Origin of the sequence: Pantoea eucalypti, from assembly GCF_009646115.1 — a bacterium.
GTDB classification, from domain to species: domain Bacteria; phylum Pseudomonadota; class Gammaproteobacteria; order Enterobacterales; family Enterobacteriaceae; genus Pantoea; species Pantoea eucalypti.
The window spans coordinates 3,279,030-4,035,995 of record NZ_CP045720.1 but is presented as its reverse complement, the minus strand read 5'-3'; the positions used below and the strand labels follow the sequence as shown (position 1 = coordinate 4,035,995).

The 756,966-nt window shown below is 55.3% G+C and carries 636 protein-coding genes, 20 tRNA genes, 8 rRNA genes, 1 other RNA gene, 11 pseudogenes, 3 riboswitches and 1 other annotated feature (1 of these 680 cut by a window edge); of the genes and pseudogenes, 414 read left to right on the top strand and 262 right to left on the bottom strand.

The window, feature by feature from the left end:
* Positions 1–597 precede the first annotated feature (597 nt).
* The 6 genes from rpmH to EE896_RS18750 all read left to right on the top strand — a co-directional run bounded on the left by rpmH (position 598) and on the right by EE896_RS18750 (position 5,295).
* A complete protein-coding gene (gene rpmH / locus EE896_RS18775; protein ID WP_003849659.1) occupies positions 598–738 on the top strand; it encodes a 50S ribosomal protein L34 in 141 nt (46 codons plus the stop codon).
* 14 nt (positions 739–752) lie between these two features.
* Complete coding sequence (gene rnpA / locus EE896_RS18770) at positions 753–1,112, top strand: ribonuclease P protein component (protein ID WP_008926396.1); 360 nt, start codon at positions 753–755, stop codon at positions 1,110–1,112.
* On the top strand, positions 1,076–1,333 hold the full coding sequence (yidD, locus tag EE896_RS18765; protein ID WP_008926397.1) for a membrane protein insertion efficiency factor YidD: 258 nt from the start codon (positions 1,076–1,078) through the stop codon (positions 1,331–1,333). The genes rnpA and yidD overlap by 37 nt, the downstream gene beginning before the upstream one ends.
* A 2-nt stretch (positions 1,334–1,335) precedes the next feature.
* Positions 1,336–2,982, top strand: coding sequence for a membrane protein insertase YidC (yidC, locus tag EE896_RS18760; RefSeq protein WP_003849663.1), 1,647 nt, complete (start codon positions 1,336–1,338; stop codon positions 2,980–2,982).
* 92 nt (positions 2,983–3,074) lie between these two features.
* Positions 3,075–4,439 (top strand): tRNA uridine-5-carboxymethylaminomethyl(34) synthesis GTPase MnmE, encoded by a 1,365-nt coding sequence (gene mnmE / locus EE896_RS18755; RefSeq protein WP_039658654.1) that lies wholly within the window; start codon positions 3,075–3,077, stop codon positions 4,437–4,439.
* A 265-nt stretch (positions 4,440–4,704) separates the two neighbouring features.
* The gene (locus tag EE896_RS18750) at positions 4,705–5,295 is read left to right on the top strand and encodes a malonic semialdehyde reductase (RefSeq protein WP_003849667.1); all 591 of its coding nucleotides are present in this window, start codon (positions 4,705–4,707) and stop codon (positions 5,293–5,295) included.
* A 43-nt stretch (positions 5,296–5,338) separates the two neighbouring features.
* Here EE896_RS18750 and EE896_RS18745 read toward each other — a convergent pair whose 3' ends face one another.
* Complete coding sequence (locus EE896_RS18745) at positions 5,339–5,806, bottom strand: helix-turn-helix domain-containing protein (protein WP_003849668.1); 468 nt, start codon at positions 5,804–5,806, stop codon at positions 5,339–5,341.
* A gap of 332 nt (positions 5,807–6,138) precedes the next feature.
* On the opposite strand from EE896_RS18745, the gene EE896_RS18740 reads away from it, so the two are divergent.
* Positions 6,139–6,888, top strand: coding sequence for a 4'-phosphopantetheinyl transferase family protein (locus EE896_RS18740; RefSeq protein WP_078805068.1), 750 nt, complete (start codon positions 6,139–6,141; stop codon positions 6,886–6,888).
* Between the two features lie 37 nt (positions 6,889–6,925).
* On the opposite strand, the gene EE896_RS18735 is transcribed toward EE896_RS18740, so the two are convergent.
* Positions 6,926–8,239 carry an NCS2 family permease gene (locus EE896_RS18735; RefSeq protein ID WP_008926398.1) on the bottom strand — a complete coding sequence of 438 codons (1,314 nt, stop codon included), beginning with the start codon at positions 8,237–8,239 and terminating at the stop codon, positions 6,926–6,928.
* 151 nt (positions 8,240–8,390) lie between these two features.
* Between EE896_RS18735 and yieH the strand changes: the two genes are divergently transcribed.
* A complete protein-coding gene (yieH, locus tag EE896_RS18730; RefSeq protein WP_039658648.1) occupies positions 8,391–9,050 on the top strand; it encodes a 6-phosphogluconate phosphatase in 660 nt (219 codons plus the stop codon).
* A gap of 13 nt (positions 9,051–9,063) precedes the next feature.
* Positions 9,064–9,996, top strand: coding sequence for a GlxA family transcriptional regulator (locus EE896_RS18725; RefSeq protein ID WP_140916057.1), 933 nt, complete (start codon positions 9,064–9,066; stop codon positions 9,994–9,996).
* Here the strand turns inward: EE896_RS18725 and EE896_RS18720 are convergent.
* Positions 9,981–10,976: an acyltransferase gene (locus EE896_RS18720; protein WP_003849679.1), complete on the bottom strand. Its 996-nt coding sequence runs from the start codon at positions 10,974–10,976 to the stop codon at positions 9,981–9,983. The genes EE896_RS18725 and EE896_RS18720 overlap by 16 nt on opposite strands.
* Before the next feature lie 220 nt (positions 10,977–11,196).
* Here EE896_RS18720 and glyQ point away from each other — a divergent pair, with 220 nt between their 5' ends.
* The 4 genes and pseudogenes from glyQ (at position 11,197) to EE896_RS18700 (ending at position 15,444) form a co-directional block, all read left to right on the top strand.
* Positions 11,197–12,108, top strand: a complete 912-nt coding sequence (glyQ, locus tag EE896_RS18715) for a glycine--tRNA ligase subunit alpha (RefSeq protein ID WP_003849680.1) — start codon at positions 11,197–11,199, stop codon at positions 12,106–12,108.
* A 9-nt stretch (positions 12,109–12,117) separates the two neighbouring features.
* The gene (gene glyS / locus EE896_RS18710; RefSeq protein WP_140034181.1) at positions 12,118–14,187 is read left to right on the top strand and encodes a glycine--tRNA ligase subunit beta; all 2,070 of its coding nucleotides are present in this window, start codon (positions 12,118–12,120) and stop codon (positions 14,185–14,187) included.
* A gap of 100 nt (positions 14,188–14,287) precedes the next feature.
* A pseudogene (locus EE896_RS18705) lies at positions 14,288–14,996 on the top strand (polymorphic toxin type 25 domain-containing protein); the annotation flags it as partial.
* Positions 14,983–15,444, top strand: a complete 462-nt coding sequence (locus EE896_RS18700; protein ID WP_105099999.1) for a hypothetical protein — start codon at positions 14,983–14,985, stop codon at positions 15,442–15,444. The pseudogene EE896_RS18705 and the gene EE896_RS18700, both read left to right, overlap by 14 nt.
* Positions 15,445–16,188: 744 nt before the next feature.
* Here EE896_RS18700 and EE896_RS18695 read toward each other — a convergent pair.
* Positions 16,189–16,418, bottom strand: a pseudogene (locus EE896_RS18695) (SymE family type I addiction module toxin).
* 384 nt (positions 16,419–16,802) lie between these two features.
* Between EE896_RS18695 and EE896_RS18690 the strand changes: the two are divergent.
* A complete protein-coding gene (locus tag EE896_RS18690; protein ID WP_033743358.1) occupies positions 16,803–17,087 on the top strand; it encodes a damage-inducible protein J in 285 nt (94 codons plus the stop codon).
* A complete protein-coding gene (locus tag EE896_RS18685; protein ID WP_008926405.1) occupies positions 17,084–17,383 on the top strand; it encodes a type II toxin-antitoxin system RelE/ParE family toxin in 300 nt (99 codons plus the stop codon). The genes EE896_RS18690 and EE896_RS18685 overlap by 4 nt, the downstream gene beginning before the upstream one ends.
* Before the next feature lie 136 nt (positions 17,384–17,519).
* On the opposite strand, the gene EE896_RS18680 is transcribed toward EE896_RS18685, so the two are convergent.
* The 3 genes and pseudogenes from EE896_RS18680 to EE896_RS18670 all read right to left on the bottom strand — a co-directional run.
* A complete protein-coding gene (locus EE896_RS18680; protein WP_003849694.1) occupies positions 17,520–18,131 on the bottom strand; it encodes a glutathione S-transferase in 612 nt (203 codons plus the stop codon).
* Positions 18,132–18,152: 21 nt separating this feature from the next.
* Positions 18,153–19,076, bottom strand: a complete 924-nt coding sequence (gene fdhE / locus EE896_RS18675; protein ID WP_003849696.1) for a formate dehydrogenase accessory protein FdhE — start codon at positions 19,074–19,076, stop codon at positions 18,153–18,155.
* Positions 19,076–19,453 (bottom strand): annotated as a pseudogene (locus EE896_RS18670) (cytochrome b family protein); the annotation flags it as partial. The gene fdhE and the pseudogene EE896_RS18670, both read right to left, overlap by 1 nt.
* A gap of 286 nt (positions 19,454–19,739) precedes the next feature.
* On the opposite strand from EE896_RS18670, the gene fdhD reads away from it, so the two are divergent.
* On the top strand, positions 19,740–20,564 hold the full coding sequence (gene fdhD / locus EE896_RS18665; protein ID WP_003849700.1) for a formate dehydrogenase accessory sulfurtransferase FdhD: 825 nt from the start codon (positions 19,740–19,742) through the stop codon (positions 20,562–20,564).
* Here fdhD and EE896_RS18660 read toward each other — a convergent pair.
* On the bottom strand, positions 20,561–21,337 hold the full coding sequence (locus EE896_RS18660) for a DeoR/GlpR family DNA-binding transcription regulator (protein ID WP_003849703.1): 777 nt from the start codon (positions 21,335–21,337) through the stop codon (positions 20,561–20,563). The two genes, fdhD and EE896_RS18660, sit on opposite strands and share 4 nt — an antisense overlap.
* Before the next feature lie 207 nt (positions 21,338–21,544).
* On the opposite strand from EE896_RS18660, the gene EE896_RS18655 reads away from it, so the two are divergent.
* The 3 genes from EE896_RS18655 (at position 21,545) to EE896_RS18645 (ending at position 24,955) form a co-directional block, all read left to right on the top strand.
* Positions 21,545–22,885, top strand: coding sequence for an aspartate aminotransferase family protein (locus EE896_RS18655; protein ID WP_003849706.1), 1,341 nt, complete (start codon positions 21,545–21,547; stop codon positions 22,883–22,885).
* Between the two features lie 282 nt (positions 22,886–23,167).
* Complete coding sequence (sodA, locus tag EE896_RS18650) at positions 23,168–23,785, top strand: superoxide dismutase [Mn] (protein WP_008926407.1); 618 nt, start codon at positions 23,168–23,170, stop codon at positions 23,783–23,785.
* 201 nt (positions 23,786–23,986) lie between these two features.
* A complete protein-coding gene (locus tag EE896_RS18645; protein WP_003848028.1) occupies positions 23,987–24,955 on the top strand; it encodes a VirK/YbjX family protein in 969 nt (322 codons plus the stop codon).
* A 9-nt stretch (positions 24,956–24,964) separates the two neighbouring features.
* Here EE896_RS18645 and EE896_RS18640 read toward each other — a convergent pair whose 3' ends face one another.
* The 6 genes from EE896_RS18640 to EE896_RS18615 all read right to left on the bottom strand — a co-directional run bounded on the left by EE896_RS18640 (position 24,965) and on the right by EE896_RS18615 (position 32,193).
* Entirely contained in the window at positions 24,965–25,327 is a 363-nt protein-coding gene (locus EE896_RS18640; RefSeq protein WP_003848030.1) for a YibL family ribosome-associated protein, read from the bottom strand.
* A 103-nt stretch (positions 25,328–25,430) separates the two neighbouring features.
* Positions 25,431–25,976 carry a mannitol operon repressor MtlR gene (mtlR, locus tag EE896_RS18635; protein ID WP_181162247.1) on the bottom strand — a complete coding sequence of 182 codons (546 nt, stop codon included), beginning with the start codon at positions 25,974–25,976 and terminating at the stop codon, positions 25,431–25,433.
* Between the two features lie 64 nt (positions 25,977–26,040).
* Positions 26,041–27,189: a mannitol-1-phosphate 5-dehydrogenase gene (gene mtlD, locus EE896_RS18630; protein WP_140916058.1), complete on the bottom strand. Its 1,149-nt coding sequence runs from the start codon at positions 27,187–27,189 to the stop codon at positions 26,041–26,043.
* Between the two features lie 95 nt (positions 27,190–27,284).
* Positions 27,285–29,219, bottom strand: a complete 1,935-nt coding sequence (locus EE896_RS18625) for a PTS mannitol transporter subunit IICBA (protein WP_003848039.1) — start codon at positions 29,217–29,219, stop codon at positions 27,285–27,287.
* 432 nt (positions 29,220–29,651) lie between these two features.
* Positions 29,652–30,368 (bottom strand): DUF3053 domain-containing protein, encoded by a 717-nt coding sequence (locus tag EE896_RS18620; RefSeq protein WP_008926411.1) that lies wholly within the window; start codon positions 30,366–30,368, stop codon positions 29,652–29,654.
* 226 nt (positions 30,369–30,594) lie between these two features.
* Positions 30,595–32,193 carry a gamma-glutamyltransferase family protein gene (locus tag EE896_RS18615; protein WP_003848043.1) on the bottom strand — a complete coding sequence of 533 codons (1,599 nt, stop codon included), beginning with the start codon at positions 32,191–32,193 and terminating at the stop codon, positions 30,595–30,597.
* A 736-nt stretch (positions 32,194–32,929) separates the two neighbouring features.
* On the opposite strand from EE896_RS18615, the gene EE896_RS18610 reads away from it, so the two are divergent.
* Entirely contained in the window at positions 32,930–33,226 is a 297-nt protein-coding gene (locus EE896_RS18610) for an HTH-type transcriptional regulator (protein ID WP_003848045.1), read from the top strand.
* A gap of 38 nt (positions 33,227–33,264) precedes the next feature.
* Here EE896_RS18610 and EE896_RS18605 read toward each other — a convergent pair whose 3' ends face one another.
* Entirely contained in the window at positions 33,265–33,861 is a 597-nt protein-coding gene (locus EE896_RS18605) for an HD domain-containing protein (RefSeq protein WP_008926412.1), read from the bottom strand.
* A 62-nt stretch (positions 33,862–33,923) separates the two neighbouring features.
* Between EE896_RS18605 and EE896_RS18600 the strand changes: the two genes are divergently transcribed.
* The 18 genes from EE896_RS18600 to EE896_RS18515 all read left to right on the top strand — a co-directional run bounded on the left by EE896_RS18600 (position 33,924) and on the right by EE896_RS18515 (position 56,743).
* Positions 33,924–34,388, top strand: coding sequence for a MarR family winged helix-turn-helix transcriptional regulator (locus EE896_RS18600; protein WP_003848049.1), 465 nt, complete (start codon positions 33,924–33,926; stop codon positions 34,386–34,388).
* A 95-nt stretch (positions 34,389–34,483) separates the two neighbouring features.
* A complete protein-coding gene (locus EE896_RS18595) occupies positions 34,484–34,912 on the top strand; it encodes an organic hydroperoxide resistance protein (protein ID WP_003848051.1) in 429 nt (142 codons plus the stop codon).
* Between the two features lie 318 nt (positions 34,913–35,230).
* Complete coding sequence (gene eptB / locus EE896_RS18590) at positions 35,231–36,922, top strand: kdo(2)-lipid A phosphoethanolamine 7''-transferase (protein WP_008926413.1); 1,692 nt, start codon at positions 35,231–35,233, stop codon at positions 36,920–36,922.
* A 125-nt stretch (positions 36,923–37,047) separates the two neighbouring features.
* Positions 37,048–37,124 (top strand) — tRNA-Pro (locus EE896_RS18585).
* Positions 37,125–37,159: 35 nt separating this feature from the next.
* Positions 37,160–37,289, top strand: a non-coding RNA gene (locus EE896_RS18580) — RtT sRNA.
* A gap of 1,483 nt (positions 37,290–38,772) precedes the next feature.
* Positions 38,773–40,383: a dipeptide ABC transporter periplasmic-binding protein DppA gene (gene dppA / locus EE896_RS18575; RefSeq protein WP_003852001.1), complete on the top strand. Its 1,611-nt coding sequence runs from the start codon at positions 38,773–38,775 to the stop codon at positions 40,381–40,383.
* 171 nt (positions 40,384–40,554) lie between these two features.
* Positions 40,555–41,574 carry a dipeptide ABC transporter permease DppB gene (gene dppB / locus EE896_RS18570; RefSeq protein WP_003852000.1) on the top strand — a complete coding sequence of 340 codons (1,020 nt, stop codon included), beginning with the start codon at positions 40,555–40,557 and terminating at the stop codon, positions 41,572–41,574.
* A 9-nt stretch (positions 41,575–41,583) separates the two neighbouring features.
* Entirely contained in the window at positions 41,584–42,486 is a 903-nt protein-coding gene (dppC, locus tag EE896_RS18565) for a dipeptide ABC transporter permease DppC (RefSeq protein WP_003851999.1), read from the top strand.
* Positions 42,487–42,498: 12 nt separating this feature from the next.
* Positions 42,499–43,485, top strand: a complete 987-nt coding sequence (dppD, locus tag EE896_RS18560) for a dipeptide ABC transporter ATP-binding protein (protein ID WP_003851998.1) — start codon at positions 42,499–42,501, stop codon at positions 43,483–43,485.
* On the top strand, positions 43,475–44,497 hold the full coding sequence (gene dppF, locus EE896_RS18555) for a dipeptide ABC transporter ATP-binding subunit DppF (RefSeq protein ID WP_140916060.1): 1,023 nt from the start codon (positions 43,475–43,477) through the stop codon (positions 44,495–44,497). Before dppD ends, dppF begins: the two co-directional genes overlap by 11 nt.
* Positions 44,457–44,834: a hypothetical protein gene (locus EE896_RS18550; protein WP_140916061.1), complete on the top strand. Its 378-nt coding sequence runs from the start codon at positions 44,457–44,459 to the stop codon at positions 44,832–44,834. Before dppF ends, EE896_RS18550 begins: the two co-directional genes overlap by 41 nt.
* Before the next feature lie 181 nt (positions 44,835–45,015).
* Positions 45,016–45,603, top strand: a complete 588-nt coding sequence (gene bcsO / locus EE896_RS18545) for a cellulose biosynthesis protein BcsO (RefSeq protein WP_039658637.1) — start codon at positions 45,016–45,018, stop codon at positions 45,601–45,603.
* On the top strand, positions 45,594–46,397 hold the full coding sequence (gene bcsQ, locus EE896_RS18540) for a cellulose biosynthesis protein BcsQ (protein ID WP_039658636.1): 804 nt from the start codon (positions 45,594–45,596) through the stop codon (positions 46,395–46,397). Before bcsO ends, bcsQ (EE896_RS18540) begins: the two co-directional genes overlap by 10 nt.
* A gap of 48 nt (positions 46,398–46,445) precedes the next feature.
* Positions 46,446–48,557, top strand: a complete 2,112-nt coding sequence (gene bcsA, locus EE896_RS18535; protein ID WP_052250627.1) for a UDP-forming cellulose synthase catalytic subunit — start codon at positions 46,446–46,448, stop codon at positions 48,555–48,557.
* Positions 48,554–51,460 (top strand): cellulose biosynthesis cyclic di-GMP-binding regulatory protein BcsB, encoded by a 2,907-nt coding sequence (gene bcsB, locus EE896_RS18530; protein ID WP_140916062.1) that lies wholly within the window; start codon positions 48,554–48,556, stop codon positions 51,458–51,460. The genes bcsA (EE896_RS18535) and bcsB (EE896_RS18530) overlap by 4 nt, the downstream gene beginning before the upstream one ends.
* An 8-nt stretch (positions 51,461–51,468) precedes the next feature.
* On the top strand, positions 51,469–55,284 hold the full coding sequence (locus EE896_RS18525; RefSeq protein ID WP_140916064.1) for a cellulose biosynthesis protein BcsC: 3,816 nt from the start codon (positions 51,469–51,471) through the stop codon (positions 55,282–55,284).
* Positions 55,284–55,727 carry a cellulose biosynthesis protein BcsD gene (gene bcsD / locus EE896_RS18520; RefSeq protein ID WP_039658633.1) on the top strand — a complete coding sequence of 148 codons (444 nt, stop codon included), beginning with the start codon at positions 55,284–55,286 and terminating at the stop codon, positions 55,725–55,727. Before EE896_RS18525 ends, bcsD begins: the two co-directional genes overlap by 1 nt.
* An 8-nt stretch (positions 55,728–55,735) precedes the next feature.
* Positions 55,736–56,743 (top strand): family 8 glycosyl hydrolase, encoded by a 1,008-nt coding sequence (locus tag EE896_RS18515; protein ID WP_078805053.1) that lies wholly within the window; start codon positions 55,736–55,738, stop codon positions 56,741–56,743.
* A gap of 115 nt (positions 56,744–56,858) precedes the next feature.
* Here the strand turns inward: EE896_RS18515 and bcsG are convergent, their stop codons facing one another.
* Genes bcsG through bcsE form a run of 3 tightly spaced genes read right to left on the bottom strand, consistent with a single transcriptional unit; the run spans position 56,859 to position 60,242 of the window.
* Entirely contained in the window at positions 56,859–58,520 is a 1,662-nt protein-coding gene (bcsG, locus tag EE896_RS18510; RefSeq protein ID WP_039658631.1) for a cellulose biosynthesis protein BcsG, read from the bottom strand.
* The gene (gene bcsF, locus EE896_RS18505; RefSeq protein ID WP_039658630.1) at positions 58,510–58,707 is read right to left on the bottom strand and encodes a cellulose biosynthesis protein BcsF; all 198 of its coding nucleotides are present in this window, start codon (positions 58,705–58,707) and stop codon (positions 58,510–58,512) included. Before bcsF ends, bcsG begins: the two co-directional genes overlap by 11 nt.
* The gene (gene bcsE, locus EE896_RS18500) at positions 58,704–60,242 is read right to left on the bottom strand and encodes a cellulose biosynthesis protein BcsE (RefSeq protein WP_039658629.1); all 1,539 of its coding nucleotides are present in this window, start codon (positions 60,240–60,242) and stop codon (positions 58,704–58,706) included. Before bcsE ends, bcsF begins: the two co-directional genes overlap by 4 nt.
* A gap of 201 nt (positions 60,243–60,443) precedes the next feature.
* On the opposite strand from bcsE, the gene bcsR reads away from it, so the two are divergent.
* The 8 genes from bcsR (at position 60,444) to EE896_RS18460 (ending at position 75,094) form a co-directional block, all read left to right on the top strand.
* The gene (bcsR, locus tag EE896_RS18495; protein ID WP_039658691.1) at positions 60,444–60,641 is read left to right on the top strand and encodes a cellulose biosynthesis protein BcsR; all 198 of its coding nucleotides are present in this window, start codon (positions 60,444–60,446) and stop codon (positions 60,639–60,641) included.
* Positions 60,641–61,372 carry a cellulose biosynthesis protein BcsQ gene (gene bcsQ, locus EE896_RS18490; protein WP_110411753.1) on the top strand — a complete coding sequence of 244 codons (732 nt, stop codon included), beginning with the start codon at positions 60,641–60,643 and terminating at the stop codon, positions 61,370–61,372. Before bcsR ends, bcsQ (EE896_RS18490) begins: the two co-directional genes overlap by 1 nt.
* Positions 61,369–63,969, top strand: a complete 2,601-nt coding sequence (bcsA, locus tag EE896_RS18485) for a UDP-forming cellulose synthase catalytic subunit (RefSeq protein WP_140916065.1) — start codon at positions 61,369–61,371, stop codon at positions 63,967–63,969. Before bcsQ (EE896_RS18490) ends, bcsA (EE896_RS18485) begins: the two co-directional genes overlap by 4 nt.
* A gap of 4 nt (positions 63,970–63,973) precedes the next feature.
* The gene (bcsB, locus tag EE896_RS18480) at positions 63,974–66,259 is read left to right on the top strand and encodes a cellulose biosynthesis cyclic di-GMP-binding regulatory protein BcsB (protein ID WP_039658626.1); all 2,286 of its coding nucleotides are present in this window, start codon (positions 63,974–63,976) and stop codon (positions 66,257–66,259) included.
* Positions 66,252–69,719 (top strand): cellulose synthase complex outer membrane protein BcsC, encoded by a 3,468-nt coding sequence (bcsC, locus tag EE896_RS18475; RefSeq protein WP_140916067.1) that lies wholly within the window; start codon positions 66,252–66,254, stop codon positions 69,717–69,719. The genes bcsB (EE896_RS18480) and bcsC overlap by 8 nt, the downstream gene beginning before the upstream one ends.
* A 116-nt stretch (positions 69,720–69,835) precedes the next feature.
* Positions 69,836–71,842 (top strand): biofilm formation regulator HmsP, encoded by a 2,007-nt coding sequence (hmsP, locus tag EE896_RS18470; protein ID WP_003851984.1) that lies wholly within the window; start codon positions 69,836–69,838, stop codon positions 71,840–71,842.
* A gap of 225 nt (positions 71,843–72,067) precedes the next feature.
* Positions 72,068–73,357 carry a dicarboxylate/amino acid:cation symporter gene (locus tag EE896_RS18465; protein WP_003851983.1) on the top strand — a complete coding sequence of 430 codons (1,290 nt, stop codon included), beginning with the start codon at positions 72,068–72,070 and terminating at the stop codon, positions 73,355–73,357.
* Between the two features lie 246 nt (positions 73,358–73,603).
* The gene (locus EE896_RS18460) at positions 73,604–75,094 is read left to right on the top strand and encodes a M16 family metallopeptidase (protein ID WP_008926420.1); all 1,491 of its coding nucleotides are present in this window, start codon (positions 73,604–73,606) and stop codon (positions 75,092–75,094) included.
* A 2-nt stretch (positions 75,095–75,096) separates the two neighbouring features.
* Here the strand turns inward: EE896_RS18460 and EE896_RS18455 are convergent, their stop codons facing one another.
* On the bottom strand, positions 75,097–75,969 hold the full coding sequence (locus EE896_RS18455; protein WP_003851978.1) for an alpha/beta hydrolase: 873 nt from the start codon (positions 75,967–75,969) through the stop codon (positions 75,097–75,099).
* A gap of 482 nt (positions 75,970–76,451) precedes the next feature.
* On the opposite strand from EE896_RS18455, the gene msbA reads away from it, so the two are divergent.
* Positions 76,452–78,209, top strand: coding sequence for a lipid A ABC transporter ATP-binding protein/permease MsbA (gene msbA, locus EE896_RS18450; RefSeq protein ID WP_008926421.1), 1,758 nt, complete (start codon positions 76,452–76,454; stop codon positions 78,207–78,209).
* Between the two features lie 96 nt (positions 78,210–78,305).
* On the opposite strand, the gene kdgK is transcribed toward msbA, so the two are convergent.
* The gene (kdgK, locus tag EE896_RS18445; protein ID WP_003851975.1) at positions 78,306–79,238 is read right to left on the bottom strand and encodes a 2-dehydro-3-deoxygluconokinase; all 933 of its coding nucleotides are present in this window, start codon (positions 79,236–79,238) and stop codon (positions 78,306–78,308) included.
* 279 nt (positions 79,239–79,517) lie between these two features.
* Between kdgK and pdeH the strand changes: the two genes are divergently transcribed.
* Positions 79,518–80,291, top strand: a complete 774-nt coding sequence (gene pdeH, locus EE896_RS18440; RefSeq protein ID WP_008926422.1) for a cyclic-guanylate-specific phosphodiesterase — start codon at positions 79,518–79,520, stop codon at positions 80,289–80,291.
* Between the two features lie 63 nt (positions 80,292–80,354).
* Complete coding sequence (locus tag EE896_RS18435) at positions 80,355–82,415, top strand: AsmA family protein (protein ID WP_003851971.1); 2,061 nt, start codon at positions 80,355–80,357, stop codon at positions 82,413–82,415.
* Here the strand turns inward: EE896_RS18435 and ppiC are convergent, their stop codons facing one another.
* Entirely contained in the window at positions 82,416–82,697 is a 282-nt protein-coding gene (ppiC, locus tag EE896_RS18430) for a peptidylprolyl isomerase PpiC (protein WP_008926423.1), read from the bottom strand.
* A 75-nt stretch (positions 82,698–82,772) separates the two neighbouring features.
* Here ppiC and rep point away from each other — a divergent pair, with 75 nt between their 5' ends.
* Positions 82,773–84,794, top strand: a complete 2,022-nt coding sequence (gene rep / locus EE896_RS18425; RefSeq protein WP_003851968.1) for a DNA helicase Rep — start codon at positions 82,773–82,775, stop codon at positions 84,792–84,794.
* Positions 84,795–84,837: 43 nt separating this feature from the next.
* On the opposite strand, the gene gppA is transcribed toward rep, so the two are convergent.
* Positions 84,838–86,322, bottom strand: coding sequence for a guanosine-5'-triphosphate,3'-diphosphate diphosphatase (gene gppA / locus EE896_RS18420; RefSeq protein WP_140916068.1), 1,485 nt, complete (start codon positions 86,320–86,322; stop codon positions 84,838–84,840).
* Positions 86,323–86,328: 6 nt separating this feature from the next.
* A complete protein-coding gene (rhlB, locus tag EE896_RS18415) occupies positions 86,329–87,621 on the bottom strand; it encodes an ATP-dependent RNA helicase RhlB (RefSeq protein WP_140916070.1) in 1,293 nt (430 codons plus the stop codon).
* A gap of 117 nt (positions 87,622–87,738) precedes the next feature.
* Here rhlB and trxA point away from each other — a divergent pair, with 117 nt between their 5' ends.
* The 18 genes from trxA (at position 87,739) to EE896_RS18325 (ending at position 103,318) form a co-directional block, all read left to right on the top strand.
* Positions 87,739–88,071, top strand: coding sequence for a thioredoxin TrxA (trxA, locus tag EE896_RS18410; protein WP_003851963.1), 333 nt, complete (start codon positions 87,739–87,741; stop codon positions 88,069–88,071).
* A 351-nt stretch (positions 88,072–88,422) separates the two neighbouring features.
* Entirely contained in the window at positions 88,423–89,682 is a 1,260-nt protein-coding gene (gene rho, locus EE896_RS18405) for a transcription termination factor Rho (RefSeq protein WP_003851960.1), read from the top strand.
* A gap of 280 nt (positions 89,683–89,962) precedes the next feature.
* On the top strand, positions 89,963–91,042 hold the full coding sequence (gene wecA / locus EE896_RS18400) for a UDP-N-acetylglucosamine--undecaprenyl-phosphate N-acetylglucosaminephosphotransferase (RefSeq protein ID WP_003851958.1): 1,080 nt from the start codon (positions 89,963–89,965) through the stop codon (positions 91,040–91,042).
* A 30-nt stretch (positions 91,043–91,072) separates the two neighbouring features.
* A complete protein-coding gene (gene wzzE, locus EE896_RS18395) occupies positions 91,073–92,122 on the top strand; it encodes an ECA polysaccharide chain length modulation protein (protein ID WP_003851956.1) in 1,050 nt (349 codons plus the stop codon).
* 10 nt (positions 92,123–92,132) lie between these two features.
* A complete protein-coding gene (gene wecB, locus EE896_RS18390; RefSeq protein ID WP_008926425.1) occupies positions 92,133–93,263 on the top strand; it encodes a non-hydrolyzing UDP-N-acetylglucosamine 2-epimerase in 1,131 nt (376 codons plus the stop codon).
* A complete protein-coding gene (gene wecC / locus EE896_RS18385; protein WP_105100006.1) occupies positions 93,260–94,519 on the top strand; it encodes a UDP-N-acetyl-D-mannosamine dehydrogenase in 1,260 nt (419 codons plus the stop codon). The genes wecB and wecC overlap by 4 nt, the downstream gene beginning before the upstream one ends.
* On the top strand, positions 94,516–95,586 hold the full coding sequence (gene rffG, locus EE896_RS18380) for a dTDP-glucose 4,6-dehydratase (protein ID WP_140916071.1): 1,071 nt from the start codon (positions 94,516–94,518) through the stop codon (positions 95,584–95,586). Before wecC ends, rffG begins: the two co-directional genes overlap by 4 nt.
* Before the next feature lie 19 nt (positions 95,587–95,605).
* On the top strand, positions 95,606–96,487 hold the full coding sequence (rfbA, locus tag EE896_RS18375) for a glucose-1-phosphate thymidylyltransferase RfbA (RefSeq protein WP_061061265.1): 882 nt from the start codon (positions 95,606–95,608) through the stop codon (positions 96,485–96,487).
* Entirely contained in the window at positions 96,465–97,172 is a 708-nt protein-coding gene (gene rffC, locus EE896_RS18370) for a dTDP-4-amino-4,6-dideoxy-D-galactose acyltransferase (RefSeq protein WP_110411746.1), read from the top strand. The genes rfbA and rffC overlap by 23 nt, the downstream gene beginning before the upstream one ends.
* Positions 97,159–98,289 (top strand): dTDP-4-amino-4,6-dideoxygalactose transaminase, encoded by a 1,131-nt coding sequence (gene rffA, locus EE896_RS18365; protein WP_039658617.1) that lies wholly within the window; start codon positions 97,159–97,161, stop codon positions 98,287–98,289. The genes rffC and rffA overlap by 14 nt, the downstream gene beginning before the upstream one ends.
* A complete protein-coding gene (wzxE, locus tag EE896_RS18360; RefSeq protein ID WP_140916073.1) occupies positions 98,289–99,539 on the top strand; it encodes a lipid III flippase WzxE in 1,251 nt (416 codons plus the stop codon). Before rffA ends, wzxE begins: the two co-directional genes overlap by 1 nt.
* On the top strand, positions 99,536–100,603 hold the full coding sequence (gene wecF / locus EE896_RS18355) for a TDP-N-acetylfucosamine:lipid II N-acetylfucosaminyltransferase (RefSeq protein WP_140916075.1): 1,068 nt from the start codon (positions 99,536–99,538) through the stop codon (positions 100,601–100,603). Before wzxE ends, wecF begins: the two co-directional genes overlap by 4 nt.
* Complete coding sequence (gene wzyE, locus EE896_RS18350) at positions 100,600–101,943, top strand: ECA oligosaccharide polymerase (RefSeq protein ID WP_078805041.1); 1,344 nt, start codon at positions 100,600–100,602, stop codon at positions 101,941–101,943. Before wecF ends, wzyE begins: the two co-directional genes overlap by 4 nt.
* Before the next feature lie 25 nt (positions 101,944–101,968).
* Positions 101,969–102,709, top strand: coding sequence for a lipopolysaccharide N-acetylmannosaminouronosyltransferase (wecG, locus tag EE896_RS18345; RefSeq protein WP_008926433.1), 741 nt, complete (start codon positions 101,969–101,971; stop codon positions 102,707–102,709).
* Positions 102,710–102,867: 158 nt separating this feature from the next.
* Positions 102,868–102,944: transfer RNA gene (locus EE896_RS18340), tRNA-Arg, on the top strand.
* A gap of 98 nt (positions 102,945–103,042) precedes the next feature.
* Positions 103,043–103,118 (top strand) — tRNA-His (locus tag EE896_RS18335).
* A 16-nt stretch (positions 103,119–103,134) separates the two neighbouring features.
* Positions 103,135–103,221 (top strand) — tRNA-Leu (locus tag EE896_RS18330).
* A 20-nt stretch (positions 103,222–103,241) separates the two neighbouring features.
* A tRNA-Pro gene (locus EE896_RS18325) sits at positions 103,242–103,318 on the top strand.
* A 928-nt stretch (positions 103,319–104,246) separates the two neighbouring features.
* Here the strand turns inward: EE896_RS18325 and hemY are convergent.
* Genes hemY through hemC form a run of 4 tightly spaced genes read right to left on the bottom strand, consistent with a single transcriptional unit; the run spans position 104,247 to position 108,271 of the window.
* A complete protein-coding gene (hemY, locus tag EE896_RS18320) occupies positions 104,247–105,443 on the bottom strand; it encodes a protoheme IX biogenesis protein HemY (RefSeq protein ID WP_008926434.1) in 1,197 nt (398 codons plus the stop codon).
* A 2-nt stretch (positions 105,444–105,445) separates the two neighbouring features.
* On the bottom strand, positions 105,446–106,579 hold the full coding sequence (gene hemX, locus EE896_RS18315; RefSeq protein ID WP_003854351.1) for a uroporphyrinogen-III C-methyltransferase: 1,134 nt from the start codon (positions 106,577–106,579) through the stop codon (positions 105,446–105,448).
* 25 nt (positions 106,580–106,604) lie between these two features.
* On the bottom strand, positions 106,605–107,333 hold the full coding sequence (gene hemD, locus EE896_RS18310) for a uroporphyrinogen-III synthase (protein ID WP_140916077.1): 729 nt from the start codon (positions 107,331–107,333) through the stop codon (positions 106,605–106,607).
* Positions 107,330–108,271 (bottom strand): hydroxymethylbilane synthase, encoded by a 942-nt coding sequence (hemC, locus tag EE896_RS18305; protein ID WP_033743361.1) that lies wholly within the window; start codon positions 108,269–108,271, stop codon positions 107,330–107,332. Before hemC ends, hemD begins: the two co-directional genes overlap by 4 nt.
* 316 nt (positions 108,272–108,587) lie before the next feature.
* Between hemC and EE896_RS18300 the strand changes: the two genes are divergently transcribed.
* The 10 genes from EE896_RS18300 (at position 108,588) to EE896_RS18260 (ending at position 119,392) form a co-directional block, all read left to right on the top strand.
* Positions 108,588–111,146 (top strand): class I adenylate cyclase, encoded by a 2,559-nt coding sequence (locus EE896_RS18300; protein ID WP_140916079.1) that lies wholly within the window; start codon positions 108,588–108,590, stop codon positions 111,144–111,146.
* A gap of 147 nt (positions 111,147–111,293) precedes the next feature.
* Entirely contained in the window at positions 111,294–111,494 is a 201-nt protein-coding gene (lptM, locus tag EE896_RS18295; RefSeq protein ID WP_008926437.1) for an LPS translocon maturation chaperone LptM, read from the top strand.
* Positions 111,495–111,522: 28 nt separating this feature from the next.
* Positions 111,523–112,347, top strand: coding sequence for a diaminopimelate epimerase (gene dapF / locus EE896_RS18290; RefSeq protein ID WP_008926438.1), 825 nt, complete (start codon positions 111,523–111,525; stop codon positions 112,345–112,347).
* Positions 112,344–113,048 carry a DUF484 domain-containing protein gene (locus EE896_RS18285; protein WP_003854361.1) on the top strand — a complete coding sequence of 235 codons (705 nt, stop codon included), beginning with the start codon at positions 112,344–112,346 and terminating at the stop codon, positions 113,046–113,048. Before dapF ends, EE896_RS18285 begins: the two co-directional genes overlap by 4 nt.
* Positions 113,045–113,950, top strand: a complete 906-nt coding sequence (xerC, locus tag EE896_RS18280; protein WP_008926439.1) for a tyrosine recombinase XerC — start codon at positions 113,045–113,047, stop codon at positions 113,948–113,950. Before EE896_RS18285 ends, xerC begins: the two co-directional genes overlap by 4 nt.
* Positions 113,947–114,663 carry a 5-amino-6-(5-phospho-D-ribitylamino)uracil phosphatase YigB gene (yigB, locus tag EE896_RS18275; RefSeq protein ID WP_039658612.1) on the top strand — a complete coding sequence of 239 codons (717 nt, stop codon included), beginning with the start codon at positions 113,947–113,949 and terminating at the stop codon, positions 114,661–114,663. Before xerC ends, yigB begins: the two co-directional genes overlap by 4 nt.
* 154 nt (positions 114,664–114,817) lie before the next feature.
* Positions 114,818–116,980: a DNA helicase II gene (uvrD, locus tag EE896_RS18270; protein ID WP_003854368.1), complete on the top strand. Its 2,163-nt coding sequence runs from the start codon at positions 114,818–114,820 to the stop codon at positions 116,978–116,980.
* A 67-nt stretch (positions 116,981–117,047) separates the two neighbouring features.
* Positions 117,048–117,104, top strand: coding sequence for a YsgD/CorL family protein (ysgD, locus tag EE896_RS22910; RefSeq protein ID WP_370581311.1), 57 nt, complete (start codon positions 117,048–117,050; stop codon positions 117,102–117,104).
* A gap of 178 nt (positions 117,105–117,282) precedes the next feature.
* Complete coding sequence (corA, locus tag EE896_RS18265; protein ID WP_003854370.1) at positions 117,283–118,236, top strand: magnesium/cobalt transporter CorA; 954 nt, start codon at positions 117,283–117,285, stop codon at positions 118,234–118,236.
* 97 nt (positions 118,237–118,333) lie between these two features.
* Complete coding sequence (locus tag EE896_RS18260) at positions 118,334–119,392, top strand: AbrB family transcriptional regulator (RefSeq protein ID WP_003854372.1); 1,059 nt, start codon at positions 118,334–118,336, stop codon at positions 119,390–119,392.
* Here EE896_RS18260 and rarD read toward each other — a convergent pair.
* Positions 119,357–120,262 carry an EamA family transporter RarD gene (rarD, locus tag EE896_RS18255; RefSeq protein WP_003854374.1) on the bottom strand — a complete coding sequence of 302 codons (906 nt, stop codon included), beginning with the start codon at positions 120,260–120,262 and terminating at the stop codon, positions 119,357–119,359. The two genes, EE896_RS18260 and rarD, sit on opposite strands and share 36 nt — an antisense overlap.
* 23 nt (positions 120,263–120,285) lie before the next feature.
* Positions 120,286–120,756, bottom strand: a complete 471-nt coding sequence (locus EE896_RS18250) for a thioesterase family protein (protein ID WP_008926441.1) — start codon at positions 120,754–120,756, stop codon at positions 120,286–120,288.
* A gap of 194 nt (positions 120,757–120,950) precedes the next feature.
* Here EE896_RS18250 and pldA point away from each other — a divergent pair, with 194 nt between their 5' ends.
* The 4 genes from pldA (at position 120,951) to EE896_RS18230 (ending at position 125,350) form a co-directional block, all read left to right on the top strand.
* Complete coding sequence (pldA, locus tag EE896_RS18245) at positions 120,951–121,829, top strand: phospholipase A (protein WP_105100011.1); 879 nt, start codon at positions 120,951–120,953, stop codon at positions 121,827–121,829.
* A gap of 24 nt (positions 121,830–121,853) precedes the next feature.
* A complete protein-coding gene (gene recQ, locus EE896_RS18240; RefSeq protein ID WP_003854379.1) occupies positions 121,854–123,683 on the top strand; it encodes an ATP-dependent DNA helicase RecQ in 1,830 nt (609 codons plus the stop codon).
* A 12-nt stretch (positions 123,684–123,695) separates the two neighbouring features.
* Entirely contained in the window at positions 123,696–124,319 is a 624-nt protein-coding gene (rhtC, locus tag EE896_RS18235) for a threonine export protein RhtC (protein ID WP_078805039.1), read from the top strand.
* 221 nt (positions 124,320–124,540) lie between these two features.
* Positions 124,541–125,350, top strand: coding sequence for a DUF1460 domain-containing protein (locus EE896_RS18230; protein ID WP_140916080.1), 810 nt, complete (start codon positions 124,541–124,543; stop codon positions 125,348–125,350).
* 70 nt (positions 125,351–125,420) lie between these two features.
* Here the strand turns inward: EE896_RS18230 and rhtB are convergent, their stop codons facing one another.
* On the bottom strand, positions 125,421–126,044 hold the full coding sequence (rhtB, locus tag EE896_RS18225; RefSeq protein WP_003854387.1) for a homoserine/homoserine lactone efflux protein: 624 nt from the start codon (positions 126,042–126,044) through the stop codon (positions 125,421–125,423).
* 112 nt (positions 126,045–126,156) lie between these two features.
* Here rhtB and pldB point away from each other — a divergent pair, with 112 nt between their 5' ends.
* Together pldB and yigL are read left to right on the top strand one after the other, a co-directional pair.
* Positions 126,157–127,149, top strand: a complete 993-nt coding sequence (pldB, locus tag EE896_RS18220) for a lysophospholipase L2 (RefSeq protein ID WP_140916081.1) — start codon at positions 126,157–126,159, stop codon at positions 127,147–127,149.
* 51 nt (positions 127,150–127,200) lie between these two features.
* Positions 127,201–128,001, top strand: coding sequence for a sugar/pyridoxal phosphate phosphatase YigL (gene yigL / locus EE896_RS18215; protein WP_003854392.1), 801 nt, complete (start codon positions 127,201–127,203; stop codon positions 127,999–128,001).
* A 49-nt stretch (positions 128,002–128,050) separates the two neighbouring features.
* Here yigL and glpT read toward each other — a convergent pair whose 3' ends face one another.
* The gene (gene glpT, locus EE896_RS18210; protein WP_003854394.1) at positions 128,051–129,391 is read right to left on the bottom strand and encodes a glycerol-3-phosphate transporter; all 1,341 of its coding nucleotides are present in this window, start codon (positions 129,389–129,391) and stop codon (positions 128,051–128,053) included.
* 375 nt (positions 129,392–129,766) lie between these two features.
* On the opposite strand from glpT, the gene EE896_RS18205 reads away from it, so the two are divergent.
* The gene (locus tag EE896_RS18205; protein WP_140916083.1) at positions 129,767–130,627 is read left to right on the top strand and encodes a carboxylate/amino acid/amine transporter; all 861 of its coding nucleotides are present in this window, start codon (positions 129,767–129,769) and stop codon (positions 130,625–130,627) included.
* A 399-nt stretch (positions 130,628–131,026) separates the two neighbouring features.
* Here the strand turns inward: EE896_RS18205 and EE896_RS18200 are convergent, their stop codons facing one another.
* Complete coding sequence (locus EE896_RS18200; protein WP_003854397.1) at positions 131,027–131,506, bottom strand: YehS family protein; 480 nt, start codon at positions 131,504–131,506, stop codon at positions 131,027–131,029.
* Positions 131,507–131,589: 83 nt separating this feature from the next.
* Entirely contained in the window at positions 131,590–132,516 is a 927-nt protein-coding gene (metR, locus tag EE896_RS18195) for an HTH-type transcriptional regulator MetR (RefSeq protein ID WP_003854400.1), read from the bottom strand.
* Between the two features lie 144 nt (positions 132,517–132,660).
* On the opposite strand from metR, the gene metE reads away from it, so the two are divergent.
* Positions 132,661–134,931: a 5-methyltetrahydropteroyltriglutamate--homocysteine S-methyltransferase gene (gene metE, locus EE896_RS18190; protein WP_140916084.1), complete on the top strand. Its 2,271-nt coding sequence runs from the start codon at positions 132,661–132,663 to the stop codon at positions 134,929–134,931.
* 50 nt (positions 134,932–134,981) lie between these two features.
* Here metE and EE896_RS18185 read toward each other — a convergent pair whose 3' ends face one another.
* Positions 134,982–135,815: a dienelactone hydrolase family protein gene (locus EE896_RS18185; protein ID WP_140916086.1), complete on the bottom strand. Its 834-nt coding sequence runs from the start codon at positions 135,813–135,815 to the stop codon at positions 134,982–134,984.
* A gap of 304 nt (positions 135,816–136,119) precedes the next feature.
* Here EE896_RS18185 and udp point away from each other — a divergent pair, with 304 nt between their 5' ends.
* The 10 genes from udp (at position 136,120) to tatD (ending at position 145,613) form a co-directional block, all read left to right on the top strand.
* A complete protein-coding gene (gene udp, locus EE896_RS18180) occupies positions 136,120–136,881 on the top strand; it encodes a uridine phosphorylase (protein WP_008926449.1) in 762 nt (253 codons plus the stop codon).
* Between the two features lie 89 nt (positions 136,882–136,970).
* Positions 136,971–138,239 (top strand): tetratricopeptide repeat protein, encoded by a 1,269-nt coding sequence (locus EE896_RS18175; RefSeq protein ID WP_140916087.1) that lies wholly within the window; start codon positions 136,971–136,973, stop codon positions 138,237–138,239.
* Positions 138,240–138,324: 85 nt separating this feature from the next.
* Positions 138,325–139,824, top strand: coding sequence for a DNA recombination protein RmuC (gene rmuC, locus EE896_RS18170; protein WP_140916089.1), 1,500 nt, complete (start codon positions 138,325–138,327; stop codon positions 139,822–139,824).
* A gap of 75 nt (positions 139,825–139,899) precedes the next feature.
* Positions 139,900–140,658, top strand: a complete 759-nt coding sequence (gene ubiE, locus EE896_RS18165; RefSeq protein ID WP_008926452.1) for a bifunctional demethylmenaquinone methyltransferase/2-methoxy-6-polyprenyl-1,4-benzoquinol methylase UbiE — start codon at positions 139,900–139,902, stop codon at positions 140,656–140,658.
* Between the two features lie 11 nt (positions 140,659–140,669).
* On the top strand, positions 140,670–141,275 hold the full coding sequence (gene ubiJ, locus EE896_RS18160; protein WP_008926453.1) for a ubiquinone biosynthesis protein UbiJ: 606 nt from the start codon (positions 140,670–140,672) through the stop codon (positions 141,273–141,275).
* On the top strand, positions 141,272–142,909 hold the full coding sequence (gene ubiB, locus EE896_RS18155; protein WP_008926454.1) for a ubiquinone biosynthesis regulatory protein kinase UbiB: 1,638 nt from the start codon (positions 141,272–141,274) through the stop codon (positions 142,907–142,909). The genes ubiJ and ubiB overlap by 4 nt, the downstream gene beginning before the upstream one ends.
* Positions 142,910–143,018: 109 nt before the next feature.
* Positions 143,019–143,273, top strand: coding sequence for a twin-arginine translocase TatA/TatE family subunit (gene tatA, locus EE896_RS18150; RefSeq protein WP_008926455.1), 255 nt, complete (start codon positions 143,019–143,021; stop codon positions 143,271–143,273).
* A 3-nt stretch (positions 143,274–143,276) separates the two neighbouring features.
* A complete protein-coding gene (gene tatB, locus EE896_RS18145) occupies positions 143,277–143,978 on the top strand; it encodes a Sec-independent protein translocase protein TatB (RefSeq protein ID WP_078805033.1) in 702 nt (233 codons plus the stop codon).
* Positions 143,978–144,736 (top strand): Sec-independent protein translocase subunit TatC, encoded by a 759-nt coding sequence (gene tatC / locus EE896_RS18140; RefSeq protein WP_008926457.1) that lies wholly within the window; start codon positions 143,978–143,980, stop codon positions 144,734–144,736. Before tatB ends, tatC begins: the two co-directional genes overlap by 1 nt.
* A gap of 94 nt (positions 144,737–144,830) precedes the next feature.
* Positions 144,831–145,613, top strand: a complete 783-nt coding sequence (gene tatD / locus EE896_RS18135; protein WP_140916091.1) for a 3'-5' ssDNA/RNA exonuclease TatD — start codon at positions 144,831–144,833, stop codon at positions 145,611–145,613.
* Here the strand turns inward: tatD and rfaH are convergent.
* A complete protein-coding gene (rfaH, locus tag EE896_RS18130; protein WP_008926459.1) occupies positions 145,610–146,098 on the bottom strand; it encodes a transcription/translation regulatory transformer protein RfaH in 489 nt (162 codons plus the stop codon). The genes tatD and rfaH overlap by 4 nt on opposite strands.
* A 240-nt stretch (positions 146,099–146,338) precedes the next feature.
* Between rfaH and ubiD the strand changes: the two genes are divergently transcribed.
* Both ubiD and fre read left to right on the top strand, forming a co-directional pair.
* Complete coding sequence (ubiD, locus tag EE896_RS18125; RefSeq protein WP_008926460.1) at positions 146,339–147,823, top strand: 4-hydroxy-3-polyprenylbenzoate decarboxylase; 1,485 nt, start codon at positions 146,339–146,341, stop codon at positions 147,821–147,823.
* 41 nt (positions 147,824–147,864) lie between these two features.
* Entirely contained in the window at positions 147,865–148,566 is a 702-nt protein-coding gene (gene fre / locus EE896_RS18120; protein WP_008926461.1) for an NAD(P)H-flavin reductase, read from the top strand.
* Between the two features lie 80 nt (positions 148,567–148,646).
* Here the strand turns inward: fre and fadA are convergent, their stop codons facing one another.
* Positions 148,647–149,810, bottom strand: coding sequence for an acetyl-CoA C-acyltransferase FadA (gene fadA / locus EE896_RS18115; RefSeq protein WP_110411740.1), 1,164 nt, complete (start codon positions 149,808–149,810; stop codon positions 148,647–148,649).
* Positions 149,811–149,820: 10 nt separating this feature from the next.
* A complete protein-coding gene (fadB, locus tag EE896_RS18110) occupies positions 149,821–152,004 on the bottom strand; it encodes a fatty acid oxidation complex subunit alpha FadB (RefSeq protein WP_140916092.1) in 2,184 nt (727 codons plus the stop codon).
* A gap of 187 nt (positions 152,005–152,191) precedes the next feature.
* Between fadB and pepQ the strand changes: the two genes are divergently transcribed.
* From pepQ to birA, 11 genes are all read left to right on the top strand, one after another.
* Positions 152,192–153,523 carry a Xaa-Pro dipeptidase gene (gene pepQ / locus EE896_RS18105; protein WP_004571217.1) on the top strand — a complete coding sequence of 444 codons (1,332 nt, stop codon included), beginning with the start codon at positions 152,192–152,194 and terminating at the stop codon, positions 153,521–153,523.
* On the top strand, positions 153,523–154,140 hold the full coding sequence (locus tag EE896_RS18100) for an IMPACT family protein (protein WP_008926464.1): 618 nt from the start codon (positions 153,523–153,525) through the stop codon (positions 154,138–154,140). Before pepQ ends, EE896_RS18100 begins: the two co-directional genes overlap by 1 nt.
* Before the next feature lie 32 nt (positions 154,141–154,172).
* Positions 154,173–155,624 (top strand): Trk system potassium transporter TrkH, encoded by a 1,452-nt coding sequence (gene trkH, locus EE896_RS18095; protein ID WP_039658600.1) that lies wholly within the window; start codon positions 154,173–154,175, stop codon positions 155,622–155,624.
* 17 nt (positions 155,625–155,641) lie between these two features.
* Entirely contained in the window at positions 155,642–156,175 is a 534-nt protein-coding gene (hemG, locus tag EE896_RS18090) for a menaquinone-dependent protoporphyrinogen IX dehydrogenase (RefSeq protein ID WP_039658599.1), read from the top strand.
* A gap of 409 nt (positions 156,176–156,584) precedes the next feature.
* Positions 156,585–158,124: ribosomal RNA gene (locus EE896_RS18085) — 16S ribosomal RNA — on the top strand.
* 74 nt (positions 158,125–158,198) lie between these two features.
* Positions 158,199–158,275, top strand: a tRNA-Ile gene (locus EE896_RS18080).
* A 142-nt stretch (positions 158,276–158,417) separates the two neighbouring features.
* Positions 158,418–158,493: transfer RNA gene (locus EE896_RS18075), tRNA-Ala, on the top strand.
* A 208-nt stretch (positions 158,494–158,701) separates the two neighbouring features.
* Positions 158,702–161,610, top strand: a 23S ribosomal RNA gene (locus tag EE896_RS18070).
* A 93-nt stretch (positions 161,611–161,703) separates the two neighbouring features.
* A 5S ribosomal RNA gene (gene rrf / locus EE896_RS18065) occupies positions 161,704–161,819 on the top strand.
* Together the 16S, 23S and 5S rRNA genes with 2 tRNA genes alongside form the textbook arrangement of a ribosomal RNA operon.
* A 150-nt stretch (positions 161,820–161,969) precedes the next feature.
* Positions 161,970–163,007 carry a UDP-N-acetylmuramate dehydrogenase gene (murB, locus tag EE896_RS18060; protein ID WP_008927171.1) on the top strand — a complete coding sequence of 346 codons (1,038 nt, stop codon included), beginning with the start codon at positions 161,970–161,972 and terminating at the stop codon, positions 163,005–163,007.
* Positions 163,004–163,963 carry a bifunctional biotin--[acetyl-CoA-carboxylase] ligase/biotin operon repressor BirA gene (birA, locus tag EE896_RS18055; protein WP_008927172.1) on the top strand — a complete coding sequence of 320 codons (960 nt, stop codon included), beginning with the start codon at positions 163,004–163,006 and terminating at the stop codon, positions 163,961–163,963. The genes murB and birA overlap by 4 nt, the downstream gene beginning before the upstream one ends.
* A gap of 42 nt (positions 163,964–164,005) precedes the next feature.
* On the opposite strand, the gene coaA is transcribed toward birA, so the two are convergent.
* Entirely contained in the window at positions 164,006–164,953 is a 948-nt protein-coding gene (gene coaA, locus EE896_RS18050) for a type I pantothenate kinase (RefSeq protein WP_140916235.1), read from the bottom strand.
* 778 nt (positions 164,954–165,731) lie between these two features.
* Here coaA and EE896_RS18045 point away from each other — a divergent pair.
* From EE896_RS18045 to rpoC, 13 genes are all read left to right on the top strand, one after another.
* A tRNA-Thr gene (locus EE896_RS18045) sits at positions 165,732–165,807 on the top strand.
* A 7-nt stretch (positions 165,808–165,814) separates the two neighbouring features.
* Positions 165,815–165,899: transfer RNA gene (locus EE896_RS18040), tRNA-Tyr, on the top strand.
* A gap of 190 nt (positions 165,900–166,089) precedes the next feature.
* A tRNA-Gly gene (locus EE896_RS18035) sits at positions 166,090–166,164 on the top strand.
* Between the two features lie 5 nt (positions 166,165–166,169).
* Positions 166,170–166,245 (top strand) — tRNA-Thr (locus EE896_RS18030).
* A 108-nt stretch (positions 166,246–166,353) separates the two neighbouring features.
* The gene (gene tuf, locus EE896_RS18025) at positions 166,354–167,538 is read left to right on the top strand and encodes an elongation factor Tu (protein WP_013359730.1); all 1,185 of its coding nucleotides are present in this window, start codon (positions 166,354–166,356) and stop codon (positions 167,536–167,538) included.
* A 231-nt stretch (positions 167,539–167,769) separates the two neighbouring features.
* Positions 167,770–168,153, top strand: coding sequence for a preprotein translocase subunit SecE (secE, locus tag EE896_RS18020; RefSeq protein ID WP_008927141.1), 384 nt, complete (start codon positions 167,770–167,772; stop codon positions 168,151–168,153).
* Between the two features lies 1 nt (position 168,154).
* Complete coding sequence (gene nusG, locus EE896_RS18015) at positions 168,155–168,700, top strand: transcription termination/antitermination protein NusG (protein ID WP_003848088.1); 546 nt, start codon at positions 168,155–168,157, stop codon at positions 168,698–168,700.
* A 147-nt stretch (positions 168,701–168,847) separates the two neighbouring features.
* A complete protein-coding gene (gene rplK / locus EE896_RS18010) occupies positions 168,848–169,276 on the top strand; it encodes a 50S ribosomal protein L11 (protein ID WP_006121495.1) in 429 nt (142 codons plus the stop codon).
* Positions 169,277–169,279: 3 nt separating this feature from the next.
* The gene (gene rplA, locus EE896_RS18005; RefSeq protein ID WP_003848092.1) at positions 169,280–169,984 is read left to right on the top strand and encodes a 50S ribosomal protein L1; all 705 of its coding nucleotides are present in this window, start codon (positions 169,280–169,282) and stop codon (positions 169,982–169,984) included.
* 365 nt (positions 169,985–170,349) lie between these two features.
* Positions 170,350–170,847: a 50S ribosomal protein L10 gene (rplJ, locus tag EE896_RS18000; RefSeq protein ID WP_003848098.1), complete on the top strand. Its 498-nt coding sequence runs from the start codon at positions 170,350–170,352 to the stop codon at positions 170,845–170,847.
* Between the two features lie 65 nt (positions 170,848–170,912).
* A complete protein-coding gene (gene rplL, locus EE896_RS17995; protein ID WP_008927142.1) occupies positions 170,913–171,275 on the top strand; it encodes a 50S ribosomal protein L7/L12 in 363 nt (120 codons plus the stop codon).
* A gap of 329 nt (positions 171,276–171,604) precedes the next feature.
* Positions 171,605–175,633, top strand: coding sequence for a DNA-directed RNA polymerase subunit beta (gene rpoB / locus EE896_RS17990; protein WP_008927143.1), 4,029 nt, complete (start codon positions 171,605–171,607; stop codon positions 175,631–175,633).
* A 129-nt stretch (positions 175,634–175,762) separates the two neighbouring features.
* Positions 175,763–179,986 (top strand): DNA-directed RNA polymerase subunit beta', encoded by a 4,224-nt coding sequence (rpoC, locus tag EE896_RS17985; protein ID WP_003850116.1) that lies wholly within the window; start codon positions 175,763–175,765, stop codon positions 179,984–179,986.
* A 54-nt stretch (positions 179,987–180,040) separates the two neighbouring features.
* Here rpoC and EE896_RS17980 read toward each other — a convergent pair whose 3' ends face one another.
* Positions 180,041–180,223: a DUF1127 domain-containing protein gene (locus tag EE896_RS17980; RefSeq protein WP_039660706.1), complete on the bottom strand. Its 183-nt coding sequence runs from the start codon at positions 180,221–180,223 to the stop codon at positions 180,041–180,043.
* A 174-nt stretch (positions 180,224–180,397) separates the two neighbouring features.
* On the opposite strand from EE896_RS17980, the gene EE896_RS17975 reads away from it, so the two are divergent.
* A complete protein-coding gene (locus tag EE896_RS17975; protein WP_039660698.1) occupies positions 180,398–181,852 on the top strand; it encodes an aminotransferase-like domain-containing protein in 1,455 nt (484 codons plus the stop codon).
* 193 nt (positions 181,853–182,045) lie between these two features.
* Here EE896_RS17975 and thiE read toward each other — a convergent pair whose 3' ends face one another.
* From thiE to EE896_RS17960, 3 genes are all read right to left on the bottom strand, one after another.
* Positions 182,046–182,672 carry a thiamine phosphate synthase gene (thiE, locus tag EE896_RS17970; protein WP_003850122.1) on the bottom strand — a complete coding sequence of 209 codons (627 nt, stop codon included), beginning with the start codon at positions 182,670–182,672 and terminating at the stop codon, positions 182,046–182,048.
* A gap of 2 nt (positions 182,673–182,674) precedes the next feature.
* Positions 182,675–184,597, bottom strand: coding sequence for a phosphomethylpyrimidine synthase ThiC (gene thiC, locus EE896_RS17965; protein WP_003850124.1), 1,923 nt, complete (start codon positions 184,595–184,597; stop codon positions 182,675–182,677).
* 87 nt (positions 184,598–184,684) lie between these two features.
* A riboswitch (TPP riboswitch) is annotated at positions 184,685–184,785 on the bottom strand.
* A 153-nt stretch (positions 184,786–184,938) separates the two neighbouring features.
* Positions 184,939–185,445 carry an Rsd/AlgQ family anti-sigma factor gene (locus tag EE896_RS17960; RefSeq protein WP_003850126.1) on the bottom strand — a complete coding sequence of 169 codons (507 nt, stop codon included), beginning with the start codon at positions 185,443–185,445 and terminating at the stop codon, positions 184,939–184,941.
* 89 nt (positions 185,446–185,534) lie between these two features.
* On the opposite strand from EE896_RS17960, the gene nudC reads away from it, so the two are divergent.
* The 6 genes from nudC (at position 185,535) to EE896_RS17930 (ending at position 189,931) form a co-directional block, all read left to right on the top strand.
* Positions 185,535–186,305, top strand: a complete 771-nt coding sequence (gene nudC, locus EE896_RS17955) for an NAD(+) diphosphatase (RefSeq protein ID WP_039660701.1) — start codon at positions 185,535–185,537, stop codon at positions 186,303–186,305.
* A 40-nt stretch (positions 186,306–186,345) separates the two neighbouring features.
* Positions 186,346–187,413, top strand: coding sequence for a uroporphyrinogen decarboxylase (hemE, locus tag EE896_RS17950; RefSeq protein ID WP_140915617.1), 1,068 nt, complete (start codon positions 186,346–186,348; stop codon positions 187,411–187,413).
* A gap of 2 nt (positions 187,414–187,415) precedes the next feature.
* A complete protein-coding gene (nfi, locus tag EE896_RS17945; protein ID WP_003850133.1) occupies positions 187,416–188,084 on the top strand; it encodes a deoxyribonuclease V in 669 nt (222 codons plus the stop codon).
* A gap of 63 nt (positions 188,085–188,147) precedes the next feature.
* The gene (locus EE896_RS17940; RefSeq protein ID WP_003850135.1) at positions 188,148–188,738 is read left to right on the top strand and encodes a YjaG family protein; all 591 of its coding nucleotides are present in this window, start codon (positions 188,148–188,150) and stop codon (positions 188,736–188,738) included.
* Positions 188,739–188,926: 188 nt separating this feature from the next.
* Entirely contained in the window at positions 188,927–189,199 is a 273-nt protein-coding gene (gene hupA, locus EE896_RS17935; RefSeq protein ID WP_003850136.1) for a nucleoid-associated protein HU-alpha, read from the top strand.
* A gap of 69 nt (positions 189,200–189,268) precedes the next feature.
* Positions 189,269–189,931, top strand: a complete 663-nt coding sequence (locus EE896_RS17930) for a DUF1481 domain-containing protein (RefSeq protein WP_003850138.1) — start codon at positions 189,269–189,271, stop codon at positions 189,929–189,931.
* Positions 189,932–189,963: 32 nt separating this feature from the next.
* Here the strand turns inward: EE896_RS17930 and purD are convergent, their stop codons facing one another.
* Complete coding sequence (gene purD, locus EE896_RS17925) at positions 189,964–191,244, bottom strand: phosphoribosylamine--glycine ligase (protein WP_140915618.1); 1,281 nt, start codon at positions 191,242–191,244, stop codon at positions 189,964–189,966.
* A 19-nt stretch (positions 191,245–191,263) separates the two neighbouring features.
* On the bottom strand, positions 191,264–192,853 hold the full coding sequence (gene purH / locus EE896_RS17920; protein WP_008927150.1) for a bifunctional phosphoribosylaminoimidazolecarboxamide formyltransferase/IMP cyclohydrolase: 1,590 nt from the start codon (positions 192,851–192,853) through the stop codon (positions 191,264–191,266).
* A 632-nt stretch (positions 192,854–193,485) separates the two neighbouring features.
* Between purH and EE896_RS17915 the strand changes: the two genes are divergently transcribed.
* The 8 genes from EE896_RS17915 to aceK all read left to right on the top strand — a co-directional run bounded on the left by EE896_RS17915 (position 193,486) and on the right by aceK (position 204,653).
* Positions 193,486–195,027, top strand: a 16S ribosomal RNA gene (locus EE896_RS17915).
* 86 nt (positions 195,028–195,113) lie between these two features.
* Positions 195,114–195,189 (top strand) — tRNA-Glu (locus EE896_RS17910).
* Positions 195,190–195,401: 212 nt separating this feature from the next.
* A 23S ribosomal RNA gene (locus EE896_RS17905) occupies positions 195,402–198,311 on the top strand.
* A 94-nt stretch (positions 198,312–198,405) separates the two neighbouring features.
* Positions 198,406–198,521, top strand: a 5S ribosomal RNA gene (rrf, locus tag EE896_RS17900).
* Positions 198,522–198,732: 211 nt separating this feature from the next.
* Positions 198,733–199,662, top strand: a complete 930-nt coding sequence (metA, locus tag EE896_RS17895) for a homoserine O-acetyltransferase MetA (protein WP_003852776.1) — start codon at positions 198,733–198,735, stop codon at positions 199,660–199,662.
* A gap of 262 nt (positions 199,663–199,924) precedes the next feature.
* Positions 199,925–201,523, top strand: coding sequence for a malate synthase A (gene aceB, locus EE896_RS17890; RefSeq protein WP_105099477.1), 1,599 nt, complete (start codon positions 199,925–199,927; stop codon positions 201,521–201,523).
* Positions 201,524–201,540: 17 nt separating this feature from the next.
* Positions 201,541–202,842 (top strand): isocitrate lyase, encoded by a 1,302-nt coding sequence (gene aceA, locus EE896_RS17885; protein WP_003852771.1) that lies wholly within the window; start codon positions 201,541–201,543, stop codon positions 202,840–202,842.
* Between the two features lie 62 nt (positions 202,843–202,904).
* Entirely contained in the window at positions 202,905–204,653 is a 1,749-nt protein-coding gene (aceK, locus tag EE896_RS17880) for a bifunctional isocitrate dehydrogenase kinase/phosphatase (RefSeq protein WP_039660688.1), read from the top strand.
* On the opposite strand, the gene iclR is transcribed toward aceK, so the two are convergent.
* Complete coding sequence (iclR, locus tag EE896_RS17875) at positions 204,628–205,455, bottom strand: glyoxylate bypass operon transcriptional repressor IclR (RefSeq protein WP_003852768.1); 828 nt, start codon at positions 205,453–205,455, stop codon at positions 204,628–204,630. The genes aceK and iclR overlap by 26 nt on opposite strands.
* A 242-nt stretch (positions 205,456–205,697) precedes the next feature.
* Between iclR and metH the strand changes: the two genes are divergently transcribed.
* Entirely contained in the window at positions 205,698–209,333 is a 3,636-nt protein-coding gene (gene metH / locus EE896_RS17870; protein WP_420372168.1) for a methionine synthase, read from the top strand.
* Between the two features lie 281 nt (positions 209,334–209,614).
* Here metH and EE896_RS17865 read toward each other — a convergent pair whose 3' ends face one another.
* The 5 genes from EE896_RS17865 to pgi form a co-directional block, all read right to left on the bottom strand.
* Positions 209,615–211,705 carry a YjbH domain-containing protein gene (locus EE896_RS17865; RefSeq protein ID WP_039660686.1) on the bottom strand — a complete coding sequence of 697 codons (2,091 nt, stop codon included), beginning with the start codon at positions 211,703–211,705 and terminating at the stop codon, positions 209,615–209,617.
* Complete coding sequence (locus EE896_RS17860) at positions 211,705–212,448, bottom strand: capsule biosynthesis GfcC family protein (protein WP_008926596.1); 744 nt, start codon at positions 212,446–212,448, stop codon at positions 211,705–211,707. Before EE896_RS17860 ends, EE896_RS17865 begins: the two co-directional genes overlap by 1 nt.
* Positions 212,445–213,092, bottom strand: a complete 648-nt coding sequence (locus EE896_RS17855) for a YjbF family lipoprotein (protein ID WP_003852764.1) — start codon at positions 213,090–213,092, stop codon at positions 212,445–212,447. Before EE896_RS17855 ends, EE896_RS17860 begins: the two co-directional genes overlap by 4 nt.
* Positions 213,093–213,286: 194 nt before the next feature.
* Positions 213,287–213,544, bottom strand: a complete 258-nt coding sequence (gene yjbE, locus EE896_RS17850; protein WP_008926598.1) for an exopolysaccharide production protein YjbE — start codon at positions 213,542–213,544, stop codon at positions 213,287–213,289.
* 566 nt (positions 213,545–214,110) lie between these two features.
* Positions 214,111–215,757 (bottom strand): glucose-6-phosphate isomerase, encoded by a 1,647-nt coding sequence (pgi, locus tag EE896_RS17845; RefSeq protein WP_008926599.1) that lies wholly within the window; start codon positions 215,755–215,757, stop codon positions 214,111–214,113.
* Between the two features lie 391 nt (positions 215,758–216,148).
* A riboswitch (Lysine riboswitch) is annotated at positions 216,149–216,341 on the top strand.
* Positions 216,342–216,454: 113 nt separating this feature from the next.
* Between pgi and lysC the strand changes: the two genes are divergently transcribed.
* Both lysC and panS read left to right on the top strand, forming a co-directional pair.
* On the top strand, positions 216,455–217,807 hold the full coding sequence (lysC, locus tag EE896_RS17840; protein ID WP_140916095.1) for a lysine-sensitive aspartokinase 3: 1,353 nt from the start codon (positions 216,455–216,457) through the stop codon (positions 217,805–217,807).
* A gap of 260 nt (positions 217,808–218,067) precedes the next feature.
* Positions 218,068–218,985, top strand: coding sequence for a ketopantoate/pantoate/pantothenate transporter PanS (gene panS, locus EE896_RS17835; protein WP_003855809.1), 918 nt, complete (start codon positions 218,068–218,070; stop codon positions 218,983–218,985).
* A gap of 85 nt (positions 218,986–219,070) precedes the next feature.
* Here the strand turns inward: panS and EE896_RS17830 are convergent, their stop codons facing one another.
* The 6 genes from EE896_RS17830 to EE896_RS17805 form a co-directional block, all read right to left on the bottom strand.
* Complete coding sequence (locus EE896_RS17830; protein ID WP_003855807.1) at positions 219,071–220,696, bottom strand: Na/Pi cotransporter family protein; 1,626 nt, start codon at positions 220,694–220,696, stop codon at positions 219,071–219,073.
* Positions 220,697–220,805: 109 nt separating this feature from the next.
* Positions 220,806–221,798, bottom strand: a complete 993-nt coding sequence (locus EE896_RS17825; RefSeq protein ID WP_003855804.1) for an ABC transporter ATP-binding protein — start codon at positions 221,796–221,798, stop codon at positions 220,806–220,808.
* 2 nt (positions 221,799–221,800) lie between these two features.
* The gene (locus tag EE896_RS17820) at positions 221,801–222,586 is read right to left on the bottom strand and encodes an ABC transporter permease (protein WP_003855803.1); all 786 of its coding nucleotides are present in this window, start codon (positions 222,584–222,586) and stop codon (positions 221,801–221,803) included.
* An 11-nt stretch (positions 222,587–222,597) separates the two neighbouring features.
* Positions 222,598–223,443 carry an ABC transporter permease gene (locus EE896_RS17815; RefSeq protein ID WP_003855801.1) on the bottom strand — a complete coding sequence of 282 codons (846 nt, stop codon included), beginning with the start codon at positions 223,441–223,443 and terminating at the stop codon, positions 222,598–222,600.
* A complete protein-coding gene (locus EE896_RS17810) occupies positions 223,440–224,252 on the bottom strand; it encodes an alkaline phosphatase family protein (RefSeq protein WP_003855799.1) in 813 nt (270 codons plus the stop codon). Before EE896_RS17810 ends, EE896_RS17815 begins: the two co-directional genes overlap by 4 nt.
* A 20-nt stretch (positions 224,253–224,272) precedes the next feature.
* Entirely contained in the window at positions 224,273–225,334 is a 1,062-nt protein-coding gene (locus EE896_RS17805; RefSeq protein WP_008926600.1) for an ABC transporter substrate-binding protein, read from the bottom strand.
* Positions 225,335–225,540: 206 nt separating this feature from the next.
* Here EE896_RS17805 and EE896_RS17800 point away from each other — a divergent pair, with 206 nt between their 5' ends.
* The 4 genes from EE896_RS17800 to ubiA all read left to right on the top strand — a co-directional run bounded on the left by EE896_RS17800 (position 225,541) and on the right by ubiA (position 228,222).
* A complete protein-coding gene (locus EE896_RS17800; RefSeq protein ID WP_181405310.1) occupies positions 225,541–226,248 on the top strand; it encodes a UTRA domain-containing protein in 708 nt (235 codons plus the stop codon).
* 69 nt (positions 226,249–226,317) lie between these two features.
* On the top strand, positions 226,318–226,728 hold the full coding sequence (psiE, locus tag EE896_RS17795) for a phosphate-starvation-inducible protein PsiE (protein ID WP_003855792.1): 411 nt from the start codon (positions 226,318–226,320) through the stop codon (positions 226,726–226,728).
* A gap of 86 nt (positions 226,729–226,814) precedes the next feature.
* Positions 226,815–227,327: a chorismate lyase gene (gene ubiC, locus EE896_RS17790; protein WP_003855790.1), complete on the top strand. Its 513-nt coding sequence runs from the start codon at positions 226,815–226,817 to the stop codon at positions 227,325–227,327.
* A gap of 10 nt (positions 227,328–227,337) precedes the next feature.
* Positions 227,338–228,222 carry a 4-hydroxybenzoate octaprenyltransferase gene (gene ubiA, locus EE896_RS17785; RefSeq protein ID WP_003855787.1) on the top strand — a complete coding sequence of 295 codons (885 nt, stop codon included), beginning with the start codon at positions 227,338–227,340 and terminating at the stop codon, positions 228,220–228,222.
* Positions 228,223–228,282: 60 nt separating this feature from the next.
* Here ubiA and plsB read toward each other — a convergent pair whose 3' ends face one another.
* The gene (gene plsB / locus EE896_RS17780; protein WP_140916139.1) at positions 228,283–230,706 is read right to left on the bottom strand and encodes a glycerol-3-phosphate 1-O-acyltransferase PlsB; all 2,424 of its coding nucleotides are present in this window, start codon (positions 230,704–230,706) and stop codon (positions 228,283–228,285) included.
* A gap of 128 nt (positions 230,707–230,834) precedes the next feature.
* Between plsB and EE896_RS17775 the strand changes: the two genes are divergently transcribed.
* The 4 genes from EE896_RS17775 to EE896_RS17760 all read left to right on the top strand — a co-directional run bounded on the left by EE896_RS17775 (position 230,835) and on the right by EE896_RS17760 (position 233,721).
* Positions 230,835–231,203, top strand: coding sequence for a diacylglycerol kinase (locus EE896_RS17775; protein WP_003855779.1), 369 nt, complete (start codon positions 230,835–230,837; stop codon positions 231,201–231,203).
* A 105-nt stretch (positions 231,204–231,308) separates the two neighbouring features.
* Complete coding sequence (lexA, locus tag EE896_RS17770; RefSeq protein ID WP_003855777.1) at positions 231,309–231,923, top strand: transcriptional repressor LexA; 615 nt, start codon at positions 231,309–231,311, stop codon at positions 231,921–231,923.
* Between the two features lie 98 nt (positions 231,924–232,021).
* On the top strand, positions 232,022–233,344 hold the full coding sequence (dinF, locus tag EE896_RS17765) for an MATE family efflux transporter DinF (RefSeq protein WP_039660678.1): 1,323 nt from the start codon (positions 232,022–232,024) through the stop codon (positions 233,342–233,344).
* 164 nt (positions 233,345–233,508) lie between these two features.
* Positions 233,509–233,721 carry a CsbD family protein gene (locus EE896_RS17760; RefSeq protein ID WP_003855774.1) on the top strand — a complete coding sequence of 71 codons (213 nt, stop codon included), beginning with the start codon at positions 233,509–233,511 and terminating at the stop codon, positions 233,719–233,721.
* Between the two features lie 89 nt (positions 233,722–233,810).
* On the opposite strand, the gene zur is transcribed toward EE896_RS17760, so the two are convergent.
* On the bottom strand, positions 233,811–234,332 hold the full coding sequence (gene zur, locus EE896_RS17755; RefSeq protein ID WP_033763401.1) for a zinc uptake transcriptional repressor Zur: 522 nt from the start codon (positions 234,330–234,332) through the stop codon (positions 233,811–233,813).
* Between the two features lie 450 nt (positions 234,333–234,782).
* On the opposite strand from zur, the gene EE896_RS17750 reads away from it, so the two are divergent.
* The 3 genes from EE896_RS17750 (at position 234,783) to pspG (ending at position 237,578) form a co-directional block, all read left to right on the top strand.
* Entirely contained in the window at positions 234,783–236,033 is a 1,251-nt protein-coding gene (locus tag EE896_RS17750; RefSeq protein ID WP_003855763.1) for a conjugal transfer protein TraF, read from the top strand.
* 105 nt (positions 236,034–236,138) lie between these two features.
* The gene (dusA, locus tag EE896_RS17745) at positions 236,139–237,131 is read left to right on the top strand and encodes a tRNA dihydrouridine(20/20a) synthase DusA (protein WP_003855761.1); all 993 of its coding nucleotides are present in this window, start codon (positions 236,139–236,141) and stop codon (positions 237,129–237,131) included.
* Positions 237,132–237,311: 180 nt separating this feature from the next.
* Positions 237,312–237,578, top strand: a complete 267-nt coding sequence (pspG, locus tag EE896_RS17740) for an envelope stress response protein PspG (RefSeq protein WP_003855759.1) — start codon at positions 237,312–237,314, stop codon at positions 237,576–237,578.
* Positions 237,579–237,789: 211 nt separating this feature from the next.
* On the opposite strand, the gene EE896_RS17735 is transcribed toward pspG, so the two are convergent.
* A complete protein-coding gene (locus tag EE896_RS17735; protein ID WP_003855757.1) occupies positions 237,790–238,773 on the bottom strand; it encodes a quinone oxidoreductase in 984 nt (327 codons plus the stop codon).
* Between the two features lie 96 nt (positions 238,774–238,869).
* Here EE896_RS17735 and dnaB point away from each other — a divergent pair, with 96 nt between their 5' ends.
* From dnaB to EE896_RS17705, 6 genes are all read left to right on the top strand, one after another.
* Entirely contained in the window at positions 238,870–240,276 is a 1,407-nt protein-coding gene (gene dnaB, locus EE896_RS17730) for a replicative DNA helicase (protein ID WP_003855755.1), read from the top strand.
* A 129-nt stretch (positions 240,277–240,405) separates the two neighbouring features.
* Positions 240,406–240,885, top strand: coding sequence for an Lrp/AsnC family transcriptional regulator (locus EE896_RS17725; protein ID WP_003855753.1), 480 nt, complete (start codon positions 240,406–240,408; stop codon positions 240,883–240,885).
* A gap of 241 nt (positions 240,886–241,126) precedes the next feature.
* Entirely contained in the window at positions 241,127–241,741 is a 615-nt protein-coding gene (locus EE896_RS17720) for a YitT family protein (RefSeq protein ID WP_003855751.1), read from the top strand.
* Positions 241,742–241,781: 40 nt separating this feature from the next.
* Complete coding sequence (locus tag EE896_RS17715; protein WP_140916141.1) at positions 241,782–242,975, top strand: amino acid aminotransferase; 1,194 nt, start codon at positions 241,782–241,784, stop codon at positions 242,973–242,975.
* Positions 242,976–243,096: 121 nt separating this feature from the next.
* Positions 243,097–243,516 carry a secondary thiamine-phosphate synthase enzyme YjbQ gene (locus EE896_RS17710; protein ID WP_003855749.1) on the top strand — a complete coding sequence of 140 codons (420 nt, stop codon included), beginning with the start codon at positions 243,097–243,099 and terminating at the stop codon, positions 243,514–243,516.
* On the top strand, positions 243,516–243,839 hold the full coding sequence (locus EE896_RS17705) for an MmcQ/YjbR family DNA-binding protein (protein ID WP_003855748.1): 324 nt from the start codon (positions 243,516–243,518) through the stop codon (positions 243,837–243,839). Before EE896_RS17710 ends, EE896_RS17705 begins: the two co-directional genes overlap by 1 nt.
* 53 nt (positions 243,840–243,892) lie before the next feature.
* Here EE896_RS17705 and EE896_RS17700 read toward each other — a convergent pair whose 3' ends face one another.
* Together EE896_RS17700 and uvrA are read right to left on the bottom strand one after the other, a co-directional pair.
* Complete coding sequence (locus EE896_RS17700) at positions 243,893–244,957, bottom strand: NAD(P)-dependent alcohol dehydrogenase (protein ID WP_003855747.1); 1,065 nt, start codon at positions 244,955–244,957, stop codon at positions 243,893–243,895.
* A 233-nt stretch (positions 244,958–245,190) separates the two neighbouring features.
* On the bottom strand, positions 245,191–248,019 hold the full coding sequence (uvrA, locus tag EE896_RS17695) for an excinuclease ABC subunit UvrA (RefSeq protein ID WP_003855745.1): 2,829 nt from the start codon (positions 248,017–248,019) through the stop codon (positions 245,191–245,193).
* 224 nt (positions 248,020–248,243) lie between these two features.
* Here uvrA and ssb1 point away from each other — a divergent pair, with 224 nt between their 5' ends.
* The gene (ssb1, locus tag EE896_RS17690) at positions 248,244–248,795 is read left to right on the top strand and encodes a single-stranded DNA-binding protein SSB1 (protein WP_003855743.1); all 552 of its coding nucleotides are present in this window, start codon (positions 248,244–248,246) and stop codon (positions 248,793–248,795) included.
* A gap of 83 nt (positions 248,796–248,878) precedes the next feature.
* Here the strand turns inward: ssb1 and EE896_RS17685 are convergent, their stop codons facing one another.
* Positions 248,879–249,400 carry an isochorismatase family protein gene (locus EE896_RS17685; RefSeq protein ID WP_105099584.1) on the bottom strand — a complete coding sequence of 174 codons (522 nt, stop codon included), beginning with the start codon at positions 249,398–249,400 and terminating at the stop codon, positions 248,879–248,881.
* A 119-nt stretch (positions 249,401–249,519) separates the two neighbouring features.
* Between EE896_RS17685 and EE896_RS17680 the strand changes: the two genes are divergently transcribed.
* Both EE896_RS17680 and EE896_RS17675 read left to right on the top strand, forming a co-directional pair.
* Entirely contained in the window at positions 249,520–250,347 is an 828-nt protein-coding gene (locus EE896_RS17680) for an AraC family transcriptional regulator (protein WP_003855737.1), read from the top strand.
* A gap of 77 nt (positions 250,348–250,424) precedes the next feature.
* Positions 250,425–251,384 carry a DMT family transporter gene (locus EE896_RS17675; RefSeq protein WP_003855735.1) on the top strand — a complete coding sequence of 320 codons (960 nt, stop codon included), beginning with the start codon at positions 250,425–250,427 and terminating at the stop codon, positions 251,382–251,384.
* A gap of 923 nt (positions 251,385–252,307) precedes the next feature.
* Here EE896_RS17675 and EE896_RS17670 read toward each other — a convergent pair.
* Positions 252,308–252,703, bottom strand: a complete 396-nt coding sequence (locus EE896_RS17670) for a transposase (RefSeq protein WP_003855733.1) — start codon at positions 252,701–252,703, stop codon at positions 252,308–252,310.
* A 525-nt stretch (positions 252,704–253,228) separates the two neighbouring features.
* Here EE896_RS17670 and EE896_RS17665 point away from each other — a divergent pair.
* Both EE896_RS17665 and EE896_RS17660 read left to right on the top strand, forming a co-directional pair.
* Positions 253,229–254,485: an oligosaccharide flippase family protein gene (locus tag EE896_RS17665; RefSeq protein ID WP_003855732.1), complete on the top strand. Its 1,257-nt coding sequence runs from the start codon at positions 253,229–253,231 to the stop codon at positions 254,483–254,485.
* 8 nt (positions 254,486–254,493) lie between these two features.
* Positions 254,494–255,444: an ATP-grasp fold amidoligase family protein gene (locus tag EE896_RS17660; protein WP_008926611.1), complete on the top strand. Its 951-nt coding sequence runs from the start codon at positions 254,494–254,496 to the stop codon at positions 255,442–255,444.
* Between the two features lie 66 nt (positions 255,445–255,510).
* On the opposite strand, the gene EE896_RS17655 is transcribed toward EE896_RS17660, so the two are convergent.
* On the bottom strand, positions 255,511–255,792 hold the full coding sequence (locus tag EE896_RS17655; RefSeq protein WP_008926612.1) for a YjcB family protein: 282 nt from the start codon (positions 255,790–255,792) through the stop codon (positions 255,511–255,513).
* Positions 255,793–256,045: 253 nt separating this feature from the next.
* Entirely contained in the window at positions 256,046–256,471 is a 426-nt protein-coding gene (gene soxS, locus EE896_RS17650; protein ID WP_003855727.1) for a superoxide response transcriptional regulator SoxS, read from the bottom strand.
* Between the two features lie 100 nt (positions 256,472–256,571).
* Between soxS and soxR the strand changes: the two genes are divergently transcribed.
* The 4 genes from soxR (at position 256,572) to EE896_RS17630 (ending at position 261,265) form a co-directional block, all read left to right on the top strand.
* Positions 256,572–257,057, top strand: coding sequence for a redox-sensitive transcriptional activator SoxR (gene soxR / locus EE896_RS17645; RefSeq protein ID WP_003855725.1), 486 nt, complete (start codon positions 256,572–256,574; stop codon positions 257,055–257,057).
* A gap of 39 nt (positions 257,058–257,096) precedes the next feature.
* A complete protein-coding gene (locus EE896_RS17640) occupies positions 257,097–257,762 on the top strand; it encodes a glutathione S-transferase family protein (RefSeq protein ID WP_140916142.1) in 666 nt (221 codons plus the stop codon).
* 358 nt (positions 257,763–258,120) lie between these two features.
* Positions 258,121–259,470, top strand: a complete 1,350-nt coding sequence (locus tag EE896_RS17635; RefSeq protein WP_008926615.1) for an NCS2 family permease — start codon at positions 258,121–258,123, stop codon at positions 259,468–259,470.
* Positions 259,471–259,615: 145 nt separating this feature from the next.
* A complete protein-coding gene (locus EE896_RS17630; protein WP_003855721.1) occupies positions 259,616–261,265 on the top strand; it encodes a Na+/H+ antiporter in 1,650 nt (549 codons plus the stop codon).
* A 44-nt stretch (positions 261,266–261,309) separates the two neighbouring features.
* On the opposite strand, the gene EE896_RS17625 is transcribed toward EE896_RS17630, so the two are convergent.
* Entirely contained in the window at positions 261,310–262,212 is a 903-nt protein-coding gene (locus EE896_RS17625; protein WP_008926616.1) for a LysR family transcriptional regulator, read from the bottom strand.
* A 102-nt stretch (positions 262,213–262,314) separates the two neighbouring features.
* Between EE896_RS17625 and EE896_RS17620 the strand changes: the two genes are divergently transcribed.
* From EE896_RS17620 to EE896_RS17610, 3 genes are all read left to right on the top strand, one after another.
* The gene (locus tag EE896_RS17620; protein ID WP_033763398.1) at positions 262,315–262,740 is read left to right on the top strand and encodes a CidA/LrgA family protein; all 426 of its coding nucleotides are present in this window, start codon (positions 262,315–262,317) and stop codon (positions 262,738–262,740) included.
* Positions 262,733–263,428: an LrgB family protein gene (locus EE896_RS17615; RefSeq protein WP_039660666.1), complete on the top strand. Its 696-nt coding sequence runs from the start codon at positions 262,733–262,735 to the stop codon at positions 263,426–263,428. Before EE896_RS17620 ends, EE896_RS17615 begins: the two co-directional genes overlap by 8 nt.
* A gap of 140 nt (positions 263,429–263,568) precedes the next feature.
* A complete protein-coding gene (locus EE896_RS17610; RefSeq protein ID WP_003855717.1) occupies positions 263,569–264,114 on the top strand; it encodes a YfaZ family outer membrane protein in 546 nt (181 codons plus the stop codon).
* A gap of 82 nt (positions 264,115–264,196) precedes the next feature.
* Here EE896_RS17610 and EE896_RS17605 read toward each other — a convergent pair whose 3' ends face one another.
* The 3 genes from EE896_RS17605 to acs form a co-directional block, all read right to left on the bottom strand.
* Entirely contained in the window at positions 264,197–265,852 is a 1,656-nt protein-coding gene (locus tag EE896_RS17605; RefSeq protein ID WP_003855716.1) for a cation acetate symporter, read from the bottom strand.
* Positions 265,849–266,178, bottom strand: coding sequence for a DUF485 domain-containing protein (locus tag EE896_RS17600; RefSeq protein ID WP_003855715.1), 330 nt, complete (start codon positions 266,176–266,178; stop codon positions 265,849–265,851). The genes EE896_RS17605 and EE896_RS17600 overlap by 4 nt, the downstream gene beginning before the upstream one ends.
* Positions 266,179–266,318: 140 nt before the next feature.
* Positions 266,319–268,274: an acetate--CoA ligase gene (gene acs, locus EE896_RS17595; protein ID WP_008926618.1), complete on the bottom strand. Its 1,956-nt coding sequence runs from the start codon at positions 268,272–268,274 to the stop codon at positions 266,319–266,321.
* A gap of 586 nt (positions 268,275–268,860) precedes the next feature.
* Between acs and gltP the strand changes: the two genes are divergently transcribed.
* From gltP to EE896_RS17570, 6 genes are all read left to right on the top strand, one after another.
* Positions 268,861–270,162 carry a glutamate/aspartate:proton symporter GltP gene (gene gltP, locus EE896_RS17590; protein WP_140916097.1) on the top strand — a complete coding sequence of 434 codons (1,302 nt, stop codon included), beginning with the start codon at positions 268,861–268,863 and terminating at the stop codon, positions 270,160–270,162.
* A 217-nt stretch (positions 270,163–270,379) separates the two neighbouring features.
* Positions 270,380–270,502: a type II toxin-antitoxin system RelE family toxin gene (locus EE896_RS22790; protein WP_003855712.1), complete on the top strand. Its 123-nt coding sequence runs from the start codon at positions 270,380–270,382 to the stop codon at positions 270,500–270,502.
* Positions 270,503–270,770: 268 nt separating this feature from the next.
* The gene (locus EE896_RS17585) at positions 270,771–271,145 is read left to right on the top strand and encodes a helix-turn-helix domain-containing protein (protein ID WP_003855711.1); all 375 of its coding nucleotides are present in this window, start codon (positions 270,771–270,773) and stop codon (positions 271,143–271,145) included.
* 572 nt (positions 271,146–271,717) lie between these two features.
* Positions 271,718–272,629 carry an N-acetylmuramic acid 6-phosphate etherase gene (gene murQ / locus EE896_RS17580; RefSeq protein WP_140916098.1) on the top strand — a complete coding sequence of 304 codons (912 nt, stop codon included), beginning with the start codon at positions 271,718–271,720 and terminating at the stop codon, positions 272,627–272,629.
* Complete coding sequence (murP, locus tag EE896_RS17575; protein WP_140916100.1) at positions 272,629–274,083, top strand: PTS N-acetylmuramic acid transporter subunit IIBC; 1,455 nt, start codon at positions 272,629–272,631, stop codon at positions 274,081–274,083. The genes murQ and murP overlap by 1 nt, the downstream gene beginning before the upstream one ends.
* A gap of 227 nt (positions 274,084–274,310) precedes the next feature.
* Positions 274,311–275,855, top strand: a complete 1,545-nt coding sequence (locus EE896_RS17570) for a methyl-accepting chemotaxis protein (protein WP_003855708.1) — start codon at positions 274,311–274,313, stop codon at positions 275,853–275,855.
* Here the strand turns inward: EE896_RS17570 and EE896_RS17565 are convergent.
* Entirely contained in the window at positions 275,852–276,817 is a 966-nt protein-coding gene (locus EE896_RS17565) for an AraC family transcriptional regulator (RefSeq protein WP_039660656.1), read from the bottom strand. The two genes, EE896_RS17570 and EE896_RS17565, sit on opposite strands and share 4 nt — an antisense overlap.
* A 105-nt stretch (positions 276,818–276,922) precedes the next feature.
* Here EE896_RS17565 and EE896_RS17560 point away from each other — a divergent pair, with 105 nt between their 5' ends.
* Positions 276,923–278,110 carry an MFS transporter gene (locus tag EE896_RS17560; protein WP_003855706.1) on the top strand — a complete coding sequence of 396 codons (1,188 nt, stop codon included), beginning with the start codon at positions 276,923–276,925 and terminating at the stop codon, positions 278,108–278,110.
* Positions 278,111–278,322: 212 nt separating this feature from the next.
* Entirely contained in the window at positions 278,323–278,532 is a 210-nt protein-coding gene (locus EE896_RS17555) for a YdgH/BhsA/McbA family protein (RefSeq protein ID WP_039660655.1), read from the top strand.
* 152 nt (positions 278,533–278,684) lie between these two features.
* Here the strand turns inward: EE896_RS17555 and sbmA are convergent, their stop codons facing one another.
* A complete protein-coding gene (gene sbmA / locus EE896_RS17550; RefSeq protein WP_140916101.1) occupies positions 278,685–279,926 on the bottom strand; it encodes a peptide antibiotic transporter SbmA in 1,242 nt (413 codons plus the stop codon).
* 275 nt (positions 279,927–280,201) lie between these two features.
* Between sbmA and EE896_RS17545 the strand changes: the two genes are divergently transcribed.
* Genes EE896_RS17545 through EE896_RS17535 form a run of 3 tightly spaced genes read left to right on the top strand, consistent with a single transcriptional unit; the run spans position 280,202 to position 284,044 of the window.
* Positions 280,202–280,936 carry a gluconate 2-dehydrogenase subunit 3 family protein gene (locus EE896_RS17545; protein WP_008926626.1) on the top strand — a complete coding sequence of 245 codons (735 nt, stop codon included), beginning with the start codon at positions 280,202–280,204 and terminating at the stop codon, positions 280,934–280,936.
* A gap of 2 nt (positions 280,937–280,938) precedes the next feature.
* Positions 280,939–282,723, top strand: coding sequence for a GMC family oxidoreductase (locus EE896_RS17540; RefSeq protein ID WP_039660652.1), 1,785 nt, complete (start codon positions 280,939–280,941; stop codon positions 282,721–282,723).
* Between the two features lie 10 nt (positions 282,724–282,733).
* Positions 282,734–284,044 carry a c-type cytochrome gene (locus tag EE896_RS17535; protein WP_140916103.1) on the top strand — a complete coding sequence of 437 codons (1,311 nt, stop codon included), beginning with the start codon at positions 282,734–282,736 and terminating at the stop codon, positions 284,042–284,044.
* Between the two features lie 45 nt (positions 284,045–284,089).
* Here the strand turns inward: EE896_RS17535 and EE896_RS17530 are convergent, their stop codons facing one another.
* Positions 284,090–285,499 (bottom strand): MFS transporter, encoded by a 1,410-nt coding sequence (locus EE896_RS17530; RefSeq protein ID WP_008926629.1) that lies wholly within the window; start codon positions 285,497–285,499, stop codon positions 284,090–284,092.
* A gap of 381 nt (positions 285,500–285,880) precedes the next feature.
* On the opposite strand from EE896_RS17530, the pseudogene nadS reads away from it, so the two are divergent.
* Positions 285,881–286,000, top strand: a pseudogene (gene nadS / locus EE896_RS22785) (NadS family protein); the annotation flags it as partial.
* A gap of 80 nt (positions 286,001–286,080) precedes the next feature.
* Here the strand turns inward: nadS and abgT are convergent.
* The 3 genes from abgT to EE896_RS17510 all read right to left on the bottom strand — a co-directional run bounded on the left by abgT (position 286,081) and on the right by EE896_RS17510 (position 290,510).
* A complete protein-coding gene (gene abgT, locus EE896_RS17520) occupies positions 286,081–287,598 on the bottom strand; it encodes a p-aminobenzoyl-glutamate transporter (protein WP_008926630.1) in 1,518 nt (505 codons plus the stop codon).
* Positions 287,599–287,757: 159 nt separating this feature from the next.
* Complete coding sequence (locus tag EE896_RS17515; RefSeq protein WP_140916104.1) at positions 287,758–289,200, bottom strand: M20 family metallopeptidase; 1,443 nt, start codon at positions 289,198–289,200, stop codon at positions 287,758–287,760.
* Positions 289,197–290,510 (bottom strand): amidohydrolase, encoded by a 1,314-nt coding sequence (locus EE896_RS17510; RefSeq protein ID WP_140916105.1) that lies wholly within the window; start codon positions 290,508–290,510, stop codon positions 289,197–289,199. Before EE896_RS17510 ends, EE896_RS17515 begins: the two co-directional genes overlap by 4 nt.
* Positions 290,511–290,624: 114 nt before the next feature.
* Here EE896_RS17510 and EE896_RS17505 point away from each other — a divergent pair, with 114 nt between their 5' ends.
* Positions 290,625–291,521: a LysR family transcriptional regulator gene (locus EE896_RS17505; RefSeq protein WP_003855692.1), complete on the top strand. Its 897-nt coding sequence runs from the start codon at positions 290,625–290,627 to the stop codon at positions 291,519–291,521.
* A 72-nt stretch (positions 291,522–291,593) separates the two neighbouring features.
* Complete coding sequence (gene yjdN, locus EE896_RS17500) at positions 291,594–292,031, top strand: VOC family metalloprotein YjdN (protein WP_003855690.1); 438 nt, start codon at positions 291,594–291,596, stop codon at positions 292,029–292,031.
* A 119-nt stretch (positions 292,032–292,150) separates the two neighbouring features.
* On the opposite strand, the gene EE896_RS17495 is transcribed toward yjdN, so the two are convergent.
* The 3 genes from EE896_RS17495 to EE896_RS17485 all read right to left on the bottom strand — a co-directional run bounded on the left by EE896_RS17495 (position 292,151) and on the right by EE896_RS17485 (position 295,308).
* Positions 292,151–293,017 carry a nucleoside-specific channel-forming protein Tsx gene (locus EE896_RS17495; protein WP_078804876.1) on the bottom strand — a complete coding sequence of 289 codons (867 nt, stop codon included), beginning with the start codon at positions 293,015–293,017 and terminating at the stop codon, positions 292,151–292,153.
* 279 nt (positions 293,018–293,296) lie between these two features.
* Positions 293,297–294,652, bottom strand: coding sequence for a sensor histidine kinase (locus tag EE896_RS17490; protein ID WP_003855688.1), 1,356 nt, complete (start codon positions 294,650–294,652; stop codon positions 293,297–293,299).
* Positions 294,649–295,308: a response regulator gene (locus EE896_RS17485; protein WP_003855687.1), complete on the bottom strand. Its 660-nt coding sequence runs from the start codon at positions 295,306–295,308 to the stop codon at positions 294,649–294,651. The genes EE896_RS17490 and EE896_RS17485 overlap by 4 nt, the downstream gene beginning before the upstream one ends.
* Before the next feature lie 586 nt (positions 295,309–295,894).
* Between EE896_RS17485 and EE896_RS17480 the strand changes: the two genes are divergently transcribed.
* The 3 genes from EE896_RS17480 to EE896_RS17470 all read left to right on the top strand — a co-directional run bounded on the left by EE896_RS17480 (position 295,895) and on the right by EE896_RS17470 (position 298,643).
* The gene (locus EE896_RS17480; protein ID WP_003855685.1) at positions 295,895–296,263 is read left to right on the top strand and encodes a helix-turn-helix domain-containing protein; all 369 of its coding nucleotides are present in this window, start codon (positions 295,895–295,897) and stop codon (positions 296,261–296,263) included.
* Positions 296,264–296,430: 167 nt separating this feature from the next.
* Positions 296,431–297,327 carry a LysR family transcriptional regulator gene (locus tag EE896_RS17475; RefSeq protein ID WP_140916107.1) on the top strand — a complete coding sequence of 299 codons (897 nt, stop codon included), beginning with the start codon at positions 296,431–296,433 and terminating at the stop codon, positions 297,325–297,327.
* Between the two features lie 110 nt (positions 297,328–297,437).
* On the top strand, positions 297,438–298,643 hold the full coding sequence (locus EE896_RS17470; RefSeq protein WP_008926634.1) for an MFS transporter: 1,206 nt from the start codon (positions 297,438–297,440) through the stop codon (positions 298,641–298,643).
* A 55-nt stretch (positions 298,644–298,698) separates the two neighbouring features.
* On the opposite strand, the gene EE896_RS17465 is transcribed toward EE896_RS17470, so the two are convergent.
* Positions 298,699–301,089: a glucose/quinate/shikimate family membrane-bound PQQ-dependent dehydrogenase gene (locus EE896_RS17465; RefSeq protein ID WP_140916109.1), complete on the bottom strand. Its 2,391-nt coding sequence runs from the start codon at positions 301,087–301,089 to the stop codon at positions 298,699–298,701.
* A 276-nt stretch (positions 301,090–301,365) separates the two neighbouring features.
* Positions 301,366–301,965 (bottom strand): hypothetical protein, encoded by a 600-nt coding sequence (locus EE896_RS17460; protein WP_033763389.1) that lies wholly within the window; start codon positions 301,963–301,965, stop codon positions 301,366–301,368.
* A 401-nt stretch (positions 301,966–302,366) separates the two neighbouring features.
* On the opposite strand from EE896_RS17460, the gene EE896_RS17455 reads away from it, so the two are divergent.
* Positions 302,367–303,614 carry an MFS transporter gene (locus tag EE896_RS17455; protein WP_003855675.1) on the top strand — a complete coding sequence of 416 codons (1,248 nt, stop codon included), beginning with the start codon at positions 302,367–302,369 and terminating at the stop codon, positions 303,612–303,614.
* A gap of 459 nt (positions 303,615–304,073) precedes the next feature.
* Here EE896_RS17455 and EE896_RS17450 read toward each other — a convergent pair whose 3' ends face one another.
* Positions 304,074–305,231 carry a Gfo/Idh/MocA family protein gene (locus tag EE896_RS17450; protein WP_003855673.1) on the bottom strand — a complete coding sequence of 386 codons (1,158 nt, stop codon included), beginning with the start codon at positions 305,229–305,231 and terminating at the stop codon, positions 304,074–304,076.
* Positions 305,232–305,502: 271 nt separating this feature from the next.
* Between EE896_RS17450 and EE896_RS17445 the strand changes: the two genes are divergently transcribed.
* Entirely contained in the window at positions 305,503–306,387 is an 885-nt protein-coding gene (locus EE896_RS17445; protein ID WP_140916111.1) for a glucosamine kinase nucleotide-binding domain-containing protein, read from the top strand.
* A gap of 40 nt (positions 306,388–306,427) precedes the next feature.
* Positions 306,428–307,546 carry an ROK family transcriptional regulator gene (locus tag EE896_RS17440; protein WP_003855670.1) on the top strand — a complete coding sequence of 373 codons (1,119 nt, stop codon included), beginning with the start codon at positions 306,428–306,430 and terminating at the stop codon, positions 307,544–307,546.
* 58 nt (positions 307,547–307,604) lie between these two features.
* Here the strand turns inward: EE896_RS17440 and EE896_RS17435 are convergent, their stop codons facing one another.
* Together EE896_RS17435 and EE896_RS17430 are read right to left on the bottom strand one after the other, a co-directional pair.
* A complete protein-coding gene (locus tag EE896_RS17435) occupies positions 307,605–308,696 on the bottom strand; it encodes an ABC transporter ATP-binding protein (protein WP_003855669.1) in 1,092 nt (363 codons plus the stop codon).
* 12 nt (positions 308,697–308,708) lie between these two features.
* On the bottom strand, positions 308,709–309,308 hold the full coding sequence (locus EE896_RS17430; RefSeq protein ID WP_003855666.1) for a GNAT family N-acetyltransferase: 600 nt from the start codon (positions 309,306–309,308) through the stop codon (positions 308,709–308,711).
* 550 nt (positions 309,309–309,858) lie between these two features.
* On the opposite strand from EE896_RS17430, the gene EE896_RS17425 reads away from it, so the two are divergent.
* From EE896_RS17425 to EE896_RS17410, 4 genes are all read left to right on the top strand, one after another.
* Complete coding sequence (locus EE896_RS17425) at positions 309,859–311,190, top strand: extracellular solute-binding protein (RefSeq protein WP_003855662.1); 1,332 nt, start codon at positions 309,859–309,861, stop codon at positions 311,188–311,190.
* Between the two features lie 57 nt (positions 311,191–311,247).
* Complete coding sequence (locus EE896_RS17420; protein WP_003855659.1) at positions 311,248–312,120, top strand: carbohydrate ABC transporter permease; 873 nt, start codon at positions 311,248–311,250, stop codon at positions 312,118–312,120.
* On the top strand, positions 312,120–312,935 hold the full coding sequence (locus EE896_RS17415) for a carbohydrate ABC transporter permease (protein WP_003855657.1): 816 nt from the start codon (positions 312,120–312,122) through the stop codon (positions 312,933–312,935). Before EE896_RS17420 ends, EE896_RS17415 begins: the two co-directional genes overlap by 1 nt.
* A 103-nt stretch (positions 312,936–313,038) precedes the next feature.
* On the top strand, positions 313,039–314,370 hold the full coding sequence (locus tag EE896_RS17410; RefSeq protein ID WP_003855653.1) for a glycoside hydrolase family 28 protein: 1,332 nt from the start codon (positions 313,039–313,041) through the stop codon (positions 314,368–314,370).
* Position 314,371: 1 nt separating this feature from the next.
* Here the strand turns inward: EE896_RS17410 and EE896_RS17405 are convergent, their stop codons facing one another.
* A complete protein-coding gene (locus EE896_RS17405; protein WP_003855651.1) occupies positions 314,372–315,442 on the bottom strand; it encodes a tartrate dehydrogenase in 1,071 nt (356 codons plus the stop codon).
* A 64-nt stretch (positions 315,443–315,506) separates the two neighbouring features.
* On the opposite strand from EE896_RS17405, the gene EE896_RS17400 reads away from it, so the two are divergent.
* Together EE896_RS17400 and EE896_RS17395 are read left to right on the top strand one after the other, a co-directional pair.
* Positions 315,507–316,445, top strand: a complete 939-nt coding sequence (locus EE896_RS17400) for a LysR family transcriptional regulator (RefSeq protein WP_003855649.1) — start codon at positions 315,507–315,509, stop codon at positions 316,443–316,445.
* Between the two features lie 201 nt (positions 316,446–316,646).
* On the top strand, positions 316,647–317,741 hold the full coding sequence (locus tag EE896_RS17395; RefSeq protein WP_140916112.1) for a YncE family protein: 1,095 nt from the start codon (positions 316,647–316,649) through the stop codon (positions 317,739–317,741).
* Positions 317,742–317,770: 29 nt separating this feature from the next.
* Here EE896_RS17395 and EE896_RS17390 read toward each other — a convergent pair whose 3' ends face one another.
* From EE896_RS17390 to EE896_RS17375, 4 genes are all read right to left on the bottom strand, one after another.
* Complete coding sequence (locus EE896_RS17390) at positions 317,771–318,064, bottom strand: DUF1330 domain-containing protein (protein WP_003855645.1); 294 nt, start codon at positions 318,062–318,064, stop codon at positions 317,771–317,773.
* Positions 318,065–318,074: 10 nt separating this feature from the next.
* On the bottom strand, positions 318,075–318,938 hold the full coding sequence (yghU, locus tag EE896_RS17385) for a glutathione-dependent disulfide-bond oxidoreductase (RefSeq protein ID WP_039660633.1): 864 nt from the start codon (positions 318,936–318,938) through the stop codon (positions 318,075–318,077).
* Positions 318,939–319,155: 217 nt separating this feature from the next.
* Entirely contained in the window at positions 319,156–320,034 is an 879-nt protein-coding gene (locus EE896_RS17380) for a sugar phosphate isomerase/epimerase family protein (RefSeq protein ID WP_003855643.1), read from the bottom strand.
* A gap of 18 nt (positions 320,035–320,052) precedes the next feature.
* Positions 320,053–321,096, bottom strand: a complete 1,044-nt coding sequence (locus EE896_RS17375) for a Gfo/Idh/MocA family protein (RefSeq protein ID WP_039660631.1) — start codon at positions 321,094–321,096, stop codon at positions 320,053–320,055.
* A 327-nt stretch (positions 321,097–321,423) separates the two neighbouring features.
* Here EE896_RS17375 and EE896_RS17370 point away from each other — a divergent pair, with 327 nt between their 5' ends.
* The 7 genes and pseudogenes from EE896_RS17370 to EE896_RS17340 form a co-directional block, all read left to right on the top strand.
* Positions 321,424–322,449 (top strand): LacI family DNA-binding transcriptional regulator, encoded by a 1,026-nt coding sequence (locus EE896_RS17370; RefSeq protein WP_039660629.1) that lies wholly within the window; start codon positions 321,424–321,426, stop codon positions 322,447–322,449.
* Between the two features lie 150 nt (positions 322,450–322,599).
* Complete coding sequence (locus EE896_RS17365; RefSeq protein ID WP_140916114.1) at positions 322,600–323,517, top strand: TIM barrel protein; 918 nt, start codon at positions 322,600–322,602, stop codon at positions 323,515–323,517.
* 10 nt (positions 323,518–323,527) lie between these two features.
* A complete protein-coding gene (locus EE896_RS17360; RefSeq protein ID WP_140916115.1) occupies positions 323,528–324,697 on the top strand; it encodes a Gfo/Idh/MocA family protein in 1,170 nt (389 codons plus the stop codon).
* A 1,006-nt stretch (positions 324,698–325,703) separates the two neighbouring features.
* Positions 325,704–326,204: a type VI secretion system contractile sheath small subunit gene (tssB, locus tag EE896_RS17355; protein ID WP_039660626.1), complete on the top strand. Its 501-nt coding sequence runs from the start codon at positions 325,704–325,706 to the stop codon at positions 326,202–326,204.
* 24 nt (positions 326,205–326,228) lie between these two features.
* Positions 326,229–327,776: a type VI secretion system contractile sheath large subunit gene (tssC, locus tag EE896_RS17350; protein WP_140916117.1), complete on the top strand. Its 1,548-nt coding sequence runs from the start codon at positions 326,229–326,231 to the stop codon at positions 327,774–327,776.
* A gap of 17 nt (positions 327,777–327,793) precedes the next feature.
* A pseudogene (tssK, locus tag EE896_RS22905) lies at positions 327,794–328,642 on the top strand (type VI secretion system baseplate subunit TssK); the annotation flags it as partial.
* Positions 328,620–328,886, top strand: a pseudogene (locus EE896_RS17340) (VasL domain-containing protein); the annotation flags it as partial. The pseudogenes tssK and EE896_RS17340, both read left to right, overlap by 23 nt.
* Positions 328,887–329,260: 374 nt before the next feature.
* Here EE896_RS17340 and EE896_RS17335 read toward each other — a convergent pair.
* From EE896_RS17335 to aspA, 6 genes are all read right to left on the bottom strand, one after another.
* Positions 329,261–329,336, bottom strand: a tRNA-Phe gene (locus EE896_RS17335).
* Positions 329,337–329,443: 107 nt separating this feature from the next.
* Entirely contained in the window at positions 329,444–330,022 is a 579-nt protein-coding gene (gene dicD / locus EE896_RS17330) for a division control transcriptional repressor DicD (RefSeq protein ID WP_003848326.1), read from the bottom strand.
* Positions 330,023–330,084: 62 nt separating this feature from the next.
* Complete coding sequence (locus tag EE896_RS17325; protein ID WP_140916118.1) at positions 330,085–331,785, bottom strand: protein-disulfide reductase DsbD; 1,701 nt, start codon at positions 331,783–331,785, stop codon at positions 330,085–330,087.
* Positions 331,761–332,075: a divalent cation tolerance protein CutA gene (cutA, locus tag EE896_RS17320; protein WP_140916119.1), complete on the bottom strand. Its 315-nt coding sequence runs from the start codon at positions 332,073–332,075 to the stop codon at positions 331,761–331,763. Before cutA ends, EE896_RS17325 begins: the two co-directional genes overlap by 25 nt.
* Positions 332,076–332,139: 64 nt before the next feature.
* Entirely contained in the window at positions 332,140–333,441 is a 1,302-nt protein-coding gene (locus EE896_RS17315; protein ID WP_003848321.1) for an anaerobic C4-dicarboxylate transporter, read from the bottom strand.
* A 111-nt stretch (positions 333,442–333,552) separates the two neighbouring features.
* A complete protein-coding gene (aspA, locus tag EE896_RS17310) occupies positions 333,553–334,989 on the bottom strand; it encodes an aspartate ammonia-lyase (RefSeq protein WP_003848319.1) in 1,437 nt (478 codons plus the stop codon).
* Between the two features lie 328 nt (positions 334,990–335,317).
* Between aspA and EE896_RS17305 the strand changes: the two genes are divergently transcribed.
* From EE896_RS17305 to EE896_RS17290, 4 genes are all read left to right on the top strand, one after another.
* The gene (locus tag EE896_RS17305) at positions 335,318–335,779 is read left to right on the top strand and encodes an FxsA family protein (RefSeq protein ID WP_181405311.1); all 462 of its coding nucleotides are present in this window, start codon (positions 335,318–335,320) and stop codon (positions 335,777–335,779) included.
* Positions 335,780–336,008: 229 nt separating this feature from the next.
* Positions 336,009–336,302 (top strand): co-chaperone GroES, encoded by a 294-nt coding sequence (locus EE896_RS17300; protein WP_003848316.1) that lies wholly within the window; start codon positions 336,009–336,011, stop codon positions 336,300–336,302.
* Positions 336,303–336,351: 49 nt separating this feature from the next.
* Positions 336,352–338,001, top strand: coding sequence for a chaperonin GroEL (gene groL / locus EE896_RS17295; RefSeq protein ID WP_008925393.1), 1,650 nt, complete (start codon positions 336,352–336,354; stop codon positions 337,999–338,001).
* Positions 338,002–338,324: 323 nt separating this feature from the next.
* Positions 338,325–338,672, top strand: a complete 348-nt coding sequence (locus tag EE896_RS17290; RefSeq protein ID WP_008925394.1) for a DUF4156 domain-containing protein — start codon at positions 338,325–338,327, stop codon at positions 338,670–338,672.
* Positions 338,673–338,725: 53 nt separating this feature from the next.
* On the opposite strand, the gene epmB is transcribed toward EE896_RS17290, so the two are convergent.
* Positions 338,726–339,754 (bottom strand): EF-P beta-lysylation protein EpmB, encoded by a 1,029-nt coding sequence (gene epmB / locus EE896_RS17285; protein ID WP_078804852.1) that lies wholly within the window; start codon positions 339,752–339,754, stop codon positions 338,726–338,728.
* A gap of 43 nt (positions 339,755–339,797) precedes the next feature.
* Between epmB and efp the strand changes: the two genes are divergently transcribed.
* The 3 genes from efp (at position 339,798) to EE896_RS17270 (ending at position 340,783) form a co-directional block, all read left to right on the top strand.
* The gene (gene efp, locus EE896_RS17280) at positions 339,798–340,364 is read left to right on the top strand and encodes an elongation factor P (protein WP_008925396.1); all 567 of its coding nucleotides are present in this window, start codon (positions 339,798–339,800) and stop codon (positions 340,362–340,364) included.
* 51 nt (positions 340,365–340,415) lie between these two features.
* Positions 340,416–340,547: an entericidin A/B family lipoprotein gene (locus EE896_RS17275; RefSeq protein WP_003848306.1), complete on the top strand. Its 132-nt coding sequence runs from the start codon at positions 340,416–340,418 to the stop codon at positions 340,545–340,547.
* A 101-nt stretch (positions 340,548–340,648) separates the two neighbouring features.
* On the top strand, positions 340,649–340,783 hold the full coding sequence (locus EE896_RS17270; protein WP_003848302.1) for an entericidin A/B family lipoprotein: 135 nt from the start codon (positions 340,649–340,651) through the stop codon (positions 340,781–340,783).
* Between the two features lie 55 nt (positions 340,784–340,838).
* Here EE896_RS17270 and EE896_RS17265 read toward each other — a convergent pair whose 3' ends face one another.
* Positions 340,839–341,363: a lipocalin family protein gene (locus tag EE896_RS17265; protein WP_039658952.1), complete on the bottom strand. Its 525-nt coding sequence runs from the start codon at positions 341,361–341,363 to the stop codon at positions 340,839–340,841.
* 135 nt (positions 341,364–341,498) lie between these two features.
* On the opposite strand from EE896_RS17265, the gene epmA reads away from it, so the two are divergent.
* On the top strand, positions 341,499–342,476 hold the full coding sequence (gene epmA / locus EE896_RS17260; protein ID WP_008925398.1) for an elongation factor P--(R)-beta-lysine ligase: 978 nt from the start codon (positions 341,499–341,501) through the stop codon (positions 342,474–342,476).
* 151 nt (positions 342,477–342,627) lie between these two features.
* Here the strand turns inward: epmA and degS are convergent, their stop codons facing one another.
* From degS to zapG, 3 genes are all read right to left on the bottom strand, one after another.
* Positions 342,628–343,689, bottom strand: coding sequence for an outer membrane-stress sensor serine endopeptidase DegS (degS, locus tag EE896_RS17255; protein ID WP_003848295.1), 1,062 nt, complete (start codon positions 343,687–343,689; stop codon positions 342,628–342,630).
* A gap of 89 nt (positions 343,690–343,778) precedes the next feature.
* Positions 343,779–345,152: a serine endoprotease DegQ gene (gene degQ / locus EE896_RS17250; protein WP_008925399.1), complete on the bottom strand. Its 1,374-nt coding sequence runs from the start codon at positions 345,150–345,152 to the stop codon at positions 343,779–343,781.
* A gap of 110 nt (positions 345,153–345,262) precedes the next feature.
* The gene (gene zapG, locus EE896_RS17245) at positions 345,263–345,664 is read right to left on the bottom strand and encodes a Z-ring associated protein ZapG (RefSeq protein ID WP_003848291.1); all 402 of its coding nucleotides are present in this window, start codon (positions 345,662–345,664) and stop codon (positions 345,263–345,265) included.
* A 178-nt stretch (positions 345,665–345,842) separates the two neighbouring features.
* On the opposite strand from zapG, the gene zapE reads away from it, so the two are divergent.
* The 5 genes from zapE (at position 345,843) to sspB (ending at position 349,496) form a co-directional block, all read left to right on the top strand.
* On the top strand, positions 345,843–346,970 hold the full coding sequence (zapE, locus tag EE896_RS17240) for a cell division protein ZapE (protein ID WP_033743099.1): 1,128 nt from the start codon (positions 345,843–345,845) through the stop codon (positions 346,968–346,970).
* Positions 346,971–347,197: 227 nt separating this feature from the next.
* Positions 347,198–347,626, top strand: coding sequence for a 50S ribosomal protein L13 (rplM, locus tag EE896_RS17235; RefSeq protein ID WP_008925400.1), 429 nt, complete (start codon positions 347,198–347,200; stop codon positions 347,624–347,626).
* 15 nt (positions 347,627–347,641) lie between these two features.
* Positions 347,642–348,034 carry a 30S ribosomal protein S9 gene (gene rpsI, locus EE896_RS17230; protein ID WP_008925401.1) on the top strand — a complete coding sequence of 131 codons (393 nt, stop codon included), beginning with the start codon at positions 347,642–347,644 and terminating at the stop codon, positions 348,032–348,034.
* Between the two features lie 331 nt (positions 348,035–348,365).
* Complete coding sequence (gene sspA / locus EE896_RS17225; RefSeq protein WP_003851135.1) at positions 348,366–349,007, top strand: stringent starvation protein SspA; 642 nt, start codon at positions 348,366–348,368, stop codon at positions 349,005–349,007.
* Positions 349,008–349,010: 3 nt separating this feature from the next.
* Positions 349,011–349,496: a ClpXP protease specificity-enhancing factor gene (gene sspB / locus EE896_RS17220; RefSeq protein WP_003851133.1), complete on the top strand. Its 486-nt coding sequence runs from the start codon at positions 349,011–349,013 to the stop codon at positions 349,494–349,496.
* A 113-nt stretch (positions 349,497–349,609) separates the two neighbouring features.
* On the opposite strand, the gene EE896_RS17215 is transcribed toward sspB, so the two are convergent.
* On the bottom strand, positions 349,610–351,367 hold the full coding sequence (locus EE896_RS17215) for a sulfite reductase subunit alpha (protein ID WP_008925402.1): 1,758 nt from the start codon (positions 351,365–351,367) through the stop codon (positions 349,610–349,612).
* A gap of 185 nt (positions 351,368–351,552) precedes the next feature.
* On the bottom strand, positions 351,553–357,084 hold the full coding sequence (locus tag EE896_RS17210) for a glutamate synthase-related protein (RefSeq protein ID WP_140916121.1): 5,532 nt from the start codon (positions 357,082–357,084) through the stop codon (positions 351,553–351,555).
* Positions 357,085–357,973: 889 nt separating this feature from the next.
* Here EE896_RS17210 and arcB point away from each other — a divergent pair.
* Together arcB and mtgA are read left to right on the top strand one after the other, a co-directional pair.
* Positions 357,974–360,307 (top strand): aerobic respiration two-component sensor histidine kinase ArcB, encoded by a 2,334-nt coding sequence (gene arcB, locus EE896_RS17205; protein ID WP_140916122.1) that lies wholly within the window; start codon positions 357,974–357,976, stop codon positions 360,305–360,307.
* An 887-nt stretch (positions 360,308–361,194) separates the two neighbouring features.
* Entirely contained in the window at positions 361,195–361,914 is a 720-nt protein-coding gene (gene mtgA / locus EE896_RS17200) for a monofunctional biosynthetic peptidoglycan transglycosylase (RefSeq protein WP_008925404.1), read from the top strand.
* A gap of 3 nt (positions 361,915–361,917) precedes the next feature.
* Here mtgA and npr read toward each other — a convergent pair whose 3' ends face one another.
* The 11 genes from npr to EE896_RS17145 form a co-directional block, all read right to left on the bottom strand.
* Positions 361,918–362,190 (bottom strand): PTS phosphocarrier protein NPr, encoded by a 273-nt coding sequence (gene npr, locus EE896_RS17195; protein ID WP_003851116.1) that lies wholly within the window; start codon positions 362,188–362,190, stop codon positions 361,918–361,920.
* Positions 362,187–363,041: an RNase adapter RapZ gene (rapZ, locus tag EE896_RS17190; RefSeq protein ID WP_003851114.1), complete on the bottom strand. Its 855-nt coding sequence runs from the start codon at positions 363,039–363,041 to the stop codon at positions 362,187–362,189. Before rapZ ends, npr begins: the two co-directional genes overlap by 4 nt.
* 47 nt (positions 363,042–363,088) lie before the next feature.
* Complete coding sequence (gene ptsN / locus EE896_RS17185; RefSeq protein WP_008925405.1) at positions 363,089–363,568, bottom strand: PTS IIA-like nitrogen regulatory protein PtsN; 480 nt, start codon at positions 363,566–363,568, stop codon at positions 363,089–363,091.
* A 152-nt stretch (positions 363,569–363,720) separates the two neighbouring features.
* Positions 363,721–364,008 (bottom strand): ribosome hibernation promoting factor, encoded by a 288-nt coding sequence (gene hpf / locus EE896_RS17180; RefSeq protein ID WP_003851111.1) that lies wholly within the window; start codon positions 364,006–364,008, stop codon positions 363,721–363,723.
* 21 nt (positions 364,009–364,029) lie between these two features.
* Positions 364,030–365,463 carry an RNA polymerase factor sigma-54 gene (gene rpoN / locus EE896_RS17175; protein WP_008925406.1) on the bottom strand — a complete coding sequence of 478 codons (1,434 nt, stop codon included), beginning with the start codon at positions 365,461–365,463 and terminating at the stop codon, positions 364,030–364,032.
* 48 nt (positions 365,464–365,511) lie between these two features.
* Positions 365,512–366,237, bottom strand: a complete 726-nt coding sequence (lptB, locus tag EE896_RS17170) for an LPS export ABC transporter ATP-binding protein (protein WP_003851107.1) — start codon at positions 366,235–366,237, stop codon at positions 365,512–365,514.
* 5 nt (positions 366,238–366,242) lie between these two features.
* Positions 366,243–366,794: a lipopolysaccharide ABC transporter substrate-binding protein LptA gene (lptA, locus tag EE896_RS17165; protein WP_033762313.1), complete on the bottom strand. Its 552-nt coding sequence runs from the start codon at positions 366,792–366,794 to the stop codon at positions 366,243–366,245.
* Complete coding sequence (lptC, locus tag EE896_RS17160) at positions 366,769–367,341, bottom strand: LPS export ABC transporter periplasmic protein LptC (RefSeq protein WP_008925408.1); 573 nt, start codon at positions 367,339–367,341, stop codon at positions 366,769–366,771. Before lptC ends, lptA begins: the two co-directional genes overlap by 26 nt.
* The gene (kdsC, locus tag EE896_RS17155; RefSeq protein ID WP_003851104.1) at positions 367,338–367,904 is read right to left on the bottom strand and encodes a 3-deoxy-manno-octulosonate-8-phosphatase KdsC; all 567 of its coding nucleotides are present in this window, start codon (positions 367,902–367,904) and stop codon (positions 367,338–367,340) included. The genes lptC and kdsC overlap by 4 nt, the downstream gene beginning before the upstream one ends.
* Before the next feature lie 13 nt (positions 367,905–367,917).
* Positions 367,918–368,901, bottom strand: a complete 984-nt coding sequence (gene kdsD, locus EE896_RS17150; RefSeq protein WP_003851102.1) for an arabinose-5-phosphate isomerase KdsD — start codon at positions 368,899–368,901, stop codon at positions 367,918–367,920.
* A gap of 16 nt (positions 368,902–368,917) precedes the next feature.
* Positions 368,918–369,898, bottom strand: coding sequence for a calcium/sodium antiporter (locus tag EE896_RS17145; RefSeq protein WP_003851100.1), 981 nt, complete (start codon positions 369,896–369,898; stop codon positions 368,918–368,920).
* Between EE896_RS17145 and EE896_RS22435 the strand changes: the two genes are divergently transcribed.
* From EE896_RS22435 to murA, 8 genes are all read left to right on the top strand, one after another.
* Positions 369,897–370,154, top strand: coding sequence for a hypothetical protein (locus EE896_RS22435; RefSeq protein WP_128755139.1), 258 nt, complete (start codon positions 369,897–369,899; stop codon positions 370,152–370,154). The two genes, EE896_RS17145 and EE896_RS22435, sit on opposite strands and share 2 nt — an antisense overlap.
* Complete coding sequence (gene mlaF, locus EE896_RS17140; RefSeq protein WP_008925409.1) at positions 370,126–370,941, top strand: phospholipid ABC transporter ATP-binding protein MlaF; 816 nt, start codon at positions 370,126–370,128, stop codon at positions 370,939–370,941. The genes EE896_RS22435 and mlaF overlap by 29 nt, the downstream gene beginning before the upstream one ends.
* Positions 370,942–370,945: 4 nt before the next feature.
* Complete coding sequence (gene mlaE, locus EE896_RS17135) at positions 370,946–371,728, top strand: lipid asymmetry maintenance ABC transporter permease subunit MlaE (protein ID WP_078804847.1); 783 nt, start codon at positions 370,946–370,948, stop codon at positions 371,726–371,728.
* A 4-nt stretch (positions 371,729–371,732) separates the two neighbouring features.
* Positions 371,733–372,278 (top strand): outer membrane lipid asymmetry maintenance protein MlaD, encoded by a 546-nt coding sequence (gene mlaD / locus EE896_RS17130; RefSeq protein ID WP_008925411.1) that lies wholly within the window; start codon positions 371,733–371,735, stop codon positions 372,276–372,278.
* A gap of 15 nt (positions 372,279–372,293) precedes the next feature.
* Positions 372,294–372,929 carry a phospholipid-binding protein MlaC gene (gene mlaC, locus EE896_RS17125; protein ID WP_008925412.1) on the top strand — a complete coding sequence of 212 codons (636 nt, stop codon included), beginning with the start codon at positions 372,294–372,296 and terminating at the stop codon, positions 372,927–372,929.
* Positions 372,929–373,234: a lipid asymmetry maintenance protein MlaB gene (gene mlaB / locus EE896_RS17120; RefSeq protein ID WP_008925413.1), complete on the top strand. Its 306-nt coding sequence runs from the start codon at positions 372,929–372,931 to the stop codon at positions 373,232–373,234. The genes mlaC and mlaB overlap by 1 nt, the downstream gene beginning before the upstream one ends.
* Positions 373,235–373,347: 113 nt before the next feature.
* Positions 373,348–373,605: a BolA family iron metabolism protein IbaG gene (ibaG, locus tag EE896_RS17115; protein WP_003851098.1), complete on the top strand. Its 258-nt coding sequence runs from the start codon at positions 373,348–373,350 to the stop codon at positions 373,603–373,605.
* A 67-nt stretch (positions 373,606–373,672) separates the two neighbouring features.
* Positions 373,673–374,932 (top strand): UDP-N-acetylglucosamine 1-carboxyvinyltransferase, encoded by a 1,260-nt coding sequence (murA, locus tag EE896_RS17110; protein WP_008925414.1) that lies wholly within the window; start codon positions 373,673–373,675, stop codon positions 374,930–374,932.
* Positions 374,933–375,005: 73 nt separating this feature from the next.
* Here murA and EE896_RS17105 read toward each other — a convergent pair whose 3' ends face one another.
* Together EE896_RS17105 and ispB are read right to left on the bottom strand one after the other, a co-directional pair.
* Positions 375,006–375,290 carry a helix-turn-helix domain-containing protein gene (locus tag EE896_RS17105; RefSeq protein ID WP_003851095.1) on the bottom strand — a complete coding sequence of 95 codons (285 nt, stop codon included), beginning with the start codon at positions 375,288–375,290 and terminating at the stop codon, positions 375,006–375,008.
* A gap of 238 nt (positions 375,291–375,528) precedes the next feature.
* Positions 375,529–376,500 carry an octaprenyl diphosphate synthase gene (gene ispB / locus EE896_RS17100; RefSeq protein WP_008925415.1) on the bottom strand — a complete coding sequence of 324 codons (972 nt, stop codon included), beginning with the start codon at positions 376,498–376,500 and terminating at the stop codon, positions 375,529–375,531.
* 256 nt (positions 376,501–376,756) lie between these two features.
* Here ispB and rplU point away from each other — a divergent pair, with 256 nt between their 5' ends.
* From rplU to cgtA, 3 genes are all read left to right on the top strand, one after another.
* A complete protein-coding gene (gene rplU, locus EE896_RS17095) occupies positions 376,757–377,068 on the top strand; it encodes a 50S ribosomal protein L21 (protein WP_008925416.1) in 312 nt (103 codons plus the stop codon).
* Positions 377,069–377,083: 15 nt separating this feature from the next.
* The gene (rpmA, locus tag EE896_RS17090; protein WP_003851093.1) at positions 377,084–377,341 is read left to right on the top strand and encodes a 50S ribosomal protein L27; all 258 of its coding nucleotides are present in this window, start codon (positions 377,084–377,086) and stop codon (positions 377,339–377,341) included.
* Positions 377,342–377,583: 242 nt separating this feature from the next.
* The gene (gene cgtA / locus EE896_RS17085) at positions 377,584–378,756 is read left to right on the top strand and encodes an Obg family GTPase CgtA (protein WP_003851092.1); all 1,173 of its coding nucleotides are present in this window, start codon (positions 377,584–377,586) and stop codon (positions 378,754–378,756) included.
* A gap of 170 nt (positions 378,757–378,926) precedes the next feature.
* On the opposite strand, the gene dacB is transcribed toward cgtA, so the two are convergent.
* Positions 378,927–380,360, bottom strand: coding sequence for a serine-type D-Ala-D-Ala carboxypeptidase (gene dacB, locus EE896_RS17080; RefSeq protein WP_033743117.1), 1,434 nt, complete (start codon positions 380,358–380,360; stop codon positions 378,927–378,929).
* Between the two features lie 248 nt (positions 380,361–380,608).
* Between dacB and greA the strand changes: the two genes are divergently transcribed.
* Positions 380,609–381,085: a transcription elongation factor GreA gene (gene greA / locus EE896_RS17075; RefSeq protein WP_003851087.1), complete on the top strand. Its 477-nt coding sequence runs from the start codon at positions 380,609–380,611 to the stop codon at positions 381,083–381,085.
* A gap of 106 nt (positions 381,086–381,191) precedes the next feature.
* Here the strand turns inward: greA and yhbY are convergent, their stop codons facing one another.
* A complete protein-coding gene (gene yhbY / locus EE896_RS17070; RefSeq protein WP_008925418.1) occupies positions 381,192–381,485 on the bottom strand; it encodes a ribosome assembly RNA-binding protein YhbY in 294 nt (97 codons plus the stop codon).
* A gap of 127 nt (positions 381,486–381,612) precedes the next feature.
* Between yhbY and rlmE the strand changes: the two genes are divergently transcribed.
* The 17 genes from rlmE (at position 381,613) to EE896_RS16985 (ending at position 399,618) form a co-directional block, all read left to right on the top strand.
* The gene (rlmE, locus tag EE896_RS17065) at positions 381,613–382,242 is read left to right on the top strand and encodes a 23S rRNA (uridine(2552)-2'-O)-methyltransferase RlmE (RefSeq protein WP_008925419.1); all 630 of its coding nucleotides are present in this window, start codon (positions 381,613–381,615) and stop codon (positions 382,240–382,242) included.
* 113 nt (positions 382,243–382,355) lie between these two features.
* Entirely contained in the window at positions 382,356–384,281 is a 1,926-nt protein-coding gene (ftsH, locus tag EE896_RS17060; protein WP_033743100.1) for an ATP-dependent zinc metalloprotease FtsH, read from the top strand.
* A 79-nt stretch (positions 384,282–384,360) separates the two neighbouring features.
* Positions 384,361–385,200, top strand: coding sequence for a dihydropteroate synthase (gene folP / locus EE896_RS17055; RefSeq protein WP_039658941.1), 840 nt, complete (start codon positions 384,361–384,363; stop codon positions 385,198–385,200).
* Positions 385,197–386,531 (top strand): phosphoglucosamine mutase, encoded by a 1,335-nt coding sequence (gene glmM / locus EE896_RS17050; RefSeq protein WP_140916124.1) that lies wholly within the window; start codon positions 385,197–385,199, stop codon positions 386,529–386,531. The genes folP and glmM overlap by 4 nt, the downstream gene beginning before the upstream one ends.
* A 216-nt stretch (positions 386,532–386,747) precedes the next feature.
* The gene (gene secG / locus EE896_RS17045) at positions 386,748–387,086 is read left to right on the top strand and encodes a preprotein translocase subunit SecG (protein WP_003851074.1); all 339 of its coding nucleotides are present in this window, start codon (positions 386,748–386,750) and stop codon (positions 387,084–387,086) included.
* A gap of 37 nt (positions 387,087–387,123) precedes the next feature.
* Positions 387,124–387,210 (top strand) — tRNA-Leu (locus tag EE896_RS17040).
* A 59-nt stretch (positions 387,211–387,269) separates the two neighbouring features.
* Positions 387,270–387,346 (top strand) — tRNA-Met (locus tag EE896_RS17035).
* Positions 387,347–387,557: 211 nt separating this feature from the next.
* Positions 387,558–388,010 (top strand): ribosome maturation factor RimP, encoded by a 453-nt coding sequence (gene rimP / locus EE896_RS17030; RefSeq protein WP_010251795.1) that lies wholly within the window; start codon positions 387,558–387,560, stop codon positions 388,008–388,010.
* Between the two features lie 24 nt (positions 388,011–388,034).
* The gene (gene nusA, locus EE896_RS17025) at positions 388,035–389,522 is read left to right on the top strand and encodes a transcription termination factor NusA (RefSeq protein ID WP_003851070.1); all 1,488 of its coding nucleotides are present in this window, start codon (positions 388,035–388,037) and stop codon (positions 389,520–389,522) included.
* 17 nt (positions 389,523–389,539) lie between these two features.
* Positions 389,540–392,233, top strand: a complete 2,694-nt coding sequence (infB, locus tag EE896_RS17020; RefSeq protein WP_003851068.1) for a translation initiation factor IF-2 — start codon at positions 389,540–389,542, stop codon at positions 392,231–392,233.
* A 65-nt stretch (positions 392,234–392,298) separates the two neighbouring features.
* The gene (gene rbfA, locus EE896_RS17015; RefSeq protein WP_033731320.1) at positions 392,299–392,706 is read left to right on the top strand and encodes a 30S ribosome-binding factor RbfA; all 408 of its coding nucleotides are present in this window, start codon (positions 392,299–392,301) and stop codon (positions 392,704–392,706) included.
* Complete coding sequence (gene truB / locus EE896_RS17010; protein ID WP_140916125.1) at positions 392,706–393,650, top strand: tRNA pseudouridine(55) synthase TruB; 945 nt, start codon at positions 392,706–392,708, stop codon at positions 393,648–393,650. The genes rbfA and truB overlap by 1 nt, the downstream gene beginning before the upstream one ends.
* Before the next feature lie 131 nt (positions 393,651–393,781).
* Positions 393,782–394,051: a 30S ribosomal protein S15 gene (gene rpsO / locus EE896_RS17005; RefSeq protein ID WP_003851063.1), complete on the top strand. Its 270-nt coding sequence runs from the start codon at positions 393,782–393,784 to the stop codon at positions 394,049–394,051.
* Positions 394,052–394,361: 310 nt separating this feature from the next.
* A complete protein-coding gene (pnp, locus tag EE896_RS17000) occupies positions 394,362–396,497 on the top strand; it encodes a polyribonucleotide nucleotidyltransferase (protein ID WP_140916127.1) in 2,136 nt (711 codons plus the stop codon).
* A 129-nt stretch (positions 396,498–396,626) separates the two neighbouring features.
* A complete protein-coding gene (gene nlpI / locus EE896_RS16995; protein ID WP_140916129.1) occupies positions 396,627–397,511 on the top strand; it encodes a lipoprotein NlpI in 885 nt (294 codons plus the stop codon).
* Between the two features lie 105 nt (positions 397,512–397,616).
* Positions 397,617–397,673, top strand: coding sequence for a protein YrbN (yrbN, locus tag EE896_RS22900; protein WP_098053093.1), 57 nt, complete (start codon positions 397,617–397,619; stop codon positions 397,671–397,673).
* Positions 397,674–397,689: 16 nt separating this feature from the next.
* Positions 397,690–399,618 carry a DEAD/DEAH family ATP-dependent RNA helicase gene (locus EE896_RS16985; protein WP_003851058.1) on the top strand — a complete coding sequence of 643 codons (1,929 nt, stop codon included), beginning with the start codon at positions 397,690–397,692 and terminating at the stop codon, positions 399,616–399,618.
* Positions 399,619–399,673: 55 nt separating this feature from the next.
* Here the strand turns inward: EE896_RS16985 and EE896_RS16980 are convergent, their stop codons facing one another.
* Positions 399,674–400,420, bottom strand: coding sequence for an SDR family NAD(P)-dependent oxidoreductase (locus EE896_RS16980; protein WP_140916131.1), 747 nt, complete (start codon positions 400,418–400,420; stop codon positions 399,674–399,676).
* Between the two features lie 176 nt (positions 400,421–400,596).
* Here EE896_RS16980 and EE896_RS16975 point away from each other — a divergent pair, with 176 nt between their 5' ends.
* The gene (locus tag EE896_RS16975) at positions 400,597–401,517 is read left to right on the top strand and encodes an AraC family transcriptional regulator (RefSeq protein ID WP_140916133.1); all 921 of its coding nucleotides are present in this window, start codon (positions 400,597–400,599) and stop codon (positions 401,515–401,517) included.
* Here the strand turns inward: EE896_RS16975 and EE896_RS16970 are convergent, their stop codons facing one another.
* The 3 genes from EE896_RS16970 to ubiU all read right to left on the bottom strand — a co-directional run bounded on the left by EE896_RS16970 (position 401,518) and on the right by ubiU (position 404,532).
* The gene (locus EE896_RS16970) at positions 401,518–402,528 is read right to left on the bottom strand and encodes a luciferase-like monooxygenase (RefSeq protein WP_003851053.1); all 1,011 of its coding nucleotides are present in this window, start codon (positions 402,526–402,528) and stop codon (positions 401,518–401,520) included.
* A gap of 120 nt (positions 402,529–402,648) precedes the next feature.
* Positions 402,649–403,527, bottom strand: coding sequence for a U32 family peptidase (locus EE896_RS16965; protein ID WP_008925427.1), 879 nt, complete (start codon positions 403,525–403,527; stop codon positions 402,649–402,651).
* Between the two features lie 9 nt (positions 403,528–403,536).
* Positions 403,537–404,532: a ubiquinone anaerobic biosynthesis protein UbiU gene (gene ubiU / locus EE896_RS16960; RefSeq protein WP_008925428.1), complete on the bottom strand. Its 996-nt coding sequence runs from the start codon at positions 404,530–404,532 to the stop codon at positions 403,537–403,539.
* Positions 404,533–404,736: 204 nt separating this feature from the next.
* Between ubiU and ubiT the strand changes: the two genes are divergently transcribed.
* Both ubiT and EE896_RS16950 read left to right on the top strand, forming a co-directional pair.
* A complete protein-coding gene (ubiT, locus tag EE896_RS16955) occupies positions 404,737–405,261 on the top strand; it encodes a ubiquinone anaerobic biosynthesis accessory factor UbiT (RefSeq protein ID WP_003851052.1) in 525 nt (174 codons plus the stop codon).
* Positions 405,255–405,761: a GNAT family N-acetyltransferase gene (locus EE896_RS16950; protein ID WP_008925429.1), complete on the top strand. Its 507-nt coding sequence runs from the start codon at positions 405,255–405,257 to the stop codon at positions 405,759–405,761. The genes ubiT and EE896_RS16950 overlap by 7 nt, the downstream gene beginning before the upstream one ends.
* On the opposite strand, the gene EE896_RS16945 is transcribed toward EE896_RS16950, so the two are convergent.
* Positions 405,745–406,038 carry a GIY-YIG nuclease family protein gene (locus EE896_RS16945; protein ID WP_167518480.1) on the bottom strand — a complete coding sequence of 98 codons (294 nt, stop codon included), beginning with the start codon at positions 406,036–406,038 and terminating at the stop codon, positions 405,745–405,747. The two genes, EE896_RS16950 and EE896_RS16945, sit on opposite strands and share 17 nt — an antisense overlap.
* Before the next feature lie 75 nt (positions 406,039–406,113).
* Here EE896_RS16945 and EE896_RS16940 point away from each other — a divergent pair, with 75 nt between their 5' ends.
* Positions 406,114–406,542, top strand: a complete 429-nt coding sequence (locus EE896_RS16940; RefSeq protein WP_039658932.1) for a YhbP family protein — start codon at positions 406,114–406,116, stop codon at positions 406,540–406,542.
* Between the two features lie 35 nt (positions 406,543–406,577).
* On the opposite strand, the gene EE896_RS16935 is transcribed toward EE896_RS16940, so the two are convergent.
* Entirely contained in the window at positions 406,578–407,099 is a 522-nt protein-coding gene (locus EE896_RS16935) for a type 1 glutamine amidotransferase domain-containing protein (RefSeq protein WP_003851045.1), read from the bottom strand.
* Between the two features lie 145 nt (positions 407,100–407,244).
* Between EE896_RS16935 and EE896_RS16930 the strand changes: the two genes are divergently transcribed.
* Positions 407,245–407,880: an NAD-dependent epimerase/dehydratase family protein gene (locus EE896_RS16930; RefSeq protein WP_003851041.1), complete on the top strand. Its 636-nt coding sequence runs from the start codon at positions 407,245–407,247 to the stop codon at positions 407,878–407,880.
* On the opposite strand, the gene nrdG is transcribed toward EE896_RS16930, so the two are convergent.
* Together nrdG and nrdD are read right to left on the bottom strand one after the other, a co-directional pair.
* Positions 407,872–408,336, bottom strand: a complete 465-nt coding sequence (gene nrdG / locus EE896_RS16925; protein ID WP_238343242.1) for an anaerobic ribonucleoside-triphosphate reductase-activating protein — start codon at positions 408,334–408,336, stop codon at positions 407,872–407,874. The two genes, EE896_RS16930 and nrdG, sit on opposite strands and share 9 nt — an antisense overlap.
* Entirely contained in the window at positions 408,336–410,474 is a 2,139-nt protein-coding gene (gene nrdD / locus EE896_RS16920; RefSeq protein ID WP_003851037.1) for an anaerobic ribonucleoside-triphosphate reductase, read from the bottom strand. Before nrdD ends, nrdG begins: the two co-directional genes overlap by 1 nt.
* Positions 410,475–410,722: 248 nt before the next feature.
* Between nrdD and EE896_RS16915 the strand changes: the two genes are divergently transcribed.
* Positions 410,723–413,095 (top strand): beta-N-acetylhexosaminidase, encoded by a 2,373-nt coding sequence (locus EE896_RS16915; RefSeq protein WP_153574580.1) that lies wholly within the window; start codon positions 410,723–410,725, stop codon positions 413,093–413,095.
* A gap of 35 nt (positions 413,096–413,130) precedes the next feature.
* Here the strand turns inward: EE896_RS16915 and galR are convergent, their stop codons facing one another.
* A complete protein-coding gene (galR, locus tag EE896_RS16910; protein ID WP_003851033.1) occupies positions 413,131–414,132 on the bottom strand; it encodes an HTH-type transcriptional regulator GalR in 1,002 nt (333 codons plus the stop codon).
* A 190-nt stretch (positions 414,133–414,322) separates the two neighbouring features.
* Here galR and EE896_RS16905 point away from each other — a divergent pair, with 190 nt between their 5' ends.
* The 8 genes from EE896_RS16905 (at position 414,323) to lplT (ending at position 431,380) form a co-directional block, all read left to right on the top strand.
* The gene (locus EE896_RS16905; protein WP_140916144.1) at positions 414,323–416,596 is read left to right on the top strand and encodes a molybdopterin guanine dinucleotide-containing S/N-oxide reductase; all 2,274 of its coding nucleotides are present in this window, start codon (positions 414,323–414,325) and stop codon (positions 416,594–416,596) included.
* Between the two features lie 277 nt (positions 416,597–416,873).
* On the top strand, positions 416,874–418,613 hold the full coding sequence (locus EE896_RS16900; protein ID WP_003851029.1) for a penicillin-binding transpeptidase domain-containing protein: 1,740 nt from the start codon (positions 416,874–416,876) through the stop codon (positions 418,611–418,613).
* Between the two features lie 426 nt (positions 418,614–419,039).
* On the top strand, positions 419,040–420,248 hold the full coding sequence (locus EE896_RS16895) for an MdtA/MuxA family multidrug efflux RND transporter periplasmic adaptor subunit (protein WP_110411702.1): 1,209 nt from the start codon (positions 419,040–419,042) through the stop codon (positions 420,246–420,248).
* The gene (locus tag EE896_RS16890; protein WP_140916146.1) at positions 420,245–423,466 is read left to right on the top strand and encodes an efflux RND transporter permease subunit; all 3,222 of its coding nucleotides are present in this window, start codon (positions 420,245–420,247) and stop codon (positions 423,464–423,466) included. Before EE896_RS16895 ends, EE896_RS16890 begins: the two co-directional genes overlap by 4 nt.
* On the top strand, positions 423,463–426,564 hold the full coding sequence (locus tag EE896_RS16885; protein ID WP_008925438.1) for an efflux RND transporter permease subunit: 3,102 nt from the start codon (positions 423,463–423,465) through the stop codon (positions 426,562–426,564). Before EE896_RS16890 ends, EE896_RS16885 begins: the two co-directional genes overlap by 4 nt.
* 3 nt (positions 426,565–426,567) lie before the next feature.
* Positions 426,568–427,953 (top strand): efflux transporter outer membrane subunit, encoded by a 1,386-nt coding sequence (locus tag EE896_RS16880; protein ID WP_003851021.1) that lies wholly within the window; start codon positions 426,568–426,570, stop codon positions 427,951–427,953.
* 89 nt (positions 427,954–428,042) lie between these two features.
* On the top strand, positions 428,043–430,193 hold the full coding sequence (gene aas, locus EE896_RS16875; RefSeq protein WP_008925440.1) for a bifunctional acyl-ACP--phospholipid O-acyltransferase/long-chain-fatty-acid--ACP ligase: 2,151 nt from the start codon (positions 428,043–428,045) through the stop codon (positions 430,191–430,193).
* On the top strand, positions 430,190–431,380 hold the full coding sequence (gene lplT, locus EE896_RS16870; RefSeq protein WP_008925441.1) for a lysophospholipid transporter LplT: 1,191 nt from the start codon (positions 430,190–430,192) through the stop codon (positions 431,378–431,380). The genes aas and lplT overlap by 4 nt, the downstream gene beginning before the upstream one ends.
* A gap of 49 nt (positions 431,381–431,429) precedes the next feature.
* Here lplT and ridA read toward each other — a convergent pair whose 3' ends face one another.
* The 4 genes from ridA to argF all read right to left on the bottom strand — a co-directional run bounded on the left by ridA (position 431,430) and on the right by argF (position 434,574).
* Positions 431,430–431,816 (bottom strand): 2-iminobutanoate/2-iminopropanoate deaminase, encoded by a 387-nt coding sequence (ridA, locus tag EE896_RS16865; RefSeq protein WP_003851016.1) that lies wholly within the window; start codon positions 431,814–431,816, stop codon positions 431,430–431,432.
* Positions 431,817–431,888: 72 nt separating this feature from the next.
* On the bottom strand, positions 431,889–432,353 hold the full coding sequence (gene pyrI, locus EE896_RS16860) for an aspartate carbamoyltransferase regulatory subunit (RefSeq protein ID WP_008925442.1): 465 nt from the start codon (positions 432,351–432,353) through the stop codon (positions 431,889–431,891).
* Positions 432,354–432,364: 11 nt separating this feature from the next.
* On the bottom strand, positions 432,365–433,300 hold the full coding sequence (gene pyrB / locus EE896_RS16855) for an aspartate carbamoyltransferase (RefSeq protein WP_008925443.1): 936 nt from the start codon (positions 433,298–433,300) through the stop codon (positions 432,365–432,367).
* Positions 433,301–433,566: 266 nt separating this feature from the next.
* Complete coding sequence (gene argF, locus EE896_RS16850) at positions 433,567–434,574, bottom strand: ornithine carbamoyltransferase (RefSeq protein ID WP_039658913.1); 1,008 nt, start codon at positions 434,572–434,574, stop codon at positions 433,567–433,569.
* A gap of 160 nt (positions 434,575–434,734) precedes the next feature.
* Here argF and rraB point away from each other — a divergent pair, with 160 nt between their 5' ends.
* Both rraB and miaE read left to right on the top strand, forming a co-directional pair.
* Positions 434,735–435,157 carry a ribonuclease E inhibitor RraB gene (rraB, locus tag EE896_RS16845; RefSeq protein ID WP_003851004.1) on the top strand — a complete coding sequence of 141 codons (423 nt, stop codon included), beginning with the start codon at positions 434,735–434,737 and terminating at the stop codon, positions 435,155–435,157.
* A gap of 56 nt (positions 435,158–435,213) precedes the next feature.
* On the top strand, positions 435,214–435,975 hold the full coding sequence (miaE, locus tag EE896_RS16840) for a tRNA isopentenyl-2-thiomethyl-A-37 hydroxylase MiaE (RefSeq protein WP_140916147.1): 762 nt from the start codon (positions 435,214–435,216) through the stop codon (positions 435,973–435,975).
* Between the two features lie 35 nt (positions 435,976–436,010).
* Here miaE and EE896_RS16835 read toward each other — a convergent pair whose 3' ends face one another.
* The 4 genes from EE896_RS16835 to pepA form a co-directional block, all read right to left on the bottom strand.
* The gene (locus tag EE896_RS16835) at positions 436,011–436,520 is read right to left on the bottom strand and encodes a GNAT family N-acetyltransferase (RefSeq protein ID WP_033762293.1); all 510 of its coding nucleotides are present in this window, start codon (positions 436,518–436,520) and stop codon (positions 436,011–436,013) included.
* Positions 436,521–436,599: 79 nt separating this feature from the next.
* Entirely contained in the window at positions 436,600–439,455 is a 2,856-nt protein-coding gene (locus tag EE896_RS16830; RefSeq protein ID WP_003850996.1) for a valine--tRNA ligase, read from the bottom strand.
* A 5-nt stretch (positions 439,456–439,460) separates the two neighbouring features.
* Positions 439,461–439,919, bottom strand: coding sequence for a DNA polymerase III subunit chi (locus EE896_RS16825; RefSeq protein ID WP_008925453.1), 459 nt, complete (start codon positions 439,917–439,919; stop codon positions 439,461–439,463).
* Between the two features lie 65 nt (positions 439,920–439,984).
* Entirely contained in the window at positions 439,985–441,496 is a 1,512-nt protein-coding gene (gene pepA, locus EE896_RS16820; protein WP_010251654.1) for a leucyl aminopeptidase, read from the bottom strand.
* Positions 441,497–441,764: 268 nt separating this feature from the next.
* Here pepA and lptF point away from each other — a divergent pair, with 268 nt between their 5' ends.
* Positions 441,765–442,865 carry an LPS export ABC transporter permease LptF gene (lptF, locus tag EE896_RS16815; protein ID WP_033762289.1) on the top strand — a complete coding sequence of 367 codons (1,101 nt, stop codon included), beginning with the start codon at positions 441,765–441,767 and terminating at the stop codon, positions 442,863–442,865.
* Positions 442,865–443,941 carry an LPS export ABC transporter permease LptG gene (lptG, locus tag EE896_RS16810; protein WP_033762287.1) on the top strand — a complete coding sequence of 359 codons (1,077 nt, stop codon included), beginning with the start codon at positions 442,865–442,867 and terminating at the stop codon, positions 443,939–443,941. Before lptF ends, lptG begins: the two co-directional genes overlap by 1 nt.
* Before the next feature lie 104 nt (positions 443,942–444,045).
* Here the strand turns inward: lptG and EE896_RS16805 are convergent, their stop codons facing one another.
* From EE896_RS16805 to EE896_RS16780, 6 genes are all read right to left on the bottom strand, one after another.
* Positions 444,046–445,155, bottom strand: a complete 1,110-nt coding sequence (locus tag EE896_RS16805; protein WP_039658906.1) for a M20 family metallopeptidase — start codon at positions 445,153–445,155, stop codon at positions 444,046–444,048.
* Positions 445,152–445,910: a glutamine amidotransferase gene (locus tag EE896_RS16800; protein WP_008925457.1), complete on the bottom strand. Its 759-nt coding sequence runs from the start codon at positions 445,908–445,910 to the stop codon at positions 445,152–445,154. The genes EE896_RS16805 and EE896_RS16800 overlap by 4 nt, the downstream gene beginning before the upstream one ends.
* Before the next feature lie 12 nt (positions 445,911–445,922).
* The gene (locus EE896_RS16795) at positions 445,923–447,002 is read right to left on the bottom strand and encodes a phosphotriesterase family protein (protein ID WP_140916148.1); all 1,080 of its coding nucleotides are present in this window, start codon (positions 447,000–447,002) and stop codon (positions 445,923–445,925) included.
* A gap of 3 nt (positions 447,003–447,005) precedes the next feature.
* The gene (locus tag EE896_RS16790) at positions 447,006–448,007 is read right to left on the bottom strand and encodes an ABC transporter permease (RefSeq protein WP_164913091.1); all 1,002 of its coding nucleotides are present in this window, start codon (positions 448,005–448,007) and stop codon (positions 447,006–447,008) included.
* Positions 448,008–448,029: 22 nt separating this feature from the next.
* The gene (locus tag EE896_RS16785) at positions 448,030–448,776 is read right to left on the bottom strand and encodes an ATP-binding cassette domain-containing protein (RefSeq protein ID WP_003850984.1); all 747 of its coding nucleotides are present in this window, start codon (positions 448,774–448,776) and stop codon (positions 448,030–448,032) included.
* 375 nt (positions 448,777–449,151) lie between these two features.
* The gene (locus EE896_RS16780; protein WP_008925461.1) at positions 449,152–450,174 is read right to left on the bottom strand and encodes a LacI family DNA-binding transcriptional regulator; all 1,023 of its coding nucleotides are present in this window, start codon (positions 450,172–450,174) and stop codon (positions 449,152–449,154) included.
* A 324-nt stretch (positions 450,175–450,498) separates the two neighbouring features.
* On the opposite strand from EE896_RS16780, the gene EE896_RS16775 reads away from it, so the two are divergent.
* The gene (locus tag EE896_RS16775; protein ID WP_003850981.1) at positions 450,499–451,449 is read left to right on the top strand and encodes an ABC transporter substrate-binding protein; all 951 of its coding nucleotides are present in this window, start codon (positions 450,499–450,501) and stop codon (positions 451,447–451,449) included.
* On the opposite strand, the gene EE896_RS16770 is transcribed toward EE896_RS16775, so the two are convergent.
* Positions 451,442–452,323 carry a PfkB family carbohydrate kinase gene (locus EE896_RS16770; protein WP_078804815.1) on the bottom strand — a complete coding sequence of 294 codons (882 nt, stop codon included), beginning with the start codon at positions 452,321–452,323 and terminating at the stop codon, positions 451,442–451,444. The two genes, EE896_RS16775 and EE896_RS16770, sit on opposite strands and share 8 nt — an antisense overlap.
* A 29-nt stretch (positions 452,324–452,352) precedes the next feature.
* Here EE896_RS16770 and EE896_RS16765 point away from each other — a divergent pair, with 29 nt between their 5' ends.
* Positions 452,353–453,198, top strand: coding sequence for a BtpA family protein (locus EE896_RS16765; RefSeq protein WP_003850977.1), 846 nt, complete (start codon positions 452,353–452,355; stop codon positions 453,196–453,198).
* A 315-nt stretch (positions 453,199–453,513) separates the two neighbouring features.
* Here EE896_RS16765 and EE896_RS16760 read toward each other — a convergent pair whose 3' ends face one another.
* Positions 453,514–454,143 (bottom strand): NADPH-dependent F420 reductase, encoded by a 630-nt coding sequence (locus EE896_RS16760; protein ID WP_003850975.1) that lies wholly within the window; start codon positions 454,141–454,143, stop codon positions 453,514–453,516.
* A gap of 102 nt (positions 454,144–454,245) precedes the next feature.
* Here EE896_RS16760 and EE896_RS16755 point away from each other — a divergent pair, with 102 nt between their 5' ends.
* On the top strand, positions 454,246–455,154 hold the full coding sequence (locus EE896_RS16755) for a LysR family transcriptional regulator (RefSeq protein ID WP_003850972.1): 909 nt from the start codon (positions 454,246–454,248) through the stop codon (positions 455,152–455,154).
* Between the two features lie 9 nt (positions 455,155–455,163).
* On the opposite strand, the gene EE896_RS16750 is transcribed toward EE896_RS16755, so the two are convergent.
* The 3 genes from EE896_RS16750 to EE896_RS16740 form a co-directional block, all read right to left on the bottom strand.
* A complete protein-coding gene (locus EE896_RS16750; RefSeq protein WP_140916150.1) occupies positions 455,164–456,444 on the bottom strand; it encodes a DUF445 domain-containing protein in 1,281 nt (426 codons plus the stop codon).
* Positions 456,445–456,470: 26 nt separating this feature from the next.
* Positions 456,471–457,973: a helicase HerA-like C-terminal domain-containing protein gene (locus EE896_RS16745; protein ID WP_140916152.1), complete on the bottom strand. Its 1,503-nt coding sequence runs from the start codon at positions 457,971–457,973 to the stop codon at positions 456,471–456,473.
* A gap of 119 nt (positions 457,974–458,092) precedes the next feature.
* On the bottom strand, positions 458,093–459,664 hold the full coding sequence (locus EE896_RS16740; protein WP_140916153.1) for an ABC transporter substrate-binding protein: 1,572 nt from the start codon (positions 459,662–459,664) through the stop codon (positions 458,093–458,095).
* Between the two features lie 689 nt (positions 459,665–460,353).
* Here EE896_RS16740 and EE896_RS16735 point away from each other — a divergent pair.
* The 3 genes from EE896_RS16735 to EE896_RS16725 are packed head-to-tail and all read left to right on the top strand — an operon-like array spanning position 460,354 to position 464,155.
* Positions 460,354–461,082 (top strand): gluconate 2-dehydrogenase subunit 3 family protein, encoded by a 729-nt coding sequence (locus EE896_RS16735; protein WP_008925470.1) that lies wholly within the window; start codon positions 460,354–460,356, stop codon positions 461,080–461,082.
* Between the two features lie 36 nt (positions 461,083–461,118).
* On the top strand, positions 461,119–462,888 hold the full coding sequence (locus tag EE896_RS16730; RefSeq protein WP_033762281.1) for a GMC family oxidoreductase: 1,770 nt from the start codon (positions 461,119–461,121) through the stop codon (positions 462,886–462,888).
* A gap of 4 nt (positions 462,889–462,892) precedes the next feature.
* Positions 462,893–464,155 (top strand): c-type cytochrome, encoded by a 1,263-nt coding sequence (locus EE896_RS16725; RefSeq protein ID WP_140916154.1) that lies wholly within the window; start codon positions 462,893–462,895, stop codon positions 464,153–464,155.
* Between the two features lie 43 nt (positions 464,156–464,198).
* Here the strand turns inward: EE896_RS16725 and EE896_RS16720 are convergent, their stop codons facing one another.
* The 3 genes from EE896_RS16720 to EE896_RS16710 form a co-directional block, all read right to left on the bottom strand.
* The gene (locus tag EE896_RS16720) at positions 464,199–464,867 is read right to left on the bottom strand and encodes a MarC family NAAT transporter (RefSeq protein WP_003850965.1); all 669 of its coding nucleotides are present in this window, start codon (positions 464,865–464,867) and stop codon (positions 464,199–464,201) included.
* Between the two features lie 15 nt (positions 464,868–464,882).
* On the bottom strand, positions 464,883–465,518 hold the full coding sequence (locus EE896_RS16715; RefSeq protein WP_003850964.1) for a hypothetical protein: 636 nt from the start codon (positions 465,516–465,518) through the stop codon (positions 464,883–464,885).
* Between the two features lie 129 nt (positions 465,519–465,647).
* Positions 465,648–466,157 (bottom strand): YjjA family protein, encoded by a 510-nt coding sequence (locus EE896_RS16710; RefSeq protein ID WP_105099515.1) that lies wholly within the window; start codon positions 466,155–466,157, stop codon positions 465,648–465,650.
* A gap of 544 nt (positions 466,158–466,701) precedes the next feature.
* Between EE896_RS16710 and EE896_RS16705 the strand changes: the two genes are divergently transcribed.
* Both EE896_RS16705 and EE896_RS16700 read left to right on the top strand, forming a co-directional pair.
* Positions 466,702–467,103 (top strand): YsnF/AvaK domain-containing protein, encoded by a 402-nt coding sequence (locus tag EE896_RS16705; RefSeq protein ID WP_003850961.1) that lies wholly within the window; start codon positions 466,702–466,704, stop codon positions 467,101–467,103.
* A 16-nt stretch (positions 467,104–467,119) separates the two neighbouring features.
* Positions 467,120–468,112: a YsnF/AvaK domain-containing protein gene (locus tag EE896_RS16700; RefSeq protein WP_110411689.1), complete on the top strand. Its 993-nt coding sequence runs from the start codon at positions 467,120–467,122 to the stop codon at positions 468,110–468,112.
* 355 nt (positions 468,113–468,467) lie between these two features.
* Here EE896_RS16700 and EE896_RS22675 read toward each other — a convergent pair.
* The 4 genes and pseudogenes from EE896_RS22675 to EE896_RS16680 all read right to left on the bottom strand — a co-directional run.
* A pseudogene (locus EE896_RS22675) lies at positions 468,468–468,662 on the bottom strand (DUF2501 domain-containing protein); the annotation flags it as partial.
* Positions 468,663–469,221: 559 nt separating this feature from the next.
* Complete coding sequence (locus EE896_RS16690; RefSeq protein ID WP_140916155.1) at positions 469,222–469,431, bottom strand: hypothetical protein; 210 nt, start codon at positions 469,429–469,431, stop codon at positions 469,222–469,224.
* Positions 469,432–470,092: 661 nt separating this feature from the next.
* Entirely contained in the window at positions 470,093–470,767 is a 675-nt protein-coding gene (locus tag EE896_RS16685; protein ID WP_003850952.1) for a class I SAM-dependent methyltransferase, read from the bottom strand.
* Positions 470,764–471,777, bottom strand: a complete 1,014-nt coding sequence (locus tag EE896_RS16680) for an HNH endonuclease family protein (RefSeq protein ID WP_003850950.1) — start codon at positions 471,775–471,777, stop codon at positions 470,764–470,766. Before EE896_RS16680 ends, EE896_RS16685 begins: the two co-directional genes overlap by 4 nt.
* 367 nt (positions 471,778–472,144) lie before the next feature.
* Between EE896_RS16680 and EE896_RS16675 the strand changes: the two genes are divergently transcribed.
* The 7 genes and pseudogenes from EE896_RS16675 (at position 472,145) to EE896_RS16645 (ending at position 479,651) form a co-directional block, all read left to right on the top strand.
* Entirely contained in the window at positions 472,145–472,606 is a 462-nt protein-coding gene (locus tag EE896_RS16675; RefSeq protein ID WP_140916157.1) for a hypothetical protein, read from the top strand.
* A 29-nt stretch (positions 472,607–472,635) separates the two neighbouring features.
* Positions 472,636–473,022 carry a hypothetical protein gene (locus EE896_RS16670; RefSeq protein WP_140916159.1) on the top strand — a complete coding sequence of 129 codons (387 nt, stop codon included), beginning with the start codon at positions 472,636–472,638 and terminating at the stop codon, positions 473,020–473,022.
* Positions 473,023–473,172: 150 nt separating this feature from the next.
* The gene (locus tag EE896_RS16665; protein WP_078804902.1) at positions 473,173–474,204 is read left to right on the top strand and encodes a DUF1176 domain-containing protein; all 1,032 of its coding nucleotides are present in this window, start codon (positions 473,173–473,175) and stop codon (positions 474,202–474,204) included.
* A 122-nt stretch (positions 474,205–474,326) separates the two neighbouring features.
* Positions 474,327–474,411, top strand: a tRNA-Leu gene (locus EE896_RS16660).
* Between the two features lie 573 nt (positions 474,412–474,984).
* Positions 474,985–477,246: pseudogene (locus EE896_RS16655) on the top strand (type I restriction-modification system subunit M); the annotation flags it as partial.
* A gap of 680 nt (positions 477,247–477,926) precedes the next feature.
* A complete protein-coding gene (locus EE896_RS16650) occupies positions 477,927–478,523 on the top strand; it encodes a hypothetical protein (protein ID WP_140916160.1) in 597 nt (198 codons plus the stop codon).
* A gap of 114 nt (positions 478,524–478,637) precedes the next feature.
* Positions 478,638–479,651, top strand: a complete 1,014-nt coding sequence (locus EE896_RS16645; RefSeq protein ID WP_140916161.1) for a restriction endonuclease — start codon at positions 478,638–478,640, stop codon at positions 479,649–479,651.
* A gap of 365 nt (positions 479,652–480,016) precedes the next feature.
* On the opposite strand, the pseudogene EE896_RS16640 reads toward EE896_RS16645, so the two are convergent.
* Together EE896_RS16640 and EE896_RS16635 are read right to left on the bottom strand one after the other, a co-directional pair.
* A pseudogene (locus tag EE896_RS16640) lies at positions 480,017–480,205 on the bottom strand (nucleotidyl transferase AbiEii/AbiGii toxin family protein); the annotation flags it as partial.
* Positions 480,198–480,971 carry a type IV toxin-antitoxin system AbiEi family antitoxin gene (locus EE896_RS16635; RefSeq protein ID WP_110411682.1) on the bottom strand — a complete coding sequence of 258 codons (774 nt, stop codon included), beginning with the start codon at positions 480,969–480,971 and terminating at the stop codon, positions 480,198–480,200. The gene EE896_RS16635 and the pseudogene EE896_RS16640, both read right to left, overlap by 8 nt.
* A gap of 389 nt (positions 480,972–481,360) precedes the next feature.
* On the opposite strand from EE896_RS16635, the pseudogene EE896_RS16630 reads away from it, so the two are divergent.
* The 8 genes and pseudogenes from EE896_RS16630 to EE896_RS16595 form a co-directional block, all read left to right on the top strand.
* A pseudogene (locus EE896_RS16630) lies at positions 481,361–481,491 on the top strand (restriction endonuclease subunit S); the annotation flags it as partial.
* Positions 481,492–481,750: 259 nt separating this feature from the next.
* Positions 481,751–482,080 carry an endoribonuclease SymE gene (gene symE, locus EE896_RS16625; RefSeq protein WP_078804792.1) on the top strand — a complete coding sequence of 110 codons (330 nt, stop codon included), beginning with the start codon at positions 481,751–481,753 and terminating at the stop codon, positions 482,078–482,080.
* 566 nt (positions 482,081–482,646) lie between these two features.
* A complete protein-coding gene (locus tag EE896_RS16620; RefSeq protein ID WP_110411681.1) occupies positions 482,647–483,003 on the top strand; it encodes a putative T6SS immunity periplasmic lipoprotein in 357 nt (118 codons plus the stop codon).
* Positions 483,004–483,157: 154 nt separating this feature from the next.
* Entirely contained in the window at positions 483,158–483,859 is a 702-nt protein-coding gene (locus EE896_RS16615; protein ID WP_039658871.1) for a hypothetical protein, read from the top strand.
* A complete protein-coding gene (locus tag EE896_RS16610; protein ID WP_039658869.1) occupies positions 483,856–484,281 on the top strand; it encodes a hypothetical protein in 426 nt (141 codons plus the stop codon). Before EE896_RS16615 ends, EE896_RS16610 begins: the two co-directional genes overlap by 4 nt.
* Positions 484,282–484,299: 18 nt before the next feature.
* The gene (locus tag EE896_RS16605) at positions 484,300–484,608 is read left to right on the top strand and encodes a contact-dependent growth inhibition system immunity protein (protein ID WP_003850923.1); all 309 of its coding nucleotides are present in this window, start codon (positions 484,300–484,302) and stop codon (positions 484,606–484,608) included.
* 60 nt (positions 484,609–484,668) lie between these two features.
* The gene (locus tag EE896_RS16600; RefSeq protein ID WP_238343226.1) at positions 484,669–485,487 is read left to right on the top strand and encodes a CDP-diacylglycerol diphosphatase; all 819 of its coding nucleotides are present in this window, start codon (positions 484,669–484,671) and stop codon (positions 485,485–485,487) included.
* Positions 485,488–485,777: 290 nt separating this feature from the next.
* Positions 485,778–486,362, top strand: coding sequence for a DJ-1/PfpI family protein (locus EE896_RS16595; protein ID WP_140916162.1), 585 nt, complete (start codon positions 485,778–485,780; stop codon positions 486,360–486,362).
* 122 nt (positions 486,363–486,484) lie between these two features.
* Here EE896_RS16595 and EE896_RS16590 read toward each other — a convergent pair whose 3' ends face one another.
* From EE896_RS16590 to EE896_RS16550, 9 genes are all read right to left on the bottom strand, one after another.
* Positions 486,485–487,345, bottom strand: coding sequence for a ketose-bisphosphate aldolase (locus EE896_RS16590; protein ID WP_078804788.1), 861 nt, complete (start codon positions 487,343–487,345; stop codon positions 486,485–486,487).
* A 5-nt stretch (positions 487,346–487,350) separates the two neighbouring features.
* Positions 487,351–488,775 carry a PTS fructose transporter subunit IIC gene (locus tag EE896_RS16585; RefSeq protein ID WP_140916163.1) on the bottom strand — a complete coding sequence of 475 codons (1,425 nt, stop codon included), beginning with the start codon at positions 488,773–488,775 and terminating at the stop codon, positions 487,351–487,353.
* 108 nt (positions 488,776–488,883) lie between these two features.
* Entirely contained in the window at positions 488,884–489,357 is a 474-nt protein-coding gene (locus EE896_RS16580) for a PTS sugar transporter subunit IIA (RefSeq protein WP_140916164.1), read from the bottom strand.
* 15 nt (positions 489,358–489,372) lie between these two features.
* Positions 489,373–490,851, bottom strand: a complete 1,479-nt coding sequence (locus EE896_RS16575; RefSeq protein WP_238343241.1) for a BglG family transcription antiterminator — start codon at positions 490,849–490,851, stop codon at positions 489,373–489,375.
* Between the two features lie 314 nt (positions 490,852–491,165).
* Positions 491,166–492,557 carry a hexose-6-phosphate:phosphate antiporter gene (gene uhpT / locus EE896_RS16570; RefSeq protein ID WP_105099526.1) on the bottom strand — a complete coding sequence of 464 codons (1,392 nt, stop codon included), beginning with the start codon at positions 492,555–492,557 and terminating at the stop codon, positions 491,166–491,168.
* 152 nt (positions 492,558–492,709) lie between these two features.
* On the bottom strand, positions 492,710–494,038 hold the full coding sequence (gene uhpC / locus EE896_RS16565; protein ID WP_003850910.1) for an MFS transporter: 1,329 nt from the start codon (positions 494,036–494,038) through the stop codon (positions 492,710–492,712).
* A 9-nt stretch (positions 494,039–494,047) separates the two neighbouring features.
* The gene (uhpB, locus tag EE896_RS16560) at positions 494,048–495,547 is read right to left on the bottom strand and encodes a signal transduction histidine-protein kinase/phosphatase UhpB (RefSeq protein WP_140916165.1); all 1,500 of its coding nucleotides are present in this window, start codon (positions 495,545–495,547) and stop codon (positions 494,048–494,050) included.
* The gene (gene uhpA, locus EE896_RS16555) at positions 495,544–496,137 is read right to left on the bottom strand and encodes a response regulator transcription factor UhpA (protein WP_140916166.1); all 594 of its coding nucleotides are present in this window, start codon (positions 496,135–496,137) and stop codon (positions 495,544–495,546) included. The genes uhpB and uhpA overlap by 4 nt, the downstream gene beginning before the upstream one ends.
* Positions 496,138–496,318: 181 nt before the next feature.
* Positions 496,319–496,987 (bottom strand): YecA/YgfB family protein, encoded by a 669-nt coding sequence (locus EE896_RS16550; RefSeq protein ID WP_003850904.1) that lies wholly within the window; start codon positions 496,985–496,987, stop codon positions 496,319–496,321.
* 241 nt (positions 496,988–497,228) lie between these two features.
* On the opposite strand from EE896_RS16550, the gene EE896_RS16545 reads away from it, so the two are divergent.
* Positions 497,229–498,482, top strand: coding sequence for a serine hydrolase domain-containing protein (locus EE896_RS16545; RefSeq protein WP_140916167.1), 1,254 nt, complete (start codon positions 497,229–497,231; stop codon positions 498,480–498,482).
* A 126-nt stretch (positions 498,483–498,608) separates the two neighbouring features.
* Positions 498,609–499,124: an RcnB family protein gene (locus tag EE896_RS16540; RefSeq protein ID WP_008925514.1), complete on the top strand. Its 516-nt coding sequence runs from the start codon at positions 498,609–498,611 to the stop codon at positions 499,122–499,124.
* A 33-nt stretch (positions 499,125–499,157) separates the two neighbouring features.
* Here the strand turns inward: EE896_RS16540 and EE896_RS16535 are convergent, their stop codons facing one another.
* The 4 genes from EE896_RS16535 to EE896_RS16520 all read right to left on the bottom strand — a co-directional run bounded on the left by EE896_RS16535 (position 499,158) and on the right by EE896_RS16520 (position 502,724).
* On the bottom strand, positions 499,158–500,270 hold the full coding sequence (locus tag EE896_RS16535) for an NAD(P)/FAD-dependent oxidoreductase (protein WP_078804772.1): 1,113 nt from the start codon (positions 500,268–500,270) through the stop codon (positions 499,158–499,160).
* A 19-nt stretch (positions 500,271–500,289) separates the two neighbouring features.
* A complete protein-coding gene (locus EE896_RS16530; RefSeq protein WP_105099530.1) occupies positions 500,290–501,051 on the bottom strand; it encodes an amino acid ABC transporter ATP-binding protein in 762 nt (253 codons plus the stop codon).
* Positions 501,044–501,850 (bottom strand): amino acid ABC transporter permease, encoded by an 807-nt coding sequence (locus tag EE896_RS16525; protein ID WP_140916168.1) that lies wholly within the window; start codon positions 501,848–501,850, stop codon positions 501,044–501,046. The genes EE896_RS16530 and EE896_RS16525 overlap by 8 nt, the downstream gene beginning before the upstream one ends.
* 61 nt (positions 501,851–501,911) lie before the next feature.
* Positions 501,912–502,724 (bottom strand): ABC transporter substrate-binding protein, encoded by an 813-nt coding sequence (locus EE896_RS16520; protein WP_140916169.1) that lies wholly within the window; start codon positions 502,722–502,724, stop codon positions 501,912–501,914.
* Positions 502,725–502,917: 193 nt separating this feature from the next.
* Here EE896_RS16520 and EE896_RS16515 point away from each other — a divergent pair, with 193 nt between their 5' ends.
* Entirely contained in the window at positions 502,918–504,003 is a 1,086-nt protein-coding gene (locus tag EE896_RS16515) for a LacI family DNA-binding transcriptional regulator (RefSeq protein ID WP_039658844.1), read from the top strand.
* A gap of 5 nt (positions 504,004–504,008) precedes the next feature.
* On the opposite strand, the gene pdxR is transcribed toward EE896_RS16515, so the two are convergent.
* The gene (gene pdxR / locus EE896_RS16510; protein WP_140916170.1) at positions 504,009–505,457 is read right to left on the bottom strand and encodes a MocR-like pyridoxine biosynthesis transcription factor PdxR; all 1,449 of its coding nucleotides are present in this window, start codon (positions 505,455–505,457) and stop codon (positions 504,009–504,011) included.
* 100 nt (positions 505,458–505,557) lie between these two features.
* Here pdxR and EE896_RS16505 point away from each other — a divergent pair, with 100 nt between their 5' ends.
* Positions 505,558–506,271 carry a GNAT family N-acetyltransferase gene (locus EE896_RS16505; RefSeq protein WP_140033773.1) on the top strand — a complete coding sequence of 238 codons (714 nt, stop codon included), beginning with the start codon at positions 505,558–505,560 and terminating at the stop codon, positions 506,269–506,271.
* A gap of 88 nt (positions 506,272–506,359) precedes the next feature.
* On the opposite strand, the gene opgB is transcribed toward EE896_RS16505, so the two are convergent.
* Both opgB and EE896_RS16495 read right to left on the bottom strand, forming a co-directional pair.
* A complete protein-coding gene (gene opgB, locus EE896_RS16500) occupies positions 506,360–508,651 on the bottom strand; it encodes a phosphatidylglycerol--membrane-oligosaccharide glycerophosphotransferase (RefSeq protein ID WP_140916171.1) in 2,292 nt (763 codons plus the stop codon).
* Positions 508,652–508,872: 221 nt separating this feature from the next.
* Entirely contained in the window at positions 508,873–509,262 is a 390-nt protein-coding gene (locus EE896_RS16495) for a tautomerase family protein (protein WP_105099532.1), read from the bottom strand.
* A gap of 102 nt (positions 509,263–509,364) precedes the next feature.
* Between EE896_RS16495 and EE896_RS16490 the strand changes: the two genes are divergently transcribed.
* Entirely contained in the window at positions 509,365–510,282 is a 918-nt protein-coding gene (locus tag EE896_RS16490; protein WP_140916172.1) for a LysR family transcriptional regulator, read from the top strand.
* Here the strand turns inward: EE896_RS16490 and EE896_RS16485 are convergent.
* Positions 510,259–511,272: a glycosyltransferase family 32 protein gene (locus EE896_RS16485; RefSeq protein WP_003850889.1), complete on the bottom strand. Its 1,014-nt coding sequence runs from the start codon at positions 511,270–511,272 to the stop codon at positions 510,259–510,261. The two genes, EE896_RS16490 and EE896_RS16485, sit on opposite strands and share 24 nt — an antisense overlap.
* A gap of 503 nt (positions 511,273–511,775) precedes the next feature.
* Here EE896_RS16485 and EE896_RS16480 point away from each other — a divergent pair.
* Entirely contained in the window at positions 511,776–512,741 is a 966-nt protein-coding gene (locus tag EE896_RS16480) for a beta-propeller fold lactonase family protein (protein ID WP_105099534.1), read from the top strand.
* Here EE896_RS16480 and EE896_RS16475 read toward each other — a convergent pair.
* Positions 512,723–513,277 carry a histidine phosphatase family protein gene (locus tag EE896_RS16475; protein WP_008925521.1) on the bottom strand — a complete coding sequence of 185 codons (555 nt, stop codon included), beginning with the start codon at positions 513,275–513,277 and terminating at the stop codon, positions 512,723–512,725. The two genes, EE896_RS16480 and EE896_RS16475, sit on opposite strands and share 19 nt — an antisense overlap.
* A 582-nt stretch (positions 513,278–513,859) precedes the next feature.
* Between EE896_RS16475 and EE896_RS16470 the strand changes: the two genes are divergently transcribed.
* The 3 genes from EE896_RS16470 to EE896_RS16460 all read left to right on the top strand — a co-directional run bounded on the left by EE896_RS16470 (position 513,860) and on the right by EE896_RS16460 (position 517,363).
* The gene (locus tag EE896_RS16470) at positions 513,860–515,248 is read left to right on the top strand and encodes an MFS transporter (RefSeq protein WP_008925522.1); all 1,389 of its coding nucleotides are present in this window, start codon (positions 513,860–513,862) and stop codon (positions 515,246–515,248) included.
* A gap of 84 nt (positions 515,249–515,332) precedes the next feature.
* Positions 515,333–516,355, top strand: coding sequence for a LacI family DNA-binding transcriptional regulator (locus tag EE896_RS16465; protein ID WP_003850877.1), 1,023 nt, complete (start codon positions 515,333–515,335; stop codon positions 516,353–516,355).
* 12 nt (positions 516,356–516,367) lie between these two features.
* Positions 516,368–517,363 (top strand): nucleoside hydrolase, encoded by a 996-nt coding sequence (locus EE896_RS16460; RefSeq protein ID WP_008925524.1) that lies wholly within the window; start codon positions 516,368–516,370, stop codon positions 517,361–517,363.
* A gap of 117 nt (positions 517,364–517,480) precedes the next feature.
* Here the strand turns inward: EE896_RS16460 and EE896_RS16455 are convergent, their stop codons facing one another.
* From EE896_RS16455 to EE896_RS16445, 3 genes are all read right to left on the bottom strand, one after another.
* The gene (locus tag EE896_RS16455) at positions 517,481–517,945 is read right to left on the bottom strand and encodes a YbaK/EbsC family protein (protein ID WP_008925525.1); all 465 of its coding nucleotides are present in this window, start codon (positions 517,943–517,945) and stop codon (positions 517,481–517,483) included.
* A gap of 94 nt (positions 517,946–518,039) precedes the next feature.
* Positions 518,040–518,834, bottom strand: a complete 795-nt coding sequence (gene fhuF, locus EE896_RS16450; RefSeq protein ID WP_003850871.1) for a siderophore-iron reductase FhuF — start codon at positions 518,832–518,834, stop codon at positions 518,040–518,042.
* A 194-nt stretch (positions 518,835–519,028) separates the two neighbouring features.
* Positions 519,029–520,126 carry a GGDEF domain-containing protein gene (locus EE896_RS16445; RefSeq protein ID WP_003850868.1) on the bottom strand — a complete coding sequence of 366 codons (1,098 nt, stop codon included), beginning with the start codon at positions 520,124–520,126 and terminating at the stop codon, positions 519,029–519,031.
* A gap of 231 nt (positions 520,127–520,357) precedes the next feature.
* Here EE896_RS16445 and EE896_RS16440 point away from each other — a divergent pair, with 231 nt between their 5' ends.
* Positions 520,358–520,642: a DUF1435 domain-containing protein gene (locus EE896_RS16440; RefSeq protein ID WP_003850867.1), complete on the top strand. Its 285-nt coding sequence runs from the start codon at positions 520,358–520,360 to the stop codon at positions 520,640–520,642.
* 137 nt (positions 520,643–520,779) lie between these two features.
* On the opposite strand, the gene EE896_RS16435 is transcribed toward EE896_RS16440, so the two are convergent.
* The 4 genes from EE896_RS16435 to rsmC form a co-directional block, all read right to left on the bottom strand.
* Positions 520,780–520,866 (bottom strand) — tRNA-Leu (locus EE896_RS16435).
* 28 nt (positions 520,867–520,894) lie between these two features.
* A tRNA-Leu gene (locus EE896_RS16430) sits at positions 520,895–520,981 on the bottom strand.
* Positions 520,982–521,011: 30 nt separating this feature from the next.
* A tRNA-Leu gene (locus tag EE896_RS16425) sits at positions 521,012–521,098 on the bottom strand.
* A gap of 151 nt (positions 521,099–521,249) precedes the next feature.
* Positions 521,250–522,281, bottom strand: coding sequence for a 16S rRNA (guanine(1207)-N(2))-methyltransferase RsmC (gene rsmC, locus EE896_RS16420; protein ID WP_008925528.1), 1,032 nt, complete (start codon positions 522,279–522,281; stop codon positions 521,250–521,252).
* A gap of 106 nt (positions 522,282–522,387) precedes the next feature.
* Between rsmC and EE896_RS16415 the strand changes: the two genes are divergently transcribed.
* Genes EE896_RS16415 through yjjG form a run of 3 tightly spaced genes read left to right on the top strand, consistent with a single transcriptional unit; the run spans position 522,388 to position 523,909 of the window.
* Complete coding sequence (locus tag EE896_RS16415; protein ID WP_003850863.1) at positions 522,388–522,798, top strand: DNA polymerase III subunit psi; 411 nt, start codon at positions 522,388–522,390, stop codon at positions 522,796–522,798.
* On the top strand, positions 522,770–523,210 hold the full coding sequence (rimI, locus tag EE896_RS16410; protein ID WP_003850861.1) for a ribosomal protein S18-alanine N-acetyltransferase: 441 nt from the start codon (positions 522,770–522,772) through the stop codon (positions 523,208–523,210). The genes EE896_RS16415 and rimI overlap by 29 nt, the downstream gene beginning before the upstream one ends.
* A gap of 18 nt (positions 523,211–523,228) precedes the next feature.
* Positions 523,229–523,909 carry a pyrimidine 5'-nucleotidase gene (gene yjjG, locus EE896_RS16405; RefSeq protein ID WP_140033776.1) on the top strand — a complete coding sequence of 227 codons (681 nt, stop codon included), beginning with the start codon at positions 523,229–523,231 and terminating at the stop codon, positions 523,907–523,909.
* A gap of 321 nt (positions 523,910–524,230) precedes the next feature.
* On the opposite strand, the gene EE896_RS16400 is transcribed toward yjjG, so the two are convergent.
* Positions 524,231–524,881: a YtjB family periplasmic protein gene (locus EE896_RS16400; RefSeq protein ID WP_008925530.1), complete on the bottom strand. Its 651-nt coding sequence runs from the start codon at positions 524,879–524,881 to the stop codon at positions 524,231–524,233.
* Positions 524,882–524,988: 107 nt separating this feature from the next.
* On the opposite strand from EE896_RS16400, the gene serB reads away from it, so the two are divergent.
* The 3 genes from serB (at position 524,989) to nadR (ending at position 528,679) form a co-directional block, all read left to right on the top strand.
* On the top strand, positions 524,989–525,966 hold the full coding sequence (serB, locus tag EE896_RS16395) for a phosphoserine phosphatase (protein WP_078804764.1): 978 nt from the start codon (positions 524,989–524,991) through the stop codon (positions 525,964–525,966).
* Positions 525,967–525,979: 13 nt separating this feature from the next.
* Positions 525,980–527,362 carry a DNA repair protein RadA gene (gene radA / locus EE896_RS16390; protein WP_003854897.1) on the top strand — a complete coding sequence of 461 codons (1,383 nt, stop codon included), beginning with the start codon at positions 525,980–525,982 and terminating at the stop codon, positions 527,360–527,362.
* A gap of 75 nt (positions 527,363–527,437) precedes the next feature.
* Positions 527,438–528,679, top strand: a complete 1,242-nt coding sequence (nadR, locus tag EE896_RS16385) for a multifunctional transcriptional regulator/nicotinamide-nucleotide adenylyltransferase/ribosylnicotinamide kinase NadR (protein WP_008925532.1) — start codon at positions 527,438–527,440, stop codon at positions 528,677–528,679.
* Between the two features lie 45 nt (positions 528,680–528,724).
* Here the strand turns inward: nadR and EE896_RS16380 are convergent, their stop codons facing one another.
* Entirely contained in the window at positions 528,725–529,726 is a 1,002-nt protein-coding gene (locus tag EE896_RS16380) for a zinc-binding alcohol dehydrogenase family protein (protein ID WP_003854895.1), read from the bottom strand.
* 186 nt (positions 529,727–529,912) lie between these two features.
* On the opposite strand from EE896_RS16380, the gene EE896_RS16375 reads away from it, so the two are divergent.
* Positions 529,913–530,809 carry a LysR family transcriptional regulator gene (locus tag EE896_RS16375; protein WP_003854894.1) on the top strand — a complete coding sequence of 299 codons (897 nt, stop codon included), beginning with the start codon at positions 529,913–529,915 and terminating at the stop codon, positions 530,807–530,809.
* A 45-nt stretch (positions 530,810–530,854) separates the two neighbouring features.
* Here EE896_RS16375 and ettA read toward each other — a convergent pair whose 3' ends face one another.
* Both ettA and deoR read right to left on the bottom strand, forming a co-directional pair.
* Complete coding sequence (ettA, locus tag EE896_RS16370) at positions 530,855–532,522, bottom strand: energy-dependent translational throttle protein EttA (protein WP_008925533.1); 1,668 nt, start codon at positions 532,520–532,522, stop codon at positions 530,855–530,857.
* A gap of 179 nt (positions 532,523–532,701) precedes the next feature.
* Positions 532,702–533,466 (bottom strand): DNA-binding transcriptional repressor DeoR, encoded by a 765-nt coding sequence (deoR, locus tag EE896_RS16365; RefSeq protein WP_033743124.1) that lies wholly within the window; start codon positions 533,464–533,466, stop codon positions 532,702–532,704.
* Between the two features lie 379 nt (positions 533,467–533,845).
* On the opposite strand from deoR, the gene rbsK reads away from it, so the two are divergent.
* The 3 genes from rbsK to EE896_RS16350 are packed head-to-tail and all read left to right on the top strand — an operon-like array spanning position 533,846 to position 537,108.
* A complete protein-coding gene (gene rbsK, locus EE896_RS16360; RefSeq protein ID WP_003854889.1) occupies positions 533,846–534,763 on the top strand; it encodes a ribokinase in 918 nt (305 codons plus the stop codon).
* A 9-nt stretch (positions 534,764–534,772) separates the two neighbouring features.
* Entirely contained in the window at positions 534,773–536,098 is a 1,326-nt protein-coding gene (fucP, locus tag EE896_RS16355) for an L-fucose:H+ symporter permease (RefSeq protein ID WP_003854887.1), read from the top strand.
* A complete protein-coding gene (locus EE896_RS16350) occupies positions 536,095–537,108 on the top strand; it encodes an aldose 1-epimerase family protein (protein ID WP_110411665.1) in 1,014 nt (337 codons plus the stop codon). Before fucP ends, EE896_RS16350 begins: the two co-directional genes overlap by 4 nt.
* Before the next feature lie 7 nt (positions 537,109–537,115).
* Here EE896_RS16350 and urtE read toward each other — a convergent pair whose 3' ends face one another.
* The 8 genes from urtE to atzF all read right to left on the bottom strand — a co-directional run bounded on the left by urtE (position 537,116) and on the right by atzF (position 548,764).
* Positions 537,116–537,814, bottom strand: a complete 699-nt coding sequence (gene urtE, locus EE896_RS16345; RefSeq protein WP_003854882.1) for an urea ABC transporter ATP-binding subunit UrtE — start codon at positions 537,812–537,814, stop codon at positions 537,116–537,118.
* Between the two features lies 1 nt (position 537,815).
* Positions 537,816–538,607, bottom strand: coding sequence for an urea ABC transporter ATP-binding protein UrtD (gene urtD, locus EE896_RS16340; protein WP_008925538.1), 792 nt, complete (start codon positions 538,605–538,607; stop codon positions 537,816–537,818).
* Positions 538,604–539,677, bottom strand: a complete 1,074-nt coding sequence (urtC, locus tag EE896_RS16335; RefSeq protein WP_140916173.1) for an urea ABC transporter permease subunit UrtC — start codon at positions 539,675–539,677, stop codon at positions 538,604–538,606. The genes urtD and urtC overlap by 4 nt, the downstream gene beginning before the upstream one ends.
* Positions 539,677–541,242, bottom strand: coding sequence for an urea ABC transporter permease subunit UrtB (urtB, locus tag EE896_RS16330; RefSeq protein ID WP_140033778.1), 1,566 nt, complete (start codon positions 541,240–541,242; stop codon positions 539,677–539,679). The genes urtC and urtB overlap by 1 nt, the downstream gene beginning before the upstream one ends.
* 98 nt (positions 541,243–541,340) lie before the next feature.
* Positions 541,341–542,609, bottom strand: coding sequence for an urea ABC transporter substrate-binding protein (urtA, locus tag EE896_RS16325; protein ID WP_140916195.1), 1,269 nt, complete (start codon positions 542,607–542,609; stop codon positions 541,341–541,343).
* A gap of 27 nt (positions 542,610–542,636) precedes the next feature.
* Positions 542,637–543,338, bottom strand: a complete 702-nt coding sequence (locus EE896_RS16320; protein WP_140916174.1) for a GntR family transcriptional regulator — start codon at positions 543,336–543,338, stop codon at positions 542,637–542,639.
* Between the two features lie 9 nt (positions 543,339–543,347).
* Entirely contained in the window at positions 543,348–546,965 is a 3,618-nt protein-coding gene (gene uca / locus EE896_RS16315; RefSeq protein WP_140916175.1) for an urea carboxylase, read from the bottom strand.
* 2 nt (positions 546,966–546,967) lie between these two features.
* The gene (atzF, locus tag EE896_RS16310) at positions 546,968–548,764 is read right to left on the bottom strand and encodes an allophanate hydrolase (RefSeq protein ID WP_140916176.1); all 1,797 of its coding nucleotides are present in this window, start codon (positions 548,762–548,764) and stop codon (positions 546,968–546,970) included.
* 268 nt (positions 548,765–549,032) lie between these two features.
* Between atzF and sltY the strand changes: the two genes are divergently transcribed.
* On the top strand, positions 549,033–550,952 hold the full coding sequence (gene sltY / locus EE896_RS16305) for a murein transglycosylase (protein WP_140916177.1): 1,920 nt from the start codon (positions 549,033–549,035) through the stop codon (positions 550,950–550,952).
* Between the two features lie 45 nt (positions 550,953–550,997).
* Positions 550,998–551,318: a trp operon repressor gene (gene trpR, locus EE896_RS16300; protein WP_003854864.1), complete on the top strand. Its 321-nt coding sequence runs from the start codon at positions 550,998–551,000 to the stop codon at positions 551,316–551,318.
* Here trpR and yjjX read toward each other — a convergent pair whose 3' ends face one another.
* On the bottom strand, positions 551,319–551,837 hold the full coding sequence (gene yjjX, locus EE896_RS16295) for an inosine/xanthosine triphosphatase (protein ID WP_008925545.1): 519 nt from the start codon (positions 551,835–551,837) through the stop codon (positions 551,319–551,321).
* 205 nt (positions 551,838–552,042) lie between these two features.
* Between yjjX and gpmB the strand changes: the two genes are divergently transcribed.
* The gene (gene gpmB, locus EE896_RS16290; protein ID WP_090964157.1) at positions 552,043–552,690 is read left to right on the top strand and encodes a 2,3-diphosphoglycerate-dependent phosphoglycerate mutase GpmB; all 648 of its coding nucleotides are present in this window, start codon (positions 552,043–552,045) and stop codon (positions 552,688–552,690) included.
* Positions 552,691–552,729: 39 nt separating this feature from the next.
* On the opposite strand, the gene robA is transcribed toward gpmB, so the two are convergent.
* A complete protein-coding gene (gene robA, locus EE896_RS16285; protein WP_003854854.1) occupies positions 552,730–553,614 on the bottom strand; it encodes an MDR efflux pump AcrAB transcriptional activator RobA in 885 nt (294 codons plus the stop codon).
* A 193-nt stretch (positions 553,615–553,807) separates the two neighbouring features.
* On the opposite strand from robA, the gene creA reads away from it, so the two are divergent.
* Positions 553,808–554,281 carry a protein CreA gene (gene creA / locus EE896_RS16280; RefSeq protein ID WP_033743110.1) on the top strand — a complete coding sequence of 158 codons (474 nt, stop codon included), beginning with the start codon at positions 553,808–553,810 and terminating at the stop codon, positions 554,279–554,281.
* 88 nt (positions 554,282–554,369) lie between these two features.
* Here creA and arcA read toward each other — a convergent pair whose 3' ends face one another.
* Positions 554,370–555,086: a two-component system response regulator ArcA gene (gene arcA, locus EE896_RS16275; RefSeq protein WP_003854852.1), complete on the bottom strand. Its 717-nt coding sequence runs from the start codon at positions 555,084–555,086 to the stop codon at positions 554,370–554,372.
* Positions 555,087–555,695: 609 nt separating this feature from the next.
* Here arcA and EE896_RS16270 point away from each other — a divergent pair.
* The 5 genes from EE896_RS16270 to thrC all read left to right on the top strand — a co-directional run bounded on the left by EE896_RS16270 (position 555,696) and on the right by thrC (position 561,422).
* Entirely contained in the window at positions 555,696–556,400 is a 705-nt protein-coding gene (locus EE896_RS16270; RefSeq protein ID WP_003854850.1) for a tRNA/rRNA methyltransferase, read from the top strand.
* A 188-nt stretch (positions 556,401–556,588) separates the two neighbouring features.
* Positions 556,589–556,657 carry a thr operon leader peptide gene (thrL, locus tag EE896_RS16265; RefSeq protein WP_071591720.1) on the top strand — a complete coding sequence of 23 codons (69 nt, stop codon included), beginning with the start codon at positions 556,589–556,591 and terminating at the stop codon, positions 556,655–556,657.
* Positions 556,596–556,714 (top strand) — a sequence feature (Thr leader region). (Overlaps the previous gene by 62 nt.)
* Before the next feature lie 26 nt (positions 556,715–556,740).
* On the top strand, positions 556,741–559,203 hold the full coding sequence (gene thrA / locus EE896_RS16260; protein ID WP_008925548.1) for a bifunctional aspartate kinase/homoserine dehydrogenase I: 2,463 nt from the start codon (positions 556,741–556,743) through the stop codon (positions 559,201–559,203).
* Positions 559,204–559,205: 2 nt separating this feature from the next.
* A complete protein-coding gene (gene thrB / locus EE896_RS16255; protein WP_003854848.1) occupies positions 559,206–560,135 on the top strand; it encodes a homoserine kinase in 930 nt (309 codons plus the stop codon).
* 3 nt (positions 560,136–560,138) lie between these two features.
* Positions 560,139–561,422 (top strand): threonine synthase, encoded by a 1,284-nt coding sequence (gene thrC, locus EE896_RS16250; protein WP_039658812.1) that lies wholly within the window; start codon positions 560,139–560,141, stop codon positions 561,420–561,422.
* Positions 561,423–561,520: 98 nt separating this feature from the next.
* On the opposite strand, the gene yaaA is transcribed toward thrC, so the two are convergent.
* Positions 561,521–562,294 carry a peroxide stress protein YaaA gene (gene yaaA / locus EE896_RS16245; RefSeq protein WP_140916178.1) on the bottom strand — a complete coding sequence of 258 codons (774 nt, stop codon included), beginning with the start codon at positions 562,292–562,294 and terminating at the stop codon, positions 561,521–561,523.
* Positions 562,295–562,502: 208 nt separating this feature from the next.
* Here yaaA and tal point away from each other — a divergent pair, with 208 nt between their 5' ends.
* The 3 genes from tal (at position 562,503) to EE896_RS16230 (ending at position 565,582) form a co-directional block, all read left to right on the top strand.
* Positions 562,503–563,456 carry a transaldolase gene (gene tal / locus EE896_RS16240; protein WP_003854842.1) on the top strand — a complete coding sequence of 318 codons (954 nt, stop codon included), beginning with the start codon at positions 562,503–562,505 and terminating at the stop codon, positions 563,454–563,456.
* A 125-nt stretch (positions 563,457–563,581) separates the two neighbouring features.
* Positions 563,582–564,169 carry a molybdopterin adenylyltransferase gene (gene mog, locus EE896_RS16235; protein ID WP_078804758.1) on the top strand — a complete coding sequence of 196 codons (588 nt, stop codon included), beginning with the start codon at positions 563,582–563,584 and terminating at the stop codon, positions 564,167–564,169.
* A gap of 105 nt (positions 564,170–564,274) precedes the next feature.
* Entirely contained in the window at positions 564,275–565,582 is a 1,308-nt protein-coding gene (locus EE896_RS16230; RefSeq protein ID WP_140916179.1) for an MFS transporter, read from the top strand.
* 50 nt (positions 565,583–565,632) lie between these two features.
* Here the strand turns inward: EE896_RS16230 and satP are convergent, their stop codons facing one another.
* Complete coding sequence (gene satP, locus EE896_RS16225) at positions 565,633–566,202, bottom strand: acetate uptake transporter (RefSeq protein ID WP_140916180.1); 570 nt, start codon at positions 566,200–566,202, stop codon at positions 565,633–565,635.
* A gap of 302 nt (positions 566,203–566,504) precedes the next feature.
* Between satP and dnaK the strand changes: the two genes are divergently transcribed.
* From dnaK to nhaR, 4 genes are all read left to right on the top strand, one after another.
* On the top strand, positions 566,505–568,415 hold the full coding sequence (dnaK, locus tag EE896_RS16220; RefSeq protein WP_003854836.1) for a molecular chaperone DnaK: 1,911 nt from the start codon (positions 566,505–566,507) through the stop codon (positions 568,413–568,415).
* A 104-nt stretch (positions 568,416–568,519) separates the two neighbouring features.
* Positions 568,520–569,665, top strand: a complete 1,146-nt coding sequence (gene dnaJ, locus EE896_RS16215) for a molecular chaperone DnaJ (protein ID WP_003854835.1) — start codon at positions 568,520–568,522, stop codon at positions 569,663–569,665.
* 198 nt (positions 569,666–569,863) lie between these two features.
* A complete protein-coding gene (gene nhaA / locus EE896_RS16210; protein WP_003854833.1) occupies positions 569,864–571,042 on the top strand; it encodes a Na+/H+ antiporter NhaA in 1,179 nt (392 codons plus the stop codon).
* Between the two features lie 32 nt (positions 571,043–571,074).
* Positions 571,075–571,992, top strand: a complete 918-nt coding sequence (gene nhaR / locus EE896_RS16205; RefSeq protein ID WP_140916181.1) for a transcriptional activator NhaR — start codon at positions 571,075–571,077, stop codon at positions 571,990–571,992.
* Between the two features lie 36 nt (positions 571,993–572,028).
* Here the strand turns inward: nhaR and rpsT are convergent, their stop codons facing one another.
* Entirely contained in the window at positions 572,029–572,292 is a 264-nt protein-coding gene (rpsT, locus tag EE896_RS16200; RefSeq protein WP_008925553.1) for a 30S ribosomal protein S20, read from the bottom strand.
* 306 nt (positions 572,293–572,598) lie between these two features.
* Here rpsT and ribF point away from each other — a divergent pair, with 306 nt between their 5' ends.
* The 11 genes from ribF (at position 572,599) to EE896_RS16145 (ending at position 588,523) form a co-directional block, all read left to right on the top strand.
* Positions 572,599–573,528 (top strand): bifunctional riboflavin kinase/FAD synthetase, encoded by a 930-nt coding sequence (ribF, locus tag EE896_RS16195; RefSeq protein ID WP_033763252.1) that lies wholly within the window; start codon positions 572,599–572,601, stop codon positions 573,526–573,528.
* A gap of 29 nt (positions 573,529–573,557) precedes the next feature.
* Positions 573,558–576,374, top strand: coding sequence for an isoleucine--tRNA ligase (ileS, locus tag EE896_RS16190; RefSeq protein WP_039658805.1), 2,817 nt, complete (start codon positions 573,558–573,560; stop codon positions 576,372–576,374).
* Positions 576,374–576,880, top strand: a complete 507-nt coding sequence (lspA, locus tag EE896_RS16185; RefSeq protein WP_003854827.1) for a signal peptidase II — start codon at positions 576,374–576,376, stop codon at positions 576,878–576,880. The genes ileS and lspA overlap by 1 nt, the downstream gene beginning before the upstream one ends.
* A 3-nt stretch (positions 576,881–576,883) precedes the next feature.
* Positions 576,884–577,354, top strand: a complete 471-nt coding sequence (fkpB, locus tag EE896_RS16180; protein WP_003854824.1) for an FKBP-type peptidyl-prolyl cis-trans isomerase — start codon at positions 576,884–576,886, stop codon at positions 577,352–577,354.
* Complete coding sequence (gene ispH, locus EE896_RS16175) at positions 577,335–578,288, top strand: 4-hydroxy-3-methylbut-2-enyl diphosphate reductase (RefSeq protein ID WP_003854823.1); 954 nt, start codon at positions 577,335–577,337, stop codon at positions 578,286–578,288. The genes fkpB and ispH overlap by 20 nt, the downstream gene beginning before the upstream one ends.
* Before the next feature lie 222 nt (positions 578,289–578,510).
* Positions 578,511–579,326 carry a 4-hydroxy-tetrahydrodipicolinate reductase gene (dapB, locus tag EE896_RS16170; protein WP_078804755.1) on the top strand — a complete coding sequence of 272 codons (816 nt, stop codon included), beginning with the start codon at positions 578,511–578,513 and terminating at the stop codon, positions 579,324–579,326.
* A 469-nt stretch (positions 579,327–579,795) separates the two neighbouring features.
* Positions 579,796–580,944 carry a glutamine-hydrolyzing carbamoyl-phosphate synthase small subunit gene (carA, locus tag EE896_RS16165; RefSeq protein WP_033763250.1) on the top strand — a complete coding sequence of 383 codons (1,149 nt, stop codon included), beginning with the start codon at positions 579,796–579,798 and terminating at the stop codon, positions 580,942–580,944.
* Positions 580,945–580,958: 14 nt separating this feature from the next.
* The gene (carB, locus tag EE896_RS16160) at positions 580,959–584,186 is read left to right on the top strand and encodes a carbamoyl-phosphate synthase large subunit (RefSeq protein ID WP_140916182.1); all 3,228 of its coding nucleotides are present in this window, start codon (positions 580,959–580,961) and stop codon (positions 584,184–584,186) included.
* Positions 584,187–584,429: 243 nt separating this feature from the next.
* Positions 584,430–585,569, top strand: a complete 1,140-nt coding sequence (locus tag EE896_RS16155) for a porin (RefSeq protein WP_039658801.1) — start codon at positions 584,430–584,432, stop codon at positions 585,567–585,569.
* A 497-nt stretch (positions 585,570–586,066) separates the two neighbouring features.
* The gene (gene folA / locus EE896_RS16150) at positions 586,067–586,549 is read left to right on the top strand and encodes a type 3 dihydrofolate reductase (RefSeq protein WP_033763249.1); all 483 of its coding nucleotides are present in this window, start codon (positions 586,067–586,069) and stop codon (positions 586,547–586,549) included.
* A 90-nt stretch (positions 586,550–586,639) separates the two neighbouring features.
* Positions 586,640–588,523, top strand: coding sequence for a PhoX family protein (locus tag EE896_RS16145; RefSeq protein WP_140916183.1), 1,884 nt, complete (start codon positions 586,640–586,642; stop codon positions 588,521–588,523).
* Between the two features lie 34 nt (positions 588,524–588,557).
* Here EE896_RS16145 and apaH read toward each other — a convergent pair whose 3' ends face one another.
* From apaH to lptD, 6 genes are read right to left on the bottom strand one after another with little or no spacing between them, the layout of a single operon-like run.
* The gene (gene apaH / locus EE896_RS16140; RefSeq protein WP_140916184.1) at positions 588,558–589,415 is read right to left on the bottom strand and encodes a bis(5'-nucleosyl)-tetraphosphatase (symmetrical) ApaH; all 858 of its coding nucleotides are present in this window, start codon (positions 589,413–589,415) and stop codon (positions 588,558–588,560) included.
* 53 nt (positions 589,416–589,468) lie between these two features.
* Positions 589,469–589,846 (bottom strand): Co2+/Mg2+ efflux protein ApaG, encoded by a 378-nt coding sequence (apaG, locus tag EE896_RS16135; protein ID WP_003854807.1) that lies wholly within the window; start codon positions 589,844–589,846, stop codon positions 589,469–589,471.
* A 3-nt stretch (positions 589,847–589,849) separates the two neighbouring features.
* On the bottom strand, positions 589,850–590,671 hold the full coding sequence (gene rsmA, locus EE896_RS16130) for a 16S rRNA (adenine(1518)-N(6)/adenine(1519)-N(6))-dimethyltransferase RsmA (RefSeq protein ID WP_003854805.1): 822 nt from the start codon (positions 590,669–590,671) through the stop codon (positions 589,850–589,852).
* Entirely contained in the window at positions 590,664–591,656 is a 993-nt protein-coding gene (gene pdxA, locus EE896_RS16125; RefSeq protein ID WP_008925562.1) for a 4-hydroxythreonine-4-phosphate dehydrogenase PdxA, read from the bottom strand. Before pdxA ends, rsmA begins: the two co-directional genes overlap by 8 nt.
* Entirely contained in the window at positions 591,646–592,941 is a 1,296-nt protein-coding gene (gene surA / locus EE896_RS16120; RefSeq protein WP_003854801.1) for a peptidylprolyl isomerase SurA, read from the bottom strand. Before surA ends, pdxA begins: the two co-directional genes overlap by 11 nt.
* Before the next feature lie 54 nt (positions 592,942–592,995).
* Positions 592,996–595,371, bottom strand: a complete 2,376-nt coding sequence (lptD, locus tag EE896_RS16115; protein ID WP_050540837.1) for an LPS assembly protein LptD — start codon at positions 595,369–595,371, stop codon at positions 592,996–592,998.
* A 182-nt stretch (positions 595,372–595,553) separates the two neighbouring features.
* Here lptD and djlA point away from each other — a divergent pair, with 182 nt between their 5' ends.
* Positions 595,554–596,363: a co-chaperone DjlA gene (gene djlA / locus EE896_RS16110; protein ID WP_140916185.1), complete on the top strand. Its 810-nt coding sequence runs from the start codon at positions 595,554–595,556 to the stop codon at positions 596,361–596,363.
* A gap of 63 nt (positions 596,364–596,426) precedes the next feature.
* Here djlA and rluA read toward each other — a convergent pair whose 3' ends face one another.
* The 3 genes from rluA to polB all read right to left on the bottom strand — a co-directional run bounded on the left by rluA (position 596,427) and on the right by polB (position 602,540).
* A complete protein-coding gene (rluA, locus tag EE896_RS16105; protein WP_003854796.1) occupies positions 596,427–597,080 on the bottom strand; it encodes a bifunctional tRNA pseudouridine(32) synthase/23S rRNA pseudouridine(746) synthase RluA in 654 nt (217 codons plus the stop codon).
* Between the two features lie 39 nt (positions 597,081–597,119).
* On the bottom strand, positions 597,120–600,026 hold the full coding sequence (gene rapA, locus EE896_RS16100) for an RNA polymerase-associated protein RapA (protein WP_140033783.1): 2,907 nt from the start codon (positions 600,024–600,026) through the stop codon (positions 597,120–597,122).
* Between the two features lie 153 nt (positions 600,027–600,179).
* Positions 600,180–602,540 carry a DNA polymerase II gene (polB, locus tag EE896_RS16095; protein ID WP_085980562.1) on the bottom strand — a complete coding sequence of 787 codons (2,361 nt, stop codon included), beginning with the start codon at positions 602,538–602,540 and terminating at the stop codon, positions 600,180–600,182.
* 168 nt (positions 602,541–602,708) lie between these two features.
* Here polB and EE896_RS16090 point away from each other — a divergent pair, with 168 nt between their 5' ends.
* Positions 602,709–603,473, top strand: coding sequence for a DedA family protein (locus EE896_RS16090; RefSeq protein ID WP_008925565.1), 765 nt, complete (start codon positions 602,709–602,711; stop codon positions 603,471–603,473).
* A gap of 3 nt (positions 603,474–603,476) precedes the next feature.
* On the opposite strand, the gene thiQ is transcribed toward EE896_RS16090, so the two are convergent.
* From thiQ to sgrR, 4 genes are all read right to left on the bottom strand, one after another.
* Positions 603,477–604,178, bottom strand: coding sequence for a thiamine ABC transporter ATP-binding protein ThiQ (gene thiQ / locus EE896_RS16085; protein WP_140916186.1), 702 nt, complete (start codon positions 604,176–604,178; stop codon positions 603,477–603,479).
* Positions 604,165–605,772 carry a thiamine/thiamine pyrophosphate ABC transporter permease ThiP gene (gene thiP / locus EE896_RS16080; protein WP_003854785.1) on the bottom strand — a complete coding sequence of 536 codons (1,608 nt, stop codon included), beginning with the start codon at positions 605,770–605,772 and terminating at the stop codon, positions 604,165–604,167. The genes thiQ and thiP overlap by 14 nt, the downstream gene beginning before the upstream one ends.
* Positions 605,748–606,734, bottom strand: a complete 987-nt coding sequence (gene thiB / locus EE896_RS16075; protein ID WP_140916187.1) for a thiamine ABC transporter substrate binding subunit — start codon at positions 606,732–606,734, stop codon at positions 605,748–605,750. The genes thiP and thiB overlap by 25 nt, the downstream gene beginning before the upstream one ends.
* A gap of 46 nt (positions 606,735–606,780) precedes the next feature.
* A riboswitch (TPP riboswitch) is annotated at positions 606,781–606,883 on the bottom strand.
* Positions 606,884–606,918: 35 nt separating this feature from the next.
* Positions 606,919–608,580, bottom strand: a complete 1,662-nt coding sequence (gene sgrR, locus EE896_RS16070; RefSeq protein ID WP_008925569.1) for an HTH-type transcriptional regulator SgrR — start codon at positions 608,578–608,580, stop codon at positions 606,919–606,921.
* A gap of 253 nt (positions 608,581–608,833) precedes the next feature.
* Between sgrR and EE896_RS16065 the strand changes: the two genes are divergently transcribed.
* Positions 608,834–610,012 (top strand): MFS transporter, encoded by a 1,179-nt coding sequence (locus EE896_RS16065; RefSeq protein WP_039658787.1) that lies wholly within the window; start codon positions 608,834–608,836, stop codon positions 610,010–610,012.
* 39 nt (positions 610,013–610,051) lie between these two features.
* Here EE896_RS16065 and leuD read toward each other — a convergent pair whose 3' ends face one another.
* The 5 genes from leuD to leuL all read right to left on the bottom strand — a co-directional run bounded on the left by leuD (position 610,052) and on the right by leuL (position 614,901).
* Positions 610,052–610,657 carry a 3-isopropylmalate dehydratase small subunit gene (leuD, locus tag EE896_RS16060; protein ID WP_008925570.1) on the bottom strand — a complete coding sequence of 202 codons (606 nt, stop codon included), beginning with the start codon at positions 610,655–610,657 and terminating at the stop codon, positions 610,052–610,054.
* Between the two features lie 3 nt (positions 610,658–610,660).
* The gene (leuC, locus tag EE896_RS16055; protein WP_140916188.1) at positions 610,661–612,067 is read right to left on the bottom strand and encodes a 3-isopropylmalate dehydratase large subunit; all 1,407 of its coding nucleotides are present in this window, start codon (positions 612,065–612,067) and stop codon (positions 610,661–610,663) included.
* Positions 612,068–612,071: 4 nt separating this feature from the next.
* Complete coding sequence (gene leuB, locus EE896_RS16050; protein WP_003854775.1) at positions 612,072–613,163, bottom strand: 3-isopropylmalate dehydrogenase; 1,092 nt, start codon at positions 613,161–613,163, stop codon at positions 612,072–612,074.
* A 2-nt stretch (positions 613,164–613,165) separates the two neighbouring features.
* Complete coding sequence (gene leuA / locus EE896_RS16045; RefSeq protein WP_003854773.1) at positions 613,166–614,728, bottom strand: 2-isopropylmalate synthase; 1,563 nt, start codon at positions 614,726–614,728, stop codon at positions 613,166–613,168.
* A gap of 89 nt (positions 614,729–614,817) precedes the next feature.
* On the bottom strand, positions 614,818–614,901 hold the full coding sequence (gene leuL, locus EE896_RS22895; protein ID WP_099257765.1) for a leu operon leader peptide: 84 nt from the start codon (positions 614,899–614,901) through the stop codon (positions 614,818–614,820).
* 730 nt (positions 614,902–615,631) lie between these two features.
* Between leuL and ilvI the strand changes: the two genes are divergently transcribed.
* The 22 genes from ilvI to mutT all read left to right on the top strand — a co-directional run bounded on the left by ilvI (position 615,632) and on the right by mutT (position 641,477).
* Positions 615,632–617,356 (top strand): acetolactate synthase 3 large subunit, encoded by a 1,725-nt coding sequence (ilvI, locus tag EE896_RS16035; protein WP_140916189.1) that lies wholly within the window; start codon positions 615,632–615,634, stop codon positions 617,354–617,356.
* 2 nt (positions 617,357–617,358) lie between these two features.
* Positions 617,359–617,850, top strand: a complete 492-nt coding sequence (ilvN, locus tag EE896_RS16030) for an acetolactate synthase small subunit (protein ID WP_003854770.1) — start codon at positions 617,359–617,361, stop codon at positions 617,848–617,850.
* Positions 617,851–618,046: 196 nt separating this feature from the next.
* Positions 618,047–619,057: a catabolite repressor/activator gene (cra, locus tag EE896_RS16025; protein ID WP_003854769.1), complete on the top strand. Its 1,011-nt coding sequence runs from the start codon at positions 618,047–618,049 to the stop codon at positions 619,055–619,057.
* 489 nt (positions 619,058–619,546) lie between these two features.
* On the top strand, positions 619,547–620,005 hold the full coding sequence (mraZ, locus tag EE896_RS16020; protein ID WP_003854767.1) for a division/cell wall cluster transcriptional repressor MraZ: 459 nt from the start codon (positions 619,547–619,549) through the stop codon (positions 620,003–620,005).
* A gap of 2 nt (positions 620,006–620,007) precedes the next feature.
* Entirely contained in the window at positions 620,008–620,949 is a 942-nt protein-coding gene (gene rsmH, locus EE896_RS16015) for a 16S rRNA (cytosine(1402)-N(4))-methyltransferase RsmH (protein ID WP_140916190.1), read from the top strand.
* A complete protein-coding gene (gene ftsL, locus EE896_RS16010) occupies positions 620,946–621,266 on the top strand; it encodes a cell division protein FtsL (protein ID WP_003854764.1) in 321 nt (106 codons plus the stop codon). Before rsmH ends, ftsL begins: the two co-directional genes overlap by 4 nt.
* Before the next feature lie 16 nt (positions 621,267–621,282).
* Complete coding sequence (locus EE896_RS16005) at positions 621,283–623,049, top strand: peptidoglycan glycosyltransferase FtsI (protein WP_003854762.1); 1,767 nt, start codon at positions 621,283–621,285, stop codon at positions 623,047–623,049.
* Positions 623,036–624,523, top strand: a complete 1,488-nt coding sequence (murE, locus tag EE896_RS16000) for a UDP-N-acetylmuramoyl-L-alanyl-D-glutamate--2,6-diaminopimelate ligase (RefSeq protein WP_039658783.1) — start codon at positions 623,036–623,038, stop codon at positions 624,521–624,523. The genes EE896_RS16005 and murE overlap by 14 nt, the downstream gene beginning before the upstream one ends.
* Positions 624,520–625,878: a UDP-N-acetylmuramoyl-tripeptide--D-alanyl-D-alanine ligase gene (gene murF, locus EE896_RS15995; RefSeq protein ID WP_008925574.1), complete on the top strand. Its 1,359-nt coding sequence runs from the start codon at positions 624,520–624,522 to the stop codon at positions 625,876–625,878. Before murE ends, murF begins: the two co-directional genes overlap by 4 nt.
* On the top strand, positions 625,872–626,954 hold the full coding sequence (gene mraY / locus EE896_RS15990) for a phospho-N-acetylmuramoyl-pentapeptide-transferase (RefSeq protein WP_003854755.1): 1,083 nt from the start codon (positions 625,872–625,874) through the stop codon (positions 626,952–626,954). The genes murF and mraY overlap by 7 nt, the downstream gene beginning before the upstream one ends.
* 2 nt (positions 626,955–626,956) lie before the next feature.
* Positions 626,957–628,273 carry a UDP-N-acetylmuramoyl-L-alanine--D-glutamate ligase gene (gene murD, locus EE896_RS15985; RefSeq protein WP_003854752.1) on the top strand — a complete coding sequence of 439 codons (1,317 nt, stop codon included), beginning with the start codon at positions 626,957–626,959 and terminating at the stop codon, positions 628,271–628,273.
* Complete coding sequence (gene ftsW / locus EE896_RS15980) at positions 628,273–629,487, top strand: cell division protein FtsW (protein WP_003854750.1); 1,215 nt, start codon at positions 628,273–628,275, stop codon at positions 629,485–629,487. The genes murD and ftsW overlap by 1 nt, the downstream gene beginning before the upstream one ends.
* A complete protein-coding gene (gene murG / locus EE896_RS15975; protein ID WP_140916191.1) occupies positions 629,484–630,542 on the top strand; it encodes an undecaprenyldiphospho-muramoylpentapeptide beta-N-acetylglucosaminyltransferase in 1,059 nt (352 codons plus the stop codon). Before ftsW ends, murG begins: the two co-directional genes overlap by 4 nt.
* A 70-nt stretch (positions 630,543–630,612) precedes the next feature.
* Entirely contained in the window at positions 630,613–632,091 is a 1,479-nt protein-coding gene (gene murC / locus EE896_RS15970; protein ID WP_140916192.1) for a UDP-N-acetylmuramate--L-alanine ligase, read from the top strand.
* On the top strand, positions 632,081–633,001 hold the full coding sequence (locus EE896_RS15965) for a D-alanine--D-alanine ligase (RefSeq protein WP_003854742.1): 921 nt from the start codon (positions 632,081–632,083) through the stop codon (positions 632,999–633,001). Before murC ends, EE896_RS15965 begins: the two co-directional genes overlap by 11 nt.
* A gap of 1 nt (position 633,002) precedes the next feature.
* Complete coding sequence (ftsQ, locus tag EE896_RS15960; RefSeq protein ID WP_003854740.1) at positions 633,003–633,842, top strand: cell division protein FtsQ; 840 nt, start codon at positions 633,003–633,005, stop codon at positions 633,840–633,842.
* Positions 633,839–635,095: a cell division protein FtsA gene (gene ftsA, locus EE896_RS15955; protein ID WP_003854739.1), complete on the top strand. Its 1,257-nt coding sequence runs from the start codon at positions 633,839–633,841 to the stop codon at positions 635,093–635,095. Before ftsQ ends, ftsA begins: the two co-directional genes overlap by 4 nt.
* A gap of 71 nt (positions 635,096–635,166) precedes the next feature.
* Positions 635,167–636,321, top strand: a complete 1,155-nt coding sequence (gene ftsZ / locus EE896_RS15950) for a cell division protein FtsZ (RefSeq protein WP_003854738.1) — start codon at positions 635,167–635,169, stop codon at positions 636,319–636,321.
* Positions 636,322–636,422: 101 nt separating this feature from the next.
* Positions 636,423–637,340: a UDP-3-O-acyl-N-acetylglucosamine deacetylase gene (lpxC, locus tag EE896_RS15945; protein WP_008925578.1), complete on the top strand. Its 918-nt coding sequence runs from the start codon at positions 636,423–636,425 to the stop codon at positions 637,338–637,340.
* A 301-nt stretch (positions 637,341–637,641) separates the two neighbouring features.
* Complete coding sequence (gene secM / locus EE896_RS15940; protein ID WP_003854732.1) at positions 637,642–638,148, top strand: secA translation cis-regulator SecM; 507 nt, start codon at positions 637,642–637,644, stop codon at positions 638,146–638,148.
* 74 nt (positions 638,149–638,222) lie between these two features.
* Positions 638,223–640,928 (top strand): preprotein translocase subunit SecA, encoded by a 2,706-nt coding sequence (secA, locus tag EE896_RS15935; protein ID WP_003854731.1) that lies wholly within the window; start codon positions 638,223–638,225, stop codon positions 640,926–640,928.
* A gap of 153 nt (positions 640,929–641,081) precedes the next feature.
* The gene (gene mutT / locus EE896_RS15930; protein ID WP_003854730.1) at positions 641,082–641,477 is read left to right on the top strand and encodes an 8-oxo-dGTP diphosphatase MutT; all 396 of its coding nucleotides are present in this window, start codon (positions 641,082–641,084) and stop codon (positions 641,475–641,477) included.
* Between the two features lie 30 nt (positions 641,478–641,507).
* Here mutT and yacG read toward each other — a convergent pair whose 3' ends face one another.
* From yacG to coaE, 3 genes are read right to left on the bottom strand one after another with little or no spacing between them, the layout of a single operon-like run.
* A complete protein-coding gene (yacG, locus tag EE896_RS15925) occupies positions 641,508–641,705 on the bottom strand; it encodes a DNA gyrase inhibitor YacG (RefSeq protein WP_003854728.1) in 198 nt (65 codons plus the stop codon).
* A gap of 8 nt (positions 641,706–641,713) precedes the next feature.
* Entirely contained in the window at positions 641,714–642,457 is a 744-nt protein-coding gene (zapD, locus tag EE896_RS15920; RefSeq protein ID WP_078804747.1) for a cell division protein ZapD, read from the bottom strand.
* A gap of 4 nt (positions 642,458–642,461) precedes the next feature.
* Complete coding sequence (gene coaE / locus EE896_RS15915) at positions 642,462–643,070, bottom strand: dephospho-CoA kinase (RefSeq protein WP_110411653.1); 609 nt, start codon at positions 643,068–643,070, stop codon at positions 642,462–642,464.
* Between the two features lie 233 nt (positions 643,071–643,303).
* Here coaE and EE896_RS15910 point away from each other — a divergent pair, with 233 nt between their 5' ends.
* Positions 643,304–644,344: a GMP reductase gene (locus EE896_RS15910; RefSeq protein ID WP_008925582.1), complete on the top strand. Its 1,041-nt coding sequence runs from the start codon at positions 643,304–643,306 to the stop codon at positions 644,342–644,344.
* A 24-nt stretch (positions 644,345–644,368) separates the two neighbouring features.
* Here the strand turns inward: EE896_RS15910 and hofC are convergent, their stop codons facing one another.
* The 4 genes from hofC to nadC all read right to left on the bottom strand — a co-directional run bounded on the left by hofC (position 644,369) and on the right by nadC (position 648,459).
* Positions 644,369–645,568: a protein transport protein HofC gene (gene hofC / locus EE896_RS15905; RefSeq protein WP_140916377.1), complete on the bottom strand. Its 1,200-nt coding sequence runs from the start codon at positions 645,566–645,568 to the stop codon at positions 644,369–644,371.
* Positions 645,561–646,946 carry a type II secretion system protein GspE gene (gspE, locus tag EE896_RS15900; RefSeq protein WP_003854720.1) on the bottom strand — a complete coding sequence of 462 codons (1,386 nt, stop codon included), beginning with the start codon at positions 646,944–646,946 and terminating at the stop codon, positions 645,561–645,563. The genes hofC and gspE overlap by 8 nt, the downstream gene beginning before the upstream one ends.
* Positions 646,933–647,388 (bottom strand): prepilin peptidase-dependent pilin, encoded by a 456-nt coding sequence (gene ppdD / locus EE896_RS15895; protein WP_003854719.1) that lies wholly within the window; start codon positions 647,386–647,388, stop codon positions 646,933–646,935. Before ppdD ends, gspE begins: the two co-directional genes overlap by 14 nt.
* Positions 647,389–647,562: 174 nt before the next feature.
* Complete coding sequence (gene nadC / locus EE896_RS15890; protein WP_008925585.1) at positions 647,563–648,459, bottom strand: carboxylating nicotinate-nucleotide diphosphorylase; 897 nt, start codon at positions 648,457–648,459, stop codon at positions 647,563–647,565.
* 197 nt (positions 648,460–648,656) lie between these two features.
* On the opposite strand from nadC, the gene ampD reads away from it, so the two are divergent.
* A complete protein-coding gene (ampD, locus tag EE896_RS15885; protein WP_008925586.1) occupies positions 648,657–649,208 on the top strand; it encodes a 1,6-anhydro-N-acetylmuramyl-L-alanine amidase AmpD in 552 nt (183 codons plus the stop codon).
* Positions 649,209–649,224: 16 nt separating this feature from the next.
* Positions 649,225–650,079 carry a beta-lactamase regulator AmpE gene (ampE, locus tag EE896_RS15880; protein WP_003854716.1) on the top strand — a complete coding sequence of 285 codons (855 nt, stop codon included), beginning with the start codon at positions 649,225–649,227 and terminating at the stop codon, positions 650,077–650,079.
* Here ampE and EE896_RS15875 read toward each other — a convergent pair.
* The 3 genes from EE896_RS15875 to aroP form a co-directional block, all read right to left on the bottom strand.
* The gene (locus EE896_RS15875; protein WP_003854715.1) at positions 650,061–651,020 is read right to left on the bottom strand and encodes a glycoside hydrolase family 43 protein; all 960 of its coding nucleotides are present in this window, start codon (positions 651,018–651,020) and stop codon (positions 650,061–650,063) included. The genes ampE and EE896_RS15875 overlap by 19 nt on opposite strands.
* On the bottom strand, positions 651,017–652,429 hold the full coding sequence (locus EE896_RS15870) for a glycoside-pentoside-hexuronide (GPH):cation symporter (protein ID WP_003854714.1): 1,413 nt from the start codon (positions 652,427–652,429) through the stop codon (positions 651,017–651,019). Before EE896_RS15870 ends, EE896_RS15875 begins: the two co-directional genes overlap by 4 nt.
* A 179-nt stretch (positions 652,430–652,608) precedes the next feature.
* Positions 652,609–653,964 (bottom strand): aromatic amino acid transporter AroP, encoded by a 1,356-nt coding sequence (aroP, locus tag EE896_RS15865; protein ID WP_003854713.1) that lies wholly within the window; start codon positions 653,962–653,964, stop codon positions 652,609–652,611.
* A gap of 514 nt (positions 653,965–654,478) precedes the next feature.
* Here aroP and pdhR point away from each other — a divergent pair.
* The 5 genes and pseudogenes from pdhR to EE896_RS15840 form a co-directional block, all read left to right on the top strand.
* The gene (gene pdhR / locus EE896_RS15860) at positions 654,479–655,243 is read left to right on the top strand and encodes a pyruvate dehydrogenase complex transcriptional repressor PdhR (RefSeq protein WP_008925589.1); all 765 of its coding nucleotides are present in this window, start codon (positions 654,479–654,481) and stop codon (positions 655,241–655,243) included.
* Between the two features lie 101 nt (positions 655,244–655,344).
* Entirely contained in the window at positions 655,345–658,011 is a 2,667-nt protein-coding gene (gene aceE, locus EE896_RS15855) for a pyruvate dehydrogenase (acetyl-transferring), homodimeric type (RefSeq protein WP_003854711.1), read from the top strand.
* 14 nt (positions 658,012–658,025) lie between these two features.
* Entirely contained in the window at positions 658,026–659,930 is a 1,905-nt protein-coding gene (gene aceF / locus EE896_RS15850) for a pyruvate dehydrogenase complex dihydrolipoyllysine-residue acetyltransferase (RefSeq protein WP_140916380.1), read from the top strand.
* A gap of 160 nt (positions 659,931–660,090) precedes the next feature.
* Positions 660,091–661,515 carry a dihydrolipoyl dehydrogenase gene (gene lpdA / locus EE896_RS15845; RefSeq protein WP_033763238.1) on the top strand — a complete coding sequence of 475 codons (1,425 nt, stop codon included), beginning with the start codon at positions 660,091–660,093 and terminating at the stop codon, positions 661,513–661,515.
* 228 nt (positions 661,516–661,743) lie between these two features.
* Positions 661,744–662,190 (top strand): annotated as a pseudogene (locus EE896_RS15840) (transposase family protein); the annotation flags it as partial.
* A 266-nt stretch (positions 662,191–662,456) separates the two neighbouring features.
* Here the strand turns inward: EE896_RS15840 and EE896_RS15835 are convergent.
* The 3 genes from EE896_RS15835 to EE896_RS15825 form a co-directional block, all read right to left on the bottom strand.
* Positions 662,457–663,110 carry a hypothetical protein gene (locus tag EE896_RS15835; RefSeq protein WP_008925593.1) on the bottom strand — a complete coding sequence of 218 codons (654 nt, stop codon included), beginning with the start codon at positions 663,108–663,110 and terminating at the stop codon, positions 662,457–662,459.
* Complete coding sequence (locus EE896_RS15830) at positions 663,103–663,504, bottom strand: hypothetical protein (protein ID WP_008925594.1); 402 nt, start codon at positions 663,502–663,504, stop codon at positions 663,103–663,105. The genes EE896_RS15835 and EE896_RS15830 overlap by 8 nt, the downstream gene beginning before the upstream one ends.
* Before the next feature lie 388 nt (positions 663,505–663,892).
* Entirely contained in the window at positions 663,893–664,798 is a 906-nt protein-coding gene (locus EE896_RS15825) for a LysR family transcriptional regulator (protein ID WP_008925595.1), read from the bottom strand.
* 105 nt (positions 664,799–664,903) lie between these two features.
* Between EE896_RS15825 and EE896_RS15820 the strand changes: the two genes are divergently transcribed.
* From EE896_RS15820 to yacL, 3 genes are all read left to right on the top strand, one after another.
* Positions 664,904–665,413, top strand: a complete 510-nt coding sequence (locus tag EE896_RS15820; protein ID WP_039658766.1) for a phenolic acid decarboxylase — start codon at positions 664,904–664,906, stop codon at positions 665,411–665,413.
* A 591-nt stretch (positions 665,414–666,004) separates the two neighbouring features.
* Positions 666,005–668,602, top strand: a complete 2,598-nt coding sequence (acnB, locus tag EE896_RS15815) for a bifunctional aconitate hydratase 2/2-methylisocitrate dehydratase (RefSeq protein WP_008925596.1) — start codon at positions 666,005–666,007, stop codon at positions 668,600–668,602.
* A 189-nt stretch (positions 668,603–668,791) separates the two neighbouring features.
* Entirely contained in the window at positions 668,792–669,169 is a 378-nt protein-coding gene (yacL, locus tag EE896_RS15810) for a protein YacL (protein ID WP_003854704.1), read from the top strand.
* A 48-nt stretch (positions 669,170–669,217) separates the two neighbouring features.
* Here yacL and EE896_RS15805 read toward each other — a convergent pair whose 3' ends face one another.
* The 5 genes from EE896_RS15805 to EE896_RS15785 form a co-directional block, all read right to left on the bottom strand.
* Positions 669,218–669,889, bottom strand: coding sequence for an SDR family NAD(P)-dependent oxidoreductase (locus tag EE896_RS15805; protein ID WP_181405314.1), 672 nt, complete (start codon positions 669,887–669,889; stop codon positions 669,218–669,220).
* An 8-nt stretch (positions 669,890–669,897) separates the two neighbouring features.
* Complete coding sequence (locus EE896_RS15800; protein WP_140916384.1) at positions 669,898–671,094, bottom strand: sialidase family protein; 1,197 nt, start codon at positions 671,092–671,094, stop codon at positions 669,898–669,900.
* A gap of 1 nt (position 671,095) precedes the next feature.
* On the bottom strand, positions 671,096–672,511 hold the full coding sequence (locus EE896_RS15795; protein ID WP_140916414.1) for a sodium:solute symporter family protein: 1,416 nt from the start codon (positions 672,509–672,511) through the stop codon (positions 671,096–671,098).
* A gap of 79 nt (positions 672,512–672,590) precedes the next feature.
* Positions 672,591–673,475: a dihydrodipicolinate synthase family protein gene (locus EE896_RS15790; RefSeq protein WP_140916386.1), complete on the bottom strand. Its 885-nt coding sequence runs from the start codon at positions 673,473–673,475 to the stop codon at positions 672,591–672,593.
* An 11-nt stretch (positions 673,476–673,486) separates the two neighbouring features.
* A complete protein-coding gene (locus EE896_RS15785; RefSeq protein ID WP_140916387.1) occupies positions 673,487–674,635 on the bottom strand; it encodes an iron-containing alcohol dehydrogenase in 1,149 nt (382 codons plus the stop codon).
* A 187-nt stretch (positions 674,636–674,822) separates the two neighbouring features.
* Between EE896_RS15785 and dtnK the strand changes: the two genes are divergently transcribed.
* The 3 genes from dtnK to EE896_RS15770 are packed head-to-tail and all read left to right on the top strand — an operon-like array spanning position 674,823 to position 677,826.
* Positions 674,823–676,082, top strand: coding sequence for a D-threonate kinase (gene dtnK, locus EE896_RS15780; protein WP_140916389.1), 1,260 nt, complete (start codon positions 674,823–674,825; stop codon positions 676,080–676,082).
* Entirely contained in the window at positions 676,075–677,055 is a 981-nt protein-coding gene (locus EE896_RS15775; protein ID WP_003854687.1) for a D-threonate 4-phosphate dehydrogenase, read from the top strand. The genes dtnK and EE896_RS15775 overlap by 8 nt, the downstream gene beginning before the upstream one ends.
* Positions 677,056–677,061: 6 nt before the next feature.
* The gene (locus EE896_RS15770; RefSeq protein WP_140916390.1) at positions 677,062–677,826 is read left to right on the top strand and encodes a DeoR/GlpR family DNA-binding transcription regulator; all 765 of its coding nucleotides are present in this window, start codon (positions 677,062–677,064) and stop codon (positions 677,824–677,826) included.
* A 111-nt stretch (positions 677,827–677,937) separates the two neighbouring features.
* On the opposite strand, the gene speD is transcribed toward EE896_RS15770, so the two are convergent.
* From speD to EE896_RS15755, 3 genes are all read right to left on the bottom strand, one after another.
* Positions 677,938–678,747, bottom strand: a complete 810-nt coding sequence (gene speD / locus EE896_RS15765; RefSeq protein WP_140916392.1) for an adenosylmethionine decarboxylase — start codon at positions 678,745–678,747, stop codon at positions 677,938–677,940.
* Positions 678,748–678,774: 27 nt separating this feature from the next.
* The gene (speE, locus tag EE896_RS15760) at positions 678,775–679,638 is read right to left on the bottom strand and encodes a polyamine aminopropyltransferase (protein ID WP_039658753.1); all 864 of its coding nucleotides are present in this window, start codon (positions 679,636–679,638) and stop codon (positions 678,775–678,777) included.
* A 102-nt stretch (positions 679,639–679,740) separates the two neighbouring features.
* The gene (locus tag EE896_RS15755; RefSeq protein WP_003854673.1) at positions 679,741–680,088 is read right to left on the bottom strand and encodes a YacC family pilotin-like protein; all 348 of its coding nucleotides are present in this window, start codon (positions 680,086–680,088) and stop codon (positions 679,741–679,743) included.
* Between the two features lie 181 nt (positions 680,089–680,269).
* Here EE896_RS15755 and cueO point away from each other — a divergent pair, with 181 nt between their 5' ends.
* Positions 680,270–681,883: a multicopper oxidase CueO gene (cueO, locus tag EE896_RS15750; RefSeq protein ID WP_140916394.1), complete on the top strand. Its 1,614-nt coding sequence runs from the start codon at positions 680,270–680,272 to the stop codon at positions 681,881–681,883.
* Here cueO and EE896_RS15745 read toward each other — a convergent pair whose 3' ends face one another.
* Positions 681,884–683,167, bottom strand: coding sequence for a cystathionine gamma-synthase family protein (locus tag EE896_RS15745; protein WP_003854666.1), 1,284 nt, complete (start codon positions 683,165–683,167; stop codon positions 681,884–681,886). It lies immediately after the preceding gene.
* A 234-nt stretch (positions 683,168–683,401) separates the two neighbouring features.
* On the opposite strand from EE896_RS15745, the gene hpt reads away from it, so the two are divergent.
* Positions 683,402–683,938 (top strand): hypoxanthine phosphoribosyltransferase, encoded by a 537-nt coding sequence (hpt, locus tag EE896_RS15740; RefSeq protein ID WP_008925605.1) that lies wholly within the window; start codon positions 683,402–683,404, stop codon positions 683,936–683,938.
* Positions 683,939–684,019: 81 nt separating this feature from the next.
* On the opposite strand, the gene can is transcribed toward hpt, so the two are convergent.
* Positions 684,020–684,676 (bottom strand): carbonate dehydratase, encoded by a 657-nt coding sequence (can, locus tag EE896_RS15735; RefSeq protein WP_003854664.1) that lies wholly within the window; start codon positions 684,674–684,676, stop codon positions 684,020–684,022.
* A 108-nt stretch (positions 684,677–684,784) separates the two neighbouring features.
* Between can and EE896_RS15730 the strand changes: the two genes are divergently transcribed.
* The 3 genes from EE896_RS15730 (at position 684,785) to EE896_RS15720 (ending at position 687,918) form a co-directional block, all read left to right on the top strand.
* A complete protein-coding gene (locus EE896_RS15730; protein WP_003854662.1) occupies positions 684,785–685,714 on the top strand; it encodes an ABC transporter ATP-binding protein in 930 nt (309 codons plus the stop codon).
* Positions 685,711–686,481, top strand: coding sequence for an ABC transporter permease (locus EE896_RS15725; protein WP_003854661.1), 771 nt, complete (start codon positions 685,711–685,713; stop codon positions 686,479–686,481). The genes EE896_RS15730 and EE896_RS15725 overlap by 4 nt, the downstream gene beginning before the upstream one ends.
* A gap of 423 nt (positions 686,482–686,904) precedes the next feature.
* On the top strand, positions 686,905–687,918 hold the full coding sequence (locus tag EE896_RS15720; RefSeq protein ID WP_033763229.1) for an acyltransferase family protein: 1,014 nt from the start codon (positions 686,905–686,907) through the stop codon (positions 687,916–687,918).
* Positions 687,919–687,984: 66 nt separating this feature from the next.
* Here the strand turns inward: EE896_RS15720 and panD are convergent, their stop codons facing one another.
* The 9 genes from panD to thpR all read right to left on the bottom strand — a co-directional run bounded on the left by panD (position 687,985) and on the right by thpR (position 695,042).
* Complete coding sequence (panD, locus tag EE896_RS15715) at positions 687,985–688,365, bottom strand: aspartate 1-decarboxylase (RefSeq protein WP_008925609.1); 381 nt, start codon at positions 688,363–688,365, stop codon at positions 687,985–687,987.
* A gap of 47 nt (positions 688,366–688,412) precedes the next feature.
* Positions 688,413–689,267, bottom strand: coding sequence for a pantoate--beta-alanine ligase (gene panC, locus EE896_RS15710; protein ID WP_140916395.1), 855 nt, complete (start codon positions 689,265–689,267; stop codon positions 688,413–688,415).
* 15 nt (positions 689,268–689,282) lie between these two features.
* Positions 689,283–690,077, bottom strand: a complete 795-nt coding sequence (gene panB / locus EE896_RS15705) for a 3-methyl-2-oxobutanoate hydroxymethyltransferase (protein ID WP_008925611.1) — start codon at positions 690,075–690,077, stop codon at positions 689,283–689,285.
* Positions 690,078–690,160: 83 nt separating this feature from the next.
* The gene (gene folK, locus EE896_RS15700) at positions 690,161–690,646 is read right to left on the bottom strand and encodes a 2-amino-4-hydroxy-6-hydroxymethyldihydropteridine diphosphokinase (RefSeq protein WP_110411642.1); all 486 of its coding nucleotides are present in this window, start codon (positions 690,644–690,646) and stop codon (positions 690,161–690,163) included.
* Positions 690,643–692,061, bottom strand: coding sequence for a polynucleotide adenylyltransferase PcnB (gene pcnB, locus EE896_RS15695; RefSeq protein ID WP_219848844.1), 1,419 nt, complete (start codon positions 692,059–692,061; stop codon positions 690,643–690,645). Before pcnB ends, folK begins: the two co-directional genes overlap by 4 nt.
* 86 nt (positions 692,062–692,147) lie before the next feature.
* On the bottom strand, positions 692,148–693,026 hold the full coding sequence (gene gluQRS / locus EE896_RS15690) for a tRNA glutamyl-Q(34) synthetase GluQRS (protein WP_140916397.1): 879 nt from the start codon (positions 693,024–693,026) through the stop codon (positions 692,148–692,150).
* A 73-nt stretch (positions 693,027–693,099) separates the two neighbouring features.
* Positions 693,100–693,555 (bottom strand): RNA polymerase-binding protein DksA, encoded by a 456-nt coding sequence (gene dksA / locus EE896_RS15685; RefSeq protein WP_008925615.1) that lies wholly within the window; start codon positions 693,553–693,555, stop codon positions 693,100–693,102.
* A gap of 247 nt (positions 693,556–693,802) precedes the next feature.
* Positions 693,803–694,507, bottom strand: coding sequence for a DNA/RNA nuclease SfsA (sfsA, locus tag EE896_RS15680; RefSeq protein WP_140916399.1), 705 nt, complete (start codon positions 694,505–694,507; stop codon positions 693,803–693,805).
* The gene (gene thpR / locus EE896_RS15675) at positions 694,485–695,042 is read right to left on the bottom strand and encodes an RNA 2',3'-cyclic phosphodiesterase (protein ID WP_140916400.1); all 558 of its coding nucleotides are present in this window, start codon (positions 695,040–695,042) and stop codon (positions 694,485–694,487) included. The genes sfsA and thpR overlap by 23 nt, the downstream gene beginning before the upstream one ends.
* A gap of 30 nt (positions 695,043–695,072) precedes the next feature.
* Between thpR and hrpB the strand changes: the two genes are divergently transcribed.
* The 6 genes from hrpB (at position 695,073) to fhuB (ending at position 706,302) form a co-directional block, all read left to right on the top strand.
* The gene (gene hrpB / locus EE896_RS15670) at positions 695,073–697,556 is read left to right on the top strand and encodes an ATP-dependent helicase HrpB (protein WP_140916402.1); all 2,484 of its coding nucleotides are present in this window, start codon (positions 695,073–695,075) and stop codon (positions 697,554–697,556) included.
* Positions 697,557–697,654: 98 nt separating this feature from the next.
* Positions 697,655–700,189 (top strand): bifunctional glycosyl transferase/transpeptidase, encoded by a 2,535-nt coding sequence (gene mrcB, locus EE896_RS15665; RefSeq protein ID WP_078804730.1) that lies wholly within the window; start codon positions 697,655–697,657, stop codon positions 700,187–700,189.
* Between the two features lie 199 nt (positions 700,190–700,388).
* Positions 700,389–702,596 carry a ferrichrome porin FhuA gene (fhuA, locus tag EE896_RS15660; RefSeq protein ID WP_110411640.1) on the top strand — a complete coding sequence of 736 codons (2,208 nt, stop codon included), beginning with the start codon at positions 700,389–700,391 and terminating at the stop codon, positions 702,594–702,596.
* 43 nt (positions 702,597–702,639) lie between these two features.
* Entirely contained in the window at positions 702,640–703,434 is a 795-nt protein-coding gene (fhuC, locus tag EE896_RS15655; RefSeq protein ID WP_039658726.1) for a Fe3+-hydroxamate ABC transporter ATP-binding protein FhuC, read from the top strand.
* Between the two features lie 10 nt (positions 703,435–703,444).
* A complete protein-coding gene (gene fhuD / locus EE896_RS15650; RefSeq protein WP_140916416.1) occupies positions 703,445–704,323 on the top strand; it encodes a Fe(3+)-hydroxamate ABC transporter substrate-binding protein FhuD in 879 nt (292 codons plus the stop codon).
* A complete protein-coding gene (gene fhuB, locus EE896_RS15645) occupies positions 704,323–706,302 on the top strand; it encodes a Fe(3+)-hydroxamate ABC transporter permease FhuB (RefSeq protein WP_008925623.1) in 1,980 nt (659 codons plus the stop codon). The genes fhuD and fhuB overlap by 1 nt, the downstream gene beginning before the upstream one ends.
* Positions 706,303–706,348: 46 nt before the next feature.
* On the opposite strand, the gene hemL is transcribed toward fhuB, so the two are convergent.
* The gene (hemL, locus tag EE896_RS15640; RefSeq protein ID WP_008925624.1) at positions 706,349–707,629 is read right to left on the bottom strand and encodes a glutamate-1-semialdehyde 2,1-aminomutase; all 1,281 of its coding nucleotides are present in this window, start codon (positions 707,627–707,629) and stop codon (positions 706,349–706,351) included.
* A gap of 203 nt (positions 707,630–707,832) precedes the next feature.
* On the opposite strand from hemL, the gene erpA reads away from it, so the two are divergent.
* Positions 707,833–708,180 (top strand): iron-sulfur cluster insertion protein ErpA, encoded by a 348-nt coding sequence (gene erpA, locus EE896_RS15635; RefSeq protein WP_008925625.1) that lies wholly within the window; start codon positions 707,833–707,835, stop codon positions 708,178–708,180.
* Between the two features lie 30 nt (positions 708,181–708,210).
* Here erpA and EE896_RS15630 read toward each other — a convergent pair whose 3' ends face one another.
* The 3 genes from EE896_RS15630 to mtnN all read right to left on the bottom strand — a co-directional run bounded on the left by EE896_RS15630 (position 708,211) and on the right by mtnN (position 710,070).
* Positions 708,211–708,462, bottom strand: coding sequence for a hypothetical protein (locus tag EE896_RS15630; protein ID WP_008925626.1), 252 nt, complete (start codon positions 708,460–708,462; stop codon positions 708,211–708,213).
* A gap of 122 nt (positions 708,463–708,584) precedes the next feature.
* A complete protein-coding gene (gene btuF / locus EE896_RS15625; protein WP_140916404.1) occupies positions 708,585–709,379 on the bottom strand; it encodes a vitamin B12 ABC transporter substrate-binding protein BtuF in 795 nt (264 codons plus the stop codon).
* Positions 709,372–710,070 carry a 5'-methylthioadenosine/S-adenosylhomocysteine nucleosidase gene (mtnN, locus tag EE896_RS15620; protein ID WP_008925628.1) on the bottom strand — a complete coding sequence of 233 codons (699 nt, stop codon included), beginning with the start codon at positions 710,068–710,070 and terminating at the stop codon, positions 709,372–709,374. Before mtnN ends, btuF begins: the two co-directional genes overlap by 8 nt.
* A 92-nt stretch (positions 710,071–710,162) precedes the next feature.
* Here mtnN and dgt point away from each other — a divergent pair, with 92 nt between their 5' ends.
* From dgt to EE896_RS15605, 3 genes are all read left to right on the top strand, one after another.
* Positions 710,163–711,653 (top strand): dGTPase, encoded by a 1,491-nt coding sequence (gene dgt, locus EE896_RS15615; RefSeq protein WP_140916405.1) that lies wholly within the window; start codon positions 710,163–710,165, stop codon positions 711,651–711,653.
* A gap of 133 nt (positions 711,654–711,786) precedes the next feature.
* Positions 711,787–713,232: a serine endoprotease DegP gene (gene degP, locus EE896_RS15610; protein ID WP_008925630.1), complete on the top strand. Its 1,446-nt coding sequence runs from the start codon at positions 711,787–711,789 to the stop codon at positions 713,230–713,232.
* 184 nt (positions 713,233–713,416) lie between these two features.
* A complete protein-coding gene (locus EE896_RS15605) occupies positions 713,417–714,574 on the top strand; it encodes a CdaR family transcriptional regulator (RefSeq protein ID WP_078804726.1) in 1,158 nt (385 codons plus the stop codon).
* Between the two features lie 60 nt (positions 714,575–714,634).
* Here the strand turns inward: EE896_RS15605 and EE896_RS15600 are convergent, their stop codons facing one another.
* The 4 genes from EE896_RS15600 to map form a co-directional block, all read right to left on the bottom strand.
* The gene (locus EE896_RS15600; RefSeq protein WP_008925632.1) at positions 714,635–715,027 is read right to left on the bottom strand and encodes a DUF3461 family protein; all 393 of its coding nucleotides are present in this window, start codon (positions 715,025–715,027) and stop codon (positions 714,635–714,637) included.
* Positions 715,028–715,251: 224 nt separating this feature from the next.
* Positions 715,252–716,076 (bottom strand): 2,3,4,5-tetrahydropyridine-2,6-dicarboxylate N-succinyltransferase, encoded by an 825-nt coding sequence (gene dapD, locus EE896_RS15595; RefSeq protein WP_008925633.1) that lies wholly within the window; start codon positions 716,074–716,076, stop codon positions 715,252–715,254.
* 84 nt (positions 716,077–716,160) lie between these two features.
* Positions 716,161–718,815 (bottom strand): bifunctional uridylyltransferase/uridylyl-removing protein GlnD, encoded by a 2,655-nt coding sequence (gene glnD / locus EE896_RS15590; RefSeq protein WP_140916407.1) that lies wholly within the window; start codon positions 718,813–718,815, stop codon positions 716,161–716,163.
* 66 nt (positions 718,816–718,881) lie between these two features.
* The gene (gene map / locus EE896_RS15585; protein ID WP_105099578.1) at positions 718,882–719,676 is read right to left on the bottom strand and encodes a type I methionyl aminopeptidase; all 795 of its coding nucleotides are present in this window, start codon (positions 719,674–719,676) and stop codon (positions 718,882–718,884) included.
* Between the two features lie 318 nt (positions 719,677–719,994).
* Here map and rpsB point away from each other — a divergent pair, with 318 nt between their 5' ends.
* The 21 genes from rpsB to EE896_RS15480 all read left to right on the top strand — a co-directional run bounded on the left by rpsB (position 719,995) and on the right by EE896_RS15480 (position 744,025).
* A complete protein-coding gene (gene rpsB / locus EE896_RS15580) occupies positions 719,995–720,720 on the top strand; it encodes a 30S ribosomal protein S2 (protein WP_008925636.1) in 726 nt (241 codons plus the stop codon).
* A 182-nt stretch (positions 720,721–720,902) separates the two neighbouring features.
* The gene (gene tsf, locus EE896_RS15575) at positions 720,903–721,754 is read left to right on the top strand and encodes a translation elongation factor Ts (protein ID WP_008925637.1); all 852 of its coding nucleotides are present in this window, start codon (positions 720,903–720,905) and stop codon (positions 721,752–721,754) included.
* 157 nt (positions 721,755–721,911) lie between these two features.
* Entirely contained in the window at positions 721,912–722,637 is a 726-nt protein-coding gene (gene pyrH / locus EE896_RS15570) for a UMP kinase (protein WP_003852654.1), read from the top strand.
* 143 nt (positions 722,638–722,780) lie between these two features.
* Positions 722,781–723,338 (top strand): ribosome recycling factor, encoded by a 558-nt coding sequence (gene frr / locus EE896_RS15565; protein ID WP_003852653.1) that lies wholly within the window; start codon positions 722,781–722,783, stop codon positions 723,336–723,338.
* Between the two features lie 111 nt (positions 723,339–723,449).
* Entirely contained in the window at positions 723,450–724,646 is a 1,197-nt protein-coding gene (ispC, locus tag EE896_RS15560) for a 1-deoxy-D-xylulose-5-phosphate reductoisomerase (RefSeq protein ID WP_008925638.1), read from the top strand.
* Positions 724,647–724,827: 181 nt separating this feature from the next.
* A complete protein-coding gene (ispU, locus tag EE896_RS15555) occupies positions 724,828–725,580 on the top strand; it encodes a (2E,6E)-farnesyl-diphosphate-specific ditrans,polycis-undecaprenyl-diphosphate synthase (protein ID WP_003852651.1) in 753 nt (250 codons plus the stop codon).
* A gap of 18 nt (positions 725,581–725,598) precedes the next feature.
* On the top strand, positions 725,599–726,456 hold the full coding sequence (cdsA, locus tag EE896_RS15550) for a phosphatidate cytidylyltransferase (RefSeq protein ID WP_033743116.1): 858 nt from the start codon (positions 725,599–725,601) through the stop codon (positions 726,454–726,456).
* Positions 726,457–726,468: 12 nt separating this feature from the next.
* Complete coding sequence (gene rseP, locus EE896_RS15545) at positions 726,469–727,815, top strand: sigma E protease regulator RseP (RefSeq protein ID WP_003852647.1); 1,347 nt, start codon at positions 726,469–726,471, stop codon at positions 727,813–727,815.
* Between the two features lie 51 nt (positions 727,816–727,866).
* On the top strand, positions 727,867–730,278 hold the full coding sequence (bamA, locus tag EE896_RS15540; protein WP_003852645.1) for an outer membrane protein assembly factor BamA: 2,412 nt from the start codon (positions 727,867–727,869) through the stop codon (positions 730,276–730,278).
* Positions 730,279–730,388: 110 nt separating this feature from the next.
* The gene (gene skp, locus EE896_RS15535; protein WP_003852644.1) at positions 730,389–730,886 is read left to right on the top strand and encodes a molecular chaperone Skp; all 498 of its coding nucleotides are present in this window, start codon (positions 730,389–730,391) and stop codon (positions 730,884–730,886) included.
* 3 nt (positions 730,887–730,889) lie between these two features.
* Positions 730,890–731,915 (top strand): UDP-3-O-(3-hydroxymyristoyl)glucosamine N-acyltransferase, encoded by a 1,026-nt coding sequence (gene lpxD, locus EE896_RS15530; protein WP_008925640.1) that lies wholly within the window; start codon positions 730,890–730,892, stop codon positions 731,913–731,915.
* Between the two features lie 152 nt (positions 731,916–732,067).
* Positions 732,068–732,523: a 3-hydroxyacyl-ACP dehydratase FabZ gene (gene fabZ, locus EE896_RS15525; protein WP_003852639.1), complete on the top strand. Its 456-nt coding sequence runs from the start codon at positions 732,068–732,070 to the stop codon at positions 732,521–732,523.
* Positions 732,524–732,526: 3 nt separating this feature from the next.
* Complete coding sequence (gene lpxA / locus EE896_RS15520; RefSeq protein WP_003852636.1) at positions 732,527–733,315, top strand: acyl-ACP--UDP-N-acetylglucosamine O-acyltransferase; 789 nt, start codon at positions 732,527–732,529, stop codon at positions 733,313–733,315.
* Positions 733,316–733,318: 3 nt separating this feature from the next.
* On the top strand, positions 733,319–734,467 hold the full coding sequence (lpxB, locus tag EE896_RS15515) for a lipid-A-disaccharide synthase (RefSeq protein ID WP_003852634.1): 1,149 nt from the start codon (positions 733,319–733,321) through the stop codon (positions 734,465–734,467).
* A complete protein-coding gene (rnhB, locus tag EE896_RS15510) occupies positions 734,460–735,086 on the top strand; it encodes a ribonuclease HII (RefSeq protein WP_008925641.1) in 627 nt (208 codons plus the stop codon). Before lpxB ends, rnhB begins: the two co-directional genes overlap by 8 nt.
* A 31-nt stretch (positions 735,087–735,117) precedes the next feature.
* Positions 735,118–738,600 carry a DNA polymerase III subunit alpha gene (gene dnaE / locus EE896_RS15505; RefSeq protein ID WP_003852631.1) on the top strand — a complete coding sequence of 1,161 codons (3,483 nt, stop codon included), beginning with the start codon at positions 735,118–735,120 and terminating at the stop codon, positions 738,598–738,600.
* A gap of 12 nt (positions 738,601–738,612) precedes the next feature.
* Positions 738,613–739,569, top strand: a complete 957-nt coding sequence (gene accA, locus EE896_RS15500; protein WP_003852630.1) for an acetyl-CoA carboxylase carboxyl transferase subunit alpha — start codon at positions 738,613–738,615, stop codon at positions 739,567–739,569.
* A 171-nt stretch (positions 739,570–739,740) separates the two neighbouring features.
* Positions 739,741–741,891, top strand: a complete 2,151-nt coding sequence (locus EE896_RS15495; RefSeq protein ID WP_008925642.1) for a lysine decarboxylase LdcC — start codon at positions 739,741–739,743, stop codon at positions 741,889–741,891.
* 64 nt (positions 741,892–741,955) lie between these two features.
* Positions 741,956–742,345: a VOC family protein gene (locus EE896_RS15490; protein WP_140916409.1), complete on the top strand. Its 390-nt coding sequence runs from the start codon at positions 741,956–741,958 to the stop codon at positions 742,343–742,345.
* Positions 742,346–742,397: 52 nt separating this feature from the next.
* Positions 742,398–743,717: a tRNA lysidine(34) synthetase TilS gene (gene tilS, locus EE896_RS15485; protein ID WP_140916410.1), complete on the top strand. Its 1,320-nt coding sequence runs from the start codon at positions 742,398–742,400 to the stop codon at positions 743,715–743,717.
* Entirely contained in the window at positions 743,717–744,025 is a 309-nt protein-coding gene (locus EE896_RS15480) for a c-type cytochrome (RefSeq protein WP_105099580.1), read from the top strand. Before tilS ends, EE896_RS15480 begins: the two co-directional genes overlap by 1 nt.
* A 40-nt stretch (positions 744,026–744,065) precedes the next feature.
* Here the strand turns inward: EE896_RS15480 and rof are convergent, their stop codons facing one another.
* On the bottom strand, positions 744,066–744,326 hold the full coding sequence (rof, locus tag EE896_RS15475) for a Rho-binding antiterminator (RefSeq protein ID WP_008925644.1): 261 nt from the start codon (positions 744,324–744,326) through the stop codon (positions 744,066–744,068).
* On the bottom strand, positions 744,313–744,513 hold the full coding sequence (locus tag EE896_RS15470) for a YaeP family protein (RefSeq protein ID WP_003852623.1): 201 nt from the start codon (positions 744,511–744,513) through the stop codon (positions 744,313–744,315). The genes rof and EE896_RS15470 overlap by 14 nt, the downstream gene beginning before the upstream one ends.
* A 217-nt stretch (positions 744,514–744,730) precedes the next feature.
* On the opposite strand from EE896_RS15470, the gene arfB reads away from it, so the two are divergent.
* On the top strand, positions 744,731–745,141 hold the full coding sequence (gene arfB, locus EE896_RS15465; RefSeq protein ID WP_003852622.1) for an alternative ribosome rescue aminoacyl-tRNA hydrolase ArfB: 411 nt from the start codon (positions 744,731–744,733) through the stop codon (positions 745,139–745,141).
* 350 nt (positions 745,142–745,491) lie between these two features.
* Here the strand turns inward: arfB and proS are convergent, their stop codons facing one another.
* From proS to metN, 6 genes are all read right to left on the bottom strand, one after another.
* Entirely contained in the window at positions 745,492–747,210 is a 1,719-nt protein-coding gene (proS, locus tag EE896_RS15460) for a proline--tRNA ligase (protein WP_003852621.1), read from the bottom strand.
* Between the two features lie 89 nt (positions 747,211–747,299).
* The gene (gene tsaA / locus EE896_RS15455; protein ID WP_003852620.1) at positions 747,300–748,004 is read right to left on the bottom strand and encodes a tRNA (N6-threonylcarbamoyladenosine(37)-N6)-methyltransferase TrmO; all 705 of its coding nucleotides are present in this window, start codon (positions 748,002–748,004) and stop codon (positions 747,300–747,302) included.
* Positions 748,001–748,399, bottom strand: a complete 399-nt coding sequence (gene rcsF, locus EE896_RS15450; RefSeq protein WP_003852619.1) for an Rcs stress response system protein RcsF — start codon at positions 748,397–748,399, stop codon at positions 748,001–748,003. The genes tsaA and rcsF overlap by 4 nt, the downstream gene beginning before the upstream one ends.
* Positions 748,400–748,527: 128 nt before the next feature.
* Positions 748,528–749,343 carry a MetQ/NlpA family lipoprotein gene (locus tag EE896_RS15445; protein WP_003852616.1) on the bottom strand — a complete coding sequence of 272 codons (816 nt, stop codon included), beginning with the start codon at positions 749,341–749,343 and terminating at the stop codon, positions 748,528–748,530.
* A 30-nt stretch (positions 749,344–749,373) separates the two neighbouring features.
* On the bottom strand, positions 749,374–750,027 hold the full coding sequence (locus tag EE896_RS15440; protein WP_003852613.1) for a methionine ABC transporter permease MetI: 654 nt from the start codon (positions 750,025–750,027) through the stop codon (positions 749,374–749,376).
* Positions 750,020–751,051, bottom strand: coding sequence for a methionine ABC transporter ATP-binding protein MetN (gene metN / locus EE896_RS15435; protein ID WP_003852611.1), 1,032 nt, complete (start codon positions 751,049–751,051; stop codon positions 750,020–750,022). The genes EE896_RS15440 and metN overlap by 8 nt, the downstream gene beginning before the upstream one ends.
* 189 nt (positions 751,052–751,240) lie before the next feature.
* Between metN and gmhB the strand changes: the two genes are divergently transcribed.
* The 4 genes from gmhB to EE896_RS15415 form a co-directional block, all read left to right on the top strand.
* Positions 751,241–751,801: a D-glycero-beta-D-manno-heptose 1,7-bisphosphate 7-phosphatase gene (gene gmhB / locus EE896_RS15430; RefSeq protein ID WP_140916412.1), complete on the top strand. Its 561-nt coding sequence runs from the start codon at positions 751,241–751,243 to the stop codon at positions 751,799–751,801.
* Positions 751,802–752,206: 405 nt separating this feature from the next.
* Positions 752,207–753,744: ribosomal RNA gene (locus EE896_RS15425) — 16S ribosomal RNA — on the top strand.
* 90 nt (positions 753,745–753,834) lie between these two features.
* Positions 753,835–753,909, top strand: a tRNA-Glu gene (locus EE896_RS15420).
* Positions 753,910–754,141: 232 nt separating this feature from the next.
* Positions 754,142–756,966 (top strand): 23S ribosomal RNA (locus EE896_RS15415) (it continues 82 nt past the right edge of the window).

Here is a 756,966-nt window from a genome sequence, read left to right as displayed (position 1 = left end):
GGCGGACTCCACTCGTACAAATTCGAAAAGAATAGTAGGCGTTACTCTAAGAAACGTTCATTTTTGACACAGACACTAAGAAAGCGCCTGCGACCGCTATCAGCGGTTTTCCGTCCTGCAATCACCGGAGGATCGTCAGCGGAAGGGCGGATCATAGCGCAAAGCGAGGCAGAGATCTCCCCTTTCTACACAGTTTTGATCCTTTTTATCCACAGGCCAGAGGCGCGCAAAGAAGTTTACGCCAGTTGCGGGAAAAACCAGCAGAGATCTGACGCAATAGATGAAAATTTCGGACGTTATCTCATTTTATCCCCAGGATCCGGTGAGCCGATCGCAATAAGATCCCGCGCGATCCTTGCGCTTTAGTGCGGAGCCCGTATAATTCTCCACCCGACATTGAGCCATCAGGCGCAAAGTCGGGACTCTGCGGGCTGTATGCGGGTTTTCAGGCACTATGACACGCGAAGTAAATTGACTCGGGACTGTACAATTATTACAATCCCGCCTCTTTATTAAAGACACATTGAGGCGTAGGTCGATTTTCTGGCCCGAAACGCGTCACCCAGTGAAAATTTTCAAGTTTAGGTAGAAACCGCCATGAAACGCACTTTTCAACCGTCCGTACTGAAGCGCAACCGTTCACACGGTTTCCGTGCTCGTATGGCAACAAAAAATGGTCGTCAGGTTCTGGCACGTCGTCGTGCTAAAGGCCGTTCTCGTCTGACCGTTTCTAAGTAATAAAGCAAGCCCTGATGGGTAAGCTCGCATTTCCCAGGGAGTTACGTTTGTTAACTCCCACTCATTTCACTTTCGTCTTCCAGCAGCCACAACGGGCTGGCACGCCGCAAATTACTATTCTCGGCCGCCTTAACGCGCTGGGGCATCCCCGCATCGGTCTCACCGTCGCTAAAAAACATGTGAAACGCGCTCATGAACGCAACCGGATCAAGCGATTGACCCGCGAAAGCTTTCGTCTGCGTCAACATGAACTGCCGTCGATGGACTTCGTGGTGGTCGCGAAGAAGGGGGTTGCCGATCTGGATAACCGTATGCTGGCGGAAGCGTTGGAGAAATTATGGCGTCGTCACTGTCGCCTGGCGCGCGGCTCCTGATCGTCCTGATACGCGTCTATCAACGCGGTATCAGTCCATTACTGGGACCACACTGTCGGTTTCACCCGACCTGCTCTCATTACGGAATTGAGGCATTACGCAGGTTCGGCCTGATAAAAGGCAGTTGGTTGACATTAAAACGCGTATTAAAATGCCACCCCTTGAACCCGGGTGGTGACGATCCTGTGCCGCCAAAAACCTTTGATACCAGAGAACATTAACGATGGATTCGCAACGCAATCTCTTTCTCATCGCTTTTCTGTTCGTGACCTTTATGATCTGGCAAGCCTGGCAGACGGACCACGCTCCGCAGCCACAGCAGACGCAGACCACACAGGGCACCAACAGCGTAGCGGGTGATGCCGCCAGTCAGGGTGTACCGGCCAGCGGTCAGGGCCAGACGATCACCGTTAAGACTGATGTCCTGTCATTGAATATCAACACCCGAGGCGGTGATGTTGAACAAGCACAGCTGCTGACTTTCCCGGACAAACTGGGTTCAGACCAGCCGTTCCAGCTGCTTGAAACAACGCCAGCATTCCTTTATCAGGCTCAGAGCGGTTTAACCGGTCGTAATGGCCCGGATAACCCGAACAACGGTGCACGTCCGCTGTTCAACGCTGCACAGAATCACTTCGAGATGGCTGATGGCCAGTCCGAACTGCGTGTGCCGATGACCTATACCGCTGAAAATGGCGTGGTTTATACCAAAACCTTCATCTTCAAGCGTGGCGAATATGCCGTTAATGTCGATTATCATGTCAACAACACCACGCAGCAGCCGCTGGAAGTGTCGTTGTTTGGCCAGCTGAAGCAGACGATTGATCTGCCAAAGCATCGTGATACCGGCAGCAACAACTTTGCGCTGCACACCTTCCGTGGTGCGGCCTACTCCACCAGCGAGTCGAAATATGAGAAGTATAAATTCGACACTATCGCGGACAACGAGAACCTGAACGCGACCACCAGCAATGGCTGGGTGGCGATGCTGCAACAGTACTTTGCGACGGCATGGGTTCCGCGTACCGAAGGCACCAACACCCTTTACACCAGCAACCTGGGTAACGGCGTTGCGGCAATTGGCTATAAATCTGCACCGGTCACCATTGCCGCAGGCGCACAGCAGAATCTGGGTGCAACGCTGTGGGTCGGCCCGGAAATTCAGGACAAGATGGCCGCGATTGCGCCGCACCTTGATCTGACCGTGGATTACGGCTGGTTGTGGTTTATCTCTCAGCCGCTGTTCAAACTGCTGAAATTCATCCACAGCTTCATCGGTAACTGGGGCTTCTCCATTATCGTGATCACCTTCATCGTGCGCGGCATCATGTACCCGCTGACTAAAGCGCAGTACACCTCGATGGCCAAGATGCGCATGCTGCAGCCGAAAATTCAGGCGATGCGTGAGCGTCTGGGTGATGACAAGCAGAAGCAGAGCCAGGAAATGATGGCGCTGTATAAAGCAGAGAAAGTGAATCCGCTGGGTGGCTGTCTGCCGCTGGTGATTCAGATGCCAATCTTCCTGGCGCTCTACTATATGCTGTCAGGCTCGGTTGAACTGCGTCATGCCCCATTCGTTCTGTGGATCCATGACCTGTCAGCGCAGGACCCGTACTACATCCTGCCGATTCTGATGGGCATCACCATGTTCTTCATTCAGAAGATGTCACCGACCACCGTGACCGATCCGATGCAGCAGAAGATCATGACTTACATGCCGGTGATTTTCACCGTGTTCTTCCTGTGGTTCCCGTCAGGTCTGGTGCTGTACTACATCGTCAGCAACCTGGTCACCATTCTCCAGCAGCAGCTGATTTATCGCGGCCTGGAAAAACGTGGTCTGCATAGCCGCGACAAGAAGAAAGCGTAAGCGATTCAGCGCGGGAGTCATCCCGCCCTTAAATAGTCTATTCTCAGGCGGTCAAAGCGACCGCCTGTGTTTTTTGTAGCGAGAGAAAATTTATGAGCCACAGCGATACCATTGTTGCCCAGGCAACACCGCCTGGACGCGGCGGCGTAGGCATTCTGCGCGTCTCTGGCGCCCAGGCGGCAGAGGTTGCCCGCCAGCTGCTGGGTAAACTGCCTAAGCCGCGTTACGCCGATTATCTGCCGTTTACCGATAGTGACGGCAGCGTGCTGGATCAGGGCATTGCGCTGTGGTTTCCTGGCCCCAACTCCTTTACCGGCGAAGATGTGCTGGAGCTGCAGGGGCACGGCGGTCCGGTTATTCTTGACCTGCTGCTGAAGCGCATCGTGACGCTGCCTGGCGTGCGTATTGCCCAGCCGGGTGAGTTTTCTGAGCGGGCGTTTCTGAATGACAAGCTCGATCTGGCGCAGGCCGAAGCGATTGCCGACCTGATTGATGCCAGCTCTGAGCAGGCGGCACGGTCAGCGGTCAACTCGCTGCAGGGCGCGTTCTCCACCCGCATCAATCATCTTGTGGAAGCCCTTACTCATCTGCGGATTTATGTCGAAGCGGCTATCGACTTCCCGGATGAGGAGATCGATTTCCTTTCTGACGGCAGAATCGAAGCACAGCTGAATACGGTGATCGGCGACCTGGATGCGGTCCGCGCCGAAGCGCGTCAGGGCAGCCTGCTGCGTGAAGGGATGAAAGTGGTGATTGCGGGCCGGCCTAATGCGGGTAAATCGAGCCTGCTGAATGCGCTGGCGGGCCGTGATGCCGCCATCGTTACAGACATTGCGGGCACCACCCGCGACGTCTTACGTGAGCATATTCATATCGATGGCATGCCGCTGCATATCATCGACACCGCCGGTCTGCGTGAGGCCAGCGATGAAGTTGAACGTATCGGGATTGAGCGTGCCTGGCAGGAGATCGAGCAGGCTGACCGCGTGCTGTTTATGGTCGATGGCACCACCACCGATGCCACCGAAGCAGCGGCTATCTGGCCCGATTTTGTCTCCCGTCTGCCGCCGGAACTGCCGATTACCGTGGTCCGCAACAAAGCAGACGTCACCGGTGAGCCTCCCGGTCTGACAGAAATAAACGGTCATTCACTGATTCGTCTGTCGGCACGTACCAGTGAAGGCGTTGATGAACTGCGTGATCACCTGAAGCAGAGCATGGGATTTGCAGGCAACATGGAAGGCGGCTTCCTGGCACGCCGTCGTCATCTCCAGGCGCTGGAGCTGGCGGCAATGCACTTACAGCAGGGCCGAGCACAGCTGCTCGGTGCCCGGGCGGGTGAGTTACTGGCCGAAGAGCTGCGTGTTGCTCAGCAGGCGCTGAGTGAAATCACCGGCGAGTTCACCTCTGACGATCTGCTGGGTCGTATCTTCTCCAGCTTCTGTATTGGTAAATAGCCTCACTGGCCTGATGGCGATACGCTGTCAGGCCTGATTTCCCGCCTCGCGCTATCTTCTGCTATTCCCGCCTCTGCGTTCATTCTTGCTGATAAGTTATTTTGCGACGGCACCGCGTTGTCGTATAACGGTAGACGCGCCGATCTGACGGCGGCTACAGATTGCGGTGAATGATCCCCGCCTCATCCAGCCGCGTCGGGCCGGGCGCAAATCCACAACGTGAACACCCTTGGGCGAAGCTTTTCGCCTGTAACAGGAGAGTTACATGAGTACACCGCTCGACACTGCCGCACTGGACACGCTGTTTAATGACGCCCGCACTCACAGTTACTGGCAGGATAAGCCTGTCGATAACGCCCTGCTGGAACAGCTCTATGCCTTAACGGCACTGGGCCCGACCTCGGCGAACTGCTCGCCAGCGCGTTTTGTTTTCGTAACGTCTGCGGAAGGCAAAGAGAAGCTGAAACCGGCACTCTCTTCCGGCAATCTGGACAAAACCATGAGCGCGCCGGTCACGGTGATAGTGGCCTGGGATCGCGAGTTCTATGAACAACTGCCCGCGCTGTTCCCGCATGCGGATGCGCGTAGCTGGTTTACCGGCAGCCCGGAAGCGGCGAAAGAGACGGCTTTCCGTAACAGCAGCCTGCAGGCAGGTTATCTGATTCTGGCGGCTCGCTCGCTGGGTCTGGATGCCGGTCCGATGTCCGGTTTTGATCCGGCCAAAGTCAATGACGCGTTTTTCCCGGACGGTCAGTATCAGGTTAACCTGCTGATCAACCTCGGATATGGTGACGCATCAAAACTGCATCCGCGTCTGCCGCGACTGAGCTTTGATCAGGCGAGCCGCTTCGCCTGATGCTCTCCGCGTCGCGATTCAGTTCGTGACGCGGATCACCGCATTAACGGCGCAGCATTTTCTGCAGGCGCTTTTGCTGCCAGCGCTGCGTCAGACCATGAAACACAAAGGTCCGCATCGCCCGGACAATCAGCAGCGCTCCCCAGATTGCCGCAACCCAGAGCGACCAGTGATCATCCGGCGCCGTCACATGATTCAGGACGAACAGCAGTCCGCAAACCACCACCGCAGTAATCAGTGAACGGTAAAAGCGTGCTTCACCGGCGATCCTGCTGCGCGCATCAGTAATCCGCTGATCCAGCGCCTGATCCTCGCCGTTCTGCGGACCGGTCAGATCAGCAACGTTCACCTCAAAGACGGCAGCCAGCGCACTCAGGGTTTCCAGTCCCGGCCGCTCACCATTTTCAATACGCTGCACGGTGCGGGTGCTCAGTCCCGCCATTTCTGCCAGCTGTTCCTGTGACCACGCCCGTGCCAGGCGATGTTCTTTAAATCTGTTGATGCTGCTCATTCTTATTCTCCGAAGTAACAGACAGGAAGGAAAAGTGTGCGGCGGAACGTCCGGCAGTAACACGATCCTGACCCGACAGCAGCCTGACACCCGCATGACAGCAGTGTCGCAGCTACGCTGGCTGCCCGCGGGATGGCTAACCAGGCACGCGCATCAAACCCGGTTCTGCTGAGGGTGTCCCCTGATGAAACACCATTCGCCAGTTCTGACCCTCACGACGCCGCTCATCCTATTCTGAATTTAAACTAATGTTCGCGTTGACGGATGCAATGTGTTAAGAAAATTCCTACAATGCTTCTGATGATTATCTGACCATTTTCACGGAGCGACAGATGGCTGGTCATTTTGTACGCTGGACGGGCGACCCCGGCTTCCCGGCGAAAGATATGTGTATTCCCCAGGCGATTACCGACACGGCACAGCAGTTTGCTGACAAACGCCGTGGGCGATTTCTTGCCGCACGAACCCTGCTGGCACAGCTTATGCTGCGGGTTTATGGCATTCAGACACTGCCGCGCCTGATTATCCAGAGCAATGGACGTCCGGTGTTTGCTGACAGCGAACTGCCCGATTTCAGTATCGCCTATGCGGGAAATACGGTGGGCGTCCTGTTGGCCGAAGAAGGAGGACGTGCCGGTCTGGATATGGAGATCGTTCATGCGCGGAGCCGTCAGACGCAGGAGCAGCTGATTCAGGGATTAACCTCGGGCGAGATCGCCTGGATTAATGCCCAGCAGGATGCCATGGAAGCGGTGACGCAGATCTGGACGTTGCGGCAGAGCATTCTCAAGCTGACGGGAGAGGGTGATCGGGGACTGGATTCGCTGCGCCTGTTGCCGGGAGCGGGTCGGCTGCGATCGTCACTTTATCCTGATATCCAGGTGGTGTGCGATGCGGAGCCTGTGCTGGTCTGGTCGTGCGCGCTGTCGTCTGCGACCCAGCGTCTGCACCTGTGGGAGATGGATAGCGACTTTCAGTGGCGCGGATTACGCGAAATCGAGATGGGTAAGCCCAACATCGGGCCTCTTGCCCTGCGGCTGACCAGCCTGCCCAGCGAGCGCAGCCTGCATCCTGAAATGTAAAAAAGCCGCAACCCGAAGGTTGCGGCCCTGAATGTGCTTAGTGCCCGTCCACAAAAACAATCTTCAGAACAAACAGCAGCGCAACAATCACTACGCAGGGGCTGATTTCACGCCAGCGGCCGGTGCCGAGCTTCATTACGCAGTAAGCGATAAACCCCAGCGCAATGCCTTCGGTGATGGAAAAGCTGAAGGGCATCATGGCAGCGGTCACAAAGGCCGGAACGGCTTCGGTCAGATCATCCCAGCGCACGCGCGACAGGCTGGCGGTCATTAACACGCCTACATAAATCAGCGCGCCCGCCGCAGCGTAGGATGGCACCATTGCGGCCAGCGGTGACAGGAAGGTTACCAGCAGGAACAGCAGGCCGGTCACTACGGCCATCAGCCCGGTACGGCCCCCAATCGCCACGCCCGACGTGCTCTCGATATAGGCGGTCACGGATGAGGTGCCCGCCAGCGCGCCACTCACCGAACTAATGCTGTCGACATAAAGCGCCTGCTGCATGCGCGGGAAGGTGCCGGTTTCATCGGTCAGTCCCGCTTTATCGGTAACGCCGATCAGTGTGCCGGAGGAGTCGAACAGATTGACCAGCATAAAGGAGAAGATCACCCCCGCCATGCCAATGTTGAATGCGCCTTTAATATCGACCTGACCGACTACAGACGTTATCGATGGGGGTGCTGAAAACAGGCCGACAAACTTCACGTCGCCCAGCATCCAGCCGATGCCGGTGGTGATCACCATTGAGATCAACACCGCTGCGTGGATATTGCGTGATGCCAGAATGGCGATAATAAAGAAGCCGAGTGCGCCCAGCAGGACGCTGTGCGAGGTCAGATTCCCTACCGCCACCAGGGTATCGGGATTTGGTACGATAATGCCGGCATTTTTCAGCCCCATCATCGCGATAAACAGGCCGATACCGGCGGTGATGCCAACGCGCAGGCTCAGCGGGATATTGGCAATCATCCAGTAGCGCACCCGCAGCAGCGTCAGGATCAGCAGGCCAACCGCGCCCCAGAAAATCGCGCCCATACCGACCTGCCACGAATAGCCCATCGCCCCGACCACTACAAAGGCGAAGAAGGCATTCAGCCCCATTGCGGGTGCCAGCGCCACCGGCAGATTAGCAAACAGTCCCATCAGAATGCTGCCGAAGGCGGCGATCAGACAGGTGGTCACAAACACCGCCTGGGTATCCATGCCGGCGACGCCGAGGATCTGCGGATTGACGAAGACGATATAGACCATCGTCAGAAAAGTGGTGATACCCGCGATCACTTCGGTGCGCACCGTGGTGCCATGTTCCTGCAGCCTGAAGATGCGCTGCAAAACGCCTTGCTTGCTCATGCCATCCATCCAGAAGAAAAAATCATCGGCGCGTATCCTGGCGATTTTACCGGGGCAATACAATGATTTTTCGCAACCGATTGCCAGTCTCGCAATCTGCGCTGAGTGCGGTAGAGTGTGGAATACACCCCGAATCGAAGGATAGAGTCTGATGTCAGTAGAATGCGTCTTTTTTGATTGCGATGGCACGCTGGTCGACAGTGAGTTGCTCTGTACCCAGGCCTACGTTAACACCTTTGCCCGTTACGGCCTGGCGCTGTCGCTGCAGCAGATGTTTGAAAAGTATAAAGGCGTCAAACTCTACGACATCATTCGTGACGTGGGCGATGCGCATCAGGTAACGCTGCCGATGGAAGAGGTGGAAACAGCTTATCGCGCGGAAGTGGCAAGACTGTTTGATCTGCAACTGCAGCCCATCCCAGGCGCGAAAGCGCTGGTTGAGCAGATAAAAGTGCCGATGTGCGTAGTCTCAAACGGAACCGTAAAAAAGATGCAGCACTCGCTGGGCTTAACCGGCATGCTGCCGCTTTTCGAGGAGCACCTCTACAGCGGCTATGACATTCTGCACTGGAAGCCCGATCCGGAACTGATGTACCACGCCGCAGAACAGATGCAGGTGCCGATTGAGCGCTGCATTCTGGTGGATGACTCCGAAGCGGGCGCCCGCGCCGGTATCGCCGCTGGCATTCCTGTCTACTACTACTGCGCTGACCCACACAACCCTGAACTGGACCACCCGCTGGTGACCCGCTTCGACGATATGGCGCAACTGCCTGCGTTGTGGCGCGCCCGTGGCTGGGATCTGGCGTAGCGCTGGCCACAATATGACTCGTACCGTCTGGTTTTTAACCCTGCCTGGCGTGATGGCGCTGGATCTGACCGGCCCGGCTGAGACGCTGCAGCTGGCGGGCGATCGCTTTTCGCTGCGCTATATTGGTCCGCAGCCGGAGGTGGTCTGCTCCACCGGCATGACCATTGGCGGCATTGAACCCTTACCGGAACAGTTGCCAGAAGGGAGCCTTCTGGTGGTGCCGGGCGTCTATGATTCGCAGATCTGTTATGCCACACCTCAGGCCGCAGAAGCACGCGACTGGCTGAGGCGCCAGAACGCCGCGCTGTGCGCGCAGACCTTCATGCTGGTCTGCGTCTGTTCGGGTGCGCTGCTGGCGGCGCAGGCGGGCATGCTCGATGATGTACTCTGCACCACTCATCATGATGTGATTGCCCGGCTGAAAGCGGCGGCTCCACGTGCACGGGTGCAGGAGAATCGGGTGTTTGTCGGGCATGAGAATATCTGGACCAGCGCGGGCATCACGGCCGGGATCGACCTGGCACTGCATCTGATCACTCAGCTTTGTGATACGCCCACCGCGCTGGCGGTGGCGCGGGAAATGGTGGTCTGGTTTCGCCGCGCCGGTGACGACCCACAGCTTTCACCCTGGCTGCGTTATCGCAACCACATGCATCCGGCCATTCACCGCGCGCAGGATCTGATGATTGCCCATCCAGAGCATGGCTGGACGCTGACTGAACTGGCCGGACGCACCCACGTCAGCAGCCGCCATCTGGCGCGTCTGTTTCGTCAGCATCTGGGGATCAGCGTGCGGGAATACCATGAGCAGCTGCGGGTTGGCGTGGCGCGCCAGCGTCAGCAGCAGGGTGAGTCTGCCGAAAAAGCGGCGCTGGCGGCGGGGTTTTCATCGGCGCGCCAGCTACGACGCGCCCGCCAGCGTGAAGCCGATCAGCTGACGAAATGACGGGTATCGACGCGTTTCAGTGCCATTCCCAGCAGCAGGCTGCCGCCCAGCGTCAGCCCAAACACCCAGGGCAGGTCGAGCCAGGGACGCGACATATCATCGTAGTGATGCGTGCGCAGATAGTGAATGAAGAGCGCGTGAAAGCCGTAGATTGGCAGTGAATAACGGGCAATCAGCGTTAAACCGGGAAGAGTGCGCTGGTTCAGGCTGTTTTTAAACACGATCAGCAGGCTGATGGCGGCGATAAACACCAGCGGTCCGCAGTAAAGATACCAGGTATCGTTAAACGCGCCGTTGACGATCAGCGCCTTTTTCGTCCCCAGCGTAATACCAATCACACAGGCGATAAACAGTCCGGTAGCCAGCGGCGTCAGGCCGCGCCGGGTCGTATCCATGGTGCCAATCGCCCGTCCCAGCAGTGCATAGAGCAGGTAGTAAATGCTGTCACCGCTGACATAGAGGTTAACCGGCAGGAAATGAAACGGGCCCAGCGACTGACTGACCGTATTGGGGTTGGCGAGCACCGCCAGCACCAGCACCAGTAGCGCCACATAACGCGCCTGCACATTTTTTACCTGAATCAGCGGCGACATCAGATAGATGCCAATTAGCGCAAAGAAGAACCACAGGTGATAGAACACCGGCTTCTGCAGCATCTTCAGGATCGACCGTCCTTCGCTGATTGGCGTCAGCCAGGTGATATAGGCCAGCGAAACCGCGCTGTAGAACAGCAGACAGAGCACCAGCCTGACCATGTGGCGCGGCTGGGCGCTGCGTTCGCCGAAAAACAGATAGCCGGAGATCATAAAGAACAGCGGAACGCAGACGCGTGATGCCGAGTTCAGCAGATTTGCCACATCCCAGGTGGTGCCCGTCACCGCCATCGGCCCGGTGATATACCAGGTGGTGGTGTGAATCACGATCACCATCAGGCAGGCGACCGCGCGTAAATTGTCTATCCAGTAAATCTTCTGCGGCATGGCGTCCTCTTGCGCATCGCTCCGTGCGCCAAAGGGTAGTCAAATGCGACCAGAGCAACAACTGCTGCCAACAGGATTCAGAGGCATCTGTATGCCAGCGCCCTGAATCACTGCGAAAACGTGCCGGTTGCGCCTGGGATTTACGGCTGCACATCGCGCGGTCAAAGGGTATACTGTCGGCCTCTTTTTTTAATCTAACCGAAGCGCGTGCACACTCAACATGCAAAAGTTTGATACCAAAACCTTTCAGGGGCTGATCCTGACCTTGCAGGATTACTGGGCGCGTCAGGGCTGCACCATTGTCCAACCGCTGGACATGGAAGTGGGCGCTGGCACTTCACACCCGATGACCTGCCTGCGCGCACTCGGCCCGGAGCCGATCGCCGCCGCCTACGTGCAGCCATCACGCCGTCCAACCGATGGTCGCTACGGTGAAAACCCGAACCGTCTGCAGCACTATTACCAGTTCCAGGTGATCATCAAACCGTCACCGGACAACATTCAGGAGCTCTATCTCGGCTCGCTGAAAGAGCTGGGTATGGATCCGACGGTGCATGACATTCGCTTCGTGGAAGATAACTGGGAAAACCCGACGCTGGGTGCCTGGGGACTCGGCTGGGAAGTGTGGCTCAACGGCATGGAAGTGACGCAGTTCACCTACTTCCAGCAGGTTGGCGGCCTGGAGTGTAAGCCGGTGACCGGCGAGATTACCTACGGCCTGGAGCGTCTGGCGATGTATATCCAGGGCGTCGACAGCGTTTACGATCTGGTCTGGAGCGACGGCCCGCTGGGCAAAACCACCTACGGCGATGTGTTCCATCAGAACGAAGTGGAGCAATCCACCTATAACTTCGAATACGCCGACGTCGATTTCCTCTTTACCTGCTTCGAGCAGTACGAGAAAGAGGCGCAGCATCTGCTGGCGCTGGAAAAACCGCTGCCACTGCCCGCCTACGAACGCATTCTGAAAGCGGCACACAGCTTCAACCTGCTGGATGCCCGCAAAGCGATCTCGGTAACAGAGCGTCAGCGCTATATTCTGCGCATTCGTACCCTGACCAAAGCCGTGGCTGAAGCTTACTACGCCTCTCGCGAGGCAATGGGCTTCCCGATGTGCAATAACAAAAAGTAAGAGGCAGCCATGACTGAACAAACCTTCCTGGTGGAGATCGGCACCGAAGAGCTGCCACCAAAAGCCCTGCGCAGCCTGGCAGAAGCCTTTGCCGCGCAGGTCACCGCTGAACTGGATGCCGCCAACCTGAGCCACGGCGAGGTCAGCTGGTTTGCTGCACCGCGTCGTCTGGCACTGAAAGTGGCAAACCTGAGCGCCTCACAACCCGATCGGGAAGTGGAGAAGCGCGGTCCGGCTGTTTCCGCAGCGTTTGATGCTGATGGCAACGCCACCAAAGCCGCCGAAGGCTGGGCGCGTGGTAACGGCATTACTGTCGATCAGGCTGAACGCCTCGCCACAGATAAAGGCGAATGGCTGGTTTACCGCGCTCAGGTCAAAGGCGAAGCCGCTCAGGCGCTGCTCCCTGCGATGATTGCGACCGCACTCAGCAAGCTGCCAGTGCCCAAACTGATGCGCTGGGGCGACAGCGATGTGCAATTCGTTCGTCCGGTTCACACTGTGACGATGCTGCTGGGCGATGAACTGATCCCTGGCACCATTCTGGGCATTAAGTCAGACCGGGTTATTCGCGGTCACCGCTTTATGGGTGAAAGCGAAATCACGCTCGACAACGCCGATCAGTACCCTGATGTGCTGGAAAAACGCGGCCAGGTCATTGCAGACTATCAGGTTCGCAAAGCGATGATTAAAGCCGATGCAGAAGCAGCCGCACGTCGCTTAGGCGGCAACGCCGATATCAGCGACAGCCTGCTGGAAGAGGTGACCTCGCTGGTGGAGTGGCCGGTGGTACTGACCGCGACCTTTGAAGAGAAATTCCTCAAGGTGCCTGCGGAAGCGCTGGTCTACACCATGAAAGGCGATCAGAAATATTTCCCGGTGTATGACAATGACGGCAATCTGATGCCGAACTTCATTTTCGTCACCAACATCGAGTCCAGCGAACCACGCCAGATCATCTCCGGCAACGAAAAAGTGGTACGTCCACGCCTGGCCGATGCGGAGTTCTTCTTTAACACCGACCGCAAAAAGCGTCTGGAAGATCATCTGCCGCGTCTGGAAACCGTCCTGTTCCAGAAAGAGCTGGGCACGCTGCGCGATAAAACCGACCGCATTCAGGCTCTGGCGGGCTGGATTGCCGGTGAAATTGGCGCCGATGTGAATCACGCCACCCGCGCAGGCCTGCTGTCGAAGTGTGACCTGATGACCAACATGGTCTTTGAGTTCACCGACACGCAGGGCGTGATGGGCATGCACTATGCGCGTCACGACGGCGAAGCAGAAGATGTGGCGGTCGCGCTGAACGAGCAGTACCAGCCGCGCTTTGCCGGTGATGATCTGCCGTCAAGCCCGGTTGCCTGTGCGCTGGCGATTGCTGACAAAATGGATACGCTGGCCGGTATTTTTGGCATCGGTCAGCATCCAAAAGGCGACAAGGATCCGTTCGCACTGCGTCGTGCGGCGCTGGGCGTGCTGCGTATCATCGTTGAGAAAAACCTGCCGCTCGATCTGCAAACGCTGACTGACGAAGCGGTGCGTCTGTATGGCAGCAAGCTGAGCAACGCCCGCGTGGTCGATGATGTGATCGACTTTATGCTGGGTCGCTTCCGCACCTGGTATCAGGAAGAGGGTCACAGCATCGACACGCTGCAGGCCGTTCTGGCGCGTCGTCCGACTCGTCCGGCTGACTTTGATGCACGCATGAAAGCGGTGTCGCACTTCCGTACGCTGGAAGCAGCCTCAGCACTGGCGGCGGCGAACAAGCGCGTCTCTAACATTCTGGCGAAATCGACCGAAACGCTGAATGAGAGCGTGCAGGCGTCGCTGCTGAAAGAGAACGAAGAGATCCAGCTGGCGACCTTTGTCACCGCGCTGAGCAGCAAGCTGCAGCCTTACTTCGCGGAAGGCCGCTATCAGGATGCGCTGGTCGAACTGGCTCAACTGCGTACTGCGGTAGATAACTTCTTCGATAAAGTGATGGTTAACGCCGACGATCAGGCGGTGCGGGTCAATCGCCTGACGCTGCTGTCAAAACTGCGAGAGCTGTTCCTGCAGGTCGCGGATATCTCGCTGCTGCAGTAATGTGATTAGCGGTGCGGAAAAGGGACGAGCAATCGTCCCTTTTTTTTATGGAATTTTTTGGGCCGGGATAGCCTGAGTATACGTATGCTTTTTCGTAAATCCGGGGGTTAAGCGTGACGACCTGAGCGAAGAGCAGCGGCAGACGATCAGCGCTCTGGGGACGCTGGCGGCGAGACTTGCGGGTGGAGTCGTGGGTGACAGTACGGCGGATGTTGTGGCGGGTGCTCAGGCGGGGGAAAATGCGATTGAGAATAACTCGCTCAATGATGGCTGGAACAGCATGTTGTCATCAGGAACAAATGATTACGGACTGACCGTAGGCTCGTGGAATCAGTATGGCAAGGACAATAATCTGACACCAGAAAAAATTCAGGAAGGGATGAATCATGTTGCTATTGGTGAAGGGCCTTCCTGGGGGACTGAATATAAGGTTAAACCTAATGGAAAAGTTGAAGTTTCAGGTGGCGTGGGACTTGCTTTGAAAAGAGGATATGAGATTAATAATGATTACTTCTCTATTTCTACAGGATACACTAAAGAATTTGGTATTAAGGCTGGAGCTTCAATCGGTATTGACTTTGGTCCATATTTCCCGGGATTGTTTGGAGACTTAAATCGTGATTATTCAACTAGCGTCGGTTTTGGTCCCGGTTCTGTAGGAAATGTCTGGCGGGAAAGATGGCATTGGTATTTCGTTTTCTACTGGACTGGGAATTGGTTTTACAGGTTCTGCTATTGATTCCTATGATAAAAAAATAGATATGAACGGTGACTCCACTAAGGAAATATACCGCTATGATTTCGAATGATATTATTTTCAATGTTTCATCCTTTATGTTGTTATGTTTTTTATTGTTATGGGGTGGTTGTTTTTTTATTTTTGTTTATAAAAATCTTGGTGGCGCTAAGGTAGGTAAGGACTCCATGCTTTATTTCAATTATATGTTTTTTAAACGGGATGCTTTATCAAACTGTGCATTGGTTTTTCTTGTTCTTGGATATATGTCTGCAGCGATAGCGGAGTATCGAAGGGGGGCGGATGAATTATTGTTAATGTCTAATTTTTCCGGAGGACTTGCATTTTTTCTTTTTGCATTGTACGGGAAGTATTTCCACCAAGGATTTACTGATGATAAAAGCCCCTTTTATTTCATAAAGGTTTTTTTGACAAAAACAGATCTATCCTTTGGCTCGATTTTTCTCTGGCTATCAAGACTGGCTTATACAGCATGGTTAATTGTAGTTCTTTGCAATTAAAAAGTAATCTTGCATTAGTTGCACTACACTATATTCCTGCCGGAAAAAGGTCGCAGAGCAGTTGCTGGAAATCGGGGTAAAAGCAGGGCCTGCCGGACTGGCCATTAAAGATGTAGCTGATAAAATGCCCTCCAATGACTGGAGCGTCTTGTCACCCTGTAGATAATGGATAACGATGAGATTATTGGGAAGTATCTGAGTTCGTTGCAGGATTAGTATGCCCATTTAAATACTGGTGGTGCTCAACTTGCAGGCACAGAAAACATTGGCAAACTGGTAAATCCAGTTCAGGATGAAAATAAAGGGACGTCGTTAGTTACGCCAGCTAGATCTGGTGAGCAAGTAGCAAGCCATACGGAGAATATTGAAGGCGCGCTGAATACGGATGGAAGTATTACGGAAACACCGATTGCGGAGCAGAATACGGCTGATCTGGCTTATTTATTTGAAGACAGTAAATATGTTCCTGGCCCTAAAGATGCTATAGGCGGCTTGAGAACACCAATGGATTTAAGTGATTCTAAAGCTCAATATTTCTTTAATAAATCAATTCAATTAGGTGAGCAGCGTTAAGTTGGAATGATTTTTTTGCATCTTTCTTTAAATCTGGATAGGTCGGTGGCCTTATCCTGGGTATCAGAATCTGTATAAAAATGTGGTTAAAGAAAAGAAAAAAGCAGAAATTCCCACCTGAATAAACACTCAATCCCGGCCTTTAAATGCCGGGATTTTTTTACCTGCCGATCACTCCTTAGCCAGCCGGATAATCAGTTGGCCCTGTTCGGCGATAATGCTGACTGGCTGACTGGCTGACTGGCTGGCTGGCCTTTGACGAATCCCCACTGCTCCAGCCATCGTCCTTTGATGGTCAGTTGAGGTAATGGATTCGGTCTGCCGCCGTTGGGGCGGTAACCGACGACGCTTTTACGTGCTTGGGGTACAGCGGGTTCTGACGTAGAATCTCTTCCAGCCATAATTAACTCCGATTCAGTTAGTTGTGGTCAGCGGGCTGTTGGTGTTCCACCACCTTCAGTCCGCGCTAAAAGTCTCTCGTTACGTTCTTCCTTTACTGTTTTCTTCTGTTCACATATATATCGTCTGCTTCGTAAGTCTGCTGAACGCTAAGTAATAGATTGCGAGGCGTCTCTGGCAAACGAATTATTTTTCACTTTGCCATTTCGTTTACATCTTCTTCTCAATATTCTTTTCAGCAACTGCAATCAGCCGCTTATTCATAATAGCGTGGTGATTTTCGGCATCACTATTGTCGGCATCACTATAAGAGTGGAATGGGGATGACAGAGAAAGGGATGACAGGCATGATGACAACACAAATGACACCACACGAGAGTCCGGCCATGAGCACTATCCACTTCAGAATCGATGACGACGTTAAACGACTCGCCATGCGGGCAGCCGAGCGCCAGAAGAAGACGCTGACTGAGGTTATGCGTCAGCGAGCGGAAGAGCTGGCTGCTGAAGAGCGGCAATATCAGGAGGGTAAACATGATGCATGGCTGGAAGAGCAAATAACGGCGGCGTTCAGTCGTTATGATGCCGGTGAAAGTGAGTTCATCAGTAACGATGAAATGAATGCCCGCATGGAAGAGCTGAAAGCGCAGGCCGCGCGGGGAACATTGTGATATCAGCCGTTCAATGGGAAAAACAGGCGCAGGCGGACAGGGAGACGATATTTCGTTATCTGTATCGTGAGGCTGGCGTACGGGTAGCCAGTGCAACAGACGTTAAGTTTATCCGTATGGCCAGTCTGCTTAGCGAAAACCCCCTGGCGGGCACGAAAGTCAGCACAGAAAAACAGCGTAAGCTGGCAGTCCCACGCTTTCCCTTTATCATTCTCTATGTGGCTGAAACAGATGGGGTTCGTATTCTGCGTATACTGCATACATCCCAAAAAATAACAGGCCGCTATCAAAGATAGTCAGCCAGTTACTTGTGTCTCAGAAAGTCAGATATAAGGACGTCCTCAGAAAGAACGGCGCGCTTCAGAGCTGGATTAGACAATTAGCCCCAAAACCGCATCTTTGAATCCAGCCACCTGCCAGCTACAGCACCCATCACGCCGCAGGCGGCGTTGTCCGCGCAAAGCTCTCGCGCTGAAACAGCGTTTCCGCCAGCTTCACCAGCGCCGGTCGTTCGACACACCAGTTTGGCACCACGCGGCGGAAATTGAGATAGCCGATCATGCAGCCGGTGGCGATATCCGCCAGACTGAGCTGGCCGTTGTTCAGCCATTTTCCTTCAGCGGCCACGGCTTCCAGCATGTCGAGGCTGCGCTTAATCTTTTCACGGTTACGCAGCAGGACCTCTTCGGACTGCAAATTACCCGGACGCATCTGCTCGCGAACAATCACCAGCGCAGCATCGCTGACGCCATCTGCCAGCTTCTCCAGCTGACGGATGTTGAGCGACTTAAGCGGATCGGCAGGCAACAGGGCCGGCTCCTCACCGCGCAGTTCCAGAAATTCCGCGATGATGCTGGAGTCGAACCAGATTTGCTTATCGTCAGCGACCAGCGCCGGAACTTTGCCCAGCGGATTGTAGTGCGGCACGTGACTGTCATCGCTGTAAGGCGATGCATTAACGAATTCAAACGTGATGCCTTTTTCCAACAGGATAATCGAAATCTTACGCACAAACGGGCTGGTATAGCTGCCAATCAGTTTCATCAGGTTCTCCGGATTCAGTGACTATTCGCCAGGAAACATAAAAGGATTGAGACTGCTGCGCGCGAAGCCTTCCTGCTCCATTTTTGCATCCAGTATCAGCGACGCCAGGTCATCGGCCACCGGTTCAATGGCCGGATCGTTCTCCTGATAGAGCATCTTCAGATAGGTGCCGCAGTCGCCACAGCTTTCCGCCTTCACGGCTGCTTTCTCGCTGCTGAGCGACCAGTAGTGCAGGTCACGGGACTGTTCGCACTGGGTACATTTGCTGCCCACGACATGCCATTCACTTTCGCACAGATTGCAGTGCAGATAACGCGCGCTTTCATGACTGCCCATATGAACGATGCTGGCGACCGGCATACTGGCGCAGACCGGACAGAACTGACGCTGATTCCCCATTTCAGCGTGTGCCTTACCGGGTATCAGGGCTGCCATCTGCGCCCAGTAGAGCGAGAGTGCTGCCCAGATAAAGGGCGCTTTATCGTTGCTCACCTGTGCATACTCGCCGGTAAACAGCGCACCGGCCAGTGTCTCCAGCTCTGTGGCTGAGGCCTTCTCCAGATTCTCCAGCACCGCCAGCGCCTGACCGCTCATCTCCGGCTTCAGCTCAGCAATCAGCGAGTGCAGCAGCCGTTGCCAGTGTGGATCGCGCGGCAGAGTATGGATGTTCAGCGGTGGCTTGCCCTCGCTGGCGCTCTGCGTCAGTCGGGCATGCAGATCGAGATGCAGAGGATGGTCATACAGCACAATTTCCTGCGCTTCAGCGATCACCGCCGCAAAGCGCAGATAATCGCCGAGTGGATTTTTCGCCGCAAGATCGCGAAGTCGCGCGGCACGACGGCTGTATAAATTTTTCAACCGTGGAAAAAGTAACGGCGGAATCATCTCCTCCGTTGTTTTTTCGCCTTTCTCCAGCGGATCCTGCGGGATTATACGAATACTCATCAGGGGCGTTTTTCCTGTTTTATTGGCGAATTACGCCGCTCACGATATCCACAAGGATAATGCTGTCTGGCTCATTAAGAGCATATTCAGCTTTCTACCCTCGCGGCCAGTGTGCCTCTGACCCATAATGCGGCATAAGCGGGCACCATAATCACGATGATCAGCGTCACTGCCGAAACAGAATGCACAATCAGTGCCAGCCGACTCAGCGGAATGACAAAGGCATCTGAAAAGTACGGTCCCCGGATCACAATGCCGCTGGCAGGCGGCAGTACTAAGCTGATGATAGCAGTCCAGAACAGACTCTTCTGACCAAAGTTCTTTTTACGGGTGTCTCCTGCCTCTTTATTCACTGTAATCTGATGAATCTCTCTGGCCCGTTAAAGGGTAAGGCGACGGATTGGCATGTGTTTCGGGTTCCCCAAAACATCCGCATTAACACCCCAGTGATTTGCAGATTTTCCCGGCGTTAACACATGAAAAAGACCTTTTCTCATGGGGCCGCCAGCAGGCAGGGCGACAGTTATTTTCACTGAAGAAACCGCATCAATTGCCTCGCTGTTTATTTGCGCTCTCGGGGGCTAAAAGGCAGAATCAGAGCGCGTCTATGCTCTGCATTACCGGGCACCGAATGAGATCATCTCTTAACAACAGGTCATATTTTTGAAAGCTATCCAGCCTGATTCAGGCGAAGATTTAACAATTCAAACCGGCGTTAGCAGGACGCAGGTGTGGCAGCGCGCCAGTCTGACCGATGCACAGGATGACTGGCTGGCAGACGAAGTTCCGGTGGCGCTGGTCTATAACGATATATCACACGTGGTGATGATGACCACGCCCAAAGACCTGGAGGCTTTTGCGCTGGGCTTTTCGCTATCAGAGGGCATTATCGACGCACCTGGCGACATTTTCGGCATGGATATTGTGCCGGGCTGTCACGGTATTGAGGTGCAGATTGAGCTGTCCAGCCGCCGCTTTATGGCGCTGAAAGAACAGCGTCGCGCGCTGGCAGGCCGGACCGGCTGCGGCGTGTGCGGTGTTGAACAGCTGGACCAGATTGGCAAGCCGCTCTCTCCGCTGCCGTTTACCCAGACCTTCGCGCTGGACCACCTGGATCGGGCGCTGGGCCAGCTGAAAGATTATCAGCCGGTCGGACAGAAAACGGGCTGCACCCATGCTGCTGCGTGGATCCAGCCTGATGGTCAACTGGCGGGTGGCTGTGAAGATGTGGGGCGCCATGTGGCACTGGATAAGTTGCTGGGTTATCGCAGTCAGGCTGCGTGGGGACCGGGCGCGGTGCTGGTCTCCAGCCGCGCCAGCTATGAAATGGTGCAGAAGTCTGCCATGTGCGGCGTGGAGATCCTGTTTGCGGTCTCGGCGGCGACCCGCCTGGCGGTTGAGGTGGCTGAGCGCTGCAACCTGACGCTGGTTGGATTCAGTAAACCTGGCCGCGCCACAGTCTACAGCCATCCTCAGCGTCTGCGTTAAACCACCATTACCGCTGGCAATGTCTGCTGCAACGCCTCAAGTGCGGCACCGTTGTCGCCGCCACTGTCAGTAATCAGCAGGGAGATCGCCTGCGGCGGCGCGTAAACCGTGCGGCTGACCACGCCGAGTTTGGTGTGATCGGCCAGCAGATAGCAGGCAGCGGATTGCTGCACCATTGCTCTGGCGATAGCCGCTTCGTGCGGGTGAAAACTGCTGCCACCGCACTCTGCGTCAATCCCCACTGGCGACAGCAGCGCGACATCGGCTCGGTAGCGGATAATCTCGCCAACGGTGATTTCGCCGCGCGTCTGTTGCGCACCCGCCGACATCGTCCCACCCAGCAAAATAATCTGATTATTCAACGGCTGGTTTTCTTCTCCAGCGCTCAGTGCCAGCGCGGCCTGCAGGCTGTTGGTCACTATCGTCAGGCCGGAAAGGGCGTGTAACTCCTCTGCCAGCAGCGTGGTGGTGCTGCCCGCATCAAGAAACAGCGTCTGTCCGGGCTGCAGCAATTGCGCAGCGGCGCGGGCGATTGCGCGTTTCTCCCGGGTCTGGGTGCTGCGACGTTCCGTGAGCGGCGGTTCAGCCTGGGTTTCAATGGCCACCAGGCCACCGTGGACGCGGCGTGCCAGACCCAGCGCTTCCATCTCAATGATGTCGCGGCGCGCGGTTTCGCGTGACACCCCCAGCTCCCTGATAATGCGCTCGGTACTGACCTGGTTTAGCCGGGTCAGTAAGGCACGGATGCGATGAAGGCGCGTTTCCTGCAGCATAGAGAAATCCTTATAAAGCGCGAAGAGCATGGATGATACGCCAGTGACGCGAAAGATTCTGTCTGGATCAGAGAGCAAGCTTAGCGCGGCGGCTTGACGGCGTCATGTGTATTTTATTGCTTTTGTGTATTTTGTTGCATTTTAGATTCAGGCAGGCATGATACAGGAGTCCGCTCTTCTTCCTTCATCCTTGTAACGGGAGTCAATATGGCCACGCGTTCCACCATTATGGATACCAACAGTTTTCGTGCTGAACATGCCGATGCGCTCGACAGTGACACACGCAAACTGACCGATAAACGCAGCAAAGTGCTTGGCGAATCCTATCGGCTGTTCTATCGCAAACCGGTTCATCTGGTGCGGGGTGAAGGGCAATATCTGTGGGACGCAGCGGGCGATAAATATCTCGACGTTTACAACAACGTGGCGAGCATTGGTCATTGCCATCCGGCCGTGATTGAGGCGGTGACGCAGCAGATGAAAATGCTGAACACCCACACGCGTTACCTGCATGAAAAGATTCTGGATTACAGTGAAGCGCTGCTGGCAACGACACCTGCGGCGATCGATCGCGCGATGTACATGTGCACCGGATCGGAAGCCAACGATCTGGCGATTCGCGTGGCGCGCGCGTTCAGCGGCGGTACCGGTATTATCGTCAGTAAAGAGGCCTATCACGGCACCAGTGAGCTGACCTCCGGCGCGTCTCCGGCACTGGGCAGTGGACAGCCACTGGCACCGACCACGCGGCTGGTGATGCCGCCAGATGCCTACCGTGTGGATGCGCCCGACCTGGGTGACTGGTTCGCAGACCAGATTCAGCAGCAGATTGATGACATGGCGGCGCACGGCATTAAATTTGCCGGTTTCCTGGCGGACTCGATTTTCTCCTCGGACGGCGTTCTGCCCAATCCACGCGGCTTCCTGAAAAAAGCGATTGAGGTGGTGCATGCCAACGGCGGCATTTTTATTGCCGACGAAGTTCAGCCTGGCTTTGGCCGAACTGGCGACGCGTTCTGGGGCTTTGGTCGCCACGATGTGGTGCCTGATGTGATTACCACTGGCAAGCCGATGGGCAATGGCATTCCGGTTTCCGGACTGCTGGCAAAAAGTGATGTGCTGGCAGCCTTCAGCGATTCGATTCCCTACTTCAATACCTTTGGGGGGAATCCGGTCGCGATGGCGGCGGCGCAGGCGGTGCTGAACGTGATTACCGAAGAGGGATTACAGGAACACAGCCGCGTGGTCGGCGCGAAGCTTCTGGCTGAGCTGCGAACCCTGATGGATCGCTATGAGTGTGTGGGGGATGTGCGCGGTGCCGGACTGTTTATCGGCTTTGAACTGGTCACCGATCGTCACAGCAAAACGCCGGACAAAACGCTGGCGCTGGATTTGATTGAGAAGCTTCGTGAACATCGTGTGCTCACCTCGGTCGCCGGTCCGTATGGGAATGTGCTGAAACTGCGTCCACCACTGGCTTTCCAGGAGAGCGATATCGACTGGCTGGTTGGCGCACTCGACAGCGCCCTGCGCGAGCTGGGTCAGTAACGCGCAGAGCAGGGCCGACGCGGCGTTCAGGCGGGAGGCGTGCTGGCTGATAGCCTGGCATCAGCGTGCTGCTCTCCCTGCCTGGCACGTCTGAAAAGGCAGAGCCAGCATCAGCACACTGTAAAAACAACGGGTTGCTAATGCCGGCTTTCGCAAATCCTTATGGTTAATAGGGCATTGATTACCCTTTTACGCTACATGAATTTAACTATAATGATTCGACTGCTTACGCGGCACGTCCCGAATTCGTCGTGCTGCTCAAACTAAATGGAGAGGAAGAACATGAGTTATTCACTGCCATCCCTGCCTTACGCATACGACGCACTGGAACCGCATTTCGACAAGCAGACGATGGAGATCCATCACACCAAACACCACCAGACCTATGTGAACAACGCTAACGCCGCGCTGGAAGGTACTGAATTTGCTAATCTGCCGGTAGAAGAGCTGATCACCAAACTGGATCAGCTGCCAGCAGACAAAAAAGGCCCACTGCGTAACAACGCAGGCGGTCACGCTAACCACAGCCTGTTCTGGAAAGGCCTGAAAACCGGTACCACGCTGCAGGGTGACCTGAAAGCGGCTATCGAGAAAGATTTCGGTAGCGTGGAAAAATTCCAGGAAGAGTTCGAGAAAGCCGCTGCGACCCGTTTCGGTTCTGGCTGGGCATGGCTGGTTAAGAAAGGCGACAAACTGGCTGTGGTTTCTACCGCAAACCAGGATAACCCGCTGATGGGTGAAGCGGTTGCCGGCGTTTCTGGCTTCCCGATCATCGGTCTGGATGTGTGGGAACACGCTTACTATCTGAAGTATCAGAACAAGCGTCCTGACTACATCAAAGCGTTCTGGAACGTGGTTAACTGGGACGAAGCGGCAGCCCGCTTCGCTGCTGCTCAGTAAGTTAACAAAGCGTAAACGCAATGAAGATAAACCGGTGAAATTTATTTCGCCGGTTTTTTTTATCTCTATTTTGTGTATTCCAGATTCGGACCCGAAGTCATCAGATATGAGTTTTAATGTTATTCCGCATTAACCTGCCGTTGATATTGACTATGTTATTTTCAGTGACATTCTTGTTTAACTCATTGTGTGTCGCTGACTATGTCAATTATAACTACTCAGGAAAATACGACCGAATCCTCTGCTTCTCTTTTTTTTCAGTTAATTAGCGGGAAATATGTTCCGGATAAACTCTGGAAAAGTAAACGTTTCCGCCTGAAATTTGTGTTAAGAACCTTAATATCGCCACTGACGACGCTGCATTATCTGCACGCGTTGTCGCATTTACCGCAACTCCCGCTGCTGATGAGCACGCAGGGATTGTTGCCCGCTAAGCTGCACCGGCCCTATCTGCGTTCAGGACTGAGCATTGCAGCACGTGCGCAGGCGATACTTGATCATTACAGCCTGATGAATAATCTGGAAAATCCTATGCTGCGCCAGCTGTTGCAAAGCGCTACGGATAATCCACTGGCCACACTGACCGGTAAAAATGGCGAAAACTTTATCCTCTCGTGCAGCTCTGGTTATTTCGACCGGGAAGGGGAAGTGACACTGGTATTGCGTTATAACGACGAAATTATTGCGTCGCTCTCATTTTCTATTCTCAACGAAAATAGCCAGCGCACCCTGTTAATTGGTGGACTACAGGGGCCGCGGAAACATATCAATAATGAGATGATCCGCGAGGCGACCAAAGCGGCTCACGGTCTCTTTCCAAAGCGTCTGTTAATGGAAGCGGTATTTATTGTTGCGAAGCAGTGCGGTGTGGAAAATATTCTGGCGGTAGGTGATGAGACACATGTCTTCCGCAGTCTGCGTTATCGCCATAGCAAAGGGGATAAGTTCTTTGCCAGCTACAGTGAATTCTGGCTGTCGCTGAGCGGTGAAGCGCGCAAAGATGGGATGTTTACTCTGCCGCTGAGCCTGCCGCGCAAGACACTGGAGGAGATCGCCAGTAAGAAGCGGGCAGAGTATCGCCGTCGCTATGAACTGCTGGATGCGCTGGCGGAGCAGGTGTACGCCGCCGCTGGCGAACGCAAAGCCGATGTCGATCAGGCAGCTGCCTGATCGACTCCGTCAGAATGCGGTTTTAGCGAAGCCGGTCATCGCTGTCAGACCCATCTCACGTCCCAGCGCGGTCATTGGATGCACCACCACCAGGCCGCGCACGCTTTTTTTCAGCGCGCCCAGATTTGCCTGCTCTTTCTTGGTAATTTCGCGGCTGAAGCCCATTTTCTGCAGCTTCTGCGCTTCGGCACTGAGTTTTTCAACCCGCTGACCGCGCAGGCGCTCAATCTCAATGACCAGCGCTTCTTTCTCTTTCAGCAACGCGCCCAGTTTCTCGACATCACCCGATTCAAGTAGCTGCGGTTCTTTGCGGTTCAATGCGTCCAGCTTATCGCTGAGAAGTTTGATTTCGTTCTTTTCTTGCTCTTTCATGACAACAACTCGTTGAGGAAAACAGGGCAAGGATACACCAAATCTGGCGCATATTCCCGTTCAGGTTAAGACGAAAAAGGCGCCGTGATGGCGCCTGACAGGATCAGCTACCGGACTTTTTAAACGCCTGCTTCATACTGATGCGCGCGATCAGCTCGGTGAGTGACAGGACCATGGTGGAGCGCACCATCTGCAGATAGCGCTGCTGCTGCATACTGCGCAGCTCGGGATCTTCAGTATTAAACACCGGCGCGGGTGGCCAGGCCGTGACACAGTGCAGTTCCCCAAACGGGCCGAGAATCTCGTCGTCAGTAAAACGATAATCGCCGTGGTCGTGATTCAGCTCTTCGCGCAGCGCCAGCAGCAGTTCACCATCTTCATATTCGTGCCGGCTGATGACGCCAAGTCCGTAAATCAGCTTCAGGCGAACCGAGAGTTCGCCCAAAGGGCCATTACCCAGCAGCAGCGGTTCTACGGCATATTTAACCGCATAGTCATCTTTGCGGAACACCTGCAGCACCAGCAGATTGACGGCTTCAGCCAATAGCTCAACGGCGGCGATCAGAAAGCTTCTCACCGAACGACCGGCGTTCAGGCGCTCAAGCACCCGGTTCTCAAAAGCCTGCTTCTCTTCCATTATTGCCTGCATGGGTTCAATACCGCCGTTGGGCGCAGGCGAACTGCGCCCGGCTTGCGTCACTAACACGTGCGCATTATGCCATAGCGTGCCAGGCGCTCACCACAGAAGCCACCACTTCGCTGTCGGCATCCAGTCCTGAAATCTCAGCCAGCGTAGCCTGCGGGCCTTTTTCTGCCAGCAGCGCGGCCAGTTCCTGTGCCTGCGGGTCCTGATCGCTGTGATAGTGCATGGCAGCAGCAATACCCTGCACCAGGCTGGCGTGCGGTAAACCATACTCCATTGTGCCCAGCGTGGGCTTAATCAGGCGATCGCCCGCGCTGAGTTTACGCAGCGGCTGACGGCCTACGCGCTCAACATCATCTTTCAGATAAGGATTTTCAAAACGACCCAGTATTTTCTGGATATAGGCCGCATGTTTTTCCGCATCAAAACCGTAACGTTTAATCAGTACCGCGCCACTCTCTTCCATTGCGCCTTTCACTACGGCCCGGATTTTTTCATCAAGGATGGCGTCACGAATGGTCTGGTGACCCGCCAGCTGGCCGAGGTAGGCGGTAATGGCGTGACCGGTGTTCAGGGTGAAGAGTTTACGCTCAACAAAGGCCATCAGATTGTCGGTCAGTTCCATGCCAGGAATGGCTGGCAGGTCACCTTTAAACTGGGTTTGATCGACGATCCATTCGCTAAAGGTTTCAACGGTCACTTCCAGTGGATCGGTGCTGCCTGCTTCAGAAGGGGGCACGATGCGATCGACAGCGGAATCCACAAAGCCGACATGCTCTTCCAGCCAGGCGTGATACTGCGCCGGCAGCGCCTTCAGCACATGCTGTTTTAGCTGGCTGGTGCCGCGCACCATATTCTCACAGGCGATGATATTTAATGGACGGGTGTTACCGTTGTCGCTGCGTTTTGCCAGACCTTTTGCCACACTGGCGGCAATACGCTCCAGAATCTGCGGACCCACGGCGGTGGTAACAAGATCGACGTCAGAGACCAGGGTGATGATCTCATCGCTGGTGCTGTTTACGGCACTGACGCCTTTAACGGTTTCCACTTTGGCCTGTTCGCCAACCACATGAACGGGATACTCATGACGCGCGTTCAGTGCATCCAGCACCGTCTGATTCACATCAGCAAAAACCAGTTCGATACCTGCATCAGCCAGTAATTTGCCGATAAAGCCGCGACCAATGTTTCCTGCTCCGAAATGTAACGCTTTCATAATTTTTGACCCATATCAAATGACGATGGGGCGGGCAAACCCGCCCCAGGAAATCGGGACGGGCATGACCGCCCCAGGGAAAGAATTGCTCTGAATTACGCGACGGCAGGCTTGCCTGACAGCAGATCCAGCACTTCCTGCACGCGGGTGGTGTTCGCCAGCTTCTCAATCACGCTGTCATCATCCAGCGCATTGGTCAGGCTGGTAATCACCTGAATGTGCTCGTTATTACGGGCAGCAATACCAATCACCAGGCGCGCGACGTCGTCTGGCTCTTCGCCAAACAGGACGCCTGCCGGATACTGACAGAACACCACGCCAGTTTTCAGCACGCGATCTTTCGCTTCAACGGTCCCGTGCGGCACCGCAATCGACTCACCGAGGTAGGTCGGCGTCAGTTTTTCACGCGCCAGCATCGCGTCAACATATTCTGGCTCTACATAACCGCCTTTCACCAGCTGTTCACCAGCAAAACGAATCGCCTGTTCTTTGTTGCTGGCGGTCAGGCCGAGGAAGACGTTATCTGCACCCAGTTTAAACAGGTGTGCGTTGCCTTCATCGTAACTGTCAGAGAGCGCAGTGGTGACCGTTTGACGATGCACGTCGCTGCGATTAGCGGCAACCAGACGTTCGGTCAGCGTGCTGTAGAGCGCACTGTCGAGGAAGTTATTCAGCGAGATGTGCTGCGCATGCGGAGCCTGGCGAATAGCACGCTCTGTCAGATCACGATGGGTAATCACCAGATCGACATCGCCTGGCAGGGCATTGATCGCGGTATTCGTCACCGACACATTGCTCAGACCTGCATCCTGCACTTTCTTACGCAGAACACCTGCACCCATGGCGCTTGAGCCCATACCGGCATCACAGGCGACGATAATTTTGCGCACGTGATGCAGCTCGACGCTCATCGCATCGCTGGCGACGGGTGCACCCGCCACGCTCTGGCCTTTCGACTGCGCTTTCATCTCATGCATGCGCTGAGTCGCGGCTTCGATATCGTCATCTTCTTTAACCTTGCTGGTTTTCAGCAGGATAGCGGAAACTACGAAGGAGACGGCGAAAGCGGCAGCAATGGCAGCGATGTTCGCAAAGTAGGCACCCTTTGGTGTCATCGCCAGCACCGCCAGGATTGAACCCGGTGAAGCAGGCGAGACCAGGCCACCGTTCAGCACGGTCAGTGTGAAGACACCCGTCATGCCTCCCAGGATGACCGCCAGCAGCAGGCGAGGCGCCATCAGCACATACGGGAAGTAGATCTCATGGATGCCGCCAAGGAAGTGGATAATTGCCGCACCGCCTGCAGATTGTTTAGCACTACCACGACCAAAGAACATGTAGGCCATCAGCACGCCCATACCCGGACCCGGGTTGGCTTCGATCAGGAAGAAGATCGACTTGCCCGCCTCACTGGCTTGCTGGATACCCAGCGGTGAGAAGATCCCGTGGTTGATGGCGTTGTTCAGGAACAGGATTTTTGCCGGTTCCACGAAGATTGAGGTCAGCGGCAGCAGGTTGTTCTGCACCATCAGATTCACGCCTGCGGCGAGAATGTGTGACAGACCTTCTACCAGCGGACCAATCGCCAGGAACGCCAGCAGTGCCAGAATCATCCCGATAATACCGGCCGAGAAGTTGTTAACCAGCATCTCGAAGCCGCTTTTGATTTTGCCGTCAATCGCCCGGTCAAACGACTTAATTGCCCAGCCGCCCAGTGGACCGGCAATCATTGCACCGAGGAACATCGGCATATCCGCACCGACAATCACACCCATTGTCGTAATTGCACCGACCACACCGCCACGATCGCCGCCCACCAGACGCCCACCGGTAAAACCGATCAGCAGTGGCAGCAGGTAGGTGATCATTGGGCCAACCAGTTTGGCCAGCGTTTCGTTCGGGATCCAGCCAGTTGGAATAAACAGCGCGGTGATGATACCCCAGGCGATGAACGCCCCGATGTTTGGCATCACCATATTACTCAGAAAGCGACCAAAGCTCTGTACTTTGACCTTCACTGATGAGGACATAAACCCACCCCTTATTGAGACGCGCTGCAATAGGAGAGCGCGTTTGTTTTTGTTTAGCCACCCCGACTCGCAGCCGGTGGTATTACTGTATGCACGCGGACTCTATCACGCGAATTTGGCACTGCGTAGCACGCGGAAAAAGTGTGATCTATATCACTGATTAAGGGTGGTGGCAGGGGTGATTAGCGTGACATTGATCACATTTTTATAACGGTTACGTGTTGTTTTGCCTGGTTTTTACGCGTGATAGCTGATTATCTGTGAGTTTGATCACACTAAAAGGGCGGGGGTTTGTTATATAAATGTGACTCAGATCACAAATTATTTTTGGTCGAAAATGCGCCAGATCACACTTCATTCGACAGGCTATCGGATGCGATTAGAAAAGGCGTGGAGACGGGCAGGCGACCTACGCCTGCCCATAAAGCAGATTTACTGCAGGCCACCCTGAACGGCCGCTTGTGCCTGAGGAAGCGCCTGTGCATTCGCGGATAACGTGCTCATTATCGCGTTGTATTGTGAAGCCTGATCCTGCGTCGGGAACTGCACGCCGCCATCATTGAAGCTGACGCGGGTACCCTGAGTTTGCAGGAATTCGCCGGTCTGCACGGCAGCCTGGCTCAGCGCCTGAAGTTTAGGCAGCAGCGGAATCAGCTGATTGGCGGGTACCGTCACCACTTTGTTATAGGCGGTGTCGTAGACTTTTTTCAGATCATCCGTCTGCTTTAGGGCCGCTTTGCTGCTGTCCGCCTGCATTTTTGCGCTCTCAATCTGCTGGGTAACAATGACCAGTGCGCTCGTGGCCTGACGCAGGGAATCACGACGGCTGAGATAATCCTGCGGAACGCGAATGGCAGACAGTTCATCCACCACCGGACGCATCCCCTGTTCAACGGCTTTGTTCGCCTGCTGCGAAAAGCCGTACATGATGGCGTAATCGCTGGCGAAGTTGCCAAAGCTTTGCTTCTGGTTTTCGCTGAGACTAGGGAGATGCTCGCCACTGCGCATCACGGTATTCTGGAGGAAATCAATAAATGCTTTACGCTGCTCGCCTTCTTTGTCACCGCATGCGGTGAGTTGCAGCACGATGAGCGCGCCAGCGAGCATAATGCCGCCGCGTGCCATAAGGCGTGTAAGTCCTGAAGCCATTGGGTCAACTCCTGTCGGTAGTACTGTCTGATGTCCAGGTGGGAATGGCCTAAAGAATAGAACAAACCGCCGTCACGGCACAATGTGAAACCGCCTGTGAAGCAGAGGCTTTCTTAAACGCCGGTGATACAACGGGATCGCCCGCACGTCAGAGCGCGATACGTTTCCTGCCATCATGCGTTAACCTGAACGTCAGTTTAGCGGTATTGCGATCACGGCTGCAGCCTTAAAACACCACCGCCTGACCATCTTTGCGACTCTCGCTGGCTGCAATATAGAAACCCTGCGGATCGCGCACTATCGCCTGCGCGCCACCAAAGTTGTAATTGCTCAGGGGATCTTCCAGTACCACATTGTGCCCCATGCGGCGCAGCGTGCTCAGGGTATTGCGATCGAGTGTCGATTCAAACACCACCTCGCGTCCCTGTACCACCCGCCAGCGCGGCGCATCAATCGCAGCCTGCGGATTCTGGCGGTGCAGCATAATTCGCAGCGCCAGCTGGACATGACCCTGCGCCTGCATCGGGCCACCCATCACACCAAACGCCATCAGCGGCTGACCCTGCTCATCCAGCGCAAAGGCCGGGATGATGGTGTGAAAAGGGCGCTTACCGCCTGCCACCACGTTAGGATGGTCTGGATCGAGTGAAAAGCCCGCCCCACGGTTCTGCAGGCTGATGCCGGTGTCGGGCACCACCACGCCGGAGCCAAAGCCCATGTAGTTAGACTGAATGAATGAGACCATCATACCGCTGGCATCAGCCGTCGCAACATACACCGTGCCGCTCTGCTGCGGTGATCCAAAGCGGAAATCTCCCGCTTTGTCAGGATCAATCAACGCTGCCCGCTGGCGGATATACTCTTTACTCAGCAGTAACGCTGCCGGGAACTCGAGATGATCTTCATCGGTGACATAACGCTCCAGATCAACCAGTGCCAGTTTCATCGCCTCAATGGAGAGATGCAGCCACTGCGGCGAATCAGGCGCATAACGGTTGATCTCCCACGCTTCCAGAATGCCGAGCGCAATCAATGTCGCAATGCCCTGACCGTTAGGCGGCAACTCCTGCACCGATCCCCCGGCAAACGGATGTGACAGCAGGGTAACCCAGTCGGCGCGATGGTTTTTCAAATCGTCCAGCGTCAGCGCCGCGCCATGTTCACGGGCAAAGGCTGTCATCTTCTGCGCCAGTGCACCGCGATAAAAACTTTCACCCTGTGTCTCAGCGATCGTCTGCAGGGTCCGGGCCTGAGCCGGATTGCGGAATAACTCGCCCGCACGGGGTGGACGGCCCTGCGGCGCAAAGCAGTCGATGAAGCCAGGCTGATCCCGTAGCTTGTCATAGCCTCGCTGCCACAGCTGACCAATCAGCGGTGATACCGGAAAACCGTTGCGCGCATAGTCAATTGCGGGTTGCGCCAGTGTGGTCAGCGGTAGGGTCCCGAAGCGCTGCGCCAGCGTGACCCACGCCGAGACGGCACCCGGGACGGTAACGGACTCCCAGCCGGTTTCTGGCATTGCACTCAAACCGGCGAAGCGCTCAGGATGCCACGCGGCGGGCGAACGGCCTGAGGCGTTTAATCCATGCAGCTCGCTGCCGTCCCAGACAATGGCAAACGCATCGCTGCCGATGCCGTTTCCGGTTGGCTCCAGCACAGTTAAGGCGATGGCGGTAGCGACAGCGGCATCTACAGCATTTCCGCCCTGCTGCAGCATCCGTAAGCCCGCCTGCGCCGCCAGCGGTTGTGAGGTCGCCACGGCATTGCGTCCCATCATCGGTACGCGATGAGAAGGGTATCCGACGTCAAAATCTGTTTCTCGCATCGCTCTTCATCCTTTCAGGTGGCAGGTCTCTTTTTACCCGTCATGAGTGCGCAATCACAAGGCTGCACTTTTAGCGCGCATCAGCGCGATTAAGGACGGCTGACTGCACCGGCATGAGGCATCTGCCGTTTCGTTAGAGTGACTGTTGATTTCGCTGACGATATGGCGGCGTTCAGAATAAAATATTTCTCCGCACGTCGCTGTGAGCCGCCGCGCGCCAGGGCTCAGCGGCAAACCAGGACTATTCTTAAATTAATCAGAACTGTGAATATAAGTGTTCATGAAGTAAACCATTGGCGTATATTTTGCAATCACTACCTGAAGAGGTGTAATGCCTCACAGAAATGAGAATGTGCCCGCCAAAAGCTTGATGGCATCCACATAAATAGCAAACACCATTTGATTTTTTTGCCCGCTGTGCAGGCGCAAAAATCAACCGCCTCAGTAGGTTAGAAGCGCTGGAGCGTTTTCGGCACACGTTAGTTAAAAAAATAATTATAAATTGCGCGGCAAATAGTCAGGTCTCTATCCATACTTAGTCTCCCGGCATTTGTTGCATTGTTCTGACACCTTTATAAGCAGTGCACCGCAGGCTGTGTCCCGTAATGGTTTTTCTCATAACAAAAACAAACCCTTGCGGGATCCAGCCTGAACAGGCCCGGTTTCAGAGTCCTGACTTCAGGCTCGTACCTCTCTACTTTCACGTGCTTCATAGTGAGTTTTTAAGGAGTTCTCTATGGAATTAAAAGACCCGATGTTTGAATTGCTCAGCAGCCTTGAGCAGATTGTTTTGACACGTGATGATCGCGCCGCCGAGTTACTTATTCAGCGTCAGCAACCCGCCCAGCCAGAGCCACAGCGTCTGCGCGAAATGACCGGCATGCAGGTTGATGAGTTTGCTAAAGTGATGGGCGTGAGCGTATCTTCCGTGAAAAGCTGGGAAGCCCGGCGTACCCGTCCATCCGCGACGGCGCAGAAACTGATGAAGTTATTACAGGCCAATCCCTATCTGGGACGCCAGTTGCTTGAATAATCAGGCATCATGAAAACACCCGCCGCTGGCGGGTTTTTTTATGCGTGTTTTATGCTGTATTTAGCGGCCTGTTTGACAAACCAGCTCTCCGGCACGCTGTAGGGCGGCTCCCGCAACCGGGCAAGCCCGCTTTCTATGATCGTCGAAGCCTGCTGCCACAACTGTGCATCGCCCTGCTTCAGCAACGCAATCTGTATCTGCTTTTCCACCAGGTAGACCCGCGCAAAGTCAGGATCAAAACGTACAATCGCGCGGGTATTGTCGATGATGTCCGCCAGCTTGATAGTCTGGGCCTCAGGACTGGCGCTGGCCGTATGGCGAAAGTGCGCAAGCTTCCGGGCCGCCCGATTTTTCGCCGTAGCCGGTGCGCTATCGGTCAGCATCTCCACCAGGCTGGCCACGCGCGCGCCAAAGTGGGCTTCGATATCGCTCTGGGTCGTGGAGGTATCTTCTACGGTATCGTGCAGCCAGGCTGCCGCTAACAATGCCTCGTCATGGCTGACGCTGCGCACCAGTTCCACCACCGCGGCCGGATGAACAATATAAGGCTCATCCGTATATTTGCGGCGCTGACCGGCACTGGCATGTGCCTCGGTGGCGAATCGACGCGCCTGTTCTTCCAGTGAATCCAGCATGCTTTTACCCCTGACTAAAAGTTTGCTTGCAATTATCTAGCGCGCTATATATATTGAACACCATGAACTGTGATCAAGATGACAAAAAAGTGAAAACGATGCCACTGTTGGTCGATCAGCAACTCTGCTTTGCGCTTTATTCTGCCAATCTGGCAATGAATAAAGTGTATCGCCAGTTGCTGAGCCAGCTCGACATTACCTATCCACAATATCTGGTGATGCTGGTGTTGTGGCAGAAAGATGATGTTACGGTGTCAGAGATTGGCGAGCAGCTTTTTTTAGACTCGGCAACATTAACGCCACTGCTGAAGCGACTGGAAAGCGCGGGTCTGATTAACCGGCAGCGTACCCGTCAGGATGAACGGCAGGTTGCAGTAACACTGACCGAGGCTGGCCGTGCGCTGCGCGTTAAGGCTGAAGCCATTCCTGAAGCGGTTAAATGTGCCACTGCCTGTGACGATGATGCCCTGCTGGCGCTGAAATTACAGCTTGATGGATTGCGTGATAACCTGATTCAGTCACGATAAATATTGCCGACGGGTGCATTGCACCCGTTGAACCTCACCGCCTGATTACGGTTAAATAAGTAGCAGGCGATTAAATAGTGTAACGGAGAAATGTCATGTCTTTAGAACAAGTGGTTTACCGCGCCAAAGCCAAAGCTACCGGTGGTCGTGATGGTCGTGCAACCTCTTCTGACGGTGTACTGGACGTTAAACTGGGCGTGCCAAAAGAGATGGGCGGTGCAGGCGGCGAAGTGACCAACCCTGAGCAGCTGTTTGCGGCGGGCTATTCTGCCTGCTTCATCGGTGCGATGAAGTTTGTTGCGGGTCGCGACAAAATCGCGATGCCAAAAGATGCGTGGATTGAAGGTGAAGTAGGTATCGGCCCGATCCCCAACGGCTTTGGCATCGAAGCGACGCTGAATATTCACCTGCCGGGAATGGATGAAGCAGAAGCGCAGAAGCTGGTGGATGCGGCACACATCGTGTGTCCTTACTCAAACGCCACTCGCAACAACATCGACGTGACGCTGAACATCATTCGCTAAGCATGCTCCGGGCCTGAATTATCAGGCCCGCACTTTTGCCTGTTATTCAATCCCACACTTCCGTCTCACTGCGTCAGCATGTCCGGTTAATCCTCCGCGCTGTGTTCAAAAAATGTGCTAATCAGGTCGACAGCGATTATTATCTGGTCTATGAAACGCCCTCATGCTTTACTGAGCCACCTCGCGTTATAGCCTATAAATCCGTTCAGAATTTTCCTTCATCTTGTCCGGTCCGCTTATTCAGCGAACTCTGCCGCGTTTCGGCAGTCACATAAAAGATTTGGTTAAGCGCTTCACACCGGAGAAACACCTTTTTTCATGAATTATATTAAAACCCTGACTCAGCAGAAGTTATCGTTACTGCTGGCGCTCTACCTCGGTATCTTACTGAATTTACCAATTTTCTATCGTCGTTTTGATGGTTTTCTTTCGCACTCTACGATAACGAACTGGCTGACTGCCGTCACTGAAGTGGTGGCCATTGTGCTGCTGACTTTCTTCCTGATGCGGCTGCTGTCGCTGGGTGGAAAGTGGTTTTATCGCGTGCTGGCCACGCTGATAGTGCTGATTTCCGTTGCCGCTGCTTATTACATGGCATTTTTTAACGTCGTAATTGGCTACGGCATTGTGGCTTCGGTGATGACCACTGATACCGATCTTTCTAAAGAGGTGGTTGGCTACCATTTCATTCTGTGGATGGTGCTGGTCAGCGCGCTGCCGCTGCTGATGATCTGGCGTAATAAGCTGAGCATGACGTTGAATGAGCAGCTGCGCACGCCGGGACAGCGTCTTAAACCCTCCGTGATCATGCTGCTTTGCGTGGCGCTGGTCTGGTTGCCGATTCGCTTTCTGGACAAACTGCAGAAGCAAAACGAAGAGATTACCAACGTCGATCTACCGAGCTACGGCGGTGTCGTGGCACACTCTTATCTTCCTTCAAACTGGCTTGCAGCTGTAGGACTCTTTGCCTGGACCCGCGTGGATGAGACGCTGAATAGCGAGGAATTGCTGGATCCGGCGAAGAAGTTTACCTACGTCGCGCCTGCCGGCCTGGACGACACCTATGTGGTGTTTGTGATTGGTGAGACCACCCGCTGGGATCACATGGGGATGCTGGGCTACGAGCGTGACACCACGCCAAAGTTGTCGAAAGAGAAGAATCTTGTGGCGTTCCGGGGCGAATCCTGTGATACCGCGACCAAGCTGTCATTGCGCTGCATGTTCGTACGCGAAGGCGGCACCATGGATAACCCAGGTCGTACGCTGAAAGAGCAGAACGTGTTTGCGGTGATGAAAGAGCTGGGCTTCACGTCTGAGTTGTTTGCGATGCAGAGCGAAGTCTGGTTCTACGACAACATCAATGCCAACAACTTTGCTTTCCGTGAGCAGATTGGTTCAGAGAAGCGTAATCAGGGCAAAGCGGTGGATGACATGCTGCTGGTGCCGGAGATGAAAGCGTCACTGGATCGTTTCCCGAAAGGTAAGCATCTGATCGTGTTGCACACTAAAGGGTCGCACTACCTCTATTCACAGCGTTATCCGCGCAGTTTCGCGAAATATCAGCCGGAATGTATGGGCGTGGATGAGACCTGCAGCAAAGCGCAGTTGATTAACGCTTATGACAACTCGGTGCTGTATGTCGATAGTATGCTGGATAGCGTGCTGGATCAGCTGCGTGATAAGAAGGCGATCGTTTTCTATGCCTCTGATCACGGTGAGTCGATTAGCGAGAATATGCATTTGCACGGCACGCCGCGCGAGATGGCGCCACCTGAGCAGTTCCGCGTACCGATGATGGTCTGGGCCTCCGATAAGTATCTGGAAGACAGCCAGAACCGCAGCAATTTTGAGCGTTTGCAGGCGCAGCAGCGCGTAGGCCGCACTCATCGCCATGTTGAGTTGTTCGACACCATTCTGGGCTGTCTGGGTTATACCTCGCCAGATGGCGGTATTAACCCCGCCAACAACTGGTGTCAGGCACCGGCAAAAGGTCAGGCTAAAGCGCTGTAATAGTGAGCGAAAAGGGCAGGGCAGGTGGTTAATTACGGGTAACCGCGTGCTTTCCAGGCGATTGGCGGCAAAAGCATAAAAAGCGGTTGACGCTGATCGGGGGTAGCAGTAACATGCGCCCCCATCGGCGAGTAGCGCAGCTTGGTAGCGCAACTGGTTTGGGACCAGTGGGTCGGAGGTTCGAATCCTCTCTCGCCGACCATATTTAAGAAAACCTGTCTGAAAAGACAGGTTTTTTTTCGTCTGTAATAAATGAGGATGAGAACCTCCGAAGGAGGTTTGAGCCGAGCGTAGCGAGACAACGTTGCTTCAGCAACGGCCCGAAGGGCGCTGCTCGAAGAGCAGAGTAATCCTCTCTCGCCGACCATATTTAAGAAAACCTGTCTGAAAAGACAGGTTTTTTTTCGTCTGTAGAAAAGTGATTTGCAGGCAAAGAATTAGCGCTGTGCGGGGTTCAGACGGCTGAAAGATCTAAACCCGAGTGAATCTGACAGCAGCGCATAAATTCAAGGCGGAGGGAACACGGGCAGAGGAGGAAAGCGTCCCACGCCATGGACGGCGTGGGCCGAGCGTCCATGGATGGTTTAAGCGACTTTCCGATCTGCCCGTGTTCCTGAGGCAGATCTCAATCTGACCGCTAAGCATTCACACTCTTATCAGCTGAGCGGGCTTCAGGGAGCATACGCCTTCCGCAAAGACGCAAAAGACGCCATCCCTGGCATGCTCAGCGCGGCCGATTACGCACCTCATCCCTGAGGTGCGCCCGTGGCCGGGCCAACGCATTGCGTTGCTCAAAAACGCTCCCGGCGTTTTTGTCCCTGGCCCGCGATGCTTTGCTACAGGTGTATGCTCCCTTCGCTTCACGTCTGGCAAACGCATCGGGTACTTACATGGGCGCTTCAGACGACTGACAGGTCCAAAGCCAGATCTCAATCTGACCGCTAAGCATTCACACTCTTATCAGCTGAGCAGGCTTCAGGGAGCATACGCCTTCCGCAAAGACGCAAAAGACGCCATCCCTGGCATGCTCAGCGCGGCCGATTACGCACCTCATCCCTGAGGTGCGCCCGTGGCCGGGCCAACGCATTGCGTTGCTCAAAAACGCTCCCGGCGTTTTTGTCCCTGGCCCGCGATGCTTTGCTACAGGCGTATGCTCCCTTCGCTTCACGTCTGGCAAACGCATCAGGTACTTACATGGGCGCTTCAGAACGCCTGAGAAATCCAAATCATTTTTGTTACCTTCCAAAAAGTTCCAGTAAACCCCATCTTCCGCGCGTTCCACTTACTGACAATAATTATCCCTTCTTTCCCGCTGGCAGGCCTTACCCCATAAGCGATGCGATCATAATTCGCGACACATTCTTCTTATGACCGAAAGCGGCAACATGCTGATTTCTTATGCTTCTTTACCAGCATATTCCGCTGGATGAACGTCATAACGCACGGTGAATCGTTCAGTTATTCAACATTTGCCGGTAAAAGTTTTAAGTTTTTTAGCGGTGAGAATCACTAGCGATAGAGCAGGCTTCCAGCACAATACACGGAATTCAGGTCAGCTCTGCTGTGCATTGTATGGCATTTGGACAGAAACGGTTTTTATTACCGTTGCATGCGATTCCTCACACTCTGTGTAAATAAGTAACCGTTGTATTGACGTTCTTTGCAACTGTTGACAAATTGATGCGTCAATAAATGCGCAGTTACGGAATTTTCTGAATGCATAACCTGCATCTGAAAAAACAAAAAATCGTAGCGCGCGTTAACCACCTATTCGGTGGTACGCCTGAACCGCATAAAAAAATCAGAGGTCAGGCAATACACACAACATCACATCACAATGGAGCAAACGCATGATCAACTCCCTGGCTAAATCCGGGATGCTGAAGGTCGGTCTGAGCCTGATTGCTATGACTGTCGCCGCCGGTGTTCAGGCAAAAACCCTCGTTTACTGTTCTGAAGGTTCTCCGGAAGGCTTTAACCCGCAGTTGTTCACTTCGGGCACCACCTACGATGCCAGCTCACGTCAGATCTACAACCGACTGGTTGAGTTCACCATCGGCACCACCGAACTGCACGCTGCACTGGCAGAGAAGTGGGATGTCAGCGAAGACGGTAAAACTTACACCTTCCACCTGCGCAAAGGCGTGAAGTGGCAGACCACTAAAGATTTCAAACCGACGCGTGACTTCAACGCGGATGATGTGGTGTTCACCTTTGAGCGTCAGCTGGATAAAAACAACGCCTATCACGGCGTCTCCGGCGGCAGCTACGAATATTTCGAAGGCATGGATATGCCTAAGCTGATCAGCAAAATTGAGAAAGTGGACGACAACACCGTTCGCTTCGTGCTGACCCGTCCTGAATCGCCGTTCCTCGCCGACCTCGGCATGGATTTCGCCTCGATTCTGTCGAAAGAGTACGCAGACAACATGCTGAAAGCGGGTACCCCGCAAAACGTCGACCTGAACCCGGTCGGTACCGGTCCGTTCCAGCTGCTGCAGTACCAGAAAGATTCGCGCATCCTTTACAAAGCTAACCCGAATTACTGGGGCACCAAGCCAAAAATCGATCGCTTAGTCTTCTCCATTACCCCGGATGCTTCAGTGCGTTACGCCAAACTGCAGAAGGGCGAATGCCAGGTCATGCCTTATCCAAATCCGGCTGACATTGCGCGTATGAAGCAGGACAAGAACATCAACCTGTATGAGCAGGCGGGCCTGAACGTCGGCTATCTGTCATACAACGTTGAGAAAAAACCGCTGGATAACCTGAAAGTACGTCAGGCACTGACCATGGCGGTCAACAAAAAGGCGATTATCGACGCCGTTTATCAGGGTGCAGGTCAGCCTGCTAAAAACCTGATCCCACCAACAATGTGGGGCTATAACGACGCGGTGAAAGACTACGCATACGATCCTGAGAAAGCCAAAGCGCTGCTGAAAGAAGCGGGCATGGCAGACGGTTTCTCAATCGACCTGTGGGCAATGCCGGTTCAGCGTCCTTACAACCCGAACGCACGCCGCATGGCTGAAATGATTCAGAGTGACTGGGCGAAGATTGGCGTCAAAGCCAAAATCGTCACCTACGAGTGGGGCGAATATCTGAAGCGCGCCAAAGCGGGCGAGCACCAGACCGTCATGATGGGCTGGACCGGTGACAATGGGGATCCGGATAACTTCCTGGCTACCCTGTTCAGCTGTTCAGCGGCTAAAGATGGCTCTAACTACTCGCGCTGGTGTGATAAGTCCTTCGAGGACCAGATCCAGCCCGCTCGTGCGACTGCCGATCAGGCGAAGCGCATCGAGTACTACAAACAGGCTCAGGTTGTGATGCATGACCAGGTACCGGCGCTGATGATCGCGCACTCAACGGTATACGAACCGGTCAGCAAGAAAGTCTCCGGGTACAAAGTCGATCCGCTGGGCGGACACTACTTTGCTCAGGTAGACATTAAAGAATAATTGTCGCCTTTTCCGGGGCGGCTGCGCGTCGCCCCGGTTTTATCTCCCTGTTTTACTGGAAACGGTAGAGGCGCAGCCAGTCTGCGTCGCGGTCGGGCCTACCCGATCGTCAGATGTAAGCAATAACAACCCTCGCGGCGACGGTCGCGCGGACAAGAGAGAACCCGGATTATGCTGCAGTTCATACTCCGACGTCTGGGCCTTGTTATCCCAACGTTTATCGGCATTACATTACTCACCTTCGCGTTTGTTCACATGATCCCCGGCGATCCGGTGCTGATCATGGCGGGCGAGCGCGGTATTTCACCTGAACGTCATGCACAGTTAATGGCCCTGTTAGGGCTGGATCAGCCGCTGTGGAAACAGTACCTGCACTACATTAACGGCGTATTACATGGCGACCTGGGCATTTCACTTAAAAGCCGCATCCCGGTCTGGGATGAGTTTGTTCCGCGCTTCAAAGCGACGCTGGAACTCGGTATCTGCGCCATGATATTTGCCGTGGCCATTGGCATCCCGGTAGGGGTTCTGGCGGCGGTGAAGCGCGGTTCGATTTTCGATCACACCGCTGTGGGAATCTCACTGACCGGCTACTCCATGCCGATCTTCTGGTGGGGCATCATGTTGATCATGCTGGTTTCGGTTCAGTTCAACCTGACACCCGTTTCCGGTCGAGTCGGCGATACCGTCTTCCTGGATGACAGCATGCCATTAACCGGCTTTATGCTCATCGACACCTTCTTCTGGGGTGAGCCGGGCGACTTCCACGATGCGGTCATGCACATGATTCTGCCAGCCATCGTGCTCGGCACCATTCCGCTGGCGGTGATAGTGCGTATGACGCGGTCGGCGATGCTTGAAGTACTGGGTGAAGATTACATCCGTACGGCGCGCGCTAAAGGCCTGACGCGGATGCGTGTGATCGTGGTGCATGCGCTGCGAAACGCCATGCTGCCGGTGGTCACGGTAATTGGTCTGCAGGTCGGCACGCTGCTGGCCGGGGCGATTCTTACCGAAACCATCTTTTCATGGCCGGGTCTGGGTCGCTGGCTGATTGAAGCGTTGCAGCGCCGTGACTATCCGGTGGTGCAGGGCGGCGTGCTGCTGACCGCAGTACTGATCATCGTGGTCAACCTGCTGGTTGATCTGCTGTATGGCGTGGTTAACCCGCGCATACGTCACAAGAAATAAGGGGGCATCATGTCTGTTGTTGATCCCGGCAGCGTTACCGTTGCACCCACGCCGATGACCCCGTTCCAGGAATTCTGGCACTACTTTAAACGTAACAAAGGCGCCGTTGTGGGCCTGGTCTACATCATCATTGTATTGCTTTGCGCTATCTTTGCCGATGTACTGGCCCCGCATGCACCTGCTGAGCAGTTCCGCGATGCGCTGCTGCATCCGCCGGTCTGGCAGGAAGGCGGTAACTGGAGCTACATCCTGGGCACCGACGACGTGGGCCGCGATGTGCTGTCGCGTCTGATGTACGGTGCGCGCCTGTCACTGCTGGTGGGCTGTCTGGTCGTGGTGCTGTCACTGATTTTCGGCGTGATATTTGGCCTGCTGGCCGGTTATCTCGGCGGCGTGGTCGATGCCATCATCATGCGTGTAGTCGATATCATGCTGGCGCTGCCAAGTCTGCTGCTGGCGCTGGTGCTGGTCGCCATCTTTGGCCCCTCAATCGTCAACGCCTCCATCGCGCTGACCTTTGTGGCACTGCCGCACTATATCCGTCTGACCCGCGCGGCGGTGCTGGTCGAAGTGAACCGCGACTATGTCACCGCTTCCGGCGTGGCCGGTGCGGGTATGCTGCGCCAGATGTTCGTGAATATTCTGCCTAACTGCCTTGCACCGCTTATCGTGCAGGCGTCATTAGGTTTCTCCAACGCCATTCTCGATATGGCGGCGTTGGGCTTTCTCGGTATGGGTGCGCAACCGCCAACGCCGGAGTGGGGCACCATGCTCTCCGACGTTCTGCAGTATGCGCAAAGTGCCTGGTGGGTAGTGACCTTCCCTGGATTGGTCATTCTGCTTACCGTACTGGCATTTAACCTGATGGGCGATGGTTTGCGTGATGCCCTCGACCCGAAACTCAAGCAGTAAAGAGGCACCGAGATGGCGTTATTAAATGTAGACAAACTATCGGTGCATTTCGGCGACGATAAAGCACCGTTCCGTGCGGTTGACCGCATCAGTTATCAGGTAGAGCAGGGCCAGGTTGTGGGTATCGTGGGCGAGTCTGGCTCCGGTAAATCAGTCAGTTCGCTGGCGATCATGGGGCTGATCGATTTCCCCGGCAAAGTGATGGCTGAGAAGCTGGAGTTCAACCAGCGCGACCTGCAACACATCTCCGAACGCGAGCGCCGCCAGCTAGTGGGTGCAGAAGTGGCGATGATTTTTCAGGACCCGATGACCAGCCTGAATCCCTGCTACACCGTGGGTTTCCAGATTATGGAAGCGATCAAGGTGCATCAGGGCGGCAATAAACGCACGCGGCGTCAGCGGGCAATCGACCTGCTGAATCAGGTCGGTATTCCCGATCCTGCGTCACGTCTCGATGTCTATCCGCACCAGCTGTCGGGCGGCATGAGCCAGCGTGTGATGATTGCGATGGCGATCGCCTGCCGGCCAAAGCTGCTCATCGCCGATGAGCCGACCACAGCGCTCGACGTGACTATCCAGGCACAGATCATCGAACTGCTGCTGGAGTTACAGCGGCAGGAGAACATGGCGCTGATTCTGATTACGCACGATCTGGCGTTAGTGGCAGAAGCGGCTCACCACATTATCGTGATGTATGCCGGTCAGGTGGTGGAGAGCGGCAAAGCGACCGATATTTTCAAAGCGCCGCGCCATCCCTATACGCAGGCGCTGCTGCGTGCGTTGCCAGAGTTTGCGGCGGATAAAGCGCGTCTGGCCTCGCTGCCGGGCGTCGTGCCGGGTAAATATGATCGCCCGGTTGGCTGTCTGCTGAATCCACGCTGCCCTTATGCGACTGACCTTTGTCGTCAGGAAGAACCTGAACTGCGCACCATTCCAGGACGCCAGTCCAAGTGTCACTATCCGCTGGACGATGCCGGGAGACCCACTTATGAGTCATGAAATTAAGAAAGATCAGTTTCTGTTACAGGCGATTGATCTGAAGAAGCACTACCCGGTGAAGAAGGGACTGTTTGGTCAGGAGCGTCTGGTCAAGGCACTTGATGGCGTCTCTTTTAATCTGGAACGCGGTAAAACGCTGGCAGTGGTTGGCGAGTCAGGCTGTGGTAAATCCACGCTGGGCCGACTGCTGACCATGATTGAAACCCCGACCGAAGGGCAGCTCTACTGGCACGGTCAGGATCTGCTGAAACACGATCCTCAGGCGCAGAAGCTGCGTCGTCAGAAAATCCAGATCGTGTTCCAGAACCCGTATGGCTCACTCAATCCGCGTAAAAAAGTGAGCCAGATTCTGGAAGAGCCGTTGGTGATCAATACCATGCTTACCAAAGCGGAACGTCGCGAGAAGACGCTGGAAATGATGGCGAAAGTCGGCCTGAAAACTGAACATTATGACCGCTATCCACACATGTTCTCCGGTGGACAGCGCCAGCGTATCGCGATTGCGCGCGGGCTGATGCTCGATCCGGACGTGCTGATTGCTGATGAGCCAGTTTCGGCGCTCGACGTGTCGGTGCGTGCTCAGGTGCTGAACCTGATGATGGATCTGCAGCAGGATATGGGCCTCTCATACGTCTTTATCTCGCACGATTTATCCGTGGTAGAACACATAGCCGATGAGGTAATGGTGATGTACCTCGGCCGTTGCGTAGAAAAGGGCAGTAAAGAGGCGATTTTCGCAAATCCGCGCCATCCTTATACCCAGGCTTTACTGTCAGCGACACCGCGTCTTAATCCTGACGACCGTCGTGAGCGTATTAAGCTGACCGGCGAGCTGCCAAGCCCGCTGAATCCGCCACCAGGCTGCGCCTTTAATGCACGCTGCCATCGGCGTTTCAGCACCTGTGTACAGCTGCAGCCAAAGTTGAAAAACTATGGCGGGCAGGAAATTGCCTGCTTCGCGGTTGATCAGGATGAGAATCAGCCGGTTGGGGTGGCAGAAAACGTCAGCTGAGCAATCATCTGGCATCCAGCCGAAGGCTCCTTTCTGGAGCCTTTTTTTATCTCAATTCAGTGGCAAGCCGCACCGCTGGCGGTTCCGCACTCATATTCTGATTATTTCCCTCCTGTTTTCTTTACCACGTTTAACCTGTTTTTTTCTGGTGATATTTTCAGCGGAAAAAGATAAATGCCATCAATCCCTCATGGTGGCGAGCGGCTTTTTGCTGCACCTGAATGGCCTTATCGCTGTTAAATACGCTGTTTGGTATGAGTCCTTCTGGCTGGGCCATTCGTTGCCACAGCGGCTATTTCCGCAAAATTTTAAAAAATATCCAGACAATTTAACTTAAATTTAATTTATTAATTATCTGGGGTTATACGCTAAGAATGGCTTTTAGTCGGCAGGGTTTAATCTTTATGATTAAACTATTTTATTGAATTTGCTCTTTTTGTAATCAGGTTTTTCTGACTGACATTCAAGGGATGTGTTATATTCCAGGAAAATTCCCCCCTTGTTGCAGGCCACGGTCAATGAAGAATAATTACGATGATTTGCAGCGTTTTAAAGAGAAAACGCAAACGCTCGACATCGACTTTAAAGATATGTCTGGCCAGACGCAGGAAGCGGCGGAACACAGTAAATGGGCATTGATTCGTCAGCTGGCGAAAGAAGAACAGCAGACGCCATTGGGCAGCGGTCAGCGTATCGACCTGCCTCAACCTCAGCCGCTGCGCGGTGATGAGTTCACTGCTCCTCTGCCTGACGCTCCTGCACGACCTGCGACCCTGAATGTGCAACCGGCAATGGCTGCCCGCACGTCGATTCTCGATAGCCTGTCAGGCAGCAGCCTGACAGCAACCAGTGCCGCTGAACGCGGTCCTTCGTCGCTTTTTCCGCTACCGCCGCCACCACGACCACAAGTGGCTGAGCCTGTTGCTGCCCTTCGTGCAGAGCCCGTCCTGCGCGCCCCGGTGGCGGATCGACAGCCTGTCATCTCGCCCTCCGCCCCCCATTCTGAACCCGAACGGTTTGGCGCGCTGTTCCGCTCGCGCGATGTGACTCTGCCGAAAGAAACCTTACTCAAACCGTTACTGGAGAAGATTGCGTTATGCCGTTAGTTTGTGTGTGCTCGCCGAAGGGAGGCGTGGGAAAAACGACGCTGGCGGCGAATCTGGCCTGGAGTCTGGCACGTTCCGGTAGCAAAGTTCTGGCGATTGATTTTGATGTGCAGAATGCATTGCGTCTGCACTTTGGCGTGCCGCTTCATGATGGTCGTGGATTTGTAGCGCGCTCAGAAGAGCAGGCGGACTGGAGCCAGTCAATTCTCACCACCGGCGGCAATATTTTTGTCCTGCCTTATGGCGACGTCACCGAGCCCCAACGTGAACGGTTCGAAGAGAACCTGATGAAAGATCCCCACTTTATTAAACGCGGTCTGGATACGGTGCTCAATTATCCCGGCCTGGTAATTGTGGCTGATTTTCCGCCTGGTCCCGGTCCTGCCCTTAAAGCAATGACGGCGCTGGCCGATATGCATTTAGTGGTGATGTTAGCGGATACCGCGTCAGTGTCGTTATTACCGCAGATTGAAGAGAACCGGATGACCGGTAAACCGCTCAATAATAAGCAGGGTCACTATTTTATCCTGAACCAGTGCGACAACCGCCGGAATATTAATCGCGATGTCACCGCATTTATGCAGCAGCGTCTGGGCGATAACTTACTGGGCGTGGTTCACCGTGATGAAAGCGTGGGTGAAGCCAATGCTTCCCAGCAGTCTGTTTATGATTTCAGCCCGGCTTCGGCAGCGGCATTTGATATTGAACTGATCGCGAAGCGTGTCAGCAGCATTCTGAATATCACCGTGGGTAATGGCGAAGTTCAGGCTCCCATCCGCACAAACCACTATTAGCCGACTTCTGCAGGCGACTATCTAACACAGCTCTTCTCAGGGTGAATCATGAGTAAAATCGGGTTTTACCTGCTGCTGCTGGTGCTTGCACCCGTTGCCGCGGTGATCATCATTACGCCAATGGACAGCCAGAAACAGTATATTTTTGGTCTGATCAGCATTGGCATGATGTTTTTATTGGGTTTCAGCAAGAGCCGCAAAATAACTGTGGTGATGGTGATTCTCTCTGCCTTGATGTCCAGCCGCTATATCTGGTGGCGCACTACTGAGACGCTGCACTTTAATTCCGAAGTTGAGGCTATTTTAGGGATTGGCTTATATCTGGCGGAGCTTTACGTCTGGCTGATCTTAATTCTCGGCTTCCTGCAAACCACGTGGCCCTTAAAACGCACGATTGAACCTTTGCCAGACGATACCAGTCTGTGGCCGACGGTTGATATTTATGTGCCTTCCTATAATGAAAGTCTGGATGTGGTGCGCGACACTGTACTGGCCGCGCAATGTATCGACTACCCGCGTGACAAACTTAAAGTTTATCTGCTGGATGATGGTAAGCGCAGCGAATTTGCCCGTTTTGCGGCAGATGTCGGGGTAGGGTACATCACCCGAGACGACAACAAACATGCTAAAGCGGGTAACCTCAACCATGCGATGAAGATCACCAAAGGTGAGCTGATTTGCATCTTTGACTGCGACCACGTGGCGACCCGTACCTTTCTGCAGGCAACGGTGGGGCCGTTCCTGAAAGATTCGAAGCTGGCGCTGCTGCAGACACCACACTATTTCTATTCTCCCGATCCCTTTGAGCGTAACCTGCGCGCCGCGCGCAGCATTCCAAACGAAGGCTCACTCTTTTATGGCCCGGTTCAGCAGGGCAACGACAACTGGAATGCCACCTTCTTCTGTGGCTCCTGTGCGGTGATCCGTCGTTCAGCGCTGGAAGAGATTGGCGGCTTTGCTGTTGAAACTGTCACCGAAGATGCGCATACCGCCCTGAAAATGCAGCGGCTGGGCTGGGGCTCCGCCTTTCTGGCCATTCCGCTGGCTGCCGGTCTGGCAACCGAGCGTCTGGGCCTGCATATCATTCAGCGTACCCGCTGGGCGCGCGGCATGACGCAGATTTTCCGCGTTGATAACCCGCTGTTTGGTCGTGGCCTGAAATGGCAGCAGCGTCTTTGCTACCTTAATGCCATGCTGCACTTCCAGTTTGGTCTGCCACGCGTTGCCTTCCTGACTGCGCCGCTGGCCTACCTGCTGTTTAACCTGAATATTATTCATTCCTCGGCGTCGCTGATCTTCGCCTACGTGCTGCCGCACCTGGTCATGTCGCTCTATGTTAACTCCCGCATGAATGGCCGTTTCCGTTACACCTTCTGGGGTGAGATTTATGAAACGGTGATGTGCTTCCATCTGGTGATCCCGACCCTCCTGACCCTGCTGTCGCCAAAACATGGGAAGTTTAACGTCACCGATAAAGGCGGCGTGCTGGATCAGGGGTTCTTCGATTTCCATATCGTGCGTCCGCACGTGATTGTGGCGCTGCTGCTGGGCATCGGAATTGTGGCGGGTGTAGTGCGTGCCGTGATGCATGACTACTTTGGCGTCGATCCTTATGTCATCGCACTCAACGTCGGCTGGGCAATTTTCAGCCTGATCATTCTGATGGCGGCGATTGCCGTGGCGCGCGAAACCAAACAGGTGCGTAAAACTATCCGCGTAGATGTGCAAATCCCGGCGATTATTCACTACGCCAGCGGCATTTCCTCACGCACCCAGACCAGCAACCTTTCGATGGGCGGTGCGCAACTCGACGCGCCAGATGGACGCCATGAAACGGATGAGATTGAAGAGATTGATCTGATGCTGAAATCCGGCGCGATCACCATTCCGGTCAGTAAGATTTCCGGTGATGAGGAGAGCATTCGTCTGCGCTTTGAGGCGATGCCGCTGGCGCGTCGCCGCGAACTGGTCCGTGTGGTACTGGCGCGTGCGGATGCCTGGATTCAGCCGGAGTATAAGCAGGACAACCCACTGATTTCGCTGGGCACCATTATCCGTACCGTATTTGAGCTGTTCTGGCTGACCTGGAAGGGCCGCCACGATAAACGTAAAAATGTCGATCCGGTGGCTGCCGCGGCGAAAGAGGATGGCGTGGCATGAAGATCCTGACGCAAACTTTGCTGGCCAGTTCACTGACCGCAGCGTTATGGCTGACGCCCGCTGGCGCGGAAACGCCGGCAGTTGTTGATAACAGCAGCAGTGCCCCGTTAAACAGTCCTGCGCCGACGCCGTATGGTGCCGTTTCTGCTATGCAGCCAGCCGATGCAGCAGCCAGTGCGCCGGTAAACAGTTCAGCGCCGACACCGCCTGATGCCGTTTCTGCTTCGCAGCCAGCTAATGCAGCGGGCAGTGCGCCAGCGACAAATCAGGCGCCGGTCAGTGATGCCGCGCCTGCGGCACCGATGAATAATAGTGCCACGCCGACAGCCGGTTCAGCCCAGGTGACGGCCCCGGTCAGCGGTGGCGAGTCTGCCACGCAGTCAGTGCCATCAGCGGCCCCGGCTACCCAGGCTACAGAATCGGCTTCGGCTTCTGCGCCACAGAGTGCCGCACCGGATGCGACACCAGCAGCCACGACCCCATCCTATGCACCCGCTGGTGATACAACATCAGCATCTCAGGCGTCAGCGACCGCTGAGGCTTCTGCGCCGGTCGCCGCACCCGTGACGAGCACCGGTGCCGTGACCCAGGACAGCAGCGCGCTGTCCGCGGTGCCACTGCCACAGGGACTGAGCAACGCCGATCCGGCGCTGGAAGCGGCTGCCAGTGCGCTGCCCTACGCGCCAGGCCAGGCGACGATGCCGGTTGCAGAACCGCAGCTGCCGATTACCGCAGCCATCAATCAGCCCATCAGCAGCACGATCTCAGTGGCTCAGATGGGCCAGTCACGTGGCATTACGTTGACCGGCGGCCAGTTACAGTCGGGCATCACCTTTACCCTGCCCAGCGATGAAGTCATTACCAATGCACGACTGAATCTGACGCTGCGCGTCTCTGCCGCCCTGGCCGCACGCAATACGTCGCTGCAGTTGATGCTGAATGGTCAGCCACTCGGCACACTGCCGCTGGGAGCCACTGACAGCGACGTCAGTGACTATGAGCTGGATGTTCCCGCGGCGATGGTGGTGTCGAGCAACAACCTGAGTTTTAAAATTAACGATGCGGACAAATTGCTGTGTGAGAAAGAGAGCGCGCAGCAGTACCAGGTCACCATTCTGCCGAAGACCTCGCTGCACCTTGAGGGGCAGCAGCTTAATATCGGTACCAGTCTGCGCAATTTTCCGCGTCCCTTCCTGGATCCTCAGCGGATGACGGCGTCCACTATCACGATGGGCTTTGCCAGTAACCTCTCACCCGATGCGGTCAGCGCGGCGGCACTGGTCGCTTCCTGGCTCGGTATTCAGAGTGATTATCGTGGCATCCGCTTCCCGGTAGTACGCGGCGAACAGCCGGAAAACAACGGTATCCTGTTTGGTCATCCTGGCGATCGGATCGGTACCCTGACGTTCCCGGCCAGTAATGGCCCGATGTTGCAGGTGGTGGATAATCCCAACAACCCGGTTTACAAATTGCTGCTGGTGAGTGGCAACAATGAAGAGCAGTTGCGTCAGGCAGCGAACCGGCTGACGACGCAGCCATTCGCGACCGATGAGAGCCAGCTGCAGGTTCCTGTACAGACCATTGGCAACCGCAAACCTTACGATGCACCACGCTGGATTAACACCGACCGACCGGTACGTCTGAGCGAACTGCTGCGTAAGGATCAGAGTCTGACCAGCAGTGGCATCTGGCATGATGCGCTACGCGTTAACTTCCGCGCTGCACCTGACCTGTTCCTGTGGGATGGAAAAACGGTGCCGGTCAACCTGCACTATCGCTTCCCGTCGGAAAGCTGGATTGATGAGGACAACTCGTTTCTCAACGTCATGCTTAACGGTACGTTCCTGCGCAACCTGACGGTGAATAAAGTCGGGCTGCTGGAAAACGTCTGGCATCGTTTAGGCGGTGACGCGCGTCAGGAGCAGTATCAGCTGAATCTCGAACCCTATCTGATTTATGGCGACAACCAGCTTGCACTCTACTTCAATATTAAACCGCGAGCCGATGCGCCCTGCGGTGTACTCCTGAACAACAACATTAAGAGCCGGATTGAAGAGGACTCATGGATCGATCTGAGCCATACCCGTCACTTCAGCATGCTGCCAAACCTCTCTTACTTTGTGGGTGCCTCGTTCCCGTTCTCGCGTCTGGCCGATTTCGGCCAGAGCACGCTCCTGCTGCCGGAAACGCCCAGCAATGCCGAGCTATCGACGTTGCTGGATCTGGCGGCGCGTGCCGGTAACGCTACGGGGGTGGCACTGACGCAGAATCAGGTGCTGTTTGGTCTGCCCAACGGCGGCACCAACATGGCGCGCTTACAACAGAGCGATCTGCTGGCGGTCAGTACGACCGGCAACAGCGCCTTTAATCAGGCGATGCTGGCAGCATCACCGTATGACGCCACGAGCAGCACTTTTGGTGTGAAAGAGCCCGATACGCTGGAAAAATTACGCGGCTGGCTGACGGGCGACTGGAGTCTCCAGCAGCTGGATGCCGACCGTTATTTCTCCTCCAACGAGGCGTGGCGAGGCTTCCTCAGCTACCGATCGCCGTGGAATCGCGATCGGCTGGTGGTGATGACGGTGGCAACCAGCGACGATCAGCTGCTGCGACTGCATAACGATTTGAGTTCGGCGCAGATTAACGCCGGAATTCGGGGCGATACCGCGATTATTACCGATGAAAACGGTATTCGCAGTTTCCGCGTCGGGGCGCAATTCCCCAGCGGCGAAATGCCCTGGTACATGATGGTGGTGTGGTATGCCAACCAGCATTCGGTGCTGCTGGCGCTGACGGCGATGCTGCTCTCTGCGCTGGTGGGCAGTGCGGCCTGGGTGATGCTGAAGCGTCATGCGTGGCGGCGTCTGAACCCAAAGCAAGATCGTGATTCCGGCAGGAAGTAAGGATAATAATGAAAAATAATCTGTTGAGTGCCGGTATTCGTAAGGCGTTGCTGCTGGGCAGCGCGCTGGCTCTGTCACCTCCGCTTCTGGCGGCGGAAAGCACCAATCCGGCGCTGCAGGCGCTGTTCGATCAGGCCTCTTACTGGCATCAGAAAGCGCATGATGATCTGGCGAAAGCCTCGCTGCAAAAGGTGCTGATGGTTGAACCCGGCAATACCCAGGCACTTTATCTGCTGGCACTTTATTCACAGCAGGGCGGCGATAATGCCGCCGCGGCGCAGTATCGCGCCCGGCTTAGTCAGGTCTCTCCCAACGATCCGCACCTCGGCGAACTGGACAGTGCACGCCAGCTGCAGACCATTCCACAGGCGCAGCTTTCGTTGGCGCGTCAGCAAGCGCGCAGCGGCAATATTCCGGCGGCGTTACAGACCTGGCGCAATACCTTTACCGGCAATGAGCCACCACCCAGCGTCGCGGCAGAATATTATCTCACTATGGCGGGTGACCGGACGCTGCTGCCGCAGGCGGTTGAGGCGCTGCGCCAGTTTGCGGCTCAGCACCCGCAGGATACGGGGGCGAAGCTGGCGCTGGGTAAGGCGCTGACTTATCAGGAACAGACCCGTCGCGAAGGCATTGAGATGCTGAGCGCGCTGGCGAGTGGTAATCAGGATGCCGATCGCTCACTGCGTCAGGCACTGCTATGGCTTGGCCCTCAGCCGTCAGATGCGGCACTCTATCAGACCTGGCAGCAGCGTCACCCGCAGGACTCAGCGGTAATAGACTACTACCGTAAAAATGTCGGTGGCGCAGAAAAAGGGGCTGGATTCAGCGCGCTGAACAGCGGTGACGTTGGCGGAGCGCAGGCCAGTTTTGAAAAAGTGCTGGGCGCCAACCCGCAGGATGCTGATGCGTTAGCGGGTATGGGCTATGTGGCCCAGCGTGCCGGACATTATCAGGAAGCGGCAGATTATCTGCAGCGCGCTGCACAGCTCGGCGGCGATCAGGGTGCTTCACGTCAGCAGCAGGCGGACGATGCGCGTTTTTATGCACAACTGGCCAGCGCCCAGCAGGCGCTGAAAAGCGGGGACACTGCGCAGGCGCTGACCCTGAGTGAACCGCTGGTGCAGGCTGACGGTGAGAAAGGGCTGGCCGCCAGGTTGTTTCGCGCCGACGTGCTGCGCCGCACCAATCAACCGCAGCAGGCAGAGCAAATTTACCGCAGCATTCTGCAAAGCGATACGAATAACCGCAGCGCCAAAGAAGGGCTTTTCTACGTTCTGCGTCAGCAGAATCGGAATGCCGAAGCCAGTACGCTGCTGGGCGCGCTGCCGGACAGCGTGCGTCAGAGCGTTACGCCACGGGCCAATGAAGCCGATGCGTTGCGTCAGCAGGCGAAGCGTCAGCTTGCCGCTGGCAACAACGCCGCGGCCATCACGACGTTGCAGCAGGGCGTTCAGCGCTATCCCTCGGATGGCTGGCTGCGGCTCGATTTAGCGCGGCTTTATCGTCAGCAGGGCGATACGCTGCTGGCGGCCAACGTAATGCAACCGGTGATGCGCAACGGGGCCAGCACCAGCGAGCTGTATGCTGGTGCGCTCAATGCCAGCGAAAGCGGCGGCTGGCAGCAGGCCAGCGCCTTGCTGGCGCGCATTCCCGCTAATGCTAAAACGGCGGCGATGCGTGAACTGGCGCAGCGGGTGAATTTTAATCTGCAGATGAGCACGGCCGATCAATACCTGGCACAGGGCGCGACGGCAGCGGCTGCCAATACCCTTAAAGCGCTCGCGGTCACGCCACCGACCAATCCGGTTGATGCCGGAAACCTGGCGCAGAAGCTGGCGCAGGCGGGCGATTTCACCAGCGCCGTTTCAGTGGTGCAGGCTAACCTGCAGCGCGGCGTGCAGGGCAATGCTGGCGATTATGCTGCACAGATGGCAGTGCTGAATCAGGCGGGTCTCGGCAGTGAGGCGCAGCGCTTCCTCAGTAACCCGGAACTGCAGGCGCGCAGTACGCCGACGCAGCTGGCGGGTATTCGCAACGGCTATCTCATTAACGAAGTGGATCGCCTGCGGCAGCAGCGCCAGTACGCGGTGGCGTATGACAAGCTGATTGGCGCACTACAGCAGGATCCGCAGAACCGTGATCTGATGTTTGCGATGGCCCGTCTTTACCAGGACGGCAAGATGAACCGGGATGCGGGTGTGGTCTATGACTACCTGATGACCCAGGATACACCGACGCAGGATGCGCGCGTCGGGGCCATCAACGTCGCGCTGGCGCAGAACAATCTGCAACGCGCTAACGAGCTGAGTCGCGGCCTCAACACCACCACGCAGACGCCGGATCGACTGCTGCTGCTGGCGCGAGTCGCGGAAGCCAATGGCGACCATTCGCAGGCGATGGCATATCTGCGTTCAGCACGCGGGCAGCTGATTGGCCTGCAGGGTGCACAGCCTGGCAGCGTGCCGAGCGTGGGCGGCCTGGCGCTGGCGGATAATCCGTTTATCAACCGTAATACCTCACCAGTGGGACGTTCGCCGTCCAGCTACGGCACTGTGCTGCCCTGGCAGGCGGCACCTGTGGGCATTGCAACGGGCGTCACAGCGCAGGGCGATCTGGCCGCGGGCAGCGAAACCGTCTCTCATCAGTCACAGGTTCTGCACGACGTCGATACCATGATGGATTCGCTTCAGGAGAAAACCGGCACCTGGAGTCAGGGCATGGTGCAGGTGCGGGGGCGTGATGGCGAGTCAGGCCTCAGTAAGCTGACAGAAGCCAAAGCGCCGCTGACCTTCTCAACCGTGCCGTTTGAAACGGCGCGTCTCGACTTTACCGCCACGCCGGTCTCACTCACGGCGGGCAGTGGCGCAGCCGATGCCTGGCGTCGTTTCGGCACCAATGCACTGAGTCAGGGCCGGGTTGTCGCCGCAGGCGGTGCGACGGTGAATGATCTGCCGAACGGCGTTACCGATTCGCAAACCGCCTCTGGCGTGGAGCTGAATCTGGCACTGAAGGGCGACAGTTATAAAGTGGACATTGGCAGCACGCCACTGGGCCAGGATCTCAGTACACTGGTCGGTGGCGTGCAGTGGTCACCGAAACTCACTGACTTCCTGACGCTGATCCTCACCGGTGAGCGTCGTGCGATTACTGATAGCCTGCTCTCCTACGTCGGCGCAGAAGATAAAACCAGCGGCAAACGCTGGGGACGCGTCACGAAGAACGGCGCGAACGCCCTGTTAAGCTATGACAATGGCGATGCAGGCTTCTATGCTGGCGCGGGCGCGTACAGCTACCTTGGCGAGAATGTCGCCAGCAATAACAATCTGCAGGCAACCGCTGGCGCTTATGTCCGTCCGTTCCACAGTGACGATCGCGAGCTGAAAGTAGGCATGAGCCTGTCGTGGATGGATTTCTCGAAAAACCTCAGCTACTTCAGTTACGGTCAGGGCGGCTACTTCAGCCCGCAGAACTACGCGTCGGTCTCATTCCCGATAGAGTTCTCACGTAAATTTGACGATCTCAACGTGAATATTGGCGGTGCGGCTGGTTATCAGACCTACAGTCAGGATAAGAGCGCGTACTTCCCTGCAAATGCCAGCCTGCAATCTGAGCTGGAAGCCCTTGCCGCAAGAGGCAGTGTAAAAGACGCTTACTATTCTGGTGGCAGCAAAAACGGCATCGGCTACAACCTGCACGCCGGGGCGGACTACAAACTCAACAAAGATGTGACGATTGGCGGCCAGCTGGGCTATGACACCTTTGGTGACTACAACGAAAGCAGCGCGCAGCTCTATGTCCGTTATCTGTTTGGAGAGAAGTAATGAGTGAACATTCTGGGGTATCACATCCACATCAGCCGGGCTGGTTTGACCTGGTCAGCGTGATGATTGACGGGATGGTGGCCAACGCGGGTCAGCGGGAGGCGGAGGCCTTTCTCTATAAAATGGGTGAATCACTGGCGACCCGCTATCCTTTGCCAGCGTCACGCACCGTGCAGGATCTGGAGCGCGAGGCCAACTTACAGCTGGCGCGATTTAACTGGGGCTTTGTGCAGCTTCAGCCGGAAGAGACGGCGCTGCTGATGACGTATCACGCCTTACCGGCTGGCGACAATACCCATTCTCCGGCTGACTGGCAGGCAGTATTTGGCGCAGTCATAGCCGGACTGTTTTCAGGCTGGTTACAGGGCCAGGGCGGCAGCAGGATTGTGCCGGTTACACTTGAACTCAATGATGGCAGCACGCTGCACTATCGATATCAATAGGATCGGAAATGAAACGTAAGCCATTCTGGATGGGCTGGATCTGCTCTGTTTTACTGCTGGCCTGCAGTGCGCAGGCGAGTGCCAGCGGCTGGGACACGTTTAAAGGTCGTTTTCTGACGGCGGAAGGGCGGATCACGGACACCGCCAATAACAATGTCAGTCACACCGAAGGTCAGGGTTATGGCATGTTGCTGGCGGTAGCCAACAATGATCGCGCCACGTTTGACAGGTTGTGGCAGTGGACACGCACCCAGTTAGGTAATCCGCAGACCGATCTCTTCTACTGGCGCTATGTGCCAGGCAGTGACAATCCGGTTGCTGATAAGAACAACGCCTCGGATGGTGATGTGCTGCTGGCCTGGGCGCTGCAGCGTGCTGCTCAGAAATGGCAGGTGGAGAGCTACCAGCAGGCATCTGACCGTATTCAGCGCGCCATCATCAAGCTGGATGTCACGAACTTTGGCGGCTATACCGTCCTGCTGCCGGGCGCGCAGGGTTTCAATAAAACCAGTTACGTGGTGCTTAACCCTTCCTATTTCCTGTTTCAGGCGTGGCGTGAGTTTGGCGAGCGCAGTCATCTGCAGGTCTGGGATAAGCTGATTAATGATGGTTTTACGCTGCTGGGTAAGCTGAGTTTTGGCAAAACCGGTCTGCCGCTGGACTGGGTTGCGCTGAATGCCGACGGTTCGGTTGCCCCGGCTGTCGGTTACTCAAACCGCTTCAGTTATGACGCGATTCGCGTACCGCTGAACATCTGGTGGTATGACCCGCACAGTCTGGCGCTGGTGCCGTTTCAGCGCGTCTGGCAGGGTTACAGCCGTATGCTGACTCCCGCCTGGTTCGACGTGCTGGCAAATGCACCTGCACCTTATCATCTTGAGGGCGGTCTGCTGGCGGTGCGCGACCTCACGCTGAATGAGACCGGCTATCTGAGCGATAAGCTGGCTGCGGATCAGAACTACTTTTCCGCCAGTCTGCAGCTGCTGACCTGGCAGGCGTTTCAGGAGAAGCGCTGATAACAGGCAGAACGGCGGCGCTGGCCGCTATTCTGCTGCCGACAGTAACACGATAAAAATGGGTCAGGCGCTAAGCGGCGGCTGACCCGCACTTCTGCTTTCCGGCAGTGATGCGTTACTCCGGATAGGGCACCCAGTCTCCGCCATTTAGCCTGATCCAGGGCTTGCCCTGATACATCATCACCACTGCACCGTCGTTTTCCGACACCACTGGCGTCTGCGGCAGCTTGTCAGTCAGCACCGACATATTGACATTGGGCGCATTAAATACCTGCCCATCCACCACGCGAGACACAATCTCTGAGACTGCCAGCAGACTGGTTGGCGCATCAATATTGAGTGGCTGTCCCTGATGCGGGGCTTTCATGCCGACAAACTTAATCCCGACCGGCACATGCGTAATACCCGGGCTGGGAATGTCGCGCAGCCCTGACATCTGCATCTTATCGCCCTGCAGGGCGGCCCCATGCTCCGGCACCACCAGCACCATCACCCGACGGCCTGACTTCTCCAGCTGAGTAAGGAAGGCGTCGATCTGATCAAACAGCAACTGAGCGCGCGGCTTCCATGGGGCTGTCTGGGTGCTGCCCAGTTCGCGGGTGCCGTCGTGCAGCGGGATCAGGTTATAGAAGGTGGCGCTGCGGGCATCGCTGCTCTTGCTGCGATCGTCGAGCCAGCGCTGCATCAGTTGGGCATCATTGAACACCGGCGTGCTGTCGAATGAAGTCACCTCCGGCGCAATACCCGCCTGCGACATCAGCGGTGCCTGAATATCCCCGCCTTCGCGCAGTTCTTTGAGATAGTTACCAAACACGCCGGTGTGGTCCATCATCAGCTGCTCTTTAAAGCCCAGCTTCGCCAGATTATCGAACAGATAGCAGCGTGAATCAGTGGGTTTGTAGAGATCGCTGTGCGAGGTCTGACCGCAGCTGGCACGCAGCAGACGAATCCCTGCCGGTCCGCTGTAGCTCGTGGCGGAGTTGTAGTTGGTCAGCATGATGTCGAAGTGATGCCACAGCGGATGATTACGCAGTTGCGAGGCATCCATATCTGACCAGGCGAGCGAACAGATGTTGATCACCAGAATGTCGAATGGCTGTGAATCGGCAGGCAGGCTGTCGGGGAAGTGGGTAACGCGCTTGCGCTCACTCTCATAGAAACGGTTGAGCCAGGCGGTCAGATTCGTACTGGTCGCGGGTGCAGACTGATCGAGCCCATCCGGCGTAGCGGCTGGCTGGCTGGCGGCTGGCGTCTGATTCAGGACCACCTGCGGAGTGGCTGCGCGGGTCGGTAGCAGCGACATCGCCGGGCCAGCGATAGTGAGTACGTTGAGCCAGATCAGCATCAATGAAACCAGCACGGTGATACGAATCCACTGCGCAACAAAGAGATAGAGAACCAGCAGGACAAAGAGCGCACCTATCATTTGCCAGTTGATAAAGCGGTCTGCCAGATCGAGAAGATAGGCTGCGGAGAAGCCCGCCAGCTGATCGCCCTGGCTCATGATGCTGCTGAGTCCGGGCAGCCAGGTGTCATGCCAGAACAGCCCGACACCAATGGGGATCGAGACCCAGTGGCGCAGGCGATGCAGGCGTACCGTCGGCAGCGGGAAGAGCAGCCAGGCGAGAAACACCAGGTTGCTCAGCGCGTGAAAGTTGAGATAGCCATACCACAGCAGGGCGAACTTCACTAAAAAGTAGAAATTCCAGCCGCCCAGTCCGCGCCAGCAGGACCACAAACCGGAAGAGTGGGCCGCAGCGGGTTGATCATTTTTCATTAATTTTTGCATCCGTTTTTGGAGATTGACGCTGCCAGTCACCTTCAGACTTTAGCGCACGCGCAGGCAACAGCCGATTCAGCAGGCCGTTCCAGCGACGCGGCAGCCAGCGTTGCCAGACAGGCTTTAGAATCAGCAGGATAAAAATAGCCAGCAGCGCAATCTGTACCCAGTCCATCAGGTTCATCGGGATTCTTTCTCCGGCAGTAAAGTGATGGGCTGCGGTGCCGAACGTACAGGCGCATCCACTGGCTTGAGGGTGGATTCGAGCAGAGATTCTGAAACCGGCGTCAGTTCCTGAATCGCCATCGGCGTCAGTTTTTTAATATTGCTGACTTCCGCAAGAATATGATTATCCTCGAACCAGACCATCCGGTTTGCAAATAGCTCATCGTGAGGCAATGAAAATATATATTTCAAGGCCTTATCGAGATCGTTGTAGCGGCAGGAGGAGAGAAATAGTATGACGCGATCTTCCAGCACCGTGACCAGGTCGCCGAAGCGACGCGGTTTACAGAGCGTCAGAATCTGCTGGGGTTGAAGCTGCGGCACTGGCCGCAATGCCACCAACAGGCCCTTATCATTTTCCGGCAGTAAGGTATTACTGATCAACTGGCTGACTGATTGACAGAAGGCGTCAAGCCGCAGGTAGCCTTTCTCATGCAGCGGCTGCAATGAGGCGGTTAACGCCTCAAGACTGGCGGGAACGCGACGGTTAAACACCTGTCCCTGAAGACCTTCCAGCGTGGTCAGAAAGCGCGACATAGCTGCGTTAGCCGGCACGATGGTGTTGACTCCGCAGGCCAGCAGCAGCCGCTCGTCGCTATAACGCAGGCTGGCCCCCATCTCACGTACCACAATTTTCATTCCGTTGCCGCGAGCACGACGCAGGCTGTGAACCATCTTCGCCAGTTCGCCGATATAGTCGCTGCGGGTCAGACTAAAAATAACTGTCGCGGCATTAGCCTGCTGTGCCTGGAACCAGACCTGCTCATTATCATCAAAGAGCTGCCACTGGCGTGAAAGCGGCGGCGCGCCCTCAAGCACGATTTTGTCCGCGAGATAATGTTGTTCGTCATTAAGGCTCAACGGTTCCTGCTTTTCATTTAAGGCAAAGAAACGATCTTCTTCACAGCCCAGACGTATTGCACGATCGGCGAGCAGGCGTTCCGCGGCATACCACCAGTTAATTCGATACTGCCAGCTGTCCTGCTGAAAGCTCAAATGGGCAACGCCATCCAGCTGACGAAAATAACGCTGAAGATTATTACTCAGGTTTATTATGGTGGTGCCGGAGGTAATGATTAAAAGTGTGAGTTTGCTTTTATGTAGCGTGCGGCGCATACCCTTTATCCACCGGGTTAATTCGGCGTCATCGAGCTTATCCCATTGCGCTGCGCTGCTGTTAAATATCACCAGTCCGTTTTTACTGCCAAGCGTACGCAGAAAATCATTTTCCAGCAGCAAAAGACTCCGTTTGCTTTTGGAAAGAGAAAATAGCGGGATACGGTCGGGGCCGCCGATCGGGTCGGGCGTCAGGAGATCACGAGGCGGTTGATCAGCGCTGATGAGCGTGACGGCCTGCTGATGTGAAATCACCTGTCGAATCAACATGCGGGCGTCATCCTGCCGTGCACACGTCACCCAATAACAGCCAGGCGTTTGCAATGCCGTTAATTCAGGCTGAACATGCAACAGCCCTAGCGAAAAAGAATTTTTCATATTGAATTCGTTATTTTTCCAGTCCAGGCTAGCTTATTATAGACAGGCCAGGATGTAACCTGAGAAATTTAAACATTGCCAATGACAAACTGGCTCACAACGTCTGGCAAATGCAGCGTTGCTGAAAATCTTTTTGAACCTCCTTTTTATGCGCAGGCGACTATTCTGAGTCTGACAGTGTTTTATCTTTGGCGAACAGTAATGAAAAATCCAAATCTTCATACCCCTGAGGCCGCCGATGGCGATCGTCAGGATGATATTAGTGCTTTGCGTGACGCCTTTTCTTTGCACGCTTTTCGCTATGTCGATATTGCGCGCGAAGAGCGTCTGAAAGAGATTTTGTCACGCTGGACGCTGTTAGCCGAAACGGTCCCCAGCCAGCCTGAGCAACCTCACTGATGCCGCAGATAGCGCTTCAGGGCGTGCGGGGCGGTGTCGGCACAACGTCTCTTTGTGCCGGACTGGGCTGGGCGCTGGCGGCTCTCGGCGAGCGGGTGTTGCTGATCGACGGCTCGCCGGTTAGTCAGCTCGGCATGCATTTCAATCTGCCCGCTCAGCAGGAGAATGGCTGGATGAAAGCCCTGTGCGAAGGGGGAGACTGGCAGCACAGCGCGCTGTGCTATCCCCATGGGCCTGACTTGCTGCCACATGGTGTGCTTTCTCATCAGCATTCTTTGACTATCACCCGTCAGAATGAGTCTGTCGCCGCACCGCTGCTCCAGGTATTGCCGGACCTGCAGGCGCGCTATCAGTGGATTATTTTTGATCTGCCTGCCGACTCCCTGCCGTGGCATGAAACACTCTATCAACAGCTGGACGGCATACTCTGTGTCATCCAGCCTGACGCCAATTGTCATTTGCGCCTTAGCCAGCGCCGCTTTCCGGCGCGCACCCGCTTTGTTATCAATCAGTTTAATGCTAACAGCCGTCTGCAGCAGGATCTGCATCAGCTTTGGATGGCTTCACTGGCGCAGCTGATACCGCTGCTGATTCATCGCGATGAGGCGCTGGCAGAGGCGCTGATGATGAAGCAGCCGGTTGGTGAATATCGGCCACATGCGTTAGCCAGCGAGGAGATCATCACGCTGGCTAACTGGTTGTTACTCAATCTGAAGGGAGTAAATTCTTGAATCCGTTGCGCTGGCTGTTGACTGCGCCCGCCTGGCAATCGCTGCATCGGGGCTATACCACTGCGCGAGGCAATGGTGCCTCCCGCTTCGCCAGCGCACTTCATCTTTTCTGGTCTGTTCTGGGCCTGATGCTGCTCCGCTTCGAAAGCCCGGGCTGGCAGAGTGTGATTCAGCAGCGCCGCCGCCTCTATCCGCACATCTCACCGGAGCGTCCGCGTCCGCTGGATATCCTGCGCTATCTGATCCAGACACTGTGGCTGATTATGATCCGGCTCCCCCAGGCGAGCGCCCGCGATGGCGTTAAGGGCCTGAGCGCACTTTCTGGCTGGCGGCAGCACGGCTATCGCTGGCTGGACAACGTTATTGCCCGCTCGCAAACCCAGGGCATTGATACGCGCATCGAACAGCGACTGAAGCGCCTGTCGCCGCCGATGCGACGCAGCCTCTTTGTCGTGACGGCTCTCTTTGCCTCACTGCTGGCGCTGCTCTGTATCAGCCAGCCCTTTGGTCTGATGACGCAGTTTATTTTTGTCGTACTGCTCTGGGGTCTGGCGATGCTGGTCCGGCGCATTCCGGGTCGTTTTCCTACCATGATGCTGATCGTGCTGTCGTTGACCGTGTCGTGCCGCTACCTCTGGTGGCGCTATACCTCGACGCTGAACTGGGACGATCCGCTGAGCCTGATCTTTGGTTTGCTGCTTATTGCAGCAGAGACCTACGCCTGGGTGGTGCTGGTGCTGGGCTATTTCCAGACGCTGTGGCCGCTTAACCGGCAACCCGTCTCCATGCCGGCTGACCGTTCGCAGTGGCCATCGGTGGACCTGCTGGTGCCGACCTATAACGAAGCTCTTAGCGTTGTCAGACCGACGCTCTATGCTGCGCTGGGTATCGACTGGCCGAAAGATCGCCTGAATATCTATCTCCTTGACGACGGCAACCGGCCGGAATTCCGCGAGTTTGCCACCAGCATTGGCATTAACTATGTGGCGCGTCCCTCTAACGAACATGCCAAGGCGGGGAACATCAACCACGCGCTGAAAAACTACTGCCGCAGCGACTTCGTGTCGATCTTTGACTGCGACCATGTGCCGACACGCGCTTTTTTACAGATGGCCATGGGCTGGTTTATCAAAGATCCCCGGCTGGCGATGCTGCAGACGCCGCATCACTTCTTTTCGCCCGATCCGTTTGAGCGCAATCTCGGGCGGTTTCGCCGTACGCCGAATGAGGGTTCGCTCTTTTATGGGCTGGTGCAGGACGGTAACGATACCTGGGACGCCACCTTCTTCTGTGGCTCCTGCGCCATTCTGCGCCGCACTGCGCTGGAAGAGATTGGCGGTATTGCCGTAGAAACCGTCACTGAAGATGCCCATACGTCGCTGCGTCTGCACCGGCGTGGCTACACCTCGGCCTACATCCGCATTCCTCAGGCGGCCGGGCTGGCGACCGAAAGTCTGTCAGCGCATATCGGGCAGCGTATTCGCTGGGCACGCGGGATGGTGCAGATTTTCCGCCTTGATAACCCGTTGTTTGGTAAGGGGTTGAAGTGGGTACAGCGGCTCTGTTATGCCAACGCTATGCTGCACTTTTTGTCCGGTATTCCGCGGCTGATCTTCCTGCTGGCACCGCTGGCGTTTTTACTCTGCCATGCCTACATCATCTATGCGCCTGCCCTGGCGATCGCTATCTATGTTTTACCTCACATGCTGCACACCAGCCTGACCAACTCGCGTATTCAGGGGCGCTGGCGTCACTCTTTCTGGAGCGAAGTTTACGAGACGGTGCTGGCCTGGTATATCGCCCGGCCTACTACCGTGGCGCTGTTCAATCCTCACAAGGGTAAGTTTAACGTCACGGCGAAAGGCGGACTGGTCGAGGAGCAGCATCTGGACTGGGTGATAACCAAACCCTATATGTTGCTGGTGTTGCTTAATGTGGCGGGCGTGTTGATGGCGTTCTGGCGCATGCAGCACGGTCCGGCCAACGAGATACTGACCGTCTGCGTAAGTCTGATTTGGGTGCTCTATAACATGATTATTCTTGGCGGTGCGGTGGCGGTTTCCGTTGAAGCCCGGCAGATCCGCGAGGCGCACCGTGTAGAGATCGCCATGCCGGCCGCCATCGCACGCGAAGATGGTCATATGCTGCCCTGCACGCTGCGTGACTACTCGGATGGCGGCGTCGGGCTGGAGATGCGCGAGCCGGATGCGCTGCGGGAGAATGAAAAAGTGTGGCTGCTGCTGCGTCGTGGACAGCAGGAGTTCAGCTTCCCCTGCCAGGTGCAGCGTGTCTTTGGCCACCGGGCTGGCGTGCGTCTCCATCAGCTGACCACCCAGCAGCATATTGAATTTATCCAGTGTACCTTCGCTCGCGCCGATACCTGGGCACTGTGGCAGGACGGTTTTCCGGAAGATAAGCCGGTGCAAAGCCTCGCCGATATCATGATCCTCGGTTTCAAAGGTTACCTGCGCCTGGCGGAATATGGCCCGCCGCAGTTACGTCGGCTGTTTAACCTGCTTACCGTTGGGGTGAGCTGGCTGGCTTCGCTGTTGCCGCAAGGCATCCGTGCGCCAGCTTCAAAAAACGCATTGAGTTGATGATATGACGATAACGAGAGTAAACAGGTGGGTCGCTGCGCTGCTGTTGGGTTCCACAACACTAAGCTGCGCCCTGGCGCAGGAAAATATGGCGGTCACTCCCGGAGAAACCGCGGTGCAATCTTTGCCGCCACAGCCTGCTGCACCGCTGCGTAACAGTCAGCTGAGCTTTGTTAAGCTGGCACCAGCGCCGGGTAGCATGACGCTGAGCGGAACACGTACCAGCGGGCAGATCGAGTTCGGTGTGCGCAGTGATGAGGTGGTGACGCGTGCGCTGCTTAATCTTACCTATCGGCCCTCGCCTGCGCTGCTACCTGTGCTGTCGCAGCTGAAGGTTTATCTCAACGATGAGCTGATCGGCCTGATCACCATTACCCCGGACCAGCCGGGTAAAGAGATTCAGACGCAGCTGGCAATCGATCCTCACTATATTGCTGACTTTAACCGCGTGCGCTTTGAGCTGGTTGGTCACTACGCCAACATCTGTGAAAATCCGGCCAACAGCACCATCTGGCTTGATATCGGCAAAGAGAGCGGCATCGATCTGACGCTGCAAAAACTGCCGCTGAAAAATGACCTCTCCCATTTTCCTGAACCCTTTTTTGATACCCGCGACACGCGACCGCTGACCTTGCCGATGGTGTTTGCTGCCCAGCCGGACATAAAGCAGCAGCGGGCTGCCGCGATTCTCGCCTCCTGGTTCGGCAGCAAAGCTGCCTGGCGCGGACAGCGCTTTCAGGTGCTCTACAATCAGCTGCCGCAACAGCAGCATGCTGTGGTGTTTGCCACCAACGATGCGCGCCCGGATTTTCTGAAAGATTTGCCGCCGGTTGTAAAGCCGACCGTGGAGATAGTGAGTCAGCCTGACAGTCTCTATGAAAAAATGCTGCTCATCCTGGGACGCAACGACGACGATTTGCTGACGGCGGTGCAGGGGATTGCGCAGGGTGAGTTGCTGTTACGCGGGGACACCTCGACCATCGACCGCGTTACGCTGCTGGCACCGCGCCAGCCCTATGATGCGCCAAACTGGGTGCGCACCGATCGCCGCACCACCTTTGCTGAACTGACTCAGTATGAAAACCAGCTGCAGTCTGACGGCCTGCAGCCCAATCCCATCAGCCTGACGCTGAATCTGCCGCCCGATCTCTTCCTGGTTCGCGCGCGCGGCATCGACATGGATCTGAGCTATCGCTATACCGCGCCTTTCCAGTCGGATGGCTCACGGCTGGCGGTGAACCTGAATAATCAGTTCATCCAGGATTATCCGCTACCGCCTAAAAACACGGCCGGTCAGCAGTTGCTGCATATTCCCCTGATTCAGGGAATGCTGGACAAAAACCATGAACTGCTGATTCCGGCGTTACGCCTGGGTGTGGTTAACCAGCTGCGCTTCGATTTTGACTATGCCAACACCTTTATTGGTGGCAATGCTGACGGGCGTTGTGAAACCGTGACGCCGGTCGGTCATCATGTGGTGGTGGACGACAGTTCCAGCATCGATTTTTCTGGCTATCGCCACTACATCGAAATGCCATCACTGCGTGCCTGGGCAAATGCGGGCTTCCCGTTCAGCCGTTATGCCGATCTGGCGCAAACCCTGGTGCTGATGCCGCCAAAACCAGACGTCCAGCAGGTCAGCACACTGTTGAATGCGATGGGCAATAGTGGTGCACAGACTGGCTATCCGGCACTGCGCGTTCAGTTGACCGACGACTGGGCCACGGCGAAAAAGCAGGATGTGGATCTGCTGATGATCGGTGTCATCCCCAAAGATCTTCAGAATGACCTGCGGATCCCGGCGCTGGTCGACGCCACCGCCAGCTGGCTGAAAGAACCCGTGCGACGGGTCACGCCACAGATGAATCCGCAAAGCGGTCGCGATCAGACGGCAGAAAGCACCACTGCCATCAGCTCCCGCGGCCCGCTGGCAACGGTGATTGGCTTCCAGTCGCCGTTTTACGATCAGCGCAGCGTGGTTGCGCTGCTCGCCGATGGCACGCCGCGTGGCTGGCAACTGCTCAACGAGGCAATGAGTGACAGCGATAAGCGTGGCGCAATGTCTGGCTCCACCGCGATTATCCGCGAGTCAGGGGTTAACAGTCTGCGGGTTGGCGAGAGCTACTACGTTGGTCATCTGCCGTGGTGGGAGCGTCTCTGGTCGCTACTCTCGACCCATCCCTTCTGGCTGGCACTCTGCACACTCTTTGTGGTGGTGCTGTTCGCGCTAATGACGTGGCGTCTGATGCGAATTATTACCCGTCGTCGTTTACTGGATGAAGATGAATAACGCTCAGGTACTGCGGGCGGGCATGCTGCTTGGTGCGCTAAGTGCGCTGCCGGGGCTGGCCGCACCGACTGACGGACCGGAAGTCTCGCCAGTCGAGTGGCTGCTGGCACAGGTCCGCACCGGCGAGTCGACTAACAAATACGATCTGGTACAGCAATCGCTCTACCGGCTGGAGAAGATGGACCCGGATAATCCGCAGGTGCTTGCGGCGCGTCTGCGTCTGGCGCTGCATCAGGGCGATATCACCGCAGCGCAGGCGTTGCTGGATCAGCTCAACAGGCTGGCGCCCGGCTCGACGGCGGCGCGTGAGTCTGCCGCAGGCCTGCGCATGATGTCGCCAGAGGGGCGGCAGCAACTGCAGCAGGCGCGATTGCTTGCTACCTCAGGGCGGCTGGCGGAAGCAAAAAGCGCGTACGATGCGCTGTTCAACGGCGTGTTTCCCGATCCCAACATCGCCCTGGAGTACTGGCGGCTGATGGCGCGCCTTCCTGGCCAGGAAGAGGTCGTATGGCAGCAGCTGCAGGCGATGGAACAGCGCTATCCGGGCAACGTTGGCGTCGGATTGCAGATTGCCCGCATGGCATTTGCCCGGCAGCAGTCGGCGCAGGCGATAGTCCAGCTGAAGCGGCTGGCGGAAAGCAGCGGCGGGCGTGATGCCGCGGCTGATCTCTGGCTGAAACAGATTAACGATCAACCGGTCAGCGACAGTAGCGTCGCGCAGTTGAAAGAGTATCTCACCGTCTTCACCGAGGGCGATGCGCATCAGCAGGGCCTGGAGGCGCTCTCGAAGCAGCAGACGACGCTGGCCGATCCCGCTTATCGCGAACGGATGCGCGCGCTGGCGCTGGTCGATGCAGGCAATGTGAATAACGCGATGGCGATCCTGAACCGGGCACTGAAAGCGAATCCCGATAATGCCGAATTAATGGGGGCGATGGGGCAGACCCAGGCCCGCGCGGGCCATCGTGATGCCGCCATTCTCTGGCTGGAACGCGCCATCAAAGCGGGACAGCAGAGCACGCTGATCGGCAAATGGCAGTCGCTGCTGCAGAGCAATCGCTACTGGCTGGCGATTGAGCAGGGCGATAAAGCGCTGGCGCAGCATGATATTGAAGGGGCCGGACAGCACTATCGTGCGGCCCAGAAGTATGACAGCAGCGACAGCTATGCCCTGATTGGCCTGGGTGATGTGGCGATGGCGCGTAAAGATGCGGCGGGCGCAGAACAGTTCTGGCAGCGCGCGCGACGGCTGGATGGCACCAATATCACCGCAGTGCGTCGGCTGGCGGGGCTTTATCAGGCTGTGTCGCCTGCACGCGAGCTGGAATTTATTACTACCTTACCCGCCGGGCAGCAGCGCGCCCTGGCTGACACGCTGCGCCTGCTGCGCAGCGATAGCCTGCGCACGGAAGCAGATGCTCTGGCGCAGCAGGCTCGCTGGCCGCAGGCGGCAGAGAAATATCGCCAGGCACGGGAGCTGGCTCCGGATGACGTCTGGCTCAGTTACCGGCTGGCTGGCGCGCTGCGTAACAGTGGTGACGTGCAGCAGGCGCAGACGATAATGCGCGCGGTCGCGCAGCAACATCCGCAGGATGCGACTGCACTTTACGCGACCGCACTCTGGTTCTCGGGCAACGATAACGACAGCGAGGCACTGGCCACGCTGCATCGTCTGCCCGATGCGCAGTGGAGCAGCGATATGCGTCAGCTGGCTGACCGCCTGAAACAGAATCAGATCTATGCCCAGTCCGAGGCGCTGCGCGCCGCCGGGCGGGAGCCGGCAGCCGTAACGCTGCTTGAGCAGCAGCCAGTTTCCAGCCGACGTGACCTGACGCTGGCCGACTGGGCACTGGCACGCGGTGACGCGCTGCAGGCGCTGGCAGGCTATCAGCAGGTACTGTCTCGCGAGCCGGAAAACGGCGATGCGGCGCTGGGACGAATCGAAGCGCTGGTTGCCCTGCAGCGCAACAGCGAAGCCCTACAGGCGCTTGAGCAACAGCCGTCGATTCAGGCGAGTGTCAATGCGGACAGGCGTGCTGCGCTGGCGTGGCAGGCGGTGGGTGAAACCACGCGGGCTGCCGTGCTGTTTAGCGATCTGAAACAGCGCGCCGCCTCGCTGCCACCTTCTCAGGATAAGGCGCTGGTGTTTCGTGATGCGGCACGACTTGAACGTTCGCAGCAGCAGCCTGAACAGGCACTGGCCGATTATCGTCAGGCGATGACGGCCAGCGGTATTGATAGCAGTGGCAATATCAGCCGCGCCACCCGCAACGATCCGCAGGATGAGTGGCTGAAGCGCAGCCTGCGCAGCGACACGGCCGATCTCTATCGTCAGCAGCAAACCACGCTGACAGTGCAGCAGGACTATTCACGCAACAGCGGTACGGGCGGCATCTCTGACTTTACGGCGCACACCACCATGCTGCAGGCGGAACATCCGTTTGCCGATGGGCGCGGCTTTTTCCGGCTCGACCGGGTGGACGTTTCCGCAGGGACCTTTACCACCCGAAACGGTAGCTTTAATGATTTATTTGGCAGCTGTGACGATGTGAATTCCGGCGGCTGCACTTCTCAGACTCACCAGCGTGACAGTGGCACGGCGCTGGCCGCTGGCTGGCATAATGCGATCTGGTCGGCCGACCTCGGCACCACGCCGCTGGGTTTTGAAGTCACTAACTGGACCGGCGGCCTGAGCTGGAAAACCGATGTGAAGCAGCTCGGTGTGACGCTGACCGCTTCACGCAGGCCAATTGCCAGTTCGCTGCTCTCCTATGCCGGGACGCGCGATCCGGCAGTCAACGGCAGTGAAAGCTGGGGCGGTGTGGTGGCAACGGGCGGCAGCATCGGGCTGAGTTACGATCAGGGCGGTGCGCATGGTGTCTGGGGCGACATCAGTGCGCATCAGATCACCGGCAAGAATGTCGCTGATAACAGCCGCGAGCGCCTGATGGGCGGCTATTACTACAAGCTGATCACCACCGACAATCGCCGTGCGACCATCGGGCTGAACAGCATGCTCTGGCACTATCAGAAGGATCTCAGTGATTACACCTTCGGCCAGGGCGGCTACTACAGTCCACAGCAATATCTCTCCTTTGCTGTGCCGGTCACCTGGCGGCAGCGTACGGAGAACTGGTCATTTGATCTGGGCGGTTCAGTTTCGTGGTCACATTCGAAAACGGATGCGCAGCAGCGTTATCCGGTTAATCCTGGCTTCACCCTTGCCAGCAATCCCTCTTCCGCCAGCAGCGCCGGCGGGGGGATCGGCTACACGCTGCAGGCAGTAGTTGAGCGGCGGCTGACGTCGGCGTGGTTTGTAGGAGCAGGTGTCGATATTCAGCAGGCGAAAGATTACACCCCGAGCCACGGCCTGATCTATGTACGCTATGCTGCCGGGGGCTGGGAAGGGGATCTGGATATGCCGCCACAGCCGCTGGTTCCCTACGCAGATTTTAAATAATCCCGATCGGGAAAAAGCCGGACTTTTCAGACGGTAAAAAAGTCAGTTTATGGGATATACTGGCGGGCATTGTACTGTCTGCTATCTGGGCTTTTTTCATCGTCAGGAGAGAATTTTTGCGCGTAAGCCGGTCACTTACGATAAAGCAGATGGCGACAGTTTCGCTGGTTGCGATTATCACCATCAGTATCTTTATCGTCATCCAACTGTTTCATTTTGTGCAGCAGCGCAGGATTGACTACGCCCAGCAGATGGAGAATATCGCGCACACCGTCCGTCAGCCGCTGTCGGAAGCGGTGCTGCGCGCCGATATTCCTCAGGCCGAACGTATTCTTCACTCCCTGAAACCGGCCGGTATTTTATCGCGCGCCGATGTGGTGCTGCCGAATGCGTTCCAGGCTCTGCATGCAGATTTCGAGGTGGAAAAACCGGTGCCGCGTCTGGTCGCCCGCCTGTTTGAGCTGCCGGTGCAGATTACCCTGCCGCTCTATTCAGTCGAAAATACCGGGATGCCGAAGCCGCTGGCCTATCTGGTGTTGCAGGCTAACTCGACGCGCGTCTACCAGTTTATCCTCAGCACGCTCTCGACCATGATTATCACCTATCTGTTGCTGGCGCTGATTCTTTCCGTGGCGATCAGCTGGTGCATTAACCGGCTGGTGGTGCATCCGCTGCGCAATCTCTCTCGCGAACTGCAGGAGCTGCCGCCCCAGTCGATTCTGACGCACAAGCTGTCGCTACCGCAGAGCCACCGCGATGATGAAATCGGTATGCTGGTCCGTAGCTACAACCGCAATCAGCAGGTGCTGGAGTCAATCCATGATGAGATGAGCCGGCTGACGACCCATTTTCCCGTCACCGATCTGCCCAACCGCACTCTGTTTCTGGCGCTGGTCGATCAGTGCATGCGCATGCCTGAACAGTCACTGGGTCTGATGGTCATCCGCATTGAAACCCTCCAGGAAGCTAACGGCGTACTCAGCGATGAGCAGCGCGATACACTGATGCTGACGCTGGTGGAGAAGATCCGTAATACCCTGGACGACCATACTTTGCTGGCGCAGACCGGGACCAGCGATTTTGTCCTGCTAATGAAGCGTGCAAGCAATCCGTTCCGCGCGCTGCGTCTGGCGCGTAATCTGATGATTCGCCTGAATCAGCCGGTTAACCTCCATCAGCTCCAGCTGCGCCCTAATCTCAGCATCGGTCTGGCGCTGCATGAGGATCAGCCGCTGAGCGCGAATGAGCTGCTTGACCGCGCGACGTCGGCGATGATGTCGGCCCGTCATCAGGGCAAAAATCAGATCCTGTTCTTTGATGCCGCACTGACCGAGCGCGCGCAGAAGCGTCTGACTCAGGAGCATGACATCCTGCAGGGTCTGCATGATGATCAGTTCGCGCTTTACCTGCAACCGCAGGTCGATATGCGGACCGGCGCGTTAACCGGCGCCGAAGCCCTGTTGCGCATGCGCCAGCCAGACGGCAGTTATGGTCTTACCGAAGAATTTATTGCCAGCGCCGAAGAGATTGGCGTGATTAGCGCGATAGGTCGCTGGGTGTTTGAAGAGGCGTGCCGCATTCTGGCTGGCTGGCAGCGGCAGGGCATTATGCTGCCGCTGAGTGTGAATATTTCCGCTGTGCAACTGCGGGACACCGGCGTGGTCTCTCATCTGCAAGCCCTGCTGACGCGCCACCGCATCGCACCCGACACGCTGGTGCTGGAAGTGACAGAGACCGCTCAGCTTGATGATGCAGAACAGGCGATGTCGATGCTGCGCCTGTTGCAGCAGACCGGCGTCGCCGTGGCCCTGGATGATTTTGGCATGGGCTACTCCAACCTGAACTATCTGCATCAGCTGAAAGCGTTGCCGGTAAACAAGCTGAAGATGGATCGCAGCTTCGTGGCGGCGCTACCGCATGACGACACAATGGTCCGTATCGTCGCGGCTATCGCCGAGATTATCCACCTTGAAGTGATTGCCGAAGGCGTGGAAACAGCCGAGCAGCGCGACTGGCTTCTGGCGCGCGGTATCGCTATCGGGCAGGGCTATCTCTACGCTGAAGCCCTGCCTCTGACCCGATTTAATCAGGCGTGGATTGAAAACTCCTCACTGCCGCAATAATTGCCTGATTCATTGATTTTGCGAGAATTTTAGTTACAAAACCCCTTGCTGAAGCGTTTCAGTTCAGAATTACGATCCCAGGGTTTCCTGGGCGTTTGTCACCCTGTATTAATCACGTAAACAGAGTGTTATTTTCGGGTTACTGTCAGGCGCTACCTCTGTTGCCTGACAGTCACAATAACGAATCCGACAACATCACCTCACGGCGTTAGTGGACACCTGTTTATGAAAACCTCACTTTTTAAAAGCCTTTATTTCCAGGTGCTGATGGCGATTGGCATCGGCGTTTTGTTAGGCCATTTTTACCCGGAGTTAGGGACCCAGATGAAGCCGCTGGGAGATGCCTTTGTTAAGTTAATCAAGATGATTATCGCCCCGGTCATTTTCTGTACCGTGGTGACCGGCATCGCTGGCATGGAAAGCATGAAAGCGGTAGGACGGACCGGTGCGGTTGCGCTGCTCTATTTTGAAATTGTCAGCACCATCGCGCTGCTTATCGGCCTGATCGTGGTGAACGTGGTGCAGCCAGGTGCCGGGATGAACGTTGATCCTGCCACGCTGGATGCCAAAGCTGTGGCGATGTACGCGCAGCAGGCAGAGCAACAGGGTGTCGTCGCTTTCCTGCTGGATATTATCCCCAACAGCGTGATTGGCGCCTTTGCCAGCGGCAACATTCTGCAGGTACTGCTGTTTGCCATTCTGTTTGGTTTTGCCCTGCATCGTCTGGGTAACACCGGCACGCTGATTTTCAACGTGATTGAAAATTTCTCAAAAGTGATTTTCGGCATTATCAATATGATCATGCGCCTGGCACCGATAGGGGCATTTGGCGCAATGGCGTTCACCATCGGTAAATATGGCGTGGGTTCACTGGTGCAACTCGGCCAGCTGATTATCTGTTTCTATATCACCTGTATTCTGTTTGTGGTGATTGTGCTGGGGCTGATTGCGCGTCTGTTTGCCGGGTTCAGCATCTTCAAGTTTATCGCCTACATAAAAGAAGAGCTGCTGATTGTGCTGGGGACTTCCTCTTCCGAATCTGCGCTGCCGCGCATGCTGGATAAGATGGAGAAGCTGGGCTGCAAGAAATCGGTGGTCGGGCTGGTGATTCCCACCGGCTATTCCTTTAACCTGGACGGCACCTCGATTTACCTGACCATGGCGGCGGTATTTATTGCTCAGGCGACCAATGCGCACATGGATATCTTCCATCAGATTACGCTGCTGGTGGTGCTGCTGCTCTCTTCCAAAGGTGCGGCGGGGGTAACCGGTAGTGGATTCATCGTGCTGGCGGCGACGCTCTCTGCGGTGGGCCATCTGCCAGTGGCGGGTCTGGCGTTGATTCTCGGTATTGACCGCTTTATGTCCGAAGCCCGTGCGCTGACTAACCTGATTGGTAACGGTGTAGCGACCGTGGTGGTGGCGAAATGGGTCGACCAGCTGGATCATAAACAGCTGACCGATACGCTGGCAGGCCGAAATAAAGAGAATAAAGCGACTGAATCTTCAATTTAATCATTGAATTTAACTTAAATCCCCACAAATGCCCGCTGTCGCTTGCCCTGACAGCGGGCATTTGCATAATAAACCCCACTTGTTTTTTTTGACGTTTTTCACTTCGTTACGCGACATCCTGAGCTTCCTGTGGTCAAACACTTTGTTGTTGGATAACAGCGCGATTCGGCGCCAGCCGATTCGTTAATAACAGCGGCAATATGCGCCAGTGATAACAATATTTGAATTATTTGAGTAGGGGTTCACATGCAGGGCACCAGAATTCGGCTTTTGGTTGGTGGATTAGTGCTGGCAAGCAGCTTTGGTCTCCAGGCAGAAACGCTGCAACCGGATCCGGCCTGGCAGGAAGGCAAGCTGGATAATGGATTTAACTGGCAGTTACTGGCCACACCGCAACGCCCCAGCGACCGCATTGAACTGCGGCTGGTGGTGAATACCGGTTCGCTGGTAGAGAGTGCGCAACAGACGGGCTTCAGTCATCTGCTGTCGCGCCTGGCGATGGTGCATAACACCGCGCTTGATAACAACCAGCAACGCGCGCTATGGCAACAGGCGATGGATCCACAGCGTCCGCTGCCGCCTGTCATTACCTCCTATGACTCCACCCAATATAATCTGAGTCTGCCGAATAACCGTCCCGAACTGCTGAAAGAAGCACTGAACTGGCTGGCGGCCACGGCGGGCAATATGGCTATCACCGAACAGGTGGTCAACACTGCGCTGGCCGCCTCCGATCCGGTGGCGACCTGGCCGAAAGATTCGCAGGATGTCTGGTGGCGCTACCGCCTGAAGGGCTCTGCGCTGCTGGCGCACGATCCCGCCGCGCAGCCGCGCGCACCCGTCGATTTAACCCAGCTCAACGATTTTTATCATCAGTGGTACACCCCTGATGCGATGACGCTCTACGTTGTTGGCAATGTTGATAGCCGGAACCTTTCTGAGCAGATCAACAAAACCTTCTCGGCGCTAACCGGGAAACGTGAAACGCCTGCACCTCTGCCCACCCTGTCGCCGCTGCCGCACGAGCCGGTGAATCTGGTGAGCAGCAACATGACGCAGGATCGTCTCTCACTGGTGTGGGATACGCCGTGGCAACCGATTCGGGACTCCCAGAATCTGCAACGTTACTGGCAGGGCGACCTGGCCCGTGAAGCGCTGTTCTGGCATGTCCAGCGTGCACTCAGCGACAGCAAGGCGCAGGGCATCCAGGTAGGATTTGATTGCCGCGTGCTCTATCAGCGTGCGCAGTGCTCGATCAACATGGACGGGCGCAACGACAATCTGGCGCAGAATATGAATCTGGTGGCGCGCGAGCTGGCGAACGTGCGTGATAAAGGCATTCCGCAGGAGGAGTTTGATGCGCTGATGGCGCAGAAGCTGCTGGAGCTGAATAAGCTCTTTACTACCTATGCCCGCACCGATACCGATGTGCTGATGAGCCAGCGCCTGCGATCTCAGCAGAACGCCGTGGTCGATATTGCGCCTGAGCAGTATCAGAAGCTGCGTCAGACTTTCCTGGCCGGCCTGACCCGTGAACAGTTGAACCAGGAGCTGCGCCAGCAGCTGACGCAGGAACTGATGATGGTTCTGATTCAGCCGGAAGGCGAAGCGGAAACTAACGTGAAGAGCCTGCAGGAGAGCTGGGACAAAGTAATGTCACCGGCAACGGCACCGGCGACCAGCAATGAAGCCAGCCCGCCGGATAGCAACGTCAAAGACGTTCCGCCCGCCGCTTAACGTCAGGTTTTTGCCCTGAGCCACTCGGTCACTAACATCGGCCAGCTGGCGAGGGGCAAATCTGCTACGCCACGGATACCAAATCCGTGCCCGCCTTTCTGATAGAAATGCACCTCTGCCGGCACCTTATGCTCACGCAGCGCGCCAAAAAACGCCATGCTGTGATTCACCGAGACATCATCATCGTCGGCGGCGTGGATCAACAGTGTCGGTGGCACCAGCGGATGAACACGGGTTTCCATTGAATAGGCTTCAATGGTTTTCTGATCCGGCCACGCACCCAGCAGGCGGGTTCTGGCACCCTCATGGGCAATGCCATCACGCATGCTGATCAGCGGATAAACCAGCACCATCGCATCCGGACGCGGCGAGAAGTTTTCTGCGCCATCCTGCACCGGATAGAGTTTCTCTGCGAAACGCGTTCCCAGACTGGCTGCCACGTGGCCGCCCGCCGAAAAGCCCATCATCACAATGTATTTACCGTTCAGGCCACGCTGTGCCCGTTCACGCAGGACGCGAACCGCACGCTGCGCATCGGCCAATGGCGCGTCGGGACCTTCATGATGTCCATCATAGGGCAGGCGATAGGTCATGACCGCCAGGGTGTAACCCATCGATGTAAAGAAGGTGGCCAGGGCGCTGCCTTCACGATCGATCATCACGCGCTGATAGCCACCGCCCGGTGCAACCAGCAGGGTAATCCCGTTTGATTCGACCGGATGCCAGATCGCCATCTCCGGGCAACGTACGCCGGTCGCTGCGCGATCGTAAGGCTCATACTCTTTTGCCATATCGACGATCTGCGGCTCTGCGCGCGAATCGCTGGCGCCTGGCGCATCACCGTGTGGCCAGATATTAATAATTTCTGTGTGCATAAATAGATCCTGATGCGGGGAATATTTTAATTGTTTTGTTCGCGGCCGGAGAGAACAGCGTCCTGCTGTCTTTTGATTAAAAGATGGTCTTTTTTCAGGCAGTCGTCCATCCGAAAAGGGCAAATCTGACCAGATTCGGACTATGCCTGGTGGTGGATCTATTTATATAAATGATTAATTTTAATCAATAAATTATAAGGCGGATTGAAGAGGGATGCCGCTGGAAGTCCGCTATTAACCACGAATTTGCAGCTTAAGGTAAATGGCTGGCATGGCTCGCTTTGTTAGCCAAAATTTACCGGATATCACGCTGTGTGCTGTTCAGACAGCATAATGATTTTACCGCCAGAATCACGTTCACTTCGCTGCAGGGGCTTAAGTGCCAGTCTCATTTGGGAATGTTCAGCGTCGGGCAGTTTCCTGTTGGTTGATGAGGTTTAACATAACATCAGCCGTTCATTCACAACGGTAAGATGAATTCCATGTTTGATAACGATCTCTCTACCCGGCAAACCTTCTCTCGTTTGTGGCCGACGATTTCTCCCTTCAGACTGGGGCTGGTGGTTGCGGGTGTCGCCCTGATCGTCAACGCAGCAATCGATCCATTGATGCTGACGTTGCTGAAGACGCTGCTTGACGATGTGATTGGCAGGAATAACCACGGCATTCTGATCTGGATGCCGCTGGTGATTATCGGGCTGATCCTGGTCCGCGGTGTGAGCGGCTATATCTCCAGTTACTGTATCTCCTGGGTGTCAGGCAAAGTGGTCATGGCCCTGCGTTGTCGACTGTTCAGCCATATGATGGGCATGCCGGTGGCTTTTTTTGATCAGCAATCAACCGGCACGTTGCTCTCCCGTATCAGCTACGACTGCGAACAGGTCGCCTCCTCTTCGTCCGGTTCGCTGGTGACGGTGGTCCGTGAGGGAGCCTCTATTCTTGGCCTGTTTGTGATGATGTTCTACTACAGCTGGCAGCTTTCCCTGATCCTGCTGGTGCTGGCACCCATTGTGTCGCTGGCGATTCGCATCGTCTCCAGGCGCTTTCGCGGTATCAGCAAGAACATGCAGAACACAATGGGGCAGGTAACGTCTCATGCAGAGCAGATGCTGAAAGGTCATAAAGAGGTACTGATGTTCGGCGGCCAGCAGGTCGAGACGACCCGCTTCGAACAGGTCAGCAACAACATGCGTCGTCAGGGGATGAAAATGGTCTCAGCGACCTCGCTCTCCGATCCCATTATTCAGCTGCTCGCCTCCTCTGCGCTCGCCTTTGTGCTCTATGCGGCGAGTTTTCCCTCTGTGATGGCCACACTGACGGCGGGTTCTATCAGTGCGGTGTTTTCCGCCATGCTGATGCTGATGCGTCCGTTAAAGTCACTGACTAACGTTAACGCCCAGTTCCAGCGCGGTATGGCTGCCTGTCAGACACTGTTTGCCATCCTGGATACTGAACAGGAAAAAGATGAAGGAACATACGTGGTTGAACGCGCGACCGGCAATATAGAATTTCGCGATGTCACCTTTACCTATCCGGGATCGGAAACGCCCGCGCTGGAGCATATTAACCTGACCATTCCCGCCGGTAAAACTGTGGCGCTGGTGGGCCGTTCCGGTTCGGGTAAATCGACTCTCGCCAGCCTGCTGACACGCTTTTACGACATCGACAGCGGAGAGATTTTGCTGGATGGTCATGCGCTGCGTGACTACACCCTGGCCTCGCTGCGTGAGCAGGTGGCACTGGTCTCTCAGCACGTTCACCTCTTCAACGACACGGTCGCCAACAACATCGCTTATGCCCGTACCGACGTCTTCAGCCGTGAAGCAATCGAAAAGGCGGCACAGATGGCCCATGCTATGGAATTCATTAATAAAATGGATAACGGACTGGATACAGTGATTGGGGAGAACGGGGTGCTGTTGTCGGGTGGGCAGCGCCAGCGCATCGCGATTGCCCGCGCCCTGCTGCGCGACAGTCCAATTCTGATCCTCGACGAGGCGACCTCGGCGCTGGATACCGAATCTGAACGCGCCATTCAGTCTGCGCTGGAGACGCTGCAGCAGAACCGGACCACGCTGATCATCGCTCACCGGCTTTCGACCATTGAAAAGGCCGATGAAATTCTGCTGGTAGAGGAGGGGAGGATTGTGGAGCGCGGCTCGCATCAGCAGCTCCTGCAGAAGAACGGCGCGTATACACGGCTCTATAAGATGCAGTTCAGTCAGCCGCTGTGTGCGTAAGAGGTGTGAATGCCAGAAGCTAAAAAATGCGCCTCCGGGCGCATTTTTCGTCATCTGCATTCGCAGTCCATCTTCACGACGCTAACGGCTACAGCATCATTCAGGCATCGCCTCTGCCGGAATTATCGCGCCGCGATGCTGAATCACGATACTGGCTGTCAGATGCCCACGCTGCGCGGCTTCCTCCGCAGAAGCCCCGGTCAGACGGCGCGCCAGATACCCGGCACTGAATGAATCACCGGCAGCAGTCGTATCGATCACTTTCTCTTTCGCCAGACGCACCGCAGGCACATCAATCAGCGGCGCATCGCCGGTGACCACCAGACAGGAGTCGGCACCGCGCTTAATCACGATTTCGCTGGCGCCCGCCTGACGGGTTCGTGCGATAACCTCTTCCAGCGGCGCTTCGCCCCACAGCAGATGCTCATCATCCAGTGTCAGGAAGGCGATATCGGTACAGTTCAGCATGGCGCGATATGCAGCCTGCGCACTGGCGCGATCGGCCCATAAACGCGGGCGGTAGTTATTATCAAAAATCACCTTGCCGCCATTTGCCCGGCAACGGGCCAGTAGCGTCATTAGCTTCTCACGGCTGGACGGCGGCAGAATAGCCAGACTGATGCCGCTGAGATAGAGATAATCGTAGTGCGACAATTGCCCGGCTATCTCCTCAGATTGCGGGCTATCAAGCCAGTAACGCGCCGCAGCATCGCTGCGCCAGTACCAGAAAGTACGCTCGCCATCGGCATCCGTTTCAATCACATACAGGCCCGGCATCTTATTATCGAGGCGCTGGATCAGGTCCGTATTCACCTTCTCCTGCTGCCAGGCGGCGATCATCTGATCGCTGAACGAATCTGTTCCCAGCGCAGTGACATAATCGACCCGCAACTGCTGCTCATCGACCTGGCGGGCGAGATAAACTGCCGTGTTAAGCGTATCGCCGCCAAAGCCCCGTTTGATGTTCTCACCCTTTTCGGACAGCTCAATCATGCATTCGCCAATAATGGCGATTTTCTTGTGCGTCATGGTTTCAGACCTGTAGTGAAATATCGTCCTAGTCTCGCGTCTGGTATGGCAGACGTCAATGATTTTAAAACGCCGTTTTAATTTAACTTAAGGCATGAAACAGCCTCGATCTGGCAGATAAACGCGGCTAACGTCGGCTTGTTTAGCCGATTATGTTAGCGAGACGGCTGATAAACTCGCCGTTTTATATTGCCATGCCGTTCATCTTAATATCACAGGCACTTTTGATAATCGCTCAGTCATCCATTTTGGGGACTTGTTACCACTCAGGGAAATAGCATGGTGATGGAGAGTATTAGCCAATGGCTGCCGTCTTCAAACGACCTTAAACTCCACCCGGAAACCCCGCTCTTCTGGCAACAATGTCATCGACGCTATCGGTTTCAGCCCATCTACCGGGTTACCGGTCAATTACTTGCCATTGAACTCCTGACCGCCGTGTCGCATCCTTCTGAACCGGAACGGAATCTTTCGCCTGAAGCCTGGTTTGCCGGACTCGATATCGCCCGGCGCCTGGATGTCGTGCATGAGCAGCTTGAACTGCTGGCAGAATGGAGCGCATTTTTTAAGCGCAGTGATGTGGTCGCTTCGGTCAACATAGACGGTCCTTCACTGCTCGCCATTCAGCAACGACCCGCCATTCGCCGCCTGATTGCCCAGCTGCCCTGGATACGGTTTGAGCTCACCGAGCATCAGGCGCTGCCGCAGGAGGAGAAAGTGGCGAAAATACCGGAACTGGGGCCGCTGTGGCTGGATGATTTTGGTTCAGGTATGGCAAATTTCTCAGCGCTGACTGAACTGAAATATGATTACATCAAGCTGTCGCGCGACCTGTTTATTATGCTGGGCACGACGGATGAAGGGCGGAGTCTCTTTTCGATGCTGCTTGCACTGATTAATCGTTACTGTAACGGTGTCATTGTTGAAGGGGTGGAAACGGAAGCGCAGTGGCAGCAGGTCAAAGCGTCGCCTGCGATTGCTGCACAGGGCTATTACTTTTCGCGTCCCGTCCCCTTTTCTGAATTGAATCACCTCACTCTCCAGCTTCCCTGATGCCGTTGCTCGTGGTCTCGACTATCTTTAACGCAGACCGTGAATGTGCAAGGAGAAAGCGTAATGTCGCGTACCGGGAAAATCGTCAGCTGGGTAGCAGGTATTCTGGTGCTGTTGATTGTGGTGATTATCGTTGTGATCGCTACCTTTGACTGGAACCGCCTGAAGCCCACCATTAATCAGAAAGTCTCAACAGAATTAAACCGTCCCTTTGCGATACGCGGGGATCTGGGCATCGACTGGGCACGAAATCGCGACGAGGCCGGCTGGCGGCGCTGGGTGCCGTGGCCGCAGATCCATGCGGAAGATATTATGCTGGGCAACCCGCCTGACATTTCTGACGTCACCATGGTGCATCTGCAGCGTGTAGACGCCACGCTGTCACCCCTGTCGTTACTGCATAAAGAGCTGTTCATCCCGTGGATTAAGCTGCAGCGACCCGATGCGCGACTGATCCAGACCGCCGATAAAAAGAACAACTGGACCTTTACCCTTGCTGACAGCGACAAGGATGAGAAGAATGCTGCGCCATCGGCCTGGTCCTTCCGTCTGGATAATATTCTGTTTGATCAGGGCCAGATTCGTTATCGCGACGCCATTAACCGCGCCGATGTCACGGTACAGGTCAATCCACTGGGCAAACCGGTGCCGTATACGCAGATCGCCGGAGGCGATGACCAGCAGAAAGGCGCAGGCGACTTTGTCTTTGGCTGGCAGGCCAGCGGCACCTACAACAACGAGAAACTCACTGGCGACGGCAAGATTGGGGGCATGCTGTCATTGCGAAGCCAGAACACCCCCTTCCCGATTCAGGCCGATGTGCGCAACGGCACCACGCGGGTTCAGGTGACTGGCGGTTTGCAGGATCCAATGAACCTCGGCGGGCTTAACGTGCGACTACGCTTCTCGGGCGATACGCTGGCTAATCTTTATGGCCTGACCGGTGTTCTGTTGCCTGACACACCGCCTTATGAAACTGACGGCCATCTGATAGCGAAATTCAATGGTAAAAAGGGCGCGGTCTACCGCTATGAGAAATTCAATGGTCACATTGGTGACAGCGATATTCATGGCTCGCTGATCTACAGCCAGGTCAAACCTCGCCCGACGCTCAGCGGCGAAATGACCTCTGAGCAACTGCGTATGGCCGATCTGGGTCCACTCATTGGCGTGGACTCCGGTAAAGGCAGTGAAAAAACCGCGCAGGCTAAAGCGCGTCGCGGTGAGAAATCGAACCAGCCTGCTGACCGCGTGCTGCCGCATGATAAATTCGAAACCAAAAACTGGGATGTGATGGATGCCGACGTGAAGTTCAGCGGCAAACGGATCGAACACAGCAATTCACTGCCGTTAAGCGATCTCTATACCCACTTACAGATGAAAAACGGCGATCTGCTGCTGGACCCGCTGCGCTTTGGTGTGGCGGGCGGCAATCTCAACAGCACTATCCGACTGGAGGGTGACCACTCGCCAATGCGCGGTCGGGTTGACCTTCATGTTCGTAAGCTGCAACTGCGTCAGCTCTTCCCGACGGTGGAGGCGATGAAGAACAGCCGTGGTCAGCTCAATGGCGATGCCAGCTTTACCGGCACCGGTAACTCAGTGGCCGACCTGCTGGGAACCAGTAACGGGCAACTTAAGCTGCTGATGAATGACGGTCTGATCAGCCGCAGCCTGATGGAAATTGCCGGTCTCAATGTCGGTAACTATGTGGTGGGTAAACTGTTTGGCGATGACCAGGTGCGCATCAACTGCGCCGCCACCGATCTCAAACTGCAGAATGGTGTGGCAACGCCCAACCTGTTTGTGTTTGACACCGAGAACGCGATTATCAATGTCTCCGGCAACGCAAACTTCGCCAGCGAGCGGCTTGATTTGTCGGTGAATCCGGAGAGTAAAGGCATTCGCATCGTGACGCTGCGCTCGCCGCTCTATGTGCGCGGCACCTTTAAAAATCCTGATGCGGGCGTGAAAACGGGGCCACTGCTGGCGCGTGGTGCCGCTGCCGTGGCGCTGGGCGCGGTCGTAGGTCCTGCAGCGGCGCTGCTGGCACTGATCTCTCCAAGTGATAACGAAGATAACCAGTGCAGCACCGTCCTGCAGCAGATGAAGCAGAAGAAGTAACTAGTTGCGGTAGAGCACTTTGATAATGTGATAACCAAAGCCGGTCTTTACCGGCCCGTAAGGCGTCAGCAGCGGGCAGGTAAAGACCGCTTTATCAAAGGCCGGTACCATCTGTCCCTGCCGGAACTCGCCCAGATCGCCACCCTTCCGGCCGGAAGGACAGGTTGAGTGCTTCTTTGCCAGCTCCTGAAAATTGCCGCCTTTCGCCAGTTTCGCCAGAATCTCTTTTGCCAGCGCTTCCTCTTTAACGAGGATGTGTAAAGCCGCCGCGGTTTTCGCCATGTTGATATCTCGGTTGTGTATAATTGCCGCCCAGTATAAACCCCTTTCTTTTGATCTAATCAGGCGATTTCTCCTATGCGTTTAAACCCCAGCCAACAACGTGCCGTCGAATTTGTTACCGGTCCCTGTCTGGTGCTGGCGGGCGCGGGATCGGGCAAAACCCGCGTGATTACCAATAAAATCGCCCACCTGATTCGTGAATGCGGCTATCAGGCGCGCCATATCGCTGCGGTGACCTTTACCAATAAGGCCTCGCGCGAAATGAAAGAGCGTGTGGCGCAAACCCTGGGCCGCAAAGAGGCGCGCGGCCTGCTGATTTCGACCTTCCATACGCTGGGACTGGAGATCATCAAACGCGAAACCGCGGCGCTGGGCATGAAGTCCAACTTCTCCCTGTTCGACGATCAGGATCAGCTTGCGCTGCTGAAAGAGCTGACCAAAGAGTGGCTGGAAGAGGATAAGACGCTGTTACAGCAACTCATTTCCACCATCTCGAACTGGAAGAATGATCTGATCGATCCGCAGGGTGCCGCCGCGCTGGCGCGTTCGCAACAGGATAATATTTTTGCTCACTGCTATGCCCTTTACAGCCAGCATCTTAAGTCGTGCAACGTGCTCGATTTCGATGACCTGATTCTGCTGCCGACGCTGCTGCTGCAGCGTAATCAGGAGGTGCGTGAACGCTGGCAGCAGCGTATCCGCTATCTGCTGGTGGATGAGTATCAGGACACCAACACCAGTCAGTATGAGCTGGTTAAACTGCTGGTTGGCGCACGGGCGCGCTTCACGGTGGTCGGCGATGACGATCAGTCCATCTACTCCTGGCGTGGTGCGCGGCCGCAGAATCTGGTGCTGCTGAATCAGGACTTCCCTGCGCTGGAGGTCGTGAAGCTGGAGCAGAACTACCGCTCTTCGCAGCGCATCCTGAAGGCGGCGAATATCCTGATTGCTAACAACCCGCACGTCTTTGAAAAAAAATTGTTTTCGGAACTGGGGCAGGGCAGTGAGCTGAAAGTGCTGACCGCTAACAGCGAAGAGCATGAAGCGGAACGGGTGACCGGCGAACTGATCGCACATCACTTTATCAACCGGACGCAGTATAAAGATTACGCGATCCTCTATCGCGGCAATCATCAGTCACGGACCTTTGAAAAGTTTCTGATGCAGAACCGCATCCCTTATCGCATCTCTGGTGGCACTTCGTTCTTCTCGCGACCCGAGATCAAAGATCTGCTCGCCTATTTGCGCGTGCTGACCAATCCTGAAGATGACAGCGCGTTCCTGCGTATCGTCAATACGCCGCGCCGTGAGATTGGCCCGGCTACGCTGCAGAAGCTCGGTGAGTGGGCCAATCTGCGCAGCAAGAGCCTGTTTAATGCCAGTTTTGATGTCGGCCTGGGGCAGACGCTAAGTGGCCGTGGTCTGGAGCATCTGCAGCGCTTCACCCACTGGCTGAATGAGATTATCCAGCTCACTGAACGTGAACCCGTGAATGCGGTGCGCGATTTGATCCGCGGCATCGACTACGAAAGCTGGCTGTTCGAAACCTCCGGCAGTCCGAAAGCCGCCGAAATGCGGATGAAGAACGTCAACACGCTGTTTCAGTGGATGACAGAAATGCTGGAAGGCACTGATATTGATGAGCCGATGACGCTGGCGCAGGTGGTAACGCGCTTTACTCTGCGCGACATGATGGAACGCGGTGAAAGTGATGAAGAGCTGGATCAGGTACAGCTGATGACGTTGCACGCCTCTAAAGGACTGGAGTTCCCCTATGTGTTCCTGGTGGGCATGGAAGAGGGGCTGTTGCCGCATCAGAGCAGCATTGATGAGAACAATATCGAAGAGGAGCGACGGCTGGCTTACGTCGGGATCACCAGGGCGCAGAAAGAGCTGACCTTTACCCTGTGTCGTGAACGCCGGCAATATGGCGAGTTAATCCGGCCTGAACCCAGCCGTTTTCTGCTGGAGCTGCCGCAGGACGATTTGCAATGGGAGACCGAGCGCAAAGTGGTCAGCGCGGAAGAGCGGATGAAAACCGGACAGAGCCGTGTCGCCGGTCTGAGAGCGATGCTGGATAAGGCGAAAAAGAGTTAAATCGGTGCAGGAGGCGAAGACATTTCGCCTCACACGGGTACGATTACGACAGGGTTAACAACCAGTGGACGTAAGACTGATAGTGGCTTTCCTGCTCCAGCAGTTCGCTGCGCAACGGATGCGCTTCCAGCCAGCCTGCGGGCAGGGTCAGATGCAGGGCATCGTCGTCTGCCTGTAGCCGCACAGCAGGCAGGGTGTCGTCGCGACGGCGGGTGGAGAAAATAATCGCCAGTCGCAGCAGACGGCACATCCTTTCCGCCAGACGCGGCGGCAGGGCGTTTTGCTGGGTCAGCAACGCCAGGTCGATGCTGCCGCTCTGGTTTTGCAGCAAACAGGCCAGCAGCTTCTTCTGCGCCGGTGTGAAGCCGGGAAGGTCGAAGTGACGGACCAGATACGCCGCGTGCTGTGGCGCATGACGGAAGTCGACGCTCAGGCCGATTTCGTGGATCGCGCAGGCGCTGAGCAACAGCTCACGGCAGCGCTGATCCAGCTTCCACGGCGCAGAAACCTGACGGAAGAAACTTTCTGCCAGTTGACGCACGCGGTCTGCCTGTTCGACATCGATGCTGAAACGGCGCTGGACGTTGTGCAGCGTGCGGGTGCGGATATCGCGGTCAATAGGCAGATGCAGCATGCCGTAGACCAGTCCTTCCCGCAGTGCGCCGCCCGCCAGTGTCATGCTATCAATGCTGAGTTCCTGGAAGATGGCGATCAGGATCGACAGGCCACTGGGGAAGACCAGCGCCCGCTCCAGCGTCAGCCCTTCGATTTCCAGCTCTTCCAGTTTGCCGCACTGAATAGCGCGCTGCTTCAACTGCTGCAGTTTATTCAGCGTGATGCGCTCATCCATGCCCTGCGCCACCATGATCTCCTGCAGTGCCTGAACCGTGCCGGATGCCCCGACACAGGCCTGCCAGCCCTGTTCACGCAGTTGCGCTGCCACGGGCTGGATCATCTCTCGCGCCGCCAGTTCGGCCTGATCAAAGTTCTCTTTGGCCAGGTGACGATCGCTGAAGAAGCGCTCCAGCCACGTCACACAGCCCATCGACAGACTAAACAACACCGAAGCATGTGAGCCATCGCCGGTGGCCAGCTCGGTGCTGCCGCCGCCGATATCGACCACTAAACGCTGGTCGGACCCGCCCGTGGTGTGGGCCACGCCCTGATAGATCAGGCGCGCCTCTTCTTCACCGCTGATAACATTGATAGTACAGCCGAGAATCTGTTGAGCCGTATCAAGAAAGGTCTGCGCATTGGCAGCCAGACGCAAGGTGGCGGTCGCCACCACGCGAATCTGATCGGGGGGAATATCCTGCAGTTGTTCAGAGAAGAGTCTGAGGCATTGCCAGCCACGCGACATCGCATCGGCTGACAGCAGGTTATTTTTATCCAGGCCGGCAGCAAGGCGAACCTTGCGCTTTATTTTTGCGATGGTCTGAATACTGCCAGATACCTCGCGCACCACCAACATATGAAAGCTGTTAGATCCTAAATCAATCGCTGCATAAAGTGACGATGCGCTTAGCATGGTGCCCTAACCTGAACGTTTACGGTTGTTGTTGCGAGGCGCGCCGCGACGATTGGCGTTATTTCCCCCGCGACGCGGGCCGTTGCCGGAACGACTGCGTTGCAGACGCTTAGGCGGCGGTAAATCAGTTAACAACGCTTCACTGCTGTACTTGCTGACCGGGATGCTATGGCCAATGTACTCTTCAATCGAAGGCAGGTTCAGCGCGTACTCTTCACAGGCCAGGCTGATAGAGTGTCCGCTGGCGCCCGCACGACCGGTACGGCCAATACGGTGAACATAATCTTCACAGTCGTCTGGCAGATCGTAGTTAAAGACGTGGGTTACCGCCGGGATGTGCAGGCCGCGAGCTGCAACATCAGTTGCGACCAGAATATCTACATCGCCTTTGGTGAAGTCATCCAGAATACGCAGACGCTTCTTCTGAGCAACGTCGCCGGTCAGCAGGCCGACGCGGTGTCCATCAGCAGCCAGGTGGCCCCAGACATCTTCACAGCGGTGCTTGGTGTTGGCAAAAATAATGGCGCGATCGGGCCACTCTTCTTCCAGCAGGGTCTGCAGCAGGCGCATTTTCTCTTCGTTAGACGGATAGAAAAGCTCTTCCTGAATGCGATGGCCGGTTTTTTGTTCCGGTTCCACTTCCACATATTCAGCACTGTTCATGTGCTCAAATGCCAGTTCACGGACACGATAAGAAAGGGTGGCCGAGAACAGCATGCTCAGACGTTGGGTAGCCGGCGGCATGCGACGGAACAGCCAGCGAATATCTTTAATAAAGCCGAGATCGAACATGCGATCGGCTTCGTCCAGCACCATAACCTGAATAGCACCGAGATTAACGTGATTCTGTTTCGCGTAGTCGATCAGGCGACCGGTGGTTGCCACCAGAATATCAACGCCCTGCTCAAGCACTTTCAGCTGTTTGTCATACCCGTCTCCGCCATAGGCGAGACCCAGTTTCAGGCCGGTTGAGGCGGTAAGGGGTTCGGCATCTGCATGAATCTGCACAGCAAGTTCACGCGTCGGCGCAAGAATTAATGCCCGTGGCTGGTTAACCTGACGGCCTTCCGCCGCAGGATGAGAGAGAAGATGATGAAACGTTGACGTCAGAAACGCCATCGTTTTGCCGGTACCGGTTTGCGCCTGGCCTGCAACATCACGCCCTGAAAGCGTAAAAGGCAGAGCTAACGCCTGAATCGGCGTGCAGTATTGAAAGCCTTTACTATCAAGGGCTTCCACCACTTTTGGGTGCAGGGCGAAGTCGGAAAACTTCTGTTCAGTTAAGTGTGTTTTGCTCATAGTGTGGTAGAATATCAGCTTACTATCGCTTTACGAAAGCGTATCCGATGAAATAAAGTCAACCAACATTGGTATATTTTACGCCAATTCGCCAGGCATAATCTTGTGGAGTAAAACATGAGCAGCGATAAAATCGTTCATCTGACTGATGACAGTTTCGACACCGACGTGCTGAAAGCCGACGGCGTTACACTGGTAGATTTCTGGGCTGAATGGTGTGGTCCTTGCAAAATGATCGCGCCAATCCTTGATGAAGTTGCAGAAGAGTATGATGGCAAGCTGACCATCGCTAAGCTGAATATTGACGATAACCCAGGCACGGCACCGAAGTATGGCATTCGTGGTATCCCGACGCTGCTGCTGTTTAAAAATGGCGAAGTCGCCGCGACCAAAGTGGGCGCGTTGTCTAAAGGCCAGCTGAAAGAGTTCCTGAACGCCAATCTGGCGTAATGCAGGACTGAATGTCTGGCAGTGGTGAATTTATCTCCTGCTGCTGGACGTTCACTTTCAGGCGTGCTAAGTTACCATTACTGCATTACGAACTTACCTTGTAGTTAGCATCTAAAGTTTTCCCTTGTTGAACCCTGTCGCCCTGTACCTTACAAAGATAGAACGGTTCAGCAATCTTACGGTTAGCTCCAACTCTGGCATCACATTCGGACACCTTCTTGCATACCGATCGCCATTTCATACGATGATCGTCGGGAAGAGCCGAAAAGAGCCATTAACGGCATGGATTAATTGCCATACCACTCACGACAAACATTCCGAGTATTACCCCGAGTTTAAGAACCCATCACTATGAATCTTACCGAATTAAAGAATACGCCGGTTGCTGAGCTGATTACTCTCGGCGAAAATATGGGACTGGAAAACCAGGCTCGTATGCGCAAGCAGGACATTATCTTTTCAATCCTGAAGCAACACGCAAAAAGCGGCGAAGACATCTTCGGTGATGGCGTGCTGGAGATCCTTCAGGATGGATTTGGATTCCTCCGTTCCGGAGACAGCTCCTACCTCGCCGGCCCTGATGATATCTACGTTTCTCCCAGCCAAATCCGCCGTTTTAACCTCCGCACGGGTGACACCATCTCTGGCAAAATCCGTCCACCAAAAGAAGGTGAACGTTATTTTGCGCTGCTGAAAGTTAACGAAGTTAACTACGACAAGCCGGAAAACGCGCGTAATAAGATTCTGTTCGAAAACCTCACGCCGCTGCACGCAAATAAACGTCTGCGTATGGAGCGGGGTAATGGCTCAACGGAAGATTTAACCGCACGCGTACTCGATCTGGCTTCACCGATCGGTCGTGGTCAGCGTGGTCTGATTGTGGCACCGCCGAAAGCCGGTAAAACCATGCTGCTGCAGAATATCGCGCAGAGCCTGGCGTATAACTACCCGGATTGCGTGCTGATGGTGCTGCTGATCGATGAGCGTCCGGAAGAAGTGACCGAGATGCAGCGTCTGGTGAAAGGCGAAGTTATCGCTTCAACCTTCGATGAGCCAGCTTCACGCCACGTTCAGGTTGCTGAAATGGTGATCGAAAAGGCCAAGCGTCTGGTTGAACACAAGAAAGATGTCATCATCCTGCTCGACTCAATCACACGTCTGGCGCGTGCCTACAACACCGTGGTTCCTGCTTCAGGTAAAGTCCTGACCGGTGGTGTGGATGCCAACGCCCTGCATCGTCCAAAGCGTTTCTTTGGTGCTGCACGTAACGTGGAAGAGGGCGGTAGCCTGACCATCATCGCGACCGCGCTGGTTGATACCGGTTCGAAGATGGACGAAGTGATTTACGAAGAGTTTAAAGGTACCGGTAACATGGAACTGCATCTCGCCCGTAAAATTGCTGAAAAACGCGTCTTCCCGGCAATTGATTACAACCGCTCTGGTACGCGTAAAGAAGAGCTGCTGACCTCTCAGGAAGAGCTGCAGAAGATGTGGATCCTGCGTAAGATTATTCACCCAATGGGCGAAATCGACGCAATGGAGTTCCTCATCAACAAGCTGGCGATGACCAAAACCAATGATGAATTCTTCGACATGATGAAGCGTTCTTAATCCGGGATTGCCAGGCCGAAGCACAGATTCGGCTTTTTTAGTCCAGATGCGCAGAAAATCGACCTTACGCCACGTCTCAACGTGGCGTTTTTCATTTGTGAGCTATAGGATTGAACACTGGCAGGAGCATTTATAATGACTGTGGTAGTGATGGCGAACTTTTGACCGCTCGTCTGTCTCTTAATGCAGAATTCGGAATCCGACACAGCGACCGGCGCGTTTTTTCGCGTATTGTTGTGCGGGATGTTAGCTGAGAGCGTTTAACGTGAATTTACTCACTATGAGTACTGAGCTTGGATTAATTTTTCTCTTTTCCCTGGCTTTCCTCTTTTTTGCTCGAAAAGCAGCTAAAAAAATTGGTTTAGTTGATAAGCCTAACTCACGTAAACGCCATCATGGCGCGATTCCGTTGGTGGGCGGCATTTCTGTGTTCGCAGGTATCTGCTTTACGTTTGCCATTACCAACTATTACCTGCCACACGCGATGCTCTATCTGGGCTGCGCAGGGGTGCTGGTGCTGGTTGGCGCACTGGATGACCGTTTCGATATCAGCGTCAAATTTCGCGCGGTCGTGCAGGCCATTGTCGCGCTGGTGATGATGTTTGGCGCAAAACTTTATCTGCTCAGCCTGGGCTTTATCGTCGGTCCGTTCGAGCTTATCGTTGGCCCCTTTGGCTATGTGCTGACACTGTTTGCCGTCTGGGCTGCAATCAACGCCTTTAATATGGTGGATGGCATCGATGGTCTGCTGGGCGGCCTCTCCTCCGTCACCTTTGCCGCCATGGGAATCATCCTCTACTTCGATGGCCAGACCAGCCTTGCGATGTGGTGTTTTGCGATGATTGCCGCCACGCTGCCCTATATTCTGCTTAATCTTGGCTTCCTTGGCCGCCGCTTCAAAGTCTTTATGGGTGATGCCGGCAGTACCATGATCGGTTTCACCATTATCTGGATTCTGCTGGAAACAACGCAGGGCCTGAGCCATCCCATTACCCCCGTCACCGCACTCTGGCTTATTGCCATTCCGCTGATGGATATGGTGGCGATTATGTATCGTCGTCTGCGTAAAGGCATGAGCCCGTTCTCGGCTGACCGTCAGCACATCCACCATCTGATCATGCGCGCCGGTTTCACCTCACGTCAGGCCTTTGTGCTGATAACTGTTGCTGCGGCCATCCTTGCCGGGATCGGTGTGCTGGGCGAATATCTGGCGTTCATTCCGGAGTGGGTGATGCTGCTGTTGTTCCTTGGCGCTTTCATGGTTTACGGCTACTGCCTGAAACATGCGTGGCGCGTGGCGCGACGTATCCGGCGCATTAAGCGCCGCCTGAGCCATTACCGCGAAGCAAAAAATAAATGAACCCGATGCTGATTAAAGGATACTTCTTCCATGCCTTCTGACGTTGTGGACAACGAACTGGATATTCGCGGCCTGAGCGGCCGTTTATGGCGTGGCAAACGCTGGATCATCGGGCTGGCACTGCTGTTTGCTCTGGTCGCCTGGCTGGTCACGCTGCTGCTGAAACAGGTCTGGAGCACCACCGCGATCACCGATCGTCCCACGGTGAACATGCTGGGTTCATACTATTCGCAGCAGCAATTCCTGACCAATCTGGATGCGCGCAGCAACACCTTAACCCTGTCAGCACCGTCACCGACAGTGATGGATCAGGTTTATCAGGAGTTCATCATGCAACTCGCGTCGTGGGATACGCGTCGTGAGTTCTGGCAACAGACGGATTACTTCAAGAGCCGCAAAACCGGCAATGCGCATAACGATGCTGCGCTGCTCGACGATATGATCGGCAATATCCTGTTTACGCCTGCTGACGCGGCCCATAACCTGCCCGATAACGTCAAACTCAAAGCGGAAACGGCAGGTGACGCCAATAATTTACTGCGTCAGTACATTGCCTACGCCAGTGAGCGCGCCGCGCGTCATCTGAACGATGAGTTAAAAGGTGCCTGGCGGGTACGTACCGATCAGCTGCAGGCGCAGGTGAAACGTCAGGAAGATGTGGCTAACGCGGTGTTCCAGCGCCAGCAGCATCGGCTGGAGCAGGCGCTGAAGATCGCCAGCCAGCAGGGCATTAATGAGAAGCAGACGCGCGAAGTGGGTGAGAATCTGGCAGACAGCGATCTGTTCCTGCTGGGTCAGCCGGTTTTACAGGGCCAGCTGGATACCCTGCGCGCAACGGGGCCGAGCTTTGATATCAGCTATGATCAGAACAGAGCAATGCTGACCACGCTGCAGGCCGGACCAAAACTGAACAGCAAGTTTCAGACCTACCGTTATCTGCGCACACCGGAAGAGCCGGTATCACGTGACAGTCCGCGACGTCTGTTCATGATGATTATGTGGGGTGCCGTTGGGGCATTAACAGGCGCGGGAGTGGCGCTGGCACGTCGTCCGCGTCTGATGTCAGACACGCATGAGTGAGAGAAACAGTGTGAAAGTTCTGACCGTATTTGGTACTCGTCCCGAAGCGATTAAAATGGCGCCACTGGTTCAGGCGCTGTCGCAGGATCCTGCTTTTGAATCGCGCCTGTGCGTCACCGCACAGCATCGCGAAATGCTCGATCAGGTGTTGCGTCTGTTTAAGCTCGAACCGGATTATGACCTTAATATTATGCGCCCTGAGCAGGGACTGACTGAGATTACCTGTCGCATTTTAGAGGGCATGAAAACCGTCCTGCTCGATTTCAAACCAGACATTGTGCTGGTGCATGGTGACACCACCACAACACTGGCTGCGAGCCTGGCCGCCTTTTATCAGCAAATTCCGGTCGGACATGTTGAAGCCGGTCTGCGTACCGGCGATCTCGCTTCGCCGTGGCCGGAAGAGGGCAACCGCAAACTCACCGGTCATCTTGCCCGTCTGCACTTCACCCCTACCACCCGCTCGCGTCAGAACCTGTTGCAGGAAAACCTGCCCGATTCGCGCATCATTGTCACCGGCAATACGGTCATTGATGCGCTGCTGTGGGTTCGCGATCGGGTGCTGGATGACTGCAATCTGAATGCACAATTAGCGGCGCGCTATCCCTTTATCGACCCGGATAAGAAACTGGTGCTGGTTACCGGTCACCGGCGTGAAAGCTTTGGCGGCGGTTTTGAGCGTATCTGCAGCGCGCTGGCGCAGATTGCCCGCCAGCATCCTGAGGCGCAGATCGTCTATCCGGTGCACCTCAATCCGAATGTCAGCGAGCCGGTTAACCGGATTCTCAGCGGCATTGAGAATATCATTCTGATTGAACCGCAGGAGTATCTGCCTTTTGTCTGGCTGATGAACCGTGCCTGGCTGATTCTGACCGATTCCGGCGGCATTCAGGAGGAAGCGCCTTCACTGGGTAAACCGGTGCTGGTCATGCGTGACACGACCGAGCGTCCGGAAGCGGTTGATGCGGGTACCGTTAAACTGGTAGGGACGGATATCGACAGGATCGTGGCCAGTGTCAGTGAATTGCTGAGCGACGACGATGCCTGGCAGGCGATGAGTCATGCCCATAATCCGTATGGCGATGGCAAAGCCTGTGGCCGAATTTTACAAGCCTTAAAAGATAACAGAGCTGAATTATGAGTTTTGAAACCATCTCCGTGATTGGACTGGGATACATTGGGCTGCCGACGGCAGCCGTTTTTGCCTCAAAGGGAAAAAAAGTGGTGGGCGTGGATATCAACGCGCGTGCCGTTGAAACCATCAATCGTGGCGCGATCCATATCGTAGAACCCGATTTAGATGAAGTGGTGCATGCGGCGGTTACGCGTGGCGACCTGCGCGCCACCACGCAGCCTGAACCCGCTGACGCTTTTCTGATCGCCGTACCGACGCCGTTCAAAGATGAATATCAGCCCGATCTGCGCTTTGTGAAAGCCGCAGCGGAGTCGATCGCACCGGTTCTGAAGAAGGGCGATCTGGTGATTCTGGAGTCCACCTCACCGGTGGGCAGTACAGAACAGATGGCCGAGTGGCTGGCTGCGGCGCGTCCTGATCTGCGCTTTCCGCAGCACGGTGAGACGCCCGATATTTTTGTCGCCTACTGCCCGGAGCGCGTACTGCCTGGCAAGGTAATGGTTGAGCTGATTAACAACGACCGGGTGATTGGCGGTATGACGCCTGCCTGTTCCGCCCGCGCCAGCGACCTCTACCGGCTGTTTTTAAAAGGTGAATGCGTTGAGACCAACGCCCGCACCGCCGAGATGTGCAAGCTGACGGAAAACAGCTTCCGTGATGTGAATATCGCCTTTGCCAATGAGCTGTCGCTGATTTGTGCCGATCAGGGAATTAACGTCTGGGAACTGATTGCGCTGGCGAATCGTCATCCTCGCGTCAATATTCTGCAACCCGGTCCCGGCGTGGGGGGTCACTGTATCGCCGTCGATCCCTGGTTTATTGTGGCGCAGAATCCTGAACTGGCACGCCTGATCCGCACCGCGCGTGAGGTGAATGACGCCAAGCCGCAGTGGGTGCTGGACCAGGTGAAAACCGCGCTGGCGGATTGCCTGACTCAAACCGGCAAGCGCGCCAGCGAGGTCACTATCGCCTGCTTTGGTCTGGCCTTTAAACCTGACATTGACGACCTGCGCGAGAGCCCGGCCGTGGGCGTGACCCAGAAAATTGCAGAGTGGCACAGTGGCAAGACCTGGGTGGTTGAACCTCACATCGAGCAGCTTGCGGACTCGCTGGCTGATAACGCCGAACTGGTCTCCTGCGAGCAGGCGCTGGCTCAGGCCGATATTCTGGTGATGCTGGTCGATCACCGTGCCTTCCGCGCGATTAACGCCGCCGATGTTCAGCAGAACTGGATTGTCGATACCAAAGGCGTGTGGCGATGAAGCGCTTTTTGATCACGGGCGGTGCCGGTTTTATCGGTTCGGCTCTGGTGCGCTTTCTGATCGCAGAAACCGAACATCAGGTCGTGGTGGTCGATAAACTCAGCTACGCGGGAAATCTGGCGTCACTCGCCAGTGTGGCCAACTCGGACCGCTTCTGTTTTGAGCAGGTCGATATCTGTGACCGTACGGCACTTGATGAGGTGTTTGCCCGTCATCAGGCCGACTGCGTGATGCATCTTGCCGCTGAAAGCCATGTTGATCGCTCGATTGACGGGCCGGCGGCTTTTATCGAAACCAATATTGTCGGGACCTGGCAGTTGCTGGAGGCTGCGCGTTCTTACTGGCAAACGCTGGATGACGCGCGTAAAAGGGCCTTTCTGTTCCACCATATCTCGACCGATGAAGTCTTTGGCGATCTGCATGACAGCCAGGCGTATTTCACCGAAACCACCCCTTATGCGCCAAGCAGTCCTTACGCCGCCAGCAAGGCCAGCAGCGACCATCTGGTGCGTGCCTGGCTACGAACCTATGGTCTGCCCACGCTGGTCACCAACTGCTCAAACAACTACGGCCCGTGCCATTTCCCGGAGAAGCTGATCCCGCTGACCATCATCAATGCGCTGGCCGGTAAGGCCTTGCCGGTTTACGGTAACGGGCAGCAGATTCGCGACTGGCTCTACGTTGAAGATCATGCCCGTGCACTCTACCAGGTGGTCAGCTATGGCAAGCCCGGCGAGACCTATAATATTGGCGGTCATAACGAGCGTCGCAATATTGAGGTGGTCGAGACGATTTGCAGCCTTCTTGAAGAGCTGGCAGCAGAGCAGAAACCCGCAGGGCTGGCGCATTACCGCGACCTGATTACCTATGTCGCTGACCGCCCTGGTCACGATCAGCGCTACGCCATTGATGCCAGTAAAATTGCGCATGAACTTGGCTGGGTGCCACAGGAAACCTTTGAAAGCGGCATGCGTAAAACCGTGGCATGGTATCTGGCGAATCCCGCCTGGTGGCAGGCCATTCTGGATGGTCGTTATCAGGGTGAACGCCTCGGCTTATCGCAATAAACCCGCGTAAGGAGCAGCGATGAAAGGCATCATTTTAGCGGGAGGATCGGGCACGCGGTTACACCCGATAACCCGGGCAGTATCAAAGCAACTTCTGCCGGTCTACGACAAACCGATGATCTACTATCCGCTTTCCGTGCTGATGCTGGCCGGGATTCGCGACATTTTGCTGATCACCACGCCGGAGGATCGGGCGCAGTTTGAACGCCTGCTGGGTGATGGCAGTGAATTTGGTATTCGCCTCAGCTATGCGGTGCAGCCCAGTCCCGATGGACTGGCACAGGCCTTTATCATCGGCGAATCCTTTATCGGCGATGACAATTGCTGCCTGGTGCTCGGTGATAACCTCTATTTTGGTCAGGGCTTCAGCCCCAAGCTGCGGAAAGTGGTCGAACAGAATCGTGGTGCAACGGTGTTTGGCTATCAGGTTATGGACCCGGAACGTTTCGGTGTGGTGGAGTTTGACGATAACTTTAAGGCGATCTCGATTGAAGAGAAGCCACAGCAGCCGAAATCGCGCTGGGCGGTCACCGGCCTCTACTTCTATGACAATCAGGTTATCGAATTCGCGAAGCAGGTTAAGCCTTCATCGCGGGGTGAGCTGGAAATCACCGCCATCAACCAGATGTATCTGGAGCGCGGTGAGCTGACAGTCGAACTGCTGGGACGAGGCTTTGCCTGGCTGGATACCGGGACACACGACAGCCTGGTGGAAGCCAGCATGTTTGTGCAGACGGTAGAAAAACGTCAGGGCTTTAAAATTGCCTGCCTGGAAGAGATCGCCTGGCGTAACAACTGGCTCAGCGATGACCAGTTGCGCGCCGCGGGTGAAGCGCTGACAAAAACTGGCTATGGCCAATACCTGCTGGATTTATTACATGCCCGTCCACGTCAATATTAATCCCCTTAGCTGGGAGAGCACATTCTTCGGTGTTGATACCGTGCGGCTGGAGCCGCAGGGCGAGACGCCGCTGGAGCAGGCGCTGCGGCATCCCTGTGCACTGATACAGATGAAAGTCGCTGCCAGCGAGACGGCACTGATTGATACGCTGCAGCAGCATCAGTTTCAGCTGGCAGAAGGCGAGGCAGACCTGACGCTGGCGATTAAAGAGACGGAACGTCAGGCGGGGATTCGCATTGCGCGCGACGCACAAATTCCGCCATTGCGCGATGCCGCATCTCAGCTCTTCAGCCAGAGCCGTTTTCGCGCGCCCTGGTATGCGCCGGACGCCAGCGGTCGCTTCTATGCGCAGTGGATTGAAAATGCGGTGCGCGGCACATTTGACGACCAGTGCCTGGTAGCCAGTGACGCCACCGGTCAGTTGCAGGGTTTTGTTTCGCTGCGCGCGGCAGACGGCGATGCGCGAATCGGTTTGCTGGGCGTGCTGCCTGACGCGCAGGGCCAGGGCGTGGGTCAGCGACTGATGCTGGCGGCGGCGGACTGGGCGCGGGTAAGACAGCTGGCTCAGCTTCGGGTTGCCACCCAGATGAGTAATCTCACGGCGATGCGCCTCTATTTACGCAGCGGTGCCCGGCTCGACAGCACCGCCTACTGGTTTTACAGGAAAGGTCATGATTCCATTTAATGCGCCCCCGATTGTGGGCACAGAAATTGATTATATGCAGTCGGCAATGAACAGCGGCAAGCTGTGCGGTGACGGCGGATTTACCCGTCGCTGTCAGCAGTGGATGGAGCAGCGTTTCGGTAGCAAAAAAGTGCTGCTCACTCCCTCCTGTACCGCTTCGCTGGAGATGGCGGCGCTGTTAATCGATCTGCAGCCCGGCGATGAAGTGATCATGCCGAGCTACACCTTTGTCTCGACCGCTAATGCCTTTGTGCTGCGCGGCGCGCGCATCGTGTTTGTCGATGTGCGCCCGGACACCATGAACATCGATGAAACGCTGATCGAAGCCGCTATCACTGAAAAAACCCGCGCCATTGTGCCGGTGCATTACGCAGGCGTGGCCTGTGAAATGGACACCATTATGGCGCTGGCGGCAAAGCATAAGCTGTTTGTGATCGAAGATGCGGCGCAGGGCGTGATGTCACGCTACAAAGGGCGCGCCCTGGGCACCATTGGTCATATTGGCTGCTTCAGTTTTCACGAAACCAAGAACTACACCGCCGGTGGCGAAGGTGGCGCGACACTCATTAACGACGCCAGCCTGGTCGAGCGCGCCGAGATCGTGCGGGAAAAAGGCACCAACCGCAGCCAGTTCTTCCGGGGTCAGGTCGATAAATATACCTGGCGCGATATGGGGTCGAGCTACCTGATGGCCGATCTGCAGGCGGCCTATCTCTGGGCGCAGCTGGAAGCCGCTGAGCGCATCAACCAGCAGCGGTTACGCATCTGGCAGCGCTATTACGACGCACTCCAGCCGCTGGCGGCCCAGGGACGTATCAGCCTGCCGGTGATCCCCGCCAGCTGTGAACACAATGCGCACATGTTTTATATCAAACTGCGCGATCAGGACGATCGCCAGGCGCTGATCAACTGGATGAAAGAAGCTGAGATACTGACGGTGTTCCACTATATTCCGCTGCACAGTTCGCCAGCCGGTGAGCGTTTCTCGCAGTTTGTCGGCGACGATCGCTATACCACGCAGGAAAGTGAACGTCTGCTGCGCCTGCCGCTGTTCTATAACCTGTCCGATAATAATCAGAGCACGGTTATCAGCTCACTGCTGAGCTTCTTTTCCTGATGTCATTGGCCAGAGCCTCAGTGTGGACCGCATCGTCCACGCTGGTAAAAATTGTGGCTGGTCTGCTGGTGGTCAAACTGCTGGCGGTGAGTTTCGGACCCGAGGGTGTCGGCCAGGCGGGGAACTTTCGTCAGCTGATCACCGTGCTGGGTGTGCTGGCGGGCGCGGGCATCTTCAATGGCGTCACCACCTATGTGGCGCAGTATCAACAGCAGCCCGGACAACTGCGCGCGATGGTGGGCACGGCATCGGCAATGGTGCTGGGCTTTTCCGGTGTGCTGGCGCTGCTGTTTCTGCTGGCGGCGGCACCCATCAGCACCGCGCTGTTTGGTCATGATCGCTATCAGGGCGTCATCCGCGTCGTCGCCTTTCTTCAGCTCGGTATCGCCTGGGCCAACTTAACCCTGGCGCTGCTGAAGGGTTATCGCGATGCGCGCGGTAATGCGCTGGCACTGATTCTCGGCAGCCTGACTGGCGTGGCGGGCTATCTGCTCTGCTGGTGGCTGGGTGGCTATCAGGGGGCGCTGATTGGCCTGGCACTGGTGCCGGCCTTGCTGCTGCTGCCGGCGCTACTGATGCTGAAACGCCGCGCACCGCTGCCGCTGAGCTGGCTGCGTCCGCAATGGCACCCTGAGCTGGCGCGTAATCTGGCAAAATATACCCTGATGGCGCTGATCACGGCTGTGACCCTGCCGGTCGCCTGGGTGTTGATGCGTAACCTGCTGGCAGAGCAGGAAGGGTGGGCGCAGGTCGGATTGTGGCAGGGTGTCACCAGCATTTCGGATGCCTATCTGCAGTTTATCACCGCAACCTTTAGCGTCTGGCTGCTGCCGACGCTGGCGCGGCTCGAGAGCAAACGCGACATTGCACGCGAGATTGGCCGTGCACTGCGTTTTGTACTGCCCGCCGTGGCAGTTGCCAGTTTTGGTGTCTGGGTGCTGCGTGATTTCGCCATCAGCCTGTTGTTCTCTGAGGCTTTTCGCGGGATGCGCGATCTTTTCGTCTGGCAGCTGTGCGGTGATGTTTTTAAAGTCGGTGCCTATGTTTTCGGATATCTGGTTATCGCCAAAGCCTCGCTGCGCTTTTATGTTCTCACTGAGATCAGCCAGTTTCTGTTGCTGACGCTGTTCTCACGCTGGTTGATCCCGTTACATGGCGCGACAGGTGCGGCGCAGGCCTATATGTTTACCTATATGGCTTATTTTGCCCTGTGTTGTGGCGCTTTTATTGTTTACTGCCGGAAAAAATGACTTTAATTCACGTTTTGGGATCGGACATTCCCCACCACAATCTTACGGTGCTGCGCTTTTTCAACGATATACTCAGCGTTGAGCAGCCCGTGGCTTCGCCACGCCATTTTATGGTAGTGACGCAGCAGCCAGAGAGCCTGGCACCGTTCAGTGCATTGCAGATTGAGTGCTTTACCAGCAAGAAAGCGCTGGCGCAGGCGGTGCTGCAGCGGGCCAGACATCGTCAGCAGCGTTTTTTCTGCCACGGTCAGTTTAACCCGTGGATCTGGCTGGCATTACTCAGTGGCAAGTTGCGCCGTTCCCAAATCTTCTGGCATGTCTGGGGTGCCGATCTCTATGAAGATTCACGCAGCCTGAAGTTTCGCCTGTTCTATCTGGTTCGCCGGCTAGCACAGGGACGCGTTGCTCAGGTTTTTGCGACCCGTGGCGACCTGCATCACTACCAGCAGCGTCATCGCAGGGTGCCGGGTTCACTGCTCTATTTCCCGACCCGAATGCCCGCCGCCGCTGTTGAGTCTGATCCCGCAGAGCCGTTTACGCTGCTGCTGGGCAACTCCGGCGATCCGAGTAACCGGCACATTGAAGGCTTAAAAGCGATTCGCGCGCAGTTTGGCACACAGGTGCGTATCGAGGTGCCGCTGGGCTATCCGCCAGGCAACGAGGCGTACATCAGTGAGATTCAGGCTGCAGCAGAGACACTGTTCCCGGACGGGCAGGTGAATCTGATGCGTGAAAATCTGGCGTTTGATGATTATTTAGCGCTGCTGGCGCGCTGTCATGTCGGCTATTTTATGTTTGAACGTCAGCAGGGAGTGGGAACACTTTGTCTGCTGATCCAGGCCAACGTGCCGTTTATCCTGACCCGCAAAAATCCGTTCTGGCGTGATGTGGCTGAGCAGCAGCTTCCGGTATTGTTCAGCGAAGATACGCTGTCGCCTGCGGTGATTGCCGAGGCACGCCGCCAGCTGATGAGCTGTGATAAACAGGCGATCGCCTTTTTTGCGCCGGGGTATCTCGCAGGCTGGCGGGCCGCGTTACAGCTCAGCGAAGGGGAGTTGTCATGAGTCTTATGCAGTTTGGCGGCCTGCTGGTGGTCTATATGCTGTCGCTGGTTTTTATTCTGACCCTGACCTGGCGGGAGTTTAAGCGCGTCCGTTTTAACTTCCATCTGTTCTTCACACTGCTGTTCTTACTGACCTTTTACTTCGGCTTCCCACTGACCTCGGTGCTGGTGTTTCGCTTTAATGTTGAGGTGGTGCCGGTCGAGAATCTGCTGGAGGCGTTGCTGTCAGCGACGGCGTTTTACGCCATTTATTACGTCAGTTATAAAGTGCGGCTGAAGCCCGCCAGTGCGCCACCGGCGAAGCCCTGGCTGCAGATGAATCGGGTTGAAACGCACCTGACCTGCGTGATTCTGGCGCTGGTGGCGCTGGGAACCGTCACTGTGTTTTTCATTCACAACGGTTTTCTGCTGTTCCGCCTGACTGCCTATAACCAGATCTTCTCCAGTGAAGTCTCGGGGGTGGCGCTCAAGCGCTTCTTCTACTTCTTTATTCCGGCGATGTTGATCCCCTATTTTCTGAGCCCGACGCGCCGCAACTGGCTGCTGTTCCTGGTGGTAACAGTGGCCTTTGGTTTGCTGACCTACGCACTGGTGGGCGGCACCCGCGCCAATATCATTATTGCTTTTGCCCTGTTCCTGTTCATCGGGATCACCCGTGGCTGGATCACTCTGTGGATGCTGGCAACAGCGGGCGTACTGGCAATTGCGGGGATGTTCTGGCTGGCGCTGCGCCGCTATAACCTCGACGTAATGGGCGATGAAGCGTTTTATACCTTCCTCTATCTGACGCGTGATACGTTCTCACCGTGGGAGAATCTGGCTCTTCTGCTGGATAACTACGCCCGCATTGAGTTCCAGGGTCTGGCGCCGCTGTGGCGTGATTTCTACGTTTTCATTCCGACCTGGCTCTGGCCGGATCGGCCGCTGGCGGTGTTAAACAGTGCGAACTACTTCACCTGGGAAGTGCTGAATAACCATTCTGGCTTGGCGATTTCCCCCACATTAATTGGATCGCTGGTGGTGATGGGCGGCGTCTGGGCGATTCCAGTTGGTGCTGTCGCGGTAGGGATGATTATCAAAGCCTTTGATGCGATCTATCAGCGTGGCTGCCTTGAGACCAACCGGTACACCGGCGCCATCCTGCAAAGCTTCTGTTTTGGCGCGGTGTTTAACATGATTGTGCTGGCCCGCGAAGGTCTTGATGCGTTCGGTTCTCGCGTGGTGTTTTTCTGCATCATTTTTGCTGCCTGTCTGGGCATAGCGAAATTACTTTTCTGGTTACTGGATCGCGCAGGTTTGATTCGCGACCGCAGCAGGCGGGTGTTGCACAGCCCGCTCTGATTAACCTCTGGGATTGACGGAAGATATGACAACGTTAACTGAGACGCCGCAGTACCGGATTCGCGGCGTTGATTTGTATGGCTTCGAAAACATGCCGTCGGCGGTGAATTTTCTGATGCCGCCGCAGCGCGTTCGCAGCGGTATTTTAGTAGCGATCAATGCAGAGAAGATTCTGACCGCTGAGCGGGATGAGGGATTACGCACGCTGTTAGCGCAGGCTGAATATGCGTATGCCGATGGCATCAGCATTGTACGTTCGATTCGTAAAAAATATCCGCAGGCGTCGGTGCAGCGCATTGCGGGAGCAGATTTATGGGAAGCGTTGATGGAGCGCGCCGGGCGTGAAGGGACGCCGGTGTTTCTTATCGGTGGTCGCCAGCGGGTGCTGGATGAAACCTGTGATAAGTTACGCCGCCAGTGGAATGTGAATATTGTTGGCGCGCAGGATGGCTATTTTGCGCCAGCCGATCAGGATGCGCTGTTTGCCCGGATTGCGGCTAGCGGTGCGAAGCTCGTCACCGTAGCGCTGGGCTCGCCACGTCAGGAGCTGCTGATGCTGGCGTGCCGTGCGCACTGTCCTGATGCGCTCTACATGGGCGTAGGCGGAACCTACGATGTTTTTACCGGTCATGTGAAGCGCGCCCCTAAAATCTGGCAGCGACTGGGGCTGGAGTGGCTCTATCGTCTGATTCGACAACCGAGCCGCCTGCGCAGGCAATTAAAACTGCTTAAATATTTGCGCTACCACTGGCGCGGCGATCTCTGATATTGCTGATAAATGCCGCATTTTTAGGCATTGTGAGAGAGGAAATGCACTATTTGTCGAGAAAGTGCACAAAGCGTAATCAAACGCGTCTTTTTATTTAAAAAGCACTAGACACGATGGGCGCTTATCTCTAGTATGCACATCCGCAACGGCGCTACGCGCCCGTAGCTCAGCTGGATAGAGCGCTGCCCTCCGGAGGCAGAGGTCTCAGGTTCGAATCCTGTCGGGCGCGCCATATCGTTTGTGCGCATGAGCTTCGGTGGTTGATTTACCGCGGTTGGCAGTAGAGATTTAAATGCTGCAGGTTTTAAATCTGTGACATTAAGAATTGTGGTGGCTATAGCTCAGTTGGTAGAGCCCTGGATTGTGATTCCAGTTGTCGTGGGTTCGAGTCCCATTAGCCACCCCAGATTTTGCTGGGAAACGCGAAGGTGGCGGAATTGGTAGACGCGCTAGCTTCAGGTGTTAGTGTCTTAACGGACGTGAGGGTTCAAGTCCCTCTCTTCGCACCAGGCAAAACAGTTAAAAAAATCGGCGAGTAGCGCAGCTTGGTAGCGCAACTGGTTTGGGACCAGTGGGTCGGAGGTTCGAATCCTCTCTCGCCGACCATTTTTAGAAACCTGTCTGAAAAGACAGGTTTTTTTTCGTCTGTAGAAAGAGGATGCAAATTTCTGCGAGAGATTAGGGGCGCAGGCTGTGGAACAATGTTGCGGTGAGTGCGAGCCTGCGAAGGGAACACCGTCAGATGAATCCGGCTTTAGATCTCTCACCAGTCTGAAGCGTCCATGTAAGTTCCCGATGCGTCTGCCAGACTTGAAGCGAAGGGAGCATACGCCTGTAGCAAAGCAGCGCGGGCCAGGGACGGCCCGCGCTGAGGCCGCCAGGGATGGCGTCTTTTGCGTCTTGGCGAAAGGCGTATGCTCCCTGAAGCCGGCACAGCGGTGAGAACGGGCTGCTGTTTGCTAATCTTCGATGCCAGCTCTCCCGCTTTGATTTCGCCAGTTGTCAGTTAAAGTTGCTTAAGCAGGAGTAGCAGCGTCGTGAATCGCCGACAAATAAGTCATTGTTATTGTTAAGTTCACAGAGAGATTGGCCTCGCTGTCTCTATTAAGAGACAGAGAAAATGCAAGCTGTCGCCGGATACCGACACTTAACATCGGACATGGCTAAGAACAGATTTGGCACTGTGGTTAAGTTATTGATTTATAATCACTTTAAAAATAAACCTTAACCTGGCACGGCTTGTGCAACACTTCTGCTGTAGATGCTCATTCCACCTCTTATGTCTGCTTATGCTACATAAACCTGGGAATGATGCAGAGCCAATTTTCGGTACCTGTTGTCTGCCTGCCTGTATCGCGTAAGCCTTACAGGGTTAACAGACACCACGTTGAGTCAGGTACCTCCCGGTTGTCTTACCGACCTGATCTTACACCTGCCACTGGCAGGTGTTTTTTTTTGCCTGCGAGAACCGGAGGGCAGATTTTGGGCACAAAAAAGCCGGGCGAGCCCGGCTTTATCCTGTCTGACAATCGCATCAGGCGTTTGGGTTATTCTTCAGCGTCAGCAACAACCCTTCACGGCGCATTTTTGCAGCCTCTTCCGGGCGATGCAGACGGTCATAAACATCTGCCAGCCATGCATAATCGAACGCATCCGGACGCTGCGCCAGCGCCTGCTGCAGCGCGTCAGCTGCCTGCTGCCATTCCCCATGACGCATCAGCAACTGCCCCAGCGTACTGTGCAGCAACGGCGTTGCGCCATGCTGTTTAATCTGCTGACGTAATGCTTTCTCCAGTGCTTCGGGATTGCCGCTTTTGATACGTGGCATCAGCAGTACCAGACGATCGTCATAATGACGTTTCAGGCCTTCCAGCACGATAGACTGTGCGGTGTCGTGATCGTCACACTCAATCAGATGATCCGCCATGGCGACCTGCAACGTCGTATCCTGACGGGTCTTGCGACTCAGTGTGCTCCACCAGCGCTTCAGCCCATCACTGCCCTGATCAGCCATCGCCTGATTCATCAGACCCAGCCAGGCCTGCTGCTGCAAGGCATCACGATGGAGCTCATCGCCGACCTGTGACTTCTGCATCGACGGCAGAATATCCAGCAACGCACTCCAGGCACCTGTGCGAATATACGCCTGTTCGGCCAGGCGCAGTACTTCCGGGTGACGCGGTGCCACTTCCAGCAGGCGGTCGATGCTATGACGCGCAGCGTGATCTTCGTTACGTGCCAGCTGAATACGTGCGCGGGCGATTTCCACCGGAATGGTATTGTTTTCCGACAGCTCTGCAGCACGCTCAAGATGCTGATTAGCACGGGCTTCATCACCACGCTGTTGTGCAGCTTCTGCAGCCAGCAGATAGTTGGCTACAGGCACATCAGCGTGATCGGCATCTTTAGAGAGCAGTTTCTCAACCTGACGGTGGTCGCCTTCTGCCAGCTTCATCAGCGCCGACTGGGTATGGCGCTGGGCGCGACGGCGTTTACGTCCGGTAAACCAGCCACGGGTTCGCGCGCCGGTGTGCAGCACGCGGCGCAGCAGCCACTCTACGGCCAGAATCACCAGCAGGCTGAGAATAAGGATAATGACCAGGCCTGTGACGCTGGTTTCGATATTCCAGTTATCAGTCTGAATCAGCACGTAGCCCTGATGACCGGCAATCATCGGTCCCAGCACCACGCCCGCAATCAGCAGGATAAAGAGGATAAATACCTTAAGCATGCTTAGCCCCCCTGCTGATTAGCAGCGGCAGAAGGTTGCGCTAACAGGTTGCGCACCCGCGTCTGCATCAGCTGTTCCAGCAACGGCTGACTTTCCAGGTTATCCGGCAGATCCATATTGATGTTCTGCTGACTCAGCTCATCCAGCTGGGCAAGGAAAGCTTTGGTGGCGGCATCATTGGTGTCGTACCAGGCGCGAACCCAGGCGGACACGGTATCGATAGATTGTTTATAAATCTCATCCTGATGACGCGGAACAGCCTGAGCAGCGATCAGCAGACGCGAGCGGATATTCTCACGCAGATATACATCCTGATTCGGTGCCAGCAGCGGCTGTGCGGTGTTATCGCGACGACGGATGGTAATAAAATCATCCATAAAATTATGCCAGCTTTTCACCAGATTCTGACGCCATTCGCGCACCGAACCTGAGAGCTCGCCACCATCGCTGTCCATCGGTGCATCATCGCTGTCGTTATCGGCCAGGCGCAGATTATCAACGTTATTCGACAACTGATTCAGCTTGAGGATCACCCCGTCGTAGTCGACCTGCGTAACGGAAGAGAGGTTGCTGATATCCTGGGTCAGTGCACGACGCACATTCATCACGCTGGGATCGTTCATGTCGGCCAGGCTGGCATCGGCGCTTTTCAGCAGTGCCGCGGCTGTCGTGACATCCTGATCGCTCCAGAGTTTGCGGCCCGCCAGTTTCACCAGATAGTCCGCCTGTGCCAGCAGCCAGCTGCGCACGTCGTTGCCAGAGATCACGGCTACTTTTTCACGCAGGGTTTCCAGCTCTTTTGCTGAGGCATTCTGCTGCTGTTGCGCAGTCTGCAACGCCTTTTCAGCGCTACTTAATTGCTGTGTCAGCTGCTGTTTATCGCTGCCGGCCTGCTGCTGCAACGCGCTTAACTGGTCGCTCAGCTTTTGATTGGTTTGTGCCTGTAAATCAGCCTGATGTTTCCCGTTAAGGTATAAACCCGCACCCATCGCCAGCGCGATGACAATCGCAACGGCACCCAACACCATGCCACCCTTTTTCGCATTACGCGGTGGTGTGCTGTTGCTGGAAGAGGAGCGGTCAACCGCTGGGGTGGTTTCTTCAACCATGGCGGAGGAGTCTTTTTGTTCCGTCATATGTGGCACATCCCATTGTTAAAGTTCAGCGTAACGCGCGCAGCAGCGCATCGTTATCGGCACCATCGGCTACCTGAATATCCTGCCAGCCTAATCCAGCGGCCAGGGTAGCCAAACGTTCACTGACGACAATCAGTCGGCAGTGGAGCAGCCATTCCTCACGATCAACTGCGGGGAACAGCGAAAAGAGCTGTTGTAACATTTCACCGCTGGTCACCACCAGCACCGAGACGCCGCGATCGCGCCAGCGGCGGCCTTCAACGGGTCCATCATAATGCTTCTGGCAGCGCTGGTAGCAGGCAGCAAACGTCACCTCAGCACCTCGCCGGGTTAAGGTCTCTGCCAGCAACTCGAGTCCGGGATCGCCTCGCAGGATCAGCGCACGTTTACCGGAAATCTGCTGAAGCGTGTTTATCTGGATCAATTCCTCACTGGTTTCATGAGCATGTGGCCAGGTCACCTGCTGGCCACTGACGGTGTGAAACGCCAGTGCGGTGCTGCGACCAATTGCATAATAGTCCAGCTCAGTGGGCCATGCTTTGATCGCATGCTGCGCGTAGTGAATAACCTGCTGAGAAAGGATAAAGACGAGGTCGCCAGCATGAAGTCCGGCGAGCTTCTGGGGCAGAGAGGCGAGGTCAGCGCCCGGTGCGAACTCGATCAGCGGCAGGCTCCACGCCTGTTTGCCAAGGGCATGCAGGCGCGATACCAGCTCTGCCGCTGCGGGTTCCGGGCGCGTCACCAGGATGGTCATGCCGGCGGCTGCCCCTGGTAAACTTCTTTCAGGATTTCACGTGCGCCGCCATTCAGCAGTTCATCGGCCAGTGAAATGCCCATCTGTTCTGCCTGCGCGCGTGGACCCCGGCGTTCGCCGCTGACCATCACCCGGCCATCTGGTGCGCCGACCATGCCGCGCAGCCAGAGGTCATTGCCTTCCAGCACCGCGAAACTGCCGATGGGCACCTGGCAGCCACCTTCTAAGCGGGTATTCATGGCGCGTTCCGCTCTGACGCAGACTTCGGTGTCATCGTGGTTCAGTGCCCGTAACAGGTCAATTAAGACGCTGTCGTCCAGACGGCATTCAATGCCGACCGCACCCTGACCCACGGCGGGCAGGGAAACTTCGGCAGGCATTGCCTGGCGAATGCGATCTTCCAGTCCCAGGCGTTTCAGCCCGGCAACGGCCAGAATGATCGCGTCATACTCTCCGGCATCGAGCTTGCCGAGACGGGTGCCCACATTACCCCGCAGCGAACGGATCACCAGATCCGGACGGCGCGCACTAATCTGGCACTGACGACGCAGGCTGGAGGTGCCGACAATGGCTCCCTGTGGCAGCGCGTCAATAGAGTCATAATGATGGGAAACGAACGCATCGCGCGGATCGTCGCGCTCGCAGATGGTCACCAGGCCCAGACCTTCAGGGAAACTGACCGGCACATCTTTCATGGAGTGCACAGCCATATCGGCACGGCCATCCTGCATCGCCAGCTCAAGCTCTTTGACAAACAGTCCTTTGCCACCCACTTTTGCCAGCGGCGTATCAAGAATAATGTCACCTTTCGTGACCATAGGCACCAGCTCAACGCGAAGTCCCGGATGGGCACTCATGAGGCGTTGCTGTACATAATGTGCCTGCCATAATGCGAGCGGGCTTTGTCTTGTAGCAATTCTGAAAATTTTGTCTAACATGCTGTTAACCATTTTTATCGTTCACTGAATATCCTATCATCTCTGGATGAATACTGTCAGTTTCAACGGATTGAAAAGGGCCTGCGCACGGTTTCAGGCCCGGATTATCAAGCCATAACGTGGGAACCAGCGCTGAAAAGGCGGGAAGCTGGTAAGAACGTGCTAAACTGTTAAGTAGCGCAACTTTCTTTACGGTCAATCTGGCGAGTGTTAGATTGATCACGTTTCCAGCAATTATCTGCCCACTTTTTACTTTAATAAGCGGCAGAGCGTGGAAACAGGGTGCTTAAACACTGGGACAATCAGGCGAAACGTCTTGTACCTCTACATTGAGACACTGAAACAGAGACTGGATGCAATCAACCAGCTGCGCGTTGATCGTGCGCTGGCTGCTATGGGACCCGCTTTTCAGCGCGTCTACAGTCTGCTGCCAACCTTATTACATTATCAACATCCTCAGATGCCGGGTTACCTTGAAGGTAGCGTTCCATATGGCATCAGCTTCTACACGCCTGATGAAAATCAGCGCCAGCTGCTGGCCGATCTCACCGGCGACAGTGACCTGCGCCATGCCGATGCGCCGAAAGGCGAGATGCCAATTACCGCCATTTACTCCATGGGCAGCACCTCGTCTGTCGGCCAGAATAGCGTCTCGGATCTCGATATCTGGGTCTGCCATCAATCCTGGCTTGATAATGAAGAGCGCCTGAATCTGCAGCGCAAATGTACGCTATTGCAGAAGTGGTGCGTCTCAATGGGTGTGGAAGTCAGTTTCTTCCTGATTGATGAGAACCGCTTCCGTCACAATGAAAGCGGCAGCCTGGGCGGTGAAGATTGCGGCTCCACCCAACACATTTTGCTGCTGGATGAGTTTTACCGTACCGCGGTTCGTATGGCGGGCAAACGTCTTCTGTGGAATATGGTACCGGGTGAAGAAGAGCATCACTATGACGATTACGTGATGTCGCTGTACGCGAAAGGCGTGCTGACCCCCAATGAGTGGCTCGATCTGGGTGGCCTCGGTACGCTGTCTGCTGAAGAGTATTTTGGTGCCAGTCTGTGGCAGCTCTATAAAAGCATCGACTCGCCTTATAAAGCCGTACTGAAAACGTTGCTGCTGGAAGCCTATAGCTGGGAATACCCGAACACGCAGCTGCTGGCGATGGATATCAAACAGCGCCTGCACGACGGCGAAATCATCTGCTTCGGACTCGATCCTTACTGCATGATGCTGGAACGCGTAACGCACTATCTCACCAGCGTTGACGATCAGCCGCGTCTTGATTTGATTCGTCGCTGCTTCTATCTCAAAGTGTGTGAAAAGCTCAGCACCGAAGATCATCATCATCGCACCGGCTGGCGTCGCGAGATTTTATCGCAGCTGGTCAAAGAGTGGGGCTGGAACGAAGAGAAGATTGCCGTTCTGGACAACCGCGCCGAGTGGAAAATTGAGCGGGTGCGCGAAGCTCATAATGAATTACTGGATGCGATGATGCAAAGTTATCGCAACCTGATCCGCTTTGCCCGCCGTAATAACTTAAGCGTTAGCGCCAGCCCGCAGGATATCGGTGTATTAACCCGTAAACTGTATGCCGCGTTTGAAGCGCTGCCGGGCAAAGTGACGCTGGTGAACCCGCAGATTTCGCCCGATCTCTCTGAACCGAATCTGACCTTTATTCATGTCCCACCTGGCCGTGCCAACCGTTCCGGCTGGTATCTCTATAACCAGGCACCGGATATGGATTCGATCATCAGCCATCAGCCGCTGGAATATAACCGCTACCTGAACAAGCTGGTGGCGTGGGCGTGGTTTAATGGTCTGCTGACCCGCAAAACCCGGCTGCATATTAAAGGCAATGAGATTTGCGATCTGGCGCGTCTGCAGGAGCTGGTCAACGATGTTTCCAGCCACTTCCCGCTGCGTCTGCCTTCGCCGACACCAAAAGCGCTCTACAGCCCGTGTGAAATTCGTCACCTGGCGATTATTGTTAACCTTGAGCATGACCCGACAGCGGCCTTCCGCAACCAGGTGGTGCACTTCGACTTCCGCAAGCTGGATGTTTTTAGCTTTGGTCAGCAGCAGCAGTGCCTGATTGGCAGTATCGATCTGCTCTATCGCAACTCCTGGAATGAGGTGCGTACACTGCATTTCAGCGGCGAACAGGCGATGATCGAAGGACTGAAAACCATTCTTGGCAAGATGCATCAGGATGCCGCACCGCCGGATACGGTGGAAGTGTTCTGCTACAGCCAGCACCTGCGCGGTCTGATCCGCACGCGCGTGCAGCAGCTGGTCTCAGAGTGCATTGAGCTGCGCCTTTCCAGCACACGTCAGGAGCCGGGCCGCTTTAAAGCGCTGCGCATGGCAGGCCAGACCTGGGGTCTGTTCTTTGAACGTATGAGTGTTTCTGTGCAGAAGCTGGAAAATGCCGTTGAGTTTTATGGCGCGATCTCCAACAACAAGCTGCATGGACTCTCTATTAAAGTCGAAACGAATCAGACGCCGCTGCCACCCGTTGTTAACGGCTATGCCAGCGAAGGCATCATTCAGTTCTTCTTTGAAAACACCACGGATGAGCGCGGCTTCAATATCTACATTCTTGATGAGACGAATCGGGTTGAGGTCTATCACCACTGTGAAGGCAGCAAAGAGGAGCTGGTGCGCGACGTCAGTCGGTTCTACTCCTCATCGCACGATCGCTTCACCTATGGGTCGAGCTTTATCAACTTTAACCTGCCGCAGTTCTATCAGATTGTGAACACGGGTGAGCGATTCCAGGTGATTCCGTTCCGTAGTCAGACGCTGACGCAGCTGTGTACGACGCAGCCTGACAACGACAACAGCGACTATCAACCGCGCTATCAGGTGCATTGATGCTGACGGCCTGCCTGCGCTCTGCAGGTGGCCGCTATCTTTCTGGCTTGTCACCCGGTTCACGCTATTAGCGGGGATTTCCTGTTGCTTTTCCACCTTCAACTGCGATGATAAGCATCCAGGTAAAGGACATGAAGAGCATAAAGAATGAAGAAAGTAATAAGCCTGTTGGCCGTGACACTGGCTGTAACCAGCCTTGCAGGTTGTGGTCTGAAAGGACCGCTTTACTTCCCGCCGAAGGATCAGCCGAAGAAACAACAATCGCCGACCGAACGCCAGAAAGCGGATGCCAAAAAAGCCGATGTGGGCGGACTGGTTACCGGCAACTCAGGCGTACAAGCGAACTAATCTGATGGCTTATCCGGCGGAGCAAAAAATGCAGTTCTCCAAAATGCACGGTCTCGGCAACGATTTTATGGTTGTGGATGCAGTGACACAAAACGTCTTTTTTTCGCCGGAGTTGATCCGCCGGCTGGCCGATCGTCATCTGGGGATCGGATTTGATCAGCTGCTGATTGTTGAACCCCCTTACGATCCCGATCTCGATTTCCACTATCGCATTTTCAACGCCGACGGCAGTGAAGTGGCTCAGTGCGGTAACGGTGCGCGCTGTTTTGCCCGCTTTGTTCAGCTCAAAGGGCTGACCAACAAGACCGATATCCGGGTCAGTACGCAAAATGGCCGTATGGTCCTGACCGTGACGCCGGATGACCAGGTGCGCGTGAACATGGGCGAGCCCAACTTTGAGCCTCAGCAGGTGCCGTTCCGCGCCAACAAAGCCGAAAACCTCTATCTGCTGCGCGTTGCCGAACAGACGGTAATGCTGGGTGCGGTGTCGATGGGTAATCCTCACTGCGTCATCCAGGTTGAAAGTGTGAAAACCGCGCAGGTTGAACTGCTGGGCCCGATTCTGGAGAGCCATGAGCGTTTCCCGGATCGCGTCAATGTGGGTTTTATGGAGATCATCAATCCCGAACATATCCGCCTGCGCGTCTATGAACGCGGCGCGGGTGAAACACAGGCGTGCGGCAGTGGCGCCTGTGCTGCCGTTGCATGCGGCATTCAGCAGGGCATTCTGGCACCTAACGTCCGTGTCGATCTGCCTGGTGGAACGCTGCATATCTCCTGGAAAGGTGCCGGTCAGCCGCTCTATATGACCGGGCCTGCGACACACGTCTACGATGGGTTTATTCATCTATGAAAAATATCGAAGAGCAGACTGACAGTTCGGTTCTGCTGGACGATCAGGCCGTCAGTGATTATCTGCGGCAGAATCCCGATTTCTTTATCCGCAATGCCCGCGCAGTTGAACAGATGGCGGTGCCGCATCCGGTGCGCGGCAGCGTGTCGCTGGTCGAGTGGCACATGGCGCGGCAACGCAACCACATTCAGCGGCTGGAAGAAGAGATCACGCTGCTGATGGAGCAGGCCAGCGCTAACCACGAACTGTTTGACCGTCTGCTGTCGCTGGAAAGTCATCTGGCAGCGGCTGATTCGCTGCAGGATATGCTCAACCGACTGCACCGCTGGGCACGTGAATTGGGCCTGGCAGGTGCCAATGTGCGGCTGTTTAGTGATAAATGGCTGCTGGGCGCGCCTTCCGATTTCTTTCAGCTGAGCCTGTCGCGTCAGGCGTTTGAACCGCTGCGTATTCAGCGCTTCGGTAACCAGCATCACTATCTCGGCAACATTAATGGCCCGGAACTGCTGCTGCTGCTGCCGCAGGCAAAAGCGATCGGTTCGGTGGCCATGTCGCTGATGGGCGAAGAGGGCGATCTCGGCGTGCTGGTGTTCAGCAGTCGCGACAGCCAGCACTACCAGTCGGGTATGGGGACACTGCTGTTGCAGCACCTGTCGCAGATGATGCCTGATCTGCTTTCCCGCTGGGTCGAGCGCGCATGAGTAGCACGCTGCTGGAGGCTGTCGACGGATTCCTGCGCTACCTGAAAGTGGAGCGCCAGCTGAGTCCGTTAACCCAGAGCAGTTATGCGCGACAGCTTGCCGCGCTGGTGGCGATTGCTGACGAGATGAAGCTCAGCAGCTGGGCACAGCTGGAACCCGCGCAGGTGCGCAGCATGGCGGCGCGTAGCCGTCGTGCCGGACTCTCTGCCAGCAGCCTGGCGCTGCGCCTCTCTGCGCTGCGCAGTTTCCTCGACTGGCAGGTGAGTCAGGGTTTGCTCTCCGCTAATCCTGCCAAAGGGGTAATGACGCCACGTAAAGCACGGCATCTGCCCAAAAATATTGATGTTGATGAAGTGAATCAGCTGCTGGAGATCGACCTTGACGATCCGCTGGCGGTGCGCGACCGGGCGATGCTGGAAGTGATGTATGGCGGCGGTCTGCGTCTCTCCGAACTGGTCAATATGGATTGCCGCCATGTCGATCTCGATTCCGGTGAAGTGTGGGTCGTGGGTAAGGGCAGCAAAGAGCGCCGGGTTCCGATTGGCCGCACGGCCGTCACCTGGATCCAGCACTGGCTGCCGCTGCGTGAAACGTTCGGTGCCCAGGATGATGCGCTGTTTCTGTCGACACGCGGCAACCGCATTTCGCCCCGCAACGTACAGAAGCGCTTTGCCGAATGGGGCATCAGACAGGGTCTGGCGAGCCATATCCATCCGCATAAGTTGCGCCACTCTTTTGCCACCCATCTGCTGGAGTCCAGCGGCGACCTGCGCGCCGTGCAGGAGTTACTGGGGCATGCGAATCTGTCGACGACCCAGATCTACACCCATCTCGACTTCCAGCATCTGGCTTCGGTGTATGATGCTGCGCATCCCCGCGCCAAACGAGGAAAGAACGAATGAAGTTTTATCGTCCGCTATCGGCCATTAAAGCTATGAGCTTCGACCTTGATGACACGCTCTACGATAACTACCCGGTGATTCGTCGTACCACGCTGGAGTCCCATGCAGCGTTGCAGGCTTTTCATCCGGCGCTGCGTGACTTCACGCCGCAGGATTATCAGCAGTTGCGTGACGAACTGCTTCAGCGTGAGCCTGAAATCTATCATGATGTGTCGGAGTGGCGACGCCGTTCGGTAGAGCTGGCGATGCTGAATGTCGGCCTCTCGGCTGCTGAAGCGACAGCGGGCGCGGCAGATGTCATGGCGGTCTTTCATCAGTGGCGGAGCCAGGTCGAGATGCCGGATGAGACGCATCAGACGCTGAAAGCGCTGGCGGAAAAAATCCCGCTGGTGGCGGTCACCAACGGTAACGCCTGCCCGGAAAAAATGGGCATTGCGCACTACTTTCAGTTTACGCTGCGGGCCGGGCCGGATGGGCGCGCCAAGCCGTGGCAGGATATGTATCAGCTTGCCGCGCAACGCCTTGATATCGCACCACATCATATTCTGCATGTCGGTGATGACCTCACAACCGATGTCGCGGGCTCACTGCGCTGCGGACTGCAGGCCTGCTGGATTAACCTGCGGCAGGGCAACCTGATGCATATCCCGGATGCGCGCCTGTTGCCGCATGTCGAAATTTCGCGGTTGGCATCACTCACCTCACTGCTATAATGGCTGTAAATTTATCCAGTCGTCTCCTCTTTTCTGCTTTGCCGCCGTCACTCATCTGGCATCTGTGTCGCCGCCTGACGGGCAGCGATACTGTCTTGCGGCAGGCGGAATAATCAGCGCGACGACGACGCTTTTTCTCTGGTAAACGGTGCTTATGGACGTTTCTGAACTGCTCGATGGTTTGAATGACAATCAGCGCGCTGCCGTTGCGGCTCCGCGCAGTAACCTGCTGGTGCTGGCAGGCGCGGGCAGTGGTAAAACGCGGGTGCTGGTGCATCGCATTGCCTGGCTGATGTCGGTGGAGAATTGCTCTCCCTATTCAATTATGGCGGTGACCTTTACCAACAAAGCGGCCGCGGAGATGCGTCACCGTATCGAGCATCTGATCGGCACCAGTCAGGGCGGGATGTGGATCGGCACCTTCCACGGCCTGGCGCACCGTTTACTGCGCGCTCACCATCTTGATGCCGGTCTGCCGCAGGATTTTCAGATCCTCGACAGTGAAGATCAGCTGCGTCTGCTTAAGCGCCTGATTAAATCCATGAACCTTGATGACAAGCAGTGGCCTGCGCGTCAGGGCATGTGGTACATCAACGGCAAAAAAGATGAAGGCCTGCGGCCAAAGCATATTGAAAGCTACGGCAATCCGATTGAGCAGACCTGGCTGCGCATTTATCAGGCCTATCAGGAAGCCTGTGATCGCGCCGGTCTAGTCGATTTCGCTGAGCTGCTGCTGCGCGCCCATGAGCTGTGGCTCAACAAGCCGCACATTCTTAATCACTACCGCGAACGTTTTACCAACGTGCTGGTGGATGAGTTTCAGGATACCAACAACATTCAGTACGCCTGGATTCGGATGCTGGCGGGTGACAGCGGTCGTGTGATCATCGTAGGCGATGATGACCAGTCTATCTACGGCTGGCGCGGCGCGCAGGTCGAGAATATCCAGCGCTTCCTGCAGGATTTCCCTGGCGCGGAAACCATTCGTCTGGAGCAGAACTATCGCTCAACCAATAACATCCTGAAAGCCGCCAATGCCCTGATCGCCAACAACAATGGCCGCCTGGGTAAAGAGCTCTGGACTGAAGGCAGCGATGGTGAGCCAATCTCTATCTATTGCGCCTTTAATGAGCTGGATGAAGCACGCTTTGTGGTTAACCGCATCAAGGTCTGGATGGAGAACGGCGGCGCGCTCAACGACTGCGCCATTCTCTATCGCAGCAACGCCCAGTCGCGTGTGCTGGAAGAGGCGCTGCTGCAAAGCAGCATGCCGTACCGTATTTATGGCGGCATGCGCTTCTTCGAACGCCAGGAGATCAAAGATGCGCTCTCCTATCTGCGTCTGATGGCGAACCGCAATGACGACGCGGCCTTTGAGCGCGTGGTAAATACCCCGACACGTGGCGTGGGCGATCGCACGCTCGACGTGGTGCGTCAGACCGCCCGTGAGCGTCAGATGACGTTGTGGCAGGCCACGCGCGAACTGCTGCAAAGCCGCGCGCTGGCTGGCCGTGCCGCGTCTGCGCTGCAACGCTTCTGTGAGCTGGTCGATTCACTGGCTACCGAAACCGCCGATTTACCGCTGCATGTTCAGACTGACCGGGTCATTAAAGACTCAGGCCTGTGGCTGATGTATGAGCAGGAAAAAGGTGAGAAGGGCCAGGCGCGTATCGAAAACCTTGAGGAGCTGGTGACGGCAACACGCCAGTTCAGCTATCAGGACGAAGATGAAGATCTGATGCCGCTGCAGGCCTTCTTGTCCCATGCCGCCCTTGAAGCGGGTGAAGGTCAGGCGGACAAGTGGCAGGATGCGGTTCAGTTGATGACGCTGCACTCGGCGAAAGGGCTGGAGTTTAGCCAGGTCTTTATTGTCGGCATGGAAGAGGGGATGTTCCCGAGCCAGATGTCGCTGGATGAAGGCGGACGTCTGGAAGAGGAGCGTCGTCTGGCTTATGTCGGCGTAACACGTGCCATGATGAAGCTGACGCTGACCTACGCTGAAACCCGCCGACTCTATGGTAAGGAAGTGTATCACCGGCCTTCCCGTTTCATCGGCGAACTGCCCGAAGCGTGCATCGAAGAAGTGCGTCTGCGCGCCAGCGTGAGCCGTCCGGTAAACCATCAGCGGATGGGTGCCCCGGTGACCAAAAATGACAGCGGATTCGCGCTGGGTCAGCGTGTTCATCACGCGAAATTTGGCGAAGGCACCATCATTAATCTGGAAGGCAGCGGTGAACACAGCCGCCTGCAGGTGGCGTTTCAGGGGCAGGGAATCAAGTGGCTGGTGGCGGCTTACGCGAAGCTGGAAACGCTTTAGCGTGCGGTTGACGGCTTTTTCGTCTCAGCGTAACATGCGCCCACTATTATCATGAGAGGACAATGCCTTGGACACGCCCAGTCGATGCTGGCTCGATGACCTGGATACCAGGAATAACATCTAAGGCTACCTCTTTACGCGGGTAGCCTTAGCGGTTATCAGCGACCTCCCTTTTTGATTCCGTCGCACGAGTCAGCACTGATTTATCTCTGAAACTCTGTTTCCGTGTTCAGGCCGTACGTTCTATGTTGAGGAACGGCGGACTGCCTTGTCCCATTTAGTCTGCAATGGGGAGTATTGCTATGCTGAGCGCATTTAAACTGGATCACAGCCGCCTGACGCGACTGGAGCTGGAAGACGAAAACGACAAACTGACCACCTCCGTCTGGGTCGATCTTATTGAACCGGAAGAGGGCGAACGTGATCGGGTGCAGTCAGAACTGGGTCAGAGCCTGGCAACACGGCCTGAGCTGGAAGACATTGAGGCCTCAGCACGTTTCTTCGAAGATGAAGATGGTCTGCATATTCACTCCTTCTTCTTCTATGAAGATGCTGACGATCACGCCGGTAACTCTACTGTGGCGTTCACCATCCGTGAAGGCCGCCTCTATACACTGCGCGAACGCGAACTGCCCGCTTTTCGCCTCTATCGTATGCGCGCCCGTAACCAGACGCTGATCGACGGCAATGCCTTTGAGCTGCTGCTCGACCTGTTTGAAACCAAAATCGAACAGCTTGCCGATGAAATCGAGAACATCTACAGCGCGCTGGAGAAACTCAGCCGGGTGATCATGGAAGGTCAGCAGGGCGAAGAGTACGATCAGGCGCTGTCGCGGTTAGCGGAACTGGAAGATATCGGCTGGAAAGTGCGCCTCTGTCTGATGGATACCCAGCGCGCGCTGAACTTCCTGGTGCGTAAAGCGCGCCTGCCGGGCAATCAGCTGGAGCAGGCACGTGAAATTCTGCGCGATATCGAATCGCTCCTGCCGCATAACGAATCGCTGTTCCAGAAGGTGAACTTCCTGATGCAGGCGGCAATGGGCTTTATCAATATCGAGCAGAACCGCATCATCAAGATCTTCTCCGTGGTCTCCGTGGTATTTCTGCCGCCAACGCTGGTGGCTTCCAGCTACGGGATGAACTTCGAGTTTATGCCGGAACTGAAGTGGAGCTTTGGTTATCCTGCGGCTATCGGCCTGATGATTCTTGCCGGACTGGCACCTTATCTCTACTTCAAGCGTAAAAACTGGCTTTAAAACAGCCACGGGCCATCTTAGATGGCCCGTTTTGCTGGCTCTCATCCCCGTTTCTGCGTACTCTGACCCTCCTTTTTTTACAAATAATTAACTTCTTATGGACGCTTTTTCGTTGCGCGCGCAGTGGACGCTGCTGTTGCTGGTCTCAGTGTTGCTGGGTGCGGTGCTGCACTATTTTCATGTGCCTGCCGCGCTGTTACTGGGACCGATGATCGTGGGCGTGGTGATGGGGCTATCAGGTGCCACGCTGCGCATTGATAAACGGTTCTTCCTGGTTGCTCAGGCCGTTCTGGGCTGCATGATTGCGCAAAGCCTGTCACCTTCGATTCTGACACCGCTGATTCAGGACTGGCCGATCGTACTGGCGGTGCTGTTGCTGACGCTGGCGGCCAGTGGCTTGTCCGGTTTTCTGCTGGTGCGCTTCAGTCATCTGCCTGGCCCGACCGGCGCATGGGGATCGTCGCCGGGGGGAGCATCGGCCATGGTGGCGATGGCGGGTGACTTTGGCGCTGACGTCCGGCTGGTGGCGTTTATGCAGTATCTGCGGGTGCTGTTTGTCGCCTCGGCGGCCGCGCTGGTGGCGCGCATCGGGCTGGGCGATGAAGCACACAGCGTGTCGCTGCTCTGGTTTCCGGCGCTGAATCGCGGTTTTGCCATTACCCTGGTCGTCATGCTGCTGGGCGCATGGCTGGGCACACGACTGCGCATTCCTTCTGGCGCGTTGCTGCTGCCCGCACTGGCGGGTGCGGCACTGAACAGCAGTCATATCGCGATATTACAGGTGCCGGAATGGTTGCTGGCCGTGGCCTATGCGCTGATTGGCTGGAGCGTGGGACTGCGTTTCACCCGCCCGATTTTTCTGCTGGCACTGCGCACGCTGCCGCAAATGCTGGCCTCGATCTTCGGGTTGATGTTGTTGTGTGGCGGGCTGGCGTGGATGCTGACCCGAATGCTGGATATCGATCTGATGACGGCTTATCTCGCCACCAGTCCAGGCGGACTGGACACGGTGGCGATTATTGCTGCAGGCACGCAGGTCAATATGGCGTTTGTGATGGCGATGCAGACGTTGCGTCTCTTTACCATCCTGCTGACCGGCCCGGCTTTAGCGCGCTTTATTTCACGCTACGCGCGCACGGGAACGGGAGCGGAATGAAAACGCCACCGCATCGCAGACAAACACCAGCAGCGCCAGCCAGATGAAGGCAAAGGTCACCAGCTTGTCTGGCGTGATGGTTTCACCGTAAAACACCACCGCCAGGACAAACATCAGCGTCGGGCCGAGGTACTGGAAGAAGCCCACGGTGGAGAGTCGCAGTCGGCTGCAGGCCGCCGCAAACAGCATCAGTGGAATGGTGGTAACAATGCCGGCCGCAATCAGCTTCAGGTTGAGGCTCAGCGGGTTAGCCGATAAATGGCTGGTGGCGCTGTCGGCAAAGCCAAACAGGTAAATCGCCGCCAGCGGGAACAGCCACAGGGTTTCAATCAGCATACCGCTCTGCGCATCGACCTGAATCTTTTTGCGCAAAAGACCGTAGAGGGCAAAGCTCAGCGCCAGGCCCAGCGCGATAATCGGTAACGATCCAAACTGCCACAGCTGCACCAGCACGCCGACGGCTGCCAGCAGTACGGCCAGCCACTGCAGGCGACGAAAGCGTTCGCGCAGAAACAGCATGCCGAACACCACGTTAATCAGCGGGTTAATAAAGTAACCGAGGCTGGCTTCCAGCATATGCTGATTGTTGACCGCCCAGATGAACAGCAGCCAGTTGCCGCCGATCGTCACTGCTGTCAGCGCCAGCATCAGCACTTTTCGGGGCTGGCGCAATACGCTGCGTACACCGGGCCAGCTGCGGCTCAGGGTAATCAGCAACAGCATAAAGAGCGCAGACCAGATCACGCGATGCGTCATGATTTCTGTCGCGGGAACCTGTTTCACTAGCTTGAAATAGGCGGGCGCAATGCCCCAGATAAAGTAAGCGCCCAGTGCAAAGCCAACGCCCTGCCGGGTTTGTTGCGTATCCATATGCGATCCATTCAGTGTCGTGGTTAGCCGATAAGATAGGTGGCAGTCGCCGTAGCGATGTAGTCGCCCTGTTGATTGTGCAGCTCCACCCGAGCCACTCCGACTTTGTTACCGGCACGCAGCAGGCTGCTGGTGGCGATGAAGCGTTCACCGCGTCCGGGACGTAAATAGTCGACACGCATATCAATGGTGCCCATGCGCGACAGACGCTGGCGCAGCTCCTCCTCAGTGATGCTCTCCTGACGGGTTAGCGCATTACTGACGCAGACCATGCCCGCAGCGACATCCAGTACCGAGGCGATAACACCGCCGTGCAGAATCTGCTGTGCCTGGTTACCTACCAGCATGGTTTTGTTATTGAAACTGATCTCTGCGTAGTCTGCGTCAAGGCGCAGCAGCTCCAGGCCCAGCGCCTGATTAAACGGCATGTGATAAACGAAAATTTCGCCGACCAGCTTACGAGCGTCCTGCTGTGTCAGCACGGGTGATGACATGATGATGTGTCCTGAAAAAATCGGGCCAGAGGGGCGCGGAACGTTAATGAGTTGTGTATTCTATGACGCCTGCGAGGGTGTTTCCAGTTTAAGAAATCAGCACTCATGCTCGCTGCCATTTGTGTGTAGAATGGCCTGCTTTTTACGACACCCTTTCAGTTATTCTGATACGCAGTTGCTCACCGGAGAATTCTATGCGTAAGCATCGCGCCTTGCTGGCGGCAATGTTGATATTTCCTGCGCTGGCGCAGGCGGATGAAGCCCAGATTAAAGAGGTTCATGACGCGCCACAGGTCCAGGGCAGCATTATTGCTAACCTGCTGGAGAAGCACGACAACCCGTTTGTTCTCTATCCTTACGAGAACAACTATCTGCTCTACACCTATACCAGCGATCTGAATAAAGAGGCGATCTCATCCTATAACTGGGGAGAAAATGCCCGTAAAGATGAAGTGAAATTCCAGCTCAGTCTGGCATTTCCGTTATGGCGCGGTATTCTGGGCGACAACTCCGTCCTGGCGGCCTCTTATACACAGCGTTCCTGGTGGCAGCTGTCGAATAGCGCGGAGTCTTCGCCATTCCGCGAAACCAACTATGAACCCCAGATCTTCCTCGGCTGGGCAACCGACTATTCACTGGCGGGCTGGACCTTACGGGATGTTGAAGTGGGTCTGAATCATCAGTCCAATGGACGAAGCGATCCGACTTCGCGCAGCTGGAACCGTGTTTATGCGCGTCTGATGGCGGAGAACGGTAACTTCCTGGCGGAAATCAAACCCTGGTATCGCATCCCGGAAGGGGAGAGCAGCGATGATAATCCTGATATCACCAAATACATGGGTTATTACCGTGCCAAAGTGGGCTACCGGCTAGGCGACAGTATTTTCAGCGTTGAGGGCAACTATAACTGGAACAGCGGTTATGGCGGCGCGACAATGGGCTGGAGCTACCCTATCACTGAACACGTTCGCTTCTATACTCAGGTATTTAGCGGTTACGGTGAATCACTGATCGATTACAACCATCGCCAGACGCGTCTGGGTGTGGGTGTAACGCTTAACGACTTGTTCTAATCTCAAACGTAAGACAGGAATCGCGTGGCAACCTCGGCAGTTCTCAATCAGGAAGCGCTGGCGCAGCAGGTATTGCAGGATACCTTCGGCTATCAGCATTTTCGTCCCGGTCAGCAGACGATCATTCATCAGGCGCTAAGCGGGCGCGATTGCCTGGTGGTGATGCCCACTGGCGGGGGGAAATCGCTTTGTTATCAGATTCCGGCGCTGGTGCGCGAGGGACTGACGCTGGTGGTGTCACCGCTGATCTCTCTGATGAAAGATCAGGTCGATCAGCTGCTGGCGAATGGCGTGGCGGCAGCGTATCTCAACTCCACCATGACGCGCGATCAGCAGCAGACGGTGATGGCAGACTGCCGTACCGGTCGGGTTAAGCTACTTTATATCGCTCCCGAACGCCTGATGATGGATAACTTCCTGGAAAGTCTGGCGCACTGGCAGCCCGCGATGCTGGCAGTGGACGAAGCGCACTGCATTTCCCAGTGGGGCCACGATTTCCGTCCGGAATATGGCGCACTCGGAAAGATGCGTCAGCGCTTCCCGGAATTACCGGTGATGGCACTGACCGCGACGGCGGATGAAACCACCCGCAATGACATCGTTAACCTGCTGCACATGCAGGATCCGCTGATCCAGATCAGCAGCTTTGACCGTCCTAATATCCGTTACACGCTGGTGGAGAAATTTAAACCCACCGATCAGCTGCTGCGCTACGTTCAGGATCAGCGCGGTAAGTGCGGCATTATCTACTGCAACAGCCGGGCGAAGGTGGAAGACACCGCCGCGCGTCTGCAAAGCCGTGGATTCAGCGTGGGCGCCTATCATGCCGGAATCGATAGCGAACAGCGTGGCCGGGTGCAGGAAGCGTTTCAACGTGACGATCTGCAAATCGTGGTGGCGACGGTGGCCTTTGGCATGGGTATCAACAAACCCAACGTCCGTTTTGTCGTTCACTTCGATATTCCGCGTAATATTGAGTCCTATTATCAGGAAACCGGCCGGGCCGGACGTGATGGTCTGCCCGCCGAAGCGATGATGCTCTACGATCCGGCCGATATGGCCTGGTTGCGTAAATGCCTCGAAGAGAAAGTGCCAGGGCCGCTGCAGGATATTGAACGCCACAAGCTCAATGCGATGGGCGCGTTTGCGGAAGCGCAGACCTGCCGGCGTCTGGTGCTGCTGAACTATTTTGGCGAGGGTCGCCAGCAGCCATGCGGCAACTGCGATATCTGTCTCGATCCGCCTAAACGCTATGACGGTCTGGTTGAAGCGCAAAAAGCGCTTTCCGGTATCTACCGTGTTGGTCAGCGTTTTGGCATGGGCTATATCGTTGAGGTGCTGCGCGGGTCTAATAATCAGCGTATTCGTGAACAGGGTCATGACAAACTGCCGGTTTATGGGCTGGGCAAAGACCAGAGTCACGAACACTGGGTCAGTGTGTTACGTCAGTTAATCCATCTGGGGCTGGTGACGCAGAACATCGCTATGCATTCGGCGTTGCAGTTGACCGAAGCAGCGCGCCCGGTGCTGCGCGGTGAAGTGCCACTGATGCTGGCAGTGCCGCGATTGATTACTGCGAAAACAAAAAGCAGCAGTCCGGCGAAGTTTCTCGGTGGCAATTACGACCGCAAGCTGTTCGCCAAGCTGCGTAAGCTGCGAAAAGCGATCGCCGACGAAGAGAATATTCCCCCCTATGTGGTGTTCAATGACGCCACACTGATAGAGATGGCAGAACAGATGCCGGTCAGCGCGTCGGAGATGCTCAGCGTCAACGGCGTGGGCCACCGCAAACTGGAGCGCTTTGGCAAACCTTTCCTGGTGATGATCAAAGAGCATCTTGATGATGAAGAATAAAGGACACTGATTATGCTGATGTTATTCGCAACGGTTGCGCTGGTTCATCTGGTGGCATTGATGAGCCCCGGCCCTGATTTCTTTTTCGTATCGCAAACCGCCGCCAGCCGCTCGCGTAAAGAGGCGATGATGGGGGTACTGGGTATTACGCTGGGTATCGTTGTCTGGGCGGGCGTGGCGCTGATGGGACTGCATCTGATTCTGGAAAAAATGGCGTGGCTGCATCAGGTCATCATGGTCGGTGGTGGACTCTATCTGTTGTGGATGGGCTGGCAGCTGATGTGTTCGGCACGTCAGCGACACAAACAGCCGCAGCAGGATGAGCCCGTAGTTGAGCTGCCGAAACGCGGAATGAGCTTTCTCAAAGGCCTGCTGACGAACCTGTCGAATCCTAAAGCGATTATTTACTTCGGTAGCGTCTTCTCGCTGTTCGTCGGTGATGATGTGGGTTCGGCAGAGCGCTGGGGCCTGTTCCTGCTGATTATTGGTGAAACCTTTGCCTGGTTTACCCTGGTGGCGGCGATTTTTGCGCTGCCGTGGATTCGCACCCGCTATCAGCGGCTGGCGAAATGGGTCGATGGCATGGCAGGTGTCCTGTTTGCCGGTTTTGGTATCCATCTGATTATTTCGCGTTAAGCGCTGCAATCCCTTTATGCCGGAGAGCGCATTGCGCATCCGGCAAAACTTCATTGCCTGTGGTATCTCTCTGAACTTCACGTGCTTGACGACTGTCACAAACTGCACCTGTTAACGCCCCACTGTTACAACCGCGTATAAATCGTCACCCTTCTTTGATTAATGAAACCTTCACCTCCGGTATGATCGTATCGACGGACTCTGTTTTCATGGAGATGATAATGAACACAAAACCCCTGTTAGTGTTGTTAATCGCGTTCTGCATCAGCGCCTGCGTCGCGCCTGAGGCTGTCCATTATCGCGTTCCTGACCAGGTGAAGGGAGACAGGGTATCGGCCATCCTGGCGCAGTTGCCTCCGGTGTATGAGCAGCAGCAGGGCGAAAGAATTAACCAGATCTCCGCTGCGTTTCTCGGTACGCCTTATCAGGCGGATACGCTGATCGGCTCACCCGAAACACCAGAAGCGCTGGTGATCAATTTCAACGGAGTGGATTGTTTCACGCTGCTTGATTACGTTCAGGCGCTAAGCCGCAGCCACGATCGCGCCAGCTTTGAGGCTAACCTGATTCGGACGCGTTACGCGGGCGGAGAGGTCAGCTACCTGAAACGGCGTCACTTTTTTTCCGACTGGTTTGCTGAAAGCCCGCGTAATGCCACTGACATAACCCGCACACTCAGCCCGGATGCGGTGACGGTGGTGAAGCAACTGAATCGTGAGGTCAGCGGAAAAGAAAGGCTGCCCGGTCTGGGTGTGGTTCCCCGACGCATAACTTACATCCCAGCTCGCGCGATCACATCGCTGGTACTGAAGCAGATTCAGACCGGCGATTACATTGGCGTTTATACCAATGCTCAGGGGCTGGATGTGTCGCACGTCGGGATTGCCGTCTGGCATGATGGACGGTTGTGGTTCAGGAACGCCTCTTCGCTGGCCGCTCATCGCAAAGTGGTCGATACGCCATTCAGGGAGTATATGCGATCAAAACCGGGCATTATTGTGTTGCGTGCGGTGCCATTGACCGCGCCGTAGTGTCGCCAGGGAGAGGGGATGTGATGCAGGGAAGGATCGCGCCGACCTCAGCGTGTCGGCGCGTAAGGCCTTACGCGATCTTTCTGGCGCTGGCCAGCAGCGCGCCCACCGCCATAAACAGACCACCGAAAATGCGGTTCATCAACTTCATCTGTTTTGGCCCTTTAATCCAGCCAGCAATCCGCGTTGCCAGCGTGGCGTAGCCAATCATCACGATGATATCGACCACCACGGTGGTCACGCCCAGCACCAGATACTGCATAAACAACGGCTGATGCGGCTGGATAAACTGCGGGAACAGGGCGGCCAGAAAGACGATACTTTTCGGGTTGGTCAGGTTAACCAGCACGGCGCGTTTGAACAGGCGACGACGCGGCATCGCTTTGGCGACCGCATCCAGATCGATGCCACCTGCGGAGCGCCATTGCTGAATACCCAGCCAGACCAGATAGGCTGCACCGGCCCATTTCAGAATTTCAAATGCCAGCAGCGACTGAGAAAACAACGCGCCCAGACCGATACCGACCAGCACGATGTGCAGTGCCAGGCCGACCTGCAAACCGGAGATGGACGCTACCGTGCCGCGATAGCCGTGGCTGATACCGGTACTCATGGTGTTGATTGCCCCGGAGCCAGGCGACAGGCTGAGAATTGTGGTGGTAAGCAGATAGGTCAGCCACCATTCGATGGTCATGGGTCAGGCTCTCTTTAGTAACGGAATTGTGACACAATACGCCAGAAATAAGCGCGACGCTACGGCCTGCGCATGGCATTCATGACTCAGTATCCGGTCATCAGGAGGGCGAATGAATCAACACAAAGCCAGTTGGCTGCGACGTGAAAAAGCCTTTGCTGCCTTCGCCACCGGGCCGCTGCTCGATTTCTGGCACAGTCGTGAAGAACGGGAGTTTACCGGCGTAGGAAATCTGACACTGCGCTATGTCCGCTTCACATCGCCGCAACATAAGCGTGTGATCCTGATTGTGCCGGGACGCATCGAGAGTTACATAAAATATCCTGAGCTGGCGTACGATCTGTTTTACTGCGGATTTGATGTGGTGATCCTGGACCATCGCGGTCAGGGGCGTTCCGATCGCCTGCTGGAAGATTCACACCGCGGTCACGTGGCAGAATTTACCCATTACGTCGACGATCTTGAAACGCTCTATCTTAAAGAAATTGTCAGCGGTCACTATCAGCAGCGCTATGCGCTGGCTCACTCGATGGGTGGCGCAATCTTAACGCTGTTCCTGGCGCGTCAGCCGCAGGCGTTTCATGCGGCAGCGTTAGTGGCGCCGATGTTTGGCATTGCCTTGCCGCTGCCCTCATTTCTGGCCCATCGGCTTCTTGACTGGGCGGAGAAACGTCCGGCTATGCGCGATGGCTATGCGCTCGGCACCGGACGCTGGCGCGCGCACCCGTTTGGCATTAACCGGCTGACGCACAGCACCGAGCGTTACCGGCGAAACCTGCGATTTTATGCGGACGATCCGGCAATTCGCGTCGGCGGGCCAACCTACCACTGGGTGCGTGAAGGCATCCATGCCGGTCGCAATATTATCAGTCAGGTCGATAAGATCACCACGCCGCTACTGCTGTTACAGGCCAGCGACGATCGGGTGGTCGACAATCGTTCACAGGATCTGTTTTGTGCCGCAATGGCCGCGGCGGGTCATCCGTGTGAGGGCAATAAGCCACGGGTGATCGAGGGTGCGCGTCATGAGATCCTGTTTGAAAAGGATGAGATGCGCGCCGAAGCACTCAATGCAGTGGTCGACTTTTTTTCATCGCACCACTGACGTTTTTTATCCGACCGGTTAAACCGGCAGAACCAGATACCCGAGGTTTTCATGTATCACATCGTTGCATCCGATCTGGATGGCACGCTGCTTTCTCCCGAACATCGTCTGACCCCTTTTGCGCGTGAAACACTGCAGCAGCTGGTCGCGAAAGATATTCACTTTGTGTTCGCCACTGGCCGTCATCATATTGATGTCGGACAGATGCGCGACAGCCTGGCCATTCCTGCCTATATGATCACCTCAAACGGCGCGCGCGTGCACAACGCACAGGGCGAACTGGTGTTCAGTCATAATCTGGATGAGGACATCGCCAGCGATCTGTTTGGTCTGCAGTATCATCACAGCGATATTCTGACGCACGTTTACCGCGACGATGAGTGGTTTGTCAGCCGTTCAAGCCCGGCGGAGCAGGACTATTTCCGCGAGTCGGTCTTCAACTATCAGGTCTATGAGCCGGGTCTGTTGCCTACTGATAACATCAGCAAGGTTTTCTTCACCTGCGAAAATCCTGAGCATCTGATTCCGATGGAGCAGGCGATTGAAGCGCGCTGGGGCGACCGGGTTAATGTCAGTTTCTCGCTGCCCACCTGTCTGGAAGTGATGGCGGGCGGCGTGTCGAAAGGGCATGCGCTGGAGGCGGTCGCGAAGACGCTGGGCCATACGCTGAAAAGCTGTATCGCTTTTGGCGACGGCATGAATGATGTGGAGATGCTGAGTATGGCGGGTAAAGGCTTTATCATGCAGAACGCCCATCAGCGGTTGAAAGATACGCTGCCAGCGCTGGATGTGATTGGGTCGAATGCCGATGATGCGGTGCCGCAGATGCTTCGCACGCTCTATCTGGCTTAAGCCGTCAGCGTAAAACAGGGCCGGTTATCCGGCCCTGTTTTTATGGCCGTCAGGCGAGGGTCTTTTTGTGTTTGTGTTCGCTGACCATGGTCAGTAACAGCAGAATAACCGCCAGCACGCAGCCCGCAATCATCACCATGAAGCCGCCGTCCCAGCCGAAATAATCGACGGTGTAACCGACAATGGCGCTGGCCGCCACCGATCCGCCCAGATAGCCGAACAGGCCGGTGAAGCCCGCTGCCGTGCCCGCCGCTTTTTTCGGTGCCAGTTCCAGAGCATGCAGACCAATCAGCATCACCGGGCCGTAGATCAGGAAGCCAATCACGATCATGCAGGCCATGTCGACGCCAGGATTACCCGCCGGGTTGAGCCAGTAGATCACAGTTGCAATGGTCACCAGCGTCATAAAGAACACCCCGGTTGCACCGCGATTGCCGCGGAACACTTTGTCCGACATCCAGCCACACAGCAGCGTGCCCGGAATCCCCGCATATTCATAGAGGAAGTAGGCCCACGACGATTTATCCAGCGTGAAGTGTTTTACTTCGCGCAGATAGGTCGGCGACCAGTCGAGAATGCCGTAGCGCAGCAGGTAGACAAAGACGTTGGCCAGCGCGATGTACCACAGCAATTTGTTTGGCAGCACATACTTCATGAAGATCTGTTTTGCCGTCAGCTCCTCTTCGTGGCTGGCATCGTAATCAGGCGGATAGTCGTTTTTGTACTCTTCAATCGGCGGCAGACCACAGGATTGTGGGGTGTCCCGCATCAGCGCAAAGGCCAGAATTGCAATGGCAATCGCGCCAAACGCTGGCATGTAAAGTGCTGCTTTCCAGTCGTTGAACCAGGCCATGCCGAGCAGGAACAGCAGAGGCGGAATACCGCCGCCCACGTTATGCGCACAGTTCCAGACCGAGACAATCCTGCCGCGCTCCTTCTGCGACCACCAGTGAACCATGGTACGTCCACAGGGTGGCCAGCCCATGCCCTGGAACCAGCCGCAGACAAACAGCAGCACGAACATCACCATGATGCTGGACGTCGCCCAGGGGACAAATCCCATAATCAGCATCACTGCTGCTGCCAGAATCAGGCCAGCCGGTAAGAAGACGCGCGGGTTTGATCGGTCAGAGACCGAGCCCATGATGAATTTTGAAAAGCCGTAGGCAATGGAGATGCCGGATAAGGCAAAACCGAGATCGCCACGTGAAAAACCCTGCTCCACCAGATAGGGCATGGCGAGTGCGAAGTTTTTCCTGACCAGATAGTAGGCCGCGTAACCAAAGAAGATCCCGATGAAAATTTGCCAGCGCAGGCGACGGTAGAGCGGATCGACATGATCCTCCGCCACCTGCGGCTGACGTGGTGCAGGTTTAAAAATGCTCAGCATCAGTGAGGCCCTCCAGGGCACATTATGGTTTTTTATTCCCAGCAGGTTGGGGCAGGAAAAGAGCAGAAAAAAATGGACGCAGGATGTTCCATTTCGCGCAAAGAATAGTGTTAGTTGCGCAACGTTACTGTGATGAGTGACACATTTGTTACAGTTTTATTACAGTTGAGAGCGAATATGATCATCCGATGGATCATTTCGCACATTTTATCTGGCATAAAACCCATTCCGGCACCGCTTATGTCAGTAAGTGTAAACAAGTCATTTTTCGGGCGTTTTAATCGCCTGGTTAGTAATCAGATGTCAACCAGATTTAACAGCCTGAGGGCTGCACATTGTTTACACTGACGGCCTGTTTATTTCGGGATCGTCACCGTGTTTTTATTGATTATTACCACCATTCTGTGGTCCTTTTCGTTCAGCCTGATTGGCGAGTATCTTGCCGGTCAGGTAGACAGCTGGTTCTCTGTGCTCATGCGTCTGGCGCTTGCTGCGCTGGTGTTTCTCCCTTTCCTGCGCTGGCGCGGCCATCGCCCTTCGACATTGCTGCTTTATATGCTGGTGGGGATGTTGCAGCTGGGCGTGATGTATCTGCTGAGCTTCGAAGCCTATCTCTACCTGAGCGTGTCGGAGTTCCTGCTGTTTACGGTGATGACCCCGCTCTACGTGACGCTGATTTATGATCTGATCAGCCGTCGTCCGTTGCGCATCGGCTATATCTTCAGTGCGTTGCTGGCGGTGGCAGGCGCGGCCATTATTCGCTATGACAAAGTCAGCGATCATTTCTGGTTTGGCCTGCTGTTAGTGCAGCTGGCAAACATCTGCTTTGCGGCGGGAATGGTAGGTTATAAGCGTCTGCAGGAGACCCGACCCATGCCGCAGCATACCGCTTTCTCCTGGTTCTATCTGGGGGCAGTGTTGATTGCGGTGATCGCCTGGTGTGCCTGGGGTAACCCGCAGAAGTTGCCGACGACTTCATTGCAGTGGGGCATTCTGGTCTGGCTGGGGGTGGCAGCTTCCGGTCTCGGCTATTTTATGTGGAATTACGGTGCGACGCAGGTCGATGCCGGTACGCTGGGCATTATGAATAACATGCACGTTCCCGCCGGGCTGCTGGTAAATCTGGCTATCTGGCAGGAGAAGCCGCACTGGCCGAGCTTTATTGCGGGCGCGCTGGTGATCCTCGCCTCGCTGTGGGTGCATAAGCGGTGGGTGGTGGGGCGTAGTGACCGGTAATCATTAGGTGCTGGGACAAACCGTTGCTGTAGGCGGACTGCGGCCTCCCGGGCTGGCGCGTCCGATCGCGAAGGAATCTCACCTCCCTGTGGATCGTCCGGGCCATCCCTGGCTCGGACGCTTCGCTCTTCAGACGCGCCAGCCCTGGAGACTTAACAGCATCATCGCAGTTGAACAAAGGACTCAGAGCGAATATGAAGGAGGGGATGGCGGGTTGAGAAGTAAAGCGTCCGCCGCAAGGACAAAAACGTCGGGAGCGTTTTTGAACAACGCACAGCGTCGGCCCGCTTGCGGGCGAGCCTCACGGATGAGGCGAGTAAACCGGCGGTCGAGGCTCCAGGGATGGATTTACGCCGTCTTTACGCAGCAACCCGCCATTTCCGACTGGATGGCGCCATATCAGGCAGGCTTCTCACTCTTAGGACGCTGAATCATCGCCAGCCCTTTCAGGAAGTTGCGCAGAATCTGGTCGCCACACTCGCGATAGTTCTTATGATCCGGTTTGCGGAAAATCGCGCCAATCTCAGCCTGTGAAACAGTAAAATTCACGCGCTTCAGGACATCAGGAATGTCGGTGGTTTTCAGATCAAAAGCGATGCGCAGCTTTCTCATGAAGATATTGTTAGTCATCTTGCGTTCTATGGACGGCGCGGGCGCATCTTCACTTTTGCCACGACGGTAAAAGATCAGGCCATTCAGAAAATAACCCATCAGCACATCCGGGCAGGGACGAAACGCGGCATCGTCATCTTTTTTCAGCCACGCCTGAATATCCGCTACCGGCACGTCACATTGCGCCAGCGCAAAAATCTCCACCATTTTGGCATCGCTCAGATTGAGCATGTAGCGCACGCTGCGCAGAATATCATTGTTAGTCATGGTGAGATCTTCTCATGTTCAGTCGACAGGCTGCGCATTATAGGGGATTTCGCCCGCGTTCGCGCAGGTTTGTGCCCGCCGGATTACCGCTGTAATACTGCACCGGGCAGCGCGGCGTCGCGCACAAATGGCAGATGCTCGCAGGCGTGCTGACGGGCAAAGCGGATAAAGGCTTCCAGCACAGGCTGACGCTGCTCGCCTTCGCGCACGGCGGCATAAAGACGGCTCCAGAGGCCATCGCCCAGCGTGCGGGTAACGACCAGACCCTGCTTCTCAAAACTCTCCACCACCCAGTGCGGCAGTGCGGCAATCCCCATGCGCGCCGACACCATCTGAATCATCAGCAGGGTGTTATCCACACTTTTCAGAGCCGGACTCACGCCCGCTGGCTGCAGGAAGTGACGCCAGATATCCAGACGCTGACGCTGAACCGGATAGATCATTAACACTTCATCGGCCAAATCTTCTGGCGAAATCTGCTCAACCTGCGCCAGCGGGTGGTCCGTCGCCAGTACCAGCCGCACTTCATAATCAAACATCGGCGAGTAGAACAGGCCCGAGCGCGCCAGAATGTCGGAGGTCAGCACCACATCCAGCTCACCCTGTTGCAGAGCGGGCTGCGGATCAAAGGTCACGCCTGATTTGAAATCCATCACCACCTGCGGCCAGCTCTGGCGGAACTTGTCCAGCGCGGGAGTCAGCCACTGAATGCAGCTGTGACACTCAATCGCCACCCGCAGCGTGGTCTGATGCGGCTCATGACAGGCCTGCAACGCCTGCTGAATCTGCGGCAGCACCTGCTCAGCCAGCTGCAGCAGAATATCCCCCTGCGGCGTAAAGCGTAGCGGCTGACTTTTACGCACGAACAGGCGGAATCCCAGCCGCTGCTCCAGATCGCTGAACTGATGAGATAACGCCGATTGCGTCTGATGAAGCTGGGCCGCCGCCGCCGCCAGCGATCCCGTATTGCGCAGAGCCTGAAGCGTCCGCAGGTGCTTGAGTTCGATCATGAGAGTCCTTCACATCGAAAATGAACATATTGCGCTTGAGAGACATACAGTACCCGCAGATTATAGCAGTGTAAACATCTGGACGGCTAAACATCTTTGGCTGCCCATTTTAGCCAAAGTGAAAGATTATCTGGAGAACAGCACATGACTATCCTCAACCATATCCTCGGCTTTCCCCGCATTGGTCTGCGCCGTGAACTGAAAAAAGCACTGGAGAGTTACTGGGCAGGCGACAGCACGCAGCAGGCACTACTGGCGACGGGCCGCGAGCTGCGGGCGCGACACTGGCAACAGCAGAAAGAGGCGGGCGTCGATCTGCTGCCGGTCGGCGATTTCGCCTGGTATGATCATGTGCTGACCACCAGCCTGCTGCTGGGCAATGTGCCTGCACGTCATCAGAACACAGAGGGCACCGTTGATCTGGATACGCTGTTTCGCGTGGGGCGCGGGCGTGCGCCGACCGGCGAACCCGCGGCGGCGGCAGAAATGACCAAATGGTTTAACACCAACTATCACTACATCGTGCCGGAATTTACTCAGGGCCAGACATTTAAACTGAGCTGGACTCAGCTGCTGGACGAGGTTGATGAGGCGCTGGCGCTGGGCCATAACATTAAGCCGGTGCTGCTCGGGCCGGTGACGTATCTGTGGCTGGGTAAAGTCAAAGGTGAACCCTTTGAACGTCTGTCGCTGCTGGCGGCGATTTTGCCGGTCTATCAGCAGGTGCTGGCGGAACTGGCAAAGCGCGGCATCGAATGGGTACAGATTGATGAACCCGCCCTGGCGCTGGAGCTGCCGCAGACCTGGCGCGACGCCTTTCAGCTGGCGTATGACGCTCTGCAGGGCCACAGCAAGCTGCTGCTGACCACCTATTTTGACAGCATCGGCCAGAACATTGATGTGATTCGTGCGCTGCCGGTGCAGGGCCTGCATGTCGATCTGGTCCATGGCAATGATGATATTAAGCAGCTGAATCAGCAACTCCCCGCCAGCTGGCTGCTGTCGCTGGGCGTGATCAACGGACGTAATGTCTGGCGCGCCGATCTGAGCCGCTGGTTCAGTCGCCTGCAACCGCTGACCAGAGAGCGTGAGCAGCTGTGGATTGGATCTTCCTGCTCACTGCTGCACAGCCCGATCGACCTGAGTGTCGAGACCCGCCTGGATGACGAAGTCAAAAGCTGGTTCGCCTTTGCGCTGCAGAAATGTGCTGAGCTCTCGCTGCTGAGTCAGGCTCTGAACAACAATGATGCGGCGTCGCTGGACGCCTGGAGCGCGCCGGTGCAGGCCCGTGCTCACTCCCGACGGGTGCATAATGCGGCGGTGGGGCAGCGTCTGGAGGCCATCACGCCACAGCACAGTGAGCGGCAGAGTGCTTACCCGGTTCGCGCCGTCCTGCAGCGTCAGCGTTTCAATCTGCCCGCCTGGCCTACCACCACCATTGGCTCTTTTCCACAGACCACTGAAATTCGCGGCCTGCGTCTCGACTTTAAACAGGGCCGTCTTGACAGCAGTCATTACCGCACCGGCATCGCGGAGCACATTAAACAGGCGATTACCGAGCAGGAGCGGCTGGGGCTTGATGTGCTGGTGCATGGCGAAGCAGAACGTAACGATATGGTTGAGTACTTCGGCGAGCATCTGGACGGCTTTGTCTTTACCCAGAACGGCTGGGTGCAGAGCTACGGTTCTCGCTGTGTGAAACCGCCTGTCATTATTGGCGATATCAGTCGCCCGGAGGCGATCACTGTGGAGTGGGCCCGCTATGCCCAGTCGCTGACGGACAAGCCGGTAAAAGGGATGCTGACCGGTCCGGTGACGATTCTCTGCTGGTCATTCCCGCGTGAAGATGTGTCACGTGAAATCATCGCTAAGCAGATCGCGCTGGCGCTGCGTGATGAAGTGGAAGATCTGGAGAAGGCGGGCATCGGGATTATTCAGATTGATGAGCCTGCGCTGCGTGAAGGTCTGCCCCTGCATCAGTCTGAGTGGGCGACCTATCTGAACTGGGCCGTTGAAGCGTTCCGGCTGAATGCGGCGGTGGCGCGGGATGAAACCCAGATTCACACGCATATGTGTTACTGCGAGTTTAACGACATTATGGACGCCATCGCAGCCCTGGATGCGGATGTCATCACGATCGAAACTTCGCGTTCTGACATGGACCTGCTGGAGTCGTTTGAAGATTTCGAGTATCCGAATGAAATCGGGCCCGGCGTCTATGATATTCACTCCCCCAATGTTCCCAGCGTGGAGTGGATAGAAGCACTGTTGCTGAAGGCGGCGAAACGGATTCCGGAAACACGTCTTTGGGTAAACCCGGACTGCGGTCTTAAGACGCGTGGCTGGACGGAGACGCGTCAGGCGCTGGCGAATATGGTGACGGCGGCGAAGAAACTGCGTGGTGAGACGGCGTAGGAATGGGGCCGGTGGGTAAAATCAGGGGCGCAGAAGCGCCCCTTTTTCATTTATTTTGATGCCACGCCATACTGCCTGAACCAGGCCAGCATGCGTTGCCAGCCATCATTCGCTGATTCAGCATGGTAGCTCGGACGGTAATCAGCATTAAACGCATGTCCCGCTTCGGGATAGACGATGATCTCGGCGGTTGCATTAGCGGCATGCAACGCCTGACGCATCTGCTCGACGCTCTCCAGTGGAATGCCGTCATCCTGACCACCATACAAACCTAACACCGGGGCACTCAGGTCGACCGCAATATCAATAGGATGCTTCTGCTGCTTCAGCGTACACTCACCGGTCAGTCGCCCGTACCAGGCAACCGCGGCGCGCAGCTGTGGGTTATGCGCGGCGTAGAGCCAGCTGATGCGGCCACCCCAGCAAAAACCGGTGATGCCCATGCGACGGATATCACCGCCATTACGCGCCGCCCAGTTAGCGGCATGATCGAGGTCAGCCAGCACCTGAGTGTCAGGGACTTTACTGACCAGCTCGCTGAATAGCGTCGGGATATCATTGTATTCAGAAGGATCGCCCTCGCGGAAATAGAGCTCGGGAGCGATCGCCAGATAGCCTTCCAGCGCAAGACGACGGCAGATATCCCGGATGTGTTCATGCACACCAAAGATTTCCTGCACCACCAGGACAACAGGCAACGGGCCTTCCGCTGAGTGAGGCTTTGCAAAAAATGCCGGCATGTTTTCGCCCTGGCTGGGAACCGAGGTTTCACCTGCGTGAATGGCCGGGCTTTCGGTAATGATGGTCGTAGAGGCGGTGGGCTGCACGGCAGGGGCAAAGCCGCCCGTCGCCGGTTTTTGTGCCATATTATCACTGGGTTTCATTATTCTCTCCGTGCAAGCATTTGCGCAATCACGTAACTATAGCCTGGCGACAAAGCATATGCGCCAGGTGTCGGGTAACAGAATCAGCAGCGAATAAAATCATCCTCCTCTTTAACATTGCGCTGACCCGGACACAGCCTCGCGAAGAGCTATCGGGACCAGGAAGATGTTATTGTGTGATATCAATCACATTTCATCTGGCTGGAAATGTAACTTTCATTTTCTTAAGTGAATGCTGTCACATATTTATCGGGCGTGCTGGCGTAGAGTGGCGCGATACCTTCCCTTAACAGGAGTCTGAAAAATGACACAGTCTGACGTTTTCCATCTTGGCCTGACTAAAGCCGATCTGCAGGGCGCCACCCTGGCGATTGTGCCGGGCGATCCGGAGCGTGTGAAGAAAATTGCCGGACTGATGGAAGATGCCACGCATCTCGCCTCACACCGTGAATTTACTTCATGGCTGGCAAAAATTGATGGTAAACCCGTTGTGGTCTGCTCAACCGGTATTGGCGGTCCTTCAACGTCGATTGCGGTGGAAGAGCTGGCACAGCTCGGCGTGCGCACCTTCCTGCGTGTCGGGACCACTGGCGCGATCCAGCCACATATCAATGTTGGCGATGTACTGGTGACCACCGCATCGGTTCGTCTGGACGGGGCCAGCCTGCATTTTGCGCCGATGGAGTTCCCGGCAGTGGCAGATTTTGCCTGTACCACCGCACTGGTTGCTGCCGCAGAAGCCTGTGGCGCGAAGACCCATATCGGTATCACCGCCTCATCTGACACCTTCTATCCGGGCCAGGAGCGTTACGACACTGTTTCAGGCCGCGTCGTCAGCCGCTTTAAAGGTTCGATGAAAGAGTGGCAGGAGATGGGTGTACTTAACTATGAGATGGAATCCGCTACACTGTTAACCATGTGCGCCAGCCAGGGTCTGCGAGCCGGCATGGTGGCGGGCGTGATTGTGAACCGCACGCAGAAAGAGATCCCTGATGCGGTCACCATGAAACAGACAGAAAGTGACGCAGTGAAGATTGTGGTCGAAGCGGCGCGTCGCTTGCTGTAGGCCGCGTCAGGCAGCAGGTTTTTGTCCAGACTCAAAACCTGCTGCCGGTCGTTAATGGCGCGTAACGTCAGTGAAACCTGAGAGTGTTTATGCGCAACACCATTCCTGTCCGACGTCCTCTCCCCGGCGCGAATCCTGCCGCACTCAATGCCCGCCTGGAACGCAGTGCCGAACGTTTCCGTGCCGCCATGCAACAGGGCGACTATGCGCTGGCAGCCCAGTGCTGCGAAGAGGTGCTGCGCTTAATGCCCAACCAGATGCAGGTGCTGAGCGACTACGCCCTTTGTCTGCTGCGTCTGGGTCAGTACAATAAAGCGTACAAAATCTATCAGAAGATTTATCAGTCACCGCCCGCTGTGCAGGCTACAGCTTCTGAAACCTGGCTGGATGGCCTGACCGAAGTGTGTGGCTGGCTGGATAAAAAGGACGAAGTCGCACGTTACGGTCTGGCGTCGCTGATGCGTTCTGATGCACGTTTCAGTCAGGGGCAGTGCATGGCCTTTCCCGCTCCGCAACCTGAGCCTGTTGATCTCCGTCAGCCGCAGCAGAATGTCATTGCTTTCTGCCTGTATGGCGATCAGCCACGTTACTGCGAAACCTTAATCAAAAACGTTGAAGTCGCGCCTGAGTTTTATCCCGGCTGGGTCTGTCGCATCTATCTTGATGACAGCGTGCCGCAGCATGTCTGGCAGCGCCTTGACCAGTCGCACGTCCAGCTGGTCGATATGTCTCATGAAAAAACTTTGTATCCAACCCTGTGGCGTTTTCTGGTGCTCGACGATCCCGCGGTGAAGCGCTTTATCGTGCGCGATGCCGACTCGTTGCTCTCGGAGCGCGAAGCGGCGGCGGTTAATGCCTGGCTGGCGTCGCCTTACTGGTTCCACCATATGCGTGACTACTTCTCTCATACCGAACTGCTGCTGGCAGGGATGTGGGGCGGCTGTCACGGCGTCTTCCGGGGTGTGGAACAGGCGATGCGTGATTTCATCGCGCAGTATCAGGGTAGTGAACGCTTCACCGACCAGTATTTCCTCAAGGTAGCGCTGTGGCCAACTGTGCGCGAAAGCCTCCTGAGCCATGATGAGTTGTTTCATTTCCATCAGGCCCAGCCGTGGCCTGACCATACGCCTGTGCGCTGGAATACGCCGCATTTTCACGTTGGTAGTAATGCGGGATTTGCCAGTATGACCGGTAAAACCAGCGCCGCTGACGGTAACCGGCAGCGCGTCGCGATCACCTCCGGCGAGACAACCTGGCACTATCTGGCGCAGGTCAAAAACGGTGAATGGCTGCTGCCGATGCCGTTTTTCCTGATTGATGCGTGGCAGGCTGGAAAGCTGACGGTGGCGGCTCTGTAAGCCGCTGAGTCTGGCTAAAATTGTCTGGACATTCATACAGTGCGACTCTACCTTTTCCCTCAGCAGCCTGAGTCGCGGGGAAATCATGGATCAGCACATCATCATCAGCGCCTGTCTGGCGCTTGCCGGGTTAGGGATTGGCTGGATGCTGGCACAGTTACGTGCCGGTCATCAGGTCGCCAGTTTCCAGACCGAGCGCCGTCTGCAGGAAGAGGCGCAACAGCGCCAGCAGCAGCAAATCGAACAGCTTCAGCAGCAGACGCAGCAGCGTGAGCAGGAACTGCGTCAGCTTCACGGCGCACTAAGCGGTGCCAATGAGCGACTGCAACAGCTTGATTACTGGCGCAATGAAAGCGAACAGCTCAATCGTGAACTGCGTAATCAGCTGGAGGTTAACAGCGCGCAGGAAGCAGAACTGCGTGAAGTGACCATCCGCCTGGAAGAGACCCGCTTCGCAGCTGAAGAGAAACAGCGCCTGCTGACCAACAGCGAACAACGCCTCAGCGCCCAGTTTGAAAACCTCGCCAACCGTATTTTCGAAAACAGCGGCCGTCGCGTCGATGAACAAAACCGCCAGAGTCTGGATGGGCTGATTGGCCCGCTGCGTGAGCAGCTTGATGGCTTTCGTCGTCAGGTTCATGAGAGCTTTGGCGCAGAGGCGCGTGAACGCCACACCCTGACCCATGAAATCCGGCAGTTACAGCAGCTGAATGCGCAGATGGCGCAGGAGGCATTAAACCTGACCAAAGCGCTGAAGGGCGACAACAAAATTCAGGGTAACTGGGGTGAAGTCGTATTGGGCCGCGTGCTGGAAGCCTCCGGACTGCGTGAAGGTTATGAATATGAAACCCAGGTGAGCATTCAGTCAGAACAACAGGGCAGGATGCAGCCGGATGTAATAGTGCGTCTGCCGCAGGGCAAAGATGTCGTCGTGGATGCCAAGATGACGCTGGTGGCTTATGAGCGCTACTTCAATGCAGAAGATGAAATTGAACGTGAGCAGGCGATTCAGGAGCATGTCGCTGCCATGCGGGCGCACATCCGTCTGCTGGGCCGAAAAGATTATCAACAGTTGCCCGGTTTACGATCGCTGGATTATGTGTTGATGTTTATCCCGGTTGAGCCCGCCTTTATGCTGGCCATTGATCGCCAGCCTGAGCTGATTGGCGAGGCACTGCAGCAGAACATCATGCTGGTCAGCCCCACCACACTGCTGGTGGCGTTGCGAACCATTAATAATCTCTGGCGCTATGAGCATCAGAGCCGCAATGCACAGCGTATTGCCGATCGGGCAACCCGGCTTTATGACAAGATGCGGCTGTTTGTCGATGACATGACCGGCATTGGTCACAGTCTTGATAAGGCGCAAAACAGCTATCGCGAGGCGATGAAAAAGCTGTCAGAGGGGCGCGGCAACCTGATTGCGCAGACAGAGGGATTTCGGGCGCTGGGCGTGGAGATCAAACGGCCCATCAACCCGCAACTGGCCGAACGCGCCATGCCGGAAAACCGGGCGGATGAGGATGCAGATGACGACAGGGATGCGGATGAGAGTGAGCCGCGTGTGAGACGCCTCCACGAATAGTATGGGCGCAGCGTGCCTGACTTCCGTGACTCTGATACACTTCGGGAAGTATTGTTTGTGGAGCAGGTAAAACCGATGGCAGATGAATCACAGCAGGAAACCACCCATTTTGGCTTTCAGACGGTCGCCAAAAGCGAAAAAGCTGACAAAGTCGCGGACGTGTTTCACTCCGTAGCGGCAAAATATGACCTGATGAACGATTTGATGTCGTTTGGCGTCCATCGTATCTGGAAGCGTTTTACCATTGACAGCAGCGGCGTACGTCGCGGTCAGCGCGTGTTAGATTTGGCCGGCGGTACGGGCGATTTGACCGCAAAATTCTCTCGCCTGGTGGGCGAAACCGGTCAGGTTGTCCTGGCCGATATCAACAGCTCCATGCTGAAGATGGGCCGCGAAAAGCTGCGCAATCAGGGTGTGGTTGGCAATGTGAGTTACGTACAGGCCAACGCAGAAGCTCTGCCTTTCCCCGATAACTATTTCGACTGCATCACCATCTCCTTTGGTCTGCGCAACGTCACGGAAAAAGAGAAAGCGCTGGCCTCGATGTTCCGTGTCCTTAAGCCGGGCGGACGTCTGCTGGTTCTGGAGTTCTCTAAGCCGGTGCTGGATCCGCTGAGCAAGGCGTATGATGCTTACTCATTCCACATTCTGCCGCGTATCGGACAGCTGGTGGCGCAGGATGCAGAGAGCTATCGCTATCTGGCCGAATCGATACGTATGCATCCCGATCAGGAGACCCTGAAAGCGATGATGAACGATGTCGGTTTTGAAAATACCACTTACTCCAATATGACCGGCGGCATTGTCGCGCTGCATCGTGGATTTAAGTTCTGAGTGAGATGGTAATGAACCTGATGCCCTTGATTACCGCGGGCCTGGAAACGGCGCTGAACCGTATTCTCTATCGCGATCGCGGCCTGAAACCGGCGCGGCAACGTCTGAATGGCAAAGTGCTGACGCTGCGCCTGACTGAGTTCTCTTATCCGCTGGTGCTGGTTTTCAGTGAACAGCAACTGGACGTGTTATCGGACTGGCAGGATAGCAGTGACTGCACGGTGATCACCTCGCTGAAAACGCTGACGAAGCTGCGCGATCGCCAGCAGCTGACGCCGCTGATTCGCAGCGGTGAGCTGCAGGTTGATGGCGACCTGCAGGTAGTGCAGCAGTTCTCCGCGCTGATGGATCTGGCTGAGCTGGACCCGGCAGAATATCTGGCTCCCTGGGTAGGCGATATCGCCGCACAGGGCATCAGTCAGCGCTCGCAACAGGCATTCCGCTTTTTCACAGGCGAAGTGCAGCGTCGCCAGGATTATCTCGGACAGGCTATCACCGAAGAGTGGCGTGTTGCGCCTGGCTCACTGGAATTAGCCTGGTTTTCTGAGGAGGTCGACGCGATGGAACGTTCGCTTGAGGCGCTTGATGCGCGTCTGGCGCAGCTGGAGGCAAAATGAGTTTTGGAGAGATCCGCCGCTTATATCTGATCATGAAGGTGTTTCTGACCTATGGCCTTGATGAACTGATACCTCAGACACGCCTCACATTCCTGTTTCGCCTGTGGCGTCGCTCTGTTTTCTGGATCCCGAATCTGCATCAGCATGAACCCATCGGCGCACGTATGCGCATGGCGATGGAGCAACTGGGTCCGGTCTGGATCAAGTTCGGGCAGATGCTCTCGACCCGTCGGGATCTCTTCCCGCCGCTGATCGCCGATCAACTCGCGATCCTGCAGGACCGCGTAGCGCCCTTCGATGGCGTCAAAGCGAAAGCGCAGATTGAAGCCTCAATGGGCGCGCCGATTGAAACCTGGTTTGATGATTTTGATATCAAGCCACTGGCGTCGGCATCCATTGCACAGGTGCACACCGCCACGCTGAAATCGACCGGCAAGAAAGTGGTGATCAAAGTGATCCGCCCCGATATTTTGCCGGTGATCAAAGCGGACATGAAGCTGATCTATCGCCTGGCCCGCTGGGTTCCGCGTCTGCTGCCGGATGGCCGCCGTCTGCGTCCGGTCGAGGTGGTGCGCGATTATGAGAAAACCCTGCTTGATGAGCTGAACCTGTTACGTGAAGCAGCCAACGCCATTCAGCTGCGCCGGAATTTTGAAGACAGCCGCATGCTCTACGTACCGGAAGTCTATTCAGATTACTGCAGCGAAACCATGATGGTGATGGAGCGTATCTATGGCATTCCCATCTCAGACGTTGCTACGCTGGAACGCCATGGCGTGAATATGAAGCTGCTGGCTGAACGTGGCGTGCAGGTCTTTTTCACCCAGGTCTTTCGCGACAGCTTCTTCCATGCGGATATGCATCCGGGCAACATCTTTGTCAGCTATGACCATCCGGAAGATCCACAATATATCGGCATTGACTGCGGTATCGTGGGTTCACTGAACAAAGAAGATAAGCGTTATCTGGCGGAAAACTTTATCGCCTTCTTTAACCGTGATTACCGTAAGGTCGCGGAACTGCATGTAGACTCCGGCTGGGTGCCGCCCGATACCAATGTCGAAGATTTCGAGTTTGCGATTCGTACGGTCTGCGAACCGATTTTTGAAAAGCCGCTGGCTGAGATCTCCTTCGGACATGTGCTCCTGAACCTGTTTAACACAGCACGCCGCTTTAACATGGAAGTGCAGCCGCAGCTGGTCCTGCTGCAAAAAACGCTGCTTTATGTGGAAGGGATTGGCCGTCAGCTCTATCCTCAGCTCGATCTGTGGAAGACAGCCAAGCCGTTCCTGGAAGAGTGGATTAAGGATCAGGTCGGTCTGCCGGCCATTATCCGTGCGGTGAAAGAGAAAGCGCCATTCTGGGCTGAAAAGTTACCCGAGCTGCCCGAGCTGTTTTACGACAGCCTGCGCCAGCACAAGTTGCTACGGCATAGCGTCGATAAATTGGTGGGTGATATGCACGCACAGCGCGTTCGTCACCATCAGGCGCGCTACCTGTTTGGCGTCGGGGCAACGTTGCTGTTAAGCGGAACGGCTGTACTGCTCACCCGACCGGACTGGGACTTCTTCCCGGCGGTGTTAATGGCGGCGGGAATCGTCTCCTGGTTAATCGGCTGGCGTAAGACAAACTGATTGTCACGTCCGTCTAAAAAAAGGTAATGTCGCTGGCTCAGGCCCGGTTGAAAAGGGCACTCTGTGGTGCATTACCTCATCGTTTTCACAGAATATTAGAGGCTATCTCATGGGCGGTATCAGTATCTGGCAATTGGTAATCATTGCCGTCATTGTTGTACTTCTGTTCGGTACCAACAAATTACGTAATCTGGGTTCGGATTTAGGTTCTTCGATTCGTGGCTTCAAAAAAGCCATGAGTGACGAGGACGATAAAAAGGATCAACCGAAAGAGCAGGATGCTGACTTCGCGGCCAAAACGCTGGCTGATAAACAGCACACTTCGGCTACCAAAGAAGACACCAAGAACGACAAGCAGGTGTAAACCGTGTTCGATATTGGTTTTAGTGAACTGGTATTAGTGTTCGTTATCGGGCTGATTGTACTCGGCCCGCAACGTTTACCGGTTGCGGTGAAAACCGTAGTCGGCTGGATCAGGGCGATTCGTTCGCTGGCAGCCAATGTGCAACATGAACTGGCGCAGGAGCTCAAGCTGCAGGAGCTGCAGGACAGCCTGAAAAAGGTGGAAGAAGCGAGCCGCGGCACGCTCTCACCTGAGCTGAAAGAGTCGATGGAAGAGCTGCGTAAAACGGCGGATTCAATGAAACGCTCGGTCAGTCAGAGCATCGACATTGAAAAAGAGGAAGACGAGGCAAACACCATTCACTCGGCCCAGCACAGGCCCGTGTCTCATCCTGCTTCAGAAGCAGGAGACGCATCTGAGTCTGGCACGGCGGAACTTTCGGCGACACCGGCTACCGCAGAACATCAGGCCAGCGCGCCAGCACAGGCCCCTGCTCCGGTTTCAGACGCTGTCACGGCTGTGCAACCTGCTGCGGCACCTTCCGCTGTTGCCACTGCCCCGGCACAGGCTCCGTCAGCCGTTTCATCCGCGCCGGCTGTGCAATCTTCTGCCGCACCTGCCGCCGTGGCCAGCGCACCGGCACAGGCGCCTGCGGTTGAAGCCGCCAGACCGGCCAATACTGCGCGACATTCCGCTCCACCCTCTTCTGCAAGTGATGAACGATAATGGCCGTTGAAGATACTCAACCGCTCATCAGTCATCTGATTGAGCTGCGTAAGCGACTACTGAATTGCATGATCGCAGTATTAGCGATTTTTCTGGTGCTGGTTTTCTTCGCCAATGATATTTACCAGCTGGTCGCGGCACCTCTGATTAGCCAGATGCCGGTTGGATCGAGCATGATCGCGACTGATGTCGCCTCACCGTTTTTCACCCCGATTAAGCTGACTATCATTGTGTCGGTGTTTCTTGCGGTGCCAGTGATCCTCTATCAGGTCTGGGCATTTGTCGCTCCGGCGCTATACCGGCATGAGCGCAGGCTGGTTATGCCACTGCTCTTTTCCAGCACTTTCCTGTTCTATTTCGGCGTAGCGTTTGCCTATTTTGTGGTCTTTCCGCTGGCATTCGGTTTTTTCACCAAAACCGCGCCGATCGGCGTCACCGTTGCGACAGATATTGCCAAATACCTCGATTTTGTCATGACGCTGTTTATGGCATTTGGCGTGGCGTTTGAAGTGCCGGTGGCGATTGTGCTGCTGTGCTGGACCGGCATCACCAGTCCGGACGATCTGAAGAAGAAACGTCCTTATATTCTGGTGGGTGCCTTCGTCGTCGGGATGTTGCTCACACCGCCGGATGTTTTTTCCCAAACTTTGCTCGCTATTCCGATGTACTGCCTGTTTGAAGTCGGCGTATTCTTTTCCCGTTACTACGTGGGTAAAGGCCGCCGGTCACAGGATGAGGACGAGAACATCGACTCCTGATGCCGACCGCGTTACCGTTACCCGCACAGGCGGGAAGCGATCAATCCAAACCGCCCTGATGGGCGGTTTTTGTTTATAAACTGTGGGAAAAATTATGTTTGATATCGGTGTAAACCTGACCAGCACGCAATTCGCCTCCGACCGGCAAAAGGTGGTTAAACGCGCGCGTGATGCGGGCGTCACCGGCATGCTTATTACCGGCACTAATGCGCTGGAGAGCCAGCAGGCTCAGCGGCTGGCTGAAGCGCAACCCGATTTCTGCTGGTCTACCGCGGGCGTTCATCCTCATCATGCCAGCGAATGGTCCACGGACATTGCCAGTACCCTGCGTCGACTGGCTGAAAAACCGGAAGTGGTGGCTATCGGTGAGTGCGGGCTCGATTTTAATCGCAACCTGTCGGCGCATGAGCAGCAGGAGTATGCGTTTGATGCACAGCTGGCACTGGCGGCGGAACTCAACATGCCGGTGTTCCTTCACTGCCGTGAAGCCCATGCACGTTTCGCCGCGGTGCTTGAACCCTGGCTGCCAAAATTGCCGGGTGCGGTGATTCACTGCTTTACCGGCACGCGTGATGAACTTGAAGGCTGTCTGGCCATGGGATTATCCGTGGGGATCACGGGCTGGGTGTGCGATGAGCGTCGTGGTCTGGAACTGCGAGAGCTGCTGCCACTGATTCCGGCCGATCGTCTGCTGCTGGAAACCGATGCACCGTATCTGCTGCCACGCGACATGCGCCCGCGCCCGACTTCACGCCGGAACGAACCCTGCTTTTTACCGCATATTGTGCATCAGGTGGCGACATGGCGTGGGGAGAATGCTGACGAACTGGCGGTCCGCATTGATCAGAATGCGCGGACGTTGTTCAGACTGGCTTAAAGCTTGCGGAACTGCTTGTTATCCACACTGCGCATCACCTGCTTGTTCAGCAGATTAAGCAACAGAATCGAGCGTGTTTCACCATCCGGCTCGGCAAAGATGGCGCGCAGCCCCTCAAAGGTCCCTTCAGTGATAACCACTTCGTCGCCGCTTTGAGGGGTTTCCGGATCAAGCAGGATTTGCGGGACATCAGTCTCCAGCGCTTCAATCACGGCCGATGGCACGGTCGCAGGTGTGGTGCCGAAGCGCACAAAGTGGCTGACACCGCGCGTGCTGCTGATGGTCGTGGTGTGAATCGCTTCCGGATCGAATTCAATAAACAGATAATTTGGAAACAGTGGCTCACTCACCGTGGTACGTTTTCCGCGCACGATCTTTTCCAGAGCGATCATCGGACTCAGGCAATGCACTTCCTGCCGCTCCAGATGCTCCTTCGCGCGCAATAGCTGTCCACGTTTGCAATAGAGTAAGTACCAGGATTCCATAACTGCTCCCATTGAATGGACGCTAAGAATAGCAAACCTGCTGCCAGAGTTATAGCGCAGGGGCAGGGTAAAGCGTCCTGCAAAGAAAATAAACTGAGACTTTTCTTAACAGGCCGGCTGGCAGGTGAAAAGGTAACTGAAAATTGACGTCTGCTTAAGAGGCTGCACTATAAACCTCAGCATATCCGCTTAATCAGACCTATAATGGCCGATTCACTCTGGCCGGAAAGCTAAAGCCGCATGAAATATCACGATTTAAGAGACTTTCTCGCGCTGCTCGAACAGCGCGGTGAGCTAAAGCGCATTACCCAGTCGATCGATCCCGAACTGGAAATGACCGAAATTGCCGATCGCACACTGCGCGCCGGTGGTCCCGCCTTGCTGTTTGAAAACCCGAAAGGGTACGACATGCCGGTACTGTGCAATCTGTTCGGCACGCCAAAGCGCGTGGCAATGGGCATGGGCCAGGAGGAGGTCAGCGCACTGCGTGAAGTGGGTAAACTGCTGGCCTTCCTGAAAGAACCGGAGCCGCCAAAAGGCTTCCGCGATCTGTTCGATAAAATGCCGCAGTTTAAGCAGGTTCTGAACATGCCGACCAAACGGCTGCGTAATGCACCCTGTCAGGAGGTGGTGTTCAGTGGCGATGACGTTGATCTGACGCGCATTCCGGTGATGAAGTGCTGGCCCGGTGATGCGGCACCGCTGATTACCTGGGGCCTGACTGTGACGCGCGGCCCCCATAAAGAGCGGCAGAATCTTGGTATCTATCGGCAGCAGGTGATCGGCAAAAATCGTCTGATTATGCGCTGGCTGTCGCACCGTGGCGGTGCGCTTGATTATCTGGAGTGGACGAAAGCGCATCCGGGTGAGCGTTTTCCGGTGTCGGTGGCGCTGGGTGCCGATCCTGCCACCATTCTTGGTGCCGTGACGCCGGTGCCTGATACGCTGTCAGAATATGCGTTTGCCGGTTTGCTGCGTGGCAATAAAACAGAAGTGGTGAAGTGTCTCTCGAACAATCTCGAGGTGCCTGCCAGCGCTGAAATCGTGCTGGAAGGGTATATCGAAGCGGGCGATATGGCGCCGGAAGGCCCTTACGGTGACCACACGGGCTACTACAATGAAGTAGATAGCTTCCCGGTGTTTACTGTGACGCATATTACGCAGCGCCATAAGCCTATCTATCACTCTACCTACACTGGCCGTCCACCGGATGAACCTGCGGTACTGGGTGTGGCGCTGAATGAAGTGCTGGTGCCGATTCTGGTGAAGCAGTTCCCGGAGATCGTGGACTTCTATCTGCCGCCAGAGGGTTGCTCATACCGCCTCGCGGTTGTGACAATTAAAAAGCAGTACGCAGGGCATGCCAAACGTGTCATGTTTGGCGTCTGGTCGTTTTTACGGCAGTTCATGTACACCAAATTTGTTATTGTGTGTGACGATGACGTTAATGCGCGTGACTGGAACGATGTGATCTGGGCGATCACCACGCGTATGGATCCGGCTCGCGATACGGTATTAGTGGAAAATACCCCGATCGATTATCTCGATTTCGCCTCGCCTGTGTCCGGGCTGGGATCGAAGATGGGGATGGATGCGACCAACAAGTGGCCGGGTGAAACGCAGCGCGAATGGGGTACACCCATTGTGAAAGACCCTGCGGTCACCGCGCGCATTGATGCCATCTGGGATGAGCTAGGTATTTTTGATCAGCCGCCACAGCGTTGATGGCGAGCACAACCATAAAGACGACCCGACAGAGGGAACGCATGACAACGTTAAGCTGTAAAGTAACTTCAGTTGAGGCGATTACCGACACGGTCTATCGCGTTCGCCTGATCCCTGAAGCGGAATTCAGTTTTCGCGCGGGACAGTATCTGATGGTAGTGATGGATGAGCGCGACAAGCGTCCGTTCTCACTGGCTTCAACGCCGATGGAAAAAGATATCATTGAGCTGCATATCGGCGCGTCCGATCTGAACCTCTATGCCATGGCCGTTATGGATCGCATCCGTAACGATCGCCAGATCACGGTTGATATGCCGCACGGCGACGCCTGGTTGCGCGAAGAGAGCACTAAGCCGCTGATTCTGATTGCGGGCGGCACCGGTTTCTCCTATGCCCGTTCAATTCTGCTTACCGCGCTGGCGGAACAGCCAGAGCGCGATATCGCCATTTACTGGGGCGGACGTGAGCTCAAGCATCTGTACGATATGGACGAGCTGGATGCGCTGGCAGTCAAGCACCCGAACCTGAAGGTGATCCCGGTCGTCGAGCAGCCCGAAGCGGGCTGGCAGGGTCGGTCAGGCACGGTCCTGACAGCCGTGATGCAGGACTTCAGCACGCTGAGCGAGCATGAGATCTACATCGCCGGACGGTTTGAGATGGCGAAGATTGCCCGCGATCGTTTCTGTGCCGAGCGTGGCGCCGTAGAGTCACAGATGTATGGCGATGCGTTTGCCTTTATCTGATTCCCGGTAGCAGCCTGTAGCAGACAGAAAAAACCCGCCGGTTAACGGCGGGTAAATCTGACAAAGTAAGACTCAACGTATTACAGACGCTCGAATACGGTCGCAATTCCCTGACCCAGTCCGATGCACATGGTAGCGAGTCCGAAACGGGCATCGCGTCGTTCCATAATATTCAGCAGTGTGGTGCTGATGCGCGCGCCGGAACAGCCCAGCGGATGGCCTAAAGCAATCGCACCGCCATTCAGATTCACCTTGTCATCCATCAGCTCCAGCAAACCTAAGTCCTTGATGCAGGGCAGCGTCTGCGCGGCAAAGGCTTCGTTCAGCTCAAACACGTCGATATCACTGACGCTTAACCCCGCCCGTTTCAATGCCAGTTTGCTGGCCGGAACCGGTCCGTAGCCCATAATCGACGGATCACAGCCAACCACTGCCATGCTGCGGATGCGGGCGCGTGGCGTCAGCCCCAGTTCACGGGCGCGTGATTCACTCATGACCAGCATGGCGGCTGCACCATCTGACAACGCCGACGACGTGCCCGCCGTGACGGTGCCATTCACCGGATCGAAGGCGGGTTTGAGCGCCGCCAGTCCTTCGGCGCTGGTCTCCTCGCGGATCACTTCATCAAAGTCATAGCGTTTAAGAATGCCGTCGCTGTCGTGTCCATAAGTGGCGACAATCTCAGTGGCGAAGTCGCCGCGCTGGGTGGCCTGCCATGCGCGCTGGTGCGAACGCAGGGCAAACGCATCCTGCTGCTCACGGCTGATATGATGCATACGTGCCAGCATCTCGGCAGTTAAGCCCATCATGCCTGCGGCTTTGGCGACGGTGCGTCCCAGGCCGGGATGAAAATCCACACCGTGATTCATCGGCACGTGCCCCATGTGCTCCACGCCACCGATCAGGCAGCACTGTGCATCGCCCACCATAATGGCGCGGGCCGCATCGTGCAGCGCCTGCATTGACGAACCGCACAGCCGGTTAACGGTAGTGGCCGGTACAGAGTGCGGGATTTCGGCCAGCAGCGCGGCGTTACGCGCGATATTAAATCCCTGTTCCAGCGTCTGCTGTACGCAGCCCCAGACGATATCGTCGAGCGAAGTCGGATCCACTGCCGGGTTGCGGCTCAGAATTTCGCGCATCAGGTGCGCAGAGAGGTCTTCAGCGCGCACGTTCCGAAAGGCTCCGCCTTTTGAACGTCCCATTGGCGTGCGCACCGCATCAACAATCACCACATTTTCCATCTTTTTGCCCTCAGGCGCTTTTCAGCGCGGCTTCATCAATCGGTTTAGCGGCGGGATACCAGCTTTCATGCTGATGGGCTTTCTGCACCAGCAGCGCAGGCAAGGCATAGAGCCCACCGAGCGCGCTATAGCGGCGTGCCTGATCGACCACATTGCTGTTGCCCAGGGTATCGAGATAGCGGAATGCGCCGCCACGGAACGGCGGGAAGCCAAGGCCGTATACCAGCGCCATATCTGCTTCAGCGGGTGAGGCGATAATCTTCTCTTCAAGGCAGCGCACCACTTCATTCAGCATCGGCAGCATCATGCGGTTCAGGATCTCTTCGTCACTGAAGACCCGCGCGGGCTGACAGACCTGTTGCAGCAGTGTGTCCACCTCTGCAGCGGGCACTTTCTTCAGCTTGCCTTTTTTATCCTCTTCCCAGCGCCAGAAACCTTTGCCATTTTTCTGGCCAAAACGACCGGCATCAAACAGCAGGTCAATCGCATCACGATAGTCATGCTTCATACGATCCGGGAAACCGTCCGCCATGACGCTTTGCGCGTGATGTGCGGTATCGATGCCTACCACATCCAGCAGCCAGGAGGGACCCATCGGCCAGCCGAACTGTTTTTCCATTACTTTATCAATCTGGCGGAAATCAGCGCCGTCGCGGAGCAGCAGGTTGAAAGCGGCGAAGTAGGGGAACAGCACCCGGTTAACAAAGAAGCCGGGACAATCATTCACCACGATAGGGGTTTTGCCCATTTTGCTGGCCCAGGCCACCACTTTACTCAGCGTGGCTTCACTGGTTTTCTCGCCACGAATCACTTCAACCAGCGGCATACGTGGCACCGGATTGAAGAAGTGCATGCCACAGAAGTTTTCCGGGCGTTGCAGCGCCTGCGCCAGCTGGCTGATAGGAATGGTCGAGGTATTGGAGGCCAGAATCGCGTCTTCACGCAGATGCTGTTCGGTTTCAGCCAGCACTTTGGCCTTGATCAGCGGGTTCTCAACCACGGCTTCCACCACCACATCGGCCTGATCAAAACCGGCATAATCGAGTGTGGGCTGGATAGTGGCGATCACACTGGCGAGTTTGTTGCCGTCGATTTTGCCGCGTTCTAACAGCTTATTAAGTAACTTACTGGCTTCGTTCATCCCCAGGGTTAGCGCCTGTGGGTTGATATCTTTCATTCTGACCGGCACGCCTTTCCACGCAGACTGGTAGCTGATGCCGCCACCCATAATGCCTGCGCCCAGTACTGCCGCCTGAGCGGGGGCGCCGCTTTCGCTGCCACGCTTTTTCGCCAGGCCTTTGACGTACTGGTCGTTAAGGAAGATGCCGACCAGAGCGCGAGCTTCATCAGACTGCGCCAGCGGCACAAACGCCGCGGTTTCAAGTTTCAATGCATCGTCACGGCCAAGGCTGGCCGCCGCTTCAATGGTTTTCACTGCCATCAGCGGGGCGGGATAGTGTTTACCTGCAGTCTGCAGCACCATCGCTTTCGCAATAGAAAAGCTCATGGCTGCTTCAATCGGGCTGAGTTTCAGCGGAGCCAGTTTCGGTGCCCGGCGCGCGCGCCAGCTGCCATCAGTGGCGGCGGCTTTGAGCATGGTGATCCCCGCCTCGCGCAGTTTTTCGCGAGCGACCACGGCATCGACCAGACCGAGTTTCAGGGCGGCATTGCCATCAACATCTTTGCCCGCCGCAATAATTTCCAGTGCACTGTCGGCACCCAGCAGGCGTGGCAACCGCACGCTGCCACCAAAGCCAGGCATGATGCCAAGTTTGGTTTCCGGCAGGCCAATGCGGGCGTCCGCAGTAGCAATACGCAGATCGGTTGCCAGCACACACTCACATCCGCCACCCAGCGCATAGCCGTCAATGGCGGCCAGGGTCGGCACGGGTAAATCTTCCAGACGATTGAAGATGCTGTTGGCATAGCTCAGCCACTGGCTCAGCTTTTCGGTGGGTGCATTAAACAGTGAAAGGAACTCGGTGATATCCGCACCCACAATAAAAGCAGGTTTAGCGGAGCTCAACAGCAGGCCGCGAAGATCTGGCTGCTGCTCCAGCACTGCAATTGCCTCGCCCAGACTGGCGACAGTTTGCGTATCAAGCTTGTTGACTGAGCCTGCAGCGTCAAAAACCAGCTCGGCGATACCATCGTCCAGCCAGTGAAGTGTAAGGTTAGCGCCTTGGTAGAGCATGTGCGTCTCCTGAAACCGCGAAAGGTGATCTGGTCATACCAGATGATCGTGAGTGTGGGAGGGATGTTAATTATTTGCAAACTGCTCTTTGCTTATTTGCTAACAAGATCACAGCCGTGTCGACATCAGCAACTGCGCAAGGGGTATGCTAAACTTGCGGCCATTTCGCGACACTGGAGAGACGTCAATGGATTCACTGAAGACCTTGTATCACGCGCACATCGCCACGTTGCAACAACGGGCGCAGCAGGTGCTGGCACGCAATAAACTGGATGCGATGTTGATCCATTCCGGTGAGTTGTTGACGGTGTTTCTGGATGACCACACCTATCCGTTTAAGGTGAATCCGCAGTTCAAGGCCTGGGTGCCGGTGACACAGGTTCCCAACTGCTGGCTGTGGATTGATGGTGTGAACAAACCGAAACTGTGGTTCTACTCTCCGGTGGATTACTGGCATAACGTTGAACCTCTGCCGGATAGCTTCTGGACTGAAGATGTCGAGGTTATCGGCCTGAAAAATGCGGATGAGATTGCGCAGTTGCTGCCTGCACAGCGTGATAATGTCGCTTATATCGGCCCGATCAACGCACGGGCGGCACAGCTTGGTATCGCCTCCGGCAATATCAATCCTAAAGCGGTGATCGACTTCCTGCATTTCCATCGCAGTATCAAAACAGATTATGAACTCGCCTGTCTGCGCCAGGCGCAGAAGCTGGCAGTGGCGGGTCATCGCGCAGCGAAAGAGGCGTTCTCGGCGGGTTTAAGCGAGTTCGATATCAACCAGGCGTATCTGACCGCGACCGGTCATCGCGATACCGATGTGCCGTACGGCAATATCATTGCGCTGAATGAACACGCTGCGGTGCTGCACTACACCCGGCTGGATCATCAGCCGCCGGCGAAACGCCACAGCTTTTTGATTGATGCGGGCGCTGAGTATCTTGGCTACGCCGCCGACCTGACCCGCAGCTATGCGGCGCAGAGCAGTTCGCTCTATGCCAGAATGGTTGAGGCGATGAACGCGGAAGAGCTGGCGCTGATCGCCACGCTGAAAGCGGGCGTGCGCTACACCGATTATCATCTTCAGATGCATCAGCGTATTGCGAAGATGTTGCTGAAGTTTGAGCTGGTGCAGGGCATCAGCGAAGAAGCACTGGTGGCTGAAGATCTGACCGGACCATTTATGCCGCATGGGCTGGGGCATCCACTGGGTCTGCAGGTGCATGACGTGGCGGGTTTTATGCAGGATGATCAGGGCACGCATCTGGCCGCGCCTGCGCAATATCCTTATCTTCGCTGCACCCGCGTGCTGCAACCGGGCATGGTATTAACCATCGAGCCAGGCTTCTATATTATTGACTCATTACTGGCACCACTGCGTGCAGGCCGTTTCAGTCAGCACTTTAACTGGCAGGCTATCGATGCACTTCGGCCTTATGGCGGAATTCGTATCGAGGATAACGTGGTGATCCATGCGCATCGCGTTGAGAACATGACCCGCGATCTGCATCTGGCCTGATGGAAGCCTTTGATATTCCCGCGGTGCCCGTGAGCAGCAGTGAGGAGACGATCAAAAAGAGTCGCTTCATTACGCTGCTGGCGCACACCGAGGGGGCAGAGGCGGCGCGCGCCTTTGTCCAGCAGGTCAAAAACGAGCATCCGGCTGCCCGGCATCACTGCTGGGCATGGGTCGCGGGCGCGCCGAATGATTCTCAACAGCTCGGCTTCTCTGATGATGGTGAACCTTCGGGTACAGCAGGGAAACCGATGCTGGCGCAGCTGATGGGCGCGGATATTGGCGAGATTACTGCCGTGGTGGTGCGTTACTACGGCGGCATCATGCTGGGAACCGGCGGCTTAGTGAAAGCCTATGGTGGTGGCGTTCAGCAGGGGCTTAAGCTGCTGCCACGACAGCGCAAAGTGCCGATGAAGCTGTTCACTCTGCAATGTGACTATCCACAGCTCAGTGATGTTGAACGGCTGGTACAGCGTTTTGACGGTAAGGTGACCGACAGTCAGTTTCAGGATCGCATTGCGCTGACGCTGGCTGTACCTTACGGACAAATCGACGGTTTTAAAAAAAATCTGTCAGACTTTAGTCGGGGTGCATTATCGCTGATCCCGCTCACACCCTGATGTTCATCTCTATTATTTAAAGGAACGGCTGAATGCACTTTCGCGCCATTACCCGCATAGTCGGTCTGCTGGTGATCCTCTTTTCAGTGACGATGATTTTGCCCGGCCTGGTCGCATTGATTTATCGCGATGGCGCGGGGCGGGCGTTTAGCCAGACCTTTATGATGGCGCTGGTGATCGGCTCGCTGCTGTGGTGGCCGAATCGCAAAAAGAAAACCGAACTCAAACCGCGGGAAGGGTTTCTGATTGTCGTGCTGTTCTGGACGGTGCTGGGCAGCGTAGGGGCCATGCCCTTTATCTTTGCCGAACAGCCCCATCTTTCCGTGACGGATGCGTTCTTTGAATCTTTCTCTGGCCTGACAACGACCGGGGCCACTACGCTGGTGGGGCTGGACTCGCTGCCTAAAGCCATTCTCTTCTATCGACAGATGCTGCAGTGGCTGGGCGGTATGGGAATCATCGTGTTAGCGGTGGCGATATTGCCGATTCTGGGCGTCGGAGGTATGCAGCTCTATCGCGCTGAAATGCCGGGGCCGCTGAAAGATAATAAAATGCGGCCGCGTATTGCCGAAACAGCGAAAACACTCTGGCTGATCTATGTTCTGCTGACGGTGGCCTGTGCGCTGGCATTGTGGCTGGCAGGCATGCCGGCCTTTGATGCTATTGGTCACAGCTTCTCGACCATCGCGATTGGCGGCTTCTCAACCCATGATGCCAGCATCGGCTATTTTCACAGCGGCACTATCAATACTATCGTGGCGGTGTTTTTGCTGATCTCAGGCTGTAACTACGGCCTTCACTTTGCCATGTTAAGCGGGCGCAATCTGCGCGTGTACTGGCGCGATCCTGAATTCCGCATGTTTATAGGCGTTCAGCTGACGCTGGTGTTGATCTGCACGCTGGTGCTCTGGTTCCACAATGTTTACGACAGTGGCTGGCAAACGCTAAACCAGGCCTTTTTCCAGGTCGTTTCCATGGCCACCACGGCAGGATTCACGACCGACAGCATCTCACGCTGGCCCTTGTTCCTGCCGGTGCTGCTGTTGTGCTCCGCCTTTATCGGCGGCTGTGCCGGTTCAACCGGCGGTGGCCTGAAGGTTATCCGCATCCTGCTATTATGCAAGCAGGGTAACCGTGAGCTTAAGCGTCTGGTTCACCCGAATGCGGTCTACACCATTAAGCTGGGGAATCGGGCGTTGCCTGAGCGTATCCTTGAGGCCGTATGGGGATTCTTCTCGGCTTATGCGCTGGTGTTCCTGGTCAGCATGCTGGCGATCATTGCCACCGGTGTCGATGACTTCTCGGCATTTGCTGCCGTTGCCGCGACGCTGAATAACCTCGGGCCCGGTTTAGGGGTTGTGGCCGATAACTTCGCTTCAATGAATGACGTGGCGAAATGGATTCTTATCTCCACCATGTTGTTCGGGCGTCTCGAGGTATTTACCTTGCTGGTGCTGTTCACGCCTACTTTCTGGCGTGAATAATTAATAAGGATGCTGATATGAAAGCGCTGATTCTCTATTCCACCCGCGACGGACAAACAAAGAAGATTGCCTCTTCTATAGCCGAGATGATCCGTCAGCACCAGCCATGCGATGTGCTGGATATTCAGGATGCCGCTCTGCCTGACTGGGCGCAGTATGATCGCGTGCTGATTGGCGCCTCTATTCGCTACGGTCATTTCCAGCCGGTCGTCGATAAGTTCGTAAAGCTTCACCTCCCTGCATTGCAGCAGCGTACCAGTGGTTTCTTTTCGGTAAACCTCACGGCGCGCAAACCTGAGAAGCGTTCTCCTGAAACGAATGCTTATACGCAGAAGTTCCTTGCCAGCTCGCCGTGGCAACCTGATTGCTGTGCCGTGTTTGCGGGCGCGCTCTATTATCCGCGCTATCGCTGGTTTGATCGCGTCATGATTCAGTTGATTATGCGTATGACTGGCGGTGAGACCGATTCCACAAAAGAAGTGGAGTACACGGACTGGCAGCAGGTACGCACTTTTGCTAATGATTTTGCACAGTTACCAGGCAAATCGTAGCGAAATAGCGCGATTTGATGAAAATTACTGCGAACAGTAATCTTTTCGCAATAAACACTTGTCAGTCCGCGCGAACTCCCTATAATGCGCCTCCATCGACACGGAACACCGGCAACGGGAAGCGGGTTGAGAGGCACAGGAGACTGCGCCGCCGGAGAAAAACTTCTGAAATAGAGGTTGACTCTGCAGGAGGAAAGCGTAATATACGCCACCTCGCGACAGGACGCTAACGCACTGTTCGCACTGCTCTTTAACAATTTATCAGACAATCTGTGTGGGCACTCGCAGGATTGATATCAGCGTCTCCGGACGCAACAAAATATCAAGCCTCACGAGTGAACACATAATGAAATTCATTATGACGTTTTACAGATGAGCACCGCTTAACTTGTTTAAGCAAATCAAACTTAAATTGAAGAGTTTGATCATGGCTCAGATTGAACGCTGGCGGCAGGCCTAACACATGCAAGTCGGACGGTAGCACAGAGAGCTTGCTCTTGGGTGACGAGTGGCGGACGGGTGAGTAATGTCTGGGGATCTGCCCGATAGAGGGGGATAACCACTGGAAACGGTGGCTAATACCGCATAACGTCGCAAGACCAAAGAGGGGGACCTTCGGGCCTCTCACTATCGGATGAACCCAGATGGGATTAGCTAGTAGGCGGGGTAATGGCCCACCTAGGCGACGATCCCTAGCTGGTCTGAGAGGATGACCAGCCACACTGGAACTGAGACACGGTCCAGACTCCTACGGGAGGCAGCAGTGGGGAATATTGCACAATGGGCGCAAGCCTGATGCAGCCATGCCGCGTGTATGAAGAAGGCCTTCGGGTTGTAAAGTACTTTCAGCGGGGAGGAAGGCGGTGAGGTTAATAACCTTACCGATTGACGTTACCCGCAGAAGAAGCACCGGCTAACTCCGTGCCAGCAGCCGCGGTAATACGGAGGGTGCAAGCGTTAATCGGAATTACTGGGCGTAAAGCGCACGCAGGCGGTCTGTTAAGTCAGATGTGAAATCCCCGGGCTTAACCTGGGAACTGCATTTGAAACTGGCAGGCTTGAGTCTTGTAGAGGGGGTAGAATTCCGGTGTAGCGGTGAAATGCGTAGAGATCTGGAGGAATACCGGTGGCGAAGGCGGCCCCCTGGACAAAGACTGACGCTCAGGTGCGAAAGCGTGGGGAGCAAACAGGATTAGATACCCTGGTAGTCCACGCCGTAAACGATGTCGACTTGGAGGTTGTTCCCTTGAGGAGTGGCTTCCGGAGCTAACGCGTTAAGTCGACCGCCTGGGGAGTACGGCCGCAAGGTTAAAACTCAAATGAATTGACGGGGGCCCGCACAAGCGGTGGAGCATGTGGTTTAATTCGATGCAACGCGAAGAACCTTACCTACTCTTGACATCCAGAGAACTTAGCAGAGATGCTTTGGTGCCTTCGGGAACTCTGAGACAGGTGCTGCATGGCTGTCGTCAGCTCGTGTTGTGAAATGTTGGGTTAAGTCCCGCAACGAGCGCAACCCCTTATCCTTTGTTGCCAGCGCGTGATGGCGGGAACTCAAAGGAGACTGCCGGTGATAAACCGGAGGAAGGTGGGGATGACGTCAAGTCATCATGGCCCTTACGAGTAGGGCTACACACGTGCTACAATGGCGCATACAAAGAGAAGCGACCTCGCGAGAGCAAGCGGACCTCACAAAGTGCGTCGTAGTCCGGATCGGAGTCTGCAACTCGACTCCGTGAAGTCGGAATCGCTAGTAATCGTGGATCAGAATGCCACGGTGAATACGTTCCCGGGCCTTGTACACACCGCCCGTCACACCATGGGAGTGGGTTGCAAAAGAAGTAGGTAGCTTAACCTTCGGGAGGGCGCTTACCACTTTGTGATTCATGACTGGGGTGAAGTCGTAACAAGGTAACCGTAGGGGAACCTGCGGTTGGATCACCTCCTTACCTGAAGATACCTTCCCGCGCAGTGTCCACAACAGATTGTCTGATAAAAAGTAACGAGCAGAAAAAACCTCTACAGGCTTGTAGCTCAGGTGGTTAGAGCGCACCCCTGATAAGGGTGAGGTCGGTGGTTCAAGTCCACTCAGGCCTACCAAATTCGCACTCACGCTGCGTTATGTCTCCGGCTCGCATAGTTCACTATGCTTCGCGGAAACATGCCTTGCCTGAGCACGAATTGCATTTCTCACGAAGTGTACTCGGTTGAGTGGTAGTAGTGGTCTCTGCAGTAACTGTATGGGGCTATAGCTCAGCTGGGAGAGCGCCTGCCTTGCACGCAGGAGGTCAGCGGTTCGATCCCGCTTAGCTCCACCATACCGTTTTAACTGTTTTTTCTGAATACTTCAGAGCGTACCGGCAACGGTGTGCTGCGAAGTATTATGCTCTTTAACAATCCGGAACAAGCTGAAAATTGAAACGACGTGTCGTTTTCATTCTCCGTAATAAGAATGAAAAGCGCGACACGTTCGAGTCTCTCAAATGCTTGCAGCTCGCAGCGTTGTAAAACGCCTGTGGGTTGTGAGGTTAAGCGACTAAGCGTACACGGTGGATGCCCAGGCAGTCAGAGGCGATGAAGGACGTGCTAATCTGCGTAAAGCGACGGTAAGGTGATATGAACCGCTACAGCCGTCGATGTCCGAATGGGGAAACCCGGTGCACTCTGTGCATCATTGCAGCATGAATACATAGTGCTGCAAGGCGAACCGGGGAACTGAAACATCTAAGTACCCCGAGGAAAAGAAATCAACCGAGATTCCCCCAGTAGCGGCGAGCGAACGGGGAGCAGCCCAGAGCCTGAATCAGCATGTGTGTTAGTGGAAGCGTCTGGAAAGTCGCAGGGTACAGGGTGATACTCCCGTACACAAAAGCACACGTGCTGTGAGCTCGATGAGTAAGGCGGGACACGTGGTATCCTGTCTGAATATGGGGGGACCATCCTCCAAGGCTAAATACTCCTGACTGACCGATAGTGAACCAGTACCGTGAGGGAAAGGCGAAAAGAACCCCGGCGAGGGGAGTGAAACAGAACCTGAAACCGTGTACGTACAAGCAGTGGGAGCCTTCTTTATGGGGGTGACTGCGTACCTTTGTATAATGGGTCAGCGACTTATATTCTGTAGCAAGGTTAACCGTATAGGGGAGCCGCAGGGAAACCGAGTCTTAACTGGGCGTTAAGTTGCAGGGTATAGACCCGAAACCCGGTGATCTAGCCATGGGCAGGTTGAAGGTTGGGTAACACTAACTGGAGGACCGAACCGACTAATGTTGAAAAATTAGCGGATGACCTGTGGCTGGGGGTGAAAGGCCAATCAAACCGGGAGATAGCTGGTTCTCCCCGAAAGCTATTTAGGTAGCGCCTCGTGAACTCATCCTCGGGGGTAGAGCACTGTTTCGGCTAGGGGGCCATCCCGGCTTACCAACCCGATGCAAACTGCGAATACCGAGGAATGTTATCACGGGAGACACACGGCGGGTGCTAACGTCCGTCGTGAAGAGGGAAACAACCCAGACCGCCAGCTAAGGTCCCAAAGTCATGGTTAAGTGGGAAACGATGTGGGAAGGCACAGACAGCCAGGATGTTGGCTTAGAAGCAGCCATCATTTAAAGAAAGCGTAATAGCTCACTGGTCGAGTCGGCCTGCGCGGAAGATGTAACGGGGCTAAACCATGCACCGAAGCTGCGGCAGCGACACTATGTGTTGTTGGGTAGGGGAGCGTTCTGTAAGCCGTCGAAGGTGTGCTGTGAGGCATGCTGGAGGTATCAGAAGTGCGAATGCTGACATAAGTAACGATAAAGCGGGTGAAAAAGCCCGCTCGCCGGAAGACCAAGGGTTCCTGTTCAACGTTAATCGGAGCAGGGTGAGTCGACCCCTAAGGCGAGGCCGAAAGGCGTAGTCGATGGGAAACAGGTTAATATTCCTGTACTCGGTGTTACTGCGAAGGGGGACGGAGAAGGCTATATCAGCCGGGCGACGGTTGTCCCGGTTTTAAGCGTGTAGGCGGAGGGTCCGGTAAATCCGGTCCCTTATTAACGCTGAGGCGTGACGACGAGGCACTACGGTGCTGAAGTGATAAATGCCCAGCTTCCGGGGAAAAGCCTCTAAGCATCAGGTAACACAGAATCGTACCCCAAACCGACACAGGTGGTCAGGTAGAGAATACCAAGGCGCTTGAGAGAACTCGGGTGAAGGAACTAGGCAAAAATGGTGCCGTAACTTCGGGAGAAGGCACGCTGGCGCGTAGGTGGAGGGACTTGCTCCCCGAGCCGAAGCCAGTCGAAGATACCAGCTGGCTGCAACTGTTTATTAAAAACACAGCACTGTGCAAACACGAAAGTGGACGTATACGGTGTGACGCCTGCCCGGTGCCGGAAGGTTAATTGATGGGGTTATCCGCAAGGAGAAGCTCTTGATCGAAGCCCCGGTAAACGGCGGCCGTAACTATAACGGTCCTAAGGTAGCGAAATTCCTTGTCGGGTAAGTTCCGACCTGCACGAATGGCGTAATGATGGCCAGGCTGTCTCCACCCGAGACTCAGTGAAATTGAACTCGCTGTGAAGATGCAGTGTACCCGCGGCAAGACGGAAAGACCCCGTGAACCTTTACTACAGCTTGACACTGAACATTGAGCCTTGATGTGTAGGATAGGTGGGAGGCTTTGAAGCGCGGACGCCAGTTCGCGTGGAGCCAACCTTGAAATACCACCCTTTAATGTTTGATGTTCTAACGTAGGCCCGTAATCCGGGCTGCGGACAGTGTCTGGTGGGTAGTTTGACTGGGGCGGTCTCCTCCTAAAGAGTAACGGAGGAGCACGAAGGTCAGCTAATCACGGTCGGACATCGTGAGGTTAGTGCAATGGCATAAGCTGGCTTGACTGCGAGAGTGACGGCTCGAGCAGGTGCGAAAGCAGGTCATAGTGATCCGGTGGTTCTGAATGGAAGGGCCATCGCTCAACGGATAAAAAGGTACTCCGGGGATAACAGGCTGATACCGCCCAAGAGTTCATATCGACGGCGGTGTTTGGCACCTCGATGTCGGCTCATCACATCCTCGGGGCTGAAGTAGGTCCCAAGGGTACGGCTGTTCGCCGTTTAAAGTGGTACGCGAGCTGGGTTTAGAACGTCGTGAGACAGTTCGGTCCCTATCTCGCCGTGGGCGCTGGAGAATTGAGGGGGTTGCTCCTAGTACGAGAGGACCGGAGTGAACGCACCACTGGTGTTCGGGTTGTCATGCCAATGGCATTGCCCGGTAGCTAAGTGCGGAAAAGATAAGTGCTGAAAGCATCTAAGCACGAAACTTGCCCCGAGATGAGTTCTCCCTGACTCCTTGAGAGTCCTGAAGGGACGTTGAAGACTACGACGTTGATAGGCCGGGTGTGTAAGCGCAGCGATGCGTTGAGCTAACCGGTACTAATGACCCGTGAGGCTAACCTTACAACGCCAGAGGCGTTTTTGAGAGACACGATTTTCAGCCTGTACCGGATATATCTGCGCGGCCTTAAGGGGCGGCGCGGAGAACAGAATTTGCCTGGCGGCTTTAGCGCGGTGGTCCCACCTGACCCCATGCCGAACTCAGAAGTGAAACGCCGTAGCGCCGATGGTAGTGTGGGGTCTCCCCATGCGAGAGTAGGGAACTGCCAGGCATTATATAAGTGAAGAAGCCCCGCACGAGAGTGCGGGGCTTTTTTACGTCTGCAGATCGTGAAAAACCTCATCATAATCCCCGAAAACAGCCTGAGAACCCCTCCCTGATACGGTAAACTACGCCCAGATAACTCAGTAAAGGTCGTCAAATGTCCAGCCAGCATCCTTCCTTAAAAGCCGACAATACGCTTGGGCTTGAAGTACATACCCAGAAACGCATCGTTGCTGAGACGCCAGCTGCCATTCTGGCTGCATGGCAGGCCAGCCAGCGTGATCAAACCCCTTTCATGGTGCTTGGTGAAGGCAGCAATGTCCTCTTTCTGGATGATTTCGCTGGTACTGTGGTACTTAACCGCATTAAAGGCATCAACATTCAGGATGAGTATGAGTACTGGAAGTTGCATGTCGGAGCAGGTGAGAACTGGCATCAGCTGGTTAAGAGCACACTGGAAAAAGGGATCACTGGCCTGGAGAATCTGGCATTAATCCCTGGAATGACGGGTTCTGCACCGATTCAGAACATTGGTGCCTATGGTGTGGAATTAAAAGATGTCTGCGAATATGTGGATGTGCTTAACCTGGACAGTGGTGAGACAGAGCGTCTCGATCGTGAAGCCTGTGAATTTGGCTATCGTGACAGCATTTTCAAGCATCGCTATCAGAGAGGTTATGTCATCGTCGCGGTCGGGATAATCCTGCCTAAACAATGGCAGCCCGTATTGACCTACGGTGATCTGAAGACTCTGAATCCGGTAACGGCTAGCGCCTGGGATGTTTATCACGCGGTGTGCCAGATGCGGCAGAGCAAATTACCGGATCCAAAAGTGACCGGGAATGTAGGCAGCTTCTTCAAAAATCCGGTCGTTACCGAGGCGCAGTGCAGCGCCTTGCTGGCGCATTTTCCAGCTATGCCACACTATCTGATGCCGAATGGTGAAACCAAGCTGGCAGCCGGATGGCTTATCGATCAGTGTCAGTTGAAAGGTTATCGTATCGGCGGTGCCGCCGTTCATCAGCAACAGGCTCTGGTGCTGATTAATGCTGATAATGCCACACCTGACGATATCGTTGCGCTGGCAAAAACCGTGCGTGCGAAGGTGGGTGAAAAGTTTGATGTCTGGCTGGAGCCTGAGGTGCGTTTTATTCAGGCACAGGGCGAGTGCAATGCTGTCGGGGTAATCGCATGAAAGACAACAGTATCCCGCTAAAGCTGGTCGATATTTTATCTGACGGTGAGTTTCATTCTGGCGAACAGCTGGGTGAAACACTGGGCATGAGTCGCGCAGCCATTAACAAGCATATCCAGACCTTAAAAAGCTGGGGACTTGACGTTTATACCGTGACAGGGAAGGGCTACAGTCTCTCTGCCCCGATGCAGCTGTTGGATGAGCAGGCAATTGTCGCTCAGGTTAAGCAGGGCAATATCTCTGTTATCCCGGTGATTGACTCCACAAATCAGTATCTGCTGGAACGCATGCATGAGATGGAGTCGGGTGCTGCCTGTATCGCTGAGTATCAGCAGGCTGGTCGTGGCCGTCGTGGGCGTCAATGGTTCTCTCCCTTTGGCGCTAATCTCTACATGTCTATGTACTGGCGTCTGGAGCAGGGACCCGCTGCGGCGATGGGTCTTAGTCTTGTGATTGGTATTATCATTGCTGAGACATTACGTTCATTAGGGGCTGATGATGTTCGCGTCAAATGGCCCAATGATATTTACCTTAACGATCGCAAACTGGCAGGTATTCTGGTCGAACTGACCGGTAAAACGGGTGATGCCGCGCATATCGTCATGGGGGCCGGGATTAACCTTGCTATGCGTACAGCCGATGCATCGCAGATTAATCAGGGCTGGATTAACCTGCAGGAAGCCGGTGTATCCGTTAACCGCAATGAGCTGGCCGCCCATCTGATAAATAATCTGCGCGAAGCCCTGCCGTTGTTTGAGCAGGAAGGGTTAACGCCCTTTGTTACACGCTGGATGGTGCTGGATAACTTTATTCACCGGCCTGTTAAATTGCTCATTGGTGAACGTGAAGTGCATGGTATTGCGCGGGGCATTGACAGTCAGGGTGGCCTGTTACTTGAGCAGGATGGCGAAATAAAAGCCTGGGTGGGCGGAGAAATATCTCTACGTCCTCTCTGATCAAAAAAGCCTGCACTAATGCAGGCTTTTTTAATGGAGCGGTTATTTACGCAGGCGAACCCTGTCGACCGCATGATTGCGACTTTTAGTCATGATCAGGCTGGCCCGTTCGCGTGTTGGCAGGATATTTTCCCGCAGGTTTAGCCAGTTAATCTCTTTCCATAAATTGCCCGCTATCTCCACTGCTTCCGCTTCTGAGAGCTGGGCATAATGGTGGAAGTAAGAGTCCGGATCGGTAAATGCCCCCTGGCGGAATTTGAGGAATCGATTGATATACCAGCTTTGCAGCAGCTCTTCCTCAGCGTCGACATAGATAGAAAAATCAACGAAGTCTGAAACAAAGACATGATGTGGGTCATGGGGATAGTCCATGCCACTCTGCAATACATTCAGACCTTCCAGAATAAGGATATCAGGCTGCTGAACCACTTTATCGCCATCAGGGATGACATCATAAATCAGATGCGAATAGACCGGTGCTGTGACCTGACTGGCGCCTGATTTCAAATCGGAGACGAAATTGACCAGCCGGTGCATATCATAAGATTGCGGAAACCCTTTTTTCTTCATTAATCCGCGCTCTTTCAGCACGGCATTGGGATGAAGAAAGCCATCCGTCGTGATCAATTCTACTTTACGATGTTCAGGCCAGCGGCTGAGCAACGCCTGTAATACACGCGCAGTTGTGCTTTTACCGACGGCTACGCTGCCCGCAATACTGATGATATAGGGGATTTTCTGGCCATTGGTACCCAGAAATTGCTCCAGTACAGCCTGCCGACGAACATTAGAGCTGATATAGAAATTAAGCAGGCGCGAAAGTGGCAGATAAATTTCTGCTACCTCCTCCAGCGAGAGATCCTCGTTGATGCCCTCCAGCTGCGCGATCTCTTCCTCTGACAGTGTCATAGGAACGGAATCACGTAATGCAGCCCACTGCTCACGAGTGAACTCTAAATAAGGCGTTGTCAGGGGGGTCGTTTTATCCATAAGCATGCATCTGACCGCAAATTCATTGCTATCAACCGCGTGTCATCCGATAAGCAGGAGAGCACAGGTGAAATAAATCACGAATCGCTGGTTTATCAGTGAGAACAATGGGCTGGAGGGTATCACCAGTATGGCTTTTAACAGAAGTAAAAAGATAAACGTGATCACGCTTTCGTCGGCATACCCACAAAACATCATAATAACGCTAATTCTGACAGCTGTATCACTGCGTATAGTGCTACACGGGCCATCAAAGCTTATGTGCGGCTTTTATCTGCCTTAAATAGTATTCACACGCCTTTATGACCCAATAGAGCTGTAACGGCGTAGAGAGAGGCTAAAAGCGCATACATTCAATATGCAGCGTGTGTTTCCCAACTTATGAATAAAGAGCTGCGAGACACTGGAAGCGTTTTTTACCGTTATCGTCGTACCAGCGAGAGAGATATGCAGGACAAAAACGTCTCCCTGTTCTGCAGATATCTTAAGTGCACGAAAAATAACGCCGATAAGGGTTAAAAAAGCATCACTCAGAACAGGCTGCGCAAAATAAAAAGGCGATGGGCGGAATATTTTACCTTAAAAAGAGCATGCCAGAGCAGCAGGGGACGATAGCGAGGCAGGGTGGGCGGTGTAAAAAAAGGACCAGATCGCACAAATATTCTGCACAAAAACGCCAGAATGCGATGATTTGCACAAATAGTAAGCGATAGAACAAAATTAGTGATTTTTTAGTTGCATCGAAGGCCCGACCTTCCTAGAATGCGCTCCACTTGATGCCGGCTTAGCTCAGTTGGTAGAGCAACTGACTTGTAATCAGTAGGTCACCAGTTCGATTCCGGTAGCCGGCACCATCAAGTAGGTGGGATTCCCGAGCGGCCAAAGGGAGCAGACTGTAAATCTGCCGTCACAGACTTCGAAGGTTCGAATCCTTCTCCCACCACCATCTCAGCCTCACGGTTGAGTACAGGTAAACAACCTGTTTATCTGTCAGGTGAGTCACTTATCACCCTGAATTCAGACTGAGCGTTAGCGAAGTCAACGTCGGTCAGCTTCGCTGGCAGACAGTAGATAGCAGAGAAACATTCACTGTTATCTGCAAGCTACAGAAAGAACAGGTAGCCGAGTTCCAGGATGCGGGCATCGTATAATGGCTATTACCTCAGCCTTCCAAGCTGATGATGCGGGTTCGATTCCCGCTGCCCGCTCCAGATGTGCTGATATGGCTCAGTTGGTAGAGCGCACCCTTGGTAAGGGTGAGGTCCCCAGTTCGACTCTGGGTATCAGCACCACTTCCTTTAATCTCCCTCCTGATTTTCTCTGTAACTTCCTTGCAGTCAGGCAATGCCTGGTTAATGTGATGATATCATTGATATATCCGTGTCTTAGAGGGACTAGCGATGGCTAAAGAGCAATTTCAACGTAACAAACTGCACGTAAACGTGGGCACCATCGGTCACGTTGACCACGGTAAAACCACCCTGACTGCAGCTATCACTACCGTACTGGCTAAAACCAACGGCGGCCAGGCACGTGCATTCGATCAGATCGACAGCACACCTGAAGAAAAAGCCCGCGGTATCACCATCAACACCGCTCACGTTGAGTATGAGACTGCTGCACGTCACTACGCTCACGTTGACTGCCCAGGCCACGCCGACTATGTGAAAAACATGATCACCGGTGCTGCGCAGATGGACGGCGCGATCCTGGTTGTTGCTGCGACTGATGGCCCAATGCCACAAACCCGTGAGCACATCCTGCTGGGTCGTCAGGTTGGCGTTCCTTACATCATCGTGTTCCTGAACAAGTGTGACATGGTTGATGATGAAGAGCTGCTGGAGCTGGTAGAGATGGAAGTACGTGACCTGCTGTCACAGTACGACTTCCCAGGCGACGACACCCCAATCGTTCGTGGTTCTGCTCTGAAAGCGCTGGAAGGCGTTCCTGAGTGGGAAGCGAAAATCATCGAACTGGCTGAACACCTGGACAACTACATCCCGGATCCAGTCCGTGCGATCGACATGCCGTTCCTGCTGCCAATCGAAGACGTATTCTCAATCTCTGGCCGTGGTACTGTTGTTACCGGTCGTGTTGAGCGCGGCATCGTTAAAGTCGGCGACGAAGTTGAAATCGTGGGTATCAAAGATACTGCGAAATCAACCTGTACCGGTGTTGAGATGTTCCGTAAGCTGCTGGACCAGGGTCAGGCAGGCGAAAACTGTGGTGTTCTGCTGCGCGGTATCAAGCGTGAAGACATCCAGCGTGGCCAGGTTCTGGCTAAGCCAGGCTCAATCAAGCCACACACCCAGTTCGAGTCAGAAGTTTACGTTCTGTCTAAAGACGAAGGTGGTCGCCATACTCCGTTCTTCAAAGGCTATCGTCCACAGTTCTACTTCCGTACAACTGACGTAACCGGCTCAGTAGAGCTGCCAGAAGGCGTTGAAATGGTCATGCCAGGCGACAACATCAAAATGGTTGTTACCCTGATCCACCCAATCGCAATGGACGAAGGTCTGCGCTTCGCAATCCGCGAAGGTGGCCGTACCGTTGGCGCGGGTGTTGTTGCTAAAGTTATCGCATAATTACCGATAACGTTTGACGCAATGCACACGGAAAGGGCATCATTTGATGCCCTTTTTGCACGCTGTTTCATAGAACCTGGCTCATCAGTGATTTTTTGAATCATAATCATTGCTGAGACAGGCTCTGTTATGCGGCGTTGGATACCGAGTTACGCCTCAAAAGCTCATTCGGTTTGGACGCCTCGCACTGCGGGGCAGAATAGTTTCTGAATTATTGTGGCAGGTTGGTTTATGAGTGCGAATACCGAAGCTCAAGGGAGCGGGCGTGGCCTGGAAGCGGTAAAGTGGGTAGTAGTTGTATTACTGCTGCTTGCAGCGATTGTAGGTAACTACCTCTATCGTGATGTGTCACTGCCACTGCGTGCATTAGCCGTAGTTGTACTGATTGCAGCGGCTGGCGGCATTGCGCTTTTAACGACCAAAGGCAAAGCGACCGTGGCTTTTGCTCGTGAAGCAAGAACAGAAATGCGTAAGGTTATCTGGCCAACCCGCCAGGAAACGCTGCACACCACGTTAATCGTTGCCGCGGTTACTGCCGTGATGTCACTGATTTTGTGGGGGCTGGATGGTATTCTGGTCCGTCTGGTATCGTTTATCACTGGCCTGAGGTTCTGAGATGTCTGAAGCTCCAAAGAAACGCTGGTACGTCGTACAGGCGTTTTCCGGTTTTGAAGGCCGCGTAGCCCAATCGCTGCGCGAGCATATCAAATTGCACAACATGGAAGAGCTGTTTGGCGACGTCATGGTTCCGACTGAAGAAGTCGTTGAAATCCGTGGTGGCCAGCGTCGTAAGAGCGAGCGCAAGTTTTTCCCGGGATACGTACTGGTTCAGATGGTCATGAATGACGCCAGCTGGCACTTAGTACGCAGCGTCCCGCGCGTGATGGGTTTCATCGGCGGTACCTCTGACCGTCCGGCGCCTATCAGCGATAAAGAAGTTGATGCGATCATGAACCGTCTGCAGCAGGTCGGCGACAAGCCTCGTCCGAAAACGCTGTTTGAGCCGGGTGAAATGGTTCGCGTTAATGACGGTCCATTTGCTGACTTTAACGGTGTGGTTGAAGATGTGGATTACGAGAAGAGCCGCCTGACGGTTTCCGTATCTATCTTTGGTCGTGCAACACCGGTTGAGCTGGACTTTGGTCAGGTGGAGAAAGGTTAACCTCTTTCCGCTCACAAATTAGCTGTTGCAGCAGGCGCGAAATTTAACTACAATTTCGCGCCTTTTGTTTTTATGCGCTGGCAACAGCGTGTAAATCGTTATCACGGGGAGCCTTTACAGGCGCTATAACCCAATTGAGGAAATATCATGGCTAAGAAAGTCCAAGCCTACGTCAAGCTGCAGGTTGCAGCTGGTATGGCGAACCCAAGTCCACCGGTTGGTCCAGCACTGGGTCAGCAGGGCGTTAACATCATGGAATTCTGTAAAGCGTTCAACGCTAAGACCGAATCTCTGGAAAAAGGTCTGCCGACTCCTGTTGTTATCACCGTATACAGCGACCGTTCTTTTACCTTCATTACCAAAACGCCTCCGGCTGCCGTACTGCTGAAAAAAGCAGCGGGCATCAAGTCTGGTTCTGGTAAGCCGAACAAAGATAAAGTCGGTAAAGTGACTCGTGCTCAGGTACGTGAAATCGCAGAAACCAAAGCTGCGGACATGACTGGTTCTGACGTTGAAGCGATGACTCGCTCAATCGAAGGTACTGCTCGTTCCATGGGCCTGGTAGTAGAGGACTAAGAAATGGCTAAGCTGACCAAGCGCATGACCGTAATTCGCGACAAAGTTGACGCGACCAAGCAGTATGACATTGCTGAAGCTGTTGCTCTGCTGAAAGAACTGGCTACTGCCAAGTTCGTTGAAAGCGTTGACGTTGCTGTCAACCTCGGCATTGATGCACGTAAATCTGATCAGAACGTGCGCGGCGCGACCGTTCTGCCACACGGTACTGGTCGTTCAGTACGTGTTGCTGTCTTCACCCAGGGCGCAAACGCTGAAGCTGCTAAAGCAGCAGGCGCTGAGCTGGTAGGTATGGAAGACCTGGCTGATCAGATTAAGAAAGGCGAAATGAATTTTGACGTTGTTATTGCTTCTCCGGATGCAATGCGCGTTGTTGGCCAGTTAGGCCAGATTCTGGGCCCACGCGGCCTGATGCCAAACCCGAAAGTCGGTACTGTAACCCCTAACGTTGCTGAAGCAGTTAAGAATGCTAAAGCGGGTCAGGTTCGTTATCGTAACGACAAAAACGGCATCATCCACACTACCATCGGTAAAGTGGACTTTGACGCTGACAAACTGAAAGAAAACCTGGAATCTCTGCTGGTCGCGCTGAAAAAAGCAAAACCATCTCAGGCGAAAGGCGTGTACATCAAGAAAGTCAGCCTTTCAACCACCATGGGCGCCGGCGTTGCCGTTGACCAGGCTGGTCTGAACGCAACAGCAAACTAATTGCTGCTTGAAACGGGCGAAAAATTCACCTAGAATCTTACGCCCGTTGTTCTGTTATTAGCAGAACAGGACATCAGAGAGTCGGAACTGACTGTTGCGTTTATCGCCTTTCCTTCTGACTCTGCTGTGTCACACAGAATTTAGGTTGGAGCCAGGCCTTATCCTGGCCTCCGTCCAAGACCGCAGGCGCTGTTTATCTCCGGATATTCCGCTTAATACCCTGCGTAGACGGTGACAGAACCAAAAGAATTTTTTCTTAGCTGGATTCTGCTCACCGTGTTCGAGCGCTTACCACCCTTCGGGGTGGTTAAGTGAAGTGAGTTCCGGGGAAATCCTTTCCCGGTCAAATCCAGGAGCAAAAGCTAATGGCATTAAATCTTCAAGACAAACAAGCGATTGTTGCTGAAGTCAGCGAAGTAGCCAAAGGTGCGCTTTCAGCGGTTGTTGCGGATTCCCGTGGCGTTACCGTTGATAAAATGACCGAACTGCGTAAAGCAGGCCGTGAAGCTGGCGTTTACATGCGTGTTGTTCGTAACACCCTGCTGCGCCGCGTCGTTGAAGGAACTCAATTTGAGTGCCTGAAAGACACGTTTGTTGGTCCGACCCTGATTGCATATTCTATGGAACACCCGGGCGCTGCTGCTCGTCTGTTCAAAGATTTCGCGAAAGCGAATGCAAAATTTGAGGTCAAAGCTGCAGCCTTTGAAGGTGAGCTGATCACGGCGGCCAATATTGACCGTCTGGCAACTCTGCCGACCTACGAAGAAGCACTGGCACGTCTGATGTCGACCATGAAAGAAGCCGCTGCCGGCAAACTGGTCCGCACTCTGGCTGCTGTACGCGATGCAAAAGAAGCGGCTTAAGGCCATATTCTTTTCTTCGTACTTGCTTACGTATAAACTTTTTCTGATTCTTAGGAACAATTGTCATGTCTATCACTAAAGACCAAATTCTGGAAGCTGTTGCAGCGATGTCCGTAATGGAAGTTGTTGAGCTGGTTTCTGCAATGGAAGAAAAATTCGGCGTTTCTGCTGCTGCTGCTGTAGCTGTTGCTGCTGGCCCGGCTGAAGCTGTTGAAGAAAAAACTGAATTCGACGTAGTCCTGAAAGCTGTTGGCCCGAACAAGGTAGCAGTAATCAAAGCCGTACGTACTGCAACTGGTCTGGGCCTGAAAGAAGCCAAAGACCTGGTTGAAGCAACTGGCGTGATCAAAGAAGCAATCAGCAAAGACGACGCAGCTGCACTTGAAGCTGCTCTGAAAGAAGCTGGCGCTGAAGTTGAAGTTAAGTAAGACAACCTTCGGGTTGCAGTCTGAGTAGTTTCAGACTGATGGCTGGTGACTTTTTGGTCACCAGCCTTTTTGCGCTACAGGGTCTCAATGGGGTTTCACACTGTTTGTCCATTGTTACTCTTCAATATCTTTCTCTATCGACGACTTAATATACCGCTTTCCTGTGCGGGTTCCCTGCCTTCTCAAAAGCGATGAAATGATTTAAGCGTGATAGAAAGAGGTATTGCACTGCTGCCGCGCAGCCAGTGAATCAAACAAAATCGTGTTGCATGAACTGTCCTGTCAGGACGGACAGCGTGGGTCGACTTGTCAGCTAGCTGAGGAACCCTATGGTTTACTCCTATACCGAGAAAAAACGTATTCGTAAGGATTTTGGTAAACGTCCGCAAGTACTGGACATACCTTATCTCCTTTCCATCCAGCTCGACTCGTTCCAGAAGTTTATCGAGCAAGATCCAGAAGGTCAGTACGGACTGGAAGCTGCATTCCGTTCTGTATTCCCTATTGCGAGCTACAGCGGCAACTCTGAGTTGCAGTATGTGAGCTATCGCCTGGGTGAACCTGTCTTTGACGTGAAAGAGTGTCAGATCCGTGGCGTGACCTATTCGGCACCGCTGCGCGTGAAACTGCGTCTGGTGGTCTATGAGCGCGAAGCGCCAGAAGGCACCGTAAAAGACATTAAAGAACAAGAAGTCTACATGGGCGAAATTCCGCTCATGACCGACAACGGTACCTTTGTTATCAATGGTACCGAGCGCGTTATCGTTTCTCAGCTGCACCGTAGTCCTGGCGTGTTCTTTGATAGCGATAAGGGTAAAACCCACTCATCGGGTAAAGTGCTGTACAACGCACGTATCATCCCTTACCGCGGATCATGGCTCGACTTTGAGTTTGACCCGAAAGATAACCTGTTTGTCCGTATTGACCGTCGTCGTAAGCTGCCGGCCACTATCATCCTGCGTGCGTTGCAGTTCACTACACCTCAGATCCTCGATATCTTCTTCGAGAAAGTGGTGTTTGAAATCCGTGACAACAAGCTGCAGATGGAGCTGGTGCCTGAGCGCCTGCGCGGTGAAACCGCTACCTTCGATATCGAAGCGAACGGCACCGTCTACGTCGAAAAAGCACGCCGTATTACTGCGCGCCATATCCGTCAGCTGGAAAAAGATGGCATTCAGCACATCGAAGTTCCGGTTGAATATATCGCGGGCAAAGTGGTCGCTAAAGACTACATCGATGAGAGCACCGGTGAGCTGATCATTGCAGCGAACATGGAACTGTCACTGGATCTGCTGGCTAAACTGAGCCAGTCCGGTCACAAGCGCATCGAAACGCTGTTCACCAATGATCTGGACCACGGTCCTTATATCTCCGAGACCCTGCGTGTCGACCCAACCAGCGATCGCCTGAGCGCACTGGTTGAGATCTACCGCATGATGCGTCCTGGTGAGCCGCCAACACGCGAAGCAGCAGAGAACCTGTTTGAGAACCTGTTCTTCTCTGAAGATCGTTACGATCTGTCTGCTGTTGGTCGTATGAAGTTCAACCGCTCATTACTGCGTGATGAAATCGAAGGTTCAGGCATCCTGAGCAAAGACGACATCATCGAAGTGATGAAGAAGCTGATCGACATCCGTAACGGTAAAGGCGAAGTGGACGATATCGACCACCTCGGTAACCGTCGTATTCGTTCAGTCGGTGAAATGGCTGAGAACCAGTTCCGTGTGGGTCTGGTGCGTGTTGAGCGTGCGGTTAAAGAGCGTCTGTCACTGGGCGACCTGGATACCCTGATGCCACAGGACATGATCAACGCGAAGCCGATTTCGGCCGCGGTGAAAGAGTTCTTTGGTTCAAGCCAGCTTTCTCAGTTCATGGATCAGAACAACCCGCTGTCAGAGATTACGCACAAACGTCGTATCTCTGCTCTCGGCCCGGGTGGTTTGACGCGTGAGCGTGCCGGCTTCGAAGTGCGTGACGTACACCCAACGCACTACGGTCGTGTCTGCCCAATCGAAACCCCTGAAGGTCCGAACATCGGTCTGATCAACTCCTTGTCTGTTTATGCACAGACGAACGAGTACGGTTTCCTTGAGACACCTTATCGCCGTGTTATCGACGGTCTGGTTTCTGACGAGATTCATTACCTTTCTGCTATCGAAGAGGGTAACTACGTTATCGCTCAGGCGAACGCCCCTCTTGATGATAACGGCGCGTTTGTTGATGACTTAGTCACCTGCCGTAGCAAAGGCGAATCAAGTCTGTTCAGCCGTGATCAGGTTGACTACATGGACGTTTCGACCCAACAGATCGTTTCTGTCGGTGCGTCCCTGATCCCGTTCCTGGAACACGATGACGCCAACCGCGCCCTGATGGGTGCGAACATGCAACGTCAGGCCGTTCCGACTCTGCGTGCTGACAAGCCGCTGGTTGGTACCGGTATGGAACGTGCTGTTGCTGTTGACTCCGGTGTTACCGCCGTTGCGAAACGTGGCGGTACCGTTCAGTACGTCGACGCATCACGTATCGTTATCAAAGTGAACGAAGACGAAATGCATGCTGGCGAAGCCGGTATCGACATTTATAACCTGACCAAATATACCCGTTCTAACCAGAACACCTGCATCAACCAGATGCCATGTGTTTCTCTGGGTGAGCCGGTTGAGCGCGGCGACGTGCTGGCAGATGGCCCGTCCACCGATCTGGGTGAACTGGCACTGGGCCAGAACATGCGCGTAGCGTTCATGCCGTGGAACGGCTACAACTTCGAAGACTCCATCCTGGTCTCCGAGCGTGTGGTTCAGGAAGATCGCTTTACGACTATCCATATTCAGGAACTGGCTTGCGTGTCGCGTGACACCAAACTGGGGCCGGAAGAGATTACCGCTGATATCCCGAACGTGGGTGAAGCCGCTCTCTCTAAACTGGATGAGTCAGGCATTGTCTACATCGGTGCTGAAGTGACCGGTGGTGACATTCTGGTTGGTAAGGTCACGCCGAAAGGTGAGACCCAGCTGACGCCAGAAGAGAAACTGCTGCGCGCTATCTTCGGTGAAAAAGCCTCTGACGTGAAAGATTCGTCACTGCGCGTACCGAATGGCGTGTCAGGCACCGTGATTGACGTTCAGGTCTTTACCCGCGATGGCGTGGAAAAAGACAAACGTGCGCTGGAAATTGAAGAGATGCAGCTGAAGCAGGCCAAAAAAGACCTGTCTGAAGAACTGCAGATTCTGGAAGCGGGCCTGTTCAGCCGTATTCAGAACGTCCTGATTTCTGGTGGCGTTGAAGCAGACAAACTGGACAAGCTGCCGCGCGAGCGCTGGCTGGAACTGGGTCTGACTGACGAAGCCAAGCAAAACCAGCTGGAGCAGCTGGCAGAGCAGTACGACGAACTGAAGCACGAGTTTGAGAAAAAACTCGAAGGTAAGCGTCGTAAAATCACCCAGGGCGATGATCTGGCACCAGGCGTGCTGAAAATCGTTAAGGTTTATCTGGCTGTTAAGCGTCAGATTCAGCCGGGTGACAAAATGGCAGGCCGTCACGGTAACAAAGGTGTTATCTCCAAGATCAACCCGATCGAAGATATGCCTTACGATGAAAACGGCACGCCGGTTGACATCGTTCTGAACCCGCTGGGCGTACCATCGCGTATGAACATCGGTCAGATTCTGGAAACCCACCTGGGCATGGCAGCGAAAGGCATCGGCGAAAAGATCAACGCCATGCTGAAGAAGCAGGAAGAAGTCGCGAAACTGCGCGAATTCATCCAGCGCGCCTATGACCTGGGTAGCGATCTGCGTCAGAAAGTTGACCTGAACACCTTCTCCGATGACGAAGTTCTTCGTCTGGCGGAGAACCTGAAGAAAGGTATGCCAATCGCCACTCCGGTGTTTGATGGCGCGAAAGAGAGTGAAATCAAAGAGCTGCTGCAGCTCGGCGGCTTGCCTTCTTCCGGTCAGATTACCCTGTTTGACGGCCGTACCGGTGAGCAGTTCGAACGTCAGGTAACCGTTGGCTACATGTACATGCTGAAACTCAACCACCTGGTTGATGACAAGATGCATGCACGTTCAACCGGTTCCTACAGCCTGGTTACTCAGCAGCCGCTGGGTGGTAAGGCACAGTTCGGTGGTCAGCGCTTTGGTGAGATGGAAGTATGGGCACTGGAAGCATACGGTGCCGCGTATACCCTGCAGGAAATGCTTACCGTTAAGTCTGATGACGTCAACGGCCGTACCAAGATGTATAAAAACATCGTTGACGGTAACCATCAGATGGAACCGGGCATGCCGGAATCCTTCAACGTACTGTTGAAAGAGATTCGCTCGCTGGGTATCAACATCGAGCTGGAAGACGAGTAACCCCTTTTCAGGCTGCGGTTCGCCGCCGCCTGATAGCGCAGGGTTTAAAGCGCTCGCAATTGTACTGGTTACGGGGCGTTCAATTTCGGTTGGACGCCCTCTGAGTCTCACTCCGACGGGAGCTAATCCGTGAAAGACTTACTTAAGTTTCTGAAAGCGCAAACTAAGACCGAAGAGTTTGATGCGATCAAAATTGCGCTGGCTTCGCCAGACATGATCCGTTCCTGGTCTTTTGGTGAAGTGAAAAAGCCAGAAACCATTAACTACCGTACTTTTAAGCCAGAGCGCGATGGTCTGTTCTGTGCCCGTATCTTCGGGCCGGTAAAAGACTATGAGTGCCTGTGCGGCAAGTATAAGCGCCTGAAACACCGTGGTGTGATTTGTGAGAAGTGCGGCGTTGAAGTGACCCAGACTAAAGTACGCCGTGAGCGTATGGGCCACATCGAACTGGCGTCGCCGACTGCGCACATCTGGTTCCTGAAGTCACTGCCATCGCGTATCGGCTTACTGCTGGATATGCCACTGCGTGACATCGAGCGCGTGCTCTACTTTGAATCTTACGTTGTAATCGAAGGTGGCATGACCAACCTCGAGAAGCGTCAGATCCTGACTGAAGAGCAGTACCTTGACGCTCTGGAAGAGTTCGGTGACGAGTTCGACGCCAAAATGGGCGCCGAAGCGATCCAGGCCCTGTTGAAAAACATGGATCTGGAGCAGGAGTGCGAGCAGCTGCGTGAAGAGCTGAACGAAACCAACTCCGAAACCAAACGTAAAAAGCTGACCAAGCGTATCAAGCTGCTGGAAGCGTTCGTACAGTCTGGTAACAAGCCAGAGTGGATGATCCTGACCGTGCTGCCTGTTCTGCCACCGGATCTGCGTCCGCTGGTACCGCTGGATGGTGGCCGTTTCGCAACGTCGGATCTGAACGATCTTTATCGTCGCGTGATCAACCGTAACAACCGTCTGAAGCGCCTGCTGGATCTGGCTGCGCCAGATATCATCGTACGCAACGAAAAGCGTATGTTGCAGGAAGCGGTCGATGCACTGCTGGACAACGGTCGTCGCGGTCGTGCGATCACCGGTTCCAACAAGCGTCCGCTGAAATCGCTGGCTGACATGATCAAAGGTAAGCAGGGTCGTTTCCGTCAGAACCTGCTGGGTAAACGTGTCGACTATTCTGGTCGTTCGGTTATCACCGTTGGTCCATACCTGCGTCTGCATCAGTGCGGTCTGCCTAAGAAAATGGCACTCGAACTGTTCAAACCGTTCATTTACGGCAAGCTGGAACTGCGTGGCCTGGCCACCACCATCAAAGCCGCGAAGAAAATGGTTGAGCGCGAAGAAGCGGTTGTCTGGGATATCCTCGACGAAGTGATCCGTGAGCACCCGGTTCTTCTGAACCGTGCGCCTACGCTGCACCGTCTGGGTATTCAGGCCTTTGAACCGGTTCTGATCGAAGGTAAAGCAATCCAGCTGCACCCGCTGGTTTGTGCGGCCTATAACGCCGACTTCGATGGTGACCAGATGGCTGTTCACGTACCGCTGACGCTGGAAGCCCAGCTGGAAGCGCGTGCGCTGATGATGTCGACTAACAACATCCTGTCACCTGCGAACGGCGAGCCAATCATCGTTCCTTCTCAGGACGTTGTACTGGGTCTGTATTACATGACCCGTGACTGTGTTAACGCTAAAGGCGAAGGCATGGTGCTGACTGGCCCGAAAGAAGCTGAGCGTGTTTATCGCGCTGGCCTGGCCTCTCTGCATGCTCGCGTTAAAGTGCGTATCACTGAACACGAGAAAAACGAGCAGGATGAGTGGGTTGCTAAAACCAGCATCATCGATACAACGATTGGCCGTGCCATCCTGTGGATGATCGTGCCGAAAGGTCTGCCGTTCTCTATCGTTAACCAGGCGCTGGGCAAAAAAGCTATCTCCAAAATGCTTAACACCTGTTACCGCATTCTGGGTCTGAAGCCGACGGTTATCTTTGCTGACCAGACCATGTACACCGGTTTCGCTTACGCTGCCCGTTCAGGCGCGTCAGTCGGTATCGATGATATGGTTATTCCAGAGAAGAAAGTGGAAATCATCACCGAAGCGGAAGCGGAAGTGGCTGAAATTCAGGAACAGTTCCAGTCTGGTCTGGTAACCGCAGGCGAACGTTACAACAAAGTCATCGATATCTGGGCAGCAGCCAACGAACGTGTTGCCAAGGCGATGATGGAAAACCTCTCTACCGAAGTTGTGATTAACCGCGACGGTGCAGAAGAGCGACAGGTTTCCTTTAACAGCATCTTTATGATGGCCGACTCCGGTGCGCGTGGTTCTGCTGCACAGATTCGTCAGCTGGCCGGTATGCGTGGTCTGATGGCGAAACCAGATGGTTCCATCATCGAAACACCAATCACGGCGAACTTCCGTGAGGGTTTGAACGTACTTCAGTACTTCATCTCAACCCACGGTGCACGTAAAGGTCTGGCGGATACCGCACTGAAAACGGCGAACTCCGGTTATCTGACGCGTCGTCTGGTTGACGTTGCACAGGATCTGGTTGTTACCGAAGATGACTGTGGTACACACGAAGGCATCATGATGACGCCTGTCATCGAAGGTGGCGACGTTAAAGAGCCACTGCGTGAACGTGTACTGGGTCGTGTGACGGCAGAAGACGTTCTGAAGCCGGGCACTGCTGACATTCTGGTCCCACGCAACACGCTGCTCGATGAGCACTGGTGTGACGTGCTGGAACTGAACTCAGTTGACAGCCTGAAAGTCCGCTCTGTTGTAGGTTGTGAAACCGACTTTGGTGTGTGTGCGCATTGCTACGGTCGCGACCTGGCACGTGGTCACATCATCAACAAAGGTGAAGCGATCGGTGTTATCGCAGCACAGTCCATCGGTGAGCCAGGTACACAGCTGACGATGCGTACGTTCCACATCGGTGGTGCGGCATCACGTGCGGCTGCTGAATCCAGCATTCAGGTGAAGAACAAAGGTACCATCAAGCTGACCAACGCCAAGTCCGTAACGAACTCGGCAGGCAAGCTGGTGATCACCTCGCGTAACGTTGAACTGAAAATGATCGACGAATTTGGTCGTACCAAAGAGAGCTATAAAGTTCCTTATGGTTCTACCATGGCGAAAGGTGATGGTGAGCAGGTTGCCGCGGGCGAAACCGTTGCAAACTGGGATCCGCATACCATGCCAGTCATCACCGAAGTGGGCGGTTTCATTCGCTTCACTGACATGGTTGATGGCCAGACCATTACCCGTCAGACAGATGACTTAACCGGTCTCTCTTCGCTGGTGGTTCTGGACAGTGCTGAACGTACTGCGGGCGGTAAAGATCTGCGTCCTGCGCTGAAAATTGTTGATGCCAACGGCAACGACGTTCTGATCCCGGGCACCGATATGCCGGCTCAGTACTTCCTGCCAGGTAAAGCGATTGTTCAGCTGGAAGATGGCGTTAAGATCAGTGCCGGTGACACGTTAGCGCGTGTTCCGCAGGAATCTGGCGGTACCAAAGATATCACCGGTGGTCTGCCACGCGTTGCTGACCTGTTCGAAGCGCGTCGTCCGAAAGAGCCCGCTATTCTGGCAGAGATCAGCGGCATCATCTCCTTCGGTAAAGAGACCAAAGGTAAGCGTCGTCTGGTCATTACCCCGCTGGATGGTAGCGAGCCGTACGAAGAGATGATTCCGAAATGGCGTCAGCTGAACGTGTTCGAAGGTGAACGTGTTGAGCGCGGTGACGTGGTTTCCGATGGCCCAGAGTCTCCACATGACATCCTGCGCTTGCGTGGCGTGCATGCGGTGACCCGTTACATCACTAACGAAGTGCAGGAAGTTTACCGTCTGCAGGGCGTTAAGATTAACGATAAGCACATCGAAGTCATCGTTCGTCAGATGCTGCGTAAAGCAACCATCGTGAGCGCAGGAAGTGCAGACTTCCTGGAAGGTGAGCAGGCTGAATTCTCTCGCATCAAGATCTCTAACCGTGATCTGGAAGCGAACGGAAAAGTTGGCGCAACCTTCATGCGTGACCTGTTGGGTATTACCAAAGCGTCACTGGCTACCGAATCGTTCATCTCTGCAGCATCGTTCCAGGAGACGACACGTGTCCTGACCGAAGCAGCAGTTGCAGGCAAGCGCGACGAACTGCGCGGCCTGAAAGAGAACGTCATCGTGGGTCGTCTGATTCCGGCCGGTACCGGTTATGCGTACCATCAGGATCGTATGCGCCGTAAAGCGGCAGGTGAAGTGCCGGTTGCACCGCAGGTTACTGCGGATGAAGCCTCAGCCAGCCTGGCTGAACTGTTGAACGCCGGTCTCGGCGGCAACAAAAACGATTAATCGTTCTTTGCCTGATAAAAACCCTGCCTCGGCAGGGTTTTTTTTGTCTGTCATTCAGGCATTCCAGTCGTTGCGCCTGAGACCAATGTCTTTCAACTGACTGTCACTCAGTTTCGACAGGATGACACGGGTTTCACGCCGTAGTTGCCAGCGTTTATAACTACGCCACACGAAACGAACCAGCTGGTAAGGTGTGCCTGTAAAGGGTTTAGCTGCGCGATTCTCGTCGTATCCCATGATAGTGCCCTCAGTGAAGTATCTGAGGACCATTTTCATCGCATCGCTCTGTATGATACAGACGCAAAAATCACCTTTTTTTAACATACAGATTGCGGTTGTCGTGATCTGAATGGTAAAAAAGAAGCATAACTGTACTGGTTAATGCTCATCATCTGAGACAGAGGAAATACAATGACGCGATATGAACATCTGGCCACACTGCTGGCTCAGCGCATTGAACAGGGTTTATATCGCAGTGGTGAGCGCCTGCCTTCGGTACGCAGTCTGAGTGCCGAACATGGCGTCAGTATCAGCACCGTACAGCAGGCTTATCATCTGCTGGAAGAGAAGCAGATGATCACGCCGCAGTCTCGCTCCGGCTATTTTGTCGCCTCGCGCAAAGCGACACCCCCGATGCCTGCGCTTACCCGTCCTGCACAGCGGCCGGTTGAGGTGACGCAGTGGGATGCGGTGCTGGAGCTGATTAACAGCCGACTGGAGGATGATGTGTTGCAGCTGGGCAGCGGCATGCCGGATGTGACTCAGCCGACGCTTAAGCCGCTGTGGAAAGCATTCAGCCGTCAGGCGCAGAAGCAGGACATGGCGCTGCTGAATTATGACAACCTCTATGGTGTTCTCGCGCTGCGACAACAGGTTGCACGGCTGGCAATAGACAGCGGCTGCCAGCTCACCGCCGATGACATTGTTATTACCACCGGCTGCCATGAGGCGTTATCGGTCGCCGTTCGGGCTGTCTGCGAGCCGGGCGATATCATTGCCGTTGAGTCACCGTCGTTTCACGGCATCATGCAAACCCTGCGCGGCTTTGGCATTCGTGCCATTGAGATCCCAACAGATGCGGTCACCGGTATCAGTCTGGAAGCGCTGGAACTGGCCTTTGATCAATGGCCGATTAAAGCAGTCGTTGTTGTGCCGAACTGCAATAATCCGCTGGGATTCATCATGCCTGAACAGCGTAAGCGGGCATTGCTGGCGCTGGCGCAGCGGTTTGATGCGGCGGTAATCGAAGATGATGTTTATGGTGAGTTAGCCTGGGAATACCCACGCCCACCTACTATTAAAGCGCTGGATCTCGATGGCCGGGTTCTGCTGTGCAGCTCTTTTTCTAAAACGCTGGCGCCCGGTTTACGTGTCGGCTGGGTTGCACCAGGACGCTATCGCGACCGCGTGCTGCACATGAAATATATCGTCACAGGCTCCACCGCCACGCAGCCTCAGCATGCGGTTGCGGAGTTTATCCGCCAGGGCCATTATCAGCTGCATCTACGGCGGATGCGGCAAATCTATCATCGTAACTATGAAACCTTTAGCTGCTGGGTGCGCCACTACTTTCCCTGCGGCATCTGCGTTTCCCGCCCTCAGGGCGGTTTTCTGATGTGGATTGAACTCCCGGAAGCATTTGATGCGGTCCTGCTTAACCGGGAACTGCGCGAGTCAAAAATTCAGATTGCCGCAGGCTCACTCTTTTCGGCCTCGGGCAAATATCGCAACTGCCTGCGCTTAAACTACGGGCTGCCAATAAACGAGCAAACTGAACAGGCGCTGGCGCGGGTGGGTGCGGCCGTCGAACGCGCTATGCTCTCGTGCCAGCATGAGCCGCAGACTTCAGCCTCTGCTATCGTATAGAGGAAAGAAGAAGCAGGGCCGGCAAGAGGAGGGAACCGGCCCTGGTCAGTTAACCTTAACCTGACGGATGCCACGTTAAGGTTTTGGCTCACAGCACGCCAGCGGCAACCCTCACGTTTGCGCGCTGCTTTCCCGGAAGAATGCGGGCATTACCCGTTTTGCAGCGGCTATGTGGTACAGCTTCCACAAATCCTTAATGGCCAGGTTCTGCCAGCGCCATCAGTGTCCGGGTTGCTTCACGCCAGTCATCTGCCTGAGTAATCGCACTCACTACCGCAATACTCCCAACGCCGGTTGCCAGTACCTCAGGTGCTCGCGCAATCGAGATACCGCCAATCGCCACAGTGGGAATATGCGTCAGGCGTGCCAGATGTCGCTTCAGCTGCTCAATGCCCTGCGGCGCAGAAGGCATCTCTTTAGTCTGCGTCGGGAAAATATGCCCAAGTGCGATGTAAGAGGGCTGGATTGCCAGCGCGCGATCCAGCTCCGCGTCGTCATGGGTGGAGAGCCCCAGACGCAATCCGGCCTGATGAATGCGGGCAAGATCGGCCACATCCATATCCTCCTGCCCCAGATGTATGCCATAAGCCTGATGTTTAATTGCCAGCTGCCAGTAGTCATTGATAAACAGGCGTGCGTCATAGCGTTTTCCCAGTGCAATCGCATGGGCAATAGCGGGCTCAGCGATCGCATCGGGCTGATCCTTAATGCGCAGCTGCAGCGTGCGAACGCCCATCTCCAGCAGGCGTTCAATCCACTCGGGGCTATCAACCACCGGATAAAGCCCCAGGCGCGGGGCGGTAGCAGGGAATGCGGGCATCGTTACTCCTCCTTAATGGCATCGGCAGGGTGATAAAGCTCACCGCCGTGGCTGCGAAAACGGTCTGACATCTGCGCCATGCCCACTTCAACCGGCTCGGCACGCGCATCCTGGCGTGCTGCAAACTCGCGCACCTCCTGAGAAATTTTCATTGAGCAGAATTTAGGGCCACACATCGAGCAGAAATGAGCCACCTTTCCTGACTCCTGCGGCAGGGTTTCGTCATGCATAGCACGCGCCGTGTGGGGATCCAGCGCCAGATTGAATTGATCTTCCCAGCGGAATTCAAAGCGCGCTTTGGACATGGCGTTATCACGGATCTGCGCAGCGGGGTGGCCTTTGGCCAGATCGGCGGCATGCGCCGCGATTTTGTAGGTGATCAATCCCTGTTTCACATCCTCTTTGTTGGGCAGACCCAGATGCTCTTTAGGTGTGACATAACACAGCATCGCACAACCAAACCAGCCAATCATGGCGGCACCGATACCCGAGGTGAAATGGTCATAGCCGGGCGCGATATCGGTGGTCAGCGGACCGAGGGTGTAGAAGGGGGCTTCATCGCACAGCTCGAGCTGTTCCGTCATGTTGCGGCGGATCATATGCATCGGCACGTGGCCCGGACCTTCAATCATTACCTGAACATCATATTCCCAGGCAATACGGGTCAGTTCACCCAGGGTACGCAGTTCGGCAAACTGCGCTTCATCGTTGGCATCCTGAATCGAACCCGGACGCAGGCCATCGCCCAGCGACAGGGAGACATCGTACGCCGCACAGATTTCACAGATCTCACGGAAGTGCTGATAGAGGAAACTCTCCTGATGATGGGACAGGCACCACTTCGCCATGATCGATCCGCCCCGCGAGACGATGCCGGTCAGACGTTTCGCCGTCATCGGGACATAACGCAGTAGCACGCCCGCGTGGATAGTGAAGTAATCGACGCCCTGTTCCGCCTGTTCAAGCAGCGTGTCCCGGAATATTTCCCAGTTCAGCGCCTCCGCCACGCCATTCACTTTTTCCAGCGCCTGATAGATCGGCACCGTACCAATAGGCACCGGGCTGTTGCGCAAAATCCATTCGCGCGTTTCATGAATATAACGACCGGTAGAGAGATCCATCACCGTATCGGCACCCCAGCGAGTTGACCAGACCAGCTTTTCCACTTCTTCTTCAATGGAAGAGGTCACCGCCGAATTACCGATGTTGGCGTTAACCTTAACCAGAAAGTTGCGGCCTATGATCATGGGCTCTGATTCAGGGTGATTGATATTCGCCGGGATGATAGCGCGTCCGGCAGCAACTTCCTGACGCACAAACTCGGGGGTGATGCGGGCGGGCAGATGCGCACCAAAGCTGTGACCCGGATGCTGTTGCAGCAGCACCTCACTGCGGATTCGCTCGCGCCCCATGTTTTCGCGCAGAGCGATAAACTCCATCTCCGGGGTGATGATCCCCTGGCGGGCATAGTGCAGCTGCGTGACGCGGCGCCCGGCACGGGCACGGCGCGGTGTCGGAAGGTGATCGAAGCGCAGATGATCCAGCCCCTCGTCAGCCAGTCGCTGTTGGGTATAGCCTGAGCTGTTCTGTTCAAGAAGTTCGCTGTCGCCGCGTTCAGTAATCCAGCGCGCGCGCAGCTTTTCCAGGCCACGATGCACATCAATCTCTGCCGCGGGATCACCATAAGCGCCTGCCGTGTCATAGACCGGCACCGCTTCATTTTGCTCATAGAGAGGCTGTTCTTTGCTACCGCCAGTGTGGGTCGGGCTCAGGGTAATTTCACGCATGGGTACGCGAATATCCTCCCGGCTGCCGGTAATCCAGATGCGACGGGACTGGGGAAAGGCACTGCCGCTTTGCAGAGAATCGATAAATTCCTGCGCCTGGGCACGCTGTTCACGACGGGTCATTTTTGGGTCAGACATAGCAATCTTCCTGTTAAGAGGGAACGATGCTTGTCCGGAGTTCGGAAGGAGTAACCGTATAGACAGCGTAAGCGTGCTGACATACAGAGAATATTTACTCTTGTTCCCTTCGCAGGTTCTAACCTGATCAGGTTCCGCGGATCCCGAATTAACGGTCTCAGCCCAACTGGGCACTCCGACAAGAAGCTACTTTTTGCACTGGCGTCCTGTAACAGACTCCGGCGTAAAAAGCTTAAATTTCAAAGCACAAATAAAAAAGGTTCATTGGAAAGCGCTCCGCAGAACCTGTTTAGCATAAAAGGGCTGGAAGATAATCTCAACCCCTTTCCCGACGGCGATAATCAGGCCGGGCGGGCGATTTGGCTGTCATTCGCCACTGGCGGGGGGACGAGCTTGTTGTCCCATGCCAGCTGAATCAGCTTATCTTCAAGTGTAAACCGGGCTTCCAGCACTTCGCCCACTTCGGACAACGCCTGCTGGAAGGTCATGCAGTTTTCGTCATCAATCGCCTGCTGAAGGTGGCCGTCATAGAGCTGCATCAGACGTTCCGTATTGGCCTCCAGCGGGGGATAAATCTGCGCGGCAGCGATCATCGGGCTGTCGCCACTCATTTCACTGATCACACGCTCATAGATACTGAAGTGACCCGCAGAAAGATAATCGACCAGGCCATGACAGAAGTTGTCGAGCGCCTGTTCATCCAGACGCGTCAGCGCCTCTTTATTAGGTTTAAGACCCACCAGGTGATAATAGGTCACCAGTAGCTGACGACGGGCTTCAAGCCACGAATCGACCAGTTCATTACTGCCACCTACGCGTTCAGCCAGGACGTCTAACTGGTTAAGCATATCTAACTCCATGTGAGTTATAGTTGTTTATCTACACACTTAACATCAGGGCTTCAGCGTGCGATTTGACGCTAAGGATGACGAAATAAATGCAATGCGAAATCTCAAGCGTAGACGCTGGATGGTGGATTGTCAGCCATGAACAGAAAATTTGGTTGCCACAAGGTGATTTACCCCACGGAAACGCCGAAAAATTTGGTTTAACTGGCAGTATGGCCCGGACCATTGGTGAGTGGCAGGGCGAAAAAGTCTGGCTGATTTGTGAACCGCGTTCTGCCGATATGTTCTCAGTCCGTCAGCTAATCGATCAGGATGCAGCGCTGTTTCAGCTGGTGGGTCGCGGTGTTCAGCTGGCGGAATTCTACCGTTCTCATCGCTGGTGCGGTTATTGCGGCCATGAAATGCATCACAGCAAACATGAGTTTGCCTGTCTCTGCAGCCATTGCCGCGAGCGTTACTATCCGCAGATTGCACCCTGCATTATTGTGGCGATCCGTCGCGGCGATGAAATCCTGCTGGCGAACCATGCCCGCCATCGCAATAAGGTCTATACCGTGCTGGCCGGGTTTGTCGAAGTTGGTGAGACACTGGAGCAGGCCGTGGCCCGTGAAGTGATGGAAGAGAGCAATATCCGCGTCAAAAATGTCCGTTACGTGACCTCCCAGCCGTGGCCCTTCCCGCAATCGCTGATGACAGCATTTATGGCAGAGTATGACAGCGGCGATCTGCAACACGACGGCAAAGAACTGCTGGATGCGGCCTGGTTCCGTTTTGATGACCTGCCGTTGCTGCCACCTCCCGGCACCGTGGCGCGTCGTCTGATTGAAGATACTGTCGCCCTGTGCCGCGCCGAAGCGTGAAAGTGCTACACTACACGCCTGTTATTGAGAGAGTGTTGAGATGAGTGAACTGAAGAACGATCGTTATTTGCGTGCCCTGTTACGCCAGCCAGTTGATGTCACGCCGGTATGGATGATGCGACAAGCCGGTCGCTATTTGCCGGAGTACAAAGCGACACGCGCCCAGGCGGGTGACTTTATGTCGCTATGCAAAAACGCCGAGCTGGCCTGCGAAGTCACCCTGCAGCCGCTGCGCCGTTATCCGCTGGATGCCGCTATCCTCTTCAGTGACATCCTGACCATTCCTGATGCGATGGGACTGGGTCTCTACTTTGAAACCGGCGAAGGCCCGCGTTTCTCTAACCCTGTGACCTGTCGCGCTGACGTTGAGCGTTTACCGGTACCCGATCCAGAAATGGAACTGGGCTACGTGATGAATGCGGTCCGCACCATCCGTAAGAACCTGAACGGCGATCTGCCGCTGATTGGCTTCTCAGGCAGTCCATGGACGCTGGCCACCTACATGGTGGAAGGTGGCAGCAGCAAGGCGTTTACCAAAATCAAAAAGATGATGTATGTCGATCCGGCTACGCTGCACGCGATGCTGGATAAGCTGGCCGACAGCGTCATCCTCTACCTCAATGCTCAGATCCGCGCCGGTGCGCAGTCTGTCATGGTGTTTGATACCTGGGGCGGCGTGCTGACTGGTCGTGATTATCGCGAGTTCTCACTTCACTACATGCATAAAATTGTTGATGGCCTGCTGCGTGAAAATGACGGTCGCCGCGTGCCGGTGACGCTCTTCACCAAAGGCGGCGGGCAGTGGCTGGAAGCGATGGCAGCCACCGGTTGTGATGCGCTGGGTCTCGACTGGACCACCGATATTGACGACGCCCGCCGTCGCGTGGGCGACAAAGTTGCGCTACAGGGCAACATGGATCCTTCAATGCTCTATGCGGCACCGGAGCGTATTGAACAGGAAGTGGCCGGCATCCTGGAACGTTTTGGCTCGGGTACCGGGCATGTCTTCAATCTGGGTCACGGCATTCATCAGGATGTACCACCTGAAAATGCGGGTGTCTTTGTTGAAGCGGTGCATCGTTTATCACGTCCCTGGCATCAGGAGTAATTATGGACATTGCCGCACTCCGCGCTGAGCAGTTACAACGCGCCGCTGAGGTAGTGCGTGAGGATGACTTTGATGTGCTGCCGCCCCGTTTTATCGGCGGGGCGGACGTTGGATTTGAGCAGGAAGGCACCGTAACGCGGGCGGCGATGGTGATACTGGAGTATCCCTCGCTAACGCTGGTGGAGCATCGTATCGCGCGCGTTGAGACCACCATGCCCTACATTCCGGGCTTTCTCTCATTCCGCGAGTATCCGGCACTGATGGCCGCCTGGCAGATGCTGGAACAAAAGCCGGACCTGCTGTTTGTGGATGGGCACGGTATTTCGCATCCAAGACGACTGGGCGTCGCATCGCATTTTGGCCTGCTGGTGGATGTGCCGACGATTGGCGTTGCGAAAAGCCGTTTGTGCGGTCGTTTTGACGATCTGGACGCGCAGCCCGGGAGCCGGCAGCCGCTGATCGACAAAGGTGAGCAAATTGGCTGGGTATGGCGCAGCAAGCTGCGTTGTAATCCGTTGTTTGTCGCCACGGGTCATCGCGTCAGCCTGAATACTGCGCTGCAGTGGGTCGAAAACTGTACGCGCGGTTACCGGTTGCCGGAACCGACCCGCTGGGCCGATGCGGTTGCCTCGAACAGAACCGCTTTCCAGCGCTGGCAAAACGCGCTTTAACACTGTTTGTGCTGCGGTTTTGCAGTTACACTGCGGCCAGCGAAACGAATAAGAGCCACCTTTATGTTACAAAATCCCGTTCATCTGCGTCTGGCGAAGCTGGAAAGCTGGCAGCACCTTACGTTTATGGCCTGCCTGTGCGAGCGCATGTATCCCAACTATCGGGCGTTCTGCGAGCAGACTGAATTTGCCGATCCGGCGCTATATCGCCGCATTCTTGATCTGATCTGGGAAAACCTGACGGTTAAAGATGCGAAGATTAACTTCGACAGCCAGCTGGAAAAGCTCGAAGCTGCCATTCCGGATGGCGATGCGTTTGACGTTTACGGCGTTTACCCGGCTATTGATGCCTGTGTGGCACTAAGCGAAGTCGTGCATGCGCAGCTGAGCGGTGAAACGCTTGAACATGCAATTGAAGTCAGCGAGACGTCAATTACCACTGTCGCTATGCTGGAGATGACCCAGGCTGGGCGCGAAATGACCGATGACGAGCTGCGTGAAAACCCGGCTATCATCGATGAGTGGGACCTTCAGTGGGAGATTTTCCGCCTGCTGGCGGAGTGTGAAGAGCGCGACCTTGAATTGATTAAAGGTCTGCGATCTGATCTGCGTGAAGCTGGAATTAGCAACATCGGTATAAATTTCCAGCAGTAAGGCGATAAAACGTGACTTCAGGCCCGAATTAGCGCGCCTGGAGGCTTCACATTGGCCCCCTGTCTGGTCTACATTTGGGGGGCTGAAAATTGTGGCTATCGGTGCGTGCAGGCAGAAGAGTGCCAGAATATGGCTTTTCCCTCGCACTCGTTGCTTAGCAAGCGATAAATACACTTTAAGGATAACTTATGAACAAGACTCAACTGATTGATGTGATCGCAGAAAAAGCTGACCTGTCTAAAACCCAGGCAAAGGCAGCGCTGGAATCTACTCTGGCTGCGATCACTGAGTCTCTGAAAGATGGTGATGCTGTACAACTGGTTGGTTTTGGTACTTTTAAAGTGAACCACCGCGCTGAGCGTACCGGTCGTAACCCGCAGACTGGCAAAGAGATCAAAATCGCTGCAGCAAATGTACCGGCATTCGTGTCTGGTAAAGCGCTGAAAGACGCCGTTAAGTAAGACGTCGCACTGCGGTTAAGCTTTAAAACAGGGGGCGTTTCGCCCCTTTTGTTTAAGAGGCAAGCCATCATGACCCCGCTGTTTCAGCGTTTTTGTATTCTGTTTCTCTCCCTGATTCTTTTCGGTTGCAGCTCAACTCCGGATATTCCTCCTTTTTCTGCCAGTGGCTATCTTGCCGATCGTGGTGTTGTCCGTATCTGGCGCAAAAATAGCGATCATCAGTCGGTCCATATTCGCACCCTCTATACACCCTTCAGTGGCGGTGAAGGTGAAGTGACAGATTACGTCTGGCTGGAAGGGTCGTTGATCAGCATTCAGCGCCAGGTAAAGGGCAAACAGCCTGACGATGTGACCCTGCGCTTTGATCAGGCGGGTGGTCTCAACTTCATGCAGCGCCAGCTTGCAGGGCGGCGTGAGGCGGTCAGCCCGGATGCCATTGAGCTCTACAAGTTTGATGCGGAGCGGATGCGTAACCTCAGCGATGCGCTTTTAAGCGGCAGGGTGTTTCTGAAGCAGGGACACTGGCTGGGAAGCGATCGACTGGAGACGTGTGAAGGCCAGCAGGTCAGACCCGCTTTTGACGCTGACGATCGGCAGTTGCTGATACAGCAGCAGCAGAGCGCATCGGCACCGCTCATGGTGTCGTGGCTTGAAGCGCCGGAAGGGCTACAGTTGTTGCGGGTCAGTCAGCAGGATGACTGCTCACAGCAGCCGACAGAAGACGATATGTGAAGTGAAAAGGGGGCACGCTGTGCCCCCTGTGCTTATTTACGATTAATGGCGCGGTAGCCAATATCGCGGCGACAGAAGCTACCCTGCCATGAGATCGGCTTTGTCAGCTCGTAAGCCCGCTTTTGTGCGGCTGCTACGTCGTCGCCCAGCGCGGTGACACACAGCACGCGGCCACCGTTGGTCAGCACCCGATCTTCTTCCAGACGTGTTCCGGCATGGAATACCTTACCGTCAGCCACTTCCTCCAGTGGCAGGCCATGAATCTGGTCGCCCTGCGCATAATCACCCGGATAACCGCCAGCTGCCAGCACCACACCCAGCGCAGGTCGTGGATCCCATTGTGACGTTTTCTGATCCAGCTTACCGTCACAGGCAGCCAGGCAAAGATCGACCAGATCCGACTGCAGGCGCAGCATGATCGGCTGCGTCTCCGGATCGCCAAAGCGGCAGTTGAATTCGATCACTTTCGGCTGTCCGGTATGATCGATCATCAGGCCCGCATAAAGAAAACCGGTGTAGACGTTGCCTTCAGCGGCCATGCCACGCACGGTCGGCCAGATCACCTGATCCATCACGCGCTGGTGGATCTCATCGGTAACCACCGGCGCCGGGGAGTAGGCACCCATGCCGCCCGTGTTGGGACCGGTGTCGCCATCACCCACACGCTTGTGATCCTGGCTGGTGGCCATGGGCAGCACATGCTCGCCGTCCACCATCACGATGAAGCTGGCTTCTTCGCCCTCCAGAAACTCTTCAATCACAATGCGGTGTCCGGCATCACCAAAGGCATTACCGGCCAGCATATCCTGAACCGCATCCTCCGCTTCCTGCAGCGTCATCGCGACAATCACGCCTTTACCTGCGGCCAGGCCGTCGGCTTTTATAACGATTGGCGCGCCTTTCTCGCGCAGATATGCGAGAGCGGGCTCAACCTCGGTGAAGTTCTGGTATTCGGCACTCGGGATCTGATGACGTGACAGGAAATCTTTGGTGAAGGCTTTAGAACCTTCCAGCTGTGCAGCGGCCTGAGTCGGACCGAAGATAGCGAGGCCTGCCTTACGGAACGCATCGACCACGCCGATCACCAGCGGCGCTTCAGGTCCGACAATCGTCAGATCGATCTTTTCGCGCTGGGCAAATTCCAGCAGGGCGGGAACATCTGTCGCACTGATCGCAATATTCTGAAGCGCAGGCTCTAATGCGGTGCCCGCGTTACCCGGCGTGACAAACACCGTTTCCGCTAACGGCGACTGAGCCGCTTTCCAGGCCAGAGCATGTTCACGTCCGCCATTACCGATTACTAAAATTTTCATCTGTTACTCTCCAGAACAATTAATGGCGGAAGTGGCGCATGTCGGTGAAGATCATGGCAATGCCGTGCTCATCAGCCGCCGCAATCACTTCTTCATCACGGATGGAGCCGCCAGGCTGGATAACACAGCTCACGCCGGACGCCGCTGCAGCATCAATTCCATCACGGAACGGGAAGAAAGCATCTGACGCCATGGCGGATCCTTTGACTTCCAGACCTTCATCGGCTGCTTTGATACCTGCAATTTTAGCGGAGTAGACGCGGCTCATCTGCCCGGCACCTATACCAATTGTCATGTTGTCGCGCGCATAAACAATGGCATTGGACTTAACAAACTTCGCCACTTTCCAGCAGAACAGCGCATCACGCAGCTCCTGTTCGGTTGGCTGGCGTTTGCTGACCACGCGCAACTGGCTGGCATCCACCATACCGAGATCGCGATCCTGGACCAGCAGGCCACCATTGACGCGTTTGAAATCCAGTGCGGCAGTACGGTTTTGCCACTGACCACAGATCAGCACACGGACATTCTGTTTAGCCGCGGTAATTTTCAGCGCGGCTTCGGAAACGGCGGGTGCGATGATCACCTCAACAAACTGGCGGCTGATAATCGCCTGAGCCGTCGCTTCATCCAGCTCGCGGTTAAAGGCGATGATGCCGCCGAACGCGGAAGTTGGGTCGGTCTGATAAGCCCGCTCATAGGCTGCCAGCAGATCATCACCGGTTGCGACACCACAAGGGTTTGCATGCTTGACGATGACGCAGGCGGGTTCACTGAACTCTTTGACACACTCGAGTGCAGCATCGGTGTCAGCAATATTGTTATAGGAGAGTGCCTTGCCCTGAACCTGCTGCGCAGTGGCCACTGAGGCTTCACTGATATTCTCTTCTATATAGAAGGCTGCATCCTGATGGCTGTTTTCGCCGTAACGCATGTCCTGCTTCTTAATGAAGTTCAGATTCAGGGTACGCGGGAAACGGCCAGCGGGCTGATTGCGTTCACCGTGATAGGCGGGCACCAGGGTGCCGAAGTAGTTAGCGATCATGCTGTCATAAGCGGCGGTGTGTTCGAAGGCTTTGATTGCCAGATCGAAACGGGTCTCAAGCGTCAGTGCGTTCTCATGAGCGTCCATTTCAGCAATGATGGCATCGTAGTCGCCGCTGCTGACCACAATGGCGACATCTTTATGGTTCTTTGCAGCAGAGCGCACCATGGTTGGGCCACCGATGTCGATATTTTCCACTGCATCTTCCAGTGAACATCCTTCACGGGCGACAGTCTGTGCAAAGGGATAGAGGTTAACGACCACCATGTCGATTGGGCTGATATCGTGCTGCGCCATGATGGCATCATCCTGGCCGCGACGACCTAAAATGCCGCCATGCACTTTCGGATGCAGGGTTTTGACGCGTCCATCCATCATTTCCGGGAAGCCGGTGTAGTCAGAGACTTCAGTGACAGCCAGACCCGCATCCGCCAGAAGGCGAGCTGTTCCACCTGTGGAGAGCAGCTCGACACCGCGACTTGAGAGCGCCTGAGCAAATTCGAGGATACCGGCTTTGTCAGAGACACTGAGCAATGCGCGGCGTACAGGACGAGGTTGTTGCATGGTGGTTTATCCCTTGGCTTTGTTTCGCGTATATAAGAGCGTTACGTCAGGCTTCATAGCGGTTTTCTCTTCTATATAGGAAGAAAAGATCAAAAACCTCAGGTAACGCCCCGAAAAGGGGTGTCCGGAATATTGCCCGGCATTGTAGCGAAAACGTTTGCGCGATGCTCGCCTAAATTCATATAGCCCGCTCTGTGTGGATAACATTGTGTGTAACTGCGTATAACAGCGGCTTTTGCTGTGGAATGCAGCGAACGCTCTCTTTTATTCAATTTATGGGTTGCGACTCTCCGACAACTCCCTATAATGCGCATCCATCGACACGGAACACCGGCAACGGGAAGCGGGTTGAGAGGCACAGGAGACTGCGCCGCCGGAGAAAAACTTCTGAAATAGAGGTTGACTCTGCAGGAGGAAAGCGTAATATACGCCACCTCGCGACAGGACGCTAACGCACTGTTCGCACTGCTCTTTAACAATTTATCAGACAATCTGTGTGGGCACTCGCAGGATTGATATCAGCGTCTCCGGACGTAAAAAAATATCAAAGCCTCACGAGTGAACACATAATGAAATTCATTATGACGTTTTACAGATGAGCACCGCTTAACTTGTTTAAGCAAATCAAACTTAAATTGAAGAGTTTGATCATGGCTCAGATTGAACGCTGGCGGCAGGCCTAACACATGCAAGTCGGACGGTAGCACAGAGAGCTTGCTCTTGGGTGACGAGTGGCGGACGGGTGAGTAATGTCTGGGGATCTGCCCGATAGAGGGGGATAACCACTGGAAACGGTGGCTAATACCGCATAACGTCGCAAGACCAAAGAGGGGGACCTTCGGGCCTCTCACTATCGGATGAACCCAGATGGGATTAGCTAGTAGGCGGGGTAATGGCCCACCCTAGGCGACGATCCCTAGCTGGTCTGAGAGGATGACTAGCCACACTGGAACTGAGACACGGTCCAGACTCCTACGGGAGGCAGCAGTGGGGAATATTGCACAATGGGCGCAAGCCTGATGCAGCCATGCCGCGTGTATGAAGAAGGCCTTCGGGTTGTAAAGTACTTTCAGCGGGGAGGAAGGCGATGTGGTTAATAACCGCATCGATTGACGTTACCCGCAGAAGAAGCACCGGCTAACTCCGTGCCAGCAGCCGCGGTAATACGGAGGGTGCAAGCGTTAATCGGAATTACTGGGCGTAAAGCGCACGCAGGCGGTCTGTTAAGTCAGATGTGAAATCCCCGGGCTTAACCTGGGAACTGCATTTGAAACTGGCAGGCTTGAGTCTTGTAGAGGGGGGTAGAATTCCAGGTGTAGCGGTGAAATGCGTAGAGATCTGGAGGAATACCGGTGGCGAAGGCGGCCCCCTGGACAAAGACTGACGCTCAGGTGCGAAAGCGTGGGGAGCAAACAGGATTAGATACCCTGGTAGTCCACGCCGTAAACGATGTCGACTTGGAGGTTGTTCCCTTGAGGAGTGGCTTCCGGAGCTAACGCGTTAAGTCGACCGCCTGGGGAGTACGGCCGCAAGGTTAAAACTCAAATGAATTGACGGGGGCCCGCACAAGCGGTGGAGCATGTGGTTTAATTCGATGCAACGCGAAGAACCTTACCTACTCTTGACATCCAGAGAACTTAGCAGAGATGCTTTGGTGCCTTCGGGAACTCTGAGACAGGTGCTGCATGGCTGTCGTCAGCTCGTGTTGTGAAATGTTGGGTTAAGTCCCGCAACGAGCGCAACCCTTATCCTTTGTTGCCAGCGCGTGATGGCGGGAACTCAAAGGAGACTGCCGGTGATAAACCGGAGGAAGGTGGGGATGACGTCAAGTCATCATGGCCCTTACGAGTAGGGCTACACACGTGCTACAATGGCGCATACAAAGAGAAGCGACCTCGCGAGAGCAAGCGGACCTCACAAAGTGCGTCGTAGTCCGGATCGGAGTCTGCAACTCGACTCCGTGAAGTCGGAATCGCTAGTAATCGTGGATCAGAATGCCACGGTGAATACGTTCCCGGGCCTTGTACACACCGCCCGTCACACCATGGGAGTGGGTTGCAAAAGAAGTAGGTAGCTTAACCTTCGGGAGGGCGCTTACCACTTTGTGATTCATGACTGGGGTGAAGTCGTAACAAGGTAACCGTAGGGGAACCTGCGGTTGGATCACCTCCTTACCTGAAGATACCTTCCCGCGCAGTGCCCACACAGATTGTCTGATAGAAAATAACGAGCAAAGTGTCTTTCGAAGACAGACTTAATTGTCCCCTTCGTCTAGAGGCCCAGGACACCGCCCTTTCACGGCGGTAACAGGGGTTCGAATCCCCTAGGGGACGCCAAAGCTTGGTGACAGGTGAAAGATGTTGCCCACATATCTTAAAGATGACTTACGAGTCATGTTTAAGATATTGCTCTTTAACAATCCGGAACAAGCTGAAAATTGAAACGACGTGTCGTTTTCATTCTCCGTAATAAGAATGAAAAGCGCGACACGTTCGAGTCTCTCAAATGCTTGCAGCTCGCAGCGTTGTAAAACGCCTGTGGGTTGTGAGGTTAAGCGACTAAGCGTACACGGTGGATGCCCAGGCAGTCAGAGGCGATGAAGGACGTGCTAATCTGCGTAAAGCGACGGTAAGGTGATATGAACCGCTACAGCCGTCGATGTCCGAATGGGGAAACCCGGTGCACTCTGTGCATCATTGCAGCATGAATACATAGTGCTGCAAGGCGAACCGGGGGAACTGAAACATCTAAGTACCCCGAGGAAAAGAAATCAACCGAGATTCCCCCAGTAGCGGCGAGCGAACGGGGAGCAGCCCAGAGCCTGAATCAGCATGTGTGTTAGTGGAAGCGTCTGGAAAGTCGCAGGGTACAGGGTGATACTCCCGTACACAAAAGCACATATGCTGTGAGCTCGATGAGTAAGGCGGGACACGTGGTATCCTGTCTGAATATGGGGGGACCATCCTCCAAGGCTAAATACTCCTGACTGACCGATAGTGAACCAGTACCGTGAGGGAAAGGCGAAAAGAACCCCGGCGAGGGGAGTGAAACAGAACCTGAAACCGTGTACGTACAAGCAGTGGGAGCCTTCTTTATGGGGGTGACTGCGTACCTTTTGTATAATGGGTCAGCGACTTATATTCTGTAGCAAGGTTAACCGTATAGGGGAGCCGCAGGGAAACCGAGTCTTAACTGGGCGTTAAGTTGCAGGGTATAGACCCGAAACCCGGTGATCTAGCCATGGGCAGGTTGAAGGTTGGGTAACACTAACTGGAGGACCGAACCGACTAATGTTGAAAAATTAGCGGATGACCTGTGGCTGGGGGTGAAAGGCCAATCAAACCGGGAGATAGCTGGTTCTCCCCGAAAGCTATTTAGGTAGCGCCTCGTGAACTCATCTCCGGGGGTAGAGCACTGTTTCGGCTAGGGGGCCATCCCGGCTTACCAACCCGATGCAAACTGCGAATACCGGAGAATGTTATCACGGGAGACACACGGCGGGTGCTAACGTCCGTCGTGAAGAGGGAAACAACCCAGACCGCCAGCTAAGGTCCCAAAGTCATGGTTAAGTGGGAAACGATGTGGGAAGGCACAGACAGCCAGGATGTTGGCTTAGAAGCAGCCATCATTTAAAGAAAGCGTAATAGCTCACTGGTCGAGTCGGCCTGCGCGGAAGATGTAACGGGGCTAAACCATGCACCGAAGCTGCGGCAGCGACACTATGTGTTGTTGGGTAGGGGAGCGTTCTGTAAGCCGTCGAAGGTGTGCTGTGAGGCATGCTGGAGGTATCAGAAGTGCGAATGCTGACATAAGTAACGATAAAGCGGGTGAAAAAGCCCGCTCGCCGGAAGACCAAGGGTTCCTGTTCAACGTTAATCGGAGCAGGGTGAGTCGACCCCTAAGGCGAGGCCGAAAGGCGTAGTCGATGGGAAACAGGTTAATATTCCTGTACTCGGTGTTACTGCGAAGGGGGACGGAGAAGGCTATATCAGCCGGGCGACGGTTGTCCCGGTTTAAGCGTGTAGGCGGAGGGTCCGGTAAAATCCGGTCCCTTATTAACGCTGAGGCGTGACGACGAGGCACTACGGTGCTGAAGTGATAAATGCCCAGCTTCCGGGGAAAAGCCTCTAAGCATCAGGTAACACAGAATCGTACCCCCAAACCGACACAGGTGGTCAGGTAGAGAATACCAAGGCGCTTGAGAGAACTCGGGTGAAGGAACTAGGCAAAATGGTGCCGTAACTTCGGGAGAAGGCACGCTGGCGCGTAGGTGGAGGGACTTGCTCCCCGAGCCGAAGCCAGTCGAAGATACCAGCTGGCTGCAACTGTTTATTAAAAACACAGCACTGTGCAAACACGAAAGTGGACGTATACGGTGTGACGCCTGCCCGGTGCCGGAAGGTTAATTGATGGGGTTATCCGCAAGGAGAAGCTCTTGATCGAAGCCCCGGTAAACGGCGGCCGTAACTATAACGGTCCTAAGGTAGCGAAATTCCTTGTCGGGTAAGTTCCGACCTGCACGAATGGCGTAATGATGGCCAGGCTGTCTCCACCCGAGACTCAGTGAAATTGAACTCGCTGTGAAGATGCAGTGTACCCGCGGCAAGACGGAAAGACCCCGTGAACCTTTACTACAGCTTGACACTGAACATTGAGCCTTGATGTGTAGGATAGGTGGGAGGCTTTGAAGCGCGGACGCCAGTTCGCGTGGAGCCAACCTTGAAATACCACCCTTTAATGTTTGATGTTCTAACGTAGGCCCGTAATCCGGGCTGCGGACAGTGTCTGGTGGGTAGTTTGACTGGGGCGGTCTCCTCCTAAAGAGTAACGGAGGAGCACGAAGGTCAGCTAATCACGGTCGGACATCGTGAGGTTAGTGCAATGGCATAAGCTGGCTTGACTGCGAGAGTGACGGCTCGAGCAGGTGCGAAAGCAGGTCATAGTGATCCGGTGGTTCTGAATGGAAGGGCCATCGCTCAACGGATAAAAGGTACTCCGGGGATAACAGGCTGATACCGCCCAAGAGTTCATATCGACGGCGGTGTTTGGCACCTCGATGTCGGCTCATCACATCCTGGGGCTGAAGTAGGTCCCAAGGGTACGGCTGTTCGCCGTTTAAAGTGGTACGCGAGCTGGGTTTAGAACGTCGTGAGACAGTTCGGTCCCTATCTCGCCGTGGGCGCTGGAGAATTGAGGGGGTTGCTCCTAGTACGAGAGGACCGGAGTGAACGCACCACTGGTGTTCGGGTTGTCATGCCAATGGCATTGCCCGGTAGCTAAGTGCGGAAAAGATAAGTGCTGAAAGCATCTAAGCACGAAACTTGCCCCGAGATGAGTTCTCCCTGACTCCTTGAGAGTCCTGAAGGGACGTTGAAGACTACGACGTTGATAGGCCGGGTGTGTAAGCGCAGCGATGCGTTGAGCTAACCGGTACTAATGACCCGTGAGGCTTAACCTTACAACGCCAGAGGCGTTTTTGAGAGACATGATTTTCAGCCTGTACCGGATAATAATCTGCGCGGCCTTCACGGGCGGCGCGGAGACAGAATCTGCCTGGCGGCTTTAGCGCGGTGGTCCCACCTGACCCCATGCCGAACTCAGAAGTGAAACGCCGTAGCGCCGATGGTAGTGTGGGGTCTCCCCATGCGAGAGTAGGGAACTGCCAGGCATTAAATAAGTGAAGAAGCCCCGCACGAGAGTGCGGGGCTTTTTTACGTCTGCATTATTTTGCGTCTGCGCTATGTCCCTTTAACACTATCCCCCTTTAAGCTGAAACATTTTCATTTTCCGCATGAAACCTCGACATCTCACAACGATCAGGCTAATGTTGGGCATCCAGATGTCTAAACGTTTATATGGTTACGAGAGGTGAGCAGGTTATGCCAATCAGGGTTCCCGACGAATTACCGGCAGTGAATTTTTTGCGTGACGAAAACGTCTTTGTCATGACGTCGTCGCGCGCCAGTGTTCAGGAGATCCGACCGCTTAAAGTGCTCATACTGAATTTGATGCCGAAAAAGATCGAAACAGAGAATCAGTTTCTGCGTCTGCTTTCCAACTCGCCCTTACAGATCGATATTCAGCTGCTGCGCATCGACAGCCGCGAGTCACGCAATACGCCCACTGAGCACCTCAACAACTTCTACTGCAATTTTGAAGATATCCAGCATGACAACTATGACGGCTTAATCGTGACAGGTGCGCCACTGGGGCTGGTCGATTTTAATGATGTTGCTTACTGGCCCCAGATTCAGCGCGTGCTGCACTGGGCAAATGAGCACGTCACCTCAACGCTGTTTGTCTGCTGGGCCGTGCAGGCGGCGCTTAATATTCTGTATGGCATTCCCAAGCAAACCCGACATAACAAACTGTCCGGCGTCTATGAGCATCAGATATTGCATCCTCATGCCTTACTGACCCGGGGTTTTGATGATAATTTCCTCGCACCACACTCTCGTTATGCTGATTTTCCTACTCAACTGATCTCGGATTACACCGATCTTGAGCTGTTTGCTGAATCGGAACAAACCGGTGCCTATCTGATGGCGAGTAAAGACAAACGCCTGGTATTTGTTACTGGCCATCCGGAGTATGACGCGCTGACGTTGTCTGGTGAGTATCATCGTGATTATGAAGCGGGTGTGAATCCGGAAGTCCCCTATAACTATTTCCCACAGGACAATCCGGCCCTGCCACCGCGCGCGACCTGGCGTAGCCACGGTAATCTGCTGTTCTCGAACTGGCTCAACTACTACGTTTACCAGATCACGCCATTCGATCTGCGTCGCATGAATCCAACGCTGGAATAGTCCCGCCCGAAGATCAACTGAACCGTGTTAGCCGATGGCAACACGGTTTTTTTTCGCCTGAAAAACAGCAATGAAAGTCGTTCCTTTAATAAATAAAACTTTAAAGCTATATAAAACATCAGGATAGCTGGGTTAATGTATAAAAATGGAAATAGTTTTTGATTTAGATAAATAAATGCTTATGCTCTGATCCTGTAGCTCACAAAATAAACACCGTGTGGATCCGCTGCATTCGATCCTTTGAATACAGGAGAACGCCAGCATGACAGACTCAGTGATCAGCCCTGCGCTGAATTTCAGCCAGCCCTTTAGCCATGCCGAACAACAGCTGTTAACGCCCGAAGCGGTTTCTTTTCTGGAAGCGCTGGTCGCACGCTTTGCATCGCAACGCAACGAGCTGTTGTTGGCACGCCAGCAGCGTCAGCAACGCTATGACCAGGGCTATCTGCCAGACTTCGATATGGAAACTGCTTCCATAAGAGAGGGTGCGTGGCGTATTCAATCCATTCCGGCCGACTTAGAAGATCGTCGGGTTGAGATCACCGGCCCACCGGATCGAAAAATGGTCATTAATGCCCTGAACTCAAACGTAAAAGTCTTTATGGCCGACTTTGAGGATTCGCTGTCACCGGAGTGGTCAAAGCTGATGGAAGGGCAGCTCACACTGCGCGAGGCGGTGCAGGGCACGCTGAGTTACACCAGCGACAAAGGCAAAATTTATCAGCTCGGCGCAAACCCAGCGGTGCTGATGTGCCGGGTTCGCGGTCTGCATCTGTCAGAAAAACATGTCAGCTGGCAGGGTGAGGCGATTCCGGGCGGGCTGTTTGATTTCGCGCTCTATTTCTTCCACAACGTCCGGCCTTTACTGGCCAAAGGCAGCGGGCCTTACTTCTATCTGCCGAAAACAGAGAGCTGGCAGGAGATCGCCTGGTGGCGTGAGATCTTCAGTTTCAGCGAGGATCAGTTCGATCTGCCGCGCGGTACGATCAAGGCTACCGTCCTGATTGAAACGTTACCCGCCGTGTTTCAGATGGATGAGATCCTGTGGAATCTGCGCGATCATATTGTGGGCCTCAACTGCGGCCGCTGGGATTACATCTTCAGCTACATCAAAACCCTGAAACAGCATGCGGATCGCGTTCTGCCGGATCGCCAGTCAGTCACCATGTCGCAGCCGTTTCTGGATGCTTACTCACGTCTGCTGATTAAAACCTGTCATCGTCGGGGAGCCTTCGCGATGGGGGGAATGTCAGCCCTGATTCCTGCTAAAGACCCAACACGTAATGCCTGGGTACTGCAGCGCGTGACGGAAGATAAACAGCGTGAGGCCGGCAACGGGCATGACGGTACCTGGATTGCGCATCCGGGCCTGGCAGACACCGCTATGGCGGTCTTCAATGCCGTGCTGGGCGACCGACCCAACCAGTTGCATGTTATGCGGGAAGAGGATGCACCAATCACGGCGGAGCAGTTACTTGCGCCCTGTCAGGGTGAGCGCACCGAAGCAGGGATGCGCGCCAACATCCGCGTCGCGCTGCAATACCTTGAAGCCTGGATCAGCGGTAACGGCTGTGTGCCGATTGACGGGCTGATGGAGGATGCCGCCACCGCTGAGATTGCACGGACCTCAATCTGGCAATGGATTCGTCATCAGCAAATCCTGAACAACGGCCAGCAGGTTACGGCCGAACTGTTTCTGCGCTGGCTGAACGAAGAGCTGCACCTGCTGCAAAACGCGCTGGGCGAAGCCCGGTTCAGCGCCGGTCGCTATGACGACGCGGCACAACTGATGGCGCAGATCACCACCGAACGCGAACTGGTTTCCTTTCTTACCCTGCCGGGCTACCGCCTGATCCCCTGAACAGAGGAGCTATTGCCATGACACGTACTCAACAGATCGATCAACTGGAACAACTCTGGCAGACCGCACGCTGGGAGGGCATTATCCGCCCTTACAGCGCAGCAGAGGTGGTTAATCTGCGCGGCTCGGTTCTGCCTGCCTGTACGCTGGCAGAGCGCGGTGCCGAAAAGTTATGGGCGCTGCTGAACGGCGAGGCGAAGAAAGGTTACATCAACAGCCTGGGTGCGCTCAGTGGCGGGCAGGCACTGCAACAGGCCAAAGCGGGCATTGAAGCGATCTATCTCTCTGGCTGGCAGGTGGCTGCGGATGCCAATGTGGCAGGACAGATGTATCCCGATCAGTCGCTCTACCCGGTGAACTCCGTACCGGAAGTGGTGACCCGCATTAACCAGACGTTTCAGCGTGCCGATCAGATTCAGTGGTCCAGCGGCATTGAAGAGGGCGACAGCCGGCATACTGATTTCTTCCTGCCGATTGTTGCCGATGCTGAAGCCGGTTTTGGCGGCGTGCTCAATGCCTATGAGCTGATGAAGGCGATGATTCAGGCGGGGGCGGCGGCTGTCCACTTCGAAGACCAGCTGGCGGCGGTTAAAAAATGCGGTCACATGGGTGGCAAAGTGCTGGTACCGACCCAGGAAGCGATTCAGAAACTGGTAGCGGCACGACTGGCGGCCGATGTAATGGGTGTGCCAACCGTGCTACTGGCTCGCACCGACGCCGACGCCGCTGACCTGATTACCTCAGACTGCGATGAATACGATCGTCCCTTTATCCGGGGCGACAGGACGGCAGAAGGCTTCTTCCGCACTCATGCCGGTATTGAACAGGCGATCAGTCGCGGACTGGCCTATGCACCTTATGCTGACATCCTGTGGTGTGAAACCTCAACACCAGATCTGGCGATGGCGCAGCGTTTTGCCGACGCTATTCATGCGCGTTTCCCCGGCAAACTACTGGCCTACAACTGCTCGCCCTCGTTTAACTGGAAAAAGAACCTCGACGACCGCACTATCGCGCAATTTCAGCAGGCGCTCAGCGACATGGGGTATCGCTTCCAGTTCATCACGCTGGCAGGCATCCACAGCATGTGGTTCAACATGTTCGATCTGGCCCATGCCTATGCGCAGGGTGAAGGGATGCGCCACTATGTGGAAAAGGTTCAGCAGCCTGAGTTCGCGGCCCGCGATCGCGGTTATAGCTTCTCGTCACATCAGCAGGAAGTGGGCACCGGCTATTTCGATCAGGTGACCAACATCATTCAGGGCGGTAAATCCTCGGTCACCGCGCTCACCGGCTCGACCGAAGAGCACCAGTTCTGACGCTTTTTCTCTGATGGGTTCCCCGCCCGCACCATGCGGGCGGGCATTGACCGGAGCTGACTATGCCGCCACGCGAATCGCTGATTGCACACACTATCCTGCAGGGATTTGATGCTCAGTATGGACGCTTTCTGGATATTACTGCCGGCGCGCAGCAGCGCTTTGAGCAGGCAGAATGGCAGGCAGTGCAGCATGCCATGAAGGCTCGCATTCATCTCTATGATCATCACGTCAGCCTGGTTGCCGATCAACTGCGCGTGCTGAACGGTGCGGCAAGCTGGGATGCGATGTTCTGGCTGAGGGTTAAAGATCACTATCAAAGCCTGCTACCTGGCTATCCGCGGCACGAAATTGCCGAAAGCTTCTTTAATTCCGTCTATTGCCGGCTACACGGACATGCCGACCTGCAACCTGAACGGCTGTTTATCTTCAGCTCTCAGTCCCTGACCGCGCCGGTCACACCTCTGCGCCCCTTATCACGGCGTTACCAGCCGGAGCGGGGCTGGCGGGCATTGGTAGATCAGATACTGGAGGATCTACCGCTGACGCTACCGTGGCAGCACCGCGCGCGCGATGTGGGCTGGATTGTCCGCCACCTGGAGTCGCATTTTCCCCGGCTGAGCGAGGGCTGGCTCGAGGTCAACAGTGAACTCTTTTATCGCAACAAAACGGCCTGGCTGGTGGCGCGTCTGCATCTGCCAGCGAGTATCTTTCCCTGTCTGCTGCCGATCCAGCGGACGGAAACCGGCGAACTGTGGATCGACACCTGTCTGACGGATGTGAATGACGCCAGCATTGTCTTTGGTTTTGCCCGCGCCTATTTCATGGTGTATGCCCCGGTACCTGCGGCACTGGTCGCCTGGCTGCAACCCATTCTGCCCGCCAAAACGCTGGCCGAACGCTATATGGCGATTGGCTGCCAGAAGCACGGTAAAACGGAAAGCTATCGCGAATATCTTCAGGCGCTGGCAGAGAGTGAAACAGCCTTTGAGATCGCGCCTGGCGTGCGCGGCATGGTGATGCTGGTCTTCACGCTGCCGGGCTTTGACTGGGTATTCAAGGTCATCAGGGATCGCTTCGCACCGCAAAAAGAGGTGACGGAAGCACAGGTCCGCGCCTGTTATCAGCAGGTCAAAGAGCACGACCGCGTGGGGCGCATGGCAGATACCCAGGAGTTTGAACAGTTTGCACTGCCGCTGGCGCGCATCTCACCAGCGCTGCTGGCGGAACTCCACGCCTGTGTGGCAGAGAAGCTGTATATCGAAGGCGATCGCCTGATTATTCGTCATCTGTGGCTGGAGCGCCGTATGCAGCCGCTGAATCTCTATCTTGCCCAGGCCAGCCCAGCCGAGCGACGTCATGCCATTGAAGAGTATGGCAATGCCATTCGACAGCTGGCGGCAGCCAATATCTTTCCCGGCGATATGCTGTTTAAAAACTTCGGCATAACCCGTCATGGGCGGGTGATATTTTACGATTACGATGAGATCCGCCCGATGCAGGAGCTGAACTTCCGGGAGGTGCCCGCGGCACGCTATGAGGAAGATGAACTCAGTGCCGAGCCGTGGTACAGCGTGGGGCCAGACGATGTCTTTCCCGAAACCTTCCGCTATGCGTTATGCAGCGAAACCGCGACCGGCGCTTTGCTGCTGGAACTGCATCCGGAAATATTCGACGCCAGCTGGTGGCGTACACAGCAGCAGCGCATCGCGCAGGGCCACGTCGAAGAGGTGATCGCCTGGCGGCAGACGCAGCGTTTCAGCGTCTGCTATACGCCAGAGAGGGTTAGCGACCGCTGTACGCCAGCGTAACCTGACGCGCTTCGCGGATGACCAGCGCACCTAATTCCGTGATCCTGTCGTCTGTCATGCGGGCGATAGGGCCGGAGATGGAGAGGGCAGCAAACGCCTCGCCATGTTCATCATAGATGGGTGCAGCGACACAGCGCAGTCCGAGTGCATGCTCTTCATCATCCAGCGAAAAGCCCGCTTTACGCACCTGTGCCAGATTCTCTTTCAGACTCTGTGGCGACATCAGGGTTTTTGGCGTGTAGTAGTGCAATCCTTTCTGATGCAGCAGGGCAGTAATCTGTTCTTCCCCCAGATGGGCCAGAAAGGCTTTGCCTGCACCTGACGCATGCATCGGCAGCTTGCCGCCAATCGGTGCTGACATCCGCATCAGCTGGGTGCACTGCACCTGATCAATGATCACCGCCTGATAGTCACTGAGGTCCAGCACCGCCAGATTCACTGTTTCACCGGACTGCTCCATCAGGCTCCGCAACACCGGATGAACAAGCGCCAGCAGATTACGGCTTTGCAGGAAACTGCTGCCAACCACAAAGGCGTGTGCGCCAATCGTCCATAGCCCGAGATCGCCCACCTGGCGGACAAAGCCCTGCTGCTGCATGGTGCTGAGCAGGCGATGCGTGGTGGAGTTAGGCAAACCCGCCTGCTGCGCGAGCTCGGTCAGCGCCACGCTGCCATGTGAATCTGCAATCAGCTCCAGCAGCGTGAGGCCGCGCGTCAGTGATTGAACCTGACCGCCCGCGGGTGCGGCGACAGGGGTGCCGCGGGGTTTCTTACCGCGCTTAACAGGAACGGGCGTGGCCATTGTTGTCTCTCCTTTTGCATTGTGGAAATCATTTTCGTTTTAATCGCGCGGTTTGCAAACGCTGGTTTTCTGGTCAGACCTGTAAGGCGATGATCTGAAAATCTCTCAGGTGAGGTTACTTTGTCGCCAGACAGGGTTGTGCCAGAATGGAAAACAGGGTTTTCCGCCAGCAGACTGACGTGAATGGGGCAACAGTGAGCAATAAAATCGACGCGCTACATCAGCAGCTCGCACAACGCATTATGGTGTTGGATGGTGGCATGGGCACCATGATCCAGAGTTACCGGCTGGAGGAAGAGGATTATCGCGGCAGCCGTTTTGCTGACTGGCCCTGCGATCTCAAAGGCAACAACGATCTGCTGGTGCTGAGTAAACCGGACGTGATCCGCGAGATCCACGACGCTTATCTGGCTGCAGGTGCAGATATCCTCGAAACCAATACCTTTAACGCCACGTCGATTGCGATGGCGGACTACCAGATGGAAAGCCTGTCGGCGGAGATCAATTATGAAGCGGCCCGGCTGGCGCGAGCCTGCGCAGATGCGTGGACGGCGAAAACACCGGACCGCCCGCGTTATGTCGCGGGGGTGCTCGGCCCGACCAACCGCACCTGCTCGATCTCACCCGACGTCAACGATCCGGCTTACCGAAACGTCACCTTTAATCAGCTGGTAGAGGCATACCGCGAATCAACCCGTGCGCTGGTGGAGGGCGGTTCCGACATCATTATGATCGAAACGGTGTTCGATACGCTGAATGCCAAAGCCGCCATCTATGCAGTGCAGACCGAGATGGAAGCGCTGGGTGTCACGCTGCCGCTGATGATCTCCGGCACCATCACCGATGCGTCAGGCCGGACGCTCTCCGGTCAGACCACGGAAGCCTTTTACAACTCGCTGCGCCATGCCGAACCGCTCTCTTTTGGCCTGAACTGCGCGCTGGGACCGGATGAACTGCGTCAGTATGTGGCGGAGCTGTCACGCATTGCTGAAGGCTACGTGACTGCCCATCCTAACGCCGGTCTGCCCAACGCGTTCGGCGAATACGATCTTGATGCAGAGTTGATGGCGCAGCAGATTGGTGAATGGGCGACCTCGGGTTTCCTGAATATTATTGGCGGCTGTTGTGGTACGACGCCGAAGCATATCGCTGCCATGGTCGCGGCGGTTGAAGGTGTTGCGCCGCGTCCATTGCCGACGATTCCAGTGGCCTGTCGTCTCTCGGGTCTTGAGCCGCTGAACATCACCGCAGAGTCACTGTTTGTTAACGTTGGTGAGCGCACCAACGTCACTGGCTCCGCAAAATTTAAGCGGCTGATCAAAGAAGAGAAGTACAACGAAGCGCTTGAAGTGGCGCTGCAGCAGGTGCAGAGCGGCGCACAGATCATCGACATCAACATGGATGAAGGGATGCTCGATGCTGAAGCAGCGATGGTGCGCTTCCTGAATCTGATTGCAGGCGAGCCCGATATTGCCCGCGTGCCGATCATGATCGACTCCTCCAAATGGGAGGTCATTGAGAAAGGGCTGCAGTGCATTCAGGGCAAAGGGATCGTGAACTCGATTTCGATGAAAGAGGGTGAAGCCGCCTTTATCCACCATGCGCGGCAGGTCCGGCGTTATGGGGCGGCGATGGTAGTCATGGCGTTTGACGAAGTGGGCCAGGCGGATACGCGTGCCCGTAAAATTGAGATCTGCCGCCGTGCTTACCACATCCTCACCGAGCAGGTCGGTTTCCCGCCGGAAGATATTATCTTCGATCCCAACATTTTTGCAGTCGCCACCGGCATCGACGAACACAACAACTACGCCATTGATTTCATCGGTGCCTGTGAAGATATCAAGCGTGAACTGCCCCATGCCATGATCTCCGGCGGCGTCTCCAACGTATCGTTTTCATTCCGGGGCAACGATCCGGTTCGTGAAGCAATACACGCGGTGTTCCTCTACTACGCCATCCGAAACGGCATGGATATGGGCATCGTTAACGCAGGTCAGCTGGCCATCTATGACGATCTGCCGACAGAACTGCGCGAGGCGGTAGAAGATGTGATCCTTAACCGCCGGGATGATGGCACCGAGCGGCTGCTGGCGCTGGCGGAGAAATACCGTGGCGGCAAAAGCGATGGTGCGCAGGAAAAGCAGCTCGCCGAGTGGCGAAGCTGGGACGTGGTGAAACGACTGGAGTATTCGCTGGTTAAGGGGATCACGGAGTTTATCGAGCAGGATACCGAAGAGGCGCGCCAGCAGGTGCCGCGTCCGATAGAAGTGATTGAAGGTCCGCTGATGTCCGGCATGAACGTGGTCGGTGACCTGTTCGGCGAAGGCAAAATGTTCCTGCCGCAGGTGGTGAAATCGGCACGCGTAATGAAGCAGGCGGTGGCTTATCTGGAGCCTTTTATCGAAGCCAGCAAAGAGGCGGGGCGCAGCAACGGTAAAATCGTGCTGGCCACCGTTAAAGGTGACGTACATGACATCGGCAAAAACATTGTCGGCGTGGTGCTGCAGTGTAATAACTACGAAATTGTCGACCTTGGCGTGATGGTGCCGGGCGAAAAAATCCTTAAAACGGCGCGCGAAGTGAATGCGGACATCATTGGCTTATCCGGTCTGATTACGCCGTCGCTGGATGAGATGGTCAATATGGCGAAAGAGATGGAGCGTCAGGGGTTTACCTTACCGCTGCTGATTGGCGGCGCGACCACCTCAAAGGCACATACTGCCGTCAAAATTGAGCAGCACTACAGCGGCCCGACGGTCTACGTGCAGAACGCCTCACGCACTGTTGGCGTCGTTTCATCACTGCTCTCCGCCACCTTAAAAGACGATTTCGTTGCCCGAACGCGCAAAGAGTACGAAACCGTACGCATCCAGCATGCGCGCAAAAAGCCGCGCACGCCGCCGGTCTCGCTGCAGACGGCGCGCGATAACGCCACGTCGATTGACTGGGAAAGCTACTCGCCGCCGGTGCCACACCGTCTCGGTGTCAGCCAGGTGGAGGCCAGCATTGCCACGCTGCGCCACTACATCGACTGGACGCCATTCTTTATGACCTGGTCGCTGGCGGGCAAATATCCCCGCATTCTTGAAGATGAGGTGGTCGGTGAAGAGGCGCAGCGTCTGTTCGCCGATGCCAATGCGATGCTCGACAGATTAAGTGATCAGTCACTGCTGAAACCGCGTGGTGTGGTCGGTATTTTCCCGGCTAACCGGGTCGGCGATGATATTCATCTCTACAGTGATGAGCGGCGCGATGAAGTGTTGTGTGTGAGTCATCACTTACGTCAACAGACCGAGAAAACCGACTTCGCCAACTACTGCCTGGCGGATTTTGTCGCGCCGAAAACCTCCGGAAAAGCGGATTATCTTGGCGCGTTCGCGGTGACAGGCGGACTGGAAGAGGATGCGCTGGCGGAGGCCTATGATCGTCAGCACGACGACTACAACAAGATCATGGTGAAAGCGTTGGCTGACCGTCTGGCGGAAGCCTTTGCCGAATACCTGCACGAGCGGGTGCGTAAGGTGATCTGGGGCTTTGCGCCCAACGAGAATCTCAGCAACGAAGAGCTGATTCGCGAAAATTATCAGGGGATACGTCCGGCGCCAGGCTATCCGGCCTGCCCGGAGCATACCGAAAAAGCCGCTATCTGGCGTCTGCTGGCAGTGGAAGCGCAGACCGGCATGAAACTCACCGAGTCTTATGCGATGTGGCCGGGTGCGGCGGTGTCTGGCTGGTACTTCAGCCATCCTGACAGCCGCTATTTTGCCGTGGCGCAGATTCAGCGTGATCAGGTGGAAGATTATGCGGCACGCAAAGGGATGTCGGTTACGGAGGTGGAGCGCTGGCTGGCGCCGAATCTCGGCTACGACGCGGACTAAATAAAAAAAGCGGCCTGAGGTGGTTGATAAAGCCTGGTCCGCACTGCTGTGATACCGGAGCGGCGCAGAAAACACGGTCAGATCGGAAAGGCGCTAAAGCCAGTCTTTGGCCGCTCGGCCCGCGCAATTACGCACCTCATCCCTGAGGTGCGCCCGCAAACGGACCAACGCGTTGCGTTGTTCAAAAACGCTCCTGGCGTTTTTTGCGTCTTTACGCAGGGCGTTTGCTCCCTGAGCCTGCTTCTGTAAACAGCGCTGAGCTGCCCGAAGGCCGCCTCTGCTTAGTTGAAGCGAGCATCGCGATCCGACGTCAGATCATACAGCTGGTACTTACGGCCCAGCATCTGACCACCATCACGCGTCAGCGGCACCCAGTTCACCTGCGCGCGACCACGCGTTGGCGTCACGGTGAACAGATCCATCGGGATGGAGATATAGAAGCCTTTGGTGAAGTCGCCTTCGCCATACTCTTCAGACGACACATTAGTTTTGGTAGCATAAACACCGACCATCACGCCGCTGTCGAAGCGCTTCGACACATCAACCGTCACGCCTTTATCTTTCGCCAGATACTGACCGACGCTGGTTTTCACCAGTACATCCTGCATGAACCATGGACGCCAGTAGCCCGTCAGGTTGCCGGTTGCCGCTTTATAGCGGTTAAACTGCATCATATTGTCCCAGTCACGCTGACGAACGTAGTTGGCATCGACGCCCACCGCCCAGTTCGCATCGACCGGACGATAAAGCACCTCGCCACCCACGCCGCCGTACATCGTCTCCAGATAGCCGCCGTAGACCTGACCATAGAAGCCATTACCGAGCTGGCCCATATAGTTCGCCTGCAGATCGTTGACGTAGACATTGTTCTCAACGTAGTCGCGGATATGGGTACGCACGCGCGGCAGGGAAGAGTCCGCCGGTGCGCCGTTGTAGTTGAACTTGTCATAGTTGTTGGCGAGGTTACCAAACAGACTGCCGCCCACCAGCAGGTGGTCCGTCAGCCAGTAATCCGCGCTGGCCATCACGCCGACCTGATACATATAGAAGCTTTCCGGGCCGCCCACCGACTGATTCAGCACCGGCGACAGGCTGTAGTTCAGGCGATCTTTACGGATAAACATCCCCTGCTCAGTGGTACCCGGATCGACCGGTTCTTTGCGTGTCTGTTGCAGCGGCTTCTCATGGCCCAGCGGATAGCCTTCCAGATCGTTACGCAGGCTGGCGACTTTCGTCTCCGTGGTTACCTGCGGCATGTTAAAGCGCGACTCGGTGACATTGATCGTGTCGATGCCGTCAGGCAGGTGGTTCATGATAATGCGGTTAGCGCGATCCACCCCTTCACGGGTATCGCGATACTTCGTCTGCTCGCCTGACACATAGAGCGTATGGCCCTGAGTCTGAATACGCGGACCGTCGAGACCGGCGTTGTATTTCAGATCGGTCAGCTGAGAACCCACCACCGTTGTCTCCAGCAGTTTTGGCTGCGGCTGCGGATTGTAGGCCGGCTTCTCGCTGTCGATGTGCGCCTGGCGCAGATCGTTGAAGTTGGTTCGGATGGTGACACCAAACATAAAGGTATTGCCGCGTTCGTAGCTGGCGTTGATGTCGGCCCAGTCGGTCACACGATAGATTGCCCCAACGTTGAGCTTGCTGCGCTGATCAAGGCGGCCAGCAAAGTCATTCTGGTAGTCGTTGCCTTCATATTCCATCTTAAGGCGCAGCGGCTGCCAGGGCGTCTGATACTCCACGCCGCCAAACAGCGCCGTCGGACCATGGAACATCTGCGAGCCATTGATCGAACCCGCTTCGCCCACTTTCGGACGCTGACAATAGCTGTCGCTGTATGAGCAGAAGGGGTTTTTCAGCGTGCCGCTGTTGCCGAGGTAGCCCCAGCCGACACCCAGCGTAAAGTCGAACGGTCCCCAGGCTTTGGTTCCCACCAAGTATTCGCTGTCGAACAGGCCAGTACCGCCGAGATCGCGGGTTCCCACCGCCACCTCTGGCAGCCAGAAACCTTCCTGCCAGAGGCGCAGTTTCAAATCGAAGGCTTTATCTTTGTAGCTCTGTGTGCCGCTGAATTCTGATACCGCACTGTATTGACGGGTCCGCACGTCGGTATAACGCACCGTAGTTTCCAGCCAGGGGAAGAGCTGCAGTGAGGCAGAGTAGTAACGATACTGATCGTTGTCGCGGGCGTTGAGGCTGAATTCACCCTCTCTGGACATGCGCGCCGTCGGCACCTGCATCAGGCCAACACCACCGAAATCGGATTGTGAAGGACCCACCGGCGCGGGGAAAGTGTCAGCCTGCGCCTGACAGGCTGCCGCCACGGAAACAGCCAACAGGCTGAAGAGATAACGTTTTTTCATCAGTCTGGTATCCGGTGAGTCAGTACGGAAAGGATGCGATCGTTCAGGTCTTCATCACTGCCTGGCAGGCTCCATGACGAAAAGCCCAGCCAGATAACGCTGCCTGGCTCCACTTCCGCATGGCGGCGATTCCAGTAAGCAACCGGCACCTGCTGTGTGGCGCCTGAAGGGGCAATCACCGTGACAAAATTGCGTTCTGCCCCGGAGAGTGCGTCATGACCATCCAGATAGTCGCGTACTGATTTACCCGGCTGCCAGCTCACCTTGCCTGCGCCGCTCAGTGCGCCGAGCAGCAGCACTGAATCGGTGGGCGCCTGCAGATAGAGGTCATAGCTGCCTTCCAGCCGACGGTTGTCCGCCGGATGTAAGCGGATCCAGTCCGGGTCGAGCGACGTGAACTGACGACCAGCCACTTTAATGGCGCTCAGCTGGCGAATCACCTCATCAATGGCCGCCGCCCGATCGCCGCTGCTGTCGGCACGCCAGGCCCGTAACGCGCCCAGCGTCTGTTGATATTGCTGCCGGGCGACTGCGGTTGCACCGCGCTCGGCAATAAAGGTACTGCGCCAGTCCGTGTTGACCTGCAGTGGAGGCAGGGTCACCAGCTGTGAGAGATCAGTGATCTGGCTCAGCTCAGCCTGACCGCCATTGTGCGGTGTATGGACAGTAACCTGCGCAGCAGCCTGCGCCCCTGCGACGCTGAACAGGCTCAGCCCGGCCAGCAAAATAGTGATTTTTTTCATGATTTCGCCGGCTTCAGAATAGTGATATCAACAGGGAAGGCATCGGCCGCCAGCATCTGATGGGCCTGCACCACATCGCCGCTGCTGTTATCGATCCAGAAGGTGTTTTCCCACTCGCGGTTACTGCTGTCGATGCTCACCTGCTCATGCCAGACACGACACGGGATGCGGTTGCCTGCAACCGTCAGCACCTCGTCGGTGCCGCGCTGGAAGGTTGAACGCACGGTCGCGCCGCGAACCTTACCCTGCTCGGTCCACTGCACGATGCGGGTCCAGCCAGCGCCGTTGCTGATATGCAGACTGTCAGCGAGCGGATCCTGTTGCAGATTGCTGACGCTCAGCAGGTTATCGGGTAAGCCTAGGGTTTTAACCAGACGGCCATGCTGTGTTACCAGCATCGCCTGATCCTGCGTGACCCATTTCTGCTGTCCCTGCTCGCTGTAGCCCAGCACCACAAAAATGCGCGGACCGTCATTCAGACGAGCGTAGAGACTGGCATAGGGGAGATTGTTGACCTGTTGATCGGTAACGGTGACGTCATCCGGACCGTTAACCGCGAGCAGCAAAGTCTGTTCAAGACCTTTTTGCGTTTGTGTACAGGCCTGCAGCAGCAGGCAAGCGAGCAGCAGAGGAAGTTGGCGCACTGTGTGTCCCTGATAAGTCATGCCAAAGTAAAAATAACCACACAGGCGTGTGGTTATGTTTAAAGGTGCTCTGCCCGTCCCGTCTGGCTGCAAAGCGGCAGACAATGTGGCTCCGCTGAAATCCTCACCGTAGTCAGTTTTTCAGCCTCGCCGGTTTGTTACCGTTCAGTAATCAGACGCGTTTCGGGCATCCATCAACGAGTGGTGCTCGTCGTGGTTGTGGTTGTTGTACCGGTATTTGCACCGTCACCACCGCCAGAAGCGGCAATGCCGAGCCCGACCAACGCACCAAGTGCGCCGATACCGACAGCGGTAGAAGCACCAGCAGAGATTGCTCCCGCCTGCGCGCCTGCTGCCGTACCTGCTTCACCTGCTTCCTGCGGCGCAGCAAATGCGCTTGAGGAGGCGGCAACGAGGATCAAGGCTGCACCGGCAACCATAGTTTTTTTCATAACAACGTTTCCTGCATTGAGTGAATGAAGGATCTCTGACCAGCGACAATGGCTATGCAGACAGGCTGCGACCAGTGCGACGGACAGTCCCATTGCGGGCGCGTTCATTATAGGGCAACAAAATATCAGAGTTCAGTGCTATAAAAACCAGGGCAAATGGCGGGATGATTGCGTGATTTAATCAGTAATATTGGGGATAACTGCTTTTTATATCGGAGTATTTCCGGTTGATACCCTATATTTCGCTGCTGCTAAGGGGAATGCAAAGCGTAATGTTCTTTTTTATTTATAAATGGTACGGAATAAGAATAATCAGAATTTACTCAGAAGGCCTTAAATTAAATATGGCTATGAATCAATAGTTAACCTCGTAACGCCGCTATTATCAGATCCGCTTTATACTGGATTAAGCGCTGTTCCGGAGCGTGATGTTCAGAATTATCCTGGGGTATTTTAAGACTTTTCCCGTGCTGGCAGGCATCTCTGTCCTGATGAATTACCCAATAAGATGTTAAAACAGACAAAAAAAGGGCGACAAGGTTGCCGCCCGGTAAAATTAATGCCGATTAACGCCAGGATTTATAACGATTAATTAAGGCATTGGTGGAACTGTCGTGAGTGGTAATTTCATCCTCATTTTCCAGTTCCGGCAGAATACGGTTTGCCAGCTGCTTACCTAATTCCACACCCCACTGATCGAAAGTGTAGATATTCAGGATGGCGCCCTGAGTGAAGATTTTGTGCTCATACAGGGCAATCAGCGCACCCAGGCTGTATGGGGTGATCTCACGCAGCAGGATGGAGTTAGTCGGGCGGTTCCCTTCAAACACTTTGAACGGCACGATATGGGCCACTGACTCTGCAGATTTACCGGCATCGGTAAACTCTTTCTCGACAACGTCGCGTGATTTACCAAACGCCAGCGCTTCGGTCTGGGCAAAGAAGTTAGAGAGCAGCTTCGGATGGTGATCTGTCAGCGCGTTATGGGTAATAGCCGGCGCAATAAAGTCACACGGAACCAGCTTGGTGCCCTGATGGATCAGCTGATAAAACGCGTGCTGACCGTTAGTGCCAGGTTCACCCCAGATGATGGGGCCAGTCTGGTAGTCCACCGGATGACCGGCGCGATCCACATACTTGCCGTTTGACTCCATATTTCCCTGCTGGAAATAGGCGGCAAAGCGGTGCATGTACTGGTCATAAGGCAGAATCGCTTCGGTTTCAGCACCAAAGAAATTGTTGTACCAGATGCCAATCAGCGCCAGCAGCACCGGCAGGTTCTGCTCAGCCGGGGTCGTTGCGAAATGCTGGTCCATGGCATGTGCGCCGCTCAGCAGCTGCTCGAAGTTTTCGAAGCCAATTGAGAGAATGATCGACAGACCGATGGCTGACCACAGTGAATAGCGGCCGCCAACCCAGTCCCAGAATTCAAACATGTTGTTGGTGTCGATACCGAATTCACCCACCGCTTTGGCATTGGTCGACAGCGCAGCAAAGTGTTTCGCTACGTGCTGCTGATCGCCAGCAGTTTTCAGGAACCAGTCGCGCGCACTGTGGGCGTTGGTCATAGTTTCCTGAGTCGTGAAGGTCTTGGAGGCAACCAGGAACAGGGTGGTTTCCGGGCTGAGGTCTTTCAGCGTTTCGGCGATATGGGTGCCGTCAACGTTGGAGACAAAATGCATGTTCAGATGGTTTTTATACGGGCGCAGCGCCTCTGTCACCATAAATGGGCCGAGGTCGGAGCCGCCGATGCCGATATTCACCACGTCAGTGATCGCTTTACCGGTATAGCCTTTCCATTCGCCGCTAATGATGCGCTCTGAGAAGCCTTTCATCTTGTCCAGCACCGCGTTGACGTCTGGCATCACATCTTTGCCATCCACCAGAATCGGCGTGTTGCTCCGGTTGCGCAGTGCGACATGCAACACCGCACGATCTTCAGTGCGGTTAATCTTCTCACCCGAGAACATAGACTTGATGGCACCGCTGAGATCGGTCTCTTTGGCCAGCGCCTGGAGCTTATCGAGCGTTTCCTGGGTGATGCGGTTTTTGGAGAAATCCACCAGCATCTGATCATCAAAGGTGGCAGAGAATTTGGCAAAACGATCGGCATCCTGGGCGAACAGATCGGCAATTTCTACCGATTTCATCTGCTCAAAATGCTGTTGCAGCGCTTTCCAGGCTGCGGTTTGTGTCGGATTGATATTTTTCATGGCAACACTCTTGTTGATATTAAGAACCGTCATTCCATCGGAGGCACATCATGCCCGTTTAGCGTTTCAGTATGACCACAGTTGTAACTGAAAGGAAAAATTTTGTCAGCGCGCACCGGACAGGCGATCGGCACGCTGTGGTTTATCGTCAGCATTCACTGGCGCGGACACCCTGCGGGGCACAAACCCCGCGCGCAACAAAGTGTGGCGCAAAAGTCTGCGCAAAACGTTGTGCCGTATCAGGGATTGCTGCAGGTGCTGAACCCATTAAGCACTGTAGCCGCTGCGGCGCGGGTTAATTTGTTTTCTGATGCGGCTCTCCAGCCATCGCTGACATTGACAGCAGGTCCAGAAAAGGCTAAATCTATGCGCCTACTTGCGCACCTGTGCGCAAGCCAGAAGAGGCGCGTCGCCCAGGTAGTGTGTTGGAGGAACCGTATCCGGTGAAAACACATAATGGGGAGCGACGCCGAGGTGGGTCAGCACGCGGTGTGCTGCCTGTCGGCTACAGGGGCTGAATCCTCTGGGTTGTCACCAGAAACGTCTGCAGTCGACGTTTCGCAAGGTGGGGCGCTTCTGGGTGACTCGTCTAACTGATCTTGTCCGCCCGTTTCTGCTCTTTCCTTGTGCCTGGCTGAAAGAATGTTTCTCGACCCTTTCATCGGCGAGAACAAGATAACCTGACACGAGGTCCTACATGTCTCAAACTCTGATAGTGGCAAAATTTGGCGGCACCAGCGTAGCCGATTTTGAAGCGATGAACCGCAGCGCCGATGTGGTGTTGCAGGACGCCAGTACGCGTCTGGTTGTGCTCTCTGCTTCGGCGGGCATTACCAATCTGCTGGTGGCGCTGGCTGAAGGCCAGCAGGCTCCGCAGCGCGCTGTTCTGCTTGATGATATCCGCCGTATTCAGTATGCCATTGTCGATCGCCTGCAGCATCCGGAAGTGATCCGCGATGAAATCGATCGGATGATCGACAATATCAGCATGCTCTCTGAAGCGGCTTCACTGGCCACCTCTAACGCCCTGACTGATGAACTGGTCAGCCACGGCGAGCTGATGTCATCACTGCTGTTTGTGGAAATTCTGCGTGAACGTCAGGTTAACGCGGAGTGGTTCGATGTCCGTAAAGTGATGCGCACCGACGATCATTTTGGCCGGGCTGTACCGGATGTTGAGGTGCTGGCGGAGCAGGCGACGGCGCAGTTACAGCCGCGCATCGGGCAGGCATTGGTCATTACTCAGGGCTTCATTGGCAGTGAACGTGAGGGGCGCACCACCACCTTAGGGCGTGGCGGCAGTGATTACACCGCCGCGCTGCTGGGCGAAGCGCTGAGTGCGGCGCGGGTGGATATCTGGACAGATGTGCCAGGCATCTACACCACCGATCCCCGCGTGGTGCCGACGGCGAAGCGCATTGACGAGATCACTTTTGAAGAAGCCGCCGAAATGGCGACGTTTGGCGCGAAAGTGCTGCATCCCGCGACACTGCTTCCTGCTGTGCGTCGGGGTATTCCGGTCTTCGTCGGTTCCAGCAAGGATCCGGCAGCGGGCGGAACCCGCGTCTGCAACGAAACCCGTAACCCGCCGTTGTTCCGGGCGCTGGCTTTACGCCGCAAGCAGACGCTGTTAACGCTGCATAGCCTTAACATGCTGCATACGTTTGGTTTCCTCGCCGAACTCTTCAACATTCTGGCACGTCACAACGTCTCGGTTGACCTGATCACCACCTCCGAAGTGAGCGTGGCGCTGACCCTCGACACCACCGGCTCGACCTCAACCAGCGCCAGTCTGCTGACCCAGGCCTTGCTGACTGAACTCTCGTCGCTGTGCCGGGTAGAGGTGGAAGAAGATCTGGCGCTGGTGGCGATTATCGGCAACCAGCTGTCAAAAGCATGCGGTGTCGGCAAAGAGGTGTTTGGTGTACTCGATCCGTTCAACCTGCGGATGATTTGCTACGGTGCCAGCAGCTACAATCTCTGCTTCCTGGTGCCCGGCAACGATGCGGAAAGCGTGGTACGTACCCTGCATCGCAATCTGTTCGAGTAATCCTCTGGTTAATGCCGATTATCGGTGCCGTGCCAGGTGGTTCGATCTACCGTGGTTTAGAGGAAAAAGCAGCGTAATTTCGCCAATATTCTGCGGATCGGCAGCAGTCGATCCGCATTTTGCCGCCTCGCCCCATCTTCGCCTTACGCCATGATAATGAAATGTTATGATCCCGCCTTCGTCACGGCAGTCGTTCCTGTCTGGCGATTCTCTATGGCAAACCTGCATAAAACATAACATTCTTATAAGGAAGTCTGGCTATGCTCGCCACGTTAACCCGCCTGTTCCCGCTCTGGGCCGTGCTGTTGTCTGTCGCCGCGTATTACTCTCCTGGTACCTTTCTCGGCATCGGCCCCTGGGTCACCTATCTGCTGATGCTGATTATGTTCGGCATGGGTGTGACGCTGAATATCGACGATTTCAAACGGGTGCTGACCCGACCTGCGCCGGTAATTGCCGGAACTTTCCTGCACTATCTGGTGATGCCGTTAGCCGCCTGGGGACTGGCAAAACTGTTTCATATGCCGCCCGATCTGGCAGCCGGTATGATTCTGGTCGGCTCCGTGGCCAGCGGCACCGCCAGCAACGTGATGATCTATCTGGCGAAAGGGGATGTGGCGCTGTCGGTCACGATCTCGTCAGTTTCTGCGCTGGTGGGGGTGTTCGCCACGCCGTTGTTAACCCGCTTTTACGTTGATACCCACATTCAGGTTGATGTGGTGGGTATGCTGCTGAGTATTGTGAAGATCGTGGTGATCCCGATTAGCCTTGGGCTGATCATTCATCACAGCATGAACAGCGTGGTTCGCCGGGTGGAACCCTGGCTGCCTGCATTTTCCATGGTCTGCATTCTGCTGATCATCAGCGCGGTGGTGGCGGGCAGTCAGGGCTTTATTGGATCGGTGGGTCTGATGGTGATCGCGGCGGTAATCCTGCATAACGCGATTGGCCTGCTTGGTGGTTACTGGGGTGGCAAGCTGTTTGGTTTCGATGAGTCGACCTGCCGTACGCTGGCGCTGGAAGTCGGCATGCAGAACTCCGGGCTGGCGGCGACGCTGGGCAAACTCTACTTCTCACCGCTGGCGGCATTGCCGGGCGCGCTGTTCTCGGTGTGGCACAACCTGTCAGGTTCACTGCTGGCGGGTTACTGGTCCGGTAAGCCGATTAAGAAGAAGTAACTGTGGCGGCGCATGATGATGCGCCGCTTCTCATTATTGTTGCGCCGGGTGTTTTCAGCCTGTCGCAATGGTCTGTTCACACGCCTTATTCGTAATCCCGCTCATCGTCGGGCTGTTCCAGCACGGTATAGGCCACGCTGCAGAACAGCGAATTCAGACGCTTCATGTCGCCGAGTAGACCAAGGTGCAGTGAGCTGGTCTCAATGCTCTGCACGTTCTGCTGGTGCAGGCGATCAACATGGGCGTGAGAGTAGCGGCGAATCATCAGGCGGAAGCGATGTTTCGCGCGGCGCAGCCGTTTGGCGCTGGTGACATCATGCGACAGAAACACCGACAGGCTCATTCTGAGGTTGGCAATCAACAGCTCCTGCAGCTCCTGCAGCTCTTTTAATCCCTCGGCAGAAAACGCGCGGCCCGCTGCCAGCGACTTGTCAGCCACATCGCCGCTCATCCGTTCAATAATGTCTCCGGCCTGCTCCAGATTCAGCGACATCTCGATAATTTCGCCCCAGCGGCGCGAATCCTCTTCGGGGAGATCCTCTTTTGGCATCCGCGCCAGATAGAGCTTGATGGCGGTATAGAGCACATCGACATCATCATCCAGCCGACGCACCGTGCGCTCCTCGCGGGATTCGCCATGCACGACTTTATTAAACGCCTCCAGCATCTGTTCCACCACGTCACCGATGCGCAGCGCTTCGCGGGCGGCATTCACCAGCGCCAGCGCCGGGGTATCCAGCGCGCTGCGATCGAGATGCTTAGGCTTGAGGTGCAGTGCGTTATCGACGTCGTCGGCAATCATACGACGGCAAAGGCGCGCCATCAGGTCAGCAAACGGCACCATCGCCACGCAGCGAATCAGGTTGTAAAACACATGGAAGAAAATCACTAACTCTTCATCGTTAACCGGCAGCTTATCAAGCCAGGTTGCCACAATATCGACAAACGGCAGGATTACGATGCAGCCAACGAACTTAAATAGCAGGCTGCCGAGCGCCACGCGTTTACCGGCGGCATTCGAGCCGCTGGCGTTGATCATCGCCAGCAGGCCACTCCCAAGGTTGGCACCAATCACCAGACAGAGCGCGACCTTGAACGAAATGACCCCGGTGGCGGTCAGCGTTGCGGTGATCAGCACGGCGGCCAGACTGGAGTAACTGATAATGGCGAATACCGCACCCAGCAGTGCATCAAGCATCACGTCGCCGGTCAGGCTGGAGAAGAGGACCTGGACACCGGCGGCCTGGGTAATCGGACGAGCCGCTTCAACAATCAGCTGCAATGCCAGCAAAATCAGGCCCAGACCGATGCTGGCCCGGCCTAACTGACCGGCGCGGGTCTGCTTGCGGCTGAGGAAAAAGACCACGCCAAAAAAGATAAACAGCGGTGAAAGCCAGGAGAGATCAAAGGTCAGGATACGCGCCATGATGGCGGTACCGACATCCGCACCCAGAATCACTACCAGCGCGGGTGTCAGGCTGACCAGATTCTGCGCCACAAACGAGGTGACCAGCAAGGTCGTGGCGTTGCTGCTCTGCACCAGGGTGGTCACACCGATGCCCGCCAGAAACGCCATCGGTTTTTTTTCTATACTGCGGCTCAGGACGCGGCGCAGATCGGCACCATAGACCCGCATGATGCCGGTTCGCACAATATGCGTGCCCCAGACCAGCAGGGCCACTGCAGAGAGCAGATTAAGCAGGGTTAACACGTGGTGTCGCTCCTTGTGTCAGGCTGCAAGCAGCACAGACTGCCAGCCTGACAGAGAGAGCAATCTGTGAAAGAGGATTGCCGTACTATGCGTGATTTTTTCCTGTGTTTTAAGCAACCTGGCGCAAAGTCGACATCTCTAATTGTAGACCAATCTTCCTGCCTGCGGGGTGCAAATCCGCCGCCGAGCGGTTAAGCACATCCACTGAAAGTTCCACGTCATGCGCGCGGATCCGATAGCGGATCACGTTGCCCAGCAGACTGTGGCTGAGAATTTCCGCAGGAATGCCCTGGTCTGGCGCGGTGAACAGCATCGATTCCGGACGAATGGCCACCTGGCTATTAAAAGGCTGACCAGTCAGTCGCGTTGCCTGTTCAGCACTCAACAGGTTGTAGTTGCCAATAAATCCGGCGGCGAACAGATCGACCGGCTGGGTATAGAGTGCTTCGGCATCGCCGTTCTGCACGATTTTGCCCCGGTTCATTAGCACGATGCGATCGGAGAGCGTCAGCGCCTCCTCCTGGTCATGGGTCACGAACAGGGTGGTGAGATTCAGCTCACGCTGGATGCGCCGGATCTGATCGCGCAGATGACGACGGATACGCGCATCCAGCGCCGACAGCGGCTCATCCAGTAGCAGCAGTCGCGGACGCGTCACCAGTGAACGCGCCAGCGCCACGCGCTGACACTGCCCGCCCGACAGCTGGTGCGGATAACGGCGCGCATAGTCGCTGAGTTCAACCAGCTCCAGCACCTCCAGCACCCGCTGGCGGATTTGTGCTTCGGGCAGTTTCTGCATCTTCAGGCCAAACGCGACGTTCTTCTCCACCGTCATGTTGGGAAACAGCGCATAACTCTGGAACACCATGCCGATGGCGCGCTTCTGCGGGGCCAGCGGCACAATATCTTTGCCTTCCAGCCGAATTTCACCGCTGTCGACGCTGGTTAGTCCCGCCAGACAGCGCAGCAGCGTTGATTTACCGCAGCCGCTGGGGCCAAGCAGGGTGACAAATTCCCCTTCAGCGGCGCTGAAATCGATCTGCTCGAAAATGGGCGTCGGTCCATAGGACTTGTTCAGCTCTCTGACCTCAAGGTAACTCATATTCAGCCTCGTTCGGGATTCAGGGCGTTGGCCAGCCAGGTGACCAGCAGCACCACAAAGAAGTAGGAGATCACCAGCGCGCTGGTGAAGTGACCGCTGCCGTTACGCATGTTGAAGAGGTAAACCTGCAGGGTTTCATAGCGGTTGCCGACCAGCAGGTTAGCGAAGACAAACTCACCAATCAGAAAGGAGAAAGAGAGCAGTACGGCAATCAGCATCCCTTTGCGCAGGTTGGGGAGCACCACCCAGATCGCTGCCTGCCAGGTACTGGCCCCCAGCAGCTGTGCAGCATCAATCAGCTCTTTGAGATTGATCGCCTGCATATTGTTCGACAGTGCCCGGTAGATAAAGGGGAGTGCGATAGTGAAATAACAGCCAATCAGGATCCACGGCGTGCCGGTCAGCATCAGTGGTGACGACGAGTAGAGCTGGAGTAATCCCACGGATGACACCACTGGCGGCACGGCGAACGGCATCAGGATCAGGATGTTCATTACTGAATCCAGCCGGGGAAAGTAGTAAGCAATTACAAACATGGCAGGCAGCACCAGCGCTAGCGAGAACAGCAGCGCACCAAAGCAAATCAGCAGCGAATGGCCCAGCGCCGTCAAAAATCGCGGGTCGCTCCAGAGCTGGATGAACCACTTCAGGCTGTAGCCCTGCGGCAGAATGGTATTGCTCCAGTCGGAGGAGATTGCATAAAGCAGCGTGGCCAGCAACGGCAGCGCCAGCAGAGTAAAGAGTAACCCGACCATGATTCGATGATAGAGGTGCTCAGCACGTGACATGACGGCTCCTTTCATGGCTGTTTCGCATTGAGATAGCTGCGGCGCACCAGATACTGCTGTACCAGGGTAATCAGCGCCATGATAGCCACCAGCAACATTGCCAGCGCGCTGCCGGTGTTGGGATCCAGCGAGATATCACCGGAAACCAATGCAGCGATGCGCACCGGAACCACGTTGAAATTACCGGTGGTCAGGGCGTAAATCGTGGCGTAAGCGCCGAGGGCATTCGCCAGCAGAATCACAAAGGTTCCGAGCAGCGCCGGGAAAAGAATTGGCAGTCCGATGTGCCACCAGTAGCGCCAGCGGCTGGCGCCCAGTAGTGCGGCCGACTCCTGCCACTCTTTTTTCAGCCCGTCGAAGGCGGGATAGAGCAGCAGCACGCCCAGCGGAATCTGAAACCAGGTGTAGACCAGTACCATGCCGTTGCGCGAGAAGAGTCTGAAGCTCTCAATCACACCATAATGGCGCAGCAGCAGCGTCAGGCAGCCGTTCAGCCCCAGCAGAATCACAAAGGCAAACGCCAGCGGGACACCGGCAAAGTTACTGGTCATGTTGGTAAAGGAGATAAGAAAGCGCTGCAGTCGTCCGCCGCCGAGCTGATGCAGCGAATAGCCGGTGACCAGCGCAATCAGTAATCCCCAGACGCTGGACCAGAGCGAGATATCCAGCGAAAATCGAAATGCCTGCTGGTAGAAGGGTGAGGTGAGGATGTCGTGATAGTTATCCCAGCCCCACTGGCTGTTCATGTCACTCCAGAAGCTGTTGATGGCGATCCACAACAGCGGTGCCAGCTGGAAGGCGACCCAGAACAGGGTGAAAGGTAACAGCAGCAGCAGTGCGACGCCTTTTCCCTTCATCTTTGTGACTCCGCCAGCAGGCCGCGGCAGACCGGCTTGTCATGCGCCACCTCAAGCAGTTCACACAGCGTGCCACACAGGTCGGTTTGCTGCGGCGCAAGGTCAGGCTGCAGCGAGAAAGCATGACCAAAGACAAACAGCGGCACCGTGGTCTCCTCCGGCAGAATCCCGCCGTGGGAGCGATCGTCATTCATGCCGTGATCGGCGGTCACCATCACCTGATAGCCCTCGGCCAGCCACAGCGGCATCCACTGCGACAGCAGGCCGTCGGCGATACGTGCCCGGTTGCGGTACTGCGGCGAAGAGAGCCCCGACTTATGACCGGCATCGTCGATATTCATCGGGTGGATCAGCAGAAAATCGGGATCGTGACGCAGCCGCAGGCTCTCCGCATCTTCAAACAGATGCGAGTCAGGATAGCTATCGTCAGAGTAGAAGTGGCCGAACTGAATGGGCAGGTCCGGCGCATCGGTGTGACGATCGCGCGCCGGAACGAACGGAGTGCGGTTGTAAAGCTCACTCACCCAGTGGTAGGCCGCCGCCGCCGTAGTCAGGCCCGCCGCACGCGCAAAGTGAAACACGCTGCGCTCGCGACTTAACCGGCTGACGCCATTATGAATAATGCCGCTTCTGACCGGCGGAACCCCGGTCAGAATGCACTCATAAAGCGGGCGCGACAGCGACGGCAATTCACAGGTCATACGGTAATAGAACCCGTTGCCCTGTGAACATTCGGCATGCAGGTAACCCATTGCATGTTGTGCGACCTGATTGCTCAGGCCGTCCAGCACTACCAGGATGGTCTTCATTCCGTTCTCCCTGCCGCGAATTACTGCTGCATGTTGATGATGACGTTTTCCTGCCACAGGCGCGGCAGCATTTTCGACGATTTATCCCAGGCAGCCTGATCCTTAACCGGACGGGCATTTTTATATTCTGATTGCGGCAGCAGGCGAGCCTGAACGTCTGCTGGCAGCGTCAGATGCTCAGCACGAATCGGGCGGGCATAGCCTTTAGCCAGATTGATCTGTCCCTGGTCTGAGAAGATATATTCGCGCGTCAATTTTGCGGCGTTAGGGTGTTTCGCATATTTGTTGATGATGGTGGTGTAGCCGGAGGTCACTGAGCCATCAGACGGAATCACCACTTCGTAGCGATTTCTGTCAATCTGGTCGCGGTAGTTAAGGGCGTTAAAGTCCCACACTACTGCCATCTGCACTTCACCTTTTTCAATGTTGGCAATCACCGGATCGGTCACGCCAAGACGCCCCTGTTTTGCCAGATCGGCAAAGAAGGCCAGCGCCGGTTTCAGGTTCTTCTCATCACCGCCTAAGGCGTAGTTGGCAGCCAGGACGCCGTTGGCCGCCTGAGCTGCCACGCCGACGTCACCGATAGTAACCACATACTTACCTTTCTTCAGATCGGCCCAGCTGTGGGGGATATCTTTAACCTGCTGCTTGTCGATCAGAAAAGCGATGGTGCCGGTATAAGCCAGTGCCCAGTTACCCTCTTTATCTTTGGCCCAGGCCGGAATCTGATCCCAGTGCGTCGGTTTGTAGGGCTGGGTTACACCCTTCGCGACAGCGATTGGACCAAAGGCGGCGCCCACATCGCCGATGTCAGCGCTGGCGTTCTCTTTCTCTGCATCAAATTTCGCCAGCTCCTGCGCCGATGACATATCGGTATCGCTGTGCTTAAGGCCATATTTGGTGCTGATGTCGTTCCAGGTATCTTTCCAGTTGGCCCAGCTGTCTGGCATCCCGACGCTGTTGACCTGACCTTCACTGCGCGCCGCTTTTTCCAGCGCGGCGAGGTCGTTATCGGCGGCCTGCGCAACGGGCAGGGTGAGGACTACAGCACTGGCTACTACAGAGGCGATAAACGCTTTCATCTCAGTTGCTCCGGGTGTAAGTTGATGGGCCTGGCTGGTCTAGTCCAGCAAGAACCGAGCCAATGTAGCCCCTCTATATGAACGATTTATGACAAAGCGGCGCTGTGCGGGGAATGGGCGATGAAAGACGTGGCGCGTTCGCCCGCCACAGGCGTGTTTATCTGACCAGTAAAAGTGCGAAGTCGCACCAAAATGAGGCTACTGTTGTGGAGTCGATAGCACTCAAAACGGCGGATGCGATAGCCAGCGCACTGCTGACACGCATTCAGGCAGGTGAGTTCAGCGGCGGACGCCTGCCGGCAGAGCGTGCCTTAAGCGAGGCGTTCAGCACCACGCGGATTACTCTGCGGGAAGCGCTGGGCAAGCTGGAAGCGCAGGGGATGATCTACCGTGAACTGCGTCGTGGCTGGTTTATCGCACCGCCGCGTCTGATCTACAACCCGCTGCATCACAGCCACTTTCATGCCATGGCGACGCAGCAGGGGCGTCAGGCAACCACTGAGGTGATCGCCGCTGAGCAGGTCGCGGCGCACGAGAGCGTAGCCACTGCGTTACGGCTGGCACCCGGCTCGGCGGTTTACTGCATACGCCGCCTGCGGCGCATTGATGGACGTGCGGTGCTCTATGTTGAGCACTACCTCAATCCCCGTTTTTTCCCTGGCCTGCTTGATGAAGACCTGACCCGTTCCCTGACCGATCTCTATGACCAGCGCTACGGTATTCGTTATGGCGGCGCGCGTTTTACGATTATGCCAGGCCCTTTACCCGAGGTCGCAGCGCCCACACTGAATGTGGCACCGGGCAGCCCCGGCTTGCTGATCACCCGCATCAACCGCAATCAGCAAACAGAGGTGATTGACTGCGATTGTGAATACTGGCGTTACGATGCGCTCTGTGTTGATGTGGAGGCCTGAGGCGTTATTGTGATTTGCGTCACACTCGCGCATGATGCTGCGCTAATAACTCCTTTTTAAAGGCGCAACATGAGTGACAAAAATCCTTTGGCCCGCCACCTTGCAACGGTACTGCAATGGGTGCTGAATCTGGGGCTACTGAGTCTGGCGATTATCCTGATCGTCTTTTTAGGCAAAGAAACGATTCATCTGGCAAACGTGCTGTTTAACACCAGCGAGCAGGCTTCCTCCTATCTGCTGATTGATGGAATCGTCATCTATTTCCTCTATTTCGAATTTATCGCCCTGATTGTTAAGTACTTTCAGTCGGGCTATCATTTTCCCCTGCGCTATTTTGTCTATATCGGGATCACGGCGATTATCCGCCTGATCATCGTCGACCATAAAAATCCCTTCGATACGCTCTGCTACTCTGCGGCGATTCTGATTCTTGTCGTCACCCTGTGGCTGGCAAACAGCAACCGGCTGAAACGCGAGTAATCCTCCTGCCGTCTGACACGACGGCAGGTGTTCGCATCGCCTCTCTGCGCTAAACTAGCGACCTGAAAATTATCGGGAGTGGTGCTATGTCGCAAGACGCACTCAGCTTATTACGTTCGCTCAACTGGCTTTCTCCGTCGCAGGCCACCCTTGCGCCGCCATTGCTTGACTGGCTGATGGAGGAGGATTCAATGACGCGCCGTTTTGAACAGCACTGTCAGCGGGTCACGGTTCAGCCGCTGCGTGAAGGCTTTATCGACGCCAGCGAGTTGGGTGAGGAAAGGGCGTTATTGCCAGACGACGAACGCTTCTGGCTGCGTGAAGTGCTGCTGTTCGGCGACGATCAGCCCTGGCTGGCTGGCCGCACGCTGGTGCCGGAAAGTACCCTCAACGGGCCAGAGGCGATGCTGCAACAGCTGGGCACCCGTCCTCTGGGTCGCTATCTTTTCTCCTCGTCGACGCTGACCCGCGATTTTATTGATCCGGGCCAGGTAGAGGGATTGTGGGGACGGCGTTCACGCCTGCGTCTTTCCGGCAAACCGCTGCTGCTGACTGAACTGTTTTTGCCGGCATCGCCGCTCTATCGCGATCTGGTCTGAGGATTCTGTGGTGCAAAATAGCGTAAGTATGAATAAGTGGCGGGCCTATGCTCGCCTGATGCGTATTGATAAACCGATCGGTACGCTGCTGCTGATGTGGCCAACGCTCTGGGCGTTATGGCTGGCGGATATGTCGATTCCGCCGCTGCCGGTGCTGGCGGTGTTTGTGGCCGGGGTTTTCGTGATGCGAGCAGCCGGTTGTGTGATCAATGACTACGCCGATCGGAAAGTCGATGGTCACGTTGAGCGCACAAAGCACCGTCCACTGGCCAGCGGCGCGGTCAGTGCAAAAGAGGCTAAGCTGCTGTTTGTGATTCTGGCGCTGGTGGCGTTTGCGCTGGTGCTGACCATGAATCTGATGACGATTATGCTCTCCGTCGTGGGGCTGGCGCTGGCCTGGGTCTATCCCTTTATGAAGCGCTATACCCATCTGCCGCAGGTCGTTTTGGGTGCCGCGTTTGGCTGGGCAATTCCCATGGCGTGGTCCGCAGTTAGTGAGTCCTTACCTCTGGTCTGCTGGCTGGTATTTATCGCTAATATCTGCTGGACGGTGGCTTATGACACGCAGTATGCGATGGTGGACCGGGATGATGATCTGAAGATTGGTGTGAAATCGACGGCGATTTTATTTGGTCGCTTCGACAAGCTGATCATTGGCCTGCTGCAACTGGCGACCCTGCTGCTGATGGCGCTGGTGGGCATGATGCTGCATCTGAATGGTGCCTTCTACTGGACGCTGCTGCTGGCGGCTGCGCTGTTTGTTTATCAGCAGAAGCTGATTGCCGGGCGCGAACGTCAGCCCTGCTTTCAGGCTTTCCTGAATAACAACTACGTCGGGATGGTGCTGTTCCTGGGCGTACTGATGAATACGCCGCCGTTCAGTCAGCTGTTCTGAAAGTTTTGGGCATAAAAAAGGCGACCTCATGAGGTCGCCTTTTTACAATGCGCGCGGCGGTCAGTCGTGCGCCACCGCGGTTTCAATCGTCATGCGGACATCACTGGTGACCAGGTCAGCCAGAATATGCCAGGTCGCCAGGGTCTGCGCGACATCGGCATCACCGCTGTCGCTGATATACCCTTCATCACGCAACGTCAGTACCAGTGAGGTAAAGACCGCTTTGTCGAAGAACTCCGGCGCATTGATTCCGTGCAACACTGACAGACGCTGTGCCAGCGTCCGGCTCTCTTTCTCCAGCGTGCCACGGTTAATCGTCGGCTTGGCGCTGAGAATCGAGAAGGTAATGGCATAACGCTGCAGCGTTTCGCGCACACCAGCAGCCAGCAGTTGCAGCGTGCGATAGCGTGCTGCGGTAAAGCGCAACTCACCCGCTTCGAAGGTAATCAGGCCCTGACGTGCCAGCTCCTGACTTACGTCAGTCAGCAGTTGTGGCAGCTCATTGGTCTGCCAGCGCAGGAACAGTTCACTCTTCAGCATCGGATAGACCAGGCTCACCTGACGCAGCAGTTCCGCTTCACTCAGCGTCTGATGTTGCTGAACAATGGCGGCAATCAGCGACGGCATCACCAGCATGTGATGAATGTTGTTACGGTAGTAGGTCATCAACACTGCCTGCTCACGTGGCAGAATGATGATGTCGCCAATACTGTCTTTTTCACTCTCAAATTTGTTCATACCCAGGGCGTGATCCAGCAGCGCTTCCGCGGAAAGATCGGGTACGGTCGCATTGGGCGAATAAGGCACATTACGCAGCAACTGGGTATAGCACTCCAGCTGTTCAATCAGCTGTTCACGGGTTAGTGAGCGCTGACGTGACGCCAGCAGCGCCGTGACACAGAGGTTCATCGCGTTAGCCGCGCCCGCTTCATTAATACGCACCATCAGACTGGCCGCGATGTCATTAACGGTCGGCGTTAACCAGCTCGGACGTTGCGGCTCAATCGGATCGATCGCGTCGCGCCATTCCGGCACCCGCTTATTGAGATAGTTGACCAGCGGCAGCGGTTCGCCGAAGTTAACGTAACCCTGACCGAGATTGCGCAGCTTGCGTAAGCCGCGCACCATCTGCATGAAGCCCTCTTTCTCTTTGGCTGCACCGCGTAGTTCTTTGGCGTAAGTGCCCACTTCCATCACGTGCTCATAACCGATGTAGATCGGCACCAGCGTGATGGGGCGATTTCCGCCGCGCAGCATCGCCTGTAAGGTCATGGCTAAGGTGCCGGTTTTCGGGTCCAGCAGGCGACCGGTACGTGAACGGCCTCCTTCGACAAAGTATTCAACTGAATAGCCGCGGGTGAACAGCTCGCCGAGATATTCGCGGAATACCGTGGCGTAAAGCTTATTGCCTTTAAAGGTACGACGAATAAAGAAGGCGCCCAGACGACGGAAAATCGGTCCGGCTGGCCAGAAGTTGAGATTGATACCCGCGGCAATGTGCGGCGGCACCAGCCCCTGATGATAGAGCACATAGGAGAGCAGCAGATAATCCATATGGCTGCGATGGCAGGGTACATAGACAATCTCGTGGCCATCCTGCGCCAGCTGGCGAACTTTTTCACCGCCATTGACGTTGATGCCCTGATAGAGACGACTCCAGAGCCAGCCCATCACACGGTCGGTGACGCGAATGGCTTCATAGGAGAAGTTAGCAGCGATCTCTTCCATCATCTCAACAGCATTCTGCTGGGCTTTCTCATGGGAGATTTTTTTGCTGCGCGCTTCATCTTCGACGGCTTTTTCAATCGCTTTGGATTGCAGCAGACGATTAAACAGATCCTGACGCGCCGGTAAACGCGGGCCGATCGCCGCCAGTCGCTGACGGGCAAAATGGATGCGTGCCACGCGAGCCAGTTTCTGGGCAATCGACTTGTCCGTACCGTGTTCCGTTGCCATGCGGCGCAGCGAGACGGTCGGCGAGAAGCGGACAAAACTGTCACGTCCGTGCCAGATGACCGCAAAGAATTTCTGCACCCCATTCAGCACACGCAGATGCGGCGTCGCTTCGCCCTGGACTTCACGTCCTGGCGCACGACCAAACATCACGGTGACCGGCAGCATCTGAATATCCAGCTCAGGATTATTGCGATGCAGGTCGAGGTAATCGTGAAAGATTTTTACCGATTCAACGCTGGGCACAAAATAGGGGAATACGCGTGGGCCATTATGAATAAACACGTGGCGCGGCAGCAGCGAACCATCAATCTCCAGCGGAATCAGCGGATCGGGCAGATGATGCCGCAGACACTGTGCGCGTAAAGTCAGTAAGTCAGCCTTCGAATCGTAAGGCAAAACATACATAATAGGTCGGGTCGGATCCAGACCATGTTCAGACACGGGATCGGCCGGAATGGCCTTACTTTTTACCAAAAAGGAGAGTGGTAAATTAAGTAATTTGTAATAGAGTTTACGCCAACCTGACATAGACAACATGAAGCCTCTTGTTAGCAAAGCGCCGCAAGCATACCAGAAAGCGCAGCGAAGATCTGTGGTGGTGCCAATTGCACGCAGCCCAGACATTGACGTCAATTGAATGAAAGGGTTCCCACATCATGGCAAATAATGCCACCGGACTTATCAGAATAGTAAAAGCCGCAGGCTACTCCTGGCAGGGACTGCGTGCCGCCTGGCAGCATGAAGCCGCCTTTCGGCAGGAAGCCCTGGCTGCGCTGGCCGCTATTATTATCGCGTGCTGGCTGGATGTCGATGTGATCGCCCGCATCCTCATGATTGGCGCCGTGGTGCTGGTCGTCATTGTCGAAATCCTCAATAGCGCCATTGAAGCGGTGGTTGACCGGATTGGTCAGGAACATCATCCCCTGGCGGGCCGGGCCAAAGACATGGGCTCGGCGGCGGTACTGATCAGCATCTTACTGGCCCTGTTTGTCTGGGTCGCGCTGCTCTGGACACATTTGCGATAAGCCTTCCATAACGCGCCTGAGGGCGCGTTTTCCCTGACAATCGGTTTCCATTTCGCCAATACCTGTATATACTCACAGCGACTGTATAAACAACCAGGGGGCGGGATGAAAGCATTAACCAGCAGGCAGCAGCAGGTCTATGACCTGATTCGCGACCATATATCTTCAACGGGCATGCCGCCTACGCGTGCAGAGATCGCCGCGCAACTGGGCTTCCGTTCGCCAAATGCGGCTGAAGAGCATCTGAAAGCGCTGGCGCGTAAAGGCGTTATTGAGATCGTTTCGGGTGCATCACGCGGCATTCGTCTGTTAATGGAAGAAGAAGTTTCAGAAGGACTACCGCTGATTGGCCGGGTTGCTGCCGGTGAGCCGATCATGGCGCAGGAACATATCGAAACCCACTACAAAGTGGATCCGGGCCTGTTCAAGCCTTCTGCCGACTTCCTGCTGCGCGTCAGCGGAATGTCGATGAAAGATATCGGGATTATGGACGGCGACCTGCTCGCGGTACATAAAACCCAGGATGTGCGCAACGGTCAGGTTGTCGTTGCACGCATTGATGATGAAGTCACCGTTAAACGCTGGAAAAAGCAGGGTGCTATCGTGCATCTTCTGCCTGAAAACAGCGATTTTGACCCTATCGTGGTCGACACCCGTGCGCAGTCACTGACCATTGAAGGTCTTGCGGTTGGCGTGGTGCGTAACGGCGAGTGGCTTTGATTCTGAGGCCTGCGTGCATTCGCCTTTTCTGATGCTATTCTGTCTGCCCTAATTTTGTTGCCTGCTTTGCTGCAGCGACACTGAGCACGGAACGGCGAATGCGCTTTATCACGGCAACGGATAAAAATCTCTGGCGGCTTGCGCTGCCGATGATCCTTTCAAATATCACCGTTCCCTTACTGGGCGTGGTCGATACTGCAGTTATTGGTCATCTCGACAGCCCTGTCTATCTTGGCGGGGTTGCGGTCGGGACCACAGTGACCAGCTTCCTCTTTATGCTGCTGCTTTTCCTTCGAATGAGTACCACTGGCCTGACGGCGCAGGCGTTTGGTGCGGGCGATAAAACCGCTCTGGCACGCGCGCTGACGCAGCCGCTGATCATTGCGCTGCTGGCCGGCGTGCTGTTCATCGCATTGCGTTATCCGATTATTCAGCTGGCGACCCATCTGGTAGGTGGCAATCCTGATGTACTGGAACAGGCGGCGCTGTTTATTCAGATTCGCTGGCTCAGTGCACCTGCCACGCTGGCAAACCTGGTCATCCTGGGCTGGCTGTTGGGCGTTCAGTATGCGCGGGCGCCGGTAATCCTGCTGATAGTGGGCAATCTGGTGAACATCGTGCTCGATCTCTGGCTGGTGATGGGGCTGCACTGGGGTGTCGCGGGAGCAGCAACCGCCACGGCGCTGGCGGAGTACATCACGCTGGGCGTCGGCGGCATCATGGTCTGGCGGGTGTTAAAGCTGCGCGGTATTACGTTTAATCTGCTGAAGCAGAGCTGGCGCGGTGACAGCGGCCGACTGCTGCGACTGAACCGGGATATCATGTTGCGCTCTCTGATGCTGCAGCTCTGTTTCGCCTCGCTGACCGTGCTGGGTGCGCGGCTGGGTCCGGACGTGGTGGCGGTTAACGCGGTATTACTGATGTTCATTACCTTTACTGCCTACGCGCTGGATGGTTTTGCCTACGCGGTTGAAGCTTTTGCCGGCGAAGCGCATGGCGCAAAAGATGGCAGTAAATTGCAGCACGTCTGGCACTCAGCCTGTCGGCAGGCGGTGGTAGTCGCGCTCTTCTTCTCGCTGGTTTATGCCATTTTTGGCCCGCAGATTGTTACCCTGCTGACCTCGCTTGAGTCACTGCAGCAGACAGCTGACCGCTATCTGGTCTGGCAGATAATCATGCCGCTGATCGGCGTCTGGTGTTATCTGCTGGATGGAATGTTCATCGGGGCGACACGTGGACGCGAGATGCGTAACAGTATGGTCGTGGCGGCGGCTGGCTACTTTCTGACGCTGCTCAGCGTACCGTTGCTGGGCAACCACGGTCTCTGGCTGGCGGTGACGGTATTCCTGGCGCTGCGCGGCCTGTCACTGTGGCTCATCTGGCGTAAGCACTGGCGTCAGAACAGCTGGTTTGAGGCGTGATCCAGCAGCGCTGACCCGGGAGGATACGGATTATTCTGTATTATTCTGCATTTTTGAAATTGGCTACTACAATTAACTCTAACAAGCGAAGTTAACCCGCGCTTTGTATCGTTATTTTGTTAAGCAGCAAGATAATTATTTAACCCGAGGATTGGAGATCTGCCATGAACAAAGATGAAGCGAGCGGTAACTGGAAGCAGTTCAAAGGCAAAATGAAAGAGAAATGGGGCAAGCTGACCGACGATGATATGCAGGTTATCGAAGGTAAACGCGATCAGCTGGTCGGTAAAATCCAGGAACGCTACGGCTATGCAAAAGATGAAGCAGAGCGCGAAGTAGCAGACTGGGAAGGCACCAATAAAGATTACCGCTGGTAATCAGCGCATTCCCCGATAGCCCGCTAAAATCGTTCCGGCGCGCCTGCACCGGAACAGTACAGGGACGGAACCGCACAAGGATGTGCCCGTCAGCCGCGTTTTCCCCGCTTTTTACCCTCATCCTGATGATTATGATCGCAACTCTCATGGTGCGTGCAGGCTTCAACGACGGCACAACTTTCACATAAACCATGTGCTTCAATCACGCTGTGGCGTAATGCAAACTGCGCTTCACCCGCCAGTGTCGCGATAATCTTTTCTACGCCCTGTGCCTGTTTCTCTGTAACGGCTGCACAACGGTCACAGACCAGCATGACTGACGTATGTGCCGGTGCTTCAAAGTGGTGACACATGACGTAGCTATTGTTGGATTCCACCCGATGAATGAAACCCTGTTCCAGCAGGAAATCCAGCGCCCGATAGACCGTGGGCGGCTTAGCCTGTGGTTCGCTGACGCGAAGTTGATCCAGCAGGTCGTAGGCGCTGATAGAGCCCGGCTGTTCCGCCATCAGGCGCAACACCTCAGCACGTTGCGAAGTCAGACGCACACCGCGCTGCAGGCACATTTTTTCGGCCTGAATCAAAATTTGCTGCGACGTCATGTTGGTCATGAAAATTCTCCGCTGGATAAGTGATGTTATTTTATCACACATAGTTTCGCGGTGCTGAGGTTGGTTTTTGTCTGATAAAACAGCATTATTCGCCTGATAAAGCAGCATATTTAGAATTCAGCCCGCTTTTTATCTCAAATATGACGATAATTCAGATCCATTCTGCAACCGTCTGAAGCGGAATTTGTTGGCATTTTGCTTTGCATCTCACTGAGTTAAGAAGTAATGTTCAGAAAGACTTAAGAAAAGTCTGGCATTGTTTGAAATGCACCGATGCAGTCTGAACTATTACAACGGTTTTTTGATTGGAAAACGTCCAATCCTTTGAATTAAGACACTGTTTCCTTTGAATTCACAGCAATAACGCGTTAGCCAGGGTTCACAATAGGGCTAACAAACTATTCAGTCGTTGAATGTTTCAATGACAATTTCTCAGGTGATGGCAGGCAAATGGTGAAAAAATCCGCTCAACGTTCAGCGCTGAAGTACTCCGCTGTAGTGACCGCGCTTTTCCTTTCTTCTTCCGCCATGGCGGCAGGGACCTGGTACGATGCACGTAATGACGCCATGGGTGGCACCGGCGTAGCATCTTCTCTTTATGGTTCCGCAGTGCTGGCGAACCCGGCATTGATGACGCGTGCTAAACCCGACGATAACGTCAGCATTATTGTTCCTTCAGCGGGTATTCAGGTTACTGACAAAGATAAGCTGCTTGATAAAGTTGATGATATTTCGGACACCGTGGATCGTTACCGCACAGTGCTGAATAACTTTACGCCAGCGGATTTCTTCCGCGGCTACCCTGAATTACGCGCCGCCTCCGGCGATGTCGCTAACAAACTCAGCGATTTGCGTGGCAACAAAGCGGATGGCAGTGCGGGTGCGGCCGTGGCCGTGACCATCCCCAATGAGACCCTGCCTTTCGCCTTTATCACCAAAGCCTACGGAACCGCGCACGTCCGCGCCAATGTCGTACAGGGTGATATCGACTATCTGCGCGGTGTTGCTGACGGTACGCGGTTCCCACGTCCTGGCGATCAAAATAACCTGCGCTCCAGCGCCAATGGCCTGGCGGCACTGACCACCGATTACGGTGTCGCGGTGGCGCATGAGTTCACCATCGCCGGTCAGCCAGTATCTGTTGGTGTGACGCCAAAAGTGCAGAAAACCTGGCTCTATAACTATACCGCCAGCATCTACAACTACGACAAGAACGACATCAACAATAGTAAGTATCGCAGCACCGACACCGGCTTTAACGTTGATGCCGGTCTGGCGACCACCTTTGCTGAAAACTGGACGCTGGGCGTGACCGGACAGAACCTGGTTTCACGCGATCTGCAGACCAGAGAGGTCAATGGTTACCGCGACACCTACCAGATTCGCCCGCTGGTCACCACCGGTCTCTCCTGGGATAAAGGTCCGTTTACCGTGACGGGCGATGTGGATCTGACTGAAACCAAACGCTTCAAAAGCCAGGATAACAGCCAGTATGCGGCGGTGGGCGCGGAATACCGCGTATTTGACTGGCTGCAGCTGCGTGGCGGTTATCGTGCGGACATGCGTTCTCACGACGAGAATGTCGCCACAGCAGGTTTTGGTGTGTCACCGTTTAACAAAGCCGTCCATCTGGATCTGGCTGGCTCAGTGGGTGCTAACAACACCTGGGGCGCGATGATGCAGCTCGGCTTTAACTTCTAACCGCGTTATTCAGGCTGTCGGGGTCGGGCGATGCACTATCGCCCGACCTTGTGTTATCCTTGCACAGAATTCCATCATCTTTAATTACCGGATTGCCTGCGCTTCATGTCTAATTTCTCTTCGCAACGCTTCTCTATTGCCCCTATGCTCGACTGGACCGATCGTCACTGTCGCTATTTTCATCGTCAGCTGACCGGCGATACGCTGCTCTACACCGAAATGGTGACCACGGGCGCGATCATTCATGGCAAAGGGGATTACCTGGCTTACAGTGAGGCGGAACATCCGGTCGCATTGCAGCTCGGTGGAAGCGATCCGGCGGCGCTGGCGCAGTGCGCGAAGCTGGCAGAGCAGCGTGGCTACGATGAAGTGAACCTCAATGTCGGCTGTCCCTCCGATCGCGTACAAAATGGTCGTTTCGGTGCCTGCCTGATGGCCGAAGCGAATCTGGTTGCGGATGCCATTAAAGCGATGCGCGACGTGGTCTCCATTCCGGTCACGGTGAAAACCCGCATCGGGATTGATGAGCTGGATAGCTATGAATTCCTGACTGATTTCATCGGCACGGTGGCGGGACGCGGCGAGTGCGAGACATTTATCATTCATGCGCGCAAAGCCTGGCTCTCTGGCCTCAGCCCTAAAGAGAACCGCGAAATTCCCCCGCTGGATTATCCACGCGTCTATCAGCTGAAACGCGATTTTCCGCATCTGACGATCGCGCTGAATGGCGGCGTGAAAACGCTGGAAGAGGCACAGACTCATCTGCAACACCTCGATGGTGTGATGATGGGACGTGAAGCCTATCAAAACCCCGGCATTCTGGCGCAGGTCGATCAGACGTTGTTTGGTCGTCAGCATCCGGCGGCTAACCCGGTGGACGTGGTGCGCGCCATGTACCCCTACATTGAAGCGGAACTGGCGAAGGGCACCTATCTGGGGCACGTCACGCGCCATATGCTGGGACTGTTCCAGGGCATTCCCGGCGCCCGTCAATGGCGACGCCACCTGAGTGAAAACGCCCACAAACCGGGTGCTGATGTCCGTGTGCTGGAAGCCGCGCTGGCGCTGGTAGCGGATAAGATCCCGCAGGAAGCCTGATCTGCAATCCCGTCCTGAAAAACCAGCCATCAGGGCTGGTTTTTTTTACGCCACTTTATGGTTTTTTTCGCCAAAGCGTCATGCGGCTTTTGATTTTTATTATATAAAAATCAATGAATTAATGGTTGGCACGCTTCTTGTAATAGCGATAACAATCGATTTCAAAAAAGGAGCGCTGACGTGGAAATATTATTCGTATTAGGGTTTTTCCTGATGCTGTTGCTGACCGGTGTTTCGCTGATTGGTGTGCTGGCGGCACTGGTTGTCGCAACCATCGTGATGTTTGTCGGTGGACTGTTCGCACTCGTGATCAAAGTATTGCCGTGGCTGGTGCTGGCGGTGATCGCTGTATGGCTGCATCGGGCCTTTTTTGGCGACAGCGATGCGCGAGCGCGTCGTAAGCTGAGACGTAAAATCGACAGGCTGGACCGTAAAGGCTGGCGCTAAATGCGGTGATGATCACACTGTGAGAGATTGCTCAGCGCTGAACTGCAATTAACCATACTTTTTACTTATGTTTTCTGGCAGGATGCCTGAGGTCAAATCGATGTGCCATCGACTCGACATGAATTCATCGCCGCTGTCCCTACACCAGCGCGAACAAAAAATAAAAAACAGAAGAGGGCTTCCCATGGGAAGCCCTTTTTGTTGCCTGCAATTACGGGATTAACAGACAGGATCCCTGCGTGGCGCGGCTCTCCAGCAACTGGTGCGCTTTGCTGGCCTCTTTCAGCGCAAACTTCTGCTGTTCCGGCACATCCACTTTAATTGCGCCACTCGCCAGCAGAGAGAACAGTTCGGCGCTGGCGATTTCCAGCTCCTGACGGTTGGTGACATAGCCAAAGAGTGAAGGGCGGGTCACAAACAGTGAGCCTTTCTTATTCAGAATACTGAGATCAACGCCGGTTACCGGCCCCGATGCGTTACCAAAACTGACCATCAGGCCATGACGGCGCAGCGAGTCCAGCGACGCCTCCCAGGTATCTTTACCCACGGAGTCATACACCACGGCCACTTTTTTCCCTTCAGTCAGCTCGCTGACGCGTTGTGCAATGTTCTCTTCGCGGTAATTAATGGTCGCCCAGGCGCCGGCATTTTTCGCCATTGTGGCTTTTTCCGCTGAACCCACAGTGCCGATCAAATGCGCACCCAGCGCTTTTGCCCACTGACAGGCGATTAACCCGACGCCGCCGGCGGCAGCATGAAACAGGAAGGTCTCACCGGCGCTGATTTTATAGGTCTGGCGCAACAGATATTGCGTGGTGAGTCCTTTCAGAAAGCTGGCTGCGCCCTGCTCAAAGCTGATGGCTTCCGGAAGATGCATCAGGCGATCTTCCGCCACGTTGTGCACGTCACTGTAAGCACCCATAGCCGCCATGCAGTAGACCACGCGATCGCCGGGTTTAAACAGGGTCACACCATGGCCTACGCGCGACACCACGCCCGCGGCTTCTGTCCCCAGGCCTGAGGGAAAATCGGCAACCGGATAGAGCCCGCTGCGAACATAAGTATCGATGTAATTAATCCCGATAGCGCGATTTTCAACCTGCACTTCATGTTCAGCGGGGTCAGCAGGTTCAAAATCCGTCCACGCTAAAACGTCCGGACCGCCATGTGCGCTGAACTGAATACGCTTTGCCATTCTGACTCCTGTGATTGTTTCATCATGAGGGTGAGGCACGCACCCCAACTAAGGTATACTTGCGCGTCCCCACAGAAGATCGGTAATGCATTCACTATGGCAGGAAATAAACCCACCAACAAATCGAACGAAACGCAGGATCGCCAGCTCGCAGGCGTGAAAATGCCCCCGCATTCTCTGGAAGCGGAGCAGTCGGTGCTCGGTGGGTTAATGCTGGATAACGAGCGCTGGGATAACGTCTCTGAGCGCGTCGTCGCGAATGACTTTTACAACCGCTCGCATCGGCTGATTTTTTCCGAGATGCAGCGGCTGCTGGAAAACAGCAAACCCATTGACCTGATTACGCTCTCCGAATCGCTGGAAACCCGTGGTGAACTGGAGATGGCGGGCGGATTCGCCTATCTGGCTGAACTGGCGAAAAACACCCCGAGCGCGGCAAACATTGGCGCGTATGCTGACATCGTGCGTGAACGTGCGGTGGTGCGTGAGATGATCTCCGTCGCCAACCAGATTGCCGATGCCGGTTACGATCCGCAGGGACGTAACAGCGAAGAGCTGCTCGATTTTGCCGAGTCGAACGTCTTTAAAATTGCGGAAGCGCGCGCGGATAAAGATGCTGGCCCGAAAAACATTGAGCAGATTCTGGAATCGACCGTCTCCCGTATCGAATCGCTCTATCAGACGCCGCACGATGGTGTCACCGGCGTCGATACCGGCTATCAGGATCTGAATAAAAAGACCGCAGGCCTGCAGGGCTCTGACCTGATTATTGTCGCCGCACGTCCGTCGATGGGTAAAACCACCTTTGCGATGAACCTGTGCGAAAACGCCGCCATGCTGCAGGAAAAGCCGGTGCTGATATTCAGTCTGGAGATGCCCAGCGAGCAGATCATGATGCGTATGCTGGCCTCGCTCTCCCGCGTCGATCAGACCCGCATCCGAACCGGACAGCTGGATGATGAGGACTGGGCGCGAATCTCCGGCACCATGGGCATCCTGCTGGAGAAGAAGAACATGTACATTGATGACTCTTCTGGCCTGACGCCTACCGAAGTGCGTTCGCGCGCCCGGCGCATCTACCGTGAAAACGGTGGCTTAAGCATGATCATGATCGACTACTTACAGCTGATGCGTGTGCCGGCGCTGTCGGACAACCGTACGCTGGAAATTGCGGAGATCTCCCGCTCGCTGAAAGCACTGGCCAAAGAGCTGAATGTACCGGTGGTGGCGCTGTCGCAGCTCAACCGCTCACTGGAACAGCGTGCTGACAAGCGTCCGGTCAACTCGGATCTGCGTGAATCGGGCTCGATCGAGCAGGATGCGGATTTGATCATGTTTATCTACCGCGATGAGGTTTACCACGAAAACAGCGATCTCAAAGGGATCGCCGAGATCATTCTGGGTAAACAGCGTAATGGTCCCATCGGTACGGTGCGCCTGACCTTTAACGGTCAGTGGTCGCGCTTTGATAACTACGCGGGCCCGCAATACGACGACGAATAATCGCCGGTTTGTGCTGTCATGCACGATCTGTGCATGACAGCACCCATCATCAGAAAATAGTGTTGGACAACCTCTCGGGTAATCGGGTTATCTGTAATAAAGCGACGCCTGGACCGATGTGGAAACGGAATGACTCACGTAGACGATTACGACCTTAAAATCCTCACTTTATTACAATCTAACGGCCGTCTGACCAATCAGGAACTTAGCGATCTGGTCGGCCTTTCCGCCTCACAATGTTCCCGCCGCCGTATCAATCTGGAACAGGCTAATCTCATCCTGGGTTATCACGCCCGGCTGTCGCCCGATGCGATCGGACTTGGCATGGTGGGATTAATCGAGGTGCGCTTAATTAACCACACCGCAGAATATGTCGAGAGCTTTCACCGCATGGTGGAGCAGGAGCAGGCGATCGTGGACGCTTACAAAACGACCGGTGACGCTGACTATCTGCTTAAAGTGGCGGTGGCTGATCTCAATTCCCTCAGTGCACTAATCAGCCAGTTAGTCGCGGGCCACCAGAGTGTTTCCCATGTGAAAACCTCGGTAGTACTGGGACGAATGAAAGAGAACGGGCTGATGATGATCCCCGGAGAGAAGACGCGCTAAAAAGGTGCGTGATGTGCGGTTTTGGTGCACACTTGCGGCAATAAATGCAAGTAACGCGCATGTTAACGGACTTTAATGCATAGGTTGATGGTGCAGGCCAGAATTTGTGCACACGTTTCCGTTATAAAGCGCCTTAGATATCAACAGGATATCGCGGGCACTTCGTTTACAGCCGTTAAGGGTTGTGACGCTGGTGTGTTTTTTGCATAGAAACGGCATCTTTTGCACTGAGAAAACCTCCATGGATAACATCGCAGAACCCTCCCGCGTCCCACATTCGCGCATTGAAGATGCGCTGGCGATGGTGCTCGGCACCCTGATGGTCTCGTTCGGCGTCATTATGCTGAAACAGGCGGGCGCGCTGACCGGCAGCACCGCAGGCATCGCCTTTCTGATCAGTTATCTCTCGCCGCTTTCGTTTGGCAGCGCGTTTTTCCTGATCAACATCCCTTTTTACTGGCTGGCGGTAAAACGCATGGGCTGGGAATTTACCCTTAAAACGTTCTGTGCCGTCGGACTGGTGTCGCTGTTTACCCAGCTGCATCCGCTGTTCGTCCACTTTTCTGACCTTAACCCCTTCTATGCGACACTGTTCGGTAACGTCATCATGGGAATCGGGTTTATAGTGTTATTTCGTCATAAGGCGAGCCTGGGCGGCATCAATATTCTGGCCCTGTGGCTACAGGATCGCTTTGGGATCCGCGCGGGTAAACTGCAAATGGCGGTTGATACCTGCGTCGTGCTGGCCTCACTGTTTGTGGTGAGCGGCCCCATCCTGCTTGCGTCTATTGCGGGCGCGGTGATCCTGAATCTGATAATTGCAATGAACCATCGTCCGGGACGCTATCGGGTTTAATCCGCCTCTGACCTCTGGACCAATCATGGAGACCTACACCGTGTTTCAAAACGTTGATGCCTATGCTGGCGATCCGATTCTGTCGTTGATGGAAGCGTTCAAACAAGATCCACGCGAACACAAAGTTAACCTGAGTATCGGGCTCTATTACGACGAACAGAATATCATCCCGCAGCTGAAGGCCGTCGCCGCTGCCGAAGAGCAGATCTATGCTGAGCCGCATCAGGCTTCCCTCTATCTGCCGATGGAAGGGCTGAACAGTTACCGCAGTGCGATTGCACCACTGCTGTTTGGTGCCGATCATCCGGTGTTAAACGCGGGCCGGATTGCATCGATTCAGACGCTGGGTGGCTCTGGCGCGCTGAAAGTGGGCGCGGATTTCCTGAAGCGCTACTTCCCGCAATCTGCAGTCTGGGTCAGCGATCCGACCTGGGAAAACCACATCGCGATCTTTAATGGCGCAGGTTTTGAGGTCAATACCTATCCCTGGTATGACGCAGAGACCCACGGTGTGCGATTTGATGCCTTTATCAGCACGCTGAAAACCTTGCCTGCGCAGAGCATCGTGCTGCTGCATCCCTGCTGCCATAACCCGACCGGCGCTGACCTGACTGACGCGCAGTGGGATCAGATCGTTGAGGTGCTGAAAGCACAGCAGCTGATTCCTTTCCTTGATATCGCCTATCAGGGCTTTGGTGCCGGTATGCAGCAGGACGCTTATGCACTGCGTGCGGTCGCGGCGGCGGGTCTGCCTGCGCTGGTCAGTAACTCCTTCTCCAAAATCTTTTCGCTCTATGGCGAGCGCGTAGGCGGTCTCTCCATCGTCTGTGACAGCGCCGAAGAGTCAGCGCGCGTACTGGGCCAGTTGAAAGCCACCGTTCGCCGCAACTACTCCAGCCCGCCTAACTTTGGTGCGCAGGTGGTTGCGCGCGTTCTCAATGATGAGGCACTGAAAGGCAGCTGGCTGGCTGAAGTGGAAGCGATGCGTCTGCGTATTCTCGCGATGCGTCAGTCGCTGGTGGATGTGCTGAGTACCGCGCTGCCAGGTAAAAACTTTGACTACCTGCTGAAACAGCGTGGCATGTTCAGCTATACCGGCCTGAGTGCGCAACAGGTCGATCGTCTGCGTAACGAGTTTGGCATCTATCTGGTGGGCAGCGGCCGCATGTGTGTGGCCGGTCTGAACAGCAAAAACGTGCATCAGGTCGCTGAAGCCTTTGCCGCCGTGATGTAACGGCAATCAGGCGATAAATAAAACCGTCAGGGTTCGCTCTGGCGGTTTTTTTATGGGTCAGGGTTTACCTTTCGGCGTCATGCTGCACACTTAAACGGGATAACCGTTTCAGGAATACGCTATGTGGCATCAACAAACTATTACGCTGAGCGCGAAGCCGCGTGGATTTCATCTGGTCACCGATGAGATCGTCAACTCGCTCTCCGGACTGCGTGATATCAAAACCGGTCTGCTGCATCTGCTGTTACAGCACACCTCGGCGTCGTTAACCTTAAATGAGAATTGTGACCCGACGGTGCGCAGCGACATGGAGCAGCATTTCATGCGGCATGTGCCGGAGAACGCACCTTATCAGCATGACTACGAAGGGCGTGACGATATGCCGGCGCATATCAAATCATCGATTGTAGGCGTTTCGCTGTTATTGCCGGTTCAGCGGGGGCGTCTGGTGCTGGGCACCTGGCAGGGTATCTGGCTGGGCGAGCATCGCATTGAGGGCGGTGCCAGGCGGATTGTCGCTACGTTACAAGGGGAGTCGTAATGAATAACTCAGATTTATTGACCTACTGCATGAGCAAGCCGGGCGCGGAGCAGAGCGTCCACAGTGACTGGAAGGCAACGCAGATTAAAAGCAACGGTGTGCTGTTTGCAATGGTGCATGAGGCAAAAGGGCGGCCAGCCGTTTCGCTGAAATCGACGCCTGCGCTGGCCGAATTACTGCGCGAAGAGCATAGCGACATCATTCCCAGTGAGCATCTGAACAAGTCACACTGGAGCACGCTGTTTCTGGACGGCTCGCTGAAAGATTCGCAGATTTACTATCTGGTCGATGCTTCATTCCAGCAGGTTGCGGCTGCCCGATAAACGGCAATAAAAAAACCCTCTTACCCGAGCAAGAGGGTGTCAGATCTGACGGGTTACGCGGCAGGCTGCTCGCGCAGGGTATTGATGTCGATAACAAAGCGGTATTTCACATCGCTTTTCAGCATGCGCTCATAGGCTTCGTTAATCTGATCCATCGCGATCAGTTCAATGTCTGACGTAATGCCATGCTCACCACAGAAATCGAGCATCTCCTGGGTTTCTGCGATGCCGCCAATCAGTGAACCGGCGATGCTGCGACGCTTGAAGATCAGGTTAAACACCTGTGGTGCCGGGTGATCGTGCTCCGGTGCACCGACCAGCGTCATGTTGCCGTCCAGTTTCAGCAGGGTGATGAACGGGTTGAGATCGTGCTGAGCAGCCACGGTGTTCAGAATGAAGTCAAAGCTGTTCGCGTGCTGCGCCATCTGCTCTGGATCTTTAGAAATCACCACTTCATCGGCACCCAGACGTTTGCCATCTTCAATTTTGGACGGCGAGGTGGTGAACAGCACCACATGTGCGCCCATTGCATGGGCAATTTTCACGCCCATATGACCCAGGCCGCCTAAACCGACGATACCCACTTTCTTGCCAGGACCGACATTCCAGTGACGCAGTGGTGAGTAGGTGGTGATACCGGCACACAGCAGCGGTGCAACGCCCGCCAGCTCCAGGTTCTCCGGAATGCGCAGCACAAAGCTCTCATCAACCACCATCGACGTTGAGTAACCGCCGTAGGTAATGGCGCCGGTTTCACGATCTTCGCCGTTATAGGTGCCGACAAAGCCGTTTTCACAATACTGCTCCAGACCCTGCTGACAGCTCGGACAGCTGCGGCATGAATCGACCATACAGCCGACGCCGACCAGATCGCCGACTTTATATTTCTGCGTCTGCGGGCCAACAGCGGTCACGCGACCGACAATTTCATGACCCGGAACCACAGGGAAAATGGTGTTTTTCCACTCATTACGGGCCTGGTGCAGGTCTGAGTGGCAAACGCCACAGAACAGCACTTCAAGCTGAACGTCATGGGCGCGCAGCTCACGCGGCTTAAAATCGAACGGTGCCAGTTTGGATTTTGCATCCTGAGCAGCATACGCATGCGTAATATTCATGGTGTCTCCAGTTTCGATGTGTCGTGAGTGTTATTCGATGAAGTGCAGCAGCGTTAATGTGCTGCGAAAACAGGGCGACGCCAGGGACGTGCCAAAGAGGAACTGCTTAAGGATAGTCAGCCTGGGGAAAAGCGTATATGCCTATACATGTCTGAATCTTGCCTGATTCTGCATTTTTCTGGCTGAATCAGCAGATGACATGAAAAGGCCCGCACGCGGCGGGCCTGCAGGAATTACTTCTGTAACAGAGGCTTCAGGAAGCGTGCAGTATGGGATTTCTCACACTCCGCCACGGTTTCTGGCGTGCCGGCAACCAGGATTTCACCGCCGCCGCTGCCGCCTTCCGGACCGAGATCCACAATCCAGTCTGCGGTTTTGACCACGTCAAGATTGTGCTCAATGACCACGATGGTGTTGCCCTGATTGCGCAGCTGATGCAGCACTTCCAGCAGCTGCTGGATATCGGCAAAGTGCAGACCGGTGGTCGGCTCATCAAGAATATAGAGTGTCTGACCGGTGCCGCGCTTCGACAGTTCACGCGCCAGCTTCACACGCTGGGCTTCACCGCCGGACAGGGTCGTGGCGGACTGACCGAGGCGGATATAGGTAAGACCCACATCGATCAGCGTCTGCAACTTACGCGCCAGCGCCGGCACGGCATCGAAGAACTCACGTGCTTCTTCGATAGTCATCTCCAGCACTTCGTGAATGCTCTTGCCTTTATACTTCACTTCCAGCGTTTCACGGTTATAGCGTTTGCCTTTGCACTGGTCGCACGGCACATAAATGTCCGGCAGGAAGTGCATTTCGACTTTCAGCACACCATCACCCTGACAGGCTTCACAACGTCCGCCTCGAACGTTAAAGCTGAAGCGACCCGGATTGTAGCCACGCGAACGCGCTTCCGGCACGCCCGCAAACAGTTCACGCACCGGCGTGAAGATGCCGGTGTAGGTGGCTGGGTTAGAGCGCGGTGTACGACCAATCGGGCTCTGATCAATGTCGATCACTTTGTCGAAGTGCTCCAGTCCCGCCACTTCGCGGTAAGGTGCCGGTTCGGCGATGGTTGCACCATTCAGCGCTCGCTGGGCAATCGGGAACAGCGTATCGTTGATCAGGGTCGATTTACCCGAGCCGGACACACCGGTAATGCAGGTGAAAAGCCCGACCGGCAGCGTCAGCGTGACATCTTTGAGGTTGTTGCCGCGTGCGCCGGTAATCTTCAGCACTTTGGCCGGATCGCCTTTGACGCGTTCCTCTGGCACCGTAATACCCCGCTTGCCGCTCAGGAACTGGCCCGTCAGTGACGCGTCTTCCGCCATAATCTGATCGACGGTACCTTCAGCCACCACCTGGCCGCCATGGACGCCTGCACCCGGACCGATGTCGATGACATGATCAGCGGCACGAATCGCATCTTCATCATGCTCAACCACGATCACGGTGTTACCGAGGTCTCGCAGATGAATCAGGGTGCCAAGCAGACGTTCGTTGTCGCGCTGATGCAGGCCGATTGAAGGCTCATCCAGCACATACATGACACCGACCAGGCCGGCACCGATCTGGCTGGCCAGACGGATACGCTGCGCTTCTCCACCGGACAGGGTCTCGGCGGAACGGGACATCGAGAGATAGTTCAGGCCGACGTTGACCAGGAAGCTCAGGCGATCGCCAATCTCTTTCAGAATCTTCTCGGCGATCTGCGCGCGCTGGCCGCTGAGTTTCATGTTTTCAAAGAAGGACATCGCATGGCCGATGCTCATCTCAGAGATGGTCGGCAGCGTAGTGTTCTCGACGAAGACGTGGCGCGCTTCACGACGCAGACGGGTGCCTTCACAGCTGGCACAGGCGCGGTTGCTGATAAATTTCGCCAGCTCTTCGCGTACCGCTGAAGACTCGGTCTCTTTGTAGCGGCGCTCCATGTTATTGAGCACGCCCTCAAACGGATGACGGCGAACAGACGTATCGCCGCGATCGTTGATGTACTTAAATTCGATGCTCTCTTTGCCTGATCCGTACAGAATTACTTTCTGCACGTTCTCGGGCAGGCTGCCGAACGACGCTTCGATATCAAAATCGAGGTGCTCCGCCAGCGAACGCAGCATCTGGAAGTAGTAGAAATTGCGCCGATCCCAGCCACGGATTGCGCCGCCTGCCAGAGAAAGTTCAGGATTCTGCACCACGCGGTCAGGATCGAAGTATTGCTGTACGCCCAGGCCGTCGCAGGTTGGACAGGCGCCTGCCGGGTTGTTAAACGAGAACAGGCGCGGCTCCAGCTCGCTCATGCTGTAACCACAGATGGGGCAGGCGAAGTTAGCCGAGAAGAGCAGCTCTTCTGCGGCGCTGTCATCCATGTCCGCCACGATAGCCGTGCCGCCGGAGAGCTCCAGCGTGGTTTCAAACGACTCCGCCAGACGGGTCGCCAGATCGTCACGCACTTTAAAGCGGTCAATCACCACTTCAATGGTGTGCTTCTTCTGCAGCTCAAGTTTCGGCGGATCGGAGAGGTCACACACTTCGCCATCGATACGTGCACGGATGTAGCCCTGCGTCGCCAGATTTTCCAGCGTCTTGGTGTGCTCACCCTTGCGATCTTTCACCACCGGTGCCAGCAGCATCAGGCGACGGCCTTCCGGCTGGGAAAGCACCTGATCCACCATCTGGCTCACGGTCTGCGCCGCCAGCGGCACATCATGATCCGGGCAGCGCGGTTCGCCTACGCGGGCAAACAGCAGACGCAGATAATCGTGAATCTCAGTGATGGTTCCCACGGTTGAACGTGGGTTATGCGAGGTGGATTTCTGTTCGATGGAAATGGCGGGCGACAAACCTTCGATATGATCGACGTCCGGCTTCTCCATTAACGAAAGAAACTGGCGCGCATACGCAGAGAGCGACTCTACATAGCGGCGCTGACCTTCCGCATACAGCGTATCAAACGCCAGTGAGGATTTACCTGAACCTGACAGGCCGGTCACCACAATGAGTTTGTCGCGTGGGATGGTCAGGTTGATGTTTTTCAAATTATGGGTGCGGGCACCACGAACTTCGATCTTATCCATTCACCTTTCCCGGATTAGCAGCACTCACCGCGCCTTGCCGACACGGCCAGAATAAACGTGTCATTATGGCACAAAAAATAGACTGAATAAATATCCAGTACTCTTGCGCGCCAGAACAGAGAGCGTTAAAACTGGAACCCTGCTCGAAAGTGGGAAACAGTCCGCAGGACGTGTTAGAATTGATAGATTAGACTGTATGCATTAACTCATCGGGAGACAGCAACATGGCCAGTCGTGGCGTTAACAAAGTGATTCTTGTCGGGAATCTGGGTCAGGATCCGGAAGTACGTTACATGCCAAATGGTGGCGCTGTTGCCAACATTACGCTGGCTACGTCAGAGAGCTGGCGCGACAAGCAGACCGGTGAAAATAAAGAGATCACTGAGTGGCACCGTGTGGTGCTGTTTGGCAAACTGGCTGAAGTCGCAGGCGAATACCTGAAAAAAGGTTCGCAGGTTTACATCGAAGGCCAGCTGCGTACCCGTAAATGGCAGGATCAGGGCGGCCAGGAACGTTACACCACCGAAGTCGTGGTTAACGTTGGCGGCACCATGCAGATGCTGGGCGGCCGTCAGCAGGGTGGAAACGCGGGTGCGCCAGCAGGTGGCGGCGCGCAGGGTGGCAACAACAATGGCTGGGGTCAGCCGCAGCAGCCGCAGGGCAATAACAACCAGTTCAGTGGCGGCGCGCAGTCTCGTCCGCAGCAGCCACAGAGCGCGCCGGCCAGCAACAACAACGAACCGCCAATGGATTTCGACGACGATATTCCATTCTGATTTCGCTGGCTGGAATTCTTCTGGCAAAGAGTGCAAAAAGCCCGCTTATGCGGGCTTTTTTTATGCGCGGCTTTTGCGGCCTGTTACGACCATTCTGCCAGAATGGCCTCCGTGCTCAGCACACGCGGCACGTTGCCGGGGATCAGCAGTGAAGCCCACACCTCATTGTGCTGGTTAATCAGCGCATCGGCGCTGACCCAGCGGCGATCTGCCGTGGTGTGTGCATCCGCAGCGACGGTGATGGCATAGCCCGCACTGGCTCCGACTTTTATTGTGGTATCCAGGCAGTAGTCTGTGGCACAGCCGCACACCACAAATTCCTTAATCGCCAGCCTTTCTAACAGCGCGCCCAGCTCGGTTTGCCAGAAGCTGTCGCAGGCGGTTTTCGTGATGTAGTGCGCGCCAGCAGGCTGAGCGATTTCCGTCAGCAGCTCAAACGCTTCATTCCCCTCACACATCGTGCCTTCACGATGTTGTATAAAGAGGGTGATGTCGGCGCGTGCGGTCAGCCGGTTAATCTGCGCCACTCGTCCCGCTTTATCGAAGCGTGGCGAGCTGAATACGCCATTCTGCATATCGACAACCAATACCACCCGCTGTGCCATGCTTAACTCCATCTGGTTTAAAAAAACAGTGTTACCTGCGGCGTGATGGATAGCAATCTTTTGCATTTCCACCCTGGTCACAGGCATGCTTAACCCACTGGTTAAATAAGGAGAGAGAAGTGGACGGTGTTCCGGCGAGTTTCCCCTATGAAAAAGATCGCGCCCGCTTTCAGCAACTCGCAGAGCTGCCTGGTGTGGAGCTTTATCAGGCTCACATCTCCCGCTACGCCTTTGAACCGCATACCCATGAAGCTTTCGGAATTGGCACTATCGAAGCGGGTGCACAGCGCTTTCGCTATCGTGGCACTGAATATACGGCGCCGGAGAACTCGCTGGTCATGATGAATCCGGATGAGCTGCACACCGGTGAGTCCGCTTGCGAAGAGGGCTGGCGCTATCAGATGATCTACATTCAGCCGCAGCTGATGGACGAACTGACCGGCGATCGCGGCTGGTGGTTTAATGAGGCGCTGCTGACCGATTCACGTGTGGCGCAACCGCTCTCCCGAACACTTGCCGCACTCTGGCAGGCGGAGTCTGAACTGGCACGTCAGAGCCTGATCGCGGAACTGCTGCTGCAGATCCGTCCGCTGGCATGCATGTCTTCACAGGGCAGACCCGACACCCGGCATCGTTTTGATCAGGTAAAAGATTTCCTGCGCGACAACCTTGCTGAACCCGTGCGGCTGGATGAGCTGGCAGCGCTGGCATCGTTATCGCCATGGCACTTTTTACGCGCTTTTCGCCAGCACTATCACGTGACGCCCCATCAGATGCTGATGGCTTTCCGGCTCTATGACGCCAAGCAAAGGCTGGCTCAGGGAGAAGCGGCCGCCAGCGTCGCGGCGGCGGTGGGATTAACCGATCAGGCTCATCTCACCCGCGCTTTTGCCAATCGTTACGGCATCACGCCGGGCCGCTATCAGAAGCAGGTGCGCCAATCCTGATATCACCGCAATCTGCTACAAGCATTCCCCGCCCGAACCCGCCACACTCTGTCAAAAAGCTATATAAGGAAGGAATCATGTTTGCTGGTGTCATGTTTGCCGTCACCGCCGGGCTGATGTGGGGGCTGATCTTTGTCGGGCCACTGCTGGTGCCTGACTACCCCGGCGCGCTGCAGTCGGCGGGACGCTATGTGGCGTTTGGATTGATTGCGCTGCCGCTGGCCTGGCATGGTCGTCATCGCCTGCGTCAGCTGGCTCGCGCCGACTGGCTTGAGGCCGTAAAACTCTCGCTGGTGGGAAACCTCTTCTACTATGCGTTTCTGGCGAACGCCATTCAGCGCACTGGCGGCCCGGTCTCGACCATGATTATTGGCACACTGCCGGTGGTGATCGCCGTGACGGCCAATCTCTGTTACGGCCATCTTGAAGGAAGATTGCCGTGGCGGCGGCTGTTTCCGGCGCTTGTCATGATGGCGGCCGGCTTACTCTGCGTAAACGCGGCGGAGCTAAAAAGTCAGGGCCAGTTGCTTGATCTGAGCCGTTATCTCACTGGTATCGTGCTGGCGCTACTGGCCGTAGTCTGCTGGACCTGGTATCCGCTGCGTAATGCCCGCTGGCTGCGCACACATCCCGAGCTGCGGCCGTCGACCTGGGCCACCGCGCAGGGTCTGGTCACATTGCCCATGGCGTTGATCATGTATGCGCTGGTCAGTGTGCAGCTCACCTGGCTACAGCCCGACTTTTCGTTGCCATTTGGGCCGCGTCCCGGCGTGTTTATCTCTCTGATGCTGACCATTGGCCTGCTCTGCTCCTGGCTCGGCACCTTATGCTGGAACGCTGCCAGCCAGCGTCTGCCGACCGTATTGATGGGGCCACTGATCGTTTTCGAGATTCTTTTTGGCCTGTTGTGGACTTTTCTCTGGTATCAAAGCTGGCCACCGCAGCTCACTGTGACCGGCATTGTTTGTCTGCTGGCTGGGGTGCTGTGGGCAATGCGTATTAAACCTCAACCTCTTGTGGTCTCATTGAACGAGTAAACCGCAACGTCCATCCAAATCGCTCTGCCGCGCGAACAGCATGTCGCGCGGCTTTTTAAGATTAAACCCTATGCCGATTTGCACGCTCTCCGACAGATTTATGCCGCGAAATCGATTTCATTCCACCAGGTGATAGTACCGTCTCCCGCAATTGTCTCTCTCATCCCCCATTCTTCAGTGAAAAAACGGTACTTACGGTCTGCGGAGAACACGCCTTTTCGGGTCTGACCGTGTTTTATTGCTCAGATATCGGTCATTAATCAGGAAAAATAGCGCAGCATTATGGACATTATGCTTTCTCTCACGGCTTTTTATTGCATGGTGGCACTGAGAACGAGAGGCGAAAAACCACCATTAACTTCACTCAGTGATAAATGAGTAAGAGAATTCCGCCGTTGCGTTATTAATTAAAGATTAATCTCTGGCATCAATGATGCGCAATGATGTGAGTGAAAAGAGAAGCGCGTAACGTTAGTGATAAGGAGCAATAAACTATTTATCCCGGATTAATCCTGGAGAAAGTTTATGCAATAAACCCATCATCGGAAATTAAAGCGCAGCCGCAGAATTTGAGTCAGGGCCACCGTTAACTTAAAACGGCGACGGCTGTTTTTTGCACGATGTTTAAAGCAGCTTAATAGTATTAAGCAGAATTAGTTCCGACGATTAGCTGGGCTTACGTAAGAAATAGAGGGCCCAATCCCGTGTCAACGAGATTGGGAAGGGAAGAATAGGCGTAGAATGCGAGACTTTTGCTGTTGTGAATCAATTTTACCGCAAAAAAAGAAGCTTAGCCGTGAAGCCATTCATTAGTTATAAATGGAGCGGAAAAGGGTGCCGCAATTGTCCTGTTAAATGATCTTCATCTCTTCTGGTAAGAACAAATCTCAGCGTTAAGTCTAAAAAGCGCGGTAGCATTGGGTTTAGCGGTTCTCCGTGCCTGACGGATAATGGTACACACTGCGACTGATATCTAATAGTCTGCAGCTACGGCGTGTACCGATGTCGAAGGTGGCCTGCAGGAAATCCACAGCCTGACGTTTTTCATTTGTCGTAAAGAAGTGCTTCAGAACGCTCTGCAGCATCTCTTTATCGGAGTTGAGCGTCTGCAACTCACGCGTGATGTTTTGCAGTTTTTCTTCCAGCTCCTTGATTTTTCTGCCTTCTTCCGAAGACAACCCAGAAAACTTCTTTTTCCAGCTATAGAACGTGGCTTCAGAGATACCTAACTCTTCACAGATCTCTCTGACTTTCACGCCCGATTCAGAAGCTTTAATGGCATTTGTGATTTGATCTTCGCTGTATCGTGACTTTCTCATAAATGCTCTTACCTTTCTTATCGATTAATGGATGAGAATGACTTTAATAATTTCTGGCACTGTAAGGTTTTATTAAGGCAGTATTAAAGTGCGCGAATTGAATTGCGAAGCCTAAATTAAGATATTTAGAAGAAATATCATCATGGGATAAATCTTATTTTATTCTTATCGGGGGGGCGTACCTTCCTGGAGGGGCATTTTTGTTATAAATTCATCGCATCCAAAATACGAAATAAATACAACGTATGCGGGATATTTAGCCTGAGCGATGTGATTAATATGGCGGTCAGGCGCTTTAGGGTTGTTTTATTTTCAGCCTGAAATCGTTTCCATTTGAAGTGATTCGCACCATTTATAATAAGAATTATCCTGAATTCACTCTCCGGATTATGACTTGCATCTCAATTTTCGGACCAGTTTGGTCTGAAGTCTTACATTTTCGCCAGGCCCACTGAGCGCTTATTAATTCGTTACAGGGATGTTGTACCGAAGCGGTTGTAGTTGAGTAATACTAAGGAAGAGTCGATGAAATTGAGCGTAATGTCTAATGCCGCCTGGATGATGTCTGAGAAGATCATCTCCGTTTTTGGCGTCATTTTTGTGACGTCTTACGTGGCGAAGTCTTTTGGCCCAACGGTGTTTGGTCAGATGGCGTTTTCAACCTCACTATTTGCGATGGTGCAAACCGTTGCGATTTTTGGCACCGAAACCATTCTGTTTAAGCGCGTCAGCAAAAATGCGTCAAAAGGCCTGCGCCTGATGACCATTGCCCGTACGCTGCGAATGGTGTTATTGCTGGTCACTTCGGTGCCAGTCTTAATCTGGGTCTGGTACAACATGCAGGAAAATTTCCTGGCGTTTGCACTGGCCTCATTTGTTGCCTCCGTTTTTGTCACCCAGGACACCTTCAGCGTTTATAACAACGCGCGTCTTGCTTCGCGTCTTAACACCATTGCTAACGCCGTGGGCATGCTGCTGAGTTTCAGCATCAGCTTTATCGTCGCCTGGCTGCGTCTCAATCCACTCTGGCTGACGCTGTCGATTGTCGCCGTCACGCTGGTGCCTTACCTGATCAAGCGTCGCAACTTTTATCAGGACCATCAGGATCAGATGCCGCCCCGCGAGAAGCGTACCGCTTATCTGCGCTATCTGATGTATGCCGGACTGCCGCTGGCCATCTCCAGCATCTTTATTTCGGTGCAGGTCAAAGCCGCACAGATGTTTCTGGCAGGCACGGCTCCCGCCCGCGATCTGGGTCTGTTTGCGGCGGCGAATACCATTTCCGCTTCCTGGATTTTTATCCCGGTAGCGCTCATCACCTCCTGCTTCACTGAGATCTTCAGGGAGCGCGGTGAGGTCGCCATTAAGCTGGCTGCGCGGCTCAATGGTTACGTTATGGGTGTTTCATTGTTGATGCTGCTTGTTATTTCGCTGTACGGCGAGCGGATCATCATTGCGTTGTACGGACCGGCATACACACAGTCAGGAAGTCTCATTACGTTGCTGTCGATAGCGACCAGCTTTTCGGCAATGGGGACCGTAGCGTATCGCTACATGGTCAAAGAGGGAGGATTTAACTACTTACTGAGGAAAATCATCTGCCTGATGGTCATCAGTCTGCCGCTCTCCTGGTGGTTGATCCAGGGTCACGGCATCATGGGGGCCGCGTGGAGCGTTTTCCTTTCAGAACTTTTGTCCCTGACCGTAATGAATTACTTCTTTAAAAACGGCGTCATTCAAAAGATTCAGGTTTCCTCACTCAACTACAAAACATACAAATGAGGTCAGATATGCTCAAGTTGAAAGAAGAACTCAGAAGAAGTGTGCAGTACTTTATTAAGAAGATGCCCTGGGCTTATCAGGACCGCATTTACTACTTCCACAAGTTCAGAAAGCTGCCCAATCTGCGTCAGCCAAAAGTGTTCAATGAGAAGGTGCTGTACCGTAAGTTTATCTTCGGCGATTACCAGAATTACGGTCGTCTGTCAGATAAGTACTCGGTGCGCGAATTCATTGCTGAAAAAATCGGTAATGAATACCTGATTCCGTTGGTACACGAAACCACTGACCCGACAACGCTGAACAGCTTACCCTGCTGGAAGGGGACGGTGATCAAGCCGAACCACGCCTCCAACATGGTTGAGATTTTGCTGGAAGAGCCGGATGCCCTGCGCAAGCAGCAGATCATTCATGACTGCTATCGCTGGCTGAAGACTGACTTTGCCAACGAAGCGCGTGAGATTCACTATCGCTACATCAAGCCACGTATCCTGGTTGAGAAGTACATTGGTGATGGCAAGAGCGCGCCGATTGATTACAAGTTCCATATGTTCAACAAGCGGGATGGCAAGTTCGAATATGTGCTGCAGGTGATCTACAACCGCTGTCAGCCGCTGCTGTCGATGAATTTCTACGTGAACAACCTCAACGAGGCCTATCACAAAATTCGCGATACCGGTCTGGATGTGTCACCGATTATGCCGTCACTGGAACATGCGCTCGAACTGAGTAAAAAACTGGCCAGTGATTTCGACTACGTACGTGTGGACTGGTATATCCATGACGAACGGATCTACTTTGGCGAACTGACCTTCACCCCAGGTGCAGGACTGGTCACCGGCTTAGATCGTGGTTTAAATCAGATGATGGGAGATATGTGGATTCAGGACCGCCGCGGAACGCAGAGCCCGGGCGCTACCGTGCAGGATGTTAATATTCCTGCCATGTTGAAGAAAATTTAAGCACACACAGCAATATAAAAAACCCCGCTTAGCGGGGTTTTTTATGCGCAAAATTCAGGCAATCAATCAGGGCATCGGCCAGTCAGCAGGCGCCTGGCTCATTGCTTCAATAAAGGCATGCTTTGAGATTTCCACGAAGTTATGCACGTTATCCATACTCAGGGTAATGCCCATCAGACCAGTGACAAACCAGCAGGTCATGCCTAAACCAATCCCGCCACACATAAATGCCATTACGTGACGGCTATCCTGACGAAGTTTGGTTTTCAGGGTGCTGGCAAAAAACATCATGACTGCGCTCAGCAATTCCCAACGCATAACAAGAAAACTGGTGGTTAACGTAGCCATTGGCCGGACCTCAATATCAACAGGTAATCCTGACAATCTGCGGACATCACCGGCGACAAAAAAGTGTGTCAGGGAAGACTTTTTTGCCGTCAAACCAGGTTTAAAGTGTGACTTGGGTCACATTATATCACCCGATTTTAAATTTTGAACAAAATTTACACGAGTGTGGCAGTGACACGAAGGAAGGGTAAGCAGCAGAAGAAGAACGGCGGAAAAATCAGTCAGATGCGCCCAGGGCGGGCGCAACGGAGAATCAGCGAACCGGGCAACACTCGCCGGTGGTGCGCTGGGTAAAGCTATTGATTGGATCGTTATAGCCAAAACCTGGCAGGCGAGGGCGCTGAATCGCCTGACGACGCATGGTGTGCCGATAAGCGGTTGGCGTCTGTGCAAACTGACGACGAAACACGCGGGAAAAGGTCTGCTGCGAGTCATAGCCATACTGCATCGCAATATCAAACACCGGTCGCTGTGTCTGTGACAAAGCTTCAGCTGCCAGCGTCAGGCGGCGCTCACGAATATAGCCACCCAGCGTTTGTTTCGTTACGGAACGGAACATACGCTGCAGATGCCATTTCGAATAGCCCGATTTGGCCGCAACTTCATCAATCGACAAGCTCTTATCCAGGTTCTGGTCAATCCAGTGCGTCAGGGAATGAATGATCTCTTCTTGCATCATGGCCTCATCCTTCTGGTGTTTAATAAACGCTAATGGGAGTTTAGGGGTTTCGATGGAGAGCAAGTATAATTCCTCAAGTTAACTTGAGGTAAAGAGCCTGATGAAAAAAGAACGCAACTATCCAAAACCGGTTTTAACACCGGGTGAAGTGGCGCGCCGTAGCGGTGTGGCGGTCTCGGCGCTGCACTTCTATGAGACAAAAGGATTGATCTCCAGCACGCGAAATAGCGGCAATCAGCGGCGATACAGCCGTGACGTGCTGCGACGTGTCGCGATTATCAAGATTGCGCAGCGCATCGGTATTCCGCTGGCGACCGTGAGTGACAGTCTGGACCATATTCCCGCAAACAAGCGTATGTCCACACCAGAGTGGGATGCCCTGACGCAGCACTGGCGCGAAGAGCTGGATAAGCGTATTGAAACCCTGACCCGCCTGCGCAATGACCTCGATGGCTGTATCGGCTGCGGCTGCCTGTCGATGCGCGACTGCCCGCTGCGCAACCCCGGCGATCGGCTGGGTCAGCAGGGCTCAGGTGCCGTGCTACTCGACCCGGAACAGGATGATAAACATACCGATACAGAGTGACGTCTATACTTGGTGAAGGTCAAAACACAGGGAATCATGATGATCACCGTTCACCATCTCGAGAAATCGCGCTCACATCGGGTGCTGTGGCTGCTGGAAGAGCTTGAAGTGCCGTACCAGATTAAACGCTATCAACGCGAACCGACCATGCTGGCTCCGGAGGCGTTAAGAAAAGTGCATCCGCTGGGGAAATCGCCCGTCATTACCGATGGCAATCGGGTGGTGGCAGAATCCGGTGCCATTCTCGAATATCTTGAAGAGAAACATGACCACGCGTTCCGACTGAAAGTCAGTGATGAGGAATCACGGCTACAGTGCCGCTACTGGCTGCATTATGCCGAAGGCTCGCTGATGCCACTGCTGGTCATGAAGCTAATCTTTGGTCAGATGGGCAAAGCACCGGTGCCCTGGCTGCTGCGTCCGGTTGGGGCAGCATTCGGCAAAGGCGTGCAGAAAGCTTTCCTGGATAAACAGCTGAAGCCGCACATACAGATGATCGAACAGCATCTGGCTACGCATCCCTGGTTTGCCGGCCAGCGTTTCTCGATTGCGGATATCCAGATGAGCTTTCCGCTGCTGGCGCTGGCGCAACGTGCCGGACTCGATCAGATGCCTGCCACGCAGAAATGGCTTCAGACCGTGCAGCAGCGTGCTGCCTGGCAACGTGCGATTGATCAGGGCGGCGAGCTTTCACTGCCAGGTTAGTTCTCTTTTCCACCGGCGCGTCGGATCTCCTCATGCCTGCGCCGGTGCGCTTTTTCTCCGGAAAATCGCTTTAACTTCAGGATGTCAGCGAGTGATCATGGCTTGTACCGGACGCCTATCCCCTCTTTATCTCTGATTTTTATGCTGATGAATCTCCCTGTTGCTGTTGAAAATATGCCGCTAAACGCCCGATAATCCCCTGCCTTTTTATCTGGCCGATTTTAGCGGCTAACTATCTGCGGCAAGGTAAACGTTTGCCTGCCAGGTTAAACCGGGCAGTGACGCCGTCTACCCGCTTATTCCAGGGACAGCGATGGTCGCAGAGCGATCCACACAACAAGAAATTTGAGGCTCAACTATGTCAACTGAATCACGCCCGGCCAGTGGAAAACTGGACGCCTGGTTCTCGATCTCGGCGCGCGGCAGCAGCGTGCGGCAGGAAATTCTGGCCGGACTCACCACCTTCCTGGCGATGGTCTACTCCGTCATCGTGGTGCCGGGAATGCTGGGCAAAGCCGGTTTCTCCCCCTCCGCCGTGTTTGTCGCCACCTGCCTGGTCGCCAGCTTTGGCTCCCTCCTTATGGGGCTATGGGCCAATCTGCCGATGGCGATTGGCTGTGCGATCTCTTTAACCGCCTTTACCGCTTTCAGCCTGGTGCTGGGTCAGCACATCAGCGTGCCGGTGGCGCTGGGTGCAGTGTTTCTGATGGGCCTGCTGTTTACCCTGATCTCGGTGACCGGCATCCGCGCCTGGATCCTGCGTAATCTGCCAATGGGTGTAGCGCACGGAACCGGCGTCGGGATTGGCCTTTTTCTGCTGCTGATTGCGGCTGACGGCGTCGGGCTGGTCGTAAAAAATCCGGCACCGGGCCTGCCGGTGGCACTGGGCCACTTCACCAGTTTCCCGGTGATGATGACGCTGCTGGGACTGGCCGCGATTATTGGACTGGAGAAGCGTCGGGTGCCCGGCGGCATTCTGCTGACGATTATCGCTATTTCACTGCTGGGCCTGATCTTTGACCCTGCGGTGACCTGGCAGGGACTGTTTGCACTGCCAAGCCTGCGTGATGCCAGCGGTCAGTCGCTGCTGTTTAGCCTGGACATTATGGGCGCGATGCAGCCGGTGGTGCTGCCCAGCGTACTGGCACTCGTGATGACCGCGGTCTTTGACGCTACCGGCACGATTCGCGCGGTCGCGGGTCAGGCCAATCTGCTGGATAAACAGGGGCAGATTATTAATGGTGGCCGTGCGCTGACCAGTGATTCTGTCAGCAGCCTGTTCGCGGGACTGGTGGGCGCATCACCGGCTGCGGTCTATATCGAATCGGCGGCAGGCACCGCAGCAGGCGGCAAAACGGGTCTTACTGCGATTGTGGTTGGCCTGCTGTTTCTCGCTATTCTGTTTATGTCACCGCTGGCTTATCTGGTGCCGGCTTACGCGACCGCACCCGCCTTAATGTATGTGGGGCTGCTGATGCTCAGCAACGTGGCAAAAGTCGACTTCAATGATTTTGTCGATGCGATGTCGGGCCTGCTAACGGCCGTGATCATTGTGCTCACCTGCAACATCGTAACCGGCATCATGATCGGTTTTGCCAGCCTGGTGGTGGGCCGCCTCTTTGCCGGTGAATGGCGTAAGCTCAACGTCGGTACGGTCATTATTGCTGTCGCGCTGGTGGCATTTTACGCCGGTGGCTGGGCTATCTGACGGCACAACCGGGCGTGCGCTTGTGCGCCCGGTATTTGTCACTTTTTTCCCGCCCGGCGCACGCGTAGCTGACACCCTTCACCGCAGTTTGTTTTACACTTTAATGCTTAACCAATGATTGAAAGAAACGACGCCTAAGGAAAGCATGGAAATCTTTTTTACAATTCTCATCATGACGCTGGTCGTGTCGCTCTCTGGCGTCGCGGCTCGTATTCTCCCTTTTCAGATCCCCTTGCCACTCGTTCAGATCGCCGTGGGTGCGATGCTGGCCTGGCCAACGTTTGGTCTGCATGTCGACTTTGATCCAGAGCTGTTTCTGGTGCTGTTCATTCCGCCGTTGCTGTTTGCGGATGGCTGGAAGACGCCCATCAGTGAGTTCCTGCATCATGGCCGCGAGATAATTGGCTTAGCGCTGGCGCTGGTGCTGATTACGGTGTTCGGCATTGGCTATCTGATCTACTGGCTGGTGCCGGGTATCCCGTTGATTCCGGCGCTGGCGCTGGCGGCCGTGTTGTCGCCTACCGATGCCGTGGCGCTTTCCGGCATTGTGGGTGAAGGCCGCATTCCCAAAAAGATTATGTCGATTGTGCAGGGTGAAGCCCTGATGAATGATGCATCGGGTCTGGTTTCACTGAAATTTGCCGTGGCCGTTGCCATGGGCACGATGGTGTTTACCTGGGGCGGTGCCAGCATTGAGTTTCTGAAGGTCGCCGTGGGTGGCCTGGTCGCGGGTGTGGCAATCTGCTGGCTCTACGGTAAGTCGTTGCGCCTGCTCAGCCGCTGGAGCGGTGACGATCCGGCCACTCAGACCGTACTGCTGCTGCTATTGCCTTTCGCCTCTTATCTGATTGCTGAACATCTGGGTGTTTCAGGCATCCTGGCGGCGGTGGCGGCCGGTATGACCATCACCCGTTCCGGTATTATTCGTCAGGCCCCGCTGGCGATGCGTCTTCGTGCAAACAGCGTCTGGCAGATGCTGGAGTTCGTGTTCAACGGCATGGTCTTCCTGATGCTGGGCCTGCAGCTGCCGGATATTCTGCAGACCTCAATCGACCAGGCACAGGCCGATCCGAACGTCGAACTCTGGATGCTGTTTGCCGATATCGGGCTGGTCTACGCCGCGCTGATGATCGTGCGTTTTGGCTGGCTGTGGATTATGCAGCGTTTCAGCAAACGGCTGCTGAAGAAGAAGCCGATGGAGTTCTCTAACTACTCGCTACGTGAGCTGTTGATCGCCTCTTTTGCTGGAGTGCGCGGTGCCATTACGCTGGCCGGTGTGCTGTCGATTCCGCTGTTCCTGACCAATGGCGAGCCTTTCCCGGCGCGTTATGAGCTGGTGTTTATCGCCACCGGTGTGATTCTGTTCTCATTGCTGGTGGGCGTAGTGCTGCTGCCGATTCTCCTGCGTGGCGTGGATACCATTGATAAAGGTGCGCACCGCCGTGAGCTGCAGAATGCCCGTGCGGTAATGGCAGGCGCCGCGATTGAAAGCCTTCACAAGATGGAAGAGCGACTGGATAACGGATCGGAAGAGAACATCGATCCGGAACTGCTCAAAGAGGTGAGTCTGCGAGTGATTGGCAACCTGCGTCGTCGTGCCGAAGGAAAGAATGACCTCGAACACGCGCTGTATGCTGAGAACCTTGAGCGTCGCTTCCGTCTGACCGGATTGCGTGCCGAGCGCGCGGAGCTCTATCATCTGCGCGCGACCCAGCAAATTTCCAATGAGACGATGCAGACGTTACTGCACGATTTGGATCTACTGGAAGCGCTGCTGATCGAAAAAGAAGAGTAAGTCTGACCGGCACGCCTGCGCATTCATGCGGGCGTGCCAGCCTTTCACACCGACAGGCGCGGCGGCTCATCCGGCCAGTGCTCCCGGCAACAGTTGATCCACGCCTGCGCACTGCGCGACAGATAACTCCCTTCCCGCCAGATTAAACCCAGACTCCACTTCAGTTCCGATTCCAGCGGCAGCCACAAGAGCGACTGCTTATCCAGCCGCTGACAGATAGGCTCTGGCAGAATCGCCAGCCCCATTTCCGCCTGCACCATCGCCGCCAGAAAATCCCACTGACCGCTCCGCACTGCCACCGTGGGCGTCAGGTTAAGCCGCTGAAACGCCTGCATTAGCTGACGATTCAGCGAAAACTCCTCATTGAAAATCAGCAGCGGATGCGCGGCCAGTTCTGCCAGTCCAATCTGCTGGCGGCTGAGCCACTCCGGGCGACGCGGCAGCAGCACGCAAAGCGGATGATGCATCAGGGGCAGGGTGTTCAGCGGCAGCTCAGCGTCGACCGGCAGTGCGGTCAGGGCGATATCCAGACTGCCCGCCAGCACCGCCTGCTGAACGGTCAGACCGCCGAACTCAGAGATTTTCAGCTGAACGCCGGGATAGCGGCGGCGAAAGGCGGAAATCGATCCGGCTATCTGCATACCGACCATCGGCGGAATGCCGAGTCGCAGCTCGCCGGTTTTAAGCTGGTTGATGTCACCAATCTCCGCTTCCAGCTGATGAAACTCCTGCAGGATCGCCAGGCCACGCTGATAGACCGCCTGACCGCTGTCGGTAAGATGAAGACGACGGCCATCGCGCAGGATCAGCGTACAGCCCAGCTCCTCCTCCAGCTGGCGCAGCATTTTGCTGATGGTTGGCTGCGTCACAAACAGCTTTTGTGCCGCGCGGGTAAAACTCTGCTGGCGAACCACTTCAGTAAAGTAACGCAGGGCGCGCACGTCCATAACTATTCCTTTCAGGCATGATTACGATAATTTTAATTCATTTTTTTCACACTCTGTTGGCGTTTTATACTGGCGACATCAATTTAATCGGGGAGACAGGCGATGGCGTTAGCACTCACTCCACTCAGCAACCGCGCAGTGCAATGGCTTAGCCTGCCACTGCAGGTAGGGTTATATATTGGCCTGTTTGTCGCCAGTCAACAGCTGGTGAGCTGGCTGCACCTGCCACTGCCTGCCAATATCGTCGGGATGCTGGTGCTGCTGGCGTTGATCGTAACGCGGATTGTGCCGCTGAACTGGGTAAAAGCCGGGTCACGCTGGCTGCTGGCCGAAATGTTGCTGTTTTTTATTCCGGCGGTAGTGGCGGTCGTGAACTATGGCGCGCTGCTGCGTGTGGATGGCTGGCGCATCTGTGTGGTGATTGGTGTCAGTACGACGCTGGTGCTGGCGTCGACCGCCTGGGTCGTGGACCGGCTTTATCAGTATGAAGTCGCGCGCGCCGCGCGTAAGCAGAATCCAGATGCGTGATTTTATCATCAGTCTCTTGTGTGTCGCGGTTACGCTGCTGGTGTATGCGCTGAATAAACGGCTTTATAGCCGCTGGCGGACACTGCTGTTAATGCCACTGGTCATGACGCCGCTGGTGCTGGTCGGACTGCTGCTGCTGACGCACATCAGCTGGCAGGATTACATTGCTGAAAACCACTGGCTGCTCTGGTTGCTGGGACCCGCTACGCTGGCGTTTGCAGTGCCAGTCTATGAGAACGTGGAGATTATTAAGCGGCACTGGCTATCCCTGAGCGCGGGCGTATTGACCGCCACGGTGGTCGCTGTCTGCAGCTCGGTCTGGCTGGCGCGGCTGTTGACGCTGCCAGAGTCAATCCAGCGCAGTCTGGCGGTGCGCTCCATTACTACCCCGTTTGCGCTGGCCGCAGCCGGACCAATTGGCGGTCAGCCCGATCTGGTTGCGCTGTTTGTGGTCATCACTGGCGTGTTTGGCATGGCGGTAGGTGACGTGCTGTTTCTGCGCCTCGCAATCAAGCAGGGTGTGGCGAAAGGGGCCGGGTTTGGGGCTGCGTCGCACGGTGCCGGAACGGCGCGTGCTTATCAGCTTGGGCAGCAGGAGGGCGTGGTCGCCAGCCTGGTTATGATGCTCTCGGGCGTAGTGACCGTGGTGCTGGCTCCGCTGATTGGACACCTGATGTGGACAATATAGTCTACACTGCGTAGCGCAGAGGCAGCGGTAATTCTGAACGCGACACGTATTTTTACGTAAAGTTTCCCGGATTTTGTTGTCTCTCCGTTTCAGGCTGTTAACCTTGCGGCCGAATTAATTGTCCTTCACGGAGTGGAATCATGTTTAAGCAACTTGTTACCGGGAGCGCCCTTGGGCTGGTTTTACTGAGCGGCGCCGCTCAGGCAATTGAAGGCAGTGTTGATGTCAGCGAACACAACACCAACCTGAACCTGGGTCTGGGCACCACAACACCCGGTCTGTTTCTGAAAGGTAACTGGCTGCGTAGCGACCATGACGGCAGCACCTACGGTGCCGGTCTGGGTTACAACGTTGATTTCGGGCCGCTGCGTCTGGCGCCGACCGCAAAAGCGATTTTCACCCATCCTGAAGATGGAAAAGATGGATTTGCGGTGGCGCTGGGTGGTGCAGCACACTACAGCTTCAACAGCATGTGGGGCCTGTATGGTGAGTATTATTACGCGCCAGAGTCGTTCACCGATCACCTCGACAGCTATCAGGAAGCCGCTGGCGGCCTGAGCTTCACGCCGGTTTCACTGCTTAACCTGCGTGTGGGTTATCAGTACATCGAACTGAACAACAAAGATGGACGCAAAGATAACGTGCTGGTCGATGGCCCGTACGTGGGTGCATCTCTGCGCTTCTGATTCTGTTGCGTGAAAGAGAAGGGCGACTACTTCTGTAGTCGCCCTTTTTTATTGGCTGCTCGTTATCAATGTTAAACGGCGATCAGTGCGCCTTACCCTGTTCAATGCCGGTGCCCGTCTGCGAGCGAATAAACTGTGCGCGGAAGCGCGAACGTTCCTCTGCGCCCTGCTGCGAATGGTCGGTGACAGAGAAGAGCCAGATGCCCACAAATGCCACTACCATGGAGAACAGCGCCGGATATTCATACGGGAAAATCGGTGTCGCATTTCCCAGCACCTGCACCCACACGGTTGGGCCAAGGATCATCAGAATGACGGCAGTCAGCAGACCCAGCCAGCCGCCCACCATCGCGCCGCGCGTGGTGAGTTTTGACCAGTACATCGACAGCAGAATGATCGGGAAGTTACAGCTGGCCGCAATTGAGAAGGCCAGCCCGACCATAAAGGCGATGTTCTGCTTCTCAAACAGAATACCCAGCGCAATAGCGACCACGCCCAGCGCCAGCACGGTGATTTTAGAAACCCGCAGCTCATCTTTCTCGCTCGCCTGACCTTTGCGGTACACGCTGGCATAGAGGTCGTGAGAAACCGCCGACGCACCCGCCAGGGTCAGGCCCGCGACCACGGCCAGAATGGTGGCAAAGGCAACCGCTGAGATAAAGCCCAGGAAGGTGCTGCCGCCCACGGCGTTAGCCAGATGCACCGCCGCCATATTGGTCCCACCAATCAAGGCGCCGCTGGCATCTTTAAAGGCCGGATTAGCGCCCACCAGCAGGATGGCACCGAAGCCGATAATAAAGGTGAGGAAGTAGAAGTAACCCATAAAGCCGGTGGCCCAGAAGACACTTTTACGGGCCTCTTTGGCATCCGCGACGGTGAAGAAGCGCATCAGAATGTGCGGCAATCCGGCTGTACCAAACATCAGGCCCAGCCCCAGCGACAGCGCCGAGATAGGATCTTTCACCAGTCCGCCAGGCTGCATAATCGCGATGCCTTTTGGATGGACTGCCATCGCTTCGGTGAACAGCGTATTAAAGCTGAAATTGGCTGCTTTCATTACCATGATGGCCATAAAAGAGGCACCAAACAGCAGCAGCACCGCCTTGATGATCTGCACCCAGGTGGTTGCCAGCATGCCGCCAAACAGCACGTACATCACCATCAGAATGCCCACCAGAACCACCGCCACATGATAGTTCAGGCCAAACAGCAGCTGGATAAGCTTACCGGCACCCACCATCTGCGCGATCAGGTAGAGCGCCACCACCACCAGCGAACCGCAGGCTGACAGGGTGCGAATCGGCATCTGCTTCAGACGATAGGAGGCGACGTCAGCAAAGGTATAACGACCCAGGTTGCGCAGCCGCTCGGCAATTAAAAACAGAATCATCGGCCAGCCGACCAGGAAGCCGAGCGAGTAGATCAGTCCGTCATAGCCGGAGGTGTAAACCAGCGCCGAAATGCCCAGAAATGAGGCTGCTGACATGAAGTCACCCGCCATCGCCAGGCCATTCTGAAAGCCGGTGATATTGCCGCCCGCAGTGTAGTAGTCGTTGCGCGAACGGGTGCGTTTTGACGCCCAGTAAGTAATCCCCAGCGTGGCGCCGACGAAAATCGTAAACATGATAATCGCCTGATAGTTGGTCGCCTGGCGCTGCACCGCACCGGTAATCGCATCGGCGGCCAGCGCTGAAAACGGCAACATCAGGGCCAGTAGCCATAAGGTGAGACGGGTCATGATTTCACCTCGCGGAGGATCGCTTTGGTTAAACGGTCAAATTCCCCGTTGGCGCGCCAGACATAGACACCGGTCAGCACAAATGACATCACAATCAGCCCGACGCCAATCGGGATGCCGCGCGTCACATTGGTTCCGGCATGCAGCGGCGTACCGAGCCAGCCGGGCGCAAACGCAATCAGCAGGATAAAACCGACATAGAGCACCAGCATAATCAGCGACAGCAGCGTCGCGAACGCCTGGCGCTTATGGACTAACTCATGAAAAAGCGGATTACGTTCAATCTGCTGATTGATTGCATCCTGATTCGAAAGGGCGTCATTCATCACATTTTCTCCAGAGGGCTTGCAGGCAAGAACCTCACGACAGGGCGTGGATTCAGCTGGTTATAATATTTGTGACTACCGGAACAGACTGCGTAGGGCGGGGGTGGCGGGAAGCGATCTTCCCGCCGGACAGCGTGCGCTTAAGGCATTTTGATCGACTGTTTCTCCTCAAGCAGTTTTTCAACTACGCCAGGATCGGCGAGGGTAGAGGTATCACCCAGGTTGCTGGTATCACCGGTGGCAATTTTGCGCAGAATACGGCGCATGATTTTGCCGGAGCGGGTTTTCGGCAGTGAGTCTGTCCAGTGCAGCACATCAGGCGTGGCAATGGGGCCGATCTCTTTGCGGACCCACTGGCGCACTTCGGTGTACAGCTCTGGCGACGGCTCTTCACCGTGATTCAGCGTGATATAGGCATAAATCGCCTGGCCTTTGATGCTGTGAGGGATCCCCACCACGGCCGCTTCGGCAATTTTAGGGTGCGACACCAGCGCCGATTCAATCTCAGCGGTTCCCAGGCGGTGACCGGAGACGTTGAGCACGTCATCAACGCGTCCCGTGATCCAGTAGTAGCCATCTTCATCGCGACGGGCACCGTCTCCACTGAAGTAGACATTTTTAAAGGTAGAGAAGTAAGTCTGCTCAAAACGGTCATGATCGCCAAAGAGGGTACGCGCCTGTCCCGGCCACGACTCGGTGATCACCAGATTGCCTTCACAGGCACCTTCCTGTGGCTGACCTTCGTTGTCCACCAGCGCCGGTTGCACGCCAAAGAACGGTCGGGTGGCGGAACCGGCTTTCAGTTCGGTCGCACCCGGCAGCGGCGTGATCATAAAGCCGCCGGTTTCGGTCTGCCACCAGGTATCCACAATCGGGCAGCGGCTGTTACCAATTTTCTTGTAGTACCACTCCCAGGCTTCCGGGTTAATCGGCTCGCCGACCGAGCCCATAATGCGCAGGCTGCTGCGGTCGGTGCCGGCAATCGCTTTGTCCCCTTCCGCCATCAGCGCACGGATGGCGGTCGGCGCGGTGTAAAGCAGGGTGACTTTATGTTTATCAACCACTTCCGCCATACGGCTCGGTGTTGGCCAGTTCGGCACCCCTTCAAACATCAGGGTGGTGGCACCACAGGCCAGCGGACCATACACCAGATAGCTGTGACCGGTTACCCAGCCGACATCGGCGGTGCACCAGTAGATATCATCCTGATGATAATCAAAGACGAACTTAAAGGTGGTGGCGGCATAGACCAGATACCCGCCAGTGGTATGCAGCACACCTTTGGGTTTACCGGTTGAACCCGACGTATAAAGGATAAACAATGGATCTTCCGCGCCGACTTCGGCTGCAGAATGGTTGGTGCTGGCGTTGAGCATCAGGTCATGCCACCACTGATCGCGGCCTTCAACCCAGCCCACATCTTTACCGGTGCGCTGGAACACCACCACGTTTTTCACGCTGGTGACGTTGGGATTTTTTAACGCATCATCGACATTTTTCTTCAGCGGAATGCTGCGACCGGCGCGGATCCCTTCATCGGCCGTAATCACCAGCGAAGCGCTGGAATCGACGATACGGCCAGCAACCGCTTCCGGTGAGAAGCCGCCAAAAATCACCGAGTGGACGGCACCAATACGCGCACAGGCCAGCATTGCCACCGCGGCTTCCGGCACCATCGGCATATAGATCGCCACCACGTCGCCTTTTTTCACGTCCAGCAGCTCCAGCACGTTGGCGAAGCGACAGACTTCAGCATGCAGCTGGCGGAAGGTCAGGGTTTTGCTTTCGCTGGCGTCGTCGCCTTCCCAGATAATCGCCGGGTGATCGCCGCGCGTGGCGAGATGACGGTCAAGGCAGTTTGCCGCCAGGTTGAGCGTGCCATCTTCGTACCAGCGAATGTTAATGTTACCTGGCGCAAACGAGCAGTTTTTCACTTTGCTGTAAGGCTTAATCCAGTCAAGGATTTTGCCCTGTTCGCCCCAGAAGCTGTCTGGATCGTCGACAGATTGCTGATACATCGCCTGATACTGCTCTGCTGTAATCAGGGTGTTTGCTGCAATATTCTCTGGAACAGGATGAATGTGATTTTGGCTCATGGCGGATCTCCTTGAAGATGTTAATGATATGTCAATCAATGGTTAATTAAAGCCTGCCCTGAGTCTTTGTTTCTTTTTTGCGCCACAGATCACGTGATAGTGCTTCCGCCGCAAAACGTGAAGCCGGATTGCTACTTTCGTTTAACGCTCTGACGGCGATGGGGAATATAAGAAGGGGTATGAAAAGGGAATGGGCTGGATAAAAAGCAAGCAAACGCGCCGGCAGCCTTTTTAACCAGTAGTGAATAGCTATGCGTAAATTCATCTAAGTATTACTTTTCATAACAGCAGGTTAGGTATTTTTACTTCCGGCAGCACTTTATGCTGCTTAGGTGGCTAACTTTTAATCGGATCTGCCAGGGGTTGCATTTACCACAGTGAAAATGGTACTTATCTCGCCCCTGTTCTGCAGGTATCAACTCAGACCGCGTCTGAAAATGGGTATGGGAATCATCAGATTTTCATACGAGGCGCTGTTTCTAAACACCCTCTAATTTACCGGGCTTTTTGCTCACTCCCTGTGTGTATTGTCTTCTGCACCTTCGCAGTAGAGAGAAACGGGTTTTGACTGAGGAAATTACGCGTTATGAAAGGTTTTAAAATCAGCCTGGCCTGGCAGATTCTGACAGCCCTGGTGCTTGGCATCGTTGTGGGTGCTGTATTGCATAATCAGCCAGACAATCGTGAATGGTTAGTCGCTAACATTCTCAGTCCTGCAGGCGATATCTTTATTCATCTTATCAAGATGATTGTGGTACCGATTGTGATTTCATCCCTGGTTGTCGGCATCGCTGGCGTGGGTGATGCAAAAAAGCTGGGACGCATCGGCGTCAAAACGATTCTCTACTTTGAAGTGATCACCACCCTTGCCATTGTGGTCGGTATTACGCTGGCCAACGTATTTCAACCCGGCACCGGCATTGATATGTCAACGCTGGCAACGGTGGACATCTCTAAATATGAAGCGACAACGGCAGAGGTACAGGGCGGTCCGCACAGCCTGGTCACCACCATTCTGTCGCTGATCCCGCAGAATATCTTCGCTTCCATGGCGAAGGGCGACATGCTGCCGATTATCTTTTTCTCGGTGCTGTTTGGCTTAGGTCTGTCGTCACTGCCGTCGGAACAGCGCGATCCGCTGGTAAACCTGTTCCGTGGCATTTCTGAAACGATGTTTAAAGTGACGCACATGATCATGCGTTATGCGCCGGTCGGTGTGTTTGCGCTGATTGCGGTGACCATCGCTAACTTCGGATTTGCCTCGCTGTGGCCGCTGGCTAAGCTGGTGCTGCTGGTTTACGCGGCAATTCTGTTCTTCGCTTTTGTGGTGCTGGGCGGAGTCGCGCGCTTCTGTAAGCTGCGGATTACTACGCTGATGCGTATCCTGAAGGATGAGCTGATTCTCTCTTACTCTACCTCCAGCTCAGAAACCGTGTTGCCACGCATCATGGAGAAGATGGAAGCCTACGGCGCACCAAAAGCGATAACCAGCTTCGTGGTGCCGACCGGTTATTCGTTCAATCTGGATGGTTCGACGCTGTATCAGAGTATCGCGGCGATCTTTATTGCCCAGCTGTACGGCATTGACCTGTCGCTGACCGATGAGATTGTGCTGGTCCTGACGCTGATGGTGACCTCGAAAGGGATCGCGGGTGTGCCAGGCGTGTCGTTCGTGGTGCTGCTGGCCACGCTGGGCAGCGTTGGTATTCCTCTTGAAGGTCTGGCGTTTATCGCCGGTGTTGACCGCATCATGGATATGGCGCGTACTGCGCTGAACGTGATCGGTAACGCGCTGGCGGTGCTGGTGATTGCCCGCTGGGAAAACCAGTTCGACGCTGAACAGGCAAAAGAGTATGAGCTGCAGTTGCGGACGCAGACCGCAAGCTGAGAACAGCGTTAACGTAAAGAGGGGCTCAACGAAAGTTGGGCCCTTTTTGTTTGTGTGGCTTTGTCATCGTTCTTAGCAGGATGAGCATTCAAAAAATTAGTTATATAAAAATAACTAAATAACGCTTTTGATAGCTTTTTCTTTGCTTTTATGACTGAATTTGGTTATTTTTAAAGGTTGATTGAAAGCGTGCTTTGACAACAAGGAGTGTTGACGGATGCCAGAAATTAACTGGACGAAAAGGGCATTGAAACAGCTATATGGGCTGCCTCAGAAAGAAGGTAACGCCATCGAAGATGCTGTAGAGGCGCTGGCTAAGTGGCCTGATATTCCCATCTGAAGGTCGAAAAGCTGACGGATGATAAAGAGAAGCGAATGAAGTTGGTGGTGGGTCACGACCGCGTGCTGTGGAAGATAGAGAAAGGTCAGCCAGTGGTTATCGCTATTCTAGAAGTCGTAAGAAGAACATCGACCACGTATAAAAAGCGTTAGCAAGCGGTTGGGGTTAGCCTGCGTCACCACTGAGTTAAGAGCAGATAAGAACATAGCTAAGTCGCGCCAGCAGATGATCAGGTCTGGACTGTTGCGGCAGTAAGGAGTGATTAACCATGAATGCGATACAGTTTCTGACAGACGAGCGCGGGAACCGCACGGGTGCCGTCATCCCCATTGAGTTGTTTAACCGGCTCATGGCCGGGCGTCACTTAGACGACGTATTTGAGCCTCTCACCTATAAAGCGGGACCGGATGATGACGAAACGATTCCCCATGACGTAATGAAAATCAGCCGGAGGCAATCTGTTCCTTTGCATGTTGCCTGGCGTTTACATCGGCAAATGTCGCAGGAAGAGGTCGCGAACAAATTAGGCATCACGCAGGCTGGCGTTTCGAAGTTAGAGTCGAGAAAGAAACCTCAAAAACAAACGCTTGAGAAGCTGGCAGCCTTATATGACTGCAGAACGTCACAACTTTATATTGATTAAATCAACGTGCTTTTAAACCGCATTGTGCCTTTCAGTCGGACACAAAGGGTGGCTACGTAAAGTCGGCGTAAACCCATCCCTGGGGCCTTGGCCGCCGCATCCATGCGGCGGACGCTTTACTCCGCTCCCCCTTTGTATCCGCCTTTATGCCAGCTATGCGCTGTATTTTAAGAAAATCAAAAGATCGTATCGAAGGATTTATTTGCGATACAGCACGGATTTTTAAATCTTATCGGCAAGCTCAAGCCCTTTACAAACAGCAATAAAACAGCCTAAGGGAAGAAAAGGTTCACCTGAAGAGTAAAGCGTCCCACCGCCAGGGATGGCGTGGGCCGAGCGTCATGGATGACGAATGCGTCTTTACGATCAGGTGAACCTTTTCTGACTGGCTCTGATCACAAAGCCATTAAGCCCCGAATGCCAGGCACCCTGCTTAAGCTCAACGCTAACCAGCCCAATCCCCCGCAACATAACCCACCCCACAGCCATTGAAAAAAGATCTCACCCAATGAATTAATCATTCGTTATGATAGTGGGTAATTTGAATAATTTATTCCTTAGCGGAGCCCGCCATGAAACTCGACCTCAGCCAGATGCTCACTGAAGGCCGCAACCCGGCCAGCCAGAACATTGATGAACTCTCCACCGAAGCGATGCTGCGCGTCATTAATGACGAAGATAAAAAGGTGGCGCTGGCAGTTGAGGCCATCGTGCCGCAAATCGCCACCGCCGTTGACGCCATCAGTGCCGCGTTCCGGGCAGGTGGACGACTGATCTATTGCGGCGCGGGCACCTCCGGGCGGCTGGGCATCCTGGATGCCAGCGAATGCCCGCCTACCTTTGGCACGCCGCGTGATCAGGTGATTGGCCTGATTGCCGGCGGCCACACCGCAATACTACAGGCGGTTGAAAACGCCGAAGATAACCGGGAACAGGGCGCGCAGGATTTGAAAGACATCCATTTTAGCCGCCATGACGTGCTGGTCGGTATCGCCGCCAGTGGTCGCACACCTTATGTGCTGGGTGCGCTGGCTTACGCGAATGAACTGGGCGCGACCACTGTGTCGCTTAGCTGTAATCCGGGCAGCGCGATGTCACAGGTTGCCGCCATTGCGCTCACACCCGTGGTCGGTCCGGAAGTGGTCACCGGCTCTTCCCGCATGAAAGCGGGCACGGCGCAGAAACTGGTGCTCAACATGCTCACCACCGGATCGATGATCCGCAGCGGAAAAGTCTATGGCAACCTGATGGTCGATGTGGAAGCCACTAACCAGAAACTGGTGCAGCGCCAGGTCAACATCGTCATGCAGGCTACGGATTGTGATGACGCGACTGCTCGTGCGGCGCTGACCAGCTGTGGCGGACACTGCAAAACCGCCATCCTGATGGTACTGGCTGACCTGGACGCCGATGAGGCCAAAGCGCTGCTCGGTCAGCATCAGGGCTTTATCCGTCAGGCGCTACAGGCAGCGGGGGCACGCTGATGGCGAAAATCACCGAGGCACTGTTACGCGACATCCTGCAGGCGGTCGGTGGTGCGCAGAATATCGCGGCCTGCGGTCACTGCATGACACGGCTCCGCCTGACGCTGAATCAGCCAGAACAGGCTGATCTGGCCAGGTTAAAAAGCCTGCCGGGCGTGCTGGGGGTCATCGACAGCGATGCGCAGTTACAGATTGTCGTGGGGCCAGGAAAAGCGCAAACCGCCGCCGAGGGAATGCAAAGCCTGCTGTCGCAGGGTGATACTGCAATGGCTTCGCAGGGCGAAACGGCGGCGCTTAGCCAGCTGGCAGCGCAGCAGAAGCAGCAGCTAAAGGCGAAACAGACCAGTGGGGTGCATCAGTTCCTGTCGCGCTTCGCCACTATCTTCACGCCGCTAATCCCAGGCTTTATCGGCGCGGGACTGCTGCTGGGATTTGCCACGCTGATTGAACAGAGTCTCCATCTTAATGCGCCCGGCGATCACGCGCCCTGGCTGCTGCACACCGTGGCGTACATGAAGGTGTTCGGCAAAGGGCTGTTCACCTTTCTCAGTATTCTGATCGGCTATAACGCACAGAAAGCCTTTGGCGGCAGCGGCGTAAACGGCGCCATCATCGCCTCGCTGTTTGTGCTCGGCTATGTGCCCACGGCCACCACCGGCTACTACAGCGGTATGGAGAGCTTCTTTGGTCTGACGATCGATCCGCGCGGCAACATTATCGGTGTGCTGATGGCGGCGATTATCGGGGCGTGGATAGAGAAACAGCTGCGCAAAATCATTCCTGACAACCTGGATATGATCCTCACCTCGCTGTTTACGCTGGTGATCACGGGCGCCATCACCTATCTGCTGATTATGCCGCTGGGCGGCGAACTGTTTAAGGGAATGTCGTGGCTGTTTATCCACCTCAATAGCAATCCCTTTGGCTGCGCGCTGCTGGCTGGACTGTTCCTGATTGCGGTGATGTTCGGTATTCATCAGGGCTTTATTCCTGTCTATTTTGCGCTGATGGAAACCCAGGGATTTAACTCGCTGTTTCCGATTCTGGCAATGGCGGGCGCAGGCCAGGTCGGCGCATCACTGGCACTCTGGTGCAAAGCAGAAAAAGGCGCGCTGCTGCGGGCGCAGATCAAAGGTGCAATTGTCCCCGGCCTGCTTGGGGTGGGCGAGCCGCTGATCTATGGTGTCACGCTGCCCCGCCTCAAGCCCTTTATCACCGCCTGTGGCGGCGGAGCACTGGGCGGCTTTTTTATTGGATTGGTCGCGTGGCTGGGTTTGCCAGTGGGGATGAACACGGTATTCGGGCCGTCCGGGCTGGTCACTCTGCCACTGATGACCTCCAGCCAGGGCATCTTCGCCGGGATGGCAGTTTACCTGGCCGGGCTGATCGTCGCATGGACCGGCGGTTTTCTGCTCACCTGCTGGTTTGGCACCCGTAATGTTGACCTCAGTTAAGCCACTGCCGGAATTCTCCAGTCTGGCTAACGGATAAAAACAGATCAAAAGTGTGAAAGCCGCTGCAAAGTGGCTTTTTTCGCGGCAGAAATTAAAGCGTATTACTAAAGAGTCGGCGCGGGCATGCCGAAAACATAAAAAAGGGTAATCGTTATTTCTCAGCCCGCCGTTTTCACGCTGCGCCTCAGACTGTTGCGTGCAGGACGTCGGGTCTCCAAGGATTTTTGATGCGTAACAACCAGCCTGTCTCTCAGCGTGAATATCTGTTCGATGATCATGCGACACTGATGTCGACCACCGATCTCAACAGCCACATTACCTACGCCAACGACGCGTTTATCGAAGCAAGCGGATTCACTGCTGACGAGATCAACGGGCAGCCGCATAACATGGTGCGTCACCCCGATATGCCGCCAGAAGCCTTTGCCGATATGTGGGCGACGCTGAAGCAGGGCGAACCCTGGACTGCGCTGGTCAAAAACCGCCGGAAAAACGGCGACCACTACTGGGTGCGTGCCAATGCCATTCCGGTCGTACGCGACGGTAAAGTGCAGGGTTATATGTCCGTGCGCACCAAACCTACGGCTGAAGAGGTGCGTCAGACAGAAGTGCTCTATCAGGATTTTCGTGAAGGCCGCGCCAGAGGGCGACGTTTTCACAAAGGCCTGCTGGTGCGCAGCGGCTGGCGTCGTCCCGCCTCAATCCTGAAGACGCTGCCCCTGCGCTGGCGGATTCGCAGCACGCTGATGGCGTTACTGCCTCTCTCGGTGGCGGGCGTCTGGGCACTGGGCATGACCCACACTGCACTGGCAGGCTTTGCTGCGGGAATGGCTGCGCTGCTTCTGCTCTGCAGTGTGTGGCTGGAGCAGCAGATTTCACGTCCTATTGAGCGGATGTGCAAACAGGCGCTCCGCGTAGCGACCGGTGCCAGCCATCAGGTTGAACAGATGGATCGTGTGGATGAGGTCGGCGTCACGCTACGTGCCATTGGCCAGCTCGGATTGATGTTCCGCTGGCTGGTGGATGATGTCAGCGGCCAGGCGATCAATGTGCTGAGTGCCAGTGATGCCATCGCCCGCAGTAACAACGAACTGAGTCGCCGTACTGAACAGGCGGCGGCTAACGTGCAGCAAACCGCGGCGACCATGAACGAAATGACCGCGACGGTGAAGAGCAACACCGAAACTGCACATGAGGCGAATAGCCTCTCAGCCAGCACCAGTCACGCCGCCAGCAAAGGCGGCGATGTGATGACGGATATGATGGGCATGATGGGCGAAATTGCCGACAGCTCAACGCGTATCGCCAATATAACCAGCGTGATCGACGGCATTGCCTTCCAGACTAATATTCTGGCGTTGAATGCTGCGGTGGAAGCGGCGCGGGCAGGTGAGCAGGGTAAAGGCTTTGCAGTGGTCGCGGGTGAAGTTCGCAGCCTGGCGCAACGCAGCGCTAAAGCCGCCAGCGAGATTAAAATGCTGGTTGAAACCAGCAGCAGCCGGGTCAAATCGGGCAATGAGCATGCCAGCGCGGCGGGCCGGACGATGCAGGATATCGTGTCGCAGGTGCAGAATGTCACTGCGCTAATCGCCCAGATCAGTGCCGCCACGGCCGAACAGGCGACGGCGCTCAGCGAGGTCAGCTCAGCAGTAGAAGATCTCGATGATATCACCCATCAGAACGCTGCCCGCGTGACAGAAAGCGCCGAGGCGTCTGGTCGCATGACCCATCAGGCTAACCGTCTGGTGGAAGCGATCAGCGTCTTTCGCTAAGAAGCCAGCGCCTGCGTGCTTTCGCGTCCGGCACGCAGCGCGCCAGGCGACTGACCAACGATCCGCTTAAACGCGCGACTGAACGCCGCAATCGAGCCGTAGCCGAGATGATAGGCCACGGCTTCCACCGCTTCCCCATTGTTCACAATCCGCTGCACCGCCAGCCGCATCCGCAACTCCGTAAGATAACGCAGCGGCGTCATACCGGTGGCATTGAGAAAACGTCCGGCAAACACCGAGCGCGAACAGCCTGCCACGCTGGCCAGTCGCGCTACCGTCCAGTTTTCGCCCGGCTCCCGATGCATCGCGGCAATCGCCTGACTCAGACGCGGGTCGCGCATTGCCTGCACCAGCCCGCTACTCTGGCCGCAGCCGTTTTCTACCCAGCCGCGCACAATCAGCGCGGCAACGACATCCGCCAGACGCGACAGAATGCCGGCAAACCCCGCCTGACGCGTGCGTGACTCCCGCTCCATTGCGGCCAGGATCGGCTGAATCTCCGGGTACTGCGACAGCAGAGTGCTCACCAGCATCACATCCGGCATGGTATTGATCAGCGGCTGCATGCCGCCAAGCTCAAACGCCATGCAGGCGCTGAACAGCAGTACGCTGTGCTCGTCCTCACCGGCATCTTCCGGGGCGGCGATGGCGCAGACGCTGTCGCAGAGCGGCTTGCTCGCCATGTTTTTAATGCACTGGCAGTCCGCCTCCTCACTGGAGATCAGGCTGTGCGGTTTACCGTGTGGCACCAGCAGCGCATCGCCGCTGTTGAGCTGAAACACCTCGCCGGAGGCGCTGCGCACCAGCAGTGAGCCACGCCCGACAAAGTGGAACTGCGCCCGGCCCGGTGCGTGCTCGTAGCGCAACCCGAATGGCGCGCTTACCGCGATGCGCTGGTAGTTCACGCCATACAGGCGCATCCCCATCAGCAGTTCACTGGTCAGATCTCCATAGTGGCTCATATGATTCCAGACGAATTATCAAAAATGAAGGTGTAAGCATCATAGATCGTCCTGATGCGACACTCTATGCTCACACTCACTTTTTTTATCTTCCGGAGAAGCAGCATGAGTCTGACAACCGAAGTGGCTGATGAGGTTTCCTCGCCGACCCGTCCCGCGTGGGGTGCGGTATTTGCCATGGCATTTGGGGTGTTCAGCCTCATCACCGCCGAATTTTTACCTGTGAGTCTGTTGACGCCGATGGCGCACAGTCTCGGTGTATCCGAAGGGCAGGCGGGACAGACCGTCACTATTACTGCACTGGTCGCGCTGTTTACCAGCCTGGTGACCGGCAGCGTCACGCGGCGAATTGACCGCCGTATTGTGATGCTGGTTTTTTCACTGTTGCTGATCGCCTCTGCGCTGATGGTGGCCTTTGCGGCTGACCTGACGGTAATCCTGCTGGCGCGGGTGCTGCTGGGTATGGCCATTGGTGGCTTCTGGACACTTTCAACCGCTATCACTATGCGTCTGGTGCCCAGCGATCAGGTGCCACGTGCACTCTCTATTGTGTTTAGTGGTATCTCGCTGGCGACAATTATCGCTACGCCGCTTGGCAGCTATCTCGGTGGACTGGTCGGCTGGCGCAACATCTTTATGCTGACCGCCGGGCTGGGCGCGGTGGCGCTGCTGTGGCAATTCTTTACGCTGCCCGCCATGCCGGCAGAGAACAAAGCCCGCAACGGCGGGGTGCTGGCACTGCTGCGTATCGGTGTGATGCGGTGGGGCATGCTGGCCGTGATCATGATGTTTACCGGCCACTTCGCTTTCTTTACTTACCTGCGTCCGTTTCTGGAAGGTGTCGCGCAGCTCAACCTTAATCAGCTGTCGCTGGTGCTGCTGGCCTTTGGCGTAGCGAACTTTTTTGGCACCTCGCTGGCCGGTTATCTGGTCACCCGTAGTGTGTCGCTGACGCTGAGTGGCATGGCGCTGTTAATGAGTATCACCGCGCTGCTGCTGGTGAGCTTTGGTGATGTCAGCTGGCTGGTCGGCGCGGGCGTGGCGATCTGGGGGATGGCGTTTGGTTCGATGCCAACCGGCTGGTCTACGTGGATTTCACGCGCGGTGCCGGATGATGCGGAATCGGGCGGCGGTTTACTGGTTGCCACTATCCAGCTGGCGATTACCGTTGGTGCGGCGGCAGGCGGCTGGATGTTTGACCTGCGCGGCGCAGGCGGTGTGTTTGTTGCCAGCGGCGTACTGATGCTGCTGGCTGCGCTAACTATCTTCAGCCGGGTAAGGCATCACGGATAATTCTCTGAAGGCAGCGCGTTATGCTGCCTTTTTTATTGAATATGGATTATTAACCTTTTGAGTGATAACTGTGCGAAATGTGCTTTTTATCATCAGTTTTATTGAATGAGTTAAGCAAAACCCTCCGCTTTTTACTGATCAACTTCAGGGCTAATATATCTATCAACAAGGCAGCACGCCTTACCTGATAAAAATTAACCGAGGAATTGACCATGAAATCTATCAAAACTTTTGCAGCTGTTATCGCCCTTTCTGTTCTGCCATTCGCCAGCTTCGCCCAATCTGTGACCGCTGTCGACTCTACGCTGGACGGTGCTGAAGCGAAAATCGCTGCGCAGGCTCAGGATGCTGGTGCTTCATATAAAATCACTGAAGCCTACAACAACAACGGCGTTCACATGACTGCTGAGCTGCTGAAATAAGCTGCACTTTACCCTCTGATGCTGACAGGACACCTTCGGGCGTCCTGGCGGCGTTTCTGCTGAAGTAAAAGATTTTACTTCCAGATTTTGCAAACGAAAAAGCCACTCTGACGAGTGGCTTTTTTATGTCAAAAAACGGCAATCCTCACCCGTTACACGTCTTCCGATGCCTCGCGCATCATCTCATCGTGCGGCACATCATCCAGAATCTGCTCAAAGCTGCGCAGACGCTTGTAGATCGACATCAGTTCGATCAGCGTTGACCAGGAGGCGATCAGATACTGGAACGAGCCGCGTACCTGATCAAACACGTTGGTGATCTGGTTGAGTAAGCCCAGCGTAATCGTGCCCGCGACAATCGACGGGAACAGCAGGAAAAGACCAAACACATTATCGACCTGCAGATAGAGAATGCGGGTGATATTGAAATAGAGATAATGGAAATAGAGTCGGAAGTAGTTAACCCGTACCCGACTGAACAGCTCCTGCACCGTTTGTGGCCCGGCGCGATCGGCATTGTCTTCGCCGTAAACCAGCTCTTTACGGTAGGCGGCTTCAACCCGCTGATTGCGGAACTCCAGCCCCGGCAGCTTAATCCCAACCAGCGCCAGCAACCCGGTGCCGAATACGGACCAGAGCACAGCGGCTATCACCAGCGCGTAAGGAATATTGCCGAGGATCGGAATATCTTTCACATGATGTGACAGCGCGACCAGCACCGGCAAAAACGCGACCAGCGTCATAATCGCCTGAATAAAACTCACCCCCCAGTTTTCCAGCGTGGTTGCAAACCGCATGGTGTCTTCCTGCACACGCTGTGCAGCACCTTCGACATGACGCAGGCGCTGCCAGTTGTGCATGTAGTAGTTATTCATGGCCGTACGCCAGCGGAAAACCCAGTGGCTGATAAAGAAGGAGTTGAGTACGCCAATCACCACCGCGATTAATGCGATGCCGAGAAAAGAGATAACCTCATGGTAAAACTCTGCAATCTGCACCGATCCCGCTTTGGTCAGCGCTTTCTGAATCAGATCGTAGAACGGGCCATACCAGGCATTAATGGCGACACCTACCTGCACGCCAAACCAGGTGACAAAGATGATCAGCGCAGAACCCCACACAGACCAGCGCCGCCATGGATGCGGATCAATAAGCCGCCAGGCCCCGGCAAAAATAGCTACCATTATCCAGTAATAGAGATAAAACCAGAGCTGACTTGCGGCAATAAAACGCGCCGCCGTCGTTGGGAGGGGCTGCTTCATTGTGGTTTCAAAAGTGGGCCAGATGCCTGGCAGATGGGCGGCAAAGCCGAACCAGGCAAAAATTGCTAATAAGCTCCAGACAGCCGCAGAGCTGAAAAACAGCGCTGGCCGCGGAAAAAAAGACTTAAACATAGGTACTCCGCTGTTGTGTATTGCTTGTTATAACGTTTTTGACGTGTCGCTGTCTGTAGTCTGTTGTTTCTGCTCATGACAGGAAGAAGATAGATGTTAATGAAATTGTGCGATTTTGTTTCTTTGAACTAAATCTTTGTGAATGGCAGTGATACAATATGCAGGTTTGTTACCGGTAACAAGCAGGCGCCACGCCTGTATCTGCTGATAAAAACCATTACAACGCAACCACCACTTTTTCATACCGCCAGTGAGTGCGGGAATGAGGCAATGTCATGTCAGAACAAAAAAAGGGTCATTCACGCAGGGATTTTTTGCTGAAGACAATTACCCTGGCGCCTGCGATGGCGGTAGGCTCCACCGCAATGGGCGCGCTCTCCCTTCCGCTGGCCGCGCAGGCGGCTGAAACCCCGGCCGCACCGCAGCAGGCACGTGATTACCAGCCGAACTGGTTTACCGCCGAAGAGTTTGCCTTTATTACCGCCGCCGTGGCACGCCTGATTCCCAGCGATGAACGCGGACCGGGAGCGCTGGAAGCGGGCGTGCCGGAATTTATCGATCGTCAAATGAATACGCCGTATGCCACGGGATCGAACTGGTATATGCAGGGTCCGTTTAATCCCGACCTGCCGAAAGAGCTGGGCTATCAGCTGCCGCTGGTGCCACAGCAGATTTACCGCCTTGGTCTGGCCGATGCCGATAATTACAGCAAAAAGCAGCACGGCAAGGTCTTTGCTCAGCTCAGCGGTGAGCAGCAGGATGCCTTATTGCAGGCGATGGAGAGTGGCAGCGCGGAATTCAGCCAGCTACCGGCAAAAGTCTTCTTCAGCTTCCTGCTGCAGAACACCCGTGAAGGCTTCTTTAGCGATCCTATCCACGGCGGGAATCAGGGCATGGTCGGCTGGAAGCTGATCAACTTCCCTGGCGCCCGCGCCGACTTTATGGATTGGGTAGAGCGCGGCGAACGGTATCCGTTCCCGTCAGTGTCGATTCGCGGAGAGAGAAGCTAAGCATGGCAAACGAAATGAAAAAAGTGGATGCGGTCATTGTCGGCTTCGGCTGGGCAGGCGCGATTATGGCGAAAGAGCTGACTGAAGCGGGCCTTAACGTACTGGCGCTGGAGCGCGGGCCGCATCGTGATACCTATCCCGATGGATCCTATCCGCAGTCCATTGATGAGCTGACCTATAACGTCCGCAAAAAGCTCTTCCAGGACCTCTCCAAAAGCACCGTGACGATTCGTCATGACGCTTCTCAGACGGCGGTACCTTATCGCCAGCTGGCGGCATTTTTGCCCGGCACCGGTACCGGTGGCGCAGGCCTGCACTGGTCAGGCGTCCATTTCCGTGTTGATCCCGTTGAGCTGCGGATGCGCAGCCATTACGAAGAGCGCTACGGTAAAAACTTCATTCCGGAAGGCATGACGATTCAGGATTTTGGCGTCAGCTACGATGAACTGGAGCCGTTCTTCGACAAGGCGGAAAAAGTCTTTGGCACCTCAGGCAGCGCCTGGAGTATCAAAGGTAAAGTGGTCGGCAAAGATAAAGGTGGTAACCCGTTTGCGCCCGACCGCTCAGATAACTTCCCGCTGCCCGCGCAGAAGCGTACTTACTCGGCGCAGTTGTTTGCTCAGGCGGCAGAGTCAGTGGGTTATCATCCTTATGATCTGCCCTCCGCCAATACGTCAGGCCCGTACACCAATACCTATGGCGCGCAGATGGGGCCGTGCAACTTCTGCGGTTACTGCAGCGGCTACGCCTGCTACATGTATTCCAAAGCGTCGCCGAACGTCAATATCCTGCCCGCGCTGCGTCAGGAGCCGAAGTTTGAGCTGCGCAACAACTCCTATGTACTGCGGGTCAATCTCAGCGATGACAAAACGCGTGCCACTGGCGTGACCTATGTGGATGGACAGGGCCGTGAGCAGGTTCAGCCCGCAGATCTGGTCATTCTTTCCGCCTTCCAGTTCCACAATGTGCATCTGATGCTGCTGTCGGGCATTGGCAAACCGTACAATCCGATGACCAACGAAGGCACTGTGGGCCGTAACTTCGCCTATCAGAACCTCTCTACGCTCAAGGCGCTGTTTGATAAAAACACCACCACCAATCCGTTTATCGGTGCGGGTGGTGCAGGCGTCGCGGTGGATGATTTCAACGCGGATAACTTCGACCATGGGCCACTGGGCTTTGTCGGCGGTTCGCCATTCTGGGTCAACCAGGCGGGCACCAAACCGATCTCTGGCCTGCCAGTGCCTGCGGGTACGCCTAACTGGGGCAGCAAATGGAAAGCGGCGGTAGCGGACACCTACACGCATCACCTGTCGATGGATGCGCATGGCGCTCACCAGTCCTATCGCGCCAATTACCTCGATCTCGATCCTAACTACAAGGATGCCTATGGGCAGCCGCTGCTGCGCATGACCTTTGACTGGCAGGATAACGACATCAAAATGGCGCAGTTTATGGTCGGTAAGATGCGCAATATTGCTGAAGCGATGAATCCAAAGATGATCATCGGCGGCGCGAAAAAGCCGGGCACCCATTTTGACTCCACGGTGTATCAGACCACCCATATCAGCGGCGGGGCGATCATGGGCGACGATCCCAAAACCAGTGCGGTTAACCGTTATCTGCAAAGCTGGGATGTGCCGAATGTCTTTGTTCCAGGCGCATCTGCCTTCCCGCAGGGACTGGGTTACAACCCGACCGGCATGGTGGCGGCGCTGACTTACTGGTCAGCCAAAGCAATTCGCGAACATTACCTGAAAAACCCCGGCCCACTGGTGCAGGCATAAGGATATGGCGATGAAAAATAGCATTCTGGCTCTGATTCTTGGCTCCCTGACGTTTGCCGCACTGGCGGAGAGCAACCAGGACGATCTGGTTAAACGGGGTGAGTATCTGGCGCGTGCCGGGGACTGTGTTGCCTGCCACACCAGCAAAGGCGGCGCGGCGTTTGCCGGTGGTCTGCCGATGGCGACACCCATTGGTACCATCTACTCCACCAACATTACGCCCGATCGCGACACCGGCATTGGTGAATACAGCTACGACGACTTCCAGAAAGCGGTGCGTCACGGCGTAGCGAAAAACGGCGATACGCTCTATCCGGCGATGCCCTATCCCTCCTACGCCGTGGTCAGCGATGAAGACATGAAGGCGCTTTACGCTTACTTCATGCATGGCGTTGCGGCGGTTAAGCAGCCAAATCGGGAGAGCGACATTCCCTGGCCGCTATCGATGCGCTGGCCGCTGGCGGTCTGGCGCGGGATTTTTGCGCCCGACGTAAAAGCATTCCAGCCTGCAGCAGAGGAAGATCCGGTGCTGGCACGCGGTCGCTATCTGGTTGAAGGACTGGGCCACTGCGGGGCCTGTCATACACCGCGTAGCATCACCATGCAGGAGAAGGCGCTGACTAACGAAGAGGGCAGCGACTATCTGGCGGGCAGCAGTGCTCCTATTGATGGCTGGACCGCCAGCAACCTGCGCGGCGATAACCGCGATGGGCTGGGGCGCTGGAGCGAAGACGATCTGCGTCAGTTCCTGCGTTATGGCCGCAACGACCAGACTGCCGCGTTCGGTGGCATGACCGATGTGGTGGAACACAGTCTGCAGCACCTGAGCGAGTCTGATATCACGGCAATTGCGCGCTATCTGAAGTCACTGGGTGCGAAAGATCCCCATCAGGCAGCGTTCAGCGTGGATGATGCCACGGCAAAAGCGCTGTGGCGTGGTGATGATAGCCAGACGGGTGCTGCAACCTACGTTGACAGCTGCGCGGCATGTCATAAAACCGATGGCAGTGGCTATAAACGCTTCTATCCAGCGCTGCGCGGTAATCCGGTCGTTCTGGCGGACGATCCCACCTCCCTGATCCATATCGTGCTGGTGGGCGGGCAGTTGCCTGGCGTGAATGGCGCGCCGTCGACCATTACTATGCCAGCATTTGGCTGGCGTCTGAACGATCAGCAGGTGGCGGACGTGGTGAACTTCGTGCGCAACAGCTGGGGCAACACGGCGTCGAAACAGGTCAGCGCGAAACAGGTCGCTGAGCTGCGTAAAGATGAGAAAGATCGGCTGGGCAGTGCGGATATCAGCGTACTGGAAGGTAAATAACCGACAGTAACAGAGGCCGTCATCAATAGGATGACGGCCTTTTTTTTAAATATTCTCCAGATCGATTCCGCGTGTTTTCGGCCCGTAAATCCCTACCGACAGCATCACCATCACCATGCTCAGCACGATAAAGGTGATTACGCCTGGCGTGCCGGCATACTGCAATATCACCCCAATCAGAATACTGCTGAAGACCGTAGAAAGGCGACTGAAGGAGTAGCAGAAGCCGACTGCCCGCGCGCGGATATGGGTCGGGAAGATCTCGGTCTGATAGGCGTGGAAGCTGAAGGTCAGCCAGGCGTTGGACCAGGTGATCAGGAAGCCGCAGAGAATCAGCAATACTGGCTGCGTCTGGAAGGCGAACAGCGTGCCGAACACCACCGTCATCAGCGACGACAGGACGATCTGCCACTTATTCTCCAGCTTGTCAGCGTAGCGGCTGCAGATCAGCGAACCGAGCGGATAGGCCAGCGTGATGAAGAAGGCATAAAGCAAACTGTGCGTCACCGTGGCACCGTTGCCTGACAGCAGCGCAGGCAGCCAGTTACCAAAGCCGAAAAAGCCGATCGCCTGGAAAAAGTTCATCACCACCAGCATCAGGGTGCGCTTGCGGTAAGCGGGTGACCATATCTCGCTGAAACGTCCTCGTTTTGGCAGCTGCCCTGCGGCGTCATCGGGCTGAACAGCGGGGCCAGCCGGGATACCACAGCGCTGCTCCATCGTGGACAATACCTGATGCGCCTCCTGATGACGGCCCTGCTGCGCCAGCCAGCGTGCCGACTCCGGCAGATTTCTGCGCACCAGCCAGATCACCAGTGAACAGACCGCGCCTGCGATCACCACCCAGCGCCAGCCTTCAAGACTGAGCAGCGTTTGCGGAATCAGCCACCAGGACATCAGCGCCACGGCGGGTACCGACAAAAACTGCACGAAAAAAGAGAAGGCAAAGGCGCGGCTGCGCAGATGGGTCGGCACCCACTCCGACAGATAGGTGTCAATGGTCACCAGCTCGACGCCCAGCCCGATCCCCACCAGGAAGCGGAACAGAATAATCATCTCCGCACTTTGCTGGAACGCCATCAGCAGTGAAAACAGCCCATACCACAGCAGCGCACACATAAAGGTCAGACGGCGACCAAAGCGGTCAGCGTAGGGCGCCAGCAGGCTGGCACCGAAAAACAGGCCGAGAAAAGTGGCCGAGGCGAATGCCGCCTGATCGGAGAAGCCCAGCACGCCTGCCGCGCCGGTGTGAAAGACGCCTGCGGATAGCAGGCCGGTGCTGATATAGCCGGTTTCAAACAGGTCATAAAGCTCAAAAAAACCGCCCAGCGCCAGCAGCGTAATAAAGCGCCACAAACCGGTGGAGGAGGGCAGCGCATCAACCCGTGCGGCTAAGCTGTTGCGGGCCGCCGATGAAGCGTGCAGTGGCGGCAGGCTGGTGGAGGTAGTGGTCATTTCAGCATGAACCTCAGGCAGTGTGGAGACGACTCGCAGCCGGTCAGATAAGGACTAACAGAGTTAACCGTTAGCAAGCGAAGAAATAGCAGAATAATCAATTCATCCGCCGTTGCCGAGCGGGGTGTTGCTGATGATTTAGCAATGTACGTTGCAGGTTTTGCCATCTGTGGCGCACGTACTCCGGCAGCGACGACTGGAGCAGCATCTGCATGCCGCAAATACCGGTCTGTCTCTCAGCCCGGTCACGTGAGGGCAGGTCCGCATGGATGCAAATGGCGTCCTTGCGCTAGCATAGTCCCGCTTTGTGACACTTTCTTCACGGACGCGGAAAAAGCTGAGCTGAAGAAGCAGACCCAATTACGGAAAGATGAGGTTAACGTGAGTTTTTTTGACGAGCTGAAAGCATCGCTGGAAGAAGCTGTTGAGATCAAAAACGGCGTCCGGGTGCCTGGTCGTGTTACGCGCTATACGGTGGCCGATGTGAAGGCTATTCGGGCACTCAACCCATGCCCCGATATCCCCCAGCCGGAAAAGAGAGAAAGCGCCACCGATAATGCCTGCATCGGTGGCACTGAGACTTAAGGCAGTTTCGGCCAGACACCCGGCCCAATTGGCAGACCCAGCAGATACCACACCATCAGCAGCGCTATCCAGCTGATAAAGAACACCAGCGGATAGGGGAAAATCAGCACGTAATAGGTGCCGAGCTGCGCATCTTTCTGATAACGCTGCAAAAAGGCCAGGAACAGCGGCAGGAAGGGCGACATGGGTGCCAGCGGCAGTACGGCGGAGTCAGCGATGCGGAAAATCATCTGAGCGAAGGCGGGATGAAAGCCGAGCAGCATAAACATCGGCACAAAGACCGGCGCCAGAATTGACCAGATTGCTGAGCCGCTGGCGATAAACATACAGAGAAACGCCGACAGGAACATCAGGCCCAGAAAGGCGGGCGCGCCGCTGACGCCTGCGCTTTCCAGCACATCGGTCAGCCCGATTGCCATAAATTTTCCCATGTTGCTCCAGTTGAAGAACGCCACGAACTGCGACAGCGGAAACACCATCACAATAAAGCCCGCCATGCCCTTCATCGGATCGACCAGCAGCTGCGGGATATCATCCGGACGGCGGATCTGCCGTGTCACCACGCCGTAAGCGATCGCCACCACAAAGAAGAACAGAATGATGATGGGCACAATGCCCTGAATAAAAGGCGAAGGAATGATGGCGCCGGTGGTGGGATTGCGTAGCGGTGCATTTTCGGGGACCACCAGCAGCGCCATCAGGGCGATAAACAGCAGCGCGGCGATCCCGGCGGCCCGCAAACCGCGGTTCTCCAGAGGCGTCAGTGCCGCCAGCTTCTCACCGTTGCCCTGCCACTGCGGCAGGCGCGGCTCGACGAATTTATCAGTGAGCAGCGCGCCCACTATCGTCAGCACAATCACCGAGGTCGCCATAAAGAACCAGTTGTCGATGACGCTGACATGCACCGTATCGCTGACGGCTTTAGCCGCTTCGGTGCTGATGCCCGAGAGCAGCACATCGGTGGTGACAATCAGCAGATTGGCGGTAAAGCCAGAGGCGACGCCGGCAATGGCCGCCAGCAGGCCTGCAACCGGATGACGGCCCACTGCCAGGAAGATCAGCGCACCGAGTGGCGGCATCACCACCAGCGCAGCATCCGAGGAAATATGGCTGAAGAAGGCGATAAACAGCACCATATAGCTGGCGTAACGACGGCTGACGCGCGACGCCATCTTCACCATCAGTGACTGTAGCAGGCCGACTTTTTCCGCCAGACCGGCACCAATCACCAGCGCCAGAATCGATCCCAGCGGGGTGAAGCTGCTGAAGTTTTTGATGATATTGGGCAGGATCCACTGAATGCCTGCGACGCTCAGCAGGTTGTTCACCCGCACCATTTCACCGTTACTGGGGTTTTTTACCGCCAGATCCAGTGCGCTGATAATGGCGGTTGCCACCATCAGCACCACGATCAAATAAACAAACAGTAAAAACGGGTTGGGCACTTTATTGCCCACACGCTCGATCCAGCTGAAGAGCCTGCCGGGGCTTCGGTTCTCGGATGTTGCTTCCATGGTATGGGTTCTCGTCTTGTGTTTCCCTTATCGGCGCAGGCCCGGTCTGGCGTCGGTCATGGTATATGACCGACGGTGAGTTCAGAGTCGGCTCCGCTGAAGCAGGGATGTGTTTGCACTATTTTTATAGTGGTCCGTGTCAGAGACACGGCCGGTGGCTCATTCGGCCAGTTTTGTTGGTGTGATCCCCGCCGGGATCGGACAGATATAAGGCTGCGCGGCGCGCACCCGTTCAAACTCGGCCCGGCAGCCAGCCAGCGCCTGCGGATCCGTTAGCAGTGTTAACACCGTGGCCGCCATCACTTTGCCTGCCAGAAACATCCCCTTATGCCCGATAGTGGTGCGGCCCTGCGCCACCAGTTGCCAGGTGTGCAGCGGCGTGCCGAAGGTAAAACAGGGCGCAAAGCACTGTGCGGTCGGCGTCACCCAGCTGACATCGCCGACATCGGTGGAGCCATACAGCAGCTCACGCGTAACCGCATAGGGCGCGACCTCATCCATGAACAGCTTATTGCCCAGTTGCGCAGCCCAGGCATGACCGGCTTCGCCACCCGTACGGGCGGCATTGAGCCGGGCGTTGCGCAGATCGTCATCGGTCAGAGTGGCACGCAGTTCCGCCGCAAACGCGCGCTCTTCGTCGCTGTAGTCGGGCAAACCAAACTGATGCAAATAGCGCTCCATGACCGCTTCAAGTGCACGATTAGGCACGTAGTCTGAACAGGCTTTGTCAAAACGCACGGTCAGCGTGGTGTCGGTCATCAGTGCAGCGCCCCTGGCGATGTTAATCACCCGTTCGTAGATCGCCTGCGCCTGCGGCAGTTCCGGGGCGCGAATCAGGTAAAGCACCTCTGCATCAGCCTGCACCACATTCGGTGAAACGCCACCGCTATTGGTGATGGCGTAGTGCAGACGCGCTTCCTGCACGATATGCTCGCGCAGAAAGTTGGCACCGGTATTCATCAGCGTGACGGCATCCAGCGCGCTGCGGCCCAGGTGGGGAGAGTTGGCCGCGTGCGCCGCGATGCCTTTAAAGCTGAACGCCGCCTGGATATTGGCGAGCGTGCGCAAATTGAACATGCCGCTGAAGCCTTCAGGATGCCAGGTCACCGCGGCATCAACGTCGTCAAACAGCCCTTCGCGCACCATAAAAGTTTTGCCCGATCCGCCTTCTTCGCCAGGGCAACCGTAAAAGCGAACCGTGCCGCCCGTGTGATGCTGTTCCATCCAGGCTTTTACGGCGCACACCGCGGCTACACCTGCTGTACCGAGCAGGTTGTGGCCGCAGCCGTGTCCGTTGCCGTTAGCCTCCAGCGGCTGCGGCCGTGCACAGCCCGACTGCTGGCTCAGACCAGCCAGCGCATCGAACTCGCCGAGGATAGCGAGCACCGGCTTGCCGCTGCCCACGCTGGCGATAAAGGCGGTGTCGATGCCACCCACACCGCGTTCCACAGTGAATCCTTCTTTTTCCAGCGCGTCAGCCAGCAGAGCAGAGGATCGGGTTTCGGCAAAACGGGTTTCCGGCGTGTCCCAGATGGCGTCACTGAGCGTGCTGAAGCGGAGCTGATGGCGATTGATATACCCGGCAATAAATGCTTCTATCATCGTGATCCTCCGAACTGTGCCTGATTCAGCGCCAGTGTTGCCAGCAACGTGATGGCGTCTGGCATGACCCGCTCATCAAAGTCGAATTTCGCATTGTGGTGACCCGCCGCCAGGTCACAGCCAAAAATGACGTAAGAGGCCTGGCCGCCACGCTGCTTTACGCGCTCCATCATGTAAGTGGCATCTTCCGAACCTGCCGCCTGCGCTTTACGATCGACCACAGAGTCGAATATGCCGAGTGCATCTGCCTGCTGATGGATAAAATCGACCCACGGCTGCGTCGGGGTACAGCTGCGTGCAGCACCCATTAATGAAACCTGCTGCTCAACGCCATACATCGCGGCTGCACCGGCAATCACCCGCAGCGCCTGCTGATAAATATCGTCATTAACCTGATTAGTGACGCCACGGGTTTCGACTTTCAGCAGGGCGCAGTCGGCCACCACATTGCGGCCGGTTCCTGCCTGTAGCACGCCAACGTTAACCCGCGCCACGCCGCCGCTGTGCTGGGTTAAGCCATGCAGCGCCAGCGTCGCCTGTGCGGCAGCCAGCAGGGCGTTGCGCCCCTCTTCCGGGCGACCGCCCGCATGAGCACCGACGCCGGTGAAGTGAACATCCAGTTTGGTAGTAGCCAGGAAGCTGTCGCTGCCGCATACCACTTCGCCTGCCGGCACGCCGGTACCGATATGAATCGCAGTAAAACGATCAACGTCATCGACTGCGCCTGCCGCGACCATCGCTTTGGCACCACGCACACCCTCTTCGGCGGGCTGGAAGATCAGTTTAATTGTGCCGCTGAGTTCATCTTTCATCGCCATCAGCACGGAAGCGAGGCCCAGACCAATGGTGGTGTGACCGTCATGGGCGCAGGCGTGCATCATGCCGGCGTTGCAGGAGGCGAACCCTTCACGCTGTGGCAGATGATCGCCGGCCTGGCTTTCATTGAGATCCAGTGCATCCATATCGACGCGAAAGCCCATCACCGGACCGGGGCGACCGGTCTCAAGTGTCGCCACAATGCCGCAGAATCCGCCGGAGAAGTGGCTGATCCACTGCGGTAGCGCGCCCTGCTGTAACGCGCGCGCCTCCTGCTGCTTCAGTACGGCTTCGTCAGGTAAGCCCATCCGCGCATCGGCGTCGATCACTTCACGGCCCAGCTCCAGTTGATAACCGAGCTTATGCAGTTCTTCTGCGACTAACGTCGCGGTGCGGAACTCAAGCCAGCCCGATTCGGCGTAGTGATGGAAGTCGCGACGCCACTGTTGCAGCTTTGGCAGCAGGGCGCAGACATGCTCTGAAAGGGGTCTCATCGGCTCTCTCCTCGTTGTTGATTTTTTATGCACTGCATCGAATCTACACAATGGAGTTGGGCGGCATAAGATGCGAATATCTTGTGACTGATAAACAACGGTTATCGAAAAACTATGTCTGCCAATCTCAAACTTCATCAGCTGCGCGCTTTCACTGACGTGGCGCGACAGGGCAGTATCCGGGCGGCAAGCCGACTTTCCGGGCTGTCGCAACCGGCGTTAACCAAAGCGATTCAGGAGCTGGAGCGCGAGTTGGGGGCAAAGCTGTTTATCCGCCGTCAGCAGGGTGTCGTGCTGACCGATATCGGTGATAACTTTTTTCGTCATGCCAGCCTGGTACTGGCAGAGCTGCGGGTCGCCGAAGAGGATATCCAGCAGCGACTGGGGCTGGGTGGCGGTCAGGTGAATATCGGCGTGGGTGGCAGCGTGGCCCGCACCATCATGCCGCAGGTGATAAACCAGTTTCATCGCGAATACCCACTCGTGAAGGTGCGCATTGTTGAAGGCCAGCTGGTCTCAATGGTGCATGAGCTGCGTCAGGGAGCGCTTGATTTCACTATCAATACGTATGACCAGAGCCATCTCGATCAGGAGCTGATGTATGAGCGGGTAATGGAACGCGAGTACAAAGTGGTGGTGCGCAAAGGCCATCCGCTGGAGAAAGCCCGTTCTCTGGCAGAATTACAGCAGGCAGACTGGACGATGCCAACCCCGAAAGGCAGTTACTATCGCTTGCTGCACGATCTGTTTGGCGAGCGCGGCATGGCACCTAAAATCGTGGTGACCTGTGAAACCTTTATGGCCTGCACCAGCCTGGTGGCACAAAGTGATTTCATCAGTATTCTGTCGGTCGACGTGATTGACGATCCCATTCTGGGCCGTTCGCTGGTGGCACTGTCGCTCGACGACCCTTTGCCGAAAGCGATCTTCTATCTGATTCAGCGCAAAGACACGACGCTGACCCCAATGAGCAGTTATATGGCACAACTCTTTCGCCGTTATTGTCAGTAAAATCAATACGCAAAGTCGATCGTCTACACTGTTAAGGTACTGAAAAAATCCAACCGACAAATAGAGGTTACGATGCAAGTTAGTCCTTATCTGTTTCTCTATGGCCGTTGTGAAGAGGCTATCGACTTTTACCTGCAGGCAACCGGTGGAGAGTTACTCTCTAAAATGAAATTCGGTGATATGCCGGATCAGGGTGAGCAGGTCGGCGATGAGTCCGCAGCGCCACAGCCGCCAGAAAAGATCATGCATGCGCAATTACGCATTGGTGACGGTGAGCTAATGCTCAGCGATGGCAATACCGAACAGCCGCCAGCGTCAGAGCATGCGGGTTACGCGGTCAGCCTCTCTACCCATGATGTTGAAAAGGGCAAAGCCTGGTTTGAGAAATTATCGGCAGGCGGCAAAGTGACGACGCCGTGGCAGGAGACGTTCTGGTCGAACGGATTCGCGATGTTCATTGATAAATTCAACATTCCATGGCGCATCAATGTTGAAAAGCCGCAGAATTAAATGCAGAGCAGATGCAGTGCTTATCAGATTAGCCTGCAGCTGAAAAGCTGGCCCTGATGCGTGATGTCCTGGGCCAGCTCACCGACTAAACGGGCGGTTGTTGCAACCGCCCGCTATTATCAGAAGTTATAACCCGCCACCAGGTAGTAACCCCAGCCGGTCGATTTCACTTCAAACGGACCCTTGCCGAAGTTCAGCTCCTGGCCATCCGCCCACTGTCCGCCGTTATGGAAGTAACGCGCCACCGCAGAGAAGTGCCAGTGATCGTAACCCAGGGACAGAATGTGGCTGGAGGCAATAGAGTTGCTGGTGCGTGATGAACCGCCTTTCTCATTGAGATCGGAACCCCAGTCGAAGTTGGTGAAGCCCACATAGCCCAGGTTACCACCCCACAGCGTGGTGATTGGCACGAAGTATTTCACCTTAAAGCGATAGCCATCCCAGCTGTTTTCGTTCGCCGCGCCGTAGTTTTCCCACTGATATTTGGCATAGACGTTCAGCGACAGGCCGACATCGCTGTGCGTATCGATATCGGTGCCCAGACCCATGTACCAGGTGTTCTGGCGGTTATCGCTGTTACGGCCCATGTCGTAAATGTAGTTGTTGGCGAAATACCACTCTTTGAACGGGCCAAAGGCCAGGCTGGTGCCGGTCAGCTTGTCGATAGAGAAGCGTGGTTCAATCTCCATAAACATCGGTGAACCGTGGTCGAACACGCCATTGGCATTGCTGTTGCCCACGCCGAAGAAGTTAGGCACGTCGAGATAGCCGTAGAAATCAAACCAGTCTTTCCTGGCAAACGCTTCATATTCCAGATAAACGTCGTTGTTAAACTGCGGTCCGAAACGCGTGTGGTAACTACCGACCACGTTTACGCTCTGATGCCACCAGTCGGAGACATACTGCGGATCGCTTTCCGCTGCCTGCGCAGTACCACTCAATGAACATGCCAGCACGGCACCTGCTATCAACGTTTTATATTTCATTATTATCAGCCACATGCTTTTGACCGCCGCACAGCAGACGCAGTCAGAGAAAAATCGGTCCCTTGATGGGAATGAGGGTTTCACAGCAAATAACAGCCAGTTCTTCAGCCCGCGTAGCGTGCCTGTAACAGATCGATAGAAAATAGATTTTGCTCACGTTTGTCAAAAAGTGTTGCATTACAATTCAGCTAAAATGTGATGAGCTTCACAATAACGGCGTGGATCGAACGGAACCAGGCAACCGTTTACGTTGTCTGGTTCGTGATCAAACAGCGGGAATCAGGGAAGTGTAACGCGAACCTGCAAACCACAAATTGCACCCTGTGGCGAGAGGCAATTGGAAAGGGCGACGTGAATCTGATGCTTTTGAGCGACATTGCGCACAATGGATAATCCCAGGCCGCTACCCTGAGCTTTAACGTCAGGCGAACGGGTAAAGCGATCAAATGCGCGCTCGATAAAGGATTCCGGCATGCCCGGCCCGTTATCCACAATATCGACCACGGTCTTTCCGGCAACCCGATGCAGCAGTACATCGACCAGACTGCCTTCCGGGGTGTGTAGCATGGCGTTACCAATCAGGTTGTCAAACAGGCTGCGCAGCTCGGAACGGCTGGCCTGCAGACGGTACTGCGTGGAGCCATTAAAGCCGATATCGATGCCGCGTTTATCCGCCACGACCATCAGCTGCTCAATGCTCTCTTTCAGCAGATCTTCCAGTTCGATATGCTCAACGCTGGCGACCACGCTCTGGTCATCCTGGCGTGAGACATTGAGTAATTGCGTGACCAGGTGACGGGTACGTGTCACGCCCGCTTCCAGCTGGCTGAACTGCCGGCTCGCTTCACCTGGCTGAATATGCTGACGCAGGTTTTCCAGCTGTAACGTCACGGCCGTTACCGGCGTGCGCAGTTCATGAGCGGCATCTTCCAAAAACTGACGCTGTGACGACCAGGCCTCACGCAGTTTACTCAGCAGCGAGTTATAGGCGGCCACCAGCGGCAGGATCTCATCCGGCAAGCCTTCGGGTGAGACGTTGTGCGGATGATGCGTCTCCTGCGCCGCAATCTGACGCGAAGCGACCTGCAGATCCCGGGTGATCTTGCGTACGACCAGCCAGATCACCAGCAGCGACAGCGGCATCATCAGGATCATCGGAATGATCGCCGACAGCGCCCGCTTGACCATCAATGCCTTCATGTAGCTGAGGTTGTGCATCACCTGAATGGTTTTAATCTCACTGCCAGGCAAGCCGGGCCGGGTATAGATGCGCCATTCACAGTCGTCGCACTGACCGATATGGACGTCGCGATAGCCACGCTGGTTTTGCAGCGGGGCCTGCAGCTCCGGCCATGAGCTGGCGCGCAACTGACCCTGATCGTCCCATAGCTGCACCACAAAGGCGCTTTTCGCCTTGTCAGGCGCAATAAGCATCGGCATCAGGGCGGGCATCTGTTTATTGGTGGACCAGGCATCCGCGATTTTCGCCAGCTGATCGTCCTTCATGGTGCCGACCATATCGCCGTAGCAGCTGAAGAAATACCAGGTGACGCCACCGATCATCAGCAGATGAATAATCAGCAGCGTAGAGAGTAATTTGTTGCGCAGTGAGCGCATAAAGCGAAAAGGTTTCATATTGCCGGCACCCGCCAGCCCAGACCGCGCACGTTGCGGATCACGTCGTTATCCAGCTTGCGGCGCATCCCGTGGATCAACACATCCACCGCGTTGCTGCTGACTTCATCGCCCCAGCCATAGATACGGTTTTCCAGCTGCTCGCGTGACAGAATAGCGCCCGGCCGCTCCAGCAGGGCGTAGAGCAGGGCATATTCGCGCGCCGTAAGCTGCTCACGCTGGCCTTTGTAGAGCACTTCGCGGGTCATCATATCCAGCTGCACATCGCCGCTGCCCAATACGGAATCTGCCGCGCCGTGGCTGCGTCGGGTAATGGCGCGCATCCGGGCCATGACTTCCTGTAAATCGAACGGTTTAAGCAGGTAGTCGTCAGCACCGCTGTCGAGTCCCTGAATCCGCTGCGCCACCGTGTCGCGTGCGGTAAGAATGAGTACTGGCGTCGCGTCGCCGCGCCCGCGCGCGCGGCGCAGGACCTGCAGGCCATCATCCCGTGGTAAGCCGAGATCGAGCAGCACGCAGCTGTAGCCGCCTTCGCTCCAGGCGTTCTGGGCATAGACGCCATCGCGCACCCAATCCACCGACCAGCCCGCGCCCTGCAGTGCCTGCTGCAGGTTAGCGCCGATCATTTCATCATCTTCAACCAGTAACACGCGCATGGCTGATCTCCTTCATAAAGATAAGAGAGAGTTTACTCACTAATTGTTAGGCCAGAATTATCCTTCCGCCGTCATACTTCGCACTGTGGCGGCGTTGGCTGCTTTTGCTCACCCCAGTCACTGACTGATGTCAGCTCCCGGGGATTCGCGCATTTGCCGCCTTGCCACAGCACGAATTATTTTGGCGGACCGCTGTCATACTTCGCACTGTGGCGGCGTTGGCTGCTTTTGCTCACCCCAGTCACTGACTGATGTCAGCTCCCGGGGATTCGCGCATTTGCCGCCTTGCCACAGCACGAATTATTTTGGCGGACCGCTGTTCTCTTACTTCGCACTGTAGCGGCACTGGCTGCTTTTGCTCACCCCATTCACTGACTGATGTCAGCTCTTGGGGATTCGCCCTTGCCTCAGCACAAATTATTTTGGCAGTCTGCCGGCCTTAACGTTTTGCTGGAGTCGCGTCTGGCCGCGCAATGCGGCACCCGTTTCCGTCCTTGCTAATTCTGCGCTAATTTTCTGCTAATTAAGGGATAAATTTAAACAAGTAAAGTGGTTCCACTGCACATCAGAATCGACAGGAGGAACCATGAATCAGCGCGAGTTTATTCGGAGTTTGCTGGACTGGATTGAGAATAACTTAGGACACGATCTGCACCTGGATGAAGTGGCGCGCCGCTCAGGCTATTCGCGCTGGCATCTGCAACGCCTGTTTCGACAGCATACTGGTTTTTCACTGGCAGAATATATCCGTCAGCGCCGCCTGACCGAGTCTGCGCTCACGTTGCTGAGCAGCAACGAAGCGATACTGCAGGTGGCGATGAACTACGGCTTCGATACCCAGCAGGCCTACACCCGCACCTTTAAAAACTATTTCATGATGACGCCGGGCCAGTTGCGCCGTCAGCGTCGCGTCGAGCCGGATCGGCTGCTGTTCCCCCTGGCGATGGCCAGCTGATGCCTGATAAGATCTTCCCGTCACAGCCAGCAGACGGGAAGGTCGGCCCGCGCTCTGCACCATTCTCCTCCTGCCTCTGCCTCGCTTTTTTTCCCGCCCGCCACAGCGTCCCAGCCTGAACGTGTTAGTTTGTTGCCAGCATCCCTTTATTTTCGGAGTCGGGAAACATGGAAAACGGCGCGAATTTAACCGCCATGCTGGTATTTGCTCGGGTAGTAGAGTTACAGAGTTTCAGTGAAGCGGCCCGCGCACTGGGCTGGTCCAAATCCCATGTCAGTCGGGAGATCGCCCGGCTGGAGTTGCGGCTCGGTATCCGGTTAATGCAGCGCACTACGCGGCGGCTGGCACTCACCGAGATGGGCCAGGCATACTATCCCTACTGTGTGCGAATGCTGGCTGAAGTGCAGCGTGCCGAAGCTTTTGTGCAGCAGTTGCATCAGCAGTCCGCCGGCCATATCCGACTTCAGGCACCCGTCACCTTCGGCTGCCAGTGTGTCGTTCCTGTTCTGAACCTTTTTCTGCGTCGTCATCTGCATATCAACGTTGATCTTGATCTGACCGATCGCAATCATGATCGGCTGGACGATCAGACGGATCTGGCGATTGTGATCCGATCCCGATCCCCGCAGCAGGGCAATTTCCGGGTATTGAGCGATATCGACTGGGGACTCTATGCCGCGCCCGCTTATCTGGCGCAGCGGCCCGCCATCACCCACCCCGAAATGCTGCCGCGCCACGACCTGCTGATGTTCCATGGTCCGGCACACACCGCCGCGCTGCCGTTCCGCCGGGATAAACAGCGACTGGCGCTGGACGTGCGCAGTCGTTTTCGCGCCAACAACAGCATGGCGCTGCTTAATGCCGCGCTGGCGGGCAGTGGCATCGCCTATTTGCCTTCCTACATGGCGCAGGAGGCGATGGCGCGTGGGGATATCCAGCAGCTGCTGCCGGAGTGGCAGATGGATCGCCTGCAAAGCTATCTCCTGCTTCACGACCATCCCGACCCGGTGTCACCGGTGACGCTACTGTGTGATGCACTGGTTGAGGCCCTAAATCCAGGTTGATTGTTGCCTGCTGACAACAATCAGCGCCACAGAGTAACTATTCTGCCAGGACTGTTGTTGCTGTGCGACTCCGGTTAGCCTGTATCCCTGATCATTCAACGGATATCACCATGCAACAGTTACCCGAAACGGCAGAGTTTCAACACTGGAAACGGAATTTAGCAGTCTGCGTCGCTGGCTCTTTTACCACTATCGTGGCGATGACGCTGCTGCTGCCGTTTCTGCCGCTCTATATTCAGCAACTGGGTGTTGAGCAGCCTGCGGCTATTGCCCGCTGGTCCGGGCTGGCCTATGGCGCAACCTTTTTCAGCGCCGCGCTGACGGCACCGCTGTGGGGCCGGCTGGCTGATCGTTATGGTCGTAAACTGATGCTGATTCGGGCCAGTCTCGGAATGGCGATTGCGATGTCGCTGATTGGCATGGCGACGGCGCCGTGGCAACTGGTGGCGCTGCGCCTGCTGGCGGGGCTGCTGGGCGGCTACGCCTCGGGATCGACCATTCTGGTGGCAGCGCAAACCCCAAAAGCGCAGACCGGCTGGGCGCTGGGCATCCTCTCCTCGGGCATTATGGCGGGCAACGTGGTCGGGCCGCTGCTAGGGGGCGTCTTGCCGCCGCTGATTGGCATCCGTCAGACTTTCTGGTTGACGGGCGCGGTGATTTTTCTCGCTTTCCTCGCCACCACATTTTTACTCAGGGAGTTGCCGCGTGCTGCGGCGACGTCGCGCGGCAATCCGCAACAGCTGCCTGCAGAGCAGCCGGTTAACCACAATCTGGTGCGGCTGATGTGGCTCTCGGGCATGTTGCTGATTTTCGCCAGCATGTCGATTGAGCCGATTATCACGCTCTATGTGGGCGAGTTTGTGCGGGGTGACCATCAGGTCACAGTGGTAGCCGGACTGGTGATGTCTGCTGCGGCGCTGGGCACGATCCTGGCGGCACCCCGACTGGGTCGTCTGGCCGATCGGGTGGGGCACTGGCGGGTACTGACCGGCGGTCTGGTAATCAGCGGGCTGCTGCTGATTCCACAGGCATTTATCACGGCAGCCTGGCAACTGGTGTTATTACGTTTTCTGATGGGGATGGCCCTGGGCGGATTGATGCCGTGCATCACGGCGATTATCCGCCATAACGTGCCGGCTTCACAGGTGGGGCGGATGCTGGGGTATTCGACCTCGGCGCAATATATCGGCCAGGTGAGCGGCCCGTTGTTTGGTGGGGTGATCGGCGGTGCGTTTGGGATGCGACCCGTTTTTCTGGCAACCTGCGGAGTAATGTTATTTTGCGCGTGGCTTAACTGGCGCGGAATGCAGAAATAGCGCGATCAAAAAAGGCGGACCGGAGTCCGCCTTTTGTTATTCACTTTCCAGTGAATTACTTCTGATCAGGTAATGCATAGGCAATCACATAGTCACCCAGCTTGGTACCAAATGAGCCATGACCACCCGCCGCGATGACAACGTACTGCTTGCCATTCACTTCATAGGTCATCGGCGTCGCCTGGCCGCCTGCTGGCAGACGTGCTTCCCAGAGCAGTTCGCCGGTATCGGTGCTGAAAGCACGCAGGTAGTTATCTGCGGTCGCTCCAATGAAGAATACCTTGCCCGCGGTGGTGACAGGACCACCCAACATTGGCATACCCATTTTGAACGGCAGCGGAACCGGTGCGCTGTCGCGAACGGTACCGATACGCTGTTTCCAGACAACGTTGTTGGTTTTTAGATCCACCGCGGAGACATAACCCCAGGCAGGCTGTTTGCAAGGCAGACCAAACGGTGACAGGAACGGGTTCAGCTCGACGCCATACGGCACGCCATACTGTGGCTGAATACCGGTTTCCGTACCTGAACCACCCTCAGCACCTTTCGGCGGCTCAATCGGGTTGCCCGGGCCACGTGGAACCAGCTTAGAGACAAACGGCAGCGCCATTGGGTTAGCAATCGCGATCTGACGATTAGGATCGACTGCGATGCCGCCCCATTCGAACATACCGAGGTTACCCGGGAAGACCAGCGTGCCCTGCTCAGATGGCGGCGTGAACGGACCTTCATAGCGCAGACGCTTGAAGATCACGCGGCACACCAGCTGGTCGAACATCGTCGCGCCCCACATGTCCTTGTCCGTCAGGTTCTGTTTCGGACGGAAGGTCAGCTCAGAGTAGGGCTGAGTGGCAGCAACATGGTCGCCTTTAGCGGCACCCTGTGGCACTGGCGTTTCTGGCGCGGGAACTACTGGCTTGCCGGTGCGACGATCCAGCACAAAGATATTGCCGGTTTTGGCTGGCGCGTAAACAACCGGTACGGTGTTGCCATCTTTATCGGTGATATCAGCCAGTGTCGGCTGAGACGGCAGATCCATATCCCACAGGTCGTGATGCACGGTCTGATAAGACCAGACCAGCTTACCGGTCGTGGCGTTCAGGGCCAATACGCTGCTCGCATAACGTTCCTGCTCTGGCGTGCGGTTGCCGCCCCAGATATCCGGCGTGGTCACACCCATCGGCAGGTAAACGGTATCCAGTTTGGGATCGTAAACTGCCGGGGCCCATGAGTTCGGAGAGTTCATGGTGAAGGTGTGTTCATCAGCCGGAATAGCATTCGGGTCTTTCGCGCCGGGATCAAATACCCACAGCAGTTTGCCGGTATTCACATCAAAGCCACGAATCACGCCTGATGGCTCGCGAGTCGAGAAGTTATCGGTAACCGCACCCGCCATCACGATGGTGGTATTGGTAATCACCGGCGGAGAAGTTGGCTCGTACATACCCGCTGTGGTGACAGGCTGTTTATGCTGGAGATCCAGCTCGCCGTTGACACCAAAGGACGGGCAGCGTTCGCCAGTCTCTGCGTCCAGCGCAAACAGACGGCCATCGTTCACAGGCAGATAAATACGACGTGAGCAGATAGCAGGCTGAGTGTTCGCGGCATCGGCTGCTGCCGGCAATTCGTGGTAAGAAACACCGCGACAGGTCACGTGCTGGAAGGTTGGGTTCACCTTCATGCCCGGATCGAACTTCCACTTCTGCTTACCGGTTGCCGCATCCAGCGCAAACAGAATCTGGTGTGGCGAACAGAGATAAAGCGTGTCGCGGATTTTAATCGGGGTCACTTCGTCGGTGATTTCACCCGGATCGTTAGGGGTTTTCATGTCGCCTGTCTGGAACTGCCAGGCAACCTGCAACTCTTTCACATTCTGGTGATTAATCTGCTTCAGCGGCGAGAAACGGGTTCCCTGCTGATCGCGCGCATACGCGGGCCAGTCAGCATCCGGGATGTTGCTCAGCGGCGTAGCCTGCGGAGCGTTGTCAGCGGTTTCTGGTACAGACCCGTTGATAACCTGCGGATCGTTGAATACCGCATAAGCCAGCACGATGGCACTGGCAATCAGCGCGACAGCCATCGAACCCAGTGCCGCTTTGCTGCCGGCATTGAAGCTGCGATAAACAAACGGCAGGATCAGCCAGACACCGAAGATCACCAGCACATCAGTGCGTGGTGCCAGTGCCCAGAAGTCGGTACCCACTTCCCACACGCCCCAAATCAGGGTGCCGATCAGCAGCAGCGCATAAAGAACCAGCGCGGTGCTTTTGCGACGGGAAAGCAGATAAGCGGTGATAAGCATAATCACACCGCCGAAAACGTAATACCAGGAACCACCAATGGCGGCTAACCAGCCACCGCCAATCAGCATAAACGCGCCCGTCAGCACTGCGAACAGTACTGTCAGGAAACGAATTACGCCAAAAGATGAGGAGTTTTTCCCCATAATATCGACCTCGTTTCGTTGCCATAAAACACACGAAAACAACCAGATAGGCTGTTTCCAGTTATCAAGTACAAATGATTAAAGGTGTTCTTGAGTATCTCTTCCGATAAGACAGACGGTCCCTTTGTGTTAAATGTTATAGCAAAATTAGATCGAGGTTTGATTTTTTTAGCTTAAAGCGCTTAACAATTGGAGTAATACGACATTTTATGAGGGATTAAAGGACGTTAAGCGCACCGCCATGTGCCCTTAACGCCGGAAGGCAGGATTTGTGAATCAGCCGCTAATAAGATCGCCATCCGAGCGTTGCTGTTGCCAGCCGCTGATGTTTATCTCAGTAAACTGTTCAGCGGTTAAAGGTGGCGTATGACATCGCACGATGACCTCTGCACCTTTTTCACGGAATGTCGCCATAAAAAAGGGAAAGGTAAATTTTTCGTAATTATCACTGAAGAACGATTCAGTTAAAACAATACCTGAAAAAGGAAAGGATTCAAGTAGTCGCCAGTCTGCTCCCGGCGGTGCAAAATCATAAAGCCAGAAATCAAATTTCGTTGTTAATTCAAGCAGTGACGCACTGTTCGCAGCTAAGCTGGAATAATTTATTCCAATCCGGACGCGCTCATTTTGTAAATGTGCATAGGCGTCCGGAATCGCGATCATTTCCTGCAAACGAATATCGCCAACCGGAACAATCATTAATGCTTCTTCACTTGCAATTTTGTTGTGCAATGAAACAATGTTGTTTGTATTAAGTATATTTCCGCGGTCCTGGTTTTGCTCAAGATAAGGCACGCTATAGCAAATGCCTGTGACATTACGCTTAACGTGATGAATAGGTTCAGTAACATAAGGGTTATATAAACTGTTTTTCATTATCTCTACGAAATGCAATAAAAAGGATTTATTGATAATTAAGCATATAAAAAATCGCATTTTTTTAAACGCGTGAATAAATATAGATCAACTGCATAATCCAAATCACCCTTTTGTTGGATTAGAAAGTAAATATACCTATTAACAGTGAGATGATAATTCCTTTGGTATCTGATGATGTGCTGGAATATATTCAATGGTCGGTATCAATAGGTTGTTAATAATCAGGATGGGGCTGACACACCGTTACTGCAAAGTAATGCAGTGTATTGCGCAGTAAGACATGGCTGGAGCCGCAGGCCCTGCGCTCTCATCCGGGTCTGTTAACCGGGTATCGTCAACATTTACACCAATAACACCGCGCAACGACGCGGGTTTTCTCACCTGATTTGGGATAAGACATGGGATTTATGGCATCCGCAGCGGAAGAGTCGCTGTGGCGACATCGGACTTTTGTCGCCTTCTGGCTGGCGCGCACCTGCTCATCATTTGGTTTTCAGATGTTCTCGGTGGCGATCAGCTGGCAGATCTATGCGCTGACCAACAGCGCAATGGCGTTAGGGATGATTGGCCTGATGCAGTTTCTGCCGTCGGTGTTGCTGGCGCTGCCAGCGGGTCATCTGGCGGATCAGTATGACCGGCGGCGCATCGTCCTGTTCGGCCAACTGGTGGAATTTGTCGCACTGCTGGCATTAGTGGTACTTACCTTATTTCATACTGCCGATAAGACCGCGCTTTGGGGGCTGGTCTTTATGATTGCGGTGGCAAAAGCGCTGGAGTGGCCGGCGATGTCTTCGATGTTGCCCTCACTGGTGCCTCCTTCGATTCTGGCACGTGCCATGGCGATGAATTCAGTTGGCGGGCAGGCGGCAGTGATTGTCGGGCCAACGCTTGGCGGGCTGCTTTATGTTGCTGGCCCGCATGTGGTGTATGGCGTTTCCGGACTCTTTTATCTGATTTCGCTGACGCTGGTGAGTCTGCTGCGCTATGAGCGCCCGGTGCAGGCCCGTTTGCCAATGAATTTAAAGAATCTGTTTGCCGGTATTCACTTTATCCGTGACCGTAAAGATGTGCTTGGGGTGATTTCACTCGATCTGTTCGCGGTGTTACTGGGCGGCGCGACGGCGCTGCTGCCGATTTTTGCCAAAGATATTCTGCACACCGGGCCCTGGGGGCTGGGGATGTTGCGCGGTGCGCCATCGGTGGGGGCGTTGCTGGTGGGTATCTGGCTGAGCCGTCATAAACTGGAAAAACATGTCGGGATGATTATGTTTGGCTCCGTCGCGGGCTTTGGCGTTGCGACCCTGCTATTCGCGCTTTCCACGCAACTCTGGCTGTCACTGCTGGCGCTTTGCGCGCTCGGCGGCTTTGATATGGTGAGTATGGTGATTCGCGGTGCGCTGGTGCAGCTGGATACGCCGGATACCATGCGCGGGCGGGTGAATGCGGTTAACGCGATATTTATTAATACCTCGAATCAGCTGGGTGAATTTGAGTCGGGGTTGCTGGCCGCCTGGGTGGGCGCAGCACCTGCGGCAGCAATTGGCGGCATCGGTACGCTGATTGTGGTGGCGTTGTGGATGAAGTTGTTTCCGCATCTGCGGCGGCGTCAGAAGCTTGAGAATGAGGTGGATCCGGTTCAGGACTAGCGTTGTAGCGGGTTGGGTTGGCTGAGGAGATGTGTGCGGTTATGGTCTGCGGTGCACGCTCAGGGAACATACGCCTTTCGCACAGACGCAAAAGCGCCATCCCTTGCAGGCTCAGCGAGGGCGATTACGCACCTCATCCCTGAGGTGCGCCCGTTGCCGGTCCAACGCGTTGCGTTGTTCAAAAACGCTCCCGGCGTTTTTATCCGGGCGGCGCGATGCTTTTCTACAGGCGTATGCTCCCATCACTATAAGTGCGTAAGTTTCCTCGGGCTGAGGAGCGGTTTGTTTGGCTGGTTGTGGGGATTTGTGCGGTGAGTGCGTGGTCGCAGGCGCAGGTTTTATTAGCTGGCTCAGTACAGAGGTTGTAACTGGCCCGAAGGCCAGTACAGGAAGTTACCAGTCATACTGCCATTCAAATCCCGGGATCAGAGGGGGAGGCTGACCCGCAGGATGGGGCTATCAGGCCCCGGTTTTTCCCAGGTTGGCGTCAAATGTTTGCCAGCTTTCACGCATATCCACTACGCTGCGGGTTTTGCGCGCCTCATCGATTTTTATGGCGGTGAGGCCCGCTTCCAGCGCGTCCACGACTGAAACTTTCAGCGGTGTTCCCTGTTTAATATGTTTAACGATCTCTTCGGCCATCAGCGCATCTGCGCCGTAGTGGCCATCATAAGCGTTGCCGCTGTAGGCGGTGTCGACCTCTTTCTCACCGCTGCGCGCGTTATGTACACGGAAGTAGTTTCGTACGAAGTCGCCTTCCGCCATGCCGTCAGTGCCCATGACACAGAAACGGCGGAACTCATCCGGCACGTTCAGGTTGGCGTGGAAGGCGAGTGTTGCGCCGCCTTCGTACTCAATCAGGGCAGTCTGGTAGTCGACGATATCAGCGTCGCTGTCGAAGACGGCGTCGGTGCTCGACCAGCCGCTGGGTTTCACGTGGTAGAGCTCTGACTCCGCGGTGATCGCACCCTGCGGCGCATGCGCGGGGGTAAAGGATTTCCGGCCACCAAAGCTGGCGACGCGGATCGGACGCTCCTGTAACAGCCCCTGGTAGAGGTCGATGTCGTGGCAACATTTTTCCAGAATATAGGGACCGGCGTACTTCTCCAGACGTCGCCAGTCGCGCTGGAAGAATGCGCCGTGGTAAGGCTTGATATGTTCTGTCGCCTCGATCGAGGTGATCTCACCCAACTGTCCGGCATCGCGTGCCGCCAGCAGATCGTGATAGAGCGGGGAGTAACGCAGCACCAGACCAACCAGAATGCGTGCCTCGCCATACTGGCGCACCAGTTTCGCCATCTCCATGGTCTGCTCTTCATTAATCACCACCGGCTTTTCGGTAAACACGGTGTAGCCCGCCGCCAGCGCCTGACCCACATGTTCCAGATGCAGGAAGTTGGGTGAGCCAACCAGCACCACATCCATTCCGCCGTGTTCAAGCAGCGCGTCGATGGACGCAAAGGACTGGCCGGGCGCGATACCAAAGCTGTGCAGATTAGGCAGTCCGGCGGGCGCCGGATCGTAATAACCCACTACCGAGAAGGCGTCGTCGGCTTTGCTGAACTCTTTGATCACGTGGGACAGACGAAAGCCGAGACCGATAATGCCTACTTTCATGTTAAACCCCTGCTCCTGAAATCGGATGATGCATAGCCCGCCTGTGTCCGGACGCGCCTGTTGATAATCTGACCACCAACTTATTACGACAGAAAAACTAATGTCAATAACGTGCTGCGCATTTTGCGAGGGTGATTTTTGTTATAACCATGTAAATTAAGGGAAAAGTGTCGATATGTTTTTGCCATATTTATTTGTTATTGCGATTTAAGTTTTTTTATCCTATCGTTCGCTCATTATGGCTATAACCCTTAATCAGGGAAGGAAGCGCGTGCAACCACACTATCTCCTTGGCATTGATGGCGGCGGTACACAGTGTCGTGCGCGGTTAACCGACCTGCAGGGCCGTGTGCTGGCGGAAGCCACTGGCGGTCCAGCTAACGTCTGGTCAGATTACGACGCGGCGCTGACCTGCGTCGGGCAACTGATTGACCGGATATTGTCACACGCGGGATTAGCCCCGGAGGCTCTGGCGCAGACCGCGCTGGTTGCCGGATTAGCGGGGGCCAATGTCGCCTCGGTGCAGGCAAGGCTTGCCAGCTGGCAGCCTGCCTGTGCGGCGTTACAGGTGGTCAGCGATGTGGAAATCGCCTGTGCGGGCGCACATTCCGGCGCACCGGGCGCTGTCTTTATTATCGGCACCGGCAGTCAGGGAGCCGCGTGGGATGGCGAGCAGTTTACATTGCTGGGTGGCTGGGGCTTTGCCCTCTCTGATCAGGGATCGGGTGCTGAGCTGGGTCGTCGTGCACTGCGTCTGGCGCTGCTGGCCCATGAGGCGATCATTCCACAGAGCGCCTTTACACAGCAGCTGATGACGCAGTTTGACGACAGCCCGGAAACCATGCTGCTCTGGACGCGCTCAGCGACGCCTGCAGACTGGGCCCGCGTAGTGCCGCGAATTTTTGCAGCCGCCGACGCAGGCGATCGTCACGCTCAGGATCTGCTGCATCAGACTGCCGCCGATATCGGCCTGATGGTGCGCCGTCTGATTGCGCTGAGCAGCGGGCGGGTGGCGCTGATGGGTGGCCTGGCCACGCCGATTCAGCGCTGGCTGGACGACGATATTCAGGCCCGGCTGGTGACGCCGCAGGGCGATGCCCTGAGCGGCGCGCTGATACTGGTGCAGCAGCTGGCGCCTGTCCGATTACCGATCTGACGCTGGCGGAGCTTCTTCCGCCAGATAACCCGAGGAACTTATGACCGCTCCCAACGTAACCGCGCGCATTCTGCGGTTGATTGTTGAAAATGCGCCGATCAGCCAGTCAGACCTGAAAGTCCGAAGCGGACTCAGCATGTCGACCGTGTCGCAGGCCACTAATCGCCTGCTGGCGCAGGAGATTGTGCAGGAGCTGGGGCTGCGTCGCGTATCAATGGGGCGGCCAAAAACCCTGCTGGGCCTCAATCCCGATCGCGCCAGCGTGATTGGCATTCAGCTCAATGCAGAACGTAATCTTATCGTCATGACCGATCTCAGCGGCAATCTGCTGGGCGAACAGCAGATGCCCACAGGCACGCTGACACCCCGCCAGCTTGGCGATGCGCTGGCGAAATTCCTGCGCGGCGTGGAGGAGAAGCGGGTGGGTGCGATTGGTCTGGCACTGTCGGGTCTGGTGGATGCTGAAAATGGCTACTGCATTCGCTCTAAAGTGCTCGACTGGGACAACGTCCCGATTGCGCGTCTGCTGGAAGAACGTTTCTCACTGCCGGTATTTATCGAGAACGACGCCAACGCGATGGCAATGGCGGCGCTGGTGTTTGGTCAGCTTGGCAATGCACAGTCGGCGGTGATCGCCACCTATGGCAAAGGGATTGGTGCGGGCATCATCCTGAATCGTCAACTCTACCGTGGTCGTCACGGCAAAGCGGGCGAGATTGGCAATGGGCTGGTGGGGGACGGCTCGCTGCGTCTGCTGGAGGATGTCGCCTCATCGCGTGCCATTCTGCAGCGGCTTGCAGCGCAGGAACCGGTGGAAGGCCTCACGTTGCAGGCGCTGGATCAGCGTCCTGCGCCTGAGGTACTGGCGGTGCTGGAAGAAGCAGGACGTGAGCTGGGCATTTCGCTGGCGAACCTGTCAGTGGCCTACGATCCGGATGTGGTTTATCTGGCGATGGAGCCGCACATGGCGTCGCGCATTCTGCTCGATCACATCACTCAGAGCTTCCAGGCCTACCGGCTTAAACTGACGCCACAGATGACGCCGCTGCAGTTCCTGACGGAATCGAACCGGATGTGGGCGCTGGGTGCGGCGGGTTTTGCCGTCAACCGGCTGCTTGATCTGCTGGCGGCGCAGGCCGATGAAGAGCCGGTCACCTGAGTGATCTCTCAAATAAAAAAACGGGCGCTGCGGCGCCCGTTTTTGTTTCCACGCGTTCTTAGCGCAGGCGCAGTCCCTGCTCATCAAACAGCAGGCAGTGCGCGGCAGAAAAGCCCAGTTCAACCTGGGTTCCGAGCTCGCGCGTCGTCGCCTCGCGCTCTTCCACGACCAGCATCTGTTCACGCCCGATATCCAGGTAGAGATAGTTGGTATGACCCAGCATCTCGCCATAAGCCAGCTCGCCGTGAAAGCGCAATGCGTCCGGCGTCTGCGCGGCAGGCTGGAAATGTTCAGGACGAATGCCCAGCGTGACGGTTTGTCCCTCGCGGCAGTCGGCGGCGATTTTCAGCACCAGCCCCTCAATCTTCAGTTCCGGCACCCGCAGTTGCACTTCCCCCGCGCCCGTGGCGCTGATTTCCGCCCGCAGAAAGTTCATTTTTGGTGAGCCGATAAAACCGGCGACAAACAGATTATCCGGGTCGTGATAAAGCGTCAGCGGTGCACCGACCTGCTCAATGCGGCCCTGACGCAGCACCACGATGCGGTCAGCCAGCGTCATTGCCTCCAGCTGATCGTGGGTGACATAAATCATGGTGTTGCCAAGCGAGGCGTGCAGCCGGGCAATCTCAATGCGCATCTGCAGGCGCAGCTCTGCATCAAGGTTAGAGAGTGGCTCATCAAACAGGAAGATGCGCGGATGACGGATAATCGCCCGGCCAATTGCCACGCGCTGTCGCTGTCCGCCAGAGAGCGCACGCGGCAGGCGGTCGAGCAGTTCGGTGAGATGCAGGCGGGCGGCCGTCTGGGCTATCGCCTCGTTAATCTCCGCTTTGGACTTTTTCATTACCTCCAGCGGATACGCCAGGTTGCCGCGCACCGTCATGTTGGGGTAGAGCGCATAAGACTGAAACACCATAGCAATGCCGCGCTCAGTGGCGGGCTGCTGTGTCATGTCCTGCTCCTCAATCAGCAACTGCCCGCTGCTGATCTCCTCCAGCCCGGCGATCATCCGCAGCAGCGTCGACTTGCCGCAGCCAGATGGCCCAACAAACACGACAAATTCGCCACTGTTTATCGTCAGATCGATGCCATGAATGACATTGACGTGTTCATACGACTTCTTCACATTCTGCAAGCGCAGGCTGGTCATCGGCTACCTCACTCAGAGTAACTGGCCCATGTAGATGGCATTGCTGCGCATGATTGGGGTAAACCCCATGCGCGCATAGAAGGCACAAACCTGCTCGTTCTGCAGGCTGACGCCAAGATGAACACCACTGACGCCAGCAGCGCGGAGCGCCGCCAGTTCATGCTCAATCATCCGGCGACCCCAGCCGCCTTTCTGTGCCGCCGGCAGCAGGTTGATATGCAGATGAGCAGGCCACTGCGTCACCAGGATCTCAGCGGCCTGCTCGGGATGGCGTATCGAATCGAGCACTTTGCTGTCGAGCGGGGCACTGGCGCTGCGATCGCGATATTTCTCCTGCAACTGCGGCCACCATTCGGCCTGAAGCTGCGCTTCAAACGCGCGGGTATCCGGCGCGGCGACCACGTAACCCTGTACCTCACCGTCCTGCTCCAGTACAAAAGCAAAGTCCGGCGCAAAATGCGCATAGGGCACGGCAAAACGCTGGCCGGGATAGTCAGGATCGGAGTAGAGCGCGCGGGCATCGCCGCCCGCATCGGCTGTTTCCAGGCAGATGCGGTAGAGCGCCGGGTAGTCCGCCGGTGTGGCCGGACGAATGACACCTTGATTCGCCATGGTGAGTTCTCGTGAGTGAGGGAACCGGTCAGGGATTGAACAGCTCCGCAGGTAAAAGTTACGTTAATGAAAGTGGACTTAGTTTTCAAGATAGAATAATTACCTTATCGCACTAACGCAGGCGGTTCGGCAATGTTTACCGGCATCGGGATGCACAACTGTGATCGCCAACACGCCCGGAACAGGGCGGCTGGCGGCAGATTCACGGCCGGTCAAAAGAGAAAAGTGTGAGCGTGATAGGATTTTCATATGTTTTATCAGGACGTTATTTTGCGATTATTCCTCTGGCATCTCCTGCTGCAGAAAAAGTGGCTGGCGACGTGCCGCCACGGTTAATGGTGTAAATGCCAGCGCGGCGTGCTGATTTTCACGCCATGTCACTGTTTATTTGCGCGTGCTCACAGCCTGACAATTCGGTCGGCAGGCTGTTTGACTTTATTTTTCTATTAAAGTAAGTATGAGTGAGTGCGTTTGTGTGCGGCTGCAGCCTGCAGGATGTCAGGCGGTGAGATGAAAGGATGCCGACCCTGGTCTGAAGAAGGTGAGCATAATGTCTGTTTCTTCCGTTCGTTCGTTCCGAATTCGCAATGTGGGTCGGCTGCTGGTAGCGGGCCTGCTGGCGGGCAGCGTCTCTCATGCCGCCCACGCTGCTGTCACTCTGAATGAGTGGGATATCTACAACTACCCTGAGCAGACCGCTGCGGTGGATGAAGGGATTAAAGAGTTCTCACAGCAGAATCCCGGCATCGTGATTAACCGCTCGGTTCACTCCTTTGAAGATACCCGTATTCCGCTGAAGCTGGCACTGACTGCCGGTGATGGCCCGCAGATCGCCCAGGTCAACCAGGGCGGCGGCGATATGGGTTCGCTGGTTAAAGATAAGCTGTTGCTGCCGCTCGATAGCTATGCCGCCAGCGACGGCTGGACTACCCGCTTCCCGGACTCGATTCTGAAACGTAACCGCTGGTCAGACAGCGGCGAGTTTGGTAGCGGCAAGCTGTATGGCATCGCCAGCCTGGGCGAAATGGTCGGGCTCTATTACAACAAAGCGGTGCTGGACAAAGCGGGCATTGCGGTGCCGAAAACGCTGGCTGAGCTGGAGAGTGCCATGGCGAAGCTGAAACAGCAGGGCACCGCGCCGATGATGCTCGGCCTGCTGGATGGCAACATGGGCCAGCAACTGCTTAGCACGCTGTGGCAGGCGCAGATTGAAAGCCATGACCGCAAGACGCTGGATAATCTGATTTACGATGTGGGCGGCACCTTCAAAGACAGCAAGCTGGTCAATGCCGCCACGATGATGAAGAGCTGGACCGACAAAGGCTACTTCTTCCCTGGCTTCCAGGGCATTGGTCACGACGATGCGGCGACGCTGTTCCAGAACGGTCAGGCTGCGTTCCTGGTCAGCGGCACGTGGTATCTCGGCCAGTTTAAAGACAACAAAGATATTCACTTCGCCGCGATGCCTGCCGGTGAAGGCGTGAAACAGCCGCTGATGGTGGGCGGGACCGATCTGGCGTTCTCAATTACCAGCACCGCCAAAGGCAAAGATCAGCAGGAAGGTGCAGCGAAGTTCATCAACTATATGGTCTCTGATGCCATGGCGAACCGCTGGCTGAAAGTGGGCTTCCTGCCGGCCAGCACGAACAAAGCGGCCAAAATGCCAGCGGATAATCCGCTGCTGGCGGAAGCGTATCAGGTCTGGCTGACGCTCAACGACTACGACGGTTTAGGCCACTACGTGGACTGGGCAACACCGACCATGAACGCCGAGCTGAATCAGAACGTCCAGCTGCTGCTGGCGGGTCGTCAGACCCCCGATCAGATGGTGGTGAATTTTGATAACAACTATCAGCGTTACCTGAAAACCCTGAAGCATTAAGCCGGAGGCCCGGCGAACAGCCGGGCCTGAGCATCGTTCTGAACCACGAGTAGGGTTATGTTGAATTTAAGCAGCTGGCGTAATTTCCTCTATGTTCTGCCTGCGGTGCTGGTCTATGCGGTGTTTCTGCTCTTCCCGCTGCTGGCCTCGCTGGGCATCAGTTTTACCGAATGGGACGGCACCTCACTGCCGGTGTTTAGTGGCATCAGCAACTACATGCGGATGTTCAGCGATCCGGTGTTCTGGATTGCGCTGGGCAATAACGCCATCCTGATGCTGTTCTATACCCTGTTGCCGATTGGCGTCGGCCTGCTGCTCTGCAGCTTTCTGTATGACACGCGCAACAATAACGAACGTAGCGTGCTGCGCATTCTCTTCTTCCTGCCCTATATCATGCCAATGGCGGTGCTGGGTGTAGTATGGCGCTGGCTCTATAACCCGGCGTTTGGCCCCATCGACCAGATATTACGCGCGATCGGATTGCCCCAGCTGGCGCTCTCCTGGCTGGGTGATTTTACCTGGGCGCTGCCCGCTGTCGGTCTGGTCGCGACCTGGTACTTCTTCGGCTTCTGTCTGGTGCTGTTTATGGCAGGCCTGCAGCGTATGGATCCCTCACTGCTGGAAGCCGCCGATCTGGATGGCTCATCGCGCCGTCAGAAATTTATGCGTATTACGCTGCCCGGCCTGCGGCCCGAGCTGCGGATTGCGCTGCTGCTGACGGTGATCGCCAGCCTGAAAGCCTTTGACCTGGTCTATGTGATGACGCAGGGCGGCCCAGGCACCTCCACCATGGTCACCAACATCTTTATGTATAAGCAGGGCTTTGACCTGCACTACTTTGGCTACGCCTCGTCGGTGGCGGTGTTCAGCATGATTATTGTTTTAGGGATCAACTATCTGATTCATCTGGCCTTAAAGGAGCGTTACTGATGCGAAGCACGCCGGTGATTTCACGCGCGCTGATCTGGATCGTAGCGCTGATGACGATTCTGCCGTTTCTGATGGCGCTGATGACCTCGTTTAAAACCCAGATGGAGCTGTTTCAGGGCATCTTCACGCTGCCAGCCTCGCTGAATTTCAAAAACTACGTGACCGCGTGGCAGCAGGGGCATTTTAACGTCTACTTCCTCAACTCGGTGCTGGTGGTGATTCCGGTCGTACTGTTCAGCGTGCTGCTGGGTATTCTGGCTGGTTTTGGTTTCGCCTGGCTGAAGATCCCTGGTAAAAAAGTGATTGGGGCGATGCTGGCCCTGGGGATGGTGCTGCCGAGTGAAGCCTTTATCATTCCGCTCTATCACGAGCTGCGCTGGATGGGGCTCACCAACACCTATCTGGCGCTGATCCTGCCGCAAATCGCCCTGTCGCTGCCCTTTACCACGCTGATGATCGCCAGCGCGTTTCAGCAGGTGCCGAAAGAGCTGGTAGAAGCGGCGGTGATGGATGGGGCGTCGCGGGTCAAAATTCTGTGGGGCATTCTGGTGCCGGCAATCTGGCCAACGCTGTCGACGCTGGGGCTGCTGCTGTTTATCTGGACCTGGAACGAGTTTCTGATCCCACTGATTCTGGTCAACAAGGATGAGCTGCGCACGCTGCCGATTGGCATGATGTTTTTCCAGAACAAAAACACCATCGACATTCCGGTGCTGATGGCGGGCGCAATGATTGTGATTATGCCGCTGATCGTGGTGTTCCTGATTTTCCAGCGCAAGTTTATCAGCGGCGTCACTGAAGGGGCCGTGAAGTAATTTGTGATATCCCGCACGAAACGGCGTACTGGCGACCAGACAAAGGTTTCCCGCGCCGTGTCGTGCTGGAATTTCTCTTCCTCAATCCTGCGGGAGACGCATGATGCACCTTTCCCTTGCTGATTTTCATCCTGTCGCCGATGGCGAAACCCCGGACACGGCCGTGCTGCAGCGCGCCATGGATCAGATTGCGGCGGCCGGCGGGGGGCGTCTTACCTTGCCTGCCGGGCGTTATCGCAGCGGCTGCCTGAATCTGCCATCTGATTTTGAACTGCACCTGGAAGCGGGTGCGGTGCTGATCGCCAGTCCGCGGCTGGCTGACTACCAGGCGGTGCAGGCACTCAGCTGTGCTGAGAAGTCCCATAACGTGCTGCTCTATGCGCTGGGCCAGCGCAATATCACTATCAGCGGCACTGGCCGCATCGATGGCGAGGGTGAAGCCTGGTTCGCCGCTGAGCGGGATGAGCAGGGTTATCGCCTGCCGCGTCCTGACCGGCCGCGCATTATCGTGTTTGAAGATTGCGAGCAGGTGACGCTGACCGCCTTTACCATCGTGCAGGCGCCGATGTGGACGGTGCATCTGGTGAGCTGTCGCCATGTGCATATCGACCATCTCACTATCGACAACGCCATGACCATGCCGAATACCGATGCGCTGGATATTGACGGATGCGAGGCGGTATTTGTCAGCAACAGCTACCTCAGTGCCGCCGATGACGCTATCTGCATTAAAACCACCCACAAACCGGCCGCGCTGCGGCGTCCGGCGCGGCAGATTATGATCACCAACTGTCTGCTGCGCAGTTACAGCTGCGCCTTTAAAATCGGCACCGAAACCTGGGATGATGTGGAAGATGTCACGGTAACCGGCTGCACTATTTTTGATTCCAACCGGGGCATCGGCATTCTGTCGCGTGACGGCGGTGCGATACGCCGTCTGCTGTTCAGTAACCTGACTTTTGCCTGTCACCACGCGCCGCCCTGTCACTGGGGCAAAGCCGATCCGCTGCATATTTCGGTGCGCCGCCGCGATCCTGCCATCACGCCTGGCATCGTTGAGCAGGTGCAGTTCAGCAACATGACAGGTGTAGCAGAAGGGGCGGTTAACCTGCATGCGGCAGAACCGGGCTGGATACGCGATGTGGTTATCAGCCAGCTTCAGATGCGGCAGACCGTGTCGCCGATGACGCAGGGACACTATGACGTGCGACCACCCTGTAACCCCGACTCACCGACCGGCATGGGGCTGGATAACGCCTACAAACTTGACCCGAAAACCGGTGAAGCCTTTGGCGTAGAGCGCTATCCCGGCGGTTTGCCGGGCCTGTTTGCGCGCGGGGTAGAGAACCTGCAACTGCACAACCTGGTGATCAACAGGCCCGCGCCGTTACCGCCAGGCTGGCATGCTGAATGCGTGGTGCAGTTGCCGGACTGATTTACAGCGCGGCGGCGATGGCCGCGCCGAGCTCTTCGGTGCTGGCGTTGCCGCCGAGGTCGCGCGTCAGATGCTCTCCCGCCGCCAGCGTACGTTCAATTGCATTTAACACCGCATCACCCGCCGCTTTGTAGCCGAGATGCTCCAGCATCATCGCCCCACACCAGATCTGCCCGATAGGATTGGCGATGCCTTTGCCTGCGATATCCGGCGCAGAACCGTGAACCGGCTCAAACAGGCTGGGAAACAGGCCTTCCGGGTTAATATTGGCGGAGGGCGCAATGCCAATGGTGCCGGTACAGGCCGGGCCGAGATCGGAGAGGATATCCCCAAACAGGTTGCTGGCCACCACTACATCAAACCAGTCCGGGTGCAGCACGAAGTTGGCGGTAAGAATATCAATATGATACTTGTCGACGCGAACCTCGGGGAACTGGCCGGACATCGCTTCGACGCGGCTGTCCCAGTAAGGCATGGTGATAGCGATGCCGTTGGATTTGGTGGCGGAGGTCATGTGCTTCTTCGGCCGGCTCTGCGCCAGCTGATAAGCAAACTTCAGGATGCGGTCAACACCAGTGCGCGTCATCACCGTCTCCTGAATCACCACTTCACGGTCGGTGCCAGGAAACATGGTGCCACCCACGCTGGAGTATTCACCTTCGGTGTTTTCACGCACCACATAGAAGTCGATGTCGCCAGGCTGACGGTTTGCCAGCGGCGCTTTCACCCCTGGCATCAGTCGCACCGGACGCAGATTGACGTACTGGTCGAACTCACGGCGGAACTGTAGCAGCGAGCCCCACAGTGAAACATGGTCGGGCACCACATCGGGCCAGCCGACCGCGCCAAAATAAATCGCGTCAAAGGCTTTCAGCTGCGGAAACCAGTCGTCAGGCAGCATTTTGCCATGCTGCTGCCAGTAGTCAGCGCTGGCGTAATCGAACCACTCCCAGCGCAGCGGAATGTTAAATTTCTCAGCAGCCGCATTCATTACACGGACGCCTTCCGGCATCACTTCTTTGCCGATGCCATCGCCAGGGATCACAGCAATAGAGTAGATTTTATCAGTCACAGGGCACCTTTCCGGTTGATGTTCGAATTGTGTACGCAGTATAACTGTCGATTCCGGGGAAATAATGAGCCTGAAAGGCAATCCATTGTTGAATCAAAGTAGAGAATCCCGCACCTCCACTGATGACTTAGCCTTCTTTGTTCGCCTGGCCGCGCTGGATAGTCTGACTGCGGCGGCGCGCGAACTGGGCCTGTCACTGGCAGCGGTAAGCAAACGTCTGAGCCAGCTGGAGCAGCGCCTTGGTGTGCAATTGCTGCGCCGCACCACACGCCGGCTGGAACTGACGCCGGAAGGCCGCCGTTATCTGGCGGGCGCGCGTCCGCTGCTGGATCAGCTTGCGGCGCTGGAAGAGGCGGTCAGCGGTGAAACAGCCCAGCTGCGCGGCACCCTCAACATCAACGCCTCCTTTGGTTTTGGCCGTCGCCATATCGCGCCCTGCGTCTCGGCTTTTGCCGCGCTGCATCCGCAGCTCTCACTGTCGTTACAACTCAGCAGCCAGCCGCTTAATTTTCTTGATGCGCACATGGATATCGATATCCGCGTTGGGGAGCCGCCTGACTCGCGGCTGGTGGCACGCAAACTGCGAACCAATCCGCGTATCCTCTGCTGTTCGCCCGCCTATGCTGCCCGGCACGGCCTGCCTGCCACTGTGCGCGATCTGGCGCAGCACAACTGCATTTTATTGCGTCAGCACGACAGCGATTTTACCCTGTGGCGGATGACCTGCGGTGAACAGAGCATCAGCCAGAAAGTGCGCGGCAGCCTGATCACCAACGATGGTGAAGTAGCGATGCGGCTGGCGATGGATGGACATGGCATTCTGCTGCGTTCCTGGTGGGATGCGCAACACAGCCTGGCTGCGGGCGAATTGTTGCCGGTGCTACCGGACTGGCAGGCACCTGATGGTGATATCTTTGCGGTCTGGCAGGCGCAACGCCAGCTTCCTGCTCGTATTACCGCGTTTGTGGCGTTTTTGCAGAATAATCTTCAGGTTGTTGATTAGTTGAGGTTTTATATTGAGCGGCGGGCACGGAAAATCGCCTGTGGACAATAAATATACCGCATTAAGCTGATTCGGTTGCTTCAGGGTGCCGTTGCGTTTACACCCTTTTTAGTGATGCGTATGATTCTCATTCTTTTTCTTCCCTGCCTGCCCGCTGTGTTGCGGCCTGCCGGGAGCAGCAGATGGATAGGGGATTTAACTATGAAAGCGTTGTTCAGCTCGCGTAAAGCGGCACTCGCACTGGCGATAGTCACCACCTTCAGCCTGACGGCGTGCCAGATGAGAGCAAAAAAAGTGGATGGCAATGCGCTGATGGTGATGCAGCCCTCCAGCCCCGATAATCTGATTCAGCGCGAGCTGGGCGACGGATTATATGAGATGGCGTATCTGCCCGCCAAAAATACGCTCTATGTGGCCAGTGCGCCCGAGGGCAAGGATATCAGTGGCGGCATGATCTATCGTCTTGATGGCACCACACTGCAAAGCACCGGGGCGGGGCATTACGATCTGAAAAATGCGGGTCTGAGCAGTGGACAGGATGGCAGCGCGCTTTACACCACCCAATCAGTGGATGGTGGCATCGCTAAGATCGATCCCGATACCGGCAACGTGCTGAAGCGCCTGATGTTTGACGAGAAGAATGAGAAAGGATCGCCGGTGAAAACCCGCGAGATCTTTCTGCATGACGGGCTGCTCTATGTCGGCGGCGCAGACGAACCTGGCGTGATCTGGGTCGTTGATGCGAAAACCCTGACGCTGAAAGCCCGGATTAAAAATGCTGGCAAAGGTGTCACAGGCATTATCTTCTCGCCAGTCAGCGATCGCATTTATGCGGCGAACGGCAGTGGTGAAATCCTGGTGATCAATCCGCGCAATCACAAAATCGAGCAGCGCCTGACGGCAGGTGATGGACAGGACACTCAGTTCCTGAATATGGCAGAAGATCCGGCAACCGGTCGCCTGTTTGTCACGGATAACGCCAAAGAGAAAAATATCCTGGTGTTTGATGAGCGCAGCGGCAAGGTGATTCAGCGTCTTGATCCAGGCGATTCAGTGGGGATTAAGTTTAACGGTAAGCGCAATGAGATTTATATCAGCCAGCGCGAATCGAAGAAGGTGCTGCAGCTGGATGGCACCACGTATGAAGTGAAAAACAGCTGGTCGTTTGAGGGGCATCCAGAAAGCCTGCTGGTCTCACCGGACGGCCAGACACTGTATGTGACTCTGAAGCAGGGCTTCAATGACGACCACAGCCATCGGCTTCTGGATGGCGTGGCGCGTATCACGCTGCAATAAAAAAGGCGGCATCGCTGCCGCCTGAAATCTTACTTAGCCACACCCTCGACCAGCACCACGCGATAGTTCGCGCCTTTCAGACGGTGCGCTTTGGCAGCCTGATATTCCGGGCTGTCATACCATGCATGTGCTTCTTCACGGCTCGCGAATTCCAGAATTACCACACCTTCTGCTTCCTGACCTTCCAGCGTTTCCAGCTCGCCATAAAAGGCGAGAGGATTGATCTGATGATCGCCGCGCGCCTGGCCCGCTTTCTCGGCGTAGATCGCCATTTCGTCCTGGTTCAGGGTGTTATCACGAATAAATACAACGTATGCACTCACAGGTCTCTCCTTACGCTTTTTTATCCTGGGTTTCGGTATCGAAGTCAGCCGCATCATGACGCTCATGCAGCTGATCGGCCGGGTCGCCCATGACGCGGTTGACCTTGCGGCCACGAATAACGGCAGGACGCTGTGCGATCTCTTTCGCCCAGCGCACCACATTTTTATAGGACTGCACATCCAGGAATTCGGCTGCGCCATACTGGTCATTCAGCACCATGTTGCCGTACCACGGCCAGGTGGCGATGTCAGCGATGGTGTAGTCATCACCCGCCAGATAGCGGTTATCAGCCAGCCGACGATCCAGCACATCAAACTGACGCTTCGCTTCCAGTGTGAAGCGGTTGATGGCGTACTCAATTTTTTCTGGCGCGTAGTGATAGAAATGACCGAAACCGCCGCCGAGATAAGGCGCTGAGCCCTGCAGCCAGAACAGCCAGTTCAGGGTTTCAGTACGGCCAGCGATATCTTTCGGCAGGAAGTAGCCAAACTTTTCCGCCAGATAGAGCAGGATATTGCCGGATTCAAATACCCGAATCGGCGGCGTTGCGGAGTGGTCGCTCAGCGCAGGGATTTTCGAGTTCGGGTTCACATCGACAAAACCGCTGGAGAACTGATCACCTTCGCCGATACGGATCAGCCAGGCATCATATTCAGCATCGTTGACGTTAAGTGCCAGCAGCTCTTCCAGCAGGATGGTGACTTTCTGGCCGTTAGGCGTGCCGAGCGAATAGAGCTGTAAAGGATGTTTACCGACCGGCAACGCTTTTTCATGGGTGGGACCTGCAAACGGACGATTAGTTTTCGCGCCGTTACCTTTGGCTTCAGGGTCCCAGGTCCAGACTTTTGCGGGCTGATATGCATTTTCCGACATAATGAAAGTTCGCCTTATGGTGTGGTATTGGTCTGGAGTGTAGCAGGTGCTGCAAAGGGGGTTTAACTCTGCTGGCTGTGCGAGGGTGTGCTAAAACGGGGCGAGCTCAGGCGGGTCGCGGCATCAGAGAAAAGTGAATAAAAGTGTGTCAGGCGGGGCGTTTGTTGTCCTGAACAGACATTACCGTGCAGCCAGCCATGACTGCACGGCAGGTCGGTTACAGCAGTTCGCGCTCAATCAGTTCGCGGGTTTCAATCGCCTGAACTTTCATCTTTTCCGGATAGCCAAACAGAGACGCTGCGATGATCGGTTCACCGCCGACTTTATGGGTGCGGGTAGCAAAGCCGGTGTCGCGCAGCGTTTTGAACAGGGTATCGAAGTCCACTTCGCCTTCGCCCACGCCAACATGCTGGTGGATGGTGGCATCCACGCCTGGCGGGTTAACGATATAGCGACAGTGTTTTGTATGGTTCATGGTATCGGCGATCAGCATGTGCGACAGATCGTCACCCGCGTACTCCAGCATCGGTTTCACATCCCCTTTGCCTTTGTCATAGAAGAAAGTGTGTGGCGCGCTGTAGATATACTTTACGTTATCGCTGCGGAACGACTTCACGATATCCACGGTTTCGTTGTTCTCTTCGCAGAAATCCCACGGATGCGCCTGAATTTCGACGCGGATGCCTTCACGTTCGATGATCGGCAACAGCTCTTCCATTGAGCGATAGAACATCTCTTCACAGATTTCCGGTTCGTTAGGGGTGCCGGAGAGTTCGGTGTTAATCACCTGCACACCCATCTCAACCGCAATCTCAATCATCCGCTTCCAGTTCTTCACCGCTGCCTGACGGCGCAGCTCATCCGGACCTGACCATCGGTAAACAACGATAAACGAGGAGATCTCCAGCCCGGTGGCGCTTAACGCATTTTTGTACTCGGTGATGATTTCACGGCTGGCTTTAGGATGTTTATAAAACGGGTTGATCTGCGGATGTGGCGACTGTTCGATATATTTGTATCCCCAGTCGGCCACCTGATGAACCATACGGGTGATGCCTAAATCTTTGATTACATCCACATCAAAAGCGATTTTCATCTTTCTGCTCCGGGCACATTAAAGTTGCTGTTCTTCATTGAAGGTGATGCCAATCTGCTGCCTGACGTTGTCCATCGCAGCCAGGGTGATAATCGCCTGGTCAAGCGAATGGACAGGGGAGTCGGTCAGGTTCTGGCCGATACACCAGGCGAAGTGGTTAATTTCATGGCTGAGCTGTTCATACCGATTAGTGGGTTCCTGCCATTGCAGGCGGTGACGCCGGTCGCTGGAGGTCAGGGTAAAGTCACCAGGCGCATAGAACTGGCCCGCCAGCTCCAGCGTGGCGTCGCGACCGGCGATCACCGCACCGCCTGGCGTGTTGCTGAACAGCGTGGTATTCAGCACCGATTGCATGCCGTGCCGATGGGTAAACAGCATCGACGTCTGACCGTTAACGCGGCCATTCGGGACGGGCTGACCACGGGCGACGATCGTTTCAGGCGCACCGCCGCCCACAAACACACTCAGCGCCACCAGATAACTGCCGAGGTCAAGCATTGGGCCGCCCGCCAGATCGGCATTGAAAATGCGATGATCCGGCGTGAAAAACTCACCATGATCGGCAATCAGGGTGTGGACCTCACCGGGTACGCCATCCTCCAGCAACTGACGAATAACGTCATACTTCGGCGTGAAGTTGCACCACATCGCCTCCATGCAGAGCAGGTTCGCGGCAGCGGCGGCCTGTTTAAGCTGCGTTGCCTGCTGCGCATTCAGTGCCAGCGGCTTTTCAATCAGCAGAGACTTTCCGGCGGCAATCGCGCGCAGACCGTCGGGGAAATGGTGGTTGTGAGGCGTAGCGATATAGACCGCATCAACATCCTCCCGCGCCAGCAGCGCATCCAGGCTGCCTGTGGCATGGCCGATTGCCCATTTGTCAGCAAAGGCCTGTGCTTTTACCGGGTCACGTGCGGCGACTGCCGTGATCTGCTGCCGGGTATGCCGACGTAGAGCATGGGCAAAATGATCGGCTATCCAGCCCGGCCCGATAATGCCCCAGCGCAGACGCGGAACCTGGCTGGCATCCGTTATGCGTGGAGCCGGAAGCGTTGAAGGGAACATAGCTTTTCCTTTTTTACGTACGGGCAGGTGGTGCTCAGGACTCCACTATAGAAAGCCCGCCGTCGTCGCTCTAACCTTTTAATGATGTGATCCCATCAACCGAATCGGTGTGGGATTTTTATCCGTTTTAGCAAATAGATGTTTTGAAGAGAATGCAGAAAGAAATGAATGTTTCATTTTGCGAGGGTGATCAAGGTTAGCACTGATTTTCTATCAAAAAAATGAGAGGAAATGGCCGTGTCACGATAAAGTGTTGATGGCTTATTTAACAGAATCTAAAAGCGTAGCCGTCAGCTAACGCTACCGATAGCAGCAGGGAGAAGGATAATGTCTAAAGTGACGATGACCGCGATCGCGCAGGCGGCGGGCGTGGGTGTGGCGACGGTAGACCGGGTGCTGAACCGCCGTGCGCCGGTTCGCAGCGTGACTGAGCAGAAGGTGCTGGCGGCGGCGCGCGAGCTGGGTTATCGCCTGACGCAGGCACACAGTCAGGCCATCCCGACGCTGGCTGAGGCTCCACTGCGCGTGAGCTTTATCCTGCTGCCTGCCCGCTATTCATTTTATCAGCAACTGGGCGAAGCGCTGAATCAGCAGCTTAAGATGCAGCAGCCACAGGGCCGCGAACCTGAATTCTGCTGGCATGACATTCACGAAGTGGACGCGGTGGCGCAGTCGCTGCGTCAGCTGGCTCAGCGCAGCGATGTGATTGCGCTGGTGGCGCTGGACCATCCGCTGATTCGTCACGCCATTCAGGATGTGTCACGACTGGGTGTACGAGTCTACGCGCTGTTCTCCGATTTCTCGCCCTGTGAGCATGCGGGGTTTATCGGCATTGATAATCAAAAAGCGGGGCGCACTGCCGCATGGATGGCGCAGCATCTGCTGCGTAAGCCGGGATGCGTCGGAGTACTGCTGGGCGATCACCGCTTTACCTGCCAGGAGAGCAGCGAGATCAGTTTTCGCTCCTATCTGCGTGAGTCGGGCATCAGTCAGCGGGTACTGGAACCGTTAAAGACTTATGAGTCGTCAGAGGGTGGCTATCAGGCAACCCGCCAATTGCTGGAGACCCATGATGATCTGGTGATGATTTATGCGCCCTGCGGCGGCATAGAGGGTGTGGTGCGGGCGCTGCGTGAGAGCGGGCGCCGGGAGATCGATCTGCTGTGCCACGGTCCGCTGCCGGGTGATGAACTGGCGCTGATTGACGGCACCATCACGCTGATGCTGCGTCATCGCCTTGATGCCATGGCAGAGGCGGTCATACATACCTGTCTCCACAGCCGATCGGAGCAGCACGACCATTTTGCGCAGGTCACCGTTCCGTTTGAGATCGTGACGCGTGAAAACCTGTAAAAAGAGCAGGTTAGCCTATGTTTGATAGTAATCTATCATTTATCGCAATTTTTAAACGCGATCTCTATCAAAAAATGAAACTTTCATTGTTGTCCAGGATGAAATTTTTATTTGATACTGCCCGCAGTTCTCACTGCACAGGCAGATATCATGACCTTTCATATTGCTAATGCGCCCTGTAGCTGGGGCGTGGATGATCCCGCTAATCCCTGGCTACCGCCGTTTCACAAAGTCCTGACCGAGGCCGCGCAGGCTGGCTACCCCAGCATCGAACTCGGCCCCTGGGGTTATCTGCCAGTGAATGCCGATGAGCTGACCCGGCAGCTTAATGCCCACTCGCTTTCGCTGGTGGCGGGGACGATTTTTGATGATTTAGTCAGTGAGGCGCATTTTCCGGCGCTGGTGACGCTGACTCACAATTTGTGTCGCACGCTCGCCAGCGTGCCGACAGCCGCCAGAACACCTGGAGCCAGCGCGCCTTATCTGGTGATCATCGACTTCGGCAATCCGGAGCGGGCGAAATATGCGGGTCAGTCAGAAAAAGCGCCACGCCTTTCCGCGGATGACTGGCAGTGCATGATGCAGCACATCACTATTCTGAGCGAGATTGCCTGGCAGGAGTATGGCGTGCGGCCAGTGATCCATCCGCATGCGGGTGGCTGCATAGAGTTTGCCTATGAGCTGGCGCAGCTGGTCTCTGACATTCCGCATGAGGTCGCTGGTTTATGCCTGGATACGGGCCATCTCTATTACGCCGGCATGGATCCGGTGGCGTCGCTGGAACAGTACTGGTCGCGCATCGATTACCTTCATTTTAAAGACGTCAATCAGCAGATCTGGCGTGACGCGCTCTCTCGCGGACTCGACTTTTTCACCGCCTGCGCACAGGGCGTGATGTGTCCGCTCGGGCAGGGCGCAATCGACTATCCGGCGGTGCGTAGGCTGCTGACTGAGCGTAATTATCAGGGCTGGATCACCATCGAACAGGAGCGTGATCCGCGCCATGCCGACACCAGCCTGCGGGATGTTAAAGCCAGCCTGGACTATCTCCGATCAACCGGATTCTGAGGACAACAGCATGATTAACGGTAAAAAAGCGGCTAATCGCTCACTGCGCTGGGGCATGATCGGTGGCGGCGGCACCAGTCAGATTGGATATATCCATCGTTCGGCGGCACAGCGTGACGGTAACTTTGTGCTGCTGGCGGGCGCGTTTGATCTTGATGCGGTACGTGGGCGCGAGTTCGGTCAGGCGCTGGGTGTGGCACCTGAACGCTGTTATCCCGATTATGCCAGCCTGTTCGCCGGGGAAGCAGGGCGCGAAGATGGCATAGAAGCGGTGTCGATCGCCACACTTAACAATACCCATTTCGCCATCTGTCGGGCGGCACTCAATGCCGGGCTACATGTTGTATGCGAGAAGCCGCTCTGTTTTACGGTCGAAGAGGCCGATGAGCTGGAGCAGCTAAGTCGTGAGAAGCAGAAAATTATTGGCGTCACTTATGGTTATGCCGGGCATCAGTTGGTTCATCAGGCCAGAGAGATGATTGCCGAAGGGGCCCTGGGAGAGATCCGCATCGTGAATATGCAGTTTGCTCATGGCTTCCATAATGAAGCGGTGGAGCTACAGAGTGAAAGCACCCGCTGGCGGGTCGATCCGCGTTTTGTTGGCCCGAGTTACGTGTTAGGCGATCTGGCGACGCATCCGCTATTTATCGCTGAAACGATGTTGCCGCAGTTAAAAGTGACGCGTCTGCTCTGTTCCCGCCAGAGCTTTGTCACGTCGCGTGCACCACTGGAGGATAACGCCTTTGTGATGATGGAGTATGACAACGGCGCGGTCGGCACGCTCTGGGCGTCGGCGGTAAATGCCGGATCGATGCATGGGCAGAAGATCCGCGTGGTCGGATCGAAGGCCAGTCTGGAGTGGTGGGATGAGCAGCCAAACCAGCTGCGATACGAAGTGCAGGGCGAACCCGTGCGGATTCTGGAGCGCGGCATGGGCTATCTCAGCCCGCGTGCGCTGGAAGAGGACCGCATTGGCGGAGGGCACACCGAGGGATTATTTGAAGCCTGGTCGAATCTTTATCGTCGCTTCGCACTGGCAATGGATGCGACCGATCGCCACGACTCTGCCTTTCTGAAGGATTTCTGGTATCCCGATGTGCATGCCGGATTAGCGGGCGTGCGCTGGGTGGCGCAGTGCGTGAAATCAGCGGACGCCGGAGCGGTGTGGGTGGCGTGCTGAAGCGAATATAACGTGAGCGAGCAGACTTTACGGCTGCGGTATAAAGTTAAGCGCTATCTCCTGTGACTGAGCATAAACCGGTTGGATATGGGCCAGACAGCCCGTATTGGCCGGTTAATTTACTTAAAGCCCGGAACGATGGCTGACAGGAAAAGTAAGCAGCAGAGCATGAGGGGTTCCAGAAATCCGATTACCTGTGCAGAGATATAGTACCTGGACGCATGACCGCCGGAGCATTAAATAATTCTGTTAAACGCTGCACATCTCATCATTGTCTGACTCACTCTGTCTGCATCCGAACGATTGTTGTTCCTGCTCATGTTTATTCAGCAGCGGCTAACATGTGCAGGTCGCAGACGTGATTTCTATTTCCCCCTCATTCATATCGTGTCATTGCACGCGTCATTTCACTATTCCGGAAACAATCTGTTAACCAGCGTTGTCATTTTAGTTCCGCAAAATAAATAACACCGATATAACCAAACGATTAATTTTTATTGAAACACAGTAAATGCTGTTTGTTTTTTTAAATATTTATCTTCTCCTGCTTCCCGTTTATTGAATAAAGCCATAAATCAGATATTTCGCGCAACTGATGGAAAATCGTACTGCTTAGTGATTAATGTAAATCAGCCGCTTACTGCACACCCTTATTCTGTAAGACCTTATCGGGATTCGCAGGAAAATTCTTATAAATCATCATGATGATTCGGGCTTGTTAAAATCAGCATCGGTAATATTCTGTTACATCTTTCCGTTTACGCTCAGGCATTCAACGTTCCTACACTCCGCCTACTGGGTTTTATCTGAATTTTTCATTTCAGACAAATGACTCAGAAATACCGTGTCGACATGCTGGTGAAGGGAATGCGCCCGCTTTTAATTCCGGATTTCTGATTTACGTCGGATGACGTGAAACGTGAAGCTGTTCTGGCCGGGTCTTACTTTTCCGTTTATTTCTCACTGGCACTGACCGCTTCTGTCAATTCATAGAACAGGGACAACCATGTCTGACTCTTCCTTTCAGTCCGAAATACCCAAAGCGCGCATTAATTTAAAACTTGATTTGCACACGGGAGGCGCAGGCAAAAAAACCGAGCTCCCGCTGAAATTACTGGTGGCGGGCGACTTCAGTAACGGTCAGGCGTCTGCGCCCCTGTCCGAGCGCAAAAAAATTAACCTGAATAAAAATAACTTTGACGCCGTGCTTTCTGAATATTCCCCGAAAGTAAACCTGACGGTTAAAAACACGCTGGCCGGTGACGGCAGCGAAGACAACATCAGCCTGACCTTCCGTAGCATGAAGGATTTCACCCCGGAGCAGGTCTCCCGCCAGATTCCCCAGCTGAAAGCCATGCTTTCCATGCGAAGTTTACTGCGTGATTTAAAGGCGAACCTGCTGGACAACCAGACGTTCCGCAAAGCACTGGAAAACATCCTGCTCGACCCGGCGCTAAGCGCAGAGCTCAGAGCCGAACTTTCAGCCCTGGCCCCTGAACAGCCATAACGATTTAACGGATTAATAAGGAAGATGCTGATGTCTGTACAAAACGGCAGTGCCGCGGCTGGCGAAGGTGTGGTGCAGGAACGTCCTGCAGCCGGCGGGATTTATGCCTCGCTGTTTGAAAAAATCAATCTGACGCCGGTCGCCGCGCTGAGTGCGCTGGACACCTGGCAGGACGCGCAGGCGATGTCGGAGGCCACGGCGGACGAGCGGCTGACGGCGGGCATGCAGGTTTTTCTGGAGTGCCTGACCAAGGCGGGCTCAAAGGTTGAAAAACTCGACAAACACCTGATTGACCACCATATCGCGGAGCTGGACTGGCAGATTAGCCGCCAGCTTGACGCCGTCATGCACCATGAGGCCTTTCAGGCAACAGAGAGCCTGTGGCGCGGCGTCAAATCCCTTGTCGACAAAACCGATTTCCGCCAGAACGTGAAGATTGAGCTGCTGGATATGTCCAAAGAAGACCTGCGTCAGGACTTCGAAGACAGCCCGGAAATCATCCAGAGCGGCCTCTATAAACACACCTATATCGATGAGTATGACACGCCGGGCGGGGAGCCGGTTGCCGCGCTGATTTCCGCTTACGAATTTGATGCGTCTGCGCAGGATGTCGCCCTGCTGCGCAGTATTTCCAAAGTGTCTGCCGCCGCGCACATGCCGTTTATCGGCTCTGCCGGCCCGAAATTCTTCCTGAAAGAGAGCATGGAGGAGGTGGCGGCCATCAGGGACATCGGCAACTACTTTGACCGCGCCGAATACATCAAGTGGAAATCGTTCCGCGAGACGGACGATGCCCGCTACATCGGTCTGGTGATGCCGCGCGTGCTGGGCCGGCTGCCGTACGGCCCGGACACCGTGCCGGTGCGCAGCTTCAGCTACGTGGAGGAAGTGAAAGGCCCGGATCACGACAAATACCTGTGGACCAGCGCCGCGTTTGCCTTTGCGTCCAACATGGTGCGCAGCTTCATCAGCAACGGCTGGTGTGTGCAGATCCGTGGCCCGCAGGCCGGGGGCGCCGTTCAGGACCTGCCGATTCATCTGTACGATCTGGGTACGGGTAATCAGGTGAAGATCCCGTCAGAGGTGATGATCCCGGAAACCCGCGAATTTGAGTTCGCAAACCTGGGCTTCATTCCGCTCTCTTACTATAAGAACCGCGATTACTCCTGCTTCTTCTCGGCAAACTCCACGCAGAAGCCGACCCTGTATGACACCGCCGATGCGACGGCTAACAGCCGCATCAATGCCCGTCTGCCGTACATCTTCCTGCTGTCGCGTATTGCCCACTACCTGAAGCTGATCCAGCGCGAAAACATCGGCACCACCAAAGACCGCCGGCTGCTGGAGCTGGAGCTCAATACCTGGGTGCGCAGTCTGGTCACGGAGATGACCGATCCGGGCGACGAGCTGCAGGCCTCACACCCGCTGCGCGATGCGAAAGTGGTGGTGGAAGACATTGAGGATAACCCGGGCTTCTTCCGCGTGAAGCTGTATGCGGTGCCGCATTTTCAGGTGGAAGGGATGGACGTCAACCTGTCACTGGTTTCCCGGATGCCGAAGGCAAAATCGTAAGCTAAGGCAGGAAGCCAATGAGAACGGAACAGCCGTTATGGGGAAGAGGCGTGATGGTCTCTCCCCAGCACTTCCAGCAACAGGTCGCGTATGCGGCCTGGTCTGCCGAAGGTATCGCCCGAATGGGGTTATCACACCCCTGGGGCGTGATAAATGTCGCTTTTGAATCAGAAACGCTGAGGCTGGGCCGACTGCAGGCCCGCCATCTGCACCTTCGGTTCCCGGACGGCACGCTTATCGACACGGATAATGCTGACGATCTGCCACCGGTACTGGCACTTGAGGATGAATCACAGGACGTGGTGGTCGTTCTGGCTCTTCCGCTGATGCGCGCGAATGGCGGTAACTGCCTTAAACCTGATGAGGTGGCCGAGCGTCCGGTGCGCTACCGCCAGTGCTGGCGGGATATCAGCTTCGAACTTCAGGCACGTCCGGCACCTCAGGTAGTGGAAACTCAACTGACCATTGATGGACAAAAGCTGTACTATTTCAACCAGATGGCTGACTGGCAAAGCTTTCGCTGGCCGGGAGACACTTACAAGCCGGGAACCATGCTGACCTGGACTACGGTTAACGATTTTCTGCTGGACAGTAACACGCCGCTTGGCGAAGAGGCGATGGATGCCAACAGCCAGTTGCTGATTGCTCTGTCCACAGATAATGAGCAGGAGTCGCAAAGCTGGAAGCCGGATGGCCTGCTGTATCAGGATTTTCTGGTGATGCTGCGCGTTTATCTTGGCTGGCGTTTTAAGGCAAAAATCACCCTGACCACCCGGACTCATCTGCTGGCCGCTCCACCGCTCGGCGACGGTCCTTTCTGGTTGGGTATGAACGGCGTACTGGGTGACGACGCTACAGAAATTGAGTGACAGGCTAAACGGGCTGGATGAGAAGAAGGGAAAATATATGACGGTGAGTGAGCTGAAGTCAGTGGTCTTTTCCTCAATGCAGTCATTTAATCGATCCATACCGGCTGAGGAGCAACTGCGCGAGTTGTCCGCAAATCCTGCCGTTTTACCGTTACCTGTCACAGCCAGAGTTCAACTGGAGATGCACCTGAAACAATTGATAGCCCGCTATGCGGCAATTAAACAGACCGCTAAAGAGTAAGCGCGGGAGAAACTCGTTAATTCATCCGTTTACCCAAAGAAATATGGCGGGCGATCTGACCCACCACCAGAGATCACTGACCATCAAACGGAGTCAGGCACGAAATGCGGATCGGCTTTAGCGAAGATGAGTGGCATAAAAAAGTATTGCTGAGGTGTAGAATCTGGCGCTCCAGAACGCAAAAAACCCGCCAGAGGCGGGTTTCTTTAAATTGTGGTGCCCGAACCCGGACAAAAATGCCGGGAGCATTTTTGCCTCGCGCGCCTGCGCGACCCGGAGGGCGAGCCACAGGATGTGGCGAGTATATCGAACCTTCGATAACGGGTTCGCTCCAGAACGCAAAAAACCCGCCAGAGGCGGGTTTCTTTAAATTGTGGTGCCCGAACCCGGAATCGAACCAGGGACACGGGGATTTTCAATCCCCTGCTCTACCGACTGAGCTATTCGGGCAACGGGGCGCATTAAACCGTAAAGGCCGCGGGTCGTCAACGGCTTTCACTAAAAAACCCCAAGAAACGTGACTGATTGCCTGAATTTCAGTCAAAGCGGTTAAAACCTCAGGCCAGCGCGCCATTTTTGCGGCACAGCGCGATGCTGTAGACATCCTCCGCCAGCCGCTGAGCGGTGGCGACATCCTGCACATTACGCTTCACCAGTAGCCTGCTCAGACAACCTTCAAGGATCAGTTCCATCTGATCGGCCACCATACCTGGGTTATCCAGCTCCTGTTGCACCAGAATGTCATGGGTGAACTGCCATGAGCCGCGTTTCTGCTGCTCGGCCAGTTGATGGATGGGCTGATCGGGCTGAGGGTAGAAGCTACAGGCGGCGATAAACAGGCAGCCCGGGAAACGGCCTTTGCTGACCTGCTCACTCAGGACTTCATAGCGTGCCATCAGTTTCTGATCCGGCGACAGAGATTCATCCAGCAGAATCTGACGGCGCCAGGTTTCAATCTGCTGGCCGTGATAGCGGAGCGCATCATAAAGCAGCGCGTCGCGATCGGGCCAGAACTGCTGAAGCCGATCAAGCGTTAATTCAGTCTCTCCCGCCAGGGTTTCCAATGAGAGGGTGGCGGCGAGGCCGTTCTGTTCAAGCACATTCAATGCATGCTCGAGTATCTGTTCACGCTGCAAGTGACTCTCCTCTGGTATGCAGGCCCGGCAATTTCGCCGGGCAATGACCTGTCCAGTGTTGTTTATGGGGTAAGTTTCTGCAAATGCGCCTGGAAATCGGCGGCATTGAGAAACCCGGTGATGCGCGAGTCGGGGATTTCACGGCCCTGCGCATCAAAGAAAAAAATGGTCGGTAAGCCCAGCACCCGAAGGTGCTGCAACAGCGCGTTGTCGCTGGCGCTGTTGGCTGTGACGTTAGCCTGTAGTAGCTGTACCTTGCTCAGGCTATCGCGCACGGCGCTATCACTAAAGGTATATTTTTCAAACTCCTTGCAGGCGACGCACCAGTCTGCGTAGAGATCGACCATAGTGATGCGACCATGTGCCTGCTGCAGCGCGCTAGCGAGTTGTTGCGGCGTCTGGAGGGACTGGAAAGGCAGCGGTGCCACAGCATGCTGTACCGCCTGACCGCCAAATGCCCAGTCCTGTAACGGACGTGCGCTGATTAACGCCGCAGCCAGCATGACAATCTGCACCACGCGCCACTTACCGCTGCTGGCACGCAGGCTGACGCTGAACGCCCAGCCAAAGAACGCCACGCCAAGCAGACTCCAGAGTCGCAATCCCCACACGTCGCCCAGTACCCGCTCAAGCAGGAAGACTGGCAACGCCAGGATGACAAAACCAAAGCCCTCTTTGACGGTTTGCATCCACGGACCGCTTTTCGGCAGCAGTCGATTTCCAGACAGGGTTACAGCGATCAGCGGTAATCCCATGCCGACCGCGTAGAGCCACAGCGTCCCGGCACCGGCCCACAGATTTCCGCTCTGCGCGATATAAAGCAAAATAGCGCTAAGCGGGGCAGTGGTGCAGGGCGAGCAGATCAAGCCGGCCAGCGCGCCCATCAGAAAGACGCCGGGCAGCGATCCCCCCTGCTGACGATTGCTCCACAGCGTCAGACGGGTTTGCAGGCTTGAGGGCAGCTGCAGCGTAAACAGGCCAAACATTGACAGGGCCAGCACGATAAACAGCACAGAGAGCGTCAACAGCACGTATGGGTGCTGCAACGCGGCCTGAAAACGCAGGCCCGCAGCCGCCACCACCAGGCCCAGCAGCGTATAGGTCAGCGCCATTCCCTGAACATAAACCATCGCCAGCGCAAATAGCCGGCCAAGCGAATAGTGGCGATTTCCGCCCAGGATAATGCCGGAGATCAGCGGATACATCGGCAGCACACAGGGCGTAAATGCCACGCCGATGCCGATCAACAGCGCCCAGAGCGGGGAAAAGGGCAGCGGATTAGCGGGTGCGGGCTGCGAACTGACCGGCGCAGGTGCGCTGCTGGCTGCTACCGCACTCACCGGTACGCTGCGTGTCTCGGGGGGATAACAGAACCCGGCGGCGGCACAACCCTGATATGTCACGCTGAGCGTGGCACCGGTGCCCGCCTGTTGCAGTATCACAGGCAGTGTCAGGTCCTGCGGATAGATCTCACTTTTGCCAAAAAATTCATCCTCATGCGGCTGACCAGCTGGTAGCGTCAGCGGCGCGAGGGTCGCGTTCTTCGGCGTGATGTGGATCTGCTGGCGATAGAGGTAATAGCCCGATTTCACTTTCCAGTGCAGATTAAGCTGAGCGCCCTGCTGGTCGAAGTCAAACGTAAACGCCTGATCAACGGGCACAAAGCGGCTGGTCGCCGGATTAGAAAAGAGGGATGCGTGCGCCTGCAGACAGATAAACAGCGTCAGCAGAAGCGTAATTAAGCGAGAGATGCGTGCAGCCATGACAAGTATTCACTATCTCCATGTTGAACCGGCAGCGCCAGCAATTCGGGGACATCGTAAGGGTGTGCTTCTTTAAGCAATTCACACAGCGCCTGCTGATGATCGCTGTCGCACTTCAGCAGCATCTGGATTTCGCTGATCTTCTCCATTTTGCCCTGCCAGAGATACCAGGATGTGGCACCCGGCAGCAGTGTCACGCAAGCTGCCAGTCCGGCCTCCAGCGCTAAGGCGGCAAGATGGTCTGCCGTGGCCTGATCAGGCGCAGTGCAGAGGATAACGACAGCATTCATCCTGAGACTCCTGTTTAAAAGAGCGGCGATGATAGCACGCTCCATCCGTAACACGATGAGCGGGCTATAACAGCAACCCACCGAAGACGAAGCCAGAGAGCACCGACAGCGCAATGGCAATTACTCCGGGAATGATAAAGGCATGGTTAAAGACAAACTTGCCAATCCGGGTTGAGCCCGTGTCATCCATCTCAACGGCGGCCAGCAGGGTCGGGTAGGTCGGCAGCACAAACAGCGCCGAAACGGCGGCGAAGGAGGCGATGGCCGTCAGCGGCGTCACGCCCAGCAGCAGCGCGGCGGGCATCAGGGCTTTGGTGGTGGCGGCCTGCGAATAGAGCAGCATCGAAGCGAAGAAGAGCACCAGTGCCAGCATCCATGGATAGGTTTTTAGCGTATCACCTGCCAGCATCTGAATCTCGGCCAGATGCGCTTTTACAAAGGTATCACCCAGCCAGGCGACGCCCATTACGCAGATACAGGCGCTCATGCCGGATTTAAAGGTGCTGGCACTGAGGATCTCACTGGTGTCGAGTTTGCAGGTCAGGCTGATGAGTGTGGCGATGGTCAGCATAAACACCACAATCGCTTCATTGCGCGGCAGCGGTGGATTGACGATTAACCCGACGCTGGCGCTGGTTGCGGTGGCATAGAGCACCACAGCCACAATGCCCGTCAGAAACAGCAGCACCGATTTTTTCGCGCCCGGTTTTGCCTGGTAACGGCTGGCGCCGCGCAGCGTGACTTCGCCTTTGGCGAGGCGGGCCTGATAAACCTCATCATCTTTCAGCTCACGGCCTAAGAAGTTAGTCACCAGCGCGGCCAGGAAGAGACCCACCATGGTTGAGGGGATGGCAATCGCCAGCAGCGTGATATAGCCGACACCGCGCGGTTCAAGCAGTGTGGCGAAGAAGACCACGGCGGCTGAAATCGGTGACGCAGTAATCGCTATTTGTGAAGCCACTACCGCAATCGACAGCGGCCGGGAAGGGCGTACGCCTTGCTCCTTCGCCACTTCCGCAATCACTGGCAGCGTCGAGAACGCGGTATGACCCGTACCGGCCAGTAGCGTCATCAGGTAGGTGACCAGCGGGGCCAGCAGCGTGACATGGCGAGGATGACGCCGCAGCAGGCGTTCAGCCAGGCTGACGAGATAATCCATGCCGCCGGCCACCTGCATCGCAGCGATAGCCGCGATCACCGCCATGATGATTTCAATCACATCGAACGGGATAGCGCCGGGTGCCATGCCAAATCCCAGCGTCAGGATCAACACGCCCATCCCGCCAGCAAAGCCAATGCCAATGCCGCCAAGACGTGCGCCCAACCAGATCGCCATCAAGACGATAATCAGCTCAACCACAAACATGAATCACTCCTGAACATTAAATCGGTAAAACCGGGGTGTGCTGTGTACCAAAAAAAAAGGCACACCGTGTTGATCGCGGTGTGCCTTTGGTTAACCAGCGTCGGTTAAGCCTTACTGTTCGTTTTCATCGGTATAACGTTTGGCTTTATAAACCGGGTACATCAGGTTCTGTACCGAGAAGATATCGTCCAGTTCACTTTCCGTCAGCAGACCACGCTCCAGCACGACCTCGCGCACGCTTTTACCGGTTTCCGCACAGATTTTGCCGACGATGTCGCCATTGTGGTGGCCGATGTAAGGGTTGAGGTAAGTGACGATACCAATCGAGTTAAAGACATAGGCTTCGCACACCGCGCGGTTGGCGGTAATGCCGTTGACGCACTTCTCCAGCAGGTTGTAGCAGGCGTTAGTCAGGATGCTGATTGACTCAAACAGCGCCTGGCCAATAACTGGCTCCATCACGTTGAGCTGCAGCTGGCCCGCTTCAGAGGCCATCGTGACGGTGATGTCATTGCCAATCACTTTAAAGCAAACCTGGTTTACCACTTCCGGCACCACCGGATTGACCTTGGCTGGCATGATGGAGGAGCCCGCCTGCAGCTCTGGCAGGTTGATTTCGTTCAGACCCGCGCGCGGACCGGATGAGAGCAGGCGCAGGTCGTTACAGATTTTGGAGAGCTTCACGGCCAGACGTTTGAGTGACGAATGGACCATCACATAAGCGCCGCAGTCAGAAGTGGCTTCAATCAGATCTTCCGCCGGTACTACTGGCAGGTTGCTGACTTCCGCCAGACGCTGTACAGCCAGATGCTGATAGCCATCCGGCGTATTGAGGCGGGTACCGATGGCGGTCGCGCCCAGGTTTACTTCCAGCAGCAGTTCAGCGGTGCGCAGAATACTTTTGGTTTCTTCGTTCAGCAGCACGCTGAACGCGTGAAACTCCTGACCAAGTGTCATCGGCACGGCGTCCTGTAACTGGGTGCGGCCCATTTTCAGGATGGTCTGGAATTCATCAGCTTTGTGCTGGAAGCCTTCGGCCAGCTGGCTGATGCCATCAAGCAGTTTCAGCAGCGAGCTGTAGACCGCGATGCGGAAACCGGTTGGATAGGCGTCGTTGGTAGACTGGCATTTGTTCACATGATCGTTGGGGTTGAGGTACTGATATTCCCCTTTCTGGTGGCCCATCAGCTCCAGGCCGATGTTCGCCAGCACCTCATTGGTGTTCATGTTGACCGAGGTTCCGGCACCGCCCTGATAGACATCAACAGGGAACTGGTCCATACAGCGGCCGTTGTTCAGCACTTCGTCGCAGGCTTTAATGATGGTATCGGCAATGTTGCGCGGAATAGTCTGCAGCTCTTTATTGGCCATCGCCGCTGCTTTTTTGACCATCACCATGCCACGGACAAATTCAGGAATGTCACTGATTTTGCTGTTGCTGATATAAAAGTTCTCAATCGCACGCAGAGTATGAACGCCATAGTAGGCATCCGCCGGAACTTCGCGCATGCCTAACAGGTCTTCTTCGATACGAATGTTGTTCGCCATGATAACCTTCTTATTGTTGCCGCTAACCATCACAAAGGATGTGTTTATTTTGTCGTGGTGTGCCCGTGCCGACATATTATCCGTCTTCAAAGGGGCGTGTGCGATCATATTCTGATGCTTAAGAAAAGCACGCATGCAGATCACTTAATGCTGCAGTCTGGTTAACGATATGTGAAGTTGGTTACAAAATTAACCCCGCAGGATAAATTTGATACGATCGGTTGAAAATGGCGGCGCGGGTGCCCATCTCTTTTCTTATCATCCTCAGGATGAATGCTTTCTGCTGACCGGCACGCTGCCGTTCAGCCCCTACTTACAGGAGAGTACGGTGCGCTGGATACCGTTATTAGTCTTTTTTATTCTGGCCTGGATTGAGATTTCACTCTTCATTCAGGTGGCACACGTCATGGGCGTGCTGCTTACCATGCTTCTGGTGGTGTTCACCTCGTGCATCGGAGTGTCGCTGGTCAAAAATCAGGGCATGAAGAACTTTATGCTGATGCAGGAGAAGCTGGCGCGTAATGAAAGCCCGGCCAGTGAGATGATAAAAAGCGTGTCACTGATCATCGCGGGCTTCCTGCTGCTGTTGCCTGGCTTCTTCACTGATCTGCTGGGTCTGTTGCTGTTGCTGCCACCGGTGCAGAAGCATCTGACGCTGAAACTGATGCCCCATCTGCGCGTCTGGCGCGGACCGGGTGCTGGCCCTGACAGCGGCTATACCATGGATGGCGAGTTCGAGCGTAAAAATAGCGATCGCCTTGAGCACCATGACGATCACAAGGATCGTTAACCGCAGTTTAAGCCTCTGAAAGCGCAACCTCCGGGTTGCGTTTTTTATTTACCCCATCATCTGTTTAAAAAGTCACCACTTATCACATCCGGATAAAAAAATTTGTTGTCCGCCCCCTTGAAAGTGGGTGGTGGCGGCCCTATCTCTCTGGTCACGAGGCCGGAAGCCATGCAGCCCGGTGTTCAACCCCAAAACTGAATGATTGGACTTCTCAAAGGAGAGCTATCAAATGAAAATTCGTCCATTGCACGATCGCGTCATCGTCAAGCGTAAAGAAGTTGAAGCTAAATCAGCTGGCGGCATCGTGCTGACCGGTTCTGCAGCCGGTAAATCCACCCGTGGTGAAGTTCTGGCTGTCGGCAATGGTCGCATCCTTGAGAGTGGCGACGTTAAGCCGCTGGACGTGAAGGTTGGTGACGTCGTGATCTTCAATGAAGGTTACGGTGCTAAAACCGAGAAAATCGACAACGAAGAGGTGCTTATCATCTCTGAGAGCGACATTCTGGCCGTTGTTGAAGCGTAATTTTTACGCGTAATTCACTGAACGAAACGAATTTAAGGGATATTTAAAGATGGCAGCTAAAGACGTAAAATTCGGTAATGACGCACGCGTAAAAATGCTGCGTGGCGTGAACGTACTGGCAGATGCAGTAAAAGTTACCCTGGGCCCGAAAGGCCGTAACGTGGTTCTGGATAAATCTTTTGGTGCACCGACCATCACTAAAGATGGTGTTTCTGTGGCACGTGAAATCGAGCTGGAAGACAAGTTCGAGAACATGGGCGCGCAGATGGTGAAAGAAGTGGCCTCTAAAGCGAACGACGCTGCAGGCGACGGCACCACCACTGCAACCGTACTGGCTCAGTCTATCATCACCGAAGGCCTGAAAGCGGTCGCAGCGGGTATGAACCCGATGGATCTGAAGCGCGGTATCGACCAGGCGGTTATCGCTGCAGTTGAGAAACTGAAAGCGCTGTCTGTGCCTTGCTCAGACTCTAAAGCCATTGCGCAGGTGGGTACGATCTCTGCTAACTCCGATGAAACCGTAGGCCAGCTGATTGCTCAGGCGATGGAAAAAGTCGGTAAAGAAGGCGTGATCACCGTTGAAGAAGGCACCGGCCTGCAGGATGAGCTGGATGTGGTTGAAGGTATGCAGTTTGATCGCGGCTACCTCTCTCCTTACTTCATCAACAAGCCAGAAACCGGTGCGATTGAACTGGAATCTCCGTTCATCCTGCTGGCTGACAAGAAAATTTCTAACATCCGTGAAATGCTGCCAGTGCTGGAAGCCGTTGCGAAAGCAGGCAAACCACTGCTGATCATCGCGGAAGATGTTGAAGGCGAAGCGCTGGCAACGCTGGTGGTTAACACCATGCGTGGCATCGTGAAAGTGGCTGCTGTGAAAGCACCAGGCTTCGGCGACCGTCGTAAAGCGATGCTGCAGGATATCGCTATCCTGACCGGTGGTACCGTGATCTCTGAAGAAATCGGTATGGAGCTGGAAAAAGCGGCTCTGGAAGATCTGGGCCAGGCTAAACGCGTTGTGATCAACAAAGACACCACCACCATCATCGACGGTGTGGGTGAAGAAGCGACAATCCAGGGCCGTGTCACCCAGATTCGTCAGCAGATCGAAGAAGCAACCTCTGACTACGACAAAGAAAAACTGCAGGAGCGCGTAGCGAAACTGGCAGGCGGCGTAGCCGTTCTGAAAGTAGGCGCAGCAACTGAAGTTGAAATGAAAGAGAAGAAAGCTCGCGTTGAAGATGCGCTGCACGCAACCCGTGCTGCTGTAGAAGAAGGCGTGGTTGCAGGTGGTGGTGTGGCGCTGGTTCGCGTTGCAGCACAGCTGGCGGATCTGCGTGGTCAGAACGAAGATCAGAACGTCGGTATCAAAGTTGCGCTGCGCGCGATGGAATCTCCACTGCGTCAGATCGTGTCTAACGCCGGTGAAGAGCCATCTGTTGTTGCTAACAACGTGAAAGCGGGCGACGGTAACTACGGTTACAACGCGCAGACTGAAGAGTATGGCAACATGATCGACTTCGGTATCCTGGACCCAACCAAAGTGACCCGTTCTGCTCTGCAGTACGCGGCCTCAGTTGCAGGTCTGATGATCACCACCGAATGTATGGTCACTGACATGCCTAAAGGCGACGCACCTGATTTAGGCGGCGGCGCTGGCGGTATGGGTGGCATGGGCGGTATGGGCGGCATGATGTAATTGCCGTTGACTGCTTAAGTCATCACAGAACCCCCGATCGGAAACGGTCGGGGGTTTTTCTTTTGGGCGGGAAAATAGTATAAGTAGTGTCGCAATCGTTCGTCTTTCCTCTTGATATCTTCCGCTGTCTGCACGCTGACTGCTGCCGCCTCGCCGGATGGACTTATTATCGTAAGTTACCGGGACGCGCCACTCTGCTGGCCTGAATACAGTTTGAAATATGAAGATGATATAACGGGATTAAGGCAATGAATGTTCAGAAAAAAGAGATCTTTTTCTGCTACGCTGCCACCCGACTCTGATGATAATAAATGGGGATTACAATGCGGATTAACCTCTTGCTCGGACTGACGGCTGGCGCGTTATTGCTGGCGGGCTGCAGCAGCTCTACGCAACTCTCTTCAGCGGGGCAGCGTGTGACGTTTACCGATCAGCAGCCTGGCAATAACTGTCAGCTTCTGGGCAATATCACCGGCTCACAGAGCAACTGGCTGAGCGGTGCAGGCGGTGAAACCAGCGCACTGCGTGGTGCGGCCAATGATCTGCGCAATCGTGCAGCCGAGATGGGCGGCAACGTGATTTATGGTGCCACCAGCCCGACGCAGAATCTGTTGTCCGCGTTCGCGCCACTCGACAGCAAAATGACTGGCCAGGTTTATAAGTGCCCATAGTGTGAGTCGGGCATCCTACCGTATTCAACCGGCCAGCCTTGCGCTGGCCGTTTTTATTCCTGACGTAACTGCAAATCTAACGGTGTTTTACTCGGCTCACCGCCAATTTCACGCGCCAGCTTTGGCACCAGATAGCCGGAGACCTGTGAGAGCAGGGACCGAACCAGCTGGCGTGCCTCGTCGTCTGAGACAAAGAAATGCGCGGCGCCCTGGACTTTGTCCAGCACGTGCAGATAGTAGGGCAGAATACCGGCATCAAACAGCGCATTGCTCAGAGTAGCCAGCGTCTGGGCATTATCATTGATGCCACGCAGCAGCACGCTCTGATTCAGCAGGGTCACACCGGCACGCTTCAGCCTGGTCATCGACTCACGCAGCGCCTCATCAATCTCCTGCGCATGGTTAATATGCGTCACCATAATCACCTGCAGACGGGTATCGCTTAGCATCTGACAGAGCTGATCGGTAATACGCGCTGGTATAACGACCGGTAAGCGGCTGTGAATGCGCAGACGTTTGAGATGCGGGATCTGTTCCAGCGCGGCGATCAGCCAGGCGAGCTCATGATCTTTGGCCATCAGAGGATCGCCGCCGGAAAAAATGATCTCATCCAGCTCGGGATGTTCGGCGATATAGTCCAGTGCAGCCTGCCAGCTACGCTTATTGCCGGGATTATCCTGATAGGGAAAATGACGGCGGAAGCAGTAGCGGCAGTTAACGGCACAACCGCCTTTTACCAGCAATAATGCCCGGTTTCGGTATTTATGCAGCAATCCAGGCACAACGTTGCTTTGTTCATCGAGCGGATCGGTGCTATAACCTGGCGCATCGATGAATTCCTGGCGACGGGTCAGTACCTGAAGCAGCAGTGGGTCGTGCGCATCGCCTTTTTTCATCCGGCGGATGAACGCATGCGGTACCCGTAAGGCGAAAAGACGCCGCGCATCCGCACCTTCAGCCAGCTCGGTGTGCTGATCCAGGGCTAAAATCCGCAGTAATTCATCAGGTTCGGTGACAACATCCGCAAGTTGCTGCAACCAATCTTCTCTGGAAGGTGTTTTTAGGGTTACAATGTGTGCCATTTTTTTGGCTTAGTACCAGTGTCAATTTTCGTAGAGGGCCTTCATGGCGACTTATTCTAGCAACGATTTCCGTCCCGGTCTTAAAATCATGTTCGAAGGCGAGCCGTATGCCATCGAATCCAGTGAGTTCGTTAAACCGGGTAAAGGTCAGGCATTCGCACGCGTTAAAATGCGTCGCCTGCTGACGGGTTCTCGCGTTGAGAAAACTTTTAAATCTACCGACTCCGCCGAAGGCGCAGACGTTGTAGATACCAACCTGAACTACCTGTACAACGACGGTGAGTTCTATCACTTCATGCACCCGGAAAGCTTTGAGCAGTTCCAGGTTGAAGAGAAAACGGTAAACGATGCAGCGAAATGGCTGCAGGATAACGCTGAGTGTATCGTTACGCTGTGGAACGGTCGCCCGATCGCCGTTCAGCCGCCGAACTTTATCGAAGCTGAAGTTATCGAAACCGATCCCGGCCTGAAAGGTGATACTGCGGGTACTGGCGGCAAGCCAGCCAAGCTGTCTACCGGCGCCGTGGTGAAAGTGCCATTGTTCGTGCAAGAGGGCGAAGTGGTCAAAGTTGACACCCGCTCTGGCGAATACGTGTCACGCGTGAAATAAGATTCGCAGGCGCATCTCCGGATGCGCCTTTTTCTTGTCTGAGAGAAAAAAATGATCAAGCTGGCAAAATTAATCGCGTTCGCGTTGCTGGTCTCTTCTGCGTTAAGCGCCTGCAACACATTCCACGGTTTTGGCGAAGACGTCTCCCACTTAGGTGGTGCCATTTCCCGTGCGGCAAAATGACCTAACGGATTGTCTTTTTTAGAGTCCCGCCAGCAGCAACTGCCGTAAATCCGGCTATGCTTAAAGCGCTGTACTTTACATCCATCAAAAAGGACATTGTTATGTTAAAGAAAAGTATTGCCGCAATCTTCTCTGTACTGGTGCTCTCTTCTCTGCTGACGGCGTGTAATACAACACGTGGCGTCGGTGAAGATGTCGAAGCGGGTGGCCAGGCGATTCAGAACAGCACTAAGTAACCTGTTATTCCAACCGGTACGAAATGCTTTTCGTACCGGCTTGCCAGCTTTTGCACTATTTCTGTTTTACCCAGATTAACTCTTCCACCGGGAAACCGTTCTGACGTGCCTGTTCAACCAGTTTCTCTTTGACGCCCGGCTCCAGCTGCGGTGTGCGTGACAGTATCCAGAGATAGTGGCGATTCGGGCCGCACACCATCGCATAGCGATAATCGGGATCCAGTGCGATAACGTTGTAGCCGCCGTAGAAGGGGCCAAAGAAAGAGACCTTCAGGGATGCACGCTGTGGCTCACCAGTGAAATAGGCTTTGCCCACGCTCTCCTGCCAGCGCTGCTTTTTAACGTTGTAGCCACGATTGATCACTTTCAGACCGCCATCATCACGTGGGCTGTAGTTTGCCGTTACCTGTTCAAGGCCGCGCTCAAAAGGGTGATTAAGGCGGGCAATCTCATACCACTGACCAAGGTAGCGCTGGCTGTCGAAGTTATCTATGACCGTGACGTTTTTTGGCGGCGTGGTACTGCAGGCGACTGAGAGAAAAGCACTCAGGCTGGCAACAACTGTTTTCCATGGAGACATAGTGGGATTCCTTTGTGATTTAACCGCTTAAGTATAGAAGCTGAAACGCTGTTATTGGCAGCATAGGCGCGAGATTGTTTGCCACATGCATTGCAGGTAGACTTCCCACCCTAATTTGTATCAGGAGTCATCACCATGAGCGAAACGGCAAGCTGGCAACCAAGCGCATCCATCGCCAATTTGTTAAAACGCGCCGCTATTTTAGCTGAAGTGCGTCGTTTCTTTGCCGATCGCGGCGTGCTGGAAGTGGATACGCCGGCGATGAGTCAGGCAACGATTACCGATATCCATCTGGTGCCATTCCAGACGCGTTTTGTCGGGCCTGGCGCGGCGCAGGGGCGCGATCTCTGGCTGATGACCAGCCCGGAATACCATATGAAGCGCCTGCTGGCGGCAGGCAGTGGCCCGATTTACCAGATGGCGCGCAGCTTCCGCAATGAAGAGGCGGGACGTCACCACAACCCCGAATTCACCATGCTGGAGTGGTATCGTCCGCATTACGACATGTACCGCCTGATGAATGAAGTCGACGATCTGATGCAGCAGGTGCTGGAGTGTGACAGCGCAGAGTCGCTCTCTTATCAGCAGGCGTTTATCCGTCATCTGGAGCTGGACCCGCTGTCTGCGGATAAAGCGCAGTTACGTGAAGCGGCTGAGAAGCTGGGTGAAGGCGAGCTGGCGCGCGCAGAAGAAGATCGCGATACCTTACTGATGCTGCTGTTTATGCTGGGCGTGGAACCGAAGATTGGTCAGGATAAACCCTGCTTCGTTTATCATTTCCCGGCCAGCCAGGCAGCACTGGCGGAGATCAGTACTGAAGATCACCGTGTGGCTGAGCGCTTCGAGGTCTATTACAAGGGCATTGAGCTGGCGAACGGTTTTCGTGAACTGACCGATAGCCGTGAGCAGCGTCAGCGCTTCGAGCAGGATAACCGTCGCCGTGCGGCGCGTGGCCTGCCTGTACATCCCATTGATACTTATCTGCTGGATGCACTGGCGCATGGTATGCCAGCCTGTTCGGGGGTCGCGCTGGGTGTTGATCGTCTGATCATGCTGGCGTTGAAAGCGGAGTCATTGAGTGACGTGATCGCGTTTCCGGTGGATCGCTGCTAATCGTTTATTCACAAACGGTGACGGAATAGTGGGGAAGGGTTGGCCCGGATGAAGAGCAAAGCGTCCGAGCCAGGATGGCGAGGCCGACCGCCATGGATGGCGGCCTTCTTTTCGATCAGCTGGGCCATCCCTGACCTGGCTCCGGTTTTAGCTAGTTACTATTGTCCGGAAATTCCTGAATGGTCACCGGCAGCGTCAGTTTCTGATCGTTGCGCAGCACCTGCACCTCAATCACTGAACCCGGGCGAATTTCTGCCACCTGATCCATCGTCTCCTGTGCGGAGATGGCCGGCTTGCCGTTTACACTGAGCAGCACATCGTTGGCCTGAATCCCGGCTTTATCTGCGGGCCCGTCTGGTGTGACCACACTGACAATAATGCCCTGAACCCGATCCAGATTGCTGCCCTGTCCATGCAGCGGCGGTAACTCACGCCCGGTAATGCCGATATAGCCGCGGATGACCCGACCATCACGAATCAGCTTATCCATGATTTTTGAGGCTAAGACCGTTGGAATGGCGAAACCAATTCCTTCCGGTGTTTCACCATCATTGCTCTTATCAAAGGTCAGGGTATTAATACCCATCAGCTCGCCGAGCGAGTTAATCAGCGCACCGCCGGAGTTACCCTGGTTGATTGAGGCATCGGTCTGCAGGAAGTTCTGTCGGCCTGACGAACTCAGACCTACGCGGCCCGTGGCGCTGATAATGCCCTGCGTCACCGTCTGACCGAGGTTGTAAGGATTGCCGATCGCCATCACCACATCACCAATGTGCGGCTGACGGTTTGGATTAATCGGGATAACCGGCAGGCCGGAGGCCGTAATCTTGAGAACCGCCAGGTCGGTCATTCCATCGGAACCCACCAGCGTCGCTTCAAAGAAGCGGCCATCCTGCAGCGCCACGATGATCTGATCAGCATTGTTGATAACATGCTTGTTGGTAAGGATGTAGCCTTTAACATTCATGATCACCCCTGAACCCAGGGTAGTGATCCCACGATTGTTGTTGGTGTGGGCGCTGCGATTGTAAACGTTCACGACAGCAGGCACGGCGCGTCGCACCCCTTGATTGAAGCTAAAGGGCGTTTCGTCGGTAATATTTTCGTGGTTATAAAGGGCGTCGCTGCCCATACGCAGTGCAGGCAGTGCTGCGAGCAAAATACCCGCCACAATCAGGCCCAGCACCACGGCACGCAAGAGTTTAAGAAACATGGTGTTAAATCACGCCAGGGGAGATCGCAGGGGAGAATAGCATGAGAGCGGCGGACACACACGTGCTTGTGTCCGCCGTAATGCGAGGTTTATCTCAACAACAGATAGATACTTTCATCGCCACGCACTACATTCAGAGCCAGCACCGGCGGTTTACCCTCCAGTATTTTACGCATTTCAGCAATGGTCTGAACCCGGTTGCGGTTAACACCGATAATCACATCATCTTTCTGCAGACCCACCTGCTCAGCGGGTGTGCCTTTCTCGATGGTATCGACCTTCACGCCTTTATCCCCGGTTTTCGTCTGTCCATCACTCAGGGTTGCGCCCTGAAGCGCAGGGGACATCAGCTGTGCGCTCGCAGTAGTCTGGGCGCTCTGCTCCAGCGTGACGGTAACCGTTAACGGTTTCCCTTCACGCAGCAGGCCGAGTTTGACCTGTTCGCCTGGCGGTGTGGTGCCGACTTTTACGCGCAACTCAGCGAAGCTGGTAATCGGCTTATCGTTGATGGACGTAATAATATCGCCTGACTTCACGCCCGCTTTCTGTGCGGCAGACTGCGGTAAGACTTCAGAAACAAAGGCACCGCGCTGCGCATCGACATTAAAGGCCTTAGCCATATCGGCCGTCATTTCAGTGCCTTTAATACCCAGCTGACCACGCTTCACTTCACCGAACTTGATCAGCTGCTGCGCGAGGTTCATCGCCATATCACTGGGAATGGCGAAGCCGATACCGATGTTTCCGCCGCTGGAGGCGAGAATAGCGGTATTGATACCGATCAGCTCGCCGTTAAGATTGACCAGCGCACCGCCTGAGTTACCGCGGTTAATCGCAGCATCGGTCTGAATAAAGTTTTCCAGCCCTTCCAGGTTCAGGCCGCTACGGCCCAGCGCAGAGATAATCCCGGACGTGGCGGTCTGTCCCAGACCAAACGGGTTACCGATCGCCACCGCGAAGTCGCCCACTTTCAGCTGATCAGAATCCGCAACTTTCACCTGCGTAAGGTTTTTCGCGCCCTGAATCTGAATCAGCGCGATATCGGTCTGCTCATCATGGCCGATCAGTTTGGCGTCATATTCGCTGCCGTCGCCAAGCTGTACGCTGATCTTATCAGCACCGTTGACCACATGATTGTTGGTCAGTACGTAACCTTTGGCGGCATCAATAATGACGCCAGATCCCAGACCTTCAAACGGTTGAGGCTGGCTATTCCCGCCAGGCATCTGGCCGAAAAAGCGCTTAAGCGGTTCAGGAATATCCTGAGCCTGTGCACCTGAATCGGTGCCTTCCACGTGAACACTGACCACGGCGGGTAACACTTTCTCCAGCATCGGCGCCAGACTCGGCAGCGGCTGTCCCGCAATTTGTGCTGGCAGCGTTGCCATCGCGTCTGGCGCGGCGGCAAGACTCATCCCAATACTCAGGGCTAATGCGCTAAACAGGCGTGCTTGTTTTTTCATTGCTACAACGCTCTCGCTGCAAAAGGTGGGAGGAATTAATCAATGTGACAGTCGTTTGCGGTCAGGGTTCGCAAATTCAGTGGGCGCAGACAGGCTGCGCCCCAAAAAGATTAGTCGCGGGCAGGGCGCTCGCCACGCAGTAAACCCGATGCGCCTTCAGAGTAGTCGCGCGGCATCTGCACCGGGACCTGATCGTTATCCGCTTCAGCTTCAGTCAGCTGATACGCAAACGGATTTTTCTGCCCAGGCAGATTTGGCAGCAGGTCATTGGAGCCTTTTGCCATGTGCTGATAGAGCTGACGATAATCACGCGCCATGTTGTCCAGCAGCTCCGCGCTCTGCGCGAAGTGGTTGGTCAGTTCTTCGCGATAATCAGCCAGCTCCGCTTTCGATTTTTCCAGCTCATACTGCATGCTGCGCTGCTCACGCAGCTTTTTGTTGCCAAAACGCATGGCGACTGCGCCGACAATAATACCTACCACTAAACCAATTAGCCCGTATTCCCAGGTCATAATGACTCCCGTGTTATTTCCATTGTTCCGTAGGGCATTGCACCATTTCAATAATAGTCACTATACCCGTTAATCTTATGGATGTGGAACTCTGGAGCAGCATGGCTTAGTGTAGAACGGCCTTTTTTTCAGCAACCGTGGTATGAATCAGACACCATTCAGGGACTTTGAAACAACAATGCAAACCTCAACTCCGCTTGCACGCTATGAGCAGGCGCTGTCGCAGGGCGAATTCAGGCCCGATGACGTACAACGCGAAGCAATTACCCGTTTAGACGCGCTGCAGCAGGCGCTGGTTGCCCGGCAACAATCTGCCGCGCCAGCCGCATCTGGCCTGCTGGGTCGCCTGTCAAAATTGATCGGCAAAGAGAAAAACGAGACGCCGCAACCGGTACGTGGACTCTATATGTGGGGCGGTGTCGGGCGCGGTAAGACCTGGGTCATGGATCTCTTTTTTCAGTCTATTCCTGGCGACCGAAAACTGCGCCTGCACTTTCACCGCTTTATGTTGCGGGTGCATGAAGAGCTGACGCAGCTCCAGGGTCAGAGCGATCCCTTGCTGATTATCGCGGACAAATTTAAAGCCGAAACGGACATCCTCTGTTTTGATGAGTTTTTTGTCTCTGATATCACGGATGCGATGCTACTGGGCACGCTGATGGAAGCGCTGTTTGAACGCGGTATCGCACTGGTGGCCACCTCGAACATTCCGCCCGACGATCTCTATCGCAATGGTCTGCAGCGTGCACGCTTCCTGCCAGCCATTGAGCAGATAAAACGCCACTGTGATGTGATGAACGTGGATGCCGGTATCGACTATCGGTTGCGCACGCTGACCTCCGCACACTTGTGGAACTATCCGCTGAACCCGGAAACGCACGCTGAAATGACGCGGATGTTTAAAGCGCTGTCGGGCAGCCAGCCAGAAGCGGCGCCGGTTCTGGAGATTAATCACCGCCAGATGCCGACGCTGGGTGTCAGCGAAGGCGTGCTGGCGATTAACTTCAAAACCCTGTGCGGTGAAGGGCGCAGTCAGCATGACTATATTGCGCTGTCGCGCCGTTTTCACAGCGTGCTGCTGTATGACGTGCCGGTGATGATCTATAAAACCGAAGATCAGGCGCGCCGTTTCCTGGCGCTGGTCGATGAGTTCTATGAACGTCATGTGAAGCTGGTAGTCGCGGCGGAGACGTCACTGACCGAGATTTATCAGGGCACGCGGCTGAAATTCGAATATCAGCGCTGTTTATCCCGCCTTCAGGAGATGCAGAGCGAAGAGTATCTGCGTTTGCCGCACCTGCCGTGAGAATAAACAGGATAAATACCGAAATAGGGTTCGATTTTTGTAACCGACTTCTCTATAATCTTGCGACCCCACGTTACAGCAAAGGATTTTTTTCCCAAATCCTCTGTGTTCCAGTAACTCTATCCGAAGGGGTGGCTTGCTGGTCAAAATGGTCGTGTGAGCCTCATTCGTTTACTTAAGCGTTTGGGATTTCACCAACGTGTAACTTAATTTGGGTAAGCTTTTCGATGAAAACTTTTACAGCTAAACCAGAAACCGTCCAACGTGACTGGTTTGTAGTTGACGCAACGGGCAAAACTTTGGGTCGCCTGGCGACTGAACTGGCGCGCCGTCTGCGTGGTAAGCATAAAGCGGAATACACTCCGCACGTTGATACTGGTGATTACATCATCGTTCTGAACGCAGAAAAAGTTGCTGTAACCGGCAACAAGCGTACTGACAAGATCTACTATCACCACACTGGTCACATCGGTGGTATCAAACAGGCGACCTTTGAAGAGATGATTGCTCGCCGTCCTGAGCGTGTGATTGAGATCGCGGTTAAAGGCATGCTGCCGAAGGGCCCGCTGGGTCGTGCTATGTATCGTAAACTGAAAGTTTACGCAGGCAACGAGCACACCCATGCGGCACAGCAACCGCAAGTTCTTGACATTTAATCGGGATTAAAGGCAATGGCTGAAACTCAAAACTACGGCACTGGTCGCCGCAAAAGCTCTACCGCTCGCGTATTCATTAAGCCGGGTAGCGGTAACATCGTAATTAACCAACGTTCTCTGGAACAGTACTTCGGTCGCGAAACTGCCCGCATGGTAGTTCGTCAGCCGCTTGAGCTGCTGGACCTGGTTGGTAAATTCGATCTGTATGTCACTGTTAAAGGTGGCGGTATTTCTGGTCAGGCTGGTGCGATCCGTCACGGTATCACCCGCGCTCTGATGGAATACGACGAATCACTGCGTGGCGAACTGCGTAAAGCAGGCTTCGTTACTCGTGATGCGCGTCAGGTTGAACGTAAGAAAGTCGGCCTGCGTAAAGCACGTCGTCGTCCTCAGTTCTCCAAGCGTTAATTGTTTGCAGCTCCGGCTGCGACAATTGGCTCAAAAAACCCGCTTCGGCGGGTTTTTTATTTGTTGCCGTCCCCTCGACTTCCGACGAAAACCGTAACGTCGCGCTCAATTTACCTGCAAACATTCATTCCACGCCCACAAGTAGCCTAAAATCTGGTAAACTCTGTGTCACTTTGCGCCCGCAGGCCGGTGCGTTATGCGCCTTCCCACTGTCGGGGCGTCAGTATCTACGGCGCGGCTAACCAGGTTGCGTGCGAGTTCGATAAGCAAGTGAGTCGCCGTGTGGTTGGCTATTTGCAGTATCTTTTTGTGAACAAACTTGGAGGTTTTCATGGCTGTCGCTGCCAACAAACGTTCGGTAATGACGCTGTTTTCTGGTCCTACTGACATTTTCAGCCATCAGGTACGTATCGTCCTGGCGGAGAAGGGTGTCAGCGTAGAGATCGAGCAGGTCGAAATGGATAACCTGCCGCAGGATCTGATTGACCTCAATCCGTATCGCACGGTACCGACGCTGGTAGATCGTGAGCTGACGCTGTATGAATCACGCATCATCATGGAATACTTAGATGAGCGCTTCCCGCATCCGCCACTGATGCCGGTTTATCCGGTTGCCCGTGGTGATAGCCGCCTGATGATGCATCGCATCGAGCAGGACTGGTATAGCCTGATGCGGAAAGTCGAGAACAGCACGGGTCAGGAAGCTGAAGCAGCACGCAAGCAACTGCGTGAAGAGCTGCTGGCTATCGCACCCCTGTTTGGTCGTACCCCTTACTTCATGAGCGAAGAGTTCAGTCTGGTCGATTGCTACCTGGCACCGCTGTTATGGCGTTTGCCGTCAATGGGCATCGATTTGATTGGCTCAGGTTCAAAAGAGCTGAAAGGCTACATGAACCGCGTATTTGAGCGTGACTCTTTCCTTGCTTCATTAACTGAAGCTGAACGTGAAATGCGCCTACAAGCCCGGGCTTAACGTATGGAAATGTCGCAACTTACTGCACGTCGTCCCTACCTGCTTCGCGCCTTCTATGACTGGTTGCTCGACAATCAGCTGACGCCGCACCTCGTGGTCGATATTAATCTGCCCGGTGTGCAGGTGCCGCTGGAGTATGCGCGTGATGGTCAGATTGTCCTGAACATCGCGCCACGCGCGGTGGGTAACCTTGATTTGGCGAATGATCAGGTGTCGTTCAATGCGCGCTTTGGTGGTGTTCCTCGCCAGGTTAATGTGCCGATGGCGGCGATTCTGGCAATCTACGCGCGTGAAAACGGTGCCGGGACGATGTTTGAGCCTGAACCTGCTTACGAGCTGGGTACGCAGGAGACGTCAGAGGGTCAGGAAGAGACCATGATGTCCGTGATTGATGGCGATCGTCCTGACGATGCCCGCGATGACGAGACACCGCCTGACGACGATCCACCGCCTCGTGGCGGACGCCCTTCACTCCGTGTAGTGAAATAGCCGTGAATACCCGTCCATCCGACGGGTATTTTTTTGCCTGTTATTCATAAAAAAGAGATAAAAAAAATCCGGCTGCCTGCGCAAGCCGGATTTCTTTCAGCACACCTTTGCTATCAGTAGACGTCGCGCAGGTAGCGTTTCTCTTTCTTCAGCTGATCCACGTAGTCTGCAGCGCGCTCGGTGGAGAGCCCACCAAACTGGCGAACCACTTCATACAGCGCGTTATCCACATCCTTCGCCATGCGCGATGCATCGCCGCAGACGTAGAAGTAAGCCCCTTCCTGCAGCCAGGCATAGAGTTCTGCACCCTGCTCAAGCATCCGGCTCTGCACGTAGATCTTCTTCTCCTGATCGCGTGAGAACGCCAGATCCAGGCGGGTCAGCAAGCCATTATCCCGCCAGGCAAGTAATTCATCCTGATAGATAAAGTCATGTTCCTGATGCTGATCGCCGAAGAACAGCCAGTTTTTTCCCTGCGCGCCGGTTGCCTGACGCTCCTGCAGGAAGGCCCGGAATGGGGCGATGCCGGTACCGGGTCCCACCATGATCAGCGGTGCGCTGTTGTTAGCCGGCACGCGGAACGATTTATTGGGTGAAATAAAGATGGCGGGTTTCTCGCCACGACGCACACGCTCGGCCAGATAGGTGGAGCAGACGCCACCGCGATTACGGCCGCCGCTGTGATAACGCACTGAGGCAACAGTCAGATGCACCTGGTTAGGATGGGCTTTAGAACTGGACGAAATGGAGTAAGCACGATGCTGCAACGGACGCAGCAGAGCGACGAATTCAGGTACCGCCAGCGAGCGCGTCAGTTCAAGCTGCAGCAGGTCGAGCGTATCTTTGCCCCACAGCCACACGCCCAGCGCATCTTTATCATCATGCTGTAACACATGACGCAGTTCCTGGTTGGTGGTGTTCTGTCCGACCCATTCGATCAACTTGCGCGACGGCTCTGAAATCTCAAACTGGTAGGTCAGCAGGTCGCCGAGGCTGCGGTCGAAGCCGGGCACCGGTGTCTGGTAATCAGCATTAAGCTGAGTCAGGAGCAGGCTGACCAGCGACGGTTCATTGACCGGAATCACGCCCAGCGCATCGCCCGCTTCATACTTCAGACCGCTGTCCGACAGGTCGAATTCGAAATGACGGATATCTTTTGCTGACTGCTCGCCTGACAAACGCTTGTTGGTGATCAGTGCGGCGGCATACGGATTCGATTTATTGCTGCCAGGAATCACAGGCGCTTCAGGTGCACTCTCCAGCACGGTGCCGCTGCTGCCCGCGCTGGCAGCAAACTGTGGCATTGAGCTGTTCAGCCATTCGCTGGAAGGCTCTTCATAATCAATATCACAATCGATACGATCAACCACGCGTTTCGCGCCCAGCTGCTCAAGGCGCATATCAATGAACTTGCCCGCCTGACAGAAGCCGTCGTAACCGGTATCGCCAATCGCCAGCACGGCAAAATGCATCTGCTCCAGACGCGGTGCGGTACTGGCAGAAATCGCATCCCAGAATAGCTGTGCGTTGTCCGGCATTTCCCCTTCGCCATAGGTCGAGGTAACAATCAGCACATGGCGCATGGTGGCGAACACATCAAGATCGACATCGCCCAGCGCCTGAACCACCGGAACCAGCCCTTTCGCGCGGGCAGATTTTGCTGCGGTCTGCGCCAGCGCTTCGGCATTGCCGGTCTGCGAGCCATACAGAATGTGCAGTTGCGTGGTCGCGGCTGCACCCGTACCTGCGGCAGGTTGCTGTTTGTCTTCTAACACCAGCAAACGGGAGTGAAGCCCCGCAAGAAAGCCAGCCAGCCAGTACTTCTGATCGCCATTAAAAGGTGCATCTTCTGGAATATAAGGAATTTTCATGGGTACGTTTACTCAATCCCGTTCTCGCCCGATATCAGTGGCGTTGTCCGGTGTGACAGCCGTTCCGCTTTCCTGTGCCGCAGATTTTGCAGCAGGGGAGAGCGGTTTTGCATCTGTCCGGTACAGCGATTAATCCGGGCAATGATCAATTAATAATATTCAGTTCAGCCTGATCAGTATCACTGTCAGGAGAGTTTACCCACCGCAGCGGCGATTTCCGGCAATGCCGCACGTGCAAACAGCTCTTCAAAGTCAGGCAGATGACCCAGCACTTCCCGGTTACAGGCATCCTGATACATGATCCAGCCGTAGGTTGCCAGGCTGTCCATGGAGCGGATATTACGTTGCGTCAGCGCCGCTTTGTAATCTGACATGCGTTTGGTCCCAATCAGACTCGCCAGTTCGTCATCGCTGTAACTCTCGATGGCGGAACGGGCATGACGCTGCAGCTTACTGACCAGCGAAAAGTCTTCCGTCATCAGCAGATTACGCACCGCTTTTTCTACCGCCGGATCTTCAACTGACGTGCCTTTCGGCAATTTTGCCAGTGCCAGTTGCTGCGCAAAGCTCAGCACGGTGTAGTTGTTCAGCAGGACAAACATCTCCTGCGTATCGGTCGCGCCATAGGCTGGTACGGCACCGTTGGCGATGGTTTTACCCTGACGCCACGCGGCTTTAAACTTGGCAACCTGATGGCCTGCCAGCGCCGTTGATAGCTCTTCGAGCAGATCTTTACGGCTCTTGGCTTTCAGGATCTCACCGCCATCCTGATAGAGCAGCAGCGAACGTGGCATCACATAAACGAAGTGATGACACTCTGTTTCCCAGTTTTCCAGCAGCCAGGCAGCACGTGGCGATTTCGTCGCCTCAAGATGCCAGTTGAGCATGGTCAGTACCGCCTGCTTGTGCACCTGCGCCATCTCATCCTGGTCGGCAATCGAGCCAAACCGCACAGAGTCCCCGGCAGCGTGGCTTGCCAGCGATCCATAGGGATCGTACTGGTAGGCAAAGCCGCCACTCATGCCGTTGCCAAATCCTTTACCAAAGGTGCCCAGGTTAAGAATGGCGCCGTTGGTCATATATTCACAGCAGAAGTCACCCACGCCTTCAACGACGGCGGTTGCACCTGAGTTACGCACCGCGAAGCGGTCACCGGCCTGGCCCTGTACGAACAGACGTCCGCCGGTTGCACCGAACAGCGCAAAGTTACCAATCAGCACGTTGCCATCAGCATCCTGCGCGCCGCCACCCGGCGACATCACAATCAGTTCGCCGCCACACTGTCCTTTGCCGACACCATCATTACAGGTGCCATAGTGGGCCAGCTGCATGCCATCGTTGCAGAATGCGCCAAATGACTGGCCGGCAGAGCCGGTTGTGGAAATTTTTACGCTCTCAGGCGCCAGATAGCGGCGACCGCGATCGTCAGTCATGACAGCAGGCATCAGGTTTAACTGCTCCGCGCTCAACTGATGGTTCAGCATGCGTTCGATATCGATAGCCAGCTGACCACCGACACTTTTGTTGCGGTTATTCAGCACGATGCCATCGCCCAGTGCGACGTCAGGATTTCCCTGCTCCACCAGCGACAGTTTCAGCTGCTCAATCCAGCCATCATCCAGTTCAAAATCTTTTTCCAGATAAACCGGCTTGTCGATTTTCAGTTCAGGCACCACGGTGAGCATGGCGCGTAAGTCGAGTTTGCCCACTTCCAGCGGGTGATCCATCAGGTGCAGCAGGTCAGAGCGACCGCGCGCTTCACGCAAAGAACGCAGACCCATACGTGCCAGGATCTCACGCACTTCATGCGCCACGTTGAGGAAGTACTGCGCCAGCTGACGTGGATCGCCATCAAAGGCTTCGGCATTGGTGGTTAAGCCAGCCGGGCACTTCACATTACAGTTCTTCGCCATCACGCATTTCAGCATCATCAGCGCGGTAGTGCCGAACTCGAAACTGTCGCCGCCCAGCAGGGCAGATTTCACGACATCGCTGCCGGTCTGTTGCGCGCCAGAGCAGCGCAGCAGGACTTTATCGCGCAGACCATTGGCGCACAGCGCCTGGTGGACTTCAGCGATGCCGATTTCGGCTACGCGTCCGGTGTATTTCAGACTGGTGACAGACGCTGCGCCTGTACCGCCGGTGTTACCCGCCACGTTAATCACATCTGCACCGGCTTTGGCTACGCCAACCGCGATGGTGCCGATGCCTTCAGACGAGACCAGTTTGACGATAACGCGCACCCGCGCGGCTTTACAGTCGTGGATTAACTGCGCCAGATCTTCGATGGAGTAGGTGTCATGGTGTGGCGGTGGAGAAACCAGCTCAACGCCAGGCGTGCCGCCACGCGCAGCCGCAATCTCTACCGTGACTTTGGCTGCCGGTAACTGTCCGCCTTCGCCAGGCTTCGCACCCTGACCAATTTTGATCTCCAGCTCTTCCAGCATTGGATCTGCCAGATAGGCAGCCCAGACGCCGAAACGACCGGAAGCCAGCTGTTTGATACGGGAGGCACGAATAGTGCCATGGCGGGAGTAGTGCTCACCGCCTTCACCGCAGTTACTCATGCCGCCGACCATATTCGTGCCGTGTGCAACCGCTTCATGAGCAGGCGCGACCAGCGCACCGTGGCTCATCGCCCCGGAGGCAAAGGTACGGGTAATTTCACAGGCTGGCTGTACGTCGCTCAGCGGCAGTGAGGGCAGGGTGGTGAAGATACGTGACAGATAATCTGCCGCTTTACCGTATGCGGTCACTTTCAGACCGCCTTCAACCACTTCGCTGCTCTCAATATCGTCGCCGAAGCGGAACTTCAGAGCACGAGACAGGTTTTCCAGGCGCTCACTCTCAGGCTTCAGCCCTTCAATGGCATCGGTCAGACGCAGCATGAAGTGATTCAGGCTGCCATCCACCGCTTCACACACCATGCCGCGAATCGCAAAGCCGTTGTTGGTCAGCGAGTAGCGTCCCAGTTTGCGACGGAACTCCGCTTCGCTGTCGATGTGTGTCAAATCAGCCGGGAAGGTCAGGATGTCGCGCAGGGCCGCCGGACGACGTTTACGCTCTTCGTACATCAGGCTTGAGAACTGACGATAATCGGCAGTAATGGCAAAATTGTTGATGACGTCATCCGGGATGCGCTCGAAGCTGCTGTCTTTGAACGTTTCGGGCTTGATGCCAAACGCGTTATCCAGTTTTGCCAGCGTCATCAGGCGGATAAAGTTGTCCTCTTCGCGCGCTTTGTCGGCAAAGCGAATCGGCTCTTCAGTCATGTCGATGAAAGTACGTACGGCGATGGTGCCGTAAGAGTGCCCCGCGCCTTCTGCACGCTCTTTAAACAGGCCCAGCAATGGCACTTCAGATTCACCCTGAATCTTCAGTGCGCTCTGGTGCCAGTCTACTGCCATCGCCGCGATTGCTGCGAAGCCTGCGCCGCCCACCGGTGTTCTGATATTCGGGAAATACTTTTTCAACACCGGATCATCGGTGTTGAGGAAGTTTGGCTCAAAGAACTCGCCGCTGCTGTAGCTCTCAACGGTACAGAGGCCCACTTTGCCCATGGTTTTCATCAGCGCTTTTTCAGCCGCTTTGGCATAGCGTTTAAAGGCTTTGTTGCCTTCTTCACCTTCACCAAATTTCTCCTCTGCGCGCATCTGTACGCCCAGTGGGTAGATAGCGGAAGCACCGAAACCAAGTGTGGCGGCAATGTGGTGCGAGGAGATGCTCTGGCCGCTCTCTACCACCAGAGAGACATCCAGGCGCAGGCCTTCCTGCACCAGACGCTGGTTAATGGCGGATACCACCAGCAACATCGGGATCGCCGCGTGTTTCGACGAGATGTGGCGATCGGTCAGTACGGCAATGCCACCCTGAGAGCGGGCAAAATCCACAACCTGTTGCGCCAGATCATCAATCGCTTTTTCCAGCGCATTCGCGTTAGCCGTGGTGCTCAGCAAATCTTTACCGATCACGGGCTCATAGAGCATCTCAAAGCGGGCATAAGGCGCGATTTTCTGCTCACGTAAACGCAGCATATCAAGGTGGCTGAGGATGGGGCTCGGCACCACAATCTGACGGCCTTTACTGCGGCCCAGATGCGGTTTTGCGCCCAGCGCGACGCGCAGCGTCATACCGTCCACTTCGCGGATAGAGTCCAGCGGTGGGTTGGTTACCTGAGCAAAGCGCTGAGAGAAGTAGTGCGCCATGCCGCCTTCATGATCGGATAAGCCATTGATGGCGTTGCCGTAACCCATCGCAGAGATCTTCTCTGCGCCAGTGTTCAGCATCGGGTCCATCATGAACTTGAAGCTTTCCTGGTTGTAGTAGTAGGCAACAAAGCGCTGATAGGTTTTCAGGTCGCCGCGATAACGTAACGGTGAACCCTGCTGCTCTGCCGGGATCTCAGGCAGATCGTCAAGACCGACGCGCGCTTCGCGAAGCAACGCAGAATAATCTTTCTCTGCAGCCAGTTTTTCCAGCGCCTGCAGCGTGGTGTAGCTGCGTTTTTCACGATGATCGAAATAGAGCATGCCGCCCGCTTCGATTCGGCCACGACGCAACACGCTTTCAGGTGGAAACGCGATCTGCCCGGCTTCTGACATTGCACCGATATACTCAGCCGTTTCGACTGAACGCAGTGGACGCAGGCCAAGACGGTCCAGACGAGCACCAATGACTTCGCCATTGCCAAAGATTAATGCTGCAGGGCCGTCGTTCTTCTCTTCATACAGCGAGAAATACTCCAGCATGTCGCGCACTTCTGTCGGCAGAGAACTGTCATTTTCCCAGGCGGGCGGCATCATCGAGACCACGGCGGTGATCAGATCGAGGTTATCTTCCATCAGACGGCTGTGGATGCTCTGATCCAGACGCGAACTGTCAGACTGGCCTTTTGGCCGGACGATTTTCTTGCCACGCGCCAGCGCCAGCGCCGACTCGGCGATGCGGTTTTTGCGGTCAGTGTTCAGTTCACCGTTATGCGCCATCAGGCGGAACGGTTGTGCCATGGTGGTATGCGGATCGGTGTTAGTGGAGAAGCGGGTATGGAAGAACAGCCCGCGTACCTGATGGTCCGGATCGGTCAGATCTTTGAAGTAAGGGATCACTTCATTGGAATTCAGACGGGCTTTAAACACCTGGGTGCGTGATGACAGCGACAGCGGATAAAGACCGCCAAATTCGCTTTCGGTAAACGCACGGGCTTCAATGGTCAGCAGGGCGCGGTAGATACGTTTTTCGAAGTCGTTCTGGTCGACCACGTCCTCTGGCGCAGTGAAAATCCACTGCAAAATCGGTAGCTGAAACTGCACGGCGGCCGGGCGCGTCACGCTACTGTCGAGCGGCATGTCGCGTTTCATGATCACCGGCAGGCCAAAGCTGCTGAGTGCCTCATCCACCAGACGTTCGGCATTCGCGCGCAGCCCGGCATCTTTTGGCACGAAGAAGTTGCCGACACCAAAGCGACCCGCTTCCAGCGGCTGGCCGGTAATTTTGCGGAAGAAGTGCAGCGACAGATCAACGTTGACCCCCGCACCATCGCCGACGCCTTCCGCGGACATACCGCCGCGGTGAGGCACGGTACACAGAGCGCTGTGTGCCATCTGCAGAATCTCGTGGGTCTGCTCGCCGTCCTTACGCGTAATGAAACCTACACCACAGCTGTCACTGCCTGCTGTCGGATCATACAAGCCATAGGATTGAGGTTTTTTAGTGGACATTGAGGGTCTCCTTAAACTGCTTTGACATTACCTGCACTGATTCAGGGTCTGGGCGCACTGGGGCGCTATCATTTTCATCGCCATGCTCTGTCGAGCGCGCGTCATAGCCCTGAGCATTTCTCTCCAGACATCGGTAAAACGTCCTTAATTGAGCTGCTCTCTGATTTCCGGTCTCTTAAAGGAGATGACTTAAACCACGCGGGAGTCTTCTTGTTGCATAGATATGCCGAGACAATGGCCCGTCTGGAAAGCTTTCAGCGGATTTCCAACTTATCGGGAAAGCGTAATCAGGTCAAATGGCGTGGTCAGACGGGGTAATCAGGTGTTTAATGTATATAACTTTATGAATTAAATGATTTTTATGGTTTAAAATGTATCACTTTGGCACCCGTCGATCGGCCGATAAATGTGAACTGACTCACTGTAGTGCAGGCATCAGATCTCTGCACCATGCTGGTGACGGGGTGTTATACAGCATTAAATGCTGTTCAACACCGTTGATGCATAGCATGTATCTGTTTTTCTTATGTCCGACTATTTGAATGAAACAGCCATTGGTTATAAGAAAAATTAATCAGGATGCGCGTGCGTAAAACATCATTAAAGATGAATGAGTATGCATATATGAAAGGTGTGCCTGCGCAGCAGGAGGCTGCCAGGATATTGAAAAAAGGCCGGACAGAGAAATCGGTGATTCGCTGGCGGCCTTACAGATTATTCATTTGGCACAGTCAGTCAAGGGTTTTAACCGCTTTGTCCTTAACGTCGCCGATCGGCCGCGCGGATGCACCATAACAGGGCGTTTTATCCCGCTTCTCCCTGCGACGTGCTGCGACGTCAGCAGGGTAACTGCGCTATTATGAGGCTGTTTCTCATCCAGGGAGTTGTTATGAAACAAATTCGTCTGTTGGCGCAGTACTACGTTGATTTAATGGTCAAGCTGGGTTTGGTGAGGTTCTCGCTGCTGCTGGCGTCTGCGCTGGTGGTGCTGGCGATGATTGTCCAGATGGCGGTCACGATGGTGCTGCGGGGCCATGTTGAGAGTATTGACGTGGTGCGTTCGGTCTTCTTCGGGCTGCTGATTACGCCCTGGGCAGTCTATTTCCTGTCCGTCGTGGTCGATCAGCTTGAAGAGTCACGACAACGACTGGCCAGGCTGGTGGACAAGCTGGAAGAGATGCGCACACGTGATCTGGAACTCAATCAGCAGATGAAAGAGACCATTACGCAGCTGAATCAGGAGATCAGCGACCGTAAAAAGGCGGAGCTGGCTCGTGAGCAGGTGATGGACAAGTTGCGTGAAGAGGTGACGCGTCGTGAGCAGGCACAGATTGAGCTGGAGCAGCAATCTTCCTTCCTGCGCTCATTCCTGGATGCTTCGCCAGACCTGGTTTTCTATCGCAACATCGATAAACAGTTCTCCGGCTGTAACCGTGCAATGGAATTACTGACCGGCAAAAGCGAAAAGCAGCTGATCGGCCTGACTCCGCGTGATATCTACGATGATGAAGCGGCAACGAAGGTGCTTGAAACAGATGAAAAAGTATTCCGCCACAACGTCTCGCTGACCTATGAACAGTGGCTGCAATATCCCGACGGGCGCAAAGCCTGTTTCGAGATCCGTAAAGTGCCTTATTACGACCGTGTGGGTAAGCGCAGCGGGCTAATGGGTTTTGGCCGCGATATAACCGAGCGTAAGCGCTATCAGGACGCGTTAGAGAACGCCAGCCGGGAGAAGACCACCTTTATCTCTACGATCAGCCACGAGCTTCGTACGCCGCTTAATGGCATTGTTGGCCTGAGCCGTATTCTGCTGGATACCGACCTTAATCAGGAACAGCTGAAATACCTGAAAACCATCCACGTCTCTGCCATCACGCTGGGCAACATCTTTAATGATGTCATTGAGGTGGACAAAATCGAACGCCGTAAAGTGCAACTGGATAATCAGCCGCTTGATTTCACCGGCTTCCTGGCCGATTTGGAAAATCTTTCCGGCCTGCTGGCACAGCCAAAAGGGCTGAAATTTGTGCTCGCGCCGCAACTGCCACTGCCGCATATGATTTCCACCGACGGGACCCGCTTGCGCCAGATTCTGTGGAACCTGATTGGTAACGCCGTGAAATTTACCCAACAGGGTGAAATTGTCGTGCGGGTCTCCTATGAGCAGGACGAGACGCTGCGCTTTGAGGTGCAGGATTCCGGCATGGGGATTCGCCAGGACGAGCAGGACAAGATTTTTGCCATGTACTATCAGGTTAAAGACCAGCATGGCGGCAAACCCGCAACTGGTACCGGTATCGGGCTGGCGGTATCACGCCGACTGGCGCAGGCGATGGGCGGGGATATCCGGGTTCACAGTGCACCAGGACAAGGTTCATGCTTCACCGTTGAAATCAAAGCCCCGCGTATTGCTGAAGAGGTGGAGGACGAAGGTGTGGATGACAGCCTGCCACTGCCTGCACTGCACGTACTGTTAGTCGAAGATATTGAGCTCAACGTGATTGTGGCGCGCTCAGTACTGGAAAAGCTGGGCTGTAGCGTTGAGGTCGCCATGACCGGCAGTGAGGCGCTGGCGATGTTTGACCCGCTGGAGTTTGATCTGGTGCTGCTGGATATTCAATTGCCTGATATGACCGGGCTGGATGTCTCGCGTGCGATTCGCCAGCAGTATCAGGGAACACATCTGCCACCGCTGGTTGCACTTACCGCCAATGTTCTTAAAGACAAAAAAGAGTACTTCGACGCAGGCATGGATGACGTGCTTAGCAAACCTCTTGCGGTGCCAGCACTGACTGCGATGATTAAAAAGTACTGGGATTATCAGGCAGAAGCGGAAGAAGAAACGCTTGATGTCAGCGATGACAAAAGTCGGATGCTTCTGGATGTTGCCATGCTCGAACAGTATATCGAACTGGTCGGCCCCGGTCTGATAACCCAAAGTCTGACGATGTTTGAAAAAATGATGCCAGACTATCTTGCGGTTCTGGAATCCAATCTGATGGCCCGAGATCAGAAAGGGATTGCTGAAGAAGGCCACAAAATTAAAGGTGCGGCGGGTTCAGTAGGGCTGCAGCGTTTGCAGATGCTGGCGAAACAGATTCAGAGTCCGGAGTTACCGGCATGGTGGGACAATGTTGTTGAATGGATCGATGAGTTGAAACAGGAGTGGCGACATGATGTGCAGGTACTGCGTGACTGGGTATCAGAGCAGGAGAAGTGATATCCCGGAAAAAAATGACCCCAGCCGAGGCCGGGGTGCGCGAATACTGCGCCAACACCAGGGAAATCATTGCGACCGCTATGATATGAATAATTAATGCAGCCGCAGGGTATTGGTTAACACTGTTATCACCTTAGCAAATTCATCTTCTCGTGCGACAAGATTCATTAAAATTTGTGATATTGAGCAGCGTTTAAATACAGAAAACATTAATTTGCCAACACAGTCAAGTAAGGAATCATTTTACACGCTGTATTGATGGTGTTTTGACCATATTTGCTCTTTTTCGTGTAGTTTTAAGGCTGTCAGACTGGGACGCAGAGTCTGCGCTGCAGTAAAGTGAAGCCGCGTTAACATTCACCTCTCCAGTGTGGCTAACGCGCTGATATTGCAAGCACACAGCCTGAAATGATACGAATTATCCAAAACGATTTGGAATGATTAAAAAGAATCTAAAACTTTCTCCTTTTCCCGTCTGCACACCTGAGGCTTTAAAGGAAGCCAACAGTGCCATAATGGCCAGGAGGGAGTCAGTTAAGCGCTGTTTATTTGAGCGTTATAACGAAGATTCTGATTAAGGGTTAAACTGCATCTGATTAAGAAAAAAATAATAGTTAAATATAGCGAATGATTCAATCCGGCGCTTATTACTCTTTATTAACTGTTTATCTGGAAAGCGCCTAAGCAAGGGTAAGAAATGGAACCGATTCCTTTTTTACGGAAGTCCTTGAACTATTTCGAACTGTTGCAGCATTTTGATGCAAAATGATTGAATAAAGTCTGGAAACTGTCGTCCCGTTTTCAGCGATAATCGTAAAAAGCCTGTGTTAGTGGCAGTGATTACATGAGTGATTGATTAACGTCTGGAACAAGTGTGGGAAGATTGCATGAACAAGCATAAAGGAAGCGTCGGACAGCGTATCAGACGTATTGTCGGTCGAATCGTATTGGTATGGCTGGGCGCATGGCTGGCAGGTATTTTACTCTTTTCATTCCTGCCGGTGCCGTTTTCAGCCGTGATGGCTGAACGACAGATTGGTGCTTGGTTACACGGTGATTTTAGTTATGTCGCCCATTCAGACTGGGTCGGCCATGACGAGATGTCGCCCTGGATGGGACTGGCGGTTATCGCCTCAGAAGATCAAAAGTTTCCTGAGCATTGGGGCTTCGATGTTGCGGCAATTGAATCTGTACTGGATAAAAGCGACAGCCGGATGCGCGGGGCGTCCACGCTGTCACAACAGACGGCGAAAAATCTGTTTCTCTGGGATGGCCGCAGCTGGATCCGCAAAGGTCTGGAGGCGGGTTTGACAGTCGGGATTGAGACGGTCTGGACTAAGCGACGCATTCTGACCGTCTATCTCAATATCGCGGAGTTCGGGCCGGGTATCTTTGGCGTTGAAGCGGCTTCACAGCACTATTTCCATAAACCTGCCAGCCGGCTTACGGCAGCAGATGCTGCTTTGCTGGCGGCGGTTTTGCCCAATCCGATACGTTATCGTGCTGCTGCCCCCTCAGGTTATGTCAGAGAACGGCAACAGTGGATACTGCGTCAGATGCGCCAGCTTGGCGGAGAAGGTTTTTTACAGCGTAACAAACTCGACTAGGCCTTAATCTTCGTCGAAACCCGCTTCAAATAGCTCAATGACCGCAGCCAGCGCCGGAACTTCCTCCGGGCCGCTGGCTTCAATTTCGATGTGTCCGCCTTTGGCTGAGTCGAGCATCAGCAGCGCAATTACGCTGCTGGCTTCAGCTTCCGTGCCCGCTTCATTGCGCAGCAACACTTCGGCATCAAAGCTCTGCACCAGCTCAAATAACTTCATTGCCGGACGGGCGTGCATGCCCAGCTTATTTTTAATTTCTACAGTTTGTCTGACGGTCATGATTTGCGCTTTTCCAGCGTACGATGGCGTGACTGTACATTCTTACCACGCGAACGGAAGTAATCCGCCAGCTGTTCAGCGATATAGACTGAGCGGTGTTTGCCGCCGGTGCAGCCAATCGCTACGGTAAGATAGCTACGGTTGTTGGTTTCCAGCATCGGCAACCAGAGTTCAAGGTAGCTGCGCGTCTGGTAGATAAAGTTATGCACTTCCGTATGGCGATCAAGAAAGGCCGCCACCGGACGATCGAGGCCAGTCATCGGCCGCAGCTTGGGATCCCAATGGGGATTGGGCAGAAAGCGCACGTCAAACACATAGTCAGCGTCAATAGGGATGCCATGTTTGAAGCCAAAGGATTCAAACACCATGGTCAGCTCACGTTCACGTTTACCCAGCAGGCGGGTACGCAGCATCTCGGCCAGCTCGTGCACTGACATCTCTGAGGTGTCGATGATGAGATCGGCCCGCGAACGCAATGGCTCCAGCAGATCGCTCTCTTCGTCAATCGCGCTCTCCAGGGACAGATTCTTGCTGGAAAGGGGATGCAGACGGCGCGTATCGCTGTACCGACGAATCAGCGTATTACGATCGGCGTCCAGGAACAGCAGCTGAGGTGAAAATGAGTCAGGCAGGTTATTCAGCGCGGTTTCAAAAATTTCCGGAGATTCTGGCATGTTACGCACATCAATGCTGACTGCTGCCGAAATATTACGCTCCGCCAGCGAGTTAGCTAACTCGGGCAGTAGCACGACCGGCAGGTTATCAACACAGTAGAACCCCATATCTTCCAGCGCACGGAGCGCCACTGACTTCCCCGAGCCTGAACGACCGCTAACGATCATCAGCACCATGACCTTTTCTCCCGTTTTAAAACCGGCACCTGGCCGGTAAAGACGTGTTACTGCTCTGTCTGGATTTCCGTAATAATGGCGTAGAGCTCTTCATCACTTTGGGCAGCGCGCAGACGACGGCAGACCGTTTTATCTGCCAGACGTTTCGCCACCAGTGACAGGGTGTGCAGGTGTGTTTTGCACTGGTCGGCCGGGACCAGCAAAGCAAACAACAGATCGACCGGCTGGTTGTCGACGGCATCAAATGCAATCGGCTGTTCGAGGCTGATAAAAACCCCAACCGCGCGCAGCGTATCCTCTTCCAGCTTGCCGTGAGGGATCGCGATCCCATTGCCAATACCGGTACTGCCCATGCGTTCGCGGGTCAGGATCGCTTCGAAAAGCGTCTGGTGCGGCAGGTTGAGCTGCTTAGCGGCCAGTTCGCTGATGATTTCCAGCGCACGTTTTTTGCTCTGGCAGTGTACGCCGCTGCGGGTGCAGTCTGGCGAAAGCACTGTGCTCAATTCCAGTGTAAGATCGTTGTTCATTATCATTTCACTTGCGTGTTCACCAGGCCATTCGCCGCCAGCGCGTCATTACCTCTGAGACAAGCTGCGCTTACTCAGATGACAAAACGGGGCGGATTATCCGCCCCATCCTGTCGGCTCTGCGCGCCAGGCGCGCGTTGCTAGCGTGAAGATTAGTGTTTTTTCAGTTTATCTTTGTGTTTGGTCAGCTGACGGGCCAGCTTGTCGATCAGCCCATCAATTGCCGCATACATATCTTCCGCTTCCGATGTAGCGTGCAGCTCGCCACCATTCACGTGAAGTGTTGCATCAGCCACCTGAGTGACTTTCTCAACTTTCAGGACAATATAGACCTGATTGATATGTTCAAAATAGTGTTCCAGTTTGGCAAATTTCCCGTTGACGAACTCACGCAGAGGCGGTGTGATTTCAACATGTTGCCCGGTCAGGTTCAGCTGCATAGGTCTTCCTTCTCATTTCTTTCAAACCAGTTGTTTACGCTGGTTCGATGGCGGGATGGATAAAGACTCACGATATTTGGCGACGGTACGCCGTGCCACCATAATCCCCTGATCAGATAACATTGAGGTCAGTTTACTGTCGCTCAAGGGTTTGGCTGGATTTTCCGCCGAAATTAATTTTTTCACCAGCGCACGAATCGCGGTTGAGGAGGCTTCGCCTCCACCTTCCGTATTCACATGACTGGAGAAAAAGTACTTTAGTTCAAAAATGCCACGGGGACTGTGCAGATACTTCTGCGTAGTCACGCGAGAAATGGTCGATTCATGCATCTCAACAGCCTGGGCGATATCTGCCAGCACCATCGGACGCATAAATTCTTCACCCTGCTCGAAAAACGCCTGCTGTTGCTCAACAATGCAGCGCGTTACTTTCAGCAGCGTATCATTGCGGCTTTCCAGGCTCTTAATCAGCCAGCGGGCTTCCTGCAGATTACTGCGGATAAACTGACTGTCGCTGTCGTTGCGCGCTGAACTGCCCATTGCCGCATAGTGCTGATTGATCTTGAGGCGTGGCAAGCTGTCGGCATTGAGTTCAACCGTCCAGCGACTGCCAACTTTACGCACCAGGACATCGGGAATGACATATTCTGGCTCGCTGGTATTGATCGACTGACCCGGACGCGGGTCCAGCGACTGAATCAGCACCATCGCTTCTTTCAGTACATCCTCTTTGAGGCGCGTCACTCGCATCAGGCTACGGAAATCGTGATTGGCCAGCAGGTCGAGATGCTCGCTGACGATCAGGCGTGCTTCTGCCAGCATCGGTGTGTCGGGCGCATATTGCGACAGCTGCACCAGCAGACAGTCACGCAGGTCGCGCGCACCAACACCCATCGGGTCAAAACGCTGGATGCGTTTCAGCACCGCCTCAACTTCATCCACTTCGAGATCATCGTTGCCGATACTGTCCAGGATCTCCTCAAGCGAAACGGTGAGATATCCGGTGTCATCGATAGCATCGACGATAGAGGTGGCAATAGCGCGATCGGTATCACTGAAAGGCGTCAATCCAACCTGCCACATCAGGTAGTCCTGCAGTGACTGTGTCGTTTCACCCTGATAAACCGGTAACTCATCATCCTGATAATCGGTGCCAGTGCCGGAAGGCGTGCCCGCCGTGTAGATCTCATCCCAGGTGGCATCCAGCGGCAGTTCATCGGGCATCTCTTTCTGCTCAAGCGCTTCGCGTGTATCCAGCGCCTCAGACTCCGGCGATTCCCTGGAGTCGATCTCTTCATGCAGATCAGTCTGCTCAAGCAGCGGATTGCTTTCAAGTGCAAGCTGTAACTCCTGCTGGAGTTCAAGCGTAGAGAGTTGCAGCAGACGAATCGCCTGTTGCAACTGTGGAGTCATTGCCAGCTGTTGGCTGAACCTGAGTTGTAGACCTTGCTTCATAGACAGGATGGTAGTTCCCAGGTAAACATCGGTATTAACGACACCTTATCAGAGTCTGAACTCTTCACCCAAATAAACCCGCTTAACCTGCTCATCCGCAAGAATTTCATTGGGTGTGCCATGCGCAATCAGGTGTCCCTGGCTGACAATATAAGCCCGCTCACAGACCGCTAAGGTTTCACGCACGTTATGGTCGGTAATCAGCACGCCGAGGCCGCTGTCACGCAGATGCTCAATGATTTTCTTGATGTCGATAACGGAGATCGGGTCAACACCGGCAAAAGGCTCATCCAGCAGGATAAATTTAGGATTAGCGGCCAGTGCGCGTGCGATCTCAACACGACGTCGCTCACCACCCGACAGCGCCTGACCCATGCTGTCGCGCAGATGCTCGATGTGAAACTCTTCCATCAGCTCACGGGCGCGATCCTGGCGTTGCTCTTCTGTCAGATCATCACGAATCTGCAGTACCGCCATCAGGTTATCGTAGACGCTGAGGCGACGGAAAATGGAGGCCTCCTGCGGCAGATAGCCGATGCCACGACGCGCTCGGGCATGCAGCGGCAGGATACTGATATCTTCATCATCAATAATGATACGGCCAGCGTCACGCGGGACAATACCGACCACCATGTAAAAGGTGGTGGTCTTACCGGCGCCGTTCGGACCCAGCAGGCCGACAATCTCGCCGGACTTTACCTGCAGACTGACATCTTCTACCACGCGACGGCCTTTATATGCCTTCGCCAGGTTTTCTGCGATTAATGTGGCCATAGCTATCAGTTACTCTTCTTTCCGCTGTTGGACGAACCTTTATCCTGAAGTTGCGACGGCACCAGGACGGTAGTGACGCGCTTGTTCTGGCCCTGGCTGTAAGCCTGCATTTTCTGCTCTTTTACCAGATAGGTAATACGATCGCCTTTGATGTTGCTGTCCTGCTGCTCAATGAACGCATTGCCGGTCAGTTCAACGAAGTCGTTAGCCAGTTCGTAGTGCAGCTTTGAGGCATGGCCCTGAACCGGCTTGCCGCTGTCCTGCATCTGATAGAACGTAGCGGGGTTGCCGTAGGCATCAACGATGGTTTTCTTGCTGTCGCCACCGGGACGGGTTACCACGACTTTATCCGCCGTGATTTTGATTGAACCCTGCGTCACGATGACATTGCCGGTAAAGGTCGCGACATTGCCCTGCAAATCGAGTGCCTGATTCTGCGAGTCAATGTTGACGGGCTTATCCGAGTCACCGGTCAGGGCAAGCGCCGGAACGCTGGTTGCCAGCAACATGCTGGCCAGTAAAAGCTTCAGGCTATTTTTGTTCATTTTGAATTTCATATGAGGTTTTGACCTTCTCGATTAACTCGGCGTTTTTTGTCCGTAAATTGCCGCGCATTTTCATGCCGGTGGAGTTAAAACTGCGTCCATACAATGTTACCTGATCATCAGAGGTAACATCCTGAGTGACAAGGTTGATCTGTGCGTTATCAGTTTTAATGCGCTCAAGCTGAGAATCCTGCGTCAGCGTATTCAGCTCAACATGGCCATACAGATAAAGCATACGATCTTTGGTGAGCTTTGCTTTATCGGCGCGTAACGTCCAGGTAGGGATTTTATTCTCATCATAAGTGGTCATCACCGGATTTTCGAACCAGCTCAGCTCGTCATCCGAGAAATAGGTCACTTTGTCTGAGACCAGTTTATATGACAGCGCGCCCTGCGGGTTATAAACCACAGTGTGTGAATCAGCACTGGTGTAGGTCGGCGACTGACTGTCGGGCCCGACGGGCGTGCCATTGTCATCCTGGTTAGTAAGATTCCAGCCGATCAAAACCAGTGCAATCAAGGTCAGAATCAGCGTTATCCAACGCCTGCTTTTACTCATACTGATTGCCCTTTGGCATCCTCAAATTTGTTCTGCGCCATTAATATCAGGTCACATACTTCGCGTACCGCGCCGCGTCCACCGGCGATCCGCGTTACGTAGTGGGCGCGTGGCAACAGGATCGGGTGTGCATCCGCCACTGCCACACTTAATCCCACCTTCGCCATAACCGGCCAGTCGATCAGATCGTCACCAATATAGGCGACCTGGTCGTCGGAAAGAGACAGTTTATCCAGAAGTTCACGATAGGCCAAAAGCTTATCCGATTGTCCCTGATAAAGATGACGGATGCCGAGCGTTTTGCAGCGATCTTCCATCAGACGGGCATTACGGCCGGTAATAATAGCCACTTCTACATCAGAGGTCAGCAAACACCGCACACCATAACCGTCCCGCACGTTGAATGCCTTCAGCTCTTCGCCATTATTTCCCATGTAGATCACCCCGTCGGACATCACGCCGTCGACGTCGCAGATCAGCAGACGAATGTTGCTGGCGCGTGCCATAACATCAGCGCTGACCGGGCCATAGCAGGTTTCAATCGGGGGAGTTGCCTGTTGCATTTTCTCTTCCTGTTCAGACTACGCCAGCGCGCAGCATGTCATGCATATGTACCACACCGAGCAGACGGTCGTCATCGGCCACCAGAATCGAGGTAATGTTTTTGGTCTGCATCAGGTTCAGGGCTTCAACCGCCAGCATATTTGGCCGGACGCGGATGCCACCCGGCGTCATCACTTCGCCAATGGTGGCGCGCTGAAAATCGATGCCCATATCAAAAATGCGGCGCAGGTCGCCATCGGTAAAGATGCCTTCAATTTTCATCAGACCGTCGACGATCACCGTCAGTCCCAGGTTTTTGCGCGTAATTTCCAGCAGCGCATCGCGCAGTGAAGCATCCCGCGTGACGTGCGGCAGCTCATCGCCGCTGTGCATGATATCAGCCACATGCAGCAGCAACTTGCGGCCCAGCGCACCGCCAGGATGGGAGAGGGCAAAGTCTTCCGCCGTGAATCCACGCGCTTCCAGCAGCGAAACCGCAAGCGCGTCACCCATCACCAGCGTGGCCGTCGTGCTGGAGGTGGGCGCCAGACCCAGCGGACACGCTTCCTGCGGAACATGAACACAAAGATGCACATCGGCAACCCGTCCCATCGCGCTGTCAGGCCGTCCGGTGATGCAGATCAGCGAAATATGCTGACGTTTTAACACTGGGATCAGCGCAAGAATTTCGCTGGACTCACCGCTGTTAGAGATGGCGATGACCACATCATTTTTGCTCACCATCCCCAGATCGCCATGGCTGGCTTCAGCCGGATGCACAAAAAAGGCGGGCGTGCCGGTACTGGCAAAGGTCGCCGCCATTTTTTTGCCGATATGGCCAGACTTGCCCATGCCCATGACCACCACTTTTCCCTGACAGGCATAAATGAGGGCGCAGGCGCGGGCGAAATCGTCATTGATATATTGATCGAGTTGTTCCAGTCCTTCACGCTCGATGCGCAGGACAGTTTTTCCCGCCTGCTGAAAATCAAATGCTGTTGGTTGCTGATATGACATAGTGAGTCTGTCCTTGTTAACCGTCCATAAATGCCGGCTGCATCCAGAGCAGCGTCACCCAGACGAAGAAACCACAGAGTAAAATTAAGCCTGCCGTGCGACCAACCCGACGGCGACGAAGCAGGCAAAGCAAGGCAAACAGCACGCTGACGCCCAGCATCACCCAATAATCACGGGCAAAAGCGTGATAGTCGATGCTGCCAGGATGAATCAGCGCCGGCAGGCCCAGCACGATGGCAATATTATAAATGTTGGCGCCGATCAGATTGCCGATCGCGATATCATCTTCACCTTTCAGCGCGCCAGCAATGACCGTTGCCAGCTCAGGCAGGCTGGTTCCCACGGCGATAAGCGTCAGGCCCATGACCAGTTCACTGACGCCAAAGTAGTCGGCAAAAGCGGTCGCATTATCGATCACCATCCGCGTCGACATCGGCAGTATAATCAGCGCGACGGCCAGCCAGAGAAAGGCCACTGTATTTCCGCTCTCTTCGCGAGGCAGTTCGGCCAGCTGTTCGCGGGTCAGGGTGTCGTTATTGTCCTGTTCCGCTTTTCGTGCAATGCGAATCACCACCATCAGATAAATAGCGGCTATGGCGATCAGGCCAATTCCATCCAGTCGACTAAGCTGATTGTCAAACAGCATGAATCCGCTGAGCAGGGTAACCAGCAACATTAACGGAAGTTCGCGGCGTATCAGATTAGAATGGACGTAAAGCGGGTGCATGAGCGCAGCGGCACCGAGGATCAGTAAAATGTTGGTAATATTCGAGCCGAGCGCGGTACCCACAGCAAGATCCATCTGGCCATGCTGCGCCGCTGAAAAGGAGAGGATCATCTCGGGCAGCGAGGTGCCGATGCTGACAACGGTCATGCCGATAATCAGTGGCGGGATGCCAAAAGATCGACACAATATTGAGGCGCTAAACACCAGACGATCGGCACCATATGCCAGTAAAAGCAAACCGATAATCAGCAGTGCAGAAGCTAAGAACATGAAAAATCCTTGCGTAAAAACCCGGGCCGGCAATGCTTTTCCCGACCGGTTTAAGGTTCTGTTTGGCGAGACAGGCGCTGATTTTGACCGCCTGAACGGCAAAAGTAAATTTAATGACCATTTTCGCCAAATCTTAGCGGTAAGTTTCTGTAAAGCTATCGTGAATCAGGACCGAACAGGCTACCATCGTACCCCATGTTTACGCCCGATCCTTACAAGAGGTAATAATGATCCAGCAGCAAACGAATCTGGTTGAGGTTCGTGGCGTGAGTTTTTCGCGCGGAGATCGCACTATCTTCGACGACATTTCGCTGACCGTGCCGAAAGGGAAAGTCACGGCGATAATGGGGCCATCGGGGATAGGAAAAACCACTCTGCTACGCCTGATTGGGGGGCAACTTCAGCCAACCAGCGGTGAAATCTTTTTCCGTGGCGAAAACATTCCGTCATTGTCACGCGCTAAATTGTACGAAGCGCGCAAGAAAATGAGCATGCTGTTCCAGTCTGGTGCCCTGTTTACTGACTTAACGGTCTATGAAAATGTGGCTTGGCCGCTGCGTGAACATACCCGTCTGCCTGCACCGATTCTGCACAGCACCGTATTAATGAAGCTGGAAGCGGTGGGTCTGCGCGGTGCTGCCCAGCTGAAACCAGCTGAGCTGTCGGGCGGGATGGCACGCCGTGTGGCACTGGCGCGTGCAATTGCGCTTGAGCCGGAGCTGATCATGTTCGACGAACCTTTTGTCGGACAGGATCCGATTACCATGGGCGTGCTGGTAAAATTAATCGACGAACTTAACCATGCTCTGGGCCTGACCTGTATTGTGGTCTCGCACGACGTACCGGAAGTACTGAGTATTGCGGACTATGCCTATATCGTGGCCGGACAAAAAATTATCGCACACGGCACCACGCCGGAACTGCGAGAGAATAATGACCCGCGCGTGCGCCAGTTTATTGATGGCCATGCGGATGGTCCGGTTCCCTTCCGTTTTCCTGCCGGCGACTATCTCGCTGATTTAACCGGCTCAGGGAGTAACTAAACAGATGGTCTTGAAGGCGCTGGCGTCATTCGGTCGTCAGGGAATTGAAACGTGCGCCAGTTTTGGACGCGCAGGATTAATGCTGTTTCACGCGCTGGTGGGAAAACCCGCGTTCCGCAGACATACGCCGCTACTGATCAAACAACTCTATAGTGTTGGCGTACTGTCGTTACTGATTATTGTGGTTTCAGGTCTGTTTATCGGCATGGTACTCGGACTGCAGGGCTATCTGGTGCTGAACACCTATGGTGCAGAAACCAGTCTGGGTATGCTGGTGGCGCTCTCCTTGCTGCGTGAACTGGGGCCGGTTGTTACCGCGCTGCTGTTTGCCGGACGGGCAGGATCGGCACTGACGGCTGAAATCGGCCTGATGAAAGCCACTGAACAGCTCTCCAGTATGGAGATGATGGCGGTGGATCCGTTGCGCCGGGTAGTCTCGCCGCGCTTCTGGGCCGGTTTTATCAGCATGCCGCTACTGACCATGATCTTCACTGCGGTCGGTATTGCAGGCGGTGCACTGGTTGGCGTGAGCTGGAAGGGGATCGATCCCGGTTTCTTCTGGTCAGCTATGCAGAACGCGGTCGATTTCCGAACCGATATCGTTAACTGCATCATCAAAAGCGCCGTCTTTGCCGTAACGGTCACCTGGATTGCTCTTTTTAATGGCTATGACGCGATTCCCACTTCTGAAGGGATCAGTCGCGCGACAACGCGTACCGTAGTACATGCTTCACTGGCGGTGCTCGGGTTGGATTTTGTGCTGACAGCACTGATGTTTGGGAATTGATGCAATGCAAAGCAAAAAAAGCGAAATCTGGGTTGGCATTTTTATGATTATGGCGTTGATCGCCGCATTGTTTCTCTGTCTGCGCGTCGCCGATTTAAAGTCGATGGGCACAGAGCCGACGTGGAAACTCTACGCGACCTTTGACAATATCGGCGGCCTGAAAGCCAGTTCGCCGGTCAAAATTGGTGGTGTGGTCATTGGCCGGGTGACAGAAATAGCGCTTGAGCCGAAAACGCTGCTGCCGCGTGTCACCATGGAGATCAGCGATCAGTATGCGAATAAAATTTCAGATACCAGTTCGCTGGCTGTCCGTACTCAGGGCCTGCTGGGTGAGCAGTTCCTGGCGCTGAACTTAGGCTTTGACGATCCTGAGCTCGGCTCGGCGATGCTGAAAGATGGCGATACGCTGCGTGATACGAAGTCAGCCATGGTGCTCGAAGACCTGATCGGCCAGTTCCTTTATAAGAGCGGCGATAACAAACAAAAAACTGACTCCAAAGACGCGCAGGAAGGCGACAGTGCTGCGCCTGCGGCACCGGCTCAACCTTAAAGAAGAGGGTTTACCATGTTTAAACGTTTATTGATGATTGCCATGCTGGTGGTAGCGGTACCGTTGACGGCGACCGCAGCCGATCAGAGCAATCCTTACAAGCTGATGAACGAAGCGGCGCAGAAGACATTCACCCGTCTGAAAAATGAGCAGCCGAAAATCAAGCAGGATCCCAACTACCTGCGTGAGATTGTGCGTCAGGAGCTCCTGCCATATGTGCAGATTAAATATGCAGGCGCGTTAGTGCTGGGACGCTACTATCGTGACTCAACACCTGCTCAGCGTGAAGCCTATTTCAGCGCCTTTGGTGATTACCTGGCGCAGGCGTATGGTCAGGCACTGGCACTCTATAACGGCCAGAGCTACCAGATTCAGCCCGAACAGCCGTTAGGCGACGCCCAGATTGTCGCTATTCGTGTCACCATTATTGACCCAAATGGACGTCCGCCGGTACGCCTCGATTTCCAGTGGCGTAAAAATAGCCAGAGCGGGAAATGGCAGGCTTATGACATGATCGCCGAAGGCGTCAGCATGATCACCACGAAACAAAATGAGTGGAGCGATTTGTTGCGTACCAAAGGTATTGATGGTCTGACGGCACAACTGAAGTCTTCTGCGGCACAGCCGATTACGCTGGATAAACAACAATAATGCACGAATCGTTACGCTGGGAGCGGGAAGCCAGCACGCTATTACTTAAAGGCGAACTGGATCGCGACACGCTGATGAGCCTGTGGCAGCAACGCGAGACGCTGATCAAAGATGTCGATACTATCGACGTCGCGGGGCTGGAGCGGGTGGACTCTTCCGGTCTCGCCCTGCTGGTGCACTTGCGGGAAATCGCGCGTGCACAGGGTATAACCCCATGCTTTACAGGCATCAGTGACAAACTGCGCTCGCTGATTACCCTTTACAATCTGCAACAGATTATTGTTTCTGCGGATAAAAGCGCCTGATTTCCGGTTGTTATGCTAAGCCCCTGTTTCCAGCAGGGGCTTTTGCGTATTTAAGAGTCAGCCGCTTTCCTCTACTATGTCAGCCTTATTATTATTAAGTGAAGTTAAGCCCAATGGAAAACAGTGAAATTCAGGCCGTGCTGATGGCCGCATTGCCTTTAGACGAAGTTCATGTGATGAGCAACGATGGCAGCCATTTTCAGGTGATCGCCGTAGGCGAACTGTTTGGCGAACTGAGCCGCGTGAAAAAGCAGCAGGCTGTCTATGCGCCGCTGATGGAATTCATCGCGGATAACCGCATGCATGCTGTCTCTATCAAAACTTATACTCCCGCTGAATGGGCACGTGACCGTAAACTCAACGGTTTCTGATCCTTCTGCGTGGTGAACTCGCCGTGAGCGAGTCCAATTTTTAGCTAGTTAATCGAGAGCCGTGTTGATGGAAAAATTTCGTGTGCAAGGCCCCACCCGTTTAAGTGGTGAAGTCACCATTTCCGGGGCAAAGAACGCCGCACTTCCTATTCTGTTTGCTGCCCTGCTGGCTGAAGAGCCGGTAGAGATTAAGAACGTGCCAAAGCTGCGCGACATTGATACCACCATGAAACTGCTGAGCCAGCTGGGTGCGAAGGTCGAACGCAACGGTTCTGTGCATGTCGATGCCAGTGCGGTAGATGTGTTTTGTGCGCCTTATGACCTGGTCAAAACCATGCGTGCCTCAATCTGGGCGCTGGGTCCGCTGGTGGCGCGTTTTGGTCAGGGTCAGGTTTCTCTGCCGGGTGGCTGCGCTATCGGCGCGCGTCCGGTTGATCTGCATATCACCGGTCTGGAACAGCTGGGTGCTGAGATCAAACTGGAAGAGGGCTACGTTAAAGCCTCAGTCAATGGACGCCTGAAAGGCGCGCTGATTGTCATGGACAAAATCAGCGTTGGCGCAACGGTCACTATCATGAGTGCAGCGACGCTGGCGACAGGTACCACTGTGATCGAGAATGCGGCGCGTGAGCCGGAAATTGTCGATACCGCCAACTTCCTTAACACCCTGGGTGCCAAAATCAGTGGCGCAGGTAGCGACAAAATCACCATCGAAGGCGTTGAGCGTCTGGGTGGCGGTGTTTATCGCGTTCTGCCCGATCGTATCGAAACCGGTACCTTCCTGGTGGCTGCTGCCATTTCAGGCGGCAAAGTGATGTGCCACAAAACCCAGCCAGATACCATGGATGCTGTATTGGCTAAGCTGCGTGATGCGGGTGCCGATATTGAAACCGGTGAAGACTGGATCAGTCTGGACATGCACGGCAAGCGACCAAAAGCGGTTAACGTGCGCACCGCTCCGCATCCGGGGTTCCCGACAGATATGCAGGCACAGTTCACCCTGTTAAACATGGTTGCGGAAGGCACGGGTCTGATTACCGAAACCATTTTCGAAAACCGTTTTATGCATATCCCTGAACTGATTCGCATGGGCGGACATGCTGAGATTGAGAGCAACACGGCAATCTGTCATGGGGTTGAAACCCTGTCAGGTGCGCAGGTGATGGCGACCGATCTGCGTGCTTCTGCCAGCCTGGTTCTGGCGGGTTGTATTGCGGAAGGCACGACGTTCGTTGATCGCATTTATCACATCGATCGTGGCTATGAGCACATCGAAGATAAACTGAAAGCAATGGGCGCGAACATCGAGCGTGTCAGCGAAGAGTAAGTCTGCTGAGGCACTCAAAAAGCCAGCCCCCTTCAGGGCTGGTTTTTTTTTCGCCTGAAAATAGCCTGCGGTCTCAGTTGCTGTCGGAATGCGCTGCAGGCGTCCGGATACGTTTTCTGCGATCCAGCAGGCGGTGGGTGTGGGGATCATAATATCGACTGGGCCAGATCTCACTCGGGTGAATCGTTAGCGCGTCGGCGATCAGCCATTCTCCTTTGGGCCACGGGCGCGTCAGCGCATTAGCCAGTGTTGACGAACTCAGACCCGATGCGCGTGATAGTGCTGCCAGCGTCATACCGCGTTTGTGCAGCGCCGCGATAATGTCAGCCGGATGCCAGTCTTCCTTTATTTTTTCCATAACCTGTTCTCCTTTTCCTTGTCATTGCGTCGTCCAGCAGGACGTTGGCTTTCCTTTTTAGTGCCATCTGGAAAGAACAGGGGTTTTATAGCAAAAAGTTTCCATTAATTTCCAGTTATTTTTAGATCCAGCGCCGGGTCTGTGGGATGACTCGCAAAAGGTGTGCAAATGCTTGCAGGAAATAAGAATAATGGGGACGGATGAGATGAAAACGGAGCCCGGAAGGCTCCGTGAGGGATCAAAAATCGCGCTGAACTGACATGTGCGCCAGCGACTCCAGGGCACTGCGCCATGGCGATTCCGGCAGAATTCTCAGGGCTTCAATGGCTTTATCCGCTTCCTGTTCGGCACGACTGCGCGTCCACTCCAGAGAACCACACTGATTCATCGCTTCCAGTACGGGTTCCAGCAGATGGCGGCCATTTCCCTGTTCAATGGCTTCACGGATCATCTTCGCCTGTTCAGGCGAGCCGTGCTGCATCGCATGCAGCAGTGGCAGGGTGGGTTTGCCTTCACTCAGGTCATCGCCAGTATTTTTACCCAGCGTTTCACCATCAGCACTGTAATCCAGTAAGTCGTCAATTAACTGGAAAGCCGTACCCAGATAGCGCCCATAATCCTGCAGGGCTTTTTCCTCTTCAGGTGTGGCTTCAGCCAGAATTGCAGAAGCCTGCGAGGCGGCTTCAAACAGACGCGCTGTCTTGCTGTAAATGACGCGCATGTAGCTCTCTTCAGTGATGTCGGGATCATTCACGTTCATCAGCTGCAGGACTTCACCTTCAGCAATGACGTTTACTGCCTCTGACATCAGCGCCAGGATACGCAGCGAACCCATGCTGGTCATCATCTGGAAGGCGCGGGTATAAATAAAGTCACCGACCAGCACGCTTGCCGCATTGCCAAACGCCGCGTTCGCGGTCGCTTTGCCACGACGCATATCGGATTCATCCACGACATCGTCATGCAGCAGCGTGGCGGTGTGGATAAATTCGATCAGCGCCGCATTGGTCACGTGCAGGTCGCCCTTGTAGCCCATGGCACGTGCGGAGAGCACGGCAATCATGGGACGGATACGCTTGCCCCCACCACTGATGATGTAATAGCCCAACTGGTTGATGAGCGAGACATCTGAATTCAGCTGGTCGAGGATGGTCTGGTTAACGGCAGCCATATCCTGTGCGGTTAATTCATTAATCTGTTCTAAGTTCATTCGTCTTTTCAGCTATGACTCGTTATCTCTGCCATGGTAAGTGGTTTACTCAGCCAGCGTTCAGGTAATCTGTTACTGATTGTACTTGAATTTTGTGCCTGAGAAACGGTTGCATTCAGCCTGTGTTTTTTTTCTGCAAGAGTGTGCAAAGTGCTCTTGTCTTCTTCTGGAGTTTTGCGTAGAATTCGCGCCCTATTGTGAATATTTAGCGCGCCGCCTGATGAACTAAAAGGCAAGCGCAGAAGCGGAGTTTTATATGTACGCGGTTTTCCAAAGTGGTGGTAAACAACACCGAGTTAGCGAAGGTCAGACCGTTCGCCTGGAAAAGCTGGACATCGCAACCGGTGAAACGATTGAGTTTGACCAGGTTCTGATGATTGCTAATGGCGAAGACGTGAAAATCGGCGCGCCACTGGTTTCAGGCGGAATGATCAAGGCAGAAGTTGTTGCTCACGGTCGTGGCGAGAAAATTAAGATTGTTAAGTTTCGTCGTCGTAAGCACTACCGTAAGCAAGCAGGCCATCGCCAGTGGTTCACTGATGTGAAAATCACTGGTATCACGGCGTAAGAGGAGATCTGACAAATGGCACATAAAAAGGCTGGTGGTTCGACTCGAAATGGTCGTGACTCCAATGCAAAACGTCTGGGTGTAAAGCGTTTCGGTGGCGAATCTGTTCTGGCAGGTAGCATCATCGTTCGTCAGCGTGGCACCAAATTCCACGCCGGTACCAATGTAGGTTGTGGTCGTGACCACACCCTGTTTGCTACCGCAGACGGTAAAGTACAGTTCGAAGTTAAAGGTCCGAACAACCGTAAATACATCAGCATCGTTGCTGAGTAAGGTTGTCGTGACGCAGACGTTTAACGTCTGAACGCACGAATTGAAGGCCCCGCAGCTCCTGCGGGGCTTTTTACATTCTGCGGTCTGTTGCGGTAAAAGCGACGCATCACAAAAGTTTGCTGTACACTTTGTGTACGCACTGGCGAAAGCCAATCCTGATTTATCCGCCGCTGGTCAGCGCAGAAGACCCTGGCGGACCCGTCTGCAGAGTGCTGCAGACGATTGTGTGACGGAGATAGAAAATGAAGTTTGTAGATGAAGCGACAATTTTGGTCGTCGCCGGTGATGGCGGTAATGGTTGCGTGAGCTTCCGCCGCGAAAAATATATCCCGAGAGGCGGCCCTGATGGCGGTGATGGCGGTGACGGCGGTGATGTTTATCTGATCGCTGATGAAAACCTCAATACCCTTATCGATTATCGTTTCGAAAAATCTTTCCGGGCAGAGCGCGGACAGAACGGCCAGAGCCGCGACTGTACAGGCAAACGCGGTAAAGATATCGAAGTTAAAGTGCCAGTCGGCACCCGGGTTATCGATCAGGGTACAGGTGAGACACTCGGTGACATGACGCGTCACGGCCAGAAACTGATGGTCGGCAAGGGCGGCTGGCATGGTCTGGGCAACACGCGCTTCAAATCCTCAGTGAACCGCAGTCCTCGTCAGAAAACGATGGGTACTCCAGGTGAAAAACGTGACCTGCAGCTGGAGCTGATGCTGCTGGCAGACGTTGGGATGCTGGGCTTACCGAACGCCGGTAAATCAACCTTTATCCGTGCTGTTTCAGCTGCCAAACCAAAAGTGGCGGACTATCCATTTACCACGCTTGTGCCGAGCCTGGGCGTAGTCCGTATGGACAGCGAGCAGAGCTTCGTCGTGGCTGATATTCCTGGCCTGATTGAAGGCGCAGCAGACGGTGCTGGCCTCGGTATCCGCTTCCTGAAACACCTTGAGCGTTGCCGCGTATTGCTGCACCTGATCGACATCGATCCGATCGATGAAAGCGATCCGGTTGAAAATGCCCGCATTATTCTCGGCGAGCTCGAAAAGTACAGCGAGAAGCTGTTCAACAAGCCACGCTGGCTGGTCTTCAACAAGATTGATCTGATTAGCGAAGAAGAAGCGCAGTCACGGGCAAAAGCCGTTGCTGAAGCGCTGGGCTGGGAAGATAAGTATTACCTGATCTCTGCCGCAAGCCGTACTGGTGTCAACGAACTCTGCTGGGACGTGATGAGCTTCATCAATGCCAACCCGAAAGAAGCCGAGCTTGAAGAGAAACAGCCGGAAAAAGTGGAGTTTATGTGGGACGATTACCACAAAGAAACCATTGAAAACACGGTCGAAGTGGAAGATGAAGAGTGGGATGACGACTGGGATGATGAAGACGACGAAGGTGTTGAAATCATCTATCAGCGTTAACCGCGCGTCTGCTACAGCGTGATATAGGATGCCCCCTTTCAGGAATGAAAGGGGGCATTGTTCTTTCTGGAGCCAGCACTTCAGGGCGACGCTGGTATCCGCTTCTGAAGCGTTCAGCCATAAAAAAACGCAGCAGGTTGATCACCTGCTGCGTTTTTATTACTGCGTAATCAGTTGTTCTGATTGATATCGCGGTAGAGTCGGCTCTCGAAACGCACCAGGGGAATACGACGGGTACGTTGATCTTCCGGCGGTACCGCATACCCGGAAAGGAACTGAACGAACGCCACCCGCGCGCCACTTGAGGTAGTGATAAAGCCCGCCAGGTTATAGACGCCCTGCAATGAACCGGTTTTCGCCGAGACTTTGCCATCCAGTCCTGCTTCATGCAGTCCGCCCCGATATTGCAGCGTGCCATCATAGCCAGCCAGCGGCAGCATCGAAATATAATCCAGCGTGTTGTCATTCTTCGCAATGAACTGCAACACCTGCATCATGGTTTGCGGCGAAATCAGGTCGTGACGCGACAGGCCGGAACCATCGACCTGGATGCTGTTGCCCATATCGACGTTGGCTTTCGCTTTCAGGATACGACGAACCGCATCCTGCCCGGCACGGAAGGTTCCTGGTACGTTGAAGTAGTGATGACCAATAGTGCGGAACACCGTGTCGGCAATCATGTTGTCTGATTTCTTCAGCATGGTGTGCAGCAGCGTATGCAGCGGCGCGGACTGGGTCGATGCCAGTACGGTGCCTGGCTCCGTGACCTGCGTCTGACGCACCAGATGCCCGCTGTAATCAATCTCTGACGACCGCAGTTCCGCCTTGAGAATCTCGCCAGCCCAGGCCGCACCATCCTGCACGGCAAAGGCCAGCGGCAGCGGTTCGGCACGCTGACGCATACAGCCAGTCAGCGTGTAGCGGTTCAACTCGCCCGGCACCACATCCAGTTCACAATATTGCCCTTCGCCGCTGTTGCGGCCGATTGTGCGGACCTGGCTGTACATATGCGCCGGATAATAGGAGGCGATGCGAACAAAGGCATTTTCACCCGGCGTATTCGCGCTGTAGAGCGACACCGAGAAACAGTTCTTATCAACAATCGCAGCACCCGGCGGGGCGCTGAAGCACTGAGTCATATCGTTCCACGGCCAGCCCGGCGCCATGTCGTGACTGGCAAACACGGACGTGTCGATAACCAGATTGCCTTTGATATGGTTAATACCCTGCTTCTTAATCGCCGCGACCATGTTGCGCAGATCCTGACGGGTTAAAGTGGGATCACCGCCGAAACGTGCGACTAAATCGCCGTTCAGGGTGCCATCTATAATGGCGCCGCGAGTCTCAAAAGTGGTCTGAAAACGGAAATCGCCACCCAGTTCCAGTAATGCCGCCAGCGCCGTCACCACTTTCATGGTACTGGCGGGCAGGGCCATCTGTTTTCCGTGATAATCAATGATCGGTGTTGAAGCACCCACTTTCTGGACCATCAGCGCCAGATTGGCACCGTCAGGCAGGTACTGCATGTATTCATCAACTGGCGCTGCGTGTGCCTGCAGCATAAATGCACAGCTTAATCCGGTAACAAGTCGTGAAAATCGCATAATCTCGCGGTAACTGGCAGGTGAGGGCGTCAATACTACGTTGCCGGACGGTGCAAAGTAAACGATGACCCGCAGTGAACTCTGGGGTAAAATACGTATCAAATTGCAAAACTCTTTTCTGGCCTGGAAGCATCTCCGGGTCAGGATTCTTTTATTTGCAAAAACGGGCTAATGTGCCGCAGAACGCTTTTTTCTGCAGTCACCGGTCAGGATGACATCGTTAACAGGAAAGAGGGCGAGGAGCTTAAATGAATCAGATTCCGATGACGTTAAGAGGCGCTGAAAGATTGCGCGAAGAGCTGAACGAGCTGAAAACCGTGAAGCGCCCGCGCATTATCGCCTCTATCGCTGACGCACGCGAACACGGCGATTTAAAAGAAAACGCGGAATACCATGCTGCGCGTGAAGAGCAGGGTTTTTGTGAAGGGCGTATTCAGGAGATTGAAGCCAAACTCTCCAATGCGCAGGTGATCGACGTCACCCAGATGCCTAAAACTGGCCGCGTAATTTTCGGCGCAACGGTGACCGTACTGAATGTCGAGACCGACGAAGAGTCGACTTATCGTATCGTGGGCGATGACGAAGCGGACTTTAAGCAAAATCTGATTTCGGTCAATTCGCCGATGGCGCGTGGCCTGGTGGGAAAAGAGGCCGATGATGTGGCTATTGTTAAAACCCCAGGCGGCGACGTTGAGTACGAAATCCTGAAGGTGGAATACCTTTAAGATGTTGCTACGCTTTGAAAAGCGTTAAAGCACAATGTAAAGAAAAGAAAAAGGCCGCATCGCGGCCTTTTATCTGAGGTAAGAGCATGTCACTTTCTTTGCCCACTTAACGTGGCAGAGAAATTTTGCTCTCTTTAGAGGGGCGATACAGCACCAGCGTTTTGCCGATCACCTGTACGTTGCTGGCACCGGTCTCACGCACGATAGCCTCAACGATCAGCTGTTTCGTTTCACGATCTTCTGAGGCGATTTTTACCTTGATCAGTTCGTGATGCGCCAGAGCCTGCTCGATTTCGGCCAGCACGCCTTCAGTCAGGCCGTTGCCACCCAGCATAACCACGGGCTTGAGTGGATGGGCGAGGCCCTTGAGGTGCTGTTTTTGTTTGGTACTTAGATTCATCGTAGTTTTTTACTTACTCAGGGATTGAAAACGGTTCATTCTACCGCCATCTCGGGTATATCACCAAATCGACGCAACCCATTGCGTGCAGGTTTATCGCTACGATGACGATTTAGTTGGAAATAATATGACGGGTAAAAAGCGTTCAGCCAGCTCCGGCCGCTGGCTTCAGGAACACTTTAGCGATAAATATGTGCTCCAGGCGCATAAAAAAGGGTTGCGCTCGCGCGCCTGGTTTAAACTTGATGAAATACAACAGGGTGACAAGCTGTTCAAACCCGGTATGACCGTGGTAGATCTGGGTGCCGCACCCGGTGGCTGGTCGCAATATGTGGTACAGCAAATCGGGAACAAAGGGCGCGTCATTGCCTGTGATATCCTGCCAATGGATCCAATAGTCGGTGTCGATTTCCTTCAGGGCGATTTTCGTGAAGAATCGGTGATCAATGCGCTGCTTGAGCGCGTTGGCGATCAGAAAGTTCAGGTTGTCATGTCCGACATGGCGCCGAATATGAGTGGTACACCTGCCGTAGATATTCCCCGGTCGATGTATTTAGTGGAGCTGGCGCTGGAGATGTGTCGGGATATCCTGGCACCTGGCGGCAGTTTTGTAGTGAAAGTGTTTCAGGGAGATGGCTTCGATGAATACCTGCGGGAAATTCGCTCCCTGTTTACGAAAGTAAAAATTCGTAAGCCGGACGCTTCACGTTCTCGTTCACGTGAAGTGTACATTGTGGCGACTGGGCGCAAACTATAACCAAATTGCTGGAGAAGTCCGCAGCGTTGCTGCGATTCCATGTATGCAGGAACTATAGTACCCTACGCTATCTGTTAACACCGATGTAATATGAGGTTAATCCCTTGAGTGACATGGCGAAAAACCTGATTCTCTGGTTAGTCATCGCGGTCGTGCTGATGTCAGTATTCCAGAGCTTTGGGCCCAGCGAGTCGAATGGCCGTCGGGTTGATTATTCAACCTTCCTGTCGGAAGTGAACCAGGATCAGGTCCGCGAGGCACGCATTAACGGGCGTGAAATTAACGTTGTCAAAAAAGACAGCAATAAATATACCACCTACATTCCTGTCAATGATCCTAAGTTGCTCGATAACCTCTTGACCAAAAACGTCAAAGTGGTTGGCGAACCGCCGGAAGAACCAAGCCTGCTGGCTTCAATCTTCATTTCGTGGTTCCCGATGCTGCTGCTGATCGGTGTGTGGATCTTCTTTATGCGTCAGATGCAGGGCGGTGGCGGAAAGGGCGCGATGTCCTTCGGCAAAAGTAAAGCCCGCATGTTGACGGAAGACCAGATTAAAACCACTTTCGCTGACGTCGCAGGTTGTGACGAAGCGAAAGATGAAGTGGCTGAGCTGGTGGAATATCTGCGTGAGCCGAGCCGTTTCCAGAAGCTGGGCGGTAAAATTCCAAAAGGCGTTCTGATGGTGGGGCCACCGGGTACCGGTAAAACCTTGCTCGCCAAAGCGATTGCTGGCGAAGCGAAGGTGCCTTTCTTCACTATCTCCGGTTCTGACTTTGTGGAAATGTTTGTCGGTGTTGGTGCATCCCGTGTGCGCGACATGTTCGAACAGGCTAAGAAAGCGGCACCGTGCATCATCTTCATCGATGAAATCGATGCCGTTGGTCGTCAGCGTGGCGCCGGTTTAGGCGGTGGTCATGATGAACGTGAGCAGACGCTGAACCAGATGCTGGTTGAGATGGATGGTTTCGAAGGTAACGAAGGTATTATCGTTATCGCCGCGACTAACCGTCCTGACGTACTGGACCCTGCGCTGCTGCGTCCGGGCCGCTTTGACCGTCAGGTTGTTGTAGGCCTGCCCGATGTACGCGGTCGTGAGCAGATCCTGAAAGTGCACATGCGTCGTGTGCCACTGGCTACCGATATTGATGCAGCGATCATTGCACGTGGTACCCCAGGCTTCTCAGGTGCCGATCTGGCCAACCTTGTCAACGAAGCAGCGCTGTTCGCCGCCCGTTCAAACAAGCGTGTGGTGTCGATGGTTGAGTTCGAGAAAGCGAAAGATAAAATCATGATGGGTGCGGAACGTCGCTCCATGGTGATGACGGAATCGCAGAAAGAGTCAACGGCTTACCACGAAGCCGGCCACGCGATTATTGGTCGCCTGGTACCAGAGCATGATCCGGTCCATAAAGTTACGATTATCCCGCGCGGCCGTGCGCTGGGTGTGACCTTCTTCCTGCCTGAAGGCGACGCGATCAGCGCCAGCCGTCAGAAACTGGAAAGCCAGATTTCAACGCTTTACGGCGGTCGTCTGGCAGAAGAGATCATCTACGGTGCAGAACGTGTTTCTACCGGTGCGTCTAACGACATCAAAGTCGCGACTAACCTGGCACGTAACATGGTGACGCAGTGGGGCTTCTCTGAAAAACTGGGTCCGTTGCTGTATGCAGAAGAAGAGGGTGAAGTGTTCCTTGGACGTTCTGTCGCGAAAGCGAAACACATGTCTGATGAAACTGCCCGCATCATCGACCAGGAAGTCAAACACCTGATCGACAGCAACTACCAGCGTGCTCGCCGCATTCTGGGTGAGAACATGGACATCCTTCACGCGATGAAAGACGCGCTGATGAAGTATGAAACCATTGATGCACCGCAGATCGACGACCTGATGGCACGCCGCGAAGTGCGTCCGCCAGCAGGCTGGGAAGATCCAGGCAGCAACTCAGATAGCAACGGTACGCCAAAGGCGCCACGTCCGGTTGATGAACCGCGTACGCCAAACCCAGGCAATACCATGTCAGAGCAGTACAACAAATAAGACGTAACATCGTCAGACAAAACCCCGGCTGGTCCGGGGTTTTTTACATCCAGATATTGATCAGCAAGGAGTTTTCACCATGAAGTTGTTTGCCCGTGATTCCCATCTCGATTTATCTTTCCCGCATGTGATGGGCATTCTGAATGTCACGCCGGACTCCTTTTCAGATGGTGGTAAACATAACGCGCTGGTTGATGCGCTGACGCATACCAATGAGATGGTTAATGCAGGTGCCACCATTATCGACGTGGGCGGTGAATCAACCCGTCCTGGCGCTGATGAAGTGAGTGTGGAGGAAGAGCTGGAGCGGGTGATTCCGGTGGTCGAAGCCATCGCCCAGCGTTTCGAAGTCTGGATCTCAGTGGACACCTCTAAAGCCGAGGTTATCCGGGAAGCTGCGCGAGTGGGTGCTCACATCATTAATGACGTTCGTTCACTCACTGAACCAGGCGCGCTCGATGCTGCAGCCGCTACCGGACTTCCCGTCTGTTTAATGCATATGCAGGGCGAGCCGCGCACCATGCAGCAGGCACCGGTTTACGAAAACATCTTAAGCGAAGTGGACACTTACTTCGCTCAGCAGATTGCACGCTGTGAAGCGGCGGGAATTAAAAAAAAGCGGCTGATACTCGACCCGGGCTTCGGTTTCGGTAAAAATCTCAGCCACAATTATGAACTGCTGGCTCATCTGGGCGATTTTCACCACTTCGGTCTGCCGCTGCTGGTTGGGATGTCGCGTAAGTCAATGATTGGTCAGCTGTTAAATGTCGGCCCATCACAGCGTTTAACCGGCAGCCTGAGCTGCGCGGTGATTGCTGCCATGCAGGGCGCGCAGATTATTCGCGCGCATGACGTAAAAGAGACGGCCGAAGCGATGCGCGTGGTCGAAGCGACCCGAAGAGCAAAAGGAGTATCATGAGTAATCGTAAATATTTCGGTACAGACGGCATTCGCGGCAAAGTCGGTGAAACCCCCATTACCCCCGATTTTGTCCTGAAGCTCGGCTGGGCCGCAGGTAAAGTGCTGGCGCGCCATGGTTCTAAGAAGATCATTATTGGTAAAGATACCCGTATCTCTGGCTACATGCTGGAGTCCGCGCTGGAAGCAGGCCTCGCTGCGGCAGGCCTGACAGCGGCGTTTACCGGCCCGATGCCGACGCCCGCCATCGCCTATCTGACCCGCACCTTCCGCGCAGAGGCGGGCATTGTGATTTCGGCGTCGCACAACCCGTTTGACGACAACGGGATTAAGTTCTTTTCCTCCGAAGGCACCAAATTGCCTGATGACGTTGAAGAAGCGATTGAGCTGGAGATGGAAAAGCCGATTACCTGTGTTGAATCAGCGCAGTTAGGCCGTGCCAGCCGCATCGTGGATGCCGCAGGGCGTTACATTGAGTTTTGCAAAGGGACATTCCCCAGCGAACTGAATCTGAATGGCCTGAAGATTGTGGTCGACTGTGCCAATGGTGCCACCTACCACATCGCGCCGAATGTATTGCGTGAACTGGGTGCGACCGTCATTGCTATTGGTGTCCAGCCAGATGGCATGAACATTAATAAAGAGTGCGGTGCAACCGATCTCAAACTGCTGCAGCAGCGTGTGCTGGCCGAGAAAGCTGATATTGGTCTGGCCTACGACGGCGACGGCGACCGTATCATGATGATTGACCATCTGGGCGACAAAGTGGATGGTGACCAGATCCTCTATATCATTGCACGTGAAGCATTGCGCCAGGGACAGTTACGCGGCGGTGTAGTGGGTACGCTGATGAGTAACATGGGACTGGAGTTAGCGCTGAAGCAGCTTGGCATTCCGTTTACCCGCGCCAAAGTGGGTGACCGTTATGTGCTGGAGAAGATGCAGGAGAAGGGCTGGCGTCTCGGTGCTGAGAACTCCGGTCATGTGATCCTGCTCGATAAAACCACGACCGGCGACGGTATCGTTGCAAGTTTGCAAGTACTTACTGCAATGGTGCGCAACCACATGAGCCTGCACGATCTCTGCAGTGGTATGAAAATGCTGCCGCAGGTTCTGGTCAACGTGCGCTTTTCAGGTGAACATGATCCGCTGCAAAGCGATGCCGTCAAAACCGTGACCGCGGAAGTGGAAAAAGCGCTGGCAGATCGCGGACGTGTTCTGCTGCGTAAGTCCGGCACCGAGCCATTGATTCGTGTGATGGTCGAAGGCGAAAATGAAGCGCAGGTCACCGAACTGGCGAATCGCATCGCCGATCAGGTCAAGGCTGTTTAAAACAGTAACAGGCAGTCTGCAGAGTGTGGAACTGCCTGTAAAATCACCGGGATGGCGCTTTTTTCTGCAATCAGTTCGGGTAGTAAAAATTGCACTTGCAGAGATATGCGCCTTTGGTTAGTATTCACACCCGCTTCTGATGGGTGATGACGAGACTCCCCATCAATACTGGTGAAGCTTTAACTGTACGATTATCGTGCAAGGAACAGGTTGAATATGTACGAAGCTCTTTTAGTTGTTTTCCTTATTGTAGCTATCGCCCTCGTGGGTATGATCATGCTGCAGCAAGGCAAAGGCGCTGATATGGGAGCCTCATTCGGTGCAGGCGCATCCGGTACAGTGTTTGGTTCGTCGGGTTCAGGTAATTTCATGACCCGTACTACTGGCATTTTAGCGGCATTGTTCTTCATCATCAGCCTGGTTCTGGGTAATCTGAACAGCAATAAAGCGTCAAAAGGAAGTGAGTGGGAAAATCTTTCTGCGCCGGCGCAGTCTTCTCAACAGACTGAAAAGCCAGCTCAACCGGTTACACCGGGCAGCGATATTCCTAAGTAAGGTCGTCAGCACAACGAATCGTTGTGGTCAGTGCAGTGCCGTGGTGGTGGAATTGGTAGACACGCTACCTTGAGGTGGTAGTGCCCGATTGGGCTTACGGGTTCAAGTCCCGTCCTCGGTACCAAATCGTAGTATCACTTGCATTTTTTGCAGGTCTGGCGTATTATTCGCCACGTTTTCGGACGCGGGGTGGAGCAGCCTGGTAGCTCGTCGGGCTCATAACCCGAAGGTCGTCGGTTCAAATCCGGCCCCCGCAACCACTTTCCCTTTGAGTTCTTTTTCAAATATACTGTATGCATCGACGGACGCATTCACGGCTATTTTTTGAAAGAAAATTCTTTGGATGGAGTCCGGGCCGCATTGCGGCATACAGGGTCCAGTGATTAAAAGCCCCGAATATTCGGGGTTTTTTGTTATTAGCGAATCGTAATACTGGGCTATAGGCCCTTTTTTTATGTCTTGGGGGTGGGCTTGTCCACATTAGAGCAAAAATTGACAGAGTTGGTATCGGCTCCCGTAGAAGCGCTGGGTTACGAACTGGTTGGAATTGAATTCGTTCGTAGTCGCACATCTATCCTGCGCATCTATATTGATAGTGAAGATGGCATCAATGTCGATGATTGCGCCGATGTCAGCCACCAGGTAAGTGCGGTAATGGATGTTGAAGATCCTATTACTGTTCCTTACAACCTTGAAGTCTCTTCACCGGGACTCGATCGTCCTCTGTTCACCGCTGAACACTACACCCGCTTTATGGGTGAAGAAGTGAGCCTGGTGTTGCGTATGGCCGTTCAGAACCGCCGTAAATGGCAGGGAACCATCAAGTCAGTTGATGGCGAGATGATCACGGTGCACGTTGAGGGTAGCGATGAAGTGTTCGCGCTGAGTAATATTCAGAAAGCGAACCTGGTCCCCCACTTTTAAAAGTCCGGATTGAGGCTAACCAGGATGAACAAAGAGATCTTAGCTGTTGTAGAAGCCGTTTCTAACGAAAAAGCCCTGCCGCGTGAGAAAATCTTCGAAGCGCTGGAGAGCGCGCTGGCGACTGCGACCAAGAAAAAGTACGAGCAGGAAATTGAGGTACGCGTCAGCATTGATCGCCGCAGTGGCGATTTCGATACTTTCCGCCGCTGGGAAATCGTTGAAGAGGTAACACAGCCGACGCGCGAGATCACGCTGGATGCGGCCCGCTTCGAAGATGAAGCATTCAATCTGGGCGAATATGTCGAAGATCAGATTGAATCGGTCACCTTTGACCGTATCACCACCCAGACTGCTAAGCAGGTTATCGTGCAAAAAGTGCGCGAAGCTGAGCGCGCAATGGTGGTTGATCAGTTCCGTGAGCAGGAAGGCGAAATCATCACCGGTGTGGTGAAAAAAGTTAACCGCGACAACATTTCCCTCGATTTAGGCAGCAATGCCGAAGCGGTCATTCTGCGCGAAGATATGCTGCCGCGTGAAAACTTCCGCCCGGGCGATCGTATTCGTGGCGTACTCTACTCTGTACGTCCGGAAGCGCGTGGCGCGCAGCTGTTCGTCACGCGTTCCAAACCCGAAATGCTGATTGAACTGTTCCGGATCGAGGTGCCAGAAATTGGCGAAGAACTGATTGAAATTAAAGCAGCCGCCCGTGATCCGGGTTCGCGCGCTAAAATTGCAGTCAAAACCAACGACAAACGTATCGATCCGGTCGGTGCCTGTGTGGGCATGCGCGGCGCGCGTGTTCAGGCAGTTTCCAGTGAACTGGGTGGCGAGCGTATTGATATCGTGCTGTGGGACGATAACCCGGCACAGTTTGTTATCAACGCCATGGCTCCGGCCGATGTGGCGTCAATCGTGGTTGATGAAGATAATCACACCATGGATATCGCCGTAGAAGCTGGCAATCTGGCTCAGGCGATCGGCCGTAACGGCCAAAACGTGCGTCTCGCTTCGCAGCTGAGTGGCTGGGAGCTGAACGTGATGACCGTCGATGATCTGCAGGCTAAGCATCAGGCTGAAGCACATGCAGCGATCGATATGTTCACTAAACATCTCGACATCGACGAAGAGTTCGCCACCGTACTGGTGGAAGAGGGCTTCTCCTCGCTGGAAGAGCTGGCATACGTGCCAATCAACGAGCTGCTGGAAGTCGACGGCCTCGACGAAGAGACCATTGAAGCCCTGCGTGAACGAGCAAAAAATGCGTTAACCACCCTGGCACTGGCGAAAGAAGAGAGTCTTGGAAATCAGGAGCCCGCTGAGGATCTTCTGAATCTTGAAGGCCTCGATCGTGCGCTGGCGTTCCGCCTGGCGTCGAAAGGCGTTTGCACGCTGGAAGATCTCGCTGAGCAAGGTGTTGACGATCTGACGGATATTGAAGGCCTGTCTGATGAACAAGCCGGCGCGCTGATTATGGCCGCACGTAATATCTGCTGGTTCGGCGATGACGCGTAATAACAGGAAGGAACAGCATGACAGATGTAACCGTAAAATCGCTGGCCGCAGAAATTCAGACTCCGGTCGATCGCCTGGTACAGCAATTTGCTGATGCGGGTATCCCTAAGTCTGAAAATGACGCGGTGAGCCAGCAAGAGAAAGAAACCTTACTATCTCATCTGAACCGTGAACACGGTCAGGTCGGTTCAGCTAAGCTGACGTTGCAGCGTAAAACGCGCAGCACCTTGAATATTCCAGGCACCGGGGGTAAAAGTAAGTCGGTGCAAATTGAAGTCCGCAAAAAGCGTACCTATGTGAAAGGTGATGCAGAGTCTGAGCAAGCTCAGGCAGAAGCTGAAGCCGAGGCGCAGCGTGAAGCGGAAGAGCAGGCGCAACGCGAGGCTGAAGAAAAAGCCCGTCGCGAAGCTGAACAGAAAGCGCAACGTGAAGCCGAAGACAAAGCAAGGCGCGAAGCCGCTGATAAGGCCAAACGTGCAGCAGCGGAAAATGACAAAGTGACAAATCAACCTACCGACGAAGTGACAAAGGCTGCGCAATCAGACAAAGCCCGTCGCGAAGCAGAAGCTGCTGAACTGAAGCGTAAAGCTGAAGAAGAAGCGCGCCGTAAGCTGGAAGAGGCTGCCCGCCTCGTAGCCGAAGAAGCCCGCCGTCTGGCTGAAGAGAAATCAGCTGAATGGGAAAAACCGGAAGAAGAGGATAAAGGCGACTATCACGTCACCACTTCTACCCATGCCCGTCAGGCGGAAGATGAAAACGACCGTCAGGTTGAAGCAGGTCGTGCGCGTGCGCGGACGACTGCTAAAGCTGCGCGTCCGGCGAAAAAAGGCAACAAACACTCTGAAGCCAAAACTGACCGTGAAGAAGCGCGTGCGCAGGTTCGTGGTGGTAAAGGCGGCAAGCATCGCAAACCTAGCGCACTGCAGCAGGGCTTCAACAAGCCAGCGCAGGCTGTTAACCGTGATGTTGTGATTGGCGAAACCATTACCGTAGCCGAACTGGCTAACAAAATGGCAGTGAAAGGTTCTCTGGTCATCAAAGCGATGATGAAGATGGGCGCAATGGCGACTATCAACCAGGTGATCGATCAGGAAACTGCACAGCTCGTTGCCGAAGAGATGGGCCACAAAGTAACCCTGCGTCGTGAAAACGAGCTGGAAGAAGCGGTAATGGACGATCGTGATACCGATGCTGCGCAGGAGTCTCGTGCGCCGGTTGTCACCATCATGGGCCACGTCGACCACGGTAAAACGTCTCTGCTGGACTATATCCGCTCCACTAAAATCGCCTCTGGCGAAGCGGGCGGCATTACACAGCACATCGGTGCTTACCACGTTGAAACTGACAACGGTATGGTCACCTTCCTGGATACCCCGGGCCACGCCGCGTTTACCGCGATGCGTGCACGTGGTGCGCAGGCTACCGACATCGTTATCCTGGTGGTTGCAGCAGACGATGGCGTAATGCCACAGACTGTTGAAGCTATTCAGCACGCCAAAGCCGCGAAAGTGCCGGTTGTGGTTGCCGTGAACAAGTGCGATAAGCCAGAAGCGGATCCGGATCGTGTTAAAAACGAACTGACTCAGTACGGTATCATTCCGGAAGAGTGGGGCGGCGAAAACATGTTCGTGAATGTCTCTGCGAAAGCGGGTACCGGCATTGATGATCTGTTAAACGCTATCCTGCTGCAGGCGGAAGTTCTGGAACTGACCGCTATCCGTGAAGGTATGGCGAGCGGCGTGGTGATTGAATCGTTCCTCGACAAAGGTCGTGGTCCGGTTGCCACCGTGCTGGTACGTGAAGGTACGCTGAACAAAGGCGACATCGTTCTTTGTGGTTTCGAATATGGCCGTGTTCGTGCAATGCGTGACGAACTGGGTCGCGAAGTCATGGAAGCGGGTCCGTCTATCCCGGTTGAGATTCTGGGCCTGTCCGGTGTGCCGGCTGCGGGTGATGAAGCGACTGTGGTACGTGACGAGAAGAAAGCACGCGAAGTTGCACTCTATCGTCAGGGCAAATTCCGCGAAGTTAAACTGGCTCGCCAGCAGAAATCTAAGCTCGAGAACATGTTTGCTAACATGACCGAAGGCGAAGTATCTGAACTGAACATCGTTCTGAAAGCTGACGTTCAGGGTTCTGTCGAAGCCATCTCTGATTCTCTGCAGAAACTCTCCACCGATGAAGTGAAGGTGAAGATTGTGGGTTCAGGCGTCGGCGGGATTACCGAAACCGATGCGACCCTGGCGGCTGCTTCTAACGCCATTCTGCTTGGCTTCAACGTTCGTGCCGATGCCTCTGCGCGTCGCGTCATTGACGCAGAAAGCCTGGATCTGCGCTACTACTCTGTCATCTATAACCTGATTGACGAAGTTAAAGCGGCGATGAGCGGTATGCTGGCACCAGAGTACAAACAGCAGATCATTGGTCTGGCTGCGGTCCGCGACGTATTCAAATCACCGAAGTTTGGCGCCATTGCCGGTTGTATGGTGACGGAAGGTAACATCAAACGTCACAATCCAATCCGTGTCCTGCGTGACAACGTGGTGATTTACGAAGGCGAGCTGGAATCTCTGCGTCGCTTTAAAGATGACGTCAACGAAGTGCGTAACGGCATGGAGTGCGGTATCGGCGTGAAGAACTACAACGACGTTCGCGTTGGCGATATGATCGAAGTGTTTGAAATCATCGAAATTAAACGCACCATCGAGTAATAGACTGCTGATGTGTTGCAATTTGGGAGGCCTCTGGCCTCCCGAATTATTTGGGAGAAATAATGATGGCGAAAGAATTTGGTCGCCCGCAGCGCGTTTCACAAGAGCTGCAAAAAGAGATTGCGATGATCCTGCAGCGTGAGATTAAAGATCCACGTCTTGGCATGATGGTCACGGTGTCTGGCGTTGAAGTGTCACGCGATCTTGCCTACGCAAAAGTGTTCGTCACTTTCCTTAACGACAAAGATGAAGATGCCATTAAACATGGCCTGAAAGCGCTGAAAGAAGCGTCAGGTTATATTCGCATTCTGCTGGGTAAAGCGATGCGTCTGCGCATCGTGCCTGAGCTGACCTTCTTCTACGATAACTCGTTAGTTGAAGGGATGCGTATGTCCAATCTCGTCACCAGCGTTGTGAAGAATGATGCTGAACGTCGTGGTCCGGACGCCACTGGCGATGACGAGGAGGCGTAATGAGTCGTCCGCGTCGTCGCGGTCGCGACGTCCATGGCGTGTTGTTGCTGGATAAGCCACAAGGCGTCTCGTCGAATGATGTCCTGCAGAAAGTAAAGCGTATCTTCAACGCTAATCGCGCAGGACACACCGGCGCGCTTGATCCCCTGGCCACTGGCATGTTGCCAATTTGCCTGGGTGAAGCAACCAAGTTTTCTCAATATCTGCTGGATTCCGACAAACGCTACCGTGTGATAGCCCGACTGGGCGAGCGGACTGACACGTCAGACGCCGATGGCAACATCGTGCAGACGCGTCCGGTCAGCTTCAGTCAGGCCGAACTCGATAGCGCCCTGGAGAGCTTCCGCGGCGAAACGCTGCAGGTGCCCTCAATGTTTTCGGCACTGAAGCATCAGGGACGTCCGCTGTATGAGTATGCGCGTCAGGGCATTGTGATCGAGCGTGAACCGCGTCCGATCACGGTCTATGAGCTGCAGTTTATTCGCTGGCAGGATAATGAGCTGGAGCTGGAAATTCACTGCTCCAAAGGCACCTATATCCGCACCATCATTGATGATTTGGGTGAAAAGCTGGGATGCGGTGCGCATGTCACCATGCTGCGTCGTGTGCAGGTTGCCCGTTATCCCTATGAAAGGATGGTGACGCTGGAGCAGCTCAATACCCTGCTGGCGGAAGCCACTGACGCTGGCATCTCACTGGAATCGCAGCTTGATCCGCTGCTGCTGCCAATGGACAGCCCGGCCTCTGATTTCCCTGAAGTGAATATCCCGACTGCCGTGGCAGATTTGTTCCGCCTGGGACAGCCAGTACAGGCGAGTAATGCGCCTGCACAGGGACTGGTCAGGATATCAGAAGGCGAAGCGCGTAAGTTTATCGGCATGGCAGAAATTGCCGCTGATGGGCGTCTTGCGCCGCGTCGTTTAGTGGTTGAGTATCAGGATTAAGTCGTGCGGCCACTTTTCGCTGATGGGGCATTTGCGTTGCTATCAGGCGCAGAGTAGAATAGTGCGGCTTTAAAGCGGGATGCTGAATTAGAGATCGGCACCCATACATTCATTTATTACCGGAGTTTATTATGTCTCTAAGCGTAGAAGCTAAAGCAGAGATCGTTGCTAAATATGGCCGTGGTGCTAACGACAGCGGTTCAACCGAAGTTCAGGTTGCCCTGTTGACCGCGCAGATTACCCATCTGCAGGGTCACTTCTCTGAGCACAAAAAAGACCACCACAGCCGCCGCGGTCTGCTGCGCATGGTATCTCAGCGTCGTAAGCTGCTGGACTACCTGAAGCGTAAAGACGTTGCACGCTACAGCAGCCTGATCGAAAGTCTCGGTCTGCGTCGCTAAGTCTGAAAAATCTGATCGTCGGGGCATTATGTGGTTTTTTGCACTGTGTGCAGCTTACGATCAGATTTGTGCGAGTTTCGTGAAGAGGGGGCCTTTATGGCCCCTTTTTTCGAGCAATCGGCAGCAATCCGGTCCAAACTGATGTATTGTTGCTTAGTGTGATCTTTAGTTTGCAGAATTTCGCGCGGCTAATGAGAGGCTTTACCGCAGAGGCGGTCGAGGGTTGTCATTAGTCGCGAGGATGCAGCTGAAGATTGGTAATCAATGGCGGGCTACAGATAGCCATGCCCCGAAGTTAAGGACTTTGACTTTGCTGAATCCGATCGTACGCAAATTCCAATATGGTCAACATACCGTCACGCTGGAAACCGGCATGATGGCTCGCCAGGCGACAGCCGCTGTAATGGTGAGCATGGACGATACTGCAGTGTTCGTCACTGTTGTAGGTCAGAAAAAATCTAAACCAGGTCAGGACTTCTTTCCACTGACCGTAAACTATCAGGAGCGTACTTACGCTGCTGGTCGTATCCCAGGCAGCTTCTTCCGTCGTGAAGGCCGTCCAAGCGAAGGCGAAACGCTGATTTCGCGTCTGATTGACCGCCCGATTCGTCCACTGTTCCCGGAAGGCTTTGTTAATGAAGTCCAGGTTATTGCAACCGTGGTTTCTGTTAACCCACAGGTTCACCCGGACATCGTTGCGATGATGGGTGCTTCTGCCGCTCTGGCGCTGTCAGGTCTGCCGTTCAATGGCCCAATCGGTGCAGCGCGCGTAGGGTATATTAACGATCAATATGTTCTGAACCCAACTGCAGATGAGCTGAAACAGTCTCGTCTGGATCTGGTTGTTGCGGGTACGCAGAATGCCGTTCTGATGGTTGAATCTGAAGCTGAGATCCTGTCAGAAGAGCAGATGCTGGGCGCTGTGGTCTTTGGCCACGATCAGCAGCAGGTTGTTATCGAAAACATCAATGCCCTGGTTGCAGAAGCTGGCAAACCACGCTGGGACTGGCAGCCAGAAGCGGCTAACACCGCACTGATTTCTCGTGTTGCTGCCCTGGCAGAAGCGCGCATCAGCGATGCTTACCGCATCACTGACAAGCAGGAGCGTTACACGCAGGTTGGCGTCATTAAAGACGAAACCATTGCTGCTCTGCTGGCTGAAGATGAAACGCTGGATGGTTCAGAAATCGGCGATATCGTGCATAGCCTCGAAAAAACCGTCGTTCGTACCCGTATCCTGAATGGCGAGCCACGTATCGATGGCCGTGAAAAAGATATGATCCGCGGTCTGGACGTGCGTACTGGCGTATTGCCACGTACCCATGGTTCATCACTGTTCACCCGTGGTGAGACGCAGGCGCTGGTTACGGCCACGCTGGGTACAACCCGCGATGCGCAGAACCTGGATGAGCTGATGGGCGAACGTACCGACAGCTTCCTGTTCCATTACAACTTCCCTCCGTACTCTGTCGGCGAAACCGGCATGGTAGGTTCGCCTAAGCGTCGTGAAATTGGTCACGGTCGTCTGGCGAAACGTGGCGTGTTAGCCGTTATGCCAAAAGCGGAAGATTTCCCTTACACCGTGCGTGTAGTGTCTGAAATCACCGAATCTAACGGTTCTTCTTCAATGGCCTCTGTCTGTGGTGCTTCACTGGCGCTGATGGATGCAGGTGTGCCAATCAAAGCCGCCGTTGCGGGTATCGCAATGGGTCTGGTGAAAGAAGATGAGAAGTTTGTGGTTCTGTCTGACATCCTGGGCGATGAAGATCACCTGGGGGACATGGACTTTAAAGTAGCCGGTAGCCGTGAAGGTATCACCGCGCTGCAGATGGACATCAAAATCGAAGGCATCACGCGTGAAATCATGCAGGAAGCGCTGAACCAGGCTAAGGGTGCGCGTCTGCACATCCTCGGCGTTATGGAACAGGCTATCAGCACACCGCGTACCGAGATTTCTGAATTTGCTCCACGCATCTACACCATCAAAATCAGCTCTGACAAGATCAAAGATGTGATTGGTAAAGGCGGCTCAGTGATTCGTGCACTGACCGAAGAGACCGGCACAACGATTGAAATTGAAGATGACGGCACCGTTAAAATTGCTGCGACCGATGGTCTGAAAGCGAAAGAAGCGATTCGTCGTATCGAAGAGATCACTGCAGAAATCGAAGTGGGCCGCGTTTACAGTGGTAAAGTGACCCGCATCGTTGACTTCGGTGCCTTCGTCGCTATCGGTGGTGGCAAAGAAGGTCTGGTTCACATTTCACAAATCGCTGATAAGCGCGTTGAGAAAGTGACTGATTATCTGCAGATGGGTCAGGAAGTGCCGGTTAAGGTGATGGAAGTTGATCGCCAGGGCCGCGTACGTCTGAGCATCAAAGAAGCGACAGAATCTAAGCCGCAGACTGAAGAAGCTGCAGCGGTGATTACACCTGACGCGGAATAAGACGTTGCTGGTTTGCCCCTCTTTGCCTGGCAGAGAGGGGCGTTTGTATCATCGCGAGGGCGGGAATCCTTGTGCACAGCAGGCGGATGACAGGATGGTTATCCCAATGTTTGTATTCGGGAGTGGGAAATGAAGCCTTTTCTGCGCTGGTGTTTTGTTGCGACAGCTTTGATGCTGGCAGGATGCAGCAACTCCAATTGGCGTAAGAACGAAGTTCTTGCAGTGCCTTTACAGCCCACACTGCAGCAGGAAGTGATACTGGCGCGCATGGAACAAATTCTTGCCAGTCGCGCTCTCACCGATGATGAACGCGCACAGCTGTTATATGAGCGCGGAGTGTTGTATGATAGTTTAGGTCTGCGGGCATTAGCGCGGAACGATTTTTCGCAAGCGCTGTCTATAAGACCAGATATGCCCGAAGTGTTTAACTACTTAGGCATATATTTAACGCAGGCGGGCAACTTTGATGCCGCCTATGACGCGTTTGATTCTGTACTTGAGCTTGATCCAACTTACAACTATGCGCATTTAAACCGTGGTATCGCCCTCTATTACGGCGGTCGATACAAGTTAGCGCAAGATGATCTGCTGGCGTTTTATCAAGACGATCCTAACGATCCTTTCCGCAGTCTGTGGCTCTATCTCGTTGAACGTGAGATGGATGCTGACAAGGCAAAAGTGGCGCTTCAACAGCGTTACGACAAAGCGGCGAAAGATCAATGGGGATGGAATATTGTCGAGTTCTACCTTGGAGATATCAACGAGAAAACGTTGATGGAAAGTCTCAAGGCGGACGCAACGGATAACACCTCGCTCGCTGAACATCTCAGTGAAACCAACTTCTATTTAGGTAAGTACTACCTAAGTCTGGGGGAGAAGGACGACGCGAAAGCGTTGTTCAAACTGGCGGTGGCCAACAACGTCAATAACTTTGTTGAACACCGATACGCATTGTTGGAACTGGCGCAACTCGGCCAGGCACAAGACGATTTATCAGAATCTGACCAGCAATAGCTGACGAACTTAATTTGCCTGTAAAACCTGTTAAGTCATCATCTTAAAGGATGAAGGCTTTTCTGTTCGTCAAAACTTTTAATTTGAGCCGGTTCACACTTTTTGATGAAAATGACTGAAAGTTTTCACGACGAGTTATGTAGACTGGCCGCCGCAATCTAAGAGGCACGTGTACTACATGACTGATATTCAAACCACTTTTGCTGACCTTGGCCTGAACGCCGACATCCTTGAATCACTGAATGGCATGGGCTACGTAAAGCCATCCCCAATCCAGGCTGAGTGTATTCCTCACCTGCTGGCGGGCCGTGACGTGTTAGGCATGGCGCAGACCGGGAGTGGTAAAACTGCGGCTTTCTCTCTGCCGCTGTTACACAACATTGATCCTACTGTTAAAGCGCCACAGATCCTGGTGCTGGCACCTACCCGCGAACTGGCGGTACAGGTTGCTGAAGCAGTTACCGAATTCTCTAAACACATGCGTGGCCTGAACGTCGTCGCCCTTTACGGCGGCCAGCGTTATGACGTGCAGCTGCGCGCACTGCGTCAGGGTCCACAGGTTGTTGTAGGTACGCCTGGTCGTCTGCTTGACCACCTGAAACGCGGTACGTTAGACCTGTCTAACCTGCGTGGTCTGGTGCTGGATGAAGCTGATGAAATGCTGCGTATGGGCTTCATCGAAGACGTTGAAACCATCATGGCACAGATTCCAGCGGATCATCAGACTGCGCTGTTCTCTGCAACTATGCCGGAAGCGATTCGTCGTATCACTAAACGCTTCATGAAAGATCCACAGGAAGTGCGTATTCAGTCAAGCCTGACCACGCGTCCTGATATCAGCCAGAGCTACTGGACTGCTTATGGTCGTAAGACCGATGCACTGGTTCGCTTCCTGGAAGCTGAAGACTTTGATGCTGCTATTATCTTCGTGCGTACTAAAAACGCGACGCTTGAAGTGGCAGAAGCGCTGGAGCGTAGTGGCTATAACAGCGCCGCGCTGAACGGTGACATGAACCAGGCACTGCGTGAGCAGACGCTGGAACGCCTGAAAGATGGTCGTCTCGACATCCTGATTGCAACCGACGTTGCGGCCCGTGGCCTGGACGTTGAGCGCATCAGCCTGGTTGTGAACTACGACATCCCGATGGATTCAGAGTCTTACGTTCACCGTATCGGCCGTACCGGTCGTGCCGGTCGTGCTGGCCGTGCGCTGCTGTTCGTTGAGAACCGCGAGCGTCGTCTGCTGCGTAACATCGAACGTACGATGAAGCTGACCATTCCTGAAGTTGAACTGCCTAACGCAGAACTGCTGGGTGAGCGTCGTCTGGCTAAATTTGCCGCGAAAGTACAGCAGCAGCTGGAAAGCAGCGATCTGGATCAGTACCGTGCTCTGCTGGCTAAAATGCAGCCAGAAGATGAAATGGATCTGGAAACTCTGGCAGCCGCACTGCTGAAGATGGCACAGGGCGAACGTCCTCTGATTCTGCCACCAGAAGCACCACGTCCTGCACGTCGCGAATACCGCGATCGTGACGAGCGTGATGGCCGTCGTGACAGCCGTGAAGCGCGTGGCGATCGTGCTCCGCGTGAAAACCGCGAAAGCCGTGATGGCGACCGTCCACGTCGCGAACGTCGTGACGTTGGTGAAATGCAGCTGTACCGCATTGAAGTAGGCCGCGATGATGGTGTTGAAGTTCGTCACATTGTTGGCGCTATCGCTAACGAAGGCGACATCAGCAGCCGCTATATCGGTAACATCAAGCTGTTTGGCACCCACTCAACTATCGAGCTGCCGAAAGGCATGCCAGGCGATGTGCTGCAGCACTTCACCCGTACGCGTATTCTGAACAAACCGATGAATATGCAGCTGCTGGGTGATGCACAGCCAAACGAAGGCCGTGGTGATCGTCGTCCAGCTGGCGGTGAGCGTCGTGGTCCAGGTGCTGGCGGTCCGGGCGCAGCTAACCGTGAAGGTGGTCGTCGCTTCTCTTCTGAACGCCGTGAAGGTGGTCGTGAAGGCGGTGGACGTACATTTAACCGTGAAGGTAGCCGTGGTCCACGTCGTGAAGAAGGCGCAGCTGCCGCTCCACGTCGTCGTGATGCATAACGACTTAGCGTCGTAGTAAAAAGGGAAGCCACTGGCTTCCCTTTTTTTATGCCCGTCAGGCACCGCCGCTAATCATGACGCGCTCTCCGCTGACATAGGCGGACTCCTCAGAGGCCAGAAAAAGCGCCACCTGCGCGACATCCTCTGGCAGACCAAAACGCCCCAACGGCGTAGCCGCCAGCAGCTGCGCTTTGAGCTGCGGACTCATCCTCTTCGCTGCCAGTAATCCCTCAGTCAGGATCATGCCAGGCGCCAGGGCGTTAACCCGGATATTCCTGGCACCCAGCTCGCGCGCCAGTCCCTGAGTCAGGGTATCCACCGCACCTTTGGTGGCTGACCAGAGTACGGAGCCCGGCGTGCTGTTTTTACTGTTAAGGGCGCTGAGGTTAATAATGCTGCCGCCGTGCGCGGGGAAGTGGCGAATCGCCTGCTGACAGACCATCAGCGTGCCGAGCAGGTTAACGTTAATTTGCTGCTGCATCTCCTCCTGTGTCAGCGCCTCAAACTCGCCGTGATGAAAGCTGCCTGCATTGTTCACCACAATGTCAGGTGCGCCGAAACAGTCTGCGGTGGTGGCGAACAGTCGTTCCACATCCCGCAGGCGAGAGATATCTGCCTGAACTGCCACGGCTTCACTGCCCAGGGTGATGATATCGCTGACTACGTCAGCGGCCCCGACTTCATCCTGACGATAATTGACCACGACGCGTGCGCCCGCTGCGGCAAAGGCGATAGCAATCGCCGCACCTATGCCTTTCGAGGCGCCGGTCACCAGTGCGATTTTGTTCAGCAGTGCTTTCATTATGTCATTCTCCGCCGTAATGATTGCGTCGAAAGACTATGCGCGCTGGTGCTGAGAAGCGGGTAGCGCAATCCTGCAAGCTTTTTGCACAATCCTGCAAAAGTGCCTTATCGCCACAGGTATTTGGCCGGAGGTCAGGTAATATCAGCACAGCGAGCAGGAGGGGGAAGAACAGAGTGACAGAGAGTGATAAGTGGCAGGCGCTGGCACAGTTAATTGCCCGTCATGCGCCGGAGGATGGCCGGCATTCCAGTGTCATCGATTGCTTGTTTTTTGGCCGGGTTTCAGCGCCCACTGAGCCCATGCACTTTGCTCAATGGGCCAGTTTTGCGCTGGTGGCGCAGGGCAGTAAAGCGCTGCATATGGGTGATGAGGTGCTGCACTATGGGCCGGGTGATCTGCTGCTGGTGACTCTCGATATGCCGGTACGCGCCTGCGTGACTGTCGCCACGCCGGAAAAGCCGAATCTGGGGATTGGTATTGCCATCAACGAATCCCGGCTGAGGCGCTATCTTGAAAAGTTTCCTCCCGCGCTGCCGCTGGCGATCGCACCTGATGAACGCGGCGTCACCGTACACAAAGTCTCACCTTTGCTGGTGGATGCGGTCATTCGACTGGTACGCCTGCTAGACCATCCCGAAGATATTGATGCTCTGGCTCCGCTCATTGAGCAGGAGATTTTCTACCGGTTGCTGACCGGGCCAGAAGGCTCGCGGATTTTAAACATGGCGCTGGCTGAGCGGCCGGGCAGTCGGGTGGCACAGGCTGCACGCTGGCTGCGGGAGAATTTTCATCAGCCGCTGAAAATCGATCAGCTTGCCAGTAATGTCGGCATGAGTATCTCTTCACTGCATCATCACTTCAAAGCCGTCACTGCCATGACGCCGATGCAATACCAGAAACAGCTTCGGCTGAATGAGGCACGGCGTTTAATGTTGGTAGAAAAGCTGGATGCCGGTACGGCAGGTTATCGGGTGGGGTATCAGAGCGCGTCACAGTTCAGCCGGGAGTATCGCCGCCTGTATGGGCAATCACCGGCGAGGGACAGCCGTGAACTGGCGGTGAGCACGGAGACCCGCCGCCTACCGCAAAACTGATTAGAGGCTGTTTGCCGCTTCCATCGCAATGGCAAAGGATTTGAGGCGCGCATCGCGGTCAAAAATCTGGCCGTTGACCATAATCTCATCCGCCTGGGTTTCACGCATCAGTGAGGCCAGCCCATGACGCACCTTATCAATATCGCCGACCAGTGACATGCTGAGCGCCTGCTGAACACCATATTGTTCTGACGGTGACCAGAGGTTATCCATGTTTTCAACCGGTGCCGGTAGCGGGCCCGGTTTGCCGCGGCGCAGGTTAATAAACTGCTGCTGCATTGAGGTAAACAGGAAACGCGCATCACGCTCATTATCAGCGGCAACCACATTAATGCAGACCATGGCGTAAGGCTTATCGAGACGCGCCGATGGCTTGAAGTTCTCGCGATAGACGTGCAGGGCCTGGAACAGCTGGTCAGGCGCAAAGTGGGAGGCAAACGCAAACGGCAGGCCCATTTTTGCTGACAACTGTGCGCTGTAAAGACTGGAGCCGAGCAGCCAGACCGGAATTTTCAGACCCAGACCGGGTACGGGTTGCACTGGCAGCTGCGCATCCGCGTCAGCATCGAACCAGTTAATCAGTTCAGCGACATCTTCGGGAAAGGTGTCGATGTGCATGTTGGCCTGATGACGGCGCAGCGCCATCATGGTGCGCTGGTCAGAACCTGGCGCACGACCTAAGCCGAGATCGATACGCCCAGGATAAAGGGAAGCCAGCGTGCCAAACTGCTCACCGATGACCAGCGGCGCATGGTTAGGCAGCATGATCCCGCCGGATCCCAGCCTCAGGGTCTCGGTATTCGCCGCCAGATAGCCAATCAGCACTGACGTCGCGGCGCTGGCAATCCCTGTCATGTTGTGATGTTCAGCCAGCCAGTAGCGTTCGAAACCCAGTTTTTCCGCCTGACGCGCCAGCGCCAGTGAATTATGAAACGCATCCCGTGCGGTCGCGCCCTGTGGAATCGGCGCAAGATCCAGTACGGACAGGCGAAGAGGTTTTTTATCAGACATGACTACTCCCGTTGAATGGCGCAGGCATTAAGTGAAGGCCTGCACCATTAAGTATTACGCATCATTCCTTCTATTAAAACTGCTAACCTGTGCAGGAATATAGCCGGTATGTGCTTTTACTCAGGAGACCAGCGTCATACCCGCCAGTTTGCGCCAGTAACCGTTACAATCGCTGCCTTTCGCGACCATTAACGGTGCCTGGCCGTTTTCATTGGCGCGGAAACGGTCGATCTCCGCCAGCGTCGTGACACCCTGCGGCGAGAGCCGGACACAATCAACCCGATCGCGCATACCGGCCAGATCGTTACCCAGGTTATAGCAGTAGCCGCTCATGGTCTGAATGCCATTGAGGACGAACACCTGCTGTCCCTCCTGAGAGTTAACGCGACGGCCTGCTGGATAGTTGATGCAGCAGGTTTCGCAGTCATCTTTCGCGCGGTTTTCCGAGCGGGCGGTGAAGCAGCGCGCCGAGAGCGCAAGCGGCAGATGACCGTAGCCCAGCACCTCCACCTCAAATTGCTGCCGGATACCTCGTCTCTCGCACTGCTCCAGCAGTTGTAGCAGCCAGTCACGGGACATCTCCACCGGCATACACCAGCGCGTCATGCCCTCTTTGACCAGCAGTTGTAGCGTGTCAGCGTTATAGACATTCAGCGTCGGGCCCGCGACAAAAGGCAGGTGACGTTCAGCGGCCATATTGACCGCGCCGATATCATTGGCTTCAATCAGAAACTCGCCGTTCTCAACGTAACGCTGCAGCTCTTTCAGCTCAGAGGGTGACTGCAGCAATGCCAGCGTGCTCAGTACCACCTGTTTGCCGCTGGCCGCGACTTCGCGGGCCAGATCCATCCAGCGCGCATAGGGCGTGGCGCGGCGTTTACTGCACACCGCTTCGCCGAGATAGATAATATCTGCGCGACTGCGGACAGCCTGTTGATAGAAATCTTCCAGCGTATCGGTTGGCCAGTACCAGAGCACCGGCCCAAGGGCATATTGCATCATGACTCCTTATTGCCATTCACGGTGATAAGCACCCAGCGTGGTTTGCGTGCCTTCGGAGAGATCGCCCAGCGTCTGCATCCACTGCGGCGCGACGTCAAACTGTTCCGGCTGCGCTTTGCAGCGATCGATGGCCTGACGCCAGACGCGCGCCACGTCAGCAACATAGGCGGGACTGCGCTGACGGCCTTCGATTTTCACTGAGGCGATGCCTGCCCGCAGCAGTTCCGGCAGCAGTTCCAGGGTGTTGAGGCTGGTGGGTTCTTCCAGCACGTGATAACGCTGATTGTTAACCTCATAACGCCCTTTACATAGCGTCGGGTAACCTGCACTTTCGTCCGGCGCGTAGCGATCAATCAGCACTTCATTGAGACGTGACTCCATGCCCTTTGGCGTCTGCTGCCAGCGCACAAATTTCGCCGGGGAGCAGGCGCCCGCGCTGTTAGGTGATTCGCCAGTCAGCCAGGAAGAGAGATAGCAGCGGCCTTCGGCCATAATGCACAGGCTGCCAAAGGCGAACACTTCCAGCGGCACCGGCGTGCTACGCGCCAGCTGTTTAACCTGATGAATCGACAGCACGCGCGGCAGCACGACACGTTGCAGATTGAAGTGGCGATGGTAAAAGCGAATCGCTTCCAGATTGGTCGCGGAAGCCTGGACAGAGAGATGACGTTCAACCTGCGGATAGTGCTTCGCGGCATATTCCAGCGTGGCGATATCGGCCAGGATCAGCGCATCGGCGCCGTTTTGCGCCGCTACATCGATTGCCCGCTGCCAGCGCCCCATACCATCCGGATGGGCAAACGTGTTAATTGCCACATGCAGTTTGCGCCGATGCTGATGCAGATAGCGCGCCGCTTCAGCCAGCTTTTTATCGGTGAAATTCAGGCCCGCAAAGTGACGGGCATTGGTGTCATCTTTCAGTCCCACATAGACTGCATCAGCCCCATTCTCTGTGGCGGTGCGGACGGCGGGTAAATTTCCTGCCGGACAGAGCAGTTCCATAGATGTTCCTCTCAACATGCGATGGGCGTCGAGTCTAGGCATCTGATCCGGGCAGTGTTTTGATTTGGGGCAGTGAAATTCCAGTTCATCGGCCCTTGCGGCACTTTTTTCCTTGCCACCGCAGCCGTTTTTATTGATCTCAGAGGAGGCGCGCAGAAAAGGATATGGCAATATACGTAAAATTTTCTAAAGGGAGTGACGAAAGTGTTAGAGCGGATACATGCCCATTTTGTAAAAAACGGCCCTAAAATCTTAGGGTTACCCGCAGCACTCACCCCATTTCCGGTCAAACAGTTGATTCTGCAACAACTCTTAAACTGGCAATTTCGCCATGCTTTGGCTGAAGGTGAGTTAGACTTTCTGAACGGTCGCCTGCTGGGTATCGAGATTGCCGATCTCAATCTGCACTGGATCACCACGCTGCAGGACGGCCGACTGGCGGTATTGCAACAGTCCGAAGCGGATGTCTGGTTTCGGGGCAATGCCAATGATCTGTTGCTGGTGGCAGCACGTAAAGCAGATCCCGATATGCTGTTCTTTCAACGCCGGCTGGTGATTGAAGGTGACACTGAACTGGGACTTGAGGTGAAGAACGTAATGGATGCTATTGAACCTGAGGCTATGCCCACCGCGTTACGCACGGCAATTGAACAGATGGCGAAATTTATCGATGCCGGTATGAAACAGGACGCGAAGGCCGCACGGGCGCGCGCGGGTGCCGCATGTTGATCCGTAGCGAAATTGGTGTTGATGCCGCGGGCATCGACGCATTGCTCAAACGCTGCTTCAGCACCCCGGCAGAAGCGGAACTGACTCAGGCGCTGCGTGAAGATGGTCTGCTGACGCTCGGCGTGGTCGCCACTGATGAGGAAGGACAGGTGCTGGGTTATGCCGCATTCAGTCCGGTCAGCGTTCAGGGTGAAGATCGCGGCTGGGTGGCTCTGGCACCGCTGGCCGTCGATGAGACGCTACGCGGCCAGGGTCTGGCCAGCAAGCTGATTTATGAGGGGCTGGATACGCTCAATGAATTTGGCTACAGCGCGGTCGTCGTGCTGGGCGATCCGGCGCTGTTCAACCGTTTTGGTTTTGAACCGGCGGCACGTTACGGTCTGCGCAGTCGCTGGCCGGGAACAGAGGCCGCATTCCAGGTCTACCGTCTGGCGGAGAATGCTTATGACGGCGCGGAAGGGCAGATCGACTACGCCGAACCCTTTAATCGCCAGCCGTAATACTCAGCCAGCTCTCCAGATTGATCGGCTGAGCCGCCACCAGCAGTAATTTCTGTTGGCGGGGCAGTTGCTTAACCTGATACTCCAGTCTGGAGGCGCTGGCACGATCGCCCGCTGCACAGTGAAACACCAGGTCCAGCGGACCTTTGCCGCGTAGCGCACGTGCGCCACGCCCGCTCTGGTGCTGAGCGACCCGGCGCACCACATCCGTGGTGATGCCGGTGTACAGAATCCCTTTCGCCGTGCGGACGATGTAGAGTTGCCACTGCTGACTCATCGCAATCATTTCCCAAAAAAAGGTGCCGGGCAGTGTAGCGCGCTTCACGCTCTGGTGCACCGCCAGGAGTTTATCTTGTCCGATCACGCCCATCTGGTTCGCTACCTCAGAAAGCAGCATGTGCTTTCACTCTGCTGTACCGCCGACGATCAGCTGTGGTGCGCTAACTGCTATTACGTCTTTGATGAGACGCGCATGGTCTTCTGGATCATGACCGAACCCGATACCCGCCATGGCGAGTTGATGGTGCAGAATCCGCAGGTGGCGGGCACCGTTAATGGTCAGCCCAGAAGTGTGTTGCTGATAAAAGGGGTGCAGTATCGTGGCCGGATTAAAAGGCTGGAGGAGGCCACAGAGCAGATTGCCAGAGCCGCTTACCAGAAACGTTTTCCGGTCTCACGCAAAGTGTCGGCACCGCTGTGGGAGATTGAGCTGGATGAGGTGAAAATGACGGATAATGCGCTGGGATTCGGCAAGAAAATTGCCTGGGTGCGGGAAAAATAGAAACGCCCCTTTCAGCTGAAAAGGGCGTATCGGGTTTACAGCGCTTCGAGGATCCGCAGGGATTCACGATTAAAGGCCGGTAAATCGTGCGGCGTGCGGCTGGTGACCAGCTTATCGCCGTCTACCACCACTTCTTTATCATGGAAGTCAGCACCGGCATTGATCAGGTCAATGGCAACGGCTTTAACCGTGGTCATCTTGCGACCGCGAACGCCATTCGCGCTGATCAGCAACTGTGGCCCGTGGCAAATGGCAAAAATGGGCTTGCCGCTGGCAACAAACTCTTTGGTAAAGGCCACGAAACGATCGTCGCCGCGCAGGGCGTCAGGCGAGTGACCGCCTGGCAGAAGCAGGGCGTCAAATTCAGCCGGGCTGACGTCATCGATGCTGCGATCGATGGTCACTTCCGCTTCGCCTTGCTTGCCTTTAACAACATTACCGGCTTGTTTCTCAATGGTAACCACCTCAAAACCAGCGCGTTTATACACTTCCGCAGGTGAAGTAAATTCTGAGTCTTCAAATTCATCGGTAATTAAAACCGCAACTTTCTTGCTCATCTTTTTCCTCCTGAAATTTGTGGAGCGCGAGGCGCGCTTTCCGGATAACGCTGTAAGTCTGGTCGCTGAGAGTCAGAACGCAAGCCAGCCCGTGAAGATCAGCTATCTTTTAACCTATACGCAGTGAAATAAGGACGAATCTGAGATGAATCGCGTATTACTGACCGGTGCAACCGGCTTAGTCGGGTCGCATCTGCTACGCTTACTGATTCAGGATCCGCGCGTCGATGAAATCATCGCGCCAACCCGACGGCCACTGCCTGTGATGCAGAAAGTCGTGAACCCGGTTGAAGCCGATCTCACCGATGTGCTGGGGCCGCTGGACTGTTCACTGGATACGGTGTTCTGCTGTCTTGGCACCACGCGTAAGCAGGCGGGCAGCAAACAGGCATTCATCCACGTCGATTACACTCTGGTCGTGGACAGTGCATTGTGCGGATTACGCTTAGGGGCGAAGCAGATGCTGGTGGTCAGCGCGCACGGCGCCAGTCGTCACTCACCGTTTTTATATAATCGTGTTAAAGGTGAAATGGAGAATGCGCTGCGTCATCAGGGCTGGCCGCGCCTGACGCTGGTGCGGCCTTCACTGCTGCTGGGAGAGCGCAAGCAGAAGCGCGGCGGTGAAAGCCTGGCGGGGCCGCTTTTCGCGCTGCTGCCGGGTAACTGGCGCGCCGTGCATGCGCGCGACGTCGCGCGCTGTCTGCACCAGCAGGCTTTCACCCAGGGAGGTGAGAGTGTCACTGTCATTGAGTCAGGCGATATCCCGCGTCACTCAGCGTAACGGCCAGATAATCTGATTACGACTGCCGCGCCATTGCAGCGTGGCATCTTTCTCTTCTTCGACAAAGCGACCATCGATCAGCACGTCGAGATAGTCCAGCACAGCGCGCTGCGCGCTGTTCAGCTCCTGCATCCGGTAACCGGTCCAGAGCCAGATATCTTTATCGGGACATGTCTGCCGGACCCGTTTTACCAGACGGCGGATGTGCGGCACGTTTTGCGGATGCAGCGGATCGCCGCCGCTCAGCGACAATCCCTGGCGCGGAATGCGCGTATCCTGCAAATCCGCCAGCAGTTGCTCCTCCATCTCAAGTGTAAAGGGCACGCCGGAGTCGAGCCGCCAGGTGCTCTGGTTGTAGCAGCCGCGACACTGATGTTCGCAACCGGCGACAAACAGTGTGCAGCGGGTGCCGGGACCATTAATAATATCGACATCATAGTAGCGATGGATATGCATCATCCCAGCGGTCCCTCTTCAAGATGTTTTACCCGACGCTGCACTTCCTGCTGCTTACCGGCGTTAAACGGCCGTGCATCCGGACTGCCCAGATAGCCACAGACCCGCCGGGTGACAGAGACGCGCGCCGGATCGTGGTTGCCGCAGTTCGGGCAGGTAAAGCCGCGGCTGGTACAGGTGAACTCGCCGTTGAAGCCGCACTCGTAGCATTCATCAATCGGTGTGTTAGTGCCGTAATAGGGCACGCGGTCATAGCTGTAATCCCAGACATCCTCCAGCGCTTTGAGATTGTGCTGCACATTCGGGTATTCGCCGTAACAGATGAATCCGCCATTCGACAGCGGCGGATAGGGTGCTTCAAAGTCGATTTTGTCGTAAGGATTCACTTTCTTCTCAACGTCGAGATGGAAGCTGTTGGTGTAGTAGCCCTTGTCGGTGACGCCCGGCACCAGGCCAAACTGCGCGGCATCAAGACGGCAAAAGCGGTCGCACAGATTCTCGCTCGGCGTGCTGTAAAGGCTGAAACCGTAGCTGGTTTCCTCTTTCCAGCGCTCGGTGGCATCACGCATACAGGCGATAATCTCCACACCTTTAGCACGCAGCGCCGCGTCATCGTAAGGGTGTTTATGGCCTCCGCTGAGTGCGTTCAGCGTTTCGTGCAGGCCGATATAGCCCAGCGACAGCGATGCACGGCCGTTTCGGAAAATAGGACCGACTTCATCATCCGCATTCAGCCGGACGCCACAGGCACCTTCCATGTAGAGGATGGGCGCGACGCGTGCTTTGGTTTTCTCCAGCCGCGCCACCCGCGTCATGAGCGCCCGCTTAGCCAGCAGCAGGCGCGCATCGAGCAGCGTCCAGAAACGCGCCTCATCGCCGCCTGCTTCCAGCGCAATGCGCGGCAGATTCAGGCTGATCACGCCGATATTATTGCGCCCTTCATGAATCTGCTCGCCATTCTCTTCATAAACGCCCAGGAAGCTGCGGCAGCCCATTGGGGTTTTAAATGAGCCGGTCACTTTCACGACCTGATCGTAATTGAGGATGTCGGGATACATCCGCTTGCTGGCACACTCCAGCGCCAGTTGCTTGATGTCGTAGTTAACGTCGCCCGCCCGGCGGTTAACGCCCTCGCGAATGCTGAACACCAGTTTTGGAAACACCGCTGTTTTGCGATTTTTACCCAGCCCCGCTAGTCGGTTGCGCAGAATTGACTGCTGAATCAGCCGCGCTGCCCAGTCAGTCCCCAGACCAAAACCAAAGGTGACAAACGGCGTCTGGCCATTGGCGGTGTGCAGGGTATTCACCTCATACTCCAGCGACTGAAAAGCGTCGTAGCACTCTTTCTCCGTACGCTGGCGTGCATACTCTTCTGCCTGTGGAATCTGCCACTGCTCAGCAATCGCCAGATGCCGGGTATAGCTCTGCTCAACAAACGGAGCGAGCACTTCATCAATGCGGTTTATGGTGGTGCCACCGTAAATGTGGCTGGCGACCTGGGCGATGATCTGCGCCGTGACGGCGGTGGCGGTGGCGATCGATTTAGGCGGCTCGATCTCAGCATTGCCCATTTTGAAGCCGTTGGTCAGCATACCTTTCAGATCGATCAGCATGCAGTTGAACATCGGGAAGAAGGGCGAGTAGTCGAGATCGTGATAGTGGATCTCGCCGCGCTCGTGCGCCAGCACCACATCGCGCGGCAGGATCTGCTGCTGCGCGTAGTGTTTTGCCACGATCCCGGCCAGCAGATCGCGCTGCGTCGGGATCACTTTGCTGTCTTTATTGGCATTTTCGTTCAGCAGCGCCGCGTTGGTCTGATCGACCAGGCCGCGAATGGCGTGATGTAACTGGCTCTGGCGATCGCGAGCGACATCGCGATCGTGGCGGTATTCAATGTAAGCGCGTGCCAGCTGCGGGTATGGGCCCGCCATCAGCGTCTCTTCCACTGCACACTGAATCTCCCGGATATCCACTTCCGGACGATCGGCCAGCCGCAGTGCAACCTGCTCAGCGACCTGCGTGCACCAGGCCAGGTCATCGACCTCTGCTGCCTGTGCCGCCGCCGCGACGGCCTGCTCAATACGCTGCGCATCAAAACCCGTCCGACATCCATCACGCTTGATGACCACCGTCGCCATTTCTCTCTCCGTAAACTACATATAGGTGTTTGATGGATTCTATCCCCTACATGTAGTGATTGCTGCGAATTATTGCGTTCTGTTTTGACCTGAAACAAGGAAGATTCAACACGGCAGGGAATGCCGACTGAGGTAAGAATCAGGTTTTGAGATCAGGTTTCCGGGTGATTAACTGGCGTATTGGCGTGCAGCAACTTTAATCAACGTTATGCCCTGTTAAAACGTTGACGTCACAAGGATGCCCGCCAATGTGGTTACCCCGTTCTCTGCTCCTGCTTTCAGCCTTTTGTCCACTCGTCCTGGCCAGTCCGCTGCCACTGATGCCCTGGCCGCAGCAGGTGGAGCAGCCCGCCAGTGGCGGTGCACTTACCCTGACGCCGCAACTGACGCTGCAAATCTCAGGTGATCATCTGGCAGGTGCTGAAGCACGCTGGCTGGCGCGAATCAGTAACCAGACGGGCTGGCCGCTGTTGCCTGCATCCCAGCCGGTGGCCGCGCCGACTATACGTATCGTCATTGCAAAGGCGGTGGACCCGCTGCCACTGCCCGACAGCGATGAGAGCTATCAGTTGCAGGTCGATGGCGACGGTGTCCTGTTAACTTCACCCAGCCGTTTTGGCGCGATGCGCGGTATGGAAACCCTGCTGCAACTTATCCAGAACGGTGCACAGGGCACGACGATTCCTTACGTGACCATCCACGATCATCCCCGCTTTCCGTGGCGTGGTGTGCTGATCGACACAGCGCGCCACTTTATGCCGGTAGAGACACTTAAACGTCAGATCGACGGCCTGGCCGCCGCGCGAATGAACGTCTTTCACTGGCATCTCACTGACGATCAGGGCTGGCGCTTTGCCTCCAGCCACTATCCCCAGCTGCAGCAGAAAGCCAGCGATGGCAACTACTACAGTCAGCAGCAGATGCGGGAGATTGTGAAATATGCCACCGAGCGTGGGGTGCGTGTGGTGCCTGAGCTGGATATGCCGGGACACGCCTCTGCGCTGGCGGTGGCGATGCCGGAGCTGATAAGCAGACCGGGAAATTATCAGATGGAGCGCGGCTGGGGCGTCTTTAAACCGCTGCTCGATCCCAGTAACGAACAGGTTTATGAGGTGATCGACACGCTGGTGGGTGAGATGGCGGCGATCTTCCCCGATCCCTGGCTGCACATCGGCGGCGATGAAGTCGATCCCACCCAGTGGAACGACTCACCCGCGATTCAGCAGTTCATGCGCGATCACAATCTGAAAGATGCGCATGCGCTTCAGGCGTACTTCAATCAGCGGGTGGAAAAGATCCTGGAAGCCCATCACCGTCAGATGGTGGGCTGGGATGAGATCGCCCATCCCGATCTGCCGCGCAGCATTCTGATCCAGTCGTGGCAGGGCCAGGATACGCTGAGTGCGCTGGCAAAAGAGAACACGCGCGGCATTCTCTCCACCGGGTTCTACCTCGATCAGCCCCAGCCTGCCAGCTACCACTACCGCAATGAGGTCACGCCGCGCGGGCTCAACGGCCTGGATCGTCTGCGGCCCGGCGATCAGGCGCAGAGCTGGTCATTCACGATGCCGCGCCTCAAAGGCAGCCCGGTGAAGGGCAGCTTTACGCTCATTCAGGGCGAGTCGGGCTGGCGCGGTTTTATCGACTTCGACGGCAAGTCCCGGCGGATGGTTCGTGAGATCAACTGGCTCTCGACGCAGCAGGTGCAGTTCAGCGTGGATAGCTGGATGGGACCGTTCCAGCCGGTGTTCACGCTGCAGCAGCCGTCCCTCAAAGGCTATGTGCTGGTAGGCAACGTCCGTTATCCCACCAGCGGTCAGCGCCTGATGCAGCCGCCGGCGGGCATCGCGCCCGTGCTGCCCACGCCAGAACAGGTGCAGCACAATCTGCTGGGTGGTGAGGCAGCGCTGTGGGCGGAAAACATCAACAGCCAGATTATTGATACCAAATTGTGGCCGCGCGCCTTTGTGGTGGCTGAGCGGTTATGGTCGGCAGAGGATGTCACGAACATGGATTCAATGTATTCGCGGCTGTCAGCGATGGATCGCTGGAGCACTGTATCGGTGGGAACGCTGCAGCAAGCCCAGACGGAGCAGCAAATGATGCGGCTGGCCAACGGGCACGATATTGCCCCACTGCAAATACTGGCTGAGGTGCTGGAACCGGCGCAGTACTACACCCGCCAGCATCTGAAGTTTCAGGCGGGCCATTACGACTATCACGAGCCGTTAAACCGGCTGGCGGATGTGCTGCCTGCCGAGAGTGAGGCGGTGCGCCAGCTGGCGCAGCATGTCGCCGTGTTAATCGCCAACCGTAATAACCCGGCCGCTGCCTCCGCAGTTCGTGCGCCGCTGCAGCGCTGGCAGGCCAACACGACTGCGGTAATGCCGATCATCAACGGTAGCGCGACGCTGAAGCCGCTGGCACACAGCGTGCAGCAGATTGAGGTGCTGAGCACCATGGGCCTCGCGCTGGTGAATGCTTACGTCCGCAATCAGGCGTTTGGTGCCAGCGAAGTGGCGGAGATGCATGCGACACTCGATGCCGCTGCGCAGGTGCAGGATGAAACGGTGATTGCGCTGGTCAGGCCGCTGGAGACGCTGTTGCGCGCCTTTCAGTAAATGCGGTGGCCGGTGCGGAACCGGCCACCGTGGCATCAGGCCGGGCCGCTGACTGAATGGCGACGCACCAGCGTCGGGCTGAACATGTGGGTGACTTCTGGCAGCGGCAGATCGTTAGCCAGTGCCAGCGCAAGCTGGGCTGCCTGCTGCGCCATGGTGACAATCGGATAGCGGACGGTGGTGAGGCGCGGTCGCACATAGCGCGACACCAGCACATCATCAAAGCCGATCAGTGACATCTCTTCCGGCACGCGAACACCGTTATCGCTCAGCACTGCCAGTGCACCTGCCGCCATGGAGTCGTTGTAACAGGCGACAGCGGTAAAGTTCCTGCCGCGCCCCAGCAGTTCCGTCATCGCCTGCTCACCGCCGACTTCATCCGGTTCGCCCCAGGTGACCAGCCGGTCGCTGCACGGCAGGCCGTGCTCTTTCAGCGCATCGTAGTAACCCTGCAGGCGATCTTCGGCATCAGAGATGGTGTGGGTCGAACAGATAAAGGCGATATTCTGATGGCCGAGCTGGATCAGATGACGGGTGGCAAGCCAGGCACCGTAGCGATCGTCAAGCGCAATACAGCGCTTTTCAAAGCCTTTTATCAGCCGGTTCAGCAGCACCATACCGGGCACCTGCTTCATCAGCACTTCCAGCTCTGCGTCGGGAATTTTCTTGGCGTGAACCACCAGCGCCGCGCAGCGATGACGCATCAGCTGTTCAATCGCCTGCCGCTCTTTTTGCTCATTATGGTAACCGTTACCAATCAGCAAAAAGTTACCGGTATCGCCTGCCACCTCATCCACGGCTTTAACCATCGCGCCAAAAAAGGGATCGGAGACGTCACCGACAATCAGTCCGAGCGTTTCGGTCGATTGTTGCGCCAGCGCGCGTGCGTTGGCATTCGGGTGATACTGAAGCTGCTCCATCGCCTGGCCTACGGCCTGTCGGGAGCTGTCGCTGGCTTTGGGAGAATTATTGATTACACGTGAGACTGTGGCGACAGAAACGCCCGCCAGTCGCGCAACATCCTTTATGGTAGCCATGCGTTGACCTGCTTTGGGGAAAACGTTTACACATCACATCAGTGTTACGGAAAAGGGCGGACACATCAACCCGACAGAATGTCAGCGTCGTCGCAAAAAGGGGCGAAATCGGGCACTCAGGCACATCTTCTGCTCAGCCGCCGCCCCGTGTTATGCTCAATCTCCCACCTGGCTACCGTGAAAAACAACGATGAAAACCAAAGTGCCACATCTGGCTCACTGGGGCGCCTTTACCGCCGTCACTGAAAACGATCGCCTGATTGGCTGCGAACCCTTCTTCGCCGATGCCGATCCGTCACCGATGATCCACACCATTCCTGAACTGGTCTACTCCGACAAACGCATTCGCCAGCCGATGGTGCGTCGGTCGTGGCTAAAGTCACACGAAAAGAGCGATCGCACGCTGCGTGGCCGGGAAGATTTTGTCGCCGTCGACTGGGAAACCGCGCTGGACCTGGTGGCGGAGGAGAATCGCCGCGTGCGCGAGCGTTACGGTGCATCGGGCATTTTCAACGGCTCCTACGGCTGGTCATCGGCTGGACGCGTTAATCACGCCCGCACCCTGGTTCGTCGTTTCTACTTTCAGGGTGGCGGTGGCGTCGATCAGCAGGGCAACTACAGCTGGGGTGCCGCGCAGTTCTTCCTGCCCTATGTAATCGGCACGTATATGCCGCTGACCGGGCGCGTCACCGAATGGCCGCAGGTGGTGGAACACGCCGAAATTTTTGTCGCTTTTGGTGGGCTGGCGCTGAAAAACGCCCAGGTTGCCTCGGGTGGCGCAGGGCAGCACAGCCTGAAACCGGCGCTGATGCAGCTGGCGGCCAAAGGGACGCCGGTAATCAACATCAGCCCGATGCGCGATGACTGCCCGGAATTCGTTAACGCCGAGTGGATCCCGATTCGCCCCAATACCGACGTGGCGCTGATGCTGGCGCTGGGCCATGAAATCACCCAGCGCGGCGCGGTTGACGAAGCGTTTCTCGCCAGCCACTGCACCGGCTGGCCGCAGCTGCGTGCCTATCTGCTGGGTGAAACCGACGGCGTGGCGAAAACCGCTGGCTGGGCCAGTCGTATCACCGGCGTTCCAGCGGATAGAATTGTGCAGCTGGCGCAGCAGCTGACCGGCAAGCGCAGCTTTATTACCTGCTCCTATTCCGTTCAGCGCGCCCATCGCGGCGAACAGCCTTACTGGATGATGATTGCGCTGTCGTCGATGCTCGGCCAGCCAGGCCTGCCGGGCGCAGGTTTCTCCTTTGGTCACGGTTCAATGAACAGCGTTGGCAATCCGCGTCAGGAGGGGCCAGCCCCGATGATGAGCACCGGCCCCAATCCGTCCGGGCTGTCGATTCCGGTGGCGCGCATCAGCGATATGCTGCTCAATCCAGGCCAGCCGTACCGCTTCCAGGGCGAAACGCTGCACTATCCTGACATTCACATGGTGCACTGGGCGGGCGGCAATCCGTTCCATCATCACCAGCAGCTGAACCGGCTGGTGGAGGGGTGGCAACGGCCCGATACGGTGGTGGTGCAGGATATCGTCTGGACGCCTGCTGCGCAGATGGCGGACATCGTGCTGCCTGCCACCACCACGCTCGAGCGCAATGATATAGGCGGCTCCTCACGCGACCGCTTTGTGCTGGCGATGCATCAGGCGATTAAACCGCAGCACCAGGCGCGCAACGACTTCGATATTTTTGCGGACCTGGCCGAGCGCCTCGGCTACCGCGACACCTTCACCGAAGGGCGCAATGAGATGCAGTGGATCGCCCATCTTTATCAGCAGTGTGCGACCGCGCATCAGCGCAAAGGCATCAATTTCCCCGAATTTGATGCGTTCTGGCAGCGCGGCTTTGTGGAAATTCCGGAAGGCGGCAAGCCCTATCAGTTTATGGAGGCGTTCCGCGCCGATGCGCAGGCGAACCCGATTAAAACCGCCAGCGGCAAAATCGAGCTTTTCAGCCAGACCATTGCGGACTACCAGCTTGACGATTTTGCCGGTCATCCGGAGTGGCGTGAGCCGCAGGAGTGGCTCGGCTCGCCGGTCAGCCACGACTATCCGCTGCACATGATCTCAATTCAGCCTTCGGACCGGTTACACAGCCAGCTGGATGCCACCGAAACGGTGCAGGGCAATAAAACTGCCGGACACGAAACGCTCTACATGCATCCACAGGATGCAGCAGCGCGCGGTCTGGTGGAGGGCGACGAGATTGAGGTGAGCAACGCACGCGGCGTGATGCTGGCGGGCGTGCGGATCACCGAGGGCGTGACGCAGGGCGTGGTCATTATCTCTACCGGTGCCTGGTTTGATCCTGGTTTTGGCAAGGCATGGCAGCCGCACGATCGCGCGGGTAACCCCAATGTGCTGACGCTCGATATCGGAACCTCGTCGCTGACGCAGGGACCAAACGCCATGAGTTGTCTGGTGGAAATCAAAAAACATCAGGATTGCACAATAGCGTAAGGATCTCATGGCTGGTTACATTTTGCGGGTAACTGTTGCGTTTGAGAGATAGCAGCCGATTAATCCCTCTTGCTACATTCAGGGTCCCAGAGGTATTGATGGGTGAACATCAATAGATTTTCTTGATTACACCAACCTGCGCAGATGCGCAGGTTTTTTTTGCCCAAAATCTGCGGCCGATAACGAACTGATACACAGTTTTCCTGTTATACAGCCAGCGCTTTCTTTATAACTGCTGGCACCAGCCTCTTTCTCTTATTTTGCGCAGCGGAATGCCATGCCCCGGATTAAAAAACTACTGGGAAAAGACCAGATAAAAGCGCCATTTAACCCTTTTCGTTTTCGGCTGATCTGCCTGGGTGTCACGACCTGTCTGGTGGTGCTGCTGGCGCGCGTCGCGGACCTGCAGTTCCTGAATCAGCCGATGCTGGAGCACGAAGCCGATCAGCGATCGCTGCGTACCGTCACGCTGCCGACCAGCCGCGGTACCCTGCTGGATCGTAACGGTGAAGCGCTGGCGCTTAGCGTGCCATCGCGCGATGTCATTGCCGATCCGCAGCGAGTGCTTGAGAGTAACCCCGATTTCACCAGCGCTAAATGGGCCTATCTTGCGGCGGCGCTTAACACCCGTCCTGAAGAGCTGGCGGCGCAGATCACTGCTAACCCGAAACGTCGCTTCCTCTATCTGGGCCGTAAAGTTGAACTGGGCATCGCGAAAGATATTAAAGAACTGAAGCTGAAAGGCATCAGCGAAGTCTACGACGACAGCCGTTTCTATCCGATGAGCGAGGCCTCTGCGCCGCTGCTCGGCATTGTAGGTGCGGATAACGTGGGTCTTAATGGCCTGGAAAAAGGCTTTGATAAAGTGTTGCAGGGCGAGCCTGGCAAAGAGGTCTATCGTCAGGATGCGGCGGGCAATATCATCGCCATGATCAACTATCAGCCGCCGACTCAGCCGCCAACGGTGCAGCTCAGCATCGACAAATATGACCAGTACACGCTCTACAGCAAACTGCGTGACGGCGTGCTGATCAACAAGGCGGATTCAGGCGCCGCCGTGCTGGTGAAAATTGACACCGGCGAGATTCTGGCGATGGCCTCCTATCCGTCGTTCAACCCTAATAACTACGAAGGGGCGACTCCGGCGCAGATGCGTAACTCGGCCATCAATGACAGTTATGAGCCGGGATCGACTGTTAAGCCGTTAGTGGTCATGGAGGCGCTGGAGCGCCACCTGGTGCGCCCGGATTCCGTCATCGATACCACGCCTTATAGCGTGAACGGCCACCTGATCCGCGACGTCGGTCACTGGCCGCGCCTGACCATGACGGGCATTCTGCAAAAATCGAGTGACATTGGCGTATCACACCTCGCGCTGGCGATGCCTGCGGAAGCGCTGGTGAATACCTATCAGGCGTTTGGCTTGGGTAAACCCACCGGATTAGGGCTGACCGGCGAAAGCGTCGGCTACTTCCCGCTGCACCGTACCCGCTGGGCCGATATCGAGCGGGCCACTTTCTCCTTTGGCTACGGCCTGCGTGTCACGCCGCTGCAGATTGCCCGTGAATACGCCACACTCGGCTCTTATGGCGTTTACCGTCCGCTGTCAATCACACGCGTTACGCCACCGGTCATGGGGCGGCAGGTTGCCAACCCGGAAACGGTGAAAGAGGTGGTGCATATGCTGGAGAGTGACGTCCTGCCGGGCGGAACCGGGCTGAAAGCCGCGGTGCCGGGTTATCGTCTGGCGACCAAAACCGGTACGGCGGAAAAAATGGGCACCAGCGGCAAGTATGATGGCGGCTACGTCAACTACACCGCCGGTATTGCGCCAGCCAGCCATCCTGAAGTGGCGCTGGTGGTGATGATCAACCATCCAACGGCAGGCGATCACTTCGGTGGCTCGGTTGCCGCACCAGTGTTCGGTAATATTATGGGGCCGGTGCTGAAACACATGAACATTGCGCCAGATGCCATTTACACGAAACCGGCGACCAATACTTCGGATAAATCTTAGTGGAATCAGAGTGTAAGCGAGACGTGAAAGATATTCACACCTCGTTGCACTTCCCCGAATTCGGTTGCGTTTTCTCGCTGTCCCCGCGCGGTCAATCAGTGCGAGGATAGCAGTCCCAGAGGTATTGATGGGTGTGAAAACAACACCGCTTCGGCAGTGAGATCCCTGTTATTACACCAACCCACGCAGATGCGTGGGTTTTTTTTGCCTGCTCGCCGGACGCTCTCTTCCCCGCTGTATAACCGCCGTTAAATCATCATCGTTCTTAACGAAACCCTGACAGTTTGCCAATAGAAAGGCGCGTCGGCTTTCACCGATAATGGCCGCCGTGAACCCTGGCGTTTTTTTGCTCGCCTCAGCCGGTTCACACTGCCGCATTCCGCATGTTCCGGGATTTCTTTTTCTGCTTACCTGAAGAGTTTGACGATGACTCACCTTTCTCGCCCCGGGCGTACTTTTGGGCTCAAATGGCTGCTCCTGTTGCTGGTGGTTGCGATTGTCGCGGGCGTTATCTGGCGTCTGCTGACGGCGGGTCATGGGCCGGGTGAGGGGATGCCGCCGGGCAGGCATGGCGCGCATGGCATGATGGGCGGCGGGGCGACGCTGGTTCACAGCGGTATGGCCAGCACGGCGGATGTGCCGGTGTGGCTCAATGCGCTCGGCACGGTGATCCCCAACGCCAGCGTGACGGTGACCAGCCGCGTTGACGGCCAGCTGGAGCAGGTTTTCTTTACCGAAGGGCAGAAGGTCAGTGCCGGGCAGTTGCTGGCGCAGATCGATCCGCGCAGCTATCAGGCGACGCTGAACCAGTATCAGGGCGAACTCAGCGAAAATCAGGCGCTGTTGAACAGCGCCGAACTGACGCTGGCGCGCTACCGCAAACTGGCGGCACAGGACGCGCTGGCGCGTCAGGATCTGGACAGCCAGATTGCCACCGTCGGGCAGTATCGCGGTGCGGTCGCCGCCGATCAGGCGCAGATCGCCAGTGCAAAGCTGAGCATTGAATATGCCCGCATCACCGCTCCGATCAGCGGGCGCGTCGGTTTGCGTCAGATCGATCCCGGCAACATGGTTCAGAGCGCCAGCAGCACGGGCCTGGTGACGATCACCCAGATGCAGCCCGCCGCCGTGACCTTTAGCGTGCCGCAAAGCGATATCCCGGCGCTGGTCAGCGTCCTGCATCAGGGCCAGAGCCTGCCCGCCACGCTGTTTGATCAGGACAACCAGCATCAGCTCGCCAGCGGCGAAGTAAAGTTCATCAGCAACCAGATCGACACCGCCACCGGCACCGTGGCGCTGAAAGCGGTATTCGCCAACCAGGATGAGTCGCTGTTTGCTAACCAGTTTGTCAATCTGCGACTGCAGATCCGGGTGCTGAAAGGCGCGACGGTGATCCCGGCGCAGGCGCTGCAGTTGAGCAGCGACGGCAGCTTTGTCTTTGTGATCAATCAGGATAACACCGTCACGCGCAAAGCGGTCACCACTGGCCCTGCGTTCGGCGACGATCAGCAGGCGATCCTCAGCGGCGTTTCGCCAGGCGATCGGCTGGTGACAGAAGGGATCGATCGCCTCACCAGCGGCAGCAAAGTCACGCTGGCCGATGAGACACCTGCTGCCGGTGCCGTGTCGAAATGAACCCGTCTCGCCTGTTTATTCTGCGTCCGGTCGCCACCATCCTGCTGATGGTCGGCGTGCTGATCTCTGGCATTTTTGCCTATAAATTTCTGTCGACCTCGGCGCTGCCGCAGGTCGACTATCCGACCATTCAGGTCACCACGCTCTATCCGGGCGCCAGCCCGGATGTTATGGCGTCGTCAGTCACCTCGCCGCTGGAGCGCCAGTTAGGGCAGATGGCCGGGCTGAGCCAGATGAGCTCCACCAGCGCCAGCGGCGCGTCGATCATTACCCTGAAGTTCAGCCTCGATCTCTCGCTGGATGTCGCCGAGCAGGAGGTGCAGGCAGCGATCAATGCGGCGAATAACCTGCTGCCCGACAATCTGCCCAATCCGCCGACCTACAAAAAGGTTAACCCGGCGGACAGTGCAGTGGTGACGCTGGCGGCGAGCTCCAGCACGCTGCCGCTGACCGAGGTGCAGGATCTGGTCAATACCCGGGTAGCACTAAAGCTGTCGCAGATCTCCGGTGTCGGGATGGTGACGCTGGCGGGCGGACATCAGCCCGCGATTCGGGTGCAGATGAATCCTCAGGCGCTGGCGGCGCATCATCTGACGCTGGAGGCGGTGAATACGCTGATTGGCAACAGCAACGTTAATGGCTCTAAAGGCGGCTTTGACGGGAAATATCATTCGGTCACCATCGACGCCAACGACCAGCTGCGCACCGCCGACGCGTACGGCAACCTGATCCTCACCTATGAGAACGGCGCGGCGCTGCGCCTGAAAGATATCGCCCATATTGAACAGGGCCCGGAGAACAGCTTCCAGTCGGCGTGGGCCAACAACCAGCCGGCGATTGTGATTAGCGTGCAGCGCCAGCCGGGCGCAAACGTAATTCAGGTGGTGGACAACATCAAGGCGCAGCTCCCCGCGCTGCAGGCGGCACTGCCGGACGGGGTGAAGATGACGATTCTCTCCGACCGCACTCAGACCATCCGCGCCTCGATCAGTGATGTGCAGTTTGAGCTGATGCTGTCGATTGCGCTGGTGGTGATGGTGACCTTCCTGTTCCTGCGCAACGTGGCCGCTACGCTGATCCCCAGCGTGGCGGTGCCGCTGTCGCTGATCGGCACCTTTGGTGTGATGTATCTGGCAGGCTTCAGCCTGAATAACCTGTCGCTGATGGCGCTGACTATCGCCACCGGTTTTGTTATTGATGACGCCATCGTGGTGGTCGAGAACATTTCCCGGCGGCTGGAGCAGGGCGAGTCGCCGATGGAGGCGGCGCTGAAGGGCTCACAGCAGATTGGCTTCACCATCATCTCGCTCACCTTTTCACTGATTGCCGTACTGATCCCGCTGCTGTTTATGGGTGATGTGGTCGGGCGACTGTTTCGGGAGTTCGCGATCACGCTGGCGGTGGCGATTCTGGTGTCGATGCTGGTGTCGCTGACTCTGACGCCAATGCTGTGTGCGTATCTGCTGCGCCACATTCCGCCCGAACAGCAGTCAACTTTTTCCCGCAAGGGCGGCGAACTTTTCGATGCGCTGGTGCGCGGCTATGACCGGCTGCTGACCGTGGTACTTAACCATCAGAAACTGACGCTGCTGGTGGCGCTGGCGACCTTCGGGCTGACCGCGCTGCTCTATATGATGGTGCCGAAGGGCTTCTTTCCGACCCAGGATACCGGGCTGATTCAGGGCATTACTGTCGCCTCACAGGATGTCTCATTTAAAGCGATGGCCACGCGGCAGCAGGCATTGTCGGCTCTGATTCTGAAAAACCCGGCGGTGGAAAGCGTCTCATCGACGATTGGCATCGACGGCACCAACACCAGCCTCAACAGCGGACGGTTACAGATCAACCTTAAGCCATTTGGCTCGCGTGATGTGAAAGCGGATGAGGTGATTAAACAACTGCAACAGGCGACCGCCGATGTGCCAGGTATCCGGCTCTATCTGCAACCGGCGCAGGATCTCACCGTCAACGACCAGGTCTCGCCGAGTCAGTATCAGTTCACCCTGGACGACGCCGACAGTGAAAATCTGGTCAGCGGGTCGTCAAAAATGGTGGCGGCGTTGCAGCAGCGTCCCGAATTTAATGGCGTGGTAAGTAACCTGCAGGATCAGGGGCGCGTCTCATACGTTGAGCTGAACCGCGATAAAGCGGCGCGCTTTGGCATTACTGCGTCGGACGTGGACACCGCGCTCTATAACGCTTTTGGTCAGCGTCTGGTCTCGACTATTTTCACCCAGTCGAATCAGTATCGGGTGGTGCTGGAAGTGGCTCCGGCTTACCAGCAGGGTCCGGCGTCGTTTGATGATGTTTATCTGCAGCCCTCTTCCGGCAGCAGCTCGTCATCAACCACCAGCACGGCTTCATCCACGGCTTCGTCATCAACATCAACGTCTTCATCAACGTCGACGTCCAGCTCAGCTTCTGATAGCGACACGGCCAGCAGCGGCATGGTGAAACTTACCGCTATCGCCACTATTCATCAGCGCACCGGCTCGCTGATGCACATGCGGCTGAATCAGTTTCCGGCGGTGATGATCTCCTTCAACCTTAATCCGGGCTACTCGCTGGAGGATGGGCAGCGGGCGATCGCCGACGTGCGGCAGCAGTTGCACCTGCCAGAGAGCACCACGCTGCGTTACCAGGGCGAAACCTCGGCGTTCCAGAGTGCCACCGGCAACACGCTGTGGCTGATTCTGGCGGCGCTGATCACTATGTATGTGGTACTCGGCATCCTCTACGAGAGCTTTATCCATCCGGTCACCATTCTCTCAACGCTGCCGTCGGCGGCGGTGGGCGCGCTGCTGACGCTGTTGCTGGCAGGCACGGAGTTCAGCCTGATTGCGCTGATTGGGGTCATCCTGCTCATCGGTATCGTGAAAAAGAACGCCATCATGATGATCGACTTCGCGCTGGAGGCAGAACACAAGCAGCATCTCAGCCCGCGTGACGCGATTCATCAGGCCTGTCTGCTGCGCTTCCGCCCGATCCTGATGACGACCATGGCGGCGTTGCTCGGCGCGTTACCGCTGATGCTGGCCTCCGGCTCGGGCGCAGAGCTGCGGCAGCCGCTGGGGCTGGTGATTGTCGGCGGGCTGATTGTCAGTCAGGTGCTGACACTCTTCTCCACGCCGGTGATCTACCTGCTGTTTGATGGGCTGGCGCAGCGCGGCAACGCCTGGGTGAAACGCCGTCAGCAGCAGGCGCGGAGCGGGCAATGAATCTGACCCGGCTGTTTATCTTTCGTCCGGTGGCGACGCTGCTGCTGACGCTGGCGATACTGTTGCTCGGCGCGCTGGGCTACCGGCTGCTGCCGGTGGCACCGCTGCCGCAGGTCGATTTCCCGACCATCATGGTCAGCGCCAGCCTGGCGGGGGCCAGCCCGGAGACCATGGCCGCCACCGTCGCGACGCCGCTGGAACGTTCGCTGGGGCAGATTGCCGGTATTAGTGAGATGACCTCCAGCAGTTCGCAGGGCTCCAGCACGGTCATCCTGCAGTTTGATCTGGACCGCGATATCAATGGCGCGGCACGCGACGTACAGGCGGCGATCAACGCGGCGCGCAGCCTGCTGCCGAGCGCGATGGCCTCGCTGCCCACTTATCGCAAAGCCAACCCGTCAGATGCGCCAATTGTCATGCTGGCGCTGACCTCCGCCACCCGCTCGCCCGGCGAGCTTTATGACCTGGCAGAGAGCAAAATCGAACAGGTGATGGGGCAGGTGCAGGGCGTCGGCGAAGTCTCGCTGATGGGCAGCGCCTTACCCGCGGTGCGCATCGATCTGCAGCCGCTGAAGCTGACGCATTACGGCATCTCGCTGGAGACGGTGCGCGCCGCTGTCGCCAACAGCACCACCAATCTGCCTAAGGGGATTTTGCAGAGCAGTGACCAGTCGTGGCTGGTGGACAGCAACGGACAGCTGGAAAAGGCCGCCAGCTACCGCGATCTGATCATCACCTGGCAGCAGGGCAAGGCGGTGCGGCTGCGCGACGTCGCCACAGTCTATGACTCGGTGGAAGATCGTTATCAGGCGGGATTCCTCAATGCCACGCCTGCGGTGATGATCGGCATTAAACGTCAGGCGGGCGCGAACATGCTCGAAACCATCGACGCGATCAAAGCGCAGTTGCCGCTGCTGGAAAAGAGTCTGCCCGCTGACAGCCAGCTGAAAGTGGTAGTTGACCGTTCGCCCGGCGTGCGCGCCTCACTGTATGACACCGAAGAGACGCTGCTGATCGCGGTGCTGCTGGTGATAGCGGTGGTGTTTATTTTCCTGCGCAATTTGCAGGCAGTGATCATTCCGGCGCTGGCGCTGCCGGTGTCGCTGATCGGCACCTGCGCGGTGATGTACCTGCTGGGTTACAGCCTGGATAACCTGTCGCTGATGGCGCTGATCGTCTCCACTGGCTTCGTGGTGGATGATGCGATTGTGGTGCTGGAGAATATCACTCGCCATATTGAGCGTGGGCTGAGTCCGCTGCGGGCGGCGCTGCGCGGGGCGCAGGAGGTGAGCTTCACCGTGCTGTCGATGACCGTGTCGCTGATTGCGGTGTTTATCCCGATCCTGCTGATGGGCAGCATTGTTGGACGGCTGTTCCGCGAATTCGCCGTAACGCTCACCGTGTCGCTGCTGATCTCGCTGTTCGTCTCACTCAGCCTGACACCGATGCTCTGCGCACGCCTGCTAAAGCCCAAACCGCCCGTCAGCCAGCGACCACATCCGCTTTATCAGTTTATTGAAAATCAGCTGAACCGCCTGCTGGCTGCCTACGGACGCGGGCTGGCCTGGGTGATGCGCCATCAGAAGCTGACGCTGCTCAGCCTGCTGCTGACCGTGCTGCTGAACGTTTTTCTCTTTACCGTGGTGCAAAAGGGCTTTTTCCCCAATCAGGACACCGGGCTGCTGATGGGCGCGCTGCGTGCCGATCAGAACATCTCATTCCAGGCGATGAAGCCGAAAATGCTGATGTTTACAAAGATCATTCAGAAAGATCCGGCGGTCGAGAGTGTGATGTCGTCTATGGGCAGCGGGATGTTTGGCTCCCGCAACAGCGCCAACTTCTTTGTGCGGCTTAAGGATTTTAGCCAGCGCGATGCCACGGCTACTGAAGTGGCTAACCGACTGACGCGCAAAACCAGCCATATCGCCGGGGCGCAGATGTTCCTGATGGCGGCGCAGGATCTGCACATTGGCGGACGTAGCGCTAACGCGACGTATCAATACAGCCTGCAGGCGGACGATCTTGCGCTGCTGCGGGTCTGGACGCCGAAAGTGCAGGCGGCGCTGGCAGCCATTCCCCAGCTTAACAGCGTAGATTCCGACTCGCAGACGGGCGGTCAGGAGGTGGAGCTGACGATTGACCGCGACCGCGCCACCCGACTGGGCGTCAACGTGAAAATGCTGGATACACTGCTGAATAATGCCTTCAGCCAGCGGCAGATCGCCACGCTCTATCACACTCTGAATCAGTATCACGTGGTGATGTCGCTGCAGGACAGCGACACCGCGAATCCGGCGACGCTACAGCAACTCTATGTGATTAACGACAGCGGTGATCGCGTGCCGCTCTCCGCCTTTGTCCGTTTCAGCGGTGGCAACGCGCCGCTGTCGGTAGCGCATCAGGGCCAGTCTGCCACCAGCACGGTGGCATTTAACCTCAATGATGGCGTTTCGCTGGAGCAGGCGCAGTTACTGATTAAACAGGCGATGGCGAAGCTGGGCCTGCCCTCGACCATTCATGCCGGTTTTGCCGGTACCGCCGCGGCCTTTTCACAGCTGACCGCAACCATGCCGTGGCTGATTCTGGCGGCGCTGGCGGCGGTCTACATCGTGCTCGGCGTGCTCTATGAGAGCTATATCCATCCGCTGACCATTCTCTCGACGCTGCCGTCAGCGGGCGTCGGAGCGATGCTGCTGCTGCTGCTGACCAACACGCAGCTCACGGTGATCGCGCTGATTGGCATCATCCTGTTGATCGGCATCGTGAAAAAGAACGCCATCATGATGATTGATTTCGCCATTGATGCGGAGCGGCGGCTGGGCATGTCGCCGCAGCAGGCGATCACCCAGGCGTGCCTGATGCGCTTCCGGCCAATCATGATGACCACACTGGCCGCCTTTTTTGGCGCCTTGCCGCTGGCGCTGGGCAGCGGCGGTGATGCCGACCTGCGCAGTCCGCTGGGGATAGCGATTGCAGGTGGGCTGGCGCTTAGCCAGCTGCTGACACTGTTCACCACGCCGGTTGTTTATCTTTGGCTCGATCGTCTGGGCCGTGCCACTCAACGTCAATGGCGTCGTTTGCGCCCTGCGGAATCCTGATCCATGAAACCTCTCATCCCGTTTGTTGTGATGCTGCTGTGCGGCTGTAGCGTGGGTCCTGACTATCAGCGCCCGTCTGTAGCGATGCCGGTTCACTATAAAGAGGCCCGAGGCTGGCAGCCGGCGACACCGCTGGATGCGCAAAGCAAAGGCGAGTGGTGGACGGTTTACCATGACGCCACGCTGAGCGGGCTGTTGAGCCAGGTCAGCGTGTCAAATCAGAACGTAGCAACCTATGCCGCGCAGTACCGGCAGGCGCAGGCTCTGGCGGCTGAGTCACGTGCAGCGCTGTTTCCCTCGCTGGACTATGACGGCAGCGTAACGCGCAGCGGCAGCCATGCCACCAACAGCAGCGTTCGCACCACCAGCAGCAGCCATCAGGCGGAATTGAGTGCCAGCTGGGAGCTGGATCTGTGGGGTAAACTGCGGCGCACGCTGGAGGAGAACCGCGCCAGTGCTTCGGCCAGCGCGGCAGAACTGGCCAACATCACGCTGAGTGCCCAGTCTGAGCTGGCGCAGGACTATTTCCAGCTGCGCATCATGGATCAGAAAATCGCGCTCTATCAGCAGAGCGTTGATGCTTATCAGCACTATCTGAACGTGATCACCAGCCAGTATCAGGCGGGCACCGCGTCGCGTGCCACGCTGGCCCAGGCGCAGCTGCAACGGGAGAGCGCCAGCGCCTCGGCGCAGGATTATCAGTGGCAGCGTGCGCAGATGGAGCACGCCATTGCACTGCTGATCGGCAAAGCTCCGGCCGACTTCAGTCTGCCCGCTGCGCCACTGACGGCCACATTACCCGCGATTCCGGCAGCCCTGCCGGGCGAGCTGTTACAGCGCCGTCCCGATATCGCGTACGCCGAACGTAATATGGCCGCCGCCAATGCCGCCATCGGTGTGGCGGTAGCCGGTTACTATCCTGACCTGACTCTGAGCGCGAGTGGTGGTGTCAGCGCCTCCGTGCTGCATTCGCTCTTCTCGCTGCCGGACCGCGTCTGGTCACTGGGACCGGCGCTAAGCGGTACATTGCTCGACGCGGGTGCGACCTCGGCGAAGGTCGATCAGGCGCGGGCAAGCTGGGATGCCAGCGTGGCCACCTATCGTCAGACGGTGCTGACCGCGATGCAGGAGGTGGAAGATAAGCTGGTGGAGTTGAACACGCTGCAGGGCGAAATCGCCGCGCAGCAGCGCGCCACCGACGCGGCCCAGACTTCGGCGCGGGTGACACGCCTGCAGTATGAGGCGGGCATGATTGACTACCTGGATGTGGCGACCACTGAGAACAGCAGCCTGAGCGCACAGCAGAGTTTGCTGACGCTTGCGACCACGCAGTGGGTCAGCAGCGTCGCGCTGATTGCCGCGCTGGGCGGTGGCTGGCAGGCCCCCTGAAGCAGTATCAGATTGCCGATAATTCGGTTGTCGAACCGCGTCAAATCCTGCATCGTGAGGGCTATTTTTCACGATGCTAAGGAGCTGGCATGGCTTTCACATTTTTACGCCTGATATTTCGCCTGTTATGGCGGGTCGAACTGCGGGGCGACGTCGCCGAACTGCATAAGCAGAAGGTATTGATCACACCGAACCATATGTCGTTTCTGGACGGCATGTTGCTGGCGCTATTTTTGCCTGTTAAACCGGTGTTTGCCGTCTACTCGACCATCAGCGAAAGCTGGTTTATGCGTCTGGTTAAACCCTTTATCGACTTTGTGCCGCTGGATCCCACCCGGCCCATGGCGCTGAAGCAGCTGGTTCGGCTGATTGATACGGGCCGTCCGGTGGTCATCTTCCCGGAAGGACGAATTACTGTTACCGGCTCGCTGATGAAAATCTACAGCGGGGCAGGCTTTGTCGCGGCGCGTTCCGGCGCTAACGTCGTGCCAATGCGCATTGAAGGCGCTGAATACACGCCGTTTGGTCGTCTGGCGGGCGTGTTTAAACGTCGCCTGTTCCCGCGCATCACTCTCACCGTTCTGCCCGCCACCCGCATTCCGATGCCAGAGGCGAAACGGGCGCGCGATCGCCGCGTGCTGGCCGGTGAGCATCTGCATCATGTGATGATGGAAGCGCGCATGGCAGTGCGTCCGCGTGAAACCCTGTTTGAGGCGTTTCTGGCGGCGCGGACGCGTTACGGCGCGTTTAAGCGCTGCATCGAAGATGTGAATTTCAAACCCGACAGCTATAACGGCCTGCTGAAGAAGTCGCTGGGCGTAGGCCGTATTCTGGAGCGTTACAGCCAGCCGCGTGAAGTGGTGGGGCTCCTGCTGCCTAATACCACCGTGACGGCGGCGGCGATTTTCGGTGCCACACTGCGCGGGCGCGTTCCGGCCATGCTCAACTATAGCGCGGGCGTTAACGGCATGCGTGCAGCACTGACCGCGGCGCAGATTAAAACCGTCTTCACGTCGCGGCAGTTCCTGGACAAAGGCAATCTGTGGCATCTGCCGCAGGGGCTGGACGATGTGCAGTGGATCTACCTGGAAGATCTGAAAGATACCGTCACGGGCAAAGACAAGCTGTGGATCCTTGCCCATCTGCTGATGCCGCATCGCGCCCAGTTACCTCAACAGCCGGAAGATGCCGCGATGGTGCTGTTTACCTCCGGCTCTGAAGGCAACCCTAAAGGCGTGGTGCATTCCCATAAAAGTCTGCTGGCGAACGTCGAGCAGATCCGCACCATCGCCGACTTCACGCCGCGCGACCGCTTTATGTCGGCGCTGCCGCTGTTCCATGCGTTTGGTCTGACCGTCGGGCTGTTTACGCCGCTGATGACCGGTGCTCAGGTCTTCCTCTATCCCAGCCCTCTGCACTATCGCATCGTGCCGGAGCTGGTTTATGACCGTAACTGCACCGTGCTGTTCGGCACCTCAACCTTCCTGGGTAACTACGCGCGCTTTGCCGCGCCCTATGATTTTGCCCGTCTGCGCTATGTCGTTGCGGGTGCGGAGAAGCTGCAGGAGAACACCCGTCAGCTCTATATCGAGAAGTATGGCATTCGCATTCTCGAAGGCTACGGCGTCACCGAGTGCGCGCCGGTTGTGGCGATTAATGTGCCGATGGCAGCGAAGACACACACTGTGGGACGCATTCTGCCGGGCATGGATTCACGCCTGATGTCAGTGCCGGGCATTGAGCAGGGCGGACGCCTGCAACTGCGTGGACCAAACGTGATGAAGGGCTATCTGCGGGTCGAAAATCCTGGCGTGCTGGAAGCCCCGGCCGCCGACGATGGCGAAGGTAATCTTGAAGCGGGCTGGTATGACACCGGTGATATCGTCAGCTTCGATGAAGGCGGTTTCTGCCAGATTCAGGGACGTGCCAAACGCTTTGCGAAGATCGCGGGTGAGATGGTGTCGCTGGAGATCGTCGAGCAGATCGCGCTGAAGGCGTCGCCGGAGAAACAACATGCGGCGTCGCTGCGTCCGGATGGACAGCGCGGCGAGGCACTGGTGCTGTTCACCACGGACGCTGAACTGGTGCGCGACAGGCTGCAGAAAGCAGCCCGCGAGCTGGGTGCGCCAGAGCTGGCACTGCCGCGTGATATCCGCGTCATGAAGCAGTTGCCGCAGCTGGGCAGTGGTAAACCCGATTACGTCACGCTGAAAAAAATGGCGGAAGAGGAGCAGGCATGAGCCTTGATCGTAATGCGCCGCTGATGTCGCGCAGCATGATTGCCGTGATTATCGCCCAGTTCTTTTCGGCGTTTGGCGATAACGCGCTACTGTTTGCCACGCTGGCGGTACTGAAAAGTCAGTTCTATCCCGACTGGAGCCAGCCGGTCTTACAGATGCTGTTTGTCGCGGCCTATATTCTGCTGGCGCCGTTTGTCGGTCAGGTGGCGGACAGCATGGCGAAAGGGCGGGTGATGATGCTCGCTAATAGCCTGAAGCTGCTGGGCGCGCTGGTGATCTGCTTCGGCTTCAATCCTTTCATCGGCTATACCCTGGTAGGCGCGGGCGCAGCGGCTTACTCGCCGGCCAAATATGGCATCCTCGGTGAGATCACCCACGGCGAGAAGCTGGTGAAAGCCAACGGGCTGATGGAGGCATCGACCATCGCCGCCATTCTGCTGGGTTCGGTGGCGGGCGGCATGCTGGCTGACTGGCATATTCTGGCGGCGCTGGGCATCTGTGCGCTGACCTACGGCATCGCTGTGGTCGCGAACCTGTTTATCCCGAAACTGCAGGCGGCGCGGCCTGGTCAGAGCTGGCAGTTCGGCGTGATGGTACGCAGCTTTTTCAGTGCTGCCGCGCTGCTATGGCGTGATGCAGAAACCCGCTTCTCGCTGCTCGGCACCAGTCTGTTCTGGGGCGCAGGCGTTACGCTGCGTTTCCTGCTGGTGCTCTGGGTGCCGGTGGCGCTGGGGATCAATGACAACACCACGCCAACCACGCTGAATGCCATGGTGGCAATTGGCATTGTGATTGGCGCAGCGGCGGCGGCGAAGCTGGTGACGCTGGAGACCGTGCGTCGCTGTATGCCGGCTGGTGTGCTGATTGGTGTCATGGTGGTGGTCTTTGCGCTGCAGCACTCTCTGCTGAATGCTTATTTAGTGCTGATGCTGATTGGTGCACTGGGCGGTTTCTTTGTGGTGCCGCTGAATGCGCTGTTACAGGCGCGGGGCAAAGAGAGTGTCGGTTCAGGCAATGCCATTGCGGTACAGAACCTGGGTGAGAACAGCGCCATGCTGATTATGCTGGGGCTCTATACACTGGCGATTAAGGCGGGCGCGCCTGCGGTAGCGACGGGCGTCGGCTTTGGCGTGCTGTTTGCGCTGGCGATCGCCGTGTTGTGGCTGTGGCGACCTGCTAAGCGTTAAGTGATTCACCGCCGCTCTCCTGTATCCCCGGAGAGCGGCGGCTTACGCTTTAGCGACGAATCGCAATCGCTTCGATTTCGATTTTCACATCTTTTGGCAGACGCGCCACTTCGACACAGGAACGCGCCGGGAAGTGAGCTTCATGCTCGGTGAAAAACGCTTCATAGGTCGCGTTGACCGTGGCGAAATCATTCAGGTCCTTTACGAACACCGTGGTCTTCACGATGTCGCCAACCTTCAGACCCGCAGCTTCAACAATCGCCTTCACATTTTCCAGTGACTGACGCGCCTGTGCGGCAATGTCATCTGCCACCTGGCCGGTCGCCGGATCAACCGGAATCTGACCGGAGGTCATGATCATGCTGCCCAGATCGACACCCTGAACATAGGGACCGATAGCGGCAGGGGCTTTTTCAGTACTGATTTCACGTGACATCATGGCTCCTTTGATTACGTCGTCAGGCGGCGATGCCGCCACTGTTGCCCATTATAAGGTCGGGCAGGGCGATTACCAGTGACCGAGCACCACATGGCGGGCGAACTCTTTCTCGCAATATTTGCACTTCAGATGCACATCGTCGGCGCGCTGCTTCACGGTAAAGCTGGAGAAGACCGGCTCGCTGCGGCTGATACAGTTGCTGTTGGGGCAGGTCAGCACCCGTTCAACATGATCCGGCAGCGTCGGGGCGATCTTCGCCACCACTTCATAATCGTCGATGCGGTTAACCGTGGCATGGGGTGCATAGACCGCCAGCTGATTGACCTGATCGTCAGTGAGAAACGTATTTTCAATCTTAATCAGGTCTTTGCGGCCCATCTCACCCGACGGCAGATTCAGACCGATGGTAATGCGCTGATCGGTTTCGGTCAGCCGGAATAGGGAGAGCAGTTTAAAGCCAATCTGCGCCGGAATGTGGTCGATGACCGTGCCGCGTTTGATTGCTTCGACCTGCAATTTGTTGTCTTGCGTCATGGGAAATCTCCTTACAGGGCGAGTTCGCTGTTTAAAACCAGAGCCAGCAGAGCCTGGCGCGCATAGATGCCGTTACCCGCCTGCTGGAAATACCAGGCGTAAGGGGTTTTGTCGACATCGGTGGTGATCTCATCGATGCGCGGCAGCGGATGCAGCACTTTCATGTTGTCACGTGCCGTAGTGAGATCGGTGGCGCGCAGAATAAACTGCGCTTTTACGTTGGCATATTCTGACGGATCGAGCCGCTCTTTCTGCACCCGCGTCATGTAAAGAATATCAAGCTGCGGCATCACTTCTTCAAAGCTGTCGTGACGTGACCAGGCGATATTCTTCTCATCCAGCATGTCAGTGATATAAGCCGGCATTGCCAGCGCATCGGGCGCGATAAAGAAGAAGCGGTTACCATCAAACTTCGCCAGCGCCTGCGTCAGAGAGTGCACCGTGCGGCCATATTTCAGGTCACCGACCATCGCCACATTCAGCTGACCAAGACGGCCCTGGGTCTCCTGAATGGTGAAGAGATCGAGCAGGGTCTGGGTCGGATGCTGGTTCGCGCCGTCACCGGCGTTGAGAATCGGAATGCCGCCAGAGAACTCCGTTGCCAGCCGCGCCGCGCCTTCCTGCGGATGACGCATCACAATCGCATCAACGTAGGTGCTGATCACGGAAATGGTATCGGCCAGGGTTTCGCCTTTCTTGCCCAGCGAGGTATTACTGCCGTCAGCAAAGCCTACCGCTGATGCGCCAAGGCGATGAATCGCAGTCTCAAACGACAGGCGGGTACGGGTCGAGGCTTCAAAGAAGCAACTGGCAATAACCTTGTGCTTCAGCAGTTCCGGCTGCGGATGGGCTTTCAGCCTGGCGGCGGTGTCCAGGGCCAGTTCCAGCTCTTCACGACTGAGGTCGTTGATTGAAATGATGTGCTTGCGATATAGCGGGTTAGGCATAGCTCTCTCCTCTGCGCGGCCGGATTGCGGACAAAAAAAAGCCCCTGATTAAGGGGCTTTTTTATGATCGGGTCGATGACCGAAAGAAACAGCAGCACCGCCTGCGGTCAGGCGAGATGGAGCGTCAAATTGTCCGCTGTGCTGTAGCATATTTCCTCCGGCAAATTGGGCCGCATTATACCCGTTCGCGGTAGAGCAGCAAGAGGAAAACGTTTGCGCTTCTTTATCTGACTAACGCTACTTTACGGTAAGGCGAGCGCCATCGGTCAGCGCTGGCCCAGCGTGGCCACCATCACCGCTTTAATGGTATGCATCCGGTTCTCGGCCTGGTCGAACACAATGCTGTGCGGCGACTCAAACACCTCGTTGCTCACTTCCATGCCGTTGGGCAGATCGTACTGCTCTGCCATCTGCTGACCCAGCGTGGTCTGATCATCGTGGAAAGCGGGCAGGCAGTGCAGGAATTTAACCTGCGGATTGCCGGTCAGATCGAGCATCGCACGGTTAACCTGGTAGTCACGCAGCAGGGCGATACGCTCGGCCCAGACTTCTTTGGCTTCGCCCATCGACACCCAGACGTCGGTGTAGATAAAGTCAGCGCCTTTCACACCGTCGGCAATATGTTCGGTAAGGGTGATTTTACCCCCGGTCTGCTGCGCGGCGTGACGGCACTGCGCCACCAGTTCGTCCTCTGGCCAGCAGCTTTTCGGTGCCACCAGACGCAGATCCAGACCCACCTGTGCCGCCGCTTCCAGCATAGTGTTACCCATGTTGTTGCGCGCATCGCCCACATAAACCAGCGTCATCTCACTGAGCTTTTTGCCCGGCAGGTGCTCCTGCATGGTCAGCAGGTCAGCCAGCAACTGGGTCGGGTGAAACTCGGTAGTCAGACCGTTCCACACCGGCACGCCCGCATGTTCCGCCAGCGTCTCCACCAGCGCCTGACCGTAGCCGCGATACTGAATACCATCGTACATGCGTCCCAGCACCCTTGCAGTGTCGCGCATCGACTCTTTATGGCCGATCTGACTGCCGCTCGGGCCCAGATAAGTGACGTTTGCACCCTGATCGTAAGCGGCAACTTCGAAAGAGCATCGTGTACGGGTCGAGTCTTTTTCGAAGATGAGCGCGATGTTTTTACCTTTCAGATACTGCACTTCGCTGGCGCTTTTTTTCGCCTGTTTTAATTCAGCGGAAAGGGACAGCAGATGATCAATTTCGGCGGGGGTAAAATCCAGAAGTCTGAGGAAATGGCGCTGATACAGCTGACTCATACAACACTCCGGTAAGCATTAAAATGAATTAAAATTCAATTTAACCGTATGAATATTCATTTTCAAGTGTGAGCTGAATAAACTTTTCGTTTTGTGTAGTGGCGCGACAGGCAGTGTGGGAAAATAATTGATTATTGCCGAACTCAGAGAGGACATTGTCATGGCATATGAAGCATTACTGGAAGAGCAGCAGGAAGAGACGCGGCAGGTTATTGAAGAGCTGCTGGAGGATGGCAGCGATCCTGATGCGCTCTATACCATCGAGCATCATCTCTCATGCAATAATTTTGATTCACTGGAAAAAGCCGCGGTTGACGCCTTCAAGCTGGGTTATGAAGTGACCGAGCCGGAAGAGCTGGAGCTGGAAGATGGCACCACGGTGATGTGTGTCGATATTATCAGCGAATCTGCACTGAAGCCGGAGCTGATTGATGCGCAGGTTGAACAGCTGGTGAACCTGATTGGCAAGTACAACGTCGATTATGACGGCTGGGGCACCTATTTCGAAGATCCCGATGCCGAAGATGAAGACGAAGATGACGACGCCATCGAAGATGAAGATGATAATGGTATTCGCCACTAAGTAGCCGGGGCGGAGAGTTCTCCGCCTGTCACCTCTGCCACACCTGTTTTGACATCATGAACTACGCACCGTTACTTGAACCGATCTATCAGTTTCTGCACTGTCGCACGCCACAGGCCTGGATTGATGAGGCGCGCAAACCAGAAAATCTGACTCTGCTGTTAACCGACCATCTGGTGTGCGAACTGAAAGCCGCGCAGACTGCGGTGTGGTTGATCCGCAAATATGTCGCCGACAAACCCAGCGGCGACGCTATTCTGACGTGGCTGAAGCCCTATGAAGATTTTATCTTCCGCGAAGATGGCGACAGCGACTTTATCAATGCCCATAAAAACCTGACGAAACGCATCATCGTGCGCAATGCGCTGCCCTGGGCGGATGAGCTGGTGGAGAAGATGGTGTTGCTGATTAAAGAGGAGCTGCATCACTTCTATCAGGTGTGGGAAATTATGCAGTCGCGCGGGTTGGTCTATCAGAAGATCACCTCCAGCCGCTACGCCAAATCGCTGCTGCGTGAAGTGACGACGCATGAGCCGGAAACCCTGGTGGATAAGCTGATTTGTGGCGCTTACATTGAGGCGCGCTCCTGCGAGCGCTTCGCCAGTCTGGCACCCTATCTTGATGACGAACTGGCAAAGTTCTATCTGTCGCTGCTGCGCTCAGAGGCGCGGCACTATCAGGATTATTTAACGCTGGCGGCGCAGATTGCCACTAAAGACATTACGCCACGCGTGCAGGCGATTGGGATAACAGAAGGGCGGTTAATCAGCGAACCTGACACCGAATTACGCTTTCACAGCGGCGTTCCGGCGTTCTGAACCAATTATAGTCACGGGGCTGGCAGCCCCGATTGTCATAGCTGTTTCAGCATCCGCACTTCGCAGTCGACATGGCCGGTACAACCCATCGCGCTATCGATATGCTCAAAGCCCAGCGACTCATAGAGTTTAATGGCCCGCGTCAGGCTGGCGGTGGTTTCCAGATAGCAACGACGGAAGCCGTGGCCGCGTGCATGCTCCATCGCCCTCAGCGCCAGTTCGCGCGCCAGACCCTGCCCGCGCACCTCCGGCAGAAAGTACATCTTTTGCAACTCGCAGATATCGGGCGCGCTGCAGGCGAGAGGCGCAACACCGCCGCCACCGACCACCTTGCCCTGATATTCAATAATCCAGTAGGCGCTCTGGTCGGCACTGTAGAGCTCAAACAGGTGATCCAGCTGGGGATCGGAGACGGTGTAGCCCTTGTCAGCCGTCAGGCCGAACTCCGCAGAAACGTCGCGGATCACCTGGGCAATATGCGGATTATCAGCGGCAGTAATCGGCCGCACCTGGAGGTTAAAACGCAAAGTGGCGTTGGTCGTCATCATCTCTTCCGGATTAGTACGAGGTCAATAAAAAAGCCGGGCAAGCCCGGCTTTATGGATAAGCTGTCAGCTAAGACGCTTACAATGCCGCAATGACCGCCTGCTGTTCAATCAGTTTTGCTTTTGATTGTTGCAGGTCTGCCACGCGTTCGCGCTCTTTCGCAACGACCGCTTCCGGCGCGCGTGAAACAAAGCCTTCGTTCGCCAGCTTGGTCTCGATCTTCTCGATCTCCACATCCAGCTTAACCAGCTCTTTCGCCAGACGCTCCAGCTCAGCGGTTTTATCCACCAGATCCGCCATCGGGATCAGCAGCTCTGCGCCTTCAACCAGTTTGGTCACCGACACCGGGCCTTTCTCGCCCGCAGGCAGAATGGTCAGGCTTTCCAGACGCGCCAGGCGCGACAGGAAGTTGCGGTTAGCTTCAACGCGACGCAGCGCTGCAGGCGAGCAGTCACGCAGCAGCACATCCAGCGGCTTGCTCAGCGCGATGTTCATCTCGGCACGGATATTACGCACCGCGACGATCGCCTGCTTCATCCACTCAATGTCCGCTTTCGCTTCGGCATCTTCTTTCGACGCATCGTAGTGCGGGAAAGGCTGCAGCATAATGGTGTCGTCGCTGATATTTTTCAGTCCCTTCACGCGCTGCCAGATGGTTTCAGTGATAAACGGAATGATCGGATGCGCCAGGCGCAGCAGCGCTTCCAGCACGTGAACCAGCGTATGGCGGGTGCCACGCAATTCAGATTCACTGCCGCTGTTCATCACCGGCTTAGTCAGCTCCAGATACCAGTCGCAGAACTGGTTCCAGGTGAAGTCATACAGCAGGTTAGCCGCGATATCGAAACGGTAGCTATCCAGCGCTTCACGGTAGGCTTTCACGGTGTTGTTGAACTCGGTCAGAATCCAGCGATCTGCCAGCGACAGCGTCATATCGCCGCCGTTCTGTCCGCAATCCTGGTCCTCAGTGTTCATCAGCACAAAGCGGCTGGCGTTCCACAGCTTGTTACAGAAGTTGCGATACCCTTCCAGGCGCTTCATGTCCCAGTTGATGTCGCGACCGGTTGAGGCCAGTGCTGCCAGCGTGAAACGCAGCGCATCGGTGCCTGATGGCTCAATGCCGTCCGGGAACTGCTTCTCGGTGCGTTTGCGGATCTTCTCTGCCAGCTGTGGCTGCATCATGTTGCCGGTGCGTTTTTCCAGCAGCGCTTCCAGCGAAATGCCGTCGACCATATCCAGCGGGTCAATCACGTTGCCCTTGGATTTCGACATCTTCTGACCTTCTTCATCACGGATCAGACCGGTCATGTAGACGGTTTTAAACGGCACCTGCGGTTTGCCGTTTTCATCTTTGATGAAGTGCATGGTCAGCATGATCATGCGGGCAATCCAGAAGAAGATGATGTCGAAGCCGCTGACCAGCACGCTGGTCGGATGGAAGGTACGCAGCGCTTCGGTGTTTTCCGGCCAGCCCAGGGTGGAGAAGGTCCACAGACCGGATGAGAACCAGGTATCCAGCACGTCGTCATCCTGACGCAGCGCCACATCGGCGGCCAGGTTGTTCTCAGCGCGGACTTCCTCTTCGGTACGGCCAACGTAGACGTTACCGTTGTCGTCATACCACGCCGGGATGCGGTGACCCCACCAGAGCTGACGGGAAATACACCAGTCCTGAATATCACGCATCCAGGAGAAGTACATGTTTTCATACTGCTTCGGCACAAACTGGATGTCGCCATTCTCAACGGCTTCAACCGCCACTTTCGCCAGCGGCGCGGTACGCACATACCACTGATCGGTCAGCATCGGCTCGATAACCACACCGCCACGGTCGCCGTAAGGCACGGTCAGGTCATGCGGTTTGATCTCTTCAAGCAGGCCCAGTTCATCGACGGCGGCGACAATCGCTTTACGCGCGGCAAAGCGCTCCATGTGCTGGAAAGCGGCCGGGATCTCATCGGAACAGGCATCGCTGGCTTCGCCGTTGGTGTCATACACCTGAGCGCGGTCGCGGATATCACCGTCGAAGGTCAGAATGTTGATCATTGGCAGTTTGTGACGACGACCGACTTCGTAGTCGTTGAAGTCATGCGCCGGCGTGATCTTGACGCAGCCGGTGCCTTTTTCCATGTCGGCATGTTCATCGCCCACGATCGGAATCAGACGACCCACCAGCGGCAGCATCACAAATTTGCCGATCAGATCTTTATAACGTGGATCTTCCGGGTTAACCGCCACGCCGGTATCGCCCAGCAGGGTTTCCGGACGGGTAGTGGCGACCACCAGGTAATCTTTGCCGTCAGCGGTTTTTGCGCCGTCAGCCAGCGGATAGCGGATATGCCACATTGAGCCTTTGCTCTCGCGGTTTTCCACTTCCAGATCGGAGATCGCCGTGCGCAGCTTAGGATCCCAGTTTACCAGGCGCTTGCCACGGTAGATCAGGTTCTCTTTATAGAGGCGAACAAACACTTCTTTAACGGCATTGGAGAGGCCATCGTCCATGGTGAAGCGCTCGCGCTCCCAGTCGACGGAGTTACCCAGACGGCGCATCTGACGGGTAATGGTGCCGCCAGATTCTGCTTTCCACTGCCAGATTTTGTCGATGAATGCATCGCGGCCATAGTCCTGGCGCGTTTTGCCTTCTTCAGCCGCAATTTTGCGCTCAACCACCATCTGCGTGGCGATGCCCGCGTGGTCAGTACCCGCCTGCCACAGGGTATTTTTCCCCTGCATGCGCTGGTAACGGATCATGGTGTCCATGATGGTTTGCTGGAAGGCGTGACCCATGTGCAAGCTACCGGTGACGTTCGGCGGCGGGATCATGATGCAAAAGCTTTCCTGGCTGGTATCGCCATTCGGTTTGAAGTAGCCCTGCTTTTCCCAATGCTCGTAAAGCGGCTGCTCGATATCTTGCGGGTTATATGTCTTTTCCATTTCTGCTATGTCGTTTGCGGCTGTGGTGGCGCTGCCGTATTCAATTGGAATCCAACGCTGCGATACGCTTTATAGCGGTCGCGCGCCAGTTGTTTGAGAGCGTCTTCGTAAGGAACGAAGTCTATCACTTCATGGAAAGCAGTAGCAAAATCTGCGAAGTGGGGCAGCAGGCTAATCAGCAGGTCGCGCTGTGAACTGCCGCGTCGCTGGGGCCAGGCCAGTTCGACCGGCGCACCGTAGCGCGGGCCTTCGCCCGCCAGATTGTGCGGCACAAAAGCATTTGCTGGCCGTTGCCACAGTGCTTCATCAAGACGAATGGCTTGCTGCTCATCTTCGCAGGCGATCAACACCCGCTTTCCGGCCCGCCAGCGTGTTTCCGCCAGATTGCACACCAGCGCTTCAACGGCGCTAAGGCCATCGCTCGTTGCATCGGTTTCCAGCACGTAGAAGGTTGCGTTTTTCATCGGTTTGCTCATCAGAAGATCAAGGGCGGAATCAGATCCGCCCTTGCTGTCAGAAAAGAGGGCGCTTAGTCGTCGCCGTTCAATCCTGCCCGATTCAACAGAAACTGCGACAGCATCGGCACCGGTCGTCCGGTGGCGCCTTTGGCTTTACCGGAGCGCCAGGCGGTGCCGGCGATATCCAGGTGCGCCCAGTTATATTTGCGGGCGAAACGTGCCAGGAAGCAGGCGGCGGTAATCGCGCCGCCAGGACGGCCACCAATGTTCGCCATATCGGCAAAGTTGGACTCCAGCTGCTCCTGGAACTCATCCGCCATCGGCAGACGCCAGGCGCGATCGCCTGACTGCTCTGAGGCGCTGATCAGCTCATGCGCCAGCGGATTGTGGTTCGACAGCAGGCCGCTGATGTGATGGCCCAGCGCAATCACGCAGGCGCCGGTCAGTGTCGCCACGTCAATCACCACTTCCGGGTCGAAACGTTCGACATAGGTCAGCGCATCGCACAGGACCAGTCGGCCTTCGGCGTCGGTATTCAGCACTTCAACGGTCTGGCCAGACATGGTGGTCAGCACATCGCCCGGACGCATTGAACGTCCGTCCGGCATGTTTTCACAGCCCGCCAGCACGCCGACCACGTTCAGTGGGAGATTCAGCTCGGCCACCATACGCATCACACCATAGACGGCGGCTGCGCCGCACATGTCATACTTCATTTCGTCCATGCTGTCGGCAGGCTTGATGGAGATGCCGCCGGAGTCAAAGGTCAGCCCTTTGCCTACCAGCACAATCGGGCGCGCTTCCGCATCCGGATTGCCTTTGTATTCAATCACCGACATCAGCGATTCGTTTTGTGAACCGGCACCGACCGCAAGATAGGCGTTCATGCCCAGCTCTTTCATCTGCTGTTCGCCGATCACGCGGGTCGTGACATTTTTACTGAAAGCATCTGCCAGCTGGCGTGCCTGTGACGCCAGATAAGCGGCGTTACAGATATTGGGTGGCATGTTGCCGAGATCTTTCGCTGCTTTCATACCGGCTGCGACCGCTAAGCCATGCTGGATTGCGCGTTCGCCGCTGGTCAGTTCACGGCGGGTCGGCACGTTAAACACCAGTTTGCGCAGCGGACGACGCGGCTCTGCTTTGTTACTTTTCAGCTGGTCAAAGTTGTAGAGTGCCTCTTTAGAGGTCTCCACCGCCTGACGCACTTTCCAGTAAGTATTGCGGCCTTTGACATGCAACTCGGTCAGGAAGCAGACCGCTTCCATTGAGCCGGTATCGTTCAGCGTATTAATGGTTTTTTGAATGACTTGCTTGTACTGGCGTTCATCCAGCTCACGCTCTTTACCGCAGCCAATCAGCAGAATACGCTCTGACAGGATATTTGGCACATGATGCAGCAGCAGTGTCTGGCCCACTTTTCCTTCCAGCTCGCCGCGGCGCAGCAGGGCGCTGATATAGCCGTCGCTGATTTTATCCAGCTGCTCGGCAATCGGTGACAGACGACGCGGTTCGAAAACGCCAACGACAATGCAGGCACTGCGTTGTTTTTCCGGGCTTCCGCTTTTTACACTGAACTCCATGCACTCTCCTGAATCTTAAAGACAACGGCCGCTGCTGCCGCTAGAATGTAGCGCGCTCATGACCCATTTATTCATTGTCGCAGCATGACATTCTGCCGCTGGAGGTCATAATGAATCAGGGTGACAAGATGTTGTTTTTTCACCACCCGGACGCGTTTTTCATACAAATTTAGCTACGGCGACGGCCATTGATGAAGAAAAATGGCTGATAAGCGTTGAAACTAGCGATTTTCCTGCAAAAAGACAAGTTTTCACAGGCGTACTAAGCGTGATCATCATTAGATATCTGGTTCGGGAAACGCTCAAAAGCCAGCTGGCTATCCTGTTTATCCTGTTACTCATCTTCTTTTGTCAGAAGTTAGTAAGGATCCTGGGTGCCGCGGTGGATGGCGAAGTGCCGACAAACCTCGTTCTGACATTGTTAGGACTCGGTGTGCCTCAAATGGCACAACTTATACTGCCCTTAAGTCTGTTTCTGGCAATTCTGATGACGCTGGGGCGTCTCTACACGGAAAGTGAAATTACCGTGATGCACGCCTGCGGCCTGAGTAAGGCCGTCCTGGTGAAAGCCGCGATGATACTGATGCTGTTCACCTCCGTGGTGGCAGCGGTTAATGTCATCTGGCTGGGACCATGGTCATCCCGTTATCAGGATGAGGTGACGCAGAACGCCAAAGCCAATCCAGGCGCGGCAGCCATGGCCGCCGGACAGTTCCAGACCTCCGGCGACGGCAGCGCCGTGCTGTTTGTCGAGAATGTGAAGGGCAACAACTTTGGTAACGTCTTCCTGGCGCAGTTACGGCCAAAAGGCAACGCGCGCCCTTCGGTGGTGCTGGCTGACAGCGGCCACATGGAACAGCGTAAAGATGGCTCGCAGGTGGTGACGCTGGATAAAGGCACCCGCTTTGAGGGCACCGCACTGCTGCGTGATTTCCGTATTACCGACTTCACCAACTATCAGGCGATTGTGGGCTATAAAGCGGCAACGCTTGACCCTAACGATTCAGAGCAGGCGAGCCTGAGCGACCTGGTCGCGAATAAAACACCTGATTTCCAGGCTGAGCTGCACTGGCGTCTGACGCTGGTGTTCGCGGTGCTGGTGATGGCGCTGATGGTCGTGCCGCTCAGTGTGGTGAATCCACGTCAGGGGCGCGTGCTGTCAATGCTGCCTGCGATGCTGCTCTATCTGATTTTCTTCCTGCTGCAGAGCTCGCTGAAGTCGAGCGGGGCGAAAGGGCGGCTCGATCCGGCGCTCTGGATGTGGGTAGTGAATATCAGCTATCTGGTGCTGGCGGTGCTCCTTAACCTGTGGGATACGGTGCCGATGCGTCGGATTCGCGCCCGCTTTACCCGCGGAGGGTCGGTCTGATGTTTCGCGTACTTGACCGCTATATTGGTAAAACCATCTTCAATACCATCATGCTGACGCTGTTCATGCTGGTGTCGCTTTCCGGCATCATCAAGTTCGTGGACCAGCTGCGTAAAACCGGCCAGGGCAGCTACAGCGCGCTGAGCGCCGGTTATTACACTTTGCTGAGCGTGCCTAAAGATATTGAGATTTTCTTCCCGATGGCGGCGCTGCTGGGTGCGCTGCTGGGACTGGGCGCGCTGGCGCAGCGCAGTGAGCTGGTGGTGATGCAGGCGGCGGGCTTTACCCGTATGCAGGTGGCGCTGTCAGTCATGAAAACAGCGATTCCGCTGGTGCTGCTGACCATGGCGATTGGCGAGTTTGTCGCGCCGTCGGGCGAGCAGATGGCACGTAACTACCGGGCGCAGCAGCTTTACGGTGGCGCACTGGTCTCGACGCAGAATGGTCTGTGGGCGAAAGATGGCAATAGCTTCATCTATATTGAGCGCATTAAAGGCGACAACGAAATTGATGGCGTCAGCATCTACAACTTCAATGACCAGCGTCGTCTGCAGAGTGTACGTTACGCGGCGACGGCCACATGGGACAAAGACAAAAAACGCTGGTTGCTCTCCCAGGTCGATGAGTCGAACCTCACCGATCCAAAGCAGATTACCGGTTCACAGAGCCTGACTGGCGAATGGAAAACGAATCTGACGCCAGATAAGCTGGGTGTCGTCGCGCTGGATCCAGACGCATTATCGATTCGCGGTCTCCATAGCTACAGTAAATATCTGAAGCAGAGTGGTCAGGAAGCGGGAAGATATGAGCTGAATATGTGGAGCAAAATCTTCCAGCCGCTGTCCGTCGCGGTGATGATGCTGATGGCGCTGTCATTTATCTTTGGTCCGCTGCGCAGCGTGTCGATGGGTGTGCGTGTCGTCACCGGTATCAGCTTTGGCTTCCTGTTCTACGTGCTGGACCAGATTTTCGGCCCGCTAAGCCTGGTTTACGGCTTGCCGCCGATTCTGGGCGCGATTCTGCCGAGCTTTGCGTTCTTCGCGATCAGTATGTTTATGTTGATTAAGCGGCGCTAACAGTCAGCCGCAAAAAGGCCGCCTCTCAGGGCGGCCTTTTTCATGGCACGCACCCTGTGCCATTTCAGTCATCCCGCAGTGTCATAAATCCCTTCATTAATGCATCAACGCATCCAGTCGTTTATCACTGCACCATACAGCGTTTCCGCTTCTGCTAACCGAGTCAGCAGGCAATACTCATCGGTCTGATGTGCCATTGAGGGCTCGCCGGGACCCAGGATAATACAGGGCGGCGTGCCCAGCGCGGGCAGCAGTAATGATGCATCGGTAAAGTAGGGCACAATGCGCGGTGTCAGCGGGGCGTCATGTAATGCCTGACAGTGCTGATAAACCGACTGAATCCAGGCCTGATTCTCTTCGCTCAACACCGCTGGCAGATCCACCAGCGTCGTCACCGTGACGCTCTCTCCCAGTAATGTTGTCAATTGCTGACGAATTGCTGCGTGATGCAGATTGGGCGCGCTACGGATATCCACGTCAAACTGCGTACGATCGGGCACGGAATTAATGTTCAGACCGCCGGCAATGCGTCCGACGTTAATGGTTGGCTGCTTCATCAGCGGATGAGGTGCGCCGGGTGAGAAGTGCTGAATCTTGCCCAGTGCCTCCGCCGCCAGATAAATGGCATTAATACCCAGCTCAGGCATCGCGCCGTGCGCTGTTTTGCCCCGGGTTTCACAGCGTAGCCAGAGTGCGCCTTTGTGGCCGATAACCGGATAGTTGCTGGTAGGCTCGCCGACAATCAATGCGCCAACCTCGGGCAGGTCGGTGGTATCAATCAGTGCTTGCGCGCCGTCGCACCCCGTCTCTTCCCCGCCTGTGATCAACAGGACAACACCCGACCCTTGCTGAATTGCCTGCTGATGCGTCACGCAGGCGACGGCAAAAGCCGCGACGGCGGCCTTCATGTCACTCGATCCCCGCCCATATAGCCTGTCGCCCACAACTTCCCCAAACGGATCGTACTGCCAGTCGGCGTTGCCGAGAGGAACCGTATCCAGATGGCCGGTAAACGCTAACTTCGGTCCAGGCAGGCTGCCAGGCAGGCTGGCAATCAGGTTCAGGCGGTTTTCACCGAAGGTCGACAGGGTGACGTCGAAGCCACGCTGCGTCAGCCAGTCTGCCAGGAACTGCATGCAGGCTGCTTCATTGCCCGGGGGATTAATGGTGTCAAAACGCAGCAGTTGCTGCGCCAGTATCAGGCTCTGGCTCATTCGCCACGCACCGTTAACCAGTCCAGACAGTTGATCCACAGCTGGCGATAACCCGGCCACTGTGCAAATTCCTGCGGCAGCCAGTGCGCCGACATATCACTGGTCCAGACCAGTGAACGGCCCTGCTGATATTCGCGCACCGCCAGCAGCGGATGTTCCGTGCCGGCAATGGTCGCCAGCAGTTTGCCTTCAGGGTGCATTTCCACCTCGTTATAACCCAGTAACCATGGCCATTCGTTGGGGATATCACTAAACAGCGGGTGAGATTCCGTGACGCTGGGATAAGCCCCTTCTGGCGTTTCAATGCGGTCATCCCAGGCCAGGCAGCGCACTGGTAAGACTTTCTCCACGGCCGTGTTGCGATAGCGCGCACCGCCATTGATACCCTGAAAACTAAAGTAGCCGCCAATCATCATTAGTGCGCCGCCTGCGGCCACATAGTCGTGGATCAGTGTCAGGCGGTTCGCTGTGCGCTGGCTCTTTAGCCAGGTATCCGGGTGCAGCAGCAACGTATTCGCACCGATGTCGGACAGAATGATCGCGTCCCACTGCGAAAGCCCATCAGGCGTGAGTGGAAACTCGGTGGCGGCAGCATGAGCGGGCATATAGGTGATGGCATAATCACTGTCGGCCAGCGCTGCCATAAAGTCGGTTGCGCCATTATGCCAGGTAGCAGTGGCAAACTGATCGAAGCCTTTGACGTGAACGGACGTGCTGGTCCAGGACTCACCGACCAGTAAAATTTTCTTCTGCATTACGGTTCTCCCTTACCCACCAAAAACGCGCTGTGGGTTAGCAATCAGTAAGGTTTCAAGTTGTTCGCCGCTGACGCCATGGCGTTTCAGGCGCGGAACAAAATGTTTAAGGATGTAGCCATAGCCATGACCGCCGTAGCGGGTCAGCATGGTTTTCAGGAACACGTCCTGCGACAACAACACCTGTTCAATAAAGCCGTCATCAATCAGCTCGCGAATGGCGCGGGCATTCTCCTCATCGGACGGCGACTGCGCAGATTCATCGGCGTAGTAATAACTCATGCCGATCATGTCGTACTCCAGGAAGGCTCCGCGCTGTGCAAGCTCGCGCTGGTAACGCTTATCCGCAAAGCTGGGGTTCATATGGCACAGCACGACATGGAGCAGGTCAGCCCCTTCTTCTTCAAGAATATCCAGTACACGATGACCCAGACGCTCCCAGCCGGGCAGATGCACCTCAATCGGCACATTTGTCGCAGCGCTGGCGCGGCCTGCAGCCCGCAGGGATTTCTCTTCATTGGGGGTAAAGCGGCTGGAAACGCCGATCTCACCAATAAGACCTGCCAGCACGTCGGGTTTATCTTCTCTGCCGCCCAGGTCGTAAATCAGCTTGTCGGTCAGGGCTTCAATGCTGATCGTTTTCATCCAGTCAGGATGTGACGGTTCCAGATACAGCCCGGTGCTCATGATGATATTCAGCCCGGTCAGGCGCGCGATCCGCTGCAGGGCTTTGGGATCGCGGCCAATGCCGATATTCGTGGGATCCACCACCGTATCGCCGCCCAGCGCCCGGAACTTCATCAGCTCTTCAATCGCCAAATCCACATCAAACAGCTGACAGTTGTCGCGGCTGATAAGCGGGTTGAGTGACAGTTCGCCCAGGTTTTCAATGCTGACCGGCATTTCCGCCAGATGACGATCGCCGCAGCAGCAGGGCGGCACCCATTTGCCTGAGGCATCCAGCAGGATATGTTCGTGCATCAGCGTTACGCCCATTTCACTCACCGGCAATGGGCCGAGCACGGTCATCACATAGCCGCTACTGATACCCAGTGGCAGCGGATCGGGATGGCGAAAAATAGAATGTTTCATGCGCTATCCTTTCGCCGCCGACCGCGTCGGGTTGAGAATGCGGGTGTTCAGCCAGATGGCCAGCAGAATAATCGTACCGGTGGCGATCTGCGTATAAAACGGGGAGATATGCGACAAAATCAGGCCGTTCTGGATGATGGCAATCGACAGCGCGCCTAACAGCGTGCCAACAACGGTGCCGAAGCCGCCGAACAGGCTGGTACTGCCCAGCACCACCGCAGCGATGACCTGCAGCTCAAAGCCTTCGCCCTGGTTAGAAGAGCCGCTGCCCAGGCGAGCAGTGATGATCATGCCCGCCAGCGCCGCCGCCATACCACTGATGATGTAAACTTTCATGGTGACGGCTTTGGTATTAATCCCGCTACGGCGCGCACCTTCTGCATTTGCGCCAATGGCCGTGACATAGCGACCAAAACGCATATGGTTCAGCACGATATGGCCGACCACCAGCACCACGATGCCAATCAGCGCAGGCATCGGCACACCCAGCACCCATGCGCGTCCCATAAAGGCGAACAGGCTATCAGCGGGGATGGGAATGGAGTAACCCTGAGTGATCAGCAGCGCCACGCCGCGCACCACCGCCAGCGTCGCCAGCGTGACGATAAAGGCAGGAATGCCTTCATAGGCGATAAAAAAGCCGTTGATAGCACCGACCAGCGCACCCAGCAGCAGGCCGCCCAGCAAGACCACCGGCCAGGGCAGGCCCCAGTTATTCAGGGCGATGGCTGACAAGGCGCCGACAAGGGCCAGTGTTGACCCCACGGAAAGATCGATCCCACCCGTGGTAATCACCAGCGTCATCGCCGTGGCGACGATCAGCAATGGCGCACTCTGACGGATGATATTCAGCCAGTTAGCGCTACTGAGAAAGTTGCCGGTGATCAGGGAAAACACCACGCAGCAGAATACGAAAAACAGCGCGATGCTGACTACGCCAGAGTGGTTATGCAGAAGGCGACGCGGCAGCGAGTGCTGTGCCATACGGGAACTGCTCAGATTCATAATAGTCATCCTGTTACCTCGCTCAGTGCGCTGCGGCCGAGCGGGCGACAAATTTTTCACCCACGATCAAATTGACGATCTCAGTCAGGTCCGTATCGGCCACCCGGCGTTCCGCCACGTTGGTGCCCTCGTACATCACCATGATGCGATCGCAGACCAGGAACAGATCCTGCAGGCGATGCGTGATCAGGATGACGCTCACGCCACGTGCTGACACCCGGCGGATCAACTCCAGTACCGCCTCCACTTCGGCGACGGCCAGCGCGGCGGTAGGTTCATCCATGATCAGCACTTTGGGATCGAAAGCGGCCGCGCGCGCAATGGCAATCGCCTGGCGCTGCCCGCCGGATAAATTGCGCACCAGCAGCCGGGTATCCGGGATAGAAATCCCCAGCCCTTTCAGCATCTCCCGTGCATCAGCGTGCATTTTCTCTTCATCCAGAAACGGAATGCCGAGAATGGACTTCATCGGCTCACGTCCCATAAACAGGTTGCCTGCCACATCGACGGTATCGCACAGCGACAGGTCCTGATAAACCATCTCGATATGGCAGCGGCGAGAATCCGCCGGGTTACTGAAATGCTGGTCCTCACCATCAATACGAATCGTACCACTGGTTGGCACGACAGCCCCTGACAGCACCTTGGTCAGGGTCGATTTGCCCGCGCCGTTGTCGCCCACCAGCCCCAGCACTTCACCTTTAGCCAGTTGCAGGTTTACGCCGCGAAGCGACCGTATCGCGCCGTAGGTCTTGGTAATATTCACCATCTCTACCCGTGTCTGGGCAGTTTGTGCTTGCTGCATGTGATTACTCCCATCACCGCTAACAGGACTGTCAATCTGCATGTAAAAGGGGTTATCCGGCACGGTTTACACCCTTGTAAACCGGTTTACCTGCAGGATAAAACCTTTGTCTCAACACACAGAACAACACGCTACAACGATATTTGTTTGCCAGGTACGACATTGCAGCTTCCGTGCCAGCCTGTGAACAGGCGCTACACTCGCGGTCTAACTAACTGTAATAAAATGCATTTAACATTTTACTTTAGGTAAACCGGTTTACTTACTATAAACCTGAGAAATTAAAAAGCTCATTATTTGCGCCAAAGCTGTGCGCTTTTGCGCCATTCTGGGACGTTGTTAACAAATTTGGATCGAGTCACGCGCCACCCACTCTACCGGCAGGCGGGTTTCGGCAGGGATCGACAGGTCATCATTCAGAATACGCAACATAATCTCTACCGCCGTGCGGCCCAGCTCGCGTGCGGGCTGGCGGATGGTTGAAATACGGGGTAGGGTGAAGTCGGCATAGGTCGCGTCATCAAAGCCCACCAGCGACAGCGCTTCGGGTGCTTTGAGTCCGCGCGCGCGCAGGCCATCCATCAATCCCAGCACGAGAAAATCACTGGCAGCAAAGACGGCGGTAGGGCGCTCAGCGCAGCTAAACAGCCGTTCCAGCGCCTGTTTACCGAACTCGCGCTGGTATTCGCCATACATCACCCATTCAGGCAGGACATGCAGGCCAGCCTGCTCCATGGCGGTGCAAAAGCCCTGGTAGCGTTCACGCACACTCATCAGTTCATCCGGACCGCCGACAAAGGCAATGTGCCGGTGACCTGCGGCGATCAGGTTTTCGGTAGCAATCCGGCCTCCCTGAACGTTGTCGGCAAAGACCTTAGGCACCACGCTACCCGGAATATCTTCATCCAGCAGCACGATGCGCTGGTGGCGGTTAATTTCTTTACGTAACAGGCCGTTATCAGGATGGTTGGTGGTAAACAGCAGGCCGTCCACCTGGCAGGTATCCAGCCAGCGGATAAACTGACTCTCTTTGCCAGGGTGGTTTCGGGTAATGCAGAGCACCAGGCTGTAGCCATGGGCAGAGGCGGCTTCTTCGGCGGCATCCGCCAGTTCGGCAAAGAAGGGGTTGGTAATATCGGGTAGCACCAGCCCCAGGGTTTCACTGCCGCCCTTGCTCAGGCGACGAGCCAGGCTATTACCGCGATAATCCAGCTGGCGAATCGCCGCTTCAATGCGGTCGATCGTCTCCTGCGGCAGGATAATGCTTTGATTCATATAGCGGGAAACGGTCGCTTTTGACAGTCCGGCCAGCGCTGCAACATCGGATAACAGCACCCGTTTTTTACTCATATCATCTGCCATCTTGCCCGGAATCGGCTATCAGTAACACAGTTGCGCGCAGCGAATACAGTTTTTTCCCTGACCGCTGACGATAAAATAATCGCTTGACAAAATTTAAGCAGAAGCGAATGTTAGAGGCAGTTTACCGCATTACCCGGGAGTCACTCCCAAGCCCGATTACTCTCTTTCATACGTGCACCATAATGGACGGTGTGCAGAAAGTCGATTATTCAGGTCCTGGCTGAAGCAGCCATTCAGACGATATTTGCCCGCCAACAATAATCCCTCTGCATTTCGATGCGGAGATCGACTGGTTATCTCTCATTCCCGACGAGGAATTTTAAGATGATGGCATTTAACACCAGAAAACTGCGCGCTGTTGCACTGGCAACCGGCTTACTGTCTGCGGGTTCGTTATTTTCATTGGCGCAAGCCGCTTCCACATATGCGCTGGTTCAGATTAATCAGCAGGCCCTGTTTTTTAATCAGATGAACAAGGGCGCCCAGGAAGCAGCGAAAGCAAGTGGTAAAAATTTAGTGATCTTCAATGCCAACGATAATCCCGTGTCGCAGAACGATGCGATAGAAAATTATATTCAGCAGGGCGTGAAGGGCATTATGGTGGATGCAATTGACGTCAACGGCATTATGCCAGCCATAAAAGAAGCAGCGGCAGCTAAAATACCGGTGATTGCCATTGATGCGGTATTACCAGCGGGGCCGCAGGCAGCACAGGTAGGCGTGGATAACCTGGAAGGCGGCAAAATTATTGGTAAATATTTTGTCGACTACGTGGCGAAAGATATGGGCGGCAAAGCGCGGCTGGGCATTGTGGGCGCACTGAATTCGGCCGTACAGAACCAGCGTCAGAAAGGGTTTGAAGAAACCATCAAGAGCAATCCGGGTATCACCGTGGCGGATGTGGTTGATGGTCAGAACGTGCAGGATACTGCGATGACAGCAGCAGAAAACCTGATTACCGGTAACCCGGATTTAACGGCTATCTACGCGACCGGTGAACCCGCTCTGCTGGGTGCGATTGCTGCCGTTGAAAATCAGGGGCGCCAGAAGGAAATCAAAGTCTTTGGCTGGGATCTGACCTCAAAAGCCATCAGCGGCATTGATGGCGGTTATGTCACGGCCGTGCTGCAGCAGGATCCGAAAAAGATGGGTGAAGAGGCAGTAAAAGCGCTGAACGCGCTTACGTCGGGCAAAACGGTGGCAAAAACCATTCTGGTGCCGGCCACAGTGGTAACCAAAGCTAACGTGGACAGCTACCGCGCGATGTTTAAGTAATCGCTGACTCGCCGCCTGACTGGAGCAGTGCGGCGAGCTCTTCTGCAGTGGGAAAGGCCTGACGTGTGCCATAACGGCTGACGGTCAGCGCAGCAGCCTGACTGGCATGCGCGAGTGCTAATGCATCAATGTCACCCTCGCGCAGGATCGCGGAAGCCAGCATCACGGCCAGAAAAGTATCGCCTGCGCCGGTGGTATCTACTGCATCGGCGGGGTGCGCCGGGCAGAATATTCGCTGGTCGCCCTGAGTGAGCCAGACACCTGCACTTCCGAGCGTAGTCACCACTGTGTTTACTGCGTCGGGCTGTAACTGTTGCGCTTCGTGCTGATTGACCACGGCGATATCCACCAGCGACCAGCATGCGGCAAAACCGGCGTGCACTGGCGAGGGGTTAAAGACGGTAATCAGTCCCTGGGACTTAGCCAGACTGAACAGCGCATGGGTTTTCTCAGGGGAGAAATTGCCCTGCTGCACCAGCAGATCGCCTGGACGCGCGCTGGCAAGATGGTGGCGAAGCGTATCAATATCCAGCGCCTCGGCCGCCGTCTTACTGGTAATAATGGCGTTATCGCCATCGGCGCTGTGCAGAATAAGTGAGGTGTCGCTCAACGCGGTAATGGACTGCGTGGGCAATAACGTCACGGGCTCGTTCATGAGCTGCTGACGGATCCATTTTCCATTGCTGTCATGACCGGTCGCGGCAAGTAAACAGGTCTCGATGCCGCAGCGGGATAATACGATCGCCTGGTTCGCGCCTTTGCCGCCGATATCCTGCGAACGTTGATAACCGTGAACAGAGGCGCCCTTAGCTGGAATATCGGTAACAGACCAGGTTTCATCGACAGTAATATTACCAGCCACATAAACACGCATAGTGTTTTCCTGAACAGGATTAAGAAGCGATGGTTGCTATATCAGCAGAAAAAATTGATGCAATACAAGCGATATTTTCCCGTCCTAAAGCTGTTATTGGTGTTATTCACTGTGACCCTTTTCCGGGTTCGCCTAAATATCGCGGTAAACCCGTCAGCGCGATAATTGATCGAGCATTACGTGATGCGGAAAACTATATTCTGGGCGGCGTTCACGGCCTGATTGTGGAAAATCATGGCGATATTCCTTTTTCCAAACCTGAGGATATCGGCCCGGAAACGCCGGCGCTGATGGCGGTGATTACGGAAAAAGTACGCGAACGTTTCGGCGTGCCGCTGGGTATTAATGTGCTGGCGAACGCTGCATTACCTGCTTTTGCCACCGCGCTGGCGGGCGGGGCGGATTTTATCCGCGTCAATCAGTGGGCCAATGCTTATATCGCCAACGAAGGTTTTATTGAAGGGGCTGCCGCGAAAGCGCTGCGCTACCGCAGCCAGCTGCGCGCCGAACATATTCGGGTGTTTGCCGACAGTCACGTTAAACACGGCAGCCATGCGATAGTGGCCGATCGCTCCATTCAGGAACTGACACGCGATGTTGATTTCTTTGAAGCAGATGCAGTTATCGCCACCGGACAGCGCACCGGTGACAGCGCCACACTGGAGGAAATCGACGAGATCCGCGCCGCCACCACCTTACCCCTGCTGGTGGGGTCGGGCGTCACACCCGCTAACGTCTGCCAGATTCTGGGCCGCACGCAGGCCGTAATTGTGGCCAGTGCACTTAAGGTGGATGGTGTCTGGTGGAACGATGTGGATCGCGAGAGGGTAAAACACTTTATGGCGATCGCACAGGCTGCGCTGGATCCGGCTTAACCACCGTTTATCACCTGGCGCAGACCACAAAAAACCCTGCTGATGAGGCGTAATGCTTGTCAGTTAAGCTTTTAAGAACGCCGCAGCGGGTAACGCTGCGGTTTCTTTTTTACCGCCCGCGGATAATGCTTCTTTAAGGATTTTCACTCAGCCACTGGATCGTTCAACCGATCATTTCTGTCTTAACTGATCGGCATTACGCGAAAGCGGCCTTTTTAGTTGGCTAACCGTGCCAGCTCAGGGAGCATACGTTTATTAGCCGTCTGCGAATGACGGTTTCAGCCGCTTTTCTCTATACCCACAGGCTGTTTATGCTTAGCGCCGGGTGGTCTCCAAAAGTGTCCTGATAAGTTGTTCTCTGCTGAGTGCGACACAATAGGCGGGTGTCGCACGCTCGAAACGCCAGCCTTCCGCTAACGCGCCCGCATCCACCGCATCAAACCCAAAGGCATCATAAAGCGCCGTGACGATAGCCTTTCCTTCGCTGTCATCTCCCGCCAGCGGTAGCGCCTGACGGTTCGCATCGCCCGGGGGCAGGCCCTGGGTTTCCAGATCGGTCATGCGGATGGCATTAAATGCCTTGGTGATCCGGCTGCCGGGAAACTGGCGGGCAAGCCGTTCACTGGTGCTGATGCCACCACTAAGTAGCTCTTCGATGTCGCCATCGCGGTCGGGATAGTAATTGACCGCATCAAGCACGATTTTTCCCCGTAACTCCGCTGCCGGAAGTTGCTCAGTTGCCGTGAGCGGCACAGCGATCACGACCACTTCGCCGAAGTTTGCAGCCTCGGTGGCAGTACCGGTTTCGCAACCAATCATCGGTTTCAGACTGAACAGCGTTCGTGGATCACGCGAGTTGCTGAGCATCACCTCATGTCCCGCTTTAATTGCCAGTTTTGCTATCGCCCGGCCAACAAAACCTGCGCCAATAATGCCTATTTTCATGGGTTGTTCCTCAATGAGTTTTCACGTCCTGACCTTAATTAAAAACAGGAGGTGAATAAACCGACAAACGGACGCAATATAAACAACCAACAGGAGGGAATCATGGATCGACTTACCAGCATGAACGTATTTGTTACCGTCGCGGAATCAGGTTCGTTTGCCGCCGCCGCCGGGAAATTGCTCATCTCACCGCAAATGGTGGCGAAGCATATCGCGGCGCTGGAGAGGCATCTCGGCACGCTACTTCTGCATCGCACCACGCGACGACAAAGCCTGACGGATGTGGGCCGCAATTATTACGAACGCTGCAAAATCGTGCTGGCAGACGTGCAGGAAGCAGATGCAATTGCGCTGGATATGCAGCAGCGTCCGTCCGGTACGCTAAAGGTCAGCGCGCCGGTCACCTTTGGTTCTTTTAGCCTGGCACCGTTTGTCACCCGCTATCTTGATCGGTTTCCTGATACGCAGGTTGATCTTGAACTCAGCGATCGGCTGGTTGATCCGTTTGAAGAGGGATATGAGGTGGTGATCCGGATTGGTGCGCTGCCCGATAGTTCGATTATCGCCCATCCGTTGCAGCCCTATGAGCTGATAGCCTGCGCGTCACCCGCCTATCTGGCGCGGCACGGTTTTCCTGCCACGCCAGCAGATCTGGAGAACCACGCCTGTCTCGTTTATGGGATATGGTCGCCTTCAAAACCCTGCCGCTGGGTGTTTACTCAGGCCGGGAAAGTCGAAGAAGTGCATCCGCAGGGAAGAATGCGATCGAATGACTGGAAAGCGCTCCTGCACGCAGCGCTGGAGGGCTACGGCATTACCCTGGGACCCGCCACCATTCTGTCTGAAGAGATCAGGCTGGGCAGGCTGGTCCAGGTGCTGCCCGATTATGCCGGGCCAGCACGTCCCATGCATGTGCTAATCCCAGCGGGCCGTCGCCAGACGGTGAAAATCCGCAGCTTTGTTAAGGCCATCATCACCGGGTTTGGCCTCTATCCACCTGCATCCGGCTAAACCAGGCGGTTAGCGGCTCAGCAGCGGGATTAACTGGGGTAGCTGCGACAGCAGATAGAGAATCAACCCGATGGTGCCGCCCACCAGCGTGCCGTTGATGCGGATGAACTGCAGGTCTTTGCCAATGTTCAGCTCGATCTGCTGCGACATGTCGCGTGCATCCCAGCTCTTGACGGTGTCGCTGATGTGACGCGTCAGGAAGCTGGCAAACTCCGGCGCCACGCTGCGCGCCGCCTGCTCCAGATGCTGATTCATTGAGTCCCGCAGCGCCGGGTCGGCCGCCAGGGTTTCACCCAGCCACATCGCGGCACCGCGTACTTTCTCCTGCACCCGCGAATCATCACTGCTGAGATCGGCTTTGAGCCAGTTGCGCATGTCATTCCACAGCTCGCCGATATAGCGGTTGAATGAGGCATCCTCTTTCAGCCAGCCTTTGATCTCTTCGGCGCGCTGGGCCATTTCCGGATCGTTCTGCAACTTAACGATCAGCTTGTCTACCGCCCGGTTAAAGCCGAGACGCAGCTCATGGCCCTGATCCAGAGCCACATCATCCAGCAGCGAATCGACCGCGTTCGACACCAGCTCGGCGCTGTGTTCGCCCAGCCATTCGGTCGGCAGCATTTTGGCTTTGATCGGATGCTCGCGTTTGAGCCAGCGCACCAGCTGCATGGCAATAAACTCGCGGGTACTGGGCTTATGCAATAACTTCAGCAGCTGTTCGATGGCCGCATCCAGCAGCGCCTGATGACGGTTATTTTTGGTCAGGCTCTCCAGCACCATGGCGCTGGTCTGGCTGAGGTCGACCTTGTCAATCGCACGATGCACGGCGCGACGCATAAAGGTCTGGATCCGCGCGTCATCGGTCAGATCGAGGAAACCACGCATCACCTGCAGCAGATGGCGGCCGATGCGGTCCGCGTTGCCCGGCGCATTCAGCCACTGCGCCAGCAGGTTTGAAGGATCGTGACGGCGAATGAGATTCAGCAGTGAATCGGTATCAAGAAACTTCTCCTGCACAAAGCGCCCGAGGTTCTCGCCGATACGATCTTTGTTGCGCGGGATGATGGCGGTATGGCGTGAGATAAAGGGCACCGGCACGCGCCGGAACAGCGCCACCACCGCAAACCAGTCCGCCAGTGCGCCGACCATTGCGGCCTCCGTAATCGCTTTGACGCCGCTGACCCAAAAGCCAGGAGGCAGAAAAAGGGTGACGATAAAAGTGGCTGCGGCGAGCAGTAACAGCAACAGTGCCAGACGTTTCGTCCGTTTCAGTTCGTATTGTTTATCCATAACCTGATCTTAGCAGAGAGCCGGGTTCATCGGCGACGGCCACCCAGCAGGCTGCCGAGTACCCCACGAATGATCTGACTGGTGATCTGGCGGGTGGCGCTTTTCGCCATGGTTTGCACCACACCGTCGTGCTTACCGCCGCGCGGACCGGTTCGGCCAAACAGGATCTCTTTCAGACCACCGATAATGCCATCGTCTGCCGCAACCTCGTCGCCTTTGGCTGGTGGTGCACCGGCTTCATCGCTGGCGGCCTGGACGCCTTTTTGCAGCTTTTCAAATGCCGATTCGCGATCGATTTCAGTATCATATTTGCCATACAGCGGCGAATGGTTGATTAAGCCGTTGCGTTCATCGCCGGTAACCGAACCCATGCGCGAGCCGGGCGCAATCACCATGGCGCGTTCCACTACCGACGGGCTGCCTTTGGCATCCAGGAAGGATATCAGCGCTTCGCCGGTGCCCAGTGCCTGAATCGCCTCAACACTGTTAAATGACGGGTTGGCACGCAGGGTATCGGCGGCGGTTTTTACTGCTTTCTGATCTTTGGGGGTGAAAGCGCGCAGGGCATGCTGCACGCGGTTGCCGAGCTGCCCCAGCACCCGATCGGGAATATCTCCTGGGTTCTGAGTGACAAACCAGACGCCGACGCCTTTGGAGCGGATGAGCCGCATCACCTGTTCGATTTTCTCCAGCAGCACCGCGGGTGCATCGGTAAACAGCAGATGCGCCTCATCAAAGAAGAACACCAGCTTTGGCTTATCGAGATCGCCCGCTTCCGGCAGATGCTCATAAAGCTCCGACAGCAGCCACAGCAGGCTGGTGGCATAGAGTTTTGGCATTTGATAAAGCTTCTCGGCGGAAAGGATGTTGATCACCCCTTTGCCATTGCTGTCGACGCGCATCCAGTCGGCGATATCCAGCATCGGTTCACCAAAGAAGTGTTCCGCGCCCTGTTGCTCCAGCGTCAGTAATCCGCGCTGGATTGCGCCGACCGAGGCGCTGTTGATGTTGCCGTAATGCGTCTGGAAACTTTTGGCGTTGTCACCAATGTACTGAGTCATGGCGCGCAGATCTTTGAAGTCCAGCAGCAGCAAACCCTGGTCATCGGCGATGCGGAAAATAATCTGCAGCACGCCGCTCTGTACTTCATTGAGGTTCAGCAGACGCGCCAGCAGCAGTGGCCCGAGATCGGAGACAGTGGCACGCACCGGATGACCTTTCTCGCCGAAGATATCCCATAGCACCACCGGACTGCTTTGCGGCTGCCAGTCGGTGACGCCGATTTTCGCCAGCCTCTCCTGCAGCTTTTCGCTGGACTGGCCCGCCATTGCCACGCCGGTCAGGTCGCCTTTGACGTCGGCCATAAAGACCGGCACGCCACTGGCAGAGAACGATTCGGCCAGCTTCTGCAGCGTAACGGTTTTACCGGTACCGGTCGCGCCGGTGATCAGGCCATGGCGGTTGGCCATTTGCGGTAACAGATGAAGTTCAACGTCTGGCGTACGGGCAATCAGTAGCGGGGAAGTCATGATTTTCCACTCTCAGGCTGAAGGTTATGCCTGAAGGATAGCAAGCCAGAGCGGCACAGGAGGAGAACTATTCACCAAAAAAGCCGTTGCTGCGTGAAGCAACGGCCTCAAACCAGGACTTACTTCTGCACCTCTTCAAAATTCAGCAGGCTGACACCGATGCCCTGCTGCAGGTGATTAAGGTTGCTGCGTACCGCCACCTGGACCGCACTCTGTAGCAGCACAACAAACGGCGAATCCTGTTGGATGCGGGTTTGCAATCCGGTATAGAGGTTGCGGCGTTTCACGGCGTCGCTCTCTCCGGCGGCGGCGCGGGTCTGGGCACTGAGTTCCGGAATGGACCAGCCGACGCGCCAAGCCAGGGTTTTACCGCCGCCTGGCACGTTAGAGGCAAAGGTGCTGGCATTACTGTTAGGGTCGATGTAGTCCGCGCCCCAGTAGGTGAAGATTGCCTGAAAGTCGCGGCTGCGCATTTTGCTCCACAGCTCTGATTCCGCCACCGGCTGGATATCGAGATTCACATCCGCTTTGGCAAAACTCGCCTGCAGCGCCTGCGCCACATCAATATAAGGCGGCTGGTTCACTACTGTCAGCGCGATATGCGTGCCGGGTTTAATGCCGCCTTTTTGCAGTATCGCCTGCGCCTTTTTCAGATCGTAATGGAACGGCGTGCTGTTCAGCGCACCGTCAAAGCCGTCCGGCAGGAAGCTCTGATGGATGCGGTACTGACCTTTCAACAGCTGGTTTGCCAGGCTGTCATAGTCAACCAGCCAGCGAGCCGCCTGCCATAGAGCCGGATTCCCCAGCGCCGGTTGCTGCGGACTTTGGGTGTTAAAGCCGATGTAATAAAGCAGGCTGGACGGGAAGGCATCGACACGCACATTCGCTACATTTTTCAGTGCGGCAATCTGATCCGGACCGAGCTGACAGGCGACATCCACATCACCCTGCTGGATCAGCAGACGGCGGCTGCCAGGATCGGCCACGCCCTTGAGTAATACGCGCTTCAGATGCGGCTTCTGGCTGCTGTGGGGATTGGCCTCCAGCACCAGCGCCTGTAGCGGCACAAACTGTTTTATGGCATAAGCCGCACTGCCAGCGGAGTGGTTCTTCAGCCAGGCATTGCCGTAATCGTTGCTGCTGGCGTGTTCCTGCGCCAGTTTACTGTCGACGATGGAGGCGACCGGCGCGGTAAGCAGGCGCAGCGCCAGATCGCTGCCGATCTCCGCGGGCCAGCGCAGCTCAAACTGGTGGTCATTGATCACCGTGAATTGCTGATCGATATTTTCCGGCGTCCAGCCAAACTCGCCCAGGATAAAAGAGGGCGCTTTATTGAGTCTGACGGCGCGGGTTAAGGAGAAAACAACATCCTGCGCGGTGAGCGGATGACCGCTGGCGAAATGAGCCTGCGGGTTGAGGTCAAACACCAGGCTGTGGGGCGTTTTCCCGGCCTGCCAGCGTGTGGCAGCCAGTGGCGAGAGCTTCTGCGGGTTCTGGTGATCCGGCTCCAGCAGCGTCTGGTAGATATTGCGCAGGCTGCTATTACTGACGGTTTCAAAACTTTCCGCCGGATCGAAACTGATGATGCCATCGAGTGGCACAGCGACCACCAGAGTGTCAGCAGGCGTGGCGGCATGTGCCGGGTGAACCAGTGCCAGAGCAGTAACCAGTGACAAGAGTGTTTTGCGCATTGAGCATTATCCTGAGCCGTTGATTGCTCTACTCTATCGGGCGCCTGATAATCTCAAAATGCCGGTTTGTTATGAGCTTTGCACAAATATTTGCGTAGCGATTCGGGCAAAGAGACAAAATAAGATAGTGTCTGTCAGTAATTATTTCGTCGTTACTTTAAAATGCACAAAATTAATACGCTTTTACTCATGCGATCACAAATTGCGCACTGTCTGATTGTGCGGCTGATAAAGCCACTATAGTGTTAACGATCAGAAACGCTTTTCTTGTATGGAAGTATGATTTTTTTTTATCGGTTAGCAGACGTGATGATGACAGAGTGAAAATAACGCCCTCCATTCTGCGTCGAATCAGCCAAATACCCGATGTTTATGCGGTTTTATCCCCGATTTCAGCGATGTAAATCTTTTACCTCTCGATAACCCTTCTGCAACACCATGATAAACTTTCACTTCGACATCTTTTTAATTCAATTTTTACATTCAGAAATATTTATATCCCTAATATTGCCAGGTTATTAACCGATAAGTTCCGTTAGTCACCGAACCATAATTTTACCCGCCCTTGTCTGTTTTGCCGTCGTCAGTGCTGTTTGCATTTATCTCTGCGTGGAGTTTCCTGACTCTATTCAGCCTTTCAGCGACATAACAAATTAAACGGGTATTTAGCAGATGAGAGTCGTGCGGATATGCTTTTAGAAAAACCCACCACCAGGCGTAAATTTTTGCTCGGTTCACTGCTGGCGTTGCCATTAAGTGAGCTGGTCCTGAAAGGCATGACTGCGGCACAGGCTGCAGAGATGGCTGCACCCGAGTTAACCGATTACAAACCGATCTTTTTCAGCGCCGATGAGTGGCAATTCATTCTGGCTGCTACCGACCGCCTGATTCCGGCGGGCGGCAAAGGCAAAGCGCCGGGCGCGCTGGAAACCAACGTGCCAATCTTTATCGATCAGCAGCTGCACAGCGAGGCGTTTGGCAGCGAAATCTACCTGCAGGGGCCTTTTAATACCCAGGCGCCGGCCACCATGGGTTATCAGATTCCGTTCCGCCCACAGCAGATGTATCAGACCGGTATCCGGCTGATTAATCAGTGGTCGCAGAACACACATCAGAAAGCGTTTCATGCACTGACGCTGGAAGAGAAAGATGCGGTGCTGACCCAGGTCAACAAAAACGAGATCGATTTTGCCGCGCTGGGCGAAGCCGATCTTAAACCTTCCCATTTCTTCAGCCAGCTGCTTTCAGATACCAAGCATGGCTACCTGGCCGACCCGATGTACGGCGGTAATAAAGGCATGAAAGCCTGGATCGCCATCGGATTCCCGGGCGCGCGTGCCAGCTTCACCGAATGGGTGAAACAGCACAACGTGCCTTATCCGCTGGGCCCGGTCAGCATCAAAGGTGAACGCGCATAACGCGCTTCCACATCAGGTATTTGAAACAGGATTATCATGGCACAGGTTACTAAAAAAGAAGTCGACGTCGTGGTCTGCGGCCTCGGCTGGGCAGGCTCGCTGATGAGCATCGAGCTGGCGCTGGCCGGTCTGGACGTGCGCGCGCTGGAGCGTGGCGGCGATCGTGATTACGACGAGTTCGCCTATCCAAAACCGGCGGATGAATACGCCTATGCAGTGCGCAACAAAGTGTTTGCAACGCCCGCCGAAGTGGCGGTCACCGTACGCTACAACAGCAGCCAGACCGCATTACCCACCCGTAAATGGGGCGCGTTTGCACCGGGCACCGGCGTAGGTGGTTCTGGCCTGCACTGGACAGCGGTACTGATCCGTCCGACGCCAACCGATATCAAACTGAAGACCTATGTCGACGAGGCGTATAAGCCGGGCATTCTGCAGGATGATATGCGGGTAATGGACTTCCCGTTCAGCTGGGAAGAGATCGAACCTTATTACTACAAATTCGAACTGATTTGCGGCCAGTCGGGCAACACTGGCAACCTGCGCGGCAAAATCATGGAAGGCGGCGATCCGTTTGAAGGCCCGCGTTCAGAGCCTTATCCGCTGCCTGCACTGGATGACACGCTGAACAACGTGATGTTCAAAGAGGTGGCGACCAGACTCGGTTACCATCCGTTCCCGAACCCGTCAGCCTGTGTGTCGCGTGCATGGAAAAACCCGTACGGCAACCAGATCGCCCCGTGCAACTACTGCGGCTATTGCAGTAAATATCCTTGCCTGAACTACTCCAAGGCGTCGCCGCAGACCGCAGTCATGGATTCGCTGAAGCGCATGCCGAACTTCTCGTATGAAGTTAACGCAGAAGTGATCAAGGTGGTGCTGAACGATGATAAGAAAACCGCGAAAGGCGTGATCTACATCGATGCGCAGGGCAACGAGTGCTTCCAGCCCGCGAAAATTGTGGTGCTGAGCAGCTTCCAGCTCTACAACGTGCGTCTGATGCTGCTCTCCGGCATCGGCAAGCCTTATAACCCGATTACCGAAGAGGGCGTGGTAGGGCGTAACTACGCGTTCCTGTCGAACGGCGGCGCGACGCTGTTCTTCAAAGATAAAAACTTCAATCCGTACGCCACCGCGGGTGCGACCGGCCAGATGTTTAACGATATCTCGCCAGGCAACTTCGACGGTCCTTCGCTCGGCTTCCTGGGCGGCGCGAAGATCCACAGTTCACAGGCGACCGGTACGCCGATCAGTACTGCGCTGCCAAAAGGCACGCCATCCTGGGGCATGGGTTACAAGGAAGGTCTGGAAGAGTGGTACGGTCATTCGATGAAGATCAGCATCACCACCACCTGCCAGTCTTACCGCGATATCTATCTGGATCTCGATCCCAACTACAATGATCACCGTGGTCTGCCACTGCTGCGCATGACGTTTAACTGGAAAGAGAACGAGCTGAAGCTGCAGCAGCATCTGAAAGGCATCGTCGGCAATATCGCCAAAGAGCTGAACCCGGACAGCATGAGTATGAGCTTCCTGCCGATGGGCGCTGATTTCGATCTCACTAAATATGTCTCTACCCACAACGTGGGCGGCGCAGTGATGGGCGATAACCCGAAAACTTCTGCACTCAACAAGTATCTGCAGAGCTGGGATGTGCATAACGTCTTTGTGCCGGGCGGTAATGCCTTCCCGCAGAACTTCCAGGCGAACCCGACCGATACCATCGGTGCAATTACCCTGATGGCGGCGCAGGCGATCAAAGATCACTACCTGAAAAATCCCGGCCCACTGGTACAGGCATAAGCGCATGAATAAGCTGAAACTGAAGTCTTTTATTTTTGCCAACGCGGTGCTGCTGGCCAGCGGATTTGCGCTGCCGGCTCACGCCGAAGATGAAGCGCAACTGATTAAGCAGGGCGAATATCTCTCCCGGCTGGGCGACTGCATGGCGTGCCACTCACTGCCCGGCAAGCCTGCTTATTCAGGCGGACTGGCGATTGAGTCGAACCTTGGCACCATCTTCTCCACCAACATCACGCCCGATAAGCAGCACGGTATCGGCAACTACAGCGAGCAGCAGTTCTCTGACGCGGTGCGCAAGGGAGTGTTACCGGACGGATCGCATCTCTATCCGGCCATGCCTTACCCTGACTACGCCAAAATCAGCGATGCTGATATCCATGCGCTCTACGCCTATTTCATGAAAGGCGTGCAGCCAAGCGCAGAACAGCCGCCGGAAACCGATCTGAGCTTCCCGTTCAGCCAGCGCTGGGGCATGCGGTTCTGGAACTGGGCGTTCGCGTCTGACAAGCCGTTCCAGCCGATTGGTGGCGCGTCAGCCGAGGTTAACCGCGGTGCCTATATCGTGGAGAGTCTGGGCCACTGCGGCAGTTGCCATACGCCGCGCGGTCTGGGCATGAACGAGAAAGCGCTGGACAGCGGTGATGATAAATTCCTGGCAGGCGGCAGCCTGAACAACTGGGATGTGCCGTCACTGCGCGGTGTGCCGCACTGGAGCGAGCAGGAGATCGTGGATTACCTGCAGACCGGCCGCAACGATAAAGCGGCAGTGGGTGGTGAGATGACCTCGGTGGTTGAGCACAGCAGCTCACACATGACCGATGCCGATCTGAAAGCCATCGCGGCCTACCTGAAGTTCCTGGGCGGCAATCCGCCATTGCAGGCGTTCAGCGTGCAGGCGCAGCAGGCAACGGAAGCGAAGCTCACGGCGGCGAAGAACCTCAGCGAAGGGGAGCGTCTCTATCTGGATAACTGCGGTGCCTGTCACTTCGTGACCGGCAAAGGCGCACCCGCGATCTTCCCGGAGCTGGATGGGGCAACCATCGTGAATGCGAAGGATCCAACCGGTCTGATCCATACCATTCTGGCCGGTGCGCAGCAGCCTTCTACGGCGAAAGCACCGTCTAAGCTGGCGATGCCGGGCTTTGCCCAGCGTCTGAGCGATGATGAAGTCGCGCAGCTGGCGACTTTTATTCGCCAGGGCTGGAGCAACACCGCGCCAGCGGTGAGTAAAGATCAGGTTGCAGAGGTACGTAAAACGCTGAAGTAATCAGGCAGTCCCCTCTGCCGGTCAGGAGAGGGGACATTCCGGCTCAGTGAAAGGTGCGCACCACTTCCAGCACGCCATTAATGATGAACTGCACGCCCATGCAGACCAGCAAAAATCCCATCAGGCGCGAGATCGCCTCAATGCCGCTTTTGCCCACCAGCTTCATGATGGCTCCCGAACTGCGCAGAGAGATCCAGAGGATCAGGCTTACCAGCAGGAAGGTCAGCACCGGCGCCACACTAATCACCCAGGCGGGAAAATCAACGCCACTTCTGACCGTCGAGGCGGACGAGATGATCATCGCAATGGTCCCGGGTCCCGCCGTGCTCGGCATCGCCAGTGGCACAAAGGCGATATTCACCGGCTCTTTGGCTTCATCCAGCTCATCCAGTTTCTGCTTAGCTTCAACCGAATGACCCGCAGGCTTGGCCGGAAACAGCATCCGAAAACCGATAAAGGCAACGATCAGCCCACCGGCCATACGCAGGCCCGGTATCGAGATGCCAAAGGTATGCAGCACCGCGCTGCCTGCGTACCACGCCACCACCATGATGGCAAAAACATAGATTGACGCCTGGCGCGCCTGCCGGTTCCGCTGCTGGTAATTCATATCACCCGCCAGCCCTAAAAACAGCGCCACGGTGGTGAGTGGATTGGCGAGCGGCAGGATCACGACAAGCCCCAGACTAACGGCTTTAATCAGCTCCAGCATGTCTGCACTCCCTGATTAGTGTTTCGGGCGCTCCAGCGCCTCAAGCAGCTCCGGGAAGAAGTCCTGCAGGATTTCTGGCGTCATCAGTTCGGGATACTGCATCAGATGTTCGCGGATACGCTCGTTGACGTCCGGCAACAGACGCTGAGCCGCAGCACTGGCGGTGATTTTGTGCTTCTTCATGGCGCGCAGCAGATCGCCTGGCAGCGTGTCTTCGTCGTCGGCGTCATCGACCATCTCCAGTGCATCGAGCTCGTCGAACATCTCCATCAGTGCTTCAGTCTGCGGCGTGCGCGACTCATATTCACGCGGATGTTCATCTTCCAGGAAGCGCAGCATGGCGCGCATAGGCGTGCCGTCTGGCGTGGACGGCGGCTCGGTGGCGAACCAGCTCAGCAGCTGATGCATGGTGACCTGATGGACGCGGAATCCACTGTCGACCAACTCATCGGCCAGCAGTTCGGCCGTTTCGTTCTCAATCAGGCAGATGTGCGTGCGTTTGGGTTCATACTGCTCCAGCCACTGGTAGATCTCTTCTATCACGCCATCGTCATACTCGAATTTTTTGCTGAGATAGCTGTCATCCTGTTCGTGAACGCAGGCCTGAATCTGATCGGGGTCGAAGTAAAGTGCGATGTTGATGCCTTTCATGCGTGCTGTCCTGTAGAAACCAAAACAACACTATAGCGCTCAACCCCAGGTTATGGGAATGTCAGGCATCACAGCATGGCGGGGTTTAAGCTCCCCTCAGTGCTGCGAGGGGAGAGAGGAATAGAGGGATCAGGAGATAAAGTTTTTACCCTGCTTCAGTACCACGTCGCAGGCTTTGGTTTTGAGCTTCTCACCCATGGGTGAGTTGCTCAGGCTTTGCAGATTCAGCTGCTGGCCATTTCCGGTATTCAGCAGGCCTGCCACGCCCTGGGTATAATCGGTTTTCTGTTCCTGCGCGGTGGTGGTGTTAAGACCGAGCTTGCTCAGCACCTGATCTTTCACCGACTGCACATTGTTTTTCACCACGTTGTGTTCGACGCAATACTGCATCACACCAGCCGCGTTGGTCATGCTGTTGGCGCTGACCGCTTTGTCGCCGCCGCCCAGCATGCTGGTAATAGAAGAGAGCGACAGACCGCCATTCTGCTGCGTGGTGCTGGTGGTGCTACCGTTGTTCTGCTGGCTGAGCTGCGACGCTGCACTGCTCAGCTGATCCTGCCAGCTTGCCGCTGATGCACTGCCTGCCACCAGAAGTGCTGCCACGCCCAAAACCCATGCACTGCGTTGTGCCTGCTTCATCTTAACCTCAGTATCTTCTTATTTAGTTTTGCTAAGAGAGGCTGACGAGCAGAAAGTTCCTGACTTCCTTTTATAAATAGCGTCTTAAATAGCACTTTGGGAATCTTCTGTAATAGAAGCGATAAAATATTCAGATGCTTGTTAGTGTTATTATTCTGTGAAGTGATTTGCTGAAGGCAGTAATAAGTGCCTCTCGCTGAAACATTATTTAATATCCTCACGTTTTTTATCAGGAATCGTCCTGGTTTAAATTAAATTTACCGCTTTGCTTATAGAGTGCTTTCTAAGCGCTTGCGTCTGGGCTGGTAATATTTACCTGAGAAACTATTTTAATATAACATCATGTGTTTCATGTAATTTTTATATTTAACGTAGCGGTAATTTAAACCGGGGTGCTTGTTTTTGATGCAAGTGTCTGTGCCGTAATTAAATTGAGTTAGCGGAGTTTTTTATTATTCCGGCTTGCGAAATCAGCCAGAGTGTTCATGCTTGATCACTGTGTCAGGCAGTTGTGGTAATTATTTAATTTAACGGGAGCGATATTATGGCTGGACAGCCAGAGCACAATAATAATGCAGACGTCACGCTTAAACTCGCTGAAGAGCAAATAGCCCTGACGAAGCAAAAGATTGTGGATGGACATGTCCGTGTTACCCGTTCCACAACTGAGCATGACGAGGTCATCAGTACACTGCTTAACCGGGAGAAGGTTGAGATTGAGCATGTAGCAAAAGCGCATCCCGTTGAAACGATGCCCGAAATCAGGGAAGAGAACGGTGTACTGATTGTCCCGGTAGTAGAGGAAGAAATCCAGATTGTCAGAAAGCTGGTGCTTAAAGAGGAGATCCACATCCGAAAAGTGCAGGAGAATGTTCCTTTTCAGGAAGTGGTGACCCGACGTAAGCAGCAGGTGAACGTTGAAAGAGATGACGATCAAATTAGCTAACAGAGAGGAACCTATCATGGCACAGGAAAAAATCGTAACACTGTTCGATTCTGCAATTCAGGCAGAGGCCGCGAAAAGAAATCTCGTGAAAGCAGGCTTTTCTGATCGGGACATCAGTCTTATCAGTGGAGAACGTTTGCAGCAGGAAGGGCAGTCTGTCCGCCATCCGAGCCTGTGGCAGCGTCTGTTTGGGCACGACGTCGATAAAGATGAGGCGGATGTCTACACCAGAGCCATGGATAAGGGCGGCGTCGTGCTGACCATCCGTACTGAGGAGGAGAAACTGGCCCGCGCCATGACGATTCTCCATTCTCATGACTCGGTAGATGTGCCGTCACGTATGCAAAGCTCAGTTAATAATGGCAGCAGCGCGCCGGGCATCAACCCGACAGCAGGTAAGCAGTTTGCCGGTGAGACCAACGACCGCCAGGTTGAACCGCGACGCACCTCACTGACCGGTGACGAGAGCGAAGCCGATATTCTGCGTCTGGCCGAAGAGCAGGTAGAAGTGGGTAAACGTCTGGTAAGCGAAGGCTCCACCCGCGTACGCCGCTATACCGTGACCGATACCGTCTCTGAAAATATTTCATTGCATGAACAGCACGCTGACATCTTCCGTCGCTCGGTGAATGAACCGGCGCTGGCGGGAGAAGTGGACTGGTCCGAGAAAACCGTCGAAGTTGCTGAGACCCATGAGCAGCCGGTGATCAACAAAACGACCCACGTGAAAGAAGAAGTGGTGGTGCGTACCGACGGCAGCGATCGTACCGAGACCATTAATGACACGGTGCGTCGTCAGGAAGTGGATATCGACCATGCACGAGGCGGTCTGGAGAGCGAACTGCCGGGTACGACTGCAGGCGTAAAACCTGCGACCGCAGCAGCAGGCGCGCAGTCACCGGGGGTACATAACCGTGACCACAAAGAGAGCCTGACTGAGAAGGTGAGCGAGAAAGCCAGCGAAGTGAAGGACAAGGTTGAAAGTAAGTTGCATGATCACTCACATTGAGGCGCTCATCCTGACAACAACAGGCGCTGACGGGTATCGCTGATACCCAATGCTGAGCATGCAAGATGCAAGAAAGAGCTAACCGTGAGGTTGGCTCTTTTGCGTTTGGGGGGGAGCGGTTATGGTTGCGGCTTGTAAACGTGGTGCTGCCTTTACACGCGGTCGCCTCAATTCTGTTTCTGGCCTGCCCGCCATTTACCGGACTGGCGATCATTCCAAAGCTTTTTCAGCCGCCACACTGTTGTTGACCATGACGCTGCTGATGCTGGCGTTCAGCGCTATCGCTGGCGAAAGCTTACTGAATGTATCGCGCTGGCAGATCCGTGCCTTATCCGAGTGGCCCGCGCTGATTGAGGCCGGGCTGCCTGCTGGTGATAGAAGAGAGCGATATACCGCTATTCTGCTGTGTGGTGCCGGTGCCGGTGCCGGTGCTGAGCTGCGACGCTGTACTGCTCAGCTGATGATCCTGCCAGCTCGCCGCTGATGCACTGCCTGCGACCAGAAGTGCCGCCAGTCCCCATCCCCACGGACGGCGTTGTGCTTGTTCCATCGCAACCTCGTTATGTGCTTATTCAGTTTTCCTAAAAAGCTGAGGAGCTGAACGTTCCTGACTTTCTTCATTAAATAGCGCTTTGGGAATCTTCAGTAATAAAAGTGATAAGATATTCAGGTGGTTGTGGGTGTTATTATTCTGTGAAGTGATTTTCTGAAGTCAGTGATAAGGACGCCCATATAATAAATTTTTTAATATCCTTGCTGCTTCTATCATGGATTATACTGGTTTAAATTAAATTTTCCGCTTTTCTTACGGTATATTTTATTAGCGATTGCCTGGGGTTGGTTAATGTCTATCTTTAAAATTATATTTGACGAACGGTCTTCATTGTTTTTTTACTTTTATCATCCCGGAAATAATAATCGCGTTGATGAATTTAATGCCGTAATTAAATTGAGGATGGAAGGTTTTTACTATCCAGCCTTGCAAAAATCGCCATATTCACGTCCTGTCTGACCTATTGTGCAAGAGGCAAAGACAGCGTGTTCGTTAGGTATCTGGTCTGAACTCATGACGACTTACGCTTGTTGTCCGGGCTGAAGTCAGTGCAGGGTTAACGACGGTCTGGCTTTTCAGCAATCAGCCAGGTCAGGCCGTATACAACCAGTCCCGCGACAAGAACGAGCAGCGGAACAATGATGCGCATGGCACCTTCATTCAGCGTGGCTGCCAAAAAAATGCCCACCACCATAGCCATTAATACCAGACTACCGGACACTTCGGCGATGAGCTTACGAAGAAGTCTAATAATTTTCGATAGCATTAATAAATTCTCTGGAGGCTGAGGGGTTTTTACATAACATTTCACCCATTTTGATGAAGTTCTGCAAAGGTTCTTCGAACATGAAATAGAGCATGTCGTAGTCGTTAATCCGCAGTTTTCGCCACAGTTCAGGGTTTTGCCTCTGAAGTCGTCTGGAGGCTTCACAGGCGCGGGAAATTACGCCCTTAGGGTTCGCTCCAGCCCCAGATAAATCCATCGGTACTGAAACCATGCCCGATAAGACTGAGCTGGGGAACATTGTTGCGTCCGTTGCTTTTCCCCGGAAATCGCGTCCATTGATGAATTAACTTTAAAATATTGTAATGGTCATGGCAAATTTTTGGCAGTGCAGGCTGAACTGAAAGGACAGCTGCTAATGATTTTATGTAAAAACTTTCTGTAAAGTTTCTACGGATAACCGTGACCTGTTTTCTTCGATATAGTCACAAAATATCCGTGCTAGCCGGAAAGAAATACAACCCGAGAGAATAAAGTGAACTGTAAACGGGCACCGCTGATACTCGATGCTGAGCATGCAAGATGCAAGATGCAAGATGCAAGATGCAAGAAAGGGCCAACCGCGAGGTTGGCTCTTTTGCGTTTGGGGGCTGGGTGAGTGATTAAGGTTGTAGCAGGAGTCAGGGATTTCCCAGGCCAGCTATCAAATTAAACTTTTCCTGATAATCGCATTCAGCCAGATCTCATTGCTGCGTCCCGCACGTACATCACCGGTCTGCCAGATTTTTGCCGTTTCAAAAGCGAACCTGTTCCCCGTTGCGTCCTTAGATCCAGCCTCTTTTATGATCCCCAGCTTATTTTTAGCCAGGGGGGCCCTGCCGGGAGTATTCATTCCTTCAACCAGTTTCTGAAACCCAGTTACATCCATATCAGTAAATCTGCGCCCGTCCTTTTCCCGTTCGCCGTGACCATGCTTAAAGGAGAGATACCAGACGCCACCAGGCTTTAGCGCTGTGGCCAGCTTTGCCATGACGTCAGGGAGTTCAGTGTGGGAAACATGCAGCACCGATGCGCAGCACCAGATACCGTCATATTTTTCAACCGCATCAACATCCTGAAAGCGCATCTGCGCTACAGGCTTTCCGGACCACTGACGAGCCAGCGCAACCAACTCTGCTGATGCATCGAAGGCTTCGACGTCAAAACCCATTTCACTAAAGGCTTTGACGTCACGACCTGAACCGCAGCCTGCATCAAGAATGCGAGCGCCTGGCGGCAGGTAACCGGTAAATGTCAGGTAAAGCGCAGACATATCCACACTTGCCGTGTCGGTAAAAAACTGTTGAGCGTTCTGACGGTAATAATCTTCGTTGCTCAAAACTGGCTGCCTCCCTGTGCCGCTGGCTGCCACTCGTGGAGCAGGGAAAATTTTGCCGTATCCCAACTGTTTTGCAGGAAGCTGTGCCGTAGTATCGGCGTTGCGCCGGTCTGGCGGAGTAACGTCTCCCGCAATGGCAGATGGCTGTTAATAAAGTATTCGTTTCGATCATGCAGTCGCTGCAGCAGCGCTATTGACGGGATGCGCGCAAACTTACCCTGAGCGCCACGATTACAGGTCTGGCAGGCCAGCACCAGATTCCAGACGCCGTTGAGGTTGCCGATTTGCTCGCTGAGTATCAGCGGCAGAAAGTGATCGACATCCGCCAGGTTCTCTTCGCCGCCCGTCACGCCAATGGCGCGGAAGCAGTAAAAACACAGTCCTTTCTGGTAGCCGTTCAGGCTGCTGCGACAGCTGGTAATATCGACGCGGCGACCACTCTGGCGGCTGAAAAGCATTTTGTCATTATCGTCATAATCAACCGCAATCAGGTTGCGTGAAACATTCATCGCCCAGGCTTCTTCAACCAGCCGCCATCTTGCATCCGTTTCCGCTTCCAGACTGGCGAACTGTTCGTTTTCCGTCAGCTGATAAAAATTATCCGTAAGTCGTATGCCTTTATGACTTCGCCGTTCATCCAGGAAAAAGCGTTTGTCGATCTCGGCATGATTCACATTATGAAAAGCATCGATGACGTTAGCAAAACCGCGCTTAACGGTAATAGCGATTAACTGTTCTTCGTTGATTTCGCCTGCGTTGAATTGCCTGCACGCCTCCAGAAACTCGCTGCTTTTGCTGGTAATCTGCTTTGGCGCATGACGCAGGTGAGCGCACAAATGCCGGACAAAAGGCACGGCCAGCGCTTCCAGCGTAATCAAATCGTTGTCCGGCTGCTTCAGGTCGTATAGCGCATGGGCAAGAGCAAATTTATAGGACGCGACGTTTTTGCCAAAAAGAATAACGCCGCGCCAGTAGTTTTCGAGGCGGGGATCGGCCTGGTAAAAGCGCATGCAGGATCCTGTTTTGCGAGACAGCTCGAGAAATTCATGTAACAGGATCACATAACAAATGCAGGTAAATGTAAACCGTAAAGGTGGGGAGGGATTTGGGAGTTTTTAAAGGCGAACAGGCGCTGTAAGACAATCAAGACAACATCAGCGTAAGAGATAAGTTGAGGGAGGATGCTCAGGTTAAAACGTTGGGCCATAGCCGGATTTATTCAGGCAACTCAGTTGTGGGGCTGGCGCTCGGCCCTGTCTCTCGTCAGACAGATCGTAGTGCACTGAAAGATGAGCTGGCAGTGCAGTAAAAACGGATAACGGCATCATATCTTCTTCGATATAATCAGGAGCTATCCGAACAGGTCGGGTCATTTAAATGCATCAGTTTGTTTATTTTATTTTCTCACTTCTGTCGTTAGCTTTCTTCATTTTGCTCATCTGGTATTGCTTCAAGCCTTTGCCCCTTAAAAAAGGGCTCCCTCCTTCTCCAGGAATGATGAAAAAGATCTCGGCTAACACCCCGATATTGAAAAAGTTGGGCATGAACACGGAAGATTATTACTATGACTGCGACTTCCTGTATCAGCAGCGCGAAGGCGAAACGCTTTGCAAAGTTCCGCTGAAGAATATTATCAGGATAAAAGTCAGCGGAACTGAAGTCAGTAATCGCCGGATATGGCTTGTTCGTTACGTTACCGGGTCTTATAGCACCGAAAGGGAGTTCAGAGTCCTGAACAACTACACCCTTTTTAATCGGGAGTTTGCTGGTTTTCTTGCCGCCGTGAAAGAGGCCAATCCAGCGGCTGAGGTGCAGGAAATGACCTTAGGACGACTGTAAATTGGCAGGATAGCGCGGAGCGCTTTAGCATGAGCAATGATATGGAACCCTCAATGGCGGACGTTATCGCTTTTGTTCGCGAGTTTGCAGGATGTAAACGTGAAACCATCAATGAAAATACCTGGTTGGAAAAGGATCTGGGGATTACCGGCGATGATGGTGTTGAGTTGCTGGAGGAAGCGGAAAAAATTTTCGACGTGAGTTTTTCTACAGAAGAAGAGGATTTCCGTAAGACGTTCTCTCTGAAAGAAAACGAATATCTTTTCCATAGTGAAGGCATCGACTTCTTGGGCATTGTTTATCTTTGCAGACGTCTGCGCGGCATTCCTGCGCCCGTTATCCGCGACCTTTCAGTCGGCCAGTTGCACCGTGTGCTGGTTGAAGCGCATAACAAAAAAGAGAGAGTTACCCTATAGCTGCATCGCCCAGGAACGTGGCTCAGCCTTTCGTTAAAGCCTGGCGGCAATTAACAATGGCTGTTGGTTTTCTCGCACTCGTGATGTAAGAGTGATACCAGTGCTGATGTCAGAAATAAAACATAAGGAAATAAAGTGAACTGTAAACCGATGCTTTTTGTGCTGGCGATGCTCTCCCTGTCGGCTCAGGCCGCCCAGAGCGGAAAAACGCTTGAGCACAAAGACTGGGAAGTTGTCTGTGATAACACCCTGACCTGCCGCATTGCGGGTTATGGCAAAGAAGAGGATCCCTCCGGCTCCATCCTGCTCACCCGTGCCGCTGGACCTGGAACTGAGACAGTGGGAGAAGTGACGCTGGGCGACACCGAAGATGACAGCGAACCGGCGGAAAAGCTGACGCTCTGGATTAACGGGAAATCAGCAGGTGATCTGGTGGCGGCTGACGACAACTGGCGAATGTCGGCAAGTCAGACCTCAGCGGTCATCAGCGCCGTCAAAGGCAGCGGTAAAGTCGAGTTTAAAGGCGGCACCAAACCATTTCTGCTTTCCGGTGAGGGCGCTTACGCTGTGCTGCTGAAAGCGGACGACGTGCAGGGCCGTATCGGCACGCCAGGTGCGCTTACTAAAAAGGGCAATAAACCGGAAAGCAGCGTGGCTAAGGCTGTGCCTACACCGGTTATTCAGGCGGCTAAAACCCTCGGCGGCGAACCCCGTTTGCTGACCGCTTCGGAAAGCGACGCACTGAAAACCCGGCTGCTTGCAACGGTCAATCACAATGACGATGACACGTGCGACAGCCTCTATTCACCGGCAGAAAACAGCGATCCTGAAACTGACGGACTTACGCTTACGCCACTGGATGATACACATGCTTTGCTTTCATCGCTCTGCTGGCGGGCTGCGTATAACGAAGGCTATGGCTACTGGGTCATTGATAACCAGCTAAAAGGCAAGCCTGAGCTGGTGACCATTTCCGGGTCGGATTACGACAAGGGCGAGATTACCAGCGTGCAGAAAGGCCGTGGCATCGGCGACTGCATGAGCCAGGAAAACTGGGTATGGGATGGCAAGGCTTTCCGCAAAAGTTATGATGGTGGGACCGGCATGTGTCGTTATATCCATGCGGGCGGCACCTGGGATCTGCCGACGCTGGTGACGGATGTGAAGCCTGTTTCGGGTTAAGCCGGTGAACCTGAGATCCAAAAAGACGTTTTTTTCAGCAGTTGCACCTTCGTCTGCGGATAAGGGTTGCGGAAACAGGGGGTAACGGTATAATCCTCAACGTTTTCCGCATACCCTTCAGTGCCGAAGTGGCGAAATCGGTAGACGCAGTTGATTCAAAATCAACCGCCGCGAGGCGTGCCGGTTCGATTCCGGCCTTCGGCACCAGGTATGGAAATTAAAGTCGCTCAAGGGCGGCTTTTTTTGTGCCTGGGATTTGGTGTTTGCAAGGTTTTCTATGCTTTATTAATCACTCTCAGTCTCCCTGATTCAGTTTGCATCAACTGAATGAGACAGGGGCTTCCAAGGCTATATCCCGGTTCGGTCATAGATATACTCACATAAAATCTTTAAGAGTACTTATCACGGTTCTCGCTTTAACGCCGCCATACTGGTGGCTTCGTTTTGCTTTAGCGGCAAAGTGAATACCTTGGTGCTAATAAAATTTCCTGAAGTGTCACTAGTGGACACACATTAGGTTTTTAAATTTGCTCTATCACTCTCACTGTACCAGACGGTATTTCAGGCTGTTACTTCGATATATCTCATTGAGTCAAGGCTTAGTCGCAGGGGAAATTACTGACATAGATGAATCTGTCACCTGCGAAATTTGTTGCTTGTGCTCCCGTATATGCGCTGTATGATTTTCCCATCTCATTTGTTGCATCTCCCGTTTGCTGGTTCAACAGGCTGTCAACCGCATACGGCAGGTAGCGTATTCAACGTTTTTCCGGAATTCCAATGTCTGACAAAAATTTTTCACAAACGGCTGCGTTTATCTGGTCGGTTGCTGATCTGCTGCGCGGTGATTTTAAACAGTCGCAGTATGGGCGTGTGATCCTGCCCTTTACGCTGTTGCGCCGTCTTGAGTGTGTATTAGCAGAGACCAAAGACGCGGTTGTGGCGAAATATGATGAATTAAAAACCAGTCCGCTGCCGGAAGATGCGAAAGAGAAGTTTCTGCTGCGCACCAGCACATTTTCCTTCTTCAACACCTCGAAGATTGATCTGGGCAAGATGGATCAGCACGACATCAAAACCAATTTGGAAAGCTACGTACAGGCGTTTTCATCAGACGCGCGTGAGATCTTCGAACACTTCAAATTCAGTGAGTTTATCGGCCTGCTTGAAGATGCCAACCTGCTGTTTAAGGTTGTGAAGAAATTCGCCAAGACGGACCTTAGTCCGAAAGCGATTCCCAACCATGAAATGGGGCTGGTGTTTGAAGAGCTTATCCGTCGTTTTGCGGAAAGCTCCAATGAGACCGCCGGTGAGCACTTCACCTCTCGCGATATCGTGCGCCTGACCACCTCGCTGGTGTTTATGGAAGATGATGATGCGCTGACGCAGGACGGTATCATCCGCACCATTTATGATCCGACGGCCGGAACAGGCGGCTTCCTTTCTGCGGGGATGGAATATGTTCACAAGCTGAACCCTAACGCGGTCATGCGTGCCTTTGGTCAGGAGCTGAACCCGGAATCCTACGCTATCTGTAAAGCCGATATGCTGATCAAAGGCCGGGACGTCAGCCGTATTAAGCTGGGCAACACCCTCTCTAACGACCAGCTGCCACATGATCAGTTCGACTACATGCTTTGCAACCCGCCGCTTGGCGTGGACTGGAAAAAGATTGAGGGCGAGATTAACGACGAACACATGCAGAAAGGCTTTAATGGCCGCTTTGGCCCGGGCCTGCCACGTGTTTCCGACGGCTCGCTGTTATTCCTGATGCACCTGATCAGCAAAATGCGTGACAACCACAATGTGGATGGCACCGTGAGCAACGGCGGGCGAATCGGGATTATCCTCAACGCTTCCCCACTGTTTACCGGTGGTGCGGGCAGCGGCGAGAGTGAAATCCGACGCTACATTCTGGAAGCCGACTTGCTGGAAGGCATCGTCGCGCTGCCAACGGACATGTTCTACAACACCGGCATTGCCACTTACGTCTGGATCCTCTCCAACAAGAAAGCGCCTGAGCGTAAAGGCAAAGTGCAGCTGATTGATGGCACTAATCTGTGCGGCAAGATGCGTAAATCGCTGGGTTCCAAGCGCAACCTGATGGGCGAAGACGATATCAAGCTGGTCACCCAGACCTTCGGTAAATTTAAGGTGGTGGATGTTTCAACTCTGGAAGAGCTTGGTTTGGAAAATGTTGCCGAGCAAAAATCCAGCCTTGGCCGTCAGCCCGTCACTGCCAAAACCGAAGCGCCGAAGACCTTCGCCAGCAAAAGCTTGAACACCACTGACTTTGGCTATCGTCGCCTGACCATTGAACGTCCGCTTCGGTTATCTGCACAGGTGTCAGATGAAGCGATTGCTTCTTTGCGCTTTGCACCGAAGCCGTTTAACGCACCGATGGAACGCCTGTATGAAGAATTCGCCTCCCAGTGGCAGGAGAGTTCCTACGGGTATTTCTCCGAACTGGAATCCGAAGCGCGCGCCGTCATCAAAGCTGAATTTGCTGAGCTGAAAGAGAAACAGGTTAAAGACCTGCTTAACAGCAAACTCTGGCTTTCACAGCGTGAGTTAATGGAAAAGACACAGCAGATTCAGACGACGCTGGGGTTGCAGGCGGGCGGTAAAACGCGCGTGAGCAATGACTTCAACCAGTTCAAGCTGACCCTGGAAGATGCCATTAAAACCGCTGGCGTGAAGCTGGATGCGAAAGAGCATAAGCAGTTTATCGGTGCAATCACCACTAAAAATCCGGATGCCGAACCGGTGGTGAAGCAGGTGCTGAATGAAGCCGCTCAGCCACTGTACGGGACGTTTGAGTACAAAGGCAAGGTTGTTGAGTTTGAGCAGGACAGTGAGCTGCGCGATAACGAAAACGTTCCGCTGAATCCTTCAGTATCCACCAGCAAACTGACTGAAAACTACTTCAAAACAGAAGTGCTGCCATTGGTGGCTGATTCTTGGATTAATGCTGAAAAGAAAGATAATAAAGATAATAATGTCGGGGTGGTTGGGTATGAGATCAACTTTGATTCCTATTTCCAACGAAAGCACTATAGAGATAAGCTTCTTCAAGGAAAATCGGTTCGTCTAAAAGAAATAGTGAAAATAAATAATTCTGGGCTTTATGTATTGGATCATGCAACTGGAAGAATAAATGAGTTTTCTTCCTTAAGTGAAAAGAGAATAGCACTCAATCCAGCTCGCTTTGATTTCCAGAGTGAAACTCTTCTTACTGATTTTTATAATATATTTTTACAACATGAAGAAGGTGTGGACTGGCTTAGGAATAATTTCAAGTCCACATATACATTCTCAAGAAATATATCAATGCCAGCATGGCTAAATGCGAGGTTCTCACTTCCACCTGTAGGTAATCAATCAGGGTTAATAGAATTTTGGAATGAGTGTGAGGCTGTGCTAGCTCGAGTCTCTTTACTTAAAAAGTCTGTTTTTTCAGATTTCAACTCAGCACAAGAACAATTACTACCGTATCAAAATGTTGCGCATAGATATGAACAAGAATTCTCAGCAATGTTGCCAACCCCTTTAGCCATTCTGTGGGAGTTAGCAGAGTCAAAATTTAATAATAGGGAACGATGTGAGGCTTATATTAAATTTTTTGAATATCTTGGGTTGTATTTTGTTTCATTCATTTTTGGGCACAGGAAACCGTCAAAAGAATACTTTTGCAAAAAGCAAAAAAATTGCCGAATATTACAATGGCATTTGGTCATAATCGAATTAACGATTATAAAAATACATTTGATCTAAGTGATGGTAATGTCAGTTTGATATGTAGTGACGAGATCGTAAACATTCTCCGCGAAGCCACTGAACTAAGAAATGACATTTCTCATAGAGGGTTACCGTCTGCTATAGCTGTAAATTCAACGAAAGAGGTTGTTGAGCGTTTAGTTAATCGTATGCAGCTAGAATGTAGAGCGTTTTTTGAAATGACCACTCTTATAAAACCAATTCAAGCAAAGTTCGATGGAAGTGGGTTTGTGAATGAGGTTGAGGTTCTTAAAGGGTTGGGAATTAATCCGAGTAAAACTACGCAATTCAAAACTTCTGATCCTATGATATCTGGGGAGTTATATCTTGCACATGGTGATTTAGCGGCTAATGAAAATATAATCGTAACAAAAATTTTTCCTTTAATGGTCATGAGAGAGATTTTACTCGAAAGTGATATAATGGGTTTTTACTTCTATAGTGACATTTTTGACGATAATATTCGTTTTGTTTGCCCTTATCCTAACGTGACAACTTACACATTTCTCGAACAAAATGTTATTACAGATAGCCTGGGATGAATCATCTAAAATAATTATTCTTGGATGTCTGGGTATCCGCTGTAGTGCGCTTTGGCGCCTGCAGCTAACAAGATTATTATTCAGCTAAATTTCTTTTTCGCATAAGGGACAGATATGGGTAACAGAATGTGGATGATTCGTGGCGATGGCGGCAAACTTTATGACGATTTTCGCGATAAACAAATCATAGGTATTGGTTGGTCGCAACTGGCTCCTTTGGTCAAACCTGGTCTGTCCCGATCCCAGTTACTCGCCCTATACCAGAAAGTAGATCCCTTAACGAAGCTGGGAAGTGCCCGTTCTGGTGCATCACAGGTCTGGCGTTTTGTGAATGAAATCAAAAAGGGTGATTGGGTTGTTACCTATTCGCCAGCCAATCGTACTTATCTGTTAGGCAAAGTTACTTCCGACTTCCAATATCATCCTGAATGGGTAGAAGAGGGGATGGGGATTGCTCGGCAGGTTAAATGGAATACTGAAGAAATCGACCGCGATCGTTTGTCTGTTTCGACCAAAAATACACTAGGCTCTACGCTGACAGTTTTCCAGCTTCCAGAGTATGCGTTAGTAGAGCTTTTACAGGATAAGAAACCCACAGTAGACGTTATTACTCATAATCCAGTTCGAATGGATGAGGATGAAGTTGTTTCAGATCCGCTTCGTGATATGGAAATGCTTGCATTTGAGGGTATTAAAGATCGCATCAACTCACTTGACTGGGATGAGATGCAGGACCTTGTTGCCGGCGTCTTACGCAGCATGGGATATAAAACTCAGGTGTCTCCTGCTGGAGCCGATCGGGGTAAAGACATCATCGCTTCTCCTGATGGATTTGGCTTTGAAAATCCGCGTATTATCGTTGAGGTAAAACACCGCAGAGAACAGATGGGAAGTCAGCAAATCCGTAGCTTTATTGGCGGCCGTCATAAAGACGACCGTGGGCTTTATGTCAGTACAGGTGGTTTCACTAAGGACGCTCGATATGAAGCCGATCGTTCAACGATACCGCTGACGCTTTGGACGCTGGATGACCTTGTTAGAGCGCTTATCGAAAACTATGAGCAAGTTGATATTGACACTAAATTGCTGGTGCCTCTCAAGAAAACCTACATTCCCGCCAAAACTTAGTTTCGATAGCGGTTAAGATGCATGATTAAGTCGCCTAAGGACGGCTTTTTGCCTGGCATCTAGTGTTTATTAGTCTCATTGAATGTAGATGGACATTAACCTGACACACCCATCGCTCTCATCAACTGTTTCTCACTCGCAGTATTCATTTCTTAGTCCCATACCGGTTGCGATAGTCACTGTAGCAGGTATGATTTTGCGCACTGCATTCCAATATTGAATTTATGCCGCTGTACATTTGCACTACGGCCGCGATCTCCCCGAGGATTTCATGACTAACACTAATTTTTCGCAAACGGCTGCCTTTATCTGGTCTGTCGCTGACCTACTGCGCGGTGATTTCAAACAGTCTCAGTACGGGCGCGTAAGGCGACCTCTCTGCTTTCCAGTGGGATATAAGCCAGATCGATATCAACGGACAATCGGGGAAAATCGCGAATGAATAAGTTGATTGCGGTTCCCCCTTTCAGCGCAAAACAGGTCTCGTTAGCGACATAGGGTAATGCTCTAACCAGCAGGGAGACCTGGCGGTAGTAGGGGGAGGTTTTATCCATGGCTTATTCCCTTCCTGTTAAAATTTTCGGGCACAGTAATCATGTACTGCGTGTCCAGCTTGCCATTGACAACAACTTGTCGGTTACCCGATCCCAGGTCGATTTTGCTGGTATCTACGCGCCTGAACCAGGCATGATCATAAAAACTGGCGAAAAACAGATACAATCGCTTTGTTTGTACGGACTGACTGAGCGTAAGTAGCTTCTCGACTTTACGTGGATTGAGATTGACCAGTCCCTGAAAAAGCTCGGCAGCGTGCTCGAATGAGATTACCTGAGGGACTGCGCTTAACAGCTCATAGGCTGCCAGCTCTGGTACGCTGGCAGTTAATTTTTTTCCTTTAACGTCGAGCTCGGTTCGGAACTTCTCATCCAGTTGAGGAAGCTTCAGAGCTGATACTATCAGCCACTCAACGCCGGGAAATTCTTTAAACCATTTAGGCAATATTGTTTTGTTTTCAACGCTAAGCCAGCATTGACTCTGCTTAAGTTGCAGGTAATGGGAACGGCCCTGCCAGGAGAGGCTGCTCAGTCCGGCCAGATGCACTGGCGCGTCAAGCTGGCTTTGAAGACTCCATAGCGCATCACTCCAGTCCGGTTCTCGTCCTGCGCGCGCATAAACGCCAGCCCGCAGTTTTTTCAGCCAGCCACTTTGCGCGTATTTATAGGCCAGAGAAGGCGATATGTTGTTCCGGGTTAGCCAGGATTGCAAAACCAGGCTTCCTGGAGAGGTGTTTTGCAATAGCCAGTTTATTTTTGATGGCATAGATTTACTCAGGGTGTAACTATAATAAAAAAAGTAAACTATCTGGGGAGTGAAAAGTCAATGTACAGTGTCTCTCACAGCATAAATGTTGCCAGCGAAAGTTATTGATAGCCTGCAGGCAAATCCTGAACAGTTTGTTTCAGTCAGGCTGGGAATGATTGCATCACGTGTGTTTTTTGATAGATCCGCCCGTAATCGATACTGTCAGCCGAATCCCTGCCGCCGCTGCTTTAGACACATACTCTGGTACAAGAAAAATCTGCTCCGCCAGCCACATCAGTCCCTTCACTATCAAGCCAGATCAAATGATAAGCCTGGCGTGGTACCTGGACCCATGGTTTGCGCCGAATCGCCGTAAGCCGCGACTATCAGTCCGTCAATAAACCCGACAACTAATCCTGGCGAAAGCATTCCAGGGGGAACTCACAGTGCAGTGGCGGCAGTAAACCCTGAATTAATCAGCGGAGAAAACAGCGCTGCCGCATTACTGGAAAAAATTAAATCCGAACGTACAGTCTGAATAGTTAAAAAAACAACACATAAAAAATCCTGATTATTATTTTATTGCGCGCCTTGCCGGTGCGTGCCTTATTATTTACCGCCAGATAAATATTAATATTTATATTCAAATGATTTTATAAACAGATTATTTCACGCTGCTTTCAGCTGGACTTTTTGTCGCTTTACTGATGATATATACAGGTATTTAGCGCGGTGCGGATGTGCGCCAACACACCCGCGCCGCTAATCACAATCACTATTGAAAAGGAATAGTAATCATGACTGACGCCCATTCTATTGCACAACTCTCTGAACCAGAAGTCTCGCCTTCAAATAACCGCCAGCTGACGGTTGGCTACGCGAGCCGCTATCCGGATTACAGCCGGATTCCCGCCATCACTATGAAAGGACAATGGCTGGAAGCAGCCGGCTTTGTCACTGGCACAGCCGTAGAGGTAAAGGTAATGGAAGGCTGTATTGTGCTCACTGCCCGGCAGGAGAGCGAACTAGTGCAGTCGCTGCGCCAGGTATGCAAGCTGTCGGCGCGGAAACAAAAGCAGGTTCAGGAGTTTATTCAGGTTATATCCGGTAAACAGAAAGTCGTTTGAATGGAAAGCCGCTCCCGAGATCACATCGGGAGCGGTTAAATATCAAGGTGAATAATGTAGAGCGAGGGAATTTCAGGCTGCATTTTCGCGGCGCCGCTCGGCGTGTCTTTATGCTGGATCACTTTACAACACCGAACTGATTTCATGGCTATTCGGCAGACATTACTCTATACCTCACAGGTAAAATTACGTAACGGGCTAATGTCTTTTGCACAATTGAGTTGGTGTTAAATGGAAGCGAAACGTGTCCCGGCAAGGGATGGAATCCTTATCGCCGTCACCTTGCTCGTAATAACTTTCCTTCTGGTAAAGCCATCAGATCAATCTACAGAGGGAGAGCAGAATTTTTGGACAGCGTTAGCAAAGCTATACAATCAACGCGATATTGAAGGTTTGTGGGGGTTACGCTAATAGTCATCAGAACAGTGGTAACCCTCAACGGTTATCAGATCATAGTCAGAGTGATTGAGAAGAAGATGAATAAAAAAAACGAATTTTATAATAAGTGAAGTAGTTTTTTGCCCCTCGCATTGCCATAAAGTCGTAACAGGGAAGGAGCGTTGAACATGAAAAACAAAATATTGCTGGGTGTCGTATTTCTCTTAACGGGATGTCCTGGGCCTGGCGATCGAATGGTGGGGCGCGTATCTACAACGGCGTTTCTCAAAGACAATCGAGTTTGTGTAGTGTCGCCACTGGAGCCACAAGAAAGTATCACTGCCATTCAAATCAACAGCGATAAAAGTGAATCCTTTCACAGGGTTTTTGATGACAAGCCTGTTTATGTTCCAAAAGGTGAGTGCCTTCCTGTGTTCGGATTTAAATTCACAACGGGAGAACGATACTATTTCGCCTATGAGGTTCAATCTGCTAAGTCAGTTTCGCATCTAGTCACAGCTGATTTCTCTTATCACAAAGAATAAGAAGGCGGAGCGCCCGCTTTGTTGCCCAAACCGGCATGCAGCACACCTGGAATATTAATCAATGGTAAGCAGGCTAATGAAACAGCTTCCCGGCTGGACTGTCTGAAAAATCATCTATACCATTCACGAGCAAACTACATAAGGAGATGTAAGTATGAGCACCCGAAGAGAAATTAAGGATGGGGCATCCTTTGACGTACTCGACAGAGGCATAGTTTACACCGAGGTGTTGGGCTGGATTGATATGGGCCATGCCCGTGGCAATGACGTGGCTGCGTTGAGGCGTCAGTTCGCTGAAGGTGAGCGTAGCAGCAAGCCATCTTATCCAGTCATGTACCGGCAGGATATGGGCGTTTTTAAGTTCAAATCGCGGTTTGGCGTCGGGAAGTTTTCTCACTGGGAAATCAAGCGAGGCCGGGACACCGATGAGATTAACAGAATCATGCTGGCGATGATGATGAACACCGCATCCAGATTCGAAAGCCTGCAAAGTCTGCGTTCATTCTCATGGTATACAGACAGCGGTTTCAGTGGTGAGGATTTGGTTTCCGATCTGTTTGGTTTTTATCGGGCTATCATACCGGGCCGATATGGCTATCGTCTCAAGCCAGTCAGCTATGATTCAGCTGTTCGGCGCTGGGACTACTATGGGGCTATCGGTTCCCATAAAAATCATGGATTCCGTCCGATTCTTTTTCCCGACCCGGATGATAAATGCCTGCGACATCAGCCGTATAAAGTATATCTTCCGCATTTTATGACCTGGCTCAGGCCGTGGAACGATTTCACATCTGGAATTGTTAAGGTCGTTACCAATGATGGGACATCACTCTCATTCATGGGGACGAAGCAATGAAAAACCTGTTTAAGTGGTCCGCGCTTATGGTTGCTACCGTGCTTATTTGTGGCGGTCTGTTTGTCTGGTTTGTTGCCGCGTGCTCAAATGAGGCGACTGTTTACACACAACACGATTTTTTTAAATACCATACACTGACAGACTCAGATATCGAAAAAGCACCACGTATAACGGACGAGTTCTATTTCGAGTCGCACCCTGGTGACGGTTATTCTCCTACAAATAGCATCGTATTTAAAGGAGCTGCAGATACTGCATCGCTGCGCGCTTATCTCGAAAAGCTGGGATACGCGAAGCAAAAGCGCAGTCTGGGTGAGAAGGAAATATGGGCAAGGCCTGATCAGTTGGATGGGGATCAGTTCTATCTATACTTTAATCCCATAACCCGTGAGGTTGAGCTGACCAAGGTTCTGAATAATTGAGTCGCCGAGGTTACGACTTTGAAAAACATTAACATAGCCGGACTGGATAGCCTTATCGCCATCTATTTTGGACAGGATTATGACCTGTTCGGTAGTGGTGAAAGTGTAGATGCTCAAATCAACGCATGGATTGCAGATTCTACTCCCGCCTCCCGGCATGGCTTGATAGGTGATATTGAACAATTTATGAGGGAGACTGACAATCTGGAGCAGGATTTCGAAAGCTGCTATGGCGCGGAATTTTCTACAGATTTATGGGAAACGACGCCTGCAGAATTCCTGAAGCTTTTGAAGCAAAAGGTGAGTGCATCTCTTTCTGAATGCTGATTTGCCATTCAGCTAAACACTTCCCTAATACAAACCCTTGCTGATGAGGTTATACCTGCATTGAGTCTCCTGAGCGGACGGAATCCACTAAACGGGAAATGGTTATGGCGATGCCGGTCTCTGCCGCTGGTCATCGCGCTGCTGCTGACAGGATGCGCCCGCTCTGACGCGCTATGGACGGTCACGCATAATCTCTGCATGAATAACTATCACTACCGTCGCGATCCGGCTCCCTGCCAGCAAGTCTATCTTCCGCAGGACGCCACACAGGGCTACAGCATCATCCAGAATCCCCGCCACAAGCTGCACTTTATTCTGGTGCCCACAGTGGCGATGTCCGGCATTGAGAGTATTGCGCTGACGCGCCCCGGACGTCCCGATTATTTCGGTTACGCCTGGTTAATGCGTTATCGTCTGATGGCGGCCTATGGTGCTGAAGTGCCTGAGGAGCGGCTCGGTATGGCGCTGAACTCCGCTTATGGCCGCAGCCAGAATCAACTGCATATTCATCTGACCTGCCTGCGGGAGGATGTCTATCGCCAGCTTCAGGCCGAGAGGCCCTATATTGGTGATGACTGGCGACCCTTGCCCGACCGTTTGCTGAATCACACCTACTATGCCCGACGCGTTATGCAGCCCACGGCGATGGGGATCTATCCTGTCTCCTCCGTGGCACGCCATTTTCATCTGTCGCCGCCACAGCTGGCGGAGTCTGGCGTGGCGCTTATCCCGACGACGTTCTCGGGAGAAAAAGGATTTATCCTGCTAACCACCCGGCGCGGCTGGGATAAGGGCAATCGGGCGTCCGTTGAGTCGCTACTGGATAAACGCTGCGCTATTCTTTCAGCGCCGCCGGCTGACGTTTCAGTCAGGGAGTAACCAATCTTCATCACCCTGAACCTTCAACCAACCCAACCGCACTGCTGTAATTAAGCCCTCTGATAGCATGAACCCGGCTGAAGAGGACGAGATCACCCGCGCAGAAAAACCAGCTCATGGCTCACGCATGAATAAAGACCAGCGGCCCCGCGCGCTGCCAGTGGCATCCTGTCATGCACACGCTGTAAACCCTCCCTTTTTTAAACAGAGTCATCGACAGCGGAAAACTTCTGGTAGAATGCCACTAAAATGAAACAGTGTTTCATTTATTGAAAATCATCGGAGGCAATATGTCCAAAAATGCAGCATTACTCCTGGCCACAGGATTTGAAGAAGCAGAAGCGTTTATTACTCTCGATATCCTCAGCCGGCTTGGCATCAAAGTCACCACCGTTGCCTGTCAGCCTCAGCGCGAGATCGTCAGCTACCACGGTGCCGTCATTAAAGCAGATACGCTGATTGAAGAATTAGCGGACGCACATTTATTCGATGCGCTGATCATGCCAGGCGGGCCTGAGGGTTCTAAGAATCTGGCCGCCAGCTCTGCTGTTACTGCTTTAATTCAGCGACATGATGACGCCGGCATGTTGATTGCCCCTATCTGCTCTGCCGCCGCCCGGGTGCTGGGTGGCAATAACCTTCTGAAAGGCCGTCGCTATACCTGTTCAGGCGAGCTGGGGCTGGACGTCAAAGATGGCGAGTATGTAATGGAGGATGTGGTGGAGGATGGCAATCTGCTCAGTGGCCGGGGGCTGGGTGTCGCCTTCGATTTTGCATTAACGCTGGCTCAGCGTCTCACCGGTAATAAAGGCGCGGTCGATTTCCAGGCTGAACACATTTATTACCGTCCGTGGCTGAACAGGTCGTCTCGCTAAACGCCCCTGAATTTTAGTCAGCCGCACAGAGCGCTGAGTGTTGTGATAGCAGCAAAAGAGACACCGAATCCTCAGTGTCTCTTTGAATCGCAGCCGTGTTCCACTAGTCATTGGCGACTGGCTTACCGATACAGCGCCGCTTTCCCCACCGAACTAAACAGCGCCATCTTCGCTGCGACCACTTCACCTGCCGCCTGCATCGGTTTAACGAAGAGTGAATTAGGCTCGTGTCCGCCCTGTTTCAGTTCCTGTTCCAGCGCCACGAAGAAGGCCTTCTTCATATCGCTGGAGATATTGATTTTACCGACGCCATAAAGAATGGATTCCGCGACCTCGCTGTCTTTGTTGCCTGACCCGCCATGCAGCACCAGCGGGATATCCACCACCTTACGGATCTGCTGCAGGCGCTCGATATCCAGCTTCGGCTGCTTCCCTTTGGGATAGAGGCCATGCGAGGTGCCGATGGCGACGGCCAGCGTATCGGTGCCGGTCTCGCGCACAAAGGTCTCGGCCTGCTGCGGATCGGTATAGAGAATCTCGTTACTGCCGCCTTCACCGCTGCCTTCCGCCACACCGATGGTGCCCAGCTCCGCTTCCACGGAGACATTAATCGTGTGCGCTATCTCGACAATCTTCTTCGTCAGCGCAATGTTCTGCTCAAAAGGGTGAGACGAGGCGTCAATCATTACAGAGGTAAAACCGGCGTAGATCGCTTTCATCACCTCTTCCAGCGAGCGGCCATGGTCCAGATGGATCACCACCGGCACCCGCGCCTGAATCGCCAGCGTCCGCAGATAACCGATAAACTCCGGGCCGGTGAAGGCCATTTCCTCAGGATGGATCTCCAGAATCAGCGGTGAATCGAGTCTCTCGGCAGTCTCAACCGCCACCCGTCCAAATTCCGCGCTGGCGATGTTGAATGCACCGACACCAAACTGATGCTGTTGTGCAACGCTGAGCAAGTCTTTCATGTTGTAAAGCATAGGTTTTATCCTTGTTGTTCAGGAACGGAGATATCTTTTTTCAGAAACAGCAGGATCAGCGCTGTCAGCAGACTGCCTGCAGCGATCGCAAACAGATAAGCCATGACATGGCTGATCACGTTAGGAATGAAGATGACGAAAATGCCGCCGTGCGGGGCGCGGGAAGCGCAACCCAGCATCATCGACAGGGCGCCTGCGAGGCCGGAACCCGCCACAATGGCCGGGATGACGTGCAACGGATCGGCGACCGCATAGGGGATCGCGCCTTCGGTAATAAACGACAGGCCGAGGATGTAAGTGACTTTGCCGGTTTCACGCTCCTGCTCTGTGAATTTGCGGCGGAAGAGGGTGGTTGCCAGCGCGATGCCCAGCGGCGGCACCATGCCCGCCGCCATACAGGCGGCAATCGGTCCATAGATGCCGCTCGACATCAGGCCAATCGCAAACATACAGACGGTTTTGTTCAGCGGGCCGCCCATATCGAAGGCCACCATCATGCCGAACAGCAGACCGAGGAGGGCGGCGTTAGCGTTACCCAGAGAACTCAGGAAGGCGGTCAGCCAGCCGAGCAGCATTTTAATCGGCTCACCAATCAACAGCGCCATCAGTGCACCGGTCAGCAGCACACTCAGCAGCGGCACAATCAAAATCGGTTTCAGGCCGGCGACGGCTTTAGGCAGGTGAATATGGTTATTGATCAACAGCGTGATGTATCCGGCCAGGAATCCCGCAATCAGTGCGCCCAGGAATCCGGAGCCGGTGTGGATCGCCATCATCCCGCCCACGGCACCCGCCACGATGCCCGCTTTGCCGCTGATCGACTGGCTGATCCCCAGTGCCAGAATCGGCAGCATCAGGGCAAAGGCCGAACCGCCGCCGATATCAGAGAGCATCTTCGCTATCGGGCTGAAATTCGCGTCCCCTGGTGTGGCCGCGGTAATCCCGAATGAAAAGCTCAGGGCGATCAGAATGCCGCCCGCCACGACAAACGGAATCATCAGGTTTACACCGGTGATCAGATGCACATAAATCTCAGACATCCAGGAGCGGGAACCTGACGTTTCACGGGCACTGTTAGCCGGTTCAGACGCATTCGTCTGCGATGCTGAATCCACCAGGCGGGGAGCCAGCTCACCGTTCACGATGGCGTTTAACAGGCCTTCGGCATCTTTTGCGGCTCGGGTGACGGGCACCTCAATCACGTTTTTGTGCTGGAAGCGCGCCATCTCTACTTTCTTATCCGCGGCAATTAACACCACGTCGGCCCGATGAATATCGTCGTCGCTGAAAATATATTCACTTTCAATCGCGCCCTGGGTTTCAACTAATACATTCAGGCCCAGTTTTTTAGCCGCTTTTTTCAAATTACTTTCGGCCAGGTAGGTGTGGGCGACACCTGTAGGACAGGCGGTAATGGCAATAATGTTCATAAACGTTCTCCAGTGAAAATTTTATATTTATGTTTTTCGGTCTGAAGGAATGGCTACAACCTGGAATACCTCCTTAAGCTTTTTATCTCATTACACTCTCCGGTTTATTCAGGCTCCCGAGCGGGATAACAGCAAATGAAACATCTCTTTACGATGCGGGACAGTCAGTAACTGTTCAACGACATCTTCATCGCCCAGCGCAATGGATATTCTGGCGAGCATTTTGATATGGCCGACATCTTTATCAGACTCTTTTACCGCGAAAAGAATCACTAAACGAACACTGGTGCCGTCAATGGTTTCCCATGGAATATCGCGGCGTAAACGGCCCACGGCAATCCGGGTTTTGGCTACGGCAGCAGATTTACCGTGCGGAATCGCAATATGATTTTCAAATCCGGTAGAGCCCAATTCTTCACGCAGATAAACATCCTTTAGGAATGCTGCTTTATCAGTGACCGCGCCGGTCTGGCAGAGCAGGTCAGTCAACTGAGAAATAATCTGCTCTTTCGTCTGGCAATCGACATCGAGAATAATGCACTCTTCTTTCAGCACTTCATTAATCGCCACGGCTGTTGTCATGTTACTTCTCCATTATTAATTAATTGAATTCGATACCAGACACTCTGTGACTCTTGCGATATCTTTCGCCGAAAACAGGGCTGAAACATAAACCACCGGTTTTTCCAGCGGCTCCAGCCGGATGGTGGAGATCACCACATCACACTCATGGCGTTTCAGGGAGTCCGCGATATTTTTTCCAGGTACGATGTCGATGATCTTCCAGTCGGGAAAGGCGCGGATAATCCTCCCGTAAAGCAGCTGCGACGTGCCCAGACCGCTGGAGCAGACCAGCAGTACCCGCTTAACTTTGATGCTGTTTTCAATGGCCGCCTGAATATGCACCGTCAGGTACGCCACCTCATCGTCACTGATTTCATCCAGGCTGTACTCCTGCGTCAGCTGGTTGATCACCGCTTTGACGGCGGTAAACACCGTTCCCAGTTCGGTCTGGATATCATGCAGCAGCGGATTTTTAATCCGGATGTGATATCTCAGACGGTTCAGCATCGGCTTGATATGCGAGGACAAGGACGCCTGCAGGTTCTGGTCGGTCGTGATTTCAATGTTGATGCGCTGCGCCACCCGGCTAATCAACTCCTGCGCAAAGCGGGTTTCACGTTCCGAAATCAGTGACTCATCCTGCAGTGGTACCTCACCGCCCGCTTTACCGGAAGAAACAAGATATTGATAGATAGAGTGAGACTCCTCAGCCACCAGCACCGTGTTACAGGCGGTCTCGATACGCTCTACCACCGCCAGCGAAACCTGCCAGGCGTGATGATCGCTGACCCGGCTCATGGTCACGGCGCGCGCGTCGGTCCTGGGCATCGGCGAGTGACTGCGGTGAATCAGCACCAGAATATGAGTAAACAAATTAATGTAGTAAGGATCGCTAATCGTATAGTGCAGTTGCTGTTCAATAAAATTGATGAGTTGCAGGGTAAAATGGACAGCCTGCTGACCAAATTTCTCTGAAAGCTCCTGCAGCGTGCTTTCATCCAGGCGGCTTTCCATCATGTCCTGACGGTTATAAATCGATTTTAATACCAGCGCTTTCATCGCCATGCGAATATTCTGGTCACTGCCTTTAATACTGGTGCCGACGCGACTTTTCAATAACGTTAAATTAAACTGATGCAACCAGACTTCCAGTGTTTTTAAATCATTCACTATCGACGCACGGCTGATAAAGTATTTATCCGCAAGTTCGCTAATGGATGAACTTTTTGGTGAAAGCATTAATAAATCAGATGCTATTTTTAGCATTCTGAAGTTGCTGCTGAAATCATCTATCTCGGTTGAAAAAATCCGGCGCGCAGCTATTTCTGCCTGGGCATCAGAGAATTTAATTGTGATCCCTCTCCCACTTTTTCCGCTGATATTGATCCCCAAGTCAGCCAGTTTTTCATTAATGTCAGCGATGTCGCGGCGTAAGGTTCGGCTGGTGATGGCTGTTTTTTCAGAAATAAATTGCAGGCTCACGTAACTGTTATGAGAAATAAGCTGTCGCATAATCGTCAGTTGCCGCTCAGTCAGCGCCTTCATCATCATCAGGTTCCGCTTAATTTTTTATTCGAGGTGTCAGTTATCATCTAAACAAAGGCCCTCAGCCATGTAAATATTAAAACATGGCCACAACCTGGTGGTCAGACTGACCACCTGACAGGGAATTTTCGAAATAATCGGGGACGAGGTGAAAGAATATGTGAAAGGGGATGGGAGGGTTTCCGGGCTGACTGGCAGTGATCAGATTGGTGGGGCTACATCAATTGCTGAGGGCAGAACCTGGCGGGAAAGCCCGGCTTACGCCGGGCCAAGTTTTATCTTTACACCATCTTCAAACGCTGTAGTCGTTTCTCGCGGCGAATCTTGCGTTCTTCCATCACCGCAACCAACGCCATCAGGCAGATACAGGCGATAGCGGCGATATCCAGTGCGGCGAACGTGCCAGCCCAGCCGGTCAGGCCAAATATCGGTGTGCCGTCAGCGATCATCCCAAGACCTAACTTAGCAAAGCTGTCACCAATCAGGTAAGCGAAAGTGCCTTTGATCCCATCCGCTGCGCCAATCGCTTTTTTCGGCACAAAGCCGACCGCGGCAACGCCGATTAACAACTGTGGGCCAAAGACCAGAAAGCCCAGTGCGAACAGCGAGGCCAGATAGACATACTGGTTGCTGGCATGCTGATAGATCCCGAGCGTGGCGATAATCAACGCCAGTGCGACGCAGGCCACCAGCGCACGACGGCCATTGGCCAGATCGGATAGCCAGCCCCACATCAGCGTACCCACCAGTGCACCCACTTCAAACAGGGTAAAGCCCTGAATCGCCACCTCTTTAGAGAGCTTCAGCTCCTGGAAGGCGTAAACCGTTGACCACTGATCGATCCCGATGCGCACCACATAGAGGAAGATGTTTGCGAAGCAGAGCAGCCAGATCACCTTGTTCTTCAGTACGTACTCGACAAAGATCTGCCATTTGGTCATCGACTCATCTTCAGCTTCTTTATCCTCATCGCTTAGCTCTTCGTCAAACAGCTCTTCGGCCTTGCCCAGGCCATAAGACTCCGGGGAATCGCTGCCGTAGCGCAGGCCGATAAAACCAACAATCAGCGCGATAATAGACGGGAAGATAAACATCCCAATCACATGGCCGTTGAACAGCACATTGGCACCAAACAGCGCCACGCCTGCCGCACCGGCACCGCCGAGGTTGTGGGAGATATTCCACATCCCCAGATAGGTGCCACGCTTGCGGCGCGGCGTCCACTTCGTGATGGTGGAGTAGCTACAGGAGCCGCCGGTACTCTGGAAGAATCCGCTTAAAGCATAAAAGGCGATCATCAGGAACAGGCTGACGGAACCTGTGCCCATGCTGGCGCTGAAACCCAGCATACAGATGGCCGAAAGAATCAGCATAAACGGCAGGAACTGCTTGGTGTTTTTGCCGTCAGCATAATAAGAAACCAGGGTTTTCCCGACGCCATAGGTGATGGAGAAACCCAGACCGATCATCCCCAGCTGCGTCATGCTCAGTCCGTAGGTGGTGATCATATCGTTCTGCGCGATATTGAAGTTTTTGCGGATTAGATACATGGTCAGGTAGCCGATAAAGACCACCAGATAGGATTGCATAAACGGCTTGAACCACATCTTTCGCCGCAGTTCGATTGGCAGATCCAGCGTTGGTCTGCGCACCTGTTTGAGGAATGCCAGCATGTAAGGGGATTCTCCTGGTTGGAATAGCTGCAATGGGCAGCTAATGGCTGGCATTGTAAAAACTTGCCGCCAGACTGGCCTGAGACAGCATCCAGGCGAAACCAGGAAAATTTCTTAGTTTTGCCCCACCTGGGGCAAAAAGGAGAGGCGTATCACGCTTCAGGCAGGGATCTCGGCGCCTGAGCATTTAAAAACGGCAACAGCAGCAGGGCGGATATCCCCGCCGCCGTGGCAATCACCGCAAAGAAGCCGCTCCAGTGCCAGACGTCGATTACCCACGCCAGCGGCCAGCCGGAGAGTGACGCGCCGAGATAGGCGAAAAGACCGACGAAGCCGGTTGCCGCGCCCGCCGCCTCTTTATGCGAACACTCGGCAGCCGCCATGCCGATCAGCATCTGCGGGCCGAAGACGAAGAAACCGGTAGTAAAAAAGCAGGCGGCCTGCATCACGTAACTGGTAAAGGGCATCAGCCACAGTGAGCCGACGGAAAGCAAAATCCCGGCTGCAAAAATCAGGTTCATGGGGCCACGGTTGCCATTAAACAGCTTGTCCGAGCCCCATCCCGCGACCAGCGCGCCTATCACACCGCCCAGCTCAAACAGGGTGACTACCGAGTTGGCCGTCACCAGATCCACCCCCAGCGTGTCGGAGATGTAAAGATTCCCCCAGTCATTGAGCGCGGCGCGAACCACATAGACCAGCACGTAACACAATGACAGCAGCCAGATATAGGGATTGAAAAGCACGTAGCGGGTCAGGATCGCTTTGCGACTCAGACCTGCGCCTTCCTGCTGCTGCGCCATCTCCATCTCATCCTGTCGCCAGTCGCCTACAGTGGGCAGGCCGACAGTCTGAGGCCGGTCGCGCAGACGCCAGCAGAGAAACAGTCCGGCGAGTATCGCTAAACTGCCCGCAATCATCATCCCGGTTCGCCAGCCATAGTGCAGTGCCACCGCGCCGATAACGATCGGGATAACCGCACCGCCAACGTTGTGCGCGGTGTTCCATAATGCCCACCAGCCGCCGCGCTCGTTACGCGAATACCAGTTGGTCAGCAGGCGCGCGCAGACCGGCGCGCCCCAGCCCTGGAAAAAGGCGTTGATGGTCCACAGCAGCGCAAAAGCCCATAGCGAGGTGGAGAAGCCAAACAGGATATTGACCACGCCGGTAGCGATCAGCCCCAGTCCCATAAAATAGCGGGCATTGGAGCGGTCACTGACGATACCGGAGAAGAACTTCGACAGGCCATAAGTGATGTAAAACAGCGTCGCCAGCAGGCCGATATCGGTTCGCATCATCACACCGCTGGCGATCACTTCAGGTGCTGCCGCGTTGAAGCTTTTGCGGGTAAAGTAGAACAGGGCATAGCCGATCCAGATGGTTGACATGATGTGCCGTCGCCAGTAGCGATAGCGGCTATCAATCTCACCTTTGTCCTGCAGCGGGGCGGCGTTAGCGGGCGTTTTCAGGAAGTTAAACACGGTGATTCCTCAGGCCGAACGCAGCGGCAGATGCACGCTGACGCGGGTTCCATGGGTGCAGGAGATCGTCAGGGAGCCGCCCAGCGCACTCACGCGTTCGCGCATCCCGACCAGACCAAAGCTTTGCTGACCGGAACCTGGCGGCAGACCGCAGCCATCATCTTCAATCACCAGCAAAACGCGACAATCCTGTTGCCAGCCTTTCAGCATCACGGCGCTGGCGCTGGCGTGTTTTACAATGTTGTTCAGCCCCTCCTGACAGACGCGAAACAGCGTGACGCGCTGCGCTTCGCTCAGCAGCGTCTCATCAATACGCCACTCAAGGTGACTGACGATGCCGCAATCCTCCAGCTCCATCTCACGCATCAGGGAGCGGACTGCCTGTTCAAGTGACAGGTCATCTAACTGGCGGGGTCGCAGACGTCCCAGCAGTCGCCGCACTGAATCGTAGACACCGAGTGAGAGCTGCTCAATATGGACGCCGCTCTGGATCACCCGGCCATTATCCGGCGCAAGGCGCTGCACAATGCCCGCCTGGGTGCGGATTGCCGTAATCGTCTGACCGATATCATCGTGCAGTTCGCGCGCCACCTCCTGGCGTACGTTCTCTTCTGTTTCGACCAGCCGTTCCGCCAGCAGCCGGTTGCGCGCCAGCTCGCTCTGCAGCGACTGATTCAACTCGCGCAGCCGCTGGATACCCGCACCCAGCAGCAGTCCGGTCAGACTTTGGGCCAGTAGTGAGAGGAGAAGATCGACCGGATGATCGTGCCAGGTCTGGCTGGCGATCAGCGCGATTGCATTCATCAGCGTCGCGATCAGCGCACCCTGCCAGCCGTAGTGCCAGGCCAGAGCAATAATCGGCAGCGCCAGACAGAATGGCGTAAAGCGCGACAGTTCAGCGGGCAGGCCAAGCTGCAACCAGAGACTGATGACAAACAGCAGCAGATACCAGATAAGATGCCGGGCGCGCCAGTTGACCGGGTGTGAGACCAGCGACGGCCCCAGCGGCTGCCAGCGGGTGCTGGTGAGATAGTGCCAGATGACCAGGCAGGTCGGGGCCAGCGTCAGACCACCGGTGAGCGTCAGTAGCAGGGCGTTCAGCATCTCCTGCTGTCCCGCCCACGCCAGAGATTGCAGCAGCGCCGCGGCGATCAGTGCCGCACCCTGGCTCAGCAGCGTGCGCCAGTCACGCTGATGGCGGTAATGGGAGATCAGCGCCACTGGCAGCAGCGTCAGTACACTGCCCGCCATTAACAGCGGCAGATGCGCCAGCGCGACCACCTTCGCCAGCCAGACCAGCATGATCCACTCAGCTGCCAGCAGCACCGGCCAGTAAGCGCGTGGACATTGCAGCATCAGCCCCAGACGCAGGCCAAACGGGAATAGCAGCACCGCCAGTTCCGGGCGTTCCACCAGATGCAGGCTGATACTCCACAGGCAGAACCAGGCCGCCGAAAAGATAAAAAAGCTGGCGACAACGGAGATCAGCCGCGAAACAAAAGGACTCATTGCCAGCCATCAAACATGCGGCGCGCCAGCTCCACATCATTGCTGACGCCGAGCTTCTCCATCAGATTCGCGCGATGAACATGTACGGTTTTCGGTGACAGCGCCAGCTCAACGGCAATTTCCTTAACCGCCATGCCCTGTGAGAGTTTTTCTGCCACCTGACGTTCACGTCGGGTAAGCGGGTCCTGCCGACCAGCGGCCAGCTTGATCGCAATCTCTGGCGTCAGATAACAGCCGCCTGTGGAGACCGTGCGCACCGCCGCGATCAGCTCATCGGGACGACAGCGTTTAGAGAGAAATCCGCGCGCACCGGCATTAAGTGCCTGTTCCACCAGAGCCGGACTGTCATGGACTGAAAGCATGATGGTGGCCAGGCCCGCCGGCAGCTTGCTCAGCAGCGCCAGCCCGGAGAGATCTGGCATCGAAATATCGCAAATACAGACCTGAACGCCACAGCCCGGTAAACCTGCCAGTGCCTCACGGCCAGAACCAAATTCCGCCACCACCTGGAAATCAGATTCCAGGCTCAGCAGCTGGGCAAAGCCGGAGCGGACGATGAGGTGATCGTCAATCAGCGTGATGGTGATCATGGTTATTCCTGACGGGTAAAATCGCGCTTACCTTAGCGATAAGCGTGAAGCTGTTCAAGTCGTGAGCAGTCTATTCAGGTAAGGGGATGGGTAGAGTGATGCAGGTCAAACTGTCGTGGATCGTGAGAGAAGCATGCCGGGCCAAATAGCCGCCCGGCAGATCGTGAGGCTAAGCAGTCAATCAATGGAGACAGCACTGCTTATATTTTTTGCCGCTGCCGCACGGGCAGGGATCGTTGCGGCCAGGCAGTTTCTCTGCCGCGACCGGTTTCTGAGGCACGGGAATCGCTTCCGGCTGAGAGATCCAGTGATCGTGCAGCGCCAGGGCGGCAGGGCGGATCGCCTCAATGCTGGCTTCCATTTCGTCTGGCGTCATGGCGTCGATCTTTTCGAGATTCTCTTCCACGCCGTGCAGAGCGATAGCGTCCAGCGCAGGCTGCAGATCCGCAGGCAGGGCAGACCAGTCGGTCAGCGCGACACCGCGCATGTAACCGAAGCACCACTCTTCCACCACGGTAAATTCCAGACCTTCCATCTCGCGGATGCCAAACAGCGGTTCAAACTGCTCCGGGAACTCAGATAAACGATCAGCCACATCATTCATATGCTGGAAGCACAGCGACATAAAGCGCGTCATTTCACGCTCGTTGCTCCATTTTGGAATCTGCTTCTCGCCGCCCCAAAGGGCCACCAGCCACTGGCTGGGTTCAACGGTAGTGGGGCCGGAGAGAACGGCAGTCAGCAGACCATCCAGCTCGGAGACATCAATAATCGACGCTTCGCTGCCATATTTTTCCAGCATATCTTCCAGCCATTGCAGCTCTTTCTCGGACAGTGGGCCTTCTTTCATGCGGTTGCCTCCCGGGCATGTGAAAATTTCAGCGCGGCGTTGAGCCTTAAAACCGCAGCAGTGTACACCCTTGTGGGCGTTCAACACAGCTAACCCTGTCCGGCGCTGGCATGAGGTTAAACCGCGTTTAACACCATTTTGACCCCATTATGCAGGCGATAGCCTGCTGCACTTTGTGGTACATTTTTGCGCTACAGAGAGGCTGCTGCGTAGTAAATAAAATTAACCTGATGATTATTAAATGAAAAATGGATTTTCCGTCAGCCAGGCTTTAGCTGTATACCTCGCACGGCTGGCCGATAGCAGCCATTGGATCGGCAGAGTCATAATGCGATTTATGCCAGTCATGATCTTCCTGCTGGCGGGCTGCGGAACCCTGTCGCAAACCTCCGCGCCGTTAGGCGACCGCGTTTATCTGACGCACGCCACCTTTCACGAAAATGTCGATGACATCGTGCAGCACTACATGCAGCAGAAGCAGGTTCCCGGCATCAGCATTGCGGTGATTCATCGCGGCGGCCCGACCCGCTATTATCCTTTCGGCGTTACTGATGGGGCGCATCGCTATCCGATCACGCCCGATACCCTGTTTGCGCTGGGCTCGCTGAGTAAAGGCGTGACGGCTGAAGTGATTATCCAGCTGGTTGAACAGGGTAAGCTGCGCTGGAGTGACACGCTGGCCGACCTGCTACCGAAAGAGGTTCATCTTAGTGCTGATGCGCAGCGCATCACCCTGCTGCAACTGGTGACGCATACCTCAGGCCTGCCGCGTCAGGATATGGACCTGCCGATGCTGTTGCAGTTCGTGGGTTATCTGGGCACTGGCGAGAATTTCTATGGCAATCTCGACAGTGACAGACTGCTGACTTATCTGGCGGACTTCTCTGCACCTGCGGTACGCATGCCACACTACTCCAATCTCGGCTATGCGCTGCTCGGTTTTATCATACGCACCCGTTTTCATCAGGAGATTCAGACGCTGGCGTCACAGCTTATCTTTACCCCGCTAAAGATGAGTCAAAGCAGTTTTGTCCCGGAAACGCTGCCAGGCTATCCGCTGCGTGCGCTGGGCCATGCAGGCGATCAGCCAAAATTTATCCGCCGTGGCACGCTGACGCCTGACTGGCATTTTCACGGCAACATGGTGGCCGCGGCCAGTCTTTATAGCAATGCGCGCGATCTGAGTGCCTATCTGCGCGCGCACCTCAATGCCACCGATGATACGGCGCAGGGTCGGGCTTTTGCGGCGGTGAACCGGCCGTGGTATCAGCAGGGCGCGCAGGCGCAGAATATCGCTTGGGTCACCGACACCATTGAAGGACAGCAGATCACTTATCAGGTGGGCTATATTGGCGGCTATGCCAGTTTTATCGGCTACGATAAACGTCATGGCAATGCGATTGTGGTGCTGCAGAACGGCTTTAACTGGAGCAACTATTTAGGCATTGCGTTGTTGGTCGATCTGGCAACTCAGGATAAAGTGGTCGTACAGTGATCCGTTACCTGAGCTGTGCGCAGTAAAGTGAATCGCGCTGTTTTGCCTTACACATAGCATTAGCGTACCGGAACTGAAGTGCGATAAATTTTAGCCTGACTGTCAAAATTCAACGTGGAAATCATTATGCGCAGGACTCAACGTGTACTTTTATCAATGGGATTACTGGTTGGCTCACTGAGCCTGATCCCCGCTGTACAGGCTGCTGGCGAAGCAACGGATAGCGTTCCGCCACCACCGCAGATTCAGCCTGCAAACCCGGGTGCCCAGCCCGCTACGCCTGATACGGGCAGCGCTCAGCCGGACACCGGTGCCGCGCAAAACCAGCCGCAGACCAGCTCACAATCTAATGATGGCATTACGCCGACGACGCCGACTTCTCCGGCACCGTCCAACGGCGCACGCCCTAATTACGAACTCAGCACCATCATCATCGACTACAAAGAGTACAAAATCGGTGACATCGTGCCAGAGAAGTACACCGATAAAACGTACACCATCACCGAGTGGCAAAAGCGTAATCTGCCCGCCCCGCAGGCAAATACCCACTGGGCCTATATCAACGCCAACTACATTCTTATTACCAATGACACCGGCAAAATCGTCATGGGTAAATCAGGCGATATCTTCTTCCGCGGTTAAATAAAATCAGCCGGTCGCAATGACCGGCTTTTTTTAGCTGAAACGCTCCGCACCAAAGCTCGCCAGCATCGGATGCTTCTCACCGCTTACGATCTCTTCCGCCAGTAATTCTCCGACAATCAGCGCCAGCGTTGCGCCCGAATGCGTGAACGCGACAAAACAGCCCGGCACCTTCTGCAGTTGGCCCAGCACCGGATCGCCATCACCGGGAATCGGCTTCAGGCCAATTTTCCAGCTCTGGACGCTGAGCGACTCGCTGCCACGTAATAGCCTGCTCGCTTCGTCCGCCAGCTTCGCCACCACCTGCTTATCAATATGGTAATCGCCTCCGGCCAGTGGCTGGATATCTTCCTCATACCAGTCATGATCCAGAGCGTAACGGTTGCCAGGGTTGGGCCGGATAGCGGCGCGTGGCGTGTTCAGCACCGCTTTGAGTTCATGTTGGCTTGGTTCAGTGATCACCAGCATTGAGACGGGCGATCCGTTGGGGATCGATACGCCCAGTGGTGCAACCACATCCGGTGTCCAGGGGCCGCAGGCGACTACCACCGCATCAGCCCGCAGTTCTCCCAGATCACTGCGGATGCCGCAGGCACGGCCATGCCCGGTGATCACACTGGTTTTACCGGCGTGCTCTATCACTTCACCCCCGCGCGCCCGGAACTGATTCACCAGATAATCGGTCAGGTGTGGCAGGCTGACCCAGCCTTCACCGGGATTGAATATCGCCTGTGACGGCAGCGCATCGGGATCGATCGTCGCATCTGCCTGCGCCACGGTATCCGCGGTTATTAGCTGTGAGTCGTAGCCGTGTGCTTTTTCATAGGCATGCCGCGCCTGCGTTCCGGCCTCATCGTCGCTAAACCAACAGACCCCGCCATCAAAACGCAGCCAGTCGAGGTCAGGATGCTGAGCAAATAAGGTGCGATAGCGATCAATGCCCGCCATACGCAGCGCGTGATAGGGCAGGGAGCGTTCACCCGCCGAGTTAAGCCACGACAGCGAGCGTCCCGATGCCCCGGAACAGAGCGCGGCTTCGGTCACCAGTGTGACGGTGGCACCGCGTTTTGTCAGCTCCAGCGCCGTCGACACACCGATGACGCCACCACCCAGTACCACCACGTTCATTTCAGTTTTTACTGCCATTATCAGGTTCCTTACTCAGTTACAGCACTTCAGAGAGAAAACGTTGCAGACGCGGTGACTGCGGTGCATCAAAAATGGCGCCCGGCGGCCCGGCTTCAACAATCTCGCCTTCATCCATAAACACCACCTGATCCGCCACTTTGCGCGCAAAGCCCATTTCATGTGTCACCACTACCATCGTCATGCCGCGACGACAGAGATCCGCCATCAGCGTCAGGACACCTTTCACCAGTTCGGGATCGAGCGCGGAGGTCGCCTCGTCAAACAGCATGACTTCGGGATCCATCGCCAGCGCACGGGCAATCGCGACACGCTGCTGCTGGCCGCCGGAGAGATCGCGTGGCCGGTGGTCTGCGCGCTGACCCAGCCCGACCTCTTCCAGCCGCTGACGCGCTATCGCCATCGCCTGCGCTTTGGGCAGGCCTTTGACCCGCCACGGGGCCAGCGCCACGTTCTCCAGCGCGCTGTGATCGGGGAAGAGATTGAAGTGTTGAAACACCATGCCAATCCGCAGCCGCAGCGTATCGGGCTTGTCGTGCAGCACGGATCGGTCAGCCAGCAGGACATCTCCCGATTGCGGCTCATGCAGTCGGTTGATGCCGCGCAGCAGTGTCGATTTACCTGAGCCTGATGGCCCGATGATGCAGGTGGTGCTGCCAGGCGCAACCCGCAGCGAGACCTTACGCAGCACCTCAATCGGGCCATAGGCCAGCGTCAGCTCGCGCAGCTCCAGGCTGGCACCGTGCCAGGTCGCGTCCGTTGTGCTGCTCAGGTTATTCATGGTTGCCTCCGATGCGGGGATGCGTGATCAGTACGCCGCTGGGCGGCCTGACTTCATCCACCTCTTTTAAGCCGCTTTGCGGAACCGTCAGGCGACGGCGACCAGTGCGATAACGCACATCGACATAGTTGACCATGTGCGTCAGCGGTACGGTGATGATCAGATAGAACAGTCCGGCCAGCATCAGGGGCGAGAGATTGCCGGTGAGTACCGCCGCATCCTGACCCACGCGGAACAGCTCGCGCTGCTGGGTCATCAGGCCCAGTAGATAGACCAGCGAGGAATCTTTGATGATGGCGATAAACTGGTTAACGATGGCGGGCAGCACGCGGCGGATCCCCTGCGGGATCACCACCAGTCGCATTGCCCGTCCATAACTCATCCCCAGCGCGCGGCAGGCTTCCATCTGGCCGCGTTCAACACTCTGAATACCGGCGCGGAAAATCTCGCCCATATAGGCGCTGGCGATCAGGCTAAGCGCGAAGATCCCCAGTGGGTAGGGTGTCGGACCGAACAGCTGATAGCTGACTCGCGCCAGGCCCTGACCAATCAGAAGAATAGTTAGAATAGAGGGCAGACCTCGAAACAGATCGGTATAGAGCCGGGCAGGCAGTCGCAGCCAGCGTGAAGGCGAGATGCCCATCAGCGCCAGCAGAAGACCAAACAGCGTGCCGAGCAGCGTTGCCGCCAGCGAGATAATCACCGTGTTGACCAGTCCGGTGGCCAGCATCTGCGGCAGCACTTCCATCATTGATGGAAAATCAAAGAAGGTGCGGGAAAGAATGGTGAGCAAGTCCATCGCCGTCTCCATGCAGGGCGGGGGTTCCCCCGGTTAACTCAGGACGCGAACGTCCGCCTCTTTACTGGCCGCCAGGCAGATACTGTTTTGGCATCGGCGATCCGGGAAACCATTTCTCATAGAGCCGTTGCCAGGTGCCATCCTGCATGGCGGCTTTGATGGCCTTGTCCAGTGCGGCCTTGAAGGCGGGCTTGCCTTTGACAATGGTAATGCCGGCCGGTGCATCAAACGAGGGGATGTCGGCGGCAGAGACCAGCCTGAAGCGTTCGGCATAGCTTTTTGCCGCCTCATAGTCGAGGAAGATGGCGTCTAACGTGCCGTTGTTGAGTGCGGAAACGGCGCTGTTGTTATCCGGGAAGCGGACAAGATCGGTCTGGGTGAAGTGTTCGACGGCATAGCTCTCCTGCAGCGTGCCCTGAACGACGCCAAGCCGGTGTTTCGCCAGGCCGGCGACATTCTTCACGCCGCTGTCAGCGCGGGTGAGAACGGTGAGAAATCCCGCCAGATAGCCGGTTGAAAAGTCGACCGTCTTTTCCCGCGCCGGGGTGATGCCGATAGCCGCCACCGCCGCGTCATACTGACCATTGGCCACTGCTGGCATAATCGCCGAGAAGTCTTGACCAATAAAATCGACCTTATCGATTCCGATTCGGTGGGCGACATTTCTGAAGAATTCGACGTCGAAGCCGGTGAACTGACCGCTGGCATCCGTGAAGGTATAGGGTTTGGAGTCGCCGACGCTGGCGATGCGTAGCTGGTCGGGTTCGATCAGCCCATAAGGATTGTTATCGCTGGCAGCCAGCGTACAGAACGAAAGTGAACAGAGTGCGAGCAGTGTGCCCAGCAGTTTGCCCCGGGGGGTTTGCGATTTCATAGCTCATCCGTTTTTGCAGGTTTAAACATCAGAGACTGTTGAGCCAGCGATTATAATTGAGACCGGTCTCAAAACAGGTGGCACCTTAAGACATGGGCATTGTGAGACCGGTCTCAAGGGGTTACAATGAGTTTAAGCACAGCCTTTTTTCGGCGTCAATATTCCTGTCATCAACCTGTGATTCAAAATAATTATGACGAGTCAGAAACGGCAATCGAAAGCGCCTACCGTGGCGGATGTGGCACGCGCAGCAAAAGTCTCTAAAGCTCAGGCGGCGCGCGCGCTGGGAGGCTATGGGGCAGTCAGTGATGAAGTGCAGGAGCGGGTCAACAGCGCCGCCACCGCGCTGGGCTACCGTCTGAATGCTCTGGCCCGCAGCATGAACACAGGACGTTCCAATACCATTGGAGTGATTGTCGGCGATATCGAAAATCCCCACTTTGGCCTGGCGCTGCGCGGCATGGCCGATGTGGCGCGCACGGCCGGTTACCATCTGCTGCTCAGTAACAGCGATGAAAAGCTGCAGGCTGAGCAGGATGCGGTGCGGGTGATGCTGGAAAAGCGGGTTGACGGCATTATCGTTGCGCCCTGCTGTTCAGAGCACCATCTCAACAGTCACCTGACTCAGGTTCTGGAGGAGGGCAGAGCAGTGAAATTGTTTGATCGCGCTGTGAATGGCCTTAAAGTAGAGGCGATCTGCTGCGAATTTACTGATGTCGCCGCAGACGCCACCGCCCGGTTACTGGAGGCAGGCCACCGTTATATCGCCTATATCACCAGCATGGCATTGGCAACCGACTACAGCACGCCAGGCGATTTTGGCCTGACGCCAGTCGCCCAGCGCGTCGGCGGCATGATGCAGGCCTTTGCCGCCGCGGGTGTGGAATTTGATCCGACGCTGGTGAAAGTGAACGCGCTGGATGAAGTGGAAATCGCCCGTATCGTGGCCGAGCTGTGGCAGCGTCCGCAGCCGCCCACGGCGCTGGTGGCCTCTGACAGCGTGGTCGCGATGTGGCTGCTGCGTGAAGTGACGCAGCGCGGACTGCGAATCCCTGCCGATCTCTCATTTGTTATGTATGACAATTTTCCGTGGAGTGAGATTGTCACCCCGCCGCTGACGGTGGTGGCGCAGCCAGTCTATGAGATGGGCCGTGAAGCGGCACGACGCCTGATTGCAGAGATACGCGGCGAAGCCGTCGGGCCGATGCCGCGCTTTGATGCCCGTCTGATGATTCGCCAGTCGATTGCCGCCCCGGCCAGCCTCATCAGCGCGAAATGATCACGTTAGCCGGGCCAGCCAAGTAATCGACTTAGCTGGCCTGTGGCTGCGGTAATCTGTGTGTCGCTACAGTTACCGTATCCAATAACCAGCCCCTGCTGCACCGGTTCAGTCAGATAGAAAGTCGAAAGAGCACCAGGCGCGTAGCCAGCCTGGTGCAGCTTGCGGGTAATGGCGACGTCATCCCGATGAGGCTCGAGTGGCAGCACCAGATGCATACCGCTGTTACCGCCCAGCAACGAAATCGCCTGACCCGCAGCGCGCTGTAGTCCGGTTCGCAGCAGTGCCTGTCGCTGACGATAGAGACGACGCATTTTGCCCAGATGGCGACGATAATCACCATTGAGAATAAAACGGGTCAGCGCCTGCTGCTCCAGACGGTTTCCGCCGCGCAGGATCTGATGCAGTGCCGGTCGAAGACGCTTGACCAGCGGCGCGGGCAGCACCATAAAACCGATACGCAGCGCAGGGAACAGGGTCTTGCTGAATGAGCCGAGGTAGATAACCGGGGCATTATCTGTCATGCCCTGCATCGCCATAATGGGCTCACCGTGGTAATGGAAGTCGCCATCATAATCATCTTCAATAATCCACGCCTGGTGCTGCCGGGCGGCGGCAATCAGCGCCAGACGCCGGGCCGCGCTCATCACTACGCCGGTAGGATACTGATGAGTAGGCGTCGTATAAATCAGGCGGGGTGGTGCTGCAGTCCAGTGTTCCGGTTCGGGCGCCATTCCCTGTTCATCGGTGGGGATCGGGACAAGGTTAAGCTGCCCGCCCTGCAGAGCCGCTTTGGCACCGCGATAACCCGGATCTTCAATCCAGCCATGGTCGCCCGGATTGCTTAGCAGGGCGACGCACAGCGTAAGCGCCTGCTGCACACCTTCGGTAATCACAATCTGTCCGGCATCACAACGTACACCGCGTGTGATCCGCAACTGTTGCGCCAGTACAGCACGCAGTTCGGGATCGCCGAGCGGATCGCCATAGCCGAGTAGCTGCGGTGGTGTGTGGTGCGTTACCTGACTCAGCGCTCGTCGCCATGCCGCCATCGGGAAATGGTTCAGGGCGGGTATGCCGGGACGCAGGGGTAGTGAGCCGGTGTCGGCCCACTGACTTAGATAAAAGGGATCCATCCGTTTTGCCAGCGGCCAGCTGGCTAGCGTCTCGTCATCAGCATGCCGGGCAGGTAGAGCCAGTAGGCTGACGCGGCTGCCTTGTCGATCGCTCATCAGATAGCCCTCTGCCTGAAGCTGTGTCCAGACGTTAAGCACCGTATTACGTGAAACCTGTAGCTCAAGTGCCAGCTGACGTGTGGAAGGTAACCCTGTTCCTGCAGCAAGCTGACCCTGCAAAATGCCCTGCTTTATCCGCTGATAAAGTTGCTGCTGCAGCGTTGTCCCGCCGGCTGGTATCAATGGAGCCAGCAGCAAAGGGGGGATCTGTGGCTTCATCGTCTGCTCCCGTGGATCTATCATTTTTCATGATTGTGGTACTTTTTAACCCACCATGATAGTGGCAATCTGCAGATATCATCTGTAGCCGGGAGGCAGCATGTCACAACATACTAATCAATATGGTCAGCCGGTCGGTCAGCCTCTATCAGACTGGCAACCCCGTCCATTACCGCAGCATCAGATTTTCACTGGGCAGGCGTGCCGGCTGGAGCCTTACAGCGTGGCACGGCATAGCGATGCCCTGTTTGAGGCGTGGTCGCAGGCTGAGGATGGGCGTGACTGGACTTACATGTTTATGGGGCCATTTAGTGACCGGCAGGCATTTCAGGATTATGCAAAGCAACTGGAGGCCAGTCGCGATCCACTGCATTTCGCGGTGATCGATCTTGCTACAGAGCAGGCGGTGGGCACCCTGTCGTTAATGCGCATCCAGCCTGAACATGGCGTGATGGAGGTCGGGCATGTCGCTTTCTCACCCCGGCTGAAGCAGACCCGCATGGCAACGGAAGCGCATTTTTTGCTGATGCGTTATGCCTTTGAGACGCTAGGTTATCGCCGCTATGAATGGAAATGTGACAGCTGCAATGCGCCTTCCCGTAAGGCCGCGGCCCGTCTGGGTTTCTGTTATGAAGGCGATTTCCGTCAGGTGATCGTCTACAAAGGGCGTTCGCGTGACACCAGCTGGTTCTCGATTATCGACAGCGAATGGCCACAGGTGAAAAAGGGGATGCAGCGCTGGCTGGCCGCGGATAACTTTACCGCCGACGGTCAGCAGCGCGAGAAGCTGGAAGCGCTGCGCGACAGGCCCTGATCGGGGAGCTGACCCGGTGAAGTCAGACAGGATTTGAGGTGATGGGCCTCTGCGGGAATCCGCAGAGGCGTGACCAGAAAAACGGGCGTTATGACTGTGGCACGATTTTAATTTCAACCATACCAATGCCTAATTTGCGCGGATCCTGACCGGTGATATTGCCGGTGTTACTCAGTTGCGGCTCCGGTGGTGCAATCACCAGACGATGGCTGGCAGTTGGATTGTCAAAATGCAGGGTATGCGTCGATATCTCTTCACCCAGCGACAGCAACTGCTGCTGGTCGCCGACCCGAACCGGAATGGCGCGGTGTGCATTGGGGCCATATGCGCGCGCGGTGATCACCAGATCGAACTTTGCGGGCAGCGCATCGACATAGTCGATATGCACTTCTGGTGCGAGATTGGCGTTAGACCAGCGTCCCCAGATCTCTGGTCGTGAGATGCCGCTAAAGCTTTTAATACTCTCCGGTGCGCCGGGCAGGTCGAGCCGGAAGCTGTCGGCGCTGTAGCGAATATTGTTATCTTCAATACGAAGCTGCGCCAGGTTCTGCTGGTAACGCGCATCGCTGACGGCGCCGTCCGGGAACTTCACGTTGCCTTTCCACTGCGCTTTATCGACGTGCGTCACCGACGGCGTGCCACCGAGCTGCCCCATTGCGACACAGAGATCGCTGGAGAGGGCCAGCGAAGGCTGCCAGAGCCGCGCCATTTTAAAACAGCGATCGACCCAGAGGAATTTATCAGCGGCGGCAAAATCGGCCAGCTGATAGCGCAGCGGAGCCGAATATTCTCCTTCCGGCATCGGCTCTACATGCTTGTCACTGATACGGAACAGAATCGGCAATTTAAAGGTGGTACCTGAGAAGCTGAATGTATTCTTCGCCTGATCCACCGTGAAGTTATCTATTTTCTTCGGGAAGTTCCACAACTGGATGATGTCAGGTTTCCAGCTCGTCACCTTACTTTTCATATCGTCGAACTGGGTGGAGAGCGAAATCGAGGAGAGGCTGCTGCGGCCCAGACCAATCGCATTGTCACCACCGAGAATATCCAGCAGCGTGGCCCCATTATCCAGCGTGCTGCGCTTCGCCTCCATCAGCTCCGCCTGCGGTTTATCGCCGCGAATCACCATGAACAGATTGCGACGAGGCTGTTTAACCAGCCACGCATGCGCCGTATTGTTCATCGCCAGATGATCGGAACTCACCACAATCACGGTATTTTTGAACCACGGTGACGCCTGTATGCGCGAAATCAGACGCGCAACATGCTCCTGCGAACAGGCGACTGCACTGAATGACTGGTTTGGTTTGCCCTCAATGCTATAGCTCCGGCGATCGCAGCTGCGCGAGATAAACCCGTCAGGATGATGGGTGTCGACGGTCAGGGTAAACAGCGCAAAAGGTTTACCGGCCTGTGAGAGTTCCTGATATTTCTCAAAGACTTCATCCAGCACGGTGTCGTCGTAATAACCCCAGTTATTGCGGTAGGTGGGATCGGCAACGCGGCTTTTCAGTTCCTGCGAACCATACAGGTTTTCGGGATCGAAACCGTGCGATTTCAGGAAGATATCTTTACCGGCAAAGCGCAGATCGGCGCCCTGAATAAACCAGTTCTGGTAGCCGGAGTTTTTCAGGATGTCGCCCAGACAGACGTTCTGGGGATAGAAACTGGAGAGTGACGCCGACGCATTGCCATCAAACGGCGCAAACAGCGGAATGCCACACTGTGAGGCAACCATGCCCGCGATAGTGTAATCGGTGCCAGGCAGCTGTTCGGTTTCGCTGAAGTCGATGCTCTGCTCTTTCTGCCGGCTTAGCTCCGGCGCTAAGCCAGGAAAAGCGATGGGGTTAAAATAGGTGCGCTCTAAGCTTTCACCATAGATGTAAACCACGTTGAGGTGCGGCTGCTCAATACGATTACGCGGCACTCTATAGAAGTTGTCGAAGTCAGAATCCGCCAGTTGGGTATGCGACACAATCAGCGTCGCGACCTGGCGAAAAGCCGGGGTGGTCTGCACGGAGCCAAGCGCGCAGACAGCCGCCAGCAGCGACCAGCCCATGTGATGGGGACGCTTACGCCGACGCAGAATCCACGACAGCAGACAGAACAGCAGAAACAGTACGATGATCAGCCCAATCGCCGGCACCACATATTTACTGACGCCCGCGCCGGTCAGGCTATTGGTCAGGGTATAGAGCACCGCATCGTTGATGCCGTCACCCGTAAAATAGTTGCTGGCATAAAGGGTGGCGTTCAGCACAACGAAAAGCACCAGCAGAATCAGAACAACAATAAACCAGAATTTGTTACGCCCGGCTTTACAGGAATAAATGGCAATAGCGGCCAGAAACAAGGCGACGGACACCAATTCGGACAATGGGAAATCCTCTTTTCAGGGTTACGCGAGGCTTCACGCAACCAGCCATCTTCGGGGGATGGTTTTTCGACAATCTATATTGGCTGTCATCCGGCTGCAACATATCCGGCCCGAATTGTGCGGTGGAGAGCAGATTGGTTAATTGTCATTCCAGAAGGGAGGTTATCAGGCGTGACGGTGGCTGGCGCGCACCGTCAGCAGAGCAGAGGTCAGGACGTTTTTCAGAGTTTGCCGGTGAGATATTGTGCTTCGCCGTCGGCAAAACTCCAGTCACCTTTGTCGTTGGTGATAAAGCTGATCATTAAATCGTTGCCCTGCACACCACAATGTTCGCGCAGCTCACGTGCCAGCTCCGCCATAAAATGCTGTTTCTGTTCGCTGCTGCGTGGGCTGGTATAGACCCGCACCATCACCAGATTATCGCTGCGTGTAAATCCCAGCCCGGTATCCTGAAACACCATCTGATAGCGCTTGTTTTCCTGAACAATCTGGTAGCGATCGCGTTCTGGCACGTTAAAAGCCGTAAGCACAGCGCGGTGTGCTGCATCCAGCAGTGTACGCAGTTCGGATTCTGAACGACCCTGAATAACATCAAATTGCAGCAGTGGCATAGCGAATTCCTCATCATGATTAATAACGCTATGGTGACCGCTTTATCCGGCGGGAAAAAGCGCGTAGCCTGAAATGATTATTCACTATAGTGAACAATCACAATGAAAGAGATGAAAACGGATGCGCTGTGGGATCATCTTCACTGGCTGACCATACTGGCAGAGCAGGGCAGTTTTACCCGCGCGGCAGAGCGGCTCGACGTCAGCAAAGCGGCGATGAGTCAGAAAATCAAAGAGCTGGAAGAGATGGCTGGTGTGTTGCTGGTACAGCGCACCACGCGCAGTGTGCGACTGACGTCAGCAGGCGAGAAGCTGGTGGAGGAGCTCCGCGAACCGTTTTCCCGCATCGAGCAGAGTTTTTTCAGCGTGAGGGATACCGCCGGACCTGTGCGGGGTCTGGTGCGGATGACCGCGCCAGTGGCGTTTGCCCGTCAGCAACTGGTGCCAATCATTGGCGAGTTTCTGCGTGACTATCCGCAGGTGCGTCTGCAGCTGGATGTGACCGACCGCATCGTGTCACTGAGCAGCGAAGGCTTTGATCTGGCAATTCGACACAGTGACACGCTACCGGAAACCCATGTCGCGTTGCCGCTATGCGATACCCGGACGTTGCTGGTGGCCTCACCCGCCTATCTCAGCCTGCAGGGTGTACCGCAGTCGCCACAGGATCTGAAACAGCACAACTGTCTTTACTACCCACGTGGCATCGAGTCACCGCGCTGGCGGTTTGAGACGACAACGGATAGCGAACAGGTGCAGGTGCGGATTCAGGGCAGCTTTGCCACCAACAACAGCGAGTCAATACGCGATGCGGCGCTGCAGGGACTGGGGATTGCGATGCTGCCCGATTTCAGCGCCCGTGAGGCGCTGGCAGCCGGTACATTGCGGCAGGTGCTGCCGGCGTGGCAGCCTGTTGAGGCCTTTGCAGCCCGCCTGTGGATCGTCCGGCCCTGGGCGGCGCAGGTCCCCCGCGCGGTCACCACGTTCACGCAGTGGCTACGCGCGCGCTTTGACCGCTGAGGGCAATGCCAGCGCAGGCGGTGTGGTCTGCATCATCTCGCCGATCAAACTGCTGCGGTTATACAAACCCAGCCGCAGATTGAAGTCGAGATGCAGTCGCTCGTTGCCGGTTAATTTGATAATCGGCGGCGGCGTCTGTGGCCGCTGATGAAACATCACGGACTGCGCAAAGGCGCTGCTGCTGTCGGCATGTAAACGCTGATAGTACCAGGCGCTGGCTTCGCCTTTACGCAGATAGAGATTGGCCCGCCGGTATTCACGCATCGCAACCTGCTGTGCCAGCGACAGGAGCTGGCGCGAGGGATTATCAATATTCTGCACAATCAGCGGAAAATCATCGCGCTTCTTCAGTTCATGGAAATAGTTGCGGATACCGACGTTTTTAACCGGCGCCAGTTGTTTCAGCCATTCGCGAATAAACGGGTTTTGCGGTGGCGCGGCCAGAAACCAGCTCTCAGTAACCGGCGCCAGCAGATTCATCGTTGACTGCTCGCGGTAGTAACCGATGAGATCCATTGGTCGTGCCTCGTGCGCGCGATGTACCCAGGCAAGGTTCTCAAACAACAGGGTGCTGCAGTCGATGCCGATGCCACCATAACGGTGAATCAGCTCAAGCCGGATAATTTCACTTTTATGGGCCAGCGTCAGATCCGAAGAGATAAAGCTGAGTTCGGGCAGCCACTGCGACAGCGTGCGCTGTGTAATCAGATACACCTGGTGATCGGGATTATCCCGCCGGATTTTACTGATGTTCAGCGCCATTGAGGTGGGCAGGTGATCGTTATGCCAGACCATCCAGACAATTTTTGGAATCTCCGGCAGATCTTTCTGCTGCGAGACCAATACGACATTATCTTCCTGTCCCGGATCATATTCCGGTGCCTGACAGAGTCTCTGCTGTTTCTTATTCCATAACATCTGGCTACTGAACGATATTCTTTTCCAGTTACGCCAGATTTTATGCGCTGGACGTTGGCGATGTGAAGTCATGGTGCACCTGTTATTTTTATTTTCCCGTCACAGTACAGGCTCTGCCCGTTCCGCGTGCGGCGGCAACGGCTGGCATTGCATACTGGCTGCAATTCCGATGAGTGCGGGAATGAATGAATGGTTTTCCCTGGTGGCGACGCAGTGGTTTAGCGCGCGGAAGTTTCCTCACGGCTGTTTAATTGCACTGCACCTTTTTAATAAAGCATTATTTACACATTAGCTATGTCTTTTTTTGATTTTAGGATAATACGGAAATAATCCGGTCACCTTAGCGAAATAATAATATTGTCGCTGTTAATCATTTATTTAAATATGACGAAATCTTTAATTAAGGAATATCTTAATATCATGCTTTATTATCGGGCTGACATAAGGCCTGGTCACCGCAGTCGTGAATATTGCACTTAATAGGTGGGGTAAGCCCGGCTCATCAATCCGCAGCATCAGACAGGCTGAAGAGGATTGTCTACGCTTAAGAAGAACTTACTGAGAAAGGAGTGCGCATGCAGAGTGAAGCTTACGGTTTACTGGCGGTCGATAAACAGGGTAATCGCGTCCTGTTTCTTAATCCGGAAACCTTCGCGGTCGAGCGGGAACTGAACGCTTTTCCACCGCGGCCGCATGAACTCCTGATGCTGGCCCCCTGGGGTAAGGCCTATGTCCCTATTTATGGCGACGGCGTTCAAGGTAATAACCCGCATCCGGGTCATAAAGTGGCGGTCATTGATTTACAGCGTCGCGAGATCAGTGGCTTTATCGATCTGTCGCCGCTGCGGGCACCCCACAGCGGACAGCTGGGGCGCGATGGCAAAGTCTATCTCTGCTGTGAGCAGAGTGCCGCCGTGGCGGTGATCGATCCGCAGACTGACAAAGTAGAAAAAATTATCCCGATTCCTTCTCACAATGCGCATCGCCTGACACTGTCACCCAGCGGCCGCAAGCTGTTCACCGATAACGAAGAGGATGCGACCATCACCGTTGTGGATCTCTGTGAAGCGGAAGGACGGGTGATCGATACCATCCTGCTTCCTGGCCCGATTGCGGGCATTGCCGCATCACCGAAACACCCTTATCTGGTCGCCAGTGCCGCTGACGCGCCGCTGCTCTATCTGATCGATCGGCAGAGCCACCGTATTCGCCAGCGCATTACGTTGCCGGGTCATCAGCAGCCTTGTCAGGTGGTTCGCTTCAGCGCCGATGGCGAACAGCTGGTGGCAATAGGGGATCAGGAACCGCGGGTGACACTGTTTGACGATCTGCTGAATCCGCTGGGCGATATCAGCGTGGGTAACATGCCGATGGATGGCTGCTTCACGCCCGACAGGCAACAGCTGCTGATTGCCAATCAGGATGATGGCACGCTGAGTGTGATCGATCTGGCACAGCGTAAAGTCATTGCCACGCCGCGTGTTGGCACGGGCTGTGAGGTACTGGGCTATTTTCCGCTCGGTCAGATAAACGGACGATGATAGATCGCAGTGCTCCAGTGCCGGCTGCTGGCATGCTTCTCTGCCTGCCAGCCGCGTTTTCGTAACTCACGCGCAATCATTTTGTTCATGATGCCGTGGCCCAGCAGCAGTACCGTGCCTTGCTGTGAATGATCGATCAGTTTTTCTGCCGCCGCCGAAGCGCGGCTGCGTGCATGTTGCAGCGACTCCGCGTCGCCTGCATAACCGCAAAACCACAAAAGCCGCAGCAGGGCCAGCCAGCACACGGTCGGTAATTGTACCTCACCGGTTTTCACCAGCGGCACGGCGACTTCGCTGAACAGCGCATCAACCTCATGGGGTTCCAGACCGAGCTGGCTCAGTGAGGATTGCGCGCGGGGCAGGGGACTGCAGACGATAAACGTAGCCTGACGGGCAATTTCGATGCTGCGCGGCGGCGGTCCGTCACTGACCTGTGACAGATCGTACGCTTCGCACCAGTCAGCCAGTGCCTGCACACTCTGGCGACCCGCCGCCTGGTGGTCAGGTTTACCGTGTCGCATCAGAATAATTTTCATCGTATCTCTGTCCGGCCTTTTGGTCAGGGTAACGCATTGCCTGTGTTTACGGTGATTTTTCAGAATAAACAGCCAGTGTCATTTGCAGGTAATCTGCGCGTGCGATAACTGAAAATGATGAAGGGAACGTTGCCCCTTTTATCGTGCTTAATGATTAGTGAATCAGATAACTTACAGGCGCTGGTAACTTTTTTTGTGCAATAAGAAGGCGTTTAACTCGCTGAATTTGCGCAAAAAATGGGTGATGACGGAATGTTATAATGAAGTTTTTCTAACAAATATCGTCAGGATCTATTGATTTATCTACGCGCGTAGATACACTAAGTCCCCAGTGATTGCTCACGGTGCCCGATGCACAGTAGGCTCCATCGATTGTTAAGTTATATTCGCTCAGTTTAAGCGACCGGTGAAAAATACACCGGCGAAAGGGGGCGATGAATACGATTCCAACACCAGGGAATCCTTTAACCTTTCATCATGGTTCGCCCACTGAACGTCGTCACCGGGGGATTCCGCTTTCATCAGGGAATCGACCCATGGACGGGCGTTTATCGATCTGCATACTCATTCAGGGATAGGGTTATGACGGCACACAATTCCGTTAAGCAGCAGGCATCACTGTCATCCACTTCAGCCGCCGATGAGCGGTTTGACACCCCTTCAGGCCGCAAAGATTTCTGGCGCGCCACTTTCTCATGCTGGCTCGGAACGGCAATGGAGTACGCGGATTTCGCGCTCTATGGCCTGGCTGCCGGTATCATCTTTGGCGACGTCTTCTTTCCCGAATCAACCCCAGCCATGGCGCTGCTCTCCAGCTTCGCGACCTGGTCAGTCGGCTTTGTTGCCCGGCCCATCGGCGCGTTGTTTTTTGGCTGGCTCGGCGATCGCAAAGGCCGAAAGGTCGTCATGATCTCCACCATTATTCTGATGGGTGCTTCCACAACCTTTATCGGCTTAATCCCGGGCTACGCCTCTATTGGCGTATGGGCGCCTGCCTGCCTGGTTCTGCTCCGCTTTACACAGGGATTCGGCGCGGGTGCGGAGTTATCGGGCGGCACGGTGATGCTGGGCGAATATGCGCCGACAGAGCGCCGCGGACTGGTCTCTTCTGTGATCGCGCTGGGTTCCAATAGTGGCACGCTGCTGGCTTCGCTGGTCTGGCTGCTGGTGGTGCAGATGGATCAGCAGAGCCTGCTGGAGTGGGGCTGGCGTATTCCTTTCCTCAGCAGTGCGCTGATTGCACTGGTTGCATTGTGGATTCGCCGTCATTTGCGAGAGACGCCGGTGTTTGAGCGCAGAAAAGCGGAGATGGAAGCGGAACGTGCTGGCATGAAGGCAGCGTCGGTGGTCGATCAGCGGCCTTTCTTCCAGCGTACCCGCGCTTTCTGGACCATGGTTGGCCTGCGCATCGGCGAAAACGGCCCTTCCTATCTGGCGCAAGGCTTCATCGTGGGTTACGTCGCAAAAGTGCTGATGGTGGATAAGTCTGTACCGACCACCGCCGTGTTTCTCGCGTCGCTGCTGGGCTTCCTGATCATTCCTTTAGCGGGCTGGCTTTCTGACCGCTTTGGTCGCCGGATCGTGTATCGCGTTTTCTGTCTGTTGCTGATGTTTTACGCCTGGCCTGCTTTTACGCTGCTGGATACCCGTGAACCGATGCTGGTGATTCCGGTAATCGTGGTCGGTATGGCGCTGGCGTCACTGGGTATTTTTGGCGTGCAGGCGGCCTGGGGTGTCGAGATGTTCGGTGTTCATCATCGCTATACCAAAATGGCGGTGGCTAAAGAACTGGGCTCGATTTTGTCCGGCGGCACCGCACCGCTTGTTGCCGCTGCTATGCTTTCTTATACCGGTCACTGGTGGCCGATTGCAGTCTATTTCTCGGCAATGGCCGCCATTGGATTCTTTACTACCTTTGTCGCGCCTGAGACGCGAGGGCGAAATCTGAATCTGCCTGAAGATGCCATCTAGCAGTACCTGAGGATCTCATCTGCCAGAAGAGAGCGACAACCAGCAGGCCGTATAAAGCGGCCTGTTTTTATGGAGGGACATGATGTGCCTAAGTCATTAACGGGAAAAGTGACCCGCAGAGAAGTTGCGAAAGCGGCAGGCACCTCAGTGGCAGTCGTCAGTTATGTCATTAACAACGGGCCGCGTCCGGTCGCTGAGGCCACCCGTCAGCGGGTACTTGAAGCGATTAAAGCGACGGGTTACCGGCCAAATGCCGCAGCACGCGCACTGGCATCCGGTAATACCAAGACCTTTGGATTGGTGGTGCCTAATATCGGCAATCCTTTTGTCGCCTCCATGGCGCACATGTTGCTGCAGGAGTCGATGAACCACGGTCACGTTATGCTGCTGGGAGATGCCGGTGATGACCGCAGGCGAGAACTGGAGTTAATTCAGGGACTGCTTAACCGTCAGGTGGATGGGCTGTTTTACAACAGCGTCGATCGCCATCCTTACATTGATTTGATTAAAGCCAGCGGTACGCCGCTGGTGATGCTGGAGCGGGTTGAGCCACAGCCGGGCGTTAACATGCTGCGGGTGAATGAACGTCAGGCCGCCTGGCAGGTAACGGCGCATCTGTTAAGTCACGGCTATCAGCAGGTCGGCATTATCAGCGGTCCGGTCGATATGCTCAATGCACAGGATCGCATCCAGGGGTGGCGTGATGCAATGCAGGATCGTGGCCTGCCCATTGATGAGTCGCTGATGTTTCCCGCCAGCTACACCCCTCAGGGTGGCTACGAGGCAGCGCAGGCTATGATCGCGCGGGGTTGTGTGCCGCGTGCACTGTTTACCAGTAACGAAGGTCAGGCGATTGGTGCGCTTCGCGCCTTTTCCGAACATCAGATTCGGGTGCCACAGGATGTGGCGCTGGTCTGCTTTAACGGAACCAATCACTCGTCATTTCATGTCCCGACATTAACGACTGTGCGCCAGCCACTGCGTGACATGGCCCGCTCTGCGATTCAGATGCTGAAAGAGGGCGAGAGCGAAGCGCAATTGAAGGAGTTTCCACACTATCTTGAAATCGGTGAATCCTGCGGTTGCCAGCCGCAAAGTCAGAGTTAACGTATAAAAAATATGAAAAGAATCATTATTGATTGCGATCCCGGCAACGGTATCGCGGGTGCCAACACCGATGATGGGCTGGCGATTGCGCTGGCATTAGCTTCACCTGCACTGTCGCTGGAATTAATCACTACCGTGGCGGGCAATACACCCAGCGACGTGGGCGCGCGCGTCGCCAAAGATCTGATTGTCCGGCTGGGATCGTCTGTTCCGGTCATCCAGGGTGCGACGCAGGCGTTACAGGAAGATCCTGCGCCGTGGCGTGAAACGCTGGATAATCGGGTCAATCAGCTTGCGCTGAGTGAGCTGTGGAAGGGCGTGCGTCAACCAGCAGATGTTGCAGCGGATGCGTTTGATGCTGCTGACGCGATGGGCAAACTGATTTGCGACAATCCGGGCGAAATTACCCTGGTGGCGATTGGCCCGCTGACGAATGTGGCGCTGGCAATGCAGCGCTATCCTGCGATGGCAGACTCTGTGGCAGAAATTGTCATCATGGGTGGCGTGTTTACGCTGGATGATTATATCAAAGACACCAATTTTGGCCTGGATCCGGAGGCTGCGCATCAGGTATTGCACAGCGGTGCCGCCGTGACGCTGGTGCCAATGGATGTCACCACGCAGACGCTGCTGACCCAGCAGGATCTCACCCGTCTTACTGCTGTCGATCATCCGCTGGCCGATTTTGTGCGAGACACGCTGCGTCCATGGATCAACTATTCCATGGAAACGCGTCAACTGGCGGGATGCTGGATCCACGATGCACTGGTTGTGGCCTGGCTGCTGAACCAGCGGGTCGCGTCTGGCATCGATTACCGTGTCGATATCGAGCTACGTCCCGGTGCAACGCGCGGTAAAAGCTGGCGTTATCGTCAGCCGCTACGGCTTGCTGTCGGCGTACCTGAGCACTGCGGCGCATGGGTTCATGTGCTGCACCGCGTCGATAACACGATGCTGTTGTCGATCATCGAAGAAGCCTTTAAGCGGCTGACTGAGATGGGCGATTAACTCACCCGCTTACTGGCGCGCCTGATAGGTTTGCATGATGCGGCAATGACCCTCAAAGGCTGATAAACGCTGTCAGGAGGTGTGCAGCATCAGGGCTGGATCAAGAGATGCAAAGCATTACATCGCTTCGCACACGTCGATCCAGCGGGCGTTGGTCAGCTCAGCCATCTGCTGTGGCGAGATGCGGACGGCACTGTGGATAGCGCCAGCGGCGGGTAACACTTCGTCGAAACTGCGCAGTGAGACATCACAGTAAACGGTCAGCGGATTCTCCAGACCGAACGGACAGACGCCGCCAACCGGATGGCCGGTCCAGTTAATAACCTCATCAACGCTCAGCATCCGCGCTTTTGCGCCTAGCGCGGCTTTCAGCTTGCGATTGTCCAGCCGGGCATCGCCGCGTGTCACAATCAGCACGACGTCGTTTTTCACTTTCAGTGACAGGGTTTTCGCAATCTCTCCTGGCGTCACGCCATGGGCGCGCGCAGCCATTCCGACCGTTGCAGTGCTTTCTGCCAGTTCGATAATTTCAATTTCAGGGGCGTGTTCGGCAAAGAACTGGCGCACGGACTCCAGACTCATCTTTCTCTCCAGGCTGATCGAAGGCGTAAAAATTGCCACAAGCCTCAGTGCCTGTAAACGAGATAAACGGAGAATTCGTGGTAATTACGTCTGTTTAGCTGCCGCTCAGGGTGCAATTGCCGCATTGTTCGACATCAGGAATGCGATAACGCTGGCAACAGCTGCGACGGACCAGTTCGCCATTACGCATGATCATGGTGCGGTAGAGCGGATTTTCGCTGCCATCCAGCAGTTTCTGGTTAAAGAATAGCGCCTGCTCCAGTTGCAGTACCAGCGTCTCATCGATCTGACTTTTCAGCTCACCCAGAAACCACTGCAATGAGTAGCCCATGTTGTTCCAGATGAGTCGGGCGTTGATATCACCATGCTGAGTAATACCATTAACCACCGGGATCAGATGCTGCTGAATCAGCCGATCAATACGCTGCTGAGGGTTAAGATAGCGGGCTTCTTCATCCTCCTGCACATCAATCCAGAACGTGGCCGGATGACCATTCTCATGAAAACCGACACGAATATGCTCTGGTGAGCAGTCCAGCGCGCGCGACTCCTGTAACAACGCCATGATCATCGGGGGCAGCAGCAGGCCAAAATACCATTGCGCCCACAGAGAGAGCACCGGCTTTGCTTCACGAACCGCATCAGGATGATCGCGATAGAGATAATCGCTGTAGCGCTGGATAAGCTGGGCAAAAGCCTCTGATTGTGACCAGGCAACGAGTGTCTGCGTGTCGTGCGGAGCGGGCTGGCTGAATTTAACAGAATCAAGAAGATAACTACGCTGTTGCTGCAGCCGCTCGTGCAGACTTTCCGCCAGTGGACGGTCATTCTGCCGAAAGATCATCGACTGAGCGTTGAAACGCTGTTCCTGAGCTGAAACGGTTGCCATGACGACTCGCGAAAAGTGTAGATAAGAAAGCAAATGATAATCGTTATTGATTAAATCTACAAGTCGCGTAAAAAAACGTCGCTGCCATCGGGGATTGGGTGGGGAATGCGATCAGCGAACAAACCCGTCTGCGCAGTGCAGAACCGGCCATAGCGCGGCAATGTCAGGGTTATTACCAGCCGAGTTGTGCTTAATCAGGCTGGTTCACTTAAGGTCTCATGCTGTTTTCGCGGAAGATCTTCCCAGGCAAGAATAGTATTCCGGCCCTGATTCTTAGCCACATATAATGCGCTGTCAGCATTGGCTACCGCCTGATCAAAATCATTATCGTAGATAGGCGCAATGCCGGCGCTGATGGTGACGTGGGTTGAAACAGTCTCATTAAAAAGATGGGGTATTTCTAAATCCAGCACATACTGACGAATGCGCTCTGCCAGTTTCATGGCGATGGAGCTGTTCACATTGGTCATTAACACCAGAAACTCTTCGCCGCCATAGCGGGTGACGACATCGCGTGAACGGACTGCATCCCGAATAGCCACAGAGACCCGCGCCAGTGCCTGATCACCCATCGCATGCCCATAATTATCGTTGTAGGCTTTGAAGTGATCGATATCCAGCAGCAGCACATAGTGGCTGCCAGCATGGTTTTCCAGAATATTGTCCAGTCGGTTCTTCAGGCCACGACGGTTATACAGTCCGGTCAGTGGGTCGAGCATGCTGAGGTCACTGAAGGTCTCTTTCTCTTCATAGAGTTGGTGCATCAGCCGCAGGGTAAAGTTGTCGGCACGGCGACGCATAAGATGCTGGAGTGAGAAACCAATCAGCGGCAGCATAATGGTCAGCAGAATCAGCGGCAGATGCTGCCCATTATCAAGCAGTAATACGGTGAGCACCGGTGGCGCGACATGAAGACAAAAAGCCCCCAGATAATCGCTCAGGGCGATGGCACTAATAAATAACACACTGATCAAACTGATAATAAGAAAGCCGCCATCAAAATAGAATACCTGATGAAAACGATAATTAATGTGCCAGGCCCAGAGCGCGCCCAGCACCAGCGCGACAGGATTTAAAAGGGGGAGTTTTACTTTAGACCATATTAAATGTGCAATTAACATTATGCCGCTAAAAGACGCGACACAAATTACCGGCAACGTGGTATCGATTTTCTCATTGCTCATTATTGGCAGCAGATAAAATAGCGAAACGGCGATATTTAAAAACAGAAAAAGCATCACTGAAAGCCGGTATTTACTCTGTTTCAGTTCTTCATATGATTGTAATTTCATTATAAATACTCGTGACGACCCTGAAATACCAAAGCGCAAGCCGGCATAAACAGGTTGTGCCAGACAGTGAGCAAATTATTGCTGGTGCTGTTATTAAAGGTGTTATCGGTCGCAATCTAGCATTTTCCAACTGGTCTGTCATCTTCGTTGCCAGGCGTGACAAAAACAGGCTGCAAGCAAAGCAAAACTGACATATGATAATGGGAATGCTTATCATTTGAGGTTTGCGTCATGGGAATAGCGATTATTGCGGCCTGCGGTTTGTGGGGCGTCAGTTGGGCGCTGGGTAAAAAACTGGATAGTGCGTGGGGCGTATTGCTGCCCTGCATCGCGCTGCCGCTGTTCGCATTATGGGAACCCAGCTTCAGCCAGTGGCGACTGGTGATGACAGTTGCGCTGCTGCTGACTGTCGTCATGCTATTTAACCAGCGTCTGCGTCACTATCTGTTATTGCCTTCGTGCCTGGCGTTAGCGGGCGGACTGGCGGCAGTCTCTGTGAATTTTCATCTGAGTTAATACAGGCGTAAAGCGGGTGTTCAGGGTGTCGCGACCGGGAAAGTGAATGCCACGCGAAAAAAACAAAACAGGAAAGGGATAAAGCGACACTGCAACTAGGCAGCTGAAACGAGCAGAAAGCCAGAGGATGACAACGTTGGTGCGAAGAGAGGGACTTGAACCCTCACGTCCGTTAAGACACTAACACCTGAAGCTAGCGCGTCTACCAATTCCGCCACCTTCGCATCGAGTTGTCTGTTCATATCACCGCAATGGTGCGAAGAGAGGGACTTGAACCCTCACGTCCGTTAAGACACTAACACCTGAAGCTAGCGCGTCTACCAATTCCGCCACCTTCGCGCAGTGCTCGCGATATGAAACATGTGATTTTGGTGCGAAGAGAGGGACTTGAACCCTCACGTCCGTTAGGACACTAACACCTGAAGCTAGCGCGTCTACCAATTCCGCCACCTTCGCATACCCGTAACATCCTGAGAATGTTACAACCACGGAGGCGCATTCTAGAGATTTTACTCTTTGCGTCAACAACTATTTCGTCGGGCTGAAACGATTGCTGTAAAAAGCAACGTTTTCAGCCCGGCAACGCGATTAATGACGTTAAAAGCCCTTATCGTGTTTTGGCACCACGACCATAGACGGCGCGATAAACTTTAAAGCGGCCGGTCTGTGCGATGACTTCGTGGCTGCCGAAAGCTTCATCCAGCACCTGCGGATAAGGCAGGAACGTGTTCGCAACAATACGCAGTTCGCCACCGGTGTTCAGGTGCTTTACTGCTCCCCGGATCAGCGCCTGTGCGGCGTCGAGGCTGGTCTGGGTGCCTTCATGGAACGGCGGGTTAGAGATAATCATGTCGAAACGGCCGGTCACGTCAGAGAAGACGTTGCTGGCGAAAACTTCGCCCTCGATGCCATTGGCGGCCAGCGTCAATTTACTCGCTTCAATGGCTGCGGCATGCACGTCGCACAGCCACAGGCGTACTTTAGGCGAACGGGCAGGCAGTGAGGCGGCAATCACGCCTGCGCCACATCCCATATCCAGCACTTTACCTTTAGTGTGCGGGGTAAAGGTCGACAGCAGCAGGGCGCTGCCGCTATCCAGACCGTCACGGCTGAAGACGCCAGGCAGAGTGTGAATGGTCAGACCATCCAGCTGATACTGATGACCAAAGGTGCTGGCATCGAATGCAGGCTGTTTGTCGAGGCGACCATGATAGAGACCACAGCGACGCGCGCTGTCGATCTTCTCCAGCTTCACCCACGACTCCAGCATGCCTTCGGCACTGCGGACGCCGCTGCGGTTTTCACCCACCACGAACACGTCGCAGCCCACTGGCAGCATCGAGAGCAGGTTCTCCAGCTGGAACTGTACTTCCGGCTTATTTTTGGTCCAGAAGTAGACCAGGGTATCGCATCCCTGCACATCTTCCGGCTGCGCAACCATTCCGTAACGCGCCTGCTCGCCCATACGGCGGCTCAGGTTTTGCCAGTGATGATATTGCTGGGTGTGAACGCGCGATGAAGCGGTTTCCAGCTGAGCGGGCAGGTCATCCTGCAGATCGCCAGCAAATAAAACATGGCGGGCGGTAAATTCATCACTGTGGCGCAGAATGACTTCGCTGGCCGGGGTAAAAGCAGACATGTAGGGCTCCTGTAAGATCTGAGCGGGGATTATAGTGGTTTGTTGGCGCATGTTCGATGGGTTTGCTAGCATAGCGTCGCATTCAGCTAGCAGAACAGGTAACACCATGACGTCCAGGCGCGACTGGCTTTTACAGCAAATGGGAATTACGCAGTATCAGCTGCGCCGCCCGCGCGTGCTTCAGGGCGAAATTGCCGTCACGCTGGCACCGGACACGCAGTTAATTATTGTCGCTGACGCGCCACCCGGTCTGCATGAACCGCTGATGCGCGATGTGCTGCATACCCTCAATCTGCAACCCGCTCAGGTAATGACCGTGACGCCGGATCAGCTGCAGATGCTGCCGGAAACGCTGAACTGCGCGGGCTGGCTGCTCGGCGTAGAGAGCGAACAGACTTTTAATGGCGTGGCATTAACCAGCGCCTCTTTCAATGAACTGATCAGCAGCGGCGTCGCCAAACGCGCGCTCTGGCAACAGATGTGTAACCATGACAGCCATCTCTTTACTCACCCCTGACGACCTGGCGCAGGCCTTTGCCATTGAGCGTCGTAGCCACGCGTTTCCCTGGAGTGAAAAGACGTTTGCCAGCAATCAGGGCGAGCGCTTTATTAATTTACGTCTCGACGCCGACGGCAAAATGGTCGCCTTTGCCATTACTCAGGTGGTGCTGGACGAAGCCTCGCTGTTTAACATCGCGGTCGATCCTGACTTTCAGCGCCGGGGATATGGCCGCCAGCTGTTACAGCATCTGATCGATGAGCTGATTAAACGCAACGTGCTGACGCTGTGGCTGGAAGTGCGGGCCTCGAACCTGCCCGCCATTGCGCTCTATGAGCAGCTTGGATTCAATCAGGTCAGTCGTCGCCCCAACTATTATCCCACCGCCAGCGGCCGTGAAGATGCCATCCTCATGGCCCTGACGCCGTAGTGGTGTTAAGGAGCTTTAATGACAGATAACTGGGACTGCATCCTGTTTGATGCGGACGATACCCTTTTCCATTTCGACGCCTATGCCGGTTTGCAGCGCCTGTTCGCCGGCTATGACGTGCAGTTCACCGACCAGGATTACAGCGATTATCAGGCGATCAACAAGCCGCTGTGGGTCGATTATCAGAACGGCACCATCTCAGCGTTACAGTTGCAGACTCAGCGTTTCAACCACTGGAGCGAAAAGCTCAGCGTGGCGCCAGAGATCCTCAACAGCGGCTTCCTCAGTGCGATGGGCGAGATCTGTACGCCGCTGCCGGGCGCGGTCAGCCTGATGAACCAGCTGCATGGCAAAGTAAAAATGGGGATCATCACCAATGGCTTTACCGCGCTGCAGCAGACGCGTCTGGAGCGCACCGGCTTCCGTGATTACTTCTCGGCGCTGGTGATCTCTGAGCAGGTTGGCGTGCCAAAACCGGCGGCAGAGATTTTTGACTACGCGCTGGAGCTGATGGGTAATCCGGATCGTGAGCGGGTGCTGATGGTGGGGGATACGCCAGAGTCAGACATTCTGGGCGGCATGAACGCGGGAGTGAAAACCTGCTGGCTCGATCATGGCACCCGGCCGCTGCCAGAACATATTAAACCCACCTGGCAGGTTAAATCGCTGGGTGAGCTGGAAGCGTTGTTGATTGGCTAACGGAACACGCCTCGCAAATCCACATTTTTCCACTAAAAAGGCCCGCATTGCGTGCTTTCAGACTGCTGAAAAATTCAAATCAAGGCACATCTGGCAACGATGGATTAGCTCAATACGCAGGGAACCGGGTCAGGGGAGGAAAGCGTCCCGCGCCATGGAGGGCGCGGGCCGAGCGGGCCAGGGATTGGCGTAAGCGACTTTCCGATCTGACCCGCTTTCCTGCGCAGGCTCGGTCTCACAGCGATCAGGCCAGGGTTTGTCAGCAGTCTGAGGCCCACACAGCGGGCCTTTCTCGTTTTATCTTTACCGCAGCGCAGAACACTACTCTTTCTTCTCGTCGTCCTCATCCCGGTCCTCTTTCACCGGGGTGCTGGCGGTAAGCAGGAACGGCGACTGCTGCCAGCGGGTGCGGCGATGGCGCAGCAGGGTGCGGGAGAGAATAATGCCGATCGCCAGTGCCAGCAGCATCATCAGACGCAGAATATTGGTGGTGTTATCGACCTGATGCGAGTCGGTGACCAGCACGTGGGTATCCAGCGTCACGCGCAGGAAGCCCAGCGGGCCATCGCTCCCGGCCAGCGGCTGCACAATCTGATGGTTGAAATAGCTGCCTGCGCGCTGACCATCGAGCGCCAGCCGATCACGCACATTAATATTTTCACCGCTGTGCGCCACCAGACTGCCGTCGCCGTCATACACCGACGCATCCAGAATACGACTGTTAGCCGTCATCTGATTAAGAATGGCTTCTATCTGAGTGCGGTTATTTTCACTGTTGTCCATCAACGGCTTAAGACTAAACGCCACCTGGCTGGTCAGTGTATGTGCCAGCTCCTCGACCTGTTCAGAACGCGCCGCCTGATGACCAAGACTGAACCAGGATGCGCCCTGCATCAGCACAACCAGCAGCGCCATGGAGATCAGAACGATCACGGTCCGATGTAAGCGAAATTTCAGTGCGGTTTTAGCCATTACTCATCCGGGTCATATCACAACAGAAAGCCTGGAGATTATGTTGCCAGAAGCGGCGCAGACAAGGTAGCCTCTTGCGTGGTTTTGTTGTCCCTACAGGAGCTCTGATGCCAAATCGTTTAACCTGGTGCGATCTTCCCGCCGATGTTTCCCTCTGGCCGGGTTTGCCCCTTTCTCTTAGCGGTGATGAAGTGATGCCGCTGGATTATCGCGCTGGCCGCACCGGCTGGCTGCTGTATGGCCGCGGGCTGGACAAGCAACGGCTCACCGATTACCAGCACCAGCTGGGTGCCGCGATGGTGATCGTCAGTGCCTGGAATGTCGATGAGTATCAGGTGATTCGTCTGGCAGGATCGCTGACGCCGTTTGCCAGCAAGCTGGCGCACGATGCCGGGCTGGATGTTGCGCCGCTGGGCAAAATCCCGCATCTCAAGACGCCAGGCCTGCTGGTGATGGATATGGACTCCACCGCGATTCAGATCGAGTGCATCGATGAGATTGCAAAACTGGCGGGCTGCGGCGAGCAGGTGGCGGAAGTCACGGAACGCGCGATGCGCGGCGAACTCGACTTCACCGCCAGCCTGCGTCAGCGCGTCGCCACGCTGCAGGGCGCAGATGCCAATATTCTGAAACAGGTACGTGATGCTCTGCCATTAATGCCAGGCTTAACGACGCTGACGCAGAAGCTGCAGGCGCTGGGCTGGCAGATTGCTATCGCCTCCGGCGGCTTTACCTATTACGCCGAATACCTGCGCGACAAGCTCCATCTGTCGGCGGTGGTGGCCAATGAACTCGAAATTCGCGACGGCAAACTGACCGGCAACGTGCTGGGTCCGATTGTCGACGCACAATACAAAGCCGATACCCTGAAGAAGCTGGCGGAGCGTTTTAATATCGCGCCGGAACAGACGGTGGCGATCGGCGATGGTGCCAATGACCTGCTGATGATCAAAGCCTCAGCGCTGGGCATTGCGTTCCATGCTAAACCTAAGGTGAATGAGCAGACCGCGGTCACCATTCGCCATGCCGATTTAATGGGGGTGTTCTGCATCCTTACCGGCAGCCTGATCCACGAAGAGCGTTAACTGAGGTATTGATTTGGCCAAAGCGGCAAAACGCGCATTTGTCTGTAACGAATGTGGCGCAGATTACCCACGCTGGCAGGGGCAATGCAGCGCCTGTCACGCCTGGAACACCATCACCGAGGTGCGCATCGCTGCCTCGCCTGCTGCTGCGCGTAACGAGCGCCTGAGTGGCTATGCCGGCAGCGCCGGAACCAGCCGGGTGCAGAAGCTCTCTGAAATCAGCCTGGAGGCGTTACCGCGCTTCTCGACCAGCTTCAAAGAGTTTGACCGGGTGCTGGGCGGCGGCGTTGTGCCGGGCAGCGCCATTCTGATTGGCGGCAGTCCTGGTGCGGGGAAATCCACGCTGCTGCTGCAGGTGATGTGCCGGTTGTCAGAGGGGATGAAAACCCTGTACGTCACCGGTGAAGAGTCACTGCAACAGGTTGCGATGCGCGCCCATCGTCTGGGATTACCCACCGAAAATGTGAATATGCTGTCGGAAACCAGCATTGAGCAGATCTGCCTGATCGCCGAACAGGAGCAGCCGCAGCTGATGGTGATCGACTCGATCCAGGTCATGCACATGGCAGAGATCCAGTCATCACCCGGCAGCGTCGCGCAGGTGCGTGAAACCGCCGCCTACCTGACGCGCTTCGCTAAAACGCGCGGCGTCGCGATCATCATGGTCGGTCACGTGACTAAAGATGGCTCACTGGCCGGGCCGAAAGTGCTGGAGCACTGTATCGACTGTTCGGTGCTGCTGGATGGCGATGCCGACTCCCGTTTCCGCACCCTTCGCAGCCATAAAAACCGCTTCGGTGCGGTCAATGAGCTGGGGGTGTTTGCCATGACAGAGCAGGGCATGCGTGAAGTCAGCAACCCGTCCGCTATCTTCCTGTCACGGGGCGAAGAGGTTACCTCTGGCAGCTCGGTGATGGTGCTGTGGGAAGGCACGCGTCCACTGCTGGTGGAGATTCAGGCGCTGGTCGATCACTCCATGATGGGCAACCCACGCCGCGTGGCGGTGGGTCTGGAGCAGAACCGCCTGGCGATACTGCTGGCCGTTTTACATCGTCATGGCGGATTGCAGATGGCGGATCAGGATGTATTCGTCAACGTGGTTGGTGGTGTTAAAGTCACCGAAACCAGTGCGGACCTGGCGCTGATGCTGTCGATGGTGTCGAGCCTGCGCGATCGTCCGTTGCCGCAGGATCTGGTGATCTTCGGCGAAGTGGGACTGGCCGGTGAGATCCGTCCGGTGCCCAGCGGTCAGGAGCGCATCTCTGAAGCGGCGAAGCATGGCTTCAAACGCGCCATTGTACCGGCAGGGAATGCACCGAAAAAACCGATTGCCGGGATGCAGGTTTTCAGCGCGAAGAAGCTGGCCGATGCGCTGGCGATTCTGGACGATCTGTAATGCGCCTGCGGCCTGCCAGCCTGCGTCGCGGGCAGGCCGCTCCCACCTTAACCGCATTGATGCAGGAGGCACGACATGTCGTCGTTTGATTATCTGAAAACGGCTATTCGCCAGCAGGGCCATACGCTGCAACAGGTCGCTGATGCCAGCGGCATGACCAAAGGCTATCTAAGCCAGTTGCTCAATGCCAAAATCAAAAGCCCCAGCGCGCAAAAACTGGAGGCGCTTCACCGATTCCTGGGCCTTGAATTTCCGCGCCGCGATAAAACGGTGGGCGTGGTATTTGGTAAGTTTTATCCGCTGCACACCGGCCATATCTATCTGATTCAGCGCGCCTGCAGTCAGGTGGATGAGCTGCATATCATTATGGGTTATGACGAGCCGCGTGACCGTGAACTGTTTGAGAACAGCGCGATGTCACAGCAGCCTACGGTCAGCGATCGCCTGCGCTGGCTGCTGCAGACCTTTAAGTATCAGAAAAATATCCGCATCCACGCCTTTGATGAGGAGGGGATTGAACCCTATCCGCATGGCTGGGATGTCTGGAGCAAGGGCGTCAGCGCGTTTCTGAGCGAGCACGGCATTGCACCTGATTGCATCTACACCAGTGAAGCGCCCGATGCGGAGATGTATCAGCAGCACCTTGGCATTCAGACCGTGCTGGTCGATCCCAACCGATCCTTTATGAGCATCAGTGGCGCGCAGATTCGTCAGGATCCGTTCCGCTTCTGGGATTACATTCCTACGGAAGTGAAGCCGTTCTTTGTGCGCACCGTGGCGATTCTCGGCGGCGAGTCGAGCGGTAAATCGACGCTGGTGAATAAGCTCGCCAACATCTTTAACACCACCAGCGCCTGGGAATATGGCCGCGACTATGTCTTCTCCCATCTGGGCGGTGACGAAATGGCGCTGCAATATTCCGATTACGACAAGATCGCGCTGGGTCAGGCACAGTACATCGATTTCGCCGTTAAATACGCCAATAAAGTGGCGTTTATCGACACCGATTTTGTGACCACGCAGGCATTCTGTCTGAAGTATGAAGGGCGCGAACATCCCTTTGTGCAGGCACTGATCGATGAATACCGTTTTGATCTGGTGATTCTGTTAGAGAATAACGTGCCCTGGGTCGCAGATGGATTGCGCAGTCTGGGCAGTTCCGTGGATCGGCGGGAGTTTCAGTCGATGCTGGTGACAATGTTGCGTGAAAACAACATCGAATTCCTGCACGTGCAGGAAGATGATTATGATGCGCGTTTCCTGCGCTGCATTGAGCTGGTCAAAGCGATGCTGGGCGAGAAAAACGCCCAGCCGTAACGCCAGCTGTGACCCGGTCTGCCGCACGGCAGCCGGGTCAGCGCATTAATAGACCATGACCACTTTGCCGCGCATGTGGCCTTCCAGCACACGCTGATGGGCGGCAGTTAACGTCTCAACGCTTAAGCCGTGCAGCGTTTCGCTCAGCGTGGTTTGCAGTTTACCTTCATCCAGCAATGCTGATACCGCATCCAGAATCTCGCCCTGACGCGCCATATCCGGGGTATTAAACATGCTGCGGGTGTACATCAGCTCGAAGTGCAGTGCCGCACTCTTCAGCTTCAGTTGATCCATCGACAGCGGATGTTCGTTTTCCACGATGGTGCAGATATGACCCTGTGGTGCGATCAGCTTCGCCATCGTCTCCCAGTGACCGTCGGTATCGTTCAGGCAGAAAATATAATCAACCTGCTTAATGCCCTGTTTCTCCAGCTCACCGATCATATCTTTGTAATTGATCACCACATCGGCTCCGCGATCGCGGCACCACTGGGCGGAATCTTCACGCGAGGCAGTCGCAATGATCTTCACTTTGCTGCGCAGCTTCGCCAGGGGGATCGCCAGTGATCCAACACCACCTGCGCCGCCAACGATCAGCAGAGTCTGATCTTCCGATGCCGTCTCCAGGTTCAGTCGTTCAAACAAACCTTCCCATGCGGTCAGGGCCGTCAGTGGGATCGCGGCAGACTGTGCCCAGTCCAGACTCTCTGGCTTATGGCCGGTGATGCGTGAGTCCACCAGCTGCTCAGTGCTGTTGCTGCCTGGACGGGTCAGATCGCCGGCGTAGAAGACTTCATCGCCAGGCTTAAAGTTGCTGACTGAGCTGCCCACTTCCAGCACAACGCCGCTGGCATCCCAGCCCAGGATACGTGGCTGCTGTAAGCCGTTCTTCTTCGCCCCTTTGTGCACCTTGGTATCAACCGGGTTGACCGAGGCGGCTTTGACCTCGACACGCAGGTCATACTCGCCTGGCGTGGGGGTTTCAGGGAAAATTTCAGTAAAGTGTTCAGGATTTTCGGGATTAATTGCGATAGCGCGAATAGACATAACGTTTTCCTGTGTAGTTAAGCAAAGAGTCTGGCTCTTTTCTCTGACAGCCTGGTCGGGAGTCGGTGTACATACTCTCTATGGCAAGACCAGCTGTAATGATGAAGACAGGCCTTAAGTGTAGAACCTGATTTTAACGGTGATAAGATGGACAATCTTTCATAGAGTGTTCGTCTGAGGTGAACAATGGCATTTCGTCAGTGGCAGGACATGGCGCTGTTTGCGCTGGTGGCGGAGTGCGGCAGCTTTACCGGCGCGGCAGAACGCGCAGGCCTGCCTAAATCCAGTGTCAGTCAGCGTATCAGCCAGCTGGAGCAGCGGCTGGGGATTCGTTTGCTGAATCGCACCACCCGCCAGCTCAATCTGACTTTTGCCGGTGAGCGCTATCTGCTGCATTGTCAGGAGATGATGCAGGCCAGTGAACGCGCCGATCAGGCTATCGCCAGCCTGCGTGAAAACCCCAGCGGGCGTCTGCGCATCACCAGTCCGGCGGGCATTGGGGCCACACTGCTGGCGCGCTGTAATGCAGCGTTTTTGCGTCTCTATCCTGATGTGACGCTGGATGTCTCGATTTCCGATGAGATGCGGGATCTGGTACAGGAGGGCTTTGATGTGGCGCTGCGCACCGGTCAGCCGCAGGAGTCCTCGCTGATTGGCCGCCGGATAGGCAACTGCCCACGACTGCTGGTGGCTTCGCAGCACTATCTTAATCAGCACCCGCCGCTGCTTCACCCGCAGCAGCTGTCAGCTCACCGCTGTATCGCGCATCGCGCATGGAATGAATGGGTATTGCAGCGTGATGGCGCGTTCTACCGCTGGCTGCTGCCGCCTGGCCATCTCACCGACAATTTACTCTATGCGCGCGAATCGGCGCTGGGCGATGCAGGCATTACGCTGCTGCCGCACTTTCTGACCGATGGGGCGATGGCGGATCCCCGGCTGGTGCCGGTGCTGCCGGAATGGGAAGTCGAGGGAAATGAGCTGTGGCTGGTCTATCCGGGCCGTAAACTGAATTCGCCTGCGCTGGCACGCTTTATAGAGTTTGCGCTGCAGTCTCCGGTATTCAGGGAGTTTTATCGCTGAGTGAACCATCAAAAAGGGCGGCATCGCTGCCGCCCGTTTATTCGATTACTTCGTCATGCGCTTGTACTTGATGCGCTTCGGCTCCAGTGCGTCGGCGCCGAGAGTACGCTTCTTGTACTCTTCATATTCGGTAAAGTTACCTTCGAAGAATTCGATATTACCCTCATCCTGGTAATCCAGGATGTGCGTCGCGATACGGTCCAGGAACCAGCGGTCATGCGAGATGACCATGGCACAGCCCGGGAACTCCAGCAGGGCGTTTTCCAGCGCGCGCAGGGTTTCGATATCCAGGTCGTTGGTCGGTTCATCGAGCAGCAACATGTTGCCGCCAACCTGCAGCAGTTTCGCGAGGTGCAGACGACCACGCTCACCACCCGACAGTTCGCCAACGCGTTTGCCCTGATCGACGCCTTTAAAGTTAAAGCGGCCAACATAGGCGCGGCTTGGCATCTCGGTGTTACCGATACGCATGATGTCCTGACCACCGGAAACTTCTTCCCAGACGGTTTTGGAGTTATCCATGCTGTCGCGGAACTGATCGACGGACGCCAGTTTCACCGTCTCGCCCAGCACAATGCTGCCGGAATCAGGCTGTTCCTGACCGGACATCATGCGGAACAGCGTCGATTTACCCGCGCCGTTAGGACCGATAATCCCGACAATTGCCCCTTTCGGTACTGAGAACGAGAGATCGTCAATCAGCACACGGTCGCCATAGGACTTACGCAGATTGCTGACTTCCAGCACTTTGTCACCCAGACGGGCACCTGGCGGAATAAACAGTTCGTTGGTTTCGTTACGCTTCTGGTAGTCCGTGTTGTTCAGCTCTTCAAAGCGAGCCAGACGGGCTTTGCCTTTAGACTGCTGGCCTTTTGGCCCTTTGCGCACCCACTCCAGCTCTTTCTCAATCGACTTACGACGCGCGGCTTCAGAAGAAGCTTCCTGAGCCAGACGCGCATCTTTCTGCTCCAGCCAGGAGGAGTAGTTGCCTTCCCACGGAATACCTTCACCGCGGTCAAGTTCCAGAATCCAGCCTGCCACGTTATCCAGGAAGTAACGGTCATGCGTAATCGCGACCACAGTGCCTTCGAAGTCATGCAGGAAGCGCTCCAGCCAGGCGACAGATTCGGCGTCCAGGTGGTTCGTCGGTTCGTCCAGCAGCAGCATGTCTGGTTTTTCCAGCAGCAGGCGGCAGAGGGCGACGCGGCGACGTTCACCACCGGAAAGGGTGGCGATCTTCGCGTCCCAGTCTGGCAGGCGCAGCGCATCGGCAGCACGTTCCAGTTGGGTATTCAGGTTGTGACCATCGTGCGCCTGGATGATCTCTTCAAGACGGCCCTGCTCAGCGGCCAGCTTGTCGAAGTCTGCATCCTCTTCGGCATAGAGCGCATAAACTTCGTCGAGACGTTTCAGTGCGCCAACTACTTCTGACAGCGCTTCTTCAACCGACTCGCGCACGGTGTGTTCAAGGTTAAGCTGCGGCTCCTGCGGCAGGTAGCCAATCTTGATGCCTGGCTGCGGACGCGCTTCCCCTTCGATATCTTTATCGATGCCGGCCATGATGCGCAGCAGGGTAGATTTACCCGCGCCATTAAGGCCGAGTACGCCGATTTTTGCGCCGGGGAAGAAGCTGAGCGAGATGTTTTTCAGGATATGTCGCTTCGGCGGAACCACTTTGCCGACGCGATGCATGCTATAGACGAATTGAGCCACGTTGGATTGAGCCTCTGGGTCTGTTGGTCGTTGGAATGATGTCGAAGTTTAGCCTTTTTCACCGTTTAATCCCAGCCGGGGGGCGGCGAATAATGCCCTGAGGGCGGTGATGCCGGACAACGTATGAAATAACTGTCTGATTTCCGCGCGTAATCGCTGAAATGACGGCAGAGGCAGGCTCAGGGCAGGCGAAGCGGTATCGCCTGCTGCGCCAGCCAGTTCTGTAACGCCTGATCGGGTGCGCTGTCACTCACCAGCAGGTCAAAACGCTGCAGCCCGGCAATGCGGGCAGGCAGCACCTTGCCATATTTACTGCTGTCAGCCACCAGTACCGACGTTCGGGCACGCAGCATGGCGTGATGTTTCATCATCAGTTCATTGGTGTTGTAGCAGGTCGCCCCCTGATCTTTGTCGATACCCGCCGCAGAGATCAAAGCCAGCGTCGGACAAAGATCGTCCAGGATGGTGTGCACGCCAATCGGTGTAAACAGAGCGTTGTCAGCATGAAATTCACCGCCGCTGAGAATAACGTTACAGCCAGGTTTCTCTTTCAGCGTCAGAAAGGTGTTCATAGCACAGCAGATGGCAGTGAACGACAGCGTGTCGGGAATCGCATCAACGATATAGGGCAGGGTAGTGCCGCAATCGAAAAAGACCGTATCGTTTTCGTTAATCAGGCTGGCCGCCGCCTGCGCCAGTCGCTGCTTTCTGGCCGCATTCTGCCCATGCTGATCGCTGACAAAATAGTGGCCGGTATGACTTTTTGGGTCGCTGACAATGTAGCCGCCCAGTAACACCACGCTGGAGCCCGGTTCGGTTAAATCGCGGCGAACCGTCATCTCTGAGACACCCAGCAGCTGGGCCGCGTCTTTGAGATGCAGTTTATCGGTGCGTTTAAGCGCCTGTGTCAGCTTGTGAATGCGTTCGTCGCGCCGGGTTTCCATGGTCATCTCTGTTTACCTATCCTGCAATGCGGAGGAAAGACGCCGGAACCGACGTCAATACGCGACAAACCTCACAGATTTGAATGAGTTGCGTCTCATCCGCCAGGCTGGCAACCAATCTTACCCGCATTCTGAAAGGCCCGCAAACCTCCGCTGTGCGGTGACTACCGCTCATCGCCGCAGGCGTTCACATTGCTCAGCCAGCAGGCTCTATGATGTTATCTTGTTATAATAGTAACACTTAAAATCCCGATCCCTGTCGCATATTGTCGATTTTGCGCACTCATGTTGTGGTTTTTGTCACATATTTAACTTTTAAGAAAGGTTATTGTGACTTTAATAACATTTGAAGTTTGCAAAATATCCAGGAGAAATGGTCATGACAATTGCGGTCATCGGCTCAAACATGGTCGATTTGATTACCTATACCAACAGCCTGCCGAAAGCGGGCGAAACCCTTGAAGCGCCTGACTTTGCGATTGGCTGCGGCGGTAAGGGCGCTAACCAGGCGGTTGCGGCGGCGAAAATGGGCGGCAGCGTGATGATGGTCAGCAAAGTTGGCGACGATCTCTTTGCGCCCAACACCGTCGCGAACCTGCAGCAGCAGGGCGTGGACACGCGATTTGTCACCACTGCACCAGGCACCTCCAGCGGTGTGGCACCGATTTTTGTCGATGACCAGTCGCAAAACCGCATTCTGATTATCAAAGGTGCCAACCAGCAGCTGAAACCGGCTGATATCGACGACGCGGCAGAGGCGCTGAAAGCCTGTGAGCTGATCATCCTGCAGCTGGAGATCCCGCTGGAGACGGTCTATTACGCCATCGATTTTGCCCGCCAGCATCAGATCAACGTGATCCTGAATCCGGCACCGGCCGTCGCTTCGCTGGATATTCACTACGCCTGCAAATGCGACTTCTTTATGCCGAACGAAACCGAACTGGAGATCCTCACCGGCCTGCCCGTCAGCACCGATGACGAGGTGATCCTGGCGGGGCAGTCGCTGCTGAAGCGCGGCCTTAAAAATCTGATCATTACTCTGGGCAGCCGGGGCTCGGTCTGGATGAGCGGCGACAAGGTGCATCGCGTGGCCGCGACGCCGGTTCAGGCGGTCGATACCAGCGGCGCAGGTGATGCCTTTATCGGCTGCTTTGCCTATCTGCTGGTGAAAACCGGCGATGTGGCCGCCGCCATGACACAGGCGTCGGCCTATGCCGCCTGCAGCGTCACCGGGCGCGGCACGCAGCGCGCTTATCCCGACGCAGAGACTTTCCAGCGTTTTCTCAACCGTAACTGAGGTTCTGCTATGCAACAGAAAATTGTTCAGCAATCTGATGGCTATCTGAATAAAACGCCGCTGTTCCAGTTCATTCTGCTGTCGTGCCTCTTCCCGCTCTGGGGCTGTGCAGCGAGTCTCAACGATATCCTGATTACCCAGTTTAAAAGTGTGTTTGCCCTGAGCGACTTCGCCAGTGCGCTGGTGCAGAGCGCCTTTTATGGCGGCTATTTTCTGATTGCGATCCCCGCCTCGCTGGTGATCCGCAAAACCAGTTACAAGATGGCGATTATGATCGGTCTGGCGCTCTACATTGCCGGCTGTATCGCCTTTTATCCTGCTTCGCACATGGCGACCTACACCATGTTCCTCGCGGCGATCTTTGCGATTGCCATTGGCCTGAGTTTCCTGGAAACGGCGGCCAACACCTACAGCTCGATGATTGGTCATCGTGATCATGCGACGCTGCGCCTCAACGTCAGCCAGACCTTCTATCCGATCGGTGCGCTGATGGGGATTGTGCTGGGTAAATATCTGGTGTTCCAGGATGGCGACAGTCTGGAGAGTCAGATGGCAGCCATGACGGCAGAGCAGGCGCATGCTTTCCGCCTGACAATGCTGGAGCACACGCTGGAGCCTTACAAATATCTGGTGATGGTGCTGGTGGTCGTGATGCTGCTGTTTATGTTCACCCGCTATCCGCGCTGCAAACCAGAGAGTAATGAGAAATCCCGGCCGTCACTGGGCGAGACCTTCCGCTATCTGGCGGCTAACCGTCACTTTAAACGCGGCATTGTGACCCAGTTCCTGTATGTCGGCATGCAGGTGGCGGTCTGGTCATTTACCATTCGTCTGGCGCTGACGCTGGGGGCAGCCAATGAACGTCACGCCTCTAACTTTATGATCTACAGCTTCGTCTGCTTCTTTATCGGCAAGTTCGTGGCGAACTTCCTGATGACCCGCTTCCGTGCCGAGAAAGTGCTGATCGCCTATTCGGTGCTGGGCGTGCTGACGCTGGCTTATGTGATGCTGGTGCCGAACTTTACCGCCGTCTACGCCGCCGTTTTTGTCAGCGTGCTGTTTGGGCCCTGCTGGGCAACGATCTACGCCGGTACGCTGGCGACGGTCGATAATAAATACACTGAAGTGGCAGGCGCGTTTATCGTGATGGCGATTGTTGGCGCGGCCTTTGTCCCGGCGCTGCAAGGCCTGGTGTCTGACACGCTGGGTTCAATGCAGCTGGCGTTTGGTGTCTCGCTGCTCTGCTTCGCCTGGGTCGGATTTTACTTCTACGGCGAACTGCGCCATAAAAAACAGCCGGTTGCGGCCGGTCGTCTGGTGGAGGAGTTACCATGAGAACCCGTTTACCCTTAGCGCGTGACCAGTTTCACACCACGCCCTCGCTGCTGCTGGAAAGCGATGACTTCCGGGTTGAGGTGTTTCGCTATCCGGCAGGAATCGAGGCAGTGCGCATTCATAACCGGCGCGGCAGCGTGACCGTGCTGCCGTTTCTCGGGCAGATGATCTGGGACGTGCAGTTTGACGATCATAACCTGACCATGGGCCACAGCTTTAAGCAGCCGCTGCCCGCGAATTCGATCATAGATACCTATGGCTGTTTTGCCTTTCATTCGGGGCTGCTGGCTAACGGCTGTCCCGCGCCAGAGGACGATCATCCGCTGCACGGGGAAATGGCCTGCGCCCGCATGGATAGTGCCTGGCTGGTGCTGGACGATCAGACACTGTCGCTGGAAGGGGAGTGTGAATATGTTAAAGGCTTCGGCCATCATTATGTTGCGGCACCCGCCGTTCGCATTCAGGCCGACAGGCCCCGTCTGACGATAGAGATGACGGTGACCAATCTGGCGGGTGCACCGATGCCGTTGCAATACATGTGTCACCTCAACAGCGCGTGGATCGATCAGGGGCGCTTCCGGCAGTCGATCCCCGAAGGGGCATTCCAGCTGCGTCGCTCGATCCCGGCGCACCTGCGACCAACGCCCGCCTGGCGGGATTACACGGATCAACTGGCGCGCGATCCGCAGGCGTTACAGCAGCTCGATCAACCGCAGCTCTGCGATCCCGAGATCGTGTTCTTTGCGGACGATCTGCCGCAGTATGGTGATGAGGTACAGTTTGAGTTGCATGCGCCGCAGGGCTACGCGCTGATGACGCGCTTCTCTACCGCGCAGTTCCCGCACGCAACCCGCTGGCTGCTGCACAACCATGACCAGCAGGTGGCGGCCTATATTCTGCCCGCCACCTGTCGGCCAGAGGGTTTTCTTGCCGCGCAGCAGGCCGGCACGCTGATCACCCTGGCGAGCGGCGAGCAGCGTCACTTCTCTGTGGAGACCGGCCTGCTCTGAGTCGGGTTTAAATCGCCACCAGGCCGCGCACACCTTCTGCTTCCATGGTGTCGCCGCGGCCACGCTGCACAATTTCACCGCGCGACATCACCAGATAGCTGTCCGCCAGCTCTGCCGCGAAGTCATAAAACTGCTCAACCAGCAGGATCGCCATATCTCCCCGTTGCGCCAGCTGGCGGATTACCGCGCCGATCTCTTTGATCACCGAGGGCTGGATCCCTTCGGTCGGCTCATCAAGGATCAGCAGCTGTGGCCGACAGGCCAGCGCCCGGCCGATCGCCAGCTGCTGCTGCTGACCGCCCGAGAGATCGCCGCCCCGGCGTGACTTCATCGCCAGCAGCACCGGAAAGAGCTGATAAATCTCCTCCGGCACCTCACGCGCCTGCGCCGCCGGAAAGCGCGACAGGCCCATCAGCAGGTTCTCTTCGACCGTCAGACGCGGAAAGATTTCCCGTCCCTGCGGCACATAGGCGATGCCCGCCTGCACCCGCTGGTGCGGCTTGCGGCCATTCATCCGCTGCTGCTGCCACTGAATCTCGCCTGACTTCGCCGGGATCAGCCCCATCAGGCACTTCAGCAGTGTGGTTTTTCCCACGCCATTGCGGCCAAGCAGACAGGTAATTTCACCAATTTTTACCTCAAACGACAGGCCGCGCAGAATGTGACTGCCGCCATAATATTGATTCAGTTCAGTAACCTGTAACATTTTAGCGCCCCAGATAAACGTCGATAACCTGCTCACTGGCCTGAACCTCGCGCAGCGAACCCTCGGCCAGCACCTGCCCCTGATGCAGCACCGTGACATGGTCGGCGATGGTCTCGACAAAGCCCATGTCATGCTCCACTACCATCAGGGAGTGTTTGCCCGCCAGGCTGCGGAACAACTCGGCGGTGTAGGCCGTCTCTGCGTCAGTCATGCCTGCCGCCGGTTCATCCAGCAGCAGCAGATGCGGCTCCTGAACCAGCAGCATGCCAATCTCCAGAAATTGCTTCTGGCCGTGCGATAGCAGGCCCGCACGGCGCTGGCGTTCGCCACCCAGCCGCAGCAGTTTCAGCACCTCATCAATTCTGTCGCGCTGTTCGCTGCTGAGACGAGCGCGCAGGCTGGCCCAGACCGATTTATTGGCTTTAAGCGCGATCTCAAGATTCTCAAATACGGTTAATGCCTCAAACACCGTAGGCTTCTGGAACTTACGGCCAATGCCGGCGCGGGCGATCTCTACCGGCGACAGACGGGTCAGATCGCTGTCCTGGTCGTAGATCACCCGGCCGGCGTCGGGGCGGGTTTTGCCGGTGATCACATCCATCAGCGTAGTTTTGCCTGCGCCGTTGGGGCCGATCACGCAGCGCAGTTCCCCGATGCCGATCTGCAGCGAAAGATCGGTCAGCGCCCGAAAGCCGTCAAACGAGACGCTGATCTTCTCCAGTTGCAGGACGGGATCGCGCTGCGCCCGATGGCGATCCGCGAGCTGAGGCTGGGTAAACAGGGCATCACTCATTTTTTCCTCCGGCGCAGCAGGCCAATCACGCCGTGCGGCAGAAACAGTGTCACCAGGATGAACATCATTCCCAGGAAAAACAGCCAGTATTCAGGGAAGGCGACGGTGAAGAAGCTGCGTGCGCCGTTAACAATTGCTGCGCCCAGCAGCGGGCCAATCAGCGTACCGCGTCCACCCAGCGCCACCCAGATCGCGGCTTCTATTGAGTTGGCTGGTGACATCTCTCCCGGATTGATAATGCCGACCTGCGGCACATAGAGCGCCCCGGCAAGACCGCACAGCACGGCGGAGAGCGTCCAGACTAATAGCTTGAAGCCGCGCGGATCGTAACCACAAAACATCAGACGGTTTTCGGCATCCCGCACTGCGGTCAGCACCCGGCCAAACTTGCTGCGCGCCAGGGCGAAGCCAATCACCAGGCTCAGCAACAGCAGCAGCACCGTGGCGATAAACAGCCCGATGCGGGTTCCGGTCGCCGTCACCGAAAAGCCGAGCAGGGTAGTAAAGCCGGTGAAGCCGTTGTTGCCGCCAAATCCGGTTTCATTACGGAAGAACAGCAGCATACCGGCGTAGGTCAGCGCCTGGGTCATGATGGAGAAGTAGACGCCTTTGATCTTTGAGCGAAAGGCGAAGAAGCCAAACAGCAGCGCCAGCAGGCCCGGCACCAGCATGCTCAGGCAGAGCGCCCAGGCGAAGTATTCGGTGCCGGTCCAGAACCAGGGCAGCTCTCGCCAGGAGAGAAAGGACATAAAGGCGGGCAAGCCTTCGCCTGCGGCCTGGCGCATCAGGTACATGCCCATGGCATAACCGCCGAGGGCAAAGAACAGCCCGTGGCCCAGCGACAGCAGTCCGGCGTAACCCCACACCAGATCCAGCGCCACGGCGACCACCGCATAGCAGAGGATTTTGCCGACCAGCGTCAGGGTATACGTGGAGATCGCCAGCGGATGGGCGGCGGGCAGCAGCACCAGAAACGGCATCACCAGTAACGCCAGAGTGATCGCCACGCCGATGCTGATCGTCAGGCGCGGCGTGGTGCGCGCCACGCGAAGTGTGATGGGTTGCGTCATCAGTCAGTCACCCTTCCTTTAACCGCAAACAGTCCCTGCGGACGTTTCTGAATAAACAGCACGATAATTACCAGAATCAGGATTTTACCCAGCACCGCGCCAATCTGCGGCTCCAGCACTTTGTTCAGAATGCCCAGGCTGAACGCGGCAACCACGGTGCCTGCCAGCTGGCCGACACCACCCAGCACCACCACCAGGAATGAGTCAATGATATAGCCCTGACCCAGCTCCGGTCCGACGTTACCAAGCTGCGACAGCGCCACGCCTCCCAACCCGGCAATGCCCGAACCGAGGCCAAACGCCAGCATATCGACGCGACCCGTTGGCACGCCGCAGCACTCCGCCATGGCGCGGTTCTGGGTCACGGCGCGCACGTTCATGCCAAGGCGGGTCCGGTTCAGCAGCAGCCAGGTGAGCGCCAGCACAAACACCACAAACAGGATCACTGCGATGCGGTTCCACGGCAGCACCAGGTTGGGCAGCAGCTGCAGGCCACCTGAGAGCCACGATGGGTTCGCCACTTCCAGGTTTTGCGCCCCGAACAGCACGCGTACCAGCTGGATCAGCATCAGGCTGATTCCCCAGGTGGCGAGCAGCGTCTCCAGCGGACGGCCATAGAGATGGCGGATGATGGTGCGTTCCAGCGCCATGCCGATGGCGGCGGTGACCATAAAGGCGACCGGCAACGCCAGCAGTGGATACCAGGCTAAATAGTCCGGTGCAAACTGCTGAAACAGGCTCTGAACCCACCAGGTGGCGTACGCGCCGAGCATCAGCATTTCACCGTGCGCCATGTTGATCACCCCCAGCAGCCCGTAGGTGATCGCCAGGCCCAGCGCGGCCAGCAGCAGGATGGAGCCCAGCGACAGGCCGCTGAAGGCCTGCCCCAGCAGATCGCCCCACATCAGCCGTTTCTGAATCTGTTGCAGGCTTTCGGCCGCTGCCGCCCGTACCGTGACATCGGGCTCATTCGCGGGCTGGGTCAGGCGTTGCAGGCTGGCCTGCGTATTGGGATCGCTGGACTCACCCAGCAGTTTCACCGCCCGCAGGCGCACCATCGGTTCGCCATCCGCCAGTTGCAGATTCGCCAGTGCCAGCGCTAATGCAGCATGTACCCGGCTGTCCTGTTCAGCGGCCAGCCGCTGTTCCAGCAGCGGCAACTGGTCGGCGGCACCCTCATTTTGCAGCTGCTGCGCTGCGCGCAGACGCAGGGCCGCATCACTGCTCACCAGCTGGTGCGCCGCCAGCGCGTTGTTTACCAGCACGCGCAGGCGATTGTTCATAAATAGCTTTTTCAGGTTACCCGTGGGCTGTGCCACCGCATCCAGCGGCTGCAGCGTCGATCCCTGCTGGCTGAATGGCTGTTTGTTCTGGTCGATGACCACGGTTTCTGCTTTTAACGCTTCCAGCAGCGGCAGACGCTGACTGTCCGGCGCGGCAGCCCATTGTTGCAGCAGCGTGGCCTGCTGGCTGCGGCTGGCGGCGGTAAAGTCTGCCGCCGGTCCGGCGCTGGCAAACAGCGGCAGCAACAGAAGCAGGCTGAAAAAACAGCGACATAGATTCATAAAAGGAGCCTCGTTTGGGGAGGTCAGCACGGCAGTCGAATGACCACTGCCGTGCTGCCGCTTTACAGCGGGTGACGCTTTCTTATCAGCAACGAAAATTACTGCGCAGTATTCACCGGGTAATCGGGCTTCTTGTCGTTACCGGCAATGTACGGGCTCCAGGGCTGGGCACGCACGGGTTTATCGGTCTGCCACACCACGCTGAACTGGCCGTTCTCTTCCACTTCACCAATCATGACGGGCTTATGCAGATGGTGGTTGGTCTGGTCCATGGTCAGGGTAAAGCCATCCGGCGCTTTAAAGGTCTGACCGGCCATTGCCGCCCGCACTTTGTCCGGGTCCGTCGTGCCCGCTTTTTCCACCGCCTGCGCCCACATATGGATGCCGACATAGGTCGCTTCCATCGGGTCGTTGGTCACCACGGTGGCGGCGTTCGGCAGGTTATGTGCTTTGGCGTAAGCGCGGTAATCGGCAACAAATTTCGCGTTGGTCGGATTATCGATCGACTCGAAATAGTTCCAGGCCGCTAACTGACCCACCAGCGGTTTGGTGTCGATGCCGCGGAGCTCTTCCTCTCCCACTGAGAAGGCGACCACCGGAATGTCAGTGGCTTTGATGCCCTGGTTAGCCAGCTCTTTGTAGAACGGCACATTGGAGTCGCCGTTGATGGTGGAGACCACCGCCGTTTTACCGCCTGCCGCGAATTTTTTAATGTTGGAGACAATGGTCTGATAGTCGCTGTAACCAAACGGCGTGTAGACCTCTTCGATATCTTTATCCGCCACGCCTTTGCTGTGCAGGAAGGCACGCAGGATCTTGTTGGTGGTGCGCGGATAGACGTAGTCGGTGCCCAGCAGGAAGAAGCGTTTTGCACTGCCGCCATCTTCGCTCATCAGGTATTCCACTGCCGGAATCGCCTGCTGGTTAGGCGCCGCGCCGGTGTAGAAGACGTTAGGTGACATCTCTTCCCCTTCATACTGCACCGGATAGAAGAGCAGGCCGTTCAGCTCTTCAAACACCGGCAGCACCGATTTGCGTGATACCGAGGTCCAGCAGCCAAACACCACCGCCGCTTTATCCTGGGTCAGCAACTGCCGCGCTTTCTCGGCAAACAGCGGCCAGTTAGAGGCGGGATCGACCACCACCGGCTCCAGCTTTTTCCCCAGCACGCCCCCTTTGGCGTTGATCTCATCGATGGTCATCAGCGCCACATCTTTCAGTGGCGTTTCAGAGATCGCCATGGTGCCGGAGAGCGAATGCATGATCCCCACTTTGATGGTGTCAGCCGCCTGCGCACTCCAGGCGAAACCCATACTGACAACGGTAGCGGAGAGGGCGAAAGCCTTGATCAACGAACGTCTTTTCATCATTTAAACCCCTGAGTGGTTGTTATGTTATTCGGTGAGCTGGAGCCGGGCCTGCTGGAGGCGGTGCAGTGTGATCTTCCTGACCTCCGCCTTACTGACAGCGATGTGATCGGTCAGGATGCGTTGCGCCTCATCTGTCTGCTGCGCAAAAATCGCCTGTAAAATCTGAGCATGTTCCTGATAAGTCGCACAGATGCGATCATCGCGGGTGAAGTCGAGCCGACGGATGATGCGGATCTTCTCGGTGAGTTCGGCGTGTATGCGCGCCATCTCCGGGTTACCCGCGGCCGCGACCAGCGCCATGTGAAACGCTTCGTCATGCTGCGACACCACCAGACCTTCGGTGAGCGCCTCCGCTTCACACCAGAACTGGTTGAGTTCGTGTAACAGCGCGGCACACTGAGGCGCGGGCAGGGCGCAGAGGCGTTTTACCGCCTCGCACTCCAGCACGGTGCGCAGGTCATACAGCGATTCGAACCAGGCAAAATCGAAGTTTTTAATCTGCCAGCCGCTGCGGAACCAGACTTCGACAAAGCCTTCGCGCTCCAGCCGGAATAGCGCCTGGCGAACCGGCGTGCGGCTGACCGCCATCCGTCCGGCGATTTCGCTTTCGCTGAAGCGATCGCCCGGCATCAGGCGAAAGGCGAAAATATCGGCCTTCAGCGCCTGATAGACCCGTTGGGCCAGCGCTTCCGGGCGCGCTTTAGGGGATTGAGGTTGGGTTGTCATCGGCGCTCCTTATTCCAGCCACAGCAGGGTATCGCCAGGGCTGACCGGGCGGCCCGCCTGGCAGGCGATCCGCGTCACCCGACCGGCCTGCGGCGCGACAATCGCCAGCTCCATCTTCATCGCCTCGACGATAATCAGCGTCTGTCCGGCGCTGACCTCGTCGCCCGGCTGCACCAGCACTTTCCAGATGTTGCCATTGAGGTCGGCCTGCACCGCCAGTCCGCCTTCGTCCGCTTCACTCACGCTGTCCGGCACCTCATCCGCCGCCGATGCGTTCTGTTCTTCCTGCGCCCATAACTGCACTTCCTGTTCAAAGGCGGTCGCCTGGCGCTGACGGAAGTCCGCAATCTCAGCGGCATGGTCGGCGAGGAATTGCTGGTGCGCGGCAAAATCAAACTGCGTCTCTTCAATACGCAGGCTGGCACGACCTTCGCGGAAATCTTCGCGCAGCTGGTTGAGCTCGGTTTCACTCACCGGATAGAAGCGCACCTGATCGAAGAAGCGCAGCAGCCACGGCGCATCGGCTGTGAACTGCGGATTCTTCAGGAAGGTGTTCCAGATGGGCAGCGTGCGGCCTACCAGCTGATAGCCGCCGGGCGAATCCATGCCGTAGATGCACATGTACATGCCGCCAATGCCGACCGTGCCTTCGGCGGTAAAGGTACGTGCCGGACTGTATTTGGAACTCAGCAGGCGATGGCGCGGATCGATCGGCACGGCGCAGGGCGCGCCGAGGTAAACATCGCCCAGCCCCAGCACCAGATAGCTGGCGTTGAACAGGGTGTCGCGCACCTCATCGCGGCTGCTTAAGCCATTAATGCGCTGGATAAAGTCCACGTTGTTGGGCAGCCAGGGCGCACTGGCACGCACCGTCTCCTGATAGCGGCTGACCGCACCCAGCGTGGCGCTGTCTTCAAACGCCATCGGCATCCACACCACGCGCGACGGGACTTTCAGCGTGCTGACATCACCCAGCGTCGCTTCCAGCGCCAGCAGCAGCGACATCAGGGCGGACTGTGAAATAATGCGGCTGTCGTAGCGTACCTGCAGTGAGCGCACGCCTGGCGATAGCTCCTCAACGCCTGGCTCCGCCTGCGCCGTCAGCGCATTCATCAGCAGGTGCACGCGCAGACGTAGCGCCAGGGCCAGCACGTTGTCGCCATACTCAATCAACACATATTTGTCGCCGGCCTGACGATAGACCACTTTCGGCGTGCTGCCGGTGGCCTCAATGGCGGACAGAATCGTGGCGGAGCCGTGGGCGGTTTCAGCCAGCGACGGCACGGCAAAGGTCGGGGGATGTTCCGGCCGCAGGGTGTCGATCAGGTGCATCTGCGCTTTTTCCCGCGCCAGTGCATCGTCTGCGGTAATCGGGTGGAAGCGGATGGTGTCGCCCGGTTTGACCTGGCCCACTTTCCACAGCTCGGCTTTGGCGATGGTCACCGGACAGACGAAGCCGCCCAGGCTCGGGCCGTCGTGTGTCAGGATCACCGGGAAGTCGCCGGTGAAATTGACCGCGCCGATGGCATATTCACAGTCGTGAACGTTGGAGGGATGCAGGCCTGCTTCGCCACCGTTGGCGCGGGTCCAGGTCGGTTTCGGACCCACCAGCCGAACGCCGAGGCGGTTGGAGTTGTAGTGCACCTGCCAGTCGCTGGCAAAGAATTCGTCGATGGCGGCCTGGGTGAAGAAGTCCGGTGCGCCGTGCGGGCCATAAAGCACGCCGATGCGCCATTCGCTGCCGTAGTGGGGAATCAGCGTCGCATCAAGCGGCTGCGGATCGCTGACCGGGGCCGGTGTAGTGCAGGCTGCCCGTTCAGGCCGGGAGATTGCCAGCATATCGGCCACCCGCAGGGTGCGTCCGGCGTGACCGCCAAACTGGCCCAGTGAAAAGGTGCTGCGGCTGCCCAGATATTCCGGCACGTCGAAGCCGTTGCGCACCGCCAGATAGCTGCGGCAGCCCTGCCGGGCGCGTCCCAGTGCCAGGGTCTGTCCCGCTTTCACCGCCAGCGGCTGCCAGGCGCTGACCGGTTCGCCATCAAGCCGGGCGTCGCAGTCCGCGCCGGTCAGCGCCAGAATGGCATCACAGTGGAAACGCAGCGTCGGCCCCTGCAGGGTAAACTCCAGGCCTGCTGCTGCCTCGTGGTTACCCACGATTCGGTTTGCCAGACGGAACGCGAAATCATCCATCGGGCCGGAAGGCGGCACGCCGATATCCCAGTAGCCGAGGCGGCCGGGATAGTCCTGCACCGAACTGAAGGTGCCGGGTTGCAGCACTTCCACCACGGAGGCGGCAGGCACAACGCTGTCGAGATAGCGCGTCCAGACGTTGCCGCTGCGAAACGCGTCGCTGCGGGTGATCTGGCGCAGATAGTCGAGGTTGGTGGCGATGCCATGCAGCTGAGTTGCATCCAGCGCATGATGAAGTTTTTCCAGTGCCGCCTCGCGCGTGTCGGCATGCACAATCAGCTTGGCGATCATCGGGTCGTAGAAGCTGGAGACCTCGCTGCCGGTTTCGATGCCGCTGTCGACCCGCACGCCGTCAGGAAAGGTGACGCCGGTTAACAGGCCGGGGCTGGGCTGAAAGTTCTTCAGCGGATCTTCCGCATAGAGCCGCACTTCAATCGCTGCACCCTGCGGTGCCTGCTGCAGACGTGACCAGTCCACTGCATCGCCCGCCGCCACCTGCAACATGCACTCCACAAGATCGAGGCCGGTGACGCATTCGGTGACCGGATGCTCCACCTGCAGGCGGGTGTTCACTTCAAGAAAGTAAAAGGCCTGCTGGCTGACGTCGTAGATATACTCCACGGTGCCTGCGCTGCGGTAGTTGACCTGCTCGCCAAGCCGCACCGCCGAGGCGAGCAGGGCGTCACGCGTGGCCTGCGACAGGCCGGGCGCCGGTGTCTCTTCCACCACCTTCTGGTTGCGGCGCTGCAGTGAGCAGTCGCGTTCGCCCAGCGCCACCACGTTGCCTTTGCCGTCTCCAAAAATCTGAACTTCAACGTGGCGGGCGCGATCGATACAGCGTTCCAGAAATACGCCTGCATCACTGAAAAACTGCTCACCAAGACGGCGCACGCTCTCCCAGGCGCTGGCGAGCGCATCGGCGTCGGCGCAGCGCGTCAGGCCAATGCCGCCGCCGCCCGCCGTGCTTTTCAGCATCACCGGATAGCCAATCTTATCAGCTGCCTGCATTGCCTCTTCCAGCGAGGCGAGCAGGGGTGTGCCGGGCGTCATCGGCACACCCGCGCTGGCGGCCAGTTCACGAGCGCTGTGCTTCAGGCCGAACTCACCAATCTGCTGCGCGGTGGGGCCGACAAAGGCGATACCTGCCGCATTGCAGGCGTCGGCAAACGCCTGGCTTTCAGAAAGAAATCCGTAGCCGGGCCAGATAGCCTGCGCGCCGCTCTGCTGCGCTGCTGCCAGAATTTTGTCGATGCGCAGATAGCTGTCGCTGGCCTTCTCGCCGCCCAGGGCGATGGCGATATCCGCCTGCTTAACGTGCTGCGCATTACGGTCAGCGTCTGAATAGACCGCGACGCTTTTCACGCCGAGGCGTTTCAGGGTCCGAATGGCGCGGCAGGCAATTTCGCCGCGGTTGGCAATCAGTACGGTAGTGAACATGATCAGTGACTCCCCTGTGATGCCAGCCAGTTGCGCCAGCCGCCCGTCTCGGTGATTTCCAGCGCACTCTTCAGCGCTGAGCCTTCGCAGATAAAGCCTTTAACAACGCGGCCATCGGCCAGCGTCAGGCTGCCGATCCCCAGTGGGGCCGGAATCTCCGCCACAAACTCGCCGAAACGGGCCAGTGGGATATCCCACAGCTCAACGGTGATCGCCGCTCCCTGTTCGTCACGCATCAGGCCCGGTTTTTTGATTGCACCTTCCAGCAGGGCAAAGAGGCGGTAGTGTGGCGCGGTCTTCGTCTCTTCCACCCAGACGGCATTGCGTTCGGTGAGCTGGAAATTGAGCGGCATGCCGGTGAGATGCGCGCCCACTACCGCCAGCCGGACGTGGTCAGGTGAGACAGGTAAGGTTGTGGATCGGGTCGGCCACGGCTGACCGGTCGCGCCCAGCGGCAGTGCAAGCTGCTGCTGCCAGCGAAGGCCGAATTCCGCCAGCGCCCGATCGTGCCAGGCGGGTGCAATCAGCGTGATGCCTGCCGGAAGATCGTCGTTGCGGAACGGTGCGGGCAGCGCCAGGGCAGAGAGGTCGGCGAGATTGGTGAAGTTGGTGTAGGTGCCGAACTGTGAGTTGAAGTAAATCGGCTCCTGTTTCATCTCCTCCAGGGTGTGAATGGTGGGTGAGGTCGGCACCACCAGCGCATCAAACTGTGCCAGCGTCTCCTGAATCTGACGCGTCAGTTCGGCCCGCAGATACTCCGCCTTGTAGGCGTCCACCGCGCTGTATTTCAGGCCGCTGGTGACGATCTCATGCACTACCGGGTCCATCTCCGCCGGACGGTCAAGCATCTCACCCACCGCCGCTGTGCGTTCGGCAACCCAGGGACCGTAGTAGAGCTGTTCAGCGAGCGTCCGGAACGGCGTGAAGTCGATGGGGTGCAGCGTCGCGCCGCCCGCCTGCAACGCTTCCAGTGCCTGATCCCAGGCCGCTTCAGCGGCAGCATCATCAAAAAACGCCGGGTGCGCCGGAATAGCGAAACGGGGATGACGCGGCAGGCTGGCTGGGGCGGTGCGCGGATTAATACGCGAATAGGCATCACCGGCATCGTAGCCACCCATGATACTGGCGACGCTAAACGCATCTTCTGCCGTCAGCGCAAATACCGAAATGGTGTCGTTAAGGCGACAGGCGGGCACCACGCCGCGTGCAGAGAACCAGCCCTTGGTCGGCTTGAGTCCGACGATATTATTAAAGCCCGCCGGCACGCGGCCCGATCCTGCGGTATCGGTGCCCAGTGAAAAAGCGACCAGTCCGCGCGCCAGCACCGATGCCGAGCCAGAGCTGGAGCCACCGCTGACGTAATCAGCGTCAAAGGTATTACTGACCGCGCCATAGGGCGAGCGGGTGCCGACCAGGCCGGTTGCGAACTGATCGAGGTTGGTTTTACCGATGACGACTGCGCCAGCGGCTTTCAGCCGGGCGACGGCGACCGCATCTTCGCTGGCGGTATAGGTAAACGCAGGGCAGGCGGCGCTGGTCGGCCAGCCTGCGACATCAATGTTATCTTTTACGGCGAAGGGCACACCAAACAGCGGCAGCGACGCGGGATCGCGTTCATAGTCTGCCAGCAGCGGTTCAATCTGTGCCGCTAACTGGTCAGGTGTTGCCAGATAGATCCAGGCATTATCGCGTGTGTCGAGGGCTGCCAGGTGCGCACTCAGCAGCGAACGGATCTGGTGTGGTGCCTGCTGAGTGCGCTGCTGCCAGGCGGGAAGCGTCAGGCCGAAGGTAGAAGTCATACGAAGAATTCCAGCTGGTATACAAGATGGAATTCAACAGAGCAAAGCGTGTGCCAGTTTTTAACGCAATGATTCAACAGTTTAAATCGCTGGGTAATAAGATTTACTGATGATAATTTGCACAATCACGGCGCGTACGCTGAGCGATGACGGTGCGTTAACTGTCTGTATGCGTAAATTTTGTGAAGAACATGGCAAGAGTGCGGTGGCCCGGTTAGCATGAAGACTGTCTGGCAAGTTGCCGGCCCCAGCAACAGAGGAGATTTACGTGGTGAAGTGGCGTAACTGGATGATAGGGATCTGCCTGGTCGGTTCGGCCAGCAGCGCATGGGCCGATTCGCTTGATCAACAACGGCAACGTTATCAACAAATTAAACAGGCCTGGGACAGTAACCAGATGGCCACCGTGGATCAGCTGTTGCCTACGCTACAGGACTATCCGCTCTATCCTTATCTGCAATATCGCCTGCTGGCTCAGGATCTCGATCAGGAGACCACCCTGGCCGTGCAGAACTTTATTCGCCAGTACCCGACATTGCCTCCCGCGCGATCGCTCAGCACCCGCTTTATCAACGTGCTGGCTTACCGACAGGACTGGCAGGGCGTGCTGAACTTCAGCCCGACCGAACCCAAGCCGGTGCAGGCGCGTTGCAACTGGTATTACGCCAAATGGGCCACCGGGCAGCAGCAGGCCGCGTTTGATGGCGCGAAGCAGATCTGGCTGCGTGGCACGGCGCTGCCTGCGGATTGCGATAAGCTCTTCTCGGTCTGGCAGGCGTCCGGTCAGATTTCGCCGATTACTATCCTGGAACGTATCCGGCTGGCGATGAAAGCCGGTAATGACAACCTGGTGAGCTATCTGGCGAAGACGCTGCCTGCCGATTATCAGACCATGTCTGACGCGATACAGGCCCTGCAAAAGGATCCGTTAACCGTCAGCACCTTCGCCAGTGCCGTGGGGCCAACCGACTTTACCCGTCAGGCCACCATTTACGCCTTTACGCGTGTGGCGCGGCAGGACATGGAAAATGCCCGCAGCCTGATTCCGATTCTGGTCCGGGCCCAGAAAATGGGGCCGGAAGATGAGCAGGCGCTGAAGGAGATTGTGGTCTGGCGCATGATGGGCAGCGATCTTACCTCTGAGCAGGCACGCTGGCGCGATGCAGTAGTGATGAACAGCGAGTCTACCGCGCTGGTGGAACGCCGGGTGCGGCTGGCGCTCTCTCAGCATGACCGACGCGGCCTGAACACCTGGATTGCTCGTCTGCCGCTGGAAGCCAAAGAGAAAGATGAGTGGCAGTACTGGCAGGCCGATCTGCTGTTTGAGAAAGATCGTAAAGAGGAAGCGGAAGAGATCCTGCGCAAGCTGATGAAAGAACGCGGCTTCTATCCGATGGTGGCTGCTCAGCGGCTGGGCGTAGACTATCCGTTGCAGATTGATGAAGCGCCGAAGCCTGACAGCGCCACCCTCCAGGGACCCGAGCTGGCCCGCGTTCGCGAGCTGATGTACTGGGGGCTGGATAACCTGGCCCGTAGCGAATGGAGCAATCTGATCGGCAGCCGGACGCATACGCAGCAGCAGATGCTGGCGCGCTACGCCAACGAGCAGGACTGGTGGGATCTCAGCGTGCAGGCGACTATCACCGCCAAAATGTGGGACAGCCTGAAAGAGCGTTTCCCGCTGGCGTGGCGGAGTGTCTATGAGCGAAATACCGAGGTGAAGCAGATCCCACCGAGCTATGCGATGGCGATTTCGCGTCAGGAGAGCGCCTGGAACCCGAAAGCGCGTTCGCCGGTCGGCGCCAGTGGTCTGATGCAGATTATGCCTGCAACGGCGGCGCATACCGTGAAGATGTACAACATTCCTGGCTACAGCAACACCAGTCAGCTGCTTGATCCGGAAACCAATATCCAGATTGGTACGCAGTATCTGGAGTATGTCTATCAGCAGTTCGACCAGAACCGGATTTTCGCCTCAGCGGCCTATAACGCCGGGCCGGGCCGGGTGCGAAGCTGGCTGAAAACCAGCGCGGGCAATCTCGACGCCGTAGCATTTATTGAGACCATTCCGTTCTCTGAAACGCGCGGCTACGTGAAGAGTGTGCTGGCGTATGACGCCTACTATCGTTACTTCATGGGCAAGCCTGACAAGATCCTGTCAGATGCTGAGTGGAATCGCCGTTACTAGCTGTGCTAAGCTTCCGTACTCTTTAGCGAGTACGGAAGCCTCTTCATGACCCATTCTGATTCCCTCTCTACCGATGCACATCCGGCAGAAGATAGCTGGCAGCGCTTTGTCGTGCTGATGCAGCAGGCCTTTGCTGATGGCCATGCACTGCCTCTGATGCAACTGATGATGACGCCCGATGAGCGGGAAGCGTTCGGCACCCGTCTGCGGATTATCGAAGAGTTAATGAATGGCGAGATGAGCCAGCGCGAGCTGAAAAATGAGCTCGGCGTCGGCATCGCGACGATTACCCGTGGGTCTAATAGCCTGAAAGAGGCGCCGCCCGAGCTGAAACGCTGGCTGGAAGCGCGTCTGGGACGCGCCTGATTACTGTTGATAGAGCGGATGAACGAACGGGCAGAGCGCCAGAATCAGTGCCTGATGATAGACACTTGATCGGCTGAGCAGGCCGTTCGTAAACGCCCCGATTGCGCCACCCTTGTGTTTGATATTGTCGATGCCGGTTAATCGCGCCATCTCTTCGCCGAGTTCACGGCCTTCACGCAGACCCGCCAGCACCACCGGAGGCAGGGTGAAACTGGCCGAGCGCGACTCGCCACGCTGTTTCTGATTTTCCACCACCATCCAGGCAAATGCGCTGTCATCTTCGATGCCCGCCTCAATGGCGACCCAGAACGCCGCTTCTGGTCGGACCTGCCGGGCATTCATCACGCGCTGGCGTGCGCCAGTTCGCGTTTCGAGATGGGTTAACGGTTGTGCAGCAACGCCGCTATCGACCTCGACCCCTTCAATATGGCAGGATCCCTCGCCGAAAACGTCGCTGAAAGCCTGAGCAATCGCGTGAATCTTCGCTGGGTTGGTTGTGGCTGCGACAACATGGTACATAATTGATTAAACCCTCAGATGATTAAGCGCCTGACCCATCCGGCTGTTTTCGTTGTCATTCTGAACCTGGGCTGTGCTGACAACCCTCACGTACTGCGTGTACGCCGGATTGTTCCGCGCTGTCTGTGTCTGGAATGTCTGCAACAATGATGGCTGATGGAACAGGGTCTAAAGCGATTTTTGTCGCAGTATAACGGAAACTAACATGCTACAGGTCTATCTTGTTCGTCACGGTGAAACGGTATGGAATGCGGAACGCCGTATTCAGGGTCAGTCCGACAGTCCGCTGACGGAAAAAGGTGAGCAACAAGCCTGGCAGGTGGGTGAGCGCGTGAAGCATTTGGGCATCACGCACATTATTGCCAGCGATCTGGGGCGCACGCGTCGCACCGCCGAGATTATCGCAGATGCCTGCGGTTGCTCAGTGACGCTTGATGCGCGCTTGCGTGAACTGAATATGGGTGTGCTGGAGAAGCGTCCGCTGGATGGCTTAACGGCGGAAGAGGAGCAGTGGCGCGCTGCACTGGTCAACGGGACCGAAGGTGGCCGTATCCCTGAAGGGGAGTCGATGACGGAGATGGCGACGCGCATGCACGCCGCGCTGAATGCCTGTCTCGATCTGCCTGCCGGAAGCCGTCCGCTGCTGGTCAGCCACGGTATGGCGCTCGGGTCGCTGGTCAGTACAATTCTGGGTTTGCCCGCCTATGCGGAACGTCGCCTGCGCCTGCGTAACTGCTCTATTTCACGTGTGGATTATCAGCAGAGCGCCTGGCTGGCAGAAGGCTGGATTGTAGAGACGGCGGGGGATATTTCCCATCTGGATGCGCCTGCGCTCGACGAGCTGCAACGCTGATTGCTTAAGGCTGCCGTCACGATGACGACAGCCTTAAACTTAGCTGGCTTCAGCCTGCTGGCGGCGAATCGGAATCAGATATTCGCAACGGATCTCAGTCGGTGGCTCCGAGCGCTTTTTACCGCCATGGGTATAAAAGCGTTCGATATCCTGCCCTTCACGGCGGGTCAGCCCCAGCGTTGGCATGCAGGTACCGTAAAGCAGCAGGATAAATTCCTGCAAATTGACACGCGGACCGTTAAAGGTGAACTGCACATAGTCGCCACCTTCCAGAATAACCTTCTGGCCAGAATGCAGGTTCACCGCGCTGTCAGCAGGCACCGCAGTGGTATAAAGAATCTCCTGCTCGTCATCTTTGTCCTGGCTGGCACGCACCTGATGCAGGCCATACAGCACCGGCGGAATCGTGTCCGTTTCCAGCAGGAACTGCTTCCAGAAGTGCATTCGCATTTCATCGCGGTAGCTGGAAATCTGCTCCAGAATACAGGTGTAGTTCTGGGTTTGTCCCACCAGCACCGTTTCCGGCAGGCTGACGAAAGCGGGTTCCGGCTGCGTCTCATCATCCAGGCGAATCGGGGGACGGATACCGAATGAATTCCATTCGGAAGAGCGACGATACCAGGCCGGTGTCTGTGCAAACTGTTTTTTGAATGCACGCGTAAAAGTCTGTTGTGAATCAAAACGATACTGCAGTGCGATGTCCAGGATCGGGCGACTGGTCAGGCGCAGCGCCACGGCGGCTTTAGACAAACGACGGGCTCGGATATAGGCGCCGATTGCGTGCCCGGTCACGTCTTTGAACATCCTTTGCAGATGCCACTTAGAGTAACCCGCTTTCTGGGCAACATTGTCCAGTGAAAGGGGTTGATCCAGATGGCTCTCCAGCCAGACAAGCAAATCGCGAATGATACCGGCTTGGTCCATAAAACATCCTCTACTCTGGTGGTGCAGCTAAACGCATTCGAAGAATATTAGCACTCATTGCTCAAAAGACGTGGGACGTTTCTCGGGGAAGGTTGTGCTAAATCAGTACGGGCTAAAACCCGTTTTGGTTTGGTCATTGTATCGATTAACAGTACATTACATTCTCATCTATTCCATTTGCAATGGTAACTCCATGACAATATCCCGACTTATGATCGCTGCGCTGACTACGCTGACCTTTTCCAGCCCGCTTTTTGCCGAACAGATTGGCTCTGTTGATACGGTCTTCAAGATATTCGGGCCTGACCACAAGATTATTGTTGAAGCTTTCGATGACCCGGATGTTAAAAATGTAACCTGCTATATCAGCCGGGCAAAAACCGGGGGAATCAAAGGCGGATTGGGGCTGGCAGAGGATACCTCTGATGCCGCCATTTCCTGTCAGCAGGTCGGTCCGGTTGAAGTGAGTGATAAAATTGCACAGGGCAAAGCAGAGGGGGAAGTAGTATTCCGCCAGCGCACCTCTTTAATCTTTAAGAAGCTGCAGGTTGTCCGCTTCTACGACAAAAAGCGCAATGCGCTGGTCTATCTGACCTATTCCGATAAAGTGGTTGATGGCTCACCGAAAAATGCGCTCAGCGCCGTGCCGATTATGCCGTGGCACTGATAATGTTGTGGCATTCATAATGCCGTGGCACTGAACATAAAAAAACGCCCCAGGAGGCGTTTTTTTATTTGCTGCATCAAACAAGCACTTACTCGTGCAGGTCGCCGCAGAAGCGATAACCTTCACCATGAATGGTGGCGATGATCTCTGGCGTATCCGGCGTGGATTCGAAATGCTTACGGATGCGACGAATGGTGACATCGACGGTGCGATCATGCGGCTTGAGGTCGCGGCCGGTCATTTTCTTCAGCAGGTCGGCACGGGTCTGAATTTTGCCCGGATTTTCGCAGAAGTGCAGCATGGCGCGAAACTCACTACGTGGCAGTTTATACTGCTCGCCGTTTGGATTGATCAAAGAGCGGCTATTAATATCCAGCTCCCAGCCATTGAATTTATAGCTTTCTACCTGACGGCGCTCTTCCCCTGGCATAGCCAGATTCATGGTGCGCGACAGCAGGTTACGGGCACGAATAGTCAGCTCACGCGGGTTAAACGGTTTGGTGATGTAATCATCAGCGCCAATTTCCAGACCGAGGATTTTATCGACTTCGTTGTCACGGCCGGTCAGAAACATCAGGGCGACATTGGCCTGCTCACGCAGTTCACGGGCCAGCAACAGACCGTTTTTGCCAGGCAGGTTGATGTCCATGATGACCAGGTTAACGTCATTGTCGGTCAGCACCTGATGCATTTCAGCACCATCAGTCGCCTCATACACCACATAACCTTCCGCCTCAAAAATACTCTTGAGGGTATTACGCGTGACCAGTTCGTCTTCAACGATAAGAATGTGCGGGGTCTGCATGTTTAGCTACCTAAAATTTGCCAACAAATTGAAAACAGGGCGTACAGCGGTATGGCGTTCTCCATCATCGAGAGCGGCGGGCCGCGCAGAACCGTTGTACGAAATCATATTTTGATAAGCCATCTATCAACGTCAACAACAGTATTAGCTCAGCCAGTCAGGATGAAAATTGCATGCCCCGGGCGTTAATGATAATGGCGCATATCCTAACTGTATTAACAGCAACCTAACAGCACCAACTACAACCGATAAGCATAAAAACAACGCTTCGTTGACTTATATCAAATGCAATTGTAGCACGTTAACACTTTTGTGAAAAACTTCTCGCAGAATGCCTGTTTAGCTCACAAAAAGCATCATTTTCGTTACATTTTTAACTCATGCAGGCCAGAATTGAACCGGCTGGAAATCACATTTTATCTTATTGAATTTGAATGGATAAATAACGTTTTTTTTAATAAAACGCCTTCTGCCCATAAAAAGGTTCAGGCCATCAGTTTTAACCAGTTTTGACATCATTAATCCACAATTTTCTTATTACCTTCTGGCACCTGAATCTTTAAGAGCCATGTTAATATGACGTTAGATAAATTGACCAATGGATTAAATATGCTTTTCCCACTGATTCTCGTCTCGCCTGCGCGGCCAGAAAACATCGGCGCTGCGGCGCGTGCCATGAAAACCATGGGGTTCAGCCAGCTGCGCATCGTGGCCAGCGACGCCTGGCAGGATCCTGCTGCGCGGCGTGTGGCACATGGTGCTGGCGACATTCTTGATAACATTCAGACCTTTGCTACCCTGGCAGACGCGTTAGCGGACATCGATTTTTCTGTCGCAACCACTGCGCGCAGCCGGGCAAAGTTTCGTTACTACGCCACACCAGAACAGGTTGAAACGCAACTGCTGGAGAAGCGTCAGTGGGTCAACAGTATGGCGCTGGTATTTGGTCGCGAAGACAGCGGGCTGACTAATGAAGAGCTGGAACAGGTCGACCTGCTGACGGGGATTCCGATGGCGAATGACTATCCTTCACTGAATCTCGGTCAGGCGGTGATGGTCTATTGCTATCAACTCTCGACGCTGAATCAGGTTGAGGCGCCTGTTGCGTCTGCCGCCGATGGTCAGCAGTTACAGGCGCTGCGCCAGCGATTCCATCAGCTGCTGGCGCAACTGGAGGTCAGTGATGATGAGAAGCTGTCAGACTGGATCGATCAGCGGGTAGGTCTGCTGGAACAGCGCGACAGTGCGATGCTGCACCGTCTGCTGCACGATATTGAAAAAAAACTCACAGATAAATCCTCGGCAAAAAGCTGATTTTATAGCAACAGATCGCAGAGGATTTCAGCATGGCAAACGATCGCATAGCGTTTCACGGTTTCAGCGGTGGCTGTGCGCAGTGGTTGAAATCTGTCCACCGGACAAATCGGGTTGACTTAACGTGCGCTTTGCTTTACTTCTGGACGCAAGACGGACAGACAAAAACAGACAGACAATAAATCTAAATGCGTAAAATCAGCCTGAACACCACAATTATTACCACCACCATTACCACAGGTAACGGTGCGGGCTGACGCATACAGGAAAAACAGAAAAAAAGCCCGCACCTAACCAGTGCGGGCTTTTTTTTCGGCTTAAATTCAGGAGAGTTTATATCATGCGAGTGCTGAAATTCGGCGGGACCTCGGTAGCGAATGCGGAACGTTTTCTTCGCGTCGCTGACATTCTGGAAAGTAATGCGCAACAAGGACAGGTTGCAACCGTGCTCTCTGCGCCAGCAAAGATCACTAACCATCTGGTGGCGATGATTGAAAAAACCATCAGTGGTCAGGACGCTCTGCCGAATATCAGCGACGCCGAACGCATTTTCAGCGAGCTGCTGCAGGGACTGGCTGATGCACAGCCGGGCTTTGAGTTTGATCGACTCAAAACCCGCGTTGACCTTGAGTTTGCGCAGTTAAAACAGGTTCTGCACGGTATCAGCCTGCTGGGACAGTGCCCGGACAGCGTGAACGCGGCGATTATCTGTCGCGGAGAAAAACTCTCGATTGCGATCATGGAAGCGCTGCTGCAGGCACGCGGTCATGAGGTCAGCGTGATCGACCCGGTGGAGAAATTGCTGGCAATAGGCCACTACCTGGAATCCACAGTTGATATTGCCGAATCGACCCGCCGCATCGAAGCCAGTCAAATTCCACCACAAAACATGATCCTGATGGCGGGTTTTACGGCCGGTAATGAGCGTGGCGAGCTGGTAGTGCTGGGCCGCAACGGTTCAGACTATTCAGCCGCTGTGCTGGCCGCCTGTCTGCGCGCCGACTGCTGTGAAATCTGGACCGATGTAGATGGCGTCTATACCTGCGATCCGCGTCAGGTGCCGGATGCGCGTCTGCTGAAGTCGATGTCCTATCAGGAGGCGATGGAGCTCTCCTACTTCGGTGCCAAAGTGCTGCATCCCCGCACCATCGCGCCGATTGCCCAGTTCCAGATCCCTTGCCTGATCAAAAATACCGCCAATCCACAGGCACCCGGCACCCTGATTGGTGCCGAAGGCGAGCCGGATGAAAGCCCGGTAAAAGGCATCACTAACCTGAATAATATGGCGATGGTGAACGTCTCCGGTCCCGGCATGAAAGGGATGGTCGGAATGGCGGCCAGAGTCTTTGCGGCCATGTCGCGTACCGGCATCTCTGTCGTGCTGATCACCCAATCCTCTTCCGAATACAGCATCAGTTTCTGCGTGCCGCAGAGCGAGCTGGCGCGGGCGCGTCATGTGCTGGAAGAGGAGTTCTATCTGGAGCTGAAAGATGGGCTGCTCGATCCGCTGGATATCATTGAAAACCTGGCGGTGATCTCGGTAGTGGGTGATGGCATGCGCACCCTGCGCGGCATCTCAGCAAAATTTTTCTCGGCACTGGCACGCGCCAACATCAATATCGTGGCGATAGCGCAGGGCTCCTCTGAGCGTTCTATCTCGGTCGTGGTGAACAATGACGAAGTGATCACCGGCGTGCGCGTGGTGCATCAGATGCTGTTCGCCACCGATCAGGTGATCGAAGTGTTCGTGGTGGGTGTCGGCGGAGTCGGTGGTGCGCTGCTGGATCAGTTGCATCGCCAGCAGGCGTGGCTGAAGAAAAAACATATCGACCTGCGTGTGTGCGGTATTGCTAACTCGCAGGCGTTGTTAACCCACGTTCACGGCATTGATTTAAGCAACTGGCAGTCGGCATTAGCCGAAGCCAAAGAGCCCTTTAATCTGGGCCGTCTGACCCGTCTGGTAAAAGAGTATCATCTGCTCAATCCGGTGATTGTGGATTGCACCTCCAGCCAGGCCGTTGCCGATCAGTATGCTGACTTCCTCAGCGAAGGCTTCCATGTGGTGACGCCGAACAAAAAGGCCAACACGTCATCCTGGAATTACTATCAGCAGATGCGTGCCGCCGCGGCCAAATCGCGTCGTAAATTCCTTTACGATACCAACGTCGGTGCCGGACTGCCGGTGATCGAAAACCTGCAGAACCTGATGAACGCGGGTGATGAACTGCTGCGTTTCTCCGGCATCCTCTCTGGCTCACTGTCGTTTATCTTCGGCAAGCTGGATGAAGGCGTTTCGCTTTCGCAGGCGACAAACATGGCGCGTGAGATGGGCTTCACCGAGCCCGATCCGCGTGACGATCTGGCTGGCACTGATGTGGCGCGTAAGCTGCTGATCCTGGCGCGTGAAGCGGGTCATCAGCTTGAGATGAGTGATATTGAGATCGAGCCGCTGCTGCCCGCCAGTCTGACCGAAATTCAGGATGTTGAGCAGTTTATGCAGCGTCTGCCCGAGCTGGATAACGCCTTTGCCGATCGCGTTGCACAAGCGCAGAATGAGGGCAAAGTCCTGCGCTACGTGGGCGTGATCGAAGAGGGTGGCGTCTGTAAAGTGAAGGTCGACGCCGTTGACGGCAACGATCCGCTCTATAAAGTGAAAAACGGCGAGAATGCCCTGGCGTTTTACAGCCGTTACTATCAACCGATTCCGCTGGTGCTGCGTGGATACGGTGCAGGAAATGATGTCACAGCGGCCGGTGTTTTTGCCGATCTGCTGCGTACGCTGTCATGGAAGTTGGGAGTTTAATCATGGTAAAAATTTACGCACCGGCCTCGATTGGCAACGTCAGCGTCGGCTTCGATGTGCTGGGCGCGGCGGTGTCGCCGGTCGATGGCTCCCTGCTGGGTGACTGTGTCTCTGTGGAAGCAGCTGAGCAGTTTTCTCTGACCAACGCCGGACGTTTTGTCAGCAAGCTGCCCGCCGATCCGAAAGAGAATATTGTCTATCAGTGCTGGCAGCTTTTCTGCGAGACGGTGGGCAAAGCGATCCCGGTGGCGATGACTCTGGAGAAGAATATGCCCATCGGCTCCGGTCTGGGTTCCAGCGCCTGCTCGGTAGTGGCCGGTTTAATGGCGATGAACGAATTCTGCGGCAAGCCACTCAGCGACAGCACATTGCTGACGCTGATGGGCGAGCTGGAAGGGCGGATCTCCGGCAGCGTGCATTATGATAATGTCGCTCCCTGCTTCCTCGGTGGCATTCAGCTGATGCTGCAGGAAAATGAGATCATCAGCCAGGCGGTGCCGGGCTTTGACGACTGGCTGTGGGTGATGGCCTATCCGGGCATCAAAGTTTCAACCGCAGAAGCGCGCGCTATTTTACCGGCACAATACCGCAAAGAGGACTGTATCAAACATGGCCGTTTGCTGGCCGGCTTCATTCACGCCTGTCATACGCGTCAGCCGCAGCTGGCAGCTAAACTGATGCAGGATGTGATTGCAGAACCTTACCGGACCCGACTGCTGCCTGGCTTCGCCGAGGCGCGACAGGCCGCGAAAGATATTGGCGCACTGGCGTGCGGTATCTCAGGCTCTGGTCCGACACTTTTCGCCGTTTGCAATCAGATGGAAACGGCACAGCGGATGGCTGACTGGCTGAGCCAGCACTATCTGCAGAATGATGAAGGCTTCGTCCATATCTGCCGTCTCGACACGGCTGGCGCACGACAATTGGGATAACGCATGAAACTCTACAATCTTAAGGATCACAACGAGCAGGTCAGCTTCGCCCAGGCGGTGAAACAGGGTCTGGGGTCGCAGCAGGGTCTGTTCTTTCCGCTGGAACTGCCAGAGTTTGAACTGACCGACATCGACGCGATGCTGGAGATGGATTTTGTCAGCCGCAGCAGCAAAATCCTCTCGGCTTTCATTGGTGACGAGATTCCGGCCCAGCAGCTGCAGGAGCGTGTTAAAGCCGCTTTTGCCTTCCCGGCCCCGGTGAAAGCCGTTAGCGAAGATATCGCCTGTCTGGAGCTGTTTCACGGCCCGACGCTGGCATTTAAAGATTTCGGCGGCCGTTTTATGGCGCAGATGCTGTCGTATGTTTCAGGCTCTGATGAGCAGATCACGATTCTGACCGCCACCTCTGGTGATACCGGTGCGGCTGTGGCGCACGCGTTCTACGGCATGAAGAACGTGCGTGTGGTGATCCTCTATCCGCAGGGCAAAATCAGTCCGCTGCAGGAGAAACTCTTCTGTACGCTGGGCGGCAACATTGAAACCATCGCTATCGACGGCGACTTTGATGCCTGCCAGTCGCTGGTCAAACAGGCGTTCGATGATGAAGCGCTGAAGCGGGCGATTGGCCTGAACTCGGCTAACTCCATCAACATCAGCCGCCTGCTGGCGCAGATTTGCTACTACTTTGAGGCGGTCGCACAGCTGCCACAGGAAAAACGCAATCAGCTGGTGGTCTCTGTGCCGAGCGGCAACTTTGGTGATTTGACGGCCGGTCTGCTGGCGAAATCACTGGGCCTGCCCATCAAACGCTTTATCGCTGCCACGAATGCTAACGATACGGTGCCGCGCTTCCTCGGCAACGGCGAGTGGCAGCCTAACCAGACGGTCTCTACGCTGTCGAACGCCATGGATGTCAGCCAGCCTAACAACTGGCCGCGTGTGGAAGAGCTGTTCCGCCGTAAAACCTGGCGCTTAACCGATCTCGCCTGTGGTGCGGTTTCTGATGAGACCACGCGCGCTGCCATGCGTGAACTGGCGGAAATTGGCTACGTTTCCGAGCCACATGCTGCCATCGCCTGGCGTCTGCTGCGCGATCAGCTGCAGGAGGGCGAATACGGTCTGTTCCTCGGCACTGCGCATCCGGCGAAATTCCGCGAAAGCGTGGAAGCGATTCTTGAGCAGACCCTGACGCTGCCGCCGGAGTTAGCAGAGCGCGCCGATCTGCCGCTGCTGTCGCATCAGATGAAAGGTGACTTCGCCTCGCTGCGGGCGTTCCTGCTGAAGTAATGCGGTGAAAGGCTTCCCGGTTGCGGGAAGCCTGTTTATGGCAGGTAGAGTGCGTGGGCGTTACTGCTCCGCGCGCTTGTTACTGCTCCGCGCGCTTGTTACTGCTCCGCGCGCTTAAAGACCAGCTCGCTCTCGCTGCTGCTGATCGCATCAAAACGATAGCCATCCACATCAAACGCCTTAAGCTGTTCCGGCGTTGTCAGACGCTGCTGAATCACATAGCGACTCATCAATCCACGCGCCTTTTTGGCATAGAAGCTAATGACTTTATAGCTGCCATTCTTCTCATCAAGGAACACCGGCTTAATCAGCTGTGCCTGCAGTTTCTTCGGCTTAACCGCCCTGAAATATTCGTCTGACGCGAGGTTGATCAGCACCTCATCACCCTGTTCTGCCAGTGCGGCATTCAATGTTTCAGTGATGAGATCGCCCCAGAAGGTGTAGAGATCTTTACCCGCCGGATTCGCCAGACGAATGCCCATCTCCAGCCGGTAAGGCTGCATGAGATCGAGCGGACGGAGCACGCCATACAGGCCCGACAACATGCGCAGATGCTGCTGAGCAAAATCGAAATCCTGTTCGCTGAAGGTCCCGGCCTGCAAACCGGTATAGACATCACCTTTAAACGCCAGGATAGCCTGACGGGCATTCTGAGGTGAGAAGTCGGGGTGCCAGCTGTTAAAGCGATCGGCATTGAGGTGCGCCAGTTTGTCACTGATGCCCATTAACGAGGCGATGCTGGCGGGTGACAGATCGCGCGCAATCTCAATCAGCTGTTGTGACTTTTCTAACAGCGCAGGCTGGGTGAAACGCGTTGTCGCCAGCGGGCTTTCATAATCCAGCGTCTTGGCGGGAGAGATCACCATCAACATAGTTGCTTCCTCGGTTAATGCCTGGTTTAACAGGGCATTGGCGGCTTATCAGGCTTCGCAGTGTACCAAAAAAGCCGCAAAGAATGACGAATCACTCCTATTTGTTCGCGCTATCGTAAACGGCATTCCCTGACCTTGCGCCACCGTTGACGCGTGATATTATCGCAACAGCTTTTTTCACACTGACAGTTAACTAAGAGAAAAGAACATGACGGACAAACTTACCTCCCTGCGTCAGCTTACTACCGTAGTCGCCGACACCGGTGACATTGCAGCCATGAAGCTGTATCAGCCACAAGACGCCACCACCAACCCTTCTCTGATTCTCAACGCCGCACAAATCCCTGAATACCGTAAACTGATCGATGAAGCGATTAGCTGGGCGCGTGAGCAGAGCAGCAACAAAGAAGAGCAGCTGCAGCTGGTTTCTGACAAGCTGGCCGTTAACATTGGTCTGGAAATTCTGAAACTGATCCCAGGCCGCATCTCGACTGAAGTCGATGCGCGTCTCTCTTACGACACAGAAGGCAGCATCGCGAAAGCCCGCAGCCTGATCAAACTCTACAATGATGCTGGTATCAGCAATGACCGCATCCTGATCAAACTGGCGTCTACCTGGCAGGGCATCCGTGCTGCAGAGCAGCTGGAAAAAGAGGGTATCAACTGTAACCTGACTCTGCTGTTCTCCTTTGCTCAGGCGCGTGCCTGTGCCGAAGCGGGCGTGTTCCTGATCTCTCCGTTTGTTGGCCGTATCCTCGACTGGTATAAAGCGAACACCGATAAGAAAGAGTATGCCGCGCACGAAGATCCAGGCGTGGTTTCAGTTTCTGAAATCTACAACTACTACAAGCAGCACGGCTATGAAACCGTGGTGATGGGCGCGAGCTTCCGTAACGTCGGCGAAATCATCGAGCTGGCTGGCTGTGACCGTCTGACCATTTCTCCTGCGCTGCTGAAAGAGCTGGCAGAGAGCGAAGGCACCCTGGAGCGTAAACTGAGCTACAGCGGCGAAGTGAAAGCGCGTCCGGCCCGCATGACCGAGTCTGAGTTCCTGTGGCAGCACAACCAGGATCCTATGGCCGTTGCGAAGCTGGCAGAAGGTATCCGCAACTTTGCCGTTGATCAGGGCAAACTTGAGAAGATGCTGGCAGAACTGCTGTAACCGGCTGACCGTGGCGGCGCAGGCTGCCACGGTTTTCCCTTTTCCGACCCTTTCACTTTATATTATCCTCTCTGCTATTCCCCTTTTACTCCACCGCACCGCGGTAAATCACAGCGAAGCTAATCATGAATACATTACGCATTGGCCTGATCTCGGTCTCCGATCGCGCCGCGAACGGCATCTATCAGGATGAGGGGATTCCCGCGCTGGAGAGCTGGCTGAGTCGCGCACTCAGCAGCCCGTTTGAGATTGAGTCCCGCCTGGTGCCTGACGAGCAGCCGATGATTGAGCACGCGATCTGCGAGCTGGTCGATGAACGCTTTTGCCACCTGGTATTAACCACTGGCGGCACAGGTCCGGCCCGGCGCGATGTGACGCCGGATGCCACCTTAGCCGTTGCCGATCGGGAAATGCCGGGTTTTGGTGAGCAGATGCGCCAGATCAGCCTGCAGTTTGTGCCGACCGCGATTCTGTCGCGTCAGGTTGGGGTAATCCGCAAACAGTCGCTGATCCTCAACCTTCCGGGTCAGCCGAAGTCGATCAAAGAGACGCTGGAAGGGCTGAAGGATGAGCAGGGCAACGTAAAAGTGCACGGCATTTTTGCTTCCGTACCCTATTGTTTACAGCTGCTGGACGGGCCTTATGTCGAAACGCATCGCGAGGTCGTAGCAGCATTTCGCCCTAAAAGCGCGATACGTGAGATAAATAACTAAATATTCCCCATTTCAGGCATAAGCTACAGCCTGGCTGGTGTGGCAAAAGATTGACGGTATAGTAAGGCTATCTTTACAACGTTCTCTCTTTGCCTCTGGAATATTATGAATCTGACTCACACACAGCGTCTGACCGGTAAGGATTACAAAACCCTGGCGCTGGCCGCGCTCGGCGGCGCGCTGGAATTCTACGACTTCATCATTTTTGTCTTCTTCGCCACGGTGATTGGCGAACTCTTCTTCCCCGCAGATATTCCGGAGTGGCTGCGACAGCTGCAGACGTTTGCCATTTTTGCCGCAGGCTATCTGGCACGTCCGCTGGGCGGCATTGTGATGGCGCATTTTGGCGATAAACTCGGGCGCAAGAAGATGTTCAGCCTGAGTATTCTGCTGATGGCGCTGCCAACCTTAATGATGGGCGCTTTACCCACCTGGCAGACGATTGGGATTGCAGCGCCACTGCTGATGTTGCTGATGCGAATGTTACAGGGCGCGGCGATTGGCGGAGAGGTACCCGGCGCGTGGGTGTTTGTCGCTGAACACGTGCCTTATAAACGTATCGGCATCGCCTGTGGCACTTTGACGGCCGGGCTGACCATCGGCATTTTACTGGGGTCGCTGGTGGCGACACTGATCAATACCTCGATGTCGCAGCAGGCCATTCATGACGGCGGCTGGCGCATTCCATTCTTCCTGGGCGGCGTATTTGGGTTGCTCGCGATGTTCCTGCGCCGCTGGCTGCATGAAACACCGGTCTTCATTGAGATGCAGCAGCGTAAAGCGCTGGCTGAAACCCTGCCGCTGAAAACCGTGCTGGCGGAGCATAAAAAGTCGATTGTGATCTCCATGCTGCTGACCTGGCTGCTCTCCGCCTGCATCGTCGTGGTGATCCTGATGTCGCCGGTCTGGCTGCAGAAGCAGCAGGGCATCGCGCCCGCACTGACTCTGCAGGCTAACAGCATTGCCACCGTGATGCTCTGCGTTGGCTGCATTATTGCCGGACTCGCTGCGGATCGTTTTGGTGCCAGTCGTACCCTGTGTGTCGGCAGCCTGCTGCTGGCGATCTGTAGCTGGCAGTTTTATCACCTGAGCGCCCTCTATCCGCAGCAGCTCTTCCTGCTCTATGGCGTGGCGGGGCTCAGCGTCGGTATCGTCGGCGTGGTGCCGTTTGTGATGGTGCGTGCCTTTCCGGCAGAGGTGCGTTTTACCGGACTCTCATTCTCCTACAATCTTTCCTACGCGATCTTTGGCGGCCTGACACCGATCCTGGTGTCGCTGCTGATGAATGTCTCCGTGATGGCACCGTGCTGGTATGTGATGGCGCTGGCGCTGGTGGGATTGCTGACAGGGATCTGGCTGCGGCGTGATGTCAGCCACGAGCCGGGACTGAATCAGGGGATTAATTCGTTGTAAAGTAAGAACGCGGAGCCAGGCTCCGCGTTTTTTTATGGCTGAAAATATGCTTAACGTATTTTTGCGCCAATCGGCAAAAGGGTGCGGCCAAAGGTTTCATTCAGCACCTCGCCCATCGCCAGATAGCAGGCGATGGCACCACAGATGATCCCGACCCAGCCCGCAGAGACCACCAGCGCAGGCAGGTGCATGAGATGAGCCACGGCCAGCAGCAGAAACAGCAGCGTAAGCGAGCCGAAAACAAACTGCAGCATCCGCGTACCTTTTAGTGTGCCGATAAACATGAACAGCGTGAAGATGCCCCACAGTGCCAGCCAGACACCCAGGAAGCGTTCATCAGGCGCGTTTGCCAGACCCATTTGCGGTAACAGCAGGATCGCCACGAAGCTTAACCAGAACATGCCGTATGAGGTAAAAGCCGTCAGCCCAAAGGTATTGTTCTTCTTAAACTCCAGCAGACCGGCCAGCACCTGCGCGATCCCGCCATAAAAAATCCCCATCGCTAAAATTGCGACATCCAGGGCAAACAGGCCCGTGTTGTGCAGGTTCAGCAAAATGGTTGTCATGCCAAAACCCATCAATCCCAGCGGGGCAGGGTTAGCCAGCGTTGAATTCGCCATAATTCCTCGGCAGTGAAAGAGTGTTGATTACATAAACGGATTCCATCCTGCTCCCCGGGAGGAGCAAGGGGACGCATCATATTCAGCGTTGTGTCAGCGTTCTTTGATCCCGGCAGGGCCAGCGATAAAAAATTTTTTTTGGTTTAACCCTTGATGCGCATCGAAGCGGCCCCATTTACTTGTCATCGAGCGTTGTGAACGTTGGAAAAAAAGCATGTGCTGGCAGGTTGAATGCAAACAACTCGCCCACATAAAAGGTTCACAACCCAAATTGGCAACGAATTTAAGTGGGAGATGTTTAGATGGGTAAGATTATTGGTATTGACCTGGGTACAACCAACTCTTGTGTTGCGATCATGGATGGCACCAAAGCACGCGTGCTGGAAAATGCCGAGGGCGATCGCACCACGCCTTCAATTATTGCGTATACACAGGATGGCGAAATTCTGGTCGGTCAACCGGCTAAACGTCAGGCAGTGACCAACCCGCAGAATACCCTGTTCGCAATTAAGCGTCTGATCGGTCGTCGCTTCCAGGACGAAGAAGTACAGCGTGACATTAAAATCATGCCGTACAAAATCACCGGCGCTGACAACGGCGACGCATGGCTGGAAGTAAAAGGTCAGAGAATGGCACCTCCGCAGATCTCTGCTGAAGTGCTGAAGAAAATGAAAAAGACCGCCGAAGATTACCTCGGTGAGCCAGTGACTGAAGCGGTTATTACCGTACCGGCCTACTTCAACGATGCGCAGCGTCAGGCGACCAAAGATGCCGGCCGTATCGCAGGTCTGGAAGTCAAACGTATCATTAACGAACCGACTGCTGCAGCACTGGCATACGGTCTGGATAAAGGCCAGGGCAACCGCACCATCGCGGTTTATGACCTGGGTGGCGGTACCTTCGATATCTCAATCATCGAGATCGACGAAGTTGACGGCGAAAAAACCTTTGAAGTTCTGGCGACCAACGGTGATACCCACCTGGGTGGTGAAGACTTCGATAGCCGCCTGATTAACTATCTGGTTGCTGAATTCAAAAAAGACCAGGGTATCGATCTGCACAACGATCCACTGGCGATGCAGCGTCTGAAAGAAGCCGCAGAGAAAGCAAAAATCGAGCTTTCTTCTGCACAGCAGACCGACGTTAACCTGCCATACATCACGGCAGATGCGACCGGTCCTAAGCACCTGAACATCAAAGTGACCCGTTCTAAACTGGAATCACTGGTTGAAGATCTGGTTGCACGCTCAATCGCGCCTCTGAAAGTTGCGCTGCAGGATGCCGGCCTGTCTGTTTCAGACATCAACGACGTTATCCTGGTCGGTGGTCAGACACGTATGCCACTGGTTCAGGCCAAAGTGACTGAGTTCTTCGGTAAAGAGCCACGTAAAGACGTGAACCCGGACGAAGCGGTTGCTGTGGGTGCTGCGGTTCAGGGTGGTGTACTGGGTGGCGACGTGAAAGACGTGCTGCTGCTGGACGTTACCCCGCTGTCACTGGGTATCGAAACGATGGGTGGCGTGATGACCTCGCTGATCAGCAAGAACACCACCATCCCAACCAAGCACAGCCAGGTCTTCTCGACGGCTGAAGATAACCAGTCAGCCGTGACCATTCACGTGCTGCAGGGTGAGCGTAAGCGTGCCAATGACAACAAGTCACTGGGCCAGTTCAACCTCGACGGTATCCAGAATGCGCCACGCGGTATGCCGCAGATCGAAGTGACCTTCGACATCGATGCCGACGGTATCCTGCACGTATCAGCGAAAGACAAGAACAGCGGTAAAGAGCAGAAAATCACCATCAAAGCCTCTTCAGGTCTGAGCGATGATGAGATCCAGAAAATGGTGCGTGATGCGGAAGCGAATGCTGAATCTGACCGTAAGTTTGAAGAGCTGGTTCAGACGCGTAACCAGGGTGACCAGATTGCCCACAGCACGCGTAAGCAGCTGGAAGAAGCAGGCGACAAACTGTCAGCTGATGACAAAGCGCCAATCGAAGCCGCACTGGCCGCGCTGGAAACTGCGCTGAAAGGCGAAGACAAAGCGGAAATCGACGCCAAAATGCAGGCGCTGATGGAAGTGTCTGGCAAACTGATGGAAGCAGCACAGCAGTCTCAGGCGGGTGCAGCAGATGCCGGTGACGCGTCAGCGAAGAAAGATGACGACGTTGTCGATGCTGAATTCGAAGAAGTGAAAGACAACAAGAAATAATTGCCCCTGACCGGGCGCGACGGTTGGCCTGACAGCCGTTGAAACCAGCACGGGCGTAGGAGATCTCTCCACGCCCGTGCGATCATGTTAAGGGCTAAATAAACATGGCGAAGAGTGATTACTACGAGATTTTAGGCGTCGCCAAATCCGCGGACGAGCGTGAAATCAAAAAGGCTTACAAACGCCTGGCAATGAAATTTCACCCGGACCGCAATCCAGGTGATAAAGAAGCCGAAGCTAAATTCAAAGAGGTCAAGGAAGCGTACGAAATCCTGACCGATGCGCAGAAGCGTGCGGCTTACGATCAGTATGGTCATGCAGCCTTTGAACAGGGCGGCATGGGTGGCGGTGGATTCGGCGGCGGCGGCTTTGGTGGTGGCGGTGCAGACTTCAGCGATATCTTTGGCGACGTGTTCGGTGACATCTTTGGTGGTGGACGCCGTCAGCGCGCATCCCGTGGCGCCGATTTACGCTACAACATGGAGCTGTCGCTGGAAGAAGCGGTACGCGGCGTGACCAAAGAGATCCGCATTCCAACGCTGGAAGAGTGTGATGTCTGCCACGGCAGTGGCGCGAAAGCGGGCACCCAGCCACAAACCTGTTCAACCTGTCACGGTGCAGGCCAGGTGCAGATGCGCCAGGGCTTCTTCACTGTTCAGCAGGCCTGTCCGACCTGTCATGGTCGTGGCTCGGTGATTAAAGATCCGTGCAACGCCTGTCATGGCCACGGCCGCGTTGAGAAGTCGAAAACGCTGTCAGTGAAAATCCCGGCAGGGGTCGACACCGGCGATCGCATCCGTCTGAGTGGCGAAGGTGAAGCGGGCGAGCAGGGCGCACCAGCGGGCGATCTCTACGTTCAGGTCTCGGTGAAGAAGCACCCGATCTTCGAACGTGAAGAGAACAACCTTTACTGTGAAGTGCCGATCAACTTTGCAATGGCGGCGCTGGGCGGTGAGATTGAAGTACCGACACTGGATGGTCGCGTGAAGCTGAAAGTGCCGTCAGAAACCCAGACCGGCAAGCTGTTCCGCATGCGCGGACGTGGCGTCAAATCTGTCCGTGGCGGCGCGGTCGGCGATCTGCTGTGCCGTGTTGTGGTGGAGACACCGGTCAGCCTGAACGAAAAACAGAAAACGCTGTTGCGTGAACTGGAAGAGAGTTTTGGCGGCCCAAGCGGCGAGCATAACAGCCCACGCTCAAAGAGCTTCTTCGACGGTGTGAAGAAATTCTTTGACGATCTGACACGCTAAACCGTATCAGACTAAAAAACGGAGCCGCGGGCTCCGTTTTTTTTGCTGTATGCTATACGCCATCTGTTATTAGCATCAACCGGCTTTTCGCCCTTAATTCGGTTAAACCGAAGGAAAGGCGAGGCATAAGCTGCTTTTAACGAACTATATGAGCCGCTACACTCTTTATCTTTCTATCGCTGATCAGGAAGATAAACGTTGAATAAGCCTCGTAGTCTCAAAAACCTGCTTAAAAGCTTCATTGAAAGTGACGCCAGTAATGGCATGGTGTTAATCATGGCAGCTGTGGCGGCCATGATTCTCGCCAACTCTGCCGAAACCGCTCACGGCTATCAGGCGTTTCTCAATGAACCCGTTCAAATCCGCTTCGGTGCACTGGATATCAGTAAAAATCTGCTGTTATGGATCAATGATGCGCTGATGGCGCTGTTTTTCCTGCTGATTGGTCTGGAAGTGAAGCGTGAGCTGATAGTCGGCGAACTCGCAAGCCGTGACAAGGCGATCTTTCCCGTCATTGCGGCATTAGGCGGTATGGCACTGCCCGCGCTTGTTTTCCTCGGCTTCAACCATGGTGATGAGATAGCACGCAACGGCTGGGCTATCCCTACGGCGACCGATATCGCGTTTGCTCTGGGTGTCCTCGCCCTGCTTGGCAGCCGTGTTCCTGCAGCACTGAAAGTTTTCCTGATGGCGCTGGCGATTATTGATGATCTCGGGGCTATCGTTATTATCGCCCTGTTCTACACCAGTGGCCTCTCAATGCTCTCCCTGGGCGTTGCGGCAGGGGCGATTGTTGTGCTGGCACTGCTCAATTACTTTAATGTCCGTAAAATCTCGGTCTATATGCTGGTTGGGATCGTGCTCTGGACCGCCGTGCTGAAGTCTGGCGTCCATGCCACGCTGGCGGGCGTCATTGTGGGCTTCTTCATACCGCTGGAAAAGAGAGAAGGGCATTCGCCCGCAGAACATCTGGCGCACGGTCTGATGCCGTGGGTGAACTGGCTTATTCTGCCGCTGTTTGCCTTCGCGAACGCCGGTATTTCACTGACCGGTATTACGCTGAGTGATGTCTTTTCACCGGAGCCGTCTGGCATCATCCTCGGCCTGTTAATCGGTAAACCTTTGGGCATTACCCTGTTCTGCTGGCTGGCTGTCAAACTGCGGCTGGCGGTATTACCTCACGGCACCACCATCCGCGATATCATGGCGATTGGCGTGCTGTGCGGCATCGGTTTTACGATGTCTATTTTCATCAGTTCGCTCGCCTTCGATTCGGCACATGAGCAGCTTGTGACCTTCTCTAAACTGGGGATCCTGACGGGTTCTGTGCTGTCAGCGGTTATTGGCTATACCCTGCTGCGGATTAAACTGCGTTAATGGAGAGGAGGCGAAAGCCTCCTTTTTTTTCGATGAATCAGCTCAATTTTAACCATCTCTATTACTTCTGGCAGATTTGTAAAAGCGGCTCTGTGACAGCGGCAGCAGAGGTACTCTCTCTGACTCCCCAGACCATTACCGGGCAGATTAAGACGCTTGAGGAGCGCCTGCAGGGCAAGCTGTTCCGTCGTCAGGGCCGGGGACTGGTGCCGACTGAACTGGGGCAACTGGTGTTCCGCTATGCTGACCGCATGTTTATGCTGGGTCAGGAGATGCTGGATATCGTGAACTACCGCAAGGAGTCCCACCTGTTGCTGGATGTCGGAGTCGCCGATGCGCTCTCTAAGCAGCTGGTCAGTAAGGTGCTGGAAACGGCGGTGGTTGCAGAGGAGAAGACGCATCTGCGCTGTTTTGAGTCGACCCACGAAATGCTGCTGGAGCAGCTCAGTCAGCATAAGCTGGATATGATTATCTCTGACTGCTCCATCGACCCTACTCAACAGGAAGGGCTGTTTTCGGTGAAGCTGGGGGAGTGCCCGGTCAGTTTCTGGTCTGCTCTGCCGCTCACCGGTCTCACTTTTCCTGCCTGCCTGGAAGCGCGTCCGCTGCTGATTCCAGGACGCCGCTCAATGCTCGGCCGGAAAATCCTCAACTGGATTACGACTCAGGGGCTGCAGGTGGAGATTCTGGGGGAGTTTGATGATGCGGCACTGATGAAGGCGTTTGGTGCGCGTAAGAATGCCATATTTGTCGCGCCAGTGCTGGATGAGCAGGATAGCGGGCAGCGTGATGCGGTTACAGAGGTCGGTCGGCTTGATACCGTGTCAGAGGAGTACCATATTATCTTTGCCGAGCGGATGATTCAGCATCCGGCGGTGCAGCGTCTCTGTCACGCAGACTTCAGCGGACTCTTTCCCCGCCAGAGTACAGACGAAAAAAAACCGGCGTAAGCCGGCTTTTTCAACAAAGCGATTAACAAGCGGCGATTAAGCCAGTTTGTTGATCTGTGCAGTCAGGTTAGATTTATAACGTGCAGCTTTGTTTTTGTGGATCAGACCTTTAGCGGCCTGACGATCCACAAGTGGTTGCATTTCATTGAATGCGTTCTGCGCAGCAGCTTTGTCGCCTGAAGCGATCGCCGCGTATACTTTCTTAACGAAGGTACGCATCATTGAGCGGCGGCTAGCGTTATGCTTACGGCGTTTCTCAGATGTTACGGCGCGTTTCTTAGCTGATTTGATATTAGCCAAGGTCCAACTCCCAAATGTGTTCTATAGAGACAAATCAAAGGCCGAGGACTATGCCCTTCTAACCTGATTTTGTCAATGGATTTGTGCAAATAAGCGTCGCTCTAAGAACGGCACTCGATTACGTATTTGATGGCGCAAGATTCTACCAGCTTCCCCTCACTGAATACAGTATTTAGCGACAAAATTCTTAACATGCACATCTGCAACAGGAAATGCAGCCGCTAAAGCATGAAAGGCGTGCAGACGGGTTAACCTGAGCCGCTTTCAAGGGTATAATCCGCCGATTTCCACCGGTTTGGGCCAGCCATGAAGTTTATCCGCGGTATTCATAATCTTAACGAGCAGCATCGCGGCTGCGTTCTGACCATTGGTAATTTCGATGGTGTACATCGCGGGCATCAGGCGCTGCTGTCGCGACTGTGTGAAGAGGGACGTAAGCGTCATCTGCCCGTCGTGGTGATGGTATTTGAGCCACAGCCGCTGGAGCTGTTTGCCGGTGATAAAGCCCCGGCGCGCCTGACACGCCTGCGTGAAAAACTGCGCTATATGGCGGAAGCGGGTGTGGATAAAGTATTGTGCGTGCGGTTTGATCGTCGCTTTGCGGCCTTGTCTGCACAGCGCTTTATCAGTGACCTGTTAGTCGACAAGCTGGATGTAAAGTACCTTGCGGTAGGTGATGATTTCCGCTTCGGCGCTGGTCGCCAGGGGGATTTCCTGTTATTACAGAAAGCCGGTGTGGAGTATGGCTTTGAGGTCGTCAGCACCGAAACCTTCTGTGACGGTGGTAAGCGAATCAGCAGCACTGCCGTGCGTCAGGCGCTGGCTGCGGATGATTTAGCGCTGGCGCAGTCGCTGTTAGGTCATCCCTTCACTATTTCCGGCCGCGTCGTGCACGGTGATGCACTGGGACGCACGCTGGGTTTCCCGACTGCGAACCTCCCTTTACGCCGCAGCGTCACGCCGGTGAAAGGAGTGTATGCCGTGGAGGTACAGGGTCTGACGCCCGAGCCACTGCCGGGTGTTGCTAATATCGGCACCCGTCCGACCGTAAAAGGTTTACGCCAGCAGCTTGAAGTTCACCTGCTCGACATCAATATCGATCTCTATGGTCGTCACATTGATGTGGTGCTGAAACAGAAAATACGAAACGAGCAGCGCTTTGCCTCACTGGAGGCGTTGAAAGAACAAATTGCGAACGATGTGGTAACGGCCCGGCAGTTCTTTGGGCTGCTTTAACCTGAGCGAAAAACGGAATCGAGAATCTGATGAGTGACTATAAATCTACCCTGAATTTGCCGGAAACGGGATTCCCGATGCGTGGCGATCTGGCCAAACGCGAACCGGGAATGTTGCAACGCTGGTATGCCGACAACCTGTACGGCATCATCCGCGAAGCCAAAAAAGGGAAAAAAACCTTTATCCTGCATGATGGCCCTCCTTATGCGAACGGCAGCATTCATATTGGTCACTCCGTTAACAAGATTCTGAAAGACATTATCGTTAAGTCGAAAGGCATGGCGGGTTATGACTCGCCGTATGTGCCCGGCTGGGACTGCCACGGTCTGCCAATCGAACACAAAGTTGAGCAGATGATCGGCAAGCCAGGCGAGAAAGTCACCGCCGCGGAATTTCGTGCCGCATGCCGCAAATATGCTGCTGAACAGGTTGAAGGCCAGAAAGCGGACTTTATCCGTCTGGGCGTGCTGGGCGACTGGGATCGTCCTTACCTGACCATGGATTTCGGTACCGAAGCCAACATCATTCGTGCGCTGGGTAAAATCATCGGTAATGGCCATCTGCACAAAGGCGCGAAGCCGGTGCACTGGTGCCTGGATTGCCGTTCTGCCCTGGCAGAAGCGGAAGTGGAATATTACGACAAAACCTCTCCGTCGATTGATGTGATGTTTAATGCCGTCGATACCGACGCAGTGCGTGGGGCGTTTGGCGTATCCCAGGTTAATGGCCCGATCTCACTGGTTATCTGGACCACGACGCCGTGGACATTACCGGCTAACCGCGCGATCTCCCTGCATCCTGAATTTGAATACCAGCTGATCCAGATCGACGGCCGCGCCCTGATCCTGGCGAAAGAGCTGGTGGAAAGCGTCATGAAGCGCGCCGGTGTCAGCGAATGGCAGGTGCTGGGCGAATGTCAGGGCGCTGCGCTGGAGCTGCAGAAGTTCCAGCATCCGTTCCTGGCGCTTGAGTCGCTGGTCGTACTGGGCGAGCACGTGACCCTGGACGCGGGTACCGGTGCCGTTCACACCGCGCCAGGCCACGGCCCGGATGACTATGTTATTGGCCAGAAATATGGCATCGAAACCGCGAATCCGGTAGGACCGGATGGCGCCTATCTGCCAGGCACGTATCCGACGCTGGATGGGGTCAATGTCTTTAAAGCCAACGACATGATCGTTGAACTGCTGAAAGAGAAAGGCGCGCTGCTGCACGTTGAGAAACTGCTGCACAGCTACCCGCACTGCTGGCGCCATAAAACGCCGATCATCTTCCGCGCCACGCCGCAGTGGTTCATCAGCATGGATCAGAAAGGATTGCGTGCGCAGTCGCTGAAAGAGATCAAAGGCGTGCAGTGGATCCCGGACTGGGGCCAGGCGCGTATCGAATCGATGGTGGCGAACCGTCCTGACTGGTGTATCTCTCGTCAGCGTACCTGGGGCGTACCGATGGCGCTGTTCGTTCACAAAGAGAGCGAAGAGCTGCACCCTGACACGCTGGCGCTGATGGAGAAAGTGGCGCAGCGTGTTGAGCAGGAGGGTATTCAGGCCTGGTGGGATCTTGACCCGCGTGAACTGATGGGCGACGACGCCGATCACTACGTTAAAGTGCCGGATACGCTGGATGTCTGGTTTGACTCCGGCTCAACCAGCTATTCTGTAGTGGATGCGCGTCCGGAATTTGGCGGACATGCGCCAGACCTCTATCTGGAAGGATCCGATCAGCATCGCGGCTGGTTTATGTCCTCGCTGATGATCTCCACGGCAATGAAGGGCCAAGCGCCTTATCGTCAGGTACTGACGCACGGTTTCACCGTGGATGGTCAGGGCCGTAAAATGTCGAAATCAATCGGCAACACGGTCGCGCCGCAGGATGTGATGAACAAACTGGGCGCCGATATTCTGCGTCTGTGGGTGGCCTCAACCGACTACTCGGGTGAAATGGCGGTCTCCGATGAGATCCTCAAGCGCTCTGCCGATGCCTATCGTCGTATCCGTAACACCGCGCGTTTCTTGCTGGCTAACCTTAGCGGCTTCAACCCGGTCACCGATCTGGTGAAACCGGAAGAGATGGTCGTGGTCGATCGCTGGGCAGTGGGTCGCGCACAGGCGGCACAGGCTGATATCGTTGCCTCATACGAGAACTACGATTTCCATGAAGTGATCCAGCGTCTGATGCAGTTCTGTTCGATTGAGATGGGCAGCTTCTATCTCGATATTATCAAGGATCGTCAGTACACCGCGAAAGGTGATGGCCTGGCGCGTCGCAGCTGCCAGACCGCGCTGTGGCACATCGTCGAAGCGCTGGTGCGCTGGATGGCACCGATCATGTCCTTTACAGCGGATGAGATCTGGGGCTACCTGCCAGGCGAACGTGCGCAGTATGTCTTCACCGAAGAGTGGTATCAGGGTCTGTTTGGCCTGGCGGAAGATGAAGCGCTGAATGATGCCTACTGGGCCGAGCTGCTGAAAGTGCGTGGCGAAGTGAACAAGGTGATCGAGCAGGCACGTGCGGATAAACGTATCGGTGGTGCACTGGAAGCAACGGTCACGCTGTATGCCGATCCGGAGCTGGCCGCTAAACTGCATGCGCTGGGTAATGAGCTGCGTTTTGTGCTGCTGACTTCTGGCGCACAGGTGGCGGATTACGCGCTGGCGAACGATGAAGCGCAGCAGAGTGAACTGCTGAAAGGTCTGAAAATCGCGCTGCACAAGGCGGAAGGCGAGAAATGTCAGCGCTGCTGGCATTACACTACCGACGTCGGACAGAATCCTGAGCATGCTGAGGTCTGTGGTCGTTGTTACACTAACGTAGCCGGTGACGGCGAACAGCGTGAATTTGCCTGATGCGTAAACCTATTTTATCAACCGGATTGCGCTGGCTGTGGCTGGTGCTGGTGGTGATTGTTGTCGATTTCGCCAGTAAGCAGTGGGTGATGAACAACATGATGCTGCATGAAACCCAGCCGCTGATGCCCTACCTGAACCTGTTCTATGCGCACAACTATGGCGCGGCGTTCAGTTTCCTGGCGGACAAAGGGGGCTGGCAGCGCTGGTTCTTTGCGGGAATCGCGCTGGCTATCGTGATCTCACTGGTGGTGATGATGTATCGCAATCATGCCAGTCAGAAGATGGCCAATATCGCCTATGCTCTGATCATTGGCGGCGCGATCGGCAATTTGTTTGATCGCTCATACCATGGCTTTGTGGTCGATTTTATCGATTTTTATGTCGGTAACTGGCACTTCGCTACATTTAATATCGCTGACTGCGGCATCTGTATTGGGGCTGCACTGGTGGTGCTGGAGGGCTTTTTCAGCCCGAACGGCAAACAGGCTAAACAGAAAGGGTAAGTGATGACTGAGTTCGTGCAGCGCGAAAGCGCGGTGTTGGTGCATTTTACGCTGAAGCTGGAAGATGGCTCGACGGCGGAATCGACCCGTGCAAACGGCAAGCCCGCGCTGTTCCGTCTCGGTGATGGCAGCCTCTCTGCAGCGCTTGAGCAGGCATTGCTGGGGCTGAAAGCGGGTCAGACTAAACAGTTTACTCTGGAACCGGAAGATGCCTTTGGTGGCGTCAGCCCTGACCTGATCCAGTATTTCTCGCGTCGGGACTTTATTGATGCAGGCGAACCGGAAGTGGGTGCCATCATGCTGTTCAGCGGCATGGGCGGCAGTGAAATGCCAGGCGTGATCCGCGAAGTCTCCGGTGATTCTATCACCGTCGATTTCAACCATCCGCTGGCGGGTCGCCGTATTCAGTTTGATGTAGAAGTGCTGGAAATCGATCCGGCACTGGAGACGAACGATGCAAATCCTGTTAGCTAATCCGCGCGGCTTCTGCGCTGGCGTTGATCGCGCCATCAGTATTGTTGAGCGCGCGCTGGAGATGTATGGCGCGCCCATCTATGTCCGTCACGAAGTGGTGCATAACCGTTACGTGGTGAACAGCCTGCGTGAGCGCGGTGCCATCTTTATTGAAGAGATCAGCGAAGTGCCGGATAACGCCATTCTGATCTTCTCCGCGCACGGGGTTTCACAGGCGGTGCGTGCCGAAGCTAAAGCGCGCAATCTGACCATGCTGTTCGATGCTACCTGTCCGCTGGTCACCAAAGTTCATATGGAAGTCGCACGCGCCAGCCGTAAAGGCGTGGAAGCGATTCTGATTGGTCACGCGGGTCATCCGGAAGTTGAAGGCACCATGGGGCAATACAACAACCCCAATGGTGGCATGTATCTGGTGGAGTCGCCGGAAGATGTCTTCAGACTGACCGTCAAAGACGAAAACAATCTGAGCTTCATGACGCAGACCACGCTTTCTGTGGATGACACTTCAGACATCATTGATGCCCTGCGTCAGCGTTTCCCGGCGATCATCGGGCCGCGTAAAGATGATATCTGCTACGCCACCACCAACCGTCAGGAAGCCGTTCGTACGCTGGCGAAAGATGCGGAAGTGGTGCTGGTGGTCGGTTCGAAAAACTCTTCGAACTCTAACCGTCTGGCCGAGCTGGCACAGCGTGCCGGTAAACTGGCAAAGCTGATCGACTCTGCCGATGATATACAGGAAGAGTGGGTAAAAGGCGTGGCCTGCATCGGCGTTACCGCAGGTGCTTCAGCCCCCGATATTCTGGTGCAGCAGGTGATCCAGCGGTTACGTGAGCTGGGTGGCGAAGCGGCGATTGAGCTGATTGGCCGTGAAGAGAATATTGTTTTTGAAGTGCCTAAAGAGCTGCGCGTCGACGTACGTAACGTGCAGTAATGCTTCGATATGACTGATAAAAAGGCCGACTCTGTTCGGTCTTTTTTGTTTTTATAGCCCTGCTGAAATGCCGTTGTTCACTGCGATGATTGCTTTTACTGATAATCACAGGCGGCTGGCATAAAATTCTTATTATCACGGATTATTAGTGGCGTGACTGTTAACTCACCGTTAACCTGATGACGCTTTGGATGCATAGTTTTGTTTTAGGAATGAATAAATATGAACACTATCCGCATTGCTATTGTGGGCGCGCCGGGCCGTATGGGCCGTAATCTGATTCTGGCGACGCAGCAGGCAGAAGGCGTTGAGCTGGGTGTGGCACTGGCACGTCCAGGCTCATCGCTGATCGGCAGCGACGCTGGTGAGTTAGCGGGCATCGGAAAGAATGGCATCCTCATCGCTGACGATTTACGCGCGGTGACTAACGACTTTGATGTACTGATCGACTTCACCCGTCCGGAAGGCACGCTGGAGTATATGGCGATCTGCCGTGAGCACGGAAAAGCGATGGTGATTGGCACCACCGGTTTTGATGAGGCAGGCAAAGCAGCCATTCGCGCGGCGGCGGAAGATATCGCCATTGTCTTTGCCGCTAACTTCAGCGTGGGGGTTAATCTGGTGCTGAAGCTGCTGGAGAAGGCTGCCAAAGTCATGGGTGAATATGCGGATATTGAAATTGTCGAAGCACATCATCGTCATAAAGTAGATGCGCCGTCTGGCACCGCACTGGCGATGGGTGAGGCGATAGCCGATGCCATGCAGTGGAAACTGGACGAGCATGCGGTTTATACGCGTGAAGGCTACACCGGTGAACGCCAGCCACAGACCATTGGTTTTGCTACGGTTCGCGCGGGTGACATCGTGGGTGAGCATACGGCGATGTTTGCAGATATCGGTGAGCGTGTAGAGATTACCCACAAGGCCTCAAGTCGCATGACCTTTGCAAATGGCGCCGTTAAGTCAGCTTTATGGCTAAAAGATAAGAAATCTGGTTTGTTTGATATGCGTGACGTGCTGGATTTGTCGATGTTGTGAGTGTTGTGAACCATCGTGATGTGGTTATTTCAATCGTTAATACCTTGATTGAAAAGGGGCAATGTTTTCATTGCCCTTAATTTTATCTTAAAATCGCCATTCTGATTTAAAATTACTTTCTGGTTGTTGTTTTCCCATCTTTTATTCATTTATTTTCCCTGATGGACGCCGTTTTTGACCATTTGGTCAAAAATAAGGGACCGCTTAAGCCGGTTTCGTTTTTATGTCGCCTGGCAAACGATTATTCTGCCGGGTTTTCCTCTCTTTTTGCCGCTCATACCTGTTTTTTACCTCATAAGGCAGATAAGTGTGAAAAAATCCCGCTGCAGGGTAGACAATGACCAGGGCTGTCATTAGAATGCGCGCAATTTGCCAAAAATCGACAATTCAGGCGGTTTTTGCATTGATTCAGGCGGCTATTTTGAATTAATATGCAGATATATTGACTGTTTATTCCCTGGAGGATGTTTTGATAAAGTCAGCAATCCTGGTTCTGGAAGACGGAACCCAATTCCACGGTCGGGCCATCGGGGCAACAGGATCGGCAGTGGGAGAAGTCGTTTTCAACACTTCAATGACCGGCTATCAAGAAATCCTCACTGATCCTTCCTATTCCCGCCAAATCGTTACTCTCACTTATCCCCATATCGGTAATGTCGGTGCCAATGCCGCCGACGAAGAATCCAGCCAGATTCATGCGCAGGGCCTGGTTATTCGTGACCTGCCGCTGATTGCCAGCAACTTCCGTAGCGAAGAAGGCCTGTCGGCCTACCTGCAGCGCAACAACATTGTGGCGATTGCCGATATCGATACCCGCAAGCTGACGCGCTTGCTGCGTGAGAAAGGGGCGCAGAACGGCTGCATTATTGCCGGCGACAATCCGGATGCCGCACTGGCGCTGCAAAAGGCCCAGGCATTCCCGGGACTGAAAGGAATGGATCTGGCGAAAGAGGTCTGCACCACTGAGACTTACAGCTGGCAGCAGGGCAGCTGGACACTGGACGCAGGTCTGCCAGAGCAGGCTGCTGCGGAGTCGCTGCCATATCACGTGGTGGCTTATGACTACGGCGCCAAGCGCAACATTCTGCGTATGCTGGTCGATCGCGGCTGCCGTCTGACTGTGGTTCCGGCACAGACGCCAGCTGAAGAGGTGCTGAAGCTGAATCCGGATGGCATTTTCCTCTCCAACGGTCCTGGTGACCCGGAGCCGTGCGACTACGCGATCAGCGCGATTCAGGACTTCCTGAAGACAGAGATTCCGGTGTTCGGTATCTGCCTGGGTCATCAGCTGCTGGCGCTGGCCAGCGGTGCTAAAACCGTGAAGATGAAACTCGGCCACCATGGTGGTAACCATCCGGTGAAAGATCTCGAAAATAACCGCGTGATGATCACCGCGCAGAACCACGGTTTTGCGGTCGACGAGAACAATCTGCCAGCGAACCTGCGTGTGACCCACATTTCGTTGTTCGATAAAACCGTGCAGGGCATCCATCGCACTGACAAGCCAGCATTCAGCTTCCAGGGTCACCCGGAAGCCAGCCCGGGGCCGGGTGATGCTGCGCCGCTGTTTGACCACTTTATTGAATTGATTGACGCATTCCGTCTGCAAGCGAAGTAATCAGGAGCTAATTCATGCCAAAACGTACAGACCTAAAATCCATCCTGATTCTTGGTGCCGGTCCGATTGTGATCGGCCAGGCCTGCGAATTTGACTATTCCGGTGCGCAGGCGTGTAAAGCGCTGCGTGAAGAGGGTTACCGCGTCATTCTGGTGAACTCCAACCCGGCGACGATCATGACTGACCCGGAAATGGCTGATGCGACCTACATTGAGCCGATTCACTGGGAAGTGGTGCGCAAAATCATCGAAAAAGAGCGCCCGGATGCAGTACTGCCCACCATGGGCGGACAGACGGCGCTGAACTGTGCGCTGGAGCTGGAACGTCATGGCGTGCTGGAAGAGTTTGGCGTCACCATGATTGGTGCGACTGCTGATGCGATCGACAAAGCAGAAGATCGTCGTCGTTTCGACGTGGCGATGAAAAGCATTGGCCTGGATACGGCGCGCTCCGGCATCGCACACACTATGGAAGAAGCGCTGGCCGTGGCAGAAGATGTTGGCTTCCCGTGCATTATCCGTCCTTCCTTTACCATGGGCGGCACCGGTGGCGGCATCGCTTACAACCGCGAAGAGTTTGAAGAGATTTGTGAACGCGGTCTCGACCTCTCTCCCACCAATGAGTTGCTGATTGATGAGTCGCTGATTGGCTGGAAAGAGTATGAGATGGAAGTGGTGCGCGATAAAAACGATAACTGCATCATCGTCTGCTCAATCGAAAACTTCGACGCAATGGGGATTCACACCGGTGACTCCATCACGGTAGCGCCTGCCCAGACGCTGACTGACAAAGAGTATCAGATCATGCGTAACGCCTCGCTGGCGGTACTGCGTGAGATCGGTGTTGAAACTGGCGGCTCCAACGTGCAGTTCTCCGTTAACCCGAAAGATGGCCGTCTGATTGTCATCGAGATGAACCCGCGCGTGTCACGCTCCTCAGCGCTGGCGTCAAAAGCGACCGGCTTCCCGATTGCTAAAGTGGCGGCCAAACTGGCGGTTGGCTATACCCTCGACGAGCTGATGAACGATATCACCGGCGGTTTAACGCCTGCCTCGTTCGAGCCTTCAATCGACTACGTTGTTACCAAGATCCCACGTTTCAACTTCGAAAAATTTGCCGGTGCCAACGATCGCCTGACCACGCAGATGAAGTCGGTCGGCGAAGTGATGGCGATTGGCCGTACCTTCCAGGAGTCCATGCAGAAAGCGCTGCGCGGCCTGGAAGTAGGCGCTAACGGCTTCGACCCGAAAGTGCACCTCGATGACCCGGAAGCGTTAACCCGCATCCGTCGTGAGCTGAAAGATGCCGGTTCAGACCGTATCTGGTATATCGCAGATGCTTTCCGTGCAGGCATGTCCGTCGATGGCGTGTTCAATCTGACCAACATTGACCGCTGGTTCCTGGTGCAGATTGAAGAGCTGGTTAAACTGGAAGATCAGGTCGCCCGCGAAGGCGTTAATAGCCTGGATGCGAATTTCCTGCGCACGCTGAAGCGTAAAGGCTTTGCCGATGCACGGCTGGCGACGCTGGCGGGTGTGGCGGAGAGCGAAATCCGCAAGCTGCGTCAGCAGTTTAATCTGCACCCGGTTTACAAGCGCGTAGATACCTGTGCCGCAGAGTTCGCGACGGACACGGCCTACATGTACTCCACCTATGAAGAAGAGTGCGAAGCCAATCCGAGTGCGGATCGTGAAAAAATCATGATTCTGGGTGGTGGACCCAACCGTATCGGCCAGGGTATTGAATTCGACTACTGCTGCGTTCACGCCGCACTGGCGCTGCGTGAAGATGGCTACCAGACCATTATGGTTAACTGTAACCCGGAAACCGTTTCGACCGACTACGACACCTCCGATCGCCTCTACTTCGAGCCGGTTACGCTGGAAGATGTGCTGGAGATTGTGCGCATTGAGCAGCCAAAAGGCGTGATCGTGCAGTATGGCGGTCAGACTCCGCTGAAACTGGCGCGTGCGCTGGAAGCCGCAGGCGTACCGGTTATCGGCACCAGCCCGGATTCCATTGACCGTGCTGAAGACCGTGAACGTTTCCAGCAGGCGGTTGATCGCCTGAATCTGAAGCAACCGGCTAACGCCACCGTCGCGACGCTGGAGCAGGCGGTGGAGAAAGCTGCTGGCCTGGGTTATCCGCTGGTGGTCCGTCCTTCTTATGTGCTGGGCGGCCGTGCCATGGAGATCGTCTACGATGAAATCGACCTGAAGCGCTACTTCCAGACGGCGGTTTCGGTTTCCAACGATGCGCCGGTGCTGCTGGATCGCTTCCTGGATGATGCGGTCGAAGTGGATGTGGATGCGATCTGCGACGGCGAGCGGGTGCTGATTGGTGGCATCATGGAACACATCGAGCAGGCTGGTGTTCACTCCGGTGACTCCGCCTGTTCACTGCCGGCCTATACGCTGAGTCAGGAGATTCAGAATGTGATGCGCCAGCAGGTTGAGAAGCTGGCATTCGAGCTGAATGTTCGCGGCCTGATGAACGTCCAGTTCGCGGTGAAAGACAACGAAGTCTACCTGATTGAAGTCAACCCACGTGCGGCGCGTACCGTTCCGTTCGTCTCTAAAGCGACGGGTGTACCGCTGGCGAAAGTGGCCGCGCGCGTGATGGCAGGTAAAACGCTGGCAGAGCAGGGCGTCACTGAAGAGGTGATTCCGCCTTACTACTCCGTTAAAGAAGTGGTGCTGCCGTTCAACAAGTTCCAGGGCGTTGACCCGATTCTGGGACCAGAAATGCGCTCTACCGGTGAAGTCATGGGTGTGGGCCGCACGTTCGCTGAGGCGTTCTCGAAAGCGATGCTGGGCGCACAGAGCAATATGAAGAAGTCGGGCCGTGCGCTGTTGTCGGTGCGTGAAGGCGACAAGAAACGTATCGTTGACCTGGCGGCTAAGCTGCAGAAGTTCGGTTTTGAACTGGATGCGACTCACGGCACGGCGGTGGTACTGGGCGAGGCGGGCATTAATCCGCGCCTGGTTAACAAGGTGCATGAAGGTCGTCCGCATATTCAGGACCGTCTGAAGAATGGCGAGTATAGCTACATCGTGAATACCACAGCGGGTCGTCAGGCGATTGAAGATTCGAAGCTGATTCGCCGTAGCGCACTGCAGTATAAAGTGCACTACGACACTACGCTGAACGGCGGTTTCGCGACTGCGATGGCGCTGAATGCAGATCCGACGGAACAGGTTATCTCCGTTCAGGAAATGCATGCCCAGATAAAGGCGATGTAATGTGAAAAACGGCTCCTCCGGGAGCCGTTTTTTTTGGCCCTCTTACTGGCAATAATCTGAAAGTCAGGTCCGGGAAGGGGTTGGAGTTTGTGTTAAAGTGACTGATTTGGCTTAATTTTTTAGCTTTAGGTGCGAATGGGGCTGGTTCGCACAAATTTATAATATAAACACTTCCTGTACGGATTTTTCGCCAGTACTATGCCTGCCGCTCATCACTGGAGCGTATCAGGACATAATTAAAAAATGAAAATGCGTACTTTTTCTCTGAGTGCAGTGGCTGCACTGATGGCTATTCTTCCTTTCGCCAGCCAGGCGGAAGTGACGTTGTTAAAGCAGGATCCGCAGGCGGGCGATCCGCTTAGCCGTCTTAATTTTAAGGTTGGCGGCAGCATTCGTGCTCAGTTCAATCATCAGACCGGCGTGGATGACAAATCTTACAAGCGTGACGGTTTTGATGGCGGCACCCGTTTCCGTTTCGGTGCTGACTATTACCTGTTTGATGACGTGAGCTGGATCAGCTATTACGAGCTGGGCGTTAACGTCCCGGCAGTTTTCGGCTGGGATCGCCACTATGCTGACGGTGCCAATAACACCACGCGTCGCCAGCTCTACACCGGTCTGAAAAGCAAAACCTGGGGTCAGCTTACCTTTGGTCAGCAGAACAGCGTGTATTATGACACTGTGGGCGCCAAGACCGATATCTGGGATTACGACATGATCGGCCAGGCACCGGGAAACGGAATCAACGGTGACTACGACGGATCTTACCGTTCACGCAAGCAGCTGAAATATAAAAACACCTTCGGCGATGCGGATATTTACGCCTCTTATCTGTTCGACGATAACGAATATCTGCCAGGCAATGGCCTGCGCTATAAGCGCAAAGGCGGCGGCTCGCTGGGCGTGGATTACCATATCTCTGATGAACTGAGCTGGGGCACGGCGTGGAACTACACGCGCGCGGCGATGCGTAACCCGAACAATGGCGACAGCCGCGATTACGATCAGAACATTTACGGCTCTGCATTAAGCTGGACACCAGGCAACTGGACGCTGTCAGCCGGTGGTGGCTGGTATCAGAACTTCATGACGACCAAACGCAAAGACGCGCGTAACTACTTTGCTGGCGATGCGTGGGGCGTTGAATATTTCGCCGGTTACAAAATCCCGGTGGGGCAGTATGGTCTGAAAGCGGTTCAGCCTTATGTTATGGGTGATCGCATTGAGGTCATGACCGGTCGTGATTACCAGCGCATCGACAACGGTCTGGGTGTGGTGCTGTTCCTCGACTACGGTTTCCGTGTTGACTACGAACATGTCTTCACCTCCAGCACCGATAACCTGGGTGATATGAATCTGGTGCGTCTGCGCTACGACTTCTGATCATCCTGACGAGCCTTAATCAGGCTTGCAGCGATAAACGATCTTAACGGGCAGGGAGCACAGGCAGAGGAGGAAAGCGTCCCGCGCCATGGAAAAAAACGCCGGGAGCGTTTTTGAACAACGCAAAGCGTTGGCCCGTATACGGGCGCACCTCAGGGATGAGGTGCGTAATCGCGCGGGCCGAGCGGTCATGGATAACAGCTTTTGCGTCTTTCCGATCTGACTGCGTTCCCTGTGCTGCACCGATCTTACCGCTAGCCAGACCAGGCTTTACGGCTCCTCCGGGAGCCGTTTCCTTTTGCGCACGCTTTTTGTGCCAGCCTGAGGCCTGTCGCTGGCGAGCTGCGGCAAACTGACGCGATTACGCGGTGAAAAACGCTGCACAGGGCATGAAAAGCGGCATCATGAAAAGCTTTACGCAAATAGACCTTTTCCCCTATCGACGAAAGTTTCACCTTTACGTATCATGGCGCCAATTTTTTCAGTGAGTGGTTAACATGATTAGTCTTATCGCGGCATTAGCAGCAGATCGCATTATTGGAATGGAGAACGCCATGCCGTGGGACCTGCCTGCAGATCTGGCGTGGTTCAAACGCAATACGCTGAAGAAACCGGTCATTATGGGTCGACTGACCTTTGAATCTATTGGTCGTCCGTTACCTGGCCGGCTGAACATCGTGGTCAGCAGTCAGCCGGGCACCACGGAAGGCGTCACCTGGGTCACCTCACTGGATGAGGCGATACAGGCAGCCGGTGATGCTGAAGAGATCATGGTGATTGGCGGTGGACGCGTCTATGAGCAGATGCTGAAGCGCGCCGATCGTCTCTATCTGACGCACATTGATGCAGAAGTTGAAGGTGATACACAGTTCCCGGATTACGAGCCGGATGAGTGGCAGTCTACGTTCAGCGAGTTTCACGATGCTGACGAGCAGAACTCCCACAGCTACTGCTTTGAGATCCTCGACCGTCGTCGCTGATCCTCCCTTTGCCAGACTGTAACCTGGCTGTCATCTCTGTTCATTAGCATTGCTTCTTTTCTGGGATCTTCATGAAGGAAGCAATTAATAATGAAAACCGAACTCTCCGCATTAAGCACTGACCGTCTGCGTGATCCTCTGCGTCGTAAATTCATTGCCGGTTCCGGCGCTCTCGGGCTGACCGGCTTTCTCAGCGGCGGCCTCACACTCTCAGGAAGCGCACTGGCGCAGGAGAAGCCAGCGGGAAGCCCATTGCTGGGCTTTCAGGGCATTGCCGCATCCACCGCCGATGAGATTGTGGTGGCCCCCGGCTATCGCACAGACGTGCTGATCTCCTGGGGAGATCCGCTGGTGAATGGCGCAGTCGCATTTGATCCGCACGGCAATAACAGCGCGGAAGATCAGGAAAAGCAGTTCGGTGACAACAACGACGGTATGAGCTTCTTCGCCATTAATGACCAGCGTGGCGTCATGGCGATCAACAATGAATATGTGAATGAGCCGACGCTGTTCGCCCACGGCGGCAGCAAAGCGACCAGCCTGGAAGATGTGAAAAAGTCGCAGGCGGCGCACGGCATCTCCATCGTTGAAGTCAAACGGGGTGAGGACAATCGCTGGCAGGTGGTGCGTCCTTCTGAGTTCAACCGCCGTATTACCGCCAATACTCCGATGCGCTTTTCCGGCCCGGCAGCGGGCGATAAAGCGCTGCAGACCGCCGCCGATCCACAGGGAATGCATGTCCTGGGCACTTTTGGCAACTGCGCCAACGGTAAAACGCCGTGGGGAACTTATCTCACCTGTGAAGAGAACTACGACACCTACTTTGGTACCCATCAGGCGGACTTTACGCCAACGCCGCAGCAAAAGCGCTATACCCTGAATGCCGCCGAGCCAGAGCGTAACTGGGCCGACTTTGATCCCCGTTTCGACATCGCCAAAAACCCCAATGAATTTAACCGCCACGGCTGGATTGTCGAAATCGATCCCTTTGATCCTCACTCCGTGCCGGTAAAACGCACTGCAATGGGGCGCTTCAAGCACGAAAATGCCGCCGTTACGGTCGCTAAAACCGGTCAGCTGGTGGTTTACATGGGCGACGATGAGCGCGGCGAGTATATCTATAAATATGTCTCAGACGACAAAGTCATCCCGGATGATGCCAAAGCCAATCACGGACTGCTGGATAAAGGCACGCTCTATGTGGCGCAGTTCAATAGCGATGCGCAGGGCACGCCGCTGAAAGGCACCGGTCGCTGGCTGGCGCTGAAGTGGGGTGAAAATGGACTCACCGCTGAAAAGGGGTTTAACAGTCAGGCCGATATTCTGATTAATGCGCGTGCGGCGGCTGATGTGGTTAACGCCACGCGGATGGACCGGCCGGAGTGGATTGCTGTTAACCCGCATGATGGTCGTGCTTACTGTACGCTGACCAACAATAACAAACGTGGCAATGAAGGCATGCCGGTTAATGCGGCGAATCCGCGTCCTAAAAATATCTACGGCCAGATTATTCGCTGGGATGAAAAGGGCGATGCCACGGCGCAGGCGTTTGAGTGGGATATCTATGCGTTGTGCGGCAATCCGATCGCGCATCCTGAAGGGATCTATCGCGGTACACCTAACATCACCGCTGAAAACACCTTTAACAGTCCCGATGGTCTGGGGTTTGATGCGCACGGGCGGTTATGGATCCTGACCGATGGCAAGTACAGTAACAAAGAGGATTATCAGGGGCAGGGGAACAATCAGATGCTGGTGGGGGATCCGGATAGTGGGGAGATCCGCCGGTTCATGGTTGGCCCCAAATCGTGCGAGCTGACGGGCATCACCTTCACACCAGATTACAAAACGCTGTTCGTCAATGTGCAGCATCCCGGCGAAGAGGGTGACTCGCACTTTCCCGATAACAGTCCGCGTCCCCGGTCGTCAGTGATCATGATCACCCGCGAAGATGGCGGCATTATCGGCGCATAAGAGAGGATGCTGGCCTTGCCGGCCAGCATCGCCGTTATAGCGCGGGCGGTGCCAGACTTTCGCTGGAGGCCAGCGCTTTTTCGCGATTGGAGGGCTGTACCACATAGCGTTGCGTTTCCCAGTGCAGCAGCGTCAGCGTTCCGCCCCAGCAGCAACCGGTATCCAGACCGATGATTCCTTCAGGCGTCCCTTTGCCTTCCAGCGAGGCCCAGTGACCGAACACAATGGTGTAGTCACGTGCGACCGGCCCCGCAATGTTAAACCAGGGTTTTAGCGGGGGAAGGGCAGATTCAGGGGCATCTTTGCAGATCATATCCAGCTGACCATTGGGAAAGCAGTAACGCATGCGGGTCAAAGCGTTAGTGCTGAAGCGCAGACGTGCCAGACCAGTCAGATCTTCACTCCAGTTATTTGGCATGTCGCCATACATCGCATCCAGAAACAGCGGATAACTGTCACTGGCAAGTACCGCTTCGACTTCACGCGCACACTTTTTCGCGGTCTCGATATCCCATTGCGGCGTGATACCGGCGTGTCCCATCACCAGCTTTTTCTCTTCATCAACCTGTAACAGCGGCTGACGACGCAGCCAGTTGATCAGCTCATCCGCATCGTCCGCTTCCAGCAACGGTGTCAGGCGATCTTTGGGCTTATTACGGCTGATTCCAGCGTAGACCGCCAGCAGATGTAAATCGTGATTGCCCAGCACCAGACGCACTGCGTCGCCCAGCGATTTTATGTAGCGCAGAACCTCAAGTGAGCCCGGACCCCGCGCCACTAAGTCGCCGGTCAGCCACAGGGTATCCTGCTCAGGATTGAAATCAACCTGTTGCAGCAAGGCACGTAATTCGTCGTAGCAACCGTGAACGTCGCCAATCAGGTATGTGCTCATAAGGTTTTATCCATCAGGAAGCTGCCCGACTAAACGGGCAAAAAGCGTATGAATTAATGAATGTGGGTCTGAATGGCGAGGCGGAACACCGGGATCTCGACATGGAAGGTGTCACCCTGTTCGTCGACCATCACATAGTGTCCCTGCATGGTGCCCATCGGTGTTTCGATCACGGCTCCGCTGGTGTACTGAAACTCATTGCCTGGCGCGATAAGCGGTTGTTCACCCACCACGCCTTCGCCCTGAACTTCCGTTTCGCGGCCGTTACCGTTGGTAATCAGCCAGTAACGTCCCAGCAGTTGCACTGAGGAACGGCCCAGATTGCGAATCGTAATGGTATAGGCGAAGACGTAACGATCATCATCCGGTGAGGATTGTGAGGCAACGTACTGGCTTTGCACATGGACGGAGACGCGGGCCGTTTCACTCATGACTTACTCCTGCGATTTTCCCTGATGATTCGCCAGCCAGTTCGCCAGCTGACAATATTGCGCGACGGAGACGTTCTCGGCACGCAGGGTTGGATCTATGGATAACTCCTCCAGCGCGCCGGCAGCCACCATGTGGCTCAGGCTGTTGCGCAGCGTTTTACGACGCTGGCCGAACGCTTCAGTGGTAATACGGCTCAGGATACGCACATCGCTGACCGGATACGGCGGCTCGGCATACGGCACCAGACGCACCACGGCAGAGTCCACTTTCGGTGGCGGCGTAAAGGAGTGCGGAGGCACTTCCAGCACCGGAATGATCTGGCAGTAGTACTGCGCCATTACCGTCAGACGACCGTAGGTTTTATTACCCGGACCGGCGACCAGACGATTAACCACCTCTTTCTGCAGCATGAAGTGCATATCTTTGATCGAACCAGTATAGCTGAAAAGGTGGAACATCAGCGGGGTCGAAATATTGTATGGCAGGTTACCAAATACCCGTAGCGGCTGGCCTCTCTCCTGCGCCAGTGCGGCGAAGTCGAACGTCATGGCATCCTGCTGGAAGATAGTCAGTTTCGGGCCAAGGAACGGATGCGTTTCCAGACGCGCAGCGAGATCGCGGTCCAGTTCTATCACCGTTAATTTATCGAGGCGTTCGCCTACCGGCTCGGTCAAGGCACCCAGGCCTGGGCCGATCTCTACCAGCGCTTCATCGCGCTGTGGATGGATGGCGGAGACAATGCTGTCGATAATGTACTGATCGTTCAGGAAGTTCTGCCCGAAACGTTTACGGGCGTAGTGCCCCTGATGGACGCGATTATTCATTACTGCTCTTGATCATAGTGATGGCGAGGTTAAGCGCCGTGATGAAGCTGCCCGGTTCAGCCTGACCCAGACCGGCGAGTTCAAGCGCGGTGCCGTGGTCAACTGAAGTCCGGATAAAGGGCAGGCCCAGGGTGATATTTACCGCCCGGCCAAACCCCTGAAATTTGAGTACCGGCAGACCCTGGTCATGATACATCGCCAGCACTGCATCGGCATGTTGCAGATATTTAGGCTGGAAAAGGGTATCCGCAGGCAGCGGGCCGGTCAGTTTAATGCCCTGCTGACGCAGTTCATTAAGGGCTGGCGTAATGGTCTCAATCTCTTCCCGACCCATGTGGCCGCTTTCGCCCGCATGAGGGTTAAGACCACAGACGTAGATATGCGGCTCGGCAATGGCAAACTTCTGCTGCAGATCACGATGAAGAATCGTGATCACTTCATGCAGACAGTCGCGGGTCACCGCAGCGGGGACATCTTTCAGCGGCAGATGGGTAGTAGCCAGCGCGACGCGTAGCTGCTCTGTCGCCAGCATCATGACGACCCGATGGCCGCCTGCGCGATCGGCGAAGAATTCGGTATGGCCAGTAAAGGCGATGCCGGCATCATTAATGACGCCTTTGTGCACCGGGCCGGTAATCAGGGCCGCAAATTCACCGTCGAGACAACCGTCACAGGCGCGCGCCAGCGTGGCCAGCACGTAGTCACTGTTGGCGACGCAAAGCTCGCCGGGCGTGACCGTCGCGGCCGTTTCGACTGGCAGGATAGTCAGTGTTCCCGCCTGCTGTGGCTCAGCGGCCACGCCAGGCTGATAGGGACGCAGGGTCAGCGGCAGACCGAGTTGCGCCGCACGCTGCTGCAACAGGGCAGGCGAGGCGCAGACGACCAGTTCAACCGGCCAGGAGTGCTGGGCCAGCTGAACGGTAAGATCGGGACCAATCCCGGCAGGTTCGCCGGGCGTGATCACCACACGGTGATTACTGCGCATTGCCATCCAGAATCTTCACGTAGGCGCTGGCACGTTGTTCCTGCATCCAGGTCTGTGCTTCTTCCGCAAACTTACGGTTAAACAGCATACGGTAAGCACGCTCTTTCTGGGCCGCATCGGTTTTGTCCACCTGACGGGTATCCAGCAACTGAATCAGATGCCAGCCGAAAGAGGAGTGAACCGGCTGGCTGGTCTGGCCTTTTTTCAGGCGCAGCAGCGCGTCACGGAAGGCCGGATCAAAGACTTCCGGAGAGGTCCAGCCAAGATCGCCGCCCTGGTTCGCTGAACCCGGATCATCAGAGTACTGCTTAGCCGCCGCCGCAAAGGTGGTTTTACCACTGCGGATATCGTTAGCAATCTGCTCCAGCTGTGCGCGTGCCTGCTCATCTGTCAGGATTGGCGATGGCTTCAGCAGAATGTGACGTGAATGAACTTCAGTGACTGAGACATTTTTGTTCTCGCCACGCAGATCGTTCACTTTCAGGATGTGGAAGCCCACACCCGAGCGAATCGGACCGACGATATCGCCTTTTTTGGCGCTCGACAGGGCCTGAGCAAACAGGGTCGGTAACTCTTCGATTTTACCCCAGCCCATGTTGCCGCCTTTCAGCGCCTGCGAATCGGCAGAGTAGGTCACGGCCATTTTGCCGAAGTCAGCGCCATTTTTCAGTTCGCCAACCAGCTGTTTCGCCAGCGTTTCCTGCTCATCAACCTGCTGTTGTGTCGGGTTTTCCGGCAGTGGCAGCAGAATATGGCTGACGTTCAGTTCTGTGCCCTGACTGTTCTGAGAGCCAATCTGTTTCGCCAGCGTATCGACTTCCTGCGGCAGAATCGTGATGCGACGACGCACTTCGTTGTTGCGCACTTCAGCAATGGTCATCTCTTTACGAATCTGAGAACGATAAACGCTGTAGTTCATGCCGTCATAAGCCAGACGGCTGCGCAGCTGATCAAGGCTCATCTTATTCTGCGCCGCGATGTTCTGAATCGCCTGGTCCAGCTGCTCATCGCTGATCTGAACCCCGGCTTTATCACCCATCTGCAGAATGATGTTATCCATGATCTGACGTTCCAGAATCTGATGGCGCAACGTTTTATCATCCGGCAACTGCTGACCAGCCTGCTGGGCCTGAGATTTAACGGTGCTCATCATGCCATCCACGTCACTCTCAAGAACCACGCCGTTATTGACCACGGCTGCAACTTTATCAACGACTTGTGGTGCTGCGAACGCGGTGTTAGCACTGATTGCCACACCAAGAATCAGCATTCTCCAGTTCTTCATACTTTATCCATTGTTGGTTCCGCACTGCGGGATTGCCTGTCAAACATCACAACATCAGAAAGCAGGCTGGTAAGGGATAATGCCCTGACGCAGCATATCGTTGGTGCCTAAGCCATAGTTAGGACTCAGACCACGCAGCTCAATGTTGAATGAGATTTGGTTGTCGTACTTACTGTCGTCGTTTTCCCAACCGTTAATTTTGCGCTCGTAACCGACCCGGAGAGCGTAACAGCATGAGCTGTATTGCAGGCCAACCAGCTGCGACGCCGGACGCTTGTTGCGGGTATCGTAGTAGTAAGCACCTACCACAGACCATGCATCGGCAATCGGCCAGCTGGCCGTGGTGCCCACCTGTGAAATCCCATTTTTGTAGATAGGATTGGTCACCAGGTTGCTGTCATTTAACGCTGCCGCGATATATTCCGGGCTGCTGTAGCGGTAGCTCAACTGCACCATACGGTCGGCATCACGACGGTACTCCAGAACAGTATTGCCCTGGGAGACGTTGTCGAGTTTGGTGTCATATTGCAGCCCGCCCCGAACACCCCAGCGATCGCTGATTTTCCAGTATGTATCGCCAGCCCAAATCAGACTGCCGGTATCATCTTCTTTATTGGTTTGATTCACACCAGTACGAGAAGGGGTAAACGAGTAGATTTGACCCACAGAAACGTTAAAACGTTCAACCAGATCGTTATCATAAATACGCGAGGTAACACCGGTTGCCACTTCATTGGCTGAAGCGATGCGATCCAGGCCGCTATAGGTACGATCGCGGAACAGACCGGTGTAGTCGGTTTGCAGCAGCGTAGAGTCGTACGGATAGATATTGCTTTGGTCGCGGTACGGGATATAAAGATACTGCACGCGTGGTTCCAGCGTCTGGGTATAACCCACTGCGGAGTCCATATCGCGGTCAAACACCAGCCGGCCATCCACTTTAAACTGCGGCAGGGTGCGGTTTACCGATTCATCCAGTTCGCCGCTATTGCTTCCTCTGAAGCCATTGGCCGTATTGTTATAATAATCAACGTCAGTCTGCTGATAGTGGGTCGCCAGGAACTTCGCTTCGGTATCCAGGCTGGCCCAGCCGTTGGAGAGCGGCAGGTTCAGGGTTGGCTCAACGTGTAAACGGGTCGCTTCAGGAAGACGACTGTTGACGTTGGTGAATTTCACCGCCTGAGCATAAACCCGGCCATCAAACGGGCCGATATCATTCTGATAGAGGTTAACATCCAGCTGCGGCATCGCGCGGTAGACGTTATTGCTGGTAGTACTGCCAAACACCTGGAAATCTTTGGCTGAGAGTGTGGCGTCCCAGTTGGTGTCCGCATAACCAACGCTGAATTTCTGCGTGGCGTAGTTGTCGGTGGAGCTGTAGTACTTCGAGTCGAGATCGTTGAAGTAATACTGATCGCTGACTTTGGTGTAGTTGGCGTTGAAACGCCAGTGCTGTTCATAGACACCGGCATGCTGCCAGTAGAACAACCAGCGGTCGGAGCTGGAATCCTCGGCGATGCCACGAAGTGCTTTGTCGTTATCGTACTGTTTATCGGAGCCAAGGTAGTCGAATTCTACCAGGCCGGCACCCAGCGTCGTCAGATAACGGAATTCGTTTTCAAATTTCATGCCGCGCTTACTGATGTAGTGCGGCGTGATGGTCGCATCGGCCTGCGGCGCAATGTTCCAGTAATAAGGCAGCACGAACTCAAAGCCGTTGTTGCTGCCAAATTTTGCATTCGGGATCAGGAAACCGGATCGACGACGATCGCCAATCGGTAACTGCAGATAGGGACTGTAGAACACCGGAACCGGACCCAGCTTAAAGCGGGCGTTCCAGATCTCCGCCACTTCCTCTTCGCGATCCTGGATGACTTGTGAACCGACCACGCTCCAGCTGTTGGAACCGGGCAGACAGGACGTAAAGGTGCCGTTCTCCAGAATGGTGTAGCGGTTATCGCCGCGCAGCTTCATCTGGTCGGCGGTGCCGCGTCCCTGACGATCCACCATCTGATAATCACCGTTCCAGACATTGGTATCTTTGCTGTTGAGGTTTGACCAGGCTTTCGGACCTTTCAGGATGACCTGGTTGTCATCGTAGTGCACATTACCCAGGGCATCGACGGTACGCACTGGCGCCGTCTGGCCTTCCTGCTGACGCTGATGAAGCTGAACTTCATCCGCCTGCATACGGCTGTTGCCCTGCTCAATATTCACATTGCCGGTAAAGACCGCATCATTGGGATAGTTCCCTTTGGCGGCGTCGGAGTGAATAGTGACAGGCAGCTGGTTGGTATCACCGTTGACCAGCGGGCGGTTATAACTCGGCACGCCTAACATACACTGCGACATCAAATCGTCGGCAAAGGCTTGCTGGCTAATGGCTGCGCCGATCAGTGTGGCCAGCAGGGTAGGTATATGTTTTTTCATACGCGGTATCGAGAATTCCATGAAAACTGGCATCATGCCGACAATCGGGTCAGAGACTAACTTACTGCCCGGCGTTGCGCCAGTGTTAATCCTGGTCTGTCAGCGTTGCCGTTAGGCGCTGAGATAAATGACAGGTATGATAATGCAATTTTCAGCCGCAAGCATGGCGAATTGAGGAGTTTATGCGCTACTGGGGAAAAGTTATGGGTCTGGCGGTGGGATTACTTTCCGGCGCAGGCTTTTGGGGTATTGTGATCGGTTTGATCATTGGCCATATGATTGACAAAGTACGTGGCGCACAAGGCAAGGCTTACTTCTCAAATAATCAGACCCGGCAGACGCTGTTTTTCAGCACCACCTTTCAGGTGATGGGCCATCTGACCAAGTCAAAAGGGCGGGTTACGGAAGCGGATATCCAGATTGCTTCGCTGCTCATGGAGCGGATGCAGCTGCACGGTGACTCACGCACGGCTGCTCAGCGGGCGTTCCGCGAAGGTAAGCAGGCGGATTACCCGTTGCGCAGCAAGCTGCGAGAACTGCGCAGCGCCTGTTTTGGCCGGTTCGACCTGATTCGGATGTTCCTGGAGATTCAGATCCAGGCCGCCTTTGCCGACGGCTCACTGCACCCCAATGAGCGACAGGTACTCTACGTGATTGCCGAAGAGCTGGGCATTTCGCGTGGTCAGTTCGATCAGTTCCTGCGCATGATGGAGGGCGGCCAGCAGTTTGGCGGCGGGCCGCGCAGTTCAGGCGGCTTTCAGCAGGCGCAACGTGGTCCAACGCTGGAAGATGCCTGTAGCGTTTTGGGCGTGAAGAGCAGTGATGACGCCACCACGATTAAACGTGCTTACCGCAAGCTCATGAGTGAGCATCATCCTGATAAGCTGGTGGCGAAAGGGTTACCGCCAGAGATGATGGAGATGGCGAAGCAGAAAGCGCAGGAAATCCAGGCGGCTTACGATCTGATTCGCAAAGAGAAAGGCTTCAAGTAATGACTCACTCCTGTGGCCTCTTCTGCAACAGAGGAGGCCACGGCGACAGTCCTGCCGTAAACCTTAAAAGTCGGCGGGCTGACGAAACGTCATGGCATTACCAAATGCCGGATGGGTAATGGTGAGTGACTCCGCATGCAGCAGTAAACGGGGCGCCATCGCTTTGGCCTCCGGATGTGCATAGAAGTTGTCCCCCAGAATCGGGTGGCCCAGCGCCAGCATATGCACCCTTAGCTGGTGTGAGCGGCCAGTAATCGGCTTAAGCGAAATCCGCGTACTGTTGTCCGCCCGATACTCCAGCACCTGATATTCTGTCTGTGCGGCTTTGCCGTTCTCGAAGCAGACCATCTGCTTTGGACGATTTGGCCAGTCGCAGATCAGCGGCAGATCAACCAGCCCCTCTTCCTTCTCCGGATGACCCCAGATGCAGGCCACATACGTTTTGGAAGGCTCCCGCTCGCGGAATTGTCGTTTCAGCTCACGCTCCGCCGCCTTGGTCAGCGCCACGACCATCACGCCACTGGTCGCCATGTCAAGTCGGTGCACAGATTCCGCCTGCGGGAAATCCCGCTGTATCCGCGTCATCACGCTATCTTTGTGCTCATCCAGACGACCGGGTACCGAGAGCAGACCGCTGGGTTTGTTCACCACCATGATATGCGCATCCTGATAAAGGATGTGCAGCCAGGGTTCACGCGGTGGGTTGTAAGGTTCCATGGGGCTTTCCAAAAATAAGGGGCCATGCGGCCCCTGAGCTTACTGGTGTGTCACCACAATCAGGCGCAGCGCGTCAAGACGCCAGTTGGCCTCATCCAGACTTTGCAGCACCTGTTCACGATTGCTTTCCAGCGCCTCAACTTCGTCGTCGCGGATGTTCGGGTTGACGGCTTTCAGCGCGTTAAGACGCGAAAGCTCGGCACCCAGCTTCTCATTCGCCTCGGTCCGTGCCGCCTCAATCACGGCACGCGCTTCGCTGACGACGCTCTCTTCGGCCTGAGTCAGAATCGCATGGACATCCTGCTGCACCGCATTCACCAGTTTACTGGCGGTGTGACGGTTAACGGCATTCAACTGACGGTTAAAGCTTTCGAACTCCACTTTGCCTGCCAGGTTAGTGCCTTTCGTATCCATCAGCAGACGGATTGGCGTTGGCGGCAGGAAGCGGGTCAGTTGCAGATGCTTCGGTGCCTGGGCTTCAACCACATAGATCAGCTCGACCAGCAGCGTCCCCACCGGCAGCGCCTTGTTCTTCAGCAGTGACAGGGCGCTGCTGCCGGTGTCGCCCGACAGAATCAGATCCAGTCCGTTGCGAATCAGCGGATGCTCCCAGGTAATGAACTGGGTATCTTCACGTGACAGCGCCTGATCGCGGTTAAAGGTGATGGTGCAGCCATCTTCCGGCAGGCCAGGGAAATCGGGCACCAGCATGTGATCGGAAGGGGTCAGCACAATGAGGTTATCGCTGCGATCTTCCTGATTGATACCGACAATATCAAACAGGTTAAGCGCGAAGTTCACCAGGCCGGTGTCGTTATCCTGCTCGCTGATAGCGTTAGCCAGCAACTGAGCCGATTCACCGCCGTTTGAATTCAGCTCCAGCAGGCGATCGCGACCCTGTTCCAGCTGCAGTTTCAGCGCGTCATGCTGTTTGCGGCAGTCGGTGATAAAGGCATCAAAGCCTTCGCTGTTTTCCGGTGCGGCCAGATAGCCGATGAGCTGCGAATGGACGCTGTCATAGATTGTCCGGCCGGTCGGACAGGTGTGTTCAAACGCATCAAGTCCTTCGTGATACCAGCGCAGCAGCACGGCCTGTGCGGTCTGCTCCAGCCACGGCACCAGAATCTGAATATCGTGCGCCTGACCGATACGATCCAGACGACCGATACGCTGCTCCAGCAGGTCCGGGTTAAACGGCAGATCGAACATCACCAGACGGCTGGCAAACTGGAAATTACGGCCTTCTGAACCAATCTCAGAGCACAACAGCACCTGCGCGCCATTCTCTTCTGAGGCGAACCAGGCGGCAGCACGGTCACGTTCAATGATCGACAGACCTTCGTGGAACACCGCTGCACGAATACCTTCGCGCTCGCGCAGTACCTGCTCCAGCTGCAGCGCGGTGGCCGCTTTGGCGCAGATCACCAGCACTTTCTCTTTACGGTTAGTGGTGAGATAGCCCATCAGCCATTCCACGCGCGGATCGAAGTTCCACCAGGTGCCGCTGTCGCCTTCAAATTCCTGATAAATCTGCTCCGGATAGAGCAGGTCGCGCGCCCGCTCTTCTGCGCTTTTGCGCGCGCCCATAATGCCGGAGACTTTAATTGCCGTCTGATACTGCGCAGGCAGCGGCAGGCGGATCTGATGCAGTTCGCGTTTCGGGAAGCCTTTAACCCCATTACGGGTGTTACGGAACAGCACGCGGCTGGTGCCGTGGCGATCCATCAGCATGGAGATCAGTTCCTGACGCGCTTCCAGCTTGCCTTCGCGGTCGCTGTTGGCAACCTGCAGCAGCGGCTCGATGTCCTGCTCGCCGACCAGATCGTTGATCCGGTTCATCTCCTCCTGGGAGATCGCTTTATCCGCCAGCAGCGCGGTAACGGCATCGGCGATGGGGCGGAAATGCTGCTGCTCTTCAACAAAGGCGGCAAAGTCATGGAAACGGTCCGGGTCGAGCAGGCGCAGACGGGCGAAGTGACTCTCCATGCCCAGCTGCTCTGGCGTCGCGGTCAGCAGCAGAACCCCGGCAGTTTTTTCAGCCAGCTGTTCAATAACCTGATATTCACGGCTTGGCTCGCCTTCTGACCAGGCCAGATGGTGCGCTTCATCGACCACCAGCAGATCCCATTCGGCATCGGCCAGCATCTCAAGACGCTGTTTGTTGCGACGCACGAAGTCGAGTGAGCAGATAATCAGCTGCTCAGTTTCAAACGGATTGTCGCTGTCGTGTTGCGCTTCGGTGTAGCGGTCGTCGTCAAACAGCGCAAAGCGCAGGTTGAAGCGGCGCAGCATCTCAACAAGCCATTGATGCTGCAGGGTTTCAGGCACCACGATAAGTACGCGCTCGGCACGGCCTGCCAGCAGTTGCTGCTGGATGATCATCCCGGCTTCGATGGTTTTACCCAGGCCAACTTCATCGGCCAGCAGCACGCGCGGTGCATGGCGGCGGCCCACATCATGGGCGATGTGCAGCTGGTGAGGGATCAGGTTAGTACGCATACCGCGTAAGCCGCTAATCGGCAGGCGGTATTGCTCACTCTGGTATTTACGGGCGCGGAAGCGCAGGGCAAAACGGTCCATCCGGTCGAGCTGGCCGGCAAACAGACGATCCTGCGGCTTACTGAATACCAGCTTGCTGTCGAGCATCACTTCGCGCAGCATCACGTCGCTTTCTTCGGTATCCAGACGGGTACCGATATAGGTCATCAGGTCATTTTCGTTGCGTACTTCATCAACGCGCATCTGCCAGCCTTCGTGGCTGGTGATGGTATCACCCGGATTAAAGATGACGCGGGTAACCGGCGAATCGTTGCGGGCGTAAAGGCGGTTTTCTCCCGTAGCGGGGAACAGCAGGGTGATCATACGTGTATCGATCGCCACCACGGTGCCCAGTCCCAGTTCACTTTCCGTATCACTAATCCAGCGCTGACCTAATGTAAAAACCATATATTGTTTGCTCGAATTTTAACGTTTTTAAAGGTGTTCCCAAAGCTCAGGCAATAGCGCTACCACCAGACAACAAGGTCTGGAGCGGGCTTTAAGAGCGGTGAGTTTCAGGAAGGGCGCTATGGTACTGGATGGCAGGGCATTCGTCACCTGTCAAAAAAGCCCCAGCTGCCCGGTAATAAGTGTAGCAAAGTCACCTTCGACAAAGGGCAGAATCCCCTCCGCGACCGGTTGAAGTTGCTTCGTAACGTAGTGGTCGTAATCCAGCGGCGTGCTGCGTGCCTCCAGTGGCTCGGGGCCTGCCGTGGCAATCACGTAACGAATCCGGCCTCCATTCTGATACTGCAAAGGCCGGTTTAATTTACGATTCTGCTCATCCGCCAGCCTGGCGGCACGCACGTGCGGGGGCACGTTTCGTTCATATTCTTTTAACGGACGTCGCAGACGCTTTTTGTAGATCAGCTGATCGTCGAGTTCACCCGCCAGCAGCTGCGCGACGGTGGTGCGAATGTAATCCTGCCACGGCTCACGGTGGAAGATACGGTGGTAGAGCTGCTGCTGAAATGCTTTTGCCAGTGGCGTCCAGTCCGTTCGCACCGACTCCAGCCCCTTGAAAACCATGCGTTCACCGGCGGCGTCACGAATCAGTCCGGCATAGCGTTTCTTACTGCCCTGTTCCGCGCCGCGAATGGTCGGCATCAGAAAACGACAAAAATGATTTTCATACTCCAGCTCGAGTGCGCTGGTCAGCCCGTGGGTCTGCTGCAGGTGGTCACGCCACCAGGCATTCACTTTCTGCACCAGTTGCTGACCAATCGCGGCGGCCTGCTCTTCACTGTGGGCGGACTTCAGCCAGACAAAAGTGGAGTCGGTGTCGCCATAGATCACGTCATAGCCTTCCGCCTCGATCAGCGCGCGTGTCTGCTGCATGATGGCGTGACCGCGCAGGGTAATTGAGGAGGCGAGGCGCGGATCAAAGAAACGGCAGGCGCTGGTGCCCAGCACACCGTAAAAGGCATTCATGATAATCTTTAGCGCCTGCGACAGCGGCTGGTTTTTCTGCTTTTTCGCCGCTTCACGCCCCAGCCAGATCTGCTCGACGATCGCAGGCAGGCAGTGAGTGTGCCGGGAGAAACGCGCTTCGCGAAAACCTTCGATTGAATCGGCATCATCAGGATGAGCCAGTCCTTCTACCAGACCCACCGGGTCGATCAGGAAGGTGCGGATAATCGACGGATAGAGACTTTTATAATCCAGCACCAGCACCGAGTCATACAGACCAGGGCGCGAATCCATCACATAGCCACCCGGACTGGCTTCCGGCGCCACATCACCCAGGTTCGGGGCAACAAATCCCGCGCGATGCATCCGGGGAATATAAAGATGACCAAAGGCCGCCACCGAGCCGCCGTGGCGATCGACTGCCAGGCCATTCACCGCCGCGCGTTCCAGCAGAAACGGCATTATCGCCGTTTTATGAAAAATGCGCGTCACCAGCTCGCAGTCTTTGAGGTTGTAGCGTGCCAGCGCCGGTTTATCGTTGGCAAAACGCCAGTTGATCTCCTCCATGCGCTGCCAGGGATTATCGATTGCTTTACCTTCACCCAGCAATTGTTGCGACACCGACTCCAGGCTGAATGAGGGAAAATCCCAGAACGCTGATTTCAGCGCGTCAATGCCATCAATAATCAACCGCCCGCTGGCCTGCGCAAAATAAACGCCGGGCTTAAAGCCATGTTCACGCCACTCCAGCGCGGCCTGCTGGCGACCAAGACGAAGTGGAATGCCGTAACGATCGGCATGCTTTTGCAACACCCGCAGGTCAAACTGCACCACGTTCCAGCCAATCAACACATCCGGATCGTGATCTGCAAACCACTGGTTCAGCGCTTCAAGCAGCTGTGGTCGGCTGTCGAGATAGATCAGCTCAAAATCCAGCGTGCTGGCATCACCGTTGGCCGGGCCGAGCATATAAACCTGACGCTGACCGCAGCCCTCCAGCCCGATGCAGTAGAGCTCGCCATGCTGTGTGGTTTCAATATCCAGCGAGACCCACTTCAGTGGCGGGCGATAGTCGGGATGGGGTTTGAGCCGCGCATTGACCACGCTATCACCGCGCTGCTCGCCCTCAAACCAGACCGGCGCGGTAATAAAACGCTCCATCAGGTAGCGCTCCGGCGGGCGAATATCCGCTTCATACACCGGAATGCCCTGTTCACGCAGCCGTTTTTCAATGCGCTGCAGCTGACGATGCTGCGGGCAGTAGAGGCCAAAAACCGGGCGGCGGCGGAAATCTTTCAGCGCCAGCGACTGAATCCGAAACTGACGTTCATCTTTGAGGAGCTCGCTGACCTGCGCCTGAAATTCTTCGGGAATAAACGCGACAGACTCCTGCACGGGCAGCACCACGCGCTGCGCACCGGCATCAGTGGCGAGCCAGAGGATAATTTCGGTGCCATGCGGGCTGTCGCGCCAGTGGCGGGTGAGCAGAAAACCTGCGCGGGGCATATTCAGATGTTCTCCGGACTCAGTATTTCAGGGGTGAGAAAACGGCTTAAGTATACCATGGATATTTATACAGTTCTCGTCACCGGTTTTGTCAACATTGTCCTACAATTCTTGCCTTGACGCTGTGTGGCTGGCTCTGGACAATCCAGCCTTCTGCTTTTACTTAGGATGATTATGGAAGCCTGGATTCAACAACTGATTACGCAGTCTCTGGAATGGGCTCTGTTTGCCGTTGCGCTGGTGACGTTTCTGGAGTCGCTGGCGCTGGTCGGGCTGTTGCTGCCAGGCACAGTGATGATGGCCAGCCTGGGCGCGCTGATCGGCAGTGGCGAGCTGGGCCTTTACCCGGCCTGGGCCGCGGGTTTTGCGGGCTGCCTGATTGGTGACTGGGTTTCTTACGGTATCGGCTGGAAATTCCAGGGGCCGCTGCACCGCTGGAAGTATCTGCAAAAGTACAAAGGCCTGCTGGATAAAACCGAGCACGCCCTGCATCAGCACAGCATGTTTACGATTCTGGTCGGGCGCTTTGTGGGACCTACGCGTCCGCTGATCCCGCTGGCGGCCGGTATGCTGGAGCTGCCGGTGCGTAAGTTTCTGCCGCCGAACATTATCGGCTGCATCCTCTGGCCACCGCTTTATCTGCTGCCTGGTATTCTGGCAGGCGTGGCGATCGATGTGCCGAAAGCCGCGCAGGGCGGCAGCTTTAAATGGCTGTTACTTGGCGCAGCACTGCTGATATGGCTGGGGGGCTGGTTATGCTGGCGCTGGTGGCGCAGTGGCAAGAGTCGTGACTGGGCGACTGCCTGGCTGCCGCCGGAGCGTTTGCGCTGGGCAGGTCCGCTGGGGCTGGTGATCGCCGTCGCGGCATTTGTCGGCATTCAGTTCCATCCGATGATGCCGATTTTCCGTCATCTGCTGTGGCAGGTTTTCTTCGCGTAACGCTTAACGGCGCGGGATGCCGAGGACCTCGGCCTCCCGCGTGTCACCCGACAGCAGCTGTCGGGTCTCGCCATCCCAGTAAACCCGTCCATCCACAATCACTACGCTGCGCGGCGCAATCTGCCGGGCATCTTCCAGACTGTGCGACACCATCAGCAGTGTAATGCTGCGCGCTTCGCACACTGAACGCACCAGTTGCAGCATCTCGCCGCGCAACGCGGGATCCAGTGCAGAAAAAGGCTCATCCAGCAGCAGCACCGGACGATCACGCAGCAGACAGCGCGCCAGCGCCACACGCTGTCGCTGTCCGCCCGACAGCTCGCCCGGCAAACGGTTTAGCAGATCGCCTAATCCCACCTGATCGGCCAGTGCAGACAGTTGCTGACGCTGCTCAGCGCTGAGTTTTAATCCCGGATGCAGCCCCAGCGCCATGTTCTGCTGCACGCTGAGGTGCGGAAACAGATTGTTCTCCTGAAACAGCATCGAAACCGGTCGTCTGGCTGGCACGCTGTGGGTGTGATCCTGCCCGTCAATCATCAGGGTGCCCTGTTTCACAGGCAGGAAACCCGCAATCAGGCTCAGCAGGGTGCTCTTCCCGGCTCCGCTGGGGCCGAGAATGGCGATGCGCTCGCCACGTGTGGCCTTGAGGCTGAAGCGCATCGGCAGATGCTGATAAAGGTAAGTGAGGTTATCAAGAGTCAGCATGGCGGCCTGGTAATTTTTCCATTAGCGTGAACAGCAATAAGCAGAGCAACAGCAATAGCAGGGCGGTGACCGCGCCATCTGCGCCGCGATAGGCACCAATCTGCTGATAAAGGTAGAACGGCAGTGTGCGGAAGTCAGCGTTGCCAAACAGTGCCACCACGCCGAAATCACCAATCGACAGTACGCAGGCAAAGGCCAGCGCCTGGGCAAGCGGACGTTTCAGCGCCCGCAGCTCGATCAGCCGCAGCCGGTTCCAGCCGTGGATATCCAGCGAATCGCAGAGCCTGCCGTAACGCTCTGCGACATCCCGCATCGGGTTTTCCAGTACTTTCAGCGCATAGGGAATGGCGATCAGCGCATTGGTAAAGATCACCAGCCCTTCTGCCGAATCAGGCAGGCCAATAGTGGCATTGAATAGCAGGAAAAAGCCGGTGGCGAGCACAATGCCTGGCATCGCCAGAATCAGCATGCCGCTGGTGTCGATCAACTGTGCCGCCGCCGGACGCTGGCGCAGACGCAGTTCCCGACTGCTCCACAGCAGCATCATGGTCAGCACCACACAGATCAGACCGGCACCGATGGCGATACGCAATGACGTCAAGGTGGCCTGCCACAGTGCAGGCTGCGCCAGCGCGCCGCGCAGTCCGCCGTGCAGACCATCGACGATGACCGCCGCCAGCGGCGGCAACAGCAGGAGGAGTGCCAGCAGGATCAGCAGTGCATCGATCAGCTGTGCTGCGCGCGAATCCTGCGGATCACGCCAGCCATGCAGCTGGCTGGTTCCGGCAGGAATCGCCTTGCTGAAACGCTGGCTGAGCAGCACCAGCGTCAGACAGCAGCCGAGCTGGATGAGCGCCAGTAGCGCTGCGCGTCCGGGATCGTAGTCATAACTCAGCGCCTGGAAGATCGCCAGCTCAATGGTAGTGGCCTGCGGACCGCCGCCGAGTGACAGTACGGTGGCAAAGCTGGCGAAACAGAGCATGAAGATCAGCGCACCGGTCGGCAACAGCTGACGCCGCAGCCATGGCCACTCCAGCAGACGAAAATGATGCCAGCCGCGCAGGTCGAGCTGTGCCGCCAGCTGACGCTGTTCCGCCGGAATACTCTCCAGCGCCTGCAGCATCAGGCGGGTCGCCAGCGGCAGGTTAAAGAAGACGTGCGCCAGCAAGATGCCTGGCAGACCATACGGGGAGAAGTGATAACCCATCCCTGCCAGCTGGCACAACTGCGCCAGCCAGCCATTGCGACCATAGACGGTCAGCAGACCGAACACCGCGACCAGCACCGGCAGCACCAGCGTCATGGCGCACAGGCGCAGCAGCAACAGACGACCCGGAAAACGGCGTCGATAGAGCGCCCGCGCCAGCGGCACCGCAGGCAGCAGTGACAGCAGGGCGGAGAGCAGAGCCTGACCGAAAGAGAACGCGATAACGTGATGCAGGTAATCATCCTGCAGCACGCCGCGTAAGTCCGTATCCGGCGCGGCGCTCCAGAGTGCACCGAACGCCATGAATGCCACGATGGTCAGTAATATCGTGGCGAGGGAACCGGGAATCAGCCAGCGCGGCATCAGCGACTGACGGCGCGTTGCCACTGGCTAATCCAGCCCGAACGCTGGCTGGCAACCTCTTCTGGCGAGAACTGCAGAGCAGTGGAAGGCACGTTGAGCGCCGCGAAACCGGCAGGCAGCGGCGTGTCGATCACCGGGTACATCCAGTTGCCGGTGGGGATAGTGCGCTGGAAGTCAGGCGAAACCATAAATTTCATGAACTGCTGTGCCAGTGCCGGCTGTTTGCTGCTGGCTAGCTGCGCGGCAACTTCGACCTGCAGATAATGACCCTCTGCAAAGGCCGCCGCGGCATAGTTCTCTTTTTTCTCTTCAATGATGTGGTAAGCCGGTGAGGTGGTGTAACTCAGCACCAGATCCCCTTCGCCCTTGAGGAACAGGCCATAGGCTTCACTCCAGCCTTTGGTGACCGTCACGGTTTTCTGCGCCAGTTTCTGCCACGCCTGCGGCGCCTGATCGCCATAGACTTTCTGCATCCAGAGCAGCAGACCTAAGCCGGGCGTGCTGGTGCGGGGATCTTCGTAGATCACCCGCCACTTCTCCGGGCTGTCGACCAGCTCTTTCAGGCTTTTTGGCGGATTTTTCAGCCGGGTTTTGTCATAGACAAACGCGAAGTAGCCATAATCGAACGGCACGAAGGTGGTGTTGTGCCAGCCATCGGGCAGTTTTAATGTCGATGTGTCGACCTGACTTTCGGCAAACAGACCTGTTTTCTGCGCGGCCTGCACCAGATTGTTATCCAGCCCCAGCACCACATCGGCTTTACTGTTTTTGCCTTCCATCCGCACGCGGTTCAGCAGCGACACGCCATCTTCCAGCGTGACGAATTTCAGCTCGCAGTCGCACTGTGCTTCAAAGGCTTTTTTAACCGCCGGGCCAGGGCCCCAGTCGGCGGAGAAGGAGTCGTAGGTGTAGACCGTGAGAACCGGCTTAGCCGCCAGAACGGGGGCGGAGAGTAACAGCAGCACCGGCAGAACTTTGTTTAACACTTTGCGCTCCTTCAGGAGAATAGGGGATGAGTCGCAAAGGATCTGAGCACAGAGGCCTCTCAAATCCCTACGTCGGTATTAACCGAATCAGGTTCGACGGGTCTCTCTCAGCGGCTTGCTTGTGGCAGGCCGCACCCCGTTGAGAACGTCACATTCTAGTCATTTCAGCGCCGGGGCGAAAGCGTCACAGCGCGGGTGGGGCGAACCAGGCCGATTTAAAATCAAACCAGCCCAGCGTATTCATCCGGACGCCGCGCATACTGCGCTGCCCTTCAAGCAACAGCCAGTGATGAAACAGCGGATGCAGGCCGGCTTCGTCGACCAGCTGTTTGCTCCATTCGGCCAGCGGCAGCGCTTTCTCGCGCCAGCGGGCCGCATCGCCGTGCCAGTCGATAGCAAGGCAGTGATGCAGCAGCGGGATCTCATAAAGCTGTGCGAACAGCGAATAATTCAGCGGCAGGGTAAAGTTCACGCTTCCCAACCAGATATCACTTTCCGTTTCGCCCTGATACCAGCTTTCGTAGCTGATCTCACGGGTCTCCAGCGTGACGCCATGCTCTGCCAGCAGCGGACGCAGCGCATTCGCGATGCCTTCATGCTCCACGTGCTGGCTGTACCAGGTCAGCGTCAGATGGGTTAAGTCGGGCGGTTTTTCTACTGGCGTCAGGTCACGGCGATGATGCCAGCGTGGCAGCAGACCATACGCCGGAAACCAGTAGCGCTGATAGCCGACACCAGCGTGATTGAGCAGGGCGATGGGGTTAAACAGGTAGCTGACCCAGCGCCGGACCGCTTCGTTGCGACCCTGCTCTGAACGCTGGTCGAACAAAAGATAGTAGCAGCCCTCTTCAAGGCGGCTCTCCTCCTGAACTTCATCGGTGCTGCCGCCCTGCAGACGGACACCCGCATAGACCAGCTCATCGCTGATGTCGGGCAGTACCCAGATAGAGACATCATCAATCAGCGCGCGAAAACCGAAGTAGTCATCAAACGCTTCGATCTTCAGCTGGCTCTCCTGATTGCGGATCACCCGGTAAGGACCGGTGCCAACTGGCTGGCGAGCAAAGTCGTGAAGCGTCGGCCATTCGCGCGGCAGGATCATCGCACTGACGCTGCCCAGCAGCCAGGGCAAGCCCTCGTCGGGCTGGCTTAAACGGATATCCAGCGTCCAGGGGGCAGGTGAGTCGATTTGCGCAATATGGGAAAAGAGCGGATGGGGGCGCTGACGCTCCAGCGTGGCGAGCACATCCTCCATCTCCAGTTCTCTGCCGTGATGGAAGCGAATCGCCGGACGCAGGAAGAAGCGCCAGTGAAGTGGAGACGTCTGCTGCCAGTGGTGCGCAATATCGGGTTCGATTTCCCCGTTTTCCTCATTTATCCGCGTCAGACCGTTGAAAATCTGTCGGGCAATGTGGGTTTCCGAGCGCCGCAGCGGCGAGCCGGGCAAAAGGTTGAGCAGCGGACGATAGTAGAGCACCCGCAGGATATGCTTGCCCTGCCGGAAACTGCGCCCCAGGTGCGCGCTGATCATCTGCCGCACCTGGTTTTTATCGCCTACCAGCTGGACCAGCTGATCGATGCGGTCCTGTTCCAGCAAATCCTCGGCACGCTGCTGCTGCAGGGCCAGGCCCGTGTAGCAGAAGATAAGCTGCGATCGCTTGCCGCGTCCGGCTTCAGCCTGCCAGGTCAGCCAGCCTGCGGCCTGCATCCGGTTGAGCAGATTGCGCATATGGCGGCGCGAGCAGTGCAGCAGATCAGCCAGTTCGCTGAGCGTAATCTCCTGCGTCTGGCCCTGACAACTCTGCCACAGGCGGATGAACTGCTGCTTCAGACGTGATGAGGACATAAAAGGGGAACTCCCTGTGAAAAGCGCTCTGTTTTTCCTGCCCCATTTTAAGAGCAAACTTTACGCTATGGGAAGAGCGGGAGGCATTCAGCAGTGAATGGCGTTCGACCCTCACTTCGCTGTTCAGCGGAGTGCTTTTCTGAGTAGGGTGCATTTACACCGCCAGCAGATGATCTCTGCTGGCTTTTTTCATGTTGCGCGGTATCGTCTACCCTTCTTTTTTCCCCTCTGTTTGTTCTGTAAGGGATTTCGAATGAAATCGCTGTTAACGCGGCAGCGCCGCATCAACCCGGTTTACCTCGCTTTTATGGTCGCCTCGTTCATGCTGGGCATCGCGGGTGCTCTGCAGGCACCGACGCTCAGCCTGTTTCTGACGCGCGAGGTACAGGCGCGGCCCTTCTGGGTCGGGCTGTTTTTCACCATTAATGCGGTGGCCGGTATCGTAGTGAGTATGCTGGTGGCAAAGCGCTCAGACAGCGTCGGCGATCGTCGTCATATCATTCTTTTCTGCTGCCTGATGGCGCTGGTGAATGCGCTACTGTTTGCCTTTACCCGCGACTATCTGACTCTGCTGACACTGGGTGTACTGCTGTCAGCGCTGGCCAGTGTTTCTATGCCGCAGCTGTTTGCGCTGGCACGAGAGTATGCCGATCAGTCGGCGCGTGAAGCAGTGATGTTCAGTTCTGTGATGCGTGCGCAGCTGTCGCTGGCGTGGGTGATCGGGCCGCCGTTATCGTTCGCGCTGGCGCTGAACTACGGCTTTGTGACGCTGTTTATGGTGGCCGCGGTGCTGTTTCTGCTCTGCATTCTGCTGGTCTGGTTTACCCTGCCGTCGGTGCCACGTTCGCAACCACTGATGCAAAGCGGCGGGCTGCCGTTGAGCGGCTGGCGCGATCGCGATGTGCGTTTGCTGTTCCTCGCCTCGGTGGCGATGTGGACCTGCAACACTATGTATATCATTGATATGCCGCTCTATATCAGCACCACGCTGGGTCTGCCGGAGAAACTGGCCGGTCTGCTGATGGGAACGGCGGCCGGGTTGGAAATCCCGGTGATGCTGCTGGCGGGCCATTACGCGCGTCGCATCGGCAAGCGGCGGTTAATGCTGATCGCGGTGGCGGCGGGCGTCCTGTTTTATCTGGGGCTGGTGCTCTTCAATTCCCGCACCTCGCTGATGGTGTTACAGCTGTTTAATGCGGTGTTTGTCGGGATTATTGCTGGCATAGGGATGTTGTGGTTCCAGGATCTGATGCCAGGACGGCCGGGTGCGGCGACCACGATGTTCACCAATTCGATTTCGACCGGCATGATTCTGGCGGGTGTTATTCAGGGGACGCTGAGTGAGCGGCTGGGACATGAGGCGGTTTACTGGCTGGCATTCGGGCTGGGGATAGTGGCGCTGGTGATGTCGGCGCGGGTGCGCGACGTATAAAGAAGCAGGGCGACCGGATGTCGCCCTGCTTTAACGCAATCAGCGCAGGAAGGCGGGCTGATTCTGCTCATACTGCGAAATCGACGCTTCATGCTGCAGCGTCAGGCCGATGCTGTCGAGGCCATTAATCATGCAGTGGCGACGGAAGCTATCGAGTTCAAACGAATAGACTTTGTCGCCTGCCGTCACCGTCTGTGCTTCCAGATCGACTGTGAAGCTGATGCCTGGCTGGGCTGCAACCAGTCTGAACAGCTCATCCACTTCCTCTTCGCTTAATTTCACCGGCAGCAGCTGGTTATTGAAGCTGTTGCCATAAAAGATATCCGCGAAGCTCGGCGCAATCACCACGTGAAAACCGAAATCGGTCAATGCCCAGGGGGCATGCTCACGTGAGGAGCCGCAGCCAAAGTTCTCGCGTGCCAGCAGAATGCTGGTGCCTTTGAACTCCGGCTTGTTCAGCACAAAACCGGGCGTCGGCACCGTACCGGCATCATCTTCAAAGCGCCAGTCGTGGAACAGGTGCTGACCGAAACCGGTGCGGGTCACCTTCTGCAAAAACTGCTTGGGAATGATTGCGTCCGTATCAACGTTCGCGGCATCCAGCGGCGCAACAATACCAGTATGCTGAGTAAATTTATTCGCCATGACTTAAGCTCCTGTCGTCAGTTCACGGATGTCGGCAAAGTGGCCAGTCACGGCAGCCGCCGCGGCCATCGCCGGGCTGACCAGATGGGTACGTCCACCACGGCCCTGACGGCCTTCAAAGTTACGGTTGCTGGTAGAGGCGCAACGCTCGCCCGGATTCAGACGATCATTGTTCATCGCCAGACACATTGAGCAGCCTGGCAGACGCCATTCAAAGCCCGCTTCCAGGAAGATTTTATCCAGACCTTCCGCTTCAGCCTGCGCTTTTACCGGGCCGGAACCTGGTACCACCATGGCAACCACGCCAGGTGCCACTTTGCGGCCTTTAGCGATGGCGGCGGCGGCACGCAGATCTTCAATGCGTGAGTTGGTGCAGGAGCCGATAAACACTTTATCAATCGCAACATCGGTCAGTCTGATGCCCGGTTGCAGGTTCATGTAGGCCAGCGCTTTTTCCGCTGAGGCGCGCTCAACCGGATCGGCGAACGAGGCCGGATTCGGGATCACCTGATCAACGGCAATCACCTGACCCGGGTTGGTGCCCCAGGTGACCTGCGGTGCGATCTCTTCGGCATGCAGCGTGACCACCGCATCATACTTCGCGCCTGCGTCAGACTTCAGGGTGCGCCAGTATTCCACTGCCTGCTCCCATTTCTCGCCCTGTGGGGAGAACTGACGACCTTTCAGGTAGTTGAAAGTAGTGTCATCCGGTGCTACCAGGCCCGCTTTCGCGCCCATCTCAATCGCCATGTTGCACAGGGTCATACGACCTTCCATGCTCAGCGCCTGAATGGCCGGGCCGCAGAATTCAACCACATAACCAGTACCGCCTGCGCTGCCGGTTTTACCGATGATCGCCAGCACGATATCTTTGGCGGTAATGCCGGTGGACGCCTGGCCCAGTACTTCAATCTTCATGGTTTTCGCCCGACCCTGTTTCAGGGTCTGAGTGGCAAATACATGTTCCACTTCAGAGGTGCCGATACCAAACGCCAGCGAGCCGAACGCGCCGTGGGTGGCGGTGTGCGAGTCGCCGCACACAATGGTCATGCCCGGCAGCGTCATACCCTGCTCAGGACCGATAACGTGGACGATGCCCTGGAATGGGTGATTCAGGTCATACAGCTGTACGCCAAATTCTTCGCAGTTCTTCATCAGCTCCTGCATCTGAATACGCGCCATCTCGCCCGACGCATTGATATCTTTGGTCTGGGTAGAGACGTTGTGATCCATCGTGGCAAAGGTTTTGCCCGGCTGACGGACTTTACGTCCGTGTGCGCGCAGGCCATCAAAGGCCTGGGGCGAGGTCACTTCATGGATCAGGTGACGATCGATGTAGAGTAACGGCGTTTCGTTTGGCGCTTCGTGGACGACATGTGCATCAAATAACTTCTGGTATAAGGTTTTCATTTTTTTATTTTTCCTCGGCGATAAAGCGGGCAATGATGCTGCCCATCTCATCTGTGCTGACCGCTGGGCCATCACCGGCTAAATCTTTGGTGCGGTAGCCCTGTTCCAGTGCACGACTGATGGCGCGTTCGATACTGTCGGCTGCCGCATCGGCATTCAGGCTGTAACGCAGCAGCAATGACAGCGACAGAATCTGGGCGACCGGGTTGGCAATATTCTGTCCGGCGATATCCGGCGCTGATCCCCCCGCCGGTTCGAACAGGCCAAAGCCCGCTTCATTCAGGCTGGCTGACGGCAGCATACCCATCGAGCCGGTGATCATGGCACACTCATCAGACAGAATGTCACCAAACAGGTTGGAGCAGAGCAGCACGTCAAACTGCGACGGGTCTTTGATCAACTGCATGGTCGCGTTGTCGATGTAGATGTGGCTCAGTTGCACGTCCGGGTACTCTTTAGCCACTTCGTTGACGATTTCGCGCCACATCACCGAGGTCTGCAGCACGTTAGCTTTATCAACCGAGGTGACTTTGTTGCGACGTTTGCGCGCCGATTCAAACGCGATACGGGCAATGCGCTCGATTTCGAAACGGTGATAGACCTCGGTATCAAAAGCACGCTCTTCCGGGCCGCTGCCTTCACGTCCTTTTGGCTGACCAAAATAGATGCCGCCAGTCAGTTCACGCACGCACAGAATGTCGAAGCCTTTAGCTGCGATGTCGGCGCGCAACGGGCAAAATGCTTCCAGACCGCTGTAGAGCGCCGCCGGACGCAGGTTACTGAACAGCTTAAAATGTTTGCGCAGCGGCAGTAGCGCACCGCGCTCCGGCTGTGATGCGGGCGGTAAGTGCTCCCACTTCGGACCGCCAACGGAACCAAACAGGATCGCGTCGGCCTGCTCGCAGCCTGCAACCGTTGCCGGTGGCAGAGGCTCTCCATGCTGATCGATAGCGATGCCGCCGACCGCATATTCCTGAGTAGTGATCTGCATATCAAAGCGCTGACGAATGGCATCAAGCACCTTCATCGCCTGCGCCATCACTTCCGGGCCGATACCATCACCGGGTAAAACTGCGATATGAGATGAACTGGACATGGTTATACGGTTTCCTTCTGGTCTTTAAATTTGCGCTGCAATTCTTGTTCAACCTGACGGGCACGCCAGATATTGTTCAGGGCGTTGACCATCGCTTTAGCGGAGGACTCCACAATATCGGTCGCCAGACCAATTCCGTGGAATTTGCGGCCGTTGTAGCTTACGACGATATCGACCTGGCCCAGCGCATTCTCGCCGTGGCCTTTAGCGGTCAGTTTGTAGTTAACCAGCTCAGCGTCAAACTGGGTAATGCGGTTAATCGCCTGGTAAACCGCGTCAACCGGGCCGTTACCGGTAGCCGCATCAGATTTAGCAACATCGCCGCAACCCAGATTAACCGAGGCGGTGGCAGTCATGCTGGAACCGGTCTGGACGTTAAATTCGTGCAGCTGGAAATGCTCCGGCTCTTCATTCTGTTTGTTGATGAAGGCCAGCGCTTCCAGGTCGTAATCAAAGACCTGACCTTTTTTGTCGGCCAGCTTCAGGAAAGCGTCATACAGCGTATCCAGATTGTAATCCTGCTCGGCATAACCCATCTCTTCCATACGATGTTTTACCGCCGCACGGCCGGAACGAGAAGTCAGATTGAGCTGAATTTTATGTAAGCCGATCGATTCCGGCGTCAGGATTTCGTAGTTCTCGCGATTCTTCAGCACGCCATCCTGATGAATACCGGAAGAGTGGGCGAAAGCATTGGAGCCGACCACGGCTTTATTCGCTGGGATCGGCATGTTGCAGATCTGGCTGACCATCTGGCTGGTACGGTAAATTTCCTGATGATTGATATTGGTGTGTACGTTCATGATCTGCTGGCGGGTTTTAATCGCCATGATCACCTCTTCCAGCGCACAGTTACCGGCACGTTCACCCAGACCATTCATCGTGCCTTCAACCTGACGCGCGCCTGCCTGGACGGCAGCCAGGGCATTACCGGATGCCATACCCAGGTCATCGTGGGTATGCACAGAGATAATCGCTTTATCGATGTTAGGAACGCGGTTCATCAGTTCACTGATGATGTGCGCATATTCGCCTGGCAGGGTGTAACCAACGGTATCCGGGATGTTGATGGTGGTCGCACCGGCGTTAATCGTGGCTTCCACCATACGGCACAGGTCATCAATCGGGGTACGGCCGCCATCTTCACAGGAGAACTCAACGTCACTGGTGTAGTTACGCGCACGCTTCACCATATGTACCGCACGCTCAATCACTTCTGGCAGCGTGCTGCGCAGTTTGGTTGCGATGTGCATTGGGGAAGTGGCGATGAAGGTATGAATACGGAAGGCTTCGGCAACGCGCAGTGACTCATAAGCTGCGTCGATATCTTTTTCTACACAGCGCGCCAGTCCGCAGACGCGGCTGTTTTTGATGGTGCGCGCAATGGTCTGAACAGACTCAAAGTCGCCCGGTGAGGAGACCGGGAAACCGACTTCCATCACATCCACGCCCATGCGCTCCAGCGCTAACGCAATCTGCAATTTTTCTTTCACACTCAGGCTGGCCTGTAATGCCTGCTCACCGTCGCGCAGAGTGGTATCGAAAATAATGACTTGCTGGCTCATCGTATTCATCCTTATGCTTTTTCTGGCCTGGCAACGAGCATAAAAAAACCCGCGACAGGCGCGGGTTTTTAACTTTCAGCAGGTTTGAATCAGTGTTTGATTCCGCCCACAAGTCTACCGCGCAAGCTGAGTGCGTTTAGTAGTAGACCGAGAAGGCGAACAGAACGAAACATGGATTCAAACCTTATAAAATGTTGTGCTGTACATATTGGTACTGGAATCACTCAGGGATGTCAACCTTCAATGCAGGGGTATTCTCCTGGGCGCCAGAGGAAGATATTCTGTTATTTATCGGTCAGGCAGCGTAATGAACAGCGCGACCCTCACTGTGGACGCAATCAGCACGGGAATGCGGGGCGCTGGGGCGCGATTTAAATTCTATTTAATTGAATTATAAGTATTTTGTTTGCATGGTGTTATGCGGGAACACAGCATTTATCACCTGCTGCTTAGCATAATCCAATGTGCTTTAGTGATTTCCTGGTTAATTACGCCAGAAAAGAAAAATGTCAGACGATAGTGGGCTATTGCAGCCGGTAATAAGTTTTCGTTATTTCTTAGATCACGCTGAAAATAATTTCATACCCAGCATTTTCCTCTGCGGTTCTGCCGCGTAATTAGTTTAATCCGCGTAGCCAATTCTTATCGGCCAGAGGCTTTACGTCCCTGCCTTTTAATTTACGCGGGTTTGCGGTTTGCCTGCCCGTGTAACTGCGGTTATGGTAATCGACCTACTCTCAGAAAAATAAACGCAACAGATTTCTCTGTAACCGGACAGCGGCTGACGTTTCCGCTGTCGTGCATAAACATAAGATTTTGATTGGCAAAGCAGGCACCGGGGCAACGTGATACGCATAAACGGGCGCATTCACAGAGCCGGGTCCGCAAGCCTGGAGGCAGAAGATGGAGATGTTGTCAGGAGCCGAAATGGTCGTCCGTTCGTTAATCGATCAGGGCGTGAAACAGGTATTCGGTTATCCGGGTGGCGCAGTCTTAGATATCTATGATGCGCTGCAAACCGTCGGAGGTATCGATCACATTCTGGTGCGCCATGAGCAGGGTGCGGTGCATATGGCTGATGGCCTGGCGCGCGCGACGGGTGAAGTCGGCGTGGTGCTGGTCACCTCCGGACCTGGTGCAACCAATGCGATTACCGGTATCGCCACCGCCTATATGGACTCGATTCCGCTGGTGATTCTGTCGGGTCAGGTTCCGTCGTCGCTGATTGGCTATGACGCCTTTCAGGAATGCGACATGGTCGGCATCTCTCGTCCGGTGGTGAAGCACAGCTTCCTGGTGAAAAACACCGAAGAGATCCCAAGCGTGCTGAAAAAGGCATTCTGGCTGGCCTCCAGCGGCCGTCCGGGACCCGTGGTGATTGACCTGCCAAAAGATATCCTGAACCCGGCGAACAAATTGCCTTATCACTGGCCGGAGTCAGTGAGCATGCGCTCTTACAATCCCACTATTCAGGGTCATAAAGGGCAGATTAAGCGCGCGCTGACAACATTGCTGGCGGCGAAGAAGCCGGTGATCTATGCGGGTGGCGGTGCCATTACCGCAGGCTGTGAAGCGGAGCTGTTACAGCTGGCAGAAAGCCTGAATATTCCGGTGACGACCTCGCTGATGGGCCTGGGCGCGTTTCCTGGCACCCATCGTCAGTGTGTCGGCATGCTGGGTATGCACGGCACCTATGAAGCTAATATGACGATGCACAACACCGACCTGATTTTTGGGATCGGTGTTCGCTTTGATGATCGCACCACCAACAATCTGGCGAAATATTGCCCCAATGCCACGGTGATGCACATCGATATCGACCCGACCTCTATTTCCAAAACGGTGTCGGCGGATATCCCGATTGTCGGCGATGCAAAACAGGTGCTGCAGCAGATGCTGGAGTTACTGACGCAAAGCGACACGCCATCACGTGCTGAAAGCCTGCACGACTGGTGGCAGGAGATTGAAGGCTGGCGCAGTAGTCACTGTCTGGAATTTGATCGCACCAGCGACAAAATTAAGCCGCAGGCCGTGATTGAAACCATCAGCCGGCTGACCAAAGGCGATGCCTATGTCACGTCAGATGTAGGTCAGCACCAGATGTTTGCTGCGCTCTATTATCCTTTCGATAAACCGCGCCGCTGGATCAACTCTGGCGGTCTGGGCACCATGGGCTTTGGCCTGCCCGCGGCGCTGGGTGTGAAAATGGCGCTGCCGGAAGAGACCGTCATCTGCGTAACGGGCGATGGCAGTATCCAGATGAATATTCAGGAGCTTTCAACAGCATTGCAGTACGATCTGCCGGTGCTGGTACTGAACCTGAATAACCGGGTGCTGGGCATGGTGAAACAGTGGCAGGATATGATCTACTCGGGTCGCCACTCCCAGTCTTATATGGAATCGCTGCCTGACTTCGTGCGTCTGGCGGAAGCCTACGGTCACGTCGGGATCGCGATTGAGCATCCGGCTGAGCTGGAAGAGAAGCTGACGCTGGCGCTGGAAACCCTGGCGAAGGGGCGTCTGGTCTTTGTGGATGTCACCGTTGACGGTAGCGAACATGTCTACCCAATGCAGATTCGCGGTGGCAGCATGGATGAGATGTGGTTGAGCAAAACGGAGAGGACATAATTATGCGTCGTATTTTATCAGTTCTGCTGGAGAACGAATCCGGCGCATTATCCCGTGTCGTCGGCCTGTTCTCACAGCGCGGCTATAACATTGAAAGCCTGACCGTGGCGCCAACCGACGATCCCACACTGTCGCGGATGACCATTCAGACGGTGGGCGATCAGAAGGTACTGGAGCAGATTGAAAAGCAACTGCACAAGCTGGTGGATGTCCTGCGCGTCACCGAGCTGGGGCAGGGCGCCTATGTTGAGCGCGAAATCATGCTGGTGAAGATTCAGGCCAGTGGTTATGGTCGCGAAGAGGTGAAGCGTAACGCCGAGATCTTCCGTGGTCAGATCATCGATGTAACGCCGACGCTGTACACGGTTCAGCTGGCAGGCACCAGCGACAAACTGGACGCCTTCCTGAGCACCGTCCGCGATGTCGCTGAAATTGTTGAAGTGGCGCGCTCCGGTATCGTCGGCGTTTCACGCGGCGATCGCATCATGCGTTAATCACGCTGCGTCATCATCAATCCTCACCTAACCCGGCGAAATGCCGGGTTTTTTTATTTTTTATGCGCCAGGCGGATTACATTCAGAAAAGCGGTTGCTCCGCGCACTTTTCTGCTGTTAGATGATAGACATGAGTTATCCATAGCTTAACTGCGGCTATTTCTGCCGTAAAAGCGGATTTGATGGTGGGGTTATTGTGAAACTGGATGAAATTGCGCGTTTGGCAGGCGTGTCGCGCACCACGGCCAGTTATGTGATCAACGGCAAAGCGCGGCAGTATCGTGTCAGCGACAAGACCGTTGAAAAAGTCATGGCAGTGGTACGTGAACATAATTATCACCCTAATGCGGTGGCTGCGGGGCTGCGCGCCGGGCGTACGCGATCCATTGGGTTAGTGATCCCTGATCTGGAAAATACCAGTTATACGCGTATTGCAAACTATCTTGAGCGACAGGCACGTCAGCGCGGCTATCAGCTTCTGATCGCCTGTTCTGAAGATCAGCCTGAAAACGAGATGCGCTGCATTGAACATCTGCTGCAGCGCCAGGTCGATGCAATTATCGTTTCCACCTCATTACCGCCAGAGCATCCCTTTTATCAGCGCTGGATCAACGATTCTCTGCCAATAATTGCGCTCGACCGTGCGCTGGATCGTGAACATTTTACCAGTGTCGTCGGGGCCGATCAGGACGATGCCCAGACACTGGCTGCTGAACTGCGTCAGCTCGACGTTAAAAATGTGCTGTTCCTCGGTGCGTTACCCGAACTGTCAGTGAGCTTCCTGCGCGAAATGGGTTTCCGCGATGCCTGGAAAGACGATCCCCGTCCGATTGATTATATCTACTGCAACAGCTTCGAACGCACTGCTGCTGCTGCACTGTTTGAGAAATACCTTGAAGATCATCCGATGCCAGAGGCGCTTTTCACCACCTCTTTTGGGCTGCTGCAGGGTGTGATGGATGTGACGCTGAAACGAAACGGCCGCCTGCCGACGGAGCTGGCGATTGCCACCTTTGGCGACCACGAATTACTGGACTTTCTTGAGTGTCCGGTCCTGGCCGTTGGTCAGCGTCATCGTGACGTGGCAGAGCGCGTGCTGGAATTAGTTTTAGCCTCACTGGACGAACCCCGAAAACCAAAACCAGGCTTAACCCGTATCCGGCGTAATTTATACCGTCGCGGACAATTAAGCCGAAGAGTTAAATGAGTAACGGGCAGTATTATACTGCCCCTTTTATTTCGCGATTTACTGATTAAATAAACAGGTCGACGTAAAAAAGGGTAAATTCTGCTCATCAAATCTAACAAAGCAGAAAGCCCGATACCTATTATTTGCTTACAACTTCAACAAACCTTCTTTCCCGTCTGCCCTGAAGCCGCTGGGCTTCCATTCAGAAATCCCCTAAAATGCCGCCGCTGTCTCAGAAATCAGGATAAATATTTAACCCTTTACATTGTTTCATTTTTAGTCTTTTTTCCCCGAGCCATTTTTTTTATTCAGTTATTCATTGGCTTAATTTTTAGTTTCTCCTTTTATTCGATTATATCGTCGCCAGACTTTAATTTTGCGCCTTGTAAAGAGTGATGTTCAACTGCCGCTCCGGCTTGACAAGGATTTCATGGGATCCTTAAACTCGTTTCGTGGTAAAAAGTGGGATAAAGTGGCGTAAATGGGTGATGAGGAGAAGAGACTGGCATGTTCCGCGGAGCAACGTTAGTCAATCTCGACAGCAAAGGGCGGCTCGCCGTACCCACGCGATATCGCGAATTGCTGATTGGGGAGTCTCAGGGGCAGATGGTCTGTACCATCGACCTCCACCAGCCATGCCTGTTGCTTTACACCCTGCCCGAATGGGAAATCATTGAAAAAAAGCTGGCACGCCTTTCCAGTATGAATCCACTTGAGCGCCGCGTGCAGCGTTTGCTGCTGGGACATGCCAGTGAATGTCAGATGGACAATGCAGGCCGCCTGCTGCTGGCGAATACGCTTCGGCAGCACGCAAAATTAACCAAAGAAGTGATGCTGGTTGGACAGTTCAATAAGTTTGAGCTGTGGGATGAACAGACCTGGTATCAACAAGTCAGGGACGATATTGACGCAGAACAGTCGGCTCAGGAACCTTTATCTGAGCGGTTGCAGGACTTGTCGCTATAGCTATGCAGGAAAATTTCAAACATACCACCGTGCTGTTGGATGAGGCGGTTAACGGCCTCAATATCAGGGAAGACGGTATTTACATCGACGGCACATTTGGTCGTGGTGGCCACTCACGCCTGATTCTTTCGCAACTGGGAGAGAAGGGAAAACTGATCGCCATCGATCGTGATCCGCAAGCTATCGCCGCTGCTGCTGAGATTACCGACCCGCGTTTTTCAATTATTCATGGCCCTTTTTCTGCGCTGGCAGAGTATGTTTCTGAACGGGATCTGGTCGGAAAAATTGACGGGATTTTGCTGGACCTGGGGGTTTCATCGCCGCAACTGGATGACGCTGAACGCGGCTTCTCCTTTATGCGTGACGGACCGCTGGACATGCGAATGGACCCGTCGCGTGGTCACTCAGCCGCAGAATGGTTGCTGCACGCGGAAGAGGCAGATATCGCTTTCGTCCTGAAGACTTACGGTGAAGAGCGATTCGCTAAACGTATTGCCCGGGCCATTGTCGAGCGCAATCGCGAGCAGCCGATGACCCGCACCCGTGAACTGGCTGAAGTCATCTCCATCGCTATGCCAGTGAAAGATAAGTTTAAACATCCGGCTACACGCAGCTTCCAGGCCATTCGCATCTGGATTAACAGTGAACTGGAAGAGATCGATATCGCACTGAAAGGCGCGGTTCAGGTACTCGCACCGCAGGGCCGTCTCTCTGTGATCAGCTTCCATTCACTGGAAGATCGGCTGGTTAAGCGCTTTATGCGCGATCAGAGTCGTGGACCACAGGTGCCGGCCGGAATACCGATGACTGAACATCAGCTGCGAGCCCTGGGTGGCCGTGAACTGAAGTTGCTCGGCAAAATGTCGCCGGGTGACGCTGAAGTCTCTGAGAACTCACGCGCGCGCAGCTCGGTTTTACGTATCGCGGAGAAAACCGACGCATGATCGGTAACGAGCGTCACAGTCTGCCTGCCGTTATCGGCGGGGATCTGCTGCGAAAGGGCAAGATTCCGGTGCTGTTGCTGATCGCTGTCGTGGTTTCTGCCGTGCTGGTGGTCACCACCACGCATAAAACACGACTGTTAACGGCACAGCGTGAACAGCTGGTGCTGGAGCGTGACGCGCTGGATATCGAGTGGCGCAACCTGATTCTGGAAGAGAATGCGCTGGGCGATCACAGCCGTGTTGAACGCATCGCCACCGAGAAGCTGCAGCTGCAGCACGTTGATCCTTCACAAGAAAATATCGTGGTGCAGAAATAAGGACTTAAGTTAGCGAATGAGCGGCACAGGCAGAACGCTGAAATTGAAGAAACCGGAAGATAAAGCCAGCTTTGTAAGCTGGCGTTTTGCGTTGCTGTGCGGCTGTATTTTACTGGCGCTGGGTGGATTGCTGTCACGTGTTGCCTGGCTGCAGGTGATTAATCCTGGCAAGCTGGTCAAAGAGGGCGATCTGCGCTCGCTGCGCGTTCAGGCGGTGCCAACCTCGCGCGGGATGATCAGCGATCGTGCCGGACGACCGCTGGCAGTGAGTGTCCCGGTTAATGCCATCTGGGCGGATCCAAAAGAGCTGCACGCCGGTGGTGGCGTCACGCTGGACAGCCGCTGGAAGGCACTCTCTGATGCGCTCTCTATCCCCCTTGACCAGTTGGCCGCGCGCGTAAATGCCAATCCTAAAGGCCGCTTTGTCTATCTGGCGCGTCAGGTCAATCCGGCCATCGGCGACTACGTCAAAAAACTCAAACTTCCCGGTATTCATCTGCGCGAAGAGTCGCGCCGTTACTATCCTGCCGGGCAGGTTACCTCTCATCTGATTGGCTTTACCAACATCGACGGGCAGGGCATTGAAGGCATTGAGAAGAGTTTTGATAAATGGCTGACCGGTGCGCCGGGCGAGCGGACGGTGCGTAAAGATCGCTACGGTCGCGTCATCGAAGATATCTCCTCTGTGGACAGCCGGGCCGCGCATAACCTGACTCTCAGCATCGATGAGCGCTTACAGGCGCTGGTCTACCGTGAACTGAATAACGCCGTGGCCTTTAACAAAGCGGAATCGGGCACGGCAGTCCTGGTGGATGTGAATACCGGCGAAGTACTGGCGATGGCCAACAGCCCGGCTTACAACCCGAATAATCTTGGCAACACGCCGAAAGATCTGATGCGTAACCGCGCCATCACCGACATTTTCGAACCTGGCTCGACCGTGAAGCCGATGGTGGTCATGGCGGCGCTGCAACGCGGCGTGGTCAGAGAGAACAGTGTCCTGAATACCGTGCCATATCGCGTTAATGGTCATGAGATCAAGGATGTGGCGCGCTACAACGAATTGACCCTGACAGGGGTTTTACAGAAATCGAGTAACGTCGGTGTTTCACGTCTGGCGTTAGCGATGCCTTCCTCAGCGCTTGTAGAAACTTATGCGCGCTTTGGACTGGGCAAACCGACCAATTTGGGGCTGGTCGGGGAAAGCAGTGGCTTATACCCTAAAAAACAACGGTGGTCTGACATAGAGAGGGCCACCTTCTCTTTCGGCTACGGGCTAATGGTAACGCCGTTACAGTTAGCGCGAGTCTACGCAACAATTGGCAGCTATGGCATTAATCGCCCGCTGTCGATTACCAAAGTGGATCCGCCCGTCGCGGGACAACGCGTTTTCGATGAGTCACTGGTGAAAACCGTGATGCATATGATGGAAAGCGTGGCGCTGCCTGGTGGCGGTGGGGTCAAAGCGGCCATCAAAGGTTATCGGATTGCGATAAAAACCGGTACAGCGAAAAAAGTCGGGCCCGATGGTCGCTACGTCAACAAATACATTGCCTATACCGCAGGCGTTGCGCCTGCCAGTCATCCCCGATTCGCGCTGGTGGTGGTGATCAACGATCCCCAGGCCGGCAAGTATTACGGTGGTGCGGTTTCTGCCCCGGTGTTTGGTGCCATCATGGGCGGCGTACTGCGCACCATGAACATCGAGCCGGACGCGTTACCGACCAATGACAAGAATGAGTTGGTGACTAACAGAAGTGAGGAAACAAGTGACAGATCGTAACCTGCGCGACTTACTCGGCCCCTGGGTGCCAGGCGCGCCGGCGCGCCCACTGCGCGACATGACACTGGATAGCCGCATTGCGGCTTCTGGCGATCTGTTTGTCGCTGTTGCAGGCCATCAGGTCGATGGACGCCGTTTCATCCCGCAGGCGATTGCTCAGGGCGTCGCCGCCGTGGTGGCCGAAGCTGAAGGCGAAGCCGCCGACGGCGAAATCCGTGAAATGCACGGCGTACCGGTTATCTATCTGGCCCAATTGCCTCAGCGTCTTTCAGCCTTAGCAGGCCGTTTTTATCAGCAGCCGGGTGAGAAACAGACGCTGATTGGCGTTACGGGTACAAATGGTAAAACCACCACGACCCAGTTGCTGGCGCAGTGGGCAACGCTGCTGGGTGAAACCAGCGCGGTCATGGGCACCGTCGGGAATGGGCTGGTGGGTCACTTGTCCGCGGCAGAAAATACCACCGGCTCAGCAGTTGATGTTCAGCATCTGCTGAACGATCTGGCGGAAAAAGGGGCGACCCTGACCGCAATGGAAGTCTCGTCACACGGACTGGTTCAGCATCGCGTCGCGGCGCTGCCGTTTGCCGCAGCGGTCTTTACCAATCTCAGCCGCGATCACCTCGATTATCACGGTGATATGCAGAGCTACGAGTCAGCCAAATGGCTGCTGTTTTCTGAGCATCAGGTCGGGCAGGCGATTCTTAACGCCGATGATGAAGTCGGTCGTCGCTGGCTGGCGCGCTTACCGGATGCGGTGGCAGTCACCATGGAGAATAACCTCCAGCCTGGCTGCCATGGCCGCTGGCTGAAAGCCGATGCGGTGGAGTACCACGATAACGGCGCACACATCCGTTTCAGCTCCAGCTGGGGCAACGGAGAAATCAACAGTCCATTAATGGGCGCGTTCAACGTCAGCAATCTGATGCTGGCGCTGGCGACGCTGCTGTCACTGGATTATCCGCTGGCGACGCTGATCAACGTTGCACCGCAGTTGCAGCCGGTCAACGGGCGTATGGAAGTGTTCAGCGCCGCAGGAAAACCGACGGTCGTGGTGGATTATGCCCATACGCCGGATGCGCTGGAAAAAGCGCTGGAAGCAGCCCGCCTGCACTGCAAAGGCAAACTGTGGTGTCTGTTTGGCTGCGGTGGCGATCGTGACAAAGGCAAACGACCATTAATGGGCGCGATTGCTGAGCAATATGCGGATGTGGTGGTGATTACCGACGACAATCCGCGCAGCGAAGATCCGCAGGCGATTGTTAACGATATTCTGACCGGTTTGCTGGATCCGGGCCGCGCCCGGCTGGTGTCTGGCCGCGCGCAGGCCGTCACTAACACCATCATGCAGGCTCAGCCTGACGATATCGTACTGGTGGCCGGTAAAGGCCACGAAGATTATCAGATCATCGGCAATCGCCGTCTCGACTACTCCGATCGTGCCACGGTTGCGGCACTGCTGGGAGGCGCAGCATGATTCCGGTTTCATTAAAAACGCTTGCGGAGATCACCGGCGGAACGCTGCACGGCAGTGATTTAACCCTGAATGACGTAACGACGGATACCCGCAAAGTGACAGCAGGCAGTCTGTTTGTCGCGCTGGTGGGCGAACGTTTTGATGCCCATGACTTCGCTGAAGAGGCCATTGACAGTGGCGCACAGGCGTTACTGGTCAGTAAGCATTTACCTGTCTCTGTGCCTCAGGTCGTCGTGGAAGATACCCGACTTGCTTTTGGCCGACTGAGTGCCTGGGTTCGTCAGCAGTCCACTGCCCGCGTCGTGGCGCTGACCGGCTCGTCCGGCAAAACGTCGGTTAAAGAGATGACGGCAGCGATTCTGCGTGAGTGCGGTGAGACGCTCTACACCGCAGGCAATCTCAACAACGATTATGGCGTGCCGATGACGCTGCTGCGTCTGACCGCAGAGCATCAGTATGCGGTAATTGAGCTTGGCGCTAATCATCAGGGCGAAATCGCCTACACCACCGACCTGGTTAAACCGGAAAGCGCGCTGGTGAATAACCTGGCAGCGGCCCATCTGGAAGGCTTTGGTTCGCTGGCGGGTGTCGCTAAAGCCAAGGGCGAGATTTTTCAGGGCTTACCGGCGAATGGCATTGCGATTCTCAATGAGGAAAGCAACGACTGGCCAAACTGGCAGACCACGCTGCAGGACAAAACCGTGTGGCGCTTCTCGCCGCAGGCGGCAGCGTGTGATTTCTCTGCCCGTGATATCCGCATTGCGCAGGACGGCACCCATTTTGTGATGAAGACACCGCGTGGTGAGGCTGAGATTGTGCTGCCGTTGCCGGGTCGGCATAACATCGCCAACGCACTGGCTGCGGCGGCTCTGGCCCTGTCAGTGGATGCCCCGCTTAGCGCCGTTCAGCAGGGGCTGAAAAACCTGCAGTCGGTGCCAGGTCGCCTGTTCCCGGTGCGCCTCTCTGCGCATCAGCTGCTGCTGGATGACAGTTATAACGCGAATGTCGGATCGATGACCGCCGCCGTCCAGGTCCTGTCAGAGATGCCGGGCTACCGGGTGCTGGTCGCCGGCGATATGGCGGAACTGGGTGATGAGACCGAAAAATGTCACCGCGAAATCGGGGATGCGGCACGTGATGCAGGTATTGATCGCGTACTGAGCTGCGGAAAATTCAGCCATTTTATTAGTGAAAACAGCAAAGCTGGCGAACATTTCAGCGATAAGACAGCGCTGACTGAACGTTTGCGTCAATTGTTGTCCGAACACTCAGAAATTACCGTCCTGATAAAAGGCTCGCGTAGTGCCGCCATGGAGCAGGTAGTACAGAGCTTAAAGGAGAAAGGAACATGTTAGTTTGGCTGGCCGAGCATCTGGTCGCTTTTTATTCGGGCTTCAACGTCTTTTCCTATCTGACGTTTCGCGCCATTGTCAGCCTGCTGACAGCACTCTTTATCTCTCTCTGGATGGGGCCGCGCCTGATTGCGTGGCTGCAGAAATTACAGATTGGTCAGGTTGTCCGTAACGATGGCCCGGAATCGCATTTCAGTAAGCGCGGAACGCCAACAATGGGCGGGATTATGATTCTGACCTCCATCACCATTTCGGTGCTGATGTGGGCATATCCGTCGAATCCCTATGTCTGGTGCGTGCTGTTCGTGCTCATCGGCTTTGGCATCATCGGCTTTGTCGATGACTACCGCAAAGTGGTGCGCAAAGATACTAAGGGTCTGATTGCCCGCTGGAAATATTTCTGGATGTCGGTTATTTCTCTGGGCGTCGCGTTCGGGCTTTATGCAGCAGGTAAAGACACCCCGGCGACCCAGCTTGTGGTGCCCTTTTTCAAAGACATCATGCCACAGTTAGGCCTGTTTTATGTGCTGCTGGCCTACTTTGTGATTGTCGGAACGGGTAACGCGGTCAATCTGACCGATGGTCTCGATGGTCTGGCGATCATGCCCACCGTCTTTGTCGCCGCAGGCTTTGCGCTGGTTGCCTGGGCCACCGGTAACGTGAAGTTTGCTGAATATCTTCATATTCCTTATCTGCGTCACGCCGGTGAGCTGGTGATTGTCTGTACCGCCATCGTCGGGGCAGGGCTGGGCTTCCTGTGGTTCAACACCTATCCGGCTCAGGTCTTTATGGGTGATGTCGGCTCACTGGCGCTGGGCGGCGCGCTGGGAACCATCGCCGTGTTGCTGCGTCAGGAATTTTTACTGGTGATTATGGGTGGCGTGTTTGTGGTTGAAACGCTGTCGGTAATCCTGCAGGTGGGATCGTTTAAGTTGCGCGGCCAGCGTATTTTCCGCATGGCGCCGATCCATCACCACTATGAACTCAAGGGCTGGCCGGAACCGCGCGTCATTGTGCGCTTCTGGATTATTTCGCTAATGCTGGTGCTGATTGGCCTGGCCACGCTGAAGGTGCGTTAATCATGGCTGACTATCGGGGTAGAAAAGTTGTCATTATCGGGCTGGGCCTTACCGGGCTCTCCTGTGTTGATTTCTTTTTAGCGCAGGGCGTAACGCCCCGCGTGATGGACACCCGTGTCTCGCCGCCGGGGCTGGATAAATTGCCCGGGCAGGTTGAACGTCACCTGGGCGGCATCAACGGTGACTGGCTGCTGGCGGCCGATCTGATTGTTGCCAGCCCTGGCGTCGCGCTGGCGCATCCGATTCTTAGCGAAGCCGTCGAAGCCGGAATCGAAATCGTCGGTGATATTGAGCTGTTCTGCCGCGAGGCGCAGGCACCTATCGTGGCGATCACCGGTTCCAACGGCAAAAGCACTGTTACAACGCTGGTGGGTGAGATGGCGAAAGCCGCGGGCTGGCAGGTGGGCGTTGGCGGCAATATCGGTCTGCCCGCGCTGAGTCTGCTGCAATCACCCGCGCAACTTTATGTACTGGAACTTTCCAGCTTCCAGCTTGAGACCACATACAGTCTGAAAGCGGCTGCGGCAACCGTGCTCAACGTCAGTGAAGATCATATGGATCGCTATCCGCTGGGTATGCAGCAGTATCGCGCCGCCAAGCTGCGGGTTTATGAGAATGCACAGATCTGCATCGTTAACGCCGATGACGCACTGACAATGCCGGTCCGCGGCGCAGATACCCGCTGTGTCAGCTTTGGTGTCGATTTTGGTGACTATCACCTGAATAAGCAGCAAGGCAGCATCTGGCTGCGGGTGAAGGGCGAGAAAGTCCTGAACACCGCTGAAATGAAGATGGTGGGACAGCACAACTATACCAACGCGCTGGCGGCACTGGCGCTGGCCGATGCGGTCGGTCTGCCACGCGCTTCAAGCCTGGCGGCCTTAACGCACTTTAACGGTCTGGCGCATCGTTTCCAGCTGGTCCATGAACATCAGGGCGTGCGCTGGATCAATGACTCCAAAGCGACCAATGTCGGCAGCACCGAAGCGGCGCTCAATGGCCTGCAGGTTCAGGGAACGCTGTGGCTGCTGATGGGCGGTGATGGTAAGTCAGCCGATTTTACGCCGCTGATCCCCTGGCTGCAGGGCGACAACGTGCGTCTTTACTGCTTTGGTCGCGACGGTGATGCGCTGGCCGCGCTGCGTCCTGATATCGCCGTGCGCACAGAAACCATGCGGCAGGCGATGGAGCAGATCGCGCCGCAGGTTAACGCAGGCGATATGGTTCTGCTGTCGCCGGCCTGCGCCAGCCTTGACCAGTTCCGTAACTTTGAGCAGCGCGGTGAGCAGTTCGCGCAACTGGCGAAGGAGTTGAGCTGATGCGTATTCCTGGTGCCGGACTGGCGGGATATTTCTCAGGACGCCTGAAAGATTGGGTCATGGGCGCACGTGAAAGTGATGACTCTTCACTGGTGCTCTATGACCGCACACTGCTATGGCTCACGCTGGGCCTGGCGGTGATTGGTTTTGTGATGGTGACGTCGGCATCAATGCCGGTGGGTCAGCGTCTGAATGACGATCTCTTTTACTTCGCCAAGCGTGATGCTTTCTACATCGTGCTGGCATTAGGTATGGCACTGGTCACGTTGCGGGTGCCGATGGATTTCTGGCAGCGCTACAGCAACGTGATGCTGATGGTCACGGTGGCGATGCTGCTGATTGTTCTGGTAGTTGGTAGCTCGGTAAACGGTGCATCGCGCTGGATTGCACTGGGTCCACTGCGTATCCAGCCGGCTGAGTTGTCGAAGCTCTCTCTGTTCTGTTATCTCGCCAGTTATCTGGTGCGCAAAGTGGAAGAGGTGCGTAACAACTTTTGGGGCTTCTGTAAGCCGATGGGCGTGATGGTCGTGCTGGCCGTGTTACTGCTGGCACAGCCGGACCTCGGTACGGTGGTTGTGTTGTTTGTGACTACGCTGGCGATGCTGTTCCTGGCAGGTGCCAAGCTGTGGCAGTTCATGGCAATTATCGGCTCCGGCATTTTTGCGGTAATTCTGCTGATCATTGCAGAACCCTACCGTATGCGCCGTGTGACGTCGTTCTGGAATCCGTGGGAAGATCCCTTTGGTAGCGGCTACCAGCTGACTCAGTCGCTGATGGCATTTGGTCGCGGTGAATTCTGGGGGCAGGGGCTCGGTAACTCTGTGCAAAAGCTGGAATATCTGCCGGAAGCCCATACCGACTTTATTTTCGCCATCATCGGGGAAGAACTCGGCTACGTCGGTGTGGTATTGGCACTTTTAATGGTATTCTTCGTCGCTTTTCGTGCGATGTCGATTGGCCGTCGTGCTCTGGAACTGGATCAGCGTTTTTCCGGCTTTTTAGCCTGTTCGATTGGTGTCTGGTTCAGCTTCCAGGCGCTGGTTAACGTCGGGGCTGCCGCGGGTATGTTACCGACCAAAGGTCTGACCTTACCGCTGATCAGTTACGGTGGGTCGAGTCTGATCATTATGTCGACCGCCATCGTTTTTTTATTACGCATAGATTATGAAACGCGCCTGGCGAAAGCGCAGGCGTTTACCCGAGGTGGTCGATGAGCGGTAAGCGATTGATGGTGATGGCAGGCGGAACCGGCGGACATGTCTTTCCCGGTCTGGCTGTCGCCCATCACCTGATGGAACAGGGCTGGCAGGTTCGCTGGTTAGGCACCGCCGACCGTATGGAAGCCGATCTGGTGCCGAAGCACGGCATCGAAATCGACTTTATCCGCATCAGCGGACTACGCGGTAAGGGCATGAAAGCGTTGCTGCTGGCACCGCTGCGCATCTTCAATGCATGGCGTCAGGCGCGTCGCATCATGAAAGCGTGGAAGCCGGATGTCGTGCTGGGCATGGGCGGCTACGTTTCCGGTCCGGGCGGCTTAGCGGCCTGGAGCTGCGGTATTCCGGTTGTGCTGCATGAGCAGAACGGTATTGCCGGTCTGACCAATAAATGGCTGGCGAAAATCGCCACCAAAGTTTTGCAGGCGTTTCCGGGCGCGTTTCCTGCCGCCGACGTGGTAGGAAATCCGGTTCGCACTGACGTTCTGGCATTGCCTTTACCTGCGCAACGTCTGGCAGATCGTCATGGCCCGATTCGGGTGCTGGTGATTGGTGGAAGTCAGGGCGCACGGATACTGAACCAGACGCTACCGCAGATTGCGGCGCTGGTGGGTGATGAGATCACCCTGTGGCATCAGACCGGTAAAGGGGCGCTGCCTGAAACAGAGAAAGCGTATCAGCAGGTCGGTCAGACGCAGCATAAAGTGACCGAATTTATTGATGATATGGCTGCTGCCTATGCCTGGGCTGATGTGGTGGTATGCCGCTCCGGTGCGTTAACCGTGAGCGAAGTTGCTGCCGCTGGTTTACCGGCCATTTTTGTGCCGTTTCAGCACAAAGATCGCCAGCAGTACTGGAACGCGCTGCCGCTGGAAAAAGCGGGCGCCGCCAGAATTTTTGAGCAGCCGCAATTTACTGCGGAGGCTGTAGCGGATCTGCTACGCCACTGGGATCGTGCAACACTGCTGACGATGGCTGAACAGGCCCGTCAGGTGGCTATCCCCGATGCGACTGAACAAGTCGCTCAGGAAGTGGCTCGCGCCGCAAAGTAATCATTCCGGTCAGCGCGTCTGACCTGTACCCGGACTGGGTACAAACTGAAATAGCAGGTAACAGAGAGCGATGAATACACAACAATTGGCAAAACTGCGTTCTATCGTGCCCGAGATGCGTCGCGTCCGGCACATCCACTTTGTCGGCATCGGCGGTGCTGGCATGGGCGGTATTGCCGAAGTGTTAGCAAATGAAGGCTACCATATCAGCGGTTCAGATCTGGCCCCTAACCCGGTGACGCAGAATCTGATTGCGCTGGGTGCCACTATTTATTTTAACCATCGCCCTGAAAACGTGACTGATGCCAGCGTGGTCGTGGTTTCCAGCGCCGTTTCGCAGGATAACCCTGAACTGGTAGCGGCACGTGAACAGCGCATTCCGGTGATCCGTCGCGCGGAGATGCTGGCTGAACTGATGCGTTTCCGTCACGGCATTGCCGTTGCAGGGACCCATGGCAAAACGACGACGACGGCGATGGTGTCGAGCATTTATGCGGAAGCGGGTCTCGATCCGACCTTCGTTAACGGCGGACTGGTTAAAGCAGCTGGCACCCATGCCCGTCTGGGTAACAGCCGGTATCTGATTGCTGAAGCGGATGAGAGCGATGCGTCGTTTCTGCATCTGCAGCCGATGGTGGCGATTGTGACCAACATTGAAGCTGACCATATGGACACCTATCAGGGCGATTTTGAGAACCTGAAGCAGACCTTTATTAACTTCCTGCACAACCTGCCGTTTTACGGTCGTGCGGTGATGTGCGTGGATGATGCAGTTATTCGTGATCTGATTCCTCGCGTGGGCCGTCATATCACCACGTACGGTTTCAGTGACGATGCGGATCTGCGCATTGAAAATTACGAGCAGAGTGGCGCGCAGGGGCATTTCACTCTGATTCGTCAGGATAAAGCGCCGCTGCAGATTACGCTGAACGCGCCGGGCCGCCACAATGCCCTGAACGCGGCCGCCGCTGTCGCCGTCGCCAGTGAAGAAGGCATCGAAGACAATGCGATTCTGGCCGCACTGGAGAGCTTCCAGGGCACAGGCCGTCGCTTTGATCTGCTGGGTGAATTCCCGACCGAGCCGGTCAATGGACAATCGGGCACCGCGATGCTGGTGGATGATTACGGTCATCACCCAACCGAAGTTGACGCGACGATTAAAGCCGCGCGCGCAGGCTGGCCGGATAAAAAGCTGGTGATGGTGTTTCAGCCGCACCGTTATAGCCGTACCCGCGATTTGTTTGATGATTTCGCCAACGTACTGTCGCATGTCGATGTGTTGCTGATGCTGGATGTGTACTCCGCTGGTGAGACCGCGATTCCAGGCGCTGACAGTCGTTCGCTCTGCCGTGCCATTCGTAACCGGGGCAAGGTCGATCCGATTCTGGTGCCGGAACATGACGCACTGCCGGAGATGCTTGCACCGCTGCTGTCAGGCAATGACCTGATTCTGGTACAGGGTGCCGGGAACGTCGGCAAGGTTGCCCGCAAGCTGGCGGACACGAAGCTCCAGCCGGAACGCAAAGCGGAGGATCGTCATGGCGGATAAAGTTGCAGTATTAATGGGTGGCACGTCGGCAGAGCGCGAGGTTTCGCTCAACTCGGGTCAGGCCGTGATTGCCGGATTGCGGGAAATGGGTATCGATGCACATGGCATCGATACCCGCGATGTCTCCGTGCTGACGCTGAAAGAGCAGGGCTTTACCAAAGCCTTTATCGCGCTACATGGTCGCGGCGGTGAAGATGGCACGATGCAGGCGGTGCTGGAATTCCTGCAACTGCCTTACACCGGCAGCGGCGTGATGGCATCGGCGGTGACGATGGATAAGTTGCGCACCAAACTGCTGTGGCAGGGGCGTGGTTTACCATCAGGAAAATTTGTCTGGCTGACGCGTCAGCAGTTTGAGGGCGGGCTGGATGAGGAGAGCAACGCGGCGATTGCAGCGCTTGGCCTGCCACTGTTTGTGAAGCCAGCCTGTGAAGGCTCCAGCGTGGGCATCAGCCGTGTTAACGATCTGCACGCGCTGCCAGCGGCACTGGAGATGGCGTTTAAGTACGACAATGACGTACTGGTCGAGGCGTTTCTCAGCGGCGCGGAGTATACCGTCGCGATTGTGGGCGATCGTATCCTGCCCTCAATAGAAATAAAGAGCGCCAGCGAGTTCTATGACTATGAAGCTAAATACATTTCTGACGATACTCAGTACGTCTGTCCGGCCGAGTTAAGTGCTGAACGTGAAGCTGAATTGCAGCAGCTGGTGCTGGCGGCCTGGCGTGCGCTGGGCTGTCGTGGCTGGGGACGGGTTGATGTGATGACCGACGGGGAAGGGCGCTTTCAGTTACTGGAAGCCAATACTTCACCAGGCATGACCAGCCACAGTCTGGTTCCTATGGCAGCAAAACAGGCGGGTATGAGCTTCCCGCAGCTGGTAGCCCATATTCTGGAGCTGGCCGACTGATATGTCACAGGCGGCGATGAGAGTTCGAAACCGTGAACCGCAGGAGCGTATTCGCACCGGGCGCAGTAACGGTGCCCGACTGTTCGGCATTTTTTTCCTGCTGATCGTTATCGGGATTATGGTTGCCGGCGGGCTGGTGGTGCTGAAGTGGATGAACGATGCGTCCCGGCTGCCGTTGTCAAAACTGGTGGTGACAGGACAGACGCATTACACCACACACGACGATATTCGACAGGCGATTTTGTCGCTGGGTCCGCCCGGCACGTTTATGTCACAGAATGTGGACATTCTGCAGCAGCAGATTGAGCGGCTGCCGTGGATTAAGCAGGTCAGTGTGCGTAAGCAGTGGCCGGACGAACTGAAGATCCACCTGGTGGAGTACACGCCGGTGGCGCGCTGGAACGATTTGCATATGGTGGATGCAGAAGGTAACGCCTTCAGCGTACCCGCCAGTCATGTCGGCAAAGAGACACTGCCGATGCTGTATGGGCCAGAAGGGAGTGAGAAAGAGGTCCTGGCAGGCTATCACAGCATGGATGATGTGCTAAAAGCCCGGAAGTTTACCCTGAAGGTGGCGTCAATGACGGCCCGTCGTTCATGGCAGCTGGTCACCAGTGATGATGTACGTATCGAACTGGGACGCAGCGACACCATGAAACGACTGAATCGCTTTATTGAGCTCTACCCGGTACTGCAACAGCAAGGTCAGAACGAGAGCAAACGTATCAGCTACGTGGATTTGCGATATGACTCGGGCGCTTCTGTTGGCTGGACACCGGTCGTGATGGAGCCACAGGACAGTAATCAGCAACAGAACCAGGCACAGGCTAAACAACAATGATCAAGGCAACGGACAGAAAACTGGTAGTTGGACTCGAAATCGGCACTGCGAAAGTTGCCGCCCTGGTTGGGGAAATTCTGCCCGATGGTATGGTCAACATTATTGGGGTGGGCAGCTGTCCTTCCCGTGGTATGGATAAAGGTGGCGTAAACGATCTTGAGTCGGTGGTGAAATGCGTTCAGCGCGCCATCGATCAGGCTGAGCTGATGGCGGATTGCCAGATCTCCTCCGTCTACCTTGCTTTATCGGGCAAACATATCAGTTGTCAGAACGAAATCGGGATGGTTCCGATTTCAGAAGAGGAAGTGACTCAGGATGATGTAGAGAATGTCGTACATACCGCTAAATCGGTGAGAGTGCGCGACGAGCATCGCATCCTGCACGTTATTCCTCAGGAATACGCGATCGACTATCAGGAAGGGATCAAGAATCCGGTTGGGCTTTCTGGCGTGCGTATGCAGGCGAAAGTGCACCTGATCACCTGCCACAACGACATGGCGAAGAACATCGTTAAAGCCGTTGAGCGTTGCGGACTGAAAGTAGATCAGCTGATTTTTGCCGGTCTCGCCTCCAGTTTTGCCGTTTTGACTGAAGACGAACGTGAGCTGGGCGTGTGTGTTGTCGATATTGGTGGCGGTACAATGGACATAGCCGTATATACCGGCGGCGCTTTACGGCACACTAAGGTTATTCCGTATGCAGGCAACGTTGTCACCAGCGATATCGCCTATGCGTTTGGCACACCGCCAACGGATGCTGAAGCGATTAAAGTGCGTCATGGTTGCGCGCTGGGCTCGATTGTCGGCAAAGATGAGAACGTTGAGGTACCGAGCGTGGGCGGACGTCCACCACGTAGCCTGCAACGTCAGACGCTGGCGGAAGTGATTGAGCCGCGTTATACCGAACTTTTGAATCTGGTTAATGACGAGATTCTGCAGTTACAGGAACAACTGCGTCAGCAGGGCGTAAAGCATCACTTAGCCGCAGGCATTGTCCTGACCGGTGGTGCAGCGCAAATTGAAGGACTGGCGGCCTGTGCGCAACGCGTATTCCATACGCAGGTGCGTATCGGACAGCCGCTGAATATTACCGGCCTGACTGACTATGCGCAGGAATCGTACTACTCCACTGCCGTGGGACTGTTGCATTACGGCAAAGAGTCGCACATGAACGGTGATGCAGAGACCGAAAAACGGGTCTCAGTAGGTAACTGGTTCAAGCGTATTAACAGTTGGTTAAAAAAAGAGTTTTAATTTTTGTGAAAGGGGATCATGCTGTTTTCTTTAGTGATCTCCAGGCGACAGGCACATAACGGAGAGAAATCATGTTTGAACCTATGGAATTAACCAACGACGCGGTGATTAAAGTCATCGGCGTCGGTGGCGGCGGCGGTAACGCCGTAGAGCACATGGTACGCGAACGTATCGAAGGTGTGGAATTCTTTGCTGTGAATACCGACGCGCAAGCGCTGCGTAAAACAGCTGTCGGCCAGACCATTCAGATCGGTAATAACATTACCAAAGGTCTGGGTGCGGGTGCGAATCCGGAAGTAGGCCGTAACTCAGCAGAAGAAGATCGCGAAGCACTGCGGGCTGCGCTGGAAGGGGCAGACATGGTCTTCATCGCAGCAGGCATGGGCGGCGGTACCGGTACCGGTGCAGCCCCTGTAGTTGCTGAAGTGGCTAAGGATCTCGGTATCCTGACGGTGGCCGTTGTTACCAAGCCGTTCAACTTCGAAGGCAAAAAGCGCATGGCGTTTGCTGAGCAGGGGATCGCTGAACTTTCTAAGCACGTCGATTCACTGATCACTATTCCCAACGACAAGCTGCTGAAAGTGCTGGGCCGTGGTATTTCCCTGCTGGATGCATTTGGCGCTGCTAACGACGTGCTGAAAGGCGCAGTCCAGGGTATTGCCGAGCTGATCACCCGTCCGGGCCTGATGAACGTCGACTTTGCTGACGTGCGTACAGTGATGTCCGAAATGGGCTATGCCATGATGGGTTCAGGCGTTGCGTGCGGTGAAGATCGTGCGGAAGAAGCGGCTGAAATGGCGATCTCCAGCCCACTGCTGGAAGATATTGATCTGTCAGGCGCCCGTGGCGTGCTGGTCAACATTACTGCGGGCTTCGACCTGCGTCTGGATGAGTTTGAGACCGTGGGTAACACTATCCGCGCCTTCGCCTCTGACAACGCAACCGTTGTAATCGGTACCTCTCTGGATCCGGAAATGAATGACGAACTGCGCGTCACTGTCGTGGCAACCGGTATCGGCATGGACAAACGTCCGGAAATCACGCTGGTCACCAACAAGCCAGCCAGCCAGCCAGTGATGGATCATCGCTATCAGCAGCACGGTATGTCACCGCTGCCGCAGGAGCAAAAACCAGCTGCCAAAGTCGTTAACGACCAGGCTGCGCAGTCGAACAAAGAGCCTGACTATCTTGATATTCCGGCCTTTTTACGTAAGCAGGCCGATTAGGATTAACCCTATAATTGGGATTATCCGCTCTTTGTGCTAAAGTGTCTGTCCGCTGGTAAAGTATACTGGCGGTCGGAAAGGTGATACTGCGAGATAATGCGATGATCAAACAAAGGACATTAAAACGTATTGTTCAGGCGACGGGTGTCGGTTTACATACCGGCAAAAAAGTCACACTGACATTACGCCCTGCGTCGGCTAATACCGGGGTCATCTATCGTCGCACCGACTTGAATCCACCGGTAGATTTTCCGGCTGATGCAAAATACGTGCGCGACACCATGCTGAGTACCTGCCTGGTGAATGATGAAGGCGTGCGTATTTCAACGGTTGAACACCTCAATGCCGCCCTGGCGGGTCTGGGTATCGACAACATTATTGTTGAAGTCGATGCGCCGGAAATCCCGATCATGGATGGCAGCGCAGCACCGTTTATCTATCTGCTGATGGATGCGGGTATCGAGCAGCTCAACAGCGCGAAGAAATTTGTGCGTGTTAAGCAGACCGTGCGTGTGGAAGAGGGTGACAAATGGGCCGAGATCAAACCGTACAACGGTTTCTCGCTTGATTTCACCATCGACTTCAAACACCCGGCTATCGACTCCAGCTCACAGCGCTATGCGATGAACTTCTCTGCTGACGCCTTTGTTCGTCAAATCAGCCGGGCGCGTACATTTGGCTTTATGCGTGAAATCGAATATCTGCAGTCTAAAGGCCTGTGCCTGGGCGGTAGCTTAGATTGTGCGATAGGTCTGGATGATTTCCGCGTACTGAATGAAGAAGGTCTGCGTTTTGAGGACGAGTTTGTTCGTCACAAAATGCTGGACGCGATTGGCGACTTGTTTATGTGTGGTCACAACATCATTGGCGCATTCTCTGCGTTTAAATCGGGTCACGCGCTGAATAACAAGTTGCTGCAAGCGGTTCTGGCTAAGCAGGAAGCCTGGGAATGGGCAACCTTCGAAGACGAAGCTGAACTGCCAGTGGCATTCAAAGCACCGAATCTGGTTCTGGCTTAACTACCCCAGAACGTGAAACGGCTGGTTATGCTGACACCCTCTCCGGTCAGCGGCGCCAGCCGTTTTTTTATGGCTTTCTGTCATACTCCTGACGACTGCGACGTCGCTCGCAACACATTGTCTGTTCTGCTGAATTGCTGAACAATCACACGCGTTTTCTCACACCGCCACTTTAATCCCAGGTGTGGATGCCCCACATTAATGTTACTATCTGTGGCGCTTTTACAGGCCGAAATCCGTTGCGGCTCGCGGCGGGTACACGAAAACAAGAGCGCAACAGAGCGTGCGCGATGGAAAGGTTGTGATCGGGATTCTTCAGCGCTGGCGACAATTAGGTAGACGCTATTTCTGGCCTCATCTCCTGTTAGGGATGGTAGCGGCCAGCTTTGGCCTGCCAGCCTGTGCGCAAAGCGCCGAACCCAACGCGTCCTCTGAATCGCCAGCCAGCAGCCTCTTTCTTGGCAATGCCACACGCTTTGATCATTTAATCCGGCTCCAGGAAGCGTCACGGCGCCCGAGCTTCAGCGTGGATTACTGGCATCAGCACGCCATCCGCACCGTTATTCGTCACCTTTCTTTCACGCTTGCCCCCCAGGCGCAGGCGGAACAACAGCAGTTACCGCTGGCGGCCCAAAAGCTGGCGCTGATTGACTCACTGCATAATTTACTGACATCGCACTCTGCGCTGCATACCGCACCGCAGCAGATGGCAACACCGCCTCTCTTCATGGCCGTTACCCGTTCATGGGTAGAATGGCATGCCAGTGTGCATGGCATCCGCGCCGGACCCGCCCGATTGTTCTGCTAATAGTATTGGTTTTACTCACTCTGTTTAGATTTCGCAGTCCGGAATATTCCGGCTGAATTGAGAATATATTTATTATGTTTAGCAAAATATTAACCAAGGTTTTTGGTAGCAGTAACGATCGTACGCTGCGTCGTATGCGCAAGGTGGTGGATGTCATCAATAAGATGGAGCCTGATTTTGAGAAGCTCTCTGACGATGAACTGAAAGCTAAAACCGACCTGTTCCGCGAGCGCCTGAAAAAAGGTGAATCGCTGGAGAGTCTGATCCCGGAAGCGTTCGCGACCGTGCGTGAAGCGAGTAAACGTGTGTTCGGTATGCGTCACTTTGATGTGCAGCTGATCGGCGGCATGGTGCTGAACGACCGCTGCATCGCTGAGATGCGTACCGGTGAAGGTAAAACCCTGACCGCAACGCTGCCAGCCTACCTGAATGCGCTCTCTGGTAAAGGTGTTCACGTGGTGACCGTCAACGACTATCTGGCACAGCGTGATGCGGAAAACAACCGACCACTGTTTGAGTTCCTGGGTCTGACGATTGGTATCAACATGTCGGGCCTGCCGGCTGTGGCGAAGCGTGAAGCATATGCAGCAGACATTACCTACGGCACCAACAACGAGTATGGCTTCGACTACCTGCGTGACAACATGGCGTTCAGCCCGGAAGAGCGCGTACAGCGTAAACTGCACTATGCGCTGGTGGATGAGGTCGACTCCATCCTGATCGATGAAGCGCGTACACCGCTGATCATCTCCGGTCCGGCAGAAGACAGTTCTGATCTCTACACCAAAGTGAACAAGATCATCCCTCACCTGGTTCGCCAGGATAAAGAAGATACCGAAACCCATCAGGGTGAAGGCGACTTCTGGGTCGATGAGAAAGCGCGTCAGGCTCATATGTCTGAACGCGGTCTGGTGAAAGTGGAAGAGCTGCTGGTCAGCCAGGGCATTATGGAGGCGGGCGAGTCACTTTACTCGCCGACCAACATCATGCTGATGCACCACGTCACTGCGGCACTGCGCGCGCATGCACTCTTTACCCGCGATGTTGATTACATCGTGAAAGATGGCGAAGTGGTAATCGTTGATGAACACACCGGCCGTACCATGCAGGGTCGTCGCTGGTCAGATGGTCTGCATCAGGCGATTGAAGCGAAAGAAGGCGTAGAGATCCAGAACGAGAACCAGACGCTGGCCTCTATTACCTTCCAGAACTACTTCCGTATTTACGAAAAGCTGGCCGGTATGACCGGTACTGCTGATACCGAAGCGTTCGAATTCAGCTCTATTTACAAGCTCGACACCATTGTCGTGCCGACTAACCGTCCGATGGTGCGTAAAGATCTGGCTGACCTGGTCTACATGACAGAGAAAGAGAAGATCGATGCGATTATCGAAGATATCCGTGAGCGTACAGCCAATGGACAGCCGGTACTGGTGGGCACCATCTCGATTGAAAAATCAGAAGTGGTCTCTAATGAACTGACCCGCGCCGGTATCAAACATAACGTCCTGAACGCCAAATTCCACGCCCGCGAAGCGGACATCGTGGCGCAGGCTGGTCAACCGGGCGCGGTCACTATCGCGACCAACATGGCCGGACGTGGTACGGACATTATGCTGGGCGGTAGCTGGCACGCTGAAGTGGCCGAACTGGAAGAGCCAACTGAAGCGCAAATCGAAGAGATTAAAGCGGCCTGGCAGATTCGTCATGACGCGGTGCTGGCGTCAGGTGGTTTGCATATTGTGGGTACTGAGCGTCACGAATCCCGTCGTATCGATAACCAGCTGCGTGGTCGTGCAGGTCGTCAGGGTGACGCCGGTTCTTCTCGTTTCTACCTGTCGATGGAAGATGCGCTGATGCGTATTTTCGCCTCCGATCGCGTATCGAATATGATGCGTAAACTGGGCATGAAGCCAGGCGAAGCGATTGAGCACCCGTGGGTGACTAAAGCGATTGCCAACGCACAGCGTAAAGTCGAAAGCCGTAACTTCGATATTCGTAAGCAGCTGCTGGAATATGATGATGTGGCTAACGACCAGCGTCGTGCGATCTACAGTCAGCGTAATGAGCTGCTGGATGTGTCTGATGTGAGCGAAACCATCAACAGCATTCGCCACGATGTTTACAAAGCCACCATCGATACCTACATTCCGCCACAGTCGCTGGAAGAAATGTGGGACGTGCCTGGCCTGGAAGAGCGTCTGCGCACTGACTTCGATCTTAACCTGCCGATTGCAGAGTGGCTGGACAAAGAGCCCGATCTGCATGAAGAAGTGCTGCGTGAACGCATCATGACCCATGCCATGGAAAGCTACGCAGAGAAAGAAGAGATCGTCGGCGCTGAAATGATGCGCAACTTCGAAAAAGGCGTGATGCTGCAGACGCTGGACTCTCTGTGGAAAGAGCATCTGGCAGCGATGGACTATCTGCGCCAGGGTATCCATCTGCGCGGCTATGCGCAGAAAGATCCAAAGCAGGAGTACAAGCGTGAATCCTTTGCCATGTTCGCCGCAATGCTTGAATCACTGAAGTATGAAGTGATCAGTACGCTGAGCAAAGTTCAGGTGCGCATGCCAGAAGAAGTTGAAGCGATGGAGCAACAGCGTCGCGAAGAAGCTGAACGTCTGGCACAGCAACAGCAGCTGAGCCATGTGGAAGAAGATCTGCTGGCAGCTGAGCCTGTGGCTGAGCAAAGTGGAGAACGCAAAGTGGGCCGCAACGATCCCTGCCCATGTGGTTCCGGTAAAAAGTATAAGCAGTGTCATGGCCGTATCGCCTGAGGCTAAATGCTGATAAAAAAGGAGCCGCTGGCTCCTTTTTTTATGGCCTTTGCCACTACGATGACTATGCCCATGCTGAGCTAAAGCGGTTAACTTCCGTTACGGCATGCTCTAAAATCAGCCTTCATTCACCATTACTACCGGATAGTCTTCATGAAGCACCTGCAGGTTGCAGTTGGCATCATTCGCAATGCCAATAAACAGATTTTCCTTGCCCAGCGCGCATCGACCTCTTATATGGCAAATAAGTGGGAGTTTCCTGGCGGTAAGATTGAAGCGGGCGAAAGCGCCGAACAGGGACTCATAAGGGAGCTCCAGGAAGAAACCGGGATCGATGTCACCGAGGCTCGCCCGATTGGTCATGCAGATCACAGCTATGACGATCTGCGCGTAACGCTGCACTTCTTTCTGGTTGAAGGGTGGAAAGGGGAGCCGTGGGGCAAAGAGGGGCAACCGCAGCGCTGGGTTGATCAGCATGCGCTGGTCGCGGAGGAGTTTCCGCCAGCGAATCATCAGCTGATTGCGCGTCTGGTCGCCGGCGAACTCTGAGTGGATGGGGCAGCGCGCCCCATCCTGTTATCAGCGCTCTTCTTCACTCCAGTTGTCACTGTCGTTCATATCGTCGCTGCTGGGAATGCGTTTCTCTTCTGCGGCCCACTCGCCTAAATCAATAAGCTGACAGCGCTTACTGCAAAAAGGGCGCCACGGGCTGAGCTCATCCCAGATGACATCTTTGCCGCACTGCGGACAGGAAACGGTCATGACTTCTTGCTGCATGTTTACCTCTAACAACAGGCCAACTGGAAGTTAAGGCGGGCCGGAACTTCACCGCGCTCACTATCAAATGGCATAAAACGAATGGCGTAGCGGCTTTTATGTCCGGACACCTGTGGATAGAGGGCATCGTCCAGCGATAACTGCAATCGCAGCAGATCGGCACCCTCGGCATTATCCTGATAAAAACCGTTCAGACTGGTCTGCATATGGAATGCGCCGGACTGGCGGATCAGATCCAGTACCATCGCCAGCGCATGATGCAGGGGCGCGAGCGTCTGCATCCAGGCTTCGACCTGCGCATCGCGTGTTTCCTGCGGCAGATGGAGCCAGATGTGCAGGCCTGGCAAATCAAAGCTGCAGCATCCGCCGGGAATGCTGAGTCGCTGGCGCACCAGGGCAATCAGACGATCTTCACGGAGCTGTTGCCCCATACGCGGGGCATTCATCAACTGCGTTGACTGAATTTTTAGTTTATCGTGCAGAGCATCCACCAGCGTCATGTCGACACCCGGCACATCAGCCCATGCACGTAATTTTTGCTGCTGACGCTCCAGCTCTTTCAACAGTTCAGTCCGCATATCGCCGCGCTCGAAAATGTCGAGCAACTCGCCAATCAGGCGAAAAAAGGTCAGCGCATTAACGGTTTTATCCAGTGGCGTGGTTTCATCTAACTGATTAATCAAAAATTCAACCCGCAACCAGGTTCGCATTTTTTCATTCAGTGGGTGTTCAAACAGAACGGGTGTACTCATGGTATTAATCCTGTTTCGTTGCCGCCAGCCTGAGATAGCGCTGATGGAGTTCGGCAACCTGTGGCAGGGCGTCGTCGGGCTCGCCGCTGTTATCAATAATGTCATCGGCACAGGCGAGGCGTTGCTGGCGCGTGGCCTGTGCGGCAAGAATACGTTTCGCCTGTTCGACGGAAAGATGGTCACGCTGCTGAGTCCGCGCTAACTGCGTTGCCTCATCAACATCCACCACCAGTACCCGATCAGCCTGGTGCTGTAATTGATTTTCCACCAGTAATGGCACTACCCAGAGCACATAAGGTGAGGTGGCCTGGGCGATCAGCTGTCGCGTCCGGGCGTTTATCAGCGGATGAAGCAGTGCGTTTAACCAGCTTTTCTCTTCCGGCTTCTGGAAAATAATGTCGCGAAGCTGTTTACGATCAAGCATGCCCTGCTCCGTCACTATCGACGCGCCATAGCGCCCCTTTATAGCCTGCAAAGCGGGCGTGCCGGGTTCAACAACTTCACGGGCAATCAGGTCAGCATCAATAATGTCCACGCCAGACGCGGCGAATGCCTGGGCAATCGTACTCTTTCCACTGCCGATCCCCCCTGTAAGCGCGACGATATAGGGCATGTTTCTCACCTGACTTCTTTTACGACATGGGTTCAGGGTAATGATCTGACTAAAAAAGGCAAAAATGGGTGTCAGATCACACCGATAAATCACAACTAAATTTAACGGATTGTAGCGTAAATAAAGTGAAATTCGCAGTCTTGTCGCACAGCGAGAGGCGCGTATCATAACGCTACTGGAGCTGTGCTTACTTCGCGAACGACGATTCGTTGCCACTTACCAGGACACTATTTATGCGTATTGAAGAAGATCTGAAACTGGGCTTTAAAGATGTCTTAATCCGTCCCAAACGCTCCACGCTGCAAAGTCGCTCACAGGTTGAGCTGGAACGCAGCTTTACCTTCAGACATTCGGGCCTGAGCTGGAGCGGCGTACCCATCATCGCCGCCAATATGGATACCGTCGGCACATTTTCGATGGCCGAGGCGCTCGCCAGCTTCAATATCCTTACTGCAGTCCACAAACATTACAGCGTTGATGACTGGCGCGCGTTCATTCAGCGCGTGCCTGCGACATGCCTTAAACATGTTATGGTCTCCACCGGCACTTCAGAGTCCGATCTCAGTAAACTGGTCGCCATTATGGCGCTGTCAGACGATCTGCAGTTTATCTGCATCGACGTGGCCAACGGTTACTCACAACATTTTGTCGATTTTCTGCAACGCGCGCGTGAAACTTTCCCCTCTAAAACAATCTGTGCCGGTAATGTCGTCACGGGCGAAATGGTGGAAGAGTTGATTCTTTCCGGCGCGGATATTGTCAAAGTGGGCATTGGCCCGGGTTCGGTCTGCACAACCCGGGTAAAAACCGGTGTAGGTTATCCGCAGCTTTCTGCCGTTATCGAGTGTGCTGATGCGGCGCATGGTTTAAGCGGACAGATTGTCAGTGATGGCGGTTGTTCAGTGCCGGGGGATATCGCCAAAGCCTTTGGCGGCGGTGCTGACTTCGTGATGCTGGGTGGCATGCTGGCGGCACATGATGAGTGCGAAGGGCAGGTTGTTGAAGAGAATGGCGAAAAATCCATGCTCTTTTATGGCATGAGTTCCGAATCGGCGATGAAGCGTCACGTTGGTGGTGTTGCGCAGTACCGTGCGGCAGAAGGCAAAACGGTCAAGCTGCCCTTAAGAGGTCCGGTGGCGGAGACAGCACGCGATATCCTGGGTGGGCTGCGTTCCGCCTGCACTTACGTAGGGGCCGAGCGCCTGAAAGAGCTGACCAAACGCACGACCTTTATTCGGGTTAACGAGCAGGAGAACCGGGTTTTCAACCGATAGCCATCCGGGGCGCAGCGTGCGCCCCTAATGCATCGCATCACCCAGCCCGAAGACCGGCAGATACATGGCAATCACCAGTGTGCCAACAATGCCGCCAATCACCATCATCATCATCGGTTCCAGCGAAGCCGCCAGTGTGTCAGCGCGCTCTCGCGTTTCGGCCTCATGCCATTCAGCCAGACGTGCCAGCATCAAATCCAGGGCGCCCGCCTCCTCACCGACGCGAATCAGCTGACCACATAATGGCGTGAACAACGGATGCTGCATCAGCGCCTGATGCAGAGGACTTCCCTCAGCAATATGTTGCTGCAGTCCGGCTATCGCGTCCCGCCAGAGCAATGAGGAGAATGTTACCTTAACGGCGGATAGCCCCTGTAACAGCGTTAACCCGGCGCTCTGTGTGAGATGCAGAATGGTATAGATCTGCGTCAGTTGTGTGCCGCGCCACAATCCGGAAAGCAGCGGGATGCGCAGGAAAAATGCCTGCTCACGGCGTTGCCAGCCCTCAGATCGTCGTCGCAGCTGATGCCATCCAGTCAGCATCAGCGAGACACCCAGGGCCAGCACACCTCCCCATTCCTGAAGCGCGGCAGATAACTGCATTACCGCTGCGGTAAAGGCGGGCAGGGGCGCATCAAAGGCGTCATAAACCGCAACGAACTCCGGCAGCACGAAGAGCAGCATGCCGCAGGTGACAGCCATCGCCACCAGCAGAATAAAAAGAGGATAGCGCAGCGCTTTACCCACCTGATGCCATAACTGCTGCTGGCGGATCTGCTGCTGAGCCAGTTCGCTGCAACAGACATCCAGCTGACCGGTGAGCTCACCTACCTCCATCAGGGACGGATAGAGTGCCGGAAAGATCTGCGGCCATTCACGCAAAGCCTGTGAAAAAGGCGCACCGCTGAGTACCCGATGATGCAGAGCTAGCATCAGGGCCCGCCAGCCAGCATGCGGCTGCCCCTCCGCCAGCAAAACCAGACTCTCTGCCAGCGGCAGGCCCGCTTTGAGCAAGGTGGCCAGCTGGCGAATGAGATCGGTTTTGTGCTGCCACTTCCAGTCCCTCGGACGCCAGACTTTTTCACGCTTCCAGCTCACCGGCAAAAGATCACGCTGCGCCAGCATCAGCAGCAGATTGTCACTGTCGATAGCCAGTAGCTGACCGCTGAGTAACTGACCCTGACTGTCGACCGCCTGCCAGCTGAATAAAGAGGCATTAGCCATCGTCCAGCCCAATCACCCGTTGCATCTCCTCCAGGGAGGTATCGCCCCGACTTACCGCTTCTAAACCGGAAACCAGCAGGGTGCGCAATCCCTGCTGTTTCGCCAGACTCAACAGATTCTCCAGCGGCATCTCGGCGGCGATCGCATTTTGCAGTCTGGCATTAATGGGCAGCAGTTCAAACAGCGCCAGCCGGCCAAAATAGCCGGAAAAGCAGTGGTCGCAGCCTGGGGCACGCCAGGTTTGCAGGGTGCCAGGCCAGAGTTCCGGAGGATAGTGTGCCACTGCCTGAGCAGGCTGACGGCAGTGAGGGCAGAGGCGTCTGACCAGACGCTGAGCAACGATCAATTTCAGTGCTGACCCAAGCAGATAACCGGGAATTCCCATCTGTCGAAGCCGGGTCAGCGTCTCGGCGGTGGAGTTAGTGTGCAGCGTGGAAAGGACCAGATGTCCGGTTTGTGCTGCTTTAACCGCAATCTCTGCCGTTTCGGCATCGCGAATTTCGCCCACCATGATGACGTCGGGATCCTGTCTCAGCAGCGCCCGCAGCACGCGGTTAAAATCGAGCCCGTTTTTAGCATGGATCTGCGTCTGATTGATGCCCGGCAGTGGGATCTCAATCGGATCCTCAACGCTGCAGAGATTTTTTTCAGGCTTATTCAGCGCACTAAGCCCGCTGTAGAGCGTGAATGTCTTGCCGCTGCCGGTGGGGCCCGTCACCAGAATCAATCCCTGCGGCTGGGCCAGCGCAGCGCAGAACAGACGTAGCTGCGCAGTGGGTAAACCGAGCTTATCCAGTGACAGCGCCGCGCTTTCACTCTGCAATAGCCTGACTACGGCTTTCTCCCCGCCGTAGATGGGCAACGTGGCCAGACGAAACGAGGCGGGTTTACCGGCGATCTCCATGCTGAACTGCCCATCCTGCGGTAACCGTCGTTCGGCGATATCCAGCCCGCCGAGAATCTTCAGTCGTGCCAGCAGCGCCGCAGGTTGAGTGGCAGGTAATGAAGAGAGCGGATGCAGTACGCCATCAATGCGCAGTCGCACGCGTAAACCCTCGCGGCAGGGTTCGATATGCACATCGGAGGCGCGGCGTTCGAGTGCCTGACGCAGGATCAGCTGTGTTGCCTCAATCGCTGACTCTGCGGGCGCCTCTTCACGCGCCACCAGCGGTGTGTCGGCATGCCGAAGCTGGTCGAGCCGGGCCTGCGGCCAGCATTCGATCTCAATCTTACACTGGCTGGCAAAATGAAGCGCTTCAGACAGTCCGGGCGGCACGCTTTCTGCGACGGCCACACGCAGCTGACTGGCATCATGGTGTAACACCAGGGCGCGATAGCGCTGACATAAAGCCGCGATCGCTTCATCAGGCTTGTTCATCGCTGGCCCCTTTATCCGCAAAGCGGAACTGATCCTGACAATTGTCGCGCAGGCTATTGTTGCTACTGGTGCAACTGCGTTGCCATCTGATGCCGCCATCCGTGCTGTCCCAGACCGGCAGCATTTCAACGCTCAGGCCATTGAGACTTTCCTGGCCAGTCAATGCAATCACACCGTTGGTCACGCTCAGTGCCGAGACATAGCGCGATCCTCTGGCTGCCGGAATGCCCGCTTCTCCTGCATGACACTGGGTTGGGCCACCACGCTCCATGGCGCAGAGCTCTACCGCAGTTTTAAACGGCACCATTGTTTGCAACATGTCGGTGAGGGCAGCGCGCTGCAGATAATTTTGATAAGCGGGCAAGCCGATGGCACTTAAGATCGCCACAATACCGACCACAATCATCAATTCAACCAGCGTAAATCCACGTTGATGATTCATCACATCGTCTCCTGATTAAGAAGGCGACAGGTTAAAAATCAGTAGCAGTAAAAGACAGTCAGAGAGGGGAAAACTGGAAAGTGTGGTGTGAACAGATTTCAGGATTGCAGCTCAGTCGAAACTGCGCCGGAAGCGGGGTCGCAAAATCGCCGGGCCGGGTTACGGTAGCGCAGGCTACTTTTGTTTGAAACGCATCGAGAGATCCAGCGCCCGCACATGCTTGGTCAGTGCGCCAACAGAGACATAGTCCACGCCGGTCAGAGCGATCTGCGGCAGGGTTGTTTCGGTAACGTTACCGGAGACTTCCAGCAGCGTCCTTCCCTGGTTGAGTTCGACGGCGGTACGCATTTCTTCCAGGCTGAAGTTATCCAGCATCACAATATCGGCTTCGGCTTCCAGCGCCTGACGCAACTCTTCCAGTGATTCCACTTCAACTTCAACCGGCACATCGGGTTGCAGCCATTGCGCTCTTTCCACTGCCTGCGCAATTGAGCCGCTGGCAATAATATGGTTCTCTTTAATCAGGTAGGCATCTGAGAGGCCCAGGCGATGATTGCTGCCACCGCCACAGAGCACGGCATATTTAAGCGCGGTCCGCAATCCGGGCAGGGTTTTACGCGTGTCCAGCAGCTGTGTCTGGCTTCCCGCCAGCAGTGCGACATAGCGGCTGACTTCGGTGGCAACGCCCGAGAGTGTTTGCACAAAATTAAGCGCGGTACGCTCTGCGGTCAGCAGCAGTCGGGCAGGACCCTCGATTTCAAACAGCAGCTGGTCTGCCTCGATCTGATCACCATCTTCGACATGCCAGCTCAGTGTCGCGTGCGAGCCGAGTTGAATGAAGACTTCTTCCACCCAGCGTTTACCACAGAAAACACCCGCTTCACGGGTAATGACCTGCGCATGAGCCTGGATATCGGCAGGTAACAACTGGGCAGTAATATCCCGGTCAGCGTCGATCTCTCCACCAAGATCCTCTTTTAACGCCAGTGCAACCGCATCCGGGATGTCACTTTCAATGCGTTTGATGAGTGCCTGACGGCGGCTGTCAGGATCATAACCACGAGATGACATAGGTGTTTTACTCCAGAACGAGAAATGACAGAGGGTGACACAATAGCCTGAACCGCCATCAGGTTCCAGCAACGAATCGTATTTTGTTTAGTATCCTTAACACGCAGCGTTGTCATATGACCCAACCGGCACACTAAGAGGCAAGAATCCTTTATTATTCATGCTATTCTCAGCCAGCTGAAACAAGGAAAATGGGTATGAAAATCGAACAGGGCTGGCTGACCGGAGCGCGTCACGTGCCGTCAACGCATTGCAATGAACGGCCAGACAATGAAGCGCCTTCACTGCTGGTGATTCACAATATCAGCCTGCCACCCGGTGAATTTGGCGGGCCGTGGATCGACAAGCTGTTCACCGGCACACTTCCGCCGGATGCTCATCCCTATTTTGCGGATATCGCCGCGCTGAAAGTCGCGGCACACTGCCTGATTCGTCGTGACGGGGAGATCGTGCAGTATGTCCCTTTTCATAAACGTGCCTGGCATGCAGGCATTTCGCAGTTTGAAGGACGTGAAAACTGCAACGACTTTTCTATAGGGATTGAGCTGGAAGGAACAGACAGTGAGCCCTATAGCGAAGCGCAATATCGGGCCCTGCAGCAGGTAACCCTGTTGCTGCTGCAGCATTACCCGTTAACGCCTTCACGTATCACGGGGCACAGTGACATCGCGCCGGTACGAAAGACCGATCCCGGACCTGCTTTTGACTGGGACTACTACAAACAGCTGTTAACGCAGCAAAAATCCTGATTTTTGCGGAGTCAGTATGACGTTGTTTACCTTGTTGTTGGTTTTAGGCTGGGAGCGCCTGTTTAAACTGGGCGAGCACTGGCAGCTCGAACACCGGCTGGAGCCGATTTTTCGGCATCGCCGACATTTCTCCATGATGCGTACTCTGCTAATGACTGTGCTGGCGATGGCGCTGACTGCGCTGGTCATCTGGGCGCTGAAAGGGCTGCTGTTTGGTATACTGCAATTACTGTTCTGGATCGTCGCCGGCTTGCTCTGCATCGGTGCCGGTTCGGTGCGTCAGCACTACCATAGCTATCTGAAAGCAGCCAGTCATGACGACGACGCGGCGCATCAGGCGATGGCGGCTGAGTTGACGCTGATTCATGGCGTGCCGGTAGAATGCAGCGAACGCGAGTTCCTGCGTGAACTGCAGAATGCACTGATCTGGATAAACTTCCGCTTCTACCTTGCGCCGATGTTCTGGCTGGTGGTGGGAGGGCCGTGGGGTCCGGTGCTGCTGGTGGGTTATGCGTTTCTGCGAGCCTGGCAAGGCTGGCTGGCAAAACATGGTACACCGATGGCGCGTTCGCAGTCTGGCGTGGATGCGATTCTGCATCTTCTCGACTGGATCCCGGTGCGGCTGGCGGGGGTGGCTTACGCGCTGCTCGGCCACGGCGAAAAAGCGCTGCCTGCGTGGTTTGCTTCGCTGACTGATCGTCACCGTTCTCAGTATCAGGTGCTGACGACGCTGGCGCAGTTCTCCCTGTCACGCGATCCGCACACCGATAAAGTAGAAACGCCACGGGTTGCCGTGGCGTTAGCGAAACGCACTTCACTGGTGCTGGTGGTTGCCGTTGCGTTGCTGACGATTTACGGCACGCTGGTGTAATCGGCAGGTGGCACGCCAAAATCGGGCGTGCCATCTTCCCGCCAGCTGAAATATTTCAGTCGGGTGTGGCGGTTCGGATCCCACAACGGATCGCCCTCAATTTCAGTGTAGTTACGCGCGTGATAAACCAGCACGTCGCGTCCCGCCTCATCCTGGGTAAAACTGTTGTGGCCTGGCCCATACTGATGGTTGTCCCAGCTGGATACAAAGACCGGGCGTGCCGATTTTTGCCAGGCGGTGACATCAAGCGGATCGGCATCAGCGGCAATCGACAGTATCCCCAGACAGTAATTTTCATCGGTAGCGCTGGCGGAGTAGGTCACGAACAGCCGATCGCTGTGACGAATCACCGCCGGACCTTCGTTCACGCTAAACCCTGCGCACTCCCACTCATATTCTGGCCGACTCAGCATCACCGGTGTACCTTTCAGCGTCCAGGGATTCAGCAGCTCAGCCAGGTAGAGATTAGAGTTGCCGGGAATCACGGGATCTTTTTGCGCCCAGAGATACCAGTTTTTGCCCTGATGTACGAAGTGCGTGGCATCCAGAGAGAAGCTGTCGAGCTGGCTGAAAACCCGGCGGCAGGGCTGCCATTCGCCCTGCAATGGATCTGCCGCCTCACACACCAGCGCATACATCCGGTGCTGAAACAGTCCCTCTTTGATCTCCCGCGTCGGCGCTGCTGCGAAATAGATAACCCACTGGCCGTCAATGTAGTGCAATTCGGGTGCCCAGATTAACTCGCTACAGGGGCCGCTATCAGGCTTGCGCCAGACCACGACCGGCTCGGCGCTGCGCAGGCCAGCCAGCGTTGTGGCGCGTCGGATCTCCAGCCGGTCATACTCCGGTACTGATGCCACAAAGTAGTAGTGCTGTTCATGGCGAAGGATAAAGGGGTCGGCGCGCTGCTCAATAAAAGGATTCGGCAGGATTGCAGTCATTTAACATCTCCGGTTGGCGTAGCAGCACCGTCGCGCAGGCGAACAGCGTGTAACTCGTGGAAGTTTTCGCGGCGCAGCGCGAGATCCTGCTGGATGGTAATCATCATTTTGCGGTCGACCTTCATCAGCCGCACCACGCCGGCGGTAATCAGATAGCCGACGCCTGGAATGATGGTGAAGAGCAGCATGATGCCGTTAATCGCTTCAGGGGACTGCTGTTTAGCACCCGCATTGTAGCCATAGATCGACAGCAGAAAGCCGACCATTGCACCGGCCACTGCCAGTCCCACCTTGAGGAAGAACAGGTTGCCGGAGAAGCTGATGCCGGTGATGCGCTTGCCGGTTTTCCACTCGCCGTAGTCATCCACATCCGCCATCAGCGACCAGTGCAGCGGAGAAGGGATCTGATGCAGGATATTCAGCACAAAGTAAGCCACTACGACCATCACCGTGGCGTGAGGATCGATCCAGTAAAAGCCGCAGGAGAAGAGCGCCAATGCGATATTAGTCCAGAAGAAGACTTTGAGTTTGCACCAGCGATCGGTGAGCAGTTTCGCCAGCGTGCTGCCGAACATCATGCCAATCACGCCCAGGCTGATAAACAGCGTGGCGAAGTGCGTGGACTGACCCATGACCCAGGTGACGTAATACATGGTGGCTGCCATGCGGATGAAGCCAGGACAGACGTTACAGAAGGTCAGCAGCAGAATGCGCACCCACTGGTCATTCTTCCAGACGTCACGCAGATCTTTTTTCAGGTCATCATTGCTCGGTACAGCAGGGCGGATACGTTCACGAACTGTGGCAAAGCAGAACAGAAACATCGCCAGACCAATCGTGGCCAGCACCGCCATCGCCATCTGGTAGCCGCGCGCTTTATCTTCCCCACCAAACCACTCCGCCATCGGCAGCAGCGACAGAGAAAGTATCAGCGTGGCGATACCGACCATGACAAAACGGTAGGACTGGCAGGAGACGCGTTCACCAGGGTCGTTGGTAATCACGCCACCCAGCGAGCAATAAGGAATATTAATCGCGGTATACGTCAGTGACATCAGGAAGTAGGTGACGAACGCCCAGATGACCTTGTTGTGATAGGTCCAGTCTGGTGTGGTGAACATCAGAACGCTGAAGACCACATAGGGAACGGAAACCCACAGCAGCCAGGGACGAAAACGGCCCCAGCGACTCTGGGTGCGATCGGCGATGGCGCCCATAATCGGATCGGTAACCGCATCCAGCACCCTGACCGAAAGCAGCAGGGTTCCCACCAGCGCCGGAGCAAGGCCGAAAACATCGGTATAGAAGTAGTTCAGGAACAGCATGATGGCACCGCCAATCATGTTGCATCCGGCATCACCCATGCCATATCCCAGTTTTTCCCGAAACGGGAGAGCTGTACCTTTCATGGTTTATTCCTGCGCATCCAGTGTGAACAGGAAGTATTGTCAGGAAATCAGTGAGATGAACGGGAGAAATTCGTCATGAAGATGGACAAAACAGGTGCGGGAAGAGAAGTGTGAGCTGGATCGGGCATCAGAGGTACGTGCTGCAACCTCCCTGAGAGGTCGCAGCACGTAGTAGAGCATCAGGCTTTCTGCGTCTGGTTTTTAATAAAGTAACCAATACCCAGAATGACCAGCCAGACCGGGATCAGCCAGACGGAGATCGCCATGCCCGGCGTGGTCGCCATCAGTACCAGAATCCCTGCCAGGAAGATCAGGCAAATCCAGTTACCTGCCGGATAGAGCAGCGCTTTAAAGCGGGTTGTGACGCCCTGCTGATCTTTCTTACGACGGAACTTGAGGTGCGCCAGGCTGATCATCGCCCAGTTGATGACCAGTGCAGAGACCACCAGCGACATCAGCAGGCCAAACGCTTCGCCCGGCATCAGGTAGTTGATCAGCACACACAGCGCAGTAGCCACAGCAGAGACCAGAATCGTTAACACCGGTACACCGCGACGATCGACTTTCAGCAGTGCTTTCGGCGCATTGCCCTGCTGTGCCAGACCAAACAGCATGCGGCTGTTACAGTAAACGCAGCTGTTATAGACCGACAGGGCAGCCGTCAGGATCACCACGTTAAGCGCATTCGCCACCATGGCATCGCCCAGTTCGTGGAAGATAAAGACGAACGGGCTGACTTCTGAGGTGACGCGGGTCCACGGCATCAGTGACAGCAGGACCGCCAGCGAACCAATGTAGAAAATCAGGATACGCCACAGCACCTGGTTGGTCGCTTTTGGAATGCTCACTTCCGGGTTATCCGCTTCAGCTGCGGTGATACCCACCAGCTCCAGACCCCCGAATGAGAACATGATAATCGCCATGACGGTGACCAGGCCGCCAATGCCATGCGGGAAGAAGCCGCCCTGTTCCCACAGGTTGCGTACTGTCGCCTGCGGACCGGCATGACCACTGAACAGCAGCCAGCCGCCGAACAGGATCATGCCAATGACCGCAACCACTTTAATGATGGCGAACCAGAACTCCATCTCACCAAACACTTTCACGTTGGTCAGGTTGATAGCATTGATCATCACGAAGAAGAGGGCAGCCGACGCCCAGGTCGGAAAGTCAGGCCACCAGAACTGGACATATTTGCCGACGGCAGTGAGTTCTGCCATGGCAACCAGCACATAGAGCACCCAGTAGTTCCAGCCCGAAGCAAAACCCGCAAAGTTGCCCCAGTATTTATAGGCAAAGTGGCTGAAGCTGCCGGCAACCGGCTCTTCCACGACCATCTCACCTAACTGGCGCATGATTAAAAAGGCAATAAACCCGGCAATCGCATAGCCCAGAATAACGGCCGGTCCGGCGGATTCAATGACCGATGCACTGCCCAGAAACAGGCCGGTTCCCACTGCACCACCCAGCGCGATGAGCTGAATATGGCGGTTCTTAAGACCACGTTTCAGCGCTTCGCCTTGCTGCTGTTCCATACAAACCTCGTGATGTTTTTATTCTTCGTTCGCAGCGCAATCCGCTGTAATGAAGGAGTTACAATAACGTATTGATTATTTTACGGTATCTGGCGTGCTGAATGCGGCCATTTGCTACCCTGGCGACAAGAATAGTGATAAGCGATTCGCTTTGCACCTGCTTTCGCCTTTCGTGCTGAGACTTGACTGAAAAAACGCCGTCCTGGTCACGTCTGCCTGTCGAAACTTCTGCCATGAAATTCGGGTAATGACGAATAGCTTTCACTTATGGCTGCCGCACTCATCAGGCGCTAAGCAGGTGTAAGGTTTGGTAAAAGTGCAATTGTTTAACATTTGCCGTAGCGGATTTTTTCATTTTTTTAACCGCGAGTTAGCGCCAGGACAGGCTTTAAGGCGAGGTGAATGTCGCAGACACCATATAGACACAAGGTGAATACTTTGTTACTTTACCGGCACCTCATTGCAATTGGTATTACCAATTTACTCCGGACGCCTGGCTTAATAAGAAGGGATGATGGCTTACAGTAAGATTCGCCAACCTAAGCTCTCCGATGCTATCGAGCAACAGCTCGAATCCCTGATTATGGAAGGCACGTTGCGTCCGGGAGAGAAGCTGTTGCCTGAGCGCGAACTCGCCAAACAATTCGATGTCTCACGTCCGTCTCTCCGCGAAGCGATCCAGCGCTTAGAAGCGAAAGGATTATTGCTGCGCCGACAGGGTGGCGGAACGTTCGTGCAGGAGAATCTCTGGCAAAGCTTAAGCGATCCACTCGTTGAGCTGCTCGCCGGCCATCCGGAATCCCAGTTTGATCTGCTGGAAACGCGCCATGCCTTAGAGGGCATTGCCGCCTATTACGCGGCACTGCGCGGCACAGAGGAAGACCTGCGGCGCATTCGCGACTGCCATCTGAATATCCAGCAGGCGCAGGACAGCGGCGATTTAGACGCCGAAGCGGACGCAGTGATGCAGTATCAGATCGCTGTCACAGAAGCAGCCCATAATGTTGTGCTTTTACATTTGCTACGCTCAATGGGCCCTATGCTGGAACAAAACGTTCGTCAGAATTTCGAATTGCTCTACTCGCGCCGGGAAATGCTGGCAAAAGTGAGCGGTCACCGCGCCAGAATCTTTGAGGCGATTGTGGCCCGTGAGCCAGAAAAAGCGCGCGAGGCTTCACACCGTCACCTGGCGTTCATAGAGGAAATCTTGCTGGACAGAAGTCGGGAGCAGAGCCGTCGAGAACGCTCCCTGCGTCGTTTACAGCAACGTAAGGAATGACGTGCGACAAAGATCGTACTGATATCAGACGAGCCTGCCTGCATCTGCTTTAACAGGCTCCCGATTATTCAACGTATTAGACACAGATAAGGAACACACCCATGTCAGAACGTTTACACAATGACGTGGATCCGATTGAAACTCGTGACTGGCTACAGGCGATCGAATCGGTCATCCGTGAAGAAGGTGTTGAACGTGCACAGTATCTGATTGATCAGGTACTGGGTGCAGCCCGCAAAGGCGGCGTAAACGTGGCTGCAGGATCTTCTGCAATCAGCAACTACATCAACTCTATTGCCGTTGAAGATGAACCCGATTATCCGGGCAACACCTCTCTTGAACGTCGTATCCGTTCCGCAATCCGCTGGAACGCCATCATGTCGGTGCTGCGCGCATCGAAGAAAGATCTGGAACTGGGTGGCCACATGTCCTCCTTCCAGTCTTCTGCGACAATTTATGAAGTGTGCTTTAACCACTTCTTCCGCGCGCGCAGTGAGAAGGATGGCGGCGATCTGGTCTATTTCCAGGGCCACATCTCTCCGGGTATCTATGCGCGTGCGTTCCTTGAAGGCCGCCTGACCGAAGAGCAGATGAACAACTTCCGTCAGGAAGTTGACGGTAAAGGCCTCTCTTCTTATCCGCATCCGAAATTGATGCCGGAATTCTGGCAGTTCCCGACCGTATCAATGGGCCTGGGTCCATTGTCAGCGATTTATCAGGCGAAGTTCCTGAAATATCTGGAACACCGTGGCCTGAAAGATACCTCTGCGCAGACCGTTTACGCCTTCCTGGGTGACGGCGAGATGGATGAGCCAGAATCTAAAGGTGCGATCACCATCGCCACCCGTGAAAAACTGGATAACCTGGTCTTCATCATCAACTGCAACCTGCAGCGTCTGGATGGCCCGGTAACCGGTAATGGCAAAATCATCAACGAGCTGGAAGGCATCTTTGCCGGTGCTGGCTGGGAAGTGATCAAGGTCATCTGGGGCGGTCGCTGGGATGAGCTGCTGCGCAAAGATACCAGCGGCAAGCTGATTCAGCTGATGAACGAAACGGTCGACGGTGACTACCAGACCTTTAAATCCCGCGATGGTGCCTATGTGCGTGAGCACTTCTTTGGCAAATATCCGGAAACCGCCGCGCTGGTTAAAGATATGTCCGATGATGAAATCTGGGCATTGAACCGTGGCGGCCACGATCCGAAGAAAATCTACGCGGCACTGAAAAAAGCGCAGGACACCAAAGGCAAGCCAGTATTGATCCTGGCGCATACCATCAAAGGTTATGGTATGGGCGACACCGCGGAAGGCAAAAATATTGCTCACCAGGTGAAGAAGATGAACATGGATGGCGTGCGCTATATCCGTGATCGCTTCAACGTGCCGGTTGCTGATGACAAAATCGAATCACTGCCGTACGTAACCTTCGAAAAAGGCTCAGAAGAACATGCTTATCTGCATGGTCAGCGCGAGAAGTTAGGCGGCTACCTGCCAACGCGTCAGCCGAAGTTCACTGAAAAGCTGGAAATGCCAGCACTCGAAGAGTTCAGTGCGCTGCTGGAAGAGCAGAACAAAGAGATCTCGACCACCATCGCCTTTGTGCGTGCCCTGAATGTGATGCTGAAGAACAAGTCGATCAAAGATCGTCTGGTTCCAATCCTCGCCGATGAAGCGCGTACCTTTGGTATGGAAGGTCTGTTCCGTCAGATCGGTATCTACAGCCCGAACGGTCAGCAGTACACCCCGCAGGACCGCGAGCAGGTTGCATACTATAAAGAAGACGAGAAAGGCCAGATTCTGCAGGAAGGGATCAACGAGCTGGGCGCAGGTTCTTCCTGGCTGGCTGCGGCGACCTCTTACAGCACCAACAACCTGCCGATGATCCCGTTCTACATCTATTACTCGATGTTCGGCTTCCAGCGTATCGGCGATCTGATGTGGCTGGCGGGCGACCAACAGGCGCGCGGCTTCCTGGTCGGCGGCACCTCGGGTCGTACTACCCTGAACGGCGAAGGTCTGCAGCATGAAGATGGTCACAGCCACATTCAGTCTCTGACTATCCCGAATTGTATCTCTTACGATCCTTCATACGCTTATGAAGTGGCTGTCATCATGCATGACGGTCTGGTGCGTATGTATGGCGAAGCGCAGGAGAACGTGTACTACTACATCACCACGCTGAACGAAAACTACCATATGCCAGCCATGCCGAAGGGCGCGGAAGAGGGTATCCGTAAGGGTATCTACAAGCTGGAAACGGTAGAGGGCAGCAAAGGTAAAGTACAGCTGCTGGGCTCAGGTTCTATCCTGCGTCACGTTCGTGAAGCCGCCCAGATTCTGGCGAAAGATTACGGTATCGGCTCTGATGTCTACAGCGTCACCTCGTTCACCGAACTGGCACGTGACGGCCAGGATTGTGAGCGCTGGAACATGCTGCATCCGACTGAAGAAGCGCGCGTACCTTACATCGCTCAGGTGATGAATGACGCACCTGCTGTTGCTTCAACCGACTACATGAAACTGTTCGCTGAGCAGGTTCGTAGCTATGTCCCAGCCAGCGATTATCGCGTACTGGGTACCGATGGCTTTGGTCGCTCTGACAGCCGTGAGAATCTGCGTCATCACTTTGAAGTTGATGCATCTTATGTGGTGGTTGCCGCGCTGGGTGAGCTGGCTAAACGCGGCGAGATCGAGAAGAAAGTGGTGGCTGACGCTATCACCAAATTCAATATCGATGCCGATAAAGTTAACCCGCGTCTGGCTTAAGAGGTAATAGAGTAATGGCTATCGAAATTAAGGTACCGGATATCGGGTCTGACGAAGTTGAAGTCACCGAGATTCTGGTGAAAGTTGGCGACAAGGTGGAAGCCGAGCAGTCGCTGATCACCGTGGAAGGCGACAAAGCCTCAATGGAAGTGCCGTCGCCACAGGCTGGCGTAGTCAAAGAGATTAAAATCTCTACCGGTGACAAAGTTGAGACCGGTTCGCTGATCATGATGTTTGATGCTGAAGGCGCTGCGGAAGCAGCCCCTGCCGCCGCCGAAGAGAAGAAAGCGGATGCGGCGCCTGCGCCAGCCGCTGCTGCGGCCACTGCCAGCAAAGAAGTGGCTGTGCCGGATATCGGCGGTGACGAAGTCGAAGTCACTGAGATTCTGGTTAAGGTTGGCGACAAAGTCGAAGCCGAGCAGTCACTGATTGTCGTCGAAGGTGACAAAGCGTCAATGGAAGTCCCGGCTCCGTTCGCGGGTGTGGTCAAAGCGATCACCATTGCGACCGGCGACAAAGTCAGCACCGGTTCAGCCATCATGGTCTTTGAAGCAGAAGGTGCAGCACCGGCCTCTGATGCGAAGCCAGAAGTGAAAGAAGAAGCGGCATCGGCACCTGCCGCGGCTGCGGGCGCAAAAGACGTTAACGTTCCGGATATCGGGGGAGACGAAGTTGAAGTCACCGAGATCCTCGTTAAGGTTGGCGACAAGGTGGAAGCTGAGCAGTCACTGATCGTGGTTGAAGGCGACAAAGCCTCTATGGAAGTGCCGGCACCGTTTGCGGGTATCGTCAAAGAGCTGAAAGTCGCGACGGGCGATAAAGTCAGCACCGGCTCACTGATCATGGTGTTCGAAGTCGAAGGTGCTGCTCCGGCTGCCCCTGCGGCTGCGAAACAGGAAGCCGCACCGGCGCCTGCTGCCAAATCTGAAGCGAAAGCCGCAGCAGCACCTGCCGCCGCTAAAGCAGAAAGCAAAGGTGAGTTCGCAGAGAACGACGCTTACGTTCACGCTACCCCGGTGATTCGTCGCCTGGCGCGCGAGTTCGGTGTTAACCTGGCGAAAGTCAAAGGCACCGGCCGTAAAGGTCGCATTCTGAAAGAAGACGTGCAGACTTACGTGAAAGAGGCTGTGAAACGCGCTGAAGCAGCACCTGCTGCGGCCAGCGGCGGCGGTCTGCCTGGCATGCTGCCATGGCCGAAAGTTGATTTCAGTAAGTTTGGCGAAATCGAAGAAGTCGAACTGGGCCGTATCCAGAAAATTTCTGGCGCGAACCTGAGCCGTAACTGGGTGATGATCCCGCACGTTACGCATTTCGACAAAACTGATATCACCGACCTGGAAGCTTTCCGTAAGCAGCAGAATGCTGAAGCAGAGAAGCGTAAGCTGGATGTGAAGTACACCCCAGTGGTGTTCATCATGAAAGCGGTCGCTGCGGCGCTTGAGCAGATGCCACGCTTCAACAGTTCGCTGTCTGAAGATGCGCAGAAACTGACGCTGAAGAAATATATCAATATCGGTGTGGCGGTTGATACGCCAAATGGCCTGGTTGTTCCGGTCTTTAAAGACGTGAATAAGAAAGGCATTACCGAGCTGTCCCGTGAACTGATGGCGATTTCGAAGAAAGCGCGTGACGGTAAGCTGACAGCGGGCGACATGCAGGGCGGATGCTTCACCATCTCCAGCCTGGGCGGCCTGGGCACTACCCACTTCGCGCCGATCGTTAACGCGCCGGAAGTGGCTATCCTGGGTGTCTCTAAATCGGCGATGGAACCGGTGTGGAACGGTAAAGAGTTTACTCCGCGTCTGATGATGCCGATTTCTCTCTCCTTCGACCACCGCGTGATCGACGGTGCTGATGGTGCGCGATTCATCACCATTATCGGCAATATGCTGTCTGATATTCGCCGTTTAGTTATGTAAATGTTAAGAAGGCCGGCGAATGCCGGCCTTCCTTTAACGATTCGTCGCGCCGCTGTTGGCAGTTTGTTAACAATTCTGTAAACTCTTGCGGTGAAAGTCCCGGTGGAACAAGGGCATTATAAGAACGTCTGACCCGCCGGATATCAATTAAGAGGTCATGATGAGTACAGAGATGAAAACCCAGGTCGTGGTACTTGGGGCAGGTCCTGCAGGTTACTCTGCAGCCTTCCGTTGTGCGGATTTAGGTCTGGAAACCGTACTGGTAGAGCGTTACAGCACCCTCGGTGGTGTTTGTCTGAACGTCGGTTGTATCCCATCTAAAGCGCTGCTGCACGTTGCTAAAGTGATTGAAGAGGCGAAAGCCCTTGAAGAGCATGGCATTGTGTTTGGCCAGCCATCTACTGATATCAACAAGATTCGCAGCTGGAAAGAGAAGGTTATCAACCAGTTGACTGGCGGCCTGTCAGGTATGGCAAAAGGTCGTAAAGTCACCGTGGTTAATGGCCTGGGCAAATTCACCGGTGCTAACACCCTGGTGGTTGAAGGAGAAGGCGGCGCGACCACCATCAACTTCGATAATGCCATCATCGCTGCGGGTTCACGCCCAATCGAACTGCCATTCATTCCACATGAAGATCCACGCGTCTGGGACTCTACCGATGCGCTGGAACTGAAAGAAGTGCCGAAGCGTCTGCTGGTTATGGGCGGCGGCATCATCGGTCTGGAAATGGCGACGGTTTATCATGCGCTGGGTTCAGAGATCGATGTGGTTGAGATGTTCGACCAGGTTATCCCGGCTGCGGATAAAGACGTGGTGAAAGTCTTTACCAGGAAAATCAGCAAGAAATTTAACCTGATGCTGGAAACCAAAGTGACCGCCGTTGAAGCGAAAGACGATGGCATTTACGTTTCCATGGAAGGTAAAAAAGCACCAGGTGAAGCGCAGCGTTATGACGCGGTGCTGGTAGCTATCGGTCGTGTGCCGAACGGTAAAGGTCTGGATGCTGGTAAAGCGGGCGTGGAAGTGGACGATCGCGGTTTCATCCGCGTCGACAAGCAGATGCGTACCAACGTGCCACACATCTATGCTATCGGCGACATCGTCGGTCAGCCAATGCTGGCGCATAAAGGTGTGCATGAAGGCCACGTTGCCGCCGAAGTGATCTCCGGTCTGAAGCACTACTTCGATCCGAAAGTGATCCCTTCAATTGCCTATACTGAGCCAGAAGTTGCCTGGGTCGGTCTGACCGAGAAAGAAGCGAAAGAGAAAGGCATCAGCTACGAGACCTCCACCTTCCCGTGGGCTGCTTCAGGCCGTGCTATCGCTTCTGATTGTGCAGACGGTATGACCAAACTGATTTTCGACAAAGAGACGCACCGTATTATTGGTGGCGCGATTGTCGGCACTAACGGCGGTGAGCTGTTAGGCGAAATCGGTCTGGCGATTGAGATGGGTTGTGATGCGGAAGATATCGCGCTGACCATCCATGCTCACCCGACCCTGCATGAGTCAGTGGGTCTGGCTGCAGAGATCTTCGAAGGTAGCATCACCGATCTGCCTAACGCGAAAGCGAAGAAGAAATAAGTTTCTGCCGCAGCTATTGAGAAAGCTCCCGTAATGGGGGCTTTTTTTTGGCCTGGATTCTGGTGGTGGGATTAGGTGTGATGTTGGGTAAAATCAGAGCGTTAAATTTGGTGGAATTTTTGAGTGCGAATAAGTATTTAGTAATCAGGCAAATAAATTTAGAGTGCTCCACGCGTTAGCAGGGGATAAACCGCCTGTAAATCATGGTTATCCCACGTGACACGTTTTATTGCAGCGGCAGATCTGCTGAATGAACGTGTACTGTCAATTTATGCGTCTCAGGGCCTGCCAATTCTAAGAATACTGACCGAAGGAGGCATAGAGTACTGTGGCAAAGTGGAGCAGCATGATTATCAACTTTGTCTGGCAATAAATGATATAGACCATACGAAGACCAAAGCGATGTCACCATAGACGAACGGCAACTGCGATGCGGTTCCACATCACGATATTGCAGGAATTATATCAGGTGACGTTCCACAAAAACCTGTATGGTGAACCCGACACATTAAAATCTGATCTTAATGACTGGCTGGCTCACTTAATAATTAGCGAACTCATCAGGGGAAAATGTGCCCTGGCCGGACGCTTATGGAAATATTACTTGATGGAAAACGCCTCTGGGCTGAGAAGAATTCAATCCAAATATACTCTGATAGATACCTGTATAAATAACGGGTAACTTTCAGATGAGGCCTGAGCTGATAAAACTTAGTATAGCCCCATGAGGGGCTTACTGATTTGGCCGTTCAGGTAAGACCTTACCTATCAGATAGACAACCCCTATAGATAAGCCAATCGCTATAAGCCTCTCATGCCACGTTTCATAGTGAAAGAACCAGTAGCAGCATAGTAAGAGCAAGAACCCGCCTATGATCGCACCTGACGCCTCTATAAGGCTATACATGATGCGTTTACCTAAGCTCAACTTAGCCGGCCCATTATCTCGCATTAGCGTTTACCTCCTGGTCTACCATCTCAATGATCTTCTCAAAAGCCGGTTGTCCCTGAGTTCGCTTTACATTCAGAGCTTCTAAGAAGGGGTTCAGAGCTGGCTCAACTAAGAAGTAAAGTAAATCATAGTTCCGCACGCGTAGCGCGTTGTAGACTTCTGGGTTGTTCTTTTGAAGCTTTTCAGAGGTGTAGACACATCTCTCTGTCATGCCACCGATCAGTAAAGCATTACCAATCAGGCCACCTCTGACCGCAACAAGGAAGGAGCTACGCTGCGCAATGGTAGTTGCTAACCTTCCGGCTATTAGTGAGTTCGTAAGCGTCCGGCCAGCAACTGAAGCCATCGTTTTGCTATAGATAGCGTTCTGCTTGAATTCAGGCACATTCTTGTTGAAGATATTGAGCACAGTCTCGATTGTCTTCATGAAGTTGTGATTTTCAAGAATGCCATGCCTGATGGCACTAACCATCCTTATTTTCTCTGTTTCACGTTGATAGCGGCTGTCTGTATCAAGAAATCCATAGGCAAGATAGCCAATGTCTGTAGGCACAGACAGGACTCCATGCATTAATCCTATCGCTGACTCAGGCGATATAATGATTTTGGCTATACGCTTTGCGATCTCACTGTAGCTACGCATCCTGAAGGTCCTTATCCTCGCTTACTTTGACTACATAGTAGTCCCTTGCTTCCGGCACTATCCTATCAACCTTGATGCCGACTGTGCCATTGCTTACCTCATCGTAAGGAACACGGTCTATCTCAATGCTTTCAATATTGAGTAAGTGCCAATGATTCTCACTGTGCTGTATTGCGATTTTATCAAACCTTGAGACAGTAAAGTTGCTGTCGGCAGGGATTATAAGGGAGTAAACCACCGCTCGATCATAGCAGTGATTGAAGTCGAGCCGGTGAAGGCTGTGTCTGAAGTCCATGAGGCATTCTTGCTTGAAGGCTTCACGAGCAGCCTCTTTGCTGATAACCCCTGATTCTATCATGTGATAGATGTTGAAAAGCTCATAGGTGAATGTCATACCTCGATTAGCTATCTCAGCATCAGTAATTTGGTTTTCGTTAAAGGGGATCGGCTCTCGTTCTTTAGGCGCTTTGTATCGACGGTGATTGACTGTGTAGATAGCTTTAGTGCCGGATAGACCAAAGATTACCGCTTTGGGCCAGCAATCTGATCGTATGAGAACGTTTGGTATATTAAGATATAGATTACTATAATCTATACATAATGATTGCGATTACTTGAGCAGCGTTCCGGCCTTCACCACAGCCTTATATAACCACAATCAGGGGCCTGCCAATGATCGCCAATCTGGTGTTCCACGCTTGAGGGGGATAAACCGCAGCTTAATCTTTGGAATGCGTGTTTTTTGCGTGTTCCCCGCGTCAACGGAAACAATCTCAGCCTCTTTAGCGCTCAGCTATGCGCTTCTCCTGCGCCACCCGTTCAATAAACATCTGCGCCAGTGCCGCAATGGCGCTATTGGCCGGCAGTCTCTCTTCGTTTATATGCATCACCAGTGAACTGCTGCGTCGGCGGCCCTGCAGTAGCGGCAGGGGACGAAGCTCACCGCTCTCTAAAAGCGCGGCGATATTCTGTTCCGGCAGCCAGCCATAACCTAACTGGTGCTGGACCGCCTCAATCGCGGCCGACAGTGTTGTAAATGACCAGTTTTCCGCTTGTTCGCCATTCACCTCTGACTGCTGCTGTTGCTGACGATCCAGTATGGTAATGCAGGGCCAGCGAGCCAGCGTGGCCGCATTAAGCGGGGCGGGTTCGCGGTGTAATGGGTGGTCGCGATGGGCAACGGCGACGAAATCGACACTCATCAGGCTTTCGCCTGCAAACTGCGTATCGCCCTGCTGCGCCACCAGCCAGAGATCGGCCTGATTTTCCGCCAGTCTGTCAGGCGTTTCACTTCGGACGATTTCGCTGAACCAGATACGCACATGGGGATAGCGCTGCTGAAAGGTCTGGAGCACATCAAACAGCAAATGTTTGGGCAGCGTCGCATCGACCATCAGATCGATGCGTGACCGCTCGCCGCGTTGTAGTGCATTAGCCTGCGCCTCAAGCGCACTGAATCCCGCCAGCAAAGGACGCACCTGCGCGAGCAACTGATGTCCCTCTGCACTCAGCATCGCACGGCGGCCCTCCTGCTGTAACAGCGTCAGCCCCAGCCGCTGCTGAAGCAGGCCCAGCTGGTAGCTCAATGAAGACTGGCTGCGATGGTTCTTCTCCGCTGCCAGCGCAAAACTCCCTTCATTGACTACTGCATCGAGCAGATACCACTGTTCCAGCGTTGTCCTGTACATGTTGACTCATCTAAAAAATGAATTATTTAGCGCTAAAAATAGCGTTATTCATCGCTTTTGTAACGCGCAATAATCCTCTCAACGGAAACAAATGAGGAGTTAATCATGAGTACTTTTGATAAACATGACCTGTCTGGCATCGTCGGTAAACATCTGGTTTATACCTATGACAATGGCTGGAACTACGAGCTCTACATCAAAAATGCCAGCACCATCGACTACCGTATTCACAGCGGCATGGTGGGAAATCGCTGGGTTAAAAATCAGCATGTCTATGTCGTTCGTCTGGCGCAGGATGTCTATAAAGTCTCCTGGACCGAACCTACCGGCACCGATGTCAGCCTGGCCGTTAATCTGGCCGATAAAATCTTCCATGGCACCATCTTCTTCCCTCGCTGGGTAATGAACAACCCGGAAAAAACCGTCTGCTTCCAGAACGATCATCTGGAAGAGATGGCAAAATTCCGCGAAACGGGTCCGGCTTATCCAACTGAGATTATCGATGAATTCGCGACGCTGACCGTTATCCGCGAAGTGGGCGAAAATAATGAAAGCGTGATTGATTGTCCGCCTGACCAGCTGCCTGCCTATTGGCCAGCTAACCTGCAAAATTAACGCAGAACAAAAACGGTCATGGCGTCCATTTGTTAAAAATGGATTGCCCAGGCAGGCAGTGCAGGTATTAAAAGAGAATTGAGCCCTCTTGCCATGACGGAAAGGGAAGAGGGCGCGTTCTGGCGGCGGGACCAGCCACTATCACTGCAGGAAATGAAAACTACGCTGTAATCCTCTGACGCCAAAAGAACCTCACACTTCGCTCTGGTGTTGAGATTTTGTCAAACTCACCGCTGTTTTACACCCGATTCACACCGCGTTCTATTCCTGTCGGTTATCTATTTCACTGAATCATTTCGCTTAAACCGCTGCAAAGCTGACCTTATCGTGTCGCCATTTCACTGGAATACGGTAAGCTGCTGTGAGACCAAATCGGCTCACTCAGGAGCCTGATGCGGGGAGATAAGCGGGCAGAATGGGCGTAGTGGATTATGTTGTATTTTTGTAAACAGATTAACAAACAGACGGAATCCTGCTATTCTGCCCTCCGCGAAACCGGGCACCTCAACCTGGACGAGAAAGGGAAGTGTGTTCTCCATAAGTGAGCAAGGTGGTCGGAAAGCCCTACATAATGAGAGCGAGGATAACGTCGTGCTAGAAGAATACCGTAAGCACGTTGCCGAGCGTGCTGCCCAGGGAATTGTACCTAAGCCTTTAGAGGCTTCCCAGATGGCCGCGCTGGTTGAACTGCTGAAAAATCCACCTGCGGGTGAAGAAGAATTTTTGACCGATTTATTGGTCAACCGAGTCCCACCTGGCGTCGATGAAGCGGCGTATGTCAAAGCCGGTTTCCTGGCGGCTGTCGCCAAAGGCGAAGCAACCTCTCCTCTGATATCTCCTGAAAAAGCGGTTGAACTGCTCGGCACCATGCAGGGTGGTTACAATATTCACCCGCTGATTGAAGCGCTGGACGATAGCAAGCTTGCCCCAATTGCGGCGAAAGCCCTTTCACACACCCTGCTGATGTTCGACAACTTCTATGATGTCGAAGAGAAAGCGAAAGCGGGTAATGAATACGCGAAGCAGGTGATGCAATCGTGGGCCGATGCGGAATGGTATCTGTCACGTCCTGAACTGGCTGAGAAAATCACCGTTACGGTGTTCAAAGTCACTGGCGAAACCAACACCGACGATCTCTCTCCAGCCCAGGATGCCTGGTCACGTCCGGACATTCCACTGCACGCCCTGGCGATGCTGAAAAATGCCCGTGAAGGCATTGAGCCGGATGAGGCAGGCAACATCGGTCCGATCAAACAGATCGAAGCGCTTAAGACCAAAGGCTTCCCGCTGGCCTATGTCGGCGATGTGGTCGGAACCGGTTCCTCGCGTAAATCTGCCACCAACTCGGTGCTGTGGTTTATGGGCGACGACATCCCGAACGTGCCAAATAAAAAAGGCGGCGGCGTGGTGCTGGGCAGCAAAATTGCGCCAATCTTCTTCAACACCATGGAAGATGCAGGCGCACTGCCGATTGAAGTTGACGTCAACAACCTGAACATGGGTGATGTCATCGACATCTATCCGTTTAAAGGCGAAGTCCGCAATCACGAAACCAACGAACTGCTGGCCAGCTTCGAACTCAAAACCGAAGTGGTGATTGACGAAGTGCGTGCCGGTGGCCGTATTCCGCTGATCATCGGTCGTGGACTGACCACCAAAGCGCGTGAGTCACTGGGTCTGCCGCACAGCACCGTATTCCGTCAGGCGAAAGATGTTGCGGAGAGCACCCGTGGCTTCTCACTGGCGCAGAAAATGGTGGGCCGCGCCTGTGGCGTAGCCGGTGTTCGTCCAGGCGCCTATTGCGAACCGAAGATGACCTCGGTTGGCTCGCAGGATACCACCGGCCCGATGACCCGTGATGAGCTGAAAGATCTGGCTTGTCTGGGCTTCTCGACCGATCTGGTGATGCAGTCCTTCTGTCACACTGCCGCGTATCCTAAGCCAGTGGACGTGAGTACGCACCACACGCTGCCAGACTTCATCATGAACCGTGGTGGTGTATCACTGCGTCCGGGTGACGGCATTATCCACAGCTGGCTGAACCGTATGCTGCTGCCGGATACCGTGGGCACCGGTGGTGACTCCCATACCCGTTTCCCTATCGGCATCTCTTTCCCGGCGGGTTCAGGCCTGGTGGCGTTTGCCGCCGCGACCGGCGTTATGCCGCTCGACATGCCGGAATCGGTGCTGGTGCGCTTCAAAGGTAAAATGGAGCCAGGCATTACGCTGCGCGATCTGGTTCACGCCATCCCGCTGTATGCGATCAAACAGGGTCTGCTGACCGTTGAGAAGAAAGGTAAGAAAAACATCTTCTCTGGCCGTATCCTGGAGATTGAAGGTCTGCCGGATCTGAAGGTCGAGCAGGCGTTTGAGCTGTCTGATGCGTCAGCAGAGCGTTCCGCTGCGGGCTGTACCATCAAGCTGGATAAAGCACCGATTATTGAATACCTGAACTCCAACATTGTACTGCTGAAGTGGATGATCGCAGAAGGCTACGGCGATCGTCGTACACTGGAGCGTCGTGTTGAAAGCATGCAGAAATGGCTGGCCGATCCTCAGTTGCTGGAAGCAGACGCCGATGCTGAATATGCTGCGGTGATCGAAATCGATCTGGCTGACATCAAAGAGCCGATCCTCTGCGCACCAAACGATCCGGACGATGCACGTCTGCTCTCTGACGTTCAGGGCGAGAAGATCGACGAAGTGTTCATCGGCTCATGCATGACTAACATTGGTCACTTCCGTGCCGCCGGTAAACTGCTGGATAGCCACAAAGGTCAGCTGCCAACGCGTCTGTGGGTGGCACCGCCAACCAAGATGGATGCAGCACAGCTAACCGAAGAGGGCTACTACAGCGTATTCGGCAAAAGCGGTGCGCGTATCGAGATCCCAGGCTGTTCACTCTGCATGGGTAACCAGGCACGTGTTGCAGACGGTGCGACGGTGGTTTCCACCTCGACCCGTAACTTCCCGAACCGTCTGGGTAATGGCGCTAACGTCTACCTGGCATCTGCGGAGCTGGCTGCGGTCGCGTCTCTGCTTGGCAAACTGCCAACGCCGGATGAGTATCAGCAATTCATGGAGCAGGTTGATAAAACAGCCAGCGACACTTATCGCTATCTCAACTTTGACCAGCTGGCGCAGTACACTGACAAAGCTGACGGCGTGATTTTCCAGACTGCGGTCTGATTCTTCACCTGGCAGTAACAGAAAGGGGCGATGATTCGCCCCTTTTTTTCGTCCCGGCATTGGCCAGAGAGACGATCAAAAGCTGGATTTCGCCAGACAGCCTGTAATAATGCGCGACGTGTCACACTTTGCCGCGCAGGCAGCGCTGACACTCATTTAGTGACGCGATGACGTTAAGAGGAACGGGCGATGGAATATGAATTTTTACGCGATGTGACCGGACAGATTAAAGTTCGTATGTCGATGGATCATGAAGCGGTCGGCCACTGGTTCAACGAAGAGGTGAAAAACGATCCAGGATTGCTGGATGAAGTCGAAGCCGCAATCGAAGACGTCAAAGGCAGCGTGCGTCAGTGGCAGCGCGTCGGTAGCGAGTACACCATCCTGCTGGATGAGGAAGAGGTAATGATTCGCGCCAACCTGCTGGCTCTGGAAGATGACGGCATGGAGGAGGGGATGAACTACTACGACGAAGAGAGCCTCTCCTTCTGCGGCATTGAAGATTTTCAGCTGGTGATCGCCGCCTATCGCCAGTTTGTGAACCAGTACGGTAAACCCGTACGGTAATTTTTACGCTGATACAGGCCGGGCTACCCGAGTCGCCCGGCCTGTTCATCAACTCAGCGACGCACCGCCGCACATCACCAGCTGCTGACCGGTGATTGTCGCGGCCGCAGGCGAAAGCAGGAACCCGACCAGTCCGGCGACTTCCTGCGGCTGAATATAGCGGCCTATCGGTGGCAAGCGCGGCGGGGAACTGGCCCGGCCCTTCTGTTGTAGCATCGGCGTTTCGGTGGCACCTGGCGCCACGATATTGGCTGTAATGCCGCGCGGTGCCAGCTCTGCCGCCCAGCTGCGCACCATGCCGATCATCGCCGATTTAGTGGCCACATACTGACTACGGCACGCCGCACCGCCTGACGTGCGACTACCCAGCAACACGATTCTGCCGCCCGCGTTCATCCGGGGCGCAAAATGGTTGGCCAGCTGTTCTGCGGCGGCAACATGCAGTTGCCACAGGCGTGTGCTGGCGTTCAGATCCAGCTCCCCGAGCGGCGCGGCCTGCATCATTCCCGCTGCATGGATCACCGCCTGCGGCACCGGCAGTTTGTCCAGTAAAGCCTGCAATGCCGCACTGTCGCTGATATCGATCTGATGGCTCTGCCAGCCCGCGTCTGACCGGTTTATCGCCGATCGGCTCAGGCCAATCACCTGCCAGCCCTCAGCCAGCAAACGATCCACAATCGCCTGGCCGATGCCGGAACTGGCTCCGGTCACCAGCGCCATCTTTTCAATCACGCGTCACCTCCCTGCACCCAGGACTCATCAACCCGCACATACTTAATCGCCTGGCGATACCAGGTGTAGGCGATATGCAGTTCACCGTTTACGCCCTGTTTGATGCTGGGGTAGGAGAACTCACGGTTTAACTTCTGCTGAGAGTTATTGGTCATGCAGTAGCCATCGCCTTCATCCAGATTGCGCTGCAGCGGCCAGCTTTTACCGCCATCCGTGGAAATCGCCAGCGTCATTGGCGCACGTGGCGCGCCCCAGAAGGCGGTGCGCCCGCTATGCACCATCGGCTCAGCGGCGATTGCAACGTCACCGTTTTCTTCTTCATCTTCAATTTCGTCATACAGCGATAACCGACGTTCACTGGCACCTTCGGCGCTCATGGCATTGAACACCAGCGCCAGATGACCGTTGCGCAGCGTCGTCACCTGAATTGAAGAATTATTATTAGGCAGTGACAGCGGCTCGGGCGCACTCCAGCTTTCACCCTGATCAAACGAGCGGCTCTGGTAGATGTGGTCGGCCCAGCGGCTGCGGTAGAGGGCCAGCAGCGAACCATCATCCAGCAGAGTAACGTTCATATGAACGCAGCCGGTGCTGTCAGGCACGCTGACGTCGCGCCAGCTCTGGCCTTTATCTTCGGAGATTTTCACGGCGCTAACGTCATAGCTGCCGACCCACTTTTCGCCGGGCTGCGTCAGGCAGTAAAACACCGGCAGCAACCAGTTGCCGTTAGGAAGCACCACAATCGGCTGGCGAATAAAGGTGCCGGGCTTGTCCAGCAGGGTTTCGATCTCGCCCCAGCTTTTGCCCATATCATGAGACTGGCGATAGCGCACAATCGCGGTGTCCTGATTGCCCGCTTTCTGCGCCGTCCACAGTAGCCATAGCACCTGGTCAGGATCGAGAAACAGCACTGGGTTCTGTTCTGAACGGCTGGGATCGTCAGAGAGTTTCTGCGCGTCACTCCAGCGGTCGCTGCCTTTTTTCAGCTGGGAACACCAGACCGAGATATCGGCGATCCCTTCCTGTGTGCCGCCAAACCAGACGCAGAGTAGATCACCATCAGGCAGCGGCAGCAGGTTGGCCGCATGGTTTTGCGGGCAGGAGGAGGGCAGCATCGCAACCTGCTGCGCGCTGTCCTGCGGGTGAGGCGCTAGCAGGCCGGTGCGTTCTGCGGTGACGGTTTCCTGAGTCATATTAGGCTCCACTGTTTTGTGCATTTTGTTGCGGTTGAGTCTGAGACTGACGTGACGGAATACAGCGGTCAATCACCATAATGATGGCCGGTGTAAGCAGCGCCACATACATATTGTCGATACCAAACGGGTTACCCATCAGGAACCAGACGGACGTTACCACGCAGGCACCAATCAGACCGGCATTGGCACCACGTGTGCTCTTAAACCACGGCAGATAGAACGCCATGATCGCTACCACGGTGATCGACAGGCGAATCGCGCGGGTAAAGAAGGAGAGCTTCAGCACTTCCGGGAAGAAAAGGACAAACAGTAGCGGGAAGAAGCCGATGCCAATCGAGATCCAGCGCGTCATTTTAAATTCGCGCTCTGGCGTCGGGTTACGCCAGGGCACGTAAAAGTCTTTTACGATCAGCGAGGCGATGGCCAGCGCCACGGTGCCGACGCTGACGAAAATGGATGCTACCAGCGAGGTGGTGACAATGCCCGCCAGCCACGGTGACATATCCTGCAGAAACACCGGCAACGCATAGAGGCTCTTGATATCCGGATGCGCAAACTTCGCCGCCACGCCAATCAGCGCCATCGCCAGACCGATCGGCAGGCAGAAGATGAAGGCGACCCAGGTGGCGCGCTTCGCTGATTTCACATCTTTAGTGGATGAAATCGCCTGAATCACAAACTGCGTGCAGAAGATCGACCCCACGGTTCCGATCAGCCAGGCCACAATGGTACTGGCCCCAACGTGACCATCCCAGGTCCAGTAGAACGCGGGCATTTTCTCCATCATCGGAGCGACGCCGCCGGTCATCTTCAGCGCCACATAGAGGATAATCAGGATCCCCATATACTTGATGGCGCTGTGCAGCAGCGTAACCCAGGCCACGCCTTTCATGCCGCCAAAGGCAAAGTAGAAGGTACTCACCACGGCAGTGATAAAGGCGGCCTGCGTCAGGTCGATCTTCAGCACAGTGGAGATCGCCGCCGCACCGCTGATGTAGTTCCCGACGTTCACCAGCAGCAGCGCATAGATCATGATCAGCGAGATAATGTTTTTGGTCGAGCTGCCATATTTCTCGGCGATGGCACCAGAGATCGTGATCTTCCCGGTGTTATAGATGCGTTTGACCAGAATCAGGCCAAACAGCGGGAAGCCAATCGCCGCGCCAATCACTGACCACGATGCGGCGAAGCCATCTTCAAAGGCCGCCTGCGCGGTGCCGATGGTCGATTTTGCCCCGATATATTCCGACATCAGCATGATGCCGACGATAAAGGCGGGCATGGCGCGGGAGCCTTCCATAAAGTCACCACTGGTTTTACTGCGTAATCGCCAGGTCAGCCAGGTGGTGAACAGGATATAGGCGACCACCATGCCGACGATCAGAAAGGTGCTCTCAGTTGAAAATGCTTTCATCATGACCTCGATTGTTCTGGCAGATGGCGACCATCAGGTTCGTTCTCATCTGACCGATAGGGTACAAAGGCGATGGACGTTATTGCAGGTAATGGTTCACGATTTGCCGAATCTGCTGCTGTTCATCGGCGCTGAACTGCACCGCATAGCGACTTTCACCGACGTCAAAGCCCTGCAGGCTGACCGCTTTTTTCACGGCGGCCGGAGAGAAACCGATGCAGTACAGCGCGGTGCGCAGGCCGGTGATGTTTTCCTGTGCCTGATGCGAACCGGCAATATCGCCGGCACGGAAGCGCGCCCAGATGGCGTTAATCGCCTCCGGTGCCACGTTTGCCAGTCCGGAAATGGAGGCGGAGCAGCCATCAACGAATCCCTGATGAATCAGCGAGTCAGGGCCGTTCAGCACATCAAAGCCCTCACAGTCGGCGGTGGCCTGCAGAAATCCGCTCAGACTTTCATAGCTGCCTGCGGAGTCTTTAATACCGATGATGTTCGGGTGCACGGCCAGCGTGCGAACGGTCTCTGGCTGCAGGGTATTGCCGGTTCGCGCCGGGATGTTGTAGAGGAACAGCGGCACCGTCAGCGCGTCCGCTACGCGCTGATAGTGGTCGATCAGCTCCTGCTGCTTCAGTGGAACGAACCACGGCGTGATAGCTGAAACGGCATCCACGCCAAGGCGGGCAATCTGTTTGCCGAGCCGGATTGTTTCACGGGCCGAAATCTCCCCGATATGCGCCACTACGGGGGCCTGGCCGTTGACCTCATCGACGCAGGTGGTGGTGACTGCAATCTTCTCCTGCTCGTTCAGCACAAAAAATTCGCCGTTAGTTCCGCCACAGAAGATGCCGTTTCCGGCATTGATCTGGCGTCTGACCTGCTCACGTTGCCTCACGGGATCAAAGGCACCTTCACGATCAAAGGTGGTGACGATGGCGGTCAGTACGCCGTTTATTTTCTTATTCATGACAATCCTCATTACGCCTGGCAGGAAGGGAACAGCGTCAGGTAGACGGCGCGCACATCGTCGGCGGTGACCGCCATCGGCACGTTTTTTATCAGACGCTGAACGTCGAGTGCCGCTTCCACTAAATAGGGCAGGTGATCCGGACCGATGCCCAGCGCTTCCAGGCTGGCAGGCAGCTGCAGTCGCACCACCAGCGCGGTGAAGTAGTCGACTAGCGCATGTGATTTTTCTTCATCGTTCAGACGAAGGTTGGCATCGGGCAACAGGTCATAGGCCTGAGCAAATTTACTCACTGCGGCCGGACGGACAAAACGCATGCAAGGTGCCAGCAGAATGGCGTTGGCGACGCCGTGTGGCAGGTGGTATTTGCCGCCGAGAGGATAAGACATTGCGTGTACCAGATGTGTACCCGCATGGGCAATCGATGCGCCGCCATAATAGGAGGCCCAGAGCATCTCCAGCCGCGCCTGCAGATTCTCTGGCTCGCGCAGGGTGGTTTCAAGATGAGCGAACAGCTTCTTCATGCCAATCAGCGCATAGTTGTCACTGACCGGGTTAGCAACGTTGGCGGTGAAGCACTCAATCAGGTGGCAAAGCGCATCAATACCGGTTGAAGAGGCGATGTGGGGCGGCATGCTGGTGGTGAGTTCCGGCACCAGCGCCACTACATCCGGCAGCATCACCGGTGAAATAATGCCGACTTTGGTCTCTTTCTCCGGGATCGCCAGAATCGCATTTGGCGTCGCTTCCGAGCCGGTGCCGGCAGTGGTGGGAATTAACATTGAACTGGTGCGGCGCACCGGTTTTTCGCCAGCCAGCAGGGCGTCCAGCGCGGGTGCCGCGTCAATGCACAGCACTGACAGCAGCTTCGCTACATCCAGTACGCTGCCACCGCCGATGCCAATCACCATGTCGACCTGGCCCTGGGAAAGCGCTGAGATAATCGTGGCTACGTCATGCTGGCTTGGCTCAGGAGGAACGCTATTTACCAGGCTGATGCGCGGAATCAGATCCCGCAGTTGACCCATCAGAGCCTGTACCGCCGGAATCGCCTCAATGTTCCGGTCCGTGACCACCACCGCTGTCGATACGCCTTTCAGCAGATAGCGCATGTCGTTTAACGCCTGATATCCGCTGATCACCGTGCTGTTAATGTTCATTTCATACCCTTATCTCTGTCATGTCTGAGTAAATGATTAATTTTGCTCAGCGCAATGCGAAGTCAGTCACTCTCTGTGGCTAATTTTATAAGGCATATCGATTTCGATTAATTTGAACTTGCTCACATATAATCAATCATGATTGAATATAATCAAATGCAGCGGCAATAGCCTGACAGGAGTGAGGATGGGCTCATCAATATGGAAAACACCGGTGCTCGTCATCGCTGACGACTTTACCGGTGCCAACGATGCAGGTAGCGGACTGGCACAGGCCGGAGCCCGTGTACATGTGCTGTTTGGCACCGGAGCATCGCTGTCAGATACGGCGGCAGATGTGTTGGTGATCAGCACCGACAGCCGGGCCATCAGCACCATCCAGGCCGCAGAGCGCGTCAATCAGGTGGTGCAGCACTATGCGAAACAGCTTCAGCAGGGCTGGCTGTTTAAAAAGATCGACTCCACGTTGCGTGGCAACGTCGGCGCTGAAACGGTGGCTGCGCTACGCGCCAGCGGCAAAAATATGGCGCTGGTGGCACCGGCCGTACCGCGACTGGGCCGCACCACACGCGACGGCAAGGTGTGGGTCGATCAGCGTTTACTGACGGACACCGAATTTGCCAGCGATCCCAAAACCCCGATCCTGAGTGCCCGCATCCTCGATCAGATGCAGATCGACGGCACGGAGATCGATCTCGCGACGCTGCGCAGCGATCGGCTTGATGCGGTATTAGCGGCGTCGCAGGGCGTGGTGGTGGTGGATGCTGAAACGGAAGGCGACCTGACCCGACTGATCACGGCTGCGGCGCGTCTGAGCGAAACGCCCCTGCTGGTGGGGACTGCCGGGTTAAGCGATGCGCTGGGTGCTGCGCTCTCCGTTTGCCCCGCGCGACCTGTGCTGGCTGTGGTGGGATCGATGAGCCGTCAGGCAGAGCAGCAGATCGCTGCGCTGCGTCATCACCGTGCCGTTGAGATAGTGGATGTCGATATTCGTCAGCTGTTTCAGCAGCCCGCCTGGCCTGATCGGAATCGCTGGATCGAACAGGCGACCTCCGCATTGCGTGCCGGTCGCCACACGGTGATCCGCACTTGCCAGCATGCATTCCAGCGACACGCGATCGAGGATCTCTGCCAGCAGCACAGCGTGACGCGCCAGCAGCTGGGTGAGGCGATCTGTCAGCTGCTGGGCGAAATGACCCTGAGTCTGTGCCGGGCACAGCTGCCGCATGCGCTCTATCTGTCGGGCGGCGACGTGGCGATAGCCGTTGCTCAGGCGCTGGGGGCCAGCGGCTTTAAAATTCAGGGTCTGGTGGCGGGCTGTGTGCCGCACGGGGTTCTGCTTAACAGTGAATTTACTCTGCCGGTGATGACCAAAGCGGGTGGCTTTGGTGATGAAAATACCCTGGTAGCAGCCATTGGTTTTATTGAGGAGAAGTCGAGTGAGTAAAATTATTGCGATCACCATGGGCGATCCGGCGGGCATCAGCCCGGAAATCATCATTAAAGCGCTCTCTGAAGGTGAGCTGAATGGCATTCCTGCCGTGGTGATTGGCTGTGCCAGTACGCTGCGCCGCATTATGGCGATGAACATCACACCACAGGCCGAGCTGCGGGTGCTGGATCGGGTACAGGATGCACGGTTTGCGCCCGGCATTATCAATGTGATCGATGAGCCGCTGGCCGATCCCGACGCGCTGAAACCTGGCGTGGTGCAGAAAGAGGCGGGGGATCTGGCATGGCGCTGCGTAAAGCGTGCCACCGAACTGGCATTGGCCGGTGAGGTGCATGCCATAGCCACCGCGCCGCTGAACAAAGAGGCGATGCATGCGGCGGGCCATCTCTATCCGGGTCATACCGAACTGCTGGCGCACCTGACTGACACCAAAGATTACGCCATGGTGCTCTACACCGATAAGCTGAAAGTCATTCATGTCACAACCCACATTGCACTGCGTAAGTTCCTCGACACGCTCAATCAGACGCGCATCAAAACGGTAATTGGTATGGCGGACACCTTCCTGCGTCGTGTGGGTTACAGCGCCCCGCGTATCGCCGTGGCAGGTGTTAATCCGCACGCTGGCGAGAACGGGCTGTTTGGCGATGAGGAGATCACCACCGTTGCCCCCGCGATTGAGGCGATGAAAGCGCAGGGGATTGATGTCTCCGGGCCTTGCCCGCCGGACACGGTGTTTCTGCAGTGCCAGGATGGACGCTATGACATGGTGGTGGCGATGTACCATGATCAGGGGCACATCCCGCTTAAACTGCTGGGCTTCTATGATGGCGTGAACATTACCGCAGGCCTGCCGTTTATCCGCACCTCTGCTGACCACGGCACGGCATTTGATATCGCCTGGACAGGTAAAGCGAAGTCTGACAGCATGGCGATCTCGATTAAACTCGCGATGCAGCTCGCATAGGGAAATATGAAGGGACAGAGCCGTCTTGACCAGATTATGGATTACCTGAAAAGCCATAATCTGGTGACTGTTGAGCAACTGGTCAGTGCGATTTCCGCCTCACCCGCCACGATTCGACGTGATTTAATTAAGCTGGATAAAGAGGGCGTGATCAGCCGCAGTCATGGCGGCGTCACCCTGAATCGTTTTATTCCTGCCCAGCCGACTACGCTGGAGAAAATGCAGCGGAACCTGGCCGAGAAGCAGGCGATCGCCGCATGCGCCGCCAGTTTTGTCCGGGCGGGCGATGCGGTGGTGCTGGATGCAGGAACCACCATGCTGGAGCTGGCGCGACAGCTCACCCATCTGCCGCTGCGGGTCATTACGGCCGACCTGCACATTGCACTGTTTCTGTCTGAGTTTAAGCAGATCGAAGTGACGATTATTGGCGGCCGGATCGACGACTCCAGTCAGTCCTGTGTGGGTGAACATGGACGGCGGTTGCTGCGCAGTATTAATCCTGATATCGCGTTTGTCAGTTGTAACTCCTGGAGCCTTGAGCGCGGTATTACCACGCCGACCGAGGATAAAGCCGGGTTGAAACACGATCTGCTGGCCAATGCCGCGCGTCGGGTATTGCTGGCGGACAGCAGTAAGTATGGTTCCTGGTCACTGTTCTGCGCCTCACCGGTAGATGATCTGACCGATGTGGTCACCGACAGCCGGTTAGATGAAGTAGTCTGCCGCACGCTGCGCGAACGCGGAATTGCGCTGGCGCTGACCACAGCCTGAACCGGACGCACCCTGTTGCGCGGTGCTGATCACAAAGCTGGTTGCAAAAGTGGGGAAAAAACAGGAAAGGAGACGCGCAGGTTATGGGCTATAACGCTGCGCGCCTGATCGTCAGAGGCTCTTCAGGCCCACTGAGGGAATGTTTCTGCCGTAGTAGATCTCCCGCATCTCTTTCCATAGCAGGTCAGTAATGCGCTTGTGCTCCTGCGGGCTGAGATCTTCCGGACGGGTGTTAAACAGGTAGTGCTTAAGGTCGAACTCTTTCAGTAACATCTTCGTATGGAAGATATTTTCCTGATAGACATTCACATCCACCATGTCGTACATCGCTTTCATATCTTCTGACATGAAGTTCTGGATCGAATTGATCTCATGATCGATAAAGTGCTTCATGCCCTTCACGTCACGGGTAAAACCGCGCACCCGGTAATCGACGGTGACAATATCTGACTCCAACTGGTGGATCAGATAGTTCAGCGCCTTAAGCGGTGAAATCACGCCACAGGTTGAGACTTCGATATCGGCGCGGAAAGTGCAAAGTCCGCCTTCCGGGTGGCTCTCCGGATAGGTATGCACGCAGATATGGCTTTTATCGAGATGCGCCACTACCGAGTTTGGCAGCGGGCCTGGATGCTCGGAGTTATCGATATCTTTGGGATCGATCGGCTCTTCACTGACCAGAATCGTGACGCTGGCTCCCTGCGGTTCATAATCCTGGCGTGCAATGTTGAGCACGTTAGCCCCGATAATTGAGCAGGTCTCCGTCAGGATTTCCGTCAACCGGTTAGCGTTATATTGTTCATCAATGTAGGCGATGTAACCATCGCGTTCAGCTTCAGTATTCGCGTAACAGATATCGTAAATACAAAAACTCAGGCTTTTCGTCAGGTTATTGAAGCCATGTAGTTTTAGCTTTTGCAATTTTGTTAACCCCTTAAAAATGCCCGATCAGCACGCGGCAGATAAAGCATTTAACAGATATTGAGGCAGAGCAAAGCTGCCGGTATGAATCGCTGGTGTGTAATAACGGCAGGTCAGGCCAGCAGCCTTGAAACGTGTCTGCAGAGTGGCGGTATCAAGCTGGCGCAGCGCCGGATTATCACTCGCCCAGGCAAAGGTCATAATACCGCCGTAGTAGGTCGGAATCGCCGCCTGATAGAAACTGACATCGCCAAAATAGTGGCTCAGCTTGCGATGGCTGTTGACGGCTTCATCCTGCTGAAGGAAGCAGACGCCATTCTGCGCCACGAAGATGCCATTTTCATTAAGGGACGCTTTGCAACCCGCATAAAATTCGGAGGTAAACAGACTCTCGCCCGGACCAATTGGATCCGTACAGTCAGAGATGATGACATCGAATTTTTCCTGGGTCTGATTGACGAAATTAACGCCGTCATCAATCACCAGCGTAAAGCGTGGGTCGTCATAGGCGCCTGCATTGTGGTTTGGCAGATACTGGCGACAGAAGGTTACGACGCCCGCATCGATCTCCACCATAGTAATCTTTTCGACTTCCGGATGACGTGATACTTCACGCAGCATTGCGCCATCGCCGCCGCCGATAATCAGGACGCTCTTCGCCGCGCCATGCGCCAGCAGTGGAACGTGAGTCATCATTTCATGATAGATAAATTCGTCGCGTTCGGTGGTCTGAACAACGCCGTCCAGCGCCATAACACGGCCCATTGCGGCATTTTCGAAAATGATTAAATCCTGATGCGCAGTCTTTTCACGGTAAAGCTCTTTGTCTACCGTGAAATACTGGCCAAAACCAGCATGAAGGGTTTCATACCACGTTTCATTTTGGGCCATGGTGCTCTCCTCTGATGACATCGCCATGAAGATGGGCGGCACATGATAGCTAACACTGACCGCCGTTGCACGGTCAATGTCCGGCTGCAGAGGGCAGAGCTGTTACCTGACGTAGGCCAGCAGGCTCAGGGAATCGCGGGCCAGTGACTTACATTTTTTATCGTTGGTGATGGCGATGCCGCTGAGATCGCGATAGCTATCTTCGCCCAGCGCCTTCATGTTGTAGTTGCTGTAATTACTTAAATCCCAGCGGTTCTGCTGAGCAAAAAAGACCAGCGCTTTGCGAATCTGCGCGTCCGGTAAATCCTGATAGCCACAATCATTTTTCAGATAGACGAAAACCGCCGTGAGATCAGCCAGATCTTCCGCTTCGGATTCACTCAGGGCAAAACTAGTGGAGGAGAAGCCAAGGAGTCCCGTCAACAGCAGGATCCTGATACTTTGCTTCATAGTCTTTCTCTTCAATGGATATTGCTCATGACGTTAGCACAGTTATTCTCAGATTTTCGATTAATTTGGCGCTGCAGGGCGCTGTACCGCCTTTTTTCGTCAGATTCTCACGGGTAAGACTTGACCTTCCCATAAGGTCAGGGTTTAGGCTGTCTGCACTGATGCCACAAGGATGATCACCATGCAACGTCGCCATTTCCTGAAACTCACCGCCACACTGAGTGCAGCCGGAGCTTTGCCGCTCTGGAGCCGTTCGCTGATGGCGGCCACCCGTCCACTGTTGCCGATCCCGTCGCTGCTGGAACCTGATGCCAGGGGAAGCTACAGCCTCACCGCGATGCAGGGCACCACCCAGTGGAACGGCAAAGCGGTGCCGACCTGGGGCTATAACGGCAGCCTGCTGGGACCGGTGCTGAAGATGCAGAGTGGTAAACCGGTTACGGTCAACATCTATAACCGCCTCAATGAGGCGACCACCCTGCACTGGCACGGTCTGGAAATCCCCGGCGCCGTCGATGGCGGCCCGCAAGCGGTGATTGCGCCTGGTGGTTCGCGTCAGGTCTCTTTTACGCCCGATCAACCCGCCGCCACCTGCTGGTATCACCCGCATTTGCACGGTAAGACCGGGCATCAGGTGGCACAGGGGCTGGCGGGCCTGATCCTGCTGGAAGACAAAGAGAGCGGAACGCTGCGCTTGCCTTCGCAGTGGGGCGTGGATGATGTGCCGCTGATTTTCCAGGATAAGCAGCTGACCAAAGATGGCAGCCATATTGATTATCAGCTCGACGTGATGCGCGCCGCGGTGGGCTGGTTTGGCGACATGATGCTGACCAACGGCGTGCAGTATCCGCAGCATGCAGTACCGCGGGGCTGGATGCGTCTGAGGCTACTCAACGGCTGTAACGCCCGTTCGCTGAACATTGCCGCCAGTGATAAACGTCCTCTTTATATCATCGCCAGCGATGGCGGTCTGCTGGCTGAGCCCGAAAAGCTCGACGCGTTACCGCTCCTGCCGGGCGAACGTTTTGAGGTAATGATTGATACCTCTGATGGCAAGGCCTTTGATCTGGTCACGCTGCCGACAGAGCAGATGGGCATGACGCTACCGCCGTTTGACCAGCCGTTGCCATTGGTGCAGATCCTGCCGCTGCGGGTGATGGCCAGCGCCACGCTGCCGGATCGGCTGGCGACGCTGCCCGCGCTGCCGGCCACCGACGGACTGACGACACGCTGGCTGCAACTGATGATGGATCCGCAACTGGACCAGCAGGGCATGCAGGCATTGATGCAGCGCTACGGCGAGAAAGCGATGGGCAAGGGCGGTCATCATTCGATGCCGCAGACGCCGAAGAAAAAGGCGGCAGAGCCGATGGACGGTATGGAAGGTATGGAAAACATGGAAGGTATGGATCACAGCATGCACGGCAATGCGCCGCCCGCCGGTTACGATTTCCACAACGGCAACAAGATCAACGGCCAGGCCTTTGACATGAAAAAACCGTCGTTTGCGGTGAAACTGGGTGATTATGAAAAATGGACGATTTCAGGGGAGGGCGATGCCATGCTGCATCCGTTCCACATTCATGGCACTCAGTTCCGTATTCTCTCTGAAAATGGCAAACCGCCCGCTCCGCATCGGCAGGGCTGGAAAGATATGGTGAATGTCGACGGCTGGCGCAGTGAAGTGCTGGTACGCTTCAATTATGTCGCCGCCGCCGAACACGCTTACATGGCCCATTGCCATCTGCTGGAGCATGAAGATACCGGCATGATGCTGGGCTTTACCGTGAGCTGATTACACCTGATCGAGCGCCAGTTTGATGTCTTCAATCAGGTCGCCGGCGTTCTCGATGCCAATCGACAGCCGCACCGTGGCGTCAGTGATACCAATACGCTGACGCACCGCCTGCGGCACGCCGGAGTGGGTGGTACTGCCAGGATGGCTGGCCAGCGACTCGGTACCGCCCAGGCTCACCGCCTGCTTAAACAGTGACAGCGCATTGAGAAAACGGAACGCCGCAGCCTGGCCGCCGGTGATATCAAATGAGAAGGTTGAACCCGCGCCGCTGCACTGTTCACGATAAGTCTTCCCTTCGGCGCTCTCCGCATCCAGATAAGGTAGCCAGTGCAGCTTCGCCACTTTCGGGTGATCGCGCAGAAACGCCGCGACCGCTTCCGCATTTTGAAAAGCTTTCTCCATCCGCAGCGACAGGGTTTCCAGCGAGCGGCTAAGCATCCAGCTTGAGTGCGGATCCAGCTGCGTGCCGATGGCGCTGCGCAGGGCGCGCACTTTCGCCATCAGCGCCTTACTGCCCATTGCGGCACCCGCAATCAGGTCAGAGTGACCGCCTACATATTTGGTTAACGAATAAAGCGACAGGTCAGCGCCCAGCGTCAGCGGCTGCTGGAACAGCGGGCCGAGCAGGGTGTTGTCACAGGCGATAATGGGTCGTGAACCCTGCTGCTGGTCAATCTCATCGGCAATACGCGCCATCAGGCGGATATTGACCAGGCTGTTGGTGGGATTCGCCGGCGTTTCAATCAGGATCACCGCCACCCGGCCCTGCGCCATCGCCTGCTGAGCGGCATCCCTCACTTTGACTTCATCATTACCGTCGCTGAAACCCACGGCCTGAATATCCAGATTGTGAAGCGTTTTGCTGAGCAGCGTTTCGGTGCCGCCATAGAGCGGCTGGGAGTGCAGGATCACCTCGCCTGGACGGGCAAACGTCAGCAGAGCAGTGGAGATGGCGGCCATGCCGGAAGAGAAAAGCGAACAGCTTTCTGCCTGCTCATAAACCGCCAGCCGATCTTCAACAATTTCGCTGTTAGGGTGATTAAAGCGGGAATAGACCAGACCACCAGATTTGCCTTCCGGTGGCTCACGTCGGCCAGAAACGTAGTCAAAGAAGTCCCGCCCCTCTTCGGCGCTGTCGAAGACAAATGTCGACGTCAGAAACACGGGCGGCTTCACCGCACCTTCAGAGAGGCGGGGATCATAGCCATAGTTCAGCATCTGAGTTTCAGGGTGAAGTGGCCGGTCGCCAATATGCGTTTTTTTGCCTGAATATGAAGTCATTGTGATCTCCGGCCAGCGGCGCGAGTAGAGTAACGATCTGTTGGATAAAGGCTACCATGCAGCGAATCATGCTGGTAAATGCCAGAATGTTCTAAGGTAATGCGCAATTCTGTGACCTGCAGACCCTGAGTGATAAATTTCGCGACGTAATCGTTTGCTTCGGGTGCCGCACAGCCGTCGCGGCTGCGTCTGTGATAGACTTCGGGGCTTTCTGACGTAACCGGGCTGAACGCAATGAAACACACTGTTGAAGTGATGATCCCTGAACAGGCAATCGCCACGCGCATCGCTGAACTGGGCAAAGAGATTAACGAGCACTACCGCGACAGCGGCAGCGATATGGTGCTGGTAGGGCTGCTGCGCGGCTCATTCATGTTCATGGCTGATCTCTGCCGCGCCATTGATGTGCCGCATGAAGTCGACTTTATGACGGCTTCCAGTTACGGCAGCGGCATGTCCAGCACACGTGATGTGAAAATCCTGAAAGATCTGGATGAAGACATTCGTGGCAAGGATGTGCTGATCGTCGAAGATATCATCGACTCGGGTAACACCCTGAGCAAAGTACGTGAGATTCTGCAGCTGCGTCAGCCAAAATCACTGGCGATCTGTACCCTGCTGGATAAGCCAGAGCGCCGTGAAGTCGATGTAAACGTTGAGTATGTCGGCTTTGCGATTCCGGACGAGTTCGTGGTGGGCTTTGGTATCGACTATGCTCAGCACTATCGCCATCTGCCTTATATCGGCAAAGTGGTGCCGCTGGAATCCTGATCCCGCTCTGACCGCACATTCTTCCAAGGCCTGCACCGGTTAGCTGGTGTAGGCTATGTCGCGCTTTACGCCGCGATCGGCTCAGGATTCGCCGTTCATCCGCAGATTAGCAATGCCATTACGGTAGCGCTGTTCGAGGATCTCCCGGCTGTTTGCCGTGACATTAAGGTTACGCAGGCAGCCGTCCTGAATGCCATAGACCCAGCCGTGCAGGGAGACATCTTTGCCGCGTTTCCAGGCAGATTGCAGCACGGTCGAGTGACCCAGGTTATAGACTTGTTCAATAACGTTGATTTCGCACAGTTTGTCCAGGCGCTTATCCGGCGGGAGTTCCCCCAGCAACACGCTATGCTTGTACCAGAGGTCGCGGATGTGCAGCAGCCAGTTGTCGATTAATCCCAGCTCCGGGTTATCCATTGCCGCCTGCACACCGCCGCAGCCGTAGTGGCCGCACACGATAACGTGTTCCACTTCCAGCACTTCAATAGCGTACTGCACCACGGACAGACAGTTCAGGTCAGTGTGGATCACCAGATTGGCAACGTTGCGGTGAACAAAAAGTTCGCCAGGTTCCAGTCCGGTCAGGCGTTCGGCAGGGACACGGCTATCAGAGCAGCCAATCCACAGAAAGCGCGGTTTTTGTGCCTGGGCGAGACGCTCAAAAAAGCTGGGATCTTCTTCAACCAGTAATTTTGACCATTCGCGGTTGTTTCTGATCAGGGTATTAATGTCTGTCATGGCGTTGAGCGACCGGTTACTGCGCAAAGTGCGCGCGCGTACTATATGCCAGGGTCTGATAAATTTAAACGGCATTGCAATGCCACCAAAACAGGGTATGGATGCAGAATGACTTATGCACTGGAACTTTCCCGGCTGACCAAGACCTATCCCGGCGGCGTGCAGGCGCTGAAGGGCATCGATCTTAACGTTGAAGCGGGTGACTTTTATGCACTGCTGGGGCCAAACGGTGCCGGCAAATCCACCACCATCGGCATTATCAGCTCGCTGGTTAATAAATCCGAAGGCAGCGTGCGGGTGTTTGGCTACGATCTGGAAAAAGATGTGGTGAATGCCAAACGCCAGCTCGGCCTGGTGCCGCAGGAGTTTAACTTCAACCCGTTTGAGACGGTGATGCAGATTGTCGTGAGTCAGGCGGGCTACTACGGCGTTGAGCGTCGTGAAGCCAATGAGCGTGCGGAGAAGTATCTGAAGCAGCTTGATCTGTGGGGCAAACGCACCGAACGTGCGCGCATGCTCTCCGGCGGCATGAAACGTCGTCTGATGATCGCCCGCGCGCTGATGCATGAGCCTAAACTGCTGATTCTGGATGAGCCGACCGCTGGCGTGGATATCGAACTGCGCCGCTCCATGTGGGTGTTCCTGAAAGATCTTAATGCCAAAGGCACCACCATCATTCTCACCACCCATTATCTGGAAGAAGCGGAGATGCTGTGTCGCAACATCGGCATTATCCAGAGCGGTGAGCTGGTGGAGAACACCTCGATGAAAGGGCTGCTGTCCAAGCTCAAATCAGAAACCTTTATCCTGGATCTGGCACCGCGCAGTCCGCTGCCCTCGCTGGAAGGGTTTCAGTACCGGCTGACTGACACCTCAACGCTTGAAGTGGAAGTGCTGCGTGAGCAGGGCCTCAACAGCGTCTTTAGTCAGCTGAGCGCGCAGGGAGTGCATGTGCTGAGTATGCGCAATAAAGCCAACCGTCTGGAAGAGCTGTTCGTTGGCCTGACGACGCAGGGAAAAACAGGAGCAAAAGCATGACACATTTGTACTGGGTGGCGCTGAAAAGTATCTGGGCCAAAGAGGTTAACCGTTTCGCCCGCATCTGGATCCAGACGCTGGTGCCGCCGGTCATCACCATGACGCTCTATTTCATCATCTTCGGCAACCTGATTGGTTCGCGTATCGGTGAGATGCATGGCTTCAGCTATATGCAGTTCATCGTGCCGGGATTGATCATGATGGCGGTGATCACCAACGCCTATGCCAACGTGGCGTCGTCGTTCTTCAGCGCCAAGTTCCAGCGCAACATTGAAGAGCTGTTGGTTGCACCGGTGCCGACCCACATTATTATTGCCGGTTATGTTGGCGGTGGCGTAGCGCGTGGTGTCTGCGTGGGCATTCTGGTGACGGCGATCTCGCTGTTCTTTGTGCCGTTTCAGGTGCACTCCTGGTCGATGGTCGCGATCACGCTGCTGCTGACCGCGATTCTGTTTTCACTGGCCGGCCTGCTGAACGCCGTGTTTGCCCGCACCTTTGACGATATCAGCCTGATCCCGACCTTTGTGCTGACGCCACTGACTTATCTGGGCGGCGTATTCTATTCACTGAGTCTGCTCCCGCCAATCTGGCAGGCGGTCTCTAAACTGAATCCAATCGTTTATATGATTAGCGGATTCCGTTATGGCTTCCTGGGCATTAACGATGTGCCGCTGGTGTTTACGCTCACGGTACTGGTGGCCTTTATTCTGGTGTTCTACTGGCTGGTCTATGCGCTGATACAGCGCGGGCGCGGATTACGCACCTGACGTTAACCTGAATCATAAGGGCCACGCTTCGATAAGGGCGTGGCTTTTTTTTGCTGAGTAAAAAACATCCATACCTGCGGTTCTGGCTGGCCTTAAAATTCCCCCTGAAACCCACCCTGACGTTTCTGTTATGCCACTGAAGCCGCCTGGCGCCTCGCTTACATCCTTTCTCACAAAAAATAACCCTAAGTATTATCTGATAATAATCTGACACCTTTCTCTATCTTAATGATTCTTAACTGTTAAATTTTTTTTAAGAATAGCCTTAAGTTCTGACTGTTGTTTATTTTATTACGAATTATCAAAATACCGCCGGAATAAGGTTATTCCTCTGCTCAGGGATGAAAGGGTGGGCTTGGGATGTTCTCAATAAGAAAAATGGCATCGAATTCAGGGCCAGTTTTTAATAAAAGGCAGGAAAAGATGAATCGTATAACGTGGATCGATAATCTGCGGGGATTAAGTATTCTCGCAATCATTTTTTTGCACAGCACTATCGCCGTACATAATAACGCCGGACATTTTACCGCCTTTAGCAGCCTGTTGAACGAGATGCTGGCACCGGTAAGACTGGGGCTGATGTTCTTTGTTTCGGGTTTATTTGTCGATGCAGGGTTGAGAAAAGGCCTGGGGCCTTTTTTTAATAACAAAGTACGCAGTATTCTCTATCCTTTTGTGGTCTGGGTAGCCGTCTACGGCGGATTAAAAATCCTGTTCAGCTCAATGGCTAATACGCCGCAATCACCGATGAATATTATTCTCTCCCACCTGACCGGTGGCGGTGATATGACCTGGTTCCTGCATTCACTGTTTATTTTCTTTATTGTGATTATCTTTGCGCGTCACCTGCCATTCCTGCTGGTGTTTGCCATCTGTATGACGCTGAGCTGGGCGCTGCCGGCGATTGAGGCGGATGGCGTGTTTGCCAGCTTCGACAATACGCACATCAACAAATCGCTTTATCTGTTTGTCTTCTTCTATCTCGGCGATTACGTAGTGAGAAAGCAGGTGGATATTGCAGAGAAAGTGCAGCATGGTCCGACGCTGCTGATTTCAGTAGTGAGTTTTGTACTTCTTTCCTGCCTGAATATCTTTATACTGGAACGTCATTCCCAGGCGTTATTATCACCTCTGGCACTATTGTCGGTTCCGTTTTTTGTCTGGATTGCGCTTAAGCTGAAATCTGACCTGGTTTACTACATTGGCGTCAACTCTATTGTCTTCTACCTGTCGCATTATCTGGCGATTCAGTTCTTCAGTAAGATTGTGAAGTTTGAAAGCCCGTCAGCCTGGGTAAATGACCTGAAGTTTATTTCAGCGTTTCTGGTGGCGCTGGCATTGCCGTGGACATTATGTCTGATGAGAAAACACGGCTGGTTTAATTTCCTCTTTACGATGAAAAAGTCATCAAAGCCGATGACAACCAAACCGGTTTAATTGCTGGAGCAGAATTGAAAAGGGCCACCGTTTTATCGGCGGCCCTTTTTTTAGATAAACGATTAATCAGGCGATCTGTACTGGCAGTGCTTTCGCCAGACGTTTCATCTGGTTGTCACCTTCAAAATAGGCGACTTTAGGCAGCCACTGACGCGCTTCGGCATCCTCAACCTGCACATAGGAGCAGATAATTAATATATCGCCCTCGCAGGCGCAGCGGGCTGCTGCACCGTTGACTGAAATGATTTTCGATCCGCGCTCAGCCGCGATAGCGTAGGTGGAAAAGCGCTGGCCATTGGTTACGTTATAAATATCAATCGCTTCATATTGCAGAATGCCGGAAGCATCCAGGAAATCCTGATCGATAGCGCAGGAACCTTCATAGTTGAGGTCCGCCTGCGTCACCTTGACGCGGTGCAATTTGCCTTGCAGAACAGTGCGAATCATAGCCAGAAACCTTGTCAGAGAAATAAAACAACCTGCCGCAGAAAGAGTTACAGCGTCAGGTCAACAGTTTGATTATCAATCAGGCGGGCTTTACCCAGCCAGGCGGCCATCAGTACCACCGCGCGCTGACTGTCCACCGTCAGCGGCTGCAGTGTGTCCGCATCACAAATCGCCAGGCCATCAGGACGCAATCCCTGCGCCAGCAGTGCCTCGCTGGCGGCCTCGATGATCTCGTCAATCTGACGCTCGCCATTCTCCAGCCGTGTCGCCATCTGACGCATTACCTGGCTCAGCAACGGTGCCAGCTTACGCTCATCGGCTGTCAGGTAGCCGTTGCGTGAACTCAGCGCCAGGCCATCTTTAGCCCGCACGGTGGGCACACCCACAATCTCAATGTCAAAGCCCATATCGGCCACCATCTTACGAATGATAGCCAGTTGCTGAAAATCCTTTTCACCGAAACAGGCAATATCGGGCTGCACCAGATTAAACAGTTTGCTGACGATGGTCGCCACGCCGCGAAAATGGCCTGGTCGCATCGCGCCTTCCAGCAGGGAAGAGAGCACCGGCACCTCAACAAAGGTCTGATTCTGGGTACCCTGCGGATAGACTTCAGCCGGTGAAGGCGCAAAAACCACATCCACCTGGTGACGGTTCAGCTTTTCACAATCTTCCTGCAGCGTGCGCGGATAGCGCGCGAGGTCATCTTCGCGATCGAACTGCATGGGATTGACAAAGATCGAGACAATGACGATGTCGCCGCGGGCGCGCGCTTCATCCACCAGTGTCAGATGGCCTTCATGCAGGTTGCCCATGGTCGGCACCAGCGCAATGCGTTTACCCTGCTGACGCCAGCGACGGACTTCCTGGCGCAGCATCAACAGCGTTTCAATGATCAACACGGTGACTCTCCTGGATTACTGGAAACTGTGCTCTGCCGCCGGGTAGGTACCGGCCTCGACTTCGGCGATATAGTGGCGAATCGCCGCGCGAACATCGCCGGTCTCCGCCAGGAAATTTTTAGCAAATTTGGGAATGTGACCGCCAGTCACGCCCAGCGCGTCATGCATGACCAGAATCTGACCATCGGTGACGTTACCGGCACCGATGCCAATCACCGGTATCGTGAGTGCGTCGGTAATCTGCTGCGCCACCGACACCGGCACGCACTCCAGTACCATCAACTGCGCGCCAGCGGCTTCCAGTGCCAGCGCATCGGCCAGCAGCTGCTCTGCGCCTGCTTCATCACGCCCCTGTACTTTATAGCCGCCAAAGATATTCACCGACTGTGGCGTCAGGCCAAGATGACCACACACCGGCACGGCCCGTTCGGTCAGCATCTGCACGGTCTCAGCCAGCCAGCTGCCGCCTTCCAGTTTCACCATATTGGCGCCGGCACGCATCAGCTGTGCGGCACTCTCAAAGGTCTGCTGTGGCGTGGCATAACTCATAAATGGCAGATCGGCGAGCAGCAGTGCCTGCGGCGCACCCCGGCGTACGGCGGTGGTGTGATAAGCGATATCGCTGACCGTGACCGGCAGCGTGGAGTCGTGCCCCTGCACCGTCATTCCCAGTGAATCACCAACAAGCAACACCTGAATACCTTCATCGGCAAACAGACGGGCAAAACTGAAATCGTAGGCGGTCAGCGTCGCGAACTTTTTACCGCTGGCTTTCGCCTGACGCAGATGTGAAATCGTGGTGGGTTTCATGGCGCTCTCAACTCAGGAATTCTGATGGGCGCAGTTTACTGGATAGCGTGAAAGAGCGGAATCAGAGAGTTGCGTTTGTCTGATCAGCCGTGCCACAGCGCGATGCTGCTGCTGTCGAGGGCGGCAAGAAGAGTGCTGAGTGCGCGGCCGTCGGGCAGGTGGGCATCCGGGGCAATCGCCAGCAGCGGCACCAGCATAAATGCGCGGTTCTGCAGATCATAATGCGGCACAATCAACCGCTCCGTGTTGATCACTGCATCGCCAAACAGCATCAGATCGATGTCCAGCGTGCGGGGGCCCCAGCGTTCTGCCTTGCGCACCCGGCCATGCTCCAGCTCAATCCGCTGGGTATGGTCAAGCAGCGCGTCTGCGCTGAGATCGGTTTCAAGTGCCACTGCGGCATTGAGAAAATCGGGCTGATCGGGTGGGCCATAGGGCGGCGTGCGGTAGAACGGAGAGGTGGCGATGCGTTGCGTCTGCGGCAACGCATCCAGTGCGGTCAGCGCTGCATCAACCTGATGCAGCGGATCGGCCAGGTTACTGCCTAACGCGAGATAAACCCGTGTCATGAGGCGTTTTGATTGTCACGACGCGGCGCGGAAGGACGGCGGCGCGGACGACGCGATTTATTGCGTGGCACCGGATCATCACCCAGGTTATTCAGCATGTTTTTCTGATGCGGCGGGGCAGCCACCTGGAATTCACCCCACCACTGGCTCAGGCGCAGCAGTTCAGGGTTATTTTCCACTTCTGCCCGCAGCGCCAGCAGATCGTAAGCGGCGCGGAATTTCGGATGCTCCATCAGTTTCCAGGCACGTTTACCGTGACGGCGTGACATGCGTAACTGCAACAGCCAGATATCGCGGATAAGCGAAGTAATACGCTTCGGAATCGCCAGCGCACGGCAGGCTTCATCCAGCGTATCGTTCATCGCCATCGCAAAAGCTTCGAAGTAGGTCAGGCCACTTTCCTGCGCGATGCGTTCGGCCGCTTCAAGCTGCGGATACCAGAACATCGCGGCAAACAGAAATGCCGGATTAACGCGCATATCGTTGTGAATGCGGTTATCGGTATTTTTCAGCACCTGAGCCAGCATCCGCTCCATGTGACTGTCGCTGTTTTCCGTGAAGTTGCGTGCCAGCGTCGGGAACAGCGGCTGGAACAGCTGATATTCACACAGTTTAAGATAGGTGCTGTAACCGTATCCGGCCTGTAGCAGTTTCAGTGACTCTTCAAACAGGCGTGCAGGCGGAATATCACGTAGCAGTGAGGCGAGACGCGGAATCGGCTCGGCGGTCTCCGGCGCAATACGCATATTGAGCTTGGCGGCAAAACGCGCAACGCGCAGCATCCGCACCGGATCTTCACGGTAGCGGGTTTCCGGATCGCCAATCAGGCGGATAATGCCCTGTTCGAGATCGCTGATGCCGCCGACATAGTCGCGCACGCTGAAATCAGCCACGCTGTAGTAGAGGCTGTTGATGGTGAGATCGCGACGCTGGGCATCATCTTCGATAGAACCAAAGATATTATCGCGCAGCAGCATGCCACTCTGGGCGCGCTGCGAACTGTTACGATCTTCTGCAATCTCTTCCACCTGATGATGGCCACGGAACGTTGCGACTTCGATCACTTCCGGGCCAAACATGACGTGTGCCAGACGGAAACGACGACCGACCAGGCGACAGTTGCGGAACAGCTTACGCATTTGCTCTGGTGTGGCGTTGGTGGTCACGTCGAAATCTTTGGGTTTTTGCCCCAGTAGCAAATCGCGCACGCCACCGCCTACCAGATAGGCTTCATAACCGGCTTTGTTCAGGCGATAGAGCACTTTGAGGGCATTTTCGCTGATGTCTTTACGTGAGATGGTATGGCTTTCACGAGGGATGATGGTCATCAGACGCTCTGGTTCAACCTCTGCTGGGGCTTCCTCTTCATCACGCTTCAGGACTTTCCGGCAAAAATTAGCTACTCGGGTAAAAATGGGACACCTCGACAGTGGCAATTAGGGTGTAGGTAAAATCAGCGGCTAATCATAGCCTGTTGAGAACCGTTTGAGAATGCTGTTGTCTATGCATCCGGTTTCAGGGCGTTCTGTTGCGGCATCAAAGCGATATTCCACTGCGACACCGCATCAGACAGCAGTTTGTCCTGCGTTAAGTCCTGCCAGCCGTCTGAAACAGGCTGTCCAAGGAAACGCAATGCTGCCACCAGCAGCGGTCTGGCATCGCCATCCGGCAGCGAAGGTGCATGATTCTGCTTTGATAACTTATTGCCATCATGGTTAAGCGCCAGCGGCAGATGTAACCAGGCAGGCTCCGGCCAGCCAAATTGCTGATAGAGCGCAATCTGTCGTACCGTCGGCTCAATAAGATCTGCGCCGCGAACCACTTCGGTAATACCCTGAAAATGATCATCGACAACCACCGCCAGGTTATAGGCAAACAGGCCATCACGACGGTGAATGATAAAGTCTTCCTGTGCCAGGCGTCGGTCCGCCTCCACATGGCCGCGCAGTCGATCCTCAAACGCAAAGATCGGCGCATGCTGTCGCAAACGTAGCGCGGCGTTTGCGGGTCCGCGTTGTCGTTCCCGGCAGTAACCATCATAGAAACCGCCAATCTCCTGGATGCGACGCCTCGGGCAGGTGCAGAAATAGCTCTGGCGATGCTGCTGCAGCCAGGCCAGCGCCTCCCGGTAGGCTTCATGACGCTGTGACTGCCACAACACATCGCCATCCCAGGTTAAGCCGTAGTGTTCCAGCTGATGCAGGATACGGCTGGCGGCACCGGATACTTCCCGTGGCGGATCGATATCTTCAATTCTTACCCGCCAGATGCCGTTTTGCGCGCGTGCGCTCAGGTAACTGCCCAGGGCAGCAATAAGCGAGCCAAAATGGAGTTCACCAGAGGGAGAAGGGGCGAAGCGACCGATACAGGAGGATGGCATAGGATTCAGAAGTGACCACGCAGCGGACAAACAAACATTTGTTCCGCTGCGTGGTAACAGGCTGGACGCGGCATTAGCCGGCCATTTGTTTCTCACGAATTTCTGCTAACGTCTTACAGTCGATGCAGAGATCGGCAGTAGGACGCGCTTCGAGACGGCGAATACCAATCTCAACGCCACAGGAATCGCAATAACCGAAGTCGTCATCTTCGACTTTCTTCAGCGTCTTCTCGATCTTTTTGATCAGTTTACGTTCGCGATCGCGGTTACGCAGCTCCAGACTGAATTCCTCTTCCTGCGCGGCACGGTCAACCGGGTCCGGGAAGTTAGCGGCTTCATCCTGCATATGCGATACAGTACGATCGACTTCGTCCCGCAATTGATTACGCCAGGCTTCCAGAATCTTGCGAAAATGGGTCAGCTGCGCGTCGTTCATATACTCTTCGCCTGGCTTCACCTGATAAGGTTCAACACCAGCGATAGCGAGAATACTCAGGGACGATGTTTTACGGTTTTGACCTTCTTGCATGTTGCTTCTCCTGGATAACACGCACTATACCCTCTGACTTCCGTCTCGCAGTGGCGTTGCTGCCAGCCTGCATTTAACGTCTGCGGGGTACATCGATCCCCCATTGGGGAAAAAAACAGGCCGCTATAAATAACAGAAGCAGTCAGGGTTGGCAATTCTTCATGAACACACCTTGACAAGCCTGTGAGGAACAGCGTATTCAGCCCTTAGCTCAGAACATTCTTAACACATAAAATTGCAAAAGATATTACAAGGTTACGTTGATCGGCGATTTAAGAAACATTCCCTCCGCCGATAAGTCTGCCTGATACGCTAAAATCTCTACGCCTTCCTGTTGCGCCTGAGCCAGTTGTTCTGCATACACCGCATCAATGTGGCGTGCCGGGGAAACGTCCTCAATCCCCGAGTGCAAAACGGCAAACAACAAAACGGCCCGATGACCCTCTGCTGCAACTGTCGCCAGTTCACGCAGGTGCTTCTGTCCTCGAATCGTCACCGCATCCGGAAAATAACCTTTTCCTTCATGGAGAAGGGTTACGGATTTCACCTCAATATAGCAGTTGCGCCGGGCATCTGCCTTGAGCAGGAAATCAATTCTGCTTTTTTCACTGCCATATTTTACTTCCGCCTGACGCTGGGAATACCCCGCCAGCGCGGGCAGCCTGTTTTGATCCAGCGCTTCAGCCACCAGCTGGTTAGCGCGCAGAGTATTGACACAAATCCAGTGGCCCTGCTGCGTTTCGGTCAGCTCCCAGCTGTGAGGGTATTTGCGGGTCAGGCTGTCGGACGTTGAATACCAGACCCGATCGCCCGGCGTAGCACAGCCCGTCATGGCGCCGGTGTTGGCACAGTGGATCGTCAGAACCTCACCGTCCGGCGTCATAACATCGGCAAGGAAACGTTTGTAACGGGCAATCAGGCGGGCGGGTTTAAGAGCGGGAGAGAAGTGCATGCGGATCCTGAGACGTTAATGGCCAGCTGGCCAGAGCGCGATAGCGGGTGCGGCCCCGGGAATATTCAGAGGCAAACAGGGAAAACGTGGAGACGCGAAAACGCCAGTGAAAGCCGCGTGGCGGTAACGCAACCGGCTGAGTGGCATGGCGTAACAGCGTGATATGTGGATGAAACGGCTGCGGACTCTGGTAACAGCCATGTCGGGCGGCCTGCGCACGGAGCAGGCTGGCGAGCTGCAGCAGACCCCGTGGTGCGCGCTGGCAACCCAGCCAGACCACGCCCGGACGTGGCCAGTGTCCGGCATCATCCAGGTCGAGATCAAAACCGGGCTGGATAATGCGGGAAGCCAGCGTTTGCAGTTGCTGGGAGGTTTGCGGCGCGACCTCACCCAGAAATGCCAGCGTCAGATGCAGATTCGCTGCGACCACTGGCTGGCCCGCCTCGGCAGGAAAGTTGTCTGCCCGCCAGTGCACCAGCTGCTGCTGCATCTCGTCAGGCAGGCTGATGGCAAAAAATAAGCGTTGTGTCGCCATGGCGCTCTCCGGCAAAAATCACGTGCTACAATGCGCGCCATCTTAGCACAGGCAGAAGCGGAGTTTGCTGTGAGCGATTTACCGGTCAGCGTGGTGCTGCCTGACATCCTGGCGGCGCTGCGTGACGCCTCTCAAATCCTGCTGGCCGCGCCCACCGGCGCGGGAAAATCGACCTGGCTGCCCTTGCAGTTACTACAGCATGCAGCCTTGCCGGGACGAATCATTATGCTGGAGCCACGCCGGCTGGCGGCGCGTAATGTCGCGCAGCGGCTGGCGGAGCAGCTCGGTGAGCAGCCGGGAACCACGGTGGGGTTCAGGATGCGTGGCGAAAGCTGCGTCGGGCCACAGACCCGGCTTGAAGTGGTGACCGAAGGCATGCTCACGCGCATGCTTCAGCACGATCCGATGCTGGAGGGCGTGTCGCTGGTGATCCTTGATGAGTTTCACGAGCGCAGCCTGCAGGCCGATCTGGCGCTGGCGCTGCTGCTCGATGTGCAGCAGGGGCTGCGCGACGACCTTAAAATCATGCTGATGTCCGCCACGCTGGATAATGCCCGACTGGCGGCGCTGCTGCCGGATGCGCCATTGATTGTCTCAGAAGGGCGCAGCTATCCGGTTGAGCGTCGTTATGCGTCGCTGAATCAGAACGTGCGTTTTGAAGAGGCGGTCGCGCGTGAAGTCGCCCAGCTGCTGCGCGATGAAGCCGGATCACTTCTGCTGTTTCTGCCGGGCGTGGCGGAAATTGAACGGGTGAAACGCGAACTGGAATCACGCATCAGCGACGACGTGGACCTGACACCGCTCTATGGGGCACTGCCGCTGGCGGCGCAGCGCCGGGCGATACTTCCCGCTGCTGCCGGACGCCGCAAAGTGGTGCTTGCCACCAATATCGCTGAGACCAGCCTGACCATTGAGGGGATCCGGCTGGTGGTCGACAGCGCGCTTGAGCGCAGCGCTCTGTTTGACGCCCGCAGCGGCGTGACGCGGCTGCAGACCCAGCGAATCAGCCAGGCATCCATGATCCAGCGTGCAGGTCGCGCCGGGCGACTGATGCCGGGACTCTGTCTGCATCTGTTACCGCAGGAGCAGGCATCCCGTGCGGCGGCGCAGAGCGAACCGGAAATTGTGAACAGCGATCTCTCGTCGCTGTGGCTGGATCTGCTGCAGTGGGGCTGTACCGAGCCGCACCAGTTACAGTGGCTGGATCAGCCGCCCGCCAGAAATCTGGATGCCGCAAAACAGCAGCTGACTCGCCTGGGTGCGCTGGACAGCAACGGCCTGCTCAACACGCTGGGACGGCGCATGGCGCAGCTGGGCTGCGATCCCCGACTGGCTGCTATGCTCTGTGCCGCAGGCGATGAACCGGATGCGGTTGCCAGCGCCGCGCTGCTGGTGGCGATTCTGGAAGATCCTCCGCGTAGCGGCAGTGCCGATCTGCGGGATGCCCTGCATCGGCCACAGTCTCCATGGCAGCGACGCGCGCAGCAGTGGCAGCAACGACTCAAAATTCGTGGCGGACGGGTCGATGAAGATCGTTTCGCTGGCTTGCTGGCGGCAGGTTTTGGCGATCGGCTGGCGCGGCGACGTGACCAGAGTGGCCGTTATCAACTGGCCAACGGCCTGGGTGCCAGACTGGATGAGCAGGATGGCCTGACACGCAATGAATGGCTGATTGCGCCTGCTCTGTTACAGGGCAGTACCACGCCGGATGCCCGGATGTTGCTGGCGCTACCGGTCGACATTGAGACGTTGTGCCAGCAGCAGCCCGCATTGATTGAGCGCCGTACTGAAGTGGAGTGGGACGAAGAGAAAGGCACACTTCGCGCGTTCAGACGCGAGCAGATTGGCGCGCTGATACTGAAGACCCAGCCGATGGCGCGCCCGGACCCGGCGGTGCTGCACGCAGCCATGTTGCGCTGGATTGCCGAAAAAGGTCTGTCGGTGCTGGGCTGGACGCCGGATGCCGAACAGCTGCGCCTGCGCATCCAGTGTGCGGCGCAGTGGTTGCCGGAAGAGAGCTGGCCCGCCACAGACGATGAGAGCCTGCTTAAGAGCCTGCCACAGTGGCTATTGCCGCAGATGTCAGCAGTGCGCGATCTCCGCAGCCTGCAGGCGGTGAACCTGACGACGGCACTCTTACATTTACTCACATGGTCGCAACGTCAGCGGCTGGATACTGTGCTGCCAACTCATTACACTGTGCCGACCGGAAGCCGGCTGCCGATCCGCTATGATGCGGACAAGCCGCCCGCGCTGGCGGTCAGGATTCAGGAGATGTTTGGTGAGGCGACGAATCCTGCCGTGGCGGAAGGACGTATTCCGCTGGTGCTGGAGCTGTTATCGCCCGCCCAGCGCCCATTGCAGATCACCCGCGATTTGGCGGCGTTCTGGCGCGGTGCCTGGCCTGAAGTCAGGAAAGAGATGAAGGGGCGTTATCCTAAACATCCCTGGCCAGAGGATCCGGCCAATGCCTTGCCAACAAGGCGAACCAAAAAAATGTCCCCGCAGGGTTGAGTCCGCTGGATCGAATTCAGAGGGTTCTGCCATGCGGCACGCGAGAAAGCAGTTAGAGTAGCGGCGCTGCCGTAAGCACTGCCTGGAGAAAAAAAGTCATGTCTGGGAACGATCGCGAACCAATAGGGCGCAAAGGTAAACCGTTGCCGCCGCGCAGCAGTGCGGGCCGGGGACGACGCAGGGATATCGAACAGGATATCGATCAGGACGATTTTAATGATGACGAGGAGGAAGCGCCGGTGCCACGTAAAGGTAAAGGTGGAAAACCGCCGCGCGGCAAACGCCGTTGGCTGGGATGGTTAATTAAACTGTTCCTGGTGTTTGTGGTGGTCATGGTCGCATGGGGCATCTACCTCGACTCAGAAATTCGCAGCCGTATTGACGGTAAAGTGTGGCAACTGCCCGCGACCGTCTATGGTCGCATGGTCAGCCTGGAACCGGGTATGGCCTACAACAAAAGTGAAATGGTGGCGCTGCTGGAAGGAACCCAGTATCGCGAAGTCTCCCGAATTACCCGCCCTGGCGAGTTTTCGGTGAAGGGCAACACCATCGATCTGCTGCGTCGCCCGTTTGATTTCCCCGACAGTAAAGAGGGACAGATCCACGCGCGCATGAGCTTCACGAAAGATGAGCTGAGCGAGATTAAAAACCTCGAAACCGGCCGTGATTTTGGCTTTTTCCGCCTCGATCCACGCCTGATCACCATGCTGCAGTCGCCGAATGGTGAACAGCGTCTCTTTGTGCCACGCGCCGGTTTCCCGGATCTGCTGGTCGATACGCTGATCGCTACCGAAGATCGCCATTTCTATGAGCACGATGGCATCAGCCCGTACTCCATTGGTCGCGCCTTCCTGGCGAACATCACGGCCGGGAAAGCGGTGCAGGGCGGCAGTACGCTGACCCAGCAGCTGGTGAAGAACCTGTTCCTCACCAACGAGCGTTCACTGTGGCGTAAAGCGCGTGAAGCCTATATGGCGGTGATCATGGATGCGCGCTACAGCAAAGATCGCATTCTGGAACTCTATCTGAACGAGGTCTATCTCGGTCAGGCAGGGAGTGATCAGATCCGCGGCTTCCCGCTGGCGAGCCTTTACTACTTTGGCCGCCCGGTGGATGAGCTCAGTCTGGATCAGCAGGCGATGCTGGTTGGCATGGTGAAAGGTGCGTCGCTCTATAACCCGTGGCGTAACCCGAAACTGGCGCTGGAACGACGCAACCTGGTGCTGCGCCTGTTGCAGCAGCAGAAAGTGATCGACCAGGAGCTGTATGACATGCTGTCGGCGCGTCCGCTGGGCGTGCAGCCGAAAGGGGGCGTGATCACGCCGCAGCCTGCCTTTATGCAGATGGTGCGTAACGAGCTTCAGGCGAAACTGGGCGATAAGATTAAAGATCTCTCCGGCGTGAAAATCTTCACTACGCTGGATCCGGTGTCACAGGATGCAGCCGAAAAAGCCGTTATTGATGGTATTCCGACGCTGAAAAAACAGCGTGGCCTGAAAGATCTGGAAACCGCGATGGTGGTGGTTGACCGCTTTAGCGGTGAAGTCCGCGCCATGGTCGGCGGTGCCGATCCGCAGTACGCCGGTTACAACCGTGCGTTACAGGCGCGCCGCTCTATTGGTTCACTGGCGAAACCCGCCACCTACCTCACCGCGCTGAGCCAGCCAAACAGCTACCGGCTGAACAGCTGGATCGCCGATGAGCCGATTGCGCTGAAGCAGCCAAACGGCAGCGTCTGGAAACCGATGAACGACGATCGTCGCTTCAGCGGAAAAGTGATGCTGGTGGATGCGCTGACCAACTCCATGAACGTGCCGACGGTTAACCTCGGTATGACGCTGGGGCTGGATGCGGTGGTGGATACCTGGAGCAAGCTGGGTGTGCCGAAAGATCAGCTGCATCCGGTTCCGGCGATGCTGCTGGGTGCCATGAACCTGACGCCGGTTGAAGTGGCGCAGGCGTTCCAGTCAATCGCCAGCGGCGGTAACCGCGCATCGCTCTCTGCAGTACGTTCGGTGATTGCGGAAGATGGTAGCGTGCTCTATCAGAGCTATCCGCAGGCAGAACGGGTTGAACCCGCGCAGGCGGCCTATCTGACGCTCTACACCATGCAGCAGGTTGCTGACCACGGTACCGCCCGTGCACTGGGTGCGCGCTTCCCGAATGCGCATCTGGCCGGTAAAACCGGTACCACCAACGACCTGGTCGACAGCTGGTTTGCCGGTATTGATGGCAAAGAAGTCGCGATCACCTGGGTGGGGCGCGATAACAACCAGCCGACCAAACTCTATGGTGCCAGTGGCGCGATGCAGCTTTATCGTCGTTACCTCGACATTCAGGCACCGATGCCGTTGCAGCTGACGCCACCGGAGGATGTGTCGATGATGAATGTCGATTCAGCCGGTAACTTTGTCTGTGGCACGGGCAGCAGCACCTGGCGTTCTCTGCCGGTGTGGGCGCTGGATCCGAATGCGCTGTGTCAGCAACAGCAGCAGCAGGTTCAGCAGCAGCAACAGCTGTTTGATCAACAGCAGCAACAGCAGCAGCCGCAACAACAACCGGCCCAGCAACCGCAGGAGCAGAAAGACAGCGACGGCGTAGCAGGCTGGATCAAAGATATGTTTGGCAAATAAATCAGTCAGACAGGTTTAAAAGGGCGCTTCGGCGCCCTTTTTTTGTTGCTGATTAATACGCATCAATCGCCCTCCAAACGGCGTCACGACTGGGATTTCTTCTTGCAGTGTCCGCTGAAGTTCGCATATTATCTAATCCGTTATAATAATCATTATCGTTTCGATTCGCCCTTAAGGGCCTATTTTCTGAGACACATTTATGAATGCGCGAACGACTTTTGCAGCCGACACCAAAAAAACATTTTCCCGACCGCTTCTGGGCATCATGATCTCTCTCAGTCTGAGCACCTCACTTTACGCCGCACAGGCGGAGACGATGGTGGTTTCAGCGGATGGCGGCAGCGGCGCCGAGGCGGAAAGCGCCTGGGGCCCGGCACCCACTGTGGCAGCCAAACGCAGCGCCACCGGTACGAAAACCGATACGCCGATTGAAAAAAATCCGCAGTCTGTCTCCGTGGTCACCCGCGAAGAGATGGAAATGCGCAATGTCACCAGCGTGAAAGGGGCATTTAACTATACGCCTGGCGTACTGACCGGTAACCGTGGCAGCTCAGATGTGATTGATGCGTTGTCGATTCGCGGCTTCAGCGAAACTAATACCAATCAGTATATGGATGGCCTGAAACTGCAGGGGGATAACTACTCTGAGTTTGCCATCGATCCTTATTTTCTGGAGCGCGCCGAACTGCTGCGCGGTCCGGTGTCGGTACTCTACGGCAAAAGCAATCCTGGCGGTGTGGTCTCGCTGGTGAGCAAGCGTCCGACTCAGGAAACTCTGCGTGAAGTGCAGTTCCAGATGGGCAACGATAACCTCTTCTCAACGGGATTTGACTTTGGTGGGGCGCTGGATGATGACGGCGTCTACAGCTATCGCCTGACCGGCCAGGCGCGCAGTCAGGATGCGCAGCAGGCGATGAACAAAGAGAAGCGCTACACCATCGCGCCCGCATTTAGCTGGCGTCCCGACGATCGCACCCGCGTTGACCTGCTGACCTATTTCCAGAACGAACCCGAAACCGGCTATTACGGCTGGCTACCGCGTCAGGGCACGGTCGTCCCCATCACGCGTGCCGATGGCAGCCAGTATAAACTGCCGACCAACTTCGATGAAGGCGAGCAGAGCAACAAGATTTCACGCACCACCAAAATGATCGGCTATAACGCCGAGCATAGCTTCAATGACACCTGGACGCTGCGCCAGAACCTGCGTTACGCCGACCTGCGCACCGATTACCGTAGTATTTATGGTAACGGTTTCCTGCCGGAGACGCAGCAGATCACGCGAGGTTCGGCCGTTTCAGAAGAGAAGCTCAATCAGTTTGCGGTGGATAACCAGGCGCAGGCGAAGTTTGCCACGGGTCAGGTTGATCATACGCTGTTGCTGGGCGTGGACTTCCAGCGGACCCGCAATGATATCGACGCACAGTTTGGCTCGGCATCGAATCTGAATGCGGTAAATCCGCAATATGGCGATAATAGCGTCACGCCATTTGCCAATCCCTATCAGCACCTCAACAAGCAGCGTCAAACCGGCCTCTATGCACAGGATCAAATGGAATGGAACCGCTGGGTGCTGACACTGGGCGGCCGCTACGACTATGCCATGACTTCGGTTTACGATCGGGTGACGGACACCGTTGATCGCCAGAACGATCAGGCCTTTACCTGGCGTGGTGGTCTGAACTACGTGTTTGATAACGGCATCGCGCCTTATTTCAGCTACAGCGAAGCCTTTATTCCAAATGCCGGATCGACCTTTGATGGCCAGGCATTCGATCCGTCGCGCGCTAAACAGTATGAAGCGGGCGTGAAGTACGTACCTAAAGATCGTCCGGTTGTGCTCACCGCAGCCGTTTTTCAACTGACTAAAACCAAAAACCTGACGGCCGATCCTGATACGTTCAATCATCCGTTTGCCAGCGTGCAGAGCGGTGAAATCCGGTCGCGCGGCGTAGAGCTGGAAGCGAAAGCGGCGCTGAATGCCAACGTTAACCTGACGGCGTCCTACACCTATACCGATGCGGAATATACCGAAGATACGCAGTTGAAAGGCCGAACGCCGGTGAGCGTCCCTAAAAATATGGCCTCACTCTGGAGTGACTACACCTTCCACGAGACAGCCCTGTCGGGTGTGACAGTGGGCGCGGGTGTGCGTTATGTCGGCGAGAGCCAGGGTCTCTACAGCACCGGCACCGAGCAGAACCAGAACTTTAAGGTTGCCGGTTACACCACGGTAGATGCGGCGCTTAAATATGACCTCGGTCGTTTCGGTCTGCCGGGCTCAACGGTGGGCGTTAACGTCAACAATCTGTTCAACCGCGAGTATGTCGCCAGCTGCTACCGGGAATACGCCTGCTACTGGGGCGCGGAGCGTAAGATTGTCGGCACCGCGACCTTCAGATTCTGATTTAACCGGGCGCTTCGGCGCCCGTTCGTTCACAGGGATAACCATGCCGCATCCGCACGCAGAAGAGGCGACTTTTACGCTGGCAAACGCCAGTTTTGAAGTGCCCGGCCGAACTCTCCTTCAGCCCCTCTCGCTGACCTTTCCACCTGGCAAAATGACCGCGCTGATTGGTCATAACGGTTCCGGTAAGTCGACGCTGTTGAAAATGCTGGGCCGTCATCACGTGGCCAGCGGCGGAGAGGTGCTGCTGAATCAGCAGCCGGTCGGGCGCTGGAACAGCAAAGCGTTTGCCCGCGAGGTGGCCTATCTGCCGCAGCAGTTACCGGCAGCCGAAGGGATGACGGTGCGTGAACTGGTGGCGATTGGTCGCTATCCCTGGCACGGCGCGCTGGGCCGTTTCGGGCAGGACGATCGGGACAGGGTAGAAGATGCGATTGCCCAGGTCGGGCTAAAGCCCTTTGCCGGGCGACTGGTGGACAGTCTGTCGGGCGGTGAGCGTCAGCGCGCCTGGCTGGCGATGATGGTGGCGCAGAACAGTCGCTGTCTGCTGCTGGATGAACCGACGTCGGCGCTGGATATCGCTCATCAGGTTGAGGTGCTGGCGCTGATAAAAGATCTGAGCCAGCAGCGCGGCTTAACCGTGATTGCGGTGCTGCACGATATCAATATGGCAGCCCGCTATTGCGATCATCTGGTGGCACTGCGTCAGGGCGCGATGATTGCCGAAGGTAACGCGCAGGCGATTATGCAGCCTGAGGTGCTCGGCGCGATCTATGGCATCCCGATGGGCATTTTACCGCATCCGCAGGGCGGCGCGCCGGTCAGTTTTGTTTGTTAAGGAAAGGATGATGCCCGATCTTTATCGCCGCCGACTGTTGCTGGCACTCGCGGCCTCGCCACTGTTTTGTGCACTTCCCCTGCGTGCTGCCACGCCCAATCCGGGCCGGATTATTGCACTGGAGTGGCTTCCCACCGAACTGTTGATCGCTCTGGGCGTTACGCCCTGGGGCGTGGCTGATCTGCACAACTACAATATCTGGGTCGGTGAACCACCGCTGCCTGCGGACGTGATCGATGTGGGTCTGCGCACCGAACCTAATCTTGAGCTGATGGCACAAATGCAGCCGTCGCTGATCCTCTGTTCAAATGGCTATGGCCCGCCTGAAGAGAAACTTACACGCATCGCACCGATCATGGGCTTTGACCTTCACAGCGGCGACGGGAAACCCTTTACCGCCGCGCGGGCATCGCTGCGTAAGCTGGCGGCGAGACTTGGATTACGCGATCGGGCGGAGCAGCATCTGCACGAGGTCGATGCGCAACTGGCACAGGCGCGTCAGCGGCTGGCGCCCTATGCCGGACGCACGATTCTGCTGATGTCGCTGCTCGACAGCCGTCACGCCATCACCTTTGGTAAAAACAGTCTGTTCCTGGAAGTAATGACGCTGCTGGGCCTGAAAAATGGCTGGCAGGGCGAAACAAATTTCTGGGGCAGCGCGGTAATCGGCATCGAGCAGCTGGCGCAGGCTGGAAATGTGGATGTCATCTGTTTTGATCATGACAATGACGCAGAGATGCAGCAGTTGATGCGCAGCCCGCTGTGGCAGGCCATGCCGTTTGTTCGCACCGGACGCTTTCAGCGCGTCCCTGCAGTCTGGTATTACGGTGCTACGCTTTCGGCGCTGCACTTTGTTCGCGTGCTGGAACGCGCGCTGGAGACGCACTGATGCGCCATGCTCTGTTTCCCGCAGGTCTCCTCAGCCTGCTGTTTCTGCTCTCACTCAGCCTGACGCTGGTTAATCTGCACCATGCGCTGCCGCAGCATGAGTGGTGGCAGGCATTCTGGTCACCGACGGTCGATAGCCTGCCGCAGATGGTGTTTCACTACAGCCTGCTGCCGCGCACGGCGCTGGCGCTGCTGGTGGGCGCCGGGCTGGGGCTTGCCGGTCTGCTGTTTCAGCAGATATTGCGGAACCCGCTGGCCGAACCCACCACGCTGGGTGTCTCTTCCGGCGCACAGCTGGGCATTACCGTGGCGACGCTGTGGCATCTGCCGGGCGGCGCGCTGACACAGCAGTTTGCCGCGCTTGGCGGAGCGTTGCTGGTGGCCGCGCTGGTGTTTGGTGTGGCCTGGGGCAAACGTCTGTCGCCGGTGACGCTGATTCTGGCCGGGCTGGTGCTGAGCTTCTACAGCGGTGCGGTAAATCAAATCTTCGCTATCTTCAATCACGATCAGCTGCAGAACATGTTTCTGTGGAGCACCGGCGCGCTGAATCAGATGAGCTGGGAAAATGTGCAGCAGCTCTGGCCGCGCCTGCTGCTGGCGTTTCTGCTGGCGCTGGCGCTGCTGCGTCCGCTGACACTGATGGGGCTGGATGATGGTGTAGCAAAAAATCTGGGGCTGGCGCTCTCGGTGGCGCGTATCGGTGGCCTCGGGCTGGCAATCCTGCTTAGTGCACAGCTGGTGAATGTCGCTGGTATCATCGGTTTTATCGGACTGTTTGCGCCGCTGCTGGCGAAGCTGCTGGGTGGTCGACGGCTCCTCAGCCGGATGCTGCTGGCACCGCTTACCGGCGCGCTGCTGCTGTGGCTGGCCGACAGTTGCGTGTTATGGCTTAGCGCACACTGGCGCGATATCCCGACCGGAACGGCCACGGCACTGCTCGGTGTACCCATTTTGTTGTGGCTGCTGCCGCGACTGCGTACGGGTTCAGTGCCGCCCGCCCTGAATCAGGGCGACAACGTACCCGCCGAGCGACAAAACCTGTTGCGCTGGACGCTGACGGGTCTCGCGGTGCTTGCCCTGCTGGTGTGGGGTGCGCTGGCGTTTGGGCGTGATGCGCTGGGCTGGGTCGGGTCATCGGGCGAGATGCTGCACTCTTTGCTTCCGTGGCGTGCACCGCGCGTGCTGGCTGCGCTGGTGACCGGCCTGATGCTGGGCGTGGCGGGGAGCCTGATCCAGCGGCTGACCGGTAATCCTATGGCCAGCCCGGAAGTGCTGGGCATCAGTTCAGGTGCCGCCTGTGGCGTCGTCGTCATGATGTTCTTTGTGCCGGGCGATGCGATGGCATGGCTGCTGCCCGCCGGTGCGATGGGGGCCGCGCTGACGCTGCTGGTGATCATGGCGGTAGCCAGTCGTGGCGGCTTCTCACCTGAGAGAATGCTGCTGGCGGGTATGGCGCTTAACAGCGCCTTTGTCACCCTGCTGATGCTGCTGCTGGCAAGTGGCGATCCCCGCATGGGCGGGCTGCTGAGCTGGATCTCCGGCTCAACCTATAACATCAGCGGCAGTCAGGCGATCCAGAGCGCACTCTGTGCGCTGCTGCTGGTCTCGCTGGCACCACTGGCGAGCCGCTGGCTGACGCTGCTGCCGCTGGGAAGTGCTACCGCACGCTCGGCCGGCATGGCATTAACGCCCGCGCGGCTGAGTCTGCTGCTGCTGGCAGCCGCGCTGACCGCCAGCGCAACGCTGACTATTGGTCCGCTGAGTTTTGTTGGATTAATGGCGCCGCACATGGCGCGCATGCTGGGGTTCCGGCGTGCCTTGCCGCAACTGCTGCTGTCGGGATTACTGGGGGCGGGACTGATGGTGCTGGCTGACTGGTGCGGGCGGATGCTGGCATTCCCGGATCAAATTCCTGCCGGGCTGATGGCGACATTTTTAGGTGCACCTTACTTTATCTGGTTGCTGCGTCGTTCAGGTTAAAAAAAAGACCAGCGCAAGCCGGTCTTCATCTTTAACGTTACCGAAATTACAGCTTCGCGAAACAACGACGCGCAGCATCAACCGTGCGCTGAATATCCTCTTCGCTGTGCGCCAGTGACATGAAGCCCGCTTCATAAGCTGATGGCGCAAAGTAAACGCCTTCCTCCAGCATCAGATGGAAGAAGGTTTTAAAGCGTTCCACATCGCAGCGGGTCACATCGGCGTAACAGGTCACGCTGTCAGCATCGGTGAAGAACAGGCCAAACATCCCGCCAACATGGTTAATCACCAGCGGAATATTTTGCTGTTGTGCGGCTTCGCGCAGACCCTCTGCCAGCTTGCGGGTCAGGGTATCGAGCTTCTCGTGCGTGCCCGGCTGCGCGATCTGCGTCAGGCAGGCAAAACCGGCAGCCATCGCGATCGGGTTACCGGAGAGCGTTCCCGCCTGATAAACCGGGCCGGTCGGCGCCAGTGCAGCCATCACATCGCGACGGCCACCGAATGCACCGACTGGCATCCCGCCACCGATAATTTTTCCGAGACAGGTCAGGTCAGGACGCACATTGTAGTGAGCCTGCGCGCCACCCAGCGCCACACGGAAGCCGGTCATCACTTCATCGATAATCAGCAGTGCGCCGAACTCATCGCAGAGCGCGCGCAGGCCCGGCAGGAATTCTGGCTGCGGCGGGATGCAGTTCATATTACCGGCAACCGGCTCAACGATGATGGCAGCGATGGCATCAGGATATTGCTCGAAGGCGCTGCGCACGGAGTCGAGATCGTTGAAAGTGCAGGTCAGGGTATGTTTAGCGAAATCTGCTGGTACGCCCGGCGAGTTTGGCTGACCCAGCGTCAGGGCACCGGAACCGGCTTTCACCAGCAAATGATCGGCATGGCCGTGATAGCAGCCTTCAAACTTAATAATTTTATCGCGGCCGGTAAAGCCTCGAGCCAGACGGATTGCGCTCATGGTCGCTTCGGTACCGGAGTTAACCATCCGCACCATCTCCATGCTTGGCACCAGCTCACACACCAGCTGCGCCATGGTCACTTCCATTTCGGTCGGTGCGCCAAAGCTCAGGCCGCGCTGGGCTGCTTCGATCACCGCATTACGGATCGCCGCGTTGTTATGGCCCAGCACCATCGGTCCCCATGAGCCGACATAGTCGATATAGGCTTTGCCATCAGCGTCATAAAGATACGCACCATCAGCATGTTCAATAAACAGTGGAACGCCGCCCACACCGGTAAATGCGCGTACTGGCGAGTTTACCCCACCCGGAATCAGGCGTTGTGCCTCGGCAAACAGTTGTTCGGACTTACTCATTTTCGGCTCCAGCGTTTCAGAAAAATATGGCGCCATTCTACGGAAGAGCAGCAGCAGACGAAAGGTGGATTCACCCACAGCGTCCTGAACGGAGGGGAAAGCGGCACAGAGTGCGAAGGGCAGAGCTTGATTGCGCTGAGGTGCTGACTGATAATAGCGTTATTAAGGTCGTTTTCTGACCTGGGCGTTTACCGGAGTAAAACATGAGTGATGAAGTAGTAGCACTGCCGTTGCAGTTTACCGACGCCGCAGCCACCAAGGTGAAAAACCTGATTGCCGATGAAGAGAACCCGGCGCTGAAACTTCGCGTCTATATCACCGGTGGCGGTTGCAGTGGTTTCCAGTATGGCTTTACGTTTGACGACCAGCTGAACGATGGCGATATGACAATTGAAAAGCAGGGCGTCTCACTGGTCGTTGATCCAATGAGCCTGCAATATCTGGTGGGCGGTTCGGTTGATTATACGGAAGGCCTGGAAGGATCGCGCTTTATCGTGACCAACCCGAATGCCAAAACCACCTGTGGCTGTGGCTCATCCTTCAGTATCTGATCGCGCAGGCCGTCACTCCGACGGCCTCATTTACCACTCTATTGTGACCAGCCGGTTACTCTGCTTCAGGCTTCCCTGCGATTGAATCTGACTTTGGGTTACGCGTGGCTGCGCGCTTGCCTGTCTGCCACAGTTGATTTGCGGCAAAAGCGGACCGTTAGCCGTGTTGATTTCACAGCGTGAATAGATGACAAGCCTGGCGCCTATAGAGCCATTTATCGATCCCGCAAAAGCAGATCCGGTGATCAAAAGCCCTATGGCCAGCAGCAGTGCTCTGGTCATATAAGGTTCCTGGTGTTTTAAAAAGCGCCGCGGCGCTAAAAGGACGGTGAGCATACGTGGCCCGCTCGTCTCTGGTATTGATTAACGGCAAAAAAGGCTGTTTCTTTAATCGATGCGTGGACTTATTGTGCGGGATGCAACGCGGAACAGAGTTGCTGCGCCGCCAGCAGCAGCCGCGGACCCGGCCGGCTTAACCAGTCCTCGTTAATGGCGATCACCGGCACCGTGAGCTGTGGCCGCCAGTAAGTACGAATGTTCTCCGCCTGCTGTGCACCTCCGGCTATAACCACGGCCTGAGGATGGCGCATCAGCACCTGCTCACGGCTGACCTGCGGCCAGCTGACGCGGCTGTCAGCAAAAATATTCCTGCCACCACATAACGTAATAACTTCATTTTGCAGCGTGGCTCTGGCGGCGGTAAAAAGCGGCTGCTGACCAAACTGCAAAAAAAGCGGAACCGCAGTCAGATGAGTATAGCGCTGTCGCAGCGCCGCTGCCTGCTGTCGTAGCGCTCTGGCCGCGCTGGCGGCCTGCTCTGGCCTGGGACTCCAGCGGCCCAGATCGGCCAGTGCCGTGAACATCTCATCCAGTGTCAGTGGATCAATCCATTTAATGGGTACGCCGAGCTGCTGCAACTGCTCAATCTGCCGCTGCGGATTACCGCCGCGCCAGGCCAGGACCAGATCCGGCTTGAGCTGCAGAATACGCTCGGCTTTGATGCCCTGCCAGTTGGCGACCTGTTCAATCTGTTTCGCCTGCGGCGGATAGTCGGACCAGGCGCTGACTGCGATCGGCGTAATCCCGGCAGCAAAGGCGAGTTCGGTAAGGTGTGGAGCGAGGGTGATAACACGCGGTGGGGAAGCGAGCAGGCTGCCGCTTAATAGCAGCAGCCAGCAGAACAGCAGCGTTTTAGCCACGCGCCAGATGCGCCAGCAGGTTCTCCACCATCAGCGACGATTGCGTCGCTGCAACGCTCAGGAATTCATCAAAGCTCAGGTGCGATTCTTTATCGGCCACGTCTGAAATCGCGCGGACCACCACAAACGGCACCTGGAACTGATGACAGACGTGACCGATAGCGGTCGCTTCCATCTCAACCGCAATCGCCTGCGGGAACAGACTACGAATGCGCGCCAGCGGCTCAGCGCCATTGATAAAGGCATCACCGCTTACCACCAGACCGCGTACAGCATTCAGGTCCAGCTGCTTAATGCAGGCTTCGGCAGCCGCGATAAGCTTGCTGTCTGCCACAAACGCAGCAGGGCAACCCGCCATCTGGCCTGGCTCATAACCAAAAGCGGTGACGTCAGCATCGTGATAACGCACTTCATCTGATACCACGATATCGCCGACGCTCAGTGACGGTGCTAAACCGCCTGCCGACCCGGTGTTGATCACCACATCCGGCTTGCAGAGCTGCAGCAGCAGCGTGGTACCCAGCGCGGCAGAGGTTTTACCAATGCCCGATTTCAGCAGTGCCACTTCAACGCCCTGCAGGGTGCCGGTATAGATTTCACAACCCGCCAGTGTCAGCGTTTGACGGTTTTCAATTTTGTCACGCAGCAGTGTGACTTCCTGCTCCATCGCGCCAATAATGCCTGCTTTCATAGTGAGTTCCGCTAATGTAAAGAATCAAAATTTAGGGCATAGTCTACCATGGCATTCAGGGGATTAATTCACGAAAAAGTCAGGGGTAATTCATGTCGGCGATCAATTTCAGGAAGAAGATCAGCTTCTCACGCCCTTATAACAGCCGAAAAGATCCGGAAGGTGAATATTACATTACCTGCCATTTTGAGAGCGACCGTGGACGAATTATCAACTCGGCCGCTATCCGGCGTCTGCAGCAGAAAACGCAGGTCTTTCCACTGGAGCGCAACGCCGCCGTTCGCTCCCGCCTGACGCACTCGCTGGAGGTGCAGCAAACCGGGCGCTACATCACCAAAGAGATTCTGCAAACCCTGAAGATGCAGGGCGGGCTGGCGCAGTATGGACTGGATGAGATGGAAGGCGCGTTTGAAAGTCTGATCGAGATGGCGTGTCTGCTGCATGACGTCGGTAATCCGCCGTTTGGCCATTTTGGCGAGGCCGCCATTAACGACTGGTTTGAAGAGAACCTCTCTGCCGAACTGGTGGATCCGCTGGTAGCGGGCGTTGAAGGAGAAGAACAGCGGAAGGCTTTTGATCAGCTGAATGCCATGATCCGCCAGGACCTCTGCCATTTTGAGGGCAATGCGCAGGCCATTCGTATGGTGCATACGCTGCTGCAACTCAATCTCAGTTATTCTCAGGTCGCCTGCATCCTGAAATATACCGCACCCGCCTGGTGGCAGGGTGAAAAACCTGCCGAATTTAGCGTCTTAATGAAGAAACCCGGCTTTTATCTCTCTGAGCAGGAGTATATTGCGGATTTACGTGCTGCCACCAATATGGAAGAACACCATCGCTTTCCGCTTACCTATATAATGGAAGCGGCGGATGATATCTCCTATTGTATTGCCGATTTGGACGACGCTGTAGAAAAAGATATCTTTAATGTTGAGAGTTTGTTTGAGTTTCTCAATAAAGCCTGGGGGCCGGTTAAAAATAATGACGCCTTCAGCCGGACTATTGGTGAAGCCTGGCGCGAAGCCTGCAGTAAAAAACGGCGAAGCCGCAGCGATCAATTTTTTATGTCATTACGCGTAAATGTTCAGAGCGTGCTGGTAAGTTATGCCGTGAAACGTTTCGTTGATAATCTGCCTGCTATATTCGATGGCAGTTTCAATCACGCGCTGCTGGAAGATGAGGGTGAAGAGGGCCGGTTACTGCAACTGTTTAAAACTGTTGCGCGCCAGCAGGTCTTTAATCACTCTGAAGTCGAGCAGCTGGAGTTGCAGGGATACCGCGTAATCAAAGGGCTGCTGGAGATCTATCAGCCGCTGATGCGCCTGAACTATGAGGCTTTCACCACGCTGATAAATGAAGACTTCCTGCGTCAGCATCCGATTGAAACCCGGCTTTTTCATAAGCTTTCTGGTAAACACCGTAAAGCCTATTTGCAAAAGATGCGTACCCTTGTGGTAGAGCATAAATATCAGCGGCTGCTGTGGGAACGTTATTATCGCTTCCGGCTTATTCAGGATTATATCAGTGGAATGACCGATCTCTATGCCTGGGATGAGTATCGCCGACTGATGGCTGTAGAATAAGCCGGCGTTTGTAAAGGCCGCGAATAAATTTTTACCTTTGACTTAAACTTTTAAAGGAATTTCGCGCTAAAACATTTATCTCACCTTTCGACCACAGCAATGGTCTGAACAGTAATCTTATCGAGAAATGAAAATGAAAAAAAAGACTTTAGTGTTAAGTGCGCTGGCGTTGAGCCTGAGCATGGCGCTCGCCCCAGTTACTGTTTTTGCTGCGCAAACGGCCTCTTCCGATAGCCAGCAACTCCCTAGCCTGGCGCCTATGCTGGAAAAGGTAATGCCGTCTGTGGTCAGTATCAGCGTTGAGGGTACCACCACCGTGAAAACCCCGCGCATGCCGCAGCAGTTTCAGCAATTCTTTGGCGACAACTCGCCCTTCTGCCAGGACGGTTCTCCGTTCCAGGGATCACCCATGTGTCAGAGCGGTGACGGCGCGGGCGGTAACGGTGGCGCGCCAGGCCCTGATACCCAGCAGGAAAAATTCCGGGCTCTCGGGTCGGGCGTCATCATCAACGCTGAAAAAGGCTATGTGGTGACGAACAACCACGTGGTGAACAACGCCACTAAAATTCAGGTGCAGCTCAGCGATGGTCGTCATTATGACGCCAAAGTCATTGGTAAAGATCCCAGCTCTGACATTGCACTGATTCAGCTGAAGGACGCTAAAAATCTGACTGCTGTGAAAATCGCTGACTCCGACAGCCTGCGCGTCGGTGACTACACCGTGGCGATCGGCAACCCGTATGGTCTGGGTGAGACCGTCACCTCCGGGATCGTCTCGGCGCTGGGACGCAGCGGCCTGAACGTGGAAAACTACGAAAACTTTATCCAGACGGATGCGGCAATTAACCGGGGTAACTCCGGTGGTGCGCTGGTTAACCTTAATGGTGAACTGATAGGGATTAACACCGCTATTCTGGCGCCGGATGGCGGCAACATCGGTATCGGCTTTGCTATCCCAAGCAACATGGTTAAAAACCTGACGGCTCAGATGGTTGAGTTTGGTCAGGTGAAACGTGGCGAGCTGGGCGTGCAGGGGACTGAACTGAACTCCGAGCTGGCAAAAGCGATGAAGGTTGATGCACAGCGTGGTGCCTTTGTCAGCCAGGTGCTGCCAGACTCTGCGGCGGCTAAAGCGGGTATTAAAGCGGGTGACGTGATTGTTTCAATGAATGGCAAACCGCTGAGCAGCTTTGCTTCTCTGCGTGCGGAAGTGGGTTCGCTGCCGGTTGGCACCACACTGAAACTGGGCCTGCTGCGCGACGGCAAACCCGTTGATGTCTCGGTTACCTTGCAGCAGAGCAGCCAGGCGAAAGTGCAGTCCGCCACCATTTACAACGGCATTGAAGGGGCTGACCTCAGCAATGTTGAAACCGGTGATAAAGGTGTTCGCGTGGATAATGTGAAACCCGGCAGCGCCGCAGCGCGTATCGGCCTGAAAAAGGGTGACGTGATCCAGGGAGTTAACCAGCAGCCGGTAACCAACCTCGGTGAGCTGCGAAAAGTCCTCGACACCAAACCAGCCGTTCTGGCGCTGAATGTGAAACGTGGTGACAGCAGCATCTATCTGCTGATGCAGTAACGGTATAACAACTGTTCATGAGGCGGACTGCGGTCCGCCTTTTTTATGCCCGCCTTCCGCGCCGCCAGAGTGTGATGCTCTCCGCAAATTCGGTAAATGATTGCCCGGCTCTGTGCAGTTGCACAATGCTCTGTGCGCAACCCATGCGTATTCTGTTTCTCACCCTCTTTTCCAGGAGTAATGGATGGCTACCTATCACCTTGATGCCCGGCTGGCGCAGGATATCGTGGCACGCACCATGAAAATTATTGACAGTAATGTCAACGTGATGGATGCGCGGGGCCGGATCATCGGCAGCGGTGACCGGGAGCGTATTGGGGAGTTGCACGAAGGTGCGTTGCTGGTGCTCTCTCAGGGGCGTGTTGTCGATATTGATGAGGCGGTGGCTAAACATCTTCATGGTGTGCGGCCCGGCATTAATCTGCCGCTGCGCATCGACGGTGACATTGTCGGGGTCATTGGGCTGACGGGCGAGCCACTGGCGCTGCGACATTATGGCGAACTGGTCTGCATGACCGCAGAGATGATGCTGGAACAGGCGCGATTGCTGCATATGCTGGCGCAGGACAGCCGTCTGCGTGAAGAGCTGGTGCTGAACCTGATCCGCAGCGATACCCTGTCGCCACAACTGACTGAATGGGCACAGCGGTTGGGCATCGATCTCAATCAGCCGCGTGTGGTCGCCGTGCTGGAAGTGGACAGCGGTCAGCTCGGCGTCGACAGCGCGATGTCAGAATTACAGCAGCTGCAAACGCTGCTGACCACGCCGGAGCGCGATAATCTGATCGCTATTGTGTCGCTGACCGAAATGGTGGTGCTGAAGCCCGCACTGAATGGACATGGACGCTACGACCAGGAGGATCATCGCCGCCGCGTGGAACAGTTACTGCAGCGGATGAAAGAGAGCGGACATTTACGGATGCGTATCGCACTGGGCAACTTCTTTACCGGGCCTGGCAGCATTGCACGCTCTTACCGGACCGCACGCACCACAATGATGGTGGGCAAGCAACGTATGCCCGAGTTACGCAGCTATTTTTATCAGGATCTGGTGTTGCCGGTGCTGCTCGACAGCCTGCGTGGCGGCTGGCAGGCCAACGAACTGGCCCGGCCACTGGCGAAGCTTAAGAGCATGGATAACAACGGCTTGCTGCGACGCACGTTAATCGCGTGGTTCACCCATAATGTCCAGCCAAGCGCCACCGCGCGTGCGCTGTTCATTCATCGCAATACGCTGGAATATCGGCTAAACCGGATTTCTGAACTCACCGGACTGAATCTTGGCCATTTCGATGACAGGCTGTTGCTCTATGTGGCTTTACAGCTGGATGAGCAGGGATAGGAGCCGAATTCAGGGCATAAAAAAGGCCAGCAAAGCTGGCCTCTCTCGTCGGACAAAAAATTAACGGCTGTTACGGGTTAATTTTTCCAGATCCGATTCAATTTCAGTGATCTTGTGGGAAACCACGCTTTCCAGGTGACGCAGGTCATCCAGAATTTTGCGTTTCAGATCCACTTCAACCTGGTCACGCTGGCAAATCTGGTCCAGTTCATCGATGACATAACGCAGATTCGGGCTGATTTCCTGAACTTCTTTGTAGCCCTGGGTTGCGTGATCGGCAACAACAGTTTTGCGCTGACGCGGATATTTGAATTTGACGCTCTTTGCGAAAAACTCGCCTTTATCTTTGCGGAAGTAAATCTTCAGAATGTCGTTGTTGGCTTCCTGACGCAGGCTGTAGCGGTCAATGTCGTCCGGGTTACTGATACCTAAGCTTTTCAGATTGTCATACATAGCGTTGTTTCCATCAAAAGTGAGAAGCGCGCAGACTTGTTCATGACGTCCGTCAACTGTAGACATAAATAAGCGGGATGAACATTGCGCGACAGGATTTAACTGGCGCGGATTATGACCTGGATGAAAACTAAACGCACCAGTTAATTCGCGACGCGAAGCATGTTGTTCAGGAATAGCTGTAAAGAAAAGATGACGGGCTGCTTTCCAGCCCGTCATTTTACTCAGTCGATGGTGCGCAGCAGTTCGTTAATGCCGGTTTTACCCAGCGTCTTCGCATCCACTTTCTTCACGATCACGGCACAGTAGAGGCTGTAGCTGCCATCTTTAGACGGCAGGTTACCTGAGACCACGACGGAACCGGCAGGAACACGGCCGTAGTGGACTTCACCGGTTTCGCGGTCATAGATTTTGGTGCTCTGACCGATGTAAACGCCCATTGAGATCACTGAGCCTGCTTCAACAATCACGCCTTCAACGATTTCAGAGCGTGCACCGATGAAGCAGTTGTCTTCGATAATGGTCGGGTTTGCCTGCAACGGTTCCAGCACACCACCGATACCCACGCCGCCAGAAAGGTGAACGTTTTTACCAATCTGCGCACAGGAGCCGACAGTCGCCCAGGTGTCCACCATAGTGCCTTCATCCACGAAGGCGCCGATGTTGACGTAAGAAGGCATCAGGACCGTGTTGCGGGCGATATAAGCACCCTGACGAACAGCTGCAGGCGGCACGACGCGGAAACCCGCTTCTTTGAAACGCGCTTCATCCCAGCCAGCAAATTTCATCGGGACTTTGTCGTAGAAGCGGGTTTCTGAACCTTCCATTACCTGATTGTCATTAATGCGGAAAGAGAGCAGCACTGCTTTCTTCAGCCACTGATGCGTTACCCACTCGCCGTCGATCTTCTCAGCAACGCGCAGCTCACCGCTGTCCAGCAGGGAGATAACCTGGTTGATGGCATCGCGGGTTTCGCTGTCGACGCTGGCAGGGGTAATGTCAGCGCGACGTTCGAAGGCGGATTCAATAACGCTCTGTAACTGTTGCATATTTTTTTTCCTGATCTGTCATGTGCGGTGCCGGACAACAGCCCGACACAAGTAAATAGAGTAATGTCTACAAATTGAATCTGGTCACACTTTATCGTTTGGATTAAGGGCCTCTGTCAACCGTTGTTGCAACGCTTTGCGCATTTCTTCATCCAGTGCCTGACGTTCGCTGTTGGCCAGAATAAATAAATCTTCGACCCGCTCGCCGATGGTGCTGATGCGTGCACCGTGCAGTGAGACACCCAGATCGGCAAAGACTTCGCCGACCCGCGCCAGCAGGCCTGGCTGATCCAGCGCCACCAGTTCCAGGTAGCTGCGACGGTCAGTGTGCGTTGGCAGGAAATTCACTTCGGTATCCACGCTGAAATGCCGCAGTTTGGCCGACGGACGACGGGTACGCGGCGGCACCCAATCTGACTGAGTGATTGCCTGTTCCAGCGCCTGAATGATCATCGGATGACGATCGGGGGAGAGCGGGCTGCCATCCGGTTCCAGCACAATAAAGGTATCCATTGCCATGCCGTCCCGGCTGGTGAAGATTTGCGCGTCGTGAACGCTGAGGTTACGACGGTCGAGTTCACCGGCCACGGCAGCAAACAGATGAGGCCGATCGGGACTCCAGATAAAAATTTCGGTCCCGCCACGGGTGGCCTGCGGGCTGACCAGCACCAGCGGTTTTTTCAGATCGTGAACCAGCAGGTGGCGGGCATGCCACGCAATCTGATTCGGCGTATGGCGCAGGAAGTAGTCTGCGCGGCAACGATTCCAGATCTGGTGCAGACGCTCTTCATCAATATTATCCATCCGCAGCAGTGCCAGTGCCTGCAGGCGATGATGACGCACCCGCTCCCGCAAATCCGGACTGTTTTCCATACCGCGTCGTAACTGCTTCTCGGTGGCGAAAAACAGCTCGCGTAACAGGCTCTGCTTCCAGCTGTTCCACAGACTTTCATTGGTGGCGCAGATATCGGCCACGGTCAGACAAACCAGATAGCGCAGCCGGTTCTCATTCTGCATCACCTCAGCAAACTGCTGGATCACCGTCGGATCCTGAATATCGCGACGCTGCGCCGTGACAGACATCAGCAGGTGATGACGAACCAGCCAGGCCACCAGTTGAGTTTCACGCGAGTTAAGGCCATGCATTTCAGCGAACTCAAGCGCATCCTGCGCGCCAAGAATAGAGTGATCGCCGCCGCGCCCTTTGGCAATGTCATGCAGCAGCGCAGCCATCAGTAACAGCTCCTGCTGCGGCAGGCGTGGCCATAACTCGACACACAGTGGATGCTGAGGACGGGTGGCTTCATTGGCGAAGCTTTCCAGCTTCTGCAGGACACGAATAGTATGCTCATCCACGGTGTAGGCATGGAACAGATCAAACTGCATCTGTCCGACGATATGCCCCCACAGCGGTGTATAGGCCCACAGCACGCTATGACGATGCATCGGCACCAGCGCCCGGCTCACCGCGCCGGGATGGCGCAGAATTGACATAAACGTGCGTCGCGCTTCCGGAATCTGACACAGCGGCTGTTTAAGATGTCGACGTGCATGGCGCAGGTGACGCAGGGTGGTGGAGTAGATCCCTTTGATACTGTCGTTACGTACCATCACGTAGAACATACGCAGAATCGCCTGCGGCTCGCGGGTGAACAGCGTTTCGTCGCGCAGGTCGATCAAATCACCCCGCAGCTGGAAATCGTCGTCGATAGGCCTGGGTTTTTCACTGGTGGAGAGCGCCAGAATCGCCTCATCAAACAGCTGCAGCAGCATCTGGTTCAGTTCACCGATACGCCGTGTGACCCGATAGAAATCCTTCATCATGCGTTCGACCGGCTCATTGCCTTCGCCCTGGTAATTCAGGCGCTGCGCCACACTGAGCTGGCGATCGAATAGCAGGCGGTTATCGTAGCGGGGGAGGGAAAGATGCAGGGCAAAGCGGATGCGCCAGAGAAACTCCTGACATTCGTTGAGTTCGCTGCGCTCAGCGTCAGTGAGGAAACCAAAGCCGACCATCTCATCCAGGGTAGTGGCACCAAAATGGCGTCGGGCAACCCACTGCAGCGTATGGATGTCTCGCAGGCCACCGGGACTGCTTTTGATATCCGGCTCGAGGTTATAACTGGTGCCGTGATAACGCTTGTGGCGCTCCTGCTGCTCATCAATTTTGGCGGCGAAAAAGCAGGATGAGGGCCAGAAACCGTCGCTGAAGATATTTTTCTGCAGTTCCAGAAACAGCGCCACATCGCCAGTCAGCATCCGTGATTCGATCAGGTTGGTGGCGACGGTCAGATCAGACAATCCCTCCAGCAGACACTCTTCCAGCGTGCGGACGCTGTGGCCCACTTCCAGTTTAAGATCCCACATCAGCGTTAAGAGATCGCTGGTGCGTTGCGCAGCCTGTTCATCCAGCGGCTGGCGGCTGAGGATCAGAACATCGATATCAGAGAGCGGATGCAGTTCGGCACGGCCATAGCCGCCAACGGCGACCAGCGCGGTAGACGGCATTTCATCAAAGCCAAAGAAGCGCCACAGGCGACGCAGCAGCCGATCAATAAACAGCGTGCGGGCATCGATCAGCGGCTCAACGGGTTCACCGGCATCAAACGCGGCAGCCAGATGTTGCTGAAACAGCTCCAGCCTCGGCTTCAGAATGTCGCGGGTCAGCTGGTCGTCACCCCATTCGGCTGGCGAATCAACCAGACCGTTTTTCACATCTTCCGACAGACTCACGCTCATGCAGCTCTTCTCTTTTTTAGCCAAAAAAAAGCCGGCTCAGCGCCGGCTTGATCTGTTTTGGGGGAATTACCCTTCGGCGACGAGCACAGCGGGCAGCGCGTCGTCTTTGCGCAGGGTTAAAATCTCACAGCCGTTTTCCGTCACCACAATAGTATGCTCATACTGCGCGGACAAGCTGCGATCTTTGGTTTTTACCGTCCAGCCATCTTTCATGGTGCGGATGCGGTAATCCCCGGCATTGACCATCGGTTCTACTGTAAAGGTCATACCCGCCTGTAACACGACGCCGCTATCATCGGCATCGTAATGCAATACCTGAGGCTCTTCGTGGAACCCCTTGCCGATGCCGTGACCGCAATATTCGCGTACGACAGAGAAGTCGTTTGCTTCAACATACTTCTGAATGGCACGACCCAACTCGCGCAGGCGGATGCCGGGCTTAATCAGACGCAGGGAAAGATAGAGGCTCTCCTGCGTGACGCGGCACAGGCGCTCACCCTGAATAGTGGGTTTACCAACAATAAACATCTTTGAGGTATCACCGTGGTACTCATCTTTAATGACGGTGACATCGATATTGACGATATCGCCATCTTTCAGAGGGCGATCGTCACTGGGAATCCCGTGACAAACCACTTCATTCACCGAGATGCAGACTGATTTCGGAAAACCGTGATAGCCAAGGCAGGCAGAGACGGCCTGCTGCTTCTGCGTGATGTGTTCGTGGCAGATACGGTCCAGCTCGCCGGTGGTGACACCCGGTTGAACATGAGGCTCGATCATCTCCAGCACTTCGGCGGCCAGTCGGCCCGCGACGCGCATTTTTTCGATTTCTTCAGGGGTTTTGATTGAAATTGCCATTAAATTAATCCGCAGTTGTCGAAATTTTCGACAATAATAAGGTCTGTGCTGTCATGTTAGCAGCCAGCAAATGGGCTGCCAAATAGAGAACGCGCTGGCGCTCATCAGTGATCATTTATTGGCGTCCCATGGTGGTTTGTGGTATAAAGCGCGCCGACGATTCTCTGTATGGCTGTTTCGGTCAGCAGGAAACGCATAACTCTCATTATGTGTAATAAAACACACATGTATCGACACATACGCCGGGGTGCCTTGAAAGAGGTCGGTCGTATGGGATACATGGAGGCCCAACCCCAATCAAACTTTAGAGGTTTTATCATGGCAACTGTTTCCATGCGCGACATGCTCCAGGCTGGTGTTCACTTCGGTCACCAGACCCGTTACTGGAACCCAAAAATGAAGCCATTCATCTTTGGTGCACGTAACAAGGTTCACATCATCAACCTGGAAAAAACTGTACCTATGTTCAACGAAGCTCTGGCTGAACTGAACAAGATCTCTTCCCGTAAAGGTAAGATCCTGATCGTAGGTACTAAGCGCGCTGCTGCCCAGGCAGTAAAAGAGTCTGCACTGAGCTGCGACCAGTTCTTCGTAAACCACCGCTGGTTGGGTGGCATGCTGACTAACTGGAAAACCGTGCGTCAGTCAATCAAGCGTCTGAAAGATCTGGAGATTCAGTCTCAGGATGGCACTTTCGACAAACTGACCAAAAAAGAAGCGCTGATGCGTGCGCGTGAGCTGGCCAAGCTGGAAAACAGCCTGGGCGGTATCAAAGACATGGGCGGTCTGCCAGACGCACTGTTTGTTGTTGATGCTGATCACGAACACATCGCAATCAAAGAAGCAAACAACCTGGGTATCCCGGTATTTGCTATCGTTGATACCAACTCAGATCCAGATGGCGTTGATTTCGTTATCCCAGGTAACGACGATGCGATCCGTGCTGTAAACCTGTACCTGACTGCCGTTGCGACTACCGTTCGCGAAGGCCGCTCTCAGGACCTGGCTGAGCAAGCTGAAGAAGCGTCTTTAGAAAACGCTTAATTAAGGTTTGCTCTGCATAAGAGCCCTTAGCATTCAGATGTGATCTGTAAGGGGCCTATACTGGCCCCTTTATTTTATCTAAGTCTGTCACGCCCCCAACCGGACGGCGGGACAGAGTAAATTTTCCGCAAATAAGTGTCTGCTGGTGCAAACGTACTCAGGCACGAACCGAGGATTCTGGAATGGCTGACATTACCGCTGCATTGGTAAAAGAACTGCGCGAGCGTACTGGCGCTGGCATGATGGATTGCAAAAAAGCGCTGACTGAAGCGAACGGCGACATTGAGCTGGCGATTGAGAACATGCGTAAGTCTGGCGCAATCAAAGCAGCGAAAAAAGCAGGCAACGTTGCTGCTGATGGCGTAATCAAAACCAAGATCGTTGGCGACTACGGCGTGATTCTGGAAGTGAACTGCCAGACTGACTTCGTTGCAAAAGATGGCGGTTTCCAGGCGTTCGCAGACAAAGTTCTGGAAGCGGCTGCCGCTAATCGCGTTACCGACGTTGAAGTTCTGAAAGCGCAGTTCGAAGAAGAGCGCGTTGCACTGGTTGCTAAAATCGGTGAGAACATCAACATCCGTCGCGTTGCAATCCTGGAAGGCGCAGAGCTGGGCAGCTACCTGCACGGCGCACGTATCGGCGTTCTGGTTTCAGCGAAAGGCGCTAACGAAGATCTGATCAAACAGATCGCAATGCACGTTGCAGCAAGCAAACCTGAATTCGTTAAGCCAGAAGACGTTTCTGCTGACGTGGTTGATAAAGAGTACCAGGTTCAGCTGGACATCGCGATGCAGTCTGGCAAGCCAAAAGAGATCGCAGAGAAGATGGTTGAAGGCCGTATGAAGAAATTCACCGGCGAAGTCTCTCTGACAGGTCAGGCTTTCGTTATCGACCCAAGCAAAACCGTTGGCCAGGCTCTGAAAGAGCAGGGCGCTGACGTGATTAACTTCATCCGCTTCGAAGTGGGTGAAGGCATCGAGAAAGTTGAGTCTGACTTCGCTGCAGAAGTTGCAGCAATGTCCAAACAGTCTTAATGCTTTGAAAGAACCGCCATCCGGCGGTTCTTTTTTGTCTGTGAATCGCAACAGACACGTTTTCAGTTTCATCCCAATAGCATTTTCTTTGCGGTAAGCGGATGATCGATCAGAATTTACTTCTCCTTTACACCCAATCTTCCAGGAAGAACTGACCATGGCGACCAACGCAAAACCTGTTTATCAACGTATCCTGCTTAAACTCAGCGGCGAAGCTCTGCAAGGCGCTGAAGGTTTTGGTATCGACGCGAGTGTGCTTGACCGCATGGCACAAGAGGTAAAAGAGCTGGTTGAACTGGGCATCCAGGTTGGCGTAGTGATTGGCGGAGGGAACCTGTTCCGTGGCGCAAGCCTGCAGCAGGCAGGGATGAACCGCGTCGTGGGTGACCACATGGGTATGCTGGCAACCGTGATGAACGGCCTGGCGATGCGTGATGCACTGCACCGCGCCTATGTGAACGCACGCCTGATGTCAGCGATTCCACTGAATGGCGTCTGCGACAACTACAGCTGGGCAGAAGCGATCAGCCTGCTGCGTAACAACCGCGTGGTGATTTTCTCCGCCGGTACCGGTAACCCGTTCTTTACCACCGACTCTGCGGCGTGTTTGCGCGGCATTGAGATTGAAGCGGACGTGGTGCTGAAAGCGACCAAAGTTGACGGCGTCTACTCTGCCGACCCGGTGAAAAGCCCGGACGCAACGCTTTATGAGCAACTGAGCTATGCTGAAGTACTGGATAAAGAGCTGAAAGTGATGGATCTGGCGGCCTTTACCCTGGCGCGTGACCACAAATTGCCTATCCGTGTTTTCAACATGAATAAACCTGGCGCACTGCGTCGTGTAGTGATGGGTGAAAAAGAAGGGACTCTGATTACGCATTAATACCCGAGGCGAGATAAAATAAGGTATATTCTGTCAGCGCGATGAGAATGCATCGCGCACCAGTCAGGATTATCGATGATTATCGATCCCGCTTCCGGTTATGCCGGAACTGGCCAGGTCAAACCGAATCCAAGGGTTTCAACGTGATTAACGACATCAAAAAAGATGCTGACACGCGCATGGAAAAATGCGTTGAAGCATTCAAAACTACCATCAGCAAAGTGCGCACCGGTCGTGCTTCACCTTCGCTGCTTGACGGCATCGTCGTCGAATATTACGGCACGCCGACGCCACTGCGTCAGCTGGCTTCTGTCACTGTGGAAGATTCACGCACGCTGAAAATCAACGTGTTTGACCGTTCACTGAGTCCGGCAGTCGAAAAAGCGATCATGAAGTCTGATCTCGGTCTGAACCCAAGTTCAGCCGGTACCGACATCCGTGTTCCGCTGCCTGCCCTGACAGAAGAGCGTCGTAAAGATCTGATTAAAATCGTGCGCGGCGAAGCCGAGCAGGGCCGTGTGTCGGTACGTAACGTCCGTCGCGATGCCAACGATAAAATCAAAGCGCTGCTGAAAGATAAAGAGATCAGCGAAGACGACGAACGTCGTGCGCAGGATGAAGTGCAAAAAATGACCGATGCGTACATCAAGAAAGTTGATGCCGCACTGTCTGAAAAAGAGTCGGAGCTGATGGATTTCTAATCCCATCACTGCCGGACAAAACGCCGTACAGAGAGGTATTCGTATGAATGCGACATCTGGCGGCGTTTTACATTGTGCCTGAGGGCACGCTGACTTCACACGGATAGCCTCATGAAGCGATTAACTCTGCTGGGATCCACCGGCTCGATCGGCACCAGTACGCTGGCAGTGGTTCGCGCCAACCCGGCGCTTTATCAGATTACTGCGCTGGTCGCTGGCCACAATGTGGCGCTGATGGCCGAACAGTGTGCGGCTTTTACGCCGCGCTACGCCTGCATGGCAGATGAGGCATCCGCCGCTGCGCTGCGTGAGCGACTGAGAGCAATCAGGATCGATACTGAAGTGCTCTCCGGCGTTCAGGCAGCCTGTGAGCTGGCTGCGCTGGATGACGTGGATCAGGTGATGGCGGCAATTGTCGGCGCATCCGGTTTGCTGCCGACGCTGGCAGCCATTCGCGCCGGAAAAACGGTGCTGCTGGCCAACAAAGAATCGCTTGTCACCTGCGGCCGTTTGTTTATGGAGGCGGTGCGTCATCATAACGCGCAGTTACTACCAGTCGACAGTGAGCATAACGCCATTTTTCAGAGTTTACCGGCTACCATCCAGCATCAGTTAGGTTACGCTGACCTGCGGGATAATGGCATTGAGTCGATTATCCTTACGGGATCGGGTGGTCCTTTTCGTGACACAGATTTAGCTGATCTTAGCGCCATGTCGCCGGATCAGGCCTGTGCACATCCGAACTGGTCGATGGGGAGAAAAATCTCTGTTGATTCGGCCACCATGATGAATAAAGGTCTTGAGTACATTGAAGCCCGTTGGTTGTTTAATGCCAGCGCAGCGCAGATGGAAGTGATACTTCACCCACAGTCGGTGATTCACTCCATGGTGCGATACTGCGATGGCAGCGTGCTGGCTCAGTTAGGTTCTCCCGATATGCGTACGCCTATTGCCCACAGCATGGCCTGGCCATCGCGCATCAATGCAGGTGTGACGCCGCTGGATTTTACCCGCATGTCGGCGCTCTCTTTTGCAGAACCTGACTTTAGTCGCTATCCCTGTCTGAAACTGGCCATTGATGCCTGTGAGGCAGGGCAGGCGGCGACCACCACGCTAAATGCTGCCAATGAGGTTGCCGTCGCGGCTTTCCTGAATCACCAGATCCGCTTCACCGACATTGCCGCGCTTAATAGCGCAGTGATGGCGGCACAAGTGTGTCCGGAGCCGGATTCGGTGGACGCTGTCCTTGACATCGATCGCACTGCGCGCGCGCTGGCAACAGAAATGTTGCCGCGCTTCACGTCGTGAAACCGATCGTTATGAGGCCATTTGTTCGCTTCAGGTGAAAATGGTATAGTCGCTGGCTCGCGTTTCACGGTCTGTCACCGAATTCGGTGTAGCCCGGCACTAAGCGTGTGCCGGGATTTGAATCGGGCGCAATGTATTCAGAAAACACAGCATTTCTGATGAAAGGAATTGGTTAAGCGTTATGTCGTCTAACAATCACAACAACACTGATGACCAGCAGGGAAACGGTCCGCGCCACGTCGCTATCATCATGGATGGCAATGGTCGCTGGGCCAAAAATCAGGGAAAATTGCGTATTTCAGGCCACAAAGCCGGTGTTAAATCGGTGCGTCGTGCCGTCAGCTTTGCGGTCAATAACAATCTTGAAGCCCTGACGCTTTATGCCTTCAGTAGTGAAAACTGGAGCCGTCCTGCGCAGGAAGTTACCGCGTTAATGGAACTGTTTGTCTGGGCACTCGACAGTGAAGTAAAGAGCCTGCATAAACACAACGTTCGCTTACGTGTCATTGGCGATACCAGCCGTTTCAGCCCCCGCATTCAGGAACGTATTCGTCGTTCTGAGACCCTGACTGCAAATAATACCCGTCTGACGCTCAACATTGCTGCCAACTATGGCGGCCGTTGGGATATTATCGAAGGCGTGAAAAAACTGGCTGAACAGGTTCAGGAAGGATTACTGCGACCTGACCAGATTACCGAAGAGAGCCTGACGTCGCAGCTCTGCATGCAGGAGCTGGCGCCAGTGGATTTAGTGATAAGGACCGGGGGAGAGCATCGGATTAGCAACTTCCTGCTGTGGCAGATTGCCTATGCTGAATTCTATTTTACCGATGTGCTCTGGCCGGATTTCGATGAACACGTTTTTGAAGGTGCACTGAATGCATTCTCTCTGCGGGAGCGTCGTTTTGGCGGCGCTGCACCAGGCGGCGCCTGAGCAATCTGGGGGTAACCTTTGCTGAAGTCTCGTCTTATTACCGCGTTGATATTAATTCCGCTGGTAATAGCTGCACTATTCTGGTTACCGCCTGTTGGCTTCGCCCTGACAACGATTGTTATCTGCATGCTGGCAGCCTGGGAATGGGGTCAGTTTGCAGGCATGGCATCACGGCAACAGCGTGTCTGGCTGGCTGTACTTTGTGGTCTGTTGCTGGCGCTGATGCAGTTTACGCTGCCACCTTATCAACACACGGTGCATCTGCCACAGATTGCGACATCGCTTTGGGCGTCGCTGGTGTGGTGGGTCGCGGCACTGCTGCTGGTGCTTACCTATCCCGCTTCCGCGGCTTTCTGGCGTCATTCGCGTCCACTTCGCTTACTGTTTGGCGTATTAACGCTGGTGCCCTTTTTCTGGGGCATGGTGGCGCTGCGCCAGTATCACTATGAAACCGACCACTTCGCCGGAGCCTGGTGGCTGCTGTTTGTGCTGCTGCTGGTGTGGGGAGCGGATTCCGGTGCTTATATGTTTGGCAAGATGTTCGGCAAGCACAAGCTGGCGCCGAAAGTCTCACCAGGCAAAACCTGGGAAGGCTTCCTGGGCGGCCTGGTTTCATCGGCGCTGATTGCGCTGCTGTTTGCCACGCTGGCGCCGCTGACGGTCTCCACCGGTACGCTGGTGATTTGCGCGGTTATCGCGACGCTGGCCTCTGTTCTGGGTGACCTCACCGAGAGTATGTTTAAACGTGAAGCGGGCATTAAAGACAGTGGTAATCTGATCCCCGGTCATGGCGGCATGCTTGATCGTATTGATAGTCTGACTGCGGCGGTGCCGGTGTTTGCCTGTTTATTGCTGCTGGTGTTCCGCACCCTTTAAGGACAGGCAAAGATGTTGAGTATAATCTGGAGTTTCTTCGCCTTTATCGTTGCGCTGGGCGTGTTGATTACCGTGCATGAGTTTGGCCACTTCTGGGTCGCTCGTCGCTGTGGTGTCAAAGTTGAGCGCTTTTCTATTGGTTTTGGTAAGGCGCTCTGGCAGCGCCGTGATCGTCACGGCACCGAATTTGTCATCGCGCTGATCCCGCTCGGCGGCTACGTTAAAATGCTCGACGAACGTGTCGAAAGCGTGCCCGCCGAGCTGCGTCATCAGGCTTTTAATAACAAAGCCGTCTGGCAACGCGCCTCCATTATTGCGGCAGGGCCTGTCGCTAACTTTATCTTTGCCATCTTTGCCTACTGGGTTGTGTTTATTCACGGCGTACCAGGTGTACGCCCGGTAATCGGTGAAATTTTAAACGGTTCGGTCGCTGCAGAAGCGCAAATTACGCCCGGCATGGAACTTAAGGCTGTTGACGGTATCGAAACGCCTGACTGGGATGCTGTGCGTATGGCGCTGGTGGGTAAAATCGGCGATAGCAGCACCACGTTAACCGTGGCCCGATTTGGCGAAGATGCAACCCAGCAGAAGCAGCTGGATTTGCGTAACTGGCAGTTTGAGCCTGATAAGCAGGATCCGGTCGTTGCATTAGGGATTCAGCCACGCGGTCCGCAAATTGAGACCACACTGGCAGAAGTGCAGGCGAACTCGCCAGCGAGTGAAGCCGGTTTGCAAGCAGGCGACAGGATCGTTAAAGTCGATGGTCAGCCATTATCGCAGTGGCAGACTTTTGTCACGCAGGTCCGGGATAATCCCGGTAAAAGCATGGCGCTTGAAGTGGATCGCGGCGGTGAATCAATTGCGCTGACGATGACGCCAGAAGCGAAAAATGGCAGTAAGGCGGGCTTTGCGGGAGTGATTCCGCGTATCGTCCCGCTGCCAGAAGAGTACAAGACGGTAAGGCAGTATGGCGCATTTGCGGCAATCGGTGAGGCCAGTGTAAAAACCTGGCAATTGATGAAGCTCACTGTTTCCATGCTGGGCAAGTTAATAACCGGTGATGTGAAGCTGAACAACCTGAGCGGGCCAATTTCGATTGCGCAGGGTGCAGGATTGTCAGCTGAGTACGGGTTGATTTACTACCTGATGTTCCTGGCGTTGATTAGCGTCAACCTGGGCATCATCAACCTGTTCCCTTTGCCGGTTTTAGATGGTGGGCACTTGCTCTTCCTTGCGATCGAAAAGATCAAAGGTGGACCGGTGTCCGAGCGAGTTCAGGACTTTAGTTATCGCATCGGTTCGATTTTACTGGTGCTGTTAATGGGGCTTGCACTTTTCAATGATTTCTCACGTTTGTAACCGCTGGAACGCGAACATTCGAGGGATGTGTTAGGAAAACGCATAACAACGATGGCGATGAAAAAGTTGCTCATAGCGTCGCTGCTGTTTAGCAGCGCCACCGTTTACGGTGCAGACGATTTCGTGGTGAAGGATATTCATTTCGAAGGGCTGCAGCGAGTCGCCGTCGGCGCGGCTCTGCTGAGCATGCCAGTACGGGTTGGCGATACGGTGAATGACGATGATGTCAGAAATACCATTCGCTCGCTGTTCGCTACTGGCAACTTTGAGGATGTTCAGGTCCTGCGAGACGGTACAACGCTGATTGTCCAGGTCAAAGAACGTCCTACCATTGCCAGCATTACCTTCACCGGTAACAAAGCGGTGAAAGAGGATCAGCTCAAACAAAATCTGGAAGCCTCAGGTGTGCGTGTCGGCGAAGCGCTGGACCGCACCACTATCTCTTCTATTGAGAAAGGCCTTGAGGATTTCTACTACAGCGTCGGTAAATATACTGCCAACGTGAAAGCGGTGGTGACACCCCTGCCGCGTAACCGTGTCGATCTGAAGCTGGTCTTTACCGAAGGTGTCTCTGCCAAAATTCAGCAGATCAACATCGTCGGTAATAAAGCCTTTAGCTCTGATGAACTGATCTCCCGTTTCCAGCTGCGTGATGAAGTGCCGTGGTGGAACGTGGTCGGCGATCGTAAATACCAGAAGCAGAAACTGGCAGGTGACCTTGAGACTCTGCGCAGCTTCTATCTGGATCGCGGCTATGCACGCTTCAATATCGATTCGACGCAGGTCAGCCTGACGCCAGATAAAAAAGGCATCTACATCACGGTGAACATCACCGAGGGTGACCAGTACAAAATTGCTGGCGTAATCGTCAATGGCAGCATGGCGGGTCACTCCGCAGAAATTGAACATCTGACCAAAATTCCGGCAGGCGAGCTCTATAACGGCGCCAAAGTCACGAAAATGGAAGATGACATCAAGAAACTGCTGGGCCGCTACGGCTATGCCTATCCGCGTGTAGTCACACAGCCAGAAATCAACGACGCCGACAAAACCGTGAAACTGCACATCAACGTGGATGCGGGTAACCGTTACTACGTGCGTAATGTTCGTTTCGAAGGTAATGACACGTCAAAAGACTCGGTGTTACGTCGCGAAATGCGTCAGATGGAAGGCGCATGGCTGGGCAGCGATCTGGTTGAACAGGGTAAAGAGCGTCTGAACCGCACCGGTTACTTTGAAACCGTGGATGTGGATACCCAGCGTGTACCAGGCTCGCCTGACCAGGTTGACGTGGTCTACAAAGTTAAAGAGCGTAACACCGGTACTTTCAACTTCGGCGTCGGTTACGGCACTGAAAGTGGTGTGAGTTTCCAGGTTGGCGTAACGCAGGATAACTGGCTGGGCACCGGTAATACCGTGGGCATCAGCGGGACCAAAAACGATTACCAGACCTATGCTGAATTCTCGCTTACTGACCCTTACTTCACCGTTGACGGTGTGAGTCTGGGTGGTCGTCTGTTCTACAACGACTTCAAAGCAGACAATGCTGACCTTTCTGACTATACCAACAAGAGTTATGGTCTGGATGGCACACTTGGCTTCCCGGTTAACGAAAACAACACCCTGCGTGTCGGTCTGGGCTATGTCCACAATGACCTGTCAAACATGCAGCCGCAGGTTGCGATGTGGCGTTACCTTGACTCGGTTGGTAAGCCGCAGCAGCTTAATGACAAAGGCGAATTCTCAGCAGATGACTTCACCTTTAACTACGGCTGGACTTACAACACCCTGGACCGCGGATTCTTCCCGACATCCGGTAACCGCACTAACCTGAATGGTAAAGTGACGATTCCTGGTTCAGATAACAGCTTCTATAAGGCCACGCTGGATAGTCAGCAGTATGTGCCGATTAACCAGGATCGTACCTGGGTGCTGTTGGGACGTGGTCGTATCGGCTATGGCGATGGACTCGGCGGCAAAGAGATGCCGTTCTACGAGAACTTCTATGCCGGTGGTTCAAGCACGGTTCGCGGCTTCCAGTCCAACACCATTGGACCGAAAGCAGCCTACTTTAATAACAACTCGTCGAACTGCCGAATCGCTGATCCAAATGGCGTTTGTAAGTCTGACGATGCGGTGGGCGGTAACGCCATGGCGATCGCCAGCCTTGAGCTGATCACGCCAACGCCGTTCCTGAGCGAGAAGTATGCTAACTCGGTGCGTACCTCGGTGTTTGTCGATGCCGGTACCGCGTGGGATACCCATTGGGAAAATACAGCGGAAACGCGTGCGGCAGGCATTCCTGACTACAGCGATCCAAACAACATTCGTGTATCAAGCGGTGTTGCGTTGCAGTGGATGTCACCGCTTGGCCCGCTGGTGTTCTCTTACGCCCAGCCGTTCAAGAAAGTCGATGGAGACAAGTCAGAGCAGTTCCAGTTTAACATTGGTAAAACCTGGTAATGTTCTGAGCAAGGATGCATAGCTGAAGTATTGCTGCCGGGCAGCACCTGTTGCTGTTCCGGCGCAAACACTGTGTCGCTGACACAAACGTTGATGGTAAGGAGTTTATAGTGAAAAAGTTGTTGTGTGCCGCAGGTCTGGGTCTTGCTTTAGCGGTTTCCGCTGGTGTTCAGGCTGCTGACAAAATTGCAGTGGTAAACGTGTCCAGCATTTTCCAACAGTTACCGCAACGTGCGACTGTTGCTAAACAGCTGGAAAACGAGTTCAAAGGCCGTGCAACTGAGTTGCAGAGCCAGGAGCGCGATCTGCAAACTAAAATGCAGCGTCTGCAGCGTGACGGTTCTACCATGAAGGCAAGCGAACGCAGCCGCATGGAAAAAGATGTCATGTCTCAGCGTGAAGCGTTCTCTTCAAAAGCACAGGCTTTTGAGCAGGATAACCGTCGTCGTCAGATGGAAGAGCGTAACAAGCTGCTGAGCCGTATTCAGGATGCCGTTAAGAAAGTCGCTGACAGCGATGGTTACGACGTCGTGATCGACGCCAACGCGGTGGCTTATGCATCAAACGCAAAAGACATCACAGCTGACGTGCTGAAACAGGTTAAATAATTCATGTCATCTATTCGACTGGCTGATTTAGCCCAGCAGTTGGATGCAGAATTGCACGGAGATGGCGATATCGTCATCTCCGGCATTGCTTCTATGCAATCCGCCACAACTGGCCAAATCACTTTTCTTGCAAACAGCCGTTACCGCGAGCAACTCGCCCTGATTAAGGCCTCAGCCGTGGTGCTGACGGAAGCGGATCTGGAGTGGTGTAATACCGCAGCGCTGGTAGTGAAAAATCCCTACCTGACTTATGCGCGTATGGCACAAATACTCGATACCACGCCACAGCCGGCGCAAAATATCGCCCCCAGCGCGGTAATTGACCCCTCAGCCCGACTCGGCAACAATGTCGCCATTGGCGCCAATGCAGTGATCGAAGCGGATGTTGAGCTGGGTGACAACGTAGTTATTGGTGCGGGATGTTTTGTTGGCAAAAAAACCCGTATTGGCAGTGGCACCCGTCTCTGGGCCAACGTCTCTGTTTATCACGAGATCGAAATTGGCCAGGATTGTCTGATTCAGTCAGGTACCGTCATCGGTTCTGATGGTTTCGGCTATGCCAACGATCGCGGTAACTGGGTGAAAATCCCGCAGTTAGGCGCGGTAATTATCGGCGATCGCGTCGAAATAGGGGCCTGCACCACCATCGATCGCGGTGCGCTTGATAACACTCTGATCGGCAATGGTGTTATCATAGACAACCAGTGCCAGATCGCTCACAACGTAGTTATTGGCGACAATACTGCGGTTGCAGGCGGTGTGATCATGGCGGGTAGTCTGAAGATTGGACGTTACTGTATGATTGGCGGTGCCAGCGTCATTAACGGCCATATGGAAATCTGTGACAAAGTAACGGTGACCGGTATGGGTATGGTCATGCGTCCTATCACAGAGCCAGGCGTTTATTCGTCAGGCATTCCGCTGCAACCCAACAAAACCTGGCGTAAAACTGCAGCGCTGGTGATGAACATCGATGATATGAGCAAACGCTTAAAAGCCATCGAGCGCAAGGTCGGCAAAGACGACTAACCGCCATCCCAAAACTGACCGGCTTTCATAATAAAAATGTTAAGCAGGGAAGCCCGGCGCCACAGTACCTATTTGCGGCCTGCGGAAGATCATTTTGATCTGTGCAGGCCGTGTTATTGATGTCATCAGATTTTTAGGACAGGAAGAGTATTTTGACTACTGAAACTCATACTCTGAAAATTGAAGAGATTTTAGAGCTGCTGCCGCATCGCTATCCGTTTCTGCTGGTAGACCGTGTGCTGGAATTTGAAGAGCACAAATACCTGCGTGCAGTGAAGAACGTTTCTGTTAATGAACCGTTTTTCCAGGGGCACTTCCCTGGTAAACCGATTTTTCCTGGCGTTCTGATCCTGGAAGCGATGGCGCAGGCCACCGGTATTCTGGCGTTTAAAAGCGTAGGTAAACTGGAGCCAGGCGAACTCTATTACTTTGCCGGTATCGACAGTGCCCGCTTTAAGCGTCCTGTGGTACCAGGTGACCAAATGATCATGGAAGTCACTTTCGAGAAAACCCGCCGTGGTCTGACCCGCTTTAAAGGCGTGGCGACTGTTGACGGTAAAATCGTTTGTGAAGCGACCATGATGTGTGCCCGCAGCCGGGAGGCATAATTCGTGATTGATCCAACCGCCACTATCCATCCCAGTTCTGTCATCGAAGAGGGCGCTATCATTGGCGCCCGTGTTCACATTGGCCCGTTTTGCTTTATCGGCGCGAATGTTGAGATTGGTGAAGGAACAGTACTGAAGTCACACGTTGTGGTGAATGGCCACACGCGTATCGGTAAAGATAATCAGATCTACCAGTTTGCCTCAATTGGCGAAGTGAATCAGGATCTGAAATATGCCGGTGAGCCAACACGGGTTGAGATCGGTGATCGCAACCGTATTCGTGAAAGCGTGACGATTCATCGCGGCACCACGCAGGGTGGCCATGTCACCACAGTGGGCAGCGATAATCTGCTGATGGTCAATGTCCACATTGCGCATGACTGCGTGATTGGTAACCGCTGTATCTTCGCGAACAATGCCACCCTGGGTGGTCACGTGACGGTCGATGATTTCGCCATTATTGGCGGCATGACAGCGGTACATCAGTGGTGCATCATCGGTGCGCACGTGATGGTTGGTGGCTGTTCCGGCGTGGCGCAGGATGTTCCGCCTTACGTTATTGCGCAGGGTAACCATGCGACGCCGTTCGGTATCAATATTGAGGGTCTTAAGCGTCGTGGCTTCAGCAAAGAGTCGTTGCATGCGATTCGCAACGCTTACAAGCTGCTCTATCGCAGTGGCAGAACGCTGGAAGAAGTGAAGCCGGAGATCGAAGCCATTGCGCAACAGCACAGCGAAGTGCAGCCTTTCTACGACTTCTTTACCCGTTCAACCCGTGGATTAATTCGTTAATCCATGTCAGCGCGTCCTTTAACGATTGCCCTGGTCGCCGGAGAAACCTCCGGCGATATTCTTGGTGCAGGTCTGATTCGTGCCCTGAAAGTGCGCCATCCTGATGCACGCTTTGTCGGTGTGGCGGGCCCACTGATGCAGGCTGAAGGGTGTGAAGCCTGGTATGAGATGGAAGAGTTAGCGGTAATGGGCATTGTCGAGGTGCTGGGTCGCCTGCGACGCCTGCTGACAATCCGCCGCGATCTCACCCGACGTTTTAGCGAGCTCAGACCCGACGTTTTTGTCGGTATTGATGCGCCCGATTTTAATATCACGCTGGAAGGCAATCTCAAACGTACGGGCATCCGTACGATCCACTATGTCAGTCCTTCGGTGTGGGCATGGCGGCAAAAGCGCGTGTTTAAGATTGGCCGAAATACCGATCTGGTGCTGGCCTTCCTGCCGTTTGAAAAAGCCTTCTACGATCGTTATAACGTTCCCTGCCGCTTTATCGGTCACACCATGGCGGATGCCATGCCGCTGCAACCTGATAAGCAGGCTGCGCGCCGTCATCTCGGCATTGCGGACGATGCGCTCTGTCTGGCACTGCTGCCGGGCAGTCGTGGTGCGGAAGTGGAAATGCTCAGTGCTGACTTCCTGAAAACAGCCCAATTATTGCGTCGTCACTATCCGGCGCTGGAAATCGTGGTGCCGCTGGTTAACGCCCGTCGCCGTGAACAGTTTGAGAAGATTAAAGCTGACGTTGCGCCTGAACTGCCGATGCATCTGCTGGATGGACAGGGTCGTGAGGCGATGATTGCAAGCGATGCCGCACTTCTGGCATCCGGGACTGCCGCACTGGAGTGCATGCTGGCAAAATGCCCGATGGTCGTCGGTTATCGCATGAAACCGGCCACTTACTGGCTGGCGAAACGGCTGGTGAAAACCCCTTACGTCTCGCTGCCAAACCTGCTGGCAGGGCGTGAGCTGGTCAAAGAGTTACTGCAGGATGCGTGTCAGCCCGACGCCCTGGCTGCAGCGTTAGATCCGCTGTTGCATGCCGGGCCTGAGCGCGAAACTTTGCTGCAGACGTTTCATGAATTACATCAACAGATCCGCTGGAACGCCGATGAGCAGGCAGCGGATGCAGTACTGGAGCTGGTGAATGCCTGATTTTATCTATCCTGTCGCCAGACTGATTGCCGGTGTGGACGAAGTGGGGCGCGGTCCGCTGGTTGGCGCGGTGGTCACTGCTGCGGTGATCCTCGATCCGGCAAATCCGATTACCGGCCTGGCGGACTCGAAGAAACTGTCGGAAAAACGCCGCCTGGCGTTGTACGACGAAATCAAAGAGAAGGCGCTGGCATGGAGTCTGGGACGCGCAGAACCTGAAGAGATCGATCAGCTCAACATTCTGCACGCTACCATGCTGGCGATGCAGCGTGCGGTAGCTGGCCTGAGTATCCAGCCCGACTATGTGCTGATTGATGGTAACCGTTGCCCGGCATTGCCTATGCCTTCACAGGCCGTCGTCAAAGGGGATAGCCTGGTTGCCGAAATCAGTGCAGCATCGATCATCGCCAAAGTCTCGCGGGATCGTGAGATGGCCGAACTGGATCTGCTGTTCCCGCAGTATGGTTTTGCACAACACAAAGGCTATCCAACGGCGCTGCATATGGAAAAGCTGACACAATATGGCGCCACGCCGCACCACCGTCGTAGTTTTGCGCCCGTACGTAATGCGCTGCTCGATGCTGAAGTACTGGCTGCCCGCCAGACCCTTACGCTTTAATAGCCTGACGCTGTTTTAACCGGAAACTGATATGGCTGAACCCCGTTTTATACATCTGCGTGTCCACAGTGACTATTCGATGGTTGATGGCCTGGCAAAAACCGGGCCGCTAATCAAGAAAGCGGCTGCCCTTGGCATGCCGGCGATAGCGATTACCGACTTCACTAACCTCTGTGGCCTGGTGAAATTCTACGGTGGCGCGCACAGCGCAGGGATAAAGCCGGTCATTGGTGCCGATTTCAACGTGGCCAGTGAGCTGATGGGGGATGAGCTGACACAGCTTACCGTGCTGGCGTCCAGTAATACCGGATACCAGAACCTGACGCTGCTGATCTCCCGCGCCTATCAGCGCGGTTATGGCGTGGACGGACCCATTATCGATCGCGACTGGCTGATCGAATTGCAGGAAGGATTAATACTGTTGTCGGGTGGGCGACGCGGCGATGTAGGTCGTAGCCTGCTGCGCGGTAACAATGCGCTGGTGTCGCAGTGCCTGTCGTTTTACCAGCAACATTTTCCCGATCGCTACTACCTGGAGCTGATCCGTACTGGCCGACAGGACGAAGAGAGCTATCTGCATGCAGCCGTTGAACTTGCGATTGCAGAGGGAATACCGGTCGTTGCCACCAATGAAGTCTGCTTTATCAATGCAGAAGATTTCGATGCGCACGAAATTCGCGTTGCCATTCATGACGGCTATACGCTGGATGATCCCAAGCGTCCGCGCAACTACAGTCCTCAGCAATATATGCGCAGCGAAGAGGAGATGTGCGAGCTGTTCTCGGACATCCCGGAAGCGCTGGAGAACAGCGTAGAGATTGCTAAGCGTTGTAACGTGACGGTGCGACTGGGCGAATATTTCCTGCCACAGTTCCCGACCGGTGATATGACTACCGAAGATTATCTGGTGGTGAAATCCCGCGAGGGGCTGGAAGAGCGCCTGGCGTTCCTGTTCCCGGACGAAGCTGAGCGCGCAGAAAAACGTCCGGAATATGATGAGCGTCTGGAGATTGAGCTCACCGTTATTAACCAGATGGGATTCCCCGGCTACTTCCTGATCGTGATGGAGTTCATCCAGTGGTCCAAGGATAACGGCGTGCCGGTGGGCCCAGGCCGTGGCTCCGGTGCCGGTTCGCTGGTGGCCTATGCGCTGAAAATCACCGATATCGATCCGCTGGAATTTGACCTGCTGTTCGAACGTTTCCTGAACCCGGAACGCGTCTCGATGCCCGACTTCGACGTCGATTTCTGCATGGAGAAGCGCGATCAGGTCATCGAACACGTCGCTGATATGTACGGACGTGAAGCGGTTTCCCAGATTATCACCTTCGGTACCATGGCGGCGAAAGCGGTTATCCGCGATGTGGGCCGCGTGCTGGGTCATCCTTACGGCTTTGTTGATCGCATTTCAAAACTGATCCCGCCCGATCCCGGCATGACGCTGGAAAAAGCCTTTATTGCTGAACCGCAGCTTCCTGCGATGTATGACGCAGATGAAGAGGTGAAGGCGCTGATCGATATGGCGCGTAAGCTGGAAGGGGTCACGCGAAACGCCGGTAAACATGCGGGTGGCGTGGTCATTGCGCCAACGAAAATCACGGATTTCGCGCCGCTTTACTGCGATGAACACGGGCAGTTCCCGGTCACTCAGTTCGATAAAAATGATGTGGAATATGCCGGCCTGGTGAAGTTCGACTTCCTGGGTCTGCGTACGCTGACCATCATCGACTGGGCGCTGAAGATGATCAACCCGCGCCGGGAGAAGCAGGGGCTGGAGCCGATCGATATCGCCTCAATCCCGCTGGATGATAAGAAAAGCTTCGATATGCTGCAGCGCTCGGAAACCACAGCGGTATTCCAGCTTGAATCGCGCGGCATGAAAGATCTGATTAAGCGTCTGAAGCCCGACTGCTTCGAAGATATGATCGCACTGGTGGCGCTGTTCCGTCCTGGCCCACTGCAGTCCGGCATGGTAGATAACTTTATCGACCGTAAGCATGGCCGTGAAGCGATCTCTTATCCCGACATTCAGTGGCAGCACGAAAGCCTGAAACCGGTGCTGGAACCGACTTACGGCATTATCCTCTATCAGGAACAGGTGATGCAGATCGCCCAGGTTCTCTCCGGTTACACCCTGGGCGGCGCAGATATGCTGCGACGCGCCATGGGTAAAAAGAAACCCGAGGAGATGGCCAAACAGCGCTCCATATTCCGCGATGGTGCCGAAAGCATGGGCATCGACGGCGAACTGTCGATGAAGATCTTCGATCTGGTAGAAAAATTTGCAGGTTATGGCTTTAACAAGTCACACTCTGCGGCTTACGCACTGGTCTCCTATCAGACCCTGTGGCTGAAAGCGCACTATCCGGCCGAGTTCATGGCGGCGGTGATGACCGCCGATATGGATAACACCGAGAAAGTGGTGGGCCTGGTTGATGAGTGCTGGCGGATGGGGCTGAAAGTCCTGCCGCCCGATATTAACTCGGGTCTCTATCCCTTCCATGTTAATGACGCGGGCGAGATCGTTTACGGTATCGGCGCGATCAAAGGCGTGGGTGAAGGCCCGATTGAAGCGATTATCGACGCCCGTAATGAAGGTGGCTATTTCCGCGAACTGTTTGATCTCTGTGCCCGTACTGACACTAAAAAGATCAACCGTCGGGTGATGGAAAAACTGATTATGTCCGGGGCTTTCGATCGCCTTGGACCGCACCGCGCCGCCCTGATGAGTTCACTCAGTGACGCGTTAAAAGCCGCCGATCAACACGCGAAAGCGGAGGCGATTGGCCAGGCAGATATGTTTGGCGTGCTGGCGGAGGAGCCGGAGCAGGTTGAGAAATCGTACGCCAGCGTCACGCCGTGGCCTGAGCAGGTGCAGCTGGATGGTGAGCGGGAAACGCTGGGGCTATATCTTACCGGCCACCCTATTAATCAGTATCTGAAAGAAATTGAGCGTTATGTTGGCGGGGTGCGTCTGAAAGATATGCATCCTACCGATCGGGGTAAAATTACTGTGGCGGCTGGTCTGGTGATCGCCGCGCGGGTAATGGTCACCAAGCGCGGCAACCGAATTGGTATCTGTACTCTGGACGATCGCTCCGGTCGTCTTGAGGTGATGTTATTTACCGATGCGTTAGATAAATACCAGCAGTTGCTGGAGAAAGACCGAATCCTGATCGTCAGCGGACAGGTCAGCTTTGATGACTTCAGTGGCGGGCTTAAAATGACCGCGCGTGAAGTCATGGACATCGACGAAGCTCGCGAAAAATACGCGCGCGGACTTGCTATCTCGCTGACGGACAGGCAAATTGATGACCAGCTATTAAACCGGCTCCGTCAGTCCCTGGAACCTCATCGTTCAGGGACTATTCCGGTGAATCTCTACTATCAGAGAGCCGACGCGCGAGCGAAGCTGCGCTTTGGTGCAGCGTGGCGAATTTCGCCCAGCGATCGTTTACTTAACGATCTGCGCTCGTTGATTGGATCGGAGCAGGTGGAACTGGAGTTTGACTAGAACAGGAACATTATGAGTCTTAATTACCTGGATTTTGAACAGCCAATTGCAGAACTGGAAGCGAAGATCGATTCGCTGACTTCAATTGGTCGTCAGGATGATAAACACGTTAATCTGGATGAAGAAGTTCAGCGTCTGCGTGAGAAAAGTGTTGAGCTGACCCGTAAAATCTTCGCTGATTTGGGCGCATGGCAGATTGCTCAACTGGCGCGTCATCCGTTACGTCCTTACACCTTTGACTATGTTCGCAACGCCTTCGACGATTTCGATGAGCTGGCGGGCGACCGTGCTTATGCGGATGACAAAGCTATTGTGGGCGGGATTGCGCGTCTTGATGGACGTCCGGTGATGATCATCGGGCATCAGAAAGGCCGTGAAACCAAAGAGAAGATTCGCCGTAACTTCGGCATGCCAGCACCGGAAGGCTATCGCAAAGCGCTGCGCCTGATGGAGATGGCTGAGCGTTTCAAAATGCCAATCATCACCTTCATCGACACACCGGGTGCGTATCCTGGCGTGGGCGCGGAAGAGCGTGGGCAGTCTGAAGCGATCGCCCGCAACCTGCGTGAAATGTCTGGCCTGAAAGTACCGGTTATCTGTACGGTTATCGGTGAGGGCGGTTCTGGCGGTGCGCTGGCGATTGGCGTGGGCGATAAAGTGAATATGCTTCAGTACAGCACCTATTCAGTGATCTCGCCGGAAGGCTGTGCCTCCATTCTGTGGAAAAGCGCTGACAAAGCGCCGCTGGCTGCTGAAGCGATGGGCATTACCGCTCACCGTCTGAAAGAGCTGAAGCTGATTGACTCAGTGATCCCTGAGCCGCTGGGTGGTGCACATCGCCGTCCGGTTGATATGGCGCAGTCTCTGAAGCAACAGCTGCTGGCCGATCTGGCCGATCTCGATGGATTAAGCACTGAAGAGCTGCTGGATCGTCGTTATCAGCGCCTGATGAGCTACGGCTACGCCTGATTCAGGCTCAGCCAATCAGGAAGCGGACTTCGGTCCGCTTTTTTTATGCCATGGGTTTAACGCGGTACGCTGCCTGATGCCTTTCAGCCTCATCTGATCGTCCCCTTGCTACACCTTCCCCTGGTTAGCGGTTATGCTTGTCCGGTTGCACAACAATCACGGAGATGGGCATTGAATATTCTGGCGATCATGGGCGCGCACGGCGTGTTTTATAAAGATGAACCGTTACGCGAACTCGACGCGGCGTTAAATCTGCAAGGCTTCCAGCTGCTTTACCCAAAAAACAGTGACGATCTGCTGAAACTGATCGAACACAATCCGCGTATCAGCGGCGTCATCTTCGACTGGGACGCGCACAACAGCCCGGAACTGTGCGGTGAGATTAATCAGCTCAACGAATACCTGCCACTGTATGCCTTTATCAACACCCACTCTCAGATGGACATCAGCATCAATGAGATGCGCATGCCACTGCACTTTTTTGAATATGCGCTGAATGCCGCCGACGATATTGCATTGCATATCCGGCAGTATACCGATGACTATCTCGACCACATTACGCCACCGCTGACTAAAGCGCTGTTCACCTATGTGAAAGAGGGCAAGTACACCTTCTGCACGCCGGGCCATATGGCGGGTACCGCGTTTCAGAAGAGCCCGGTAGGCTGCCTGTTTTATGATTTCTTCGGGGCCAATACCCTGAAGTCAGATATCTCAATTTCCGTTACCGAGCTGGGTTCGCTGCTGGATCACACCGGTCCACATCTTGAAGCGGAAGAGTATATCGCACGCACTTTTGGTGCCGAACAGAGTTACATGGTGACCAACGGCACCTCAACGTCGAACAAAATTGTCGGCATGTATGCGGCACCGTCGGGCAGCACCGTGCTGATCGATCGCAACTGCCACAAGTCACTGACGCATCTGCTGATGATGAGCGATCTGATCCCCATCTGGCTGAAGCCGACCCGCAATGCACTGGGGATTCTTGGCGGGATTCCAAAGCATGAATTCACCCGCGAGAGCATTACGCAGAAAGTCGCGACGACCGATCGCGCCACGTGGCCGGTTCATGCGGTAATCACCAACTCCACTTACGATGGGCTGCTCTATAACACCCAGTACATTAAAGAGACGCTGGATGTGCCGTCGATTCACTTCGATTCAGCCTGGGTGCCTTACACCAATTTCCATCCGATTTATGCCGGGAAAAGTGGTATGAGTGGCGAGCGCACCCCGGGCAAAGTGGTGTATGAAACGCAATCGACCCATAAACTGCTGGCGGCGTTTTCGCAGGCATCCATGATTCACATTAAAGGCGACTACGACGAACAGACGTTTAACGAAGCCTATATGATGCACACCACCACGTCGCCCAATTACGCCATCGTCTCCTCTATTGAAACTGCTGCTGCAATGCTGCGTGGTAATCCCGGCAAGCGGCTGATCAATCGCTCGGTTGAGCGTGCGCTGCACTTTCGTCGTGAGGTTCAGCGCCTGCGTGAAGAGTCCGACAGCTGGTTTTTCGATATCTGGCAGCCGGAACAGGTCGACGAAGCGCAATGCTGGGCGATCCAGCCCGGCGACGAGGATTGGCACGGATTTACGCAGGCCGATCGCGATCATATGTACCTCGATCCGATCAAAGTCACTATCCTGACGCCAGGAATGAGCGAGCTGGGAGAGATGGCAGACGAGGGGATCCCGGCAGCGCTGGTGGCGAAGTTTCTTGATGAGCGCGGCATCGTGGTGGAGAAAACCGGCCCCTACAACCTGCTGTTCCTTTTCAGTATTGGCATCGACAAAACCAAAGCGATGAGCGTGCTGCGCGGTCTGACTGAGTTCAAACGCGCCTACGATCTCAATCTGCGGGTAAAGAACATGCTGCCGGATCTCTACGCTGAAGATCCCGACTTCTATCGCAATATGCGCATTCAGACGCTGGCGCAGGGGATTCATCAACTGATCCGTCATCATGACCTGCCGCGACTGATGCTGCAGGCATTTGATGTCCTGCCCGAAATGAAGATGACGCCGCATCAGGCGTTTCAGCAACAGGTGAAGGGCAACATCGAAACGGTGGATCTCAGCGAACTGGTCGGGCGGGTGTCGGCCAACATGATTCTGCCTTATCCACCAGGCGTGCCACTGGTGATGCCAGGAGAGATGATTACGGAGAAGAGCCGTGCCGTGCTCGATTTCCTGCTGATGCTGTGCAGTATCGGCCGGCATTATCCGGGCTTCGAGACCGATATTCACGGTGCCAGTCTGACGGAAGAGGGCGAGTATCGCGTCCGCGTGCTGAAAAACGATCCGGCATAAATCTTTAAACGACTAATAGCGGCAGGGTGTCTGGGGACAGCCTGCCCGAATCAGGATATTCAACATGTTGCAGTTAACCGCTATTCACCACATCGCCATCATCGCTTCCGACTATCAGCGCAGCAAAGCGTTCTATTGTGACGTGCTGGGCTTTCGTCTCATGGGCGAATATTACCGTGAAGCGCGCGACTCCTGGAAAGGCGACCTGGCCCTGGAGGATCGCTACACTATTGAGCTGTTCTCTTTTCCTGAGCCGCCGGCGCGCGTCAGTCATCCCGAAGCGTGTGGCCTGCGTCATCTGGCCTTTACCGTGCCGGATGTGGCCGTCGCTGTCGCAACGCTGGCCAGTAAAGGCGTAATCTGCGAGCCGATTCGCATCGATGAACTGACGGGTAAACAGTGTACGTTCTTTGCCGATCCGGATGGTTTGCCGCTGGAGCTTTATCAGGCGTAAAATAGCGCGCTCAGCGGGCGACATTCAGTGGCCCGACTTTCTGGATTCTGCCATGCCTTTGCCCGCTTTTGACGCCATGTTGCAACCTGATGCCGCGCTGGTGGTCGCCTTCAGTGGCGGACTCGATTCAACCGTGCTGCTGCATCAGCTTCGCGGCTGGCAGCAGCAGCATCCCGAATCCCATCTGCGGGCGTTACATGTTCATCATGGGCTTAGCCCGAATGCCGATTGCTGGGCAGCGCACTGCCTGTCGGTATGCGAGCAGTGGCAACTGCCATGTGAGGTACTGCACGTTACCGTGGATGGCAGGGAAAACGGCATTGAAGCCGCCGCCCGCACCGCCCGTTATCAGGCGCTCAGTGCGGCATTGTTGCCGGGTGAAGTGTTACTGACCGCGCAGCACCTCGACGATCAGTGTGAAACCTTTATGCTGGCGCTGAAGCGCGGCAGCGGTCCGGCCGGGCTGGCGGCGATGCCTGCTGCGCGTGCGCTGGGTTCGCATCAGCTGCTGCGTCCACTGCTGAATCAGTCGCGGCAGTCGCTTGAAACCTATGCCAGAACCCATCAGCTGGTGTGGATCGAAGATGAAAGTAATCAGGATCTTCGCTACGACCGTAACTTCCTTCGTCAGCGGCTGCTGCCGGCGCTTTACCAGCGCTGGCCCCATTTTGCTGAGGCGACAGCCCGAAGTGCGGCGTTGTGCAGTGAGCAGGAGCAGTTACTGGATGAACTGCTCACCGGACAACTCAATGAGCTCATCCAGCCAGATGGCAGCCTGCACTTTCCGCCCTTGATGGTCATGAGTGAGTTGCGTGCTAATGCGTTATTGCGCCGCTGGATCGCCGGGCAGGGCGGCAGGATGCCCTCCCGTGAAGCGCTGAAACGTATTCGCGATGAAGTCATGGCGAGCCGGGAGGATGCGCAGCCGAAGCTGCGATTCGGTCAGGCTGAACTCCGCCGCTACCGTCAGCAGCTCTACTGGCTGCCGTTGCGCAGTTCACTGCGTGCCACCGAGCTGGCATGGCCCGATCTCAGCCAGCCGCTGGTGTTACCACAGAATCTCGGCACGTTACACGCCAGCCAGGCGCAGAGCCTGTTGCGTTATCCTCAGCCGGATGAGCAGGTCAGCGTACGCTTTCATGCGCAGGGTCACGTTCATCTGGTGGGCCGTCAGGGTGGAAGGGAAATGAAAAAGTTGTGGCAGGAGTTGCAGATACCTCCGTGGCAGCGAGAACGGCTGCCGTTAATCTTTTATAACCAGACGCTGATCTGTGTTCCGAATCTGTTTGTCACCCACGCTGGCGCAGCTGTTGATCAACAGGGCTGGCAGATAGTCTGGGACAGGGCATGCAGCGCAGGGGAACAACAATAATGAAGCAATGGTTTATCGCCTTTTTAGTGGGCGCCGTATTACCAGCGTGGGCTGCGGGCGATGCGCAACGCGGCGCACAAAAAGCAGGGAGCTGCATGGCCTGCCATGGTGCAGCAGGTAAAGCGGCTGTGCCCCTCTATCCCAATCTGGCCGGGCAGCACGCACCTTATCTGGAACAGGCTTTGCACGCCTACAAAAAGGGCGAGCGCACTGGCGGCCAGGCTGAGGTGATGAAGGCATTTGTAGCGGGATTGAGTGACGGTGATATAGCTGATCTGGCGGCGTACTACAGTTCGTTGCAGCCCTGAGGGTTAACAGGGCGGGAAGGTCCCGCCCGTGATGCGTCTATTACTCAGCGCTGACAACCACCGTACCCAGTTCGGGATGGGTAAAGCTGGCAATATGGTCGAGACGTAATTCGCGATGTTCACCGGAAAGATCGATAGCCAGATATTCCACGTTCTTGCGTGAAAAAATCTCTTTGGCCTTTGCCTTGAGCTGTTCGCCATCTTTCATTTCCAGCGACAGCATCCAGGTGTTCTGGCAGGCGAGTTCCAGATTATCGTAGTCATCACAATTGATAGGTTGGTACGCTTCATTTATCAACATAGTCGCTCACCAATAAGTTAGCAGCGGCGTAGGCCGCCTGTTCCCTGACAGAAGAGTTTAGCTCAGTATTTGCGGCAATATCATTAAGTGCCTTCAATGCGCAGCCAATCGCATCCGGAATGTAACCTAAGTCTCCGCTGCCGATTTCGGCATATTTCCGGCGAACTAACTCACAATAATTTTGCACATGGCCCCCCTCAGCAGAGCGTCGATACTCTGGTTAACTGGCGACTATATCATAGCCATTTAGAGGAAATCAGCCTGCGTAAAGCAGGAACAGTGCGCGAATCACTGCTAAAGTGACAGATTCCGCTGTCTGGGACGGAATGAATCAGAGCACAAAAGGTTAATTTGATGAACAGGTTATCGGAGGTCAACGTGATTAAGGTGTGGGGAGCAAGCTGATGATTATGCTATCCCGTTCGGTTGAGATTCCGGAGAGTGAGATCGAACTGACGGCTATCCGCGCTCAGGGCGCAGGTGGACAACATGTCAACAAAGCCAGCACGGCCATTCATCTGCGCTTTGATATTGCTGCTTCTTCGCTGCCCGCGTTTTATAAAGAGCGGCTGCTCACTGCCAGTCATCATTTGATTACCGGAGATGGCGTGGTGGTGATCAAGGCGCAGGAGTATCGCAGTCAGGAGATGAATCGTGAAGCGGCGCTGCAACGTCTGGTCAATCTGATCCAGGAGCTGAGTACCGTGGAAAAAGCCCGGCGCGCTACGCGGCCGACCCGCGCCTCGAAAGAGCGTCGTCTGGAAGGAAAAGCCCGTCGCAGTTCGACGAAATCGATGCGCGGCAAGGTGCAATAAAAAACGCCCCGCAGGCGGGGCGTTTGAGTACTGATCAGGCAGCTCAGCGTGACTCTGGCAGCAACGAATAAGCGCATGGCGAAGGGAACAGGGTCAGAAGAGGAAAGCGTCCCGCGCCATGGACAAAAACGCCGGGAGCGTTTTTGAATAACGCCATGCGTTGGCCCGGTCAGGGCGCACCTCATGGATGAGGTGCGTAATCGCGCGGGCCGAGCATGCCATGGATGGCGGCTTTTGCGTCTTTCCGATCTGACCCTGTTTCCTGAGCAGATACGGAATTACAGCAACCGGGCAAACTCTTAAGCTGTTAGAGGCCACACAAGCGAGTTATCTGACCTTTCCTTCACAATTTACTTGTTCAGCGCTTTCAGCAGGAACTCAACAATTTCATCCTGCTTAATCATCTGCTTCTCACCGGCACGACGTGATTTGTATTCAATCTCCTGGTTGTCGAGATTGCGATCGCCGATGACGATGGTGTGTGGCACCCCGATCAGTTCCATATCGGCAAACATCACGCCCGGACGCTCTTTGCGGTCATCCAGGATAACTTCAACGCCTTTGGCACGCAGCGTGGCATATAACTCTTCTGCCAGCTCTTTAACACGGAACGATTTCTGCATATTCATCGGCAGAATCGCCACCTCGAACGGTGCCAGTGCGGCTGGCCAGATGATGCCACGATCGTCATGGTTTTGCTCAATGGCTGCCGCCACCACGCGAGTTATGCCGATGCCGTAGCAGCCCATGCTCATCACCTGATTACGGCCATCTTCACCCTGAACGGAGGCTTTCAGCGCGTCAGAATACTTAGTACCAAGCTGGAAGATGTGACCGACTTCAATACCACGTTTAATCTGCAGCGTGCCTTTGCCATCCGGGCTTAAATCGCCTTCGACCACATTACGGATATCCGCAACGCTGGCCAGCGGCAGATCGCGCTCCCAGTTAATGCCGAAGTAGTGTTTACCATCGACGTTGGCACCGGCGCTGAAATCGCTCATCTTCGCCACGGTACGGTCGGCAATGATCGGCATCTGCAGACCCACAGGCCCGATTGAACCCGGACCCGCACCCACTGCGGCGCGAATCTCTTCTTCCGTCGCGAACACCAGCGGCGATGCAACGATGGCTGACTTCTCTGCTTTGATCTCATTCAGCTGATGATCGCCGCGAACCAGCAGGGCAACCAGCGCGTGACCGCTCTCTTCTGCACCTTTAACAATCAGCGTTTTCACTGTCTTTTCAACAGGCACATTGAATTGCTCAACCAGCTCCGCGATGGTTTTTGCGTCTGGTGTTTCGACCAGCTGCATCTCCTGAGATGGTGCGGCACGTTCACCGGCCGGTGCGACGGCTTCGGCCAGCTCAATGTTAGCGGCGTAATCAGAATCGGTAGAGAAAATCACATCATCTTCACCGCTCTGCGCCAGCACCTGGAACTCATGTGATGCGCTGCCGCCGATAGAGCCGGTATCGGCCTGCACAGCACGGAAATCCAGTCCCATACGGCTGAAGATCTGACTATAGGCGCGGTACATCGCGTCATAGGTTTCCTGCAGCGACGCCTGCGACGTATGGAACGAGTAAGCATCTTTCATGATGAACTCACGTGAACGCATCACGCCAAAACGTGGACGCACTTCATCACGGAATTTGGTCTGAATCTGATACAGGTTGAGCGGCAACTGCTTATAAGAGCTCAGTTCGTTGCGGATCAGGTCAGTGACCACCTCTTCATGCGTCGGACCCAGCACGAACGGACGCTCGTGGCGATCGGCAATACGTAACAGTTCCGGGCCATACTCCTCCCAGCGACCGCTCTCCTGCCACAGGTCGGCGGGCTGCACAACCGGCATTAAAATCTCAACAGCGCCCGCGTTGTTCATCTCTTCACGCACGATGTTTTCGACTTTTTTCAGCACGCGAACCCCGGTCGGTAACCAGGTGTACAAGCCAGAAGCCAGTTTGCGGATCATACCGGCGCGCAGCATCAGCTGGTGGCTGATCACTTCAGCGTCGGAAGGCGTCTCTTTCTGAGTAGAGAGCAGATATTGAGTAGTACGCATTGATTACGGTTCCAGTTGATCGGAAAGTCACAGACAGAATTTTGCTGGCGGCTAGTGTACCAGTGAGATCACCGCCTCAAAAGCGGGTTTTAACGCGGGTCGATAGCGATCACTTCAGTACCGGCATCATCAATGCGCCAGCGGACATTAAAATCCATCAGCCAGGCCGCATATTCCCGCGCCTGCGTTTCGCCCTGACGATAAGCCGGACGGGGATCCTGTGCCAGCACTTCACGGATAAAGCGTGCCAGATTGGGGTAGCGCGACTGCTGCTGAAGCTGCTGCTGGGCCAGTGCGGAGAAGCGAACCGGCATATCAGCCGCAGGGGCCGCCTGAGCAAAACCTGCCTGGGCATGAGGCAGCGCTTCGGCAAAAGGCAGATAAGGTTTGATATCCACTACCGGAGTACCATCGACCAGGTCCAGACTGCCAAGCTGCAGAATCACCTGCTGCTTCTCAATTCTGACACCTTTCAGTTCAACCAGCGACATCCCAATGGGGTTGGGACGGAACGTGGAACGTGTCGCGAAAACACCCATGCGCGCATTGCCGCCCAGACGGGGAGGGCGAACCGTGGGACGCCAGCCACCTTCCATCGTCTGATGGAAAACAAACAGCAGCCAGAGATGGCTGAACGCTTCCAGTCCACGTACCGCTTCCGGCTGATTGTAAGGTGGCTGCAGATGAAGCTCGCCGCCGCCATCCTGCACCAGGCCTGGCTGACGCGGTACGGCAAACTTCTCCTTCCACGGCGAACGAATTACCCCAATTTGCGCAAAGGCGAATTCACTCATTGATTGCTGACTTTCAGCGCTGAACCCTGACACACCGCCTGGCGATAACAGCCTGGTGTGCCGGTAACGATTTCACACTGATGCAGCAGCACTGCATTGGCTTTCATCTGTGATGCTTTGATCTGCAGACGTTTCCGTGCTGTAGCGATATTGGCCGGGGAGTTCTGATTGCTCATCTGGCAATCTTCAGCGGAGACTTCACCCAGATCGCGGAACGGCTTACTGACCAGATCGGCGGCATCGGTATAGAGCTTAACGGGTGCGGGTCGTGCCACAGGCTTATGGGTCGGTTCACTGGATTGCTGCGGCCGGGACGGTGCGCTGCTTATCGGGTGATACTCATGAACACACCCTGTCAGCATCAATGCTAACAAGCAGAGCGGTAAAAAACGCATGGCAACATCCTCAGGTTTCAAAAAGTGGCGTTATTGAAACAAGGACAAGAATAAATAACAAGTCGGGCAGGGCACCCAATAGCAGAAAGGGCGGCATAGCGCCGCCCTTAGGGAGATCACGGACTGAATTACCAGCCTTTAACCGCGCCGCCGTTAAAGACTTTATTAGCTTCTGCGTTAACTTCGTCAGACTGGTAAGCCTTAACGAATTTCTTCACGTTTTCCGCATCTTTATTATCTTCACGCGCGACAATCAGGTTCACATAAGGTGAATCTTTATCTTCGACGAAAATGCCATCTTTCGCGGGTGTCAGGCCAATCTGGCTCGCGTAAGTGGTGTTGATCACTGCCAGAGCAATCTGCTGATCGTCCAGTGAACGTGGCAGCTGCGGCGCTTCCAGCTCAACAATTTTCAGATGCTTAGGGTTCTCAGTGATATCCAGTGAGGTTGGCAGCAAGCCCACGCCATCTTTCAGTTTGATCAGACCGACTTTCTGCAGCAGCAGCAGTGTACGGCCCAGGTTGGTCGGATCGTTTGGAATAGCAACCTGCGCGCCATCCTGCAGCTCATCCAGTGATTTGATCTTCTTCGAATAGCCCGCGATTGGGTAGACGAAAGAATTACCCACTGAAACCAGCTTGTAGCCACGATCTTTGATCTGCTGATCAAGGTAAGGTTTGTGCTGGAAGGCGTTAACGTCGATATCGCCTTTGCTCAGCGCTTCATTCGGCAGAACGTAATCGTTGAAAGTGACCAGCTCAACGTCCAGACCATACTTATCTTTAGCCACTTTCTGCGCGGCTTCAGCAACCTGCTGCTCAGCACCGACAATCACGCCCACTTTGATGTGGTTAGGGTCTTTCTCTTTTTGATCGCAACCTGCCAGCGCAATCGCGCCAATCAGTGCACCCACAGCGGCAATTTTCTTGAATCTGAAAGACATATCCTTTCCTTCTTAATAATGTGATATTGCTTACTTATGGGACACAGCATGCACGATGCGGTCGCCACAGAATTGAATGAGATACACTAAAACCACTAACAACACTAATACCGTATTCATCACAGTGGCGTTATATCCGATATAACCATACTGATAACCGATCTGGCCCAGGCCACCGGCACCCACCGCGCCACCCATGGCGGAGTAACCGACCAGCGTAATCAGCGTGATGGTCGCCGCGTTCACCAGGCCCGGCATCGCTTCCGGCAGCAGAACTTTACGGATGATCTGCATTGGCGTGGCACCCATGGCACGTGACGCTTCAATCAGGCCGGTTGGCAGTTCCAGTAAGGCGTTTTCAACCATACGCGCAATAAACGGCGCAGCACCGACGGTCAACGGCACGATAGCCGCCTGCAGTCCGATTGAGGTGCCGACGATCACGCGGGTAAAGGGAATCATCCAGACCAGCAGGATAATGAAAGGAATCGAGCGGAAGATATTTACCAGCGCGGAAAGCACGCGATAAAGACCCTGATTCTGAAGAATCTGTCCTGGACGGGTCACATAGAGTAAAACGCCGACCGGCAGGCCCAGCACAAAACCGAAAAAACCTGAGACGAAGGTCATCATCAGCGTTTCCCACACGCCCCGTCCCAGCAACCACATCATCGCTTCAGACATAACCTAACACCTCTACTTTCACATGATTCTCCTTCAGCCAGGCAATCGCCTCGCGGGTATCGCTCTCTGTGCCGTGCATTTCTGCCAGCATAATGCCGAACTTCACGCCACCGGCGTAATCCATCTGCGCACTGATAATGTTGTTATTCACGTTGTAACGGCGGGCCGCTTCGGAAAGCAGCGGCGCATCAACCGATTTACCGGTGAATTCCAGTCGCAGCAGCGGCACGGTATTTTCAGATGCGGTGGCAGAAAGACGCTGCTGATAGTCATCCGGGATATCCAGATGCAGCGTGGACTGAATAAACTGCTGCGCCAGTGGCGTTTTAGGATGAGAGAAGACTTCGCTGACACTATCTTTCTCAATCAGCTCACCGTGACTGATGACCGCAACCTGATCGCAGATGCGTTTCACCACATCCATCTCATGGGTAATCAGCAGAATCGTCAGCCCCAGGCGGCGGTTGATGTCTTTAAGCAATTCCAGAATTGAACGTGTGGTCGCGGGATCCAGTGCGCTGGTCGCTTCATCACACAGCAGGACCTTGGGATTACTGGCCAGGGCACGAGCAATCGCGACGCGCTGCTTCTGTCCGCCCGACAGATTGGCGGGCCAGGCATCATGCTTATCGGATAATCCCACCAGTTCCAGCAACTCAGTGACGCGAGCGTTGATCTGCGCACGCGAGAGATTACCCAGTTCCAGTGGCAGAGAGACATTGCCCGCAACCGTTCGTGAGTTCATCAGGTTAAAATGCTGGAAGATCATGCCGATCTGGCGGCGCGCCTGGGTTAACTGGCGTTCGTTGAGTGCGGTTAAATCCGCCCCATCGACCAGTACGCGGCCCGAGGTTGGGCGCTCCAGCAGGTTAACGCAACGAATCAGTGTACTTTTACCGGCACCGGAAGCGCCGATAACGCCATAAATCTGTCCGGCAGGCACATGCAGGCTCACATCCGTTAATGCCGGAATAGTCCGCGAGCCTTGCTGAAACACTTTGGTGATATTTTCAAGTTTAATCATTATGTTATTAATTATCGTATTGCGTTGTCCGTGGTGTGGGAAACCTCGTCGCTTTTGTTCATTATAAAAGCTGGATGGATGTTAAGGCATCCAGACGTCTAAATCAATGAAAGTGATTCAATCTGACATTCTCCCTTTTATAGCAATCATGCGATACTGATCGGCAATTTTTACAGCAGGAGTTTCTACGTGGCGAATAAAGTCCCCGCTATTTTTCTTGATCGTGATGGCACCCTTAATGTCGATAATGGCTATGTCCATGAGATTGATGACTTCCAGTTTATTGACGGCACCATTGAAGCGCTGCAACAACTGAAGGCAATGGGATATACGCTGGTGGTTGTGACCAATCAGTCTGGTATCGCGCGCGGTATGTTTACCGAAGATACCTTTATGCGGCTGACTGAGTGGATGGACTGGTCGCTGGCCGATCGCGACGTTGATCTTGATGGCATCTATTTCTGTCCTCACCATCCTGAAGCAACAGTTGAAGCGTTTCGTCAGGAATGTGACTGCCGTAAGCCGCAGCCAGGCATGCTGCTGACGGCACAGGAAGAGCTGCACATTGATATGGCTGCTTCTTATATGGTGGGTGACAAGCTGGAGGATATGCTGGCCGGGCAGGCTGCCGGTGTCGGCACCAAAGTGCTGGTGCGCAGTGGCAAACCGATTACCGCTGAAGGTGAAGCCGCAGCAGATTGGGTAATTAATAGCCTTGCAGAGCTGCCAGGACGCATTAAAAAGGGTTAAAACGGCGCTTTTGTGCAAATTTCAGGCGAACAGTGAAAAAGTTGTAATTTGCACTTGCGCTATCTCAGCCGTTCCCTATAATGCGCCTCCACTGACACGGCAAACCGGAAACGGAAAACGGGTCAGCAGGCACAGGAGACTGCGCCGCCGGAGAAAAACTTCTGAAATAGAGGTTGACTCTGCAGGAGGAAAGCGTAATATACGCCACCTCGCGACAGGACGCTAACGCACTGTTCGCACTGCTCTTTAACAATTTATCAGACAATCTGTGTGGGCACTCGCAGGATTGATATCAGCGTCTCCGGACGTAAAAAAATATCAAGCCTCACGAGTGAACACATAATGAAATTCATTATGACGTTTTACAGATGAGCACCGCTTAACTTGTTTAAGCAAATCAAACTTAAATTGAAGAGTTTGATCATGGCTCAGATTGAACGCTGGCGGCAGGCCTAACACATGCAAGTCGGACGGTAGCACAGAGAGCTTGCTCTTGGGTGACGAGTGGCGGACGGGTGAGTAATGTCTGGGGATCTGCCCGATAGAGGGGGATAACCACTGGAAACGGTGGCTAATACCGCATAACGTCGCAAGACCAAAGAGGGGGACCTTCAGGCCTCTCACTATCGGATGAACCCAGATGGGATTAGCTAGTAGGCGGGGTAATGGCCCACCTAGGCGACGATCCCTAGCTGGTCTGAGAGGATGACCAGCCACACTGGAACTGAGACACGGTCCAGACTCCTACGGGAGGCAGCAGTGGGGAATATTGCACAATGGGCGCAAGCCTGATGCAGCCATGCCGCGTGTATGAAGAAGGCCTTCGGGTTGTAAAGTACTTTCAGCGGGGAGGAAGGCGATGTGGTTAATAACCGCATCGATTGACGTTACCCGCAGAAGAAGCACCGGCTAACTCCGTGCCAGCAGCCGCGGTAATACGGAGGGTGCAAGCGTTAATCGGAATTACTGGGCGTAAAGCGCACGCAGGCGGTCTGTTAAGTCAGATGTGAAATCCCCGGGCTTAACACGGGAACTGCATTTGAAACTGGCAGGCTTGAGTCTTGTAGAGGGGGTAGAATTCCGGTGTAGCGGTGAAATGCGTAGAGATCTGGAGGAATACCGGTGGCGAAGGCGGCCCCTGGACAAAGACTGACGCTCAGGTGCGAAAGCGTGGGGAGCAAACAGGATTAGATACCTCGGTAGTCCACGCCGTAAACGATGTCGACTTGGAGGTTGTTCCCTTGAGGAGTGGCTTCCGGAGCTAACGCGTTAAGTCGACCGCCTCGGGAGTACGGCCGCAAGGTTAAAACTCAAATGAATTGACGGGGGCCCGCACAAGCGGTGGAGCATGTGGTTTAATTCGATGCAACGCGAAGAACCTTACCTACTCTTGACATCCAGAGAACTTAGCAGAGATGCTTTGGTGCCTTCGGGAACTCTGAGACAGGTGCTGCATGGCTGTCGTCAGCTCGTGTTGTGAAATGTTGGGTTAAGTCCCGCAACGAGCGCAACCCTTATCCTTTGTTGCCAGCGCGTGATGGCGGGAACTCAAAGGAGACTGCCGGTGATAAACCGGAGGAAGGTGGGGATGACGTCAAGTCATCATGGCCCTTACGAGTAGGGCTACACACGTGCTACAATGGCGCATACAAAGAGAAGCGACCTCGCGAGAGCAAGCGGACCTCACAAAGTGCGTCGTAGTCCGGATCGGAGTCTGCAACTCGACTCCGTGAAGTCGGAATCGCTAGTAATCGTGGATCAGAATGCCACGGTGAATACGTTCCCGGGCCTTGTACACACCGCCCGTCACACCATGGGAGTGGGTTGCAAAAGAAGTAGGTAGCTTAACCTTCGGGAGGGCGCTTACCACTTTGTGATTCATGACTGGGGTGAAGTCGTAACAAGGTAACCGTAGGGGAACCTGCGGTTGGATCACCTCCTTACCTGAAGATACCTTCCCGCGCAGTGTCCACACAGATTGTCTGATAAAAAAAGTAATGAGCAGGACGGCTGCGAAGTCGTGACACTATCGTGTCCCCTTCGTCTAGCGGTTAGGACTCCGCCCTTTCACGGCGGCAACAGGGGTTCGAATCCCCTAGGGGACGCCACCTGCTTGGTGACAGGTGAAAGGTGTCTCCATACAGTATCTCAAAACCGTTCTGGTTGCGTAAGCAGCCGTGGCGCGTTTGAGATATTTGCTCTTTAACAATCCGGAACAAGCTGAAAAATTGAAACGACGTGTCGTTTTCATTCTCCGTAATAAGAATGAAAAGCGCGACACGTTCGAGTCTCTCAAATGCTTGCAGCTCGCAGCGTTGTAAAAACGCCTGTGGGTTGTGAGGTTAAGCGACTAAGCGTACACGGTGGATGCCCAGGCAGTCAGAGGCGATGAAGGACGTGCTAATCTGCGTAAAGCGACGGTAAGGTGATATGAACCGCTACAGCCGTCGATGTCCGAATGGGGAAACCCGGTGCACTCTGTGCATCATTGCAGCATGAATACATAGTGCTGCAAGGCGAACCGGGGAACTGAAACATCTAAGTACCCCTGAGGAAAAGAAATCAACCGAGATTCCCCCAGTAGCGGCGAGCGAACGGGGAGCAGCCCAGAGCCTGAATCAGCATGTGTGTTAGTGGAAGCGTCTGGAAAGTCGCAGGGTACAGGGTGATACTCCCGTACACAAAAGCACACGTGCTGTGAGCTCGATGAGTAAGGCGGGACACGTGGTATCCTGTCTGAATATGGGGGGACCATCCTCCAAGGCTAAATACTCCTGACTGACCGATAGTGAACCAGTACCGTGAGGGAAAGGCGAAAAAGAACCCCGGCGAGGGGAGTGAAACAGAACCTGAAACCGTGTACGTACAAGCAGTGGGAGCCTTCTTTATGGGGGTGACTGCGTACCTTTGTATAATGGGTCAGCGACTTATATTCTGTAGCAAGGTTAACCGTATAGGGGAGCCGCAGGGAAACCGAGTCTTAACTGGGCGTTAAGTTGCAGGGTATAGACCCGAAACCCGGTGATCTAGCCATGGGCAGGTTGAAGGTTGGGTAACACTAACTGGAGGACCGAACCGACTAATGTTGAAAAATTAGCGGATGACCTGTGGCTGGGGGTGAAAGGCCAATCAAACCGGGAGATAGCTGGTTCTCCCCGAAAGCTATTTAGGTAGCGCCTCGTGAACTCATCTCCGGGGGTAGAGCACTGTTTCGGCTAGGGGGCCATCCCGGCTTACCAACCCGATGCAAACTGCGAATACCGGAGAATGTTATCACGGGAGACACACGGCGGGTGCTAACGTCCGTCGTGAAGAGGGAAACAACCCAGACCGCCAGCTAAGGTCCCAAAGTCATGGTTAAGTGGGAAACGATGTGGGAAGGCACAGACAGCCAGGATGTTGGCTTAGAAGCAGCCATCATTTAAAGAAAGCGTAATAGCTCACTGGTCGAGTCGGCCTGCGCGGAAGATGTAACGGGGCTAAACCATGCACCGAAGCTGCGGCAGCGACACTATGTGTTGTTGGGTAGGGGAGCGTTCTGTAAGCCGTCGAAGGTGTGCTGTGAGGCATGCTGGAGGTATCAGAAGTGCGAATGCTGACATAAGTAACGATAAAGCGGGTGAAAAGCCCGCTCGCCGGAAGACCAAGGGTTCCTGTTCAACGTTAATCGGAGCAGGGTGAGTCGACCCCTAAGGCGAGGCCGAAAGGCGTAGTCGATGGGAAACAGGTTAATATTCCTGTACTCGGTGTTACTGCGAAGGGGGGGACGGAGAAGGCTATATCAGCCGGGCGACGGTTGTCCCGGTTTAAGCGTGTAGGCGGAGGGTCCAAGGTAAATCCGGTCCCTTATTAACGCTGAGGCGTGACGACGAGGCACTACGGTGCTGAAGTGATAAATGCCCAGCTTCCAGGAAAAGCCTCTAAGCATCAGGTAACACAGAATCGTACCCCAAACCGACACAGGTGGTCAGGTAGAGAATACCAAGGCGCTTGAGAGAACTCGGGTGAAGGAACTAGGCAAAATGGTGCCGTAACTTCGGGAGAAGGCACGCTGGCGCGTAGGTGGAGGGACTTGCTCCCCGAGCCGAAGCCAGTCGAAGATACCAGCTGGCTGCAACTGTTTATTAAACACAGCACTGTGCAAACACGAAAGTGGACGTATACGGTGTGACGCCTGCCCGGTGCCGGAAGGTTAATTGATGGGGTTATCCGTAAGGAGAAGCTCTTGATCGAAGCCCCGGTAAACGGCGGCCGTAACTATAACGGTCCTAAGGTAGCGAAATTCCTTGTCGGGTAAGTTCCGACCTGCACGAATGGCGTAATGATGGCCAGGCTGTCTCCACCCGAGACTCAGTGAAATTGAACTCGCTGTGAAGATGCAGTGTACCCGCGGCAAGACGGAAAGACCCCGTGAACCTTTACTACAGCTTGACACTGAACATTGAGCCTTGATGTGTAGGATAGGTGGGAGGCTTTGAAGCGCGGACGCCAGTTCGCGTGGAGCCAACCTTGAAATACCACCCTTTAATGTTTGATGTTCTAACGTAGGCCCGTGATCCGGGCTGCGGACAGTGTCTGGTGGGTAGTTTGACTGGGGCGGTCTCCTCCTAAAGAGTAACGGAGGAGCACGAAGGTCAGCTAATCACGGTCGGACATCGTGAGGTTAGTGCAATGGCATAAGCTGGCTTGACTGCGAGAGTGACGGCTCGAGCAGGTGCGAAAGCAGGTCATAGTGATCCGGTGGTTCTGAATGGAAGGGCCATCGCTCAACGGATAAAAGGTACTCCGGGGATAACAGGCTGATACCGCCCAAGAGTTCATATCGACGGCGGTGTTTGGCACCTCGATGTCGGCTCATCACATCTGGGGCTGAAGTAGGTCCCAAGGGTACGGCTGTTCGCCGTTTAAAGTGGTACGCGAGCTGGGTTTAGAACGTCGTGAGACAGTTCGGTCCCTATCTGCCGTGGGCGCTGGAGAATTGAGGGGGGTTGCTCCTAGTACGAGAGGACCGGAGTGAACGCACCACTGGTGTTCGGGTTGTCATGCCAATGGCATTGCCCGGTAGCTAAGTGCGGAAAAGATAAGTGCTGAAAGCATCTAAGCACGAAACTTGCCCCGAGATGAGTTCTCCCTGACTCCTTGAGAGTCCTGAAGGGACGTTGAAG

Excerpts from the sequence above, each read along its gene's own strand:
- metA (WP_003852776.1), top strand. The coding sequence starts at position 198,733 with ATGCCAATCAGGGTTCCCGACGAATTACCGGCAGTGAATTTTTTGCGT.
- dppB (WP_003852000.1), top strand. The coding sequence starts at position 40,555 with ATGCTGCAGTTCATACTCCGACGTCTGGGCCTTGTTATCCCAACGTTT.
- tsf (WP_008925637.1), top strand. The coding sequence starts at position 720,903 with ATGGCTGACATTACCGCTGCATTGGTAAAAGAACTGCGCGAGCGTACT.
- psiE (WP_003855792.1), top strand. The coding sequence starts at position 226,318 with ATGAGTGACAAAAATCCTTTGGCCCGCCACCTTGCAACGGTACTGCAA.
- EE896_RS18185 (WP_140916086.1), bottom strand. The coding sequence starts at position 135,815 with ATGAAACCCAGTGATAATATGGCACAAAAACCGGCGACGGGCGGCTTT.
- ppiC (WP_008926423.1), bottom strand. The coding sequence starts at position 82,697 with ATGGCGAAAACCGCGGCGGCTTTACACATCCTCGTTAAAGAGGAAGCG.
- dppA (WP_003852001.1), top strand. The coding sequence starts at position 38,773 with ATGATCAACTCCCTGGCTAAATCCGGGATGCTGAAGGTCGGTCTGAGC.
- lpxB (WP_003852634.1), top strand. The coding sequence starts at position 733,319 with ATGTCAGCGCGTCCTTTAACGATTGCCCTGGTCGCCGGAGAAACCTCC.
- gppA (WP_140916068.1), bottom strand. The coding sequence starts at position 86,322 with ATGCTAAGCGCATCGTCACTTTATGCAGCGATTGATTTAGGATCTAAC.
- pyrI (WP_008925442.1), bottom strand. The coding sequence starts at position 432,353 with ATGACGCAAGACAACAAATTGCAGGTCGAAGCAATCAAACGCGGCACG.
- metE (WP_140916084.1), top strand. The coding sequence starts at position 132,661 with ATGACTATCCTCAACCATATCCTCGGCTTTCCCCGCATTGGTCTGCGC.
- EE896_RS16090 (WP_008925565.1), top strand. The coding sequence starts at position 602,709 with ATGGAAGCCTGGATTCAACAACTGATTACGCAGTCTCTGGAATGGGCT.
- EE896_RS15725 (WP_003854661.1), top strand. The coding sequence starts at position 685,711 with ATGACACATTTGTACTGGGTGGCGCTGAAAAGTATCTGGGCCAAAGAG.
- rraB (WP_003851004.1), top strand. The coding sequence starts at position 434,735 with ATGGCATATGAAGCATTACTGGAAGAGCAGCAGGAAGAGACGCGGCAG.
- EE896_RS18620 (WP_008926411.1), bottom strand. The coding sequence starts at position 30,368 with ATGGCTTCAGGACTTACACGCCTTATGGCACGCGGCGGCATTATGCTC.
- EE896_RS16615 (WP_039658871.1), top strand. The coding sequence starts at position 483,158 with ATGAGCACCCGAAGAGAAATTAAGGATGGGGCATCCTTTGACGTACTC.
- EE896_RS16895 (WP_110411702.1), top strand. The coding sequence starts at position 419,040 with ATGACTCACCTTTCTCGCCCCGGGCGTACTTTTGGGCTCAAATGGCTG.
- ibaG (WP_003851098.1), top strand. The coding sequence starts at position 373,348 with ATGGAAAACAGTGAAATTCAGGCCGTGCTGATGGCCGCATTGCCTTTA.
- symE (WP_078804792.1), top strand. The coding sequence starts at position 481,751 with ATGACTGACGCCCATTCTATTGCACAACTCTCTGAACCAGAAGTCTCG.
- coaE (WP_110411653.1), bottom strand. The coding sequence starts at position 643,070 with ATGCCCTATATCGTCGCGCTTACAGGGGGGATCGGCAGTGGAAAGAGT.
- degS (WP_003848295.1), bottom strand. The coding sequence starts at position 343,689 with ATGTTTCTTAAACTCTTGCGTGCCGTGGTGCTGGGCCTGATTGTGGCG.
- tatD (WP_140916091.1), top strand. The coding sequence starts at position 144,831 with ATGTTTGATATCGGTGTAAACCTGACCAGCACGCAATTCGCCTCCGAC.
- EE896_RS16400 (WP_008925530.1), bottom strand. The coding sequence starts at position 524,881 with ATGGCTAAAACCGCACTGAAATTTCGCTTACATCGGACCGTGATCGTT.
- rbsK (WP_003854889.1), top strand. The coding sequence starts at position 533,846 with ATGACAATTGCGGTCATCGGCTCAAACATGGTCGATTTGATTACCTAT.
- EE896_RS16980 (WP_140916131.1), bottom strand. The coding sequence starts at position 400,420 with ATGAAAGCACTGCTGAACAAAATCGCACTGGTGACCGGCGCCTCGAAA.
- wecC (WP_105100006.1), top strand. The coding sequence starts at position 93,260 with ATGAGTTTTGAAACCATCTCCGTGATTGGACTGGGATACATTGGGCTG.
- EE896_RS17610 (WP_003855717.1), top strand. The coding sequence starts at position 263,569 with ATGTTTAAGCAACTTGTTACCGGGAGCGCCCTTGGGCTGGTTTTACTG.
- tssB (WP_039660626.1), top strand. The coding sequence starts at position 325,704 with ATGTCTGACTCTTCCTTTCAGTCCGAAATACCCAAAGCGCGCATTAAT.
- pepQ (WP_004571217.1), top strand. The coding sequence starts at position 152,192 with ATGGATTCACTGAAGACCTTGTATCACGCGCACATCGCCACGTTGCAA.
- mrcB (WP_078804730.1), top strand. The coding sequence starts at position 697,655 with ATGTCTGGGAACGATCGCGAACCAATAGGGCGCAAAGGTAAACCGTTG.
- EE896_RS16005 (WP_003854762.1), top strand. The coding sequence starts at position 621,283 with ATGAGCGGCACAGGCAGAACGCTGAAATTGAAGAAACCGGAAGATAAA.
- pyrH (WP_003852654.1), top strand. The coding sequence starts at position 721,912 with ATGGCGACCAACGCAAAACCTGTTTATCAACGTATCCTGCTTAAACTC.
- EE896_RS17615 (WP_039660666.1), top strand. The coding sequence starts at position 262,733 with ATGCGTGATTTTATCATCAGTCTCTTGTGTGTCGCGGTTACGCTGCTG.
- nusG (WP_003848088.1), top strand. The coding sequence starts at position 168,155 with ATGTCTGAAGCTCCAAAGAAACGCTGGTACGTCGTACAGGCGTTTTCC.
- dapB (WP_078804755.1), top strand. The coding sequence starts at position 578,511 with ATGAACACTATCCGCATTGCTATTGTGGGCGCGCCGGGCCGTATGGGC.
- cutA (WP_140916119.1), bottom strand. The coding sequence starts at position 332,075 with ATGAATGCTGTCGTTATCCTCTGCACTGCGCCTGATCAGGCCACGGCA.
- dppD (WP_003851998.1), top strand. The coding sequence starts at position 42,499 with ATGGCGTTATTAAATGTAGACAAACTATCGGTGCATTTCGGCGACGAT.
- leuA (WP_003854773.1), bottom strand. The coding sequence starts at position 614,728 with ATGAGCCAGCAAGTCATTATTTTCGATACCACTCTGCGCGACGGTGAG.
- ftsW (WP_003854750.1), top strand. The coding sequence starts at position 628,273 with ATGCGTATTCCTGGTGCCGGACTGGCGGGATATTTCTCAGGACGCCTG.
- bamA (WP_003852645.1), top strand. The coding sequence starts at position 727,867 with ATGGCGATGAAAAAGTTGCTCATAGCGTCGCTGCTGTTTAGCAGCGCC.
- pdhR (WP_008925589.1), top strand. The coding sequence starts at position 654,479 with ATGGCTTACAGTAAGATTCGCCAACCTAAGCTCTCCGATGCTATCGAG.
- bcsG (WP_039658631.1), bottom strand. The coding sequence starts at position 58,520 with ATGAAAAATGATCAACCCGCTGCGGCCCACTCTTCCGGTTTGTGGTCC.
- creA (WP_033743110.1), top strand. The coding sequence starts at position 553,808 with ATGACAATATCCCGACTTATGATCGCTGCGCTGACTACGCTGACCTTT.
- msbA (WP_008926421.1), top strand. The coding sequence starts at position 76,452 with ATGTTTGATAACGATCTCTCTACCCGGCAAACCTTCTCTCGTTTGTGG.
- EE896_RS18720 (WP_003849679.1), bottom strand. The coding sequence starts at position 10,976 with ATGCCGCAGAAGATTTACTGGATAGACAATTTACGCGCGGTCGCCTGC.
- EE896_RS16650 (WP_140916160.1), top strand. The coding sequence starts at position 477,927 with ATGGCATTTGGTCATAATCGAATTAACGATTATAAAAATACATTTGAT.
- kdsC (WP_003851104.1), bottom strand. The coding sequence starts at position 367,904 with ATGCAACAGGCAACTCCCCCGATTGAAACCTGCTATGGCCCGGTCAGC.
- EE896_RS17480 (WP_003855685.1), top strand. The coding sequence starts at position 295,895 with ATGAATCAGCGCGAGTTTATTCGGAGTTTGCTGGACTGGATTGAGAAT.
- sspA (WP_003851135.1), top strand. The coding sequence starts at position 348,366 with ATGGCTGTCGCTGCCAACAAACGTTCGGTAATGACGCTGTTTTCTGGT.
- ispC (WP_008925638.1), top strand. The coding sequence starts at position 723,450 with ATGAAGCGATTAACTCTGCTGGGATCCACCGGCTCGATCGGCACCAGT.
- hpt (WP_008925605.1), top strand. The coding sequence starts at position 683,402 with ATGAAACACACTGTTGAAGTGATGATCCCTGAACAGGCAATCGCCACG.
- ampE (WP_003854716.1), top strand. The coding sequence starts at position 649,225 with ATGACGTTGTTTACCTTGTTGTTGGTTTTAGGCTGGGAGCGCCTGTTT.
- murG (WP_140916191.1), top strand. The coding sequence starts at position 629,484 with ATGAGCGGTAAGCGATTGATGGTGATGGCAGGCGGAACCGGCGGACAT.
- uvrA (WP_003855745.1), bottom strand. The coding sequence starts at position 248,019 with ATGGATAAGATCGAAGTTCGTGGTGCCCGCACCCATAATTTGAAAAAC.
- secA (WP_003854731.1), top strand. The coding sequence starts at position 638,223 with ATGTTTAGCAAAATATTAACCAAGGTTTTTGGTAGCAGTAACGATCGT.
- EE896_RS17655 (WP_008926612.1), bottom strand. The coding sequence starts at position 255,792 with ATGGCTACGTTAACCACCAGTTTTCTTGTTATGCGTTGGGAATTGCTG.
- thiC (WP_003850124.1), bottom strand. The coding sequence starts at position 184,597 with ATGTCTGACCCAAAAATGACCCGTCGTGAACAGCGTGCCCAGGCGCAG.
- galR (WP_003851033.1), bottom strand. The coding sequence starts at position 414,132 with ATGGCTACCATAAAGGATGTTGCGCGACTGGCGGGCGTTTCTGTCGCC.
- rpsO (WP_003851063.1), top strand. The coding sequence starts at position 393,782 with ATGTCTCTAAGCGTAGAAGCTAAAGCAGAGATCGTTGCTAAATATGGC.
- EE896_RS16375 (WP_003854894.1), top strand. The coding sequence starts at position 529,913 with ATGGCATTTCGTCAGTGGCAGGACATGGCGCTGTTTGCGCTGGTGGCG.
- rfaH (WP_008926459.1), bottom strand. The coding sequence starts at position 146,098 with ATGGAATCCTGGTACTTACTCTATTGCAAACGTGGACAGCTATTGCGC.
- EE896_RS18175 (WP_140916087.1), top strand. The coding sequence starts at position 136,971 with ATGCGCAACACCATTCCTGTCCGACGTCCTCTCCCCGGCGCGAATCCT.
- ampD (WP_008925586.1), top strand. The coding sequence starts at position 648,657 with ATGAAAATCGAACAGGGCTGGCTGACCGGAGCGCGTCACGTGCCGTCA.
- hofC (WP_140916377.1), bottom strand. The coding sequence starts at position 645,568 with ATGGCTAATGCCTCTTTATTCAGCTGGCAGGCGGTCGACAGTCAGGGT.
- leuC (WP_140916188.1), bottom strand. The coding sequence starts at position 612,067 with ATGAAAACCTTATACCAGAAGTTATTTGATGCACATGTCGTCCACGAA.
- EE896_RS18640 (WP_003848030.1), bottom strand. The coding sequence starts at position 25,327 with ATGAAAGAGCAAGAAAAGAACGAAATCAAACTTCTCAGCGATAAGCTG.
- rapZ (WP_003851114.1), bottom strand. The coding sequence starts at position 363,041 with ATGGTGCTGATGATCGTTAGCGGTCGTTCAGGCTCGGGGAAGTCAGTG.
- mtnN (WP_008925628.1), bottom strand. The coding sequence starts at position 710,070 with ATGAAAGCAGGCATTATTGGCGCGATGGAGCAGGAAGTCACACTGCTG.
- rpsI (WP_008925401.1), top strand. The coding sequence starts at position 347,642 with ATGGCTGAAACTCAAAACTACGGCACTGGTCGCCGCAAAAGCTCTACC.
- ftsL (WP_003854764.1), top strand. The coding sequence starts at position 620,946 with ATGATCGGTAACGAGCGTCACAGTCTGCCTGCCGTTATCGGCGGGGAT.
- uvrD (WP_003854368.1), top strand. The coding sequence starts at position 114,818 with ATGGACGTTTCTGAACTGCTCGATGGTTTGAATGACAATCAGCGCGCT.
- EE896_RS17980 (WP_039660706.1), bottom strand. The coding sequence starts at position 180,223 with ATGGGATACGACGAGAATCGCGCAGCTAAACCCTTTACAGGCACACCT.
- ubiC (WP_003855790.1), top strand. The coding sequence starts at position 226,815 with ATGTCGCAAGACGCACTCAGCTTATTACGTTCGCTCAACTGGCTTTCT.
- EE896_RS16730 (WP_033762281.1), top strand. The coding sequence starts at position 461,119 with ATGGCACAGGTTACTAAAAAAGAAGTCGACGTCGTGGTCTGCGGCCTC.
- EE896_RS16575 (WP_238343241.1), bottom strand. The coding sequence starts at position 490,851 with ATGCGACAGCTTATTTCTCATAACAGTTACGTGAGCCTGCAATTTATT.
- tuf (WP_013359730.1), top strand. The coding sequence starts at position 166,354 with ATGGCTAAAGAGCAATTTCAACGTAACAAACTGCACGTAAACGTGGGC.
- EE896_RS15600 (WP_008925632.1), bottom strand. The coding sequence starts at position 715,027 with ATGTATGACAATCTGAAAAGCTTAGGTATCAGTAACCCGGACGACATT.
- EE896_RS15480 (WP_105099580.1), top strand. The coding sequence starts at position 743,717 with ATGAAGCAATGGTTTATCGCCTTTTTAGTGGGCGCCGTATTACCAGCG.
- EE896_RS16965 (WP_008925427.1), bottom strand. The coding sequence starts at position 403,527 with ATGCAATATGCCCTTGGGCCGGTGCTCTGGTACTGGCCAACCGATACG.
- EE896_RS17820 (WP_003855803.1), bottom strand. The coding sequence starts at position 222,586 with ATGTCACGTGCTGAGCACCTCTATCATCGAATCATGGTCGGGTTACTC.
- EE896_RS16580 (WP_140916164.1), bottom strand. The coding sequence starts at position 489,357 with ATGACAACAGCCGTGGCGATTAATGAAGTGCTGAAAGAAGAGTGCATT.
- epmB (WP_078804852.1), bottom strand. The coding sequence starts at position 339,754 with ATGGCACACATTGTAACCCTAAAAACACCTTCCAGAGAAGATTGGTTG.
- EE896_RS17685 (WP_105099584.1), bottom strand. The coding sequence starts at position 249,400 with ATGGCACAGCGGGTGGTATTGGTTGTCGATATGCAGAATGGCGTATTC.
- EE896_RS16445 (WP_003850868.1), bottom strand. The coding sequence starts at position 520,126 with ATGAAATTACAATCATATGAAGAACTGAAACAGAGTAAATACCGGCTT.
- EE896_RS18750 (WP_003849667.1), top strand. The coding sequence starts at position 4,705 with ATGAGTACACCGCTCGACACTGCCGCACTGGACACGCTGTTTAATGAC.
- kdgK (WP_003851975.1), bottom strand. The coding sequence starts at position 79,238 with ATGACGCACAAGAAAATCGCCATTATTGGCGAATGCATGATTGAGCTG.
- ftsZ (WP_003854738.1), top strand. The coding sequence starts at position 635,167 with ATGTTTGAACCTATGGAATTAACCAACGACGCGGTGATTAAAGTCATC.
- pgi (WP_008926599.1), bottom strand. The coding sequence starts at position 215,757 with ATGAAAAATATCAATCCGACACAAACCGCAGCCTGGAAAGCGCTGCAA.
- thiQ (WP_140916186.1), bottom strand. The coding sequence starts at position 604,178 with ATGCTGACTCTTGATAACCTCACTTACCTTTATCAGCATCTGCCGATG.
- EE896_RS17515 (WP_140916104.1), bottom strand. The coding sequence starts at position 289,200 with ATGATAGAAGCATTTATTGCCGGGTATATCAATCGCCATCAGCTCCGC.
- rarD (WP_003854374.1), bottom strand. The coding sequence starts at position 120,262 with ATGGATACGCAACAAACCCGGCAGGGCGTTGGCTTTGCACTGGGCGCT.
- purH (WP_008927150.1), bottom strand. The coding sequence starts at position 192,853 with ATGCAACAACCTCGTCCTGTACGCCGCGCATTGCTCAGTGTCTCTGAC.
- EE896_RS15790 (WP_140916386.1), bottom strand. The coding sequence starts at position 673,475 with ATGAATAAGAAAATAAACGGCGTACTGACCGCCATCGTCACCACCTTT.
- EE896_RS17475 (WP_140916107.1), top strand. The coding sequence starts at position 296,431 with ATGGAAAACGGCGCGAATTTAACCGCCATGCTGGTATTTGCTCGGGTA.
- EE896_RS18460 (WP_008926420.1), top strand. The coding sequence starts at position 73,604 with ATGCAGGGCACCAGAATTCGGCTTTTGGTTGGTGGATTAGTGCTGGCA.
- EE896_RS16805 (WP_039658906.1), bottom strand. The coding sequence starts at position 445,155 with ATGAGCCAGAGCCTGATACTGGCGCAGCAACTGCTGCGTTTTGACACC.
- bcsF (WP_039658630.1), bottom strand. The coding sequence starts at position 58,707 with ATGAACCTGATGGACTGGGTACAGATTGCGCTGCTGGCTATTTTTATC.
- rluA (WP_003854796.1), bottom strand. The coding sequence starts at position 597,080 with ATGGAACCTTACAACCCACCGCGTGAACCCTGGCTGCACATCCTTTAT.
- EE896_RS16915 (WP_153574580.1), top strand. The coding sequence starts at position 410,723 with ATGTGGTTACCCCGTTCTCTGCTCCTGCTTTCAGCCTTTTGTCCACTC.
- EE896_RS18100 (WP_008926464.1), top strand. The coding sequence starts at position 153,523 with ATGGAAGCCTTTGATATTCCCGCGGTGCCCGTGAGCAGCAGTGAGGAG.
- EE896_RS17585 (WP_003855711.1), top strand. The coding sequence starts at position 270,771 with ATGAATGCGATACAGTTTCTGACAGACGAGCGCGGGAACCGCACGGGT.
- urtA (WP_140916195.1), bottom strand. The coding sequence starts at position 542,609 with ATGAAAAGACGTTCGTTGATCAAGGCTTTCGCCCTCTCCGCTACCGTT.
- mlaC (WP_008925412.1), top strand. The coding sequence starts at position 372,294 with ATGTTTAAACGTTTATTGATGATTGCCATGCTGGTGGTAGCGGTACCG.
- nudC (WP_039660701.1), top strand. The coding sequence starts at position 185,535 with ATGCAATGCGAAATCTCAAGCGTAGACGCTGGATGGTGGATTGTCAGC.
- rsmC (WP_008925528.1), bottom strand. The coding sequence starts at position 522,281 with ATGTCTGCTTTTACCCCGGCCAGCGAAGTCATTCTGCGCCACAGTGAT.
- rimI (WP_003850861.1), top strand. The coding sequence starts at position 522,770 with ATGACAGCCATCTCTTTACTCACCCCTGACGACCTGGCGCAGGCCTTT.
- can (WP_003854664.1), bottom strand. The coding sequence starts at position 684,676 with ATGACAGACATTAATACCCTGATCAGAAACAACCGCGAATGGTCAAAA.
- EE896_RS17725 (WP_003855753.1), top strand. The coding sequence starts at position 240,406 with ATGACTCACGTAGACGATTACGACCTTAAAATCCTCACTTTATTACAA.
- glnD (WP_140916407.1), bottom strand. The coding sequence starts at position 718,815 with ATGAGCGTGAGTCTGTCGGAAGATGTGAAAAACGGTCTGGTTGATTCG.
- ubiE (WP_008926452.1), top strand. The coding sequence starts at position 139,900 with ATGGCAGATGAATCACAGCAGGAAACCACCCATTTTGGCTTTCAGACG.
- yjdN (WP_003855690.1), top strand. The coding sequence starts at position 291,594 with ATGCAAGTTAGTCCTTATCTGTTTCTCTATGGCCGTTGTGAAGAGGCT.
- EE896_RS17665 (WP_003855732.1), top strand. The coding sequence starts at position 253,229 with ATGAAATTGAGCGTAATGTCTAATGCCGCCTGGATGATGTCTGAGAAG.
- EE896_RS16985 (WP_003851058.1), top strand. The coding sequence starts at position 397,690 with ATGACTGATATTCAAACCACTTTTGCTGACCTTGGCCTGAACGCCGAC.
- rhtC (WP_078805039.1), top strand. The coding sequence starts at position 123,696 with ATGCTGATGTTATTCGCAACGGTTGCGCTGGTTCATCTGGTGGCATTG.
- ppdD (WP_003854719.1), bottom strand. The coding sequence starts at position 647,388 with ATGAATCATCAACGTGGATTTACGCTGGTTGAATTGATGATTGTGGTC.
- mraY (WP_003854755.1), top strand. The coding sequence starts at position 625,872 with ATGTTAGTTTGGCTGGCCGAGCATCTGGTCGCTTTTTATTCGGGCTTC.
- pldB (WP_140916081.1), top strand. The coding sequence starts at position 126,157 with ATGAATCAACACAAAGCCAGTTGGCTGCGACGTGAAAAAGCCTTTGCT.
- rhtB (WP_003854387.1), bottom strand. The coding sequence starts at position 126,044 with ATGACCATCGAATGGTGGCTGACCTATCTGCTTACCACCACAATTCTC.
- fhuA (WP_110411640.1), top strand. The coding sequence starts at position 700,389 with ATGAATGCGCGAACGACTTTTGCAGCCGACACCAAAAAAACATTTTCC.
- miaE (WP_140916147.1), top strand. The coding sequence starts at position 435,214 with ATGAACTACGCACCGTTACTTGAACCGATCTATCAGTTTCTGCACTGT.
- mtgA (WP_008925404.1), top strand. The coding sequence starts at position 361,195 with ATGAACAAGCATAAAGGAAGCGTCGGACAGCGTATCAGACGTATTGTC.
- wecG (WP_008926433.1), top strand. The coding sequence starts at position 101,969 with ATGACAACGTTAACTGAGACGCCGCAGTACCGGATTCGCGGCGTTGAT.
- tatC (WP_008926457.1), top strand. The coding sequence starts at position 143,978 with ATGGCCGTTGAAGATACTCAACCGCTCATCAGTCATCTGATTGAGCTG.
- EE896_RS15820 (WP_039658766.1), top strand. The coding sequence starts at position 664,904 with ATGAGTACTTTTGATAAACATGACCTGTCTGGCATCGTCGGTAAACAT.
- EE896_RS16635 (WP_110411682.1), bottom strand. The coding sequence starts at position 480,971 with ATGCCATCAAAAATAAACTGGCTATTGCAAAACACCTCTCCAGGAAGC.
- rof (WP_008925644.1), bottom strand. The coding sequence starts at position 744,326 with ATGTTGATAAATGAAGCGTACCAACCTATCAATTGTGATGACTACGAT.
- EE896_RS17465 (WP_140916109.1), bottom strand. The coding sequence starts at position 301,089 with ATGGGGAAAAACTCCTCATCTTTTGGCGTAATTCGTTTCCTGACAGTA.
- rffG (WP_140916071.1), top strand. The coding sequence starts at position 94,516 with ATGAAGCGCTTTTTGATCACGGGCGGTGCCGGTTTTATCGGTTCGGCT.
- rnhB (WP_008925641.1), top strand. The coding sequence starts at position 734,460 with ATGCCTGATTTTATCTATCCTGTCGCCAGACTGATTGCCGGTGTGGAC.
- EE896_RS17265 (WP_039658952.1), bottom strand. The coding sequence starts at position 341,363 with ATGTCTCCATGGAAAACAGTTGTTGCCAGCCTGAGTGCTTTTCTCTCA.
- birA (WP_008927172.1), top strand. The coding sequence starts at position 163,004 with ATGAAAGACAACAGTATCCCGCTAAAGCTGGTCGATATTTTATCTGAC.
- lptD (WP_050540837.1), bottom strand. The coding sequence starts at position 595,371 with ATGAAAAAACATATACCTACCCTGCTGGCCACACTGATCGGCGCAGCC.
- EE896_RS16735 (WP_008925470.1), top strand. The coding sequence starts at position 460,354 with ATGCTTTTAGAAAAACCCACCACCAGGCGTAAATTTTTGCTCGGTTCA.
- yghU (WP_039660633.1), bottom strand. The coding sequence starts at position 318,938 with ATGTCGGAAAATGCATATCAGCCCGCAAAAGTCTGGACCTGGGACCCT.
- EE896_RS18260 (WP_003854372.1), top strand. The coding sequence starts at position 118,334 with ATGGACGCTTTTTCGTTGCGCGCGCAGTGGACGCTGCTGTTGCTGGTC.
- secE (WP_008927141.1), top strand. The coding sequence starts at position 167,770 with ATGAGTGCGAATACCGAAGCTCAAGGGAGCGGGCGTGGCCTGGAAGCG.
- lptA (WP_033762313.1), bottom strand. The coding sequence starts at position 366,794 with ATGAAATTCAAAATGAACAAAAATAGCCTGAAGCTTTTACTGGCCAGC.
- EE896_RS16765 (WP_003850977.1), top strand. The coding sequence starts at position 452,353 with ATGGTTGCTATATCAGCAGAAAAAATTGATGCAATACAAGCGATATTT.
- eptB (WP_008926413.1), top strand. The coding sequence starts at position 35,231 with ATGAATTATATTAAAACCCTGACTCAGCAGAAGTTATCGTTACTGCTG.
- EE896_RS15440 (WP_003852613.1), bottom strand. The coding sequence starts at position 750,027 with ATGTCTGAAGCGATGATGTGGTTGCTGGGACGGGGCGTGTGGGAAACG.
- EE896_RS16515 (WP_039658844.1), top strand. The coding sequence starts at position 502,918 with ATGACGAGTCAGAAACGGCAATCGAAAGCGCCTACCGTGGCGGATGTG.
- rpmH (WP_003849659.1), top strand. The coding sequence starts at position 598 with ATGAAACGCACTTTTCAACCGTCCGTACTGAAGCGCAACCGTTCACAC.
- arfB (WP_003852622.1), top strand. The coding sequence starts at position 744,731 with ATGATTATGCTATCCCGTTCGGTTGAGATTCCGGAGAGTGAGATCGAA.
- EE896_RS17545 (WP_008926626.1), top strand. The coding sequence starts at position 280,202 with ATGTCAGAACAAAAAAAGGGTCATTCACGCAGGGATTTTTTGCTGAAG.
- rsmH (WP_140916190.1), top strand. The coding sequence starts at position 620,008 with ATGCAGGAAAATTTCAAACATACCACCGTGCTGTTGGATGAGGCGGTT.
- EE896_RS17620 (WP_033763398.1), top strand. The coding sequence starts at position 262,315 with ATGGCGTTAGCACTCACTCCACTCAGCAACCGCGCAGTGCAATGGCTT.
- EE896_RS17625 (WP_008926616.1), bottom strand. The coding sequence starts at position 262,212 with ATGGACGTGCGCGCCCTGCGTTACTTTACTGAAGTGGTTCGCCAGCAG.
- ribF (WP_033763252.1), top strand. The coding sequence starts at position 572,599 with ATGAAGTTTATCCGCGGTATTCATAATCTTAACGAGCAGCATCGCGGC.
- EE896_RS17960 (WP_003850126.1), bottom strand. The coding sequence starts at position 185,445 with ATGCTTAACCAGTTAGACGTCCTGGCTGAACGCGTAGGTGGCAGTAAT.
- EE896_RS16790 (WP_164913091.1), bottom strand. The coding sequence starts at position 448,007 with ATGAATCTGAGCAGTTCCCGTATGGCACAGCACTCGCTGCCGCGTCGC.
- EE896_RS18230 (WP_140916080.1), top strand. The coding sequence starts at position 124,541 with ATGAACACAAAACCCCTGTTAGTGTTGTTAATCGCGTTCTGCATCAGC.
- apaG (WP_003854807.1), bottom strand. The coding sequence starts at position 589,846 with ATGAGTGAAACGGCCCGCGTCTCCGTCCATGTGCAAAGCCAGTACGTT.
- lptB (WP_003851107.1), bottom strand. The coding sequence starts at position 366,237 with ATGGCCACATTAATCGCAGAAAACCTGGCGAAGGCATATAAAGGCCGT.
- hemX (WP_003854351.1), bottom strand. The coding sequence starts at position 106,579 with ATGACGGAACAAAAAGACTCCTCCGCCATGGTTGAAGAAACCACCCCA.
- fkpB (WP_003854824.1), top strand. The coding sequence starts at position 576,884 with ATGACTGAGTTCGTGCAGCGCGAAAGCGCGGTGTTGGTGCATTTTACG.
- ileS (WP_039658805.1), top strand. The coding sequence starts at position 573,558 with ATGAGTGACTATAAATCTACCCTGAATTTGCCGGAAACGGGATTCCCG.
- EE896_RS17430 (WP_003855666.1), bottom strand. The coding sequence starts at position 309,308 with ATGGCGAATCAAGGTGTCATTCGTCCGGCCACACCGGCGGACTACCCG.
- rho (WP_003851960.1), top strand. The coding sequence starts at position 88,423 with ATGAATCTTACCGAATTAAAGAATACGCCGGTTGCTGAGCTGATTACT.
- murC (WP_140916192.1), top strand. The coding sequence starts at position 630,613 with ATGAATACACAACAATTGGCAAAACTGCGTTCTATCGTGCCCGAGATG.
- wecF (WP_140916075.1), top strand. The coding sequence starts at position 99,536 with ATGACTTTAATTCACGTTTTGGGATCGGACATTCCCCACCACAATCTT.
- apaH (WP_140916184.1), bottom strand. The coding sequence starts at position 589,415 with ATGAGCACATACCTGATTGGCGACGTTCACGGTTGCTACGACGAATTA.
- rpoN (WP_008925406.1), bottom strand. The coding sequence starts at position 365,463 with ATGAAGCAAGGTCTACAACTCAGGTTCAGCCAACAGCTGGCAATGACT.
- EE896_RS16455 (WP_008925525.1), bottom strand. The coding sequence starts at position 517,945 with ATGAGTCTGGAGTCCGTGCGCCAGTTCTTTGCCGAACACGCCCCTGAA.
- pdxR (WP_140916170.1), bottom strand. The coding sequence starts at position 505,457 with ATGAAGCCACAGATCCCCCCTTTGCTGCTGGCTCCATTGATACCAGCC.
- EE896_RS17565 (WP_039660656.1), bottom strand. The coding sequence starts at position 276,817 with ATGAGCCACTATGGAGATCTGACCAGTGAACTGCTGATGGGGATGCGC.
- EE896_RS17505 (WP_003855692.1), top strand. The coding sequence starts at position 290,625 with ATGTCTGCCAATCTCAAACTTCATCAGCTGCGCGCTTTCACTGACGTG.
- thiE (WP_003850122.1), bottom strand. The coding sequence starts at position 182,672 with ATGCCCGCATTCCCTGCTACCGCCCCGCGCCTGGGGCTTTATCCGGTG.
- EE896_RS18435 (WP_003851971.1), top strand. The coding sequence starts at position 80,355 with ATGTCGCGTACCGGGAAAATCGTCAGCTGGGTAGCAGGTATTCTGGTG.
- EE896_RS17810 (WP_003855799.1), bottom strand. The coding sequence starts at position 224,252 with ATGAAGACCATCCTGGTAGTGCTGGACGGCCTGAGCAATCAGGTCGCA.
- EE896_RS16835 (WP_033762293.1), bottom strand. The coding sequence starts at position 436,520 with ATGACGACCAACGCCACTTTGCGTTTTAACCTCCAGGTGCGGCCGATT.
- EE896_RS16475 (WP_008925521.1), bottom strand. The coding sequence starts at position 513,277 with ATGAAAATTATTCTGATGCGACACGGTAAACCTGACCACCAGGCGGCG.
- aroP (WP_003854713.1), bottom strand. The coding sequence starts at position 653,964 with ATGGAACAGCAGCAAGGCGAAGCGCTGAAACGTGGTCTTAAGAACCGC.
- rplJ (WP_003848098.1), top strand. The coding sequence starts at position 170,350 with ATGGCATTAAATCTTCAAGACAAACAAGCGATTGTTGCTGAAGTCAGC.
- bcsE (WP_039658629.1), bottom strand. The coding sequence starts at position 60,242 with ATGAAAAATTCTTTTTCGCTAGGGCTGTTGCATGTTCAGCCTGAATTA.
- hrpB (WP_140916402.1), top strand. The coding sequence starts at position 695,073 with ATGCGCGCCATCTTAGCACAGGCAGAAGCGGAGTTTGCTGTGAGCGAT.
- lspA (WP_003854827.1), top strand. The coding sequence starts at position 576,374 with ATGCGTAAACCTATTTTATCAACCGGATTGCGCTGGCTGTGGCTGGTG.
- EE896_RS17400 (WP_003855649.1), top strand. The coding sequence starts at position 315,507 with ATGAGCCTGAAAGGCAATCCATTGTTGAATCAAAGTAGAGAATCCCGC.
- zur (WP_033763401.1), bottom strand. The coding sequence starts at position 234,332 with ATGACCAACATGACGTCGCAGCAAATTTTGATTCAGGCCGAAAAAATG.
- nusA (WP_003851070.1), top strand. The coding sequence starts at position 388,035 with ATGAACAAAGAGATCTTAGCTGTTGTAGAAGCCGTTTCTAACGAAAAA.
- EE896_RS17460 (WP_033763389.1), bottom strand. The coding sequence starts at position 301,965 with ATGAAAAACAGTTTATATAACCCTTATGTTACTGAACCTATTCATCAC.
- EE896_RS16760 (WP_003850975.1), bottom strand. The coding sequence starts at position 454,143 with ATGAAAATAGGCATTATTGGCGCAGGTTTTGTTGGCCGGGCGATAGCA.
- nhaR (WP_140916181.1), top strand. The coding sequence starts at position 571,075 with ATGAATCAGCTCAATTTTAACCATCTCTATTACTTCTGGCAGATTTGT.
- EE896_RS16535 (WP_078804772.1), bottom strand. The coding sequence starts at position 500,270 with ATGGCAGTAAAAACTGAAATGAACGTGGTGGTACTGGGTGGTGGCGTC.
- ilvI (WP_140916189.1), top strand. The coding sequence starts at position 615,632 with ATGGAGATGTTGTCAGGAGCCGAAATGGTCGTCCGTTCGTTAATCGAT.
- urtC (WP_140916173.1), bottom strand. The coding sequence starts at position 539,677 with ATGACGCAACCCATCACACTTCGCGTGGCGCGCACCACGCCGCGCCTG.
- rplA (WP_003848092.1), top strand. The coding sequence starts at position 169,280 with ATGGCTAAGCTGACCAAGCGCATGACCGTAATTCGCGACAAAGTTGAC.
- atzF (WP_140916176.1), bottom strand. The coding sequence starts at position 548,764 with ATGACTTCTACCTTCGGCCTGACGCTTCCCGCCTGGCAGCAGCGCACT.
- uhpT (WP_105099526.1), bottom strand. The coding sequence starts at position 492,557 with ATGCTGGCATTCCTCAAACAGGTGCGCAGACCAACGCTGGATCTGCCA.
- nadR (WP_008925532.1), top strand. The coding sequence starts at position 527,438 with ATGTCGTCGTTTGATTATCTGAAAACGGCTATTCGCCAGCAGGGCCAT.
- EE896_RS16690 (WP_140916155.1), bottom strand. The coding sequence starts at position 469,431 with ATGCTATCGAAAATTATTAGACTTCTTCGTAAGCTCATCGCCGAAGTG.
- ilvN (WP_003854770.1), top strand. The coding sequence starts at position 617,359 with ATGCGTCGTATTTTATCAGTTCTGCTGGAGAACGAATCCGGCGCATTA.
- EE896_RS17605 (WP_003855716.1), bottom strand. The coding sequence starts at position 265,852 with ATGACCCGTCTCACCTTATGGCTACTGGCCCTGATGTTGCCGTTTTCA.
- EE896_RS18550 (WP_140916061.1), top strand. The coding sequence starts at position 44,457 with ATGAGAATCAGCCGGTTGGGGTGGCAGAAAACGTCAGCTGAGCAATCA.
- glpT (WP_003854394.1), bottom strand. The coding sequence starts at position 129,391 with ATGCTGAGCATTTTTAAACCTGCACCACGTCAGCCGCAGGTGGCGGAG.
- coaA (WP_140916235.1), bottom strand. The coding sequence starts at position 164,953 with ATGGATAAAACGACCCCCCTGACAACGCCTTATTTAGAGTTCACTCGT.
- EE896_RS15835 (WP_008925593.1), bottom strand. The coding sequence starts at position 663,110 with ATGCGTAGCTACAGTGAGATCGCAAAGCGTATAGCCAAAATCATTATA.
- EE896_RS16145 (WP_140916183.1), top strand. The coding sequence starts at position 586,640 with ATGAAAACCGAACTCTCCGCATTAAGCACTGACCGTCTGCGTGATCCT.
- EE896_RS17270 (WP_003848302.1), top strand. The coding sequence starts at position 340,649 with ATGTTAAAGAAAAGTATTGCCGCAATCTTCTCTGTACTGGTGCTCTCT.
- EE896_RS16705 (WP_003850961.1), top strand. The coding sequence starts at position 466,702 with ATGGCTGGACAGCCAGAGCACAATAATAATGCAGACGTCACGCTTAAA.
- hupA (WP_003850136.1), top strand. The coding sequence starts at position 188,927 with ATGAACAAGACTCAACTGATTGATGTGATCGCAGAAAAAGCTGACCTG.
- EE896_RS16645 (WP_140916161.1), top strand. The coding sequence starts at position 478,638 with ATGGGTAACAGAATGTGGATGATTCGTGGCGATGGCGGCAAACTTTAT.
- EE896_RS16270 (WP_003854850.1), top strand. The coding sequence starts at position 555,696 with ATGCTTTTCCCACTGATTCTCGTCTCGCCTGCGCGGCCAGAAAACATC.
- uhpB (WP_140916165.1), bottom strand. The coding sequence starts at position 495,547 with ATGAGTCCTTTTGTTTCGCGGCTGATCTCCGTTGTCGCCAGCTTTTTT.
- EE896_RS18200 (WP_003854397.1), bottom strand. The coding sequence starts at position 131,506 with ATGACTAACAATGATATTCTGCGCAGCGTGCGCTACATGCTCAATCTG.
- yacL (WP_003854704.1), top strand. The coding sequence starts at position 668,792 with ATGGAATATGAATTTTTACGCGATGTGACCGGACAGATTAAAGTTCGT.
- yacG (WP_003854728.1), bottom strand. The coding sequence starts at position 641,705 with ATGCAGCAAGAAGTCATGACCGTTTCCTGTCCGCAGTGCGGCAAAGAT.
- EE896_RS16795 (WP_140916148.1), bottom strand. The coding sequence starts at position 447,002 with ATGAAACATTCTATTTTTCGCCATCCCGATCCGCTGCCACTGGGTATC.
- ubiU (WP_008925428.1), bottom strand. The coding sequence starts at position 404,532 with ATGGAACTGCTCTGTCCGGCAGGAAATTTACCCGCCGTCCGCACCGCC.
- yidD (WP_008926397.1), top strand. The coding sequence starts at position 1,076 with ATGGCGTCGTCACTGTCGCCTGGCGCGCGGCTCCTGATCGTCCTGATA.
- EE896_RS15745 (WP_003854666.1), bottom strand. The coding sequence starts at position 683,167 with ATGACTTCATATTCAGGCAAAAAAACGCATATTGGCGACCGGCCACTT.
- bcsD (WP_039658633.1), top strand. The coding sequence starts at position 55,284 with ATGAGTGAACATTCTGGGGTATCACATCCACATCAGCCGGGCTGGTTT.
- EE896_RS18645 (WP_003848028.1), top strand. The coding sequence starts at position 23,987 with ATGTCAATTATAACTACTCAGGAAAATACGACCGAATCCTCTGCTTCT.
- EE896_RS17600 (WP_003855715.1), bottom strand. The coding sequence starts at position 266,178 with ATGAATGACGCCCTTTCGAATCAGGATGCAATCAATCAGCAGATTGAA.
- EE896_RS22435 (WP_128755139.1), top strand. The coding sequence starts at position 369,897 with ATGAAAAATCCTTGCGTAAAAACCCGGGCCGGCAATGCTTTTCCCGAC.
- murP (WP_140916100.1), top strand. The coding sequence starts at position 272,629 with ATGGCGAAAATCACCGAGGCACTGTTACGCGACATCCTGCAGGCGGTC.
- yjjG (WP_140033776.1), top strand. The coding sequence starts at position 523,229 with ATGACAGATAACTGGGACTGCATCCTGTTTGATGCGGACGATACCCTT.
- EE896_RS18660 (WP_003849703.1), bottom strand. The coding sequence starts at position 21,337 with ATGCTGCAGGAAACGCGCCTTCATCGCATCCGTGCCTTACTGACCCGG.
- lysC (WP_140916095.1), top strand. The coding sequence starts at position 216,455 with ATGTCTCAAACTCTGATAGTGGCAAAATTTGGCGGCACCAGCGTAGCC.
- leuD (WP_008925570.1), bottom strand. The coding sequence starts at position 610,657 with ATGGCGAATAAATTTACTCAGCATACTGGTATTGTTGCGCCGCTGGAT.
- EE896_RS18285 (WP_003854361.1), top strand. The coding sequence starts at position 112,344 with ATGAAAAATATCGAAGAGCAGACTGACAGTTCGGTTCTGCTGGACGAT.
- EE896_RS16380 (WP_003854895.1), bottom strand. The coding sequence starts at position 529,726 with ATGTCTATTCGCGCTATCGCAATTAATCCCGAAAATCCTGAACACTTT.
- EE896_RS16505 (WP_140033773.1), top strand. The coding sequence starts at position 505,558 with ATGTCACAACATACTAATCAATATGGTCAGCCGGTCGGTCAGCCTCTA.
- EE896_RS16825 (WP_008925453.1), bottom strand. The coding sequence starts at position 439,919 with ATGAAAAACGCAACCTTCTACGTGCTGGAAACCGATGCAACGAGCGAT.
- urtE (WP_003854882.1), bottom strand. The coding sequence starts at position 537,814 with ATGTTACAGGTTACTGAACTGAATCAATATTATGGCGGCAGTCACATT.
- EE896_RS17490 (WP_003855688.1), bottom strand. The coding sequence starts at position 294,652 with ATGAAACCTTTTCGCTTTATGCGCTCACTGCGCAACAAATTACTCTCT.
- EE896_RS15875 (WP_003854715.1), bottom strand. The coding sequence starts at position 651,020 with ATGACTGCAATCCTGCCGAATCCTTTTATTGAGCAGCGCGCCGACCCC.
- aas (WP_008925440.1), top strand. The coding sequence starts at position 428,043 with ATGGCTTTCACATTTTTACGCCTGATATTTCGCCTGTTATGGCGGGTC.
- EE896_RS16480 (WP_105099534.1), top strand. The coding sequence starts at position 511,776 with ATGCAGAGTGAAGCTTACGGTTTACTGGCGGTCGATAAACAGGGTAAT.
- aceA (WP_003852771.1), top strand. The coding sequence starts at position 201,541 with ATGACACGTACTCAACAGATCGATCAACTGGAACAACTCTGGCAGACC.
- EE896_RS18465 (WP_003851983.1), top strand. The coding sequence starts at position 72,068 with ATGAAAACCTCACTTTTTAAAAGCCTTTATTTCCAGGTGCTGATGGCG.
- wzxE (WP_140916073.1), top strand. The coding sequence starts at position 98,289 with ATGTCATTGGCCAGAGCCTCAGTGTGGACCGCATCGTCCACGCTGGTA.
- accA (WP_003852630.1), top strand. The coding sequence starts at position 738,613 with ATGAGTCTTAATTACCTGGATTTTGAACAGCCAATTGCAGAACTGGAA.
- EE896_RS16770 (WP_078804815.1), bottom strand. The coding sequence starts at position 452,323 with ATGCGTGTTTATGTGGCTGGTAATATTACTGTCGATGAAACCTGGTCT.
- EE896_RS18700 (WP_105099999.1), top strand. The coding sequence starts at position 14,983 with ATGATTTCGAATGATATTATTTTCAATGTTTCATCCTTTATGTTGTTA.
- EE896_RS15785 (WP_140916387.1), bottom strand. The coding sequence starts at position 674,635 with ATGAACATTAACAGCACGGTGATCAGCGGATATCAGGCGTTAAACGAC.
- aceK (WP_039660688.1), top strand. The coding sequence starts at position 202,905 with ATGCCGCCACGCGAATCGCTGATTGCACACACTATCCTGCAGGGATTT.
- rnpA (WP_008926396.1), top strand. The coding sequence starts at position 753 with ATGGGTAAGCTCGCATTTCCCAGGGAGTTACGTTTGTTAACTCCCACT.
- EE896_RS16595 (WP_140916162.1), top strand. The coding sequence starts at position 485,778 with ATGTCCAAAAATGCAGCATTACTCCTGGCCACAGGATTTGAAGAAGCA.
- EE896_RS17415 (WP_003855657.1), top strand. The coding sequence starts at position 312,120 with ATGCGAAGCACGCCGGTGATTTCACGCGCGCTGATCTGGATCGTAGCG.
- arcA (WP_003854852.1), bottom strand. The coding sequence starts at position 555,086 with ATGCAGACCCCGCACATTCTTATCGTTGAAGACGAACTGGTCACGCGT.
- EE896_RS17710 (WP_003855749.1), top strand. The coding sequence starts at position 243,097 with ATGTGGCATCAACAAACTATTACGCTGAGCGCGAAGCCGCGTGGATTT.
- EE896_RS18740 (WP_078805068.1), top strand. The coding sequence starts at position 6,139 with ATGGCTGGTCATTTTGTACGCTGGACGGGCGACCCCGGCTTCCCGGCG.
- thrC (WP_039658812.1), top strand. The coding sequence starts at position 560,139 with ATGAAACTCTACAATCTTAAGGATCACAACGAGCAGGTCAGCTTCGCC.
- arcB (WP_140916122.1), top strand. The coding sequence starts at position 357,974 with ATGAAACAAATTCGTCTGTTGGCGCAGTACTACGTTGATTTAATGGTC.
- aceE (WP_003854711.1), top strand. The coding sequence starts at position 655,345 with ATGTCAGAACGTTTACACAATGACGTGGATCCGATTGAAACTCGTGAC.
- EE896_RS17720 (WP_003855751.1), top strand. The coding sequence starts at position 241,127 with ATGGATAACATCGCAGAACCCTCCCGCGTCCCACATTCGCGCATTGAA.
- murB (WP_008927171.1), top strand. The coding sequence starts at position 161,970 with ATGTCCAGCCAGCATCCTTCCTTAAAAGCCGACAATACGCTTGGGCTT.
- nfi (WP_003850133.1), top strand. The coding sequence starts at position 187,416 with ATGGACATTGCCGCACTCCGCGCTGAGCAGTTACAACGCGCCGCTGAG.
- yjbE (WP_008926598.1), bottom strand. The coding sequence starts at position 213,544 with ATGAAAAAAACTATGGTTGCCGGTGCAGCCTTGATCCTCGTTGCCGCC.
- mtlD (WP_140916058.1), bottom strand. The coding sequence starts at position 27,189 with ATGAAAGCGTTACATTTCGGAGCAGGAAACATTGGTCGCGGCTTTATC.
- metR (WP_003854400.1), bottom strand. The coding sequence starts at position 132,516 with ATGATCGAACTCAAGCACCTGCGGACGCTTCAGGCTCTGCGCAATACG.
- EE896_RS17105 (WP_003851095.1), bottom strand. The coding sequence starts at position 375,290 with ATGGAAAAAATAAAGGAAGACTGGCATCCGGCTGACATTATCGCGGCG.
- mutT (WP_003854730.1), top strand. The coding sequence starts at position 641,082 with ATGAAGCACCTGCAGGTTGCAGTTGGCATCATTCGCAATGCCAATAAA.
- hemC (WP_033743361.1), bottom strand. The coding sequence starts at position 108,271 with ATGTTAGACAAAATTTTCAGAATTGCTACAAGACAAAGCCCGCTCGCA.
- EE896_RS17805 (WP_008926600.1), bottom strand. The coding sequence starts at position 225,334 with ATGAAAGCGTTTATCGCCTCTGTAGTAGCCAGTGCTGTAGTCCTCACC.
- rbfA (WP_033731320.1), top strand. The coding sequence starts at position 392,299 with ATGGCGAAAGAATTTGGTCGCCCGCAGCGCGTTTCACAAGAGCTGCAA.
- trxA (WP_003851963.1), top strand. The coding sequence starts at position 87,739 with ATGAGCAGCGATAAAATCGTTCATCTGACTGATGACAGTTTCGACACC.
- EE896_RS16485 (WP_003850889.1), bottom strand. The coding sequence starts at position 511,272 with ATGACTTCACATCGCCAACGTCCAGCGCATAAAATCTGGCGTAACTGG.
- EE896_RS16460 (WP_008925524.1), top strand. The coding sequence starts at position 516,368 with ATGAAAAGAATCATTATTGATTGCGATCCCGGCAACGGTATCGCGGGT.
- EE896_RS16720 (WP_003850965.1), bottom strand. The coding sequence starts at position 464,867 with ATGCTGGAGCTGATTAAAGCCGTTAGTCTGGGGCTTGTCGTGATCCTG.
- mlaD (WP_008925411.1), top strand. The coding sequence starts at position 371,733 with ATGCAAAGCAAAAAAAGCGAAATCTGGGTTGGCATTTTTATGATTATG.
- glyQ (WP_003849680.1), top strand. The coding sequence starts at position 11,197 with ATGCAAAAGTTTGATACCAAAACCTTTCAGGGGCTGATCCTGACCTTG.
- EE896_RS22790 (WP_003855712.1), top strand. The coding sequence starts at position 270,380 with ATGCCAGAAATTAACTGGACGAAAAGGGCATTGAAACAGCTATATGGG.
- EE896_RS15490 (WP_140916409.1), top strand. The coding sequence starts at position 741,956 with ATGTTGCAGTTAACCGCTATTCACCACATCGCCATCATCGCTTCCGAC.
- EE896_RS16750 (WP_140916150.1), bottom strand. The coding sequence starts at position 456,444 with ATGGATAAACAATACGAACTGAAACGGACGAAACGTCTGGCACTGTTG.
- EE896_RS16700 (WP_110411689.1), top strand. The coding sequence starts at position 467,120 with ATGGCACAGGAAAAAATCGTAACACTGTTCGATTCTGCAATTCAGGCA.
- urtB (WP_140033778.1), bottom strand. The coding sequence starts at position 541,242 with ATGAATCTATGTCGCTGTTTTTTCAGCCTGCTTCTGTTGCTGCCGCTG.
- folP (WP_039658941.1), top strand. The coding sequence starts at position 384,361 with ATGAAGTTGTTTGCCCGTGATTCCCATCTCGATTTATCTTTCCCGCAT.
- EE896_RS16610 (WP_039658869.1), top strand. The coding sequence starts at position 483,856 with ATGAAAAACCTGTTTAAGTGGTCCGCGCTTATGGTTGCTACCGTGCTT.
- dinF (WP_039660678.1), top strand. The coding sequence starts at position 232,022 with ATGCGCTTTATCACGGCAACGGATAAAAATCTCTGGCGGCTTGCGCTG.
- kdsD (WP_003851102.1), bottom strand. The coding sequence starts at position 368,901 with ATGTCATATCAGCAACCAACAGCATTTGATTTTCAGCAGGCGGGAAAA.
- EE896_RS17640 (WP_140916142.1), top strand. The coding sequence starts at position 257,097 with ATGATCACCGTTCACCATCTCGAGAAATCGCGCTCACATCGGGTGCTG.
- EE896_RS16745 (WP_140916152.1), bottom strand. The coding sequence starts at position 457,973 with ATGACTTCCCCGCTACTGATTGCCCGTACGCCAGACGTTGAACTTCAT.
- udp (WP_008926449.1), top strand. The coding sequence starts at position 136,120 with ATGACACAGTCTGACGTTTTCCATCTTGGCCTGACTAAAGCCGATCTG.
- EE896_RS17675 (WP_003855735.1), top strand. The coding sequence starts at position 250,425 with ATGTTTGCTGGTGTCATGTTTGCCGTCACCGCCGGGCTGATGTGGGGG.
- lptG (WP_033762287.1), top strand. The coding sequence starts at position 442,865 with ATGTTTCGCGTACTTGACCGCTATATTGGTAAAACCATCTTCAATACC.
- rpmA (WP_003851093.1), top strand. The coding sequence starts at position 377,084 with ATGGCACATAAAAAGGCTGGTGGTTCGACTCGAAATGGTCGTGACTCC.
- ispU (WP_003852651.1), top strand. The coding sequence starts at position 724,828 with ATGTCGTCTAACAATCACAACAACACTGATGACCAGCAGGGAAACGGT.
- tal (WP_003854842.1), top strand. The coding sequence starts at position 562,503 with ATGACGGACAAACTTACCTCCCTGCGTCAGCTTACTACCGTAGTCGCC.
- EE896_RS17380 (WP_003855643.1), bottom strand. The coding sequence starts at position 320,034 with ATGAAAATCGCTTTTGATGTGGATGTAATCAAAGATTTAGGCATCACC.
- sspB (WP_003851133.1), top strand. The coding sequence starts at position 349,011 with ATGGAAATGTCGCAACTTACTGCACGTCGTCCCTACCTGCTTCGCGCC.
- infB (WP_003851068.1), top strand. The coding sequence starts at position 389,540 with ATGACAGATGTAACCGTAAAATCGCTGGCCGCAGAAATTCAGACTCCG.
- EE896_RS16590 (WP_078804788.1), bottom strand. The coding sequence starts at position 487,345 with ATGCTTTACAACATGAAAGACTTGCTCAGCGTTGCACAACAGCATCAG.
- EE896_RS16905 (WP_140916144.1), top strand. The coding sequence starts at position 414,323 with ATGAAAACCAAAGTGCCACATCTGGCTCACTGGGGCGCCTTTACCGCC.
- lpxD (WP_008925640.1), top strand. The coding sequence starts at position 730,890 with ATGTCATCTATTCGACTGGCTGATTTAGCCCAGCAGTTGGATGCAGAA.
- deoR (WP_033743124.1), bottom strand. The coding sequence starts at position 533,466 with ATGGAAACCCGGCGCGACGAACGCATTCACAAGCTGACACAGGCGCTT.
- EE896_RS15445 (WP_003852616.1), bottom strand. The coding sequence starts at position 749,343 with ATGTCTTTCAGATTCAAGAAAATTGCCGCTGTGGGTGCACTGATTGGC.
- mlaB (WP_008925413.1), top strand. The coding sequence starts at position 372,929 with ATGCACGAATCGTTACGCTGGGAGCGGGAAGCCAGCACGCTATTACTT.
- EE896_RS16530 (WP_105099530.1), bottom strand. The coding sequence starts at position 501,051 with ATGAATAACCTGAGCAGCACAACGGACGCGACCTGGCACGGTGCCAGC.
- uca (WP_140916175.1), bottom strand. The coding sequence starts at position 546,965 with ATGTTCACTACCGTACTGATTGCCAACCGCGGCGAAATTGCCTGCCGC.
- murD (WP_003854752.1), top strand. The coding sequence starts at position 626,957 with ATGGCTGACTATCGGGGTAGAAAAGTTGTCATTATCGGGCTGGGCCTT.
- leuB (WP_003854775.1), bottom strand. The coding sequence starts at position 613,163 with ATGTCCAGTTCATCTCATATCGCAGTTTTACCCGGTGATGGTATCGGC.
- EE896_RS17485 (WP_003855687.1), bottom strand. The coding sequence starts at position 295,308 with ATGCGCGTGTTACTGGTTGAAGATGATGAAATGATCGGCGCTAACCTG.
- purD (WP_140915618.1), bottom strand. The coding sequence starts at position 191,244 with ATGAAAATTTTAGTAATCGGTAATGGCGGACGTGAACATGCTCTGGCC.
- yjjX (WP_008925545.1), bottom strand. The coding sequence starts at position 551,837 with ATGTACCATGTTGTCGCAGCCACAACCAACCCAGCGAAGATTCACGCG.
- argF (WP_039658913.1), bottom strand. The coding sequence starts at position 434,574 with ATGAGTCAGCTGTATCAGCGCCATTTCCTCAGACTTCTGGATTTTACC.
- EE896_RS16675 (WP_140916157.1), top strand. The coding sequence starts at position 472,145 with ATGCATCAGTTTGTTTATTTTATTTTCTCACTTCTGTCGTTAGCTTTC.
- plsB (WP_140916139.1), bottom strand. The coding sequence starts at position 230,706 with ATGTCAGGTTGGCGTAAACTCTATTACAAATTACTTAATTTACCACTC.
- EE896_RS16520 (WP_140916169.1), bottom strand. The coding sequence starts at position 502,724 with ATGAAATCGCAAACCCCCCGGGGCAAACTGCTGGGCACACTGCTCGCA.
- zapG (WP_003848291.1), bottom strand. The coding sequence starts at position 345,664 with ATGACCTGGGAATACGGGCTAATTGGTTTAGTGGTAGGTATTATTGTC.
- panS (WP_003855809.1), top strand. The coding sequence starts at position 218,068 with ATGCTCGCCACGTTAACCCGCCTGTTCCCGCTCTGGGCCGTGCTGTTG.
- EE896_RS18615 (WP_003848043.1), bottom strand. The coding sequence starts at position 32,193 with ATGCGAGAAACAGATTTTGACGTCGGATACCCTTCTCATCGCGTACCG.
- EE896_RS16550 (WP_003850904.1), bottom strand. The coding sequence starts at position 496,987 with ATGAAAGAAGGCCCACTGTCCGAGAAAGAGCTGCAATGGCTGGAAGAT.
- urtD (WP_008925538.1), bottom strand. The coding sequence starts at position 538,607 with ATGAGTGATGCCCTGTTTACCCAGCCTCAGCTCGCGGATCGCCATCGG.
- EE896_RS16830 (WP_003850996.1), bottom strand. The coding sequence starts at position 439,455 with ATGGAAAAGACATATAACCCGCAAGATATCGAGCAGCCGCTTTACGAG.
- dnaB (WP_003855755.1), top strand. The coding sequence starts at position 238,870 with ATGGCAGGAAATAAACCCACCAACAAATCGAACGAAACGCAGGATCGC.
- EE896_RS17440 (WP_003855670.1), top strand. The coding sequence starts at position 306,428 with ATGACCGCTCCCAACGTAACCGCGCGCATTCTGCGGTTGATTGTTGAA.
- EE896_RS18625 (WP_003848039.1), bottom strand. The coding sequence starts at position 29,219 with ATGTCCTCATCAGTGAAGGTCAAAGTACAGAGCTTTGGTCGCTTTCTG.
- EE896_RS17410 (WP_003855653.1), top strand. The coding sequence starts at position 313,039 with ATGCACCTTTCCCTTGCTGATTTTCATCCTGTCGCCGATGGCGAAACC.
- EE896_RS17530 (WP_008926629.1), bottom strand. The coding sequence starts at position 285,499 with ATGACCACTACCTCCACCAGCCTGCCGCCACTGCACGCTTCATCGGCG.
- sgrR (WP_008925569.1), bottom strand. The coding sequence starts at position 608,580 with ATGTCCTCATCACGTCTGAAGCAGCAGTTCATCCGCCTGTGGCAGAGT.
- rseP (WP_003852647.1), top strand. The coding sequence starts at position 726,469 with ATGTTGAGTATAATCTGGAGTTTCTTCGCCTTTATCGTTGCGCTGGGC.
- cueO (WP_140916394.1), top strand. The coding sequence starts at position 680,270 with ATGCAACGTCGCCATTTCCTGAAACTCACCGCCACACTGAGTGCAGCC.
- EE896_RS16620 (WP_110411681.1), top strand. The coding sequence starts at position 482,647 with ATGAAAAACAAAATATTGCTGGGTGTCGTATTTCTCTTAACGGGATGT.
- EE896_RS16230 (WP_140916179.1), top strand. The coding sequence starts at position 564,275 with ATGAATCTGACTCACACACAGCGTCTGACCGGTAAGGATTACAAAACC.
- EE896_RS15805 (WP_181405314.1), bottom strand. The coding sequence starts at position 669,889 with ATGGCGCTGGTGACCGGAGCCAGTTCCGGCATCGGCCAGGCGATTGTG.
- EE896_RS18605 (WP_008926412.1), bottom strand. The coding sequence starts at position 33,861 with ATGCTGGATTCACTGGAAGAACAGGCGCGTCGATTCGCCACCGAGGCA.
- EE896_RS18525 (WP_140916064.1), top strand. The coding sequence starts at position 51,469 with ATGAAAAATAATCTGTTGAGTGCCGGTATTCGTAAGGCGTTGCTGCTG.
- EE896_RS16670 (WP_140916159.1), top strand. The coding sequence starts at position 472,636 with ATGAGCAATGATATGGAACCCTCAATGGCGGACGTTATCGCTTTTGTT.
- folK (WP_110411642.1), bottom strand. The coding sequence starts at position 690,646 with ATGACACGGGTTTATCTCGCGTTAGGCAGTAACCTGGCCGATCCGCTG.
- EE896_RS17535 (WP_140916103.1), top strand. The coding sequence starts at position 282,734 with ATGAAAAATAGCATTCTGGCTCTGATTCTTGGCTCCCTGACGTTTGCC.
- EE896_RS16880 (WP_003851021.1), top strand. The coding sequence starts at position 426,568 with ATGAAACCTCTCATCCCGTTTGTTGTGATGCTGCTGTGCGGCTGTAGC.
- rfbA (WP_061061265.1), top strand. The coding sequence starts at position 95,606 with ATGAAAGGCATCATTTTAGCGGGAGGATCGGGCACGCGGTTACACCCG.
- EE896_RS15800 (WP_140916384.1), bottom strand. The coding sequence starts at position 671,094 with ATGACTCAGGAAACCGTCACCGCAGAACGCACCGGCCTGCTAGCGCCT.
- aceB (WP_105099477.1), top strand. The coding sequence starts at position 199,925 with ATGACAGACTCAGTGATCAGCCCTGCGCTGAATTTCAGCCAGCCCTTT.
- EE896_RS15910 (WP_008925582.1), top strand. The coding sequence starts at position 643,304 with ATGCGTATTGAAGAAGATCTGAAACTGGGCTTTAAAGATGTCTTAATC.
- rsmA (WP_003854805.1), bottom strand. The coding sequence starts at position 590,671 with ATGAATAATCGCGTCCATCAGGGGCACTACGCCCGTAAACGTTTCGGG.
- pdxA (WP_008925562.1), bottom strand. The coding sequence starts at position 591,656 with ATGCGCAGTAATCACCGTGTGGTGATCACGCCCGGCGAACCTGCCGGG.
- metN (WP_003852611.1), bottom strand. The coding sequence starts at position 751,051 with ATGATTAAACTTGAAAATATCACCAAAGTGTTTCAGCAAGGCTCGCGG.
- dacB (WP_033743117.1), bottom strand. The coding sequence starts at position 380,360 with ATGCGATTTTCACGACTTGTTACCGGATTAAGCTGTGCATTTATGCTG.
- dppF (WP_140916060.1), top strand. The coding sequence starts at position 43,475 with ATGAGTCATGAAATTAAGAAAGATCAGTTTCTGTTACAGGCGATTGAT.
- speE (WP_039658753.1), bottom strand. The coding sequence starts at position 679,638 with ATGGCCCAAAATGAAACGTGGTATGAAACCCTTCATGCTGGTTTTGGC.
- EE896_RS17940 (WP_003850135.1), top strand. The coding sequence starts at position 188,148 with ATGTTACAAAATCCCGTTCATCTGCGTCTGGCGAAGCTGGAAAGCTGG.
- EE896_RS16950 (WP_008925429.1), top strand. The coding sequence starts at position 405,255 with ATGTTGATCCGTAGCGAAATTGGTGTTGATGCCGCGGGCATCGACGCA.
- cgtA (WP_003851092.1), top strand. The coding sequence starts at position 377,584 with ATGAAGTTTGTAGATGAAGCGACAATTTTGGTCGTCGCCGGTGATGGC.
- EE896_RS17470 (WP_008926634.1), top strand. The coding sequence starts at position 297,438 with ATGCAACAGTTACCCGAAACGGCAGAGTTTCAACACTGGAAACGGAAT.
- wzzE (WP_003851956.1), top strand. The coding sequence starts at position 91,073 with ATGCCTTCTGACGTTGTGGACAACGAACTGGATATTCGCGGCCTGAGC.
- EE896_RS16665 (WP_078804902.1), top strand. The coding sequence starts at position 473,173 with ATGCTTTTTGTGCTGGCGATGCTCTCCCTGTCGGCTCAGGCCGCCCAG.
- fhuC (WP_039658726.1), top strand. The coding sequence starts at position 702,640 with ATGCCGCATCCGCACGCAGAAGAGGCGACTTTTACGCTGGCAAACGCC.
- EE896_RS17540 (WP_039660652.1), top strand. The coding sequence starts at position 280,939 with ATGGCAAACGAAATGAAAAAAGTGGATGCGGTCATTGTCGGCTTCGGC.
- dgt (WP_140916405.1), top strand. The coding sequence starts at position 710,163 with ATGTCGGCGATCAATTTCAGGAAGAAGATCAGCTTCTCACGCCCTTAT.
- rapA (WP_140033783.1), bottom strand. The coding sequence starts at position 600,026 with ATGGTTTTTACATTAGGTCAGCGCTGGATTAGTGATACGGAAAGTGAA.
- EE896_RS16495 (WP_105099532.1), bottom strand. The coding sequence starts at position 509,262 with ATGCCACTGCTGCAATTTGATGTTATTCAGGGTCGTTCAGAATCCGAA.
- metH (WP_420372168.1), top strand. The coding sequence starts at position 205,698 with ATGGTGTTGGATGGTGGCATGGGCACCATGATCCAGAGTTACCGGCTG.
- dppC (WP_003851999.1), top strand. The coding sequence starts at position 41,584 with ATGTCTGTTGTTGATCCCGGCAGCGTTACCGTTGCACCCACGCCGATG.
- soxS (WP_003855727.1), bottom strand. The coding sequence starts at position 256,471 with ATGATGCAAGAAGAGATCATTCATTCCCTGACGCACTGGATTGACCAG.
- soxR (WP_003855725.1), top strand. The coding sequence starts at position 256,572 with ATGAAAAAAGAACGCAACTATCCAAAACCGGTTTTAACACCGGGTGAA.
- EE896_RS17375 (WP_039660631.1), bottom strand. The coding sequence starts at position 321,096 with ATGTTCCCTTCAACGCTTCCGGCTCCACGCATAACGGATGCCAGCCAG.
- gluQRS (WP_140916397.1), bottom strand. The coding sequence starts at position 693,026 with ATGCCATCCTCCTGTATCGGTCGCTTCGCCCCTTCTCCCTCTGGTGAA.
- greA (WP_003851087.1), top strand. The coding sequence starts at position 380,609 with ATGAATCAGATTCCGATGACGTTAAGAGGCGCTGAAAGATTGCGCGAA.
- fre (WP_008926461.1), top strand. The coding sequence starts at position 147,865 with ATGACAACGTTAAGCTGTAAAGTAACTTCAGTTGAGGCGATTACCGAC.
- EE896_RS17145 (WP_003851100.1), bottom strand. The coding sequence starts at position 369,898 with ATGTTCTTAGCTTCTGCACTGCTGATTATCGGTTTGCTTTTACTGGCA.
- EE896_RS15605 (WP_078804726.1), top strand. The coding sequence starts at position 713,417 with ATGGCTACCTATCACCTTGATGCCCGGCTGGCGCAGGATATCGTGGCA.
- efp (WP_008925396.1), top strand. The coding sequence starts at position 339,798 with ATGGCGACTTATTCTAGCAACGATTTCCGTCCCGGTCTTAAAATCATG.
- truB (WP_140916125.1), top strand. The coding sequence starts at position 392,706 with ATGAGTCGTCCGCGTCGTCGCGGTCGCGACGTCCATGGCGTGTTGTTG.
- carB (WP_140916182.1), top strand. The coding sequence starts at position 580,959 with ATGCCAAAACGTACAGACCTAAAATCCATCCTGATTCTTGGTGCCGGT.
- dnaJ (WP_003854835.1), top strand. The coding sequence starts at position 568,520 with ATGGCGAAGAGTGATTACTACGAGATTTTAGGCGTCGCCAAATCCGCG.
- glyS (WP_140034181.1), top strand. The coding sequence starts at position 12,118 with ATGACTGAACAAACCTTCCTGGTGGAGATCGGCACCGAAGAGCTGCCA.
- yidC (WP_003849663.1), top strand. The coding sequence starts at position 1,336 with ATGGATTCGCAACGCAATCTCTTTCTCATCGCTTTTCTGTTCGTGACC.
- EE896_RS16065 (WP_039658787.1), top strand. The coding sequence starts at position 608,834 with ATGAAATCGCTGTTAACGCGGCAGCGCCGCATCAACCCGGTTTACCTC.
- mog (WP_078804758.1), top strand. The coding sequence starts at position 563,582 with ATGAATACATTACGCATTGGCCTGATCTCGGTCTCCGATCGCGCCGCG.
- bcsO (WP_039658637.1), top strand. The coding sequence starts at position 45,016 with ATGAAGAATAATTACGATGATTTGCAGCGTTTTAAAGAGAAAACGCAA.
- EE896_RS18690 (WP_033743358.1), top strand. The coding sequence starts at position 16,803 with ATGAGCACTATCCACTTCAGAATCGATGACGACGTTAAACGACTCGCC.
- map (WP_105099578.1), bottom strand. The coding sequence starts at position 719,676 with ATGGCAATTTCAATCAAAACCCCTGAAGAAATCGAAAAAATGCGCGTC.
- EE896_RS16710 (WP_105099515.1), bottom strand. The coding sequence starts at position 466,157 with ATGAAGCAGGCACAACGCAGTGCATGGGTTTTGGGCGTGGCAGCACTT.
- EE896_RS17760 (WP_003855774.1), top strand. The coding sequence starts at position 233,509 with ATGAACAAAGATGAAGCGAGCGGTAACTGGAAGCAGTTCAAAGGCAAA.
- EE896_RS17570 (WP_003855708.1), top strand. The coding sequence starts at position 274,311 with ATGCGTAACAACCAGCCTGTCTCTCAGCGTGAATATCTGTTCGATGAT.
- lplT (WP_008925441.1), top strand. The coding sequence starts at position 430,190 with ATGAGCCTTGATCGTAATGCGCCGCTGATGTCGCGCAGCATGATTGCC.
- pdeH (WP_008926422.1), top strand. The coding sequence starts at position 79,518 with ATGGTGATGGAGAGTATTAGCCAATGGCTGCCGTCTTCAAACGACCTT.
- panB (WP_008925611.1), bottom strand. The coding sequence starts at position 690,077 with ATGAAACCCACCACGATTTCACATCTGCGTCAGGCGAAAGCCAGCGGT.
- abgT (WP_008926630.1), bottom strand. The coding sequence starts at position 287,598 with ATGGAAGCAACATCCGAGAACCGAAGCCCCGGCAGGCTCTTCAGCTGG.
- EE896_RS16755 (WP_003850972.1), top strand. The coding sequence starts at position 454,246 with ATGGATCGACTTACCAGCATGAACGTATTTGTTACCGTCGCGGAATCA.
- mnmE (WP_039658654.1), top strand. The coding sequence starts at position 3,075 with ATGAGCCACAGCGATACCATTGTTGCCCAGGCAACACCGCCTGGACGC.
- EE896_RS16775 (WP_003850981.1), top strand. The coding sequence starts at position 450,499 with ATGATGGCATTTAACACCAGAAAACTGCGCGCTGTTGCACTGGCAACC.
- rplU (WP_008925416.1), top strand. The coding sequence starts at position 376,757 with ATGTACGCGGTTTTCCAAAGTGGTGGTAAACAACACCGAGTTAGCGAA.
- EE896_RS16785 (WP_003850984.1), bottom strand. The coding sequence starts at position 448,776 with ATGGTGAATATTACCAAGACCTACGGCGCGATACGGTCGCTTCGCGGC.
- EE896_RS17435 (WP_003855669.1), bottom strand. The coding sequence starts at position 308,696 with ATGACCAGCCTGCGCTTGCAGAATGTGAAGAAGTCGTATGAACACGTC.
- EE896_RS18655 (WP_003849706.1), top strand. The coding sequence starts at position 21,545 with ATGGCCACGCGTTCCACCATTATGGATACCAACAGTTTTCGTGCTGAA.
- mlaF (WP_008925409.1), top strand. The coding sequence starts at position 370,126 with ATGATCCAGCAGCAAACGAATCTGGTTGAGGTTCGTGGCGTGAGTTTT.
- EE896_RS17300 (WP_003848316.1), top strand. The coding sequence starts at position 336,009 with ATGAAAATTCGTCCATTGCACGATCGCGTCATCGTCAAGCGTAAAGAA.
- nrdD (WP_003851037.1), bottom strand. The coding sequence starts at position 410,474 with ATGGCGACGGTGGTCATCAAGCGTGATGGATGTCGGACGGGTTTTGAT.
- fhuD (WP_140916416.1), top strand. The coding sequence starts at position 703,445 with ATGCCCGATCTTTATCGCCGCCGACTGTTGCTGGCACTCGCGGCCTCG.
- EE896_RS17360 (WP_140916115.1), top strand. The coding sequence starts at position 323,528 with ATGATTAACGGTAAAAAAGCGGCTAATCGCTCACTGCGCTGGGGCATG.
- lexA (WP_003855777.1), top strand. The coding sequence starts at position 231,309 with ATGAAAGCATTAACCAGCAGGCAGCAGCAGGTCTATGACCTGATTCGC.
- epmA (WP_008925398.1), top strand. The coding sequence starts at position 341,499 with ATGAGCGAAACGGCAAGCTGGCAACCAAGCGCATCCATCGCCAATTTG.
- rcsF (WP_003852619.1), bottom strand. The coding sequence starts at position 748,399 with ATGCGTTTTTTACCGCTCTGCTTGTTAGCATTGATGCTGACAGGGTGT.
- EE896_RS16415 (WP_003850863.1), top strand. The coding sequence starts at position 522,388 with ATGACGTCCAGGCGCGACTGGCTTTTACAGCAAATGGGAATTACGCAG.
- EE896_RS16800 (WP_008925457.1), bottom strand. The coding sequence starts at position 445,910 with ATGCAGAAGAAAATTTTACTGGTCGGTGAGTCCTGGACCAGCACGTCC.
- murF (WP_008925574.1), top strand. The coding sequence starts at position 624,520 with ATGATTCCGGTTTCATTAAAAACGCTTGCGGAGATCACCGGCGGAACG.
- EE896_RS17735 (WP_003855757.1), bottom strand. The coding sequence starts at position 238,773 with ATGGCAAAGCGTATTCAGTTCAGCGCACATGGCGGTCCGGACGTTTTA.
- rmuC (WP_140916089.1), top strand. The coding sequence starts at position 138,325 with ATGGATCAGCACATCATCATCAGCGCCTGTCTGGCGCTTGCCGGGTTA.
- EE896_RS18680 (WP_003849694.1), bottom strand. The coding sequence starts at position 18,131 with ATGAAACTGATTGGCAGCTATACCAGCCCGTTTGTGCGTAAGATTTCG.
- murQ (WP_140916098.1), top strand. The coding sequence starts at position 271,718 with ATGAAACTCGACCTCAGCCAGATGCTCACTGAAGGCCGCAACCCGGCC.
- EE896_RS16585 (WP_140916163.1), bottom strand. The coding sequence starts at position 488,775 with ATGAACATTATTGCCATTACCGCCTGTCCTACAGGTGTCGCCCACACC.
- lptM (WP_008926437.1), top strand. The coding sequence starts at position 111,294 with ATGAAGAAAGTAATAAGCCTGTTGGCCGTGACACTGGCTGTAACCAGC.
- EE896_RS17670 (WP_003855733.1), bottom strand. The coding sequence starts at position 252,703 with ATGAGAAAGTCACGATACAGCGAAGATCAAATCACAAATGCCATTAAA.
- EE896_RS16890 (WP_140916146.1), top strand. The coding sequence starts at position 420,245 with ATGAACCCGTCTCGCCTGTTTATTCTGCGTCCGGTCGCCACCATCCTG.
- EE896_RS16545 (WP_140916167.1), top strand. The coding sequence starts at position 497,229 with ATGAAAAATGGATTTTCCGTCAGCCAGGCTTTAGCTGTATACCTCGCA.
- EE896_RS17630 (WP_003855721.1), top strand. The coding sequence starts at position 259,616 with ATGGAAATCTTTTTTACAATTCTCATCATGACGCTGGTCGTGTCGCTC.
- EE896_RS16945 (WP_167518480.1), bottom strand. The coding sequence starts at position 406,038 with ATGAGTCAGCAGTGGCAACTCTACATCGTCCGCACGGCGAAAGGGATT.
- EE896_RS16930 (WP_003851041.1), top strand. The coding sequence starts at position 407,245 with ATGAATCGCGTATTACTGACCGGTGCAACCGGCTTAGTCGGGTCGCAT.
- EE896_RS17860 (WP_008926596.1), bottom strand. The coding sequence starts at position 212,448 with ATGAAAAAAATCACTATTTTGCTGGCCGGGCTGAGCCTGTTCAGCGTC.
- EE896_RS16885 (WP_008925438.1), top strand. The coding sequence starts at position 423,463 with ATGAATCTGACCCGGCTGTTTATCTTTCGTCCGGTGGCGACGCTGCTG.
- tilS (WP_140916410.1), top strand. The coding sequence starts at position 742,398 with ATGCCTTTGCCCGCTTTTGACGCCATGTTGCAACCTGATGCCGCGCTG.
- fdhE (WP_003849696.1), bottom strand. The coding sequence starts at position 19,076 with ATGAGTATTCGTATAATCCCGCAGGATCCGCTGGAGAAAGGCGAAAAA.
- hemG (WP_039658599.1), top strand. The coding sequence starts at position 155,642 with ATGAAAGCGCTGATTCTCTATTCCACCCGCGACGGACAAACAAAGAAG.
- EE896_RS17495 (WP_078804876.1), bottom strand. The coding sequence starts at position 293,017 with ATGAAATATAAAACGTTGATAGCAGGTGCCGTGCTGGCATGTTCATTG.
- EE896_RS15830 (WP_008925594.1), bottom strand. The coding sequence starts at position 663,504 with ATGACATTCACCTATGAGCTTTTCAACATCTATCACATGATAGAATCA.
- EE896_RS17865 (WP_039660686.1), bottom strand. The coding sequence starts at position 211,705 with ATGAAAAAACGTTATCTCTTCAGCCTGTTGGCTGTTTCCGTGGCGGCA.
- yaaA (WP_140916178.1), bottom strand. The coding sequence starts at position 562,294 with ATGTTGATGGTGATCTCTCCCGCCAAGACGCTGGATTATGAAAGCCCG.
- trkH (WP_039658600.1), top strand. The coding sequence starts at position 154,173 with ATGCACTTTCGCGCCATTACCCGCATAGTCGGTCTGCTGGTGATCCTC.
- EE896_RS16935 (WP_003851045.1), bottom strand. The coding sequence starts at position 407,099 with ATGAGCAAGAAAGTTGCGGTTTTAATTACCGATGAATTTGAAGACTCA.
- EE896_RS18735 (WP_008926398.1), bottom strand. The coding sequence starts at position 8,239 with ATGAGCAAGCAAGGCGTTTTGCAGCGCATCTTCAGGCTGCAGGAACAT.
- dapF (WP_008926438.1), top strand. The coding sequence starts at position 111,523 with ATGCAGTTCTCCAAAATGCACGGTCTCGGCAACGATTTTATGGTTGTG.
- EE896_RS17700 (WP_003855747.1), bottom strand. The coding sequence starts at position 244,957 with ATGAATATTACGCATGCGTATGCTGCTCAGGATGCAAAATCCAAACTG.
- ridA (WP_003851016.1), bottom strand. The coding sequence starts at position 431,816 with ATGTCACGTGAAATCAGTACTGAAAAAGCCCCTGCCGCTATCGGTCCC.
- zapD (WP_078804747.1), bottom strand. The coding sequence starts at position 642,457 with ATGAGTACACCCGTTCTGTTTGAACACCCACTGAATGAAAAAATGCGA.
- EE896_RS17750 (WP_003855763.1), top strand. The coding sequence starts at position 234,783 with ATGGTGAAAAAATCCGCTCAACGTTCAGCGCTGAAGTACTCCGCTGTA.
- yhbY (WP_008925418.1), bottom strand. The coding sequence starts at position 381,485 with ATGAATCTAAGTACCAAACAAAAACAGCACCTCAAGGGCCTCGCCCAT.
- uhpA (WP_140916166.1), bottom strand. The coding sequence starts at position 496,137 with ATGATCACCATCACGCTGATTGACGATCACCTCATCGTCCGCTCCGGC.
- secG (WP_003851074.1), top strand. The coding sequence starts at position 386,748 with ATGTACGAAGCTCTTTTAGTTGTTTTCCTTATTGTAGCTATCGCCCTC.
- EE896_RS16525 (WP_140916168.1), bottom strand. The coding sequence starts at position 501,850 with ATGGACTTGCTCACCATTCTTTCCCGCACCTTCTTTGATTTTCCATCA.
- robA (WP_003854854.1), bottom strand. The coding sequence starts at position 553,614 with ATGGACCAAGCCGGTATCATTCGCGATTTGCTTGTCTGGCTGGAGAGC.
- EE896_RS15720 (WP_033763229.1), top strand. The coding sequence starts at position 686,905 with ATGAATCGTATAACGTGGATCGATAATCTGCGGGGATTAAGTATTCTC.
- glmM (WP_140916124.1), top strand. The coding sequence starts at position 385,197 with ATGAGTAATCGTAAATATTTCGGTACAGACGGCATTCGCGGCAAAGTC.
- EE896_RS18250 (WP_008926441.1), bottom strand. The coding sequence starts at position 120,756 with ATGTCATCACCCGTGCTGACACAGCAGGACGCTCGTAAGCTGGTCGGC.
- hemE (WP_140915617.1), top strand. The coding sequence starts at position 186,346 with ATGAGTGAACTGAAGAACGATCGTTATTTGCGTGCCCTGTTACGCCAG.
- EE896_RS17560 (WP_003855706.1), top strand. The coding sequence starts at position 276,923 with ATGAGTCTGACAACCGAAGTGGCTGATGAGGTTTCCTCGCCGACCCGT.
- xerC (WP_008926439.1), top strand. The coding sequence starts at position 113,045 with ATGAGTAGCACGCTGCTGGAGGCTGTCGACGGATTCCTGCGCTACCTG.
- EE896_RS16970 (WP_003851053.1), bottom strand. The coding sequence starts at position 402,528 with ATGTCTGATAAAAAACCTCTTCGCCTGTCCGTACTGGATCTTGCGCCG.
- corA (WP_003854370.1), top strand. The coding sequence starts at position 117,283 with ATGCTGAGCGCATTTAAACTGGATCACAGCCGCCTGACGCGACTGGAG.
- dtnK (WP_140916389.1), top strand. The coding sequence starts at position 674,823 with ATGGGCTCATCAATATGGAAAACACCGGTGCTCGTCATCGCTGACGAC.
- EE896_RS17930 (WP_003850138.1), top strand. The coding sequence starts at position 189,269 with ATGACCCCGCTGTTTCAGCGTTTTTGTATTCTGTTTCTCTCCCTGATT.
- rffC (WP_110411746.1), top strand. The coding sequence starts at position 96,465 with ATGCCCGTCCACGTCAATATTAATCCCCTTAGCTGGGAGAGCACATTC.
- rffA (WP_039658617.1), top strand. The coding sequence starts at position 97,159 with ATGATTCCATTTAATGCGCCCCCGATTGTGGGCACAGAAATTGATTAT.
- dnaE (WP_003852631.1), top strand. The coding sequence starts at position 735,118 with ATGGCTGAACCCCGTTTTATACATCTGCGTGTCCACAGTGACTATTCG.
- djlA (WP_140916185.1), top strand. The coding sequence starts at position 595,554 with ATGCGCTACTGGGGAAAAGTTATGGGTCTGGCGGTGGGATTACTTTCC.
- EE896_RS16440 (WP_003850867.1), top strand. The coding sequence starts at position 520,358 with ATGGGAATAGCGATTATTGCGGCCTGCGGTTTGTGGGGCGTCAGTTGG.
- rpoB (WP_008927143.1), top strand. The coding sequence starts at position 171,605 with ATGGTTTACTCCTATACCGAGAAAAAACGTATTCGTAAGGATTTTGGT.
- EE896_RS17635 (WP_008926615.1), top strand. The coding sequence starts at position 258,121 with ATGTCAACTGAATCACGCCCGGCCAGTGGAAAACTGGACGCCTGGTTC.
- aceF (WP_140916380.1), top strand. The coding sequence starts at position 658,026 with ATGGCTATCGAAATTAAGGTACCGGATATCGGGTCTGACGAAGTTGAA.
- EE896_RS16490 (WP_140916172.1), top strand. The coding sequence starts at position 509,365 with ATGAAAGAGATGAAAACGGATGCGCTGTGGGATCATCTTCACTGGCTG.
- mtlR (WP_181162247.1), bottom strand. The coding sequence starts at position 25,976 with ATGCAGGCAATAATGGAAGAGAAGCAGGCTTTTGAGAACCGGGTGCTT.
- EE896_RS17450 (WP_003855673.1), bottom strand. The coding sequence starts at position 305,231 with ATGAAAGTAGGCATTATCGGTCTCGGCTTTCGTCTGTCCCACGTGATC.
- EE896_RS17215 (WP_008925402.1), bottom strand. The coding sequence starts at position 351,367 with ATGAAAATTCCTTATATTCCAGAAGATGCACCTTTTAATGGCGATCAG.
- EE896_RS17660 (WP_008926611.1), top strand. The coding sequence starts at position 254,494 with ATGCTCAAGTTGAAAGAAGAACTCAGAAGAAGTGTGCAGTACTTTATT.
- yigB (WP_039658612.1), top strand. The coding sequence starts at position 113,947 with ATGAAGTTTTATCGTCCGCTATCGGCCATTAAAGCTATGAGCTTCGAC.
- ispH (WP_003854823.1), top strand. The coding sequence starts at position 577,335 with ATGCAAATCCTGTTAGCTAATCCGCGCGGCTTCTGCGCTGGCGTTGAT.
- tssC (WP_140916117.1), top strand. The coding sequence starts at position 326,229 with ATGCTGATGTCTGTACAAAACGGCAGTGCCGCGGCTGGCGAAGGTGTG.
- mraZ (WP_003854767.1), top strand. The coding sequence starts at position 619,547 with ATGTTCCGCGGAGCAACGTTAGTCAATCTCGACAGCAAAGGGCGGCTC.
- fhuB (WP_008925623.1), top strand. The coding sequence starts at position 704,323 with ATGCGCCATGCTCTGTTTCCCGCAGGTCTCCTCAGCCTGCTGTTTCTG.
- nlpI (WP_140916129.1), top strand. The coding sequence starts at position 396,627 with ATGAAGCCTTTTCTGCGCTGGTGTTTTGTTGCGACAGCTTTGATGCTG.
- sbmA (WP_140916101.1), bottom strand. The coding sequence starts at position 279,926 with ATGTTTAAGTCTTTTTTTCCGCGGCCAGCGCTGTTTTTCAGCTCTGCG.
- trpR (WP_003854864.1), top strand. The coding sequence starts at position 550,998 with ATGACCCATTCTGATTCCCTCTCTACCGATGCACATCCGGCAGAAGAT.
- EE896_RS17815 (WP_003855801.1), bottom strand. The coding sequence starts at position 223,443 with ATGAAGGGAAAAGGCGTCGCACTGCTGCTGCTGTTACCTTTCACCCTG.
- EE896_RS16715 (WP_003850964.1), bottom strand. The coding sequence starts at position 465,518 with ATGAAAGGCATCAACATCGCACTTTACTTCGACCCCGATCAGATTCAG.
- ftsA (WP_003854739.1), top strand. The coding sequence starts at position 633,839 with ATGATCAAGGCAACGGACAGAAAACTGGTAGTTGGACTCGAAATCGGC.
- nrdG (WP_238343242.1), bottom strand. The coding sequence starts at position 408,336 with ATGCATATCCATCGCTACTATGATGTCGATATTATTAATGGTCCCGGC.
- EE896_RS17425 (WP_003855662.1), top strand. The coding sequence starts at position 309,859 with ATGTCTGTTTCTTCCGTTCGTTCGTTCCGAATTCGCAATGTGGGTCGG.
- ubiJ (WP_008926453.1), top strand. The coding sequence starts at position 140,670 with ATGAACCTGATGCCCTTGATTACCGCGGGCCTGGAAACGGCGCTGAAC.
- EE896_RS17455 (WP_003855675.1), top strand. The coding sequence starts at position 302,367 with ATGGGATTTATGGCATCCGCAGCGGAAGAGTCGCTGTGGCGACATCGG.
- pepA (WP_010251654.1), bottom strand. The coding sequence starts at position 441,496 with ATGGAGTTCAGTGTAAAAAGCGGAAGCCCGGAAAAACAACGCAGTGCC.
- rplK (WP_006121495.1), top strand. The coding sequence starts at position 168,848 with ATGGCTAAGAAAGTCCAAGCCTACGTCAAGCTGCAGGTTGCAGCTGGT.
- acs (WP_008926618.1), bottom strand. The coding sequence starts at position 268,274 with ATGAGCCAAAATCACATTCATCCTGTTCCAGAGAATATTGCAGCAAAC.
- EE896_RS17775 (WP_003855779.1), top strand. The coding sequence starts at position 230,835 with ATGGCAAATAATGCCACCGGACTTATCAGAATAGTAAAAGCCGCAGGC.
- fadB (WP_140916092.1), bottom strand. The coding sequence starts at position 152,004 with ATGCTCTACCAAGGCGCTAACCTTACACTTCACTGGCTGGACGATGGT.
- hpf (WP_003851111.1), bottom strand. The coding sequence starts at position 364,008 with ATGCAGCTGAACCTGACCGGGCAACATGTTGAAATCACACCGCCTCTG.
- fadA (WP_110411740.1), bottom strand. The coding sequence starts at position 149,810 with ATGGAAAATGTGGTGATTGTTGATGCGGTGCGCACGCCAATGGGACGT.
- tatA (WP_008926455.1), top strand. The coding sequence starts at position 143,019 with ATGGGCGGTATCAGTATCTGGCAATTGGTAATCATTGCCGTCATTGTT.
- erpA (WP_008925625.1), top strand. The coding sequence starts at position 707,833 with ATGAGTGATGAAGTAGTAGCACTGCCGTTGCAGTTTACCGACGCCGCA.
- EE896_RS18515 (WP_078805053.1), top strand. The coding sequence starts at position 55,736 with ATGAAACGTAAGCCATTCTGGATGGGCTGGATCTGCTCTGTTTTACTG.
- ssb1 (WP_003855743.1), top strand. The coding sequence starts at position 248,244 with ATGGCCAGTCGTGGCGTTAACAAAGTGATTCTTGTCGGGAATCTGGGT.
- EE896_RS17370 (WP_039660629.1), top strand. The coding sequence starts at position 321,424 with ATGTCTAAAGTGACGATGACCGCGATCGCGCAGGCGGCGGGCGTGGGT.
- EE896_RS15825 (WP_008925595.1), bottom strand. The coding sequence starts at position 664,798 with ATGTACAGGACAACGCTGGAACAGTGGTATCTGCTCGATGCAGTAGTC.
- thrA (WP_008925548.1), top strand. The coding sequence starts at position 556,741 with ATGCGAGTGCTGAAATTCGGCGGGACCTCGGTAGCGAATGCGGAACGT.
- EE896_RS18600 (WP_003848049.1), top strand. The coding sequence starts at position 33,924 with ATGAACTGTGATCAAGATGACAAAAAAGTGAAAACGATGCCACTGTTG.
- satP (WP_140916180.1), bottom strand. The coding sequence starts at position 566,202 with ATGGCGAATTCAACGCTGGCTAACCCTGCCCCGCTGGGATTGATGGGT.
- pldA (WP_105100011.1), top strand. The coding sequence starts at position 120,951 with ATGCGTAAGCATCGCGCCTTGCTGGCGGCAATGTTGATATTTCCTGCG.
- EE896_RS17705 (WP_003855748.1), top strand. The coding sequence starts at position 243,516 with ATGAATAACTCAGATTTATTGACCTACTGCATGAGCAAGCCGGGCGCG.
- EE896_RS18725 (WP_140916057.1), top strand. The coding sequence starts at position 9,064 with ATGACTCGTACCGTCTGGTTTTTAACCCTGCCTGGCGTGATGGCGCTG.
- tsaA (WP_003852620.1), bottom strand. The coding sequence starts at position 748,004 with ATGAGTGAATTCGCCTTTGCGCAAATTGGGGTAATTCGTTCGCCGTGG.
- EE896_RS17420 (WP_003855659.1), top strand. The coding sequence starts at position 311,248 with ATGTTGAATTTAAGCAGCTGGCGTAATTTCCTCTATGTTCTGCCTGCG.
- EE896_RS17395 (WP_140916112.1), top strand. The coding sequence starts at position 316,647 with ATGAAAGCGTTGTTCAGCTCGCGTAAAGCGGCACTCGCACTGGCGATA.
- EE896_RS18595 (WP_003848051.1), top strand. The coding sequence starts at position 34,484 with ATGTCTTTAGAACAAGTGGTTTACCGCGCCAAAGCCAAAGCTACCGGT.
- iclR (WP_003852768.1), bottom strand. The coding sequence starts at position 205,455 with ATGGCCACGCCCGTTCCTGTTAAGCGCGGTAAGAAACCCCGCGGCACC.
- lpdA (WP_033763238.1), top strand. The coding sequence starts at position 660,091 with ATGAGTACAGAGATGAAAACCCAGGTCGTGGTACTTGGGGCAGGTCCT.
- EE896_RS16900 (WP_003851029.1), top strand. The coding sequence starts at position 416,874 with ATGCCCCGGATTAAAAAACTACTGGGAAAAGACCAGATAAAAGCGCCA.
- gpmB (WP_090964157.1), top strand. The coding sequence starts at position 552,043 with ATGCTACAGGTCTATCTTGTTCGTCACGGTGAAACGGTATGGAATGCG.
- EE896_RS17510 (WP_140916105.1), bottom strand. The coding sequence starts at position 290,510 with ATGAGACCCCTTTCAGAGCATGTCTGCGCCCTGCTGCCAAAGCTGCAA.
- EE896_RS17555 (WP_039660655.1), top strand. The coding sequence starts at position 278,323 with ATGAAATCTATCAAAACTTTTGCAGCTGTTATCGCCCTTTCTGTTCTG.
- npr (WP_003851116.1), bottom strand. The coding sequence starts at position 362,190 with ATGACCGTCAGACAAACTGTAGAAATTAAAAATAAGCTGGGCATGCAC.
- ftsQ (WP_003854740.1), top strand. The coding sequence starts at position 633,003 with ATGTCACAGGCGGCGATGAGAGTTCGAAACCGTGAACCGCAGGAGCGT.
- proS (WP_003852621.1), bottom strand. The coding sequence starts at position 747,210 with ATGCGTACTACTCAATATCTGCTCTCTACTCAGAAAGAGACGCCTTCC.
- wzyE (WP_078805041.1), top strand. The coding sequence starts at position 100,600 with ATGAGTCTTATGCAGTTTGGCGGCCTGCTGGTGGTCTATATGCTGTCG.
- lpxC (WP_008925578.1), top strand. The coding sequence starts at position 636,423 with ATGATCAAACAAAGGACATTAAAACGTATTGTTCAGGCGACGGGTGTC.
- EE896_RS18610 (WP_003848045.1), top strand. The coding sequence starts at position 32,930 with ATGGAATTAAAAGACCCGATGTTTGAATTGCTCAGCAGCCTTGAGCAG.
- dusA (WP_003855761.1), top strand. The coding sequence starts at position 236,139 with ATGTCTAATTTCTCTTCGCAACGCTTCTCTATTGCCCCTATGCTCGAC.
- leuL (WP_099257765.1), bottom strand. The coding sequence starts at position 614,901 with ATGTTTCGTTCTGTTCGCCTTCTCGGTCTACTACTAAACGCACTCAGC.
- mlaE (WP_078804847.1), top strand. The coding sequence starts at position 370,946 with ATGGTCTTGAAGGCGCTGGCGTCATTCGGTCGTCAGGGAATTGAAACG.
- folA (WP_033763249.1), top strand. The coding sequence starts at position 586,067 with ATGATTAGTCTTATCGCGGCATTAGCAGCAGATCGCATTATTGGAATG.
- EE896_RS15630 (WP_008925626.1), bottom strand. The coding sequence starts at position 708,462 with ATGACCAGAGCACTGCTGCTGGCCATAGGGCTTTTGATCACCGGATCT.
- dapD (WP_008925633.1), bottom strand. The coding sequence starts at position 716,076 with ATGCAACAGTTACAGAGCGTTATTGAATCCGCCTTCGAACGTCGCGCT.
- EE896_RS18455 (WP_003851978.1), bottom strand. The coding sequence starts at position 75,969 with ATGCACACAGAAATTATTAATATCTGGCCACACGGTGATGCGCCAGGC.
- rep (WP_003851968.1), top strand. The coding sequence starts at position 82,773 with ATGCGTTTAAACCCCAGCCAACAACGTGCCGTCGAATTTGTTACCGGT.
- EE896_RS15965 (WP_003854742.1), top strand. The coding sequence starts at position 632,081 with ATGGCGGATAAAGTTGCAGTATTAATGGGTGGCACGTCGGCAGAGCGC.
- ptsN (WP_008925405.1), bottom strand. The coding sequence starts at position 363,568 with ATGAACAACGATCTTACACTGGAATTGAGCACAGTGCTTTCGCCAGAC.
- EE896_RS17365 (WP_140916114.1), top strand. The coding sequence starts at position 322,600 with ATGACCTTTCATATTGCTAATGCGCCCTGTAGCTGGGGCGTGGATGAT.
- EE896_RS16320 (WP_140916174.1), bottom strand. The coding sequence starts at position 543,338 with ATGACAACCCAACCTCAATCCCCTAAAGCGCGCCCGGAAGCGCTGGCC.
- EE896_RS17825 (WP_003855804.1), bottom strand. The coding sequence starts at position 221,798 with ATGAGTTACCTTGAGGTCAGAGAGCTGAACAAGTCCTATGGACCGACG.
- rhlB (WP_140916070.1), bottom strand. The coding sequence starts at position 87,621 with ATGAGCAAAACACACTTAACTGAACAGAAGTTTTCCGACTTCGCCCTG.
- rpsB (WP_008925636.1), top strand. The coding sequence starts at position 719,995 with ATGGCAACTGTTTCCATGCGCGACATGCTCCAGGCTGGTGTTCACTTC.
- lptC (WP_008925408.1), bottom strand. The coding sequence starts at position 367,341 with ATGAGTAAAAGCAGGCGTTGGATAACGCTGATTCTGACCTTGATTGCA.
- hemL (WP_008925624.1), bottom strand. The coding sequence starts at position 707,629 with ATGAGTAAGTCCGAACAACTGTTTGCCGAGGCACAACGCCTGATTCCG.
- EE896_RS17290 (WP_008925394.1), top strand. The coding sequence starts at position 338,325 with ATGCGGATTAACCTCTTGCTCGGACTGACGGCTGGCGCGTTATTGCTG.
- EE896_RS16740 (WP_140916153.1), bottom strand. The coding sequence starts at position 459,664 with ATGCGCAAAACACTCTTGTCACTGGTTACTGCTCTGGCACTGGTTCAC.
- hemY (WP_008926434.1), bottom strand. The coding sequence starts at position 105,443 with ATGCTTAAGGTATTTATCCTCTTTATCCTGCTGATTGCGGGCGTGGTG.
- gltP (WP_140916097.1), top strand. The coding sequence starts at position 268,861 with ATGAAAGGTTTTAAAATCAGCCTGGCCTGGCAGATTCTGACAGCCCTG.
- EE896_RS17315 (WP_003848321.1), bottom strand. The coding sequence starts at position 333,441 with ATGTTTGTGGTTGAGCTGATTATCGTCTTGATGGCGATCTGGTTGGGC.
- bcsA (WP_052250627.1), top strand. The coding sequence starts at position 46,446 with ATGAGTAAAATCGGGTTTTACCTGCTGCTGCTGGTGCTTGCACCCGTT.
- ubiD (WP_008926460.1), top strand. The coding sequence starts at position 146,339 with ATGAAATATCACGATTTAAGAGACTTTCTCGCGCTGCTCGAACAGCGC.
- EE896_RS15755 (WP_003854673.1), bottom strand. The coding sequence starts at position 680,088 with ATGAAGCAAAGTATCAGGATCCTGCTGTTGACGGGACTCCTTGGCTTC.
- rplL (WP_008927142.1), top strand. The coding sequence starts at position 170,913 with ATGTCTATCACTAAAGACCAAATTCTGGAAGCTGTTGCAGCGATGTCC.
- EE896_RS15795 (WP_140916414.1), bottom strand. The coding sequence starts at position 672,511 with ATGAAAGCATTTTCAACTGAGAGCACCTTTCTGATCGTCGGCATGGTG.
- EE896_RS16155 (WP_039658801.1), top strand. The coding sequence starts at position 584,430 with ATGAAAATGCGTACTTTTTCTCTGAGTGCAGTGGCTGCACTGATGGCT.
- gspE (WP_003854720.1), bottom strand. The coding sequence starts at position 646,946 with ATGAACAAGCCTGATGAAGCGATCGCGGCTTTATGTCAGCGCTATCGC.
- EE896_RS18745 (WP_003849668.1), bottom strand. The coding sequence starts at position 5,806 with ATGAGCAGCATCAACAGATTTAAAGAACATCGCCTGGCACGGGCGTGG.
- yigL (WP_003854392.1), top strand. The coding sequence starts at position 127,201 with ATGTATCACATCGTTGCATCCGATCTGGATGGCACGCTGCTTTCTCCC.
- EE896_RS16470 (WP_008925522.1), top strand. The coding sequence starts at position 513,860 with ATGACGGCACACAATTCCGTTAAGCAGCAGGCATCACTGTCATCCACT.
- EE896_RS15770 (WP_140916390.1), top strand. The coding sequence starts at position 677,062 with ATGAAGGGACAGAGCCGTCTTGACCAGATTATGGATTACCTGAAAAGC.
- EE896_RS16680 (WP_003850950.1), bottom strand. The coding sequence starts at position 471,777 with ATGCGCTTTTACCAGGCCGATCCCCGCCTCGAAAACTACTGGCGCGGC.
- fhuF (WP_003850871.1), bottom strand. The coding sequence starts at position 518,834 with ATGGCAACCGTTTCAGCTCAGGAACAGCGTTTCAACGCTCAGTCGATG.
- bcsQ (WP_039658636.1), top strand. The coding sequence starts at position 45,594 with ATGCCGTTAGTTTGTGTGTGCTCGCCGAAGGGAGGCGTGGGAAAAACG.
- dnaK (WP_003854836.1), top strand. The coding sequence starts at position 566,505 with ATGGGTAAGATTATTGGTATTGACCTGGGTACAACCAACTCTTGTGTT.
- rplM (WP_008925400.1), top strand. The coding sequence starts at position 347,198 with ATGAAAACTTTTACAGCTAAACCAGAAACCGTCCAACGTGACTGGTTT.
- bcsB (WP_140916062.1), top strand. The coding sequence starts at position 48,554 with ATGAAGATCCTGACGCAAACTTTGCTGGCCAGTTCACTGACCGCAGCG.
- groL (WP_008925393.1), top strand. The coding sequence starts at position 336,352 with ATGGCAGCTAAAGACGTAAAATTCGGTAATGACGCACGCGTAAAAATG.
- sodA (WP_008926407.1), top strand. The coding sequence starts at position 23,168 with ATGAGTTATTCACTGCCATCCCTGCCTTACGCATACGACGCACTGGAA.
- bcsR (WP_039658691.1), top strand. The coding sequence starts at position 60,444 with ATGAAAAATCCAAATCTTCATACCCCTGAGGCCGCCGATGGCGATCGT.
- aspA (WP_003848319.1), bottom strand. The coding sequence starts at position 334,989 with ATGGCGAACAACATTCGTATCGAAGAAGACCTGTTAGGCATGCGCGAA.
- fucP (WP_003854887.1), top strand. The coding sequence starts at position 534,773 with ATGCAACAGAAAATTGTTCAGCAATCTGATGGCTATCTGAATAAAACG.
- panD (WP_008925609.1), bottom strand. The coding sequence starts at position 688,365 with ATGATTCGCACTGTTCTGCAAGGCAAATTGCACCGCGTCAAGGTGACG.
- EE896_RS16725 (WP_140916154.1), top strand. The coding sequence starts at position 462,893 with ATGAATAAGCTGAAACTGAAGTCTTTTATTTTTGCCAACGCGGTGCTG.
- ispB (WP_008925415.1), bottom strand. The coding sequence starts at position 376,500 with ATGAACTTAGAACAGATTAATGAATTAACCGCACAGGATATGGCTGCC.
- EE896_RS15870 (WP_003854714.1), bottom strand. The coding sequence starts at position 652,429 with ATGAAAGGTACAGCTCTCCCGTTTCGGGAAAAACTGGGATATGGCATG.
- degQ (WP_008925399.1), bottom strand. The coding sequence starts at position 345,152 with ATGAAAAAACAAGCACGCCTGTTTAGCGCATTAGCCCTGAGTATTGGG.
- bcsB (WP_039658626.1), top strand. The coding sequence starts at position 63,974 with ATGACGATAACGAGAGTAAACAGGTGGGTCGCTGCGCTGCTGTTGGGT.
- murA (WP_008925414.1), top strand. The coding sequence starts at position 373,673 with ATGGAAAAATTTCGTGTGCAAGGCCCCACCCGTTTAAGTGGTGAAGTC.
- wecA (WP_003851958.1), top strand. The coding sequence starts at position 89,963 with ATGAGTACTGAGCTTGGATTAATTTTTCTCTTTTCCCTGGCTTTCCTC.
- zapE (WP_033743099.1), top strand. The coding sequence starts at position 345,843 with ATGCAAACCTCAACTCCGCTTGCACGCTATGAGCAGGCGCTGTCGCAG.
- pyrB (WP_008925443.1), bottom strand. The coding sequence starts at position 433,300 with ATGCCTAACCCGCTATATCGCAAGCACATCATTTCAATCAACGACCTC.
- nadC (WP_008925585.1), bottom strand. The coding sequence starts at position 648,459 with ATGTCATCTCGTGGTTATGATCCTGACAGCCGCCGTCAGGCACTCATC.
- EE896_RS15730 (WP_003854662.1), top strand. The coding sequence starts at position 684,785 with ATGACTTATGCACTGGAACTTTCCCGGCTGACCAAGACCTATCCCGGC.
- ubiB (WP_008926454.1), top strand. The coding sequence starts at position 141,272 with ATGAGTTTTGGAGAGATCCGCCGCTTATATCTGATCATGAAGGTGTTT.
- thpR (WP_140916400.1), bottom strand. The coding sequence starts at position 695,042 with ATGGCGACACAACGCTTATTTTTTGCCATCAGCCTGCCTGACGAGATG.
- thrB (WP_003854848.1), top strand. The coding sequence starts at position 559,206 with ATGGTAAAAATTTACGCACCGGCCTCGATTGGCAACGTCAGCGTCGGC.
- surA (WP_003854801.1), bottom strand. The coding sequence starts at position 592,941 with ATGAAGAACTGGAGAATGCTGATTCTTGGTGTGGCAATCAGTGCTAAC.
- EE896_RS16350 (WP_110411665.1), top strand. The coding sequence starts at position 536,095 with ATGAGAACCCGTTTACCCTTAGCGCGTGACCAGTTTCACACCACGCCC.
- bcsC (WP_140916067.1), top strand. The coding sequence starts at position 66,252 with ATGAATAACGCTCAGGTACTGCGGGCGGGCATGCTGCTTGGTGCGCTA.
- EE896_RS17275 (WP_003848306.1), top strand. The coding sequence starts at position 340,416 with ATGATCAAGCTGGCAAAATTAATCGCGTTCGCGTTGCTGGTCTCTTCT.
- yieH (WP_039658648.1), top strand. The coding sequence starts at position 8,391 with ATGTCAGTAGAATGCGTCTTTTTTGATTGCGATGGCACGCTGGTCGAC.
- EE896_RS17210 (WP_140916121.1), bottom strand. The coding sequence starts at position 357,084 with ATGTCCACTAAAAAACCTCAATCCTATGGCTTGTATGATCCGACAGCA.
- EE896_RS17975 (WP_039660698.1), top strand. The coding sequence starts at position 180,398 with ATGACGCGATATGAACATCTGGCCACACTGCTGGCTCAGCGCATTGAA.
- EE896_RS16780 (WP_008925461.1), bottom strand. The coding sequence starts at position 450,174 with ATGGCAGATGATATGAGTAAAAAACGGGTGCTGTTATCCGATGTTGCA.
- sfsA (WP_140916399.1), bottom strand. The coding sequence starts at position 694,507 with ATGCACTTCTCTCCCGCTCTTAAACCCGCCCGCCTGATTGCCCGTTAC.
- hemD (WP_140916077.1), bottom strand. The coding sequence starts at position 107,333 with ATGACCATCCTGGTGACGCGCCCGGAACCCGCAGCGGCAGAGCTGGTA.
- degP (WP_008925630.1), top strand. The coding sequence starts at position 711,787 with ATGAAAAAAAAGACTTTAGTGTTAAGTGCGCTGGCGTTGAGCCTGAGC.
- rlmE (WP_008925419.1), top strand. The coding sequence starts at position 381,613 with ATGACGGGTAAAAAGCGTTCAGCCAGCTCCGGCCGCTGGCTTCAGGAA.
- dksA (WP_008925615.1), bottom strand. The coding sequence starts at position 693,555 with ATGCAAGAAGGTCAAAACCGTAAAACATCGTCCCTGAGTATTCTCGCT.
- EE896_RS17325 (WP_140916118.1), bottom strand. The coding sequence starts at position 331,785 with ATGGCTGCACGCATCTCTCGCTTAATTACGCTTCTGCTGACGCTGTTT.
- ftsH (WP_033743100.1), top strand. The coding sequence starts at position 382,356 with ATGGCGAAAAACCTGATTCTCTGGTTAGTCATCGCGGTCGTGCTGATG.
- serB (WP_078804764.1), top strand. The coding sequence starts at position 524,989 with ATGCCAAATCGTTTAACCTGGTGCGATCTTCCCGCCGATGTTTCCCTC.
- bcsQ (WP_110411753.1), top strand. The coding sequence starts at position 60,641 with ATGCCGCAGATAGCGCTTCAGGGCGTGCGGGGCGGTGTCGGCACAACG.
- EE896_RS16540 (WP_008925514.1), top strand. The coding sequence starts at position 498,609 with ATGCGCAGGACTCAACGTGTACTTTTATCAATGGGATTACTGGTTGGC.